Source organism: Nocardioides sp. SYSU D00065 (assembly GCF_017916425.1).
GTDB lineage: Bacteria > Actinomycetota > Actinomycetes > Propionibacteriales > Nocardioidaceae > Nocardioides.
On record NZ_JAFMSX010000002.1, the window covers coordinates 395,152 to 1,128,256 of the forward strand.

At 72.4% G+C, this 733,105-nt stretch carries 701 protein-coding genes, 5 tRNA genes and 1 pseudogene (1 of these 707 cut by a window edge); 420 read left to right on the forward strand and 287 right to left on the reverse strand.

All coding sequences use genetic code 11. The annotated features are described in order from the left end of the window. On the reverse strand, window positions 1-188 hold the beginning of the coding sequence (locus tag J3P41_RS09965) for an oxygenase MpaB family protein (protein ID WP_210650151.1). Its footprint begins 679 nt before the window's first position; only the first 188 of its 867 coding nucleotides appear in the window; its start codon is at window positions 186-188; the stop codon falls past the left edge of the window. 90 nt (window positions 189-278) lie between these two features. On the opposite strand from J3P41_RS09965, the gene J3P41_RS09970 reads away from it, so the two are divergent. Next, window positions 279-740 (forward strand): MerR family transcriptional regulator, encoded by a 462-nt coding sequence (locus J3P41_RS09970; RefSeq protein WP_210650152.1) that lies wholly within the window; start codon window positions 279-281, stop codon window positions 738-740. Window positions 741-804: 64 nt separating this feature from the next. After that, window positions 805-1,845 (forward strand): NAD(P)-dependent alcohol dehydrogenase, encoded by a 1,041-nt coding sequence (locus tag J3P41_RS09975; protein WP_210650153.1) that lies wholly within the window; start codon window positions 805-807, stop codon window positions 1,843-1,845. Between the two features lie 18 nt (window positions 1,846-1,863). Here J3P41_RS09975 and J3P41_RS09980 read toward each other — a convergent pair whose 3' ends face one another. The 4 genes from J3P41_RS09980 to J3P41_RS09995 all read right to left on the reverse strand — a co-directional run bounded on the left by J3P41_RS09980 (window position 1,864) and on the right by J3P41_RS09995 (window position 6,747). Beyond that, window positions 1,864-2,169, reverse strand: a complete 306-nt coding sequence (locus J3P41_RS09980; protein ID WP_210650154.1) for a DUF1360 domain-containing protein — start codon at window positions 2,167-2,169, stop codon at window positions 1,864-1,866. An 82-nt stretch (window positions 2,170-2,251) separates the two neighbouring features. Continuing rightward, window positions 2,252-3,898, reverse strand: coding sequence for a DNA repair helicase XPB (locus J3P41_RS09985; protein WP_210650155.1), 1,647 nt, complete (start codon window positions 3,896-3,898; stop codon window positions 2,252-2,254). A gap of 28 nt (window positions 3,899-3,926) precedes the next feature. Continuing rightward, complete coding sequence (locus tag J3P41_RS09990; RefSeq protein ID WP_210650156.1) at window positions 3,927-4,454, reverse strand: CGNR zinc finger domain-containing protein; 528 nt, start codon at window positions 4,452-4,454, stop codon at window positions 3,927-3,929. A gap of 25 nt (window positions 4,455-4,479) precedes the next feature. Further along, window positions 4,480-6,747: a helicase C-terminal domain-containing protein gene (locus tag J3P41_RS09995; protein WP_210650157.1), complete on the reverse strand. Its 2,268-nt coding sequence runs from the start codon at window positions 6,745-6,747 to the stop codon at window positions 4,480-4,482. Window positions 6,748-6,828: 81 nt separating this feature from the next. Here J3P41_RS09995 and J3P41_RS10000 point away from each other — a divergent pair, with 81 nt between their 5' ends. Genes J3P41_RS10000 through J3P41_RS19280 form a run of 3 tightly spaced genes read left to right on the forward strand, consistent with a single transcriptional unit; the run spans window position 6,829 to window position 9,939 of the window. Beyond that, window positions 6,829-7,644 (forward strand): protein phosphatase 2C domain-containing protein, encoded by an 816-nt coding sequence (locus tag J3P41_RS10000; protein ID WP_210650158.1) that lies wholly within the window; start codon window positions 6,829-6,831, stop codon window positions 7,642-7,644. Further along, entirely contained in the window at window positions 7,641-8,750 is a 1,110-nt protein-coding gene (locus tag J3P41_RS10005; protein ID WP_210650159.1) for an FHA domain-containing protein, read from the forward strand. The genes J3P41_RS10000 and J3P41_RS10005 overlap by 4 nt, the downstream gene beginning before the upstream one ends. A gap of 13 nt (window positions 8,751-8,763) precedes the next feature. After that, window positions 8,764-9,939, forward strand: a complete 1,176-nt coding sequence (locus J3P41_RS19280; RefSeq protein ID WP_210650160.1) for an RDD family protein — start codon at window positions 8,764-8,766, stop codon at window positions 9,937-9,939. A gap of 6 nt (window positions 9,940-9,945) precedes the next feature. Here the strand turns inward: J3P41_RS19280 and J3P41_RS10015 are convergent, their stop codons facing one another. Next, window positions 9,946-12,057 carry a S8 family serine peptidase gene (locus tag J3P41_RS10015; protein WP_210650161.1) on the reverse strand — a complete coding sequence of 704 codons (2,112 nt, stop codon included), beginning with the start codon at window positions 12,055-12,057 and terminating at the stop codon, window positions 9,946-9,948. Between the two features lie 189 nt (window positions 12,058-12,246). Here J3P41_RS10015 and J3P41_RS10020 point away from each other — a divergent pair, with 189 nt between their 5' ends. After that, the gene (locus J3P41_RS10020) at window positions 12,247-12,642 is read left to right on the forward strand and encodes a cold-shock protein (protein WP_210650162.1); all 396 of its coding nucleotides are present in this window, start codon (window positions 12,247-12,249) and stop codon (window positions 12,640-12,642) included. Between the two features lie 9 nt (window positions 12,643-12,651). On the opposite strand, the gene J3P41_RS10025 is transcribed toward J3P41_RS10020, so the two are convergent. Continuing rightward, complete coding sequence (locus tag J3P41_RS10025) at window positions 12,652-14,121, reverse strand: MFS transporter (protein ID WP_307861925.1); 1,470 nt, start codon at window positions 14,119-14,121, stop codon at window positions 12,652-12,654. 96 nt (window positions 14,122-14,217) lie between these two features. Between J3P41_RS10025 and J3P41_RS10030 the strand changes: the two genes are divergently transcribed. After that, a complete protein-coding gene (locus J3P41_RS10030) occupies window positions 14,218-15,012 on the forward strand; it encodes a DUF3027 domain-containing protein (protein ID WP_210650164.1) in 795 nt (264 codons plus the stop codon). 31 nt (window positions 15,013-15,043) lie between these two features. Here J3P41_RS10030 and J3P41_RS10035 read toward each other — a convergent pair whose 3' ends face one another. Together J3P41_RS10035 and J3P41_RS10040 are read right to left on the reverse strand one after the other, a co-directional pair. After that, the gene (locus J3P41_RS10035; RefSeq protein ID WP_210650165.1) at window positions 15,044-15,643 is read right to left on the reverse strand and encodes a bifunctional 2-polyprenyl-6-hydroxyphenol methylase/3-demethylubiquinol 3-O-methyltransferase UbiG; all 600 of its coding nucleotides are present in this window, start codon (window positions 15,641-15,643) and stop codon (window positions 15,044-15,046) included. Further along, complete coding sequence (locus J3P41_RS10040; RefSeq protein ID WP_307861926.1) at window positions 15,640-15,927, reverse strand: DUF2530 domain-containing protein; 288 nt, start codon at window positions 15,925-15,927, stop codon at window positions 15,640-15,642. The genes J3P41_RS10035 and J3P41_RS10040 overlap by 4 nt, the downstream gene beginning before the upstream one ends. Window positions 15,928-15,996: 69 nt before the next feature. On the opposite strand from J3P41_RS10040, the gene J3P41_RS10045 reads away from it, so the two are divergent. The 8 genes from J3P41_RS10045 (at window position 15,997) to J3P41_RS10080 (ending at window position 24,597) form a co-directional block, all read left to right on the forward strand. After that, window positions 15,997-17,475 (forward strand): NCS2 family permease, encoded by a 1,479-nt coding sequence (locus J3P41_RS10045; protein ID WP_210650166.1) that lies wholly within the window; start codon window positions 15,997-15,999, stop codon window positions 17,473-17,475. Between the two features lie 124 nt (window positions 17,476-17,599). After that, the gene (locus J3P41_RS10050) at window positions 17,600-18,043 is read left to right on the forward strand and encodes a MarR family winged helix-turn-helix transcriptional regulator (protein WP_210650167.1); all 444 of its coding nucleotides are present in this window, start codon (window positions 17,600-17,602) and stop codon (window positions 18,041-18,043) included. A gap of 4 nt (window positions 18,044-18,047) precedes the next feature. Continuing rightward, window positions 18,048-19,349: an MFS transporter gene (locus tag J3P41_RS10055; RefSeq protein WP_210650833.1), complete on the forward strand. Its 1,302-nt coding sequence runs from the start codon at window positions 18,048-18,050 to the stop codon at window positions 19,347-19,349. Window positions 19,350-19,595: 246 nt separating this feature from the next. Next, the gene (rpsL, locus tag J3P41_RS10060) at window positions 19,596-19,967 is read left to right on the forward strand and encodes a 30S ribosomal protein S12 (protein WP_056906817.1); all 372 of its coding nucleotides are present in this window, start codon (window positions 19,596-19,598) and stop codon (window positions 19,965-19,967) included. Continuing rightward, window positions 19,967-20,437, forward strand: a complete 471-nt coding sequence (gene rpsG, locus J3P41_RS10065) for a 30S ribosomal protein S7 (protein WP_135838828.1) — start codon at window positions 19,967-19,969, stop codon at window positions 20,435-20,437. The genes rpsL and rpsG overlap by 1 nt, the downstream gene beginning before the upstream one ends. A gap of 137 nt (window positions 20,438-20,574) precedes the next feature. Beyond that, on the forward strand, window positions 20,575-22,638 hold the full coding sequence (gene fusA, locus J3P41_RS10070; protein WP_246862072.1) for an elongation factor G: 2,064 nt from the start codon (window positions 20,575-20,577) through the stop codon (window positions 22,636-22,638). Between the two features lie 90 nt (window positions 22,639-22,728). Next, window positions 22,729-23,922: an elongation factor Tu gene (gene tuf / locus J3P41_RS10075; RefSeq protein ID WP_210439908.1), complete on the forward strand. Its 1,194-nt coding sequence runs from the start codon at window positions 22,729-22,731 to the stop codon at window positions 23,920-23,922. A 96-nt stretch (window positions 23,923-24,018) separates the two neighbouring features. Further along, entirely contained in the window at window positions 24,019-24,597 is a 579-nt protein-coding gene (locus J3P41_RS10080) for a mismatch-specific DNA-glycosylase (RefSeq protein WP_210650169.1), read from the forward strand. A 10-nt stretch (window positions 24,598-24,607) separates the two neighbouring features. Here the strand turns inward: J3P41_RS10080 and J3P41_RS10085 are convergent, their stop codons facing one another. From J3P41_RS10085 to J3P41_RS10135, 11 genes are read right to left on the reverse strand one after another with little or no spacing between them, the layout of a single operon-like run. After that, the gene (locus J3P41_RS10085) at window positions 24,608-25,051 is read right to left on the reverse strand and encodes a VOC family protein (RefSeq protein ID WP_210650170.1); all 444 of its coding nucleotides are present in this window, start codon (window positions 25,049-25,051) and stop codon (window positions 24,608-24,610) included. A gap of 9 nt (window positions 25,052-25,060) precedes the next feature. Further along, entirely contained in the window at window positions 25,061-25,510 is a 450-nt protein-coding gene (locus J3P41_RS10090; RefSeq protein ID WP_210650171.1) for a helix-turn-helix domain-containing protein, read from the reverse strand. After that, on the reverse strand, window positions 25,507-26,868 hold the full coding sequence (locus tag J3P41_RS10095) for an aspartate aminotransferase family protein (RefSeq protein ID WP_210650172.1): 1,362 nt from the start codon (window positions 26,866-26,868) through the stop codon (window positions 25,507-25,509). The genes J3P41_RS10090 and J3P41_RS10095 overlap by 4 nt, the downstream gene beginning before the upstream one ends. Beyond that, window positions 26,865-28,319 (reverse strand): NAD-dependent succinate-semialdehyde dehydrogenase, encoded by a 1,455-nt coding sequence (locus J3P41_RS10100; protein ID WP_210650173.1) that lies wholly within the window; start codon window positions 28,317-28,319, stop codon window positions 26,865-26,867. Before J3P41_RS10100 ends, J3P41_RS10095 begins: the two co-directional genes overlap by 4 nt. Then, on the reverse strand, window positions 28,319-29,671 hold the full coding sequence (gabT, locus tag J3P41_RS10105) for a 4-aminobutyrate--2-oxoglutarate transaminase (protein WP_307861928.1): 1,353 nt from the start codon (window positions 29,669-29,671) through the stop codon (window positions 28,319-28,321). The genes J3P41_RS10100 and gabT overlap by 1 nt, the downstream gene beginning before the upstream one ends. Next, window positions 29,668-30,951 (reverse strand): saccharopine dehydrogenase family protein, encoded by a 1,284-nt coding sequence (locus tag J3P41_RS10110; protein WP_246861928.1) that lies wholly within the window; start codon window positions 30,949-30,951, stop codon window positions 29,668-29,670. Before J3P41_RS10110 ends, gabT begins: the two co-directional genes overlap by 4 nt. 13 nt (window positions 30,952-30,964) lie before the next feature. Beyond that, window positions 30,965-31,840, reverse strand: a complete 876-nt coding sequence (locus tag J3P41_RS10115; protein WP_210650175.1) for an ABC transporter permease — start codon at window positions 31,838-31,840, stop codon at window positions 30,965-30,967. A gap of 10 nt (window positions 31,841-31,850) precedes the next feature. Beyond that, a complete protein-coding gene (locus J3P41_RS10120; RefSeq protein ID WP_210650176.1) occupies window positions 31,851-32,759 on the reverse strand; it encodes an ABC transporter permease in 909 nt (302 codons plus the stop codon). Then, window positions 32,756-33,856, reverse strand: coding sequence for an ABC transporter ATP-binding protein (locus J3P41_RS10125; protein WP_210650177.1), 1,101 nt, complete (start codon window positions 33,854-33,856; stop codon window positions 32,756-32,758). The genes J3P41_RS10120 and J3P41_RS10125 overlap by 4 nt, the downstream gene beginning before the upstream one ends. A 1-nt stretch (window position 33,857) precedes the next feature. Beyond that, entirely contained in the window at window positions 33,858-35,108 is a 1,251-nt protein-coding gene (locus J3P41_RS10130; RefSeq protein WP_210650178.1) for a PotD/PotF family extracellular solute-binding protein, read from the reverse strand. A gap of 28 nt (window positions 35,109-35,136) precedes the next feature. After that, window positions 35,137-36,582: a gamma-aminobutyraldehyde dehydrogenase gene (locus tag J3P41_RS10135; protein WP_307861929.1), complete on the reverse strand. Its 1,446-nt coding sequence runs from the start codon at window positions 36,580-36,582 to the stop codon at window positions 35,137-35,139. Window positions 36,583-36,751: 169 nt separating this feature from the next. Between J3P41_RS10135 and J3P41_RS10140 the strand changes: the two genes are divergently transcribed. The 3 genes from J3P41_RS10140 (at window position 36,752) to J3P41_RS10150 (ending at window position 39,427) form a co-directional block, all read left to right on the forward strand. After that, complete coding sequence (locus J3P41_RS10140; RefSeq protein WP_210650180.1) at window positions 36,752-37,210, forward strand: Lrp/AsnC family transcriptional regulator; 459 nt, start codon at window positions 36,752-36,754, stop codon at window positions 37,208-37,210. Beyond that, complete coding sequence (locus tag J3P41_RS10145) at window positions 37,207-38,601, forward strand: aspartate aminotransferase family protein (RefSeq protein WP_210650181.1); 1,395 nt, start codon at window positions 37,207-37,209, stop codon at window positions 38,599-38,601. The genes J3P41_RS10140 and J3P41_RS10145 overlap by 4 nt, the downstream gene beginning before the upstream one ends. Before the next feature lie 61 nt (window positions 38,602-38,662). Further along, window positions 38,663-39,427: a tRNA (guanine(46)-N(7))-methyltransferase TrmB gene (locus J3P41_RS10150; protein WP_307861930.1), complete on the forward strand. Its 765-nt coding sequence runs from the start codon at window positions 38,663-38,665 to the stop codon at window positions 39,425-39,427. Here J3P41_RS10150 and J3P41_RS10155 read toward each other — a convergent pair. Beyond that, window positions 39,380-39,763: a hypothetical protein gene (locus tag J3P41_RS10155; protein WP_210650182.1), complete on the reverse strand. Its 384-nt coding sequence runs from the start codon at window positions 39,761-39,763 to the stop codon at window positions 39,380-39,382. The genes J3P41_RS10150 and J3P41_RS10155 overlap by 48 nt on opposite strands. A 414-nt stretch (window positions 39,764-40,177) precedes the next feature. Between J3P41_RS10155 and rpsJ the strand changes: the two genes are divergently transcribed. The 25 genes from rpsJ (at window position 40,178) to J3P41_RS10280 (ending at window position 54,310) form a co-directional block, all read left to right on the forward strand. Then, window positions 40,178-40,486 carry a 30S ribosomal protein S10 gene (gene rpsJ, locus J3P41_RS10160; protein ID WP_008360994.1) on the forward strand — a complete coding sequence of 103 codons (309 nt, stop codon included), beginning with the start codon at window positions 40,178-40,180 and terminating at the stop codon, window positions 40,484-40,486. A gap of 8 nt (window positions 40,487-40,494) precedes the next feature. Next, complete coding sequence (gene rplC / locus J3P41_RS10165) at window positions 40,495-41,172, forward strand: 50S ribosomal protein L3 (RefSeq protein WP_210650183.1); 678 nt, start codon at window positions 40,495-40,497, stop codon at window positions 41,170-41,172. A gap of 2 nt (window positions 41,173-41,174) precedes the next feature. Further along, a complete protein-coding gene (gene rplD / locus J3P41_RS10170) occupies window positions 41,175-42,038 on the forward strand; it encodes a 50S ribosomal protein L4 (RefSeq protein ID WP_210650184.1) in 864 nt (287 codons plus the stop codon). After that, window positions 42,035-42,340, forward strand: a complete 306-nt coding sequence (rplW, locus tag J3P41_RS10175) for a 50S ribosomal protein L23 (RefSeq protein ID WP_210650185.1) — start codon at window positions 42,035-42,037, stop codon at window positions 42,338-42,340. Before rplD ends, rplW begins: the two co-directional genes overlap by 4 nt. A 24-nt stretch (window positions 42,341-42,364) precedes the next feature. After that, window positions 42,365-43,201: a 50S ribosomal protein L2 gene (gene rplB / locus J3P41_RS10180; RefSeq protein ID WP_210650186.1), complete on the forward strand. Its 837-nt coding sequence runs from the start codon at window positions 42,365-42,367 to the stop codon at window positions 43,199-43,201. A gap of 5 nt (window positions 43,202-43,206) precedes the next feature. Then, on the forward strand, window positions 43,207-43,488 hold the full coding sequence (gene rpsS / locus J3P41_RS10185) for a 30S ribosomal protein S19 (protein ID WP_129453377.1): 282 nt from the start codon (window positions 43,207-43,209) through the stop codon (window positions 43,486-43,488). Further along, window positions 43,485-43,919: a 50S ribosomal protein L22 gene (gene rplV / locus J3P41_RS10190; RefSeq protein WP_210650187.1), complete on the forward strand. Its 435-nt coding sequence runs from the start codon at window positions 43,485-43,487 to the stop codon at window positions 43,917-43,919. The genes rpsS and rplV overlap by 4 nt, the downstream gene beginning before the upstream one ends. Continuing rightward, complete coding sequence (gene rpsC / locus J3P41_RS10195) at window positions 43,919-44,752, forward strand: 30S ribosomal protein S3 (RefSeq protein ID WP_210650188.1); 834 nt, start codon at window positions 43,919-43,921, stop codon at window positions 44,750-44,752. Before rplV ends, rpsC begins: the two co-directional genes overlap by 1 nt. Before the next feature lie 4 nt (window positions 44,753-44,756). Continuing rightward, a complete protein-coding gene (gene rplP / locus J3P41_RS10200) occupies window positions 44,757-45,176 on the forward strand; it encodes a 50S ribosomal protein L16 (RefSeq protein WP_210650189.1) in 420 nt (139 codons plus the stop codon). After that, complete coding sequence (gene rpmC, locus J3P41_RS10205) at window positions 45,176-45,418, forward strand: 50S ribosomal protein L29 (protein WP_210650190.1); 243 nt, start codon at window positions 45,176-45,178, stop codon at window positions 45,416-45,418. Before rplP ends, rpmC begins: the two co-directional genes overlap by 1 nt. Further along, window positions 45,415-45,699, forward strand: a complete 285-nt coding sequence (gene rpsQ, locus J3P41_RS10210) for a 30S ribosomal protein S17 (protein WP_210650191.1) — start codon at window positions 45,415-45,417, stop codon at window positions 45,697-45,699. Before rpmC ends, rpsQ begins: the two co-directional genes overlap by 4 nt. A 121-nt stretch (window positions 45,700-45,820) precedes the next feature. Beyond that, a complete protein-coding gene (gene rplN, locus J3P41_RS10215) occupies window positions 45,821-46,189 on the forward strand; it encodes a 50S ribosomal protein L14 (protein ID WP_056599693.1) in 369 nt (122 codons plus the stop codon). Window positions 46,190-46,192: 3 nt separating this feature from the next. Further along, window positions 46,193-46,546 carry a 50S ribosomal protein L24 gene (gene rplX, locus J3P41_RS10220; RefSeq protein WP_210650192.1) on the forward strand — a complete coding sequence of 118 codons (354 nt, stop codon included), beginning with the start codon at window positions 46,193-46,195 and terminating at the stop codon, window positions 46,544-46,546. Between the two features lies 1 nt (window position 46,547). Beyond that, the gene (gene rplE, locus J3P41_RS10225; RefSeq protein ID WP_210650193.1) at window positions 46,548-47,114 is read left to right on the forward strand and encodes a 50S ribosomal protein L5; all 567 of its coding nucleotides are present in this window, start codon (window positions 46,548-46,550) and stop codon (window positions 47,112-47,114) included. Window positions 47,115-47,172: 58 nt separating this feature from the next. Continuing rightward, the gene (locus J3P41_RS10230) at window positions 47,173-47,358 is read left to right on the forward strand and encodes a type Z 30S ribosomal protein S14 (protein ID WP_010831721.1); all 186 of its coding nucleotides are present in this window, start codon (window positions 47,173-47,175) and stop codon (window positions 47,356-47,358) included. 86 nt (window positions 47,359-47,444) lie between these two features. Next, window positions 47,445-47,864 carry a 30S ribosomal protein S8 gene (rpsH, locus tag J3P41_RS10235; protein WP_210650194.1) on the forward strand — a complete coding sequence of 140 codons (420 nt, stop codon included), beginning with the start codon at window positions 47,445-47,447 and terminating at the stop codon, window positions 47,862-47,864. Window positions 47,865-47,898: 34 nt separating this feature from the next. Next, complete coding sequence (gene rplF / locus J3P41_RS10240; RefSeq protein ID WP_210650195.1) at window positions 47,899-48,441, forward strand: 50S ribosomal protein L6; 543 nt, start codon at window positions 47,899-47,901, stop codon at window positions 48,439-48,441. Window position 48,442: 1 nt separating this feature from the next. Continuing rightward, the gene (rplR, locus tag J3P41_RS10245) at window positions 48,443-48,826 is read left to right on the forward strand and encodes a 50S ribosomal protein L18 (protein WP_210650196.1); all 384 of its coding nucleotides are present in this window, start codon (window positions 48,443-48,445) and stop codon (window positions 48,824-48,826) included. Between the two features lie 85 nt (window positions 48,827-48,911). Continuing rightward, window positions 48,912-49,535: a 30S ribosomal protein S5 gene (rpsE, locus tag J3P41_RS10250; RefSeq protein ID WP_210650197.1), complete on the forward strand. Its 624-nt coding sequence runs from the start codon at window positions 48,912-48,914 to the stop codon at window positions 49,533-49,535. Beyond that, window positions 49,535-49,717: a 50S ribosomal protein L30 gene (gene rpmD / locus J3P41_RS10255; protein ID WP_210650198.1), complete on the forward strand. Its 183-nt coding sequence runs from the start codon at window positions 49,535-49,537 to the stop codon at window positions 49,715-49,717. The genes rpsE and rpmD overlap by 1 nt, the downstream gene beginning before the upstream one ends. A 1-nt stretch (window position 49,718) precedes the next feature. Beyond that, window positions 49,719-50,159 (forward strand): 50S ribosomal protein L15, encoded by a 441-nt coding sequence (gene rplO / locus J3P41_RS10260; protein WP_210650199.1) that lies wholly within the window; start codon window positions 49,719-49,721, stop codon window positions 50,157-50,159. Window positions 50,160-50,362: 203 nt separating this feature from the next. Then, window positions 50,363-51,658 carry a preprotein translocase subunit SecY gene (gene secY / locus J3P41_RS10265; protein ID WP_210650200.1) on the forward strand — a complete coding sequence of 432 codons (1,296 nt, stop codon included), beginning with the start codon at window positions 50,363-50,365 and terminating at the stop codon, window positions 51,656-51,658. After that, entirely contained in the window at window positions 51,659-52,234 is a 576-nt protein-coding gene (locus tag J3P41_RS10270) for an adenylate kinase (protein ID WP_210650201.1), read from the forward strand. Window positions 52,235-52,251: 17 nt separating this feature from the next. Next, window positions 52,252-53,076, forward strand: a complete 825-nt coding sequence (gene map, locus J3P41_RS10275; RefSeq protein ID WP_210650202.1) for a type I methionyl aminopeptidase — start codon at window positions 52,252-52,254, stop codon at window positions 53,074-53,076. A gap of 205 nt (window positions 53,077-53,281) precedes the next feature. Then, window positions 53,282-54,310 (forward strand): TerC family protein, encoded by a 1,029-nt coding sequence (locus tag J3P41_RS10280; protein ID WP_210650203.1) that lies wholly within the window; start codon window positions 53,282-53,284, stop codon window positions 54,308-54,310. A 46-nt stretch (window positions 54,311-54,356) separates the two neighbouring features. Here J3P41_RS10280 and J3P41_RS10285 read toward each other — a convergent pair whose 3' ends face one another. Together J3P41_RS10285 and J3P41_RS19285 are read right to left on the reverse strand one after the other, a co-directional pair. Further along, the gene (locus J3P41_RS10285; protein WP_210650204.1) at window positions 54,357-55,766 is read right to left on the reverse strand and encodes a serine/threonine-protein kinase; all 1,410 of its coding nucleotides are present in this window, start codon (window positions 55,764-55,766) and stop codon (window positions 54,357-54,359) included. Continuing rightward, window positions 55,763-56,953, reverse strand: a complete 1,191-nt coding sequence (locus J3P41_RS19285) for an FHA domain-containing protein (protein WP_210650205.1) — start codon at window positions 56,951-56,953, stop codon at window positions 55,763-55,765. The genes J3P41_RS10285 and J3P41_RS19285 overlap by 4 nt, the downstream gene beginning before the upstream one ends. Window positions 56,954-57,114: 161 nt before the next feature. Here J3P41_RS19285 and J3P41_RS10295 point away from each other — a divergent pair, with 161 nt between their 5' ends. From J3P41_RS10295 to rplQ, 11 genes are all read left to right on the forward strand, one after another. Further along, the gene (locus J3P41_RS10295) at window positions 57,115-63,387 is read left to right on the forward strand and encodes a fibronectin type III domain-containing protein (protein ID WP_210650206.1); all 6,273 of its coding nucleotides are present in this window, start codon (window positions 57,115-57,117) and stop codon (window positions 63,385-63,387) included. A 67-nt stretch (window positions 63,388-63,454) separates the two neighbouring features. Continuing rightward, window positions 63,455-64,426, forward strand: coding sequence for a MoxR family ATPase (locus J3P41_RS10300; RefSeq protein WP_210650207.1), 972 nt, complete (start codon window positions 63,455-63,457; stop codon window positions 64,424-64,426). Window positions 64,427-64,434: 8 nt separating this feature from the next. Continuing rightward, window positions 64,435-65,616, forward strand: a complete 1,182-nt coding sequence (locus J3P41_RS10305; protein WP_210650208.1) for a DUF58 domain-containing protein — start codon at window positions 64,435-64,437, stop codon at window positions 65,614-65,616. Further along, the gene (locus tag J3P41_RS10310; protein ID WP_210650209.1) at window positions 65,613-68,063 is read left to right on the forward strand and encodes a transglutaminase-like domain-containing protein; all 2,451 of its coding nucleotides are present in this window, start codon (window positions 65,613-65,615) and stop codon (window positions 68,061-68,063) included. The genes J3P41_RS10305 and J3P41_RS10310 overlap by 4 nt, the downstream gene beginning before the upstream one ends. Window positions 68,064-68,277: 214 nt before the next feature. After that, window positions 68,278-68,499, forward strand: coding sequence for a translation initiation factor IF-1 (gene infA / locus J3P41_RS10315; protein ID WP_056599768.1), 222 nt, complete (start codon window positions 68,278-68,280; stop codon window positions 68,497-68,499). A 73-nt stretch (window positions 68,500-68,572) separates the two neighbouring features. Beyond that, window positions 68,573-68,686 carry a 50S ribosomal protein L36 gene (gene rpmJ / locus J3P41_RS10320; protein ID WP_004008316.1) on the forward strand — a complete coding sequence of 38 codons (114 nt, stop codon included), beginning with the start codon at window positions 68,573-68,575 and terminating at the stop codon, window positions 68,684-68,686. A gap of 213 nt (window positions 68,687-68,899) precedes the next feature. Next, the gene (rpsM, locus tag J3P41_RS10325) at window positions 68,900-69,274 is read left to right on the forward strand and encodes a 30S ribosomal protein S13 (protein WP_210650210.1); all 375 of its coding nucleotides are present in this window, start codon (window positions 68,900-68,902) and stop codon (window positions 69,272-69,274) included. A 61-nt stretch (window positions 69,275-69,335) separates the two neighbouring features. Then, on the forward strand, window positions 69,336-69,731 hold the full coding sequence (rpsK, locus tag J3P41_RS10330; RefSeq protein WP_056906616.1) for a 30S ribosomal protein S11: 396 nt from the start codon (window positions 69,336-69,338) through the stop codon (window positions 69,729-69,731). A 26-nt stretch (window positions 69,732-69,757) separates the two neighbouring features. After that, window positions 69,758-70,366 carry a 30S ribosomal protein S4 gene (gene rpsD / locus J3P41_RS10335; protein WP_210650211.1) on the forward strand — a complete coding sequence of 203 codons (609 nt, stop codon included), beginning with the start codon at window positions 69,758-69,760 and terminating at the stop codon, window positions 70,364-70,366. Window positions 70,367-70,479: 113 nt separating this feature from the next. Beyond that, a complete protein-coding gene (locus J3P41_RS10340) occupies window positions 70,480-71,496 on the forward strand; it encodes a DNA-directed RNA polymerase subunit alpha (RefSeq protein WP_179619758.1) in 1,017 nt (338 codons plus the stop codon). Window positions 71,497-71,578: 82 nt separating this feature from the next. Next, on the forward strand, window positions 71,579-72,160 hold the full coding sequence (gene rplQ, locus J3P41_RS10345) for a 50S ribosomal protein L17 (RefSeq protein WP_210650212.1): 582 nt from the start codon (window positions 71,579-71,581) through the stop codon (window positions 72,158-72,160). 535 nt (window positions 72,161-72,695) lie between these two features. Here rplQ and J3P41_RS10350 read toward each other — a convergent pair. The 5 genes from J3P41_RS10350 to J3P41_RS10370 are packed head-to-tail and all read right to left on the reverse strand — an operon-like array spanning window position 72,696 to window position 75,755. Next, window positions 72,696-73,652 (reverse strand): ketopantoate reductase family protein, encoded by a 957-nt coding sequence (locus tag J3P41_RS10350; RefSeq protein WP_210650213.1) that lies wholly within the window; start codon window positions 73,650-73,652, stop codon window positions 72,696-72,698. Window positions 73,653-73,703: 51 nt separating this feature from the next. Beyond that, window positions 73,704-74,303 carry a dihydrofolate reductase family protein gene (locus J3P41_RS10355; protein ID WP_210650214.1) on the reverse strand — a complete coding sequence of 200 codons (600 nt, stop codon included), beginning with the start codon at window positions 74,301-74,303 and terminating at the stop codon, window positions 73,704-73,706. Beyond that, window positions 74,300-74,878, reverse strand: a complete 579-nt coding sequence (locus J3P41_RS10360) for a TIGR03086 family metal-binding protein (RefSeq protein ID WP_210650215.1) — start codon at window positions 74,876-74,878, stop codon at window positions 74,300-74,302. The genes J3P41_RS10355 and J3P41_RS10360 overlap by 4 nt, the downstream gene beginning before the upstream one ends. Next, window positions 74,878-75,387 carry an SRPBCC domain-containing protein gene (locus J3P41_RS10365; protein ID WP_210650216.1) on the reverse strand — a complete coding sequence of 170 codons (510 nt, stop codon included), beginning with the start codon at window positions 75,385-75,387 and terminating at the stop codon, window positions 74,878-74,880. Before J3P41_RS10365 ends, J3P41_RS10360 begins: the two co-directional genes overlap by 1 nt. Beyond that, complete coding sequence (locus J3P41_RS10370; RefSeq protein WP_210650217.1) at window positions 75,384-75,755, reverse strand: helix-turn-helix transcriptional regulator; 372 nt, start codon at window positions 75,753-75,755, stop codon at window positions 75,384-75,386. The genes J3P41_RS10365 and J3P41_RS10370 overlap by 4 nt, the downstream gene beginning before the upstream one ends. 108 nt (window positions 75,756-75,863) lie before the next feature. On the opposite strand from J3P41_RS10370, the gene truA reads away from it, so the two are divergent. Further along, complete coding sequence (gene truA, locus J3P41_RS10375; protein ID WP_210650218.1) at window positions 75,864-76,700, forward strand: tRNA pseudouridine(38-40) synthase TruA; 837 nt, start codon at window positions 75,864-75,866, stop codon at window positions 76,698-76,700. Further along, window positions 76,693-77,289 (forward strand): class I SAM-dependent methyltransferase, encoded by a 597-nt coding sequence (locus tag J3P41_RS10380; protein WP_210650219.1) that lies wholly within the window; start codon window positions 76,693-76,695, stop codon window positions 77,287-77,289. Before truA ends, J3P41_RS10380 begins: the two co-directional genes overlap by 8 nt. Before the next feature lie 3 nt (window positions 77,290-77,292). Here the strand turns inward: J3P41_RS10380 and J3P41_RS10385 are convergent, their stop codons facing one another. Genes J3P41_RS10385 through J3P41_RS10395 form a run of 3 tightly spaced genes read right to left on the reverse strand, consistent with a single transcriptional unit; the run spans window position 77,293 to window position 80,314 of the window. Then, window positions 77,293-78,240, reverse strand: a complete 948-nt coding sequence (locus J3P41_RS10385; RefSeq protein WP_210650220.1) for a phosphotransferase family protein — start codon at window positions 78,238-78,240, stop codon at window positions 77,293-77,295. A gap of 42 nt (window positions 78,241-78,282) precedes the next feature. Next, on the reverse strand, window positions 78,283-79,029 hold the full coding sequence (locus J3P41_RS19290; RefSeq protein ID WP_307861931.1) for a sortase domain-bontaining protein: 747 nt from the start codon (window positions 79,027-79,029) through the stop codon (window positions 78,283-78,285). 40 nt (window positions 79,030-79,069) lie between these two features. After that, on the reverse strand, window positions 79,070-80,314 hold the full coding sequence (locus J3P41_RS10395) for a cytochrome P450 (RefSeq protein ID WP_246861929.1): 1,245 nt from the start codon (window positions 80,312-80,314) through the stop codon (window positions 79,070-79,072). Window positions 80,315-80,413: 99 nt separating this feature from the next. Here J3P41_RS10395 and mgrA point away from each other — a divergent pair, with 99 nt between their 5' ends. Genes mgrA through J3P41_RS10410 form a run of 3 tightly spaced genes read left to right on the forward strand, consistent with a single transcriptional unit; the run spans window position 80,414 to window position 83,624 of the window. Then, on the forward strand, window positions 80,414-81,460 hold the full coding sequence (gene mgrA / locus J3P41_RS10400; RefSeq protein ID WP_210650222.1) for an L-glyceraldehyde 3-phosphate reductase: 1,047 nt from the start codon (window positions 80,414-80,416) through the stop codon (window positions 81,458-81,460). Then, on the forward strand, window positions 81,457-82,848 hold the full coding sequence (locus J3P41_RS10405) for an FAD-dependent oxidoreductase (protein WP_307861932.1): 1,392 nt from the start codon (window positions 81,457-81,459) through the stop codon (window positions 82,846-82,848). Before mgrA ends, J3P41_RS10405 begins: the two co-directional genes overlap by 4 nt. A gap of 41 nt (window positions 82,849-82,889) precedes the next feature. Next, entirely contained in the window at window positions 82,890-83,624 is a 735-nt protein-coding gene (locus tag J3P41_RS10410) for an N-acetyltransferase (RefSeq protein ID WP_210650223.1), read from the forward strand. A gap of 12 nt (window positions 83,625-83,636) precedes the next feature. Here J3P41_RS10410 and J3P41_RS10415 read toward each other — a convergent pair whose 3' ends face one another. Together J3P41_RS10415 and J3P41_RS10420 are read right to left on the reverse strand one after the other, a co-directional pair. After that, a complete protein-coding gene (locus J3P41_RS10415; RefSeq protein ID WP_210650224.1) occupies window positions 83,637-84,899 on the reverse strand; it encodes an Nramp family divalent metal transporter in 1,263 nt (420 codons plus the stop codon). Window positions 84,900-85,168: 269 nt separating this feature from the next. After that, the gene (locus tag J3P41_RS10420) at window positions 85,169-86,611 is read right to left on the reverse strand and encodes an HNH endonuclease signature motif containing protein (RefSeq protein ID WP_210650225.1); all 1,443 of its coding nucleotides are present in this window, start codon (window positions 86,609-86,611) and stop codon (window positions 85,169-85,171) included. Between the two features lie 219 nt (window positions 86,612-86,830). On the opposite strand from J3P41_RS10420, the gene J3P41_RS10425 reads away from it, so the two are divergent. The 5 genes from J3P41_RS10425 to J3P41_RS10445 all read left to right on the forward strand — a co-directional run bounded on the left by J3P41_RS10425 (window position 86,831) and on the right by J3P41_RS10445 (window position 94,344). Then, the gene (locus J3P41_RS10425) at window positions 86,831-88,519 is read left to right on the forward strand and encodes an ABC-F family ATP-binding cassette domain-containing protein (RefSeq protein ID WP_210650226.1); all 1,689 of its coding nucleotides are present in this window, start codon (window positions 86,831-86,833) and stop codon (window positions 88,517-88,519) included. Further along, window positions 88,516-89,553 carry a GNAT family N-acetyltransferase gene (locus J3P41_RS10430; protein WP_210650227.1) on the forward strand — a complete coding sequence of 346 codons (1,038 nt, stop codon included), beginning with the start codon at window positions 88,516-88,518 and terminating at the stop codon, window positions 89,551-89,553. The genes J3P41_RS10425 and J3P41_RS10430 overlap by 4 nt, the downstream gene beginning before the upstream one ends. 107 nt (window positions 89,554-89,660) lie before the next feature. Further along, window positions 89,661-90,611: an alpha/beta fold hydrolase gene (locus tag J3P41_RS10435; RefSeq protein WP_210650228.1), complete on the forward strand. Its 951-nt coding sequence runs from the start codon at window positions 89,661-89,663 to the stop codon at window positions 90,609-90,611. 95 nt (window positions 90,612-90,706) lie between these two features. Beyond that, a complete protein-coding gene (locus J3P41_RS10440; protein WP_210650229.1) occupies window positions 90,707-93,829 on the forward strand; it encodes a BTAD domain-containing putative transcriptional regulator in 3,123 nt (1,040 codons plus the stop codon). 89 nt (window positions 93,830-93,918) lie between these two features. Beyond that, window positions 93,919-94,344, forward strand: coding sequence for a hypothetical protein (locus J3P41_RS10445; protein ID WP_210650230.1), 426 nt, complete (start codon window positions 93,919-93,921; stop codon window positions 94,342-94,344). 98 nt (window positions 94,345-94,442) lie between these two features. Here the strand turns inward: J3P41_RS10445 and J3P41_RS10450 are convergent, their stop codons facing one another. From J3P41_RS10450 to J3P41_RS10500, 11 genes are all read right to left on the reverse strand, one after another. Then, entirely contained in the window at window positions 94,443-96,398 is a 1,956-nt protein-coding gene (locus tag J3P41_RS10450; RefSeq protein ID WP_210650231.1) for a hypothetical protein, read from the reverse strand. A 170-nt stretch (window positions 96,399-96,568) separates the two neighbouring features. Next, window positions 96,569-97,675, reverse strand: a complete 1,107-nt coding sequence (locus J3P41_RS10455) for an Ig-like domain-containing protein (protein WP_210650232.1) — start codon at window positions 97,673-97,675, stop codon at window positions 96,569-96,571. Between the two features lie 50 nt (window positions 97,676-97,725). Further along, entirely contained in the window at window positions 97,726-98,247 is a 522-nt protein-coding gene (locus tag J3P41_RS10460; protein ID WP_210650233.1) for a hypothetical protein, read from the reverse strand. Between the two features lie 158 nt (window positions 98,248-98,405). After that, a complete protein-coding gene (locus tag J3P41_RS10465; RefSeq protein WP_210650234.1) occupies window positions 98,406-98,552 on the reverse strand; it encodes a hypothetical protein in 147 nt (48 codons plus the stop codon). 147 nt (window positions 98,553-98,699) lie between these two features. Next, on the reverse strand, window positions 98,700-99,617 hold the full coding sequence (locus J3P41_RS10470) for a GNAT family N-acetyltransferase (RefSeq protein ID WP_210650235.1): 918 nt from the start codon (window positions 99,615-99,617) through the stop codon (window positions 98,700-98,702). Between the two features lie 67 nt (window positions 99,618-99,684). After that, entirely contained in the window at window positions 99,685-100,836 is a 1,152-nt protein-coding gene (locus tag J3P41_RS10475) for an acyl-CoA dehydrogenase family protein (RefSeq protein WP_210650236.1), read from the reverse strand. Next, window positions 100,836-101,978: an acyl-CoA dehydrogenase family protein gene (locus J3P41_RS10480; protein WP_210650237.1), complete on the reverse strand. Its 1,143-nt coding sequence runs from the start codon at window positions 101,976-101,978 to the stop codon at window positions 100,836-100,838. The genes J3P41_RS10475 and J3P41_RS10480 overlap by 1 nt, the downstream gene beginning before the upstream one ends. Window positions 101,979-101,988: 10 nt before the next feature. After that, complete coding sequence (locus tag J3P41_RS10485; protein WP_210650238.1) at window positions 101,989-103,140, reverse strand: acyl-CoA dehydrogenase family protein; 1,152 nt, start codon at window positions 103,138-103,140, stop codon at window positions 101,989-101,991. A gap of 92 nt (window positions 103,141-103,232) precedes the next feature. Continuing rightward, complete coding sequence (locus J3P41_RS10490) at window positions 103,233-104,474, reverse strand: S1C family serine protease (RefSeq protein WP_210650239.1); 1,242 nt, start codon at window positions 104,472-104,474, stop codon at window positions 103,233-103,235. A gap of 131 nt (window positions 104,475-104,605) precedes the next feature. Beyond that, window positions 104,606-105,910, reverse strand: a complete 1,305-nt coding sequence (locus tag J3P41_RS10495) for a citrate synthase (RefSeq protein ID WP_210650240.1) — start codon at window positions 105,908-105,910, stop codon at window positions 104,606-104,608. Window positions 105,911-106,006: 96 nt separating this feature from the next. Next, the gene (locus J3P41_RS10500) at window positions 106,007-107,332 is read right to left on the reverse strand and encodes an FAD-binding oxidoreductase (protein WP_307861933.1); all 1,326 of its coding nucleotides are present in this window, start codon (window positions 107,330-107,332) and stop codon (window positions 106,007-106,009) included. 247 nt (window positions 107,333-107,579) lie between these two features. On the opposite strand from J3P41_RS10500, the gene rplM reads away from it, so the two are divergent. From rplM to glmM, 3 genes are read left to right on the forward strand one after another with little or no spacing between them, the layout of a single operon-like run. Then, window positions 107,580-108,023, forward strand: coding sequence for a 50S ribosomal protein L13 (rplM, locus tag J3P41_RS10505; RefSeq protein ID WP_210650242.1), 444 nt, complete (start codon window positions 107,580-107,582; stop codon window positions 108,021-108,023). Window positions 108,024-108,040: 17 nt separating this feature from the next. Next, entirely contained in the window at window positions 108,041-108,541 is a 501-nt protein-coding gene (gene rpsI, locus J3P41_RS10510; RefSeq protein ID WP_210650243.1) for a 30S ribosomal protein S9, read from the forward strand. Between the two features lie 18 nt (window positions 108,542-108,559). Next, complete coding sequence (glmM, locus tag J3P41_RS10515) at window positions 108,560-109,906, forward strand: phosphoglucosamine mutase (RefSeq protein WP_210650244.1); 1,347 nt, start codon at window positions 108,560-108,562, stop codon at window positions 109,904-109,906. Here the strand turns inward: glmM and J3P41_RS10520 are convergent. Then, window positions 109,903-110,253, reverse strand: a complete 351-nt coding sequence (locus J3P41_RS10520; RefSeq protein ID WP_210650245.1) for a hypothetical protein — start codon at window positions 110,251-110,253, stop codon at window positions 109,903-109,905. The genes glmM and J3P41_RS10520 overlap by 4 nt on opposite strands. An 86-nt stretch (window positions 110,254-110,339) precedes the next feature. Between J3P41_RS10520 and J3P41_RS10525 the strand changes: the two genes are divergently transcribed. Beyond that, on the forward strand, window positions 110,340-111,332 hold the full coding sequence (locus J3P41_RS10525; protein ID WP_210650246.1) for a GNAT family N-acetyltransferase: 993 nt from the start codon (window positions 110,340-110,342) through the stop codon (window positions 111,330-111,332). Here J3P41_RS10525 and J3P41_RS10530 read toward each other — a convergent pair whose 3' ends face one another. After that, entirely contained in the window at window positions 111,333-111,701 is a 369-nt protein-coding gene (locus tag J3P41_RS10530; protein ID WP_210650247.1) for a helix-turn-helix domain-containing protein, read from the reverse strand. Between the two features lie 93 nt (window positions 111,702-111,794). On the opposite strand from J3P41_RS10530, the gene J3P41_RS10535 reads away from it, so the two are divergent. Further along, complete coding sequence (locus J3P41_RS10535) at window positions 111,795-112,379, forward strand: NAD(P)-dependent oxidoreductase (RefSeq protein WP_210650248.1); 585 nt, start codon at window positions 111,795-111,797, stop codon at window positions 112,377-112,379. An 80-nt stretch (window positions 112,380-112,459) separates the two neighbouring features. Here the strand turns inward: J3P41_RS10535 and coaA are convergent, their stop codons facing one another. After that, the gene (gene coaA, locus J3P41_RS10540) at window positions 112,460-113,458 is read right to left on the reverse strand and encodes a type I pantothenate kinase (protein WP_210650249.1); all 999 of its coding nucleotides are present in this window, start codon (window positions 113,456-113,458) and stop codon (window positions 112,460-112,462) included. 65 nt (window positions 113,459-113,523) lie between these two features. Here coaA and glmS point away from each other — a divergent pair, with 65 nt between their 5' ends. Genes glmS through tsaD form a run of 9 tightly spaced genes read left to right on the forward strand, consistent with a single transcriptional unit; the run spans window position 113,524 to window position 122,427 of the window. Beyond that, the gene (glmS, locus tag J3P41_RS10545; protein WP_210650250.1) at window positions 113,524-115,368 is read left to right on the forward strand and encodes a glutamine--fructose-6-phosphate transaminase (isomerizing); all 1,845 of its coding nucleotides are present in this window, start codon (window positions 113,524-113,526) and stop codon (window positions 115,366-115,368) included. Window positions 115,369-115,402: 34 nt separating this feature from the next. After that, window positions 115,403-115,756, forward strand: coding sequence for a holo-ACP synthase (locus tag J3P41_RS10550; RefSeq protein WP_210650251.1), 354 nt, complete (start codon window positions 115,403-115,405; stop codon window positions 115,754-115,756). A gap of 1 nt (window position 115,757) precedes the next feature. After that, window positions 115,758-117,149: an NAD(P)H-hydrate dehydratase gene (locus J3P41_RS10555; protein ID WP_210650252.1), complete on the forward strand. Its 1,392-nt coding sequence runs from the start codon at window positions 115,758-115,760 to the stop codon at window positions 117,147-117,149. 8 nt (window positions 117,150-117,157) lie between these two features. After that, on the forward strand, window positions 117,158-118,339 hold the full coding sequence (gene alr, locus J3P41_RS10560) for an alanine racemase (RefSeq protein ID WP_210650253.1): 1,182 nt from the start codon (window positions 117,158-117,160) through the stop codon (window positions 118,337-118,339). After that, window positions 118,336-119,400 carry an alpha/beta fold hydrolase gene (locus tag J3P41_RS10565; RefSeq protein ID WP_210650254.1) on the forward strand — a complete coding sequence of 355 codons (1,065 nt, stop codon included), beginning with the start codon at window positions 118,336-118,338 and terminating at the stop codon, window positions 119,398-119,400. Before alr ends, J3P41_RS10565 begins: the two co-directional genes overlap by 4 nt. Then, a complete protein-coding gene (gene tsaE, locus J3P41_RS10570) occupies window positions 119,397-120,287 on the forward strand; it encodes a tRNA (adenosine(37)-N6)-threonylcarbamoyltransferase complex ATPase subunit type 1 TsaE (RefSeq protein WP_210650255.1) in 891 nt (296 codons plus the stop codon). Before J3P41_RS10565 ends, tsaE begins: the two co-directional genes overlap by 4 nt. 10 nt (window positions 120,288-120,297) lie before the next feature. Then, window positions 120,298-120,936, forward strand: a complete 639-nt coding sequence (gene tsaB / locus J3P41_RS10575) for a tRNA (adenosine(37)-N6)-threonylcarbamoyltransferase complex dimerization subunit type 1 TsaB (protein ID WP_210650256.1) — start codon at window positions 120,298-120,300, stop codon at window positions 120,934-120,936. Continuing rightward, window positions 120,933-121,388 (forward strand): GNAT family N-acetyltransferase, encoded by a 456-nt coding sequence (locus J3P41_RS10580; RefSeq protein ID WP_210650257.1) that lies wholly within the window; start codon window positions 120,933-120,935, stop codon window positions 121,386-121,388. The genes tsaB and J3P41_RS10580 overlap by 4 nt, the downstream gene beginning before the upstream one ends. Next, entirely contained in the window at window positions 121,381-122,427 is a 1,047-nt protein-coding gene (gene tsaD, locus J3P41_RS10585) for a tRNA (adenosine(37)-N6)-threonylcarbamoyltransferase complex transferase subunit TsaD (RefSeq protein ID WP_210650258.1), read from the forward strand. The genes J3P41_RS10580 and tsaD overlap by 8 nt, the downstream gene beginning before the upstream one ends. A gap of 67 nt (window positions 122,428-122,494) precedes the next feature. On the opposite strand, the gene J3P41_RS10590 is transcribed toward tsaD, so the two are convergent. Beyond that, complete coding sequence (locus J3P41_RS10590) at window positions 122,495-123,997, reverse strand: hypothetical protein (protein ID WP_210650259.1); 1,503 nt, start codon at window positions 123,995-123,997, stop codon at window positions 122,495-122,497. A 3-nt stretch (window positions 123,998-124,000) separates the two neighbouring features. Beyond that, entirely contained in the window at window positions 124,001-124,408 is a 408-nt protein-coding gene (locus tag J3P41_RS10595; protein ID WP_210650260.1) for a hypothetical protein, read from the reverse strand. Between the two features lie 93 nt (window positions 124,409-124,501). On the opposite strand from J3P41_RS10595, the gene J3P41_RS10600 reads away from it, so the two are divergent. Continuing rightward, complete coding sequence (locus J3P41_RS10600; protein ID WP_210650261.1) at window positions 124,502-125,125, forward strand: hypothetical protein; 624 nt, start codon at window positions 124,502-124,504, stop codon at window positions 125,123-125,125. Here the strand turns inward: J3P41_RS10600 and J3P41_RS10605 are convergent. Then, on the reverse strand, window positions 125,122-126,339 hold the full coding sequence (locus J3P41_RS10605; protein WP_210650262.1) for a hypothetical protein: 1,218 nt from the start codon (window positions 126,337-126,339) through the stop codon (window positions 125,122-125,124). The two genes, J3P41_RS10600 and J3P41_RS10605, sit on opposite strands and share 4 nt — an antisense overlap. Beyond that, window positions 126,336-126,890 carry a SigE family RNA polymerase sigma factor gene (locus J3P41_RS10610; RefSeq protein ID WP_246861930.1) on the reverse strand — a complete coding sequence of 185 codons (555 nt, stop codon included), beginning with the start codon at window positions 126,888-126,890 and terminating at the stop codon, window positions 126,336-126,338. Before J3P41_RS10610 ends, J3P41_RS10605 begins: the two co-directional genes overlap by 4 nt. A gap of 122 nt (window positions 126,891-127,012) precedes the next feature. On the opposite strand from J3P41_RS10610, the gene J3P41_RS10615 reads away from it, so the two are divergent. Both J3P41_RS10615 and J3P41_RS10620 read left to right on the forward strand, forming a co-directional pair. After that, on the forward strand, window positions 127,013-128,131 hold the full coding sequence (locus J3P41_RS10615; protein ID WP_210650263.1) for an S-(hydroxymethyl)mycothiol dehydrogenase: 1,119 nt from the start codon (window positions 127,013-127,015) through the stop codon (window positions 128,129-128,131). Continuing rightward, window positions 128,128-128,733 carry an MBL fold metallo-hydrolase gene (locus J3P41_RS10620; RefSeq protein WP_210650264.1) on the forward strand — a complete coding sequence of 202 codons (606 nt, stop codon included), beginning with the start codon at window positions 128,128-128,130 and terminating at the stop codon, window positions 128,731-128,733. The genes J3P41_RS10615 and J3P41_RS10620 overlap by 4 nt, the downstream gene beginning before the upstream one ends. Window positions 128,734-128,754: 21 nt before the next feature. Here the strand turns inward: J3P41_RS10620 and J3P41_RS10625 are convergent, their stop codons facing one another. After that, window positions 128,755-129,387 carry a helix-turn-helix domain-containing protein gene (locus J3P41_RS10625; RefSeq protein ID WP_210650265.1) on the reverse strand — a complete coding sequence of 211 codons (633 nt, stop codon included), beginning with the start codon at window positions 129,385-129,387 and terminating at the stop codon, window positions 128,755-128,757. 508 nt (window positions 129,388-129,895) lie between these two features. Here J3P41_RS10625 and J3P41_RS10630 point away from each other — a divergent pair. Beyond that, a complete protein-coding gene (locus tag J3P41_RS10630; RefSeq protein ID WP_210650266.1) occupies window positions 129,896-131,653 on the forward strand; it encodes a glycoside hydrolase family 3 protein in 1,758 nt (585 codons plus the stop codon). Here J3P41_RS10630 and J3P41_RS10635 read toward each other — a convergent pair. Continuing rightward, complete coding sequence (locus J3P41_RS10635; protein WP_210650267.1) at window positions 131,650-132,840, reverse strand: class I SAM-dependent methyltransferase; 1,191 nt, start codon at window positions 132,838-132,840, stop codon at window positions 131,650-131,652. The genes J3P41_RS10630 and J3P41_RS10635 overlap by 4 nt on opposite strands. 212 nt (window positions 132,841-133,052) lie before the next feature. On the opposite strand from J3P41_RS10635, the gene groES reads away from it, so the two are divergent. Together groES and groL are read left to right on the forward strand one after the other, a co-directional pair. Then, on the forward strand, window positions 133,053-133,346 hold the full coding sequence (gene groES, locus J3P41_RS10640) for a co-chaperone GroES (protein ID WP_210650268.1): 294 nt from the start codon (window positions 133,053-133,055) through the stop codon (window positions 133,344-133,346). An 80-nt stretch (window positions 133,347-133,426) separates the two neighbouring features. Beyond that, window positions 133,427-135,049, forward strand: coding sequence for a chaperonin GroEL (groL, locus tag J3P41_RS10645; protein WP_210650269.1), 1,623 nt, complete (start codon window positions 133,427-133,429; stop codon window positions 135,047-135,049). A 54-nt stretch (window positions 135,050-135,103) separates the two neighbouring features. Here the strand turns inward: groL and J3P41_RS10650 are convergent, their stop codons facing one another. From J3P41_RS10650 to J3P41_RS10660, 3 genes are all read right to left on the reverse strand, one after another. Next, on the reverse strand, window positions 135,104-136,444 hold the full coding sequence (locus J3P41_RS10650; protein ID WP_210650270.1) for a hypothetical protein: 1,341 nt from the start codon (window positions 136,442-136,444) through the stop codon (window positions 135,104-135,106). After that, entirely contained in the window at window positions 136,438-136,959 is a 522-nt protein-coding gene (locus tag J3P41_RS10655; RefSeq protein WP_210650271.1) for a SigE family RNA polymerase sigma factor, read from the reverse strand. Before J3P41_RS10655 ends, J3P41_RS10650 begins: the two co-directional genes overlap by 7 nt. Before the next feature lie 83 nt (window positions 136,960-137,042). Then, the gene (locus J3P41_RS10660) at window positions 137,043-138,599 is read right to left on the reverse strand and encodes a hypothetical protein (RefSeq protein WP_210650272.1); all 1,557 of its coding nucleotides are present in this window, start codon (window positions 138,597-138,599) and stop codon (window positions 137,043-137,045) included. A gap of 82 nt (window positions 138,600-138,681) precedes the next feature. On the opposite strand from J3P41_RS10660, the gene guaB reads away from it, so the two are divergent. Together guaB and J3P41_RS10670 are read left to right on the forward strand one after the other, a co-directional pair. Further along, the gene (guaB, locus tag J3P41_RS10665; protein ID WP_210650273.1) at window positions 138,682-140,184 is read left to right on the forward strand and encodes an IMP dehydrogenase; all 1,503 of its coding nucleotides are present in this window, start codon (window positions 138,682-138,684) and stop codon (window positions 140,182-140,184) included. Window positions 140,185-140,318: 134 nt separating this feature from the next. Beyond that, window positions 140,319-142,307: a pre-peptidase C-terminal domain-containing protein gene (locus J3P41_RS10670; protein ID WP_210650274.1), complete on the forward strand. Its 1,989-nt coding sequence runs from the start codon at window positions 140,319-140,321 to the stop codon at window positions 142,305-142,307. A 74-nt stretch (window positions 142,308-142,381) separates the two neighbouring features. Here the strand turns inward: J3P41_RS10670 and J3P41_RS10675 are convergent, their stop codons facing one another. After that, on the reverse strand, window positions 142,382-144,139 hold the full coding sequence (locus J3P41_RS10675) for a CHAP domain-containing protein (RefSeq protein ID WP_210650275.1): 1,758 nt from the start codon (window positions 144,137-144,139) through the stop codon (window positions 142,382-142,384). 172 nt (window positions 144,140-144,311) lie between these two features. Here J3P41_RS10675 and J3P41_RS10680 point away from each other — a divergent pair, with 172 nt between their 5' ends. Together J3P41_RS10680 and J3P41_RS10685 are read left to right on the forward strand one after the other, a co-directional pair. Further along, window positions 144,312-145,421, forward strand: coding sequence for a GuaB3 family IMP dehydrogenase-related protein (locus tag J3P41_RS10680; protein ID WP_210650276.1), 1,110 nt, complete (start codon window positions 144,312-144,314; stop codon window positions 145,419-145,421). Window positions 145,422-145,476: 55 nt separating this feature from the next. Then, on the forward strand, window positions 145,477-147,189 hold the full coding sequence (locus tag J3P41_RS10685; RefSeq protein WP_210650277.1) for a glycerol-3-phosphate dehydrogenase/oxidase: 1,713 nt from the start codon (window positions 145,477-145,479) through the stop codon (window positions 147,187-147,189). 15 nt (window positions 147,190-147,204) lie between these two features. On the opposite strand, the gene J3P41_RS10690 is transcribed toward J3P41_RS10685, so the two are convergent. After that, window positions 147,205-147,732, reverse strand: a complete 528-nt coding sequence (locus J3P41_RS10690; protein WP_210650278.1) for a hypothetical protein — start codon at window positions 147,730-147,732, stop codon at window positions 147,205-147,207. Window positions 147,733-147,843: 111 nt separating this feature from the next. On the opposite strand from J3P41_RS10690, the gene J3P41_RS10695 reads away from it, so the two are divergent. The 4 genes from J3P41_RS10695 (at window position 147,844) to J3P41_RS10710 (ending at window position 153,572) form a co-directional block, all read left to right on the forward strand. After that, window positions 147,844-149,460: a succinic semialdehyde dehydrogenase gene (locus tag J3P41_RS10695; protein WP_210650279.1), complete on the forward strand. Its 1,617-nt coding sequence runs from the start codon at window positions 147,844-147,846 to the stop codon at window positions 149,458-149,460. 2 nt (window positions 149,461-149,462) lie between these two features. Next, window positions 149,463-151,166, forward strand: a complete 1,704-nt coding sequence (locus J3P41_RS10700; RefSeq protein ID WP_210650280.1) for a GMC oxidoreductase — start codon at window positions 149,463-149,465, stop codon at window positions 151,164-151,166. A gap of 254 nt (window positions 151,167-151,420) precedes the next feature. Continuing rightward, complete coding sequence (gene guaA, locus J3P41_RS10705; RefSeq protein ID WP_210650281.1) at window positions 151,421-152,998, forward strand: glutamine-hydrolyzing GMP synthase; 1,578 nt, start codon at window positions 151,421-151,423, stop codon at window positions 152,996-152,998. A gap of 19 nt (window positions 152,999-153,017) precedes the next feature. After that, a complete protein-coding gene (locus J3P41_RS10710; protein WP_210650282.1) occupies window positions 153,018-153,572 on the forward strand; it encodes a GNAT family N-acetyltransferase in 555 nt (184 codons plus the stop codon). Window positions 153,573-153,639: 67 nt separating this feature from the next. On the opposite strand, the gene J3P41_RS10715 is transcribed toward J3P41_RS10710, so the two are convergent. Further along, a complete protein-coding gene (locus tag J3P41_RS10715; RefSeq protein WP_210650283.1) occupies window positions 153,640-155,049 on the reverse strand; it encodes an HNH endonuclease signature motif containing protein in 1,410 nt (469 codons plus the stop codon). A 300-nt stretch (window positions 155,050-155,349) separates the two neighbouring features. On the opposite strand from J3P41_RS10715, the gene J3P41_RS10720 reads away from it, so the two are divergent. The 10 genes from J3P41_RS10720 (at window position 155,350) to J3P41_RS10765 (ending at window position 164,714) form a co-directional block, all read left to right on the forward strand. Then, entirely contained in the window at window positions 155,350-155,733 is a 384-nt protein-coding gene (locus J3P41_RS10720; protein ID WP_210650284.1) for a VOC family protein, read from the forward strand. A 48-nt stretch (window positions 155,734-155,781) separates the two neighbouring features. Continuing rightward, window positions 155,782-156,843 (forward strand): App1 family protein, encoded by a 1,062-nt coding sequence (locus J3P41_RS10725; RefSeq protein WP_210650285.1) that lies wholly within the window; start codon window positions 155,782-155,784, stop codon window positions 156,841-156,843. Window positions 156,844-156,923: 80 nt separating this feature from the next. Then, window positions 156,924-158,636 carry a sodium:solute symporter family protein gene (locus tag J3P41_RS10730; RefSeq protein WP_307861934.1) on the forward strand — a complete coding sequence of 571 codons (1,713 nt, stop codon included), beginning with the start codon at window positions 156,924-156,926 and terminating at the stop codon, window positions 158,634-158,636. A gap of 13 nt (window positions 158,637-158,649) precedes the next feature. Beyond that, a complete protein-coding gene (locus J3P41_RS10735; RefSeq protein WP_210650286.1) occupies window positions 158,650-158,970 on the forward strand; it encodes a hypothetical protein in 321 nt (106 codons plus the stop codon). Window positions 158,971-159,054: 84 nt separating this feature from the next. Continuing rightward, a complete protein-coding gene (locus J3P41_RS10740; RefSeq protein ID WP_210650287.1) occupies window positions 159,055-159,375 on the forward strand; it encodes a multidrug efflux SMR transporter in 321 nt (106 codons plus the stop codon). 12 nt (window positions 159,376-159,387) lie between these two features. Then, complete coding sequence (locus J3P41_RS10745) at window positions 159,388-160,341, forward strand: LysR family transcriptional regulator (protein ID WP_210650288.1); 954 nt, start codon at window positions 159,388-159,390, stop codon at window positions 160,339-160,341. A gap of 182 nt (window positions 160,342-160,523) precedes the next feature. After that, window positions 160,524-161,516 carry an ABC transporter substrate-binding protein gene (locus J3P41_RS10750; protein WP_210650289.1) on the forward strand — a complete coding sequence of 331 codons (993 nt, stop codon included), beginning with the start codon at window positions 160,524-160,526 and terminating at the stop codon, window positions 161,514-161,516. After that, window positions 161,513-162,793 (forward strand): betaine/proline/choline family ABC transporter ATP-binding protein, encoded by a 1,281-nt coding sequence (locus J3P41_RS10755; protein ID WP_307861935.1) that lies wholly within the window; start codon window positions 161,513-161,515, stop codon window positions 162,791-162,793. Before J3P41_RS10750 ends, J3P41_RS10755 begins: the two co-directional genes overlap by 4 nt. Beyond that, the gene (locus tag J3P41_RS10760) at window positions 162,786-163,694 is read left to right on the forward strand and encodes a proline/glycine betaine ABC transporter permease (protein ID WP_210650290.1); all 909 of its coding nucleotides are present in this window, start codon (window positions 162,786-162,788) and stop codon (window positions 163,692-163,694) included. Before J3P41_RS10755 ends, J3P41_RS10760 begins: the two co-directional genes overlap by 8 nt. 57 nt (window positions 163,695-163,751) lie before the next feature. Next, complete coding sequence (locus J3P41_RS10765) at window positions 163,752-164,714, forward strand: TauD/TfdA family dioxygenase (RefSeq protein WP_210650291.1); 963 nt, start codon at window positions 163,752-163,754, stop codon at window positions 164,712-164,714. A 95-nt stretch (window positions 164,715-164,809) separates the two neighbouring features. Here J3P41_RS10765 and J3P41_RS10770 read toward each other — a convergent pair whose 3' ends face one another. After that, a complete protein-coding gene (locus J3P41_RS10770; protein ID WP_210650292.1) occupies window positions 164,810-165,961 on the reverse strand; it encodes an ROK family transcriptional regulator in 1,152 nt (383 codons plus the stop codon). Window positions 165,962-166,133: 172 nt separating this feature from the next. Here J3P41_RS10770 and J3P41_RS10775 point away from each other — a divergent pair, with 172 nt between their 5' ends. Genes J3P41_RS10775 through map (J3P41_RS10795) form a run of 5 tightly spaced genes read left to right on the forward strand, consistent with a single transcriptional unit; the run spans window position 166,134 to window position 170,789 of the window. Then, window positions 166,134-167,243, forward strand: a complete 1,110-nt coding sequence (locus tag J3P41_RS10775; RefSeq protein ID WP_210650293.1) for a substrate-binding domain-containing protein — start codon at window positions 166,134-166,136, stop codon at window positions 167,241-167,243. Beyond that, the gene (locus tag J3P41_RS10780; RefSeq protein ID WP_210650294.1) at window positions 167,243-168,064 is read left to right on the forward strand and encodes an ATP-binding cassette domain-containing protein; all 822 of its coding nucleotides are present in this window, start codon (window positions 167,243-167,245) and stop codon (window positions 168,062-168,064) included. Before J3P41_RS10775 ends, J3P41_RS10780 begins: the two co-directional genes overlap by 1 nt. Continuing rightward, entirely contained in the window at window positions 168,057-169,304 is a 1,248-nt protein-coding gene (locus J3P41_RS10785) for a sugar ABC transporter permease (RefSeq protein WP_210650295.1), read from the forward strand. The genes J3P41_RS10780 and J3P41_RS10785 overlap by 8 nt, the downstream gene beginning before the upstream one ends. Window positions 169,305-169,326: 22 nt before the next feature. Then, a complete protein-coding gene (locus J3P41_RS10790; protein ID WP_210650296.1) occupies window positions 169,327-170,019 on the forward strand; it encodes a hypothetical protein in 693 nt (230 codons plus the stop codon). Then, window positions 170,016-170,789, forward strand: coding sequence for a type I methionyl aminopeptidase (gene map / locus J3P41_RS10795; protein WP_210650297.1), 774 nt, complete (start codon window positions 170,016-170,018; stop codon window positions 170,787-170,789). The genes J3P41_RS10790 and map (J3P41_RS10795) overlap by 4 nt, the downstream gene beginning before the upstream one ends. Window positions 170,790-170,802: 13 nt before the next feature. On the opposite strand, the gene J3P41_RS10800 is transcribed toward map (J3P41_RS10795), so the two are convergent. After that, window positions 170,803-172,953, reverse strand: a complete 2,151-nt coding sequence (locus J3P41_RS10800; protein WP_210650298.1) for an MMPL family transporter — start codon at window positions 172,951-172,953, stop codon at window positions 170,803-170,805. Window positions 172,954-173,066: 113 nt separating this feature from the next. Between J3P41_RS10800 and J3P41_RS10805 the strand changes: the two genes are divergently transcribed. Both J3P41_RS10805 and J3P41_RS10810 read left to right on the forward strand, forming a co-directional pair. Continuing rightward, window positions 173,067-173,264 (forward strand): hypothetical protein, encoded by a 198-nt coding sequence (locus J3P41_RS10805; protein ID WP_210650299.1) that lies wholly within the window; start codon window positions 173,067-173,069, stop codon window positions 173,262-173,264. 54 nt (window positions 173,265-173,318) lie between these two features. Then, window positions 173,319-173,846, forward strand: coding sequence for a DUF2243 domain-containing protein (locus J3P41_RS10810; protein ID WP_210650300.1), 528 nt, complete (start codon window positions 173,319-173,321; stop codon window positions 173,844-173,846). Here the strand turns inward: J3P41_RS10810 and J3P41_RS10815 are convergent. Next, a complete protein-coding gene (locus J3P41_RS10815) occupies window positions 173,815-174,324 on the reverse strand; it encodes a metallophosphoesterase (RefSeq protein ID WP_210650301.1) in 510 nt (169 codons plus the stop codon). The two genes, J3P41_RS10810 and J3P41_RS10815, sit on opposite strands and share 32 nt — an antisense overlap. A gap of 93 nt (window positions 174,325-174,417) precedes the next feature. Between J3P41_RS10815 and J3P41_RS10820 the strand changes: the two genes are divergently transcribed. Next, the gene (locus tag J3P41_RS10820) at window positions 174,418-174,711 is read left to right on the forward strand and encodes a hypothetical protein (protein WP_210650302.1); all 294 of its coding nucleotides are present in this window, start codon (window positions 174,418-174,420) and stop codon (window positions 174,709-174,711) included. Here the strand turns inward: J3P41_RS10820 and J3P41_RS10825 are convergent. Both J3P41_RS10825 and J3P41_RS10830 read right to left on the reverse strand, forming a co-directional pair. After that, a complete protein-coding gene (locus tag J3P41_RS10825; protein ID WP_307861936.1) occupies window positions 174,671-175,042 on the reverse strand; it encodes an HNH endonuclease signature motif containing protein in 372 nt (123 codons plus the stop codon). The genes J3P41_RS10820 and J3P41_RS10825 overlap by 41 nt on opposite strands. Before the next feature lie 32 nt (window positions 175,043-175,074). Next, window positions 175,075-176,307 (reverse strand): MFS transporter, encoded by a 1,233-nt coding sequence (locus tag J3P41_RS10830; RefSeq protein WP_210650303.1) that lies wholly within the window; start codon window positions 176,305-176,307, stop codon window positions 175,075-175,077. 95 nt (window positions 176,308-176,402) lie between these two features. Between J3P41_RS10830 and J3P41_RS10835 the strand changes: the two genes are divergently transcribed. Next, window positions 176,403-178,046, forward strand: a complete 1,644-nt coding sequence (locus J3P41_RS10835) for a hypothetical protein (RefSeq protein ID WP_210650304.1) — start codon at window positions 176,403-176,405, stop codon at window positions 178,044-178,046. 25 nt (window positions 178,047-178,071) lie between these two features. Here the strand turns inward: J3P41_RS10835 and J3P41_RS10840 are convergent, their stop codons facing one another. Then, window positions 178,072-178,425 (reverse strand): hypothetical protein, encoded by a 354-nt coding sequence (locus J3P41_RS10840; protein WP_210650305.1) that lies wholly within the window; start codon window positions 178,423-178,425, stop codon window positions 178,072-178,074. A gap of 155 nt (window positions 178,426-178,580) precedes the next feature. After that, window positions 178,581-182,921 (reverse strand): phosphodiester glycosidase family protein, encoded by a 4,341-nt coding sequence (locus tag J3P41_RS10845; protein ID WP_210650306.1) that lies wholly within the window; start codon window positions 182,919-182,921, stop codon window positions 178,581-178,583. A gap of 306 nt (window positions 182,922-183,227) precedes the next feature. Here J3P41_RS10845 and J3P41_RS10850 point away from each other — a divergent pair, with 306 nt between their 5' ends. Then, a complete protein-coding gene (locus tag J3P41_RS10850) occupies window positions 183,228-183,968 on the forward strand; it encodes an HpcH/HpaI aldolase/citrate lyase family protein (protein WP_246862105.1) in 741 nt (246 codons plus the stop codon). 60 nt (window positions 183,969-184,028) lie between these two features. Here the strand turns inward: J3P41_RS10850 and J3P41_RS10855 are convergent, their stop codons facing one another. Then, window positions 184,029-184,838: a hypothetical protein gene (locus J3P41_RS10855; RefSeq protein ID WP_210650308.1), complete on the reverse strand. Its 810-nt coding sequence runs from the start codon at window positions 184,836-184,838 to the stop codon at window positions 184,029-184,031. 123 nt (window positions 184,839-184,961) lie between these two features. After that, window positions 184,962-185,618 carry a potassium channel family protein gene (locus J3P41_RS10860; RefSeq protein WP_210650309.1) on the reverse strand — a complete coding sequence of 219 codons (657 nt, stop codon included), beginning with the start codon at window positions 185,616-185,618 and terminating at the stop codon, window positions 184,962-184,964. Window positions 185,619-185,829: 211 nt separating this feature from the next. Here J3P41_RS10860 and J3P41_RS10865 point away from each other — a divergent pair, with 211 nt between their 5' ends. From J3P41_RS10865 to J3P41_RS19405, 3 genes are all read left to right on the forward strand, one after another. Further along, the gene (locus J3P41_RS10865) at window positions 185,830-186,711 is read left to right on the forward strand and encodes a hypothetical protein (protein WP_210650310.1); all 882 of its coding nucleotides are present in this window, start codon (window positions 185,830-185,832) and stop codon (window positions 186,709-186,711) included. Between the two features lie 278 nt (window positions 186,712-186,989). After that, entirely contained in the window at window positions 186,990-187,907 is a 918-nt protein-coding gene (locus J3P41_RS18685; protein WP_246861932.1) for a hypothetical protein, read from the forward strand. A gap of 373 nt (window positions 187,908-188,280) precedes the next feature. After that, window positions 188,281-188,706 carry an HIRAN domain-containing protein gene (locus J3P41_RS19405; RefSeq protein WP_374192883.1) on the forward strand — a complete coding sequence of 142 codons (426 nt, stop codon included), beginning with the start codon at window positions 188,281-188,283 and terminating at the stop codon, window positions 188,704-188,706. A gap of 37 nt (window positions 188,707-188,743) precedes the next feature. Here J3P41_RS19405 and J3P41_RS10875 read toward each other — a convergent pair whose 3' ends face one another. The 4 genes from J3P41_RS10875 to J3P41_RS10890 form a co-directional block, all read right to left on the reverse strand. Beyond that, window positions 188,744-189,364, reverse strand: coding sequence for a ribonuclease D (locus J3P41_RS10875; RefSeq protein WP_210650311.1), 621 nt, complete (start codon window positions 189,362-189,364; stop codon window positions 188,744-188,746). 336 nt (window positions 189,365-189,700) lie between these two features. Then, entirely contained in the window at window positions 189,701-190,066 is a 366-nt protein-coding gene (locus tag J3P41_RS10880; protein ID WP_210650312.1) for a hypothetical protein, read from the reverse strand. A 69-nt stretch (window positions 190,067-190,135) separates the two neighbouring features. Further along, a complete protein-coding gene (locus J3P41_RS10885; protein WP_210650313.1) occupies window positions 190,136-190,390 on the reverse strand; it encodes a hypothetical protein in 255 nt (84 codons plus the stop codon). 34 nt (window positions 190,391-190,424) lie between these two features. Continuing rightward, the gene (locus J3P41_RS10890; protein ID WP_210650314.1) at window positions 190,425-191,219 is read right to left on the reverse strand and encodes a DinB family protein; all 795 of its coding nucleotides are present in this window, start codon (window positions 191,217-191,219) and stop codon (window positions 190,425-190,427) included. Window positions 191,220-191,274: 55 nt separating this feature from the next. Here J3P41_RS10890 and J3P41_RS10895 point away from each other — a divergent pair, with 55 nt between their 5' ends. Further along, window positions 191,275-192,168: an alpha/beta fold hydrolase gene (locus J3P41_RS10895; protein WP_210650315.1), complete on the forward strand. Its 894-nt coding sequence runs from the start codon at window positions 191,275-191,277 to the stop codon at window positions 192,166-192,168. Between the two features lie 23 nt (window positions 192,169-192,191). Here the strand turns inward: J3P41_RS10895 and J3P41_RS10900 are convergent, their stop codons facing one another. Further along, window positions 192,192-192,407 carry an amphi-Trp domain-containing protein gene (locus J3P41_RS10900; RefSeq protein ID WP_210650316.1) on the reverse strand — a complete coding sequence of 72 codons (216 nt, stop codon included), beginning with the start codon at window positions 192,405-192,407 and terminating at the stop codon, window positions 192,192-192,194. A 31-nt stretch (window positions 192,408-192,438) separates the two neighbouring features. Beyond that, window positions 192,439-193,587 carry an acyl-CoA dehydrogenase family protein gene (locus tag J3P41_RS10905; protein WP_210650317.1) on the reverse strand — a complete coding sequence of 383 codons (1,149 nt, stop codon included), beginning with the start codon at window positions 193,585-193,587 and terminating at the stop codon, window positions 192,439-192,441. A 76-nt stretch (window positions 193,588-193,663) separates the two neighbouring features. Here J3P41_RS10905 and J3P41_RS10910 point away from each other — a divergent pair, with 76 nt between their 5' ends. Then, window positions 193,664-194,185: a hypothetical protein gene (locus tag J3P41_RS10910; RefSeq protein ID WP_210650318.1), complete on the forward strand. Its 522-nt coding sequence runs from the start codon at window positions 193,664-193,666 to the stop codon at window positions 194,183-194,185. A gap of 38 nt (window positions 194,186-194,223) precedes the next feature. On the opposite strand, the gene J3P41_RS10915 is transcribed toward J3P41_RS10910, so the two are convergent. From J3P41_RS10915 to J3P41_RS10925, 3 genes are all read right to left on the reverse strand, one after another. Then, the gene (locus J3P41_RS10915) at window positions 194,224-195,264 is read right to left on the reverse strand and encodes an LLM class F420-dependent oxidoreductase (protein WP_210650319.1); all 1,041 of its coding nucleotides are present in this window, start codon (window positions 195,262-195,264) and stop codon (window positions 194,224-194,226) included. Between the two features lie 120 nt (window positions 195,265-195,384). Next, window positions 195,385-195,936 carry a hypothetical protein gene (locus tag J3P41_RS10920; protein ID WP_210650320.1) on the reverse strand — a complete coding sequence of 184 codons (552 nt, stop codon included), beginning with the start codon at window positions 195,934-195,936 and terminating at the stop codon, window positions 195,385-195,387. A 78-nt stretch (window positions 195,937-196,014) separates the two neighbouring features. Further along, a complete protein-coding gene (locus tag J3P41_RS10925; RefSeq protein WP_307861937.1) occupies window positions 196,015-196,557 on the reverse strand; it encodes a YbaK/EbsC family protein in 543 nt (180 codons plus the stop codon). A gap of 66 nt (window positions 196,558-196,623) precedes the next feature. Between J3P41_RS10925 and J3P41_RS10930 the strand changes: the two genes are divergently transcribed. After that, the gene (locus J3P41_RS10930; RefSeq protein ID WP_246861933.1) at window positions 196,624-197,730 is read left to right on the forward strand and encodes a glycerophosphodiester phosphodiesterase family protein; all 1,107 of its coding nucleotides are present in this window, start codon (window positions 196,624-196,626) and stop codon (window positions 197,728-197,730) included. Further along, window positions 197,727-199,415: an aminotransferase class V-fold PLP-dependent enzyme gene (locus tag J3P41_RS10935; protein ID WP_307861938.1), complete on the forward strand. Its 1,689-nt coding sequence runs from the start codon at window positions 197,727-197,729 to the stop codon at window positions 199,413-199,415. Before J3P41_RS10930 ends, J3P41_RS10935 begins: the two co-directional genes overlap by 4 nt. On the opposite strand, the gene J3P41_RS10940 is transcribed toward J3P41_RS10935, so the two are convergent. Beyond that, the gene (locus tag J3P41_RS10940) at window positions 199,404-199,742 is read right to left on the reverse strand and encodes a hypothetical protein (RefSeq protein ID WP_210650322.1); all 339 of its coding nucleotides are present in this window, start codon (window positions 199,740-199,742) and stop codon (window positions 199,404-199,406) included. The two genes, J3P41_RS10935 and J3P41_RS10940, sit on opposite strands and share 12 nt — an antisense overlap. 11 nt (window positions 199,743-199,753) lie before the next feature. Next, complete coding sequence (locus J3P41_RS10945; protein ID WP_210650323.1) at window positions 199,754-201,031, reverse strand: PspC domain-containing protein; 1,278 nt, start codon at window positions 201,029-201,031, stop codon at window positions 199,754-199,756. 155 nt (window positions 201,032-201,186) lie between these two features. Here J3P41_RS10945 and J3P41_RS10950 point away from each other — a divergent pair, with 155 nt between their 5' ends. The 6 genes from J3P41_RS10950 to pcrA all read left to right on the forward strand — a co-directional run bounded on the left by J3P41_RS10950 (window position 201,187) and on the right by pcrA (window position 208,043). Continuing rightward, window positions 201,187-202,521 carry an ATP-binding protein gene (locus J3P41_RS10950; RefSeq protein WP_210650324.1) on the forward strand — a complete coding sequence of 445 codons (1,335 nt, stop codon included), beginning with the start codon at window positions 201,187-201,189 and terminating at the stop codon, window positions 202,519-202,521. After that, window positions 202,518-203,183, forward strand: a complete 666-nt coding sequence (locus J3P41_RS10955; RefSeq protein WP_210650325.1) for a response regulator transcription factor — start codon at window positions 202,518-202,520, stop codon at window positions 203,181-203,183. Before J3P41_RS10950 ends, J3P41_RS10955 begins: the two co-directional genes overlap by 4 nt. Before the next feature lie 124 nt (window positions 203,184-203,307). After that, window positions 203,308-204,732 carry an APC family permease gene (locus tag J3P41_RS10960; protein WP_210650326.1) on the forward strand — a complete coding sequence of 475 codons (1,425 nt, stop codon included), beginning with the start codon at window positions 203,308-203,310 and terminating at the stop codon, window positions 204,730-204,732. 10 nt (window positions 204,733-204,742) lie between these two features. Further along, window positions 204,743-205,198: a universal stress protein gene (locus J3P41_RS10965; RefSeq protein ID WP_210650327.1), complete on the forward strand. Its 456-nt coding sequence runs from the start codon at window positions 204,743-204,745 to the stop codon at window positions 205,196-205,198. A 44-nt stretch (window positions 205,199-205,242) separates the two neighbouring features. Next, window positions 205,243-205,596: a hypothetical protein gene (locus J3P41_RS10970; RefSeq protein ID WP_210650328.1), complete on the forward strand. Its 354-nt coding sequence runs from the start codon at window positions 205,243-205,245 to the stop codon at window positions 205,594-205,596. An 80-nt stretch (window positions 205,597-205,676) separates the two neighbouring features. Further along, window positions 205,677-208,043 (forward strand): DNA helicase PcrA, encoded by a 2,367-nt coding sequence (pcrA, locus tag J3P41_RS10975; protein ID WP_210650329.1) that lies wholly within the window; start codon window positions 205,677-205,679, stop codon window positions 208,041-208,043. A gap of 93 nt (window positions 208,044-208,136) precedes the next feature. Here the strand turns inward: pcrA and J3P41_RS19295 are convergent, their stop codons facing one another. Next, window positions 208,137-208,904: a M23 family metallopeptidase gene (locus tag J3P41_RS19295; RefSeq protein WP_210650330.1), complete on the reverse strand. Its 768-nt coding sequence runs from the start codon at window positions 208,902-208,904 to the stop codon at window positions 208,137-208,139. A gap of 258 nt (window positions 208,905-209,162) precedes the next feature. Next, window positions 209,163-210,485 (reverse strand): deoxyribodipyrimidine photo-lyase, encoded by a 1,323-nt coding sequence (locus J3P41_RS10985; protein WP_210650331.1) that lies wholly within the window; start codon window positions 210,483-210,485, stop codon window positions 209,163-209,165. Window positions 210,486-210,612: 127 nt separating this feature from the next. On the opposite strand from J3P41_RS10985, the gene sucC reads away from it, so the two are divergent. Continuing rightward, window positions 210,613-211,782: an ADP-forming succinate--CoA ligase subunit beta gene (gene sucC / locus J3P41_RS10990; RefSeq protein WP_210650332.1), complete on the forward strand. Its 1,170-nt coding sequence runs from the start codon at window positions 210,613-210,615 to the stop codon at window positions 211,780-211,782. 19 nt (window positions 211,783-211,801) lie between these two features. Next, a complete protein-coding gene (sucD, locus tag J3P41_RS10995) occupies window positions 211,802-212,683 on the forward strand; it encodes a succinate--CoA ligase subunit alpha (RefSeq protein WP_210650333.1) in 882 nt (293 codons plus the stop codon). A 211-nt stretch (window positions 212,684-212,894) separates the two neighbouring features. On the opposite strand, the gene J3P41_RS11000 is transcribed toward sucD, so the two are convergent. After that, a complete protein-coding gene (locus J3P41_RS11000; protein ID WP_210650334.1) occupies window positions 212,895-213,575 on the reverse strand; it encodes a hypothetical protein in 681 nt (226 codons plus the stop codon). A 36-nt stretch (window positions 213,576-213,611) separates the two neighbouring features. Further along, window positions 213,612-215,510: a hypothetical protein gene (locus tag J3P41_RS11005; RefSeq protein WP_210650335.1), complete on the reverse strand. Its 1,899-nt coding sequence runs from the start codon at window positions 215,508-215,510 to the stop codon at window positions 213,612-213,614. A gap of 170 nt (window positions 215,511-215,680) precedes the next feature. On the opposite strand from J3P41_RS11005, the gene J3P41_RS11010 reads away from it, so the two are divergent. The 6 genes from J3P41_RS11010 (at window position 215,681) to J3P41_RS11035 (ending at window position 222,318) form a co-directional block, all read left to right on the forward strand. Continuing rightward, entirely contained in the window at window positions 215,681-216,982 is a 1,302-nt protein-coding gene (locus J3P41_RS11010) for a DUF6350 family protein (protein ID WP_210650336.1), read from the forward strand. A gap of 72 nt (window positions 216,983-217,054) precedes the next feature. After that, window positions 217,055-218,176 (forward strand): YibE/F family protein, encoded by a 1,122-nt coding sequence (locus J3P41_RS11015; RefSeq protein WP_210650337.1) that lies wholly within the window; start codon window positions 217,055-217,057, stop codon window positions 218,174-218,176. A gap of 9 nt (window positions 218,177-218,185) precedes the next feature. After that, on the forward strand, window positions 218,186-218,800 hold the full coding sequence (purN, locus tag J3P41_RS11020) for a phosphoribosylglycinamide formyltransferase (protein WP_210650338.1): 615 nt from the start codon (window positions 218,186-218,188) through the stop codon (window positions 218,798-218,800). A gap of 101 nt (window positions 218,801-218,901) precedes the next feature. Next, complete coding sequence (gene purH / locus J3P41_RS11025; RefSeq protein WP_210650339.1) at window positions 218,902-220,482, forward strand: bifunctional phosphoribosylaminoimidazolecarboxamide formyltransferase/IMP cyclohydrolase; 1,581 nt, start codon at window positions 218,902-218,904, stop codon at window positions 220,480-220,482. 620 nt (window positions 220,483-221,102) lie between these two features. Continuing rightward, entirely contained in the window at window positions 221,103-221,951 is an 849-nt protein-coding gene (locus tag J3P41_RS11030) for a bifunctional methylenetetrahydrofolate dehydrogenase/methenyltetrahydrofolate cyclohydrolase (RefSeq protein ID WP_210650340.1), read from the forward strand. A 1-nt stretch (window position 221,952) separates the two neighbouring features. Continuing rightward, window positions 221,953-222,318 (forward strand): DUF3017 domain-containing protein, encoded by a 366-nt coding sequence (locus J3P41_RS11035; RefSeq protein ID WP_210650341.1) that lies wholly within the window; start codon window positions 221,953-221,955, stop codon window positions 222,316-222,318. Window positions 222,319-222,407: 89 nt separating this feature from the next. Here J3P41_RS11035 and J3P41_RS11040 read toward each other — a convergent pair whose 3' ends face one another. Then, window positions 222,408-223,394 (reverse strand): malate dehydrogenase, encoded by a 987-nt coding sequence (locus J3P41_RS11040; protein ID WP_210650342.1) that lies wholly within the window; start codon window positions 223,392-223,394, stop codon window positions 222,408-222,410. 113 nt (window positions 223,395-223,507) lie between these two features. Between J3P41_RS11040 and J3P41_RS11045 the strand changes: the two genes are divergently transcribed. Then, window positions 223,508-224,212 (forward strand): hypothetical protein, encoded by a 705-nt coding sequence (locus J3P41_RS11045; RefSeq protein WP_210650343.1) that lies wholly within the window; start codon window positions 223,508-223,510, stop codon window positions 224,210-224,212. Here J3P41_RS11045 and J3P41_RS11050 read toward each other — a convergent pair. Beyond that, window positions 224,209-225,321 carry an MIP family channel protein gene (locus J3P41_RS11050; protein ID WP_210650344.1) on the reverse strand — a complete coding sequence of 371 codons (1,113 nt, stop codon included), beginning with the start codon at window positions 225,319-225,321 and terminating at the stop codon, window positions 224,209-224,211. The genes J3P41_RS11045 and J3P41_RS11050 overlap by 4 nt on opposite strands. Window positions 225,322-225,499: 178 nt before the next feature. On the opposite strand from J3P41_RS11050, the gene J3P41_RS11055 reads away from it, so the two are divergent. The 7 genes from J3P41_RS11055 to J3P41_RS11085 all read left to right on the forward strand — a co-directional run bounded on the left by J3P41_RS11055 (window position 225,500) and on the right by J3P41_RS11085 (window position 233,420). Then, window positions 225,500-227,722: an NADP-dependent isocitrate dehydrogenase gene (locus J3P41_RS11055; RefSeq protein WP_210650345.1), complete on the forward strand. Its 2,223-nt coding sequence runs from the start codon at window positions 225,500-225,502 to the stop codon at window positions 227,720-227,722. A 64-nt stretch (window positions 227,723-227,786) separates the two neighbouring features. Then, entirely contained in the window at window positions 227,787-229,025 is a 1,239-nt protein-coding gene (locus J3P41_RS11060) for an MFS transporter (RefSeq protein WP_307861984.1), read from the forward strand. Between the two features lie 142 nt (window positions 229,026-229,167). Beyond that, window positions 229,168-229,323, forward strand: a complete 156-nt coding sequence (locus J3P41_RS11065; RefSeq protein WP_210650346.1) for a hypothetical protein — start codon at window positions 229,168-229,170, stop codon at window positions 229,321-229,323. Window positions 229,324-229,390: 67 nt separating this feature from the next. Then, complete coding sequence (gene trpS / locus J3P41_RS11070; RefSeq protein ID WP_210650347.1) at window positions 229,391-230,410, forward strand: tryptophan--tRNA ligase; 1,020 nt, start codon at window positions 229,391-229,393, stop codon at window positions 230,408-230,410. Window positions 230,411-230,420: 10 nt separating this feature from the next. Next, window positions 230,421-230,930 carry a 2'-5' RNA ligase family protein gene (locus J3P41_RS11075; RefSeq protein WP_210650348.1) on the forward strand — a complete coding sequence of 170 codons (510 nt, stop codon included), beginning with the start codon at window positions 230,421-230,423 and terminating at the stop codon, window positions 230,928-230,930. A gap of 3 nt (window positions 230,931-230,933) precedes the next feature. Further along, window positions 230,934-231,983 (forward strand): YihY/virulence factor BrkB family protein, encoded by a 1,050-nt coding sequence (locus J3P41_RS11080; protein WP_210650349.1) that lies wholly within the window; start codon window positions 230,934-230,936, stop codon window positions 231,981-231,983. A gap of 468 nt (window positions 231,984-232,451) precedes the next feature. After that, the gene (locus tag J3P41_RS11085) at window positions 232,452-233,420 is read left to right on the forward strand and encodes a hypothetical protein (protein WP_210650350.1); all 969 of its coding nucleotides are present in this window, start codon (window positions 232,452-232,454) and stop codon (window positions 233,418-233,420) included. A 347-nt stretch (window positions 233,421-233,767) separates the two neighbouring features. Here J3P41_RS11085 and J3P41_RS11090 read toward each other — a convergent pair whose 3' ends face one another. From J3P41_RS11090 to J3P41_RS11100, 3 genes are read right to left on the reverse strand one after another with little or no spacing between them, the layout of a single operon-like run. After that, window positions 233,768-234,511, reverse strand: a complete 744-nt coding sequence (locus tag J3P41_RS11090; RefSeq protein WP_210650351.1) for a succinate dehydrogenase/fumarate reductase iron-sulfur subunit — start codon at window positions 234,509-234,511, stop codon at window positions 233,768-233,770. A 2-nt stretch (window positions 234,512-234,513) separates the two neighbouring features. After that, complete coding sequence (locus J3P41_RS11095) at window positions 234,514-236,541, reverse strand: fumarate reductase/succinate dehydrogenase flavoprotein subunit (protein WP_210650845.1); 2,028 nt, start codon at window positions 236,539-236,541, stop codon at window positions 234,514-234,516. 26 nt (window positions 236,542-236,567) lie between these two features. After that, window positions 236,568-237,296 (reverse strand): succinate dehydrogenase cytochrome b subunit, encoded by a 729-nt coding sequence (locus tag J3P41_RS11100; protein ID WP_307861939.1) that lies wholly within the window; start codon window positions 237,294-237,296, stop codon window positions 236,568-236,570. A gap of 246 nt (window positions 237,297-237,542) precedes the next feature. On the opposite strand from J3P41_RS11100, the gene J3P41_RS11105 reads away from it, so the two are divergent. From J3P41_RS11105 to J3P41_RS11120, 4 genes are all read left to right on the forward strand, one after another. Further along, window positions 237,543-239,402, forward strand: coding sequence for a methylmalonyl-CoA mutase family protein (locus J3P41_RS11105; protein WP_210650352.1), 1,860 nt, complete (start codon window positions 237,543-237,545; stop codon window positions 239,400-239,402). Continuing rightward, on the forward strand, window positions 239,399-241,573 hold the full coding sequence (gene scpA / locus J3P41_RS11110) for a methylmalonyl-CoA mutase (RefSeq protein ID WP_210650353.1): 2,175 nt from the start codon (window positions 239,399-239,401) through the stop codon (window positions 241,571-241,573). The genes J3P41_RS11105 and scpA overlap by 4 nt, the downstream gene beginning before the upstream one ends. Window position 241,574: 1 nt before the next feature. Beyond that, window positions 241,575-242,585 (forward strand): methylmalonyl Co-A mutase-associated GTPase MeaB, encoded by a 1,011-nt coding sequence (meaB, locus tag J3P41_RS11115; RefSeq protein ID WP_210650354.1) that lies wholly within the window; start codon window positions 241,575-241,577, stop codon window positions 242,583-242,585. A gap of 78 nt (window positions 242,586-242,663) precedes the next feature. Continuing rightward, on the forward strand, window positions 242,664-243,851 hold the full coding sequence (locus J3P41_RS11120) for an amidohydrolase (RefSeq protein ID WP_210650355.1): 1,188 nt from the start codon (window positions 242,664-242,666) through the stop codon (window positions 243,849-243,851). A 6-nt stretch (window positions 243,852-243,857) separates the two neighbouring features. Here the strand turns inward: J3P41_RS11120 and J3P41_RS11125 are convergent, their stop codons facing one another. The 5 genes from J3P41_RS11125 to J3P41_RS11145 all read right to left on the reverse strand — a co-directional run bounded on the left by J3P41_RS11125 (window position 243,858) and on the right by J3P41_RS11145 (window position 250,774). Further along, window positions 243,858-245,063 (reverse strand): HAMP domain-containing sensor histidine kinase, encoded by a 1,206-nt coding sequence (locus J3P41_RS11125; RefSeq protein ID WP_210650356.1) that lies wholly within the window; start codon window positions 245,061-245,063, stop codon window positions 243,858-243,860. 381 nt (window positions 245,064-245,444) lie between these two features. Beyond that, window positions 245,445-246,749, reverse strand: a complete 1,305-nt coding sequence (locus tag J3P41_RS11130) for an ABC transporter permease (protein WP_307861940.1) — start codon at window positions 246,747-246,749, stop codon at window positions 245,445-245,447. Continuing rightward, entirely contained in the window at window positions 246,746-248,011 is a 1,266-nt protein-coding gene (locus J3P41_RS11135) for an ABC transporter permease (RefSeq protein ID WP_307861941.1), read from the reverse strand. Before J3P41_RS11135 ends, J3P41_RS11130 begins: the two co-directional genes overlap by 4 nt. Then, window positions 248,008-249,531, reverse strand: coding sequence for an ABC transporter ATP-binding protein (locus tag J3P41_RS11140; RefSeq protein ID WP_210650357.1), 1,524 nt, complete (start codon window positions 249,529-249,531; stop codon window positions 248,008-248,010). Before J3P41_RS11140 ends, J3P41_RS11135 begins: the two co-directional genes overlap by 4 nt. 130 nt (window positions 249,532-249,661) lie before the next feature. Continuing rightward, window positions 249,662-250,774 carry a BMP family ABC transporter substrate-binding protein gene (locus J3P41_RS11145; protein ID WP_307861942.1) on the reverse strand — a complete coding sequence of 371 codons (1,113 nt, stop codon included), beginning with the start codon at window positions 250,772-250,774 and terminating at the stop codon, window positions 249,662-249,664. Between the two features lie 155 nt (window positions 250,775-250,929). Between J3P41_RS11145 and J3P41_RS11150 the strand changes: the two genes are divergently transcribed. Continuing rightward, window positions 250,930-251,403 (forward strand): cytidine deaminase, encoded by a 474-nt coding sequence (locus J3P41_RS11150; RefSeq protein ID WP_210650358.1) that lies wholly within the window; start codon window positions 250,930-250,932, stop codon window positions 251,401-251,403. After that, window positions 251,403-252,683: a thymidine phosphorylase gene (locus tag J3P41_RS11155; protein ID WP_210650359.1), complete on the forward strand. Its 1,281-nt coding sequence runs from the start codon at window positions 251,403-251,405 to the stop codon at window positions 252,681-252,683. Before J3P41_RS11150 ends, J3P41_RS11155 begins: the two co-directional genes overlap by 1 nt. A 34-nt stretch (window positions 252,684-252,717) precedes the next feature. On the opposite strand, the gene J3P41_RS11160 is transcribed toward J3P41_RS11155, so the two are convergent. After that, window positions 252,718-253,170, reverse strand: coding sequence for a MaoC family dehydratase (locus J3P41_RS11160; protein ID WP_210650360.1), 453 nt, complete (start codon window positions 253,168-253,170; stop codon window positions 252,718-252,720). Between the two features lie 35 nt (window positions 253,171-253,205). Between J3P41_RS11160 and J3P41_RS11165 the strand changes: the two genes are divergently transcribed. Further along, entirely contained in the window at window positions 253,206-254,297 is a 1,092-nt protein-coding gene (locus J3P41_RS11165; protein ID WP_210650361.1) for an adenosine deaminase, read from the forward strand. Here the strand turns inward: J3P41_RS11165 and J3P41_RS11170 are convergent. After that, window positions 254,294-254,899: an ATP-binding protein gene (locus J3P41_RS11170; RefSeq protein WP_210650362.1), complete on the reverse strand. Its 606-nt coding sequence runs from the start codon at window positions 254,897-254,899 to the stop codon at window positions 254,294-254,296. The two genes, J3P41_RS11165 and J3P41_RS11170, sit on opposite strands and share 4 nt — an antisense overlap. Window positions 254,900-254,993: 94 nt before the next feature. Here J3P41_RS11170 and J3P41_RS11175 point away from each other — a divergent pair, with 94 nt between their 5' ends. Then, a complete protein-coding gene (locus J3P41_RS11175; protein WP_210650363.1) occupies window positions 254,994-256,667 on the forward strand; it encodes a substrate-binding domain-containing protein in 1,674 nt (557 codons plus the stop codon). 79 nt (window positions 256,668-256,746) lie between these two features. Here J3P41_RS11175 and J3P41_RS11180 read toward each other — a convergent pair whose 3' ends face one another. Genes J3P41_RS11180 through deoC form a run of 3 tightly spaced genes read right to left on the reverse strand, consistent with a single transcriptional unit; the run spans window position 256,747 to window position 260,044 of the window. Then, on the reverse strand, window positions 256,747-257,613 hold the full coding sequence (locus J3P41_RS11180; protein ID WP_210650364.1) for an aldehyde dehydrogenase family protein: 867 nt from the start codon (window positions 257,611-257,613) through the stop codon (window positions 256,747-256,749). Then, window positions 257,613-259,043, reverse strand: coding sequence for an aldehyde dehydrogenase family protein (locus J3P41_RS11185; protein ID WP_210650365.1), 1,431 nt, complete (start codon window positions 259,041-259,043; stop codon window positions 257,613-257,615). The genes J3P41_RS11180 and J3P41_RS11185 overlap by 1 nt, the downstream gene beginning before the upstream one ends. 8 nt (window positions 259,044-259,051) lie before the next feature. Then, entirely contained in the window at window positions 259,052-260,044 is a 993-nt protein-coding gene (gene deoC, locus J3P41_RS11190; protein WP_210650366.1) for a deoxyribose-phosphate aldolase, read from the reverse strand. A gap of 77 nt (window positions 260,045-260,121) precedes the next feature. On the opposite strand from deoC, the gene J3P41_RS11195 reads away from it, so the two are divergent. Then, window positions 260,122-260,718, forward strand: coding sequence for a hypothetical protein (locus tag J3P41_RS11195; protein WP_210650367.1), 597 nt, complete (start codon window positions 260,122-260,124; stop codon window positions 260,716-260,718). Between the two features lie 152 nt (window positions 260,719-260,870). Here J3P41_RS11195 and J3P41_RS11200 read toward each other — a convergent pair whose 3' ends face one another. Further along, on the reverse strand, window positions 260,871-262,085 hold the full coding sequence (locus tag J3P41_RS11200) for a right-handed parallel beta-helix repeat-containing protein (protein ID WP_210650368.1): 1,215 nt from the start codon (window positions 262,083-262,085) through the stop codon (window positions 260,871-260,873). Window position 262,086: 1 nt separating this feature from the next. After that, a complete protein-coding gene (locus tag J3P41_RS11205; protein ID WP_210650369.1) occupies window positions 262,087-263,748 on the reverse strand; it encodes a phospho-sugar mutase in 1,662 nt (553 codons plus the stop codon). 71 nt (window positions 263,749-263,819) lie between these two features. Here J3P41_RS11205 and J3P41_RS11210 point away from each other — a divergent pair, with 71 nt between their 5' ends. Both J3P41_RS11210 and J3P41_RS11215 read left to right on the forward strand, forming a co-directional pair. Continuing rightward, a complete protein-coding gene (locus tag J3P41_RS11210; RefSeq protein ID WP_210650370.1) occupies window positions 263,820-264,191 on the forward strand; it encodes a VOC family protein in 372 nt (123 codons plus the stop codon). 57 nt (window positions 264,192-264,248) lie between these two features. After that, complete coding sequence (locus tag J3P41_RS11215; protein ID WP_210650371.1) at window positions 264,249-264,893, forward strand: MOSC domain-containing protein; 645 nt, start codon at window positions 264,249-264,251, stop codon at window positions 264,891-264,893. A 54-nt stretch (window positions 264,894-264,947) separates the two neighbouring features. Here J3P41_RS11215 and J3P41_RS11220 read toward each other — a convergent pair whose 3' ends face one another. The 8 genes from J3P41_RS11220 to tpx all read right to left on the reverse strand — a co-directional run bounded on the left by J3P41_RS11220 (window position 264,948) and on the right by tpx (window position 274,261). After that, the gene (locus J3P41_RS11220) at window positions 264,948-265,622 is read right to left on the reverse strand and encodes a heme oxygenase (biliverdin-producing) (RefSeq protein WP_210650372.1); all 675 of its coding nucleotides are present in this window, start codon (window positions 265,620-265,622) and stop codon (window positions 264,948-264,950) included. A gap of 76 nt (window positions 265,623-265,698) precedes the next feature. Beyond that, the gene (locus J3P41_RS11225; RefSeq protein ID WP_210650373.1) at window positions 265,699-267,912 is read right to left on the reverse strand and encodes an Ig-like domain-containing protein; all 2,214 of its coding nucleotides are present in this window, start codon (window positions 267,910-267,912) and stop codon (window positions 265,699-265,701) included. Further along, window positions 267,909-269,261: a hypothetical protein gene (locus J3P41_RS11230; protein ID WP_210650374.1), complete on the reverse strand. Its 1,353-nt coding sequence runs from the start codon at window positions 269,259-269,261 to the stop codon at window positions 267,909-267,911. Before J3P41_RS11230 ends, J3P41_RS11225 begins: the two co-directional genes overlap by 4 nt. Further along, window positions 269,258-270,514 (reverse strand): hypothetical protein, encoded by a 1,257-nt coding sequence (locus J3P41_RS11235; protein ID WP_210650375.1) that lies wholly within the window; start codon window positions 270,512-270,514, stop codon window positions 269,258-269,260. The genes J3P41_RS11230 and J3P41_RS11235 overlap by 4 nt, the downstream gene beginning before the upstream one ends. Further along, complete coding sequence (locus J3P41_RS11240; RefSeq protein WP_210650376.1) at window positions 270,508-271,356, reverse strand: heme ABC transporter ATP-binding protein; 849 nt, start codon at window positions 271,354-271,356, stop codon at window positions 270,508-270,510. The genes J3P41_RS11235 and J3P41_RS11240 overlap by 7 nt, the downstream gene beginning before the upstream one ends. Continuing rightward, window positions 271,353-272,375 carry an iron ABC transporter permease gene (locus tag J3P41_RS11245; RefSeq protein WP_210650377.1) on the reverse strand — a complete coding sequence of 341 codons (1,023 nt, stop codon included), beginning with the start codon at window positions 272,373-272,375 and terminating at the stop codon, window positions 271,353-271,355. Before J3P41_RS11245 ends, J3P41_RS11240 begins: the two co-directional genes overlap by 4 nt. A gap of 98 nt (window positions 272,376-272,473) precedes the next feature. Beyond that, a complete protein-coding gene (locus J3P41_RS11250) occupies window positions 272,474-273,610 on the reverse strand; it encodes a hemin ABC transporter substrate-binding protein (protein ID WP_210650378.1) in 1,137 nt (378 codons plus the stop codon). Window positions 273,611-273,763: 153 nt separating this feature from the next. After that, entirely contained in the window at window positions 273,764-274,261 is a 498-nt protein-coding gene (tpx, locus tag J3P41_RS11255) for a thiol peroxidase (RefSeq protein WP_210650379.1), read from the reverse strand. Between the two features lie 96 nt (window positions 274,262-274,357). On the opposite strand from tpx, the gene J3P41_RS11260 reads away from it, so the two are divergent. Then, complete coding sequence (locus J3P41_RS11260; protein WP_210650380.1) at window positions 274,358-275,668, forward strand: DUF2252 domain-containing protein; 1,311 nt, start codon at window positions 274,358-274,360, stop codon at window positions 275,666-275,668. A gap of 44 nt (window positions 275,669-275,712) precedes the next feature. On the opposite strand, the gene J3P41_RS11265 is transcribed toward J3P41_RS11260, so the two are convergent. The 5 genes from J3P41_RS11265 to J3P41_RS18955 all read right to left on the reverse strand — a co-directional run bounded on the left by J3P41_RS11265 (window position 275,713) and on the right by J3P41_RS18955 (window position 279,491). After that, window positions 275,713-276,723, reverse strand: a complete 1,011-nt coding sequence (locus J3P41_RS11265; RefSeq protein ID WP_210650381.1) for an aldo/keto reductase — start codon at window positions 276,721-276,723, stop codon at window positions 275,713-275,715. Between the two features lie 33 nt (window positions 276,724-276,756). Then, window positions 276,757-277,146, reverse strand: a complete 390-nt coding sequence (locus tag J3P41_RS11270) for a MerR family transcriptional regulator (protein ID WP_307861943.1) — start codon at window positions 277,144-277,146, stop codon at window positions 276,757-276,759. 99 nt (window positions 277,147-277,245) lie between these two features. Continuing rightward, the gene (locus J3P41_RS11275; RefSeq protein WP_210650383.1) at window positions 277,246-278,043 is read right to left on the reverse strand and encodes an NAD(P)-dependent oxidoreductase; all 798 of its coding nucleotides are present in this window, start codon (window positions 278,041-278,043) and stop codon (window positions 277,246-277,248) included. Window positions 278,044-278,054: 11 nt separating this feature from the next. Beyond that, complete coding sequence (locus J3P41_RS11280) at window positions 278,055-278,867, reverse strand: purine-nucleoside phosphorylase (RefSeq protein WP_210650384.1); 813 nt, start codon at window positions 278,865-278,867, stop codon at window positions 278,055-278,057. A gap of 171 nt (window positions 278,868-279,038) precedes the next feature. Continuing rightward, window positions 279,039-279,491, reverse strand: a complete 453-nt coding sequence (locus J3P41_RS18955) for a gamma-glutamylcyclotransferase (RefSeq protein WP_210650385.1) — start codon at window positions 279,489-279,491, stop codon at window positions 279,039-279,041. 67 nt (window positions 279,492-279,558) lie between these two features. Between J3P41_RS18955 and lpdA the strand changes: the two genes are divergently transcribed. After that, entirely contained in the window at window positions 279,559-280,959 is a 1,401-nt protein-coding gene (gene lpdA, locus J3P41_RS11290) for a dihydrolipoyl dehydrogenase (RefSeq protein WP_210650386.1), read from the forward strand. Beyond that, complete coding sequence (locus J3P41_RS11295) at window positions 280,959-282,350, forward strand: NAD(P)H-quinone dehydrogenase (protein ID WP_210650387.1); 1,392 nt, start codon at window positions 280,959-280,961, stop codon at window positions 282,348-282,350. Before lpdA ends, J3P41_RS11295 begins: the two co-directional genes overlap by 1 nt. On the opposite strand, the gene J3P41_RS11300 is transcribed toward J3P41_RS11295, so the two are convergent. Continuing rightward, window positions 282,286-283,182, reverse strand: coding sequence for an Fpg/Nei family DNA glycosylase (locus tag J3P41_RS11300; RefSeq protein ID WP_210650388.1), 897 nt, complete (start codon window positions 283,180-283,182; stop codon window positions 282,286-282,288). The two genes, J3P41_RS11295 and J3P41_RS11300, sit on opposite strands and share 65 nt — an antisense overlap. A 138-nt stretch (window positions 283,183-283,320) precedes the next feature. Here J3P41_RS11300 and J3P41_RS11305 point away from each other — a divergent pair, with 138 nt between their 5' ends. Both J3P41_RS11305 and J3P41_RS11310 read left to right on the forward strand, forming a co-directional pair. Further along, window positions 283,321-284,541 (forward strand): SpoIID/LytB domain-containing protein, encoded by a 1,221-nt coding sequence (locus tag J3P41_RS11305; protein WP_210650389.1) that lies wholly within the window; start codon window positions 283,321-283,323, stop codon window positions 284,539-284,541. Then, window positions 284,538-285,479, forward strand: a complete 942-nt coding sequence (locus J3P41_RS11310; protein WP_210650390.1) for an SGNH/GDSL hydrolase family protein — start codon at window positions 284,538-284,540, stop codon at window positions 285,477-285,479. Before J3P41_RS11305 ends, J3P41_RS11310 begins: the two co-directional genes overlap by 4 nt. Here the strand turns inward: J3P41_RS11310 and J3P41_RS11315 are convergent. Beyond that, the gene (locus tag J3P41_RS11315) at window positions 285,476-288,862 is read right to left on the reverse strand and encodes a pyruvate carboxylase (RefSeq protein WP_210650391.1); all 3,387 of its coding nucleotides are present in this window, start codon (window positions 288,860-288,862) and stop codon (window positions 285,476-285,478) included. The two genes, J3P41_RS11310 and J3P41_RS11315, sit on opposite strands and share 4 nt — an antisense overlap. 59 nt (window positions 288,863-288,921) lie before the next feature. Beyond that, a complete protein-coding gene (locus tag J3P41_RS11320) occupies window positions 288,922-289,857 on the reverse strand; it encodes an NAD-dependent epimerase/dehydratase family protein (RefSeq protein ID WP_210650392.1) in 936 nt (311 codons plus the stop codon). A gap of 124 nt (window positions 289,858-289,981) precedes the next feature. Here J3P41_RS11320 and J3P41_RS11325 point away from each other — a divergent pair, with 124 nt between their 5' ends. Beyond that, window positions 289,982-290,680, forward strand: coding sequence for a TetR/AcrR family transcriptional regulator (locus tag J3P41_RS11325; protein ID WP_210650393.1), 699 nt, complete (start codon window positions 289,982-289,984; stop codon window positions 290,678-290,680). Between the two features lie 18 nt (window positions 290,681-290,698). Here the strand turns inward: J3P41_RS11325 and J3P41_RS11330 are convergent, their stop codons facing one another. Continuing rightward, window positions 290,699-292,408 carry an FAD-binding dehydrogenase gene (locus tag J3P41_RS11330; RefSeq protein WP_210650394.1) on the reverse strand — a complete coding sequence of 570 codons (1,710 nt, stop codon included), beginning with the start codon at window positions 292,406-292,408 and terminating at the stop codon, window positions 290,699-290,701. A 31-nt stretch (window positions 292,409-292,439) separates the two neighbouring features. Then, entirely contained in the window at window positions 292,440-294,233 is a 1,794-nt protein-coding gene (locus J3P41_RS11335; protein WP_307861944.1) for a biotin carboxylase N-terminal domain-containing protein, read from the reverse strand. A 147-nt stretch (window positions 294,234-294,380) separates the two neighbouring features. On the opposite strand from J3P41_RS11335, the gene J3P41_RS11340 reads away from it, so the two are divergent. Continuing rightward, window positions 294,381-295,580, forward strand: coding sequence for an acyl-CoA dehydrogenase family protein (locus tag J3P41_RS11340; protein WP_210650395.1), 1,200 nt, complete (start codon window positions 294,381-294,383; stop codon window positions 295,578-295,580). Between the two features lie 2 nt (window positions 295,581-295,582). Here J3P41_RS11340 and J3P41_RS11345 read toward each other — a convergent pair whose 3' ends face one another. Beyond that, window positions 295,583-295,918 carry a YnfA family protein gene (locus tag J3P41_RS11345; RefSeq protein ID WP_210650396.1) on the reverse strand — a complete coding sequence of 112 codons (336 nt, stop codon included), beginning with the start codon at window positions 295,916-295,918 and terminating at the stop codon, window positions 295,583-295,585. Between the two features lie 83 nt (window positions 295,919-296,001). Between J3P41_RS11345 and J3P41_RS11350 the strand changes: the two genes are divergently transcribed. The 4 genes from J3P41_RS11350 to J3P41_RS11365 all read left to right on the forward strand — a co-directional run bounded on the left by J3P41_RS11350 (window position 296,002) and on the right by J3P41_RS11365 (window position 300,239). Next, complete coding sequence (locus tag J3P41_RS11350; protein WP_210650397.1) at window positions 296,002-297,336, forward strand: sensor histidine kinase; 1,335 nt, start codon at window positions 296,002-296,004, stop codon at window positions 297,334-297,336. Beyond that, window positions 297,333-298,031, forward strand: coding sequence for a response regulator transcription factor (locus tag J3P41_RS11355; RefSeq protein WP_307861945.1), 699 nt, complete (start codon window positions 297,333-297,335; stop codon window positions 298,029-298,031). The genes J3P41_RS11350 and J3P41_RS11355 overlap by 4 nt, the downstream gene beginning before the upstream one ends. A 94-nt stretch (window positions 298,032-298,125) precedes the next feature. Next, complete coding sequence (locus tag J3P41_RS11360; RefSeq protein ID WP_210650398.1) at window positions 298,126-299,007, forward strand: ABC transporter ATP-binding protein; 882 nt, start codon at window positions 298,126-298,128, stop codon at window positions 299,005-299,007. Further along, the gene (locus tag J3P41_RS11365) at window positions 299,004-300,239 is read left to right on the forward strand and encodes an ABC transporter permease (RefSeq protein ID WP_210650399.1); all 1,236 of its coding nucleotides are present in this window, start codon (window positions 299,004-299,006) and stop codon (window positions 300,237-300,239) included. The genes J3P41_RS11360 and J3P41_RS11365 overlap by 4 nt, the downstream gene beginning before the upstream one ends. A gap of 36 nt (window positions 300,240-300,275) precedes the next feature. Here the strand turns inward: J3P41_RS11365 and J3P41_RS11370 are convergent, their stop codons facing one another. The 6 genes from J3P41_RS11370 to J3P41_RS11395 all read right to left on the reverse strand — a co-directional run bounded on the left by J3P41_RS11370 (window position 300,276) and on the right by J3P41_RS11395 (window position 305,908). Continuing rightward, window positions 300,276-300,734, reverse strand: a complete 459-nt coding sequence (locus J3P41_RS11370) for a VTT domain-containing protein (RefSeq protein WP_210650400.1) — start codon at window positions 300,732-300,734, stop codon at window positions 300,276-300,278. Continuing rightward, window positions 300,734-301,372: a CDP-alcohol phosphatidyltransferase family protein gene (locus J3P41_RS11375; protein WP_307861946.1), complete on the reverse strand. Its 639-nt coding sequence runs from the start codon at window positions 301,370-301,372 to the stop codon at window positions 300,734-300,736. Before J3P41_RS11375 ends, J3P41_RS11370 begins: the two co-directional genes overlap by 1 nt. 19 nt (window positions 301,373-301,391) lie before the next feature. Beyond that, window positions 301,392-301,991, reverse strand: a complete 600-nt coding sequence (locus J3P41_RS11380; protein WP_210650401.1) for a nucleoside triphosphate pyrophosphatase — start codon at window positions 301,989-301,991, stop codon at window positions 301,392-301,394. After that, a complete protein-coding gene (locus tag J3P41_RS11385) occupies window positions 301,988-303,676 on the reverse strand; it encodes a DUF885 domain-containing protein (protein WP_307861947.1) in 1,689 nt (562 codons plus the stop codon). Before J3P41_RS11385 ends, J3P41_RS11380 begins: the two co-directional genes overlap by 4 nt. Before the next feature lie 397 nt (window positions 303,677-304,073). Then, complete coding sequence (locus J3P41_RS11390) at window positions 304,074-304,292, reverse strand: acyl-CoA carboxylase epsilon subunit (RefSeq protein WP_210650403.1); 219 nt, start codon at window positions 304,290-304,292, stop codon at window positions 304,074-304,076. Next, window positions 304,289-305,908 (reverse strand): acyl-CoA carboxylase subunit beta, encoded by a 1,620-nt coding sequence (locus tag J3P41_RS11395; protein WP_210650404.1) that lies wholly within the window; start codon window positions 305,906-305,908, stop codon window positions 304,289-304,291. The genes J3P41_RS11390 and J3P41_RS11395 overlap by 4 nt, the downstream gene beginning before the upstream one ends. Window positions 305,909-305,965: 57 nt before the next feature. On the opposite strand from J3P41_RS11395, the gene J3P41_RS11400 reads away from it, so the two are divergent. From J3P41_RS11400 to purE, 6 genes are all read left to right on the forward strand, one after another. Continuing rightward, window positions 305,966-306,763, forward strand: coding sequence for a biotin--[acetyl-CoA-carboxylase] ligase (locus tag J3P41_RS11400; protein ID WP_210650405.1), 798 nt, complete (start codon window positions 305,966-305,968; stop codon window positions 306,761-306,763). 32 nt (window positions 306,764-306,795) lie between these two features. Further along, complete coding sequence (locus J3P41_RS11405) at window positions 306,796-307,296, forward strand: PH domain-containing protein (RefSeq protein WP_210650406.1); 501 nt, start codon at window positions 306,796-306,798, stop codon at window positions 307,294-307,296. After that, window positions 307,286-308,302, forward strand: coding sequence for an adenylate/guanylate cyclase domain-containing protein (locus tag J3P41_RS11410; RefSeq protein ID WP_210650407.1), 1,017 nt, complete (start codon window positions 307,286-307,288; stop codon window positions 308,300-308,302). Before J3P41_RS11405 ends, J3P41_RS11410 begins: the two co-directional genes overlap by 11 nt. Before the next feature lie 132 nt (window positions 308,303-308,434). Further along, window positions 308,435-308,752, forward strand: a complete 318-nt coding sequence (locus J3P41_RS11415; protein WP_210650408.1) for a winged helix-turn-helix domain-containing protein — start codon at window positions 308,435-308,437, stop codon at window positions 308,750-308,752. 42 nt (window positions 308,753-308,794) lie between these two features. Further along, window positions 308,795-309,964 carry a 5-(carboxyamino)imidazole ribonucleotide synthase gene (locus tag J3P41_RS11420; RefSeq protein ID WP_210650409.1) on the forward strand — a complete coding sequence of 390 codons (1,170 nt, stop codon included), beginning with the start codon at window positions 308,795-308,797 and terminating at the stop codon, window positions 309,962-309,964. 18 nt (window positions 309,965-309,982) lie between these two features. Further along, window positions 309,983-310,522, forward strand: a complete 540-nt coding sequence (gene purE, locus J3P41_RS11425) for a 5-(carboxyamino)imidazole ribonucleotide mutase (protein WP_246861937.1) — start codon at window positions 309,983-309,985, stop codon at window positions 310,520-310,522. Here purE and arfB read toward each other — a convergent pair. Then, window positions 310,519-310,947 (reverse strand): alternative ribosome rescue aminoacyl-tRNA hydrolase ArfB, encoded by a 429-nt coding sequence (arfB, locus tag J3P41_RS11430; RefSeq protein WP_210650411.1) that lies wholly within the window; start codon window positions 310,945-310,947, stop codon window positions 310,519-310,521. The two genes, purE and arfB, sit on opposite strands and share 4 nt — an antisense overlap. Before the next feature lie 80 nt (window positions 310,948-311,027). Here arfB and J3P41_RS11435 point away from each other — a divergent pair, with 80 nt between their 5' ends. Continuing rightward, window positions 311,028-312,020: a Gfo/Idh/MocA family protein gene (locus J3P41_RS11435; protein ID WP_210650412.1), complete on the forward strand. Its 993-nt coding sequence runs from the start codon at window positions 311,028-311,030 to the stop codon at window positions 312,018-312,020. 86 nt (window positions 312,021-312,106) lie between these two features. Next, window positions 312,107-313,432, forward strand: a complete 1,326-nt coding sequence (gdhA, locus tag J3P41_RS11440) for an NADP-specific glutamate dehydrogenase (protein WP_246862136.1) — start codon at window positions 312,107-312,109, stop codon at window positions 313,430-313,432. Between the two features lie 16 nt (window positions 313,433-313,448). Here the strand turns inward: gdhA and J3P41_RS11445 are convergent, their stop codons facing one another. Beyond that, on the reverse strand, window positions 313,449-313,901 hold the full coding sequence (locus J3P41_RS11445; RefSeq protein ID WP_210650414.1) for a CoA-binding protein: 453 nt from the start codon (window positions 313,899-313,901) through the stop codon (window positions 313,449-313,451). A gap of 55 nt (window positions 313,902-313,956) precedes the next feature. On the opposite strand from J3P41_RS11445, the gene J3P41_RS11450 reads away from it, so the two are divergent. After that, the gene (locus J3P41_RS11450) at window positions 313,957-315,126 is read left to right on the forward strand and encodes an acyl-CoA dehydrogenase family protein (protein WP_210650415.1); all 1,170 of its coding nucleotides are present in this window, start codon (window positions 313,957-313,959) and stop codon (window positions 315,124-315,126) included. Here the strand turns inward: J3P41_RS11450 and J3P41_RS11455 are convergent. Then, window positions 315,115-316,191: a phosphatase PAP2 family protein gene (locus tag J3P41_RS11455; protein ID WP_210650416.1), complete on the reverse strand. Its 1,077-nt coding sequence runs from the start codon at window positions 316,189-316,191 to the stop codon at window positions 315,115-315,117. The genes J3P41_RS11450 and J3P41_RS11455 overlap by 12 nt on opposite strands. 4 nt (window positions 316,192-316,195) lie before the next feature. Next, complete coding sequence (locus tag J3P41_RS11460) at window positions 316,196-319,291, reverse strand: efflux RND transporter permease subunit (RefSeq protein WP_210650417.1); 3,096 nt, start codon at window positions 319,289-319,291, stop codon at window positions 316,196-316,198. A gap of 35 nt (window positions 319,292-319,326) precedes the next feature. Here J3P41_RS11460 and J3P41_RS11465 point away from each other — a divergent pair, with 35 nt between their 5' ends. After that, window positions 319,327-319,809, forward strand: coding sequence for a MarR family winged helix-turn-helix transcriptional regulator (locus J3P41_RS11465; RefSeq protein ID WP_210650418.1), 483 nt, complete (start codon window positions 319,327-319,329; stop codon window positions 319,807-319,809). A gap of 36 nt (window positions 319,810-319,845) precedes the next feature. Here J3P41_RS11465 and J3P41_RS11470 read toward each other — a convergent pair whose 3' ends face one another. Genes J3P41_RS11470 through J3P41_RS11485 form a run of 4 tightly spaced genes read right to left on the reverse strand, consistent with a single transcriptional unit; the run spans window position 319,846 to window position 323,101 of the window. Beyond that, the gene (locus J3P41_RS11470; RefSeq protein ID WP_210650419.1) at window positions 319,846-320,349 is read right to left on the reverse strand and encodes a low molecular weight phosphatase family protein; all 504 of its coding nucleotides are present in this window, start codon (window positions 320,347-320,349) and stop codon (window positions 319,846-319,848) included. Window positions 320,350-320,351: 2 nt separating this feature from the next. Beyond that, on the reverse strand, window positions 320,352-321,494 hold the full coding sequence (arsB, locus tag J3P41_RS11475) for an ACR3 family arsenite efflux transporter (RefSeq protein WP_282594899.1): 1,143 nt from the start codon (window positions 321,492-321,494) through the stop codon (window positions 320,352-320,354). Continuing rightward, the gene (locus J3P41_RS11480; protein ID WP_210650420.1) at window positions 321,491-322,225 is read right to left on the reverse strand and encodes a helix-turn-helix domain-containing protein; all 735 of its coding nucleotides are present in this window, start codon (window positions 322,223-322,225) and stop codon (window positions 321,491-321,493) included. Before J3P41_RS11480 ends, arsB begins: the two co-directional genes overlap by 4 nt. Before the next feature lie 30 nt (window positions 322,226-322,255). After that, on the reverse strand, window positions 322,256-323,101 hold the full coding sequence (locus tag J3P41_RS11485; protein WP_210650421.1) for a MerR family transcriptional regulator: 846 nt from the start codon (window positions 323,099-323,101) through the stop codon (window positions 322,256-322,258). A gap of 78 nt (window positions 323,102-323,179) precedes the next feature. Between J3P41_RS11485 and J3P41_RS11490 the strand changes: the two genes are divergently transcribed. Both J3P41_RS11490 and J3P41_RS11495 read left to right on the forward strand, forming a co-directional pair. After that, a complete protein-coding gene (locus tag J3P41_RS11490; RefSeq protein WP_210650422.1) occupies window positions 323,180-323,521 on the forward strand; it encodes a DUF4440 domain-containing protein in 342 nt (113 codons plus the stop codon). Between the two features lie 36 nt (window positions 323,522-323,557). Further along, window positions 323,558-324,397, forward strand: a complete 840-nt coding sequence (locus tag J3P41_RS11495; RefSeq protein WP_210650423.1) for a hypothetical protein — start codon at window positions 323,558-323,560, stop codon at window positions 324,395-324,397. Here J3P41_RS11495 and J3P41_RS11500 read toward each other — a convergent pair. From J3P41_RS11500 to J3P41_RS11525, 6 genes are all read right to left on the reverse strand, one after another. After that, window positions 324,375-326,054: a copper resistance protein CopC gene (locus J3P41_RS11500; RefSeq protein WP_210650424.1), complete on the reverse strand. Its 1,680-nt coding sequence runs from the start codon at window positions 326,052-326,054 to the stop codon at window positions 324,375-324,377. The genes J3P41_RS11495 and J3P41_RS11500 overlap by 23 nt on opposite strands. Further along, window positions 326,051-326,818, reverse strand: coding sequence for a YcnI family protein (locus J3P41_RS11505; protein ID WP_210650425.1), 768 nt, complete (start codon window positions 326,816-326,818; stop codon window positions 326,051-326,053). Before J3P41_RS11505 ends, J3P41_RS11500 begins: the two co-directional genes overlap by 4 nt. A gap of 72 nt (window positions 326,819-326,890) precedes the next feature. After that, window positions 326,891-327,427 carry a hypothetical protein gene (locus J3P41_RS11510; RefSeq protein WP_210650426.1) on the reverse strand — a complete coding sequence of 179 codons (537 nt, stop codon included), beginning with the start codon at window positions 327,425-327,427 and terminating at the stop codon, window positions 326,891-326,893. Between the two features lie 45 nt (window positions 327,428-327,472). Continuing rightward, complete coding sequence (locus J3P41_RS11515) at window positions 327,473-327,910, reverse strand: DUF1707 domain-containing protein (protein ID WP_210650427.1); 438 nt, start codon at window positions 327,908-327,910, stop codon at window positions 327,473-327,475. Then, the gene (locus J3P41_RS11520) at window positions 327,907-328,596 is read right to left on the reverse strand and encodes a PadR family transcriptional regulator (RefSeq protein ID WP_210650428.1); all 690 of its coding nucleotides are present in this window, start codon (window positions 328,594-328,596) and stop codon (window positions 327,907-327,909) included. The genes J3P41_RS11515 and J3P41_RS11520 overlap by 4 nt, the downstream gene beginning before the upstream one ends. 128 nt (window positions 328,597-328,724) lie before the next feature. After that, window positions 328,725-329,924: an LCP family protein gene (locus J3P41_RS11525; RefSeq protein WP_210650429.1), complete on the reverse strand. Its 1,200-nt coding sequence runs from the start codon at window positions 329,922-329,924 to the stop codon at window positions 328,725-328,727. 25 nt (window positions 329,925-329,949) lie between these two features. On the opposite strand from J3P41_RS11525, the gene J3P41_RS11530 reads away from it, so the two are divergent. The 10 genes from J3P41_RS11530 (at window position 329,950) to J3P41_RS11575 (ending at window position 342,604) form a co-directional block, all read left to right on the forward strand. Then, window positions 329,950-330,441: an acyl-CoA thioesterase gene (locus J3P41_RS11530; protein ID WP_246861938.1), complete on the forward strand. Its 492-nt coding sequence runs from the start codon at window positions 329,950-329,952 to the stop codon at window positions 330,439-330,441. Then, a complete protein-coding gene (locus J3P41_RS11535) occupies window positions 330,438-331,040 on the forward strand; it encodes a GNAT family N-acetyltransferase (protein WP_210650431.1) in 603 nt (200 codons plus the stop codon). The genes J3P41_RS11530 and J3P41_RS11535 overlap by 4 nt, the downstream gene beginning before the upstream one ends. Before the next feature lie 138 nt (window positions 331,041-331,178). Then, window positions 331,179-332,762: an LCP family protein gene (locus tag J3P41_RS11540; RefSeq protein WP_210650432.1), complete on the forward strand. Its 1,584-nt coding sequence runs from the start codon at window positions 331,179-331,181 to the stop codon at window positions 332,760-332,762. Window positions 332,763-332,793: 31 nt separating this feature from the next. Then, window positions 332,794-333,720: a glycosyltransferase family 2 protein gene (locus tag J3P41_RS11545; RefSeq protein ID WP_307861948.1), complete on the forward strand. Its 927-nt coding sequence runs from the start codon at window positions 332,794-332,796 to the stop codon at window positions 333,718-333,720. Beyond that, complete coding sequence (locus tag J3P41_RS11550; protein ID WP_210650433.1) at window positions 333,717-334,634, forward strand: glycosyltransferase family 2 protein; 918 nt, start codon at window positions 333,717-333,719, stop codon at window positions 334,632-334,634. Before J3P41_RS11545 ends, J3P41_RS11550 begins: the two co-directional genes overlap by 4 nt. 35 nt (window positions 334,635-334,669) lie before the next feature. Further along, window positions 334,670-335,872 carry a UDP-galactopyranose mutase gene (gene glf / locus J3P41_RS11555; RefSeq protein ID WP_210650434.1) on the forward strand — a complete coding sequence of 401 codons (1,203 nt, stop codon included), beginning with the start codon at window positions 334,670-334,672 and terminating at the stop codon, window positions 335,870-335,872. Then, complete coding sequence (locus tag J3P41_RS11560) at window positions 335,869-337,932, forward strand: glycosyltransferase (protein ID WP_210650435.1); 2,064 nt, start codon at window positions 335,869-335,871, stop codon at window positions 337,930-337,932. The genes glf and J3P41_RS11560 overlap by 4 nt, the downstream gene beginning before the upstream one ends. Further along, window positions 337,922-338,851 carry an ABC transporter permease gene (locus J3P41_RS11565; RefSeq protein ID WP_307861949.1) on the forward strand — a complete coding sequence of 310 codons (930 nt, stop codon included), beginning with the start codon at window positions 337,922-337,924 and terminating at the stop codon, window positions 338,849-338,851. The genes J3P41_RS11560 and J3P41_RS11565 overlap by 11 nt, the downstream gene beginning before the upstream one ends. Beyond that, entirely contained in the window at window positions 338,851-339,618 is a 768-nt protein-coding gene (locus tag J3P41_RS11570; RefSeq protein ID WP_210650436.1) for an ABC transporter ATP-binding protein, read from the forward strand. Before J3P41_RS11565 ends, J3P41_RS11570 begins: the two co-directional genes overlap by 1 nt. Window positions 339,619-339,853: 235 nt before the next feature. Then, on the forward strand, window positions 339,854-342,604 hold the full coding sequence (locus tag J3P41_RS11575; protein WP_210650437.1) for an FG-GAP-like repeat-containing protein: 2,751 nt from the start codon (window positions 339,854-339,856) through the stop codon (window positions 342,602-342,604). 18 nt (window positions 342,605-342,622) lie between these two features. On the opposite strand, the gene J3P41_RS11580 is transcribed toward J3P41_RS11575, so the two are convergent. The 4 genes from J3P41_RS11580 to cofD are packed head-to-tail and all read right to left on the reverse strand — an operon-like array spanning window position 342,623 to window position 346,215. Beyond that, on the reverse strand, window positions 342,623-343,348 hold the full coding sequence (locus J3P41_RS11580; protein WP_210650438.1) for a TIGR03089 family protein: 726 nt from the start codon (window positions 343,346-343,348) through the stop codon (window positions 342,623-342,625). A gap of 24 nt (window positions 343,349-343,372) precedes the next feature. Then, entirely contained in the window at window positions 343,373-344,110 is a 738-nt protein-coding gene (locus J3P41_RS11585) for a DUF3105 domain-containing protein (RefSeq protein WP_210650439.1), read from the reverse strand. A 48-nt stretch (window positions 344,111-344,158) separates the two neighbouring features. Further along, window positions 344,159-345,181, reverse strand: a complete 1,023-nt coding sequence (cofE, locus tag J3P41_RS11590; RefSeq protein WP_210650440.1) for a coenzyme F420-0:L-glutamate ligase — start codon at window positions 345,179-345,181, stop codon at window positions 344,159-344,161. Beyond that, window positions 345,178-346,215, reverse strand: coding sequence for a 2-phospho-L-lactate transferase (gene cofD / locus J3P41_RS11595; RefSeq protein WP_210650441.1), 1,038 nt, complete (start codon window positions 346,213-346,215; stop codon window positions 345,178-345,180). The genes cofE and cofD overlap by 4 nt, the downstream gene beginning before the upstream one ends. 123 nt (window positions 346,216-346,338) lie before the next feature. Between cofD and J3P41_RS11600 the strand changes: the two genes are divergently transcribed. From J3P41_RS11600 to J3P41_RS11610, 3 genes are read left to right on the forward strand one after another with little or no spacing between them, the layout of a single operon-like run. Then, complete coding sequence (locus tag J3P41_RS11600) at window positions 346,339-346,596, forward strand: WhiB family transcriptional regulator (RefSeq protein ID WP_210650442.1); 258 nt, start codon at window positions 346,339-346,341, stop codon at window positions 346,594-346,596. A gap of 60 nt (window positions 346,597-346,656) precedes the next feature. Next, entirely contained in the window at window positions 346,657-349,560 is a 2,904-nt protein-coding gene (locus J3P41_RS11605; RefSeq protein ID WP_210650443.1) for a glycosyltransferase family 2 protein, read from the forward strand. Then, window positions 349,553-350,959 (forward strand): DUF5719 family protein, encoded by a 1,407-nt coding sequence (locus J3P41_RS11610; protein WP_210650444.1) that lies wholly within the window; start codon window positions 349,553-349,555, stop codon window positions 350,957-350,959. Before J3P41_RS11605 ends, J3P41_RS11610 begins: the two co-directional genes overlap by 8 nt. 7 nt (window positions 350,960-350,966) lie before the next feature. On the opposite strand, the gene J3P41_RS11615 is transcribed toward J3P41_RS11610, so the two are convergent. Continuing rightward, on the reverse strand, window positions 350,967-351,440 hold the full coding sequence (locus J3P41_RS11615) for a metallopeptidase family protein (RefSeq protein WP_307861950.1): 474 nt from the start codon (window positions 351,438-351,440) through the stop codon (window positions 350,967-350,969). Between the two features lie 49 nt (window positions 351,441-351,489). Between J3P41_RS11615 and J3P41_RS11620 the strand changes: the two genes are divergently transcribed. Genes J3P41_RS11620 through J3P41_RS11630 form a run of 3 tightly spaced genes read left to right on the forward strand, consistent with a single transcriptional unit; the run spans window position 351,490 to window position 353,102 of the window. After that, on the forward strand, window positions 351,490-351,852 hold the full coding sequence (locus J3P41_RS11620) for a DUF3499 domain-containing protein (protein ID WP_210650445.1): 363 nt from the start codon (window positions 351,490-351,492) through the stop codon (window positions 351,850-351,852). Between the two features lie 30 nt (window positions 351,853-351,882). Further along, window positions 351,883-352,059 carry a Trm112 family protein gene (locus J3P41_RS11625; protein ID WP_307861951.1) on the forward strand — a complete coding sequence of 59 codons (177 nt, stop codon included), beginning with the start codon at window positions 351,883-351,885 and terminating at the stop codon, window positions 352,057-352,059. 11 nt (window positions 352,060-352,070) lie between these two features. Then, window positions 352,071-353,102 carry an SIS domain-containing protein gene (locus tag J3P41_RS11630; protein WP_210650446.1) on the forward strand — a complete coding sequence of 344 codons (1,032 nt, stop codon included), beginning with the start codon at window positions 352,071-352,073 and terminating at the stop codon, window positions 353,100-353,102. Here the strand turns inward: J3P41_RS11630 and J3P41_RS11635 are convergent. The 5 genes from J3P41_RS11635 to J3P41_RS11655 form a co-directional block, all read right to left on the reverse strand. Beyond that, window positions 353,099-353,608, reverse strand: a complete 510-nt coding sequence (locus tag J3P41_RS11635; RefSeq protein WP_307861952.1) for a GNAT family N-acetyltransferase — start codon at window positions 353,606-353,608, stop codon at window positions 353,099-353,101. The two genes, J3P41_RS11630 and J3P41_RS11635, sit on opposite strands and share 4 nt — an antisense overlap. A 186-nt stretch (window positions 353,609-353,794) precedes the next feature. Then, a complete protein-coding gene (locus tag J3P41_RS11640) occupies window positions 353,795-353,983 on the reverse strand; it encodes a nucleotidyltransferase domain-containing protein (RefSeq protein ID WP_210650447.1) in 189 nt (62 codons plus the stop codon). A 239-nt stretch (window positions 353,984-354,222) separates the two neighbouring features. Continuing rightward, a complete protein-coding gene (locus J3P41_RS11645; RefSeq protein ID WP_210650448.1) occupies window positions 354,223-355,668 on the reverse strand; it encodes an HNH endonuclease signature motif containing protein in 1,446 nt (481 codons plus the stop codon). Between the two features lie 233 nt (window positions 355,669-355,901). Beyond that, on the reverse strand, window positions 355,902-356,585 hold the full coding sequence (locus tag J3P41_RS11650) for an isochorismatase family cysteine hydrolase (RefSeq protein ID WP_210650449.1): 684 nt from the start codon (window positions 356,583-356,585) through the stop codon (window positions 355,902-355,904). Window positions 356,586-356,675: 90 nt separating this feature from the next. Next, the gene (locus J3P41_RS11655) at window positions 356,676-357,215 is read right to left on the reverse strand and encodes a DUF4240 domain-containing protein (protein WP_210650450.1); all 540 of its coding nucleotides are present in this window, start codon (window positions 357,213-357,215) and stop codon (window positions 356,676-356,678) included. 101 nt (window positions 357,216-357,316) lie between these two features. Here J3P41_RS11655 and J3P41_RS11660 point away from each other — a divergent pair, with 101 nt between their 5' ends. The 10 genes from J3P41_RS11660 (at window position 357,317) to secA (ending at window position 370,870) form a co-directional block, all read left to right on the forward strand. Continuing rightward, window positions 357,317-358,480: a DUF808 domain-containing protein gene (locus J3P41_RS11660; protein ID WP_210650451.1), complete on the forward strand. Its 1,164-nt coding sequence runs from the start codon at window positions 357,317-357,319 to the stop codon at window positions 358,478-358,480. A 93-nt stretch (window positions 358,481-358,573) separates the two neighbouring features. Then, on the forward strand, window positions 358,574-360,031 hold the full coding sequence (gene ahcY / locus J3P41_RS11665; RefSeq protein WP_210650452.1) for an adenosylhomocysteinase: 1,458 nt from the start codon (window positions 358,574-358,576) through the stop codon (window positions 360,029-360,031). 50 nt (window positions 360,032-360,081) lie between these two features. Beyond that, window positions 360,082-360,780 carry an MtrAB system response regulator MtrA gene (mtrA, locus tag J3P41_RS11670; protein WP_210650453.1) on the forward strand — a complete coding sequence of 233 codons (699 nt, stop codon included), beginning with the start codon at window positions 360,082-360,084 and terminating at the stop codon, window positions 360,778-360,780. 10 nt (window positions 360,781-360,790) lie between these two features. Next, window positions 360,791-362,449: an MtrAB system histidine kinase MtrB gene (mtrB, locus tag J3P41_RS11675; RefSeq protein WP_210650454.1), complete on the forward strand. Its 1,659-nt coding sequence runs from the start codon at window positions 360,791-360,793 to the stop codon at window positions 362,447-362,449. Further along, window positions 362,446-364,218 (forward strand): LpqB family beta-propeller domain-containing protein, encoded by a 1,773-nt coding sequence (locus tag J3P41_RS11680; RefSeq protein ID WP_210650455.1) that lies wholly within the window; start codon window positions 362,446-362,448, stop codon window positions 364,216-364,218. Before mtrB ends, J3P41_RS11680 begins: the two co-directional genes overlap by 4 nt. Before the next feature lie 79 nt (window positions 364,219-364,297). Further along, the gene (locus tag J3P41_RS11685; RefSeq protein WP_307861953.1) at window positions 364,298-364,999 is read left to right on the forward strand and encodes a ComF family protein; all 702 of its coding nucleotides are present in this window, start codon (window positions 364,298-364,300) and stop codon (window positions 364,997-364,999) included. A gap of 434 nt (window positions 365,000-365,433) precedes the next feature. After that, window positions 365,434-366,045: a ribosome hibernation-promoting factor, HPF/YfiA family gene (hpf, locus tag J3P41_RS11690; RefSeq protein ID WP_210650457.1), complete on the forward strand. Its 612-nt coding sequence runs from the start codon at window positions 365,434-365,436 to the stop codon at window positions 366,043-366,045. 75 nt (window positions 366,046-366,120) lie between these two features. After that, complete coding sequence (locus J3P41_RS19300; protein WP_307861954.1) at window positions 366,121-366,795, forward strand: response regulator transcription factor; 675 nt, start codon at window positions 366,121-366,123, stop codon at window positions 366,793-366,795. A gap of 4 nt (window positions 366,796-366,799) precedes the next feature. Continuing rightward, entirely contained in the window at window positions 366,800-368,017 is a 1,218-nt protein-coding gene (locus J3P41_RS11700; protein ID WP_210650458.1) for a winged helix-turn-helix domain-containing protein, read from the forward strand. A 15-nt stretch (window positions 368,018-368,032) separates the two neighbouring features. After that, the gene (secA, locus tag J3P41_RS11705; RefSeq protein WP_210650459.1) at window positions 368,033-370,870 is read left to right on the forward strand and encodes a preprotein translocase subunit SecA; all 2,838 of its coding nucleotides are present in this window, start codon (window positions 368,033-368,035) and stop codon (window positions 370,868-370,870) included. Between the two features lies 1 nt (window position 370,871). Here the strand turns inward: secA and J3P41_RS11710 are convergent, their stop codons facing one another. Together J3P41_RS11710 and J3P41_RS11715 are read right to left on the reverse strand one after the other, a co-directional pair. Continuing rightward, the gene (locus J3P41_RS11710) at window positions 370,872-371,399 is read right to left on the reverse strand and encodes an Rv3235 family protein (RefSeq protein ID WP_210650460.1); all 528 of its coding nucleotides are present in this window, start codon (window positions 371,397-371,399) and stop codon (window positions 370,872-370,874) included. Further along, a complete protein-coding gene (locus tag J3P41_RS11715) occupies window positions 371,396-372,034 on the reverse strand; it encodes a LysM peptidoglycan-binding domain-containing protein (RefSeq protein ID WP_210650461.1) in 639 nt (212 codons plus the stop codon). Before J3P41_RS11715 ends, J3P41_RS11710 begins: the two co-directional genes overlap by 4 nt. 157 nt (window positions 372,035-372,191) lie before the next feature. Between J3P41_RS11715 and J3P41_RS11720 the strand changes: the two genes are divergently transcribed. Next, window positions 372,192-372,731, forward strand: a complete 540-nt coding sequence (locus J3P41_RS11720; protein ID WP_210650462.1) for a hypothetical protein — start codon at window positions 372,192-372,194, stop codon at window positions 372,729-372,731. Between the two features lie 19 nt (window positions 372,732-372,750). Here J3P41_RS11720 and J3P41_RS11725 read toward each other — a convergent pair whose 3' ends face one another. From J3P41_RS11725 to J3P41_RS11740, 4 genes are read right to left on the reverse strand one after another with little or no spacing between them, the layout of a single operon-like run. After that, on the reverse strand, window positions 372,751-373,071 hold the full coding sequence (locus tag J3P41_RS11725) for a sec-independent translocase (RefSeq protein WP_210650463.1): 321 nt from the start codon (window positions 373,069-373,071) through the stop codon (window positions 372,751-372,753). A gap of 17 nt (window positions 373,072-373,088) precedes the next feature. Further along, entirely contained in the window at window positions 373,089-374,249 is a 1,161-nt protein-coding gene (locus J3P41_RS11730) for an Mrp/NBP35 family ATP-binding protein (protein WP_210650464.1), read from the reverse strand. A gap of 31 nt (window positions 374,250-374,280) precedes the next feature. Continuing rightward, a complete protein-coding gene (locus J3P41_RS11735) occupies window positions 374,281-374,823 on the reverse strand; it encodes a DUF1003 domain-containing protein (protein ID WP_210650465.1) in 543 nt (180 codons plus the stop codon). Then, a complete protein-coding gene (locus J3P41_RS11740) occupies window positions 374,820-376,109 on the reverse strand; it encodes a magnesium transporter MgtE N-terminal domain-containing protein (RefSeq protein WP_210650466.1) in 1,290 nt (429 codons plus the stop codon). Before J3P41_RS11740 ends, J3P41_RS11735 begins: the two co-directional genes overlap by 4 nt. A gap of 170 nt (window positions 376,110-376,279) precedes the next feature. On the opposite strand from J3P41_RS11740, the gene J3P41_RS11745 reads away from it, so the two are divergent. The 11 genes from J3P41_RS11745 (at window position 376,280) to J3P41_RS11795 (ending at window position 391,422) form a co-directional block, all read left to right on the forward strand. Further along, on the forward strand, window positions 376,280-377,449 hold the full coding sequence (locus tag J3P41_RS11745; RefSeq protein WP_210650467.1) for a hypothetical protein: 1,170 nt from the start codon (window positions 376,280-376,282) through the stop codon (window positions 377,447-377,449). Further along, window positions 377,446-377,907, forward strand: coding sequence for a hypothetical protein (locus J3P41_RS11750; protein WP_210650468.1), 462 nt, complete (start codon window positions 377,446-377,448; stop codon window positions 377,905-377,907). The genes J3P41_RS11745 and J3P41_RS11750 overlap by 4 nt, the downstream gene beginning before the upstream one ends. Before the next feature lie 165 nt (window positions 377,908-378,072). Next, window positions 378,073-379,452, forward strand: coding sequence for a phospholipase D-like domain-containing protein (locus J3P41_RS11755; RefSeq protein ID WP_210650469.1), 1,380 nt, complete (start codon window positions 378,073-378,075; stop codon window positions 379,450-379,452). Window positions 379,453-379,489: 37 nt separating this feature from the next. After that, window positions 379,490-382,528 carry a cutinase family protein gene (locus J3P41_RS11760; RefSeq protein ID WP_210650470.1) on the forward strand — a complete coding sequence of 1,013 codons (3,039 nt, stop codon included), beginning with the start codon at window positions 379,490-379,492 and terminating at the stop codon, window positions 382,526-382,528. A 50-nt stretch (window positions 382,529-382,578) separates the two neighbouring features. Continuing rightward, window positions 382,579-384,156 (forward strand): hypothetical protein, encoded by a 1,578-nt coding sequence (locus tag J3P41_RS11765; RefSeq protein WP_210650471.1) that lies wholly within the window; start codon window positions 382,579-382,581, stop codon window positions 384,154-384,156. After that, entirely contained in the window at window positions 384,153-385,475 is a 1,323-nt protein-coding gene (locus J3P41_RS18695; protein WP_246861939.1) for a DUF6752 domain-containing protein, read from the forward strand. The genes J3P41_RS11765 and J3P41_RS18695 overlap by 4 nt, the downstream gene beginning before the upstream one ends. Beyond that, the gene (locus J3P41_RS11775; RefSeq protein WP_210650472.1) at window positions 385,472-385,726 is read left to right on the forward strand and encodes a hypothetical protein; all 255 of its coding nucleotides are present in this window, start codon (window positions 385,472-385,474) and stop codon (window positions 385,724-385,726) included. Before J3P41_RS18695 ends, J3P41_RS11775 begins: the two co-directional genes overlap by 4 nt. Further along, on the forward strand, window positions 385,723-386,781 hold the full coding sequence (locus tag J3P41_RS11780; RefSeq protein WP_246861940.1) for a glycosyltransferase family 2 protein: 1,059 nt from the start codon (window positions 385,723-385,725) through the stop codon (window positions 386,779-386,781). Before J3P41_RS11775 ends, J3P41_RS11780 begins: the two co-directional genes overlap by 4 nt. Continuing rightward, on the forward strand, window positions 386,778-389,111 hold the full coding sequence (locus tag J3P41_RS11785; protein WP_210650473.1) for a YfhO family protein: 2,334 nt from the start codon (window positions 386,778-386,780) through the stop codon (window positions 389,109-389,111). Before J3P41_RS11780 ends, J3P41_RS11785 begins: the two co-directional genes overlap by 4 nt. Before the next feature lie 43 nt (window positions 389,112-389,154). Further along, window positions 389,155-390,351, forward strand: a complete 1,197-nt coding sequence (locus J3P41_RS11790) for an acyl-CoA dehydrogenase family protein (RefSeq protein ID WP_210650474.1) — start codon at window positions 389,155-389,157, stop codon at window positions 390,349-390,351. A 42-nt stretch (window positions 390,352-390,393) separates the two neighbouring features. Next, window positions 390,394-391,422, forward strand: a complete 1,029-nt coding sequence (locus J3P41_RS11795) for a hypothetical protein (RefSeq protein ID WP_210650475.1) — start codon at window positions 390,394-390,396, stop codon at window positions 391,420-391,422. On the opposite strand, the gene J3P41_RS11800 is transcribed toward J3P41_RS11795, so the two are convergent. Continuing rightward, window positions 391,419-392,609, reverse strand: coding sequence for an ROK family protein (locus J3P41_RS11800; protein WP_307861955.1), 1,191 nt, complete (start codon window positions 392,607-392,609; stop codon window positions 391,419-391,421). The two genes, J3P41_RS11795 and J3P41_RS11800, sit on opposite strands and share 4 nt — an antisense overlap. A 95-nt stretch (window positions 392,610-392,704) precedes the next feature. Between J3P41_RS11800 and J3P41_RS11805 the strand changes: the two genes are divergently transcribed. The 9 genes from J3P41_RS11805 to J3P41_RS11845 all read left to right on the forward strand — a co-directional run bounded on the left by J3P41_RS11805 (window position 392,705) and on the right by J3P41_RS11845 (window position 402,867). After that, window positions 392,705-394,210 carry a sugar ABC transporter ATP-binding protein gene (locus J3P41_RS11805; protein WP_210650477.1) on the forward strand — a complete coding sequence of 502 codons (1,506 nt, stop codon included), beginning with the start codon at window positions 392,705-392,707 and terminating at the stop codon, window positions 394,208-394,210. Beyond that, a complete protein-coding gene (locus J3P41_RS11810) occupies window positions 394,207-395,325 on the forward strand; it encodes an ABC transporter permease (protein WP_210650478.1) in 1,119 nt (372 codons plus the stop codon). The genes J3P41_RS11805 and J3P41_RS11810 overlap by 4 nt, the downstream gene beginning before the upstream one ends. After that, on the forward strand, window positions 395,322-396,449 hold the full coding sequence (locus J3P41_RS11815) for an ABC transporter permease (protein ID WP_210650479.1): 1,128 nt from the start codon (window positions 395,322-395,324) through the stop codon (window positions 396,447-396,449). Before J3P41_RS11810 ends, J3P41_RS11815 begins: the two co-directional genes overlap by 4 nt. Further along, on the forward strand, window positions 396,449-397,702 hold the full coding sequence (locus J3P41_RS11820; RefSeq protein ID WP_210650480.1) for a substrate-binding domain-containing protein: 1,254 nt from the start codon (window positions 396,449-396,451) through the stop codon (window positions 397,700-397,702). Before J3P41_RS11815 ends, J3P41_RS11820 begins: the two co-directional genes overlap by 1 nt. Window positions 397,703-397,842: 140 nt before the next feature. Then, window positions 397,843-398,685, forward strand: a complete 843-nt coding sequence (locus tag J3P41_RS11825) for a sugar phosphate isomerase/epimerase (RefSeq protein WP_210650481.1) — start codon at window positions 397,843-397,845, stop codon at window positions 398,683-398,685. A gap of 35 nt (window positions 398,686-398,720) precedes the next feature. Then, window positions 398,721-399,890, forward strand: a complete 1,170-nt coding sequence (locus J3P41_RS11830; RefSeq protein WP_307861956.1) for a Gfo/Idh/MocA family oxidoreductase — start codon at window positions 398,721-398,723, stop codon at window positions 399,888-399,890. After that, on the forward strand, window positions 399,890-400,900 hold the full coding sequence (locus J3P41_RS11835; protein WP_210650482.1) for a sugar phosphate isomerase/epimerase: 1,011 nt from the start codon (window positions 399,890-399,892) through the stop codon (window positions 400,898-400,900). Before J3P41_RS11830 ends, J3P41_RS11835 begins: the two co-directional genes overlap by 1 nt. A 31-nt stretch (window positions 400,901-400,931) precedes the next feature. After that, window positions 400,932-401,759 carry a DUF1707 domain-containing protein gene (locus J3P41_RS11840; RefSeq protein ID WP_210650483.1) on the forward strand — a complete coding sequence of 276 codons (828 nt, stop codon included), beginning with the start codon at window positions 400,932-400,934 and terminating at the stop codon, window positions 401,757-401,759. A gap of 58 nt (window positions 401,760-401,817) precedes the next feature. Continuing rightward, entirely contained in the window at window positions 401,818-402,867 is a 1,050-nt protein-coding gene (locus J3P41_RS11845; protein ID WP_246861941.1) for a MaoC family dehydratase, read from the forward strand. A 4-nt stretch (window positions 402,868-402,871) separates the two neighbouring features. Here J3P41_RS11845 and J3P41_RS11850 read toward each other — a convergent pair whose 3' ends face one another. Both J3P41_RS11850 and J3P41_RS11855 read right to left on the reverse strand, forming a co-directional pair. Then, the gene (locus tag J3P41_RS11850) at window positions 402,872-403,987 is read right to left on the reverse strand and encodes a hypothetical protein (protein WP_210650485.1); all 1,116 of its coding nucleotides are present in this window, start codon (window positions 403,985-403,987) and stop codon (window positions 402,872-402,874) included. Then, window positions 403,987-405,000, reverse strand: a complete 1,014-nt coding sequence (locus J3P41_RS11855; protein ID WP_210650486.1) for a hypothetical protein — start codon at window positions 404,998-405,000, stop codon at window positions 403,987-403,989. The genes J3P41_RS11850 and J3P41_RS11855 overlap by 1 nt, the downstream gene beginning before the upstream one ends. 44 nt (window positions 405,001-405,044) lie before the next feature. On the opposite strand from J3P41_RS11855, the gene J3P41_RS11860 reads away from it, so the two are divergent. From J3P41_RS11860 to J3P41_RS11895, 8 genes are all read left to right on the forward strand, one after another. Beyond that, on the forward strand, window positions 405,045-405,854 hold the full coding sequence (locus tag J3P41_RS11860) for a class I SAM-dependent methyltransferase (RefSeq protein WP_210650487.1): 810 nt from the start codon (window positions 405,045-405,047) through the stop codon (window positions 405,852-405,854). A 76-nt stretch (window positions 405,855-405,930) separates the two neighbouring features. Beyond that, complete coding sequence (locus J3P41_RS11865; RefSeq protein ID WP_210650488.1) at window positions 405,931-406,116, forward strand: DUF5302 domain-containing protein; 186 nt, start codon at window positions 405,931-405,933, stop codon at window positions 406,114-406,116. A gap of 105 nt (window positions 406,117-406,221) precedes the next feature. Next, on the forward strand, window positions 406,222-406,803 hold the full coding sequence (locus J3P41_RS11870; RefSeq protein ID WP_210650489.1) for a histidine phosphatase family protein: 582 nt from the start codon (window positions 406,222-406,224) through the stop codon (window positions 406,801-406,803). A 1-nt stretch (window position 406,804) separates the two neighbouring features. Then, window positions 406,805-407,644, forward strand: coding sequence for a PHP domain-containing protein (locus tag J3P41_RS11875; protein WP_210650490.1), 840 nt, complete (start codon window positions 406,805-406,807; stop codon window positions 407,642-407,644). Between the two features lie 148 nt (window positions 407,645-407,792). Next, window positions 407,793-408,173, forward strand: a complete 381-nt coding sequence (locus J3P41_RS11880; protein WP_210650491.1) for a hypothetical protein — start codon at window positions 407,793-407,795, stop codon at window positions 408,171-408,173. 83 nt (window positions 408,174-408,256) lie between these two features. Next, on the forward strand, window positions 408,257-408,550 hold the full coding sequence (locus J3P41_RS11885; protein ID WP_210650492.1) for a hypothetical protein: 294 nt from the start codon (window positions 408,257-408,259) through the stop codon (window positions 408,548-408,550). Between the two features lie 127 nt (window positions 408,551-408,677). Further along, on the forward strand, window positions 408,678-410,162 hold the full coding sequence (locus tag J3P41_RS11890; protein ID WP_210650493.1) for an HNH endonuclease signature motif containing protein: 1,485 nt from the start codon (window positions 408,678-408,680) through the stop codon (window positions 410,160-410,162). A 579-nt stretch (window positions 410,163-410,741) separates the two neighbouring features. Further along, the gene (locus J3P41_RS11895) at window positions 410,742-411,323 is read left to right on the forward strand and encodes a GNAT family N-acetyltransferase (protein ID WP_210650494.1); all 582 of its coding nucleotides are present in this window, start codon (window positions 410,742-410,744) and stop codon (window positions 411,321-411,323) included. Window positions 411,324-411,348: 25 nt separating this feature from the next. On the opposite strand, the gene J3P41_RS11900 is transcribed toward J3P41_RS11895, so the two are convergent. Beyond that, the gene (locus J3P41_RS11900) at window positions 411,349-412,101 is read right to left on the reverse strand and encodes an SDR family oxidoreductase (RefSeq protein WP_210650495.1); all 753 of its coding nucleotides are present in this window, start codon (window positions 412,099-412,101) and stop codon (window positions 411,349-411,351) included. Window positions 412,102-412,155: 54 nt separating this feature from the next. Then, the gene (locus J3P41_RS11905; RefSeq protein ID WP_374192879.1) at window positions 412,156-413,541 is read right to left on the reverse strand and encodes a DEAD/DEAH box helicase; all 1,386 of its coding nucleotides are present in this window, start codon (window positions 413,539-413,541) and stop codon (window positions 412,156-412,158) included. 147 nt (window positions 413,542-413,688) lie between these two features. Here J3P41_RS11905 and J3P41_RS11910 point away from each other — a divergent pair, with 147 nt between their 5' ends. Then, window positions 413,689-414,363 (forward strand): ferritin-like fold-containing protein, encoded by a 675-nt coding sequence (locus J3P41_RS11910; RefSeq protein WP_210650496.1) that lies wholly within the window; start codon window positions 413,689-413,691, stop codon window positions 414,361-414,363. A gap of 73 nt (window positions 414,364-414,436) precedes the next feature. On the opposite strand, the gene J3P41_RS11915 is transcribed toward J3P41_RS11910, so the two are convergent. From J3P41_RS11915 to J3P41_RS11925, 3 genes are all read right to left on the reverse strand, one after another. Further along, window positions 414,437-414,724, reverse strand: a complete 288-nt coding sequence (locus J3P41_RS11915; protein WP_210650497.1) for a GlsB/YeaQ/YmgE family stress response membrane protein — start codon at window positions 414,722-414,724, stop codon at window positions 414,437-414,439. 139 nt (window positions 414,725-414,863) lie between these two features. Continuing rightward, the gene (locus J3P41_RS11920) at window positions 414,864-415,082 is read right to left on the reverse strand and encodes a DUF3107 domain-containing protein (RefSeq protein WP_210650498.1); all 219 of its coding nucleotides are present in this window, start codon (window positions 415,080-415,082) and stop codon (window positions 414,864-414,866) included. Between the two features lie 99 nt (window positions 415,083-415,181). Continuing rightward, window positions 415,182-415,769, reverse strand: a complete 588-nt coding sequence (locus J3P41_RS11925) for a TetR/AcrR family transcriptional regulator (RefSeq protein WP_210650864.1) — start codon at window positions 415,767-415,769, stop codon at window positions 415,182-415,184. A gap of 287 nt (window positions 415,770-416,056) precedes the next feature. Between J3P41_RS11925 and moeZ the strand changes: the two genes are divergently transcribed. Genes moeZ through J3P41_RS11940 form a run of 3 tightly spaced genes read left to right on the forward strand, consistent with a single transcriptional unit; the run spans window position 416,057 to window position 418,284 of the window. Further along, on the forward strand, window positions 416,057-417,256 hold the full coding sequence (gene moeZ / locus J3P41_RS11930; RefSeq protein WP_210650499.1) for an adenylyltransferase/sulfurtransferase MoeZ: 1,200 nt from the start codon (window positions 416,057-416,059) through the stop codon (window positions 417,254-417,256). 22 nt (window positions 417,257-417,278) lie between these two features. Next, on the forward strand, window positions 417,279-417,611 hold the full coding sequence (locus tag J3P41_RS11935) for an MGMT family protein (protein ID WP_210650500.1): 333 nt from the start codon (window positions 417,279-417,281) through the stop codon (window positions 417,609-417,611). A 4-nt stretch (window positions 417,612-417,615) separates the two neighbouring features. Continuing rightward, window positions 417,616-418,284, forward strand: coding sequence for a 1-acyl-sn-glycerol-3-phosphate acyltransferase (locus tag J3P41_RS11940; RefSeq protein ID WP_210650501.1), 669 nt, complete (start codon window positions 417,616-417,618; stop codon window positions 418,282-418,284). A gap of 37 nt (window positions 418,285-418,321) precedes the next feature. On the opposite strand, the gene J3P41_RS11945 is transcribed toward J3P41_RS11940, so the two are convergent. After that, window positions 418,322-418,816 carry a PadR family transcriptional regulator gene (locus tag J3P41_RS11945; protein WP_210650502.1) on the reverse strand — a complete coding sequence of 165 codons (495 nt, stop codon included), beginning with the start codon at window positions 418,814-418,816 and terminating at the stop codon, window positions 418,322-418,324. Window positions 418,817-418,878: 62 nt separating this feature from the next. On the opposite strand from J3P41_RS11945, the gene J3P41_RS11950 reads away from it, so the two are divergent. Next, window positions 418,879-420,333 carry an MFS transporter gene (locus J3P41_RS11950; RefSeq protein WP_210650503.1) on the forward strand — a complete coding sequence of 485 codons (1,455 nt, stop codon included), beginning with the start codon at window positions 418,879-418,881 and terminating at the stop codon, window positions 420,331-420,333. 19 nt (window positions 420,334-420,352) lie between these two features. On the opposite strand, the gene J3P41_RS18700 is transcribed toward J3P41_RS11950, so the two are convergent. Beyond that, window positions 420,353-421,144, reverse strand: a complete 792-nt coding sequence (locus tag J3P41_RS18700) for a resuscitation-promoting factor (protein ID WP_246861942.1) — start codon at window positions 421,142-421,144, stop codon at window positions 420,353-420,355. Between the two features lie 295 nt (window positions 421,145-421,439). Between J3P41_RS18700 and J3P41_RS11960 the strand changes: the two genes are divergently transcribed. After that, window positions 421,440-424,433, forward strand: a complete 2,994-nt coding sequence (locus tag J3P41_RS11960; protein WP_210650504.1) for a M12 family metallo-peptidase — start codon at window positions 421,440-421,442, stop codon at window positions 424,431-424,433. A gap of 12 nt (window positions 424,434-424,445) precedes the next feature. Here J3P41_RS11960 and J3P41_RS11965 read toward each other — a convergent pair whose 3' ends face one another. Then, on the reverse strand, window positions 424,446-425,303 hold the full coding sequence (locus J3P41_RS11965; RefSeq protein WP_210650505.1) for a helix-turn-helix transcriptional regulator: 858 nt from the start codon (window positions 425,301-425,303) through the stop codon (window positions 424,446-424,448). Between the two features lie 191 nt (window positions 425,304-425,494). Between J3P41_RS11965 and J3P41_RS11970 the strand changes: the two genes are divergently transcribed. Both J3P41_RS11970 and J3P41_RS11975 read left to right on the forward strand, forming a co-directional pair. Further along, complete coding sequence (locus tag J3P41_RS11970) at window positions 425,495-428,728, forward strand: ATP-dependent DNA helicase (protein ID WP_210650506.1); 3,234 nt, start codon at window positions 425,495-425,497, stop codon at window positions 428,726-428,728. Continuing rightward, window positions 428,725-431,958 carry a UvrD-helicase domain-containing protein gene (locus J3P41_RS11975; protein ID WP_307861958.1) on the forward strand — a complete coding sequence of 1,078 codons (3,234 nt, stop codon included), beginning with the start codon at window positions 428,725-428,727 and terminating at the stop codon, window positions 431,956-431,958. The genes J3P41_RS11970 and J3P41_RS11975 overlap by 4 nt, the downstream gene beginning before the upstream one ends. Window positions 431,959-432,492: 534 nt before the next feature. Here the strand turns inward: J3P41_RS11975 and deoD are convergent. Next, a complete protein-coding gene (gene deoD / locus J3P41_RS11980; RefSeq protein WP_210650507.1) occupies window positions 432,493-433,203 on the reverse strand; it encodes a purine-nucleoside phosphorylase in 711 nt (236 codons plus the stop codon). 31 nt (window positions 433,204-433,234) lie between these two features. On the opposite strand from deoD, the gene nudC reads away from it, so the two are divergent. Next, window positions 433,235-434,170, forward strand: a complete 936-nt coding sequence (gene nudC / locus J3P41_RS11985; protein WP_307861959.1) for an NAD(+) diphosphatase — start codon at window positions 433,235-433,237, stop codon at window positions 434,168-434,170. Between the two features lie 42 nt (window positions 434,171-434,212). On the opposite strand, the gene J3P41_RS11990 is transcribed toward nudC, so the two are convergent. The 3 genes from J3P41_RS11990 to J3P41_RS12000 form a co-directional block, all read right to left on the reverse strand. Further along, a complete protein-coding gene (locus J3P41_RS11990) occupies window positions 434,213-434,695 on the reverse strand; it encodes a hypothetical protein (RefSeq protein WP_210650508.1) in 483 nt (160 codons plus the stop codon). 82 nt (window positions 434,696-434,777) lie between these two features. Beyond that, window positions 434,778-435,458, reverse strand: coding sequence for a GAF and ANTAR domain-containing protein (locus tag J3P41_RS19305; RefSeq protein ID WP_210650509.1), 681 nt, complete (start codon window positions 435,456-435,458; stop codon window positions 434,778-434,780). A gap of 29 nt (window positions 435,459-435,487) precedes the next feature. Next, window positions 435,488-435,742: a mycoredoxin gene (locus J3P41_RS12000; RefSeq protein WP_210650510.1), complete on the reverse strand. Its 255-nt coding sequence runs from the start codon at window positions 435,740-435,742 to the stop codon at window positions 435,488-435,490. 125 nt (window positions 435,743-435,867) lie between these two features. On the opposite strand from J3P41_RS12000, the gene J3P41_RS12005 reads away from it, so the two are divergent. The 5 genes from J3P41_RS12005 to J3P41_RS12025 all read left to right on the forward strand — a co-directional run bounded on the left by J3P41_RS12005 (window position 435,868) and on the right by J3P41_RS12025 (window position 439,370). Next, window positions 435,868-437,910 (forward strand): ATP-dependent DNA helicase UvrD2, encoded by a 2,043-nt coding sequence (locus J3P41_RS12005; protein ID WP_210650511.1) that lies wholly within the window; start codon window positions 435,868-435,870, stop codon window positions 437,908-437,910. A gap of 209 nt (window positions 437,911-438,119) precedes the next feature. After that, window positions 438,120-438,308, forward strand: a complete 189-nt coding sequence (locus J3P41_RS12010; protein WP_210650512.1) for a hypothetical protein — start codon at window positions 438,120-438,122, stop codon at window positions 438,306-438,308. A gap of 112 nt (window positions 438,309-438,420) precedes the next feature. Next, a complete protein-coding gene (locus J3P41_RS12015; RefSeq protein WP_210650513.1) occupies window positions 438,421-438,804 on the forward strand; it encodes a WhiB family transcriptional regulator in 384 nt (127 codons plus the stop codon). Between the two features lie 52 nt (window positions 438,805-438,856). Further along, window positions 438,857-439,051, forward strand: a complete 195-nt coding sequence (locus J3P41_RS12020) for a hypothetical protein (protein ID WP_210650514.1) — start codon at window positions 438,857-438,859, stop codon at window positions 439,049-439,051. A 151-nt stretch (window positions 439,052-439,202) separates the two neighbouring features. Next, window positions 439,203-439,370, forward strand: a complete 168-nt coding sequence (locus tag J3P41_RS12025) for a hypothetical protein (protein ID WP_210650515.1) — start codon at window positions 439,203-439,205, stop codon at window positions 439,368-439,370. Between the two features lie 48 nt (window positions 439,371-439,418). Here J3P41_RS12025 and J3P41_RS12030 read toward each other — a convergent pair whose 3' ends face one another. Together J3P41_RS12030 and J3P41_RS12035 are read right to left on the reverse strand one after the other, a co-directional pair. Next, window positions 439,419-439,910, reverse strand: coding sequence for a hypothetical protein (locus tag J3P41_RS12030; protein ID WP_210650516.1), 492 nt, complete (start codon window positions 439,908-439,910; stop codon window positions 439,419-439,421). Window positions 439,911-440,024: 114 nt separating this feature from the next. Further along, complete coding sequence (locus tag J3P41_RS12035; RefSeq protein WP_090969683.1) at window positions 440,025-440,183, reverse strand: DUF5679 domain-containing protein; 159 nt, start codon at window positions 440,181-440,183, stop codon at window positions 440,025-440,027. A gap of 191 nt (window positions 440,184-440,374) precedes the next feature. On the opposite strand from J3P41_RS12035, the gene J3P41_RS12040 reads away from it, so the two are divergent. The 3 genes from J3P41_RS12040 to J3P41_RS12050 all read left to right on the forward strand — a co-directional run bounded on the left by J3P41_RS12040 (window position 440,375) and on the right by J3P41_RS12050 (window position 443,031). Then, window positions 440,375-441,169 (forward strand): enoyl-CoA hydratase/isomerase family protein, encoded by a 795-nt coding sequence (locus J3P41_RS12040; protein ID WP_210650517.1) that lies wholly within the window; start codon window positions 440,375-440,377, stop codon window positions 441,167-441,169. 199 nt (window positions 441,170-441,368) lie between these two features. Continuing rightward, a complete protein-coding gene (locus J3P41_RS12045) occupies window positions 441,369-442,436 on the forward strand; it encodes a PHP domain-containing protein (RefSeq protein ID WP_307861960.1) in 1,068 nt (355 codons plus the stop codon). A 49-nt stretch (window positions 442,437-442,485) separates the two neighbouring features. Then, window positions 442,486-443,031 carry a M48 family metallopeptidase gene (locus J3P41_RS12050; RefSeq protein WP_210650518.1) on the forward strand — a complete coding sequence of 182 codons (546 nt, stop codon included), beginning with the start codon at window positions 442,486-442,488 and terminating at the stop codon, window positions 443,029-443,031. Here J3P41_RS12050 and J3P41_RS12055 read toward each other — a convergent pair whose 3' ends face one another. Next, window positions 443,032-443,577 (reverse strand): NUDIX hydrolase, encoded by a 546-nt coding sequence (locus J3P41_RS12055; protein ID WP_210650519.1) that lies wholly within the window; start codon window positions 443,575-443,577, stop codon window positions 443,032-443,034. Continuing rightward, window positions 443,574-444,887, reverse strand: coding sequence for a zinc-dependent metalloprotease (locus J3P41_RS12060; RefSeq protein WP_210650520.1), 1,314 nt, complete (start codon window positions 444,885-444,887; stop codon window positions 443,574-443,576). Before J3P41_RS12060 ends, J3P41_RS12055 begins: the two co-directional genes overlap by 4 nt. Window positions 444,888-444,997: 110 nt before the next feature. On the opposite strand from J3P41_RS12060, the gene J3P41_RS12065 reads away from it, so the two are divergent. The 6 genes from J3P41_RS12065 to J3P41_RS12090 all read left to right on the forward strand — a co-directional run bounded on the left by J3P41_RS12065 (window position 444,998) and on the right by J3P41_RS12090 (window position 450,628). Next, on the forward strand, window positions 444,998-445,423 hold the full coding sequence (locus J3P41_RS12065) for a molybdenum cofactor biosynthesis protein MoaE (RefSeq protein ID WP_210650521.1): 426 nt from the start codon (window positions 444,998-445,000) through the stop codon (window positions 445,421-445,423). Window positions 445,424-445,465: 42 nt separating this feature from the next. After that, a complete protein-coding gene (locus J3P41_RS12070) occupies window positions 445,466-445,726 on the forward strand; it encodes a hypothetical protein (RefSeq protein WP_307861961.1) in 261 nt (86 codons plus the stop codon). 27 nt (window positions 445,727-445,753) lie between these two features. After that, on the forward strand, window positions 445,754-446,806 hold the full coding sequence (locus J3P41_RS12075; protein ID WP_210650522.1) for a PDZ domain-containing protein: 1,053 nt from the start codon (window positions 445,754-445,756) through the stop codon (window positions 446,804-446,806). Beyond that, window positions 446,803-447,474, forward strand: coding sequence for a PPA1309 family protein (locus J3P41_RS12080; RefSeq protein WP_246861944.1), 672 nt, complete (start codon window positions 446,803-446,805; stop codon window positions 447,472-447,474). The genes J3P41_RS12075 and J3P41_RS12080 overlap by 4 nt, the downstream gene beginning before the upstream one ends. Continuing rightward, window positions 447,471-450,494 carry a UPF0182 family protein gene (locus J3P41_RS12085; protein ID WP_210650523.1) on the forward strand — a complete coding sequence of 1,008 codons (3,024 nt, stop codon included), beginning with the start codon at window positions 447,471-447,473 and terminating at the stop codon, window positions 450,492-450,494. The genes J3P41_RS12080 and J3P41_RS12085 overlap by 4 nt, the downstream gene beginning before the upstream one ends. A 60-nt stretch (window positions 450,495-450,554) precedes the next feature. After that, window positions 450,555-450,628 (forward strand) — tRNA-Met (locus tag J3P41_RS12090). Between the two features lie 391 nt (window positions 450,629-451,019). On the opposite strand, the gene J3P41_RS12095 is transcribed toward J3P41_RS12090, so the two are convergent. Both J3P41_RS12095 and J3P41_RS12100 read right to left on the reverse strand, forming a co-directional pair. After that, the gene (locus J3P41_RS12095) at window positions 451,020-451,334 is read right to left on the reverse strand and encodes a hypothetical protein (RefSeq protein WP_210650524.1); all 315 of its coding nucleotides are present in this window, start codon (window positions 451,332-451,334) and stop codon (window positions 451,020-451,022) included. Beyond that, window positions 451,331-452,203, reverse strand: coding sequence for a LysR family transcriptional regulator (locus tag J3P41_RS12100; protein ID WP_210650525.1), 873 nt, complete (start codon window positions 452,201-452,203; stop codon window positions 451,331-451,333). Before J3P41_RS12100 ends, J3P41_RS12095 begins: the two co-directional genes overlap by 4 nt. Before the next feature lie 70 nt (window positions 452,204-452,273). Here J3P41_RS12100 and J3P41_RS12105 point away from each other — a divergent pair, with 70 nt between their 5' ends. From J3P41_RS12105 to J3P41_RS12125, 5 genes are all read left to right on the forward strand, one after another. Next, window positions 452,274-453,224 carry a nitrilase-related carbon-nitrogen hydrolase gene (locus J3P41_RS12105; protein ID WP_210650526.1) on the forward strand — a complete coding sequence of 317 codons (951 nt, stop codon included), beginning with the start codon at window positions 452,274-452,276 and terminating at the stop codon, window positions 453,222-453,224. Between the two features lie 136 nt (window positions 453,225-453,360). After that, the gene (locus J3P41_RS12110) at window positions 453,361-454,452 is read left to right on the forward strand and encodes an iron ABC transporter permease (RefSeq protein WP_210650527.1); all 1,092 of its coding nucleotides are present in this window, start codon (window positions 453,361-453,363) and stop codon (window positions 454,450-454,452) included. A 60-nt stretch (window positions 454,453-454,512) separates the two neighbouring features. Continuing rightward, a complete protein-coding gene (locus tag J3P41_RS12115; protein ID WP_210650528.1) occupies window positions 454,513-455,508 on the forward strand; it encodes an ABC transporter substrate-binding protein in 996 nt (331 codons plus the stop codon). Next, window positions 455,505-456,299 carry an ABC transporter ATP-binding protein gene (locus tag J3P41_RS12120; protein WP_210650529.1) on the forward strand — a complete coding sequence of 265 codons (795 nt, stop codon included), beginning with the start codon at window positions 455,505-455,507 and terminating at the stop codon, window positions 456,297-456,299. Before J3P41_RS12115 ends, J3P41_RS12120 begins: the two co-directional genes overlap by 4 nt. Next, on the forward strand, window positions 456,296-456,985 hold the full coding sequence (locus J3P41_RS12125; RefSeq protein WP_210650530.1) for a class I SAM-dependent methyltransferase: 690 nt from the start codon (window positions 456,296-456,298) through the stop codon (window positions 456,983-456,985). Before J3P41_RS12120 ends, J3P41_RS12125 begins: the two co-directional genes overlap by 4 nt. Window positions 456,986-457,010: 25 nt before the next feature. Here J3P41_RS12125 and J3P41_RS12130 read toward each other — a convergent pair whose 3' ends face one another. Beyond that, the gene (locus J3P41_RS12130) at window positions 457,011-457,802 is read right to left on the reverse strand and encodes an IclR family transcriptional regulator (RefSeq protein ID WP_210650531.1); all 792 of its coding nucleotides are present in this window, start codon (window positions 457,800-457,802) and stop codon (window positions 457,011-457,013) included. A 178-nt stretch (window positions 457,803-457,980) separates the two neighbouring features. Here J3P41_RS12130 and kduI point away from each other — a divergent pair, with 178 nt between their 5' ends. The 10 genes from kduI to J3P41_RS12180 all read left to right on the forward strand — a co-directional run bounded on the left by kduI (window position 457,981) and on the right by J3P41_RS12180 (window position 473,886). Beyond that, window positions 457,981-458,796, forward strand: a complete 816-nt coding sequence (kduI, locus tag J3P41_RS12135; protein ID WP_246861945.1) for a 5-dehydro-4-deoxy-D-glucuronate isomerase — start codon at window positions 457,981-457,983, stop codon at window positions 458,794-458,796. Beyond that, complete coding sequence (gene kduD, locus J3P41_RS12140) at window positions 458,793-459,575, forward strand: 2-dehydro-3-deoxy-D-gluconate 5-dehydrogenase KduD (RefSeq protein WP_307861962.1); 783 nt, start codon at window positions 458,793-458,795, stop codon at window positions 459,573-459,575. The genes kduI and kduD overlap by 4 nt, the downstream gene beginning before the upstream one ends. A 154-nt stretch (window positions 459,576-459,729) precedes the next feature. Then, complete coding sequence (locus J3P41_RS12145) at window positions 459,730-460,815, forward strand: sugar ABC transporter substrate-binding protein (RefSeq protein WP_210650533.1); 1,086 nt, start codon at window positions 459,730-459,732, stop codon at window positions 460,813-460,815. 2 nt (window positions 460,816-460,817) lie between these two features. Further along, a complete protein-coding gene (locus J3P41_RS12150; RefSeq protein WP_246861946.1) occupies window positions 460,818-461,831 on the forward strand; it encodes an ABC transporter permease in 1,014 nt (337 codons plus the stop codon). Then, window positions 461,828-463,390 (forward strand): sugar ABC transporter ATP-binding protein, encoded by a 1,563-nt coding sequence (locus J3P41_RS12155; RefSeq protein ID WP_210650534.1) that lies wholly within the window; start codon window positions 461,828-461,830, stop codon window positions 463,388-463,390. Before J3P41_RS12150 ends, J3P41_RS12155 begins: the two co-directional genes overlap by 4 nt. Then, the gene (locus J3P41_RS12160) at window positions 463,387-464,394 is read left to right on the forward strand and encodes an ABC transporter permease (protein ID WP_210650535.1); all 1,008 of its coding nucleotides are present in this window, start codon (window positions 463,387-463,389) and stop codon (window positions 464,392-464,394) included. The genes J3P41_RS12155 and J3P41_RS12160 overlap by 4 nt, the downstream gene beginning before the upstream one ends. A 79-nt stretch (window positions 464,395-464,473) precedes the next feature. Next, window positions 464,474-465,961 carry an aldehyde dehydrogenase family protein gene (locus J3P41_RS12165; RefSeq protein ID WP_210650536.1) on the forward strand — a complete coding sequence of 496 codons (1,488 nt, stop codon included), beginning with the start codon at window positions 464,474-464,476 and terminating at the stop codon, window positions 465,959-465,961. 26 nt (window positions 465,962-465,987) lie between these two features. Next, complete coding sequence (gene eda / locus J3P41_RS12170) at window positions 465,988-466,647, forward strand: bifunctional 4-hydroxy-2-oxoglutarate aldolase/2-dehydro-3-deoxy-phosphogluconate aldolase (protein WP_307861963.1); 660 nt, start codon at window positions 465,988-465,990, stop codon at window positions 466,645-466,647. Continuing rightward, complete coding sequence (locus tag J3P41_RS12175; RefSeq protein ID WP_210650537.1) at window positions 466,644-467,741, forward strand: sugar kinase; 1,098 nt, start codon at window positions 466,644-466,646, stop codon at window positions 467,739-467,741. The genes eda and J3P41_RS12175 overlap by 4 nt, the downstream gene beginning before the upstream one ends. 232 nt (window positions 467,742-467,973) lie before the next feature. Further along, window positions 467,974-473,886, forward strand: coding sequence for a LamG-like jellyroll fold domain-containing protein (locus J3P41_RS12180; RefSeq protein WP_246861947.1), 5,913 nt, complete (start codon window positions 467,974-467,976; stop codon window positions 473,884-473,886). Window positions 473,887-473,988: 102 nt separating this feature from the next. Here the strand turns inward: J3P41_RS12180 and J3P41_RS12185 are convergent, their stop codons facing one another. Further along, a complete protein-coding gene (locus tag J3P41_RS12185) occupies window positions 473,989-474,213 on the reverse strand; it encodes a tautomerase family protein (RefSeq protein ID WP_210650538.1) in 225 nt (74 codons plus the stop codon). Between the two features lie 180 nt (window positions 474,214-474,393). Here J3P41_RS12185 and J3P41_RS12190 point away from each other — a divergent pair, with 180 nt between their 5' ends. Together J3P41_RS12190 and J3P41_RS12195 are read left to right on the forward strand one after the other, a co-directional pair. Beyond that, complete coding sequence (locus tag J3P41_RS12190; protein ID WP_210650539.1) at window positions 474,394-475,050, forward strand: DUF1775 domain-containing protein; 657 nt, start codon at window positions 474,394-474,396, stop codon at window positions 475,048-475,050. Further along, window positions 475,047-476,744: a copper resistance protein CopC gene (locus J3P41_RS12195; RefSeq protein ID WP_210650540.1), complete on the forward strand. Its 1,698-nt coding sequence runs from the start codon at window positions 475,047-475,049 to the stop codon at window positions 476,742-476,744. Before J3P41_RS12190 ends, J3P41_RS12195 begins: the two co-directional genes overlap by 4 nt. A 13-nt stretch (window positions 476,745-476,757) precedes the next feature. Here J3P41_RS12195 and J3P41_RS12200 read toward each other — a convergent pair whose 3' ends face one another. From J3P41_RS12200 to J3P41_RS12210, 3 genes are read right to left on the reverse strand one after another with little or no spacing between them, the layout of a single operon-like run. Then, entirely contained in the window at window positions 476,758-477,852 is a 1,095-nt protein-coding gene (locus tag J3P41_RS12200) for a spore photoproduct lyase family protein (protein ID WP_307861964.1), read from the reverse strand. A gap of 31 nt (window positions 477,853-477,883) precedes the next feature. Beyond that, window positions 477,884-478,750 carry an alpha/beta fold hydrolase gene (locus tag J3P41_RS12205; protein WP_210650541.1) on the reverse strand — a complete coding sequence of 289 codons (867 nt, stop codon included), beginning with the start codon at window positions 478,748-478,750 and terminating at the stop codon, window positions 477,884-477,886. A gap of 4 nt (window positions 478,751-478,754) precedes the next feature. After that, window positions 478,755-479,387 (reverse strand): hypothetical protein, encoded by a 633-nt coding sequence (locus tag J3P41_RS12210; protein ID WP_210650542.1) that lies wholly within the window; start codon window positions 479,385-479,387, stop codon window positions 478,755-478,757. A gap of 188 nt (window positions 479,388-479,575) precedes the next feature. On the opposite strand from J3P41_RS12210, the gene J3P41_RS12215 reads away from it, so the two are divergent. Further along, window positions 479,576-480,043, forward strand: a complete 468-nt coding sequence (locus tag J3P41_RS12215) for a DUF4383 domain-containing protein (RefSeq protein WP_246861948.1) — start codon at window positions 479,576-479,578, stop codon at window positions 480,041-480,043. 12 nt (window positions 480,044-480,055) lie between these two features. Then, window positions 480,056-480,862 (forward strand): MBL fold metallo-hydrolase, encoded by an 807-nt coding sequence (locus tag J3P41_RS12220; RefSeq protein WP_210650543.1) that lies wholly within the window; start codon window positions 480,056-480,058, stop codon window positions 480,860-480,862. A gap of 40 nt (window positions 480,863-480,902) precedes the next feature. On the opposite strand, the gene J3P41_RS12225 is transcribed toward J3P41_RS12220, so the two are convergent. Continuing rightward, complete coding sequence (locus tag J3P41_RS12225) at window positions 480,903-481,595, reverse strand: BTAD domain-containing putative transcriptional regulator (RefSeq protein WP_210650544.1); 693 nt, start codon at window positions 481,593-481,595, stop codon at window positions 480,903-480,905. Window positions 481,596-481,933: 338 nt separating this feature from the next. On the opposite strand from J3P41_RS12225, the gene J3P41_RS12230 reads away from it, so the two are divergent. Further along, window positions 481,934-482,854 carry a manganese catalase family protein gene (locus J3P41_RS12230; protein ID WP_210650545.1) on the forward strand — a complete coding sequence of 307 codons (921 nt, stop codon included), beginning with the start codon at window positions 481,934-481,936 and terminating at the stop codon, window positions 482,852-482,854. A 9-nt stretch (window positions 482,855-482,863) separates the two neighbouring features. Then, window positions 482,864-483,943 carry a putative manganese transporter gene (locus tag J3P41_RS12235; RefSeq protein WP_210650546.1) on the forward strand — a complete coding sequence of 360 codons (1,080 nt, stop codon included), beginning with the start codon at window positions 482,864-482,866 and terminating at the stop codon, window positions 483,941-483,943. Between the two features lie 212 nt (window positions 483,944-484,155). Here J3P41_RS12235 and J3P41_RS12240 read toward each other — a convergent pair whose 3' ends face one another. From J3P41_RS12240 to J3P41_RS12270, 7 genes are all read right to left on the reverse strand, one after another. Next, on the reverse strand, window positions 484,156-484,863 hold the full coding sequence (locus J3P41_RS12240) for a hemerythrin domain-containing protein (RefSeq protein ID WP_210650547.1): 708 nt from the start codon (window positions 484,861-484,863) through the stop codon (window positions 484,156-484,158). A 48-nt stretch (window positions 484,864-484,911) separates the two neighbouring features. Then, window positions 484,912-485,478, reverse strand: coding sequence for a hypothetical protein (locus tag J3P41_RS12245; RefSeq protein ID WP_210650548.1), 567 nt, complete (start codon window positions 485,476-485,478; stop codon window positions 484,912-484,914). Window positions 485,479-485,493: 15 nt separating this feature from the next. Further along, window positions 485,494-486,633 (reverse strand): zinc-dependent alcohol dehydrogenase, encoded by a 1,140-nt coding sequence (locus J3P41_RS12250; RefSeq protein ID WP_246862177.1) that lies wholly within the window; start codon window positions 486,631-486,633, stop codon window positions 485,494-485,496. A 132-nt stretch (window positions 486,634-486,765) separates the two neighbouring features. Continuing rightward, on the reverse strand, window positions 486,766-487,362 hold the full coding sequence (locus tag J3P41_RS12255) for a DUF3618 domain-containing protein (RefSeq protein WP_210650550.1): 597 nt from the start codon (window positions 487,360-487,362) through the stop codon (window positions 486,766-486,768). Beyond that, entirely contained in the window at window positions 487,338-487,829 is a 492-nt protein-coding gene (locus J3P41_RS19310; protein WP_210650551.1) for a phage holin family protein, read from the reverse strand. Before J3P41_RS19310 ends, J3P41_RS12255 begins: the two co-directional genes overlap by 25 nt. Continuing rightward, window positions 487,826-488,632: a hypothetical protein gene (locus J3P41_RS12265; RefSeq protein WP_210650552.1), complete on the reverse strand. Its 807-nt coding sequence runs from the start codon at window positions 488,630-488,632 to the stop codon at window positions 487,826-487,828. Before J3P41_RS12265 ends, J3P41_RS19310 begins: the two co-directional genes overlap by 4 nt. After that, window positions 488,629-488,793, reverse strand: a complete 165-nt coding sequence (locus J3P41_RS12270; protein WP_210650553.1) for a hypothetical protein — start codon at window positions 488,791-488,793, stop codon at window positions 488,629-488,631. Before J3P41_RS12270 ends, J3P41_RS12265 begins: the two co-directional genes overlap by 4 nt. A gap of 157 nt (window positions 488,794-488,950) precedes the next feature. On the opposite strand from J3P41_RS12270, the gene J3P41_RS12275 reads away from it, so the two are divergent. The 3 genes from J3P41_RS12275 to J3P41_RS12285 all read left to right on the forward strand — a co-directional run bounded on the left by J3P41_RS12275 (window position 488,951) and on the right by J3P41_RS12285 (window position 492,425). Beyond that, window positions 488,951-490,132 carry an acyl-CoA desaturase gene (locus J3P41_RS12275; RefSeq protein WP_246861949.1) on the forward strand — a complete coding sequence of 394 codons (1,182 nt, stop codon included), beginning with the start codon at window positions 488,951-488,953 and terminating at the stop codon, window positions 490,130-490,132. Window positions 490,133-490,220: 88 nt separating this feature from the next. Then, window positions 490,221-491,315, forward strand: coding sequence for a YbdK family carboxylate-amine ligase (locus J3P41_RS12280; RefSeq protein WP_210650554.1), 1,095 nt, complete (start codon window positions 490,221-490,223; stop codon window positions 491,313-491,315). Window positions 491,316-491,318: 3 nt separating this feature from the next. Next, entirely contained in the window at window positions 491,319-492,425 is a 1,107-nt protein-coding gene (locus tag J3P41_RS12285) for an amidohydrolase family protein (RefSeq protein WP_210650555.1), read from the forward strand. Window positions 492,426-492,435: 10 nt separating this feature from the next. On the opposite strand, the gene J3P41_RS12290 is transcribed toward J3P41_RS12285, so the two are convergent. Next, window positions 492,436-493,038: a GNAT family N-acetyltransferase gene (locus tag J3P41_RS12290; protein ID WP_210650556.1), complete on the reverse strand. Its 603-nt coding sequence runs from the start codon at window positions 493,036-493,038 to the stop codon at window positions 492,436-492,438. Window positions 493,039-493,099: 61 nt separating this feature from the next. Here J3P41_RS12290 and J3P41_RS12295 point away from each other — a divergent pair, with 61 nt between their 5' ends. From J3P41_RS12295 to J3P41_RS12305, 3 genes are read left to right on the forward strand one after another with little or no spacing between them, the layout of a single operon-like run. Further along, the gene (locus J3P41_RS12295) at window positions 493,100-493,795 is read left to right on the forward strand and encodes an aspartate/glutamate racemase family protein (RefSeq protein ID WP_246861950.1); all 696 of its coding nucleotides are present in this window, start codon (window positions 493,100-493,102) and stop codon (window positions 493,793-493,795) included. Window positions 493,796-493,855: 60 nt separating this feature from the next. Then, window positions 493,856-495,271 (forward strand): cytochrome ubiquinol oxidase subunit I, encoded by a 1,416-nt coding sequence (locus J3P41_RS12300; protein WP_307861965.1) that lies wholly within the window; start codon window positions 493,856-493,858, stop codon window positions 495,269-495,271. Beyond that, a complete protein-coding gene (locus tag J3P41_RS12305) occupies window positions 495,268-496,269 on the forward strand; it encodes a cytochrome d ubiquinol oxidase subunit II (protein ID WP_210650557.1) in 1,002 nt (333 codons plus the stop codon). The genes J3P41_RS12300 and J3P41_RS12305 overlap by 4 nt, the downstream gene beginning before the upstream one ends. A 17-nt stretch (window positions 496,270-496,286) precedes the next feature. Here J3P41_RS12305 and J3P41_RS12310 read toward each other — a convergent pair whose 3' ends face one another. Together J3P41_RS12310 and J3P41_RS12315 are read right to left on the reverse strand one after the other, a co-directional pair. Continuing rightward, the gene (locus tag J3P41_RS12310) at window positions 496,287-497,327 is read right to left on the reverse strand and encodes a 1-aminocyclopropane-1-carboxylate deaminase (RefSeq protein ID WP_210650558.1); all 1,041 of its coding nucleotides are present in this window, start codon (window positions 497,325-497,327) and stop codon (window positions 496,287-496,289) included. Next, window positions 497,324-498,034: a GntR family transcriptional regulator gene (locus tag J3P41_RS12315; RefSeq protein ID WP_210650559.1), complete on the reverse strand. Its 711-nt coding sequence runs from the start codon at window positions 498,032-498,034 to the stop codon at window positions 497,324-497,326. Before J3P41_RS12315 ends, J3P41_RS12310 begins: the two co-directional genes overlap by 4 nt. A gap of 81 nt (window positions 498,035-498,115) precedes the next feature. On the opposite strand from J3P41_RS12315, the gene J3P41_RS12320 reads away from it, so the two are divergent. The 3 genes from J3P41_RS12320 to J3P41_RS12330 are packed head-to-tail and all read left to right on the forward strand — an operon-like array spanning window position 498,116 to window position 500,753. Next, window positions 498,116-498,805, forward strand: coding sequence for a hypothetical protein (locus J3P41_RS12320; protein ID WP_210650560.1), 690 nt, complete (start codon window positions 498,116-498,118; stop codon window positions 498,803-498,805). Between the two features lie 3 nt (window positions 498,806-498,808). Next, window positions 498,809-499,723, forward strand: a complete 915-nt coding sequence (locus J3P41_RS12325; protein WP_307861966.1) for a cation diffusion facilitator family transporter — start codon at window positions 498,809-498,811, stop codon at window positions 499,721-499,723. A 7-nt stretch (window positions 499,724-499,730) separates the two neighbouring features. Further along, window positions 499,731-500,753, forward strand: coding sequence for an LLM class flavin-dependent oxidoreductase (locus J3P41_RS12330; RefSeq protein ID WP_210650561.1), 1,023 nt, complete (start codon window positions 499,731-499,733; stop codon window positions 500,751-500,753). 15 nt (window positions 500,754-500,768) lie between these two features. Here J3P41_RS12330 and J3P41_RS12335 read toward each other — a convergent pair whose 3' ends face one another. Continuing rightward, window positions 500,769-501,755 carry an LLM class F420-dependent oxidoreductase gene (locus J3P41_RS12335; RefSeq protein WP_210650562.1) on the reverse strand — a complete coding sequence of 329 codons (987 nt, stop codon included), beginning with the start codon at window positions 501,753-501,755 and terminating at the stop codon, window positions 500,769-500,771. Window positions 501,756-501,882: 127 nt separating this feature from the next. Between J3P41_RS12335 and J3P41_RS12340 the strand changes: the two genes are divergently transcribed. From J3P41_RS12340 to J3P41_RS12350, 3 genes are read left to right on the forward strand one after another with little or no spacing between them, the layout of a single operon-like run. Further along, a complete protein-coding gene (locus J3P41_RS12340) occupies window positions 501,883-502,092 on the forward strand; it encodes a hypothetical protein (protein ID WP_210650563.1) in 210 nt (69 codons plus the stop codon). 21 nt (window positions 502,093-502,113) lie between these two features. Next, window positions 502,114-502,770 carry an SDR family oxidoreductase gene (locus tag J3P41_RS12345; protein WP_210650564.1) on the forward strand — a complete coding sequence of 219 codons (657 nt, stop codon included), beginning with the start codon at window positions 502,114-502,116 and terminating at the stop codon, window positions 502,768-502,770. A gap of 32 nt (window positions 502,771-502,802) precedes the next feature. After that, a complete protein-coding gene (locus J3P41_RS12350) occupies window positions 502,803-504,023 on the forward strand; it encodes an acetyl-CoA C-acetyltransferase (protein ID WP_210650565.1) in 1,221 nt (406 codons plus the stop codon). A 15-nt stretch (window positions 504,024-504,038) separates the two neighbouring features. On the opposite strand, the gene J3P41_RS12355 is transcribed toward J3P41_RS12350, so the two are convergent. Both J3P41_RS12355 and paaZ read right to left on the reverse strand, forming a co-directional pair. Continuing rightward, window positions 504,039-504,338 (reverse strand): hypothetical protein, encoded by a 300-nt coding sequence (locus tag J3P41_RS12355; RefSeq protein ID WP_210650566.1) that lies wholly within the window; start codon window positions 504,336-504,338, stop codon window positions 504,039-504,041. 30 nt (window positions 504,339-504,368) lie between these two features. After that, complete coding sequence (gene paaZ, locus J3P41_RS12360; protein ID WP_307861967.1) at window positions 504,369-506,399, reverse strand: phenylacetic acid degradation bifunctional protein PaaZ; 2,031 nt, start codon at window positions 506,397-506,399, stop codon at window positions 504,369-504,371. 149 nt (window positions 506,400-506,548) lie between these two features. On the opposite strand from paaZ, the gene paaA reads away from it, so the two are divergent. The 5 genes from paaA to paaE all read left to right on the forward strand — a co-directional run bounded on the left by paaA (window position 506,549) and on the right by paaE (window position 510,428). After that, window positions 506,549-507,499 (forward strand): 1,2-phenylacetyl-CoA epoxidase subunit PaaA, encoded by a 951-nt coding sequence (gene paaA, locus J3P41_RS12365; protein WP_210650567.1) that lies wholly within the window; start codon window positions 506,549-506,551, stop codon window positions 507,497-507,499. 83 nt (window positions 507,500-507,582) lie between these two features. Then, window positions 507,583-507,876, forward strand: coding sequence for a 1,2-phenylacetyl-CoA epoxidase subunit PaaB (paaB, locus tag J3P41_RS12370; RefSeq protein ID WP_210650882.1), 294 nt, complete (start codon window positions 507,583-507,585; stop codon window positions 507,874-507,876). A gap of 19 nt (window positions 507,877-507,895) precedes the next feature. Continuing rightward, window positions 507,896-508,852: a 1,2-phenylacetyl-CoA epoxidase subunit PaaC gene (gene paaC / locus J3P41_RS12375; RefSeq protein ID WP_210650568.1), complete on the forward strand. Its 957-nt coding sequence runs from the start codon at window positions 507,896-507,898 to the stop codon at window positions 508,850-508,852. Between the two features lie 11 nt (window positions 508,853-508,863). Further along, window positions 508,864-509,370, forward strand: coding sequence for a 1,2-phenylacetyl-CoA epoxidase subunit PaaD (gene paaD, locus J3P41_RS12380; protein ID WP_307861968.1), 507 nt, complete (start codon window positions 508,864-508,866; stop codon window positions 509,368-509,370). Beyond that, complete coding sequence (gene paaE, locus J3P41_RS12385; RefSeq protein ID WP_210650569.1) at window positions 509,370-510,428, forward strand: 1,2-phenylacetyl-CoA epoxidase subunit PaaE; 1,059 nt, start codon at window positions 509,370-509,372, stop codon at window positions 510,426-510,428. Before paaD ends, paaE begins: the two co-directional genes overlap by 1 nt. On the opposite strand, the gene J3P41_RS12390 is transcribed toward paaE, so the two are convergent. Then, window positions 510,425-511,117, reverse strand: coding sequence for a TetR/AcrR family transcriptional regulator (locus J3P41_RS12390; protein ID WP_210650570.1), 693 nt, complete (start codon window positions 511,115-511,117; stop codon window positions 510,425-510,427). The genes paaE and J3P41_RS12390 overlap by 4 nt on opposite strands. Window positions 511,118-511,398: 281 nt before the next feature. Here J3P41_RS12390 and J3P41_RS12395 point away from each other — a divergent pair, with 281 nt between their 5' ends. Continuing rightward, complete coding sequence (locus J3P41_RS12395) at window positions 511,399-513,513, forward strand: DEAD/DEAH box helicase (RefSeq protein ID WP_210650571.1); 2,115 nt, start codon at window positions 511,399-511,401, stop codon at window positions 513,511-513,513. A gap of 253 nt (window positions 513,514-513,766) precedes the next feature. Here the strand turns inward: J3P41_RS12395 and J3P41_RS12400 are convergent, their stop codons facing one another. Genes J3P41_RS12400 through J3P41_RS12420 form a run of 5 tightly spaced genes read right to left on the reverse strand, consistent with a single transcriptional unit; the run spans window position 513,767 to window position 518,298 of the window. Further along, window positions 513,767-514,510, reverse strand: coding sequence for an SDR family oxidoreductase (locus J3P41_RS12400; RefSeq protein WP_307861969.1), 744 nt, complete (start codon window positions 514,508-514,510; stop codon window positions 513,767-513,769). 8 nt (window positions 514,511-514,518) lie between these two features. Next, window positions 514,519-515,199 (reverse strand): histidine phosphatase family protein, encoded by a 681-nt coding sequence (locus J3P41_RS12405; RefSeq protein WP_210650572.1) that lies wholly within the window; start codon window positions 515,197-515,199, stop codon window positions 514,519-514,521. Next, window positions 515,196-516,272, reverse strand: coding sequence for a phosphotransferase family protein (locus tag J3P41_RS12410; RefSeq protein WP_210650573.1), 1,077 nt, complete (start codon window positions 516,270-516,272; stop codon window positions 515,196-515,198). The genes J3P41_RS12405 and J3P41_RS12410 overlap by 4 nt, the downstream gene beginning before the upstream one ends. After that, window positions 516,269-517,048, reverse strand: coding sequence for an SDR family NAD(P)-dependent oxidoreductase (locus J3P41_RS12415; RefSeq protein WP_210650574.1), 780 nt, complete (start codon window positions 517,046-517,048; stop codon window positions 516,269-516,271). Before J3P41_RS12415 ends, J3P41_RS12410 begins: the two co-directional genes overlap by 4 nt. Next, entirely contained in the window at window positions 517,048-518,298 is a 1,251-nt protein-coding gene (locus J3P41_RS12420) for an acyl-CoA dehydrogenase family protein (protein ID WP_210650575.1), read from the reverse strand. Before J3P41_RS12420 ends, J3P41_RS12415 begins: the two co-directional genes overlap by 1 nt. A gap of 28 nt (window positions 518,299-518,326) precedes the next feature. Here J3P41_RS12420 and J3P41_RS12425 point away from each other — a divergent pair, with 28 nt between their 5' ends. Next, on the forward strand, window positions 518,327-518,938 hold the full coding sequence (locus J3P41_RS12425) for a TetR/AcrR family transcriptional regulator (RefSeq protein WP_210650576.1): 612 nt from the start codon (window positions 518,327-518,329) through the stop codon (window positions 518,936-518,938). Here the strand turns inward: J3P41_RS12425 and J3P41_RS12430 are convergent. Then, on the reverse strand, window positions 518,925-520,502 hold the full coding sequence (locus J3P41_RS12430; RefSeq protein ID WP_210650577.1) for an MXAN_6640 family putative metalloprotease: 1,578 nt from the start codon (window positions 520,500-520,502) through the stop codon (window positions 518,925-518,927). The genes J3P41_RS12425 and J3P41_RS12430 overlap by 14 nt on opposite strands. Before the next feature lie 80 nt (window positions 520,503-520,582). Continuing rightward, window positions 520,583-520,978, reverse strand: a complete 396-nt coding sequence (locus J3P41_RS12435) for an adenylyltransferase/cytidyltransferase family protein (RefSeq protein ID WP_210650578.1) — start codon at window positions 520,976-520,978, stop codon at window positions 520,583-520,585. Window positions 520,979-521,015: 37 nt separating this feature from the next. Here J3P41_RS12435 and J3P41_RS12440 point away from each other — a divergent pair, with 37 nt between their 5' ends. Next, window positions 521,016-522,302, forward strand: coding sequence for a DUF445 domain-containing protein (locus J3P41_RS12440; protein WP_210650579.1), 1,287 nt, complete (start codon window positions 521,016-521,018; stop codon window positions 522,300-522,302). Window positions 522,303-522,340: 38 nt separating this feature from the next. Next, a complete protein-coding gene (locus J3P41_RS12445; RefSeq protein WP_210650580.1) occupies window positions 522,341-522,592 on the forward strand; it encodes an RNA-binding S4 domain-containing protein in 252 nt (83 codons plus the stop codon). A gap of 15 nt (window positions 522,593-522,607) precedes the next feature. On the opposite strand, the gene J3P41_RS12450 is transcribed toward J3P41_RS12445, so the two are convergent. Next, entirely contained in the window at window positions 522,608-523,414 is an 807-nt protein-coding gene (locus J3P41_RS12450; RefSeq protein ID WP_210650581.1) for a hypothetical protein, read from the reverse strand. Continuing rightward, the gene (locus tag J3P41_RS12455) at window positions 523,411-524,307 is read right to left on the reverse strand and encodes an ABC transporter ATP-binding protein (RefSeq protein ID WP_210650582.1); all 897 of its coding nucleotides are present in this window, start codon (window positions 524,305-524,307) and stop codon (window positions 523,411-523,413) included. Before J3P41_RS12455 ends, J3P41_RS12450 begins: the two co-directional genes overlap by 4 nt. 151 nt (window positions 524,308-524,458) lie before the next feature. Here J3P41_RS12455 and J3P41_RS12460 point away from each other — a divergent pair, with 151 nt between their 5' ends. Further along, window positions 524,459-525,655, forward strand: a complete 1,197-nt coding sequence (locus J3P41_RS12460) for a sensor histidine kinase (RefSeq protein WP_210650583.1) — start codon at window positions 524,459-524,461, stop codon at window positions 525,653-525,655. Continuing rightward, window positions 525,652-526,326 (forward strand): response regulator transcription factor, encoded by a 675-nt coding sequence (locus tag J3P41_RS12465; RefSeq protein WP_307861970.1) that lies wholly within the window; start codon window positions 525,652-525,654, stop codon window positions 526,324-526,326. The genes J3P41_RS12460 and J3P41_RS12465 overlap by 4 nt, the downstream gene beginning before the upstream one ends. Before the next feature lie 14 nt (window positions 526,327-526,340). Here J3P41_RS12465 and J3P41_RS12470 read toward each other — a convergent pair whose 3' ends face one another. Both J3P41_RS12470 and J3P41_RS12475 read right to left on the reverse strand, forming a co-directional pair. Then, window positions 526,341-526,712: an FKBP-type peptidyl-prolyl cis-trans isomerase gene (locus J3P41_RS12470; RefSeq protein WP_210650585.1), complete on the reverse strand. Its 372-nt coding sequence runs from the start codon at window positions 526,710-526,712 to the stop codon at window positions 526,341-526,343. A 106-nt stretch (window positions 526,713-526,818) separates the two neighbouring features. Then, complete coding sequence (locus tag J3P41_RS12475) at window positions 526,819-527,727, reverse strand: inositol monophosphatase family protein (protein WP_210650586.1); 909 nt, start codon at window positions 527,725-527,727, stop codon at window positions 526,819-526,821. A gap of 41 nt (window positions 527,728-527,768) precedes the next feature. On the opposite strand from J3P41_RS12475, the gene J3P41_RS12480 reads away from it, so the two are divergent. After that, the gene (locus J3P41_RS12480) at window positions 527,769-528,233 is read left to right on the forward strand and encodes a DUF2231 domain-containing protein (RefSeq protein WP_210650587.1); all 465 of its coding nucleotides are present in this window, start codon (window positions 527,769-527,771) and stop codon (window positions 528,231-528,233) included. Window position 528,234: 1 nt separating this feature from the next. On the opposite strand, the gene rsgA is transcribed toward J3P41_RS12480, so the two are convergent. From rsgA to J3P41_RS12500, 4 genes are all read right to left on the reverse strand, one after another. Next, window positions 528,235-529,239, reverse strand: a complete 1,005-nt coding sequence (gene rsgA / locus J3P41_RS12485; protein ID WP_210650588.1) for a ribosome small subunit-dependent GTPase A — start codon at window positions 529,237-529,239, stop codon at window positions 528,235-528,237. Next, a complete protein-coding gene (gene aroA, locus J3P41_RS12490; protein WP_210650589.1) occupies window positions 529,236-530,555 on the reverse strand; it encodes a 3-phosphoshikimate 1-carboxyvinyltransferase in 1,320 nt (439 codons plus the stop codon). Before aroA ends, rsgA begins: the two co-directional genes overlap by 4 nt. Before the next feature lie 31 nt (window positions 530,556-530,586). Next, window positions 530,587-531,117: a DoxX family protein gene (locus J3P41_RS12495; protein ID WP_210650590.1), complete on the reverse strand. Its 531-nt coding sequence runs from the start codon at window positions 531,115-531,117 to the stop codon at window positions 530,587-530,589. A gap of 73 nt (window positions 531,118-531,190) precedes the next feature. Beyond that, window positions 531,191-533,038 carry a sigma-70 family RNA polymerase sigma factor gene (locus J3P41_RS12500; RefSeq protein ID WP_210650591.1) on the reverse strand — a complete coding sequence of 616 codons (1,848 nt, stop codon included), beginning with the start codon at window positions 533,036-533,038 and terminating at the stop codon, window positions 531,191-531,193. A gap of 179 nt (window positions 533,039-533,217) precedes the next feature. Between J3P41_RS12500 and J3P41_RS12505 the strand changes: the two genes are divergently transcribed. From J3P41_RS12505 to J3P41_RS12540, 9 genes are all read left to right on the forward strand, one after another. Continuing rightward, window positions 533,218-533,976, forward strand: a complete 759-nt coding sequence (locus J3P41_RS12505; protein ID WP_210650592.1) for a hypothetical protein — start codon at window positions 533,218-533,220, stop codon at window positions 533,974-533,976. A gap of 33 nt (window positions 533,977-534,009) precedes the next feature. Further along, window positions 534,010-534,747: an SOS response-associated peptidase gene (locus J3P41_RS12510; RefSeq protein WP_210650593.1), complete on the forward strand. Its 738-nt coding sequence runs from the start codon at window positions 534,010-534,012 to the stop codon at window positions 534,745-534,747. Between the two features lie 10 nt (window positions 534,748-534,757). Further along, window positions 534,758-535,417: an alpha/beta family hydrolase gene (locus J3P41_RS12515; RefSeq protein ID WP_210650594.1), complete on the forward strand. Its 660-nt coding sequence runs from the start codon at window positions 534,758-534,760 to the stop codon at window positions 535,415-535,417. 114 nt (window positions 535,418-535,531) lie between these two features. Next, the gene (locus tag J3P41_RS12520; RefSeq protein WP_210650885.1) at window positions 535,532-536,176 is read left to right on the forward strand and encodes a sigma-70 family RNA polymerase sigma factor; all 645 of its coding nucleotides are present in this window, start codon (window positions 535,532-535,534) and stop codon (window positions 536,174-536,176) included. Next, window positions 536,173-536,457, forward strand: a complete 285-nt coding sequence (gene rsrA, locus J3P41_RS12525; protein ID WP_307861971.1) for a mycothiol system anti-sigma-R factor — start codon at window positions 536,173-536,175, stop codon at window positions 536,455-536,457. Before J3P41_RS12520 ends, rsrA begins: the two co-directional genes overlap by 4 nt. Before the next feature lie 65 nt (window positions 536,458-536,522). Continuing rightward, the gene (locus J3P41_RS19410; RefSeq protein ID WP_369759046.1) at window positions 536,523-536,597 is read left to right on the forward strand and encodes a 50S ribosomal protein bL37; all 75 of its coding nucleotides are present in this window, start codon (window positions 536,523-536,525) and stop codon (window positions 536,595-536,597) included. A gap of 162 nt (window positions 536,598-536,759) precedes the next feature. Further along, window positions 536,760-538,259: an HNH endonuclease signature motif containing protein gene (locus J3P41_RS12530; RefSeq protein WP_210650595.1), complete on the forward strand. Its 1,500-nt coding sequence runs from the start codon at window positions 536,760-536,762 to the stop codon at window positions 538,257-538,259. 137 nt (window positions 538,260-538,396) lie between these two features. Then, a complete protein-coding gene (locus tag J3P41_RS12535) occupies window positions 538,397-538,861 on the forward strand; it encodes a hypothetical protein (RefSeq protein ID WP_210650596.1) in 465 nt (154 codons plus the stop codon). A 148-nt stretch (window positions 538,862-539,009) separates the two neighbouring features. Then, the gene (locus J3P41_RS12540) at window positions 539,010-539,471 is read left to right on the forward strand and encodes an NUDIX domain-containing protein (RefSeq protein WP_210650597.1); all 462 of its coding nucleotides are present in this window, start codon (window positions 539,010-539,012) and stop codon (window positions 539,469-539,471) included. 104 nt (window positions 539,472-539,575) lie between these two features. Here the strand turns inward: J3P41_RS12540 and J3P41_RS12545 are convergent, their stop codons facing one another. Together J3P41_RS12545 and J3P41_RS12550 are read right to left on the reverse strand one after the other, a co-directional pair. After that, window positions 539,576-540,271 (reverse strand): aminoglycoside phosphotransferase family protein, encoded by a 696-nt coding sequence (locus J3P41_RS12545; RefSeq protein ID WP_307861972.1) that lies wholly within the window; start codon window positions 540,269-540,271, stop codon window positions 539,576-539,578. A 188-nt stretch (window positions 540,272-540,459) separates the two neighbouring features. Then, window positions 540,460-540,834 carry a thioesterase family protein gene (locus tag J3P41_RS12550; RefSeq protein WP_210650599.1) on the reverse strand — a complete coding sequence of 125 codons (375 nt, stop codon included), beginning with the start codon at window positions 540,832-540,834 and terminating at the stop codon, window positions 540,460-540,462. A gap of 87 nt (window positions 540,835-540,921) precedes the next feature. On the opposite strand from J3P41_RS12550, the gene J3P41_RS12555 reads away from it, so the two are divergent. Together J3P41_RS12555 and J3P41_RS12560 are read left to right on the forward strand one after the other, a co-directional pair. Next, entirely contained in the window at window positions 540,922-541,428 is a 507-nt protein-coding gene (locus J3P41_RS12555) for a SigE family RNA polymerase sigma factor (RefSeq protein WP_246861951.1), read from the forward strand. Next, on the forward strand, window positions 541,425-542,822 hold the full coding sequence (locus tag J3P41_RS12560; protein ID WP_210650601.1) for a hypothetical protein: 1,398 nt from the start codon (window positions 541,425-541,427) through the stop codon (window positions 542,820-542,822). The genes J3P41_RS12555 and J3P41_RS12560 overlap by 4 nt, the downstream gene beginning before the upstream one ends. A 1-nt stretch (window position 542,823) precedes the next feature. Here the strand turns inward: J3P41_RS12560 and J3P41_RS12565 are convergent, their stop codons facing one another. Genes J3P41_RS12565 through J3P41_RS12575 form a run of 3 tightly spaced genes read right to left on the reverse strand, consistent with a single transcriptional unit; the run spans window position 542,824 to window position 545,844 of the window. Next, complete coding sequence (locus J3P41_RS12565) at window positions 542,824-543,303, reverse strand: GNAT family N-acetyltransferase (RefSeq protein ID WP_210650602.1); 480 nt, start codon at window positions 543,301-543,303, stop codon at window positions 542,824-542,826. A 12-nt stretch (window positions 543,304-543,315) separates the two neighbouring features. Next, entirely contained in the window at window positions 543,316-544,971 is a 1,656-nt protein-coding gene (locus tag J3P41_RS12570) for an acetolactate synthase (protein WP_210650603.1), read from the reverse strand. 9 nt (window positions 544,972-544,980) lie between these two features. Next, window positions 544,981-545,844, reverse strand: coding sequence for a DUF2785 domain-containing protein (locus J3P41_RS12575; protein WP_246861952.1), 864 nt, complete (start codon window positions 545,842-545,844; stop codon window positions 544,981-544,983). 38 nt (window positions 545,845-545,882) lie between these two features. On the opposite strand from J3P41_RS12575, the gene J3P41_RS12580 reads away from it, so the two are divergent. Beyond that, window positions 545,883-547,352, forward strand: a complete 1,470-nt coding sequence (locus J3P41_RS12580) for a sensor histidine kinase (RefSeq protein WP_210650604.1) — start codon at window positions 545,883-545,885, stop codon at window positions 547,350-547,352. Window positions 547,353-547,426: 74 nt separating this feature from the next. Here the strand turns inward: J3P41_RS12580 and J3P41_RS12585 are convergent, their stop codons facing one another. After that, window positions 547,427-547,678, reverse strand: coding sequence for a WhiB family transcriptional regulator (locus J3P41_RS12585; protein ID WP_056601527.1), 252 nt, complete (start codon window positions 547,676-547,678; stop codon window positions 547,427-547,429). Window positions 547,679-547,835: 157 nt separating this feature from the next. Here J3P41_RS12585 and J3P41_RS12590 point away from each other — a divergent pair, with 157 nt between their 5' ends. Then, window positions 547,836-548,252: a hypothetical protein gene (locus tag J3P41_RS12590; protein ID WP_210650605.1), complete on the forward strand. Its 417-nt coding sequence runs from the start codon at window positions 547,836-547,838 to the stop codon at window positions 548,250-548,252. A 12-nt stretch (window positions 548,253-548,264) separates the two neighbouring features. Here the strand turns inward: J3P41_RS12590 and J3P41_RS12595 are convergent, their stop codons facing one another. From J3P41_RS12595 to sodN, 3 genes are all read right to left on the reverse strand, one after another. After that, window positions 548,265-549,101 carry an RNA polymerase sigma factor SigF gene (locus J3P41_RS12595; protein ID WP_307861973.1) on the reverse strand — a complete coding sequence of 279 codons (837 nt, stop codon included), beginning with the start codon at window positions 549,099-549,101 and terminating at the stop codon, window positions 548,265-548,267. 1 nt (window position 549,102) lies between these two features. Continuing rightward, window positions 549,103-549,519: an anti-sigma factor gene (locus J3P41_RS12600; protein WP_210650606.1), complete on the reverse strand. Its 417-nt coding sequence runs from the start codon at window positions 549,517-549,519 to the stop codon at window positions 549,103-549,105. Window positions 549,520-549,627: 108 nt separating this feature from the next. After that, window positions 549,628-550,032 carry a superoxide dismutase, Ni gene (gene sodN, locus J3P41_RS12605; RefSeq protein ID WP_210650607.1) on the reverse strand — a complete coding sequence of 135 codons (405 nt, stop codon included), beginning with the start codon at window positions 550,030-550,032 and terminating at the stop codon, window positions 549,628-549,630. A gap of 121 nt (window positions 550,033-550,153) precedes the next feature. On the opposite strand from sodN, the gene J3P41_RS12610 reads away from it, so the two are divergent. Then, window positions 550,154-550,462: a S24/S26 family peptidase gene (locus tag J3P41_RS12610; protein WP_307861985.1), complete on the forward strand. Its 309-nt coding sequence runs from the start codon at window positions 550,154-550,156 to the stop codon at window positions 550,460-550,462. A gap of 19 nt (window positions 550,463-550,481) precedes the next feature. Beyond that, entirely contained in the window at window positions 550,482-551,660 is a 1,179-nt protein-coding gene (locus J3P41_RS12615) for an NADP-dependent malic enzyme (RefSeq protein WP_210650609.1), read from the forward strand. Between the two features lie 12 nt (window positions 551,661-551,672). Here J3P41_RS12615 and J3P41_RS12620 read toward each other — a convergent pair whose 3' ends face one another. Further along, complete coding sequence (locus tag J3P41_RS12620) at window positions 551,673-552,620, reverse strand: NADP-dependent oxidoreductase (protein WP_210650610.1); 948 nt, start codon at window positions 552,618-552,620, stop codon at window positions 551,673-551,675. 115 nt (window positions 552,621-552,735) lie between these two features. On the opposite strand from J3P41_RS12620, the gene J3P41_RS12625 reads away from it, so the two are divergent. Then, window positions 552,736-553,233 carry a MarR family winged helix-turn-helix transcriptional regulator gene (locus J3P41_RS12625; RefSeq protein ID WP_210650611.1) on the forward strand — a complete coding sequence of 166 codons (498 nt, stop codon included), beginning with the start codon at window positions 552,736-552,738 and terminating at the stop codon, window positions 553,231-553,233. A gap of 25 nt (window positions 553,234-553,258) precedes the next feature. Here J3P41_RS12625 and J3P41_RS12630 read toward each other — a convergent pair whose 3' ends face one another. Further along, window positions 553,259-553,687: a DUF2000 domain-containing protein gene (locus J3P41_RS12630; protein ID WP_210650612.1), complete on the reverse strand. Its 429-nt coding sequence runs from the start codon at window positions 553,685-553,687 to the stop codon at window positions 553,259-553,261. Between the two features lie 49 nt (window positions 553,688-553,736). Here J3P41_RS12630 and J3P41_RS12635 point away from each other — a divergent pair, with 49 nt between their 5' ends. Further along, complete coding sequence (locus tag J3P41_RS12635; RefSeq protein ID WP_210650613.1) at window positions 553,737-554,537, forward strand: AraC family transcriptional regulator; 801 nt, start codon at window positions 553,737-553,739, stop codon at window positions 554,535-554,537. 2 nt (window positions 554,538-554,539) lie between these two features. On the opposite strand, the gene J3P41_RS12640 is transcribed toward J3P41_RS12635, so the two are convergent. Further along, entirely contained in the window at window positions 554,540-555,781 is a 1,242-nt protein-coding gene (locus J3P41_RS12640; protein WP_210650614.1) for a GNAT family N-acetyltransferase, read from the reverse strand. 121 nt (window positions 555,782-555,902) lie between these two features. Here J3P41_RS12640 and J3P41_RS12645 point away from each other — a divergent pair, with 121 nt between their 5' ends. From J3P41_RS12645 to J3P41_RS12655, 3 genes are read left to right on the forward strand one after another with little or no spacing between them, the layout of a single operon-like run. Further along, window positions 555,903-556,574, forward strand: a complete 672-nt coding sequence (locus J3P41_RS12645; protein ID WP_210650615.1) for a hypothetical protein — start codon at window positions 555,903-555,905, stop codon at window positions 556,572-556,574. 15 nt (window positions 556,575-556,589) lie between these two features. Further along, entirely contained in the window at window positions 556,590-557,558 is a 969-nt protein-coding gene (locus tag J3P41_RS12650; protein WP_210650616.1) for a zinc-binding dehydrogenase, read from the forward strand. Continuing rightward, the gene (locus J3P41_RS12655) at window positions 557,555-558,259 is read left to right on the forward strand and encodes an SDR family oxidoreductase (RefSeq protein ID WP_210650617.1); all 705 of its coding nucleotides are present in this window, start codon (window positions 557,555-557,557) and stop codon (window positions 558,257-558,259) included. Before J3P41_RS12650 ends, J3P41_RS12655 begins: the two co-directional genes overlap by 4 nt. A 13-nt stretch (window positions 558,260-558,272) precedes the next feature. On the opposite strand, the gene J3P41_RS12660 is transcribed toward J3P41_RS12655, so the two are convergent. From J3P41_RS12660 to J3P41_RS12670, 3 genes are all read right to left on the reverse strand, one after another. Continuing rightward, window positions 558,273-558,938, reverse strand: coding sequence for a TetR family transcriptional regulator (locus J3P41_RS12660; RefSeq protein ID WP_210650618.1), 666 nt, complete (start codon window positions 558,936-558,938; stop codon window positions 558,273-558,275). Window positions 558,939-559,020: 82 nt separating this feature from the next. Beyond that, complete coding sequence (locus tag J3P41_RS12665) at window positions 559,021-559,197, reverse strand: DUF6104 family protein (RefSeq protein ID WP_210650620.1); 177 nt, start codon at window positions 559,195-559,197, stop codon at window positions 559,021-559,023. Window positions 559,198-559,212: 15 nt separating this feature from the next. Beyond that, the gene (locus J3P41_RS12670) at window positions 559,213-563,034 is read right to left on the reverse strand and encodes a multifunctional oxoglutarate decarboxylase/oxoglutarate dehydrogenase thiamine pyrophosphate-binding subunit/dihydrolipoyllysine-residue succinyltransferase subunit (protein ID WP_307861974.1); all 3,822 of its coding nucleotides are present in this window, start codon (window positions 563,032-563,034) and stop codon (window positions 559,213-559,215) included. A 180-nt stretch (window positions 563,035-563,214) separates the two neighbouring features. On the opposite strand from J3P41_RS12670, the gene J3P41_RS12675 reads away from it, so the two are divergent. Both J3P41_RS12675 and J3P41_RS12680 read left to right on the forward strand, forming a co-directional pair. Beyond that, window positions 563,215-563,841, forward strand: a complete 627-nt coding sequence (locus J3P41_RS12675; protein ID WP_210650623.1) for a hypothetical protein — start codon at window positions 563,215-563,217, stop codon at window positions 563,839-563,841. Next, window positions 563,841-564,758, forward strand: a complete 918-nt coding sequence (locus tag J3P41_RS12680) for an LCP family protein (protein ID WP_210650624.1) — start codon at window positions 563,841-563,843, stop codon at window positions 564,756-564,758. The genes J3P41_RS12675 and J3P41_RS12680 overlap by 1 nt, the downstream gene beginning before the upstream one ends. A 78-nt stretch (window positions 564,759-564,836) precedes the next feature. Here J3P41_RS12680 and J3P41_RS12685 read toward each other — a convergent pair whose 3' ends face one another. The 3 genes from J3P41_RS12685 to J3P41_RS12695 all read right to left on the reverse strand — a co-directional run bounded on the left by J3P41_RS12685 (window position 564,837) and on the right by J3P41_RS12695 (window position 567,063). After that, on the reverse strand, window positions 564,837-566,252 hold the full coding sequence (locus tag J3P41_RS12685) for a choice-of-anchor P family protein (RefSeq protein WP_210650626.1): 1,416 nt from the start codon (window positions 566,250-566,252) through the stop codon (window positions 564,837-564,839). A gap of 156 nt (window positions 566,253-566,408) precedes the next feature. Further along, window positions 566,409-566,481: transfer RNA gene (locus tag J3P41_RS12690), tRNA-Arg, on the reverse strand. Between the two features lie 87 nt (window positions 566,482-566,568). Further along, the gene (locus J3P41_RS12695; RefSeq protein WP_210650627.1) at window positions 566,569-567,063 is read right to left on the reverse strand and encodes a thioesterase family protein; all 495 of its coding nucleotides are present in this window, start codon (window positions 567,061-567,063) and stop codon (window positions 566,569-566,571) included. A gap of 96 nt (window positions 567,064-567,159) precedes the next feature. On the opposite strand from J3P41_RS12695, the gene argS reads away from it, so the two are divergent. The 22 genes from argS (at window position 567,160) to J3P41_RS12805 (ending at window position 588,374) form a co-directional block, all read left to right on the forward strand. Then, a complete protein-coding gene (gene argS, locus J3P41_RS12700; protein WP_210650628.1) occupies window positions 567,160-568,836 on the forward strand; it encodes an arginine--tRNA ligase in 1,677 nt (558 codons plus the stop codon). A 6-nt stretch (window positions 568,837-568,842) separates the two neighbouring features. Continuing rightward, complete coding sequence (lysA, locus tag J3P41_RS12705) at window positions 568,843-570,246, forward strand: diaminopimelate decarboxylase (protein WP_210650629.1); 1,404 nt, start codon at window positions 568,843-568,845, stop codon at window positions 570,244-570,246. Then, window positions 570,243-571,559 carry a homoserine dehydrogenase gene (locus J3P41_RS12710; RefSeq protein ID WP_210650631.1) on the forward strand — a complete coding sequence of 439 codons (1,317 nt, stop codon included), beginning with the start codon at window positions 570,243-570,245 and terminating at the stop codon, window positions 571,557-571,559. The genes lysA and J3P41_RS12710 overlap by 4 nt, the downstream gene beginning before the upstream one ends. Before the next feature lie 5 nt (window positions 571,560-571,564). Then, window positions 571,565-572,647 carry a threonine synthase gene (thrC, locus tag J3P41_RS12715; RefSeq protein ID WP_210650889.1) on the forward strand — a complete coding sequence of 361 codons (1,083 nt, stop codon included), beginning with the start codon at window positions 571,565-571,567 and terminating at the stop codon, window positions 572,645-572,647. A gap of 2 nt (window positions 572,648-572,649) precedes the next feature. Continuing rightward, window positions 572,650-573,549: a homoserine kinase gene (thrB, locus tag J3P41_RS12720; RefSeq protein WP_210650637.1), complete on the forward strand. Its 900-nt coding sequence runs from the start codon at window positions 572,650-572,652 to the stop codon at window positions 573,547-573,549. 117 nt (window positions 573,550-573,666) lie between these two features. Then, on the forward strand, window positions 573,667-575,502 hold the full coding sequence (gene rho, locus J3P41_RS12725; RefSeq protein ID WP_210650639.1) for a transcription termination factor Rho: 1,836 nt from the start codon (window positions 573,667-573,669) through the stop codon (window positions 575,500-575,502). Between the two features lie 177 nt (window positions 575,503-575,679). Then, window positions 575,680-575,904: a 50S ribosomal protein L31 gene (gene rpmE / locus J3P41_RS12730; RefSeq protein WP_210650640.1), complete on the forward strand. Its 225-nt coding sequence runs from the start codon at window positions 575,680-575,682 to the stop codon at window positions 575,902-575,904. A gap of 164 nt (window positions 575,905-576,068) precedes the next feature. Then, window positions 576,069-577,142 (forward strand): peptide chain release factor 1, encoded by a 1,074-nt coding sequence (gene prfA / locus J3P41_RS12735; RefSeq protein WP_210650642.1) that lies wholly within the window; start codon window positions 576,069-576,071, stop codon window positions 577,140-577,142. Further along, the gene (prmC, locus tag J3P41_RS12740; RefSeq protein WP_210650647.1) at window positions 577,143-577,982 is read left to right on the forward strand and encodes a peptide chain release factor N(5)-glutamine methyltransferase; all 840 of its coding nucleotides are present in this window, start codon (window positions 577,143-577,145) and stop codon (window positions 577,980-577,982) included. After that, a complete protein-coding gene (locus tag J3P41_RS12745) occupies window positions 577,979-578,644 on the forward strand; it encodes an L-threonylcarbamoyladenylate synthase (protein WP_210650648.1) in 666 nt (221 codons plus the stop codon). The genes prmC and J3P41_RS12745 overlap by 4 nt, the downstream gene beginning before the upstream one ends. Window positions 578,645-578,649: 5 nt before the next feature. Then, on the forward strand, window positions 578,650-579,879 hold the full coding sequence (locus J3P41_RS12750; protein WP_210650650.1) for an MraY family glycosyltransferase: 1,230 nt from the start codon (window positions 578,650-578,652) through the stop codon (window positions 579,877-579,879). A 110-nt stretch (window positions 579,880-579,989) separates the two neighbouring features. Then, complete coding sequence (locus J3P41_RS12755) at window positions 579,990-580,460, forward strand: hypothetical protein (RefSeq protein WP_210650652.1); 471 nt, start codon at window positions 579,990-579,992, stop codon at window positions 580,458-580,460. Window positions 580,461-580,490: 30 nt separating this feature from the next. Further along, entirely contained in the window at window positions 580,491-580,766 is a 276-nt protein-coding gene (locus J3P41_RS12760) for an AtpZ/AtpI family protein (RefSeq protein WP_210650654.1), read from the forward strand. Window positions 580,767-580,797: 31 nt separating this feature from the next. Continuing rightward, window positions 580,798-581,634, forward strand: coding sequence for a F0F1 ATP synthase subunit A (gene atpB, locus J3P41_RS12765; protein ID WP_307861975.1), 837 nt, complete (start codon window positions 580,798-580,800; stop codon window positions 581,632-581,634). 94 nt (window positions 581,635-581,728) lie between these two features. Then, entirely contained in the window at window positions 581,729-581,914 is a 186-nt protein-coding gene (locus J3P41_RS12770; RefSeq protein ID WP_101524918.1) for an ATP synthase F0 subunit C, read from the forward strand. Window positions 581,915-581,962: 48 nt separating this feature from the next. Next, entirely contained in the window at window positions 581,963-582,511 is a 549-nt protein-coding gene (locus J3P41_RS12775; protein ID WP_210650658.1) for a F0F1 ATP synthase subunit B, read from the forward strand. Further along, window positions 582,511-583,323 (forward strand): F0F1 ATP synthase subunit delta, encoded by an 813-nt coding sequence (locus J3P41_RS12780; protein ID WP_210650659.1) that lies wholly within the window; start codon window positions 582,511-582,513, stop codon window positions 583,321-583,323. The genes J3P41_RS12775 and J3P41_RS12780 overlap by 1 nt, the downstream gene beginning before the upstream one ends. Window positions 583,324-583,372: 49 nt before the next feature. Further along, on the forward strand, window positions 583,373-585,013 hold the full coding sequence (gene atpA, locus J3P41_RS12785) for a F0F1 ATP synthase subunit alpha (protein ID WP_210650662.1): 1,641 nt from the start codon (window positions 583,373-583,375) through the stop codon (window positions 585,011-585,013). A 3-nt stretch (window positions 585,014-585,016) separates the two neighbouring features. Then, the gene (locus tag J3P41_RS12790) at window positions 585,017-585,949 is read left to right on the forward strand and encodes a F0F1 ATP synthase subunit gamma (RefSeq protein ID WP_210650664.1); all 933 of its coding nucleotides are present in this window, start codon (window positions 585,017-585,019) and stop codon (window positions 585,947-585,949) included. Continuing rightward, a complete protein-coding gene (gene atpD / locus J3P41_RS12795) occupies window positions 585,942-587,414 on the forward strand; it encodes a F0F1 ATP synthase subunit beta (RefSeq protein WP_374192881.1) in 1,473 nt (490 codons plus the stop codon). The genes J3P41_RS12790 and atpD overlap by 8 nt, the downstream gene beginning before the upstream one ends. After that, the gene (locus J3P41_RS12800) at window positions 587,414-587,818 is read left to right on the forward strand and encodes a F0F1 ATP synthase subunit epsilon (RefSeq protein WP_210650668.1); all 405 of its coding nucleotides are present in this window, start codon (window positions 587,414-587,416) and stop codon (window positions 587,816-587,818) included. The genes atpD and J3P41_RS12800 overlap by 1 nt, the downstream gene beginning before the upstream one ends. A 112-nt stretch (window positions 587,819-587,930) precedes the next feature. Further along, window positions 587,931-588,374, forward strand: coding sequence for a DUF2550 domain-containing protein (locus tag J3P41_RS12805; RefSeq protein WP_210650670.1), 444 nt, complete (start codon window positions 587,931-587,933; stop codon window positions 588,372-588,374). Window positions 588,375-588,382: 8 nt separating this feature from the next. On the opposite strand, the gene J3P41_RS12810 is transcribed toward J3P41_RS12805, so the two are convergent. Continuing rightward, window positions 588,383-589,354 carry a LacI family DNA-binding transcriptional regulator gene (locus J3P41_RS12810; RefSeq protein ID WP_210650671.1) on the reverse strand — a complete coding sequence of 324 codons (972 nt, stop codon included), beginning with the start codon at window positions 589,352-589,354 and terminating at the stop codon, window positions 588,383-588,385. 65 nt (window positions 589,355-589,419) lie between these two features. On the opposite strand from J3P41_RS12810, the gene J3P41_RS12815 reads away from it, so the two are divergent. Beyond that, window positions 589,420-590,595, forward strand: a complete 1,176-nt coding sequence (locus tag J3P41_RS12815) for an MFS transporter (RefSeq protein WP_210650672.1) — start codon at window positions 589,420-589,422, stop codon at window positions 590,593-590,595. On the opposite strand, the gene J3P41_RS12820 is transcribed toward J3P41_RS12815, so the two are convergent. Continuing rightward, a complete protein-coding gene (locus J3P41_RS12820) occupies window positions 590,573-593,722 on the reverse strand; it encodes a DEAD/DEAH box helicase (protein ID WP_210650674.1) in 3,150 nt (1,049 codons plus the stop codon). The genes J3P41_RS12815 and J3P41_RS12820 overlap by 23 nt on opposite strands. A 101-nt stretch (window positions 593,723-593,823) precedes the next feature. Beyond that, window positions 593,824-594,396 (reverse strand): cob(I)yrinic acid a,c-diamide adenosyltransferase, encoded by a 573-nt coding sequence (locus J3P41_RS12825; RefSeq protein ID WP_210650675.1) that lies wholly within the window; start codon window positions 594,394-594,396, stop codon window positions 593,824-593,826. A gap of 128 nt (window positions 594,397-594,524) precedes the next feature. On the opposite strand from J3P41_RS12825, the gene J3P41_RS12830 reads away from it, so the two are divergent. From J3P41_RS12830 to J3P41_RS12850, 5 genes are read left to right on the forward strand one after another with little or no spacing between them, the layout of a single operon-like run. Beyond that, window positions 594,525-594,833, forward strand: coding sequence for an STAS domain-containing protein (locus tag J3P41_RS12830; RefSeq protein WP_210650676.1), 309 nt, complete (start codon window positions 594,525-594,527; stop codon window positions 594,831-594,833). A 58-nt stretch (window positions 594,834-594,891) separates the two neighbouring features. Next, window positions 594,892-596,931, forward strand: a complete 2,040-nt coding sequence (locus J3P41_RS12835) for a protein meaA (RefSeq protein WP_210650677.1) — start codon at window positions 594,892-594,894, stop codon at window positions 596,929-596,931. Between the two features lie 33 nt (window positions 596,932-596,964). Next, a complete protein-coding gene (locus J3P41_RS12840; protein ID WP_210650678.1) occupies window positions 596,965-597,870 on the forward strand; it encodes an FAD-dependent oxidoreductase in 906 nt (301 codons plus the stop codon). Further along, window positions 597,863-598,474, forward strand: a complete 612-nt coding sequence (locus J3P41_RS12845) for a histidine phosphatase family protein (RefSeq protein WP_210650679.1) — start codon at window positions 597,863-597,865, stop codon at window positions 598,472-598,474. The genes J3P41_RS12840 and J3P41_RS12845 overlap by 8 nt, the downstream gene beginning before the upstream one ends. Window positions 598,475-598,512: 38 nt before the next feature. Continuing rightward, window positions 598,513-598,740, forward strand: coding sequence for a hypothetical protein (locus J3P41_RS12850; protein WP_210650680.1), 228 nt, complete (start codon window positions 598,513-598,515; stop codon window positions 598,738-598,740). A gap of 204 nt (window positions 598,741-598,944) precedes the next feature. Here J3P41_RS12850 and nucS read toward each other — a convergent pair whose 3' ends face one another. Beyond that, on the reverse strand, window positions 598,945-599,631 hold the full coding sequence (gene nucS, locus J3P41_RS12855; RefSeq protein WP_210650681.1) for an endonuclease NucS: 687 nt from the start codon (window positions 599,629-599,631) through the stop codon (window positions 598,945-598,947). Window positions 599,632-599,710: 79 nt separating this feature from the next. Here nucS and J3P41_RS12860 point away from each other — a divergent pair, with 79 nt between their 5' ends. Next, the gene (locus tag J3P41_RS12860; protein WP_210650682.1) at window positions 599,711-601,519 is read left to right on the forward strand and encodes a 3-hydroxyacyl-CoA dehydrogenase family protein; all 1,809 of its coding nucleotides are present in this window, start codon (window positions 599,711-599,713) and stop codon (window positions 601,517-601,519) included. Between the two features lie 9 nt (window positions 601,520-601,528). Here the strand turns inward: J3P41_RS12860 and J3P41_RS12865 are convergent, their stop codons facing one another. Both J3P41_RS12865 and J3P41_RS12870 read right to left on the reverse strand, forming a co-directional pair. Beyond that, window positions 601,529-601,990 carry a VOC family protein gene (locus J3P41_RS12865; protein ID WP_210650683.1) on the reverse strand — a complete coding sequence of 154 codons (462 nt, stop codon included), beginning with the start codon at window positions 601,988-601,990 and terminating at the stop codon, window positions 601,529-601,531. Window positions 601,991-602,022: 32 nt separating this feature from the next. Continuing rightward, complete coding sequence (locus tag J3P41_RS12870) at window positions 602,023-604,464, reverse strand: LuxR C-terminal-related transcriptional regulator (protein ID WP_210650684.1); 2,442 nt, start codon at window positions 604,462-604,464, stop codon at window positions 602,023-602,025. A 254-nt stretch (window positions 604,465-604,718) separates the two neighbouring features. On the opposite strand from J3P41_RS12870, the gene J3P41_RS12875 reads away from it, so the two are divergent. After that, the gene (locus J3P41_RS12875; protein WP_210650685.1) at window positions 604,719-605,480 is read left to right on the forward strand and encodes a hypothetical protein; all 762 of its coding nucleotides are present in this window, start codon (window positions 604,719-604,721) and stop codon (window positions 605,478-605,480) included. Window positions 605,481-605,485: 5 nt separating this feature from the next. Further along, window positions 605,486-606,256, forward strand: coding sequence for an alpha/beta fold hydrolase (locus J3P41_RS12880; RefSeq protein WP_210650686.1), 771 nt, complete (start codon window positions 605,486-605,488; stop codon window positions 606,254-606,256). Window positions 606,257-606,262: 6 nt separating this feature from the next. Here the strand turns inward: J3P41_RS12880 and J3P41_RS12885 are convergent, their stop codons facing one another. Next, window positions 606,263-606,799 carry a CGNR zinc finger domain-containing protein gene (locus J3P41_RS12885; RefSeq protein ID WP_210650687.1) on the reverse strand — a complete coding sequence of 179 codons (537 nt, stop codon included), beginning with the start codon at window positions 606,797-606,799 and terminating at the stop codon, window positions 606,263-606,265. A 38-nt stretch (window positions 606,800-606,837) separates the two neighbouring features. Between J3P41_RS12885 and J3P41_RS12890 the strand changes: the two genes are divergently transcribed. Then, window positions 606,838-607,932: a DMT family transporter gene (locus tag J3P41_RS12890; RefSeq protein ID WP_307861976.1), complete on the forward strand. Its 1,095-nt coding sequence runs from the start codon at window positions 606,838-606,840 to the stop codon at window positions 607,930-607,932. Here the strand turns inward: J3P41_RS12890 and J3P41_RS12895 are convergent. The 4 genes from J3P41_RS12895 to mce all read right to left on the reverse strand — a co-directional run bounded on the left by J3P41_RS12895 (window position 607,831) and on the right by mce (window position 612,510). Further along, window positions 607,831-609,117 (reverse strand): AI-2E family transporter, encoded by a 1,287-nt coding sequence (locus J3P41_RS12895; protein ID WP_210650689.1) that lies wholly within the window; start codon window positions 609,115-609,117, stop codon window positions 607,831-607,833. The two genes, J3P41_RS12890 and J3P41_RS12895, sit on opposite strands and share 102 nt — an antisense overlap. 29 nt (window positions 609,118-609,146) lie before the next feature. Beyond that, entirely contained in the window at window positions 609,147-610,496 is a 1,350-nt protein-coding gene (locus J3P41_RS12900; RefSeq protein ID WP_210650690.1) for a hypothetical protein, read from the reverse strand. Window positions 610,497-610,590: 94 nt separating this feature from the next. Continuing rightward, window positions 610,591-611,931 (reverse strand): crotonyl-CoA carboxylase/reductase, encoded by a 1,341-nt coding sequence (gene ccrA / locus J3P41_RS12905; RefSeq protein ID WP_210650691.1) that lies wholly within the window; start codon window positions 611,929-611,931, stop codon window positions 610,591-610,593. Window positions 611,932-612,018: 87 nt separating this feature from the next. After that, window positions 612,019-612,510 carry a methylmalonyl-CoA epimerase gene (mce, locus tag J3P41_RS12910; RefSeq protein WP_210650692.1) on the reverse strand — a complete coding sequence of 164 codons (492 nt, stop codon included), beginning with the start codon at window positions 612,508-612,510 and terminating at the stop codon, window positions 612,019-612,021. Between the two features lie 158 nt (window positions 612,511-612,668). Here mce and J3P41_RS12915 point away from each other — a divergent pair, with 158 nt between their 5' ends. Both J3P41_RS12915 and meaB (J3P41_RS12920) read left to right on the forward strand, forming a co-directional pair. Beyond that, window positions 612,669-613,859, forward strand: coding sequence for an acetyl-CoA C-acetyltransferase (locus J3P41_RS12915; RefSeq protein ID WP_210650693.1), 1,191 nt, complete (start codon window positions 612,669-612,671; stop codon window positions 613,857-613,859). A gap of 19 nt (window positions 613,860-613,878) precedes the next feature. Continuing rightward, on the forward strand, window positions 613,879-614,853 hold the full coding sequence (gene meaB, locus J3P41_RS12920; RefSeq protein ID WP_210650694.1) for a methylmalonyl Co-A mutase-associated GTPase MeaB: 975 nt from the start codon (window positions 613,879-613,881) through the stop codon (window positions 614,851-614,853). On the opposite strand, the gene J3P41_RS12925 is transcribed toward meaB (J3P41_RS12920), so the two are convergent. From J3P41_RS12925 to J3P41_RS12935, 3 genes are all read right to left on the reverse strand, one after another. After that, window positions 614,799-615,308, reverse strand: a complete 510-nt coding sequence (locus J3P41_RS12925; RefSeq protein ID WP_210650695.1) for a hypothetical protein — start codon at window positions 615,306-615,308, stop codon at window positions 614,799-614,801. The genes meaB (J3P41_RS12920) and J3P41_RS12925 overlap by 55 nt on opposite strands. Window positions 615,309-615,459: 151 nt before the next feature. Continuing rightward, window positions 615,460-616,191 carry an SDR family oxidoreductase gene (locus J3P41_RS12930; protein ID WP_210650696.1) on the reverse strand — a complete coding sequence of 244 codons (732 nt, stop codon included), beginning with the start codon at window positions 616,189-616,191 and terminating at the stop codon, window positions 615,460-615,462. A gap of 113 nt (window positions 616,192-616,304) precedes the next feature. Then, entirely contained in the window at window positions 616,305-616,892 is a 588-nt protein-coding gene (locus J3P41_RS12935; RefSeq protein ID WP_210650697.1) for a GtrA family protein, read from the reverse strand. Window positions 616,893-616,949: 57 nt separating this feature from the next. On the opposite strand from J3P41_RS12935, the gene J3P41_RS12940 reads away from it, so the two are divergent. Then, window positions 616,950-617,882: a tetratricopeptide repeat protein gene (locus J3P41_RS12940; protein WP_210650698.1), complete on the forward strand. Its 933-nt coding sequence runs from the start codon at window positions 616,950-616,952 to the stop codon at window positions 617,880-617,882. Here the strand turns inward: J3P41_RS12940 and ppdK are convergent. The 8 genes from ppdK to J3P41_RS12980 form a co-directional block, all read right to left on the reverse strand. Further along, window positions 617,868-620,561, reverse strand: a complete 2,694-nt coding sequence (ppdK, locus tag J3P41_RS12945; protein WP_210650699.1) for a pyruvate, phosphate dikinase — start codon at window positions 620,559-620,561, stop codon at window positions 617,868-617,870. The genes J3P41_RS12940 and ppdK overlap by 15 nt on opposite strands. Before the next feature lie 14 nt (window positions 620,562-620,575). After that, window positions 620,576-621,319: an NUDIX hydrolase gene (locus J3P41_RS19315; RefSeq protein WP_210650700.1), complete on the reverse strand. Its 744-nt coding sequence runs from the start codon at window positions 621,317-621,319 to the stop codon at window positions 620,576-620,578. Between the two features lie 296 nt (window positions 621,320-621,615). Further along, the gene (locus J3P41_RS12955; protein WP_210650701.1) at window positions 621,616-622,554 is read right to left on the reverse strand and encodes a type IV toxin-antitoxin system AbiEi family antitoxin domain-containing protein; all 939 of its coding nucleotides are present in this window, start codon (window positions 622,552-622,554) and stop codon (window positions 621,616-621,618) included. Window positions 622,555-622,791: 237 nt separating this feature from the next. Further along, complete coding sequence (glgB, locus tag J3P41_RS12960; protein WP_246861956.1) at window positions 622,792-624,771, reverse strand: 1,4-alpha-glucan branching protein GlgB; 1,980 nt, start codon at window positions 624,769-624,771, stop codon at window positions 622,792-622,794. Next, window positions 624,768-626,165, reverse strand: coding sequence for a hypothetical protein (locus tag J3P41_RS12965; protein ID WP_210650703.1), 1,398 nt, complete (start codon window positions 626,163-626,165; stop codon window positions 624,768-624,770). The genes glgB and J3P41_RS12965 overlap by 4 nt, the downstream gene beginning before the upstream one ends. Further along, window positions 626,162-627,892 carry a maltose alpha-D-glucosyltransferase gene (gene treS, locus J3P41_RS12970; RefSeq protein WP_210650891.1) on the reverse strand — a complete coding sequence of 577 codons (1,731 nt, stop codon included), beginning with the start codon at window positions 627,890-627,892 and terminating at the stop codon, window positions 626,162-626,164. The genes J3P41_RS12965 and treS overlap by 4 nt, the downstream gene beginning before the upstream one ends. A gap of 38 nt (window positions 627,893-627,930) precedes the next feature. Next, window positions 627,931-629,925: an alpha-1,4-glucan--maltose-1-phosphate maltosyltransferase gene (locus J3P41_RS12975; RefSeq protein ID WP_210650704.1), complete on the reverse strand. Its 1,995-nt coding sequence runs from the start codon at window positions 629,923-629,925 to the stop codon at window positions 627,931-627,933. 116 nt (window positions 629,926-630,041) lie between these two features. Beyond that, on the reverse strand, window positions 630,042-633,938 hold the full coding sequence (locus J3P41_RS12980; RefSeq protein ID WP_210650705.1) for a M36 family metallopeptidase: 3,897 nt from the start codon (window positions 633,936-633,938) through the stop codon (window positions 630,042-630,044). Between the two features lie 105 nt (window positions 633,939-634,043). On the opposite strand from J3P41_RS12980, the gene glgP reads away from it, so the two are divergent. Continuing rightward, window positions 634,044-636,626, forward strand: coding sequence for an alpha-glucan family phosphorylase (glgP, locus tag J3P41_RS12985; protein WP_210650706.1), 2,583 nt, complete (start codon window positions 634,044-634,046; stop codon window positions 636,624-636,626). A 34-nt stretch (window positions 636,627-636,660) separates the two neighbouring features. Here the strand turns inward: glgP and J3P41_RS12990 are convergent, their stop codons facing one another. Further along, on the reverse strand, window positions 636,661-637,029 hold the full coding sequence (locus tag J3P41_RS12990; protein ID WP_210650707.1) for a hypothetical protein: 369 nt from the start codon (window positions 637,027-637,029) through the stop codon (window positions 636,661-636,663). 61 nt (window positions 637,030-637,090) lie between these two features. Beyond that, entirely contained in the window at window positions 637,091-639,271 is a 2,181-nt protein-coding gene (gene glgX / locus J3P41_RS12995) for a glycogen debranching protein GlgX (RefSeq protein ID WP_307861977.1), read from the reverse strand. Between the two features lie 95 nt (window positions 639,272-639,366). Between glgX and J3P41_RS13000 the strand changes: the two genes are divergently transcribed. From J3P41_RS13000 to J3P41_RS13020, 5 genes are all read left to right on the forward strand, one after another. Then, entirely contained in the window at window positions 639,367-640,143 is a 777-nt protein-coding gene (locus J3P41_RS13000) for an enoyl-CoA hydratase/isomerase family protein (protein WP_210650709.1), read from the forward strand. 37 nt (window positions 640,144-640,180) lie between these two features. Further along, entirely contained in the window at window positions 640,181-640,483 is a 303-nt protein-coding gene (locus J3P41_RS13005; RefSeq protein WP_210650710.1) for a hypothetical protein, read from the forward strand. Between the two features lie 36 nt (window positions 640,484-640,519). Beyond that, entirely contained in the window at window positions 640,520-641,209 is a 690-nt protein-coding gene (locus tag J3P41_RS13010; protein WP_210650711.1) for an Ig-like domain-containing protein, read from the forward strand. Between the two features lie 160 nt (window positions 641,210-641,369). Next, on the forward strand, window positions 641,370-642,173 hold the full coding sequence (locus tag J3P41_RS13015) for an electron transfer flavoprotein subunit beta/FixA family protein (RefSeq protein WP_210650712.1): 804 nt from the start codon (window positions 641,370-641,372) through the stop codon (window positions 642,171-642,173). Between the two features lie 21 nt (window positions 642,174-642,194). Further along, window positions 642,195-643,148: an electron transfer flavoprotein subunit alpha/FixB family protein gene (locus J3P41_RS13020; RefSeq protein WP_210650713.1), complete on the forward strand. Its 954-nt coding sequence runs from the start codon at window positions 642,195-642,197 to the stop codon at window positions 643,146-643,148. Between the two features lie 60 nt (window positions 643,149-643,208). On the opposite strand, the gene J3P41_RS13025 is transcribed toward J3P41_RS13020, so the two are convergent. Beyond that, complete coding sequence (locus tag J3P41_RS13025; protein ID WP_210650714.1) at window positions 643,209-644,768, reverse strand: hypothetical protein; 1,560 nt, start codon at window positions 644,766-644,768, stop codon at window positions 643,209-643,211. A gap of 37 nt (window positions 644,769-644,805) precedes the next feature. Between J3P41_RS13025 and J3P41_RS13030 the strand changes: the two genes are divergently transcribed. The 7 genes from J3P41_RS13030 to rocD all read left to right on the forward strand — a co-directional run bounded on the left by J3P41_RS13030 (window position 644,806) and on the right by rocD (window position 649,431). Beyond that, entirely contained in the window at window positions 644,806-646,056 is a 1,251-nt protein-coding gene (locus J3P41_RS13030) for a glutamate-5-semialdehyde dehydrogenase (protein ID WP_210650715.1), read from the forward strand. A gap of 33 nt (window positions 646,057-646,089) precedes the next feature. Further along, window positions 646,090-646,239: a hypothetical protein gene (locus J3P41_RS13035; RefSeq protein ID WP_210650716.1), complete on the forward strand. Its 150-nt coding sequence runs from the start codon at window positions 646,090-646,092 to the stop codon at window positions 646,237-646,239. 13 nt (window positions 646,240-646,252) lie between these two features. Further along, window positions 646,253-646,870 carry a nicotinate-nucleotide adenylyltransferase gene (gene nadD / locus J3P41_RS13040; protein WP_307861978.1) on the forward strand — a complete coding sequence of 206 codons (618 nt, stop codon included), beginning with the start codon at window positions 646,253-646,255 and terminating at the stop codon, window positions 646,868-646,870. Beyond that, window positions 646,867-647,226 carry a ribosome silencing factor gene (rsfS, locus tag J3P41_RS13045; protein ID WP_210650717.1) on the forward strand — a complete coding sequence of 120 codons (360 nt, stop codon included), beginning with the start codon at window positions 646,867-646,869 and terminating at the stop codon, window positions 647,224-647,226. Before nadD ends, rsfS begins: the two co-directional genes overlap by 4 nt. After that, window positions 647,223-647,852, forward strand: coding sequence for a histidine phosphatase family protein (locus tag J3P41_RS13050; RefSeq protein WP_210650718.1), 630 nt, complete (start codon window positions 647,223-647,225; stop codon window positions 647,850-647,852). Before rsfS ends, J3P41_RS13050 begins: the two co-directional genes overlap by 4 nt. A 126-nt stretch (window positions 647,853-647,978) precedes the next feature. Beyond that, window positions 647,979-648,051, forward strand: a tRNA-Ala gene (locus J3P41_RS13055). Between the two features lie 141 nt (window positions 648,052-648,192). Further along, window positions 648,193-649,431, forward strand: a complete 1,239-nt coding sequence (gene rocD, locus J3P41_RS13060; RefSeq protein ID WP_210650719.1) for an ornithine--oxo-acid transaminase — start codon at window positions 648,193-648,195, stop codon at window positions 649,429-649,431. A 60-nt stretch (window positions 649,432-649,491) separates the two neighbouring features. Here rocD and J3P41_RS13065 read toward each other — a convergent pair whose 3' ends face one another. Genes J3P41_RS13065 through J3P41_RS13075 form a run of 3 tightly spaced genes read right to left on the reverse strand, consistent with a single transcriptional unit; the run spans window position 649,492 to window position 652,075 of the window. Continuing rightward, window positions 649,492-650,253, reverse strand: coding sequence for an SDR family NAD(P)-dependent oxidoreductase (locus J3P41_RS13065; protein WP_210650720.1), 762 nt, complete (start codon window positions 650,251-650,253; stop codon window positions 649,492-649,494). Beyond that, window positions 650,250-651,491, reverse strand: a complete 1,242-nt coding sequence (locus tag J3P41_RS13070) for an MFS transporter (protein WP_210650721.1) — start codon at window positions 651,489-651,491, stop codon at window positions 650,250-650,252. Before J3P41_RS13070 ends, J3P41_RS13065 begins: the two co-directional genes overlap by 4 nt. Then, entirely contained in the window at window positions 651,488-652,075 is a 588-nt protein-coding gene (locus J3P41_RS13075) for a transcriptional regulator (protein WP_210650722.1), read from the reverse strand. The genes J3P41_RS13070 and J3P41_RS13075 overlap by 4 nt, the downstream gene beginning before the upstream one ends. 211 nt (window positions 652,076-652,286) lie before the next feature. Here J3P41_RS13075 and J3P41_RS13080 point away from each other — a divergent pair, with 211 nt between their 5' ends. The 6 genes from J3P41_RS13080 to holA all read left to right on the forward strand — a co-directional run bounded on the left by J3P41_RS13080 (window position 652,287) and on the right by holA (window position 660,611). Beyond that, a complete protein-coding gene (locus J3P41_RS13080; RefSeq protein WP_210650723.1) occupies window positions 652,287-652,796 on the forward strand; it encodes a DUF4870 domain-containing protein in 510 nt (169 codons plus the stop codon). 243 nt (window positions 652,797-653,039) lie between these two features. After that, complete coding sequence (gene leuS, locus J3P41_RS13085) at window positions 653,040-655,526, forward strand: leucine--tRNA ligase (RefSeq protein WP_210650724.1); 2,487 nt, start codon at window positions 653,040-653,042, stop codon at window positions 655,524-655,526. 9 nt (window positions 655,527-655,535) lie between these two features. After that, window positions 655,536-656,399 carry a DegV family protein gene (locus J3P41_RS13090; RefSeq protein WP_210650725.1) on the forward strand — a complete coding sequence of 288 codons (864 nt, stop codon included), beginning with the start codon at window positions 655,536-655,538 and terminating at the stop codon, window positions 656,397-656,399. A gap of 63 nt (window positions 656,400-656,462) precedes the next feature. After that, window positions 656,463-657,341: a ComEA family DNA-binding protein gene (locus tag J3P41_RS13095; RefSeq protein WP_210650726.1), complete on the forward strand. Its 879-nt coding sequence runs from the start codon at window positions 656,463-656,465 to the stop codon at window positions 657,339-657,341. Between the two features lie 3 nt (window positions 657,342-657,344). Beyond that, on the forward strand, window positions 657,345-659,612 hold the full coding sequence (locus J3P41_RS13100; RefSeq protein ID WP_210650727.1) for a ComEC/Rec2 family competence protein: 2,268 nt from the start codon (window positions 657,345-657,347) through the stop codon (window positions 659,610-659,612). A 12-nt stretch (window positions 659,613-659,624) separates the two neighbouring features. After that, on the forward strand, window positions 659,625-660,611 hold the full coding sequence (gene holA / locus J3P41_RS13105) for a DNA polymerase III subunit delta (protein ID WP_210650728.1): 987 nt from the start codon (window positions 659,625-659,627) through the stop codon (window positions 660,609-660,611). Between the two features lie 343 nt (window positions 660,612-660,954). Here the strand turns inward: holA and rpsT are convergent, their stop codons facing one another. From rpsT to J3P41_RS13120, 3 genes are all read right to left on the reverse strand, one after another. Beyond that, window positions 660,955-661,215 (reverse strand): 30S ribosomal protein S20, encoded by a 261-nt coding sequence (gene rpsT, locus J3P41_RS13110; protein ID WP_210650729.1) that lies wholly within the window; start codon window positions 661,213-661,215, stop codon window positions 660,955-660,957. A gap of 209 nt (window positions 661,216-661,424) precedes the next feature. After that, a complete protein-coding gene (locus tag J3P41_RS13115; protein WP_210650730.1) occupies window positions 661,425-662,369 on the reverse strand; it encodes a hypothetical protein in 945 nt (314 codons plus the stop codon). Continuing rightward, on the reverse strand, window positions 662,366-663,328 hold the full coding sequence (locus J3P41_RS13120) for a phosphotransferase family protein (protein WP_210650731.1): 963 nt from the start codon (window positions 663,326-663,328) through the stop codon (window positions 662,366-662,368). Before J3P41_RS13120 ends, J3P41_RS13115 begins: the two co-directional genes overlap by 4 nt. 83 nt (window positions 663,329-663,411) lie before the next feature. Between J3P41_RS13120 and J3P41_RS13125 the strand changes: the two genes are divergently transcribed. Further along, a complete protein-coding gene (locus J3P41_RS13125) occupies window positions 663,412-663,939 on the forward strand; it encodes a GNAT family N-acetyltransferase (RefSeq protein ID WP_210650732.1) in 528 nt (175 codons plus the stop codon). Here the strand turns inward: J3P41_RS13125 and J3P41_RS13130 are convergent. Continuing rightward, window positions 663,918-664,838, reverse strand: a complete 921-nt coding sequence (locus J3P41_RS13130; RefSeq protein ID WP_210650733.1) for a DMT family transporter — start codon at window positions 664,836-664,838, stop codon at window positions 663,918-663,920. The two genes, J3P41_RS13125 and J3P41_RS13130, sit on opposite strands and share 22 nt — an antisense overlap. Window positions 664,839-664,947: 109 nt before the next feature. Between J3P41_RS13130 and lepA the strand changes: the two genes are divergently transcribed. After that, complete coding sequence (lepA, locus tag J3P41_RS13135) at window positions 664,948-666,822, forward strand: translation elongation factor 4 (protein WP_210650734.1); 1,875 nt, start codon at window positions 664,948-664,950, stop codon at window positions 666,820-666,822. A 5-nt stretch (window positions 666,823-666,827) separates the two neighbouring features. Continuing rightward, window positions 666,828-667,262 carry a HutD family protein gene (locus J3P41_RS13140; RefSeq protein ID WP_210650735.1) on the forward strand — a complete coding sequence of 145 codons (435 nt, stop codon included), beginning with the start codon at window positions 666,828-666,830 and terminating at the stop codon, window positions 667,260-667,262. Here J3P41_RS13140 and J3P41_RS13145 read toward each other — a convergent pair. Continuing rightward, window positions 667,255-667,842, reverse strand: a complete 588-nt coding sequence (locus J3P41_RS13145) for a TIGR03086 family metal-binding protein (protein ID WP_210650736.1) — start codon at window positions 667,840-667,842, stop codon at window positions 667,255-667,257. The two genes, J3P41_RS13140 and J3P41_RS13145, sit on opposite strands and share 8 nt — an antisense overlap. 51 nt (window positions 667,843-667,893) lie before the next feature. Between J3P41_RS13145 and J3P41_RS19320 the strand changes: the two genes are divergently transcribed. The 3 genes from J3P41_RS19320 to J3P41_RS13160 are packed head-to-tail and all read left to right on the forward strand — an operon-like array spanning window position 667,894 to window position 669,695. Next, window positions 667,894-668,745: an AraC family transcriptional regulator gene (locus tag J3P41_RS19320; protein WP_210650737.1), complete on the forward strand. Its 852-nt coding sequence runs from the start codon at window positions 667,894-667,896 to the stop codon at window positions 668,743-668,745. Between the two features lie 31 nt (window positions 668,746-668,776). Further along, window positions 668,777-669,124 carry a hypothetical protein gene (locus J3P41_RS13155; RefSeq protein ID WP_210650738.1) on the forward strand — a complete coding sequence of 116 codons (348 nt, stop codon included), beginning with the start codon at window positions 668,777-668,779 and terminating at the stop codon, window positions 669,122-669,124. Then, window positions 669,117-669,695 carry a hypothetical protein gene (locus tag J3P41_RS13160; RefSeq protein ID WP_210650739.1) on the forward strand — a complete coding sequence of 193 codons (579 nt, stop codon included), beginning with the start codon at window positions 669,117-669,119 and terminating at the stop codon, window positions 669,693-669,695. The genes J3P41_RS13155 and J3P41_RS13160 overlap by 8 nt, the downstream gene beginning before the upstream one ends. A 17-nt stretch (window positions 669,696-669,712) precedes the next feature. Here J3P41_RS13160 and J3P41_RS13165 read toward each other — a convergent pair whose 3' ends face one another. Then, window positions 669,713-670,804, reverse strand: a complete 1,092-nt coding sequence (locus J3P41_RS13165) for a DNA glycosylase AlkZ-like family protein (RefSeq protein WP_210650740.1) — start codon at window positions 670,802-670,804, stop codon at window positions 669,713-669,715. Between the two features lie 73 nt (window positions 670,805-670,877). On the opposite strand from J3P41_RS13165, the gene J3P41_RS13170 reads away from it, so the two are divergent. From J3P41_RS13170 to hemW, 4 genes are all read left to right on the forward strand, one after another. Beyond that, a complete protein-coding gene (locus tag J3P41_RS13170) occupies window positions 670,878-671,813 on the forward strand; it encodes an aminoglycoside phosphotransferase family protein (RefSeq protein WP_210650741.1) in 936 nt (311 codons plus the stop codon). 151 nt (window positions 671,814-671,964) lie between these two features. Next, the gene (locus J3P41_RS13175) at window positions 671,965-673,785 is read left to right on the forward strand and encodes a long-chain fatty acid--CoA ligase (RefSeq protein WP_210650742.1); all 1,821 of its coding nucleotides are present in this window, start codon (window positions 671,965-671,967) and stop codon (window positions 673,783-673,785) included. A 104-nt stretch (window positions 673,786-673,889) separates the two neighbouring features. Continuing rightward, a complete protein-coding gene (locus J3P41_RS13180; protein ID WP_246861958.1) occupies window positions 673,890-674,834 on the forward strand; it encodes an intradiol ring-cleavage dioxygenase in 945 nt (314 codons plus the stop codon). A gap of 30 nt (window positions 674,835-674,864) precedes the next feature. Further along, window positions 674,865-676,082: a radical SAM family heme chaperone HemW gene (gene hemW / locus J3P41_RS13185; RefSeq protein WP_210650743.1), complete on the forward strand. Its 1,218-nt coding sequence runs from the start codon at window positions 674,865-674,867 to the stop codon at window positions 676,080-676,082. Between the two features lie 111 nt (window positions 676,083-676,193). Here hemW and J3P41_RS13190 read toward each other — a convergent pair whose 3' ends face one another. The 4 genes from J3P41_RS13190 to J3P41_RS13205 form a co-directional block, all read right to left on the reverse strand. Then, window positions 676,194-677,036, reverse strand: coding sequence for a DUF3097 domain-containing protein (locus J3P41_RS13190; RefSeq protein ID WP_374192884.1), 843 nt, complete (start codon window positions 677,034-677,036; stop codon window positions 676,194-676,196). A 72-nt stretch (window positions 677,037-677,108) separates the two neighbouring features. Continuing rightward, the gene (locus J3P41_RS13195; RefSeq protein ID WP_210650745.1) at window positions 677,109-677,438 is read right to left on the reverse strand and encodes a hypothetical protein; all 330 of its coding nucleotides are present in this window, start codon (window positions 677,436-677,438) and stop codon (window positions 677,109-677,111) included. A gap of 60 nt (window positions 677,439-677,498) precedes the next feature. Next, the gene (locus J3P41_RS13200; RefSeq protein ID WP_210650746.1) at window positions 677,499-678,179 is read right to left on the reverse strand and encodes a hypothetical protein; all 681 of its coding nucleotides are present in this window, start codon (window positions 678,177-678,179) and stop codon (window positions 677,499-677,501) included. Between the two features lie 51 nt (window positions 678,180-678,230). Continuing rightward, window positions 678,231-679,094 (reverse strand): MBL fold metallo-hydrolase, encoded by an 864-nt coding sequence (locus J3P41_RS13205; RefSeq protein WP_210650747.1) that lies wholly within the window; start codon window positions 679,092-679,094, stop codon window positions 678,231-678,233. A gap of 98 nt (window positions 679,095-679,192) precedes the next feature. Here J3P41_RS13205 and hrcA point away from each other — a divergent pair, with 98 nt between their 5' ends. The 3 genes from hrcA to J3P41_RS13220 are packed head-to-tail and all read left to right on the forward strand — an operon-like array spanning window position 679,193 to window position 682,132. Further along, on the forward strand, window positions 679,193-680,215 hold the full coding sequence (gene hrcA / locus J3P41_RS13210; protein ID WP_210650748.1) for a heat-inducible transcriptional repressor HrcA: 1,023 nt from the start codon (window positions 679,193-679,195) through the stop codon (window positions 680,213-680,215). Next, entirely contained in the window at window positions 680,212-681,381 is a 1,170-nt protein-coding gene (dnaJ, locus tag J3P41_RS13215) for a molecular chaperone DnaJ (RefSeq protein WP_210650749.1), read from the forward strand. Before hrcA ends, dnaJ begins: the two co-directional genes overlap by 4 nt. A 10-nt stretch (window positions 681,382-681,391) precedes the next feature. Continuing rightward, the gene (locus J3P41_RS13220) at window positions 681,392-682,132 is read left to right on the forward strand and encodes a 16S rRNA (uracil(1498)-N(3))-methyltransferase (protein ID WP_210650750.1); all 741 of its coding nucleotides are present in this window, start codon (window positions 681,392-681,394) and stop codon (window positions 682,130-682,132) included. 8 nt (window positions 682,133-682,140) lie between these two features. Here J3P41_RS13220 and J3P41_RS13225 read toward each other — a convergent pair whose 3' ends face one another. Continuing rightward, window positions 682,141-683,106, reverse strand: coding sequence for a Gmad2 immunoglobulin-like domain-containing protein (locus J3P41_RS13225; RefSeq protein WP_210650751.1), 966 nt, complete (start codon window positions 683,104-683,106; stop codon window positions 682,141-682,143). A gap of 74 nt (window positions 683,107-683,180) precedes the next feature. Between J3P41_RS13225 and J3P41_RS13230 the strand changes: the two genes are divergently transcribed. The 10 genes from J3P41_RS13230 (at window position 683,181) to J3P41_RS13275 (ending at window position 692,005) form a co-directional block, all read left to right on the forward strand. After that, a complete protein-coding gene (locus J3P41_RS13230) occupies window positions 683,181-683,534 on the forward strand; it encodes an HIT domain-containing protein (RefSeq protein ID WP_210650752.1) in 354 nt (117 codons plus the stop codon). 103 nt (window positions 683,535-683,637) lie between these two features. Next, window positions 683,638-684,705 (forward strand): PhoH family protein, encoded by a 1,068-nt coding sequence (locus J3P41_RS13235; RefSeq protein ID WP_210650753.1) that lies wholly within the window; start codon window positions 683,638-683,640, stop codon window positions 684,703-684,705. Next, window positions 684,702-685,163, forward strand: coding sequence for an rRNA maturation RNase YbeY (gene ybeY, locus J3P41_RS13240; RefSeq protein ID WP_210650754.1), 462 nt, complete (start codon window positions 684,702-684,704; stop codon window positions 685,161-685,163). Before J3P41_RS13235 ends, ybeY begins: the two co-directional genes overlap by 4 nt. 13 nt (window positions 685,164-685,176) lie before the next feature. Beyond that, window positions 685,177-686,493, forward strand: coding sequence for a hemolysin family protein (locus J3P41_RS13245; RefSeq protein WP_210650755.1), 1,317 nt, complete (start codon window positions 685,177-685,179; stop codon window positions 686,491-686,493). Between the two features lie 48 nt (window positions 686,494-686,541). Next, window positions 686,542-686,895: a cytidine deaminase gene (locus J3P41_RS13250; protein WP_210650756.1), complete on the forward strand. Its 354-nt coding sequence runs from the start codon at window positions 686,542-686,544 to the stop codon at window positions 686,893-686,895. 41 nt (window positions 686,896-686,936) lie between these two features. Next, window positions 686,937-688,301 carry an FAD-binding oxidoreductase gene (locus J3P41_RS13255; protein WP_307861979.1) on the forward strand — a complete coding sequence of 455 codons (1,365 nt, stop codon included), beginning with the start codon at window positions 686,937-686,939 and terminating at the stop codon, window positions 688,299-688,301. Further along, the gene (locus tag J3P41_RS13260; RefSeq protein ID WP_246861960.1) at window positions 688,298-689,593 is read left to right on the forward strand and encodes a class I SAM-dependent methyltransferase; all 1,296 of its coding nucleotides are present in this window, start codon (window positions 688,298-688,300) and stop codon (window positions 689,591-689,593) included. Before J3P41_RS13255 ends, J3P41_RS13260 begins: the two co-directional genes overlap by 4 nt. Window positions 689,594-689,613: 20 nt before the next feature. Further along, window positions 689,614-690,390, forward strand: coding sequence for a siderophore-interacting protein (locus J3P41_RS13265; RefSeq protein WP_210650757.1), 777 nt, complete (start codon window positions 689,614-689,616; stop codon window positions 690,388-690,390). Further along, the gene (era, locus tag J3P41_RS13270; protein ID WP_210650758.1) at window positions 690,383-691,462 is read left to right on the forward strand and encodes a GTPase Era; all 1,080 of its coding nucleotides are present in this window, start codon (window positions 690,383-690,385) and stop codon (window positions 691,460-691,462) included. The genes J3P41_RS13265 and era overlap by 8 nt, the downstream gene beginning before the upstream one ends. Next, window positions 691,463-692,005, forward strand: coding sequence for a GNAT family N-acetyltransferase (locus J3P41_RS13275; RefSeq protein ID WP_210650759.1), 543 nt, complete (start codon window positions 691,463-691,465; stop codon window positions 692,003-692,005). On the opposite strand, the gene J3P41_RS13280 is transcribed toward J3P41_RS13275, so the two are convergent. Together J3P41_RS13280 and J3P41_RS13285 are read right to left on the reverse strand one after the other, a co-directional pair. Further along, entirely contained in the window at window positions 691,978-692,802 is an 825-nt protein-coding gene (locus J3P41_RS13280) for a septum formation family protein (protein WP_210650760.1), read from the reverse strand. The genes J3P41_RS13275 and J3P41_RS13280 overlap by 28 nt on opposite strands. Continuing rightward, a complete protein-coding gene (locus tag J3P41_RS13285) occupies window positions 692,799-692,945 on the reverse strand; it encodes a hypothetical protein (RefSeq protein WP_210650761.1) in 147 nt (48 codons plus the stop codon). Before J3P41_RS13285 ends, J3P41_RS13280 begins: the two co-directional genes overlap by 4 nt. 47 nt (window positions 692,946-692,992) lie before the next feature. Here J3P41_RS13285 and J3P41_RS13290 point away from each other — a divergent pair, with 47 nt between their 5' ends. After that, window positions 692,993-693,751 carry a class I SAM-dependent methyltransferase gene (locus tag J3P41_RS13290; protein ID WP_210650762.1) on the forward strand — a complete coding sequence of 253 codons (759 nt, stop codon included), beginning with the start codon at window positions 692,993-692,995 and terminating at the stop codon, window positions 693,749-693,751. Window positions 693,752-693,924: 173 nt separating this feature from the next. Beyond that, complete coding sequence (gene leuA / locus J3P41_RS13295; RefSeq protein WP_210650763.1) at window positions 693,925-695,676, forward strand: 2-isopropylmalate synthase; 1,752 nt, start codon at window positions 693,925-693,927, stop codon at window positions 695,674-695,676. On the opposite strand, the gene J3P41_RS18980 is transcribed toward leuA, so the two are convergent. Next, complete coding sequence (locus J3P41_RS18980; RefSeq protein ID WP_210650764.1) at window positions 695,663-696,142, reverse strand: GNAT family N-acetyltransferase; 480 nt, start codon at window positions 696,140-696,142, stop codon at window positions 695,663-695,665. The genes leuA and J3P41_RS18980 overlap by 14 nt on opposite strands. 109 nt (window positions 696,143-696,251) lie before the next feature. On the opposite strand from J3P41_RS18980, the gene recO reads away from it, so the two are divergent. Further along, the gene (gene recO, locus J3P41_RS13305; RefSeq protein ID WP_210650765.1) at window positions 696,252-696,980 is read left to right on the forward strand and encodes a DNA repair protein RecO; all 729 of its coding nucleotides are present in this window, start codon (window positions 696,252-696,254) and stop codon (window positions 696,978-696,980) included. A 464-nt stretch (window positions 696,981-697,444) separates the two neighbouring features. Here the strand turns inward: recO and J3P41_RS18730 are convergent, their stop codons facing one another. Further along, window positions 697,445-698,854 (reverse strand): HNH endonuclease signature motif containing protein, encoded by a 1,410-nt coding sequence (locus tag J3P41_RS18730; protein ID WP_246861962.1) that lies wholly within the window; start codon window positions 698,852-698,854, stop codon window positions 697,445-697,447. 961 nt (window positions 698,855-699,815) lie between these two features. Here J3P41_RS18730 and J3P41_RS13320 point away from each other — a divergent pair. Continuing rightward, window positions 699,816-700,604 (forward strand): isoprenyl transferase, encoded by a 789-nt coding sequence (locus tag J3P41_RS13320; RefSeq protein WP_210650767.1) that lies wholly within the window; start codon window positions 699,816-699,818, stop codon window positions 700,602-700,604. Window positions 700,605-700,631: 27 nt separating this feature from the next. On the opposite strand, the gene J3P41_RS13325 is transcribed toward J3P41_RS13320, so the two are convergent. Genes J3P41_RS13325 through J3P41_RS13340 form a run of 4 tightly spaced genes read right to left on the reverse strand, consistent with a single transcriptional unit; the run spans window position 700,632 to window position 703,762 of the window. Beyond that, window positions 700,632-701,051: a Fur family transcriptional regulator gene (locus tag J3P41_RS13325; protein WP_210650768.1), complete on the reverse strand. Its 420-nt coding sequence runs from the start codon at window positions 701,049-701,051 to the stop codon at window positions 700,632-700,634. Next, a complete protein-coding gene (locus J3P41_RS13330) occupies window positions 701,038-702,042 on the reverse strand; it encodes a metal ABC transporter permease (RefSeq protein WP_210650769.1) in 1,005 nt (334 codons plus the stop codon). The genes J3P41_RS13325 and J3P41_RS13330 overlap by 14 nt, the downstream gene beginning before the upstream one ends. Further along, on the reverse strand, window positions 702,039-702,854 hold the full coding sequence (locus J3P41_RS13335; RefSeq protein ID WP_210650770.1) for a metal ABC transporter ATP-binding protein: 816 nt from the start codon (window positions 702,852-702,854) through the stop codon (window positions 702,039-702,041). The genes J3P41_RS13330 and J3P41_RS13335 overlap by 4 nt, the downstream gene beginning before the upstream one ends. Beyond that, complete coding sequence (locus J3P41_RS13340; RefSeq protein ID WP_307861980.1) at window positions 702,851-703,762, reverse strand: metal ABC transporter solute-binding protein, Zn/Mn family; 912 nt, start codon at window positions 703,760-703,762, stop codon at window positions 702,851-702,853. Before J3P41_RS13340 ends, J3P41_RS13335 begins: the two co-directional genes overlap by 4 nt. A gap of 192 nt (window positions 703,763-703,954) precedes the next feature. Between J3P41_RS13340 and J3P41_RS13345 the strand changes: the two genes are divergently transcribed. From J3P41_RS13345 to J3P41_RS13370, 6 genes are all read left to right on the forward strand, one after another. Then, window positions 703,955-704,281 carry an antibiotic biosynthesis monooxygenase family protein gene (locus tag J3P41_RS13345; RefSeq protein WP_307861981.1) on the forward strand — a complete coding sequence of 109 codons (327 nt, stop codon included), beginning with the start codon at window positions 703,955-703,957 and terminating at the stop codon, window positions 704,279-704,281. 63 nt (window positions 704,282-704,344) lie between these two features. Beyond that, window positions 704,345-705,745, forward strand: a complete 1,401-nt coding sequence (locus tag J3P41_RS13350) for a glycine--tRNA ligase (RefSeq protein WP_210650771.1) — start codon at window positions 704,345-704,347, stop codon at window positions 705,743-705,745. A gap of 56 nt (window positions 705,746-705,801) precedes the next feature. Continuing rightward, the gene (locus tag J3P41_RS13355) at window positions 705,802-706,398 is read left to right on the forward strand and encodes a hypothetical protein (protein ID WP_210650772.1); all 597 of its coding nucleotides are present in this window, start codon (window positions 705,802-705,804) and stop codon (window positions 706,396-706,398) included. A gap of 37 nt (window positions 706,399-706,435) precedes the next feature. Beyond that, the gene (dusB, locus tag J3P41_RS13360; RefSeq protein WP_210650773.1) at window positions 706,436-707,575 is read left to right on the forward strand and encodes a tRNA dihydrouridine synthase DusB; all 1,140 of its coding nucleotides are present in this window, start codon (window positions 706,436-706,438) and stop codon (window positions 707,573-707,575) included. Window positions 707,576-707,888: 313 nt separating this feature from the next. Beyond that, window positions 707,889-708,704: an SH3 domain-containing protein gene (locus J3P41_RS13365; RefSeq protein ID WP_210650774.1), complete on the forward strand. Its 816-nt coding sequence runs from the start codon at window positions 707,889-707,891 to the stop codon at window positions 708,702-708,704. A gap of 57 nt (window positions 708,705-708,761) precedes the next feature. Next, window positions 708,762-710,078, forward strand: coding sequence for a deoxyguanosinetriphosphate triphosphohydrolase (locus J3P41_RS13370; protein ID WP_210650775.1), 1,317 nt, complete (start codon window positions 708,762-708,764; stop codon window positions 710,076-710,078). On the opposite strand, the gene J3P41_RS13375 is transcribed toward J3P41_RS13370, so the two are convergent. Together J3P41_RS13375 and J3P41_RS13380 are read right to left on the reverse strand one after the other, a co-directional pair. Next, the gene (locus tag J3P41_RS13375) at window positions 710,075-710,401 is read right to left on the reverse strand and encodes a YtxH domain-containing protein (RefSeq protein WP_210650776.1); all 327 of its coding nucleotides are present in this window, start codon (window positions 710,399-710,401) and stop codon (window positions 710,075-710,077) included. The two genes, J3P41_RS13370 and J3P41_RS13375, sit on opposite strands and share 4 nt — an antisense overlap. Window positions 710,402-710,443: 42 nt before the next feature. After that, window positions 710,444-710,707 (reverse strand): DUF3618 domain-containing protein, encoded by a 264-nt coding sequence (locus J3P41_RS13380; RefSeq protein WP_210650777.1) that lies wholly within the window; start codon window positions 710,705-710,707, stop codon window positions 710,444-710,446. Between the two features lie 115 nt (window positions 710,708-710,822). On the opposite strand from J3P41_RS13380, the gene dnaG reads away from it, so the two are divergent. The 3 genes from dnaG (at window position 710,823) to J3P41_RS13395 (ending at window position 713,346) form a co-directional block, all read left to right on the forward strand. Then, entirely contained in the window at window positions 710,823-712,721 is a 1,899-nt protein-coding gene (dnaG, locus tag J3P41_RS13385) for a DNA primase (protein WP_210650778.1), read from the forward strand. Then, window positions 712,718-713,221: a hypothetical protein gene (locus J3P41_RS13390; protein WP_210650779.1), complete on the forward strand. Its 504-nt coding sequence runs from the start codon at window positions 712,718-712,720 to the stop codon at window positions 713,219-713,221. The genes dnaG and J3P41_RS13390 overlap by 4 nt, the downstream gene beginning before the upstream one ends. Before the next feature lie 52 nt (window positions 713,222-713,273). Further along, window positions 713,274-713,346, forward strand: a tRNA-Asn gene (locus J3P41_RS13395). Between the two features lie 643 nt (window positions 713,347-713,989). On the opposite strand, the gene J3P41_RS13400 is transcribed toward J3P41_RS13395, so the two are convergent. From J3P41_RS13400 to J3P41_RS13410, 3 genes are all read right to left on the reverse strand, one after another. Next, window positions 713,990-714,430, reverse strand: coding sequence for a hypothetical protein (locus J3P41_RS13400; protein ID WP_210650780.1), 441 nt, complete (start codon window positions 714,428-714,430; stop codon window positions 713,990-713,992). Between the two features lie 168 nt (window positions 714,431-714,598). After that, complete coding sequence (locus J3P41_RS13405; protein ID WP_210650781.1) at window positions 714,599-714,916, reverse strand: DNA gyrase subunit A; 318 nt, start codon at window positions 714,914-714,916, stop codon at window positions 714,599-714,601. Between the two features lie 75 nt (window positions 714,917-714,991). Beyond that, entirely contained in the window at window positions 714,992-716,188 is a 1,197-nt protein-coding gene (locus J3P41_RS13410; protein WP_210650782.1) for an IS110 family transposase, read from the reverse strand. A gap of 611 nt (window positions 716,189-716,799) precedes the next feature. On the opposite strand from J3P41_RS13410, the gene J3P41_RS13415 reads away from it, so the two are divergent. Together J3P41_RS13415 and J3P41_RS13420 are read left to right on the forward strand one after the other, a co-directional pair. Continuing rightward, window positions 716,800-717,399: a cysteine hydrolase family protein gene (locus J3P41_RS13415; protein WP_246861964.1), complete on the forward strand. Its 600-nt coding sequence runs from the start codon at window positions 716,800-716,802 to the stop codon at window positions 717,397-717,399. A 98-nt stretch (window positions 717,400-717,497) separates the two neighbouring features. Then, complete coding sequence (locus tag J3P41_RS13420; protein WP_210650784.1) at window positions 717,498-718,301, forward strand: hypothetical protein; 804 nt, start codon at window positions 717,498-717,500, stop codon at window positions 718,299-718,301. Window positions 718,302-718,310: 9 nt separating this feature from the next. Here J3P41_RS13420 and J3P41_RS13425 read toward each other — a convergent pair whose 3' ends face one another. The 3 genes from J3P41_RS13425 to J3P41_RS13435 are packed head-to-tail and all read right to left on the reverse strand — an operon-like array spanning window position 718,311 to window position 721,791. After that, window positions 718,311-719,060 (reverse strand): PIG-L deacetylase family protein, encoded by a 750-nt coding sequence (locus tag J3P41_RS13425; protein ID WP_210650785.1) that lies wholly within the window; start codon window positions 719,058-719,060, stop codon window positions 718,311-718,313. A 45-nt stretch (window positions 719,061-719,105) separates the two neighbouring features. Continuing rightward, window positions 719,106-720,392 (reverse strand): DUF1501 domain-containing protein, encoded by a 1,287-nt coding sequence (locus J3P41_RS13430; RefSeq protein ID WP_210650786.1) that lies wholly within the window; start codon window positions 720,390-720,392, stop codon window positions 719,106-719,108. A 1-nt stretch (window position 720,393) separates the two neighbouring features. Beyond that, window positions 720,394-721,791 carry a DUF1800 domain-containing protein gene (locus J3P41_RS13435; RefSeq protein ID WP_210650787.1) on the reverse strand — a complete coding sequence of 466 codons (1,398 nt, stop codon included), beginning with the start codon at window positions 721,789-721,791 and terminating at the stop codon, window positions 720,394-720,396. A gap of 161 nt (window positions 721,792-721,952) precedes the next feature. Here J3P41_RS13435 and J3P41_RS13440 point away from each other — a divergent pair, with 161 nt between their 5' ends. Next, window positions 721,953-722,906 carry a GNAT family N-acetyltransferase gene (locus J3P41_RS13440; protein ID WP_210650788.1) on the forward strand — a complete coding sequence of 318 codons (954 nt, stop codon included), beginning with the start codon at window positions 721,953-721,955 and terminating at the stop codon, window positions 722,904-722,906. Window positions 722,907-723,083: 177 nt separating this feature from the next. Here J3P41_RS13440 and J3P41_RS19415 read toward each other — a convergent pair. Beyond that, window positions 723,084-723,527: pseudogene (locus J3P41_RS19415) on the reverse strand (competence protein CoiA family protein); the annotation flags it as partial. Between the two features lie 923 nt (window positions 723,528-724,450). On the opposite strand from J3P41_RS19415, the gene J3P41_RS13450 reads away from it, so the two are divergent. The 6 genes from J3P41_RS13450 to J3P41_RS13475 all read left to right on the forward strand — a co-directional run bounded on the left by J3P41_RS13450 (window position 724,451) and on the right by J3P41_RS13475 (window position 728,318). Next, window positions 724,451-725,251 carry a hypothetical protein gene (locus J3P41_RS13450; protein WP_210650789.1) on the forward strand — a complete coding sequence of 267 codons (801 nt, stop codon included), beginning with the start codon at window positions 724,451-724,453 and terminating at the stop codon, window positions 725,249-725,251. Between the two features lie 10 nt (window positions 725,252-725,261). Next, window positions 725,262-726,392, forward strand: coding sequence for a hypothetical protein (locus J3P41_RS13455; RefSeq protein ID WP_210650790.1), 1,131 nt, complete (start codon window positions 725,262-725,264; stop codon window positions 726,390-726,392). 3 nt (window positions 726,393-726,395) lie between these two features. Further along, a complete protein-coding gene (locus J3P41_RS13460; protein ID WP_210650791.1) occupies window positions 726,396-726,716 on the forward strand; it encodes a helix-turn-helix transcriptional regulator in 321 nt (106 codons plus the stop codon). Next, the gene (locus tag J3P41_RS13465) at window positions 726,713-727,120 is read left to right on the forward strand and encodes a hypothetical protein (RefSeq protein WP_210650792.1); all 408 of its coding nucleotides are present in this window, start codon (window positions 726,713-726,715) and stop codon (window positions 727,118-727,120) included. Before J3P41_RS13460 ends, J3P41_RS13465 begins: the two co-directional genes overlap by 4 nt. Then, complete coding sequence (locus J3P41_RS13470; protein ID WP_210650793.1) at window positions 727,120-728,229, forward strand: site-specific integrase; 1,110 nt, start codon at window positions 727,120-727,122, stop codon at window positions 728,227-728,229. The genes J3P41_RS13465 and J3P41_RS13470 overlap by 1 nt, the downstream gene beginning before the upstream one ends. 15 nt (window positions 728,230-728,244) lie before the next feature. Next, a tRNA-Ile gene (locus J3P41_RS13475) sits at window positions 728,245-728,318 on the forward strand. A gap of 4 nt (window positions 728,319-728,322) precedes the next feature. Here J3P41_RS13475 and J3P41_RS13480 read toward each other — a convergent pair. Further along, a complete protein-coding gene (locus J3P41_RS13480; protein WP_210650794.1) occupies window positions 728,323-729,891 on the reverse strand; it encodes a serine/threonine-protein kinase in 1,569 nt (522 codons plus the stop codon). 98 nt (window positions 729,892-729,989) lie between these two features. After that, window positions 729,990-731,381 (reverse strand): serine/threonine-protein kinase, encoded by a 1,392-nt coding sequence (locus J3P41_RS13485; protein WP_210650795.1) that lies wholly within the window; start codon window positions 731,379-731,381, stop codon window positions 729,990-729,992. Window positions 731,382-731,454: 73 nt separating this feature from the next. On the opposite strand from J3P41_RS13485, the gene tyrS reads away from it, so the two are divergent. Further along, a complete protein-coding gene (gene tyrS, locus J3P41_RS13490) occupies window positions 731,455-732,741 on the forward strand; it encodes a tyrosine--tRNA ligase (protein ID WP_210650796.1) in 1,287 nt (428 codons plus the stop codon). The last annotated feature ends 364 nt before the right edge of the window (window positions 732,742-733,105 follow it).

Consider the following 733,105-nt stretch of genomic DNA (forward strand, 5'->3'; position numbering starts at 1 on the left):
GACTGCAGCATGATCGCCCGGATGCCACCGACGAACATCGACGCGTCGCCGTGCACCCGGGCGATGGGGGAGCCGGGCGCGAACCAGCGCGGACCCGGGTTGCCGTGCACCCGCTCGCGCTGACGCGGGCCGTCGGGTCCGGCCACCTTGTGGAACAGCTCGGTGCCGAGGCGCTCGCGAAGGTTCACGCTTTCGAGGCTAGCCCGGCGGAGGTGACGCCTCCGACCGTCTCGACGACGCGTTGACTTCGAGTACTCGAAGTTCCTACCGTCGATGGAGTGACCATCCCCGCCGAGACCCGCGGCTACTCCATCAAGGAGGCAGCGGCACTGACCGGCCTGCCCGCGAGCACGCTGCGCTACTACGAGCAGATCGGCGTGATCGAGCCGATCGCCCGGGGCGCCAGCAGCGGGCACCGCGTCTACGACGAGGACGACCTCGACCAGCTGGTCTGGGTGTCCTGCCTGGCCGCGACCGGGATGTCCGTCGGCGACATGCGCCAGTACATGGCCAACAACCGGCGCGGCCCCGCCGCGGCCGCCGAGCAGCGCGAGCTGCTCGAGCAGCAGCAGCGCCACCTGGCCGTCGAGGCCGAGCGACTGGTCCTGCGCCGGCGCTACGTGGAGCTGAAGATCGGCTACTGGCAGGCGGTGGAGGCCGGCGACAGGGCCGGCCGCGACCGCCTCGCCGACCAGGCGCGCGAGCTCGCCGACGAGCTGCGGGCGGTCACGCACCCCTGATCCGGGTCCTCGACCCGGACCCAACCCGCCGCGGACCGACCGCGGTGCACCGAAGGAGTCACTCATGCGCGTGAGCGCGTACGCAGCCCCGTCCGCCGGCCAGCCCCTGGCCCCCACCACCATCGAGCGCCGCGAGGTCGGCGCCCACGACGTGCTCATCGCGATCGAGTACGCCGGCATCTGCCACTCCGACATCCACACCGTCAACGGCGACTGGGGCCCGCAGCCGTTCCCGGTCGTCCCGGGCCACGAGATCGTCGGCACGGTCACCGAGGTCGGTGCCGAGGTGACCCGGCACCGCGTCGGCGACCGGGTGGGCGTCGGCTGCATGGTGGGCTCGTGCGGCGAGTGCGACAGCTGCCGCAACGGCGACGAGCAGTACTGCGCCCGCGGCATGATCGGCACCTACGCCGTCACCGACCGCGACGGCACCACCACGCAGGGCGGCTACTCCACGCACATCGTCGTGGACGCCGACTTCGTGCTCACCGTGCCCGAGGGCCTGGACCCGGCCGCAGCGGCGCCGCTGCTGTGTGCCGGCATCACCATGTACGCACCCCTGCGGCGCTGGGGCGCCGGACCGGGCACCCGGGTCGCCATCGTCGGCCTGGGCGGGCTCGGACACATGGGCGTCAAGATCGCGCACGCCCTCGGAGCCGAGGTCACGGTGCTGTCGCAGTCGTTGAAGAAGCAGGAGGACGGCCTCCGTCTCGGCGCCGACCACTACTTCGCGACGTCCGACCCCGACACCTTCGAGGCGCTCGCCGGCAGCTTCGACCTCATCGTCAACACGGTCAGTGCCGCGATCGACGTCAACTCCTACCTCGGCCTGCTCGCCGTCGACGGCACGCTCGTCAACGTGGGCGCGCCGCCGGAGCCGCTGCCTGTCAACGCCATGTCGCTGATCGGGGGGCGCCGGTCGTTCGCCGGCTCCATGATCGGCGGCATCGCGCTGACCCAGGAGATGCTCGACTTCTGCGCCGAGCACGGCATCGTCTCGGAGGTCGAGTTGATCGCCGCCGACCAGGTCAACGAGGCCTACGAGCGCGTGCTCGCCTCGGACGTGCGCTACCGCTTCGTCATCGACGCCAGCACGCTCGCCTGACTCGCCGGCGGTGGCTCGTCACTCCAGGTGGGTCGTGGCGAGCCCCGTCAGCGCCGACAGCGCGAGCGGGCGCGCCACCAGCGAGGTGGCGACCGGCCAGCGGCGCCGCGCTAGGGTGAGCGCGGCACCGGCGTAGATGGACAGGCACCACGGGCAGCTCAGGAGGTAGGTCAGCTTCGACTTCTCCGGCGGTCCGTTGCGCTCCTCGACCGCGTCGCGCACGGGCTCGGTGATGCGGTCGTCGCGCACCAGCTTGACCAACCGGTAGGTCGCCAGGCCGTCGACGAGGAGCGCCATCGGCCGCTCGGTGTGTTCGTTCGCCATCGTCTCGCCGCTTCTGTGGGGGGTGGACGGCCCCGGTACCCCGTTGCGGGGCGTCCACGCCCACCGTCCGCGGTCGCGTCGATCACTCCGCGCCGGACAGGTCCCCCGCGTCGATGATGCGGTAGGCGTAGCCCTGCTCGGCGAGGAAGCGCTGCCGGTTCTGGGCGAAGTCGGCGTCGACGGTGTCGCGCGAGACGATCGTGTAGAAGTGGGCGCTGCGGCCCTCGGTCTTCGGGCGCAGCAGCCGACCGAGGCGCTGGGCCTCCTCCTGGCGCGAGCCGAAGGACCCGCTGACCTGGATGGCCACCTCCGCGGAGGGCAGGTCGACGGAGAAGTTGGCGACCTTGCTGACCACCAGCAGGCCCACCTCGCCGGAGCGGAACGCGTCGAAGAGCCGCTGGCGCTCGCGGACCGGTGTCTCGCCCTTGATCACGGGCGCGTCGAGCATCGCGGCGATCTCGTCCAGCTGATCGATGTACTGGCCGATGACGAGCGTGGGCTGGCCCGCGTGCTGCGCGACCAGGTCGCGCACGACGTCGACCTTGGCGTGCGTGCACGAGGCGAGCCGGTAGCGCGTGTCCGGGTCGCTGGTGGCGTACGCCAGCCGCTCGCCGTCGGGCAGGGTGACCCGCACCTCCACGCAGTCTGCGGGCGCGATCCAGCCCTGCGCCTCGATGTCCTTCCAGGGCGCGTCGTAGCGCTTGGGTCCGATGAGGGAGAACACCTCGCCCTCGCGCCCGTCCTCGCGCACCAGGGTCGCGGTCAGTCCCAGCCGGCGCCGGGCCTGCAGGTCGGCGGTCATCCGGAAGATCGGCGCCGGCAGCAGGTGCACCTCGTCGTAGACGATGAGGCCCCAGTCGCGGGCGTCGAGCAGCTCCAGGTGCGGGTAGACGCCCTTCCGCTTGGTCGTGAGCACCTGGTACGTCGCGATCGTGACCGGCCGGATCTCCTTGACGGCGCCGGAGTACTCGCCGATCTCGTCCGGGGTCAGCGACGTGCGCGCGACCAGCTCGTCCTTCCACTGCCGGGCGCTGACGGTGTTGGTGACGAGGATCAGCGTGGTCGCGCCCGCGTGCGCCATCGACGCCGCCCCCACGATGGTCTTGCCGGCCCCGCAGGGCAGCACGACGACCCCGGATCCGCCCTCCCAGAACGACTCGGCGGCCTCGCGCTGGTAGGGCCGCAGCGTCCAGCCGTCCTCGGCGAGGTCGATGGCGTGCGCCTCGCCGTCGACGTAGCCGGCGAAGTCCTCGGCCGGCCAGCCCAGCTTCAGCAGGGCCTGCTTGAGGTTGCCTCGCTCGCTCGGGTGGACCGCGACGCTGTCGTCGTCGATCCGGTTGCCCAGCATCCCGGCGACCTTCTTGGCGCGCAGCACCTCCTCGAGCACCGCGCGGTCCGTGGACGACAGCACCAGTCCGTGCACCGGGTGCTTCTCCAGCCGCAGTCGCCCGTAGCGGCCCATGGTCTCCGCGACGTCGACGAGGAGGGCGTGCGGCACGGCGTAGCGCGACCAGGTCAGCAGCGCGTCGACCACCTGCTCGGCGTCGTGCCCGGCCGCCCGCGCGTTCCACAGCCCGAGGGGCGTGAGCCGGTAGGTGTGGATGTGCTCGGGGGAGCGCTCGAGCTCGGCGAAGGGCGCGATCGCCTTGCGGGCCTGCGCGGCGGAGGGGTGGTCGACCTCCAGCAGGAGCGTCTTGTCCGACTGGACGATGAGGGGACCGTCGTTCACCCGGCAATCCTACGGACGGGCGGCAGGCTCAGCTGGCGGCCGCGGCCCTCTGCCGCGCGCGGAACGCCGCCACGTTGGCGCGCGAGGAGCAGCGGTCCGAGCAGTAGCGTCGCGACTGGTTGGGCGAGGTGTCGACGAAGACGTTGTCGCACCGGGTCTCCGAACAGGTGCCGAGGCGGGTGGCGCCGAGGTCGCAGACGAGGTTCGCCAGCCCCATCAGGGCCTCACCGACCAGCAGCTCCGCGACCGACGCCGCGCGGTTGGCGACGTGCATGTGGAGGTTGTCGGGGTCGTGGTCGGAGATCATCGGGGTGACCGGGTGGCGGGCCAGCAGGTCGTTGAGCGAGCGCACCACCAAGGGGACGTCGTCGGCCGCCGACGCCTCGAACACGCCGCGGAGCTCGGCCTGGAACTGCTGGAGCCGGCGCACGTCCTCGTCGACCACCGAGCGGTGCAGCCAGACGCGGTCGGCGAGGTGCGCCCGCAGCGCGGCCGCGTCGGGCAGCTCGGCGTTCACGAGCGACGCGGAGCGCTCGGCGTAGCGGATGAAGTCCACCGCACCACTCTACGGAGGCGCTGGGTCAGCCTCGACGGACACCGGTGATGCGGTGCACCGCGAACTCGCGGACGTCGTCCGCGCGCAGGTCGTACGCCGAGAGCCGGCCGCCGTCGAGCCGCCGTGGCTCGACGACCCGCTCACCGCTCGCGCCGTGGTTGTCGACGTAGCCGATGACCACCGTGCTGCCGGACTCGATCGCCTCTCGCAGCGCCGCCAACGCCCCCGACGGGGTGGTGGCATCGGTGAGCGTCGGTCGGGACGCCCCGGCTCGGTCGCCGGCGCGGATCGCGGTCGCGACCGCCTGCACCTGCGCGGCCTGGCGCGCCTCCAGCGCTCCGGCCGGACGGCGTCCCCGCCGGGGACGGGCACGCTGGAGGTCGGGTCGGCTGACCCGCACCGTGCCGTCCGCCGCCTCGACGACGGGCGCCGCGCCCAGCTCGCGCAAGCGCGGCAGCAGCACGTCGATCGGGGAGGTCGAGATCGCCACCGTGGGGGCGAGCAGCCGCAGGCCGAGCGTCCGGGCGCGCGGGTCGTGCACCAGGGCCGCCAGCGCCGCCTCGTCGTCGGCGCGCAGGAAGGCCTCGGCGTGGCCCACGCGCACGCTGCCGAAGGTGCGCGCGACGTCGTCGACCAGGAACTCCAGCGGCTGCGGGACGGGGGTCTGCGAGACCGAGGTCAGGAAGTCGCGGACCTCGAGGGCGGACCAGCCCGCGTCGAAGCCGCGGCGCAGCGAGCCGGCGCTGAAGCGGTAGACGGTCGCGCCGCCGCGCGACTCCACGTCGGCGAGCAGGTGCAGCCGGCGCGCCACCTCGCTCTCCAGCGGCCCTGGAGCCACCGCCGTGAGATCGGCCTGCAGCAGGACGTGCTCGACGGGCCTGGGAAGGTGATCGTCGATCGCGGCTGCCGCACCGGACAGGTCACCGTCGGCCACGAGCCGGCCGCTCGGCGGGAGGCCGCCGGCTCCGGTCACGCCCAGCACCGCGGCCTCGTCCAGCGCCCAGGTGACGAGGTCGGTGAAGACCGCCGGCCGCCGCGGTCGCAGCCAGCCGATCCGCTGCACCAGGGAGGCGACGCCGGTGCCCGCCGCCAGCACCTCGCCCTCCGGCACCTCGGCCAGGACCCGCAGCGCCAGCCGGCGCGCCTCCTCGGCCAGGCCGCTGGAGAGCTCGGGCGCCAGCGCGTTCCAGGACTTGCCCGCCGGGTCCCGCGAGCCGACCAGCGACGGCACCCGGCTGCTCGCCAGCCACCCCCCGACCAGGCGCGACCAGCGCTCGGCGATCGGTCGCCCCGACCACACGTCGAACTCGTCCGTGGGCAGCCAGGCGGGAGAGCCGTCGGGCTGGGCGCCCTCGGCGACGAGGCCGGCGGGGAGCGCCACCTCGACGATGAGCGCGGCACCGGGCTCGTCCACGTGGAGCTCGCGCGCCACCAGCTTGAGGTCGCGCACGGCCAGGCCCCCGCTGCGCAGGACGCTCGGCGGCTGCACGCCCCAGTGGTCGAGCAGCAGCTCGACGCGTCGTACGACGTCGAAGGCGGCGCCGGCCGCAGTCCGGGCGACCAGCGCGGCGTCGCGCGACGACGTGGCGAGGGTGGGCACCTCGTCCACCGGCTCGGTGGTCGTGCGCCCACCGCGCAGCGCCAGGCCGACCTCACCCGGCACCACCACGGTGTCGCCCTCCCGCGGCACGAGCAGGCGGCGGCTGAGCAGCTCCTCGGCCGGGGTGCGCGCCTCGGCGGGGGAGACCGTGCGGCGTGCCGACCCGGTGGTGCCTTCGCCGCCGTGGGCGTCGACGTGGCGGAGCAGGGCCGCGGCCGCCGGACTGAGCTCGGCGATCCGCGCGGCGACCTCGTCGGGCGGGGCGGGCTCGGGGCTGGCAGGGCGGAGGCCGCTCACGACCCCCGGCATGGCGCGCAGGGCGTCGGCGACGCCCGTCAGCGCCCGGATGCCGCCCGGCGCCTCCCAGGCCAGCGCCAGGTCCAGGAGCCGATCCAGCGCCGCCGCGGTGCGCGCCGGGTCGGCAGCGACGATCGAGATCAGATCGTCCGAAGTGGTTTGACCTGCAACCAGCAGGGCATCAAGCACGGACAGTTCCAGACGGTCCAGGCCGTCGAGGGCTCGGTGGATCGACGAGCGCGTGCTGGCCCGCGAGGCCAGCTGCGAAGAATCTTGAGGGGCGGGTGTGGCGAGATCCGGACGGGCCCTGAGCAGCGCCACGAGCCGCTCGTCCGGCCAGGCGCGAAGCTGGTCGGCGAGGGTGCGCGCGGGTGTCGCCCGTCCTGAACTGGACATCCCTTCTACGCTACTCGCCGGGTCGGCGACGCCGGCCGCGATCTCGACACCGGACCACCACACGGGCGAAGAAGGCAGAGCATGAGGAACGTCGACCTGCACCACGGGGCGGCGACCGACGTCGGGCTGGTGCGCAAGGTCAACGAGGACTCGTTCCTGGTCGCACCGCCGGTGTTCGTCGTCGCCGACGGCATGGGCGGGCACTCCGGCGGCGACGTCGCCAGCCAGATGGTCGTCGAGGAGTTCCAGCGGCTGGCCGAGGCGTACGACCCCGCGCGCGGCGCCGAGCACGTCACCGACGCCTTCGCACGGGCGCAGGCGCGCATCGTCGACTACGGCAACGCGCACCGGGCGCTGCAGCCGGGCTGGCACGCCGGCACCACCGCCGTCGTCGCGGTCCTGGTCGACGACCACGGCGTGATCAAGTGGCTGCTCGCCAACCTGGGCGACTCCCGCATCTACCGGATCACCGAGGGCCGGCTGGAGCAGATCAGCGTGGACCACTCGGTCGTGCAGGAGCTCGTCGACGCGGGACAGATCACCGCGCAGGAGGCTGCGGTCCACCCCGAGCGGCACGTCATCACCCGTGCGCTGGGCAGCCCCGAGGGCATCGATCCCGACTTCTTCCTGCTGCCGCTGGCCTCGGTCGAGCGGCTGCTGCTGTGCAGCGACGGCGTCACCGGGATGATCGAGGACGAGGTGATCCACGACATCCTCGAGACCGTGGCAGACCCCCGCGACGCGGCCGACCGGCTCGTGCGAGCGGCGGTGGCTGCCGGAGGCCGCGACAACGCGACGGCGGTCGTCGTCGATGTGGTGGGATTGGTGAAGGACGCCAGTTATGACTCCCAGCGCCAGCTCGAGAGTCTCGAATCCAAGCTTGGGGGACGACTGTGAGCACTGAGGCCAGGTTCGCGGCCGGCGACTGGTACGCCGTCGTCGGCGAGCAGGTGACCGTCCTGCTGCCCGGCAGCCAGCGCGAGCGCGTGGCCGCGCTCTGGGACCTCGTGGACGCCGGCGCCGGCCCCGACGCCGCTCTCGACGCCCTGCTCGCCGGCGGGCTGTCCTCGCTCGAGCACTTCGCGCTCGTCGCCCACGGCGACGACGCCACCCGGCTCATCGTGCGCGGCGCGCCCAGCGCCACCGTCACCGCCACGGCGGGCGACTCGATCGTCAGCGCGGTCCCCGGCACCGCCTGGGCCGAGCGACTCGTCACCGGGGTCACCAGCCTCCGGATCACCCTCACCGGCGACGGCACGGCCGATCACGTGCTGACCCCCGGCATCGCGCGCGTCTCCGTCGTCGAGCTCGGTACGCCGACCACGACCGAGGCGGTCGACGCGCCGGTCGCGACCTCCCGACCCGACCCCGAGCCGCAGGCCGACCCGGAGCCGACCCCGAGCCCGGTCGCCGAGCCGACTCCCGAGCCGGTCCCCGAGCCGGCTCCCGAGCCGGTCCCCGAGCCGGTTCCCGCCCCCGTCGCCGCCCCGGCGCCCGTGGGCCTTGGCCTCGAGGACGCTCCCACCGGCGAGACACCCACCGTCGACGACTGGCCCGACCGCGACGGCCAGACGCGCGCCGGCGCCCCGGTGCCGGAGTTCGCTCGTCCGCCGATCCCCGGTCAGGAGCTCGCGCCCGAGGTGGTCTCGCAGCCGGTCGCCTCGCTCGTCTTCTCGACCGGGGACGTGGTGTCCGTCGACCGCACCGTGCTGGTCGGCCGGGCGCCCGAGGCGCGTCGGTTCTCCTCGCAGGACCAGCCCCACGTCGTGACGGTGCCCAGCCCGCACCAGGAGATCTCCTCCACCCACCTCGAGATCCGGCCCGGCGCCGGTGCCGACCACGGCTCGGCGATCGCGACCGACCTCGGCTCGACCAACGGCACGGTGCTGGCCCAGCCCGGACTCGAGCCCGAGGAGCTCAAGCCGGGGATCGCCGTCAGCCTGATCCCCGGTGCCGTGCTCGACCTCGGCGACGGCGTCACCATCCAGGTCACCAACCCCTGAGCCCGACACGTCCGTGACCCAGCACCCACACCCCACGACGTACCCCGTCGCCCAGCTCGAGCGACGCTTCACCGCGTTCGCCGTCGACCGCCTGCTGGCCTGGAGCCTGCTCGCCCTCGTCGGCCTCGTCACGGCCCTCTTCGTGTCCGACGACTTCTGGACCGTCGTCGGCGTGGTCGCGGGGGCCATGGTGCTGCTGTGGCTGGCGCTGGCGGTCGTGCTCGGGGCCACCGGGACCTCCCCCGGCAAGGCGATGGTGGGGTTGCGGGTGGTCCACCACGGCACCGGCACCCCCATCGGCGTCGGCCCGGCGCTGCTCCGCTCGCTCGTGCTGGGCGCCGCCGGGCTGCCCACCTTCGGCCTCGGCATCGCCACCTTGGCCTGGACGGCCGTGGAGGACCGCAACCGGCAGCGCCGCGGATGGCACGACCACCTGACGCACACCGTCGTGGTCGACGTACGCCCGGTGGAGGAGGTGGCCGACGAGGATGCCGACGAGGGCCCGCGCCACATCGTCAACCTCACCGCCATGCGCCTCATCCCCGCGCCGCCGGTCGAGGTGATCAGGACTCCCGAGCGCCCCGAGCACTCGACGCGGCGCCAGCCCCTCCCGGCCGACCTCGCCGCACCGCCGGCCACCGCGCCGCCCGCCACCGCGCCGCACACCGCGCCCCCGCCGCGGGGGGCGGCACCACCGACCGCGGCCGGTCGGCACGCCGCTGCGGTGCCGGGTGTCCCGGCCCCGCAGCCGCAGGTGCCGCCGCGGCTGCCTCCCCAGCACCACGCGCCACCGCCCGGACGGGCACCGGTGCCGCAGGGCGCCCCCCACGCGGCCCCGCGCGTGCCTGCCGGACCGCAGCGCTGGCGCGTGCACTTCGACAACGGCGAGAGCTTCGTGATCGCCGGCCTCGCCCTGGTCGGGCGGCGTCCCGAGGCCCGAGCGGGCGAGCAGGTGGCCCACCTGGTCCCGCTGACGTCCGCCGACATGTCGGTCTCCAAGACCCATGCCCAGTTCGGGCCCGCCCCCGACGGGACGATCGTCGTGATGGACCGCGGATCGACCAACGGCACCATCCTCGTGCGGCAGGGCGTCTCGCGTCAGCTCGCCCCGGGCAAGCCGGCCGCGCTCGTCGACGGGGACAAGGTCGTCTACGGCGACCGCGAGATGACCATCACCCGCGAGGCCTGACGCCGATCAGCGCGTCAGGGCGACCGGGATCCGGGTGATCCCGCCGCGAGCGCCGAGCCAGACGAGCTCGCCGTCGTCGAGCTGGCCGGGCGTCGTCGGGCCGGCGACGGTGACGGTGAAGCGCGCCGACTCGCCGGGCGCGAGGCGTACGGCGAGGGGTCGGACGCTCACGCGGTGGGAGGTGAAGCCGCGGGCCGTCACGGAGAAGTACTCCGCGCGCGAGCCGATGTTGGTCACGGTGCGCACGGCCCTGGTCCGCGGCCCACGCAGCAGGATCGAGCTGGTGTTGAGGTCGGCGAGGTCATGGCTGCGCCACGCGCGGCGCCAGGCGGCCGGCGCGACGTCGAGCGCCAGGTGTGCGCCCGGCGCGCGGGAGGGCAGGGCGCCGGCGCCCTGCTCGAGGGAGGAGGCGCCGCGGACCGGGGTCGCCGCGGTGACGAGCAGCGAACGGACCTCGGCCGCGGTGCGGTCGCCCTCGGCGAGCACCAGCGCCGCGAGGCCACTGGCGTGCGCGGTGGCCGCCGAGCTGCCGCTGAAGACGCCCCAGCTCCGGCCGGTGGAGTCGGGCAGGGCGCCGAGGACGGCGTCGCCGTCGGCCACCGCGTCGGGCTTGAGGACGGACCCGCGGGGATCGCCGGCGGCACTCCACGGCGCCGTACGCCGCGTGCCGGGCTCACCGGCGACGCGGGACATCGCGAGCTTGGCGCCGGGGTGGCGAGCCACCCACCGGCTGAACGCGCGGCCCGCGTCGGCGGCGAGGTGGACGGTGGGCACCGCGTGCAGGTCGGCGCTGACGCTGCCCGGGCGCTGGTTGATCAGGACCATGGCGCGACCGCCGGCCTGGGCGACGGCGTCCGACTTGTCGATGCGCCCGATGCCGCCGCGGCGGCACACCACGATGCGGTCGGCGACCAGGCGCGAGTCGAGGGCGCCGCTGCGACACTGCCCCGCGGCACGCCGGGAGACCCCGGGTGCGGCCGCGTCCTGTGCCAGCACGGCCTGCGCGCGCACGTCCGACGGGCGTCCGCCGCCCGTCCAGGTGGTGCCGCCGGGCGCCGCCACCCGGGCGCGCGACATCCGGCCCACCGCTGAGCCGACCGTGGTCACCCACGGGGCAGCGTGGGCGGCGTACGCCGCGTCGGCGGAGTTGCCGGCCGCGCCGAGGACCACGATGTCGGCCTCGGCCGCGCCGAGCAGGGCGAGCTGAAGGGTGTCGATGCCCTCGCCACCGGCGAGGGCCAGGGTCAGGACGTCGACGCCGTCGGCGACCGCGGCGTCCACCGCGGAGACCACGTCAGCGGTCGAGCACCCGTCGTCGGCAGGGTCCGGCGCGCCCCAGCACGCCTTGTAGGCCGCGAGCCGGGCCTGCGGCGCGACGCCGCCGAACCGGCCGGCGTCGCGGCCGTCCACGCGGACGCTCACTCCGGCGTTGCCGGCAGCAACCGACGACACCTGGGTGCCGTGGCCCAGCACGTCGGCCGCGGACAGCGACTCCGAGGAGCGGACACGGTCCGCGCCGAATCCCTCGACGAACCACCGGGCGCCGACCACCTTGCGGGTGCAGTCGTCGCTCGACCAGTCCTCACCCTCCGCGCACGCGCCGGAGAAGTCACTCGGGTCCTTGCCGAGGCCGGGGACCTCTGCGAAGGCCGGCGACTCGAGGGCGATGCCCGAGTCGACCACGCCGATGACCACCCCAGCGCCACCGCGGAGCCGGGGACTGGCGGCGGCACTGCGCACGGCCGCCCTCGACGTGTGGGCGGCGAGTGGACGGACCACGTCGGCCTCGATGGCGGCGACTCCGGGCTGGTCGTCGAGCACGGCGAGCTGGGCGCCGGTGAGCCGGGCGGCGAAGCCGTTGAGGGCGGTGGTCCAGCGGTAGACGGGCTCGGCGCCGACGACCGACAGCACCGCGTCCTGCTGGGCGAGCAGCTCTGCGGCGTCCCGGCGTCCCGCGGCGGTGCCGGCGCCCTCGAGGGTGACGAGGGTCAGCGGCTGCGACGCCGTGGTGGCGCCGGTGGTCGGGTCGTCGGCGAGTGCGGCACCCGCGGCGGGCAGCACCAGCGACAGCGCGAGCAGGCCGGACGTCAGGGTCCGCCGAACGGGTCGTGCCTGCACCTGCCCCACCTCCACGTCGGTCGTCGTCGCGCGTCATGAGCCTCGCGGACCTCTCATCGTCCCAGCAGGGGAGCGCGGAAATCAAAGGGCCTCGGACAACCTGTTGGTGGTGGCCGGTCGCAGCCGCCTATCCTGTGCCGCGCCCGTGAAACCCACGCGGCGCCGGTCGAGGTGGAGCGGAGCGGTCCTGTGCCCAGTGGCAAGGTGAAGTGGTTCGACGCGGAGAAGGGCTTCGGCTTCCTGTCCCAGGACGACGGCCCGGACGTCTACGTGCACTCCGACGCGCTGCCCGAGGGCGTCGCCACGCTGAAGGCCGGCACCAAGGTCGAGTTCGGCATCGCCCAGGGTCGGCGCGGCGACCAGGCGCTGCAGGTGCGGGTGCTCGACGCGCCGGCATCGGTCAGCCGCAACCAGCGCAACGCCCAGCGCAAGCAGCCGGAGGCGATGGTCACCATCGTCGAGGACCTCATCAAGATGCTCGAGGGCGTCGAGGAGACGTACCGCCGCGGCCGACACCCCGAGCGCGCCGCGGCCCGGGGCACCGCGAAGGTGCTGCGCGCGCTCGCCGACGAGCTCGAGATCTGAGCGCCGTCGTCAGCCGTGCGTGGCTGACGACCCCGCGCGCGGACGGCTCGCCAGCACGAAGGTCGCCCACGCGCCGAGCACGCCCGCCGCGATGCCGAGGCCGAGCTGCGGCATCAGCGGCATCACGATCCCGACGAAGCCGCCGATCACCCACGCCAGCTGCAGCGTGGTGTCCGAGCGGGCGAAGGCGCTCGCCTGGATCCGGCTCGGCACATCACGCTGGATCGTCGAGTCCAGCGAGAGCTTGGCCAACGCCTGGGCCAGGCCGGCCGTGAGGCCCAGCAGCACCAGCGGGACGAGGCCGTAGAACAGGGCCGCGACGACCGCGACGACCGCGTCGGCCAGCAGCGCCAGCACCACGGTCACCGCGGGGTTGAGGCGCCTGAGCAGCGACCCGATGGCGATCCCGAGGGTGTTGCCGAGGCCCGCTGCCCCGATCACGAGGCCGAGCAGCACCTCCGGCTGCCAGTCGCCGATCGGGTTGTCGCGCAGCAGGAACGCCATGAACATCGTCAAGAACCCCGACAGCCACCGTGGCCCGCAGTTGGCCCGCAGCGCGAACGCCACGGCGGCCGGGATCCGGGTGCGCGGGCGGCGGGCGCGGACCGTCGTGTCGGCGTCGTCGCTCGAGCCGGTCAGCACGAGCTCGCCCTCGCCGTGGCTGGCGTCGACCTTCTCCGGCAGCCGGATCGCCCAGATCGTGGCGAGCACGAAGACCACGAAGCCGTAGCGCAGCGACCACTCCGGCCCGAACGTCGAGGCCAGCACCGCCAGCGGCGCCGAGACGCCGGCGCCGACGACGCCTGCGAGGGAGACCCGGGCGTTGGCCTTGACCAGCGTCAGGTCGGGCGGCAGCAGGCGTGGCACCGCTGCCGCGCGGGTGACGCCGTACGCCTTGGAGGCGACGAGGCAGCCCAGCGCGGCGGGGAACAGCCACCCGGACTCGGTGACCACGGCGGTGGCGAGCACCCAGCACAGGAAGCACCGGATGGCCATGGTGGCGCCCACGGCCCAGCGGCGGCCGTGGCTGAACCGGTCGAGGAACGGGCCGATGAGCGGGGCGACGATGGCGAACGGCAGCATCGTCAGGCCGAGGAACAGCGCCACCTGGCCGCGCGCCTCACCGGTGGGGACCTGGAAGAACAGGGTGCCGGCCAGCGAGATGGCCACGGCCGCGTCGCCGGCGGCGTTGAAGGCGTGCAGCTCGATCAGTCGTGACAGGCCCGAGTCGCCGGCGCCCTCCGCCCGCGCCGCGCGACGGGCCTGGGTGAGCGCGAACTGGCCTGCCGTTCCGGCTCCGCGCCCCGCCACCTTGGCGCCGCGCCCCGCCGCCCGCGCACCGCGGGCAGCACCGGACAGCGATCGGCGTACGGCACCGGGACGGTGCGCCGCGGCGGGTCCGGACGGGATCTCCTGCCCGGCCCCCGGGTGGCCTGCCGGCTCCGTGCCCGGGCGCGCGTCGGGGTGATCGGAGGTCACGGGGGACATCTTGACCTACGCACCCGACACCCCGGCGCAGGACGTACCGGCAGTGCCGACGGGACAGGACGACCACGGGTTTGCCATGATGCGCAGGTGATCGCTCTCCCCACACGCGCCGGCAAGCCGGACTCGGCCCTCGCCAAGGCCGTCGACCTGGCCCGCGGTGTCGTCCTCGAGGTCGCGGAGCCGACGGAGGTCGGCGACCACCTCGGGGTCCGGGCCGAGGGGGAGCGGGTCGTCACCCACCACTTCGCGTGCCTGAGCCGCGGCTACCCGGGCTGGTACTGGTCGGTCACGCTGACCCGCGCCAAGCGCGGCAAGGACCTCACCGTCAACGAGGTCGTGCTGCTGCCCGGCGACGAGGCCATCGTGGCGCCGCCGTGGGTGCCCTACAAGGAGCGCCTGCAGCCCGGCGACCTCTCGCCCGGCGACCTGCTGCCGGTCGAGGACGAGGACGTCCGGCTGGTGCCGACCTACCTCGTCGGCGACGACCCGATCGACGGTCCTCTGGACGGCGACGCGCGGGCGCAGGTGCGCCGCGTCGCCGAGGACCTCGGCCTGGGGCGCGTGCGCACGCTGAGCCGCGAGGGCATCGACATGGCCGCCGAGCGCTGGTACGCCGGCCCCGGCGGCCCCGACTCGCCGCTGGCCAAGAGCGCCCCCGACACCTGCTGGTCGTGCGGCTTCCTCGTGCGGCTCAACGGCTCGCTGTCCGAGCGCTTCGGCGTCTGCGCCAACGGCAACGCCAACGACGACGGCCGGGTCGTCAGCTTCGACCACGGCTGCGGGGCCCACTCCGAGGTCAAGCTCGCCCGCAAGCAGCAGCCGCTGCCGATGCCCGAGCACGTCTACGACACCCTCACCGACGACGAGCTCGAGAGCATCTGAGCGCCGCTCCGCCGCGGGGCACCGGCGGGGCTCAGGCGCCCGCGAGCACCCAGACGGCGTAGTCGGGCACGGGCTCGTGCAGCTCGTAGCTGCCGAAGCGGTGCACCACCCGGAGCCCGGCCGCCTCGGCGTCCGCGACGAACTCCTCGGCCGGGTACGTGCGGCTGCCCGCCCTGGCTGAGCCGAGCTCGAAGCCGACCAGCGCCCGCCCCGCCGGGGCGAGCAGGTCGCGGATCCGCTGCAGCACCGCCCGCTCGGTGCCCTCCCCGAGGTAGATCATCACGTTGCCGACGACGACCACGAGGTCGAACGTTCCGTGCTCGTCGGGGTCGAGAGCCAGGGCCTCGTGGGGGAGCACCTCGAGGTCGGGGTACGTCGCGCGCGACTGGGCCCGCAGCGCGGCGTCGGGCTCGGTCGCCACGACGTGGTGCCCACGCGCCTGCAGCGCGGCCGACACGCGTCCCATGCCCGAGCCGATGTCGAGGATCCGGGCGCCTCGCGCGACCAGCGCGTCGGCCAGCCTGGCCTCGCCGTCGACGTCATCGCCGCGGGCGACGACGTCGGCGAAGTGCTCCCCGTAGCCCCGGTTGCCCTCGCCCACCAGCTCCCAGCGGGTCGGCGGCAGGCTCACCGGTCGGCCTGTCGCGCCGTCCGCTCCCGCCGGCGGCGGCGGCAGTACTCCAGCCCGCACAGCCCGAGGCCGAAGCCCGCCAGGCAGGTCCACAGCCACCACGTCCGCCCGCTCTCCTGCAGCGCTCCCCAGAACGGCAGCAGGCCGAGGAAGCCGAGGAGCCAGAGGGCCGTGCCCACCTCGGTGGTGCGGACCCCGTCGACGTCGAGGGGCTCGACCTGCGCCACGATGTAGGTGCGGTTGCCGATCTCGTGCCGAGTCGGCTGCTCGTCGCCCAGGTCCACGCCGTCACGCTACACAAGCGACACTGGCCGAAACACGCCCGTAGCGCGCTTCTGCCACACTGGACCCTCGTGAGCAACCAGACGCAGCACGCAGCGAGACCGTCCCGCGCCCGGGGCCTGGACGGGTTCTTCCGCATCAGCGAGCGGGGCTCGACCCTCGGTCGCGAGATCCGCGGCGGCGTCGTCACCTTCTTGACGATGGCCTACATCGTCGTGCTCAACCCGCTCATCCTGGGCTTCGTCCCCGACTCCACCGGCGCCTACCTCGGCGGTGGCCCCGGCGACGGGTCCAACCTGCCCGTGATCGCCGCCGGCACCGCGCTCGTGGCCGGCGTGCTGACGATCGCCATGGGGGCGGTGGCCAACTTCCCGCTCGCGCTCGCGACCGGCCTCGGCCTCAACGCGTTCGTGGCCAACGCCGTGGCGACCCGCTCCACGTGGGAGGACGCGATGGGCCTGGTGGTGCTCGAGGGCATCATCATCCTGGTCCTCGTCCTGACCGGGTTCCGCCGCGCGGTGTTCCACGCCGTCCCGCAGCAGCTGAAGATCGCGATCTCGGTCGGCATCGGTCTGTTCATCGCGCTCATCGGCTTCGTCGACGCCGGCTTCGTCACGCGGATCCCCGACGTCGCCCAGACGACCGTCCCGGTCCAGCTCGGCACGGGCGGCACGCTGACGGGCTGGCCCGTCCTGGTCTTCGCGGTCGGCGTGGTCCTCGTCGTGGCCCTGTGGGTACGCCGCGTGCGCGGTGCGATCCTGATCTCGATCGTCGCGACCGCCGTGCTGGCCTTCGTCCTGCAGGCCGTCCTCGACCTCGGGTCCGTCGCGCAGGACGGCCCGGGCAACTGGGCGCTCAACGTGCCCGAGCTCGGCGGCTTCGTCGACGTCCCCGACTTCGGCACCCTCGGCGAGTTCTCCCTCTTCGGCGCCTTCTCCTCGGTCGGGGTGCTGGCCGCGCTGCTGCTGGCCTTCACGCTGCTGCTCGCCGACTTCTTCGACACCATGGGCACGATGACCGCGATCGGGGCCGAGGCCGGCCTCAATGACGAGGACGGGATCCCGCCCAACTCCCAGCGCATCCTGATCGTCGACTCGGTGGCCGCCCTCGCCGGTGGCGCCGCAGGCGTCTCGTCCAACACGTCCTACATCGAGTCCGCCTCCGGCGTGGGCGAGGGCGCGCGCACCGGCCTGGCGTCGGTGGTTACCGGGCTGCTGTTCCTGCTGAGCACCTTCTTCGCCCCGATCGTGGAGGCGATCCCGTCCGAGGCCGCCGTACCGGCGCTGGTGCTGGTCGGCTTCTTGATGATGCAGCAGGTCAAGGGCATCGACTGGGACGACCTCGAGATCGCCATCCCCGCGTTCCTGACGATCGTGCTGATGCCGTTCACGTACTCGATCAGCGTCGGCATCGGCGCCGGCTTCCTGGCCTACGTCCTCATCAAGGCCGTGGTCGGCAAGGTGCGCGACGTGCACCCGCTGATGTGGCTGGTCGCGGGCCTCTTCGTCGTCTACTTCGCGATCGACCCGATCACGTCCTGGCTCACCTGAGGTCTCACCCGACGTCCGGGCTTTCCTGACCCGGGCTCACCCGACGTCCGAGCTCACCTGACCCGGCCGCCGGGCCGCGGCACAGCGGAATAGTTAGCACAGGTAATGAGTTATGCTAACGATCATGCCGACGACCGACCTCCGCAGCCGCGCCGGGCTCGCCTCCGAGCTCCGGGCCGGTGTGATGCGCCTGCGCCGCCGCCTGGTGGCCGAGCGCCACCCCGACAACGACCTGAGCATCGCCCAGATGGTCGTGCTCGGGCTGCTCGTCCGGATGGGCGACCAGACCGTCGGCGAGCTGGCCCGCGCCGAGCGCGTGCAGCCGCCGTCGATGACCCGCACGGTCAACTGCCTCGAGGCCGACGGCTACGTGACGCGCCGGCCTCACGAGACCGACCGCCGGCAGGTGGTCGTCGCGCTGACCGACGCCGGCCGCGCCGCCGTGCTCGCCGACCGCCAGCGTCGCGACGCCTGGCTCTCCCAGCAGCTCGCGGGGCTGACCCCCGCTGAGCGCGCCATCCTTCGCGAGGCCGCGCCGATCCTGGCCCGCCTCGCCCTGACCGACTGACCACCTGTACGACCGAGGAGTTCCCACGAGCCCGACCTTCCGCTCCCTCTCCAACCCGAACTACCGCCGCTACGCCGCCGGTGGTGTCGTGTCCAACACCGGCACCTGGATGCAGCGCGTGGCCCAGGACTGGCTGGTGCTCGAGCTCGCCGCCGGCTCCGGCGCCACCGCGCTCGGCATCACGACCGGCCTGCAGTTCCTGCCGTTCCTCCTGCTCACCCCGCTCGCCGGGCTCGTCGCCGACCGCATGCCGAAGCAGCGCCTGCTGCAGCTCACCAACGTCGGCATGGCGGTGCCGGCCGCCGTCCTCGGCGTGCTCGCCGTCACCGGCTCGGCCGAGGTCTGGCACGTCTACGTCCTGGCGTTCCTGCTCGGTGCGGCGTCGGCGTTCGACGCCCCGGCACGCCAGTCGTTCGTCTCCGAGCTCGTCGACCCCGGCGACCTGACCAACGCCGTCGGCCTCAACTCCGCCAGCTTCAACGCCGCGCGCCTCGTCGGGCCCGGCCTGGCCGGCGTGCTGATCGCCGCCTTCGGCGGGGGAGCGGTCGCGACCGGCTGGGTCATCCTGCTCAACGCGGTGTCGTACGCCGCCCCGATCTGGTCGCTGCGCCACCTCGACGCCAGCCGCATCGACGCCGCCGCGCCCGCCGACCGCGGCCCGGGCGCGATCAAGGAGGGGGTCGCCTACGTCCGGGCCCGCCCCGACCTGCTGCTGGTCCTGAGCATGGTGTTCTTCGCCGGCACGTTCGGCCTCAACTTCCAGATCACCTCCGCGCTGATGGCGACCGAGGTGTTCGGCAAGGGGCCCGAGGAGTTCGGCCTGCTCGGCACCGTCCTGGCGATCGGCTCGCTCACCGGCTCGCTCCTGGCGGCGCGCCGCGGCGGCGTCCGGCACCGGCTCGTCGTCGGCTCGGCCCTCGCCTTCGGCGTCACCGTCGTGCTGGCCGGCCTGATGCCGTCCTACGTCACGTTCGCGTTGCTGGCGCCGGTCACCGGGCTCACCGCGCTGACCTTCATCACCAGCGCCAACACCTACATGCAGCTGCACACCGACGCCGGTGTCCGCGGTCGCGTGATGGCGCTCTACCTGATGATCTTCATGGGCGGCACCCCTGTCGGCGCGCCCATCATCGGGTGGATCGGCCACGAGTACGGCGCGCGCTGGACGCTGCTCGGCGGCGGCGCGCTCACGATCGCCGGCGTGGCCGTCTCGGCACTCGTCTACCTGCGCCTCGAGCGGTCGCGTCAGGAGCGGGCGGCTAGAGTGGACCCAGCGCCCGTCGAGGCGGCGTCTGCGGCGTTTTGACCCTGCAGTAGGGCCCGAGTAGCCTCAATCCCTGTGTCTGGCACGTCCAGGCTCCTGCGCATGCTCCAACGGCGCACCTGCCGAGCGCGCGGCTCTCGAGGCCGCGGCGCACCACGCATCCGCACGGCACCAGGCACCACGTACCTGCACCACGCACTCGCAACAGGCACACCGCAGCAACGCACGACACCCGAGTCCGGCACCGCGCCGGGCCGTGACGAGAGAACAGAGAGAGGGAACCACCCGGTGCCCACCATCAACCAGCTGGTCCGCAAGGGCCGCCAGGACAAGGTGTCCAAGAACAAGACGCCTGCCCTGAAGGGATCCCCGCAGCGCCGTGGCGTCTGCACCCGCGTCTACACGACCACCCCGAAGAAGCCGAACTCCGCCCTCCGCAAGGTCGCCCGCGTGCGCCTGAGCAGCGGCGTCGAGGTCACCGCCTACATCCCGGGTGTCGGTCACAACCTGCAGGAGCACTCGATCGTGCTCGTGCGCGGCGGCCGTGTGAAGGACCTTCCCGGTGTCCGCTACAAGATCATCCGCGGCTCGCTCGACACCCAGGGTGTCAAGAACCGCAAGCAGGCCCGCAGCCGCTACGGCGCGAAGAAGGAGAAGTAATGCCTCGCAAGGGTCCCGCTCCCAAGCGTCCTCTCGTCGTCGACCCGGTCTACGGCTCGCAGCTGGTCACCCAGCTCGTGAGCAAGGTGCTGCAGGACGGCAAGAAGGCCGTGGCGCAGCGCATCGTCTACACCGCACTCGAGGGCTGCCGCGAGAAGACCGGCACCGACCCGGTCGTCACGCTCAAGCGCGCGATGGACAACGTCAAGCCGGCCATCGAGGTCAAGTCCCGCCGCGTCGGCGGTGCGACCTACCAGGTCCCCGTCGAGGTCAAGGCCAACCGCTCCACCACGCTGGCGCTGCGCTGGCTCGTGGGCTACGCCGCCGACCGTCGCGAGAAGACGATGGCCGAGCGCCTCATGAACGAGATCCTCGACGCCAGCAACGGCCTCGGCGCCGCTGTGAAGAAGCGCGAGGACACCCACAAGATGGCCGAGTCCAACAAGGCCTTCGCCCACTACCGCTGGTGAGGACGGGAGGCCCGGCGCTCCGCTCCGCGCGGCGTCGGGCCTCCCACCCCCACAACCCCACTACTTCGAGGGACTGAGACACAGACGTGGCTGTCGACATCACCACCGACCTCAACAAGGTCCGCAACATCGGCATCATGGCGCACATCGACGCCGGCAAGACCACCACCACCGAGCGCATCCTGTTCTACACCGGCATCACCTACAAGATCGGTGAGGTCCACGAGGGCGGCGCCACGATGGACTGGATGGAGCAGGAGCAGGAGCGCGGCATCACCATCACGTCCGCCGCGACGACCTGCTGGTGGAAGAACCACCAGATCAACATCATCGACACGCCCGGTCACGTCGACTTCACGGTCGAGGTCGAGCGCTCGCTGCGCGTCCTCGACGGCGCCGTCGCCGTCTTCGACGGTGTCGCCGGCGTGGAGCCGCAGTCCCAGACGGTGTGGCGCCAGGCCAACAAGTACGCCGTCCCGCGCATGTGCTTCGTCAACAAGCTCGACCGCACCGGCGCCGACTTCTACAAGGTCGTCGACTCCATCGTCGAGCGCCTGCACGCCACCCCGCTGGTGCTGCAGCTGCCGATCGGTGCCGAGTCCGACTTCATCGGCGTCGTCGACCTCGTCGAGATGCACGCCAAGGTGTGGCGCGGCGAGACCCAGATGGGTGAGGACTACGTCGTCGAGGAGATCCCGGCCGACCTCGCCGACAAGGCCGCCGAGTACCGCGAGAAGCTCGTCGAGACCCTCGCCGAGGCCGACGACGAGATCATGGAGACCTACCTCGAGGACGGCGACGTGTTCGACGTCCCCACTCTGAAGGCCGCCATCCGTCGTGCGACCCTCGCCGACAAGCTCAACCCGATCCTCACCGGCACCGCCTTCAAGAACAAGGGCGTGCAGCCCCTGCTCGACGCGGTCGTCGACTACCTCCCCTCGCCGCTGGACGTGGACGCCATCGTCGGCCACAAGCCCAACGACGAGGAGACCGAGATCCTGCGCCGCCCGAGCGACGAGGAGCCGTTCTCGGGCCTGGCGTTCAAGATCGCCTCGGACCCGCACCTCGGCAAGCTGATCTACGTCCGCGTCTACTCCGGCAAGCTCGAGGCCGGCTCGACCGTGGTCAACTCGGTCAACGGCCGCAAGGAGCGGATCGGCAAGGTCTACCAGATGCACGCCAACAAGCGTGAGGAGATCGCGTCGGTCGGCGCCGGCCAGATCGTGGCGGTCATGGGCCTCAAGGACACCAAGACCGGTCACACCCTGTCCGACCCGCAGAACCAGGTCGTCCTCGAGTCGATGACGTTCCCGGCCCCGGTGATCGAGGTCGCGATCGAGCCCAAGACCAAGGGTGACCAGGAGAAGCTCGGCACCGCGATCCAGCGGCTCACCGAGGAGGACCCGACCTTCACCGTCAAGACCGACGAGGAGACCGGCCAGACCATCATCGCCGGCATGGGCGAGCTCCACCTCGAGGTCTTCGTCGACCGCATGAAGCGCGAGTTCAAGGTCGAGGCCACCGTCGGCAAGCCGCAGGTCGCCTACCGCGAGACCATCCGCCGCAAGGTGGAGAACCACTCGTACACCCACAAGAAGCAGACCGGTGGCTCCGGCCAGTTCGCGAAGGTCGTCATGACGATCGAGCCGAACGTCGACCCCGAGACCGGCACCGGCGCGGGCTACGAGTTCGTCAACGCCGTCACCGGTGGTCGCGTGCCCAAGGAGTACATCCCCTCGGTCGACCAGGGTGCGCAGGAGGCGCTGCAGTTCGGTGTCAAGGCCGGCTTCCCGATGGTGGACGTCAAGGTCACCCTCGAGGACGGCGCCTACCACGATGTCGACTCCTCCGAGCTGGCGTTCAAGATCGCCGGCATCCAGGCCTTCAAGGAGGCCGCGCAGAAGGCCCAGGCCGTCCTGCTCGAGCCGATGTTCGCCGTCGAGGTGACCACGCCGGAGAGCTTCCTCGGCACGGTCATCGGTGACATCAACTCCCGCCGTGGCCAGATCCAGGCACAGGAGGAGCGTCACGGCGACCTGGTCGTCAGCGCCCTCGTGCCGCTGTCAGAGATGTTCGGGTACGTTGGCGACCTGAGGTCGAAGACCTCTGGTCAGGCGTCGTACTCGATGGAGTTCCACTCGTACGCCGAGGTTCCGACGAACATCGCCGACGAGATCGTGAAGAAGGTCCGCGGCGAGTAAGCGCGCCCCGGGTCCTCGGCACCAGCACCACCCCACCCACGAGTCCCACAACTCACCCAAGCAGTAGAACAACAATCAGGAGGAGCCCCAGTGGCTAAGGCGAAGTTCGAGCGGACCAAGCCGCACGTCAACATCGGCACCATCGGTCACATCGACCACGGCAAGACGACGCTGACCGCGGCGATCACCAAGGTGCTGCACGACAAGCACCCGGACCTCAACGAGGCTTCGGCGTTCGACCAGATCGACAAGGCTCCCGAGGAGCGCCAGCGCGGCATCACGATCTCCATCGCGCACGTCGAGTACCAGACCGAGTCGCGCCACTACGCGCACGTCGACTGCCCGGGTCACGCGGACTACATCAAGAACATGATCACCGGTGCGGCTCAGATGGACGGCGCGATCCTCGTGGTCGCCGCCACCGACGGCCCCATGCCGCAGACCCGCGAGCACGTGCTCCTCGCCCGCCAGGTCGGCGTTCCCGCCCTGGTGGTCGCGCTCAACAAGTGCGACATGGTCGACGACGAGGAGCTCATCGAGCTCGTCGAGATGGAGGTGCGCGAGCTCCTCTCCGAGTACGAGTTCCCCGGCGACGACATCCCCGTCGTGCGCGTTGCGGCCTTCCCGGCCCTCAACGGCGACGCCAAGTGGGGCGAGTCGGTGGCCGAGCTCATGCAGGCCGTGGACGACTACATCCCGACCCCCGAGCGTGACACCGACAAGCCGTTCCTCATGCCCGTCGAGGACGTCTTCACGATCACCGGTCGCGGCACCGTCATCACCGGTCGCATCGAGCGCGGCATCGTCAAGGTCAACGAGGAGGTCGAGATCATCGGCATCCGCGAGGGCTCGCAGAAGTCGACGGTCACCGGTGTCGAGATGTTCCGCAAGCTCCTCGACGAGGGCCAGGCCGGTGAGAACGTCGGTCTGCTGCTCCGCGGCACCAAGCGCGAGGACGTCGAGCGCGGCATGGTCGTGATCAAGCCCGGCACCACCACCCCGCACACCAACTTCGACGCCTCGGTCTACATCCTGTCGAAGGACGAGGGTGGCCGTCACACGCCGTTCTTCAACAACTACCGTCCGCAGTTCTACTTCCGGACCACGGACGTGACCGGTGTCGTGACCCTGCCCGAGGGCACCGAGATGGTCATGCCGGGTGACAACACCGAGATGTCGGTCGAGCTCATCCAGCCCATCGCGATGGACGAGGGCCTGCGCTTCGCCATCCGTGAGGGTGGCCGCACCGTCGGCGCCGGCCGCGTCACCAAGATCACCAAGTGATCTGAGCGCTTCGGCGCACTGCTTCACCACCGAGGCCCCGTCTCCCGTCAGGGAGGCGGGGCCTCGTGCGTGCGTCGCCACGGCAGGATGGTGGCCATGGGATTCACCAGGGCCGAGCTCGAGTCGTTCCGCGACGTCGAGGTGCCCGACCTGCTGCCGGCCCCGGACGAGGCGCTCCTGCTGCTGTTCGTCGGGATCAATCCCGGGCTGTGGACCGCCGCCACCCAGACGCACTTCGCGCACCCGGGCAACCGCTTCTACCCGGCTCTCCTCCGCGCCGGGATCCTCGACGCCCCGGTCGACCAGGCGGCCGGCATGAGCGAGGCGGACCGCGACGCGGTGCGGCGACGCGGGATCGGCATCACCAACCTGGCGTCGCGGGCCACCGCCCGCGCCGACGAGCTCACCGCCGAGGAGCTGCGCCGCGGCGGGGAGCGGCTCCGGGCGCTCGTGGTCGAGCGGCGCCCGCGCGTCGTGGCGGTCGCGGGGGTGACCGCCTACCGCACGGCCTTCGGCGACCGTCGCGCGAAGGTGGGGGAGCAGCCGGCGCCGTGGGGCGCCTCGCGGGTGTTCGTCGTGCCGAACCCGTCGGGCCTCAACGCCCACGAGACCACCGACACCCTCGCCGCGGCGTACGCCGCCGCGGCCCGAGCCGCAGGCGTCATCGCGTCCTGAGCAGCGCCGCTCAGCCCATGTCCACTCCCTCGAAGTCTTCGGGGGTGTAGTCGCGCTTCTCGACCAGCACCACCCAGTTGCCCGAGTTGTCGCGCATCAGCGCCTCGACGCCGTACGGGCGTTCCTCGGGCGCCTGCAGGAACTCCACGCCCCTGGCCCGCAGCTCCTCGTAGGTCGCCCGGCAGTCGTCGACGTTCATGCCGATGCCGGGAAGGCCGCCCTCGTCCTGCGCGCGCCGCATCGCGTCGACGAGGTAGTCGGGGAGCGGGCCGCTCGGGGTGGTGAGGTGGACGTGGATCTCGGGCTGCTTCGGGTGGTAGATCGTGCACCAGCGGAAGTCGGGGCCGAGCTGCAGGTCGTCGCCGGTCTCGAAGCCGAGGACGTCGGTGTAGAAGGCGAGGGACTCGTCGATGTCCTTCACCCACAGGGACACGAGGGAGATGTTGGTGATCATGGGTCGAGCCTAGGCAGGCGAGGCGTCGACCCGCTTCTCCTGCGTTGCGGTGCGCTCGACCAGTCCTGCCATGAACACGTAGCAGCCCGGGATCCGGGGGTTGCCGGCGACGGCGTACCTCCGCTGGAACTCGCTCGGGCTCTCGCCGACGATCTCGCGGAACCTCGAGCTGAAGGACCCGAGGCTGCTGTAGCCCACCGCGTGGCACACCTCGGTGACGGTGAGGTTGGCGGCCCGCAGCAGGTCCTGCGCGCGCTCGACCCGGCGCCGGGCGAGGTAGGCGGCCGGAGTGGTGCGGTACGTCGTCGCGAAGGACCGCAGGAAGTGGTAGCGGCTCATCCCGGCCAGGCCGGCGAGGTGGTCGAGGTCGAACGGCTCGGCGAAGTGGCGGTCGAGGTGGTCGCGCGCCCGGCGCAGGTGCACCAGGACGTCGCCGGGCACCCGGCGCTGCACCGTCATCCGAGCAGCGCCTCGACCGCGCCGCGGAAGACGGAGGTGTGCGCGTCGACGTCCGCCTGGGTGTGGAAGGGAGAGAACAGCGACATGTTGTGGAACGGCGCGAGCAGCACGCCGCGGTTGACCGTCCACAGGTGGAAGAACGCGTCGAGCTCCTCGTCGACCGCGGTCGCGGCCTCGGCCCCTGCCCGCGGGGGCGGGCAGAACCAGTACTCCGCACGGCATCCCAGCCGCTGCACGTGCCAGGGCAGGTCGTGGTCGTCGATGACCTCCCGGATCCCGGTGGTGAAGCTCTCGGCCAGAGGAATGGCCACGTCGAAGTCCTCCTGGCGCAGCGCCGTGGACAACGTGGCGCGCACCGCCGCGGTGGCGAGTGCCGACCCGGAGAGCGTGCCGCCGACGCCCGCGACGTCGATGTCGTGGCCGAGCATCGGCCCCTCGAGGCGGGACGCCACCTCGCTCGACATGCCGTAGGCGGCCACCGGGACGCCACCGCCGATCGGCTTGCCGACCACGACGAAGTCGGGCTCGAGGTCCCACGCCGCGGTGGCACCGCCCGGCCCGGCGCAGATGGTGTGCGTCTCGTCGTTGACCAGCAGCACGCCGTGGCGGCGGGTGATCTCGCGGACCCCGGCGAGGTAGCCCTCGTCGGGCAGCACGATGCCGATGTTCGTCAGCGCGGGCTCCATGAGCAGGCACGCCACGTCGCCCTCCGCGAGCCGTCGGTCGAGGCCGTCGAGATCGTTGAACGGCACCACCGCCGTGGTCTGCGCGACGTCGACCTGCGGACCGAGGGCGCCGGGCCGCGGCACCACCCGGTCGCCCGCGCGGCCGTGCTCGAGCACGGCGAGGGTCTCGTCGACGGTGCCGTGGTAGCACCAGTCCATGACCGCGATGCGGGGGCGGCCGGTGAGGTGGCGGGCGAAGCGCAGCACGAAGCGGTTGGCGTCGGTGGCGGTCATCGCCAGCTGCCAGCGCGGCAGGCCGAAGCGGCGGCTGAGCTCGGCGCCCACCCACGCGGCGTCCTGCGAGGGGAGCATGGTGGTGATGCCGCGCTCGGTGCTGCGGCGTACGGCGTCGGCGACCGCGGGCAGGCAGTGGCCGGTCATCGAGCCGGTGTCGCCGAGGCAGAGGTCCACGTAGTCCACCCCGTCGACGTCGGTGAACCTGCCGCCCGAGGCCGACTCGACGAACAGCGGGAAGGACCCCGGCCACCGGGTCATCCAGGGCATCGGCACCCCTGCCAGCAGGTGCTCGCCGGCCTCGCGCGCCAGCCGTGCCGAGGTCGGGTGCAGCTCGACGAACCGCTGCTCCTCCTCGGCGTGCAGCGCCGCCAGGCGCTGCCGGTCGACGCGCGTCACAGGGCGCTGCCGACGTACTTGGTCTCGAGGTACTCCTCGATGCCCTCGAAGCCGCCCTCGCGGCCGAACCCGGAGTGCTTCACGCCTCCGAACGGGGCGGCGGGGTTGGAGACGATGCCGGTGTTGATCCCGACCATGCCGAACTCGAGCGCCTCGCTGACCCGCAGCACGCGCGCGTGGTCGCGGGTGAAGACGTAGGCCACCAGGCCGTACTCGGTGTCGTTGGCGCGGGCGAGGGCCTCCTCCTCGTCGCGGAACGTCGCGACCGGGGCCACGGGGCCGAAGATCTCCTCGCGCAGCACCCGGGCGGAGGGAGGTACGTCGACCAGGACCGTCGGCGGGTAGAAGTGGCCGGGACCGTCGGGGACGGTCCCGCCGACCAGCGCCCGGGCGCCGACCGAGACCGCCTCGGCGACGAGCTCGTGGACACCGTCGCGGGCCTTGGCGGTGATGAGCGGTCCGACGTCCACGCCGTCACGGGTGCCGTCGCCGACCTCGAGAGCGCCCATCCGCTCGGCGAGACGCGAGGAGAACTCCGCGGCCACCGACTCGTGGACGAGGAAGCGGTTGGCCGAGGTGCACGCCTCGCCGATGTTGCGCATCTTCGCCAGCATCGCGCCGTCGACGGCCGCGTCGAGGTCGGCGTCGGCGAAGACGAGGAACGGAGCGTTGCCGCCGAGCTCCATGGACACCCGCAGCAGCTGCTCGGAGGCCTGCCCGACGAGCACCTTGCCGACCGCCGTCGAGCCGGTGAAGGTGAGCTTGCGCAGCCGCGGGTCACGGATGATCGGCTCGCACACCCCGCCGGAGTCGGTGGTGGTGACGACGTTGAGCACGCCCGGCGGCAGGCCCGCCTCCTCCAGCAGCGCGGCGAGGGCCAGCATGGTCAGCGGCGTCTCCGAGGCCGGCTTGACCACCATCGTGCAGCCGGCCGCCACGGCGGGTCCGATCTTGCGGGTGCCCATGGCCAGGGGGAAGTTCCACGGCGTGATCATCAGCGTGGGCCCGACCGGGGCCTTCATGGTGATCAGGCGGGTGCTGCCCGTCGGGGCCTGCGAGTAGCGACCGTGCACGCGTACGGCCTCCTCGGAGAACCAGCGGAAGAACTCCGCGCCGTAGGTCACCTCGCCCTTCGCCTCGGCGAGCGTCTTGCCCATCTCCAGTGTCATCAGCCGGGCGAAGTCGTCGGCGCGCTCGGTGAGCAGCTCGAACGCGGTGCGCAGGATCTCCCCGCGCACGCGCGGCTCGGTGGCGCGCCACTCCCGCTGCGCCTGCGCCGCGGCCGCCAGGGCGCGCTCGCCGTCCTCCGGCGTCGCGTCGGCGACACGGGCGAGCACGGAGTCGTCGGCGGGGTTGCGCACCTCGAAGCTCGCGCCGCCGGCGGCGTCGACCCACGCGCCACCCACGAGGAGCTGGGTCGGGACGTTCTCGATCACGGTCTCCACGGTCATCACTCCACCTTGCCACTGACCGCCGCGTCGAAGGCCCCCTCGAAGACGTCGAGCCCCTCCAGGAGCAGGTCGTCGCCGATCGAGAGGGGCGGCAGGAAGCGGAACACGTTGCCGAGGGTCCCGCACGTCAGGGTCACCAGGCCCTGGGCCGAGCACGCCCGGTGCACGGCACCGGCGAGGGCGGCGTCGGGCGTGCGGCCCGGGCCGTCGCTGACCAGCTCGACAGCGAGCATGGCGCCTCGGCCACGGACCTCGCCCACCCGGTCGGGGTGCCGCTCGGCGAGCGCGTGCAGCCGGGGGAGGAAGACCGCCTCGATCTCTCGCGCGCGCCCGGGCAGGTCGCCGGCCTCCATGGTCTCGATGGCGGCCAGCGCAGCGGCGCAGGCGACGGGGTTGCCGCCGTACGTGCCGCCGAGGCCCCCGACGTGGACGGAGTCCATGACCTCCGCCCGGCCGGTCACCGCCGCGAGCGGGAGGCCGCCGGCCATGCCCTTGGCGGTGGTGACGAGGTCCGGGACCACGCCCTCGTGGTCGCAGGCGAACCAGTCGCCCGTGCGGGCGAAGCCGGTCTGGATCTCGTCGGCGATGAAGAGGATGCCCTGCTCGCGGCACCAGTCGGCCACCCGCGGCAGCCACCCGGGCGGCGGGACGATGAAGCCGCCCTCGCCCTGGATCGGCTCGACGAGCACGGCCGCGCAGTTGTCCTCGCCGACCTGGGCGTGGACGGTGGCGACGAACGCGTCGAACGCCTCCTCGGCGCATGCCTCGGGCCCGCCGGGCCACCGGTAGGGATAGGCCATGGGGGAGCGGTAGACCTCACCGGCGAAGGGGCCGAAGCGGTGCTTGTACGGCATCGTCTTCGCCGTCAGCGCCATCGTCAGGTTGGTCCGGCCGTGGTAGGCGTGGTCGAACACCACGATCGCGTCGCGTCCGGTGTGGTGGCGCGCGACCTTCACGGCGTTCTCCACCGCCTCGGCGCCGGAGTTGAACAGCGCCGAGCGCTTCTCGTGCGCCCCCGGGGTCAGCTCGGCGAGCTTCTCGCAGACCGCGACGTACTCCTCGTAGGGGGTCACCATGAAGCAGGTGTGGGTGAAGTCGGCGACCTGCCGCTGCACGGCGTCCACGACGCGTGGCGCGGCGTTGCCGACCGTGGTGACGGCGATCCCGGAGCCGAAGTCGATGAGCTGGTTGCCGTCGACGTCGCGCAGGATGCCGCCTGCCGCCTGCTCGACGTAGACCGGCAGCGTGGTGCCGACCCCCGCCGAGACCGCGGCGGCCTTGCGGGCCTGCAGCGCCTGCGAGCGGGGTCCGGGGATGGGCGTGGCGAGGATGCGTTCCTGGGAGAGGGTCACGACCGCTCCTCCATCCCCCACGGGGAGCCGTACCCCTCCGGCCGGGGTGCGGCGAGCAGGTCGAGGAACGGCCGGGCGGGCAGCGCCTCCGGACCCAGCACGCCGGTGCCGGACCAGGTGCCCCGCGCCAGCAGCTCCAGGGCGACCACCGGGTTGATCGCCGTCTGCCACACCACGCACTGGGCGCCGTAGTCGCGCATCGAGTCGGCGTTGTCGACCACGTGGTACAGGTACGTCGAGCGCGGGGCGCCGTCCTTGCCCGTGCCGGTGACGAGCACCCCGGCGCACGTCTTGCCCTCCATCCGCGGGCCGATCGTGGCGGGGTCGGGCAGGCAGGCCGCGACCACGTCGCGGGGGGAGACCTCCACCCCCTTCACGCTCACCGGCTCGGTCGAGTCGAGCCCCAGCTTGTGCAGCGTCTGCAGCATGCCGATCATCTCCTCGCCCAGGCCGTACTTGAAGGTGACCCGGTCGGCCTCGACCCAGCGCGGCATGAGGAGCACCTCCTCGTGCTCGACGTGGACGCACTCCACCGGGCCGATGCCCTCGGGGAAGTCGAACACCTCGGGCTCGGAGAAGGGCGGCAGCGTGAAGAACCCCGACTCCAGGTCGCCGCCGCCCCTCTCGCGCTCCCACACCACGGGCGGGTTGAGGCACTCCTCGATGATCGTCCACATTGAGAATCCCGGCGCGAACACCTCGTTGCCGTCGTCGTCGCGGATCACCAGGTTCGCGCCGTCGCGGGTGCCGAGCTCCTCGATGTGGTCGAACAGCTCGTCCGCGGCGAAGCGCGCGAACACGTCGGAGAGCCCCGGCTCGACGCCCATGCCGACCAGCGCCAGCCGCCCGGCGGCCTCCCACTCCGACGCGCGGGCGAACTGCTCGTCGCCCAGCTTGACGCCGACCTTCTCGTAGGGCGCCTCGGGATGGCGCACCGACAGGCTCATCGCCATGTCGAGGTAGTCGGCGTCGGCGGCGAGGGCGCCGGCGAAGATCGGCATCACGAATCGCGGGTCCACGGCGTTGAGGACGTGGGTGGCACGCACCTCCCGGGCGAGCGCGGTCACCGCCGCGGCGTCGGCGGCGTCCACCTGCGCGACGCTGAACCGCTGCTCGCCCGTACGCCGCTCGCGCGCCGCGGCGACGGTGCGCTCGGCGCGCCCGCGGTCGTGGTCGGCGACGACCCACGCCTCGAAGAAGTCGCGCTCCACCGCGATCCGGGCGGCTGCGTCACCGACGCCTCCCGCCCCGATCATCAGCACGCGCATCGGGTCTGGCATGTCACTCCTTGGATCAGTCGCGCGACCGGGACGCCCGCACGGAGCCCACGACCTGGGCGCCGATCACGAGCAGGACGGCGAGCACGAACATCGAGAAGCCGATGACGTTGGCCTCGGCGGGGATGCCCCGGCGCGAGGCGACGTAGACGAACTTGGGGAACGTGGACTCGTTGCCGGAGACGAAGTTGGTGATGATGAAGTCGTCGAAGGACAGCGAGAAGGCGAGCATCGCGGCGCCGAGGACGCCGGGCAGGATCAGCGGGAAGGTGATCTTCCAGAACGTCTGCACCGGGCCGGCGTACAGGTCCTGCGCGGCCTCCTCGATGCGCGGGTCGAGGGACTGGATCCGCGCCTTCACGGTGACCACCACGAAGCTCAGGCAGAACATGATGTGGGCGAACACGATGGTGGCGAAGCCGAGGTGGATGCCGACGTCGGCGAAGCCCTGCACGAAGATCGTCAGCAGCGCCGCGCCCATCACGATCTCGGGAGTGGCCATCGGCACGAAGATCAGCACGTTGCTGGCCGCCCGTCCGCGGAAGCGGTAGCGCACCATGGCGAGCGCCATCAGCGTGCCCAGCACGGTGGCCACGACCGTGGAGATCGCGCCCACCTGCAGCGAGGTCACCAGCGACTCGCACGCGCCCGGGACCCCGCAGGGGTCTCGCCAGTGCTCGAGGGTGAAGCCCTGCCACACGATGTTGGTCTTGCCGTGGTCGTTGAACGAGAACGCGAAGGTGTAGGCCACCGGGAGGAACAGGTAGAGCAGCACCAGGACCGCTGCGAGCATCGCGAAGTGGCGGCCCAGCCACAGCTGCGCCCGCTTCGCTGCCGAGGGCCGGTACGCCGGCGAGGACGGGCCGGCGGCCGGGCGGGTGGACGGCGTCATCGTTGCCACCTCACACCAGCTCCTCGGTGCCGAAGCGGCGTACGTAGAGGAAGACCATCGCGAGGATCGCCGCCATCAGCGTGAAGGACAGCGCCGCGGCCACCGGGTAGCCGCCGGGAATGGCGAGGAACTGGTCGTTGATGACGTTGCCGACCATCTTGCCCCGCTGCGGACCGAGCAGCTCCATGTTGACGAAGTCGCCCGCCGCGGGGATGAAGGTGAGCAGCGTGCCCGCGAGCACGCCGGGCATCGACATCGGCAGCGTCACCGTGCGGAACGTGGTGAACCCGTTGGCGTACAGGTCGCCGCCGGCCTCGATGACCCGCGGGTCGGCGCGCTCCAGGGAGGCGTAGATCGGCAGCACCATGAACGGCAGGAAGTTGTAGGTCAGCCCGGCCACCACGGCGACCGGGGTGTTGATGATGTGCCCGCCCGGCAGCAGGTGCAGCGCCTCGAGGGTGCCGGCCACCCACCCCTCGTCGGCGAGGATCTGCGACCACGCGAAGGTGCGCAGGATGAAGGAGGTGAAGAACGGCGCGACGACGCAGATCATCATCAGGTTGCGCCACCGCCCGGCCTTGAACGCCATCGCGTAGGCGAGCGGGTAGGCGACCACGAACGCGAGCAGGGTGGCGAGGCCGGCGTAGAGGAAGGACCGCGCGAAGTGCGGCGCGTAGTCGGTGAGCGCGCGGAGGTAGTTCTCCACGTTGAGGTCGCGGTAGTAGTAGCCCGGGAAGCCGGGGTAGCGGCTCTGCAGGCTCACCGAGGCCAGCTGCACGAGCGGCAGCACGAAGAAGACGCCCAGCCACAGCGCGCCCGGCAGCAGCAGGAGGTACGCCGTCCAGCTGCGCTTCGCGGTCTCCTGAGCCGCGGGGGCGGGTGCGCCGGCCGGGGCCGCCGCGTGGGCGAGCGCGCTCACGCCGCGTCCACCGGCACGCCGAACGCGTGCCCGGGGTTCCAGGTCAGCCAGACCTCGTCGCCCGGACGCAGGTCGATCGGCTCGACGTCGAGGTTCTGCTCGTAGCAGCTCCAGGTGGCCCCGCTCGGCATGTCGACGAGGTAGCTGGTGGCCACGCCCAGGAACGACACGTCGCGCACCACGCCCTTGACGTCGTTGCCGACCCCCTCGGGCTGCTTGCGCGAGACGGTGACCTTCTCCGGTCGTACGCCGAACAGCAGCGTCCCCTCGTGCACTTGCGAGCGGGACCTGAGGATCTTCACCTTGGTGCCGAAGACGTCGGCGAGCAGGTGCTCGCCGTCGCTGCCCTCGATCGTGCCGACGCCGGTGTTGGCCTGGCCGAGGAACTCGGCGACGAAGCGCGTGCGGGGCAGGTCGTAGAGCTCGGCGGGAGCGCCCAGCTGCTCGATGCGTCCCCGGTTCATCACCGCGACGGTGTCGGCCATCGTCATGGCCTCCTCCTGGTCGTGGGTCACGTGGATGAAGGTGAGGCCGACCTCGGTCTGGATGCGCTTGAGCTCGACCTGCATCTCGCGGCGCAGCTTCAGGTCGAGCGCGCCGAGCGGCTCGTCGAGCAGCAGCACCTCGGGGTGGTTGACCAGGGCGCGCGCCAGCGCGACCCGCTGCTGCTGGCCGCCGGAGAGCTGCGCGGGCCGGCGCCCGGCGAACTGGCTCATCTGCACCAGCTCGAGCGCCTCGGCCGCGCGGGCGGCGGCGTCCTTGTCCTTGCGCCGCTTGGGACCGAAGGCGACGTTGTCGCGGATCGTGAGGTGCGGGAAGAGCGCGTAGGACTGGAAGACGGTGTTGACGGGCCGCTCGTAGGGGCGCGAGCCGGTGAGGTCGGTGTCGCCGATGAGCACCCGCCCGGACGTGGGCTGCTCCAGCCCGGCGACCATCCGCAGCGTCGTGGTCTTCCCGCACCCCGAGGGACCCAGCAGGGCGAAGAACGAGCCCCGGGGGACGGACAGGTCGATCGCGTCGACCGCGGTGAAGTCGCCGAAGGACTTGGTCACGCTCTCGAGCTGCAGGTCGCCGCGGGCCTCGCGGAATCCGGCCATGTCAGTTCCCCATCACCTTGGTGGACCACAGGTCGGCGAACTCGATGTCCTCGTCGGCGTCGAGCACGCGGAATTGCTGGATGTTGCTGTCCGCGATGAACTCCGCCGTGGGGAAGATCCACTGGCTCTCGGCCAGCTCCGGGTCGATCTTCTCCATCTCGGCCTGGGCGCCGTCGACGGGACAGACGTAGTTGACCCAGGCCGCCACCTGCGCGGCGACCGCGGGGTCGTAGTAGTAGTCCATGAGCCGCTGCGCGTTGCTGCGGTGCGTGGAGGTGATGGGGACCATCAGGTTGTCCGACCAGAGCGTGCCCCCGGACTCGGGGATGGTGAAGGTCCAGCTCGGGTTCCCGGTGTCGAAGGCCAGGACGAAGATGTCGCCGCTCCAGGTGATGCCGGCGACGGCGTTGCCGCTGGTGAGGTCCTCCATGTAGGAGTTGCCCTTCACCTTGCGGATGTAGCCCTCCTCGATCTTCTGCTCGATGAAGTCCAGCGCGCTCTCGAACTCCGCCCGGCCCCAGCCGCTGCTGATGTCGACGCCCTGCGACTGCATCACCAGCCCGGCGGTGTCGCGGAACTCGGAGAGGACGACGATGCGGCCCTTCAGGTCCTCCGTCCACAGGTCGTCGAGCGACCTCAGCTCGCGGCCGACCTCGTCCCGGTTGTAGCCGATCCCCGCGAAGCCGCTCTGCCAGGTGATCGAGTGGTTGCGGCCGGGGTCGAAGGAGACGTCCTTGAGCGGCTGGAGCAGGTTGCCCACCACGTTGGGCATCTGGATCAGCTCGAGCGGCTGGCACAGCTGGTCGCGGATGACCCGCGCCGCCATCCAGTCCGTCAGGGTGATGATGTCGCGGTCGATGCTCTGCCCCGCGCGCAGCTGGGGGCCGATCTTGGCGTAGTAGGAGTCGTTGTCGTCGATGTCCTCGCTGTAGCTGACCTCGATGCCCGTCTGCTGCTCGAACGCCGTGAGCGTCGGCGACCTGGTCTCCTTGCCGTTCATGTCGAGGTAGGCCGTCCAGTTGGCCCACTTGAGGATCTTCTCCGTGCTGGAGACGTCCTCGGGCAGCTCCAGCGCCGCGGCGCCACCCGACGGCGGCGGAGGCGGTGCGCAGCCGGTCAGCGCGAGCCCGGCGCCGGCGGCCACGCCCGTGCCCAGGAGCGCGCGACGGCTGAGCCCCCCGGACGCCGCCGCGGCCACGGCAGCCGCCGGCTGCGACATCGGGCGCCGTGCCCGGCGCGGGATCGGTGTCATCTGTCCAGGTCCTCCGCTCAGCGCGAGCTCAGCTCTCGATGTTGGCCATGACGTGCTTGATGCGGGTGTAGTCCTCGAAGCCGTACATCGACAGGTCCTTGCCGTAGCCGGACTTCTTGTAGCCGCCGTGGGGCATCTCGGCCACGAGCGGGATGTGGGTGTTGATCCACACGCACCCGAAGTCCAGCGCCCGCGACATCCGCATCGCCCGGCCGAAGTCCCTCGTCCACACCGACGACGCGAGGCCGTAGTCGACCCCGTTGGCCCAGCGGACGGCCTCCTCCTCGTCGGTGAAGCGCTGCACGGTGATGACCGGACCGAAGATCTCGTTCTGGATGGCGGCGTCCTCTTGGCGCAGCCCGGAGAGGACCGTGGGCTCGAGGAAGAAGCCGTCCCCGAGGTCCGTACGCCGGTTGCCACCGGCCGCCACGGTGGCGTGTGCGGGCAGGTCCTCGATGAAGCCGCTGACGTGGGCCAGCTGCCGGGCGTTGTTGACCGGGCCGAGGAGGGCGTCCTGGTCGTCGGGCAGGCCGACCGGTGCCGAGGACCTGGCGTAGTCGGCCAGCGCCGCGACGAAGTCGTCGTGGATCCCGGGAGCGGCCAGCACCCGGGTGGCGGCGGTGCAGTCCTGCCCGGCGTTGAAGTAGCCCGCCACGGCGATGCCCTCGACGGCCGCCTCGATGTCGGCGTCGTCGAAGACCACGACGGGTGCCTTGCCGCCGAGCTCGAGGTGGACCCGCTTGATCGCCGGGGCCGCGCTGGCGGCGACCTCGGCGCCGGCGCGCACGGACCCGGTGATCGCCACCATGGCCGGGGTCGGGTGCTCCACGAGCAGGCGACCGGTCTCGCGGTCGCCGGTGACCACGTTGAGGGTGCCCGGCGGCAGGAACTGCGAGGCGAGCTCGGCCAGGCGCAGCGTGCTCTCCGGCGTCGTCTCGCTCGGCTTCAGCACGACCGTGTTGCCGGCGGCGAGCGCGGGACCGATCTTCCACACGGCCATCAGCAGCGGGTAGTTCCACGGGGTGACCTGGCCGACCACGCCGATCGGCTCGCGCCGGATCCAGGACGTGTGCCCGGCCAGGTACTCGCCGGCGGCCCTGCCCTCCAGGACCCGCGCCGCGCCGGCGAAGAACCGCAGCTGGTCGACCATCGGCGGGATCTCCTCGCTCGCGGTGAGCGCCTTGATCTTGCCGGTGTTCTGCGACTCGAGGGCGATCAGCTCCTCGGCGTGCGCCTCGACGGCGTCGGCGAGCAGCAGCAGCGCCTGCTGCCGCTCGCTGGGCGTCGTACGACCCCACTCGCCGAAGGCGGCCTCCGCCGCCTCGTAGGCGGCGTCCACCTCTTCCGCGCCGCTGACCGGCGCGGAGGCCACGACCTGGCCGGTGGTCGGGTCGACCACGTCGCTGGTCGAGCCGGAGCTGCCGTCGACGTGGCTGCCACCGATGAAGTTGCGCAGCGTGCGTGGGCTGGTCACGAGATCCTCCCGGTCGGGTGCGGTGAAGGGGAGAGTAGGACGGGACACCGGTCGATCGCCATAGCCCGAGGCAAAGAAAGTGCGGGAAGCGCAGAATTCACACCCCTGAAACACGGATTCCGCGTCGCCCGGCTTGCGGAAGGCCGGTCAGGCACAGCACCATGGGCGCATGAGCGACGGACCCGTGCGCCTCGATGCGACCGCCAAGCGGATCATCGAGCTCCTCCAGGAGGACGGGCGGATCTCCTATGCCGCGATCGCCAAGGCGGTGGGCCTGTCGGAGGCCGCCGCCCGCGCGCGGGTCCAGAAGCTGCTCGACTCCGACGTCATGCAGGTCGTCGCCGTCACCGACCCGACCCAGGTCGGGTTCACCCGGCAGGCGATGATCGGCGTGCGCACCGAGGGCGACCCCATGAAGGTGGGGGACCGGCTCGCGGAGGTGCCCGAGGTCGACTACGTCGTCACGACGGCCGGCAGCTTCGACCTCCTCGTGGAAGTGGTGTGCGAGGACGACCCGCACCTGCTCGACGTCATCCGTCAGGTCCGCGAGCTCGAGGGCGTGGTCTCCTCGGAGACCTTCGTCTACCTCAAGCTCAACAAGCAGCACTACAACTGGGGAACGCGATGAGCTTCGACCAATCTCGCGAGGGCGAGTCCTTCGACTACCAGGCCGCGGGTCGCGACCACCTCTGGTTGCACTTCACCCGGCACTCGACCTACGAGAACGGCGGCGAGATGCCGCTGATCGTGCGGGGCGAGGGGCACCGGATCTGGGACAGCCACGGCCGGGAGTACATCGACGGGCTGGCCGGCCTGTTCGTCGTCCAGGTCGGCCACGGGCGCGAGGAGCTCGCGGAGGCGGCCGCGCGCCAGGCGCGGGAGCTGGCCTTCTTCCCGCTGTGGTCCTTCGCGCACCCCCGTGCCGTCGAGCTCGCCGACCGGATCGCCGCCATGGCGCCCGGCGACCTCAACCGCGTCTTCTTCACCACCGGTGGCGGCGAGGCCGTGGAGTCGGCGTGGAAGCTGGCCAAGCAGTACTTCAAGCTCACCGGCAAGCCCAACAAGCACAAGGTCATCTCCCGCGCGGTGGCCTACCACGGCACGCCGCAGGGGGCGTTGTCCATCACCGGCATCCCGCCGCTGAAGGAGATGTTCGAGCCGCTGGTCCCCGGCGCCCACAAGGTGCCCAACACCAACTTCTACCGCCGCCCCGAGTTCGTCGGTGACGACGAGAAGGCCTTCGGTCGCTGGGCCGCGGACCGGATCGCCGAGGCGATCGAGTTCGAGGGCCCCGACACCGTGGCTGCGGTGTTCCTCGAGCCGGTGCAGAACGCCGGCGGCTGCTTCCCGCCGCCTCCCGGCTACTTCGAGCGGGTCCGCGAGATCTGCGACCAGTACGACGTCCTCCTCGTCTCCGACGAGGTGATCTGCGCGTTCGGGCGGCTGGGGGAGATGTTCGGCGCCACCGAGTTCGGCTACCAGCCCGACATCATCACCTGCGCCAAGGGCATGACCTCGGGCTACTCGCCGATCGGCGCGATGATCGCCAGCGACCGCCTCTTCGAGCCGTTCCGGTCCGGCGCCACCGCCTACGCGCACGGCTACACCTTCGGCGGTCACCCGGTCTCCTCGGCGGTCGCGATGGCCAACCTCGACATCTTCGAGCGCGAGGGGATCAACGACCACGTGCAGCACAACGCCCCGGCGTTCCGGGCCACCTTGGAGAAGCTGCTCGACATCCCGATCGTCGGGGACGTGCGCGGTCACGGCTACTTCTACGGCATCGAGCTGGTCAAGGACCGCGACACCAAGGAGACGTTCGACGACGCCGAGTCCGAGCGGCTGCTGCGCGGCTACCTCTCGGGCGCGCTGTGGGAGGCCGGTCTCTACTGCCGTGCCGACGACCGCGGCGACCCGGTCATCCAGCTCGCGCCGCCGCTCGTCATCGGTCAGCCCGAGTTCGACGACATCGAGCAGCGCCTGCGCTCGGTGCTCACCGGGGCGCTCGCGCACCTCTGAGGACCGCGCCGCGGGCCGGCGCTGATGTGCGCACGACGCGCTGGGGCGCGAGGATGGGCCCGTGAACGACGTCGTACGCCCCGCCCGCCCGCACCTCAAGCTGACCGAGGACGGGCGTCGCATGCGCGAGGTCCTCACCTACTCCCGGCGCGGCAACCGGTTCACGCCGCGACAGGCCGAGGCGTGGGCGGCGCACCACGCCGACTGGGTGATCCCCGAGGAGGCCGTCGATCGCCCCGACTTCTCGCTGACCGAGTGGTTCGGGCGCGAGGCCCCGCTGATCGTGGAGATCGGCTCCGGCATCGGCGAGGCGACGGCGGTGCTGGCCGCCGCCCGGCCCGACCACGACGTCCTGGCACTCGAGGTGTGGCGCCCTGGCATCGCCGACTCCCTGTGGCGCGTGGCCGAGGCCGGCGCCACCAACGTGCGCTTCTGCTCCGTCGACGCGGTCTGGTCCCTCGAGCACCTGCTCGCCCCGGCCAGCGTGAGCGAGCTCTGGACGTTCTTCCCCGACCCGTGGCGCAAGACCAAGCACCGCAAGCGGCGCCTGGTCAATCCCGCCAACGCCGCGCTGGCCTCGTCGCGGCTCGTGCCCGGGGGCGCCTGGCGGCTGGCCACGGACTGGCCCGACTACGCGGTGCAGATGGCCGAGGTCCTCGACGCCGAGCCCACGCTGGAGGGTGGCCGCGTCGAGCGCTGGGACGAGCGTCCGGTGACCCGCTTCGAGCGCAAGGGCCTCGACGTGGACCGCGAGATCCACGACTTCCTCTACCGCCGCTCAGTCCAGGGCGAGGCCGGCCTCGCGCAGCAGGTGCTCGAGGCGTAGCCGCTCCGCCTCGCGGTCGGTGCCCTCCGGGACATCGCTCAGGGTGTCGGGCACCCCGAGGCAGCCCGCCGCCTGCACGAGCAGGTCCTCGTACGCCGCCCGGGTGCCGCGCCGCCGCGCCATCGTCGTGCCGGGCGCGGGGGCGAGGACCTCCGCGCGCAGCCGCCGCAGGGAGCGGGCGACGTCCTCGATCGCGGGGCCGCCGGGCGCCGCCGGCGGGAGAGAGCGGCGCTCGCGCAGCCGCCGCCGGGCGCGGGCGAGCTGCTCGTGCCACACCAGGGCGGCCGCGACGCCCACCATCAGCGTCAGCAGCACGACCGCGACCGGACCGCCCATCGTTCGACGGTAGGTGGGGTGCCTCCAGGGCACAAGACGTACGTCGTCGCAGCACGGTCGCTGCGATTTGGCGCGGGCGTGCGGAGTCTGTCAAGATAACCCGGTTGCTCCGGCGGGTCGCCGGGGCGCGGCACACACCTTGACTTCTGAATCGCGTCTCCTCGATCGAAGCAGTCGTCTGCGTGCGCCGCACCGGATCAGAACCTTGATCGGAGACCCGACCAGATCCGACAGCTGTCGGGTGCCACCTAGAGCATCACCGCCTCCGCACGGAGGCGTGTCACGAGCAAGAAGCGCGACACGCCCGACCGCGGGGGTCGGCGGGGTGGCAGAGAGACAGGCGGCGCTCGCCCACCGGGGGCTGAGCGCCGGGACAGACCAGGCGTACGAGATCGAAGAGGACGAGAGAGACCTATGGCGGGACAGAAGATCCGCATCAGGCTCAAGGCCTATGACCACGAGGTGATCGACACCTCGGCGCGGAAGATCGTGGACACCGTCACCCGCACGGGTGCCAAGGTCGCCGGCCCTGTGCCGCTGCCGACCGAGAAGAACGTGTACTGCGTGATCCGCTCGCCCCACAAGTACAAGGACTCCCGCGAGCACTTCGAGATGCGCACCCACAAGCGCCTGATCGACATCATCGACCCGACGCCGAAGACCGTCGACTCGCTGATGCGTCTCGACCTGCCCGCCGGTGTCGACATCGAGATCAAGCTCTGAGGCGCGACATGTCCAACACTTTCGAACGCAATGCCAAGGGCCTGCTGGGCACCAAGCTCGGCATGACCCAGCTCTGGGACGAGAACAACAAGGTCGTCCCCGTCACCGTGATCGCGGCCGCGACCAACGTCGTGACCCAGGTCCGCCAGCCCCAGGTCGACGGCTACAACGCCATCCAGGTGGGCTTCGGCGAGATCGAGGCGCGCAAGGTCAACTCGCCCGAGGCCGGTCACTTCGCCAAGGCCGGGGTCACCCCGCGCCGCCACCTCGCGGAGATCCGCACGGCCGACGCCGCCACCTACACCGTGGGCCAGGAGCTCGGCGTCGACACCTTCGCCGCCGGCGAGGCGATCGACGTCACCGCCACCAGCAAGGGCAAGGGCTTCGCCGGCACGATGAAGCGTCACGGCTTCTCCGGCGTCTCCGCCTCGCACGGTGCCCACCGCAACCACCGCAAGCCGGGCTCGATCGGCGCCTGCGCCACCCCGGGTCGCGTGTTCAAGGGCACCCGCATGTCGGGCCGGATGGGCAACGACACGGTCACGACCCAGAACCTGACGGTCCACGCCGTCGACGCCGACAAGGGCCTGATCCTGCTCAAGGGCGCCGTTCCCGGCCCCAAGGGCGGACTCGTGCTCCTCCGCTCGGCCGCCAAGAGCTCTTCCTACTCTGGCAAGGAGGCCTGAGCATGGCTGTCCAGACCGTCCAGGTCGACCTCCCCGCCGAGATCTTCGACGTCGAGGTCAACATCCCCCTGATCCACCAGGTCGTCGTGGCCCAGCAGGCCGCCGCGCGTCAGGGCACCCACGCCACCAAGACCCGCGGCGAGGTCCGCGGCGGTGGCAAGAAGCCCTACAAGCAGAAGGGCACCGGCCGCGCCCGCCAGGGCTCGACCCGCGCCCCGCAGTTCGCCGGCGGTGGCACCGTCCACGGCCCGCAGCCGCGCAGCTACGACCAGCGCACCCCCAAGAAGATGAAGGCCGCCGCCCTGCGCGGTGCCCTGTCCGACCGGGCTCGCAACGGTCGCGTCCACGTGGTCGAAGGCCTCGTGCAGGGTGACAAGCCCTCCACCAAGGCCGCGCTGGCCGCGCTGACCTCGCTGACCGACCGCGTGGGCTACCTCGTGGTGCTCGAGCGCTCCGACGCGATCACCTGGCTCTCGCTGCGCAACGCGCCCGAGGTCCACATCGTCGCCGTCGACCAGCTCAACACCTACGACGTGCTCGCCGCCGACGACGTGGTCTTCACCAAGGGCGCCTACGACGTCTTCGTCGGCCGCGCCTCCGCCGCCCCGGCTGCCGCGACCGGCACCGAGGCGCCCGTCGCCGAGGACGCCGCCGACGAGACGGAGCTGCCGGCCGGCGCCAAGGCCCCGCTCAAGAGCGGCAAGAACCCCAAGGGCTACGAGGTCCTCGGCCAGCAGTCCGGCACGTACCTCCTCGAGGGCGACGCCGGCTACGACGCCGCGGCCGGTGACTTCTGGTTCAAGTCCGTCGAGGACGCCGAGGCCGCTGGCCTCACCCGTGCCGAGGAGAAGGAGACCGACCAGTGAGCACCTTGCACAAGGACCACCGCGACATCCTGATCGCCCCGGTCGTGTCCGAGAAGAGCTACGGCCTGCTCGACGCCAACAAGTACACCTTCATCGTCCACCCGGACGCCAACAAGACCGAGATCAAGATCGCGGTCGAGAAGGTCTTCGACGTCAAGGTCACCTCCGTCAACACGATCAACCGCCAGGGCAAGACGCGTCGCACCCGCTACGGGCTGGGCAAGCGTCCCAACACCAAGCGCGCGATCGTCAGCCTCGCCGAGGGCCACCGCATCGACATCTTCGGAGGTCCGGTCTCCTGACCGGGCTCCTGACTAGGAACTGATATGGCTATCCGCAAGTACAAGCCGACCACCCCGGGCCGTCGTGGCTCGTCGGTGGCCGACTTCGTCGAGATCACCCGGACCACGCCCGAGAAGTCGCTGACGCGTCCGCTGCCCAAGAACGGTGGCCGCAACAACCAGGGCCGCATCACCACCCGGCACAAGGGTGGCGGTCACAAGCGCGCCTACCGCATCATCGACTTCCGTCGCTACGACAAGGACGGCGTGCCGGCCAAGGTCGCTCACATCGAGTACGACCCCAACCGCACCGCCCGCATCGCGCTGCTGCACTACGCCGACGGCGAGAAGCGCTACATCGTGGCCCCCCGCGGGCTGACGCAGGGCACCGCCGTGGAGTCCGGCCCCAACGCCGACATCAAGCCCGGCAACAACCTCCCGCTGCGCAACATCCCCGTCGGCACGACGATCCACTGTGTGGAGCTGCGTCCGGGCGGCGGCGCCAAGATCGCCCGCTCGGCCGGCAACTCCGCCCAGCTGGTCGCCCGCGAGGGCAGCCGCGCCACGCTGCGCATGCCCTCGGGCGAGATGCGTTTCGTGGACGTGCGCTGCCGCGCCACGATCGGCGAGGTCGGCAACGCCGAGCAGTCCAACATCAACTGGGGCAAGGCCGGCCGCATGCGCTGGAAGGGCGTTCGCCCGACCGTCCGCGGTGTCGTCATGAACCCGGTGGACCACCCGCACGGTGGTGGTGAGGGCAAGACGTCCGGTGGTCGCCACCCCGTCTCCCCCTGGGGCAAGCCCGAGGGCCGCACGCGCAAGCGCAAGGCCAGCGACTCCCAGATCATCCGTCGTCGCAAGTCCGGCAAGGGTAGGAAGTAACCGACATGCCTCGCAGCCTGAAGAAGGGCCCCTTCATCGACGACCACCTTCAGAAGAAGGTGGATGCCGAGAACGAGAAGGGCACCCACAACGTCATCAAGACCTGGTCGCGCCGGTCGATGATCGTGCCCGACATGATCGGTCACACCATCGCCGTGCACGACGGTCGCAAGCACGTCCCGGTCTTCGTGACCGACTCCATGGTCGGCCACAAGCTCGGGGAGTTCGCCCCCACCCGCACCTACCGCGGGCACGTCAAGGAAGACCGGAAGGGACGCCGTCGATGAGCACCACCGAGCGCAGTCGCACCAGCGCGCGTCGCGCGTCGCTGCTCGGCGACCAGCCGGGCGCCTTCGCCAGCGCACGCTTCGTGCGGATCACCCCGATGAAGGCCCGCCGTGTCGTCGACATGGTCCGCGGCCTGCCGGTCGACGAGGCCCTGACCCTGCTGCAGTTCGCGCCGCAGGCTGCCTCCGAGACCGTCTACAAGGTGCTGGAGAGCGCCGTCGCCAACGCGGAGACCACCGAGGGGCTCAACCGGGCCGACCTCGTCCTCTCCGTCGCGATGGTCGACGAGGGCCCGACGATGAAGCGCTGGCGCCCCCGGGCCCAGGGCCGAGCGACCCGCATCAACAAGCGCACGAGCCACATCACCCTCGCGGTGCAGCCGGCCGACGCGCTGACCACCAAGCAGGCCAAGAACGGAAGGGGTGCCTGATGGGCCAGAAGATCAACCCGAACGGCTTCCGCCTGGGCATCTCCACCGACCACAAGAGCCGTTGGTACGCCGACAAGCTCTACAAGTCCTACGTCGGTGAGGACGTCGCGATCCGCAAGCTGCTCTCCAAGGGCATGGAGCGGGCCGGCATCGCCAAGGTCGAGATCGAGCGCACCCGCGACCGCGTCCGGGTGGACATCCACACCGCGCGTCCGGGCATCGTCATCGGCCGCCGCGGCGCCGAGGCCGACCGCATCCGCGGCGAGCTGGAGAAGCTCACCGGCAAGCAGGTGCAGCTCAACATCCTCGAGGTCAAGAACCCCGAGGTCGACGCGCAGCTGGTCGCCCAGGGCGTCGCCGAGCAGCTCTCGGGCCGTGTGCAGTTCCGTCGCGCCATGCGCAAGGCGATGCAGACCTCGATGCGCTCGGGTGCCAAGGGCATCCGGATCCAGTGCTCGGGTCGCCTCAACGGCGCCGAGATGTCGCGCACGGAGTTCTACCGCGAGGGCCGCGTGCCCCTGCACACGCTCCGCGCCGACATCGACTACGGCTTCTACGAGGCCCGCACGACCTTCGGCCGCATCGGCGTGAAGGTCTGGATCTACAAGGGCGAGGTCGCCGGCACCCGTGCCGAGCGCCAGGCCCAGCAGGCCGCCCGCGCCGGTGCTCCCGGTCGCGGCGGACGTCCCAACACCCGTGGCGGCGACCGTCCGAGCCGTGGCTCGCGCGGGGACCGCGGTGGCCGTGCCGGCGACGCGCCGGCCGTGACCGAGGCTCCCGCCGGTGGCGACACCGCGCTGGCCGCCACCCCGGCCGAGACCCAGGAGGGCTGAGCTCATGTTGATGCCCCGTCGCGTCAAGCACCGCAAGCAGCACCACCCCAAGCGCCGTGGCGCTGCCAAGGGTGGCACGTCGCTGGCCTTCGGTGACTTCGGCATCCAGGCGGTCGAGGGTCACTACGTGACCAACCGGCAGATCGAGTCGGCTCGTATCGCCATGACCCGTCACATCAAGCGTGGCGGCAAGGTCTGGATCAACATCTACCCGGACCGTCCGCTGACCAAGAAGCCCGCCGAGACCCGCATGGGCTCGGGCAAGGGCTCCCCCGAGTGGTGGGTGGCCAACGTCAAGCCCGGCCGCGTCATGTTCGAACTCTCCGGCGTCGACGAGGTGACTGCTCGTGAGGCCATGCGCCGCGCGATGCACAAGCTTCCGATGAAGTGCCGGTTCATCTCCCGTGAGGCCGGTGAATTCTGATGGCTACCAAGCTGAACGCCCACGAGCTCGACGAGCTCAGCGCCACCGACCTGGAGGCGAAGCTCCGCGAGGCCAAGGAGGAGCTGTTCAACCTCCGGTTCCAGGCCGCGACCGGCCAGCTGGAGAGCCACGGCCGGCTGCGCGTGGTCAAGAAGGACATCGCCCGCATCTACACCGTGGTGCGCGAGCGCGAGCTCGGCATCCGCACCACGCCGGGCACCAACGAAGAGGCGAAGGCATGAGCGAGAACACTGCGACCCAGACGACTGACGAGCGCAACCAGCGCAAGGTCCGCGAGGGCCTCGTCGTGAGCGACAAGATGGACAAGACCATCGTCGTCGCTGTCGAGGACCGCGTGAAGCACGCCCTCTACGGCAAGGTCTTGCGCAAGACGTCGCGCCTGAAGGCTCACGACGAGACCAACCAGTGCGGCATCGGTGACCGGGTCCTGATCATGGAGACCCGCCCGCTGTCCGCCACCAAGCGCTGGCGCCTGATCGAGGTCCTCGAGAAGGCCAAGTGAGTCGTCGGTGAGGTGAGCGCAGCTCGCCCCACCCGATTCCCCAGCACAGAACCCCACCAGTTCGGCCAGGCTCGCACTCCCGTGAGGGTGTGAGAACCAGCTCGACAACCAGGAGAAACCAATGATCCAGCAGGAGTCGCGACTCAAGGTCGCCGACAACACCGGTGCGAAGGAGATCCTCTGCATCCGTGTTCTCGGTGGCTCTGGCCGTCGCTACGCCGGCATCGGTGACGTCATCGTCGCCACCGTCAAGGACGCGATCCCCGGTGGCAACGTCAAGAAGGGCGACGTCGTCAAGGCCGTGGTCGTGCGCACCGTCAAGGAGCGTCGCCGCGCCGACGGTTCCTACATCCGCTTCGACGAGAACGCCGCCGTCATCCTCAAGAACGACGGCGAGCCCCGTGGCACGCGCATCTTCGGGCCTGTCGGCCGCGAGCTGCGCGAGAAGCGCTTCATGAAGATCATCTCGCTCGCCCCGGAGGTGTTGTGAGAGATGGGTAAGCACATGAACATCAAGAAGGGCGACACCGTCAAGGTGATCGCCGGCAAGGACAAGGGTGCCCAGGGCAAGGTCATCTCGGTGCTCCGCGAGGAGGACCGGGTGGTCGTCGAGGGCGTCAACCTCGTCAAGCGCCACACCAAGTCCGTGCAGCAGACCAACACGACCGGCGGGATCATCACCCGCGAGGCGCCCATCCACGTCTCCAACGTGATGCTCGTCGAGGGTGACGACGTCACCCGCGTCGGGTTCCGCCGCGACGAGGTGACCAAGCGCCGCCCGGACGGCTCGACCTACAGCGCCAGCCGCTCGGTCCGCGTGTCCCGCACCACCGGCAAGGAGATCTGAGATGGCCGAGACCACCCAGACCGAGATCCCGCGTCTCAAGGCTCGCTACCGCGAGGAGATCGTCCCCGCGCTGCGCTCCGAGTTCGACATCGCCAACATCATGCAGGTCCCCGGCCTGACCAAGATCGTGGTCAACATGGGTGTCGGCGAGGCGGCTCGTGACTCCAAGCTGATCGAGGGCGCGATCCGCGACCTCACCGCGATCACCGGCCAGAAGCCGGCCGTGACCAAGGCCCGCAAGTCCATCGCGCAGTTCAAGCTGCGCGAGGGCATGCCGATCGGTGCGCACGTCACGCTGCGTGGCGACCGCATGTGGGAGTTCCTGGACCGCCTGCTCTCGCTGGCACTGCCCCGCATCCGTGACTTCCGCGGCCTCTCGCCCAAGCAGTTCGACGGCCGCGGCAACTACACCTTCGGTCTCACCGAGCAGGTCATGTTCCACGAGATCAACCAGGACAGGATCGACCGGTCCCGCGGCATGGACATCACCGTCGTGACCACCGCCACCAACGACGACGAGGGCCGCGCGCTGCTGAAGCAGCTCGGGTTCCCGTTCAAGGAGAACTGAGCGATGACGAAGTCGAGCTCGTTCGAGCTGAACGTCCAGCACTGCAAGGAGAACTGACATGGCGAAGACTTCGCTCAAGGTCAAGGCCGCTCGCAAGCCCAAGTTCGCTGTCCGCGGCTACACCCGCTGCCAGCGCTGCGGCCGCCCGAAGGCCGTCTACCGCAAGTTCGGCCTGTGCCGCATCTGCCTGCGGGAGATGGCCCACCGCGGTGAGCTCCCCGGCGTCACCAAGTCCTCTTGGTGAGCACGGTCCTCCTCGTAACCACCTCAACACGTTGAAGGTCGACCGGCCGCGAGCCGCTCGAAACCACGACGAGAAAGAACCACATCATGACGATGACTGACCCGATCGCAGACATGCTCACGCGTCTGCGCAACGCCAACCAGGCGTACCACGACGTGGTGTCGATGCCCTACAGCAAGATGAAGGCCGGCCTCGCGGAGATCCTCAAGCAGGAGGGCTACATCACCTCCTACGACGTCGCCGACAACGTGACCGCCGAGGGCGAGCCCGCCGTCGGCAAGACGCTGACCGTGACCCTCAAGTACGGCCGCAACCGTGAGCGCTCGATCGCCGGCGTGCGCCGCATCAGCAAGCCCGGTCTGCGCGTGTACGCCAAGAGCACGAACCTGCCCCGGGTCCTCGGTGGACTCGGCGTCGCGATCATCTCGACGTCGCAGGGCCTGCTGACCGACCGCCAGGCGAACCAGAAGGGCGTGGGCGGCGAAGTCCTCGCCTACGTCTGGTGACCCGGACCAACTGAGACCAGGAAGAGAGAGAAGCATGTCGCGCATTGGCAAGCTCCCCATCGCGGTCCCGTCCGGTGTCGACGTCGCGATCGACGAGTCGCTGGTGACGGTCAAGGGCCCCAAGGGCACCCTGTCCCACACCATCGCGGCGCCGATCACGGTCGCCAAGGGCGAGGACGGTGTCCTCGAGGTGCAGCGCCCCGACGACGATCGGACCAGCCGCTCGCTGCACGGCCTGACCCGCACGCTCATCAGCAACATGGTGGTCGGCGTGACCGAGGGCTACGAGAAGAAGCTCGAGATCGTGGGCGTGGGCTACCGCGTCCTGCCCAAGGGCCCCACCCAGCTGGAGTTCCAGCTCGGGTACTCCCACCCGATCATCTTCGACGCCCCCGAGGGCATCACCTTCACCGTCGAGGGCCCGACCAAGCTCGGTGTCGTCGGCATCGACAAGCAGCTCGTCGGCGAGGTTGCGGCCAAGATCCGCAAGCTGCGCAAGCCCGAGCCCTACAAGGGCAAGGGCGTGCGCTACGCCGGCGAGCACATCCGCCGCAAGGTCGGAAAGGCCGGTAAGTGACATGGCGATCTCGCTGTCCAACAACAAGCACACCGCGAGCCGGGTCCGTGCCCGCCTGCGCCGCCAGGCGCGGGGCCGCAAGCGGATCAACGGCACCACCGAGCGTCCGCGCCTGGTGGTGACGCGATCGGCCAAGCACATCACGGTGCAGGTCGTCGACGACCTGGCCGGTGCCACGCTGGCCTACGCCTCGTCGATGGAGTCCGACGTCCGCACCGCGGGCGGCGACAAGACCGCGCAGGCCAAGAAGGTCGGCGAGCTGGTCGCCTCGCGCGCCAAGGCCGCAGGCATCGAGGGCGTCGTCTTCGACCGTGCCGGCAACAAGTACCACGGTCGCATCGCGGCCCTGGCTGACGCCGCTCGTGAGGGCGGCCTCCAGTTCTGATCGCACGACACCCCGGAATGGCGCGCGGCAGCGTGACGACGCAGTCGGCACGCTCGCGCCAGACAACATTGAAGGAGCAAGTCTCATGAGCGGAGCCCAGCGCGGACAGCGCGGTGGCGAGCGCCAGTCTGGTGACCGTCGCGGACGCGACAACGGTCGCCAGGCTGACAAGACCGCCTACATCGAGCGCGTCGTGGCGATCAACCGTGTCGCCAAGGTCGTGAAGGGTGGTCGTCGCTTCAGCTTCACCGCCCTCGTGATCGTCGGCGACGGTGAAGGTCTGGTCGGCGTCGGCTACGGCAAGGCGAAGGAAGTTCCCGCGGCGATCGCCAAGGGTGTCGAGGAGGCCAAGAAGCACTTCTTCAAGGTCCCGCGCATCCAGGGCACCATCCCGCACCCGGTGCAGGGCGAGAAGGCCGCAGGCGTCGTCCTGCTGCGTCCCGCCGCTCCCGGTACCGGCGTCATCGCCGGTGGCCCGGTGCGTGCGGTCCTCGAGTGCGCCGGCATCCACGACGTGCTGAGCAAGTCGCTCGGCTCGTCCAACCAGATCAACATCGTCCACGCGACCGTCGAGGCGCTGCGGATGCTGGAGGAGCCCGAGGCCGTGGCCGCTCGTCGCGGCATGCGGGTCGAGGACGTCACTCCGGCCGCGCTCCTCAAGGCGCGTGCCGAGGGCCAGGTCGAGGTCACGGCAGGGGTGCAGCAGTAATGGCACAGCTCAAGGTCCAGCAGAAGAAGTCCACCATCGGGTGCAAGGCCAACCAGCGCGAGACCATGCGCTCGCTCGGCCTCAAGCGCATCGGTGACGTGGTCGTCAAGGAGGACCGCCCGGAGATCCGCGGCATGGTCCAGACCGTCCGTCACCTGGTGACGGTCGAGGAGGTGGAGTGACATGACGCTCAAGCTGCACCACTTGCGTCCCGCTCCGGGCGCCAAGACCGCCAAGACCCGCGTGGGTCGCGGTGAGGGCTCGAAGGGTAAGACCTCCGGGCGCGGCACCAAGGGCACCAAGGCGCGCTACCAGGTCCCGGTCGCCTTCGAGGGTGGCCAGATGCCGATCCACATGCGCCTGCCCAAGCTGAAGGGCTTCAAGAACCCCTTCCGCGTGGAGTTCCAGGTCGTCAACCTCGACCGCCTCGGGGAGCTCTTCCCCGACGGCGGCCAGGTGACCGTCGCCGACCTGGTGGCCAAGGGCGCGGTCCGCAAGGGCCAGCCCGTCAAGGTCCTGGGCCAGGGCGACCTGTCGGTCGCCGTCCAGGTCAGCGCCGACGCGTTCTCGAGCTCCGCCAAGGAGAAGATCGAGGCCGCGGGCGGTACTGCGACCGTGGCCTGAGGCCACCATCTCGCACATCCGGTGAAGGCCTGGCCGCACAGTGGGAACTGTCGGCCGGGCCTTCGTCGTTCTCCCCTTGACTGTGGGGGAGAAGCGGGGCGAACCCCGACTGTTAGGCTGCCCCGGGCCCCACGCCGCACGACGGTGGGGGTTTCTCGTCCGCCCGCCGATCTCGGTCGGGCACCCATACGAAAGAGGAACCAGTGCTAGGCGCGTTCGCCAACGCTTTCCGGACGCCGGACCTGCGGCGCAAGCTGCTGTTCGTGCTGCTGATCGTCACGATCTTCCGGCTCGGCTCTCAGGTGCCCACCCCGGGTGTCCACGTGGCCAACGTCCAGGCCTGCATCAGCCAGCTCGAGGAGGGCGGGCTCTACAGCCTGATCAACCTCTTCTCGGGTGGTGCGCTGCTGCAGCTCACCATCTTCGCGCTGGGGATCATGCCGTACATCACGGCCTCCATCATCCTGCAGCTGCTCGTCGTGGTGATCCCACGGCTCGAAGCGCTGAAGAAGGAGGGGCAGGCCGGCCAGTCGAAGATCACCCAGTACACCCGCTACCTGACGCTGGGCCTGGCCGTCCTGCAGGCGACCGGCATCGTGGCGCTCGCGCGCAACGGCGCCCTGCTCCAGGGCTGCACGCGCGACCTGCTGCACGACGACGGCACCGGGACGTTCCTGGTCATGGTCGTCACCATGACGGCGGGCACCGCGGTCATCATGTGGCTCGGTGAGCTCATCACCGACCGCGGCATCGGCAACGGCATGTCGATCCTGATCTTCACCCAGGTCGTCGCCACGTTCCCGGCCTCCCTGTGGAGCGTGCAGACCTCCCAGGGCTGGGTGACCTTCTCCATCGTGATGGTGATCGGCCTGATCCTGGTCGCGGCCGTCATCTTCATCGAGCAGGCCCAGCGCCGCATCCCCGTGCAGTACGCCCGCCGGATGGTCGGGCGCAAGATGTTCGGCGGCAACTCGACCTACATCCCGCTCAAGGTCAACCAGGCCGGCATCATCCCGGTCATCTTCGCCTCGTCGCTGCTCTACCTGCCGGCGATGGCGGTGCAGTTCAACCCCGAGAGCCAGAACCCGGTGCTCGACTTCATCGGGACCTACTTCGTCAACGGCGACCACCCGCTCTACATGGCGACGTACTTCGCGCTCATCATCTTCTTCACGTACTTCTACGTCTCGATCACCTTCAACCCTGTCGAGGTGGCGGACAACATGAAGAAGTACGGCGGCTTCATCCCCGGGATCCGGGCGGGCAAGCCGACCGAGGACTACCTGTCCTACGTCCTGTCCCGCATCACGTTCCCTGGAGCCCTCTACCTCGGCCTGATCTCGTTGGTCCCGCTCGTCGCCTTCGCGATGATCCAGGCCAACCAGAACTTCCCGTTCGGCGGCACGTCCATCCTCATCATGGTCGGCGTCGCGCTCGACACCGTGAAGCAGATCGAGAGCCAGCTCCAGCAGCGCAACTACGAAGGATTCCTGAAGTAGATGAGACTGATCCTCATGGGCCCGCCGGGTGCGGGCAAGGGCACGCAGGCCTCGGTCGTGGCCGACCACTTCGGCGTCCCGGCGATCTCGACCGGCGACATCTTCCGGGCCAACGTCTCCGAGGGCACCCCCCTCGGTGTCGAGGCCAAGCGCTACATGGACGCCGGCGAGTACGTCCCGGACGAGGTCACCAACCAGATGGTGCGCAACCGCATCGACGAGCCGGACGCCGAGCCGGGCTTCCTGCTCGACGGCTATCCGCGCACCCTGGCCCAGGTCACCGAGCTCGACGGGATGATCGCCTTCACGGGTCACCGCCTCGACGCCGTGGTCGTGCTGACGGTCGACCCCGAGGAGCTCGTGCAGCGTCTGCTCCACCGCGCGCAGACCGACGGCCGCGCCGACGACACCGAGGACGTCATCCGGCGCCGGCAGGAGGTCTACGCCGAGCAGACCGAGCCGCTCATCGAGGTCTACCGCGACCGGGGCATCCTCATCGAGGTCGACGGGATGGGCGAGGTCGACGACGTGACCAAGCGCATCTTCGCCGCCCTCGACGTGGTCCCGCAGAGCTGACCCGCGCGAGCCGGCGCATGGCGTTCCGTGACCGCGGGATCGAGATCAAGACCCCCGAGCAGATCGACCTGATGCGGGTCGCGGGTCGGCTGGTGGGGGAGACCCTCGAGCTGCTGCGCGACGCCGCCGCTCCGGGGGTGACCACCCAGGACCTCGACACCCTCGCCGAGACCCACATCCGCGACCACGGCGGCATCCCGTCGTTCAAGGGCTACAGCCAGCCCCCGTTCCCCGCGACCATCTGCGCGTCGGTCAACGACGAGGTCGTGCACGGCATCCCCGGGCCGCGGGCGCTGGCCGAGGGCGACGTGGTGTCCATCGACTGCGGCGCCATCGTCGAGGGGTGGCACGGGGACGCGGCCATCACGGTGCCGATCGGCGAGGTGGCCGACGACGTGCTGGAGCTGCTGCGCGTGACCGAGGAGTCGCTGTGGCGCGGCATGGCCGCGGCCCGGCTCGGCGGTCGCGTCACCGACATCAGCCACGCCATCGAGACCCACGTGCGCGCGCAGGGCCGCTACGGCATCCTCGAGGACTACACCGGACACGGGATCGGGACCGAGATGCACATGGCCCCCAACGTCCCCAACTACGGCCGGCGCGGTCGCGGGCCCACCATCGTGGAGGGCCTGGCCCTGGCGGTGGAGCCGATGGTCACCCTCGGCAGCAAGCACACCGACCTGCTCGACGACGAGTGGACCGTTGCCACGGTCGACGGCTCCGTCGCGGCCCACTTCGAGCACACGTTCACCGTCACCGCGCAGGGAGCCTGGGTGCTGACGGCGGTCGACGGCGGCGAGGCCCGGCTCGCCGAGCTGGGCGTCCCGTTCGGCGGACGCTGAGGGCCGTTTCGCGCGCTCGCCGTCGCTCGTGAAAGACTCGGTGCGCAGGAGGGGAGTATTCCCCACGGTGGCGTCGTCAGCACGGCATCCGCGCGAGCGGGGCCCGGTGCCACCGGTCCGCCCGTGACGGGCGGGCGGAAGAGACCTCCGGTGACCGTGTGCTGCACCGGCACCGCACTCGCCCCCACCCACTAGGAGCTCAAGCGTGGACGTCCCCACCTGGGTCTGGATCGCCACTGCCGTGGTGACCCTTGCGATCTTCACCTTCGACCTTGCCGTGGTCGGCCGCCGGCCCCACGAGCCGAGCATGAAGGAGTGCGCGACCTACCTCTCCATCTACGTCGGCCTCGCCGTGCTGTTCGGCCTCGGCGTCTGGTACACCTCAGGCGGCACGTCGGCGCTCGAGTTCTACTCCGGCTGGTTGGTCGAGTACTCGCTGTCGATCGACAACCTGTTCATCTTCATCATCATCATGGCGAAGTTCGCCGTGCCGCGTGAGCTGCAGCAGTACGCGCTCATGATCGGCATCGTCATGGCGCTGGTGATGCGCGCGATCTTCATCGCCGTGGGCGCCGCCGCCATCAGCAACTTCAGCTGGATCTTCTACCTCTTCGGCCTCTTCCTCGTCTACACCGCCTTCAAGCTGGCCCGCGAGGGGGCCGAGGACGAGGACGAGGAGTTCGAGGAGAACAAGCTCGTCGCCTTCGTCGAGCGCCGCTTCCCGGCCACCTCCGAGTGGCACGGCAAGTCCCTGTTCACCCACGCCGCGGGCAAGCGCATGATCACGCCGATGTTCATCGTGATCCTGACCCTGGGCACGACGGACCTGCTGTTCGCCCTCGACTCGATCCCGGCGATCTTCGGCATCACCAAGGAGCCCTACCTGGTGCTCACGGCCAACATCTTCGCGCTGATGGGCCTGCGCCAGCTCTACTTCCTCATCGGCGGCCTGCTCCAGCGCCTGATCTACCTCTCCTACGGCCTGGCGTTCCTGCTCGCCTTCATCGGCGTCAAGCTGTTCTTCCACGCGCTGCACGAGAACGAGCTGCCCTTCATCAACGGCGGCGAGCACCTCGACTACGCCTGGCTCGAGATCCCGATCTGGCTCTCGCTGGTCGTCATCATCGCCACGCTCGCCGTCACCGCGGTGCTGTCGCTGTGGGCCTCGAGCCGCATGTCGGCCCAGGAGCAGGACGCCGCGACCGGCCCGCGCCGCGACTGGCACGACGACTGACCGGGTGCTGACCGCGTCCTGACCGCCGCCGGCGACCCGGTGGCGGTCAGGTCACGCACTCGTTGGCGCGCGGCGAGTTGTCGTTGCCGCGCGTCATGCTGAGCTCGAGACAGACCGGGGAGTCGGTGCGGACGAGCAGCGAACGGCGCGACGTGCTGCCGTACTCGTCGGTGTCGTCGCGATGCCAGCTGAAGGAGTCGCCGGGCTCCACCGGGACCGGCGGGCTCCACTCGAACAGCACCCCCCGCGCCGTACGTCGCCCGCTCAGCGTCGGCGCCTCGGTCAGCACGTCGGGGACGACCTCGATCGGCGTGTGCGACTCGGTGGGGACCACGACGCCGGGGTCCTCCTCGCGCCCGTCGCCGCGGAACGTCAGGTAGCCGACCACGAGCGCCAGCACCGCGGCCGCGACGCCGGCCCAGACCAGGGCGGGCACGCCGCCGTCGTCCTCCTGGTCGTCACCGGGGGAGGGAACAGGGTCCTGAGCTGCGATCCGGCGGGGGCCGCTGGCCGAGATCACGGTCACCGGCTTCATCGCCGTGGCGTCCTCCGGCGCGTCCGGGATCCCGGGCACCGCCACCGACGCGTCCGGCCGGTCGCCCTCGACCGCGACGGAGGTGCGGGCCCAGCCGGCCGCGGCCTCGATGCGCTGCAGAGCACGCGCCAGCTCCAGCGCGCTGGCCGGGCGGTGCTCCGGTCGCTTGGCCAGGCACTGCTGGAGCAGCCGGTCCAGGGCCGGCGGCACGTCGGGCCGCTGGGTGGCGGGCGGGGCGGCGTGCAGGATCCGCGCGCTGAGCGCCCGGGTGGAGTTGTCGCCGGAGGGGATCGAGAAGGGCGAGCGCCCCACGAGCAGGTGCCAGATCGTCGCGCCGAGCGAGTAGACGTCGGAGGCCACCGACCCGTTGGAGCGGCCGTCGAGGAGCTCCGGCGGTGACCAGGGGTAGGAGATGCGCACGTCGTTGTCGCCCTCGACGTCGCCCATGTGGCCGGCGATCCCGAAGTCGGTCAGCGCCGGCTCGTGGTACGTCGTGACCAGCACGTTGCTCGGCTTGATGTCGCGGTGCAGGATGCCCGAGCGGTGGGCGGTCTCGATCGCGCTCGCCAGCTTGATGCCGGTGGACACCGCGTCGACGGGGGCCATCGGGTTCGCGCGCACCCGTACGCCGAGGTCGGGTGGCGGGCAGTAGCGCATGACGAGGAAGGGCCGGCCGCCCTCGGCGGTCACGCCGGCCGTGATCACCGAGACGATGTAGGGGTGATCGGCGAGCCGGGCCATCGCGTTGGCCTCGGCGGTGAACAGGTACTTCTCGCGGTCGGTCAGCGGCACGTCGGGGCGCACGACCTTGACCGCGACCCGCTGCCGGGGCCACTGCTGCTCGTAGAGGAAGACGTCGGCGAAGCCGCCGCTGCCCAGGTGCTCGATGAACGTGAACCCGGGGATGACCGGGGCGCTCACCGGGCGACCGCTCCCGTCTCGAACCGGACCGCGTAGACCTGGGCCATGTCGAGGACCGTGCCGGGCTCGAGGACGTAGGCGTCGCCCGGGCGCATCCGCTGCGGCTCGCGGCCCGGGGCGGCGAGCGTCGTGCCGCCGCGGCTGTCGAGGTCGCGGGCCACGACGTCCCAGCCGTCGAGCTCGATCTGGAGGTGCCGCCGGGACACGAACGAGTGGTCGGCGGGCAGGTGCACCAGGTGCGGCCAGTCGGTGCTGCCCTCCGGCGGGGCCGGCTTGCGGCCCAGGATCACGCCCCGGTCCAGCGGCACGACCTCGCCGGTCGGCAGTCGGAGGCCGCCGAGCGAGGGCCGCTCGACGCGGCGCGGCTCCTGAGGGGCCACGCGCTGGTGGCACACCCGGCACTGCGGCGCGACCGGCGGGGTCAGGTGGCCCAGCGGGCAGCTGACCGCGAGCACCGTCGGCGCGGTGCTGTGGCTCAGGTGCGCGGGGCGCACGGTGGTGGCCCCGTCGTGGTCGTCGGGCTCCGCCGGCGCGGCGTGCGGGGCGGTCGCGGGCCGGATCGTGGTGTGGGCGCCCTCCTCGATGCGGCGCATCATGAGCGGGTCGGGCTCGGAGGTGTCCACGAGCGACCCGGTGTCCTCCACCGGACGCGGGGTGCGGGTGCGGGGCGGGGGACCGTCGGGGCCCTTGGCGGCGAGGATCTCCGCCGGGATGCCGTCGATGAGCGGGCCGGACGCGGCCGGCGCCGCGACCTCCTGCACGCGCTCGCGAGCGTGTGCCGGAGCCGGCGCGGTGCGTGCCGAGAGAGGCTGGAGCTCGACCCGGTCGGCCGCGACGACGCCGCCCACGAGCCGGCGGGTCGGCGCCAGCGTCAGCGGATCGGCGCCGCCGCCGAGGCTGAGCACGCGGCCGGGACCGGCCAGGCGGACGTGTCCCGTCCCGCGTGAGATGGCGGTGGAGGCCCCGGCGGTGAAGTCGACCAGCGCCAGCCCCGGCGGGTCGCCGTCGAACGCCTTCTCGGTGATCGCCAGGACGCGCTCGACCACCGCGGCGCCCGACGGGGCGTCCATCACCAGGGCGTCCCAGACCTCCTGGACGACCTGCTCGTCGGCGGGATCGGTCATCAGCACCCAGTGGGCGCCGTTGCCGAGAAGCACACCGGCCCCACCGGTGTACCTCGCTTCCACGATCAACGTCGGCTCCCCTCGTACGCGACGCCCCCCATCATCACCCATCGGGCCAGCCCGGCGCACGGTTCCCCGACTTGTCCCGGGCTTGACCGGATACATACCCTCCTCTCGGTGACGGCGGCGGGCGCGCGTCATCCGTGGGGCCAAGGGGGGCTTGCGTGGCACGTGGGACGCTCATGCGTCGGCACCGGGCGGGAATCGCCTCGGGTGCCGCCCTCACGGTTGCCTCCGTCGCCGTCGTGGCCTACGCGGTCACGGCCAACGGCTACAAGGCGCACGAGGCCGAGCTCAACGACGGCGGCGTGTGGGTGGTCAACGGCAAGAAGGGCTGGTCGGGCCGGCTCAACAAGCCCATCAACCAGCTCGACGGGGTCGTGCCCAGCCAGGACGGCAAGGCCCGGCTCGACGTGGTGCAGGACGGCGCCGCGGTCGTCACGCTGAACGCCGACGCGAGCCGCGGTCAGGCGATCGAGACCCGCCGGCTGGAGGCGCAGGACGGCGGCACGGCCGCCATCCCCACCGCGGGCGAGGTCCGCATCGGAGGCGGCACGCTGGCCAGTGCCGACGCCGAGACCGGTGAGGTCTGGGCGGTGCGCTACGACGACCAGCTCGGCAAGCCGGTGATGACGGCCGTCGACCGACAGGCCGAGCCCCTGGCCGAGGCCGGCGAGGACGCGGCGCTGGCGGTGAGCGGGGCCGGGACGGTCGTCGTGACCTCGGCCGCCGAAGGCACCCTCACCACGATCGCGCCCGACGGCACGTCCTTCGGCGAGCCACGCACCCGCGACCTGCCCGGCGACGCCGGCCAGGTCTCCAGCGTCACCACGGTCGGTGAGCGGGTGGTGACCCTCGACGCCGACTCCGGCGTGCTGCGCGTCGTCGACGGCGCCGCCGCGTCCGTCCCGCCGGGCAGCGTGCTGCAGCAGGCCGGGCCCGCCGACGACGCCGTGCTCGTCGGCGCCCCGGACGGCCTGCTGAGCGTCGACCTCGACTCGGGCGCGGTCACCACCGTGTCGTCGCGCTCGGGGAACCCGGTCGAGCCCGTGCGGCTCGGCGCGTGCGTGTTCGGAGCCTGGTCCGGCGGCCTGGGAGCGGTGGCCGTCCAGTGCGGCACCGGAGAGGTCGAGGAGAACGCGCTGGGAGGCGACGCCACCAGCCTCGCCTTCCGGGTCAACCGCGGCGAGATCGTCCTCAACGACGCCAACAGCGGAGCGGTCTGGGACATCGAGCAGGACAAGCCGATCCGGATCGACAACTGGGAAGCGTTCACGTCGAAGAAGAAGAACAACGACGACGACAACGAGAACGAGAACCAGAGCGACGCCGACCGTCGGCCGCCGCGTGCCAAGCCGGACTCCTACGGCGTACGAGCCGGGCGCACCACCGTGCTGCACCCGCTCGACAACGACTCGGCGCCCGAGGGCAGGCTGCTGAGCATCGTCGACGTCGACCAGCCCAGCGGCGGCGCGCGGGTGGAGATCAGCCCGGACGGCCAGACGCTCGTGCTGGAGATGCCCGAGGACGCGCGACCGGCGACCTTCGACTACTACATCGACGACGGCCGCAACGGGCTCTCCGCCCATGCCGCGGTGGACGTCGAGGTGCGCGACAGCCAGGAGAACGAGCCGCCCACGCTGCGCGAGGGCTATGAGAAGCCCACCTACCGCGTGCCGCACGGCGGCGCGCTGTCCGTGCCGGTGCTGGCCGACTGGCGCGACGACCGCGACGGCGACACCCTGCTCCTCGACTCCGCCCGTGCGGTCGGTGGGGACGAGTCCGGCGCCTCGGCCCGCACGACGGCCGACGGGCGGATCCGCTTCACCGCCCCCACCGGCCAGGCCGACGGCCAGCAGCTGGTGCGGGTCGACTTCGCGGTCACCGACGGCCGCTCGGCGCCGGTGCGCAAGTCGATGAGCTTCCAGGTGCAGGCGCGCCGGGACCTGCAGGCGTTCGCGCCGACCGCGGAGCCCGACGTCGTGCGCGGCGAGGTCGGCAAGCCGATCAAGATCCGCCCGCTCCTCAACGACCTGCCCGGCTCGGACCCGAGCACGGTCAACGCGGAGCTGAGCCTCGCCGGCAAGGTGCCGCAGCAGCCCGGGGCGAAGATCGTCTCCGACCTCGACTCGGGCCAGCTCACCTTCACCGCCGAGCGTCCCGGCACCTACTTCTTCAACTACGACGCGGGCTACGGCGACGCGCCGCTCGACCAGGGCACCGTCCGGGTCGACGTGAAGCCGCGACCCAAGCGCGCCTCCGAGCCGATCGCGATGCCGGACACGCTCACCGTCTACGGGCAGGCGCCGGGCACCGTCGACGTGCTGGCCAACGACCTCGACCCGGGCGGCGGGCTGCTCGTCGTGCAGCGGGCGACGGCCGACCGCGACGGCCAGCTCGACGTGGCGATCATCGACGGCCGCTGGCTGCGGGTCTCCGCGGTGCAGCCGGACCTGTCGCCGGCCACGCAGACGGTCTCCTACACGATCAGCAACGGCACCAGCTCCGGCGTACGCGGCGAGGTGGTGGTCACCCAGCGCCCGCAGCCGGCGGACAACACCCCCGTCACCGTGGCCGACCGCGTGGTCGTGCGCGCCGGCGCGTCCGTCTCCGCCCCGGTGCTCGACAACGACGTGTCGCCGTCGGGTGACCGGCTCACGCTCCTGGGCGACCTCGTCGACAGCGAGACACCCGGCGAGCTGGAGGTCATCGCTCCGGTCGACGTCACCGGCGACGTGGGTCGTGCCTTCGTGTCGGGCCGTGTGGTGCGCTACGTCGCCCCCGACGACGTCGAGGAGCGCGACACCTACGAGATCACCTACGTCGCGCAGAACCTCGACGGCCAGCGCGCCAACGGCCTGCTCCGGGTGACCGTCGTGCCGACGGACGACCCCAACGACCCGCCGGAGCCGCCCACCCTCGAGGGCCGGGTGACCTCCGCCGACACCGTCAAGATCCGCGTCCCCGGCACCGGCGTGGACCGCAACGGCGATCCCGTCACCGTCACCGGGATCACCTCGGCGCCGCGGCTGGGCAGGATCGTGTCGTACGGCGGCAACTTCCTGGAGTACCAGGCGTACCCGCGCACGGTCGGCACCGACGAGTTCAGCTACGCGGTCGTCGACTCCCAGGGCGCGTTCGCGACCGGCATCGTCCGCGTCGCCGTCGTCCCGCCCGGCCAGCCGCAGCCGCCGCTCGCGGTGCCCGACCGGATGACCGTAGAGCCGGGGCGCACCGCGACCTTCGACCCGCTCGCCAACGACTTCATCGCAGCCGGCGACTCCGTCGAGGTCGAGCTGCTCGACAGCGCCGGCGGCGCCCGGCTCGACCCCGAGACGAACCTGGTCACCGTCAAGGCCCCGGGCTCGCTCGCCGACCCGCCCGTGGTGGTCGTCTACCGAGTCACCAACGGCCTCAGCGAGTCGCGCGCGACCATGACGCTGCAGACGGCGGAGGACTTCAACAACCCCCCGATCGTCTACGACGCGTTCGGCCGCGCCGACGACAGCGGCAGCGTGGTCGTCGACGTCCTCGAGGGCGCCTACGACCCGGACGGCTCCGTGGAGGACCTCGAGGTCACCGACGTCGTCGGCGACCCCTCGGCGCGGGTCCTCGACGGCGTCGAGGTGCGCGCGAACCGAGGCACGGCGCCCAAGGTGCTGCCCTTCGAGGTGCGCGACGCCGACGGTGCCGCCGCGGTGGCGTCGGTCTACATCCCGCCGACCGGCAACGGCCTGCCCTACGTGCTGCCCGACGCGCTGATCGAGCTGGACTCCGGCGACAGCATGACCGGGACGGTGGCGGACTACGTTGCAGCACCCGACGGTGCCGACGTACGCCTCGCCTCCGGGCGCCGCTCGTGGTCGGCCTCGCCGTCGGCGCTCACGGTCGGGCCAGAGGGCGAGAACCGCTTCCGGCTCTCCGCGGCACCCGGTTTCCGCGGTCCCGGAGCGGTCCTGGTCGAGGTGACCAGCGCCGCCGACGCGAGCGGCAACGAGGACACCACGACCACCGAGGACGGGGCGACGGTCCTGCTGTCGATCCCGGTGCAGGTCGGCGACGACACCCCCGAGCTGGAGTGCCCCTCGACCGTGGTGCCCATCTCCGCAGGCCAGCGCTACGACCTCGACATCGCGACGTTCTGCAAGGTCTTCACCCTCGACCCGCGAGACGCGGTCGGCCTCGACTACAGCGCCGAGTGGAGCCAGGGGCTGGACGGCGTCAGCGCCGGCGGCCCGTCCGGCTCGGTGGTGTCCATCACGGCCGACGAGTCCGCGACCGAGGGCGGAGAGGCCGTCCTCGCGGTCCGCGCCGGCGACAGCAACACCGAGGAGGTCCGCTTCCGGCTCGCCCAGGCGCCCCCGCCGACGCTGCTGCCGATCCGGGTGGAGACGATGGAGGCGGGGCAGAGCCGCACCTTCGACGTCGGCTCCTACCTCAGGGCCGGAGTGGGGGAGCCCGAGCCCACGATCGTGTCGGTGGAGAACACCGGCAACCCCGGTGTGCGTGCCGAGTTCGAGGGCAGCCGGCTGACGCTCACGGCCGAGCGCGACACCCGCGGGGTCCAGGCGAGCTTCCGGCTCGTCGTCAGCGACGTCTCGTCCTCCGACCCGCCGCCCTCGCGTCGGGCCGAGGGCCGCATCCAGTTCCAGGTCGTCGGCGTGCCGGAGGCACCCGGCGAGCCGCGCCCGTACCCGCTCTCGGACGAGGTCGGCACGATCACCATGTCGTGGAAGCCGCCGGCCGACGACGGGGGAGCGCCGATCCTCTACTACATCGTGCGCGAGGAGAAGACCGGGAAGACGCAGCGCTGCGACACCAACGAGTGCGTCTTCCGCAAGCTCGACAACGGTGGCAACTACAGCTTCCGGGCCCAGGCGGTCAACCGCGTCGGCAAGAGCGAGTTCAGCGGCCTCTCGCGCACCGCCCGGGCCGACACCGCGCCCGGTCGGGTCCAGGACATCCGGATGCAGGACCGGGGCGACGGCTTCATCACCCTGGCCTGGGACAAGCCCTCCACCAACACCTCGAGGATCCTGACCTACACGATCACGTGGCCGGGCGCCGCGCAGCCTGCGGTGGTGACGGGCGACGTCACCCGCTACACCGCCACCGGCCTGGACAACAACGACAAGTACGTCTTCAGCATCACCGCCGAGAACCGCGTCGGGAACTCCCTGCCGCGCCCGTCGCCGGAGATGCAGCCCCTCGGCACCCCGAGCGCACCGCCGGCGCCGAGCGTGACCGACCTCGAGGCCGGGGCCAACCAGACGAGCATCCGCATCGCCTGGCAGGCCGTGCTGCCCGAGGGGCCCGGGCCGACGTCGTACACCGTGTCCTACTCCAACGGCACCGCGTCGGGAGTGGTCCCGGGATGCCAGAAGCTGGTCGCGCTCACCTGCACCCACAGCGGCGTCCCCTACGACGGGCTCACCTACAGCTACCGCGTGGTGGCGGCCAACGAGCCGGGCAAGCGCTCGCAGCCGTCGGAGCCCACGGCGATCGAGGCGGTCGGTCGCCCCGCCGCGTGGGGCTCGTTCACCGCGGCTCCCACGGGGGCCAACCAGGAGGCCCAGCTGCAGTACACCGTCCCGGACTCGCGGGGAAGCACGAGCAAGGTGGAAATCCTCGTCGGCGGGGCGGTCAACAAGACCTTCAACCAGCAGACCGGCAACGTGACCACTCGCATCATGGTCCCCAGCAACGAGCAGCCCTACCCGGTCCAGCTGCGGGTGTGCAACGAGGAGGCGCCCGCCGGGTGCACGCTCAGCGCGCAGCAGGACGTGCAGACCTACGGGCGCCTCGACGGCATGCTGAACGAGATCGCCGAACCCGTCGTGAACGGCAGGACGATCACGTGGACGCTCTCCGGGTCGAGCAACGGCGACCCCGCGCAGCTCGCCTACTGGTTCAACGGTGTCGAGCAGCCCACGATCAACCTCCCGTCGGTCGGCGCCTTCAGCCAGTCGGTGTCGATCACGACGCAGGAGTTCGCCCAGGACGTCCGGTTGGAGGTCCGACTGCGCGACTCCTCACCGGGGGGCCGCGGGGAGTCCTACCGGGACGACCGCGCGACCAGCGGTGTCCCGCAGCCGGGCGTCACCGTCGAGAAGCGAGCCGCGTGCCGCGACGACGACTCGGAGCTGGGGAACAACTGCTGGCAGGGCGGCGGGGAGGGCAACCCGCCCCCGTGCGAACGCGAGTCCTGCGGCTTCATCTCCTTCTCCGTCAACGGGTTCTACGAGGACTTCACCTGCCGCGTGAGCATGTCCTGGAACGGCTACACGGGCTGGCGCACCTACTCGTTCAACGCGACCCGCTCGAGCACGACGACGCAGGACACGGACTGGTACGCACCCAGCGGCGGCGGAGCCACCGTCACGTGTCAAGGAAGCGGCTTCTGGCAACGCACGTCCAGCGGCTCCCAGAACTGGTAGCCCCAGACGCAGTGCCCAGCCCCCACGCCCACCCCGTGCTCCACCCACGCCCCGGAGGAACCCACGCATGACGATCAGCCACGAACAGGCCGAGTGGTTCAAGTCCACCTTCGACCAGCTCACCGACAACATGGAGAAGGCCGTCCTCGGCAAGCGCCACGTCGTCCGGCTGGCCCTCACCTGCCTGCTCTCCGAAGGGCACATCCTCCTCGAGGACTTCCCCGGCACGGGCAAGACGATGCTCGCGCGCGCCCTGGCCAACACGGTGCAGGGCAGTCACGCGCGCATCCAGTTCACGCCCGACCTGCTGCCCTCCGACGTGACGGGGGTGACCGTCTACGACCAGCACAAGGGCACCTTCGAGTTCCACCCGGGACCGATCTTCCACACCATCGTGCTCGCCGACGAGATCAACCGCGCCTCGCCCAAGACGCAGTCGGCCCTGCTGGAGGTCATGGAGGAGGGACGCGTCACCGTCGACGGCGTCGCCCACCCGGTGGGCCGGCCGTTCCTGGTGATCGCCACGCAGAACCCGATCGAGCAGGCCGGCACCTACCGGCTGCCCGAGGCCCAGCTCGACCGCTTCCTGATGAAGACCTCGGTCGGCTACCCCGACCGTCAGGCCACCGTCGAGCTGCTCAACAACGCCGCGGTCCGCGACCGCGCCGCCCTCGTCACGCCGGTCATCACCGCGGCCACGATCGCCCAGATGAGCGGCCTGGCCGACCAGGTCTACGTCGACCCCGCGGTCATCGGCTACGTCGCCGAGCTGGCCGAGGAGTCGCGCCGCCAGCCCCACGTCAAGCTGGGCCTGTCGGCGCGCGGCTGCCTGGCGTTCGTCCGCGTCGCCAAGACGTGGGCGGCCGCCGACGGACGTGACCACGTCGTGCCCGACGACATCAAGGACCTCGCCGAGCCGGTGCTCTCGCACCGCCTCCTGCTCGACGCGGAGGCGCAGTTCAGCGGGGTGGACGTGCAGACCGTGATCTCGCGCCTGCTCGACGCCGTGGCGCCGCCGACGGACCGCGTGGGAGCCTGACCGAGTCGATGAGGCAGCGGTTGAACGACGCGCTCGAGGTCATCAAGCCGATCGGCTGGCTGATCCTCATGCTCGGCCTGGGCGCGCTCCTGGTGGCGACGTTCACCCTGTGGCGCGAGCTGGCCGTCCTCGGCATGGCCTGCCTGGCGCTGGTCGTCCTCGCGCTGCCGTTCCTCCTGGGCCGCACCAACGTCTCGGTCGACCTGCGGCTGCAGCCGGAGCGGGTCGCAGCGGGCGGGTCGGTGGCCGCCGGCGTCGTGGTCGTCAACCGGGCCTCCTCGCGTCTGGTCCCCACCACCCTCGAGGTGCCGGTGGGGTCGGCGATCCACCGCTACGGGATCAGCTCGCTCGCGCCGGGCGGCGTGCACGAGGAGTCGTTCACGATCCGCACCGAGCGCCGCGGGGTGATCACGGTGGGACCGGCCATGACGCGACGCGGCGACCCCGTCGGCATCTTCTCCCGCGACGTCGTCTGGACCCCGGAGCGCGAGGTGCTGGTGCGCCCGCACCTGGTGCCGATGGAGTCCCTCGGCGCCGGGCTGCTGCGCGACCTCGAGGGCGTGTCCACCGACGCGGTCAGCCAGAGCGACCTCGCCTTCCACGCCCTGCGCGAGTACGTCCCGGGTGACGACCTGCGCCACATCCACTGGCGCTCCTCGGCCAAGGTGATGGCCTCCACCGGCGAGTCGGCCCTGCTGGTGCGCCAGTACCTCGACACCCGGCGCAGCCACGCCACCATCGTCGTCGACGACCGGGTCTCCGCCTGGGCCGATCCGGAGGACTTCGAGACCGCGATGGCGGTGGCGGCGTCCATCGCCGTGCGCGCCGTGCTGGACGAGTTCGACGTCTCGTTCGTGTGCGGCCGGCACGCCTCCACCGGCTCCGACGGCCACCTCGCCCTCGACGCGGTGTGCCGCGCCGAGCTCGGCGACCACGGGATCGTCGAGTCCGGCCGGCAGGCCAGCACGCTGGCCCCCGACACCAGCCTCGCGTTCCTCGTCGGCGGGAGCGAGACGCCGTTCACCGACCTGCTGCGCTCCGCGGCGGCCTTCCCGCCCGAGGTGCGTCGCTTCGGCATCGTCGTCGAGGCCGGCGGCAACAGTCGCGTCACCGAGACCGGCGGCCTGCCGGTCCTGCACCTGGCCGCCAAGGAGGACCTGGGCGGCCTGCTGCGCTGGAGCGTGCGATGAGCACCGCCGCCCCGGGGCCCACCGCCGGCGCCGCCACCGGCACCGCCAGCACCGGCACCCGCACCCGCGTCCGTCCGCACGCGCTGCTGCCCGATCGGCACGCGTGGCTCGACATCGCCTTCACCGTCGTGCTGTCGGCGGTGGCGCTCAGCGCCTTCGGCGCCTCGTTCACCGGCTCGGCGTACCTGGTCGTGGGCATGCTCGGCGTGGTCATTGCGGTGACGGTCACGCACCTCACGCGTGCCGCCGGCTGGCCGCTCGTGTCGGCCGTCGCGATCTGCCTGGTCGTGTTCTTCCTGCTCGGCGGGCCGCTGTGCCTGCGCTCGCTGGGGGACGCGTCCATGCTGCCGGGTGCCTCCACGCTGGGCCGGGTGGCTGACCAGGCCGTGTTCGGCTGGAAGGACCTGCTCACCACGCTCCCGCCGGTCGACGGCGACGGTCCGCTGCTGGTGCTGCCGTGGCTCTCGGGGATGGTCGCCGGCCTCGTCGGGCTCGGGCTGGCCCGCCTCCCCGTGCGTCGGGCGTGGCTGACGGCGCTGCTGCCCGTCGTCGGCATGACGCTCGTGCTGTCGACCGCCATCGTGCTCGGGGTGCGCCACCCGCACTCGCTGGTGCTGCAGGGCTCGGTCTTCACCGCCCTCGCGCTGGCCTGGCTCGCGATCCGCGCTCGCCGCGCCAGCGCCACCGTCCAGGGCGGCAGCACGTCGTACGTGCGCGGGGTCGGGGCACTCGCGATGCTCGCCCTCGCCGCCGGCGTCGCGCTGCCGGCCAGCGCCCTGGTCGCCGGCGACGACGACGGGCGGGTCATCGCGCGCAACTACGTCGAGCCGCCGTTCGACATCGGCCGCTACCCCTCGCCGCTCGCGGGGTTCCGCAAGTACGTCGACCTCAAGGGCCGCTCCGACTCGACCAACGTCTACGACAAGACCCTGCTCGACATCGACGGCGTGCCGGCCGGTGCCCGGGTCCGCTTCGCCGCCATGGACCGCTACGACGGGATGGTGTGGGGAGCCAGCGACGACGCGCTGCCCGGTCCGGCCGACGACTCCTTCCAGCGCGTCTCGTCGACGATCGACAACCCCGTCGAGGGCGAGGAGGTCGAGGTCACCATCACCCTGGGTGAGGGATGGACGGGTGTGTGGCTGCCGACGGTCGGCGCGCTCACGTCGATGGAGTTCGAGACCGCCGACGCGCGGGCCAAGGCGGAGGTGTTCCGCTACAACCTCGCCACGTCCACGGCCGTCGTGCCGACCGGTCTCCGGCCCGGGGACCGCTATACCTTCACCGCCGTCCAGCCCGACGACGAGCTCACGGCGCGCACGGTCGGCTCGTCGGAGGTCGCGCCCCTGCCCCCGGAGGCGGCCTTCATCCAGGGGCCGACGGAGAAGTGGACCGAGGACGCCGGCAGCGACCCGATGCGCCGCGTGCTCGCGGCCGCCGAGCACCTGCGGACCGAGGGCAAGTACTCCGACGGCATCGGCCGCACCGAGCGCATCTACGTGGGTGGGCACAGCGTGTGGCGCCTGTCCGACGAGTTCGTCAACGCCCCGCAAATCGTCGGCAACGACGAGCAGTACGCCGCGACCATGGCGCTGATCGCCAACGAGATCGGCGTACCCGCCCGGGTCGTGCTGGGTGCGGTGGTTCCCGAGAGCGGCCGGGTCACCGGCAAGGAGGTCTCGGCGTGGGTCGAGCTGCGGGCCGCAGACGGGTCGTGGCGCACCCTGCCCACCGAGGAGTTCACCCCCACCACGCCGCCGGCCGACCAGGTCCCCGAGACCAACACGCCGATGTCCGGCACCGTGATCCCGCCGCCCAACCCGATCCCGCCGCCGTCCGACGCGGGGGAGCAGAGCGACGCCGACCTCAAGGAGCGCAAGGCCACCCGCAAGAAGGCCGACGAGGAGGAGGACTCGCTCATCCCCGGGGTGCCGTCCTGGATCGGTGTCGTCGTGGCCTACGTCGGCGGCCCGCTGCTGGTGGTCCTGCTCGTGCTCGGTGCGATCGTCGGGATCAAGGCCTGGCGCCGACACCGACGCCGCAGCGCCGACTCGCCGTCGGCACGCTTCGTCGGCGCCTGGCGCGAGCTGGTCGACCACGCCCGCGACCTCGGCCAGGTCGTGCCCCTCGGCCCGACGGTCACCCGTCGCGAGCAGTCCCTCGGCATCGTGTCCGCGCAGGCCGGCGTGCTGGCGCGGCGCGCGGACAGCTTCGTGTTCGGGCCCGAGGTGCCGGCGGTGTCGGCCGCCGCGACGTACTGGGAGTCCATCGACGCCGAGCGCCGGGCGATGTCGCAGGAGGTGGGCCGGTGGCAGCGCCTGCGTGCTGCGATCAGCCTGCGCTCGCTGCGCCGCGGTGCGACGGCGCCGGCGAGCCGCGAGGACACCGCTGGCACGCGCCGCCTGCGCGGGCTCGGTGATTGGCATTCTCGGCGTACGCCTGACTAAACTGGTGCGTCGGCCCAACGTGGGCTGTGTTTCGTGGTGCCTCGCGGCTGCCCGGACCGCGACCGACTCGTCCCAGACGATCCGGCGCGTGCCCGGGAAGAGGTCCTCGGAGCCGCCTCACGAGGTCCACTGGCCACCTGCGCGCAGGGGCCGGGCGGTTCCCGGGCCACGGTAGGCAGCATTTGATCAGACACTGCGACAGATTGTGGAGGACATGCCGAAGAAGGAAGGCGTGATCGAGATCGAGGGCACCGTTGTGGAGGCCCTCCCCAACGCCATGTTCCGCGTGGAGCTCGCCAACGGACACAAGGTGCTCGCCCACATCAGCGGCAAGATGCGCCAGCACTACATCCGGATCCTCCCCGAGGACCGCGTGGTGGTGGAGCTCTCCCCCTACGACCTGACCCGCGGTCGGATCGTCTACCGCTACAAGTGACCCCGCCCGGCAGGGCGTCGGTCAGCATCCAGCCAGCCGAGTAGCACAGCTACACCATGAGAAAGGCGTTGACATGAAGGTCAACCCCAGCGTCAAGCCCATCTGCGACAAGTGCAAGGTCATCCGCCGTCACGGTCGCGTCATGGTCATCTGCGAGAACCCGCGCCACAAGCAGCGCCAGGGCTGAGGGATCTCGTCCGGCTTGCCGGACGAGCAGCCCGAGCCCCGAAGCCGCGTGCGGCGAGGGGCCTGAACCCCAGCACCACCACACAACGTGATCGCTAGGTCCGGCACCGCCCGACCGAACCACCTCCGGAGCACTGGCCGGAGCCCGTCCCCTCGGGGCACCGGGACGCGACACGTCCGAAACCAGAGCGAGTACAGACAAGGAAACCGCCACATGGCACGCCTCGTTGGTGTCGACCTCCCGCGCGACAAGCGCATCGAGATCGCGCTCACCTACATCTACGGCATCGGCCGTACCCGCGCCAAGCAGCTGCTCGAGACCACCGGTGTCGACCCCAACGCCCGGGTCCACACGCTCGGTGACGAGGAGCTGGTCAAGCTTCGCGACGAGATCGAAGCCAACTTCAAGATCGAGGGTGACCTCCGCCGTGAGGTCCAGGCCGACATCCGTCGCAAGATCGAGATCGGCAGCTACCAGGGTCGCCGCCACCGCATGGGCCTCCCGGTCCGCGGTCAGCGCACCAAGACCAACGCGCGCACCCGCAAGGGTCCCAAGCGCACCGTCGCCGGCAAGAAGAAGGCGAAGTGATCGGCGCTCGGCGCTGATCCTCGTCATCGAAGCTTCCAGACCAGACCTCAGGAGTTAGTGAATGCCTCCCAAGAGCCGCGCGACCAAGGTCCGCCGCAAGGAGAAGAAGAACGTCGCTCAGGGCGAAGCCCACATCAAGAGCACGTTCAACAACACCATCGTCACCATCACCGACCCGACCGGTGCGGTGATCTCGTGGGCCTCTGCCGGCACCGTCGGCTTCAAGGGCTCGCGCAAGTCCACCCCCTTCGCCGCGCAGATGGCTGCCGAGGCCGCCGGCCGTCGCGCCATGGACCACGGCATGAAGAAGATCGACGTCTTCGTCAAGGGTCCGGGCTCGGGTCGTGAGACCGCCATCCGGTCGCTGGGTGCCATCGGCCTGGAGGTCGGCACCATCCAGGACGTCACGCCCACCCCGCACAACGGATGCCGGCCGCCCAAGCGCCGTCGCGTCTGACCCGAGACTGAGAAAGAGAGACTGACATGGCCCGCTACACCGGCCCCATGACCCGCAAGTCGCGCCGTCTCGGTGTCGACCTCGTCGGCGGCGACGCTGCCTTCGAGAAGCGCCCCTACGCCCCCGGCCAGCACGGTCGCGGTCGCATCAAGGAGTCCGAGTACCTGCTGCAGCTGCGCGAGAAGCAGAAGGCTCGCTTCACCTACGGCGTGATGGAGAAGCAGTTCGTCCGCTACTACAAGGAGGCCAGCCGTCGCCAGGGCAAGACCGGCGACAACCTCCTGCAGCTGCTCGAGTGCCGCCTCGACAACGTGGTCTACCGCGCCGGCTTCGCGCGGACGCGCCGCCAGGCCCGCCAGCTCGTCGTGCACGGCCACTTCCTGGTCAACGGCAAGAAGGTCGACATCCCGTCCTTCCAGGTCAGCGACCACGACATCATCGACGTGCGCGAGAAGTCGCTGGAGCTGACCCCGCTGATCGTGGCTCGCGAGACCCACGGCGAGCGCGTCGTCCCCGCCTGGATGGAGGTCATCCCGTCGCGGATGCGCATCCTCATCCACCAGGTCCCGGTCCGGGCGCAGATCGACGTCCCGGTCCAGGAGCAGCTCATCGTCGAGTACTACTCCAAGAAGTGACTCCCTGCCGGTGGCCGCCTGACCAGCTCAGGCGGCCGCCGGCGCCCCTCTTCCACGCCAACCGAATGTTCGGATCCGTCAAATAGTGGGTGGATCCGGAAAGGAAATGCTCCGTGCTCATCGCTCAGCGCCCGACCCTCACGGAAGAGACCGTCGACGAGTTCCGCTCACGGTTCGTCATCGAGCCCCTCGAGCCCGGCTTCGGCTACACCCTCGGCAACTCGCTGCGCCGTACGCTCCTCAGCTCGATCCCGGGCGCGTCCGTCACCAGCATCAAGGTCGACTCCGTCCTCCACGAGTTCTCGACGATCGAGGGCGTCACCGAGGACATGACCGAGATCATCCTCAACCTCAAGGGCATCGTCGTGTCCTCCGAGCACGACGAGCCGGTCGTGATGTACCTGCGCAAGTCCGGTGCCGGTGACGTCACCGCCGCCGACATCACCCCGCCCGCCGGTGTCGAGGTGCACAACCCCGACCTCAAGATCGCCACGCTCTCCGACAAGGGCAAGCTGGAGATGGAGCTGGTCGTCGAGCGCGGCCGCGGCTACGTCTCCTCGGTGCAGAACAAGGGTGCCGACAACGAGATCGGCCGGATGCCGGTCGACTCGATCTACAGCCCCGTGCTGAAGGTGACCTACAAGGTCGAGGCCACCCGAGTCGAGCAGCGCACCGACTTCGACAAGCTCGTCATCGACGTCGAGACCAAGCCGTCGATCCGTCCCCGCGACGCCATCGCCTCGGCCGGCAAGACGCTCGTCGAGCTCTTCGGCCTGGCGCGCGAGCTCAACGTCGAGGCCGAGGGCATCGACATCGGCCCCTCGCCCGTCGACGAGCAGCTGGCCGCCGACCTGGCCCTGCCGGTCGAGGACCTGCAGCTCACGGTCCGCAGCTACAACTGCCTCAAGCGCGAGGGCATCCACACCGTGGGCGAGCTCATCTCGCGCTCGGAGCAGGACCTGCTCGACATCCGCAACTTCGGCGCGAAGTCGATCGACGAGGTCAAGGCCAAGCTCGTCGAGATGGGCCTCTCGCTCAAGGACAGCGCGCCCGGCTTCGACCCGCACGCCGCCCTCGCCGCCTACGGCGACGACGACGACGACGCGTTCATCGAGGACGAGCAGCTCTGATCCGGCTCCACCACCCAAATCGGCCCTGACCGGGGCCGTCTACCCGGGTACCTGACACGGCCCGAGAGAAGGAACGCGACACATGCCCAAGCCCAAGAAGGGTCCCCGCCTCGGCGGCAGCCCCGCCCACCAGCGCCTGATGCTCTCGAACCTGGCGACCGCCCTGTTCGAGCACGGCCGGATCACCACGACCGAGACGCGTGCGCGCCTGCTGCGCCCGGTCGCGGAGAAGCTGATCACCAAGGCCAAGCGCGGTGACCTGCACAACCGTCGCGAGGTCCTCAAGACCATCCGCGACAAGTCGGTCGTGCACACGCTGTTCACCGAGATCGCGCCGACGTTCGCCGAGCGTCCCGGTGGCTACACCCGCATCACCAAGATCGGCCCCCGCAAGGGCGACAACGCCCCCATGGCGGTCATCGAGCTGGTGACCGAGGCCTACAGCCCCAAGGCCCCGTCGAGCAGGAAGACCGAGGCCGCTGCCGCTCCCGCGCCGGCTGCCGAGGCTGCTCCTGCCGAGGTCGAGGCCGAGGGCGTCGACGGCGAGACCGAGGTGCTCGACACCCAGTCCGCCGACGTCGAGACCGCCGAGGCCGAGGCTCAGGGCGACGCCGCCGAGGTCGAGGAGACTCCCGACACCGAGGCTGACGACACCAAGGCCTGATCCAGGTCCTCACGCAGGCCCGCCGCCCTTCGGGGTGGCGGGCCTTCGTGCTGCTCGGGGGGCGGTGGCTGAGCCACATGGGCGGCCGATGGGATGTGGCTGACGCACCGCTTGAGGTGCGCGCCGGGGCGGCGTACCCCGGGGCGGTGGCTGAGCCACATCGACGGCCGGCCGAATGTGGCTGACTCACCGCCAGGGATGCGCGCGGGGCGCGGTGTACCCCGGGGCGGTGGCTGAGCCACATCGACGGCCGACGGAATGTGGCTGACGCACCGCTGGGGCGCGCGCCGGGACGGCGTACCCCGGGGCGGTGGCTGAGCCACATCGTCGACCGACGGAATGTGGCTGACGCACCGCTGGGGCGCGCGGGATTGCCGGCCGGGGGGAGCGGTGGCTGAGCCACATCGTCGACCGACGAATGTGGCTGACTCACCGCCAGGGGACGCGGCGGGTCGCCGGCCACCCGGCGGCGGTGGCTGAGCCACATGGGCGGCCGACGGAATGTGGCTGACGCACCGCTCGGCCGCGCGTGCGGTCAGAGACCGGCGAGGACCTCGGCGGCGTCGAGGCTGCGGGGCGCCGCGCCGGCGTACGTCAGGTGGCGGGTGGCCGCCACGATCGCCTCGTTGGCGGGGGTCGGTACGTCGTGCAGCCGGCCGAGCAGCACGATCTCGCCGGCCAGGTAGTCGATCTCGGAGTCGCCGGTGCCGCGGGCCAGGCTCTGCCAGGTCGACCCGCCACGTCGCTCGAGGTCGGGGCGGCGGCGCAGGATGTCGCCACGGCGCGCGGCGTCCTCGTCGGCGGTGACGACGGTGACGCCGGCCGCGGCCAGGACCCGCTCGCCCTCGGCGATCGCCACCTCGGCCAGCTCGTCGGCGGCCCGGCCCGGTGCGTACGACGCGTCGACGCCGTTGACGAGGTTCATCAGGAGCTTGCGTCGCTTCCAGGCCATGATGTCGGCGCGTTCCTCCGAGGCGATGCCCGCGGCGTGGAGGTCGGCGGCGACGGCAGCGGTGGTGGCGTCCGTGCCGTGCGGGATCCGGCCGAGGTCGAGGATCGCCGGCGTGGGGTGGCAGCCGGCCTCCACCACTCCGGGCTCGAGGTGGGCGGCCGGCAGCATCACGCACACGGCGTACGTCCGGGCGAACAGGCGGAGGGTGGCGACCTCGGTCGCGATGCCGTTGGTCGCGCACACGACCGCCACGTCCGGCGGCGCGTGCTCACGCAGGTCGGCGAGCGCGGCCGCCGCCTGGTGCGACTTGACCGCCAGCAGCACCACGGTGTCGTCGGTCCAGGCGACCTCCGCCGCGGTGTCGGTGGCCGGCGCGTCGATGCGGTGCCGGCCGTCGCCGGCGTCGAGCACCAGGCCACCGGCACGGATGGCGGCGAGGTGCTCGCCGCGGGCGACGAGCGTGACCCCACGGCCCGCGAGGTGGAGGTGCCCGCCGATGACCCCACCGACGGCACCGGCTCCGTAGACGACGTACCTCATGTCCTCGACCCTACGAGGGCGGTGCAGCCTGCCAGGTGCCGGGCGACCGGTTCAGCGGCGGACGCGGAACCGCAGGTGCAGCACCCGGTCGCCCTGGATGACGACGTGTGGGTCCTCGAGCAGGTGTGGGACGTCGAGCGAGCCGAAGAACCGCTTGCCCGTGCCGAGCACGACGGGGGCGACGTCCATCGCCACCTCGTCGACCAGGCCGAGGGCGAGTGCCTGCCCACCGACGTCGCCCGCTGCTACCGACACTGTCTGCTCGCCCGCGAGCTCCCGCGCCGTGCGGAGGGCGGCGGTCACGTCGTCGACGAAGTGGTACGACGCCTCGGGGTGCCAGCCGTCAGGCCGCGGGCGGTGCGACACCACGACGACGTGGTCGCCGGTCGGTGGCCGGCCCTCCCACCCGTGGGTGAGGTCGAACAGCCGTCGGCCGATCACCATGCACCCGACGGCGTCCCACTCGCGCCTCACGTAGTCGTACGACGTCCGGGACACCCGCAGCCCTCCGGGCGCCGGGTCGGCCATGTCCTGCGCGGTCAGGGGCTGGTCGCCGTTGAAGTACCAGTCGAACAGGGGGCCGGGATCGTCGTGCAGGTCGGCGACGAAGCCGTCCACCGAGGCGACGGCGTGCAGCACCACCGTGCTCACGACGTGCCTGCCGCCGGTGGCCGCCAGGCCGGATCGCGGCCGATGAAACCCATCAGCCGGTCGACGACCGGCGCGTCGGCCGGGACCGGCACCGGGTCGCCGTACTGCCCGCTGCTGCGCAGCACGTCTTCCATCGCGCTCATCCCCTCCAGCAGCCGACCGGCGAAGTCGGGGTCGAGCCGGGCATCCTGTCCGCCGGCGCGGGCGAGGTCCCAGGAGTGCATGAAGACGTCGGCGGTGTAGAACCGGTCGACCGCGTCCGCGAGTGGCAGCGTGCCGACGTGGGGGTGCGTGAACGACTCGGCTCCCCGCTCGGCGATCAGATCCTGCACGGCAGCGGCGTGGTGGTGCCAGGCGCCCGCGGGGTCCGCGGCCGTGGCGGGTCCCGCGGGGAGCTCGATGCCGCCGGCGGCCAGGAAGCCGGGGAACCAGGTCACGAGATGGTCGACGACGTCGCGGGCCGTCCAGCCGTCCACGGGGGTCGGCGCGGACCAGTCGGTGGTCTGCTCGACCAGGCGGGTGAACTCGCCGGCCACGGCGTCGTGGCGCACGGCCGCGGATGCGTCGAGGCCCATCAGCGCGAGCCCTCGGCGAGCAGCCGGTCGAGCTTGGCGTAGCCCTCGTGGATGCCGGTCTCCATGCCGCTGGCGAGCATCTGGTCGCGGCCCTCGAAGGAGTCGCACAGGGAGAAGGCGTGCAGCCGGGTACGTCCGTCGCCCAGGTCCTCGAAGGTCAGGGTCTCCAGCGCGATCGCCTCCGGCATGCCCTCCCACGTGAAGGTCTGGACGATCTTGGCGTCGCCGACGAAGGGGAAGGTGCCGCGGAAGGCGTACTCCTCCTCGCCGCGCGTGGAGACGTAGCGGTAGGCACCGTTGGTGCGGCAGGTCCACTCGTCGATGCGCGTGGTGAGCGAGTCGGGGCCGACCCACCGGGCGAACAGCTCGGGGTCGGTGTGCGCGCGCATCAGCTGCTCGGGGGTGGCGTGGAAGTCGCGCCAGATGTGCACGGCCGGGACGTGCTCGTCGGCCAGGATCGCCGCCTCCGGGAAGCGGGTCGCGGTGCCGGGGGGCTGGGTGGTGGTCATGATGCGGTTCCCTCCTGCGGGTCGTGGTGGTCGCGGTGCGCGGGGTCCTCGTCCTGCATGCTCGCGAGCACGGCGTCGAGGCGCGAGAAGCGCTCCTCGGCCCGACGGCGGTAGCGCTCGATCCACTTGGTCATCAGGTCGAACACCTCCGCCTCGAGATGCACCGGACGCCGCTGCGCCTCGCGGCTCCTCGTCACCAGCCCGGCCTCCTCGAGCACCTTGAGGTGCTTGGAGACGGCCTGGAGGCTCACGTCGTACGGGGCGGCCAGGTCGTTGACCGTGTGGTCGCCCTCGGTGAGGCGAGCGACCATGTCGCGCCGGGTCGGATCTGCGAGGGCGGCGAAGACGCGGGAGAGCTGGTCGGACATCGGCACCTTTCGTCAACTGATCGGTTGACTACAACGTAGAGGGGGAACCCAGCGTTGTCAACCTTACGGTTGACAACGGACGTCGATCGCGCCACCTAGGATCGCTGCGTGCGCCTTCGGATCGACTGTGCCTATGACGGCACCGACTTCTCCGGGTGGGCCGCCCAGCCGGGTCGGCGTACGGTCCAGGGCACGCTGCAGGAGGCGCTTGCGACCGCGCTGCGCGTGCCCGAGGTGCGGGTCACGGTGGCGGGACGCACGGACGCCGGCGTGCACGCGCGCGGGCAGGTCGCTCACGTCGACGTCGAGCGCTCACTCGTCGAGGCGGCGGCGGGCAGGTCGACCGACCCGCCGCCGGACGCGCTGGCCCGGCGGGTCGACGGGATCCTGCCCCCCGACCTGCGCGTGCGCCGGGTCACCGAGGCGCCGGCGGGCTTCGACGCGCGGTTCTCCGCCATCTGGCGCCGCTACGCCTACCGCATCGCCGACGCCCAGGAGCTGGCCGACCCCCTCGTGCGCGGCCACGTCCTGTCCTGGGGCCGACGGCTCGACCTCGACGCGATGAACGAGGCGTCGTCGTCGCTGGTCGGGCTGCGCGACTTCGCCGCCTTCTGCAAGCAGCGCGAGGGCGCCACGACCGTGCGCACGCTGCTCGAGCTCGGCTGGCGTCGCGACGGAGCCGGGCTGGTGGTCGGCTCGGTGCGCGCGGACGCGTTCTGCCACAACATGGTCCGCGCCCTGGTGGGCAGCCTGATCGCGGTGGGCGAGGGCCGGCAGCCGACCACCTGGCCCGCCGAGGTGATGGCGGGACGACGACGCGACGCCGGCGTGCGCGTCGTACATGCCCACGGCCTCACGCTGGAGGAGGTCGGCTACCCCGAGGACGACGAGCTGGCAACGCAGGCCGCGCGGGCCCGCGCACGACGAGAGGCGATCGATGCCTGAGCACTACTTCTCCGCCGACCCCACGGTGCCCTTCGAGCGGGAGAGCTTCACCGCCGAGCTGTGGGGCAGCACGCTGACCTTCGAGACCGGCTCCGGCGTCTTCAGCCGGGGCCACCTCGACCATGCCACCGCGGTGCTCCTGCGCGAGCTGGAGCCGCCGGTGCAGGGACAGTTCCTCGACCTCGGCTGCGGATACGGCGTCATCGGGCTTGCGATCGCGCGTGCCGTGCCGCTGGCCAACGTCACCGGCGTCGACGTCAACGAGCGGGCGGTGCTGCTCGCCAACGAGAACGCCCGCGCCGCCGGTCTCGAGTCGCGGTTCGTGGCCTGCACGCCCGAGCAGGTGCCGGGCAACCAGGTGTTCGACGAGATCTGGTCCAACCCGCCCATCCGCATCGGCAAGGACGCCCTGCACGAGCTGCTGCTCACGTGGCTCCCGCGGCTCGCGCCCGGCGGCCGCATGGTGATGGTGGTCGGGAAGAACCTGGGCGCCGACTCGCTCCAGCGCTGGCTGACCGAGCAGGGCTGGCCCACCGAGCGCCTCGCCAGCAGCAAGGGCTTCCGGGTGCTGGAGACGCGGCGAGGCTGAGCGCTAGGGCCGGGCGTCGAGGAACATCTTGAGGCGCAGGTGGGTCCGACCGGGGTCCTGCGGCAGCGCACCGTTGACGGCGCGGCAGATCCAGCCGAGCCGCATCGCCACGGCTGCGGCCTCGCGCAGCTCGTCCGGGTCGCGGCCGTACGCCTCCTCGTAGGGACGCAGGTACGCCGCGAGGTGCGGCCCGAGGTCCTCCGAGCCCTCCTCGTCCTCGACGCCCCAGGCGACGACGCCCTCCAGCGTCACCGCGAGCGTGAGGAACGGGTGGGAGACGCACGCGTCGCCCCAGTCGAGCACCTGGTGCACGCCGGAGCCGAGGAACACCTGGCCGTCGTGCAGGTCGTCGTGCTGGACGGTCTCGCGGATGCCGTGGCCGGCCAGCTGCTCGCACAGGTCCGCGATGGCATCCGCCGGCGGCAGGCGGGGGTCGGTGTCGTCGAGTCCCGCGAGCAGCTGGGCGTACGCCCCGGGCAGCGTGTGCAGGCGCCGATCGGGCAGTCCCAGGGCCAGCAGGGCGTCGACGTCGCCCTCGCACGCGATCTGCACGCGGGCGTACGCCGCGAGCACGTCGTGCCAGCGCGCGAGGCTGCGCTCCTCGGCGATCACGTCGCTCAGCCGGCGGCCGGCGTCGGCCAGGAGCATCCAGCCGGTGTCGGCGTCGCGGGCGAGCGGGGCGGGCACCCGGCCGGCCGACCGGGAGGCGACCAGCTCCAGCACGGCGGCCTCGTGTGCCATGGTCGCGTCGTTGGCCTTGAACCACAGCGGGCCGGCGTCGGTCGGCACCCGCATGACGGTGGACCAGTCCGTGACATGCGACTGCTCGACGTCGCCACTGCGGGTCAACCCGAGGGCGGCGAGCCGCTCGTCGATCCACGCGTGGGCGGCCGTGACGAACGACGGCTCGCGCCACCTCTGCTGCGCCGAGCAGTGCGCCGGATGCTGCATGCCGCGCATTGCACCTCGTCCGCGCAGATCGGGGCAACGGGATTATCGGGCGCGGTGCGTCGCGACCAGGACGCCGATCTTGTCGATGCGGTGCTCGGGGTTGTCGAACTCGTCGGACCAGTAGTTGCCCGCGGCGTGGTCCTCGGGCGTCGCGCAGGTCGACAGGGTGATCATCGGTCGGGTCGCGGCCTCGCCCGGTCGCCCCGGGACCGGGGCCCGCTGGGCGCGCAGGGAGGCGGGCTGCCGGAAGGACGTCCAGCGCGTGCGTCGCACCTCGTAGACGAACACGGTGCCGCCGGTCCGCACCCGGATGCGGTCGCCGCGTCGCAGCGAGGGGGAGTGTCGCAGGGGAGCGGTGCCGGTCAGGCGGTGCCCGGTGACGATGAAGTTGCCCACCTCGCCCGGACCAGTGCCGCCGCGCGGGCCACGCGGCGAGGCCATCTCGCCCGCGTTCTGCAGGGCGGTGCCCGGGGCGTCGTCGGGCGAGCCGGCGTAGCGCACCACAGGGAAGTCCCGCAGCCCGATCGCCGGGATCGTGACGAAGGAGCGGCGCGGCTCGGGGAGCACCGGCTCGGGAGCCGACCTCGGGGTGAGCTCCGCGGTCGGCTCACGGGTGGTCGCGGGCGCGGGCGTGCCGCTCGCGTCGGACGGGTTGGTGGCCGTGGCGCTCCGGGCCGGCGGGGCGGTCGTACGACGCTCGGCGGTGCACCCCGTCGCCACCACGAGGAGCGCAGCGAGGAGAGCCGCGGCGCGGCGCGCCGCGGGGGCGCGGACGGGGCGGGCTGCCACCCCGTCCACGGTAGCGAGCCGGTGGGTGGGCGCCGGCTCCTCAGGACAGGCGCACGGGCAGCGCCTCGACGCCGTGGACGATGGCGAGCTCGGTGAAGCGCAGCTCGGCGGGGTCGCACGCCAGCGACAGGTCGGGGAAGCGTCGTGCGAGCGCCACGAGCGCGCTGCGCAGCTCCATGCGGGCCAGCTCGGCGCCCACGCACCGGTGCAGCCCGTGGCCGAAGGCGAGCGTCCCGGCCGCCTCGGTCGTCGGGTCGAATCGCGCGGGATCGACATGACGGGCGGGGTCGCGGCCCGCGGCGGTGAGGGACACCACGACGACGTCGCCCTCGCGCACCCGCGTGTCGCCGACCATCACCTCGCGGCGCGCGATGCGGGGGAACGCCACCTGCACGGGGCAGACGAAGCGGAGCAGCTCCTCGACGACCCGGTCGACCTCCTGCCGTTCGCCTCGGCGCAGCGCCTGCCACGCTTCGGGGTGCTGCAGCAGGACCCAGGTGCCGAGGCTGAGCATGCTCGCGCTGGTCTCGTAGCCGCCGAGGAAGACGCCGTCGGCGAGGCCGCCGAGCTCGACGTCGTCGAAGTCGGCGCCGTGGTCGGCGACCATCCGGGCGACGATGCCGTCGGGCAGGTACGGCGCGCGCCGCTCGGCGGCGACCAGGTCGATGAGGAACTGCCGGGTCCCGGCCGCGGTGTCGAAGATGCTCGTGCCGGCGTCGCGCAGGTCGAAGCGCGCGGCGCCGTGCTGCCGGAACGCGGTGCGGTCCACCTCGGGCATCCCGAGCAGGTCGCAGATGACGCCGAACGGCACGGCGAACCCGAAACGCTCGACCAGGTCGACGACCGGACCGTGCGCGGCCATGTCGTCGAGCGCGTCGGAGACGACACGGTCGATGTCGTCCTGCAGCTCGGCGAGCCGGCGGCGGGTGAAGTACGGCGTGAGCACCTGCCGGAGCCGGCCGTGGTCCGGCTGGTCGGTCATGCCCAGGCCGCCGATGCGCTCGGCCGGGGCCCGGTCCTGACGGCCGATCAGCTCGCGCACGTCGTTGGCGAACGCGTCGGAGTCGGCGAGTACGGACCGGGCGACGTCGTACCCGGTCACCAGCCAGACGCGGGTGCCGAGCAACCGGGCCAGCTGGACGACGTCGCCGCGGCTGCGGCTCGCCTCGAGGCGGGGCACCGGGTCGACCCCGTTGCGTTGCAGGGGGTAGCGGATGCTGGACGGGACGCGTCGGGCCGACGACACGGCAACGCGGAGGGCCGTACGTCGCAGGGAGACTGCCATGGGTCCAGTCAACCGCCCCTAGGGGTGCAAGCACCATCAGGTAAGACCCCGGCATGTCCCCGGGGGGCCATTCGGGCGCGGACCGGGCAGGATGGGCACATGGCCTACGAAGCAGCCTCTGACAGGTACGACGCCGGCATGCACTACAGGTTCACCGGCAGGAGCGGGCTCAAGCTCCCGGCCCTGTCGCTGGGGCTGTGGCAGAACTTCGGCACCGACCGTCCCGAGGAGACCCAGCGAGCGATCCTGCGGCGCGCCTTCGACCGGGGCGTGACCCACTTCGACCTCGCCAACAACTACGGCCCGCCCTACGGCCGGGCCGAGGAGAACTTCGGGCGCTACCTGCGTGACGACTTCAAGACGTACCGCGACGAGCTGGTGATCTCGACCAAGGCCGGTTGGGACATGTGGCCCGGCCCGTACGGCCAGGGCGGGGGCTCGCGCAAGTACGTCCTGGCCTCGCTCGACCAGTCGCTGCAGCGGATGGGGCTGGACTACGTCGACATCTTCTACAGCCACCGCTTCGACCCCGAGACGCCGGTCGAGGAGACGATGATGGCTCTCGACACGGCGGTGCGCTCGGGGCGGGCCCTCTACATCGGCATCTCCTCCTACTCGGCGGCCAAGACCCACGAGGCGGCCACGATCGCCCGCGAGCTCGGCACCCCGCTGCTCATCCACCAGCCGTCCTACTCGATGCTCAACCGCTGGATCGAGGCGCCGCAGGAGGGCGGGCAGAGCTTGCTCGACGAGCTCGAGGAGCAGGGGATGGGCTGCATCGTCTTCACCGCCCTGGCCCAGGGCCTGCTCACCGACCGCTACCTCGACGGCGTCCCTTCGGACTCCCGCGCCGCCCGCGACGACTCGACGATGACCGGGCTCGACGACGACGTCCTCGAGCGGGTGCGTGCCCTCAACGCCGTCGCCGAGCGACGCGGGCAGAAGCTCGCCCAGCTGGCCCTGCAGTGGGTGCTGCGCGACCAGCGGGTCACGAGCGCCGTCATCGGCGCCTCGAGCGTCGAGCAGCTCGACACCAACCTGGACGCCCTCTCCGCGCCGCCGCTGACCGACGAGGAGATCGCCGAGATCGACCGGTACGCCGTCGAGTCGGGCATCAACCTCTGGGCGAAGCAGACCGAGCAGTGACCCCGGCCCCGGTCCGCGTCGTCGTCGTGGGCGCCGACGCGGCCGGGATGTCGGCCGCCCATCAGGCGTTGCGCACGGCGAGGCGCACCGGTCGCGAGCTCGCCGTGACCGTCCTGGAGCGCGGGCACCACACCTCCTACAGCGCCTGCGGCATCCCCTACTGGATGGCCGGCGAGGTCGGCAGCGCCGACGACCTGGTCGCCCGGACGGCCGAGCAGCACCGCGAGGCCGGGATCGACCTCCGGCTCGGGGTCGAGGTGGTGGACGCCGACCTGTCGGCCCGGACGGTCACCACATCCGGCGGCGAGCAGGTCGCGTACGACGAGCTGGTCGTCGCCACCGGCGCGCCGGCCGTCATGCCCGACTGGGCGCTGCGACCCGACGGCACGGCGTACGACGGCGTGGGCACCGTCAAGACCCTCGACGACGGCGCCGCGTGGCTCGACCGCCTCGCCGGGGCCGGCGACGGCGCGCACGTCGTCGTGGTGGGTGCCGGCTACGTCGGCGTCGAGGTCGCCGAGGCCGCCCTGCGGCGCGGCTGCGGCGTCACCGTGCTGACGCGGGGGCGCGGCATGTCGATGCTCGAGGACGAGATGTCGGAGCGGGTCAACCTCGCCCTGTGCGACGCGGGCGTCGAGCTCGTGCTGGGCGCCGAGGTGACCGGCCTGGCCCTCGACGGGGACCGCGTGACCGGGGTGCGGTGGGACGGTGGCAGCCGGGACGCCGACCTGGTGGTGGTGGCGATCGGGGTGCGGCCCGCGACCGAGTTCCTCCGCGGCGCGCACGCTGCGGGCACGGGCCTCCGGCTGACGGAGGGTGGGGCGCTGCGGCCCGACCCGCACGGGCGGGTGGCCGACCACGTGTGGGCGGCCGGCGACTGCTGCGAGGTCCGCCGGCGCATCGACGACAGGTGGGTGTTCCGGCCGCTCGGCACCCACGCCGCCAAGCACGGTCGCGCCCTGGGCGACTCGCTGGCCGGCGGCTCGCTGACCTTCGACGGGATGGTCGACACCTCCATCACCCGCTTCTCCGTCGGCGAGGTCCACCTCGAGATCGCGCGCACCGGGCTCTCCCGTGCCGATGCCGAGGAGGCGGGGTACGACGCCGTCGCCCTGCTGACGGAGGGGACCACCGCCAGCGGCTACATGCCCGAGGCGGAGCCGATCGCGCTGTGGGTGATGGCCGACCGGACGACGCGGCGCCTGCTCGGCGTCCAGGTCGTCGGGGGGCACGGAGCGGGCAAGCGGGTCGACGCGGCGGCGGCCGTGCTGTGGCACGGGGGGACGGTCGACGACCTGGCCTGGATGGACCTCGCGTACGCGCCGCCGTTCGCGACGACGTGGGAGGTCCTGCAGGTGGCGGCTCGGCGGGTCGCCGAGCGGCTCTGAGCGCGGCGGAAATCGGTTGCCTGCCCCGCCAGGATGGCGGCATGGAGCTGGAGATCGTCACCCTCGCCGAGCGCCCCGAGCTCATGGAGACCTTCTGGGACCTCGAGACGTCGTGGCCGGAGTTCATGAAGCACGACCCGATCGGCAACGCCTACTACAACGTGCTGAGCGAGTTCTCCGAGTTCGTGCTCGTGTGCCTCGACGACAGCGGCCGGCAGGTGGCCAAGGCGCACTCTGTGCCCTTCCAGCTGCCCGCCGGCGAGCTGCCGGACGGAGGCTGGGACGCTGCGATCCGCAGCGGGCTGCTCGCCCTGCTCTGGGGCGAGGAGCCGAACGCCGTCAGCGCCGTCGAGATCGCCGTCGAGCCCGCCCTCCAGGGCACCGGCCTGTCGCAGCGCATCCTGGCCGCGCTGCGCGACAACGCCGGGCGCCTCGGGTTCACCGAGCTCCTCGCCCCGGTGCGGCCCAACGGCAAGGCAGACGTGCACGAGCCGATGGCGTCGTACGCCTCGCGCACCCGGGACGACGGCCTGCCGGTCGACCCGTGGCTGCGCGTGCACGTGCGCGCCGGCGGCCGCGTCGACCGGGTCGCGTCGCGCTCGATGGTCATCCCCGGCACCCTGTCGGAGTGGCGGCAGTGGACCGGCCTGCCGTTCGACACCACCGGTCCCGTCGTCGTGCCCGGGGCGCTGGCCCCCGTGTGGTGCGACGCCGAGCACGGCACGGCGACCTACGTCGAGCCGAACGTGTGGGTGCGCCACGCCACGGGAGTGTGACCGGCGCGCCGCTCAGAGGTACTGGGCGGTCGCCTTGCGCAGCTCGTTGACGCACAGCGCCAGGAACGCCAGCGCGCACAGCGCCATCAGCACGTTGGAGTGCAGCTTGTTGCGCCACTCGCGCGGCGTGCGGTCGGTGTTGAGCAGCCACAGGAGCGTGACGGCGAGGAACGGCATGAAGAACGCGCCCAGCACCCCGTAGGCCAGGATCAGCCAGACCGGCTCGCCGAGGAACATCATCGCCATCGGCGGGAAGGTCAGCCACAGGATGTAGGCCTTGTACCACTTGCCGCCGGCGCGGGCGTCCGCGTCGGTGCTGTCGCCGCCGGTCACGTGGGTCATGAAGTCGGCGAACATCAGGCTCACGCCGTTCCAGACCCCCACGAGCGACGACATCGCGGCCGACCAGAACCCGACCAGGAACACCTTGCCGGCCCACTCGCCGTAGCGGTCCTGCAGGACCACCGAGAGGTCGAGCAGGCCCCGGTCGCCGCCCTCGATGGCGATGCTGGTGGAGTAGAGCAGCTCGGCGCCGACGATGAGCGTGGCCAGCACGAAGATGCCGGTGACGACGTAGGCGATGGAGTTGTCGAGGCGCATGACGCGCATGTACGTCGGGTTGCTCCAGCCCTTCTCGCGCAACCAGTAGCCGTACGCCGCCAGCGTGATCGTGCCGCCGACACCACCGGCCAGGGCGAGCGTGTTGACCAGTCCGCCGTCCGGGATGCGCGGCGCGAGGCCGGTGAGGAGCTCGGGGAGGTTGGGCAGCGTCAGCAGGGCCGCTCCGACCATCGTCACGAACATCAGGCCGACGAACCCGGCGAGCACCTTCTCGAACAGCTCGTAGCGACCGCTCCACACCAGCGCGAGGCCGAGCAGGCCGGACAGGATGCCCCACCAGGTGACCGACAGCCCGCCGAGCAGCCCGTCCAGCGCCAGGCCGGTGCCGGCCATCGCGGCGGCGCCGTAGACGAATCCCCAGATGACGATGTAGGGCCCGAAGTACCAGGTCGTCCACCGGCCCAGCGAGCGCCAGCCCTGGAAGATCGTCCGGCCGGTCGCCAGCGAGTAGCGGCCGGCGCCCTCGACCAGCACGATCTTCATGACGCACCCGACGACCACGCACCACAGCAACGTGTAGCCGAACTTCTGCCCGGCGACCAGGGTTGCGACGAGGTCCGCGCCGCCCACGCCGGTCGCCGCCACGACGAGGCCGGGGCCGATGATGCGCCACCGGGGGACGGTGCTCTGCTCTGCGGGGGTGGAGGAAGCCATGCGCTTCACCCTAGAACCGGTCTGGACCGGTTGTCGCGGGTGGTGGGTCCCCTGGGGTGGGGACGGTGGGTGGTACGGCGCGCGACGTGGTTGCTCATGCCTGTGGCGACGGAGGGGGTTGGTCCGGGTGGAGCCGCGGCTTCCCAGCTGAACGGGGTGGTGTCGGTCGAGCCCGGGTTCGGCGGCTGACGTGGGAGTGCGGGGGCTGTCGCGGGTGACGACGTGCCGCTGACCCCGCCGTCATCGGCTCGGCGGGGTGCGGGGCGGGGTCATCGTCGGCGCGGGCGTGGGATGCCGGGCGGATCCGAGGCGTCGATCGGGGTGGTGCCGGTGCGGTCGCGCCGGTAGCGGTGTCCGTGGGGGCTGGTCCACTCGAAGATGCCGTTCGACGTCATCTCGTAGTGCCAGGCGGAGTGGGTCTTCAGCCGGTGGTGGGTGCGGCAGAGGGCGGCGAGGTTGGACGTGGTGGTCGGGCCGGATTGTGGCCGACCCTCGGCGTCGGCGTCGGCGTCGGCGTCGGCGTCGGGGTCGAACGGGGTGACGTGGTCGATGTCGCAGCCACGGGCGGGTCTGCTGCACCACGGGAACACGCACGTCCGGTCGCGGAGGACGACCTGCTCGCGGATCCGGTCGGGGATGTCGTAGCCGGGGGTGGTGAGGTCGGCGTTGAGGTCGATGACGGGCTTGATGGTGACTTTGGTGCGGGTGTCGGCGCACCATCCCTTGACCTGGTCCAGCAGGACGAGCCGCTGGCCTTCCTCGAGCCGGCCGGCGGGACCGAACGCGGTGTGAGTGGTCCCGTCGGCGTCGCCGCGAGGGGTGGCGTCGAAGTGGGCGTGCAGCACGACCTCCCGCGCGACCGGGAGCCCGTCGTGTGCCCACGCCTCCGTGGCGCCTTGAGCGTGGAGGTCCAGGGCAGTCTGGGTGCGGGCCAGGTCACCGAGCGCCTTGGCCCGGCGAGCGTCCAACGGCTCGGCCGAGCCGAGCGCGGCCAGCGTCGCGGCGCCGTGCGCCAGTGCCCGGTCGAGGTCGAGGGCATCGGCGAGGTCGAGCTCCGCCTCGAGGCGCATGGTCCCGGCGTAGTGCACGTCCTGCGTGTCGATCGTGACGTGGCGCGGGTCCACGGCGAGGTAGCCGTCCTCCGGGTCAGCGGCCGGATCGGGCGCTGCGAGGTCGTACCGCTTGATGGTCTCGGCGACGAGCCGGTCCAGCTGCGCGGGACCGATGCGCCCGGCCACGGCAGCGACCTGGCTGTCGACCCAGCCCGCTGCCTCGCGGGTCAGCGCCGGTGTGGCGTGGATCGTCGCCTCGGCGACCGACCGGGCGCGCCACGCCGGCACGGCGCCTGCTTGGACCTGCGCCCACAGCCGAGGCAGCCGGTGGCGCAGCTCGAGCGCGTGACCGATGAGCCGCTTCGCCGCGGTCGTCGAGATGCCGAGCACGGCGCCGAGCTCCGCGACACAGAACTCCGCCACCAACGGCGCACCCTCACCGGCGATGGGCTCCTCGTGCTCACACCCCGGCACAGTGAACGACGCAGCTGCGTGGATCGACTCAGGAGGGTGCAGGTCGGCCCACCGGGCGGCGAGGTCGAGCTGGTCGGCGGCGGCGCGGTCCTCTGCGGCCTTCCGCTCCTTGATCGCAGCCAGCAGTGCGGAGGCGGAGAGGTCCTCGGCCTCTGCGCCTCGCGGCCCTGCCAGCGTCTCGATCATGTGTTCGATTCTACTCCGTTCCAATGACAACGTCGAGTTCTCCGGGGGCCTGGGGATGACAGTCGAGTCGCACCCGGTTGGTCGGAACGCGGAACGCTGACGCCTTGCCAGTCCGCGCGGGAGGCTCGTCCAGCGCAGCAGTGCCCACCTGGCAACCGTCGGGGCCTGGCCCCACAAATCGAGTGACGGGGCAGCGGCGGGCGGGGACAATCGTCTGTCGTGGGTCACGTGGATGTCGCTGGAGTGCGCTACGAGCTGCCGGACGGGCGGGTGCTGCTCGACGACGTCAGCTTCCGGGTCGGCGACGGTCAGAAGGTCGCCCTCGTCGGCGCCAACGGGGCCGGGAAGACGACCCTGCTGCGGATCGTGACCGGTGACCTGACGCCCCATGCCGGCGCCGTCACCCGGTCCGGCGGCCTCGGCGTGATGCGCCAGTTCGTCGGGCACGGCGGGGGTGACGAGACCGTCCACGACCTGCTGCTGTCCGTCGCGCCCGAGCGGATGCGGCAGGCGTCGGCGCGGGTCGACGAGTGCGAGCTCGCGCTGATGGAGGTCGACGACGAGAAGACCCAGCTGGCCTACGCCGAGGCGCTGGGGGAGTACGCCGACGCCGGCGGCTACGACGTCGAGGTCACCTGGGACGTGTGCACCACGGCCGCGATGGGACTGCCGTTCGACCGGGCCCGGCACCGGCTGCTGACCACCCTGTCCGGCGGCGAGCAGAAGCGCCTGGTCCTGGAGTACCTGCTGCGCGGTCCCGACCAGGTGCTGCTGCTCGACGAGCCCGACAACTACCTCGACGTGCCGGGCAAGATCTGGCTCGAGCAGCGGATCCGCGAGTCGCCCAAGACCATCCTGTTCATCAGCCACGACCGCGAGCTGCTCAACAACACCGCCACCCGCATCGTCACCGTCGAGCTCGGCAGCGCCGGCAACCGCGTGTGGACGCACCCGGGCGACTTCGCGTCGTACCACGACGCCCGCACCGACCGGTTCGCGCGCCTGGAGGAGCTGCGGCGTCGGTGGGACGAGGAGCACGCCAAGATCAAGGCCCTCGTGCTGCGGCTCAAGATCAAGTCGGAGTACAACGACGGGATGGCCTCGCAGTACCGCGCCGCGCAGACCCGCCTGCGCAAGTTCGAGGAGGCGGGCCCGCCCATCGAGCAGCCGCGCGAGCAGCAGGTGAAGATGCGCCTCAAGGGCGGCCGCACCGGCAAGCGAGCCGTGGTGTGCACCGGTCTCGAGCTCACCGGGCTGATGAAGCCCTTCGACCTCGAGGTCTGGTACGGCGAGCGCGTGGCGGTGCTGGGCTCCAACGGCTCCGGGAAGTCGCACTTCCTGCGACTCCTCGCGGCCGGCGGGTCGGACCCGGACGTGGAGCACCGGCCGGTCGGCGACCCTCCCGCGCCGGTGCCGCACACGGGCACCGCCAAGCTGGGAGCGCGCGTGCGGCCCGGCTGGTTCGTGCAGACCCACGAGCACCCGGAGCTGGTGGGCCGGACCCTCCTGGAGATCCTGCACCGCGGCGACGGCGCGCCCGGCGGTCGTGCCGGCATGGGGCGCGAGCAGGCCGCTCGCGTGCTCGACCGCTACGAGCTCGCGCACGCCGGCGAGCAGACCTTCGAGTCGCTCAGCGGCGGGCAGCAGGCGCGCTTCCAGATCCTGCTGCTCGAGCTGTCCGGCGCGACCCTCCTGCTCCTCGACGAGCCCACCGACAACCTCGACGTCCAGTCGGCCGAGGCGCTGGAGGCCGGGCTCGAGGCGTTCGAGGGCACGGTGCTCGCGGTGACCCACGACCGGTGGTTCGCGCGCGGCTTCGACCGCTTCCTGGTCTACGGATCCGACGGCGAGGTCTACGAGTCCGACGGTCCGGTGTGGGACGAGGGACGGGTGGTCCGGGCGCGATGACCACGCTCGCGAGCCGGCTCGAGGTCGTCGGGGTCGACCCGGCGAACGAGGCCGCGTTCGCCGCGTGGCACCACGTCTACGACGCCGCCGAGCGCCACGAGCTGGGCGAGGTTGCGACGCCCTGGCGGCTCGAGGAGGTGCGGGCCACCATGCAGGACACCGCCTCGCACTCCTGGACCGGAGGCTGGGCAGGCGTGCTGGACGGCGAGACCGTGGCCAGCGGCTGGATGCGCACCCCGCTGCTCGACAACCACGAGCTGGCCGAGGTCCTCGTCCACGTCCTTCCCGCCCACCGCCGCAGAGGTCTCGGCACCGCGGTCCTGCGAAGGCTGGAGGAGGTGGCGCTCGAGCGCGGGCGACGCGTCCTGAACAGCCTGGCCTCCTGGCCCTACGAGGCGGGTCCCAGCGGCGCGGGAGCCGCCGGTCCCGGGTTCGCGCGCAGCCGGGGCTACGCCCTGGCGCTGTCGGAGGTGCAGCGCGAGCTGCGGCTGCCGGTGGCCGACGAGTCGCTCGCGCGGCTGGCGACCGATGCGGCGGCCCAGCACGCGGCGTACGAGCTGCGCTCCTGGGTCGGTCCGGTGCCCGACGAGCTGCTCGCCGGGTGGGCGGAGATCACCGCGAGCCTGGAGACCGAGGCGCCCACCGGCGACCTCGCGCTCGAGCCGCAGGCCGTCAGCCTGGAGGCCGTCCGGGAGCGGGAGGCGCTGGCCGCGCGGCAGGGACGTACGAAGTACGTCACCGTCGCCCTCGATGCGACGGGCGCGATGGTCGCCTACTCCGACCTCGCCACCACCGAGCACGAGCCCGGCCGTGCCTACCAGTGGGGCACGCTCGTGCGACGCGAGCACCGCGGCCACCGCCTCGGCATGGCGGTCAAGGTCGCCAACCTGCGCCTCCTGCAGCGCGAACGGCGCGACATCGAGCGGCTCACGACCTACAACGCCGAGGTCAACGACCACATGATCGCGATCAACCGGGCGCTCGGGTTCCGGCCGGTCGCCCGGCTGGGGGACTTCCAGAAGAGGCTCGGCTGAACCGTCGCGGGATGAACGGGGCATGAACGCGACGACAACGGGGTACCTACGTCGACCTCACCCGGTCGAGACGGCGGCCGCGCCGCTTCTCGTACCCGGAGGTCGCCGTGGCCGATGTCCGATCCCTGCTGCTCGACGTCGACGGCCCCGTCCACGTCACCGACTTCGGCGGGTCGCGGCACGCTCCGGTCGTGCTCTGCGTCCACGGCCTGGGCGGGTCCTCGTCGGTGTGGCGGACCTTCGCGGACGCGGTCGGGCCGTCCCTGCGGGTGCTGGCCATCGACCTGCCCGGGCACGGTCGGTCCCCGGCGCAGGGACGCACGATGTCCGTGGCCGAGTCAGCGCGGGTGCTGGAAGGGGTGATCGACGAGCTGCAGGTCGGTCCGGTGGTCCTCGTCGGCCACTCGATGGGGGCGGCCGTCTCGATGCTCACCGCCGCCTCGGCCCCGTCGTCGGTGAGCCGGCTGCTCCTCCTGGCCCCGCCGGCGCCGCGTGACGGGGCGCGGCTCATGAGCCCGGCACTGATCCCGCACGTCGCCGTGTGCCTGTGGCCACGCGTGGGCCTGCTCGCCCTGCAGCGGCGGCTGTCGCGCCAGAGCCTGGAGGACTACGTCTGGGACAGGTTCCGACTGACGTGTGCCTCCGTGACCGGCCTCTCGGAGGTCGTCGAGGCCGTCACCGCTGAGATGCAGGCGGCCTACGACGGGGGCGAGGACCCCCTCGCCGGCTTCATCCGGGCCGCCCGGTCCGTAGGGATGCTCGTCGCCGGCGGCCGCGGCTACCGTGACGTCATCTCCCGGGTGGACCAGCCCGTCCGGATCGTCCACGGCGCCCTGGACCGGGTGCTCGACCCCGGCGGACTCGAGCAGCTCACGGCGCTGCGTCCGCACTGGCGCACCCACCTCCTGCCGCAGGTCGGGCACTCGCCGCACCTGGAGGAGCCGAGCGTCGTCGCGAGCCTGCTCCGGGACTCCGGCACGGCCGACGAGCCGGCATCCGAGCCGGCGTCGCAGCCTATGGGCTCCGTCGGCGCGCCGCTGGCGGCGCCCTCCGCCTAAGCACCGCAACGAGCCTGCAAGCGAGCTGCAAGCCCGTACCGCCACCCTCGTCCGGGCGACCACCGTCGCCGACGACGGACGAGGGGGACGAACGGATGGACGTGAGCAGCGGCGCGGTCGAGGTCGACGTGCTGGGGACGCTGCAGGTCAGGGTGGACGGCCGAGCGGTGGACCTGGGTCCCCGCCGCCACCGGGAGGTGCTGGCGACCCTGGTCGCCGACGTCGGGCGGCCGGTCTCGGTCGACGCGTTGCTGGCCCGGGTATGGGGGGAGTCCGCCGCGTCCACCAGCACCTTGCACGCCATCATCTCCCGCCTCCGCGGCCGCCTCGGTGACGGCGTCATCGCCACCGACGCCGCCGGCTACCGGCTCGCTCTCGAGCCGGGGGCGGTCGACGCCGTGCGGTTCGCCGACCTCGTCGCCCGGGCCCGGGCGACCGACGACGCGGCGAGCGCGCGCCAGCACCTCACGGCAGCGCTGGCGCTGTGGCGCGGCCCGGCGTACGACGACGTCCGCACGCTCGCCGCCGAGGCCGAGGCCGCACGTCTGGACGCCACCCGCACGGCCGCCCAGGAGCTCGCCGCCGAGCTCGACCTCGAGCTGGGCCGGCACGCCGACGTGGTGGAGCAGCTGCCCGCCCTGGTCGAGCAGCACCCGCTGCGTGAGTCGCTGCGCGCCAGCCTGATGCTCGCGCTGTACCGCACCGGTCGTCAGGTGGAGGCGCTGGAGCTCTACGAACAGGCGCGCGACGCCCTGGCCGACGAGCTCGGACTCGACCCCGGGCCGTCGCTGCAGCGGCTGCACGAGCGGATCCTGCGCCAGGACCCCGATCTGCAGGCGCCGCTGCCGGCGCAGGTGCCCGCTCCGGCGGCGGCCGACGGGGCAGGTGCCCGCCCGAGCGCCTCCCCGGACCACGCCGCGATGGTCGGCAGGGCCGAGCAGCTTGCCGAGCTGCGCGCCGGGCTCCACGTCCCCGCGCCGGGCCCGGCGTCGGTCACGACCGTGACGGGCGAGGCGGGCATCGGCAAGACCCGCCTTCTCGAGGAGGCCGTGCGGACGGTGGGCGCCGAGGCGCTCGTCGTCTGGGGGCGGTGCTGGGACCACGACGGCGCGCCCGCGTACTGGCCCTGGGAGCAGGCGCTCACCGCGCTGGCAGACGCGCTGCCTCCCGAGGAGGTCGCAGCCGCCCTCGCGGGCCGCGCCGCGGCCGCGGCGCTGCTGCTGCCCGGGCACGCCGACTCGCGTCTCGTGGCGGACGGCCCCGAGGTCGCGCGCGCCCGCCTCTACGACGGCGTGGTGGCCTTCCTCACCGCCGCGAGCGCGCACCGCAGCGTCGTGGTCGTCCTGGAGGACATGCACTGGGCCGACGAGGAGTCGGTCGAGCTGACCGAGCACGTCGCCGCGGCGACGCGCGCCGCGCGGCTGGCCCTGGTCGTGTCGGTGCGCGACCCCTCCGACGCGCTGGCCGCCGACGACGTGGTCGCCGTCCTGGCCCGGGCGCCGCGGCTGCGCCGGATCGCGCTGAGCGGGCTGGACGTGGCCGAGGTCGGCGAGCTCGTGGCCCAACGGATCGGCGCGCCGGTCGAGGAGAACGTCGCCGCCGCGCTCCGCGAGCGCACGGAGGGCAATCCCTTCTACCTCGACGAGCTGGCCCGGCTCTTCGACGAGGAGCGGCGCGCGTCCGGCCGGGCCGACGTACCGGTGCCCACCGGGGTCCGCGCCGTCATCGAGCGTCGGCTCCGCCGGCTGCCGGCCGACGACCGCGAGGTGCTGGACAGCGCGTCCGTCATCGGGCGCACGTTCGCGGTCGGGCTGCTGGCCGAGCTCCTGCGCCGGCCGCGCTTCGACGTGGCCGAGTCGTTGGACCGTGCGGTGCGCGCCGGTCTGCTGACCCCGGACCTCACCGGCGGCGAGCAGCGGTTCAGCCACGCCCTCGTCCAGGAGACCATCGCGGCGAGCCTGGGCCCCCAGCGGCGCGCGGCGCTGCACGCCCGGGTCGCGGCCGTGCTGGAGACGTACGGCGGCGAGGACGAGGCCCGCACCGCCGCGCTGGCACACCACTACGCCGAGGCCGGTGCGACGGGTGATCCCGTCCGCGCCGTGGCCTGGTTGCTGCGCGCCGCCCAGCACGCCGAGCAGCGCCTGGCCCTGCGTGACGCGGAGCGTACGACCCGGCTGGCCCTCGACACGGTCCCGATGGCACCACCGGAGGCGCGGCCCGCGCTGGAGCTGGACGTGCTCGTCCGGCTGGGCTCGCTGGTCACGCTGAGGCTGGGCTACAACGCCGCGGAGGTCAGCGAGCTGCGGCGCCGGGCGCTGGTGCTGGCGGAGGAGATCGGCGCCGCCGAGCACCTGCTCTCCGCGCTGTGGGGGACCTGGGGCGTCGCGGTCGTGTCCGGTGACTACGCCACCGCGCTGACCGCCTGCGACCGGCTCGCGCGGGCCGCCGATGCGACGGGCGACCCGCTGCTGGCGATCGCCGCGAGCACGGCGCTCGGGCAGACGCGGTGGTACGAGGGGCGGCTCGCCGAGGCGCGGGCGGCCCTCGAGGACGCCGTACGGCGCGCGGACGCGCAGGGCGACGCCGTCCCGCTGGACCTGTTCCTGCAGCACCCGGGCGTCCAGGCACGCGGTGTGCTCGCGGTGGTCCTGGCCCTGAGCGGCGACGAGGCCGGCTCGGACCGGGTTGCGCTCGAGTCGCTGGCGCTCGCCGAGCAGCTGGCCCATCCCTACACGCGCACGTTCGCCGAGATCCTCGAGGGCCTGCGGCTGCTGTGGCTCGAGCGACCCGTCGGCGCGGCGGACCGCGCGGCCCGCGGTCTCGACCTCGCCCGGGAGCACGGCTTCGAGCAGCTCGAGGGCTTCGCCCTGATCCCGGCCGGCGCCTCCGCCGCCCGGCTGGGCGACCCCGCGGCGGGCGAGGCGATGCTGCGCCGGGCCATCGACGCGTCGCTGCCCACGGGACAGATGTTCGCGCACCTGATGGTGGGGCTGCTCGCCGAGAGTCGGCTGCTCGCCGGTCACGCCGACGACGCCCTCGAGGTCGTGGAGCACGCCCTGACCCTGTCGGACCAGACCGGGGAGCGGTTCCACCTCGTCCACCTGCACCTGCTGCGATCACGCATCCAGGCGCAGCGCGGGCACGACACCGCGGCCGACCTCGCCGCGGCTCGGGCTGCGGCGCGCGAGCAGGGTGTCCCCCTCGACGTCCTCGGCTGACGAGTGCGCAAGCCTCGCGCAATCGAGGGGCAAGACGCGGCCGGAAGGCTGGAGTCGGCCCGGCGACCGCCGGGCGCGAGAGGAGAACCATGACCATCGCTGGCCCCGAGCCCGCCGCAGCGCCGCCCACCCTGGAGGAGCTGTTCACCCCGAAGACCGTCCCCGCTCCGCTGCTCCTGCTCGTCGTCGGCCCGCACGGCTCGGGCCCGGACGAGGTCGCGGCCGCCGGCCTCGAGCTGTTCCGGCGAGGGCACGTGCCGCTGACGGATGAGGCCATCGCCTCGACGACGCCCGAGGAGCAGACGACGGGGGAGGGGGCCGACGCCGACCCCGCTCAGCCCCAGGTCGTCCATCCGTACGCCCGTCGGCTGCTGGAGCGCTGCGACGGTGTCGTGCGCACCGGCGGACACTCCGCGGTCGCCGACGAGCTGGTCGCCGTCGCCCGCAGTCGCGGGACCCGCGTGTGGACGGCGGTCGAGAGCGTGCCGCACGTCGCCCCCGCTCCGCTGGTCTGACCGGCTCGGCGCTGCAGCCGCCACATCATCACCCCCGTCACGCACGAGGCCCCCTCCCGATCGGGAGGGGGCCTCGTGCCGTTGGAGTGGTCGGCGGATCAGCTGGCGATCCCCAGACCCTCGATCCGCACCTGCTTGCCGGCGCGGGCGACGACGACGCGGATCCTGCCGGTGTACGGCGCCGGGAGGGTGGCGACCGGGAGCACGCGGCGGGTGCCGGACCTCCGCGCGGACAGGCGCACCGTGCCGAGCAGCTTCGTGCCGGCGTACACCTTGACCGTGCCGTGGCGGCGTCCCGTGGTCGCGACCAGGGCGACCGCACGTGCACCGCGCACCCGCGTGGACAGCACCGCACCGCGGCGGCGCGACGTGGCGTACGAGCCGGCGTACGCGGTGGCGGCACGCCTCTCCTTCCACCCCTTGCCGTGCTTCAGTGCACGGCTGGCGATCGGGACGGTCCAGGATCGCGTGGCCGGGGTCGCGTCGCGGTTGCCCGCGGCGTCGATCGCGGCCACTGAGAAGCGGTGCGTGCCGGCAGCGAGTCCGGTGAGCTCCGTCGCCGTGCCCGAGCAGGCGAGCGGGGCGCCGTCGAGGGTGCACACGTACGCGGTCGCGCCCTCAGTGGCCGACCACCCGAGGGCGGTGCGATCGGAGGTCACGAACGTCGCCTCCGCGGGTCCGGTCGTGAGTGCGGTGTCCGGAGCGACGGTGTCCTGCGGCGCCGGCTGCGGAGCCGGTGCGCTGGGCGTCGTCGGGCCGGGACCGATGGGGCCCGGGTCGGTGGGGCTGCCGGGGTCCGGGTCGGTCGGATCCGGGTCGGTGGGGTCCGGGTCGGTGGGGTCCGGGTCGGTGGGATCCGGGTCCGTCGGCGCCTCGTCGACCGTCCAGGTGTGGGAGGCCGGAGTGGGGTCCACGTTGCCCGCCGCGTCCTTGGCGCGGATCTCGATCGTGTACGTCCCGTCGGCGAGGTCGCGCAGCTCCACCGGGCTGGTGCAGGTCGACCATGCGCCGACGGCTCCGTCTCTGGTGATGCGGCACTCCTGCGCGGTGGCGCCGGACAGGCTGGTCGCGAAGCGCGCCTGCTTCCCGAGCACGCGCCTCTCGACGAGCGTGGTCTCGGGAGCGACGGTGTCGACCACCCAGGCGTGGATGGCCGGGACCGGGTCCGCCGTCGTGCCGTGGGCCCACACCAGGACGGTGTGCCGGCCGTCGGCCAGCCCCGCGAAGCTGTGAGCCGCGCGTGGGCCGGAGCCGCAGTACGTGAGGTCCCCGTCGTCCAGGGAGCACTGGAACGTGCGGCCACCCCGCGTGCTGAAGGTGAAGGGGGCCGTCGTGCTGTTGGTGAGCGCCGGAGGGCCGTGCTCGATGACGGTGTCCACGAGCTCGATGCTGCGGGAGATGACCTCGCTCGGGTTCTGCGAGAGGTCGACCACCTGGACGTCGACCTGATGGGCGCCGTCGGTGGCGAAGGTGGGGAGGAACGGCGACTTGCAGCCCATCCAGTCGCCTCCGTCGATCCGGCAGTAGGCGTTGACCCGTTCGTTGGCGCTGAACTCGATCCGCGCCGTACGGTCCGTACGCTCCGCCGGCTCTGCTGCCAGGAGGGTGAGCGTGGGCGGGGTGTCGTCGTAGAAGGTGATCGAGGGCGTCCGCTCGTCGCTGCTGAAGGCGCCGGAGCCCACGCCGCACTCGGTCACGCCCAGGTGGACGCGGGTCTTGTCGCAGCCGCGCCACCCGCTCGGGGAGATCTTCCAGCCGTACGACGGGTAGGGCCGCAGCCACAGCCAGGCCTCGAACGGCGCCTCGCTCCTCATCCGCGCGCAGGTCTTGGTCGCGGTGGGGTTGGCGGCGTTCTCGCTCGCGTTGCACTCGCCGAAGACGTTGTCCGCCACCGTTCCCTCCACGACGCGAACGAAGCCCGCGCCGGTGATCGAGATGGTCACGCCGACCTGGCCGGCGTGGGCGGGGGCGGTCACGACGCTGGTCACGCCGACCAGGGTCAGGGTGGCGGCCGCGAGCGTCATGGCCCGCAGCGCCAGGGTTCTCAGGTACATCTGTCCCTCTCCTCGTGTGGCCCGGCTCGAGCCGGGAGCACGAGCCTGGAGGAGCGGCCTTGGCACCGCCTTGCGCTCGACTTGCCCGGGACACGACAGCGCCGCCGACCCCGTGGGGAGGTCGGCGGCGCGCGCCCCGGGGGATACGGGGCGGTCTGGTGGTCGGGGCGTCAGCGGATGACGACGACGACCGGCTTGGAGGTCGAGGGCGCGACCGTGGCCGAGCCCGGGTAGTGCACGACGAGCCGGTGCCGCCCGCGTGGCAGGCGCGGGAGCCGGACGGTGGCGCGCCCGCGCTTCAGCTGCGCGCGGACCAGCGTCTTGTCGCCCTTGAGGACGCGGACCGTGCCGGTGGGCACGGCGGTGCTTCTGACGCGCACCCGCAGGCTGCGCCCGGTCGCGGACGCCTTGGTGCGCGACGCCGCGCGGCCGGCCGTGCCGTTGTCCCCGTGACCGCCGTTGTCGTTGCCGCCGTTGTTGTTGCCGCCGTTGTTGTTGCCGCCGTTGTTGTTGCCGCCGTTGTTGTTGCCGTTGTTGCCGGTCGTGGGCGGAGCGGGCGGTGCCGGCGGGGGCTGGGTGCCGTTCGTCGCGAACAGGCCGACGTACGGCGTGACGTAGCGCTTGTTGCTGCCGTAGCCGCCGATCGTGTAGGCGACCTGGACGTGGTCGCCGGCCTCGGCCACCGGGCACGGCCCATAGCCCTCGCGGCGGTTCTGGCACTCCGGCTGCAGCGACGCAGGACCCTTGAGCTCCCGGGTGGCCCGGACGGGGAGGTGGATCTCCAGCACCTGGCCCTGGCGGATGTACCAGGGCTCCCCGCCGACGTGCTCCACGGTGGCTCCACCATTGGCGCCGTAGTTGTAGTCGAGGCCGTCGGTGCGCCACTCCTGCGGCTGCCCCGCGTAGCCGAGCGACCACTCGACGGGGTGCGCGGCGTCCTCGTGGAACACCACGCCCTCCGGCAGCAGCACCTCGGGCAGGAAGGAGGCCCCGCGCTGGGTGCACGGCAGCGAGACGAGTCCGACGTAGGTGCGCATCCAGAACACCTCGCCGACGACCGGGACGCGGCCGGTGGGGGACAGCCAGCCCACCTGGGCGTCGAGGCCGGTGCCCGGCGTGCCGGTGATGCAGTCGGTGATGGTGTCGTGGTCGGAGCGGCCGTCGTTCCAGGCGCCGGTGACGGCGTCGGCGGGGGCGCCGGACGCCGGCGTCGCGGCGAGCAGCCCGCTGCCGAGGAGCGCAAGGCCGGCCAGGGCCGCGCGGATTCGGGTGGTCATGATGATGGTCCTCTGAGTCGTGTCGGGGTTCGGGTGGCGGGCTGTCGGGCTCAGGCGGGGGCGAAGGACAGGTCGAAGGCGCCGTCGCGGGTCTCGACCTGGAACCACACGTCCCCTGCCGTCCCGGTGAGGACCTCGCCCATGCCGTTGTCCTCGCGGGTCACCTCCCACTGCTCGGCGAGGGCGGACTCGTAGGCGTCGAGGACCTCGGCCGGGCTGCTGGCGGTGGCGTAGCCGGCGATGCTGAGGGTGTCGTCCATCGTCGAGCTCGTGCGGCACAGCGTCGCGTCGACGGGGGGCTCGGGCCACTCGGCGGGGATGCCGGAGACGTCGGCGATGTCAGCGGGGACCACCTCGGCCGGGAAGGCCTCGCGACACTCCTCCGGCACGCCGCCGGAGTCGGCGAGCTCGTCGAGCCCGTCGAGCGCCTCGTCGGTGCTCTCCGAGCTGGAGGCTGCAGCGGACTCCGAGCCCGAGGACTCGTCGCTGCCGCAGGCGGACACGGAGACCGCCGTGGCGAGGAGGAGGCCGGTGAGGGGAAGGAGCCGGCGGTGGAGGGGACGGACGGTCATGTCGACCTGCTCTCATACGTGGCCGGGAGCCGACGGTCGGCGCCCGGGGCGAGGCACGTCGGCGTCGCCGGGGACGACGATGTCGCAGCGTGCTTGTCGTGGGCTTGTCGGCGACGGCGAGCGGCTTGCGCGCGAGGCGCAAGGCGGCGGCAAGCCGCTCAGCCGCACTGCGGGTCGACGGAGCGGCGCACCGCGACCTCCACCCGGATGGCCTGCCTCAGGAGCAGCGCCCGGCGACGCGACTGCTGCGGGGTCCGGGGATACCGGACGGGCACGACGACGGTGTGGGGACTGGAGAGCGACATGGTGACTTCCTGGCTGGTGCGGGTTCCTCGGACGGCGTCCGGGCGGCGGCCGGTGGGCCACCCGAGGAGCCTCGGGCACGGCTCTTGCCGCGCCCTTGCCACGGCCCTTGCCGCAACCCTTCCCGCAGCCCTGGGTGCCGCCGCCGCTCAGAGGCGGATGCTGCGGTTGACCCACGTGGAGGTCACGACCATGCCGACCCGCTCGTAGAGCCCGCGGGCGCCGGCGCGGGTGTCGGTCGAGAGGTACGACCGGGTGGCGCCGTGCGCGCGGGCCTGGGAGAAGGCGTCGACGAGCATGGCCGGCGCCAGGCCGCGGCCGCGGTGGTCGGGGCGCACTGCGATCCTCGCGACGTACGCCGACGTCGCCGCGTCGCCCTCCCCGCCGGCGAGGTGCACGTGGGTGGCGCCGAGGAGCTCGCCGGCGGCGTCGTGGAGCAGGCGCAGGTTCCACGGCTCGTAGCCCGGACGGCCCCACACCCGCGCTCCGAAGTCGTCCAGCGGGAGCCGGTCACGATCGGACCACTCGAGGAAGGCGTCCTCGAGCAGCGTCCACGCCGAGGTGAAGTCCTCCTCGGCGGCGTCGCTGATCGCGTACCCCGCCGGCAGCGGCCGAGCGGCGAGCTCGCGGTCCGGAGGGAGCTCCAGGTCCCAGGCGGTCCACAGCACGTCGTAGCCGAGGTCGCCCATCAGCCGGTCGGCGGCGCTGCCCTTGGGCATCTGGGTGCCCACCCGCTCCATGCCGGCGGCGCGAGCCCGCTGCTGGACCCAGCCGGCGAGCGCGGTGCCGATGCCGCGCCCGCGGTGGTCGGGCACCACCGCTGTGTAGGCGATGCCGGGACCGCTCAGGTCGGCATAGGCGACGAGCGTCCCGTCGTGGAACACGCCCACGGTGCTCGCCGTGATGTCGTAGCTGGGGCGCGCCCAGTCGGCCTGGACGTCCTCGAGCGTCATCGAGGACTCGCCGAGGTCGGCGACCTCCTCGGCGGCGATGGCCGCGAGCACGGCCGGTGCGTCGGCGGAAGTCAGCGGGCGGTGGGTGTAGCCGGGCGGCAGGTCGAGGTCCATGGCGAGAGCCTCCGCGACCCGCCTTGCGGACCGCTTGCACACGGGCCCTCCGGGCGCCCGCGACGGCTCAGCCGAACGCGCTGACGCCGGTCTCCGCCCGGCCGATGAGCAGCTTCTGGATCTGCGACGTGCCTTCGTAGAGCGTCATCACGCGCGCGTCGCGCAGGTACTTGGCGACCGGGAAGTCGTCGACGTAGCCGGCGCCGCCGTGGACCTGGATGGCGTTGTTCGCCGCCCGCACCGCCGCCTCGGAGGCGAACAGCTTGGCCTTGGACGCCGCCGTGCCGTAGGGCTGGCCGCGGTCGATCAGGTCCGCGCAGCGCCACGCGAGCAGCCGGGCGGCGTCGACGTCGACGGACATGTCGGCGATGAGGTCCTGGACGAGCTGGAAGGACGCGATCGGCTTGCCGAACTGCGTGCGCTGCGAGGCGTACGCCACGGACGCCTCGAGGCAGCCCTGGACGATCCCGACGCAGCCGGAGGCGACCGCGAGGCGGCCCTTGTCGAGCGTGCCCATGGCGATCTTGAAGCCCTGCCCGACCTCGCCGAGCCGCGCCTCGTCCGGCACGCGCACACCGTCGAGGAACAGCTCGGCGGTGGCCTGGCCGCGCAGGCCGAGCTTGCCGGTCACCTCGCGGGCGGTGAACCCGGGGGAGTCGGTGGGGACGAGGAAGGCCGTCACCCCGCGCGGGCCGTCGTCGCTGGTGCGGGCGAAGACCAGCGCCACGTCGGCCCACGTGCCGTTGGTGATGAACAGCTTCTGCCCGGTGATCACCCAGTCCGAGCCGTCCCGCTCGGCGCGGGAGGTGAGGTTGCCCGCGTCGGACCCGGTGCCGGGCTCGGTGAGCCCGAAGCAGCCGAGGCTCGTCGCGGACGCGAGCCGCGGCAGCCACTGCTGCTTCTGCTCCTCGGTGCCGTGGAACAGGATCGACTTGCCCACGAGCCCGCTGCTCACCGACACGATGCCGCGCAGCGCGGAGTCGGCCCGGCCGAGCTCCTCCATGGCGAGCGAGTAGGTCACGTAGTCGCCGCCGACGCCGCCGTACTCCTCGGGGATGGTGAGCCCGAAGAAGCCCAGCTCCGCCATCCGCGGGACGATCGCGAGGTCGACGGACTCCTCGCGGTCCCACTGCGCGCGGTGCGGCACCGCCTCGCGCTCGAGGAAGGCGCGGGCGAGGTCGCGGAAGGCCTGCTGGTCCTCGGTGAGCGTGAGGTCCATCAGCCGAGCGCCTCGACCGTGTCGTGCTCGGTCACGCGGCCCGACAGCCGGTCGAGGTGGTGCCAGGCGTTGCCCAGCCACTGCTCGAGCACCGTGAGGTGCGCGGTGCCGACCCCGACCGCGTACTCCGCCGTCATCGCGATGCCGCCGTGGAGCTGGATCGCCTCCTGGCCGATGTGGCGTCCGGCGCGGCTCACCTGCAGGCCGACGCGGTCGGCGGCGTCGGCCACGGCGGCGCGGTCACCGCCGGCGATCGTCATCGTCGCCCAGTCGACGGTGCTGTGCGCCAGCTCCAGGGAGACGTACATGTCGGCGGCGCGGAAGGTGAGCGCCTGGAACGTGTTGAGCGTGACCCCGAACTGCTTGCGGCTCTTGAGGTAGTCGGTCGTGGCCCGCACCTGGCTCTGCATGACGCCGAGGGCCTGGTTGGCGCCCAGGATGCGGGTCAGGTCGCTGATGGTGGCGATGCTCGGGGCCAGGTCGCGACCCGGCTGGCCGAGCGGCGTGGCGGCAGTGGCGTCGAAGCGGATGCTCGCCGCACGGGTGAGGTCGGCGGCGGCGTAGCCGGTGCGCTCGACGTCGCCGGCGTCCACCACGAACACCCCGGTGCCGGCGTCGTCGGGCAGTGCGGCGCTCACCACCAGGACGTCGGCGGACTCGCCGTTCATCACCGGGTCCGCCACACCGGTCAGCGACCACGCGGTGCCCTCGACCGCGGCCCGTACGCCGCGGGTGTGCGAGCTCCACCGCTTGCCGGGGGAGGTGTCCGCCGCGGCGAGCACGATCTCACCGGCGCTGAGCCGGCCCAGCAGGTCGGCCCGCTGCTCGGGCGTGCCGACCGCGGCGACCAGGCCGCCGGCGTGAACGACGCTCGCGAGGTACGGCTCCGGCGCGAGGACGCGGCCGAGCTCCTGGCACACGATCGCGATCTCGACCGGCCCGGCGCCGACACCGCCGTCGGCCTCGCTGAACGGCAGCCCGAGGATGCCCATCTCGGCCAGCCGGGCCCACAGCGCCCGGTCGTAGCCCGGCTGCTCCTTCACGGTGCGTCGGCGCGCCTCGTGGTCGCCGTACGTCGTCGCAAGCAGGCCGCGGACGGCCTCGCGCAGTGCCTGCTGCTCGTCGTCGTAGGTGAAGTCCATGGTCGTCTCCTCACAGTCCCAGGATCGTGCGGCTGATGATCTGGCGCTGGATCTCGTTGGAGCCGCCGTAGATCGAGGCCTTGCGGAGGTTGAGGTAGGTCGGCGCCGTGCGGCGCGCCCAGCCCTCGAGGGGCGAGTCGTCGCCGGCGCGGGCCGCGAGGGAGGCCGGTCCGGCGAGGTCGAGCGCGAGCTCGCTGACCGCCTGCTGCAGCTCGGTGCCCCGGAGCTTAAGCACCGACGAGGCCGGGTGCGGCGCACCCTCGGAGGAGTGGGCGGCCACCCGCAGCGCGGTGAGCTCGAGGGCGAGCAGGTCGTTCTCCAGCTCCGCCACCCGCGCCCGGACCAGCGGGTCGGCCAGCCGGTCGGCCGCGGTGGCCTTGAGGGTCGCGAGGGCCCGCTTGGTGGCGCCCACCGGCGCCACGCCCACCCGCTCGTTGCCGAGGAGGAACTTCGCGATGGTCCAGCCCTGGCCGGGCTCGCCGACGAGCAGGTCGCCCGGCACGCGCACGTCGGAGAACCAGACCTCGTTGACCTCATGGCCGCCGTCGATGAGCTCGATGGGACGCACCTCCACGCCGGGGGTGGTCATGTCGATGAGCAGCATGGAGATGCCGGCCTGCTTCTTCACCTCCGGGTCGGTGCGCACCAGGGTGAAGATCCAGTCGCCGTACTGGCCGAGCGTGGTCCACGTCTTCTGACCGTTGACCACCCAGTCGTCGCCGTCGCGCACGGCGGCGGTGCGCAGGCCGGCCAGGTCGGAGCCGGCGTCGGGCTCGGAGAACCCCTGCGACCACCAGATGTCGAGGCTGGCCGTCGCCGGCAGGAAGCGCTTCTTCTGCTCCTCGCTCCCGAAGTGCGCGATCACGGGGCCGATCATCGAGGTGTTGAACGCCAGCGGTGCGGGGACGCCGGCGCGCTGCATCTCCTCGTGCCACAGGTGGCGCTGCAGGTCGGTCCAGTCCTGGCCGCCCCACTCGACCGGCCAGTGCGGCACCGCGAGCCCCTCGGCGTCGAGGATGCGCTGGCTCTGCACGATCTGCTCGCGGGTCAGGTGGCGCCCCTCGAGGACGGTGTCGCGGATCTCGCGGGGGACCTCGGTGGTGAAGAACTCCCGCATCCGCGTGCGGAACTCCGCGTCGGCCGGACTCAGCTCGAGCTGCATGTGACTCCTCGCGTCTCACCCGGCGCCACGCGCGTGTGGTCCGGTGGGTCCATCATGGCCTGCCGGGGGCGGCTCTCGGCGGGCCGCCGCGCTCAGCTGCCCGCGGCGTCGCTGTCGAGCGTGACGTCTGCCTCCTGCGACTCGCCGTCGCGGGTCCAGGTGACCGAGACCTCGTCGCCGGGACGGTAGGACCGGATGGTCGCCACGAGCGAGTCCGCTCCGGTGATGCGGCGCCCGTCGATCTCGGTGATCACGTCGCCGGGCTCGATGCCTGCCTCGGCCGCGGTCGAGCCCTCGGTCACCTCGACGATCAGGGCGCCGGCCTCGTCGTCGTCGATCCGGATGCCGAGCCGGGCGTGGGTCGGGGTCTCGCCGGCCGCCATCTGGTCGACGATCGGCATCACCTCGTCGATGGGGATCGCGAAGCCGAGGCCGATGGAGCCGGACTCGCCCTGGCCGTAGGGCGAGCCCGAGGCGGCGGTGCGGATCGAGGAGTTGATGCCCACGACCGCGCCGGTCATGTCGACGAGCGGACCGCCGGAGTTGCCCGGGTTGATCGCCGCGTCGGTCTGGATGGCGGGGTACGTCGTGGCGTTGCCCTGGTCGTCGGAGCCGACGTTGACCGGGCGGTCCAGGGCGCTGACGATGCCGCTGGTGACGGTGGCGTCCAGGCCGAACGGCGAGCCGATCGCCACGACGCCCTCGCCGACGCCGAGGTTGGCCGACTTGCCGATGGTGGCCGCGGTCAGGCCGGAGACGTCCTGGGCCTGGATGACCGCGGTGTCGGTGAGCGGGTCGGTGCCGAGGATCTCCGCCTCCGCGCTGGTCCCGTCGTCGAAGGAGACGGTGAGCGTGCCGCCCGCCTCGGCGCCCTCGACCACGTGATTGTTCGTGAGGATGGTGCCGTCGGAGGTGAGGATGATCCCGGAGCCGGACGCCTCGCCCTGCGGGGTGGCGACGTCGATCTTCACCACGCTCGGCAGCACCTTCTGCGCCACCGACTCGACCGAGCCGTCCGCCGCCGGCGCCGGGGTCTGGTCGGCGACCGTCGCGGTGGACACCGGGTCGCCCTGCGCGGAGCTCGTCGGCTCGTCCTGCGCGGCGTCCCAGACCGCCGCGCCCCCGAACCCGGCCCCGCCGCCGACGAGCAGCGAGGTGGCCAGGACCGCCGCGGCCAGTCCCGTACGCCGTCGCCTGGGCGCGGGCTCGGCCGCGCGGGGCAGCTGCTGGGTCTGGGGCTCGGGCCCGTACGGGCTCGGGCTCGCGTACGGGTGGGTGGGCTGGTGCTCGGGCGGCTGTCCGGCGCCCTGCGGGGGAGTGTGTCCGTCGCTCATGCCTCCAGCATGCGTCGCGATCCTGTGGACGCACTGAGAGGGCACTGGGAACGTGCGCAGATCGGCCGTGGACGCCGACAGCCCCCGGCCGGGGGCCGGGGGCTGTCGGTGGCGTGCTGGTGCGCCGGGGCTCAGGCCCAGCGCTCGGAGGCCGCGGTGAACGTGAGCTCGCGGTCGCCGGTGTAGATCTGCTTGGGACGCGCGATCTTCTGGTCCTTGTCCTGGACCAGCTCGAGCCACTGCGCCAGCCAGCCGGGCGTGCGGCCGATGGCGAACAGCACGGTGAACATCTCCGGCGGGAACTGGAAGGCCTCGTAGATCAGGCCCGAGTAGAAGTCCACGTTGGGGTAGAGCTTGCGCTTGACGAAGTACTCGTCCTCGAGCGCGATCTTCTCCAGCTCCAGCGCGATGTCGAGCAGCGGGTTGGTGCCGGTGACCTCGAAGACGTCCTCGGCGGCCTTCTTGATGATGCGGGCGCGGGGGTCGTAGTTCTTGTAGACCCGGTGCCCGAAGCCCATCAGGCGCTCGTTGCCGTTCTTGACGCCCTCGATGAAGGCGGGGATCTCGCTGGTGCTGCCGATGCGGCGCAGCATCCGCAGGACCGCCTCGTTGGCGCCGCCGTGCAGCGGGCCGTAGAGCGCGCCCACGCCCGCGGCGACCGCGGAGTAGGGGTCCACCTGGGTGGAGCCCACCGAGCGCACGGCGTTCGTCGAGGCGTTCTGCTCGTGGTCGGCGTGCAGGATGAACAGCACGTCGAGCGCCTTGACGAGGCGCTCGTCGGCCTCGAACTTCTGCTCGCTCATCTTGAACAGCATCGAGAGGAAGTTGGCGGTGTAGGACAGGTCGTTGTCGGGGTAGACGAACGGCTTGCCCTGGGCGTGACGGAACGACCACGCGCCCAGCGTCGGCATCTTGGCGATCATGCGGACGATCTGCATGTGCCGGTTGTCGGCGTCGGTGATGTTGCGGGCGTCGGGGTAGAACGTCGACAGCGCGCCCACCGAGGCCATCAGCATGCCCATCGGGTGGGCGTCGTAGCGGAAGCCGTGCATGAAGCCCTTGACGTTCTCGTGCACGAAGGTGTGGTAGGTGATCTCGTGCACCCAGGCGTCGTACTGCTCCTTGGTGGGCAGCTCCCCGTGGATGAGCAGGTAGGCCACCTCGAGGAAGGTGGACTTCTCGGCGAGCTGCTCGATCGGGTACCCGCGGTACTCGAGGATCCCCTTCTCCCCGTCGATGTAGGTCACCGACGAGCGGCACGAGGCGGTGTTGACGAATCCGGGGTCATAGGTGGCCAGGCCCGGCTGGTCGTCGGTCAGGCGGATCTGCCCGAGGTCCTTGGCCGCGATCGTGTTGTCGGTGATCGCGATGTCGTACGTCTGACCGGTCCGGTTGTCGGTGACAGTCAGGGAATCCTTGGCCGCAACGTCGGTCACGTCGGCTCCTGTTCATACGTCTTTGTACGTCGTGGATGTCCGCTCAACTTAGTCCGGTGCCGGCGGCGACCGCGAATCAGGTGTCCATCACCCGGGTCAGCGGCCCGCCACCCGGTCGGCGACCCGGGCGATGCGGCTGGTCCGTGGGAGCCCGGCGTCCTCGCGCCGGTCCGCGGCGCGGTAGAGGCGGTAGAGGGCGTGGACGCCGAGCCAGCGCAGCGGCTCCGGCTCCCACCGGCGCACCCGGTGGTGGGTCCAGGGGAGGGCGGTCAGGTCGGTGTCGTGGCCGAGGACCAGGTCGCGCAGCGTGCGCGCGGCGAGGCTGGTCGCGGTCAGCCCGGAGCCGACGTAGCCGCCGGCGTGGCCTAGTCCCGTCGCCGCGTCGAAGGACACGCTGGCGCTCCAGTCGCGGGGCACGCCGAGCACCCCGCACCAGGCGTGGTCGAGGCGGACGCCGGCCAGGGACGGGAACAGCGTGGTGAGCGTCGAGCGCAGCGAGGCCACGGTCGCGTCCTGGGTGCGCCCGTCGACGTCGGTGCGCGAGCCGAACCGGTAGGGCACCCCGCGCCCGCCGAGGGCGATGCGACCGTCGGCGGTGCGCTGGGCGTAGCAGTAGGCGTGCGCCTCGTCGCCGAGCAGCTCCGCTCCGTCCCAGCCGATGTCGGCCCACTGGGCGGCGGAGAGCGGCTCGGTCACCACCATCGCGGAGTTCATCGGCAGCCAGTCGCGCCGGTGCCCGGCGAGGCCGGCGGTGAACCCCTCCAGGCAGCGCAGCACCACCGGCGCCCGTAAGGTCCCGCGCTCGGTGATGACGGCACCCGGCTCGACCGCGACCACCCGGGTGTCCTCGTGGATCCGTACGCCGCGCCGCCGCACCGCGCGCGCCACCCCGGCCACCAGCTTGGCGGGGTGCACCCGTGCGCAGGCCGGGTCGACGTGTCCGGACACCGCGCCGGCCACCCGGATCCGCTCGGCGACCCCGGCCGCGTCGAGCTCGCCGCGCAGCCGCCGGGCCTGCGCCGCCGAGCGCGCCACCATGAGGACGCCGCTGCGCACGATGTCGGCCTCGATGCCCTCGCGCGCTGCGACGCCGATCACCTCGTCGACGCTCGCGCGCAGGGCCGCCCGCAGCCGGTCGACGCCGTCCTCGCCCGCCGCGGCGGCGTACGCCCTCGCGCTGCCGGCGAGCTCGCTGGACAGCCAGCCCCCGTTGCGCCCCGACGCCCCGAACCCGGCGAACTGCGCCTCGACGACCCGGATGTCGAGGCCCGGGTCGGCCAGGTGCAGGTAGTACGCCGTCCAGAGACCGGTGAGCCCGCCGCCCACGATCGCGACGTCGCAGCGGACGTCGCCGCTCAGCCGGTCGGTGGGGGAGGGCAGCCCGACCTGCTGCCACCAGAAGGACACGCCGCCGTTGCGCACCGTGCCATTGTGGTGCTCCCGAGTTGGGTCCCGCCGTTTTGACCCTCCCGCGCGCGGCGCCGTACTGTTGCTGGTCGCGACTACTGCCGCGTCCGCCCCTCCCCACGGAGGACCACGGCGGGTGCAGATCCGGACGTCATCCCCGCTGGGTCGGGGAGCGATCCGGGCCGTGTTCGTCAGGAGCCGCTGCACGACCTCCGTCCCTCGCCCGAGGGACGGGACCAACGAACCAGAACGGGACACCGCCGTGCGCACGTACAGCCCCAAGCCCGCTGACATCCAGCGTGAGTGGCTCGTCATCGACGCCACCGACGTGGTCCTGGGCCGCCTCGCCGTCCAGACCGCCAACCTCCTCCGCGGCAAGCACAAGCCGACCTTCGCCCCTCACATGGACATGGGCGACTTCGTCATCATCGTGAACGCCTCCAAGGTGTCGCTGTCGGGGACCAAGAAGACCACCAAGATGGCCTACCGCCACTCCGGCTACCCGGGCGGCCTCTCGGCCACCCCGTTCGGTGAGCTCCTCGAGAAGGACGCCCGCAAGGCCATCGAGAAGGCCGTGTGGGGCATGCTCCCGAAGAACAAGCTCGGTCGCCAGATGCTCAAGAAGCTCAAGGTCTACTCCGGCCCCGACCACCCGCACCTGGCCCAGCAGGCCACTCCCTTCGAGATCTCCCAGATCTCCCAGTGACGACTGAGGACGCACCCATGACTGAGAACACCACCGAGGTCGAGGAGACCTTCGAGACCGACGCCGACGGTGTCGCCTACACCTCCGAGAGCGACGCCTCGGCCGACACCCCCGCCCGCCCGGCCACCATCGCGCCGGCCGGCGCCACCGGTCGCCGCAAGGAGGCCGTCGCCCGCGTCCGCATCGTCCCGGGCACCGGCTCGTGGACCATCAACGGCCGCACGCTCGACAACTACTTCCCCAACAAGCTGCACCAGCAGATCGCCAACGAGCCGTTCGCCGAGCTGCAGCTCGAGGGCCGCTTCGACGTGATCGCCCGCATCCACGGCGGCGGCATCGCCGGCCAGGCCGGCGCCCTGCGCCTCGGTGTGGCCCGTGCCCTCAACGCCGTCGACGTCGAGGCCAACCGCCCGACGCTCAAGAAGGCCGGGCTCCTGACCCGCGACGCCCGCGTCGTGGAGCGCAAGAAGGCCGGTCTCAAGAAGGCCCGCAAGGCCTCGCAGTTCAGCAAGCGCTGATCTCCTAGGGTCTCGTCCATGACGCGACTCTTCGGCACGGACGGGGTCCGGGGCCTGGCGAACGCCGATCTCACGGCGGAGCTGGCCCTGGACCTCTCCGTCTGTGCCGCCCACGTCCTGGCCGACCGCGGCGAGTTCGAGGGACACCGTCCCCGAGCCGTGGTGGGCCGGGACACGCGCATCTCCGGCCAGTTCCTGGAGGCGGCGGTCGTCGCCGGTCTCGCATCGGCCGGGGTCGACGTGCTGCTGCTCGGCGTGCTCCCCACGCCGGGCGTGGCCTACATGACCGAGCGGCTCGGCGCCGACCTCGGCGTGGTGCTCTCGGCCTCGCACAACCCGATGCCCGACAACGGCATCAAGTTCCTCGCGCGCGGCGGCCACAAGCTCGACGACGCCATCGAGATCGCGATCGAGCGGCGCATGGGCGAGCCGTGGGAGCGGCCGACCGGCGGTGACGTGGGCCGGGTGGAGGTCTACGACACCGCGGTCGAGGAGTACGCCGCCCACCTCGAGAGCACGATCACCCACCCGCTGGTGGGCCTCAAGGTCGTCCTCGACTGCGCCGAGGGCGCCGCCTATGCGGCCGGGCCGCGGGCGCTCGAGGACGCGGGGGCCACGGTCATCGCGATCCACGCCGACCCCGACGGCATCAACATCAACGACAACTGCGGCTCCACGCACCTGGAGTCGCTGCAGGCCGCCGTGGTCGAGCACGGCGCCCATGCCGGCTTCGCGCTCGACGGCGACGCCGACCGCTGCCTGGCCGTCGACGCCGACGGCAACGTCGTCGACGGCGACCAGATCCTCGCCATCCTCGCTCTGTCGCTGCTCGAGCAGGGCCGGCTCGCCAAGGACACCGTCGTCGCGACGGTGATGAGCAACCTCGGGTTCGTCCAGGCCATGCGCGCCGGCGGCGTGGGGGTGCGCCAGACGAAGGTCGGCGACCGCTACGTCCTCGAGGCGATGAAGGTCTCCGGCTACTCCCTTGGCGGGGAGCAGTCGGGCCACGTCATCCTCAGCGACCACGCGACCACCGGCGACGGCATCCTCACCACGCTCCACGTGATGGAGCGGATGGCGACCACCGGCAAGTCCCTGGCCGAGCTGGCCTCGGTGATGACCCGGCTCCCGCAGGTGCTGATCAACGTCCCCGGCGTCGACAAGTCGCGCACCGACGAGGACGCCGTGCTCGCCGCCGCCGTCGCCGAGGAGGAGGCCGTGCTCGGGGAGCGCGGCCGCATCCTGCTGCGCCCGTCGGGCACCGAGCCGGTCGTGCGGGTCATGGTCGAGGCGCCGACCCACGACGAGGCGCAGGGCGTCGCCTCGCGGCTCGCCGCGGTGGTGCAGCGCCAGCTGGCGCTCTAGCCCTCGCGCAGCGCGCGGAGCGTGTCGGCGGCGCGGTCGGCGCCGGCGGCTCGCTCGGGGACCGAGCTGGCGTACGCCCGGACCGCCTCCAGCAGGGAGGCGATCTCCGCGTCGAGGACCGCGAGCTCGTCGGCGTCGCTGAGCACGCGACGCTGTGCCTCGCTCGCTCCCACCCCGACGGGAGCGTCCTCGATCGCGCCGGCCGTCGCCGACGCGGGCACGGCCTCCGCGTTCTCGAGTGCCGCCAGCGCCGTGCGCAGCGTCGACACGGTCTCGGCGTCCCGGTCGCGACGGGCCTGCAGCAGGGCGGCGCGCAGTCGTGCGCGCAGCGGGGAGTCGGTGGTCATCCCACGAGCCTGCCGCGTCCGGGGCGGCCCGTGCATCCCGATTATCCGCATGACGGGTCTCCGCCGGCGCGGCTACCGTCGCCGGCGTGGTCGACATCGAGCAGCTCAACCCCCGCAACGAGGCGGCGCTGCGCGCGTGGTGGGAGGTGGGTCGTGCGGCGACAGCCGAGCGCCCCGGCCGGCCGTGGCCGGTGTGGGAGCAGAGCCGGGTGGCCATGACCGCCGACAGCCCCGAGCGCGGCGTCACGCTGCTCGGGGCGATCGACGGGCGGGAGATGGTCGGCGCCGGGCTGCTGACGCGGCCCCTGCGGGACAACCTGCACACCGCGATGGCGTTCGCCTACGTCCGGCCCGACCGGACGCGCGAGGGGATCGGCCGAGCTCTGGTCGGCGAGCTCGAGGTCATCGCCGCGGGGGACGGGCGTACGACGATCCAGGGCGAGGCGTACCTCCCGCCCGGCGGCTCGGGCGGCCCGGAGGCGTTCGCGACCGCGCTGGGCTACGACGTCGCGAGCCGCGAGGCGATCAAGGAGCTCGCGCTGAGCGACTACCTCGAGCGACGCGACTCGCTGGCCGCCGTCGCGGGAGCGGCCGCGGACTACCGGATCGTCACCTTCGACACGGTGTGCCCCGACGAGCACCTGGAGTCGTTCGGCCGGCTGCTCGGCATGCTCATGAGCGAGGTGCCCCTCGGCGAGCTGGACCTGAGCGCGTCGGAGTGGACGCCGGAGCGGATCCGGGCAGCCGAGCAGCGCCAGGTGGGGATCGGCCGGCACGTGCAGACCGCGATGGCGATGGCCCCGGACGGCTCGGTGGCGGGGGTGTCCGACGTACGCGTCGACGACCGCGACCCGACGCACGGACAGGTGGGGATCACCCTCGTCGATCCGGCCCACCGGGGCCACCGGCTGGGGCTGGCGCTCAAGGTCGCGACCCACGACCTGGTGGCGGCGACGTACCCGCTGCTGGTCACGCTCGACACGTCCAACGCGGAGGTCAACACCTGGATGAACGCGGTCAACGAGGCGCTGGGCTACCGCACCATCGAGACGCTGCTGGAGCTGCAGAAGAAGCTGTGATCAGCGGGCGCCGAGCTCGGCGTCGTAGTCGTCGCGCGCCGCCAGGATCGCGCTCAGGTGGGTCTCGGCCCAGTCGGTCAACGTGGCGATCGGCGCGGTGAGCGAGGCACCGAGGGGGGTGAGCTCGTAGTCGACGCGCGGCGGCACCTGGGCGTGGACCGTGCGCGTGAGCAGGCCGTCGCGCTCCATCGCGCGCAGGGTCTGGGTGAGCACCTTGGCGGCCACGCCGCCCACGCGCGCGCGGAGCGCGGTGAAGCGCAGCGGGCCGTCCTGCAGCGCTCCGATGACGAGCACCGTCCACTTGTCGCCGATGCGGTCGAGCACCACGCGCGTGGGGCAGCTCGGGTCGAAGGCGTCGCCGCGATTCATGGTTACCACAGGGTACTCATATCACGTTGAAGTACTTGGTTACCAGTGGTTACTGTCCGCAGCGTCATCCTCCCCGCACCCGAAGGACGTCCCATGAAGATCGCAGTGTTCGGCGCCACCGGCATGGTCGGTTCCCGCATCGTCGCCGAGGCCACCTCGCGCGGCCACCAGGTCACCGGCCTCAGCCGAGCCACCGGCGCCGACCTGGCCGACGCCGACGTCGTCCGCGAGGCCGCGGCGGCCCACGACGTCGTCGTGTCGGCCACCGGTCCCAGCCGCACCGGGGAGTCGCACCAGCCGTGGCTCGACGCGGTGGCGACCCTGCTCGGCAACGTCGGCGGCACCCGGGTCCTGTTCGTCGGCGGCGCCGGCTCGCTGCTCACCGCCGACGGCACCCGGCTGCTCGACACCGAGGGCTTCCCGCCGGAGTACCGCGCCGAGGCCACCTCCGGCGCCGCTGCCCTCGACCTGTTCCGCGCGGCCCCCGAGTCGGTCGACTGGACCTACCTCAGCCCGGCGCCGGTCATCGCGCCCGGCGAGCGCACCGGCTCGTACGCCACCGCGCTCGACACCCCCGCCGGCGACTTCGTCAGCGCGGAGGACTACGCCGTGGCGCTCGTCGACGAGATCGAGGAGCCGCGGCACCGCCGCCAGCGGTTCACCGTGGCCTCCGCCTGACCGGCGTGCCGCGCTGACGTCATGGGAATCCCCGGTGCGCACCGGGGATTCCCATGACGTACGCCGGCGCCTCCGGCCAGCTACAGCTTGCGCAGCCGGACGTAGCGCACCGAGTGGTCGGTGTCCTTGCGCAGCACCAGGTTCGCGCGCGAGCGCGTGGGAGCGACGTTCTGCACGAGGTTGGGCTCGTTGATCGAGTCCCAGATGCGGGTCGCCTGGTCGACCGCCTCGTCGTGGGAGAGGGCGGCGTACTTGCGGAAGTACGAGGCGGGGTCGCGGAAGGCGGTCTCGCGCAGGCGCAGGAAGCGGTCGACGTACCACCGCTTGATGTCGGTGAGGGCCGCGTCGACGTAGACGGAGAAGTCGAAGAAGTCGCTCACGGCCAGGCCGGTGCGGCCGTCGTCGCGCACCCGCGCGGGCTGCAGCACGTTGAGGCCCTCGATGATCACGATGTCGGGCCGCTTGACCACGACCCGCTCGCCGGGGATGACGTCGTAGACGAGGTGGGAGTAGATCGGGGCCTCGACCTCGTCGCGCCCGGACTTGATGTCGATGACGAACTTGAGCAGCGCCTTGCGGTCGTAGGACTCCGGGAACCCCTTGCGGTGCAGCAGGCCGCGGCGCTCGAGCTCGGCGTTGGGCAGCAGGAAGCCGTCCGTGGTGACCAGCGCGACGTTGGGGTGCTCGGGCCAGTGCGCGAGCATCTGCTGCAGCACGCGCGCGGTGGTGGACTTGCCGACCGCGACGGACCCGGCGAGGCCGATGACGAACGGCGTGCGCGGCGGCGTCACGCGGTGCAGGAACTCCTCCTGCTCGCGGTGCAGGCGCGAGTTGGCCGCGACGTAGAGGCTGAGCAGGCGCGAGAGCGGCAGGTAGACCTGCTCGATCTCGCGCAGGTCCAGCTGGTCGCCGAGACCGCGCAGGCGCACGACCTCCTCGGGCGTGAGGGTCGTCTCGGCCGTGCCGGCCAGCTGCGCCCAGGCGGCGCGCTCGAGCTCGACGTAGGGAGAGGCCTCCCCGCCGGGGACGCCGGCCACGCCGGTGGTGGCGCCGTGGTGCGGCTCCGGGACCTCGGACATGGGTGCGATTGTGGCACCGCGGCGGGGCGCGGTCGTGCGGCGCCCTGCCGATAGACTCCTCGCCCATGTGCGGAATCGTCGGATACGTGGGTGGCAGGCCGGCCGAGGGCGTGGTCGTCGAGGGTCTTCGGCGCCTGGAGTACCGCGGCTACGACTCCGCCGGCATCGCGCTCGTCGACCGCGGGACGATCCTCAGCGACAAGCGCGCCGGCAAGCTCGCCAACCTCGAGAAGGCGATCGCCGAGACCCCGCTGCCCCCGGTCACGACCGGCATCGGCCACACCCGCTGGGCCACCCACGGAGCCCCGACCGACCGCAACGCCCACCCGCACCTCGGGCGGGCGCGCCGGGTCGCTCTGGTGCACAACGGGATCATCGAGAACTTCGCCGAGCTGCGCGACCGGCTGGAGTCCGCCGGCGTGGAGATGGCCTCCGACACCGACACCGAGATCGCCGCCCACCTGCTCGAGGAGCAGCTCGAGACCGGTGTCGACCTCACCGTCGCCATGCAGAACGTCTGCCGCGGCCTCGAGGGCGCCTTCACGCTCGTCGCCGTCGACGCGCTCGACCCCGACCGGGTCGTGGCGGCGCGCCGCAACAGCCCTCTCGTCGTCGGGATCGGCGAAGGCGAGAACTTCCTCGGCTCCGACGTGGCGGCCTTCATCGAGCACACCCGCGAGGCGATGGAGCTCGACCAGGACCAGGTCGTCACCATCACCCGCGAGACGGTCAGCGTCTCCGCCTTCGACGGCACTCCGACCGAGGGTCGCCGCTACCACGTCGACTGGGACCTCTCCGCCGCGGAGAAGGACGGCCACGACTGGTTCATGCGCAAGGAGATCTTCGAGCAGCCGCGGGCCCTGGCGGACTCGCTGCTGGGTCGCCGCGGTGCCGACGGCCTGCTCCAGCTCGACGAGATGCGGCTGTCCGACCAGGACCTGCGCGACATCGACAAGATCATCATCATCGCGGCCGGTACGTCGTTCTACGCCGGCATGGTCGCCAAGTACGCCATCGAGCACTGGTGCCGCATCCCGGTCGAGGTGGAGCTCGCCAGCGAGTTCCGCTACCGCGACCCGATCCTCACCAGCGACACGCTCGTCGTGGCGATCAGCCAGTCCGGCGAGACCGCCGACACGCTGCAGGCGATCCGCCACGCGCGCGAGCAGCGCTCCAAGGTGCTGTCGATCTGCAACACCAACGGCTCGACCATCCCGCGCGAGTCCGACGGCGTGATCTACACCCACGCCGGCCCGGAGATCGGCGTCGCCTCGACCAAGGGCTTTCTCACCCAGCTCGTCGCCTGCTACCTCCTCGCCCTCTACCTCGCGCAGGTCAAGGGCACCCGCTACGGCGACGAGATCTCGCAGGTCATGGACCAGCTCGAGGAGATGCCGGGCCACGTCGAGACGGTGCTGGCCAAGAGCGAGGAGGTCTACGCCCTGGCCCGTGACCACGTCGAGAGCCGCTCGGTGCTCTTCCTGGGCCGTCACGCCGGCTACCCGATCGCCCTCGAGGGAGCGCTCAAGCTCAAGGAGATCGCCTACCTCCACGCCGAGGGGTTCGCCGCCGGCGAGCTCAAGCACGGGCCGATCGCGCTGGTCGAGGAGGGCCTGCCGATCCTGTGCGTGGTGCCTCCCCGTGGCCGCGACCAGCTGCACGACAAGATGCTCAGCGGCATCCAGGAGGTCCGCGCCCGCGGCGCGCGCACCCTGTGCCTGGCCGAGGAGGGCGACACGACGATCGAGCCGTACGCCGACGTGCTGATCACGCTGCCCCGGGTGCCGGTGCTGCTCCAGCCGCTGGTGGCCGTGGTGCCCCTGCAGCTGTTCGCGTGCGAGCTCGCCACCCAGCTGGGCCACGACGTCGACCAGCCCCGCAACCTCGCCAAGTCCGTCACGGTCGAGTAGACGCCCCGCGCGGACGGGCTGGAAGGAGCTGGTCGTGCCGGTCATCGGCGTGGGCATCGACGTGGTCGACATCGACCGCTTCGTGCGGTCCCTGGAGCGCACGCCGGCCCTGCGCGAGCGGCTCTTCACCGACGCCGAGGCCGCCCGGCCGCCCGCCTCGCTCGCCGCTCGGTTCGCCGCCAAGGAGGCCATCGCCAAGGCACTCGGCGCCCCGGTCGGGATGGCGTGGCACGACGCGGAGATCGTCTCGGAGGAGACGGGTCGGCCCCGCTTCGAGATCCGCGGCACCGTGGCTGCCCGCGCCGAGGCGCTCGGCGTCGCCCACGTCCACGTCTCGCTGTCGCACGACGCCGGCATCGCCTCCGCCGTCGTGGTGCTGGAGGGCTGACGTGCTGCGCGCCCACACCGTCGAGGACGTACGCCGCGCGGAGCAGGCCGCGATGGCGGTCCTGCCCGCGGGCGCGCTGATGCAGCGCGCCGCCGCCGGTCTGGCGGCGGCGGTCGTGGACCTGCTCGGTGGCGGCTACGGCCGGCGGGTGCTGCTGCTCGTGGGGCCCGGCGACAACGGCGGCGACGCCCTGTGGGCCGGTGCCCGGCTCGCGGGGCGGGGCGCTCGGGTGGAGGCCCTGCTGCTCGCCGAGCGGGTGCACGCCGCCGGCCTGTCCGCGCTCCGCGGCGCCGGGGGGCGCGCCATCCGTGAGCTCGACGACCTCGACCCCGCCCCCGACCTGCTCGTCGACGGGATCGTCGGCATCGGCGGCCGTCCCGGCCTGCGGCCGGACGCGGTCGCGGCGCTGGAGCGCTTCGCCGGCGTCCCGGTCGTCGCCGTCGACGTGCCCTCAGGGCTCGACGTGGACTCCGGACGCATCGACGGCGAGCACGTCCGCGCCGACCTGACCGTCACGTTCGGCACCCACAAGGTCGCCCACCTCGTCGACCCCGCCTCGACGGCGTGCGGTGCGCTGCACCTCGTCGACCTCGGGCTCGACCTGCCCGCGCCCGCCGTCGAGGCGCTCCAGCCGCACGACGTACGGGCCCTGCTGCCCCGGCCGGGGCCGTCGGCCCACAAGTACACCCGCGGCGTGGTCGGCGTGCGCGCCGGATCGAGCACCTACCCCGGCGCGGCGCTGCTGGCCGTCGCCGGCGCCAACACCGGCCTGGCCGGCATGGTGAGGTACGTCGGACCGGCCCAGGTCGCCGACACGGTCCGCAGCGCGCACCCCGAGGTCGTCGGCGCGGGCCGCGTCCAGGCGTGGGTGGTCGGCCCCGGGGGCGGGGACGACGCCGAGACGATGCTCGCCGAGGCGAGTGCCGACGGCGTGCCGGTCGTCGTGGACGCCGACGCGCTGCGTCACGTGAGCGGGCCGGTGCCCGGCCGCGTGCTCACCCCGCACGCCGGCGAGCTCGCCGCGATGCTGGGTGTCGAGCGGGCCGAGGTGGAGGCGGCGCCCTTCGACGCCGTGCGCTCCGCGGCCCGCCGGTGGGAGTGCGTGGTGCTGCTCAAGGGCCACCACACGCTGGTCGCCGACCCGCGCGGGCGGGTCCGCGCGACCACGACCGGCGTCCCGTGGCTGGCCACGGCGGGCGCGGGCGACGTCCTCGCAGGAGTGGTGGGCGCGCTCGTGGCGGCGGGCCTCGAGCCGTACGACGCCGCGTCCGTGGGCTCGTGGCTGCACGGCGCCGCCGCGACCCGCGCCGCCGGGGGCGGCCCGCTGACAGCGAGCCGGGTCGCCGTCCAGATCCCCGGGTTGGTCCGCGAGACCCTCGCGGGTTTGGGATGATCGGTCCCATGCCCGATCTTGTGCCGCCTCGTGCCGAGATCGTCGTCGACGTCGCTGCCATCCGCGCCAACGTCCGGCTGCTCAAGGACCTGGTGAGCACCGAACGGCCGGTGCGGCTGATGGCCGTCGTCAAGGCCGACGGCTACGGCCACGGCATGGCGGAGGCAGCTGCCGCGGCCAGGTCGGGCGGCGCGGACTGGCTGGGCGTGGCCACCATCGAGGAGGCGCTCGCGCTGCGCGCCGCGGGCGACCGCGGCCCGCTGCTGTGCTGGCTCAGCGCCCCCGGCGACGACTTCGCGGCCGCGGTGGCTGCGGACGTGGAGGTGACGGCCTACACGGTCGCCGAGCTCGACGCGATCGCCGCGGCCGGCCCGGCCCGGGTGCAGCTCAAGGTCGACACCGGCCTGTCCCGCGGTGGTGCGGTGCGCGCGGAGTGGGAGACGTTCTTCGCCGCCGCTGCCGCGCACGAGTCCGCCGGCCGGGTGCGGGTCACCGGCGTCTGGTCGCACTTCGCGGCGAGCGACGAGCCGGCGCACCCCGCCAACGACCAGCAGGAGGCGGCCTTCCGCGAGGCGTTGGCCCTCGCCGAGCAGGCGGGCCTGCGCCCGGACCTCGCCCACCTGGCCAACTCGGCGGCGGCGATCCTGCGGCCGTCGTCCCGGTTCGACCTGGTGCGCTGCGGGATCGCGGCCTACGGCCTGGACCCCGCTCCGGGCGTCACGCCGCGGCTCGGGCTGCGGCCGGCGATGACCGTGCGCGCGCGGCTGGTCATGAGCAAGCCGGTCGCCGCGGGCGACGGCGTCTCCTACGGCCACACCTGGCACGCCGAGCGCGACACGACGGTCGGCGTCGTCCCCCTCGGCTACGCGGACGGCATCCCGCGGGCGGCGGGCAACACCGCCTCGGTCTGGGTCGAGGACTCCCTCCGCCCGGTGCGCGGACGCGTCTGCATGGACCAGCTGGTGGTCGACCTGCACGGCGAGCTGCCGGCCCCCGGCACCGAGGTGGTCCTCCTCGGCCCCGGCGACCGCGGCGAGCCCACGGCGCAGGACTGGGCCGAGGCCGTGGGCACCATCAGCTACGAGGTCGTGACCCGCCTCGGCGGCCGCCTGGTGCGGCGCCACGTCGACAGCGACACCGACGCCACCTCCACCACCAGCGAGGCGACGACCGGAGGTGATGTGCGGTGAGCGTCAAGGGCCGCATCTTCGGGACCGTCGTCGGCGCAGCCGGGCTGGTTGCCGCCGCCGGCGCGGTGGGCATCGCGCGCCAGAACCGGGTCATCGGGCACCGTGTGGCCGGCGAGCTGGTGGCCTTCGGCGAGCTGCGCAGCCCCGCCCGGGTGGTCGTCACCGACGACGCGCTGGACCTCCACGTGGAGATCGACGAGCCGGAGGACTTCGGGGGCGTCCCCGCCACCGAGGACGACCTCACCGTCGTCTTCGTGCACGGCTACGCACTCAACCTGGACTGCTGGCACTTCCAGCGCGCGGCCTACCGCGGCCAGGTGCGCACCGTCTTCTACGACCAGCGCAGCCACGGCCGCTCGCCCCGCTCCAGCGAGGAGCGGTGCACCATCGAGCAGCTGGGCCACGACCTGCGCCGCGTCATCGAGGACACCGTCCCGGGCCGGTGCGTCGTGATCGGCCACTCGATGGGCGGGATGAGCGTCATGTCGCTGGCCCAGCACCACCCGGAGCTGTTCGGCGACACGGTCGTTGGCGCGGCCCTGATCTCCACCTCCGCAGGCGGGCTGGACCCGGGTCGGGTCCTGTTCCCGATGCTGCCGCTCGGCATGGGCGGCCGGTTCATGGCGCGCGCGGTCCGCACCCTCGACCTCGGCCACCGGGTCGTCGACCTGGCCCGCTCGTGGGGGCACGCGGTGGCCGACGTGCTCACCGACCGCTACGCCTTCGGCGACGACGTGCCGGCCTCCCACGTGGAGTTCGTCTACTCGATGCTCGCCGCGACGCCGTTCGCGGTCGTGGCCGACTTCTACCCGGCGTTCGCGACGCTGGACCACGCCGACCACCTCGAGCCGCTGGGACGGGTCCCGACCTCGGTGATCTGCGGGACCGCCGACAAGATCACCTCGGTCTCGCACAGCCGCGAGCTGCACAGCCGCATCCCCGGCTCCAGCCTCCTCGAGTGCGAGGGGGCCGGCCACATGGTGCTGCTCGAGCGGCACAAGGAGGTCACCGCCGAGCTCGACGACCTCCTCTCCCTCGCGCAGGGGCAGGGGCTGCCGTGAGCGTCGTCGTACGCCGGGTCGGACCCGACGCGGCCGCCGAGGTGCTCGCCGTGGTGCGGGAGTCCTTCGGTGCCCGGCCCCCGCTCGACCCGCCGGCGGACGCGCTCGGCGAGGACCTCGACTCCGTACGTCGGCTGCTGAGCGTGCGCGGCGGCCTGCTGGCCACCGTGGACGACGTGCCGGTCGGCTGTGCCGTGCTCGACGTGCGCGGCGACGCCCTCGTGCTGCGACGCTTCGGCGTCACGCCCGCCGCGCAGGGCGGGGGAGTGGCCACCGCGCTGCTGGACGCCGCCCTCGACGCAGCCGTGGGGCGCTCGGCGATCGTCGTCCTCGCCCGCGAGGAGCTGCCGGCCACCGTCGCGTTCTGGCAGCGCCACGGCTTCGTCGAGACCGCGCGGGTCCCCCCGTGCGTGGAGCTGTCGCTGCAGCTGCCCACGACGTTCGAGGCGCCGGACGCCGAGACCATGCGCGGCCTGGGCGAACGGGTCGGCCGCACCCTGGTGGCGGGCGACCTCGTGGTGCTGACCGGCGAGCTGGGCGCCGGCAAGACCACCTTCACGCAGGGTCTCGGCACCGGCCTGCAGGTGCGCGGGGGCGTCACCTCGCCGACGTTCGTCATCGCGCGCGTGCATCCCTCGCTGGTCGCTGGACCCGACCTCGTGCACGTCGACGCCTACCGGCTCGGGGGGCTCGACGAGCTCGACGACCTCGACCTGGACGCGTCCTTGGACTCGGCGGTCACGGTCGTGGAGTGGGGTGCGGGGCTGGCCGAGGCCCTGGCCGAGGCGCGCCTGGAGGTCGTCATCGAGCGTGGGCTCGGGGACCGCCCCGACGGCGACGAGATCGATCCCCGTCGGGTTTCCCTGCGCTGGGTCGTCGGACAGTAGCCTCGACGCCGTGCTCCTCGCCTTCGACACCGCGACCCCGCTCGTGACCGTCGCCCTCCACGACGGCGAGCGGGTGCTCGTCGAGCTCTCCTCCGAGCAGCCGATGAAGCACGGCGAGCACCTCGCGCCGCTCATCGAGCGCGCCCTCGACGAGGCGGGAGCGGTGCGGCAGGACCTCACCGCCATCGCGGTCGGCGTCGGCCCCGGTCCCTTCACCGGGCTGCGCGTCGGTGTCGTGACCGCGCGGACGCTGGGCTTCGTGCTGGACGTCCCGGTCTACGGGGTCTGCTCCCTCGACGTGATCGCCCTCGAGGTCGTCGGCACCGGCGCGGCGCCGGGCAGCTACCTGGTGGCCACCGACGCGCGGCGCAAGGAGGTCTACCTCGCCTCCTACGACGCCGACGGCCGGCGGCTCGAGGGTCCGGTCGTCACCCGGCCCGCCGAGGTGGCCACCGACGCCCCGGTCGCCGGCGCGGGCCCCGCGCTGTACCCCGAGGCCTTTCCGCACGCGATCACGCCGAGCCGGCCGGGCGCCGGCTGGCTGGCGGCGGGGGTGAGCTCGGAGCTCGTAGACTTGCTGGACCCCGAGCCCCTCTACCTGCGGCGTCCCGACGCGGTCGCCGGCGCACCCAGAAAGCCCGTGTCGTGATCCGTCCCGCCTCCCTGGCCGACCTGCCGGCCCTTGTCGCGCTGGAGCAGGAGCTCTTCGGCCCCGACGCCTGGAGCGAGGCGCTGATCCGCCAGGAGATCGAGGGCCCGGGACGGCGCTTCGTCGTGGCCGACGACCTCTCCGGCTACGCCGTGACGATGACGGGCGGCGACATCGTCGACCTGCTGCGCATCGGCGTACGTCCCGACGCACGGCGCACCGGCATCGCGTCGCGGCTGCTCGACGAGCTGCTCGTCGACACCGAGCACGCCTCGCGCATGCTGCTCGAGGTGAGCGTGACCAACGCGGCGGCGCTCCGGTTCTACGTCGCTCGGCAGTTCAGCGTGATCGACGTGCGTCCGCACTACTACCGCGACGGGTCCGAGGCGCTGGTCATGTGCCGCTGGCTGCCCGGTGCCGCGCGGCAGGACACGGCGACCGCCCATGACTGACGAGCCCCTGGTCCTCGGCATCGAGACCTCATGCGACGAGACCGGCGTCGGGATCGTGCGCGGCCACACGCTGCTGGCCGACACCGTCGCGAGCAGCGTCGAGGAGCACGCGCGCTTCGGCGGGGTGGTGCCCGAAGTCGCCAGCCGCGCCCACCTCGAGGCCATGGTCCCCACCATCGAACGGGCCGCCGAGACCGCCGGGATCTCGCTGACCGACATCGACGCGGTGGCGGTCACCAGCGGGCCGGGGCTCGCCGGCGCGCTGCTGGTCGGCGTGGCGAGCGCCAAGGCGCTCGCGCTGGGGCTCGGCAAGCCGATCTACGGCGTCAACCACCTCGCCGCCCACGTCGCGGTCGACCAGCTCGAGCACGGCCCGCTGCCGGAGCCGTGCCTGGCGATGCTGGTCTCCGGTGGGCACTCCAGCCTGCTCGAGGTCACCGACGTGACGGTGGGCGTCGAGCCGATGGGCTCGACCATCGACGACGCGGCGGGCGAGGCCTTCGACAAGGTCGCCCGGCTGCTCGGCCTGCCCTTCCCCGGCGGCCCCCACATCGACCGCGCAGCCCGCAGCGGCAACAGCGTGGCCATCGACTTCCCGCGCGGGCTCACCAGCCGCCGCGACCTCGAGCGGCACCGCTTCGACTTCTCCTTCTCCGGCCTCAAGACGGCCGTCGCGCGCTGGGTGGAGACCCAGCAGCGCGAGGGCGCCAGCATCGACGTGGCCGACGTGGCCGCCTCCTTCCAGGAGGCGGTGTGCGACGTGCTGACCCGCAAGGCCGTCGACGCCGCCTCGAGCCGGGGCATCGAGGACATCCTCATCGGCGGTGGCGTCGCCGCCAACAGCCGGCTGCGCGCGATGGCCGAGGAGCGGGCCGCGGCAGCCGGGATCCGGGTGCGGGTGCCCCGGCCGGGCCTGTGCACGGACAACGGTGCCATGGTCGCCGCACTGGGTGCCGAGCTCGTCGCGCGAGGCCGTACGCCCTCCCTGCTCGACCTGCCGGCGGACTCCTCGCAGCCGATCACCACCGTCGTGGCCTGAGCTGTCGGACGACGAAGGCCCCCGCCGGAGCGGGGGCCTCCGTCATGCGGAGCCGGGTGCGGCGGCCTCAGTCGAGGACGCCGGGGGCGACGTCGTCGTCGCCGAGCCAGTCCTGGTCGTAGACCAGGCTGTCGCGCTGACCTGCCTCGCGCTCGCCCTTGCGGCTGCCCCGAGCGCCGGTGGCGCCGGCACCTGCGCCGGCACTGCGCGCACCGCTCGTGCCGCGGCCAGCCGAGCGCGAGCCAGCGCTGGAGCCGGCGGCCGCACCGCGACCGCCCGCGGACCCGCGCCCCGACGTACTGCCGCTCGCCGCGCCGCGACCTGCGGCCGAGCCCGCGGCGCGGGACGCCGCGGATCCGGCGGCGCGGGAGGTGGGGCTGCCGGCCGCGGTCGCAGCCCGCGCGGCCGTCGAGCCGGAGGCCGCCGTCGGGCGGGACAGGGCACCCGCGGTGGCGCTGCGTCCCGTCGCGCCGATCGCGCGGGCGGGGGTCGCACCCGCGGACGAGGCGGCGACCGAACCGGGACGTACGGCGCCGCTCAGGGCGCCCGCTCCGCCCGCGGCGCCCGCCACACCGAGCGCGGCCGGCGAGATCCCGGACGTGGCTGGGCCGCTGCTCACGACACCGGTCGGCGCGGAGGCGTGAGGGCCGGTGGGCTGGTAGCTGATGCCGCTTTCCGGGCTGCCCCCGATCGTCGTCGTGGGTGGCTGCGCGATGACGTGCGGGGTGGGGTTCGGGTTGGGAATCGGGTTCGGGTTCGGGTTCGGGTTCGGGTTCGGGTTCGGGTTGGGGTTCGGGTTGGGGTTCGGGTTGGGAGTGGGGGTCGGGGTGGGGTTCTGGTTGCCGTTGCCGTTGCCGTTGCCGTTGCCGTTGCCGTTCCCGTTGCCTCCGTTGCCGTTGCCGCCGTCGTTGCCACCGCCGTTGCCACCGCCGCCGGTGACGGGCGGAGCCTGGGTGCCGGGCAGGTAGGGACCGCCCGGTCCGCCGGGGACGTTCGGCGGCGGCTCGGTCGGGTCCTGCTGGCCGTGGATCTCCTTCATCGGCGGGATCGCGCCGAGGAACGCCGCGTCCATCTCCTTGGTCAGCGCGAGGGCCTTGGCCTCCTGCTGGTTGTAGGCGTCCTGCCAGTCGCTGCGCTCCTTGGCGCGCGCCTGCGAGGCGGCCGCCTGGGCCTCCAGGTCCTCCTTGGTGGGCGGCACGCCGGGGGTGCCGGGAGGAGCCGAGTAGGGAGCGGGCTTGGGACCGAGGTCGGCGAGGGCGTCGCGGCTCTCGCGCGCGTCGGCGAGCTGCTGGCCGACCTGCGTGAGGGCCTCGCCGGCCGCGTGCAGCTGCTGCGACTTCGTGGCCAGCGAGGCGGCGGACTCCTCCATGCTCTTGCGCAGCGCCGGACCGGTGAGCGTCTGCTCGCCGATGCGGAGCTCGGCCTGCTCGGCGGCCGTCTTGAGCGCTGCGCTCAGCTTGTCGAGGTCCTCGGCCTTCTTCTTCCAGTCGGCGCCCGCACCCTTGAGCTGCCCCGGGCTCGCCGTGTCGAGGTACTGGTCGAGCAGGAGCCGGTTGGGTCCCTTGGTCATGTCTCAGTTCTCCTCGGTCGGCAGCTGGCAGGAGCTGTCGTTGAACGTGGGTGCCGCGACGCACGCCGTGGAGGCCTCGATGAGGTTCATGGTCGCGGCGGTCTGCTCGGTGGTGCGCTCCATGTCCTGGCTGAAGGCCTCGACCGAGGTCCCCATCCCGCGGAGGCCGGCGACCATCTTCTTGAGCTCCTCGGCGACGGCCGTGTGGGCCATCTCCACGTTGGTGCCCAGCCGGTAGCCGCCGGTGTAGGACTCACCGAACGATGTCGTGGGCACCGGTGTGATCGGGTCGGCCTCGAGCCCCTCGGCTGCGTGGTCGAACGACGTCATCAACGAGGCGATCGTGTCCGGGTCGATGTTGAGGCCCACCATGGTCTGGTTGAGCAGTTCCCGGTCTTCAAGCGGCAGCATGGTGTGTCCTTTCCCCCTTGGTCCACCGTCAAAACCACCCTAGGCGCACGATGTGCGAGATGCACCGCGAACGGAGGTGACTAGGCTCGCGCCATGACTTCTCGGATGTCGCTGCGCCGTGCTCCGACCGTCGCCGGAGCCGTCCTCCTGCTGCTCCTGACCGGGTGCGGGTCGGGCTCCGACGACGCGGGTGCCGAGGGCCCGTCCGGCGGCGAGACCTCGACCACTGCGTCCGGCTCCCCGTCGCCGTCGGTCGAGGTGCCGAGTCCGCCGCCGACGGCGGAGCCGGCCGACGGGCCGCTGATCCGCACGGAGGGCGCCACCATCCGCGGCCTGAAGACGTACAGGCGGGTCTCGGACTTCGGCGTGCTCCAGGGCTACCGCGACGACCAGAGCGCGCTGTCCTTCCTCCCCGGCTACACCGACGCCCCGTCCCTCGACGCCTTCGCCCGGCAGTACAAGCGGGTCGCCACCGACGGCAACCGGCTCGAGCGCGTCGAGGACGTGGTCGTCGGCGGTGAGTACAACGCCTGGCACATGCTCGACCGCAGCGACCCCACGGAGGAGGGGCACGTCTTCGGCGTGATGTTCCTCGACGGGTCGTGGACCATCCACATCAGCTTCTACGAGCAGGGCGAGCCGCGACCGCTGGACGAGCAGGAGCGCCAGGAGGTCATCGACAGCATCCTCGCCAGCTTCGAGCCGACCTTCGCCTAGCTCGCGGCCAGCTTGAGCGCCACTGCTCCCGGCTCGACGGTGGTCGCCGGGGCGCTCAGCCGCTCGACGGTCCCGTCGAGACCGAGGCGTACGACGTACTGCTGGTTGTTGCTGACCATCGTGGCGACCACCGTCTCCTCGTCCTCCCACGCCACCTCCGGATCGATCATCACGATGCTGCGCCGGGCGCCGGCCATCTCGAAGTCGACCACCGGCTCGCCCGTCGCCGCGTCGAGGAGGGACACGGTCGGGGATCCGTTGCCGCCGTCGAGGTAGCTGGCGAACGCGGCGACGTGCCGTCCGTCGGGGCTGAACGCGCCGAGCGAGTGCTCGCACGTCCGCCAGGCGACGTCGCCGGTCGCCGCGTCGCTCACCTGCCAGCACGAGCCGTCGCCGCTGACGCTGGTCTGCCCGGCCACCTGGCCGGTGGCCGCGGACGACGCCTCGGGCCGGAGAAAGCCTGGAAGAGGACTCGTGCTGCCGTCGGCGCCCAGCACGAGCGTCGTCTCCTCGCCGGTCGCCGGATCGGTCCGGGCCACGACGAGCCCGTCGTCGGGCAGGAACCCGACCACCCGGACGTCGGCGCCCACCGGCCCGGCGGGCACGGCCGTACGCCGCTCCTCGCGGGCGCCGTCGCGGTCGGCGTCGACGACGGCCCAGCGGGTGCCGTCGCGCTCGGCCCAGGCGATCCGCGAGCCGTCCGGCGAGACGCTGAGCGCACTGGTGGGACCGCGCTCGTCGAGGACCTCGAACCGGTCGTCGAGGACTCGGACGGTGCGCGCGCCCTCGACGTTGACCACCGCGAGCCAGCCGGCGAGGTAGGGGGTGAGCTGGTCGTATCTCTCCGGCAGCGGCGTGACCTCGCCGCCGGCGATCAGGCTGGGGGTGTCCACGTCGAGCAGCGCGACGCCGAGGGAGTCGGTCACCGGAGCGCTGCGCGTGTCGATGAGCACCGGACCCGCGGGGGCGGGCACAGGGGACTGCGTGGCCGGCGGGACGTCGCTGCGCTGGGCGGGACCGGTGATCGCGAGGCCGACGGAGCCGACGACGGCGAGGGCGGCCGCGACGGCGGCGCCCGCGACGGCGGTGCGGCGGCGCTGGATGCGGCCCGCGCGCCGGCGGACGTCGTCCACGGTCAGCGGCGGGTGGTGCAGCGGGTCGACCCGGCGGTGCAGGGCGTCGCGGACCTGGTCCTCGAGGGGAGTGTGGGTCATCGGGGCTCTCCGGACTCAGAAGGGTCGAGTGATCGAGGCGCGCGTGCGCGCAGGCCCGCGAGGGCGCGGCTGGCCTGGGACTTCACCGTGCCGACCGAGATGCCCAGCACGTCGGCGATCTCGGCCTCGCTGAGCTGCTCGTAGTAGCGCAGCACGATGACCGAACGCTGGCGCGGCGGCAGCGTCGAGACGTAGGCCCAGAGAGCTCCGCCCGTGCCGTCGTCGTAGGTGTCGACGGTGCCGGTCTCCGGCATGGTGTCGGTGGTGTGCTCACGACGCTTCCACGCGCGGCGCCACAGCGAGTTGTGCTCGTTCACCATGATCCGGCGGACGTAGCCGTCGATGGCCTCGTGGTCGCGGATCCGGTCCCACGACAGGTAGAGCTTCGCGAAGGCGTTCTGCAGCAGGTCCTCGGCGCCGGCGTGGTCGCCGGCGAGCAGGTAGGCGGTCCGGTAGAGGGCGGGCTGGCGCGCGGACATGTACGCCGAGAAGTCGGCGTCCTTGTCGGCTCGTCGGTCCTGCGTTCGCATGTCGACGAGTGTCGCGGTCATCCTCCGCCCTCCTTCGTCTCCTCGATGGCGTGTCGGGGTGAGGACGCGCACGCCTGCCGGGGGGTTGCATCGAGCTGGACGACGTTGCAAGGCTCGCCGCAACCGACGTACAGGAGGCACGGATGCAGCAGGTCAAGGCGGTCGTCGCGCTCGCCCAGGGCGAGCCGGTGCAGCTCACCACCATCAACGTCCCGGACCCCGGGCCGGGCGAGGCGGTGGTGCAGGTGCAGGCCTGCGGCGTCTGCCACACCGACCTGCACTACCGCGAGGGCTGGATCAACGACGAGTTCCCCTTCCTGCTCGGTCACGAGGCGGCCGGCGTCGTGGAGTCGGTGGGACCGGACGTGACCGGGCTCGTGCCCGGTGACTTCGTCGTGCTGAACTGGCGCGCGGTGTGCGGGGACTGTCGCGCCTGCAAGCGCGGCGAGCCGTGGTACTGCTTCGCCACGCACAACGCCACCCAGAAGATGACGCTGGCCGAGGGCGACCTGGCGGGCACGGAGCTCTCTCCGGCGCTCGGCATCGGCGCGTTCGCCGAGAAGACGCTCGTGGCCGCCGGGCAGTGCACCAAGGTCGACGCCTCGGCACGCGCCGCGGCGGTGGGGCTGCTCGGGTGCGGCGTGATGGCCGGCCTGGGCGCCGCGATCAACACCGGCAACGTCGGTCGTGGCAGCACCGTCGCGGTGATCGGGTGTGGCGGCGTCGGCGCGGCGGCGATCGCCGGCTCCGTGCTGGCGGGCGCGGCCCGGGTCATCGCCGTCGACATCGACGACCGCAAGCTGGAGACCGCCCGGCGGATGGGCGCCACGCACACGGTCAACTCCCGCCAGACCGACCCGGTCGCCGCGATCCGCGAGCTGACCCCGCCCGCGGACGGGACGGGCCACGAGGGAGGTGCCGACGTGGTCATCGACGCGGTGGGGCGCCCTGAGACGTGGCAGCAGGCGTTCTACGCGCGCGACCTGGCCGGCACCGTCGTCCTGGTCGGCGTACCGACTCCGGACATGAAGGTGCCCGACATCCCCCTGATCGACGTGTTCGGACGCGGCGGCTCGCTCAAGTCGTCCTGGTACGGCGACTGTCTGCCCTCGCGCGACTTCCCGATGCTGGTCGACCTCTACCGGCAGGGACGGCTCGACCTCGATGCGTTCGTGACCGAGGAGATCGGCATCGGCGACGTCGAGGCCGCGTTCGCGAAGATGCACGAGGGCTCGGTCCTGCGCTCGGTGGTGGTCCTGTGAGCGCCCGGGTCGACCACGCCGTCGTCTCCGGGACGTTCAGCCTCGACGGTGAGACGCACCAGGTCGACAACAACGTCTGGGTCATCGGCGACGACGAGCAGTGCCTGGTCGTCGACGCCCCGCACGACGTCGACGCGATCCTTGAGCTCGTCGCAGGAAGGACGGTGAGGGCGATCGTGTGCACCCACGCCCACGACGACCACGTCCGCGTCGCGCCCGAGCTGCGCCGTCGCGTCGGCGCGCCGATCCTGCTGCACCCCGACGACCGGCCCCTGTGGGAGCTGACCCACACCGACGAGCTGTGGGACGTCGACCTCTCCGACGGGCAGGTGCTCACCATCGCCGGGACGGCCGTGACCGTGATCCACACGCCGGGCCACGCGCCCGGAGCGGTCTGCCTCTACGTGGAGGAACTCGGCTGCGTCTTCACCGGCGACACCCTGTTCGAGGGTGGACCGGGAGCGACGGGGCGCTCCTACAGCGACGCCGACCTGATCAGGGACTCGATCCGGGCCCGCCTGCTCGAGCTGCCGGACGAGACGGTCGTGCACACCGGGCACGGTCCGGACACGACGATCGCCGCCGAGCGCGCCAACGTGTAGCCGCGGCGGCGGAGCGCCGCGTCAGGCCGTCAGCCAGCCGGGCGGCGGTCGGAATCCGGGCAGCGCCTTCAGGGCGTCGCGCCGGCGTTGCTCCCTGACCTCGTCGAGGTGCACCGCCTCGGCCACCAGCTGGGCGAGCGACGGATGGTCGACGGGTGTGCCGTGGAGCAGGCGGTGCAGGCGGCGGTACGAGGTGTGGAACCGCACCGCGGGGTCGCGGCGCGCACGCGATCGCCGACGCCATGCCGCGAAGTCCGCCGTGGACCCCGAAGCGCGCGGGCTCCACCAGCCGACGACGTCGAGGTCGACGTGGGCCGGGTAGCGACGACCGCCCCGGTCCCGCGCCCCGTCGTTGCGCATCGGCTCGACCTCCTCGCCGGTCTCCGCGTCGCGCACGCCCGGCCGCAGCCCGGCGATCCGCAGGAGCTCGTGCAGGACGTCGGCGCGCGGGCTCGTACGCCCCGTCTCCCACCGCGCCACCACCGACTGGGACACGTCCATGATCGCGGCCAGCCCGCGCTGAGAGACGTCGAGCACCCGCCTGATCCGGCGTACGAGCCCCGGTATGCCGCCGTCCATGGGCCCCATCAAGAACCACTCCAGCTCCTCCTCGCTCCACCCCTCCGTGCGGACCCATCTCGAGGTCGTGCCCATCTGTCCCTCCCGGTGCGTCGGTGTCGTCCTCCGATCCCAACGCCACGCACCGACAACCGAGCGCCCTTGTCCACAGGGGCAGCGACTCGGTCGACGCGAGCTCCAAATTCGGCGACGTCGCCCTCCCCGACGGGCGCGCACTGTCGCGGCTGAGTCGCTCACGGACTCAACCGCGACAGACGCGGTCCGGAGAGCGCGGGGGAGCTGAGTCGCTCAGAGACTCAGCCGCGAGAGTGGGCGGGTGCGGCGGTCGACGCCCGGAATTGTGCGCCGCTACGTGTGACGGCCGATCCGGGACGTCATGGGACCCCTAGACCCGCTACGGCGGAGGCGCTGCCTCCGCAGGCATCGCGAGACCGTTGGGCGCGGCTCGTGCCACCATGGCCTGATGCGCTTCGGGCGGAGGTTGGACCAGCAGCGGACCGGCCCGCGGACCGGCCCGCGGACCCGCCCGTCGACCGGCCCATCGACCGGCCCGTCGACCGGGAGGTGGCTTCGCGGTGGGGCGGTGCTGGCGACCCTGGTGCTGGTCTGCTCGCTGGGTGCCTGCACGGGCGACGGCGGGGGAGAGGACGAGGACGGACCGGGCGCAGCCGGCGCGAGCGGCTCGCCGAGGGTCGTTGCCACGCCGTCCGAGCGGCTCGGGCTCACCGTCGGCTGGGGTCCCGACCGGGCGGCGCTGGACCGGGCCGCCCGGATCGTCGGCAGGATGCCGCTGCCGGAGCTCGCCGGACAGGTGATCGTCGCCGACTGGCGCGGCACCGGCGCCCCGGTGGACATGGTGCGCGACCTGCACCTCGGCGGCGTCATCGCGTTCGACTCCAACGTCGTCTCCGCCGACCACGTCAGAGCCGTCACGACCGCCCTCACGCGGCAGGTGCGCCGCCGCTGGCCGCTCTTCATCGGCGTCGACCAGGAAGGCGGTGTGGTCGAGCGGCTCCGCGAGGCGGCGACCCGGTTCCCGGCGTTCATGAGCGCTGGAGCCGCGAACGACCCGGAGCTCACCGAGCGGACCTACGCCGCGGGGGCGGCGGAGCTGCGCGGCCTCGGGTTCACCGTCGACTTCGCCCCCGACGCCGACGTCACCTCCGGCCCCGACGACCCGACGATCGGGTCGCGCTCGGCCTCCTCGAGGCCGGCGACGGTGGCCGAGCAGGTCGTCGCAGCGGCCGACGGGTTCTTCTCCGCCGGCGTGCTGCCGGTGGTGAAGCACTTCCCCGGCCACGGGTCGGTCCCGGCCGACAGCCACCTCACGCTGCCCGTCCAGACGAAGACGCTGGACCAGCTCGAGGCCTCCGACCTCGTGCCGTTCCGCCGCGCCGTCGAGGCAGGCCTGCCGGCGGTGATGGTCGGCCACCTCGACGTACGGGCCGTCGACCCGAAGGTTCCCTCGTCCCTGTCGCGCGCCGTGGTCACAGGGCTGCTCCGCGACGACCTCGGCTTCGGCGGCCTCGTCGTGACCGACTCTCTCGAGATGGCCGCCGTGACCCGCGGCCGCGACCCGGGGCGTACGGCGGTTCAGGCGATCCGCGCCGGCTCGGACGTCCTGCTGATGCCGCCGTCCCCGGCGCTCGCCCGGTCGGCGCTGGTCCGTGCGGTGCGCGCCGGTGCGCTTCCCCGGCGCCGCCTCGAGCAGGCCGCGGCCCGGCAGATCGCCCTGCTGACCCACCTCGGCGACACGAGGGGCAGGGCCGGATCCGCCCGGGATGCCTCTCGGCGGCTCTCGGCCGCCGCGATCACCGTCACGGACGGGCCGTGCTCAGGCCGGCTGGTGGGAGACGCCGTGCACCCCTACGGCGACGCCAGTGCGGTCGGCACCTTCATCGCCGCGGCGCAGGGTGCCGGCATCACCGTCCTGCAGCGCCGGACGGCGCCGGCGGCGCTCACCGACGCGCGACCCAAGCCGGTGCGGAGACCGCGCGAGCGCAAGCCGGCGTACGAGAGGCGCCTGCGTGCCTGGAGGCAGGCCGAGGCGGCGCGCGTACGACGCCTCGATGCCTGGTCGGACCGCGAGGAGGCCCGCCTGGCCGCCGGCACGGCCGTCGGGTTCACCGGCTATCGCGACGCCCCCGTGGACGGCGCGGTCGCCGTCGCCACGGACAGCCCTTGGGTGCTCGGCCGGGTGAGCGCGCCCACCCGCATCGCGACGTACGGGGACACCCCGGCCGCGATGGAGGTGCTGGTGCAGGTGCTGCTCGGCGAGTCGCCCGCACCGGGGCGGCTGCCGGTCAAGGTCGCGGGCGTGTCCCGCACCGGCTGCGGCTAGAACGGCTCGACCAGCAGGGCCGTGCCGTGCCCCGCGACGCGGGTGAGCACGAGCGTGGCCTCCTCGTCACCCTTGAGCGCCAGTCGCTTGCGCAGCTCCTCCGGCACCACCTGGACGCCGCGCTTCTTGATCGTCAGCCGGCCGATCCGGCGCTCGTGCAGGGCCGCCTTCAGCTGCTTCTCGCGATAGGGGAGGTGCTCGACGACCCGGTAGCCGCGGGCGAACGGCGTACGGAACGCCTGGTCGCTGGTGACGTAGGCGATGTGGGGGTCGACCAGCCCGCCCTCCACGCCGGCGGCGACGGCCGTCACCAGGCCGGCCCGGATGACCGCCCCGTCCGGTTCGTAGAGATACGCGCCGACGTCGCGCACGTCGGCGCCGACCGCTCCGGGTGGCGGTGCGTCGTCCTCGGTGAGCGTGGCGAGCCCGTGGTCGGCGATGACGGTCGCGCGGCGGTGGGTGGTCGACAGGCTCCGCGACCAGAGCACCGCCTCCTTGACGTCCCCGCCGTCGCTGACCCACTCCGCCTCGCACCCGGCGGGGACCAGGTCGTGGCCGATGCCGGGCGCGACCTTGACCAGCGAGCGCCCGGTGAGCAGGTCCAGCACCCACGGCCACGGCGGGGTCCACCCCTCGACGTCGAAGACGCGGCCCCGCCCGCCGCGGCGCGCCGGATCGGCGAAGGCCGCGTCGAAGCCCCTGACGTCGACGGACGTCGCGTCGCCGACCTGAACGGCGCCCGGCAGACCGAGGACCTCGAGGTTCGCGCGCGCCATTGCGACGCGCACCGGGTCGAGGTCGATGCCGGCACTGACGAGCCCCGCCCGCGCGAACGCGAGCAGGTCGCCACCGATCCCGCAGCCCAGGTCCAGGACGCTGCCTCCCGGCACGGCGGCCGCCAGGCGCGCGGCCCGGTGGTCGGCGACCCGCGTGCGGGTCGCCTGCTCCAGGGCGTCGGGGGTGAAGAACATCAGCCGCGCGGCATCGCCGAACTTGGCCACGGCCTTGGCGCGCAGCTGCGCCTGCGTGGTGGCGGCGGCGGCCTTCTCCGGGTCCGGCTCGACGCGTCGTACGGCGCCGGCGACGCGCACCGGGTCGCCGGCGTGCTCGGCCCAGGCCTGCTCGGCGTGCGCGAGCAGGCGGCCGCCCTCGGTGGTGCGCAACCAGGCCAGCGTCTCGATCTCCACCCACGCATCCTGTCAGCCCGGCCGCAGCACCTGTGCTAGCACTCCCTCTGGGAGAGTGCTAGCGTCTGATCTGGCACTCTCGACCCGAGAGTGTCAATGCTCGTGACCCCGGCTCGATCCCCGCGACGGCGTGCCGGCCAGTCCCGGGCCCACGTCCTGGGAGCCCCGGCTCCTGAAGAATCTCGTGCAGAGAAAGTGGAGGTTGATCCGAAGTGTCGGTCAACATCAAGCCCCTCGAGGACCGCATCGTCGTCCAGACGCTCGAAGCCGAGCAGACCACCGCCTCCGGCCTGGTCATCCCGGACACCGCGAAGGAGAAGCCCCAGGAGGGCGAGGTCATCGCGATCGGCCCCGGTCGTGTCGACGACAACGGCCAGCGCGTCCCGATCGACGTCGCGGTGGGTGACAAGGTCATCTACAGCAAGTACGGCGGCACCGAGGTCAAGTACGCGGGCGAGGAGTACCTCATCCTGTCCGCCCGTGACGTCCTCGCCGTCGTCTCCTGACGCACCTGGCATCCCGGCTGGCGGATCGCCAGCCGGGATCCGTGCACGTCCGGCCATGAACCTTTCCTAGGAGCACACAGATGCCCAAGATCCTGGAGTTCGACGAGAACGCCCGCCGCGCCCTCGAGCGCGGCGTGGACGCCCTCGCCAACGCCGTCAAGGTCACGCTCGGCCCCAAGGGCCGCTACGTGGTCCTCGACAAGAAGTGGGGCGCCCCCACCATCACCAACGACGGCGTGACCGTCGCCCGCGAGGTCGAGCTCGACGACCCGTTCGAGAACCTCGGTGCCCAGCTCACCAAGGAGGTGGCCACCAAGACCAACGACATCGCCGGTGACGGGACCACCACCGCCACCGTGCTGGCGCAGGCGATGGTCCACGAGGGCCTGCGCGCCGTGGCCGCCGGTGCCAACCCGATGGGCCTCAAGCGGGGCATGGACGCCGCGGCCGAGGCCGTCGGCGACGCGCTGCGCGAGGCCGCCCGCGAGGTCGAGTCGCGCGAGGACATGGCGTCCGTCGCCACGATCTCGAGCCGCGACAGCCACATCGGCGACCTGCTCGCCGAGGCCTTCGACAAGGTCGGCAAGGACGGCGTGATCACGGTCGAGGAGTCCAACACCATGGGCACCGAGCTCGAGTTCACCGAGGGCATGCAGTTCGACAAGGGCTACATCTCGGCCTACTTCGTCAGCGACCCGGAGTCGATGGAGGCCGTCCTCGACGACCCCTACATCCTGCTCCACCAGGGCAAGATCTCCTCGATCCAGGAGCTCCTCCCGCTGCTGGAGAAGGTCATCGCCACCGGCAAGCCGCTCTTCATCCTCGCCGAGGACGTCGAGGGCGAGGCGCTCTCGACCCTCGTGGTCAACAAGATCCGCGGCACCTTCAACGTCGCCGCGGTGAAGAGCCCGGCCTTCGGCGACCGCCGCAAGGCGATGATGCAGGACATCGCGGTCCTCACCGGCGGCCAGGTCGTCGCGCCCGAGGTCGGTCTCAAGCTCGACCAGGTCGGTCTGGAGGTGCTCGGCCAGGCGCGTCGCGTGGTGATCACCAAGGACAACACCACGATCGTCGACGGCGCGGGCGACACCACCGCCGTCGAGGGCCGCGTCAACCAGATCAAGGCCGAGATCGAGAACACCGACTCCGACTGGGACCGCGAGAAGCTCCAGGAGCGTCTCGCCAAGCTGGCCGGCGGCGTGTGCGTGATCAAGGTCGGCGCCGCCACCGAGGTGGAGCTGAAGGAGAAGAAGCACCGCATCGAGGACGCCGTCTCCGCGACGCGCGCCGCGATCGAGGAAGGCATCGTCCCCGGCGGTGGCTCCGCGCTGATCCACGCCGTGTCGGTGCTCGAGGACAGCCTCGGCCTGAGCGGTGACGAGGCCGCCGGCGTCCGCGTGGTCCGCGTGGCGGCCGACGAGCCGCTGCGCTGGATCGCCGAGAACGGTGGCGAGAACGGCTACGTCGTGACCTCCAAGGTCCGCGAGCTCGGTGTCGGCAACGGCTACAACGCCGCGACCGGCGAGTACGGCGACCTGGTCGCCCAGGGCGTCCTCGACCCGGTCAAGGTCACCCGCTCCGCACTCGTCAACGCGACCTCGATCGCCGCGATGCTGCTCACGACCGAGACGCTGGTCGTGGACAAGCCCGAGGAGGAGGAGCCCGCGGCCGCCGCCGGTCACGGGCACGGCCACGGTCACTGACCGTCCCGCTCCACTCGACAGGCCCGCACCGGACTCCGGTGCGGGCCTGTCGCGTCAGCGGACGATCTCGCTGAGGTGCACCTCGGCGCCGCTGCGGCCGAACATCGCCACCTTCCGCCCGGCGGGCTCGCTCCACAGGAACTGGTCGCCCGGGGTCGGCCCCTGCCCCACGGCCCAGGGAGAGTGCGCCTCGCTGAGCCGCATCAGACGGCCGTCCTCGAAGTCGTAGACGTAGGTGCCGCCGGTGGCGGGGTCGTGCGCCGTCAGCGTGAGGAAGTCGCCGTCCGCCACGAGGTCCCCGCCGTCCACGCCGCTGTCCTGGACGGTAACGACCTGCTCACCCTCCGTCGTGACGACCTGGACGCGGTCGTCCCGCACGCCCTCGCCGTACGTCCCGCAGTACTGAGACAGGGCGATCCGGCCCCCGGCGACGTCGAAGCCGAGGAGGTTGCACCGCTCACCCAGCTGCGGGTCGAAGGACGTCTCCTCGCCGGTGGCGAGGTCGCGCACGTGGACCAGGCCGGCGGCCCCGTTGGAGGAGTCGGTCCACACCAGGGAGTCGCCGTCGAAGCCGAATGCCCCGACCTGCAGGCCCTCGTCGCGGACATCGGAGCCGTCAGTGAGGGAGACTGACCAGAGGTCGAAGGTGTCACCTTCGGCGTCTGCGTCGTCCGCCTCGCCGTCCGAGCCCATCGGCCAGCCGCCCTCGGGGATCCGTCCCTGCGTCGCAGGGACAAGGACGTAGAGGCGCCCGTCGGGCCCCACGCTCGGCAGCCGAACCCCCCAGCCCCTCCCTCCCGACAACGAGGGCCAGGACGTACTCGACCACTGCCGTGTGTCCCGATCGAAGACATGCGCGGCGGCGGTGTCCAACGTCAGGAGCACCAGCCGGTCCTCGCTCAGTTCCGCGGACCAGAACTGGGACTGACCGACGGCGAGACGCGGCAACCACTCCTTCCGACGGGTGGCGGGGTCCATCAGGGCGAAGCGCGGGTTGAGCTGCCCCGACCGCGGTCCGTCGCGGAACAGCACGAGGCCGTCGTCGGTGACCCCGTCGAAGTACTGCCCGTTGTCGGTGTCGAGGTCCTCGTTGGTGTACGTCGTGAGGTCGCGGTAGTCGGTCCCCTCGACCGCCGGACGCGCCTCCGTCAGCCGGATGGTGGGGCCGGCCGGGCGTGGGATCTCCGCGCTCTCGAGGTCCCTCGGGGCGGGATCGATCCAGGTCACCGACGCCACGGCGACGACCCCTGCCGTCAGGGCGCCGGCGCCGGCCACCCCGGCGCGCCGTCGGCGCACCCGCCGTCGGCCGGTGCCCAGTACGGCGGCCAGGTCCCCGCGGTCCTGCGGCGGCCTGGCGGACGCCTCGCGCAACAGCTCTCGTAGCTCGTTCACCATGACGCGGCTCCTTCTGCCGGCTCGCCGGACGGCGAGTCCTCCAACGTGGACCGGAGCGCGAACAGCGCGCGCGAGGTCTGGCTCTTCACCGTGCCCTCGGCGCACCCCAGCAGGGCGGCGGTCTCCGCGACCGACAGGTCCTCGAAGTAGCGCAGCACCACGCACGCCCGCTGGCGCGGCGGCAGCGCGGTGAGCGCCGCCATCAGCGCCTCCCGCGTGGTCACCGCAGCCGCGACGTCCTCCGGCGAGGCCAGCATCGGGACGTCCTCGGTGGGGCGCTCGGTGCTCGAGCGGCGACGCGCGTGGTCGAGGTACGCGCTGAGGACCGCCTTGCGGGCGTAGGCCAGCTCGCCGCCGTGGCGCACCAGCCGCGGCCACCGGACGTACACCCGGACCAGCCCCTCCTGCACGAAGTCCGCCGCCCGGTCCCAGTCGCCGCACAGCAGGTACGCCGTACGGCGCAGACGGTCCCGGGTCGACTGCGCGAACTCGACGAAGGCCGCCTCGTCACGCACTGTTCTTCTCCATGCCGGTCAGAACGGGGTGAGGCACCGCGCGGGTTGCACGGCGAGGTCCGCGAATTTCCTCCACGGGTCGGTCATCGCCCCCAGATCGTGCGGAACGGGGTCGAGCAGTCGACGTCGAGCCGGGCCGGACCGGCCGCGCGAAGGCGGTAGACCCGGTAGCGGTCGCACGCCTCGGTCACCAGGTCGTAGTCGCGGATCAGGGAGCGCTCCAGACGACGGGTGCCGCGCTCGCTCCAGGCGTCGAGACGGGTGGCCTCGACGAACCACGTGGGCGCGCCGTCGCCGGTCAGCACCTTGCGCAGCTGCGACAGCCGTGGATCGAGCGTGCGCATCGGCAGGGACCACAGGTGCGCGTAGGGCGAGGGCGCGCCGCTGGCCCACTGGATGTCGGCGCGACCGCCGTAGACGAGGACCCGGTCGCCGGGACCGGCGGCGGCAGCGATGGCCTCGCCGGTGCGCACCTCCACCGGCACCCGGCCGGCGGCCCACGCGGCAGTCCACGTGACGAGCGCGACCACGCTGGAGGCGACCGCGAAGATCACTGCGGCCGGGGTCGTCGGGCGGCGTGGGGGATGTACCTGGTCGAGCGTCAGCAGTGCCGCGACGGCGAGGGCGAGTCCGGGGATCGGCACGAGGAGGTACGGCTTCCAGTAGCTGCCGCTCACCACGATGCCCACGACGTCCACGACGAGCACCGCCGCGATCGCCGCGACCAGCGCCGCGTCGTGGCGCAGCAGGGCGCGCAGGCGCGTCGCGAAGCAGACGAGCACGAACAGCATCCCGACGCCGAGGAAGAGCAGCAGCAGGAGCCAGGCGCGGTCCGTCGGCGCGCCACCGCTCTGGGCGGCGATGGTCCGGCTCGCGTCGAAGCGGAAGGTGACGACCGTGTACCACAGCGTCGGCAGCCGCACACCGGCCGCGAGGGCCCATCCGACCACCGCCGCCACGGGTACGGCGGCGCCGGCCGTCGCCGCGGCGGCGCAGCGCAGCCCGGCGCGTGCCGGCAGCTCCCTGGTCAGCAGCGTGGCGGCCAGGAGGACCGCCCCGAAGACGAGCCCGCCGACGATGCTCTGCTTGAGCCCGAGCGCTGTCATGGCGAGCAGTCCGGCCCAGAAGGCGTCGGGCGCCGAGGTGCGGCGGACGGCACGCAGCGCCAGCCAGCACGACGCGAGCACGAGGGGGATGCCGAACAGCTCGCCCTTGGCCGCCGCGGGGTCGATCCACGCGTTGCCGACCAGCGCGGCCGTCAGCGCGGCCGCCCAGCCGGCGACCCGCTGCGCACCAGCGGGATCGGTCAGACGGGCGCGGCGCGCGACCTCGCCGGCCGCCCCCGCGGCGGCGAGCACGAGCAGCGCGCAGGCGAACGCCCCGACGAGGCGGTGGGCGTACGGCCCCCCGAGCGCGTCGGCGGCGCGCACCAGCCAGATCACCAGCGGCGGTCGGTCCACCCAGTGGTGGCCGTAGACCGAGCCGGGCTCGGGCTGCCAGGTGCGCGCGACGAGCAGGAATCCCGCCTCGTCGGGCCGCAGCGGCCACAGCAGCGAGGGGAAGCGGGCCACGAAGGCCGCTGCCGCGGCCAGCCAGACCGGCCGCCCGAAGCGCATGCCCGAGCGCATGCCGGAAGGCATGCCGGAACGCGCAGAGAAGTCCCTCCCGAACCCCATGGCGACACTTTCGCAGAGCGCGTGTGACGCCCCGTAGAATGAGGTGGTGGAGATCCCCGAGAAGTTCGCTGCCCTGGGCCTCACCTACGACGACGTGCTGCTGCTGCCGGGGGAGTCCGACCTCGCGCCGAGCGAGATCGACACCACCACGCGCCTGACGCGCGAGATCTCGGTGAAGGTGCCGCTGATCAGCGCCGCGATGGACACGGTCACCGAGTCGCGGATGGCGATCGCGATGGCGCGCGAGGGCGGTCTCGGCGTGCTGCACCGCAACCTGTCGATCGAGGACCAGGCGCGCCAGGTCGACCTGGTCAAGCGCACCCAGACCGGGATCATCTCCAACCCCGTCACCATCGGCCCGGATGCGACCCTGGAGGAGCTCGACCGGCTGTGCGGGGAGTACCGCGTCTCCGGCCTGCCCGTGGTCGACGTCGACAACCGGCTCCTCGGCATCATCACCAACCGCGACCTGCGCTTCACGCCCGTCGCCGAGTGGGCGACCACCAAGGTCACCGAGGTGATGACCGCCGAGGGGCTCATCACCGGCCCGGTGGGGATCTCCCGTGAGGAGGCGACCTCGCTGCTGCGTGCGCACAAGCGCGAGCGGCTGCCCCTCATCGACGACCAAGGACGGCTCGGCGGCCTCATCACGGTCAAGGACTTCGTCAAGGGCGAGCAGTTCCCGCACGCGTCGTACGACGCCGACGGCAGGCTGCTGGTCGGCGCGGCGATCGGCTACTTCGGCGACGCCTGGGAGCGGGCGACCACGCTGGTCGAGGCCGGCGTCGACGTCCTGGTCGCCGACACCGCCCACGGGCACGTCCACCTGCTGCTCGACATGGTCCGCCGGCTCAAGTCCGACCCGGCCACCCGGCACGTGCAGGTCATCGGCGGCAACGTCGCCACCCGCGAGGGCGCGCAGGCGTTCGTCGACGCGGGCGCCGACGCGGTCAAGGTCGGCGTCGGGCCGGGCTCGATCTGCACGACCCGCGTCGTCACCGGTGTCGGCGTGCCGCAGGTGACCGCCGTCTACGAGGCCTCGCTCGCGACCAAGCCGGCCGGCGTCCCGCTGATCGCCGACGGCGGCATGAAGTACTCCGGCGAGATCGCCAAGGCGCTGGTCGCGGGCGCCGACTCCGTCATGGTCGGCTCGATGCTCGCCGGCTGCGAGGAGTCGCCCGGCGAGGTGGTGTTCGTCAACGGCAAGCAGTTCAAGTCCTACCGCGGGATGGGCTCGATGGCCGCCATGAGCAGCCGCGGCAAGAAGTCGTACTCCAAGGACCGCTACTTCCAGGCCGAGGTCGCCAGCGACGACAAGATCGTGCCCGAGGGCATCGAGGGCCAGGTCGCCTATCGCGGTCCGCTCTCGGCGGTCGCCCACCAGCTTGTCGGCGGGCTCACGCAGTCGATGTTCTACGTCGGCGCGCGCACGATCCCCGAGCTGCAGGACAAGGGCCGGTTCGTCCGGATCACCTCCGCATCGCTTAAGGAGAGCCACCCCCACGGCGTGCAGATGACCGTCGAGGCGCCCAACTACAGCGGCGCGTGACGTCAGCCGAAAGTATTTCTTCCCGAACCGGTCGCGAGCGCCTACGTTGACTCAGGTCAGGGGATCGGGCCCCGCGACGGTGTGATCCATCGGCACGACGTGCTCGATCCCGGTTTCTCTCGGGAGGAGCGCCAGTGCGCGCAAGAATTCTGGCTGCGACCGGTTGTGCCGGTCTCGTGGCCCTCGTGATGCCGACGTTGTCCAACGCGGCACCGGCCGACGGCGACGCCGTCACACCCCAGCAGCAGCAGGCCCTCGACCTGGGCCTCCAGGTCGCGCCCAAGGAGACGGGAGCGGCCGCGCTGACGGCCCAGGCCAACCCCAACCCCTACCTCGCCAACCTGCCGTCGATCACCGACGCCAACTACTTCGCCTGGAACAAGAACATGCACGCCCAGGCCGAGAAGCGTGCGGTGTCCCAGCGGCTCGCCGCGAACCGGCGCGAGGCCTTCACCGCCCGCCGGGGCGTCGAGGGCCGTGCGGTGCTCACGCCGTTCGTCCACGACGAGGAGGAGCCGGCCGGGACCACCGGGTCCAACGACTCGCACGTCGACGCCGAGCCGATCCCCGGCTTCGGCACCGGCGCCGCGCGGATGCCGGCCGTCCGGATCCTCGGCGGCCTGGCCGCGCCCGGGGCGAGCACGCCCAGCACGGTGACCACCGCCGAGGACCAGGGAGCGATCCCGCTCGCCACGCCCACCGGCATCGCGGGGACCGGCTCGGCGGTGGTGAGCTCCGTGCTGGGCGACGGGCCGCACGGCCCCGAGGGCACCGGCAGCAACGACTTCGACTTCTACTCCGTCGAGGTCGGGGAGGGCCAGACGCTCACCGCCGACACCGAGGGCAGCGCGACGGCCACGGACACGATCCTGGTCGTGTGGGATGCGGAGGGCACTCCGCTCGCGGCGGACGACGACAGCGGCACCGGCACGCACAGCGCGCTGACCTACAAGCCCGAGGCGCCCGGCACCTACTACGTGATGGTGGGCGGCTACGCCTTCGACCCGCTGCCGGCCGATCCGTTCGACTCGGGCAGCGGAGCGGGCGGCGCCGACGTCGGCGACTACCGCCTCGCTGTCGCCAGCCAGGAGCTCGACGCCGACTTCTACTCGGTGCGGCTGCGCCCCGGGGACACCGTCGGCGCCAACGCCGAGGGCACCGCCACCGGCCTCGCCGTCCGGACGCCGTCCGGCGAGGAGCGCGTGGGCGGCGTCGGGACCGACGCGTCCTCGCTCTACCCGCCCACCTCGCCGCTGATCGGCGGTGGCAACACCGCCATCGCCTACGTCGCGGAGGAGGCCGGCTGGTACACGGTCGAGGTCACGGGGGCCAGCGGCTCCTACGACGTGACCGTCGAGGGCTACCGTCCCGGCACGCAGGGCGACCGCGGTCGCACGCAGACGGTGCTGCTCGACTTCGCGCCCGGGCGGGTCAACACCGGCACGTGGGGCGGTCCCGGGCAGCGCCGGGTCTCGCCGTTCGCCGCGTTCGTGCCGCAGTGGGGCATCCCGCGCACGTCGGCACGCCAGCTCGAGAACCGCATCCTCAACCAGGTGCAGCGCAACCTCGACGCCGAGATCGCCGGCACGAACCCGTCGGTCAACGTGCAGGTGCTCAACGCGCGCACCAACCCCGAGCTGATCGGGCAGGAGAACGTCTCGCGCATCTACGTCGCCGGGACGATCGCCGAGACCGGCCTCAACACCATCGGCATCGCGCAGTACATCGACCCGGGCAACTTCGGTCACGAGGACGAGGCGATCGTGCTGCTCGACGTGCTCAGCGCGCCCGCCGGTCCGGCGTCGTCGCTGAACACCTACCTCAACGCCAGCAGCGACCGGATCGCCTTCGTCTCCCAGGCGGTGGCCAACGTGACGGCGCACGAGGTCGGGCACACCATCGGCAACTACCACACCGACAACGCCGACGAGATCCACAACATGATGGACTCCGGCGGCGCGAACTTCGGCGTCAACCTCTACGGGGTCGGCCCGGACAACGTGGGTGGCACGGCCGACGACGAGAACATCGAGTTCCGGACCGACGTCTACGCGCCGGTCGAGGGCTTCACGGGGCTCGAGAACACCGAGAACGTCACGTCGTGGGCCTACGCCGGCCGCTGACCTGACGCTGCACCGACGCTCGCGGCGCGGTCATCCCTCCCGGGGTGGCCGCGCCGTGGCACGTCCAGGGGTGCTCAGGGGGTGAAGCCGGCGCGAGTGGGCGCCGTGCGCCCGAACACGGCCTGCGCGGGGCGGGTCAGCAGGCGCGCGGTCGCCGTACGGCCGCGGTCGGCCACCACGAAGAGGCCGGCGTTGCTGCGGGTCACCAGGCCGGGGGACCGGGTGGGGTCGCCGGTCGACGCGCGCGCCCTGCGGGGCAGGCGGGACTGCTCGCCGGGGACGGCGGCGCGCACCAGGACCGCCCCGGCGCCGCTCACCGCCGCGACGTGCAGTCGTCCCGCCGCAGAGCCCACGGCGGGGGAGGCGTACGGCGACCAGTCGCCCTCGATGGTGGTCGCCCGGCCCCACCGACGCCCGTCGAGGGTGCGTACGACCAGCCGTCCGGCGGCCGTCACCTGGTGGAGGTAGGTGGTCCCGTCGCCTGAGGTGGAGAGCGCGGGCGTGGACGTGATCGAGGCGGCGTCGCCGCGCAGGCGCGCGAGGCGGCCTCGCTCGAGGGACTGCGCGAAGGTGCCGCCCGCCCTGGTGACCGCCACCAGCCACGTCCGTCCCGAGCGGTCGGTGCCGAGCACCGGAGCCGCGTGGGTGGCCCAGGAGCCGGGACGACCGACCCGCTCGGACCTGCTCCAGCGACGCTGCTCGGTGAGGCGGCGGGTGACGAGGGTGCCGGCCGGCGAGATCGCGGCCAGCACCGGTCGACCGGTGCGCGCGAGCGCGAGCGCCGGGCTCGAGGTCGCTGCGGCGGTCGCGACCGGACGCAGCGCGAAGCGGGGCCCACGGAGCGTGCCGGCCAGGACCCGCCCGTCGCGGGTGGTGGCACCCACCCACGGCCGGCCGCGCCGGTCGAGGGCCAGCGCCGGGGCGGCGAGCGGCGAGAACGCCGCGCGCGGCCCCACGACCCGGGCGGGGCGGCCGGGCCGGGCGACCCGCAGGGTGCCGCCGTCGTCGACCCGAGCGGTCCAGGACTCGCCCAGCCCGTCGGGCACGGACACGACCGGACGGTCCGAGCCGACGAAGGGGGAGGGGGCGACGTCGTCGAGGTGGAGGTAGCGGAACTCCCCGACGGGCACGGTGCGTACGCCGTAGCCGCCGGGCGTGGCGTGGTTGTACTCCTCGATGGTCACCGTGCCGCGGCCGATCGCGCTCACCCACGCGACGTGGCCCACGCGGCCGGCGTCGCTCTGCGCGACGGCACCGATGGCCGGGACGGAGTCGACGCGGTAGCCCAGCCGGCGCGCGACGTCGTCCCAGTTCTCCGCGTTGCCCCAGTGCTCACCGCCGAAGTGGTTGGAGAAGCCCGCCATGCGGTTGCGCTCCTGCAGCCGCCAGGCCACGAAGCTGGTGCAGTTGCGCAGGACGAAGCCCCACGGGTCGCCGATCGACCCGTCGATCGACCACACCCGGCGCGCGCACGTCGGCTTGGGGCCGCGCGGGTCGTAGAGGTGGCCGGTGACCGGGTCGAGGACCGGCGGCGGCGGTGGCGGCGGCTCGACGATGGTGGCCGTCTCCTCGCCGGGCTCGCCGGGGGTCGGGCTGGTCGTCGCCTGCGCGGACGGGTTGGGGGAGCGGTCGGGAGCGGGGCTGGGCGTCGGTGCCGACGGAGCGGGCGTCTGCGTGGGCGTCTGCGCGGGCGTCGGGGTGGGCTCCTCGATGGGCTCCTGCGGCACGATCGGGCAGCGGCCCTGCCCGGCCCACGGGTAGTCGTCCGCGGCCTGTGCGGTGGGCGCGGACACCACCAGCAGGCCGCCCGCCGCGCAGACGGATGCGAGCACGCGCGCGATCGTTCGTTGCGGCCGCGAGTGAGGCCGCGTCCCCTTGTTCCCCACGGTGCCACCGTAGGCGACCGCTCCAGAGGCGCGGCACGGGTTCGGGATGTTGTTCATCTCCTGTTGCTCGTCGCACGCGCGGAACCGGGCCGGGGTGGCCGCCGATAGGCTCCCCGGCATGACCGAGATCGAGATCGGCCGTGCCAAGCGCGGTCGCCGGGCGTACTCCTTCGACGACATCGCGATCGTGCCCTCGCGGCGCACCCGTGACCCCGAGGAGGTCAGCACCGCCTGGCAGATCGACGCCTACCGCTTCGACGTGCCGGTCCTCGCCGCGCCGATGGACTCGGTCATGTCGCCCTCGACCGCGATCGCGCTGGGGCAGATGGGCGGCCTCGGGGTCCTCAACCTCGAAGGTCTCTGGACCCGCTACGACGACCCGACCGGCCTGCTGGAGGAGGTCGCGGGCCTCGAGGGTCCCGAGGCGACCCGGCGCATGCAGGAGATCTACACCGAGCCGATCAAGCCCGAGCTCATCACCGCGCGGCTGCGCGAGATGCGGGCCGCCGGTGTCACGGTCGCCGGCTCGCTGTCGCCGCAGCGGACCAAGGAGCACGCCAAGGCGGTGGTCGACGGTGGTGTCGACATCTTCGTCATCCGCGGCACCACGGTCAGCGCCGAGCACGTGAGCAGCCAGGCCGAGCCGCTCAACCTCAAGGAGTTCATCTACGAGCTCGACGTCCCGGTCATCGTCGGTGGGTGCGCGACCTACCAGGCGGCGCTGCACCTGATGCGCACGGGCGCCGCCGGCGTGCTCGTCGGCTTCGGCGGCGGGGCGGCCCACACCACCCGCACGGTGCTCGGCGTCGCGGTGCCGATGGCGAGCGCCGTCGCCGACGTCGCAGCAGCACGCCGCGACTACCTCGACGAGTCCGGCGGGCGCTACGTCCACGTCATCGCGGACGGCTCGATCGGCAGCTCGGGCGACATCGCCAAGGCGATCGCCTGCGGCGCCGACGCCGTGATGATCGGCTCGCCGCTCGCCCGGGCGAGCGAGGCGCCGGGTCGCGGGTTCCACTGGGGCAGCGAGGCGACCCACGCCGACCTGCCCCGCGGCGAGCGGGTCGGCTTCGCCCCGGTGGGGTCGCTGGAGGAGATCATGTTCGGCCCCTCCCACGTCGCCGACGGCACGATGAACCTGGTCGGCGCCCTGCGTCGCTCGATGGCGACCACCGGCTACACCGAGCTCAAGGAGTTCCAGCGCATCGAGGTCATCGTCCACCGCTGACTCGCGGAGTCGTCGGGCCGCCGAGCCGCTGGGCGGCCCCTGGGAGACTGGCGCCATGACGCTTGCGCGAGCCCTCGACGCCGATCAGCGGTCCGACGCCCTCGAGCACCTGGCCGGCGGCGAGCTCGACGTGCTGGTGGTCGGCGGCGGGATCGTCGGCGTGGGCGCGGCGCTCGACGCGGTGACGCGCGGCCTGCGGGTCGGGCTGGTGGAGCAGCGCGACCTCGCCTCCGGCACGTCGTCGCGCTCGTCCAAGCTGGTCCACGGCGGGCTGCGCTACCTGGAGATGCTCGACTTCGCGCTCGTCAAGGAGGCGCTGGAGGAGCGCGGCCTGCTGCTGACGCGGCTCGCGCCCCACCTCGTACGTCCCGTGCCGTTCCTCTACCCGCTGGAGCACGCGTGGGAGCGGCCCTACGTCGGCGCCGGTGTCGCGCTGTACGACGCCATGGCGATGGCCGGGAAGTACGACATGGGCGTGCCCCGGCACAGGCACGTCTTCCGCAAGCAGCTGGCGCGGCTGGCGCCCGACATCAGGACCGACGGCCTGCACGGTGCGATCCGCTACTACGACTGCCAGGTCGACGACGCGCGGCTGGTGATGACCATCGCCCGCACGGCGGCCAACAACGGCGCCCACGTCGCGACGCGCACCAAGGTCACCGGCTTCCTGCGCGAGGGCGAGCGGGTGGTCGGCGTCACCGCCCGCGACCTGGAGGGCCAGCGCGACCTCGAGATCCGGGCCCGGGTGGTCATCAATGCCGCCGGCGTGTGGACCGACGAGGTGCAGGACCTGCTCGGGGGGCGTGCGCAGCTCGACGTCGACGCCAGCAAGGGCATCCACGTCGTCGTGCCGAAGGACCGGATCCGGTCCGAGTGCGGCTTCATCACCAAGACCGAGAAGTCGGTGCTGTTCGTGATCCCGTGGGACCAGTTCTGGATCATCGGCACGACCGACACGGCGTGGGACCTCGACCTGGCGCACCCCGCCGCGAGCAGAACCGACATCGACTACGTCCTGGGTCAGGTCAACGCGCTGCTCAAGGACCCGCTCGACCACCGCGACGTCGTCGGCGTCTACGCCGGCCTGCGCCCGCTGCTCAAGCCGATGCGCAAGGAGGGGGAGATGGGCGAGACGACCAAGCTCTCGCGCGAGCACACGGTGGCCAACCCGGCCCCCGGCCTGGTGCTCGTCGCCGGCGGCAAGCTCACGACGTACCGGGTGATGGCCCGGGACGCGGTCGACCACGCGATCCGCGACTTCGACGCGCCCCGGCCCTCGATCACCGACCGGGTGCCCCTGATGGGCGCGTGGGGCTTCGAGGCGCGCACCAACCAGCGGGTCGCGCTGAGCCGCGCGTCCGGCCTCGGGGTCGGGGTGGTGGACCACCTGCTCGGGCGCTACGGCGGTCTCGTCGACGAGGTGCTGGCGCTCATCCACCGGCGACCCGACCTGGCCGAGCCGCTGCCGGGCGCCGAGCACTACCTGCGCGCCGAGGTGCTCTACGCGGTCACCCACGAGGGCGCGCGGCACCTCGACGACGTGCTGGCGCGTCGTACGCGGGTGTCGATCGAGACCTTCGACCGCGGGATCGCCGCTGCCCGCCCGGCCGCCGAGCTGATGGCCGAGGCGCTCGGGTGGGACGACGCCCAGCTCGAGGACGAGGTGGACCACTACCTGCGCCGGGTCGAGGCGGAGCGGCAGAGCCAGCTCATGTCCACCGACCAGGAGGCCGACGAGGCCCGGGTCCGGGCCCCCGACATCGTCTGAGGGCCGGTCGTCCGGTCAGAGCCGCTGCACGGGCCCCTGCGGGGCGAGCCCGAACACCTCGCGCAGGCCGGACGCCCGCCCGTCCGCCTCGAGGGCGTCCGCCGCCTTGCCGACCGGGCGCTCCCACGGCCACACGTGCACCGCCATCAGGACCAGCGAGACCGCGGCGCCGCCGGCGTAGACGAGGATCCCGCCGTCGGGCAGCACGAAGGCCGCGGCCAGCGAGGCGATCGCCACCGCCTCGGCGATGGCGAAGCGCAGCACCATGGCGCTGCTCCACCGCCCGCGCGCCTGTGCGGCCGCCTCCTCGGCGTCCAGCGTCGTCGGCAGCGCGGGCAGGCGGTAGCCGAAGGCGTCGAGCAGGAGGTGCACCGCGACCCCGATGGCGACCTGCGCCACCGGCACCACGATCGGCAGCGACGTGTCGGCGGGCAGCACGAACGAGACGGCGACGCCGATCACCACCAGGGCGCCCATCAGGGTGCCGGCGAGGATGCGGTTGGACGACGCGAACCCGGCGGCCGGGGGAGGAGGTGTCGGCATGCGCCGACCCTAGCGAAGCCGGCGGGTGGACGGATCCGACCGGAGCGTCGAGACGTGGGACGAAGTGACCAACCGGTAGCAACCGCCGCGGCCGCGAATTACGCTGCACGGATGAGCGAGCAGAGCCCTGCCCCGAGCCCCATCACGGACGGCCCCGCGGACCCCGAGCACGACACCACGGCCGCCTACGGCCTCGATCGCTCGTACGTCGCCGCCCTCACGCGGCGTCTGGTCAGCACCTCCGGGCGGACCGAGGCGGTCTTCTCGCCCATCGGCGGCACCCCGCTCGCGCACGTGCCGCAGTCCACCCCGGCCGACGTGTCCGAGGCGTTCGTGCGCGCCCGCCGGGCGCAGCGGGCGTGGGCGGGCACGTCCCTCGACGAGCGCGCCGCAGCGCTGCTCCGCCTCCACGACCTGGTCCTGGACCGGCAGGAGGACCTCATCGACCTCGTCGTGTGGGAGTCGGGCAAGGCGCGCAAGGACGCCTACCTCGAGGTCGCCCACGTCGCGCTGACGGCGCGCTACTACGCCCGCACCGCCCACCAGCACCTCGACAGCCGTCGGGTCGCCGGGATGTTCCCGGTGCTGACCCGCGCCGAGGTGCACCGGGTTCCCAAGGGCGTCGTCGGGGTCATCTCGCCGTGGAACTACCCGCTCACGATGGCGCTGTGCGACGGCCTGCCGGCGCTGCTCGCCGGCAACGCGGTGGTGGCCAAGCCCGACGCCCAGGTGATGCTCACCGCCCTGCTCGGGGTGCAGCTGCTCGAGGAGGCCGGCTTCCCGCCGGAGCTGTGGCAGGTGGTCGCCGGCCCCGGTCCCGAGATCGGCGGCGCGCTGGTCGCGGAGGCCGACTACGTCGCCTTCACCGGCTCGACCGCCACGGGCCGGATCATCGCCCGCCAGTGCGCCGAGCGACTCATCGGCTGCTCCCTGGAGCTGGGCGGCAAGAACCCGATGCTGGTGTTGCGCGACGCCGACGCGCACCGGGCGGCCGAGGGAGCGGTCCGGGCGGTGTTCTCCAACGCCGGCCAGCTGTGCGTGTCGACGGAGCGGCTCTTCGTCGCCGACCAGGTCTACGACCGGTTCGTCGACGCCTTCGTCTCCCGCACGGAGGCGATGACGCTCGGCGCCAGCCACGACTGGTCGGTCGACATGGGCTCGCTGATCTCCCAGGCCCAGCTCGACACCGTCACCGCCCACGTCGAGGACGCCGTCGCCAAGGGCGCCCGCGTGCTCACCGGTGGCCGGCACCGCCCGGACCTGGGTCCGTTCGTCTTCGAGCCGACCATCCTCGAGGGCGTCACGGCCGACATGCAGTGCTTCGGCAAGGAGACCTTCGGGCCGGTCGTGTCGCTCTACCGCTTCCACGGCGAGGACGAGGCCGTCGAGCGCGCCAACGACGGGCTGTACGGCCTCAACGCCTCGGTCTGGACCCGCGACGGCGCCCGCGGGCGGGCCCTCGCACGGCGGATCAGGTGCGGCACGGTCAACGTCAACGAGGCGTACGGCGCCACGTTCGGCTCGCTCGCCGCCCCGATGGGCGGGATGCGGGAGTCCGGCATGGGCCGGCGTCAGGGCGCCGAGGGCGTGCACCGCTACACCGAGGCGCAGTCCGTCGCCACCCAGCGACTGGTGCCGATCGCGCCGATGCTCGGGATGTCGGAGGAGACCAACGCCAAGGTGCTGACCGCGTCCCTGCGCCTGCTCAACAAGCTGGGGCGCGCCTGAGCATGACCCACTACGACGTCCTCGTCATCGGGTCCGGGTTCGGCGGCTCGGTGAGCGCGCTCCGGCTGACCGAGAAGGGCTACTCGGTCGGGGTGCTGGAGGCGGGCGCCCGGTTCGGGGACGACGACTTCCCGGCCACGTCGTTCGACGCCAAGCGCTTCCTGTTCGCACCGGCCCTGGGCCTCTACGGCATCCAGCGCATCGACATGGTCAAGGACTGCCTGATCCTCGCCGGCGCCGGCGTCGGGGGCGGCTCGCTGGTCTACGCCAACACCCTCTACGAGCCGCTCGAGGCGTTCTACCGCGACCCCTCGTGGGCGCACATCACCGACTGGAAGGCCGAGCTCGCCCCCTACTACGACCAGGCCAAGCGGATGCTCGGGGTGGTCGACAACCCGCTGCACACGCCGGCCGACGCGGTGATGAAGCAGGTCGCGGAGGACATGGGGGTGGGCGACACCTTCCACCCCACGCCGGTCGGGGTCTTCTTCGGCGGCCCCGACGCGCGTCCGGGGGAGCGCGTCGAGGACCCGTACTTCGGCGGCGCGGGCCCGGCGCGCAACGCGTGCCGCAACTGCGGCGAGTGCATGACGGGGTGCCGCCACAACGCCAAGAACACCTTGGTCAAGAACTACCTGCACCTCGCGGAGCGGGCCGGCGCGGTCGTCCACCCGCTGACCACGGTGACGCGGGTCCGGCCCCGGCGCGGCGGCGGCTACGAGGTGACGACCCGCTGGACCAAGGCCAAGCTGTCACGGCGTACGGCCACCCGGACGTTCACCGCCGACCAGGTGGTCTTCTCCGCGGCCGCCCTCGGCACCCAGAAGCTCCTCCACCAGCTCAAGGGCGAGGGCGACCTGCCGCGCGTCAGCGACCGCCTCGGGGTGCTGACCCGCACCAACTCCGAGGCCATCCTCGGCGCGCTCGCGCCCGACACCTCGACCGACTACACAGAGGGCGTCGCGATCACCTCGTCGTGGCACCCCGACGACGTCACCCACATCGAGCCGGTGCGCTACGGCAAGGGCTCCAACGCGATGGCGCTGCTGCAGACGGTGCTGGCCGACGACACCCCCGGGCGATCCCGGGTCCGGACGTGGCTGCGCGAGCTGTGGGCGCAGCGGCGCACCGCCCTCGACCTCTACGACTTCAAGCACTGGTCCGAGCGCACCGTCGTGGCGCTGGTGATGCAGACGCTCGACAACTCCATCACCACCCGCGGCGTCAAGGGCCGCCTCGGCTGGCGGATGACGAGCGTGCAGGGCCACGGCCTGCCCAACCCGACGTACATCCCCGTCGCCTACGACGCGGTGCGGCGGATGGCGGCGGTGATGGGAGGGACGCCCGGCGGCAACGTCGGGGAGCCGTTCAACCGGCCGCTGACGGCGCACTTCATCGGCGGGTGCACGATCGGCGACTCGCCCGAGACCGGCGTGGTGGACCCGTGGCAGCGGCTGTTCGGTCACGAGGGGCTGCACGTGGTCGACGGCTCGGCGGTCTCGGCCAACCTCGGCGTCAACCCCTCCCTCACCATCACCGCCCAGGCAGAGCGGGCGATGGCGTTCTGGCCCAACAAGGGGGAGGCCGACCCGCGACCCGCGCTGGGCTCGGCCTACCGCAGGGTCGAGCCGGTGGAGCCGAAGAACCCCGTCGTCCCGGACGCCGCGCCGGGTGCGCTGCGCCTGCCGGTCGTCGGGATCACCTGAGACCTGTACCCGCCGGGCAAGGGACCCGGAAATTCACCCCTAGGGAGGCGTAACCACGCTGTCGAGGGGTCGTTGGGCGGGTAAGGAGTCCGGCAGTCATGCTCCCTCCCAAGGGTCGGACTCCCGATCTCGGCGCTGCTGTGCAGCTGCTGGATCTCAAGCACCAGGGCCCGGTCACCCTCCCTCCCCGATCGGGCCCTGGTGCGATCCACGGCGGGGAGTCGCACCGGGACGGGCCTCGATAGACTCCAGGCGTGACGCAGCCTGCAGAGCACGACCTGGTCCTCGTCGTCGACTTCGGCGCGCAGTACGCCCAGCTCATCGCCCGGCGCGTCCGCGAGGCACGCGTCTACAGCGAGATCGTCCCGCACACCATGCCGGTGGAGGAGATGCTCGCGCGCAAGCCGAAGGCGATCATCCTCTCCGGCGGCCCGTCGAGCGTGTACGCCGACGGCGCCCCCGGCATCGACGACCACGTCTTCACGGCCGGGGTGCCGGTGTTCGGCATGTGCTACGGCTTCCAGCTGATGGCGCAGGGCCTCGGCGGCGAGGTCGCCCACACCGGCGCGCGCGAGTACGGACGTACGCCCGTCGCCGTCAGCGAGCCCGGCACCCTGCTGCAGGGGATCCCCGCCGAGCACAAGGTGTGGATGTCCCACGGCGACTCCGTGGCCCAGGCGCCCGAGGGCTTCACCGTCCTCGCCTCGACCGCCGACACGCCCGTCGCGGCCTTCGAGGACGTCGGCCGCGGCCTGGCCGGCGTGCAGTGGCACCCCGAGGTGCTGCACTCCGAGCACGGGCAGAAGGTGCTCGAGCACTTCCTGCACCACATCGCCGGGTGCCGCCAGACCTGGACGATGCTCAACATCGCCGAGGAGCAGATCGAGCGGGTGCGCGAGCAGATCGGCGACAGAGGCCTGGCGATCTGCGGCCTGTCGGGCGGCGTCGACTCGGCGGTGGCCGCGGCCATCGTGCAGCGCGCGATCGGCGACCGGCTGCACTGCGTGTTCGTCGACCACGGCCTGCTGCGCGAGGGCGAGGCCGAGCAGGTCGAGCGCGACTTCGTCGCCGCGACCGGGGTCAACCTGCACGTCTACGACGCCCGGGAGACGTTCCTCGCTGCGCTCGCCGGCGTCACCGACCCGGAGGAGAAGCGCAAGATCATCGGCCGCGAGTTCATCCGCGCGTTCGAGGCGGCCGAGGTCCAGGTGCTCGGCGAGGCGGCCGAGCACGACGAGAAGGTCGGCTTCCTCGTGCAGGGCACGCTCTACCCGGACGTGGTCGAGTCCGGTGGCGGCGCCGGCACCTCCAACATCAAGTCGCACCACAACGTCGGCGGGCTGCCCGAGGACCTCGAGTTCGAGCTCGTCGAGCCGCTGCGGACCCTGTTCAAGGACGAGGTCCGCCTCGTCGGCGAGCAGCTCGGCCTGCCCGCCGAGATGGTGTGGCGCCAGCCCTTCCCCGGCCCGGGCCTCGGCATCCGGATCATCGGCGAGGTGACGGCCGACCGGCTCGACATCCTGCGCCGCGCCGACGCGATCGCCCGCCAAGAGCTCACCCGCGCCGGCCTGGACCGCGACATCTGGCAGATGCCGGTCGTGCTGCTGGCCGACGTCCGCTCGGTCGGCGTCCAGGGCGACGGCCGCACCTACGGCCACCCCGTCGTCATCCGGCCCGTGACGTCCGAGGACGCGATGACCGCCGACTGGGCGCGCCTGCCCTTCGAGGTGATGGAGCGGATCTCCACGCGCATCACCAACGAGGTCGCCGAGATCAACCGGGTCACCCTCGACATCACCTCGAAGCCGCCGGGCACCATCGAGTGGGAGTGAGCGCCGGGCGCTGACTCGTATGGGCAACCAGTTCGCCGATGACGTGCTGGCGGGTGACGGCTTCCGCCTCACCCCTCTGGGATCGGCTGACATCGAGGACGTCACCTCGGCCTGCCGCGACGAGGTCACTCAGCGATGGCTGCCACTGCCGTCGCCGTACACCTCCGACGTGGCGCGTGCGTTCGTCGAGGAGATCGCACCCAGGATGCACGCGAGCGGCGCCGGTCTCGTCCGGCGGATCGAGGTCGCTGGACGGCTGTGTGGCGTCATCGACCTGAAGGCGACCGACTGGCGAGTGCGCGCGACCGAGATCGGCTACTGGGTCGCCCCTTGGGCGCGAGGGCACGGCCTCGCTGGCAAGGCTTCGCGAGTCCTTGCCGACTGGGCTCTGTCCACACAGGGCATGGCGCGAGTGGTGATCTGTTGCGCGACCGGCAACGTCGCGTCACAGAAGGCAGCAGTGTCGGCCGGGTTCAGCCACGAGGGGCGCGCGCGATCGGCCGGAATCGTCCACGCCGGGCGCGTCGACCTCGAGGTGTTCAGCAAGCTCTCGTCGGATCTCGACGCGCCCTAGCAGCGCGAGCGCCAGAACGTGCTCCGCGCCCCCTGGCTGTTGACCTGTCAGGGGGTGAGGGGCGGGGTCATCGTCGCCGGGGCCGCGGGACGCCCGGCGGATCCGAGGCGTCGATCGGAGCGGTGCCGGAGGGGTCGCGGGTGAAGCGATGGCCGTGGGGACTGACCCACTCGAACCTGCCGGGTCCGGTGACGGTGTACCGCCAGGCGGAGTGCGTCTTGAGCCGGTGGTGCCTGCGGCAGAGCGCGGCGAGGTTCGACGTGGTGGTGGGGCCGGGTTGTGGCCGGCCCTCCGCGTCGGCGTTCGGGTCGAACGGGATGACGTGGTCGATGTCGCAGCCACGAGCCGGTTGTGAGCACCAGGGGAACACGCAGGTGACGTCGCGGAGGGCGACCTGCTCGCGGATCCGGTCCGGGATCCCGTAGCCCGGTGCAAACAGCTCAGCGGCGAGGTCGATGACCGGCTTGATGGTGACCTTCGTCCGCGTGTCGGCGCACCACCCCTTGACCTGGTCCAGCAACAGGAGCCGCTGCCCCTCCTCCATGCGACCGGTAGGCCCGAACACCGTCTGCTCACCGACCGTTGAGGCGTCGAAGTGGGCGTGCAGCACGACCTCCCGCGCGACCGGCAGCCCGTCAGCTGCCCGCGCCTCGGCATTGCCTTGGGTGTGCAGGTCGAGCGCGGTCTGGGTGCGGGCCAGGTCACCGAGGGCCTTGGCCCGGCGAGCGTCCAGCGGCTCGGGGGAGCCGAGGGCGGCGAGGGTCGCGGCGCCGTGGGCCAGGGCCCGGTCGAGGTCGAGGGCGTCGGCGAGATCGAGCTCGGCCTCGAGGCGCATGGTCCCGGCGTAGTGCACGTCCTGCGTGTCAATAGTCGCGTGGCGCGGGTCCACGTGCTGCCAGCCATCCTCCGGATCGGCGGTTGGATCTGGCGCGGCCAGGTCGAACCGCTTGATGCTCTCGGCGACCAGCCTGTCCAACTGCGCCGTACCCACCCGCCCGGCGACCGCGGCGACCTGGGAGTCGACCCACCCCGCGGCCTCGATGGTGAGCGCGGGGGCGGCGTGAATCGTGACATCGGCGACCGACCGGGCCCGCCACGCCGGCACGCGGCCGAACTGGACCTGCGCCCACAGCCGCGGCAGCCGGTGCCGCAGCTCGAGCGCATGCCCGATCAGCCGCTTCGCCGCGGTCGTCGAGATGCCCAGCACGGCGCCGAGCTCCGCGACGCAGAACTCCGCCACCAACGGCGCCCCCTCGCCGGCGATCGGCTCCTCGTGCTCGCAGCCCGGGACAGTGAACGACGCAGCAGCGTGGATCGACTCCGGCGGGCGCAGGTCGGCCCACCGGGCAGCCAGGTCGAGCTGGTCGGCTGCCGCGCGGTCCTCGGCGGCCCTCCGCTCCTTGATCGCAGCCAGCAGCGCGGAGGCGGAGAGGTCCTCGACCCCTGCGCCTCGCGGCCCTGCCAGCGTCTCGATCATGTGTTCGATTATACGCTCGACCGCCGACATCGTCCATGGCGGCGAACGCAACATGGGTGGTCGCGGACCCTCGGTGGGGACGGACAGATGTTTGTGGTTGCCAGCGCGGCAGCTGGTCGGTATCCGGGGCTGAGTGCTGTGTGCTGCCAGGGAGCGCGACGCAGACGTAGAGCGGAGGCAGGACCCTGCGGTCACGGCGCGCGCTGCGCCGTCTCCGATCCGGGGCCGAGCCAGCCCAGCGACGAGAAATGCTCAGAACGCCGCGCTGACCAGCAACGGCGCCGGGTCTAGGGTCGGCCCATGCCCCGCGCCCTCCACCACCTCGACCTGTGGGTCGACGACGTCACGACCGCCGAGGCGGAGTGGGGTTGGCTGCTCGCGTGGTGCGGCTGGGACCGCGAAGAGGGGACGCTGTCGTGGGTGCACGGCGACGGCACCTACCTCTTCATGGAGCACTCGCCCGACCAGCGCGGCGCGCACGACCGGCTCCGGCCGGGCATCAACCACCTCGCGATGGTGGTGGACACGCGCGAGGCCCTGGACCGCATGCGCGCGGAGTCGACCGAGCACGGGTGGCACGAGCTCTTCGCCGACCGCTACCCGCACGCTGGGGGCGAGAGGCACGTCGCGCTGTACCTGGAGAGCTCGGAGGGCTTCGAGGTCGAGGTCGTCGTGGGCGAGTGAGCGGCAGTGCCGCCGACCGATGAGGCCGGCTCACCCTAGGCTGCCCCCATGGAAGCGCGCCGCTGGATCGTCGCCCTGGAGAACGCCTGGGACGGCGCCCGGGCCAGGCGCCGGGCGGGCCGGGCGCCGGCTCATCTCCGCATCGAGTCCTACGGCGGGCACGGGACGGGGGCAGGCGTCGTCGTACGCGGGCGGGTGGTCGACGACCCGCCGCTGTCGAGTGCCGTCGAGGGCGAGAGTCTGCGGGCCGCGGTCGGGCGCAGCGTGCGTGCGTTCCTGACCGACGAGCTGCCGGGCGTCCCGCTGCGGGTCCGGCTGGGTGATGCCGAGGCGCTGGTGACGACCGACGCCGAGGGCTACTTCCGGGCGCGCCTCGCACCCGGGTCCCTGGAAGGCCCCTGGGCGAGGGGGACCGTCGAGCTGGCCGGGGACTACCGCGGGCTCGCCGACCGCCACCCGACCGACGTACGCGTGCGCGTCCCGTCGAGCGAGGCGGCGTTCGGAGTGATCTCCGACGTGGACGACACGATCCTGGAGACCGGCGTGCAGCGGGTGGGCCGGATGGTGCTGCAGACGCTGACCGGGTCGGCCCTCACCCGCATGCCGTTCCCCGGCGTCGTCGAGCTGTACGGCGACCTGGCGCGCGGCGAGGCCAACCCGGTCTTCTACGTCTCCTCGAGCCCGTGGAACCTCCACGCGTTCCTCGAGGCCTTCCTCGCCCACCGCGCCTTCCCGCTCGGGCCGGTCCTCCTGCGCGACCTGCTCGGGTCGGCGGCGGGCCGGGAGGAGAAGCACGGACGGATCCGGGAGGTGCTCGAGCTGCACCCGGACCTGCCGTTCGTGCTGCTCGGGGACTCGGGGGAGCGGGACCCGGAGATCTACGCGGACATCGTGCGCGAGCACCCGGGACGGGTCCTCGCGGTCTACATCCGCGAGACGCGGCTGGACCCCGGCGACGGCCGGGTCGAGAAGGTCTCGGACGCCTGGGACCACGACGTGCCTTTCGTGCTGGCCGCCGACAGCGACGCCGTACGCCGCCACGCCGCGGCGATCGGGCTTCTCGCGTCCGGTCCGGGCGGGGGCGTAGTAGGTGCGGGCCCGCAGGACTGACCCACCCGGGGGGTGGTCGCGCGGACGGCGGGCACGGTCTAGGTTGCTGGGTGGCCCAACTGAATCATGGGAGGTAACCCGTGTCCGACACCCTGATCGACGCGAACTGGCTGGACTACCTGCTGGTCGCGATCTACTTCGGCTTCGTCCTCGGCATCGGGGTGATGGCCCGCCGGTCGGTGTCGGACTCGATCGACTTCTTCCTGTCCGGGCGCTCGCTGCCGGCCTGGGTCACCGGCCTGGCGTTCATCTCCGCCAACCTCGGTGCCGTCGAGATCATGGGCATGTCGGCCAACGGCGCCGAGATCGGCATGCCGACGGTCCACTACTTCTGGGTCGGCGCGGTGCCGGCGATGCTGTTCCTCGGCGTCGTGATGATGCCGTTCTACTACGGCTCCAAGGTGCGCTCGGTCCCGGAGTTCATGTTCCGGCGCTTCGGCACCGGGGCCCACCTGGTCAACGCGATCAGCTTCGCGGTCGCGCAGCTGCTGATCGCGGGCGTCAACCTGGCCCTGCTGGCAGGCATCGTGCACGCGCTGCTGGGCTGGCCGATCTGGATCGCGCTCGTCGTCGCCGGCGCGATCGTGCTGTCGTACATCACGCTCGGCGGACTGAGCGCGGCGATCTACAACGAGGTGCTGCAGTTCTTCGTGATCGTCGCCTCGCTGCTCCCGCTGACCCTGATCGGCCTGCACCGCGTGGGCGGGTGGGACGGGCTCACCGACAAGATCACCGCCGCGGCGGACGGCGCCCCCGCCGACGCCGCCGTCGCTCCCGCGTCCCAGCAGCTGGAGTCCTGGCCCGGCCAGGCGCTGTCCGGCTTCGACTCGCCGCTGCTCTCGGTGATCGGCATCGTCTTCGGTCTCGGCTTCGTGCTGTCCTTCGGCTACTGGACGACGAACTTCGTCGAGGTCCAGCGCGCGATGGCGTCCGACTCGATCTCGGCGGCGCGCAAGACCCCGATCATCGGCGCCTTCCCCAAGATGTTCGTGCCGTTCATCGTCATCGTGCCCGGCATGATCTCGGCCGTCCTCGTGCAGGAGATGGTCGACCTCAAGAGCGGCGGCAGCCCCGCGGGCGGCGCCTCGGGGGAGGGGGTGGCGTACAACGACGCCCTGCTGCTCCTCATGCGCGACGTCCTGCCCAACGGTCTGCTGGGGCTGGCGATCGCCGGACTCCTCGCGGCCTTCATGGCCGGCATGGCGGCCAACATCTCGGCCTTCAACACCGTCTTCTCCTACGACCTGTGGCAGCGCTACATCCGCAAGGACCACAGCGACGACTACTACCTGCGCATCGGGCGTCTGGCGACCATCGCGGCCACGGTCATCGCGATCTTCACCGCCCGCATCGCGATGGGCTACGACAACGTCATGGACTATCTCCAGACGCTGTTCGGGTTCTTCAACGCGCCGCTGTTCGCGACGTTCATCCTCGGCATGTTCTGGAAGCGGATGACGCCGACCGCCGGCTGGGTCGGGCTGGTGGCCGGCACGCTCGCCGCCATCGCGGTCGACCGCCTCGCGGCGGCCGGCGTGATCGACCTGCCCGGCCAGGGCGCGGCCTTCCTCGCCGCGGCCACGGCCTTCGTCGTCGACATCGTGCTCAGCATCGTGGTCTCCCTGGTCACCAAGCCCAAGCCGGCCTCCGAGCTGCGAGGGCTGGTCTACTCCGAGACTCCACGCGAGGACCGCACCGACCCCGACGAGGCCTCGATGCCGTGGTGGCGGCGCACCGCCCCGCTGGCCGGCATCGCCCTGGCCATGGTCATCGTCCTCAACGTCGCCTTCTGAGAGAGGGGCCCACATGTCCACCGACACCACGTCCGGCAGCGCCCAGTCCCAGCCGCGCAAGGCCGGCGCGTTCGACATCCGCAACATCATCGGGGCCCTGATGGGCGTCTACGGCGTCATCCTCGCGCTCGCCGGGCTGCTCGGCGAGCACGAGCCGGCGAAGACCGGTGACGTCAACGCCAACCTCTGGACCGGGCTCGCGCTGCTCGCCGTCGCCGTGTTCTTCCTCGGCTGGGCGAAGCTCAAGCCGATCGTGGTGCCGCCCGACTTCGACCGTCCCGACGACGACCCGACGCGTCCCGCCCCGCAGCGCAAGCGGCCGCCGGCGCACTGACGCCGTCTGCGGCGAGGCCCCGCGTTCGTCGGGCGCGGGGCCGCCCGGATCGGCGATTGTCTACTTAGTTGGTAGACTCGGACTATGGCGTATGCACTGCTGCTGCTGGCGATCGCCTCGGAGGTGGCGGCGACGTCGCTGCTGGGGCGCACCGAGGGCTTCACCCGGCCGTTGTGGACGACGGTGTGCCTCTCGGCGTACGGCGTCTCGTTCTACCTGCTGGCCCAGGTGGTCCAGCACCTTCCGGTGGGGATCGCGTACGCGCTGTGGTCCGGCCTCGGCACGGCGGCCATCGTCCTGATCGGGGCCACCTTCCTCGGTCAGGTCCCGAACCTGCCGACGGTCGGCGGCATCGTGCTGATCGCCGCCGGCGTGCTGACCGTGCACCTCGCCCAGGCGCACTGAGCGGAGCGGCGGGTGGAACGGCGCCAGCTGCAGTACTTCCTCGCGATCGCGGATGCTGGCAGCTTCACGCGTGCGGCGAGCCGCCTCAACGTGGCGCAGCCGTCACTCTCCGCGGCGATGCGCTCGCTCGAGGACGAGCTCGGGACGGAGCTGTTCGAGCGGCACGGCCGCGGCGTGCGCCTGACCGAGACCGGCCGGGCGCTGGTCGCTCCCGCGCGCAGGACCGTGCGCGCGTTCCATCTCGCCGCGGGTGCTGTGCGCGCGGCGGCGGGGGAGGGCTACGGCCGCCTGGTGATCGTGTCCAGCACGCTGTGGGTGGTCGAGCCCCTCGTCGCGGTCCTGGGCGAGTTCCGCCGCCTGCACGCGGCGGCCCAGCTCGTGGTGACCGACCCGCACAACCGCTCCGACGTGCTCGAGCAGGTCCGTGCCGGCGATGCCGACATCGGTGTCGTCGAGGGACTGACGCCCCTCACCGGGGCTCCACCGGGGATCCTGTCCAGCCAGCCGCTGGGCGAGCAGGAGCTGGTCGCCGTCCTGCCTCCCGGCCCGGAGGCGGCGCCCGCGTCCGTGTCCGTCGCCGACGTCTCGACCCACGGGTTGATCAGCACCCCGGCCGGAACGGCCATGCGGACGCTGTTGGACGAGCAGCTGGCGGCGTCCGGGTCGTCTGCCGAGGTGGAGGTCGAGACGGCGCACGTCGCCTCTGTGGTGCCCCTCGTCCTCGCGCGTGCCGGGGCGACCATCCTGCCCCGGGGCATGGCGGCGCTCGCCGCGGCCCAGGGGGCGCGCATCGCGCAGCTGGAGCCCGCGGCCCGCGCCGACCTCTCCCTGGTGTGGCGCACCGATCGGCTGTCCCAGCTCGGTGAGCACCTCGTGCTGCTGGCGGCCGACCACCTGGGCACGGGCGCCTCCGCGACGGGTGACGAGGCGCCGGTCCTCGCCCCGCTCCGAGCCGACGCGTCCTGAGGTCGCGCGTGCCCGCGACCGGCGGGTCGTGAGCCATCGAGCCGGGCTATTCCTGCCGCTCGGAACCGGTCTGGGTCGGGCGGGCGATTCGCTTGAGCGCCAAAGCGTTTAATGTCTACTGTCTTACTCGCCAAAGATCGCAGGTCGCAGCTCGGGAAGCGGCGACACACGTCAGGAGCACCATGAGCGACCACCAGCCCCTCACCCGCCTCGTCCGCGCTGCCGCAGCTGCAGCGGCCGGTACCGTCCTGCTCGCAGCCGCAGGCTGCGCCTCGGACTCCGCTGCGGGCGGGGGCGACGAGGGCTTCGCCCAGGACGCCGCCGGTGGCGGCAGCGACTCGGTCGTCCTGGCCGAGCAGCCCTGGGTCGACCTGCAGGTGCAGAACGAGATCGCCGTGCAGCTGCTCGACGAGCTCGGCTACGACGCCTCGATCAAGAAGAACCTGTCGGTGGAGAACGCCGCTGCCGCCATCGGCTCGGGCGACCTCGACGCCTACCTCGGCAACTGGTGGCCCTCGCAGGAGCCGACGTTCGGCACCCTCATCGACGAGGGACAGGTCGACGTCCTCTCCACGATCGTCACCGGCACGGAGTACGCGCCGGCCGTCCCGGGCGACGTCGCCCAGGAGCTCGGCATCTCCTCCCTCGCCGACCTCGACGAGCACGCGGACGAGTTCGGCCGCAAGATCTACGGCATCGAGGCCGGCACGCCCGGCAACGAGACGATCCAGGCCGCCATCGACGCCGACGCCTACGGGCTCGGCGACTGGGAGCTGGTGGCCAGCGGGACGCCGGCGATGCTCGCGCAGGTCGCGAAGTCGCACAAGGCCGGCGAGCCGATCGTCTTCCTGGCGTGGAGCCCGCACTGGATGACCGTCGAGTTCGACACGGTCTTCCTCGAGGACCCCGAGGGCGTCTGGGGCGGTGCCGGGGAGATCCGCACCGTCGCCCGCGACGGTTTCGCCGACGACAACCCGTCCATCGCGACGTTCCTGGCCAACCTCACCTTCACCACCGACGAGGCCGGGGAGTTCTACTACGCCCACGACAAGGAGGGGCAGGCCGTCGACGACATCGCCGCGAGCTGGATCGAGGAGAACCCCGACAAGGTGGCGGAGTTCCTCGAGGGCGTCGAGGACGTCGACGGACAGCCCGCCGCCGAGGCGCTGTCGTGAGCGCCACGACGTACGCGGCACCGGGACCCGCCGCGACGAGCACCCGCGGCCCGCAGCGGGAGACGGTGGTCGCCGCCGAGGGCCTGTCGAAGGTCTACGGCCTCTCGGACAGGCAGGCAGCCAAGGCGCTCGCCGCGGCGGACCCGGCGGGGGCGGTGGCCGCGGCCGGCGGCTACCTCGGCGCGCACGACGTCAGCTTCAGCGTCCAGCGGGGCGAGGTGTTCGTGATCATGGGGCTGTCGGGCTCGGGGAAGTCGACCGTGCTCCGCATGGTCAACCGGCTCAACGAGCCCACCGCCGGGCGCCTCCTCGTCGAGGGGCAGGACGTCACCCGACTTCCTGCGGACCGGCTCCGCGCCCTGCGCAACGACACCATCAGCATGGTCTTCCAGCACTTCAGCCTGTTCCCGCACCGCACCGTGCGCGACAACGCGGCCTACGGGCTGAAGGTGCGTGGCGTCGCTCGCGCCGAGCGGCGCGAGCGCGCCGACGCCGCCCTCGAGCGGGTCGGGCTCGGCGACCGGGGCGACAAGCTCCCGCACGAGCTGTCCGGCGGCATGCGTCAGCGCGTCGGGCTGGCCCGCGCGCTGGCCGTCGACCCGCCGGTGCTGCTCATGGACGAGCCGTTCTCCGCCCTGGACCCGCTGATCCGGCGCGACATGCAGGACCTGCTCATGCAGCTGCAGGTGGAGGACGGGCGCACCATCCTCTTCGTCACCCACGACCTCAACGAGGCGATGCGGCTGGGCGACCGGGTCATGGTCATGCGCCAGGGCCGGGTCGTGCAGTGCGCCTCAGGGCCGGAGATCGTCGCCCACCCGGCGGACGACTACGTCAGCGAGTTCGTCGCCGACGTCGACCGCGCCCGGGTGCTGACCGCCGCCGACCTGCTGCGTGCCCCGCTGCTCACCCTGTCGCGGGGCGACCGACCCGCGGACGCCCTGCGGCGGCTCGGCGACAACGAGGCCAACGGCGCCTTCGTCGTCGACGACGACGGCCGGCTGCTGGGGGTCGTCACGGACGCGCGCCTCGTCGAGGCGGTCCGTCGCGAGGCGGGCGACCTCACGGGTGCGCTGTGGGACGACTACCACGCCGTCGCCCCCGACGACCTGGTCGGCGACTTCATGCACCTGGCCGGCCGACAGGTCGTGCCGGTCACCGTCGTCGACGACGCGGGCCGCCTCCTGGGCGTCGTCCCGCGGGCCACGATCCTGTCCTCCCTCTCCCACGCCCGACCCGCGGACGCGGCTCCTGTGCCGGAGGTGGCTCGTGCCTGACCTGCGCCTCGGCGAGCGCGGCGAGACCGCGATCGACTTCATGACCGACAACTTCGGCGGCTTCTTCGACGCCGTCAAGGACGTCCTCAACCTCCTGCTCCGCACGGTGTACGACGCCCTCACCGTCCTCACCCCGACGGCCATGGTGGTGGTGCTCGGTGTGGTCGCCCTCGTGGCCACCCGGCGGCTGGCGCTGTCCCTCGTCCTGACTGCCGGCCTGCTCCTGATCCAGTCGATGCAGCTGTGGCCCGAGACGATGCAGACGATGACCTCCGTCGTCGTCGCGACCGTCATCGCCCTCGCGATCGGCGTCCCGCTCGGGATCTGGTCGGCGCTCAATCCGGCGGTCCGCGCCGTCGTGCGGCCGGTCCTCGACCTCATGCAGACGCTGCCGGTGTTCGTCTACCTCCTGCCGACGATCCTGTTCTTCGGCGTGGGCGACGCCCCCGGGCTCGTGGCGACCATCGTCTTCTCGATCCCGCCGGCCGTCCGGCTCACCCAGCTGGGCATCCAGCACGTGGACGCGGAGACCGTCGAGGCGGCGCGCGCCTTCGGGGCCAGCCGTCGCGAGGTCCTGCGCGAGGTGCAGCTGCCACTGGCCCTGCCCTCGATCATGACCGGGGTCAACCAGGTCATCATGCTGGCCCTGTCCATGGTGGTCGTCGCCGGCCTGGTGGGCGGCGCCGGCCTGGGCGGCGTCGTCGTCAACGCCGTGCAGGGACTCCAGATCGGCGCCTCGATCGAGGGCGGCCTCGCCGTGGTCGTCCTCGCCGTCTACCTCGACCGCGTCTCCGCGGCCCTGGGCGGCCAGGGTCGCGGGGCCCCCGCCTGGTGGCCCCGGCGCCGGCGTACCGGCGGCGCCGCCGCTGCGCCGGCGCCGCCTGTGCCCACCGCTGCCTGACCCGATCCGACTCACTCCAGCCCGACTCACACCGGCCCGACCCACAGGAGGACCCCCATGTCACTCACCCTCGACACCCTTTCCGCTCACGTTCCCACCCCGGACGCCCCCGCTACCCCGGCGGTCGCCGTCCACCGGCTGGGCGGTCGCATCGGCGCACGCATCGACGGTGTGCGGATCGGCGGCGACCTCGACGCCGACACCGTCGCTGCGGTGCGTGGGGCGCTGCTCGAGCACAAGGTCGTCTTCTTCCGCGGTCAGGACCACCTCGACGACGAGCAGCACCTGGCGTTCGCGGAGCTGTTCGGCCCGCTCACCACCGCCCACCCGACGGTCAACACCGGCACCGGCCGGGTCTTCCGCGTCACCGCGAACAAGGGCATGGCCGCCAACGCCTGGCACACCGACGTCACCTTCGTCGACCGGGTGCCGGCGATCAGCGTGCTGCGAGCCGTCACCCTGCCGCCGTACGGCGGCAACACGGTCTGGGCCAACACGGTGGCGGCGTACGAGTCCCTCCCGGAGGCGCTCCGCGCGTTCGCCGACTCCGCATGGGCGGTGCACACCAACAGCTACGACTACGCACAGCGCGACGAGGAGAACGAGCAGCCCGACGCCAACTACACGCGCGACGACTTCACCTCGCAGCTGTTCGAGACGCGGCACCCCGTCGTGCGGGTGCACCCGGAGACCGGCGAGCGGTCGCTGGTGCTCGGCCACTTCGTCAAGGGGTTCACCGGCCTCAACACCTCCGAGTCGCACGCGCTCTTCCACGTGCTGCAGAACCGCATCACCCGGCTCGAGAACACCATCCGCTGGACGTGGCAGCCCGGCGACGTCGCCATGTGGGACAACCGGGCGACGCAGCACTACGCCGTCGCGGACTTCGGCAGCGAGCCGCGCGAGATGCGCCGGATCACCGTCGCCGGGGACGTGCCGGTCGCCATCGACGGCCGGCCCAGCGAGGTGATCGCCGGCGACGCCGCGGCCTACTCGCGGCTCGACGAGCTCATCTCCTGAGGAGCGGCGCCGGCTGACGCCGTCGGCGGTCAGCCGGCGGTCAGCCGGCGGTCAGCCGGCGGTCAGCCGGCGGTCAGCCGGCGGTCAGCCGGCGGTCAGCCGGCGGTCAGCTCCGTACGCTCCGCGGCGAGCAGCACGGCACCGACGAGCGAGGCCCGCTCGCCGAGCTCGGAGGCCTCGACCGGCGTGGCGGCCACGGCGTCGAGCGCGTGGCGGCGCAGCCCGATGCGAGCGGACTCGAGCAGCAGCTCGCCGGCGCGGGCCATGTCGCCCCCGACGACGACGAGGCCGGGGTTGAGCAGGTTGACGACGCTGGCCAGCGCCCAGCCCAGGTGCAGCCCGGCGTCCTCCAGCGCGCGGACGGCCGACACGTTGCCCTCCCGGGCGGCGGCGACGATCTCGTCGACCCCCGCGCCGGGCAGCTGGGTGTGCATCATCGACTGCAGCGCCCCGCTCGAGGTGTAGGCCTCCAGGCAGCCGCGGCTGCCGCACCGGCACACCGGACCGGTCTCGTCCAGCGTCAGGTGGCCGATCTCACCGGCGGTGCCGCCGCTGCCGTGGAAGAGGCGGTCCTCCAAGACGATGCCGGCGCCGACGCCGGAGGAGACCTTGACGAAGACCGAGTTGGCGTGGCCGCGGGCCACACCGTGACGGTGCTCGGCCAGCGCGCCGAGGTTGGCGTCGTTCTCGACGTGGACCTCGAGGCCGAACCGCTCGCGCGCGGCGTCGAGGGCGTTGACGCCCACCCAGCCGGGCAGGATCGCCGAGCTGCGCACGATGCCGTCGGTCATCGGGGCGGGGAGCCCCATCCCGACGCAGCGCAGCGTGCCGGCGTCCGCGCCCGCGTCGGCGAGCACCTCGGCGAGCAGCCCGGCCGCGGCGTCGAGCCCCGAGTCGCTGGGGTGACCGGAGTCGAGCGGCGTACGACGCTCCGCGAGCAGCGCGCCGGTGAGGTCGCCGAGGGCGACGGCGACGTGGCTGTGGCCGAAGTCGACACCGGCCACCACGCCCGCGGCGAGGGCGAGCGTCACGGTCGTGCCGCGACGGCCGCTCCCGGGCTCGGTGCTCACCAGGCCGGCCGCCGCGAGGTCGCGCACGATGCTGGAGACGGTGGCGGGCGCCAGCCCGGTCTGGCGGGCGAGGTCGGCCTGCGTCACCTGGTCACCGGAGCGCAGCACGTCGACGACGCGCTGCTGGTTGGCCGAGCGCAGCGAGGCGGTCGTGCCGGGCGACCCGGTGACGGACATGGACGCAAGAGTGAACGACGGTCCGCGTAGACGTCAAGAGACGCACACAAGTCCAGACTTGATCACGATTTGTACGGGTTTGTGTTCGACTCTTGACGACAACCCGTGGTGGTCATCACACTCTCGGGGAACCCACGGGCTCGGCCACGAGCCATCACCACCAGGAGAACCCATGTCACGATCCCACCGCGTCACCGGTCTGGGCGCCGCCATCTTGATCGGCGCACTGAGCCTGACCGCCTGTGGCGCCAACGATGCCCAGAACGGCGGCGGCGACAGCGCCGGTGACGGCGGCGGCGGCGACAGCAAGGTCATCGCGCTGCTGCTCCCGGAGTCGAAGACCACCCGCTACGAGGCCTTCGACCGTCCCCTGTTCGAGGACAAGGTCGCCGAGCTGTGCGACGACTGCGAGGTCGTCTACTACAACGCCGACCAGGACGAGGCCAAGCAGACCCAGCAGGTCGACACCGCGATCTCCGAGGGCGCGAGCGTCGTCGTGCTCGACCCGGTCAACGGCGCCGGTGCCGGCGGCATGGTCCAGTCCGCCCAGGAGGCGGGCGCCGAGGTCATCGCCTACGACCGCTTCATCGCCGAGGCCGACTACTACCTCTCCTTCGACAACGAGACCGTGGGCCAGATGCAGGCCGAGGCGCTCGTCGAGGCCATGGGCGACAAGGGCAGCATCCTGATGCTCAACGGCGCGCCCAGCGACCCCAACGCCGCGCAGTTCAAGGCCGGCGCCCACTCGGTGCTGGACGAGAGCGGTGTGGAGATCCTCGAGGAGTACGACAACCCCGACTGGAGCCCCGAGAACGCCCAGACCTGGACGACCGACCAGCTGAGCAAGTACGACCCGTCCGAGATCCAGGGCGTCTACGCCGCCAACGACGGCCAGGCCGGCGGCGTGGTCGCCGCGCTGACCGGTGCCGGCGTCGCCGCCGACCAGCTGCCCCCGATCACCGGCCAGGACGCCGAGGTCGCCGCGATCCAGCGCATCCTCGCCGGCGAGCAGGCGATGACCATCTACAAGCCGATCCCGATCGAGGCCGAGACCGCAGCCGAGCTGGCCGTCGCCCTGGCCAACGGCGAGGAGGTGCCCGCCACCAGCGAGTCGGGCGTCGAGCAGAGCGAGTACGAGGGTGTCACCTCCTACATCTTCGACCCGATCGTCGTCACCCAGGACAACGTCGCGGACACGGTGATCGCCGACGGCTTCTACAGCGCCGACGACATCTGCACCGGCGAGTACGCCAAGGCGTGCGAGGCGGCTGGCATCTCCTGATGTCGGACACCTCCACCTCGACTCCCGAGTCGACGGTGCCGGTCAGGGACGCGGTGCTGTCCCTGACCGGCATCTCCAAGCGGTTCGGAGCCGTCCAGGCCCTCTCGGACGTGCACATGCACGTCCGGGAGGGCGAGGTCGTCGCCCTCGTGGGCGACAACGGCGCCGGCAAGTCCACCCTCGTCAAGGTCATCTCGGGCGTGTACCAGCCCGACTCCGGCGACATCACGTTCGCCGGCCGCAAGGTGACGGTGGGTGGTCCCTCCGAGGCTCAGGCCCTCGGCATCGCCACGGTCTTCCAGGACCTGGCACTGTGCGACAACCTCGACGTCGTCGCCAACCTCTTCCTCGGTCGGGAGGAGTCCACGGGCCCGTTCATCAACGAGGTCGAGATGGAGAAGGAGTCGTGGCGGCTGCTGCGCACCCTCTCCGCCAAGATCCCGTCGGTGCGGATCCCGATCGCCTCCCTCTCGGGCGGCCAGCGCCAGACCGTCGCCATCGCGCGCAGCCTGGTGGGCAAGCCCAAGGTCGTCATGCTCGACGAGCCGACCGCCGCCCTGGGCGTGGCCCAGACCGCGGAGGTGCTCAACCTCATCGAGCGGCTGCGCGAGACCGGCCTCGGCGTGATCCTGATCAGCCACAACATGGCCGACGTGCAGGCCGTCGCCGACCGGATCGTGGTGATGCGCCTGGGGCGCAACGCCGCGGAGTTCCGCGTCGACGACGTGACCACCGAGCAGCTGGTGGCCGCGATCACCGGCGCGTCGGACAACGTGGTGGCCTCCCGGGCCGCCCGCCGGGACGGAGGAGCCCATGACTGACACGGCCAACCAGAGCATCGCTGCCGACCTCGCCGACGAGCGCCTCATCCGCGCCCAGGGCATCGGCGGCTACGTGCGTCAGTTCCTCGGGCGCCTGCGCGCCGGTGACCTCGGCAGCCTGCCGGTCATCATCGGCCTGCTGGTCATCTGCGTGGGGTTCTACTCCGCGGAGCCGCGGTTCCTCAGCTCGCGCAGCATCGTGTCCATCACCCAGTTCGCCGCGCCGATCGGCATCATCGCGCTCGGGATCGTGCTGGTCCTGCTGCTCGGTGAGATCGACCTCTCGGTGGGCTCGGTCAGCGGGTTCACCGCCGCGATCATGGCGGTGCTGGTCGTCAACGAGGGCTACTCGATGATCGTGGCGATCCTCGCCGCGCTCGTCGCCGGCCTGCTGATCGGGGCGTTCTACGCGGTGCTCTACACACGCGTCGGCGTGCCGTCGTTCGTGTTCTCGCTGGCAGGACTGCTGGGCTTCCAGGGCGCGCTGCTCTACGTGCTGGGCACCCAGGGCACCATCAACCTGCCCTCGGACTCGTTCCTCGTGCAGTTCACGCGGTTCGAGTTCGTCAGCCCGACCATGTCCTACGTCCTGGTCGTGCTGATCGCGGTCGCCTACGCCGGCACGCAGCTGCTGTCGGTGCGACGGCGCTCGGCAGCCGGGCTGAGCTCGCCGCCGGTGGTGCTCATCGCGCTGAAGGCGGTGGCGCTGCTCGTCGGGCTGGGGTTCCTGTCCTACTACGTCAACATCGACCGGGGCTGGAGCTACCTCTGGGTGCTCTTCGCCGTCCTGGTCGTGCTGATGGACGTGGCCCTGCGCCGCACCCGCTGGGGTCGGCACGTGTTCGCCGTCGGTGGCAACGAGGAGGCGGCGCGCCGCTCCGGCATCAAGGTCAACCGGGTCTACTTCTCGGTGTTCGCCCTGACGTCGCTCTTCGCGGCGCTGGGCGGCCTGCTGCAGGCCGGGTTGCAGACGAGCGTCTCGCAGGCGAGCGGCACGACCGACACCAACCTCACCGCCATCGCGGCCGCCGTCATCGGTGGCACGTCGCTGTTCGGTGGTCGCGGGTCGGCGTACGCCGCCATGCTCGGCATCATCGTGCTGCAGGCGATCCAGACCGGCCTCAACCTGGTCGGCGTGGACTCCTCGGTGCGCTTCATGGTGACCGGCGGGGTGCTGCTCCTGGCCGTCGCCATCGACTCGGTGTCGAGGCGGGCCCGCTCCTCGAGCGGACGAGGCTGACCCAGGGGATAACCTCCTCCGGATGCTTCGCGCCCGACTCCTGCCCTTCGCGCTCGTCGCCGTCGCACCCCTGCTCTCGGGGTGCGTCGGCGACGAGCCGACCGTCGCCCTCCTCGTGGCCGACGCCTCGGACTCCTCCTCCCGCGCGGTCGACGTCGAGCTGTTCACCGATCGCGTCACGGCGACCTGCGACGAGTGCCGCGTGGAGGTGTACGACGCCGAGGGCGACGCCGCCACTCAAGCCAGCCAGGTCCGCCAGGCCGGCGCCGACTCGGCCGACGTCCTCGTGGTGGTGCCGGTCGACGCGACCGACCTGGACCCGCAGGCCGGCGAGGACCTGCCGGTCGTCTCGCTGGGGGAGCTGGTGCCAAACTCGGACCGCTTCGTCGGGCTCGAGAGCGGCGAGGTGCCCAGCCAGTCCGGCTCGGACCTCGAGGCGGCGCGGGACGTCCTGCTCGGAGAGGAGCGGTCGATGACCTACGTGCCGACGCGGGCGATGAGCGAGCGGGCCGCCGACGTCGCCGTCTCCTACCTCGCCGGCGAGCCCGCGCGCGGGGACGACGAGGTCGACGGCGTCGAGTCGTGGCTCTACCGCGACCGCGACGTCACCGTGGACTCCCTCACCACGGTGCTGGTGGGCGAGGGCGTCGTCACCCTCGACGACCTGTGCGCCGGTGCGACGGCTCAGCGGTGTGAAAGGCTGGGCCTGCGATGATCGAGATCCTCACCCCCGCCCAGGTCGACCGTGCTCGCAGGACGGGCGCCCTCGTGGCCGACATCCTGCACTCGCTCAAGGAGCGCAGCCGCGTCGGCACGAACCTCCTCGACCTCGACCGCTGGACGGCGGAGATGATCCGCGACGCCGGCGCCGAGTCGTGCTACGTCGACTACGCGCCGTCCTTCGGTCGCGGCCCCTTCGGCCACTACGTCTGCACCGCGGTGAACGACGCGGTGCTGCACGGCCGGCCCCGCGACCAGGTGCTGGCCGACGGCGACCTGCTGACCCTCGACCTCGCCGTCCGGCTCGACGGCGTCGCCGCCGACTCGGCCATCAGCTTCGTGGTGGGGGAGAGCCGGCCCGCGGAGAGCGTCGCCCTCATCGAGACCACGGAGCGGGCGCTCGCCGCTGGCATCGCCGCCGCCGGGCCGGGTGCCCGCATCGGCGACCTCTCCCACGCCATCGGCACGGTGCTGTCGGAGGCGGGCTACCCGATCAACATGCAGTTCGGCGGGCACGGCATCGGCACGACGATGCACCAGGACCCGCACGTCTCCAACGACGGCCGGCCCGGCCGCGGCTACAAGCTCCGGCCGGGCCTGCTGCTCGCGCTGGAGCCGTGGATCATGGCCGACACCGACGAGCTGGTGACCGACGACGACGGCTGGACGCTGCGCAGCGCCACCGGCTGCCGCACTGCCCACAGCGAGCACACGATCGCGATCACCGAGGACGGCGCGGAGATCCTCACGCTCCCCAGCTCGTAGCAGCGCCTAGGAGCTAGTGCACGGTCTCCAGCGGCGCCTCGGCCTCGGTGTCCGTGAGCGGGGCGTCGGCGCGGTCGAGCTTGCTCGGCCACCAGATCTTCCCGCCGAGGTCGAGGTTGAGCGCCGTGACCAGGACCGAGCGGACGATCATGGTGTCGAGCATGACGCCCAGCGCCACCGCGACCCCGAGCTCGGCGAGGAACACCAGCGGCAGTGAGCCGAGGACGAGGAACGTCGCCGCCAGCACGATGCCGGCCGAGGTGATCACCCCGCCCGTGGACGCGAGCGCGATCAGCGAGCCGCGCCGGGTGCCGTACGTCGCGGTCTCCTCGCGCACGCGGGTCATCAAGAAGATGTTGTAGTCGATGCCCAGCGCGACGAGGAACACGAACGCGAACAGCGGGAACCCCGGGTCGGACCCGGCGAAGCCGAAGACGTACTCGAACAGCAGCGCCGAGATGCCGAGCGCGGCGCCGAAGGAGAGCACCACGGTCGCCATCAGGATCAGCGGGGCGAGCAGCGACCGGAGCAGGCCGATCAGGATCAGCAGCACGACCAGCAGCACGAGCGGCATGATCACCCAGCTGTCGCGCTCGGAGGCGATCTTGGTGTCGAGGATGAACGCGGAGCCGCCGCCGACCAGCGCGTCGGCGCCCTCGACGTCGTCGACCGCCTCGCGGGCCTGCTCGACGATGTTGGTCGCGGTCGAGGAGGAGATGTCGGCGTCGATCGTCGCCTCGAACCACGCCCGGCCGTCGGACAGCGGCTGCACCTCGCCCGCCTCGCCGAGCCCGTCGATGCCGCCGAGGGCCGCGGCGACGTCCGCCGCCTGATCGGCGCCGGCGACGACCTGCAGGGTGTTGGAGTTGTCGGACAGGTCGTGCTCGGTGAGCAGCCGCTGTCCCTTGATCGAGTCGAACTCCTTGGTGTAGCTGTCCTCGGTCGACAGCCCCGAGGTGTCGAGGCGGAACAGGCCGAGGCAGGCGATCAGCAGCAGGCCCGTGGTGACGACCCAGACCCGGCGCGGCCGGTGGCTGATGGCCCGGCCGACGCGGGCCCAGAGCCCGTTCGAGGTGGGCTCGGCGCTGCGGAACGCCGGCCGCTTGGGCCAGAACACCCAGCGGCCGCAGATGACCAGCAGCGCCGGCAGCAGCGTCACCATCACCAGCATCGTCACCGCGACGCCGATCGCGTTGACCGGGCCGAGGCCGGCGGTCGAGTTCAGCTCGGCGAACGACAGGCACAGCATGCCGACCGCCACCGTGGCCGCGCTGGCGAAGATCGCCGGAGCCGCTCGGTGCAGCGCGAACGCCATCGCCTCGTGGCGGTCCTCGTGGCGGCGCAGCTCCTCGCGGTAGCGGGCGACGAGCAGCAGGGCGTAGTCGGTGCCGGCGCCGATCACCAGGATGCTGAGGATCGCCTGGCTCTGCCCGTTGACGGTGAGCCCAGCGTGCTTGGCGAGGAGGTAGACCAGGCCGGTGGCGATCGTGTTGGCGACGACCGCGCACACGATCGGCAGCAGCCACAGGACCGGGCTGCGGTAGGTGAAGAGCAGGATCACGACCACCACGCCGAGCGTGATGAGGATCAGGTCGGTGTCGATCCCCTCGAACGCCTCGGCCGAGTCGGCCGCCTGCCCGCCGAAGCCCGCGAGGTGGACCTCGCCGCCGTCGAGGACGGCGATGTCGCGGATCTCGTCCGCCGCGTCGGGGATCGCGTTCCACCCGTCGGCGCCGAAGTTGAGGACGAAGTAGAGGTAGGCCACCTCGCCGTCCTCGGACACCAGCGTCGGCACGGGGGCGCCCTGGGCGGACGCCGCCTCCGCCGCGGCAGGGCTCAGCACGCCGTCGTCGGTGACCCCGTCGAGCGCGGCGATCTCCTCGCCGTCGGCCTCCATGGCCGCGAGGTCGTCGTCGGTCAGCCCACCCTCGCGGTGGTAGACCACGAGCGTGGGGATGTCGTTGGGGTCGACGGTCTCGGAGAGCGCCTCGAGCACCTTGGTCGACTCCGCCGACTCCGGCAGCCACGACGAGGCCTCGTTGTCCTGGACCTCGGTGAGCTGGGTCGAGAAGCCGCCCATGACGCCGGTCAGCACCAGCGCGGCGGCGAGGACGATCCACTTCGTGACGCGACCGGTCAGGGAGCCGGCGATCTGTCGGTGCATGGATCCAGTCCAACAGGACCGCTCGCGTCCTCGCATCGGTGATTTCCCCGAGGACTAGACCGGGGGCGCACGGCGCCGGCGCGTGCGGGAGGTGCGGTGGCTAGGGTCGTGGCGTGTACTCCGACTACGACGCCTGCGCCGTCTGCGGCTCCGAGGTCCGGCTCGTCGCCAACCCTGGCTCCTCGGGTGACACCCGCGAGCCCGCCGGTCCCGACGACGGCGTCGTCGGCGCCGGTGACGAGCCCGTCGACGTGCGCGTGTGCACCAACGACGACTGCCCGTCGCACCGAGAGGGCGGCCCGGACGCCTGACGCCGGGGCCGGCCGCGACCGCGTACGCGCGCACGCGCTGGGTACGGGGGCACCATGACGTCGTCCGTGGGAGAGCCTCCGTCACCTGCCGCCGGCCTGCTGTACGGCATCGGGCTGGGCGGGTTCGTCGACGGGATCGTGCTGCACCAGATCCTGCAGTGGCACCACATGGTCAGCGCCACGAGCGACTACCCGATGACCACGGTGGCCGGGCTGGAGGTCAACACGCTGGCCGACGGCTTCTTCCACCTGTTCTCGTGGTTCGCCGTGGCGGGTGCCTCCATCGTCACGCTCGCGCAGTGGCGCCAGGGGCGGCTGCCACCGAGCTGGCGCTTCCACCTCGGCTGCGTGCTGGCCGGGTGGGGCGGGTTCAACCTGGTCGAGGGCCTCGTCGACCACCAGATCCTCGGGGTGCACCACGTGCGCGACGACCTCGGCGGGCCGCTCGCGTGGGACCTCGCCTTCCTGGCCCTGGGCGCGCTGCAGATCGTGCTGGGCTGGTGGATCGCGCGCTCGGGATCGCGGACGCCGGCGATGCGGTCCTGGCAGCCTAGGTCCGTGGCGGGAGACGGTGCAGCGTGACGTCTCGCAGCTCGCCGTCCGCGGCCACCGCCGTCAGGTAGGTGCAGTACGGCTGCCGCCGGCGGTCGGTGGGGGAGCCGGGGTTGAGCAGCCGCAGGCCCGTCGCGGTCGTGGTGTCCCACGGGATGTGGCTGTGGCCGAAGACCAGCACGTCGAGGTCGGCGTACTCCCGGCTCATCCGCTCCTCACGGCCCTTGGCCTGGCCGGTCTCGTGGACCACCCCGAGCCGCAGGCCCTCCACCTCCACCCGGGCCACCTCGGGCAGCCGCTCGCGCAGCGCGCCGTGGTCGTTGTTGCCGAAGCAGGCGACCAGCCGGCGCGAGCGCGCCTCGAGCTCGTCGAGGAGGCCCACGTCGACCCAGTCGCCCGCGTGCAGCACCAGGTCGGCGTCCGCGACCGCGTCCCACACCTGGGCCGGGAGGTCCCTGGCGCGCTTGGGGACGTGGGTGTCGGCCAGGAGGAGGAGTCGGGTCGCCATGGGTCCAGTCAACCGGGTCCCCGTCACCCCGCGCCCCTTCCAGCACCCGGCCCGTCCGGCCGGGCGTCCGCGGCGGCGCGTACGGTCGTCGCCATGGCCCCCGACGAGACCATCGACGAGTCCACCATCGACGACATGGTCGGCGAGTCCGCCCTCCAGCTGTGGGCGGCGGCGCAGACCGACTTCGACCCCTTCCAGCTGCCCTCGCCGGAGTGGCCCGAGACGACGGTGCCGGTCCGCGACGTCGACATCGCGATCGACACCGGCCTCGACGAGGACGACGTACGCGCCGCCCTCGGCCGCCTCGACGGGGTGAAGCTCGTGGTGGGCCGCGAGGCCGGCAACGTCAGCGTGCTGCGGGCGATCCCGGAGGACACGCCGCTGTAGCGAGCTCGGCGTGGATCGCGCCGAGCCGCTCGAGGAACGCGCGCTCGTCGAGCCGCTTGCGGCGCAGCCAGCCGGTCACCTCGTCGTTGCACTTGCTGGCGTTGCACGACGCGCACGCCGGGACCACGTTGAGCAGCGTGTAGCGCCCGCCGCGCGAGATCGCCAGCACGCAGTCCTTCTGCAGCGGCGTGCCGGTCGCGCCGCAGTACGCGCACCCGCCCCAGGCGGCCTGCAGCGCTGCCCAGTCGGCGGCGCTGAGGTCGTGCTCGACCGCTGCCATCCGGCGTTTGCGCCGCGTGGCGGCACGGGCGCGGCGGGTCTGGCGGGGCACGGAGCCAGGGTAGGGCCCGGCGGGTCCGACCCCTATCCGGCGGCCCGGCGAGTCCTGGGACTCTCCGTCTCGGTGCCCGTCGTGGCGGCGGCAGGCCGATGCAACGCGAGGGGGAGAGTCGCCACGGCGATCGCGCCGGCGATGAGGAAGGCGGTGGTGAACGACGTGAGCTGGGCGATCACCCCGATGGCGACCGAGCCGATCGCCGTACCCGCGTCGAAGCCGACGTTCCACACCGCGCTGGCGAGGTTGTGGTGCCGGCGCGAGACGGCGGCGAAGGAGATCAGCAGCGTGAGGTTCTGCAACCCGCCGTAGCAGAGGCCGACCAGCAGCATGGCGAGGAGGAAGGAGCCGACGCGGACACTGTCGGAGTCCGCGACCGACCACGCCACGAGCGCCATGCCCGCGCCGGTGAGAGGGACCAGCGGCACGAGGAAGCGCTGGGCGCCGTGGCGGTCCGCGAGCCGCCCGATCCGCCACCGGCTGAGCGCGGCCGTCAACCCCATCAGCAGCAGGCCGCCAGCCGCGACCGCGGGGCTGTCGACCATCTGCGGGGTGAACGTGATGACCGCTCCGCCCGCCAGCGTGACGGCCAGCAGCAGGAGCATCGGCCGCAGCAGCCGGAGGTACGCCGCCGACGCCGGGTCGTCCGGGTCGGGTGACGCGACCGCGTCGGGGTGCAGGTCGGGCGCGCTGACCCGGAGCGCGGACGCGAGACGGAGCGCGGCGGGGATGCCGACGAGCGGGAGGGCGCTGAGCGTGAACACCACCCAGTAGCCGGCCGTCTCGGCGATCCACGGCCCGGCGGGGAGGAGGACGACGTTGGGCACCGCCACGGCGAGGCCGTACGCCCCGATCGCCTCGCCGCGGCGCTCGGCGCCGACCAGCGCGGCGACGGCGGCACTCCCGGTGACGGTGAGGACGCCGAAGCCGATCCCTCGCACCGCCGAGAGCGCGAGGACCGCGCCGAGCCCGTCGCTCAGCGACATCAGCACGCCGGGGGCACCGAGCAGCGCCAGCCCCACCGCGAGCACCGGCCCCCAGCCGAAGGTGCGCAGGGCACGCGGGACGAGCAGCTGGGTCAGCACGGTGAACAGCAGCAGCACGCCGTTGACGAGCCCGGAGCCGGCGGTGGTCGCTCCGCCCTCGACGGTCCACAGCGGGGCGACGGTCAGCAGCAGCGCGTACCCAGAGAAGCCCGCGCACGTCATCACCACCAGGGGCGCCATGCCTGGCTGCCGCCAGATCGGCTCCCGCGTGCTCACCGGGGGATCCTACGGGCGGGGTCGGACGGCCCTTTCATCCCGGCCGCGGCCGGACACGTTGCTGCAGCGATGCGGTCGCCGCTTAGGGTCGCGCCGTGAACCTCAACCGTTTCGGCGCAGTCGTAGCGCTGGCCCTGCTCGGAACGCTGTGCTCGGCACCCGCCGGAGTGACGGCGACGCAGCAGATGCCTGCCGGTCAGATCGTGAGGGGGATTCCCCGCGTCGTGGCCAGCGGCGGCCCGAGCGGCCACGTCTACATCGGAAGCAGCACCGAGGTCGTCGAAGTGACTGCCGACGGGCAGCTCGTTCGCACCTTGGACAGCATCCCCGCACCGGTCACAGCCCTGGCGGTCGACTCCGACGGTGCCGTCTACAGCACCAGGCAGACCGGCGGCCACGCGATGGAGACGGAGATTCGCAAGACGTCTGCGGATGGAACGCTCGCCTGGACCACCACGAGGCAGATGGTCCAGTCAGGGGGCCTGGCCGTCGCTGATGGACGGGTGTGGTGGCGCGGGCTCAATTCGCTCGACTCGGCCCGCACGACAGATGGATCCGCAGCCCCGAGCATCACGATGTCGAGTCGCGACCTGTCAGCCACGCCCGGAGGAAACCTGCTTCTCTCCACCGCAGACGGCGCCATCGAAGTCACGCCCGCCGGTGCTGAGGTGCGTCGGATCCCGGAGTTCCGGGGAGCGATCGCATCGAGCCCCGAGGGCCATGTCTACGGCGACGAGACGTCGTGGGGCCCCGGCCCTGGCATGCGCCTGACCAAGTTCGACATCAGCACCGCCGCTCGATCGACGGGCCAGTCCGCCAGCACCTACCTGGTGGACGTTGCCGCGACCGGTGACGACGTCGTCTGGACGGTCCAGTCGGACGGGTCCTCGTGGTTCCTTGTGCGTCTGGACGGCTCGACGCCCGACGTCGTGCTGAAGACGAGCGACCTGATCACCGACACCAACCGCACCATCACGCTGGACGCAAGCGCCTCGGCGGTCCCCTTCGGCAGCATCCGACTCTTCGAGTGGGACCTCGACGGCGACGGCACCTTCGAGACATCGACGGGCACGGAGCCGCGCATCCACCACAGGTACGCCAGCCGGGGTGCGCGTAGCCCCGCCGTCCGAGCGACCTCAACGCGCGGGGGCAGCGCCGTCGCGACGGTGTCGGTCGACGTGCGCGAGGGGCCCGCTGCTGGTCCGGTCGGCGTCTCCATCAACGGGGGCGCGCGGTACACGAACGACCCCGACGTCACGATGCACCTGCGGTGGCCGACCTTCGCTCAAGAGTTCGTCATCAGCAACGACGGCGGGTTCGTCCCTGCCACGCGAGCGCCGGTCGTCTCGACGTACCGCTGGCGCCTGGACGGATCGGGTCCCGAGCGCCTGCCGAAGACGATCTACGTCAGGTTCATGGGCGGTGCGTCCGGCGCGGAGACCTACCAGGACGACATCATACTCGACCAGACGAGGCCCTCGATCGAGTCGGGAGCCGCCACGCCTACGCGAGCGAGCAACCGCGCAGCGTCTGCGCCCCGCCGTGTCTTCCGCGTCCGGGTCATCGCGAAGGACAAGACGTCCGGTGTCGCCCGGATGCAGGTGACCCATCGCAAGAGCCGACCTGGCAAGTGGCTGAGCTACACGAGGAGCCGGTCCTACACCACCAGCAAGCGCACGATCTTCGTGCGGGTGCAGGACCGTGCGGGCAACGTCTCGAAGTGGAAGCGCCTCGCCTGACGACCGGCCGGGCACGAAGCATCGATCACAGTGTCGACTCGCCGTCGAGCGCGTAAGCGGTCTGTTCGCCCTCCACCATGCCTTCGAAGTACTGCATGTGCTCGCGTGACGCGTCGACCCCGTACGCCTCGTCGAAGAGCGGTTCGAGGTTCCAGTCGTCCAGATCCGAAGGCCCATGGAAGAACATCAGCCAGGCGCGTGTGCACCCCGGGGGTTGATCTGCGGCGGGACGCATGAGCTGCCACATACCGACCTGGTGTGGCCGAACTTGGACCTCTGCGGGCACGACCACGTCGCGCATGAACGCTTCGAAGTCGTCGTCCCTGCCCGCCTTGACGTGGGTGGCCAGCACATACCGCGGAGAGCTCGTGATCGCCATGGTCTACTCCTTGAGCGCCGGGTCCTTCACGATGACGCATCGCCCAGCTGGTGGCAATGCCGCTCACCGTGACGAACGAGCTCCTCCGGCCATCATGACCAGACGACCCCCGCCCTGGGATCCAGGGCGGGGGTCGTCGAGATCCTCAACCGGTGTCAGCCGCGCAGCACCTTCACGATCACGCTGCGGGTCACCTCACGGTCGCCGATCGTCATCTCGACCATGACGCGGTGACGACCGAGGCGGGCCGAGTCGCCGATCGCAAACCGGAAGGCCCGGTGCCGGGTGCTTCCGGCCGGCACCTTCTTCATCGTGACCACCCGCGTGCCCGTGGCACGCAGCGCCTTCGGTGCGCGTGCCCGGATGGTCGACCGCAACGTGCTCGCGGTCTTGTTCCGGAGGATGAACGCGAGCCGCGCCTCGTCCCCGCGCTGGACCGTGACGACCCGCTTCCGCGCTTCGAACACGACGGAGCCCCGCGGACCGCGCGGACCCTGGGGACCCTGGGGACCCTGGGGGCCCGTCGCACCCGGCACGCCGACCGGACCCTGCGGACCTGTCAGCCCCAGTGCGCCGGACTCGCCACCCGGCCCCTGCGGACCCTGCGGACCGATCGGTCCGACTGGGCCGTCCTCGCCCGGCTCGCCGGGCTCGCCCTGGACCGGAGCGGTGCTCAATCCGGTCAGCGGGACTTCGACCTGTCCTTCCGGCGTGTTGGCCTCCAGCACCAGCTCGCCGGTCGACGTCGTGTCGGCCGTGGACGGCGAGAACCGCACCAGCACCTCGCACGCCGCTCCGGCAGCGATCGTCACGTCGACGCAGTCCTGGCCCGCCAGGACGAACTCGCCGGCCGGGCTCGTGCCGGTACCGCCGAGAGAGACAGCGCTGATCCGCAGCGGCTCGTCGCCGCTGTTGGTCACAACCACCCGCTGACCCACGCCGACCGTGCCCACCGGCTGGGACGGGAACACCGGCGCGGGCGCGTCGATGCGTGCCCCGGGACCGGTGTACGGCACCACCTGGACGGTGCGCTCGGCCGTGACGGGCGCCAGCGAGGCGGCGTCGGTGAGCTCACGCATCGAGTCGTTCGTGACCGTCAGCGTCACCGAGCCGGCCCGCAGGCCGGTCAGCGCACGGGTCTCGGGGTCCAGGATGGCCACCTTGCGGGCCTTCCGGGCCGCCGCGACGGCGCCCTCACCGGAGCCGATGGCCAGCTGTGGGTCGCCGGACCAGTGGACCGACATCGGGTAGGCCAGTGGCACGACCCGGCTCCCGGCCACCACCCCGGAGGGCTGGACGACGTGGCCGCTGAGCGTGGCGGTGCGGCTCACCTCGAGTGCCTCGGGTGCGTTGACCACCGTCTCCTGGGAGAAGGCCCGGACGTCGGCGGTCAGCCACCGCTCGCCCGCTGAGGCGTCGCGGTCGACGTTCCAGTTCAGCCACCCCGTGATGCCACCGCGGTCGGGCGCGCCGTACGGCGCCTTGCCCGCCGTCGGGAGCACGACGTAGGGGACGCCCTCGGTGCGATGCACGTTCGCGATCTGCGCGTGCGCGCCGACCATGGCGACGCCCTTGTTGCTCCCGGCGCGGAAGTCGGACAGGAGCTTCTCGATCAGTCGCACCTCCATCCGGTCGCCGAGCTGGCTCGAGGCCGTCTCGGCGGGGTCGCGGACCGGGTGGTGGGCGAAGACCATGACGTTGCTGATGCTCGCGTCGTCCGCCGCCGTGGCCAGCGCCTCCTCGAGCATCGGCAGCTGGTCCCAGTCCGAGCCGCGCAGGGACCCGAGCGCGCTGTTGAGCAGCACGAACCGGGTGCCCTTGTGGTCGAAGGTGCGGAACGGGCGGCCGAACTCGGCCGTCCAGCTCGCCAGGGTCGACTGCACGTTGTTGACGCCGTAGGACTCGTGGTTCCCGGGCACGTAGTAGCAGGGCACCGTGCCCGACGCGGGGTCCGGGGTGCTCTCGGGCGCGGGCTCCTCACCCACGGCGATCAGGTCGCAGCCGCCCGCCTCGAGGGTCTCGCGCGCCAGCGCGACGTCCTCGGGCAGGCCCCGGTCGATGATGTCGCCGTTGAGCACGACCAGGTCGGGGTTCTGCGCGCGGATCCGGGCGAGTGCGGCGACCGCGACCTTGGTGAGCTCCGGCTGGGAGGCGGTGAACTGCACGTCCGAGAGGGTCGCGAAGCTCCAGTCCTGCCCCTCCTCCATGCTCCCGTCAGCGGAGAAGAGCGGGTCGGACCGCAGCGGGTCCTGGGCCGGGAGCTCGATCTGCGAGGGGACGTCGGCCTCCACCCCACCGAAGATGAAGTGTCCTGGCTTCTGCTGATCGACGGCCGTGTTGATGCCCTGGAACGAGTTGAACCGGACGGGGAACGTCGCGGTCGAGGGGATGGTGAACGTGACGTACTGCCACTGGTCCGAGGCCACCAGCCCGGTGCCGTAGAGACCGATGGACTTGCCTGCCGCGTCCCAGAAACCGGCGTAGGTCAGACCGGACGGGATCATCACGTCGGACTTGATCTTGAGACGCACGCGCAGCGGCTGCCCGGGGATCTCCACCCACCGGCTGGGGACCCCGGCCGCGGTGATGCCCTTGTTGCGGGCGGCGTTGAAGTCCAGCCGCAGGCCCTCGGCCACCTTGGTGATCGCGATGGTCGAGCCGGCGGTGCCGTTCGTGGTCCAGCGTCCGTTGCCGGCGTACTCGTCGTCGAAGGCGTACGGGCGCACGGTCTGCACCCCGACGGTGATCGGCAGCTTCGCCGTCTGGCCCCCGGCGCGCAGGACCAGCACGGTGCCGCCGTCGGCGACCGGAGTGATCTTGAGGCCGGTGCCCGAGGGCGTGATCCTGACGACCGCCCGGTCGTAGTCGAGCTCCAGGTCGGGGGACTCGACGGGAGCGGTGAAGCCCGCGGCGTCGCGACCGGTGACCCGCAGCTGCACGGCGTTGGCGGGGACCGGGTCGGTGATGGCGATCCGGTTGCTGGACAGTTCCAGAGTGCGGAGCGGGCCCAGGACCCGGACCCGGGCCTGGCCGGCGGCGCCGTCGGTGGTGCCCCTGACGGTGATCGGGCCGATGGCCGTCGCGGGGGCCGCGAGCAACCCGCCGTCGATCGCCCCGGCGGAGGTGCTCCACCGCACGGCGCCGGGCGCCAGCGGGACGGGGGTCAGGTGGTCGTCGACAGCCTTCGCGCTCAGGGTCCGGTGGAGGCCGGGGAACACCTTCGCGTCGCCGGTGCCCGGGGTGACCACGAGCTGCTCGGCCTTGCCGGTGCCCGGGGCCACGAAGACGCCGACCCCGTTCGGGTCGAGCCGCTCGCCGCCGTCGGAGGGCACGTTGCGGACGGTGACGCCCGACTCGCCGAGCGAGCGCGCGACCATGGTGGTCGAGCCGCCGCCGTCGAGGTTCCAGGCCGTCTCGGCGCCCTGGCTGACCATGAACGCCGCCAGCTCGCGCATCGTCATGCCGAGGACGGGCGACTGCCGGCCATCGTTGGTGACAAGCAGCATCGTCTGGCCGTCGTCCTTGAACCCGATGACGGTGCGCGGGTGCACGTCGTTGTCGAGCTCGGAGTCCGGACGGGCGACGCCGTCGCGCACGAGCTCGCGGTTGCTCCCGATCACGAACTTCATCTCGCGAGCGACGGCGTCGCGCAGGCCGTAGCTCAGGGTCGCGGCGTCCCCCACGGACAGGGCGCGGATCGCGGCGGCGCCGGCCTCGCGGCCCACCAGCACGAATGCCCCGGCCGGGATCGCTCCCTCACCGGCAGCGGCCGGGTCGACCGAGACCACGGTGTCGTCCTGCACCAGCACCGACGCCACGTCCTGGGCGCCCCGGACCCCGACGGCGCGGTTGTAGGTCCCCCACATGGAGTTGTAGGCGTGGATCGAGTCGGTCGGGGAGGCCGCCACGCTGTTCGAGGAGTTGAGGGTGGTGACGACGTGGCTGGTGCCGCCGAAGGTGGCGGTGGCCTCCAGCGCCATGTCGACCGCGCGGCCGATGCCGTCGAGGCCCACCCCCACGTGTCCCCACGCTCCGTGGTCCGAGGACTTGAGCAGCTCGTTGTCCTTGACCGCCGCCCCCAGCGGAGCGCCAGAGTTGCTGATGTCGAAGAAGTCGCCGTTCACCCCGGCGACCGCGCCGGCCTTGTTGGCCTTGACCGAGATCGCGTTGCGCTCAGTCACGGTCTCGCCCGCCAGCAGGTCGCTGGTCACGGCCGGCTCGGCGAGGTCGACCGAGAGGATGCGCTGGTCGTACCAGCCCTTCGGGGTGACCGAGGTGAGGCTGCGCAGGGTGATGCCCGGACCGATCTCCTCCGTCTCGTCGACCAGAGAGAGCGAGTCGGGGGCTGCGGCGTCCGCCGTGACCGACGGGGGAGCGGCCGTGGCTGGTGCCGCCGGGAGGCCGCCGAGGACGCCGGCCACCAGCGCGGACGCGGTGACGGCGGTGAGGGAGGATCGGAGTCGTGGTCGGCCCGATCGGTAGGGCAAGAGGGGCATGCGTCAACCTCGTGTAGGGGTGCTCGACACCGCGATCGCGGTACCGCGCCATCCATCCAGTCGACCGGAGCCGTCGACCGTCGGCCGAACTGTTCCCACACGAACGGACGGTGAAGAATCTCCGTCCGGCGCGGCAGCCGTCCCCGGGGTCTCGGTCCGAGATCGTGCCTCGCCTGAAGTCGTGGAGGATCGGCGCGCGCGCGTGGGCGGCTGAGCCGGCGGAAGGACGTACTTCCTGCGCGTAGGTCGTGCTGGTCGACCTGCCGATCACTGTCGGGCGGGCCAAGGGAAGATGTCGGCATGGCCATGAATGAGGACGGCGTACGGCGGCGGTGGTCCGAGGGGCAGCCCTGCCATGGGCTGTGGAGCCTGCTGCCAGGCGCCGTGAGCGCTGAGGTCCTCGCACGGACGGGTCCCGACTTCGTCGTCGTGGACCTGCAGCACGGGGCTGTGGCCGAGGCCGAGCTTCCCGGGGTCACCGCAGCCATCAGGGCAGCAGGCTCGATGCCGCTGGTGCGGACACGCAGCCCGCTGTTCGCCGACGTCGGTCGCCCCCTTGACCTCGGTGCCAGCGGTGTCATCGTGCCGAACGTGCGCGACGCCGATCACGCCCGGCAGGTCGTCGCCGCCACCCGCTACGCCCCAGCCGGTGGGCGGTCCATCGGCCGCCTCTCAGGCGGAGCCGATCAGCCGCTGGTCATCGTCATGGTGGAGACCGCGACAGCACTCGACGACCTCGACGCCATCTTGCAGGTGGAAGGTCTGGACGGGGTCTACGTCGGCCCTGGGGACCTCTCCCTGTCCCTGGAGCTCGCAGGCGCGGATCGCGCCGGCGAGCTGCGTCAGGTCCTGTCCTCGATCATCGCCCGGGCCGTCTCCGCCGGGACACCTGTCGGTGTCCATGCCTACAACGGGGACGACGCCGCACGCTATGCCGCTGAGGGAGCAACCATCGTGACCGTCTCCGTGGACTCCGTCGCGCTGAGTGAGCTCATGAAGCACCACCTCGCCGTCGCCCGCGGCCAGCGAGGGACGGGCGACGCCTGATCGTGGCGGAAAGACGCATCGGCTGCATGCCACTTGTGGCGTTGCGGACCGGTGATCCAATCAGTCGTCGACTCTCCGTGTAGCGCGTTCCTCGGCTACTCGTGCAGACCGCGCCTGATCAGTCGCGGCACGCTTGAGTTCCAGACTGCGAACGATGCCAGCCGCGGCTCGCCGGTCGACGGGTTGACGGTCGAGCTGACCGAGCCAATCCATGAACCGTCTCCCTGCGATGAACTCAATGCCGTCGACTTTTGCTCCGTCCGGCACTCCGTGCTGGGCAGCGCCCCACAGGACAACGACGGATGTGACGCTGAGCGGGTTCACTCTCGCCCGGCGCGTGCCTCGGGAGTCACCCTTCAGCAGGTCACGAGTCAAAGCTTCTGCCCGAAGGCGCATTCTGTGGGCCGCCCGTGCCATCTCGGCGCGGTCGTGGACCTGGCTGCGCCATTTGGAATCGACCGCCACCAGACCGCCCATCCGTGTGACGACGAGATGGTCGATGTCGCCCTGCTGCAGCCCGAGGCTGTCCACCCATCCCCAGACGAGTCTCTTGCGCTTGGCGCGCTGAAGTTCGCTGCGGGTGTTGTCCTCGCTCCAGGCCCCACGTACGTGCCAGATGGCGTTCGCGTCGTGCGCCAAGAAGGCTGTGTGAATCAAGTGGAAGTACCCAGCGACCAACGCGGTCGGCAACGCCCCCATGAGCCACCACCTGAAGCCGGAGTCAGGCAGCAGCGTCAGCACACCGACGCTGACGGCGATCAAACCGATCAACCCCACGGTGGAGACGGCTACAAGCCTCTGGTTGCGGCGAAGCCAGAGGCGCCACCGCCGCCGGAAATCGCGGCGCGAGTACGGATGGTGTTTGGGCATGAGCACTCCACACGAGGGTCGGTGCATCGGTCCAAGCCGACCGGCAGCCCGCCTGGGGACGCTGTTCGAGAACCGAGGGACCACCCGAACGGAAGCCACCTCGCGTGAGGACCAACCAACGTCCTATTCGGCGTGGTCAGTACCGGACTCCAGCTCGTGCTCAGCCGCTACCTGGCCGACGAACCACGCAGCGACTCCGGCGGTAACAGCGCCGATGCTGCCAATCCCGACGAGCATCAAAGCGACCGCCACCAGCCGCCCCGACGTCGTCACCGGGAAGTGGTCGCCATATCCGACCGTCGTAACAGTTGTTGTGGCCCACCACAGGGCGTCGCCGAACGAGGTGATGTTTGCGCCGGGTGCATCTTGCTCGGCGTCGAGAGCGGCGATCGCGCCGAGCCCCACCGACACGAGCGCTGTCCCAGCTACGTATGTCGAGACCTTTCCGACGAGCGACCCCGCGGTCGAGCGGTGGAGCACGCGAGCCAGTGCCAGCAGCCGCAGCAGCCTCAAGGGTCGAAGCATCGGCAGCGCGATGAGTGCAACGTCGTACCAGTGAGAACGCACATAGCGAGGTCGATCGTCGGCCAAGTGAATTCGGACCGCGAAGTCAATGGCGAAGGCCGCCCAGACTGTCCAACTCGCGACCGTGAGCACCGTGCGGACACTCGGCGACATCCGAGGGTCCAGCACTGGCCAGGCGTAGGCGAGCAGGAAGGCCGCCGCCAGCATCAGCAGCGGCACTTCCGCACGTCGCTCCCAGCGTTGCACTCGAGTCATGCGGCGCAGCCTAGGCGCCAGGGGACGCGACTTCTGGTCCCTGACGGGGATCGGCCCGACGGCCCGACAAGCGGCGGAATGACGCTCAACAGCCCTCAGCGTCTGGCTCCCACCCACCCGGGCCCTAGAGACGTTCAGGCCAGGCAAGGCGCTGCGACCTGAAGCGGAGCGCCTGGTGCCGAGACGACTCCTCGCGTGAAAGGGTTCGACTGTGACCGAGGAGAACTGGCCGCTAATCGAGGCGACGCTCATGACCAGCCAGCCGGTCGACGCGTATGGCGGCCTGCAGTTCGGCAGAGACGCATTGGAACTCGCGGCTGCATCCTTGAATACTGGAAGTGTCCCGATGCAAGCGGACCACGACCAGACGAAACCGGTACGGGTCCGAAACTTGCGGGCGTGGGTTGATGACGGCGCCGAGGGCTTCTACCGGCTCAAGTTGAGCTACGAAATTCATCCGGACGACGCGCACTATGTGACTACGCGGTCCGGAATGTCCGCCGCGGTGCGAGCGCCGCTCGACGGTCGGGAAGACGACCGTATTGAGCGTGCGGCCGTCGAACTTAGCGCTGATCACGCGTGGTTTGACGACGACTCACTTCTAGCAGCCGAAGCGCTGCTTGTTGACGGTGGCGTGTCTCAACACGAGATCCGAACGCAGCGCACATACCAATTTGGCTTTGTTCCGGACCCGCAGATCTTCGTCACAGTCGCGCTCCCTTTGGCAGGTGCCATAGCGACCGGAACGCTCGGCAGCGCACTGTGGGACGCAGTGAAGGTTCTCTTCAGGAGGCGGAGAACCCCTTCTGGTGGTGACACGCACAAGCCAACTCGAGTGAACATCAAGCTCGAAGCCGGCGGACGGTCACTGACCGGGATCGTAGACACACATGAGGAGGCTGTGGTCGCCCAAGCTCTCGATGTCTTCGACGGGCTTGCTCGCGAGTTCATGGAGGCGGCTCATCCAGCCGGCAGCTCGCCGGACCCGAGCGACCAGCGCTTGCTGTTGTGGGACGCGCGCGTCGGTACATGGGTGCCACATTCACCCCAAGAAGCCAACCCCACCTTGCCTCCCGTCAATCCCGAGGGGTGACAGGTGCCGCAGAGTGCGACCGCCGCAAGCCCCATGCCCGCCAGACAGGCGGCGGAAGGACGCGCTCGACTTGTCCCCCGGCCGCGCAAGACAGAAACCCTCCCGAACACAGGTCGCCGTCTCTCGCGGATGCTGTGACGCCGCAACTCCGCAACGATCCGCTCGGCGCGGGCGGGTCGGGCGCCGCGTCGGCGAGGACTAGTCGCTAGGGTCTCCAGGCGGGGGTGAGAGGGATGGCGAACGGCGCTTGGGTTCGACACGACGTGTCAGCTTGGTCTGTGCATTCGCTTGAGAAGGCCGCGACGAGCGTTGCCACATGGCTCATCGACCCCGCCACGGGAGATCGCTGGCTACACAAGGACACCGTTGTTCCGGATAACGGAGTTGAGCAGGGTGAGGATTGGTCTGAGGTCGTAAGTACCGCAATCGCCAAGCTTCTCGGCGTGCCGTGCGCAGAAACCCAACTATGCCTGCGCAACGGGCGACGCGGCTCGCTGTCGAAGGACGTGAATGTTCACGGCCATTCCCTGTACAACGGGTACGTACTGCTCGAGGAGTGCCCCCACGTGACGGACTACTTTCCGCATGTCGAAGGCGCACCGGGTATCGACCCAGATCGGCCTTCGGTCAAGCGCCCTGGCCACCGACTGGACAACATCCAGACTGCGCTGAGAGGCGCCATCGCACCGTCGACTTTCGCTGGCCCCGCGTCCTTGGACGCTTTCGATGTGTTCATTGGCTACCTCATGTTCGATGCGTTGGTCGCCAATCGTGACCGCCACGAACAGAACTGGGCTGTGCTTACTCCCGGTTTGACCACGTTGCCAGTCCAGTTGGCACCGAGCTACGATCACGCAACGAGCCTCGGGTACAACCTGACCGATGACAGGCGCGCGATCACCCTGAGCAACAAGAGGGCTCTCGCGAAGTGGGCATCTGGCGGTACAGCGTGGCGATTCGAGCACGAGGGCAACGCCAAGCGGGCGCAAACTCTTGTCGACCTCTTCGCCGAGGCACTCACCCTAGGGAGCAACGATGCCCGTGCTCACTGGTCGACCCAACTCCGCTCGCTAGACCTCGACGAGGTGCTCAGGGACCTCTCACAGGGCGCTATCCCAGCGATGTCGGTGGTGGCCTCTAGGTTTGCCTGCGAACTACTCACCCACAACTTCGAGAGGTTGACCGATGCCATCTGACGTCATGGACGCCGCGACACCGTCCGCTGTCGAGCCCGGCGCCGCCGAACTTCTCGTGCTTTGGCAGCACCCGGAGACACGCGAGATCGTCCCAATCGGCCGACTCAGCCACGATCAGCACGGTTACACGTACCGATACACACGCACAGCTGCAACCATCCAAGGATTTCGTCCTCTGCCTGGCTTGGGAACGCTCGAGGACGGTGTACGGAGCGCCACGATGCCAGCGATCTTCCGGATGCGGGTCATGGATGCGGAGCGACCCGACTTTGCCAACTACATCGCATCCCTCGGCTTGAACCCCACTACCGCAACTCCGTGGGAGCAGATTGTGCGTTCCGGTGGCAACCGCGCGGGCGACACCTTGCAATTCATGGAACTGCCAGTGGTGTCAGGTGGTCGTGCGCGCGCCCGGTTCCTCACAAGCGGCGTACGCCACGTTCCCGACCACCCTCTCCACCTGTCCACTGGGACCGTCACAGTGTCGCGATCTGAGCACGAGGCTGCACTGGAATCGTTAAGGCCGGGCGCAACCGTGGATTTCGCGCGCCAAATGGAAAACCCTTACGACGCCAATGCCACGTTGGTTACGTTAACCGCGCCGTCGGGCACTCCACTCGGTTGGGTACCGCAGTCATTGACTGCCAGCATTCGTGAGCTCTTAGAGGCCGCGCCGATCCAGGCTCGCGTCCTCCGGGTCAACGGGCCGGAGTCGCCTTCCCACTTGAGGCTAGTGCTTGATCTGGACGTACCTGCTCCAGACGGGTTTCAGTTCGACCGCGAGGGTCGGTGGGCGTAGCTGTCGCCTCTCGACGGGCGTCATGCTAAGAGGCCAATCAGTACGTGAGCGGGTTTGGAATGCCAGCCACCTCAAGCCTGGCACCGACCGGCATATACCTACACACGTCCCAATAATCCTTCGTTAGTCCGGCCGCGGCGAGCTTTTGCGTAAGGGTGTTCAACAGCTCAGGCAGGTACATGACGTCGGCAACTGCGTACGTCAGTTGCTCGTCGGTCAGCGTCGAAGCGCCCCAGTCGCTGGTTCGAACGGCGCCCTTGTCGAGCGTCACATCCAGGTAGCGCGCAGCAAGTCTGGCAAGACTGTGTTCGCCAGCGGGTTGGGTGGGGTGCAGCAGCTTGGATGCCGCCTTCGTGCAGGCGACGGAATCGACTGTCACCTGCCAGCCCGCGAGCAAGAACCGCAGATCGAACGGTGCGAAGTGGAACACCTTCAGCACGTCAGGGTCACTCATGACGGCGGCGAGTCCAGACGGAACTCCGCGTACGTTTCGCAGAACCACGGCCCCACTCGAAGGACTGTAAAGTTGGCAGATCTGTACCTTCGAGTCGCGCCAGTCGAGTCCCGACGTCTCCGTGTCTACTGCCACCACCCGCTCGGCACGCAGCGCGGCAACAAGGTCACCCGGTAGATCGCCCTCCACCAGCGTCACAGCCATGGGACATGACTCTAGTCATGGTCGTGCTCTCAGCGAGCATCGCAACCTCGTAGGCCGCCCGCTGCATCGGCAGGGCCGCTGACCGGACCCTCCTCATCCTTCCGTCGGCGTCTAGGGATTGCTCTCCGTGTGGCCCGATGGTCGCAGTTGTCACATCCCCATGACGGAGCTCGCTGAGAACGAGTCCGTCCGCAGAGTCACGGAAAGGCACGTCATTCTGGGGGGTATGACGCCTCTTCGCCTGCGTCGAGGCCGGCGCCCGCCCGGGGACGTCACCAGCCGCCACGACCAGGCTCACGACCCGAACACGCTCCGCGCTCCCGCCCCACACATCCCTCAGCGCGCCCGAAACCCCGAGCACAGGATCCGCAGGTGCTCGATCGTCTCCCCGCCGCGGTAGTAGGCCTGCTGCTCGGCGACGTACGTCCCGTCGGGGTTGGTGAGGTCGAACCGATAGCTGACGTGCGAGGTGTCGGCGACGTCGTCGCGCTCCGTCACGTCGAGCACGCGCTCGATCGTGTCGGACTCCTCGAACCACGAGCCGAACACGACGTCCACCACGGCGTCGGGTCCGGTGCCCTCCCAGAACCGGCCGGGCGTGAGTCCCTTGAAGTCCACGTCGTCCGCGAGCAGCGCGCGCAGGGCGTCCTCGTCCTTGGCGGCGATGGCGCCGGCCAGCCGCGCGCCCAGCGTCTCAGTCATGGCGCCAGTGTGCGCCCGTCCGGCGTCTCGTGGAAGGAGCTGGAAGGAGGTGGAAGCAGGCGAAAGACGTCAGGGGCGCTCGGTGCGGTCGCGCAGCCAGGTCGTGGTGCCGGGCGCCATGCCGCGGGACTTCGGGGTCTGCGGCACCGGGGTGACGATGAGCGCGGCGTCGTCGGGCAGTGACCACTTGATCGCGTGGAAGACGGCCGACAGGGACTCGGTGCTGTCCACCAGGAGCACGCCCGGGGCGACCTCGCGCGCCTCCGTCCAGGGCCCCTCGAGCGTGTCCGGCGGGGCTGCTGTCCAAGCGAGGTAGACCGGCATGCCGCCGATTGTGGCAAGGCGTGCCAGCCTTCGCTCAGCTCTCGAGCACCGCCAGGTCGCGCTCGGCGTACAGCCGGTGCTCCCACTCCTCGTTGAGGACCACCGTGAGGCAGGCGGCCACGGTGAGGTCCTCGGCGTCACTGTTGAACGGCGTCGCCGGGCTGACTCGCCGCTCGAGACCGGCATCGGTCAGGTCGTTGAGCACCGCCTGCACGGTGGCCCGCCGCTGCGCGCGGAGGTCGAGCACCTCGTCGAGTGAGGGACGTGCGTCGCGGTCCCACGGGACGCCCTCGACGACCGGCGCCTCGTCCCAGGGCAGGTCGAGCGGCTGCCACGGCGACGGGTCGGCCAGCACGACGCCGTCGACCCAGCAGGCGTGCGCGAAGCCGAGGTGGCGCAGCGTCTCGATGAAGGACCACTCGTCGTCGACCTGCTCGTGCAACCGCTCCGGCGGAAGGGCCCGCGCCCGCTCGACGGTGCCGGCCCAGAGCCGGTCGAGCGTCGCGAACGCCTCCTTGAAGCCCGCGACGTCGGTGGGTCGCATCAGGGGCCGCTCCGGGTGGCGGCGGTCCAGCTCGGCCTCCACGAGCGGAGCCACGTCGACCCCGTTGACGACCAGCCTGACGATCTCGCCGTGGATCTCCATGTCGGGCACCTCGACGCCGGTCATGCGGACGCCCTGGAGCCAGGCGGCGCGGACCCGGACACCGCTCAGGTCGACGTTGCGGAGGTCGGCGCCGGCCAGGCGCACCTCGCGGAAGGCGCTGCGGGAGAGGTCGACCCGGTGGAACGCCGACCCGGCGAGGTCCTGCTCAACGAATTCGGTCATGCCCGCAGGCTAGGAGCCGTTGCGGACGATCGACGTCCGGTTCGAGAATGGGTCCATGGCCGATGCTCCCCGCACGCCGGGCACGGTGGCCGTCCCCGGCGCCGTCCTCGCCTTCGACGTCATCGGCGACCTCGCCGACGCGACCCCCGACGCCCCGCCGTTGGTCCTGGCCGGCTCGCCCATGGACAGCACCGGCTTCGGCAGCCTCGCCGCCGCCCTGCAGGCATCCGGGTCCGACCGGGTCCTCGTGCTGACCGACCCGCGCAACACGGGTCGGAGCACCCGCGACGACGACACCGCGGCGGTGACGCCCGAGCAGCACGCCGAGGACCTGCACGCGCTCGTCGAGGCGCTGGGCGTCGGACCGGTCGACGTGTTCGCCTCCTCGGGCGCCGCGGTCAACTTCCTGCACCTCGTCGCCATGCACCCCGGCGACGTCCGCATCCTGGTGGCGCACGAGCCGCCGATGACCGCCCTGCTGCCGGACGCAGCGGCGATCGCCCGCGTGTGCGCCGACATGGTCGCGACCTACGACGCCGCCGGGCAGGGGCCGGCGATGGCCCGCTTCATCGGGCTGGTGATGCATCGCGGCGAGGTGACCGGCGAGGAGCCGGTGCCGGACCCGGCGATGTTCGGGCTGCCCAGCGAGGACGACGGCTCGCGCAACGACCCGCTCATGGCCAACATGCGCGGCGAGGGCGTCACCCGCGTGCCCGACCTCGATGCCGTACGCGCCGCCGGCACGCGCGTGGTGGTCGGCGTGGGGGAGGAGTCCGGCGGGCCCACCGACGGCGAGATCGCCGGCCGCTCGGCGTACGCCGTCGCCCGGGCGCTCGGCCAGGAGCCCGTGGTCTTCCCGGGCGGGCACAACGGCTTCCTCGGCGGCGAGTTCGGTCAGACGGGCAAGCCGGAGGAGTTCGCCGCGCGGCTGCGCGAGGTGCTCGGCTGAGGCGGTCCGGCAGCTGCCGGGTGCTACCAGGTGAGCTCGATCTCGATCTCGTTGGACTCGCCGAGCTCCACCTCGACCTTGAGGTTGACCTCGTCGGGCACGGCGACGGTGATCCGGCCGCCGTCGCGGGCGAACTCCACCGAGTTGTGCTTGGCGAGCGAGTCGGCGAGGGCGCGCAGCCGCGTCGCCGCCTCCTCGCGGGTCATGGTCCGGGTCTCGTCCATCTCGAAGAGGTCCATGGTGCCGAACCTAGCCTCCGAGCCAAGCCGGCTACAGGCCCAGCATCCGGCCGATGATCTCCTTCTGGATCTCGGTCGTCCCGCCGTAGATCGTCTGGACGCGCGAGTCCGTGTACGCCTTCGCGATGGGGTACTCGTCCATGTAGCCGTAGCCGCCGTGCAGCTGCACGCCCGCGTCGACGGCGCGCTTCTGCAGCTCGGTGGTCCACCACTTGGCCATCGAGGCGAGAGAGGTGTCGACCTGCCCCGCGTTGAGCCGGAGCACGCAGTCGTTGATGAAGACGCGCGCGATGTGCGCCTCGGTCGCCATCTCGGCCAGCACGAACCGGTTGTGCTGGAACGTCCCGATCGGCCTGCCGAAGGCCTGCCGCTCCTTGGCGTACGTCAGGCACAGGTCCAGCACGTGCTCGACCGCGGCCACGGCGATGCAGGCGATGGAGATCCGCTCCTGTGGCAGGTTCTCCATCAGCGCCACGAAGCCGGACCCCTCGGCGCCGAGCAGGTTCGCCTTCGGCACGCGTACGTCGGTGAACGACAGCTCGGCGGTGTCCTGGGCGTGCAGGCCCATCTTGGCGAGGTTGCGGCCGCGCTCGAAGCCCGCCATCCCGCGCTCGACCACGAGCAGCGAGATGCCCTCGTGGCCGGCGTCGGGGTCGGTGCGGCACACCACGACCACCAGGTCGGCCAGGATGCCGTTGGAGATGAACGTCTTGGACCCGTTGAGGACGTAGTGGTCGCCGGCGTCGACCGCGGTCGTCCGGATGCCCTGCAGGTCCGAGCCGGCCCCCGGCTCGGTCATCGCGATCGCGGTGACCAGGTCGCCCGACACGCAGCCGGGCAGCCACCGCTGCTTCTGCTCCTCGGTGCCGAGCGCGGAGAGGTAGGGGACGATGATGTCGGTGTGCACCGCGAAGCCCGGGCCCGTGGCGCCGGCGCGAGCGGCCTCCTCGGCGAGCACCATGTTGTAGCGGAAGTCCCGGATGCCGGGCCCGCCGTAGGCCTCGTCGACGTCGAAGCACAGCAGCCCGCGCTCGCCCGCCCGGCGCCACACCTCACGGTCGACGATGCCGTCGCGCTCCCACTGCTCGTGGAACGGCACGACCTCCTTGTCGAGGAACGCGCGCACGACGGCGCGGAAGTCCTCGTGCTCCTGCTCGAGGATGCTCGGGCGCTCAGGCACGGGTCCTCCGCTCGGCCACGGTGGACCTCCCCGGTGGGGTGAGGCGACGGGGCCGGGGCGCGCCTACCGTGGCCGGATGAGCGCTGTGAGCACGGCTGTACGGGCGACCCACCTGGTGACCAACGCCGCGTGGTTCGGCGGCTCGCTGTTCGGCGCCGTCGGGCTCAACCCGGCGGCCCGCGAGGCCGACTCCGAGCGCGGCCGCGCGGAGGTGTCCGGCACCGGCTGGGAGCGCTGGGGACCGGTGCAGGGCGCGGCCGTCGGGCTGCACCTGCTCAGCGGGCTGGCGATCGTCGCCGACAACCGCAACCGCGTCGTGGCGCACCCGCCCACGACGATCGCGACCGTCGCCAAGACGGTGCTCACCGGCGCCGCGGTCGCCTCGACCGCGGCGGCGTACGTCTGGGGCCAGCGGCTGGGCAAGGCGTCCGGGGAGGACGGGCACCCCCGCGACCCGCAGGCCGCCGAGGCCGCCCGGGCCAGGCTGCGCTGGCTGCAGTGGGCGACGCCGGCGCTCACCGGAGCGGTGCTGGTGCTCGACGCCGAGCTCGGAGAGCAGCAGCGCGGCGCGGCCGGGCTGCTGGACGAGCGCTGGTGACGCCGTGACCCGGCCCTTGACCCGGCCAGGGCACGAGGTCACGACACCCATTCCTTGAGCTGCGCCACGGTCGCGGCCGGGTCGTCGGACACGGGGGTGACGTTGAGGTCTGTCACGCCCGCCTCCCGGAAGGCGGCGATCCGCTCCCGGACGTACGACGCCGGGCCGACGAGGTTGGCGGCCTCGAGCCACTCCGTGGGCACGAGCGCCTCGGCCTGCCGCTTCTTGCCCGAGAGGTAGAGGTCCTGGATCTCCCCGGCCTCCTTCTCGTAGCCGTAGGCGCGGGCGACGTCGTTGTAGAAGTTGCGGCCCTTCGCGCCCATGCCGCCGACGTAGAGGGCGAAATAGGGGCGGGCGAGGTCGAGCAGCGCCCGGGTCTCCGGGCCCTCGCCGATCGCGACGATGCCGCCGGCCATGACCTGCAGCGGGTCGAGGCCCTCGTGCCGCTTGGCGTTGCCCGCGGCCAGGGCGTCGCCCCACACCAGCTGCGCCTTCTCCGGGTGGAACAGGTGGGGGATCCAGCCGTCGGCGATCTCGGCGGTCTGCTCGACGTTCTTGGGGCCAAGGGCCGCGATCCAGATCGGGATCGTGTCGCGCTCGGGCTTGGTCAGAAGCTTGATGGGCTTGCCGAGCCCGGTGACCGCGCCGTCGTCCTTGGTCAGCGGCAGGTGGAACTCGCCGCTGGCGGTCAGCGGCTCGCGCTTGAGCCCGCGCCGGATGATCTCCACGACCTCGGCGGTGCGGGCCATCGGCCGGGCGTAGGGGACGCCGTGGAAGCCCTCAATCACCTGAGGGCCGCTGACCCCGATGCCGAGGATGGCGCGGCCGCTGCTGACGTTGTCGAGGCCCGCCGCCGTCTGCAGGAGCGCGCCGGGGGTGCGCGAGTAGATGTTGAGGATCCCCGAGCCGATGCGGACGGTCTCGGTCTTCGCCGCGAGGTAGCCCATCAGCGTGGGGGAGTCGAAGCCGTAGGCCTCCGGGACCCACACGCTGTCGAGACCGGCCCGCTCGAGCGCGACGACCTGGTCGGCTGCGGTGCGGGGGTTGCCGTCGTACATCAGGAGGGTCGCCAGGCGCATGCGGCAAGCGTGACAGTGGGACTGTCACGGTGCAAGGCGCCGGCGGACCGGATCCGCCGTCCGCGGCCCCCGACGTACGGCGTCGCGTCGGGGGCCGCGGTCAGCCGCGTCGGTCAGGCGTCAGGCCGTGAACCTGGAGGTGAGGCCCTCCAGGACGGAGGCGGGTCGCTGCTCCTCGCCGGCCTGGGCGCTGACGACCACCAGGGCACCGGTCAGCGCCGGGATCGCCCACTGCAGCAGCTTGAGCTGGCGCTGGGCCGCGGCCACGTCGGCGGGGGTGCCGGCCGAGGGGTCGGTGCCCGACTCCGCCGGCACGTGCGTCTGCTGCGACACGCGCCGCCCGAGGACGCGGCTGTAGGCGGTGGCGCCGAGCGCCGCGACGGTCAGGCCGGTCTTCACGACGGCGGTGCGGGTGGCGCCCTGCTGGGCGCCGACCCGGCCGAGGTCGCTGCTGAGCATGCCGATGCTGCCGACGACGTGCGCGGCGATGGCCGCGGCGTTCACCGGCGTCCAGCGGTCCCAGCCGACGTTGGCCACCGCACCGGTGCCGCTCGGCGAGTCGGCCTCGGCGGCGGCGGCGTTGAGGGCGGTCGCGTTGGCCAGCGTGCCGCCGAACCAGGCGGCGAGGCCGAGGTCGTGCAGCGAGCGGGACAGGGTGCTGTTCGTGGGCATGGGGATCTCCAGGTCTCGGGTACGGGGGTCTGCGTCCGTACCCGGGGTGGCGGGATCCATGCCCTCCCCCGGGAGGGGTCAGCGGCCCAGGCCCGCCACCACCTCGGCGCCCGGGAGGTCCGCCAGGGCAGCGCCCGGCACCAGCAGCTTGGATCGCCGTACCCCGCTGCCGAGCACGACCACGGGTTCCTCGAGCAGCACGTCGTGCACCAGGACCCGCCAGGTCGCGGGCAGCCCCACGGGCGTGATGCCGCCGTGCTCCATCCCGCTCTCGGCCACGGCGCGCTCCATCGGCAGGAACGACGCCTTGCGCACGTCGAGCAGCTTGCGCACCAGCGTGTTCACGTCGGCGCGGGTGTCGGCGCGGACCACGCACGCGGCGACGCGCTCGTCACCGGCGCGTGCGCCCGCCACGACCACGCAGTTGCCGCTCGCGGTCAGCGGGATGTCGTACGCCTCGCTCATCGCGGCGGTGTCGGCCAGGCCGGGGTCGATGTCCACCACCGCGACCTCCGCGGCGCGGGACCACTCCGCGAGCGCCGCCGCCACCGGTGCCGCCACCCGGTCGGGGTGCTCGGCGGCGGGCAGGGACGTGAGGGACGGGAAGGAGGGGAGCGTCACGCGGTCATCATGCGGCATTCACACAGCGGACACCGGGCGGTCCCGCGGGACGTGCACCGTGACGGCATGACGGTGATGCGCGAAGCGCTCAGCACGGCCGCGTCGCTAGTCCTCACCCCCGCCGTGGTCGCACACCGCGGCGCGAGCGGTCACCGTCCCGAGCACACGCTCGACGCCTACCGCACCGCCATCCGGATGGGCGTCGACGACATCGAGCTCGACCTGGTCTCGACGCGCGACGGGGTGCTGGTCGCGCGCCACGACCTCGACCTCACCGCGACGACCGACGTGGCCGAGCGGCCCGAGTTCGCGCACCGGCGGCGCGCCCTGACCGTCGACGGGGTCGCGGAGCACGGCTGGTTCGTGCAGGACTTCACCCTCGCCGAGCTCAAGACGCTGACCGCCCGCGAGCGGATGCCGGCGACCCGGCCGGCCAACACCGCCTACGACGGCGCCGAGGGCGTGCCCACCCTCACCGAGGTGCTGGCGATGATCGGCGCGGAGTCGACCCGGCGCGGGCGGGCGGTCGGCGTGCTGCTCGAGCTCAAGCACGCCGCGCACCACGACGCCGCCGGACTGCCGCTTGACGCGCCGCTGCTGCGCGAGCTGGCCCGCCACGGCCTCGACCACCCGTGGGCGCGGGTGACGATCATGTCGTTCGAGACGACCATCCTGCGCCGGCTGGCGGGCCGCACCCGGCTGCCGATCGTGCAGCTGGTCGACACCGCGCAGACCCGGCCGGCCGACCTCGTCGCCGCCGGCGACCCGCGCACGTACGGCGACCTGGTCACCCCCGAGGGCCTGGCGTGGATCGACGAGTACGCCGACGGGATCGGCCCGCACACCTCGCTGGTGCTGCCCCGCGACGGCAGCGGCGCCGTCGACGCGCCGTCGGGGCTGGTGCGCGACGCGCACCGGCGCGGCCTCACCGTGCACGTGTGGACGGTGCGCGGGGAGAACCGCTTCCTGCCCAGCAACTTCCGCCGCGGCGAGTCCCCGGACGCGCTCGGCGACATGGTCGCCTCGGTGCAGGCGCTGCTCGACGCGGGCGTGGACGGTGTCATCACCGACCACCCCGAGATGGCGCTCGCGGCGCTGCGCGCGAGCAGTGCGAGGGAAGACCAACCGGTCGTGGCAGGCCTGGCCGCGCACCGGCGTACGCTCGGCCCGTGACCCTGGCCACGGACTCCTCGACCGCCCTCCTCGAACGGATCCGCGCGTCCGTGATCGGCGACGACCAGGTGATGCACGGGCCCTACGGGCCGCGGCGGGTGACCTACGCCGACTACACCGCGTCGGGTCGCAGCCTGAGCTTCGTCGAGGACTTCATCCGCCACGAGGTGCTGCCCGCCTACGCCAACACCCACACCGAGGCCAGCGGCACGGGGCTGCAGACGACCCGCCTGCGCGAGGACGCGCGGCGCATCATCCGCGACGCCGTGGGCGGCGACGACGAGACGGTCGTGGTGTTCTGCGGCTCCGGCAGCACCGCGGCGATCGACAAGCTCATCGGCATCCTTGGGCTGCGCATCCCGGCCGCGCTCGAGGACCGCTACCGGCTGAGCGACGCGATCCCGGCCGACCAGCGTCCGGTCGTGTTCCTCGGGCCCTTCGAGCACCACTCCAACGAGGTCAGCTGGCGCGAGACCATCGCCGACGTCGTCACGATCCACGAGGACGCCGACGGCCGGGTCTCCCTCGACCACCTGCGCGAGGAGCTCGAGCGGCACGCCGACCGCCCGCTGCGGATCGGCTCCTTCTCGGCCGCCTCCAACGTCACCGGCATCGTGACCGACACCGAGGGCGTCGCCGACCTGCTCCACGAGCACGGGGCCCTCAGCTTCTGGGACTTCGCGGCCTGCGCGCCCTACGTCGACATCGAGATGTACGGTCCCGGCCACTCGCACAAGGACGCGATCTTCCTCTCGCCGCACAAGTTCATCGGCGGCCCCGGCACACCCGGGGTCCTGGTGGTGCGCCGCGAGCTGATGACCAACCGCGTCCCGGTCGTGCCCGGCGGCGGCACCGTCATGTACGTCAACCCGACCGAGCACCGCTACCTCGACGACCCCGCCCACCGCGAGGAGGGCGGCACGCCCGCGATCGTGGAGTCGATCCGCGCCGGCCTGGTCTTCCAGCTCAAGCAGGCCGTCGGGGTGGAGACCATCCAGGCGCACGAGGAGGAGATGCTCCGGCGCGCGGTCGAGGCGTGGCGCGCGGAGCCGACGCTGCAGATCCTGGGCAACCTGGAGGCGCAGCGGCTCTCGATCGTCTCCTTCGTGGTCAAGGCCCCCGACGGCTCCTACCTCCACCACAACTTCGTGGTCGCGCTGCTCAACGACCTGTTCGGCATCCAGACCCGCGGCGGCTGCTCCTGCGCCGGTCCCTACGGGCACCGTCTGCTCGACATCGACCTCGACCGCAGTCACCAGTTCGAGGCGCAGATCGCCACCGGCTGCGAGGGCATCAAGCCCGGCTGGGTGCGGGTGAACTTCAACTACTTCGTCGACGAGGAGGTCTTCACCTACGTCGTGGAGGCCGTGCGCCTGGTGGCCCGAGAGGGCTGGCGCCTGCTCGGCGACTACCGCTTCGAGCCGGCCACGGGCCTGTGGCGCCACCGCGACGGCGCCGTCGAGCCGCCGCTGCGCCTGGCGGACGTGTCGTACGCCGAGGACGGCACGATGACCTGGCCGTCGCACACCGCGACGGCCCCCGTCTCGGTGCTCCGGGAGCACCTCGACGAGGGCCGCGCCATCATGGCCGCCGCGTCGCCGCCGGACTGGTCCGACACCGCCCACCTGGGTGCCGACCTCGACGACCTGCGGTGGTTCGCCCTGCCGGCCTGCTCACTTGCGTGAGGGCCACACCGTCGCGACCAGCCCCGCCGCACCGGCGGCGAGCCACGGGATCGGCAGCAGCCAGTCGAGCTCGTCGGTCTCCACCACGTCGCCCTGCACGAGCGCCCACACCAGCACCATGCCGGCGAAGGCGACGCCCATCACGAGCTGGGTGATGTTGACCGGGTGCCATCCCGAGGACTTCGCCGGGGCGTCGAGCGGTCCGGTCATCGGCTCGTCGTAGCCGGAGTCGTAGCCGGAGTCGTGGCCCGTCTCGTCAGTGAGGCCGTACGTGGTGTCGTACGTGCCGTCGTACGTGCCGTCGTACGTGGTGTCGTGCTCACTCATGGCGCTGCTCCTCAGGCTTCGCGGACGAGGATCTCGCCGGCGAACAGGTCGATGGTGATGGTCATGTCGGGGACGCCGTCGCCGCCGTCGAGGAAGCCGTCGAGGTTGACGCCGATGCCGTCCTGACGCTGGTCGAACACCTCGACGTCGCCGCCGACGACCTGTGCCCGCACGTCGACGTCCATCCCGTCGGGGACGATCACCTCGATCTCGCCGCCGAACCCGTCGATGGCGACGTCACGGCCGTCGAGGGCGTCCACGTCGGACACCCGGGAGAGGTCCAGGGTGAAGGTCCCGCCGCCGAACTCGTAGGCGGACTCGACGCCGGTCGCGCTGGTGGGCGCGAGGAGGCGGCGCTCGTGGTCGATGTCGTCCCCGATCGTGGCCGCCGTCGTCGCCAGGGCCGCGACGACGCCGAGGGCGATCAGCCCGCCGGCGCGGCCCCAGAAGGAGCCGATCAGCAGCATCGTCGCCACGATGCCGAGGGCCAGCACCGGGTAGGCGCTGTCGGTGACGTCCACACCGGCCAGGTCCACGACGCCGAGCACGCCCTCGGCGAGCGCGATCAGCGCGAGCGTGAAGAAGAAGAGGCGCGGGCCGCGCTTGCGCGGGTTCCGCGGCACCCGGGGTGGGCGCGGGGCGGGGGCGTACGACGTGGGCGGGGCCCACGCGCCGGGTGCGGCGTACGTGTCGGTGTACGTGTCCTCGTACGTGTCGGTGTACGGAGCTGTCGGCGGCGCGGTGGGGGAGTACGCGTACGGGTCGCCGGCGGCCGCTGCGGGTGTCGGCCCGCCGACCGAGGGCTGCGCGGGGTCGTAGCCGTAACCGCTCGTCGGCGTGCTCCGTGGGTTGCGGTTGAGGAACCACACGACGACTGCCGCGGCGATCGCGAGCGGCCAGGGGAACCAGAAGGCGCCGGCCCAGTCGCCCACCGCGCAGAGCAGCGCGAGAACGCCGACACCGCCGAGGGCGAGCGTGCGGCTGCGCTGGTCGAGGGCGAGCGGCTCGTCCTGAGTGCCCTCCTCGGGCACGAGGACCCAGGCGCCGATGTAGAGCAGGAGCCCGGCACCGCCGAAGAAGACCGCCACCACGAGGGCGACGCGCACGATGACGGCGTCGATGTCGAGGTGGCGGGCGATGCCGCCGGCGACGCCGGCGATGTGCCGGTCGGTGACGCTGCGCCGCAGCCGGCCCAGGTCCTTCATCTCGTCGCGGGTCACGCGCGGCCCCGACGCGGGGGGCAGGCCGCTCGGCGGCGGCTGCTCGGTGGTGGGGGTGGTCTCGTCCATGGGTCAACTCTCCTCGGCAGGCGCGGCCCGCACCATCGGGGACAGCCCTGATTCGCCTCGTCGCGGACCCGGCCCGGGCCGGGGGTCGGGTCAGGGTCGGCTCGGGGTCAGTCCTCATGGTCGCGCACGTGCGTGCCTGCGACGATGGAGCCACGATGACCTTTCCCAGCTCCTCCGCCCAGACGCCGCCCGGCACCGCCGCGAGCGGTGCCCGCGCGCGCCCCGGCGGCTCCCGTCGCGCCTACCGCGACCTCTCCGCGCCGATCGCCGGCGGGGTCGCGTCCGGCCTGGCCGTGCACCTGGCGCTGCCCGTGCTGTGGGTGCGGGGGTTCTTCGTGGCCACGGCCTTCCTCGGTGGGTTCGGGATGCTGCTGTACGCCGGGCTGTGGGTCTTCCTGCCCGCCGGCCAGGGGTTCGAGGTCAGCGCGCCCGGCCTGGAGAGCGCCACCCGCACCGGCAAGCGCCCCGGGCGCCGCTCCCGCCTGCGCGACGCCGGGCCCGCGATCGCCCTCGGCGCGCTGTTCTTCGGCGTCGTCCTCGGCTTCGAGGGGATCGTGGGCCAGGGGGTGCTCTTCTGGCCGGTGGTCCTCGGCGTCGCCGGCATCGCCCTGCTCTGGCGGCAGGCCGACGAGGCGCAGCGCGAGCGCTGGATGGACACCTCGGGCCGCATCGACCCGTTCCGGGCGGTCTTCGGCAACGGCGGCTGGGGCGCCTACGGCCGGATCGCCGCCGGGCTCGGCCTCATCCTCGCCGCGCTGATCGTCTTCGCCGTGGCCGCCGGTCAGGCGCGCTTCGCGGTGCCGGTCCTGGTGGCCGGGCTGCTCGGCCTGCTCGGCCTGGCGATCGTGGTGGGGCCCTGGGCCATGCGGCTGGTCAACGACCTGAGTGCCGAGCGGGCCGAGCGGGTGCGCACCCAGGAGCGCGCCGACATGGCCGCGCACCTGCACGACTCGGTGCTGCAGACCCTCGCGCTGATCCAGAAGAACGCCCACGACGCCACCACCGTCGCGCGCCTGGCGCGCTCGCAGGAGCGCGACCTGCGCCAGTGGCTGTTCGAGGCCGACAGCTCCGACGCCACCACGCTCGCGGGCGCGCTCAAGGAGATGGCCGCCGACGTCGAGTCCGACCACCCCGTCGTCGTGGACGTCGTCACCGTGGGCGACTGCCCGCTCGACGAAGGGCTGCGACCGGTCGTGCACGCCGCGCGCGAGGCCGTGGTCAACGTCGCCAAGCACGCCGGCACGCAGCGCGCCGACGTCTACGCGGAGACCTCGCCCGGGGCCGTGGACGTCTTCGTCCGCGACCGCGGCGCCGGCTTCGACGTCGACGCGGTCCCCGGCGACCGGCAGGGCGTGCGTAGCAGCATCGTGGACCGGATGGTCCGGCACGGCGGGCGGGCGGACGTACGCTCGGCTCCCGGCGAGGGCACCGAGGTCCGGCTGCACATGCCCCGCACCCCCTCCCGAACCCAGCACGAGGAGCCCCGATGACCCAGCCCAGCCCGACCGGACCCGTGACCGTCGTCCTGGTCGACGACCACGCGATGTTCCGCGCCGGGGTCCGTGCCGAGCTCGCCTCCACCGGCGCCGGGGTCGTGGAGGTGGTCGGCGAGGCGGCCGACGCCGACGCCGCGATCGCGGTCGTCCACGAGCTGCGGCCGCAGGTGGTGCTCCTCGACGTGCACCTGCCCGGCGGCGGCGGCGTCGAGGTGATGCGGCGCCAGCCCTCGCCCGACACCCTCTACCTCGCGCTGTCGGTCTCCGACGCCGCCGAGGACGTCATCGGCACCATCCGCGGCGGCGCCCGCGGCTACGTCACCAAGACGATCACCGGCCCCGAGCTGGTCGACGCCATCACCCGGGTCGCAGGCGGCGACGCGGTGTTCTCGCCCCGACTGGCCGGCTTCGTCCTCGACGCGTTCGCCGGCTCGATCGACGTGGCGGCGGTCGACGAGGACCTCGACCGGCTCACCGAGCGCGAGCGCGAGGTGATGCGCCTGATCGCGCGCGGTTACGCCTACAAGGAGGTCGCCAAGGAGCTCTTCATCTCGGTGAAGACCGTGGAGACGCACATGTCGTCGGTGCTGCGCAAGCTGCAGCTCTCCAGCCGGCACGAGCTGACCAGGTGGGCCTCGGACCGCAGGCTCCTCTGACTCCGCGCCGGGCACGGCTGCCGGGGGCGGCGCCTGTCGTCCCTCCGGGTGAGCACGATTGACAAACCCCGCGTGGAGCGGTGGGGTCGGTTCACCCCCCACCGACTCCCCAAGCGAGGCCACCGTGGCTCACACCGCCGCCGATCCCCGTCCGGACGAGGAGGACAGCGAGCTCAAGCGGTCCATCACCGGGCGCCTGCTCTTCTTCTACACGCTGGGCGACGTGCTCGGCTCCGGCATCTACGTCCTCATCGGACTGGTCGCCGCAGCGGTCGGCGGGGCCTTCTGGATCGCCTTCGCGCTCGGGGTCAGCGTCGCCGCGATCACCGGTGCGGCGTACGCCGAGCTGGTCACCAAGTACCCCCAGGCCGCCGGCGCCTCGCTGTACGTCAACAAGGCGTTCGGGAGCCGCCCGCTGACCTTCCTCGTCACGGTCTCCTTCCTCGCCGCGAGCATGGCGGCCTCGGGCTCCCTCGCGGTCGGGTTCGCGTCCTACTTCGAGACGCTGTGGTCCGCGCCGCCCGCCCTGCTGGTGTCCCTGGCGTTCCTCGCGCTGCTGGTGGTGGTCAACTTCATCGGGATCACCGAGTCGGTGTGGATGAACATGGTGATGACCTTCGTGGAGGTCGCCGGACTGCTGATCGTGCTCGTCATCGGCATCGTGCACATCGCCGAGGGCAACGCCGACTTCGGCGTGCTGACCCAGATCGACACCTCCGGCGACTTCGGCAGCCCGGCGCTGGCCGTGCTCGCCGGCATCTCGTTCTCCTTCTTCGCCATGACCGGCTTCGAGAACACCGCCAACGTCGCGGAGGAGACCATCGACCCGCACAAGGCGTTCCCGCGCTCGCTGGTCGGCGGCATGATCGTGGCCGGCCTGGTCTACGTGCTGGTGTCGATGGCCGCCGCGCTGACGGTGCCGCCCGACACGCTGGCCGAGTCCGACGCCGCCCTCCTCGAGGTGGTCAAGGCCGGCATCCTGCCCTTCTCGACCGACCTGATGACCACGCTGTTCTCGGTCATCGCGCTGATCGCCATCACCAACACGACGCTGGTCACCGTGGTGACGCAGCCGCGCGTGCTCTACGGGATGGCGCGCGAGGACGTGGTGCCCGGCGTCTTCGCCAAGATCCACCCCACCCGCCGCAGCCCCTGGGTGGGCCTGCTGTTCTCCGGCTTCGTGGTCGGCTCGCTGCTCGTCATCGGCACGCTCGTCACCGAGGCCGGTGGCGGCATCGACCTGGTGGGCCGGCTCGCCACCGTCACCGTCGTGCTGCTGCTGGCCATCTACGCTCTGGTCATCGTCACCTGCCTCAAGCTGCGCGGGCAGGACGAGCACGACCGGGTCTTCCACGCCAGCACGCCGCTGCTGGTCCTCGGGCTGCTGGGCAACCTGGCCATCCTCTACTTCACCGTCGTCGACGACCCGCACTCGTTGATCTGGTGCGCCGGGCTGCTCGGGGTCGGCCTGGTGCTCTTCCTGGCCGAGTACTTCCTCGGCAGCAAGGGCACCGGCTCCCGCACGCCGGACGTCGAGCCGCACCACTAGGAGGTCACACATGCACGTCATCGTCGCCACGGACGGCTCGCGACAGTCGCTGGCCGCGGCCAAGCACCTCAAGTCCTTCGCCGACCCCACCAAGATCACCGACGTCTCGGTGGTGGCGGTGATCCGGCCGCTGGCGTCGGTGGCGTTCGCCGACGACCTCTCCGAGGGCGAGAAGTGGCCGGCGGGATCGTTCCGGGAGGCCGCCGAGAGCGCGGTCGCCGCCATCGCCGCGGTCTTCGACGGGTGGGGACCGAAGGTCCACAAGCGGGTCCGCAGCGGCTCGGCGGCCAACGAGATCATCAAGGCCGCCAAGCAGTACGACGCCGGTCTCGTCGTCGTGGCGGCGGGTGGTCGGGGCCTCAGCGACGCCGTGCTCATCGGCAGCACCGCGCAGCGGGTCCAGCACTACGCGCCGTGCCCGGTGCTCGTCGTACGTCCCGCGCCGCGCAAGCCGCGCAAGCGCTGAGGCTGCCTGCGTCCGCCGGGCAGGCGGATCACTAGGGTGTGCGCATGGAGACCCTGCGACTGGTGCTGCTCTTCGTCCACATCCTCGGCTTCGCCGCGCTCCTCGGTGGGCTGCTCGTGCAGGTGCGCGAGGAGACCAAGGCGGTCAACCCGCTGATGCGCGACGGCATCGGCACGGCGTTCCTCGCCGGACTCCTGCTGGTCGGGGTGCTCGAGAGCCTCGGCTCGCCCGACCACGCCAAGCTCGGCGTGAAGTTCGCCATCGGGCTGGTGATCCTGGTGCTGGTCATGGCCAACATGCGCAAGCCGAGCATCCCGCAGGGCCTCTACCTCGGCCTGCTGGTGCTGACCGTCGCCAACATCGCGGTCGCGGTGTTCTGGTCGCCGGTCCACGCCTGACCCCGGCACCCGCCGCGTCCCCACAGGCGGGGGACGCGGAAGCCGGGGATGTCCCACCCGCCGCATAGGCTTGGCAGGTCATGAGTCCTAGCGCCCTGATCGACCACCCCCTGCTCGAGGGCCTCAACGAGCCCCAGCGCGCGGCCGTGACGCACGCCGGCGCGCCGCTGCTCGTCGTGGCGGGAGCGGGCTCGGGCAAGACCCGTGTCCTGACCCGGCGCATCGCGTGGCTGATCAACGAGCGCAAGGCGCACCCGGGCTCGATCCTGGCGATCACCTTCACCAACAAGGCCGCGGCCGAGATGAAGGAGCGCGTCGAGGAGCTGGTCGGCAAGCGCGCGCGCATCATGTGGGTCTCGACCTTCCACTCCGCGTGCGTGCGGATCCTGCGCAAGGAGATCGACCGCCTCGGCTTCAAGTCGAACTTCTCGATCTACGACGCCGCCGACTCCAAGCGGCTGATGACGCTGGTGTTGCGCGACCTCGAGCTCGACCCCAAGCGCTACCAGCCCAACGCCGTGCTCCACTGGGTCTCGGACCAGAAGAACGAGCTGCGCGACGCCGAGGACGCCGCCAAGGAGGCCCGCAACAGCTTCGAGGAGGCCTACGCGTCGGCCTTCACCCACTACCAGCGGCGCCTGCGCGAGGCCAACGCGCTCGACTTCGACGACCTCATCGCCACGACCGTGCACCTGCTGCAGGCGTTCCCCGACGTCCGGGAGAACTACCGCCGCCGGTTCCGCCACGTGCTCGTCGACGAGTACCAGGACACCAACCACGCGCAGTACAGCCTCATCCAGCAGCTGTGCGGGCAGTCCCTGGAGGAGCCGGCCACGCAGGAGGCCGGTGAGCGGGTCGAGCCGAGCGAGCTGATGGTCGTCGGCGACGCCGACCAGTCGATCTACGCGTTCCGCGGCGCCGACATCCGCAACATCCTCGACTTCGAGCAGGACTTCCCCGACGCCACCACGATCCTGCTCGAGCAGAACTACCGCTCCACCCAGACGATCCTCACCGCCGCCAACTCGGTCATCGGCAACAACCGCGGCCGCAAGCCCAAGCGGCTGTGGACCGACGCGGGCGCGGGGGAGCGGATCGTCGGCTACGTCTCCGACGACGAGCACGACGAGGCCCGCTTCGTCAGCGAGGAGATCGACAAGCTGACCGACGAGGCCGGCGTCCGGCCGGCCGACGTCGCGGTGTTCTACCGCACCAACGCCCAGTCGCGGGTGTTCGAGGAGGTGTTCATCCGCACCGGCCAGCCCTACAAGGTCGTCGGCGGAGTGCGCTTCTACGAGCGGCGCGAGGTCCGCGACGCCCTGGCCTACCTGCGGATGCTGGTCAACACCGCCGACGAGATCTCCCTGCGCCGGGTGCTCAACACGCCCAAGCGCGGCATCGGCGAGCGCGCGGAGGCGTGCATCGCCGCCCTCGCCGACCGCGACCGGATCACCTTCTGGGAGGCGTTGACCCGCGCGGCCGACGCCCCCGGCCTGGCCACCCGCAGCCTCAAGAACATCGAGGCGTTCGTCGCCATGGTGCAGGAGCTGCAGTCGATGGTGGAGGCCGACGAGCGGCCCGACGTCATCCTCGAGTCCGTGCTGGAGCGCTCGGGCTACCTCGCCGAGCTCGAGGCGAGCGACGACCCGCAGGACGGCACCCGCGTGGAGAACCTCGCCGAGCTCGTCGCCGTCGCCCGCGAGTTCGCCGAGGACCCGCAGCCGGGGCCCAGCGCCGATCCCGCCGACGTCGAGGCCGGCACGGTGGCGGTCGGGCTCGGCGACTTCCTCGAGCGCGTGGCGCTGGTCGCCGACGCCGACCAGATCCCCGACGCACCCGACGGCGACGACTCCGGCGTGGTCACCTTGATGACGCTCCACACCGCCAAGGGCCTGGAGTTCCCGGTCGTGTTCCTCACCGGTCTCGAGGACGGCGTGTTCCCGCACCAGCGCTCGCTCGGCGACCAGCCGGAGCTGGAGGAGGAGCGCCGCCTGGCCTACGTCGGCCTGACCCGCGCCCAGCAGCGCCTCTACGTCTCCCGCGCGCTGGTCCGCTCCGCGTGGGGCGCGCCCAGCCACAACCCCGCCAGCCGGTTCCTCGACGAGCTGCCGGTCGACCTCGTCGACTGGCGCCGTACGGCCGCCGAGCAGACGCGCTGGGGCCGCCACGACGTCACCGGCGGGTCGACCCGCCTCGGGACGCCGACCGATGCCGGGCGCCGCAACTTCAGCTCGGCGGCGCTGCGGGCCGACGCGGCCGCCAAGGCCAAGCCGGCGCGCGAGATCCCGAGCCTGGCACCGGGGGACCGGGTCGTGCACGACTCGTTCGGGATGGGCACGGTCGTGGCTGTCGACGGCGTGGCGGAGAAGTCGGTCGCCTCGATCGACTTCGGCTCCGAGGGCGTCAAGCGGCTGCTGCTGCGCTACGCCCCGGTCGAGAAGCTCTAGCTGCCGTACGTCATGGGGATCGCCGGTGCGAACCAGGGGATCCCATGACGTCCCGGTGACCGGTCAGGGCAGGCCACGCTGGGCCAGGCCAGGTCAGGGGACGATGCCGTGCTCGACGAACGCCTGGAACGGGTCGACCGGGTCGCCGCCGCCCGGGCGCACCTCGAGGTGCAGGTGCGAGCCGGTGACGTTGCCGGTGGCGCCGACGGTCCCGATGACCTCGCCGCCGTTGACGCGGTCGCCGACGGAGACGTGGATGGAGGTCTGGTGGCAGTACCAGATCTCGGTGCCGTCATCGAGGGTGACGACGGTCTTGTTGCCGTAGGCGCCGTCGTAGCCGGTCTCGGTGACGGTGCCGTTGGCCACGGAGAAGATCGAGTCGCCGCTGTTGGCGTTGAAGTCCAGGCCGGTGTGATAGCTGGCCCAGAGGCCGTACTGGCCGAAGGTGGCGGTGATGCCGTAGCTGGCGAGGGGGAGAACCCACTTGTTCTCCTTGATCTTCGCCGCCTGCTTCTCCGCGGCCTGGCGGACCTCGGCCAGCGCGGCGGCGCGCTCGGCCATCTGCTTCTCGGCGAGCGCGACCAGCTCGGGGTCGACCTCCTCGCCGACGGGGGCGCGGGTGTGGTCGCGGCTCACCACGGCGCCGCGGCGCGCGAGCGCCTGACCGGCGACGGACCCGAGCGCGTTGGACGCCTCGAGCGAGGCGCTGGTGTTGGCGAGTGCCGTGGCCCCGGCACCGGAGGCGGTGACGGCTCCACCAGCGGAGACGGCGAGGACGGCGACCCCGGCCACGAGGGGCAGGGACGGCATGCGGAGGGACGCGCGCCGAGGCGGCGTGGTGGCACGTCGCTTGCCGGTCACGGGTGCAGCCGATGCCGAGGTGCGTCGCCGAGGAGCGCGCTCCGCTCGGTGGTTGCCCATAGGGGTGATTACCAATCTGCCGGGTTCGGGGGTTGAGGTCGGCAAGACCGCGCACGACTGTAACGGAAAGATCACGAGGAAGTGCAACCCTCGATCAAATTCGTTGCCACAGCCCCGTCGATGACCGGTTTCCGGACGAGGAGGGCGCGACAGGTGTCGGCGCGGCCGTCGAGACGGCTCGTCAGGGCCCGGTCGCGCTCACCCGCGAGCGGCCTCGTAGCGGCGCAGCGCCTCGGCGCGCTCCTGCGCGTGGTCGACGATCCGCGTCGGATAGCCGCGCTCGTAGCCGACCGCGGACTTCCACGGCTCGTGTGCCGCCTTGCCCGGCAGGTGGGCCAGCTCGGGCACCCACCGCCGCACGTAGTCCCCCTGCGGATCGAACTTCAGCCCCTGGGTGACCGGGTTGAAGACCCGGAAGTACGGCGAGGGGTCGGTGCCGGTGCCCGCCACCCACTGCCAGCCGTGGTTGTTCGACGCCACGTCGCCGTCGATCAGCAGGTCGAGGAAGTGCCGCGCGCCGGAGGTCCAGTAGACGTGCAGGTCCTTGGTGAGGAAGGAGGCGGTGATCATCCGCACCCGGTTGTGCATCCACCCGACGCTCGCCAGCTGGCGCATCCCGGCGTCCACCATCGGGTAGCCGGTGACGCCCCGGCGCCAGGCCTCGAAGGTGTCGCCCGGCTCGTCGTACGCCATGGCCGCGAGCGCCGGCTTGAGGTCGGTCCACGCCGAGGCAGGCGCGTGCCAGAGCACGTCGGCGTAGAACTCGCGCCACGCGAGCTCGTTCGCGTACGTCGACCGGGTGTCGACCGACGCCAGCAGCGAGCGCGGGTGCAGCACCCCGAGGTGGAGGTAGGGGGACAGGCGTGAGGTGCCGTCGTGGTCGGGGCGGTTGCGCTCGGTCTCGTACGTGCGCAGCCCCGTCTCGGTGAACGCCTCCCAGCGCCGCCACGCCGCGTCCTCGCCGGCGTCGGGCATGTCGACGGGCGGGGAGGCGGCCGCCTCCTCGAGCAGGCGCAGCGCCCGGTGCTCGGAGTCGGCCGGCTCGATGACGACGGAGCCGGGCGCGGGGTCGGGTGCGGGGGCGGGCGCGGACCAGCCGTGCTCGCGCCAGGCCCGGGCGAAGCTGCTGAACACCTGGTAGGGGTCGCCGGCGCCGTTGCGGACCAGCCCCGGCCCCACGGCGTACGGCGAGCCGGTCGCGACCAGCTCCACCCGCTCGCCGACCGCCTCGTCGCGACGGCGGCCGTACGGCGTGGTCTCGGCCGACACGTGCACGCGCCGGCCCGCCGCGACCTCGGGCACCACGTCCCGCGGGTCACCGAGGCGGACGGTCAGCGGGATCCGCTCGGCGAGGTCGAGCACCGTCGCCGCGAGCCAGGCACGTCGCGACGGTCCCGCACCGGACCACAGGGCCGGGTCGACGACGAAGAGGGCCGTCACCGGTCCCTCCTCCAGCGCGGCGAGGAGCGCCGGGTTGTCCCGCAGGCGCAGGTCCCGTCGGAACCACATCACCGAGGACATGACCCCAACGTAGCCGCGGGTGACGACCGCCACCCGCACCCGACCTCGTGCCTGCCACCCGACAGGGCTAGTGTGCCGAGAGGAAAATTCCCGGACTGTAGCGCACACGAGAAGGACTGGGTACGTCGTGGACCTGATGGAGTTTCAGGCGAAGGAGCTCTTCGCCAAGCATGGAGTAGCGACCACCCTCGGTGTGGTCGCTGAGACCCCGGAGGCCGCACGTGCCGCGGCTGAGGAGATGGGCGGGGTCACCGTCGTCAAGGCCCAGGTCAAGGCCGGCGGCCGGGGCAAGGCCGGCGGCGTCAAGATCGCCAAGACCGCCGACGAGGCCGAGTCCTACGCCCGCGACATCATCGGCATGGAGATCAAGGGCCTGCGCGTCAACCGCGTCCTGGTCACGCCGGCCACCCCGCCGGTGGAGGAGTACTACTTCTCCTTCCTGCTCGACCGCTCGAACCGCTCGCACCTGTGCATCGCCTCGGTCGAGGGCGGCGTGGAGATCGAGGAGGTCGCCAAGACCAACCCCGATGCGGTGAAGAAGATCCGCGTCGACGCCATCGAGGGCGTCACGCCCGAGAAGGCCGCTGCGATCGTCGACGAGGCCAAGTTCCCCGCCGAGCTGCGCGACCAGGCCATCGAGATGGTCCAGAAGCTGTGGCAGGTCTACGTCGAGGAGGACGCCACCCTCGTCGAGGTCAACCCGCTGGCCCGCCTCGAGGGCGACAAGCTCGAGGCGCTCGACGGCAAGGTCTCCCTCGACGACAACGCCTCCGAGGTGCGCCACCCCGAGCACGAGCAGTTCGAGATCCGCGAGGAGGCCGACCCGCTCGAGGCGAAGGCCAAGGACAAGGGCCTCAACTACGTCAAGCTCGACGGCCAGGTCGGCATCATCGGCAACGGCGCGGGCCTGGTCATGAGCACCCTCGACGTCGTCGCGTACGCCGGCGAGGCGCACGGCGGGGTCAAGCCCGCCAACTTCCTCGACATCGGCGGCGGCGCCAACGCGCAGGTGATGGCCGACGGCCTCGACGTGATCCTCAACGACGAGCAGGTCAAGAGCGTCTTCGTCAACGTCTTCGGCGGCATCACCGCGTGCGACGAGGTCGCCAACGGCATCAAGGGTGCCCTCGAGATCCTCGGCGACAGCGCCACCAAGCCGCTCGTGGTGCGCCTCGACGGCAACAACGTCGAGAAGGGCCGCGCGATCCTCGACGAGCTCAACCACCCGCTGGTCACCCAGGTCGACACGATGGACGGCGCCGCCGACAAGGCCGCCGAGCTCGCCCACCAGGCCTGAGAGAGAGAAAACAGAAGCCATGTCTATCTACCTGAACCGCGACTCCAAGATCATCGTCCAGGGCATGACCGGTGGGATGGGTGCCAAGCACACGACCCTCATGGTCGAGTCCGGTGCCAACATCGTGGGCGGCGTCAACGCCCGCAAGGCCGGCACCACCGTCGAGCTCGGCGGCAAGGAGCTGCCCGTCTTCGGCACCGTCGAGGAGGCGATGAAGGAGACCGGCGCCAACGTCTCGGTCGCCTTCGTGCCGCCCGCCTTCACCAAGGACGCCTGCATCGAGGCGATCGACGCCGAGATCCCGCTGCTCGTCGTCATCACCGAGGGCGTGCCGGTCCTCGACACCGCCGAGGTGGTGGCCTACCTCGAGGGCAAGTCCACCCGCATGATCGGGCCCAACTGCCCGGGCATCATCACGCCGGAGGAGTCGCTGGCCGGCATCACCCCGCACACCATCGCGGGCAAGGGCCCCGTCGGCCTGGTGTCGAAGTCCGGCACGCTGACCTACCAGATGATGTACGAGCTGAAGGACTTCGGCTTCACCACCGCCATCGGCATCGGCGGCGACCCGATCATCGGCACCACGCACATCGACGCGCTCGAGGCCTTCGAGAACGACCCGGAGACCAAGGCGATCGTGATGATCGGCGAGATCGGCGGCGACGCCGAGGAGCGTGCCGCGGCGTACATCAAGGAGCACGTCACCAAGCCGGTCGTCGGCTACGTCGCCGGCTTCACGGCGCCCGAGGGCAAGACCATGGGCCACGCCGGCGCGATCGTCTCCGGCTCGTCCGGCACCGCGCAGGCCAAGAAGGAGGCCCTCGAGGCCGCCGGCGTCAAGGTCGGCAAGACGCCCTCCGAGACCGCGGCCCTGATGCGCGAGGTCCTTCAGGGTCTCTGAGCCCCGTCGCTCTCCGCGCTCTCGAGACGGCCCCGCAGGTCATCCTGCGGGGCCGTCCGCGCGTGGTGGAGCTCCGGCCGCCTGACCGTCCACAGCACCCGCCAGAGCATGTGGGCCCCCAGCAGGCGCACCGGCGCGACCGCCGAGATCCGCCGCGGCGAAGGCAGCGTCGGACAGGCCGAGCTGGTGAGCGTCGAGGGAATGGACACCCCTAGCACCCCGTTTCCGTGAACGCGCACATCGCTGGAGCGATCTCCGCCGTGGTGGCGGTGACCTCGTCGGCCTGGGCGTCCAGCGACGCGAGCGTGCCCTCACCGTACGTGTGCACCAGCAGCGTGGCAGAGCCGATCGCGGTGACCTGGAAGATCGCGCTGCCGGGCCCTTGGTCGAAGGTCAGGCCCACGGTGACGGTGTCGTGGCCGGTGTCGCGCTCGAGCGGCGTCCACACCTGGGTCTCGGAGGTGCGGCACGAGGCCGCGGCTTCGCGCACCGCCTCCACGGCCGCCGTCGCTGCCGCCGCGTCACGATGGACCAGGAGCTCGCGGGCATCGGCGTACTCCGGCCCGATCGCCGTGGTGACGAGGCGGCGGATCGCGGGGGCGGACGCATCGCTGTGCGGCCACACCACCCGCCCGCAGACCTCCACCTCACCCACGCCGTCGCCGTCCGCCGACGGCGGGCTGACCTCGACGTCGCCGCCGTCCTCGACCATCCCGGCCGCGAGCGGGAAGTCGGCGGGGGTCGCCGTGCTGTCCGGCGACGGGGTCGCCGTGCTGTCCGGCGACGGGGTCGCCGTGCCGGCGACGGGGACGGGTGACTCCTCGCTGCCGCACCCGGCCAGCGCCACGGCGCAGGCCAGGGCCACGGCAGGTGCCAGTGTCGGAAGCCTCATGACTGCTAAGACCCGCTGGGGGGCCGAAAGGTTGCGTCAGTCGCGCGAATCGAGCGCGCGCAGCCGTTCGAGGACCCGGCGCGACAGCGCGACGAAGTCGGCGCGGCTCATCGTCATGTCGCGGTCCGGGGCGAAGCCGAGCTGGGAGACCGCCGTCCCGTCGCGCACGATCGCCATGAGGAAGGGGAAGGACTGCCGGTCGTTGAGCTCCATGGACAGCGCCCAGGCGCTCAGGTCGGTGCCGTCCGACGACGAGGACGCCAGGGGGGTCACGGTGGTGCCGAGGTTCGCCTGGCCGCACTCGCGGATGCGGCTGCGGACCTGCTCGACGAAGCTGCGCGCCCGGCCGGGCGACATCGACCCGACGGTCTGGGTCAGGCCGAGCTGCGAGGCGTTCGGCGTCTCCGGGAACAAGAAGGTGCGCGTCAGCGGTCGCCGGATGCCCTCGCCGACGAACGTGGTGCGGTCGCACCGCGTCGCCGCGTAGTTGTTGCGGGCCCGCTCCGGCTCGGTGCCGACCCACGGACCGCGGACGGCGGCGACGGGCGGCAGGTCGACGACCGACAGGAGTCCGGGCGGCGTACCGACGTCGAGCGGCGGGCTGGTCGACGCCCGAGCGCGACCCGCGCAGGTCGCCGCACCCTCGGATCCGCACAGCGCGTTGACGGCCGCCGCCAACCCGGTCAGCGAGCTCCGGTCGCTGACGGGACGGCCCTGGCTGCGGACCACGGTGGTCACCACCAGGCTGCCGGTGCGGGCCACCCCGACCGTGACCGTCGCCGGCTGCCGACCCCACGAGCGCAGCCGGAACGTGCGGGCCTGGTCGCCCACGCGCTTGACGGTGCGGGTGGCCACGAGCTGGGTGCGCGGGTCGGCGCAGCCGGCGAACCACATCGAGGCGGTCTCGAAGCCCCGCGCCGCCTGCTGGTCGTTGCGCGACAGCTCCACCATCTGCACCGCGGTGGACTCCACCCGGCGCATCCTGCGCTCGCGGCGGTCGCCCTGCCTGCCGCCGGTGTTGCCGCGTGCGACGGTGCGGCTGGTCGACCCCTCCCAGGTGCGGGCCAGAGCGGTGACGCCGTCGGGGTCGGCGAAGCGCTCGCGCTGGCAGGGGGCGAGCAGCCCGTCGCCGCCCAGGTTGTCGGTCGTGGCGGTCTCGCGCCAGTCGAGACCCGCGCCGAAGCGTGACATCTGCGCGGGGGAGAGCAGCGCCGACTCGGTGATCAGCTCCTCGCCGGAGGCGGTCGGGGCCGGCGCGTGCACGGTGACACCGGTGACCGCCTTCTCCTCGCTCAGGCTGGCGGTCTCGGCGCCGGCCCCCGTGGCCACGAGGGAGCCGGAGGCCACCAGCGCCGCCGTGGCGACCGCGGCGCCGATGGCGGTGTGTGTACGCCGCCGCGCGGCGCCGGAGCGGCGGACCACCGTGGCCCGAGGCCAGCGGATGGACTCCAGCGGTGCCGCGAGGTCGCGGAGCAGGCGCGGGATCTCGGTGCTGGGCAGGTCGCGGTGGAGTGAGAACTGGGCGCTGGCGAGCTGCAGCTCCCGCTCGGCATCGGAGCGCGGCAGTCCCACGGCGCGGCCGATGTCGGTCAGCGACAGCGCGGACAGGCCGTTGAGCACCAGCAGCTCGCGCTGCCGGGCGGGAAGCTTGGCCAGCGCGTCGAGGGTGGCGCGCACCTCCGGGTCCAGCGACTTGTCGCGGTGCCAGATGCGCGCGGTGTGCCGGCGCCGGGCCCGGCCGAGGGCGAGCGGGCGGACGTAGGCGTCGCGGTCCTCGAGCACGCCGACCTTGCGCCAGTGGTGCCAGGCGATCACGAAGGCGTCCCGCACGGCCGCCCGGGCTGCGGGCGCGTCGCCGGTGAGCGCGTAGGCCTCGTGCAGGAGTCGCGCGCGCGTCTCGACGTAGTAGGCGTCGAAGGTCTCCGGGCTCCTCATGACCGCTCCACGGTACGGGAGCGCGCAACGCCGCGCACATCGTCCTCGTCCGGGCGCCACGGGTGCGTACGCCGGTGCGGGGAGGCTCGATCGGAGGCTGATGGGAGGCGCCACGGGAGGCGGCGTGGGAGCGTGATCCCGCGCGCGGGGCGGGTGATGATGGGGCGGCCATGACGTCGCTGCTCACCCGCCCCGACACCGTCCGGGCCGATGCTGCCCGGCCGCGACCGCTGGTGCTGATCGCCACGCTCGGCGGCGCCCTCGCCGCCCTGGGACCGCTCGTGGTGCTGCTGGCGGTGGGCGTGGTCGGCTGGTTCGTCGCGGACGCCGGCGTGCACGGCGTACCTCGAGACGGCATGCGCGCGGGCGCCCTCGCCTGGCTGGTCGGGCACGGCTCGGGCGTCACCGTGGAGGGGGTGCGCATCACCGTCGTGCCGCTGGGCATCACCGCGGTCGCGGCGTGGTCGATGTGGCGTCTGGGCCACCGCGTCGGCGACGCGGTGTCGGGCCACGGTCCCGACGCCGACCGCATCTCCGACGGTGAGCGCGACCTCACCGTGCCCACCGCGGTCCTGCTCTTCCTGTCCGGCTACGCGGTGGTGGCCGTCGTCGTCGCCGCGCTGGCCGCCGGGACCTCCGCCGACCCGTCCGTGCCGCGCGTCCTGGCCTGGACGATCGCCATGACGGCGCTCGTGGCGGCACCGGCGATCGCCGTCGGCTCGGGCCGTGCCGCGATCTGGGCGGCCCTCGTGCCGGCGACCCTGCGCTCCGCGGCGAGCGTCGCCGCGAGGCTGCTCGGCACCTTCCTGGCGGTCTCCGCGCTCGTGTTCGTCGTGGCGCTGGGGCTCTCCTTCGACGACGCCGCCACCATGACCTCACAGCTGCACCCGAGCGCGGCCGAGGCCGGCTACTTCGCGCTGCTCAACACGGCGTTCGTGCCCAACGCCGCCGTCTTCAGCGGCTCGTGGCTCCTCGGCCCGGGCTTCGCCGTCGGCGGGGCCACGGTCGTCTCGCCCAGCGCGGTCGTGCTCGGACCGCTGCCGGTCGTGCCCCTGCTGGCGGCGCTGCCGGCCCCCGGCACGCCGGCGGGCTGGGTCGGCGCCCTGATGCTCCTGCCGCCGCTGGTGGCCGCGGTCGCGGCGTTCCGAGCGCTGCGCGGACGCGCCCTGAGCTGGGACCAGCTCGCCCTGGCCGGGTGCGGCGGCGGGATCGCGGCCGGTGTGGGCTTCGCCGTGCTCGCCTCGCTCTCCGGTGGGGCCGCGGGCCCCGGCCGGATGCGCTTCGTCGGTCCCTTCCACCCCGACGTGCTGGTGCACGCGGTCACCGCCTGCGGCCTCGGTGCGCTGCTCGGGGCGAGCGTGCTGGCGGTGCCGGCGTGGCGCGCCGCCCGCGCGGCGTCCGGCCCAGCCCCCGAGTCGGCCTCCGAGCCGGGCACCGACCCGATCCACGACCCGTCTGCGGCCGGGGACTGACGAGTGGGAGCTGGCCACAGCCACGGCGAGCGCCCCTCCCTGGGGCCCGCGCCGCGGCACATCCGGGTGCTGATGGCACTCCTCGTCGTCCCGCTCGTCCTCGCGACCGTCGTGGGCGTCGCGGTCCTCTGGCCCGACGGCGACCTCGAGATCTCCGGACCGGGAGTCGACGTACAGCGCGGGACGGCGCACGTGCTCGACATCGGGGAGTGCCGGCAGGACCGCCCGGGGTGCCGGTCGGCCCGGGTCGACCTGCTGAGCGGTCCGGGGGCGCCCGGTGAGGCCGAGGCGCTGCTGCCCTACGGCGAGCGGGCGCCCGAGGTCGTGCCCGGCGACCGGATCATCGTCTCCTACGCCGAGCAGGCGCCGGAGGGGGAGCAGTACGCCTTCCAGGACTTCGATCGCGGCCCGCCTCTGCTCGCCCTGACGGTGATCTTCGCGCTCGGCGTGCTCGCACTCTCCCGCTGGCGCGGCATCGGCGCGCTGGCCGGCCTGGCCTACTCCCTGGTGCTCATCGCGGTGTTCACGCTGCCGGCGATCATGGAGGGCTCGCCGCCGCTGGCGGTCGCGGTGGTCACCGCCGCGGCGATCATGCTGGTCACGCTCTACCTGTCCCATGGCTTCGACCTGCGCTCGAGCGTCGCGATGCTCGGCACGCTGATCGCGCTGGTGGTCATCGGCGGGATCGGCTGGGTCTTCACGACCGTCGGGCACTTCACCGGACTGGTCGACGAGGGCAGCCAGTACATCTCCGGCATCGCCACCCAGGTCGACCTCCGTGGCCTGCTGCTGGCGGGACTGGTGATCGGCGCGCTCGGCGTCCTCGACGACGTCACGGTCACCCAGACGTGGGCGGTGTGGGAGCTCGCCGACGTCGATCCCGACGCCACCGCGCGGTCGCTGTTCGTGCGCGCCATGCGGATCGGGCGCTCCCACGTCGCGTCGACGGTCAACACGCTCGTGCTGGCCTACGTCGGGGCCACGCTGCCGCTGATGCTGGTCTTCTCCGCGCTCTCGCTGCCGTTCGGCATCGCGGTCAGCCAGGAGGTGGTCGCCCAGGAGGTCGTCCGCGGCCTGGTCGGCGGGCTGGGGATCATCGCCGCCGTGCCGGTGACCACAGGGATCGCCGCGCTGGTCGCCGGCCGCCTGGTCCGCGAGCGGACCACGGCACCGGAGCCCTCGCACCGCGCCTAGAGTGAGCGCGTGCAGCCCGCCCGCCTCGTCGTCCTCGTCTCCGGTTCCGGCACCAACCTGCAGGCCCTGATCGACGCCTGCGCCGACCCGGCGTACGGCGCCCGCGTGGTCGCCGTGGGCGCCGACCGCGACGGCATCGAGGGCCTCGCCCGCGCCGAGCGGGCCGGGATCCCGACCTTCAGCCGGTCGGTCACGGACTTCGAGACCCGTGAGGGCTGGGACGAGTCCCTCGCGACCGTCGTCGAGCGATTCGAGCCCGACGTCGTGGTCTCGGCGGGCTTCATGAAGCTGCTCTCGGCGCGCTTCCTGGACCGGTTCCTGACCCTCAACACCCACCCGGCGCTGTGCCCGGCCTTCCCCGGCATGCACGGCCCGCGCGACGCGCTCGCGTACGGCGTCAAGGTCACCGGCGCGACCCTCTTCGTGGTGGACGCCGGCGTCGACACCGGCCCGATCGTCGCCCAGGTGCCGGTCGAGGTCCACGAGGGCGACGACGTCGAGTCGCTGCACGAGCGGATCAAGACCGCCGAGCGCGCCATGCTCGTCGACGCGGTCGGTCGCATCGCCCGCGAGGGCATCACGGTGGAGGGGCGCCGGGTTCGCATCGGCGCCGCCGCTCGGTAGGCTGCCACCACACGACTGGCGCAGGTGGGCCACCACCGGGGAGTGACGCGCGGGAGCATCGAACGCCTGGGTGCCCCGACTCGAACCGACCGAGGAGTCCCGTGTCCCCCGAAGCTGTTGAGGCCCGCATCCCGATCCGCCGCGCGCTGGTGTCCGTCTACGACAAGGCCGGTCTCGACGACCTGGTCCGAGGCCTGCACGAGGCCGGCGTCGAGCTGGTCTCCACCGGCGGCTCGGCCGCCCTCATCGAGTCGCTGGGGCTGCCGGTCACGCGGGTGGAGGACCTCACCGGCTTCCCCGAGTGCCTCGACGGCCGCGTCAAGACGCTGCACCCCCGCGTGCACGCCGGGATCCTGGCCGACCGCCGCCTGGACTCCCACGTCGCCCAGCTCGAGGAGCTCGGCGTCGAGCCGTTCGACCTCGTGGTGAGCAACCTCTACCCGTTCACGCAGACGGTCGCCTCGGGCGCGAGCCCCGACGAGTGCGTCGAGCAGATCGACATCGGCGGCCCCTCGATGGTGCGTGCCGCCGCCAAGAACCACCCGAGCGTCGCCATCGTCACCTCGCCCGCGTCGTACGACGACGTGCTGGCCGCCGTCGCGGCCGGGGGGTTCACCCTCGCCGAGCGGCAGCGCCTGGCCGCCGAGGCGTTCGTGCACACCGCGACCTACGACGTCCACGTCGCCTCCTGGATGGGCAACGTCCTGACCGACACCAGCGAGGGCTCCGGCTTCCCGGCCTGGATCGGCGCCACCTGGGACAAGCAGGCGGTGCTCCGCTACGGCGAGAACCCCCACCAGGGCGCCGCGCTGTACGCCAACGGCTTCCTGCCCGAGGGCCCCGGCCTGGCTCAGGCCACGCAGCACCACGGCAAGGAGATGTCCTACAACAACTACGTCGACGCCGACGCGGCGCGCCGGGCGGCGTACGACTTCGACGAGCCGGCGGTGGCGATCATCAAGCACGCCAACCCGTGCGGCATCGCGGTGGGGGACGACGTCGCCGCCGCGCACCGCAAGGCCCACGAGTGCGACCCGGTCAGCGCGTTCGGAGGCGTGATCGCCACGAACGTGCCCGTCTCGGTGGCGATGGCCGAGCAGGTCGCCGAGATCTTCACCGAGGTGATCGTCGCCCCCGGCTACGAGGACGGTGCGATCGAGGCGCTGCGCGCCAAGAAGAACATCCGCGTCCTGGAGTGCCCGCCGCTGGCGCGCGGGGGTGCCGAGACGCGGTCGATCTCCGGCGGCCTGCTCCTGCAGCAGCGCGACGTCCTCTCCGCGGAGGGCGACGACCCGGCCACGTGGACCCTCGCCACCGGCGCCGCCGCCTCGCCCGAGGTCCTGGCCGACCTCGCCTTCGCCTGGCGCGCCTGCCGCGCGGTGAAGTCCAACGCGATCCTGCTGGCCGCCGACGGCGCCTCCGTCGGCGTCGGCATGGGCCAGGTCAACCGCGTCGACTCCTGCCGGCTCGCGGTGGAACGGGCGGGGGAGCGGGCGGCCAGCGCCGTCGCGGCCTCGGACGCGTTCTTCCCGTTCGCGGACGGTCCGCAGATCCTCATCGACGCCGGCGTGCGGGCGATCGTGCAGCCGGGCGGCTCCGTGCGCGACGCCGAGGTCGTCGCCGCGTGCGAGGCGGCGGGCGTGACGATGTACCTCACCGGCACGCGGCACTTCTTCCACTGATCGCGGGCGGCTGGCGGGGGTACGCCGGTCGTACGTTCAGCGGTGGCCCAGCCACATGCGGGCGCTGCGTGATGTGGCTGGCGCACCGCTGGGGCGGGCGACCCCGCGCGCGTCGTACGCCGAGCGGTGGCCCAGCCACATCCCGGCGCTGCGTGAGGTGGCTGGCGCACCGCCGGTGCAGGCGACACCCCTGCACTCGTACGCCGAGCGGTGGCTCAGCCACATGCGGGCTCTGCGTGATGTGGCTGGCGCACCGCCGGCGCGTGGGTACCCCCGCTCGTACGCCCAGCGGTGCCCCAGCCACATCCGGCCTTCGCGCGATGTGGCTGGCGCACCGCCGACGCGGGCACACCCGCACGTCGTACGCCGAGCGGTGGCTCAGCCACATCCGGGCGCTGCGTGATGTGGCTGACAAACCGCCGGCGCGGGCGACACCCGCGCGTCGTACGCCGAGCGGTGGCTCAGCCACATCCGGGCGCTGCGTGAGGTGGCTGGCGCACCGCCGGCGCGGGCGACACCCGCGCGTGGTACGCCGAGCGGTGCCCCAGCCACATCCGGCCCCCGCGAGATGTGGCTGGCGCACCGCCGGCGCGTGGAGGCGTGGCCCTAGACTGCCCGGCGTGACGGCACAGACCCTCGACGGGGCAGCAACCCTGCGGACCATCAAGGCGGAGCTGGCGGAGCGCGTTGCCGCGCTTCGGGAGCAGGGGGTCACCCCCGGGCTCGGCACGGTGCTGGTCGGCGACGACCCCGGCTCGCACTGGTACGTCGGCGCCAAGCACAAGGACTGCGCGGAGATCGGCATCACCTCGATCCGGCGCGACCTGCCGGCCACGGCCGACCAGGCCGAGGTGGAGGCCGTCATCGACGAGCTCAACGCCGACGACGCCTGCACCGGCTTCATCGTGCAGCAGCCCACCGGCCTCGACGAGTTCGCGCTGCTCTCGCGCGTCGACCCCGACAAGGACGTCGACGGACTGCACCCCACCAACCTCGGCAAGCTGGTCCTCGGCGAGGCCGGGCCGCTGCCGTGCACCCCCGTCGGTGCCATCGAGCTGCTGCGCCGCCACGGCGTCCAGATCGCCGGGGCGGAGGTCGTCGTCGTCGGCCGCGGCCTCACGGTCGGCCGGCCGCTCGGCCTGCTCCTGACGCGGCGCTCGGAGAACGCGACCGTCACGCTGTGCCACACCGGCACCGTCGATCTCGCTGCGCACGTGCGCAACGCCGACATCGTCGTGGCCGCGGCCGGGGTGCCGGGGATCATCACCGCCGACATGGTCAAGCCGGGCGCCGCGGTGCTCGACGTCGGCGTCTCCCGCGTCGACGGCAAGGTCACCGGCGACGTGCACCCCGACGTGTGGGACGTGGCGGGCTGGGTCTCGCCCAACCCCAAGGGCGTCGGCCCGATGACGCGCGCGATGCTGCTGACCAACATCGTCGAGATCGCCGAGAAGTCCGTCCGGTCCTGAGATGACCGAGCCGGACCGCCCTGACCACATCGAGCCGCCCGAGTCGGTCGCGCCGACCTCGGCCGAGCCGGTGGACCCGGACGAGCCCCGGCGCTACCCGTCCACGATCGGCGGCACGTTCTACCTGCTCGTGCTCGGTGCCGTCGCGGTCGCGATGGTCCTCGTCGCCGTCGGCGAGTGGCGCCCAGGCATCCGGCTGATGGGCGGCTCGCTGATCTTCGCCGCCCTCCTGCGCCTGCTGCTGAGGAGTCGCGACGCAGGGATGCTGGCGGTGCGCCACAAGCTGCTCGACGCGGCCATCCTCATCGCGTTGGGCGGGTCGCTGGTGTTCCTCGCCGGCTCCATCCCGGACCAGCCAGGCCTGTGACCGTCCCCTGAACGCAGGAACGGTGCGTACGGCAGGACCGGGGCGTCCCGGACCCGCCGCACGCACCGTCCGGTGCTGCGGAGCAGGGCTCAGATGAGCCCGAGCTCGGTGACGGCCTGACGCTCGTCGGCGAGCTCCGCGGTGGAGGCGTCGATGCGGGCGCGGGAGAAGTCGTCGATGTCCAGCCCCTCGACGATCGACCAGTCACCACCGGACGTGGTGACCGGGAACGACGACACGAGGCCCTCGGGCACGCCGTACTCCCCGCGGGACACGACCGCCATCGACACCCAGTCGTCCGGCGCCGAGCCGTAGAGCCAGTCGCGGGCGGCGTCGATGGTGGCGGACGCGGCCGAGGCGGCCGAGGACGAGCCGCGGGCGTCGATGATCGCGGCACCGCGCTTGGCGACGGTCGGGATGAACGTGTTCTCGAGCCAGTCCTGGTCGCCGACCAGCTCGGCGGCGTTCTGGCCGTTGACCTCCGCGTGGAACAGGTCGGGGTACTGCGTGGCCGAGTGGTTGCCCCAGATGGTCATCTTCTTGATGTCGGTGACCTTGGCCCCGGTCTTGGTCGCGAGCTGCGAGATCGCGCGGTTGTGGTCGAGGCGGGTGAGCGCCGAGAACCGCTCGCGCGGGATGTCGGGGGCGTTGCTCATCGCGATGAGGGCGTTGGTGTTGGCCGGGTTGCCGGTCACGCCGATGCGCACGTCGTCGGCCGCGACCGCGTTGAGGGCCTTGCCCTGGGCGGTGAAGATGGCGCCGTTGGCGGAGAGCAGGTCCCCACGCTCCATGCCGGGGCCGCGGGGGCGGGCACCGACCAGCAGGGCCAGGTTGACCCCGTCGAAGATCTTCTCGGCGTCCGCGCCGATCTCGACGCCGGCGAGGCCGGGGAACGCGCAGTCGTCGAGCTCCATGACGACGCCCTCGAGCGCCTTGAGGGCGGGCTCGATCTCGAGCAGGCGCAGCTCGATGGGCCGGTCCGCGGTCAGCGCACCGCTGGCGAGGCGGAAGAGCAGGCTGTAGCCGATCTGGCCGGCGGCGCCGGTGACGGCGACCTTGAGCGGTTCGGAGGTCACGGTGGTACTCCTCGTGGGTGTGCGTGGATGAGCGTGAGGGGTGCAGCCTTGCTGACGCTAGCAGCGCCGGTTCCCGCGCCGGACCCGTGGTGGCGGCTGGCATGCTGGCGCCCATGCCCCGAGCCGTACGTCGCCCCCGCGCGGGCGCCGGCGTCCTCGCCGCGCTGGCCCTCGGCGTCCCCGCGCTCGCCGGGTGCGCCGGCATCGGACAGCCTGCTCCCTACGACTCGGTCGGCATCAACGGCCTGGTCATCCCCACGCCCTCGCCGGACCCCGAGGACTTCGTCGGCGGCGTCGACAACCCGTGGCTGCCGCTCGAGCCGGGAGCGACCTGGTCCTACGAGGTGACCGACGAGGGCCGCGAGATCGGCGCCGTCGAGACCGAGGTGCTCGAGGACCCCAGCGTGGTCGCCGGTCTGGGCGCCACGGTCGTCCGCACCACCACGCGCATCGGGCGGGACGCGGCCGAGGAGACCCGGTTCTACGCCCAGGACGAGGACGGCAACGTGTGGCTGGTGGGCGCCGACGGTGCCGTCGGCAGCTGGCGCGCGGGCGAGGACGGCGCCGAGGCGGGACTCGCCATGCCGGCCGACCCGCGCCTCGGCGACGGCTGGCTGGCGTACGCCGCTCCGGGCCTGCCGCGGGCGAGCACGACCGTCGAGGACCAGTCGCGGCAGATGGTGCAGACGCGGGAGGCGGGACGCAACGAGGCCGACACCGCGACGCGCAACGTGTACGAGTCGGGTGTCGGCCTCGTCAGCGTCGAGGACCTCGACGCCGGCTGGGTGGCCCGGCGGGTGAGCGGTCCCGCGGACTAGTCGGGGCGGCGCACCTGGGTGCGGCCGTCGTCGTCGCCGTCCGGGTTGCCCCAGTGGCCGGGAGCGCTCTGCTGTCCGGGCTGGGCGCCGGGGGCCGGCGGGGCACCCCACTGGCCGGGCTGAGCCGGCTGCGTCGGCGGCTGGTAGGGCTCGGGCTGGCCCCACTGGCCGGGCTGGGCGGGCGGACCCGCGGGCGGCGCGGCCTGGGGAGCGCCGTAGGCCGGGTCGGGCTGCTGCTGCGGCGCGGGCTGGCCCCACTGCTGCTGCGGGGGAGCGCCCCAGGCGGCACCGGGCTGGCCCCAGCCACCCTGCTGGCCCTGGTTCCACTGGGCCTCGTAGTTGCCCGGGACGAACTGGTCCTTGCGGCCGCCGCCGAAGTTGAGGCCGGAGCCGGCGACGGGCGCGGCGCCCTGTCCGAAGAGGATCGGGTAGGTGAGGCCGGCGATCGCCGCGCCGAGGAGCGGCGCCAGGACGAAGAGCCAGAGCTGGACGATCGCGTCGGTGCCGGCGAAGACGCCGGGACCGATGGAGCGGGCCGGGTTGACCGAGGTGCCCGTGGCGCTCATCGAGGCGAAGTGGATCATCGCGAGGGCGAAGCCGATGGCTAGCGGGCCGAGCGCCACGTTGACCTCGTTGCGCTCGTCGGTCACCGCGAGGATCACCCAGAGGAAGACGGCGGTGAGCAGGATCTCGAGCAGCAGCGCGGCCCACCAGGCGTAGCCGGTGCCCTGGTCGCCGAAGAAGTTCTGGGCCATGTTGCCCTCGGCGCTGAAGCCGTCGAAGCCGTGGTTGAGCCCGAACAACGCGGCGCCGGCGAGCAGGCCGCCGAGGAGCTGGGCGGCCATGTAGATGCCGACCTGGTTCCACGGGAGGCGACCGCCGAGCACGGCGCCCAGCGTGACCGCGGGGTTGAAGTGGCCGCCGGAGATGCGCCCCACCGCGTAGGCCATGACCACGACGGTCAAGCCGAAGGTCAGGCCGGTGGCGACGTAGTCGCCGCCGCTGCGCATGGCTGCCCCGCAGCCGAAGAACACGAGCACGAAGGTGCCCAGCGTCTCGGCGGTGAACTTCTGTCCGGTCGTCGGCGTGTCTGCGACGGTGTCAGTCATCGTGGCTGTCCTCCAGGTCGTGGGCCGGACCCCGCGTCGGCCACGCGCACTCTAGCCGCGTGCGCACCGGGGTGCGAGGGTAGGCGAGTCGCACTGTCGTCCGGCGTCAGGTATCTTGACGTCAAGAGTTATCCCGCCGCCCGATCACTCAGAACGATCACCAGGAGCTGTCCTACCCATGGCCAAGATCATCTACACCCACACCGACGAGGCGCCGCTGCTCGCGACGTACTCGTTCCTGCCGATCATCGCCGCCTACGCGAAGACCGCAGGTGTGGACGTCGAGACCCGTGACATCTCCCTCGCCGGACGCGTGATCGCGCAGTTCCCCGACCGGCTCACCGACGAGCAGCGCCTCGACGACGCGCTGGCCGAGCTCGGCGAGCTGGCCACCAGGCCCGAGGCCAACATCATCAAGCTGCCCAACATCTCCGCCTCGATCCCGCAGCTCAAGGCGACCATCGCCGAGCTGCGCTCGCAGGGCTACGACCTGCCCGACTACCCCGAGAACCCGCAGACCGACGAGGAGCGCGAGGTCCGCGCCCGCTACGACCGGGTCAAGGGCTCCGCGGTCAACCCGGTGCTGCGCGAGGGCAACTCCGACCGCCGCGCACCCGCGTCGGTGAAGAACTACGCGAAGTCGCACCCGCACTCGATGGGCGCCTGGAGCAGCGACTCCAAGACGTCGGTCGCCACGATGGGCCACGACGACTTCCGCAGCAACGAGCAGTCGGTGGTCATCGAGGGCGACGACACGCTGTCCATCGTCCACGTGGGCGCCGACGGCGAGACCGTCCTCAAGGACAACCTGGCCGTGCTGGCGGGCGAGGTCGTCGACGCCACCTTCATGAGCGCCGCCGCGCTCGACGAGTTCCTCGAGGCGCAGGTCGCCAAGGCCAAGGAGGACGGCGTCCTGTTCTCCGCCCACCTCAAGGCCACGATGATGAAGGTCTCCGACCCGATCATCTTCGGCCACGTCGTGCGCGCGTACTTCGCCGACGTCTTCTCCCAGTACGGCGAGCAGCTGGCCGCCGCGGGCCTGTCGGCCAACGACGGCCTGGGCGCCATCTTGTCCGGCCTCGACGGCGTCGAGAACGGTGCGGAGATCAAGGCGGCCTTCGAGGCCGGCCTGTCCTCGGGACCGGCGCTGGCCATGGTGGACTCCGACCGCGGCATCACGAACCTGCACGTCCCCTCCGACGTCATCATCGACGCCTCGATGCCGGCCATGATCCGCACCTCGGGCCACATGTGGAACGCGGACGGCGCCGAGCAGGACACCCTCGCCGTCATCCCCGACTCGTCCTACGCCGGCGTCTACCAGGCCGTCATCGACGACTGCAAGGCCAACGGCGCGCTCGACCCGTCGACGATGGGCTCGGTGCCCAACGTCGGGCTGATGGCCAAGGCGGCCGAGGAGTACGGCTCGCACGACAAGACCTTCGAGATCCCGGCGCCGGGCCGCGTCGAGGTGCGCAACGCGGCGGGCGACGTGCTGATGTCGCACGAGGTCGAGGCCGGCGACATCTGGCGCGCGTGCCAGACCAAGGACGCCTCGATCCGCGACTGGGTCAAGCTGGCCGTCACCCGCGCCCGCGCCAGCCGTACGCCGGCCGTGTTCTGGCTCGACGAGACCCGCGCCCACGACGCCAACCTGATCGCCAAGGTCAACGACTACCTCGCCGATCGCGACCTGGTGGGCGACATCGAGGGCCTCTCGCTGGAGATCATGGCGCCGGCGGCCGCGACGACGTACTCCCTCGAGCGGATCCGCCGCGGTGAGGACACCATCTCGGTGACCGGCAACGTGCTGCGCGACTACAACACCGACCTGTTCCCGATCCTCGAGCTCGGCACCAGCGCCAAGATGCTCTCGATCGTCCCGCTGATGAACGGCGGTGGCCTCTTCGAGACCGGCGCCGGCGGCTCGGCGCCCAAGCACGTGCAGCAGCTGGTCAAGGAGAACTACCTGCGCTGGGACAGCCTGGGCGAGTTCTTCGCGCTGGCCGCATCCCTCGAGCACCTCGCCGGCTACGACGACAACGCCCGGGCGCGGATCCTCGGTGACAGCCTCGACCGCGCGACCGAGACGTTCCTCAACGAGGACCGGTCGCCGGGTCGCAAGCTGGGCACGATCGACAACCGCGGTTCGCACTTCTACCTCGCGCTCTACTGGGCCGAGGAGCTCGCGAAGCAGACCGAGGACGCCGACCTCGCGGCGGCCTTCGCCGCCCTGGCCGGCGACCTGCGCGACAAGGAGCAGACGATCGTCGACGAGCTGCTCGCCGTGCAGGGCGAGCCGGCCGACATCGGCGGCTACTTCCGGCCCGACCCGGAGAAGGCGGCCGCGGTGATGCGTCCGTCCGCCACCTTCAACCAGACGCTCGCCTCGCTGGGCTGAGCGCGAGCCGCGTCACAGACGGAGCCCCCGGGGAATACCCCCGAAGGCTCCTGTCTTGCGCCAGGTGATGACGACGACTGCCGCCACCACCGACCTTCCCGCCGACGACCTCGACGTCCCCTCGGTGACCGCCCGCCACTTCGGCCTGGCCGTCCTCGCCCTGGCGATGGGCGGCTTCGCCATCGGCACCGCCGAGTTCGTGACGATGGGGCTGCTGCCCCAGATCGCGGGAGGCGTCGACGTCTCGATCCCCACCGGCGGCCACGTGATCTCGGCGTACGCGGTGGGCGTGGTCGTGGGCGCGCCCGTGCTCGCCTTCCTCGGGGCGCGGCTCCCGCGCCGGGCGATGCTCGTCGCGCTGATGGCCGCCTTCGCGGTCGGCAACGGGGTGAGCGCGCTGGCGACGTCGTACGAGCAGCTGATGGTCGCCCGATTCGCGGCCGGGCTGCCGCACGGGGCGTACTTCGGTGTGGCCTCGCTCGTCGCGGCGAGCCTGGCGCGGCCGTCGCGCAAGGGGCGAGCGGTCTCGCAGGTGATGCTCGGCCTGTCCGTGGCCAACGTGCTCGGCGTGCCGGCGGCGACCGTGCTGGGCCAGGAGCTGGGCTGGCGAGCGGCCTTCTGGGCCGTCAGCGTGCTCGCGCTGCTGACGCTCGCGCTGGTGACCTGGTTCGTGCCGTCGGTCGCGGGAGACGCCGGCGCGAGCGGACGGCGCGAGCTCTCCGCCTTCGCCGTGCCCCAGGTCTGGCTGACGCTGCTGGCCGGCGCCGTCGGCTTCGGCGGCATGTTCGCGGTCTACTCCTACATCGCCCCCGTGGTCACCGACGTGGCCGGGCTGGGCGAGCGATCGGTCCCGGTCTACCTGCTGGCCTTCGGGCTCGGCATGGTGGCCGGCACCTGGGTCGCGGGGATCATGGCCGACTGGTCGATCTTCCGCTCGCTGATCATCGGCGGCACGGGCATGGCCGCGACGATGCTGGCCTTCTGGGTCGCCGCCCCGCACGGGTGGGCCGCGCTGCCGATCGTCTTCCTCATCACCACCCTCGGCTCCGTGCTGGTGGTCAACCTGCAGCTGCGACTCATGGACGTGGCCGGTGACGCCCAGACCCTGGGTGCCGCGATGAACCACGCCTCGCTCAACGTCGCCAACGCCCTCGGCGCATGGCTCGGCGGCCTCGTCATCGCCGCCGGCTGGGGCCTGCGCGCACCGGCACTGGTCGGCCTCGCGCTGTCGCTGGGCGGGGTGGCGATCCTGCTGGTGTCGGCGCGACTGCACGTGCGTCAGCGCGACGCCGCCTCGGCCTGACCCCCGCGGGACGCGCGGCGGGTGCACGCCTTTTCCGTGCATGTTGCGTGGAGTTAACACAACCGGAACCCTTGTGTAGCCCTCCTTTGTAACGATCCAATTCGTGGGGTGGACCCGCCACCCGGAGAACGGAGGGATCAACATGGACGAGAAGCTCTCGAAGGAGATCGAGCGCCGCCGGCAGCTGGCCGACCGCAACGTGGGTGCCGTCGTGAGCCTGCTGGAGCGACGCCAGGAGCTGCGCGGGATCTACCCGATGGCCGACCTGGTCGCCGACAACGTGGGCTGGGTAGTCTGACCTCTCCCGCGCTGGTGCTCCCGTCCCCCGTCGAGTCGCGGGGCGTCGGCGGTGAGAGACTGATCGCATGTCGACCACGCCCGCCTCGCGTCCGCGGGTCCTCTCCGGCATCCAGCCGACAGCGGACTCCTTCCACCTCGGGAACTTCCTCGGGGCGCTACGCCAGTGGGTCGCACTCCAGGAGGAGTTCGAGCCCTTCTACTTCATCGCGGACCTGCACTCCATCACCGTCGAGCACGACCCTAAGCTCCTGCGCGAGCGCACGCTGGTGTCCGTCGCGCAGCTCCTCGCCGCCGGCGTCGACCCGGCCCGCGCGACGATCTTCGTGCAGAGCCAGGTGCCTGCGCACACCCAGGCCGGCTGGGTGCTGCAGTGCCTCACGGGGTTCGGCGAGGCACGTCGGATGACGCAGTTCAAGGACAAGTCCGCCAAGGGCGGCGAGGGCGCGTCCAGCGTCGGGCTGTTCACCTATCCCATCCTCCAGGCGGCCGACATCCTGCTCTACCGGCCGCAGTACGTCCCGGTGGGGGAGGACCAGCGCCAGCACCTCGAGCTGACCCGCGACCTGGCCGCGCGCTTCAACCACCGGTTCAAGAAGACCTTCCGCGCGCCCGAGCCGTACATCCTCGAGTCGACGGCGAAGATCTACGACCTGCAGATCCCCGAGAAGCAGATGTCGAAGTCCATCGGCGGGCAGGGCTGCGTGTGGGTCCTCGACGAGCCCACCGTGGTGACCAAAAAGTTCAGGTCCGCGGTGACCGACTCGGAGACCGAGATCCGCTTCGACCGGGAGACCAAGCCCGGCGTCAGCAACCTGCTCAGCATCCACTCGGCGCTGTCGGGGGAGAAGGTCGAGGAGCTGGTCGCCTCCTTCGAGGGTCGCGGCTACGGTGACCTCAAGTCCGAGGTCGCCGAGGTGGTCCTCGGCGTGCTGACCCCGATCCGCGAGCGCACGCGCGAGCTGCTCGCCGACCGCACCGAGCTGGAGCGGATCCTCGGTGAGGGCGCCGAACGCGCGGGCGCCGTGGCGGAGGCCACCCTGCGCGACGTCTACGACCGCGTCGGCTTCCTGCCCGCGGGTCGCTAGGGTCGCTGACGTGCCGACCATCGGAGTAGCCATCGCGATCCCCGAGCCGTGGGCGAGCGAGCTGCAGGACTACCGGACCTCGATCGGCGACACGACCGCGACGCACATCCCGACCCACATCACCCTCATCCCTCCCACGGAGGTGGACGAGGCCGAGCTCCCGGCCGTGATCGAGCACCTCGGCGCGGCCGCTGCGGGCGTCGAGCCGTTCGACATCCACCTGCGCGGCACCGGCACCTTCCGCCCGGTCTCGCCGGTCGTGTTCGTCATGCTCGCCGAGGGGATCTCGGCGTGCGAGGTCCTCGCCGACGCCGTACGCCGCGGGCCGCTCGCGGTGGACCTGCACTTCCCCTACCACCCGCACGTGACCATCGCCCACCACCTCGACGACGAGGCGCTCGACCGTGCCTACGAGGACCTGGCCACCTTCGAGTGCCGCTTCGCCGTCGACGCGTTCAGCCTCTACGTCCACGACCAGCACGCCGGCTGGCAGCCCACGCACCACTACGCGCTGGGCTGAGCGATGTCCCTCGTCACCGCAGCCAAGCAGCGCGTCGCGCGACTGCGCGCGCGCCGGCCCGTCGTCGACCACGTCGTGCGGATGGTCGAGCACTACAACCTCGTCAAGGGCAACGCCCTCGCCGCCGCGGTGACGTACTTCGCCTTCCTCTCCTTCTTCCCCATCCTCGCGCTGTCGTTCGCGGTCTTCGGACAGGTCGCCAAGGTCTACAGCGACGCGCAGGACACCCTCGTCGACGCGGCCAACTCGGTGCTGCCGGGACTCGTCGGCGGCGACAGCGGCGTCTCGCTCGAAACCCTGCAGGCCGCGGCGCCCGGCATCTTCAGCGTCGGCATCCTGCTCACCCTCTACTCCGGGCTGGGCTGGCTCTCGGGCATGCGCGAGGCGCTCGTGGCGGTCTTCGAGGAGCCGCCGCGCGAGCAGCCGAGCTTCGTGACGGGCAAGCTGCGCGACATCCTCGCCCTGATGACGCTCGGGTCGGTGCTGGTCGTGAGCGTCGCGGTCTCGGGTGTCGCGACCAAGCTGCTGACCCCGATCCTCGAGGCGCTGTCGCTCGGGATGGTCGCCGGGGTCGTGCTCGCGACGCTGGCGGTCGTGCTGGGGCTGGCGGCCAACGCGCTGCTGTTCTTCGCGTTCTTCCGCCTGCTCGCCGCGCCCGAGGTGCCGACCCGCTCGCTCTGGTCCGGCGCGCTGCTGGGGGCGGTGGCCTTCGAGGTCCTCAAGCAGCTGTCCACCCTCCTGCTCAAGTCCACCGCGAACTCCGCCGCGTTCCAGGCCTTCGGCATCGCGCTGATCCTGCTGGTCTGGATCAACTACTTCTCCCGCGTCGTGGTCTACTCCGCCGCCTGGGCCTACACCTCGCCCCAGGCCCGCGCCGAGCGCGACGCCCGGCGCGTCGCGGACCAGATGCCGGAGGGACCGCGGATCGACCTCGCCGCGGCAGCGGGTGTCGTACGCCCGCAGGTGACGGGCGCGTCCTCACCCAGGACGGCCTTCGCAGCCGGGGCTGCCTCGATGCTGGGCCTCGTCGCCCTGCTCCGCCGGCGACGCTGACCGTCTGCGCTCCCCGCCCGAGCGGGGACTGGGCGGTGGCTGCTTGAGCGCTGGCCGAGCGGTGAGTGAGCCACATCCTGGGGCTTCTGGATGTGGGTGTGGCACCGCTGGTGGTGCGTGAGCGCCTCGTGCGGGGTGGGGCGGTGAGTGAGCCACATTCTGGGGCTTCTGGATGTGGGTGTGGCACCGCTGGTGGTGCGTGAGCGCCTCGTCCGGGTCGGGGCGGTGAGTGAGCCACATCTCGAGGCTCCGTCATGTGGGTGACGCACCGCCGGTGCTCACGCATCGAAACCGGACGGTCGGACGGTGACCCAGCGGCATCCCCAGCACTCGCGAGGTGGCTCAGGCACCGCTGCGTACGTCGGCACGCGAGCCGCGAACCGTCCACAGCCTCGATCACCTCGATCGCATCCACAGGCGCGGCCCGTACCGGCGACGGACGTGCGTCGTCGCGCGTCGAATGGGCCGATGTCGACCGTCCCTGATGACCTGTTCCACCGACCCATCGCCCGCGCCGAGGCCCTGGCATCGGGCCTGACCCCACGAATGCTGGAGGGTGTGCGGTTTCGCCGTCTCCATCACGGCGTCTACTGCGCCCGCGACCACCTCCTCACGTGGGAGGAGCGGTTGGAAGCCGCCCGTCTCGCCCTGCCGGACTCCGCGAGGACGACCGGAGCCACGCGGCTGAGGCAGCTGGGTTTCGAGGTCGGTGCGCCACTTCCACTGCACTTCGTCGTCGAGGGCGACCTGCACCTGGCGCTGGACGGGGTGTTCCTGCACCGCACGGTCAAGATGCCTCCGCACGACGACGAGGGCGTCTCTGCTGAAGCGGCCTACGTGGCGTTCTGCGCCGAGACGCGGACCATCGAAGCGATCAAGGTCGGGTGCGCGATGATGCATGCCGCGCAGCTCGACCCGTACCTGCTCGAGCGGATGCTCGACGAGGAGAAGTGGCGACGCGGCGTGCCGGAGACGGCGTACGTCCTGCCGTTCCTCGACGACCGGTGCAGGTCGATGCCCGAGGCGAAGCTCCTCGCGTACGTCGTCGCAGCAGGTCTGCCGGCCCCCGAAGTCAACCGCACGGTCGAGGTCGCGCCTGGCGTCGTGCTGACGCCGGACCAGTGGTACGGGCCTCACGAGGTGGCGATCGAGTACGAGGGCAGCCAGCACCAGGAGCACCGCGGCCAGTACAACGCCGACATCGACCGGTACTCCCTGTATCGCCGGCACGGCGTCGCGTACGAGCTCGTTCGTCACCCGCGAACGGATGCGTTCCCCCAAGTCCACGGTTCGGCTGGTGCACGCCGCGCTCGTGGCGCGAGGCTACGACGGCCCAGAACCGGACTTCGGGTCCGGCTGGACGTCCCTGTTCCGGCCGCTCTCCGACGTCGTACGGCGGCGGTATCGCGCCGCGTGACCCAGGCCAGCGGTGCGTGAGCCACATCGAGCGGCTCCGGAATGTGGCTGGGACACCGCTAGGGGCAGCAGCGGGGCCGCGATCCGCGTCAGCGGTGCGTCAGCCACATCGGGCGGTCCTGGGACGTGGCTGGCTCACCGCCGGACCCAGCACCAAGGCCGCGATCCGCGTCAGCGGTGCGTCAGCCACATCGGGCGGTCCCGGAATGTGGCTGGCTCACCGCCGGGCCAGCACCAGGGCCGTGACAGGCTAGCGGTGCGTGAGCCACATCGGGCAGCCCTGGGATGTGGCTGGCTCACCGCTCCAAGAGCCAGCACACGCAACGAGGGCCGGGGGAGACCCCCGGCCCTCGTCGACGAGCAACAGATCAGTGGCCGTGCCTGATGGCCGTGCGCAGGTCCTTGTTGAGCTGCGAGATCACGTCGAGCGGGATCTCCTTGGGGCAGGCGGCCGTGCAGGCGCCGATGTTGGTGCAGCCGCCGAAGCCCTCGTGGTCGTGCTGGGCGACCATGTTGACCACGCGCTCGTCGCGCTCGGGCTGGCCCTGGGGCAACAGCCCCAGGTGGGTGACCTTGGCGCCCATGAACAGCGAGGCCGACCCGTTGGGGCAGGCCGCGACGCAGGCGCCGCACTGGATGCAGGTCGCGACGTTGAAGGCCCGGTCGGCGTCCTCCTTGGGCACCGGCACGGAGTGCGCCTCGGGCGCCGAGCCGGTGTTGACGGAGATGTAGCCGCCGGCCTGGACGATCCGGTCCAGGGCGCCGCGGTCGACGACGAGGTCCTTGATGACCGGGAACGCGTCCGAGCGCCACGGCTCGATGGTGATGGTCTCGCCGTCCTTGAACGAGCGCATGTGCAGCTGGCAGGTCGTGGTGACCTCGGGCCCGTGCGCGTCGCCGTTGATCATCAGGCCGCAGGTGCCGCAGATGCCCTCGCGACAGTCGGAGTCGAAGGCGATCGGCTCCTCGCCCTTGTCGTTGAGCTGCTCGTTGAGCACGTCGAGCATCTCCAGGAACGACATGTCCGGCGAGACGTCGGCGACCTCGTAGGTGTGCATGGCGCCGGGGGTGTCCCGGTCGGGCTGCCGCCAGATCTTCAGGGTCAGGTTCATGCTCACTTGTAGCTCCGCTGCTTCATCTCGATGGCGGTGTAGACCAGGTCTTCCTTGTGCAGGATCGGGCGCTCGTCCAGCCCGGCCCACTCCCACGCCGCGACGTAGGCGAACTCGTCGTCGTGGCGCATCGCCTCGCCGTCCTCGGTCTGCGACTCGGCGCGGAAGTGGCCGCCGCAGGACTCGCGCCGGTTGAGCGCGTCGATGCACATCAGCTCGCCGAGCTCGAAGAAGTCGGCCACGCGGCCGGCCTTCTCGAGCGACTGGTTGAGCGACTCGGAGCTGCCGAGCACCTTGACGTTGCGGTAGAAGTCGTCGCGCAGGCCGCGGATGAGGTCGATGGCCTTCTTGAGCCCGTCCTCGCTGCGCTCCATCCCGCAGTACTCCCACATGATGTTGCCGAGCTCGCGGTGGTAGGAGTCGACGCTGCGGGTGCCGTTCACGGTGAGGAAGTGCTCGATGCGCTCGCGGACGGACTGCTGCGCCTCCACGACGGCGGGGTGGTCCTCACCGATCGGCTCGAAGGGCCCGTCGGCGAGGTAGTCGCGGATCGTGTGGGGCAGCACGAAGTACCCGTCGGCCAGGCCCTGCATCAGCGCCGAGGCCCCGAGCCGGTTGGCGCCGTGGTCGGAGAAGTTCGCCTCACCGGTCACGAACAGCCCCGGGATCGTGGACTGCAGGTCGTAGTCGACCCACAGGCCGCCCATGACGTAGTGCACGGCGGGGTAGATGCGCATCGGCACCGAGTAGGGGTCCTCCCCGGTGATCCGGGCGTACATGTCGAACAGGTTGCCGTACTTGTTGGCGACCGCCTCCAGGCCCAGACGCTCGATCGCGTCGGCGAAGTCGAGGTACACCCCGCGCCGTACGCCGTCGACCTCGGGCCCGACGCCGCGACCCTCGTCGCAGACGTTCTTCGCGGCCCGCGAGGCGATGTCGCGGGGGACCAGGTTGCCGAACGAGGGGTAGATCCGCTCCAGGTAGTAGTCGCGGTCCTCCTCCGGGATGTCGCGCGGGTCCTTGTCGCAGTCGGCCTGGTTCTTCGGCACCCAGATGCGACCGTCGTTGCGCAGCGACTCCGACATGAGGGTCAGCTTGGACTGGTGCGAGCCGGAGACCGGGATGCAGGTCGGGTGGATCTGCGTGTAGCAGGGGTTGGCCATGTAGGCGCCCTTGCGGTGCGCGCGCCACGCGGCGGTGACGTTGGAGCCCATCGCGTTGGTGGACAGGTAGAACACGTTGCCGTAGCCGCCGGAGGCGATGACGACGACGTCGGCGAGGTGGGTCTGGATCTCGCCGGTGACCATGTCGCGGGCGATGATGCCGCGCGCCTTGCCGTCGACGACGATCAGCTCGAGCATCTCGTGGCGCGCGTACATCGTGACGGTGCCGGCGGAGACCTGCCGCTCGAGCGCCTGGTAGGCGCCGATCAGCAGCTGCTGGCCGGTCTGGCCGCGGGCGTAGAAGGTGCGCGAGACCTGGACGCCGCCGAAGGAGCGGTTGTCGAGGAGACCGCCGTACTCGCGGGCGAAGGGCACGCCCTGGGCGACGCACTGGTCGATGATGTTGGTGCTGACCTCGGCCAGGCGGTAGACGTTGGACTCGCGCGAGCGGTAGTCGCCGCCCTTGACGGTGTCGTAGAAGAGGCGGTGGACGGAGTCGCCGTCCTCCTTGTAGTTCTTGGCGGCGTTGATGCCGCCCTGCGCGGCGATCGAGTGCGCCCGGCGCGGGGAGTCCTGGTAGCAGAACGTCTTGACGTTGTAGCCGGCCTCGCCGAGCGTCGCGGCGGCCGAGGCGCCGGCGAGCCCGGTGCCGACCATGATGACGGAGAGCTTGCGCCGGTTGGCCGGGTTGACCAGTCGCGCCTCGAACTTGCGAGTCGACCAGCGCTCTGAGATCGGGCCGCCGGGGGCCTTGGAGTCGATGATCGGCTCGCCCGGCGTGTAGTAGCCGGCCGCGTCGTCGTGCTCGCCGTCGGCGATCCCGGAGGTGGGGGCCTCGGTGGAGGTGACGGTGTCGGTCGTGTCCATGTCGTGGCTCACGGTGTGGTGACCCCTTACTTGGTGATGATGCCGGCGAGGACGGCGAGCGGGACGAGGGAGTAGCCGCCGGCGATGACCACCGCGGTGATGAATCCGATGTTCTTGGCGCGCCGGCGCTTGGCCGCCGTGCCGGTCCAGCCGAGCGACTGGGCGGCGCTCCAGACGCCGTGGTGCAGGTGGAGGCCGAGGGCGACCATGGCGACGAGGTAGATGAGCGTCATCCACCAGACGTCGAAGGTGTCGACCAGCAGGTTGTAGGGGTCGTCGGTCGCGCCGCCCTGCGGGTTGACCTTGCCGATCGTGAAGTTGAGCAGGTGCCAGACGAGGAACACCAGGATGGTCAGGCCGCCCCAGCGCATCATCAGGCTCGCCTTGGACGCGCCGGTGTCCCGCTTCTTCACGTACTTCGTGGTGCGAGCGCGCGCGGCGCGGCGCCACAGCGCGATGCCCGTGACGACGTGCACGACGAGGGAGAGGATCAACCCGAGGCGCAGGATCCAGAGCGCGCCCTCGTGCGGCAGCAGCGGCTCGCCGAGCTCGCGCAGGTGGTGGGCGTACTCGTTGAACGCGTCGTGGCCGGCGAAGGCCTTGAGGTTGCCGTACATGTGCGCGAGCACGAAGCTCACGAACACGAAGCCGCTCACCGCCATGGCGAGCTTCAGCGCGACGGTGGTGCGCGCCGCCCGCGCGCCCTTCACCAGGGTGGGGCCGGACGGTCGAGAGGCGTTGAGTTGGGTTGCCACCTGGTCACCGTATATCTCATCCTGCGGCTACCACGTGCCGAGGCGGTGTGAGGTTCGTCCGCGCGCACGCCATCCGGCTGCAGTGTGACCGACGCCACAGGCCGCCGAGGGGTGCGTGCCCCTCCGTCGTACGCCGCAGCGGCGGCCGTCGCCCGAGCCCAGCCGAGGTCGGCTGGCGATGCTGAGACCCATCCCATGGGCACGCCCCGGTGTCCCGCACGTGACGCTCGTCCTATCCTGCGCCGTATGACCGACCCGGATGCCGGCCCCGACGGCGAGGCCGACGGCGCCCTCGAGGGCGGCCTCGACGAGCCCGCGGAGCTGCAGCCGGAGGAGGGCTCGCTGCGCCTCGTGGGACCGCGCGACGCGTACGACGTCACCACGTGGGAGGCGGCGTCCGCCGCGGTGCTGCGCAAGGCACGCCGCCTCGGCGAGGACGCCCCGGACTCGGACGTCTGGTCGGCGCTGACGCGGACCAGCCTCGACGGCATCGGTGTCGCGCCCATCGGCCGGCCGGCCGACCTCGACGGGCTGCGCACCCGCGGACGACCGCAGCGCTCCGGCTCCTGGGACGTGCGCACGCAGGTCGAGGTCGTCGACGCGAGGGCGGCCAACGAGGCCGTGCTGCAGGACCTGGAGAACGGCGCCACCTCGGTCCTGCTGCACCTCGACGGGCACGGCGCCCCCAACTGGGGAACCCTCCTCGACGGGGTGCTCCTCGACCTGGCCCCCGTCGTGCTCGACCGGCCCTCCACCGAGCAGCTCGAGTCGTTCGCGGACTTCCTCGACGGGATCGAGGGGGCGGTGCACCCGCACACCAACCTCTCCTTCGACCTCCAGACCCTGGAGATGCTGGTCTCGCGGGTCCGGGACGACGGCGCCTCCGCTCGCGACCTCGTCGCCCCTGTCGTACGGCGCGCCTCCCAGCTCGGCGTACGAGCGCTGGTGGTGGACGGCACGGCCCTGCACGACCGGGGCGCCAGCGACGCCCAGGAGCTCGGCTGGGCCGTCGCCACGGGCGTGGCCTACCTCCGCCTCCTGGCGCACGAGGGCTTCGACGTCGAGCCCGCGGCCCGGCTCATCGAGTTCCGGTTGGCCGCCACCGACGAGCAGTTCCCCACCATCGCCAAGCTGCGCGCCGCGCGCCGGCTCTGGGCGCGGGTCCTCGAGGCGAGCGGTGCCGAGGGCGGTGCCGAGGGCGGCGAGATGGCCCTGCACGTCGTCACCAGCCGGCCGATGACCAGCCGGCGCGACCCGTGGGTCAACATGCTGCGGGGCACGGTCGCCGCGTTCGCGGCCGGCGTGGGTGGCGCCGACGCCATCACCGTGGTGCCGTTCGACGAACCGCTCGGTGCGCCGGACGCCTTCGGGCGCCGCATCGCCCGCAACACCTCGTCGCTGCTGATCGAGGAGTCGCACGTCGCCGCCGTCGCCGACCCGGCCGGCGGCGCGTACGCCGTCGAGAGGCTGACCGACGACCTCGCTGCGGCCGCCTGGGCCGAGCTCGGGCGGATCGAGGCCGACGGCGGCGCGCTCGCCGATGACGCCCGACAGGGCGTCAAGCAGCGGGTGCGGCAGGTGGCCGCCGTCCGCGACGCCCAGGTCGCCGACCGGTCGCGTCCGCTCACCGGCGTCTCGGAGTTCCCGCACCTGGCCGAGGCCCTGCCCGAGCGGGACCCGGGGATCCACCGCTACGTTCGCCACTACGGCTGGGCATACGAGGACATGCGCGCCGAGCCGGCCGCCCACCCGGTGTTCCTCGCCACCATGGGCTCGGTCGCCGCGCACACCGCGCGCGCCACCTTCGCCGCGAACCTGTTCGCCGCCGGCGGGGTCTCGGTCGAGACCGTCGGCGCGACCGAGGGCGTCGCGGAGGTGACCGCCGCCTACGCCGGGCAGCGCGTGGTCTGCCTGGCCGGCACCGACGCGGCGTACGCCGAGTGGGGCGCCGACCTGGTCGCCGCGCTCCGGGCGGCAGGGGCGTCGTACGTCGTGCTGGCGGGCAGGCCGGGGGAGCGGACGGTCACCGACGTCGACGACTCGTGTGCCATGGGGGTCGACGCGCTCGGCTTCCTCGGCCGGATCCGAGAGGAGCTCGCGCGATGAGCATCCCGGAGAACTTCGCTGAGGTCCCGCTGGAGTCCGGCGCGACCGGACGCGGTCGGACCGGGCCGAGCGGCGAGCCGTGGGCCAGCCCCGAGGGCATTGACATCCTGCCGATCTACGGTCCCGAGCACCTCGAGGGACTCGACGGTCTCGACACGTGGCCCGGTCTCGCGCCGTTCCTGCGCGGCCCCTACCCGACGATGTACACCACCCAGCCGTGGACGATCCGGCAGTACGCCGGGTTCTCCACCGCCGAGGAGTCCAACGCCTTCTACCGCCGCAACCTCGCCGCGGGCCAGAAGGGGTTGAGCGTCGCCTTCGACCTCGCCACCCACCGCGGCTACGACTCCGACCACCCGCGCGTACGCGGCGACGTCGGCATGGCGGGCGTGGCGATCGACTCGATCTACGACACCCGCACCCTCTTCGACGGCATCCCCCTGGACGAGATGTCGGTGTCGATGACCATGAACGGCGCCGTTCTCCCGGTGCTCGCGCTCTACATCGCCGCGGCCGAGGAGCAGGGGGTGAAGCCGGAGCAGCTCGCCGGGACCATCCAGAACGACATCCTCAAGGAGTTCATGGTCCGCAACACCTACATCTACCCGCCGGCGCCGAGCATGCGGATCATCAGCGACATCTTCGCCTACACCTCGCAGCGGATGCCGCGCTTCAACTCGATCTCGATCTCCGGCTACCACATCCAGGAGGCCGGGGCGACGGCCGACCTGGAGCTGGCGTACACGCTGGCCGACGGCGTCGAGTACATCCGCGCCGGCCTCGGCACCGGCATGACGATCGACCAGTTCGCCCCGCGGCTGTCGTTCTTCTGGGCGATCGGGATGAACTTCTTCATGGAGGTCGCCAAGATGCGCGCCGCCCGGGCGCTGTGGGCGCGCCTCGTCGACGACTTCGAGCCGCAGAACCCCAAGTCGCGCTCGCTGCGCACGCACAGCCAGACCTCGGGCTGGTCGCTGACCGCGCAGGACGTCTTCAACAACGTCGGGCGCACCTGCATCGAGGCGATGGCCGCCACCCAGGGCCACACCCAGTCGCTGCACACCAACGCCCTCGACGAGGCGATCGCGCTGCCCACCGACTTCTCGGCGCGCATCGCCCGCAACACCCAGCTGCTGCTGCAGCAGGAGAGCGGCACCACCGAGGTCATCGACCCGTGGGCCGGCTCCTACTACGTCGAGAAGCTCACCCACGACCTCGCGGAGCGGGCCTGGGCGCACATCCTCGAGGCCGAGCGCGCCGGCGGGATGGCTGCCGCGATCGAGCAGGGCATCCCCAAGATGCGCATCGAGGAGGCGGCCGCCCGCACCCAGGCGCGCATCGACTCGGGCGCCCAGAAGGTCATCGGCGTCAACACCTACCGCCTCGCCGCCGAGGACCGGCTCGACGTGCTGCGCGTCGACAACGACGACGTCTACCGCCAGCAGGTCGCCAAGCTCGAGCGGCTGCGCGCCGAGCGCGACGACGACGACGTACGCCGGGCGCTCGACGCGCTGACCGCGTCCGCCGAGCGCGGCCCGGTCGGCGGCGGCTCCCTGGAGGGCAACCTGCTGGCGCTGGCGGTCGACGCGGCGCGCGCCAAGGCCACGGTCGGGGAGATCTCGGATGCGCTGGAGAAGGTCTACGGCCGTCACCAGGCCTTGATCCGTACGATCAGCGGCGTGTACCGCGACGAGGCAGCCAAGGCCGGCGCGGACGGTGCCCCCAGCGGCGCCGTGGCCGCGGTCCTGGCCGCCACGGAGGAGTTCGAGGCCGAGGAGGGCCGCCGCCCCCGCATCCTCGTCGCCAAGATGGGCCAGGACGGCCACGACCGCGGGCAGAAGGTCGTCGTCACCGCCTTCGCCGACCTCGGCTTCGACGTCGACGTGGGGCCGCTGTTCTCGACGCCCGAGGAGGTCGCGCAGCAGGCGATCGACGCCGACGTGCACATCGTCGGCGTCTCCTCGCTCGCGGCCGGCCACCTGACGCTGCTGCCGGCGCTCAAGCAGGCGCTGGCCGACCAGGGCCGCCCGGACATCATGATCGTCATCGGCGGCGTGATCCCGCCCGACGACGTGCCGGTGCTCGAGGAGATGGGCGCGGCCGCGGTGTTCCTGCCCGGCACGGTCATCGCCGAGTCCGCGCTCGACCTGCTGGCCCGGCTGCGCGCCTGACATGGCGCGCCCGGTGCGAGAGGTCGACGTCGCCGCGCTGGTCGAGGGCATCCGCTCGGGCAGGCGCGCGGATGTCGCGCGCGCCATCACCCTCGTGGAGTCCTCGCGGGCCGAGCACCGGGCCGCGGCGCGTGAGCTGCTCACCGCCCTGGCCGCCCAGGACCCTCCCACGGCGACCCGGGTGGGCATCTCGGGCGTGCCCGGGGTGGGCAAGTCCACCTTCATCGAGAGCCTCGGCACTCGCCTCACCGCGGCCGGGCACCGGGTCGGTGTCCTCGCCGTGGACCCGTCCTCGGTGCGCACCGGCGGCTCCGTGCTCGGTGACAAGACCCGGATGGCCGCGCTGTCGGTCGACCCCCGGGCCTTCATCCGTCCCTCGCCCTCCGCCGGCACCCTCGGCGGCGTCGCACGCGCCACCACGCAGGCGATGCTGGTGCTGGAGGCGGCCGGCCACGACGTCGTGCTGGTCGAGACCGTCGGCGTCGGGCAGTCGGAGGTGACCGTCGCCGGCATGGTCGACACGTTCCTGTTCCTCACCCTCGCCCGCACCGGCGACCAGCTGCAGGGCATCAAGAAGGGCATCCTCGAGATCGCCGACGTGGTCGCGGTCAACAAGGCCGACGGCGACCACGAGGCCGACGCGCGGGTGGCCGCCCGCGAGCTCGCCGGTGCGCTGCGCCTGGTGCGTGGGCAGGCCGAGTGGGCGCCGCCGGTGGTGACCTGCTCGGCGCTGACGGGGGCCGGGATCGAGGAGGTGTGGCAGCGCGTCGGCGCTCACCGCGAGCACCTCGGCACCGACGGCCTGGCGCGCAAGCGGGCCGAGCAGCAGCTGGAGTTCACCTGGGCGCTGGTGCGCGACGAGCTCGCCCAGCGCCTGCGGTCCTCGCCCGGGGTCGCAGCCGTGCGCGACGACGTACGGCGGGCCGTGCTGGCCGGCGAGCTGCCGGCGCCACTGGCCGCGGACCGCCTGCTGGCGGCGTACGACCGTGAGGAGGCGGGCCGGCGCGCCTGAGGCCGCCGGCGTCCGTCACGTCAGGGTCGGATGAGATCCGCCGCGCCGTCATGGCCGAGCAACTACGCTGGGTGGGTTATGCCTGCCCCAGTCCCCGCCACGTCCGTCATCGCCGAGGTCGTCGACAAGTACGCCGACGAGCTCGTCGCGCTCCGCCGCGACCTGCACGCCCATCCCGAGCTCAGCTGGAGCGAGCACCGCACCTCCGATGCCGTCGTGTCCGCGCTCGAGGGGGCCGGCTGGGCCATCACGCGGCCCGAGGGCGGCGGCGTGCTCGCCGAGATCGGTCACGGCGGACCGCTCGTGGCGCTCCGCGCCGACCTCGACGCGCTGCCGGTGGACGACCTGATCTCGGATCCGTGGCGCAGCACCGTCCCGGGCGTCGCCCACGCCTGCGGTCACGACGTCCACACCGCCGGCCTGGTCGGTGCGGGCCTGGCCCTCGCCGAGGTAGCCGTGCGCGGCCTGCTGCCGGGCCGGGTGCGGCTGCTGTTCCAGCCGGCCGAGGAGGTCATGCCCGGCGGGGCGCTCCACCTCATCTCGTCCGGTGCGCTCGAGGGCGTGAGTCACGTCTTCGGCCTGCACTGCGACCCCAGTCTCGACGTGGGCCGGATCGGACTGCGCGAGGGTCCGCTGACCGGTGCCGCCGACGCCCTGACCGTCCGGCTCATCGGCAAGGGCGGCCACACTTCACGTCCCCACCTCACCGAGGACCTCACCTTCGCCCTCGGCAAGGTCATCACCGAGCTGCCCGCCATCCTCAGTCGCCGCCTCGACCCCCGCGCCGGGGTGAGCGTGGTGTGGGGCATGGTGCGCGCCGGGTCGGCCCACAACGTGATCCCGCACGGCGGTGTCGTCGCGGGCACGGTCCGCATGCTCGACGCCGTCGCCTGGGCGGACGCCGAGCACCTGATCCGCCAGCTGATCACCTCGATCGTCGCGCCCTACAGCGTGACCGCTGAGGTGACCTACCAGCGCGGCGTGCCGCCGGTGGTCAACCACCCGAGGTCCACCGCGCTGCTGGGCGACGCGCTGGAGCGGGTCCTCGGGCCCCAGGGTCACGTCTCGACCCTGCAGAGCCTCGGCGGGGAGGACTTCGGCTGGTACCTCGACTCGGTCCCCGGCGCGATGGCCCGTCTCGGGACGCGCACGCCCGGCGGTCCGACGTACGACCTGCACCAGGGCAACCTGCGCATCGACGAGGCCGCCACGCCCATCGCCGCCCGGGTGCTCGCCGAGGCAGCGGTCACGGCGCTCAGCGCCTGAGAACCGTCACGGCGCGTCCGTCGCGTCGCGCTCCAGGCGACCGAGGGGCACGCCGAAGGTGAAGGTGCTGCCCTGCCCGAGGGTGGACTCGACCTGCAGCCGGCCGCCCAGGAGGTCGACCAGGGCGCGGCAGATCGCGAGGCCGAGCCCAACGCCGCGGTGCTCGCGCGCGGCGTGCGGGTCGACCTGGGTGAACGGCTCGAAGAGCGTGCTCAGGTGGTCGTCGGCGATGCCGATGCCTGTGTCGGCGACCGCGAACTCGACCCCCGTGCTGTCCTCGCAGCCGCCGGTGACCCGGTCGTCGGGGCGCTCGTCGGGCGCGATGGGGCGGGCGCGGACCCGGACCTCGACGCCGCCGCGCTCGGTGAACTTGAGGGCGTTCTGCACGAGGTTGGTGAGCACCTGGGTGATCCGGCGCGCGTCCCCCACGGCCTTCGCCGGCACGGCCTCGTCGACGGCGAAGGACATCGTGAGGTCGCGGCTCGCGGCGAACGGGACGGCCCAGGCGGCGACGTCCTCCACGACCGAGCGCACCTCGAACGGTCGCGGGTGCACGACGTTCTGGTGCGCCTCCAGCCCGGAGTACTCCAGCAGGTCGTTGACCAGGTGCATCAGCCGCTGGCTGGAGCGGTGCACCATGCGCACGTAGTGCTCCTGCTCTGGGCCCAGACCGGCGTCGAGGAGCAGGTCGGTGGCACCGACGAGGGCGGCCAGGGGGGTGCGGACCTCGTGGCTGACCGTGGCCAGGAACAGGGACTTGGCGGCGTTGGCCTCCTCCAGCTGGCGCACCATCTCCTTGGCCCGCGTGACGTCCTCGGCGATGCCGTGCACGCCGACGACCTCGCCGCCGACGACGACCGGGATCATCGTGCACCGGATGTCGATGACCTCGCGGTCGGGGCGCAGCACCCGGGCCTCGCTCAGCTGCGGGACCCCCGTCAGGGCACGGTGGAAGGCGGCGTCGATGATGTGCAGGTCGTCGGGGTGGATGACCTGGGAGTAGTGCGACTGCCTCATCTGCTGCAGGCTCAGCCCGGTCATCGCCAGGGCCGGCTCGTTGGCGTCGGTGTAGTAGCCGCGCCGGTCCACCGAGTACGCCGCGTGGGGGTGGTGGATGAACATCGACGCGTAGCGCTCGCTGCTCTGGGCGAGGGCGCCCTCCCCGAGAGACGTGCTGGCCGAGTCCGCCGGACCGCCCTGCTCAGCTTCCATCAGTTGCCCCTCCGGGTGCGATCGCCGCGCTGCCCCGGCCGGCACCCTCCTGCCGACCGGTGGCCTCCCAGTACAGCACGAGCGAGCGCTCCTGAGGACCCGACCGAGGCGTCGGGTCCTCGGGGGGCTGGCGCTGCATCCGGCTGACGTGGGCGGACCTGCACCGCCCCGAGCGGGTAGTTCCCCGGATCCGCAACCTGCTCCGTACGCCTGCCGCCTGAGGGTTGTCCGGCTCTTCCTGAGGTTGTCGGCCCTTGCATGGGCCGACAACGTGAGGAATCCCCGGCCGGCCGGGGATCCCTCACGAACGACGCAACGCCCCCGAGTACCGGCGGTCAGCCGACGGCCCGGTTCTCGTAGGGCGTCGACAGCATGAGGGGCTCACTGCTGCTTGTAGGGCACCCCGTCGGCCGCCGGTGCGCGCGAGCGCCCGACCAGGCCCGCGACCGCGAAGAGGGTGACCACGTAGGGCAGCGCGAGCATGAACTGGCTGGGCACGGGGGAGCCGATGGCCGAGAGCACGCCCTGCAGGTTGGTCGCGAAGCCGAACAGGAGCGCGGCGAGGGTGGCCCGGATGGGATCCCACTTGCCGAAGATCACCGCAGCCAGCGCGATGTAGCCGGCGCCGTTGGTCAGCTCACGGTTGAACTGGCTGACCGAGACGAGCGTGTAGTAGGCGCCACCCATGCCCGCGATCGCGCCGGCCAGCAGGATCGTGCGGTAGCGGGTGCGGTTGACCTTGATGCCCACCGTGTCGGCGGCCTTCGGGTGCTCGCCGACGGCGCGGACGCGCAGGCCCCAGCGGGTGCGGTAGAGGGCGTACGCGACGAGCGCCACGACGAGGTAGAGCACGTAGACCAGCGCCGTCTGGCGGAAGAAGATCGGGCCGACGAGCGGAATGTCGCCCAGGACCGGGATCGGCACCCGGTCGAAGCCCTCGGGGGCGTTGAGGGTCTGCGCGTTCGGGGTCAGCACCTGGCGGAACAGGAAGTTCGTCAGGCCGAGGACCAGCACGTTGAGCACGACGCCGACGATGACCTGGTCGACGAAGTAGGTGATCGCGAAGAGGCCGAGGATGAGCGCCACCAGTGCGCCGGCGATCGCCGCCGAGACGAGGCCGGCCCACGGGGAGCCGGTCGTCGAGGCGGTGATGGCGGCGGCGAAGGCGCCGAGGAGGAGCTGTCCCTCGATGGCGATGTTGACGACGCCCGCGCGTTCGCCGAGCACGCCGCCCAGCGCGCCGAAGACGAGCGGGATGGCGAGCGCGACCGCGCCGCCGAACAGGCTGACGACGCGGATGCTGTTGTCCGCGGCGGCCCAGCTGAGGAAGCCGGTCATCCAGGCGATCGCGAACACGACCGGGATCCAGGTGGGCTGGCGCAGGTGGCCCAGCATGCGGCGTACGGCCTCCGCGGTGAGCGCGAGGCACGCGAGCACCATCACCCATCCCGTCGGTCCCGAGGGGACCACGATGTCGGGCAGCGCCACGAAGTCGGTGTCGGCCGCGAGCTGGAACGTGGTGTCGCCCGAGTGGCTCGAGAGCACCAGGATCAGGCCGAGCCCGAGGGTCAGCACCCCGAGCACGACGGGCAGCTTGCGGGCGCCGGCCGACCTGGTGGGCGCGACGGTGGCGTCGGGGGCCAGCCCGCCGCTCTCGGGCGTGGGCTGGTCGGTCAGGGTGCTCACTTGGCCTCCTGGGCGGGGAGCCGGAAGATCGTGCGCACCAGGGCGGGCGCGGCGAGGAAGAGGACGATCAGCGACTGCACGACCAGCACCAGGTCGACGGAGATGTTCTCCGAGGCCTGCATGGTGAAGCCGCCGGCCTTGAAGGCGCCGAACAGGAGCCCCGCTGCGAGGATGCCGAGCGGGCGGGAGCGACCGAGCAGGGCGACGGTGATGGCGTCGAAGCCGATGGAGGCGTCCAGGTCGAGCGAGACGCCGGTGGTCACGGTGCCCAGCACCTGGTTGACGCCGGCGAGGCCGAGCAGGGAGCCCGCGATCATCATGACGACGGTGTAGGTCTTGCCGACGTTGATGCCGGAGGCGCGGGCGGCGTGGGGGTTCTCGCCTACGGCGCGGATGCGGTAGCCGAGGGTGGACCGGTTGAGCAGCCACCACACGACGGCGACGGCCACCAGCGCCAGCACGAAGCCGAGGTGCAGGTTGAACCGGTCGCCCAGCACCTTGGGCAGGATCGCGGTGTCGTGCATCGGGGGCGACTTGGGGTTCACCGAGCCCGGCGTCTTGAGCAGGGCCTCCTTGGTGAGCGCCCAGAACAGCAGGTAGTAGGCGACGTAGTTGAGCATGATCGTGACGATCACCTCGTGCGCGCCGGTGCGCGCCTTGAGGAGCCCGGCGATGCCACCCCACAGGGCGCCGAACACCATGCCGACGATGATCGCCAGCGGCAGGTGGACCGCCATCGGCAGGTCGAGTTGGAAGCCGACCCAGCCGGCGGCGCCGCCCGCGATGAGCATCTGGCCGCGGCCGCCGATGTTGAACAGCGCGGCGCGGAACGCCAGGCCCACGCCGAGCCCGCCCAGGATGAGGGGGCCGGCGTACTTCAGCGTCTCGGTCAGCGGCCGCCACTGCTGGGCCGGGTCGTCGACGAGGTTGTTGAAGATCGCGCCGCGGAACATCGCCGTGTAGGCGCCGGACACTGCGTCCCAGAGGGCGGTGAAGAAGTCGGAGGGGCGCGCGGTCACGTAGCCCACCGTCTCCCGCACGCCCTCGTCGGTGGCGGCGATCATCACCGAGCCGACGAGGACGGCGAGGAAGACGGCGAGCACGCCGGACAGGGCGTTGCCGGTCGCGATGTCGCGCAGCACCGAGCGCGACCGGTCGGGCTGCGCCGCGGCGGCGTCCTCGGCCGGGTCCACCTCGCGAGGTGCGGTCTGCTGGGTCCCGGGCTCCGGCTCGGCGGGCTGGGGCTTGTCGGTGTCACTCACGCGACCACGTCCTTCAGGTCCTTCGGGCGTTCGCCGGTCATCATGAGGCCGAGCGTCTCGCGCGGGGTGTCCGCCGGGACGATCCCGACGACCCGGCCGCGGTAGAGCACCATGATCCGGTCGGCCAGCGCGACCACCTCGTCGAGCTCGGTGGAGACCACCAGGACCGGGATGCCGCTGTCGCGCGTCGCGACGATCTGCTTGTGGATGAACTCGATGGAGCCGACGTCGACGCCGCGGGTGGGCTGGGCCGCGACGAGCAGGCGCAGGTCGCGGGAGAGCTCACGCGCCACGACCACCTTCTGCTGGTTGCCGCCCGACAGGTTGGCGGCGAGCGAGTCGATGTCGCGCGCGCGTACGTCGTACTCGCGCAGCTTCTGCTCCGCGAAGGCGCGCAGCGCGCCGAGCCGCAGCGCCCCGCGAGCCACGAACGGCGACTTGAAGCTGCGGTTGAGCATGAGGTTCTCGGCGATGGTGAAGCCCGGCACGAGGCCGTCGACCTGGCGGTCCTCGGGGATGAACCCGACGCCAGCGTCGAGGATCTTGCGGGTCGAGCGCCCCACCAGCTCCACGCCGTCGAGGGAGATCGAGCCGTGCACGTCGTCCTGCAGGCCGAGGAGGGCCTCGGTGAGCTCGGTCTGGCCGTTGCCCTGCACCCCGGCCACGGCGAGCACCTCGCCGGCGCGGATCGTGAAGCTGATGCCGTCGACCTGCACGTGGCCCGCCGGGTCGATGACGCGCAGGTCGCGCACGACGAGCGCGTCGTCGCCGAGGGCGGGCTCGTCCTTGTGCACGACGAGCTCGACGGGCCGACCCACCATCATCGAGGCGAGCTCGGCGTTGCTGGCCTGGGGATCGGCCTCGCCGACCACCTTGCCGTGGCGGATCACGGTGATCCGGTCCGCGACCTCGCGGACCTCGCGGAGCTTGTGGGTGATGAAGACGATGGCCTTCCCGGTCTCCCGGAGCTGGCGCATGATGTCCATCAGCTCGTCGGTCTCCTGGGGCGTGAGCACCGCGGTCGGCTCGTCGAACACGAGGAGCTCGGCGTCGCGCGAGAGCGCCTTGATGATCTCGACCCGCTGCTGCACGCCGACCGGGAGGTCCTCGACGATCGCGTCGGGGCTCACCTGGAAGCCGAAGCGCTCGGAGATCTCCGTGACCCGCGTGCGGGCAGCGTCGAGGTCGAGCGTGCCGGCGAAGCCGGTCGACTCGTTGCCGAGCATGACGTTCTCGGCGACGGTGAAGACGGGGATCAGCATGAAGTGCTGGTGGACCATGCCGATGCCCGCGGCCATCGCATCGCCGGGGCCGGTGAAGTGCTGGACCTCGCCGTCGAGCTCGATCTCGCCCTCGTCGGCCTTGTAGAGGCCGTAGAGCACGTTCATCAGCGTCGACTTGCCCGCGCCGTTCTCGCCGAGGAGGCAGTGGATCTCGCCCGGCTCCACCGTGAGGGAGATCGAGTCGTTGGCCACCACGCTGCCGAAGCGCTTGGTAATGCCTCGCAGGACGAGTCTCATGGCATCGCATCCTAGGGGTCGGAACGGTCGGGAGGTCAGGCCCGGGGCCTGGTACGGCGGCAGCTGCACGGCACAGAAGAGGGAGGCCGACGCAACCGTCGGCCTCCCTCCGTGTGGAGCGTGCGGGTGATCAGCCCAGGTAGGAGTTCACCTTGATCGAGCCGTCGATGATGCCGGCCTTGACGGTCTCGAGCTCGTCGGTGAGCTCGGGGTTGACCTTGTCCTCGAAGTTGTGGAACGGGGCGATGCCGACGCCGTCGTTCTCGAGGGTGCCGATGTAGGGCGCGAAGTCGAACTCGTCCTTGCCCGCGGCCAGGACGGCCTCGTAGGTGGAGACCTTCATGCCCTTGAGGATCGACGTCAGGACGTAGTCCTGGGTGTTCGGGTCGGTCTCGTAGAGGTCGGCGTCGACACCGACCATGGCGACGTCCTTGCCGGAGTCCTCGATCGCGGTGATCGCGCCCTGGTAGATCGGGCCACCGACGGGCAGGACGACGTCGACGTCCTGGTCGAGGATCTGCTTGGCCGTGCTGGTCGCGGCCTCGTTGGCCTCGAAGCCACCGGTGAACGAGCCGTTCTTGCCGTCCCAGCCGACGACCTCGATGTCCTTGCCCTTCTCCTCGGCGTAGTACTCAGCGCCCTGCTTGAAGCCGTCCATGAAGATGGTGACGGTCGGGAAGGGCATGCCGCCGAAGGTGCCGACCTTGCCGGTCTTGGTGTAGTCGGCAGCGGCGTAGCCGGCCAGGAACGCGGCCTGCGCGGTGTCGTAGAGCAGCGGCTTGATGTTCTCCTCGTCGGCCTTGCCGTCGAAGGTCTCGCCGTCCTCGCCGCCGTCGGCCGAGTCGTCGATGAGGACGTACTCGATCTCGGGGTTCGCGGCCGCCGACTCCTTGGTGGCAGCGGCCAGGGCGAAGCCGACGGTGACGATCACGTCGCAGCCCTGACCGACGAGGCTCTCCAGGTTGGGGCCATAGTCGTTCTCGCTGTTGGACTCCACGGAGGTGAGCTCCGCGCCGAGCTCGTCGGCGGCCTGCTTGGCGCCCTCGTAGCCGAGCTGGTTGAACGACTTGTCGTCGAAACCGCCGGCGTCGGAGACGATGCACGGCTGGAAGTCGCTCGATGCGGCCTCACCGCCGCTACCGCCGCCGCTCTCCTCCTCGGGCGCTTCGCCGCACGCAGCCAGGGTCGCGGCCGCGAGCAGCGCCACGAAGCCGCTCGAGACGACCTTCCTCGTCTTCAACACAATGCCTCCAAGTTCGTGCACCCCGGGATGGGGTCAGCTTTCCGGCGTCATGATGCCTGCCCCCACGCCGCCCGTCACGCAGATCCGGCACAACGTCACCCGTTTGAGACCTAGGACTTCCGGCGACCCGCGCTGCTGTGCGCACGATCGCCGGCATGCGCCATAGTGGCCGCGTGGAGCAGAGGGACTGGGACGAGCTGAGATCCGCCGCCGTCGAGGTGATGGGGCGTGCCTACGCCCCCTATTCGGGCTACCCCGTGGGCGCCGCCGCGCTGGTCGACGACGGCCGCCTCGTGGTCGGCTGCAACGTGGAGAACGCGGCGTACGGCGTGGTGCTGTGCGCCGAGTGCGGGCTGGTCTCCCAGCTGCACGCGAGCGGCGGCGGGCGGCTGACGCACTTCGTGTGCGTCAACGGCGCCGGCGAGGTGATCATGCCGTGCGGTCGCTGCCGCCAGCTCTTGTTCGAGCACGGCGGTCGCGACCTGCTGCTGTGGACGGTGTCCGGCGTCCGCCCGATGTCGGAGGTGCTGCCGGACGCGTTCGGTCCCGACGACCTGGCCGCCGTGGCGCCCACGCCCGACGCCTCCACCAGCACCGCCACCGCCACCGCCACCGGAGGTGAGCGCTGATGCCCGCCCACGACGCCGTCGAGGTGATCGTCGCCAAGCGCGACGGGCACGAGCTGAGCGACAGCCAGATCGACTGGGTGATCGACGCCTACACCCGCGGCGCGGTGGCCGACGAGCAGATGTCGGCCCTCGCCATGGCGATCCTCCTCAACGGCATGAACCGCACCGAGATCGCGCGCTGGACCGCCGCGATGATCGCGTCGGGCGAGCGGATGGACTTCTCCACGCTGTCGCGCCCGACCGCTGACAAGCACTCCACGGGTGGCGTCGGCGACAAGATCACGCTCCCGCTGGCGCCCCTCGTGGCCGCCTGCGGCGTCGCGGTGCCGCAGCTGTCCGGTCGCGGGCTCGGCCACACCGGTGGCACCCTCGACAAGCTCGAGTCGGTGCCGGGCTGGCGGGCGTCGCTGAGCAACGAGGAGATGTTCGCGATCCTCGAGGACGTCGGCGCGGTGATCTGCGCGGCCGGCGACGGCCTCGCCCCGGCCGACAAGAAGCTCTACGCGCTGCGCGACGTCACCGGCACGGTCGAGGCGATCCCGCTGATCGCCAGCTCGATCATGAGCAAGAAGATCGCCGAGGGGACCGGCGCGCTGGTGCTGGACGTGAAGGTCGGCAGCGGCGCCTTCATGAAGGACCTGGCCACGGCCCGCGAGCTCGCCGAGACGATGGTCGCCCTCGGCACGGACGCAGGCGTCCGCACGGTCGCGCTGCTCACCGACATGGCCACGCCGCTCGGGCTGACCGCCGGCAACGCGATCGAGGTGCAGGAGTCCGTCGAGGTGCTCGCCGGCGGCGGTCCGGCCGACGTCGTCGAGCTGACCCTCGCCCTGGCGCGCGAGATGCTGGCGGGCGCTGGTCGCGACGACGTCGACCCCGCCGACAGGCTCGCTGACGGCTCGGCCATGGACGCCTGGAAGGCGATGATCCGCGCTCAGGGCGGCGACCCGGACGCGCCCCTGCCGCAGGCGAAGGAGTCGCACGTCGTGGCCGCACCGACGAGCGGCACGCTGACGCGCCTCGACGCGATGGCGGTGGGGATGGCCGCGTGGCGTCTCGGTGCGGGCCGGGCCCGCAAGGAGGACCCGGTGCAGGCCGGGGCCGGCGTGGTCTGGCACGCCCGGCCCGGCGATCAGGTCACCGCGGGGGAGCCGCTGTTCACGCTGCTCACCGACGAGCCCGAGCGGTTCGAGCGGGCGCTGGCCTCGCTCGACGGCGGCTGGGAGATCGGCGACGGGCCGTTCGAGCCCACTCCGCTGGTGCTCGACCGAATCTCCTGACGCTCCGATAACGCCCCTGACCGGGCACGCCCGGTCAGGACAGGAGCAGCACCACGTGCGCGGCCACGCACGCCGGCTTGTCGTACCCCTCGATCTCCACGGTGTGCTCGACGATCAGCTGCTTGCCCGTGGGCAGGTCGCGGACCTCGCCGAACCGCACGTGCGAGCGCAGCCGGCTGCCCACGGGCACCGGGCTGGGGAAGCGCACCTTCTCCAGCCCGTAGTTGAGCCGGGCGCCGGGCGTCTCGAGGCGGAACACCTCACTGGCGAAGTGGGGGAGCAGGCTGAGCGTCAGGAAGCCGTGCGCGATCGTGGTGCCGAACGGACCCGCCGCCGCGGCGTCGACGTCGACGTGGATCCACTGGTGGTCCAACGTGGCGTCCGCGAAGGCGTCGATCCGCGCCTGGTCGACGAGGAGCCACTCGCTGGTGCCGATGTCGGTCCCGGCGGCAGCGGCGACGTCGTCGAGCGAGGTGAAGGTGCGCATGGGCACGAAGATAGTCCGCCTGCTTGGATGAGCAGGTGACCGATCACAGCCGTCGACCCACCCGTGAGCAGGTGCACGCCGCCCCCAAGGTCCTGCTGCACGACCACCTCGACGGCGGCCTGCGGCCGCAGACGATCGTCGAGCTCGCCGCCGAGGCGGGGCACCGGCTGCCCGCCGACGATGCCGAGTCGCTGGGGCGCTGGTTCGCGGAGTCCGCGGACTCCGGCTCGCTGGTGCGCTACCTCGAGACCTTCGACCACACCGTCGCGGTCATGCAGAACGGACCCGCGATCGCCCGCGTCGCCCGTGAGTGCGTGGAGGACCTCGCCGCCGACGGCGTCGTCTACGCCGAGGTGCGCTACGCGCCCGAGCAGCACGTGAGCGGCGGGATGACGCTCGACGAGGTCGTCGCGGCGGTGCAGGAGGGCTTCGACGCCGCGATGGCCGCCAGCGGCGGCCGGATCGTCGTACGCCAGCTGCTCACCGCGATGCGGCACCAGGCCCGGTCGATGGAGATCGCCGAGCTGGCCATCGCCTGGCGCGACCGGGGGGTCGCCGGCTTCGACATCGCGGGCGCCGAGGCGGGCTTCCCGCCCACTCGGCACCTCGACGCCTTCGAGTACCTCCAGCGGGAGAACGCCCACTTCACCATCCATGCCGGCGAGGCCTTCGGGCTGCCGTCGATCTGGGAGGCGATCCAGTGGTGCGGCGCCGACCGGCTGGGCCACGGCGTGCGGATCATCGACGACATCACCGTCGCCGACGACGGCTCGGTCCAGCTGGGCCGGCTGGCGGCGTACGTCCGGGACAAGCGGATCCCGCTCGAGATGTGCCCGAGCTCCAACGTCCAGACCGGTGCCGCGGAGTCGTTCGCCACCCACCCGATCGGGCTGCTCACCGATCTCCGGTTCCGGGTGACCGTCAACACCGACAACCGGCTGATGAGCGGCACGTCGATGACCGAGGAGATGTACGGGCTGGTCGAGGCGTTCGGCTACTCGCTGGAGGACCTGCGCTGGTTCACCATCAACGCGATGAAGTCGGCGTTCCTGCCCTTCGACGAGCGGTTGGCGATCATCGAGCGGGTCGTCAAGCCCGGCTACGCCGAGCTGGCCGCGCAGGGCTAGGGCCGGCGCGCCGAGGCCGTGAGCTCGGCGTAGGCCTGGTCGCCGGTCGCCCGGCGGCACCCCTGGCGCAGCGCGTGCGCGACGACCCGCTGCTGGTCGCGCATCAGCGCCCTTCCGCGGCGCAGCAGCACGAGCGGGGGCTTGCGGTGCTCGCGCAGGTCGCGGGTCAGGCGGCGCCAGAAGGTGATCAGCGGGTGCTGGGTGATGCAGTAGGCGGCGGCGAGCAGTCCCTCGTCGCGGCAGGCCTGGACGACCTCGGGCGCGAAGATGCCCTCGGCGACGAACCGGCTGCTCCCGCCGAGGTCGACCGTGCGCGACCCGCAGCGGCCGTTCTGTGCGATCTCGTAGACCGGGACCTCGCTGCGACCGGTGGCGCACAGCTCGCGGAGGGCGGCGAGCGCGTGGTCGCGGTGCCACGAGCCCGGGTCGTCCCAGTCGACCAGACCGGCGTTGGCGCCGTGGTCGATCCGCGGCAGGGTCGGGTCGTCGCCGTCCTTGTAGAAGTCGTCGAGGCGCAGGACGGGCAGCCCGAGCCGCTCGGCGAGCCGGGACTTCCCGGCCCCGCTGGGGCCGGCCAGGACGACCACCTGGGCTGTGCTCATGTGTTACGAACTCATTTCGTCGTTCGACCACGGAGGGTCGGGCTGGACATTAGTCTCGCGCAAACCCCGACCGACACCTCTGTGGGAGGCCCCCATGAGTCTCGACGACTCGACCGCAGCGCCGGACGGCTCGCAGACCTCCGGAGGGTCTCGACGATCCTCGCGCACCGGCAGAGTGCCGCTGCTCGTGGGGCTCGCCCTGCTGCTCGTGATCGGCGTCGTCGGCTTCCTCGTGATCGGCGGCGGCGACGATACCGAGGCGGCGGACTGCGTCTCGGAGCAGGTCACTCTGACCACGGCTCCGGTGATGGAGAGCCTGGTCGCGCAGGCGGTCGAGGACGTCAACGCGGACGAGCCGTGCATCGACATCGAGGTCTCCACCGGCACCGTGAAGGACGTGGTGGCGCTGCTGGGCGATCCCGACGCCGAGCTGCCCGAGATCTGGATCCCCGACAGCCCGACGTGGAAGGGGCAGCTCACCGCGGCGGGCTGGACCGGCACGCCGGTCGCCGACGTGCTCGCGCAGACGCCCGTGGGCCTGATCGGCGGCCCGGCCGCTCAGGCCCCGGCGTCGTGGACCGACGTCCTCGACGGCGGCAGCCTGGCCATGGCCGACCCGAGCGCCGAGGGCGCGTCAGCGCTCGCCCTGCTGGCGCCCTACGCCGAGATGGGCCGCACCGGCGAGACGCCGGCCTCCATCGAGCAGAAGACCGTCCCCGTCGCGCAGACCTATGGCGAGCGTGCCGTCTCCGGCGGCGCCACCGAGACCGACCTCTCGACCATCTCGGCGTCGAGCACCCAGCTGGTGCCCGCGACCGAGCAGGCCTACCTCCGGGCCCGCCGAAGCAACGACCAGCTGACCCTGGTGGCGCCCCGGACCGGCGTACCGATGCTCCAGTACCCGCTGGTCGACGTGAACCGCGGCAGCATGGACGTCATGGCCCAGGGCGGCGACCTCTCGGCGCGGGTGGCGCGCGCGCTGACCCGATGGTTCACCTCGGCCGCCGGTGCCCGGGCGATCGCCGCCGCCGAGCTGCGCGGTCCCGACGGCGCCCCGCTCGGCAGCGACATCGGGCTCGGTGACGCGCCGGTGCTGGACAGGGTGGCCCAGAAGACCACCGACGACGTCCTGCGCCAGTGGCGGGTGCTGTCGGTCCCCTCCAGCATCCTCGCGGTGGTCGACCTGTCCGGCTCGATGAAGACCGCCATCGGCGGCGTCACCCGCATCGAGCTCGCCGTCAACGCCTCCCAGGTCGCCCTCGAGGCCTTCCCCGCCCAGGCGCGCATCGGCGTCTGGGGCTTCTCCAAGAACCGTGGCGAGGACGGCGCCTCGTGGGCGGAGTACGCCGCGCTCGACCGCCTCGACGCCCCCGCCGGCGACGCCGGCACCCACGGCGACGTGGTCCGTGAGGAGGCCGCCGCCCTGGTGGGGCGCGTGCGTGGCGCCACCGGCCTCATGGACACCGCGCTGGCCGCCTACAAGCACGCCCAGGAGAAGTGGGACCCGGCGTGGTTCAACTCCGTGGTGATCTTCACCGACGGCGCGAGCGACGACTCCAGCTCGCTGTCGCTGGAGTCGCTGGTCAACCAGCTGAAGTCGATCCGCGACCCCGCCAAGCCGGTCAAGGTGATCATCATCGGCATCTCGGAGGACTCCGACACCGGTGAGCTCGAGCAGATCGCCGCGGCGACCGGCGGGCAGAACTACCTGGTGAGGAACCCCAACGAGATCCTCGGCGTGCTCGCCCAGGCGCTGGTCAACCGCTGATCGAACGGATCGTGGAGGATCCGGGTCACCAGGTGACTCGGATCCTCCACGGTCTCGGCGGACGGCTGTCAGGTCCGGGTCAGACCCCGATGGGGTGCCAGACGGTCTTGGTCTCCATGAACCGCGTCATCCGGTCCAGGTCAGGCTCGGCCAGCCAGTCGGTGTCGGGGGCGGGGCGGCGTACGCGCTTGAGGTTGTCGGCGGCCGACACCTCGAGCTGCGCGGCCAGGGCCGGGTCGGCCACGCCCGTGAGGTCGATGCCGTTGACGTCCATGTGCGAGGCCAGCCAGGGCGCGATCTCCGCCACGGAGCCGGTGAGCACGTTGACCACGCCGCCGGGCAGGTCGCTGGTCGCCATCACCTCGCCGAGCGTGATGGCCGTCAGCGGGTGCTGCTCGCTCGCGATCACCACGACCGTGTTGCCGGTGACGATGAGCGGCGCCACGACGCTGACCAGCCCCAGCAGCGGTCCACGGGGCGCGACGACGGCGATGACGCCGCTCGGCTCCGGGGTGGAGAGGTTGAAGTACGGGCCGGCGACCGGGTTGGCGTTGCCGACGACCTGGGCGATCTTGTCGGCCCAGCCGGCGTACCACACGAGCCGGTCGACAGCGGCGTCGACGTAGGCGCGGGCACGGCCGGGGGAGACGCCCTCGGCGGCGCGCAGCTCGGCCTCGAACTGCTCGCGACGGCCCTCCAGCACCTCGGCGATGCGGTAGACGACCTGTGCCCGGTTGTAGGCGGTGCGCCCCGACCAGCCGCCGAAGGCGGCGCGGGCGGCGACGACGGCGTCACGCGCGTCCTTGCGCGAGGCCTGGGCGGCGTTGGCCAGCAGGCGGCCCTTCGCGTCGTTGACGACGTAGGAGCGCCCGGACTCCGAGCGGGGGAACTGCCCGCCGATGTAGAGCTTGTAGGTCTTGCGCACGTCGATGCGTGTCGATGCCATCAGCTGTCCTCTCCCTTGAGGTACGCCTCGAGCCCGTGGCGGCCGCCCTCGCGGCCGTAGCCGGACTCCTTGTAGCCGCCGAAGGGCGAGGTCGGGTCGAACTTGTTGAACGTGTTGGCCCAGACCACGCCGGCGCGCAGGTGGTTTGCCATCGACAAGATCAGCGAGCCCTTGTCGGTCCAGACGCCGGCCGAGAGGCCGAAGGGGGTGTTGTTGGCCTTCTCGACCGCCTCCGACGGGGTGCGGAACGTCAGCACCGACAGGACCGGGCCGAAGATCTCCTCGCGGGCGATCCGGTGGGCCTGGGTGACGCCGGTGAAGACGGTGGGGGCGAACCAGTAGCCGTGGGCGGGCAGCTCGCACGGCGCCGACCAGCGCTCGGCTCCCTCGGACTCGCCGACCTCCGACAGCTCGCGGATCTTGGCGAGCTGCTCGGCGGAGTTGATGGCCCCCACGTCGGTGTTCTTGTCGAGCGGGTCGCCCACCCGCAGGGTCGCCATGCGGCGCTTGAGGCGGGCCATCACCTCGTCGGCCACGGACTCCTGCACGAGCAGCCGCGAGCCGGCGCAGCACACGTGGCCCTGGTTGAAGAAGATGCCGTTGACGATGCCCTCGACGGCCTGGTCGATCGGTGCGTCCTCGAAGACGATGTTGGCGGCCTTGCCGCCCAGCTCGAGCGTCACCTTCTTGTCCGTCCCGGCGACCGCGCGCGCGATCGCCTTGCCGACCTCGGTCGAGCCGGTGAAGGCGACCTTGTCGACGTCCGGGTGAGACACGAGCGCCCGGCCGGTGTCACCGGCACCGGTGACGATGTTGACGACACCCGGCGGGAGATCGGCCTGCTGGCAGATCTCGGCGAACAGCAGGGCGGTCAGCGGAGTGGTCTCGGCCGGCTTGAGCACGACCGTGTTGCCGCACGCCAGCGCCGGGGCGATCTTCCAGGCCAGCATCATCAGCGGGAAGTTCCACGGGATGACCTGGCCGGCGACACCGAGCGGGGTCGAGCCGTAGCCGGAGTACTTCAGCTTGTCGGCCCAGCCGGCGTAGTAGAAGAAGTGGGCCGCCAGGCTCGGCACGTCGACGTCGCGCGACTCACGGATGGGCTTGCCGTTGTCGATCGACTCCAGCACGGCCAGCTCGCGGCCGCGCTCCTGGATGATCCGGGCGATGCGGTAGAGGTACTTGGCCCGCTCGGCCCCGGACATGCGCGACCAGACGCGGGTGTAGGCGCGGCGGGCGGCCCGGACCGCGGCGTCGACGTCGGCGTCGCTGGCCTCGGCGACCTCGGCCAGCACCTCCTCGTTCGCCGGGTTGACGGTCTTGAACGCCGTGCCGGAGCCGTCGACGAACTCGCCGTCGATGAACAGCCCGTAGGACGGCTTGATGTCGACGATCGCTCGCGACTCGGGTGCGGGTGCGTACTCGAACATGGTGTGCCTCAGTCCAGCGTGAAGTAGTCGGGACCGGAGTAGCGACCGGTCGTCATCTTGGTGCGCTGCATGAGCAGGTCGTTGAGCAGGGTGGAGGCCCCGAAGCGGAACCAGTCGGGCGTCAACCAGTCGGCGCCGCAGGTCTCGTTGACCATCACCAGGTACTTGATGGCGTCCTTCGTGGTCCTGATCCCGCCGGCGGGCTTGACGCCCACCATCTGTCCGGTCTGGTCGCGGAAGTCGCGGACCGCCTCCAGCATGACCAGGGTCACCGGCAGCGTGGCGGCCGGCTGCACCTTGCCCGTGGAGGTCTTGATGAAGTGGGCGCCGGCCATCATCGCCAGCCAGCTGGCGCGGCGTACGTTGTCGTAGGTCTGCAGCTCGCCGGTCTCGAAGATCACCTTGAGGTGCGCGCCCGTGCCGTCGGGGCGGTTGCAGGCCTCGCGGACCTGGGCGATCTCCTCGTAGACGTCGAGGTAGCGCCCGGAGAGGAACGCGCCCCGGTCGATGACCATGTCGATCTCGTCGGCGCCGGCCTCGACCGCGTCGCGCGTGTCGGCGAGCTTGATGTCCATCGCCGCGCGACCGCTGGGGAACGCGGTGGCGACGGCCGCCACGTGGACGCCGCTGTCGCCCAGCGTCTGCCGGGCGGTGGCGACCATGTCGGGGTAGACGCAGACGGCGGCGGTGGCCGGGCACGTCGGGTCGGCCGGGTCGGGTCGCATCGCCTTGGCGGCGAGTGCGCGCACCTTGCCGTGGGTGTCCTGGCCCTCGAGGGTCGTCAGGTCGACCATCCGGATGGCCAGGTCGATGGCGTAGGCCTTCGAGGTGGTCTTCACCGACCGCGTGGCGAGCCCGGCGGCGCGGGCCTCGGCGCCGACCTGGTCCACGCCGGGCAGTCCGTGGAGGAAACGGCGCAGGGAGGAGTCCGAGCGCACGACGTCGTCGAAGACCCCGGAGGTCGGGGCGGAGCTCTCCGTCGAGCTGGCAGTGGGCGTCACCGACCCAGCATAGAGTTGGGTCGGACACGCCCGGCAATCAACGCCGGCGCGACTTCCCCCGACTCGACGAGGACGACATGGCAGGCCGGCAGGACGAGGTGGTCGAGCGTTTCCACGCCACGAGCGGACGGCTGACCGGCTGGCTCGCACTGCTGCTGGCGGCGGCCGTCCTCGTGGCCGGTCTCGCGTACCTCGACGAGGGATTCCCGCCGTGGGTCGCCGCGGCCGCGCTGCTCGCCGGCGTGGCGGCCTGGGCGGCGATGCTCCGGCCCGCGCTGTGGGTCACCGAGGAGCACCTGGTCATGCGCAACCTCGCCGAGACCGTCCACATCCGGCTCGCCGCGATCGAGGAGATGGCGGTACGCCAGGTGCTCGCGGTGCGCGCCGGGGACCGACGCTGGGTCTCCACGGTGATCGGACGCTCCTGGCGCAAGGCGATCGTGGCCCGGCCCGCGTCCGGTCCGACCACGCCGGCCGAGGGCATGTCCTACGCCGACTTCGCCGAGAACCGTCTCCACGAACTCGTCGACACCGCGCGCAGGGCCGCGGGTGTGCGGCCGGGCTCGTCCGAGCAGCTGGCGCTGCCCGACGCCGTACGCCGTGAGCCGGCGTGGCTGCCCATCGTGCTGCTCGCGGTGGCCGCGCTCGTGTTCGCGGTGACGCTGTTCCTCTGAGCGGTGCCCGCTGTGCCTCGGGCGGTGCCCGTGTGCTGGGCGGTGCAGGGGTGCGTCGGTGCCGGACCTCGCAGAGGCGAATCGGTTCCGTACCCGGCGCCCGGGCCGGCATACAGGCGTGGCCACCCCTCGAGGCGGGACCGCTCGACCGGTCAGCGGAGCTCGAACGCGCCGAGGTCGGCGCGACCTGCTGTCGGTCGGCGGACCGCCCGGGCCGGGGCGACGTACTCCCAGCGGGGTCGCCAGCGCCTCGGGACCCCGACCGCCCGGTCGACGGCGGGCGAGGACGGCCGGAGGCGGAAGTCCTCGGCGCCCGGGGCCACGAAGCCGCTGAGGTCCACGCGCCGGTCGCCGCGGCTGCGGAGGGCGCGGTCGCCCACCTCGCCCGGGCCGACGAACAGGTTGTTGCGCAGGTGGACGCTGCTGCCCTCGGCCGAGGCGACGAACGTGCCCGACGTGCGGCGGTTGACGAAGGTGTTGTGGACGATCCACAGCGTGCAGGAGCGGTGGGTCAGGCCCTCGGCGCCGTATGCCACGAGCGCCGGGTTCTCCGAGCGGGGACCCTGCACGAGGACGTTGCCCGCGACCAGGGAGCGGCCGCCCTCGGGCAGGTCGATGGAGTAGCTCGCCGTGGAGTCGCCGTCGCTGATCCGGTTGGCGACGATCGTGTTGCGGGCGGCCCGGGACTTCAGCTCGTGCCCGGTGTCGGCGTCGGAGAGCCAGCTGCCGACCACGGTGAGCGAGCGGACGGCGCCGACGTAGAGGTTGTGCGAGTAGCCGTCGCCGGCGCCGTTGGCGAAGAACCGCGAGTCTCGGACGACGACGTCGCTGTCGGGGTCGGCTCCGGTGAGGATGCCGTTCTCGTTGTGGTGGAACCAGCTGCGCGTGACGGTGAGGTCGGTGCCCTCCTGGCGGATGCCGGCGCCGTTGCGGTCGGGGACCGCCGCACCGCTGAACTCGATCCGGTCCACCGTTGTGCGGTCGCCGGCGACGACCCAGATGGCCTTGCCCTGCGCATCCCGGCCGTCGGCGCGCAGGTGGGCGCGGCCGCCGTCGCCGCGCAGCGTCAGGTCGTCCTGCGTCCACGTGGCGACGTCGCCGGAGTAGGTCCCGGGGTCGATGAGCACGGTGTCGCCGTCGCGGGCGACGGCAGCGGCGGCGCTGGGCGTGGCCAGCTCCCGCTGCGGGCCGACCCGCCACGTCCGCGGCGCGCGGGCGTCGTACGCCGCTGCTGCGGGCGATCCACCGAGCGCGGGCGCACTCGGGTGCCGCGGCGTGAGCAGCTGCGGCGCGAGCAGCGCGAGTGCGAGGAGCACGGGGACGGGGAGCGCCGCCGTGGGGCGGCGAGCCGACCGCGGGCTGCGCACGTCAGCCGCCGAAGGCCGCGGCGCGGAGATCGTCCTTGATCGCGTCGAGCCGGCGGGTCGCCGAGGTCCGCGCCGCGTCGACGCCTCCGTCGCCGGCCCCGCCCGGCGGGACGGGCACGACCACCTCGAGGTAGCACTTCACCTTGGGCTCGGTGCCGCTGGGACGCACGATCACGCGCGCGCCCTCCGCCAGCGAGTAGCGCAGCCCGTCCGTGGGCGGCAGTTGGGCCGAGCCCTCGGAGAGGTCCTCCACCCGGTGGACGGCGAGCCCGCCGAGGGTGGTCGGAGGCGCGGCGCGCAGCCGGTCCATGGTGGCCGGGATGTCGGCCAGGTCCTCGAAGCGCACCGACAGCTGGTCGGTGGCGTGGAGCCCGTGCTCGCGGGCGATGTCGTCGAGGACGTCGAGGAGCCCGCGACCCTCCGCCTTCGCCTGCGCGGCGAGCTCGCACACCAGCAGCAGCGCCGAGACGCCGTCCTTGTCCCGGACGTGCTCGGGGTCGCAGCAGTAGCCGAGTGCCTCCTCGTAGCCGAAGGCCAGGCCCTCCACCCGTCCGATCCACTTGAAGCCGGTGAGGGTCTCCTCGTGGGGCTGGCCGGCCGCTGCGGCGAGCTTGCCGAGCAGGCTCGAGGAGACGATCGAGTTCGCGTAGGTCCCCTCGCGGCCCCGGGCGAGGAGGTGGTGCGCGAGCAGAGCGCCGACCTCGTCGCCCCGGAGCATCCGCCAGCCGTCGGCGTCGGGCACCGCGACGGCGCAGCGGTCGGCGTCGGGGTCGTTGGCGACGACCAGGTCGGCGCCGGACTCCGCGGCGAGCGCCATCGCCAGGTCCATCGCGCCCGGCTCCTCGGGGTTGGGGAAGGAGACGGTCGGGAAGTCCGGGTCCGGGTGCTCCTGCTGCTCGACCACGTGCGGGGCGTCGAACCCGGCGGTCTCCAGCACCTGCGCCACGGTCGTGCCCCCGACGCCGTGCAGCGGCGTGTAGACGATGCGCAGGTCGCGGGGACCGTCCTGCGCCAGTCCAGCGACGGTGTCGAGGTAGCGGTCGACGATGTCCTCGCCCACCAGCGACCCGGCGTCGCCGCGGGGCAGGTCGGCGACCGGGCCGACGGCGGCGATCCGCGCGGCGATGTCGACGTCGGCGGGCGGCACGATCTGGCTGCCGTCGCCGAGGTAGACCTTGTAGCCGTTGTCCTGCGGCGGGTTGTGGCTGGCGGTGACCATCACGCCGGCCACGCAGCCGAGCTCGCGGATCGCGAAGGCGAGCAGCGGGGTGGGCAGCGTCCGTGGCATCACCAGCGCCTTGAAGCCGGCCCCGGTCATGATCTCGGCGGTGTCGCGGGCGAAGACGTCGGAGTCGTGGCGCGCGTCGAAGCCGATGACCACGGAGCCGCCGGCGTGGCCGGTGTCGGTGAGGTACGCCGCGAGCCCGGCCGCCGCTCGCGTGACGACGACCCGGTTCATCCGGTTGGGGCCGGCGCCGAGCGCGCCGCGGAGACCGGCGGTCCCGAACTGCAGGGTGCCGGCGAACCGGTCGGCCAGGTCGGTCGGCTCGCCGCGCCCGGCGGCGGCCACCACGGCCTCGAGCTCGGCGCGCGTCCGGTCGTCCGGGTCCGCGGCCGCCCACGCGCGGGCCTGCTCGATCAGTTGGTCGATCTGTTCGCTCATGTGCGCACCGTAGTCCGTGGGCCTGGCCGGTGCCGGTGGCCGGTGTCGGTGGCCGGTGTCACGCTCGGGGCATGATCGATCACCTCGGCATCAACTGCACCGACCTGCCGCGCGCGGCGGCCTTCTACGACCGGGTCCTGGCCGTGCTGGGGCACCGTCGCCTGATGGACTTCGACGTGGCCATCGGCTACGGCTCCGAGGAGCCGGACTTCTGGATCGGCACCTTCGAGGGCGTCGGGCCCAACCGGGAGGTGCACGTCGCCTTCCGGGCGCCGGACGCCGCCACGGTGCGGGCCTGGCACGCGGAGGCCGTCGCCGCCGGCGCGGAGTCGCTGCACGAGCCGCGCCTGTGGCCGGAGTACCACCCCGGCTACTACGGCGCCTTCGTCCGCGACACCGAGGGCAACAACATCGAGGCCGTCTGCCACTCCGGCGACTCCTGAGGTCCGGTCGGGCCCGCTGGCTCTGCGCCCCTCCGGCAGCGGGGCTAGCGTGCAGCCGTGAGCGCCACCGTCCTGTCCGCCAACTCCGGCCCGCTGGCGCCCGTGGAGGGGCTGCGTCGTCCCAGCGGAATCCGCAAGCACCCGGTCGACCGGATCGAGGTCCGCGACCCGGGACCGAAGCGCAGCGGGCTGGGCAGCGGGGTGGTCGGCGACGCCATCTACAGCCGCAAGCACCACGGAGGCGCCACGCAGGCGGTCTACGCCGTCGCCCGTGAGGAGCTCGACTGGTGGGCGCGCGAGCTCGACCGCGACCTCGCGGACGGGATGTTCGGGGAGAACCTCACGACGATCGGCATCGACGTGGACGCCGCCGAGGTGGGCGAGCTCTGGGAGATCGGCAGCGCGCTGCTGGAGGTCTGCGGGCCGCGGGTCCCGTGCGCGACGTTCGCCAAGCACATGGGTGAGACGCGGTGGGTACGCCGCTTCGCCGAGCGCGGGCGTACCGGCGCCTACTTGGCCGTCCGGGAGCCGGGCGTGATCGAGCCCGGCGACGCCATCGAGGTCGTCCACCGGCCGGGGCACGGACTGACCGTGCCGATGTACTTCCGGGCGTGGATGGGCGACCAGGGCCTGGCCGAGGTCTTCCTGCGGGCGCGGGTGCTGCCGCGCGCCGAGCACGACTGGCTGGAGTCGCGGCGCTGAGCGGGCCGCGCCGGACGACCGGAGCCGGCGTCGAGGGACGCCGGCTCCGGCGCGTCAGCGGAGGTAGCTCGGCAGGTCCCGGCCCAGCTCGGCGAAGACCGCCTGGTTGAGCTCGAACGCGACGCTGACCTCCGCCACGATCCGTGCCTGCTCCTCGACCGTCAGGTTCAGCGCGTCGAGCCGTGCCCGGTAGCCGTCCTTGTAGGGCTTCGGCTTGGGGATGAGCGGGAAGGCGTAGAACGCCGTGCCGCGGCCCTCGAGCTGGAGCTCGCGGTCGAGCACGCGGCCGATCACCTGTCCGCCGGAGAGGTCCCCGAGGTAGCGGGTGTAGTGGTGGGCGACGAAGAGGGGCGGCCACTCGCGCACCTCCAGGAGCCGCGCGACGTAGGCGTCGGTGGCTGGGCTGTGGAACACCTCCGGAGCGGGCGCACCGGCCGCCTGCGACCAGTGGGCGAGGTCGGACTCGATCGCCGACAGACGGTCGAGCGCCGGATCGGCGACCGCGGCCACCGCGGGGTGGTCCCCGAGCTCGCGGCCGAGCAGCTCGAGCGTGCGGTAGACCTCGCGGAACCGCAGGAGGTAGTCGCGCACGGCGAGGGCGTTGACCCGAGCCGCGGTGAGCTCGGCCATGAAGGGGGAGCTCTCGGCCGCCGTGTGCGCCGCCTGCGAGCCCTCGCGCATCGCGATCGACAGCGGTGCCGTCGCTGGTGCTGGGTCGAGCAGTGTCATGTCGTGTGCTTCCTGTGTGAAGGGAGAGCGGCGTGGGCGGGCGTCCCCGCCAGGCCGGCGGGGACGCCCTGGGGGGTCACGCGACGCGGAACGTCCGCCTCGTCGTGACCGGGGCGACGTCGTCGTTGCCGGGGACGCGCACGACGAGCGTGTAGGCGCCCCGCGCGAGCCGCGGCAGCGTGAAGGTCACCTTGGCGCCCCGGATCCGGGCGGTGAGCGCCTCGACCTTGCGTCCCCGGGCGGTGCGCACCACGGCGGTGGTCTTGCCGCCGGCCAGCGCGCTGACGGCCACCACGGCCTTGCCGCGCTTGCCGGCCGTGGGCTTGGCCGCCCAGCGGACCTTGGCCCGGCCGGCGACCCGGACGACGTTCACCCGGGTGGTGCCCGATGAGGCCTCGTGGTTGGCGTCGCCGCCGTACGTCGCCACGAGGGCGTGCTCGCCGGCGCCCAGGTCGCCGAGGGCGAGGGTGGCCGAGCCGGCCGCGACCGTGGCGGTGCCGAGCACCGTGCCGTCCTCCTTGAGCACCACGGTGCCGGTCGCGGCGGCAGGAAGGCCGACGCTCACGACGACGTCCTCGCCGGCGTCGGGGTCGCCAGCCGTCACCCTGACGGCGGGGACCGCCTTGGCCACGGTGACGGTGCGGCTCGCCTCGCCGGCCTCGGTGTCGCCGTCCCCGGAGTAGGTGGCCGTCAGCCGGTGCTGGCCCGCAGTGGGGCGGGCGAGGGTGAACGCGGCCTTGCCGTCGACGAGGGAGGCGCTGCCGACGACGGTGGTGCCGTCGGTGAGGGTGACGGTGCCGGTCGCCGGGGACCGGGACGAGGACGGCGACGGGGACGAGGACGGGGACGACACGGTCACGGTCACGGGCGCGTCGGCGCCGTAGGTCACGTTGGCCGCGGCGATCGACACCTCCGGGGTGGACCTGGCGAACGTGATCGGGGTGAAGGTCTCGTAGGCGGGCTGCACCGCCCCCGAGCCGAGGTAGGTGTAGATGCCGTAGGTGCCGGTGCTCGTCTTGGCGTCGACGACGGACTTGTCCACGGTGAGGGTGGCCGTGAACGTGCCGTCGGGCCGCAGCTCGACGGCACCTGCCGCGGGACCGCCGACGGCGGCCGCGTCAGCGGCGGAGACGGCCCACTTCAGTCCGGCCCCGCCCGCGTTGACCCGCGACGACGCCGGCGCTCCGGCCGAGGGGCGCCAGTGGTCGGCGTAGCGGCCGAACGCGATGTAGGCGCCGGCCGGCCTGCCGGCCAGGGGAGGACGGGTGCCGGTGGCGAGGTCGGGGTCGAACCCGGCGCCCTCGACCGTCACCTGGTGCGCGCCACTGGGCAGAAGGGTCGTGTCGGAGACGGTGACGCGGGCCTGCCCCGGCTGCGAGTACGCCACGCTGAAGGGGCTGGCGACCTTCCGCGGGTCGGCGGAGCCGCCGCTGGAGTACCAGTAGGAGGCGGTGCCGACGCCCTGCTGGAAGTCGACGAAGGAGGACGGGAAGGAACCCCAGCTCATGCCGGTGCGGACCTGGGGGGTGGAGGTGGCGCCGTCGTAGACGACCTCGCGGTAGGCCGGAGTCGCGGTCAGGCCGCTGTCGGTGAGGTCCACGCCGGACACGTCGGCGAGCGTGACCTCGGTGTCCGGGAGCGGAGTCCACGTGGACTGGTCCGCTTGGTCCGAGCCGTACCCGCTGAGCGTCGCGGTGAGCTTGCCGGTGCCGTTGGTGAGGGTCAACCGGGGGTCGGAGACGTAGAAGAACGACATCCCGGAGTAGTAGACGACCGTGAAGTCGCCGTCCCAGGCGAGGGTGCCGGTGTCGGTGACGGGGTCGACCGTGCCGGTGCCCTCGGTCAGCGAGAGCAGGTTCTCCGAGTTCACCGTGTGCGATGCGCCGCTGGTGAGCTGCCCGGCCGCGTTGGTGCGGGTGCCGAGCCAGGTGGTGGGGGCGTAGCTGCCGTCGCCCTGCTTGTCGAGGACGGTGACGTTGCCGGCGGTGTTCGTCCACCCCGCAGGCGCACCGTTGGCCCACGTCGCGCCTGCGTCGGTGCTTCTCAGGGTCTGGCCGCCGGCGCCCGGGTTGCCGAGCCTGCCGGCCGAGAGGAGGTTCCACGTGCCGGGCGCGAAGGCGCCGGAGAGGGACTCCTTGTTGATCTCCCAGCGGAGCTCGGCGTCGACGATCGTGGTGGTGGCCGCCTGTGCGGGGGCCGGGCCGGCGAGGACGGCTGTCGCCCCGGCCACCAGGGCCAGTGCGGCGACGCTGCCCGCCGAGCAACGTGCGCCGCTGTGCGCGTGCTTCATCTTCTTCCTTCCAACGTGGTGCTGATCAGGGTGGTCGCGAGCGCTCCGAGCAGCAGCACGCAGCCGAGCAGCCACAGGGCGTGGCGCTCGGAGTCGGTGGCGGCAGCCGGGGCGGCCGAGGTGGACGAGGTGGACGAGGCCGCGACGAGCACCGGCTGTACGGCGGGCAGCGCCGGCGCGGCCGCCAGCGCCGCGGCGCTCGGCACCGACGCGTCCACGCCCGAGGGGACCGATGCAGGGTCGGTCACCGGCGGGCGACCGGTGGCGGCGGCGGGCGCTCGCGTGGGCGAGGTGGTCGGCGAGCTGGTCGGCGACGTCGGGTCCGAGGCGGTCGGCGAGGGGCTGGGCTGCCTGGTGGGTGCCGGCGTCGGGACCCTGGTGGGCCGCTTGGTCGGCTTCGTCGAGGCCGCGGCCGACGGTGTCGCGACGGGTACGCCGGACCAGCTCACGCTCAGCGGCAGGGCCGGCTTGAACGCGTCGGTCGCCCCGCCCGTGGAGTACCAGTAGCCCGCGGTCCCGGCCGTGGCGAGGAAGTCCAGGAAGCTGCTCGGGAACGCTCCGCGGTACGGGCCGCCCGCCTGCGCCGCCTCGTCGGCAGGGGCCTGCCAGTCCACGCCGAGGTACGTGGGGGTGCTGACGAAGCCGTCGGCCGCCGCGAGGTCGACCTCGGCCACCGGAAGGTCGGCCAGCACGACGGGCGTCGGCGGGAGCGGGAGCCACTGCGACTGGTCGTCCATGTCGGAGGCGAAGCCCCCGGCGGTCGCCGTCAGCTGGGCCCGCTCCGGGGTGACGGTGAGCGTCGGATCGGTGACCGTGAAGTAGCTCATCCCTGAGTAGAAGAGGACGGTGAACGAGCCCGTCCACGAGATGGTCGCGAAGCCGGTGGCGGGATCCACCGTGCCGGTGCCGGCGCCGATCACCACCTGGTGGTTGCTGAACTGCCCGCTCGTCGGGCTCGAGATGGTGGCGCCCTGCGGTGTCGTGGACAGGCCCTCCCACGTGGCGAGCGCGTAGCCGCCGTCGGCCTGCTGCTTCTCGATGCGGACGTTGCCGTCCTCGGCCCGCCAGCTCGCCCGCGGCAGCGTCGTGCCGCCCCGGCCCGGGTCGGGCACGACACCGGCCGACATGAAGTTGTAGGTGCCGGGTGCGAAGGCGCGATTGTTCGTCTCGTTGTTGACGCCCCAGCGCAGGATCGCCCCGGAGACCGCGAACGGCTCCGTCCTCGTCGGAGCGGACCCCTGCGCCGGTCCCGCGAGGGCGGACGGGAGCAGCGCCGTCGCCAGCACAGCCACGCACCCGGCGAGCGCGGCGGCCGCGTGCAGGCGGCGCAGCCGCGCCGGCCCGGTCACGCGACCGCTCCGGTCGTGCGGGCCGGGCGGGCGACCCGACGGCGCAGTCGTACGCCCAGCAGCGCCAGCGCGGCGACGAGCGCGAGCGCCGACCCCCCGACGAACGCCCAGGCGGCGATGTCGCGATCGCCGCTGCTCCCGACCGGCCCGCTGCCGGGCGCGAGGGTGCCCGAGGCTTGCCCCCGGACCGGAAACCGCTCGCTGGGACGGGCGCCCGAGGCCGCTCCCACCAGCCGCAGCTCGTGCGTGCCCGTGCTGAGGTCCGCGGGCAGCGCCATGACGCCGGCGACGTCGCCGGCCGTGCCGGCGACGAGCGGTCCGAGTGCCACCGCTCCGTCGTCGAGCAGCGCCAGGACTTGCTCCCCGGGCTGGAAGCCGCGGCCGGTGAAGGCCAGCGCCTGGCCGGCGCGTGCGGTGGCCCGCTCGGTGGCGACCCGGGGGCGGCCGCTCAGGCGGGTGGTCACGGTACCCGCCGCCCCGGTGCCGACGGCTGCGCCGCCGCCCGGTGCTTCGCTGGGTCCTCGACTCGGTACGCCGCCGGGATCGGACGTCGCTGCGCCGCCATCGGTGGATGCGCCGACACCGGCGCCGGTGTCGTCGCTCCCGGAGTCCGCCGGGCTGCCCGGCTCGTCGGCGTCCAGCTCGCGGAACCGCACGGGGGTGAACGTCTCGTTGCGGGCGTTCTCGACCCCGTGCGCCCCGAACGTGATGACTCCGCAGGTGACCTGTCGGCAGTCCACGTCGACCGCCTCGCCGTTGCGGTCGAGTGCCCGGAAGGTGGGTCCCGGCACGGCCAGCGAGACACGGAAGGCGCCAGCGGGCGACATCACGGCCTGTGCCTCGCCGGCGGTGGAGCTGCCGGGGAAGGCCACGAAGCGCAGGTAGCCGGCGTTGTCCTCGCTCTCGGAGTCGGGCACGTAGCGGTAGTCGCGACCGGTGACGCCGCCGCGGGAGGGGCGCCACCCGCCGCCGGCGGGGTCACGCACCCAGCCGAAGGCGACGTAGACGCCTCCGAAGCCGCCTCGGACGGACTGGAAGCCGGAGCCGCTCAGGGTGAGGATGGTCGGCCGGCCGGAGTCGGCCAGCGACGTGCCGCGGTCGGTCACGACGCTGATCCGAGCGTCCGCCCGGGCGGGCGCGGCGGGAATGAGCACGGCGCTCGCGGCCAGCAGGACCACCAGCACCCCGGCGAGCCGGCAGGGGGACGCGGTCCGCGTGCCTGCGCTACGGATCGGAGCGGTACGGGTCAGCACGTGTCCTCCCGGGGACGGTCGGCGCGGGCGACGTCGTCGACGTCGTCGGCGTCGGCGGCGGTGCCGCGCTCGGCCAGGACGATCGGGTCGCCGGTGCGCGGGTGGGCCACCACCTCGACGCGGTGGCGGTAGACGCGGGTCAGCAGCGCGGCATCCAACACCTCGGTGGGCGTGCCGCTGGCAGCGACGTTTCCCTCCTCGAGCAGGACCAGCCGGTCGGCATGGGCTCCGGCGAGGGTGAGGTCGTGGAGCACCACGAGGACCGCGGCGCCGGCGCGCGCCTGCTGGCGGGCCGTGCCGAGGACGGTCTCCTGGTGCCCGATGTCGAGGGCGGCGGTCGGCTCGTCGAGCAGCAGGATCCCGGTCTGCTGGGCCAGCACCCGGGCGAAGGACGCGCGAGCCTTCTCCCCGCCGGACAGCGACCCGAAGGATCGGTCCGCCAGGTGGTCGACCGCGGTGGTCTGCATGGCGGCGGCGACCTCGAGGTCGTCGAGGTCCTCCTCGGGTCGACCGCGCCAGGGGGCGCGCCCCATGCTCACGACCTCGCGGACGGGGAAGGGGAAGGAGATCTGCTGCTCCTGGGGGAGCACGGCGCGCTCCCGGGCGAGGGCCTGCAGCCGCCACTCGCGCACCGGTCTGCCCAGCACCGACACGGTGCCGGAGTCGGGGGAGAGGTCGCCGGCCACGACGGCGAGGAGCGTGGACTTGCCCGTGCCGTTGGGGCCGACGAGGGCCAGCACCTCGCCTGCGTGCACGTCGAGGTCGACGTCGTGGAGGACGCGGCGGCCGCCGAGGGCGAGCGAGACGCCGCGCACCGAGGCGACCGGCGCGGGCGCGCTCATGCCCAGCCCCCCGACGTACGCCGGGTGCGCCAGAGCAGCCAGAAGAAGAACGGGCCGCCGACGAGCGAGGTGAGCATCCCCAGGGGCAGGTCGGCGTAGGCGACGAGCGTGCGTGCGGCCAGGTCGGCGACGACGAGCACCAGGCTGCCGGCGAGGAGGCAGGCGGGCAGCACGAGGCGGTGCCCCGGGCCGGTCACCATGCGCACCAGGTGTGGGACGACCAGCCCGACGAAGGCGACGATGCCGCAGAAGCAGACCGCGGCCGCGGTGAGGAGCGCGACGACCACGATGAGCCCGACGCGGAGCCGCTCCACGTGCACCCCGAGGTGGCGGGCGGGCCGCTCGCCGAGCGCGAGGAGGTCGAGGCTGCGGGCGCTGAGGAGTGCGAGCACCACGCCGGCCACGACGAGGGGAGCCACCACCGCGACGTAGGGCCAGCGGCTCCCGTTGAGGCTGCCGAGCTGCCAGAAGACGATCTGCTCGCGTGCCTGGGTGTCGCCGAGGAACATCAGCAGGGCCAGCAGGGCGCCGGCCACGGCGTTGACCGCGATGCCGGTGAGCACCAGCGTGACCACCTCGGTACGGCCGCCGGAGCGCGCGAGGGCGTAGACGAGCAGCGTGGTGAGCAGTCCGCCCGCGAATGCGGCGACGGCGACGGTCCAGCCCCCGGCGAAGGTCAGGCCGAAGACGATGACGCCCGCGGCGCCCACCGCGGCGCCGGAGGAGACCCCGACGATGCTGGGCTCGGCGAGGGGGTTGCCGAAGACGCCCTGCATGAGGGCGCCGGCAACGGCCAGGGCCGCCCCGACGAGCGCGGCCATGGCCACGCGCGGGAAGCGCACCGACCACAAGGTGGCGTCGCCGCGCGGGTGGCTGGGCAGCGGGAGCCAGTCGAGGCCGAGCCGGTGCAGGAGCGAGCCGGCCACCTCCTGGGCCGGGACGGGAAGCTGTCCCGAGCCGGCGGACACCAGGAGGGCCGCCGCCAGCGCCCCTCCCAGCAGCGCGAAGAGGCCGGTCATCCCGAGCGGGCGCCGCCAGTCGCGTGGGCGGCGCCCGGCTGCCGAGGAGGTAGGGACGCGCGACGCAGGCAGCGACGTGCGCGGCAGGACCGGCGCCGTCACAGCGCGTCCGGGGCGTAGAGCGCGACGGCGAGCGCGTTGAGGACCTCGGCCGTGCTGGGACCGAAGCTGAGGATGCGGTCGTCGTCCATCGCGACGATGCGCTCGTGCTCGCCGGCCGGGGTCTGACCCAGGGCCGGGAAGCGCTCCAGCAGGCCGTCGACGCCGCCCACGGACTCCAGGCCCTTGCTCATCATCAGCACGACGTCGGGCTGGGCGGCGACGAGTCCCTCGTCGGTCAGCGGCCGCATGCCCTTCCAGCCGATCTCCTTGCTGACGTCGTAGCCGCCGACGGCCTCGATGAGGGAGTCGGCGCCGGAGTCCTGGCCGAACATGTAGTAGACACCCGAGCTGCCGCGCACGTAGAGGAACACGGTGCGCAACCGGCCGGTGACGTCCTCGGGGGCGACCCGGCTGATGGCCTCCTGCATCGCCTCCGCCTCGGCGGTGATGCGCCGGCCCAGTCGCCTTCCGGCGGCCGGCACGCCCAGGGCATCGGCGACCTCGCTGGTCAGGGCGGCGAGGTTGTCGAGGCTGCGCCGCGAGTCGGTGACCACGACGGGGATGCCGGCGTCGCGGAGCTGGAGGACCGCGTCCCACGGACCGAGCGAGGTGTCGGTGAGCACGACGGTGGGGTCGAGGGCCAGGATCGCCTCGGCGTTGAGCTCGTGGCCGTTGCTGGTCACCAGCGGCCGGTCGGCGATGGCCTCGAACTGCGACGAGGTGTCCCGGCCGACCACCCGGTCGCCGAGCCCGAGCTCGAAGACGGTCTGCGAGAGCGTGCCGTGGATGTCGAGCGCCAGGATGCGCGAGGCGTCCTCGACGGTGACCTCGGTGCCTTGGGCGTCGGTGACGGTCACGGGCAGGCGCGGCTCCGGGACCTTGGCGACGGGCTCGAGGTCGGGCTCCGGCAGGGCGATGTCGACGACCCCGTCCCATGCGCGCGGATCGGCGAGCGGCTCCACCTCGGAGAGGGAAGGGACGTGCCCGGCCGCCGCCCGTGCCGACGACGACGGCGAGGTGATGGGTGAGCAGCCGCCGCCGAGCAGGGAGAGCGCGAGGACGATGCCGGCGATGCGGGCCGTGCGGCCCGCAGCGCGGCGCGGGCCGGTCGGCGGTTGGGGAGCGGGAGTCATGATGCCCTTTGGTTAGCCTTACCTAAGTGAGGTGAGGCTAGCCTTAGTTCCTAGCACTCGGCAATCGTCCCGGTGCTCGGACCTCCGACGCCCGAACGCACGAGTGGCCGCGGACCCGGGCGGGTCCACGGCCACTCACGATGGCGGGAGCAGTCAGCCGAGGGCGGCCACCGCAGCGTCGTAGTCGGGCTCCTGGCCGATCGCGTCGGTCAGCTGGGTGTGGAGCACGGTGCGGTCCGCGTCGAGGACGACGACCGCTCGGGCCAGGAGCCCGGCCCACTTGCCGTCGGCCATGGCGACGCCGTAGTCCTGGCCGAACGTGGACCGGAAGGCCGAGCCGACGAGCACGTCGTCGATGCCCTCGGCTCCGCAGAAGCGGGCCTGCGCGAGCGGCAGGTCGACCGAGACGTTGACGACGGCGGTGTCCTGCAGTCCGGCCGCCAGCTCGTTGAACCGGCGCACGCTCGCCTGGCACACGCCGGTGTCGATGCTCGGGAAGATGTTGAGGACCACGCGCCTGCCGGCCACGTCGGCCTCGGTCAGGGACTGGAAGGTCGTGTCGACCAGCTCGAAGCCGGGGGCCTGCGAGCCGACCGCCGGCAGCTCGCCGACGGTGTTGACGGTGCTGTCACCGAGTTGTGTGGTTGCCATGGCCCATTCCTACCGCACACCCCGATGCCGCCCGACGGCGCCGGCCCCGGTCGTCGCTCGGCAGCCGCGGTCCCGGGCGCGGCCTAGAGTGCGGGAATGGCACCCGACCAGCGCACGGACGTGATCATCGAGGTGCTGCGCGACGCGTTCGCGCCGCTCATGCGGGCGGACCCGGCCGCCTTCCGGACCAAGTACCGCAAGATGGCGCGCGACCCGCTGGCGTTCTACCGCGGGACGGCGTGCCTGTTCTACTGCGACGTCACCGGCGAGGACGAGGGCTGGGCCGACCACGGTGCCGAGCGCATCTGGATCCACGGCGACCTCCACGTGGAGAACTTCGGCACCTACCTCAACTCCGACGGCCGGCTGATCTTCGACGTCAACGACTTCGACGAGGCCTACATCGGCCGCTTCACCTGGGACCTCCAGCGCTTCGCCGCGAGCCTGGCGCTGCTCGGCTGGCAGAAGGCGCTGCCGGAGGACGCCATCCGCAAGCTCATCGGCCGCTACGTGCGCTCGTACCTTGCGCAGGTCAACCACTACACCGGCACCGAGGACGACGAGGACTTCGAGATCCGGCTCGACACCGCGCACGGACCGGTGCTCACCGCGCTGGAGACGGCGCGGCAGATGCGCCGCGCCGACCTGCTCGACCGGGTCACCGTCATGCAGCGCGGCACCCGCGCCTTCGTCGAGGACGCCACCACCCGGCGCCTGTCGCGCGACGAGCGCTCGCGCGTGGTCGCCGCCTTCGGGGACTACCTCGACACCATCCCGGAGTCCAAGCGGTTCGACCGCGGGCTCTTCTACGAGCTGCGCGACGTCGTCGGCAAGTCCGGCTTCGGCATCGGCAGCGCCGGGCTGCCGGCGTACAACGTCCTGGTCGAGGGCTACAGCCAGGCCCTCGACAACGACGTGGTGCTGAGCATGAAGCAGGCCAACGTCCCGGCCCTGAGCCGCTTCGTCGACACCAGCGAGGTGGACGCCTACTTCGAGCACGAGGGGCACCGCACGGTCGTGAGCCAGCGGGCCCTGCAGGTGCACACCGACCCGCTGCTGGGTCACACCAGCATCGACGGGGTCGGGTACGTCGTCTCCGAGGTCTCGCCCTACGAGGTCGACCTGGACTGGAGCGAGATCAACGAGCCCGAGGAGATGCGCGCCGTCGTCGACCTGCTGGGACGGGCGACCGCGAAGATCCACTGCGCCTCCGACGAGGACAGCCAGCAGGACCTGGTGGACTTCCAGGTCGAGCACGCGATCCGGCGCTCCCTGGAGGGCAGGCGCAACGACCTCGTCTCGTGGCTGTGCGACTGGGGGATCGCCTACGCGGTCCGCGTCCGCAAGGACCACGCGTTGTTCGTCGACGCCTTCCGCGAGGGCCGGGTGGGCATCGCCGCGACCTGACCTCCGCGACCTGGCCCCCGCGGGGTGTGTCTTCCGTAGGCGGCTCAGGCCTCGACGGTCGACATGTCGCCGTAGCGGTCGCCCGCGACAGCGCCGCGCGGCACGGCCTCCTCGAGCGCTGCGAGGTCGTCCTCGGTGAGCTCGACGCCGACAGCGGCGACGTTCTCCTCGAGGTAGCGCACCCGCTTGGTGCCGGGGATGGGTGCGACGTCGTCGCCCTGGGCGAGCACCCAGGCGAGCGCGAGCTGTCCGGGCGTGCAGCCCTTCTCGCCGGCGAGCCGGGTGACCTTCTCGACCAGCGCGAGGTTGGCCTCGAGGGCGTCGCCGGCGAAGCGGGGGAACCGGCCCGTGGCGCGCGAGTCGTCGGACTGCAGCGACTCGCGGGTGACCGCGCCGGTGAGCATCCCGCGCCCGAGCGGCGAGTAGGGGACCAGGCCGATGCCGAGCTCGCGCAGGACGGGCAGGATCTCGTCCTCCAGGTCGCGGGTGAACAGCGAGTACTCGCTCTGCAGGGCGGTGATCGGGTGTACGCCGTGCGCGCGCCGGATCGTCTCCGCGCCGGCCTCGGACAGGCCAAGGTGGCGCACCTTGCCGGCCTCGACCAGCTCCTTCATGGCGCCGACGGTCTCCTCGATGGGGACGCTGCGGTCGACCCGGTGCTGGTAGTAGAGGTCGATGTGGTCGACGCCGAGCCGCTCGAGCGAGGCGTCGCAGGCCCGCCGCACGTAGTCGGGGGAGCCGTTGATGCCGACCCAGGAGCCGTCGGGGTTGCGCTCGTTGCCGAACTTGGTGGCGAGCTGGACCTCGTCGCGGCGGTCCTTGATGGCGCGACCGACCAGCTGCTCGTTGGTGAACGGGCCGTACATGTCGGCGGTGTCGAGGAAGGTCACGCCGAGGTCGAGGGCGCGATGGATCGTGTCGATGCCGGACTGCTCGTCAGGGGTGCCGTAGAACTCCGACATCCCCATGCAGCCGAGGCCGAGCGTGCTCACGGTGAGCGAGGACCCCTGCGAGGAGGAGCCGAGCGTGCGCTGTCCGATGGGAGTGGTGGTCATGTCTCCACCTTTCGCCTTCGAGCGCGCTCCAAGTCAAGCCCCCGCGGCGGACTCCGCCGGTGCGACCGAGCTCTCGTACATCGCGATCTTGTGGTCGATGGCGCGCAGGTGCGCGGTGACCTCGCTCAGCTGCCGCTCGACGACCTCGCGATGGGCCAGCAGCAGGTCGAGGCGCTCGGCCTCGTTGCCCTCGCCCTGGCGCACCAGCGCGGCGTAGCGGCGTACGTCGCGGATCGGCATCCCGGTCGCGCGCAGCCGGGTGACCATCTGGATCCAGGCGAGGTCGCGCTCGGTGTAGCGGCGGTGCCCGGACGACGCGCGCTCGACCGAGCCGAGCAGCAGCCCGTCGCGTTCGTAGTAGCGCAGGGTGTGGGCGGTGAGCCCGGTCTGCTCGGCTGCCTCGGCGATGCTCAGGCTGGTCACCCGACCAGTCTCCGACTTCGAGTGCACTCCACGTCAAGGCCTTGCCGCCGGCTGCGGGACCGGCGGACCGGCGGGAGAGCGGGACCGGAGACGGGAGCGTCAGTCCCCGAGCGCGGGGCGGTGGAACTGCGCGGTGGCGTACGGTCCGCCGACGAACTGCGCCTCCGCCTCGTCCTGCGGCCCGGGCTCGATGCGGTCCGCGAACCGCTCGGCGTCGTCCTGCGGCTCGTAGCCCAGGCGCCGGCCCGGCTCGAGGTCCCACCAGGCGCGGGTGTTGGCGCTGATGCCGTACAGCACGGCGTACCCCGGCGCCGGGGCCGTGAGCGCGGCCTCGACCATGCGGACCCCGTCGTCGTGCGAGAGCCACGTCGACAGGTTGCGCACGCTCGTGGGCTCCTCCAGGAAGGATCCGATCCGGCAGGAGACGGCGTCGATGCCGTGCCGGTCGGCGAACAGCCGCATCAGGGCCTCGGCGGCCACCTTGGCCACGCCGTAGTACGTGTCGGGACGGGGAAGGGCGTGCTCGGTGAGCTCGCCGTCGGCCCGCGGGGTGCGCCCGACGGCGTGGTTGGACGAGGCGTAGACCAGGCGCGGCACGTCGTGGGCGACCATCGCGTCGAGCAGTGCCGCGGTCGTCACCACGTGCGAGGTGAGCTCCTCGGGCAGCGACCGCTCCTCCGGTACGCCGGCGAGGTGCACGACCGCGTCGAGCCGCTCCTCGGCGAACACCGCGGCGACGGCGTCGGCGTCGGCGCAGTCGGCCTCGTGCCAGGCGAACGTCGTGCCCTCCGGCGGCGGGACGAGGTCGAGCCCGACGACCTCGTGGCCGTGCTCGGCCAGCCCGACGGTGACCACCCGGCCCAGGCTGCCGGCGGCTCCCGCGACTAGTACGCGCACCGGTGCCGCCCTCAGATCCGGGCGACGACCTGGCTGAGCAGACCGCCCATCCGGCTGGCAGCGGCACGACCCGCCTCGAGGACCTCCTCGTGGTTGAGCGGCTCGCCGCTCAGGCCGGCGGCGAGGTTGGTGACCAGGCTGATGCCCAGCACCTCCATGCCCGCCTCCCGTGCGGCGATCGCCTCGAGAGTGGTGCTCATGCCCACGAGGTGGCCGCCCATGCTGCCCGCCATCCGGACCTCGGCGGGCGTCTCGTAGTGCGGCCCGGGGAACTGGACGTAGACGCCCTCGTCGAGGGTGCCGTCCACCTCCTTGCACATCGCGCGCAGGCGGGGGCTGTAGAGGTCGGTCAGGTCGACGAAGTTCGCGCCGACGATGGGACTCGTGCCGGTGAGGTTGATGTGGTCGGAGATCAGCACCGGCTGGCCGGGCTGCCAGCCCTCCTTGAGGCCGCCGCACCCGTTGGTCAGCACGATCGCCGAGCAGCCGGCGGCAGCGGCGGTACGCACCGGGTGGACGACGGCGGCGACGCCCTTGCCCTCGTAGTAGTGCGTGCGGGAGAGGAAGACGAGCAGGTTCTTGTCACCGCTGCGGATCGACCGGATCTTGCCGCTGTGACCCGCGACGGCCGCCGCGGAGAAGCCGGGCAGGTCGGTGGTGTCGATCTCCGCGGTGGCCTCGCCGAGGGCGTCGACGGCCGGCAGCCAGCCCGAGCCCAGCACCAGGGCGATGTCGTGGCGCTCGACGCCGGTCAGCTCGGCGAGCGTGGCCGCGGCGGAGGCGGCCGCTTCGTAGGGGGTGGGGACTTGGGCTGCGTGCGTCACGCGGCGAACTCTAGACCGAGGCGAGGCTCGGTACGACGCCCGCCGCTGCCCCTGCGCAACGGCGGACGCCGTCACACGTCCAACGCGCGAGTGGCGCGGAGGTCACTCGCGCGGCGCTCACCCGATCGACGGCTCTCGTCAGAAGCCGGTCAGGAGCGGGTCAGCGGCCGGTCACAGGCCGGTGGAGCGGCAGGGGCGGCGCCGCAGGGCGGCGACGTAGTCCTCCGGCGCTCCGGCGGCGTCGGCGGCGTCGGCGAGCACGCCGAGGTAGGACGCGGACGGCAGCCCGCCCTCGTAGGCGTCGAGGACGTAGGCCCACACCACCAGCTCGCCGCTCATCGTGGAGACCCGCACCTTGGTCTTGCGGTACAGGCCGGTGTCCGCGGCCTCCCACCCGTCGAGGGCGCGCTCGTCCTCGGGGGTGACGTCGTAGACGGCGACGAAGACCTGCTCGAAGGGGTCCTGGACGATGGTGGAGAGGGCGCCGTCCCAGCCGTGCTCCTCGCCGCCGAAGGTCAGCCGCCAGCCCGTCAGCCAGCCGGTGGACTGCAGGATCGAGTGCGGGCAGCGCTCGCTCATCCGGGCGGGATCGAGGTTCGTCCCGTAGGCGGCGTAGAGCGTCACGGGCCACAGGATACTGAGCCCGGACCTCGGGTGTTCTGCGTAGACGGCGGACAACTAGGCTGGCGCCGTGACCGACACCCATTTCGACACCCTCGTCCTCGGCGCCGGCCCCGGTGGCTACGTCGCCGCGATCCGCGCAGCCCAGCTCGGCCAGAAGGTGGCCGTGGTGGAGGACAAGTACTGGGGAGGGGTGTGCCTCAACGTGGGCTGCATCCCCTCCAAGGCGCTGCTCAAGAACGCCGAGCTGGCGCACACGCTCCAGCACGAGAAGGCGAAGTTCGGCATCGAGGGCGAGGTGACGATGGCCTTCGGCGCGACCCACAAGCGCAGCCGCGACGTGAGCGCCGGCATCGTCAAGGGCGTCCACTACCTGATGAAGAAGAACAAGATCACCGAGATCGACGGCTGGGGCACGCTGCAGGGCCGCAACGACATCGACGTCGCCAAGGACGGGCAGACGACCCGCTACACGTTCGACAACCTGGTCATCGCCTCCGGTGCGACGGTGCGCCTGGTGCCGGGCGTCGAGCTCAGCGAGAACGTCGTCACCTACGAGGAGCAGATCCTCAGCGACCAGCTGCCGGGCTCGATCGTCATCGGCGGCTCCGGTGCGATCGGCGTCGAGTTCGCCTACGTCATGGCCAACTTCGGCGTCGACGTGACGATCGTGGAGTTCCTCGACCGGATGGTCCCCACCGAGGACGCCGACATCTCCAAGGAGCTGCTCAAGCACTACAAGAAGCTCGGCGTGAAGGTGCTGACCTCGACCGCGGTCAAGAAGGTCGCGGACACCGGGTCGGGTGTCCGGGTCACCGTCGCCCCCGCCGGCGGTGGCGACGAGCAGGTGCTCGAGGCAGACAAGTTCCTCGCCGCCTTCGGCTTCGCCCCGCGGGTCACCGGCTTCGGCCTGGAGAACGTCGGCGTCAACGTCACTGAGCGCGGCGCCATCGAGGTCGACGAGTACTGCCGCACCAACGTGCCCAACGTGTACGCCATCGGCGACTGCACCGGCAAGATGATGCTCGCCCACGTCGCCGAGGCGATGGGCATCGTGGCCGCCGAGACCATCAACGGCGCGGAGACGATGCCGGTCGAGTACGACTTCGTGCCCCGCGCGACGTACTGCATGCCGCAGATCGGCTCCTTCGGCTACACCGAGGCGCAGGCCAGGGAGCTCGGCTACGACGTGAAGACCGCGACGTTCCCGTTCACCGCCAACGGCAAGGCGATGGGACTGGGCGAGGCCGTCGGCTTCGTCAAGGTGGTCGCCGACGCCGAGCACAACGAGATCATCGGCACCCACATGATCGGTCCGGACGTGACCGAGCTGCTGCCGGTGATGACGCTGGCGCAGAAGTGGGACCTGACCGCCGACGAGGTGGCCCGCAACGTGTTCGCCCACCCGACCCTGGGTGAGGCGGTCAAGGAGGCCGTCCACGGGATCGCCGGCCACATGATCAACCTCTGATGACCGACCACATCGTCATCATCGGCGGCGGGCCCGGCGGCTACGAGGCCGCGCACGTCGCCGCCCAGCTCGGCGCCCAGGTGACCGTCGTCGACACCGACGGTGTCGGGGGCTCCGCTGTCCTCACCGACTGCGTGCCGAGCAAGACGCTGATCGCGACCGCCGAGCTGATGACGGAGATGTCCTCCGCGAGCGAGCTCGGGGTCAACTTCAGCGACAACGAGGGCGACGCCGCCACCTCCATCGCGGTGGACCTCGCCCGGGTCAACGCCCGCGTCAAGCAGCTGGCCGCCGACCAGTCGGTGGACATCGCCGCCCGTCTCGACCGCGACGGCGTACGCCTGGTGACCGGCCGCGGCCGGCTCGGACCGGACCTCACGGTCGTCGCGACCACCGCCGACGGCGAGGAGACGCTGCAGGCCGACGCCATCATCGTGGCCACCGGCGCCGCGCCGCGCACGCTGCCGAGCGCCCGGCCCGACGGGGAGCGCATCCTCACCTGGGAGCAGGTCTACGACCTCACCGAGGTGCCCGAGAAGCTCATCGTGGTGGGCTCGGGGGTCACCGGCGCGGAGTTCGCCAGCGCCTACCTCTCCCTCGGCATCGACGTGACGCTGGTCAGCAGCCGCGACCGGGTCCTGCCCGGGGAGGACGCCGACGCCTCGGCGGTCCTCGAGGACGTCCTGACCCGCCGCGGGATGCACGTGCTGAGCCGCTCGCGGATGCAGTCGGTGACCCGGGACGGCGACACGGTGACGGTGACCTTGACGGACGGCCGCACGGTCACCGGCAGCCACTGCATCCTCGCGCTGGGCTCGATCCCCAACACCGCCGACCTCGGCCTCGAGGAGGCGGGGGTGGCGACCGACGACGGCGGCTTCATCATGGTCGACCGGGTCTCGCGCACCTCCGCCCGCGGGATCTACGCGGCGGGTGACTGCACCGGGGTGCTCATGCTGGCCTCGGTCGCGGCGATGCAGGGGCGGATCGCGATGTGGCACTTCCTCGGCGACGCGGTGGCGCCGCTCGACCTCAAGAAGGTCTCGTCCAACGTCTTCACCTCGCCGGAGATCGCCACCGTCGGCTGGTCGCAGCAGGCCGTCGACGCCGGGGAGATGACCGCCGAGGTGGTCACGCTGCCGCTGGCCGGCAACGCCCGCGCCAAGATGCAGGGCGTGCGCGACGGCTTCGTGAAGCTGTTCTGCCGCCCGGGCACCGGCATCGTCGTGGGAGGAGTGGTGGTGGGACCGCGTGCCTCCGAGCTCATCCACCCTGTCTCCGTCGCGGTCGCCGAGTCACTGACGGCCGACCAGCTGGCGCACGCGTTCACCGTGTACCCGTCGATGAGCGGCTCGATCGCCGAGGCGGCTCGCCGGTTGCACGGGGTCTGAGACCCGTCCGGGCCTCCGGGCCGGGTCCCGGCTGGCAGGTGCGGCACCACCACGTGCGGCGGTTGGCCGGATCGCCGGGCACCTCGGCGCTCACGCTCACCGGACCGCCGCAGCGTCGGCAGCCCTGCCGCTGTCGGCCGGTCACCCAGTGGTCGTCGCCCTTGGCCGACGACCCCGTGGTGACCTGGTAGGCGCCCTCGACCGTCGCCGAGTGGCGCAGCATGGTCGCGGCGCGCTCGACCAGGCGGGCGATGTCGACCTCGCCGATCGGCGTCCACGGGCTCACGCCGGTGAGGAACGCCAGCTCGTTGACCCAGAGGTTGCCCAGCCCGGCCAGCGAGCGCTGGTCGAGCAGGGCGGTGACCAGCGGGGTCCGGGGGTCGGTGCCGAGGCGGCGCACCGCCTCCGCCGCGTCCCAGTCGTCGCGCAGCGGATCGGGTCCGAGGTGGCCGACGACGTCGCTCTCGCGGTCGGTGGGCACCAGGACCAGGTCGTGCAGGCGGATGCCGTGCACGGTCCGTGCGTCATCGAGACCCAGGACGAGGCGCACGTGCGGCTGCACCTTCGCCGGCAGCCGCTTGCCCGGCGCCAGCGTCGACCACGAGCCGTCCATGCGCAGGTGGCTGTGCAGCGTCGCGGCGGGGGAGTCGCCCGTCGCGGAGAAGCGGGTGAGCAGGTGCTTGCCGTGGGTGTCGTGCCCCACGATCCGGCGCCCGGAGAGGTCGCGGGTCGCCAGGGTGGGCGTGCGGAAGTCGGAGCGCACGACCGTACGCCCAGCGACCTGCCGGTCCAGCCGGCGAGCGAGGCGCCAGACGCTGTCTCCCTCGGGCACGGCTCCAGTGTCACAGGCGCACCCTGACCGGCCCACCCTGACAGGTCTGCCCTGACCGGCTCAGCGTCCCCGCTGGGCGGTGCCACGGCGCGCCTGTACGCTCGGTGGTTCCGTTCGTCGACACTCGGGGGAGCTCCGATGATCCGTTCCCGCATGCTGCTCGCAGCGGCCCTCAGCGCGCTGCTGCTGCCGATCCTGCCCGCGTCCGCGACCGCAGAGCCGCGCCGGAAGGCGGAGACGTGGGCCACCCCGGGCAGCACCGCCATCACGGTGACCGGCCACGGCTACGGGCACGGCCACGGGCTCTCCCAGTACGGCGCCCTGGGCGCCGCGGAGCAGGGGCTGTCGTGGCGGCAGATCGTCGACTTCTACTACCCCGGCACGACGTGGGGGCGCATCGGCGGCAAGGTCCGGGTGCTGATCACCGCCGACACCGGTCGCGACGTGCAGGTCGTCGCCCAGCGCGGCATCAAGGTGGGCAGCGTGGCCCGCAAGCGCACGTGGCGGCTGCCCGCCGTGCCGGCCAAGAAGTGGCGGCTCATCGCCCGGGGCGACGACACGCTCGTGCAGCACACGCGAGGCGGCGCCTGGCGGACCTGGAAGAAGGTGCCGGGAGAGGCGGAGTTCTCCTCGACCACCGGTCGACTGACCCTTGTGCTGCCCGGTGAGCGACGTGAGTACCGCGGCACCCTGCAGTCCGTGGCGCCGCGCCAGGGCAAGCGCCAGACGGTCAACGAGGTGGGCATGGAGGCCTACCTGCGCGGCGTCGTGCCGCAGGAGGTCCCCGCGCTGTGGACGCAGGCTGCGGTCAGCGCCCAGTCGGTGGCCGCCCGCACCTACGCGGCGTTCGAGCGCTCCCACCCGTCCGCAGCCCACTACGACCTCTGCGACACCACCCAGTGCCAGGTCTACGGCGGTGTCGACGCCGAGCACCCGGCCGCGACGGCCGCCATCAAGGCGACGGCCGGGCAGGGGCTGATGTACGACGGCCGTCCCGCGTTCACGCAGTTCTCCGCCAGCAACGGCGGCTGGTCGTCGGCCGGGTCCATGCCCTACCTGGTGGCGCAGGCCGACCCCTACGACGGCGTGACCGGTCACCAGTACTCCACGTGGACCGAGACGATCGACGACGTGCAGGTCGAGCGGCACTGGCCCGCGATCGGCGACCTGACGTCCATCGAGGTGACCTCGCGCGACGGCAACGGCGACTGGGGCGGCCGGGTCACGGACATGGCGTTCATCGGCACCACCGGCACCGCGCGCGTCGACGGCGACACCGTCCGCTCCTACTTCGGGCTCAACTCCGACTGGTTCACGTTCAGCGTGACGCCCCGGCAGCAGGGCCCGGCCCGCCAGTGATCCGGCTGCGGCCGGCCGCTCTCCTGGCGGCCCTCGTCCTCGCGGCGACGGGGTGCCAGGCGGGCGGGGCCGACGGCGACCCCCCGGACCCGGTGCTGGACGTCGAGGCCACCAGCGACATCGACTACGTCGCCCTGGGCGACTCGTTCTCGGCCGGGCCGTTCATCGGGACCATGCGCACCGACCCGCAGGGATGCGCCCGCTCGCGGAGCAACTACCCGGCCTTCCTCGCCGAGTGGCTCGACGTCGCCAGCTACACCGACGTGACCTGCTCGGCAGCGACGACGGCGGACCTCTACGCGCCGATGACGATGTTCGACGGCAACACCACCGGCCCCCAGCTCGACGCCGTCAGCGCCGACACCGACCTGGTCACGCTCGGCATGGGCGGCAACGACTTCGGCATCTACGACACGCTCATCGACTGCCAGGAGGGACCGGCCGCGACCTGCCCCGTCGAGCGGCTCCGAGCCGACGCCCGCAAGGTCGCCGACCACATCGAGCGAGCCGTGCGGCGGATCCGGCGCGCCGCCCCGGAGGCGTGGGTTCTCGTCGTCGGCTATCCCGACATCCTGCCGACCGAGGGCAGCTGCGCGGCCGTCGGCGTGCCGGCCGACGTGCTGGGGCCGGTCGCCGAGGTCGCTGGCCTCCTCAACGACTCCCTGCAGCGCGGCGCAGCCGCGGCGGGGGCGTCGTACGTCGACATGGAGGCCGTCTCCGAGGGCCACGACGTGTGTGCCAAGGGCCGGGCGTGGGTCAACGGCCCGCGCCTGCGGGTGGGCGTCGCGGCGCCGTTCCACCCGAAGCTCAACGGCATGCGCGCCGTCGCGGCCGAGGTCTACCGCCAGGTCACCGGCGAGGAGCCCGAGGTCACCGAGTACGCCGAGCCCGACCCGGACGTCGTGGTGCTCAACGAGCAGCCGGAGGCCGGCGGCTAGCCGATCACCAGGACGAGGTCGCCGCCCTCGACGGCCTGCGTGGAGCGCACCGCCACGCGCCGGACGGTGCCGGCCGTGGGCGCGGTGATCGAGGCCTCCATCTTCATCGCCTCGATCGTCGCCACCGTCTGGCCCGCCTCGACGGAGTCCCCCTCCGCGACGGACACGGTGACCGCGCCGTCGTAGGGCGCCGCGACGTGCCCGGCTGCCTGCGGGTCGGCCTTCTCGGCGGAGGCGACCTCGGCCGACACGCTCCGGTCGCGCACCGACACCGGCCGCAGCTGCCCGTCGATCGTCGCCATCACGGTGCGGATCCCGCGCTCGTCGGGCTCGCCGATCGCCTCGAGGCCGACGAGCATCTCCCGGCCCTCGCGCACCTGCACGCGGTGCTCCTCGCCGCGGCGCAGGCCGTAGAGGTAGTCGATCGTCGAGACCGCCGAGAGGTCGCCGAACTTCTCCCGCGACTCGCGGTAGGCGATGGTGGGACCGGGGAAGAGCAGCTCGTTGAGGGCCGCCCGCCGGTCGGAGGAGAGCCGCTGCTGCTGCTCGGCCGTCAGGCTCTCGGTGGGCTGCTTCCACGTCCGTCCCGCGAGCGCCTTGCTGCGGAACGGCTCCGGCCAGCCGCCGGGCGGGTCGCCGAGCTCGCCGTTGAGGAAGCCGATCACCGAGTCCGGGATGTCGTACGACGCCGGGTCGGCCTCGAAGTCCGCCGGGTCGGCACCTGCTGCGACCAGTGCGAGCGCGAGGTCGCCGACGACCTTGGACGACGGCGTCACCTTCACCACGTTGCCGAGGATGTCGTTGGCGGCGGCGTACATGTCCTCGACCTGCTCGAACTTCTCGCCGAGGCCCAGCGCGATCGCCTGCTGGCGGAGGTTGGACAGCTGCCCGCCGGGGATCTCGTGGCGATAGACGCGCCCGGTGGGGGAGGGCAGTCCCGACTCGAACGGGGCGTAGACGCGGCGCACGGCCTCCCAGTAGGGCTCCATCGCGTTCACCGCGGCGAGCGACAGGCCGGTCTCCCGCGGGGAGTGGTCGGTGGCGGAGACGAGCGCCGACAGCGCGGGCTGCGAGGTGGTCCCGGCCATCGAGGCGCAGGCCGCGTCGACGGCGTCCACGCCGGCCTCGATCGCCGCGACGAGCGTGGCGAGCTGGCCGCCGGGGGTGTCGTGGGTGTGGAGGTGCACGGGGAGGTCGAAGCGCTCGCGCAGCGCCGTGACCAGCGTGCGGGCCGCCGGAGCCCGCAGCAGACCGGCCATGTCCTTGATCGCCAGCACGTGGGCGCCGGCCTCGACGATCTGGTCGGCGAGGCGGAGGTAGTAGTCGAGGGTGTACAGCTTCTCGTCGGGGGAGGAGAGGTCGCCGGTGTAGCACAGCGCCACCTCGGCCACCGACGTGCCGGCGGCGCGGACCGCGTCGATCGCCGGCCGCATCTGCGAGACGTCGTTGAGGGCGTCGAAGATGCGGAACACGTCGATCCCGGTCTCCGCCGCCTCCTGGACGAAGGCCTCGGTGACCTCCGTGGGGTACGGCGTGTAGCCGACCGTGTTGCGCCCGCGCAGCAGCATCTGCAGGCCGATGTTGGGGATCGCCTCGCGCAGCGCGGCCAGCCGCTCCCAGGGGTCCTCGGACAGGAACCGCAGCGCGACGTCGTACGTCGCCCCGCCCCAGCACTCGACCGACCACAGCTGCGGCGTGGTGCGCGCGACGTGGTCGGCGACCGCGAGCAGGTCGCGGGTGCGCACGCGGGTCGCGAGCAGCGACTGGTGGGCGTCGCGGAAGGTGGTGTCGGTGACCGCGACGGTGTCCTGGGCCCGCAGCCGCCTCGCGAACTCCTCGGGGCCGATCTCGCGCAGCAGCTGGCGGGTGCCGTCGGGCACGGCCTGCGAGCGGTCGAGGGCCGGCAGCTTGCTGGCCGGGGAGATCGTGACCGGGGCGGGGCCGTGGGGCTGGTTGACGGTGACGTCGGCGAGGTAGGACAGCAGCCTCGTGGCGCGGTCGGCGCCCACCTGCGCCGTGAGCAGCCCCGGGTGGTCCTCGATGAAGGAGGTGGTGACGCCGCCGGCGGCGAAGTCGGGGTCGGCCAGCACCGCCTGCAGGAAGCCGACGTTGGTGGACACGCCGCGGATGCGGAACTCCAGCAGCGCGCGCCGGGCCTTCTGCACCGCGGCCTCGAACGTGCGGCCGCGGCAGGTCAGCTTGGCCAGCATCGAGTCGAAGTGCGGGCTGATCTCGGCGCCGGTGTAGGTGGTGCCGCCGTCGAGGCGGACGCCCGGGCCGCCCGGCGAGCGGTACATCGTGATCCGGCCCGTGTCGGGGCGGAAGCCGTTGGCCGGGTCCTCGGTGGTGATGCGGCACTGGAGCGCGAACCCGCGGGGCTGCACCGAGTCCTGCGTGAGGTCGAGGTCGGCGAGGGTGGCACCCGCCGCGATCAGCATCTGCGACTGGACGAGGTCGACGGCGGTGACCTCCTCGGTCACGGTGTGCTCGACCTGGATGCGCGGGTTCATCTCGATGAAGACGTAGCGGCCGGACGGGTCGAGCAGGAACTCGACCGTGCCGGCGTTCTTGTAGCCGATCTCGCGGGCGAAGCGGACGGCGTCGGCGCAGATCCGGTCGCGCAGCTCCGGGTCGAGCCCGGGGGCCGGAGCGATCTCGACGACCTTCTGGTGCCGGCGCTGCACCGAGCAGTCGCGCTCGTAGAGGTGGATCACGCCTTCCTCGGTGCCGGTGCCGTCGGCGAGGATCTGCACCTCGATGTGGCGCGGGTCGACCACCGCCTGCTCGATGAACACCGTGGGGTCGCCGAAGGCGCCCTCGGCCTCGCGCATGCAGGTCTCGATGGCCTCCCGCAGGTCGGCGCGGTCCTCGACGCGGCGCATGCCGCGGCCACCGCCGCCGGCCACCGCCTTGACGAACAGCGGAGCCTCGATCCGCTCGGCGGCCGCCACCAGCTCGTCGACGTCGGTCGACGGCGGCACCGACTCCAGCACCGGTACGCCGGCGGCCTTGGCGGCGGCGATCGCGCGCGCCTTGTTGCCGGTCAGGGTCAGCACCTCGGCGCTGGGCCCGATGAAGGTGATGCCGGCAGCGGCGCAGGCCTCCGCGAGCGCGGGGTTCTCCGAGAGGAAGCCGTAGCCGGGGTAGACGGCGTCGGCGCCGCAGCGGACCGCGACCTCGACGATCGCCTCGGGGTCGAGGTAGGCGCGGACCGGGTGGCCCTCCTCACCGATCTGGTAGGCCTCCTCGGCCTTCATCCGGTGCTCGGACCAGCGGTCCTCGTGGGGGAACACGGCCACCGTGCGCGCGCCGATCTCCCGCGCGGCACGGAGGGCACGGACTGCGATCTCGCCTCGATTGGCGACGAGCACCTTGGAGAACATGGCCGAACGCTATCCAGTGCGCCTGTGACCTGCCGCACCTGTCCGGGAACCGGGCACGCTCACGCCGCGACCGGCTGCGCCCGCCACCACGCGACGGTCTCGGCGAGGCCGTCGACCAGCGGCGTGGGCGAGAGGCCGAGCCGCTGCTCGCTGACCGAGGAGTCCATCACGAACGGCCGGTCGAACATGTAGCCCGTCTCCGCCATCTCGCGCACCGGCCGCGAGACCGTGCCGACGGCGCGGAGCACACCGACCGGGATCGACGACACCTTCGGCACCGGCACGCCACCGGCCTCGGCGACGAGCTCGACGAGGTGCCGCTGCGTCAGCGCCGGCGCGGTCGGGGCGTGGAGGAACGAGCCCCACAGGTCCTCCCGGCGCGCGGCGACGACCATCGCGGCGGCGAGGTCGGGGACGTAGGTGAACGAGTGCGGCTGGTCGGCGCTGCCCAGCACCCGCATGGTGCGCCCGGCGAGGACGGCGGGCACCATCCGCTCGCCGGCGTGCGCGGTCCGCACGAGCGGGCCGTAGAAGTCGGAGGCCGCGACGCTGACCGTCGGCGTGTCCGACGCCGCGCGCTGCGCGAGGAGCTCGGTGCGCACGCCGAGCTTGCCGCGGGTCGCGGTGCGCGGCGTGGCCTCGGTGATGGTGCCGGCGACGGGCCCGTAGGAGTAGAGGCTCTCGGGGAAGACGACGACGGCGCCCGCGCGGCCCGCGGCGTCGAGGACGGCCCGCTCGGCGCACGGCAGCTCGGCACGCCACACCTTCGCGTCGTACGCCGAGCCGTGGATGCAGTGGTGCACCGCGGTCGCGCCCGCGAAGGCGTCGTCGAGGTGCTCGCGGCGCGAGACGTCGACGCGGCGACGCTCGACGAGGGGGTGGTCGGGCCCGCTGCCCGACCGGGTCAGGAGGCGGACCCGCTCGCCGGCCGCGGCCAGCTGCAGGGCGATGGTCGAGCCGACGGGTCCGGCTCCGGTGACGACGTGGACGGTCATGGTTCTCCTCGGGTTGGGAGAGCACTGCTCTCGGTTTTGCCCATCCTGCCGGTCCGGGGATCGGAAAGCAAGAGCGCTGCTCTCTGAAACGATCGGCGCTCGCTCATATGGGAGGATGCCGCCCATGACCGAGACCTCCACTCCGCGCAGCCGCGCCCGCGAGCAGACCATGCGCGACATCGTCCGGATCGGCCGCGCCCACCTCGCGACCGACGGCGCTGCCGCCCTCTCGCTGCGCGCGGTCGCCCGCGACCTGGGCGTCGTCTCGTCCGCGGTCTATCGCTACGTCGCGAGCCGCGACGAGCTGCTGACGCTGCTGGTCGTCGACGGCTACGACGAGCTCGGCGACGCCGTCGACGCGGCGGTCGGGGAGGTGGACGCCGCCGACCACGCCGGCCGCATGGCGGCCGTCGGCCGTGCCGTGCGCTTGTGGGCGCTGGCCGAGCCGGCGACGTACGCCGTGCTCTTCGGCAGCCCGGTGCCGGGCTACGAGGCGCCGCCCGAGCGGACGACCGGGCCCGGCACCCGCGTCGTGCTCCGCCTGGTCGAGGTGTGGGAGGACGCCTGGCGGGCGGGCGCGTTGGCTGTGCCCGACGAGCCGGTCGCGCCCCGTCTCGCCGCCGACCTGGCCCGGATCCGCCGCGACCTCGACCTCACCGTCCCCGACGCCGTCATCGCGCGCGGACTGCTCGCGTGGGCCTCGCTGTTCGGGTGCGTCAGCTTCGAGGTGTTCGGCCAGTACGGTCCGGACACGTTCACCGACACCGGCGACGTCTTCGAGCACCACCTGCGGGCACTGGTGGAGAGCGTCGGGCTGGGCTGAGGGCGCCCCAGGGCGTCGTCAGCGCGCGAGCGCGCGCCCCGCCGCCCGGCCGGAGAAGATGCAACCGCCGAGGAAGGTGCCCTCGAGCGCGTTGTAGCCGTGCACGCCGCCGCCGCCGAACCCGGCGACCTCGCCGGCGGCGTACAGCCCGGGCACCGGCGTGCCGTCGGCGGCCAGGCACTGGCCGTCGAGGTTCGTCTCCAGGCCGCCGAGGGTCTTGCGGGACAGGATGTTGAGGCGCACCGCGATGAGCGGGCCGTGGGCCGGATCGAGGATCCGGTGGGGCTTCGCGACGCGGAGCAGCCGGTCGGTGCGGCTGCGCCGGGCGTTGTGGATGGCCATCACCTGGACGTCCTTGGCGAAGGCGTTGTCGACCTGGCGGTCGCGTGCCTCGATCTGGCGGCGCAGGTCGTCGGCGTCGAGCTGCGGCCCGCGGGCGAGCCGGTTCATGCCGGCGACGAGCTCGGCGAGGTCGTCGGCCACGACGAAGTCCACGCCGTGCTCCTTGAACGCCTCGACGGGGCCTGGCGCGCCCTTGGCCAGGCGGCTCTGCGCGAGGAATCTCAGGTCCTTGCCGGTGATGTCGGGGTTCTGCTCGGAGCCGGAGAGGGCGAACTCCTTCTCGATGATCGACTGGGTCAGCACGAACCACGAGTAGTCGTGACCGGCGCCGAGGATCTGCTTCATCGCGCCGATCGTGTCCGCGCCCGGCACCCCGGACATGCCCTCGAGCCGCCGGCCGGTCGCGTCGAACCACATCGACGAGGGACCGGGCAGGATCCGGATGGCGTGGTCGGGCCAGACGGGGTCCCAGTTGTGGATGCCCTCGACGTAGGCCCACATGCGGTCCCGGTTGACGGTCGTGGCGCCGGCGTCGGCGGCGATGCCCTGCATCCGGCCGTCGACGTGCGCCGGGACGCCGGCGATCAGGTGCTCGGGGGCCGCGCCGAGGCGATCGGCCGGCCAGTTGCGCCGCATCAGCTCGTGGTTGTGCCCGATGCCGCCGGAGGTCACCACCACCGCCGGGGCCCGCAGCTCGAAGGCGCCCGCGGCCTCGCGGCTCGACCGCACGCCGCGCGGGGAGTCGTCGTCGACCAGGACGGTGCCCCGCACGCCGACGACCGCGCCGTCCTCGACCGCCAGCTCGTCGACCTGGTGGCGGAACGCGAAACGGACCAGGCCGCGAGCCTCGGCGCGCTGCACCGGCTCGGCGAAGATCCGCACCACCTCCGGCCCGGTGCCCCAGGTGAGGTGGAACCGGGGCACGGAGTTGCCGTGGCCCAGCGCACGGCCGTCGCCGCGCTCGGCCCAGCCGACGAACGGCAGGGACCGGAGGCCGAGCGCCCGGAGGTAGTCGCGCTTCTCCTCGTGCGCGAAGCGGACGTACGCCTCGGCCCAGCGCTGCGGCCAGTAGTCCTCGCCGCGGCCGGGACCGTCGGTGCCGTCGCCGAGACGGTCGAACTGGGCCGACCCCTGCCAGTCCTGCCAGGCGAGCTCCGGGGAGTCCTCGATGCCCATCCGGCGCTGCTCGGGGCTGTCCACGAACAGCAGGCCACCCAGCGACCACCAGGCCTGGCCGCCGAGGTTGTGGCGGTTCTCCTGGTCGAGGACCAGCACGCGCCGGCCGGCGAGGGCGAGCTCGTGGGTGGCCACGAGGCCGGCCAGGCCGGCGCCGACGACGATGACGTCGGGCGCGAAGTCGCTGCGGTCGGCGTGCGGGTCGCTCATCGGGCCTCCTGGTGGGGGTGCGGCGGCACGCTCAGCCCGTGATCTCGCAGATCACCGCGCCGTTGCTGACCGTCGCTCCGACCTCGGCCTGCAGCCCGGTGATCGTGCCGGACTTGTGCGCCTTGAGGGGCTGCTCCATCTTCATGGCCTCCATGACCACGATCGTGTCCCCCTCGGCGACCTCCTGGCCGTCGCTGACGACGACCTTGACGATCGTGCCCTGCATGGGCGAGGTGACGGCGTCGCCGGACACGGCTGCCCCGGCCTTCTTCGCCGACCGCTTGGCCTTCTTGCCGGGTGCGCCGCTGCCCGCAGCGCCGGCACCGTTGGCGGCGGACAGGCCGCCGAGACCGGCGGGGAGGACGACCTCGAGGCGGCGACCGCCGACCTCGACGGTGACCGCCTGCCGTGCTTCCGGCTCGCCGGCCTCCGCGCTGTCGCCGGCGTACGGCTCGATGCGGTTGTCGAACTCGGTCTCGATCCACTGCGTGTAGACGTCGAAGGACCCCTCGCCGGTGGGGTTGGAGGCGCCGACGTAGGCGGGGTCGGAGACGACCGCGCGGTGGAACGGGATGACGGTGGGCATGCCGTCGACGACGAACTCGTCGAGCGCGCGGCGCGAGCGCTCCAGCGCCTGGGTGCGGTCGCGGCCGGTGACGATGAGCTTGGCGATGAGCGAGTCGAAGGAGTCGGGGATGGTCTCGCCGGTCTCGTAGCCGCCGTCCAGGCGTACGCCGGGCCCGCTGGGCGGGCGCCATGCGGACAGGGTGCCCGGGGCGGGCATGAAGTTGCGGCCGCCGTCCTCGGCGTTGATGCGGTACTCGATGGAGTGACCGCGGATCTCGGGGTCGCCGTAGCCGAGCTCCTCGCCGGCGGCGATGCGGAACATCTCGCGCACCAGGTCGATGCCGGTGACCTCCTCGGAGACGCAGTGCTCGACCTGCAGGCGGGTGTTGACCTCGAGGAAGGAGATCGTGCCGTCCTGGGCGACGAGGAACTCGCAGGTCCCGGCGCCGTGGTAGCCGGCCTCGGCGAGGATGCGCTTGGAGGACTCGTAGAGCTCCGCGACCTGCTCCTCGGACAGGAACGGGGCGGGCGCCTCCTCGACGAGCTTCTGGTTGCGGCGCTGCAGCGAGCAGTCGCGGGTGGAGACCACGACGACGTTGCCGTGCTGGTCGGCCAGGCACTGGGTCTCGACGTGGCGCGGCTTGTCGAGGAACTTCTCCACCAGGCACTCGCCGCGGCCGAAGGCCGTGACCGCCTCGCGCACGGCCGACTCGTAGGCGTCGGGGATCTCCTCGAGCGTGCGGGCGACCTTGAGGCCGCGCCCGCCGCCGCCGAACACGGCCTTGATCGCGACCGGCAGGCCGTGGGCCTTCGCGAACTCGACGACCTCGTCGGCGTCCTCGACGGGGTCCTTGGTGCCGGGCGCGAGCGGGGCGTTGGCCCGCGCCGCGATGTGCTTGGCCTTCGCCTTGTCGCCCAGCGCCTCGATCGCGGCGGGCGGGGGCCCGATCCAGGTCAGTCCGGAGTCGATGACCGCCTGCGCGAAGTCGGCGTTCTCGGCGAGGAAGCCGTAGCCGGGGTGGACCGAGTCGGCGCCGGACCTCTCGGCGATCGCGATGATCTTGGCGATGTCGAGGTAGGACTCCGCCGGGGTCGCGCCGCCGAGGGAGTGGGCCTCGTCGGCCAGGCGCACGAAGAGCGCGTCGCGGTCCGGCTCGGCGTACACGGCCACGCTGCCGATGCCGGCGTCCTTGCAGGCGCGGACGACGCGGACGGCGATCTCGCCGCGGTTGGCGATGAGGACCTTCTTCAAGCTCACGCGGGGACTCCTAGTCGGCGGTGCGGTGGCCGTGGTGCGTACCGCTCGGCAGGCTACCGCTAGCCCGGGGTGGGTCGCCCGCGGCCCGATGTGATCGGCGCCACCGGGGGTTAGCGATCGCTAACCCCCTCGGGCTAGCATCCCGGCATGACCTTCGAGCTGTCCCCTGAGCACGAGCAGTTCCGTCACAGCGTCCGTGACTTCGCCGAGGCCGAGATCGCGCCGCACGCGGCCCGGTGGGACCGCGAGCACCACTTCCCGACCGACGTGGTGCGCAAGATGGGTGCGCTCGGTCTGATGGGCCTGACCGCTCCGGAGGAGTTCGGCGGCGCGGGGATGGCCGGCGAGGACGGCGGCTTCACCTCGCTGTGCCTGGCGATCGAGGAGATCGGGCGCGTCGACCAGTCGATGGGCATCACCCTCGAGGCGGCCGTCGGCCTCGGCATCAACCCGATCCTGACCTTCGGCACCGAGGAGCAGCGCACGACCTGGCTGCCCGACCTCGTCGCCGGCGAGCGCCTGGCCGGCTTCGGCCTCACCGAGCCCGGTGCGGGCTCGGACGCCGGGGCGACGAGGACCAGGGCGGTGCTCGAGGACGGCCAGTGGGTCGTCAACGGCGCCAAGCAGTTCATCACCAACTCCGGCTCTTCGATCACCTCGCTGGTCACGGTCACCGCCCGCACCGGCGAGCGGCCCGACGGGCGCCCGGAGATCTCCACGATCATCGTCCCCTCCGACACGCCGGGGTTCGCCGCGGAGAAGGCCTACGACAAGCTGGGGTGGCACGCCTCCGACACGCACCCGCTGTCGTTCACCGACGCCCGCGTGCCCGAGGCGAACCTGCTCGGCGAGCGGGGCCGGGGCTACGCCCAGTTCCTGGCCACCCTCGACGACGGCCGCGTCGCGATCGCCGCCCTCGCCGTCGGCTGCATCCAGGCGTGCCTCGACATGTCGCTGCAGTACGCCGGCGAGCGGCAGACCTTCGGCGGGCCCATCGGGCGCAAGCAGGGCGTCGCGTTCCAGGTCTCCGACCTGCAGGTCATGCTCGACGCGTCGCGGCTGCTGACCTACAAGGCGGCGGCGATGAAGGACGCCATGGACGCCGGCTCGTCCGCGGTCTCGATGGCCGCCTTCAAGCAGGCCGCCGCGGTCGCCAAGCTCTACGCCACCGAGTCGGCCGTCACCGCGACGCGCATCGCGACGCAGGTCTTCGGCGGCTATGGGTTCATGGAGGAGTACCCGGTGGCGCGCTTCTACCGCGACGCCAAGGTGCTCGAGATCGGCGAGGGGACCTCGGAGGTCCAGCGCATGCTGATCGCGCGGGGGCTCGGCCTGCCGGTCGAGTGAGCTCAGGCGGGTCGCGGGGCGTACATGATCACCGCGACCCCGACCAGGCAGACCAGCGCGCCGGCGACGTCGTACCGGTCGGGCCGGAAGCCGTCGACGACCATGCCCCACGCCAGGGAGCCCGCGACGAACACCCCGCCGTACGCCGCCAGGATCCGCCCGAAGCTCGCGTCGGGCTGCAGGGTCGCCACCAGGCCGTAGAGCCCGAGGGCGACGAACCCGGCGCCGACCCACAGCCAGCCGCGGTGCTCGCGGACGCCTTGCCAGACCAGCCACGCGCCGCCGATCTCGGCGAGGGCGGCGAGGGCGAAGAGGGCGAGCGACTTCACGACGGTCATGGCGCGAGTGTGGCAGTCGGGCACGAGGCGATCTCCCCCTCCCGGCGGAGCCGCGGACGGTGCGCGGCCTCTACCCTCGCCCCATGCCCCGCCTGAGCGCCCGCCTGATGGAGTGGTTCGGCGTGGACGACGCGTGGGAGCGCCCACGCCCGGCGATCGGTCGCCAGGACGTCGTGCTCGCGGCGGGCGTGGAGGCCGTCGGACTGCTGACGCTCGAGCTGGTGCGCAGCGCCGGGGGCTTCGAGCACACCGACGCACCGGTGTGGACGCAGTGGCTGGCGGTCTCGACCGGCGCGCTGCTGCTGCTGGGCCGGCGGCGCTGGCCGCTGGTGGTGGCGAGCCTCGCCGCGCTGCACATGTTCGTGGCGGGGGTGACGATGCCGCAGGTGATGGGGCAGATGTCGCTGCAGATCGTCTACTTCGTCGCCCTGCTGTCGGGCGTCGCCTGGGCACGGGACCGGCGCGCGATGCTGATCGTCGTGGGCGTCATCGTGCTCTTCATGTTCGCCTGGATCGGCTGGCAGTTCGCGGTCGGCTCGGCGGCCCAGGAGTGGCTCGACGACGAGCAGGGCGCCGACCAGGAGGGCCTCTTCCCCCGGATCCCGGCCGCCGTCGGATTCACCCTGGTCATCAACGCCCTCTACTTCGGCGGCGCGATCGCCGGCGGCGGGTTCTCCTGGCGCGCCGCCCGGCAGCGGGCCCGGCTGGAGGAGCAGACGACCACGATCGCCGCACAGGCCGGACGGCTGCGCGAGCAGGCGGTCGTCGACGAACGCCTCCGCATCGCCCGCGACCTGCACGACGTGGTCGCCCACGGCGTCTCCGCGATGGGCATCCAGGCCGGTGCCGCGCGGCGGGTGCTCGACCGCGACCCGGACGCCGCGCGGGCGGCCCTCGCCAACGTCGAGGAGGCATCACGCCAGGCGGTCACGCAGATGCGCCGCCTGCTCGGCACGCTGCGCGAGGGGGTGGGGGAGCGCGCCCAGGACGACGGCGCGAGCCGTACGACGGACGCCGGCGTCGGAGACCTGCCGGCGCTCGTCGCCGAGGTCAGCGGCCACGGCGGGCTCACCGTCCGGCTCGACGTGGTCGAGACCCAGCCCGACGCCGCCTCGCGGCTGCCGCGCGGGATCGCGCTCGCGGTCTATCGCACCGTCCAGGAGGCCCTGGCCAACGTCCGCCGGCACTCGACGGCCGACACCGCGTCCGTCGTCGTCCGGGTCGACGAGGCCGCGGCCTACGCGGAGGTGGAGGTCGTCGACAACGGTCGCCCGCGCCACGGCACCTCGGGGAGCGGGCTGGGCCAGCTCGGCATCCGCGAGCGCGCCGCCACCCACGGCGGCCAGGTCGACATCGGCCCGCGGGTCACGGGCGGCTACCGCGTCCGGGTGCGCTACCCGCTCGGAGGTGCCGCGTGAGCGCCACGGCGGAGCCGGCCGGGCCGCTGACCGTGCTGCTCGTCGACGACCACGCCATGGTGCGCTCCGGCTTCGCCATGGTGTTGTCGGTGGAGGACGACATCGAGGTGGTGGGCGAGGCCGCGGACGGGGTGCAGGCGCTGGAGCGGGCGCGCGCGACCCGGCCCGACGTGGTGCTGATGGACGTCCAGATGCCCCGCATGGACGGGATCGAGGCGACCCGCCACCTCGTGGCCGAGGAGCTCGGGCACGTCGTCATCGTGACCACCTTCGACCGCGACGACTACCTCTTCGCCGCCCTCGAGGCCGGCGCCAGCGGCTTCCTGCTCAAGAACGCCGGTCCCGAGCAGCTGCTCGACGCCGTCCGCGCCGCGGGTCGCGGCCACGCACTGCTGGCGCCGGAGGTGACCCGCCGCGTCATCGGCAAGATGACCGGCGGCGACCCGGCGGGGGCCGGGGGCCCCGACCGGCCCGAGCCGGCCGGACTGGCGCACCTCACGGCGCGCGAGCGCGAGGTGCTGGTCATGCTGGGGCGCGGCCTCTCCAACGGAGAGATCGCCGAGGAGCTCGTGCTCGGCGAGGCGACGGTCAAGACGCACGTGTCCAACGTGCTCGCCAAGCTGCACCTGCGCGACCGGGTGCAGGCGGTGATCTACGCCTACGAGGCCGGTCTCATCCTCCCGGCGGAGGACTGAGCCCCGGGGCCGGGCGCGATCCGCGCCGGCTCCGCCTGCAGGTTCCGTCGCGCGGGGGATCCGGGGCCTGCGGTCGGGCCCTAGCGTCGGTGCCATGTTGGAGATCAGGGAGCTGACCAGACGGTTCGGTGACAAGACCGCCGTGGACCGAGTGTCGTTCGAGGTGCCTGCCGGGCAGATGACCGGCTTCGTCGGCGCCAACGGCGCAGGCAAGACCACGACCATGCGCATGGTCATGGGCGTGCTCGGCATCGACGAGGGCGAGGTGCTGTGGCAGGGCCGGCCGATCACCCGGCTGGACCGGCGCACGTTCGGCTACATGCCCGAGGAGCGGGGCCTTTATCCCAAGCAGCCGGTGCTCGACCAGCTCGTGTACGTCGCCCAGCTCAAGGGCATGAGCCGTGTCGAGGCGCGCGCCCAGGTGCAGGAGCTGCTCGAGCGGTTCGGGCTCGGCGAGCGCGGTGGCGAGCACCTGGAGAAGCTGTCGCTGGGCAACCAGCAGCGGGTGCAGATCATCGCCTCGGTCCTGCCGCGACCGGCCGCCCTGATCCTCGACGAGCCCTTCTCGGGCCTGGACCCGATCGCCGTCGACTCCATGGTCGACCTGCTGCGGGAGTACACCCGCGCCGGCGTGCCGGTGCTGTTCTCCAGCCATCAGCTCGACCTCGTCGAGCGCCTGTGCGACCGACTGGTCGTGCTGGCCCACGGACGCCGGGTCGCCGCCGGGACGGTGACGGAGCTGCGCGACGCGGGGGTGCCGCGCTTCCGTCTCGTCCTCGGCGGCGACGCCGGTTGGGTCCGCGACCTCCGCGGGCTCGAGGTCCTCGACCTCGACGGGACGACCGCCCTCGTCGAGGTGCGCCAGGACGGTGCCGAGCAGCACCTCATCGCCGAGGCGACGAGCCGCGGCCACGTACACGAGTTCGTCCGGGTCCGTCCGGCGCTCAGCGAGATCTACCGGGAGGCCACCGCATGACCACCGCACCCAACCCCGACCCGAACGCCGGCCCCAGCCGCCACCCCGACGCCAGTCGGGAGCGCGGCGGCGACGCCCCCTGGCTGCTCGTCACCCGGCGCGAGATCGTCTCGCGCATCACCGACAAGTCGTTCCTCATCGGCACCGTGCTCATGGTGGCGATGCTGGTCGGCTTCATCGGCTTCACCGCCTGGCAGGAGGAGCGCACCAGCGAGGTCACCCTCGGAGCCACCCCCGAGGCCGTCGCGATGGCCGAGGCCGTCGCCGCGGGGGCGCCCGAGGTGGACGACAAGGTCGAGGTCACCGTCGAGGAGCTCGCCGACGACGCCGCGGCAGAGGACGCGCTGCGCGAGGACGAGGTCGACGCCTGGCTGCACCCGGCCGACGACGGCTGGCAGCTGACCTCGGAGTCCAGCGAGCAGGACGCCCTGACCGAGGTCACCCGCGCCGTGGTCCGCCAGCAGGTGCTGACCGAGAACGCCGCCGGCGCCGGCACCTCGGTGGAGGCGCTCGAAGCCGGCAGCGCCGTGTCGACGGACTTCCTGCGCGGTGACGCCGAGAAGGCGGCCGTGGCGCAGGCCGTGGGCTTCGTGTTCGTCTTCCTCTTCTACTTCGCAGCGCTCGTCTTCGGCATGCAGCTCGCCTCGTCGGTGATCGAGGAGAAGCAGAGCCGCATCGTGGAGATCATCGCCGCCGCGATCCCGCTGCGACACCTGCTGGCGGGCAAGGTGCTCGGCAACACCGCGCTGGCGATGATCCAGCTGCTCGTCTACCTCGTCGTGGGACTGGTCGGGCTCGCCTTCACCTCCTACAAGTCCTACGTCCCGGACCTGTCCGGCCCGACCGTCTGGTTCGTGCTCTTCTTCCTCGCCGGCTTCGTCGCGCTCGCCTGCCTGTGGGCGGTGGCCGGCTCGCTGGCCTCGCGCACCGAGGACCTCCAGGCCACCTCCACCCCGCTGACGATGCTGATGCTCGTCATGTTCTTCGGCGGCATCTCCCTCGACGGCCGCGGGCAGGTCATCGCGTCCTTCGTCCCGCCGGTGTCGGCGGTGGTGATGCCCAAGCGGATCCTGGCCGGCGGCGTCGAGTGGTGGGAGCCGCTCCTGGCCCTGGGCCTGCTGGCGGCGTTCGCCGTGGTCACCGTGGCGATCGGCGAGCGCCTCTACCGCCGCGCGCTGCTCCAGACCGGCGGACGGGTCACCCTGCGCCAGGCGTGGTCCACCGCCGAGTGAGGACGGGCGGGTCCGGGACCTGTCGCGGGTGCGACCTCAGAACAGGTGCAGCAGCGACGAGGTCCCGGACACGACCGCCCAGAACCGCAGGCCGCGGCCCAGCGCGCCGGTGACGAGGAAGATCCAGAAGGGCACCCGCAGGACACCGGCCAGCACCGCGGTGACGGCGTACGGCGGGAAGCCGGTGGCGGCGGAGAAGAACAGCAGGGCGGCCGTGAACCACGGCCGCCCCTCCGCGCGCGCGTGCCACTTCTCCAGCGACGCCTTGGCCTTGGGCTTCTCCAGGTGGCGGTTGACCCACCGGGCGCGGTCGGCGTGCATGCCGCCCCAGTACCAGAGGACCTTGCCGACCATCTGGCCGATGGTGGCGGAGATGATCAGGCCCCACATGAACGATGGGGAGCGGCTCACGGCGACCGCGAGGATGGCCTCGATGTTGATGAGCGGGAACAGGGCGGAGCCGATCGAGGCTCCCATCACGCTCCAGAAGAGCATCAGCCGCGGTCCCCGGGCACGGGCAGCCCGATGCGCACGAGGCGGTGCAGCGAGACGCACTTGAGGACCAGCAGGGCGGTCGCGATCGCCAGGCCGACCCACATCCACCCGGTGACCAGCAGCAGCACCGCGAACAGCGCGCTGTTGACGGCCTTGGCGGGCTTGGACCAGTTCCACAGCCACAGCGGCCGGTCGACGACGAAGAAGTAGTTGGGGCTGCGTACGGGCCACGCCAGGAACGCGATCGACAAGAAGCAGTCGACGACCATGAACTCGGCCAGGTAGACGAAGATCGCCGGCGAGAGGTCCGGCTGCAGCCACGCCAGGCCGATGTAGAACGCGGCGGCGTTGAGCCGGTCGCAGAGGACGTCCAGGGTCGCGCCGACGCGGGTCTCGCAGTCGCGCACCCTGGCCCAGAAGCCGTCGAGCATGTCGCCGACCCAGTAGACGGCCAATGCGGCGACCAGGAGGGACAGGCTGTCCTGGTGCGCGGCGAGGGCGGCGAGCACGACCGAGATCACGGTCCGCACCGCGGTGATGATGGTCGCGCCGGTCAGCAGCCGCTCGTCGCGGACGCCGTAGCGGTTCTCGGGGTCGGGGACGGGCTGCGCCTGCACCGTGCCCACCCTGCTCCCCACGGACGCCGATGCTAGCGGGTCACGTCCACAGCTCGGGCCACACGTGGCCGAGCTCGAGCACGAGCTCGCGCAGCAGGGGCAGGCTGACGCCGACCACGTTGTGGTGGTCGCCCTCGATCCGGGTCACGAAGGCGCCCCCGATGCCGTCGATGGTGAACGCGCCCGCGACGTGCAGCGGCTCGCCCGTGGCGACGTACGCCTCGATCTCGGCGTCGTCGACGTCGGCGAAGTGCACTGTGGTCGACCCGGTGGCGGCCGCCACCCGGCCGCTGGCCACGTCGCGCAGGCAGTGCCCGCTGTGCAGCACGCCCAAGCGCCCGCGCATCGTCAGCCAGCGGCGGGTCGCCTCGGCGGGGTCGCCCGGCTTGCCGAGCGCCTCCCCGTCGAGCTCCAGCACCGAGTCGCAGCCCAGCACCAGCGCGTCGGCTGGCACCTCGTCGCGCCCCGCCACGGCGGCGCACTTGAGCTCGGCGAGCTGAAGCGCGAGCTCGGCCGGAGGCAGGCCGGTCAGGCGGGACTCGTCGACGCCGCTGACGATCACGATCGGGTCGAGCCCGGCCGCGCGGAGCGTCGCGAGCCGCGCCGGGGAGGCGGAGGCCAGCACCAGCGGGGTCGTCACAGCCGCTCCAGCGCCGCGCGCAGCGGGTCGAGCCCGAGCGAGCCGAGGTCGAGCGCCGCCCGGTGGAACGCCTTGAGGTCGAAGGCGTCGCCCTGCCGCTCCTGCACGCTCGCGCGGGCCTCGAGCCAGATGCGCTCGCCGACCTTGTAGGACGGCGCCTGCCCCGGCAGGCCGAGGTAGCGCTTGACCTCGAACTGGATGACCTCGTCGTCCATCCGGCAGTGCAGCCGCATGAACTCCAGTCCCAGCTCGGGCGTCCAGGTCTCGCCGGGGTGGAAGGCGGTCCCGCCGGGACCGAGCCGGTTGTCCTCGGGGATCGTCAGCTCGAGGTGCATGCCGATGTCGACGATCACCCGCGCCGCCCGCATCGACTGCGCGTCGAGCATGCCGAGGAGGTCGGCCGGGTCGGCGAGGAAGCCGAGCTCCTCCATCAGCCGCTCGGCGTAGAGCGCCCAGCCCTCGCCGTGGCCGCTGCACCAGCACATCAGCCGCTGCCAGCGGTTGAGGGTGTCGCTGCGGTAGGCGGTCTGGGCGACCTGCAGGTGGTGGCCCGGAACGCCCTCGTGGAACACCGTCGTGACCTCCCGCCAGGGATGGAAGTCCTCGATGCCGTCGGGCACCGACCACCACATCCGACCGGGCCGCACGAAGTCCTCCGACGGGCCGGTGTAGTAGATCCCGCCGTCGTTGGTGGGGGCGAGCATGCACTCGATGCGCCGGATCGGGTCCGGGATGTCGAAGTGCACGTCGGCCACCGCCTCGATCGTGCGGTCGGCGAGCTCCTGCATCCAGTCGCGGAACGCCTCGCGGCCGTGGATGACACGGTCGGGGTCGGCGTCGAGGTGCGCGACCGCCGCGTCGACGTCCGCCCCCGGCAGGATCCGCTCGGCGGTGGCCCGCATGAGGTCGGACAGGCGCTGGAGCTCGCTCCAGCCCCACGCGTAGGTCTCGTCGAGGTCGACCTCGGCGCCGAGGAAGTAGCGGCTGGCCAGCGCGTACACCTCGCGGCCCACGCCCTCACGCTCCTTGCCCTGCGGCGCGAGCTCGTCGGTGAGGAACACCCCGAACGCCGCCGTGGCCGCGCTCGCGGCCCCGGCCAGCGCGCGCAGGTCGGTGCGATCGCCGGCGTCGAGCCGGTCGACCAGGCCGAGGTAGAAGTCGCCCGCCTCGCCGGCCTGCCCGGTCCAGCGGCGCACCTGCTCGGCCACCTCGACGTACTGCCGGGCGGCGACGACGTGCCCCTTGGCGGCCTCCTCGGTGAGGGTGACCCGCAGGCCCTCGAGGGCTGCCGGCACCGCCGCGAGCCGGTCCGCGATCGCGGCGACGGCGTCCTCGCCCTCGGTGGGCATCAGGTCGAACACGCCGCGGATCTCGTGCAGCGGGCTCCACAGCACCGACATCCGCGAGCGGTTGACGCCGGCCTCCTCGAGCTCGATCTCGAGGCGGGTGCGCTCCAGGAACGCGTCGCGGGCCGCCGCCTCGCGGTCGTCGACCGGCGTGGCCGCCTCGACCGCCGCCACGGCCGCGCGGGCGAGCGCCTCGCGCGAGTCGAACCCGGCGGGGGAGTAGTCGGTCATCTCGTGCTCGTGGCCGGCGACCCCGAGCGAGGTGGCCGTCAGTGGGTCGAGGGCGCAGTAGTCGTCGACGTAGGCGTCGCAGAGGGCATCGATCGTGCGTTCGGTCACGTCGGCGACCCTAGCCTCCGACGCGAGGCGGGCGTCGGCCTCGCCCGGAGCGGTGCGTGAGCCACATTCGTACGGCGGAGGATGTGGTTGGCTCACCGCCGCCTCGCCCCAGCGGTGCGTCAGCCACATTCGTACGCCCGACGATGTGGTTGGCTCACCGCCGCCTCGCCCGAGCGGTGCGTGAGCCACATTCGTACGCCGGAAGATGTGGCTCACTCACCGCTGCCCCGCCCGAGCGGTGCGTCAGCCACATTCGTACGCCCGAAGATGTGGTTGGCTCACGGCCGCCCCGCCCCAGCGGTGCGTCAGCCACATTCGTACGCCCGAAGATGTGGCTGACTCACCGCCCGGCACGCCAGCGCCGCCAGTCACGCCAGCGCACGCCCGATCGCCGAGCTCAGCCGGGCAGCCCGCTCGCGCGCCAGCCGCCGGGACCGCTGCGGTGGGTCCGCCGTACCACCCGGGCCGGGTCGCTCCACGACGGCCGCGGCCGCGGTGCCGAAGCCGCGCCGGTCGGTCCGAGCGCCGAGAGGGCCGCCACCAGGGCGGCCACCTCCTCGTCCGTGGCGTCGGCGTTGAGGACCCGCAGGACGGGTGGGTGCTCCGGCTCGCTCACAGCGGGATGTTCCCGTGCTTCTTGGGCGGGAGCGTCTCGCGCTTGGAGCGCAGCAGGCGCAGGGAGCGCACGATCTCGATGCGCGTCTCGTGCGGGGCGATGACCGCGTCGACGTAGCCGCGCTCGGCCGCGACGTAGGGGTTGGCGAGCGTGGTCTCGTACTCGTCGATGAGCTCGGCACGCTTCGCCTCGACGTCGCCGCCCTCGGCCTCGATCGCGGCAAGGGTCTTGCGGTGCAGGATGTTGGCCGCGCCCTGGGCGCCCATGACGGCGATCTGCGCGGTGGGCCAGGCGACGTTGATGTCGGCCCCGAGGTGCTTGGACCCCATCACGTCGTACGCGCCGCCGTAGGCCTTGCGGGTGATGATCGTGACCAGGGGGACGGTGGCCTCGGCGTAGGCGTAGATGAGCTTGGCGCCGCGGCGGATGATCCCGTCCCACTCCTGGTCGGTGCCGGGCAGGAAGCCGGGTACGTCGACGAAGGTCAGCACCGGCAGGTTGAACGCGTCGCAGAAGCGCACGAACCGGGCGGCCTTCTCCGAGGCGTCGATGTCGAGCGTGCCGGCGAACTGCATCGGCTGGTTGGCCACGACGCCGACCGAGCGGCCCTCGACGCGGCCGAAGCCGACGATGATGTTGGGGGCGAACAGCTCCTGGACCTCGAGGAACTCCTCGTCGTCGAGCACGGCGGTGATGACGTCGTGCATGTCGTAGGGCTGGTTGGGGCTGTCGGGGATGAGTGTGTCCAGGGTCCGGTCGAGGTCGGTGACCTCCATCTCCGGCGTCTCGTCCAGCTCCGGAGAGGGATCCAGGTTGTTCTGCGGGAGGTAGGACAGCATCGCTTTGACGTAGTCGATGGCGTCCTGCTCGTCCGAGGCCAGGTAGTGGGCGTTGCCGGACTTCGTGTTGTGGGTCCGCGCGCCGCCGAGCTCTTCCATGGTGACGTCCTCGCCGGTGACGGTCTTGATGACGTCGGGGCCGGTGATGAACATCGCCGAGGTCTGGTCGACCATGACGGTGAAGTCGGTGACGGCGGGGGAGTAGACGTGCCCGCCGGCGCAGTTGCCCATGATCAGGCTGATCTGGGGGATCACACCCGAGGCGTGCACGTTGCGGCGGAAGATCTCGCCGTAGAGCCCCAGCGAGACCACGCCCTCCTGGATGCGGGCCCCGGCGCCCTCGTTGATGCCGATGATCGGGCAGCCGGTCTTGATCGCGAGGTCCATCACCTTGGTGATCTTCTCGCCGTAGACCTCGCCCAGGGAGCCGCCGAAGACGGTGAAGTCCTGGCTGAACACGCACACCATCCGGCCGTCGACCTCGCCGTAGCCGGTCACCACGCCGTCGCCGTAGGGGCGGGTCCTCTCCAGCCCGAACGCGGTCGAGCGGTGCCGGGCCAGCTCGTCGAGCTCGACGAACGTCCCCTCGTCGAAGAGCATCTCGATGCGCTCGCGGGCCGTCCGCCGGCCCTTGGCGTGCTGCTTCTCGATCGCCTTCGCCGAGCCCGCGTGGATCGCCTCGTCGAGGCGCCGCTCGAGGTCGGCGAGCTTGCCCGCGGTCGTGTGGACGTCGATCTCTGGGGGGACGTCGGTGCCCTCACCCGGCTGTGCACTCACGCGGTGGCCTCCTGGTCGTCTCGCACGGGGACGGTGTCCCTGGGGCAATCTAGTGCCATGACCGACACCCCGGCACCGCGCCCACCGCTCGACCTCGACAGGCTCGTGACCCCCTCCGGGTGGCGGGTCGAGGTGGTGGCACAGACGCCGTCGACCAACGCCGTGGTCGCCGAGCGGGCGCGTGCCGGCGAGGAGCCGGGCCTGGTGCTGGTGACCGAGCACCAGACGGCCGGCCGGGGGCGCCTGGACCGGGTGTGGGAGACGCCGGCGCGGTCGTCGCTGACCTTCTCGGTGCTGCTGCGCCCCGAGCTGCCGCCGTCCGCCTGGTCGTGGCTGCCGCTGCTGACCGGGTACGCCGTCCAGGCCGCGCTGGCCGACCGGCTGCCCGAGATCGCGCTGAAGTGGCCCAACGACGTGCTCGTCGACGACGGGTCCGGGGTGGGCCGCAAGGTCTGCGGGATCCTCGTGGAGCGGATCGAGACCGAGCAGGGGCCGGTGGCGGTCGTGGGCGTGGGGATCAACGTCGACCAGACCCTCGACGAGCTGCCCGTCGCGGCCGCCACGTCGGTCGCCCTCGAGACCGGCGAGCCGGTCGAGCGCACCGGGTTGCTCGCCCAGGTGCTCGGCTCCCTGCACGGGCTGCAGGGACTCCTCGACGACACCGAGGCGCTGCGCGGCGCCTACGCCGACGTCTGCGTCACGCTCGGGCGGACGGTCGACGTCCACCTGCCCGGGGGCGACGTACGCCGCGGCGAGGCGCTCGACATCGACGCGACCGGGGCGCTGGTGGTGGGGACCGACGGCGGCACGCTCACCGTGGCCGCCGGCGACGTGGTGCACGTGCGCCCCGCCTAGAAGTCGGGTGCACCGGGTGACATGATCGGCGCGTGGCCTTCCCGAGCAAGCTCCTCAACGAGGGCGAGCGCGTCGTCGTCTCGACACGCAGCCACCCCAAGGCGCTGATCGGGCCCGCCGCCGTCCTGGTCCTGGTGGTGGCGGCCGTGCTGGCGCTGAGCACCGTCACGGACTCGACGGCGGTCGGCATGGTCGCGGGGGTGGTCTCGGTCCTGGTCGTGGCGTGGTTCGTGCTGCGCCCGCTCGTGCTGTGGCTGACCACCACCTACACCTTCACCGACCGCAGGTTCATCAAGCGCTCCGGATTCATCGCCACCCAGGGGCGCACGATCCCGCTCAACCGCATCAGCGGGGTGGACTTCGAGATCGGGGTCGTCGACCGGATCTTCGGTTGTGGCACGCTGGTCGTCTCCGACGCCAGCACCGGCGGCCGGGTGGCGCTGCACGACATCCCCGACGTGGAGCAGGTCCAGCTGCAGGTCTCCGACGAGCTGCACCGCCTCTCCGCCGACCGCCGCGACGATGGCGCCTGACCGCACGCCGACCGGTCCGCCCGAGCCGTCCCGGGGCCGGGCACCGGGGGAGCAGCTCGACGACGCGATCCTGCGCAGCGCTCCGCAGTTCAACGCACTCGAGGTGGCCGCCGAGACCGGGGTGACCGTCGAGCAGACCCGGCGGCTGTGGCGCGCGCTCGGCTTCCCCGAGTTCACCGGCGAGAAGGCCTACACCTCCGCCGACATCGAGGCGGTCGCCACCTTGATGGGATTCGTCGACACGGGCGCCGTCGACTTCGACATGGCCGTGAACCTGACGCGCGGCGTCGGGCAGACCATGGCCCGGCTGGCGGACTGGGAGGTCTCCACGCTGGTGAGCCGGGTGGAGGAGATGGAGTCCGGCGACGAGGCGACCGGCTCGCGCATCGGCTCGGCCCTCCGGCTCATCCACGAGGTCAACCCGTCGTTCGAGCGGCTGCTGGTCTACGCGTGGCGTCGCCACCTCGCCGCCGCCGTGGGCCGGATCGAGGCGATGGGCGCCAAGGACGAGGACCTCCACACCATCGACGTGACCGTCGGCTTCGCCGACCTCGTCTCCTTCACCGCCCTGTCCAACACCCTCGACCGCGACGAGATCGGCGACCTCGTCGAGGTGTTCGAGAGCCGGTGCCAGGACGTCGTGGCGCGCTACGCCGGCCGGATCATCAAGAGCCTGGGGGACTCGGTGCTGTTCGTGACCAGCGGCGCCGAGGACGCGGTCGCCGTCGCCGAGGGCATCATCAACGTCATCGGCCGCGACTCCAAGATGCCCGACGTGCGCCTGGGCCTGGCCAGCGGTCCGGTCATCCAGCGGCTCGGCGACATCTTCGGGCCCCCGGTCAACATGGCGGCGCGGCTGACCCAGGTCGCTCGGCGCAACCGGCTGATCGTCGACCAGAACACCGCGGACCTGCTGCCGTTCGAGGACTGGGAGAGCCGCCGCCTCCCGGCCCGGCCGGTGCGCGGCTTCGGGCTCGTGGAGCCGGTGGCCGTACGCCGTCGCTGACCCCCTCGCCGGCGGGCTCGGCGCCGCCTCGGGGGCGGGCGATGCAGGGCGCGCGCCAGGTGGACCAGACCACTTGCGGCAATTCACCCATAAGGACCACCGCGGCGGCACGGCATCCCTACCTTCGGCACCGTGCTGGATGTGCAAGACGTGCGACTGGACCCGACCACGCGTCGGGTGTGGCGGGGCGACCGTGAGATCAAGCTCTCGCGCAAGGAGTTCCAGCTGCTGCACGCCCTGATGGGGCGTGCCGGGGACATCGTCACCCGCAACGAGCTGATGGCCGAGGTGTGGCAGGCGTCGTTCTACACCAGCTCCAAGACCATCGACGTGCACCTGGGCTGGCTGCGCCGCAAGCTCGACGACGACCCGCGCAACCCGACCCTGATCACCACCCACCGCGGCCGGGGCCTGCGCTTCGAGCCGACCGCGCGCCCGGTCGCCGGCTGAGCCGGGCGGCGCGGCCGCCGTCGCCTTCTATAGGCTCGCGCCGTGTCCTCGACCGGTTCGCACCGCGCTCCCACGCTCGCCGTCATCGGGGGCGGCCAGCTCGCCCGGATGATGGCTCAGCCCGCCATCGCGCTCGGCCTGCCGCTGCGGCTGCTCGCCGAGGCCGAGGGGGTGTCGGCGGCGCAGGTCATCCCCGACCAGCTCGTCGGCGACCACCGCGACCTGGCGACCCTGCGCCGGGTCACCGAGGGTGCGAGCGTGGTGACCTTCGACCACGAGCACGTGCCCACCGAGCACCTGCACGCGCTCGCCGCGGACGGTGTCGCCGTGCGCCCGGGGCCGGAGGCGCTCGTCCACGCCCAGGACAAGGCGGTGATGCGTCGCCGGCTCGCCGAGCTCGACGTGCCGTGCCCGCGCAACGCAGTGGTCACCTCGCAGGCCGACGTGGAGGCCTTCGGGCTGCCCTGCGTGCTGAAGACCACGCGCGGCGGCTACGACGGCAAGGGCGTGTGGGTCGTGCGGAGCCTCGAGGAGTCGCAGACGGCCTTCGCGGCCGCCGCGGCTGCCGGCGTCGAGGTGCTGGCCGAGGAGCTCGTCGACTTCCGCCGCGAGCTCTCCGCGCTCGTCGCGCGCTCCCCGAGCGGGCAGGCCGCGGCGTACCCGGTCGTCGCCTCGACCCAGCTCGACGGCATCTGCCACGAGGTGGTCGCCCCGGCGCCGGACCTCTCGCCCGCCCTGGCCGGTCAGGCGCAGGAGATCGCGCTGCGCATCGCCGGCGCGCTCGACGTCACGGGCATCCTGGCCGTCGAGCTCTTCGAGACCGTCGACGGCCGGATCCTGGTCAACGAGCTCGCCATGCGCCCGCACAACACCGGCCACTGGTCGCAGGACGGAGCGGTGACGTCGCAGTTCGAGAACCACCTGCGCGCCGTGATGGACCTCCCGCTCGGCTCGCCGGCCCCCCGCAGCCGCTGGACGGTGATGGTGAACATCCTCGGCGGCCCGGCCGACACCGGTCGCCTCTACGACGGCCTGCCGCACGCGATGGCACGCGACCCGCAGCTGCGGGTGCACCTCTACGGCAAGGACCTGCGCGCCGGACGCAAGGTCGGCCACGTCAACGCCTACGGCGACGACCTCGACGACTGCCTCGAGCGCGCGCGGCACGCCGCCGCGTGGTTCCGCGGCGACCTGGGCGACGAGAGCGAGTGACGACGGATGGGTCAGCAGATGAATGAGCAGGTCGGCGGCGCGACGGCACGCGTCGGCATCGTGATGGGCTCGGACTCCGACTGGCCGGTCATGCAGGCCGCCGGGGAGATCCTGTCCGAGCTCGGCGTCGCGTGGGAGGCCGACGTGGTCTCCGCGCACCGGATGCCGACCGAGATGATCGAGTGGGGCCGCCAGGCGCACCTGCGCGGCCTGTCGGTCGTCGTCGCGGGCGCCGGGGGAGCGGCGCACCTGCCCGGCATGCTCGCCTCGGTGACGCCGCTGCCGGTGATCGGCGTGCCCGTGCCGCTGAAGTACCTCGACGGCATGGACTCCCTGCTGTCCATCGTGCAGATGCCCGGCGGGATCCCGGTGGCGGCGGTGGCCATCGGCAACGCCAAGAACGCCGGCATCCTGGCCGCGCGGATCCTCGCGACGAGCGACCCCGAGCTGCAGCAGCGCCTCGTCGACTACCAGGCCTCGCTCGCCGAGACCGCCCACGCCAAGGGCGACGTCGTACGCCGGGCGGCTGCCGGCGCCGAGCGCCGGCTGGGCTTCTAGTCGCGCACCCGGCCGCGCAGGGACTTGGTCTGCGCGCGCTGCTTCTTGGCCTGCAGCCGCCGCTCGCGGGCCCCGCGGCTGGGCCGGGTCGGTCGCCGCGGGGGCGGCGGGGGCGCGAGGGCCTCGCGCAGGAGGTCGGCCAGCCGCTCGCGGGCCGCGACCCGGTTGCGGTGCTGCGACCTGTGCTCGGAGGCGGCGATCGAGATCCGGCCGTCGGGCCAGCGCCGCAGCGCGCGCGCCCGCTGCGCCTCGGTGAGCGCGCTCGAGGTGCGGACGTCGTAGTCGAGCTCCACCCGGGAGTCCGTCGTGTTGACCGACTGCCCGCCGGGGCCCGGCGAGCGCGAGAACCGCTCGACCAGCTCGGTCGCGGGCACGACCAGGCCGTCGGGCAGCCCGGGACCGGCTGGGACGTGGAGGTCGCGCACCCGTCCATTCAACCCCGGTCCGCGCGACGTACCGCGGGCCGCACCCGTGCGCGGGCGCCGGTCGCACTAGGTTGACCTGCATGACGCGCTGGGGAATCGCCGCGACCGGGGGGATGGCCGCGGCCTTCGCCACCGACCTGCAGCTGGTGCCGGACGCCGAGATCGCGTTCGTCGGCAGCCGCTCGCCGGACTCGGCGGCCGACTTCGCGGCGCGCTTCGGCGCTCCGGGCTCGGGCACCTACCGCGACCTCCTCGACGCCGCCCGCGCCGGCGAGGTCGACGTCGTCTACGTGGCCACGCCGCATCCGCAGCACCGCGACCTCGCGCTGGCCGCCATCGAGGGCGGCACGGCGCTGCTCGTCGAGAAGGCGTTCACGGCCACGCTGGCGGGCGCCGAGGAGGTCGTCGCGGCCGCCCGTCGCGCTCAGGTCTTCTGCATGGAGGCGATGTGGACCCGCTTCCAGCCGGCGCTGGTGCACGCGCGCGAGCTGGTCGCCGGCGGTGGGATCGGCGACCTGCTGCTGGTGCAGGCCGACTTCGGCGCCCATCGCGACTACGACCCGGACAGCCGGCTCTTCGACCTCGCCCTGGGCGGCGGGGCGCTGCTGGACCTCGGGGTCTATCCCGTCTCGCTGGCGCAGCACTTCCTCGGCCGCCCCGATGGCGTCACCGCCACCGGCACGACCTATCCCAGCGGCGCCGACCGGTCCGCGGCGATCCAGCTGTCCTACGCCGACGGGCGCGCCGCGTCGCTCACGTGCTCGCTGGCCAGCCAGACGCCGGGTCGCGCGCTGCTCGTGGGCACCGAGGGCTCGCTCGAGCTGGTGCCGCCGTTCTACCACCCCACCGAGGTCGTCGTACGCCGCAACGGGCAGGAGCCGGTCACGGTCGAGGCGCTGCCGACCGGGCGCGGCTACGTCCACCAGGCCGAGGAGGTGCAGCGCTGCCTCGCGGCCGGCCTGACCGAGAGCCCGGTCATGCCGCTGGCCGACACCCTCGACGTGCAGTGGGTGCTGGAGGAGGCGCTTGGCCAGCTGGGTGTGGAGATGGCGGAGGCGACGGTCGCCCTGTGACCGCCCGGCCCGCGGTCCGGGACCGGGGGTGTCGGCGAGCGGGGCGGTCTGCCTAGGGTGCGACGGTGACCGTCGACGACCCCCGCCTGCACTCGATCTACGACCTCGTCGTCCACCGCAATCCCGGTGAGGACGAGTTCCACCAGGCCGTGCGCGAGGTGCTCGACAGCCTCGGCCCGGTCATCGCGCGACACCCGGAGTACGCCGACGCCCGGGTCATCGAGCGCATCTGCGAGCCGGAGCGGCAGATCATCTTCCGGGTCCCGTGGGTCGACGACTCCGGCCGGGTGGAGATCAACCGGGGCTTCCGCGTCGAGTTCAACTCCGCGCTCGGCCCCTACAAGGGCGGCCTGCGCTTCCACCCCAGCGTCTACCTCGGCATCGTGAAGTTCCTGGGCTTCGAGCAGGTCTTCAAGAACGCGCTCACCGGCATGCCGATCGGCGGCGGCAAGGGCGGCTCGGACTTCGACCCGAAGGGCCGCTCCGACGCCGAGGTGATGCGGTTCTGCCAGTCCTTCATGACCGAGCTCTACCGCCACATCGGGGAGTACACCGACGTCCCCGCCGGTGACATCGGCGTCGGTGGGCGGGAGATCGGCTACCTGTTCGGCCAGTACAAGAGGATCACCAACCGCTACGAGTCCGGGGTGCTGACCGGCAAGGGCATCGGCTGGGGTGGATCCGCGGTCCGCAAGGAGGCCACCGGCTACGGCACCGCCTTCTTCGTGCAGGAGATGCTGCGCGAGCGCGGCGAGTCCCTCGACGGCAAGAAGGTCGTCGTCTCCGGCTCGGGCAACGTGGCGATCTACGCGGTGGAGAAGGTGCACGAGCTCGGCGGGACCGTGGTCGCGTGCTCGGACTCGGCGGGCTACGTCGTCGACGAGGCCGGTGTCGACGTCGCGCTGCTCAAGGAGGTCAAAGAGGTCGAGCGCGCCCGCATCAGTGAGTACGCCGAGCGCCGGTCCGGAGCGTCGTACTTCGCCGGCGGGTCGATCTGGGACGTGCCGTGCGACGTCGCGCTGCCGTGCGCGACGGAGAACGAGCTCGACGAGACCGCCGCCCGGACGCTGGTGGCGCAGGGCTGCACGGTGGTCGCGGAGGGCGCCAACATGCCGACGACCCCTGCCGGCGTGGCGACCTTCGTGGACGCCGGCGTGTTGTTCGCGCCGGGCAAGGCGGCCAACGCGGGCGGCGTCGCGACCAGTGCGCTCGAGATGCAGCAGAACGCCTCGCGCGACTCCTGGACCCACGACCACGCCGAGACCAGGCTGGCCGAGATCATGGCCGGCATCCACGCGCGGTGCGCGGAGGCCGCCGACGACTACGGGCGGCCGGGCGACTACGTGCTCGGTGCCAACGTGTCGGGCTTCATCCGGGTGGCCGACGCGATGCTCGCGATGGGTGTCGTGTGACCCACCGGTCCCTGGCTCAGCGTCCGCGTCGGCGCCACTCGATGGCCGGGCAGGTGTCCATGACCATCGGCACGTCCGCGGCCGTGGTGCGCTCGAACGCATCCTCGTCGACGACGCCGAGCTGGAACCACACGCCCTTCGCCCCGATCGAGACCGCCTGGTCGGCGAACTCGCCGGCCGCCTCGGAGCGGCGGAACACGTCGACGACGTCGACCTCGAACGGGATCTCGGCCAGGGTCGCGTAGCCCTGCTCGCCGAGCACGGCCGGTGCGCCGGGGTCGGCGAACTGCGGATGGACGGGGACGATGCGCTTGCCGCGCTCCTGGAGCAGCGCGGCGATCGAGTACGCCGTGCGCGACGGGTCGCCGGACAGGCCCACCACCGCCCACGTCTCGAGCTCGTCGAGCATCAGGTCGACGCTCGCCGGGTCCTGCCACGACCGCTGGGCGGGGGACTCAGAAGTGGTCATGCCCACACCGTAGACCCCACCTCCAGAAAGCATGGACGTCCTAGAATCGGGTGCCATGAGCGACACCCTCTACGCCCTCCCCGAGGAGCACCAGGCCGTCCGCGAGGCCGTGCGTGCCCTCTGTGACGCCAAGATCGCGCCCTTCGCGGCGGCGGTGGACGAGGAGGCGCGCTATCCACGCGAGGCCGCGGAGGCCCTGCTCGCCGCGGACTTCCACGCCCCCCACGTGCCCGAGGAGTACGGCGGCGCGGGCGCCGACGCGCTCGCCACCGTGCTGGTCATCGAAGAGGTGGCCCGAGCCTGCGTCTCGTCGTCGCTGATCCCGGCGGTCAACAAGCTGGGCTCGCTGCCGGTGCAGATCGCCGGCTCGGAGGGGCTCAAGCACCGCTACCTCGGCGCCCTGGCCCGGGGCGAGGGCGGCTTCTCGTACTGCCTGTCCGAGCCCGACGCGGGCTCCGACGCGGGCTCCATGAAGACCCGTGCGGTGCGTGACGGTGACGCGTGGGTGCTCGACGGCGTGAAGCGGTGGATCACCAACGCCGGGGAGTCGGAGTTCTACACCGTCCTGGCCGTCACCGACCCCGAGAAGAGGACTCGCGGCGGCATCTCCGCGTTCGTGGTGGAGAAGTCCGACGAGGGCGTCTCCTTCGGCGCCGCGGAGAAGAAGCTGGGCATCAAGGGCTCCCCGACCCGCGAGGTCTACCTCGACCGCGTCCGCATCCCCGCCGACCGGATGATCGGTGAGGAGGGCACGGGCTTCGCAACGGCGATGAAGACCCTCGACCACACCCGCGTCACCATCGCCGCGCAGGCCGTCGGCGTCGCGCAGGGCGCCCTGGACTACGCCCTGGACTACGCCAAGCAGCGCCAGCAGTTCGGCCGCTCGATCGCCGACTTCCAGGGGCTGCAGTTCATGCTCGCCGACATGGGCATGAAGGTCGAGGCGGCCCGTCAGATGACGTATGCCGCGGCCGGACGCTCCGAGCGCGGCGACGACGACCTCACGTTCTTCGGGGCGGCCGCCAAGTGCTTCGCCTCCGACGTCGCGATGGAGGTGACCGTCAACGCCGTGCAGGTGCTCGGCGGCTACGGCTACACCCGCGACTACCCGGTCGAGCGGATGATGCGCGACGCGAAGATCACCCAGATCTACGAGGGCACCAACCAGGTGCAGCGCATCGTGATGGCACGCCAGCTTCTTGCAGGGGTCCAGTCAGAGCTCTGACCCGCGCGCAGGGCGGGGCCGGGGACGACGTGATGTCCGGTCCGGGGGACGGTGTCCCGTGGCCCACGCGCCGACACGGAACGCAACGATGGCGATGGCGACGCCCGCGACGTCGTCGGCGAGGTAGTGCCACCCGAAGTACAGGGTCGCCACGACCGTGGCCGCGAAGTTGATCCACAGGACGGTGCGGACCGTCCGGTTCGCGATCGTCGCGCGAGCCATCAGGGCCCACAGCAGGGCGATGGCGGTGTGCAGGCTCGCGAACCCGGCCACCCCCTGGTAGTCGCCGCCGCCCCAGAGGAAGCCCTGCCGGGCGTGGACCAGCGAGTCCATGAGGTCGGAGGTTCCGTTGGGCGTGAGGTCGGAGGTCAACCAGGGGTACATGAGTCCGGGACCGAGCGTGGGCACGAGGTAGTACGACGCCGTTCCCAGGGTCCACGCGATGCCCTGCGCGGTGACGAACCACCAGCCGTAGCGGATGTTGTTCGACCAGACGAGCCAGACGGTGACGAAGACCGCCACGAGCGGGATGTAGGTGAGGTAGACCGCGGAGAGCAGGTGTGCCGTCACGCCGGTGCCCAGGACGTCCTGCAGCAGGGTGGCGGGGTCGTGCCCGAGGAGCACGAGCTGGTCGAGCCTGCGCAGCTCCCGGTCGTACTTGACGTCGCGGACCAGCGGCAGGACCGACTTCAGGTTCCGGTAGGACACGTAGATCACGTAGAACGCGGAGATCCCGACGACGACCAGACGCAGCCGGGGCGCGGTCCAGTGCGTCCGCACCCGGTGCCGGACGGCGTCGACGGTCCGCGCGGGGTGGAGGCGGCCCTGCCACAGCGCCCGCGGCAACAGGTCGGCGACGATCGCCGCTGCGCACAGCACGGGAAGCCGCACCCAGGAGGGCCCGAGGAAGCTGCCCTCCGGGTCGGCGATCGGTCGGTCGAGGGCCAGGCTCGCGGCGAAGGCCAACGCGCCCATGACGATCGCGTTGGCGACGAGGAACCCGTACGCGCGCGCCCGCGTCGGGTCCGGGGCGGTGGCGGTTGCAGCCGGGTGGGGGGACGTCACGTCGTCAGGCCGGTGCAGCGGACCGCTCCCGTGCTGCGCGGCGTACCGCTCGCCGCTCCTTGCGTCGCTCGACCAGCAGGTAGAGAGCCGGCACGAGGAGCAGCGTCAGGACGGTCGACGAGACCAGGCCGCCGATCACGACCACGGCGAGCGGCTGGGAGATGAACGCGCTGCCGCCGGTGACGCCGAAGGCCATCGGGGTCAGGGCGAGGACGGTGGCGAGGGCGGTCATCACGATGGGGCGCACTCGCTTGCCGCCCCCGTCGGCCAGTGCCTCGACGATGGTGGCGCCCGCCTCGCGGCGCTGGTTGACGAGGTCGATGAGCACGATGGCGTTGGTGACGACGATGCCGACCAGCATCAGGGCGCCGATCAGCGACGGAACGCCCAGCGGGATGCCCGTGACAGCCAGCAGCAGCATCGCGCCGGTGGCCGCGAACGGCACGGACACCAGCAGGATCAGGGGCTGGAGGAGTGACCTGAAGGTCGCCACCATGACGACGTAGACGATCGCGATGGCGATGAGGAGGGCGAGACCGAGCTGTCCGAACGCCTCGGCCTGGTCCTCGGAGACGCCGCCGATGGAGACGTCGGTGCCCTCGGGGAGGGCGAGGTCCTCGACCAGCGCCTGGACGTCCGAGTTCACCGAGCCGAGGTCGTCGGCTGCCGGCTCGGCGGTGATCGTGACGGTGCGCTCGCCGTCGGAGCGGGTGATCGCGGTCGCGACGTCCCGCTCGACGAGCTCGGCGACCTGTCCGAGCACGGCGCCGTCACCGACGGGTAGCCGGCGCAGCTCGGCGAGGGACTCCGGCTTGCGGCCGGTGAGCACGACGACGTCGAGCTGCTCGCCACCGACGCTGACCTGGCCGACCGGCGGCTGCGCGAGGGACTGGGCGACCACGCCGCCCAGCAGCGCGGAGGTGAGCCCCGACGCCTCCGCCTCGGGGCGAGCGCGGACCGACAGGATGGGCTGGGCGGTCGCCGCGTCCGAGGTCACGGTGCCCACGCCGTCCACCGACTCGAGCTCGGCCGCGACGAGCTCAGCGGCCTCGTCCAGCCGGGACTGGTCGGTCGCGGTGACCACGAGCTCCAGCTCGGACGCGAAGCCGGCGTCTCCGGAGGTCACGACGACGTCGCCGGCCGCGTCGGTCAGGTCGGACTCGATCCGCTCGGCGGCGGCCTCGCTGTCGACGTCCTCGCCGAGCGTGACAGCGAAGGTCGTGGCACCACCGCTGAAGACGGCGGCCATCCCCTCGCCGGAACCGACAGTGGTCTGGACGGTCTCGACCTCGTCGTCCTCGAGGAGGACCGCCTCGACCTCGCGGGCGGCCGCGTCCTGCCGTGCGAGCGTGGCACCGGGCTCGAGCTCCTGGGTGACCGTCAGCGTGTTCTGGCCGCTGCTGCCGAGGAAGTTGGTCTTGATGAAGGGAGTGAGCCCCGCGGTCGCCATCAGCACGACGAGCGCGACGGCGACCGTCCGCCACGGACGGCGGACCACCCAGCGGACTGCGGGGTCGTACGCCCGGCGCAGCCACGACCGATCCTCGCGCGCCTCGGCCGCCGCTCGGACCTCGGCCGGGTCCACGACCGCATCGGGGCTCTTGAGGAACCAGTACGCCAGCACCGGGATGATCGTCAGCGACACCAGGAGGGACGCGAGCAGCGCGAGCGCCACGGTCACGGCGAACGGACGGAAGAGCTCGCCGACCTGGCCGCCGACGATGCCGATGGGCAGGAACACCGCCGCGGTCGCGATCGTGGACGACGTGATGGCGCCGCCGACCTCGCGCACGGCGGTGGTGATGGCGGAGACCTTGGCCTCCCCGTAGGAGAGGTGGCGCTTGATGTTCTCGATGACCACGATCGAGTCGTCGACCACCCGGCCGATCGCCACGGTGAGGGCGCCGAGGGTGAGGATGTTGAGCGTGTAGCCGCCGACCCGCAGGCCGATCAGCGTGATCAGGAGCGAGAGCGGGATGGACAGCGCGGTGACGAGGGTCGAGCGGACCGAGAAGAGGAACAGCAAGATCACGAGCACGGCGAAGAAGAGCCCGAGCGCACCCTCGGTCGTCAGGTCCTCCACGGACTTCTCGATGAAGGGTGCCTGGTCGAAGGCGACAGAGAACTCGGCACCGTCGCCGAGGTCCTCCTCCAGCTGCGGGAGCAGCTCGGTGACCGCGTGGGAGATGTCGACGGTGTTGCCGTCGGGGGTCTTGGTGATCGCGACGGCCAGGCTGGTCTCGCCGTTGGTGCGGGCGTGGGACGACGGGGGTGTCTGCGCGGTGCGGACCTCGGCGACCTGGCCGAGCGGTCGCGTCCCGGCATCAGGCAGGGACACGGGCACCCGGCGCAGCTCGGCGAGGGTGGTCGGCGTCGAGCCCACCTGGACCGACAGGCTGGACCCGGCTTCGTCGACGGTGCCCGCGGGGATCAGCGACGCGTTGGACAGCGCGTCGCCCACGCTGGCGGCGGTCACGCCCAGCTCGCGGGCGTCGGGAGTCAGGGTGATCTCGACGCGGTCGGTGGGAGCGCCGGTGACGTCGACCTGGCGTACGCCCTCGACGTCCTCGAGCTCCGGGACGACCAGGCGGTCGATCCGCTCGGCGAGCTCGGCCGGAGCAGCGTCCGACGTCACCGCCAGCTGCACCACCGGGAACTGGTCGAAGCTGCCGGCGAAGACGACCGGCTCGACCGACTCCGGAAGGCCCTGCGCCCCGCTCATCGCGCTCTCGGCCTGCTGCTGCGCGCGGTCGAGGTCGGTCCCGTACTCGAGGGTGACCAGGACGAGGGAGACGCCGCTGGACGACGTGGAGTCGAGCTGCTCGAGTCCGTCGACGCCCGCCAGCGCCTGCTCGGCGGGCCGGGTGACCTCCTGCTCCACGGCCTCCGGTGACGCGCCGGCGTAGGGAAGGACGACCCCGACGGCGGGGAACTGCAGGTTCGGGATCAGCTCCTGCTTGAGCGAGCCCATGGACAGCACGCCGAAGATGGCCACCATGACCGTGGAGAGTGCGACGAGCGCGCGGTTGCGCAGGGAGAAGGACGCCAGATGGCCCACGAAGAACAGCTCCTGTGTCTGGGCGCACCCGCGGTCCGCCAAGTCGTTAGCCTGATGCTAACGGTAGGGTCGATGGCGTGAGCAATCGTGAGGACGACGTCCTCGCCGTCGAGCAGCTCTCGCGACGGCTGCAGGAGGCGTCCGCCGCCGTCCGGGTGGACGAGGTCGTGGCCACGGACCTCTCCATCCAGCAGCTGAAGGTCCTCATGCTGGTGGAGTACCGCTCTCCCATGACGGCCCACGCCGTCGCCGACGCCCTCGGCGTCAGCGCCGCCACCGTGTCGGGACTCGTGTCGCGCCTCGTGGCCCGCGACCTCCTCGTCCAGGAACCGGCGCCGCACGACCGCCGTGCCCTCCACCTGCGCACGACCTCCGCGGGTCGCGAGGCGCTCGAGGAGGTCGCCGCCATGCAGCTGCGGCACTGGCGCGACGTGGTGCACGGCCTCACCGACGCCGAGGTCGCCGGCCTGCGACTCGGTCTGGCCGGCATCGAGCGCGTGATGCGCGAAGCGGACGGGGGCGCCGGGATCGCGACGGCTGAGGACGGGCCGAGGGACTGACGGCAGGGGAGCCGCCCGCGTCCCGCGGCCTGCGGATCACCCAGATGCCCGAGGGCGCCGGCCGGGCCTCGCCAGGACCGACGGCGGCAGGTCGATGTCGGGGACGAGCTCGCGGAGGAGCGCGCGGACGCGCCCGTCGATGTCGGCGATGACGGCGCGCACGGTCTCCTCGTCCTGGCCGCCGGGGTCCGCGACCGGCCAGTCGACGTACCGCACGCCGGGGACGTAGGGGCACTCCTCGCCGCAGCCGAGGGTGATGGCCATGACGGAGGCCTCGATCGTCTCGCGGGTCAGCCTCGTCGGCGTCTCGGCCGACGTGTCCAGGCCGAGCCTCTCCAGCGCCTGCGCGACCTCGGGGTGGATGTGCTCGCCCGGCTGGGTGCCGGCCGACAGCGCGAGCACCCGGCCGCGGGCGTAGTGCTCGGCCAGGACCCGCGAGATGACCGAGCGGCCACCGTTGCGGACGCAGGCGAACACCACCTGCGGGACAGCAGCGCTCGAGGCGGCCGCGGCGGCGGACGTGGTGTCGAGGTCGCTCATCGTCATGCTCCAGTCGTGGCGGGGGTGGGGGTCGTCTCGCCGGGTGCGGGCCGGAACCAGCGCCGCGCCCAGAGGCTGACGTAGACCAGGCCGACCAGCACGGGCACCTCGATGAGGGGCCCGACGACGCCTGCCAGTGCCTGGCCGGAGGTGACGCCGAAGACGCCGATGGCCACCGCGATGGCCAGCTCGAAGTTGTTGCCCGCCGCCGTGAACGACACGGCGGTGGCGCGCTCGTAGTCGAGGCCGAGCGCCTTCGTGAGCAGCATCGAGCCGCCCCACATGAGCAGGAAGTACGCCAGCAGCGGCAGCGCGATGCGCGCGACGTCGAGGGGCTGGTGGGTGATGGTGTCGCCCTGGAGGGCGAAGAGCAGCACGATGGTGAACAGCAGCCCGTACAGGGCGCTCGGGCCGATGCGGGGAAGGAACCTCTCCTCGTACCACTCGCGCCCCCTGGCGCGCTCGCCGAGTGTGCGGGTGAGGAACCCGGCCAGGAGCGGGATGCCGAGGAAGACCAGGACCGACTTCGCGATGGACCACATGGACACGTCGAGGGCCGACTGCTCGAGGCCGAGCCAGCCGGGAAGGACCTCGAGGTAGAAGTAGCCGAGGACCGCGAAGGCGACGATCTGGAAGACCGCGTTGAGCGCGACGAGGACCGCCGCGGCTTCGCGGTCGCCACACGCGAGGTCGTTCCAGATCAGCACCATCGCGATGCAGCGCGCGAGGCCGACGATGACGAGGCCGGTGCGGTACTCGGGCAGGTCGGGCAGCATCAGCCAGGCGAGGGCGAACATCAGCGCCGGCCCCAGCACCCAGTTGAGGACGATGGACGTGGCGAGCATGCGCCGGTCGCCGGTGACGTGCCCGAGCTCGTCGTAGCGGACCTTCGCCAGGACCGGGTACATCATCACCAGCAGCCCGATCGCGATGGGTAGCGACACCGAGCCGACCTCCACCGCCGCGAGGGCGTCGCCGAGACCGGGGAGCCAGCGGCCGAGCAGCAGCCCGCCGAGCATCGCGACGCCGATCCACACGGGGAGGAACCGGTCGAGCGTGGAGAGGCGGTGCAGGACGTCGTCGCCGGCGTCCGTCCGGGTCCGGGCGGCGCTGCTGTGGGGTGTGTCGGGCGTGGTGTGTGTCATGCGTCCTTCTCGGAGGGGGCGTGCGGGATGCCTCGCTGCGCCGCGGCGTCGAGGCGCGGCGCGAGGTCGGCGACGCGGACGGCGATGTCGTCGTAGACGGCGTCGAAGGCGGCATCGGTGCCCTCGGCGAGCGGGTCGGGCACGGACCAGTGGCTCGTCCCAGCCAGCTGCAGCCGGGTGCTGGGCCCGGCGGGCCCGAGCTCCTCGTGGGCGGCGTCGCACACGGTCACGACGTAGTCGCCGTCGCGGAGCAGGCCGTCCACCGACCGCGGCCGCTCCTGCACCAGGGTCAGTCCGTGCCGGCGGGCGGCCGAGACCGCCGCGGGGGCGATCGCCGGTCCCGGGCGGGTGCCGCCCGAGGCGACGGGGATCGGGCTCGCCCGCTGCCACAGCGCGGCGGCGAACTGGGAGCGCGCCGAGTTGGCGGTGCACACGAACACCACCCGCTCCGCCGCACCGGCGCCGTCCGTCGCGCCCGGCAGCAAGCCGGTGAGTCCGTCACGGTGCAGCCGGAGATAGGTGCGCCGCCGGTCCGCGTGCGAGCGGTGGCGGGACACGAGGCCCGCGTCCTGCAGCACCTTGACGTGGTGGGCCACCAAGTTCGACGGGAGGTCCAGCTGCTGGCGCAGCTCGCCCGGGGAAGCGTCACCGGCAACGAGCACGTCCACCATGCGCAGCCGGACCGGGTCCGCCAGCGCGGACAGGGCCGCTACCCGCGCGTCGAGCTCCATGCCGCCCCGATTCAGTCAGTCGATGTTGAGTCAATCCTCACTGACAGAGGCGGCCGGAGCAAGCCCGGGCGCGCCGTGGAGGGGCTCGGCGACCCGGAAGACCGGCCACCCGATCTCGGTGCGCCACTGCGACGGGTCCGCGGTGTCCCGCGGGCCGACCAGGTACGTCTCGCGCACCGGCCCGGCCACCGCGAGCGCGTTGGCCACGACCCAGGCGCCGACCTCCCCGTAGGTGACCTCGATGTCCTCGTGGCCGCCGACGTGCGTCGCGACGGCCAGCTCGACGGAGGGCAGCCTCACCGGGTGCACCCGACCGCGGGTCGGAGGCCGGCTCGTCGGGCGGTGCACCAGCGCGTGACCGTGGCCGACCTCGAACAGGGCGTTGTCGTAGAGCCCGCCAGGCGGACCGGTCGGCTCCTCGACCGCCGCGTCGAGCTCGGCCATGGCGCCGGCGTACCAGGCGAGGACGTCGTCGAGGTCGACGTCCGCCTCGACGGCCGCCACCGTGCTGCCGGGCACCGAGCGCAGCTCCACCTCCACGGGCGCCGGCTCCGGTGCCAGCAGGCGGCGCAGCGACGTCACGGCGGCGCGCGTGCGGTCGAGCTCGGCCTCGAGCCGACGGAGGTGATCCGCGACGAGGGCGGCACGGGCGCCGGGATCGGGGGTGCGCAGGATGCTCCGGACCTCGGTGAGCGGGACGTCGAGCTCGCGCAGGCGGTGGATGACCTGGGCGGTCGGGATCTGCTCGGCGCTGTAGTAGCGGTAGCCGGTCGCGGGGTCCACCGTGGCGGGGACCAGGAGGTCCGCGTCGTGGTAGCGACGCAGCGTCCGGACGCTCAGGTGCGTCAGGCGGGAGAACTCACCGATCGCCAGCATGCCCGCAGTGTGCACCCTCCCCCTGCGGGAGGGTCCAGCGCTTGACCCTCGCCCGGACGTACGCCGCACCGTTGCGGCATGACGACATCCACGACGCAGCTGCCCGCCCCCGTCCGCACCTTCCTCGACGCCCACGCCGCCCGCGACACCGAGCGTGCGGCGCGCACCTTCGCCGCCACCGCCGAGGTCGTGGACGACGGCCGGACGTTCCGCGGCACCGCCGAGGTCCTCGACTTCCTCCGCGGCGCCGGCGCTGAGTACACCTACACGACCGAGCTGATCGACGCCCAACGCGTCGACGACGCCCACTGGGTGGCCGTCAACCGGCTGGAGGGCGACTTCCCCGGCGGCGTGGTCGAGCTCCGCTACCGCTTCACCCTCGTCGACGGCCTCATCGCCGAGCTGGTCATCGCCCCCTGAGCGGCTCGCGTTGTCGCCGGTCGCCATACTGGTGGCGTGGGTCGACGAGTCGCGGGTCTGGCACTGGCAGCCGTGGTCCCCGCGCTGGTGGCCGGCTGCAGCTCGGCCGACGCCGAGCAGGTCGCGACCGGGCACAGCCACGCTGGCGGCGGCATGGTCTCGATGCCGGTCGGCGACGGCACCCGGGCCAGCGAGGTGGGCTACTCCCTCGACGGCCTCCGGGTGCGGGAGCGGCCCGAGGGCATCGGTGAGCTGCGCTTCCGCATCGACGACCCCGACGGGGAGCCGGTCACCGACTACGTCGAGGAGCTCACCAAGGAGCTGCACCTCTACGTCGTCAACGACGACCTCACGGTCTTCCGCCACCTGCACCCCACGATGGACGAGGACGGCACCTGGACGGCGCCGTTCGACGTGCCCGACGCGGGCGGCTACCGGGTGATCGCCGAGTTCGTCGCCGTCGACGAGGGGGGCAACGGGGACCACGTGGTGCTGGGACGGCGCGTGGCCCTGTCGCCGGGCGATCCGGGGGACACGGCGGCCGGGGACCGGGCCGTCGAGGTCACCGTCTCCCAGGCGCCCCGGACGGGGTCCGACGGCGTCCTGCGGCTGATGGTCCGTGACGCCGCCCAGCAGCCGGTCGACATCGGCACCTACCTCGGCGCGTACGGTCACGTGACGGGGTTCCACACCGGGACCGGCGCCATGGTGCACCTCCATCCGCTCGCCGCGCCCGAGGTCACCGAGGACGGCTCGGAGCTGACGTTCCACGCCGATGTCGAGGACGCGGGCGACTACCGGCTCTTCGTCCAGGTGCGCGTCGACGGCTTCCTGCACACCGTGCCGGTCGAGCTCACGGTCGCACCGTCAGCCTGACGGTCGTCACCGGGTTCTCGAAGCGGCTCAGCTCGACGCTGACCTGCACCTCCCACTCGCCCGCCCGGGGCAGCACGACGTCGCCCCGGTAGGTGCCGGAGGCGATCGGCGCGACCGCGACCGCGCCCAGGTCCAGCCCGTCGGTCCGCAGCTCGACGGTGGGGTTGACCGGCGGGTCGTAGGGCTCGCCGGAGGAGTCCTGCACCTGCACGAGCAGGGTGTTCCTGCCGGTGCGCCGCGGGTCCATCACTGCGAGCACCCGCAGGTCGCCCGCGGTGGCCGCGCCGACCCCCGTGCCGCCGGTGGCGGCCGTGAGCGGCACCGGCCGGGGCGACTGGTTGACCAGGACGCCGGTGACGCCGAGCAGCACGACCAGCAGGACGGCCTCGACCCGCACCGTCCGGGTGACGGCGACCGCCGCGCGCTCCCGGTCGCCGAACCCGGCGGCCGCCTGCACGGCGGGAAGGGTGCGCCACCGGTTCCAGCCCCCGATCGCCGCCACGACCAGCGCGATGGCGACCTTGGCGAGCAGCAGCCAGCCGTAGCGGGTCTCGACCAGCGCCGCCCACGACCCGACGATCCGCCAGCCCACGAAGGTGCCGGTCACCGCCACGGCCAGCAGCGCACCGCCGGCCAGTGCGGAGAACCGGGTCAGGGTGCGGGCAGCCAGCACCTCGCGGCCGGACAGCGCGCGCAACGACAGCACCAGCCCGACCAGGCCGCCGAGCCACAGCGCGCCGGCCACGAGGTGCAGGACGTCGGCGGCGATGAGCAGGGCGGAGGGGGAGTAGGCCCGCGAGTGCCCCACGACCGAGGGTCCGGCCAGCGCGACCAGGGCGCCCGCCGTGAGCAGCCAGCGGTCCACGGTGCCGGGTGCGGCGCTCCTGCAGGCCGGAGCGGCGAGCCCGAGGCCGGCGACTACCAGGGCAGCGGCGAACATCTCGTTGGCGACCAGCCCGGGGTCGAAGGACGCGACGAGGTCGCCCAGCTCGAGGCCCTGGCCGTAGACCGAGGCGACGGGCACCTGCAGCACTGCGCCGGCTCCGGCCGCGCCGGCGGCGTACGCGAGCAGTCGGCGCAGCCGGGCGCGCACGGCGGTCCCGGACCACGACCGCGGCAGGACGAGCGCCACGAACAGCGCCAGTCCGGCTGCCAGGAGCAGGCCGATGAGCGACACGGCCGTGACCACGTCGCGCAGCACCGTGACGGAGGCCGACGACGTCGTGGGCGCAGGTGGTGGCGTCACGCTGGCGCTGGGCGCGCCGACGGCGAAGGTGAGCGCGCCGGAGACGGGGTGGCCGTCGCTGGATAGGACGTTCCAGGACACGACGTACGTCCCGTCCCCGAGGCCCGCGGCGCCGGGCAGGTCGACGCGGACCTCCGTGCCGTGCGCGCCGGCCGACGACTCGACGGCCCGGCCCTGCGCGTCGTAGACCGCGATCTCCTGCGAGGTGAGGCGCACCGTCTCGTTGAACGTCAAGGTCACCGTGTCGGGTGCCGTCTCGACCACGGCGCCCTCGGCGGGATCGGTCTCCACCAGCTCGGCGTGGGCCGAGGCGGGGGCGCTGCCGAGCAGGACGAGCGCGAGCGCGACCAGCGCGGCGGCCGCCAGGCTCGTCGCCCGGGACCACCACGCCGGTCGCGCCAGCGCGGTCACGAGGTCGAGCGCGTGCGGGCCAGGGCGAGAACGCCGGCGGCCAGGCCGAGCAGGCCGGCCACCAGGGCGGCCCAGCCGAGCGCGGCCGAGCCCTCGTCGTCGGAGGCCGCCGCCGGCTCGCCGGCCTCGTCGCCGGCAGCCACCGCGGCAGCGTCCTCGTCGGCTCCCTCGGCGGTCTCGTCGGCCGCAGCCTCCTCGGCCGCCTCGCTGCCGTGACCGTCCCCGGCGGACTCCACGACCTCGAAGGCCGGCGCGGGGCTCTCCAGCTCGTCGGGGTCCTGGCCCTCGGCCGGGACCTGGGTCCAGCCGGTCTCACCCTTCGCGCAGGTCTGGATCGTCGGGAACGCGAGGGTCTCGCCGGCGACGTCCGGCACCTGGAAGGAGAGCTCGAAGGTGTCGCGCTGGGCGTCCGGCAGCGGAGTGGTGGCGGTGTAGACGACCGACGCGATCCGCTCGGTGACCTCGTTGCCGTGACTGTCGGTGACCGGCTCCTCGAGCTGCGCCGTGGTGGTCTCGACGGTGTAGAAGGGATTGCGGGTCGGCGTCACCGACAGCACCGACTCCGGCACCTGGATCTCGATCCTGGTGGTGGGGGAGCCCTCGCAGCCGTGGGGGACGCTGAAGGTCGCGACGGTGTAGGCGCCGGCCGAGGCGTCGGTCACCGTGGCGCTGACGTGGGCGCTGGCCGGGGCGGCGAGCGAGAGGGCGATGGCCGCGGTGGCGGCCGGGAGCACGCAGAGGCGCGCGAACGTACGGGTGGACATGTCTCTCCTGATGAGCATGAGGTGGGTCGTGCGGGTCTGGGGTCGCGCGTGCCACCCGAGCCCGGACCGGGCTCAGGCGGGCACGAGCGCGAGCGGTGGCCCGCGTCGAGGAGAGACGAGCAGGTGGGTGAGCGAGGAACGGGTCCAGCCGGCCGCTGGCCCGAGCCGGGGACGCGGCGCGACGGGCAGCGCGGGGTGGAGGCGCAGGGAGACGACGTACGACGCGGCGCGCCGGCCCGCCCACCACGCCGCGGCGGTGAGGACCGCGACGCAGAGGTGGGCGACGAGCATCTGCCAGGTCCAGCCGGCCTCGCTCGGCACGGCGGCGTGGTGCTGGTGGTCGGCGAGCCCGAACGACTCGTGCAGGCCCAGCTGGGCCGCGGCGACCGCCGGGAGCAGGGCCCACTGCGGGACCTCGCGGGCGAAGAGCAGCAGGCTGGAGGCGAGCAGCACGGCCGTGACGAGCAGCAGCCCCGGGCCGGTGGGGACGTCGCCGCCGGCCCACGTGTGCGCCGCCGCGGCACCGGTCGTCGCGACGACCGTCGCGGCGACCGCTCGCGCGAGGACGTGAGGCGCTCGGGCGCTCACCACCCTCGGCTCCACGGTCATGGCGACATGATCGCAGAGCGGCGTCAGCGGCGGCGGGGCAGCCTGCTACCAGCCGGCGGAGCGGCGCGGTCGCCGGTAGTCGACGTGGTGGTGGGGATGGGGGCCCGCGTGGCCGTGCCTCGGGGCGCACTGGCCGCCGCGTCGGCCCATGAGGAACAGCAGCGGGAAGACCAGCAGCCACAGGGGCGCCTCGACGAGCACGCTGAGCGCGATCAGCACGGCGAGCACCGGCAGCAGCGGCAGGCGGAACGGGCGTCGGCCCGGCTGCGCCGGGACCGCCGGCGCGCGCGCCGGCTCCAGGCGTGGCAGGTCGCCGAAGAGCACGGCGAGGTCGGCACGCGTGCGCGCGGTCCAGATCGCGTCGAGCCGCTCGTCGTACTCCTCGTGGTCGAGGCGGCCCTCGGCGTAGTGCCCGGCCAGGTCGGCCATCGCGCGCTCACGGTCGCTGTCGGCGATGCGCTGCCGCGGGTCGGGCGCGTTCATCGCTCCGCGTCCCGTCCGTCGGCGAGGATGCCGTAGAGCCGGCGCCTGGTGTCGACGAGCACGTCCAGGGCGGCCCGCTTCTGCTGCTCCGAGCCCTGCGTGGCGAGCTGCCACACGGCGCTCACGACCTGACCGATCTCGCTCTTGATGTCGGCGTGGCCGGACGGCTGGTCGAGGTCGGGCTCGGGGGTGCTGGCGAAGGGGGCCCAGACGGCGGCGAGCTGGTCGGTGTGGGCCTCGGCCCAGGCGACGCCGCGATCGGTCAGCCGGATGGTCCGTCGCCCGCGCGCGTCGTCCGACTCGACCAGGCCCTCGTCCTGGAGCTGCTGGATGGTCGGGTAGACCGAGCCGGGCGACGGTCGCCACTCGCCGTGGCTGAGCTCGGAGATCTCCTGGATGACCTGGTAGCCGTTGATCGGCGCCTCGGCCGCCCGGGCGCGGTGGAGCACGTCGATGATCGCGGTGCGGACGTCGCCGCGTCGTACGCGCGGGCCGCGCTGCTGCGGTCGCTGCGGGGCGGTCGCCAGGCCCAGGATGTCGCCCAGCCACGGCGGAGGACCGCCCGGACGGCGACCGCGGTGGCCGCCGGGGGACCAGGCGCTCCAGCCTGCACAGTCGTTGCTGCTACGGCGCGCGTCGCGCTCGTCGTCGCCGGGCCAGTCGGACCCGGGCCAGTGGTGTCCCATGTCGGATGCTCCCTCGTCGAAGATGGTGACCGAGAACGATGCTCGGTGACGTATCGCGATATATCGCGAGCGTACGCCGACAGTCGGTCGACGACAAGAGGTCCAGGCCGCCGGGAGGGCGTACGCCGTCAGCGCGCCCGGCCGGTGGGCGTGCAGGCGGCGCGCGGGACCGAGCTGTCCTCGATGATGGCGTCGAAGAGCGCCGGTGCCCGGTCCGGGTCGGCGATGAGCCGGTTGGGGTCGCTCGGCGCCGCGAGGTTGGGCATGGTGCAGGTCTGGCTCTCGCCGGTCATCGCCAGCGCGAACCGGCCCAGGTCGACGGGGTTCATGCCCTCGTCGACGCGGATCGCGTCGAACGCGGCGTCGTTGATGTTCCAGTAGCGCACCGGGTTGACGAAGGTCCACGGAGTCAGTGCCTCGTCGCCGAGGGCGCTGATCACCTCCCGCTGCCGGGCGACGCGGTCGAGGTCGCTGAGCGCGGTGACGTGGCGCGAGCGCGAGTAGGCCAGCGCCGTCAGGCCGTCGACCTCCTGGCAGCCCTTCGCGATGTCGAGGCGCGCCATCGGGTCCTTCATCGCCTGCTTGGGGCAGATCTCCACCCCACCGAACGCGTCGACGGTGTTGATGACGCTGCCGAACCCGAGCTCGACGTAGTGGTCGATGTGGATGCCGGTCAGCTTCTCCACGCTCGACACGAGCAGCGAGGGGCCGCCGAGCGCGAAGGCGGAGTTGATCATCTGCGTGCCGTGCCCCGGGACCTCGGCGAGGGTGTCGCGGGGGATCGACATCATCGTGCGGCCGCCGGAGCCGGTGTGCAGCACGATGATCGTGTCGGTGTTCGTGCCGCCCCGCTCACCGGTCTGCAGCACCTTGCGCTGCTCGTCGGTGAGGTCGTCGGCCTTGTCGGAGCCGACGATGAGGTAGTTGGTGCCAGGCTGGTCGCCGGGGCGGTCGCCGCTGGGCTCGCTGTCGACCTTCTCGATGGTCGTCCAGTGCCACAGCGGCACGCCGACGAGGTAGACCAGCACCAGCAGCAGGACCAGCGGCACCAGCCCGAGGCGCAGGCGCGGACGCCAGCGGCGCCGCGGTGGACGCGGCGCCGGGGTCGCGGGCGCGGTGCGCGGCCGGGCCGGCGGCTGCCCGCCCGAGGCCCCCTGCTTCCGCGAGGCCACCGGCATCACCCGGGTCTCGTCGGGGCGCTCGGGCCCCTGCTGGGGGACGCGCTGCGTGGCGTCGCCGGGCGGCGTCTGCGACGAGCCGCCGTAGAGCCAGTCGTACTCCGGCGTTCCCTTCTCGGGCATCCCGGAGCCCTGCGGACGATCAGCCATGTGGACGGACGCTACCGTGCCCGGCATGAGCCGACCCACGTCGTACAGCCGGGTGAGCCTGGGGATCATGGCCCACTCGAGCGAGGCGAACCTGCTGGGCAACGTCCACGGCGGCGAGATCATGAAGCTCGCCGACTCCACCGCCGGTGCCGTCGCCTACCGGCACAGCGGCGGTCCCGCGGTCACCGCGGCGATGGACGACATGACGTTCCTGGCGCCCGTGCACGTCGGGGACATCATCAAGACCTACGCGCAGGTCAACTGGGCCGGTACCTCCTCGATGGAGATCGGGGTCCGGGTCGAGGCCCAGCCGTGGGGCAACGCCGGCGACGAGCCGGTGCACGTCGCCAGCGCCTACTTCGTCTTCGTCGCCATCGACGAGGACGGCAAGCCACGCCCCGTCCCGCCGCTGGAGACCGAGACGCCAGCCGACGTACGCCGCCAGCGCGAGGCCGAGATCCGCCGCTCGCACCGGCTCGCCCGCAAGGCCGAGATCGACCGCGGTCGCGAGGGATGACGGACTGGACGCGGGCGCGCACCGACCGGCTCTGGCTCGACGTCCCGGTCGAGCAGGACGCCGAACGGCTGCTCGCCATCCACGCTGACCCTGCGTCATGGCGTCACTTCCCGTCGGGGGTGGTCACCGACCCGAAGGCCGGCGCCGTCATGGTGGCGGCGAGCCGGCGCCGCTTCGAGCGCGACGGGCTGGCGTACTGGTCGGTGCGCGACAGCGAGGACGGACCCGTCGTCGGCCGCGGTGGGTGCGCGGTGCCCGACGAGGCACTCGGCGCCCGAGGCTGGTGGAACCTCTACTACCGCTTCGACCAGCGCGTCCTGGGTCGCGGCTACGCCACCGAGATGGGCGCCCGGGCCATCGAAGCGGCGCACGACGTAGCTCCCGAGCGCCCGGTCCTGGCCTACCTCGTCGAACACAACCACGCCTCGCGTCGGACGGCGGAGAAGCTCGGCCTGCGGCTGGTCTGGCGCGGGCCGGACCGCGACAACCCCGACCCCGCCGCCATCCGGCTCGTCTACCTCGACCGCGCACCCGACGACCTGCTGGTCGCGGACCTGGCGGCGCAGGGCATGTCCGTCGACGGCCTCGTCGGCCGCTGACGTCGGGGGACCGGCGCCGAGCGGCTGGTTCGGGGAGGCGGACGACCGCCCGGTCCCGGCGCGTCGCGACCCGGTGGGACGGGTGTGACTGGTGATACTGGGCGGGCTGACTTCCCCCAGCACAGAGAGGCTCCCCCGATGCCGCCCGTCACCCCCTCCGGGTCGCACTCGACGCGGTTCACCACGCTCCACCGCGCCCAGCGCGTGCGGTTCCGTCGCGCGGTGACGCTGATGCTGATGACGTTCGTCCTCCCGGGATCGGCGCAGCTGGTGGCCGGCAACCGCAGGGTCGGCCGGATCGCGCTGCGCACCTGGATCTGCCTGGCCGTGCTCGGCCTGGCCGCGATCGTGGCGTCCTACCTGTGGCACGGCGTCGCCTTCTGGGCCGGCACCCGGCCGATGGTCCTGCAGAGCCTGCGCCTGGGGCTGATCGCCCTGGCCGTCGGCTGGGCCTACCTGTTCATCGACGCGTGGCGGCTCGGCCAGCCGCTCACCCTCCAGCGCCAGCACCGCCTCGCCGTCGTCGGCGTCAACGGCGTGCTGTGCTTCAGCGTCGCAGGCGCGCTCCTCTTCGGCGCGCACGTGCTCGGCGTGCAGCGCCAGTTCATGCTCTCGACGTTCAGCGACGGCGACGCCGTGGGCGCCCACGACGGGCGCTACAACGTGCTGCTGCTGGGCGGCGACTCCGGCGCCGGGCGCTGGGGCCTGCGCCCGGACTCGATGACGGTCGCCAGCATCGACGCCGAGACCGGCAAGACCGTGCTGATCTCGCTGCCGCGCAACATGCAGAACTTCCCCTTCGCCGAGGGCTCCGTCATGGACGAGCAGTTCCCCGACGGCTTCGACGAGGAGGGGATGTACCTCAACGGACTCGCCACCTGGGCGCTCGACCACGCCGAGCTGTTCAAGGGCTCGGAGAATCCCGGCGTGGACGCCACGATCCAGGGCGTCGAGGGCATCACCGGCCTGGAGATGAACTACTGGGCGATGGTCAACCTCGAGGGCTTCAAGGACCTCGTCGACGCCGTCGGCGGGGTGGAGCTCAACGTGCGCCAGCCGATCCCGGTCGGCCTGCCGCACGAGAAGACCTTCCACTACATCGAGCCGGGCCGACGGACCCTCGACGGCCACGACACGCTCTGGTTCGCGCGGGCGCGCGAGGGCTCGGACGACTACTCGCGGATGGCGCGGCAGAAGTGCGTGATGGGCGCGATGCTCGCGCAGGTCAGCCCCCAGACGGCGCTGCGCAACTTCGAGAAGATCGCCGGCGCGAGCTCGGCCATGGTCTCCACCGACCTGCCGCGCGGCGAGGTCGGCCGCTTCGTCGACCTCGCCCTCAAGGCGCGGACGCAGAAGATCGCCACGCTGTCGCTCGTCCCGCCGATGATCGACACCGCCAACCCCGACATCGACCTGATCCACCAGACGGTGGCGGCCGTGATCGCCCGCGCCGAGGGCGAGCAGCCGGAGACCACCGCCGAGGCGGCCTCCGGTGCCGCCGACGAGGCCACCGCGGGCAGCGAGGCGACGGCCGACGAGGACACAGCGACGACGACGCCCGGCGCTTCCACGTCGAGCACCTCGACGCCCAGCGCCCCCACGCCGAGCACCCCGACGCCCAGCGCGCCGAGCACCCCGTCCGCGGTCACGGGCGGCTCGCTCGGCTCCCTGTCCGAGGGCTACGCGGCCAACCAGTCCGAGGACCTCGGCGCGGTTTGCTGAGGCCGTCGCCGCGGCCCCTAGGGTGTAGGCCGTGACCACCGGACCCCTGCCTCGCGTCGTGGCGGTCGTGGTCACCTTCAACCGGCTCGGGCTGCTCGAGCGGCTCGTGCAGCGACTCGGCGAGATCGACGCGCTCGCCGAGGTGCTGGTGGTCGACAACGCGTCCTCCGACGGCACGGGGGAGTGGCTGGCCGCGCGCGCCCACACCGGCGAGATCCCGCTGCGCTCGCGCACGCTGTCGACGAACCGGGGCGGTGCCGGCGGGTTCCACGACGGCCTGGCCTGGGCGATCGACCGCGAGGCCGACATGGTCTGGCTGATGGACGACGACGGTCTGCCCGACGTCGACTGCCTCGACGCGCTCCTCGCCGAGACCGACCTCGACTTCTGGGGCCCGCTCGTGGTCGACGAGGACGAGCCGGGGAGGCTCGTCTTCCCGATCCGGCTCCCCGGCACCACCCGCGTCGTGCACGCCGTCGACGACGTACGCCGCGTCGCCAGGGACGGGCGCATCGACGGCATCGTGATCCCCTTCAACGGCGTCCTGGTCACCAAGGAGCTCGTCGACCGCATCGGCCTGCCGCGCGAGGAGTTCTTCATCTGGGGCGACGACCACGAGTACCGGCTGCGCGCGGAGGAGGCCGGCGCCCGCGTCGCCACCGTCGTCACCGCCACTGTGCGGCACCCCAGCGTCGGCAACCTCGGCACGCCGATGATGTTCGGTCGCACGACCTACAACGACTCGCCCAGCGAGCTCAAGCACTACTGCATGGCCCGCAACAACCTCGTCAACCTGCGCGACTACCGCGGCCCGCTGCACGCGCTGGCCTTCGTGGTGAAGACCGCCTGGTTCTACACCTTCACCCGGCCCAGCCTGTCGCGGCTGCGGCTGAGCCTGCGCGCCATGCGGGCCGGGATCGCCGGGGACTTCGACGGTCACCGGAGGTACCTGTCGTGAGCGCCGCCACCGCGGAGACGGTGGCGGTCGTGGTCGTCACCTACAACCGCGCCGGCCTGCTCGCCGGCATGCTCGACGGTCTCGCCGCCCAGACCCGGCGCCCCGACGCGGTGGTCGTCGTCGACAACGCGAGCACCGACCACACGCGCGAGGTGCTCGAGGCCCGCACCGACCTGCCGCTGCACGTGACCACGTCGGAGACCAACCTCGGCGGCGCGGGCGGCTTCCACCTCGGCGTGCGGGCGGCGTACGACGCCGGCTGGGACCGCGTCTGGCTGATGGACGACGACGTCGTGCCCGCGCCCGACTGCCTCGAGGCGCTCATGGGCGTCGACGAGGACTGCCTGATCGCCGTGCGCGAGGACCTGTCCGGCACGCTGGTCGAGAAGGCCGCCGTCGACTTCGACCTGCGCAACCCCCTCGCCGTGCGCCCCAAGCGCGCCGCCGTCGACACCGTGTACGCCGACCGCGCGTCGATGCCGGCGCTGCTGGAAGTGCAGAACGTCGCCTTCGAGGGATTCATGGTGCGGCGCGGCGTGATCGCGGAGGTCGGGTTCCCCGATCCGGCCTTCTTCATCTTCTACGACGACGCCGAGTACGCCGTGCGCGCCCGCAACGCCGGCCACCGCGTGTGGGCGGTCCGCGACGCCGTCCTGGTCCGCCAGCTCGACTTCAACCAGCAGCACGACCTGTCGGGCTGGAAGGGCTTCTACATGTACCGCAACCTCTTCGTGGTGCACCTGCGCCACGGGGAGAACGCGCTGGTGCGCCTCAAGCCCTGGCTCATCACGCTGGCCGTCGTCCTGCTCAGCCCGTTGCGCGGCGGCCGGGCCGAGGCCCGCAACGTGATCCGCGCCATGGCCTCGGCGCGGGGCATGCGGCGCCTGACGGACTCGGCCCGGCCCCCTCGTTAGACTCGCAGCGCCTCTCACCCACAGGAGTACCTCCCTTGTCCCAGGGCCCCACGCACCACAACGACCACGCACCTGACCTCGTCATCGTCGGCGCCGGCTTCTTCGGGCTCACCGTCGCTGAGCGCTGTGCGGCCGAGCTGGGCCTCAAGGTGCTGATCCTCGAGCGGCGCGACCACATCGGCGGCAACGCCTACAGCGAGATCGACCCCGAGACCGGCATCGAGGTGCACAAGTACGGCACGCACCTGTTCCACACCTCCAACAAGCGGGTGTGGGAGTACGTCAACCGGTTCACCGACTTCACCGACTACCAGCACCGGGTCTTCGCCAAGTACCAGGGGCAGGTCTACTCCTTCCCGATGAACCTCGGTCTCATCAACCAGTTCTTCGGCAAGTCCCACACCCCGGCCGAGGCCCGCGCGCTCATCGCCGAGCAGGCCAGCGAGATCGCCACCGAGGACGCCACGAACCTCGAGGAGAAGGCGATCAGCCTGATCGGTCGCCCGCTCTACGAGGCGTTCGTCAAGGGCTACACCGCCAAGCAGTGGCAGACCGACCCGCGCGAGCTGAGCGCGGACATCATCACCCGCCTGCCGGTGCGCTACACCTTCGACAACCGCTACTTCAACGACACCTACGAGGGCCTGCCGGTCGACGGCTACACCGCGTGGCTGACGAGGATGGCCGACCACCCCAACATCGAGGTCCGCCTCGAGACCGACTTCTTCGCCGTCGCCGACGACTACAAGGGCAAGGTGCCGATCGTCTACACCGGCCCCGTCGACGAGTACTTCGGCAACAGCGAGGGCCGCCTGTCGTGGCGCACGATCGACCTGGAGGCCGAGACGCTGGACGTCGACGACTACCAGGGCACCGGCGTCGTCAACGCCAACGACCAGGACGTGCCGTGGACGCGGGTGCTGGAGTTCAAGCACCTCCACCCCGAGCGCACCTACCTGCCCGGCAAGACCATCGTGGTCCACGAGTACAGCCGCTTCGCCGAGGAGGGCGACGAGCCCTACTACCCGGTCAACACCGCCGAGGACCGCGCCAAGCTGCTCAAGTACCGCGAGCTCGCCAAGGCCGAGCCGATGGTCCTGTTCGGCGGGCGCCTGGGCACCTACAAGTACCTCGACATGCACATGGCCATCGGCTCGGCGCTGTCGATGTACGACAACAAGCTCAAGCCGCACTTCACCGAGGGCGCGGAGCTCACCAGCGGAGGCATCGAGGCATGAGCACCACCCAGACCCAGAACCAGACCCATCCCGAGAGCGGCAGCCAGGCCGCGGCGGGGACGGTGACCCGGCTCCTGCAGCGGCAGATCATGCCCGTCGACGGTGACACCGACGTCTTCCGGCTCTACGTCGACCCCGAGCCCGCCGTGCTCGACGCGGACAAGTACGAGGTCGGCTCGAGCCGCGCGGCGCAGAACCTCAACAGCGCCCAGATGCGGCAGTCGGTGTCGACGGGGGCCACGATCCACCCCGACCAGGTGCTCGACCGCGAGGCGCTCGCGCTGCAGGCCGAGCAGCGGATCTCCTTCGGCTCCTACTTCAACGCCTTCCCGGCGTCCTACTGGCGCCGCTACACCGTCGTCACCGACGTCACGCTGACCTTGTCCGTCGAGGGCCCCGGCGCGACCGTGACCGTCTACCGCTCGATGGCCAACGGGCGCTCGCAGCGCGTCGAGACCGTCACCACCGGCGAGGACGTCGCCTCCACCTTCACCTTCGAGCTGCCGCTCAAGCCGTTCGTCGACGGCGGGTGGTACTGGTACGACGTCGTCGCGGGCGACCACGACGTCGTGGTCCGCTCGGCCCGCTGGACGGCGGAGGTGCCCGAGGACCGCGCCGAGCACGGCACCGTCGACCTGTGCATCACCACCATGAACCGGCCCGACTTCGTGGCCAAGCTCCTCGGCCAGCTCGCCGACGCCCCGGAGCTGCGCCCGTACCTCGACGAGGTCATGGTGATGGAGCAGGGCACGCAGAAGATGCGTGACTCCGAGTTCTTCCCGGCGGCCGCCGAGGCGCTGGGCGACACGCTGCGCGTCATCGAGCAGGGCAACCTCGGCGGGTCCGGCGGCTACGCCCGCGGCCAGCTCGAGTCGGTGCGCAAGGGCACCGCGACCTACGCGATGATGATGGACGACGACGTCATCTGCGAGCCCGAGGGCATCATCCGCTCCGTCACCTTCGGCGACCTCGCGCGGCGCCCGACGATCGTGGGCGGGCACATGTTCTCCATCTACGCCCGCACGCGCCTGCACAGCTTCGGCGAGATCATCACGCCGTGGCGCTTCTGGTGGCTCTCGGCACCCGGCGTGTTCCAGGACTGGGACTTCGGCGCGCGCAACCTGCGCTCCACCCGCTGGCTGCACAAGCGGATCGACGTGGACTTCAACGGCTGGTTCATGTGCCTGATCCCGCGCCGCGTGCTCGAGGACATCGGGCTCAGCCTCCCGCTGTTCCTCAAGTGGGACGACTCGGAGTTCGGGCTGCGGGCCAAGGAGGCCGGCTACCCGACGGTCTCGCTGCCCGGCGCGGCGGTCTGGCACATCCCGTGGACCGACAAGAACGACGCCCTGGACTGGCAGGCGTACTTCCACCAGCGCAACCGGTTCGTCGCGGCCCTGCTCCACTCCGTCTACGAGCGCGGCGGCCGGATGGTGCGCGAGAGCCTCAACCACCAGATCGCGCACCTGGTGTCGATGCAGTACTCCACCGTCGAACTGCGGCTCAAGGCGATGGAGGACGTGCTCGCCGGTCCGCACGCGCTGCACGGGATGCTGCCCGGCAAGCTCGCGGAGGTCAACGCGTTCCGCAAGCAGTTCACCGACGCGCAGCTGCAGGTCGACCCCGACACGTTCGCGCCCGTACGCCGCCACAAGCCCCCGCGCAAGGGCAAGGACGACTCCGGCGTCCCGGGGCGCGTCTCGCTCCTGGTGCGGGCCGCCACGATGCCGCTGCGCCAGCTCAAGCCCGTGCGCCCCACCTCGCGCAGCCACCCGGAGGCGGAGATCCCCGCGATGGACGCGAAGTGGTACCGCATCGCGCGCTACGACTCGGCCATCGTCTCGATGCCCGACGGCACCTCGGCGGCGCTCTACGAGCGCGACCCGGAGAAGTTCCGCGACCTGATGAAGCGCACGCTCGAGGTCCACGCGCGGTTCCAGCGCGAGTGGCCCCGGCTGGCCGCCGAGTACCGCGCGGCGCTGGGCGAGATCACCTCGCCCGAGGCGTGGGAGAAGACCTTCACGCCGTGGACCGACGCGTCCGCCGGCGGTGAGCAGTGAGCCGGTGGTGAGCGCGGGGTCCGTGGGACCGGCCCGTCGTACCGAGGGCGACCTCGCGGCCCTGCCGCTGGCCCCGCCGGCAGCAACCGGGCTGCGCGAGGTCGTGCGCCGCCGCTACCTGCTCGGCATGCTGGTCCGCAACACGATCAAGTCCCGCTACCAGGGCACGGTGCTGGGGTGGGTGTGGAGCTACCTGCAGCCGGCGATCCGGTTCTGCATGTTCTACTTCCTGTTCCAGGTGATGATCGGGCGCGGTGAGGGCACGATCGAGAACTTCGCGATCCACCTGTTCGCCGGCATGGTGATCGTCCACTTCTTCACCGAGACGTTCAACGGCGGCACCCAGTCGCTGGTGCAGAATCGGTCGCTCATCACGAAGCTGCCGGTGCCGCGGGAGATGTTTCCGGTGGCGCGGATGCTGGTCGCGGGCTGGCACACCATCCCGATGCTCATCATCCTGGTCGTGCCGTGCATCGCGCTCGGCTGGCGACCCGACCTCGAGGGGATCGCCGCCGCTCTGCTGGGCTTCGCTCTCGCCGCCGCGCTCGGCCTGGCCCTCGGCCTGGTCTTCAGCGTGGGCAACGTGTTCATGCGCGACATCGGCAAGGTCGCGCAGACCCTGACGCAGTTCGTGACCTTCAGCGTCCCGATGATGTACCCGTTCACGCTGGTCCACGAACGCTTCGGCGACCCGTGGTCGGGCTACTACCTCCTCAACCCGATGGCCGAGGCGGTCCTGCTCATCCAGCGCGGCTTCTGGACCGGCACGACGAGCGACCCGTCTGCCACCGCGGCCGCGCACCTTCCCGACCACCTGTTCACGCGCGGCCTGATCATGACCGGCGTCTCCGTCGTGCTGCTCGTGCTGGCCCAGCGGCTGTTCTCGCGGCTCGAGGCCAAGGTCCCGGAGCGACTCTGATGACGACGATGATCCAGGTCGAGCACGCGACCAAGGCGTTCACCCTGTCCTACCAGCGCTCGCTCAAGCAGACCGTGCTGGCGAAGGCTCGCGGCCGCAAGACGCACGACACCTTCAACGCCGTCGACGACGTCACGTTCACGGTCAAGGAGGGCGAGTCCGTCGGGCTGATGGGCCTCAACGGATCGGGCAAGTCGACGCTGCTCAAGCTGATCAGCGGCGTCATGCGCCCCGACTCAGGCACCGTGCTGACCCGCGGCCGGATCGCCGGCCTCATCGCGACTGGCACCGGGTTCGACAACAACCTGAGCGGTCGCGAGAACCTCTACCTCAACGCCGCGATCCTCGGGATGTCGCGCGCCGAGACGGATCGCAAGTTCGACGAGATCGTCGACTTCGCCGACCTCGGCAAGTTCCTCGACACCGACGTGGCCTACTACAGCTCCGGCATGCGGGCGCGGCTCGGCTTCTCGGTCGCGGTCAACGTCGACGCCGACATCTTCATCGCCGACGAGGCACTGGCGGTGGGGGACCGGCCCTTCAAGCGCAAGTGCAAGAAGCGCATGGACGAGATCGTGAAGTCCGGCGTCACGATGTTCTACGTCTCGCACGCCCCCGGATCCGTACGCAACCTGTGCAACCGCGTGCTCGTCATGGAGAGCGGCCGGCTGGCCTTCGACGGCGACGTCGAGGAGGGCATCGCCTACCTGCACTACGACGACGGCGACGACGACGGTGAGGACGACGGCCTCGGCGCTGACATCTGAGCCCTCCAGCCCCGCGCGAGCGGTGTCCGAGCCACATTCGCGAGCGACGCGACGTGGCTGGGGCACCGCTCGCAGCGTTCCTGAGGCATTGTGGGTGAGAATTACATGGATGTAACGGCGTGTCGGCTGGAAATTACACGCTTGTAGTTACTCAGAAACTCTTCCGTGACTGGTGTGACTGCTGTGAAACTCCTGCCTTGTGTGACCTTCCCCCACACAGGAGTTGGACTTTCTCATGCGACCTCTTCAGGCCCGTGTCGTCACCCTCTGCCAGCAGGTGCTGGCCCTGGGCGTCGTCCTCGTCGTCCTCACCCCCGCCTCCGGCGTGGTGTCCCTCGACATCGTGGGTGAGCACCCCGACGAGCAGACCGCCCCGCGCGACCAGGGCGACCAGGCCGCTCCGGCGGAGCTGGTGGCGGCCACCGTCCCGACCTCCTCGGTGACGCCCACCGTCACCGAGGTGCCTCTGACCGCCATGGACGGCGGCTTCGCCGGCCTGCGCGGGCGCACCGTCGCCGACGGCGCCAGCCAGGCCCGCGTGCAGAGCAAGCCGCAGGCGGTCGCCGGCTTCGCCGCGATCGGCGTGACCTGGCGCCACGGCCAGGAGATCGAGGACGACCAGATCTCCCTGCGGGTGCGCACCCGCACCGGTGCGGAGTGGAGCGACTGGGAGACCCTGGAGTACCACGACGAGCACGGCCCGGACCCGGACAGCGCCGAGGCGGCCGCCGCCCGGCCCGGCACCGAGCCGCTGTTCGTCGGGGAGGTCGACGACGTCCAGGTGAAGGCGAGCACCGACGGTGTCGCCCTTCCCGACGACCTCTCGCTCGCCCTCGTGGACCCCGGCTCCGCCAAGGGGAGCCAGACCGAGGCGCCGGCCGACCGGCCCGCGCCGAGCACCGACCCGGACGGCACCGCGGCGTACGAGCAGGACTACGCCGAGCAGGGCGACATGACCGCGTCCGGGTCCGACGGGATCCAGCTGCAGGCGGCCACCACGAGTGCCGCGGCCAAGCGTGCCGTCGCGCAGCCCACGATCTTCTCGCGGGCCCAGTGGGGCGCCGACGAGGGCATCCGCGACAAGGGCTCCCTGCGCTACGGCTCGATCAGCGCCGGCTTCGTCCACCACACGGTCAACGCCAACGAGTACTCCGAGGCCCAGGTGCCGGCGATCATCCGCAGCATCTACGCCTACCACGTGAAGTCCCGAGGCTGGAGCGACATCGGCTACAACTTCCTCGTCGACCGGTTCGGCCGCATCTGGGAGGGCCGCTACGGCGGCATCGACAAGCCGGTCGTGGGCGCCCACACGCTCAACTACAACGACTACTCGTTCGCGATGTCGGCCATCGGCAACTTCGACGTCGTGCAGCCTCCGGACGTGATGCTGCGCGCCTACGGCCAGCTGTTCGCGTGGAAGCTGTCGCTGCACGGGGTCAATCCCGCCTCGACGTCGCAGAAGGTCGGCCGCGGCACGTTCGCGGCCATCAACGGCCACCGCGACGCCGGGTCCACCGCGTGCCCGGGCAAGTACCTCTACGCGCAGCTCCCGCTGATCCGCACGTACGCCACGCAGCAGGCGCCCGTCGGGCCGACGCCGGTGCAGGTCTCCGAGCCCAGCCCGCAGAACAACCTGGCCGGTTCGGCCTACCCCGACCTGGTGGTGCGCCGCGCAGCGGACGGCCGCGGCCTCGTGCTGCCCAGCGGGGGCCTGACGTCGTTCCAGCAGCGCACGGTGGTCGGCAAGAAGGGCTGGGACGATCGGGCCGACGTGCTGGTCTCGCCCGACCTCACCGGCGACGGCGTCGTCGACCTGGTCACGGTCGACACGTCGGGCATGGTTCGCATCCGCGAGGGCCGCGGGGGCGGCAAGTTCGGGGACACGAAGCGCAAGCTCCGGCTGCGCGGCTACTCCCTCATCACCGCGGTCGGCGACATCAACGGCGACGGACGCAACGACCTCGTGGCCCGGTTCAAGGGCCGCCTCACGACGCTGCTCGCCACCGCCAAGGGCGGCTTCGACCGCAAGGTGACGCGCAAGGGCTACGGCAACTACCGCCAGCTCATCGGCGCCGGCGACGTCGACGGCGACGGCCGAGCGGACCTGCTCCTGCGCACCAAGAACCGGCTCCTGCTGCAGCGCGGCTACGGCACGGGACGCTTCGCTCCTCCGCAGCGGGTGGCCGGGTCGTGGCGCGGCTACAACCGGCTGGTCGGGGGAGACTTCAACGGCGACGGCAGGTCCGACCTGGTGGCGCGCTCGGCCAACGGCAAGATCTGGCTGCTGCCGGGCCGCGGCGACGCGACGTACGGCGCCGCACTGGGGCCGGCCGCGAACCTCAAGTCGATGCGCATGCTCACCGGCGCCCAGCTCGTCGGCGGTCCCGGCGGTGACCTCGTCGGAGTGTCCGGGCGCAGCCTGGTCGTGATCGCCAACCGGGACACCTTCGAGCTCGGGGCCCCCGTCGACACCGGCGTGTCCTTCGCCGGGATGACCCGCATCCTCAACGCCGGCGACGTCAACGCCGACGGCAACGGAGACGTGCTGACCGTCGACGCCGCTGGCCGGCTTTTGTTGTTCGCCGGCAACGGCACCGGCGCCCTGGCGGCCCCTACCGCCATCGGCAACGGCTGGAACGGCATCCCGGACCTCGAGGCGGTCGGTGACGTGACCGGCGACGGGCGTCCGGACCTGATGGGCACGCCCGCCAGCGGCCGGCTGTCGGTGTGGCCGGGGGTCGTGGGGGGCTTCGGCAGCGCCGTACCCGTCGCCGGCCGGGTCCAGGCCCGCCCCGGGCTGCCGGGCGACCTGTCGGCCTACGACTGGGTGCTCCAGGTGCAGGACATGCAGCTCAAGGGCCCGGGCGACTACGTCGTGCGCAACCGGTCCAACGGCCTCGCCTACGTCTTCGACGGGCGCAAGTCCGGCGTCTCGGGCCCGCGCGTGCTGGCCGAGGGGATGGGGGCCTACGACCTGGCGGGGTGATCCGCGAGAGGAACGCGGTCAGGCCCTGGCCGTCGCCCGTTCGGCGTCGTGGACGTCGTCGAGGCGAGCCGGGTCCGGGTTGCGGACGAGGACCAGCGAGCCGCCTCGTGCGAGGGGCTCGGTGAAGGTGGCCGTTCCTGGTGGGGAAGCCGGGTCGGTCACCGACAGGAGACGGCCGCCGTCGGTGAGGAGACTCCCGGCGGCGGCCGTCAGGTCGTTGCGAGGCGCGAGCGTGAACAGCTCGCCGAGGCTGAGGTCGTCGGTGGCCGGGTCGTCGTCCGTGGGCGGGTCCCAGGCGGTGAAGCCGTCGGGCTGGGACCAGATCTCCACGCCGACGTCGTGCACCCCGGCGGGCAGCGGCTCGGCGAACCGCACCCCGAGCGGCCGCAGGCTGCAAGCCAGCACCGGCAGCGCCGCCGCCTGCGGCGCCCACGCGTCCAGCGTCTCGGGGCCGCACACCACGGCGTCCGGCTGGTCGGACGTGGTGACGCGCAGGCCGACCGTCCAGGCGGCGCCGAGGAACACCGTGGACAGCCAGTGCGGCGGCAGGTCGATGCGCAGCGACATGCCCCGCTCGAGGTCGGCCACGTCGGTCAGCAGCCCCGAGGCCTTGGCCACCCAGTTGGCGTACGTCGTGACCGACAGCTCGACCCGCTCGTCGGTGGCGTGGTCGTAGAACGTCACCAGCGGACGACCGGGGTCCCGCCGCAGCTGGGCGGCGAGGACCTCGGCGAACGTCGTCACGGGGGCGGTGCTGTCAGGCGCGCCTCAGAGGACGGCCGGCTCCGAGGAATCCATGTAGGGGTACTTCTCCATGAACGCGTCGAGCGCCTCGCCGCTGGGAGCCGAGCAGTACTGCCACACGCCGACCTGCTTCTCGGGGTCGGTCTCGCCGACGCCACCGACCGACCAGTGCGTGAGGGCGACGTGCTGGCCCTTGGGGAACGGCTCGCCGTCCTCGGAGGTCCACGGCACGGCCTTGAACTTGTCCCGCAGGTTGGTCGTGCTCGACAGCTTGGAGGCGATGCCGCGCAGGTCGTCCATCATCTCGGGGTCGTCGGCGACCGTCTCGTCGTACCACAGGATCGTGTAGCCGTGCTCCAGGTTGTGCACGAGCTCGCCGAGCTCGGGACGGTCGGAGGCGGTGTAGAGCTTGCGGTCGATCGTGTCCCACATGTTCCAGTGCTGGCCGAACGCGGGAGGCGCCTCCGGGTAGGACAGCGGGGTGCCGACGTCGACGTGCTCCTGGTTGCCGGTGGCCTTCTTGGTGGTGATCTTCTCGCAGGCGTCCGCCGGGGCGCCGATGTCGCTCAGCGAGGCCGAGGCGTAGGCGCGCAGGTCGTACCAGTCCTTGACCGGCTTGAACGCGGCGGCGCCGACGATGAGCACGGCGATGGTGACGCACACGCCCACGATCGCCATGCCCCGCCGGTTCTCGGCGCGGGACTGCTGGGAGCGGATGGAGTCGATGACCGCCTGACGGTCGGTCTTTGCCTTCTTGGCCACGGTGCTCGGCGTCTCTCGGTTCGGTGGGGCGGGCTGCGGTGGCAGAGTCTACGTACTCACGGGTGATACGTGGCACACGACGCCACTCCGCCCCGTCTGCCAGTCCCGGATCCGCCACCCGTGGGCGAAGCAGACGGCGTCGACGGCGAGGCGGTCAGAGGCCGCCGGCAGGCGCACCACGGCCCGCTGCGGATCGTCGTCGAAGGACGTCGACAGCGTCGACGCGCGCGCCCGCCCGTGGCCCACGACGCGGCTGAGCGCCGCGTGCAGCTCCGCCAGGGGCGCCGGCTCACCGAACGGAGCCCGGTCCTCCTCCTCGCCCGCCAGGGCCCGTACGACGGCCTCGCGGGCGCCCCACCCGAACAGGTCACCGCCGTCGGGCCGGACGAGGGCGGCGGCGCCGGGCCCGTCGTCGCCGGGCGGAAGCACGAGGTCGCCGCGCCCGCGCACGACGGCGACGGGTCGGCGCGCCAGCTTGCCCTGGGCGAGCTCGGCGGCGCCCGCGATCTCGTCGGCCACCGCGGGCAGAGTGACCGCGAGGGGGTTGCCGTGCGGGTCGGTGCGACCGGCGAAGTCCTCGGCGACCACCAGGCCGGCCGCGCCGATCGCGATGTCGGTCTGGCCGACGCGCCAGGCGCGGCCGGCGGTGTCGGTGACGACCACGGCGACGTTGGTCCCGGTGCGCCGGTGGATCTCTTGCCGCAGCCCGCGCGCCGAGCGGTCGGGATCGAGGGGGAGCAGGACGATCGAGCCCGCGGCGACGTTGGAGGCGTCGACTCCGGCCGCTGCCATGGTGAGCCCCAGCCGGTGGCGCACGATCCGCGTCGCCCCGCGCCGCGCGACGACGCGGAGCGTCTCCTCGTCCACGGCGGCCTCGCGGTCGCCGACGCGTGCGCGGCCCTCGGCCTTGCTCACCACCTTGCTGGTGACGCACACGACGTCGCCGTCGGCGAGCGCGGCGCCCTCGCCCGGACCGCGCTCCTCGAGACCGGCCAGGAGGATGCCGGCCAGGTCGTCGCCGGCGACGACCTCGGGCAGGCCGTCGGGCGCCCAGACCTCGAGCCGGCTCACGCCGGCCACGCCAGCGACACGGCGGCGGCTGCCATGGCAGCCGTCGCGTCGTGGTCGGACATCATCAGCGGGACGGCGCGTGCGCGCACCCCTGCCTCCTCGAGCCGCGGGAGCTGCGCGGCGTCGCGCTCGTCGACCAGCCACCCGTCGAGCACGCCGCCGCTCGAGCGGGCGCCGTAGTGGCGCCCGACCCCGGCCGCGCTGACCTCGACACCGATGCTGGTCAGCATCTGTGCGGCCATGCCGTGCACGTGGGAGCCGCCGACGATGGGGGAGACGCCGACGACCGGCGCGCGCGTCGCGCGCACCGCGTCGCGCACGCCCGGGACGCCGAGGATCGTGCCCACCGAGACGACCGGGTTGGACGGCGGCAGCACCACCAGGTCCGTCTCGGCGATCGCCTCGAGGACCCCGGGGGCGGGCGTGGCGGCGTCCTGGCCGACGACCACCACCGCCTCGGCCGGCACGGACGCGCGCAGCCGCACCCAGTACTCCTGGAAGTGGACGACCCGGCGCCCGCTCGGGGTGTCGGGGTCGGCGATCGCGACGTGGGTCTCGACCCGGTCGTCGCTCATCGGCAGCAGCCGCACCCGGGTGCCGTGGGCGGGGGTGAGCCAGCGCCGGCACAGGGCCTCTGTCACCTGCGACAGCGTGAACCCGGCCTCGAGCATCTGCGTGCGCACGAGGTGGGTGGCGATGTCGCGGTCGCCCAGCCCGAACCACGTCGGCTCCACGCCGTACGCCTCCAGCTCGGTGCGCGCGCTCCACGTCTCCTCCCGGCGGCCCCACCCGCGCTCGACGTCGATGCCGTCGCCCAGGGTGTACATGACGGTGTCGAGGTCGGGACAGACCTTCAGCCCGTGCACCCACCAGTCGTCGGCGGTGTTGGTCACGACCGTGACCTCGGTGTCGGCGGAGCCGCCGGGCACGACCCCGGAGCGCAGCCCGTACAGCAGGCCCTGGACGAACCTCGCGCCGCCCACACCGCCGGACAGGACGGTGACGCGACGCAGCTCTGGCGCGGATGATGGCATAGGGAACAGCCTGCCCGAAGGGGAATGGCCATATCAGATCCGGGCTTGACTTGCGGGGTACGACAGGCATGTAATTCCAGCAGTGTCGTTCAGTTCTCGAACAGGGTCGAAAGGGCGTACGCCATGAGAGCAGAACTGTTCCTCCTCGAGCCCGAGGGCGAGGAGCTCGGTTGGCAGGACCGCGCGCTGTGCGCGCAGACGGACCCCGAGGCGTTCTTCCCGGAGAAGGGCGGCTCGACGCGGGAGGCCAAGAAGGTCTGCCTGACGTGCGAGGTCCGCGACGACTGCCTCGAGTACGCCCTGATGAACGACGAGCGCTTCGGCATCTGGGGCGGGCTGTCCGAGCGTGAGCGGCGCAAGCTGAAGAAGCGCGCCGTCTGAGCGATCCCCGCGCACCACGTCGGTTCTCGACGGTCCCGGGCGCCTCGCTAAGGTGCTCCGGTGACCGTCACAGCGCTTCTCGTCAGTCATGACGGGGCGCGGTGGCTGCCAGCAGTTCTCGCTGGTCTGACCGGGCAGACCCTCCCGGTCGACCGGGTCGTGGCTGTCGACACCACGAGCCGCGACGACAGTGTCACCCTCGTCCGCGACGCGCTGACCCATGCCGGCCTGGACGCGTCGCGCGCGGTCGTCGACGTCGTCCCCGGATCCACCAGCTATCCCTCCGCCGTACGCCACGGCCTCGCCCTCGCGCCCCCGTCAGGTCCCGACGAGTGGGTGTGGCTGCTCCACGACGACAGCAACCCCGAGCCGACCGCGCTGGCCGAGCTGCTCGCCGCCGCCGAGCAGCGCCCCGACGCGGCCATCCTCGGCCCCAAGCTGCGCGAGTGGCCCTCGCTGCGGCGCCTGCTCGAGGTCGGTCTCACGATCACCGGCACCGGTCGGCGCGAGACCGGGCTGGAGCGCGGGGAGTACGACCAGGGCCAGCACGACGCCGTACGAGAGGTGCTGGCGGTCAACACCGCGGGCATGCTGGTCCGCCGCGACGTGCTCGAGGCCCTGGGCGGCCTGGACGAGGAGCTGCCGATCTTCGGCAACGACATCGACTTCGGGTGGCGCGCCGCGCTGGCCGGCCACCGCACGCTGGTCGTGCCGCAGGCGGTCGTGTTCCACGCCGAGGCGGCGCACCGCGGCCTGCGGCGCACCCCGCTGACGGGCCGGCACACCCACTACCAGGAGCGCCGCGCCGCGCTCTTCACCTCGCTGGCCAACGTCTCCTCGCGCGGCTTCGCGTGGCAGTACGTCCGGCTCTTCCTCGGCTCGCTGCTGCGCGTCGTCGGCTTCCTGGCCGTGCGCTCGGTGGGCGAGGCGCTCGACGAGCTCGCCGCCGCCCTGTCGGTGCACGGGCGGCCCGGGCAGGTGCTGGCCGCGCGCCGGGAGCGCGCGCGGCGCCGCGAGGGCGAGCCCGCCGACGTACGACGGCTGCTCGCGCCGGCGTGGCTGCCCTACCGCCACGGACTGGACTTCGTCACCGACCTCGCCTCGGCCGCCACCAGCCAGGCCGCCGACGTGGCCGAGCGCCGCCGGCTCGCCAGGGCCGCCGACGCCGCCCCGGGTGTCGTCGACGGAGGGGAGAGGCGGCGCGAGCAGGCCGAGGACGACGACGAGGCCTACCTGACCGACACCGGCCTGGTCGCCCGCTTCTTCACCAACCCGGTGGCGGTCGTGCTGGTGCTGTTCGGGGTGCTCGCGCTGGTCGCCGGACGCGAGGCCCTCGGCTCGATCACCGGCGGTGCGCTGTCACCCGTGCCGTCCGCGGCGGGGGACTGGTGGCGGCTGCACGCCGCCACGTGGCACCCGCTCGGCACCGGCACCGACGTCCCGGCGCCGGCCTACGTCCTGCCGTTCGCGATCGCTGCCTCGATCCTGCTCGGGCACACCGGTGCGGTCGTGTCGGCGCTGATGCTGCTGGCGGTGCCGGTCGCCGCCTGGGGCGCCTGGCGGCTGCTCAGGGTGGTGGGCCGGCTCGTGGACCCGCGCGGCCTGCCGCGCTGGCTGGTCGTGTGGGGCGCGCTGGCCTACGCCCTCGTCCCGGTGACCTCGGGCGCCTGGGGGGAGGGGCGGTTCGGCACCGTGGCGGTGGCCGCGCTGCTGCCGTGGGCCGCCCACGCCGCCCTCGGCTTCGTCGACCCCGACCGTGACCGGCGCTGGCGCGCCGCCTGGCGGACGGCGCTGCTGGTCGCGCTCGGCGCCGCCTTCGTGCCGGCCTTCTGGCTCTTCGCGCTGCTCGCCACCGCCGTGGTCCTCGGCTCCGCCGCCGTTCTCGCCCCGCGCCTGCTGCGGGAGCGCGACAGCTGGGGTCCGCCGGTCGTCGCGGTGGCGGTGCCCCCGCTGCTGCTCGCGCCCTGGCTGGTCCCGCTGCTCACCACCGGATCGGCCTCCGGCCTGTTGCTCGAGGCCGGGCGGCTCACCGTCGACCAGGTGACCTTCGCCGGACTGGTGACCGGGCGGCTCAACGACCTCGGCGCGCCGGAGTGGCTCGGTGCGGTGCTGGGCGTGCTCGCCCTGGTCGCCCTGCTCCCACGGCGTACGCGCGTCCCCGTCGTCATCTGCTGGCTGGTGGCCCTCGCCGCAGCGCTCGTCTCGGGACTGCTCTCCCACCTCACCCTCGACCTGCCGTCCGTGACCACCCGGCCCAGCCTGGGCCTGTTCGTGGTGATCCTGCAGGGCACCTCGATCGTCGCGGTCGCGCTCGGCGCCGACGCCTACCTGCGCCGCCTCGAGGAGCACCACCCGGCCTGGCAGCGCGGGCTGGCCGCGGCGCTGGCGGTGACCGCCGCGGTGGTGCCGCTCGGTGGTCTCGCCTGGTGGCTCACGACCCCCGACAACGTCCTCGCGCGCGACGCGGAGCAGTCGGTGCCGGTCTACATGCAGCAGAGCTCGCTGCTGGGCGAGGAGCACGGCGTGCTCGTGCTCGCCGGCTCGGTCGACGACGGCATCACCTACCGGATCCGGCGCGACGACGGCACGACCGTCGGCGAGGACGAGATCCTGACCCTGGCCCGGGAGGACACCGCCCTCACGTCGGAGGTGCGCGCGCTGGTGTCCTCGCCGACGCCGGCCGTGGTCGCCGCCCTGGGGGCGCGGGGCGTGGAGTACGTCGTCCTCGGCTCACCGGCCGACGGGCGCGTCTCGGCGCTGCTCGACGCCACGGCAGGCCTCGAGCAGGCCAGCGCGGAGGACCGCAGCACGCGGGCTTGGCGCGTCGACCGGCCGCTCGACGACTCCGCACTGGACGGCTCGCGCTCGTGGTGGCGCACCGCGCTCCTGGTCGTGCAGGCGTTGGCCATCGTCGTCGTGCTGGTGCTGGCCGCACCGACCGTGAGGCAGCGACGCCATGGCTGAGCACACGAGCCCGAGCGCGGCGACCGGAGGCGGCGGCCGCCGCCGGGTGGACGAGGCCGCTCGCCGCCGCCCCGCGCCGCTCACCGTCCTGGCCGTGCTGATCCCGCTGCTCGCGGTGGCGGCGCTGAGCCTGGTGCGCCCGGCCGAGGAGCCGCCCTCGTCGTACGCGCCCACCGGCGCACCGCTCGACCGCTCCACCGCGGTGTGCCCCCCGCGACTGCCGGGCGCCGACCGGCTCAGGCTCGCCAGCACCGCCCTGTCCTCGGGGGACCTCGCACTGCGGGTCGGTGGCGACGAGGACACCGAGCGCCTGCGGGCCGGCGTCGCGGCGCGCAGCGACCGGTCCACGGTCGTCGTCGACGCCAGCGGCGACCTGGCCGCCGGCCTCGTCGCGAGCCGCTCCGGCGCCGGATCCGCGGTCGGCTGCGAGCGCCCGACCCCGGAGCGCTGGTTCACCGGCGTCGGCGCATCGGCCGAGCACGCCTCGACCCTGACCCTCGTCAACCCGGACAAGGGACCTGCGGTCGCCGACGTGACCGTGTGGGACGGGCGCGGCCTCGTGGACGTCCCCGCGCTGCGCGGCGTCCGGGTCCCCGGAGGCCGGGCCACGTCGTTCGACCTCGCCGAGGTCGCTCCCAACCGCGACGCCCTCGCGGTGCGGGTCCTGGTCTCCCGGGGCCGTCTCGGTGCCAGCGTGGTCGACGTCCTCGACCCCATCGGCCGCGATCGGCCCGTGCGCGAGTGGCTGCCGTCGCAGCCGGCGCCTGCCTCGACGTCGTACGTCGTCGGCGTCGGCCCCGCCCCCGCGGACCGCACGCTGACGCTGGCCAACCCCGGGGACAGCGAGGTGCGGGTCGCGCTCGAGCTGGTCAGCGAGGAAAGCGAGTTCGCGCCGCAGGGGCTCGACGAGGTCTCGCTGCCGCCGGCGTCGGTGAGCGAGGTCGACCTGAGCGGGGTGCTGCGCGGGCGCACCGCCGAGGGCGTCCAGGCGCTGCGCGTCGAGGCCACCGGGCCGGTGACGGCCACGCTGCGCACGCAGACCTCGGGCGACCTGGCGCTCTCCGCAGCCGGCCCGTCGGTGACCGACGAGACCGCCGTCGCGCTTCCCGCAGGGTCCAAGCGCCTCGTCGTCGCCGGCGCCACCGCACCGGGGGTGCTCACTCTGCGCGCCTGGGACCAGGACGGCGCCGCCGTCGTGCGCGAGCGCCGGGTCGAGGTGGACCCGGCCACGGCGGCGCGGCTGCGCCTGCCCGACGAGGCCGTGCTGGCGCAGGTCACGCTCGAGCGCACCGTGGCCGTGGTGTCGCTCGAGGTGAGCGACCGGGGCCTGTCCGTGCTGCCGCTGGCGCCGCTGGAGACCACCAGCCAGGTGCCGGACGTGCGCCCGGCACAGCGCTGAGCGCCGCTCAGTCGCCGTAGCGCTCGTCGACCTGGCCGGGGGTGAGGCCCAGCAGCTCGGCCAGCTGCTCGACGACGACGGTGTGCACCATCGCCTCGAGGTCGTCGCGGGTGGTGGCGCGGTGCTCGATGGGCCGGCGGAACAGCACCAGGCGGGTCGGCTCCTGACCCTTGCCGCGCACCAGCGAGGAGAGCGGGACGGTGTCGTCGCCCCAGTCGTCGGGCAGCATCGGAGCGTCCTCGACGGCGTACTCGACGAGGCCGAGGTGGCGCTGCCAGCGCTCGTCCAGCGGCTCGACGACGTCGAGCACCAGCTGGTCGAAGCGCTGCCGTGCGGTGCGCATCACCGGCGTGCCCGGATCGACCGGCACGACGCCCGGGCCGCGGATCCCGCGGCCACGACGGTCCCGGCTCCGGCTGCGCCGTCGGGGCGCGGGTCCGCCCGCTCGGTCCAGTGCACCCGCCGCGCTCACCTCGTCCACGCCGCGAGCCTAAGCGCCGCACGTGCGTGGGGCAGGTAGCGTCGGCGCCGTGAGCCTTGCCCGTCGTTGTTCGCGGACGGCGTGTGGCCGTTCCGCGGTCAACACGCTGACCTACGTCTATGCCGACCAGACCGCCGTGCTCGGTCCGCTGGCGACGTACGCCGAGCCGCACGCCTACGACCTCTGCGAGATGCACAGCGAGCGCCTCTCGGCCCCGCGCGGCTGGGAGGTGCTCCGGCTGGCCCCGGATCCGCGCGCCCAGGGACCCAGCACCGACGACCTACTCGCGCTCGCCGACGCGGTGCGGGAGGCGGCCCGCCCGGCACCGGCGCCCGCGCCGCTCCACTCGACCGACGACCCGTCCCGAGGCGCGAAGCGGGGGCACCTGCGGGTGCTCACGCCCACCGACTGACCCGGTTCGCCACCCCCTAGGATCGTCCGCGTGAACATCGACGAGCAGCTGCTGAGCATCATCGTCTGCCCGGCCTGCCACGGGGAGCTGTCGCCCTCCGCGCCCGGCGAGGCCGAGGAGCTCGTCTGCCAGGGCTGCGGCAACGCCTACCCGGTCCGCGACGACATCCCGGTGCTGCTGGTCGACGAGGCCCGCAAGCCGGCCTGAGGACGGAGGCCGTGGTGACCTGGTTCGACGAGGCCCGGCTCGATGACGCCGGGGTGCTGGAGACGGTGGACCTGCGCCTGCGCACGCTCGCCGAGAGCGGCGCGCGCGTGCGCCGCGAGGCCCACGAGGCGGCGACGGCGACCGCCGAGCTGATCGCCCGCGGGCGCGACGGCGAGCGTCCCCGCGCGGTGATCGCCGCGGGACCCGACTCACGCCTGCTGCGCGCCGTGCTGGAGCCGTGGTGCCCGGTGCCGTTCGTGGCCTGGCCCAATCCTGGGCTCCCCGGCTGGGCGGGCTCGCTCGACCTCGTCGTGGTGCTGGCCCCCGAGGGCAACGACCACGGGTCGGCGTCGGCGGTCGCCGAGGCCGTACGCCGCGGCGCGCAGGTGGTCGTCGCCTGTCCCGAGCGCTCGCTGGTCGGCGAGCACGCCGCCGGACGGCACGTGACGGTGCTGCCCACCGTCACCCGCGACCAGCTCGCCACCGCGGTGGTCATGCTCGACTACCTCTCGCACGTGCAGCTCGGCCCCCGTGCGGACGCCGAGTCGGTGGCCGCCGCGCTCGACAAGGTCGCAGAGGACTGCTCGCCGCACCGCGACCTGGCGGTCAACCCCGCCAAGATGCTCGCCATCGCCATGGCCGACACCAACCCGCTCGTGTGGGGCGGCTCCGTCCTCGCGGCCCGCGCGGCCCGCCGGCTGGCCGAGCTGCTGCGGCGCACGAGCGGGCGCTCCGCGATCGCCGGCGACGCCGAGCACCTGCTGCCGGTGATCGAGGCGACCAAGCCGCACGACCTGTTCGCCGACCCGTTCGCCGAGGAGCCGGCCGACCTGCGCCCGCTGCTGCTGGTCCTCGACGACCGCACCGACGACCCGGCCGTGCGCGAGCAGACCGGGATGCTGCAGGCCGCCGCGGCCCGCCACGGGGTGCGCGTCGAGACCCTGACCACCGACGCCGACGCCGAGGTCGGACGCTACGCCTCGTTGCTGCTGACCGGGACCTACGCCGCCGAGTACCTGCGAGTGGGGCTCGTCGACGACTAGCCGGTCGCCGTCCGCAGGCGGCAGCCGAACACCAGCGCGTCGCCGCCGTGGACGTGCGCCGTCCGCTCGACCTCCATGCCGAGCTTGCGGGCCACGCCCTGCGACGGCGTGTTCTCGGGCCGGACGAGGGCGACGAGGTGGTCGACGCCGTGGCGTGCCGCGCAGTCGCGGACCGCCCTCGCCGCCTCGGTGGCGTAGCCGTGCCGGCGCAGCTCCGGCACGACGTGGTAGCCCACCTCGACGTACGCCGTGCCCTCCACGTCCTGCATCGTGAGCCCACAGTCGCCGACGAACGTGCCGTCGTGGGTCTCGACGACCCACAGGCCGAAGTCGTGCTCGGCGTAGTTGCGCTGCTGCCACTCGATCCACCGGACCGCGTCCTCGCGCGTACGCACGGGGCGGTCGACACGCACCGGGTCGGGAGCCGCGAGCAGCGCGGCCACGACGTCGAGGTCGGCCATCATCATCGGACGGAAGCGCAGGCGCTCGGTCGGCTCGGGCAGCACCGCGTCAGCGTACGGCCCGTCAGGACGGCGTGGGGGTCCGGCGTAGGGGAGATGTTCGGCGAGGTGCCGCTCCACCTGCCGGCCGTGCGTCCAGGTCGGGTGCCGTGCATCGGCCTGACCGAGGTGTTCACACGAGACGTACGTGCAGCCCAGGGCCGCGCCGCGTCCGACGGTCGCGTCCAACCGCTAGTGGATGCGGCGCACAGTGCCGACCTCGACGCGGCCGAGCACCCTTCCGGTCACCGCGACGAGGTCGATGTCGCTCGCGCCCGGCCGGTGGTCGCCGGAGGCGAGAGAACCGTAGAGCCATACGTCCCTCACCCAGCCCAAGGCCATGAGCTCGACGAGGAACGCGTCGACGGCTCTGTGCTGCACGTTCGCCATGCTCCTGCGGGAGAGTCTGAAGGTGCCACCCCCGAGAGCTGACCGGGGGACATCCGGGTCCAGGTCCGGGTGCGAGACGAGGCGGAGCGGCCGGGGCGACGAGTGGCGAGTGTGCAGCCCGTGGCGGAGGCTCGGCGGGCCGGCGGCCGCCTGCTCGACAGCGCTTCTCCGGCATCCGCGCGCGGCTCACACCCCCTTCGCGTCTCTTCGCCAGGGGGTGCGGGGCGGGGTCATGGTCGGCGCGGTGGTGGTACCTGCGGCGGTGTCCGGCGCGCGGCCGGAAACGGCGGCGCTGGCGCGAGTGCGGTGGTGCCGGACGGATCTCGTCTGAACCGGTGGCCGTGGGGACTGATCCACTCGAACCTGCCCGGTCCGGTAACGCTGTAGCGCCAGGCGGAGTGCGTCTTCAGTCGGTGGTGCCTGCGGCAGAGGGCGGCGAGGTTGGACGTGGTGGTGGGGCCGGGTTGTGGACGGCCTTCCGCGTCGGCGTCGGGGTCGTAGGGGATGACGTGGTCGATGTCGCAGCCACGGGCGGGTCGGGAGCACCAGGGGAAGACGCAAGTGACGTCGCGGAGGACGACCTGCTCGCGGATCCGGTCGGGGATGTCGTAGCCCGGCGAGGTGAGCTCGGCGGTGAGGTCGATGACGGGCTTGATGGTGACCTTGGTGCGGGTGTCGGCGCACCAGGCGCGGACCTGGTCCAGCAGCACGAGGCGCTGGCCTTCCTCGAGCCGCCCGGTGCCCCCGAACGCGGTGTGAATGGTGCCGTCGACGTCGCCGCGAGCGGTGGCCTCGAAGTGGGCGTGCAGCACGATTTCGCGCGCGGCGGGCAGCCCGTCGTGTGCCCGCGCTTCTGTGGACCCCTGCTTGTAGAGGTCGAGGGCGGTCTGGGTGCGGGCCAGGTCGCCGAGCGCCTTGGCGCGGCGAGCATCGAGCGGTTCGGGGGAGCCGAGCGCGGCGAGCGTCGCGGCGCCGTGGGCAAGGGCGCGGTCGAGGTCGAGGGCGTCGGCGAGGTCGAGCTCGGCCTCGAGGCGCATGGTCCCGGCGTAGTGCACGTCCTGCGTGTCGATGGTGGCGTGCCGCGGGTCCACGTGCAGGTAGCCGTCCTCCGGGTCAGCAGCCGGGTCCGCGACAGCCAGGTCGTACCGCTTGATGGTCTCGGCGACGAGCCGGTCCAGCTGCGCCGGACCGACCCGCCCGGCCACCGCAGCCACCTGGCTGTCCACCCAGCCCGCCGCCTCGCGGGTCAGCGCAGGGGTGGCATGGATCGTCGCCTCGGCGACCGACCGCGCCCGCCACGCCGGCACCAGTCCTGACTGGACCTGCGCCCACAGCCGAGGCAGCCGGTGGCGCAGCTCGAGCGCGTCCCCGATCAGTCGCTTCGCCGCAGTCGTCGAGATCCCGAGGACGGCGCCGAGCTCGGCGACGCAGAACTCCGCCACCAACGGCGCACCCTCGCCAGCGATCGGCTCCTCGTGCTCACAGCCGGGCACGGTGAACGACGCAGCAGCGTGGATCGACTCCGGCGGGTGCAGGTCAGCCCACCGGGCAGCGACTTCCAGAAGGTCGGCGGCCGCCCGGTCCTCGGCGGCCTTGCGGTCGCGAGCGAGCGCGAGCAGCGCGGCGGGCGCGAGGTCGTCGACCTTCGCGTCCTGCACCGCCAGCGTCTCGATCATGTGTTCGATTGTACGCCGATCCACCGACATTGCCGAGCAGTTGAGCCGTTCTGTGGAGAAGCGGCACGCAGGCGCGGACACAGGTCCTCCGGGTCCTGACGCTGGCTCAACGCGGCGGGTCGCACGCGGCCGGCGGGGACAGTCGTACGCACGCGACGATGTCGCCCAGCTCGGGCGCGCGCCGCGCACAGGTCTCACGAGTCTCGACCCCCGACAAGGACGAAGTCCCCGCCTCACCTGCCGGACGAGCGCCCCGCGGCCACCAGCTCCAGCACCTCCGAGGTCGCCCGCACGTCGCCGTACGACCGGTAGACGACGTGCAGGGTGGCGTTGTGGTCCTGGTCGCGCGTGGCGGCGCAGGCGTCGGCGACGAGGATGACGCGCAGGCCCGAGGCGCTGGCGTCGCGCACGGTGTCCTCGACGCAGACGTTCGTCACGGTGCCGGTCACCACGAGGGTGTCGACGTCGCGCGCGGCGAGCAACGCGGGCAGGTCCGAGGAGCCCGGGACGTACGCGCTGCGCGAGGTCTTCTCGGCGACCACGTCGTCCGGCGAGACGGCGAGCGACGGGTCCAGCCGCGCGGCAGGCGGTCCCGAGCCGCCGGATCGCGCGTACCGCTCGGCCACCTCGTCGCCGAAGAACTCGCGGTCCTTCGGGCTCGGCGGGGCGTACCCCGGCACCACCCACGCCACCGTGCCGCCGGCGGCGCGCATCCCAGCGGCGAGCGCGTTCACCCGCGGCACGATGCCGCGGACGTACGCCGACTCTCGCACGAAGAACGGCACCAGGTCGACGACGACGAGGGCGGTACGGTGCGGGTCGAGGTGGTCGTACGCGTGCCGCCTGCCGCGGCGGGCCTCGTGGCGGGCGTACTCCCGCTCGTCGATGGACCACTGGTGGTGGGCGACGTCCGGCACCCGTCGAGGCTACTGTCCGAGCGCAGCCGCGGGCCGATGCCACCGCACGCCGAGCTGCTGACCTACGTCCGCGGCCTGTGACTGGTCGCGCTAGCCCTGGATCGGGTTGCCGGTGGCTGCCGCGCCGAAGAACTCGCCGAGCCCGCAGCCGGCCGTCGCATCCGGGAAGTCGCGCAGGCGCTCGGGGTCGTCGAGGACCGCCTCGTAGGCGTCCTGCCCGTGGGCGATCACCCAGCTGCGGTAGTCGGCGCCGAGGTCGTCACCGAGGCCCAGGCCGGGGGCGCACAGGTCGTCGGCGACCTCCGTGATCACCACGAGGTCGGCGTTGAGCCGGCGGAACGTCCGTCGGAAGTCCGCCGTCCGCTCCTCGGGCAGTTCCGCGAGGAGGCCCGCCAGGGCCTCGCCCTGGCGGACGTCGCCGTCCTGGGCGACCGCGCACGAGGAGTGCACGAGCTCCCAGAACGACTCGAGCTCGCCGCCCCGACCGCCGCAGTACTGGTTCAGCCCGCCCTCGACCCACGGCGCGGTCGTCACCGGCTCGACCGGGTCCGACGAGCAGCCGACGGCGAGCACGGCGACGAGCGCGGAGCCCACCCAGGTGTGCGCCCGCCCCCTCGCGTCCCTTGGCATGGGAGGCATTCTGGCAGGCTGAGGCGCCCTGCGCGGGGTGATGGCGAGCTCCGCGCCGATAGGCTGGGCGCCGACCCGACCCACGACCCCAAGGATCGCTCATGGCCGGCGGACTGTTCGCCCTCCTCGACGACGTCGCCGCCCTGGCGCGGATCGCCGCTGCCAGCGTGGACGACGTGGGCGCCGCGGCGGCGCGCGCGAGCGCCAAGGCTGCGGGTGTGGTCGTCGACGACACCGCCGTCACCCCGCAGTACCTCCACGGGTCCGCTGCGGCGCGCGAGCTGCCGATCATCAAGAAGATCGCGATCGGCTCGCTGCGCAACAAGATGCTCTTCATCCTGCCGGCGGCCGTGCTGCTCGGCCAGTTCCTGCCGTACCTGCTCCCGGTGATCCTCATCTTCGGCGGTGGCTTCCTCGCCTACGAGGGCGCCCACAAGGTCCACGAGCGTCTCACCGGGCACACCAACGAGGCCGAGGCGGAGGTCGCCGAGCAGGGGGAGCTGACCCCGGAGCACGAGCAGCGCACGATCTCGCAGGCCATCCGCACCGACTTCATCCTCAGCGCCGAGATCATGGTCATCGCGCTCAAGGAGGTCGTCGGCTCCGACCCCGACGCCAGCATCTGGATGCGGGCGATCGTGCTGGCCGTGGTGGCGCTGCTGATCACGGTCCTCGTCTACGGCGTGGTCGCGCTGATCGTGAAGATGGACGACGTCGGCCTCCACCTGGCGGGCAAGCCGTCGAAGGGGTCGCAGCGGATCGGCCTGGCGCTGGTGTCCGCCATGCCGCGGCTGCTCGCCGCGATCTCGTTCATCGGCACGCTGGCGATGCTCTGGGTCGGCGGCCACATCTTCCTGGTCAGCCTCTACGAGATCGGTGGCCACGACGGCCTGCTCGAGGGCACCGGCCTCGGCGATGCCCTGCACGCGCCGTACGACCTCCTGCACCACTGGGAGGAGGACGTCCACCACGCCGTCGGCGGTGCCCTCGGCGCCCTGCTCGGGTGGCTGCTCAACACCGTCGTCTCCGCCCTGGTCGGCCTGGTGGTCGGTGGCATCGTGCTGGTGGTCCTGCGAGCCCTCGGGGTCGGCGGCCACGGCTCGGAGCACGGCTCGGAGCACGGCTCGGAGCACGGCTCGAAGCACGGCTCGGAGCACGGCTCGGAGCACGGGTCCGAGCAGTCCTCCTCCGGCGTCGCGAGCAGCGACGGGCACCCCCAGGACCACGCCGGCGGGGCTCCCGCCGACGATTCTCCGAATCGCTGAGCGCAGTCCTACGCTCTTCTGGTCCGCGCGGGAGATCCCGACGATGCACAGATGTGCGGCGCAGACGGCCTCCACCACACCAGGAGACAACTGATGGACTTCAAGGTCGCCGACCTCAGCCTGGCCGCGTTCGGCCGCAAGGAGATCGAGCTCGCCGAGCACGAGATGCCGGGCCTGATGGCCATGCGCGAGCGCTACGGCGCCGAGCAGCCGCTGCGCGGTGCCCGCATCGCCGGCTCGCTGCACATGACGATCCAGACCGCCGTGCTCATCGAGACGCTCGTCGCGCTCGGTGCCGACGTGCGCTGGGCCACCTGCAACATCTTCTCGACCCAGGACCACGCCGCGGCGGCCGTCGTCGTCGGCCGCGACGGCACGGTCGACGCGCCCGCCGGCACGCCGGTCTTCGCCTGGAAGGGCGAGTCGCTCGCCGAGTACTGGGACGAGGCCGAGAAGGTCTTCGCCTTCACCGACGCCGACGGTGCGCCGATCGGACCCAACATGCTCCTCGACGACGGCGGTGACATCACCCTGCTCGTGCACAAGGGCGTGGAGTTCGAGAAGGCCGGCGCCGTCCCGCCCCAGGACAGCACCGACAACGAGGAGTACAAGGAGGTCCTGCGGGTCCTCGCGCGCTCCCTCGCCGCCGACCCGCAGCGCTGGACCCGCATCGCCGCCGACATCAAGGGCGTGACCGAGGAGACCACCACCGGCGTCCACCGGCTCTACGAGCGGTTCAAGGACGGCTCGCTGCTCTTCCCGGCGATCAACGTCAACGACTCGGTCACCAAGTCCAAGTTCGACAACAAGTACGGCTGCCGCCACTCGCTCATCGACGGGATCAACCGCGCCACCGACGTGATGATCGGCGGCAAGGTCGCGGTCGTGTGCGGCTACGGCGACGTCGGCAAGGGCTCCGCCGAGTCGCTGCGCGGCCAGGGCGCTCGCGTAATCGTCACCGAGATCGACCCCATCTGCGCGCTCCAGGCCGCGATGGACGGCTACGAGGTGCGCCGCCTCGAGTCGGTCGTCGACACCGCCGACATCTTCATCACCACGACGGGCAACTTCGACATCATCAAGGTCGAGCACTTCCAGCGGATGAAGAACCAGGCCATCGTCGGCAACATCGGCCACTTCGACAACGAGATCGACATGGCCGGCCTCGCCCGCATCCCCGGCATCGTCAAGGACGAGATCAAGCCGCAGGTCCACCAGTGGATCTTCACCGGCGAGGACGGCGCGCCCGGCAAGAAGATCATCGTGCTGTCCGAGGGCCGCCTGCTCAACCTCGGCAACGCGACCGGTCACCCGTCGTTCGTGATGTCGAACTCGTTCACCAACCAGGTGCTCGCGCAGGTCGACCTGTTCCTCAACCGGGACGCGTACGAGATGGGCGTGCACGTGCTGCCCAAGCACCTCGACGAGGAGGTCGCCCGGCTCCACCTCGACGCCCTCGGCGTCGAGCTGACCGAGCTGTCCAAGGAGCAGGCCGAGTACATCGGCGTCGCGGTCGAGGGCCCCTACAAGCCCGACCACTACCGCTACTGAGCCGCAGGCGGTCACGGCGCCGGTGCGGGGACCGTCCCTACACTGGCGCCATGACCGACCTTGCCGAGCCCACGCGTGGCAGCGTGCTCGTCGTCGACGACGACGCCTCCCTGGCGGAGATGCTCTCGATCGTCCTGCGCCAGGAGGGGTTCGACAGCCGCATCGTGGGCCGCGGTGACGTGGCCCTGGACGCGTTCCGCGACTACAAGCCCGACCTGGTGCTGCTCGACCTGATGCTGCCCGGCAAGGACGGCATCGACGTGTGCAAGGAGATCCGCGCCGAGTCCGGCGTGCCGATCGTCATGCTGACCGCGAAGGGCGACACCGTCGACGTGGTTGTCGGCCTCGAGTCGGGCGCCGACGACTACATCACCAAGCCGTTCAAGCCCAAGGAGCTCGTCGCGCGGGTTCGTGCCCGCGTACGCCGCAACGCGGTGACGCCCGACGAGGGCCTCACCATCGGCGACGTGTCCATCGACGTCGCCGGCCACTCGGTCATGCGCGGCGGCGAGCCCATCAACCTCACGCCGCTCGAGTTCGACCTGCTGGTGTGCCTGGCGCGCAAGCCGTGGCAGGTCTTCACCCGCGAGGTGCTGCTCGAGCAGGTGTGGGGCTACCGCCACAGCGCGGACACCCGGCTGGTCAACGTGCACGTCCAGCGCCTGCGCTCCAAGGTCGAGCACGACCCGGAGAACCCGGAGGTCGTGGTGACGGTGCGCGGTGTGGGCTACAAGGCCGGCAAGTCGTAGCGGCGACACCATGACGATCTCGTCCGGGCCGTCGGTCCAGCCGGGCGGCCCGGCCACCGCCGCGGGCCGGCGGCTCCTCGAGCGGGTTCCGCCGGTGCTGCGCCACGGACCGGCCTTCTGGCGGCGCTCCGTGCAGGCCCGGGTGGTGGTGAGCACCGTGCTTCTCTCGGCGGCCGTCGTCGGGGTGGTCGGCTGGTTCCTGATCCAGCAGACTCGCGACGGCCTGCTCGAGCAGCGCGTGGACGCGGTCGTGCAGGAGGCGGAGGCCGAGACCGAGGCGGCCCGCGACGCCCTCGCTGCGGCCACCGGGCTCGACGTCGACGAGTCGGCGCAGCAGGAGGCGCTGGTCCTGCCGATCATCGACCGCGGCTCGACGCGCGGCTTCGCGGTCGTCCTCTCGCCCCCGATCGGCGAGGGCAGCCGGCTGTCCGGCGGCGGCGCGAAGTTCACCCAGGGCCTCGACCTGGCCAGCGTCCCGGAGAAGCTCGAGGAGCGCTTCGACCAGGCGTCGCCGACCGCCTGGACCTACACCGACATCCGCACCACCCGCGACATCCCCGGGCTCCCGGAGGGTCCGGGCATCGTCGTGGGCAGCCAGGTGCGCCTGCCCGCCGACGACAACACCTACACCCTCTACTACCTGTACTCCCTCGACGAGCAGGGCGAGACCCTTGCCCTCGTCTCGCGCGCCATGCTGGTCGCCGGCATCCCGCTGCTGCTCCTGGTCGCCTGCCTCACCTGGCTGGTGACCCGCCAGGTCGTCACCCCGATCCGGATGGCCCGACGCGTCGCCGAGCGGCTCGCGGCGGGTCAGCTGCAGGAGCGCCTGCGGGTGCGCGGCGAGGACGACCTGGCGCGCCTCGCCACGTCCTTCAACCAGATGGCGTCCAACCTGCAGAAGCAGATCCGGCAGCTCGAGGAGCTCAGCCGGCTGCAGCGCCGGTTCGTTTCCGACGTCTCCCACGAGCTGCGCACGCCGATCACGACCGTACGAATGGCCAGCGACGTCATCCACGACGCGCGGCCCTTCCTCGACCCGGTCACCGGCCGCGCCGCCGAGCTGCTGCAGAAGGAGCTCGACCGCTTCGAGACCCTGCTCGCCGACCTGCTGGAGATCAGCCGCTTCGACGCCGGGGCAGCGGTGCTGGAGGCCGAGGACGTCGACCTCGTCGACGTGGCCCACCGGGTGGTGGACATGACCTCCGCCCTCGCCGCGCAGCGCGACACCCGGGTCGTCGTGCACGACCCCGGCGTCCCCTGCGTGGCCGAGGCAGACGTACGCCGCGTCGAGCGGATCGTGCGCAACCTGGTCACCAACGCGATCGACCACGCCGAGAGCCGCGACGTGGAGGTGTTCGTCGGGGCGGACCGCCAGTCCGCCGCCATCGCCGTGCGCGACCACGGCGTGGGGCTGGGCCCGGGGGAGTCGGCGATGGTCTTCAACCGGTTCTGGCGCGCCGACCCCGCCCGCGCCCGCACCAGCGGCGGCACCGGCCTGGGCCTGTCGATCTCGCTGGAGGACACGCACCTGCACGGCGGCTGGCTCCAGGCGTGGGGCCGCCCCGGGGAGGGCGCCCAGTTCCGGCTGACCCTGCCGCGCCACCTCGGCACGCAGCTGCGCCACTCGCCGCTGCCCCTCGTGCCCGACGACGCCCGGGAGACCGCATGAGCCGCACCCGCCGGCTGACCGGCGTCGTGGTCGCCGCGACCTGCACCCTGCTCGCGGGCTGCGTGCAGATGCCCACGTCCGGCCCCGTGGTGGAGCCGCAGGTCTCCGCCGACGTCGGGGAGGCGCCCGGCGTGTCCTTCGACCCGCGTCCGCCCCAGCCCGGCCAGTCCGCCGTCGACATCGTCTCGGGCTTTCTCGAGGCGATGAAGGCCACTCCCATCAGCCCGACGGTCGCCCGCCAGTTCCTCTCGCGCCAAGCGGCCGAGGCATGGGTGCCGGAGGAGCAGATCATCACCTACGGCGAGCTCGGCACGGCCACCGGCACCGCGGGCAGCACCGCCGTACGCATCCCGCTGACCGACGTCAACGTCTACGACGCGCGCGGGGCCTGGCAGCGCACGAAGGCCGTGAGCCGGCTCGGCTTGGGTCTGGTCGAGGAGGACGGCGAGTGGCGCATCGACGAGGTCCCCGACGCCCTCGTCGTGCCCGACTCGTGGTTCGACGACTGGTACGAGCGGGTCTCGCTCTACTACTTCGACCCCACCTCGCAGGTGCTCGTGCCGGAGCCGGTCTTCGTCCCCCGCGGTGACCAGTTCGCCTCCTCGCTCGTGCGCGGGCTGCTCGCCGAGCCCGGGGGCGGGCAGCGCGACGTGCTGCGCAGCTACTTCCCTCCCGGCACCAGCCCCGGGCTCTCGGTCCCCATCGAGTCCGGGATCGCCCAGGTGGCGCTGTCGGGGGACCCGGACGCCGTCGACGAGACCACCGCCGACCTCATGCGCGCGCAGCTCGCGTGGACGCTGCGACAGGAGGAGCGGATCAACGCCGTGCAGCTCAGCATCGGCGGCCGCGCCTTCAACGGCTCCGGGGGACTGACGCAGGTCCGGCTCAACGTCGGCAGCGCCTACGACCCGACCGGCGACCTCAAGAGCACCGAGCTCTTCGCGCTGCACCGGGGCCGCGTCGTGTCCGGCACCATCGGAGCCTTCGAGCCGACCCTCGGCCCGCTCGGGCAACCGGGCTACGCCCTGCGCAGCATCGGGGTCAGCGTCGACGGCTCGCGCGTCGCGGCCGTGTCGAAGACGGGCACCCAGCTCTTCGTGGCACCGACCGAGCCGGCCGCGGGCGCGCCGGGCTCGGGCGAGCCGGGCGCGGCGGAGGTGAGCACACCCGTTGTGGAGGCCGTGGACCTGGCGCCTCCCCACTGGGACGTGCGCGGCCGCACCTGGGTCCTCGACCGTGGCGCGGGACGGGCCAAGATCATCGTCGTCGAGGACGGCGAGGCAGCCGTCGTCGACGTGCCCGGCATCACCGGCCGCGCCGTCACCGACCTGCTCGTCTCCCGCGACGGGAGCCGCCTCGTGGCACTGGTGCGTGGCCGCCGGACCGACCGGGTGGTGTCGACGCGGATCCGCCACGACCCGGCCGGCACCATCCTGGGCTTCTCGTCGCTGCGCACGCTGTCGCTGCCGCCCGAGGACGCTCCCCGCATCCGTGACATCGCCTGGCGCAGCACGACCACGATCTCGGTGCTCAGCGACATCACCGCCGGCTCCCAGGTCCGCACGGTGTCCGTGGACGGCGCCCCGGGCGAGGTCGTCACCGGCGGCAACACCCGGCTCCGCGGCCCCAACCGGGTGCTGGTCTCCTCCCCGGTGGAGCGCAGCGAGGTGTACGCCCTCGCCGGCCGAGCCGTGCTCAGCCTGACCACCCCGGAGCGCTCGGTGCCCGACCTGCCCCGCGGGCTCACCTCGTTGACCTACGTCGGCTGAGCACCGTTCACAGGAGCACCCTCCACAGGCGTACGCCGCCGGGTTGCCGCACGGGCCCTGCGCTGGTGGCATCGGTGCGGTGCTCGACGAGGCGCTCGACCTGTTCCTGGGCAGCCGTTGCGTGGGCTGCGACCGGCCCGGCCGGATGCTGTGCGTCCCCTGCCGGGGCTCGCTGTCGCGCACAGCGCGGCTGGCGTGGCCCTCGCCGGTCCCGGACGGCCTGGTGCCGCCGTTCGCCGCGGAGTCGTACGACGGCGCCGTGCGCGCGCTGGTGGTGGGTCACAAGGACCGCGGCCAGTGGGGACACCGGCGCGCGCTGGCGGACCTGCTCGCCTGTGCGGTCCGCGCCGCGGCGACCCACGTGGGCGTCGATCCCGCCACGCCGCTGCTGCTGGTGCCGGTGCCGTCGCGGCCGGGTGCCGGCCGGCAGCGCGGCTACGAGGCGACGTCGGCGCTGGTGCGCACGGCGGCGGCCCGGCTGCGCGGCGAGCGGCAGGTGCTCGCGGCGCCGCTCCTGATCTCGCGCGGCGCGGCCGACCAGGCCGGTCTCGACGCCGGCGGACGCGCGGCGAACGTCACCCACTCCATGCACTGTCCCTCCGCCGTCCTGGGGCGCATCGCCCGTCGGCGGCCGCAGGCGCACGTGCTGGTGTGCGACGACGTGGTGACCACCGGGGCGACGGCGCGCGAGGCGCAGCGTGCGCTCGAGGCCGTGGGCCTGCCGCCGGTGGCCATCGCCGCGGTGGCGGCCACCGCGCGCCGGTCCCGGCTGGTGGCATGACGTTTGGCCCGCGGCCACCGAGGGGCTAGCGTCTCTTCATGGAGTCCGCCCGGGTCCGTGGTTGCGTCACGGAGAGGGCTGCGCGCGGGACCGAGAGGTCCCTCGCCCGGTCCGCCCCGTGGCTAGCCGATGCCAGTCGCAGGCGAAACGGTCCACGTAAGTCCTCCGGGCCCCGTGCCCCTCGGACGATCACGGTGCGGCTTAGAAGTAAGTCCTGCCTCGGCGCCGACACCAGATGTGTCGGTCCACTCGGGCCTCGGCCCGGGTGCCGGGAGAAGGCCAGTAGTGACGGAGAAGTCGCGAACGCTTCAGCAGGCGGTTGTGGGGTCGAAGACCAGGTCGGCCGGGCGGGCTCCATCCCACCCTGCCGCGGCGGGTGTGCCGTCGTGGCGAATGGAGGGGTGCGGACCGTTCGCTAGCTGAGGAGGTTCAACATGGAGGTTGTGGTCACGGGACGGCACTGCGAGGTGTCCGACCGGTTCCGCGAGCACGTGTCCGAGAAGCTCACCCGTCTGGAGAAGCACGACCACCGCATCATGCGCGTCCAGGTGGAGGTGGAGCTCGAGAAGAACCCTCGACAGCACGACCGGTCGACCAAGGTGGAGCTCACCGCCTTCTCCAAGGGGCCGGTGATCCGCGCCGAGGCGGCCGCCGCGGACAAGATGGGTGCGCTGGACCTGGCGCTGGACAAGATGCAGGCACAGATGCGTCGCGCCGCCGACCGGCGCCGCGTGCACCGCGGCCGCCACACGCCCGTCTCGGTGGGCGAGGCCCTCGCCGGCGTCAGCGAGCCCGCGCCGGAGACGCCGGACGACGGCGTCGTGGAGCGCAAGGTCGGTCCCATCACCGTGACCGGGGACGGTCCGCTCGTGGTGCGGGAGAAGTCCCACGCCGCGGCCCCCATGACCCTCGACCAGGCGCTCTACGAGATGGAGCTGGTCGGCCACGACTTCTACCTGTTCGTCGACAAGGAGAGCGAGCGTCCCTCGGTCGTCTACCGACGCCGGGGCTACGACTACGGCGTGATCTCGCTCGACGTCGCCTGAGCCGCAGCGTGCCCGGGCGGCGCTCGCCGCAGCGCCGTGGGCGCCTCGGTCACGCGCGCGTGCAATGATGCGCGCGTGACCGAGGCAACAGGCACCGAACCCGTCCGCGTCCTCGTCGTCGACGACCAGGAGCTCTTCCGGCGGGGCCTGATCATGCTCCTCGGGGGAGACGCCGACATCGACGTGGTCGGCGAGGCTGCCGACGGCATCACCGCCACGGACCTGGCCGTCAAGACGGCGCCCGACGTGATCCTGCTCGACGTACGCATGCCCCGGCGCACCGGCGTCGAGGCCTGCCGGGCGATCAAGGAGGCCGTGCCGTCGGCCAAGATCATCATGCTGACCGTCTCCGACGAGGAGGCCGACCTCTACGAGTCGGTCAAGAACGGCGCCGCCGGCTACCTCCTCAAGGACTCCTCCATCGAGGAGGTCGCCCAGGCGATCCGCGTGGTCAACGAGGGCCAGTCGCTGATCAGCCCGTCCATGGCGGTCAAGCTCATCGACGAGTTCAAGCAGATGTCGAAGCCCGAGCGCGAGCAGGGCCCCGCCCTGCGGCTGACCGAGCGCGAGCTGGAGGTCCTGCGGCTGGTCGCCAAGGGGCTCAACAACCGCGAGGTCGCCAAGGAGCTGTTCATCTCCGAGAACACGGTCAAGAACCACGTCCGCAACATCTTGGAGAAGCTGCAGCTCCACTCCCGCATGGAGGCGGTCATGTACGCCATGCGCGAGAAGCTCCTGGACCTCCCCTGACGCCGTGGAGTCGCTGACCCGGCTCCAGGCACGCCGCATCGCGCTCGCGGCGCAGGGCTTCACCGACCGTCCGCACGCGGTCCCGAGCATGCGGACCTTCGAGCGCACCCTGTCGCGCACCGGCGTGCTGCAGGTCGACTCGGTCAACGTGCTGCAGCGGGCCCACTACATGCCGCTCTACTCGCGGATGGGCCCCTACGACGTCGACCTGCTGCGCCGGGCCTCGGAGCGCCGGCCCCGCCGCGTGGTGGAGTACTGGGCGCACGTGCAGGCGCTCATGCCCGTCGAGCTGTGGCCGCTGATGCGGCACCGGATGGAGACGTACCGCTCCGAGCGGGGCAAGTGGGGCTTCACCGCCGACGCCGATCTCGAGCGGCGGGTGCTCGCCGCGGTCCGCGAGCGCGGACCGGTGACGGCTCGCGACCTCGAGGAGGAGTTCAGCACCGGCCCGCGCACCCGGGAGCACTGGGGCTGGAACTGGTCGGAGGCCCGCAAGGTGCTCGACTACCTGTTCCTCGTCGGCGACGTCGCCATCGCCGGACGCACCAGCCAGTTCGAGGTCCGCTACGACCTCGCCGAGCGGGTGCTGCCCCCGGCGGTGCTCGCGGCACCGACGCCGACGCCCCAGGACGCGGTCACCGAGCTCGTACGCCGCGCCGCCCGCTCGCACGGCGTGGCGAGCGGCGCCTGCCTGGCCGACTACTACCGGCTGCGCCTGCAGCCGGCGCCGGGGCGGCCCAGCGTCAAGGTCGCCATCGAGCAGCTGGTCGAGTCCGGCGAGCTGTTGCCCGTGCGGGTCCAGGGCTGGAACCGGCAGGCCTACCTGCACCGCGACGCCCGGCTGCCGCGCCGGGTCGCGGCACGGACCCTGCTGAGCCCGTTCGACCCCGTCGTGTGGGAGCGGGCGCGCGCCGAGGCGCTGTTCGACTTCTTCTACCGCATCGAGATCTACGTGCCGGCCGCCAAGCGGCAGCACGGCTACTACGTGCTGCCCTTCCTGCTCGGGGACCGACTCGTGGCGCGCGTCGACCTCAAGGCCGACCGGGCCGGCCGCGTCCTGGTGGTCCCGGCGGCCTTCGCCGAGCCGGGAGCGCCGTCGGAGACGGCCGAGGAGCTCGCCGCCGAGCTGCGCCGGCTGGCCGGCTGGCTGGGCCTCGACGACGTCGCTGTCGGCCACCGCGGGGACCTGTCGCGCGCATTGGGAGCGGCGTTGGAGCGGTAGGTACAGTTACCACTCGTGCCTGCCATCATCGACAAGCTCCTCCGCATCGGCGAGGGCAAGATCCTCCGTGAGCTCGAAGCGGTCAGCAAGGCCGTCAACGCCATCGAGGACGACTTCGTCAAGATGACCGACGACGAGCTGCGCGGGATGACCGCGGAGTTCCGTGAGCGTCTGGCCGACGGCGAGACGCTCGACGACCTCATGCCCGAGGCGTTCGCGGTGGTCCGCGAGGCGAGCAAGCGGGTGCTCGGCATGCGCCCGTTCGACGTGCAGATCATGGGAGCGGCAGCGCTCCACCTCGGCAACATCGCGGAGATGAGAACCGGTGAGGGCAAGACCCTCGTCGCGGTGCTCCCGTCGTACCTCAACGCGCTCGAGGGCAAGGGCGTGCACGTGGTGACGGTCAACGACTACCTCGCGAAGTTCCAGTCCGAGCAGATGGGCCGCGTCCACCACTTCCTCGGCCTGACGGTCGGCGTGATCCTGCCGTCGATGCGTCCGGCCGAGCGGCGCGAGGCCTACGCGTGCGACATCACCTACGGCACCAACAACGAGCTCGGCTTCGACTACCTGCGCGACAACATGGCCGACTCGGTCGAGGAGTGCGTGCAGCGCGGCCACAACTTCGCCATCGTCGACGAGGTCGACTCCATCCTCATCGACGAGGCGCGGACCCCGCTGATCATCAGCGGCCCGACGCAGGACGAGGTGAAGTGGTACGCCGAGTTCGCCAAGATCGCGCGGTCCCTGGTCCGCGACACCGACTACGAGGTGGACGAGAAGAAGCGCACCATCTCGGTGCTCGAGCCCGGCATCACCAAGGTGGAGGACCACCTCGGGATCGACAACCTCTACGACTCGGTCAACACCCCGCTCATCTCGTTCCTCAACAACTCCATCAAGGCCAAGGAGCTGTTCCGCAACGACAAGGAGTACGTCGTCATGGACGGCGAGGTGCTCATCGTCGACGAGCACACCGGCCGCATCCTGGCCGGTCGCCGCTACAACGACGGCCTGCACCAGGCGATCGAGGCCAAGGAGGGCGTGACCGTCCGCGAGGAGTACCAGACCCTCGCCACCATCACGCTGCAGAACTACTTCCGCCTCTACACCAAGCTCTCCGGCATGACCGGCACGGCCATGACCGAGGCCTCGGAGTTCGACAAGATCTACAAGCTCGGCGTGGTCCCGATCCCGACCAACCGGCCGATGCAGCGCGTCGACAACGTCGACCTCGTCTACCGCACCGAGGAGGCGAAGTACGCCGCCGTGGCCGACGACATCGCCGAGCGCCACGAGAAGGGCCAGCCGGTGCTCGTCGGCACCGTGTCGGTGGAGAAGTCGGAGTACCTGTCCAACCTGCTCAAGAAGCGCGGCATCCCGCACACCGTCCTCAACGCCAAGCAGCACGCCGACGAGGCCAAGGTGGTCGCGCTGGCCGGGCACAAGGGCGCGGTCACCGTGGCCACCAACATGGCCGGTCGCGGCACCGACATCATGCTCGGTGGCTCCGTCGACTTCCTCGCCGACCAGGAGCTGCGCAAGCAGGGCCTCGACCCGGTCGAGTCGCCCGAGGAGTACGACGCCGCCTGGCCGGCCATGGTCGAGCGCATCAAGGCCCAGGTGGCCGCCGAGCACGACGAGGTCAGGAAGCTCGGCGGGCTCTACGTCGTCGGCACCGAGCGCCACGAGTCGCGACGCATCGACAACCAGCTGCGCGGTCGTTCCGGCCGACAGGGCGACCCGGGGGAGTCCCGGTTCTACCTGTCGCTGGAGGACGAGATGATGCGGCTGTTCAAGTCGGAGTGGGTCGACCGGATCCTCACCGTCCTCAAGGTGCCCGACGACGTGCCGATCGACGCCAAGCGCGTCAGCAACGCCATCGCCGGCGCCCAGGCCAACATCGAGTCGCAGAACTTCGAGTCCCGCAAGAACGTGCTCAAGTACGACGACGTGATGAGCCGCCAGCGCGAGGTCATCTACGCCGAGCGTCGGCGCGTCCTCGAGGGCGCCGACCTCGGCGAGCAGATCCGCGGCTTCATGGACGACGTCATCGCCGGCTACGTCCGCGGTGCCACGGAGGGCTATGCGGAGGACTGGGACCTCGACGGCCTGTTCACCGCGCTCGGCCAGCTCTACCCGATCGGTCTCACCAAGGACGGCGTCGTCAAGGCGGCCGGCGGGGTCGAGGGGCTCAGCCGCGAGCAGCTGATCGAGGACCTGCAGAAGGACATCCAGGAGGCCTACGACCGCCGCGAGGACGAGATCGGCGAGGAGGTCCAGCGTGAGCTCGAGCGACGCGTCGTGCTGTCCGTCCTCGACCGCAAGTGGCGCGAGCACCTCTACGAGATGGACTACCTCCGCGAGGGCATCTACCTGCGTGCCTACTCCCAGCGCGACCCGCTCGTGGAGTACCAGCGCGAGGGCTTCGACATGTTCGCCGCGATGATGGACGGCATCAAGGAGGAGTCGGTCGGCTTCCTGTTCAACCTCCAGGTGGAGGTCGAGGAGGAGGACGCCGCCGGCGCGGACGAGGAGCCGGTCGCCGTCGCGCCGGCTGCTCCGCAGCTGTCCGCGGCGACGCCGCAGATCGACTTCGCCCAGGCGCAGGCGCACGCGCCGCAGATCCGGGCCAAGGGCCTCGACAAGCCGAGCCGTCCGCAGAACCTGTCCTACACCGCGCCGTCGGAGGACGGCGAGGCCGAGGTGCACGCCGCTCCCGCGACAGCCGGCGACGACGAGTTCGCCGGCGTCGGTCGCAACGCGCTGTGCCCCTGCGGGTCCGGGCAGAAGTTCAAGCGCTGCCACGGTGCGCCCGGTGGCGCCACCGGCCGCGCCACGCTGGGCGGCTGACTCAGCCCCAGGCGAGCGCCACGCACTGCCAGCGGTCCCGCACGATCTCGAACCGGGCCGCCACCGCGCGCGAGCGACGGCCGTAGCGCACGTGCGCGCTGGCCTCGACCGCGTCGCGGCGCACCATCGCGGTGCGGACGCCGACCACGACCGGTCGCGCCGGGTTGGGTCCTCGGACCCGGCCCGGCGCGAGCCCGGCGGCGGCGCTGACCGTCCGGGCGCGCGCCGACAGGTCCTCGTAGAGCTCCGGCACGGTGTGCCGCAGCAACTGGCTGACCGGCCGGTCGCCGGCCACGATCTCGACGACGGCCTGCAGGTAGCGCCCCACGAACGCGTCGACGTGGTCGCGGGCCGCGACCTCCACCAGCACCAGGTCGTTGGCCCGGCTGCTGCGCAACCGCGGTCGTGGGGGAGCCGTGCGCTGCGTCAGGTCGAGGGCCAGCGCGCCCTGCACGCTCGCCATCGCGCCGGACGAGCTCGCGGAGCGGAGGTCGATGACCTCCGCCTGGGTGGGGTCGGGTGTGCTCATGGTCGGTCTCCGTCCTGGGATGGGTGGTCGATCCGGTGGCGGTCGGGTCCGGGCAGGCGCAACGCCTGTCCGGGGAGGATGAGGTCGGGGTCGTCGCCGACGACGTCGCGGTTGGCGCGCCAGATGGCGCGCCAGCGCTCGTCCACCGAGCCGGCGACACCGGGATGCGCCCGGGCGATCGACCAGAGCGAGTCGCCCGGTCGTATGACGTAGGTGCTCGCCTCTGGCGGCGCAGCCGGCGGCGTCGACCGCCGGTCGTGGGCCGGCTCCGGCGTCTCGGAGGCCTGGACGGGGGCGGCGGGCCGGTCCGGGAGCGACAGGCCGACCAGCGCCTCGCGCCCGTCCCTGCCGGGGTCGGCGAGCGCCGGGCCGCCCGCGGCGGTCACCACGACCGCGCCGCACGCGACCAGCACGAGCCGTCGGGTGGCGCCGCCGGTGCGCGGTCGGCCGGCGACCAGACCGACCACGGTGGTCGTGGTGACGACCCACAGCCAGGCCAAAGCCGCCGCCAGTGCGGTGCTGCACGCCGCCACGAGGAGTCGCGGAAGGAGCACGGCCACGTCGCCCGCCCCGGCGTCGACGACCCGCCAGGCCTCCGGAGCAGAGGCGACCGCAGCCAGCGCCGCGGCCGACACGCCGACCCAGACAGCGAGGGGCCGTGCAGTAGCGAGGAGAGCCCGAGACACGTCCGCATACCTTTCCGTTTGCGTGCGTTTGATGCAGTCAACGAATATTTGGCATCGGTGTCAACGGGCTCTCCACAGGGTGCGGCGACCCGCCTAGGCTCGTGCCATGTCCTGGGAGCACGAGCTGTTCGCCCTGTTCGACGACCTCGAGGGACAGGCGCAGGCGCTGTGGGAGCTCGACCGCGAGGCGGAGCTCGCCGATCGCGCGCGCACGGAGTACGGCTCGGTCACCCTGGCCAGCCGGCTGATGGCCTCGCGCGGCCGGGTCGTCGCGCTGGACCTGCCGCACCTCGGCCGCATCGAGGGCCGCCTGGACCGCGTCGGCGAGGGCTGGTGCCTGCTGGGTGGCCCGGGCCAGGACTGGATCGTGCCGCTGCGCTGGGTGGTCGCCGTGCGCGGTGCCAGCGAGCGGTCCGTGCCGGAGGTGGCCTGGTCGCCGGTCGACCGGCTGGGTCTGCGCGCAGCGCTGCGCCGGCTCGCGGACGCGCAGGCGCGCTGCGTGGTGCACCTCGCCGACGGCACGAGCCACGAGGCGTACGTCGTCCGCGTCGGTGCCGACTTCGCCGAGTGCCGTCCCGGTGCGGGGAGCGACCTCGTGCTGGTGCCCTACGCCGGCGTCGTGGCGGTGCAGAGCCGGGACGGCTAGGACCGTCCAGCGTGCGGGATCAGGTGGCCTCGACGTCGTAAGGCGGGACCTGGCCCTCGGGCAGCGTCGCGCGCTGTGCCTTCTCGCGATCGACCTCGGCCATCGCCTCGCTGATGTGCTTGCGCACGATCGCCCGGGGGTCGAGGTCGCGCAGCTGGAGGTCGGCGTACTCCGGGCCGAGCTCGTTGCGCAGCTCGTCGCGCGCGTTGTGGGCCAGTCCACGCGCCCGGTGCAGCAGCTGGGCGGCCTGTCGCGCGAGGTCGGGCAGCCTCTCGGGGCCGAGGACGACGACCGCGACGAGAGCGATCACGGCCAGCTCGAGGATCCCGACGTCGAACATGGCTCAGAACCTATCGGTCAGAGCGTGCGTGCGGGGGTGAGTCCGAGCTGCATCCCGGCGAGCCCGCGGCCACGGCCCGACAGGGTGCGCGCGACCTTGCTGAGCTCGCGGGCAGCCGGCGCCTCGGGGTCGGCCTCCACGATCGGCTTGCCGACGTCGCCGCCCTCGCGCAGCGAGATGTCGAGCGGGATCTGCGCCAGCACCGGCACGTCGTAGCCGAACCGCTCCGACAACGTCTGCGCCACGCGAGCGCCGCCGCCGCTGCCGAACACCTCGAGCCGGTGGTCGTCCTCGGCGGGGCAGTGGGGACAGGGCAGGTAGCTCATGTTCTCGACCACGCCGACCACGCGCTGGTGCATCATCGACGCCATCGTGCCGGCGCGCTCGGCGACCTCCGCGGCCGCCTCCTGCGGGGTGGTGACGACCACGACCTCGGCGCTGGGCAGGTGCTGCCCCAGCGAGATCGCCACGTCGCCGGTGCCGGGGGGAAGGTCGAGCAGGAGCGCGTCCAGGTCGCCCCAGTAGACGTCGGCCAGCATCTGCACCAGCGCCCGGTCGAGCATCGGGCCGCGCCAGGCGACGACCTGGTCGCGACGCGGCTTGAGCATGCCGATCGAGATCACCGAGACGCCGCTCTGGGTCGGCACCGGCATGATCAGGTCGTCGACCTGAGTCGGCCGGGCGTCGGCGATGCCGAGCATCGCGGGGACCGAGTGGCCGTAGATGTCGGCGTCGACGATCCCGACCTTGAGGCCCTGCGCGGCGAGGGCCAGCGCGAGGTTGACGGTGACCGACGACTTGCCGACGCCGCCCTTGCCGCTGGCGATCGCCCAGACCTTGGTCAGCGAGCCGGGCTGGGCGAAGGGGATCTCGCGCTGGGCGCGGCCGTCGCTGAGGATCTCCTTGAGACCGGCGCGCTGCTCGGCGCTCATCACCCCGAGGCTGAGGTCGATCGAGGCGACGCCGGGCACCCGGGAGACGGCTGCCGTCACGTCGCGGTTGATGGTGTCCTTGAGAGGGCAGCCGGCGACCGTCAGGAGCACGTGGACGGCCACCGAGCCGTCGTCGGCGACCTCGACCGAGTCGACCATCCCCAGCTCCGTGATCGGGCGCTTGATCTCCGGGTCGTTGACGGTCGCCAGCGCGTCCATCACCTGCTGCTGCGTGGGGGTGCTCATGATGCCCCAGTCTACGAGCCGACCCGCAGCGTCACTGTGCCGGCCGCTGCACCCGGTCCGGGCGCCCCTGCCCGTCCTCGTCCGGGTCGGAGCGGGAGAGACCCTCGATGTCGCCCAGCAGGCCGCGCAGCTCGGAGCGGAGGAAGTCACGGGTGGCGACCTCGCCGACCGACATGCGCAGCGAGGCGACCTCGCGGGCGAGGAACTCCATGTCGGCGTGGCCGCGGGCATTGGCCTGACGGTCCTGCTCCGCGACGACCTTGTCGCGCTGCTCCTGGCGGTTCTGCGCGAGCAGGATCAGCGGGGCGGCGTACGACGCCTGCAGGCTGAGCATCAGCGTCAGGAAGATGAAGGGGAACTCGTCGAAGCGCAGGTCGACCGGGGCCAGCGTGTTCCACGCGACCCACGCGGCGACGAACATCGTCATCCAGAGCAGGAACTTCGCGGTGCCCATGTAGCGCGCGAACGACTCGGCGAAGACGCCGAAGGCGTCGGCGTCGACGCTCGGACGGCGCACGATCGGCCGGCGGGCCTCACGGGGGGTGTCGAGGCGAGCTCGGCGGCTCTCGGTCACCGCGCACCACCCGTGCCGGACCCGTTGATCGGGCCGGGACGCGGCGCCCGGTCGCGCCAGCCCTCGGGCAGCATGTGGTCGAGCAGGTCGTCCACCGTCACCGCGCCGAGCAGCCGGCCCTCGTCGTCGACGACGGGCGCCGCGACGAGGTTGTAGGTGGCGAGGTGCGCGGCGACCTCGTCGAGGGAGGCGTCGGGGCGCAGCGGGTCCATGGAGTCGTCGAGGGCCGCAGCGACCAGCGTGGACGGCGGCTCGCGCAGCAGGCGCTGGATGTGGGCGGCGCCGAGCAGCTTGCCGGTGGGCGTCTCCAACGGCTGGCGACACACGTAGACGAGCGCCGCGAGCGCCGGGGTGAGCTCGGGGTTGCGGACGTGGGCCAGCGCGTCGGCGATGGTCGCGTCGGGGGAGAGGATCACCGGCTCGGGCGTCATCATCGCCCCGGCGGTGTCGTCCTCGTAGGACATCAGGCGGCGTACGTCCTCGGCCTCCTCGGGCTCCATCAGCCCGAGCAGCGTGGCCGCGGTCTCCGGGTTGAGGTCCGCGATCAGGTCGGCGGCGTCGTCGGCCGACATCTCCTCGAGCACGTCGGCGGCGCGCTCGGAGTCGAGGTGCTCGAGGATCTCGACCTGGTCCTCGTCCGGCAGCTCCTCGAGCACGTCGGCCAGCCGCTCGTCGTCGAGGGCCGCGACGACCGCCGTACGCCGCTCGGGCGGCAGGTCGTGGATGATGTTGGCGGCGTCGGCCGCCCGCATGTCGTTGAGGGCGGCGATGAGGTGGGTGGCGCCCTGCGCCGGCTCGTGCCGGGTCAGTCCCGTCACGTCGCGCCACTCGACCACGTGGGTCTGCCCGCGGCGGCGGAAGCCCTTGCTGGGCTCCTGGACCGCGACCCGGGACAGGACCCAGTCGCGGTTGCGGGCCTGCTCCATCGCGACGTCGTAGACCACGCCGGTGATCCCGCCCCCGCCGGAGTCCTTGATGGTCACCGTGCGGTCCAGCATCTGGCCCATCACGAGCGTCTCGGTGGAGCGCTGCTCGAAGCGGCGCATGTTGAGCAGGCCGGTGATGTGCACCTGTCCGCTGTCGATGTTGGTGACGCGTGTCATCGGCACGAAGATGCGGCGCCGGCCGAAGACCTCGGCGACCATGCCGAGCACCCGCGGCTGGCTCGTCTCGGTGCGGATCGCGACGACCAGGTCGCGCACCTTGGCCACCTGGTCGCCCTGGGGGTCGAAGATCGGCAGCCCGACGAGCCGGGCCACGAAGACGCGGGTCGGCGTGGTGCTCACGGCCGCAACGTTAGCGTGCGCGCCCCCCGCGCAGGCGGCAAGGCGAGGCGGCGAGGAGCCGGTGACGGGGCGGCGACGACGTGGGCGCGGCAGCGTTCGTGGGTTACCCTCGACCGGCCCCGCCGCGCCAGCGGGACGCTCCGGACCGACGTCGAAGGATCTCGCCCCCCGTGACCTCACACCGCGCACCACACCGCCGTGCGGCGGCGCCTGCCCGGTCGACGTGGCGCCTGCTCCTCCCGGCCTTGGTGGTGACGGGGGTCATGGTGGCCTCGCTCCTGCTGCTCCCGGGCGGCGACCAGCGCCCCGGCGGCATCGACGGCGGCGCGACGAGCATCTCGGCCGCCGAGGTGGCCACGACCGAGCAGCCGAGAGCCTCGCGCAGCGACCGCCGCGAGCAGCGGGCCGGTCGCGGGGACGTGAGCGTCCAGCGAGCCGCACCGCTCGACAACGCCGCGGCGCGCAAGGCGGTCGGCGTCGTGGCACAGCGGCAGCGACGCGCGCGCATCGAAGCCCGCCGAGCCCGCATCGAGGCGCGGGAGGCGCGCCGCAAGGCGGCACGGCTGCGTCGGGCGGCCCGCCGGCTCGCGATGGCGAAGACGTCGAGCTTCCGGGTCGGCGCGCTCAACATCCTCGGCAGCCAGCACTCCGCAGGCCCGGGTGGCTACGGCCCGGGCACGGAGCGTGCCGCCATGGCTGCCGGCCTCGTGATGAGTCGCGGGGTGGACGTGCTGACCCTGTCGGAGGTGCAGGACGACCAGCTCGCCGTGCTCAACAGCCGGCTCGCGGGCTACGGCATCTGGCCGCAGCACGCGCTGGGCAGCAACGGCCAGCGCCTGCAGATCGCCTGGCGGACCTCGCAGTTCGAGATGCTCGACAGCGGCTCGGTGACCTATCCGTTCGACAACCAGTCCATCCCGCTGCCCTACGTGCTCCTGCGCGACCTCGGCAGCGGCGCCCAGTTCTGGGTGATCTCCACCCACAACTCCGCACGCGACCTCGAGGGGGAGCGCGACGCGGCGACCAGCATCCAGATCGCGCTGATGCAGCGCCTGATGGCCGAGACGGGCAAGCCGGTGATCATCGGCGGCGACGTCAACGAGCACGAGGAGTTCTTCTACCGCGTGTGCCAGGCGACGGGGTTCCTCGCCGCCAACGGTGGCGGGCCCGGGTGCGCGCTGCCCCCACGCCCGCTGCGCGTCGACTGGATCATGGGCGGCGGCGGCGACGGCGTGGACTTCTCCGGCTACGTCCAGGACGGGGCTACGCTGGCCCGGATCAGTGACCACTACTTCATCCACGCAGACGTCAGTGTCGTCGATCCGGGGGGAACGCCATGACCAGACGCTCGACACGCTCCACAGCACTCCTGCGTCGCGGCGCGACGGGCCTCACGCTCCTCGTCTGCCTCGCGCTCACCGCGTGCGGCGAGGACGGCCCCGAGTCCGCGCAGGACCCCGCGGACGGCGGATCCAGCACCACCGAGACGCCGACCGAGACGCCGACGGAGACGCCGACCGAGACGCCGACCGAGGAGCCGAGCGAGGCGCCCACCGGTCCGGCGTGCGCCGACGTCTGGGTGGCCGGGGCCACGCTGCCGCAGCAGTACGACGGGTGCCACGACGCCGATCGGGACACCTGGGTCGAGGCGATGGTCTACCGCTGCTCGTCCGGTCAGCGCCTGGTGACCTACCAGCGCAACTTCTACGCCGCCAAGGGCGAGGTCATTGTCGAGTCGCCGACCCCGCTGGCGCGCAACGCAGAGTTCCAGAGGGCGCTGGCCGCCTGCGGGGCCTGAGCCGAGACCGCAAGGCGCGTCAGCCCTGTGCGCCACCGCGTGTCGGTGGTGCTCATGTGACTGATGTGAAAATTGAGATACAGTCAACGAGTCGTTCGTCACGGGATCGCTTCCGCCTGCCATCGGCAGGGAGGGTCCCGTGACACACACCAGTGGGGAATTTCCGTGCGCAAGATCATTCTGCTCGTCGCGACCACGATGGTCGCCGTGTCCCTCTCCGGGGTCTCCGCCCCGGCGGTGGCGACCCCCGACCACTACGTGCCGAAGGCCGGTCCGGCCTTCAACAACCCCTACGGCAAGCAGCCCGCCGTACGTCGGCTGATCTCGCAGGTGAACCGCACGATCGACTCGGTCCCGCGCGGCGGCAAGATCCGGATCTCGGCGTGGAACGTGCGCAGCGCCAACATCACCAACGCCCTGATCCGCGCCCACAACCGCAACGTGAGCGTGCAGGTCGTCATGGACCGCGCCAACTGGAACCCCAACAACCCCAACACCGACGCCGCCCGGCTCGCCGGCGCGCTCAAGGTCGGCAACAAGAAGCGGTCCAGGTCGGACAAGAGCTTCGTGCGCCGCTGCATCGGCTCCTGCCGCGGCGAGCACGGCATCCCGCACTCGAAGTTCTTCTTGTTCAACAAGGTGCGGGTGAAGAAGAACAAGACCGTCAAGACGGTCCGCTGGGTGACCATGTTCGGCTCCTACAACGCGACCGAGCTCGGCGCCACCATCCAGTGGAACGACCTCTACACCATCAAGAACGAGGAGGAGCGCTACAAGTCCTTCCTCGGCGTCTTCAACGAGATGGTCAAGGACAAGCCGGTCAAGAACCCGGTCGTCACCTACGACGACGGCGTCACCAGCACCGGTTTCTACCCCTACACCGGCAAGGGCATCAGCGGCGACCCGGTGATGGACGTGCTCAACGCCGTGGCCTGCAAGGGCGCGAGCAACAAGACCGGCACGACCCGCATCCGGATCGCCCAGACCGCGATGTACGGCGACCGCGGCCTCGCCCTGGCTCGCAAGCTGGCCCAGATGCGCCGACAGGGCTGCGACATCCGCCTCGTCTACGCGATGTTCGGCAACGAGGTGCTGCAGATCCTGCGCGCCGCGAGGGTGCCGCTGACCCACCTCGCCTACGACAACAACGGCGACGGGCTCTACGACCGCTACGTCCACATGAAGTCGATGGCGATCAGCGGGGTCATCAACGGCGACCCGCGCGCCAAGATCACCTGGAACGGCTCGGCCAACTGGACGTCGGTGGCTCTCGCCAGCGACGAGGTGCTGGGCATGATCCGCAAGCGGGGTGTCACCAACCGCTACATGCAGTGGATCGACTACATGTTCACCCACCGCCCGGCCATCTGGGGCCCGGAGCACCCGGGCAACAACGGCAACGCTCCCGCCGGCCGTACTCCGATGTGGGCCATGGACACCTACGAGGCCCGCGCCGCCGCGCAGGACCGCTACCACGCCCAGGTCGCGGCGCGCGCGAAGGAGCGCGGCGTCGACCCGTACGCCCTGATCAAGGAAGAGAACTGAGATGACGCCGATGCGAACCCGGTCCCACAGAGCCCGCATGGAGTCTCCCGTCGCCGGGTTCGCACCGGTCGTCGCCCGCCTCGCCTCCGTCGGGCTCGTGGCCGGGTTGCTGCTGGCCGCGAACGGCACCGAGGTCGGCTCCGCGACCTCGACCGACGACCTGGCCCTGGCGTCGACGACGACGGCCGCGACGACGGCACGCGACGAGCGCGGCACCGGGTGCACCGACCTCCTCGTGGTCGCGATCGACGGCAACGGTCAGGGCAAGAAGGACAAGCCCGGCGCCGTGGTCTCGGCGATCACCAACAAGATCCAGGCGCGCTCGGCCCAGCAGGGTCGCGGCGTCACCGTCAAGCGGGTCAAGCTCGCCACCCCCGGCGCGGCCGTCACGCTGCGCACGAGGAACGGCACGGGCGCCGGAGCCGTCTCCAAGGCCGGCCTCAAGCGGTGGAAGAAGCCGGTCCGGCCCGGCGTCAAGGCCACCCGCAAGCTCGTCAACCGCCAGCTGGAGTCGTGCCCCGAGCAGCAGGTGCTGCTGGTGGGCTACGCGCAGGGCGCCGCGGTCGCGCACGAGGTGCTGCAGGACCTGGACAAGAAGGACGCGCTCACCGAGGTCGCGGGTGCGATCACCATCTCGGACCCGCTGCGGGTGCGGAAGTCCTCGACGGGCCGGCCGCTCGGCAACCCGGCGGCCGCCCGGAACTCCGAGGGTGTGCTGGCCAGGTTCGCCAGGTCGGCCGGGGACGTCCCGGACGCCACCGACACCTTCCGCGTGGTGTCGGTGTGCCACCGCGGTGACCTGATCTGCAACCCCAGCAAGGTCTCCGCGCGCAAGGCTCTCGCGCTCTCGCAGTCCTACGCCGCCAAGTCGTCCCGCTCGGCCATGCGCGCCGCGGCCGACCGGGCCTGGACCCAGGTCTCCCTGTGGCCGGTCCCGACCTCGCAGCAGGTCGTGGTCGGGATCGGCGAGCAGATCGCCACGCAGATCGGCGTCGCCGGCGGCTCGCCGACCGGCACCGCCGCCCGGTTCTCGCCCGTCTCGGTCCCCGCCGGCCTCAGCCTGAGCGAGACCGGCGTGCTGACCGGCCGGATCGACACGGCCGGCACCTACCCGCTGACCTACAAGGTGGGCGGCGTGTCGCCCGCCACGTCCGCACGGACCGCCGTCCTCTCGGTCGTCGTGCGCGAGCCCTCCAGCGGTGCGGCCGCCGGCGGCCAGTCCTCCTGCGCGGTGCGCTCCGACGGCACCGCCTGGTGCCAGGGACGCAACGACTTCGGACAGCTCGGCGACGGCACCACCACGCTGCGCGTGAGCCCCGTCCAGGTGGTCGGCACCGGGTGGTCGCGCATCGCGACCGGCGGCAGCTCGACGTGCGGCGTCAAGCTCGACGGCACCCTGTGGTGCTGGGGCCTCAACAACTTCGGACAGCTCGGGGGCGCCGACAGCGCGACCTCGGTGCTGCCGCGCCAGGTCGGCACCGCCACCACGTGGCGCGACGTCTCGGTCGCGTGGCAGCACGCGTGCGCCACCCAGGCCGACGGCTCGGCGTGGTGCTGGGGGCAGAACCAGCGCGGCCAGCTGGGCGCGGGCTCCAACACGCGGCGCAGCACCGCGCCGGTACGCGTGGCCGGGGACCAGCAGTGGACCTCGGTCTCGGCCGGCGGCTGGACCACCTGCGGCACCACCTCCAGCGGTACGGCGTACTGCTGGGGCGAGAACGCGATGGGATCGGTCGGCGACGGCACGATCACCAACCGCAACCGGCCCACCGTCGTGACCGGCGGCATCCAGCTCGCTCAGGTCTCCACGACCTGGGGCCGCTCCTGCGGCGTGACGCCCACCGGCCACGTGTGGTGCTGGGGGGAGAACGCCAACGGCGAGCTCGGCAACGGCACCCGCACCAACTCCGCCAAGCCCGTGCAGGTCGCTGACGGCGGCACGTTCACCGCCGTGGGCACCGCCCTGACCGCGACCTGCGCCACGCGCACCGACGGCCAGGTCCTCTGCTGGGGCGACAACCGCTACGGCCAGCTCGGTCCCGCAGCCGCCGGCACCAGTGGCTCCGCCACGCCGGTCGCCGCCGGCATCGCCGCCAGCGGGCGGATCACCGGCGGCTGGCTGCACCTGTGCGCCGAGGGAGCCGGCTGCTGGGGCGCGAACGACCTCGGACAGCTCGGCAACGGCACCATCACCACGGCGTCGATGCCGTCCGAGCCCGCGGCCCCGTGGGGTCCGGGAACGGTCGTCACCGACAAGCAGACCAAGCAGTGGAGCGCCGCCAAGCTGGTGAAGACCGCCATCGCCGGTCGTCCCGGTGCCAACGCACGTGCCAAGCGCGGGCCGCTCTCGACCGAGGTGATGACGTTCAACGTCCTCGGCAGCCAGCACACCGCCCCGGGGCCGCAGGGCACGCGACCCGACTTCGCCCCCGGCCGGGTGCGCACGGAGTGGGCCAGGACGCTGATCAACCAGCGTGGTGCCACCCTCGTCGGCCTCTCCGAGCCGCAGCCCGACCAGATCACCTCGTTCGACGTCGCGACCAACGGCGACTTCTCGTTCTACCCCGGCAACACGATGGGCTACGAGGCCGCTCCGCAGTCGGTGATGTGGAAGGACTCCGAGTGGAGCTTCGTGTGGGGCAACACCATCCAGATGCCCTTCATGAAGAAGTCGCGGCCGCAGGCCCTCGTCCGCCTGCGGCACCGGTCCACCGGGCGCGAGCTGTACTGGATCAACGCGCACCTCTCGCCCGGCAAGATGCAGGCCGACCGCGACAAGGGCATGGAGATCATCAAGCTGGCCGTCAAGGAGCTGCGCCGCGACGGCCTGCCCGTCCTGGTGACCGGTGACCTCAACGAGCACGCGAAGGCGTTCCGGCGCATCGCCTGCCCGACCGACCTCGACGCAGCCGTCGGCGGCAACAGCCGCGGCAACGCGTGCCAGCCGCCCAAGGCGATGCGGGTCGACTGGATCTTCGGTTCCGGCACGTTCGCGGACACCAAGGTCGACCAGGGCGCGCAGGTGCGGCGTACGACCGACCACGCCGTGGTCTCCTCGCGCTTCACCGTGCAGTAGTGTCCCGGCCTGCCCATGTCGAGCATCCGGGCAGCAGGGGAGGAGTCGCGGTGAAGCCGGTCGTGCAGCGGGTCGACGACGAGGGACTCCACCTCGAGCACGGCACCGACTGCTCCCTCGACGTCCACTTCGACGGCTGGCGCGGGTGGTCGGTCGCCGTCGAGGAGGACCCCGACCCGGTGACCGTGGCGTGGCCCAAGCGGCTCAAGGCACGGCTCGAGGGGGTCTCCGAGGTCACCGTGACGCTGCAGGGCGAGGAGATCTTCCGCGAGGAGGTGTCCTTTGGCACGGGTGAGGGTCGCGTCGCGCTGGTCGACCGCTTCGGCAACCCCGTGATCATCGACAAGTGGGGCCTGACCCAGCGCATCTTCGAGACCCGGCGCGAGAACGGCGCGGTCGAGGCGATGACGGCCATGGCCGAGCGCGTCCTGGGCGTCATGCGCGACGCGTGCGGCCTGGAGGGGTGGATCTCCTTCGGCACCCTCCTCGGCGCCGCCCGCTCGGGGACGGTGATCGGTCACGACAGCGACATCGACCTGTGCTTCCTGTCCGAGAAGCAGACACCGGCGGAGATGGCCGTCGAGATGTGGGACCTGGCCCGGGCGCTCACCGACGCCGGCATCTCGGTCAAGCACAAGACCGCGAGCTTCATCACGGTCGTCTACGAGGCCCCCGACGGCGGCGAGGACGGCATCGACATCTACACCTGCTTCTACGTCGGCGACCTCCTCCACGAGACGGCGACCGTGCGCGAGCGGGTGCCGCGGTCGGCGATCCTGCCGCTGCGCGCGCTCGAGTTCGAGGGCCGCCTCATGCCTGCCCCGGCTGATCCCGACCGGCTGCTCTCGGTCTCCTACGGACCCGGCTGGCGGGTGCCCGACCCCTCGTTCCGGCACCAGCCGTCGCGGGAGATCACCGACCGCTTCGACGCCTGGTTCGGCTCGGTGATGACCAACCGGCGCGACTGGACGCAGTTCAACGGCCAGGTGGGCGCTGCCGGCAAGCGCCCGAGCCCCTTCGCGCACTGGGTCGTCGAAAGGCTCGGCGACGCCCTCGGGCCCGACCTGCGCATCCTCGACGTGGGGTCCGGCTCCTCGGCCGACCTCCGGCTCTACCACGACGCGGGGTGCAAGGCGATCGGCTACGACTACGCCCACCCCGGCAAGCACGCCCTGGGCGGCAAGGAGATCGACCTGCCCGAGGCGGTCGGTCGGCGCAGCCTCAACCTGCTCGACGAGCGCGACGTGCTGACCGTGGGCGCCCTGGCCGCGCGCCAGAAGGGCGCCAAGGTGGTCACCGTACGGCGGGTGCTCGAGGCGGTCCCGCCCCGCTCGCGCGCCCGGCTCTGGCGCTTCACGGCGATGGCGCTGGGCGGCGGTGGCCGGGTCTACGTCGAGGGAATGAGCCGCTCGCCCGGTGAGTGCCGACGCATCCAGGAGCGCACCGGTTCGCCGCGGCTCTGGCCGGTCGACCCGGCCGACGTGGAGCACGACGTACGCGCCAGCGGGGGCCGCGTGGTGCACCGCGAGGGGTTCGCGGCCGCGTCGCGGGCCAGTCGCACCGGCAGTCCCGCCCGGTGGCGGATGATGGTCGACTACGGAACGCAGGAAGGTCGGACGGACCGATGACGCAGGTCGTGTATCTCCACGTGGGTGGACCCAAGTCGGGCACCACCTTCATCCAGCAGGTGCTGACGCACAACTCCGAGGTCCTCGCCGAGGCGGGCGTGCTCGTGGCGGGGCCGCGCCTGGACCTCATCCACGCCGCCATGGCGGTGCGCGGTGACGGCCGGCTCGACGACCTGCCGCCGTCCGCGCGCACGGCTTGGGAGCGCGTGACCGAGCAGGTCCGCGCGTGGCAGGGCGAGTCGGCGATCATCAGCTACGAGCTGTTCGCCAACGCCTCGGCGGAGCAGGCGCGCGACGCACTGGCCCGCCTCGACGGCCTCGAGGTGCACGTCGTGGTGACCGCGCGCGACCTCGGCAAGGCCATCGCCTCCTCCTGGCAGGAGCAGCTCAAGTTCGGCCTGACCAGGCCCTTGGAGTCCTGGTCGCCGCCGCAGGAGTCCGCGGCTGCGAGCGAGTGGGGCTGGCGCACCATGCAGCCCGCCAACGTGGCAGGGCGCTGGGGCGCCGGCCTGCCGGCCGCGCAGGTCCACGTCGTGACGGTGCCGGCCCGGTCGTCGGGGACCGGCGAGCTGTGGCACCGCTTCGCGAGCGCCACCGGCCTCGACGCCGTCGCCGGGCTCGACCTCGGCGTCGAGCGCGCCAACGAGTCGCTCGGCGTCGTCGAGGCCGAGCTGCTGCGCCGCGTCAACGGCGCCCTGGACGGACGCATCCGTGGAGGCCGCCAGAAGTCCCTGTGGCTGCGCGACCTCTTGACGCATGGCGTCCTGGCCCCTCTCGGGCGCGAGCCGATCGGGCTCACGCCCGCGCAGGCCGAGGAGGCCGCCGCCCAGGCCGACGCCGCGATCGCGGCGATCACCGCGGCCGGCTACCGCGTCCACGGCGACCTCGACGACCTGCGCCCCGCTCCGGTCGACGCCCGGCTGCCCGGCGACGTCACCGACGCCGAGGTCGCCGGATCGGCCGCCCTCGCCCTCGCCGACCTGCTGGTGTGGGCCCGCGCGGCCGGCGCCGACGTACGCACGCCTGTAGGGGGCGCCGCCGCGACCACCCAGCCGACCGCCCCGTCGCGGGTGGGGGAGGTCAAGGGGGCCGTGCGGGGCTCGCTGGCCAGGCTCGCCGCCCCTGTGCGCGAGCGCCGGGTCGCCCACCTGGAGCGGCGGATCGCCGAGCTCGAGGCCGAGGTCGAGGCGTCGCGGGCGCTGCACCTGCGCGTGGCGACGCTGTCCGACGTGGTGGCCCAGCTGCTGCTCCCGGCCGCCCAGCAGGACGAGGAGCTCACCATGCAGGCCCTCCGGTCCTACCGGGACCGGTCACTGTGACCCCGTCGCGACGTGCCGGCCGGCTGCGCGAGCTCGTCGGCGGCCGGTTGGGCGATCGCGTGGGCGACCGGCTCGCCGGGATCACCGGGTCCGAGGAGCTCGACGCCCTCGACGCCGCTGTCGGCTCCCTCGAGGTGGCCGTGCGGGAGAACCGGGCGCTCGAGGTGCCCTTGGCCGTCCTGGTCGACGGGTTGGAGCGCGACGTGGCCGAGGTGCTGTCGCGGCGCGCGGACGCGGGGATGGGAGCATGACCGACATGCCCGTCGCCCCCGTGCCGCGCCCGCCGGCCGAGCGCGTCGACCTCTCCGTGGTGATCCCGTGCTACAACGAGGAGGAGTCGCTGCCCCGCCTGGTCGAGGTGCTGACCGAGCAGCTGTCGGCGCTGACGCCGCACTTCGAGGTGATCCTGGTCGACGACGGCAGTCGCGACCGCACGCTGCCGATGCTGCGCGAGGTCCACCGAGCCCACCCGCGCTTCCGCTACCTCTCGCTGAGCCGCAACTTCGGCAAGGAGTCCGCGATGCTCGCTGGGCTCAGCCACGCTCGCGGCGACAAGGTGGCGATCATGGACGCCGACCTCCAGCACCCGCCGGCGCTGCTGGCGCAGATGCTGCCGCTGATGGAGTCCGGCGAGTACTCCCAGGTGGTGGCCCGCCGCACCCGCACCAACGACCCGCTCGTGCGCACCGCGCTGTCCCGGGTCTACTACAAGCTGATGAACCGGCTGGTCGAGGTCGACCTGGAGGACGGCGTCGGCGACTTCCGGGTGCTCGACCGCCAGGCGGTGCGCGCGCTGCTCACGCTGGGGGAGACCAACCGGTTCTCCAAGGGGCTCTTCGCCTGGATCGGCTTCCCCACCGCGGTGGTCGACTACGAGAACGTGTCGCGGGAGGCCGGCGCCACCAAGTGGAGCATGCGCAACCTGTTCAACTACGGCATCGACGGCGTGGTGTCCTTCAACTACCGCCCGCTGCGCATGTCGATCTGGCTGGGCCTCCTCGTCACGGCCGTCGCCGTCGGCTACGCCCTGTGGGTGCTCGTGGACGCCATCTGGCACGGCAACAGCGTGCCCGGCTACGTCACCACCATCTGCGCCGTCACGGCACTGGGCGGAGTGCAGCTGATCGTCCTCGGGGTGATCGGGGAGTACCTCGGCCGGATCTACGCGGAGACCAAGCAACGGCCGCTGTTCCTGCTCAAGGAGAGCAGCGGCTCCGACGCCCCGGTGACAAGCTCGCTGGGGCGCGAGCACGAGGCGCTCGCCGAGCTCGAGGGCCACCCGAGCGAACGGAGCGTCCTGGAGTGAGCCCGTCCACCCCCGCCCGGCCGGCACCGGCCAGCGGCAGCCGTCGGCGCGCGCGCACCGCCGCGCCGCGCAGTCCCCGGTCCACGTGGATCTGGCCGCTGCTCGTGGTCGTCGTGACCGCCGCGTACACCGCGATCCCCTACCTCACCACCGGGTGGTTCTACCAGCGCGGTGACACCGCGGCCCAGTTCGCGCCGACGTGGTGGCACTTCGGCGACATGGTCCGCGACGGTCAGTGGCCCCTGTGGCTGGACCCGCAGTCGTGGGCGGGCGGCAACTACGTCGCCGAGGCGCTGTTCGGCACCTACAACCCCCTCAACGTGCTGATCTGGGTCGCGGTCTCGCTGGGCCCGGACCTGGCGGTCTCGACGTACCTGGTCAAGGCGGCCGTGATGGTGCTGCTCGCGCTCGGCACCTACGCACTGGCCCGCGAGTACGACGCCGCGCCGGCGCCCGCCGCGGCCGTCGCGATCGCGCTGCCGTTCTCCGGCTTCACCCTGTTCTGGGACGCCGGGTCGTGGCCCTCGGGTTTGATGGCCTTCGCCTACGCCCCGTGGGTGTGGGTGACCTTCCGCCGCGCCCTGCGCGGCGTGGGCAGCCCGTTCTGGGCGTTCCTGGCCGGGCTGCTCGCCGTGCTCAACGGCAACCCCTACGGCACCCTGGCGGTCGTGACCATCGGCGCGGCGCTGGTCGTCGAGGGCGTCGTGCTGCGCAGCTGGGGCGGGGTCGTGCGCCTGGCGCTGGTCGGCGTCGCCGTGGCGGCCTTCCTGCCGCTCGTCTACCTGCCGCTCCTGGAGTCCTCCGACCTCGCGGTCCGCTCGGCCGGCGCCCTGTTCGAGAACAGCGGCAAGCTGCGCCCGACCGCAGGCGACCTCCTGGCCGCCAGCTCCCCGCTGCACACCCCGCCGATCCGCGCCATCACGGGCCCGATGATGGTGCCGGCCACCTTCCTGGCCTGGTTCGTCCTCCCGCTGCTGCCCTGGCTGCGCTACGACGTCGTACGCCGCCGGGCGCGCGAGCTGGTCGGCCTCGGCCTCATCACCGGTGCCTACCTCGCCCTCACCCTCGGCCCCAGCAAGCTCTGGCTGTTCCGCTGGCCGCTGCGGGTCATCGAGTACTTCTACCTCGGCGTCCTCGTCGTCTTCGCGGTGCTGCTCAGCCAGGGACTGGCGCGCTCGGGCGTGCGGCCGCGCGCGGCCGCCACCGCCCTCGTCCTCGCCGCGCTCGGCTGGCTGACCTGGTCGCAGGACCCCTCGGCCCTGCGCCGCGCGGCCATCGGCACCGCGGCGGTGGCGGCGCTGACGGTCGTCGCGCTGGCGGTGCACCTCGTGCTGCGGCGCACCGCACTCGTCTCGCTCGTGGCCGTCGGCGGCGTCGGCGCGGTCCTGGCGCTGCAGGTGGGGGTGTTCGGCGAGAACGCCAGCTCGCGGGTGTGGCACGTCCCGAGCGACGTCTCCGCACTGCAGGAGACCTTCGCCGACCGCGAGGGCCGGGTCATGCAGTTCGCCGACCTCAAGCCGCTGCAGAACAAGGGGCAGATCCGCCGCCTGGAGGGCCAGTGGGACACCTACCTGCCCGGCAGCATGTACCACCCCGCCGGGGTCGAGGCGGTCAACAACTACACCGGCATGGGCTTCGTGCCGTTCACCCGCACCTTCTGCATGGAGTACGACGGCCTCACCCAGCCGTGCGGCTACCGCAACCTCTGGCGCGCCGGCGGTCCGGGGCAGCCGCCGCTGGCCGACCTGATGAAGCTCGACACGCTCGTGGTGCAGCCGGCGCTGGCCGAGGGTGTCGCCCCGGGGGAGGGGTGGAGCGTCGCGACCTCCGACGACGACGCGGTCGTGCTGACCCGCGACGAGGAGCACCCCTGGCCGGGCTCGTCGTTGTCGTGGACCTCCGACGGCGTCGAGGTCGAGAGCGCGACCACCCGCAGTGACCTGCACGAGACGGTGCAGGTGGCTTCGGCGGACCAGGGCGGCCAGCTCGTCTTCGCGATGCTCGCCTGGCCGGGGTGGACGGCCGACCTGAACGGCAAGCCGCTGAGCGTCACGCGCAGCGACGCCGGGCTGCTGGTCGTCACCCTGCCGGCCGGTGCGAGCGGCACGGTGGACCTGACCTACCGCCCGCCCGGGTTGACGCTCGGGCTCCTCGGTGCGGGCCTCGGCACGGTGCTGGGGCTGGCGCTGGCCCTCGTCGGGTGGCGGTCGTGGCGTCGTCGACGTCCGGACGCGAAGCCCTGGACCGCAGACGACCGCGGTCCGCTCGAGCCCCGCGACGATGTGACGACGGTCTCCGGTGAGGCCCCTGCCCAGGTGAACGACCGGTAACTAGACTGCGAGCGGTCCATCCGCGAGCGCCCAGGAGCCACACATGCCCCGCCTCTGCCAGACCGACGGCCTCACCGAGGACCAGACCGAGATCCTCAAGGCCGTGCGGCAGTTCGTGGACGAGCAGATCATCCCGGTGGCCCAGGGCCTCGAGCACGCCGACGAGTACCCCACCGAGATCATCGAGGGTCTCAAGGAGCTCGGCGTCTTCGGGCTCACCATCCCCGAGGAGTTCGGCGGGCTCGGCGAGTCCCTGCTGACGTACGCGTTGGTGGTCGAGGAGATCGCGAGAGGATGGATGAGCGTCTCGGGTGTCATCAACACCCACTTCATCGTCGCCTACATGCTCGTCCAGCACGGCACCGACGAGCAGAAGCGGACCTACCTGCCCCGCATGGCGACCGGCGAGGTCCGCGGTGCCTTCTCGATGTCCGAGCCCGGCCTGGGCTCGGACGTGTCGGCCGTGTCGACGAGGGCCACGCGCGCCGAGGACGGCTCGTACTCGATCACCGGCCAGAAGATGTGGCTGACCAACGGCGCCACCTCCACGCTGGTGGCCGTGCTGACCAAGACCGACGAGGGTGCCGAGTCGGTCTACAAGAACATGACGACGTTCCTGGTCGAGAAGGAGGCCGGGTTCGGGCAGACGGCCCAGGGCGTCACGGTGCCGGGCAAGATCGACAAGATGGGCTACAAGGGCGTCGAGACGACCGAGCTGGTCCTGGAGGACCACCGCATCTCCGCCGACCAGGTCCTGGGCGGGGAGCCGGGCAGGGGCTTCTTCCAGATGATGGACGGCGTGGAGGTCGGTCGCGTCAACGTCGCGGCCCGCGCGTGCGGCCTGGCCTGGCGGGGCTTCGAGCTGGGGGTGGCCTACGCGCAGCAGCGCAAGACGTTCGGCAAGCCGATCGCCGAGCACCAGGCGGTGCTGTTCCGCCTCGCCGAGATGGCCACCAAGGTCGAGGTCGCGCACACGATGATGGTGCGGGCGGCCCGGCTCAAGGACACCGGTCAGCGGATGGACGTCGAGGCCGGCATGGCGAAGATGGTCGCCTCCGAGTACGCCAACGAGGTCGTCGAGGACTCCTTCCGGATCCACGGAGGCTACGGCTACTCCAAGGAGTACGAGATCGAGCGGCTGATGCGCGAGGTGAAGTTCATGCTCATCGGCGAGGGCACCTCCGACATCCAGAAGATGATCATCGGCCGCAGCCTGCTCAAGGACTACCAGCTGCGCTGAGCCCGTCTCCGCCGCCTCGTCGCTCCCACCTAGGATCGCGCCATGCCCGCTGGTCGCCTCGTCCTGCACGTGGGTGCGATGAAGTCGGGCACCACCTTCGTCCAGTCGCGGCTGTTCGCCCACCGTGACCTGCTGCGCGAGCGCGGCGTGCGGGTGCCGGGCCGACAGCGCCGCAGCCAGGTCCTGGCCGTGCAGCAGCTGCTGCGCGGAGGCGGGCCGATGTGGGACCGGCACGCGGCGTCCGTGTCCCGGCACGACGGTACGTCGGTCATCTCGGTGGAGCTCCTCGGCCCGGCCCCCCGCGAGGTCCTCATGCGGCTGCGGGACTCCGTCGAGGCCGAGGTCGAGGTCGTCCTCACCGCACGCGACCTCAACCGCTCGATCCCCGCGATGTGGCAGGAGACCGTGCAGAACGGGCGGTCGTGGCGGTGGCACGACTACGTCGCCGGGGCGCACCAGGACCGTCCCAGCGCCCGGGCGGGCGCCCCGGCCACCGATCCCGGCCGCGCGTTCTGGATCCAGCAGGACCTGGTGCGGATGGTGCGCACGTGGGCCTCGGTCTTCGGCCACGAGCGGGTCACGGTGGTGACGGTGCCCCCGCCGGGCGCCGCTCCGGAGCTGCTGTGGTCGAGGTTCGCCGCCGTCGCGGGTCCCGAGCTGGCCGACCTCACCTCCGCACCCGAGCCCAACGAGTCGCTGGGCGCCGCGTCGGCCTCGGCCATGCGCCGGCTCAACGAGCTGCTCGACGCCGAGGGCCTGCCCTTCCCGCAGGGCCACCCGCTGCGCAAGCGCCTGCTGACCAAGCAGGTGCTGGCAGCCCGCAAGCCCGCCGAGCCGGCGATCGGGCTCGCCGTGGCGCCGTGGGTGGTCGAGGAGGCCCGAGCCCAGCAGCGGGGGTTGACGGACCTCGGCGTGCGCCTGGTCGGCGAGTGGGCCGACCTCACGCCCGTCGCCGTGCCGGGCATCGATCCGGAGACGATCGGCGAGGGCGAGGTGGCGGAGGCGGCCCTGGCCGGCCTGGCCGGGCTGGTCGCGACCCTCACCCGGGCCGAGCAGCAGCCTCCGGACTAGGCGCCGGCGGCCTCGGCGGCGGCATCGGCGGCAGCGAGCGCCTCGCTGGCCGCCTCGACGGCGTCGGGTGACAGGACGTGCTCGATGGCGAGCGCGGAGGCCCCGAGCACCGCCGCTTCGCCGCCGGCTCGCGAGGTCACGATGCGCAGGTGCTCGGTGGCCAGCGGCAGCGAGCGCTGGTAGACCGACTCGCGGATCCCGGCCAGCAGGTGCTCACCCGCGCCTGCGACCTGGCCCCCGATGACGACGACGGAGGGGTTGATGAGGTTGACCATGGTGGCCACGATCTCGCCGATGTCGCGTCCGGCCTGCCGCACCACGGCCATCGCGACCTGGCTGCCCGCGCGCACCAGCTCGACCACGTCGCTGCCGGTCTGGGCGTCCTCGCCCTGAGCGCGCACGGCGGCGGCGAGCGCCGGTCCCGCGGCCACCGCCTCGAGGCAGCCGGTGTTGCCGCAGCGGCACGGCACGTCCTCGGAGCCGGGCACACGCACGTGCCCGAGGTCGCCTGCGGTGCCCTGCGCGCCGCGTTGCAGGATCCCGCCGGAGACGATGCCGGCGCCGATGCCGGTGGCGACCTTGATGAGCACCAGGTCGTCGACGTCGCGCAGATGTCGCCGCCGCTCGCCCAGGGCCATGATGTTGACGTCGTTGTCGACCAGCACCGGCACCTGGTAGCTCTGCTGGAGGTGCCCGGGGACGTCGTAGCGGTCCCAGCCCGGCATGATCGGCGGGTTGATGGGGCGGCCGGTGGAGTGCTCGACGGGCCCGGGCAGCCCGATGCCGATGGCGGAGAGGTCCTCGGGCGGCCGGTCGCTGGCCTCGAGGAGCTCGCGGACCGACTGCACGACCCAGCTCAGCACCGCCTCGGGGCCGTCGGCGACCGCGATCCTGGCGTCGACCTCGCCGAGGATGGAGCCGTTGAGGTCGGTCAGCGCGGCGCTGGCGTGAGTGGCGCCGACGTCGACCCCGACCACGAGCTTGGCGGTGGGGTTGAGTGCGAACAGGGCCGGAGGACGTCCACCGGTGGAGCGGGCGCCGCCGAACGGCGCGACCAGGCCCAGGCGCATCAGGGTGTCGATGCGGGCGGTGATGGTCGAGCGGGCCAGCCCCGTCGCCTCGGCCAGCTGGGCGCGCGTCCAGGGCCTTCCGTCACGGAGGAGATCGAAAAGCTCACCGGTGCGCACGGCCGGAGTCAAGCACATGCACGACTTTGCACGCTAGACCAGACACTTTTGGCGTGTCCTCGACAAAAGCCGGTGACGCATGCCACAGTTGCGCCGTGACAACACCTGCCCTCGTCGCCACCGGCATGACGAAGAGCTTCTTCGGCAACACCGTGCTGGCCGATCTCGACCTGACCCTGCAGCCCGGTGAGGTGCACGGCCTCGTCGGTGAGAACGGCGCCGGCAAGTCGACGCTGATGAAGATGCTCGCCGGCGTCTACACGCCCGACAGCGGCACGATCGAGGTGGCGGGGGAGCAGGTCTCCTTCAGCCACCCGGTCCAGGCCCAGCGCGCCGGCGTGTCCACCGTGTTCCAGGAGTTCAACCTCCTGCTCGAGCGCACCATCGCCGAGAACATCTGGCTCGGGCGCGAGCCGCGCCGCTTCGGCAAGGCCGGACCCGTCGACACCGCGCGGATGCGCCGCGACACCGAGGAGCTGCTCGAGGGCCTGGGCGTGTCCGGCCTCCGGGCCGGCGCCCTCGTGCGCAGCCTGTCGGTCGCCGAGCAGCAGATCGTCGAGATCGCCAAGGCGGTCAGCTTCGACGCCAAGGTGATCCAGATGGACGAGCCGACCGCGGCGCTCGCCGACCACGAGGTCGAGCTGCTCTACTCGATCATCCGCCGGCTCACCGATCGTGGCGTCGCGATCGTCTACGTCTCGCACCGGCTCAAGGAGATCTTCGACCTCTGCGCCACGATCACGATCCTCAAGGACGGCCAGCACGTCGCGACCCGGCCGGCCGCCGAGCTGACCGAGTCCGAGCTCGTGCGACTCATGGTCGGGCGACCGCTGACGACGTACTTCCCCGAGAAGCCCGCCGACGTGACGGTCGGCGACGTGCGCCTCGCCCTGTCCGGTGTCGGCAACGGCTACGTCGACGACGTCTCCCTCGAGGTCCGCTCCGGCGAGATCGTCGGCATCGCCGGTCTCCAGGGCTCCGGACGCACCGAGCTGCTCGAGACCATCTTCGGTGTCCACCCGGTCGCCCGCGGCAGCATCGCGCTCGACGGGGCGCCGCTGAAGGTCAGCAGCCCGCGCCAGGGCGTGCGCGCCCGCCTGGCCTTCATCACCGAGGACCGCAAGGCCAAGGGCCTCGCCCTCAACCAGTCGATCCTCGACAACGCGCTCGGCGTGGTCCGCTCGGTGTTCCCGCGGCGCACGTCGCAGGCCCGCAAGGACATGCCCGGCGTGCTGAGCAACCTCGAGGTCGCCGCGGCGAGCATGGGCCAGGAGGTCCAGTTCCTCTCCGGCGGCAACCAGCAGAAGGTCGTGCTCGCCCGCTGGCTGAGCATCGACCCGCTCGTCGTGCTGATGGACGAGCCCACCCGCGGCATCGACGTGGGTGCCAAGCACCGCGTCTACGAGCTGATGCGCGAGCTGACCCGCCTGGGCGTGGCCGTGCTGATGGTCTCCAGCGAGCTGCCGGAGGTCATCGGCATGTCCGACCGCATCCTGGTGATGCGCGACGGCACGCTCGCGGGCGAGCTCCCGGCGGGTGCGAGCGAGGAGGCCGTGCTGGCCATGGCCACCGGAGCAGCCACCGAAGGAGAGGCGGCATGAGCGCCACCACCGACCAGATCCCGGAGGCCCCCGTGGAGTCGCAGGAGTCCGTGCGCCGTCGGCGCGCCGCGCGCCCGAAGGGGCCGCGCAAGCAGCTCGACTCGACCACCCTGATCTACCTCGTGCTGATCGTGGTCGTGGCCGCCTCGGCCGTGCTGACCGGCATCGAGGGCCGCAACTTCTTCAGCCAGGGCAACGTGTGGGCGGTCCTGACCGCGATGAGCGTGCTCGGCCTGATCGCGATCGGCCAGACGCTGGTGATCCTCGTCGGCAGCCTCGACCTGTCGGTGCCCTACGTCGTCAGCCTCGCGACCGTGATCGCGGCCGGCGGCATGATGGGCCTCGACAGCAACATCTCGGCCGCGGTGGTCAACACGCTCGCGCTGTGCGCTGTCATCGGCCTCGTCATGGGCCTGCTGGTCAGCCTCCTGCACGTCCACGGCTTCATCGCGAGTCTCGGCATCGGCCTGGTCGTGAGCGGCTACCTCGGCACCAACTACCAGGGCAGCCACGGTGCCGCCGCGCCCGACCTGCGGCTCCTGGGCCGCAGCGGCATCGCGGGCTGGATCCCCACCGCGTTCATCGTCCTGCTGGTCTGCGCGATCCTGGTGACGCTCATGCTCCGCTACACGCGCCTGGGCCACCACGTCTACGCCATCGGCGGCAACCGGGACGTCGCCCGCATGTCCGGCGTGCGCACCGCGACGCCCGTGATCGTCGCGCACGTGCTCTGCTCCGTGCTGGCCGGCATGGCAGCGCTCCTCCTGCTGTCGCGCACCGGCGTCGGCTCGCCGACGATCGGCTCACAGGGCCGCTACGACCTCCTCTCCATCGCGGCCGTCGTCCTCGGCGGCACGCTGCTGGCCGGAGGAAAGGGCAGCGTCGTGGGCACGATCGGCGGCGTCGCGATCTTCGCGGTCCTCGACAACGTCATGGGCGTCATGCAGGTCAACCCGTTCCTCAAGGACTTCGTGCGCGGCCTGGTGATCGTGCTGGCCGTCGCCGTCTACGCCCGCCGCAGCGTCGTACGCCGTCCTCCGCGCTTCGGCGCCTCCAGACCCGTCCTCCCAGTCCCGTCCTCGATGGGCACGTCCACGAAGGGGGACCAGGCATGAGCGCCACCACCTCCGTCACCAGCTCCGGCAGCACGACCACCGGCCGCACCCTCCCCCTGACCGAGGGCTCGGTGTTCCAGCGGATCCTGCGCGGCGCCGTCACCCCCGGCGGTGCGGTGTTCATCCTCGCCGCGATCCTCTTCGTCGCCGTGCTCACCGCCAACCCGTCCTTCGGCGAGCCTCCGCAGCTGATCCGCTTCATCGGCCGCACCGCGCCGATCGTGATCGCGGCGATGGGCCAGTACTACGTCATCGTCTCCGGCGAGTTCGACCTCTCCATGGGTGCCGTCATCGCCACCCAGGTCGTGATCGCCGGCAACTTCATCGGCGAGGACGAGAGCCGCGTGCTTCCCGCGCTGGTCCTGATGTTCGTCATCGGCGCCGTGGTCGGGCTGATCAACGGCCTGGCGACCACGCTGCTGCGGGTGCCGAGCTTCATCGTCACCCTCGGCACGATGCTCGCCCTCGGCGGACTGGTGCGCTACATGACCGGCGGCGCGGCCACCGGCAACCCGGTGGACAGCTTCCGCGAGATCGGTCGCGGCACGATCGACGACGTGCCGGTCCTCGAGGTCCTGCCCTACTCGGTGATCATCCTCGTCGTCGTGATGGCGGCCGGCGTGTGGCTGATGCGCTCGCCGTTCGGCCGCACGATCATCGCCACGGGTGACAACCCCGACGCCGCCGCGCTCGCCGGCGCCCACGTCTGGTGGGTCAAGACGCGGGCGTTCATCCTGTCCTCCCTCTCCGCCACGATCGCCGGCATCCTGCTCGTCGGCTACGCCGGCGTGCACCCCTCGGTCGGCGCGGGCTACGAGTTCCAGGCGATCACCGCAGTCGTGCTCGGCGGGGTGGTCCTCGGCGGCGGCCGCGGCTGGCTCCTCTCCGCCGCGGCGGGTGCGTTCGCCCTCGAGCTGCTGTTCTCGTTCCTCAACTTCCAGGAGATCGAATCCACCTGGAGGCCGACGGTCCAGGGCGTGATCATCATCCTGGCCGTCGCCGCTGCCGGACGCGCCTGGTCCCTCGGCCGTCGGCCCTCTCGGACGTCACCGCCTGCAGCACCTGCTGAACCCGCACCATCACCCACCTCTGCCCGTCCGGGCACTGAAACAGGAGAAAACTGATGCGCCGAAAGATTCACCGCGCGCCGATCGCCGTGGCCTCGGCCCTGCTGCTCGGGGTGGTCGCCACCGCCTGCAGCACCGAGGACCCCTCGGACGGGGACACCGGCTCGGACACCTCCTCGGAGACCTCCGAGTCGCCCGAGGCCTCGGAGAGCTCCGAGGAGGGGGGCGAGCAGGAGTGGTTCGACCAGGCCGTCTACGACGAGCAGTACGAGCAGCGCTCGGCCACCTTCGAGGGTGACCCCGAGACGCCGTGGCTGCAGTACATCGACGGTGAGATGACCGACACCGCCGACTACAAGACCAACAAGGCGGGCAAGGCGTGCTTCGCCAACGCCTCCATCGGCAACCCGTGGCGTCAGACCGGCTGGATCACCATGAACCAGCAGCTCAAGGAGCTCCAGGACAAGGGCGTCATCTCCGAGATGGAGACCCGCGACGCCCAGGACGACGACAACACCCAGATCGCCGACATCGACTACTTCATCTCCGAGGGCAACTGCGACGCCTTCATCATCTCGCCGAACTCCACCGCCGCCATGACCGACGCGGTCGAGCGCGCCTGCGAGACCGGCAAGCCCGTCATCGTCTTCGACCGCGGCGTCAACACCGACTGCGCCACCACCTTCATCCACCCGATCGGTGGCTTCGCGTGGGGCATCGACACCGCCGAGTTCCTCGTGGACAACCTCGAGGAGGGCGACAAGGTCGTCGCGCTGCGCATCCTGCCCGGCGTCGACGTGCTCGAGCAGCGCTGGGCCGCCGCCGAGAAGATCTTCGAGGAGAACGGCATCGAGGCGGTGGACTTCTTCACCGGCGCCGACCCGACCGAGATCAAGACCTTCATCACCGACGAGCTCAACAAGGGCGAGGTCCAGGGCGTCTGGATGGACGCCGGTGACGGTGCCGTCGCGGCGATCGAGGCCTTCGAGGACTTCGGCGCCGACCTCCCGGTCATGACCGGTGAGGACGAGATGAGCTTCCTGCGCAAGTGGGAGGAGACCGGCCTGACCGGCCTCGCGCCCGTCTACTCCAACTTCCAGTGGCGCACCCCGCTCCTCGCGCTCGAGAAGATCTGGGCCGGCGAAGAGGTCCCGAAGGAGTGGGTCCTCCCGCAGGTGCCGATCACCGAGGAGGAGCGCGGTGACTTCCTCGCCGCGAACGAGGGCATGCCCGACGGTCACTACGCCAAGTTCGGCGGCGAGGACCTGGTGGGTTACCCCGAGGTCTGGCAGGAGCGCCAGATCCCCTGATCGGATGATCACCGTCAGCCCGACCGGCTGACACCCCGGACACCGGTGGGCCGGGTCCCGAGCCCGGCCCACCGGTACACCATCGCCACACCATCTGGCAGCACCTGCCACACCACTTGTCTCGGAAGGACGAACACCGCATGCGTGAGATCGGCGTGAACACGTGGGTCTGGACCTCGCCGCTCACCGATGCGGGAGCCGGCGACCTGCTGCCGCGGATCGCCGACATGGGCTTCGACGCCGTCGAGCTGCCGCTGGAGGAGGCCGGTCACCTCAGCGTCCCGGTCGTCTCCGAGGTCCTCGCCCGCACTGGTCTGACGCCGTGCGTCGTGGGCGCCATGGCGCCGGGCCGCGACCTGATCGACGCCTCGTGCGTGGCCGGCACCCAGGACTACCTCCGGGCCTGCATCGACTTCGCGGCCGGGATCGGTGCCCGCACGGTGTGCGGGCCCTTCTACGCTGCCACCGGCCGGGTCTGGCGCATGGACGCCGACCAGCGCGCGGCCGCCTACGACGACCTCCGCACGCACCTGGCCCCGGTCGTGGAGCACGCCCTCGAGCGCGGCGTCCAGCTGGGCGTCGAGCCGCTCAACCGCTACGAGACCTCGCTCGTCAACACGGTCGACCAGGCGCTGACCGCGCTTGAGCCGCTGCTGGGCGACGGCCTCGGCCTGGCGCTCGACAGCTACCACCTCAACATCGAGGAGCGCTCCAGCGCCGACGCGATCAGGACGGCGGGACCGCACCTGGCCCACGTCCAGGTCTGCGGCAGCGACCGCGGCGCCCCCGGCGGCGACCAGACCGACTGGCCGGCCCTCGTGGCGGCCCTCGACGAGGTGGGTTACGGCGGCCCCCTCGTCATCGAGAGCTTCACCGCCGACAACGCCTCCATCGCCACCGCTGCCTCCATCTGGCGGCCGCTGGCACCCACCCAGGACGACCTGGCCCGCGACGGCCTCGCCTTCCTCCGCTCGCTCGGCTGAGCGAGCACCGAGCCCCCCGCAGTCAGGAGAACGACGTGACCAGCTCCCCGAGCGACCCGAGTGCCCGATCCGGGTCCCCGGGCGTCGCCGTCATCGGCTACGCCTTCATGGGCAAGGCGCACTCCCACGCCTGGCGCAACGTGGCAGCGCTGCGCCCCGGCGCGCCCGGCGTACGCCAGCAGGTGCTGGTGGGCCGCGACGCAGACGCGGTCGCGGCGGCCGCCGACCAGTACGGCTGGGCCGAGTCGGCGACCGACTGGCACGCGGTGCTGGAGCGCGACGACATCGACATCGTCGACGTCTGCGTGCCCGGTCACCTGCACGCCGAGGTCGCGATCGCAGCGCTCGAGGCGGGCAAGCACGTCATCGCCGAGAAGCCCCTGGCCAACACGATGGCCGAGGCCGAGAAGATGGTCGCCACCGCGCGGGCCGCCCGCGAGCGCGGCGTGCACTCGATGGTCGGCTTCAACTACCGCCGCGTGCCCGCGCTGGCGCTGGCTCGGCAGCACATCGCGGCCGGCCGCCTGGGCCAGGTGCGCCAGGTGCGCGTGTCCTACCTCCAGGACTGGCTGGCCGACGAGGCGGCGCCGATGACGTGGCGCCTGCGGCGTGAGCTCGCCGGTTCCGGTGCCCTGGGCGACCTGGCCTCGCACGCCGTCGACCAGGTGCGCTTCCTGCTCGGCCAGGAGGTGAGCGAGGTCAACGCCCTCACCCACACCTTCGTGCCCCGGCGTGCCGGCGCGGACGGACCCGAGGACGTCACCGTCGACGACGCGGCGTGGAGCATGATGCGCACCGACGGCGGCGCTGTGGTGAGCCTCGAGGTGACCCGGATGGCGACCGCGCGCAAGAACGCGCTCGGGATCGAGATCTACGGCAGCACCGGCGCCCTGCGCTTCGACCTCGAGTCGCTCAACCACCTCGACGTGTGCCTCGACGGCGCCGACAGCTTCTCGCGCGTGCTCGCCACCGAGCCGCACGACCCGTACATCGACGGGTGGTGGCCGCCGGGGCACGTCCTGGGCTGGGACGCCACGTTCACCAACCAGGCAGCCGACTTCCTCGCCGCCCTCGCCGCGGGCCAGGAGCCGACGCCGTCCTTCGAGGACGGTCTCGCCGTCCAGCGGGTCCTCGCCGCGATCGAGGTGAGTGCCGCCCGCGGCGGCAGCTGCGCCCGCGTCGAGTCCGGAGTGGAGCACCTCTGATGGGACGACCGTTTACGCTGTTCACCGGCCAGTGGGTCGACCTGCCGCTCGAGGAGGTGGCCCGGCTCGCCGCCGAGTGGGGCTACGACGGCCTCGAGGTGGCGGTCTCCGGCGAGCACCTCGACGCGTGGCGCTGGGAGGACGACGACTACGTCGCCGAGCGGCTCGGCATCCTCGAGCGCCACGGCCTGCAGCTGCACGCGATCTCCAACCACCTCACCGGTCAGGCGATCTGCGACGACCCCATCGACTTCCGCCACCAGGCCATCGTGCGCGAGCGCGTGTGGGGCGACGGCGATCCGGAGGGCGTGCGCCAGCGCGCGGCCGAGGAGATGAAGCTGACCGCGCGGCTCGCCCAGAAGCTGGGTGTCAAGACGGTCGTCGGCTTCACCGGGTCCTCGATCTGGCAGTACGTCGCGATGTTCCCGCCGGTGCCGCCCGAGCGCATCGAGGCCGGCTACCAGGACTTCGCCGACCGGTGGAACCCGATCCTCGACGTCTTCGACGAGTGCGGCGTGCGGTTCGCCCACGAGGTGCACCCCTCCGAGATCGCCTACGACTACTGGACCACGCGTCGAGCGCTGGACGCGGTGGGCAACCGGCCCGCGTTCGGCATCAACTGGGATCCCAGCCACATGATGTGGCAGGGCATCGACCCGGTCGCGTTCATCACCGACTTCGCCGACCGGATCTACCACGTGGACTGCAAGGACACCCGGATGCGGATGGGCGGCGGCCGCAACGGCATCCTGTCCTCCCACCTGCCCTGGGACGACCCGCGGCGCGGCTGGACCTTCGTGTCCACCGGACACGGGGACATCCCCTGGGAGGACTGCTTCCGCACGCTCACCGCGATCGGCTACGACGGCCCGATCTCGGTCGAGTGGGAGGACGCCGGGATGGACCGCCTGCGCGGTGCGCCGGAGGCCCTGGCGCGGCTGCGCGCGCTCGACTTCGACCCGCCGGCGGCGTCCTTCGACGCGGCGTTCAGCAAGCAGTCCGAGGCCTGACCGGCCGAACCGCGCTGACTACACTCCCGGCATGGCGCGGTTCCGGGCACGAGACGCGGACCGGGATCGCCACGTCGAGGTGATCGAGGCGGCGTACGTCGACGGCCAGATCGGCGACGCCGACCGTGAGCTGCGCGTCTCGCGGGCACTGTCGGCGGCGACGCTCGACGAGCTCGAGGCCCTGACGCGCGACCTGCAGCGCCGGCCCGGTGCCCCTGTGCCGGCCGCGCCGGACCGCGCCCGCACGCCGGGACGCCTCGGCGGCGTGCTGGGTGCGCTGGGGGCGGCCGCAGCGCTGATCGTCGCCGGTGCCGTGGCGCTCGTCGTCCTCGCCTCCACGGGTGAGGGGTCCGGCGACCCCTTCTCCTCCGCCGACCCTGCCCGGCCCCGCCCCGCACCCCAGGCGGGCACCCAGTCTCGGGGGTTCGAGATGACGGCTCCCGCGGTCCGTCGGCTGCTGCACGGCTACGCCTCGACGTTCGGCACGCTCGACGCCTTCGAGGCAGTGTTCTACCCCTCGCGTGCCAGCTTCCAGGTCCCGGCGGCGGGCACGCGGTCGCGCAAGGAGCGGTGGTCCTACGACGGGGGGTGGCGCCAGGACACGCCGGCCACCCGGACCATCGGCGCGGAGGTCCCCGTCGACCTCGGCGAGCTCGACGTGCGCCGCCTGTTCGACAACATCGCGACCGCCCGCGACACCCTGGGAGTGCCCCACGGCCGGCTCACCCACGTGCTGGTGAACGTCTCGACCGAGGGGACCCCGACGGTGAGCATCTACATCGCCAACCGGGCCGGGACCGGGCTCCTCAGGACCACGCTGTCCGGCGACCTCGTGCGCGCCCACCCCTACGACGGGTGATCGATCCCACCCGGCCGTGACGCTCCCGGCGGGGGCGCGGTGCGGCAGCATGTGCCGCATGAGCGCGAAGACCGATCCCGGCAACTTCTTCGAGGACTTCGCCGTCGGGCAGGTCATCGAGCACGCCACCCCCCGCACGGTGACCGAGGGGGACCGGGCTCTCTACGGCGCGATCTACCCGACCCGGTTCGCGGTCTGGTCGTCGGCGGAGTTCGCCGCGTCGGTCGGCCTGAGGGGACCCGGCGGCGGGCACCCTCTCGAGGAGCTGATCGGCTTCCACGTCGCCTTCGGCAAGACCGTGCCGGACGTGTCCCTCAACGCGGTGGCCAACCTCGGCTACGCCGAGTGCCGCTTCCACGTCCCCGTCGTGCCGGGCGACACGCTGCGCACCGGCTCGGAGGTCATCGGCCTCAAGCAGAACTCCAGCGGCCGCACCGGCGTGGTGTGGGTGCGCTCGAGCGCGACGAACCAGCGCGGCGAGGTCGCGATCGACTGGGTGCGCTGGGTGATGGTGCACAAGCGCGACGCCGACGCGCCCGCGCCCGCGCCCGTCGTACCGGCGCTCGCCGCCGCCGTCGCCGCCGAGGACCTCGTCGTGCCGACCGGTCTCGACCTGTCGTCGTACGACTTCGCCGCCGCCGGCGAGCCGCACCGCCTGGGGGACTACGAGGTGGGGGAGCGCATCGACCACGTGGACGGGGTCACGCTGACCGACGCGGAGCACATGATGGCGACCCGGCTGTGGCAGAACAACGCCAAGGTGCACTTCAGCACCGACGCCCGCCCCGACGGCCGGCGACTGGTCTACGGCGGGCACGTGATCTCGCTGGCGCGCGCGCTGTCGTTCAACGGTCTGGCCAACGCCCAGCTCGTGGCTGCGATCAACGCCGGCGCCCACGTGGCGCCCGCCTTCGCCGGCGACACCGTCCACGCCTGGTCCGAGGTGCTCGACGTCGCCGAGCTGGACGCGCCGGGAGTCGGTGCGCTCCGCCTGCGGCTGGTCGCGACCAAGGGGCGGGACGCCTCGACCACGCTGCGCACCGCGGACGGGACGTATGCCGACGGCGTGCTGCTCGACCTGGACTACTGGGCGCTCGTGCCCCGCTGACCGCTCACCGCCGACGGGCGATGCGACGTACGACGCGCGCCAGCCGGATGCGTGAGCCAGGTCCGGGGCGGTGGCGAGGTGCCGCACCCACCGCCCTGGGCGGCTCCGCAGACACCCGGGCGAGCAGCTCGGCGGCGATGAACCGCTGAGCCACGGCCAGCACCTCCGCGTCCGGCACGGCGTCGGGGTCGACGCCGTCGCCCGGCTCGGGGTCCGGTCGCAGGTCGTCGAGGTCGCCGACGACCCGCCAGGGCGCGGTGGCGAGCTCGTCGACCATGCGGTTGCCGCGCTCGACCAGCCAGGCGTGCATGTCGGGTGCGAGCGCGATCCTGGCCGCAGGCGCGCCGCCGAGGCGCGGCTCCATGAACGCCTTGACCCGGCGTGAGAGCGCGACGTCGAGGTGGGCGTTGCGGAAGTGGGCGTTGACCGCGCGGTGGAAGGCGATCTCGGCGGGGGCGAGGGTCTCGTTGGCGACCGGCGCGTCGAGCGACAGCCCGGTGTCGTCGATGCCGAGCAGGTCGCACGTACGCCGCCACAGCAGCCGCGGGTCGGCCCCGGGCCGCGGCAGGACGACGACGTGCACCCGCGACGGCGGCAGGTCCGGTGCCCAGCGCTCGAGGATCCGCGGCACGTCCTGGTGGTGCCAGAAGTTGAAGTCGGGATCGTCCTTGGCCACCCTCTCGAAGAACCGCCTCAGGGTCGTGGCGGACCCGTGCTTGACCCGCTGCTGCCACGCGCTCGGCACCTGGCGCACGAGGTCGCGGGCGGTGACGAGCACGTGCACCTCGTCGGCGACGGCACGCAGCCGGTCGAGCGCGGCGGCGGCACCCTCGCGGGTGGTCTCGACGAGCTGCTCCTGGCTCAGGAGCGCGTCGCCCTGCCACGCCTCGACCTCGTCGACGACCCGGTCCCACGAGCGGAGCTGGCGCTCGTCCATCGTCTCGAGCACCCCGGCGTTGCCGCGCACCACGGCGGCGGCCTGGAACTGCACGTCGGCCGACGCGCCCGGCAGCAGGAGCCCCCGTCTCGCCAGCGCGACGTGGTTGTGCCACCACAGGCTCTGCAGGTAGGTCGTGCCGGACTTGGGGGTGCCGATGTGCACGAGGACGCGCCGGGCCATCAGCGCTCCTGCTCGATCATCCGGGCCACCACGACCGACGCGACCGCCACGAGCTCGGCGTCGGAGACCTCCTCCGGCGTCCGGCCCTCGCGCGGAGGCGCGGGGAGCAGGTCGTCGAGGTCGCCCACCACGTCGTAGCCCCCCGCCCGCAGGTGGTCGACCATCTCCTGCGACCGCTCGCGCACCCACCCGACGTGCCTGGCCGGCAGCACGAAAGGGTCGTCCACGGGGCTCCTGGCGAGCAGGTCGCGGGCGAAGCTGCCCTTGGTGAGCCGGGTCAGCGCGACCGAGCGACCCGAGCGCGGGATGACGGTGTTGACCCGCCGCAGCAGCTCGGCCTCGGCGATGGAGAGCGAGTCGTTGGGCAGCCTCGGGTCGGTGTCGAGCCCCTCGACGTCGACGCCGAGCACGGCCGCCGTACGCCGCCACAGCTCGTCGCGCGGCGCGCCCGAAGGGGGTACGACGACGAGGTGCACGCGCTCGCGTGGAAGACCGGCGGCCCACCGGTCGAGGATCCCCGGGACGTCCTGGTAGCGCCAGAACTTCTGGTCCGCGCGCCCTCGCCGGACGGTCGAGAGGAACCGGCCGTAGGGCTGCCGGGCACCCTGCTTGACCCGCTGCTGCCACGCGGAGGGGAGCACCCGCCCCAGGTCTCGCACGGTCACGATCAGGTGCACCTCGTCGGCCGCCCCCGCCAGGTCGGCGAGCGCGGCCGCGGCTGCCTGCGCCGAGGAGTCGGAGAAGTGCTCGTGGCTGATCAGGGCGTCGCCCGGCCACGCGCGGGTCTGCGCCACCAGCCGCTGCCAGACCTCGCGGTCGTCCGGCTCGAGGTCCTCGACGATCACGTCCATGCCCTTGACCAGGGCGGCCGCATGGAAGTGGTCGCGAAGCGCGGCGCCCGGCAGCAGCAGCCCGCGCTCGCGCAGGGCGTCACGGTGGCGCCACCACAGGTCCTGCAGGTAGGTGGTGCCCGACTTGGCGGTGCCGCAGTGAAGGAACACGCGGCGGGCCATGGGATTGATCCTAGAAGCACCCTCGTGCGGGGCAGACTCTCCCCGTGGCCTGGGACCGGGACTTGTACGACACCTACCCGCGCGTGGAGGACGCCTTCGCCGCGCGGCTCGACGAGAGCCTCGCCCCGCGCGACCCCTCGATCCTCCTGCAGGTGGTGCGCGAGCTCGGTCTGCGCCCCGACAGCCGCGCCGTCGACGTCGCCTGCGGCGAGGGCGCCGACGCCTTCCGGCTGGCGACGCAGTTCGGCCTGCGGGTCCTCGCCATCGATCCCGTCCAGCGCAACCTCGACGTGGCCCGGGAGGCCCGCCGCGAGGTGGCGGCCGAGATCGGATCGCGCGTGTCCTTCGAGCGCGGGTCGGCCACGCGCATACCCGCACACGACGCGTCCCAGGACCTGGTCTGGTGCCGCGACGCGATGCAGCACGTCGAGGACCCCGCGGAGGCGTTCGACGAGTTCGCCCGCGTGCTGCGACCGGGCGGCCACGTCGTGGCGCACCAGGTGGTGGCCACCGCCCGGCTGGGCGCCGACGAGGCCGAGGAGCTGCGCGACGTCCGGGGCCTGGCGCCCGCCTCCCTCGACCCGGACGTGCTCGACGACGCGATCGCCGGCTCCGGGCTGGAGGTGGTCGCCACGATCGACCTGGCCGGCGAGTGGGGCGAGTGGTCCCAGGAGCTCGACGGCCGCGGGGGCCGGGCGCTCCTGCACCTGGCACGACTGCTGCGCGACCCGGCGCGCTACCGCGGCGAGTTCGGCGACGCGGCGTACGACGTCATGCTCGGCGACTGCCGCTGGCACGTCTACCTGATGATGGGCAAGCTCGCCGGTCGCGTCGACGTGCTCCGCCGGAGTTAACCGCTCGACCCTGTTCGTGGGGTTTGGCAAGGTGGCAGTGCACGGTTCGAGCACGTACGCGATCCCAGGAGGAGCCATGGCTGACCAGGACCCGAACGCCGACATCAAGGCGAAGATGCGGGAGGCCCTCGATCGCAAGAAGGGTCACGGCCACCCCGACGACCGTGCCGGCGCCAAGGAGAAGGCGCACGGCTCGGAGATCTCCGACCGCAACGTCGCCAAGCCGATGCATCGCCGCAAGTCCGGCGGCGGGGGAGTCTGACCGCGCGGCCCACCACGCGCCGGCGGGCACCTCGTCCGCCGGCGCGGACGGCGCTCCCGCGTAGGTGACGTGATCCAGTCCCGGCGACCGTGGCAGACTCGCGGCATGTCCGACACAGGCTCGCGCCCCGCCGGTCCCGAGCTCTGGCTGGTCCGGCACGGTGAGACCGAGTGGAGCCGCGACGGCCGGCACACCTCCACCACCGACCTCCCGCTCACCGACGTCGGCGAGCAGGCCGCCACGGCGCTCACGGACCGGCTGGCCGAGGCGGAGTTCGACCTCGTGCTCACCAGTCCTCGCCAGCGCGCGCGTCGTACGGCCGAGCTGGCGGGCTTCCCCGACGCCGAGGTCGACGAGGACCTGGTCGAGTGGGGCTACGGCGACTACGAGGGCGTCAGCACGGCCGAGATCCGCGAGACGGTGCCCGACTGGACGGTCTGGACGCATCCCACGCCCGGCGGCGAGAGCGCCGAGGACGTGTCCGCCAGGCTGGACCGGGTGGTCGAGCGGGCGCGCCAGTGCGACCGCACCCTCGTCTTCGCCCACGGCCACTCGCTGCGGGTGCTGACCGCGCGCTGGCTCGAGCAGCCCGCCGCCCACGGGCGGTTCTTCAAGCTGGACACCTCCACCGTCTGCGTCCTCGGCTTCGAGCGGGAGACACCGGTCCTGCTGAAGTGGAACAGCTGACGTGCGGATCGACCTCCACACGCACTCCTCGGCCAGCGACGGCACCGACACGCCCGCCGACCTGGTCCGATCCGCGAAGGCCGCCGGTCTCGACGTCGTCGCGCTGACCGACCACGACGCCATGTCGGGCTGGAGCGAGGCCGCCCGCGCCGCCGACGAGGTCGGGATCACGCTGGTGCCGGGCCTCGAGATCAGCACGAAGCTCCGCCACCGCGGCGTGCACCTGCTCGGCTACCTGCCGGACCCGGCGTACCCACCGCTCGTGGCCGCGCTCGACCGCATCCTGGCGGGCCGCACCGAGCGGACGCCAGCGATCGTGGACGCCCTGCGCCGCCACGGCATCGACATCACCGAGGACGACGTACGCCGTGAGGCCGGCGGATCGGTCGCCACCGGCCGGCCGCACGTCGCCGACGCCCTGGTGCGGCTCGGCGTGGCCACGGACCGGACCGAGGCGTTCACGTCGTTGCTCGACCCGGGGCGCCCGGGCTACGCCAACCGCTACGCCGTGCCGCTCGAGGAGATGGTCCCGATCCTCACCGCCGCGGGCGGGGTCGCGGTCATCGCCCACCCGTGGGGCAGGAGCGGCCGCGCGGTGCTCGACGTGGCGGTGCTGGCCGAGCTGAAGGACCTCGGCCTCGCCGGCATCGAGGTCGACCACCAGGATCACTCCGCCGAGGACCGCGCCGAGCTGCGCGCGATCGCCCGCGACCTCGACCTCGTGGTGACCGGCAGCAGCGACCACCACGGCCTGGGCAAGATCGACCACGACCTGGGCGTCAACACGACCGACCCCGAGCAGTACGAGCGCCTGCTCTCGCTGGCAGCACGCCGGCCGTGACGGTCCTGCCCGACCGGGTCCTCGTGTACGGGGTCACCGGGAGCGGCAAGAGCACGGCGCCCTCGCCATCGCGGCACGCGCCGGCCGCGAGGCGACGCTCGTCGACGAGCTCACATGGCTGCCCGGGTGGGCTCCGGTGGAGGCATCGGTGCAGCGTGAGGTGATCGGCGAGATCGTGGCGGGGGAGCGGTGGCTGCTCGACTCGGCGTACGGCGCCTGGCTGGACCTGGTGCTGCCGCGGGCTCAGCTCGTCGTCGGCCTCGACTATCCGCGTTGGCTCTCGCTGGGACGGCTCGTCCGTCGGACCGTGTCGGGCGCGCTGACCGGCGAGCCGCGCTGCAACGGCAACGTCGAGAGCTGGCGCAACATCGTGGGTCGCAGCTCGATCATCCGCTGGCACTTCGCGTCGTTCGCCCGCAAGCGGGACCGGATGCGCGCCTGGGCCGCGTCCTCCGAGGGGCCGTTGGTGTTGCTGTTCCGTCGCCCGCGCCAGCTCGAGGCGTGGCTGGAGACGCTCGAACGTCGGTAGGAAGTTGTCGGGTGTGTCCCTCATGGCGCCGGCAGATGCTGGACCTGGCGGCGAGCGGTTTCGCGCTGCCATAGGTTCGTGGGGTGATCATCGAGGGGGTCGATCCCAGGGACGCCCAGTGGGAGGTCGACCGGCCTGTCTACCGCGTCTACTTCTGGCACCAACCGGAGGCACCTCCTGGCGTCGAGCAGCAGCACGTGATGTGGCACTGCGATGAGTACCGGTTGAGGGACGCGGTCGACGTCGAGGAAGTCCTCGATTGGGCACGCGCAGAGGCCCGGCAGGATCAGTCGTTCGTCGTATATGTGGAGCAGCGTGACGCCGAGCGAAGTGGTCTCGTGCGCCTCCTGGGGGTCGACCCCACCAGTGCTGCGTAGAGATCCGCGCGTGGCTGCGGTCGCCGGCATCGCCGCGCCCTGACGCCTGAACACATGCTCGAAAACTTCTTTCCACATCTGTGTCGGCGCAGGTCAGAGTGTCGGTGGGTCCTGCGAAAATGGGTCCATGACCACCACCGCCCATGTCTCTCGCGCCCGCCGCGGCGGCGAGCAGGGGCGCGTCGCGCTCGACCGGGCGGTCGCGGCGATGCAGGCCCGGCGCCGCGTCGAGGTGGAGGTGCTGGAGGCCGCGCTGGCGTGGGCACACGCGCACGTCGTGGACAGCGCGGAGGAGGCCGCCGGCTGGCGTTCCGAGACGATCCATGCGCCCGGTTCGAAGGCGGCGCTGTTCGGCGAGCAGGCGCTTCCCATCGCAGGGGCTGGCACGCCGCAGGTCGCGGAGTTCGCGGTGATGGAGCTTGCCGCCGTCCTGGACCTGTCGCACGAGGCGTGCCTGAGCCTGCTGGGCGACGTTCTCGACCTTGCCCACCGTCTGCCCCGCGTGTGGGCACTGACGCGCGAGCTGCGGGTCCCGGCCCGGCTGGCCCGCGAGGCGGCGCGGGTCTCGCGTGACCTCGATGTCGGTGCCGCCGCCCACGCGGACCGGCTGCTGGCATGGCAGCCCCGGCGGCTCAATCCGCACCGCGTCGGGGTGCTCGTCCACGAGGCGCGTCTCTACGCCGACCCGGATCGTGCGATCGCCGACCACGACGCCGCCCTCGCCGCGCGCCGGGTGGAGGTCCACCACGACCACGGCGCCCCGGGGGTGAGCGAGGTGTACATGAGCCTCGACACCGCTGACGCTGTCGCGTTCGACCACACTGTCTCGATGATGGCCGTGACCATGCGGTCCCTCGGGCACCCCGGCGAGCTCGGCGCCCGGCGTGCCCATGCCGTCGGCGTGCTGGCGGACCCGCAGCGGGCACTCGACCTCCTCGCCGCCGGTGACATCACCGATCCTGACCGGACGGTCGACCCAGATGACGACCCCGCGATCTGCGTCGCTGAGGACGTCGCCTTCGGCCCGTCGGACCCGTTCCGCCGGCCGAACCGCGACAGTGCTGACGCCAGCGAGCCCACGGCGTCGGCCGAGGCGGTGCTGGTGTTCCACCTCACGGACCGCGACCTCCTGGACCGCGACGGAGCGATCCGTCGGGATGGCGTGGCTCGGTCCCCCGAGCTCGGCCCGGTCCTGACCGGCCGGCTCCAGTCGTGGTTGTTGAGCGCCGGCAAGGTGACGATCCGACCCGTCCTCGACCTCGAACCGCAGGCGCCGTCGCTTGCCGCGGTGGACCAGCACGACCCCCCGATCCGCATGGCGGCCGCCGTCCGGCTTCGCGACGCGACCTGCGTCTTTCCCGGCTGCCGCCGCAGCTCCGGACGCTCCGACCTGGACCACATCGAGGAGTACGTCCCGCCGGACGAGGGCGGCCCTCCCAATCAGACGCGGCCGGACAACCTCGCCCCGCTGTGCCGACGCCACCACCGTGCCAAGACCTTCGGTCCGTTCAGCTACCTGCGCCTGGCGGACGGCTCCTACCAGTGGACACTGCCCTCAGGCACCCGCGTGTCCACCGACCCACCCCGCCGACGACCCGTACCGCCCCGCTGAGCCCGGCCTCCTAGAGGTGGCCGGGCCAGTGGCGCGTCCCGACACCGCCTCGCTGCGCCGGGCGTCAATCGCACAGGGCCGCGGCGTCCTCGATCAACGCCCGTAGGTCCATCCGGCCACTGGCGCCGTGACGCGACCAGACCCCGCGGAACCTGCCGGACACGTCACAAGGTCGAGTCTGCGCGTCGACGAGCTCGCTGCAAACCGCTACTGGATGAGAACCGACCCCGCGTCGCAGGTCAGCACTGCGGAGTCGACGGTCAGCGGCCTCGCAGCTCGTAGGCGGCTCGGCGGAACTGTCTCCGACTCCCCGAACCCGTTGTCGAGAGAAGGCCGCGCGGACAGCAGAGCGATGACGTCCAGCGGCAGGAGTGGTCGACGTACGTCGCCAGCGTAGATCTGCGGGCGTGGCCCTCGTCGACGAGCCGCGGACCGTGTCAGGCGTGCCGCCCGCCGCCGGCGCTGGAGGCGAGGGCCGCCTAGATCTGCGCGGCGGACGGAGCCCGGCACCGGGCCCGGCGGCGGGACGTGCCCGGATCTCGGGTGCGGCGAGGCAGCCCGGTGGCTACCTTGACCCCCATGCGCGACCACCTGTCCACCGAGACCCGGAGCGGCCGTAGCCTCACCCTGCGGCGGCTGAAGCCCGGGGACGCGCCGCGAGTGCAGCAGGCGTGCTCGGACCCGGAGACGGTCCGGTGGCTCGGCAGCGACATCATCAACGAGCACTACAGCCTGGAGCACGCGGAGCGGTTCATGGAGCGGGCGCTCGCTCACATGTCGGCGGGACACTCCATGAGCTGGGCGATCGCCGACGCGACGTCCGACGATCTGCTCGGGCACATCAGCCTGCTCGGGCGCGACGGCGAGCTGAGGGACACGGCGGCCCTGGGCTACTGGGCTCACCCCGCTGCCCGCGGCACCGGCGTCACCACCGCCGCAGCGGTCGCCGTGGTGGACGAGGCGCTCGCGCCGACAGCCGGCGGCGGGGGAGGGCTGCGGCGCCTCACCCTGCGGGTCGCCGTCGGGAACGTCGCGTCGCAGCGGGTCGCTGAGGCCGCGGGGTTCCTGCGCACCGGGCACACCCGCCAGAGCGACCTGCTGATCGACGGCACCTTCACCGACGAGCTCACCTACGACCTGCTGGCGACCGATCTTCGCTGACACGCCACCGAACGTGGGTGAGCTGTCAGCGCCGGCCCAGGTTCTGCGTCAGTCGCAGCACCCGGTTGGGGATCGCCTTGGTCAGCGCGCGGACCACCTTGTACTGCGCACCGGGGACCGAGTACGCGCGGCCCTTCGCGAAGTCCTCGAGCGACGTACGCACCAGGAAGTCGGCGTCGAGCCACATGAAGCCCTCGCCGGGCTTGACCTGCATCCGCTGGTGGAACTCGGTCTTGGTGAAGCCCGGGCACAGTGCCATCACCGTGACGCCACGCGACTTGTACTCGAGGTGCGCCCACTCGCTGAAGCTGTTGACGTACGCCTTCGCGGCTGAGTACGTGCCGCGCGGCAGGAAGGCGGCGACGCTGGAGACGTTGATGATGCCGCCGTGGCCGCGCTCGGCCATCGGCCCGAGGGCCGCGTGGCTCAGCCGCAGCACGGCGGTGACCAGCACCTCGAGCATCGCGGTCTCCTCGTCGGCGGTGTTGTCGAGGAACCGCTTCTTGAGCCCGAAGCCGGCGTTGTTCACCAGCAGGTCCACCGGCCGCTCGCGATCCGCCAGCCGCGCCTCGACGCGGGCGAGGTCCGCACGGTCGGTGAGGTCGGCGACCAGCACCTCCACGGCGACGCCGTGCGCCCCGCGCAGGTCGTCGGCCACCTCCTCGAGCCGCGCCGAGTCGCGCGCGACGAGGACGAGGTCGTCGCCGCGGGCGGCGAGCTGGACGGCGTACTCGTGGCCGATGCCGGCGGTCGCGCCGGTGATCAGGGAGGTCGTCATGGACGACAGCATTTCAGGAGTGCGCCGCCGACCGCGACCCCGTACGGTCGTGCGTCAGGCCTTGGGGGTCTCGACCGCGGCGCCGCCACGGGTGCGCCGGCGGTTGCGGTTGCGACGCCGAGGGGCGTCACCGGAGGCCGAGCCCGCGTCCTTGGAGGAGCCGTTGGTCGACGACGAGCCGCCGGAGCGGCGCTCGCGCGGCGCCCGCTCCTTCTTCTCCACCGGCGCGGGGTCGACGATGCGCCCCTTGGTGCCGACCGGGATGCCCTGGTCGTGGAAGAGGTGCTCGGACGTCGAGTACGTCTCCTGCGGCTGGTCGAACGGCAGGTCGAGCGCCTTGTTGATCATCTTCCAGCGGTGCAGGTCGGCCCAGTCGACGAAGGTGATCGCGGTGCCCGTCGCGCCGGCGCGACCGGTGCGGCCGATGCGGTGCACGTAGGTCTTGTCGTCCTCGGGGCAGGTGTAGTTGACGACGTGGGACACGCCGCGCACGTCGATGCCGCGAGCCGCGACGTCGGTGCAGACCAGGACCTGGATCTTGTCCTCGCGGAAGCGGGCCAGCGCCTTCTCACGCGCGACCTGGGCCATGTCGCCGTGCAGCGGGGAGGCCTTGAAGCCGCGCTCCTGCAGGTCCTCGGCGACCCGCTGAGCCTGCCGCTTGGTGCGGGTGAAGACGATCATCTTGTCGGCGTCCACGGCCTGCAGGACGCGGCCGATGATCTCGGTCTTGTCGAGATCGTGGGCCTGGTAGATGAACTGCGCGGTCGCGGGCACCGTGGCGTTCTCGTACGACGACTCGGCGCGGATGTTCATCGGGTGGCGCATGTGGGTGCGCGCCAGTGCCACGATCGCGGCGGGCATGGTGGCCGAGAACAGCATGGTCTGGCGGGTCTCGGGGGTCTTGGAGATCAGCGTGATCACGTCGGGCAGGAAGCCGAGGTCGAGCATCTCGTCGGCCTCGTCGAGCACCAGCGCGTGCACGTGGGAGAGGTCGAGGGCGCGGCGGTTGGCCAGGTCGATCAGCCGACCGGGGGTGCCGACGACGATGTCGACGCCGGCCTCGAGCGCCTCGAGCTGCGGCTCGTAGCCCACGCCGCCGTAGACGGTGAGGACGCGCAGGCCGCGGTCCTTGCCCGCGAGGGCGAGGTCGCCGGAGACCTGGAGCGCCAGCTCGCGGGTGGGGGCGACGATGAGGGCCTGCGGCTTGCCCTGCGGCAGGTCGGCGTACTCCGGGTCGGTGGGCGCCACCGAGCGCTGGAGCACCGGGATGCCGAACGCGAGCGTCTTGCCGGTGCCCGTGCGGGCCTGGCCGATGAGGTCGGTGCCCATCAGGGCGACCGAGAGGGTCATCTCCTGGATGGCGAAGGGGGTGGTGATGCCGGCGCGCTCGAGCGCGTCACAGATCTCGGGCTGCACGCCCAGGTCGCGGAAGGTGGTCACGAGGTGTCTTTCGGGAAGAGTTGGATGTCCCACGCGTATGCGGTCAGCCCACTCAAGAGGTCGTATCGCCGACCGCGCACATACAGGCGGCCACCGGACTCGTCGTCGGCGGCTCGGTCCCCCTCATGCTATCGCTAGGCTGCGCGCATGACTGAATCGCCCGACGAGGACTACCGCCGCGCCGCAGTCGACCTCCTCGGGGCGATCGCCTACGGCGAGCTCTCCGCGTTCGAGCGACTCGTCGAGGACGCCAAGATGGCGCCCGGCATCGACGACAGGATCGCGATCGGGGCGATGGCCGCCGCCGAGTTCGGCCACCTGCAGAAGCTGGTCGGACGGCTCGAGGGGCTCGGGGCCGACCCGGCCCAGGCGATGCAGGTCTTCCGGGACAGCTTCGACGCCTTCCACGCGCACACGGCACCCTCCGACTACTACGAGGGGCTCATCAAGGCCTACGTCGGCGACGGGCTGGCCGCCGACTTCTACCGCGAGATCGCCGCCTACCTCGACCCGGAGACGCGCGAGGTGATCATCAGCTCGCTGGAGGACACCGGGCAGACCGCCTTCATCGTCGAGCGGGTCCGCGCCGGCATCGCCGAGGACCACCGGCTCGGGGGCCGGCTGGCGCTGTGGGGGCGCCGGCTGATGGGCGAGGCGCTGACCCAGGCCCAGCGGGTCGCGGGCGACCGCGAGTCGCTGACCGCCCTGTTGGCCGGGGGAGTGGACCGCCCGGGTCTCGACCTGGCTGCGCTGGGCCGGATGTTCACCCGGCTGACCGAGCTGCACGCGGCCCGGATGGACGCGCTGGGACTGGAGGCCTGAGCCGGACCCCGCCTACGACGAAGGACCCCGCACCGGTCGGTGCGAGGTCCTTCGTGCTGGGGCTGCCGGGGCGTCAGGCCCTGGTGCGGCTGCCGTGGTTCCGGCCGGTCACGGTCGAGGCGATGACGACGAGCACGGCGGCGACGGCGATCTGCCAGACGTGGCGCCACCAGTCGATGCCGTTGGTCTGCGGGTCGAAGAACATCGAGTACAGCAACGTGCCGAGGAGCACGCCTCCGATGCCGCAGACGATCGTGAGCCAGAGCGGGATGTTGTCCTTGTCGCCCGGTGCGACCAACTTGCCGAGGAGGCCGATGATGACACCTCCGATGAGGGCTACCAGGATGTCGGAGAGATCCATTGTTGGGGACACCTTTCTGTCGGGAGCCGGCACGGTGTGCCGGCACCGTCATCATGTCGGTGGCCTGCTGCCGTAGCAATGCAGCGCCTCCGATGGGGTGAGCCCGTCGGGGTGAGGCGCACCGGAGCGGTGCGCCCGGTCAGCGGAAGCCGACCGTGCTCGCGGTCGGGGAGCCGAGCTCGACGTAGGCGATCTTGTCGGCCGGCACGACGACGGCCCGGCCCTTGGTGTCGGCGAGGCGCAGCAGTCCGCTCGAGGACAGCGCCTCGGCGAAGTGCGCCTCGATGTCCTCGGGCGTGCTGTCGGTGTCGAGCACCAGCTCGCGCTGGGCGTTCTGCACGCCGATCTTGACCTCCACGTGTTGCTCCTTGCAGCTCGGTGTTCTCGGTGTCCGGGGGGTGTCCGGGGTGATGAGTCGATGGTGCCGGGTGGGTGGTCGCCGACCGTTCGTCGCCCGTCAGTGGTCGTCGGACCGGGGGTAGCCCCGGATGCCGCGCCAGGCGAGGCCGGCGATCAGCGCGGCGGCGTCGTCCTGGGGGATCGAGCCACCACCCGCGAGCCAGAACCGGGCGGAGACCTGCGCCATTCCCACCAGCGACACCGCCAGCAGCTCGGAGGCCTCGTCGGGCAGTCCGGTGTCGGTGCGGATCACGTCGGCGATCATCGAGGCGCACTCCGTGGTGACCCGGTCCACGCGCTCGCGCACGTGCGGCTCGCTGGTGAGATCGGACTCGAAGACGAGCCGGAACGCGCCCTCCTCGGAGGCCACGTAGCTGTAGAACACCTTCATCGTCGCCGCCACCCGGTCCTTGTTGTCCGTGGTGGAGGCGAGCGCCTCGCGGCAGTTGTCGATGATCATGTCGCACGAGGAGTCCAGCAGCGCGAGGTACAGGTCGAGCTTGCCGGGGAAGTGCTGGTAGAGCACCGGCTTGGACACGCCCGCGCGATCGGCGATGTCGTCCATCGCGGCGGCGTGGTAGCCCTGCGCCACGAAGACCTCGAGCGCCGACTCGAGCAGCTGGACGCGCCGCTCGCGCCTCGGCATCCGGCCGCCGCGCGGTCGCAGGGACGTGCCGCCGGACGTCGTGTCGGTGCTGCCTGCGGTCACGTCGTCCTCCTGGTGCTCTGGTACCCGGGAGGGGGGTACTCGCGGGTAGTGGAGCACGAGCCTATCCGGCCGCCCGGTGCCCCGCCGGTGCCCCGGTCGCCGGGAGTCCGGATGCCGGGACGTCGTACGAGCAGCGCGCGGGCGGGGCTGACCATGGTCGGGAACAGAGCCGGCGCCACGCCGGTTGAACCTGTTCACCGACGTCAGCCCCCCAAGGAGTCACCGTGTCGTTCGCCCCGCTCGTCGAGCCGGCCGCCGAGCTCACCACCGACGAGGTGCGCCGCTACAGCCGCCACCTGATCATCCCGGACGTGGGCATGGCCGGGCAGAAGCGGCTGAAGAACGCCCGCGTGCTGGTCATCGGCGCCGGCGGGCTCGGCTCCCCTGCGCTGCTCTACCTCGCCGCGGCGGGTGTCGGCACGATCGGCATCGCCGAGTTCGACGAGGTCGACGAGTCCAACCTGCAGCGCCAGGTCATCCACGGCATGTCCGACATCGGCCGGCCCAAGGCGGAGTCGGCCCGCGAGTCGATCGCCGAGGTCAACCCGCTGGTCGACGTGGTCGTGCACGGCGAGCGCCTCGACAACGACAACGTCATGGAGGTGTTCGAGGGCTACGACCTGATCGTCGACGGCACCGACAACTTCGCGACGCGCTACATGGTCAACGACGCCGCGTACTTCTTGAAGATCCCCTACGTCTGGGGCTCGATCTACCGCTTCGACGGCCAGGCGTCCGTCTTCGCGCCGTCGCTGGCCGACGACGCCCCCTGCTACCGCTGCCTCTACCCCGAGCCGCCGCCGCCGGGCATGGTCCCCAGCTGCGCCGAGGGCGGCGTGCTGGGCGTGTTGTGCGCGAGCATCGGCTCGATCCAGGTCAACGAGGCGATCAAGCTGCTCACCGGGATCGGCGACCCCGCCATCGGCAAGCTGGTGATCTACGACGCCCTCGAGCTGGAGTGGCGCAAGCTCAAGGTCCGCAAGGACCCGAACTGCGCGCTGTGCGGGGAGAACGCCACCGTCACCGGTCTCATCGACTACGACGCGTTCTGCGGCGCCGTGTCCGACGAGGCCGCGGAGGCTGCCGCCGGCTCCACGATCTCGGTCACCCAGCTCGAGCAGATGCTCAAGGAGCGCGAGGCCGGGGAGCGCGACTTCACCCTGATCGACGTCCGCGAGCCCAACGAGTTCGAGATCAACCGCATCCCGGGCTCGGTGCTGGTGCCCAAGGGGGAGTTCCTCAACGGCAACGCCCTCGGCGACCTGCCCAGCGACAAGCCGGTCGTGCTGCACTGCAAGTCCGGGGTCCGCTCCGCGGAGGTGCTCGCGATCGTCAAGGGCGCGGGCTACGCCGACGCGGTGCACGTGGGCGGCGGCGTCGTGGCCTGGGTGAGCCAGATCGACCCCAGCCAGCCGGCGTACTGATCGGCCACCGGCCGGGGCGCTCGTGACCACCGCGGAGGAGCGCGAGCTGTACGTCGAGCTGGTGCTGCAGGCGGCTGAGTCGGTGCCGCGCGGGCGCGCGACGACGTACGGCGCGATCGCCGAGGTGGTCGGTCGCCGGCTCGGCCGCGGCGGGCCCCGCCTGGTCGGGTCGGTGCTCGCGCGCCACGGCGGCGCGGTGCCGTGGTGGCGGGTGGTCCGCGCCGACGGGTCGCTGCCGCCCTCCCACGACGCCGAGGCGCGCCAGGCGTACCTCGAGGAGGGCACCCCGCTGCGCCCCGGCGGCACCGTGGACCTGGGACGCGCCTTCTGGCAGCCGACGCTGCAGGCACAATGACCGCATGCTCTACACCGTCCTGCACAGCGTCGTGCCACCGTTGGCCCGCGCCGTGTGGCGCCCGACGGTGGAGGGCCTGCACCACGTCCCCGCCACCGGCCCGGTGATCGTGGCGAGCAACCACCTCTCGTTCGCCGACAGCGTCGTGATCCCGGTGGTCGTGCCGCGCAAGGTGGTGTTCCTCGCCAAGTCCGACTACTTCACCGGCACCGGCGTCAAGGGCGCGCTCACGCGGGCGTGGTTCGAGGGGCTCGGCATGCTGCCCGTGGACCGTGACGACACGAGGGCGGCGATGGCGAGCCTCGACACCGCTCTGGAGGTGCTCGGCCGTGGCGAGGCGTTCGGGATCTACCCCGAGGGCACTCGCTCGCGCGACGGCCGGCTCTACCGCGGCCGCACGGGGGTGGCGCACCTCGCGCTGACGGCCGGCTGCCCCGTCGTGCCGGTCGGCCTGCAGGGCACCGCCGAGCTCCAGCCGGTCGGGACGAACGTCCCGCGGCTGGCGAAGGTGACGGTGCGGTTCGGCGAGCCGATCACCGTGTCGGGCGACTACGACGGGGTTCCCGCGGGGCGTGCGCGTCGCGACCTCACCGACCGGATCATGACGGCCATCGGGGCGCTGTCGGGCCAGGAGCAGGCGGGCGTCTACAACGAGCGGCCGGTGGACGCGTAGCGGCCCGGCGCGGCGCCGTCCGGGTGCTCGGGTCGCGTCAGTCCCGCGACGCCTGCTCGCGCAGCCACTCCAGCAGGACGGCGTTGATGCGAAGCCCGAGGTCGACCTGCGCGGCGAACGGCTCGTCCGGGTCGAGGTCGTCGCGTAGTGCCCGCAGCTCGGCCTCCTCCTGCTCGACGTAGGCCACGTCCCGCTCGAACACGGCGCGCCGGTCCTCGGGACCGAGCAGCTGGCCGAGGAACAGTCGTACGGCGCCCTCGTTGCGCTGGCCGCGGTCGGGCGGGACCTCGACGAGCCACCGTCGCAGCTCGCTGTGTCCTGCGTCGGTGAGGGCGTAGGTCTTGCTCCCGCGGGGCCCCCGGCTGACGACCTCGGCCCACCCGAGCTCCTCCAGCTTCGCCAGCTCGGGATAGATCTGGCTGTGCTTGGCGTGCCAGGCCGAGCGCAGGGAGAGGTCGAACATGCGCGCCAGCTCGTAGCCGGTCGACGGCCTGCGAGCCAGCAGGCCCAGGACGGCGTGCCGCAGCGACATGCGATCAGCCTACGCCACCTATATCAATTGACCTGTAAGAAATGACATGTCAGATTCTTCCTATGGATCTGACAACTCTCTCCGCCTCCCGGCGGATCCTGCTGTGGGCCGCGGTCGTCTCGGGCCTGCTGCTGGCCATGCTCGACCAGACGATCGTCGGGACCGCCCTCCCGGAGATCGTCCAGGACCTGGGCGGGCCGGGCTGGTACGTCTGGGCATTCACGGCCTACCTCGTCCCGGCGACCGTCCTGCTTCCCGTGGCGGCGCGCCTGTCGGACCGGTACGGCCGACGGCACGTGCTGGTCGCGGGCATGGGGCTCTTCGTCACCGGCTCGGCGCTCTGCGCGGTGGCCGGCTCGATGCCGGTGCTGACGGCCGGCCGCGCGGTCCAGGGGGTCGGGGCCGCGGCGCTGGAGGCGTTGTCGTTCATCGTCGTCAGCGAGCTGTCGGGGGCCGGACGTCGCGCGACGGGCCAGGCGGCGCTCAGCGCCGTCATGGGGTTCAGCTTCGTCGCCGGTCCCCTCGTGGGGGGTCTGCTGACCGACCACGTCGGCTGGCGGTGGGCGTTCCTGGTCAACGTCCCGATCGGCCTGGCCGGCATGGCGGTCCTCGTCCGCACGCTGCCGCGGCAGTTCGGCCGTCACGAGTCCCGGGAGACCCCTCTCGACCTGCTCGGCATCGCGACGCTCACGGTGTCGGTCGGGGCGCTGCTGCTCGGGCTCAACCGGCACCAGCAGCTCGGCACCTGGGGCGACCCCGCCTCCGGAGGCGCGGTCGGCGTCGGCGTCCTGGGCCTCCTGGTGTTCCTCCAGGTCGAGCGACGCGCGGTCGCGCCCATCATCCCGCTCCGGCTGCTGCGCGACCGCGTCACCGGACGCATCCTGCTGGCCGGCGCCTTCGCGACCACCGGCCTGTACGGCGCGATCCTGCTGCTGCCTCGCTGGTACCAGCTGGAGGAGGGCACGTCCTCGACCGGCTCCGGGCTCCGGCTCTACCCGCTGCTCATCGCGCTGCTGCTCGCCGTCAACATCGGCGCTGTCGCGGTGGTCCGCCGCCGCGACGTCCGCGGGCCGCTCCTGGTGGCGGGGGCGCTGGTGCTCGTCGGGTCCGCTGCGTTCGCGGCGCTCGACGAGTCGTCGCCGGGCTGGCACCCGCTGCTGGCCATGGCCGTGCTCGGGCTCGGGATGGGACCTGCCCTGTCCGGTCTCCAGATCGCGATCGGCCGCACCTCCGCGCCGGCCGACCTCGGTGCCGCGATGAGCGCCCTGCTCCTGGGACGGCAGGTCATCGGTGCCGTGGCCCTCGCCGCCGCCGAGGCGCTGCACCGCTCGGCCGCGATGGAGCAGGGGCCGACCGCGGCGACGGGTACGACGGTGGCCTGGGTCGCGGGCACCGGTGCCGTCGTCGCCGCCGTGGCGCTGCTGGGACTGCGCGGCAGGCTCCCGGAAGGCCCGGCCGCCCCCGCGCCCAGCGAGGTGACTGAGCCGCGAGGGGTCGCCAGCACGTCGGGCGCATGACCGACGGGGGAGCGGGGTCCTAGAGCAGCCGGCCGCAGGTGGGCCACGGCGACCGGCCGCGCCGCTGGTAGAGCAGCTTGGCGCGGTAGGTCTGCTCGCCGGCCGAGGCGGAGGTCGGCAGCCCGGAGCCGCCGACGCTGCGCCACGTGGACACGTCGAACTGGTAGAGCCCGTAGTAGCCGGCCGGGTTCACCGCGCGGGGGTTGCCGCCCGACTCGCAGTCGGCGAGGGCCGCCCAGTCGAGCCCGTCGGCGCCCGGCACCGAGTAGGGCCGGCGGCCGACGAGCACCCGGCGCGGGCGGGGCTCGCGGACCAGCGTGGTCCTCACGACGCGGTACTTCACCGGCTCGCCGTTGTGGAGGGTGCGGACCGCCACCACCTCGCGGACCCCGGGCCGGCCCTCGCGCACCACCTTGCGGCGGCCAGGGGCGAGGTCGGTGGTCGGGATCTCATCGATCCCGGCGCGGACCCGGCGGTGCTTGGTCTTGCGCTGCTTGTCGACGGCGGTCAGGCGGACGACGTCGCCTTCGCGCAGGAGCTTGCGGCGCCCCGAGACCTCGCGGCCGTCGCGCACCACGTCGACCAGGTCGTTGCCGTCGACCCGGACGCCGTGGGTCTCCAGCAGCTTGGTGGGCCACGTGCGAGGCGCGGCCGTGGTCGCGACCGCGGGCTGGTCGGCCACGCGGAGCCGTACGTCGACGGGGTCGGCCGCCGTTCCGGCCGCACTGCCGGGCACCAGCGTCAGAGCGAGCGCGGTGGCGACGGCGCCGGCGGCGAGGTTGCGCGGGCGGAGGGGCCTGATCGGGGGCATGGTCGGTGTGGTGGTGGCACGCACGTGCTTCTGACCTCACGGTTGGGCGCCTCGGGGCGCTCGGACGCGACGCCGCCGGTTCGGGCGTCGAGGCCGCGGCGGGCACTCGCCTCACGATGGGAGGCGCCTCGTCCGAGAGGGGCGCTGCCTGCGACCCCACCACGAGAACACGATCGCCGAGGCATGTCGAATCGAAGGTGCCCTCCGGTCGACCGACACCCCTCGGGGTGCAGCCGATCCGCCGCGGGAGGCTTACGGTTCAGGCTCCTGTTCACTGTGAGTTCTCGAGGATCACATGTCTGGTTCGTCACGCCTGCTGTCCGTGCTCGTCGCCGTCCTCCTCGCGCTCGCGGGGCTCCAGGCGCTGACCGCCTCCGGGTCGGCCGCTCCGCCGGACGGCTACTGGACCGCCACCGACCAGCGGCCGGGAGGTGATCGCGGCAGGATCGAGCGGCGGGTCGAGCCGACGCGCTACGCCGCGTTCACGCTGGACCGCGCCGGGATCCGCGCCGCCCTCGACCGGGCACCCGCGGAGGACGCCGCCCGCGCGGCCGACGACGCCGGTGCGGTGGTGACCGTCCCCGCGCCCAACGGCGAGCTCGTCGACTTCCGGGTCCAGGAGGTCGCCGTGATGGAGGCCGGCCTCGCCGCCCGCCACCCCGAGCTGACGACGTACGCCGGTCGCGCCGTGGGCGACCCGACCGCCACCATCAGGCTCGACCTCACGCCGATGGGGTTCCACGCCGCCGTGCGCGGGGACGGCGAGCGCGCCTCGTGGTACGTCGACCCGGCGTGGAACGGCGACGACAGCCTCTACCTCTCCTACCGCCACGGCGACCTGCCCCGCACGGACCGCGGCCTGGTCGAGCCCGAGCTCGACGAGCACACCGTGAGCCGGCTGGGTGCGGACCTCGCCGAGGCGCCCGGCACGGAGGTGAGCCTGCGGACCTACCGGCTCGCGCTCGTGACCGACCCGTCGTACGCCGCCTACTTCGGCACCGAGAACGTCCTGGCCGAGAAGGTGACCCTGATGAACCGGGTCAACCAGATCTACAACGACGACCTCGCGGTCCGGATTCTCCTGATCGACGACACCGAGAAGCTCAACCTCGACACCGCCGCCGAGGCGACCGAGCCGAACGGTCCGTGTGGCGCAGCGGCCTGCTTCACCCCCGCCCAGCTCAGCAGCTGCACCGGCGCGTCGCTCAACCGCAACCGCATCGTCCTCGGCCAGCTCGTCGGCGCCTCCGCCTACGACGTCGGGCACCTCGCGCTCGGCGTCAACGGCGGTGGCGTGGCCGGCCTGGGCGTCGTCGGCGGCGACGGCAAGGCCCGCGGCTGCACCGGCATCCCCACGCCCGAGGGCGACTACTTCGCCGTCGACTACGTCGCCCACGAGATCGGGCACCAGTTCGGCGGGCCCCACACCTTCAACGGGACCGAGTTCAACTGCTCGGGCAACCGCGGCGGCTCGCCGTACGAGCCGGGCTCGGGCAGCTCGATCATGGCCTACGCCGGCATCTGCCAGCAGGACAACCTGCAGCCGCACAGCGACCCGTACTTCTCGCAGCGCAGCATCACCGACATCAGCAACACCGTCACGGCCCCGCGGGCACCGATCAGCGAGGTGCAGACGGTCTCCCTCCGAGGCTTCGACACCCACGGCGAGTCGTTCGTGCTGTCGTTCAACGGCCAGGAGACGGCGCCGATCGTCCGCGGCGTCAACTACGACCTCGCCGGCATCGACGCGGCCATCGAGGCGGTGACCGGGGTCGGCACCGTCGAGGTGCGCGGGTTCGGCGACCTGAGGGTGCCGGTGCCCGCGCCGGGCAACGTCCCGACGCTCGACGACACCGGGTTCGAGGTGCGCTTCACCGGCGCCCCGTACGCCGGCACCGACGTCGCCGCCCTCGGCCTCGCGCCGGCCTCGGGCGACGTGACGGGCTTCGTGGGCGAGACCGCGCAGGGCGGCCCGCAGCGCAACGGCGGCCACACCGTCACCCCGTCCGGCAACCACGCACCCGTCGTGACCGCTCCCGCGAGCAAGACGATCCCGATCCGGACGCCGTTCGCGCTGACCGGTCGGGCGACCGACCCCGACGGCGACCCGCTCGTCTACATCTGGGAGCAGAACGACCGCGGCGGTGCGGCCGGCACCGCGCTGGGCAGCCAGACCAAGGTCGACGGCCCGCTGTTCCGGATGTTCGGCACCTACGCGCCGGTGACCCCGGCGGGTGCGCTGCAGATCAACTCGCCCGGTGAGAACCTCGCGACCTCCAACCCCACCAGGGTCTTCCCGGACATGGCGCAGATCCTCGCCAACAACACCAACGCGCTCGACGGCACGTGCCCGCCGATGCCGCCCAAGCCGGCCAGCGGCGGCGCGACGAACGTCCCCGTCCCGGTGATCGAGTGCTTCGCGGAGTGGCTGCCGACCGCCGGCTACGTGGGATCGCCCGCGCAGCCGAACGTCGGGTGGGCGGGCAACACCGAGCCGTCGCTGAACTTCCGGCTGACCGCGCGTGACCTGGCCCCCGAGGGCGGCGGGTACTCCTACGGCGACGTCAAGCTGCTGCTCGACACCTCGCCCAACGCCGCTCCGTTCCGGGTGACGTCGAAGGGCGCCACCAGCGCAGCCGCCGTCGGCGGACGCACCGAGACGATCTACTGGACGGCCAACACGACCGCGCTCTCGCCGAACGTCAGGATCACCCTGTCGCTGGACGGCGGCCGGACGTTCCCGACGGTGCTGGCGGAGAGCACTCCCAACGACGGCAACACGCAGGTGACGTGGCCCGACGTGTCCACCACGACGGCGCGCATCAAGGTCGAGGCGGTCGAGAACTACTTCTTCGACGTCAACGACGCCGACATCACGATCATCGGGAGCGACGAGCCCACTGTGCCGCCAGCGCCCACGACGAGCCCGAGCCCCACGACGCCGGCGCCCACCACCCCCACGACGCCGGCGGCCGCCAAGGTGGCGGCACGGGTCGTGACCAAGATGGTGAAGCCGGTCGAGGTCGGCACCCGGGTCAGGCTGCGCGTGAGCGTGCGGGCCAAGGAGGTCGTGCCGTCGGGCACCGTCAAGGTGCGGGTCAAGGGCGCGGGACGGTCGACGTCGTGGACGAAGACCCTCTCCGTACGCGGCGGGACGCGCGTCCTGCTGCCGAGGTTCAGGCGGACCGGTGACGTCCGGGTCGTCGTCCGGTACCTCGGGGATGCCGCGGTGAAGCAGAAGCGCAGGACGATCACCTTCTCGGTGGTCGATCGCGACGACGTCCGCTGAGCCGCCAGGACCTCACCACGACCACTCGATGCCGTAGACGCCCGGCGGCCGGTCCTCCGCGGCGATGTGGACGCCACCGAAGGGGTCGAGCGTCAGCTCGCGCACGCGCGAGCGCTCGACGTCCACGGTCTCCCACACCCGCTGGGGGGTCGGCCCGGTGAACACGACGTGCAGGCTGTGGTGTCCCACGGAACGGCGGAAGCCGTCGATGGTCCAGTCGGTCTCGCCGACCTCGACAGGCCTCCCGGCGCCGCTGGTCCGGAACGCGATGACGCGTGACTCGCCGCTGCGCATCGGGGTGCCGAGGTCGAGCTCGAACGCGACGACGGCGAGATCGGGAACGGGGCGACGCAGCGCGACCGTGCACCCGACAGTGTCCTCGACCTGGACCTGGTCCAGGGCGTCCTGGTTGTCGGCGGTCATCAGCACCGGGTGGTGGTCGAGGCCGTCGGCGAGCGCCTCGATGAGCAGCTCGTTGGTGGAGTAGCCGACGCACCGGTCGGCGTCGACGTACGCCCGTCTCGCCACCCGCCGGATCCGCATGTCGACCGCCGCCCTGACGCCAGCGGCCGCCAGCACGTCGTCCGCCGAGGGCGTCATGATCTCGCTGAACGGGGCGAGCGTGTCGGCGCTGCGCCAGCGGCGCAGCTCGTGCTCGCGACGCGCCCCGTCGATGCCCAGCGCGTCGACGAGCGCCTCGAGCGTGCTGGTGTGCGGACGCGTGACGCGGCCGGTCTCGAGCCCTCGGATGGTGCGTACGCTCACGCCGCTGCGCCGGGCCAGCGCCGCCTGGCTGAGGCCGCCCTCCTGACGCAGGGCGCGCAGCCGAGCGCCGGACTCGTGCTCGTCCACGCGGTCCTCTCCCTTCACGGTGGTCCATCGTCCTCGGCCCCGAGCGGCTCCAGTCTCGTCCATGGCCGGTCGCCGCGATCTTGCCGCCAGCCTGCCGGGTCGTCGCGGTCTCGCGTGGCGCGCTCCCGGTCGGGCCCTGGGACACGCTCTTCCGAGCCGCTCCGCGTGCCCGCTACGGACTGTCGGTGCCGCGTGATGAGGTGTCCTGCGTGAGCACCTCGACAGTCCGCTACCGGCTCGTCCGCCCCGAGCGCGAGGTCGTGGTGCCCGAGCTCGACGAGCACCAGCAGCGCGTCGTCGACCACGAGGGCGGCCCCCTGCTGGTGCTCGCCGGGCCCGGGACGGGCAAGACCACCACGCTGGTGGAGGCGATCGTCGACCGCATCGAGCACCGCGGCGCCTCACCCGACTCGGTGCTGGCACTGACGTTCTCCCGCAAGGCGGCCGAGCAGCTCCGAGACCGAGTGACCGCCCGCGTCGCGCGCACCACCTCGGCGGCATCGTGCTCGACGTTCCACTCCTTCGCCTACGCCCTGGTCCGCAAGTACGCCCCCGCCGAGCTCTACGAGGGCGCCATCCGCCTGCTCTCGGCGCCCGAGGCCGACGTCGTGCTGCGGGAGCTGCTGCGCGACAACCCCGAGTCGGTGGTCTGGCCCGAGCCGTTGCGGCGAGCCGTGGGCACCCGGGGCTTCGTCCGCGAGGTGCAGGCGGTGCTCGCCCGCGCCCGCGAGAAGGGCCTCGATCCCGCAGGCCTGCGCAGCCTCGGCATCGAGCACGACCTGCCGGAGCTGGTCGCGGCCGGGCTGTTCCTCGAGCAATACCTCACGGTCCTCGACAGCCTCGGCGCCACCGACTACTCCGACCTCATCCGCCGGGCGGTGATCGAGGCGGAGGCGCACCGCGAGGAGCTGCGCGCCCGGTGGAGCCACGTCTTCGTCGACGAATACCAGGACACCGACCCCGGCCAGGTCGCCCTGCTCCGCGCGCTCGCCGGCGACGGGCGCGACCTGACGGTCGTCGGCGACCCGCACCAGTCGATCTACGGCTTCCGCGGCGCCGACGTGCGCGGCATCCTCGACTTCCCGTCCAGCTTCCCGACCAGCAGCGGCGCTCCGGCGCCGGTCGTGGTGCTGCGCCGCACGCGCCGCTTCGGCCCGCGCATCCTGCTGGCCGCCGGGCGCGTGGCCAGCCGGCTCACCCTCACCGGCAGCATCGCCCCCGAGGCGCGCGAGGCCTTCCTGTCGCCGGAGGCGGTCCCCGGGCCGCAGGGGCAGGGCCGCGTCGAGGTCGTCACCTACGACACCGAGCGGGCCGAGGCCGAGCGACTGGCCGACCTGCTGCGCCGAGCGCACCTCGAGGACGGCATCGCATGGGAGCGGATGGCGGTGCTCGTGCGGTCGGGTCGCACCAGCATCCCGCCGCTGCGGCGCGCACTGGCGGCGGCCGGGGTGCCGGTCGAGGTGGCCTCCGACGACCTGCCGCTCGTGCACGACCCCGCCGTCGTGCCGCTGCTCGACGCGCTCCGCGCCGTGGTCAACCTCGACAACGACGACCCCGACTCGCCCGACTACCTCGACCCCGGCCGCATCGAATCCCTGCTCCTCTCTCCGCTGGGCGGTCTCGACGCCTCCGACCTGCGCGCACTCGTGCGCCGTCTCCGCACGCGCGAGAAGGAGCAGGCGGACCCCACCTCGAGGCGCACCTCGCGCGAGCTGCTCCGCCTCGCTCTCGTGGAACCGGGGTTCCTGGACGAGGTCGCCGGTCCCGACGTCGAACGGGCCGCAGCCCTGGCCGCCCTGCTGCGCGAAGGCGCACGGATGCTCGCCGAGCGGGCCGGCGTCGAGGACCTCCTGTGGCACCTCTGGTCGTCGACGCCGTGGCCGGCGCGGCTGCGCCGCCAGGTCGACCTCGGGGGAGCAGGCGCGCGACGGGCGCACCGCGACCTCGACGCGATCGTCGCGCTCTTCGAGCTCGCCGCCCGCGCGGTCGACCAGCGCGACCACGTCGGGGTCGCGGCGTTCTTCGCCAGCGTGGTGGCCCAGCAGCTGCCCGCCGACACCCTCGCCGAGCAAGGCGTGCGTGGCGCCGCGGTGCGGCTGCTCACCGCCCACCGTTCCAAAGGGCTGGAGTGGGACCTGGTCGTGGTCGCCCACGTGCAGCAGGAAGGATGGCCCGACCTCCGGCGCCGCGCGACGCTGCTCGGCGCCGACCGCATCGGCGTGGATGGTGCGGGCCACCCCGACCTGGTCCCGCCCGTCACCACTCGAGCGCTCCTGATGGAGGAGCGCCGCCTCTTCTACGTCGCCTGCACGCGTGCCCGGCGCCGCCTCGTGGTGAGCGCGGTCCGCTCGTCCGACGACGACGGCGAGCAACCCTCGCGGTTCCTCGAGGAGCTGGGCGTCACCATCGAGCACCAGGACGGTCGCCCGCCCCGGCCGCTGTCCCTCGGCGGCTTGGTGGCCGAGCTGCGCCGCACCGCGGCCGATCCCGAGGCCACGCCGGCCCTGCGCGAAGCGGCCGCCCGGCGACTGGCCGCCCTCGCCGCCGAAGAGGTGGACGGTCGCCAGCTGGTGCCCTCGGCCGACCCGTCGACGTGGTGGGGCACCCGCAGTGCCACCCGCTCGGTCCAGCCGATCCGCGACCCCGAGCGCCCGGTGCCGATCTCGGCCAGCATGCTCGAGTCGATCCTCGTCTGCCCGGCGCAGTGGTTCTTCGAGCGCGAGGCAGGCGGTGTCTCCGCAGTGCACCAGTCCGCCAACCTCGGCCAGGTCCTCCACGCAGTGGCCGAGCGGGTCGCGCGCGGCGACCTGCCGGCCGAGGTCGACCCCCTCATGTCGGAGGTCGAGGCGATCTGGGACCGGCTCGCCTTCCGCACGCCGTGGTCCCGCCAGCGCGAGCTCGCCCGCATCCGCAAGGCCGTGGCGCGATTCGTCCAGTGGCACCTGGCCAACCCGCGGGAAGTCCTGGGCGCGGAGCAGCGCTTCCAGAGCGTGGTCGACGTCGACGGACGTCCCGTCATGCTCACCGGCTTCGCCGACCGCCTCGAGCTCGACGACGCCGGCCGGGTCGTCGTGGTCGACTTCAAGAGCGCCCGCAGCGCGCCGTCGGGACCCGCAGTGGCGGGCAACCTCCAGCTCGCCCTCTACCAGTACGCCGTCGACGCCGGGGCGCTCGACGACGCCGCCGGTCGCCCCGTGACCTCCGGCGGTGCCGAGCTCGTGCAGCTGGGGATCGACGACGACTCCTCGAGCGCCAAGGTGCAGGGCCAGCCGCCGCACGACGACGCCGGGCCCGAGCGCACCGTGCTGCGCGCGGGCCTCGCCCGGGCCGCCGAGCTGGTCCGCACCGAGACGTTCCCCGCCACGGCGGGACCGCAGTGTCGCGAGTGCGCCTTCGTCGCCATCTGCCCGGCCAAGGGCGCGGGGAGCGTGACGGTCCAGTGACCCAGACCCCAGCCCAGACCGCACGCCGCGAGCCCGTCCGGTTGGAGACGCCTCAGGACCTCCAGGCGCTGATGGGCGGCCACGCCCCCAGCGACGAGCAGTGGGCCGCGATCACCTCACCCCTGCGACCCACCGTGGTGGTCGCCGGCGCCGGCAGCGGCAAGACCACCCTCATGGCGCAGCGCGTCGTGTGGCTCGTCGCCACCGGCCGGGTCCGCCCCGAGGAGGTCCTCGGCCTCACCTTCACCACCAAGGCCGCGGCCGAGCTGCGGCACCGCGTCACCGCCGCCCTCGGCGCCGCCGGTCTGCTGGACCGCTCGGTCGTCGCCGAGGGGGAGGACGTCCTCGAGCCCACCGTCGCGACCTACCACGCCTACGCCGCCACCCTGCTCACCGACCACGGGCTCCGCATCGGCCACGAGCCCGACACCCGCGTCGTCTCCGACGCCTCCCGCTACCAGCTGGGTTCCCGGGTGATCGAGCGGTTCACCGGGCACATCGAGCTGCTCACCGACCACCCGGCCACCGCCATCCAGAACCTCCTGGCCCTCGACGGCGCCATGAGCGAGCACCTCGTCAGCGAGGACGACGTACGCCGCGTCGACGACGAGGCCCGCCGCGGTTTCGAGCGTGCCATCGCCGACGAGCTGGCCGGCAAGGGCCGCAAGACCTACCTCGAGCCGCCCACCAAGGCGATCAACGCCATCGACCGGCGCGCCGAGCTGCTCCAGCTCGTCAGCGGCTACCGCCGCCTCAAGTCCGACCTCGGGCTGATGGACTTCGGTGACCAGATCGCGCTGGCGGCCAGGCTCGTCGAGGACCAGCCGGAAGTGGGCGAGCTCGAGCGGTCGCGGTACAAGGTCGTCCTGCTCGACGAGTACCAGGACACCTCCGTGGCCCAGGCCACCATGCTGGCCCGGCTGTTCTCAGGCCCCGACGAGCAGCACGGCCTGGGCCACCCGGTCATGGCGGTGGGCGACCCCAACCAGGCGATCTACGGCTGGCGCGGGGCGTCGGTGTCCAACATCCTCAACTTCGCCGACACGTTCCCGGCGGCCGACGGCGAGCCCGGGCGGCTCCCGCTGACGGTCAACCGCCGCTCCGACCGCCGCATCCTCGACGTGGCCAACCGGCTGGCCGAGCCCTTGCTCGCGGCCTACGGCGACAAGGTCGCGCGGCTCCGGGCCGCCGAGATCGCCGGCGACGGCCACGTCGAGGCCCACGTCTTCGAGCGCGCCGCCGATGAGCTGTCGTGGCTGGCTGGCGAGGTCCGGCGGGTGCACGACTCGGGCACGGACTGGTCGGAGATCGGGGTGCTCAGCCGCGACAACGCGCAGGCGGAGGAGGTCTACGACGCGCTGACGTCGGCAGGGATCCCGGTCGAGATCGTGGGCCTGTCCGGCCTGATCCGGCTGCCGGAGGTGGCTGAGGTGGTCGCCACGCTGACGCTGCTGCACGACGTGACCGCCAACGCCGCCATGCTCACGCTGCTGACGGGTCCCCGCTGGGCGATCGGACCGCGCGACCTGCGGCTGGTCGCCCTCCGCGCCGCCGAGATCGCCGGCGTGCGCGGACGCGCGGAGGCCGCGTCCATCGCCGACCAGCTGCTGCAGATCGCCGACGGGATCGACGCCTCGGAGCTGCCGGCCCTGAGCGACGCCGTGGAGTCGCCCGGCGAGGCGGCGTACTCGCCTGAGGCGCTCGACCGGTTCGCCCTGCTCGCCGCCGAGCTGCGCCGGCTGCGCTCCCACGTCGGCGACCCGCTGCTCGACGTGGTGCGGCGCATCATCGACACCACGGGCGTCGACGTGGAGCTCGCGTCGGCCACCTCGCCCGCTGCGGCCGCGCGCCGCGACAACCTCGACCTGTTCGTCAAGGCCGTCGCGGAGTTCCAGTCCGTCGACGGCGACGTGACCCTGCCGGCGCTGCTGGCCTACCTCACCGCCGAGGACGACCAGGGCAACGGGCTCGACGTCGCGACCCCGACGGCCGCCGACTCGGTCAAGCTGCTGACGGTCCACCGCGCCAAGGGCCTCGAGTGGTCGTCGGTGTTCTGCGTCGGAGTGGGGGAGACCCGCTTCCCCAGCAACCGTTCCCGCACGCTCTGGACGTCGTCGCCGGCGGTGCTGCCGGCGCCGCTGCGCGGTGATCGGGCCGACCAGCCCCAGCTCGCCGGGTACGACAAGGCAGCCCTCGACGCCTACCGCGCCGCCACCCGCGCGCACGACGCCGAGGAGGAGCTGCGGCTGGGCTACGTCGCCTACACCCGCGCCGCCCACCACCTCGCCGTCACGTCCTACGTCTGGGGGCAGCGTTCGACGCCCTTCGGGCCGTCCGCCTACCAGTGCGTGGTGCGCGACCAGCTCGAGGAGTGGGGCCGCCCGGTGGAGCGGTGGCTGGAGAAGCCGGTGGGCAAGACGCCCAACCCCAACGACGACGTGGACCCCTCGAGGCCCTGGCCCGTGCCGGGCCCCGGCGAGGAGGCGAGGCGCCGCCTGGCCGCCGCCGAGCTGGTGCGCAGCGTGGACCCCACCGCCCCCGACCAGGACCTCGACATGGTCGAGGCGGCGCGCGTGGCGGAGTGGGACGACGACCTCGCGCAGCTGCTCGCCGAGGCGCGGGCGGAGCGCTCCACGACCGTGGACCTGCCGCTGCCGAGCAGCCTCTCGGCCACGTCCGTGGCCCGGCTCCGCGACGACCCCGAGGGCTTTGCTCGCGAGCTCGCGCGTCCCATGCCGCGCCCGCCGGCGCCGGCGGCCCGGTTCGGCACCGCCTTCCACGCCTGGGTCGAGGACCGGTTCGGACAGCAGGCCCTCATCGAGCCCGACGAGCTGCCGGGTCGGGCCGACGCGGGCATCGACGACGAGGCCGACCTCGGCGAGGTGGTCAAGCGGTTCGAGGACGGGCCGTTCGGCGACCGCGCCCCCTACGCCGTCGAGGCGCCCTTCGCGCTGGTGCTGGGCGGCCAGGTGGTGCGGGGACGGATCGACGCCGTCTACGCCGAGCCCGCCGACGCGGGAGGCGGCTTCCTGGTCGTCGACTGGAAGACCGGCCGGCACGAGAGCGCCGACCCCCTCCAGCTCGCCCTCTACCGCCTGGCCTGGGCCGAGCTCACCGGCACGCCGGTCGAGCAGGTGCGCGCGGCGTTCCACTACGTCCGCACCGGGCGCACCGTCGAGCCCGACGACCTGCCCGGTCGCGCCGAGCTCGAGCAGCTGCTCGCGCGCTGACCGAGCGGTGGCTGAGCCACCTCGCCACAGCGGGCGAAGTGGCTGGGACACCGCCGGGGGTCCGTCGTACGCCGTCGCGGGGGTAGCGGTGCGTGACCCACCTCCAGCGGTCGCCGGATGTGGCTGGGACACCGCTGGGCGGTCCGCCGTACGCCGTCCGCGGGGGTAGCGGTGCGCCACCCACCTCGTGCGGTCGCCGGATGTGGCTGAGACACCGCCCGGCGGGCGGCCGTACGCCCACCGCGGGGTAGCGGTGCGTAACCCACCTCCAGCGGTCGCCTGATGCGGCTGGGTCACCGCCGGGCGGGCCGCCGTACGCCGTCGCCGGGGTAGCGGTGCGTCAGCCACCTCGGGCGGTCGCCGGATGTGGCTGGGGCACCGCCGGGGTCCGCTCGTGCGCCGTCCGCGGGGGTCGCGGTGCGTGACCCACCTCGGGCGGGCGCGGAATGTGGCTGGGACACCGCTGGGCGGTCCGCCGAGCTCCGGCCGAGCTCCCGCCGACCACCGCGCCCGGCACCCCAGGCGAGTACGTCGTCAGGCCAGGGCCGCGGTCAGCGCGATCTCCACCATCTCGCCGAAGGTCTGCTCGCGCTCTTGCGCGGTCGTCTCCTCGCCGGTGACGATGTGATCGGAGACGGTGCAGATCGCGAGCGCGCGGCGGCCGTGCTTGGCGGCGAGGGTGTAGAGGGCGCTGGCCTCCATCTCGACGGCGAGCACCCCGTAGCCGACCATCTCGGCCAGCAGCTCGGGTCGGGAGGGGTAGAACGAGTCGCTGGAGAAGATTAGGCCGACGTGGAACGGCGACCCGCCCTCGCGGGCCTCGGCGGCCTCGACCGCCCCGCGCAGCAGCCCGAAGTCGGCCACGGGGGCGTAGTCGATGCCGTGGAAGGTGATGCGGTTCATCGAGGAGTCCGTGCAGGCGCCGGAGGCGAGGACGAGGTCGCGCACGCCGACGGTCTCGGTGACCGCCCCGCAGGAGCCGACCCGCACGATCGTGGCGACGTCGTAGTCGGTGAACAGCTCGTTGACGTAGATCGACATCGACGGCTGACCCATGCCGGAGCCCTGCACCGAGACGGGCCGGCCGCGCCAGGTGCCGGTGAAGCCGTACATCCCGCGGACCTCGCTGTAGCAGCGGGCGTCGTCGAGGAACGTCTCTGCGATCCACCGCGCCCGGAGGGGGTCGCCGGGAAGCAGGACGGTGGGGGCGATGTCGCCGGGGGCGGCGCCGATGTGCGTGCTCACGGGCCCGGACGCTACCGGCTAGCGTGACCGGGTGAGCGAACCCAGCCCCTCGGAGCGCCCTCTCCCGCATGCCGCCCTGTCCGCCCACGCCCACAACCGGCTGGGCCTGCGCCGCACCGACCAGGGCTGGCTCGACGAGCGCATGTCGGACCCGGCGACGCGGGTCCTGGTGCTCGCGGGCAACCGGCTCCGCCCGGTCGACGGGGCCGTCGAGTGGGTCTCACCCGACCGCGCGCCGGAGGGCACGCTGGTGCTGCTGGGTGACCGGGACGGCGTCGTGCACCTCGCGGTCATCGTGGCGCCCGAGGACGCGCCGGGCGCGCCGGAGGAATGGGTGCCCCTGCGATCGGTGCTCCCGTTGCTGGCGGAAGGGGCGTCCGACCAGGCGCCGCTGCTGATGCACGCCATCGGGCTGGCCGAGTGGCACCACGCCACCCGCTTCTGCCCTCGCTGCGGTGGCGCGCTCGTGAGCGGGGCGGCCGGTCACGAGCTGCGCTGCACGGCGTGCGGCCGGGCGCAGTACCCCCGCACCGACCCGGCGGTCATCATGGCGATCACTCACGGAGAGGGCGACGACGAGGCGATCCTGCTCGGCCGCAACGCCGCCTGGCCGGTGGGGCGCTGGTCGACGCTCGCGGGGTTCTGCGAGCCGGGGGAGACCCTCGAGGACGCCGTACGCCGCGAGGTGGACGAGGAGGTCGGCGTACGCGTCGGCGAGGTCGACTACTTCGGGAGCCAGCCCTGGCCGATGCCGGCCAGTCTCATGCTCGGGTTCACCGGTCGGGCGCTCACGACGGAGATCGACGTCGACGGCGCCGAGATCGAGGAGGCGCGGTGGTGGACGCGCGCCGAGTTCGAGGCGGCGGTGCGCTCGGGCGAGCTCGCGGTGCCGCGGGGCGTCTCGATCTCGTCCTCGCTCATCCAGAGCTGGTTCGGCCGCCCCCTGGACGGTCCCGGCTGGGGATGACCTGGCTGGGGATGACCGGGCTGCGTGCGCTTGGGCGCGCCGTCAGTCGCAGGTGTCGCAGATCCCCGTCGCCGGCAGCGCGATGAAGCAGCGCGGGCACAGGTCGACCGGCTTGTCGCTGGCCGCGGCCCGCGACCCGCGGCCGGTCGCCGCACTGCGGCTGCTGGTGCTGCGAGCAGAGGCACTGCGGGGCGTCGCCGACCGCGTGCCGGACGTACGCGCCCGGGTGCCGGGCACGCGCTCGCTCGGCGGGGAGTCGTCGCGGATCTGGAACCCGAGCCGCGCCAGCGCCTTGCTGGCACCTGCCGACCCGCCGGGGATGTCGGCGGGGGTCAGGGTGCGTCCCGTCGCGAGGCCGTGGGCGATGCCGGCGATCGCGGCGGCGTCGTACTCCCTGCCCTGGTGCAGCAGGACGTGGGTCGAGACGCCACCGCGCACGAGCATGTAGTTCGCACCGCCGGCGGCGTCCCACGTCTCCAGCGCGGTGAGGACGTGGTCACGGTCGATCGAGTTCAGCAGCGACACGACAGCAGGCTAACCCCGCGATGGTGGCGGCCGCCGCCCGAGGTCATCGAACGCGGGCGACCGTGGTGGCGGCCAGAAGTGCTCAAGGAGTGTGGCGCCGGTTGAGGTCGTCCACGACGTCCTGGGCCACCACGCGCAGCTTGGTGTTCGTCGTGGACGAGATCCGGGTGAGGAAGGCGAAGGCGCGCGCCTCGTCCAGCTCGTACTGCTGCATCAGCACGCCCACGGCCTGGCCGATGAGCTGCCGGGTCTGGACCGCCTGGCGCAGCTGGGTGATCTCGTGGGCGTAGTCGATGGCCATCGCGGCCTGGTGGCTGAACAGGGCGCCGAGTGCGCCCAGGTCCTGGAACGAACCTTCGACACGGGCGTAGAGGTTGAGCGCCCCGTGCGCCTTCGAGGTCTCGAAGAGACGGATCCCGGCCTGCGCGGCGATGCCGGCGGCGACGGCCTTGGGCGCGTAGCGCGGCCAGCGCTGGTCGCCGGCGAGGCGCGGCGCCGTGACGTGCACCTCCTCGACAGCCGCCTCGTAGCAGGGGCCCTCCTGCAGCTCGTACTGCGTCGCGTCGACGTCCCAGAGGATCTCGTCGGTGGGAGCGAAGGTCTCGAGCCGGCCGTCCGCGTGCTTGACCGTGATGCTCGCGTAGTGCACCTCGGGCAGGACCTCGACGGCCGCGGCGGTGATCTTGGCCAGCGTCTCGTCGAGATCAGCGGGCTTCAGCGCAGCCCGCAGGCGACGGCTGGCTTCGGCGAGGTCGGGATCCACCCGCACAACATACCCGCCGGTGGCCTCGCTCAGCCTGCCAACGACTGCAGGCGCTCCTTGACCTGCGCCACCGAGGGGTTGGTCAGCGTGCTGCCGTCGGCGAACAGCAGGGTCGGCACCGTCTGGTTGCCGCCGTTGGCCTGCTCGACGGTCAGCGCGGCCTCCGGCACCTGCTCGATGTCGACGATGTCGAAGGCGATGCCCTCGCGGTCGAGCTGGCTCTTGAGGCGGTGGCAGTAGCCGCACCAGGGCGTGGTGAACATGGTGAACCGGTTCTCGGACATGTCTGTTCCAACGGGGGCGGGGGAGCGGGCATTCCCTCGCCGGGGCCGGTGTCGGGCCGGGCGTCTAGGGTGGCTCAGGCCCACCACCTTGATCCTGCGGATCATCCGAGCCGACGGAGGCGACCTTGCTCGAAGCGCTCGACCCCGAGCAGCGACGGGTCGCGGAGGCGCTGCGCGGACCGGTGCGGGTGCTGGCGGGTGCGGGGACCGGCAAGACGCGCGCGATCACCCACCGCATCGCCCACGGCGTGGCCACCGGCGTGTACGGCCCCACGGAGGTCCTGGCCCTCTCGTTCACCACCCGGGCCGCGGGCGAGATGCGCGAGCGACTGCGCTCGCTGGGCGCGCCCGGGGTGCAGGCGCGGACGTTCCACGCCGCGGCTCTGCGCCAGCTGAGGTTCTTCTGGCCCCGCGTGCACGGTCGAGACCTGCCCGAGCTGACCGAGTCCAAGCTCGCCGCCCTCGCCCTCGCGGCGCGCAGCCAGCGCCTGCGCGTGGACCAGGCCACGCTGCGCGACCTCGCCAGCGAGATCGAGTGGGCCAAGGTCTCCAACGTCGCCCCCGACACCTACGCCGCCCTCGCCCGCTCGCGGGGGCGCGCGGTCTCCGGGCTGGAGCCCGAGGTGGTCGCGCGCGCCTTCGAGGCCTACGAGGAGGTCAAGCGCGGCCAGGGCCGGATGGACATGGAGGACGTGCTGCTCTACGCCGCGGGCCTGCTCGCCGACAACGAGGCGGTGGCCGCCCAGGTGCGCCGGCAGTACAAGTGGTTCGTCGTCGACGAGTTCCAGGACGTCTCGCCGCTCCAGCACGCGCTGCTCGACCTGTGGCTGGGCGGCCGCGACGAGCTGTGCGTGGTGGGCGACCCGGCCCAGACCATCTACTCCTTCGCGGGCGCCGACGCGCGCTACCTGCGCGAGTTCACCCAGCGCTTCCCCTCCGCCACCAGCGTCGAGCTCGTGCGCAACTACCGCTCGACGCCCGAGGTCGTCACCGGGGCCAATCGCCTCCTGGACGGCACCCCGAGCAAGGGCGTCGACCTCGTCGCCCAGCGCCCGAGCGGGGCGACCATCACCTTCAGGGAGGCCGCCGACGAGGTGGCCGAGGCCGACGCGGTGGCCGACCGGATCGCCGCGCTGCGCGCGCGCGGCACTCCCGCGAGCCGGATGGCGGTGCTGCTGCGGATCAACGCGCAGTCCGAGCGGTTCGAGGAGGCGCTGGCCGCGCGCGGCATCCCCTACGTCGTGCGCGGCGCCGCGCGCTTCTTCGACCGCGCCGAGGTGCGCCAGGCCATCACCCTCATCCGGGGCGCCGCGCGCGGGGGAGAGGTGTCCGGGCCGGTCCGCGAGCTGGTGGTGGCCGTGCTCTCGCAGATGGGGCACTCCACCGAGCCGCCGGAGGGACGCGGCGAGGTCCGCAACAGGTGGGAGTCGCTGCAGGCGCTGGTCGACCTAGCGGCCGAGTTCGGGCGCCAGCGGCCCGACGCCGGCCTCGGGGACCTCGTCGACGACCTCGACCGCCGCGCCGGCGAGCAGCACGCCCCGGTGGCCGACGCCGTCACCGTGGCCACGATCCACTCCGCCAAGGGCCTGGAGTGGGACGCCGTCTTCGTGGCCGGCATGCACGAGAAGATGATGCCCATCTCCCAGGCGCAGACCCCCGCCGAGATCGAGGAGGAGCGCCGGCTGCTCTACGTCGCCATGACGCGCGCCCGCGACGAGCTCACCGTCTCGTGGGCCACTGCGCGGGAGCCCGGCGGCCGGTCCAACCGGAGCGGCTCGCCGTTCCTCGCGCCGCTGCTCGACGGCGTGGCCGGCGTCTCCACCCAAGGCCGCGAGCGCACCCGGCGCAACCGCGCGGCCCTCCACTGCCGCGAGTGCGGGCGGGCGCTGTCCACCGCCCGGGAGAAGAAGACGGGACGGTGCGCGGACTGCCCGGCGTCCTACGACGAGGCGCTCTTCGAGCGACTGCGCGAGTGGCGGCTCGCGCGCGCCTCGCAGGACAGCGTGCCGGCCTTCGTCGTGTTCACCGACGCGACCCTGCAGCTGATCGCCGAGCACGTCCCCACCGACGAGCAGGGACTGCGCGCCATCAGCGGCGTGGGTCCGGGCAAGATCGCCAAGTACGGCGACGAGGTGCTCGCGCTGGTGGCGGGCCCGGGCGCCGACTAGCCGCAGCCGAGCCTTCGAGCGCCGTCCCGGAGCTGTTCCGGCCGCCTCGGAGACGGTGCGAAGCGGCACTCCTCGAAGAATATTTGGTAATACCCATAAAATGGTTTGCCCCTGACGCCGATCAGGGTCTAGCGTTCTGCTCACAACAACCCGCGCACTGGGATCGCTGACAACGATCCGCGCCCGACGCCCCGAAGGAGGTGGCCCTCATGGAGAACTACACGATGACGACGACGACGGCTTGGACGCCGTCCTTCGGCATGTCCACCCTCGGCCGCCCCTGCGCGCACCTGCGCGGCTTCGGCGCCGGTGTGGTGGCTGTCCAGGGCGACGCCACCGCCATCGAGCGCGTCAAGGGCGATTTCCCGGGTTCTCCCGCCTGGAGTCCGTCGAGCTAGGTCACCACCTCGCACCGGCAGCCTCCAGGCCGCGGAACCCGAACCCGGGATCCGCGGCCTTTCTGTTTGTCCGACACACCCGCGACCAGGTCAACGAGTAGGAGGTGAACACATGACCATCAGCGTTCTCGACCGCCGAGCTGCCGACGACAAGACCCTGCTGGAGCCCCAGGCCCCGCTCGGGGCCCTGCACGACGCAGCGTCCGGAGTGGATGAGGAGCTGCTGCCCTGCCGCGTCAACGACGCAGAGCTGTGGTTTGCCGAGTCCCCCGCGGACGTGGAGCACGCCAAGAAGCTCTGCATCGAGTGCCCCGTGCAGGCACTGTGCCTCGACGGAGCCCTCGAGCGGCGTGAGCCGTGGGGCGTCTGGGGAGGCGAGCTCTTCCTCCAGGGCGTGGTGATCCCGCGCAAGCGGCCGCGAGGCCGGCCCCGCAAGTCCGAGCAGACCGCAGCAGCACCGGCCGGACAGAACCAGAAGGACGGGGCGGCCGCCTAGGCGCCACCGCGGACCCATCACCTCCGAGGAAACAACAGGAATCACTCGACCCATGAAGACCTACCGAAACGGAAGCACCGACATGAATCTCATGCATGAAGAACTCGCACGCGCGCAAATGTCCGCGCGCCTGGGAGAGGCGCAAGAAATGCGGCGCGGTCACCAGCTGGCCCTGGCCCGCCGGATGAGCCGCAAGGCCGAGCAGGCCGCGCAGCAGGCGCGCCTCGCCCTCGCTCGCGCGATCTGAGCGACCGAGGACTCGCCTCGGATCGGCTCACGCCCTGATCGCGGGTGGCGTTGACCACGAGCCGGTACGTCGTCACGGTGACGACGTACCGGCTCGCTGGCGTTCGCGGGACGGGACGCCAGAACGGGACGGCAGGAGTAGCCTCGGCTGCGTGAGTGAGCTCGTCACGTGCGACTTCTGCGGGGCGCAGGCGCCCGAGGGGCAGACTTTGACCTGGTCGACCGCGGTCGAGAACGGCCGGCGCCGCGCCTTCTGCGACACCTGCTCGCGGAGCAACCTGCGGGCGATGGAGGGCAAGCTCGACAGCGAGTGGTGGTGATTCGGCCGCCGCGGTCGAGGTGTCACGGTCGCGTGGTCACCGGTCGTCTCAGGCCGTGTCGAACCAGGCGCACCCGCAGTCGGGGTGGCGCTGCCAACGCCGGGCCTGCGGCACCGGATGGTGGCCGAAGGTCCACGAGGTCAGCCAGCTGTGCGGGGTCTCGCCCCGGCTCCACGCGGTGAGCTCGCGCGCCGCGGCGCCGGCGGCCAGGGCGAGCAGGGCTCGCGCGGCCTCCCCGGCGCGGGCCGGACGGCCCTCGTCGAGGACCGCCGCGGCGACGCACCGCGCGCAGGGTCCCACACCGGGTGCCACCCACGGGCCGACCTCGACGGCGTGGGGCCGGACGGCGACCAGCAGGTGGGGCAGCGAGGCGACGCTCCAGTCGTCGAGCGTCGCGGACACCAGGCGACCCGGGGTCACCGCCACACCGACCGCGGCGCCCGCATCGAGGCGGATGCCCGCAGCGCCGAGAGCGGCGGCCACCGGAGCGTGCCACGGGTCGGGGCAGTCGAGCTGCGCGCGGAGCGGTACGGCGTCCATGCCCCGACGGTGCCACGCGCGAGTCGCCGGTGGGCGCCCTCCACAGCCCGCGAAATGCGAGCAGCGGCGCCACCCGGAGGTGACGCCGCTGCTATTCAGCCCGAGGGCTGAGGCTCAGGCCTTGCCGAGGATGCGGTTGAGGTTCGTGCCGCAGACCGGGCAGACGCCCTTGGCCATCTTCGTGCCCTTGTCGTTGACCTTGATCTCGCCCTCCGCCTCGCGCTTCTCCTTGCACTTGACGCAGTAGAACTCACCGCTCCAGGTCTCCGCCATGACGGCCTCCTTGCTCGTTACTTCGTGGTCGTCGCGACGGGGTTGTCGATGGGGAAGCCCGTCGGGGAGCCTGGCGGTTGCCAGCGCTCCGCCGACGACCCTACGCCACGCGTGGGCCACGCTCACGCACCACACGCGCTGAGCGTGAAACCAGCCGTTCCGGCGCGGGGCGTCGTCAGTACCCTCACCCCATGCCAGACCTCACCCATCTGCGCCTCGAGCGCCCCTCCGAGGGGGTCGCCCTGCTGACCCTCGACAACCCCGACATGCGCAACGCGATGAGCGACGAGATGACCTCGTCATGGGTTGCGGCCATCGACGAGCTGGCCGCCGACCGGTCCGTCCGCGCGGTGGTGGTGACGGGGGAGGGCAGCGCGTTCTGCTCGGGAGGCAACACCTCGTGGATCGCCGGAGACCCCGACGCGAGCGTCGACCTCCTCCGCACCCGGATGCTGCCCTTCTACCGGGCCTGGCTCTCGATCCGCCGGCTGGAGGTGCCGACCATCGCGGCGGTGAACGGCCCCGCCATCGGCGCCGGCCTCTGCCTGGCCCTGGCCTGCGACATCCGCTACGCCGCCGAGGGCGCCCGAATGGGCGTGCCGTTCACCAAGCTCGGCATGCACCCCGGGATGGCCGGGACCTGGCTCCTGCCCGAGGTGGTCGGGCTGGCGCACGCGCGCGACCTGATCCTGACGGGACGGCTCGTCGACGCGGACGAGGCGCTGCGGCTGGGCATGGTCTCGCGCGTGATCGGTGCCGCGACGTTCCTCGACGAGGTGCTCGACACCGCGGCCGGCATCGCAGCGACCGCGCCGGTCGCGGCGCGGCTCACCAAGCTGGCACTGGCCGACGGCGGGCACGCCGACGTCGAGGCGGCGCTGCAGTGGGAGGCGCTCGCGCAGCCGATCACGCTGGCCACCGACGACCTGCAGGAGGGCATCCGGGCTGCCCGGGAGAAGCGGGCGCCACAGTTCCGCGGTCGGTGAGCGGGCGGGTCGTCACGCTCCACAGATCGCTCTCCACGCCTGTGGACAGGGCTGTGGACGAAGTGTGCACGGCGGCGTGGAGGTCGTGGAGGACGACCCCGCCGGTGGGGAGGGACCTGTGGGCGACACCCGCCCGCGGGCGCCGTACTGTGCGGGTGACCAGCAGGAACGGCGACGGCGCGGCTGTGGAGGAGACGACGTGACCCAGGACGACGTGACCCAGGACGGCGGGCCCGGGCCGCAGCCTCGCGGCCCGGTGGCCACGCTGCGCCGGATCGCGTTCCTCATGGAGCGTCAGCGCGAGGAGAGCCGCCGGATCGAGGCGTTCCGCAAGGCGGCGCGCACGATCCTGCCGCTGCCGGAGGAGGAGGTACGCCGCCGGGCGGAGGCGGGCACCCTGACCGAGCTGGCCGGCATCGGTCCCAGCACGGCGGCCGTCATCACCGACGCGTGCAACGGCGTGGTGCCCGAGCGCCTGGTCGCGCTGGAGCGGACCGCCGGGCCGCTGGCGCGTGGTGGAGAGGAGCTGCGCGCCCGGCTGCGCGGCGACCTGCACTCGCACTCGGACTGGTCCGACGGCGGGTCGCCGCTCGAGGAGATGGCGATGACCGCGATGGAGCTCGGTCACGACTACCTCGTGCTCACCGACCACAGTCCGCGGCTGCGGGTGGCCAACGGGCTGAGCGCCGAGCGGCTCACCCGCCAGCTGCGCGTGGTGGAGGCGGTGAACGAGCACCTCGCCGGCGGCTTCACGCTGCTCAAGGGGATCGAGGTCGACATCCTCGACGACGGGTCGCTCGACCAGGCCCCGCAGATGCTCGGCCAGCTCGACGTCCGCGTCGCGTCCGTGCACTCCAAGCTCAAGATGGAAGCCGCGCCGATGACCGAGCGGATGGTCGCGGCGGTGCGCAACCCGTACACCAACGTGCTCGGCCACTGCACCGGTCGCCTCGTCACCGGCAACCGCGGCACCCGGCCGCAGAGCCAGTTCGACGCCCACGCCGTGTTCACGGCGTGCGCGGAGGAGGGCGTGGCGGTCGAGATCAACTCGCGACCCGAGCGCCGCGACCCGCCCACCCAGCTGCTCGAGCTCGCCCGGGACCTCGGCTGCCTGTTCTCCATCGACTCCGACGCGCACGCGCCCGGCCAGCTCGACATGCTCGACTACGGCGCCGCCCGGGCCGTCGAGGCCGGGATCGACCCGGACCGCATCGTCACCACGTGGAAGCGCGACCGCCTGCTGGAGTGGGCCTCCGCCCGTCTCTGACCCGCGCGCCCCCACCCGGCCGTGGGCGCAGGGGGCTAGGTTCGGCCCCATGAGCACGTCGACCGGGCCGCCCCAGGTGGAGGTGCGCCGTTCGCGCCGCCGCCGCCGGACGGTCTCGGCCTACCGCGACGGCGACCGCATCGTCGTGCTGATCCCGGCCACGATGAGCAAGCGCGACGAGGCCACGTGGGTCGCCGACATGGTCGCGCGGATCGAGCGGCAGGAGAAGCGCAGGCTGCGCTCCGACGACGACCTCGTCGCCCGGGCCGCCAAGCTCAACGACCTCTACCTCGGTGGTCTCGCCGTCCCGGCCTCGGTGCGATGGGTGACCAACCAGAACGCCCGATGGGGCTCGTGCACGCCCGGTGATCGCACCATCCGGCTCAGCGACCGGCTCCAGCGGGTGCCCGGATGGGTCGTCGACTACGTTCTGGTCCACGAGCTGGCCCACCTGCTCGAGTCCGGGCACACGCCGGAGTTCTGGGCCTGGGTGGACCGCTACCCCCGCGCCGAGAAGGCCAAGGGCTACCTCGAGGGCTACTCGGCCGCCGCCCGGCTCGAGCCTCCGCCCGGCGGCGAGGACCTCGACGGCTAGCTAGCCGCGAAGGCGAGCCACCGCGTCGCCGACGAGACGCCGCATGTCCGGGAGCAGCTCGGGCAGCGCGTCGAGGGGCCACCAGCGCACGTCCAGCGACTCCTCGCTGGCCCGGTGGTCCGCGCCGCGCTGCGCGGTGGCGAGGAAGCGTACGTCGAGGTGGTGCACGGTCGTGCCCGGGACGCAGAACTCCACGGCGTGCACGTCGAGGTCGAGCGGCACCGGGTCGAGGGCGAGCTCGCGCAGTCCCGACTCCTCGTGGGCCTCGCGCAGCGCCACGCCCGCCAGTGTGGCGTCACCGGGCTCGCAGTGACCGCCGAAGGCCAGCCAGGCGTCGGCCTTGCGGTGGTGGTTGAGCAGCACGGCGTCCGCCTGCGGCGTCAGGACGACGGTGCCGGCGGTGAGGTGGTCGGGCAGGCACGCGCGCGTCATCGCGTCGGGATGCGCGGCGAGGTGGTGGAGGAACCGCTCGCGCAGCTCCGCCAGGCGCGGGGACGCGGGCGTCCACCCGGACAGCACGGCCCGGGCGTCCGCGTGCAGGCTCACCTGTCGCTGCCACCGTCGAGCAGGTCACGCAGGCCCGCGTCGAACTCCTCCTCGGACAGCTGGCCCGGCGCGACGGAGTCCTCGCGGAACCCCAGCGGGTCGTCGAGGTCCTTGGCGGTGGGCAGCAGGTGCGGCGACATCCAGACGCCGTCGCGCGCCTCGGCGCCCTGACGGGTGCGCAGCGAGCCCCACAGGGTGGACGCGTCGCGCAGCCGGCGCGGACGCAGCTCGAGGCCGACGAGCGTGGCGAAGGTCTGCTCGGCCGGGCCGCCCGCGGCGCGCCGACGGCGTACGGTCTCCTGCAGCTTGGCAGCGGCGGGCATCCGCTCCGCGGTGGCCTGCGAGACGACCTCGTCGACCCAGCCCTCGACCAGGGCGAGGGTCACCTCGAGCGTCTCGAGCGCCGCCTTCTGCGTCGCGGAGGGCTCGGGGTCGAACAGCCCGCCGGCCAGCGCGTCCTGCATGGCTGCCGGGTTGGACATGTCGATGTCGCGCAGCTTGGCCTCCATGCCGGAGGTGTCGAAGTCCATGCCCGCGCCGTACTCGGCGACCGCCCCGATGAGGTGATCGCGCAGCCACGGGACGCCGGCGAAGAGGCGCTGGTGGGCGGCCTCGCGCAGGGCGAGGTAGAGCAGGACGTCGTCGGTGGTGACGTCGGGCAGCTCCGCGGCGAACGCCGCGACGTTGGTCGGCAGGAGAGCGGCCTTGCCGATCGGTCCGAGCGGCAGCCCGATGTCGGAGGCGCTCAGCACGTCGCCGGCCAGGACGCCCAGGCCGCTGCCGACCTGCGAGGCGACCATGGCGCCGCTGGCCTTGCCGAGCATCGCCATCAGCGGGCCGGCGAGCTGGCGCATCTCCTCGGGCATGGCCTCGCCCAGCGCGGCGGTCGCCGACCCGGCGATCGGCTCGACGAGCACCTTCCACACGTCGATGGTCTCCACGATCCACTCCGCGCGCGACCACGCAGCGGTCGTGGTGACGCCCGACGGGAACTCGGTGGTGGTGTCGAGCCAGTGGTCGGCAAGACGTACGGCGTCGGCGACCGCGGCGGACTGGGCCGGGGTCACCGTCGGGTCGGGCTCCTGCGCGGCGGTGCGGCGGGCCAGGTCGGTGACCGTCTGCCAGTTGACCGGCCCGTCGTGCGGCGCGAACAGCGACTGCATCTGCGCCATCAGGGCGTTGAGGTCGGGCATGGCGCCGCCGGCGCCGCCCATCTGCGAGAAGATCTGCTCGAAGGGCGTGCCCTTGAAGGGGTTCTGGTCGTCGGGGCCCTGACCGGACGGTCCGGGGCCCCCAGGGCTGTCACTCATGCCAGCCACGGTACTCACCGTCGCCCAGTCCCCGCCCCAGTCCCCGCCCGGGTCTCGGCGCCTCTCGCCACGCGTCCCGCCGCGGTCCCGGCGCGCCTAGACTCGGTCCGGTGAGTGACCCCGTGCGACTGGTCGGCATCCGCGACACCCCGCTCGACGTCACCGAGGTGGTCGACGCCCTCGGCGACGACGGCGCCGGCGGGCTCACGCTGTTCATCGGGCAGGTCCGCGACCACGACGGCGGCAAGGGCGTCACCGCGCTGGGCTACTCCGCGCACCCCACCGCGCTGGCGCGCCTGGAGGAGGTGTGCCGACGCGTGGCCGCCGAGCACGACGTGCGCGGCGTGGCGGCCGTGCACCGGGTCGGTGCGCTGGAGGTCGGTGACCTCGCCGTGATCGTCGCGACCACCGCCGCTCACCGAGGTGACGCCTTCGCCGCGTCGCGGGCCCTCATCGACACGCTCAAGGCCGAGGTGCCGATCTGGAAGCACCAGGTCTTCGACGACGAGACCGAGGAGTGGGTCGGCACGCCGTAGCGCCTGCCCGCCGCTGCCGCGATCGCCGCCTACGCTCGGAGCGTGGAGATCCTGCTCTGGCTCGTGCCCTCCGCCGTGGTGACGCTCGTCGCGATGGCGTGGGTCTCGTGGGTCGGCCGGGACAGCCACGGCGAGGTCGACCGCGACGTGGCCGCCGAGCGGCTGGGCAGGGCGCTGGCCAAGGAGCTCCCCGGCGGCACCCGGCGTACGCCGGCGCCGGCGCGCGACCGCAGCACGGGCATCGCGGTGCGTCCCAGCCACGGCCGGGCCGCAGCCGAGGACGCCACCCGTCGCGCGTCCTAGTTGTGCTTGTTTGAGAGAGTTGCGCCCATGAGTCAGCGGACCAGGGCGGGGCTGCTCGCGCTGTGCCTGCTGGCCGTGCTGTGGGGGACGGCGGCGTTCGTGCCGCTGCCCTACGTCACCTACTACCCCGGACCGACCGTGGACATCCTCGCTGAGGACAAGGGCGAGGAGACCGTCAAGGTCACCGGCCACAAGGCCTACTACGACGCGGGCGAGCTGCGGATGACCACCGTCTACGTCACCCAGCCCGAGGACGACGTCACGCTGCCCGAGCTGCTGCAGGCCTACTTCGACCCCGACGCCGCGGTGTGGCCGCGGTCCTCGGTCTACGCCCCCGACGAGACCGACGAGTCCAGCGACCGCCAGTCCGCGGTGGCGATGGTCTCCTCCCAGGACACCGCGGTCGCGGCGGCCCTGACCGAGCTCGGCGAGGAGGTCGACCCCGTCGTGGAGGTCCTCGACGTCACCCCCGGCCTGCCCGCCGAGGGACAGATCGAGGTGCGCGACGTGCTCCTCGAGGTCGCGGGCACGAAGATCACCGAGGCCCAGGACGTGGTCGACGCCGTGCGGGGCGCCGAGGCAGGGGAGCCGGTCGACTTCGTGCTGCGCCGCGACGACGAGCGGATGACCGTGCAGGTCACACCCCGCGAGGTCGACGGCGAGCCCCGCGTGGGCATCACCCCAGGGCCCGGCTTCGACTTCCCGTTCCGCGTCACCGTCGACATCGCCGACAACATCGGCGGCCCCAGCGCCGGGCTGATGATGTCGCTGGCCGTCCTCGACACCCTCACCCCGGGCTCGCTGACCGGCGGCGCCGCGGTGGCCGGCACCGGCACCATCACCCCCTCCGGCGACGTCGGCCCCATCGGCGGCATCCAGCAGAAGATCGCCGCCGCGCGCGACGCCGGAGCCGAGCTGTTCTTCGTGCCGGCCGACAACTGCAGCGGCATCGGAGACGTGGACTCCGGCGACATGCGGCTGGCCCGCGCCACCACGATGCACGGCGCGGTCGAGAGCCTCGCCGACTGGGTCGCCGACCGCGACGCCGTACTCCCCACCTGCGAGGACACCGCCTCATGACCGACCCGGACCCGATCGAGCCTCCCGCCCAGGGCAGCGACGAGACCTCGGCAGACATCCCAGCCGACATCCCAGCCGAGATCCCAGCCGAGGTCCCTCCGCTTCCCGAGGACCCGGCGCTCGCCGCGGCCGTGCTCGAGATCGAGGCGCACGTCGCCCAGGAGGGCTGGGACCAGCCCGCCCGGCTGTACGCACTCGTCGACACGGCCGAGCTCGTGGCGCAGGAGCCCGCGCTGGCCGCCGCGATGGCCATCGACGGTCCCGGCGACGACGGCTCCTTCACCCCGATCGAGCAGGAGGGGCTGCCGCCCGGTCAGGCGCTCGAGGAGGCGCTGCCGAGCATCGTGTGGCCCGACGCCGTCGCCGGGTGCGCGGCGGTGATCGAGCGGCTGGTGCTTCCGCCGGGCGCCGACGACGACCTGCCGGAGGACCCGGCCGCTGCCGAGCTGTACGCCCGCGAGCACCCGCACCGGCAGGAGGTGCGGATGGTGGCGGGCGTGACCCGCGCCGGCGCGTCCTACTGCGCGTTGCGGCTGCGCGCCCACGACGACGAGCAATCCGTGGTCAACGGCACCGAGCTGGTGCCGGGCCTGCTCGAGCTCCTCCACGCCACGTTGCACGACCCGCACGACCCCCGTCACTCCAGCACCGAGCAGGGACCCGCATGAGCACACCCTTCGACCGACCGAGCTCACCGAACGGGCCGGACGGTCCCGGAAGGCCTGGCGGAGCCGGCGGACCGGGGCCGCAGCGGCCCACCGGGGCCTCGCGCCGCCCGGGCGCGCTGGTCATCACCGCGATCATCCTGATCGTCGCGTTCATGCTGCTCAGCGGCTTCGCATCGTTCTGGACCGAGCGGCTGTGGTTCGGCTCCGTGGGCTACGGGGAGGTCTTCACCACCCTGCTGCTCACCCGCGCAGGCCTGTTCCTGGTCTTCGCGGGCCTGATGGCCGCGGTGGTGGCCCTCAGCATGGCCATGGCCTACCGCTTCCGCCCGATGATCTTCCCCGGCATGCCGGGAGTCCCGGACGACGGGATGGACCGCTACCGGCAGGTGCTCGGGCCGCGCATGACCTGGGTGATCGCCGGCGCTGCGGCGGTGATGGGACTGTTCGCCGGCGCATCGGCGACCGGCCAGTGGCGCAACTACTCGCTGTGGCGGCACAGCCAGCCCTTCGGCAAGACCGACCCCTACTTCGGCAAGGACGCCGGGTTCTACGTCTTCGAGCTGCCCTTCTGGCACTACCTCGTCGACTACGTCATGGCGCTGGCCGTGGTCGGCCTGCTCGCCAGCATCGTGGTCAACTACCTCTTCGGCGGCATCAGGCTCGCCGCGCGTCCCGGCGAGCGGCTCACGAGTGCCGCACAGATCCAGGTCTCGGCGCTGCTCGCGCTGTTCGTGCTGGCCAAGGCCGTGGACTACTGGCTCGACCGCTTCGACCTGGTGACGAGCTCCGGCCCGATCTTCACGGGCCCGGGCTACACCGACGACAACGCGGTGCTGCCTGGCAAGGAGATTCTCGCCGGCATCGCGATCGTGTGCGCGCTGCTGTTCCTCGCGAACATCTGGCGCCGCACCTGGCTGCTGCCGTCGGTCGGCGTGGCCCTGTTCGCGCTGTCGGCGATCGTCCTCGGGCTCATCGTGCCGACCGTCGTCCAGGCGATCCGGGTCAACCCCAACGTGCCGGTGCGCGAGGGGCCGTACATCAAGGAGAACATCGACGCGACCCGCGAGGCGTACGCGCTCGACGACGTCGAGATGGGGTCCGTGTCCGGCAGCGAGGTGCCCGCGGAGGGTCGCCTCGAGGCACTCGACGAGAAGACCGCGAACGTGCCGCTGGTCGACCCGCAGGTCGTCAGCGACGTCTTCGAGCAGCAGCAGCAGGTGCGCGGCTACTACTCGGTGAGCGACGTCCTCGACGTCGACCGCTACGAGATCGAGGGCGTCGACCGTGCCGTGGTGCTCGGCGTGCGCGAGCTCGACCAGGACGCTCTCGACGAGGGCGACCGCAACTGGTCCAACCTCCACACCGTCTACACGCACGGCGACGGCGTCATCGCCGCCTATGCCAACCAGCGCCCCGCCGACGACTCGGAGCAGTCGCTGAGCATCCAGTGGGCGCAAGGCCAGCAGGCCGACGAGGACGCGCTGACCAGCCTGTCGCCCGAGGGCGTCGAGACCCGCGTCTACTTCGGCGAGCAGAGCCCGACGTACAGCATCGTGGGCAAGGCCGACGACGGCCAGGACGTGGAGCTGGTGCTGCCCTCGTCGCAGGACGAGGAGGAGGGGGAGAGCCCCGAGACGACGTACGACGGCGAGGGCGGGGTGCCGGTCGGCAGCCTCTTCCACAAGCTGCTCTACGCGGTGAAGTTCAGCGAGCCCAACTTCGTCCTGTCCAGCCTGGTCAACGAGAACTCCAAGGTGCTCTACGACCGCAACCCGCGGACCATGGTCGAGAAGGTCGCGCCGTGGCTGACCGTCGACTCCGACCCCTACCCGGTGGTCGTCGACGGCCGGATCCAGTGGGTGCTCGACGGCTACACGGTCACCGACAAGTACCCGCTGTCGCAGCGTGAGTCCCTGGAGACGATGACCGACGACTCGCTGCAGCAGAACAACGGCTTCCAGACGCTGCCCACCGACGAGATCAACTACATGCGCAACTCGGTGAAGGCGACCGTGGACGCCTACGACGGGACGGTCCGGCTCTACGCCTGGGAGGAGTCCGACCCGATCCTGCAGGCCTGGCAGGAGGTGTTCCCCGGACTGATCGAGCCGCGCGAGGAGATCCCCGAGAACCTCGTGCCGCACCTGCGCTACCCCGAGGACCTGTTCAAGGCGCAGCGCTACCAGTTCCAGCGCTACCACGAGACTTCGGCCGCCGACTGGTTCGAGGGCTCGACCCGGTGGGAGGTCCCCAAGGACCCGCAGGCCTCCACCCGGCTACAGCCGCCGTACCGGCTCTTCTCCGAGGCCGCCGGCGAGCCCACGTGGGCGCTGACCTCGGTGTACGTCCCGCGCGAGCGCGACAACCTGGCGGCGTACATGAGCGTCAACAGCGACGCGACCAGCGAGGACTACGGCAAGATCTCCGTGCTGGAGCTGCCGGACACGCGCACGGACGGTCCCCGCCTGATCGCCGCGGCGCTGAGCACCGACGAGACGGTGCGCCAGGAGCTGCTGAGCTTCACCCAGGGCGATGCGACGCCGGTCTTCGGCAACCTGCTCACCCTGCCGATCGGCGACAGCTTCATGTACGTCCAGCCGCTCTACACCCGGCGCGACGACGAGTCGGCGTACCCGATCCTGCGCTTCGTGCTGGTGTCCTACCAGGGCCGGGTCGGCATCGGCGAGACCCTGCGCGACGCCATCGCCGACTCCCTCGACGGCGCGGTCGCTCCGGACGACGGTGAGGAACCCGAGACCGAGGACCCGGAGACCGAGGACCCGGAGACGGAGGACCCGGAGGCCGAGCCGACGGAGTCGCCGGCGGCCGAGCCGACCGAAACCCCGACCACCCCGGTGCCGGGCGGCACGCAGGCCCAGATCCGCCGGCTGCTGGTGCAGGCGGAGGCGAAGTTCACCGAGGCCGACGAGGCCCAGCAGGCGGGCGACACCGTGCGGTGGGCGCGGCTGATGGAGGAGGGCCGCGAGCTGATCGAGGAGGCCGTCCGCCTGGCCGGCTGAGCGTCCGGGGACCCCGATTTGGGGTCTCGCCGAGCAGCCCTGTAATGTTCTGTTCACCGACGCGGGGTGGAGCAGCTCGGTAGCTCGCTGGGCTCATAACCCAGAGGTCGCAGGTTCAAATCCTGCCCCCGCTACAAAGAACAGGGCCTGACCTGCGGAAACGCAGATCAGGCCCTGTTGCTGTGTGTCGCGGTTTCCCACGTCTTCTCTACCGAAGCGCGCAGACAGCGGCAGACCCGGACGTTGGAGTTCGAGACGTCATGAGAATCCTCGGTCCGGACCGGCGGAGATCATGACGTTGCACAAGCGCTGATCCGGCCGGCAGGGACGCGTGGGTCGCGGCAGGTCGGGACGCTCTCATGCGCGGCTTCCCCAAACGCATCCCGGGGGCATGCCGAGGACGCCTAGGGGCTGTCGCTCCCATGCTCCGCGAGGCAAGGCGAGCAGGGCGTCGACGAGTGCTCGGCCGAGCGGCAGGTGACCAAGCCGTCATCGGGCGGAGGGCCACGTCGGACGCGCCGCAGCCTAGGCGAGGACGTACGGCGGGACGAGCAGGCCGCCGATGATGCACGCCCAGCCGAGGAACAACCACGGGTAGTGACGGCCTGTCGACGGTCGGGGGCTGCGGATCTCCCGCAGGCGACCGAGGTAGCCGACCGAGGCGAAGGCGGCGCCCAGGAGGCCGAGGGGCACACCGATCCAGAACTCGGTGACGCCGCTGGAGGCGGCGAGGCAGGCGTAGAGGCCGGCGACCCCCAAGCCGGCCGCGATGAGCGGTACGGCGCTGCGGAGCAGCTGCCGATGCTCCATGCCCTTCACGGCCCGGTCCATCGCAGTCATGCTCCTCCTCGGTCCAGCAGCGGAAGGAACCTGCGCAGCGCACCGCTGGTCGCCGCCGGGTTCCAGGCGAAGCCCACCTCCCACTCGGCACGGGGCGCGTCGATCGCCACGAGCTGCACCCCCGGCGGCGCGATCCGCTCGGCGCTGGCCGGTACGACGGCGACTCCGAGGTGCGCGGCGGTCAACGCCAGGACCGTCTGGAGGTCGTCCGCCTCCTGCACGATCTCCGGTCGGCATCCGAGCTCCTCGAGCATCCCGTCCACCTGGGCGGTGAGGCCGGGCCCCCGGGCGGGGCGCAGCCGTACGAGCGGGTGGTCCTCGAGCCATGCCGCGAGGACACCCGTGCCCGGCGGCTCCACCCCGCGGGCGGAGGCGATCGCCAGGCGGTCCCGGGCCAGGGGTATGGCCTCGAGGTCGGGCGGCACGGGCATGCGCACGAACGCGCCGTCGAGCCGGCCGGTGCGCAGGCGCTCGACCTGGACCGACGAGGGGAGGTCGTCCAGGGCGACGGTGATCTCCGGGCAGCGGTCGCGGAACCGGGCGACGAGGCTGGGGGCGAGCTCGATGCTCGACAGGCCGAAGCCCAGTGCGAGGTGCCCCTCCTCCCCGGCGGCGAGACGTCGCAGCCGGTGGTCGAACTCCCGCAACCGGCGGTCGAGCTCGGTCGCCTCCGCGAGCAGGGTGCGTCCAGCGGCCGTCAGGCGCGCGCCGCGACGACCGCGCACGAAGAGCACGGTCCCGGCGAGCCGCTCGAGCTGCTGGACCTGCTTGGTCAGCGCCGGCTGGGTGATGCGCAACCGGGCGGCCGCTGCCCCGAACGTGGGACTCTGGGCGGTCGTCACGAACGTCCGGAGCAGGCGGTGATCCATTCCGCAAGGTTATCGCAGGCCGGAATATTGTTAGTGGACAGAAACCCGGGGCGGCCAGTCGAATGGAGACATGAGCCTGCGTGTCGCGACGGTCCAATTCGAAGCCGTACCGGACGACCCCTGTCAGAACCTGGCGACGGTGCGCCGCCTCGCCACCGCCGCTGCGGCGGACGGGGCGCAGCTGGTCGTGTTCCCGGAGATGTGCCTGCTGGGCTACTGGCACCTGCGCCGCCACGACGCGGCCACGCTCCACGACCTGGCCGAGGCGTCGGACGGCCCTCTGGTCCGCGCGGTGGGGGAGCTCGCCGCCGAGCTCGGGATCGGGGTCGGGGCGGGCTTCCTCGAGCGGGGCGCCGACGGCCGGCTGTTCAACTCGTACGCTGTCTGCCTGCCCGACGGGGGCGTCCACGTCCACCGCAAGCTGCACGCCTTCGAGCACGAGGCGATCTCCAGCGGCAGCGACTACACGGTCTTCGACACCCCGTGGGGCGTTCGGGCCGGCATCTTGATCTGCTGGGACAACAACCTCGTCGAAAACGTCCGGATCACCGCCCTGCTGGGGGCCGACGTCCTGCTGGCGCCGCACCAGACCGGTGGCACGAACTCGCGCAGCCCGCACGGCATGAAGCCCGTCCCCGTGGAGTTGTGGGACCGGCGCACGGAGGATCCCGAGGCGATCGCGGCCGCCATCACGGGTCCGAACGGCCGCGGCTGGCTGATGCGGTGGCTACCGGCCCGCGCCCACGACAACGGCCTGTTCGTGGTCTTCAGCAACGGCGTGGGGCGCGACGACGACGAGATCCGCACCGGCAACGCCATGGTGCTCGACCCCTACGGCCGCATCGTGGCCGAGACCACCGCCGCGGCCGACGCCGTGGTCATCGCCGACCTGGACCTGGGCCTGCTGCCCACGTCGACCGGCCGCCGCTGGCTGACCGGCCGGCGCCCCGACCTCTACGCTCCGCTGACGCAGCGCTACGGCAACGAGGTCGACGCCAGAACAGTGCGGTTCGGGGGCTAGCGAGCCGCCGTCCAGCGCGCCCCCGGGCGAGGAGATCCTCCCAGCGCCCGAAGTGGGCCACCGGCGCCCATGGGCGCCGCCTGTCGCTACGATGTCGCTGTTGCAAAAAGGTTGCAACAAGACCAGCGGGGGCAGGATGACGACGGGCACCGCCACACGGCCGGACGCGGCTGCCGTCCTCGACCTCGGCGCCGTACGCCGACGCACGTCCGCCTGGCTGCTCGGTCTCGTGGCCGGACTGCTCGCCACCGTCGTCGCCGGTGTCGGGATCGGCGCCTTCTCGGTGCCGGCCGGCACGATCGCGCAGGTCGTCGCCCACCACGTGGTGGGCTGGCCGGGGGAGCGGTCCTGGAGCGCGCCGGTGGACGCGATCGTGTGGCAGGTGCGGCTCCCGCGCGTGCTGCTCGGCGCCCTTGTGGGCGCCGGCCTGGCGATCTGCGGCGTCGCGCTGCAGGCGATGGTCCGCAACGTGCTGGCCGACCCCTACCTGCTCGGCGTGAACTCCGGCGCCTCGAGCGGTGCGGCCGCGGCGATCCTGTTCGGCCTCGGCGCCGGCGTCGTGGAGCACACGCTGCAGGTGACCGCCTTCCTCGGCGCGCTCGCGGCGTCGCTGCTCGTCCTGCTCGTCGCCCGCAGCGCCGGCCGCGTCACGTCGGTCCGGCTGCTGCTGGCAGGGGTGGCGGTCGGATACGCGCTCTACGCGCTCACCAGCTTCCTCATCTTCGCCTCGGGCTCGGCCGAGGGCGCGCGGTCGGTGATGTTCTGGCTGCTCGGGTCGCTCGGTCTGGCGCGCTGGGACCTGCCGCTCGCGGTCGTGGCGGTCGTGGTGGTCGGCGCGACCGGCGCGCTGACCCTGTGGGGCCGGCGCCTGGACGCGCTGTCGATCGGCGACGAGACCGCCCACACCCTCGGCGTCCACCCGGAGCGCTTTCGGCTGCAGCTGCTGGTGCTGGTCGCGCTGTGCGTGGGTGTGGTCGTCTCCGCCGCGGGCAGCATCGGCTTCGTCGGCCTGGTCGTCCCGCACCTCGCGCGTCGCGCCGTCGGCGGCGCCCATGTGCGCGTGGTGGCTGTCGCCGCGCTCATGGGGGCGATCCTCCTGGTCTGGGCAGACGTCCTGGCCCGCACGCTCTTCGCCCCGCAGGAGATCCCCATCGGGATCATCACCTCCCTGGTCGGCGCCCCGTTCCTGCTCGTGCTGATCCGCCGCCTGCATGCCACCGCCGCCTGACCCGATCCCGCCGCTCGATCCCGCCCGATCCCGCCCGTGCCCACCGACAGGAGACCCCACGTGCCCCAGCCCACGTCGTACGCCGTTGCCGCCGCCGTGCTGCTCGCCGCCGGACTCTCCGCCTGCGGTGCGGCGGAGAGCGACAGCGCGCCCACGTCCACCAGCACCGGGTCCTACCCCGTCACCGTTGAGAACTGTGGCGCCGAGGTGAGGTTCGAGCAGGCGCCGGAGCGCCTGGTGCTGCTGAAGAGCTCGGCCGTGCCGTTCCTGCACGAGATCGGGGTGATGGACCGCGTGACCGCGCGCGCCGGGCAGTACCCGGCGGAGTACTACGACGAGGAGACGCTCGCCGCGCTGGAGGACATCCCGCTGCTCACCGACGAGCTCGACAGCAGCGGTCACCTGCAGATCTCGAAGGAGGTCGTCCTCGCCCAGGAGCCCGACCTGGTGCTCGGCCAGGTCGACAACCTCTCGCGCGAGTCGCTCGACGCGGTCGGCGTCCCCCTCATCGAGGAACCCGCCCTGTGCGAGGCCGGCGTCGACGAGCCGGGCTTCGACGACGTGTACGCGCAGCTCGAGCTCTACGGGCAGGTCTTCGGGCGGGAGCGCCAGGCGCGGGAGGCCATCGCCGACCTCGAGGATGACCTGCGGGAGATCGAGGCCGAGGTGGGGGAGCCGGAGGGACGCACGGCAGCGGTGCTCTACCCCACGGTCGGCGGCGGCACGACGTACGCCTACGGCACGAGGAGCATGGCGCACCCCCAGCTCGAGGCGGCCGGTCTCGAGAACGTCTTCGGCGACGTCGACGAGCGGGTCTTCGAGGTCAGCCTCGAGGAGCTGCTGGGTCGCGATCCCGACGTCCTGGTCCTGCTCCACAGCGAGGGCGACCCGGCCGCGGTCGAGGCGGCGGTCACCGAGCTGCCGGGCGCCGAGGACCTCACGGCGGTCCGCAACGGCGACGTCCTCGTGCAGCTGTTCAACTTCACCGAGCCGCCGTCCCCGCTCGTGGTCGAGGGACTGGCGCGGATCGTGGAGAGGTTCGGCCCCACCTCGTGATCGGCGCGCACGACCTCTCCTGGTCCTACGGCTCCGCCCAGGTCCTCAGCGCGGTGTCGCTGTCCGCGCCCCACGGGCGGGTGCTGGGCCTCATCGGGCCCAACGGCAGCGGCAAGACCACCCTCCTGCGCCTGCTCCACGGCGTGCTGGCCAGCCCAACCGGCACCGTGACCGTCGACGGTGACCGGCTCGCCGCGCTGCCCGCCAGGGAGGCCGCGCGTCGCGTCGCCGTCGTGGTGCAGGAGAGCGGCGGCGAGAGCGCTCTGACGGTGGCCGAGACGGTGCTGCTGGGCCGCAGCCCGCACCTGTCCACCTTCCAGCGCACCGGCGCCGTCGACCACGAGATCGCCGCCGGTGCGCTCGCCCGCGTCGGCGCCTCGCACCTGGCCGGCCGCTCCTTCGCCGGTCTCTCGGGCGGGGAGCGGCAAAGGGTCCTGATCGCGCGCGCCCTGGCGCAGGAGGCCACCCACCTGCTGCTGGACGAGCCGACCAACCACCTCGACATCCGCTACCAGCACGAGGTCCTGGGCATCGTCGCCGGTCTCGCCCACGACCTGCACCGCACGGTGGTCGTGGTGCTGCACGACCTCAACCTCGCCGCCCGCTACTGCGACGACGTCGTCCTGCTCGGCGGCGGGCGGATCGCCGCGTCGGGTCCGGTCGAGGAGGTGCTGGTGCCCGAGGTGCTGGAGCCGGTGTACGGCATCGGCATCGAGCGCGTGCGTGCCGGCGGCCAGCTGCACCTGCTCTTCCACCCCCACATCCGGATCCAGGAGGACTCCCGCGCATGAACCACGACACCGGGTTGCAGGACACGATCAACGAGTACTGGACCGAGCGGGCGCCGTCCTACGACGCCTACCAGCAGCGCCCCGAGCGCCGCGACCTCGACCTCGAGGTGTGGGGGAGGGCCTGGTCCTCGGCGCTGCCGCCGGCACCGGCCGACGTGCTGGACGTCGGCACCGGCAGCGGTCATGTCGCGCGGCTGCTGGCGGGGCTGGGGCACCGGGTCACCGGCATCGACCTCTCGGCCGGCATGCTCGCGATCGCCGAGCAGCACGCCGCGACGGATCGTCGCGCGCCGCGCTTCCTCGAGGGCGACGCGGTGGACCCGGACCTCCCGCCGGAGTCCTTCGACGCGGTGGTGGGCCGCTACGTGATGTGGACCCTGCGCGACCCCGAGGCGGCGGTCGGCAACTGGCTGCGGCTGCTGCGTCCGGGCGGGGTCGTCGCCATGGCGGACAGCACGTGGTTCGCCGACGGCCTCGGGGACCTGTACGGCGAGCGTCCCGCCGGGAGGCTCCCGTTGGCGGAGGCGCGGAGCATCGAGGAGGTGCGCGACGCCATGGTGCGCGGCGGGCTCGCCGACGTCACCGTCACCCCGCTGGCGGAGGTCCTCGAGCTCGACCGGAGGCTCGGGGTGGCGCCGGGCCACGACGTGGTGGTGCAGTACCTGCTCGTCGGCCGGAAGGCCTGAGGGTCCGACCTGGTCGGGGCGCCGGTCAGCGCACCAGGAGGTTGCCGTGCGCCGCGGCGAGGCGCGCCTTGACGCTGAGCAGGGTCTCGATGATGAGGTCCTCGCGGCCGTTGTCGAGCCGGCTGATCGGCACCGCGACGCTCAGGGCGTCGACGGCCTGGTGGCTGAACGGGAGCGCGACGCCGAAGCAGCGCACTCCCATGCACGACTCCTCGCTCTCGGTCGCGTAGCCCTGGATCGAGGCCCGGTCGATGATCTCGAGCACGGCGTGCTTGTCGGTGGTGGTGTTGGGGGTGATCGCGCTGATCTGCTCGGGGACCATCACGGCGCGCTCCTCGACCGGCAGCTCCGCGATCAGCGCCCGGCCCAGCGACGTGGCGTAGGCGGGCAGGCGGCGGCCCACCGCGGAGTGCATGCGCAGCGGGTGCATCGACTCACGCTTCGCGGTGTAGATGACGTCGTGGCCGTCGAGGCGCCCCAGGTGCACCGTCTCCTCGGTCGCAGCGGCCACCTCGTCGAGTACCGACTGCGCCCGGGCGAGCACGGGGTCTCCGTCGAGGTAGGCGGAGCTGACGACGAGGGAGTGGATGCCGAGCTGGTAGACGCTGCCGGTCGGGTCCGTCTGGAGCCAGCCGCGGTCGGTCATGGTGCGCAGAAGGGCGTGCAGGCTGCTCTTGGGGATGTTGAGCCGGGTGGAGAGCTGCAGCTGCGTCCCGGGCCCCCGGGCGGCGATCTCGTCGAGCAGGTCGAGCGCCCGCGCGGCTGACTTGACCGGTCCGGCCGCACTCGTGGCGGTGATGTCCTTCTCAAGCTGCATCGCAGTCTCCTCCTCGTGTCCTCATCGTGGCACGAAGCCGGCCCCGGAGATACGAGCGTACCCCGAGTTCGCATACATGGACACTCGTTCAAGCCCTTGACCGTGACCGGCGTCACGTATACGCTCCACCGAGTTCACATAGACGAACGCAGTTCACAAAACGAGGAGCAGCAGCGTGATGCAGGTTCGGTATTCCACGTCTCCCACCAGTGCGGAGACGGCCACCACGGCTGACCTGCGCAGCACGTTCCTGGTCGGTGACCTGTTCGTCGACGGCGAGGTCAACGCGACGTACACCCACGAGGACCGCATGGTCGTCGGCGGAGCCGTCCCCGGCACCGGCCAGCTCGACCTCCCGGCGTGGACCGAGGTCCTCGGCACCGAGTCGCACCTCGAGCGCCGCGAGCTCGGCGTGGTCAACGTCGGTGGCGCGGGCCACGTGCTGGTGGACGGCGAGAAGTTCGAGCTGGAGCACCTTGACGGCCTCTACGTCGGCCGGGGGAGCGAGGTGTCCTTCGCCGGCGCGGAGGCCGCCTTCTACTTCGTCTCCGCCTCCTCGCACGCGACGTACCCTGCGACGCTGCTCAGCCACGACCAGGTGGAGCCCGTCGCGCTCGGCTCCGCCGAGGCCGCCAACGAGCGCAGCCTCTTCCGCTACGCGTGGGGCCAGGAGCTGGAGACGTCCGTCCTGCAGTTCGGCGTCACCGTCATCGCCGACGGTTCGGTGTGGAACACCTTCCCCCCGCACCTGCACGCGCGCCGCACCGAGGTCTACTGCTACGTCGACCTGGCCGAGGACGACCGCGTCTTCCACTTCATGGGCCAGCCCGGCCACACCCGCCACCTCGTCGTGCGCAACCGCGAGGCCGTCATCTCCCCGCCGTGGTCCATCCACGCCGGCGCGGGCACCGGCTCCTACGCGTTCATCTGGGCCATGGCCGGCGAGAACAACTGCTACACCGACCTCTCGGCCGTGGCCGTGGAGGACCTGTGATCGACGCATCGAGTCCTGCGGACGCCCGCTCGCCGTTCGACCTGCACGGCAGGTGCGCGGCGGTGACGGGCGCCGGTCGCGGCATCGGCCGCGCGGTCGCGGTGGGACTGGCCCGCGCGGGCGCCGACGTCGTCCTGGTGGGTCGACCCGGTGCGCAGGACGCCACCCGTGACGCCATCCGCGACATCGGGGGCCGCGTCGACGTCGTCGACCTCGACGTGAGCGACCTCGACGCCGTCGAGCGTGTCGGCGCCGAGCTCACCGGCTCGCGCCAGGTGGACGTCCTGGTCAACAACGCCGGCATCATCGACCGGCAGGACACTGTCGACCTGGACCGCGAGGCCTGGCAGCGGGTCCTCGACGTCAACCTCAACGGCCTGTTCTTTCTCTGCCAGCAGCTCGGCCGACCGATGGTGGAGCGCGGGCACGGCAAGATCGTCAGCATCGCCAGCCTGCTGTCCTTCCAGGGCGGCCTGCGGGTGGCGTCGTACGCCGCCAGCAAGCACGCCGTCGCCGGCCTCACCAAGGCGCTGGCCAACGAGTGGGGGCCCCGCGGCGTGCAGGTCAACGCGATCGCCCCCGGCTACATGGCCACCGACAACACCACCGCGCTCCGCGAGGACGCCGATCGCTCGCGCTCCATCCTCGAGCGGATCCCGGCCGGTCGGTGGGGCAGCGCCGAGGACGTCGCCGGCGCGGCGGTCTTCCTCAGCTCGCCGGCCGCCGACTACGTCAACGGCCACGTCCTCGTCGTCGACGGCGGCTGGATGGCGCGCTGAGCGCCACCCCCGAACCGCACAGCACCACCACAGCTCAGGACCACCCAGCTCAACAGCACAGCTCAGCACCACAGCACCACCCACCCTCGGGGCAGTACCTGACCCAAATGCCCACCGCCGGGACACCGGCACCCACACAGAATGAGGATCGACCATGAAGTTCACCTCTCGACCGACCGCAGTCGTGATCGGCCTGACACTGGCTGCCGCCGCCCTGGCGGGCTGCAGCGAAGAGGCGTCCGGTGGCGGCGGCGGTGGCTCCGAGGCCGGAGCCTGCGCGCCCGAGGACGTCACCCTGGTGGGCCAGGTGCGCAACGAGTCCAACCCCTACGAGGCGTCGTGGCTCGACGGCGGCGACGCGTTCGCGGAGCAGGTCGGCCTGAGCCAGGAGCGCCTGACCTACGACGGCGACTCGACCAAGCAACAGGAGCAGATCACCCAGCTCCTCGCCGGCGACACCGAGTGCCTCGTCATGAACGTCCTGCCCAACGGCGACTCCGACACCCTCCCGATCGTCGAGGGCGCCGAGGAGGCCGGGGCCTACCTCGTCACCCAGTGGAACAAGCCGGCCGACGTCAACGTCACCGACTACGACCAGTGGCTGAGCCACATCACCTACGACGGCGTCGACTCCGGCCAGCAGATCGGCGACGCGCTCGCCGAGGCCATCGGCGGCTCGGGCGGGATCATCGCGCTGCAGGGCATCCTGGACACCGGTGCCGCCAAGGACCGCTTCGCCGGCCTCGAGGCGTCGCTGGAGGCGAACCCGGACGTCGAGCTCCTCGACCAGCAGACCGCCAACTTCTCGCGCGACGAGGCGCTCGCAGTGACCAAGACGCTGCTCACCAAGCACGGCGAGGACATCAAGGGCATCTGGGCGGCCAACGACGACATGGCGCTCGGCGCCCTCGCCGCGCTCGAGCAGGCCGGCCGTGACGACGTCGCGGTCGTCGGGATCGACGCCGTGCCGGACGCCCTCACCGCGATCGAGGACGGCACCATGACCGCGACCGTCTCCTCCGACGGCCCGTGGCAGGGCGGCATCGGCCTCGCGATCGGCTACTGCGTGGCCACCGGCGAGCTCTCCGTCGACGACATCGCCGACGAGGACCGCGCCTGGTTCGCCGAGCAGTTCCTCATCACCAGCGACAACGTCGCCGACTTCAAGGCTCCCGAGGTGGACGAGTCCGACTTCGAGTGCGGCAACCTCTTCAGCCGGTCGCAGGGCGCGATCCAGTGACCATGACATCCCCCGCCCAGGCCGACACCGAGGACGTGATCGCGCCACGCCCCCAGCCTCGGCGGGGGGTGTCGCTCCGGGACGCAGGTCCCCCGATCGCACTGGTGGTCATCGTCGGCATCTTCGCGGTGCTGAGCTCGGACTTCCGCACGATCGGCAACGTGCAGAACATCATGGACGCGGCGGCCGTGCTCGCCGTCGCGGCCTGCGGCATCAGCTTCGTGCTGATGATGGGGTCGATCGACCTCTCCGTCCCCGGCGTGATGGGGGCCTCCGCGATCGCGGTGGCCCTCCTGGTCGCCAACAACCGCAACGACAACACGATGGGACTTCTCGGGGTCCTCGTCGCGGTCCTGCTCGGCGCGGCCCTCGGCTGCCTCAGCGGGATCGCCCTGGTCAGCCTGAAGGTGCCGTCCTTCATGACCACGCTCGGCGTCTCCGCCGTCGGGCTCGGCGTCGCGACGCTCATGTTCGCCGGCGTCCAGCCCAACATCACCGACGAGATGCTGCGCGGCTGGGCGGTCAACCGGTTCCTCGGCCTGGCCTACCTCACGTGGATCGCGATGGCCTGCGTGCTGGTCGGGTGGCTGATCCAGCGCTACTCGCGCCTGGGCCGCTACGCGTACGCCATCGGCGGCGCCGAGGAGGTGCTCGCGCTGTCGGGGGTCAAGGTGGCTCCCTACAAGGTCGCCGTCTTCACCCTCGCCGGCTCCTTCTACGGGCTCGCGGGGGTGATGGTCACCAGCCAGCTCGGTGCCGGGCTCGTCCAGGCGGGCGCGGGGTACGACTTCCGTGCCATCACCGCCGCGGTCGTCGGCGGCACCCTGCTCACGGGCGGTCGCGGGGGAGTGCTGCACTCCGCTGTCGGCGTCCTCCTCGTCACCGTGCTCATCAACGGCCTCGTCCAGATCGGGGTCAGCCCGTACTGGCAGGGCGGTGTCCAGGGACTCATCGTCGTCGCGGCCGTGTCGGCCGCGGTCATCCCCCAGCGTCGTAGGAACCAGGTGACGAAATGACCACCGACCTCACTCCCCGACCCGAGGCGGAGGCGCCCTCTCGCGTCAACGCGCTCGAGGTGCGTGGCCTGGTCAAGCACTACCCAGGCGTCAAGGCGCTCGACGGCGTCGACCTCGTGGTGCGCCAGAACGAGGTCCTCGGCCTCGCCGGCGAGAACGGCGCCGGCAAGTCCACCCTGCTCAAGGCGCTGGTCGGCCTGGTCCGTCCCGACGCCGGCGAGATCTGGGTGCGCGGTGAGAAGGTCCGGCTCAAGAGCGTCGTCGACGCTGCCGACCACGGGATCGGCATGGTGTTCCAGGAGCAGTCGCTGGTCCCCAACCTCACCGCGGCCGAGAACATCGTCCTCGGCAGCGAGGGGCCGGGCGTCCGGCGCGGCATCTACCGCTGGGACACGATGCGCAGGCTGGCCCAGGAGCAGCTCGACAAGATCGGCTCCCACATCGACCCGCTCGCGCGCACCGACTCGCTCACCTTCGCCGAGCGCCAGATGGTGGAGATCGCCAAGGTGCTCCGCATCGAGGAGCGCACCTCCCACCCGCCCGTCATCATCCTCGACGAGCCCACCTCGGTGCTGGAGTCGAAGGAGATCGAGACCCTCTTCACGCAGGTGCGCCGGCTGCGCGAGTTCGCGTCGGTCATCTTCGTCTCGCACCGCCTCGACGAGGTCCTCGACGTCTGCGACCGGGTGGCGGTGCTGCGTGGCGGCCAGTCGGTGGGGGAGATGCCCACCGCCGACGCGGTGCCCACCGACCTGCACCGCCTGATGATCGGATCGACGGGGTCCGACGACCACTACCACGAGGGTCTCTCCCAGCGCTCCGCCACCGACGGCGAGCCGCGACTGGTCGTCCGGGGTCTGTCCGGCAAGACCTTCCGCGACGTCGACCTCGAGGTGCGGGCCGGGGAGATCGTCGGCATCGTCGGCGTGCACGGCTCCGGACGCGAGGACGTCTGCCGAGCCCTGTTCGGCGCCGAGCCGATCCTGTCCGGTGAGGTCACGCTCGACGGCGAGAAGCTCGACCTGTCCGGAACCCGGGCCGCCGTCGCCTCGGGCGTCGGCTACGTCCCCGCCGAGCGCAAGATCGAGGGCATGGTCGGGCCGATGTCGGTTGCCGACAACATGACCCTGACCAAGCAGAAGTCCCGCTGCGCCGGCCCGATGGTCGTCCCGCAGAAGCAGGCCACGCTCGTGGACAGGTGGATCGAGCGGCTCTCGATCCGCACCCCGCACCGCGGCACGCAGATCGGCCGGCTCTCCGGCGGCAACCAGCAGAAGGTGGTCCTGGCCCGCTGGCTCGTGGCTGGCGACATCCGTCTGCTGCTGCTCGACCACCCGACCCGCGGCCTCGACATCGGCGCGCGCTCCGAGGTGTACCGCCTGATGCGCGAGCTCGCCAACAGCGGCGTGGCGACCGTGCTGCTCGCCGACAGCCTCGAGGAGGCGATCGGCATGTCCGACCGGATCGTCGTGATGAGCGACGGCCGGGCGACCACCGAGGTCGGGTGCCCGTCGGGCAGCAAGCCGACCCCCCTCGACCTCGTCAAGGAGATGGTATGAGCACCCCCGTCATCGCCGAGCCGGCCTCGAACCCCGCGGCCGAGCCTGCGATCGTCAAGGGCGGCCCGACCGTCGGCCAGCGCGTCACGTCGTTCATGCCGGTCATCGCGCTCGTCACGCTGCTCGCGGCGCTGACGATCGCGGACCCGGACTTCCTGAGCCAGCGCAGCCTCACCGCGGCGGTGCGCACGTCGGCGCCGCTCGTGGTGCTCGCCGCGGGTGCCACCCTGGTCGTCCTCTGCGGCGGCATCGACCTGTCGATAGCGGCGCTCTGCTCCCTCTCGACGGTCTTCTTCGCGATGTGGCTGCCCGACCTGGGCGGGCTCACCATCCTCGCCGTGGTCGCGGCCGCGGGGGCGATCGGCGCCGTCCAGGGCATCGCGCACGTGCTGCTGCGCATACCGTCCTTCGTGGTGACGCTCGGGGGCATGAGCATCTTCTCCGCCGTCGCTCTCGTCATCTCCGACGCCGGCCCGATCCGGGTGGTGGACCGTGACGCCACCGCGTGGCTCAACCTCTACGTCGCCGGCTACGTCCCGATGTCGTTCTTCGTCGCGCTGCTCGTCGTCGCCGTCATCTCGCTCGTCATCAAGCTCACCCCGCTGGAGAGCTTCGTGCGGGCGACGGGCTACTCCGAGTCCGCGGCCCGCCTGGCCGGCACGCCCGTCGACCGGGTCAAGGTCGCCGCGTTCACCGTCTCCGGCGCCTGCGCCGGACTGGCTGCGGTGATGCTGGCGTCGCGCAACTTCAGCGGCAGCCCCACGATGGCCGACAACCTGCTGCTCCCGGCGGTCGCCGCGATCGTCGTCGGCGGCACCGCCATCACCGGCGGGCACGGCTCGCTCTGGCGCAGCCTGGCCGGTGCCCTCGTGGTGACGCTGCTCCGCGTCGGGCTGCCGATCGTCGGCGTCCCGTCCGCGTGGGAGCAGATCCTCTACGGCGCGATCATCGTCGCCGCCGTCGCGCTCACCCTCGACCGGTCGAAGGTGCTGATCATCAAGTAGCGACCAGAGCCGACCCCGCCCCTCCCAACTGACATCTCGTCCGACCCTCCTGACACATCCCGCACCGGAAGGCCTCTCCATGACCGAGCCCCAGCTCCTCCCCGCCGTCTCCTCGTTCCTCTCCTCGCCCAAGCAGCTGCTGATCGACGGCGAGTGGGTCGACGCCAAGGACGGCCAGACCTTCGACACCGTCAACCCCGCCACCGAGGAGGTCCTCGTCACCGTGGCGCAGGCCTCGGCGGTGGACGCCGACCGCGCCGTGGTGGCCGCCCGCAACGCCTTCGAGTCCGGCTCGCCGTGGTCGCGGATGACGCCACGCGAGCGCTCGCACCTGCTGTGGCGCATCGGCGACATGATCGACGAGCGCGCCGAGGAGTTCGCCCAGCTCGAGTCGCTCGACAACGGCAAGAGCCTCGCCTCCGCCCGCGGCGACGTGGGCGTGGCCGCCGAGCTGTTCCGCTACTTCGCCGGGTGGGCCACCAAGATGGAGGGCACGACCATCCCGATGTCGGTGCCCGGGCGCGAGTTCCACGCCTACACCCGTCGCGAGGCCATCGGCGTCGTCGCCGGCATCGTGCCGTGGAACTTCCCGCTGACCATGGCCGCCTTCAAGGTGATCCCCTCGATCACCGCCGGCAACACGATCGTGCTCAAGCCCGCCGAGCAGACCCCGTTGACCGCGCTGCGCCTCGGGGAGCTGCTGCTGGAGGCCGGCGTCCCGGCCGGTGTCGTCAACGTCCTGCCGGGCTTCGGCGACGCGGGCGCCGCCCTCGTCGACCACCCGGGCGTGGACAAGGTGGCCTTCACCGGCAGCACCGAGGTGGGCAAGAAGATCGCGGCCGGTGCCTCCAAGAACCTCAAGAAGGTCTCCCTCGAGCTCGGCGGCAAGGCGCCCAACATCATCTTCGCCGACGCCGACCTCGACGCCGCGATCGCCGGTGCCGCGCTGGCCGGCTACTTCAACGAGGGCCAGTGCTGCGTCAACGGCTCGCGGCTCTACGTCCAGCGCGACGTCTTCGACCAGGTCATCGAGGGCGTCGCGGCGGCCGCGAAGGCCATCAAGGTCGGCGACGCGTTCGACCCGGCCACGACGATGGGCCCGCTGGTCTCGCAGGAGCAGCACGAGAAGGTCATGGGCTACGTCCGCGGTGCGGTCTCCGACGGCGCCACCATCGCCGCCGGCAGCCCCGACCCGGCCGCCGACCGCGGCTACTTCTTCTCCCCGACGCTGATCACCGACGTCACCGAGGACATGGCCGTGCAGACCGACGAGATCTTCGGCCCGGTCATCACCGCCATCCCGTTCGACACCGAGGAGGAGGTCGTGGCGGCCGCCAACAACACCGTCTACGGCCTCGCCGCGGGGGTCTGGTCCAAGGACCTCGGCACCGCCCACCGCGTCGGCAGCAAGCTGCGCGCGGGCACGGTGTGGCTCAACACCTGGCACGCCGACGACGTCACGCTGCCGCGCGGTGGCTTCAAGCAGTCCGGCTGGGGCCGCGAGCTCGGCTCCTTCGGCCTCGACGACTACACCGAGCTCAAGACCGTGATCGCGGAGCTCCGGTGAACGCTCCCGCCGACGCTCCCGTGAGCGTGACCGACGTCCTGGGCGGCCACCGCATCGTGCCGGTGGTCGTCCTGGACGACCCGGCGCGCGCCGACGACCTCGGCGCCGCCCTCGTCGAGGGCGGCCTGCCGGTCGCGGAGGCGACGTTCCGTACGCCCGAGGCCGCGGCCGTGCTGCGGCGGCTCTCGGCCCGCGACGACCTCGTCGTCGGGGCCGGGACCGTGCTGACCGACCGACAGGTCGACCAGGCCCTGGAGGCGGGCGCGAAGTTCGTCGTCTCGCCCGGCCTCAGCCCGTCGGTCGTACGGCGTTGCCAGGAGGCCGGCGTGCCGGTGGTCCCGGGCGTCGCCACCCCGAGCGAGATCATGCTCGCCCTCGACCTGGGGCTGGACACGGTGAAGTTCTTCCCGGCCGAGGCCAACGGGGGACTGCCCACCATCAAGGCGCTCGCCGCCGCGTTCCCCCAGGTGCGGTTCATGCCCACCGGGGGCATCTCCGCCGACAGCGCACCCGCCTACCTCGCCCACCCGTCCGTCGCCGCCGTCGGCGGCAGCTGGATGGTCGCCGGCGACCTGCTCGCGGCCAGCCGCTGGGACGAGGTCGCCGCCCGGTGCGCCGCCTCGACCGCCCTCTACGACCCTGTCCCCGAGCCCGCTCGCCACACCCTGCAAGGAGCCCCCGCATGATCGAGACCCGTCCGGCCGAGGAGTGCGAGCTCGACATCGTCGCGCTGGGGGAGGTGATGCTGCGCCTCGACCCGGGGGAGGGGCGCATCCGCACCGCTCGCCGCTTCGAGGCGTGGGAGGGCGGCGGCGAGTACAACGTCGCCCGCGGCATGCGCAAGGTGTTCGGCCTGCGCGCCGGGGTGGTGACCGCGCTCGCGGACAACGAGATCGGCCACCTCGTCGAGAACCTGATCATGCAGGGCGGCGTCGACACGTCGCTGATCCGCTGGGAGCCCTACGACGGCATCGGCCGCACCGTGCGCAACGGACTCAACTTCACCGAGCGCGGCTACGGCGTCCGGGGCGCCGTGGGTGTCTCGGACCGAGCCCACACCGCCATCGCCCAGCTGGCGCCGGGCACGATCGACTGGGACGACCTGTTCGGTCGTCGCGGGGTCCGCTGGCTGCACACGGGCGGCATCTACGCCGCGCTGTCGGAGAACGCCGCCGCCGTGGCCGAGGAGGCGATGGCGGCCGCCCAGCGGCACGGGACGGTCGTGTCCTTCGACCTCAACTACCGGCCCAGCTTGTGGGCCGGTATCGGAGGCACCGAGCGGGCGCGCGACGTCAACACCCGGCTGGCCGCCCACGTGGACGTGATGATCGGCAACGAGGAGGACTTCACCGCCGCCCTCGGCTTCGAGGTCGCCCACGTCGACGAGCACCTGAGCACGCTGCCGATGGACAGCTTCGAGGCGATGGTCGGCACGGTCGCGGAGAAGATGCCGTGGCTCAAGGTGATCGCCACGACCCTGCGCACCGTCCACACCGCCAGCGACAACGACTGGCAGGCCATCGCGTGGTCCCCCGAGACCGGAGTCCTGGCCTCGGCACCACGTGATCACCTCGCGATCTTCGACCGCGTCGGCGGGGGCGACGGCTTCGCCTCCGGCCTCGTCTACGGGCTGCTGGAAAGCGAGCCGTTGCAGCAGTGCCTCGAGCTGGGCGCCGCCCACGGTGCGCTGGCGATGACCACCCCCGGCGACACGTCGATGGCCACTCGCGAGGAGGTGCGCGCCCTCGCCGGCGGCGGGAGCGCACGCGTACGCCGGTGAGCTGATCGAGCCACCACACCCCCAGGTCCAGGCCTGGGCGGTCGGCCCCGTGCGGGGGATCGGCTGCCCAGGCCTGCTTCATGTACATGAACCAGTGGAGCGCCGAGTTCATCATTCTGGACAGAGTTCTTGACTCTGTGTGACGGCCGTCATACCTTCGGGCTGTCTCGTGAGCGCTGTCCGCACCCGTCGCCCGCCGAGCTCCGCACCGCCGAGCCCTAGGGAAACGTAGATGATACTGCTTCGCAGCTCCACCCGCCGGCGCCACGTCAGGCGCCTGCGCCGCGCGTCGGCGCACCTGCTCGCGACCTCGGTCGCGATGGCCGTCGCCTTGCCGCTGGTCGCCGGCACCGCCCAGGCCGCCGGCCCGGGCGCCGCTCCCGCCGCCACGTCGGCAGCCCCGCCGTCGACCGCGCCGACGTCCGCGGCCCGCGCGGCCGCAGCGCCGGGCAGCGACGACGACGTGCTCAAGGTCCTGCTGTTCTCCAGCGGTGACGGAGTGCACGGCTCCGTGGCGGCGACCCGCGCCGCGGTGCGCGAGATGTCGAACTCCCTCGCGGCCGAGCACGGCCTGGACAACGACACCGGCAACCCGGCCCAGGCCGTCGCCGACATCCAGGAGACCACCAACGCCGCCGCGTTCACCCCGGAGAACCTGGCCGACAAGGACGTCCTGGTCTTCGCCCACACCGCGGGCGTGCTCTTCAACACCGAGCAGCGCGCCGCGCTCGAGGCCTACATCCGCGGTGGCGGCGGTTTCGTCGGCATCCACTACACGGCGTGGTCGCCCGACCAGACCGAGCACGACGTGAACCCCTTCTACCGACGCCTCGTGGGCGCCGCCTCCACGGGCCACCCCGAGCCCGCTGGTGGCCAGCGCGGGACCATCACCGTCCGCGACGCCGCCCACCCGCTGACGGCCGGCCTGCAGTCGCCGCTGTCCTACACCGACGAGTGGTACGAGTGGGACATCAACCCCACGCAGAACGTCCGGACGCTCGTGACGGTCGACGAGTCGACGTACGCCCCCGGCGCGCGCGCCGGTGAGGAGGGCACCTCCCACCCCGTGACGTGGTGCCAGAGGATCGACCAGGGCCGGTCGTGGTACTCCGGGCTGGGCCACCACGCCTCCGCCTACACCGCGGCCGACGACGGCGGCAACCCGGGCGACAACCAGGCCGACGACTTCGTGCGCGGCCAGCTGCGCAACGGCCTGGCCTACTCGGCGGGCCTGCTGCAGGCGGACTGCTCGCCGCCGGCGAAGGACCAGCACGGCTCGTGGGGCGACGTCACGCCCTGGCCGCTGGTCCCGATCAACGCCGCGCTGACCTCCGACGGCAAGGTCCAGTCCTTCGGCTCGGTGTCCACCGGCTGCACGGACGGCAACCCCTACGACTTCGACGGCAACAACTGCGTCTCGCAGGGCGGGCAGATGGAGATCGACGTCTGGGACCCGGCCGTGGTCCGCACGGTCGCCAACGTCGTCTCAGGCGTCATCCCCAACGCGACCTACACCGACCTGTTCTGCTCGATGCAGGTGCAGATGCCCCACCGTCGCTCGACGATGACCGTCGGCGGTGACGACGGCATGGGGGAGAACGCGCCCAACGACTCCGCCATCGGCGTCACCAGCTATTCCACGAACTCCGGCCTGCGCAACGAGGCGCCGATGAACCTGCCGCGCTGGTACCCGACCGGCACGACGATGCCCGACGGCTCGATCGTCGTGCAGGGTGGCGCGCTGCAGGGTGGACCCGGCGGCCCGGGCGTGCTCACTCCCGAGATCTACGCTCCCGAGCAGGGCAACTCCTGGAAGCTCCTCACCGGCGCCACCAGCGCCGCCGCGTACGGCGACGGCCAGAACGGCCAGCCGGACGAGAACCGGTGGTGGTACCCGCGGGCCTTCGTCGCCCCGGGCAGCGGCAACCTGTTCAACATCTCCGGCACGCAGATGTTCGAGCTCGACCCGGACGCCAACGACGGGACCGGAGCGGTGACCCTGCGCGGCACCCTCGGCGCCGGCACCGGCAACCAGGGCGCGCTCGGCAACCCGGTCGGGGCGACCTCGACCGCGACGATGTACGCGCCCGGCAAGATCCTCCAGGTCGGGGGCGGTGCCTGGGCCAACGGCGGCACCGGTGCCGCCAACGGGGCCCGGGCCGGCGTCACCATCGACGTCAGCGGCGGCACCGAGGCCCCCGTCGTCGCGGCGACCGAGCCGATGAAGCACCGGCGGCACTGGGCGACCTCCACCGTCATGCCCGACGGCCGGGTGATCGTCACCGGCGGTTCCCGCGAGAACAACGGCATCGGGGGCTACGTCACCAATCCCGAGATCTGGGACCCCGCCACCGGTGCCTGGACCGAGGTCGAGGTGCCCCACGAGCACCCGCGCCTCTACCACTCCATCGCCATGCTCCTGCCCGACGGCCGGATCATGATCGGCGGCGGCGGTGCCCCGGGACCGCACAACTACACCGACGTGGAGTTCTACTCCCCGGCGTACCTCTTCGACGGTGACGAGCCGGCGACGCGTCCGGAGATCACCGGCGTGCCCAAGAAGGTCGGCTACGACGGCGCCTTCCAGGTGCAGTCCGACAGCCCCATCGAGCGGGTGACCCTGGTCCGCAACGGTTCGGTGACCCACGGCTTCAACAACGACCAGAACTTCCAGGAGCTGGCGTTCACGCAGGCGGGCGGCACCCTCACCGTCGAGACCCCGGTCGACGCCACCTTCGCCCCGCCCGGCGCCTACATGGTGTTCGCGTGGGACGAGGACGGCACGCCGTCGGTCGCCGACATCGTCCAGATCGACCCCGAGGTCGAGATGGACGCCCCGGCTCCCACCGTGGTCGACCAGTTCGAGTACCCGCGCCTCCCCGCCAACTGGCAGGCCAACTCGGCTCCCGCCACCGTCGACGTGGCGCCCGGAAACGGCCGGATGTCGCCGTGGGAGGTCGCCAAGCAGGTCCAGCTCGTGCGCGGCACGGTCCAGGGCATGGGCGGTCTGGGGCTCACCGGCTACCAGCTCGCGCTCGGTGCCGACGGTGACATGACGCGCACGCTGCGCGGGCTCGACGTGGGCAAGGAGTACCGGATCTCGCTGCGCTTCGCCCGCGACAGTCGCACCGCGGGATCGGCTCCCGGCACGGCGACCCTGTCGGTCGCCGACCTCGAGGCCACGCTGACGGCCGGCACCGACACCCCGTCGACCGCCGCGTTCGACACGTTCGTCGGGACCTTCACCGCCACCTCGCGGCGACAGGACCTGAGGATCGCCGGCAGTGGCCTGGCCATCGACGACCTCGTGGTCGTGGGCACCCGGGCCGGTTCGGCCGATCCCGCGGTGCGCTACGAGTTCGAGGAGGGCACGGGCACGTCGGCCGCCAACACCGGCACCGACTCGACTGTGGGCGCGGCGACGTTCGCGGGCGGGGCGACCTTCACCGACGGCGGCGTCTCCGGCGGGGGAGTCGACCTGCCGGGCGGCAGCAACGCCAACGCCGTCGACCTGCCGGACAACCTGCTCCAGGGCGAGACGGACTTCACCACCTCGTTCTGGGTGCGCCCGGAGGCCAAGGCCGACTGGATCGGCATGTTCCACATCGGCGACGGGCTGGAAGGAGCCGGAAGCTTCTTCCAGGTCCAGATGCAGACCCAGGCCGCCGGCAGCACCGGCCTCGCCGTCACCTTCAAGAAGAAGGGCAGCGACGTCCAGGAGCGCATCTACGCGGTCCCGACCAAGGACGTGGTCGCCAACCAGTGGAACCACGTCGCCTTCACGCGGACCGGTGCCACGGGCGTGCTCTACCTGAACGGGGTCGAGATCGCCCGCAAGGACAACCTGAGCATCACCATGGCCGACATCGGTCCCACCTCCAACAACTGGCTGGGTCGCAACGGATACCCGGACCCGGCGCTCAACGGCCAGATGGACGACGTCCGCCTCTACACCTCGGCGCTCACCGCCGACGACGTCGCGGGCCTGTACGACGACGGCACCGCACTGGCCACGACCACGACGCTCAGCGTGACGCCGGCCTCCCCGTCGCCGTTCGACACCCCCATCACGGTGTCGGCGACGTTCGAGGACTCCGCCGGGGCCGACCCGACGGGTGTCGCGGAGCTGTGGGTCGACGGCGCCCGCCAGGGCGGCCAGGTCCCCGTCGAAGAGGGCGCGGCCTCCTTCCCCGAGCTGACCCTGGCTCCGGGCACGCACGACATCGAGGTCCGCTTCCTCGCTGGTGACGGCTGGCGTGACTCGGTGGCGCAGGTCGAGCACGCGGTCGCCCGACCGCCGGTCGGCGAGGGGGTGCCGGTGCACTACACGTTCGACGAGGGCACGGGCACCACCGCGGCCAACTCCGGCTCCGACCCCGCCGTCGGAGACGCCGTGCTCGAGGGTGCCGGCTGGGCGGCGTCCGCGAAGTTCGGCGCCGGCGTGAACCTGCCCGGCAACGGACACGTCCGGCTGCCGAACGACATCACGGACGGGATGGACGAGGAGTTCGCCGTCTCGACCTGGATCCGACCCACGGCCCTGCCCAACTGGACCACCCACGTCCAGATCGGCAAGAGCACGGCGGAGTTCCTGCTGCTCCAGTCCTCCACCATCGGTGGCGAGCGGGGGTTCGCGGCCACGCTGCGGGCCAACAACGGCACGGAGTTCCGCGTCCAGCTGCCCGGCGACACCGACCTGCCGCTCAACCAGTGGACGCACGTCGTGTTCACCCTCGGTCCGTCGCCGACCGGCACCGGCACCACGGGGAAGATCTACTTCAACGGTGAGCTGCAGACGGCCGCGACCCGGGACAACATCCCGGTCGACATCGGTGACATCGGTGAGGGCGGCACCACCGCCAACTTCATCGGCAACGGCAGCTGGAACGACCCGCGTCCCACCGAGCAGGTCGACGACTTCCGGATCTACGGCTACGAGCTCACCGCCGACGAGGTCATGGACCTGTTCACCGGCGAGGTCGACACCCCTCCGGTCGCGGTCGCCGACGCGTACACGACGACGGAGGACGAGGCGCTCGCCGTCGCGGCCCCCGGCGTCCTGGGCAACGACACGGACGCCGAGGGCGGCGACCTGAGCGCCGTGCTGGCCGCGCAGCCCGCCAGCGGCGTCGTGCAGCTGGCGGCGGACGGATCGTTCACCTACGTCCCCGACACGGGGTTCACGGGCACCGACACGTTCACCTACCGGGCTGACGACGGCACCTCGTCGTCGGCGCCCACCACGGTCACCATCACCGTGGAGGAGCAGGTGACGCCGCCCAACCGGGCACCGGTGGCCGTGGACGACGCGTTCGCCACCGTGGCCGGCGAGCCGCTGTCGCTCGCCGCGCCGGGGGTGCTCGGCAACGACACCGACGCCGACGGGGACCCGATGAGCGCGACCCGGACCAGCCAGCCGGTCAACGGCTCGGTCACTCTCGCGGCCGACGGCTCCTTCACCTACACGCCGGACGCCGGGTTCGTGGGCAGGGACCGGTTCACCTACACCGCGACCGACGGTGCGGACACCTCGGCGTCGGCGACGGTCACCATCACCGTGAAGCCCTCGGGCGGCAACGGCGGCGGTCCGCTCGCCTCTGCGGTCGCGGGCGCCTCGGTGCCGGTCACCTACGGGAAGGCGGGCACGCTCGTGGTGAGCGTCGCGCCGGCGTCGGCCACCGGCAGGGTCGAGGTGCTCGACGGCACCCGGGTCCTGGCAGGCAGCACGCTGGAGGCCGGGCAGGCGCAGCTGGAGCTGCCGGCACGCAGCCTGCTGCCGGGCACGCACCGGCTGACGCTGCGCTACGCCGGCGACAGCGGCCACCGCGGCTCCACGTCGCAGGTCCAGGTCGTGGTCGACAAGGTCGTCCCGCGGATGGCCGTGACGGCGCCGCGCTCGGTGGCGAAGGGCGCGAAGGCCAAGGTCACGGTGGTCCTGCGAGCGCCTGACCGCGTCCCGGTCACCGGCGAGGTGACGGTCGCGATCAAGGGCGGCAGGACTCTCACCGGCACGATCGACAACGGCAAGGTGGTCCTGCGGCTGCCGAAGGCGGCGAAGAAGCTGAAGCTGACCGTGACCTACACCGGCAGCCACCTGGCCGAGTCGGTCGAGGACAAGGTGCGGATCAAGGTCCGCAAGCGCTAGGAGGCACGCAGACGGCGAGGGCCCCGGGATCTCCCGGGGCCCTCGTCGTTCGTACGTCGTCCGGACGCCGGCTGCGAGCAGCAGCCGCCTCGCGGGCGCGGATCAGTCGTCGGCCAGCGCCGCCACGACCCCGGCGCGGCTCTCGTCCTCGCTGGCCAGCACGCCGCCGTTGGCGACGATGTCGGGGGTGATCTCGCTGAAGACCATGCGGACGTCCTGGCGGCGGGCGCCCAGGATCTCCACGGCGCTGTCGGCGACCGCCTTGGCGAAGTCGCGTCGCTGCTTCACGGAGCGGCCCTTGAGAAGCTCGACGGTGATGTTGGGCATGGTGGTCCCTTTCGTGGGGTGGGCTGATCCGTGCCACAGCGTTCACACGTGCGACCAGCGTTCACTGACCCGAATCACGGTAGTGCCAGTTCACATCCTTGACAACAGTTCCGCCTGCTGGTTGTGTGAGGACGGTCACTCGCGGTCCCGTCGCGAGTCCGTCCCAGCCAGGAGCCCATCATGGACCGCAGCCGCGCGTCGCGCCGTGCGGCGGCCGTGACGACCACCGGGATGGTGACCGGGATGCTGACCGGCGTGCTCGCCGGGGGACTCGTCGTCTCGCTCGCCGCCCCGGCCGCCGCGCACGTCACGCTGACGGCGTCCACCACGGCGGCCGGGGCCACGGCGGTGCTGCGGATGGTCGTGCCGCACGGGTGCGCCGGCTCGGCGACGACCGAGCTGGCCGTCCGGATCCCAGTCGGGGTCACCGAGGTGAGCGCGCAGAGCACGCAGCGCTGGGCGGCCGAGGCCTCGGACACGGGCGTCACCTTCCGCACCGACGACCCGCTGCCGGACGCTCTGCGCGACGAGGTCGCCTTCTCGGTGCGCCTTCCCGACGATGCCGGCGCCGAGCTCGTCTTCCCGGTCGTGCAACGATGCCAGGAGGGCGAGTCCGCGTGGACGGAGGTCGCGCCCGACGCGGCCGACCGTGAGCAGCTCGACATGCCGGCGCCGGTGGTCACGGTCACCGCCGCCGACGGGAGCGCCTCGGCGGCCCTGCCGCCACCCAGCGAGGCGCGGGACGGCGAGCTGATGGCGTACGGAGCGGCCGGCGTGCTGCTGGTGGGCTGCCTGGCGACCGGCGCCCTCCTGATCCTGCGGCGCCGCCGCGCATGATCGGTCGCCCCGCGTGCCGCCGCGCCGCCGCGTGGCTGCTGCTGCTCCCGGTGCTGTCCACCGTGCTCGTCCTCGTGCTGGGAGCGGGCACGCCGGCGGCGGCGCACGCCACCTTGATCAGCACCGACCCGGCCGAGGGCGCCGTGCTGGAGACCGCGCCCGAGCAGGTGCGGTTCACCTTCGACGAGTCCGTGATCGGGGTCCCGGCCGGTGTCCGGGTGTTCGATGCCGCCGGGGACGAGGTCGCCTCCAGTGCCTCGGTGCAGGAGGCGCAGCTGGTCGTCGACCTCGAGGAGGAGGTCGGTGAGGGGACCCTCGTCGTCGTGTGGCGCCTGGTCTCTGCTGACGGGCACCCCATCGGCGGCTCGCTGAGCTTCTCGGTCGGTGCGCCGAGCGGCGTGGTCGACGTGCCGAGCACGAGCGCCGACGCGGGCACCGACGCGCCGGCCCCGCTGAGCCTCGTGCGGTGGCTGGGGTACGCCGGGCTGCTGCTCGCGGCCGGCGCGGCTGCCTTCTCGGTGCTGCTCCTGCCCGCCGAGCGGGCCTCCGACCAGGCGCGACGCCGCGTGCGTGCCGTCGCCCGCGCCGCTGCCGCGGTGGCGGTCCCGGCCTGGGCGGTCGCGGTCCCGCTGGTCGCGCTCTACCAGCTGGGCCTGCCGGCCTCGGCGCTCGCGGATGGCTCGACCTGGTCCTCGCTCGCCGCCGCCGAGTACGTCGTACCGGTCGCCGTCGTGCTCGGGCTGAGCCTGGCGGTGCTCGCCCTCCCGGCAGGTCCCGCGGGCCGGGGGCGCGGTGCCCTGGTGCTCCTCGGCTGCGTGGTGGCGCTCGTCGCCCCGGCGCTGACCGGCCACACCCGTGCGGCGACGCCCGAGGCGCTGGCGGTCGCGGTGGACGTCCTGCATCTGGTGGCCGGCGCGGTGTGGCTCGGCGGACTCGTCTGCCTCGCCGTGGTGCTGGGCGACCTCGCCGCACGCGACGACTCCGGCGCGAAGCTGCTGGCGCGGTTCTCGGCGTGGGCCTCCGGCGTGCTGGTGGTGCTCGTCCTCACCGGCACCCTGCTGGCGTGGCGGATCGCCGGCACCTGGCAGGCCCTGCTCGACTCGGGCTACGGCGGCCTCCTGCTCGTCAAGGTCCTCCTCGTCCTCGCCGCCGTCGCGGTCGCGGTGTGGAACCGGTCGTCGCTGCTGCCGCGCCTGCGCGACGCCCGGAGGCGGCGCGAGCGCCGGGACGCAGCCGGTCTCCTCGTGCGCACCACCCTCGCGGAGGCGTGCCTGCTCCTGGCGGTGCTGCTGGTCACCGGCTTCCTCGTCGACCGCAGCCCGGAGCCGGACGTGGCCGAGGCGTCGTCCGGGACCGGCGGAAGCACCGGAGCGGCGGACACGGCCCGGCAGACGGTGCGGCTCGACGCGATCATCGGCGAGGTCAGCCTCGAGCCGCTCGCGGTCGGTCCCACCACGGTGACGATCACCATGACCGACGCCGCCGGCGAGCCGGCCGAGGGCCACGAAGCCCCGCGGCTCAGCCTGTCCGGCGAGGAGGTCGACCTCGGCGCAGTGGAGCTGCGCAACCTCGGCCCCGGGATCTACGCGGGCGACGTGGTGCTGCCCACCGACGGCACGTGGACGGTGCAGGTGTCGCTGCGCACCACCGAGTTCGACAACCCGGTGCGTACGGTCACCTTCGACGTGCCCTGAGCGCCTGCAGCGCTCAGAAGGCGTAGCGGACGCGGCACTCGGGGAGCTTCTCCGCCAGCAGGTCCGTCAGCTGCTGCACCCAGCGCCCCTTCCAGCCGGCGCGGTAGCGCACGTTGGCCTGACCGCTCTGGCTGCGCTTGGGCTGCTGCAGGTCGGGGCGCCAGAGCAGCTCCTCGCCCCGAGGGTGCCAGCCCAGGTTGACCTGGTGCAGGTCGTCGTTGTGCGTGAGGAAGATGACCTCGGCCGCGAGCTGCGCGCGGGTCCGGGCGCTCGTGCCGTCGGCGACCTGCTCCAGCAGCTCGGCCCACTCCTGGAGCCAGGTCTCGTGGACGATGACCGGGCTCAGGTTGATGTGCACCTCGTAGCCGGCCTCGACGAAGTCGTCCATCGCCGCGATCCGCTCGGCGATCTTGGAGGTGCGGACGTCGACCACGCGCGAGGTCGGCTCGGGCATCAGGCTGAAGCGCACGCGGGTGCCGCCGCGCGGGTCCCAGGTGAGGAGATCGCGGTTGACCAGCTTGGTCGCGAAGCTCGCCTTGGCGTGGGGGAGGCGGGCGAAGAGGTCCACGAGGTCGCGCACGTTGTCCGAGACCAGCGCATCGGCGGAGCAGTCGCTGTTCTCGCCGATGTCGTAGACCCAGTCGACGGGGTCGCACTGGTTGGGCTCGGTCTTGACGCCCTGGCGACCGGCGTGGCGCTCGAGGTAGCCGAGCACCGCCTCGATGTTGGCGAACACCGTGATCGGGTTGGCGAAGCCCTTGCGGCGCGGCACGTAGCAGTAGGAGCAGGCCATGGCGCAGCCGTTGGCGGTGGACGGTGCGATCCAGTCGCTGGAGCGCTCGTTGCGGCGCGCAGTCAGCGACTTCTTCTCGCCGAGCACCAGCACCTCGCGCTTGTTGCGGACCCAGTCCTCCACGGCCCCCGCGTTGCCGTACAGACCGGGGATGGCCTGGTGCGACAGCACCTCGATGCGCTCGGCGTCGGGGAAGCGCTCGAGGACCTCGCGGGCGCGGGCGAAGCGCTCGATGTCCCGCTCGTGGTAGATCCGCCGTACGTCGAGCAGCCGGTCGCTGAGGTCGGCGGGAACGCGTCGGGCGTCGGTCGGCACGCCGGGAGCGAGAGGTGGGGGCACACCTGTCTCAACGGGGGCCGCGTGCGCCGGATTCCCCCGACTCCACCGATGTGACGAACGCCAGCACCTCGTCGGCGACGAGGTCGGGCGCCGTCACGGGGGCCCAGTGCCCGAGCCGGAGACGGCGACGCCGCAGGTCCTCGCACCAGGGCTCGCTGGCGACCAGCGCGCCCTCGCGAATGGCCGGGTCGCGCGTCAGGGCCAGCTGCAGCACCGGCACGGTCGTACGCCGTTCCCGCGGTGCCCGTGCGCCGGTGAGCACGTTGGCGCGGTAGTAGCGCAACCCGGACACCATGTCGCGGCTGCCCACCGCGCCCAGGACGGGCGGGGCGAGCGGCGAGACGAGGAAGGGCACATAGGACGACGACACCGCCTGCCCCAGGAGCGCCGCGACCCGCGCGGGGCGCGGGCGCCGCAGGGTGTCGCGCACCCACAGGGCGACGTGGTCGAGGTTGGGCCCGCTCATCGACGTGAACGAGGCGATGCGGGTCTCGGCGCCCGGCTCGCACACGGCCTCCCACGCCTGCACGGATCCCCAGTCGTGGCCCAGCACGTGCACCGGGCGGTCCGGGCTCACGGCGTCCAGGACGGCCGAGAGGTCGGCGGCCAGGCGGGGGAGGGCGAAGGCCTCGTCGGGGGCACCGGTGCGTGACCTCCCCATGCCGCGGGTGTCGTAGGCGACGACGCGCAGGTGCGGCGCCAGACGTTCGGCGACGCCCTGCCACACCCGGTGCGTGTCGGGCCACCCGTGCACCATCACCACCGTCGGCGCGTCCGGGTCACCGAGCTCGCGCACGGCGAGGTCGACGTCCTCACGGCGGACGGTGTCGGTGCGCCACGCACCGGCACCCGGCTCGGCCGCCCCCGGGCCCACGGGGTCAGCCCTTGTCGGGGTCCGCGGCGCGACCCAGCATCTCCGACTCGCTGGCCACGGCCTTGACGGTCGAGGGGTCCACGAGCGGCTCGGTGCCGACCTGGTGCAGGTCGGTGTCGGTCGTGTCGGGGTTGACGGCGTCGCCCGCGGCGGGGATGCCCGAGGGGGTGCGCAGGTCGTCCTCGACCTCGTCCTCGCTCAGCCCGAGCGCCGGAGCGAGCACGGCCGCCTTCTCCGACGGCGCCTTCCGCGCGGTCTTCTTCGCGGCCGCCTTCTTGGCCGCCGTCTTCTTGGCCGCCGCCTTCTTGGCGGGCGACTCGGCAGCCGCCTTCTTCGCCGGGGCCTTCTTCGCAGCCGTCTTCTTCGCAGCCGTCTTCTTCACAGGTGCCTCGGCCGGCGTCTCAGCCGCCGGCTCTGCGGCCGCGGGCGCGGCCTGCTCGTCGCCGGTGAAGGGGGACGCGACCGGATCGGGTCCAGCCCCCGTGGTGCGCTCGACCGCCCACCCGACGACCCGCGCCGTGGTGCGGAGTCCCGCCGAGGCGGCGCCGACCGACGCACCGATGGTCGCGCCGGCGACGGCGCCGGCGGTGCGGACGGGGTGGCTGATGGCTCCGGTGACCGTACGGATGGGGTTCACGAAGGGCTCCTCTCGTCGGATGCTCGGTCCATTACCCCGAAGGGTGCCACGCCAGAGCGTGTCGTGCGCCACGGCCCCGCGACTCCGCCCTGGGGGTGGAAGGCAGTGCGTGCGAAGCGGAAGCGTGGGTACCGGTGGTCGTCACGAACGTACGCCGATTCGACGCGGCGTCGAGAGGAGCCACCGACATGTCCGACAACATGCACCTCAAGTCGAGGTCAACCGCCAAGGGCTCACCGATCCAGGCGGCCGCCGCCCTGGTCGGCGCCGTCTTCCTGCTCGTGGGCGTCCTGGGCTTCATCCCCGGCATCACCAGCCAGTACGACAGCCTGCAGGCCGCGGGCCACGAGTCCCACGCCAAGCTGCTCGGCATCTTCCAGGTCTCGATCCTGCACAACGTCGTCCACCTGCTCTTCGGGATCGCCGGGATCGCCCTCGCCCGGGCGGCGTCCACCGCGCGCGCCTACCTCCTGGGCGGCGGCGTGGTCTACCTCGTGCTCTGGCTCTACGGGCTCGTCATCGACAAGTCGTCGCAGGCCAACTTCGTCCCGCTCAACACCGCCGACGACTGGCTGCACTTCGTGCTGGGCCTGGGCATGATCGCGCTCGGCGTCGTGCTCGCCAAGCGCCCCGGCACGACCGGCGTGGGTCGCTGACGCGCTGACGCGATGACCACCGGGGACCGGCTCCACTTCATCGGCACCGCGACCACGGTCGTGACGCTGGGCTCCTTCACGCTGCTGACGGACCCCAACTTCCTGCACCGTGGTCAGCTCGCCTACCTGGGGTGGGGCCTGGTCACCCGGCGGCTCACCGATCCGGCCCTGACCCCTGAGGAGCTCCCGCCGCTGGACCTCGTGCTCCTCTCGCACCTGCACGGCGACCACTTCGACCGCGTCGCGAAGGCGCGGCTCGACCGGACGGCCCCGGTCCTGTCCACCCCGGAGGCCGTACGGCGGCTGGACGCGTGGGGCTTCGACGCCGAGGCGCTGCGGACCTGGCAGCACCACAGCCTGACCAAGGACGGTGAGGAGCTCCGCGTCACCGCCGTCCCCGCGATCCACGCTCGCGGCATCCTGGGTCGGATGCTGCCGCCGGTGATGGGCAGCGTCGTGGAGCACCTCGTCGGGGGCGAGGTGCGCCGGCGCGTCTACTTCAGCGGCGACACCCTCACGGGGGCACACGTCGACGCCGTGCGCGAGCGGTTCGCCCACATCGACGCGGCCGTCGTGCACCTCGGCGGCACCCGCGTGCTGCTGCGCACCGTCACCATGGACGCCCCCATGGGCGTCGACTTCGTCGAACGCGCCCGCCCGTCGGTGGTGGTCCCGGTGCACCACGACGACTACACGGTCTTCCGCTCGCCGCTGTCCGACTTCGTCGCGCAGGCACGCGCCAAGGGCCTTGCCGCGTCGCTGCGCTGCCCGGGCCGCGGGGACGTGGTCAGCCTGGACCCCGCCGCCCCGCACCCCTGAACCACTGAGTCGCGAAGGCTCCCCGCTGTGGAGGGCCGGTTCAGTCCTGGCCCACCGCCAGGTCGACCGGGCGGCCGAGCAGCGGCGCGACCAGCCGGCGGATCGTGTCGCTCGGCGGCAGGCCGAGCTCGTCGGCCAGCAGCCTGCGGTAGTGGTCGTACTGGCGCAGCGCCTCGGCGTGGTTGTCCTCGGCGAGGTGCACCTGGATCACCCGCCGGTGCGCGCTCTCGCGCAACGGCTCCGCGCGCACGGCGCCCAGCCCGGCACGCAGGGCGTCGTGGTAGCGCCCGGCCCGGCACAGCAGGTCGGCTCCGCGCTCGAGAGCATGCAGGCGGCGCTGGCGGAACGACTCCTGCTCGACCGTGAGCCACTGGTCGTGCCAGCTCGGCAGGAGGTCCTGCGTCAGCAGTGACAGGTCGGGCAGCTCCTCGACCGGCGGCGCGGTGGGGCCGCACAGCAGCTGCGCCTGCGCCTCGGCCTCCCACAGGTCCACCCCGAGCTCGGGATGCAGCCACACCTCGAGAGCGTCCCCGAGGACGAGGGCCCGGCCGCGATCGCGCGGCAGTCGCCAGAGCACCGACCTCAGCGTCGACGTCGCCCGGGCCGGGTCGGAGTCGGGCCGCATCATCTCGGCGAGGGCGGTGCGCGAGGCCCGCCGGCCCTGATGGACCACCGCGAGCAGGGCCAGCAGCCGGCGCGCGCTGGCCGGGACCGGATGCGGCTGTCCGTCCATCTCCAGCCGGAACCCTCCCAGCAGGTTCAGTCGTGCCGTGAGCGCCACTTTCCGCCTCCCCGGATAGCCGTGCCGTCCCGCCACAGTGCCCCTCGCCACGACGCTCATGCGCGCGTCCGTGACGCGACCGTGACGCGGCATGGGCGCCGACCGCGCGCGCCCGGTACGCGGACCGTGCGCGGACCGTGCGCCCACCGTGCGGACGCGGGGACGCCACCGGGCCGCCGGCGAGTCGCCGCGGGGTCGCCACAGCAGTCGCCACCGTCACGACGACCGAACGGCCTGCCGGAAGCGTGGGGCACCTGGGGCGACCGGCGCTCCACGACGAGAGGAACGACATGTACAGGCACACCAAGGAGCTCCAGTGGAGCGCCAAGCCCGAGCGTCCCGACGCCCTCTACGCCGCCAAGCTGCAGGAGGTCATCGGAGGCCAGTTCGGCGAGATGACCGTGATGATGCAGTACATGTGGCAGGGCTGGGCCTGCCGCACGCCCGGCAAGTACAAGGACATGATCCTCGACATCGGCACCGAGGAGATCGGCCACGTCGAGATGCTCACCACCCTGCTGGCCCGCCTCCTCGAGGGCGCGCCGGCCGAGACCCAGGCCGAGGCCGCCGCGGCCAACCCGGCGCTGGCCGCGGTGCTCGGCGGGCAGAACCCCCAGCAGGCCATCGTCAGCGGCGGCTTCGCGATGCCGACCAACAGCCAGGGCGTGCCGTGGAACGCCGGGTACATCGTCGCGAGCGGCAACCTGCTCGCCGACTTCCGCCACAACGTCGCCGCCGAGGCGCAGGGTCGCCTCCAGGTGTCCCGCCTCATCGGCATGACCGACGACCCGGGCGTGAAGGAGACGCTGTCCTTCGCGCTGGCCCGCGACACCTTCCACCAGCAGCAGTGGCTGCTCGGCATCGAGCAGCTGATCGAGGACGGCCACACCGACGGCCTCGAGGACTCGCGCAAGGACGAGGAGGCCTCCGAGCACGCCAGCGTGTTCTACAGCTTCCACGAGGGCAGCACCGCGCACGAGGGACGCTGGGCCCAGGGCGCCACGCTCGTCGGCGACGGCGAGATCCGCTTCGAGGAGGGTCGCGCGCTCACCGACGACGTGCAGGAGCTCCCCGCACCGGACCCGCTGCACTTCTCGACGTACGACGGCTCGAAGGGCCCCGGCAAGCCCGGCACCGCCGGTGGTGCCTACGCCCAGGGCGCGCAGAACCTGATGAACAAGGCCAAGGAGAAGCTCACTCCCGGCGAGTGAGCGGCTGCCATGTCCGTCGCGCTGACCGAGCTCCTGCTCCGCCCCCTGGCCGACGCGTTCATGCAGGTCGGCGTCTTCGTCGCCCTCATGATCGCGCCGTTCGGCTGGGCGCGCTGCCGGTGGGGCCACCGCCTCGACGCCGCTCTCGAGCGGCGTCGGGCGGCGGCCCCGCTGGTGGCGGCGGCCCTGACGATGCCGCCCGGCTGCGGCGGCGCCATCGTGGTGATGGCGGCGTACGGGCGCGGGGCGGTGTCGTTCGGGTCCGCGATCGCGGCGCTCGTGGCGACGATGGGCGACGCGTCATGGGTCCTGCTGGCGCACGACCCGTGGCTGACGGTCCAGCTGAAGGCCCTGCTCCTCGTCGTGGGGGCCTGCACAGGCTGGCTCGTCGACGCCGTGGGCATCGCGCCGCGGCGCCGGGTCCCGGCCGCCTCGGCCGGCCGCCCCGCGCCGCGCCCTGCGGCGCCGCGGGTGCCGGTGCTGCCCCGGCCGACGTTCGCCCTGCACGACGTCGGCGTCCTGCCGGTCCTGCTGTGGCTGGCGATCGGCGGCGGCGCCACGGTCAGCCTGCCCGTGACCTTCCAGCTCCTCGACCCCGCGGCGCTCTACCTCGTGCTGGGCGTGATCGGCGCGTCCGTGGCGATCGTCGTGTTCGCCCGCGGCGGGTGCAAGCTGGCCGACGACGACGAGGGAAGTGCGGGGGAGACCTCGTTCGCCGCGGTGCTGCGGCACGGCGGCCACGAGGTGGCGTTCGTGACGGTGTGGGTCGCGGTGGCGTACGTCGCCTGGGCCCTCGTCACGCATCTCACCGGCTTCGACGGGTCGACCCTGCCCGTCCTGGGCCTGGCCGGCGTGGTCGTCGGCGCGCTGATCGGGCTGGTGCCGGGCTGTGCGGTCCAGATCGTCTTCGTGGGCATGTTCGCCGCCGGCGGCATGCCTCTGGCGACGCTCGTCGCCAACACCATCAGCCAGGACGGCGACGCACTGCTGCCGCTGCTGGCCCTCGAGCACCGCTCCGCGCTCGTCGCGACGGTGCTCACCACGATCCCCGCCCTGGTGGTGGGGCTCGCCTTCCTCGTCCTCACCTGATCCCGGAGGTAGTCCCCATGTCCCAGCACATCGTCCGCGTGCCCAGCCACCGGCTGGACCACCGGCACCTCGACCTGAGCGCCACCGACCGCCTGCACCTGCTCCTGGCAGCATGCAGCGCCCTCACCGCGACGTCGTGGGGTGCGGCCATGGCGGTCGTGCTGGTGGCCGTCGTGGTCGCGCGACGACAGGCACGGCACGCGGTGGACCGCTCAGTCGCGGTGCGTCGAGGGGTCCTCGCCCCGGCGCAACGGGCCGGCGTGCTCGATGCGGCCGGCCACGGACGCGAGGCGGTGGCTGGCCCGTGAGGTGCGGGCGTGCAGGTGCGGCAGCCGGCGGCCGCTCGCGTCGAGCGCGTCGCGGCTGCGGTCGAGCACGCTGAGCGGCACCGCCGAGAGCGCGTTGCCGGGTGGGCGCCGCGCGACCACGGGGTGCGGACGCGTCGGCGCCGTACGCCGCACCGCCTCCCAGGCCACGCCGAGCAGCCGCAGCCGACGTACGCCGAGGGCGTCCTGCAGGCGCGGGAGCAGCTCGTCCTCCTCGTCGCGGACGTCCTCGCGCAGGACCGTCGCGATCTTCTCGAGCACCTCGCGGCGCTCCGCGGTGCCGGAGGGGAGGTCCTCCAGCCGGGCCCAGAGCTCGTTGATCTCCTGGTGCTCCTGCTCGACCTGCAGGGTCAGCGCCTCACCGTCGGGCAGCACGCGGCGCGCGGCCGGCCACAGCACCGCCTCCTCCGCGAACGCGTGCGGGAACACGAGGCGGGCGATGGCCTGGAGCGTGGCCTGCTCCTCGATCCCGGGCGCGCTGCGGTCGAGCTGCTGCAGCAGTCGGTCGAGCCGCTCGTGGTCACGCTTCTGACGGGTCAGGATGCTCAGGGGGCCGCCGAGCTGACGGGTGTCCTGGTGGGCGAGTGACGTCATGCGGCCCGGTACCCGATGGAGCGCGCCGGCACACGCCGCCCGAGCGGATCAGCGGCGACGGAGGGCGCGTACGGCGCGCCAGGCGGCGTAGGCGCCGAGTGCCCAGGGCGCGCCGTTGACCACCGGATCCAGGGCATGGTGCCGGATGTCGGAGCGACCGCGCCCCAGGCGCGAGCGCAGGCCGCCGTGGGTGAGCTCGGCGCGGATCCCGGTCTCGGTGATCGGGTTGTCGGGGCGCAGCGTGGCGAACGAGCGGGCGGCGTGCTCGGCCACGTCGATGCGGTCGGCGGCGATCAGCAGCAGCCAGTGCGCGGCCTTGGCCTCGCTGTGACGGGCGTAGGCGTAGCGGCGGACCGCCCCGGAGAGCCCGTGGAGGGGTTGGGCGGTGCCGAAGACCGGGGTCAGCCGGCCGTGCTCGATCGAGCGCTCGCGGCCCTCGCCGCCCGGCTGGTCCTCGGGCAGGTCCCAGTGCGCGCCCGTGGCGCCGAGGTCGAGGACCTCGCGGGGGTACGACGGGCGGTCGGCCGGGTCCAGGTCGGCGCCCCAGCCGGGGATGCGGGCGCGCAGCTGGTCCGGGGTCTCCGGGAGCGCGGGCTTGTCAGCGGTGTAGGGCACGGGGGGAGTCCTTCCTCAGTCGCCGTCGAGGACGATGACCGGCTTGATGCAGCCGTCGAGCTTGGCCGAGAACACGTGGTAGGCCTCAGCGATCTCCTCGAGCCCGAAGCGGTGGGTGACGATGTCGTTGGGCTTGAGGTAGCCGTTGCGGATGTGCTCGAGCAGGCGGGGCCACTGGCGCTTCACGGGGGCCTGGTTCATCCGCAGGGTGAGGCCCTTGTTGAGCGCGTCGCCGAACTTCACGGCGCTGAAGATGGGCCCGTAGGCGCCCATCACGGAGATCGTGCCGCCCTTGCGGGCGCCGTCGATGGCCCAGTTGAGCGCGATCGGCGAGCCGCCCTGCAGCTTGAAGCGCGCCGAGGTCAGGTGCTGGGTCATGTTGCCGTCGGCCTCCGCGCCGACCGCGTCGATCACCCGGTCGAACCCGAGGTGGCCGGTCAGCTCCTTCATCGCCACGACGACGTCGTCGACCTCGGTGAAGTCGAGCACCTCGGCGTGCGCGAAGGTCCGCGCCTTCTCGAGGCGCTCACCGAGCTGGTCGATGACCACCACCCGGCCGGCTCCCATCAGCCAGGCGCTCCGAGCGGCGTACAGGCCGACCGGTCCGGCGCCGAGCACGGCGACGGTGTCGCCCTCGCGGATGTCGGCGAGCTGGGCACCGAAGTAGCCGGTGGCGAGCGCGTCGGTCATCAGCAGCGCGTCCTCGGGGTCCAGCCAGTCCGGGATGATCGCGGGGCCCACGTCGGCGAAGGGCACCCGGACGTACTCCGCCTGGCCGCCGTCGTAGCCGCCGGTGGTGTGCGAGTAGCCGTAGATGCCGCCGACGGCCGTGGCGTTGGCGTTGACGTTGTGGCAGTTGGAGTACAGCCCGCGCGCGCAGAAGAAGCACGTGCCGCAGAAGATGTTGAACGGGACCATCACCCGGTCCCCGACCGAGAGGTTGCGCACCGACGGACCGACCTCGTCGACGACCCCGACGAACTCGTGGCCGAACGTGTGACCGACCCGGGTGTCCGGCATCATCCCGTGGAACAGATGCAGGTCGGAGCCGCAGATCGCAGCCAGCTGCACGCGGACGATGGCGTCGTTGGGGTGCTCGATGACCGGCCGGGGCTTGTCCTCCACGCGGACGCGGTAGGGACCGCGGTAGACCATGGCGCGCACGGTGCCTCCTGGCTGGGATGGAGTTCTTGCTGGATGGAGCTCCTGCTGGGATGGGGCTCCTGGCTGGGCTGGACGGGTGGCGCTGCGCCGGCCCGCCTCGGCGGACCGGCGCAGCGATGTCGATCAGGAGCTGGTCTGGGAGCGGACCTCGTCCACCCCGGACTGTCCCTCGGACTTGACGTTCTGCGCGCCCTCGGTCGCGGCGTCCTTGACCTCCTGAGCGGCCTCGACGGCCGTCCCCTTGAGGTCCTGGGCCACGTCCTGGGCGAGCGAGCGGGCCTGGTCCATGACCGGCTGGCCGTGCTCCTTGGCCGCGTCGACGGCGTGGCCCGCGGCCACGGCCTCCTTCTCCGAGGCCGGGATCAGGGCCGAGACGATCATCCCGGCGCCGAAGGCGACCAGGCCCGCGGCCAGCGGAGCGCCCTGCACCTTGTCCTGCGCACCGCTGACGGTGCCGGTGGCCGCGCCCTTGACCGAGTCGACGGCACCCAGGGCCGACTCCTTGGTCGATCCGGCGCCGCTGGACGCGGAGGAGCGCACGCTGCCGGCGGTGCCCATGACCTTGTCGCGCACGCCGAGGACGCGGCTGCGAGCCGCCTCCTTGCGCCGCTCCACGATGGCCGACGGGCTCACCCGGTCCTGCAGGGCGTCCACGTTGGCCGTCATCGACTGCCTCGTCTGGGCGATGTCGCCGCTCAGTTCTTCTGTGCTCTGGCCCATGCTGCGTCCTCCTTGAGTGTCTGCTGCGTCTCCGGCAGCTGCGGGTTGGCCTTCTTCAGCTCTGTGCGCCCACGTGCGGCCAGGACGGCGGCCACGGCGGCCCAGAGCAGGGTGGTGATCAGGAACGCCAGCTCGACAGGCATCCAGTTGTCGAGCAGGTAGGACAGTGCGAAGGAGGCCAGGATGAGGGTCAGCAGCCCGGCCACGCCGGCGCCGCCGAGCATCCCGGCACCCTTTCCAGCCTTGGCGGCCTCCTCCTTGAGCTCGGTGCGCGCCAGCTCGAGCTCCTGCTTCACCAGCGTGGTCAGGTCCTGGGTCAGGTCGCCGACGATCTGTCCCAGGCTGCGGTCGTCGCCGCTGCCCGGGGCGCCGCCCGCCGCGGTGGACCCGGCCGCGGGCGTGGTCGGCGGCAGGGGCTCGGCCGGGGCCGTGCCGAGGACGGGGTCGATGCCCGACGGCCCGGTCACGGCGTGTCCTGGGTGCGCTGGCCCGGCAGGCCCGACGTGGTCGAGTCCGTGCTCGCCGGCGTGGTGAGGGTCGGCGACGGCACGGGAGTGTCGTAGCCGGTCGTGCCGGGACGGTCGGTGCTGGCCGTCGTGGACGGCTCGTTGGTCAGGGGAGCGGCGCCGCTGGCGGTGCCCATCGGGCCCGTGCCGACCCCGGTGCCGTAGCCGGTGCCGGTCGTGCCGGTGCCGGTCGTTCCGGTGCTGGTGGTGCCGGTGGTGCCGTATCCGGTCGTGCCGCTCGACTCGGCGAGCGAGGCGGCGGCCGCACCGTCGGCGGTCGCACGGAACACGCGTCCCGCCACGACTCCCGCGGCGAGTGCGCCGAGCAGGAACGTGCCGGGGCGGCGCCGGGCGAAGTCCCGGACGTCGTCGAGGAGCTGACCGGGCTCGCGGTCCTGGAGGTGGCTGCCCAGGGTGCGCACGCGGTCGGAGACCTCGCGGGCCAGGTCCGTGGCCAGCCCCTGGCCGGGGCCCTGCTCGACCATCTGCTCGAGGTCGTCGCCCAGGGTGCGCAGGGTCTCCGAGAGCCGGTCGCGCTGGGTGGTGGCCTGCTCGGAGACCTGGCTGGTCAGCTGCTGGCGTGCGTCACCGACCACGCTGCGTGCCTGCTGCGCGGCCGTGCTGGCGACGTTGAGCGCCTCGTCCTTGGCGGTGCCGGCCACGTGCTTGCCCTGGTCGGCGGCCGTGGAGGCTGCCTCCTTGGCCTTGTCCGTGGTGCTGCTGTCGCCCGTGCTGCTTGCTTGTTCGCTGCCGTACGTCGTCATGCGTCCTCCTCGTGTCGGTTCTGGCTCGTGCCTGCGTCCGGGTCGGGGTCCGGATCGCTCGCCGGCTCGGAGTCCGGTCGGAGCTGACCGGTGTCCGGCTCCTGACCGTCCGGCGTGGGCGGCTCGGCATCCTGGTCGTGGTTGCGGGTCTCGTCGGTCATGGGCGCCCCGTACCCACCCGTGCCGGATGCACTCCACCCGCACCACCCCTTCGGGCACCGGCGCGCGCTCCCGGTGCGCCGGCCGCTGTGCAGGTGCTCATGCCTTCCGGTGCCCACCGGGCTGCTGCGCATGCGCGGTGGCCGCGACGGGCACTGCATGCCCATGGCCGTCTTCTTGCAGCACGCACCCGACCAGGCAGGTGAGGACACTCGTGCCCGCGCCGGCCAGCAGGCGTCCGGCCGTCCCAGCCACCGCTCGTACGCCGACCTGACCGACGCCGAGGTCGAGGACATCGGGCGCACCCTCGACACCCTGCGCGAGCAGGTGCTGGACTCGCGCGGCGCCGCCGACGCGGCGTACATCCGTCGCCTGATCGCCGTCCGGGCGGGACTGGAGGTCGCCGGCCGCGTGGTGCTGCTGGTGAGCCGGCACCGTGCCGCCTGGTGGCTGGGCACGGGCTCGCTCGCGCTGGCCAAGGTGCTGGACAACATGGAGATCGGCCACAACGTGCTGCACGGGCAGTGGGACTGGATGCGCGACCCGCGGATCCACTCCTCGACGTGGGAGTGGGACCACGCCTCGGCGCCCGAGCAGTGGCGGCGCGCCCACAACGACCGGCACCACGTCAACACCAACGTGCTGGGCAAGGACAACGACCTCGGCTACGGGATCCTGCGCGTCGACGAGGCCCAGGAGTGGCGCCCGCGCCACCTCGCGCAGCCGCTGTGGAACCTGGTCAACGCGTGCATCTTCGAGTACGGCATCGCGATGTACGACCTCGACCTCGGCGACTCGCTGCGCTCGGGCAGGGGGTTCTCCGCGGAGCAGAAGGCCGAGATGAGGACGACGGGGCGCCGGGTCGCCCGCAACGCGGTGCGCGACTACGTCCTGCACCCGCTGTTGTCGGCGCCGACCGGCTCCGCGCGCAGCACGCTGAGCGCCAACGTCGTGGCCAACCTCGTGCGCAACGTGTGGAGCCACTCGGTGATCATGTGCGGGCACTTCCCCGAAGGGGTCGAGACGTTCGAGGTCGACGACCTCGACGAGTCCGAGACCCGCGGACACTGGTACGTCCGGCAGATGCTCGGCTCCGCTGACATCTCCGGTCCGTGGCTGCTCCACGTGCTCTGCGGCAACCTGTCCCACCAGATCGAGCACCACCTGTTCCCCGACCTGCCGAGCAACCGCTACCGCGAGGTCGCCGGACCGGTCCGCGAGCTCTTCGAGCGGCACGGGCTGAGCTACCACAGCGCGCCCCTGCTCCGGCAGGTGGCGAGCGCCTGGCACAAGGTGCTCCGCCTGTCGCTCCCGCCGCGCGGGCGGCGCGTGGCACGGTAGGGCCCGCGCGCATGTGCGCGTCTGCGGCGGGGCACCTCGGCCCATGACCGGAGCATGTGCCACGGAGGTGCGGGTGAAGACTGAGCGGGTGCGCGTGCCCCCATTCCGCGGCGGCGGTGAGTTCACCGTCGGCGTCGAGGAGGAGCTGATGCTCGTCGACGAGGCGGGCGAGCTGCTCGGCACCGGGGGAGCCGCGCTCGTCGACTCGATGGTCGCCTCCTCGGCCCACGGGGTTCTCACCGGCGAGGTCTACGTCGACCAGGTGGAGCTCAACACGCCGGTCCACCTCGGGGCGGAGGACGCCGCGCGGTCCCTGCGCGGGCTGCGCGCGTCGGCGATGGCGCAGGGCGCCCGCCTGCTCGCCGCCGGCGTGCACCCGACCGCGCCGGTCGGTGGCGCCGTGCTGGCCTCGTCGCCGCGCTACGACCGGATCGTCGACGAGTACGCCGGGCTGCTGCGCACGCCCACCGCCGCACTGCAGGTGCACGTCGGCCTGCCCGACCCCGAGACGGCGATGCTGGCCTACCGCGGGCTGCGCCACCACGTGCCGCTCCTGCGAGCGCTGGCCGCCGGCTCGCCGCACTGGCACGGCATGGACTCCGGGCTCGCGTCCGCCCGCTCGGCGATCATCCGCTCCTACCCGCGCACCACGGTGCCGCCACTGCTGCGCACGTGGGACGACTACGTCACCCGGACCGAGTCCGTGCTGGAGGCGGCGGAGGCGCCCGACCACACCTACGTCTGGTGGGAGATGCGCCCGCGCCCGCTCCTCGGCACGCTCGAGGTGCGGATGATGGACGCGGTGGCCCCGCTGTCGGTCGTGGCCGGCCTCACCGCGCTGGTGCAGGGCATCGCCCGCTGCGCGGTGGAGTCGCCGGATCCCGCCGACCTGCCCGACGACGTGCTCGCGGTCAACGACCACCGTGCCAGCCGCTACGGCCTCGAGACACGCGTGGTCGACGTCGACCGGACCCTCCGGCCGCTGCGCGAGGTGGCGGCCCGCGTCCTGGCCGACGCGCGCGTGGCGTTGGCGGGCGACGGGCTGGCGGCGCCACTGGACGCCGTCGAGGCGATGCTCGCCCGTCCGGGCGAGCCCGAGCGGCAGCGACGTCTCGTCGCCGAGCACGGGATGCCGGCGCTGCTGGCGGACCTCGCGGATCGCACCTCGGACCTGGACGGCTGACGGGTGTACGCCGACCACCTGGTGCAGCCGTGGTACGACCGGCTGCGCGACGCCCTGCCGGTGGGTCCCGTGCTGGACGTACACACCCACGTCGGCGACAGCGACTCGGTCACCGCGACCGTCGAGGAGCTGCAGGTCGCGCTGGATGCCGCCCGGGCCCGGGCGCTGGTGTTCCCGCTGTCCGAGCCCGACAGCGACTACCGCGCGCCCAACGCGGCCTGCCTCGACGCGGCCAAGCGCAGCGAGGGGCGCCTCGACGCACTGGTGCGCGTCGTCCCCGACGAGGTCGACGCCCTGGAGGGGCTGCTGGACGGCGGGGCCAAGGGCATCAAGCTGCACGTGTCCAGCGACGACCTCGACCTCGCCGACCCGCGGCTGGCGCCGGTGTTCTCCGTCGCGCACGAGCGCCGGCTCCCCGTGCTCGTGCACGCCGGGCCAGAGGTCGACTCGGTGCGCACGGACGTGCTGGCCACGTGCGAGCGATGGCCGGACCTCCGGCTGGTGCTGGCACACTGCGCACTCTCCGACCTGGGTCACCTGCACCGTCGGGTGAGCGAGGTGCCCAACCTCTTCTTCGACACCTCGTGGTGGACGCCGGCGAACCTCCTGGCCCTGTTCCGCCTCGTCCCACCGGGGCGGGTGCTGGCGGCCAGCGACCTGCCCTACAGCACGCCCGTCAACGCCTTGATGTCGACCGGGCGCTGCGCCTGGCAGGCAGGTCTCGACCCGCAGCAGGTCGCGTCCGTCCTCGGTGGTCAGGCCACCCGGATCGTCGAGGGGCTCGACCCGCTCGACCTGGGGCCCGCACCCGCACGGGAGGCCCGCGAGGTCGGTCCCTTCCTCGAGGTGGTCTCGACCAACCTGCTTGCCGCCCTCGAGGCGATGCAGCGCGGCCTCGAGCCCGAGGTGCCGCTGACGGTCGCCCGGCACGCGTGCGACGTGCCCGCCGACGACCCCGATGCCGACGTGCTGGCCTCGGTGCTGCGGCTGCTCGACCTCTACGAGCAGCACCACGAGCACCTGCCCCGGCGCAATTCGTTCGCCCCCGGGTGGGACCTGGTCTCGGCCGCGGCCGTCGTGGCGCGCACCCCGGCGGCGCCCCTGCCGTGAGCCGCGGCGATCAGGTCGTGCGTCGCATCAGCACGCGCGGGAACCCGCCGGAGGTGGCTGTCGTCCGGGCGGCGAGCTCGAAGCCGGCGGCCTCGAAGAGCGCTCGCGTGCCGACGTAGGCCATGGTCAGGTCGACCCGTTCCCCGCGGTTGTCGACGGGGTAGCCCTCGACCACCGGCGCGCCCCGGCTGGCGGCGTACGCGACCGCGCCCTCGAGGAGGACGTGCGAGATGCCCCTGCCGCGGTGACCGGGCCGCACCCGGATGCACCACACCGACCACGCCGGCTGGTCGTCGACGTGGGGGATCTTGGTGGAGCGGGCGAAGGGGAGCTCGGCGCGCGGGGCGACGGCCGCCCACCCGACGACCTCGTCACCGTCGTAGGCGAGCACGCCGGGCTTCGTGGGCCTGCGGGTCAGCGCCTCGACGTAGGCCGCGCGCGCCGCGCCCGCGAGGGACCGGTTCTGCGTGGCCGGGATGCGGTGGCTCAGGCACCAGCACACGTTGGCGGCCGGGTTCTTGGGGCCCACCATGGTGCGGACGTCGTCGAAGCGCGCATGGGTGGCGGGATGGACGGTGAAGCGCTCGGTCCGGGCGAGTGGCGTCGCGGCCATGCGTCCACGGTAGCGATAATTCGGCAGCGCGCCGGGCCGCGGTTCCGCTTGGATCGTTGTCATGACGATGCGCAAGATGGGACTGCTGGGCGGGATGAGCTGGGAGAGCACGGCGCTCTACTACCGGCTGGTCAACGAGGAGGTCCGCGACCGGCTCGGGGGATTCCACTCCGCGCGGCTGGTGCTGGCCTCGGTCGACTTCGCGGAGATCGTGAAGCTCCAGGTCGCCGGTGACTGGGCGACGGCCGGGACGCGCCTGGCCGAGGAGGCCCGGTCCCTCGAGGCGGCCGGCGCCGAGTGCCTGGTGCTGTGCACCAACACGATGCACAAGGTCGCGGACGCGATCGAGGCCGCCGTCGACGTGCCGCTGCTGCACCTCGCCGACGTGACCGCCGAGGCGGTGCGCCGTGCCGGTGTGGACCGCGTGGCGCTGCTCGGCACCCGCTTCACCATGGAGCAGCCGTTCTACGCCGACCGGCTCCGCGGTCACGGCCTGGACGTCCTGGTCCCCGAGGCCGACGACCTGACGCTGGTCCACGACGTCATCTACGACGAGCTGGTGCTCGGCGTGGTCCGCGAGGAGTCGCGTGCGGCGTACGCCGATGTGGTCCGCCGCCTGGTCGACCGCGGCGCCGCCGGCGTGATCCTGGGCTGCACCGAGATCGAGCTGCTGATCGGTCCGGACGACGTCGACGTGCCCGTGTTCGCCACGACCCAGCTGCACGCCCGGGCGGCCGTGGACTTCGCGCTGGCCTGAGCCGCCTGGAGTCTCGCCCCCGGAGCCCGGTCGCTCGCACGGTTGGCTACCGTCGGAGGCGTGGACGTGCTGTGGTGGGAGCTGGCGCAGGGCCCGTGGGTCGCCGACCCGGCCGGCCTGATGCCGGCGCGGCAGCAGATGGCGCTGTCGCTGGGCTGGCACATCATCCTGGCCTGCTTCGGGGTCGCGTGGCCGGCGATGATCCTCGTCGCGCACTGGCGCGGGGTGTACCGCGGCGACGACACGGCCCTCGAGCTGGCGAAGCGCTGGGCCAAGGTCAGCGCCGTGCTGTTCGCGATCGGCGCCGTGTCCGGGACGGTCCTCAGCTTCGAGATGGGACTGCTGTGGCCGGGGCTGATGGGGCCCTTCGGCGACGTCCTGGGGCTGCCGTTCGCGTTCGAGGGGCTGTCGTTCTTCGTCGAGGCGATCTTCCTCGGCCTGTACCTCTACGGCTGGGGACGCATCCCGCCCAAGCGTCACCTGCTGATGCTGGTCCCGATGGCCCTCGCCGGGGTGGTCGGCACCTACTGCGTGGTGTCGGTGAACGCCTGGATGAACATGCCGGTCGGCTTCCGGCTGGTGGACGGCGAGGTCGTGGACGTCGAGCCGTGGGCGGTGCTGTTCAGCTCCGGCGCGGTGCTGCAGTTCGCGCACATGTGGGTGGCCGCCTACATGGTGGTCGGCTTCACCGTGGCGGGCGTCTACGCCGCCGGGATGCTGCGGGGGCGACGCGACCGCCACCACCGGCTGGGATTCACCGTGCCCTTCGCGTTCGCGACCGTGGCCGCGCTGGTCCAGCCCTTCGTCGGTCACGTCCTGGGGCTCCGCATCGCCGACACGCAGCCGGCCAAGCTGGCGGCCTTCGAGCTGGCCACCGAGACCGAGAGTCCCTCGCCGCTGCGCCTGGGCGGGCTGCTCATCGACGGCGAGGTGCGCTACGTGATCGACATCCCCCGACTGGGGTCGATCATTGCGCGCAACTCGTTCACCGAGCCGGTCCAGGGGCTGGAGACCATCGCGCCGGCCGACCGGCCGCCGGTCAACGTGACGCACGTGGCGTTCCAGACCATGGTCGGCATCGGCACGCTGCTGGCCGCCGCCGTGCTGCTCTACTGGTTCCTGCGCTGGCGTGGGCGCGACCCGCTGGCGAACCGGTGGGCGCTGCGTGCGGCCGTGGCCGCCGGCCCGCTCGCCGTGGTCGCCCTCGAGGCGGGCTGGATCGCGACCGAGGTGGGGCGCCAGCCGTGGGTCGTCTACGGGGTGCTGCGCACCTCGGACGCCGCAGGCGACAACCCGCAGCTGTGGCTCCTCCTCGCGGCCACCGCCACCCTCTACAGCCTGCTCACCGTCGGGGCGGTGGTGGTGCTGCGCTCGATGGCCCGTCGCTGGCGGGCGGGGGACCAGGACCTGCCGAGTCCCTACGGGCCGCAGGCCTCCGCCGCCGGTGGCGACCGGCGTACGGGTGGGTCGTCGTGAGCCTCGAGCTCGCCGTGGCCGCGGCCCTGTTCGTCGGGGTCCTCGCCTACGCCCTCTTCGGCGGCGCCGACTTCGGCTCCGGCTTCTACGACCTCACCGCCGGCGGCGCCCGCCGGGGCGCGGAGCTGCGCACGCTGGTCGACCACAGCATCGGTCCCGTGTGGGAAGCCAACCACGTCTGGTTGATCTACGTGCTGGTGATGTGGTGGACGGGGTTCCCCGAGTCGTTCGCAAGCGCCATGAGCACCCTCATCGTGCCCATGTTGCTGGCGCTGCTGGGCATCGTGCTGCGCGGTGCGGCCTTCGCGTTCCGCAAGTTCGCCCCGACGATCGGCCAGGCGCGGCTCTACGGTGCGGTGTTCGCCGCCTCGTCGCTGCTGACCCCGTACTTCCTCGGCGCCGTCGCCGGGGCCATCGCCTCCGGGCGGGTGCCGGCCGAGGGTCGCGGTGACCTCTGGTCGTCGTGGCTCAACCCCACCTCGACCTTCGGTGGCGTCATCGCCGTCGGCACGTGCGCCTTCCTCGCGGGGGTCTTCCTCACCGCGGACGCCCGGCGCGCCGGCCGTACGACGCTCGCCGAGACGCTGCGCCGGCGCACGCTGGCGGTCGGCACGGTGACCGGCGCCGTCGTCTTCGCCGCGCTCGTGCCGATCACCCGCGACGCTCCCACGCTCGCCGACGGGCTCACCGGCCGCGCCGCACCGCTCGTGATCCTGTCCGGCATCTGCGGCCTCGCCACGCTCGTCCTGCTCCTGCGCCGCCGCTTCTCGCAGGCACGCGTCACCGCGGTGCTCGCCGTGGCGGCGGTCGTCAGCGGATGGGGCATCGGCCAGTACCCCTGGCTGCTGGTCGACGAGGTGACCATCGCCGAGGCCGCGGGCGCGGACGCCACGCTCGCCGGCCTGCTGGTGGTGGTCGGCCTCGCGTGCGTGGTCGTGCTCCCGCCCCTGGTGTACCTGTTCCGGCTGACCCAGTCGGAGTCCTGGGCAGAGCACTAGGTCGAGCGGCGTGACGCTCAGCCCTGCGCGGGCCAGAGGGAGTGGTAGGCGTTGATCGCGGGCTGTCCGCCGAGGTGGGCGTAGAGGACGTGCGAGTCGCGCGGGATCTCGCCGCCGACGACCAGGTCGATCAGGCCGGCGAGCGACTTCCCCTCGTAGACCGGGTCGGTGATCATCGCCTCGAGCTGCGCGCCGAGGGCCATCGCCTCCATCGTCGAGTCGACCGGGACGCCGTAGAGCTCGCCGGCCCACCCCTCGAGCACGGTGATCTCGTCGTCGCGCAGGTCGCGACCGAGCTCGATGAGCTCGGCGGTGTGGCGCGCGATCCGTGCGACCTGGTCGCGGGTCTTCTCCAGCGTCGCGCTGGCGTCGATGCCGAGGACGCGGCGGCGTACGCCGGTGAGGTCCTCGAGCGCGGCGAACCCGGCGATCATCCCGGCGTGGGTGGAGCCGGTCACGGTGCACACGACGATCGTGTCGAAGGTGACGCCGAGCGCCTTCTCCTGCTCGGCGACCTCGAAGGCCCAGTTGGCGAACCCGAGACCGCCGAGGCGGTGCTCGCTCGCCCCGGCCGGGATGGCGTACGGCGTGCCGCCCGCCTCCTCGACCTCGCGGATCGCGTCCTTCCACGAGTCGCGGATGCCGATGTCGAAGCCGTGCGGATCCAGCCGGGAGTCGGCGCCCATCATCCGGCTGAGCAGGATGTTGCCCACCTGGGTGTTGGTGGGGTCGTCCCACGGCACCCACTTCTCCTGCACCAGCCGGCACTTCAGCCCGAGGTGTGCGGCGACGGCGGCGACCTGGCGGGTGTGGTTGGACTGGTAGCCGCCGATGGAGACGAGCGTGTCGGCGCCGCTCGCGAGCACGTCGGGGACGATGTACTCGAGCTTGCGGACCTTGTTGCCGCCGAACGCCAGACCGCTGTTGACGTCCTCGCGCTTGGCCCACACCTGGGCACCGCCGCCGCGGCTCGCGAGGTGCTCGCTGAGCCGGCGCAGGTGGTGGACCGGGGAGGGGCCGAACGTCAGCTGGTGGCGGGGGAACTGGTCGAGGTTCACGGGGTCTCCGGACGGTCGGTGGGCGGGGCAAGGGGTGGGTCGGTGGGCGGATCGGTGTCGGGGATCAGGTCGGCGAGGCCGTGCCAGGTGCGCTCGGCCACGCCGGCGGCGGCCTCGACGTCACCGGCCGCGCAGGCCTCGACCAGTCGCGCGTGCAGCTCGACGGACTCGACGCCGGCGTGCGAGGCGAAGCGGCGGCGCTCGAGCCGGCGGACGACGGGGCTGTACTGGTCGAGCACGGCGGCGAGGGCGCGATTGCCCGAGGCCCGGACCGCGACGGCGTGGAAGTCGTCGTCGGCAGCCAGCGCGGCGCCGGTGTCGCGGTCTGCGATCGCGGCGGCGAAGCGGTCGTTGGCCTCGCGCATCCGGTCGAGGTCGGCCGTGGTGAGGCGGGCGACCGCCTCGGCGACCGCGAGCCGGTGCATGGCGACCACCACCGCGTGGGCGGCGCGCACCTCGTCCAGGTCGATGTCGGCGACGACGGTCGACCGACCGGGCGCGGAGCGGACCAGCCCGCTCTCGCCGAGCCGGAGCAGGGCCTCGCGCACGGGCGTACGACTCACGCCGAGCCACGCGGCGAGCTCGGTGTCGCGCACCACCTCGCCGGGAGCGAGGGTGCCGTCGACGATCGCGTCCCGGAGGCGGTCGTGGACGCTGTCGCGAAGCAGTGCCGTACGGAGCGGAGCGGCCTCCACGGGGACGGGCATGCAATATATTGCACATCGGCGGCGCTACTCCGTCAAGCGACGGCGCGCAGGAACTCGGCCCCGACGGGGTACAAGGGGGCCATGCCGTTCGTCGAGAGAGCCTTCCAGGCGCTCGCCCTCCTGCGCTCCGCGCCCGCCTTCCACCCGCGCGGTGTCCTCTACGAGGGCACGGTCGAGGTGCGAGGACCCGGGCCGCTGCCGGAGGGCGAGGTCGACTGCCTCGTCCGCCTGTCCAAGGGCATCGGCACGCCGCACGGGGCCCCCGACCTCCTCGGGATGGCGGTGCGCCTCCTGCACGACCCGCCGGTCGACGTCCTGTGCAGCACCGCTCCCGGCACGGGCGGGTGGCGCCGCTTCGTGCTGCGCCCCGCGCGCAGGTGGTCGGGTGCCACGCTCACGTCCCTGATGACCTGGCGCTCACCGGCCGGTCAGGGGCTGCAGGTGGTCCTGGAGGTCCGCGACGACCGGCTCGACTCACCGGAGCCGGACGTCCTCGTCGACCGGCTGCCCGTCAGCGTCGCGCTGCGAGTAGTGGGCCGCGACGGCGACGTCCAGGCGGGCACCGTCGTGGTCACCGGGCGCTCCGGGCTCGAGCGTCCGGCCTTCGACCCGGTGCTGCACTCGCCGGCGGGGTGGTGGCTGGCGCCCCGGTGGATGTCCGTGCTGCGCGCGCGGTCGTACGTCGGCAGCCGAGCCGGCCAGCCGCACCTGGCCGACGACCCCGCGCTCACCCGCGAGGTGGCGCGCCACGCGGGGGACCGGGTGGACTGAGTCGTGCTCACCGTCGTCATCGCGCTCGCCGCCAACACGACTCTGGCGGTGCTCAAGAGCATCGTCGCCGTCCTCACCGGCTCGGCCTCGATGGTGGCGGAGGCGGCGCACTCGTGGGCCGATGCCGGCAACGAGGTCTTCCTGCTGGTGGCCGAGCGCCGTGCAGAGAAGCCGGCGGACGCCGCCCACCCCCTCGGCCACGGGCGCGAGGCCTACGTCTGGTCGATGATCGCGGCGTTCGGGCTCTTCGCGGTGGGCGCCGCCGTGTCGGTCCTCCACGGCATCCAGTCGTTGGGCGCCGAGGAGGAGGAGGCTGACTACCTGTGGGCCTACGTCGTGCTGGGCGCGGCGTTCGTCCTCGAGGGCATCTCCTTCGCCCAGGCGCGCCGCGAGGTGCGACGGGGGGCGCGGCGGGCCGACCAGAGCCGGACCACGTTCCTCGACACGACCTCCAACCCCACGCTCCGCGCGGTCTTCCTCGAGGACGCCGCGGCGCTCACCGGGATCGTCATCGCGGTGAGCGGCCTCGCCCTGCACCAGGCCACCGGCCAGCCGGTGTGGGACGCCGTGGGATCGATCCTCGTCGGCCTGCTCTTGGGGTGGATCGCGGTCTACCTGCTGCGGCGCAACATGGCCTTCCTCGTCGGACAGGTCGCCGACCCTCGCCTGCGGGGGGCCGTGCTCGCCTGGCTGAGCGAGCGACCGGAGGTGGCCGCCGTCAGCACGCTGCACCTGGAGTACGTCGGACCGGACCGGCTCTTCCTGGTCGGCTCCGTCGACCTGGCCGGCGACGAGCCCGAGAGTCGGGCCGCCGAGCAGCTCCAGCGGCTCGAGGACCGGCTCGAGGAGCGTCCGGAGGTCGTCCGCGCGGTGCTGTCGCTGGCCGCGCCGGGAACAAGCCGGGTGGTTGAGCGTTGAACGAGTCATGAAGAAGATCGGTTTCCTCAACTTCGGGCACTGGACCGACTCGCCGCACTCGGCCGTGCGCAGCGCCGCCGACACCCTGCTGCAGTCGATCGACCTCGCGGTGGCGGCCGAGGAGCTCGGCGCGGACGGTGCCTACTTCCGCGTGCACCACTTCGCGCGCCAGCTCGCGTCGCCGTTCCCGCTCCTGGCGGCCGTCGGTGCGCGCACCAGCCGGATCGAGATCGGCACGGGCGTGATCGACATGCGCTACGAGAACCCGCTCTACATGGCCGAGGACGCCGGTGCCGCCGACCTCATCTCCGGCGGCAGGCTCCAGCTCGGCATCAGCCGGGGGTCACCGGAGCAGGTGATCGACGGCTGGCGCTACTTCGGCTACGCGCCCGCAGAGGGCGAGGACCAGGCCGACATGGCCCGCCGGCACACCGAGGTGTTCCTCGAGGTGCTGCGAGGGGAGGGCTTCGCCCAGCCCAACCCGCGCCCGATGTTCCCCAACCCGCCCGGGCTGCTGCGGGTGGAGCCGCACTCGCCGGGGCTGCGGGAGCGGATCTGGTGGGGTGCGGCCTCCGACGCGACCGCCCGCTGGGCCGCGGAGCGCGGCATGCACCTGATGAGCTCGACGCTCAAGGCCGACGAGACCGGTGAGCCCTTCCACGTCCAGCAGCGCAAGCAGATCGAGGTCTTCCGCGACGCGTGGCGCGAGGCCGGCCACGAGGGCGAGCCGCGGGTGTCGGTGAGCCGCTCCATCATGCCGATCACCACCGACCTCGACCGCGCCTACTTCGGCCACGAGGGCAGTAGCTCCGACCAGTTCGGCCAGATCGAGGCCGACCTGCGCGCGGTGTTCGGCCGGACGTACGCCGCCGAGCCCGACGTGCTGGTCGAGGAGCTCGCCGGCGACGAGGCCCTCGCGGCCGCCGACACCGTGCTGCTGACCGTGCCCAACCAGCTCGGGGTGGACTACAACGCCCACCTGCTCGAGTCGGTCCTCACCGAGGTGGCGCCGGGCCTGGGCTGGCGTTGACGGACCCGGCACCGCTCACGGCGCGGCTGAGCGCAGCCTCTCCAGCAGCGGGCCGGCCGCCTCGGACAGGAAGCGGTCCTGGCCCTCGTCGCCGACCTGCACGAGGGCGACGTCGGTGAAGCCGGCCTCCCAGTAGGCCGAGACCGCCTCGACGATCTTGTCGAGGTCGGGGCCGCACGGGATGGACTCGGCGACGTCCTCGGGCCGGACGTACGTCGTCGCGCCGGAGAAGCCGGCCGGGGTGGGCAGGTCGGCGTTGACCTTCCACCCGCCGCCGAACCAGCGGAACTGCTCGTGAGCGCGGGCGACGGCGGCGTCCTCGTCGGGGTCCCAGCAGATGGGGATCTGGCCGACGGCGCGCGCGTCGCGGCCGATCTGCGGCGCGCCGTCGACCTCGTTCCACGACTCGACGATCTCGGCGTTCGGCTCCACCGCGACGAGGTGGTCGGCCAGCGGGGCGAAGCGCTCGATGCCCTTGTCGCCCGCGACCGCGACGCCGATGTCGACGCCCTCGTCGGGCAGGTCCCAGATCCGCGCGGAGTCGACCTGGAAGAACTCGCCGCGGTGGTTGACCAGGTCGCCGGTGTGCAGCGCGCGGATGACCTCGATCGCCTCGGCCAGCATGTCCTGCCGCTCCGCGATCGCCGGCCAGCCGGCACCGACGACGTGCTCGTTGAGGTTCTCGCCGCTGCCGAGGCCCAGGACGAACCGCCCCTCGGCCAGGATCTGCAGCGTCGCGGACTTCTGCGCCACGACGGCAGGGTGGTAGCGCAGCGTCGGGCAGGTCACGTAGGTCATCAGGCCCACCCGCTCGGTCGCGTGCGCGACCGCGCCCAGCGTCGTCCAGGCGTACGGCGCGTGTCCCTGCTCGGTGAGCCACGGCGAGTAGTGGTCGCTCATGACCTCGAAGTCGAAGCCGGCCCGCTCCGCGGCGACGGCGTAGCCCACCAGCTCGCGCGGCCCGCTCTGCTCGGTCATCAAGGTGTATCCGAAGCGCGTCATCCTCCGACCGTAGCCAGCCGGCCGCACGGGGCCACCACCCGGGCAGGTGAGGCCGCGAGGTGGCGCGGGGTGCTTGTGTGGAGGTGCCCGGGAGGCACCGGGTCGACCGATGCGACGAGGAGGGCCCATGACCGACACGGACGGCAAGGACAGCGGCAGCGAGGGTGGGCAGGTCTCCGAGCTGGCGATGGGTGGCGAGGAGCCGGAGGCGATCAGCTCCGGCGACTCGGTGGCGGGCCAGCCGGAGGAGTACTCCGGCGAGGTGGAGGAGGGCGCTCAGGGCCCCGACGCCGTGCCGGACGACCCCACGGGGGAGCACCCGCACACCGCGGAGTGACCAGGCTGTAGAACTGGCGGTGTGAGCAGACCAGTCGTCGTCGTGGTGGGAGCCGGCCCGGGCGTCAGCGGGTCGGTGGCCCGCCGCTTCGCCGACGAGGGCTACGACGTCGGTCTGTTCGGGCGCAATCGGCGCGTCCTCGACGAGCTCGCCGCCGACCTCGAGCGACGTGGCGCGGCCGTCGGGCTGGCGCAGGTCGACGTCACCGACGAGGCGGCCGCGCGCGACGCCGTACGCCGCCTGGGCCAGCACGCCGGGCGCATCGACGTCCTGCACTTCAACCCGAGCGCGTTCCGCGAGAAGGACCCGCTGTCGCTGACCGTGGGGGAGCTGCTCGAGGACGTCGCGCTCGGGGTCGGCTCGCTCCTCACGGCCGTCCAGGCCGCGCGCCCCTTCCTGTCCGCCGGCGGGCGGATCAGCGTCACGGGCAGCATGGCCGCCGACGCGCCGTGGGAGGGCGCGGCCTCGCTCGGCGTGCAGAAGGCCGGGGTGCGCAACCTCGTGCACAGCCTCGACAAGGCGCTCGCCCCGCACGGCATCCGCGCGGTCTCCGTGACGGTGCGGGGGACCCTCGCCGCGGAGGGCGTCTTCAGCCCCGACCGGGTGGCCGGAGCCATCTGGGCGGCGGTCACCACCGCGGACGCCGAGTGGCGCAGCGAGGTCCCGTACGCCGGCTGAGCGGTGCGCGGCAGCGCACTAGGGTCGGTCGCATGGACTCCTCGGCCGACGTCGTCATCTGCCACCCCGTCCGCACCCCCGTGGGGCGCATGGGGGGCGCCCTGGCGTCGCTGACCGCGGTCGACCTCGCGGCCCAGACGCTGACCGAGCTCGCCAGGCGGGCCGGACTGGGCGAGGGCGACGTCGACGACGTCGTGCTGGGGCACTGCTACCCGAGCGGGGAGAACCCGGCCATCGGCCGCATCGCCGCGCTCGACGCGGGCCTGGGCACCGCTGTCCCGGGCCTGCAGCTCGACCGGCGCTGCGGGTCCGGACTGCAGGCGGTGCTGTTCGCCGCCGGGCAGGTCGCCGGTGGTGGCGCCCGGCTCGTCGTCGCCGGCGGGGTCGAGTCGATGTCCAACGTCGAGCACTACGCGCTCGGGCTGCGCGCCGGCGTGCGCAGCGGCAGCCTGGAGCTGATGGACCGCCTGGTGCGTGCCCGCGAGACCGCCGGCGGCCGTGACCACCCGGTCCCAGGCGGGATGGTCGAGACGGCGGAGAACCTCCGGCGCCACTACGGCATCACCCGGCGCGCCCAGGACGAGCTGTCGGTGCGCAGCCAGCAGCGTGCCGGAGCGGCGCAGGCGTCGGGCGCGTTCGCGGACGAGATCGTCGCCGTCACCGTGCCCGGCCGGCGGGACCGGCCCGGCGTCCTGGTCGACGTCGACGAGCACCCCCGGCCGGCGACGACGCTCGACGACCTCGCTGCGCTGCGGCCGGTGCGGCTCGCGGTCGACGAGGCGTCCACGGTGACCGCGGGCAACGCCAGCGGCCAGAACGACGGGGCCGCGATGTGCGTGGTCACCACCCGGGCGGAGGCCGAGCGCCGCGGACTGGACCCGTTCCTCGTCCTGCGGTCGTGGGCCGTCGCCGGCGTCGGTCCCGAGGTGATGGGGATCGGTCCCGTGCCGGCCACCGCGGCCGCGCTGGACCGGGCCGGCCTGGCGATGGCCGACCTCGACCTGATCGAGCTCAACGAGGCCTTCGCCGCCCAGGTGCTCGCCGTGCTGCACGAGTGGGGCATGGACGCCGAGGACGAGCGGCTCAACCCCCTCGGGTCCGGCATCTCGCTGGGACACCCGGTCGGTGCGACCGGTGCGCGGATCCTGGCGACGATGGCCCACGAGCTGCGCCGCCGCGAGGGCCGCTACGCGCTGGAGACGGTGTGCATCGGTGGCGGCCAGGGCCTGGCAGCGGTGTTCGAGCGGGCCTGATCCTGCCGTCGCGCGCTACGCGCCCTCGAAGCCGCTGATCAGGAAGAAGTAGACGACGACTCCGGCGAAGGCGGCGAGCAGCCCCCACCACGCCCCGGTCAGCGCTCGCCGGCCCGGCGCCGCGCCCTCGCGGGCGAGACCGGGCAGCGCGGTCGTGACCGCTGCGCCCGCGCCCGCCATGAGCGCGAGCTGGACGACGACGATCCAGTTCTCGTCGCCGTCGCCGTCGAAGGGCAGCGCGGCCAGCGGCAGGCTGAGCGCCCCGAGGGCCAGGAGGACGACGATCCCGACGACGCGCTGGGTGCTGCGGCTCACGGGCGACACGCTAGCGCCGTTTGCCCCGGCTCAGGCCTCCTTGGCCACCAGCGTCAGCACGTCGTACGTCGCCACCGGCTCGTCGTCGCCGTTGGTGACGAGGGCGTCCCAGCGGACCTCCCCGTAGTCGGCCGACGCGCGGGGGGTGATCTGCTTGACGGTCAGCGTCACCCGGATCGAGTCGCCGGCCCGGACGGGCGTGAGGAAGCGCAGGTGGTCGACCCCGAAGTTCGCCAGCACCGGCCCCGGCGCCGGGTCGACGAACAGGCCGGCGGCCATCGACACGATGAGGTAGCCGTGGGCGACGATGCCGCCGAAGAGGGGGTTCTGCGCAGCCGCCTCGGGGTCGGTGTGGGCGTAGAACGTGTCGCCGGTGAAGTCGGCGAAGTGGTCGATGTCCTCGCGCGAGACCACCCGCGGCTCGCTGGCGATCGTGTCGCCCACCCGCAGCGTCGCGAGCGAGCGCCGGAACGGGTGCTCGGGCGTCGTGGTGCGCCGGGACCCGCGCGTCCACCGCCCGGTGATCGCGGTGAGCATGTCGGGGGAGGCCTGGACGGCGGTGCGCTGCATGTGGTGCAGCACCCCGCGCACGCCGCCCAGCTCCTCGCCGCCGCCCGCGCGACCCGGACCGCCGTGCACGAGCATCGGCAGCGGCGAGCCGTGCCCCGTGCTGTCCGGGGCGTCGTCGCGGTCCAGGACCAGGATGCGGCCGTGCCACGGCGCCAGGCCGAGGACCAGCGTGCGGGCCACAGCCGGGTCGTGGGTGACGACCGAGCCGACGAGGGAGCCCTTGCCGCGGGCGGCCAGGGCGACGGCCTCGTCGAGGGAGTCGTACGACAGCACGGTCGACACGGGACCGAACGGCTCGACGTCGTGCGGCTCGACCGCTCCGGGACGGGCCCTCAGCAGGACCGGCTGCATGAACGCCCCGCGCTCGGCGTCCCCGGCGAAGCCGGACGTCGCGGTCGGGTCGCCGTGCACCACGTCCGCCGAGGAGCGCAGCGCCTCCACGGCCTTGCGGACTTCCTCGCGCTGGCCGAGCGAGGCGAGCGGACCCATCCGCACCGTCTCGTCCCCGGGGTCGCCGACCGTGATCGACGCGAGCCGGGCCGTGATGGCCTCGGTCATCTCGTCGGCCACCGCCGCCGGCACGATGGCGCGACGGATGGCGGTGCACTTCTGCCCTGCCTTCGCCGTCATCTCGGTCACGACGCCCTTGACGAACAGGTCCCACTCGGGATCGCCCGGTGTCACGTCGGGACCGAGCACGGAGCAGTTGAGCGAGTCGGCCTCGACCTGCAGCCGTACGCCGCCGTGCAGCACCGAGGGGTGCTGGCGCAGGATCCCCGCGGTGTGCGCCGAGCCGGTGAACGCCACCGAGTCCTGGACGCCGAGGTGGTCGAGCAGGTCGCCGGCCGATCCGGACAGCAGCTGCAGCGACCCCTCAGGCAGGATGCCGGACTCGACGATGCGCCGGACCACGAGCTCGGTGAGGTACGCCGTCTGGCTGGCCGGCTTGACGATGGTGGGCAGTCCGGCGATGAAGGCCGGCGCGAGCTTCTCCAGCATGCCCCAGACCGGGAAGTTGAAGGCGTTGATCTGCACCGCGACGCCCGGACGGGAGGTGTAGACGTGCTGGCCGAGGAACACGCCCGTGCGCCCCAGCTGCTCCAGGTCGCCGTCGCACACCACGACGTCGTTGGGCAGCTCCCGGCGGCCCTTGGACGAATAGCTGAACATCGTGCCGAAGCCGCCGTCGATGTCGATCAGCGAGTCGCGCCGGGTGGCTCCGGTCGCGAGCGAGAGCTCGTAGAACTCGTCCTTGAGGCCGGTCAGGTGGGTCGCCAGCTCCTTGAGGAGCAGCGCCCGCTGGTGGAAGGTCAGCTCGCGGATCGCCGGACCGCCCACGCTGCGGGCGTGGTGCGCCATCGCGCCGAGGTCGAGTCCGGCGCTCGAGATCCGGGCCACCTCGGCCCCGGTGGCGGCGTCGAGGAGCGGGTCGCCCTCGGCGGGTGCGGCGTACCAGCGGCCGGCGGCGTAGCTCTCGAGCAGTCGGGTCACGGGGTCCCCTCCAGGGTCGGGCGGTGCGGGTCTGAGGCTGCGGGCCGAGCAGCGGGCGCAGTGTTTGCGCGCCGGAGTGACCGGTGCCACACTAATACCGGACCGATCGGTCAGTAAATGTCCCGGACGCCGCGTCGAGGAGATGCCCCATGACGCTCACCCAGGCCGCTCCCGACGAGCTGGAGGCCCACTTCGAGGCCACTCTCGCCCGCCACGAGCGGATCGAGCCGCGCGACTGGATGCCCGAGGGATACCGCCGGACCCTCGTGCGCCAGATCGCCCAGCACGCGCACAGCGAGATCATCGGCATGCAGCCGGAGGGCAACTGGATCACCCGCGCGCCGAGCCTGCGCCGCAAGGCGATCCTGCTGGCCAAGGTGCAGGACGAGGCCGGGCACGGCCTCTACCTCTACTCCGCCGCCGAGACGCTGGGCGTCTCCCGACTGGAGCTCACCGAGCTGCTCCTCGCCGGCAAGCAGAAGTACTCCTCGATCTTCAACTACCCCACGCTGTCGTACGCCGACGTCGGCACCATCGGCTGGCTCGTCGACGGCGCGGCCATCTGCAACCAGGTGCCGCTGTGCCGCACCTCCTACGGCCCCTACGGCCGCGCCATGATCCGCGTGTGCAAGGAGGAGTCCTTCCACCAGCGCCAGGGCTACGAGCTGCTCGCCACGATGATGCGCGGCACCGACGAGCAGCGCGCGATGGTGCAGGAGTCGGTCGACCGGTTCTGGTGGCCGGCGCTGATGATGTTCGGCCCTCCCGACGACGCCTCGCCCAACACCGCGCAGTCGATGGCGTGGGGCATCAAGCGGCACACCAACGACGAGCTGAGGCAGAAGTTCGTCGACATGTCCGTCCCGCAGGCCGAGGCCCTCGGCGTCACCCTGCCCGACCCGGCGCTGGCCTGGAACGAGGAGCGCGGCCACTACGACTTCGGCCAGCCGGACTGGGAGGAGTTCATGGAGGGCGTGCGCGGCAACGGTCCGTGCAACGCGCAGCGGATGGCACACCGCCGGCGCGCCCACGAGGACGGCGCGTGGGTGCGCGAGGCCGCCACGGCGTACGCCGCGCAGGTGAGGGACGCGGTCTCGTGACGGACCGGACGAGCGGCCGCGAGCTGTCTGCGGAGGGCGGCCACGGGGCCGTGCCCCTCCAGGGCGTGCCGACGGGTCAGGGCGTGCAGGCTCCCGAGCCGGAGTGGCCGCTCTACGAGGTGTTCGTGCGGGGCAAGCGCGGCCTCAACCACGTCCACGTGGGGTCGCTGCACGCGGCCGACGACCGGATGGCGCTCCTGCACGCCCGCGACGTCTACACCCGACGCAACGAGGGCGTCAGCATCTGGGTCGTCCGCGCCGACGCGATCACCGCGTCCAGCCCGGACGAGAAGGACCCGATGTTCGCGCCCAGCGGCGACAAGGTCTACCGGCACCCGACGTTCTACGACATCCCCGACAACGTCCCCCACATGTGATGCCACCCGCGAGGCTGCGATGAACTCCCGTATCGAGACACCCGCCGAGGACGAGCACGACAGCGTGTACTCCGGCCTGCTCGTCAACGACGCGCACTGGGCCTTCGGCACCGTCCCTGTTCCTGACGGGCACGGCGAGGACCCGCTCGCCGGCGTCGACACGACCGTCCCCGAGGGCGTCGACGCGCATGTGCTGGCGACGTACGCCCTGATGCTGGGCGACGACGCGCTGGTGATGTCGCACCGGATCTCGGAGTGGACCAGCAACGCGCCCGACCTCGAGGACGACATCGCGCTGTCCAACATCGCCCTCGACCTGCTCGGCCAGGCCCGGCTGCTGCTCGCGCGCGCAGCGGCCGCCGACCCCTCCATCGTCCCGGCGCTGCCCGACGGGTCGCCGGTCCCGCCGGAGGACGCCCTGGCGTTCTTCCGCGAGGCGCACCACTACCGCAACGTCCGCTTCGCCGAGCTCGTCAACGGCGACTTCGCCGAGGCGACCGTGCGGGTGCTGCTGTTCTCGACCTGGCGGCTCGCCACCTTCGAGCGGCTGCGCGCCAGCCGCGACCAGGTGCTCGCCGCCGTGGCCGCCAAGGGCGTCAAGGAGCTGGCCTACCACCGCGACTACTCCGCCCGCTGGTTCGTCACGCTGGCTCGGGGCACCGACGAGTCGCGGCGTCGCCTGCTGGCGGCGCTCGACGCGCTGTGGCCGCTGTGGCCCGAGCTGTTCGACACCCACGCCGTCGAGGCCGCCGCCGCCGGCTCCGGGGTCGGCGTCGACCCGGCGACCACCCGGGACGCGGCCGAGGGCGTGCTCGACCAGGTCCTGGCGGCCGGGGCCGTGCCGCGGCCCGAGGCGCCGCGGCGCTCGGGCGTGCTGGGGCGCACCGGGCGCGACGGCATGCACGGCGAGCCGCTCAGCCGGTTGCTCGCCGAGATGCAGTCCGTGGCCCGCGCCCACCCCCTCGGACGGTGGTAGCGGTGCGACGCGTGAGCCGCGGGACCTCGGAGCGCGCGCGCCGCGTCGCCCGACGCGTGACCGACCCGGAGCTGCCCATGCTGACCCTGGCCGACCTCGGCGTGCTGCGCGACGTCGACGTGGTCGGCGACTCGCACGTGGTGGTCGACATCACCCCGACCTACTCGGGCTGCCCGGCGATGGCGACCATGCGCGACGACCTGGTCCGCGAGCTGCGGGCGGCGGGGTTCGACCGCGTCGAGGTCCGGGTCAGCCTGCACCCGGCGTGGACCACCGACTGGATCACCCCCGCCGGTCGCTCGGCGTTGGCGGCGGCGGGCATCTCCCCGCCGGGACCTGCCCCGTCCGGTGACGGGCCGATCCCGCTGACCCTGCTGCCCACGGCTCGGCAGGTGCGCTGCCCGCAGTGCGACTCGCCGGCCACCGAGCTGATCTCGGAGTTCGGCTCGACCGCCTGCAAGGCGCAGTACCGCTGCACGTCGTGCCGGGAGCCGTTCGACCACGTGAAGGAGATCTGATGGCGGCCTCCGCCTTCCACGAGCTGGTGGTCCGCGACGTCGAACGGCTCACCGACGACTCGGCGGCCGTGACCTTCGACGTGCCCGACGACCTGCGCGAGCTGTTCGCCTTCGAGCCGGGCGAGGCGCTGACCCTGCGTCGGGTCGTCGACGGCGTCGAGCACCGCCGCACGTACTCGATCTGCGCCCCGGCCGGTGCCGCGCCGCGCATCGGGGTGCGCGAGATACTTGGCGGCGTCTTCTCCTCGTGGCTGGTCCACCGGGTCCGGCCGGGGGAGAGGATCGAGGTCGCCGAGCCCTCGGGCGGGCTCCGCGCCGACCCGACCACGCCCGGCCGTCACCTGTGCATCGCCGCCGGCTCCGGCATCACCCCGATGCTCTCGATCGCGGCCTCCGTGCTGACCCACCCCGAGAGCACCGTGACGATGCTCTACGGCAACCGCGAGACGACCTCGGTGATGTTCGCCGAGGAGCTGAGCGACCTCAAGAACCTCTACGGGCCGCGGTTCGACCTGGTGCACGTGCTGTCGCGTGAGCCGCGCGACGTGGAGCTGTTCTCCGGGCGCCTCGACGCCGAGCGGCTGCGGCGCCTGCTCCCCGTCAAGGTGCCGCTCGCCGCGGTGGACCACGTGTGGCTCTGCGGGCCCCTCGGCCTCGTCGAGGACGGTCGGACGGTCCTGGAGGAGCTCGGGGTGCCTCGCGAGAAGATCCACGTCGAGCTGTTCTTCGTCGAAGAGCCGCCGCCCACGTTGCGCCACGCCGACCGGGTGGTCGAGGGCGACACGAGCGAGGTGACGCTCGTGGTCGACGGTCGTACGACCACCACGCCGATGCCGCGCGACGCGACGCTGCTCGACTCGGCCCAGGCCGTACGCGGTGACCTGCCGTTCGCCTGCAAGGGCGGGGTGTGCGGCACGTGTCGCGCGAAGGTGGTCGACGGCGAGGTGGAGATGGTCCGCAACTACGCCCTCGAGCCGGCCGAGGTGGAGCAGCAGTTCGTCCTGACCTGCCAGACCTACCCGGTCGGCGACGCGGTCACGGTCGACTTCGACGCCTAGGCGCGATCCTCGGCGCCCGGCGCCGGTGAGGCGGGGGAGCGCCCCTCGTGCGTGAGCCCGTCGAAGGCCAGCGCGGCGACCGCGTCCGCCAGCGCGTCGCCGTCGACACCCGGGCGCACCCACTCGACCAGGGAGTTCACCATCCCGAAGAGCAGGCGGCTGATCACGAGGGGGTCGAGGTCGTCGCGCACGACCCCGTCGTCGGCCGCCACGCGCACCATGTCGGCGAGCCGCTCGTCGATGCCGCGGCGCCGCGCCAGGGCCGCCTTCTCCACCGGGGTGTTGCCGTGCACCCGCAGCAGCAGCGTCACGGCCGGGAGGTGGCGTACGAGCGTGGTCACGCTGGCGTGCACCGCCGCCCGCAGCCGGCTGCCCGCGTCGACGTGCTCGGCTGCGGCCACCTCGTCGAGCGCCTCGGTGAGCGCGTCGAGCGCCTCGTCCACCGCACGCTGCAGCAGGTGTTCCTTGCTCGGGACGTGGTGGTAGATCGCGGACTTGGTCAAGCCCAGCTCGCGGGCCACGTCCCCGACGCTCGTCGCGTCGTAGCCCTGCCGGTTGAAGAGGTCGACCGCGACCCGCAGCACCGCCTGCTGGTCGTGCCCGGGGCGGCCGCGTCGCACCGGGCCCTCGCCCGACGTACCGGACTGCGCAGCGTCACCGCCGGTCCCGCCCGCGCGGATCCGTCCCATGCCGCACACCCTCCCACGATCCGTCGGCGGGCTCGAGGGCCACGCCGGTGTGCCGGTCGTCGGGCACGCGTGCGGCGCGCCTGGAGGCGCACATTTGCCGGCAGCGGGCGTGCGAGCGCTACAGTGGACGCTGCGTCCAGACGCCGTGCCCCACTGATCCCCCCTGATCCATCGGCCACGCGGATCCGACGCCCGCTCCAAACCTCCACGCCGTGGTGTGCAGGTCAGCGCCGACCCGGGCTCGCCTGCTCCGCGACGCGTACCCAGTCCGGGAGGACCCCTTGGCCCAGCGCCAGCGTTCACGCGGCAGTCGCCGCGCCCCTGCGCACGCCCGTCACAAGGACAACGAGGGCATCGTCCCCGTCCTCGCGCGTGCCGTCCGCGAGCTCGAGTCCGCCGTCCAGCGCGGGCCGCTCGCGCCCGGTCAGCGGGTGCGCTTCCAGGTCGTCGCCCTGCTGGTGCGCGAGCACCGCGCCGACGTCAAGGGCTCCGTCGAGCTCACCGACGCGCAGAAGGCCGACGAGCTCAAGCGCCTCGACGGCATCGCCACGATCCTCGCCAAGACCGCGACGCGGGACCCGTCCCTCTTCGGACTGCTCTCCGAGGACGCCGTCGTCACCGACAGCGCCCGCGACCTCCGCCTCGAGATGCTCCACAAGGCCGGCGTCGAGGCCGTGCCCGAGGAGCCCAAGCCCGACGACGAGTCCGGGCCTGGCGTGCTGGAGCGGCGCGTCATCCCGCAGTCGGTGGTGCAGCACCAGCTGGCCAACCCGTTCCTGGTGCCCGACTTCGGCATCGGGCGCGAGCGGCGCACCGTGCACGGCCGGCTGGCGACGTGGGAGCTGCTCGGCCCGCTCTTCCGCTCCTTCGAGCTGGGCGGCGCCTCGTCGTGCATGGAGCTGCCCGAGGCGACCTCGCTCACCGCGCCCGGCAAGCTCGAGCTGATGCCGCACCAGGCGCGCCTGATCGCCGCGGCCGCCGAGGGGCACCGCACCTTCCTGCTCGCCGACGAGCCCGGGCTCGGCAAGACCGCGCAGGCGCTGCTCGCCGCCCAGGCGGCCGACGCGTTCCCGCTGCTGGTCGTGTGCCCCAACGTCGTGAAGACCAACTGGGCCCGGGAGACGGAGCGCTGGATCCCACGCCGGCGCGCCACGGTGATCCACGGGGACGGGGACCAGGTCGACGCCTTCGCCGACGTGATCGTCGTGAACTACGAGATCCTCGACCGCCACGTCGGCTGGCTCGGCTCCTTCGGGTTCCGGGGCATGGTCGTCGACGAGGCGCACTTCATCAAGAACAAGACCTCGCAGCGCTCGCGCCACGTGCTCGAGCTCTCCGAGCGGCTGCGCTCGCGCACCGCGCGCCCACTGCTGATGGCGCTCACCGGCACGCCGCTCATCAACGACATCGAGGACTTCCGCGCGATCTGGCAGTTCCTCGGTTGGATCGACGACACCAAGCCGCTGGCCCGGCTGATGGAGGCGCTCGAGGAGACCGACCTGACGCCGGCCGACCCGCCGTTCTACCCCGCGGCCCGCAAGGCCGTCATCGACATGGGCATCGTGCGCCGCCGCAAGGTCGACGTCGCCGAGGACATCCCGGCCCGCCGCATCGCCGACATCCCCGTCGAGCTCGACGACGAGGACACCCGCTCGATCCGCGCCGCGGAGCAGGACCTCGCGCGGCGGCTCGTCCAGCGCTACAAGGCGGCCCTCGAGACCCGGCGTACGGGCTCGGTCGTCGACGGCATCGACCACGAGCTCGTCCGCCGCGTCGCGACGTGGGAGCGCGAGGAGATGGACCAGGGCACCGGCGGGGAGAACGTCTTCTCGATGTTCCGCCGCATCGGCCGCGCCAAGGCCGGCCTCGCCGCCGACTACGCCGCCCAGCTGGCGCGCAACGTCGGCAAGGTCGTGTTCTTCGCCCGCCACGTCGACGTCATGGACATCGCCGAGGAGACCTTCACCCGCCGCGGGCTCAAGCACACCTCGATCCGCGGCGACCAGTCGGCGAAGGCGCGCGAGAAGGCGATCGACGCCTTCGTCAACGACCCCGACGTCCAGGTGATCGTCTGCTCGCTCGCCGCCGCCGGCGTCGGCGTCAACCTCCAGGTCGCCTCCAACGTCGTGCTGTCCGAGCTCTCGTGGACCGACGCCGAGCAGACCCAGGCGATCGACCGCGTGCACCGCATCGGCCAGAGCGACCCCGTCACAGCCTGGCGGATCATCGCCGCCCAGACCATCGACACCCGCATCGCCGAGCTCATCGACTCCAAGGCCGGGCTGGCCGCGCGGGCGCTCGACGGCTCCGACGAGGAGGTCTCGTCCTCGGCCAACATCCAGACCGAGGCGCTGGTCGCGCTGCTGACGGACGCGCTGGAGCGCGAGCTCGGCTGAGGCTTTCCCCGGCGGGCGGCCCCGGTGCTCTCGGTGGGGCCCCGGCCCCCTCGGTGGGAGTCCCCCGGTGCTCGCGGTGGGAGTCCCCGGTGCTCTCGGTAGGAGTCCCCGGTGAGCCGGGGAAACTGGAGCCTCACCCCCGAAGTTTCGGGGGCGAGGCTCCAGTTTGGCGTGCGAACCTCCCGTTCCCCGGAGATCCGCGGCCGATCCGACGCCGACCCTGCCGTGACCTCTGCAGCGATAGGTGCCCCGGTTAGGTCAGCCGCCGCAGCAACCCGACCGGCACCCGCTTCACGACGAACCCGAGCGGCGCCCACGGCCACGCAGGTACTCGGGCCGACCGCTTCTCCTTCTCGATGGCCTCGACCATGGCGCGCACGCCCTTCTCGGTGGAGGTCATCAGCGGAGTCCTGCGCGAGGTCCCGGACATCTCCGAGACGATGTAGCCGGGGTAGAGCACGGTGACCTTGATCGGCGTCCCGTGCACGTCGGCGCGGAAGCCCTCGGCCAGGTGCGCGACCGCGGCCTTCGTGGCGGCGTACGTCGTGATGTTGCCGGGCATGCCGCGCAGCGCCGAGAAGCTCGAGACCATCACGAGGTGGCCGCGGCCCTGGCGGCGGAAGATCGCGGCGGCCGCCTCGGTCTGGGCCAGGGCGCCGATGAAGTTCGTGCGAGCCGTCTCGAGGTTGGCGTCGAAGCGGCCGGTGCCCAGCGGCTGGCCCTTGCCGAGGCCGGCGTTGACGACGACGCGGTCGAGTCCGCCGAGTTCGGCGGCCAGCTCCTCGAACACGGCGAACACGGCGTCGTGGTCGGTGACGTCGAGCGCCGTGACCACGACGCGTACGCCGGGGTGCGCCGCGCCGATCTCGGCGCGCAGGTCGTCGAGGCGGTCGGTACGCCGCGCGCACAGCGCCAGGTCGTGGCCCAGTGCCGCGAACTGGCGCGCCATCTCGGCGCCCAGGCCGCTGCTGGCGCCGGTGATGAGGATCGATGTCACGCGAGCTCCTAGCGGTAGGTGAGCAGGTCGGGGGACCCCGGGACGAGCAGGTGGTCGTGGGCGTTGAACGACACCAGCGTCGTGCCGCGCGCCCCACAGACCACCGTCGAGACGCCGCTGTTGACCGAGACCGGGTTGAGCCGCAGCCACAGGGCGGTGCGGGCGGCGACGTCGTCGGCGAGCAGCGCGGCCGCCGCCCACGCGACCGGCCCGCCGCTGGTCAGCACCACCGCCGTCGCCGAGCGCGGCAGCGCGCCGGCCAGCCGGTCCAGCGCCGTCCCGACGCGGGCGGTGAACGCGCCGAACGACTCGTCGTAGGCGTCGTCGTGCTCGCCGGAGGTCCAGCGCCGCGTCGCCTCCTCGAACCACCGCTGGAAGCCCGCCTTCTCGGACTCGCCCTCGGCGGTCGACGGCCGGTCGTGCACCGCCAGCACCTGGAGGTGGTCGAACTCGTTCCAGCCGGCGTCCACCTCGACGTCGCCGGACCAGCCGGCACCCTCGAGCACGCCGACGGCGGTCTGGTGGTGGCGCCGCATCTCTCCGGCCACGACCACGTCGGCGCGGACCCCGCGCGCGGCGAGGGCCGCACCCAGCACGCGGGACTGCTCGTGCCCGGTCGGGGAGAGGTCGTCGTAGTCGGCAGCACCGAACGACGCCTGGCCGTGCCGGATCAGGAGGATCCGGCTCACGCCTCGGACACCAGCCCGTCGAGCCGGCGGCCGATGATCTGCACCGCCGGCCCGAACAGGGCGTACACCTCGTTCGTGGTCTGCCCGTGGACGTAGCGGTAGTAGATCTGCTGGGCGATCACGGCCATCCGGAAGAGCCCGAACACCTCGTAGAACCGCCACTCCTCCGGCGTCACCGAGCGGCCGGTGCGCTCGGCGTACGCCGCCACGAACTCCGCGCGGGTCAGCATCCCGGGCAGGTGGGTCGGCACCCGCCGCATGAGCTGGAACTCCTCGGTGTCGTCGGCCTGCACCCAATAGGCCATCGAGCCGGCGAGGTCCATGAGCGGGTCGCCGAGCGTGGCCATCTCCCAGTCGAGCACGCCGACGACCTTCGTCACGTCGCCGGCGTCGAGCACGAGGTTGTCGAGCTTGAAGTCGTTGTGGATGACGCAGGTGGCGACGTCCTCGGGCTGGCGCGCGTCCAGCCACGCCATCACGGCCTCGAGATCGGGGACGTCGTCGGTGCGGGCGTTGCGGTAGCGGGTGGACCAGCCCTCGACCTGACGGCGGACGTAGCCGCGGCCCTTGCCGAGGTCGGCGAGGCCGGCGGCCTCGGGGTCGATGCCGTGCAGCTCGGCGAGCACGTCGACCGCGTCGAGGCACAGCGCGCGCGCCTGCTCGGGCGACAGCGGCACGTCGGCGGGCCACTCGCTGCGCGGGATCACGCCGGCGACGCGGTCCATCGCGTAGAAGTCGCCGCCCATCACGTCGGGGTCGTCGCAGAACGCGACCATCGGGGCGACGTAGTCGAACACCGGCGCCAGCGCGGACTGGATGACGTACTCGCGGCGCATGTCGTGCGCGCCCTTGGCCTTGGTGCCGCGCGGGGCGCGCCGCACGATGAGGTCGCGGCCCGACGGGTAGCGCAGGAGGTAGGTGAGGTTGGAGGCGCCGCCGGTGAACTGCTGCACCTCCGGCTCGGCGTCCAGACCCTCGGCGGAGCCGGCGTTGCCGCGGATCCACGCGGCGACCCGCGACACGTCGAACGCGTCCTCCGCGCGCACCTCCCGGGCGCCCGGGACGGCGCTCACGACTCGGCTCCCGCGCGCAGCTTCGCCGCCTGGTCGCGCATCACCGCGTCGTACGCCGAGCGGTCGGCCCACTTGAGGAAGTACGCCTGGCGCGCCGCCTCGTCGGGGACGATCACGTCCTCCCCGGCGTCCATGCCGGCGAGCACCGCGGCCGCGATGTCCTCGGCGCTCACCTTCGATCGCTCGACCAGGCCGGCGACGAGCCGGCCGACGGCCTCGTCGCTGCCCCGCATCGACGCCACGAGGTTGGTGCGGAAGTACGACGGGCACACCACGCTCGCCCGGATGCCGTAGGACGCGAGCTCGTGGCCGCACGTCTCGGTGAAGGCGACGACCGCGGCCTTGGTCGCGTTGTACGACGCCATGCCGGCCGGGTGCACGAGGCCGGCGAGCGAGGCGACGTTGACGAGGTGGCCCGAGCCCTGCTCCTTCAGCAGCGGCACGAACGCGCGCGTGCCGCGCACGGCGCCGAACAGGTTGACATCGGTGATCCACTGCCACTCGTCAAGGGTGCAGAGGTCCACCCGGCCGCCGCCGGCGACGCCGGCGTTGTTGATCAGCACGTCCAGGCCGCCCCACCGCTCGCGCACCGCCTCGACCGCGGCGGCCCAGTCGGGCTCGGACGTGATGTCGAGGACGAGGTCGATGCCGTCGCCAGCGACCCGGTCGGTGGCCAGGACGTCGTCGCCGCGCGAACGGAACGCCGCGACCAGCGCCGCGCCGAGGCCGGACGCAGCGCCGGTGACCAGCACCCGCTTGCCGTCTCCGAAGCTCATCAGACGTACTTCCCGAGCTCGATCTTGGCCACGACGTTGCGGTGCACCTCGTCGGGCCCGTCGGCGAGGCGCAGCGTGCGGGCGCCGACCCAGGCCGCTGCCAGCGGGAAGTCGTCGGACATGCCGGCGCCGCCGTGCAGCTGGATCGCCAGGTCGATGACGTCGAGGGCCATGGTGGGCACCTCGACCTTGATCTCGCTGACCGCGGAGTACGCCTCGCGGCTCATGCCCCGGTCGAGCAGCCAGGCGGCGTGCATCACCAGCAGGCGGGAGCGGTTGATGGCGATCCGGGCGTCGGCGATGCGCTCGCGGTTGCCGCCGAGGTTGGCGATCGGCTTGCCGAAGGCCGTGCGGGAGACGGCGCGGGCGCAGCCGAGCTCGAGGGCGCGCTCGGCGAGTCCGATGGCGCGCATGCAATGGTGCACGCGGCCGGGACCGAGCCGGCCCTGCGCGATCTCGAACGCACGACCGGGGCCGAGCAGGATGTTGGAGGCCGGGACGCGGACGTCGTCGAACGACACCTCGCCGTGCCCCAGCGGCTCGTCGTGATAGCCCATGGTGGTGAGCATCCGCTCCACCCGTACGCCCTCGGCGTCGCGGGGGACCAGGACCATCGTGTGGCGCGAGTGCCGGTCGGCGTCGGGATCGGACAGACCCATGAAGACCAGCACCTGGCAGTCCGGGTTGCCGACGCCGGTCGACCACCACTTGCGGCCGTTGACGACGACCTCGTCGCCCTCGAGGCGGGCGGTGGCGGCCATGTTGGTCGCGTCGGAGGACGCCACCTCCGGCTCGGTCATGCAGAACGCGCTGCGGATCTCTGCGCGCAGCAGCGGCTCGAGCCACTGCTCCTTCTGCTCGTCGGTGCCGTAGCGCAGCAGCACCTCCATGTTGCCGGTGTCGGGGGCGTTGCAGTTGAAGACGAGCGGCGCGAGGAAGGAGCGGCCCATCGCCTCGGCGACCGGCGCGTAGTCGACGTTGGACAGCCCCTCGCCGCCGTCGGTGCCGAAGTCCGCGGCGTAGCGACCGGCGTGCTCGGCGGGCAGGAAGAGGTTCCACAGGCCCTGGGCGCGGGCCTTGGCCTGCAGCTCGGCGACGACCGGGTGGGGCGTCCAGTGGTCGCCACCGGACTCGCGCAGCTGGGTCGTGCGGCGGTGCACCTCGGCCTCGACGGGCTCGACCTCGTTCGCGACGAACGTGCGGACGCGCTCGCGCAGGTCGGCGGCGCGGGGGGAGAGGGAGAAGTCCATGCGGTTGACCTTGGCACACTGTTGAGCGATGCTCAACAACATGCCCGGCGCCGACGCTCCTGCCGTACGCCGCCGGCTGAGCGCCGACGAGCGGCGCCGGCAGCTGGTCGCGATCGGCCTGGCGAAGATCGTCGAGACGCCGATCCAGGACCTCTCGATGGACGAGGTAGCCGCCGAGGTGGGGATCTCACGCGGGCTGCTGTTCCACTACTTCCCGACCAAGACCGACTTCTACCTCGCCTGCATCGCCGCGGCCGGTCGGCGCTTCCTGCGCACCACCGCGCCGGACGACGAGCTGCCGGGGGAGGCGCAGGTCGAGCAGCTGACCCGGCTGATGATCGAGCAGATCGAGCGCCGCCGGGACTTCTACCTCGCCCTGGTGCACGGCCACGGCGTCGCCGACCCGCGGGTCAGCGAGGTGGTCGACTCGGTCCGCGAGGGCAGCACCGACCGGGTGGTGGCAGCGCTCGGCGTGCCGGAGCCGCGGCGCGACGTCGTACGTGCGTGGTGGGCCTACACCGAGGACCGGGCGCTCACCTGGTCGGCAGTGCCGACCGGCGAACGCCCGGTCCCGTTGTCCGTGCTCGTCGCGGAGTGCGTCGCCGCGCTCCACGCGCTGCTGGAGATCAGCGCTTCGTGACGCGTCCCGTCACCGAGAAGCGGGCCTTGTCGTCCAGCGGGAGGCCGGCGCAGGCCAGGACCGTGCGCTGGCCGCAGCGGTAGCGCGTCGAGGCGTTGACCAAGGTGACCGAGACCGCGGCCACCTTCGTGTTGTCGAAGGCGATCTTGGTCCGGCCGTCGCCACCGCGGTTGAGCCTGACCATCTTGACCTGGCGCGTGCCGTCGCCCAGGTGCGCGACCACGACGGCGGCGGGGGAGGTGCGCTTGAGCGGCCCCTTGACCGCGACCGCGAGCTTCCACTTCCTGCCGTCGAGGCCCTTGCCCGGTGTGTAGACGTAGGACGCCGAGGAGAGGTGGTTGATCTTCACCGCGAAGCGCTTGCTGCGCTTGTTCTTGCTCAGCGCCTTGGCGCCGCGCACCCGGGGGGCGGGGTACTCCGCGCCCTCGGGGAAGTTGGCGGCGGGGGTGAGGTTGCCGGCGGCGTACGTGGCGTACACCTTGGTCAGCCCGCCCTTCTTCTTCAGCACCTTCTGCAGCGCGGTGAGCGAGTACTTGCCGCCGTCCTGCTTGAGCGAGCCGGCCTGCTGCCACGCCTTCTTGACGATGCTCGTGCCGTACTGCGAGGACAGGTGCTCCCAGAAGACCCAGTTGCCGTACTGGAAGCCGTCGGTGCGGCTGAACAGGTCGAGCGGCAGGTAGGGGACGTAGATCTGGCTGCGGGGGAGGTACTGACGGTTGTCGTTGACGTCGCTGGCCAGCCGCTCCTCCATCCACGTCGCGGTGGACTCCATCATCCAGGGGTCCTCGGCGTAGTCGTAGGCGTACTGCACGGCGTGGAAGAACTCGTGGGCCGCGGTCACGCGGAGGTTGCCCTCCGGCGTCCCGGTGGGGAACTGCGCGGGGGAGAAGTCGTTGTCGAGCACGCAGTAGCCCGAGCCGGTGCGCTTCTTGGCCCGCTGCTCGCCGGCGCAGAAGCCGTAGATGTCGCCGCCGAGGTCCTTGAGGTAGACGTCGAAGAGCGGGCTGCCGCCCTTGACGCCGTCGGAGACCGGCGGGCGGAAGCCCATCTGGTCGACCTCGGTGGCCCACACCGAGTCCATGACCGCGAGGTTCTGGGCGACCCACTCCGGAGACGGCGGGGCGTCGGTGCCGGTGGGGACGTAGTGCATGCAGATGCGGGTGTTGCAGACGGGCGGGGCCTCGGCGACGGTGTAGCCAAAGCCCTGAGGGTCGCCGACCCCATCGGTGGGGCGGGCGAGCAGGGCGTCGGCGAGCCGGCGCTCGGCGCCGCGGAGCTCGGCGCGGCGCAGCCAGAGGTCACGCAGGACCAGCGTCGCGGAGGGGTCGGCCGGGCGGGCGTCCCCCTCGAGCACCCGGCGCGCGGTGGCGAGCGTGTCGGACGCGGTCGGCTCACCGAACTCGGGCAGCGCCGGCTCCGGCGTGAGGTCGAGGGCCTCGGCCGGGGACGGCACGCCGGCGCCGCCAGCGCCGGTCGACCAGGTCGTGTCCGCCGCGACGGCCGGCGCGAGCGCCGCGCCGCCGATCAGTGCGACGGCGACAGCGGTGGTGACGATTCTGCGCATGGTTCCCCTCGTGGTTGTCAGTCTCGCCTGACCCTAACCCAGGCCGCCGACGGCCCCCGCAGCCCGGACGGGACGATCGCTCAGAGGTCGGCGATGTGCTCGATGATCGCCGTCGTGGAGATGGCCGGGGTCCGCGGCAGGTAGACCACCTCGCACACGTCGGCGAGGTCGTCGAACCGGCCCGCCCAGTCGTCGCCCATCACCAGCACGTCTGCGCCGCGCTCGACGATGTAGTCGCGCTTCTGCTCCAGGCTCTCCTCGACGAACACCTCATCGACGACCTTGAGCGCCCCAACGATCGCGAGCCGCTCGCGCTGGCTGAAGATCGGCGCACGTCCCTTCTTGCGCTCGTTGAGCGCGTCGGCGGACACGCCGACGACGAGCCGGTCGCCCAGCGCCGCGGCGCGCTCCAGCACGCGCAGGTGCCCGACGTGGAAGACGTCGAACGTCCCGAAGGTGATGACGGTGCGCGGCATGCGCGGCATTGTGGCACGGTCGGGGAGGATGACGCCCATGGCCGCCACCACGACCGCGACCCCGCCCCGCGTCTCGCTGATCACGCCTGACCCGGGCGCGGACGAGGCGCGTCGGCGCGGCCTGCGGCGGATGCGCACGATCGCCGTCGGGCTCCTGGTCCTCGCCGCCTGCGTGTACGTCGCCACGCTCGGCCGCGACGGCGCGTGGGGCTTCGTGAACGCCGGCGCCGAGGCATCGATGGTCGGTGCCATCGCCGACTGGTTCGCGGTGACCGCCCTCTTCAAGCACCCACTGGGGCTACCGATCCCGCACACGGCACTGGTCCCCAAGCGCAAGGACGAGCTCGGCAAGGGATTGGAGGAGTTCGTCGGGGAGAACTTCCTGCAGGAGGACATCATCCGCGAGCGGGTCGGAGCCGCGACGATCTCGGCGCGCGCCGGCGACTGGCTCAGCGACCCGGCCAACGCCCGCCGCGTCGTCGACGAGGCGTCCGACGTGGCCGCCATCGCCCTGGGCAAGGTCCGCGACGACCACGTCGCCGACCTGGTCACCGAGGCGCTGGTGCCGCGGTTCCGGGACGAGCCGATCTCACCGCTGCTGGGCTCGGCGCTGATGGAGGTCCTGCGCGACGACCTGCACCACGGCGTGGTGGACCTCGCCCTCGACGAGATGCACCGGTGGCTGCTGGACAACCCCGAGACCTTCTCCCGGGTGCTGGAGGAGCGTGCGCCCTGGTGGGCGCCGCCCAAGCTGAACGACGCGGTCACCTCCCGGCTGCACGTGCAGGCCCTGGCCTGGCTCGAGGACATCCGCGACGACCCCCACCACCGGGCTCGCGAGGCGCTGGACTCGATGCTCGGCCAGCTGGCCCACGACCTGCTCAACGACGAGGAGACACGCTCGCGCGCCGAGGCCTTCAAGAACCGCCTGCTCGAGCACCCGCAGGTCGTCACGACCGCGATCTCGCTGTGGAAGTCGATGCGGTCCGCGCTCCTCGCCTCGGTGCAGGACCGCGAGGGCGCCGTGCGGCAGCGGCTCCTGCACGAGCTCAACCTGTTCGCCGTCAGGCTGCGCGACGACGCGCCCCTGCGGGACCGGCTCGACCGTGCCGCTGCGGACCTGGCCGTCTTCGTGGTCGAGCGCTACGGAGCCGAGGTGACCACGGTGATCACCTCCACCATCGAGCGCTGGGACGGCAAGGAGGCCGCCCGGCGCATCGAGCTGCACGTGGGACGCGACCTCCAGTTCATCCGGATCAACGGCACCATCGTCGGTGGGCTGGTGGGCGTGCTCATCCACGCCGTGAGCCTGCTGGTGCACTGAGCGTCCCGGTTCGCCGACCCTGCTGGTTCACTGGTCACATGCCTGCCCCCGAGCCGATCGACGTGCCGATCCGTGACGAGTCCATCCGGTTGGGCCAGTTCCTCAAGCTGGCCAACCTCGTCGAGACCGGCGCGGACGCCAAGCCGGTAATCGCGGACGGCGCCGTCACCGTCAACGGCGAGGTCGAGACGCGGCGAGGCCGCCAGCTCGCCCCCGGTGACGTGGTCACGCTGGGCGAGCTGGCGGCCCGGGTCGCCACCGGAGAGGTCGAGATCGACGTCCCCTGGTGACAGGAGTGGGGGCGGCTACTTCACCTCGCGCCGGAGCACGCGGTAGGTGCCGACGGCGAGCGGCAGCAGCACCCACGCCGCGACCCCCGTGGTCAGCTGGGCCCAGTCCCGACCCGCCATCTCCCCAGCGAACAGCGGCCGGGTCACCGAGTCCATGTCGAGCCACTCGCCGACGTCGTCCAGCGAGCCGAAGATCTGCGTGGCGATCGTCCAGGCGGTCGGCAGCACGAGCACCGACACGATGGCGACCGGGGTGTTGAGGAAGAGCAGGCCGAAGGCGACGCCCTGCAGCACGTAGATCAGCAGCGCCAGGACCAGCCCGCCGGCGACGGCCGCGGTGAGGTCCCAGGCGCCGCCCCCGGCCAGGTTGGCGAGGGCCGCTGCCGCGGTCGCGACGGCGAGCACGACCAGGGCCAGCAGCAGGGCGGCGAGTGCCTTGGCCAGCACGACCCGTCCACGCCGCGGCTCGAGGGTGAAGGTGACCAGCCCGGTGCGCTGGGTCCACTCCGCGGTGGCGGCCATGATGCCGAGGACCGGCAGGAGCAGCGCGAGCGGCAGCGTGGAGAGCTCCAGGAGGCTGCGGAAGGTGGCGTCGCCGGCCGGGCCCCAGATGACGAAGGCGGCGAGGACCAGGGCGGCGATGGCAGCCATCACGATGACCATCCAGCGACCGGCCCGGGTGTCGACCATCTTGCGCAGCTCGGCGCGCAGGGTCCGGGCGAACGGGACCCCGGGCGGGCCCTCCAGCGGGGCGGCCGGCGACACCGACTGCGTCGGTGCCCCGCCGACCGCGGGGGTGGCGGTGCGGGTGTCGGTGCTCATGCTGCGTCTCCTTCGCGCGACGTGGCGGCCGTGAGGCCGAGGAACATCTCTTCGAGGCCTTCGGAGCCTCCGGACCGCAGCTCGAGGAGCACGACGCGCTCCTCGGCGGCGACCTTCCCCACGACGCCGGGCTCGGCGTCCACGACGAGTCCCGAGCCGGTGCGGGTCACCGGCACGCCGGCCGCCTCCAGCAGCCCGGCCAGGCGTGCGTCGTCGGTCGAGTGCACGGTGGTGCCGCCGCGGCTGAGCAGCTCCTCCTTGGAGCCCATCGCCACGATCCGCCCGCGCCCGATCATGACCAGGTCGTCGGCGACGATCTGGACCTCGTGCAGGAGGTGGCTCGACAGCAGCACGGTGCCGCCGCCGTCGGCGAAGCGGCGCAGGAGCCCGCGCATCCAGTGGATCCCCTGGGGGTCCAGGCCGTTGGCCGGCTCGTCCAGGACGAGCACCTGCGGCTCGCCGAGCAGCGCCGCAGCGATGCCGAGGCGCTGGCGCATGCCGAGGGAGTAGTTGCGGACCCGACGGCCGGCCTCCTCGTCGGTCAGCCCGACCAGGGCGAGCGCCTCCTCGACCCGGGCCTTGCCGACGCCGACGGAGACGGCGGCGACCCGCAGCACCTCGCGGCCGGTGCGACCCGGGTGCTGCGCCGAGGCGTCGAGCATCACCCCGACCTGGCGGCCGGGGTTGTGCAGCTCGCGGTACGGCTGACCCAAGATCGTGGCCCGGCCGGAGGTGGCGGGGGTAAGGCCGGTCATCATCCGCATCGCGGTGGACTTGCCGGCGCCGTTGGGCCCCAGGAAGCCGACCACGCTCCCGGGGCGCACCTCGAACGAGATGTCGTCGACGGCCGTGAAGCCGCCGTAGCGCTTGGTGAGGTTCTCCACAGTGATCATGGCTCCAGCCTCCGGGAGACGGACGGCGACCGGCATCGGGCGCTGGGCTCGCCACCGTCCGACCTCGGTATCGCCGCCCGACGTGGGTCGATACCTGGGTCGACCCCCTGGTCTGACGTCGGTCGCGTCCGACAACCTCTACCCTCGGCGCATGCGACAGGGGGAGGACGTACGCCCCGGGGACGTCCGCCGGCCGGGTCGGATGGCCGCGCTGTGGCGCTACGCGCTGGCGGCGACGATCAGCCTCTTCGGGTGGGGCACCGTGCTGGTCGGAGCCGCGGAGCGGTCCTGGGACCCGGCGCTGGCGTGGTTCCTCGTCGGCGACCCGCTGCTGGGGCTGGTCTCGTTCGTGCTCATCCGGTGGCGCCACCGGCGACCCGCGCTCGTCGCGGTGGTGCTCAGCCTGTTCTCGTTCGTCTCCATCGCCAGCGCCGGGCCGGCCTCGTGGATCGTCGGCTCCATCGCCTCCCACCGCCGGTGGCGGTTGCTGGCCGTCGTGGTGCCGATCAGCGTGGTCGCCGGCATCGTGCAGGAGCGCCTCGGCCTGTCCGAGGAGACGCTTCCGCTGTGGGCCTCGCTCGCGTTCGGGGTGCTCGTCACCGGGATCCTGGTCGCCACGGGCTACGCCATGGGCTCCCAGCGTGAGCTGCTCGACTCCTACCGCGACCGGGCGCTCACCGCGGAGCGCGAGCAGCTGGCCCGGGTCGCCCAGGCGCGCGCCGCCGAGCGCACCCGGATCGCCCGGGAGATGCACGACGTGCTCGCGCACCGCATCTCGCTGATCGCCATGCACGCCGGGACGCTGAGCTACCGCACCGACCTCACCGCGGAGGACCAGGCGACGGCGGCGCGGTCGATCGAGGACAACGCGCACCGAGCCCTGTCGGACCTGCGGGCGGTCCTCGGCGTCCTGCGCGACCCGCTGCAGCCGACGGACGCGACGCCGGAGCGCCCCCAGCCCGGCATCGACGACGTGGCGGCGCTGGTGGAGGAGCAGGCGCACGGCGGGATGCGCGTACGCCTGTCGCACCGGGTGGCCGACGGCGTGCCCGCCACGACGGGACGCACGGCGTACCGGATCGTGCAGGAGGCGCTGACCAACGTGCGCAAGCACGCCCCGGGCACCGCCGTCACGGTCGACATCGAGGGGACCCCGGCCGACGGACTCACCATCGTGGTGCGCAACGCGGCCCCCGTGGGTCCGGCCGCCGCACCGCAGCTGCCGGCGTCGGGGCTCGGCCTGCTCGGTCTCGCCGAGCGGGCCGCGCTCGCCGGTGGCAGCATCAGTCACGGCGTGGACGCCACCGGCGGCTACGAGGTCCGGGCATGGATACCGTGGGAGTCGTGAGCGAGTCCCAGCCGATCCGCCTCGCCGTCGTCGACGACGACCCGATGGTGCGCGCGGCCCTCAAGATGATGCTCGGCGGCAGCTCCGGGATCACCGTCGTGGCGGAGGCCGAGGACGGCGAGGAAGCCCTGCGGGTGGTGCCGACCTCGGGCGCCGACGTGGTCCTGATGGACATCCGGATGCCGGTGCGCGACGGGCTCAGCGCGACCGAGGAGCTGCGCCGGACGCACCCGGACCTCAAGGTCATCGTGCTGACGACCTTCGACACCGACGACATGGTGCTGCGCGCGCTGCGCATCGGGGCGGCCGGCTTCCTGCTCAAGGACACGCCGCCGGCTCGTCTCGTCGAGGCGATCCGGACCGTGGCCTCGGGCCAGCCGATGCTGTCCCCGAGCGTGACCGCGCAGCTGATCGCGGCCGTCACCAGCGACGGGTCCGCCTCGCAGGCGCGGGACCGCGCCCGGGCCGCGCAGGCCGCGTTGGAGCTGCTCACCGAGCGGGAGCGCGACGTCGCGCTCGGCGTCGCCCGCGGCCTGAGCAACGCCGAGATCGCGGCCGAGCTCTACATGGGCGTACCCACGGTGAAGACGCACGTCGGGCGGCTGTTCACCAAGCTGGGCGTCGAGAACCGGGTGCAGGTGGCGATCCTGGTCCACGACGCCCAGGCCTGAGCGGCGCGGAGCGGCTAGCGCACCTCGAGCAGGTCGACGACGAAGATCAGCGTCTCGCCGGGGGCGATCGCACCGCCGGCGCCACGGTCGCCGTAGCCGAGGTGCGGCGGGATGACCAGGCGACGCCGGCCGCCGACCTTCATGCCCTGCACGCCGGTGTCCCAGCCGGAGATGACCTGGCCGATGCCGAGGCGGAACTGCAGCGGGGTGCCGCGGTTGTAGGAGGCGTCGAACTCCTCGCCGGTGGAGTGGGCGACGCCCACGTAGTGGACCGAGACGGTCGAGCCGGCCGTGGCCTCGGCTCCGTCGCCCTCCACGAGGTCGGTGACCTCGAGGTCGGCGGGCGCCTCGCCCAGGTGGGGGTCGACGTCAGGCTTCTGGCTCACGGTTGCTCCTCGGTTGCTGCGGGTGGACGGGTCCGGTCGGCGGGTGTCGCCTGCCGGACTGCCACCGTAGCCAAGCTGCGTGCGGCCGACGTCCTCGGTCACCTGCTCAGTCGAGGACGGGCGGCGCCTGCCGCTCGCGCAGGCTGCTCACCGTGCCGGGGCCGCGTCGCGGCACGTCGGGGTCGAGGTCGTCGTCGCCCAGCGCCCCGAGGAAGGAGAGGGCCGCCTCGTGGAGGTGGCCGTTGGTGGCCAGCGCGTTGCCGCCCCACGGTCCGTCGGTGCCGTCGAGGGAGGTGAACCGGCCGCCGGCCTCGCGCACGATCACGTCGAGGGCGGCCATGTCGTAGACGGCCAGCTCGGGCTCGGCGGCGATGTCCACGGCGCCCTCGGCAAGCAGCATGTAGGACCAGAAGTCGCCGTACGCGCGGGTGCGCCAGCACCGCCGGGTCAGCGACACGAAGTCGTCGAGCCGGTCGCGCTCGTCCCACCCGGACAGCGAGGAGTAGCTCAGCGAGGCGTCCTCGAGGCGGCGTACGTCGGACACCTCGCACCTGGTGGCCTTGAGCAGGGAACGCCCCGTCCAGGCGCCGTGGCCGGCCGAGGCCCACCACCGTCGCTGCAGCTGGGGCGCCGACACCACGCCGAGCACCACCTCGTCGTCGACGGCCAGGGCGATCAGCGTCGCCCACACCGGGACGCCGCGCACGTAGTTCTTGGTCCCGTCGATCGGGTCGACGATCCAGCGCCGCTGGCTGTGGCCAGTGCTGCCCTGCTCCTCGCCGGTGACGGCGTCGCGCGAGCGGACCCGCGACAGGGTGCGGCGGATGCTCTCCTCGACGGCCCTGTCGGCGTCGGTCACGGGCGTGAGGTCCGGCTTGCTCATCACGTGCAGGTCGAGGGCCTTGAAGCGGGCGAGGGTCAACGAGTCCGCGTCGTCGGCCAGCAGGTGGGCCAGCCGGAGGTCGTCGGTGTAGTCGATCGAGCCGTTCGCGCGGGACGGTCCGGTGAGGGGCATGTTCACAGGCTATTCCCAGCAACGGGTCCTACTGTGCACGCATGGAGCTCAACGGAGTGCCGCTGCACCCGCTCGTGGTGCACGCGGTGGTCGTCCTCGGTCCCCTCGGCGCCCTCACCGGACTCGCGTACGCGTTCGTCCCGAGGTGGCGCTGGCTGCTGCGCTGGCCGCTCGTGGTGCTGGCCGTCGCCACCGCCGTCGCCACCCTCGTCGCCGTCGCGGCGGGGGAGGACCTCCTCGCCGCGCGGCCGGAGCTGGCGCCGATCGTGGCCGAGCACGAGGAGGACGGCGAGCTGTTGAGGCTGTGGGCCCTCGGCTACGTCGCCGTGGCCGGGTTCGCGGCGTGGGCGCTCGGGGGGACCTCGGCGCTGGCGTCGGGCAGGGGTGCGCGCGAGACGCGGCTCGGCATCCCCGCCATGCTGCTCCTCGCGGTCGGTGCGGTCGGCCTCGTGGTGACCATCTACCTCGCCGGCGACTCCGGCGCCCAGGCCGTCTGGGGCGCCTGACCTACCAGTCCGTCGCGCCCTCGCGCGCGGCGAGCAGCCGGCGGAACGACTCCACGCGGTCGGGGTCGGCCTGGCCGGCCGCGACCGCCACGTCGAGCCCGCACTCCGGCTCCTCGCTGCCGTGCGTGCAGCCTCGCGGGCAGTCCTCGGTCATCTCGTCGAGGTCGGGGAAGGCCTCGATCAGCGTCGCCGGCTCCACGTGCGCCAGCCCGAACGAGCGGATGCCGGGGGTGTCGATGATCCAGCCGTCGCCGTCGGGCAGCTCGAGCAGGTAGGCACTGGTGGAGGTGTGCCGCCCGCGCCCGGTGACCGCGTTGACGATGCCGACCTCGCGGCCCGCGTCGGGCACGAGCGCGTTGACGAGGGTGGACTTGCCGACCCCGCTGTGCCCCACCAGCACGCTGGTGCGCCCGCGCAGGCGATCGCGCAGCTCGGTGAGGTCGCCGGCGCCCTCGCCCCTGAGCTGGGTGACGACCCACGGCACGCCCAGCGAGCGGTACGTCGACAGCAGCGTCTCCGGGTCGGCCAGGTCGGCCTTGGTCAGGCACAGCAGCGGCGTCATGCCGGCGTCGTACGCCGCGACGAGCGCGCGGTCGATCAGCCGGGGCCGCGGCTCGGGGTCGGCGAGCGCGGTGACCACGACGAGCTGGTCGGCGTTGGAGACGATCACCCGCTCGACGGGGTCGTCGTCGTCGGCGGTGCGGCGCAGGGTGGTGGTGCGCGGCACCACCTCGACGATCCGCGCCAGCGACCCGTCGGCGCCGGAGGTGTCGCCGACCACGCGCACGTGGTCGCCCACCACGACGCCCTTGCGGCCCAGCGGGCGCGACTTCATCGCCATCACCCGCTCACCCCCGACCAGCAGCGTGAACCGGCCGCGGTCGACGGTGACGACGCGGCCGTCGACGGCGTCGTCGTAGCTGGGCCGGTCCTTGGTGCGCGGGCGCGTGCGGCGCCGCGGCCGTTCGTAGTGCTCGTGGTCGTGCTCGGAGTAGCGCCCCGTCACGACGCGGCCCCGGAGGTGGGGGTGCCGTGCACGGCCCGGGTCCACGCGGCGGCGAAGTCGGGGAACGTCTTGGCCGTGGTGGCGACGTCCTCGACCAGGACGCCGTCGACCGCGAGGCCCAGGACGACCCCGGCGTGGGCCATCCGGTGGTCGGCGTAGGTGCGGAAGACGCCGCCGTGCAGCGGCGCCGGCCGGATGGACAGCCCGTCCTCGCGCTCGGTGACGTCGGCACCGAGGCGGCCGAGCTCGGTGGCGAGGGCGGTGATCCGGTCGGTCTCGTGGCCGCGGATGTGCGCGATCCCGCGCAGGTGCGAGGGGGAGTCGGCCAGGGCACACAGGGCGGCGACGGCCGGGGTCAGCTCGCCGACGTCGTGCAGGTCGAGGTCGACGCCCGAGAGCCGCTCGGGGCCCACCACGGTGAGGTCGCCGTCCGACAGGCTCACCTCGCAGCCCATCAGCCCCAGGATGTCGCGCAACTGGTCGCCGGGCTGGGTGGTCCGTGCCGGCCAGTCCCGGATCCGCACCCGGCCGCCGGTGGCGGCACCCAGCGCCAGGAACGGCGCGGCGTTGGAGAGGTCGGGCTCGATGTCGTGGTCGACGGCCGCGACCGGTCCCGGCGCGACCGCCCAGCGGTTGGCGTCCGAGTCGTCCACCTCGACGCCGTGCCGGCGCAGCGTCGCCACGGTCATCTCGATGTGGGGCAGCGAGGGGACCGGCTTGCCGACGTGGCGTACGTCGACGCCGTGCTCGTAGCGGGCGCCGGCGAGCAGGAGCGCGGAGACGAACTGCGAGGAGGCGCTGGCGTCGATCGTCACCGTCCCGCCGGGCACCGACCCGGTGCCGTGCACGGCGAAGGGGAGCGCGCCGCGGCCGCCGTCGTCGACCGGCACCCCCAGGGCGCCCAGCGCCGCGAGCATCTGGCCCACCGGCCGCAGCCGCATGTGGGGGTCGCCGTCGAAGCGGACGGTGCCGCGCGCCAGACCGGTGACCGGCGGCACGAACCGCATCACGGTCCCGGCCAGGCCGCAGTCCACGTCGGCGTCGCGGTCCCACGCGGCGGGGGTGAGCGCCCAGTCGCCGTCGCGGTCCTCCACGCGGGTGCCCAGCGCGGTGAGTGCCGCCGCCATGAGCAGGGTGTCGCGCGATCGCAGCGGCCGGCGTACGACGCTCGGTCCGTCGGCGAGCGCGGCGAGCAGCAGGGCGCGGTTGGTCAGCGACTTGCTGCCGGGCAGCGAGACGACCCGGTCGACCCGGTCGTGGGGTCGGGGGGCCGGCCAGGGGTCGGTCGGCGTCGCGTCGGCAGCAGGCTCACTCACCCGCGCACCCTATCGAGATCGGTGGCGCCGATCAGGTGAGCTGGGCGCGGGCCAGCTTCGCCTCGCGGCGGGCGTCCTTGGCGACCTGCTTGGCCTCGCGGCGTACGTCGGACGCGGCACGGCGGGCGCGCCAGGCCAGGCCGGGCCGACCGTCGGTGTCGACGCCCGCGAGGAGGAGACCGCCGAGGATCGAGGTGTTCTTGATGAACTGCAGCCGCTGCTGGGCCTTGGCCTGCGGGTCGCTCTCCTCCCAGAACGCGTGCCCGGCGAGCGTCGTCGGCACGAGGGAGGCGGCGAGCACGGTGGCGCTGAGGCGCGGCGCCCGGCCGGTCGCCAGCGCTGCCGCGGCCAGGATCTGGACGCCGGCGTTGATTCGCACCAGGGTGGCCGGGTCGGTCGGAATCGGCGCCTTGGGAGCGGCCTGCTGCGCGGCGGGGACCACCTTGTCGGTGATCTTCTTGGCCCTCGTCGCGTGCACGTCGGTGGCGCGCAGGGCGTTGATGCCGCCGGCGACGAAGATCGAGGCCAGCATCGGACGGGCGAGCAAGCGGGTGATCGTCATGACCCCTTGTCTACACGACCCGCGGGAGCCGGCGCTCCGTCCGCAGGGGTACGCCCGTCGGCTCACCTCGGGCTCAGCGCAGCGTCGCGTGCCAGGTGTTGTTGGTGGGGTCGGTGTCGCCCTCGGGCGCGGGCAGGGTGGCCGTGAGGGACGCACCGAGCGGGGCCACCAGGGTGAGCAGCAGCGGAGCGGTGTCGCCGGCCGCGACCGCGCAGGTGAAGCCTCCGCGCCGCGGGTCGCACCGACGGTCGGCGAACCTGATCGCCCCGATGCTGTCGACGCTCACCTGCACCTGGCCCGTGGTGCCCGCGGCGAGGCCGGCGACCTGCAGTCGCACCTGGTACAGCGGGAAGCCGCCGGTGACGGTGCCGGTCACGGACGTGTCGATCGGGGCCGGGTCTGGGTCGGGGTCGGGATCCGGGTCGGGATCCGGATCCGGGTCCGGGTCCGGGTCCGGGTCTGGATCCGGGTCGGGATCCGGGTCGGGCTCGGGGTCTGGATCCGGGTCGGGATCCGGGTCTGGGTCCGGCGTGGGGTCGGGGTCGGGCGTGGGGTCCGGGTCCGGTGTGGGGTCCGGGTCCGGCGTGGGGTCCGGGTCCGGCGTGGGGTCCGGGCCCGGCGTGGGGTCCGGGTCCGGCGTGGGGTCCGGGTCGGGTGTGGGGTCCGGGTCGGGTGTGGGTTCCGGGTCCTCGGTCGGGTCCGGGTCTTGCTCCGGGTCCTCGGTCGGGTCCTGGTCCACGGTCAGGTCCTGCGGCGGAGCGTCCGTCGGGACGTCGGTCGGCGCGTCCGTCGGGACGTCGGGCGCGACCACCTCGGGCAGGGTGTCGTCGGCCTCGACGTCGCCGGGCGGGGGCAGGGCCGAGGCGGGCCTGCGGCCCTGCGTACCTGGCTGGGGGCGGCGCGACGTCCCCGGTGAGTCCGTGCTCGGCGTGCTGCTGACGGCGGGCGTCGGCTCGCGCAGCACCCCCTGGTCGCCGGGCACCGCGTCCGGGCGACCGAAGCCCAGTGCGATGCCGCCCGCCACGACGACGGTGCTGGCCGCGACGCCGGCGACGGTCGCGACGCTCGCGTGGGCGCCGACGAAGTCGCGAACCCGCCCGACGACGGCGCCGACTCCGACCGGCATCGAGCCGGCGGCCAGGGTGGTGCCGAGGTAGGCCGTGGCCACGCCACCGAGCAGGAGCGGGGCGAGGATGCCGCCGAGGTGGGAGTTGACCTCGGCCAGCTCGAGGTAGACCGCCATGCACGAACGGCACTCGTCGAGGTGCGCCTCCACCTTGGCGCCGTCGCGGCGGGAGATCGAGCTGCGGACGTAGGCACCGAGCTGTCCGTGCGTCCAGCGGCAGGTGTCCGACTCCAGCTCGGCGGCGTGCTGGGTCAGGAAGGCCTGGCGCAGCCCCTCGCGGGCGCGGTAGGCCAGGGCGGAGACGGAGTTGGGGCTCATGCCAAGGAGGGGGGCGATGTCGGCCGGCTTCTCGCCCTCGACCTCGGTGTGCCAGAGCACCAGCTGCCAGCGCTCGGGCAGCGAGGCGAACGCCCGCGCCGCGGCGGCGCTCTCGAAGCCCTCGACGGCCGTGTCGCGGAAGGGCACGCCGGGGTCGAAGGGCGCCAGGTCGTCGGTGGTCTGCCACCTCGACGTGGCGCGGATGCGGTCGACGTGGAGGCGGCGTACGGCGGTGAGCAGGTAGGCGCGGAAGGCGACGTCGGGGCCGCCGCCGCGCTGCAGCACGCCGAGCACCTTGATGAAGGCCTCGGAGACGAGGTCCTCGGCGTCGCCGGGCGCCACGAGCTGGCGGGCCAGGCGTCGGGCCGCGTCCACGTGCCGCTCGAACAGCGTGCCGTAGGCGTCGACGTCCCCACCGCGGACCGCCGAGATCAGCTCGGCGTCGCCCGGTGCATCGATGCTGGTGGCACTGCTCATGTCGGTGGACGCTTCCAGGAGCCTGGCCCGGGTGCCAGGACGCCTCCGACTGTAGACCGTGTCGGTGCCCTCGGGGGTGTCGATGCGGGGATCACGCATTTCCTGGTCCGGTCCGCGTCATGGCCCGCGAGGGGCCCCGTCTCACCTGTGAGCACGGCCGACGACCGGAGGGAGCTGCCATGAAGATCTTCGCCGCGCGCGGGCGGCGACTGCCGGCTGCCGGTCCTGGGACGGGCGACGCCGGGCCTCCGGACACGCGGTCGGGGTTGCCGCACCGGTTCGAGGCCCTGGGCGAGGCGCTCGTCTCGGGATCCGACGTGCTCGAGGTGTGCTTCGTCGCGGGTCAGGACCTGGCCCGCGACGGAGCATCCGTGCAGGAGACGCTGGACGGCCTGCGCGCGACCTGGCGCATCGTCGCCGGCACCGACCCGCCGTACGACGTCGTCACGGCGCTGCTGACGGCGTGGAGCGAGACCACGCTGGGCTATCTGCACCAGCTCTCCTGCGAGGACCCCCTCACCGGTCTCTCCAGCCAGGCGCACCTCCGCAGCCGGCTGGCGGAGCTCTACCGGGTCGGTGACGACGCATCGGGCATCGCCGACCACGCGCTGGTGGTGATCGCGCTGCCCTTCGGCGACGACCCGTCCGAGGAGCCGGGCGACCACTTCACCCGGGCGATGCGGCTGTCGCGGGCCGGCGAGCTGGCGCGTACGGCGTTCGCTCGCGACGAGACGATCGGTCGCCTCGGCATGCACCGGGTCGGCGTGCTGACCCGCCGCGACGAGCGGCTGGGCCGCCGGGTGCGGGTGCTGCGCACGCTGCTCGAGAGTGCGCAGCCCGCCGGGCCCGGACGCTCCTCGGTCCGGGTGTGGATCGAGGGCCTGCCGTCGACCGACGGCAGCGCCGGCATGCTGCTCGACGAGCTGGCTCGCGGCTGACCGGCGTCAGCGGACTCCCCTAGGGTGGGTCGCATGTGCGGCCGGTACGCCTCGTCACGACAGCCCGACGACCTCATCGAGGAGTTCGAGGTCGTGGAGAGCCGGATCCCGGGCCCGCTCGCGGCCGACTACAACGTCGCGCCCACCAAGGAGGTCTACGCGGTGGTCGAGCGGCCGCCTTCGCGGGAGTCCGACGAGCCACCGCAGCGCCAGCTGCGGGTGCTCACCTGGGGCCTGGTGCCCTCCTGGGCCAAGGACCCGGCCATCGGCAACCGGATGATCAACGCACGCATGGAGACGGTGGCCGAGAAGCCGGCCTTCCGCAAGGCCTTCGCCAGTCGTCGCGCCCTGCTGCCCGCCGACGGCTACTACGAGTGGTACCCGACGTCGCAGACCAACGCCAAGGGCAAGCCGGTCAAGCAGCCGTTCTTCATCCGACCCGTCGACGGCGGCGTGCTCGCGATGGCGGGTCTCTACGAGATCTGGCGCGACCCGACGAAGGCCGACGACGACCCCGACCGCTTCCGCTGGACCTGCACCGTCCTCACGACGCAGGCCGAGGACTCGCTGGGGCACATCCACGACCGGATGCCTCTGATGGTCGAGCGCGAGCGCTGGCACGACTGGCTCGACCCGACCCATCCCGGAGACACCTCGCTGCTCGTCCCGGCGGCTCCCGGCCGCCTCGAGGCGTACGCCGTCCCGACCCTCGTCAGCAACGTGCGCAACAACGGGCCCGAGCTGGTGGAGCCCCTCGAGGCCACGGCGTGAGGACGACGACGTGAAGAAGGCGAGCATCCGCAGCATCGACACTCCCCACGGCGAGGGGCGGCTGCACACGCGACGCGCGACGAGACCCATCGCGACCCTGCTCCTCAGCCACGGTGCCGGTGGCGGCGTGGAGTCGCGCGACCTGTGGGCGCTGGCCGACGCGCTGCCCGCCCAGGGGGTCTCGGTCGTCCTGTTCGAGCAGCCGTGGCGCGTGGCTGGACGCAAGGTGGCCACGGCACCGCCGACCCTCGACGCCGCGCTCACGTGCGCAGCCGACGCGATGCGGGTGCGTACGCCGCTCGTCGTGGGCGGCCGCTCGGCCGGTGCCCGGTCGGCGGCGCGCACGGCGCGCTTCCTCGGCGCGAGCGGCTGCCTGGCCCTGTCCTTCCCGCTCCACCGGCCCGGGCAGACCGAGCCGACGCGGCTGCCGGAGCTCGCCTCGGTCGGCCTGCCCACCCTGGTGGTGCAGGGCGAGCGCGACCCAATGGGCCGCCCGGAGGAGTTCCCCGGTCACCTCGGGCTCGACATGGTGGTGATCCCCGGCGGCGACCACGGCCTGAAGGTGCCGGCGCGCGGGGAGGTGAGCCAGGACGAGGCCATGGGGATCGTCGTGGAGTCGACGCTCGAATGGCTCGTGCGTGAGGTGGTCGGGAATCCCCGCGGCGGGTGAGGTGTTCATACCGGTGTGACGGCACTGACTCTCGACCGACCGCAGACCGCGAGGCGCGGTCCCGCGCCCACGGCGGTACTGTGGGAGACGATGACTGAATCGCTCGAGGACGACATGTCCTCCCCGGACGCCCCCGTCGAGATCGCCGTCGAGGACGAGACCTCCGACGAGCGCTCCACGCGGTTCGAGCGTGACGCCCTGCCCTACCTCGACCAGCTCTACGGAGCGGCGATGCGGATGACGCGCAACCCCGCCGACGCCGAGGACCTGGTGCAGGAGACGTTCGCCAAGGCCTACAGCGCGTTCCACCAGTTCAAGCCGGGCACGAACCTCAAGGCCTGGCTCTACCGCATCCTCACCAACACCTACATCAACTCCTACCGCAAGAAGCAGCGCCAGCCGCAGCAGTCGATGTCCGAGGACGTCGAGGACTGGCAGCTCGCTCGCGCCGAGTCCCACTCCTCGACCGGTCTGCGGTCGGCCGAGATGGAGGCGCTGGAGCACCTGCCGGACTCGGAGGTGAAGGACGCGCTGCAGCGTCTGCCCGAGGAGTTCCGCCTGGCGGTCTACCTCGCCGACGTCGAGGGGTTCCCCTACAAGGAGATCGCCGAGATCATGGACACGCCGATCGGCACCGTGATGTCCCGCCTGCATCGCGGCCGCCGCCAGCTGCGCGACATGCTCGCCGACTACGTGCGGGCCAACGACCTGCTGCCGGCCTCCACCGTCCCGGGCGGGCCCGAGGGGAGCGACTCGTGAGCACGCACGAGCACGGCGACAAGGACGAGTGCGTCGACTACATCGAGCGCATCGTCTACATGATCGACAACGAGCTCGACCAGGCCGACTGCGCCGTCGTGGAGATGCACCTGCGCGAGTGCGGTCCCTGCCTCGAGCGCTACGACCTGCAGCGCGCGGTCAAGCAGCTCGTGGCCCGCTCCTGCGCCGAGGCCGCACCGGAGTCGCTGCGCGACCGCGTCCGGCTCCAGTTGCGCGAGGTGCGCATCCAGATCACCGAGGGCGGCTCGGACCCGGCCTGAGCCGATTCGCTCCGCCCGGGGCGATCTGGGAGACTGCCCCGAGCACCGATTCCAGGAGGACCACCATGGGCAAGACCGGACGCAAGCGCCGCGCTCGCAAGAAGAAGGGCGCGAACCACGGCAAGCGCCCCAACGCCTGACGCGCTCGACAGACGTCAGCACCAGTAGAAGCCCCCGCCTCGGCGGGGGCTTTTGCATGTCCCGGACGCGTGGGGGCAACTGCTGCATCGTTCGAGAACAGCAGCCTCGGGCCTCGTCTCTCGGGAGGTCTGAGTGTCGGTGCTGCCTGCCAGACTGGACCCATGTCCACCACCGCCCCGGCTCCTACGGCGCCCGGCCCGGGGGTGCCCGACCCCGGGACGTCCGTCGCTGTGCTGGACCGTGCGGTCGCCGCCATGCGGGCCAAGCGCCGGGTGGAGGTGGAGGTGCTCGAAGCGGCGTTGGCCTGGGCGCACGCGCACGTGGTGGGCGACCGCGATCCGGACCTGGCTGCGGGCTGGCGCTGCGACACCATCCACCCTCCCGGCAGCGCGGCGGCGCTGTTCGGGGAGCGGCCGATGCCGATCGCAGGTGCGGGGACACCGCTGGTCGCGGAGTTCGCAGTGATGGAGCTTGCCGCGGTCCTCGACTGCTCGCATGAGGCGACGCTGGCGCTGTTGGGTGACGTCCTGGACCTGGCGCACCGCCTCCCGCGCTTGTGGGCGCTGGTCCGCGAGCTGCGGGTCCCGGTCCACCTCGCACGGGAGGCCGCCCGCGCGTCGCGCGACCTCGACGTGGCGGCAGCGGCACACGCTGACCGGCTGCTGGTCTGGCAGTCGCGCCGGCTGAACCCGCACCGCATCGGCGTGCTCGTCCACGAGGCCCGGCTCTACGCCGACCCGGACCGCGCGATCGCCGACCACGACGCCGCGCTGGCGACGCGCCGGGTCGAGGTGCACCACGACGAGGGCGCCCCGGGCACCAGCGCGGTGTTCATGACGCTCGACACCGCCGACGCGGTGGCGTTCGACCACACCGTCACGGTCATGGCCTCGACCATGCTCTCGCTGGGCCACCACGGTGACCTGGGAGTGCGACGCGCCCACGCCGTCGGTCTGCTTGCCGACCCGCAGCAGGCCCTCGAGGTCCTCGCCGCCGCCGATGTCGCCGACCCCGACCGGGCCATCGACCCTCACCGGGACCCCGCCGTGTGCATCGCCGAAGAGGCCGCGCATGCGACCCCGTCACCCTTCCGCGGCCCCACCCGTGCCGTCGGCGCCGGCCGCGAGCTGGACTGCGGCCCGGCCGGCAACGGCGAGGTGGCGCTCGTCCTCCACGTCACCGACCGCGACCTGCTCGACGCCGGGCGCACCGACTCCGGCGGTGTGGCGCGCTCGGACCGGCTCGGGCCGATGCTCGTGGGCCGGCTCCGCACCTGGCTGCTCACCGCCGCCAAGGTCACCGTCACTCCCGTCGTCGACCTTGCGTCGATGTCTGCCGTCGACCGGCACGACCCGCCACCACGCATGGCTGCCGGCGTCCGGCTGCGCGACGAGACGTGCGTCTACCCGCACTGCAACCGCCGGTCCGAGCGCTGCGACCTCGACCACGTCGTCGAGTACGTCTCCCTCGACGACGGCGGACCACCGGGCCAGACGGCTCCCGACAACCTCGCCCCGCTGTGCCGGCGCCACCACCGCGCCAAGACGTTCGGCGACTTCTCCTACCGACGCCTGCCTGACGGCTCCTACCAGTGGACCCTGCCCACCGGCCGACAGGTCACCACCGACCCACCCCACCGACGACCCCCACCGCCCCGCTGAGCCCGACACCCACCCGGTGATCGGGCCGCCGGCACGCGCGGATCTGCCGAGGAGCGGGTGGCGTTGTCGCCCTGCGCCCCGGTCTCGATTTGGCGACAACGCTGGTGCGAGCGCGCGTTGAAGTCGAGGATCGACGCATGAAGCGGTCCCTCGCCCTCGTCGTGCTATTCGGGTGTGTCGGCTGCTCGACGTCCGCCCCCACGACTGGAGCGGACGACGACAACGGCAGCGCGGTCGCGTTGATCACCAGGCCCGAGGGCCAGAACGACACCATCTGGAGCACAGGTCGCGGGCACCTTCGTGTCGAGGCAGGTTGCATCCTCTTCAAGGGGCAGTTGGCGGTGTTCCCGTTCGGCACCACGCTGGTCGACGGGTCGACCTTTCTACGCATTAGCGACGGCGATGCGCCCATCCCCTTGGACGGCTCAGCCGAGGTCGACGTCATTGGCAGCGAGGTCCCACTCGGCGAAGACGGCGATTGGGACCACGCAATGGACGCCGCGAACCTGGCCCGATGGACTGAGTGTCGGCAACGGGCAAACATCTCGGAGTACGCCGATTGGTGGCAGGTCGGTCAGGTTGATCTGGTGGGCAGCGACTAGCAGGAGCCACCAGCGTGACCTGCCGTCATCAAACGTCCGGATCTCCCGCGACGCGTGCGTCCGCTCATGCCGAGATGCGGTTGCTCGTGATCCGCGTCATCGCGGCGGGTGCGTCCGTCGCCTGCTTGCAGGCATCTAGGGTGAAGTCATGCCTGCTGCGCCCCACATAGCCCGCCTACGCGCCAAGGTGGGGAACGACTTGCTCCTGCTTCCCTCCGTAGCGGTCCTGCCCATCGACGATGACGATCGCGTCCTGTTAGTCCGCCAGACTGACTTTGGGTCCTACGGCACCATCGGTGGCGCGGTAGACGAGGACGAGGCCCCCGCGGACGCAGCGCGTCGCGAGGCTCGGGAGGAAATCGGTGCCGACGTCGAACTCACTGGCTTGGTCGGCGCCATTGGCGGCCCCCAGTTCCGCCTCACCTACCCCAACGGCGACCAGTGCGCCTACGTCAGCATCATCTACAGCGCGCGGTTGGCTCCTGAAGTGACCGTGTCACCCGACGGGCACGAGGTCGACCAAGTGCGCTGGTTCGCGCGCGGCGAACTCGACCAGCCCATCATCGGCGACTTCGCCAGGAGCACCTTCGCAGCCCTCGGCTGGATCTAACTCGTCGTCAGGGTTCTCGCCTTGAAGGAGCGTCGACCGTAACGTCCGGATCTGCCGCGTTGAAGGCGGCTACGCTCGCCCGCACTGCCGCTGTTCGCTTCAGTTCACCGCGGCGTGGAGCCGCCGACTTCGAGGTGCCCGCTGACGGACGACAGAAGAGCTCGTGTCACGCGGGTGCGGCTCCAGCGCGGATAGGCAACGTCCGCAGGCCGGTGGGTCACCCATGCGCCGCATGACCGATGCGAGGCGCTCCTCGAGTCGTCGGCGCTCGTCGCTCGCCTGGACGAACCCGCCCTTGCCCGGCGGCGGGAGGCACCCGACGATGTCCATGACAGCGAGGGCTGCGGTTCCCACCCCGTACGGGCGACATAGGCGGCGGCGAACCGCTCGGCGGTCGCGTCGCCGTGCGCGATGGCGAGGTTGGTGCAGCAGTGCGCGACATCGAGCCATGCCGGGCCCATCGACGTCTCGACCCAGTCGACGACCCCGCTGATCCGGTCGTCCGACCAGAGCACGTTGCGGGGTTGGAAGTCGCGGTGGATGAAGCAGGGGTCGTCGTCCGGCACAGCGGTGCGGAGCAGCGCGAACGCGTCGCTCCACAGTCCTCCATCCGCTGCCCACGACGGGACGGTGTACTTCGGCTCCCAGGCCCACGACTGGTAGGGGCGGACCTCGATCGTCGGTGAGACGTCGTGGATGGTCGCGAGCAGGTGCGCCAACCGTCGAGGGAGAACCGGTCGACGCGGTCGTGCTCGACCCGGCCCGGCACCAGCGTCATCAGGTGGCCGGGAAAGCCGCACCGCTCACCGTGGGCGTCGAGGGCCCGGGAGCGAGGCGCTGGTACGAGCGTGGGCTCCAGCATCTGATGGACGTCGCGTTCTCTCGTCGCCAGACCGGGCCCGTGACTGAGCCAGGGCTCGCGGGTCGTGAGTCGCCGGACGCGCTGGTCGCCGTCGGTGGTCAGCACGGCTGCAGTCTGTCCGCACGCTCACAACCGTGACAGGAACCGCTCCGCGTCCACCACGACACGGGTGATCTCGCCGGCCGCCAGCACCTTGCCGCTGCCGGCGTCGCGCGCAGCCACGGTGAAGCGGTGCAGCCTGCCGTCGACGTACGCGCTCGACGCGCTGACTTCGACGCTGGCGCCGACCGGGCTCGCCGCGAGGTGCTCGACCTGCACGCGCGTACCGACGCTGGTCGAGCCCTCGGCCAGCACCGGCTCGAGGCAGGCGCAGGTGGCGGCCTCCAGCCAGGCGAGCAGTCGCGGTGTGCCGAGCACCGGCAGCGTGCCGCTGCCGACGGCCGCGGCGGTGTCGTGGTCGCCGACGACGTACGTCCGCGTGGCGGGCTCGATCTGCGGCATGGGGGCCTTTCACGATGTCGGGGCGTCGGTGGGGCAACCTGGGTGCCACCCACACGTCTACCAGACATGAGCGCGAGGACCCTCGGCATGGAGCCAGCAGTGGACATCACTGAGCTCTACGCCGCGCACCGCCTCTCGCTCGTGAGGCTGGCCGTGCTGCTGGTCGACGACTTCGCCTCGGCCGAGGACGTCGTGCAGGACGCCTTCGCCGCGCTCGCGCGCCGGCCCCAGGCCGTCCGCGACCCGTCGAAGGCGCTGGCCTACCTGCGGGTGTCGGTCGTCAACACCGCCCGTTCGTCGCTGCGCCGCCGGCGCACGGCGCGCGCGTACACGCCGCCCCACGACCTCTCGCCGCCCTCGCCCGAGGACAGTGCGGTGCTCGCCGAGGAGCATCGCGAGGTCATCCGGGCGCTGCAAGGGCTGGCACCGCGGCAGCGGGAGGTGCTGGTCCTGAGGTACTGGTCCGACCTGTCCGAGGCCGACATCGCCCGGACGCTCGGGATCAGCCAGGGCACCGTGAAGTCCACGGCCAGCCGGGGGCTCGTCGCACTACAACGAGCCATGTCGTCGAGCGAAGGGGAGGAGGAGCGATGAGCACCACGCCGGACCCGGTCGCGGACATCGAGGCGCGCCTGCGCGCAGCGCTGGCCGCTCGAGCCGAGCTGGTCGGCCCGCAGGACCTCGCGCCGCTGTCGCCGGTCGTGCAGCTGCGGCCGCGCTGGCAGTCGCCGTGGGTGCTCCTCGCCACGGCGGCGGTGGTCCTCCTCGTCCTCGGGGTGGTCGTCCAGGGCGTCGGTGGACGCCAGCGGTCCGACGACGTCGCTCCCCGCCCCGACGAGCCCCGGCTCGAGCTGCCCGCGGACGTGGGACGGGACTGGAAGGCGGACGACCTGTCCTCGCCTGCGCGGCTCGACCTCGACGGCGACGGCACCGACGAGACGGTCGAGTTCCTGGCCGAGGAGACCGCGACGTACGACGGCCGCACCCGCCTGCAGACCACGCTGAGCAGCACCGGTGTGGAGGCCTACGGGATGGCCGAGCTCGGCACCACCATCGGGGTGTCCGCGTTGGGTGCGGTCGACGCCGACGAGGACGGCGACCAGGAGCTGGTGCTGCTCCGCGAGGACCTCACCACGGCCCACGGTGGCAACCGTCCCGTCCTCTTCGACCTCCGCGAGGGACTGCTCGTGGAAGCGGTCGTCGAGGAGCCCGACCTGCTGGTGCGGCGGGAGGTGCCGGCCGCCGGCGGCGGCACCGAGCACTACGACATGGTGCACCTCCAGGAGTGGTGGCTGGAGCGCGGGCAGCTCTGGTCGGGGCGCTCGCGCAACACCTACGCGACAGCCGCGATGACGCTGCTGCGGCCGGAGGTCGCGGTGCTGGACGCGTGGCGGTGGACGCTGGGGGAGGACGGCGTGCTCCGCCGGGGCCCGACGGACTGCCGCAGCGACACCTACGGGGAGACCGGGGAGTGCCGGGCGGGGCAGGTCGACTCGCCGCCCGTCCTCGGTCCCGTCGCCGACCAGACGATCGGCGAGGGGCAGCAGGCCGAGCTCGGCGACGGCTTCTCCTTCACCGGCGGGATCCGGAACGGCGTGCTGACGGCCCGGGTCGGCGGAGATGTCCTCGAGCTCGGGCTCGACGTGCCCGAGCCGTTGCTCCACACCCAGCAGCCCACCGGCATCTTCTACGACGGCGCCTCCTTCGTGGTGACCTCGGCCTCCGACCCGGCCAGGGTCGAGGTCGTCGTGCAGCGCGGCGAGCGGCTGCGAGTACTCGAGCCGGTCGGCGAGGTGCCGCTGAGCAACGGCGACGACGTGCGGACGTGGCTCACGGGGGACGGTGCGCTCCTGACCGCCGTGGCCGGCGACGAGCACTGGCAGGTGTGGCAGTGGACGATGGTGTCCGGCTCCGAGGTGGCGGCCCTGCCGATGGGCGTGACGTGCTTCGACGACGCCGGGGATCCGTCGGCGGCGCGGCCGTGCTGACTCAGAACGTCTTGCGAAAGGCGAGCAGGTCGACGCCCGGCCGCGGCGACCAGTCGCGGCCCGGGTCGCGCTCGTAGCCGAGCCGTCCGTAGATCCGGTGCGCGGCCGCCATCGTGGCCAGTGACGACAGGGCCATGCCGGTGGCGCCGTGCTTGCGGGCCCGCTCCTCGCACAGGCGGGCGAGCGCGGTGCCGGCACCGGTGCCCTGCGCCGCCGGGTCGACCGCGAGCATCCGGAACTCGCCCTCGTCGTCGCGCCCGATCTCCCGCCACGGCGAGCCGGGCGGGCAGTAGGTGACGACGCCGACGACGCGGTCCTCGAGCACGGCCACCCACACCTCGGCCTGCGCGTCGCGCGTGGCCACGTCGTGCAACCGGTCGCGGTAGTCGTCTTCCGCGCCGGTGAGCAGCGGGTCGTACGCCGCGACGCAGACGTCGCCCGCGACCTCGTGCTCGTCGGGCCGGATCCGGCGTAGCTCCATCGGCGTGCCCGCTCAGATGCCGAAGGTGTTGCGCGGGTAGGCCGCCTCGACGTCGGTGATCACGTTGACGAGGTAGGGGACTCCGGCGGCGTAGGCACGGTCGAGCGCCGGGCCGATTTCCTTGGGGTCCGTGACGGTCTCGCCCGCCCCGCCGAGCGCCTTCACCACGTCGTCGTACGGCGTGCGCTGGCCCAGGTCGGCCGCCACGTCGTAGCCGTAGAGCATCTGCATCGGCCCCTTCTCCAGGCCCCAGGCGGAGTTGTTGCCCATCACCATCACCACCGGGAGGTCGTGGCGCACGAGCGTGTCGACGTCCATGAGGGAGAAGCCCGCCGCACCGTCGCCCAGCAGCAGGGTCACCTGGGCGCTCGGCCGGGCGATCCGCGCCGCGATCGCGGCACCGAGTCCCGCGCCGAGGCAGCCGTAGGGCCCGGGATCCAGCCAGCCGCCGGGCCGCTGGGGCTCGACGTACTTGCCGGCGAAGGAGACGAAGTCGCCGCCGTCGCCGATCACGACGGAGTCGTCCTCGAGGCGAGGCGCCAGCTCGCCGTAGATGCGCGCGGGATGGATCGGGTCGGCCTCGGCGGTGAGCAGCTGGGCGTCCCGCTCGATGGCAGCCCGGACCTGGTCGCGGAGCTGCTCGGCCCACGCGTTCCAGTCGGGCTTGTCGCCGCGCTCGACGGCCGCCTGCAGGCCGTCCAGGACGGTCGTGAGGTCACCGGCGACCGAGCCGGCGAGCTCTGCGTGGCCGGAGACCTGGCCGGGGGAGTCGGCGATGTGCACGACCCGGGCGAAGGCGCCGTCGGGGTTCTTGTCCGGCCCGCCGAACTGGCCGTAGCCGAGCCGGAAGTCGAGCGGCGTGCCCACGACCACGACCAGGTCGGCACCGGACAGTGCGGCGCTCCTCGCCTTGGTGACAAGGCAGCGGTGCCCGCCCGGGATGACGCCGCGTCCCATGCCGTTGGTCAGCGTCGGGATGCCCAGGTCCTCCACGAACCTCAGCGCCGCCGCCTCGGCGTGGTCGGCCCAGACGTCGGTGCCGAGGATGAGCACGGGGCGCTGGGCTCGCGCCAGCAGCCGGGCGACGGCCTCGATCGCCTCGCCGTCGGGCTCGATGCGGCTGCCCTCGCCACGGCCGACGGCGCCGGAGGCCGAGGCGAAGAACTCGTCCATCGGTACGTCGACGAACACCGGGCCGCGGTGACTGGAGCGTGCCAGGGTGAACGCCTCGTCCATGCCGGCCGCGACGTCGCCGGCGTTCATCAGCGTCTTCGCCGACTTGGCGACCGGCGCGATGAGCGGCGGCTGGTCGAGCTCCTGCAGCGAGCCGGTGCCCCACCGGCCCTGGGGAGCACGCCCACCGACCACCACCATGGGCGAGCCGGCGAACTGAGCCTGCGCGATGGCGCTGATCCCGTTGGTGACCCCCGGCCCGGCGGTGAGCACGGCCAGTCCCGGGACCCGGGTCAGCTTGCCGGTGGCCTCGGCGGCGAAGGCGGCCGTCTGCTCGTGACGCACGTCGACCAGGCGCATCGGCGGGTCGGCCTTCACCGCGCCGTCGTACATCGGGAAGACGTGCGCGCCGGACAGGGTGAACATCGTCTCCACGCCGTGGGCGCGGGCGACCTGCACGGCCAGCTCTCCACTGTGGCCTGTGATCTCGCTCATGCCCGCAGGCTAGCCGGTCCCTACTGCCAGGTAGGGCGCGTTGGACATGCGCAGGGCGTCGATCACGACCAGCAGCAGGTCGGGGCGTACGGCAGGGGGCTCCGGCGCGAGCGAGAGGTGGACGAACAGCGCACGCAGGAACGCCTGCGGCGCCGCCGTGGGCGGGAACGGGTCGCTCGTCGCGCCCTTGCCGAACGCGTTGGCCCCGCTCCCGATGCGGTGCACCCACGGCTCGAGCACGTCGGTGCCCAGGGTGTCGCGCCGCAGGATCCGGATCGCCGCCTGAGCCATCCGGTCGACCTCGCCGGACGCGAGGGGCTCGTCCGCGGGCTGCTCCAGCAGGCGCTCGGCGAGCACGTCGAGGAGCACGGCGTGCTCGGCTGCGGAGAGGTGGTGCGACTCGCCGAGGGCGGCGATGGAGTCGGCACCGTGGGCGATCGCGTGCGCCCAGCCCTTGCCGGGCACGAAGCCACGGGTGTCGCGCTCGGTGAGGAACCAGACGGCGATCCGGTCGCCCCAGTCGAGCACCTTCGCCCCGGGCAGGAGGTGCTGGTCGTTGTCGCGCTCGAGGCACTCGCCGAGGATGAGTGCGCTGAAGCTGCGCCGGAACACCGAGTCGGTGCCGCGCTCGCCGAGACCGGCGGAGAGGCCCGCGACCATCCCGTCGCCGAGCCCGGGGAGCAGGTCGTCGTAGACGCCGCGACCGATCCAGGTCGCCAGCGCGGGATAGGCGGTGCCGTCGCGGACCTCCGGCCGCGTGGAGCCGAGCATCGTGGTGAGTTCGGCCGTGAGGTCGTCGAGCGGGCGGTCCGCGGGGACCTCGAAGCCCGCCGCCTGGACCCGGTTCCAGTACGCCGTCGACATGACCTCCATCCTGCCAGCCTGCGACGACACAGCCCTAGTCTGGTCCGGTGCCCTCCCTCCACGAGCTCGTGCGAGCCCACACCGACCTCGTCGAGGACGACGTGGCGTGGCTCCAGCTGCTGATGGCGGACTGGCAGATCCTCGCCGACCTCTCCTTCGCCGACCTGGTGCTGTGGCTGCCGGACCAGGAGGGCAAGGGCTACTGGGCGGGCGGGCAGATGCGGCCCACGACCGGTCCGACGGCCCTCGTCGACGACGTGCTCGGCACGTTCATCCCGACTGGCCGGCGCCGGATGCTCGACGAGGCCCTCCAGACCGGGCGTCTGGTGCGCGAGGGCGACCCGGAGTGGCGCGACGACGTGCCCGTGCGGGTGGAGGTGATCCCCGTCCGCCGGGCCGGCCGGGTGCTGGCGCTGATCGCCCGCAACACCAACCTGCTCGGCGTCCGCACGCCCAGCCGGCTCGAGCTGAGCTACCTGCAGACCGCGGCCGACCTGACCAAGATGATCGCCGCGGGCTGGTTCCCGCTGCCCGGGCAGCGCAGCGACCACGCTGACTCGCCGCGGGTGGGTGACGGGTTCGTCCGGCTCGACCCGGCGGGCCGCGTGGTCTACGCCAGCCCCAACGGGCTGTCCGCCTACCGGCGGCTCGGACTGCAGGGCGACCTGACCGGGCTGGTGCTGACCGACCTCACCCGTGACCTGGTCCCGGCGCGCAAGCGGCCCGACGAGGAGACGCTCAGCGCGGTGCTCGGCGGCCGCGACGGTCGTGCCACCGAGGTCGGCACCGACGAGGTGACCCTCATCGTGCGCAGCATCCCGCTGCGGCCCGAGGGCGAGCGCAGCGGGGCGCTGCTGCTGGTGCGCGACGTCACCGAGCTGCGCAGGCGCGACCGCGAGCTGGTGACCAAGGACGTCACCATCCGCGAGATCCACCACCGGGTGAAGAACAACCTCCAGACGGTGGCGGCGCTGCTGCGCCTGCAGGCGCGTCGTACGGGCGCCGACGACGCGAAGGCGGCGCTGGAGGAGGCGGTGCGCCGGGTCGGCTCGATCGCGATCGTGCACGAGACCCTGAGCCACGCCATCGAGGAGACGGTCGACTTCGACGACATCGCCGACCGGCTCGGCGCCATGGTGGTCGACGTCAGCGGGGTGGAGGTTCCGGTGCGCGTCGTGCGGGAGGGGTCCTTCGGCAAGCTGCCGTCGGAGGCCGCGACGCCGCTGGCCATGGTCCTCACGGAGGTCCTGCAGAACGCCGTGGAGCACGGGTACGCCGGCGTGACCGGGCGCACCGAGGGCAGGGTGGTGGTCACCGCCCGACGGATCGTCGGGCGGTTGCACGTCGTGGTCGAGGACGACGGCCGGGGGCTGCCCGACGGGTTCGACCTCGACTCCTCGACCCAGCTGGGTCTGTCGATCGTCCGCACGCTCGTCGAGTCCGAGCTGGGCGGAGTGCTGGAGATCGGGCCGGGCACGCGCGGCACCCGCGTGCAGGCGGACCTACCGGTCGGCTGAGCACCGAAGGGACGTGCCGGGGGAGGTGCCGGGGGACGCGCCGGGGGAGGTGGCCGAGGTCGAGCGGTCCTGCGTCAGGCGGTCCGGATGCGGGCCCGGGCGTTGCGGCGCTTGAGGGCGCGGCGCTCGTCCTCGCTGAGGCCACCCCACACTCCGTGGTCCTGCCCGGCCTCCAGGGCCCAGGCGAGGCACTGCTCGCGCACCTCGCAGCGACGGCACACCTGCTTGGCCTCCTCGATCTGAAGGATCGCGGGTCCGGTGTTGCCGATTGGGAAGAACAGCTCAGGGTCCTCGTCGAGGCATGCGGAGCGGCTGCGCCAATCCATGAGTGGGGAAGTCCCTCTTTCTAGTTCACAGGCAAGTGCTGTTTGCGGACATTCAGCTGAGCCCGGGCGCACGACAGCGCAACGACCAGACTGGCAAGACTTGAACGTTCACACAACCCCACACGCTGGTCGCGTCCGTCACAACTAGGGTTGTGCGGTGCCTGCCTCCCCGTCCCAGACGCCCGCCCCCGGTCCCGCTGCGCCGCCGCCCCTGGTGGTCGCGGCCTCGCTGGTCGCGGTCGAGGCGCTCGTGCTGGCGGCGCTCGGCGTCCTGGAGCTGGCGAACCTCCGGGCGATCCGCCTCACGATGGGGCTGACGACCTCGATCTTCTTCCTCGGTGCCGCCGCGGCGCTGGCCTGGTGCGCCTGGGCGCTGTGGAGGGTACGCCGATGGGCGCGGGGACCCGTCGTGATGGCGCAGCTCATCCAGCTCGGGCTCGCCTGGAACTTCTGGGCCGGATCCACCAGGGCGCTGGCCGCCGGCCTGGCGGTCGTCGCGCTCGTCGTGGTGCTCGGCGTGATGCACCCCGCCAGCACCGAGGTCCTCGAGGGCGACGCGCGGGTCGAACCCTGACGAGGTGGCCGCTCAGTCGGCCTCGAGCGACGAGCGCAGCTGGGCGAGGGTGCGCGTCAGCAGCCGGGAGACGTGCATCTGCGAGACGCCGATCTCCTCGGCGATCTGGGACTGGGTCATGTTCTTGAAGAAGCGGAGCAGCAGGATGCGCTTCTCCCGGTCGCCGAGGCCCTCGAGCAGCGGCTTGAGCGACTCGCGGATCTCGATGTGCTCGATGTTGGAGTCCTCCGCGCCGAGCGTCGACAGCATCGCCGGGGGACCGTCGTCGTCGTCGTCCGAGGCGTCGAGGGAGAGCGTCGCATAGGCGTGGGACGACTCGATGCCCTCCATGATCTCCTCGACCGTGCAGCCGATCACCTCGGCGAGCTCGCGAGGGGTGGGGGAGCGGCCGAGCTTCTGCGTGAGCTCTCCCGTGGCACTGCCGATCTGCATGCGCAGCTCCTGCAGCCGCCGCGGCACCCGGATCGCCCAGCCCTTGTCGCGGAAGTGACGCTTGATCTCGCCGATGACCGTGGGCGTGGCATAGGTCGAGAACTCCACCCCGCGGTCGGTCTCGAACCGGTCCACCGCCTTGATCAGGCCGATCGTGCCGACCTGGACCAGGTCCTCGAAGGGCTCGCCGCGGTTGCGGAACCTGCGCGCGCAGTGCTCCACGAGCGAGAGGTGGAGGTGCACCAGGTCGTCGCGGGCGAGCGACCGGGCGGCATCGCTGGCCCCGTCGTCGCGCAGCACCGCGAAGAGCTCGGCACTGCGCGCGCGTACGTGCTCGAGGCCGCTCAGCACGACGTCCTCGTCGAGCTCGCGCTCCATGGCGGCCTCGACCGCCCCGTCCCCCGTGTGTGCGCTCATGTCAGCGCTCGGCACCTGTCATTCCCGCAGCGACCGTCGAGGTCACCGTGAACCGGACGCGGAAGCGCCCGTCCTCGGGACCCGCCGACGCGTCGTGCGCCATCGTGTCGAGCACTTGCCAGGCGAAGCTCTCCGTGTCGAGGGCCGGGTCGTCGACCGCCTCGGTCTCGAGCTCCACCGTCATGGCCCCCCGGCCGAAGTGGAAGCACGCGACCAGGTCGGTCCCCGGGTCCGCCGCCGGTATCGCGAGGGCGGTGGCCTCGCCGATGGCTATGCGGAGGTCCTCGATGTCGTCGATCGTGAAGTCCAGCCGCGCCGCGAGGCCGGCGGCGGTGGTCCGCACGATCGTCGCGTAGGCACCCTCAGCGGGCAGGCGGAGCTCGACGTCGGCGCGAGAGCCCCCCGTGTGTTCTGGCATCTGCGTCAGTGTCCCGTCGTCGAGCGGATGTCTGCTCCCACACTAACCGGGCCCGATCGCCACGAGGTGGCAATCGGGCCCGCAGGGGTGGGACGGAGAAGGCGTCGCTCAGGCCTTCTTGGTCTCCCAGAAGATCTCGGCGATCTCGTCGATCTTGGCCAGCAGCTGGTCGGCGACCTCGGCGTCGAGGACGGCCTTGGTGCCACCGCCGCCACCGGCGAGCTTGGTGGCCTCGTTGATCAGCGTGTGGAGCTGCGGGTACTTCTCGAAGTGCGGGGGCTTGAAGTAGTCGGTCCACAGCACCCAGAGGTGGTGCTTGACGAGGTCCGAGCGCTGCTCCTTGATCAGGATCGCGCGGGTGCGGAAGTCGGGGTCGTCGTTGTCGGCGACCTTGGCGATGATCGCCTTGATCGACTCGGCCTCGATGCGGGCCTGGGCGGGGTCGTAGACGCCGCAGGGGAGGTCGCAGTGGGCAGAGACCTCGACGGTGGGTGCGAGCAGGTGGCGGAGCATCGGGTTCCTCTCGATGGTGGATCTGCGTCTGCCTGCGAGACTACTCCGCGTGGAGCGCGGTCGTCAGCGGGGTCTCGCCCGCCGAGGCGAGCCTCCGCGACCCCCGTTCGGCACGGCGGTGGTGCGCGGACGCTCCATGCTCCCGACCCTGCGCGAGGGCGACCTGCTGCTGGTCCGCCACGGCGCCCGGGTGCGGCCCGGGGACCTGGTGGTCGCGCGCTTCGCGGACGGCACGCTCACGGTCAAGCGGGCGGTGGAGCGGCGGCGTACGAGCACGGGGGGCGTCGGGTGGTGGCTGCTCAGCGACAACGCCGCCGAGGGCGTCGACTCCCGGCACCGCGGGCCCGTGGCCGAGGACGCGGTGCTGGCCGTCGTACGCCTGCGGGTGTGGCCCTGGCCACGTGTGGGACGCAGGCTCCGGGCCCGCTGAGCTGTGCCACCATCGCCGCATGGCCACGCCTCATCCGCACGCGGGCGACCCCGTGTTCGACCTGCACGTCGGCGGCAAGATGGAGACCGTCTCGACGGTCGGCCTGCACGGCCCGGACGAGCTCTCCCTCGCCTACACCCCGGGTGTCGCGCGGGTGTGCGAGGCGATCGCCGCCGAGCCGTCGCTGACCGAGCACTACACGTGGGTGCCCAACACCGTCGCGGTGGTGACGGACGGCACCGCGGTGCTCGGACTCGGTGACATCGGCCCGGCCGCCGCGATGCCGGTGATGGAGGGCAAGGCCGTGCTGTTCAAGCAGTTCGGCGGTGTGGACGCCGTGCCGATCTGCCTGGACACCACCGACGTCGAGGAGATCATCGAGACGGTCGTCCGGCTCGCGCCGAGCTTCGGCGGCATCAACCTGGAGGACATCTCCGCGCCGCGCTGCTTCGAGATCGAGGAGCGGCTCAAGGAACGCCTCGACATCCCTGTCTTCCACGACGACCAGCACGGCACCGCCGTCGTGGCGCTGGCTGCGCTCACGAACGCTTTGCAACTGACCGGACGCGACGCGGACACCGTGCGCGTCGTCGTGCAGGGCGCCGGCGCCGCCGGTGTGGCCGTGGCCCGCATCCTGCTCGAGGCCGGCGTGCGAGACGTCGTCGTGCTGGACCGCAAGGGCGTGCTCCACTCGTCGCGCTCCGACCTGACCGCGGTCAAGGCGGCGCTCGCCCGGGACACCGCCGACCGCGTCGACCGGCGCGGCACCTTCGCCCATGTGATGGCCGGCGCCGACGTCTACATCGGCGTCTCCGGCGGGCAGGTGCCGGAGGAGATCGTCGCCTCGATGGCCGACGACGCGATCGTCTTCGGCCTGGCCAACCCCACACCCGAGGTGCACCCCGAGCTCGCGCGCAGGTACGCCCGCGTCGTGGCCACCGGCCGCTCCGACTTCCCCAACCAGATCAACAACGTCCTCGCCTTCCCCGGCATCTTCCGCGGGGCCTTCGACGTGCACGCGACCGCGATCACCGAGGGCATGAAGGTGGCGGCGGCCACCGCCCTCGCGTCCCTGGTCGGGGACGACCTGCGCGAGGACCTGGTGATCCCGTCCCCCTTCGACCCTCGGGTGCCCGGGGCCGTCCGCGACGCGGTGGCCGAGGCGGCTCGCCGGGACGGGGTCGCGCGGCGTCCGTGAGCGCGCGAGGGACTACGCCTGGCCGTCTGCGACGACGACGACCTTGCCGCTGAGCGTGCCCGCGCCCGCACGTGCGTGGACCGAGGCCAGGTCGCGCAGGGCGACCCGTTCGGCCACGTCGACGACCAGCTCGCCGCGGTCGACCCGCGCGGTGAGCTCGGCGAGCTGCCCGGCGTCGCTGCGGACGTAGAGGTCGATCCCGCGCACCCCTCGCTCCTCGTCGCTCGGGGCGGGCATCCACACGGTGGTGTTGACGACCACGCCGCCGTCGGCGACCAGGTCGGTCAGCGCCGCGAGCTGCTCGGGCGAGACCGGCGCCAGATTGAGCAGAACGTCGACGCGCTCGGTCACGGCGGAGCTCACGTCGCCGGCCGTGTGGTCGACGACCTGGTGAGCCCCGCGCTCCAGCAGGCGTCGCTCGTGCCTCGCCGAGCCGGTGGCTACGACGGTGGCGCCCGCGGCTCGCGCGAGCTGGACGGCGTAGCCACCCACGGCGCCGCTGGCGCCGTTGACCAGGACCCGCTGGCCGGCGGTGAGCCCGGCGTGCTCGAAGAGGGCCTGCCATGCGGTGAGCCCGACCACGGGAAGCGCGGCCGCGTCGGCGAGCGGGATGGAGGCGGGGGCGGGAGCGAGGTCCCCGGCCGACACGAGCACGTGCTCGGCCGAGGCCCCGTCGACGACGAAGGGGAGGAACGCGACGACCCGTGCTCCGACGGCGGGGGCGTCGACGTCGGGGCCGAGCGCGTCCACGGTGCCGGCGAGGTCGACGCCGGGGATGTGCGGGAGCGTCACAGGCATCGGGCCCTGCATGTTGCCCGCGCGGATGTTGGCGTCGACACCGTTGAACGACGTGCCGGCGACGCGGACCCGAACTTGGCCGGGGCCGGGCTCGGGGGTGGCGACGTCCTCGTAGCGCAGGACGTCGGTGTCGCCGTACTGGTGGAACCGGATGGCCTTCATGGCTGAACCTTTCTCAGGGATTGGTGCTTCGAATCTGAAGCACATCGTTACCGTAGCAATGTTGCGAACTCGAAGCAAGTAATTCGAACACGAAGTACTTGTTAGGGTGGGTGGCATGCCGAAGCCGTCGTCCTCCCTCGACTCCGTCCAGCTCGGCGCCTACTTCGCCCTGATGGACGTGGCGGGGCTGCTGCGGCACGCGGTCGAGCAGCAGCTGCGCGAGGACGGAGACCTCAGCTACGTGCAGTTCCAGGTCCTGGCGAGGCTGGCTCTCGACTCGCCGACGGGCAGCGAGCGCATGACGGACCTGGCGGACGGGGTGGTCTACAGCCGTAGCGGCCTGACGTACCAGGCGGGCCTGCTCGAGAAGGCCGGCCTCGTCGAGCGTGCCCCCTCGCCCGACGACGAGCGGAGCGTCACCGTCACCGTCACCGATGCGGGCCGCGCACGCATCGACGCGGTCATCCCCGGCCACGTGGAGGTGCTGCGCCAGCACCTGTTCGCCGCCCTCACGCCCGCGCAGACCCAGGCGCTCGGCGACCTGCTGGCGCCCGTGCGCGACCACATGCGCGCGGCGCCGCCCCGGTCGGCCGCCTCCCGCGGGCGTCGCTGACGGAGAGCCGGCCGAGTCGTCGCGGCTACGGGTGCAGGCCCGCACCCTTGACCGACTTGTCCACGGCGCTCTTGGGGCCGAACGCCGCGATCCCGACCACGTCCAAGTCGTCGCCCCGCACCGCTCGGACGACGGAGCGGTTCGCCTCGTCGTGCCCGGTCCGGAACATGTCGGAGGTGTAGAGCGCCGTCGGCAGTGACCGGCGTACGGCACGCTCGCGCACGGCCCGGAGGGTCGGCGCATCGGCTTCGAAGACCAGGACGGGCATGCCGAGCAGCGGGAGGTAGGAGGTGTCGTCCGCGTCGAGGTACGGCAGGCCCACCAGCTGCGGGTGCGCGGCGGCGATGCCACTGGCCAGGAACGCGGTCACGTTGAGTCGCTGCCACGTGGCGAGGTCGTCGCGGACGACGATCGCGATCTTGGTGTCGAACGGTGGAGCCGGGTAGTCACTCATGCCGAGATCGTCGGGTCCTGCGGCCCGCCCCGTCTTGTACGTTCTTGCCATGGCCGACCCGGGGGCTCACGTCCGTGCGTGGCGCCCTGACGTGCCCGGCCTCACCGAGGTGCTGCACGCCTCGTTCGCGAGCCACGCCTACCCGATGCACACCCACGACGCGTGGACCGTGCTCATGGTCGACGTCGGCGGCGTGCGCTACGACCTGGACCGTCGCGAGCACCAGACCGAGCCGTCGCGGGTGATCCTCCTGCCACCGCACGTGGCGCACGACGGCCGCGCGGCCAGTGCGCACGGCTTCCGCAAGCGGGTGCTCTACCTGGACACCGGTCAGCTCGACGTCCGCCGCCTGGGTCGAGCGGTCGACCAGCCGGACTGGGCCGACCCGACCCTGCGGAGGGCGGTGGACGGCGTGCACCGCGCGGTGCAGCGACCGGGGGATGAGCTGGAGGCGGAGAGCTGGCTGGCGCTCGTCACGGCCCGGCTCGGGCGCCGCATCGCGGGCGCGGACGAGGGGCCCACGGACGGACGGGCGCCCACGCTGGCTCGACGGCTGCGGGACCTGCTCGACGCCCACGTCGTGGAGGGGATCAGCCTGGCGACCGCCTCGGCCGTCCTGGGCGCGCGGCCCTCGCACCTGGTGCGCGCCTTCGGCCTCGAGGTCGGTGTCTCGCCGCACCGCTACCTGGTGGGACGTCGGCTCGACCTGGCGCGACGCCTGCTGCTCGCCGGCGAGCGCCCGGGCGTCGTCGCCGTCGAGGTCGGGTTCTACGACCAGGCGCACCTGAACCGGCACTTCCGGCGCATGCTCGGCGTTCCGCCGGCCGTCTACGCCCGCTCGGCCGGCTGACGCTAGAAGCCGACCGAGGGCTCGGGAGCGACGAGGGTCCGCATCGCCCGCGCGAGCTCGGCGTACGAGCCGGGGCGCCCCTCGCGCACCAGGCCGGCGCGCAGGCGTCCGCCGATGCCGTGTCCCAGGTAGCCGGCGCCCAGGACGTCGACGTCCAGCGTGACGTCGGCCGGGGAGTCCGTGCGCGAGGCCGAGCCCGAGCCACCGGACGCGACCAGCCGCCAGCGACCGGCGTTCCAGGGCGCGTAGCGGTCGGTGATCTCCACCACGACGTCACAGTCGGCCTCGTACGTGCGCAGCGACCACGCCGCCGGGAGGTCGACCAGCCGCACCCACGTGCTGTCCCAGGTCTGGAGGTCGCTCGTCCCACGGGGGCCGCCGAGCCAGCCGAGGAGCGGGTCGTCGATGCTCAGGTCCTCCAGCTTCGTCGTACCCATCAGGTCGAGGTCGACCACCCGCCGCGCGAGGGCGAGACGGGCGGCGGGACCGCCGCAGAACGCGCTGACGGTGGCGGTGCCGGAGGGCCGGGCGTTGTCCCACTTGTGCGTGCGGCGCAGGCCCACGAAGCCGACGTCCTCGCCGTCACGGCGGGCGAAGATGACCCGACGCCGCTCCTTGTCGCGCAGCTGCTCGGGCGGCTCGAGCGTCAGGAGGGTCAGGAAGTCGGGGCTGCCCACGACCGTGCCGGGGAAGGCCGGGGCGTGCGCGAGCAGGCAGGCGCGCATCCGTTCCGCCACGCCCGGGTCGGACATCGTGAGGAGGTGGGTGGAGATGCCGGCGGCCTCGTCCTCGAGGTGCGGCGCGGTGAAGGTGGTGCCGCGTCCGACGCTCGCCTGGTGCGTGACGGCGGCGAGCCCGTAGCCGAACCGGCCGTAGATCCCGGCCTCGCTCGCGTGCAGCGCGGAGATGGCGATCCCGGCCTCGCGGGTCCGGGACAGGTGGTCGGTCATCATCGCCGACAGCACGCCGCGACGCCGCATGTCCGGGTGCACCCCGACCCAGGTGAGCCCGGCGATCGGCACGAGGGAGCCGCCGGGCACCGACAGGTCCATCGGGCGCACGCCGTAGATGCCGCTGTGCAGGTCGTCGGGGCCGTCGGGCAGGTCCGCCACGAACCTCTGGTCCTCCGGCAGGCCGAGTCGCAGGTGCTCGGCGTCGGCGTCCGCGACCTCGCCGAACCAGATGAGCTGGTCGGTGGCCAGGTACGTCGCGGCGTCCTGCGAGGGGCGTACGTCGATGCTCACCCCGACAGCCAAGCGCCGGCCCGGCGACCCGCGCAACGGGTTTCCGGCCGCGCCCGGTGGGTAACGTGCCAGACGTGACAGCGACGCAGCACCTCAGGGACGCCTGGGACTCGGTCACCCCGTGGTGAGCGGCGCTGCGCGGCTGATCCCGCGGTGGTACGTCGTCACCGTCCTCGCCGCGCTCACCCTGGTCACCCTGGCCCTCGCGGGCACGACCGCTGCCTTCGCCGACGACCTCGCCGGCAGGTCGATGTGGGGCCTGGTCGCAGCCACCGGGCTGCTCCTCGTCGCCGCAGTGTCCTCCCTGGCCAGGCGCCGGCGCCCGCGCGAGCCGGAGGTCACCGCCGACGGGACCCGGGTGTTCCGCGCGCCCGCCCTCACGGTCTGGCCGCTGGCCGGCGCCTGGCTCGCGCTGCTGGTGACGGCGGGGATCTGGGCCCACATCGCGTTCACCGACTTCGACGCGCTGGAGTCGCCGGGCTTCTCACTCGTCACCATCGTCGGCGCCGTCGCCTCGCTGCCCGCCCTGGTCCGGCTGCTCACCGGACGGCTGCACCGCTGGACCCTCGAGCTGGGCCCCGAGGCGCTGACCTACCGCGGCTACGGCACGGACCTCACGGCTGCGTGGAAGGACGTCAAGGGTGCCGCCATCCAGCGGCGTGGGCCCGCCGGGGTGAGGATCGACCTCCGAGGTGACGCCACCGACCCGGTCGTGCCGATCACCGCCTTCGACGTGCCGGCCGAGCAGCTGGTGGAGGAGATCGTGCGGGCCAGGAGGATCTCGCGCCGCTGACGCTAGGGTCGGCTCATGTTCGCCGTGTACGCCGAGTCCTTCTCCTCCGACGACCCGCTGAGCGGCCTGGTGGTGGGGGAGCGCCCCGAGCCGCACGTCCCAGACGGGTGGGCCAGGGTGACGGTGAAGGCAGCGAGCCTCAACCACCACGACCTGTGGTCGCTGCGCGGTGTGGGGCTGCGTCAGGAGGCGCTCCCGATGATCCTGGGCTGTGACGCCGCGGGCGTTGACGAGGACGGCAACGACGTCGTGGTCCACGGCGTGATCGGCGACCCGGCGTGGACCGGGGACGAGGCCGACGATCCCGGCCGGTCGCTGCTGTCGGAGCGCCACCAGGGCACCTTCGCCGAGCAGGTGGTCGTGCCGCGCCGCAACCTGGTGCCCAAGCCGGCCTCGCTGTCCTTCGAGGAGGCCGCCTGTCTCCCGACGGCATGGCTGACGGCCTACCGGATGCTCTTCGTGCAGGGCGACTGCAAGCCCGGCGAGACGGTGCTGGTGCAGGGTGCCGGCGGCGGCGTCGCGACGGCGCTGATCACCCTCGGTCGCGCGGCGGGCCTGACGGTGCTCGCCACCAGCCGCGACGAGGACAGGCGAGCCCGCGCGCTCGAGCTCGGCGCTCACGAGGTCTTCGAGTCCGGAGCCCGCCTCCCGGTCAAGGTCGACGCCGTCATGGAGACCGTCGGGAAGGCGACGTGGAGCCACTCGATCCGTGCCCTGCGCCCGGGCGGGCGCATCGTCGTCAGCGGTACGACGTCCGGGCCCGACGTCGACGACGCCGGGCTGACCCGGGTGTTCTTCCTGCAGCTCTCGATCATCGGTTCGACCATGGGCACCCGCCCCGAGCTCGACCGGCTGGTGCGCTTCCTCGACGCCACCGGCACCCGCCCGCTCATCGACCGCGTCCTGCCGATGGAGCAGGCGCGCGAGGGGTTTTCCGCGATGGCGGCAGGCGACGTCTTCGGGAAGGTGGTGTTCAGCCGGTGAGCGGGCGCACGCACGTCCTCACCGGCGCCGGGTCCGGCATCGGGCACGCCCTCGCCCGCCGCCTCGCCGAGCGCGGCGACGACCTCGTCCTCGTCGCACGGACCCAGGCGCGCGCCGCCGAGCTCGCTGACTCCTTCTCCGGCGCCCGGGTGCTGGTGGCGGACCTCGCCGACCCGGGCACGCTCAACGGTCTCGGCCGCCAGGTGGACGGTCCCGTGCACACGTTGCTGCACGTGGCCGGCGTCGTCGACCTCGGCCCCGTCGAGCGGCTCCGGCTGGCCGAATGGGAGGAGCAGGTCACCGTCAACCTCACGGCCCCGGCGGTGCTGACCCGCGAGCTGCTGCCGCACCTGCGCGCCACCGGCGGCACGGTCGTGTTCGTCAACTCCTCCGCCGGCCTCACCGCCAGCGCCGGGTGGTCGGCGTACGCCGCCTCGAAGTTCGGCCTGCGCGCGTTCGCCGACTCCCTGCGCGCGGAGGAGGTCGAGCACGGCGTGCGCGTCAGCACGGTCTACCCGAGCCGCACCGCGACGCCCATGCAGGAGAAGGTGCACGAGCAGGAGGGGCGCACGTACGACGCGTCCCGCTGGATCAGCGCCGACACGGTCGTGGACACGATCGTGCACGTCATCGACCTGCCGCCCGACGCGACGATCCCCGACGTCACAGTCCGGCCGGTCGTACCGCGGCCCGGGACCTAGGAGCGACGCGCCGTCACGCCGGAGCCGCCGGCTCTTGCGAGCGCCAGTTGACCGCCCCGACCAGCAGCATGCGCAGCTGCGTACGCGCCCGGTCCAGGGTCTGCTCCTCCGACTCCGGGTCGTCGACGAGGCGCTCGGCCATCGTGACGACGAAGGACACGATCAGGTCGGCCAGCAGCGCGATGTCGGCGGCGGAGTACCGCTCGGCGGCCCCGGTGCGGGCGATGTCGGTCGCCAGCTCGCGGGTGATGAGCTCGATCTGCTGGCCGATCGCCTCCCGCACGCGCGGCGGACCGGCCGTGCGCTCGCGGGCGATGAAGGCGTAGTGGGGGCGGTGCTCGCGCACGTGCTCGGCCACGATCGGCAGCGACCCGTCGATGAAGTCGCGGTACTCCGGAGCGTGGCGCCACACGTCGAGCAGCATCAGGCGCAGCGACCGGAAGCTCTCGTCGACCAGCGCCAGCCCCAGCAGCTCCAGGGAGCCGAAGTGGCGGTAGAAGGCCGTGGGGACCACACCGACCTGCTTGGCCACCTGGCGCAGCGAGATGGCCGCGAGATTGGAGTCGGCGGCCAGGGCGAGGGCGGCGTCGAGGATGGCGCGCCGGGTGCGTTCCTTGCGCACCGCCCGCGACTCGCGTTGGCCCGCCCCGGACTCGGTGGGCTCCGCATCGGTGAGCATGGGGCCGATCGTAGTTCGGACGCGCACGCCGCGACCGGTGGTGCCGCGGCTGTCCGAGGACCCGCCGAGGTGCGGGCTCGCCTCAGTCGTCCGGGTCGTCGAGGCGGGCCAGCCAGGTCGCCAGCCGCTCGATCGGCGTCTCGAACTCGGGGTGGGCGTCGACGAAGCCCTGCAGCTGCTCGGCGAGCCACGCCAGGGTGACCTCATCGTCACCCCGGCGCCGCTCGAGCTCCTCGATGCCGCGATCGGTGAAGTACACCCGACGCTCCCACGCTCAGTAGTCGGTGCCGCGCGCGCGGGGCGACTCGAAGGCGGCGTCGAGGAGCGACTTCTGCTCCTGCACGTGACGCTTGACCGTGCCCACCGACGGCGAGGCCGACTTGGTGCGGGTGATCGGCTCCACCGTGAGGCCCAGCTCGGGCCACACGTTGAGCTGGTAGTGCGGCCACGGGCCCATGTTGCGAGGCTCGTCCTGCACCCAGCGGATCGCCTTGAGGTTGGGGTACTTCTCGACCTCGGCCCTGATCTCCGCGAGGGGGTTGGGGTAGAGCCGCTCGACGCGGCCGATGGCGAACGTGTCGCCGTTGTCCCGCTTGGACCGCTCGACCATCAGGTCCCAGGTGACGCGACCCGAGCACATGATCAGCGTCTCGACCTTGTCCACGTCGGCGGCGTCGTCGCCGATGAACGGACGGAACGTCGTGTCCCCGACGAAGTCGGCCGGCTGCGAGGCGGCCTCCTTGCGCTTGAGCATCGACTTCGGGGTGAAGACGATGAGGGGACGGTGCTCCTCGCCCAGCGAGTGGCGGCGCAGCAGGTGGAAGTACGACGCGGGGGTCGACGGCTGGGCGACGACCATGGCCTCCTCGGCGGACATCGTCAAGAAGCGCTCGATGCGTGCCGAGGAGTGGTCAGGGCCCTGGCCCTCGTAGCCGTGGGGGAGCAGCAGCACGACGCCGGACTGCTGGCGCCACTTGGTCTCGCCGGCGGAGATGAACTCGTCGATGACGATCTGCGCGCCGTTGACGAAGTCGCCGAACTGCGCCTCCCACAGCACCAGCGCCTCGGGCCGCGCCACGGAGTAGCCGTACTCGAAGCCGAGGGCGGCGTACTCCGAGAGCAGCGAGTCGTAGACATGGAACTTGGCCTGGTCCTCGGTGAGGTTGGTCAGCGGCGTCCACTCGTCGGCGTTGGTGCGGTCGATGATGGTGGCGAAGCGCTGCACGAACGTGCCGCGGCGCGAGTCTTGGCCGGCCAGGCGCACCGGGCGTCCGTCCATCAGCAGCGAGCCGAAGGCGAGGATCTCGCCAGTGCCCCAGTCGATCGGGCCGTCGGTGATCGCGGCCGCGCGACGCTGCAGCTGCGGCATCACCTTGGGGTGGACCGTGAAGCCCTCCGGCGGCGTGACGTAGCTGTCGGCGATCCGCTTGAGCACCTCGGGGGTGACGGCCGTGGAGAAGTCGCCGGCCGGCTTGTCGGGGTAGTCGGGGACCGTCGTCCACTCGGTCGGCGCCTCCGAGCTGGCCTCGCGCACCTCGGTGAAGACCCGCTCGAGCTGCTGCTGGTAGTCCCTGAGGACCTGCTCGGCCTCCTCGATCGTGATGTCGCCACGACCGATGAGCGACTCGGTGTAGAGCTTGCGCACCGAGCGCTTCTGCTCGATCAGGTCGTACATCAGCGGCTGGGTGTACGACGGGTCGTCGCCCTCGTTGTGGCCGCGGCGGCGGTAGCAGACGAGATCGATGACCACGTCCTTGTGGAACGCCTGGCGATAGTCGAACGCCAGCCGGGCCACGCGGATGCAGGCCTCGGGGTCGTCGCCGTTGACGTGGAAGATCGGCGCCTGCACCATCCGCGCGACGTCGGTCGCGTAGAGGGAGGACCGCGACGAGCCGGGCGCGGTGGTGAAGCCGACCTGGTTGTTGATGACCACGTGCACGGTGCCGCCGGTGCGGTAGCCGCGCAGCTGCGAGAGGTTGAGCGTCTCGGCCACCACGCCCTGGCCGGCGAACGCGGCGTCGCCGTGGACCAGCAGCGGCAGGACCGGGAAGTCCTCGCCGCGGTCGAGGATGTCCTGCTTGGCACGCGCGATGCCCTCGAGGACCGGGTTGACCGCCTCGAGGTGGGACGGGTTGGCCGCGACGGAGACCTTGATCTTCGCGCCCGACCCGGCCACGAACTCGCCCTCGGCGCCGAGGTGGTACTTGACGTCGCCGGAACCCTGCACGGTCCGCGGGTCGATGTTGCCCTCGAACTCGCGGAAGATCTGGCTGTACTTCTTGCCGACGATGTTGGCGAGCATGTTGAGCCGGCCGCGGTGCGCCATCCCGATGGTGACCTCGTCGAGACCGGCCTCGGCGGCCGCCTCGCAGATCTCGTCCACGAGCGGGATGGTGGTCTCGCCGCCCTCGAGGCTGAAGCGCTTCTGCCCGACGAACTTGGTCTGCAGGAACGTCTCGAAGGCCTCGGCCTGGTTGAGCTTGAGCAGGATCCGCAGCTGCTCCTCGCGCGGAGGCTTCACGTGCGGCTGCTCGACGCGCTCCTGGATCCACTTGCGCTGCTCGGGGTCCATGATGTGCATGTACTCGATGCCGGTTGTGCGGCAGTAGGAGTCACGCAGGATGCCGAGGATGTTGCGCAGCTTCATGAAGCGCCGGCCCTCGCCGCCGAACGACCCGGTGGCGAACTCGCGGTCGAGGTCCCACAGCGTGAGGCCGTGCGACTCGATCTCGAGGTCGGGGTGGCTGCGCTGGCGGTACTCCAGCGGGTCGGTGTCGGCCATCAGGTGGCCGCGGACCCGGTAGGCGTGGATCAGCTCGAGGATGCGGGCCTGCTTGACGATGTCGTCGTCGTGGCTGGCGACGATGTCGCGGGCCCACCGGATCGGCTCGTAGGGGATGCGCAGCGAGCGGAAGATCTCGTCGTAGAAGTCGTCCTCGCCGATGAGCAGGCCGTGCACGCGCTTGAGGAACTCGCCCGACTGCGCGCCCTGGATGACGCGGTGGTCGTAGGTGGAGGTCAGCGTCATCGCCTTGCTGATGGCGTTGCGGTTGATCGCCTCCTCCGAGGCGCCCTGCCACTCCGGCGGGTACTCCATCGCGCCGACGCCGATGATCGCGCCCTGACCGGCCATGAGCCGCGGGACGGAGTGCACGGTGCCGATGCCGCCCGGGTTGGTCAGCGAGATGGTGGTGCCCTGGAAGTCGGCGACGGTCAGCTTGCCGTCACGCGCCTTGCGGACCATCTCCTCGTAGGCGGTCCAGAACGCGGCGAAGTCCATCGCCTCGGCGCCCTTGATGCTCGGCACGAGCAGCTGCCGGGTGCCGTCGGGCTTCTGCATGTCGATCGCGAGGCCGAGGTTGACGTGCGCCGGGGTGATCAGGTTGGGCTTGCCGTCGATGACCTCGTAGCCGACGTTCATCTCCGGCATCGCGCGCAGCGCCTTGACGAGGGCGTAGCCGATGATGTGGGTGAACGAGACCTTGCCGCCGCGGGCGCGAGCGAGGTGGTTGTTGATGACGGTGCGGTTGTCCCACAGCAGCTTCACCGGCACCGAGCGCACGGACGTGGCGGTGGGGACGGAGAGCGAGGCGTCCATGTTGGCCGCGGTGCGGGCGGGCGCGCCGCGCAGCACGGTGTAGGTGGGCTCGTCACTGGCCGGGGCCGCTGCCGGCGGCTGCGACTCCTTGGCGACCGGCGTGCTGGTGCCCTTGGCCGGCTCCGCGGCCGGAGCTGCCGGACGAGGCGTGGACGTGGGCGTGGACGTGGGCGTGGACTTCGGGGCGGGCGACGGGGACGCCTGAGCGGCGGTCTTCTGTGCCGGAGCCTGCGTGGGCGCCTTGGCCGGCGCCTTGGCCGGAGCCTCGGCTGAGGAGGTCGAGCGGGGGCTCGACGCGGCAGCCGCGGCGGGGGCGGTCGAGGCCGCGGGCCGGGCCGTCCCGTTGCCGAAGTACGCCGCCCACTCCGGACCCACGCTGGCGGGGTCCTTGTCGTACTGCTCCTTCATCTCCTCCACGAGCCACTCGTTGGCTCCCAGGTCCGATGACGGTGCAACCGAGGACTGGTTGCCGGACTGCCCGTTCGGGGACTGCGCCACGCTTGTTTCGCCTCTTCCAGATCTCATCGCGCGAGGTGTTCACCAAGTCGTCCACAAGGCTAGTCGCACACGCACGCAAATGCAGGGGCGGCCCTGTCCTTTGGGGCATGGTGTGGCCCACAGCCGGTCCCTACCGATCGGTACCCCCACCTGCCCCCGCACCACCCGCCTGGAGTCGTCATGCCGAGCCCCTCGCCGGGCGCCACGTGGGTCCGCCGCTGTGCCGGACTCATCCTCGTCGTCGCCGTCGCCGTCGCCGTCGCCGTCGCCGTCGCCGCCTGCCGGTCCGGGACCGGCGACACGACGTCTGCGGAGAGGGCCGGTCGCGACGACGCACGGGCCGCACTCGCCTCGCACCCCATGCAGACCCGCACCCGCATCCACCGGGTGCACGGCCGCCTGCCCGACGCCCGCCGCAAGGTGGTGCGGGCGCAGGTCGGCGCCGTCGTGGACCGCTGGTGGGACGCGGCCTTCCTCGGCGGCAGCTACCCGCGCGAGGCCTTCCCGTCGGCGTTCCCCGGCTTCACCGCCGGCGCCGAGGAGCGGGCCCGTGAGGACAAGGCGCTGCTCACGAACCAGGCGCACGGCGCCCGCATCGAGTCGGTGAGCCCCGAGCGCAAGTCGGTGCGCCTCGACATCCTCGCCACGGACGGACGGGCCCGCACGGTGACCGCGCAGTTCGTGCTGCGCTTCGCGACCACCGGCGAGCGAGCCGGCACGACCATCGTGCGCGGGCGGCTCTTCCTCACCCGGCAGCGAGGCGGCTGGCGCATCTTCGGCTACGACGTCGCGAAGGGAGCACGGTGATGGGCGCCGTACGCATCGTCCGCCGCACGGCGAGGGCGCTGGCCCTGGCCGGCGTCCTCGCCGCCACCGCCCTCGTGGTGCCGCAGTCGGCCGTGCAGCCGACCGACGCGAGCCTGGTCCGGATCCGGCACGCCCAGGGGGTCGCCGTGGGCGGCCAGGACGTCGTGTGGATCCTCGGGGTGGGCTCCGACGCCCGGCCGGGGGAGGTGATGACCCGCTCGCGCGGTGACGCGCTGCAGCTGGTCGGCCTCAACACGCGCACCGGCGCGGCCACCGCCATCGGCGTGCCCCGTGACTCCTGGGTGCACATCCCCGGACACGGTCCGGAGAAGATCAACGCCGCGCTGTACCTCGCCGGTCCGCGCGGCATGGCGGGGGCGGTGCGCGACCTCATCGGCATCGAGCCGGACTACGTCCTAGTCACCCGGTTCCCGTTCTTCGAGGACATGGTCGACGACATCGGCGGGATCACGGTCACGAACCCGCGCCGCTTCGCCGACCCGTACCTGAAGAAGGAGGGCTTCGCGCAGGGACGCATCCGCCTCGGGGGCTACGACGCCATGGCCTTCTCGCGCATCCGCAAGGACCTCGCCGGCGGCGACTTCGACCGGTCGGCCAACCAGCAGCGCACGCTGCGCGGCATCCACGCCCGGATCCGGTCGCAGGCCGACGTGCCGGGCTTCATCGAGCGCGGGGTGATGACCGTGCTGGCGCACACCGACACCAACGCCTCGCCCGCCGAGCTCTACGAGCTGGCTCAGGCAGTGGCCCAGGTGGATCCGTCGAGGATCACCACCTGCGTGGTGCGGGGCCGCATCGGCTTCGTGGGTGCGGCCAGCGTGGTGTTCCCCGACGTGGCGCAGGCGCGACGGCTGGGGCGCGAGGCGCGCGACGACGCGGCGCTGCGGCACTGCTGAGCCGAGAGCGCGACCTCGGTGGGTCCCGCCGGCGCGACGCCGGGTCGGACCCCATGGACGACCCGACGCCGCAGTCCGTCAGCGCGGGTAGATGCGCCCCGCGGTGCGGGCCAGGTCGATGACCACGGCCTCGGAGTACAGCGTGAGCCGCAGCGCGATCACCTGCGAGCCGCGATAGCCGGTGTCCACGACCTGGCGCTGGATCTCGCCGGCTCCGTTGGGCAGCTCGACCACCTCGCCCGGCGCCGGCACGGCGATGGCCTGCCCGCCGACGGTGATCGACCCGATCGCGGTGGAGATCTTCGACGTCACCCGCTTGCCGGCCTTCTGCCGCATCGCCGCGCGCGAGCTGACGTCGTTGATGACGAGCTGCGCGCTGGGCACGGACACCGAGGAGATCGCGGTGCGCGACCAGCCCTTGGCCACCTTCTTGGCCCGGAACTGGTCGCCGTTGACCTGGTAGGTGACGCCGTCGAGCAGGACCGGCACCGGCAGGAGCTGGCTGGCGTGGGGGACCTGGTACGTCTGCGTGCGCCCGTTCGAGCCCTGGCAGGGCAGCGCCTTGTGCTCGACGTTGCCGAACCGCAGTGCCCCCTGCAGGGCCTGGTAGTCCATGGCGGTCCCGCCGGAGCGGAAGACCCCGACAGGAGCGGGGCCACCCATCCGGACGCGGGCGGTGCCGAGCTCCACCAGTTGGCGCCGGTCACCGGCGGTCACCTCGATGCGCAGGGCGGAGGCCTGGGACTGCGCGTTGTGGCTGTTGGCGCGGCCGTTCTTGTAGCCGAGGGCGATCGTGCCCAGCCCTGGGATCTGGATCGGGCGCGTCACGTCGGTGAGGACCTGGAAGACCTGCTGCGCGACCTGCTGGGTGCCGGTGAAGACCGTGTCGGTGACCTGGTCCAGCGGGGCGAGGAGCTGCTGGAGCTCGGGCGGGAGGCTCTGCACGACGGTGTTGTCCAGCAGCTCCAGGGAAATGCTGGCGAAGGTGAAGCTCTCCGCGTGGCCGAAGCCCTGCGGCGTGTTGAACGCGTTGGCGGTGGTCCGCAGGCCCTTGATGACCAGCCTCGGCGTGGTGAGCGGGCCCACTGTGCCGCCGATGGCGATGTCGCCGATGGTGTTGGTGCCGCGTACGCCGTGGGTGTCCCCGTCGACGTACGTCTCGGTGCGGCTCGTGCTCGCCGAGACGTGGATGAGCGGGTTGTCGGGGACCGACACGGCACTCTCGCGCTCCACGACCTGGCCGACGGCCCGCGTGCAGAGCTGCTGGGCGTGGGCGTCCTTGAGGTTGAGCGACTCGACGCTGTCGGTCACCAGCTTCACGCCGTAGACGTCGCCGCGGTAACCGAAGTCGGTGAGCTGGGGCGCGCTCCCGGCGCGCGCATCGATCGGGTCGGAGCCCTGCGCGGGCACGCCGACCGCGCTCGACAGTGCGAGCGCGGCGCTCAGGCCGAGGCTGAGCGCGGCGAGCGTCCGGGACCTGCTGATGCGTTCCATGGTTCCCTCCCAAGGTCCAGGGGAGCTGCCCCGACGCCGTTCCGTGTGACCGACCGGTAACTCCCTCTGGGCCTCAACGAGACGGCAGTGGGATAGGTCACGCCGAGGCCTGGACGCAACGAGCGGCAGCACCCGATGGGTGCTGCCGCTGGTCCGTGCCTCCGGCAGGATTCGAACCTGCGGCACCTGGTACCGGAAACCAGTGCTCTATCCCCTGAGCTACGGAGGCGTGCCCGGCCGGGGCCGGTGCGGACCGAAGACTACCGGTCCGCCGACGTGGCCGCGAAACCGACTCCGTCCCCTCGGTCGGCGCCGGTCAGCGCAGCGCCATCGAGCCGGACGTCGTGGCGGGGAACGGAAGCGTGGCGTGCTCGGCGACGCGCGCGTCCAGGGCGGCGGCGACGTCGTCCGGCCACGGCGCGGTGCGCCGGGTGGACAGGTCGACGTGCAGGAAGATCTCCTCGACGACGCAGGCGAGCGTGTGGTGCGTCTCGTCGAGGAGGTACACCAGCACGTGTGCGGCGCGCTCGGAGCGGCCGAGCAGCCGCACGCGGGCCGACATGGCGTCGCCGGTGCGCAGCTCGCTGAGGTAGGTGACGTGGTGCTCGGCGGTGAAGCAGGCGTGACCGTGGGTCAGCGGCCACATCTGCGGGATGCCCACCTCGACCAGGGACTCGTCGAGACCCTCGCTCGCGATGCCGATGTAATGGCGGACGTTGAGGTGGCCGTTGATGTCCTCGAACGGCATCGGCACGGGCTGCTGGACGTATGCCGGGAGGTCGACCAGCTGGTCGTAGGTCGGGTGGGTCACAGCGCAGAACCCTAGGGCAGCCGGTGACACGACCGGCCGGAGCCACGGCGTGAAACCGGTTCGGGCCGGTGCGCGTGCCGCCGATAGGCTTGCCCGGTGAATCCCGAGCAGCTTTCCGCGACCATCGTCGATGCGCTGACGGCCCTGGTGGCCGACGGCGCGATCACGCTCCCTGACGGCGTGCCGACCCAGGTTACCGTGGAGCGACCCCGGCAGAAGGGCCACGGCGACTACGCGACCAACGTCGCGCTCCAGCTGGCCAAGAAGGCCGGCACCAACCCGCGCGCGTTCGCCGAGCTGGTCGCCGAGCGGCTGCGAGCCTCGTCCGGGATCAGCGAGGTCGAGGTCGCCGGGCCGGGGTTCCTCAACGTCACCGTCGAGGCGGGCGCCCAGGGCCAGGTCGCGGCCGACATCGTCGCGGCGGGGGAGTCGTACGGCCACTCGGACACCTTGGCCGGCCAGTCGATCAACATCGAGTTCATCTCGGCGAACCCGACGGGCCCGTTGCACCTGGGCCACACCCGGTGGGCGGTGCTGGGCGACGCGATCGCGCGGGTGTTGCAGGCGGCGGGAGCCAAGGTCGCCCGGGAGTTCTACATCAACGACCGGGGCAACCAGATGGACCTCTTCGGTGCCTCGCTCGAGGCCGCTGCACTCGGCTGGCCCATTCCGGAGGACGGCTACCAGGGCGGCTACGTCGCCGACCTGGCTGCCGCGATCGTCGCTGACGACCCCGGCATCGTCGACCTGCCCGAGGGAGAGCGCCTGGCGGCGTTCCGCGAGGCCGGCTATGCCCGCCAGCTCAAGGAGCAGCAGGACCAGCTCGACGCGTTCAACACCCACTTCGACGTGTGGTTCTCCGAGCGCGGGCTGCACGCGGAAGGATTCGAGGGGTCGGTCGCCGACACGCTGCAGTCCCTGAAGGACAACGGCCACCTGTTCGAGGCGGACGGCGCGCTGTGGATGCGGACGACCGACTTCGGTGACGACCGCGACCGGGTGCTCATCCGCTCGAACGGCGAGCTGACCTACTTCGCCTCCGACACCGCCTACTACCTCAACAAGCGCGGGCGCGGCTTCGACCACTGCATCTACCTGCTGGGTGCCGACCACCACGGGTACGTCGGTCGCCTCAAGGCCATGGCCGCCTGCGTCGGCGACGACCCGGCGCTCACCCTCGACGTCATGATCGGACAGCTGGTCAAGATCATGCGCGACGGCGAGGAGCTGCGGCTGTCCAAGCGGGCCGGCACGATGGTGACGCTCAACGAGCTGATGGACGAGATCGGCGTGGACGCACTCCGCTACTCGCTGGCGCGCTACCCGGCCGACAGCCCGCTCACCCTCGACGTCGCCGAGATCACCAAGGCGGCAAGTGACAACCCGGTCTACTACGTCCAGTACGCGCACGCGCGCACCTGTCGGATGATCGGCAACGCGACCGACCTCGGCATGACGCTGCCCGACGAGCCCGACCTGTCCCTGCTCACGCACGAGCGGGACGGCGAGCTGCTCCGGGCGTTGGCCGACCTGCCGCGAGTCGTCGCGAGCGCCGCCGAGCTGCGCGAGCCCCACCGCATCGCGCGCTACCTCGAGGACACCGCGTCGGTGTTCAACAAGTGGTACGACACCAAGGAGTGCCGCATGCTGCCCATCGGCGACGAGCCGGTCACCCCTGCCAACGAGGCGCGGCTGGTCCTGGTCCACGCCACCCGCACGGTCATCGCCAACGGCCTGCGGCTGCTCGGCGTCTCGGCGCCCGAGAGGATGTGATCGGCCGTGCCCACTGCCCATCCCTCCGGCTGGGCGCACGCCGACGGGGCCCTGCGCGGGCCCCACTGGCTGCGTGAGCCTGCCGACGCCAACGAGCTCGTCCCCGCGCTCTGGTCGCGCACCGCGACCAAGACGGACGGCGTCCTCAGCGTCGGCGGGGTGCCGCTGACCGAGCTGGTGCGCGAGCACGGCTCACCCGCGTTCGTCCTCGACGAGGACGACTTCCGGACCCGGGCCCGTGCGTTCCGCGACGCCTTCGCCGGCTACGAGGTCTTCTACGCCGGCAAGGCGTTCCTGTGCACGACGGTCGCCCGGTGGCTCGCGGAGGACGGCCTGTCCCTCGACGTGTGCTCCGGGGGCGAGCTCGCCGTGGCCGAGCGGGCCGGCTTCCCGATGGAGCGGGTCGGCTTCCACGGCAACAACAAGACCGTCCGCGAGCTGGAGCGCGCTGTCGACCTCGGCGTGGGACGCGTGGTGGTCGACTCGTTCGCCGAGATCGAGCGACTCGCCGCCCTCACCGCGGAGCGCGACCGCACGATGGGGGTGATGATCCGCGTCACGGCGGGCGTCGAGGCCCACACCCACGAGTACATCGCCACCGCCCACGAGGACCAGAAGTTCGGGTTCTCGATCGCCAGCGGCGACGCGCTGGAGGCCGTCCGTCGCGTCCTGACAGCCCCGGGCCTCCGGCTGCTCGGCCTGCACTCCCACATCGGCAGCCAGATCTTCGACACCTCGGGGTTCGAGGTCGCCGCCCGCCGGGTCCTGGCCCTGCACGCACGCGTGGCCGAGGAGCTGGGCACCGAGATGCCCGAGATGGACCTCGGCGGCGGGTTCGGCATCGCCTACACGACGCAGGACGACCCGTCGGAGCCCGCCCAGCTCGCCGCCGGGATGTCGGAGATCGTCGACCACGAGTGCCGGGCTCGCGGCATCTCGCGGCCGCGGCTGTCCATCGAGCCGGGACGTGCCATCGTCGGACCGTCGATGTGCACGGTCTACGAGGTCGGCACGGTCAAGGAGGTGGCGCTGGACGGCGGCGCACGCCGCTCCTACGTCTCGGTCGACGGAGGGATGAGCGACAACATCCGCACCGCGCTCTACGACGCCGACTACTCCGCGACACTCGCCTCCCGCGCGTCGGAGGCGTCCCCGACCCTGGCCCGCGTCGTGGGCAAGCACTGCGAGGCCGGGGACATCGTCGTCAAGGACGAGTTCCTCCCCGGCGACGTACGTCCCGGAGACCTCGTCGCGGTGCCCGGGACCGGCGCCTACTGCCGATCCATGGCGTCGAACTACAACCACGCGCTCCGTCCTCCGGTGATCGGAGTTCGGGACGGGAAGACCTTCACCGTCCTGCGACGAGAGACTGAGGCCGACTTGTTGGCGACCGATGTGGGTGTGGCATGAACGAGGGTGACGAGCGCGCGCTGAAGGTGGCGGTGCTGGGCTGCGGCGCGGTCGGCTCGCAGGTGGTGCGGTTGCTGACCGAGCAGCGCGACGACCTGGCGGCCCGGGTGGGTGCGCCAGTCGAGCTGGTCGGGGTCGCCGTACGCCGGCTCGACGCGCCCCGCGAGGTGGACGTGCCGGCCGGCCTGCTGACGACCGACGCGACGGAGCTCGTCTCCCGCGGGGACGTCGACGTGGTGGTCGAGGTGATCGGCGGCATCGAGCCGGCGCGCAGCCTGATCCTCGCGGCCCTCGACAACGGCGCCAGCGTCGTCACCGCCAACAAGGCCCTGCTGGCCGAGGACGGGCCGACGCTGTTCGAGGCGGCCGCCAAGGCCGAGCGCGACCTCTACTACGAGGCGGCGGTGGCCGGTGCCATCCCGATCCTCCGCCCGCTGCGCGAGTCGCTGGCCGGCGACCGCGTGACGCGGGTGCTCGGCATCGTCAACGGCACCACCAACTTCATCCTCGACAGGATGGACACCTCCGGTGCCGGCTTCTCCGAGGCGCTCGAGGAGGCGCAGGAGCTCGGCTACGCCGAGGCGGACCCGACCGCCGACGTCGAGGGCTTCGACGCCGCCGCCAAGGCGGCGATCCTGGCGAGCCTCGCCTTCCACTCGCGCGTCACGGCCTCCGACGTCCACCGCGAGGGGATCTCCGAGGTCACCGCGGCGGACGTCGCCAGCGCCCGCGACATGGGCTCCGTGGTCAAGCTCCTCGCCATCTGCGAGCTGCGGCCGGGACCGGACGGGCAGGACCAGGTCGCCGCCCGGGTGCACCCCGCGATGATCCCGCGCTCGCACCCGCTGGCCAGCGTCCACGAGGCCTACAACGCGGTCTTCGTCGAGTCCGAGGCCGCCGGCCAGCTGATGTTCTACGGCCCCGGCGCCGGCGGCGCTCCCACCGCGAGCGCGGTGCTGGGCGACCTGGTCACGGTGGCGCGCAACCGCCTCGACGGCACCCGCGGAGCGGGGGAGTCGGCGTACGCCGACCGCGCGGTGCAGCCGATGGGGGAGACCCGCACCCGCTACCACGTGGCGATCGACGTCGACGACCGCGCGGGCGTCCTGGCCGCGGTGGCCAACGCGTTCGCCGACCACGACGTGTCGATCCAGACCGTGCGGCAGGAGGGCCGTGGCGCCGACGCCCAGCTCGTCGTCGTCTCGCACTCCGCGCCCGACTCCGCGCTGAGCGCGACGGTCGAGCAGCTGCGTGAGATGGACATCGTGCGCGAGGTCACCTCGGTGATGCGCGTGGAGGGGGACGCGGAGTGAGCGGCATGGACACGGCCTCGGCCAGGACCCGGCAGTGGCGCGGCGTGATCGAGGAGTACCGCGGCCTGCTCGACCTCCCCGAGGGCCTGCACGCGGTGACGCTCCGCGAGGGCGGCACGCCCCTCGTCCACTCCGAGTGGCTCTCCGGCCTCACCGGCGCCGAGGTGTGGCTCAAGGTCGAGGGTGACAACCCGACCGGGTCGTTCAAGGACCGCGGGATGACCGCCGCGATCTCGCACGCGCGGCACACCGGCGCCGAGGCGGTGGTCTGCGCCTCGACCGGCAACACGTCCGCGTCGATGGCGGCGTACGCCGCGAAGGCCGGGCTCAAGCCCCTCGTGCTGATCCCGGAGGGCAAGATCGCCGCCGGCAAGCTGGCGCAGGCGGTGGTGCACGGTGCCCAGGTGATCATGGTGCGCGGCAACTTCGACGACTGCCTCGCCATGGCGATCGGACTCTCCCGGGGATACGCCGTCGAGCTGGTGAACTCGGTCAACCCGGTGCGGCTGCAGGGCCAGAAGACCGCGGCGTTCGAGGTCGTCGACTTCCTCGGCGACGCCCCCGACCTGCACCTGCTGCCGGTCGGCAACGCGGGCAACATCTCCGCCTACTGGCTGGGCTACCAGCAGTACGCCGAGCTCGGCCGGGCCAGCAGGCGCCCGAGGATGCTCGGCTTCCAGGCCGAGGGCGCCGCGCCGTTGGTGACCGGCGAGCCGTTCCCCGATCCCGAGACCAAGGCGACGGCGATCCGCGTCGGCAACCCGGCCTCGTGGCACCTCGCCGAGCAGGCGGCCAAGGAGTCCGAGGGCGGCTTCGCGGCCCTGTCCGACGCGCAGATCCTGTCGGCCCAGCTCGAGCTCGCGCGCCACGACGGCGTCTTCGTCGAGCCTGCGTCGGCCGCCGGCGTCGCCGGTCTGCTGGCGGCGCTCGCGGCAGGCCAGACGTTCACCGGGGCCACGGTCGCGATCACGGTCACCGGGCACGGGCTCAAGGACACCGCCACGGCGCTGGAGTCCTGCGGCGACCTGGTCGACACGGTCGTCGACGCCGACGTCGACGCCGCAGCGGCCGCCGCCGGGCTGGCCTGAGGATGCCGACCTTCGTCGAGGGCCCGGCCCGGGTCACCGTCCCCGCGACCTCCGCGAACCTCGGGCCCGGCTTCGACTCCCTCGGGCTGGCCCTGTCGCTGCGCGACCAGCTCGAGGCCGAGGTGCGCGCCGACGGGTTGGTCGTCGAGGTGAGCGGCGCCGGTGCCGAGACGGTGCCCCGCGACGAGTCGCACCTGGTCGTGCGGGCCATGCGGGCCGCGTTCGACCTGATGGGGGAGCAGCCCCCGGGCCTGCGCCTGTCCTGCCGCAACGTGATCCCGCACGCGCGCGGGCTCGGCTCGTCCTCGGCGGCCATCGTCGCCGGGGTGGTGCTCGCGCGCGCCCTCGTCGCGGGTGGTCAGCTGCTCGCCTCCGACGAGACGCTGCTCGACCTCGCCGCCGACCTCGAGGGGCACCCGGACAACGTGGCACCCGCGTTCCTCGGCGGGTTCGTGATCTCCGGTCGCGAGGACGACCGCTGGTACGCCGTCCGCACCGGCGTCGACCCCCGCATCACCGCGGTCGCCTTCGTGCCGCCCACCGGCGTCGAGACCTCGGTCGCCCGAGGTCTGCTGCCCGCGTCGGTGGGCCATGCCGACGCAGCGGCCAACGCCGGCCGGGCAGCCCTGCTCGTCGCCGCCCTGACCGGCCAGCCCGAGCACCTCCTGACGGCGACCCGCGACTGGTTGCACCAGGAGCAGCGCGAGCCGGCCATGCCCGAGACGCTGGCGCTCGTACGCCGCCTCCGCGCCGACGGCGTACCCGCGGTCGTCTCGGGCGCCGGCCCCACGGTGCTGGCCTTCGGCACGGCCGACACCTCGCAGCTCACCGCGTGCTGCCCCGACGGCTGGGTGTGTCACGACCTGGTGATCGAGGCGCACGGCGCGCGGCTGCTAACCTGACCGCGCGCCGTTCGGCGTACGGCCCGTCCCCGCTTCTGACCGAGTGGACGGGCGACCACCATCCGCCTCGCAGGGGCTCGTCCGCCTCGCAGGCGACGCGACGTGCGAAGGACCCACGTGACCGAGACTCCCGCCACCGCGGAGAACGCTGCCCCTGAGGCGACCGCGAAGAAGCCGGCCCGCAAGGCGAGCGGGCTCAGCTCGATGCTCCTCGCCGACCTCAAGTCGATGGCTGCCGGGCTCGGCATCCCCGGCGCCGGGTCGATGAAGAAGGCACAGCTCGTGGACGCCATCAAGAGCGCCCAGTCCGGCGGCGCCCGCGGCGAGCGGCCGACGAACGACAGGGTCGAGAAGGCTGAGCGGACCGAGCAGGCCCCGAGCGACCAGCCCCCGGCACAGCAGCCGGCGCCCGCGGAGGAGTCAACCCCGGCCACCCGGACGACCGTGCGCACCCGCACCCGCAAGCAGCGACAGGCGGAGGCGGCGGGCGAGCAGCCGCAGCAGGACAGGCAGGACCGCCAGCAGGGTTCACGCCAGCGCCAGGGCGACGAGCCGTCGCAGGGGCACCAGGACAAGCAGGACCGCCAGGACAAGCATGACCGCCAGGACAAGCAGGACCGCCAGGACAAGCAGGACCGCCAGGACCGGGACCAGCAGAAGGGCCAGGGGCAGAAGCAGGGGGGCAAGCAGTCCCAGGCGCAGCAGTCCCAGCAGTCCCAGCAGGCTCAGGCGCAGCAGTCCGCATCGCAACAGGCTCAGGCGCAGCAGCTGGAGGACGACGAGGACGGGGAGGGCGGCAGCCGCCGCAACCGTCGTCGGCGCGGGCGCGACCGCACGGTGGTGCGCAGCGGCAGCCGCAACGAGCCGGACACCACGATCCTCGAGGACGACGTGCTGGTGCCCGCGGCCGGCATCCTCGACGTGCTCGACAACTGCGCGTTCGTGCGCACCTCGGGCTACCTGCCCGGACCGGAGGACGTCTACCTGTCGCTGTCGATGGTCCGCAAGTACCACCTGCGCCGCGGGGACGCCGTCGTCGGCCAGGTCCGCCAGCCGCGCGAGGGCGAGCGCCGGGAGAAGTTCAACCCGATGGTGCGCATCGACAGCGTCAACGGCACCGAGGCCGAGGGTGCCAAGGAGCGCCCGGAGTTCGCCGACGCGGTCCCGGTGCACCCGCACCAGCGCCTGCGCCTGGCCACCGACGACAACCCGATCGGCCGGGTCGTCGACATCGCCGCCCCGGTCGGCAAGGGCCAGCGTGGCCTGATCCTGGCCCCGCCCCGCACCGGGGCCACCACGCTGCTGCAGTCGGTCGCCCGGTCGGTGACGACCAACAATCCCGAGTGCCACGTGATGGTGGTGCTCGTCGACACGCGGCCCGAGGAGGTCACCGACTTCCAGCGTGCGGTCAAGGGCGAGGTCGTCGCCTCGACCTTCGACCGCCAGCCGGGCGACCACACCCTCGTCGCCGAGCTGGCGATCGAGCGTGCGAAGCGGCTGGTCGAGCTCGGCCACGACGTCGTGGTGCTCCTGGACTCGCTCACGCGGCTCGGCCGCGCCTACAACCTCGCCGCCCCGGCCAACGGTCGCGTGCTCGGTGGCGTCGTCGACGCCTCCGCGGTGCACCCGACCAAGGAGTTCTTCGGTGCCGCGCGCAAGATCGAGGACGGCGGCTCGCTGACGATCCTCGCGACCGTCACCGTCGGCACGGGGTCCGCCACCGACGAGTTCTTCCTCGAGGAGCTCGCCGGCACCGCCAACCTCGAGCTGGTGCTCAGCGCCGACCGTGCCGCGCGCGGCATCGTCCCCGCGATCGACGTCGCCGCGTCGGGCACCCGGCACGAGGAGAAGCTGCTCGCGCCGGCCGAGGGGGCGGTCGTCGGTGACCTGCGCAAGCAGCTGGCCTCGGCGGACTCGCCGCAGGCGGTCGCGAAGGTCTTCGGCTCCCGGTAGGGGCCGGTGGCGCTGCCGTCACGGCAGTCCGACCCGAGGGATCCATGGAGGGGTCCCCGGTCGGGAATCCAGCGATTGGCGCCGTTGTTCAGACCGGTGGCACACTTGTGCGCCGGTTCCGGTTCACGTCATCACGCGATCCACGCGGGCGACCCGGGACAATTCGAGAGGACACCCATGAAGAAGGACACGCACCCCGACTACGTCGAGACCGCCGTCACCTGCACCTGCGGCGCGTCGTTCACCACCCGCAGCACCGCGACCTCCGGCTCGATCCACGCCGACGTCTGCTCGCAGTGCCACCCGTTCTACACCGGCAAGCAGAAGATCCTCGACACCGGCGGCCGCGTCGCCCGCTTCGAGGCTCGCTACGCCAAGAAGGCCCCGGCCGACAAGAAGTAGCTCGACCTCGGCGCCGGTCGCCCGCTCCGCGCGGGTGGCCGGCGCCTTGTCGTCTGTCCGCGGGCCGGCCGAGCCGCGACCAGCCGCGACCACGCCGGGCCACCCCGGGCCACTCCGGGGCACGCCGGGCCACTCAGACCAGTCACACCAGGGAGCACCGCACGATGTTCGAGGCCGTCGAGGGCATGCGCGTTGAGCACGCTGAGCTCGAGCGACACCTGGCGCTGCCCGAGACGCACGCCGACCAGCGCCTGGCCAAGCAGCTCAACCAGAGGTACGCCGAGCTGACCGCCGTCGTCACCACGTGGCAGGAGTGGCACCGGCTCGGCGACGACCTCGAGGCCGCCCGGGAGCTGGCCGGCGACGACGCGGCGTTCGCGCGCGAGGCCGAGGAGCTGGCCGCACGCCGCGAGGCGGCGGAGGAGCGGCTGCGCCGGCTGCTGGTGCCCCGCGACCCCGCCGACGGCAAGGACGCCCTGCTCGAGATCAAGTCGGGGGAGGGCGGTGAGGAGTCGGCGCTGTTCGCCGGCGACCTGCTGCGGATGTACTCCCGCTACGCCGAGGCTCGCGGGTGGGGCGTGGAGATCCTCGACGCGACCGAGTCCGACCTCGGCGGGTTCAAGTCCGTCACCGCGGCCGTGAAGGCCCGCGGCACCGTCGAGCCCGGCCAGGCGCCGTACGCCCTGCTGAAGTTCGAGGGCGGCGTGCACCGCGTGCAGCGGGTGCCGGTGACGGAGTCCCAGGGCCGGGTGCACACCTCCGCGGCCGGCGTGCTGGTGATGCCCGAGGCGGAGCAGGTGGACGTCACGATCGACGACAACGACCTGCGCATCGACGTGTTCCGCTCCAGCGGCCCCGGAGGCCAGAGCGTCAACACCACCGACTCGGCGGTGCGGATCACCCACCTGCCCACCGGCATCGTGGTGAGCTGCCAGAACGAGAAGAGCCAGCTGCAGAACAAGGAGCAGGCGATGCGCATCCTGCGCGCCCGGCTGCTGCAGGCGGCGCAGGACGCCGCCGACGCCGAGGCGAGCCAGGCTCGCCGGTCGCAGGTGCGCACGGTGGACCGCTCCGAGCGCATCCGCACCTACAACTACCCCGAGAACCGCATCTCCGACCACCGCACCGGCTACAAGTCCTACAACCTCGACCAGGTGCTCGACGGCGACCTCCAGCCGGTGCTCGACTCCTGCGTCGAGGCCGACATGGCAGGCCGGCTCGCGGCGCTGGAGTCCTGAGTGCGCGCCAGTGCGGCGCGTCGCGCCGGCGCGGCCCTCCTCCGGGAGGCCGGCGTCGCCTCGCCGGAGCGTGACGCCGACCTGCTCCTCGCCCACGTCCTCGACGTGGCGTTGGGCCGGTTGCCGCTCGTCGACGAGCTCTCCGGCGACGCCCGAGAGCGCTACGACGCGCTGCTGGCGCGCCGTGCCGCCCGCGAGCCGCTGCAGCACCTGACCGGCACGGCCGCGTTCCGCCACGTCGAGCTGGCTGTAGGCCCCGGTGTCTTCGTCCCGCGGCCGGAGACCGAGCTGCTGGCGGGATGGGCGATCGAGCAGGCGCTGGCCCTGCACGCACCCGTCGTCGTCGACCTCTGCACGGGCTCGGGCGCCATCGCCAAGGCCGTCGCCGACGAGGTCCCGGGTGCCCAGGTGCACGCCGTGGAGCTCGACGAGGGCGCCCTCGCGTGGGCCGAGCGCAACCTGGCCGGCACGGGCGTCGACCTGCGCGACGGCGACCTCGCCACGGCCTTCGACGACCTGCGCGGTGCCGTCGACGTGGTGGTCTGCAATCCGCCCTACATCCCGCTGGAGGCGTGGGAGTCGGTCGCCGCCGAGGCCCGCGACCACGACCCCCACCTCGCGCTGTTCTCCGGGCAGGACGGCCTCGACGCGATCCGGGTGCTCGAGCAGCGCGCCGCGGTCCTCCTGCGGCCCGGGGGAGTGGTCGGTGCCGAGCACGCCGACGTGCAGGGGGAGTCCGCTCCGGCCGTGTTCGCTGCGTCGGGGCGCTGGCGCGAGGTCGCCGACCACCGCGACCTCGCGGGTCGAGCGCGGTACCTGACGGCGCGACTGGCACGATGAGCGTCGTGGACAGGCATGCGACCTCGACGGAGGAGGAGCGGGAGGCGGCAGTGACCGCCGCCGCCGGCGCCGTACGGCGTGGAGAGCTGGTGGTCATCCCGACCGACACCGTCTACGGCATCGCCGCGGACGCGTTCTCCCACGACGCCGTACGACGGCTGCTGGAGGCCAAGGGACGCGGCCGAGACATGCCGCCGCCGGTGCTCGTGTCGGCCGCCACCACCCTCGACGCGCTCGCCGAGGGCGTCCCCCCGTGGGCACGCACGCTCGTCGAGCGGTTCTGGCCGGGCCCGCTCACCCTGGTGTGCCGCCAGCAGCCCTCGCTGATGTGGGACCTGGGGGAGACCCGCGGCACCGTCGCGGTCCGGATGCCCGACGACGAGGTGGCGCTCGCCGTCCTCGAGCGCACCGGCCCGTTGGCCGTGAGCTCCGCCAACACCACGGGACGCCCCGCCGCCACCGACGTCGACGCGGCCGTCGCCATGCTCGGCGACGCCGTCGCCGTGGTCGTGGACGGCGGCACCTCCCCGGGCGGCGAGGCCTCGACGATCGTCGACGTCACCGTGCCCGAGGGGCGGGTCCTGCGACTGGGCGCGCTGTCCCTCGAGGAGCTCAACGCGGCCCTCGAGGACCACGGCGTCGTGCTCGCGGACCAGGGCTAGGACTGATGCGGGAGTACCTCCTCGTCTTCCTCGTCGCCCTGTCGGTGACGTACCTGCTCACCGTTCTCGCCCGGGAGTTCGCCCTGCGGACGGGAGCGGTGGCGCAGGTCCGCGACCGGGACGTGCACGCCGAGCCGATCCCCTACCTCGGCGGGCTGGCGATGCTCGGCGGTCTGTGCGCGGCGTACGTCGTGGCTCGTGAGCTGCCGTTCCTCGGCCTGCGCAGCGAGGGCTTCGTGTTCAAGGACGCCGGCGTGGTGCTGCTGGCCGGCGCGCTGGTGTGCGCCGTCGGGGTCATCGACGACATCTTCGACCTGGATGCCCTGACCAAGCTCGGCGGCCAGGTGCTCGCCGCGGGCCTGCTGGTCGCGCTCGGCGTGCGGTTCTACTACTTCCCGGGCGCCGACGGCACCCAGTTCGCCCTCGACGACGCCCAGAGCGCGCTGCTGACCCTGCTCGTGGTCATCGGCACGATGAACGCGGTCAACTTCGTCGACGGGCTCGACGGGCTGGCCGCGGGGGTGGTCGGCATCGGGGCGGCCGCGTTCTTCCTCTACTGCTACACGCTCGCCGACCAGAACAACCTGACTCTCGCCACCACCGGCGCGCTGCTCAGCGCGGCGCTCGCGGGTGCCTGCGCCGGGTTCCTGCCCCACAACTTCCACCCGGCCCGGCTCTTCATGGGCGACTCCGGGTCGATGCTCATCGGGCTGGTCCTCTCGGCGAGCGCCCTGACCCTCACCGGGCAGTTCTTCGGCATGCCGAGCACGGAGGGCAACAGCCTGTTCGTCACGGTCCTGCCGGTGCTGCTGCCGATCGCGCTGCTCATGGTGCCGATGGCCGACCTCGTGCTGGCGGTCGTACGCCGCACGCGGGCGGGCCGCTCGCCGATGAGCGCGGACAAGCAGCACCTCCACCACCGTCTGCTCGAGATCGGCCACTCCCAGCGCCGGGCGGTGCTGATCATGTGGATGTGGGCCTTCACCATCGCGACGGGCGCGGTGATCGTGAGCCTGTTCGATGACCCGTGGGTGTGGTGGAGCCTGGGGTCGATGCTGGCGCTGACGATCGCCTTGACGTTCGTGCTGCCCAAGCTGCACCGCCCCCGCAAGACCGGCCTGGGTGACACCGGACTGCCCGAGAACGCCGCGGTGGAGGGGCGCAGCGACCGGAGCGACGACGACCCCGCGGGCTCGGAAGCGGTCGCCGCCCCGCCGGGGGAGAGCCACCCCTGACCCGGATTTGCCACCCGTGCGGGACCTTGTGATAGTTTTCACGAGCCACCCGGCCCCCTTCGGCACGTGGTGCGATGCACTGATTGCCCCCCACAGAAACGGCCGCCGCGATGACGACCGAGACCACGCAGCACCGCCGGGACACCGCCCTCGGCGTGTTGCTGGCGGCAGCGCTGGGGGCCGTGCCGGTGGGGATCGCGACGGCGCTGGTCGGTGGCGTGGTGGATGGCCGCCCCGGTGCGCTCGGCGCGGCGATGGGCGCCGGACTGGCCCTGACCGTGCTGGCCAGCGGATCCTTCGCCGTCCACGTGGTCGCCCGGCTGATGCCGAGCGCCTCCCTGCTCGTCGCGCTGCTGACCTACGGCCTCCAGCTCACGGTTCTGACCGGTGCGCTGGCGTCGTTCGACCGCTCCGGCGCGCTCGGTGACGAGCTCGCGGCGGGATGGCTCGCTGCAGGTGTCGTCGCCGTCACGGCGGCCTGGACCGTCGGTCAGATCATCCTCGGCGCGCGGGACCGCGTGCTGCTCTACGACCTGCCCGAGCCGGCGTCGCCCAACAGCCACGAGGCGGGTGCCAGGTGACCAGCCACGACTGCTATTGTCCGGTGCGCGATGGCTCAGCAGAACTTCCCCGAAGGCCACGTCATGGACACCCCGAGCGACCAGTCGAGCCAGGACCCCTGGCGGGCCTTCAGCTATGTGGTGACCGGCGTGCTGCTCTACGGGGGGATCGGCTGGGGGCTGGACCGCTGGTGGGGCACCACGTACCTGGTGGCCGTCGGCATCGTGGTGGGAGCGATACTCGGCCTCTACCTCACCTGGCGTGTCTTCGGCGCCACACCGGAACCACCCGGCCCCTCGCGGCCGGAGCAGCGGGACTCGAAGTGACAACGGCAGTGCGGCAGACACAGGAGACAGTGTGAGTGCGATCGCGATGACCGCGATTCCGACCGAGGGGTTCACCCCGCCCGGTCCGGGTGACTTCAACCTCCCCCCGATCGGTCACTCCGAGGGAACGGCACCGACCTTCGAGTTCCTCGGGCAGACCATGTACTGGGGCGTCACCAAGCCCATGGTGCAGCTGGCGCTGTCGGTCGTGCTGATCTTCACCTTCTTCTACCTCGCCTCGCGGCACCGGGCCATGGTGCCCGGCAAGCTGCAGTACGTCGGGGAGACGGCCTACGGATTCGTGCGCAACGGGCTGGCGCGGGACACCATCGGCAGCCACGACTTCATGCGCTTCGTGCCCTACCTGGTGGCGCTGTTCTTCTTCATCCTGGTCAACAACTACTTCGGCCTCATCCCCGGGATCCAGTTCCCCACCTTCTCGCGCGCCGGGATGGCGTACGCCCTCGCGGCGCTGAGCTGGGTGGTCTACAACTACGTGGGCATGCGCAAGCACGGCGTCGGCGGCTACCTCAAGCTGCAGACCGTGCCGAGCGGGGTGCGAGGCGTGGTCCTGCTCCTCCTCGTGCCGCTGGAGTTCTTCTCCAACATCCTCGTTCGCCCGGTGACGCTGGCCCTGCGTCTGTTCGCCAACATGTTCGCCGGCCACATGCTGCTCATCCTGTTCGCCCTCGGCGGCGAGTACCTCCTCCTGCACACCACTGGTCTCACCCCGGTCGCGGGCGTCCTGTCGTTCGTGATGTTCATGGGCGTGAGTGTGCTCGAGATGCTGGTCATGGCCCTCCAGGCCTACGTCTTCGTCCTGCTCACCTCCATGTACATCGCCGGTGCGCTTGCGGACGAGCACTGACCGTTCCGGTCCGTGACCTGTTCCACCCAGACGCAACACCCTCAAACCCATCAGGGAACAACGAAAGGAAGAAGCCGTGGACGGCTCTCTCAACATGCTCGGTTACGGCCTCGCGACCGTCGGTCCGGGCCTCGCTGTCGGTCTGATCTTCGCGGCCTACATCAACGGTGTGGCCCGCCAGCCCGAGGCACAGGGTCGCCTCCAGCCGATCGCCATCCTGGGCTTCGCCCTTGCCGAGGCGCTGGCCATCATCGGCATCGCGCTCGCCTTCGTCCTCTGACGTCGGCCCCGGTCGAAACCCGTCTGATCCGACTAGAAGGACCTGCCCATGCAGACTGACCGCATCGTGGCGGCAGGGAAGCTCAACCCCCTGATCCCGCACCCCGCCGAGATGATCCTCGCGCTGGTCTTCTTCGCCATCCTGGTTCTGCTGGTGAAGAAGTTCATCGTGCCTGCCTTCGAGCAGGCGTTCGCCGAGCGCACCGCTGCGATCGAGGGCGGCCTCGCCGCGGCCGAGACCAAGCAGGCCGAGGCCGACGCCAAGCTGGCCGAGCTGGAGAAGCAGCTCGCCGATGCTCGGCACGAGGCGGCGCGCATCCGCGAGGAGGCGCGCGAGCAGGGAGCCGCCATCGTGGCGGAGATGCGCGAGCAGGCCCAGGCCGAGTCCGCGCGCATCCTCGAGCACGGCAGGACCCAGATCGAGGCGGAGCGCCAGCAGGCGGTCACCTCGCTCCGGGCCGAGGTGGGCGCTCTGGCCACCGGCCTCGCAGGCAGGATCGTCGGCGAGAGCCTCGACGACGAGGTCCGGCAGAGCCGGGTCGTCGAGCGCTTCCTGGCCGACCTCGAGTCCGGTCAGGCTCCGAGCGGGGTCAACTGATGGCCTTCCGTGGAGCGTCCGTCGACGCCGTCGCGTCGTTGTCCGACCACCTGCAGGGGGAGCTTCCGGGCTCCGACGGCACCCACGTCGGCAGCGGCCTGTTCCTCCTGGCCTCGGTGCTGGGGAACGAGGCGGGCCTGCGTCGCGTGCTCACGGATGTCTCGGTGGCCCCCGCCGCCAAGGCGGGCCTGGCCCGCGAGGTGTTCGGCGGCAAGGTCTCCGAGGTCGCCGTCCGGCTGCTCGAGCGAGCAGTCACGCTGCGCTGGGCGGCCACGCGCCACCTCCCGGACGCCCTCGAGCACCTCGGTGTCATCGCCGTGGTCCGCTCGGCGGCGGAGAAGGGGCAGTCGGGCCAGCTGGCCGACGAGCTCTTCGCGTTCGCCCAGACCGTCAAGGGCTCGCCCGAGCTGCGCGACGCACTCGCGGACCCCGCCCGCTCGCTCGACGACAAGCGCACCCTCGTCTCCACGTTGCTGGAGGGCAGGACCCTGCCGGAGACCAGCGCGCTGGCCGTCCAGGCCCTGGCCGGCACGCACCGCACCGTGGTGGTGGCCCTCACCGAGTACCAGAAGGTCGCCGCCGAGGTCCACGGTCGCCACGTCGCCACGGTCCGCGTGGCACAGCCGCTCACCGACACCGAGCGGCAGCGACTGGGCGAGGCGCTGACCCGTCGCACCGGGCGCCCGGTCCACATCAACGTGGTCGTGGAGCCGTCCCTGATCGGCGGCATCCGCGTCGAGATCGGCGACGAGGTCATCGACGGCACCGTGGCCAGCCGGCTCGACGACGTACGACGCCGGCTCGCCAGCTGAGCCGTCACCCGCATACCCCTTTCGAGCAGACGAACAGTAAGGAAGACAAATGACGGAGCTCAACATCCGTCCGGACGAGATCCGTAACGCGCTGCAGCGCTTCGTGTCGGACTACAAGCCCGAGACCGCCAGTCGTGAAGAGGTCGGCACCGTCGTCGAGGCCGGCGACGGCATCGCTCGGGTCTCCGGCCTGCCCTCGTGCATGGCCAACGAGCTGCTCGAGTTCGAGGACGGCACCAAGGGTCTGGCCCAGAACCTCGACACCCGCGAGATCGGTGTCGTCATCCTGGGTGACTTCGCCGGCATCGAGGAGGGGCAGACCGTGCGCCGCACCGGCGAGGTCCTCTCCGTCGCCGTGGGTGACGGCTACCTCGGTCGCGTCGTGGACCCGCTGGGCACGCCCATCGACGGCCTCGGCGAGGTCGAGACCTCCGGTCGCCGCGCCCTGGAGCTGCAGGCTCCCGGCGTGATGGCCCGCAAGTCGGTCCACGAGCCGCTGGCCACCGGCATCAAGGCGATCGACGCCCTGACGCCCGTCGGCCGCGGCCAGCGACAGCTGATCATCGGCGACCGCGCCACCGGCAAGACCACGATCGCGATCGACACGATCATCAACCAGAAGGCCAACTGGGAGTCCGGCGACCCGGACAAGCAGGTCCGCTGCATCTACGTCGCCATCGGTCAGAAGGGCTCGACCATCGCCTCCGTGCGTGGCGCCCTCGAGGAGGCCGGCGCGCTGGAGTACACCACCATCGTGGCCTCCCCGGCGTCCGACTCCGCCGGCTTCAAGTACCTCGCCCCCTACACCGGCTCGGCCATCGGCCAGCACTGGATGTACGAGGGCAAGCACGTCCTGATCGTGTTCGACGACCTGACCAAGCAGGCCGAGGCCTACCGCGCCGTCTCGCTGCTGCTGCGCCGCCCGCCGGGTCGCGAGGCCTACCCGGGTGACGTCTTCTACCTGCACTCCCGGCTGCTCGAGCGCTGCGCGAAGCTGTCCGACGAGATGGGCAGGGGCTCGATGACCGGTCTGCCGATCATCGAGACCAAGGCCAACGACGTCTCGGCGTTCATCCCGACCAACGTCATCTCGATCACCGACGGTCAGATCTTCTTGCAGTCCGACCTGTTCGCGGCCAACCAGCGCCCCGCCATCGACGTGGGTGTCTCGGTCTCGCGGGTCGGCGGCTCGGCGATGACGAAGGCCATGAAGGCGGTCACCGGCTCGCTCAAGGTCGACCTGGCGCAGTTCCGCGCCATGGAGGCGTTCGCGATGTTCGCCTCGGACCTCGACGCGGCCTCGCGCCAGCAGCTCGACCGCGGCCAGCGTCTGATGGCCCTGCTCAAGCAGCCCGCCTACGCCCCCTACCCCGTGGAGGAGATGACCGTCTCCCTGTGGACGGGCACGACGGGCCGCCTCGACCGCGTGCCGACCGAGGACGTGCTGCGCTTCGAGCACGAGTTCCTCGACTACCTGCGCCGCTCGCACGAGGGGATCCTCTCGGGCATCCGCGAGACCCAGAAGTTCGAGGACTCCACCGCCGACCAGCTCGGTCAGGCCTACGAGTCGTTCCTCGACCAGTTCGAGACCTCCGACGGGCAGTCGATCAAGGCTGGCCGCGAGGACGTGGAGGCTCTTCCGGACGAGGACGTCGAGCAGGAGCAGATCGTCAAGCAGAAGCGGGGCTGAGTCGTGGCTCTCTCGGTACGTGAGTACCGCGCGCGGATCAGGTCGACGGAGTCGATGAAGAAGATCACGCGCGCCATGGAGCTCATCGCCGCGTCGCGCATCATCAAGGCGCAGCAGCGGGCTCGCGGCGCCGCGCCGTACGCCCGCGAGCTCACGCGGGCGGTGTCGGCGCTGGCCACCTACTCCAACGTCGACCACCCCCTGACCACCGACCCGGAGAACCCGCGCCGGGCGGCGGTCCTGGTGGTCACGAGCGACCGCGGTCTGGCCGGTGCCTACTCCTCGAGCGTGCTCAAGGAGGCGGAGCGGCTCGTCGAGAAGCTCAAGCAGGAGGGCAAGGAGGTCGACCTCTACGTCACCGGACGCAAGGCGGAGGCCTACTACAAGTTCCGTGACCGTGCGGTCGTGCGCGCCTGGACCGGCTTCTCGGACCAGCCGACCTACGACGTGGCCGCCGACATCGGGAGCACCCTGATCGAGGCGTTCCTCGGCGACGTCGACGAGCCCGCCGAGGAGGGCCGGGTGCCCGCGGTCGACGAGGTGCACGTGGTCTTCACGCGGTTCCGCTCGATGCTGACCCAGGAGCCGACCGCCATCCGCATGCTCCCGCTCGAGGTCGTGGAGGGCACCGACGCCCCCGGCGACAACGAGCTGCTGCCCCTCTACGAGTTCGAGCCGTCGGCCGAGGAGGTCCTCGACGCCCTCCTGCCGCGCTACGTCCAGAGCAGGATCTTCTTCTGCCTGCTCCAGGCAGCGGCGTCCGAGCTGGCGGCCCGGCAGAAGGCGATGAAGTCGGCCACCGACAACGCCGACGAGCTCATCAAGAAGTACAAGCGAATTGCCAACCAGGCTCGTCAGGCTGGCATTACCCAGGAAATCAGCGAGATCGTCGGTGGCGTCAACGCCCTCGCCGACGCCAACGCCGGGAATGAGTGAGAGAGACATGACTGCCACTGTTGAAGAGACGAACACGGCGGGCGGCACGGCCAGCTCCGGCCGGATCTCCCGCGTCATCGGCCCGGTCGTGGACATCGAGTTCCCGACCGACGCCATGCCCGAGATCTACAACGCCCTGAAGGTCACCTTCGACCTCAACGGCGAGTCCCAGACGATCACGCTCGAGGTCGCCCAGCACATCGGCGACGGCATGGTCCGTGCGATCTCGATGAAGCCGACCGACGGTCTGGTCCGCGGCGCGCAGGTCATCGACACCGGTGAGCCGATCACCGTCCCCGTCGGCGACGTGACGCTGGGCCGGGTGTTCAACACCACGGGTGAGTGCCTCAACCTGGCCGAGGGCGAGACCCTCGACATCACCGAGCGCTGGGGCATCCACCGCAAGGCGCCCGCCTTCGACCAGCTGCAGTCCAAGACGCAGATGTTCGAGACGGGCATCAAGGTCATCGACCTGCTCACCCCCTACGTGCAGGGCGGCAAGATCGGCCTGTTCGGCGGGGCGGGCGTGGGCAAGACCGTGCTGATCCAGGAGATGATCGCGCGAGTCGCCAAAGACCACGGCGGTGTGTCGGTCTTCGCCGGCGTCGGCGAGCGGACCCGTGAGGGCAACGACCTCATCGTCGAGATGGAGGAGGCCGGCGTCATCGGCCAGACCGCCCTCGTGTTCGGCCAGATGGACGAGCCGCCGGGCACGCGTCTGCGCGTCGCGCTCTCCGCGCTGACCATGGCGGAGTACTTCCGCGACGTGCAGCAGCAGGACGTGCTGCTGTTCATCGACAACATCTTCCGCTTCACCCAGGCCGGCTCCGAGGTCTCCACCCTCCTCGGTCGCATGCCCTCGGCCGTGGGCTACCAGCCCAACCTGGCCGACGAGATGGGTCAGCTGCAGGAGCGCATCACCTCCACGCGCGGTCACTCGATCACCTCGATGCAGGCGATCTACGTCCCCGCCGACGACTACACCGACCCCGCGCCGGCCACGACGTTCGCCCACCTGGACGCCACCACCGAGCTCTCGCGCGAGATCGCGTCGCTGGGCATCTACCCTGCCGTGGACCCGCTGACCTCGACCTCGCGCATCCTCGACCCGCAGTACATCGGTGACGAGCACTACCGCTGCGCGATCCGGATCAAGCAGATCCTCCAGCGCAACAAGGAGCTCCAGGACATCATCGCGATCCTCGGTGTCGACGAGCTGTCGGAGGAGGACAAGATCATCGTCTCGCGGGCGCGCCGCATCCAGCGGTTCCTCTCGCAGAACACCTACGTCGCCAAGCAGTTCACCGGCATCGAGGGCTCGACCGTGCCGGTGGCCGACACCATCGAGGCGTTCAACAAGATCGCCGACGGCGAGTACGACCACGTGGCCGAGCAGGCCTTCTTCATGTGCGGCGGTCTGGACGACGTCGAGCAGAAGTGGGCCGAGATCCAGAAGAGCCTCTGATGGCCTCGTCCACCGACAGCGTGCTCCAGGTCGAGCTGGTCGCTGCCGACCGGCTCGTCTGGTCGGGACAGGCCTCCATGGTCATCGCCCGCACCACCGAGGGCGACGTCGGCATCCTGCCGAACCACTCGCCGCTGCTGTCCTCGATCATCGAGGGCGTGGTCGACGTGCAGACCGTGGAGGGCGAGACCTGGGTCGCCGCCGTCGACGCGGGCTTCTTGTCGGTCGCCGACAACCGCGTCTCGATCCTCTCCGAGCGAGCCGAGATGTCGCACGAGATCGATCTGGAGAAGGCGCGGCAAGAGCTCGAGCGGGCACGCAGCTCGGGCGAGAACGACGATGCGGCCAACGAGGCCGTACGTCGCGCCGAGGCTCGCGTCCGCGCTGTCGAGCGGGCCTCCTGACAGGTCCCTCCGCACGACCGCTAGGGTGAGCGCACGAACCTCCGGGTTCGTGCGCTCATCTTGTTTCTCGTTCTGGTCGGGCCGCCTCCCGGGCGGTCGAAGGGAAGTGTGGATGCCGGTCTGGGAATGGGTGCTCGACGTCGTCGGGCTGATCCTGCTCCTCGCCCTGCTCTACGGCATCTCCCTGATCGTCCGGCGCCGCCTGCTCGCGCGCCACGGTGGCACCTTCGAGCTCAGCTATCGCGCGCACTCCGAGCGGCCGGGCAGGGGATGGCTGCTCGGCATCGGCCGCTACTCCGGTCAGTCGCTGGAGTGGTTCCGGATCTTCTCCCTCTCGCCGCGGCCCAAGCGGGTCTGGGACCGCGACCTCCTCGAGTACTCCGGACGCCGCGCGCCGGCAGGAGCCGAGGAGCTGTCGCTCTACGCGGGTCACGTCGTCGTGTCGTGCCACTACGGCGGCGAGCCGCTCGAGATCGCGATGAGCGAGGCCTCGCTCACCGGGTTCCAGTCCTGGCTGGAGTCCGGACCACCCGGCACCGACTGGAACCGTCGCTGAGGCGACGCTCAGGCGGGCCCGGTCGAGTCGCCGACCCGCAGCTCGACGGGGAGCACGACGTCGTCGACGTCCGCACCGCTGATCCGGGCGAGCACCGCCTCGGCGGTGGCACGGCCCTTGGCCACGAGTGGCTGGACCACCGTGGTGAGGGATAGGTCCAGCCACGGGGTCGCCACTCCGTCGAAGCCGGCGACGCTGAGGTCCGAGGGGACGTCGAGGCCGCGGCGCCGGGCCTCGAGGACCACGCCGGCAGCCTGTACGTCGCTCTGGCACACGATCGCCGTGACCCCGGGGTCGGCGGACAGGAAGTCTGCCGCGAGGCGCTGCGCCTCGGCCAGGTCGCTGGCGCACGCGCCGACCACGGAGGCCCGGGGGAACACCTCCCGCAGGCCGGCCTCGCGCTCGCGCTGCGGGTGGGACGCCTCGAGCGTCAGCGTCGCCACCCGCCGGTGACCCAGGTCGTGCAGGTGCGCGGCGAGCGCTGCTGCGCCGCCGCGATGGTCGATGTCGATGAAGGTGGTGCCGGGCCACGAGGGTCCCTCGACCACGACCAGCGGCACCTCCCGGGCGACGAGCTCCCCGTAGGGGCCCCAGTCGTCGCGGCCGCAGATGTCGTAGATCACGGCGTCGAGCGGGAGCCGTGCGTGCTCCTCGTCGTCTCCCATCAGCAGCAGCCCGAGTCCCGCGGCGCCGAGCACCTCCGACACGGCGTCGAGCATCGGCAGGGCGGCGGGGTCCCGGAAGGCGGTGCTGAGCTGCCCCACCGCTATCCCGACGACTCCGCTGCGGCCTCGCCGCAGGCTGCGACCGAGCGGGTTGGGGCCGGTCCAGCCCAGCGACGCGGCCGCTGAGAGCACCCGCTCGCGGGTGGCCTCGGACACCGGCTTGTTGCCCGAGAAGGTGAGCGACGCGGTCGACAGCGAGACGCCGGCGGCGGCGGCGACATCGGCCAGCGTCGGGGCGCGTGTTGGACCCGGCACGCGCCTCAGGCTAGCATCGGACCCGTCGTATCGAAACGTTTCGCCACCTCAGTCGCAGGAGAGCCGTGTCCACGCTGATCGCCGCCCGCAACGCCGTCGGGCTCACCTTCTTCCTCAACGGCCTGGTCTTCGCCAGCTGGGTCGCGCGGATCCCGGAGGTGCGCTCGAGCTTCGAGCTCAGCAACGGCCGGCTCGGCCTGGTGCTGCTCGCGATCGCGGTGGGCTCCGTCCTCGCGCTGCCCACGACGGGCGCCGTGATCCAGGCGTGGGGCACCGTGCGGGTCGTGCGGCTGGGGGCTGCGGCTGCGACCCTCGGCATGGTGACCGCGGCCCTCGGCCTGGGTGAGGTCCTGCCCGTGACCGTCGTCGGACTGTTCGTCTACGGCCTCGGCATCGGGGTGTGGGACGTGGCGATGAACGTCGAGGGGGCCGAGGTCGAGCGCGGGCTCGAGCGCACGATCATGCCCCGCTTCCACGCCGGCTTCAGCGCCGGAACGGTGGTCGGCGCCCTGCTCGGCGCGCTCCTGGTCGAGCTGTCCGTCCCCGCCGCGGTCCACCTCGTGGGCGTTGTCGTGGTCTCGTTGGCACTCGTGTGGCGGTCCTCCCCGTCGTTCCTGCCCGTCGTCGAGCAGTCGCAGGAGCAGCGGGTGTCGGCCGCTCGGGCGTGGCTCGAGCCGCGCACGCTGCTGATCGGCGTGATGGTGCTGGCGCTGGCGATGACCGAGGGCACCGCCAACGACTGGCTGGCCGTCGCCCTCGTCGACGGGCACGACGTCACACATGCGGTCGGGGTCGCCGGGTTCGCCGTCTTCGTGCTCGCGATGACGCTCGGGCGGTTCGCCGGCACCGGTCTGATCGATCGCTTCGGTCGTGTCGTCGTGCTGTGGGGCACGATGGCGCTCGCCGGCGCCGGAGTGCTGCTCATCGTCTTCGCCGAGCAGCCGGTCCTCGTGGTCCTCGGCATCGTGCTGTGGGGTGTGGGCGCCTCGCTCGGCTTCCCGGTCGGCATGAGCGCCGCGGCCGACGACCCGGTCCGCGCCGCCTCGCGGGTCAGCGTCGTCTCGACGATCGGCTACGCGGCGTTCCTCGCGGGCCCGCCGTTCCTCGGCTTCGTCGGCGACGAGGTCGGCACTTTGAAGGCGCTCCTCGTCGTCGCCGTGCTGCTGATGCCCGCGGCGCTCGTCGTGCCCTCGGCCCGCGAGCACCGCGAGAACCAGGTCACTGCTCGAACAGCCTCCTGACGTCGTCCGCGGTGATGCCGGTGGCCGTCGCGCCGCCTCCGTCGACGACCTTGGCGAAGAGGTCGGCCTTGCGTGCCTTGAGCGCCATGACCTTCTCCTCGATGGTGTCGGTGGCGACCAGCCGATAGACGTGCACGTGCTCGGTCTGGCCGATGCGGTGCGCCCGGTCGACCGCCTGCGCCTCCGCGGCCGGGTTCCACCACGGGTCGAGCAGGAAGACGTAGTCCGCCTCCGTGAGCGTCAAGCCGGTCCCGCCGGCCTTGAGACTGATGAGGAAGACGGGGGCCTCTCCGCGCCGGAAGGCCTCGATGACCGCCTCCCGGTCGCCGGTGCTGCCGTCGAGATAGACGGTCGCGACCCCCTCGGCGGTGAGCCGCTCCCGCACCCGGCGCAGGAAGGAGGTGAAGGTGCTGAAGACCAGGGAGCGGTGTCCCTCGGCGGTGATCTCCGTCAGGCGCTCGGCCAGCAGGTCGGTCTTCGCCGAGCCGACGTGCTCGTGCTCGGAGTCGACCAGTGCGGGGTCCAGCGCGAGCTGGCGCAGCCGGGTCAGGGCGGAGAAGATCGCCACCCGGTTGCGCCCGAAGTCCTCAACGAGGCCCAGGATCTTCTGCCGCTCCCTGGCCAGGTGGGTGTCGTAGATCCGGCGGTGCCGCGGCTCGAGGTCGACCTCGAGCACCTGCTCCTGCTTCGGCGGCAGCTCGGCCGCCACCCGCTCCTTGGTCCGGCGCAGCACGAACGGGCGGATGCGGGTGCGGAACCGCGCGAGCGCCGCCTCGTCGCCGTCCTTCTCGACGGGCCCGACGACCACCTCCCGGAAGCGGCGCGAGGACGGGTAGAGCCCGGGCGCGGTGAGGGACAGCAGCGCCCACAGCTCCATCAACCGGTTCTCGAACGGCGTGCCTGTGACGGCCAGGCGGAACGGCGCCTCGACGGCGCGCGCGGCGGCGTAGGTCTTGCCGCGGTGGTTCTTCACCTGCTGCGCCTCGTCGAGGATCAGCCCGCTCCAGTGCCGCGCCGTGAACTGCTCGCGCTCGAGTCGCAGCATGGCGTACGTCGTCACCACCAGGTCGTGGGACTCCGCGATCGCCGCCACGTCGTCGGTGCGGCGGCGTACGACGCCCACGCGCAGCCCCGGCGCGTGCAGGCCGGCCTGTTGGCGCCAGGCGGTCACCACGCTGGTCGGCGCCACGACGAGGAAGGGGGAGCCGACACCCCCCGCCACGGCGTGCTGCACCAGCGCCAGGACCTGCAGCGTCTTGCCCAGGCCCATGTCGTCGGCCAGCACGCCGCCCAGCCCGTGCTGGTGGAGGAAGGCGAGCCAGTGGAATCCCTCCAGCTGGTAGGGGCGCAGGGCCGTGCTCAGCCCGACCGGCTCGGGCTGCGGCACCTCCGTCAGGTCGCGCAGGGCGGCGGCGCGCTCCACCCAGGCGGCGGCGCGCGAGTCCACGGAGCCCAGGTCGGCGAGCTCGGTCCACACGCCCAGGTCGGTGGCACCGACGCTCAGGTGTCCGTCGTCGGCCTCGCGCAGCTGCGCGGCCAGCGCCACCACCTCGTGGAGCCGGGCGAGCTCGGGGCGGTCGAGGGAGACGAAGGTGCCGCTGGGCAGGACCAGGTAGTCCTCGCCCAGCGTCAGCGCCGCCAGCACCTCGGGCAGCGACACCTCCTCGCCGTCCACGCTCAGCCGCACCTCGAGGTCGAGCCAGTCCGTGTGGTCCGGCTGGGCCTCGGCCAGGGTGAACACGATCTCCGGGTCGTTCGTCGACTCCCGGAAGTCGGGTGGCTCGTGCTCGTCCACCTCGACGTCTGCCAGAGTCCGCAGGTGAGGCAGGTCGTGCAGGGCCAGGGCCAGGGCGTCACCTCCCGCGACGGACGTCGCCGCGACCAGGTGGTCGGGCACCGTGCCGCGGATCGCCCGCTCGGCGTCGAGGTCGCGGGCTCCGCCCAGCGGATCGCTGGAGGTGAGTGCGCACCGTCGCTCGCCGTAGACCCACTGCCAGGCGAGATCCGCACGGGTCGAGGAGCGCCAGTCGATCCGGAGGGCCAGCACCGGGCGTGGGGGAGCGGGCACGTCCACCGATCCGTCGGAGGACTCGACGCGCAGCGCGCCCGCCAGCGGGGCGAGGACCTCCAAGAACGCCTCGAGGTCGTCGGCGCCGGCCACCACGGGCGGCCCCAGCAGCAGGTCGGCGACCGCGTCCCGGACGGGCTCGGCGACCTCTGCGAGGACGACGTCATCGCCGTCGAGCAGGGCGACCGAGGTGGCGGGTCGCCCGAGCGGCACCACCGTGGGGCCGCGCCAGCGCCGCTCCCCGAGCTGGACGGACACCTCCAGGGTCGCCGTGTCGTCCGCCCGGGTCAGGTCCGCGACCAGCCGCGCCGGATCGGCGGCCAGGCTCACCGTGGCGAGACCGGGTCCGGGTAGCAGGGTGACGCCGGCCGCCACGGCGGCGCGGAGCGCCGGCACGAGGTGGTCGCCGTAGTCCTCGAGCGCCGGCGCCGCTCCGGCCACGAGGTAGACGTGGCGGGAGGCGAGTCCGCGATGGAGGGCCTGCAGGGCCTCCACCTGCGCGGGCACGAACCGCGACTTCGCGACGGGCGCGGCGAGGTCGCTCCACTCGGCGCCGCTGCGTGCCCACCCGCGGCGGGCTCCGGGCCGCATCGGCCGCATCGAGAGGTCGCCGGCCGCGCTGCGCGACCAGCGGCTCGCGGCCCTGCGTGACACCTCCAGTGCCAGGGGCTGACCTGTCAGCGTGGAGCGGGCGCGCGACTCGAGATCGGTGCTCAGTGCCGCCAGCCGCTGGCGCCACGCGGGCTCGGCCGCCGTCGGCGCGGGCGCGCCGCGCAGGCGAAGGGCCACGGCCGCCCCGTGCTTGCACATCCGGCCGACGGGGCACGAGCAGGCGCTGAACACCCAGTCGGCCGACGGGTCCACCTCCGCGTGGAGCTGCACGCGGTAGGCCTCCGGGGCGCTCCCGCGGACGGCCGCAGTGGCGGTCAGGCTGGCGGACGTCTCGTGCACGACGTGGAGCTCCTCGACCGCGTCGAGGTAGTCGCGCGCGCGGGCCAACGCACCGAGGTCGAAGAACCCGGCCAGGTAGGCGTCGGTCAGCGCGTCGCGGATGTCCATGGTCCGACCATCGTGTCACCGTGCGGCGACAACCGGCCGGCGCTCTCCACAGCGCTACGTCGCGCCTGCCCGGCCGCGTGCGGCGAGCGAGCGGATGGGACTCAGCGCTCGCCGCCCGGCACCCACAGCAGGTCGCCGTTCTCCCGGTTCGCGTGCCGCGCCAGGATGAAGAGGAGGTCGGAGAGACGATTGAGGTAGGTGAGCGCGAGCAGGTTCATGGAGTCCTCGTGCTCGGCCCAGGCGGCCCATCCGGCCCGCTCGGCACGGCGTACGACGGTGCGCGCCACGTGCAGGTGCGCAGCAGCGACGGTGCCGCCGTTGAGGATGAACGACCGCAGGGCCGGCAGGTCCTCGTTGTAGTGGTCGCACCAGCCCTCGAGCCGGTCGACGTAGTCCTGCTCGACGCGCAGCGGCGGGTGCTCGGGGTCGGGCACGACCGGCGTCGAGAGGTCGGCGCCGACGTCGAAGAGGTCGTTCTGCACGTGGGTGAGCACCGCGACGACGTCGTCGTCCAGCCCGCCGTGCGCCAGCGCGACGCCGATGTGGGCGTTGCCCTCGTCGACGCAGGCGTACGCCTCGAGGCGCAGGTCGGTCTTCGACGTCTCGCTCATGTCGCCGAGCCGGGTGCGGCCGGCGTCGCCCGTACGGGTGTAGATGCGCGTCAGGTTGACCATGCGGCGGAGCCTAACGGGCGGGACTCGCCGCACGGGTGCGGCATGGAGGCAACCGATCGGGGTACAACGGCGTCCTGGGAGCGACAGCACGGCGGCCGCGACGGGGGACGCCGGGTGAGGAGAACCCGATGGACATCGTGACCGACGGCGACACGCTCGTCCTGCGCGGCGCCTTCGACGTGCGCAGCACGTGGGAGGTCCGAGCCGCCATCTACGAGCGGATCGACGACCTCGACGCCGACGTGGTCGTCGACATGAGCGAGGTGTCCACCATCGACGTCACGGCGCTGCGCCTGCTGGCCGTGGCGACGCGGCACGCCTGGCTCGCCGGACACCACCTCACGGTGCGCAACCCCGGCCCTGCCGTGCGCCGGATGGCACACCTCGCGCGGCTCGCGCACGCCCTCGAGGTCGAGCGGGCGGCGGCCAGCGCCTGAGAAATGGGTCACACGATTCGCCGGTGACTGGCCGGTAACAACGTCCTACCCTGTCGGAATGACCCCGTCCCCGGGCCCGCAGCCGGACCGCCCCGCCAAGGACCGTCCCTGGGTGATGCGCACCTATGCCGGCCACTCCACGGCGGAGGCGTCCAACGCGCTCTACCGCAGCAACCTGGCCAAGGGCCAGACGGGCCTGAGCGTGGCCTTCGACCTGCCCACGCAGACCGGCTACGACCCCGACAGCCCGCTCAGCCGCGGGGAGGTCGGCAAGGTCGGCGTCCCCGTCGCGCACCTGGGGGAGATGCGCAAGCTCTTCGCGGACATCCCGCTCACCGAGATGAACACCTCGATGACCATCAACGCCACCGCCATGTGGCTGCTTGCGATGTACCAGGTCGTGGCCGAGGAGCAGAACCCCGACCTCACCCCCGACGAGGTCGCCCACCGGCTCGCCGGCACCACGCAGAACGACATCATCAAGGAGTACCTGTCCCGGGGGACGTACGTCTTCGGGCCGGAGCAGTCGCTGCGCCTGATCGGCGACCTGATCGCCTACACCGTCCACGAGATCCCGAAGTGGAACCCGATCAACATCTGCAGCTACCACCTGCAGGAGGCCGGCGCGACGCCGGTGCAGGAGCTGGCGTACGCCCTGTGCACGGCGATCGCGGTCCTCGACCGGGTGAGGGACTCGGGGCAGGTCTCCGACGACGACTTCGAGAAGGTGGTCGGGCGGATCTCCTTCTTCGTCAACGCGGGCGTGCGCTTCATCGAGGAGACCTGCAAGATGCGGGCCTTCGTGCGGCTGTGGGACGAGATCACCCGGGAGCGCTACGGCGTCACCGACCCCACGATGAGGCGGTTCCGCTACGGCGTGCAGGTCAACTCGCTCGGCCTGACCGAGGCGCAGCCGGAGAACAACGTGCAGCGCATCGTGCTGGAGATGCTCGGCGTGACCCTGTCCAAGGACGCTCGCGCCCGCGCCGTGCAGCTGCCGGCGTGGAACGAGGCGCTGGGCCTGCCGCGCCCCTGGGACCAGCAGTGGTCGCTGCGCCTGCAGCAGGTGCTGGCCTTCGAGTCCGACCTGCTGGAGTACGACGACATCTTCGCCGGCAGCCACGTCATCGAGGCGAAGGTCGCCGAGCTCATCGAGGGGGCGAAGGCCGAGATCGACCGGGTCCAGGCGATGGGCGGCGCGATCGCGGCCGTGGAGTCGGGCTACATGAAGCAGAACCTGGTCTCCGCCCATGCGGCTCGCCGCGCTCGCATCGAGTCGGGCGAGGAGATCATCGTCGGCGTCAACAGGTTCGAGACCACGGAGCCCTCGCCGCTGACGGCCGACCTCGACGCTGCGATCCAGGCTCCGGACCCCGAGGCCGAGCGCTCAGCGCTCGCCAGCCTGGAGGCCTGGAAGGCGCAGCGCGACGAGAGTGCGGTCGCCGCGGCGCTGGCCGCCCTCGCCGAGGCCGCCAGGTCCGACGCCAACCTGATGCAGCCGACGCTCGCCGCCGTCCGCGCGGGAGCCACCACGGGGGAGTGGGCCGGCACGCTGCGGGAGGTGTTCGGCGAGTTCCGGGCGCCGACCGGGGTCACCGGCGCGGTCGGCGCGGTGTCCGAGGTCGGCTCCGCCGGTGCCGACCTGGGCGCGGTGCGTGAGCGGGTCCGCGCGACGGGCGAGGAGCTGGGCGGCCGGCTGCGGGTGCTGGTCGGCAAGCCGGGTCTCGACGGGCACTCCAACGGCGCCGAGCAGGTCGCCGTACGCGCTCGCGACGCCGGCTTCGAGGTCGTCTACCAGGGGATCCGGCTGACGCCCGCGGAGATCGTCGCCGCCGCCGTCGCGGAGGACGTGCACCTGGTCGGCCTCTCGATCCTGTCCGGGTCCCACATGGAGCTGGTGCCCGACGTGCTGGACGGCCTCGCCGCCGCCGGGCTCGACGACGTGCCGGTCATCGTCGGCGGCATCATCCCCGGCTCGGACGCCCGGGCGCTGCTCGAGCGCGGGGTGGCAGCGGTCTACACGCCCAAGGACTTCGGACTCACCGAGATCATGGACGGCTTCGTCGACGTCATCCGCAGGGCCAACGGACTGGACTGACCGCGTCCCCGGCTGCTGGCAGACTGCCCTGTCATGCGACGTGTGATCGTGGTCGGGGCCGGCGTGATCGGCCTGACGTGCGCCGTCCGGCTGCTCGAGGCGGGCCATCGGGTCGACGTCGTGGCCCGGGACCTGCCGCTGGAGACGACGTCCGCGGTCGCCGCGGCGCTCTGGTACCCCTACCGTGCGGGTCCGCACGACCGGGTCGCCGCGTGGGCGCGTACGTCGTACGACGTCCTCGCCGCGCTCGCGGGCGACGAGCGGACCGGCGTGCGGATGCTCACCGGCACCGAGGTCCTTCCCACCCCGCAGCCGGACCCGTGGTGGCGCGCGGCCGTCCCGTCGCTGGACCGGGAGACCTCGCTGCCTGCGGGGTACGCCGACGGCTGGACGTTCGTCAGCCCCGTGGTCGACATGCCGGTGCACCTGCGCTGGCTCGGCGCCCGCATCGCCGAGCTCGGCGGCACCGTGACCCGGATGAACCTCTCCGCGCTGCCGGAGGACGGCGCGGTGGTCGTCAACGCGACGGGACTGGGGGCGCGGCACTTCGGCGCGGACCGCGACGTCACGCCGGTCCGGGGTCAGGTCGTGGTCGTCGAGCAGATCGGCCTGGACCGCTGGACCCTGGACGCGACCGGCCCGACGTACGTCGTGCCGCGCAGCGACGAGATCGTGGTGGGCGGGACGGACGCCGAGGGGGAGTGGAGCCGCACGCCCGACCCGGTCGTCGCCGAGCAGCTGCTGCACCGCGCCATTGCGCTCGTCCCGCAGCTCGAGGGGGCGCGGGTGCTGCGGCACAAGGTGGGCCTGCGTCCGGCCCGCCCTGAGGTGCGCCTGGAGCGGGTGGGGCACGTCGTGCACTGCTACGGGCACGGCGGAGCCGGGGTGACCCTGTCGTGGGGCTGCGCCGCCGAGGTGGTCCGGCTCGTCGATGAGTGACCTGCAGTGCGCCGCGCGGGTCCTCGTGGTCCGGCACGGGGCGGCGGACTACGAGAGCGAGCTGCTCAGCGACTCCGGCGGCTGGCTCAGCCCGCTCGGCCGGCAGCAGTCGCGGGAGCTGGCCGAGCGGCTGGTCCCCGAGCGGATCGCCCGGGTCTGGAGCAGCCCGATGTCGCGGGCCGTGCAGACGGCCGAGATCGTGGCCGGGGCGCTGGGCGTCGACGTCGTGGTCCGGGAGGGACTGCGCGAGTTCGGGGTCGGCGTGCACGCCGGGGGCACGGGCAACCCGGACCCCTTCCGCGAGACCTTCGCCGCCTGGGTCGCCGGTGACCTCGACGCGCGCGTCGAGGGGGCCGAGAGCGGGGCGGAGGTCGTCGGCCGCGTGAGCGAGGTACTGGCCGAGGTCGCGGACGCGCACCGCGGCGAGGCGGCCCTGGTGGTCAGCCACGGCGGTGCCATCTGCGCGGGGGTGCCGGCCCTGGCGCGCAACGTGTCACCGGGTCACGCGCTGGACGTGCCGCTGGCGAACTGCGACCTCGTCGAGCTCGAGGCCGACGCCGACGGCTGGGTGTGTCGCTCCTGGGCCGGGCATCCCTTGACGTGAGGTAAGGCTTGCCTCATCAGCCGGGGTAGGGTGGCGGCGTGGGTTCGAAGAGCGCGGGCAAGAGCGCTGCGAAGAAGGGCAAGGCCAAGGTCGCCAAGCTGCCCAAGAAGAAGTGCTGCGTCTCCTCGACCAAGTGCAAGCGCTGCCCGTTGCGCATGCTCAAGGAGGGCACCCTGCCCCCGGGCTACACCGTGAAGAAGCGTCGGCTCGTGAAGGTCAGCGTCACCTCCGGCCAGAAGGGCCCGGGCAAGGGCAAGGCCGCCTGATCCTGCCCGCCCGACGAGACGCTCGTCAGGGCACGGCCAGCGCCAGCGCGGTCGCGGGCGCGGTCGCGCGGGGCGGCGCGTGATCGTGGAGGATCCGCGTCACCTGGTGGCTCGGATCCTCCACGGTGACGTTGCGATCCCCGGCTAGCCGGTGATCGCAACGAGCGCCGTCCCGCCCGGCCCAAGGCGGCGTGCCGCCACCGCTCAGAACAGGCGGTGCTCGGCGTCGTCCATCCCGCGCAGGGCGTCGTAGTCGACGAGGGCGCAGGCGATGCCGCGGTCGGTGGCGAGCACGCGGGCCTGCGGCTTGATCTCCTGGGCGGCGAAGATGCCGCGTACGGGGCCCCTGGCGTTGAGCAGCGGGTCGCGGTTGAGCAGCTCGAGGTAGCGGGTGAGCTGCTCGACGCCGTCGATCTCGCCGCGGCGCTTGATCTCCACCGCGACCGAGAGGCCGTCGGCGTCGCGGCACATCAGGTCGACCGGTCCGATGGCCGTCATGTATTCACGGCGCACGAGCGTCAGCCCGTCGGCCAGGGAGGCCGGGTGTTCCGCGAGGAGCTCCTGCAGGTGCTTCTCGACGCCGTCCTTCTGCAGACCGGGGTCGACGCCGAGGTCGTGGGAGGTGTCGTGGAGGACCTCGTCGATGAGGATGCGCAGCGTGTCGTCGGTCTTCGTCGCGGTGACCAGCCACTCGGCGCGACCGTCCTCGGAGACCCCCTCGCGCACGGTGCAGGGCGGCGACATCCAGTTCAGCGGCTTGTAGGAGCCGCCGTCGGAGTGGATGAGCACCGAGCCGTCCGACTTCAGCATTAGCACCCGGGTGGCGAGCGGGAGATGCGCCGTCAGCCGGCCTGCGTAGTCGACCTGGCAGCGCGCGACGACGATCCTCACGACGGGGAAATCTACAGGGGTGCCGGGCGTGACCGTCGCCACACCCGCGAAGCCAGGACCCCGTGGGAGCATGCGGGGCATGACTGACGTGACCACTCGCGAGCTCAGCACCGTCGGCGTGATCGGCCTCGGCACGATGGGCGCCGGCATCGCCGAGGTCTTCGCGCGCAACGGCTACTCGGTCATCGGCGTCGAGGTGACCGACGCGGCGCTGGAGCGCGGCCGCCAGCACCTCGAGCACTCGACCGGGCGTGCGGTGAGGCGCGAGAAGATGACCGAGCAGGAGCAGGCCGACCTGCTCGGCCGGATCACGCTCACCACCCGGATGCAGGACCTGGAGGTCGCCGATCTCGTCATCGAGGCCGTCGTGGAGTCGCTGGAGGTCAAGAGGTCGATCTTCCGCGCCCTCGACGACGTGGTGCGGCCCGAGGCGGTGCTGGCGACCAACACGTCGTCGCTCAGCGTCACCGAGATCTCGACTGCCAACTCCAAGCCGGGGCGGGTCGTGGGCGTCCACTTCTTCAACCCCGCCCCCGTGCAGAGCCTCGTCGAGGTCGTCCGCACGGTCGTGACCGAGCCCGACGTGCTGGCCGACGTGGTCGACCTCCTGCGCCGCATCGGCAAGAACCCGGTCGTCTGCGGCGACAAGGCGGGCTTCATCGCCAACACGCTGCTCTTCGGCTACCTCAACCACGCGGTCGCGATGTACGAGGCCAAGTACGCCTCGCGCGAGGACATCGACGCGGCCATGCGCTTCGGCTGCGGCTACCCGATGGGCCCGCTCGCGCTGCTCGACCTCATCGGGCTCGACACGGCCTACGAGATCCTCGACACGATGTACAAGCAGGGCCGCGACCGCCTGCACGCGCCGGCGCCGATCCTCAAGCAGTACGTCACCGCCGGACTGCTGGGCCGCAAGTCGGGCCGCGGGTTCTACACCTACGAGGCGCCCGACTCACCCGTCGTGGTCGCCGACGCCCAGACTCCCAGCGAGGACGAGAAGCCCCAGATGCGACACGACGTCCGGTCCGTCGGCGTCGTCGGCACCGGCACGATGGCCGCGGGCATCGTCGAGGTGTTCGCCAGGGCCGGCTACGACGTCGCGTTCGCGGGTCGCGCCCAGGGCAAGGTCGACGGCGTCGTGGCCGCGATCACCCGCAGCCTCGACAAGCAGGTGCAGCGCGGACGCGCGACCGAGGAGGAGAGGACCGAGGCGCTCGGTCGGGTGCGCGGCACCACCTCGCTCGAGGACCTCGTCGACGTCGACCTCGTGGTGGAGGCGATCGCCGAGGACCTGAGCGCCAAAACCTCGCTGATGGAGCGCCTCGACCAGGTCTGCACCGGCGGCAGGGGAGGGGCCGGGGCGATCCTGGCGACCACGACCTCGTCCCTGCCGATCATCTCGTTGGCCGCGGCGACCACGCGTCCCCAGGACGTCGTCGGCATGCACTTCTTCAACCCCGCCACGGCGATGAAGCTGGTCGAGGTGGTCTCCACCGTCGCCACCGACGAGACGGTCACCGAGACCGCGCTGGCCCTGTGCGAGCGGCTGGGCAAGGTGGCGGTGCGGTGCGGCGACCGGGCGGGCTTCATCGTCAACGCGCTGCTCTTCCCCTACCTCAACGACGCGGTGAAGATGCTCGAGGCGCACTACGCCACCGCCGACGACATCGACACCGCGATGAAGGAGGGCTGCGCGCTGCCGATGGGGCCCTTCGAGCTGCTCGACGTGGTGGGCAACGACGTGTCGCTGGCGATCCAGAAGGAGCTCTACCTCGAGTTCCGCGAGCCCGGCTTCAGCCCGGCTCCGCTGCTGGAGCACCTGGTGACGGCGGGCTACCTCGGGCGCAAGAGCGGCCGCGGCTTCCGGGACTACGGCTCGCGCTGAGCTGCCGCGTCAGTCGAGGCAGAACTCGTTGCCCTCGGGGTCTCGCATGACGATGTGACCGTGCGTCATCGGCGGCGCCGGCTCGTGCCGCTCCACCCGCGTCGCGCCGAGGCCGACCAGCCGCTCGCACTCGGCCTCGAGGGCCGCCATTCGCTCCTCGCCCTGCAGACCGGGTGCGGCCCGGATGTCGAGGTGCACCCGGTTCTTGGCCGACTTGCCGTCGCGCACCCGCTGGAAGAACAGGCGAGGCCCGCCGCCGTCGGGATCCTGGGCGGCGGACGCGGAGCCCCACTCGGAGTCCGGCACGCCCAGCTGCGCGAGGAAGTCGTGCCAGGCCTCGAAGGGGTCCTGCCCGGGCTCGAGGTCACGGCCCGGGGGAGGCGGATGGACGTAGCCCAGCGCGTCTGCCCAGAAGCGGGAGAGCGCCTCGGGGTCGTGGGCGTCGAAGGTCACCTGCACGGTCCGGCTCATGACCGCATGCTGGCAGCGTCCACCGACAGCGGCTAGCGGTGCTGCGTCTCCATCACCAGGGCCGCGAGCCGGGCACGGGTGTTGATGTCGAGCTTGCGGTAGATGTGGGTCAGGTGCGCGTCGACGGTGCGGGGGGAGACGAAGAGCTCCTCGGCGATCGCCCGGCTCGTCAGGCCGTGCGCCACCCGCTCGGCGACCTGCTTCTCCGCAGCCGTCAGCGCGTCGAGCACCGATGGCGGAGCAGTCGCCGGACGGTGGAAGACCGCCGTGATCAGGGCGACCGAGTCCGCGGCCAGCTCGTCGCCCGTGATCCACCCGGCGGGCGCGCGGGTGGCCGGCACCACGTCGTAGTCGGCCGAGTAGCCCCACCGCACCGCCATCCGCGGCGTCCGCAGCGCGAAGGCGGCCGCTGCCAGCGCGCCGGCCTCCTTGAGGTCCCGGGCCCGCGCGACGCCGGCCAGGCCGTCGAGCACGTCCGCGGCCCGCAGCGGCAGCCGCATCGTGCGGCACTGGTCGAGCGCGGTGAGGTACGTCGTCGTCGCCTGGTCGAGGTCGCCCAGCGACACGAGCGCGCGGCCCAGCAGCAGTCGGGCGTCGACGCCGTCGCGACCCAGCTGCGCGGAGTCGGCCAGCGCGACCACGTCGGCGGCGAGGCCGGCGGCCTGCCGTACGTCGCCGCGCACGAGCAGGTCGCGCCCGTCCTGGGCGAGCACCGGCAGGCGTACGGCCCACGGCAGCGTGTCGCGGACGACCTCGCTCGGCTCCCAGGTGGGGTCGAGCCCGCGCAGCAGCGTCTCGGCGAGCAGGCCCACCCGGTCCTCGGCGAGCTCGCGTGCCTCCAGCACGACGGCGCGGGTGCCGGCGACCGCCTCGGCGATGCGACCCTGCTCGAGGGCGATGCGCGCCAGCACCGTGCGTGCGGACAGGTCGATCCAGCGCTCGTCGCGGGTGGTGCGCGCGGGCATCGCCTCGCTCGCGGCCTGGGTGGCCTCGGCGAAGCGTCCCTGCGAGGCGTACAGGTCGGCGAGCGTCCGCGTCGCCTGGCGGCGGATGGAGCCTTGCGGGTCGAGGTCGATCGCGCGCCTGGCCTCGCGCTCGGCGCTCGTCAGGTCTCCCGCATCGAGGTGCATCTCGGCGCGGATGGAGGCGGTCTTGGCCAGCTGCTCCTCGGGGCGCGGTGCCGCGGAGGCGTGCTGGTCGGCGCGGTCGAGCAGCCACAGTCCCTCGTAGGTCCCGCGCACCTCCGAGGCCGCGATGCCGGCCCGGCGTGCCACCTGGGCGCCGATCTCGGGCGGCCCGTCGCCGCTGGCGAGCGCCGCCTCGAGGATCTCCAGCGCCTCGCGGGCGCGCATCGAGGTGTAGAGGGAGGAGAAGATGCGGTTGGCCACCGAGTACCCCGCGGCCCGGGTCCGCGCATGGGCGCACGCGGTCAGCACCGCCTGTCGCATGGCGGGGAGGTCGCGCAGCCACTCGGCGTCGGCCGCGCCGAAGTTGTCGTGCACCGGAGCGTTGCTCTGTGCCCACGCCAGCAGCCCGGCGTCGACCGCGGCGATGTCGTCCGCACGCGCGAGCGCCCGGGCCCGGCCGCGGATCGGGGAGAGCATGTCGAAGTGCCCGCGGTGGTCGACCTCCAGCAGGCTGCGGCGCACCAGGTCGCCGGCACGCTCGGCCGCCTCGGGCACCGAGACGTCGAGCACGTGCGCCAGCACGCCCAGCCCGGCCGGGAAGTCGAGCAGTCCGATGCGGCGCAGAGCCGTGGCGGTCGGGCCGTCGAGCAGGTCGTGCGCCGAGTCGACCGCCTGGTCGAGGCTCACGGTGGACATCGCGTTGCTGAGCCCCACCAGCGCCGACTGCACGGCGACCTGCTCGATGAGGAGCGGCAGGCCGCCCGTGGCGCTGAGCAGCCGGCGTACCTCGTGGGCCTGGGCGGCGAGGTCGACCTGCTTGCCGCCGGCCGAGCGGATCCGGCGCAGGAACAGCTCGACCGCCGGACCCTCCAGCGGGGCTCGCGGCGTCGGCACCGGCAGCGGACCCACGCGTACGACGGACTCGTGGGGCTGGTCGGCGGTGGTCCGCGCCGTGACCACCACGCGCGCGTCGGTCGTGCTCTCCAGCACGGACTGGAGCACGGGCCCGGCCGCCGTCGCGTCGAGGTCGAGGCCGTCGAGCACGAGCAGGCACGTCCGGCCGTCCACCGCACGACCGAGCGCACCGGTGAGGGAGTCCCCGGGCGCCGTCTCGGAGCCGAGGCTCTCCAACGCGGCGACCAGCACCTCGTCGAGGTCGCGGAGGTTGCGCGCGTCGACCCAGGTCGCCGGTGCCCGCGAGGACTGCGACGCCTCCGCGGCGACGTGGCGCACGAGCAGCGTCTTCCCGCATCCGGGCGGGCCGACGACGGTCACCCACCGGGACTCGTCGAGGGCCTCGGTCAACGCACGCCGGACCTCGTCGCGACCGAGGCAGGGGGACAGCACCAGTCGAATGTATCGCTCCGTGCGGGCCAGTTACGTAGGACTACGGATGCCGTATCGCGCCGGTGCGCGGGAGTCTTCTCCTACGCCGACGGCGCCGGGAGCCCACAGGGGAGGGTCCCGCCGCACGCCGGCCGCCTCTGGGAGCAGGTCACCCGTCAACGGGGGTCGACGGGTGATCTGCTCGCGGGTCCCGCCGGGGGCGGAGGCGTACGTGCCCGCGCCGGCGTGTTGAGGCCGCTGCGTAGGCTGGGGTCATGGAACTCGTCCTGGTGCTCGTCGTCCTGGGTGGGCTGACGGCCGCGGCCGTGGCCGCCGGGAAGTCGGGCAAGAAGCGCGAGCTGGCTCGCGCGGAGGCCGAGGTCGCGCCGGTGAAGCGGCTCGCCGAGGAGGACGTCACGGCCCTGGGCGTCGAGCTGCAGGACCTCGACATCGACCTCGCCGGCGAGCAGCTCGACCCCGGTGCCAACGCCGACTACCAGCGTGCACTCGACGCCTACGAGTCCGCCAAGGTCGCGGCGGCCGGTCTGAGCCGCCCCGAGGACGTCAAGCACGTGACCGAGATCCTCGAGGACGGCCGCTACGCGATGGCGTGCGTGCGTGCACGGGTCGCCGGTCAGCCCCTGCCGCAGCGTCGCCCGCCGTGCTTCTTCGACCCGCGTCACGGCCTGTCCGTCGCCGACGTGCCCTGGACGCCGCCAGGCGGCACACCGCGCGACGTGCCCGCCTGCGCGCTCGACGTCGAGCGGGTGCGCGCCGGGGCCGAGCCCGACATCCGCAAGGTGATGGTCGGCTCGCGGCGCGTCCCCTACTGGCAGGGCGGCCGGGCCTACCAGCCCTACGCGGCCGGCTACTTCGGTGCCTTCTCGCCGATGGACTGGATGTTCATGGGCATGCTGTTCGGCGGCGGGTTCGACGGCCTCGGTGAGGGGATCGGCGCGCTCGGCGAGGGCCTCGGCGACATGTTCGGTGGGATCGGCGACGGCATCGGCGGCATGTTCGACGGCTTCGACCTCTGACCGGGATGGCCGCGCTGCACACCACGGTCATCGGCGACCACGGACCCAGGGTCGCGTTCTGCCACGGCCTGTTCGGACAGGGCAAGAACTGGGGCCAGATCGCCAAGACCCTCGGCGCCGAGCACCGGGTGCTGCTGCTCGACATGCCCAACCACGGCCGATCGCCCTGGACCGAGACCTTCGACTACCTCGAGCTCGCCGACCTCGTCGCCGCGGCGCTCGGCGACGAGCCGGTCGCGCTGGTGGGTCACTCGATGGGCGGCAAGATCGCCATGTGCCTGGCACTGCGGCACCCCAGCCTCGTCGAGCGCCTCGTCGTGGTCGACGTCGCCCCCGTGGCCTATCCCAGCGGGCGTGAGTTCGTCGGCTACATCGAGACGATGCGCTCGCTCGACGTCACCGCGCTCGAGCGACGCGACCAGGCCGAGGAGGCCCTGCGCGAGGCGGTCCCCAACCCGGTCGTGCGCAGCTTCTTGCTGCAGAACCTGCGACGCACCACCGACGGGTGGGCCTGGCAGGTCAACCTCGACCTGCTCGGCGACCACATGTACGCGCTGACCGGCTGGCCGGGCGACGCGCTGGGCGAGGCGACGTACGACGGCCCGGTGCTGTGGGTCGGCGGTGCCGACTCCGACTACATCGCCGACGAGCACGCCGGCGAGATGGACCGCAGGTTCCCGCGCAACCGGCGCGTGCTCGTCAAGGGCGCCGGGCACTGGGTGCACTCGGAGCAGCCCGAGGTGTTCCTCGAGGTGCTGCGCCGCTTCCTGCCCTGAGCCGGCTCAGGTCTTGCGACGCGCTCGGTAGGCCGCCACGGCCTCCCGGTTGCCGCACGTGGTGGAGCAGTAGCGCCGGGAGCGGTTGCGCGACAGGTCGAGCACGACGTCGTCGCAGTCGTCGGCGGCGCAGCGCGCCAGTCGCGACATCTCGTCGGCACGGATGACGTCGACCATCGCCATCGCGGTCTCCACCACCACGCGCTCGTCGAGCGGCCGGTCGGGCTCGACGGCGTGCAGGTGCCAGTCCCAGTGGTCGTGGCGCCGCAGCTGAGGGAGCGCCCTCGCCCTCGCCAGCATGTCGTTGACGATGGCGACGGCCTCGTCCCGCTCCGCCAGGAGCAGCGCTCGCAGCGCCGGTCGCAGGCGTCGTACGGCGTCGAGCTCGTCCTGCGTGGCGTCGTGACGGCCCGTGTAGGACCACGCCGCGAGGAAGGCGGACAGGTCCTCGACCGAGCCGAGCGGGTCGCCGGGCTCGTCGGTGGAGTTGACCAGAGCGACCGCCGCCTGCAGCGCCGCATCCGTGTCATCCGTGAAAAGCATGTTGACACGTTACACAGCCCGGTCCTAGCGTCATGACCGTGACGACTTTGACCCATGACACGCGGCTCTCCCGGACGACCGCCGGTCTGGTCCTCGCCGTCGCGTCCGCGGCGAGCTTCGGGCTGTCCGGATCACTCGCGCGAGGCCTGCTCGACACCGGTTGGAGCGCCGGCGCCACGGTCGCGGTGCGGATCGCGATCGCCGCGGCGGTGCTCGTGGTCCCGGGCGTCCTGGCGCTGCGCGGGCGCTGGCACCTGGTCCGCGACAGCGCCGGCCTGGTCGTCGTCTACGGGGTCGCGGCGGTCGCCGGCGCCCAGCTCTGCTACTTCTACGCGGTCACCTACATGCAGGTGAGCGTCGCCCTGCTCCTCGAGTACACCGCGCCGGTCGCCGTCGTGCTGTGGCTGTGGCTGCGACACGGGCACCGGCCCTCGGGCCTGACCTTGACGGGCGCGGCGATCGCCGCAGGCGGACTGGTGCTCGTGCTCGACGTCGTCTCGGGGGCCGATCTGAGCACGGTCGGCGTGCTGTGGGCGCTCGGCGCGATGGTCGGGGCGGCGACGTACTTCGTGATCTCCGCCGACGAGGGCAACGGCCTGCCGGGCATCACCCTCGCGGCCGGCGGGCTCCTCGTCGGAGGCGCCGTCCTGCTCCTCGCCGGCATCAGCGGGGTGCTGCCGTTCGACGCCTCGACCGCGGACGCGGTGTACGACGGGCGCACCGTCGCCTGGTGGCTCCCCGTCCTGACCCTGGGTCTGGTGACGGCCGCGTTCTCCTACGTCACCGGGATCGCCGCCGGTCGCCGGCTCGGCAGCCGACTGGCGTCCTTCGTCGCGCTGGGCGAGGTCCTGGCCGCGGTGGTCTTCGCCTGGCTCCTGCTCGGCGAGCTGCCCCGTCCGGTGCAGCTGGCCGGTGGCCTGCTGGTGCTGGTGGGCGTGGTGGTCGTCAAGATGGGCGAAGGACGCAGGCCGCTGACGGTCGAGCCCCTGCCGCAGTCCCAGCCCGAGCGCGAGCCCGCTGCACGGCAGGGGTCAGCGGGCGTCCTGCCGCGTCAGGAACACCTCGCGGTGCAGCAGCAGGAGCGCCGCCGCGAACGGCACGGCCAGCAGCGCGCCGACGATGCCCATCAGTGACCCGCCCACCAGCGCGGCGACCACGGTCACCGAACCCGGGATGTCGACCGACTTCTTCATGATCCGCGGGTAGATGACGTAGGACTCGAGCTGCTGGTAGGCGAGGTAGTAGACCAGGGCCACCAGCGCGACGGTCGGGGACACCGTCAGCCCGAGCAGCGTCATGATGGCGCCGGAGACGAAGGCGCCCACCACCGGGATCAGCGAGAAGAGCCCCACCACGAACGCCAGGGCGAAGGCGTAGTCGCCGAGCCCGACCAGGAACGAGAACACCAGGGTGCTCAGCCCCGCGCACAGGGCCACGGTGAAGGCGCCGGCGACGTAGGCACCGGTCGAGCGGATGATCCGGTCGCCCAGGTCGCTCACGCGCGGGCGCCGCGACGCCGGCGCGAGCGAGTAGGCGGCGTGCTTGATGCTCGGCAGCGAGGCGAGGAAGTAGATCATCAGCACGATGACGATCAGGCTGTTGGTGACCACGGACAGCACCCGCAGGCCGAAGCCGAGCGCGCCGCCGAACACCTTCTCGCCGAACCCACCCTCCTCGATGTAGTCGCGGGCGCGGGCGATGACGTCGTACTGGTCGTCGAGCTTCTGCACCTGGCGGTTCGACTGGAGCTGGTCGAGCCACCCCGGGGCGTTGCGGGTGATCTGGGTGATCTGGTCGCTGATGACCGGCGCCACCGCCACCACGAAGAGCGCGAGCACGCCGATCACCACGACGAGGACGAGCAGGACCGAGAGCCCCCGCCTGATGCCTCGACGCATGAAGAACTCCACGACCGGGTTGAGCCCGATCGCGAGGAACATCGACATCACGAGCAGCACCAGCACGGACGAGATGCTGAGCAGCTGCTGGCTCAGGAAGACCGCGACGAGGGCGCCGAGCGCGCCGAAGAAGCCGATCTTGAACGGCGAGTGGCGCAGCAGCAGCGGCGGCGTGGCCGGCTCGGTGGGGACGTACGGCGCCGGCGCGGCCTCGTCGACCACGAGGTCCGTGGCGTCGTCGATGCTCTCGGCGATCTCGGCGGCGGACTGCGCGGACTCCTCGGCGGCCTCGGCGGCGGCCTCGGCGCGATCGGCGTGCTCGCTGGCCTCCTCGACCAGGTCGTCCGCGTCGCCCGCCCGGGCGTCGGCGCGCGCCTGCGCCGCGGCGGGAAGCTCCGGCTCGGGGCGGTCCGTGGTCATCACGGCCGCCCGGAGCCGGGTGCGCCAGCTCAGGACTCGTCCTCGGCGAAGCCGGCGACGACGTCGCGCAGGGCGCCCAGCTGGGCGGTGATGGCGTCACGCCGCTTGGTGACGCGCTCCACCTCCGCCTGGATGTTGGCCAGCTCGCGCTCCGCCTCGGCGATCCGGGTGGCGTTGATGGAGTCGGCCTGCGTGCGGGCGGAGGCGACGACCTGCTCGGCCTCGCGGCGCGCGCGGGTCAGCAGGCCCTCCGCCTCGGCCTGGGCCTGCTGGCGGTGGGCGTTGGCCTGGGCGGTGGCCTCGCGGGCCCGCTGCTCGGCGGCGGCGGCGCGCTGCTCGGCCTCGGTGACCAGGCGCTGGGTCTCGGCGGTCGCGTTGCTGTGGTGCTCAGCGGCCTCGCGGGCGAGACGCTCCTTCTCCACCGCCAGCGTGCGGCGTGCCTCCTGCACCTCGCGGTCCGCAGCGGCCCGGGCCTGCTCGGCCTCGCGGGTCGCGGTCACCCGCAGCTCGTTGGTCTCCTGCTGCGCGGCGAGGCGGAGCTGGTCGGCCTCGCGGTGTGCGGCGGCCAGCAGGTCCTCGGCCTCGGCCCTGGCGAGGTGGCGCTCGGTCTCGGCGTCGGCGGTGAGCCGGGCCCGCATCTCGTCGAGCTCCTTGAGCTGCACGATGCGCATGTCATCGGCCTCGCGCGCGGCGTCGGCGCGAATGCTGGTGGCGTCGCGCTCGGCCTGGGCTCGGATCTCCGCCGCATCGCGCTGCGCCGCCCGGCGTACGTCGGCGGCCTCCTCCTCGGCCAGCTTGAGCATCGACGTCGCGCGACCGCCGAGGCCCGCGTAGGTCGGGTTGCGGTTCTCCTCGAGCTCCGCGCGCAGCTGCTGCAGCTCGCCCTCGAGCTCGATGACCCGCTGCTCGCTGCTGGCGAGGCTGCTGGCCAGGCCGGACTTCTCGGCCTGGAGCTGGCTCATGCGCTGGTCGACGGCGGCCTTGTCGTAGCCGCCGCGGCGCACTTGCGGCAGGGGCGCCGCGGACGCGGGCGCCGCTGCCGGCGGCATCGACAGGGGCACCGACGAAGGCACCGCCGTAGGCGCAGGCGCCGCGGGACGAGCGGCTGGGGCGGGCGGCGGGATGATCGGGGTGCGGCGCGTCGGCTGGGACTCCGCAGCCGGCGCCGAAGGGGTCGCAGGAGCTGTCTGCGGAGCCGCCGCCTCCGGGGCCGCCTCGGCGGCGGCCGTCTCGGGAGCGGTCTCGGGGGTCGTCTCGGGTGCCATCTCCGCCGCCCGCGACTCCTCCCGGGCGGTGACCGGGAGGACCTGGGTCTCCTCGGCCGCGCCCTCGGCGGGATCCGGCTCGTCGAAGATGGACAGGCCCTGGTCGCGGCTCATGCTGCGGCACCCACTCTCACGTCGTACGGACTGCGAGCCCCCAGTCTTGCCGATGCCTCCGAACGATCACAGCCCGGCTCGCGGAAGCACCCCCTCAGACGCCGCGGAAGCGGTTGATCGCGCTCTCGTGCTGCGCCCGCATCTCGTGGTCGAGGACGCCGAGACCCTCCTCCGGGGCGAGGCACAGCACGCCGACTTTGCCCTGGTGGGCGTTCTGGTGCACGTCGAGCGCGGCCTGGCCCACCTCGGCGAGCGGGTAGGTCCGAGACAGCGTCGGGTGGATCCTGCCCTTGGCGATGAGCCGGTTGGCCTCCCACGACTCGCGATAGTTGGCGAAGTGGCTGGAGATGATCCGCTTGAGGTTCATCCACAGGTAGCGGTTGTCGTACTCGTGCATGTAGCCCGACGTCGACGCGCAGGTGGTGATCGTGCCGCCCTTGCGGGTCACGTACACCGAGGCCCCGAAGGTCTCGCGTCCCGGGTGCTCGAAGACGATGTCGATGTCCTCGCCGCCGGTGAGCTCGCGGATGCGCGCCCCGAAGCGCTTCCACTCACGCGGGTCCTGCTCGGTTCCCTCGTCGTTCCAGAACCGGTAGTCCTCCTCGGAGCGGTTGATGATCAGCTCGGCTCCCATGCTGCGTGCGATGGCCGCCTTCTCCTCGTTGGACACCACGCAGACAGGGGTGGCCCCGCCGTTGAGGGCGTACTGCGTCGCGAAGCCGCCGAGCCCGCCGGAGGCGCCCCAGATGAGGACGTTGTCGCCCTGCTTCATGTTGCCGCCGTTGGTGGAGACGAGCTGGCGGTACGCCGTGCAGTTGACCAGGCCGGGGGAGGCGGCCTCCTCCCAGGTGAGGTGCTCGGGCTTGGGCATGAGCTGGTTCGCCTTCACCATCGCCACCTCGGCCAGGCCGCCGAAGTTGGTCTCGAAGCCCCAGATCCGCTGCTCGGTGTCCAGCATCGAGTCGTTGTGGCCGTCGGGGCCCTCGAGCTCGACGGAGAGGCAGTGCGCGACGACGCGGTCGCCCGGCTTCCAGCGGGTGACGCCGGGGCCGGTCTCGAGCACGACGCCGGAGAGGTCCGAGCCGACCACGTGGTAGGGCAGGTCGTGCCGCTTGGTGAGCTCGGAGCTGCGACCGTAGCGCTCGAGGAACCCGAAGGTGGACACCGGCTCGAAGATGGAGGTCCACACCGTGTTGTAGTTGATCGCGCTCGCCATCACCGCCACGAACGCCTCGCCGGGCCCGAGCTCGGGTAGCGGGACCTGGTCGACGTGCAGGGACGTGCGCGGGTCCTTGTCCTTGGACGCCACGCCCTCGAACATGTCGACCTCGTCCTTCTTCACGAAGGCGGCGCGGTAGGACTCGGGCAGCTCGAGGGAGGCGAAGTCCTCCGTGGTGGCGGTGCCGGACTCGATGGCGTCGAGGATGTTCTGCACGGGCGTCTCCTGTGGTCAGCGGGGCACGATCGGGTCAACGTACCGGCGAGTAACCTCGAGCGGCGAGAGGTGTGACGTACGTCGCTCTCAGTGGCCGCCGGGCGGCCCGACGGCTGGCTCGACCAGCTCGACCAGCACGCCACCGGCGTCCTTGGGGTGGATGAAGTTGACGCGGCTGCCGGACGTGCCGCGGCGCGGGGCGTCGTACAGCAGGCGCAGCCCGCGCCCGCGGAGCACGTCGGCGACGTGCTCGACGTCGTCGACCCGGAACGCCAGCTGCTGCAGGCCCGGGCCGCTGCGGTCGAGGAACTTCGCGATCGTCGAGTCCGGTGACAGCGGCGCCAGCAGCTGGAGGCAGGAGCCGGTCGGGTTCGAGGCGGGGTCGCCCACGCCGACCATCGCCTCGCGAACGCCCTGCTCCTCGTTGACCTCCTCGTGCAGCACCCGCATCCCGTAGGTGTCGCGGTAGAACGCGATCGCGGCGTCGAGGTCGGGCACCGCGATGCCGACGTGGTCGACGGCGGTGAACAGGTGGCGTACGTCGTGCAGCTCGTCGGAGGGCAGTGCGGGGGTGGTCATGGCCGACATGGTGCACGGCGGGGCGCGGGGGCGCGACCGGGTGTGACGTGCGCCTCACGACGACCGGTCGGCGCACCCCTGCCGGACGGAGCCGATGCCTGGGTATCGTCGCCAGAGCACCACCACCCGCATCCCGATCTGCCCGCCTGGAGGAAGCCATGTCCGGATCCGTGATCGTCGCTGGGGCACGCACCCCGATCGGGCGCCTGCTCGGCGGGCTCAAGGACCAGTCCGCGGCCGACCTCGGCGGAGTCGCCATCAGGGGGGCGCTGGAGAAGGCCGGCATCACCGGCGAGCAGGTCGACTACGTGATCATGGGCCAGGTCATCCAGGCCGGCGCGGGCCAGAACCCCGCCCGGATGGCCGCGGTCAAGGGCGGCATCCCGATGACCGTCCCCTCGATCACCATCAACAAGGTGTGCCTCTCCGGCCTCAACGCCATCGCCCTGGCCGACCAGCTCGTGCGCGCCGGCGAGTGCGACGTCGTCGTCGCGGGCGGCATGGAGTCGATGACCCAGGCGCCGCACTTCCTGCCGAAGTCGCGCGAGGGCGTGAAGTTCGGCGACGTCAAGCTCGTCGACTCGATGGCCTACGACGCGCTCTTCGACCAGTTCACCTCGCAGGCGATGGGCCTGCTCACCGAGGAGTGCAACGCCGCCGGGGCCAACCTGACCCGCGAGGAGCAGGACACCTACGCGGCGTACTCGCACCAGAAGGCCGCGGTCGCGTGGAAGAACGGCGTGTTCGCCGACGAGGTCGTGCCGGTCGAGATCCCGCAGCGCAAGGGGGACCCGGTCGTCATCAGCGAGGACGAGGGCGTGCGCGGCGACACCACCGTCGAGTCGCTGGCCCGGCTGCGCCCGGCCTTCCGCCCGGACGGCACCGTCACCGCGGGCTCCGCCTCGCAGATCTCCGACGGCGCCGCTGCCGTGGTCGTGATGAGCAGGGCGAAGGCAGAGGAGCTCGGGCTGCCGTGGCTCGCCGAGATCGGCGCGCACGGCCAGGTGGCCGGGCCCGACTCGACCCTGCAGCTCCAGCCCGCCGCTGCCACGGCCAGGGCCTGCGAGAAGGAGGGCATCTCGCCCGCCGACCTCGACCTCGTGGAGTTCAACGAGGCGTTCGCGGCCGTCGGCATCTCCTCGGCCCGCGAGCTCGGGATCGAGGACGCGAAGGTCAACGTCAACGGCGGGGCCATCGCGCTGGGTCACCCGGTGGGCATGTCCGGCACGCGCGTCGTCCTGACGCTGGCGCTCGAGCTCCAGCGTCGCGGCGGCGGCATCGGCGCCGCGGCGCTGTGCGGCGGCGGCGGCCAGGGTGACGCCCTGATCGTCCGCGTCCCTGCCAGGTGAGCCGGGGCCGGAGACGCGCGTGACCCGGCGCGGCGCGCGAGCCGTACCCGACCTCGTCGCGCGCGCCACCGACGGTGATCCGGCCGCGGTGGCCCGCCTCATCACCCTGGTCGAGGACACCTCGCCGCTCCTGCGCGAGGTGATGACCGCGTTGGGTGGGCGCACGGGACGCGCGCACGTGGTGGGCGTCACCGGCGCACCCGGCGTCGGCAAGTCCACCTCGACCAACGCCTTGGTGGCCAGCCTGCGCCGGGCCGGCAAGCGGGTGGGCGTGCTGGCCGTGGACCCCTCCTCGCCGTTCTCCGGCGGCGCCCTGCTCGGCGACCGGGTCCGGATGGGCGAGCACGCCCTCGACCGCGAGGTCTACATCCGCTCGATGGGTGCGCGCGGGCACCTCGGCGGCCTGTCCCGGTCGACCCCCCAGGCGGTGCGTGTCCTCGACGCTGCCGGCTGCGACGTCGTGGTCGTGGAGACGGTCGGCGTCGGGCAGAGTGAGGTGGAGGTGGCCGCGATGGCCGACACCACGCTGGTGCTGCTCGCGCCGGGGATGGGCGACGGCGTCCAGGCGGCCAAGGCAGGTATCCTGGAGATCGGCGACGTCTACGCCGTGAACAAGGCTGATCGAGAGGGTGCGGACCGGACCCGCCGTGAGCTGCGCACCATGCTCTCCGTGGCCGACCGGCGCGAGGGCGCGTGGCGACCGCCGGTGATCCAGACGGTGGCGAGCACGGGGGAGGGGATCGACGACCTGCTGGCCGAAGTGGAGCGCCACGCTGCCTGGCTCGAGGAGACCGGTGAGCTGGCCCGCCGTCGTACGCTCCGGGCCCGCGGCGAGGTCGAGGCGATCGCCCTGGGGACGCTGCGGGAGCGGTGGGACCGGGCCGGTGGCACTGACCTCGACCTCCTGGCGGGACGAGTGGCGGCCGGAGAGCTGGACCCCTACTCGGCCGCCGACGAGCTTCTCGCCCAGGGCTCGGTGACCAGCAGCTCCTGAAGGTCCTCGGCCGCCCGCTGCGTCCATGCCCGCAGGAGCGGCGCGCTGACCCCTTCGGCGCTCACCGAGAGCAGGTGGCCGTGAACGGCGTCGGGCACCGAGGCGATGACCGTGTGCCGGGCGCCGACGGTCAGCTCGACCGTCTCGATGCCAGCCGCTGTCGCTCCGGCGCGGGCTGCGGCGGCGAACGCCCTCCGGGCGTCTATGGTCGCCTGCGCCACCTCGGTCCGCGCCAGGCCGTGCGTGGCCACCGGGGATCCGGTCATCGTGCACAGCAGCGCGGAGGAGGGGCCGTCGATCGCGCGGAGCACGTCCACCAGCGACGACCACAGGGCAGGGGCGGCGGCGACCGGTGTCGCCTGCGTACGGACCTGCTCGCGACGGTGCTGCGACGCGCGGCCGGCCCACCCGGCAGCGCGCCGCAGCGCGCTCCGGGAGACGAGTTCTGCGGTCAAGAGACGCCCCTTCCTCATAGCCCTGTGGGCGTTCTGTTGCTTTCGCGTACGCCTTGTTGCACTCGCGTGGGCCTGAATGTAATCGGCACGCCGCCGTGCGTGCGGCGTTTCCGGCGAAGTCGGCGGGGACGTCCGCCGAGCAGGCTGCCGCTCAGCTGATGTGGAGGGTCTGCCCGGTGATTCGGGCGGCGGCGCTGCTGGCGAGGAACAGTGTGGCGTCGGCGACGGCCTGCCCGACGCGGGGCTGGGCAGCCCGCAGCAGGGTGTCGCCGGCGACCCGGCTGCCGCCGCCCGCGGAGGAGGGTGCGTACTGGCGGGGCAGGACGGCGCGCGGCGACTGGAGCACGGAGTTGACGCGGACGCCGAGGCCGGCCCAGTTCGCGCCGGCGCGGGCCGTGGCGTCGACGAGCTCGGCCTGTGCCGCCTCCGGCGTCGACGACAGCTCCAGCCAGGTGCGGACGGCGCCGGTGTTGACCACGCAGCCGCCACCCAGCGCCGGGCTCTGGCCGAGCTTGAGCCGCAACCGGGTGGTGAGGAACGTGGGCCCCAGCAGACCGGAGCGGACCGCCTCGGCGACGAACGCCCGCTCCTCGGGCGGGAGGCCGAACGGCAGGTGGCAGGTCGCGGCCAAGACCAGCACGTCGATGTGGTCCACCATCCCGACCAGGTGGTCGATGGACTCCTGGCGGGCCAGGTTGACCGACTCGTAGTCGAAGGCCGACAGGTCGCTGTCGTAGAGGGAGCGCAGCATCATCGTGCCGGTGACGGTCACCGAGGCGCCGCAGGACGCGAAGGCGGAGGCGATGGTGTGGCCCTCGCCGCGCGTGCCGCCGATGACGAGCACCTGGTAGCCGTCGAAGTCGTACGCCCCCGCTGTCGACATGCTGTCGCGTCCTCCCGTCGATCCCCCGGGGGCGTTTCTACCACGCAGTAGTCACGCCCGGACAGGTGCGCACATGCTCAGTTGGGTCACAAGATCGTCGTCACCGCACCTCGTCACTGCACCTCGTCACCGGCGAGTACGCCGGCCTCGCGCAGGGGGTCGACCAGGTCGAGGCGTCCGGTGCGGACGGCAGCGAAGGTCCACAGCTTGTTGAGCACGAAGGACAGGGGAGTCACCAGCACGATGACCGCCAGCTGCGCCCAGTACAGCCGGGTGCGCAGGCCGGTCGAGTCGTCGAGCACGTCGGTCGGCAACGCGACCGGTGAGTGGGGGTGCATCAGGAGCGTCAGCAGGGCCAGCCCCACCAGCTGTCCGCCCAGGCCGACGACCAGGAACGGCCAGTACTCCCGCCACCACCCGGCCGCCCGGCTGCTGCGGAACGTCCACGTGCGGTTGAGCTGGAAGTTGCTGAGGTTGGCGACGAGGAAGGCCAGCGTCGAGTACACGTGGTACCAGCGCACGTTGAAGTCCGACGCGGCCAGGCCGACGACGACGTCGTCGAAGTGCGGGCCGAGCCGGCGCAGCACGACCAGCACGAGCAGGTTGACCACGACGCCGGAGGCTCCTACGACGCCGAAGCGGCCCAGCAGGCCGAGGTTGCGCCGGTGTCGCGCCAGCAGCGCGGCTCCCCGGGATCCCATGCGCCGAGGCTACCGACCCGCGCCCCCGCTCGTGGCGGACCTCCCTAGGATTGGGCCATGACGCAGCAGCCGTTCAGCCGCCCCGGTGCCATCGACCTGTCCGGCCTGGGCCGGCCCGCCCCGTCCGCCGCCACCCCCGCCCCGACCGGTGCGCCGGCGGGCGCCGGGTCGTACAGCGTCGTCGTCGACGAGCAGAACTTCCAGGGCCTGCTCGAGCAGTCGATGACCGCACCGGTGCTCCTGGCGTTCTACTCCCGCACCCGCATGCCCGAGAGCGGCCAGCTGGCCGACGACCTGGCCACCGTGGTCGGCGAGCACGAGGGGCGATACCTGTTGGGCCTGGTCGACATCGACGCGGTCCCGCAGATCGCCCAGGCGATGCAGATCCCGTCGATCCCGCTCGTGGTGGCCGTCGTCGACGGTCGCCCGATGCCGCTCCTGCAGGACGCCCTCCCCATCGACGAGCTGCGCACGGCCCTGACCCAGGTCGGACAGCAGCTGACGGCGCAGGGCATCACGGGACGCCACCAGCCCCGGTCCGGCGCGGCCGCTGGCGCGGTCGGCGAGGAGGACGCGGTCGACCCGCGCTACGCGCCGGCGCAGGACGCGCTGGCGGCCGGCGACATCGACCGTGCGGTGGCGGAGTACCAGAAGCTGCTCGACGCCAACCCCGCCGACGTCGAGGCGGCAGGCGGCCTGGCGATCGCCAAGGTCATGCAGCGCACGCAGGGCGTCGACCTCAACCAGGCCCGTGCCGCCGCCGCGGAGAACCCCGACGACGTCGATGCGCAGACCTTGGTCGCCGACCTGGACATGCTCGGCGGGCACGTCGAGGACGCCTTCACCCGGCTGGTGAACCTCGTCGCGCGCACGAGCGACAAGGACCGCGAGAAGGCGCGTGACCACCTGCTGGGGCTCTTCGCCGCGGTCGGCAACGACGACCCGCGCGTGCTCGCGGGCCGTCGCAACCTGGCGTCAGCGCTCTTCTGACGGGCGCCGCTCCAGCACGGAGCGGCCCGCCTCGAGGCGGGCCACCGGCACCCGGAACGGCGAGCACGAGACGTAGTTGAGCCCGACCTCGTCGAAGAAGTGCACGGAGCGGGGATCGCCGCCGTGCTCGCCGCAGACGCCGACCTTGAGGTCGGGACGGGTCTCGCGCCCCTTCACCGTCCCCATCTCGACCATGCCGCCGACGCCGCGCTGGTCGAGCGACTCGAAGGGGGAGACGTCGAAGATCCCGTGCTCGAAGTAGCGGGAGAAGAACGAGGACTCGACGTCGTCGCGCGAGAAGCCCCACGCCATCTGGGTGAGGTCGTTGGTGCCGAAGGAGAAGAAGTCGGCGGCCTGGGCGATCCGGTCGGCGAGGAAGGCCGCACGCGGCAGCTCGATCATCGTGCCGATCGAGACGTCGAGCTTGACCCCGCGCGCCTGCTCGACCTCGGCCACGACCTGCTCGATCTCGGCGCGGACGATCTGCAGCTCGCGCACGCTCGCCACGAGCGGCACCATGATCTCGGGTCGAGGTGAGCCGTGCACGGCCATCCGGTCCGCCGCCGCCTCCGCGATGGCACGTGCCTGCATGCGGAACAGGCCCGGGATCTGGATGCCGAGCCGGACCCCGCGCAGGCCCAGCATCGGGTTCTGCTCGTGCAGGCGGCGCACGTGCGTCAGCAGCGACGCGGCCCGTTCGTCGACGCGGCCCCGCTCCTCGGCCAGCGCGACCTCCACGCTCAGGTCGGTGAGGTCGGGCAGGAACTCGTGCAGCGGCGGGTCGAGCAGGCGGATGGTCACCGGCAGACCGTCCATCGCCTCGAGGATCTCGGTGAAGTCCTGGCGCTGGAGGGGAAGCAGCTCCTCGAGCGCGGCCTCGACGCCCGCCTCGTCCTCGGCGACGATCAGCTTCTCCACGAGCTCGCGGCGCTCGCCGAGGAACATGTGCTCGGTGCGGCACAGGCCGATGCCCTGCGCGCCGAACCGGCGGGCCCGCGCCGCGTCCTCGGGGGTGTCGGCGTTGGTGCGCACCCGCAGCCGCCGGGCCCCGTCGGCGTGCGCCATGATCCGCGCGACCGCGTGGGCGAGGTCGTCGTCGAGCTTCTCGCCCTCGAAGTGGCGTACGACGACGGAGTCCGCCACCGGCACGGCGCCCGCGAAGACCTCGCCGGTGGTGCCGTCGATCGAGATCACGTCGCCCTCGCGCACGGTCGCGCCGTCGCGGACCGTGAACTGCTTGCCCTTCGTGTCGACGTCGAGCGACTCCGCGCCGCACACGCAGGTGCGGCCCATCCCGCGGGCCACGACCGCGGCGTGCGAGGTCTTGCCGCCGCGGCTGGTGAGGATGCCGCGTGCTGCGACCATCCCGCGCAGGTCGTCGGGGTTGGTCTCCTTGCGGACCAGGATCACGTCCTCGCCACGGCCGGCCCACTCCACCGCCGTGTCGGAGTCGAAGACCACCTTGCCGACCGCCGCGCCGGGGGAGGCGTTCATGCCGGTCGCCAGGAGCGTGCGATCGGACGCGGCGTCGAAGCGCGGGAACATCAGCTGGGCCAGCTGGTCGCCCGTCACCCTCAGGACCGCCTCGTCCATCTGGATCAGGCCCTCGTCGACCATGTCGATGGCGATGCGGAACGCCGCCTCGGGGGTGCGCTTGCCCACCCGGGTCTGGAGCATCCACAGCTTTCCGCGCTCCACGGTGAACTCGATGTCGCACATGTCGCGGTAGTGCCGCTCGAGGCGGACCATGATGTCCATGAGGTCGTCGTAGGACTGCCGGTCGATCTCGGCCATGTCGGCCAGCGACACGGTGTTGCGGATGCCGGCGACGACGTCCTCTCCCTGCGCGTTCTGCAGGTAGTCGCCGTACACGCCCTGCTCGCCGCTGGCCGGGTCGCGGGTGAAGGCGACGCCCGAGCCGGAGTCCATGCCGAAGTTGCCGAACACCATCGCCTGGACGTTGACGGCGGTGCCGAGGTCCTCCGGGATGCGCTCTTGTCGGCGGTAGAGCCGCGCGCGGTCGGTGTTCCAGGAGTCGAACACCGCTCGGATCGCGAGGTCCATCTGCTCGCGCGGGTCCTGGGGGAACTCCCGGCCCGCGTGCTCCTCGATGATCGCCTTGAACGCCCCGACCAGCTGCCGAAGGTCGTCCGCGTCGAGGTCGAGGTCGGAGTCGGTGCCCTTGGCTCGCTTCGCCTCGTCGAGTGCGTGCGAGAAGTGCTCGGCGTCGACGTGCAGCACGGTGCCCCCGAACATCTGCAGCAGCCGGCGGTAGGAGTCCAGCGCGAACCGCTCGGACTGGCTGCGCGCGGCCAGTCCGCTCACCGAGGTGTCGTTGAGGCCGACATTGAGGACGGTCTCCATCATCCCCGGCATCGAGAACTTGGCGCCCGAACGCACGGAGACGAGGAGCGGATCGTCGGCATCGCCGAGGCGCTTGCCCATCGCGGACTCGAGGGCGGCGAGGTGCTCGGTGACCTCCTCGGCGAGTCCGTCGAGCTCGCCGTCCTCACCCTCCTCGACCTGGGCGAGATAGGCACGACAGGTCTCGGTGGAGATCGTGAAGCCCGGTGGAACCGGCAGGCCGAGGTTGGTCATCTCCGCCAGGTTGGCTCCCTTGCCGCCCAGCAGGTCCTTCTGGTCCTTGTTGCCCTCGGAGAAGTCGTAGACCCACGTCATGGAGGCATACTGCCTCAGCGGCCGGACTCCGTATACGGCCGAGCGCCGCTCACAGCGGCCCGGACACGGCGGGCGGTGAAGTCCGCCGCCAGCTCGTCGACCTCCTCGAGCGTGCAGAACCGCACGTCGCGGATCTCGCGCTCCTGCATGACGACCCGAGCCAGGACCGACGGGGGATGGGTGCCGCCGTCGAAGACCAGGCACACCGCGTCGTCCCAGCCGCTCCAGGCCGGCAGCCAGTCGGTGAGCACCAGCACGCCCGGCTCGAGGTCGAGGCCCAGCTCTTCCTCGACCTCCCGCTGCACCGCCAGGCGCGGCGACTCGCCGACCTCCACCACGCCGCCGGGCAGGTCCCAGTCGCGCTTGTAGGTGAGCTGGCACAGCAGCACCCGGCCGTCGGGGTCGCGCACCAGCATCTGGGAGATGGCGCGCTTGCGCGGCAGGAAGGAGTTCAGCAGCGAGCGGAAGCCCTCCGGCTGGTCGACCGGCTGGTCGTCACGCACCCGGGCGTACACCACCCGGTCGGTGACCGCGCCGTCGACCGTCACGCCGCGGGTGACCCCCTCCTTGAGCAGGCCGGCCCAGGTGGCCGCCCGCTGGGCCGAGCGGTCGTCGATGCCGACGAGGGCCTCGACCCGCGTGTGCGCGGTCAGCGCCCCGGCGACCGCCTGGCGCAGCGCGTCGGTCGTGGGCTCGCCCTGCCACTGGATCCTGGCCACGCCGTCGGCCACGGTCGTCACGGTGATCGGGTCAGCCACCGGACCACCTTAACGAGGCGACTGTGGGACGGACCCCCGCCGGGTGCCGGCCTGCCGGGCTGGGCTGGCTTGCTCGGGTCGGCTCTGGTCGGCTCTGCCTGTCCATCAAGGTATGTCGGTCAATCGTTACGGGAAGTCCGCCTGTCCATCACGGTATGTCGGTGGACACGCACCTCCCTCGCGGAACTGACCTGGGGAAGTGCCTACTCACCGACATACCGTGATGAAGCAGCGGCGGCGGCGGACCGGTCCCGCCGAGCGCGCGACGTACGGCGTCAGCGCGGCTCGTACGGGCGTCAGCCGGCGTCGGCGATCAGTCGTCGCAGCCGCTGGGCGGTGCGCGCCGGATGATCGAGGTCGGACCACACCAGGCGGATCATCCACGAGCCGGTCGCCTCCCGCAGGCGGTCCTCGCGCCGCTTCTCGCGGAACACGACCTCCCCGGGGTCCTGGCCGGGCGTGAGCAGCCGACCGTACTTCTGGCGACCGTCGAACTCGCCCAACCCGCGCAGCTTGGGCCAGGCGTAGTCCGTGCGGCCGAGGAGTTCGCCATCCACGCGTACCTCGTACTGGAGGACCGGGGCGGGCAGGTGCTCGACCCAGAACAGCCACAGTCCGCGCGACTCCCCGACGGACTCCGCGCGCCCGTCCGCCATCCGTACGGGCACATGGAGGTGGCGCGTGCGCGGCCAGTGAGCCATCAGGTCGAACTGGTTGCCGATCTCGGACATCGTGCACACGCTGCGGTTCAGCGCCGAGTTGAGCACCACGAGCGCCGCCTCCGGACTGCTCGAGGACCCAGCCTCGAGCACGCACCGCGCGGGGGTCAGCACCCGGAGTCCGCCGGCGTCGACAACCTCGTCGTCGGTGACGAGTCCCTCGTGGTGCACCACGTCCCCCTCGATCCGGCCCGCGGCGCCGTCGAGTCGGGTGACGTGCACGCGCTCCAGGTCGACGCCCCAGACCTCGACCCCCAGGGCGACGCACGCCGACACGTGGCTGAGCGCGACCTTGTCGCCGAGCGCGTCGACGACGGCGCGGCACCGAAGCAGGTGGCGCTGCTCGTCGCCGACGTCGTCCCACAGGTCGGGGAACGTGTAGTAGCCGCGGCGCATCCGGCGCCAGCGGCCGGCGCGGTGCTCACGAGTGATGGCGCGGTCGTCGTACCCCGCGTCCCGGGCGTGCGCTCGGGTGAAGAAGCCGAGCTCGAGGCAGATCGCGCGCAAGGGGTCCATGCCCCGACCCTGCGCGCGACGAGCGACAACGCGGGACGTACGCGCGGCCGCCCTGGGGACAGGTGCCGCGGCGGCGTACCTGTGCACGGTCAGCGGCCCGCGACGGCGCGCCACCCCCTCTGCTGCTCCATCACGGTATGTCGCCGAACAGGCACTTCCCGAGGCGAGCTCACCGGGGGAAGTGCCTGTTCGCCGACATACCTTGATGGACAGGCAGAGGGGGGCGAAGCCCGCGGATCAGGACTCGTCGCGACGGAACCAGACCGTGGCCAGGGGCGGCACCACGATGTCGGCGTACGCCGGCTGGCCGTGGTGCTCGCCCGCGACGGCGGTGATCGAGCCGAGGTTGCCCACGCCCGAGCCGTAGTAGGCCTCCGCGTCGGTGTTGAGGATCTCCGACCACCTGCCCTCGGCCGGCAGCCCGAGCCGGTAGCCGTCGTGCGGCGTGCCCGCGAAGTTGGCCACGCAGACCAGGTCGGGGTGGCCGGGCGCGCGGCGCACGAACGAGAACACGTTCCGACCGGCGTCGTTGGCGTCGATCCACGAGAACCCGGCGGGGTCGTTGTCGCGACCCCAGAGGGCGCCGCTGTCGGCGTAGGCACGGTTCATGTCGCGCACCATCGTGTGCACGCCGGCGTGCTCGGGGTGCTCGAGCAGCCACCAGTCGAGCTCGCGGCTCTCGGCCCACTCGGACTCCTGGCCGAACTCGCAGCCCATGAACAGCAGCTGCTTGCCCGGGTGTGCCCACATGTAGGCGAGGTACGCCCGGAGGTTCGCCAGCTGCTGCCAGCGGTCGCCGGGCATCTTGCGCAGCAGGGAGCCCTTGCCGTGGACAACCTCGTCGTGGCTGATCGGCAGGACGTAGTTCTCCGCGTAGGCGTAGACCAGCGAGAACGTCATCTGGCCGTGGTGGTGGCTGCGGTAGAGGGGGTCCTTGGCGACGTAGTCGAGCGAGTCGTGCATCCAGCCCATGTTCCACTTGAAGCCGAAGCCCAGTCCGCCGTCGCTGGTCGGGCCGGTCACGCCCGGCCACGCGGTGGACTCCTCGGCGATGGTGACGATGCCGGGGACCCGCTTGTAGACGGTGGCGTTCATCTCCTGCAGGAACTGCACGGCCTCGAGGTTCTCGCGGCCGCCGTGCTTGTTCGGCGACCACTCGCCGTGCTCACGGGCGTAGTCGAGGTAGAGCATGGAGGCGACGCCGTCCACGCGCAGGCCGTCGGCGTGGTACTCCTCGAGCCAGTAGACGGCGTTGGCGTAGAGGAAGTTGCGCACCTCGTTGCGCCCGAAGTTGAAGATGTGCGAGCCCCACTCCTTGTGCCAGCCGCGCTGCGGGTTGGGGTCCTCGTACAGCGGCGTGCCGTCGAAGCGCGCCAGCGCCCACTCGTCGGTGGCGAAGTGCCCGGGCACCCAGTCCAGGATGACGCCGACGCCGGCCTGGTGCAGTCGGTCGATGAGCCGCTTGAGGCCGTCGGGGTCGCCGAAGCGCGAGTCCGGCGCGAAGTACGACGTCACGTGGTAGCCCCACGAGCCGCCGAACGGGTGCTGCATGACCGGCATCAGCTCCACGTGGGTGAAGCCCAGGTCGGAGACGTAGGGCACCAGCGCGTCGGCCATCTGGTCCCACGTGTAGAGGTCGCCGGAGTAGTGCTTGCGCCACGACGCCAGGTGCACCTCGTAGACCGACATCGCCTCGTCGACCGGCTTGCGGGTGCGGCGCGCCTCGATCCAGGCGTCGTCGGACCACTCGTGCTGGGACTGCCACACGATCGAGGCGGAGCTCGGCGGCTTCTCCGCGTACTGCGCCAGCGGGTCGGCGCGGTCGCCCCACTGCCCGTCGGCGCCGCGCAGGCGGTACTTGTACTGCGCGCCCACGCCGACCCCGTCGACGTGCACGTGCCACACGCCCGAGCCGTCGAGGCGGGTCATCGGGTGGGCGGCGCCGTCCCAGCCCGCCCACTCGCCCGCCACCTGGACCTCCAGCGCGTTGGGCGCCCAGACCCGGAACGAGGTGCCGGCGTCGGTGACCTGCGCGCCGAGCACCGTCCACAGCTCCTCGTGGCGGCCCTCGCCGATCAGGTGCAGGTCGAGCTCTCCGGGGGCGTGCGGGTCCCGCGTCGCAGCCGGCGCGGCAGCCGGTGCGGGGGTCGTCGCGGCGGTCGCGGCGGTCGGCGCGGCTGCCGTCGGAACGGCCTTCTTGGTGGTCTTGTCGCTCATCGCGTCTCTCCCAGGGCGGCCAGCGGGATGGACAGCCATCCCGGACGGTTGCGTGCTTCGTAGACGGCCTCGTAGACGACCTTGTCGGCGAGGTAGGCGTCGAGCAGCGTTTCGGCCGCGGGGTCGAGGTCCGCACCGCGCTGCGTGGTGTAGGCGTCGAGGAAGGCGGCACGGTTGCGCGCCGACCACTCCGCGGCGCGGTAGTTGCGCTGATCGGTCTCCGCCCCGGCGTCGGCACCGGCCCCGGTGAGGGCCACGACGCGGGGTGCGTAGTCGAAGGAGCGGATCATGCCCGCGACGTCGCGCCACACCGAGTCCGGCTCGAGCCGCTCGGCGAGCGGCTTGGCGGGCTCGCCCTCGAAGTCGACGATCTTCCAGCCCTTGGAGGTGCGCAGTGTCTGCCCGAGGTGGAGGTCGCCGTGCACCTGCTGCACCTCGATGCGGTCGAGGTCGCGCAGCCGGGCGAAGGTCTGGCGCAGCCGCTCCTCGTGGGGAGCCAGGTCCGGTACGACGTCCAGCGCGGCGTCGAGGCGCCCCGCCATCGCCGCGGCCAGGGCACCGGCCGCGGCTGCGTCGCGCTCCTCGACCGGGAAGTGCGCGGCGAGGTCGGCGTGCACCTGCGCGAGCGCCACGCCGAGGCGGGCGGCCTCGCCGGCGAAGTCGCCGCCGACCTCGTCGGCGTGCAGGTCGGCCTCGGCGAACAGGTTGCGCACGCTGGCCAGCGCCAGGTCCCACCCGTCGCTGGCGGTGCGCAGGAACTGCTGCAGCATCGCCAGCTGGACGGTGCTGCCGGTCTCCTCGTCGACCAGGTCGAGCCAGCCGTAGAGGGCGGCGACGTGGCTGGATCCGGCCTCGGTGAGGACCTGGTGGATGGCGATGTCGGGATTGACGCCGGGGGTGACCTTGCGGAACACCTTCATCAGCGCGTCCTCGCCGAAGGCGACCGAGGAGTTGGACTGCTCCCCGGAGAAGAGGGTGGAGTGGGCGTCGAGGTCGAGCTCGTGGCCGGGAAGGCTGTGGAAGTGCAGCAGCCCGCGGGCGGTGCTCTCCGACGGAGCCGCGAAAGCCCTGAGCCACAGCCCCATCGACTCGCGGTCGTGCAGCGCGTCGTAGACGTGCGCGTGGCCGAAGTCGTCGTCGTCCCACTCGCCCACGAGCGCGTGCGCCAGCCGCTCCTGCGGCTCGGCGTAGTAGGCGAGCGGGAGCTGGTAGAGCTCGGTGCCGTCGGGGTAGGAGATCTCGGCCAGCTCGATGGAGACCCGCACCCCCTCGGGGGCGCCGAGCACCTCGCCCACCCGGCGTACGCCGGTCAGGGTCCACTCCCGGCCCTTGCCTGCGAACCAGCGGGCGTCGCCGATCCAGGCCGCCAGCTCGTCGATGTGTGGTGCGTTCACTGCTCCACCCCCGAGGTCGTGGGATCGGTGAGCCTGAGCCACAGGAAGCCGTAGCCGCCCAGGGTCAGGAGGTAGGGGAGCTCGCCGACGGCCGGGAACGGCACGCCGCCGAGCAGCTCGACCGGGACCATGCCCTCCCAGTGCCGCAGGTCGAGCTCGACCGGCTGCGGGAAGCGGGAGAGGTTGTTGACGCACAGGATGACGTCGCGCTCGCCCCCGGCCGAGTGATGCTCGCGGATGTAGGACAGGACGCTGGGGTTGGAGCCGCCGAGGTCGGTGAACTCGCCGAGGCCGAACGCCGGGTGGCGCCGCCGGGCGTGCACGAGCCGGCGGGTCCAGTGCAGCAGCGAGGAGGTGTTCTCCAGCTGCGCCTCCACGTTGACCGACTGGTAGCCGTACACCGGGTCCTGGATCGCCGGCAGGTGCAGCTTGCCGGGCGTGGCGGCCGAGAAGCCCGCGTTGCGGTCCGGCGTCCACTGCATCGGCGTACGCACGCCGTCGCGGTCACCGAGCCAGATGTTGTCGCCCATCCCGATCTCGTCGCCGTAGTAGAGGACGGGGGAGCCGGGCAGCGACAGCAGGAGCGCGGTGAACAGCTCCATGCGGTTGACGTCGTTGTCGAGCAGGGGCGCCAGCCGGCGGCGGATGCCGATGTTGGCCTTCATCCGCGGGTCGTGGGCGTACTCGGACCACATGTAGTCGCGGTCCTCGTCGGTGACCATCTCGAGGGTGAGCTCGTCGTGGTTGCGCAGGAAGATGCCCCACTGGCAGCCCTCCGGGATGGCGGGCGTCTGCTCGAGGATCTCCGAGATGGGGAACCGCGACTCGCGTCGCACCGCCATGAAGATGCGCGGCATCACCGGGAAGTGGAAGGCCATGTGGCACTCGGTGCCGATCCAGCGGCCGTCCTCGGTCTGCTCGGGACCGAAGTACTCCACGACGTCGGCGGGCCACTGGTTGGCCTCGCACAGCAGCACGCGGCCGGGGTAGTTCTCGTCGACGAAGCGGCGGCACTTCTTGAGGAACTCGTGCGTCTCCGGCAGGTTCTCGCCGTTGGTGCCGGGCCGCTCGTAGAGGTAGGGCACGGCGTCGAGCCGGAACCCGTCGAGGCCCATGTCGAGCCAGAACGCCATCGCGTCGAGCATCGCCTGGTGCACGGCGGGGTTGTCGAAGTTGAGGTCGGGCTGGTGGTGGAAGAACCGGTGCCAGTAGTACTGCTGGCGCACGGGGTCCCAGGTCCAGTTCGACGGTTCGGTGTCGACGAAGATGACGCGGGCGTCCTCGTAGAGCTCGTCGGTGTCGGACCAGACGTAGAAGTCGCCGTAGGGACCGTCCGGGTCGCTGCGGCTGGCCTGGAACCACGGGTGTGCGTCACTCGTGTGGTTCATGACGAAGTCGATGATCACGCGGATGCCGCGCTGGTGGCAGGCGTCGACGAACTCGTGGAAGTCCTCGACGCTGCCGCACTCGGGCAGGATGTTGTTGTAGTCGGCCACGTCGTAGCCGCCGTCACGCAGCGGCGAGGTGAAGAACGGCGGGATCCACAGGCAGTCCACACCGAGCCACTCGAGGTAGTCGAGCTTCTCGATGAGACCCTGGAAGTCGCCGGTGCCGTCGCCGTTGGAGTCGCGGAAGGACCGGACCAGCACCTCGTAGAAGACCGCCGTGCGGAACCACTCCGGCTCCGCGTTGAGGACCGCCGTGGCCGCGCCTGCGTCGGTCGGCATCTGCCCCGACGAGTGGTGGGCTGACGTGGCGTGGTCGGTCAACGGGTCCTCCTGACGTGGATGATGTGGGCGGGCTCGTGACCCGGGTCCAGCCGGACGTAGTCGTGCTGGCTCCAGCTCCAGTCGGCACCGGTGATCTCGTCGTGAGCCACGAACGAGTCGTGCCAGCCCAGGCCCAGGGCCGGCATGTCGAGGTGCAGCATGGTCTCGCGCGTGCCGTGCGGGTCGAGGTTGATGACGCTGATGACCACGTCGTCGGTGCCGTCGGGCAGCGTGTGCCGCTTGGAGAACACCAGGACGCTGTCGTCCTCGCTCTCGTGGATGGTGACGTTGCGCAGCAGCTGCAGTGCCGGGTGCGCGCGGCGGATCTCGTTGAGCCGGGTGAGGTACGGCGCCAGCGTGGTGCCCTCGGCGTCGCGCTTGGCCCAGTCCCGGATGCGGATCTGGTACTTCTCCGAGTCCAGGTACTCCTCCGAGCCCGGCTTGACCGCGACGTGCTCGAACAGCTCGTAGCCGGCGTACACACCCCACGACGGGGACCCGGTGGCAGCCAGCGCGGCGCGCACCTTGAACGCCGCCGGACCGCCGTACTGCAGGTAGGCGTGCAAGATGTCGGGGGTGTTGACGAAGAAGTTGGGCCGCATGAGGTGGTCGGACTCGGACGACACCTCGACCAGGTAGTCCTCGATCTCGCGCTTGCCGGTGCGCCAGGTGAAGTACGTGTAGCTCTGGTGGTAGCCGACTGCGCCCAGGCCGTGCATCATCGCGGGCTTGGTGAACGCCTCGGACAAGAAGATGACGTCGGGGTCCGTACGCCGCACCTCGGCCAGCAGCCACTCCCAGAACGCGAGCGGCTTGGTGTGCGGGTTGTCCACGCGGAAGATCCGCACGCCGTGCGACATCCACAGCTTGACGATGCGCAGCACCTCGCGGCAGATGCCGGTGGGGTCGTTGTCGAAGTTGATCGGGTAGATGTCCTGGTACTTCTTCGGCGGGTTCTCCGCGTACGCGATCGTGCCGTCGGCGCGGGTGGTGAAGAACTGCGGGTGCGTGGTCACCCACGGGTGGTCGGGCGCGGCCTGGAGGGCGAGGTCGAGCGCCACCTCGAGGCCGAGCTCCGTCGCGCGGGCGACGAAGGCGTCGAAGTCCTCGAAGGTGCCGAGGTCGGGGTGGATCGCGTCGTGGCCACCGTCCTTGCTGCCGATCGCCCACGGCGAGCCGGGGTCGTCGGGACCGGGCGTCAGGGTGTTGTTGGGCCCCTTGCGGTTGACCTCGCCGATCGGGTGGATCGGCGGCAGGTAGATCACGTCGAAGCCCATCTCGGCGACGCGGTCGAGCCGCTCGGCCGCCGTGCGGAGGGTGCCGCCTGTGACCTTCCCGGTCTTCTCGTCGCGGGTGGCGCCCTCGGAGCGGGGGAAGAACTCGTACCAGCTGCCGAACAGCGCTCGCACCCGGTCGGCGCGGAAGCGGAACGGACCGGTGACCGACGTCAGCTCGCGCAGCGGGTGGGCCAGCAGCACGGCGTCGAGCTCGGGGTCCTGCAGCGCGGCCAGTCGCGCGGCCACCGGCCGCTCCTGGTCGCTCGCGGCGGCGAGAGCGCTCCTGACGACCCCCGCGGCGGCCTTGTCGAGCTTCGCCTCGCCCGTGCCGGCGGCGACCCGCTCGAGCAGGAGCCGGGCCTCGGTGAACATCAGCTCCACGTCGACGCCGGCCGGGATCTTGATGCCGGCGTCGTGCTGCCAGGTGGCGACGGGGTCGGACCAGGAGTGGATCTCGAAGGTCCACTCGCCCTCGACGTCGGGCGTGACGTGGGCGACGTAGCGGTTGGGCTCCTCGCCGTAGGGCACCATCCGCACCGGGGGGCGGCGGGTGCCGGCGGGGTCGGTCGCGACGACCTCGGCGCCGAGCTGGTCGTGGCCTTCTCGGAACACGGTCGCCCGGACGGGCATCGGCTCGCCGACAGTGGCCTTCGCCGACTGTCGACCCAGGTCGACGACGGGGGAAACATCCATCACGGGTATGCGGCCAACCATGGCCCCACACTTGCGAACCCGTCTCCCGCACGCAAGCCGATCGCGGCCGAGGCCACCCCTTGGGACGACCCCGGCCGCGACTGGGAGGAAGCGCGTGCCGGGCAACGCGCGCGAGGTCAGCGACCCCGTGAGATGCGGATCACACGCAGCCGCGTCCGCGACGGCTGCAGCGCCGACGCGTCGGCGGGCACGAACCGGACGCGCACCGTGTTGCGCCCGGCGCGCAGCGCCGCCTTCGGCACCCTCACCCGGGTCGAACCGGTCGTGGTGTCGAGGCTGCGCCAGGTGCGGCCGTTGAGCCGGACCACGAAGGTGCCGGCCTCCGCGTCGAGGCTGCTGCGCACCGAGAGGAACAGCACCGGCGCCGGCTTCTGCGCGGTCTGGAATGCTCGCTTGACGATCATCCGGGTCCGGGTGGCGGCCGCCGACGTGGTGCCGCCGTTGCCGGTGTTGCCGGTGTTGCCGGTGTTGCCGTTCGAGTCCGTCCCCGGGTTGGTCCCCGGGTCCGTCCCGGGGTCGGTGCCCGGGTCGGTGCCCGGGTCGGTGCCGTCGCCCTCGTCCGTACCGGGGACTGAAGGCTGCTGGGGCAGGGTGGGGCTGTCGCCGAAGACCTGCAGCTCGGCGGCGTGGACGATCGTGCCGCGATCGGAGCCCTGCTTGCAGTCCGTCAGCACGGTGGTGCTCGCCGTCTGCTGACCCGCGTACAGCTCCTGGCCGGTGCACTGGTTCTCCAGCGTCACGAGGCGTACGGCGGCCGCGTCCGTGGCGGGGACGTCGAATTCGCGCATCGTGAGCGTCGGTGCGGTGGGGCGCGGCAGCCCGCTGGGGAACGCGTCGCCGGGGGAGGTGTAGAACCGCTCCCACGTGGCGTCGTCGGAGGCGCAGTCGGCGGTGCACGCCTCGAGCGCGAACTGCCGCAGCGCGGTGAACCGGGAGCCCGAGTCCGGGTCCTCCTGCGCGAGGGGGAGCTCGGTGCCGGACGCCGGGGCCGGAGTGAGGTACGCGCTGACCTGGACGCGCTCAACGGTGCTCACGCCGCCGGCGAGGTCGACGGAGACCGACGGGTTTGACTCGTCGACCTGCGCCTCGGTCACGCCGCCCCAGTTGGTCGCCTCGGTGCCGTCGATGAGGGCCTCGGCGTTGCGCGAGCCCTCCGTCGCGGCCAGGACGGACGCGCCCGCCGCGGCACTGGCCAGGTTGACCACGTCGCCGAGGGTCTCGGTGCGTTCGCGGCCGTCACCGGGCACCGTCATGGTCCAGCGGGTGAACCCCCGGTCGGGTGACACCGCCAGCATCTCGTAGGTGCCGGGGGTGAAGGCGGCGGTGGCGCCGAGGGCGGTGGCCGGGTCGGTGTCGGCGACCGGCGTGACCCGCGCCTCGTAGTTCCCGACGTAGATCCGCGCGGCACCGGTCGTGGCGAACGTGACCTGCGAGTTCGGTCCGGTCGGGGTCGCGAAGCTGGGGATCGGCTCGTGGTCGTCGGCGTCGGTCACCGAGGCAGCGGCGCCCATCCCACGACGGGCGAACGCCGCCCACATCACGTCCTGGTTCGCACCACCGAAACGCATCCGGTCGGCAGCGAGCATCGCGTCACGGGCGTCCAGCATGGAGGTGGCGCCCTGCTGGAGCAGGAAGGAGTCGAACATCAGCTGCACCCACCGACGGTTGCCCGGGCACGCTTCCGCCGGGAGCGGGGAGCCGTTCGGCGTCGCCTGCGCGCACGCCAGCTGCAGGTCCGCCCTCGCGTAGGGGAACCGGGCGTCGTACCTGTCCACCAGAGCCTGGCGGACCTCCCACATGGTGCCGTTCCAGATCTCGCCGTCGGCGTGGACCTCCGGTCCGGTGGTGTCGAAGCCGTAGTCGGAGTAGTTCAGCGGGTTCTGGTCGATGGAGTAGTCGCGGATGGCGGTCTCGGTGTTGCCGGTGGCGTAGGCGCCGACGGCCCACACGTTGCCGCCGTTGCTGTAGCCGTGCGAGAACTGGTACTCGCCGGCGACGAGGTCGCTCCACGACTCGCCCATCGCGCCGCCCTGCTCCGAGGTCAGCCCCTCGTCTGGCCCGGCGACCATGCGGTTGCTGATGGCGTGGGTGTACTCGTGCCCGACGATCCCCATGTCCAGGCCGCCGTCGGTGCAGGGTGCGTAGAAGGAGCCGGCGATCGGCTCGAAGAGGTACTGGTTGGTGATGCCGGGCGTGCCGTCCTGCAGCGTGACCTGGTTGGCGTTGTCGCGGCCGAGGAAGCTCGGGCTGCCGCCGGAGATGGCGCCGGCCTGCGCGTTGCCGATCTCCTGGTCGCCGCCGACTCCGCCCCTGCTGCTGTTGTCGAGCTGGAGGTTGTAGTTCTCCTCGGTGAAGCCGAGGTAGTAGGAGTAGTCGTGCATCCGGTTGTGGGCGACGAACAGGTTGCCGACCGAGGCGTCGATGTCGTTGCCGCCGGGGACCAGCTGGCGGGTGTCGCACCGGCTGTTGTTCCAGGCGTCGGTGAACTCCTGCGTGTAGTGCCGGTCCGGCGCGACGGGCGCCTGGGCGAGGCCGCCGGGGGTCAGCGGGCTGAGCCACGCCTCGTGGGTGTTGGCGTTGTTGCCCACCGTGGTGAGGGTCGGCAGCGGCCCGATCGTGTCCCAGGGCCCGAACGCTGCGATGTTCGCGAGCGGCGTGGGTCCGGCGGCGCACTCCGGGTCGCCGGTGCGCCAGCAGCCGACGACCGAGTTGGTCGGCGTCTCGTCGGGCGAGTCGAGCGTCGGGTTCGCGGTGAAGTAGCGCCAGCGCGGGTTCGCGGAGAGGTCGCCCGTGCTCGGCGCCGCGGTGTCGCCGGTGGTGACCGCCAGGGCGTACTGCCCGGCGACGACGGAGGCCTCGTCGAAGGGGCAGACCTGTGCCGAGTAGGTGCCGGCGGGGATGGAGGCCGCCGAGTACGTCGCGACCTCGGGGTTCGTCGCGAGGTCGCCGGCCACGAGGAGGGTGTTGCCGCGGAAGATCTTGACGACGAAGTCGTCGACCGGCAGGCCGGTCGCGACGGCGGTGATGGACCGCGTCAGGTCGTCCTGCAGCTCGAAGACGTGCTTGGGGCCGCACGCGGTCGCGGTGATGGACCCGCTGAAGACGTTGTTGTAGGCGAAGTTCTCGACCTTGTTGTGGCGGGCGAGGACGTCACCGGTGATGCCGTCGACGAGCGAGGTGAAGGCGAGCGACGCGCCGCCCAGGACGTTGACGACGTTGGCCTCGAGGACCGGCCGGACCGAGCCGTCGGCCATCGGCAGCGCGCGCAGGCGCACCTGCTGCTCCTGGGCGAAGCCGGGCACGGTGAGGCGGGTCCAGCCGCCGCTGACCACCGTGGTGATCGCGGGGACCCTCGCCGGGGTCACGCCGACGGCGAGGTCGTCGGCAGCTGCGAGCCAGCCCTCCAGCGGCGTCAGCGTGGCCGCCGGCAGGGTGCCGGTCGTGCGGGCGAGGGAGGAGGAGACGTAGGCGACCTCGCCGTCGGCCACGCCCACGGTCACCAGCCCGCCGAGCGCGGGGGCGATGCCGTCGAAGTCCTGGCGGAACAGCACCGCGCGGGCCTCGGAGCGAGCCAGCTCCTGCGAGCGCACGAGCCGGAGGCCCGCCATGTCGGCCGCGCTCGTCCCGAACAGGTCGGCGTGCTCGCGCAGCCAGGCGCGCGCTCCCTCGACCGGCGTCCCGGGTGCGGCGCCGAGGCTGCCGCCTCCGGGCAGGAGGGACGCCGGGGTGCCGAGGGTGTTCCAGCGGACGGTGACGCCCTGCGGCACGGCGGCGGAGAGGGCGGCGGCGGCGCGCCGCTGCAGGGCGGTCGGGGTCGTCTCGCCGCGCGCGTCGACGTCGGCCGGCCCCGCAACGGGATCGCCGAGAGTGCGGACGTCGGCGGGCCGCGGCCCGGGGGCGACCGTCTCGGGCTCGGCGGTGGCCGGGCCGGTGGTCAGGACGAGGGCGGAGATCGCGAGGAGCGAGGCAGCCGCGGCGCAGGTGCGGCCGAGGCGCTGGCGGGGGGGTGTCATGCCGCCACAACTGCGTGGGGTGCCCGGGGGTTATGCATCAATGTGACCCGGACGTCTGGGGTGGTCTCTTGGATCGATCCAAGAAATGGCCTAGCGTGCTGGAACGTGCGAGCGTTCAGGAGATTCACCGTCCGTCCCGTCCTGCCCGAGCCGCTGGGGGCGCTGTCCGTCCTGGCCGGCAACCTGCGCTGGTCCTGGCACCCGCCCACGCAGGACGTGTTCACCGCCATCGACGCCCGGCTGTGGCGTGAGGTGGGCGGCGACCCGGTCCGCTTCCTCGGCGCCGTCGGCCGCGAGCGGCTCGACCAGCTCGTCGACGACGCTGACTTCCGCGCCCGGCTCGACGCGGCGCACGCCGACCTCCAGCGCTACCTGTCCGAGGACCGCTGGTACGCGCGGAAGGCCGGCGCGGAAGCCCCCCGCTCCATCGCCTACTTCTCGCCGGAGTACGGCATCACCTCGGTGCTGCCGCAGTACTCCGGCGGCCTCGGCATCCTGGCCGGCGACCACCTCAAGGCGTCCTCCGACCTCGGCATCCCGCTGACGGGTGTGGGCCTGCTCTACAAGCACGGCTACTTCAAGCAGGCGCTCGACCGCGACGGCTGGCAGCAGGAGAGCTACCCCGTCCTCGACCCCGACGAGCTGCCGCTGACCCTGCTCCGCGAGGCCGACGGCAGCCGCGCGACGGTCTCGCTCGCGCTGCCAGACGGCCCCGACCTGGTGGCTCGGATCTTCGTCGCCCAGGTCGGGCGCGTGCCGTTGCTGCTCCTCGACACCGACGTGGAGGAGAACAGCGCCCACTACCGCGACGTCACGGACCGGCTCTACGGCGGCAACTCCGAGCACCGGCTGCGCCAAGAGCTGCTGCTCGGCGTGGGTGGCGTCCGGGCGCTGCGCGTCTGGTCGCGCATCACCGGGGCGCCCGCGCCGGAGGTGTTCCACACCAACGAGGGCCACGCCGGCTTCCTCGGCATCGAGCGGATCCGCGAGCTCACCGTCGGCGAGGACGGTCCGCACCTCGACTTCGACACGGCGCTGGAGGTCTCGCGCGCGGGCACGGTCTTCACCACCCACACGCCCGTGCCGGCCGGCATCGACCGCTTCCCGCGTGAGCTGGTCGAGCAGTACTTCGGCGGCAACTCGCCGACCCCCGGCGTACCCGTCGAGCGCGTGCTCGCCCTGGGCGCCGAGGACTACGACGGCGGCGACGCCGGCGTCTTCAACATGGCCGTGATGGGCTTCCGCCTCGCCCAGCGCGCCAACGGCGTCTCCCAGCTGCACGGCCACGTGTCGCGCGGCATGTTCAACGGGCTCTGGCCGGCCTTCGACGAGGCCGAGGTGCCGATCACCTCCATCACCAACGGCGTGCACGGCCCGTCGTGGATCGCGCGCGAGGTCATGGAGCTCGCCGCCGACCGCGGCGCGGACATCGACGGCGACGACACCGACGCCCTGTGGCCGCTCGTGGACCAGGTCGGTGACCGCGAGATCTGGGACCTCAAGCGCACGCTGCGGACCCGGTTCATCGAGGACGCGCGTGACCGGATGCGGCGCTCGGCGGCCAAGCGCGGCTTCGCCCCCGCCGAGACGACGTGGATCGACAGCGCCCTCGACCCCGACGTGCTCACCATCGGCTTCGCGCGCCGCGTGCCGACGTACAAGCGGCTCACCCTGATGCTGCGCGACCCGGCTCGGCTCAAGAAGCTGCTGCTCGACCCCGAGCGCCCGATCCAGCTGGTCATCGCCGGCAAGGCGCACCCGGCCGACGAGACGGGCAAGCGCCTGATCCAGGAGATGGTGCGCTTCGCCGACGACCCGGAGATCCGGCACCGCATCGCGTTCCTGCCCAACTACGACATCGCGATGGCGCAGCCGCTCTACCCCGGCTGCGACGTGTGGCTCAACAACCCGCTGCGCCCCTACGAGGCGTGCGGCACGTCGGGCATGAAGGCCGCCCTCAACGGCGGCCTCAACCTCTCGATCCTCGACGGCTGGTGGGACGAGTGGTACGACGGCAACAACGGCTGGGCGATCCCGTCCGCCGACGGCATCGACGATCCCGACCGGCGCGACGACCTCGAGGCGGCGGCGCTCTACGACCTCATCGAGAGCGAGGTCGTGCCGCGCTTCTACGAGACCAACGACGAGGGCGTGCCGCCGCGCTGGCTGGAGATGGTGCGTCACACCTTGAAGTCGCTCGGCCCCAAGGTGCTGGCCACCCGCCAGGTGCGCGACTACGTCCGCGAGCTCTATGCGCCCGCGGCCCACACCGCGCGGTCGCTCAACTCCGACTACGCCGGCGCGCGCGACCTCTCCGGCTGGAAGCAGGCCGTCCGCGCCGCGTGGCCGGGCGTCCGGGTCGAGCATGTCGACTCCGAGGGCGTCGGCGACCAGGCCGAGGTCGGCGCGACGCTGGCCGTGCGCGCCTGGGTGGCGCTCGGCTCGCTGACGGCCGACGACGTCGAGGTGCAGGTCGTGCACGGCCGGATCGGAGCCGACGACGAGCTCACCGAGGTCGCCGTCACGCCGATGGTGGTGGGGGAGTCCTACGACGGCAACCGCCACCGGTTCGACGCGACGGTGCAGCTCGCGGTGTCCGGTGCGTTCGGCTACACCGTGCGCGCCGTGCCCCGCAACGAGGCGCTGGCGTCCGTGGCCGAGCTGGGGCTGGTGGCCGAGCCCGCCTGACCGGTGAGCCGCGGTCACGGCGGGCGGGCTCAGCTCAGCGGAAGGTGAGCCAGAGCCCGATCGCGGTCGGGACGACGCCGAGCAGCAGCCACGGCGAGAGGATGCGCCGGCCGTGGATCGCGCGCCCGATGGCGACCGCGATCGCGCCGAAGATCCCGGCGATGACGTTGAGCCCGACCTGGGAGCTCTCCCGGCCGCCGTCGAGCGTCACCGCGGCGACGACGAGGCCGACGACGAGGTGCAGGACCGTGGTGACGGCCAGCGTCGACATCACCCACCGCTGCACGCGGGCGAGGTCGCGCGCGTCCTTCTCCGGGTCCTGGATCACCTGGCGCGGCGCGTTGAGGTCGAGGAGGTGGCCTCGGCCCTTCTCCGTGCGTCGCGCCGGAACGCTGCTGGGCATGCCCCCATCGTCCCACGCCGTCCCACGCTCGTCCGCACCGGTCGCACGCAGGCGGCGGCGATCAGGTCTGGCGCAGGACGAGCACCGAGTGCGCCTGCAGCTGCAGCGAGCCACCCGCCACGACGGGAGTGCCCACCGCGACGTCGGCGTTGGTGGACAGCACCACCTCGCCGCGGTGCACCCACTGGCTCTCGGGCAGCGTCAGGTCCACGTCGTGCGGACCTGCGTTCAGCCAGATCAGGAACGACCGGTCGCGCACCTGCTCACCGCGCGGGCCGGGTGAGCGCAGCGGTGCGCCGTTGAGGAACATCCCGAAGGTGCAGCAGGAGTCGTCGTTCCAGTCCTCCGCGGCCATCTCGCGGCCGCTGGGGTGCACCCAGATGAGGTCCTTGATCCCGCCCTTGATCGTCGGGCGACCCTCGAACCAGTGCCGCTGGCGCAGCACCGGGTGCTCGCGCCGCAACCGCAGCGCCGTCTTGGTGATCTCGTAGACGTCGAGCCAGGCGTCGTCGGGGCGCCAGTCGATCCAGGAGGTCTCGTTGTCCTGGCCGTAGGCGTTGTTGTTGCCGCGCTGCGTGCGCCCCCGCTCGTCCCCGGCGGTCAGCATGGGCACGCCGCTGGAGAAGCACAGGGTCGCCATCAGGTTGGCGGCCTGGCGGCGTCGTACGGCGCGGATGCCGGGGTCGTCGGTCTCGCCCTCGACCCCGTGGTTCCACGAGCGGTTGTTGTCGGTGCCGTCGCGGTTGTCCTCGCCGTTGGCCTCGTTGTGCTTCTCGTTGTACGAGACCAGGTCCCGGAGCGTGAAGCCGTCGTGGGCGGTGACGAAGTTGATCGAGGCGTAGGGCGATCGGCCGTCGTCGGCGTAGAGGTCGCTCGAGCCCGCCAGCCGCGTCGCGACGGTCCGCACGCCACCGGAGCGGCCGCGCCAGAAGTCGCGCATCGTGTCGCGGTACTGGTCGTTCCACTCGGTCCACGGCGGCGGGAACTGCCCGACCCGGTAGCCGTCCATCGAGGCGTCCCACGGCTCCGCGATCAGCTTGACGTGACGCAGCACCGGGTCCTGGCCGATGGCGGCGAGGAGGTGGCTGTCCATGTCGACGACCTGGTCGGTGCGGGTGAGCGCGCTCATCAGGTCGAAGCGGAAGCCGTCGACGTGCATCTCGGTGACCCAGTAGCGCAGGGAGTCGAGGATCAGCCGCAGGCTCGGGGTGTGGCTCGCGTCGACGGTGTTGCCGCAGCCGGTCACGTCCCAGTAGATGTCGGGCGTCGGCTTGTCCGCGACCCCGAGGGTTTCGGGCGGCACGGCGCGCTGGTAGTAGCCGAGGTCGTCGAGGCCGCGGAAGCTCAGCGTCGGACCGAGGGGGCCGGCCTCCGCGGTGTGGTTGTAGACCACGTCGAGGATGACCTCCAGGCCGGCGGCGTGGAACGCCTTCACCATGTGCTTGAACTCGCCGACCTGCTCTCCGCGGTCGCCGGCGGAGCTGTAGGCGTTGTGCGGTGCGAAGTAGCCGAGGGAGTTGTAGCCCCAGTAGTTGACCAGGCCGTGCTCGGCGAGCGCGGGCTCGGAGAAGAACTGGTGGACCGGAAGCAGCTCGACGGCCGTGATGCCGAGGTCTCGGAGGTAGTCGGTGACGGCGGGTGTGGCCAGCCCGGCGTAGGTGCCGCGCAGCTCTTCGGGCACCCGGTCGTGCAGGGCGGTCATGCCCTTGACGTGCATCTCATAGATGACGGTGTCGCGCCAGCGGTGGGCGGGGGAGGAGTCGTCGCCCCAGTCGAAGCTGTCGTGCACCACGACGCTGCGCGGGACGTACGGCGCGGAGTCGAGGTCGCTGATCGTCGCGGGGTCGCCGGGCGCGTGCCCGTAGATCGCGTCGTGGACCACCAGGTCACCGGAGACCGCCCTGGCGTAGGGGTCGAGCAGCAGCTTGGCCGCGTTGAACCGCAAGCCCGCGTCCGGCTGCCACGGCCCCTCGGCGCGGTAGCCGTAGCGGGCGCCGGGCTGCACGCCGGGGATGGCGCCGTGCCACACGCCCAGGGTGTGCTCGCTCAGCCGGTGCCGCTGCTCGGTCCCGGCCTCGTCGAACAGGCAGACCCACACCGCCTCCGCGGCGGGTGCGTGGACGGCGAAGTTCGTCGACTCCTCCGACCAGGTCGTGCCCAGCGGGTAGTGGCGACCCGGCCAGACGTCCCTGGTCTCGCCGTCGTGGTTCCAGATCGTGCTGGCATCTGGGAGCAGTGTCACGCGGGTCATTGTGGTGGAGACCACCATGCGCGGCACAATGCGGCATCCGTTCCGCCAGGCCGCGCGCGCCTGCACCGACGACGAGGAGCACACACATGGAGTTCGTCTCGATCGACGTCACCGACGGGGTCGCCGTCCTGCGGCTGGACCGCCCCAAGATGAACGCCATCAGCGTCCAGGTGCAGGCCGACCTGCGCGAGGCCGCGGCCGAGCTCGGGGAGCGCGACGACGTACGCGCCGTGGTGCTGTGGGGCGGCGAGCGGGTCTTCGCGGCCGGCAACGACGTCAAGGAGATGGCCGAGCTGTCCTACGCCGAGATGGTGAAGGTGGCCGCCTCGACCAGCTCGGCGACCACGGCGATCGCGCGGATCCCCAAGCCGGTCATCGCCGCGGTCAACGGCTACGCCCTGGGCGGCGGCTGCGAGCTCGCCTTGGCAGCCGACCTGCGCTTCGCCGCGGAGGACGCCGTGCTCGGTCAGCCGGAGGTGCTGCTGGGCATCATCCCCGGAGCGGGCGGGACACAGCGCCTCACCCGGCTGGTCGGCACCGCCCGGGCGAAGGACATGATCTTTACCGGCCGCTTCGTCAAGGCCGACGAGGCGCTGCGCATCGGGCTGGTCGACCGCGTCGTCCCGGCCGATCAGGTGCTGGACGAGGCGGTGGCCTACGCCGCGCAGTTCAGCGGCGCCGCCGCCCTGGCGATCCGGGCGGCCAAGGAGTGCATCGACCGCGGCAGCGAGGTCGACCTGGACACCGGCCTGGAGATCGAGCGCCAGCAGTTCGCGGCGGTCTTCGCGACCGAGGACCGTACCCGCGGCATGACCTCGTTCGTTGAGAGCGGGCCGGGCAAGGCCACGTTCGTGGGACGTTGACCGCACACCGACACACGCACCTGAAGGAGACCGACGAGTGGCATCGAAGATCCGGGCGACGGTGGCCCACCTCCTGTGGCTGGCCTGCGCCCTGGCAGCCCTGCTGCTGGCCGTGGGCGCGCTGCTGATCGCCCTCGACGCCAACCGGGACAACGCCCTGGTCGCCTTCGTGCTCGACGCCGCCGACGTGGCCGACCTGGGGGTGTTCTCCCGCGTGGACGGCATCAAGCAGTTCCGCGGGCAGGGAGCCGACGTCAAGAACGCGCTGTTCAACTGGGGCATCGGCGCCGTCGCGTGGCTGGTCGTCGGCCGGGTCCTGGACCGCATCGTCAAGCCCTGACGCGGGACTCCTCGGCACTTCTCGTAGGGTCGGGGCATGTCGGCAACGTCTCGATCCCTCACGACCGCTGGCGCCGTGCTGCTGGTTCTCACCAGCGCCGGCCCAGTGGCCGCCGCCCCCGCCGCAGCGCGGGCGGCTGCGCCCTCGACCACCACGGTGACGCTGAGCACCACGGCGTCGGCCTACGGCCAGACGGTCACCGCGTCGGCGGCCGTGACCACGGTGCCGGGCCCGCCGGAGGGCGACGTCGTCTTCTCGGTCGACGGGCTCGCGATCAAGGCCAACCTCGGTGGTGGCGGCACGGCGAGCGTCGTGCTGCCGGACGCGACGGTGGGTCAGCACACCGTCACCGCCACCTTCGTGCCGCAGTACCCGACCAGCCAGCAGAGCAGCACCTCCGCGCCGCTGACCTGGCAGGTGGCGCAGGTCCGCACCCGGCTGCAGGTGCGGGTGATCGGCAAGGGGGCGAGGATCCCGACCTCGGTGCAGGTCAAGGCCGACGGCGAGTACGGCAGCCGCCCGACCGGCCCGGTCGAGGTGGTCGTCAAGCGAGCCGGGTCGCGGGCTCGCGACAGCATCGTCGGCCAGCTGGACCGCTCGGCGGTGCTGCGCGCCCGGTTCGGGAGGCTGCCGAAGGGCCGCTACCGGGCCGTGGTGGCGTACGGCGGAGACGCCCAGCACCTGCCGGAGCGGCAGGTCGCCCGCTTCGTCGTCCGCAAGCGCTGAGCCTCCCGGTCACGTGTGCGCGCGCCGCTGCGGCCGCGCACGACCGTGACAGTGTCACTGTGAGCGAACCCACCCGGCACTCCGTTCCGGTCCGGGGTGAGCGACTTGTAACCTCGCAGCACATCCCACTGCACAGGAGGGGCCGCGAGGCCACACCACCATGAACATTGTTGTCTGTGTGAAGTACGTGCCGGACGCGACGGCCGACCGCAAGTTCGAGGACGACTACACCGTCGACCGCGTCGGGGTCGACGGTCTGCTGTCCGAGCTCGACGAGTACGCCGTGGAGCAGGCCCTGCAGTTCCGTGAGAAGCGCGAGGGCGAGGAGATCACCGTCACGGCGCTGACGGTCGGTCCGGAGAAGGCCGTCGACGCGGTGCGCAAGGCGCTGCAGATGGGTGCCGACTCCGGCGTCCACGTGGTCGACGACGCGATCGCGGGGTCCGACTACGTCGCCACGTCCCTGGTGCTGGCGAAGGCGGTCGAGAAGATCCGGGAGACCGCCGGCTCGGTGGACCTCGTCGTGTGCGGCATGGCGTCGACCGACGCGGCGGGGAGCGTGGTGCCGGCGATGCTGGCCGAGCGCCTCGGCTTGCCGCAGGTGACGCTGGCGTCGGTGGTGGAGTCGCAGGGCGACCAGGTCCGCATCAAGCGCGACAGCGAGGGCTCGACCGAGGTCATCGGCGCGCGACTGCCGATCGTGCTGAGCGTGACCGACCAGTCCGGCGAGGCCCGCTACCCCTCCTTCAAGGGCATCATGGCCGCGAAGAAGAAGCCGCTGGAGACCTACTCGCTGGCCGACCTCGGCGTCGACGCGAGCCAGGTCGGCCTGTCGGTGGCCTGGACGCAGGTGGAGGACACCACGGCCCGCCCGCCGCGCACCGCCGGCGAGATCGTCACCGACGAGGACGGCTCGGGCGCGGGCGCGCTGGTCGAGTTCCTCGCCTCCAAGAAGTTCATCTGAGACCCGGGAAAGAGAGCGACGATGTCTGAAGTCCTGGTCGTCATCGACCACGCCGACGGCGAGGTCAAGAAGCCCACCTACGAGCTGCTCACCATCGCCCGCCGCCTCGGCGAGCCCGCGGCGGTGTTCTTCGGCTCGCCCGACAAGGGTGACGCCGTGGCCGAGAAGGTCAAGGCCTACGGCGCGGCGAAGGTCTACGTCGTCGACGACGCCCAGATCAAGGGCTTCCTCGTCGCGCCGAAGGCCGAGGCGCTGCAGCAGCTGGCCCAGAAGGCCGGCCCGGCCGCGATCCTGCTGCCGTCGACGTTCGAGTACAAGGAGGTCGCCGCCCGCCTGGCGATCAAGCTCGAGTCGGGGCTGATCACCGACGCCGTCGACGTCCAGGAGGGCGGCGTGACCACCCAGTCGGTCTTCGCCGGCAACTACACCGTCCGCGCCAAGGTCACCCACGGCACGCCGATCATCACGGTCAAGCCCAACTCGGCCGCGCCCGAGCAGGCCGAGGGTGCGGCCACGGTCGAGGCGTTCACCGCCACGGTGTCCGAGGCGGCGCGGACCGCCCAGGTCGTGGCCACCCAGCCGCGCCAGTCCACCGGCCGTCCCGAGCTGACCGAGGCCGCGATCGTGGTCTCGGGCGGTCGCGGCACCGGCGGCAACTTCGAGCCGGTCGAGGGCTTCGCCGACAGCCTCGGTGCCGCCGTGGGCGCCTCGCGTGCCGCGGTCGACTCCGGCTGGATGCCGCACGCCTTCCAGGTGGGCCAGACCGGCAAGACCGTCTCGCCGCAGCTCTACGTCGCCACCGGCATCTCGGGGGCGATCCAGCACCGCGCCGGCATGCAGACCTCGAAGACGATCGTCGCGGTCAACAAGGACCCCGAGGCCCCGATCTTCGAGCTCGTCGACTTCGGCGTGGTGGGCGACCTCCACACGGTGCTCCCGGCCGCCACCGAGCAAGTCACGGCCCGCAAGGGCTGAGCCCCTCGCACCGCGACGCCCCCCGACCGACCCGGCCGGGGGGCGTCGGTCGTCCCGGCCTCACCACCTGCTGCGGCGTACGGTCCACTCGCCGTCGCGCTGCACGATCCGCGTCGTGTAGCCGTGGCGTCGGCTGAACACGTCGAAGCGGTAGGGCAGGTCGTGGTGCGACGAGCGGACGCCCCGGCACTCCTGGGCGAAGGTCGGCAACCGGGTGCGCGACAACAACCGCCAACCGTCGAGCGACGAGGCCTTCAGCACTGTGGGCCACCCTCGGTGGCGGCCGGCAGACGTGAGGAGCACTGCTGCGTCGGGACCGTCGGGCACCACCACCTCGCACCGCCCCTTCACCGCGAGCGGCAGCGCGAGCACGCCGCGCTCCGCCGAGACGACGTGGGTGACGGTGCGTCCGGGCACCGCGACGTACCGTCCGTCGGGCGACAGGCCGAAGGTGTGCCGGCCCATCCGCAGCGCCCGCCAGTCGTTGCCGTCGGCGGTGGTGAGCACGACGTTGCGCCCACTGCACGTCATCGGGAGGAGCACGACCCCCAGCGGCTGCGCCGTCGAGCCGTCGGCCCACCGGCACCGCCTGCTCCCCGCGTCGTGGACGACGACCGGCGCTGCCCACGTCTGGGTGACCGGGTCGTAGCGCTGGCTCCGGAGGATGCGGCGACCGCGGGACCACACGGCGTGGAGCGCGAGGCCGGGTGCGGTGGCGTAGACGGTGTGAAGGCTGCCCCGCTCGTGCCGCAGGCCGGGCGCGTCCGCCGGGGCGATCGCGCTCACGGCCCAGGGCGAGGACGCGGCGGAGCGTGAGACCACCGCGCGGTGGGCGGGGCTCGTGACGTCCCCGAACCACACGGTGTCGGCGTCGGCGTTGGCCAGGTCGACGTCCTGGCACGCGTGGGGGAGCGGCAGCTCCTGCCGGCTCGGCGCGGCGTCGCCCGTGCGACTCAGCACCACCAGCCGGCAGCGACCCTCGAGCCATGCGCCGTAGAGGAACGAGACCAGCCCGGTGTCGGTGATCGTGGCGGTGACGGTGTACTCCTGCCCCGCCGCGTCCAGCCGGTGGTGGGAGAAGCCGTCCGGGCTTCGGGTGACGTAGCGGCCGTGCTGCGGCCAGACCGCGTGCGTGCCGTCGGGGGAGATGCCGGGCTCCTCGTAGGCCTCGCCCTCCAGCTCGTACGACGACCAGGTGACGGTGTCGGCCGACCAGAGCGCCCGGGAGGCGGTCGGGGCCTGGTCCTCGGCGTAGCCGTGCCGGTCGCACTGCGCGAGGACGGCGACCGCTCCGCCGGCCGTGCGGGCCTCGACGTCGCCGCAGAAGAGGCTCCTCTCGCGCAGGATGGCCCTTCGGGCGCTCCAGGTCGCGGTGCTCGCGTCGCGCCGGGCGGCCCACACGGTGCGGCGGTCGCGAGCGGCCCACACGCGCAGCAGGTCGCCGTCGGCGAGCGCGAGCTCGACGCCTCCGCGGACCTCCCGTGGGAGCTCGGCCGGTTGCGGCGCCGCCGACGAGGGTGCCGACGAGACGGCGGGCGGGGGTAGGGCGCCCGCGGTGGAAGCGGTCAGAACAGCCGCGGCCGTCGCCACGGCGAGCACCATCCCCGTGATCCGAGACATGGGACGAGGATAGGCACCGGCGGCCTACGCTTCGGTCATGAGCACCGAGGACGTGGTCCGTGAGGTCGCCGGGCGGGCCCGGGCAGCCAGCCACGAGCTGGCGACCGCCACCCGGGCGACGAAGGACGCCGCACTGCTCGCGATGGCCGACGCCCTGATCGACGCGGCGAGCGAGGTCCTCGCCGCCAACGCCGAGGACGTCGCGCGGGCCGAGGCCGGCGGCACCGCGGCCAACATCGTCGACCGGCTCCGCCTCGACGAGGGGCGGCTCCAGGCGATGGCGCAGGGGCTGCGCGACGTCGCCGGACTCCCCGACCCGGTGGGGGAGGTCCTGCGCGGGAGCACGCTGGCCAACGGGCTGGAGCTGCGCCAGGTCCGGGTGCCGTTCGGCGTGGTGGGGATGATCTACGAGGCGCGGCCCAACGTCACCGCCGACGCGGCGGGGATCTGCCTCAAGGCCGGCAACGCCGTCCTGCTGCGCGGCTCCTCGAGTGCCCGCTCGAGCAACGCCGCGATCGTCGCGGCGATGCGCGGTGCTCTGGCCGGCAGCGGCCTGCCCGAGGACGTCGTCCAGCTCGTGCCGGGTGAGACGCACGACAGCGTCAAGGCGCTGATGCGAGCCCGAGGCCTGGTCGACGTGCTGATCCCGCGCGGCGGTGCCGGGCTGATCCGCAGCGTCGTGGAGGAGTCGACCGTGCCGGTGATCGAGACCGGTGTGGGCAACTGCCACGTCTACGTCGACGCCTCGGCGGACCTCGACCAGGCCCTGGCCATCGTGCTCAACGCCAAGACGCAGCGCACCAGCGTGTGCAACGCCGCGGAGTCGTTGCTGGTCCACGCGGACGTGGCCGACGAGTTCCTGCCGATCGTCGTCGAGGCGCTCCAGGAGGCCGGGGTGCTGATCCACGGCGACGCCGCCTTCGCGGAGTACGACGACGTCGTCCCCGCCACCGACGAGGACCACGCCGCGGAGTTCCTCGCCGCCGAGATCTCCGGCGCCGTCGTCGCGGACGTCGAGGCCGCCATCGAGCACGTCCGGCGCTTCTCCTCCGGCCACACCGAGGCGATCCTCGCGCGCGACCAGGCCACCATCCGCCGCTTCGTCGCCGCGGTCGACTCCGCCGCCGTGGTGGTCAACGCCTCGACGCGCTTCACCGACGGCGGCGAGTTCGGCTTCGGTGCCGAGATCGGCATCTCGACGCAGAAGCTGCACGCGCGAGGGCCGATGGGCCTGCCGGAGATGACCTCGAGCAAGTACGTCGTGGTGGGCGACGGACACGTCCGCTGAGCCCGCACCGCGTCCAGCGGATAGGATCACCGCATGCTGAACACCCTGACTGTCCTCGCGGCCGAGGCCGAGCACTCCGAGCCTGCGGTCAGCCCCTACGTCGTGGGTGCGATCGCGCTCGCGCTGCTCCTCGCGCTGCTGCTGGCAGTGGTCACCTTCGGCGGCGGGCGCGAGCACAGCTGACCCGGTGGATCCGGTGACCCAGCGTCGCGTCGGGGTGATGGGCGGCACCTTCGACCCCATCCACCACGGGCACCTCGTGGCCGCGTCCGAGGTGCAGGCCTGGTTCGACCTCGACGAGGTGCTGTTCGTGCCGACGGGCGACCCGTGGCAGAAGAGCGACCGTGAGGTGACCGAGGCCGAGCACCGCTACCTGATGACGGTGGTGGCGACGGCGGCCAACCCGCGATTCACCGTCTCCCGCGTCGACATCGACCGGGACGGGCCGACGTACACCATCGACACGCTGCGCGACCTCAAGGCGGTCATGCCCGACGCGCAGCTGTTCTTCATCACCGGTGCCGACGCCCTGGCCGACATCTTCACCTGGCGCGACGCCGACGAGCTCTTCGAGCTCGCCAACTTCGTGGGATGCACCCGTCCCGGCTACACGACGGACGCAGAGGCGCTGTCGAAGATCCCGTCCGACAAGGTCACGATGGTTGAGATCCCGGCCCTCGCCATCTCCTCGACCGACGTCCGCAAGCGGAAGCGGCGCGGCGAGCCCGTGTGGTACCTCGTCCCCGACGGCGTGGTCCAGTACATCGCCAAGCACGACCTCTACTCAGCCCCCACCAGCAAGGACCCCGCATGAGTGCCACCGACCACGCCGTCGAGCTCGTCGCCGTCGCCGCCCAGGCCGCGCACGACAAGAAGGCCGACCAGGTGCTGGCCTTCGACGTCAGCGACCAGCTCGCCATCACCGACGCCTTCGTCCTCGCCAGCGCCACCAACGAGCGCGCCGTAGGCGCGATCGTCGACGAGGTCGAGGACAAGCTCCGCGAGGCCGGCGCCAAGCCGATCCGCCGCGAGGGGCACAAGGAGGGCCGCTGGGTGCTCCTCGACTACGGCGAGATCGTCGTGCACGTCCAGCACGAGGAGGAGCGCTCGTTCTACGCCCTCGAGCGGCTCTGGAGCGACTGCCCGCTCATCCCGCTGACCCTCACGTGAGGCGACTGGTCCTCCTGCGCCACGGCCGTACGGCCTGGAACGACGCCGGACGGGCCCAGGGCCACGCCGACGTGCCCCTCGACGACGTCGGTCAGGCCCAGGCCAAGGCCGTCGCGCCGGTGCTGGCGGCGCTCGACCCGGTGGCGGTGTGGTCCTCGGACCTGGCGCGCGCCACCCAGACGGCAGCGCTCCTCGCGGCCGAGGCGCGCCTCGAGCCGGTCGTCGACGCCCGGCTGCGCGAGTTCGACGTGGGACCGCACCGTCAGGGGCTGACCGCCGCGGAGTACGCGGCCGCGCACCCCGCGGAGCACGCCGCCCTGATCGCGGGCGACATCGCCGCCATCCCGGGGCGGGAGACCAGCGAGGACGTCCTCGCACGGTTCCTCCCCGCGCTGCGGTCGTACGCCGACGAGCTCGGCGAGGGCGACACGGGCGTGGTCGTCTCGCACGGCGCCGCCCTGCGCACGTGCGTGCCGGCGTTCCTGGGCTGGCCCGCCGGCATCGAGGAGTCCCTGGGCGTGCTCGCGAACTGCGGGTGGGTCGAGCTCGAGCACGCCGCCGGGACGTGGACCGCCGCCGAGGTCCGCTGGCGGCTGCGGGTGTGGAACCGGGTCGTGACGCCGTGACCGGTCCCGCCACGAGGGGGACCTCGGCCGCGCGGTCGCGCTGACCCGCACCCCGATTTCACCTCACCGTCGGCCGTCGGCTAATGTTCTCCGCGTTGTCCTCCAGCACGACCGGAAGACGATGTTGGGGCTGTGGCGCAGCTGGTAGCGCATCTGCATGGCATGCAGAGGGTCAGGGGTTCGAGTCCCCTCAGCTCCACCGACACGAGAGGCGCCCTGCGGGGCGCCTCTCGTCGTTCCCGGCCACGGCCCGAGGGCCTGCGATGGGCGATTCAGGGGCGGGTCGTCAGGGCCGCGTCGGCGTGTTGGTGGAACGGCGACCGGGTGGCACCATGCCGTCATGACCGCGATCGACGTCTCCACCCGCACCGTCCTCGAGGGCACCGAGGCCCACATCGAGGCCACCGAGCGCTACGCCGCGCACAACTACCACCCCCTGCCGGTGGTGCTGGCGCGGGGCGAGGGCGCCTGGGTCGTCGACGTCGACGGCAAGCGCTACCTCGACTGCCTCGCGGGCTACTCCGCGCTCAACTTCGGCCACACCAACGAGCGGCTCGTCGCGGTCGCCCGCGAGCAGCTGGGCAAGCTGACGCTGACCAGCCGCGCGTTCTTCAACGACCAGCTCAGCGGGTTCGCCGCGGCACTCACGCGGCTCACCGGCAAGGACATGATCCTGCCGATGAACTCCGGCGCGGAGGCCGTCGAGACGGCGATCAAGGTCAGCCGCAAGTGGGGCTACGAGGTCAAGGGCGTGCCGGCCGGGCAGGCCACGATCATCACGATGGAGGGCAACTTCCACGGGCGCACCACGACCATCGTCAGCTTCTCCGACGACGACGTGGCCACGTCCGGCTACGCGCCCTTCACCACGGGCTTCCGCAGCGTGAAGTACGGCGACGTCGAGGCGATCGCGTCCGCCATCGACGAGACCACCGTCGCCGTGCTGTTCGAGCCGATCCAGGGCGAGGGGGGCGTCGTCATGCCGCCCGAGGGCTTCCTGCGCGACCTGCGCGCGCTCTGCACCGAGCGCAACGTGCTCATGGTCGCCGACGAGATCCAGTCGGGCCTCGCTCGCTCCGGACGGACGTTCGCCTGCGACCACGAGGACGTCGTCCCCGACATCTACGTCATGGGCAAGGCCCTCGGCGGCGGCCTCTATCCCGTCTCCGCCATCGCTGCGGACCGCGAGATCATGGACGTCATCACGCCCGGCTCGCACGGCTCGACGTTCGGCGGCAACCCGCTGGCGGCAGCCATCGGCACCGAGGTGGTCGCGATGCTCGAGGAGGGCACCTTCCAGGCGCGCTCCGCGGAGATCGGCGACCTGCTCCGGGCGGGCTTCGAGCCGCTCGTGGGCAAGGGTCTGTCCGACGTGCGCGTACGCGGCGCGTGGGCCGGGATCGACATCGACCCGACGCTGATGACCGGGCGCCAGATGTCCGAGGCACTGATGGTGCGCGGCGTGCTCGCCAAGGACACGCACGGCTCGACGGTGCGCTTCGCCCCGCCGCTCGTGGCCAGCGACGAGGACATCGCCGGCCTGGTAGCCGCAGTCACCGAGATCCTCGCCTCCGCCTGACGGCCGCGGGTCGGCGTACCGACGAGGTGGTCGCCGGCCCTGGGTCGACTGAGCGAAGGCTCAGGCGATGGTGAGGCCGCCGTCGACCGGGATCATCTGGCCGGTGACGTAGCCGGCGGCGTCCGAGGCCAGCCAGACGGCGGTGGCGGCGAGCTCGCGCGGGTCGCCCTTGCGACCGGCCGGGACGCGCTGCATCGCGAGGTCGAGATAGCCCTCGGGATAGGTCTCGGTCATCTCGGAGGCGAAGAAGCCGGGCGCGAGCGCGTTGACGCGGATGCCCTTGCGGCCCGTCCACTGCTGCGCCAGGTCGCGGGTCAGGCCCCCGAGGCCCGCCTTGGAGGCGGAGTAGGCCGCCTGCGGGAGGCCCCCGGTGGTGATCCCGAGGATCGAGGAGATGTTGATGATGCTCGAGCCCGGTCGCATCACCCGGCCGCACGCCTGAGCCATCCAGTAGCAGCCGTTGAGGTTGACGTCGATGACCGAGCGGAACTGCTCGGGCGTCTCGCGGGTCGCGGGCACGGCGGTGCCGATGCCGGCGTTGTTGATCAGCACGTCGACCCGACCGAACTTCGCCATCGCCTCGTCGACGAGCCGCTGGCACTGGTCGGGGTCGGCCACGTCGGTCTCCACCGTGTGCACCCGGCGCCCGGTCGAGCGCACCGAGTCGGCGACCTTCTCGAGCTTGTCGACCCGTCGCGCCCCGAGCGCGAGGTCGGCGCCGGCCTCGGCGAAGCAGTGCGCGAACGCCACGCCCAGCCCGCTCGAGGCACCGGTGACGATGACGACCTTGTCGTCGAGGCGGAAGAAGTCCATCACGCTCATGACGTGACACTAGCCGCGTCGCCCGACGGGGCCCGGGGCAGGTCGCGCACCGACCGTGAGCACAGCACCAGAGCCACCACGGCGACGTACGCGATCGCGGACGCCACCAGCACCGGCTCGAACCCGAACGCCTCGGCCAGCGGACCGTAGGCGAGCTGGCCTACCGGCATCGCCACGAACGAGCCGAGCGCGTCGTAGGAGTAGGCCCGCGAGAGCAGCCGGTCCTCGATGTTCTCCTGCATCGCCAGGTTCCAGCCCATGCCGAAGATCTCCGTGCCGGCACCGGCGAGGAAGGCCGCCGTGACCAGGGTGACCACGTGCGGGGACACCCCGAGCAGCAGCATCGGCGGCGCGATCATCGCGATCCCCAGCATGCCCAGCAGCAGCGGGCGCTCGAGCCGCACGCGGAGCAGCACCACGGTGGTGAGCAGCAGGCCCGCGGCCTCGGCGGAGAGGACGTAGCCCCAGGCCTGGCGGCCGATGGTGTCGTCGGCGACTGCCGGGCCGAGGGTGAACCATGCCCCGGAGTGGATGGCGTTGAGGACGCCGAACCCCACGACGACGGTCCACAGCCACGGCGTGGCCCAGAAGAAGCTCCAGCCCTCGCGCAGCTCGGCGAGGGTGTCCGGAGCGGCGCCGTCGGCCTCGCGAGGCGGGATGGTCACCGGGAGCAGGAGCAGGGCGGCCAGCAACCACGTCGCCGCGTCCACCGCCAGCGCCCACCCCGAGCCCACCGTGACCACCAGCAGCGCGCCGACGGTCGGGCCCAGCACCATCATCCCGTTGCGGGTCAGGGACACCAGCGCGTTGGCCGGCTGGAGCTCGGCGCGCTCGACGAGCTGTGGCAGCACGCTGGACATCGCGGGGAAGGAGACACCCGAGACGGCCCCGTGCACCACGGAGAGCACAACGAGCATCCAGATCTCGGCGTGCCCCGACAGCACCAGCGCGGCGATCGCGCCCTGGCTGAGCGCGGAGGCGACGTTGGACGCCTGCAGCACCACGGTGCGCGGGAACCGGTCCGCGATGACGCCGCCGTAGAGCAGCAGCGCGATCATCGGGATGGTGTGCGCGGCCAGCACCTGCCCGAGCGCGCTGGGGGAGTCGGTGATGTCGAGGACGGCGAACGCCAAGGCGATGGTCGCCATCATGTTGCCGAGCGTGTTGACGAAGCGGGAGGCGAAGTACCACGCGAAGTTGCGGTTGCGCAGGGGCGCGATCGCGGTGGACCAGGTCATCGGGACGACTCCTCGGACGGCGTCCACCGCACGTCGGCGCCGGTGCGCCCGCCGGACATGGTGAAGGCCTGGGTGGTGACGCTGACGTGGACGGTGTCGGGCGTGCCCGCCGGGCGGGCGGCGGCGTGGAGGAGGTGTGCGGCCTCGTGCAGCAGGTCCAGCGCGGCGTGCCAACTGGCGACGTCGACCCACGCCTCCAGGTCGCTCGAGGTCGCCGCTCCCGGAGCCGCCTCGCGGAGCCGGCGCTCGACCTCGACCGCGTTGGCGCGGGCGTAGGCGATGCGGTCGTCCACCTCGCTGCCCCTGGAGTCGGTCGCCCGCGTGGCGTCGTAGCGGTAGCGCTTGGCCACGCCGCCGCGGATCTTCTCCTCGGACTCGACGACGAGCTCGCCGATGTCGTGGAGCACGCGCAGGTGGTACGACGCGTTGGCGTGGCTGATGCCGAGCGTCCGGGCGACCTCTGCGGCGCTCATCGCCTCCCCGGTCAGCAGCGACATGATGCGCAGCCGCAGCGGGTGCGCGGTCGCCCGCAGCCGCGCCACGTCGGTGGTGCTCGTCGTGCCGTCGTCTGTTCCGTCGTCCATGCCAACCCTCCAACACTCGTTGGGCAGTGAGTGTGCCGCGGGTCGGCATTGACTGTCAAACACTTCTTGGGGTGTGGCGCAGGAAAGGACCCGGACGCATCCCTGACCCGACCCCGGTGAGACCCCGGAAGAGGTGAATCCGGCCCGCCGACGTGGTTGGCTTGGCTCAGACGCCGGGCAGGGGGCACCGGCCCACCGAGGAATGAGTGAGATGTCCGACCAGTACCCGCAGTACCCGCAGCACCCCGAGGACCCGCGACAGGGCCCCTCCGGCCACCAGTCCTATGGCCATCAGCCCTACAGCCACCAGCCCTACCCGGGCCACCAGGCCGCACCGGCGACCATGTCGCCCCAGGACGAGCGCACGTGGGGCGCGATCTCGCACGCGGGTGCCGTGGTGGCGATGATCTGCTCCGCCGGCTTCCTGGGGTTCCTGGCATCCATCGCGGTCTATGTGATGCACAAGGACCGCGGGCCGTTCGTGCGCGCGCACGCCGCCAACTCGCTCAACGTCCAGATCATGATGTTCATCTGGCTCGTGCTCGCCGCGGTCGCCTACGTCGTCCTGGGCGTCGTGACGCTCGGCCTCGGCTTCGTGGTGTTCCTGCCGGTCTTCCTGGTCCCGCCGGTCGTGGCCGGCATCATGCACGTGATCGGCGCGATCAAGGCCTACCAGGGCGAGTGGTGGACCCCGCCGCTCACGCCGGCGTTCGTCAAGTGAGCGCCCACCGGCGCTGAGCGCCCCGCCTGTGCCCACTGCCCGGCCCGGACCCCGAGTTCGGTCCGGGCGGTGGCGCTTCCGGTGGCTCGTCGTCCCGGCGGACAGGCTACGATGGGCCCATGGCGTCGCAGTTCCTGCTTCGACAGCCGCGCTGACCATCCGTCCAGGCAGTCATCGCGGCCACCCCTCCGTGCGTGAGGGGTTTTTTCATGTCGGGAGCAGGACCCACCAGGAGCGAGAGAGATGAACCCCGAGCAGAGCACCCACGGCGAGACGACGTACGACATCGAGGCCACCGAGACCAAGTGGCAGCGCGTCTGGGAGGACCTCCAGCCGTTCCGGGCCGACGACGACAGCCCGCGCGAGAAGCGCTACGCGCTGACGATGTTCCCCTACCCGAGCGGTGACCTCCACATGGGTCACGCCGAGGTGTTCGCGCTGCACGACGTGGTGGCGCGCTACTGGTGGCAGCGCGGCTACGAGGTCCTCAACCCGATGGGCTTCGACTCCTTCGGGCTGCCGGCCGAGAACGCCGCGATCCGCAACGACGAGCACCCCGACACCTACACGCGCGCCAACATCGCGCGCTCGATCGAGTCGTGCCGCAGGTACGCCGCGTCGTTCGACTGGTCGCGCACCTTCAACACCAGCGACCCGGAGTACTACCGGTGGACGCAGTGGCTGTTTTTGAAGTTCTACGAGCGAGGCCTGGCCTACCGCAAGAACAGCCCGGTCAACTGGTGCCCCCAGGACCAGACCGTGCTCGCCAACGAGCAGGTCGTCGCCGGCATGTGCGAGCGGTGCGGAGCGGAGGTGACCAAGAAGGAGCTGACCCAGTGGTACTTCAAGATCACCGACTACGCCCAGGAGCTGCTCGACGGCCTCGACGAGCTGGAGGACACCTGGCCCGACCGCGTCGTCACCGCGCAGCGCAACTGGATCGGCCGCTCCGAGGGCGCCCACGTCACGTTCACCCTGCACACCGCGAGCGGTGAGCGCGACGTCGAGGTCTACACCACCCGCCCCGACACCCTCTACGGCGCGACGTTCATGGTCGTCGCCGCCGACGCCGCCCTGGCCGCCGAGATCGTGCACCCCGACCGGGCGCAGGCGCTGCAGGACTACCTGGTCGAGGTCCGCAAGGCCTCCGACATCGACCGCCTGTCCACCGAGCGGCCCAAGACCGGGGTGGACCTCGGCATCACCGCCACCAACCCGGTCTCCGGCGAGGAGGTGCCGGTGTGGGCGAGCGACTACGTGCTGGCTGACTACGGCACCGGCGCGATCATGGCCGTTCCCGCCCACGACCAGCGCGACCTCGACTTCGCCCGGACGATGGGCCTGCCGGTGCGCCGCGTCATCGACGTACCCGGCGCCGAGGACCCGGAGGTCAGCGGTGTCGCCACGTCGGGCGACGGGGCGTACGTCAACTCCGGCGAGCTCGACGGCCTGAGCGACAAGGCGTCCGGCATCCGCGCGATCATCGAGCGGCTGGAGGCCGACGGCCGCGGCGCGGGGGCGGTCAACTACCGCCTGCGCGACTGGCTGCTGAGCCGCCAGCGCTACTGGGGCGCCCCGATCCCGATCATCCACTGCCCGGTGGACGGCGAGGTGCCGGTGCCCGAGGACCAGCTGCCGGTGACCCTGCCGATGCTCAAGGGTGCCGACCTCAAGCCGAAGGGCACCTCCCCGCTGGGCGGGGCGCGTGAGTGGGTCGAGGTCACCTGCCCGACGTGCGGGGGGCCGGCGACCCGTGACACCGACACGATGGACACCTTCGTCGACTCGTCCTGGTACATGTTCCGCTACTGCTCGCCGCACGAGGCGGACCGGCCGTTCGATCCCGAGCTGGTCAACGCCTGGATGCCGTGCAACCTCTACGTCGGCGGCGTCGAGCACGCCGTCCTGCACCTGCTCTACGGCCGCTTCTTCACCAAGGTGCTCAACGACATGGGCCTGGTGGACTTCCGCGAGCCGTGGTCGGCCCAGCTCAACCAGGGCTTCGTGATCAACCAGGGCAAGAAGATGAGCAAGTCCCTCGGCAACGGCGTCAACCTGGGCGAGCAGCTCGCGGCGTTCGGCGTGGACGCGGTGCGGCTGACCCTGGTCTTCGCCGGTCCGCCGGAGGACGACATCGACTGGGCCAACATGTCTCCCGAGGGTTCGCTGCGGTTCCTGCAGCGGGCCTGGCGGCTCTCCGGCGACGTCACCTCCGACCCGGGTGCGGACGTCACGACCGGCGACGTGGCGCTGCGGCGCACGACGGCGCGGACGGTGCACGACGCGGCCGAGCTGGTCGAGTCCTACCGGTTCAACGTGATGGTCGCCCGGGTGATGGAGCTGGTCAACGCGACCCGCAAGGCCATCGACTCCGGCTGCGGCCCCGCGGACCCGGCCGTTCGCGAGGCCGTCGAGGCCGTCGCGGTGCTGCTCTCCCTGGTCGCGCCCTACACGGCCGAGGAGATGTGGGAGCGGCTGGGCCACCAGCCCACGGTGGTGCGCGCCGGCTGGCCGGCGGTCGACGAGGCGCTCCTCGTCGAGGACACCGTCACCGCGGTCGTGCAGGTCAAGGGCAAGGTGAAGGCGCGGCTCGAGGTCTCTCCCGACATCTCCGAGGCCGACCTCGAGGCCGCCGCGCTGGCCGACCCGGCCGTGCAGCGCGCGATCGACGGGGCGACGGTCCGCACGGTGATCGTGCGCGCGCCCAAGCTGGTGAACATCGTCGTCTAGGGTCGAGCCGTGTCCCGCGTCGTGGTCGTCACCGACTCGACCGCGAGCCTGCCCGCCGACGTCGCGCAGTCTCGCGGCATCCGGGTCGTGCCGCTGCAGGTCGTGATCGGGGCGAAGGTGCTCGACGAGGGACCGGACGGCGCCACGCCCGAGGTGGTGGCGCAGGCGCTGCGCGACTTCGTCCCGGTCAGCACCTCGCGCCCGGCGCCCGCGCTGTTCGCCGACCTCTACCGGCGGCTCGCGTCCGAGGGGGCCGAGGAGATCGTCTCGGTGCACCTCTCCCGCGAGATGAGCGGCACCTTCGAGTCCGCCCAGCTCGCTGCCCTGGAGGTCGAGCTGCCCGTGCACGTCGTCGACTCCGGCCAGGTCGGCATCGCCACCGGCTACGCGGCGCTGACCGCCGCCGACCTGCTCGACGCAGGGGGCAGCGCGAAGGAGGCCGCCGAGGCGGCGCTGGCCCGCGGGGCGGCGGCGTCGTCGCTGTTCTACGTCGACACCCTCGAGTACCTGCGCCGCGGCGGCCGCATCGGGGCCGCGGCCGCGATCTTCGGCAGCGCACTCTCGGTCAAGCCGCTCCTCGAGATCGCCGAGGGCAGGGTGGTCCCGCGCGAGCGGGTGCGTACGGCGTCGCGTGCCCTGGCCCGGCTCGCCGAGCTGGCCGTCGAGGTCGCGGGCGACCAGCCCGTCGACGTGTGCGTCGCCCACCTCGCCAACGTCGAGCGCGCCGCCGAGCTCACCGCCACCCTCGCCGAGCGGCTCGCCGACGGGCTCGAGGGTCGCGAGGTGATGTGCGGGGAGCTGGGTGCGGTGCTCGGGGCGCACGTGGGTCCGGGGATGGTCGCGGTCTGCGTGGCCCCGCGGCCCGCCGGCTGAGCTCTCTCCACAGATCGGCTTCGAGGCCTGTCGATCCGGCCCCGCCGTTCCTAGCGTGGAGGCATGCGCCGGTCCCAGTCATCCTCCGAGCACGCCGAGGCGGTGTCGCGGCGGCTGGCGACGCTGAGCGCGGAGCTCGCCGCCGTCCGCGGCGAGCCCGGCCCCGCCTCGGCGCACACCCGCGTGCGCGAGCGGCCGGAGGACGCGCCCGCGCCGGTGCCGGCTCCGGTGGTGCTGCCCGTGCCCGGGCGGCACGCCTCGCGGCGCCTGCGCGTCGGTGGCCTGCAGCTCGGACCGGTGCACCTGGCCGTCGTCGCCGTCGTGGCGGCGATCGCGGTGGGGCTCGCGGCCTGGTGGGCGGTGCGCGACCAGGCCGACGCGGTGCCGCTGGCGCCCGTCACCTCGGCCACGGACCCGCTCGCCCCGGTGGCGCCGACAGGATCCGCGACCGTGCCCACGACGGGATCCGCGACCGGGTCCACCACGGGCTCGCCCGACGGCGAGGCGGCGCCCGGCGGCGACCTGGTCGTCGACGTCGCCGGCAAGGTCCGCCGGCCGGGCATCGCGGTGCTGCCGGCCGGCTCCCGGGTCGTCGACGCGCTCGAGGCGGCCGGGGGAGCGCGACGCGGGGTGGACCTCACCGCGCTCAACCTGGCGCGACCGGTCGTGGACGGGGAGCAGATCCTGGTCGGCATCGCGCCCGCGCCGGGCGTCGCCGGAGAGCTGGGGACGACGTCGACACCGAGTGCGGGGCTGGTCAACCTCAACACCGCCGACGAGGCCGCGCTCGACACGCTGCCCGGCGTCGGTCCGGTGACCGCGGCAGCGATCTTGTCGTGGCGCGACGCGAACGGCGGCTTCACCTCGGTCGACGAGCTGCTGGAGGTCGACGGCATCGGCGAGGCCACGCTGGCGGACCTCGCCCCGCTCGTCACCCTCTGACCGGTGCCTGACGTTCGCGCCGCCGCGCTGGGCGCGGGCGGGTGGGCCGGCGCGCTCCTCGCCCTGCTGCTGCCCGGGCGCGTCGCGGTCGCGCTCGTGGCGGTCATCGTCGCGGCGGCGCTGGTCCTGGTCGCGCGGCGCCTCGTCGCTCCGGGCTGGCTGGGGCCGGTGGCTGCCCTGGCAGCGGTCGCGGGGGTGGCGGCCCTGCAGCAGGCCGTCCTCGACGCCTCGCCGCTGCGCGGGCTAGCCGACGAGGGCGCGGTCGTCACGGTCCGGATCGCGCTGACCTCCGACGTACGTGTCGTGGCCGGGCAGTACGGCGACATCCAGGTGGCGCAGGCACGGGCGTTGCGCGTCGAGGGCAGGGGGACCGCCTGGACACTGGACGCGCCGGTCGTGGTGCTGGCCGACGCCGACTGGCCCCGGTCCGCGCTCGGCACCACCGTGGAGACGACGGCCCGGCTGGCGCCGGCCGACGGCGACGCGGCGGCGCTGGTCCGCCCCAGCGGCGAGCCGCGGCTGGTGGCCGAGCCCGAGGTGTGGTGGGACGCCGCAGCGGCCGTACGCCGGTCGGTGCGCGCCGCCGTCGCCGGCCGCGACGCGGACGCTCGCGAGCTGGTGCCGGCGCTCGTGGTGGGTGACGACGGCGGGCTCGACCCCGACCTGGCCGACGACTTCCGCACGACCGGCCTCACCCACCTCCTCGCGGTCAGCGGGACCAACCTGACCCTCGTCGTCGGCTCCGTGCTCGTCCTCGGCCGGTGGCTGGGGCTGCGGGGGCGGTGGCTGCACGTGCTGGCCGCCGTCGGGATCGCGGGGTTCGTGCTGACGGCGCGTGCCGAGCCCAGCGTCGTGCGCGCCGCCGCGATGGGCACCGTCGCGCTGCTCGGGATGGGGCACAACGGTCGCTCGCGTGGGGTCCGGGGCCTCGGGATGGCGGTGCTCGTGCTGCTCCTGGTCTGGCCGCGGCTCGCGATCACGGCCGGCTTCGCCCTGTCGGTGCTGGCCACCGCGGGGATCCTGTTGCTGGCGCCGGTCTGGCGCGACGCGCTGATGCGCTGGACGCCGCGGTGGGTGGCCGAGGCGGTCTCGGTGCCTCTGGCCGCCCAGGTGGCGTGCACGCCCGTGGTCGCCGGACTCTCGGGCGAGGTCAGCCTCGTGGCGGTCGCGGCCAACCTGCTCGCCGCGCCTGCGGTCGCGCCGGCGACGGTGCTCGGCCTGGCCGGCGGGCTGCTCGGGCTGGCCTGGGCACCGCTCGGCGCGCTGGTGGCGGCGCCGGCGGCCTGGTCGGCCGGGTGGATCATCGCCGTGGCCCGCGCGGGGGCGGAGGTGCCGAGCGCCGCGGTGGACTGGGGGACCGGACCGGTCGCGCTCGCGGTGCTGAGCGTGCTGTGCGCGCTCGCCGTCCCCCTCGCCCCGCGGCTGCTGGGCCGGCCGTCGGCCACGCTGACGTGCACCGCGCTGCTCGTGGTGCTCATGCTCACGGGTCCGCCGACCCCGGGGTGGCCGCCGCGAGGCTGGGTCCTCGCGGCGTGCGACGTGGGCCAGGGCGACGGACTGGTGCTCCGGGCCGGTCCGCACGCGGCGGTCATCGTCGACGCCGGACCCGAGCCGGCGCTGATGGACGCGTGCCTGGACCGGCTCGAGGTCACCGCTGTCCCGCTCCTGGTGCTCACGCACTTCCACGCCGACCACGTCGGCGGCGTCGCAGGCCTCCTGGAGGGCCGGCAGGTCGGTGCGGTCGAGGGCACCGGCCTGCTCGACCCGCCGGAGGGGGTCCGGGCGGTGAGCACCGCGACCGGTCGCGACCCCGGCGTGGCGGCGTACGGCGAGACGCGGCAGGTCGGCGAGGTGACTCTGCAGACCGTGTGGCCGCGTCCGGACGGGCCCGGCGCCGACCCGAGCGAGAGCGCACCGAACAACGCCAGCGTCGTGGCGGTCGCCGAGGTCGCCGGCCTGCGGGTGCTGCTGACCGGCGACGTGGAGCCCTCGGCCCAGGCGGCCCTCTCGCGCGAGCTCGACGGTCTCGGCGTCGACGTCCTCAAGGTGCCGCACCACGGCAGCCGCCACCAGGACCTGCGCTGGCTGACGTCGCTCGGGGCGCGGCTCGCCCTGGTGTCGGTCGGCGCGGACAACGACTACGGGCACCCGGCGCCCGACGTGCTCGCCGCGCTCTCCGCGGCAGGGATGGAGGTGTGGCGCACCGACTCGTCCGGAGACGTCGTGGTGGTGGTGCGCGACGGCGAGGTGGGTGTCGTCGCGCGCGGATAGGGTGTGGCCACCATGGCACGCACTCCCTCGGCCGCGCAGGTCCTCGGTCACGTCGTCCTCGTGACGGGCAAGGAGGAGTACCTCTCGGCGCGCACCGTCGCGGCGGTGCGTGACGCCGTGCGCGCCCACGACGCCGACGCGGAGCTCGCGGAGTCGTCGGCCTCGGACCTGACGCTCGCCTCGCTGGGCGAGATGTCGGCCCCCTCGTTGTTCTCCTCGATCCGCTGCGTCGTGGTGCGCGGTCTGGAGGACCTGCCCGAGGAGTCGGTCGACGGGCTGCTGGGCTACTGCGCCGCGCCCGCCGACGACGTCGCCCTCGTGCTGGTGCACTCCGGCGGCGCCAAGGGCAGCGGCGTGCTGACCAAGCTGCGCAAGCTGCCCGCGGTCAGCGAGGTGAAGTCCGAGGAGATCCGGGCCAACGAGCTGCCGGGTTTCGTGACCTCCGAGGTCGCGTCACACGGCGCGAAGATCGCGCCCGACGCCGCGGCGTTCCTGGTGCAGGCGGTCGGCAACGACCTGCGCTCCCTCGCGGCGGCTGCCGACCAGCTCACCCACGACTTCCACGGCGAGCAGCTGACCGTCGAGAAGGTACAGCGCTACTTCGGCGGTCGCGCCGAGGCCAAGTCCTTCACCGTCGCGGACGCGGCGTTCGCCGGCAAGCGCGCGATGGCCCTGGAGGAGCTGCGCTGGGCGCTCGACTCCGGCACCGCGCCGGTGCTCGTGACGTCGGCGATGGCCGCTTCGGCGCGCAGCCTCGCGCGCTACCTGGGGTCGCCGCGCGGCGCACGCGACGCCGAGCTCGCGCGCGACCTCGGCGTGCCGCCGTGGAAGGTGCGCACGGTGCGCGACCAGTCGCGCTCGTGGAGTCCTGACGGCATCGCGGCGGCGGTCCGCGCGGTCGCGGTGGCCGACGCCGACATCAAGGGGCAGGCTCACGACGCGGCCTACACGCTCGAGCGGCTCGTGCTCACCGTGGCGGGACTGCGCGACGGGCGCTGAGGCGTCCGCGCCTGTCGCTCGGCCGGGGGCGGGGCGTACGCCGGCGCTCCGGCTGGCGGTGCGTGAGCCACATTCGAGCGGTCGGGGATGTGGCTCAGCCACCGCCGGGGGCGGGCGTACGCCGGCGCTCCGGCTGGCGGTGCGTGAGCCACATTCGAGCGGTCGGGGATGTGGCTGAGCCACCGCCCGGGGGCGGAGCGTACGTCGGCGCTCCGGCTGGCGGTGCGTGAGCCACCTCCGAGCGGTCGGGGATGTGGCTCAGTCACCGCCCCGCAGCAGCGGAGCCCGACGACCCGAAAATGCGAAACACCCGCCACGAGGGCGGGTGTTCGGCAGGGCCTCGTCAGAGAGCGGCGGCCTTCTTGGCGATCGAGGACTTGCGGTTGGCGGCCTGGTTGGCGTGGATGACGCCCTTCGAAGCGGCCTTGTCGAGCTGCTTCATGGCGTCGCGACCAGCGGCGACGGCCGCGTCCTTGTCGCCCGCCTCGGAGAGCTCGCGGAACTTGCGGACCGCGGTCTTCAGGCGCGACTTGACGGCCTGGTTGCGCTGACGGCGCAGCTCGTTCTGCTTGTTGCGCTTGATCTGGGACTTGATGTTCGCCACGTGTGGATCCTCGGATGCTCGAGCTGGTCTGGACGGGAAGTCTGGTGCCTGTCGGCTGCCTGGCAACCCCCCAGCCGAGAGAAGAGGGTCGGGTGCCGGACACGCAGGGAGGAACACTACCGTCAGCCCGCGCACCCGCCCAAATCGCAGGGTGCGCGACCAGGGCATCCATCGCCCGGGGAGCCGCCGACCGTCGCAGCTGGCGGTGCTCAGGGTCGCGACCGGCGGGCGACTGCGTCCAGCATGCGCCGGGACTCGCGGATCCGGAAGTCGTTGATGGTCGGCAGGTTCACGTCGACAGCGACGACGGACCGCACGGCGAGGTGCGCTCCGAACCCGGCGAGGAACGCCGTGACGCCGTCATCCCCGGCCTCGAGCATCGCGGGGGAGGAGCGCGTCGAGGCGTCGAACCAGGTGTCGTCGACACGCTCCAGCCGCGCCAGGAGCGGGTCCACCCACCCCGGTCCGCGAGCCGCCATCCCCCAGTCCACGAACACGGTGTCGCCGCTCGGGCGACGCAGCAGGTTGTCGACGCGGATGTCCCAGTGGGCCAGGTGCGACATCGGGCGAGCGGCCAGCTCACGCAGCACGCCGGCCCAGCCGTGAGGGTCCGGACGCAGCCAGTCGGGCACCGGCGTGGCGGCCGGCGCGTCGGGAAGCCCGTCGAGGCAGTCGGCCCACTTGCGCAGGGTGGCGGCCACGTCGAGGGACTCCACCGTGTCGGGCAGGTCGCGCGCCTGCAGCACCGCGGACAGCCGGTCCGTCCCGGCGAGCACCGCCTCGAGCTCAGCGGGGTCGTCGAAGTCGGGGTGGCGTCCCTCCACGTCCTCGATGAGCAGCGCCACCCACTCGCCGTCGTCGTACGCCGCCAGCAGCCGCGCCCACAGCTCGTGCTCGCCGAGGTGTCGCAGCACGCCGACCTCGCGGCGGAACAGGGTGGGCGTGTCCGGGTTGAGGACGGCGCCGACCGCCTTGACGAACGCCCGCGTCCCGTCGGCGCAGGCCACCCGGGTCGCGCAGCCCGGCGACATCCCGCCGACCTGCTCCGCGGTCGCCACCACCGGCGAGCCCAGCTCCTGCTCGACCCACGCCCGCACCTCCGCCGGCACGGCGGCGAACGGCAGGCGTACGCCGACCGCGCGCGGAGCCGTCACGACCAGCCCCGGCGCTCGGCGAGCCAGTCCCAGCACACCTCGCCCTGCCAGCGCTGGTGGTCGCGGATGTGGGGCGAGGTCGGCGGCACGGGCTGCAGGCACTGGGAGACGAAGTAGCCGACGTAGAGCGCGAGGTTGATGTCGAGCGCTTCCGGATCGACGTCGCGCAGCAGGCGCCGCGCCGCGATCACCCGGTCGACGTCGATCCCCTCACCGCGGGGGCTGATGAGGGCGGCGAACGAGTCGAACCAGGCGGCGCCGCGCACCGGCCAGTTCCAGTCGCAGATCCACGCACGCCCGTCGGGGTCGATGAGCACGTTGTCGGAGCGGATGTCGGTGTGCACGAGCGTGTCGCCGCCGACCACGTCGGCGTAGCGGCGCGCGAGCGCCTCCGCCTCGGCGAGGTGGCTGGGGTCGAGGTCCGGGCGCGCCTCGCGAATCGTCGCCCAGCCCTCGAGCAGCGGTGCGAAGTCCGCCTCGGCCGTGTCGAGGGCCAGCCCGGGAGGTGGTGGGGTGAGGGCGTCGGCCGCCTGCTCCAGCGCATCGAGCACCGCGTCGAGGTCGCCGGGCTCCCACGGCCGGCGCGGCGGGCGGGCGGCGACGTACTCGGTGCCGAGCACCACCCAGTCGTCGTCGAGGTGCCACAGCAGCCGCGGTGCGGGGACCGCTTCGGGCAGCGCGGCGAGCTTGCGCGCCTCCTCGCGATAGGAGTCGGCGAACATCCGCTGCGCCTTGACCGACGCCGCCTTCACGAAGTGCCGCGACCCGTCCTCGCAGACGAGCACCGAGGCGAAGCCGGGGGTGAAGCCGGTGGTCTGGGAGATCGCGGAGACCACGGGAGAGCCGCACCTGCGCTCGATGTAGGCCCGCAGCGCCGGCGGGAGGAACGCCCACTCCAGCCGCCGGGCGGTCCGGTCGTGCGGGACGGGGTAGGGCGCGACGGGCGAGGACCGGGACATGGCCGCATCCTTCCCCACGCGGCACGCCGCCACGAACCGATATCCGCTGGAGAGCAGTGGACGTGCGGCGGTACAACTGGCGCATGCCAGAGCTCGTGCTGCCCACCTCGTCGGTCCGCGAGTCCTTCCTCGAGGCGATGGACGAGTTCGTCGCCGAGGGCGTGGAGATGAGCCAGACGGCGGCGTGGATCGACCGGTACGCGCCCGCCTGGACGGACCCCGGGGCGTTCGAGGCGTTCGTCGAGGCCGTGCGGGCCGACGCGCACGAGGAGTCCCCGCGGCCCGAGTGGCACGTGCCCTGCACGACCCTGTGGTGGGTCGACGGCAGCGACTACCTGGGCCGGATCGCGATCCGGCACCGGCTCAACGACTTCCTGCTCGAGGTGGGCGGCCACATCGGCTACGACGTACGCCCCACGCGCCGGCGCGAGGGCCATGCCACCGCGATGCTGCGGGCAGCGCTGCCGTGGGCGGGCGAGCTCGGCATCGACCCGGCCCTGGTCACCTGCGACGTCGACAACCACGGGTCGGTCCGGGTGATCGAGTCGGCGGGCGGCGTGCTGGAGGACGTCCGCGGGGTCAAGCGTCGCTACTGGGTGCCGACGTCCTGAACCGGCACCGGTGCCGCGCGGCTCCGGGTCGCGGCCGCCACACCGGCGACCGCGACGGCCAGTCCGAGGAGCTGGAGGGGCGACAGCGTCTCGTCGAGCACGAGCCAGGCGAGGACCGCCGTCACCGGCGGGCTGAGGAAGAACAGGCTGGCCGCCGCACCGGAGCCGCCGCGCAGCACCAGCAGCGACAGCAGGACGAGCCCCAGGATCGAGTTCACGATCGCGAGGAACAGGACCGCGACCAGCGCCTGCCGGCCGTCGGTGACCGGCCACGCGCCCTCGGTCGTCCAGCCGAGGACGAGCAGGGGAGGGGCGGACACGGCGAACTGCACCGCGGCGGACCAGAGCAGGTCGGGTTGCGCGCCGATCCAGCGCTGTCCCAGCGTGCCCAGGCTCAAGGTGAGCATGCTGAGGCACCCGACCGCGACGGCGACCGGACCGCCCACGTGGTGCAGGTCCGAGCCGAGGACCAGCAGCACCCCGGCGACGCCGGCGACGAAGCCCGCCACCTGCACGACCGTGACCCGCTCGCCGAGCAGCCCTGCGGCCAGCAGCGCGGTGAGGACCGGGCTCAGCGCGTGCAGCAGCGAGGCGAGCGTGGCGCCCAGCCCGAGGTCGAAGGCGACGTACATGAGGCCGAACTGCACCGCGTTCATCACCAGTCCGACGGCCGCCACCCGGCCCAAGGTCGCGCGGTCCATCCGGGTCGGCCGCCGCAGCGCCAACGCCAGCCCCGCGCCGAGCACTGCGGCCAGGACGAACCGCCAGCCGAGCACCGAGAACGGCGCCGCGGCGTGGACCGCAGCCGGCCCGGAGATGTAGCCCGACGACCACACCACCACGAACGCGGTCGCCGGGACGACGGGCAGGTGTCGCGCGGAGCCGCCCCGGGAGATCACCGCTGCACGCTAGCGTCCGCACTGCGGGGGGAAGCGGCGAGGGTTCGGTGCGACCCGACGCGCATGGAAGAATGACCCGACCCCTCCGTCGTACTCCCGAAAGCAGTCCGTGAGCCTCAAGAACGCGCCGCAGCCTGGCTCGACCGACCCGTCGATCATCCGCAACTTCTGCATCATCGCGCACATCGACCACGGCAAGTCGACGCTGGCCGACCGCATGCTGCAGCTCACCGGGGTGGTCGACGAGCGGGCGGCGCGCGCGCAGTACCTCGACCGGATGGACATCGAGCGCGAGCGCGGCATCACGATCAAGAGCCAGGCCGTGCGGATGCCGTGGACGGTGCCCGCCGACAACGAGGAGGGCGCCGAGCCCGGCACCTACGTCCTCAACATGATCGACACGCCCGGCCACGTCGACTTCACCTACGAGGTCTCGCGCAGCCTCGAGGCCTGCGAGGCCGCGATCCTGCTCGTCGACGCCGCGCAGGGCATCGAGGCGCAGACCCTGGCCAACCTCTACCTCGCGATGGGCGCCGACCTCCACATCATCCCGGTGCTCAACAAGATCGATTTGCCCGGCGCCAACCCCGACAAGTACGCCGCCGAGCTCGCGGGCCTGGTCGGCTGCGAGCCCGAGGACGTGCTCCGGGTGAGCGCCAAGACCGGCCACGGTGTGGCAGGGCTGCTCAACGAGATCGTGCTGCAGACCCCCGCCCCGACCGGGGACGCCGACGCACCGCCGCGGGCGCTGATCTTCGACTCGGTCTACGACACCTACCGCGGCGTGGTCACCTACGTCCGCGTGGTCGACGGCAAGCTCACCCACCGCGACCGGATCAAGATGATGTCGACGGGCGCGGTGCACGAGATGCTCGAGGTGGGCGTGATCAGCCCGGAGCCGGTGAAGGCCGCCGACCTCGGCGTCGGCGAGGTCGGCTACCTCATCACCGGCGTGAAGGACGTACGCCAGTCCCGCGTCGGCGACACCGTGACCAGCCAGCACCACGGCGCCGAAGAGGCGCTGGGCGGCTACAAGCACCCCAACCCGATGGTCTACTCCGGGCTCTACCCCATCGACGGCGACGACTACCCGACGCTGCGCGACGCCCTGGAGCGGCTGCAGCTCAACGACGCGGCGCTGACCTTCGAGCCGGAGACCTCCGGCGCCCTGGGCTTCGGGTTCCGCATCGGCTTCCTCGGGCTGCTCCACATGGAGATCACCCGTGACCGCCTCGAGCGCGAGTTCAACCTCGACCTCATCTCCACCGCGCCCAACGTGGTCTACGAGGTCGTCATGGAGGACGGCACCGAGATCACCGTGACCAACCCGAGCGAGTACCCCGATGGCAAGGTCGCCGAGGTGCGTGAGCCGGTCGTCAAGGCCACCATCCTCAGCCCGAGCGACTACATCGGCACGATCATGGAGCTGTGCCAGACCAAGCGCGGCAGCCTGCAGGGGATGGACTACCTCTCCGAGGACCGCGTGGAGATGCGCTACACGCTGCCGATGGGCGAGATCGTCTTCGACTTCTTCGACCAGCTCAAGTCACGCACGAAGGGCTACGCCTCGCTCGACTACGAGCGCTCGGGCGAGCAGGCGGCGGACCTGGTGAAGGTCGACATCCTGCTCCAGGGGGAGCCGGTCGACGCCTTCTCCGCGATCGTGCACCGCGAGGCCGCCTACGGCTACGGCGTGATGATGGCCGGCAAGCTCAAGGACCTCATCCCGCGCCAGCAGTTCGAGGTGCCGATCCAGGCGGCGATCGGGGCGCGCGTCATCGCCCGCGAGAACATCCGCGCCATCCGCAAGGACGTGCTCGCCAAGTGCTACGGCGGTGACATCAGCCGCAAGCGCAAGCTGCTGGAGAAGCAGAAGGCCGGCAAGAAGCGGATGAAGAACATCGGCACCGTCGAGGTGCCGCCCGAGGCGTTCGTCGCCGCGCTGTCCACCACGCAGCCGGCAGAGAAGTCCGGCAAGAAGTAGTAGCCGTGGACGAGCTGGCGCGCGCCGACGACGGGTCGTGGCGCATCGACCTGGTCGCCGTCGCCGCCGACGGCCCGCTGCCGACGCACCCCGGACGCCGGCGGCTGCTCACGGTGCTCGACGGACCCGTGCTCGGCCTGGAGGTCGACGGCGGGACGCAGGTGGTCGAGCCGCAGCGGCCCTACGACGTCGCCGCCGACGCGGTCGCGGCATCCGTGCCCGAGGGACCGGTCCGGGTGCTCGACGTCGTCGTGGACCCCGCAGCGGTCTCGCCCTACGTCACGGTCCTCGAGCTCGGCCGCGGCTCGACCCTGCCGCTCGCCGACGACCAGCTGGCGTACGTCCTCAAGGGCGAGGGTGCCGACGGTCTGGTCAGCGGCCCCGGCGAGGTCGCCGGCCGGTGCACGGTCGCGGTTGTCACCCTGGAGCGCGTCAGCTGACCGTCCCGGGCGACCACTGCGGGTCGCGACCCAGCCGGGCGAGCAGCCGGTCGGTGGTCGAGGCGTCCGCGGGGACCTCGAGCGGACCTGCGCAGATCCCCTCGGCGTACAGCGTGTCGCCCCAGCCGTCCGCGGTCGCGTGCAGCGCGGCGGCCTCCTCCTCGCTGACCGTCCAGGGCTGGCCGGTGGCGCGTGCGACGTCCGAGCCGTGCACGACGAGGTCCCAGCCGTAGAAGTCGGCCATGGTCGCCGCGATCGTCGTCGGGCCGAACCAGCCGTCGTACTCCCGGGCCCCCACCCCGCCCTCGGTGAGGAGGGAGGTCACGTGGTCGCGCTGGCGCCGCCACGCGGCGGCCGGGTCGTCGAGGTCGGGCTCCGGACCGGCGTCGAGGTCCTGGCGCTGGAGGAACTCCCGCTGGGTCTCCACCACGTGGCGCACGACGTCGCGTGCCGACCACCCGGCGCAGGGGGACGGGGCGTCCCACGAGCCGACGACGGCGTCGACGACCTCCGTGAAGCGCTCGGCGCGCGAGGTGAAGAGGGACAGGTCGTGGTCGGGGTCGCGGCTCGTCTGTGTCATGACCCCACGCTCGCAGGGATGGCGTCGGTGGCTCTTGGAATAATCCGACAGGTGACGACCCCGGGGGACCTCCGTCCGGTCGACCCCGTCGACCGAGCCCATCTCACGGGGCTGAGCCGGCCCTCGCCGCCCATCCACCGCTACGCGCCGTCCGAGCACCTCGCCGACCTGGTCGAGCGCTACTGGATCCCGGTGTGGTCGCTGGCCGAGCCGTCCACCCAGAGCACCCTGCAGCACCCGGTGTGCCTGGTCGTGGTCAGCAACAGCTACGCCCGGCTGTACGGCGTCGCCCGCGGCCGGTCCAGCGTCACGCTGGAGGGCGACGGCTACGCCGTCGGCGCCCTGCTCACGCCCGCGGCCGGCCGGTTGGTGCTGGGGCGCTCGGTGGCCACGCTGACCGACCGGTGGACCGACCTGACCGACGTCCTGCCGCCGCGCCACGCCGCCCTGGTCGACGAGGTCCGCGCGGCCATGGACCGGGATCCCCGCGACCCGGCCGCCCACGCCGCCGCTGTCGCTCGCGTCGAGCGCTGGCTGGAGTCGCTGCTCCCGGTCGACGAGCAGGGGCTGCTCGTCAACCGCCTCGTCACGTGGCTGCGCGAGCACCCCGAGGTCACCCGCGTCGGTGAGGTGGCCCGCGAGGTGGGTCTGTCCGAGCGCAGCCTGCAGCGGCTGGTGGAGCAGCGCCTGGGGCTGAGCCCCAAGTGGCTGGTGCAGCGTCGCCGGCTGCACGACGCCGTCGAGGCGCTCAAGGACGGCACGACCGCCCTCGCCGACATGGCCGCGGAGCTCGGCTACACCGACCAGTCCCACTTCACCCGCGACTTCCGCACGGTCACGGGCATGACCCCCGGAGAGTTCCTCCGCGACCAGCCGGGCGGCGCGCCGTCAACCCTGGGTTGACACCTCGCCGTTCCTGGCCCAGCCTGGAGACATGTCGAACACGCTCGGACACCTGCTCACCGCCGCGGTCGTCACCCTCGTCGTCGGCACCGTGTCCGGCGGCGGATGGGCGTACTACCTGGTGGGAGCCGTCCTGGCCCTCTCCCTGTGGGCCATGCTCCTCGCCGGCTCCTACGCCAGCGCCACACGCGACGGTGGCGCCGGGCGGACCTCCGCACGCCAGTACGCCGTCGCCGCCGCCGTCGCGCTCGTGCTGGGCTCCGCGATGTACGTCGTCGGTGACGGCGGGTCGTGGTGGGCGGTCGGCTTCATCTTCGCCGGCGCGCTCGTGCCCGCGACTGCCGCCGCCACGCGGGACCGGACCGGCGACGGTGCCTGAGCCCCACGACCCGCTGGACCGTGTGCGCGCGGCGCTCACCGCGCTCCACCTGGCCGAGCGCGCGCTGACCGACGAGGTGCGCCGGGCGCACGCAGCCGGGCACAGCTGGGCCGCCCTCGGGTCGGTCCTCGGCACGACGCGGCAGGCTGCCTTCAAGCGCTTCGGGACTCCGCGCGACCCCCGAACGGGATCCGCGATGACTCCGACGGACCCCGCCGACGTGGTCGCGACCACCGAGCGGGTCTTCGCGCTCCTCGACGCCGGCCGCTACGACGAGCTGCGTGCGCTGATGCCCGACGACGTGGCGCGCGTGCTGACCCGTGCCGTCGTGCTCGACACCTGGGCACGGGCGGTCGCCGACACCGGCAACCTCGTCCGCTGCGAGGGAACCGTCGTGGAGCTGCCCGGCGGGGAGGTCGCGCCTGCGGGCCCGCTCCTCGGCACCGTCGTCGGGGGCACCACGCTGGTGTGCGAGGCGGGCGAGTGGCACGGACGCGTGGCTCTGGGACAGGACGGACGCCTGCTGGGCCTGCTCGTCGCGCCACCCGGCGCGACCGGGCTGGCGTTCTGAGTCCCTTCATGCCGTGCTCACGCGGTGTCCCGGGTGAGGCTCACCGTCGTCACGGTGATGTCGAGCGCCGCCTCGAGGGCGGCGACCGGCTCGTCCAGCTCGGCTGAGCGCGGCCGCCGGGTGCCTGCGAACCAGGTGACCTCGAGCGGCCGGCGCCGCGCCGTGCCGGCGGCGCGCCACCATCCGCCGATCCGTCCGTCCACCAGCAGCGGCGGCAGCAGCATCCCGTTGGCCTGGTTCCACAGCCGGCGGTGGTGCTCGGGTGCCACGAACCGGTCCCGGGCACGCGGGTCGTAGCCGCAGAGCAGCGCGTCGAACTCCGGCAGCAGGCGTACGCCGGGCAGCTCGCGCGGCGGCGGGGCACCGGGCAGGTCGACGTAGGTCCGCCCGTCGGGGCCTTCCTCCGCGACCAGGCCGAGGTCCGACAGGGCCTCGTCCACGACGCGGAGGCCCATCCCGGACCACCACGCGATGTCGTGCCGCGACGCCGGCCCGTGCGCGGCGAGGTGGAGCCGCACCACGTCGGCGGCCGTCGCCGAGCCGGCCCGGTCGAAGGTGGCGTAGACCGGCGCGCCCTGCCCCTCCCAGCGCTCCCCGGAGGCCGGGCGGGGCACCAGGCCGCCGTGGCCGAGGGCGAGAGAGCGCCCGGGGCCGGTCTCGGCGGCCCGCCGGGCGCCGGGGGCGTGCTCGTCCACCCAGGCGAGCAGGTGCTCGCGCAGCTCCTCCGGCGTTCGCCACCGGCGGGCGTAGTCCTCGATCGAGAGCCAGAGCCGTGCCAGCTCGGCGTCGGAGACGCCCAGCATCCTCGCCCAGCGCCGGTGCTGCCCGAGGCGCGTCGCCTCGGCGAGCACGGTGTAGCCGCGCCGGCTCGCGGTGTGGACGGTGCCGCGGATCGTGCTGCCGCGCACGATCGCGCCGTCGGCGTACGCCGCGCTGATCGCCGCGTGGCTGGTGCCGGGGAAGCGGGCGCCGAGGCCGAGAAACGCCGAGCGGGCGGTCTGGGTCTGCACGGCGCCGATCGCGTCGACGGCGGCCGCCACGTCACCGGCGGGGCTCGGGAACTGCCTCGCCAGCGCCGCCCCCGCCAGGTCCTCCCACCGCAGGACCATGCCTCAGCCGCCCGTCGGGCTGGGAGACCGCGCCTGCCGCCGCTCGCTCATGGCGGCAGCCTAGGCTCGCGGCATGCCGGTCATCATCCCGCACGACCTGTCCCTGCAGCGGGAGCGCGGCGAGGAGTGGGCGCGCTGGCTGGACGGGCTCCCGAGGCTGGCCGCCGACCTCCTGCAGGAGTGGCGGCTGACCCCGAGCGCGCCCGCGCTGCACGGCTCCTGCTCGCTCGTGGTGCCGGTCATCGACGCCGACGGGGTGGCCGCGGTGCTCAAGATGGCGTTCGACGGCGACGACGAGTCGCTCCACGAGGGGCTGGCGCTGCAGCGCTGGGGAGGCCACGGCGCGGTACGCCTCCTGCGCGCCGACCCGCGCCGGCGTGCGCTGCTGCTGGCGTGGCTGCCGGGTCCGGACCTCGGCGACATGTGGGACGTCGAGGCCTGCGAGGTGGTGGGCGGTCTCTACGAGAGCCTCCACGTGCCGGCGCTGCCGCAGCTGGCGAGCGTGGCGTCGTACGTCGGGCGCTGGCTGCGTGAGCTCGACGAGCTCGGGCGTGACCTGCCCATCCCGCGCCGCTACGTCGAGCAGGCGCTCTCGACCGGTGCGGACCTGCTCGCCGACGGCGGGGCGGCATCGGTGGTGGTGCACGGAGACCTGCACTACGCCAACGTGCTGGCCGACGCGACGGGGGAGTGGGTGGCCATCGACCCCAAGCCGATGAGCGGCGACCCGCACTACGAGCCGGCGCCGATGCTCTGGAACCGGATGGAGGAGCTGAGCGGGCCGGGGGCGTCGGGCTCGGTGCGCGACGGCCTGCGCCGGCGGTTCCACGCGCTGGTCGACGCCGCCGGCCTCGACGAGGCTCGCGCGCGCGACTGGGTGGTCGTACGGATGGTCCTCAACGCCGGGTGGACGGTGCAGGACGCGCGGGCGGCGGGTCGGGGGCCGACGCCGGAGGAGCAGGACTGGATCACCCGCTGCATCGCGATCACCAAGGCCGTCCAGGACTGAGAGCGCGACCGGTGGCGGCGCGCGACGGCCGAGCCAATCGGCGCGTTCCCTACCGCACGGTAAACCCAGTGATCTAGGTTACAGCCCAAGTCAGCAGCCATACCGCTGTATGGCGCGCAGCGTTCCGCTACGACGAATGAGTAGGTACCAGATGCCGATCACTGCCGACACGTCCTTCCTCGACACCATGCCGCCGAACGTGGCCGTCCAGTTCTTCGACCGCGTGGCCGCCTCGCCCGACAGTGAGGCCTTCCGCTTCCCGCGCGGCGAGGCGTGGGAGTCGGTCACCTGGAAGCAGGCCGGCGACCGGGTCGAGGCGCTCGCGGCAGGCCTCATCGCGCTGGGCGTGGAGCCCGAGCAGCGCGTCGGCATCGCCTCGGGCACCCGCTACGAGTGGATCCTCGCGGACCTGGCGATCATGTGCGCCGCGGGAGCCACCACGACCGTCTACCCGACGACCAACGCCGAGGACACCCTCTACATCCTCGGCGACTCCGAGAGCCGCGTCGTCTTCGTCGAGGACGACGAGCAGCTCGCCAAGCTCACCGCTCACCGCACCGAGCTGCCGCACGTGGCCAAGGTCGTGACCTTCACCGGCCGCGCCGACGGCGACTGGGTCCTCTCGCTCGACGACCTCGCGGCGCTGGGGGCTGCGAAGCTGGCGCAGGAGCCCGACGTGGTGCGCACGACGTCGCAGGCGATCCGCCCCGACCAGCTCGCCACCCTCATCTACACCTCCGGGACCACCGGTCGCCCCAAGGGCGTGCGGCTGCGCCATTCCTCGTGGGTCTACGAGGGCGAGGCGATCCGGGCGCAGGGCATCCTGGGGCCCGACGACCTCGAGTTCCGCTGGCTGCCGATGGCGCACTCGTTCGGCAAGGTGCTGATGTCGACGCAGATGGCGTGCGGCTTCGCCGCGGCCATCGACGGCCGCGTCGAGAAGATCGTCGACAACCTGGGCGTGGTGAAACCGACCTTCATGGGCGCCGCGCCCCGCATCTTCGAGAAGGCGCACGGTCGCATCGTGACCATGCAGGCCGCGGAGGGCGGCGCCAAGGAGAAGATCTTCAAGAGCGCCTTCAAGGTCGGCCTCGAGGTCGAGCGGCTCAAGCGCGAGGGCAAGCCGGTCCCGCTCGCCCTCCGGGTGCAGCACGGCCTGTTCGACAAGCTCGTCTTCTCCAAGATCCGCGACCGGTTCGGTGGCAACGTCCGCTTCTTCATCTCGGGCGCCGCGGCGCTCAACCGCGACATCGCCGAGTGGTTCGGGGCGGCCGGCATCACGATCCTCGAGGGCTACGGGCTCACCGAGACCTCCGCCGGCTCGTTCGTCAACCACCCCGACCAGAACAAGTTCGGCACCGTCGGACCGGTCTTCCCCGGCAGCGAGGTCAAGCTCGGGGAGAACGACGAGGTCATGATCAAGGGTCCGGGCGTCATGGACGGCTACCACAACCTCCCGGAGGAGACTGCGAAGACCCTCACCCCCGACGGCTGGCTGCACACCGGCGACAAGGGCTCTCTCGACGAGGACGGTCACCTGATCATCACCGGCCGCATCAAGGAGCTGTTCAAGACCTCCGGGGGCAAGTACGTCGCCCCGCCGGCGATCGAGTCGAAGTTCAAGGCCGTCTGCCCCTACGCCAGCCAGTTCATGGTGTTCGGCGACGAGCGCAACTACTGCGTCGCGCTCATCACCCTCGACCCGGACGCGATGGCCGCGTGGGCCCAGGAGAACGGCATGAGCGGGGCGTCGTACACCGAGATCGTGCAGTCCGAGGCGGTGCGCACGATGGTCGGCGCCTACGTCGAGGAGCTCAACAGCCACCTCAACCGCTGGGAGACGGTCAAGAAGTGGACCCTGCTCGACCACGACCTCACCGTCGAGTCGGGAGAGCTCACCCCGTCGATGAAGGTCAAGCGCAACGTCGTGCTGCAGAACCACCGGGCGCTCATCGACGCGATGTACGCCTGAGCCCCAGCCCCCGCACAGGGGGCGCACAGCGGGCGCCGCTCGGATGGGTGTCGGTGGGAGACCACCCGCACCCATCCGCGTTCCACGACCCGCAGGAGCTCCGCATGACAGTCCACGACCACGCGCACGGCGACACCGACGGGCGCGACACCGACGAGCACGACCTCGGCCTGCAGCACGACCTCGGCACGCTCGAGAGGCGCGGCCTGGCACGCGCCCCCCGCAGCGCACCGGGCGGGCTCGGCAGGCGCGGGGTGCTGGGGGTGCTCGGCGGCCTCGGCGTGGCCGCGGTGGCCGGCTGCGGCGCCGCGGACCGGACGGCGGACGCGTCGGCGACCGGCACCGACCCGGTCGGTCCGCCCTCCGGCGGTCCCGGCGGGGGTCCGGGCGGCTTCGGGGGCGACACGTCGGTCGAGGTGGCCGAGGGTGAGATCCCCGAGGAGACCGCTGGCCCCTACCCCGGCGACGGGTCCAACGGCCCCGACGTGCTCGCCGAGAGCGGAGTGGTGCGCAGCGACCTGACCACGAGCTTCGGGTCGGCGTCCGGCGTCGCCCAGGGCGTACCCCTCACCCTGCGCTTCCGGCTCCTCGACCTCACCGGCGAGGACGCCCGGATCCTCTCGGGAGCCGCGCTCTACGCCTGGCACTGCGACCGCGACGGCGCCTACTCGATGTACGACGGAGCGGCGGTGGACGAGAACTACCTGCGCGGGGTCCAGGAGTCCGACGCCGAGGGCTGGGTGGAGTTCACCACGATCTTCCCCGGCTGCTACTCCGGGCGCTGGCCGCACGTCCACTTCGAGGTCTACGAGTCGCTGGCCGCCGCGACCAGCGTCTCCAACAAGCTGCGCACCTCACAGCTGGCGTTCCCGCGCGACGTCTGCGAGGCGGTGTACGCCACCGCGGGGTACGGGTCGTCGGTGAAGAACCTGGCGCAGACCAGTCTCGACTCCGACGGCGTCTTCGGCGACGGCTGGTCCTTGCAGCTGGCCTCGGTGAAGGGATCGGTGACCGACGGCTACACGGCGACGCTCAACGTGCCGATCTGATCCGGACGGGGTGCGTGGTTGGATACGGAGGTGCCCCCCGCGCAGCCCGACGGCGACGTCGCCCCCGAGGACGGCCTCCTGCCCGAGGAGGCCCGCGCCGAGTTCGGCAGCAAGCCGTTCGGGCTCTACGTCCACGTGCCGTTCTGCACGGTGCGCTGCGGCTACTGCGACTTCAACACCTACACCGCCCACGAGCTCGGCGACGAGGTCGGCGCCAGCCGGTCGACGTACGCCGAGGCGGCGATCCGGGAGATCCGCTTCGCGCGGCACGTGCTCGGCCACCGCGACGTGCCCATCGAGACGATCTTCTTCGGCGGCGGTACGCCGACCCTGCTCAAGGCCGCCGACCTCGGGGCCATCGTGGCGAGCGCGGCCGCGGAGTTCGGCCTGGCCGACGACGTGGAGATCACCACCGAGGCCAACCCTGACAGCGTGGCGGCCTGGGACCTGGAGGAGCTGCGCACGGCCGGCTTCAACCGGATCAGCTTCGGCATGCAGTCCGCGGTGGACCACGTGCTGCGCACGCTGGACCGCACGCACGATCCGCTGCGCGTGCCGGCAGCGGTGCAGTGGGCGCGGCAGGCGGGATTCGACGACGTCAGCCTGGACCTGATCTACGGCACGCCCGGCGAGTCGCTGGCCGACTGGGAGACCTCCGTGGAGGCGGCACTGGAGTGTCGGCCCGACCACGTCTCGGCGTACTCGCTCATCGTCGAGGACGGCACGGCGATGGCACGGCAGGTCGCCCGCGGCGAGCTGCCGATGCCGGACGAGGACGACCTCGCCGACAAGTACCACCTCGCCGACGAGCGCTTCACCGCAGCCGGGCTCGGCTGGTACGAGGTGTCGAACTGGGCCAGCTCGCCCGAGCACTGGTGTCGGCACAACCTGACGTACTGGACCGGCGGGCACTGGTGGGGCGTCGGTCCCGGCGCGCACTCGCACGTCGGCGGCGTGCGCTGGTGGAACGTCAAGCACCCCTCGGCGTACGCCCAGCGGCTGGCGCGCGGCGTCTCCCCGGCGCTGGCCCGGGAGGTGCTCGGCTACCACGACCAGCGGGTCGAGCGGATCCTGCTCGAGATCCGCCTCGTCGAGGGCCTGCCGGTCACGACGCTGGAGGCGACCGGCCGCTCGCACGTCGCCCGACTGGTCGCCGACGGGCTCGTCGAGCTGGTCGCCGAGCGGCTCGTCCTCACCCAGCGCGGGCGCCTCCTCGCGGACGCGGTCGTGCGCGACCTCGTCGACTGAGCGCCGGCTTCGGTATCGAAACTGGAGCTTCCCGGCCGAAACTTCGGGGGTGAGGCTCGGGTTTCCCCGGCTAGCCGGGGAAAGCCACCCCGGGGCGCCCAGCCCCACCCCTCACGGCTGGGTCGTGAAGTCGATCAGCTCCTCGACGCGGCCCAGGAGCTCCGGCTCGAGGTCGGCGTACGACGAGACCCGGCCGAGGATGTGCTTCCACGCGCGGGCGATGTCGGCCTGGTCGCGGTGCGGCCAGCCCAGCTGCTGACAGGTGCCGGTCTTCCAGTCGATGCCCTTGGGCACCGACGGCCAGCGCGGGATGCCGAGCCGGTCGGGCTTGACGGCCTGCCAGATGTCGATGAAGGGGTGCCCGACGACGAGGACGTGCTTGCCGATGGGGGAGCGGGCGATGCCCTGCGCGATCCGCGCCTCCTTGGAGCCCGGGACGAGGTGGTCGACCAGGACGCCCACGCGGCGCTGCGGGCCGGGCCGGAAGTCGCGCAGGTGGTCGGCCAGGTCGTCGACGCCGCCGAGGTACTCGACCACGACGCCCTCGATGCGCAGGTCGTCGCCCCACACCTTCTCCACGAGCTCGGCGTCGTGCCGGCCCTCGACGAAGATCCGGCTGGCGCGCGCGACCCTCGCCCGCGCGCCCGGCACCGCGACCGATCCCGACGCCGTACGCGTGGGCGCGGCAGGAGCGCCGCCGCGGACCGGACGGGTGAGGATCACCGGCTTGCCCTCGAGCAGGAAGCCGGGGCCGAGCGGGAAGGTGCGCCGCTTGCCGCGCCGGTCCTCCAGCGTGAGCGTGTCGATGTCGCGGTCGACCGCGACCACCTCGCCGCACCAGTCGGTCGTGACCTCCTCGACGACCATCCCGATCTCGGTCGGGACCTCGACGGCCCGGCCGTTCCTCGGGGCTCGCCAGTCACCGGAGAGGACGTCTGTTCCGTAGCGATCCACAGGCACCGGGCAACGCTAGGTGCCCGATGCCTGTGGAGCGGCGGTGACACGCCGCGGCGAGCGGGGCGGTCCTCAGCCCTCGGCCAGGCCGTCGCCCTCGGCGGCCTCGCCGCTGTTGGCGCCGCCCCCCGTGGCCACCCGCTCGTCCTCCTCCTGGGTGGCGTCCATCTCCAGCTCGGCGCGGCTCTTGGTCTCCTCGTCGTCAGGGTCGAGGGGCTCGGCGAGCGGGTTGTCCTCCCCGGGCTGCAGGTCCTCGGGGAGCTGGTCGTCGGAGATGCCGCCCAGCGTCGCCGAGTCGGGGGACGCGGTGCCTCCGGAGTGGTCGGCGTCCGCAGGGCTGGTGCGGCTCGTGGCCTCGGGGGTCTCGCCAGGGTCGATCTGGGAACCGTTGTCGTCGCTCATGCTCCAGTCCTACCGACCGCCACCTGAGGAGTCCAGCCCCGGGCGGGTGGGACGTGGCGCTCAGCAGATGCCGGCGTGGAGGTGGGAGCGCAGCGCGGCGCCCAGCTCCTGCGGCGAGGAGACCGTGCGCAGGAAGTCGAGGCGCTCGGTGTGGGCGCCGGCCGAGTCGAGCCACGACACGTCCACGCCGGTCGGCTCCACCCGCAGGAGGCTCGCGGCCAGCAGCGACTGCACGGGTACGCCGAAGGTGGCGGCCATCGCGCTGCGGAGCTCGCGCTCGTGGGCCTGGTTGGCGTGCTCGGCCGTCCGCTGCAGGTGACCGGGATTGAGCACGTGCGCGCGGTCCTGGAAGTCGGCCGGCGCCACGTCGGTCACGCGCGTGCCGCGCAGCAACGCCACGGAGGTCGGCTCGAGCGCCACCAGGGCGCGGGGGTCGCCGCAGCAGGCGCATCCGGCGCCCCGCTGGACGAGCGCGCCCCGCAGCACCAGCACCAGGTCGCGCTCGGGCGACGCCGGGTCGCCCAGGCCGCTGGTCACCTCGACCACTGCGCTTGCGCCGCCGCGCGTCGCGGCGAGGAGCGCCGAGTCGTCGCTGGCGCTGAAGACCGGGGACCCGTGCACGTCGCAGGTGACGTCGTAGACCTCGTCGGCGAGCACCTGGCCGATGTCGCCGACCACCAGGCTGATGCCGTCGGGGCAGGACAGGACGCTCCGGGCGAGCAGGGCTGCGTCGTTCACCATGGCGAGGCCTCCTGGGATTAGGTAAGGCAAGCCTAACCCACCACGGCTCGGCTAGATCAAGGGCAGGCGCTTCTGGCTGCGGGGGAGGTGCTCGTAGCCGCGGCGGACCGCGCTGGAGAGGCGCTCGCGCTCCCACGGCCACTCGCCCTCGGCGAGCGCCTGGGACTCGGGGACGCCGCGGGCGGCCAGGTCGCGGATCGTCTCGGCGATGACGCCGAGCTCGACGCGCTGGTCCTGCACGAACTCCTTGTCCACCACGCGGCCGTGGCCCGGGACGACCACGGTCGCGTCGGTCATCAGGGTGAGGACGAGGTCGAGCGTTGCCGGCCACTCGAGCGGCCAGGAGTCGTCGCCGATGAACGGCGGGTCCGACTCCTCGATCAAGTCGCCGCCCAGGAGCACGTCGGCGTCCGGCACCCGGACGACGAGGTCGCCGGCCGTGTGCCCGCGCCCAGGGTGGATCAGCTCGACGGCTCGGTCGCCGAGGTCGAGCTGGACGGCGGAGGAGAACGTGTGCGTGGGCAGGTGCAGCGTGGTGGCCAGGACCTCCTCTCGGCGTGGGTCGTCGCTCGCCTGCTCGTACTCCTCGAAGGTGCGCTCGGCGGAGGCCCGCATGTGGTCGCGCGCCCACTCGGTGGCGTGGATCGGCAGCTCGCCGAACTGCTCGACGAGGGTCGCGTTGCCGAAGTGGTGGTCCCAGTGCTCGTGGGTGTTGACCAGGCCCGTGAGCGGTCCCGCGCCCAGTCGACGTACGTCGTCGGCGACGGTGCGCGCCGCGGCCGCCGAGCCGTGCGTGTCGACCATCAGCAGGCCCGTCGAGCCCCCGACGAGGGTGATGTTGACGTGCATCCAGTCGTATTGCGCCACCCAGACGCGTGGGGCGACCTCGGTGAACCGCGGGGTGTCGTCGGCCATGCCCGCGAGCGTACGGTCGCCTAGTAGAGTTGGCACTCAGGGCGAACGAGTGCCAGAACTGCGACAACCACCCGAGTGAGCCGGCGAGGAGGGCTGCGATGGTCGACGAGCGCAAGCTCGACGTGCTGCGCGCGATCGTGGAGGACTACGTCGCCACCGAGGAGCCGGTCGGCTCCAAGGCGCTGGTCGAGCGGCACGGACTCGGTGTCTCGCCGGCCACGGTCCGCAACGACATGGCGGTGCTGGAGGAGGAGGGCTACATCCACCAGCCCCACACCAGCGCCGGGCGCGTCCCCACCGACAAGGGCTATCGCCTCTTCGTCGACAAGCTCGCCACCCTCAAGCCGATGAGCGCCGCCGAGCGCCGCGCCATCGCCACCCTGCTCGACGGCGCCGTCGACCTCGACGACGTGGTCCGGCGCTCGGTGCGGCTGCTGAGCCAGCTCACCCGCCAGGTCGCGATCGTGCAGTACCCGGCGCTGTCACGGTCGACGGTGCGTCACGTCGAGCTCGTCGCGCTGACCCCGACGCGCGTGATGGTCATCTTGATCCTCAGCACCGGCGGGGTCGAGCAGCGCCTCGTCGAGCTGGACGGCCCGATCGCCGACGGCGATCTCGCCGAGCTGCGGGCCGCGCTCAACCAGGCCAGCGCCGGGGTGCAGATCGCCGCGGCCGCCAAGGCCTTGGGCGAGCTCGCCGACAAGGTGCGCCCCGAGCAGGTCGACACCACGAAGGCCGTGGTGAGCGTGCTGACCGAGGCCATGTCGGACCACCGCAGCGACGAGCGCGTGGCCGTCAGCGGCACCGCCAACCTGGCCCGTTACGGCGACTTCGACACGGCCGTCCGCCCGCTGCTGGAGGCGCTGGAGGAGCACGTCGTGCTGCTCAAGCTGCTGGGGGAGTCGGGCGTCGACGCCCTCACCGTCCGCATCGGGCACGAGGGCCCCTACTCCGAGCTCGCGGCCACCAGCGTCGTGGCCACCGGCTACGGGCCGCAGGAGCTGCACCTCGGCTCCCTCGGCGTGGTCGGACCGACCCGCATGGACTACCCCGGATCCATGGCAGCCGTGCGCGCGGTCGCGCGCTACGTCTCCCGCATCCTCGATGAAGGAAACCAGTGACCCAGGACCCCTACGAGATCCTCGGCGTCTCTCGCGACGCCAGTGCCGACGAGATCAAGAAGGCCTACCGCAAGCTCGCCCGGCAGCTGCACCCCGACGTCAATCCCGACCCGGAGACGCAGGAGCGCTTCAAGGACGTCTCGCGCGCCTACGAGGTGCTGAGCGACCCCGGCAAGCGGGCGGCGTACGACCGTGGCGGCGACGCGTTCAGCCAAGGCTTCGGCGGCGCGGGCCAGGGCTTCTCCTTCACCGACATCATGGACGCCTTCTTCGGCGGCGGGGCGCCGGGCGGCGCCGCCAACCGCGGCCCGCGCTCGCGAGCGCGACGCGGCCAGGACGCCCTGATCCGCCTCGACGTGGAGCTGGCCGAGGCCGCCTTCGGCGTCACCCGCGACCTCAAGGTGGACACCGCGCTGCGATGCGAGGCCTGCGACGGCCAGGGGACCGCGCCCGGCACGTCGCCGACCACCTGCGAGACCTGCCACGGGCAGGGTGAGGTGGCCGTCGTGCAGCGGTCGTTCCTCGGAGAGATCCGCACGCTCCGCCCCTGCGCGGCGTGCCGCGGCTACGGGTCGATCATCCCCGACCCGTGCCGGGAGTGCTCCGGCGAGGGACGTGTCCGCTCCCGCCGGACGCTGACGGTGAAGATCCCGGCCGGCGTGGACCACGGCACCCGCGTGCAGCTCGCCGGCCAGGGCGAGGTCGGTCCCGGCGGCGGTCCCGCCGGCGACCTCTACGTCGAGATCCACGTTGAGCCGCACAAGACCTTCACCCGCCACGGCAACGACCTGCACACCACGATCTCGCTGCCGATGACCGCCGCCGCACTGGGCACCCACCTCACCCTGCCGCTGCTCGAGGCCGACCTGCCGGCAGCGTCCGAGGCCGGGTCGGAGACCCAGACGACCTTCGAGCTCGAGGTACGTCCCGGGACCCAGTCCGGCAGCGAGCAGGTAATCCGCGGCTTCGGCGTGCCCAGCCTGCGCGGCGGCCGCGGCGACCTCGTCGTGAGCATCTCCGTGGACACCCCGACCCGGCTCGACGCGCGCCAGGAGGCGCTGCTGCGCGAGCTCGCGGCGCTGCGCGGCGAGGAGACGCCCGACGGGCAGGTGGAGGCGCCGCACAAGTCGATGTTCGGCCGGCTGCGCGACGCCTTCCAGGGCTGAGCCCGGGCCGATGTCCCTCCCCGTCCACCTCGTCGAGTCGCTGGCTGGCGTCGCCGTCGGCTCTCTGGTGGAGGTGACCGGCGACGAGGCGCACCACGCCGTCGCCGTACGCCGCCTCCGCGAGGGCGAGCAGGTCGTGCTGACCGACGGAGCGGGGTCCTCGGCCACCGGGACGGTCACGGCGACGGGCAAGCGGGTCTTCACCGTCACGATCGGATCGCTGTCGACCCAGGACCGCCCCCAGCCCGCGATCACCGTCGTGCAGGCCCTGCCCAAGGGCGAGCGCGGCGAGCTCGCCGTCGAGGTGCTCACCGAGGTCGGCGTGGACCGAATCGTCCCCTGGGCCGCGTCGCGCTCGGTCGCGGTGTGGAAGGGCGAGCGCGCGGCGAAGTCGCACGCCAGGTGGCAGGCCACGGCCCGCGAGGCCGCCAAGCAGTCGCGCCGGTCCTGGCTACCCACGGTCGCGCCCCTCGCCACGACCGCCGACCTCGCCGACGTCGTCGCCGACGCGGACCTCGCCGTGGTGCTGCACGAGGACGCGAGCGACCCGCTCAGCTCGGTCGACGTGCCGGCGTCCGGACGCATCGTCGTCGTCGTCGGTCCCGAGGGCGGCATCGCCCCCGACGAGCTGGCCGCGCTGACCGGGGCGGGCGCGCAAGCCGTACGCCTCGGCGCGGAGGTGCTGCGCACGTCCACCGCCGGTGTCGTCGCCGTCGCGGCGCTCCTGGCGCGCACCAGCCGCTGGAGCTGACGCGACGCCTACCTGACGGTGATCGTCTTCGTGTCCACGGCCGGCCCGGGCCCCTCCGTGCCCCCCGACGGGTCGTCGGTCTCGCAGCGCAGCGTCACCTCGCCGGTGATGCCGGTCAGCGGGAGCTCGGCCTCGAACGGGTAGAGCCGGTCGCCCATCCAGGCCTCCGCCTGGTAGCCCCCGGCCGCCAGCTCCTCCTCGCCCCGGAGGATCCAGCAGGGGCCGGACGCCTCGAACGAGTTCGAGACGCCGGTGACCTCGAGAGTCCTGCCCGTGACGGTGTCGCCCTCGGCCGGGGAGGTGATGCTGACGAGGTTGAGCGTGCGCAGCGCGCTGGCGTTGCTGACCTCTCTGCCGGTGGGCAGTCCCAGCAGTGGGAGGTCGCCCTCGCGCCGCACCACCACCGGAGCGCGCTCCTGCGCTACCCCCTGCAGCGTGTAGACCAGCTGCTGGAGGGCGAGCCGGGCCTCGCGCCTCGACATGCCGTCGGGGCGGGAGGTGAAGCCGTCGCCGGGGACCTGCACGAGCAGGACCCCGCCGGTGGCGGTGACCGAGGAGATCTCGACCTGAGGCCACAGCGTGCGGTAGTCGGGGTCGTCGGGCTGGCCCCCGCCCGCGACGAGCCTCGCGGCCTCGGTCAGCGGGTCGCCCGACACCCGGTGGAACTCCCGGAACAGCGTCGTCCGGCCGCCGGGTCCGTCGCCGGCGAAGTAGGCCGGGACGGTGGTGCCGCCGGCGGTGCGCTGGGACTCTGTGGGCATGCCCGGGTCGGGGGACTCTGCGCTGGTGGGCGCCTGGGTGGGCGTCCCGGACGTCGTCTCGGAGGGATCGGACGCGGTGGGCTCGCTCGTCCGGTCGGAGGCCGGGGCCGGCTCGTTCCCGTCGCTGCACGCGGCGAGCGTCAGTCCGGCGGCCACGACGACGGCCGTCGTGCCCACCCAGCGGCGTACGTGTGGGGCGGCGCGCAGGCTCATGCCCCGCACGCTAGCGGCACGCCCGCCCCGCTCGATCCGTCCCACGCCGCGGGCGCAGACCCTAGGCTGGGACGATGAGCGGAAGCGTTCCCGACTGCATCTTCTGCAAGATCGTCGCCGGCGACATCCCGGCCGAGGTGCTCGCGCGCAACGACCATGCCGTCGCGTTCCGCGACGTCAACCCGCAGGCTCCGTTCCACGCGCTGGTCGTGCCGGTCGACCACCAGCCGGACGCGGCGGCCTCCGCCGCGGCGGACCCGGCCGTCCTCGGGCACATGGTGACGCTGGCCGACGAGGTCGCCAACGCCTCCGGCAACGAGGACTACCGCCTCGTCGCCAACACCGGCGCCGGCGCCGGCCAGAGCGTCTTCCACACCCACCTGCACGTGCTCGGTGCCACCACGAGCATGACCGAGACGCTCGTCTGAGATCCGCCCCGCTCGCGCTGTCCGCGTGCGGGTGTGCCGCAGTACGCCTGCTCGGTAGCATGGAGGTCCACCACCGACCCGGAAGGGCGCCCGCACGGGCATCATGACTGACACCGACCACGCGAGTACCCAGCAGGAGCGACCGACGCACACCGTGGTCGTCCCCAACAGCATCGACATGGTCTCGGTCCTGGGGCCGGGCGACGAGCACCTCCGGCTGATCGAGCGGGCCTTCGACGCCGACGTCCACGTGCGCGGCAACCGGATCACCCTGGCCGGTGACTCCGCCGAGGTCGCGACCGCCGAGCGCCTGCTCGATGAGGTGGTGACCCTCGTCCGCACCGGGCAGGGTGTCACCGGCGAGACGGTCGAGCGGATCATCCAGATGCTGCGCACCGAGACGCAGGAGCGGCCGGCCGACGTGCTGAGCCTCAACATCCTGTCCAACCGCGGGCGCACGATCCGGCCCAAGACGCTGAACCAGAAGCGCTACGTCGAGTCCATCGACAAGAGCACGATCACGTTCGGGATCGGCCCCGCCGGCACCGGCAAGACCTACCTCGCGATGGCGAAGGCCGTGCAGGCGCTGCAGGCCAAGGAGGTCAACCGGATCATCCTGAGCCGGCCCGCCGTCGAGGCGGGGGAGCGGCTCGGGTTCCTGCCCGGCACGCTGAGCGAGAAGATCGACCCCTACCTGCGCCCGCTCTACGACGCGCTGCACGACATGGTCGACCCCGAGACCATCCCCAAGCTGCTGGCCGCCGGCACGATCGAGGTCGCCCCCCTGGCGTTCCTGCGCGGCCGGTCGCTCAACGACTCCTTCATCATCCTCGACGAGGCGCAGAACACGACGCCCGAGCAGATGAAGATGTTCCTGACCCGCCTCGGGTTCGGCTCGCGGATCGTCGTCACCGGCGACACCAGCCAGGTCGACCTGCCGTCCGGCACGCAGTCGGGGCTCCGAGTCGTCGAGGGGATCCTCGACGGCGTCGAGGACATCACCTTCTGCCGCCTCACCGGCACCGACGTCGTACGCCACCGGTTGGTGGGGCGCATCGTCGAGGCCTACGAGGTGTTCGACGCCGACCGCCAGGCGCACGGGCCGACCGGCCCGGCCAAGACGGGCCCCAAGACCGGCCCGAGCAAGACCGGCCCGAGGACGCCGCGGTGAGCATCGAGGTCCTCAACGAGTCGGGTCTCGAGGTCGACGTACGCCGTCTGTCGCGGCTCGCACGCTTCGTGATGGACCGGATGCGCGTCCACCCGCAGGCGGAGCTGTGCATCAAGGCCGTCGACGAGGACACCATCGCCGGCCTCAACGAGCAGTGGATGGAGAAGGAGGGGCCGACCGACGTCCTCGCCTTCCCGATGGACGAGCTGCGCCCCGGCAAGGTCAACGAGGAGCCCGAGGAGGGCGTGCTGGGCGACCTGGTGCTGGCCCCGGCGGTCGCCGAGCGCCAGGGCAAGGAGGCCGGCCACGGCCGTGAGGCGGAGATCGACCTGCTCACCGTCCACGGCATCCTGCACCTGCTCGGCTACGACCACGCCGAGCCCGACGAGCACGCGGTGATGTTCGGGCTCCAGGCGGAGCTGCTCGAGCAGTGGCGCTCGACCCCGAGCCCCGGCTGACGGTCCGCTTCCGATGACCGCTGACATCTGGCAGCTCGGCTCGGCCGCCCTGCTGGTGGTGCTGGCCGGGCTCTTCTCCGCCGCCGACGCGGCGCTGGGCAGCTTCTCGCGCGCCCGCGCCGAGGAGCTGAAGGCAGAGGGACGGGCCGGCGCCGCCCGGCTCGTGCGCCTGCTCGACGACCCCGCGCGCTACCTCAACACGGCGCTGCTGCTGCGGCTGCTGTGCGAGATCAGCGCCATCGTGCTCGTCAGCATCTGGGCTCGCGACGCCTACCACGACTCCCTGGTGCCGAGCGTGCTGACGACGATCGGCGTGATGCTGGTCGTCTCGTTCGTGGCGATCGGGGTCGCGCCCCGCACCCTCGGCCGCCAGCACGACGCCACGGTCGCGCTGCTCTCGGCCGGTCCGCTGTCCCTGGTCACCACGATCCTCGGGCCCATCCCGGCGCTGCTCATCATGCTGGGCAACGCGATCACGCCGGGCAGGGGCTTCAGTGAGGGCCCGTTCTCCACCGAGACCGAGCTGCGCGAGCTCGTCGACCTCGCCGAGGCGTCGGCGGTCATCGAGTCCGGCGAGCGCCGGATGATCCACTCGGTGTTCGAGCTCGGCGACACCATCACCCGCGAGGTGATGGTGCCGCGCCCGGACGTCGTCTACATCGAGCGCCACAAGAACCTGCGCCAGACGCTCTCGCTGTTCCTGCGCAGCGGCTACTCCCGCATCCCGGTGATCGGCGAGAACCTCGACGACATCGTCGGGATGGCCTACCTCAAGGACCTCGTACGCCGCGACTTCGAGGCGCCCGACGTGGAGTTCACCCAGCGCGTCGACGAGGTGATGCGCCCGGTCCACTACGTGCCCGACTCCAAGCCGGTCGACGCGCTCCTCACCGAGCTGCAGGCTCGCCGCCAGCACATCGCGGTCGTCGTCGACGAGTACGGCGGCACCGCCGGCCTGATCACGATCGAGGACGTGCTGGAGGAGATCGTCGGCGAGATCACCGACGAGTACGACGCCGAGGAGGTCGAGGTCGAGCACGTCGACGGTGGCGCCATCCGCGTCTCGTCGCGCTACCCGGTCGACGACCTCGACGAGCTGGTCGGCTTCGCGGTTGAGGACGACGACGTGGACAGCGTCGGCGGCCTGATGGCCAAGCACCTCGGCAAGGTCCCGATCCCCGGCTCGGTGGTGGAGTGCCATGGACTGCGGCTCGAGGCCGAGCGCGCCACCGGTCGGCGCAACAAGATCGAGACGGTGCTGATCACGGTGCTCTCCCACGGGGCCGGGGACGCCGCCGACGCCGCGGCAGTGGGCTCCGCCGGCCGCTGAGCGACGCCGCGCGTCCGGGCGCGACCGCCGCGACCTAGGCTGCTGCCCATGACCGACCTCCTTGCCGAGCTGGGCGCCGAGGACACCAAGCTGGTGACGCTGGCCCGCGCCACCCGCACCCGAGCCCGCGCCCGGGAGGGCGCCGCGGTGCGCGACCTCGACGGGCGCACCTACGCGGCCGCCAGCGTCGACCTGCCGAGCCTGCGCCTCTCCGGCCTCGAGGTCTGTGTCGCGATGGCACTCTCCTCCGGCTCGACCGGCCTCGAGGCGGCCGTGGTGCTCACCGACGGCGACTCCGTGGACGTCCGCGCGGCCGGCGAGTTCGCCGGACCCGGCGTTCCGGTGCTGGTGGGCGACGCGGCCGGCCGGCTCCACACGCGATCGGCCACCGCCGCGGACTAACCCCTCGCGGGGCGGCGCGCCCCTTCGCTAGCGTGCCCCTCGTGCGGAGTCCAGTGGGATGGGAGCAGCACTCGGCCGGGGTGGCGAGGCTGCGGGAGTCGTACGCCGCCGTGCCGCCGGACTCGCCGGTGCGGCTGGCCAAGCGCACCAGCAACCTGTTCCGCGGACGCGCCGCGAGCGACGCCGGGCTGGACGTCTCGGGACTGACCGGGGTCATCGAGGTCGACGGGGACGTGGCCGAGGTGCAGGGCATGTGCACCTACGAGCACCTGGTCGAGGCCACGCTCGCCCACGACTGCATCCCGCTGGTCGTGCCCCAGCTGCGCACCATCACGCTGGGTGGTGCCGTGAGCGGACTCGGCATCGAGGCGACCAGCTTCCGCAACGGGCTGCCGCACGAGTCGGTCCTCGAGATGGACGTGCTGACCGGTTCGGGCGAGGTGGTGAACACCGCCCCGGGTGACCCTCTCTTCGACGCGTTCCCCAACTCCTACGGCTCGCTCGGCTACGCCACGCGGCTGCGCATCGAGCTGGAGCCGGTGCCGGCGTACGTCGCGCTGCGGCACGTCCGCTTCGACGACGCGACGTCCTTGGCCGAGGCCGTCGAGCGCATCGTCGAGGAGCGGCAGTGGGCGGGGGAGCGGGTCGACGGGCTCGACGGCGTGGCGTTCGCTCCCGGCGAGCTCTACCTGAGCCTCGCGCGCTGGACCGACGAGCCGGGCCCGACGAGCGACTACACCGGCCAGCAGGTCTACTACCGCTCCCTCCAGCAGCGCTCGAGCGACCGGCTCACCGTCCACGACTACCTGTGGCGGTGGGACACGGACTGGTTCTGGTGCTCGCGCGCGTTCGGTGCCCAGCACCCGCTCGTCCGGCGCCTGTGGCCGCGCCGGCTGCGCCGCTCGGACGTCTACTGGCGCCTCGTCGCCCTCGACCGGCGCCTCGGCATCGGCGACCGGCTCGACCGGCGCGCCGGCCGGCCCCAGGGTGAGCGGGTCGTGCAGGACGTCGAGGTGCCGGTGGATCGGCTCGCGGAGTTCCTCGACTGGTTCGACCGGGAGGTGGGCATGCGGCCGGTCTGGCTGTGCCCGCTGCGGGTGCGCCGCGAGGGAGCCGACCGGCCGTGGCCCGGCTATCCCCTCAGCGCTGGGACGACGTACGTCAACGTGGGCTTCTGGGGCGTCGTCAACGTCGGGCCCGACGCGCCCACCTCGCCGCGCAACCGCGCCATCGAGGCGAAGGTCTCCGAGCTCGGGGGGCACAAGAGCCTCTACTCCGAGGCGTTCTACGAGCGCGAGGAGTTCGACCGCCTCTACGGCGGAGCACAGCTGGCGCGGGTCAAGGCGCTGCACGACCCCGACGACCGATTGACCTCTCTCTACGACAAGGTGGTGGGACGACGATGAGCCAGGGCCCGATCTGGAGGCCGACAGCAGCGATGACCATCGGCGAGGCGATGGAGCGGTTGGTGCGGGGCGGGCTGCCACTGCGATTCACCGCCTACGACGGCAGCAGCGCCGGCCCGCCCGACTCCCGCATCGGGATGCACCTGGCCACCGAGCGCGGTCTGGCCTACCTGGCCACCGCGCCGGGCGACCTCGGACTCGCCCGCGCGTACGTCAGTGGCGACCTGCAGCTGTCCGGGGTGCACCCGGGCGATCCCTACGACGCTCTGGTGCTGCTCAAGGACCACACGAAGTTCCGGGTGCCGACGCCGTCGGAGGCGCTCCGCCTTGTCCGCAGCCTCGGGATCGCGCACCTGCGTCCACCCCCGCCGCCGCCCCAGGAGCACCTGCCCCGCTGGCGTCGCGCGGTCGAGGGGCTGCGGCACTCCATGACGCGCGACGCCGAGGTGGTGGCCCACCACTACGACGTCTCGAACCGCTTCTACGAGATGGTGCTGGGGCCGTCGATGGCCTACACCTGCGCGCTCTACGAGTCGCCGGCGGCGACCCTGGAGCAGGCACAGGCGGCGAAGTTCGACCTCGTCTGTCGCAAGCTCGCGCTGCGTCCCGGCCAGCGACTGCTCGACGTCGGCTGCGGCTGGGGCACGATGGTCCGCCACGCGGCCCGCGAGTACGGCGTGCGGGCGCTGGGGGTCACGCTCTCCCTGGAGCAGGCGCAGTGGGCCAAGGAGGCGATCGACCGCGAGGGCCTCGGCGACCTCGCCGAGGTGCGCCACCTCGACTACCGCGACGTGGTCGAGACGGGCTTCGACGCGGTCAGCTCGATCGGGCTCACCGAGCACATCGGCGTACGCAACTACCCGTCGTACTTCGCCCACCTGCGCGAGCGGCTCAAGCCGGGCGGACGGCTGCTCAACCACTCGATCACCCGGCGCCACAACACCCGCCAGGAGACCGGCGCGTTCATCGACCGCTACGTCTTCCCCGACGGCGAGCTGATCGGCTCCGGCACGATCATCGCCGCGGCGCAGGACCAGGACCTCGAGGTGCAGCACTCGGAGAACCTGCGCCTGCACTACGCCTCGACGCTGCGGGACTGGAACCGCAACCTCGTCGAGCACTGGGACGAGTGCGTGGCCGAGGTGGGCGAGGGCACGGCACGCGTGTGGGGCCTCTACATCGCCGGTTCGCGGGTCGGGTTCGAGCGCGACGAGGTGGAGCTGCACCAGGTCCTGGCGACGCGCAACCACGACGACGGCAGGTCCGAGTTCCCGATGCGTCCCGACTGGTGAGCCACCGGTAACCTCCTCCGGTGAGCACCCGGGCAGCGCAGTTCCAGGCGACCGTACGTCGCCGCGAGCCGCTGTCGGACCACCTGGTGCGCCTCGTCCTCGGCGGCCTCGACGGGTTCGAGAGCACCGGCGTGCCCGACGAGTGGGTGGGCCTCGTGGTCCCCGGCCAGTTCCAGAGTCGCTACTACACTGTCCGCTCCTTCGACCGCGACGAGCTGACCCTCGACGTCGTCGTCCACGACGTCGGGCTGGTCACGGAGTGGGCCATGCGCGACTGCCTCGGCGACATCGTGACCATCACCGAGCCCAAGGCGTCGTTCTCGCCCCCGCCGGACGCCCGGTGGCTCCTGCTCGTCGGCGACCTGACGGCCATGCCGGCCATGGCGCGGATCGTCGAGGCCCGCCCGGACCTGCCGACGCGCGTCATCGCGGAGGTGCCCGACGACCTGGCGGGCTACCTGCCCGGCACCACGGAGGTCACCTGGTTGACGCCGCCGGCGCCGGGGCAGAGCGCGCTCGCCAGCGTCGTCGAGGGCATCGAGTGGCCGGAGGGTGAGGGCTACTTCTGGATGGCCGGCGAGTCGGCGCAGATGCGTGCCATCCGCAAGCACCTGATGCGCGAGGTCGGCCTGCCGGCCAGCCACTACGACGTGATGGGCTACTGGCGTGCCACCGCCGGGCGCCAGCCGCGCAAGGTCGACCCCGGTCCCATCTGGCGCGCGGGCAAGGCGGCAGGGAAGAGTGACGAGCAGATCTGGGCGGAGTACGACGCGGCGCGGGAGGCAGACCATGACTGACGAGCACGAGCAGCACGAGCCTGCGGACGACGACGACCTCGACGACGACCTCGACGACGACCTCGACGACGACCTCGACGACGACCTGGACGACGACGCGGATGACGAGTTCGACCTGTCCGGCGTCGCGCCTGCCGGCGCCTTCTACGCGGCGCCGGAGGGCTTCCGCAGCGGCTTCGCCTCGTTCGTCGGTCGGCCCAACGCCGGCAAGTCCACGCTGACCAACGCGCTGGTCGGGTCCAAGATCGTGATCACCTCGTCCAAGCCGCAGACGACCCGCAACGTGGTGCGCGGCATCGTGCACCGCGACGACGCCCAGCTGATCCTCGTCGACACTCCCGGCCTGCACCGGCCCCGCACGCTCCTCGGCGAGCGGCTCAACGACCTGGTCCGCACGACGTGGGCGGAGGTCGACGTCGTCGCGGTGTGCTTCCCCGCCAACGAGAAGATCGGCCCGGGCGACCGGTTCCTGGTCACCGAGCTGGCCAAGGTGCGCCGCACGACCCGCGTGGCGGTGGCCACCAAGACCGACCTGGTCAGCCCCGAGCAGCTGGCCAGCCACCTGATGGACATCGCCGCGCTGGGCGAGGAGACCGCGACCGAGTGGGCGGAGATCGTGCCGGTCTCCGCTGTGGCCGGCGACCAGGTGGACCTGCTCGCCGACCTGCTCGTCGGACTGATGCCCGAGGGGCCGCCGCTCTACCCCGACGGCGACCTCACCGACGCGCCGGAGGAGGCACTGGCCGCCGACCTGATCCGCGAGGCCGCACTGGAGGGCGTACGCGACGAGCTGCCGCACTCCATCGCCGTCGTCGTCGAGGAGATGGGGCTGCGCGAGGGACGACCCGAGGACAAGCCGCTGCTCGACATCGTGGCCAACCTCTACGTCGAGCGGGACTCGCAGAAGGGCATCATGATCGGCCACAAGGGCTCGCGGCTGCGCGCGGTCGGCACCGCCGCGCGCCGACAGATCGAGGCCTTGCTCGGCACCCCCGTCTACCTCGACCTCCAGGTCAAGATCGCCAAGGACTGGCAGCGCGACCCTCGCCAGCTGCGCAAGCTCGGGTTCTGAATGCTGCCCGGGCTCGACCTCGTCACCGCCGTCACCGAGGACGACACGCGGGAGCTGTGGCCGGTCTACGACGCCGTCTTCGCGGACGTGCCGGACCTCGACAGCTGGCGGGAGGGGGTGTGGGACCGGCACGTCGGCCGAGCTGGCTTCCGGCTGGCGCGGGCCCGGCTCGACGGGCGCCTGGTCGGCTTCGCCTACGGCTACACGGGACAGCCCGGGCAGTGGTGGACCGACTCCGTCGCGGACGGCTGGCCCGAGGCGTTGGCCGCGCAGTGGCTGGGCGGTCACTTCGAGCTGGTCTCCATTGGTGTGCTGGCCGAGACGCGGGGGCGCGGCTTGGGCGGGCGCCTGCTCGACACGGTCACCCACGGGCTCCCGCACGAGCGCTGGCTGCTGATGACCACGGCGGACGAGTCGGACCCGGCGCGCCGGCTGTACGCCTCGAGGCACTGGGCCGTGCTGGGTCCCGGTCTGGACGTAGACCAGGTCGTCCTCGGCCGTCGCAGGCCGGACGCTCAGGCGGGGACCCAGCAGATCCCGTAGCGCTGGCCGGCCGCCCACTGCTCGCGCGTCGGGCTCTCCTCCGCCCACGTGAACTCGAGCGGATCGTCCGCCTGGGCGCGTGCGGTGTCCCGGCACGGCGACTCCATCCGGGCCGCGATCGCCGGCTGGGCGGGCAGGCGCCTGCCGGGGATGTCGACGGACGTCGCTGCGCGCCAGGAGTGCCGCGACCCGCAGGTGACCCGCCGGAACGACGGCGTGCCGGGTGCCGCCGTCGCGCACATCGCGATCGCCGGCGTCGCGCCCCAGCCCCTCGTCCGTCCCGGCAGCCGCAGCAGCGTCCTCGGCGCCGCGACCACCACGACGTCGCACCGGAACCAGTCGGCGCCCGCGTCGGCACGCGCCGGGCTGGGGGTGAACCAGACCGGCCGAGCCATGCTCAGCCGCAGCTCGCGCGGCGTCAGGCCGAGGTGGCGGGGCAGTCGCGCCGTGCACGCCGACCGGGCCTGGCGCTGCGCGGCGCGCGAGTCGGCGCGCCGGGTGTGCCCGGACTCGGTCTCCAGGTCGAGGCGGCCGACGTAGTAGGTCTGCGCCGTGTGTGGGCGCCGGCACGGCACCGCCGCCGTCCTGCCCACCAGCGCCACCGCCTGTCGGAAGGTGAGGTCGTGGCACTGGCCCGACCTCGGCCTCGGGCCGGGATCCGGCGGCGCGGTCCCAGTCGGGCTCGGGCTGGCGGAGGTCGGCCGGTCCTCGCGCGGCTCGGCGGACGGCGACGTGCAGGCCGTCGCCACGACCAGCAGCACGAGCGCCGTCGCCAGGGCGCGGAAGGCGCGGGTCATCCCAGCACCAGCGCCGCGAGCGTCCCGCCCAGCTCGTACGGCCTGCCGACCTCGAGCAAGACGGAGTCGACGTGCTTGACCGCCCCGGTCAGTGCCGCGACCGACGGGGTCGGCGAGTGGTGGACGATCAGCAGCCGGGGCACGGTGCCGAGGCTACTCACCGGGCATGGCCCGGCGTAGCGTCTGTGCCGTGACGTTCGAGGTGAGCGGTGAGGCCTACGACCGCTTCATGGGCAGGTACTCCCGACCGCTCGCCGCCCGCCTCGCGCAGTGGCTCGAGGTGGCCGACGGCCAGCGCGCGCTGGACGTCGGCTGCGGGCCGGGCGCGCTCACCGAGCAGCTCGTGCGTCGCCTCGGCGCAGAGCGAGTGTCGGCCGTCGACCCGTCCGAGACGTTCGTGGCTGCCTGCCGGCAGCGGTGCCCCGGGGTCGAGGTACACCGAGGCGGCGCGGAGTCGCTGCCGTACGCGGACGACACCTTCGACGTGGCCGCGGCCTGCCTGGTCGTGCACTTCATGACCGACCCCGTCGCGGGCGTGGCCGAGATGGCACGCGTGACGCGTCGCGGCGGGTGGGTCGGCGCCACGGTGTGGGACCTCGCGGGCTCCCGGGCGCCGATGTGGCCGCTGTGGGCGGCCGTCGCGGAGGTCGAGCCCGAGCACGGGGGCGAGCGCGACTTCGCGGGCGGCTCCGAGGACGACCTGGTCGCCATCCTCCGCGCGGCTGGGCTGCGACACGTGGAGTCGACGGCGATCGAGGTCACGGTCAGGCACCCGAGCTTCGAGGAGTGGTGGGAGCCCTACCTCCACGGCGTCGGGCCGGCCGGCGACGCGATCGCGGAGCTCGGCCCGGACGGTCGCCGGCGGCTTGAGGAGGTCCTGCGCCGGCGGCTCGGCGACGGACCGATCGAGCTCACCGCGGTGGCGTACGCCGCGCGGGGGCGGGCCTGAGCCGTCTCACGACGCGGGAGGCCTGCGGCAGCGCCGTACCGGTGCGGCTACGCTGGTCCGGTCATGATGCGCATCCTCCTCCTTGGTTGCCGCAGCGAGGCCTGACACCGGCCCCCTCGTTGCGGAGTGTGGCGCGCGCCGGTCGCCCGACCATCCCGACCGACGAGGACCTCATGACCCACCTGAGCAACACCGCCAACCGCCAGGCGACGAGCCCGATGCCGTTCGCCCGCTACACGCCGTTCGTGCCCGTCGACGTACCCGACCGCACGTGGCCGACGAAGAGGGTCGACAAGGCGCCCCGCTGGCTGTCCACGGACCTGCGTGACGGCAACCAGGCGCTGATCGACCCGATGACGCCGGCCCGCAAGCTGACGATGTTCGAGCTGCTGGTCGCGATGGGCTACAAGGAGATCGAGGTCGGCTTCCCCAGCGCGAGCCAGACCGACTTCGACTTCGTCCGCAAGCTCGTCGAGGAGGACCGGATCCCCGACGACGTGCAGATCTCGGTCCTCACGCAGGCGCGCGAGGACCTCATCGAGCGCACGATCGACTCCCTGGTCGGGGCGCCGCGCGCGACGGTCCACCTCTACAACGCCACGGCGCCGCTGTTCCAGCGCGTCGTCTTCAACGTGACACCCGACGAGTGCCGCAACATCGCGGTCCGCGGCACCGAGATGGTCCTCAAGTACGCCGAGGAGCGCCTCGGCGGCATGGTCGGCAGCGAGGACTTCGGCTACCAGTACAGCCCCGAGATCTTCACCCAGTCCGACACCGACTTCGCCCTCAGCGTCTGCGAGGCGGTCTCCGACGTGTGGCAGCCCGAGGCGGGTCGCGAGATCATCCTCAACCTGCCCGCGACCGTGGAGATGTCCACGCCCAACACCTACGCCGACCAGATCGAGTACTTCGGGCGCGGGCTGACCCGCCGCGAGCACTCCGCGATCAGCCTCCACCCCCACAACGACCGCGGCACCGCGGTCGCCGCGACGGAGCTGGGACTGATGGCCGGCGCCGACCGCGTCGAGGGCTGCCTGTTCGGCCACGGCGAGCGCACCGGCAACGTCGACCTGGTGACGCTGGGCATGAACCTGTTCAGCCAGGGCATCGACCCGCAGATCGACTTCGCCCTCGGGGGTGCCGGGATCGACGAGATCCGCCGCACCGTCGAGTACTGCACCAACCTGCCGGTCCACCCGCGCCACCCCTACGCGGGCGACCTCGTCTACACCGCGTTCTCCGGCTCTCACCAGGACGCCATCAAGAAGGGTCTCGAGGACCTCGACAAGAAGGCCACGGCGCTCGGCGTCGACGTCGGCGAGCTGCCGTGGGAGGCGCCGTACCTCCCCATCGACCCCAAGGACGTCGGCCGCACCTACGAGGCGGTCATCCGCGTCAACAGCCAGTCCGGCAAGGGCGGCGTGGCCTACGTCCTGAAGGCCGAGCACAAGCTCGACCTGCCCCGCCGCGCGCAGATCGAGTTCAGCCGCGTCGTCCAGCAGCACACCGACACCCAGGGCGGGGAGATCACGCCGGAGGAGATCTGGCGCGTGTTCCGCGAGGAGTACCTCGACCGCGAGACGCCTCTCCGACTCGACACGGTCCACACCTCCAGCGCCGCGGGGGAGAAGGACCAGCTCACCGTCGGGGTGTACGTCGACGGTGAGCGTCGCGAGCTGACAGGGCAGGGCAACGGCCCGATCGCGGCGTTCGTCGAGGCGATCTCCGAGATCGGCCACGACGTCCGCGTCCTCGACTACGCCGAGCACGCTCTCTCGGCCGGCGGCGACGCCATGGCCGCAGCGTACGTCGAGTGCGCGGTGTCCTCGGAGCGGGGCGACAAGGTGCTGTGGGGCGTCGGCGTCGACGCCAACATCGTCACCGCCTCCCTCAAGGCAGTGATCAGCGCGGTCAACCGCGCGTGAGCGCCATCTCCTCGACCTGCAGCGGCGAGCCCTCGCGCAGGGGCCGGCGCACGCCGGTCGGGACGAACCCGCAGGAGACGTAGAGCGCCCGGGCGCCGTCGTTGCCCTCCGTCACGTGGAGGTACGGCGTGCGCCCGGCCGCCGTCGCCCAGTCCACCAGCGCCTCCAGGAACCGCCGCCCGACGCCTCGTCCCCGGACGGCGGGGTCGGTCCACATGCCCCAGATCCAAGCCACGTCCGGGTCGTCGGCCAGGAGGACGCCGCCCATCCCGGCAGGGTGGCCGTCCACCATGGCGAGGAAGGTCGCGTGCGGCCCGCTGAGGCGGTCGCGCCACTCCTGCTCGGGCAGCGCCTGAGCGCTGGGGAGGTTCGTGCCGAACGCCTCCGGGCTGTCCGCGAGGGCGCGCAGCCGTACGTCGCGCACCAGTGCCCAGTCCTCCGGTCCTGCCTCCACGATCTCGATCACGGCGCCAGGGTGCCACCTCGCAGTCCCGGCGGCGACCGGATTCCGGGGCGTGCCGGAAACACGGAGCACGCACCGGCGCCCATGCGATCGGATGAGGGACAATGGCCGGGTGCCCCTCTACCGCGACGAGGCGGTCGTGCTGCGCACCCACAAGCTGGGCGAGGCCGACCGCATCATCACCCTGCTGACGCGTCAGCACGGGCGGGTGCGGGCGGTCGCCAAGGGGGTGCGGCGTACGACGTCGCGCTGGGGCTCGCGCCTGGAGCCGTTCACGCACGTCGACCTGCAGCTGGCGGAGGGACGCAGCCTCGACGTGATCACTCAGGCCGAGACGCTCGACCCGTTCCACTCGCGCCTCGGGCTCGACTACGACCGCTACACCGCCGGCACGGTGATGCTCGAGACGGCGGAGCGTCTGGTGACCGAGGACAAGGAGCCGGCCGTCCAGCAGTTCCTGCTGCTGGTCGGCGGCCTGCGGGCGATGGCCGGCGGCGAGCACCCGCCCGGCCAGGTCCTCGACTCCTACCTGCTGCGGTCGCTGTCGGTCGCGGGCTACGCCCCGTCGTTCGACCACTGCGTGCAGTGCGGGCTCGAAGGTCCGCACCGGTTCTTCAACCCCTCGGCCGGCGGCGTGCTGTGCTCCTCGGACCGACTGCCCGGATCGGCGACTCCCGCGCCGGAGACAGTGACGGTCTTGGGGGCGCTGCTCGTCGGCGACTGGCCGGTCGTGCACGCCGCCGACCCGCGGCACCTGCGCGAGGCGAGCGGACTGGTGTCGGCCTACCTCGCCTGGCACCTCGAGCGCGGCCTGCGCTCGATGGCGTACGTCGAGCGCTGAGGCTGCGGGGTCGGTCTCGGTCGTGCGGGTGCGCGCGGCCGCTCTCCAGGCGCGAGTCCGCGCACCGCCGGAGCCTGGTGCTGCGGAACTCGCCGTGGGGGGCTCTCGAAGCTCGCACGGCGGCTGCAGACCCCTAGAGTCTGCTCATGTTCGACATCGGCGCATTGGAACTCTTGGTCCTCGCAGCCCTGCTGGCAGCGGTGGCGTGGCTGCTCATGCGTCGCCGGGACCGGTGATCCGGATCCGATGCGATCTGGGGATGCACCTACCTGACAGGACGCTCTGCGAATGAGGTGATTGATCGACCACCGCGGTCACGAGTCGCCGGCGCACTGGCCCGGCGAGGCATCCGGCTTCCTCCAGGCCCTCGGGGAGTGAGGTTGGGGCCCTCACATCTGCCCGGCCAGGACGCCCGGGCATGCCAGTGACCCCACCGACTCGGCTCGGCGGGGTGCGGGGCGGGGTCATCGTCGGCGCGGCCGCGGAATGCCGGGCGGGCTCGCTGGGTCGATCGGGGTGGTGCCGGTGCGGTCGCGCCGGTAGCGGTGTCCGTGGGGGCTGGTCCACTTGAACGTGCCGGATCCGGTGACGGCGTAGCGCCAGGGGGAGTGTGTCTTGAGCCGGTGGTGCCTGCGGCAGAGGGCGGCGAGGTTGGACGTGGTGGTGGGCCCGGGTTGTGGGCGGCCTTCCGCGTCGGCGTCGGGGTCGTGGGGGATGACGTGGTCGATGTCGCAGGCGCGGGCGGGTCGGGAGCAGTAGGGGAAGACGCAGGTGGCGTCGCGGAGGGCGACCTGCTCGCGGATCCGGTCGGGGATGTCGTAGCCCGGTGAGGTGAGCTCGGCGTTGAGGTCGATGACGGGCTTGATGGTGACCTTGGTGCGCGTGTCGGCGCACCACGCCTTGACCTGGTCGAGCAGGACGAGCCGCTGGCCTTCCTCGAGCCGGCCGGTGGGCCTGAACACCGTCTGTTCACCGACCGTGGTGGCGTCGAAGTGGGCGTGCAGCACGACCTCACGCGCCACGGGGAGCCCGTCCGAGCTTTGCTTGGCGAGGTGACCTTGGGTGTGGAGGTCGAGTGCGGTCTGGGTGCGGGCGAGGTCGCCGAGGGCCTTGGCGCGGCGCGCGTCCAACGGGGCGGGGGAGCCGAGGGCGGCGAGCGTCGCAGCGCCGTGGGCGAGCGCGCGGTCGAGGTCGAGGGCGTCGGCGAGGTCGAGCTCGGCCTCGAGGCGCATGGTCCCGGCGTAGTGCACGTCCTGCGTGTCGATGGTGACGTGACGTGGATCCATGGAGAGGTAGCCGTCCTCGGGGTCGGCGGCCGGGTCCGGGGGCGCGAGGTCGTGCCGCTTGATGGTCTCGGCGACGAGCCGGTCCAGCTGCGCGGGACCGATGCGCCCGGCCACGGCAGCGACCTGGCTGTCGACCCAGCCCGCCGCCTCGCGGGTCAGCGCAGGGGTGGCGTGGATCGTGACCTCGGCGACCGACCGGGCCCGCCACGCCGGCACGGCACCTGACTGGACCTGCGCCCACAGCCGCGGCAGCCGGTGGCGCAGCTCGAGCGCGTCCCCGATGAGCCGCTTCGCCGCGGTCGTCGAGATGCCGAGCACGGCGCCGAGCTCCGCGACACAGAACTCCGCCACCAACGGCGCACCCTCGCCGGCGATCGGCTCCTCGTGCTCACACCCCGGCACGGTGAACGACGCAGCTGCGTGGATCGACTCCGGCGGGTGCAGGTCGGCCCACCGGGCAGCGAGGTCGAGCTGGTCGGCTGCCGCGCGGTCCTCTGCGGCCTTCCTCTCCTTGATCGCAGCCAGCAGCGCGGAGGCGGAGAGGTCCTCGGCCTCTGCGCCTCGCGGTCCTGCCAGTGCCTCGATCATGCGTTCGATTATATTGCTGGGCACCGACACCGGCCCATACCGCGAGATGAGCCCGTTGTTGCAGCGAGGCTCTGGTCGAGGGCCTGTCCGGGAGTCTGCCATTCGAGGGTCTCGCGGGGCCGCGTGTTGAGCTGCAAGGCGACGTGTCGCACGCGGCCATCGTGAGGCGGCGGCGATTCGGGATCGCAGAAGGTAGGTCGTGATCCTCTTGGCGTCGCCGGTCTGAGGTTGCGGCGTTGGCGTTGGCGCTGGTCTGGACGAACAGCGACTGGTAGATCGTTCTCGTGCGACACCCGCACCCTTCGATCGCGTGGGAACGACACCGGCGGCATCGCCGCGATCTGTCCCAGCGATCACTCGGATCGCAACAGCTGCCATACCTGCTCCCGCAACGGCGCATGGTCCAGGCGTCGGGCTTGGGGCGGCGTGTCTTGAGCGCGGCCTCGCGCTGTGACCACGTCGCGCCGTACTCACTCGCTACCTACGCCCCGACCACGTGCCGTACGAGCACGTGGCGTTCGAGTCCCGAACGACCCAGCCCGACGCAGCTGCTCCGTCGAGATCGTCGACGGATGCTTGCCCACCAACGCCGCGATCGTGGATTGCGGCAACCCGGCCAATGAGGCCCGCTCGATCACCAACCGCCGATCTGCGGTCAACCTCACGCCCGGCATGCCCCGCAACCTCCCACGCACGATCGAGCTGCAGCAACGAGCTGAGTTCGCCTGGCGAGCCGCACCGATCGCCACCACGGACATCGCCCCTGGGGAGGCTGGCTGGAGGCTCGGAAGGACCAACAGGTCGGGTGTCGAGCGCCAGGGGCCCCGGCGTCGCGGTGCGGCGGTGAGGCGACGTACGTCGACATCCTGCAGCCCGTGCTGGCGCAGCGGGCTGGGGCGACCGGGACGGGTCGCTGCGCGTCCGCGTCCAACCCCCAAGGCCGGAGATCTAGGCTGCACCCGTGAAGCGCGCCGTCCGACCGCCGACCCCGCACCCCAGCGGGGCGACCCCGCCGCCGGTGCCGCGGGACCTCGTGCCCGAGCACGTCGCCATCGTCATGGACGGCAACGGTCGCTGGGCCAAGCAGCGCGGGCTGCCGCGCACGAAGGGCCACGAGCAGGGGGAGCACACGCTCTTCGACGTCGTCGAGGGCGCCATCGAGATCGGCGTGAAGGCGATCTCCGCCTACGCGTTCTCGACCGAGAACTGGTCGCGCTCGCCCGACGAGGTGCGCTTCCTGATGGGGTTCAACCGCGACGTCATCCGCAGGCGGCGCGACGAGATGCACGAGCTGGGCGTACGCGTGCGCTGGGCGGGACGCGCGCCGCGGCTGTGGCGCTCGGTCATCAAAGAGCTCCGCGTCGCCGAGGAGATGACTCGCGACAACGACGTGCTCACGCTGACCATGTGCGTCAACTACGGCGGGCGCGCCGAGCTCGCGGACGCCGCCCGGTCGATCGGGCGCGAGGTCGCCGCCGGCCGGCTGGACCCCGACCGGATCGACGAGCGCACGTTCGCCCGGCACCTCTACGTCCCCGAGCTGCCCGACGCCGACCTGGTGTGGCGCACGTCGGGGGAGCAGCGGCTCTCCAACTTCATGCTGTGGCAGGCCGCCTACAGCGAGATGGTGTTCACCGACGTGCTCTGGCCCGACGTCGACCGGCGCCACCTGTGGGCCGCCATCGAGACGTACGCCGGCCGCGACCGGCGCTACGGCGGCGCGCTGCCCAACGGCCCCGCGCCCGCCTGACCGGCATGCCGGCCGGCGCGCGCGCCGTCACCGGGTCGAGCAGCTCCGGCAGGTCCCGAAGACCTCCAGCGTGTGGCTGATCGCGGCGAAGCCGTGCTCGGCCGCGACCGTGTCGGCCCACTGCTCGACGGCCGGTCCCTCGACCTCCACGGTGGCCCCGCAGGCGCGGCAGACCAGGTGGTGGTGGTGCGTGCCGGAGCAGCGGCGCCAGATCGCCTCGCCCTCCTCGGTGCGCAGCATGTCGACCTCGCCGGCGTCGGCCAGGGTGGACAGGGTGCGGTAGACGGTCGCCAGGCCCACCGAGTCGCCCTGGCGCGAGATCAGGTCGTGGATCTCCTGCGCGCTGCGGAAGTCGTCGAAGGCGTCGAGGGCCGCCGCGACCGCGCGCCGCTGTCGCGTCGGGCGCACCGTCGGCCGGTCCGGGCCACCGCGCTCAGTGCTCGTCATAGTGCTCCCCGTGCACGGCGTGGCGGTGGCCGTCGTGGACGTAGTCGACGTGGTCCCCGTGCGGTACGGCCGGGTGTCCGCAGTCGGCGCCGTGCTCGTGGGGATGCTCGTCGGTGGAGCGGTGCGGGGCAGCCGACACCTCGGGGAACGGCGCCATCAGCCGGCTCCGTCGCCGCAGCCACACCCCGAGCGGCCAGGTCGCGGTGAACATCGCCAACGCGAGCAGGACGATCGTCGGTCCGGGGGCCACCGAGACGCGGAAGGACAGCGCGGCGCTCAGCACCAGCCCGCCGACCGAGGCGAGGCATCCCACGGCCATCGCGCCGAGCAGGGTGGCCCGGAACGAGCGCGCCAGCTGCTGCGACGTGGCGACCGGCACGACCATCAGCGCGGAGACGAGCAGGAGCCCGACGGTGCGCATGGCGACCGTGATGCTGACGGCGGCCAGCACGGCGATGAGCAGGTTGTAGGCGCGTACGCGCAGCCCGGCCACCCGCGCGAAGTCCTGGTCGCTCGCCACCGCGAACAGCTGCGGCGAGAGGCCGAGGGTGACCGTGAGCACCACGACGGTGAGGAGGGCGGTGAACAGGACGTCGTCGGGGGAGATGCTGTTGAGCGAGCCGAACAGGTACGCCTGCAGCGTGGCCGCGCCCTGACCGGCGATGCCGGTGATGAGCACGCCGCCGGCGAGGCCGCCGTAGAACAGCAGTGCGAGGGCCACGTCGCCGTTGGTGTGGCCGCGCTCGCGGATCAGCTCCATCAGCACCGCGCCGAGCACCGCCACCACGACCGCCGTCCACGTCGGGGACGTGCCGGTCAGCAGGCCCAGCGCGACGCCGGTGACGGCGACGTGACCGATGCCGTCGCCCAGCAGCGCGAGCCGCCGTTGCACGATGAAGGTGCCAATGGCCGGGGCGGCGAGGCCGGTCAGCAGCGCGGCGAGCAGCGCGCGCTGCATGAACTCGAGCGAGAACAGGTCCAGGAAGCTCATGCGCGGCCCCTCCGTTCCCAGTCGAACGGCGACCCGACATGGGGCGCGTGGTCGTGGTCGCCTGCGACGTCGTGGTCGTGCGCGTGGTGGGTGTGCGAGGCGACCTCCTGGCTCAGCGGCGGGCCGTCGTAGGCGACCCACCCGTCCCGCATGACCACGCTGCGGTCGATGAGCGGCGCCATCGGCCCGATCTCGTGCGCGACCAGCAGGATCGTGGCCCCGCGCGCCTTGAGGCGGCCGAGGGCGTCCGCCAGTGCCTGCTGGTTGGGCAGGTCGACGCCCGCGGTCGGCTCGTCGAGGACCAGCAGGTCCGGCTCGCCGGCCAGCGCCCGGGCGATGAGCACCCGCTGCTGCTGTCCGCCCGAGAGCTGGGAGACGCCGTGCGTGGCCCGGTCGGCGAGGCCGACGACCTCGAGCGCGGAGTCCACTGCTCGACGGTCGGCCGGGCCGGCCGGACGCAGCAGGCGGCGACGCCCGACCCGACCCGAGGCAACGACCTCGCGCACGGTGGCGGGTACGCCGCCGGTGGCCGTCGATCGCTGCGGCACGAAGCCCAGCCGGCGCCAGTCGGCGAAGTTCTCGATGGGGGTGCCGAAGAGCCGCACCGAGCCGCGGGCGTGAGGCAGCAGACCGGTGACGGCGCGGACGAGCGTCGACTTGCCCGAGCCGTTGGGGCCCAGCAGGGTCACCATGTCGCCCGTGCGCACGGTCAGGTCGACGTCACGCAGGATGGGCCGGCCCCCGATGGAGACGGACACCTGCTCCAGGACGACGGGCGCTGCGGTGGGCGGGGGCGCGGGGGATCGGGTCACGAGCAGCCGTTGGCCTGCTGGAGTGCGGTGAGGTTGGCGCGCATGAGGGAAAGGTAGTCCTCGTCGGCCGTGTCGTCCGAGAGCCCCTCGATCGGGTCGAGCACCGCGGTCTCCACGCCCAGGTCGTCGGCCAGGGTCTCGGCCATCTTGGGGCTGACCAGCCGCTCCGAGAACACCGTGGTCACCCCCTCCTCGGTGATGAGCTCCTGCAGGTGGGCGAGGTCCGCTGCGGTGGGCTCGGCGTCGGGGGAGAGGCCCGCGATGGCCTCGAAGTCGAGCCCGTAGCGCGCGAGGTAGCCGAAGGCCTCGTGGCTGACCACCGTGGTGGTCCGCTCGCACGTGGCCAGGCCCTCGGTGTACTCGCGGTCGAGCGCCTCCAGGTCGGTGCGCAGCTGCTCGGCGTTGTCGGCGTACGTCTGGGCGCCGTCGGGGTCGACCTCGCCCAGCTCGTCGGCGACGGCCTCCGCGAAGTCGGCGACCAGCAGCGGGTCGAGCCAGAAGTGCGGGTCGAGGTCACCGTGGTCGTGGCCCTCCTCGGCGTGCTCCTCCTCGGCGTGCTCCTCGTCCTCGTGGGCGGCGTGCTCCTCGGCGGTCTCGCCCTCGTGGCCCTCCTCGTGCTCGTCGGCGTGCTCGTCGGCGTGCTCGTCGGCGTGCTCGTCGGCGGGCCGCAGCTCCACGACGGCGGCGGCGTCGAGCACCGGCGCCTCGGCGGTGGCCGCCGTGTCGTCGACGGCCGGCTGGAAGCCCTCCTCGAGCACGACCAGGTCCGCCTCCTCGATCGCGGCGGTCTGCGCGATGCTGAGGTCGAGGTCGTGCGGCTCCTGGCCGGGCTGGGTGAGGTTCTCGACCGACCACTCGTCGCCCGCCACCTGCTCGGTCACCCACGCCAGCGGGTAGAAGGACGCCACGGCCCGGCGACCACTTCCGGAGGCGTCGTCCTCTGTCTGAGCGCATCCGGCAAGGAGGGCGGCTGCGGTCAGGAGGCTGGCGAGGGGAACGAGGCGGGTGGCGGGCGACATGAGAACGATTCTCAGCGAGACTGAGAACCGTTGTCAAACCGACGCGGCCGGCACGGCGCGACGTGGGCCTAGGCTGGGGCGGTGCTCGTCGTGACTCGGCTCCGTACGCCCGCCGACCCTGCCGCCGAGGACCAGCTGCGCGCCGGTCTGCTGCAGGCGCTCGGCGTCCTCGCCAGCAAACCGGGCTACGTCGGGGGAGAGGTCGGGCGCAACGTGGACGAGCCGACCCTCTGGGTGCTGAGCACCCGCTGGGAGAACGTCGGGTCCTACCGGCGGGCGCTGGGGTCGTACGAGGGCAAGATGCACGTACAGCCGCTGATGGTGCATGCGCTCGACGAGCCCAGTGCCTACGAGCTGGTCGAGGAGGGGACCGACCTCAACGAGGCCCAGCCGCGCTCGATAGGGTGAGCGCTCGCGCCCACGAGCCGGCAGCCAGCCGGCCCGACCTGCCCCATCCTGAAGGACTTCACCGTGGCCAAGCCCGCTCCGACCGCCCTGGACAACGTCGTCTCGCTCGCCAAGCGCCGAGGCTTCGTCTACCCCTGCGGGGAGATCTACGGCGGCACGCGGTCGGCGTGGGACTACGGCCCGCTCGGTGTGGAGCTCAAGGAGAACATCAAGCGCCAGTGGTGGAGGTTCATGGTCACCCGCCGCGACGACGTGGTCGGCCTCGACTCCAGCGTCATCCTGCCCACCCGCACGTGGGAGGCCAGCGGCCACCTGAGCACCTTCAGCGACCCGCTCGTGGAGTGCCAGTCGTGCCACAAGCGCTTCCGCGAGGACCACCTCCAGGAGGACCACGCCGCCAAGAAGGGCCTCGACGACCCCGACTCGGTCGACATCAACGAGTCGGTCGCCTGCCCCAACTGCGGCACCCGCAACGCCTGGACCGAGCCGCGCGAGTTCAACATGATGCTCAAGACCTACCTCGGTGTGATCGAGGACCAGTCCGGGCTGCACTACCTGCGCCCCGAGACCGCGCAGGGCATCTTCCTCAACTTCGCCAACGTGGTGACCTCGAGCCGGCAGAAGCCGCCGTTCGGCATCGCCCAGATGGGCAAGAGCTTCCGCAACGAGATCACTCCCGGCAACTTCATCTTCCGCACCCGCGAGTTCGAGCAGATGGAGATGGAGTTCTTCGTCAAGCCGGGCGAGGACGAGGAGTGGTTCCGCTACTGGATCGAGGAGCGCACCCGCTGGTACGTCGACCTCGGTATCAACCCCGACAACCTGCGCCACTACGAGCACCCGCAGGAGAAGCTGTCCCACTACTCCAAGGGCACCACCGACATCGAGTACCGCTTCGGGTTCTCCGGCCGTGACTTCGAGGAGCTCGAGGGCATCGCCAACCGCACCGACTTCGACCTCAAGCAGCACAGCGAGTTCTCCGGCAAGGACCTGTCGTACTACGACCAGGCCGCCGACGAGCGCTACCTGCCGTACGTGATCGAGCCCGCTGCCGGCCTGACCCGCTCCCTGATGGCGTTCCTCATCGACGCCTACACCGAGGACGAGGCGCCCAACACCAAGGGCGGCGTCGACAAGCGCGTCGTGCTCAAGCTCGACCCCCGACTGGCGCCGGTCAAGGTCGCCGTGCTGCCGCTGAGCCGCAACGCCGACCTGTCGCCCAAGGCGCGCGCCCTCGCCGCCGAGCTGCGCCAGAACTGGAACGTCGAGTTCGACGACTCCGGCGCCATCGGTCGCCGCTACCGCCGGCAGGACGAGATCGGCACGCCGTTCTGCGTGACGGTCGACTTCGAGACGCTGGACGACGACGCGGTCACCGTCCGCGAGCGCGACACGATGGCGCAGGAGCGGGTCAGCCTCGACGGCATCACCCGCTGGTTCGCCGACAAGCTCGTCGGCTGCTGAGGGCAGGCGCCACGGGGTGACGGGCCGCGCCGCCTGCGCCGTGCCACGATGACGACATGTGGCGCACCCTGCTCGTCCCGGCGGCCCTGACGCTGTCGCTGGCGGCGTGCTCGGGGTCCGGTCCCGGAGCGGGGGCGCCGGCCAGCCCCGGCACGGCCACCGCCCGGACGGTCGGCACCGAGCCGGGCACTGATCTCGAGCTGGGGCAGTCGGCCGTGCTGGTGTGGCAGCCCGCCGCCGACGTCACGGGTGAGCTCGAGCTCAGCGTCGACGAGGTCGCCGAGCAACGCCGCTCGGTCCTCGACGGCTGGACGCGCGACGACGCCATGGCCGCCTCGCGGCCCTACTTCGTCACGGTGACCCTCGCCAACGTCGGCGAGGCGGACCTCGGCGGCCAGGACGTCCCGCTCTACCTGCGCGACACCGACGGAGCCCTCGGCGCCCCGTGGACGGTGGGCGGCGACTTCAGGGCCTGCCAGAGCGGCCCGCTGCCCAGCCCGTTCGAGCCGGACGCCGAGGCCGCGATGTGCCTGGTCTACCTCGTCCCCGAGGGCGGCCGGGTGCGCGACATGGTCTTCCAGCCGACGGAGGGCTTCGACCCGATCACGTGGAGCGGCGACGTCCGCGAGCCGCGCCGGCGCGGCGAGGACTGAATTTGGGCCGGGCCCCCACCGGCTCGACAATGGGGGCATGACCGCGCTGCCCCACTCGCTGACGCTCGGGTCGCTGCGCGTCGAGACGCCGGTCGTGCTCGCCCCGATGGCCGGCATCACCAACGCGGCCTACCGGCGGCTGTGCGCCGAGCAGGGGGCCGGCCTCTACGTCAGCGAGATGATCACCAGCCGCGGCCTGGTCGAGGGCGACGAGACGACGCAGAAGATGCTCGTCTTCGACGAGCTCGAGAAGGTCCGCTCGGTCCAGCTCTACGGCACCGACCCGGTCTACATGGGCAAGGCGGTGGAGATCCTCTGCGGCGACCACGGCGTGGCCCACGTCGACCTCAACTTCGGCTGCCCGGTCCCCAAGGTGACCCGCAAGGGCGGCGGCGGGGCACTGCCGTGGAAGCGCGGCCTGCTCGCCGAGATCCTCGAGCACGCCGTCGCGGCCGCGGCGCCGTACGGCGTCCCGGTCACGATGAAGACCCGCAAGGGGCTCGACGAGCAGCACCTCACCTACCTCGACGCGGGACGCATCGCGCAGGAGTCAGGCGTCGCCGCCATCGCCCTGCACGGGCGCACCGTCCAGCAGGCGTACTCCGGCGAGGCCGACTGGGACGCCATCGGCGCCCTCGTCGACCACGTCGACATCCCCGTGCTCGGCAACGGCGACATCTGGGAGGCGGCCGACGCCCTCCGGATGGTGGCGCAGACCGGGGCTGCGGGCGTCGTCGTGGGACGCGGCTGCCTGGGCCGGCCGTGGCTGTTCCGCGACCTCGCGGCCGCCTTCCACGGCGAGCAGGTGGCGACGCTGCCGACGCTCGGCGAGGTGCGCACCATGATGCGTCGTCACGCCGAGCTGCTCTCCGAGCACATGGGGGAGCAGCGCGGGTGCAAGGAGTTCCGCAAGCACGTCACGTGGTACCTCAAGGGCTTCCGGGCCGGCGGCGAGCTGCGTCACCGACTGGCCCTGGTCGACTCGCTGGCGACGCTCGACGTGCTGCTGGCAGAGCTCGACCCAGACGAGCCCTTCCCCGCGCACGAGCTCGGCACCCCGCGTGGCCGGCAGGGCTCGCCGCGCGCCAGGGTGGCGCTGCCCGAGGGCTGGCTCGACGACACCGACGGCCGCGGAGCGCACGTGCGCGAGGACGCGCTCGAGACGACCGGCGGCTGAGCGTCGGCGCGCGCGGCGGGGGGCGCCGCCCCGGGATCCGTCACTGGTGAGGCGGAACACCTCGGTTTTAACCGTGGAAGATTGGGACAGGTCGAGAGACCTGTGCTTCACTCGATGATCGCGCCGGCGTGGGCACGAGGTCTCCCATCCTCCTCGTGGTTCGGCGCAGTCCCCCGTCAGCAACCGCAAAGGAATCAGCGCTGTGGCTCAGCATCGCCACAAGCGGGAAACCCCTGCTAAGCCTCGTTCGTCCTCGATCCCCCGCTCCGTCCTGGTCTCCGCACCGATCGCCGTCGTGGCGACGCTGTCGGCCGTGACCATGGGCGTGCTCACCGCCGAGCCGGCGCCCGCCGACAACCTCCTTGCCTCGTCGAGCACCTCCTCGTCGAGCACCTCCCAGTCGATCTCCGGCGCGACCGCCCTCGAGCGGCGCACCGACACGCCCGTGTCGCGCTCGCGCATCCGCACCGCCGCCCGTGCCGAGGCGGCCGCCCGGGAGGCCATCAGCGTCAACCGGCAGGCGCGTCGCCTGGCGCAGAAGGTCGACGACCGCCTGTGGACCACCGAGGTCCTCAACCTCTGGGACGGGCCGTCGGAGAAGTCCGAGAAGCACGGCGTGATCCAGGCCCTCGAGCAGGTACGGGTCACCGGCCGCCGCCAGGCGGGCCGCACTCAGATCGTCATCGACGGCCAGTCCCGGTGGGTCACCTCGCAGTACCTCGCTCAGAACAAGCCGAAGCCCGAGAAGGCCGACAAGGGCGAGCCCGCCGGCCCGAGCATGGGCGGCACCTGCACCAACGGCTCCGTGATCGACGCGGGCCGCGCGACGCTGTACGAGATCCACGACGTGGTCTGCGCGAACTGGCCCGAGATCACCAGCTACGGCACGTGGCGCGGCGACGGCGAGCACGGGCAGGGCCGGGCCATGGACATCATGGTCTCGGGGGAGACCGGCTGGGCCGTGGCGAACTTCCTGCAGGCCAACTACGCCTCGCTCGGCGTGGAGTACATCATCTACGCCCAGCACATCTGGTCGGTGGAGCGCGCCGGCGAGGGCTGGCGCGGCATGTCCAACCGCGGCTCGGTCACCGCCAACCACTACGACCACGTGCACGTCACCGTCTACTGAGGCGGCCGACGAGCCAGTCGCCTCGGTGTCCGCGGCGCTCGCTAGGCTGACCGGCCGATGAGCATCGAGGAGCTGTACGACGACGCGGCGCGCGAGCGCCTGGTCGAGGAGCCGCCCAAGCGGGTCGACGCGCCGGTGCGGCTGGCGTTCGAGCGCGACCGGGCGCGCGTCGTGCATGCGGCGGCGTCGCGCCGGCTCGCCGCCAAGACCCAGGTCGTGGGCCCGCAGACCGACGACTTCGTCCGCAACCGGCTCACCCACAGCCTCGAGGTGGCCCAGATCGCCCGCGACCTCGCGCGCGCCCTCGGCACCCACCCGGACATCGCCGAGACCGCCGCACTGGCCCACGACATGGGCCACCCGCCGTTCGGCCACAACGGCGAGCGGGTGCTGGCCGAGCTGAGCGCCGACTGCGGCGGGTTCGAGGGCAACGCCCAGACGCTGCGGCTGCTGACCCGGCTCGAGTCGAAGACCTTCGACGCCGACGGCGCTTCGGTCGGCCTCAACCTCACGCGGGCCACCCTCGACGCCTGCACCAAGTACCCCTGGCCCCGGTCGGAGGCGACCGGTCCGCACGGCGTGCACGCCGACGGCACCCCGCGCGTGGTGGTGAAGTTCGGCGTCTACGACGACGACCGGCCGGTGTTCGACTGGCTGCGCGCCGGCGTCGCGGGGCGGCGGCGCTGCGTGGAGGCGCAGGTGATGGACCTCGCCGACGACGTCGCCTACTCGGTGCACGACGTCGAGGACGGCATCGTGGCCGGCCGGCTCGACCTGACCAGCCTCGACCGCGCGGCCCTGTGGGAGACGGTGCGTTCGTGGTACCTGCCCGGTGCCGACGACGCCACGCTCGACTCCGCCCTCGACGGCCTGCGGGCCGTCGGGAGCTGGCCGCGGTCCTCCTACGACGGCAGCAGGCGCAGCCTCGCCGCCATCAAGAACCTCACCAGCGACCTCATCGGCCGCTTCTGCGGCGGCGTCCAGCAGGCGACGTTCGCCGCCACCGAGTCCGTGCCGCTCGTACGGCACCGGGCCGACCTGGTCGTCCCGGAGGACACCGAGGTGGAGATCGCGGTGCTCAAGGGCATCGCCGCCCACTACGTGATGCAGGCCGGCGACCGGGTGGCGCTGATGGAGCGGCAGCGCCAGCTCGTGGCCGAGCTGGTGGAGTGGACCTGGGCGCGGGGCGCGGACGGCCTCGACCCGGTCTTCGTCGCCGACTGGGACGAGGCGGCCGACGACGCCGCCCGCCGGCGGGTGGTCATCGACCAGGTCGCGTCGCTGACCGACGCGAGCGCCCTCGCGCGCCACACCGCGCTCGCCCCCACCGGGTGGGCGCGGGCGAGCGCGGCGTCGCGTCAGGTCGGGAGCTAGGGCAGGTCGCCCTGCGGGTAGGGGTTGTCCTGCCGCGCGGTGCTCTCGGGGTTGAGCTGGTCCTCGAGGTCGGAGCGGTGCTCGCCGTTGCCCGAGGGCGTCACCTTGTCGGCGGCCGAGCCGGCGGCCGAGGCGACCTTGTCCTTGACGACGGGGGCCTTCTCCTTGGCCAGGTCGGCCGCCTGGTGCGCCTTCTCCTGCACCCGCGGGTCCTCCTTGACGCGGGTGGCGGCCTTCTTGATCTGTTCGTAGCGCTCCCGGCCGGCACGGGCGCCGAGCACGTAGCCGACGCCTCCGGCGACGAGCAGCATGAGCTTCTTCATGATGGGTCTCCCTCCTCGGGCGAGCGGATGTGAGTGGTGCGGTCAGTGGACGCGGCGACGGCGCCAGAGCAGCAGCACGACCGCCATCGCGACCAGCGAGCCGGCGGCTGCGAGCACCTCCGGACGCGGAGTGCCGTCGTCGGTCGTCGCGGAGTCCTTGAGCGAGGCGACCTTGCGGCGAGCCCGTGCCTTGACGTCGAGCTTCGCGGCGAGCTCGTCGATCGTGCCGGCCAGCTGCTCGCGCTGGGCCTCGATCTCGGCCTCGATCTCGGCGGGCGTCTTCTGCCCTCCCTGCGGAGCAGTCATGGCACGACCCTGTCAAACTCGCCCGTCGACCACCAGCCACGCCCGCCCCAAGGGGTGGCCGGGGCGTGTGGAGACCGCGACGTGGTGGTGGGTGACCGCCCGTAGACTCCCCGGCGTGGCAGGCCGGATTCGCGACGACGACATCGCCGAGGTGCGCGAGAAGGCGCGGATCGACGACGTGGTCTCCGGCTACGTCACCCTCAAGTCCGCCGGCGGCGGCTCTCTGAAGGGGCTGTGCCCCTTCCACGACGAGAAGACGCCGTCGTTCAACGTCAATCCCGCACGGCAGTTCTTCCACTGCTTCGGCTGTGGCGAGGGAGGCGACGTCATCGCGTTCCTCATGAAGGTCGACGGCCTGTCCTTCGTGGAGTCCGTCGAGCGGCTCGCGGACAAGTTCGGCGTACAGCTGCGCCGCGAGGACGGCGACGACGAGCCGCAGCGACCCCGCGGCCCGGCCCGCGGCCGCCTGATCGAGGCGCACAAGGTGGCACAGGAGTTCTACGCCGAGCAGCTGGGCTCCGCCGACGCGGTGGTCGCCCGCCAGTTCCTCCACCAGCGCGGCTTCGACCAGGCGGCGGCGGAGATGTTCGGCGTCGGCTTCGCGCCGCGCGACGGTGAGGCCCTCACCCGCCACCTGCGCGGGCGTCGCTTCACCGACGAGGAGGTGGTCGCCGCCGGGCTGGTCGCGCAGGGGCGCTCCCACTACGACCGGTTCCGGGGCCGGCTGGTGTGGCCGATCCGCGAGGCCAACGGCGACACCATCGGCTTCGGCGCCCGCCGCATCTTCGACGACGACCGCATCGAGGCCAAGTACCTCAACACCTCCGAGACGGCGATCTACAAGAAGAGCCAGGTGCTCTACGGCATCGACCTGGCCCGCACGGCGATGAAGGACAGCCAGCAGGCCGTCGTGGTCGAGGGCTACACCGACGTGATGGCCTGTCACCTCGCCGGCGTACGCACAGCGGTGGCGTCGTGCGGCACCGCCTTCGGCACCGACCATGCACGGGTCCTGCGCCGGTTCATGGGCGACCACGGCACGACCAGCGGCGAGGTGATCTTCACCTTCGACGGCGACTCGGCGGGGCAGAAGGCCGCGATGAAGGTGCTCGACAGCGACCAGGTGTTCGCCTCCCAGACCTACGTCGCGGTCGCACCGGAGGGCATGGACCCCTGCGACCTCCGGCTGCGCGAGGGCGACGAGGCGGTCCGCGAGCTCGTCGCCAAGCGCCGCCCGCTCTACCGCTTCGCGCTCGACAACATCCTGGCTCGCCACGACCTCGACCGCGCCGACGGGCGGGTCGACGCGCTGCGCGACGCAGCGGGACTGGTCGCGAGCATCCGCGACAAGACGAAGGTCGAGTCCTTCTCCCGCGAGCTCGCCCACATGGTCGGCGTCGACGTCGACGAGGTACGCACCGAGGTGCGGCGGGCAGCCGACCGTCCCGCGCGCACCGACGAGCGCCGTCCCTCCCGACCGGCCGAGGCGGCGGCCCCCGAGGCCCCCCGCCCGACCCTGCCGAGCCTGTCGGACCCGCGGTTCCTGATCGAGCGGGAGATGCTCAAGCTCGTCATCCAGCACCCCGGCGGCGTGGGACGTACGACCGCCCACGTCACCACCGACGACTTCACCCATCCGACCTTCCAGGGCGTGTGGGACGCGGTCACCGCCGCCGGCGGCCCGACGACTGGCGTCGACGACCCGGGCTGGGCCAACCGCGTGCGGGGGGCGGCCACCGACCCCGCCGTCGTGGCGGCGGTCACCGAGCTCGGCGTGGAGCCGGTGCGCGGCACCTCCGACCCCACCCCGACCTTCGCCGTGGCCTACGTCTACCGGCTGCAGGAGCTGACCACGTCCCGTCGGATCGCCGACGTCAAGGCCCGCCTCCAGCGCACGAACCCGGTCGACCAAGCGCTCGACTACAACCGGATGTTCGGCGAGCTGGTCATGCTCGAGCAGCACCGCCGCAAGCTGCGTGAGGGCGCGGTCGGGCAGTCGGGAGCCCAGGGGTGAGCCGGTTGCGGCGTCGGCCGACGCCGTCCGTGGCGGTGGAGCCGGGGGAGAAGGTCCTGGCGGCCACCACCAGCGCGGAGGGCGCCGTGCTCGCGGGCACCCGCGACGCGTTCTACGTCGTGGCCGACGGCGCGACCCGACGCGTGCCGTGGGAGGAGGTGGAGGCGGCTCACTGGGACCGCGACACCGACGCGTTCACGCTGGCGGAGGTCGGGTCGTGGGGCGAGCAGCGCGTCGTGCACTCCGCGACCCTGCCGGAGCCGGGTCGGCTGCTCGAGCTGGTCCGTGAGCGGGTCACGGCCAGCGTCGTCCTGCAGCGGCACGTCGTGGTCGCCGGCCGCCGGGGCCTGCGCGTCATCGCGCGCCGGGCGCCCTCGGGAGCCGGCGGCGTGCAGTGGGTCTACGAGTACGACGAGGGGGTCGACCCGGACGACCCCGCCGTCCGCGCCGCGGCGCGCGAGGCGCTCGAGGTCATGCAGCGCGACGTCGGCCTGCCCTGATTTCACCCCCGAAGTCGGGGCTTGCTAAGGTTTCGCCTCGCTGCACAAGCGATCCCCTGTAGCTCAACTGGCAGAGCATTCGGCTGTTAACCGGAGGGTTGTTGGTTCGAGTCCAACCGGGGGAGCAAAGAACCGGCCCTGACCTGCAAACACAGGTCGGGGCCGGTTCCGTGTCCAGGGTGAATCCCCACATAGTCCCCAGTTGCGCCGTGCGGAGCACGTCCACGGCAGCGGCAATCGGCCGAGTCTTGATGTACGTCGACGTCGTCACGGGTTCTTGCCCGAGGACGGCGGCAATCTGACCGAGGCTCGCCCCGGCATCGTCGGCAAGGGTTGCATGTGTGCGTCGGAACGTGTGGCTGCCTGCCCACTGGCACCCGGCGGCGTCGAGGACCTCGCGCATGGGTGTCGAGCACGTTGGAGAGGTCGCGGGGCTAGCCCATCTCCGACGGGTATCCGTCACGCCGAACACGAGTCCCTCGGTCCCGTGACAGCCGGCGCGGAGCAGGTTCGCCAGTGATGCCGAGTATGAGCGCGAGTTCAGCGCGTGGGCAGGCGCGGCTGGTGGTTCGCTGAGGTCGAGGTAGGCCCCGAGACTTTCGAGGACTTTGAGGACTGGTGGTCCCGCATGTTCGACGGCGGACAAGACCAGTAGCCGCAGGAAAGCTCTCACTCGGTGTCCCTATTGACGATGCAGTTGTCGGATCTGCCGATGAGCGCATCGGTGTTGCGCAACTGCGTGCGTGCGCTCGATTGCGTAGGTGGTCGTCAGAGGCGGTCTGGCGTTCTGCCAGCAACCCAGGCGAAGGCCCCCGCCCCCGCACCCGCCACGACGACGAACGAAGTCACATCAAGTTGGCTGAGGTCGATACGGCCGATGCTCGACGCAAGAACCAGCACGGCCGGGCAACACATCGCAGCGACACCGGCCGCAAGCGGTCGAGCGGTGGACGTGGGTCGTCCGCGTGGGACAAGAAGCATGAGCACAGCACCTACGACAGCACCGGACAAAACTCCCAGCGTCATTCCCACCAACGCGCCGAGGATCGACGATTCGACGGGATTGCCAACCAGCGGCCCAACGCCTTCGGCCGGGGTTGTGAGCCAACCCAACATCGCACCCAGCACGGTCCCACCGACGATTCCGGTCACGGGACCGGCGAGCAGCCACCAAGCATCTGACGTATTCCACTTCGCCGATTCCTTCACAGGCGAACCGTAGCCAGCGCATCGGCCAAGACCGAGCATCACCGTGGCGACTCTGCGAGAACGCGCCAATGAGAGGCTCGGCTCTTCCGCGTTGAGGGCGGCTACGCCCGCGATGACCTGCCGCCGATGGTGCGAAGTCTGCCGATGAGCGGAAGTGCGATGACGTCGTCACGCTCGCCCGAGCTGCCGCTCCAGGTCCTTGACCCGCTCACCGAGCTCGTGACGTCGCTGCTCGATCTTTGCCCGGTCCATCGCAGTCAGGCGCCGGAACTGGAGGTCCATCACGGCCCACGCCTGCACCTCCGTGAAGGCATACCGGTCCACGAGCGCTCGGTTGGCCGCCTCAGGATCCGCAGCACTCAGCATGACGTCGAGGATGGCGTGCGCGTCGCTCGCCGCGGCGGCAATGGCTGCGTAGATGTGCACCTGCCGGAGAGCGTCTTGCAGGTCTTCCTCAGGGCCTACCTCCGGATTCCGGTTCTTCATGTGGCTCAGCGTGCCACGTCCAATGGCCACGGCTCCGGGCCCCGGCTGTACGTCCGGATCTGGCACCCCTCTGTGTCAAGGGGCGCTTGGAGTGAGGGTCTTCCGACCGGGCGGTGGTCGGCGTAGCGTCGGCCGCGCGGGTCCGGGGAGTGGCTGATCCGAAGTGTCGATGAGCGGGTGTGAGTCGGCCGCGCTGGATTGAAGTGTCGCCCCGCAGTGCCCTCCCGGACCCGCACCAGCAGCCTTGGCGTCGGCGAGGAGCTGGCGGTAGACGACGTCGGACAGGCGGCGTTTGAGGCACCGCAGGGCTTCCATCGGTGTCTTCCCGGCGGCGAGCTTGCGCCGGTAGTAGTCGCGGCCTTTGGTGTCGTGGCGGATCTGCACGATCGAGGCGACGTGCAGGACGTGATTGATGCGCCGGTTCCCCGCACGTGAGAGCCGGTGGCGGGTCTGCTCACCGGACGAGGCGTCCAGTGGTGCGGTGCCGGTCCAGGACGCGAACCGGTTCCGGTCAGCGAACCGGGTCACGTCGCCGACGTCAGCCAGCACCCGTGCCGCGCCGGCGGGTCCGACTCCGTAGATGTCCATCAGGGTTGAGCCGCGCTCGAGCACCGCGGCCTTCAACTCGGCTTTGATCTTCTTCAGCTTGGAGTCGACCGCGACCAGGTCGGCGATCTCCTCGACCGCCATCCGGCGCCGGGTCTTGCCCGCGATGTCACGCGGCCTGACGGTGGCGAGCATCGTCTTGGCCTGAGCGGCTGACAGGTCGCGTTTGCGCTGGCCCGGCAGCAGTTCACTGAGCAGGCGTTGCAGCCGGTTGACGGTCTGGACCCGTTGGCGGGCTAGTTCGTCGCGGCGGTCGGTGAGCATCCGCAAGGCTTCGAGTTCACCGTCCTCGACCACCATCCGCAGGCCGTCGGTGCGGACTGCGACGACGGCGATGGAGTGGGCGTCCAGGGCGTCGGTCTTGCGGTTGTGGCCGGTGTCGAAGAGCCGCACCCGGGCCGCGAGCTTGGCCGGCACATCGACGACCTGTTCGCCGGCTGTGACGAGTCGTTGGGCCAGCGGACGACCGGCGCCATTGGCTCCCTCGACGGCCCAGACCCGGTCTGGCCACTGCTTCACATAGCGCTGCAGCGCTGTGTAGCCGGCTTGGTCTGTGGCGAAGCGACCCGTGCCGAGCAACCGCTCGTGGGTGTCGACCACCTCGATCGTCACCGACATCTTGTGGAGATCGACCCCGATGATCACGCCCTTCTTCGTGCCGCTCATCTGCTCACCTCGTCTTGTGGCTGGTGCCGATGGACGACGAGGTGGGCATTGCTACTACGAGCTGGGCAAACCCCTCTGGAGCCACTCCTTGTCACGGTGACCGACGGGTCGCAGTCCAGATGTGAGCCACACCCCGACGGTGGGCAGCCGATAAGAGAGCGTCCCGCCGATTACCTAGATCAGAGTCTGGCCAGACCCCGATCCTGAGGGAAGTCTCTTAGTAGCCGCTGATGGTGCATGCATCCACGGAACCTGGCGGGGGATTGCCATTGGAATGGCCCGGACGGTTGTTGGTTCGAGTCCAACCGGGGGAGCCAGAGAAGGGCCCTGGCCTGCATCGCGGGTCGGGGCCCTTCGCATGTCGGCTGTGTCCGCGCGCGGCGTTCGTCTGCTGGCGGCACGGGGCTTGTAACGCCCTGTTGAGGCTTGTACCCACCCCCGTGCACGGGGGTGGGTACAAGCAGTAACACGGCGTTACATGGGCCGTCGGGCTGGTCGGAATGCGCACGGGCACGCACCGCCGACCGGAGGAGTTTGCCCGGGCGCAAGCGTTCGGCAAGTCGCGGCGGCGAGCATGGGCCTTGCCCCGCGCCGACACCCAGGAGAACCCCTTGACCACTGCACCCATCGACCAGCTCGACCGAAGGGCGGCGCTCGTCGTCGTCGACGTCCAACGCGCCTTCGACGACCCCCGGTGGGGGACCCGGAACAACCCCGGCGCCGACCGCAACATCGCGGCGCTCATCCAGGCGTTCACCGCGGCCGGACGCCCTCTCGTGTACGTCCGTCACGACGGCCGTGATCCTGCGGGGACGCTGCACCCCAGCCAGCCGGGGAACCGCCTGAAGGCCTACGTCGAGGAGCACGAGCCCGACCTGTTGGTCACCAAGCACGTGAACTCCGCCTTCCACGGGGCGCCGGACCTGAACAGCTGGCTGACAGGTCAGGGCATCACCGACGTGTGCATCGCCGGGATCACGACGAACCACTGCTGCGAGACCACCGCGCGGGTCGGCGGCAACCTGGGCTACAACGTGTACTTCGCGATCGACGCCACCCACACGTTCGACCGACTGGGGCCCGACGGCACGCTGATGACGGGGGACGAGCTGATGCGAGCCACGGCCACCAACCTGCACGGCGAGTTCGCCACCGTGGTCACGACCGAGGAGCTCCTGCACCGCGTGAGGACCGGCGCCTCCGGCCGGTGATCCCACGCCGCGTTGCGGTGGCGTAACGCTTCGCCGCGCCATGTGAAGTGTGCGTTACACCGCGCGGCACGTCGGCGGCCGTGGGCCAGAGTGCTCGCATGAGCGCGGAACAGGGGACCGGGAGGGACGAGGCGGCCGGGTTCGTCGTACGTCCGGACGGGTCGGTGGTGGGCGACGACGGCGCCGACGGCGCGCTCGCGGCGGCCCTGCCCTACACCGGACGGCTCGCACGACGGATGGGCGAGCTCGTCGACGCAGGGGATCTCCGGCTCATGGAGGCGTTCGGGACCCACCGGCTGCTGGTCGGCGTCACCTGGACGCCCGCCGGCGAGGGGACCTACAGGGCGGCCGTCACGCCCGTGCCAGCCCACACCCCGCCGTCGGTGGTCGTCGTCGGGGCCGTGGACACCGCCGCGGCAATCACGCACTGCCTCGAGCGCCTCTCCCAGGTGGACGGCGTGACCTGGAGCTCCGTCATCTCGGCCGGCTCCCGCGTGCTGGCCGCGCACGGGGAGCGGCAGGAGCTCGACCACCTCGCCGAGGTCGGCAACCGCATGCTGGCGATCCTCCGGTCCCTCGCCGACCAGCACGCCACCGGCTTCATGCGGCTGCGCTTCGAGGAGGGGTCGCTGGTCGGTGCCGCGCTGGGTCGCCACGCCCTGGTCGCGCGTGCGACCTCGGCGGCGGACGAGGACCTGCTGGCGATGATCGACGAGATCCGGGCGGTCCTGGCCGGGCACGACCTCACGACCGTGGCGCGCGAGCCCGCCGCGCAGGCGGGCGACCAACCCGAGGCCCAGACCGCGCCGGTCCCTCCGCCCGCACTCGTCGGCGCCCGCTTCCGCGGCGCCGGCGATCCGGCCGGCCGGAAGCGACGCAGGCCCCTCTTCCGGACGCGCTGAGGCGCCGGCTCAGCCCCACCCGAGCGGGAACACCTCGAACGTCGCCGCGTGCGTCACACCCAGGCCCTGGCCGCCGCCGCGCAGGATGCCGTCGAGGAACTCCTCGGGGTCCCAGCCCTCCCAGCCGAGGCCCTCGATGTAGGCCTTGTGCTCCCGCAGGGACGCGACGCCGTCCTGGAAGGTGTCGGTGACGTCGACCGCGTGGGCGGCGTCGGGGGACCCGCCCGCCCACACGGCGCGTACGCCGCCCCAGGGCTCGAGGCCGTCGGCGAGCTGCTCGGGGAAGATCCAGCGGTTCCCCGCGTCGCGGACCGCGTCGAGGAGTGCCTTCCCGACCGCGATGTGGTCGGCCTGGTTGAGGCTGGTGCCGCCGAAGGTCTCGCGGAAGTTGATCGTCATCGCGATGTCCGGCCGGTGTCGGCGCACCACCTGCGCGAGCGTCCGGCGCAGCGCCACGCCGTACTCCAGGACGCCGTCCGGCAGGCGCAGGAACTCGACCTCGTCCACCCCTACCGCGCGGGCCGACGCGATCTCCTCGGCCTCGCGCAGCGGAGCGCACTCGTCGGGGTGCAACCCGTCGATCCCGGCCTCGCCGCTGGTCACCATGCAGTAGACGATCCGCTTGCCCTGGCCGGTCCAGCGCGCGACCGCCGCGGCGGACCCGTACTCGATGTCGTCGGGGTGGGCCACCACGAACAACGCGGTCTCCCAGTCCTCGGGGAGCGGCTCGTAGGCAGGAGGGGTGGGCGCCTGTGTCATGCCCCGAGCATGGCATCGGGCGGTGCCGGCTGTCTGCCGACGTGGCTAGACCATCACGCCGACAGGCTGCGGCGAGAAGCCCGGGAAGACCTGCGCGACCGAGACCCCGAAGCGCTGGGTGACCACCTCGGTCAGCACGCTGCGGTAGTCGGTGGTGACGAGCACGTCGGCGTCCAGGGAGTCGGTCAGCCCCGGCCAGGATCCGTAGTAGCGCCCGCCCCGGACGCCTGCGCCGGCGACGAACATGACGTTGCCGAAGCCGTGATCGGTGCCGTAGCCGTCGTTCTCCTTGACCCGTCGGCCGAACTCGCTCAGCGTCACCAGCGTGACCCGGTCGGCGGCCGGACCGAGATCGGCGAAGAAGGCGGCGATCGCGGCGGCGAGGTCGCCGGCGTTGCGTCTCATGTCGCCCCACTCGACGGTGCCGGCGTCGGTGTGCATGTCCCAGTCGCCCTGGTCGACGGTGACCACCTCGGCGCCGACGCCGGCGCGCACGATCCGCGACACGTCCGACAGCGCCTTGCCCAGCCCGCTGTCCGGGTACGGCGTCGTCGGCGTGCCCGCCGGCAGGTTCCTGGCCGCGCCGAAGGTCGAGGCGCCGGAGATGGCGTCGCGCACGGCCCGGCCCATCAGCCGGTCGCCCTTCCACGCGTGCTGGAGGGACGCGAGGCGGCGGCCGTCCTCCTCGGTGCCGGCCACCTCGGCGTCGTCGACGTCGCCGACGACGAACGCGGGATTGGCGCCGAACAGCGACGTCGGGACCTGGTTGCCGATCGCCGTGCCCTGCAGCGGGGACGCACCGGGCAGCTCGCCGAGCAGCCGGTTGAGCCAGCCGTTGCGGGCGGTCGATCCGGGTGCGGCGTCCTCGATCGCCTCCATGGCGGCGAAGTGGGAACGGTTGGGGGTGGCCATGCCGGTGGCGTGCACCGCAGCGAGCGTCCCCGCGTTCCACATCGGCAGGAGCGGCGCCAGCGCGGGGTGCAGCCCGAACATGGCGTCCGGCGCCAGCAGCGCGGTGTGCGGGATGCCGATGCGCGGACGCGCCGCGTAGTACGCCGGGTCGGCGTGCGGCACGACCAGCGAGAGGCCGTCGGCCGCGCCCCGCAGGGACAGCAGCACCAGCACGTTGCCGGTCGCCGGGGCGAGCCTGCTCGACGTACGGCCGGTGACGGCGTACGCGCGCGGACCGGAGCCGCCGAGACCGGGGCCGAGCGCGAGCGCGCCGCCGGCCAGGGCGGTGCCCAGCACCGCGCGGCGGCTCAGCGCCCGCCGGGCCTCGTCGTAGTCGGGGCACCCGCAGGCTCGGGTCGTGGGGTCGGTCTCGATCGTCATGTCAGCACGCCAGGTGGTCGGGGGAGTCGAGGACGGCGGCCAGCAGCCGCGGGAAGCCCCACTGGTAGAGGCCGTGGTCGCGGTCGATCCTCTCCTTGGCCCGGCAGCCGGTGGCCAGGGACGCGGTCGTGACGAGCCTCCCGGTGGCCGGGCGGTGGAGCAGGTCGCGGCTGACCTCGTCGACGAGGTCGGCGAACCGGATGGGCTTGCTCGGCACCCAGGCGCTCGGCTTGCGGTAGTGCAGGTCGGCCGTGGGCCACCAGCCGCCCGCCATGGACCAGTGCATCTCCATCGAGCCGAGCGCGCGCGACGGCGACGCCCACACGTCGTTGCGCACCGGCGTGCCGTCGGGCCGGGGCCACGCGTGCGGGGCCAGCCCGAGGCCGGAGGCCTGCCACAAGATGGCGTGCACGCCGGAGTCCGCGCCGCGGGGCCGGTCCAGGCGCACGCCCAGCGCGCGGTAGGTCGCCACCACGTCCTCGCTCGGGTCGCGCAGCTTCTGGCCGGCCGACGAGCGGAACTCCTTGCTCGCCACGAGCGCGCGCAGCACCGGCACGATCGCCGTGTCGTTCTTCAGGTAGACCTTCGCGAGCCGCCGGACCAGCGACTGCGGCGGGTCGTCGCGGACGAACTTGGTCGCGAGGCGCTCGCACAGGTGGTGCGCGGTCAGCGGGTGGTGGGCCAGGTAGCGCAGGTACGCCCGGGTCACCTCGCGCCCGTCCTTCTTGCCGTTCTCGTGCCGGAAGCCCTTGACCTGCACCGGACCGGTCCAGTGGTCGTCCTCCACGTAGGACGCCGCCCACGTCTCCCACAGGTCGACGTGGTGCCCGGTGAGGATGCGCGCCGACGCCTTGACGTCGTCCTCGTCGTAGTTGCCCGTGCCGAGGGTGTGCAGCTCCAGCAGCTCGCGCCCGAGGTTCTCGTTGGGCGCCCGCTTCGTGGACGTGGCAGCCGACAGGAAGATCAGCATGGCCGGGTGCGTGGTGGTCTCGGCGAGCAGCTGGTCGAAGCGGCCGAGCGCGTGGCGCCGCACGGTGTCGCCGTAGTCCACCCGCCACGTGAAGTGGGCGTCGCCGCTCACCGGCACGTGGAGCATGGCCTCCCAGAACTCGGTCATCTTCTCGAGCACCGGCCGGCGCGTGCGGATGCGCCGCACCAGCAGCCAGCGGCCGTAGTCCTCCATTACCTGCCAGCCGCCGCGCACCTCCGCGAGCTGCCGCTTCCACAGGTCGGCCGGCTTGCGCTCGAGGTCGGGCCACCACCGGCGGACCTGCTCGGCATCCCGGTCCGGGAACGACCCCGGCCGGGTGAGCTGCTGCTCGAACCACGCCTGCGCACCGCCGGCGCGGCGTACGTCCGCAGCCTGGGTCGCGTCGACGCCGTAGCCGAAGCGCGTCACCAGGTGACGCTGCGCCGGGGTCAACAGCGCAGCCTGACGGTTCCGTGCCACCGAGGTCCTCCCATCCCGAGACGCATCACTGTCCCATGCCGCCCGGCGGTCGCGAAGTCGAACGCCGATATGCGGTTGCGGTGCCTCCCGGTGTGCGGTCCGATGCCCCGGTGGACATCGAGGAGCTCGACACGACTGACCCGACCGCTCGGCGGGCCTGGTACGACGCCCAGGACCGCGCGATCCGCGCGGACCGTCCTCACGCGCTGCTCGAGGCGCTCGGCGCGGTCGAGCTGTCGATGACCGAGCCCGGTCCGTACGCCGACCGCACCTGGCTGCAGGCGGTCGACCGCGGCGAGGTGCTCGGCGTCGCGCAGCTCGAGCTCCCGACGACCGAGAACCTCGACGTCGCCTGGACCGAGGTGAGCGTGGTGCCCGAGCACCGGCGCCGCGGGATCGGCCGAGCGCTGTGGACCGCGGTCGTGGAGCACGCCTGCGCCGCGGGCCGCACCCGGCTCGGGGGCGAGGTCAGTGTCGACCTCGTCGTGACCGGCGGCGGCTACGACTTCGCCGTCGCGATGGGCGCCGAGGAGCGACACCGCGAGGACCACCTGCTCGCCGAGCTGCCGCTGGCCCCGGCGCCCGTCGACGCGGCGTACGAGGTCCTCACCTGGCGGGGGCGCTGCCCCGACGAGCAGCGGCCGGCCTACCTCGCGATGCGCAACCAGATGAACGCCGACCTCCCCACCGGCGACCTCGAGCTCGAGGCGACGGTGCTCGACGACGAGCGCTTGGCCGCCTCGGAGGAGCGGCTGGCGAGGTCGTACGACGTCCGGGTGGCCGCGGCCCGCCGCCGCGACGACGGCGTCCTCGGCGGGTACTCCCTGCTCTTCGTCCCGCACGGCGCGCACTACGGCTGGCAGGACGACACGATGGTGATGCCCGAGCACCGCGGCCACCGGCTCGGCGCCGCGCTGAAGTCGGTGAACTACGCCGGCCTGCCGGCCGAGGTCACCACCGTCCACACGTGGACCGCCCCCTCCAACACCGCCATGCACCACACCAACACCGCCCTGGGCTTCCGGGTCGTCGAGCACATGCACGAGGTGGAGGTCGTGCTCTGAGCGACATGCCAGCGCGATCGGCGCCCAAGACCTGGCCGGCGAAAAGGACCAGTCAGTCCCAGGCTGGGACCACGGCGCTTGACGAGACGACGTGGGGCAACTCGTGGGGCAAGGAGCGGACATGCGGGACCAGGCAGTCGCCAGAGTTTGCGCAGGCAAAACCCCGCTGAGGGCGATCGGGGACAACTGGACCTCGATGGTGTGGCTACGGTCGTTGACCACGACATGGATGTCGGCTCGTCCATCGGATCCGAAGTAGTGCTCCATCGTCGCGCTCAACCCTTGGGCTTCGAGCCAAGCGACCAGGGCTCGCTGGCAGCGTAGGTGCTCGTAGGAGCGGGCGGCGCGTGCGTTGTCGCTCGCTAGAGCACACTCGGCGCCGGGACGGTGGCTGAAGTATGGGATTCGGATCTTCCCGGCCTTCAGGCCCAGAGGGCCTCCACAGCCGTTCGCCTGAGTGCTGCACCAGAACCGTTCGTTGTGCAGTGCCTTGAGCTGCAGCGCCTCACCCCGCACCGGCGACAGTTCGACTGCGCGCGTTCCATCCGGGCCGTCGACGACTGCATGAGCCAGTTCGCGCTTGGCTTGCGTGCGTTCGTGGTGTCCGGTGTCCCAGTCCATAGCGCAAGGATGGAGTTGACCACCGACAGCCGCATTCCGGGCGGTTCGCGCGTTGATGAGCGTCAGGCACACCAAACAGCAGGCGGTGGCGGGTCAGGGACGCGCGGTCGTGCCGGGATTCGAGCGTTGCGGTCGGAGCGCGCGGGACGCACCATGAGCAAATGACTCAGCCGTTGCCCGAGCCCCCCCGACCAGGACGACGTCGAGGCGTGGCGTGACCTGCAGGCTGTGCTTGAGGAACGCGACCGCGAGTGGTGGGCCGCGGCGAACGACGCGGACGGCTGACCGTTAGGCCACGGCGGGGTACGGTCGGTCGGTCGCAGGCGGCAGTACCCCGTGGCGCCGTCTGCGTCGCGCCGGGGTGCCGCCTTCCGGCTCGACCTGCTCGCGAGCTGCAGGTCGCAGCGCGGGCCGCTCGTGAGCGCCGGGTTGTGCGTAAGCTGCGCCAGCGGTGACCAGATCTGCCGACGCCCGGTTGAGCAATCAAACTGCGAGCTGGGGTCCCTCGCGTGTTCGCACGCCGCTCGCCCTAGGCACTCGCTCGGCGCGCAGCCGACAGTCAGGCCGCTTGCAACGCCCGCTGGGGCGCGCGGATCCGACGGCTGAGAGTCGGTCACTGGGCTGAGGTAACCATGGGGTCGACCGCGAAACATGTCGCGGACGATCTTCGACCGCCGGCTCGGAATGAGGGCGGCCGGGCGTCGCACATGCCGTCGTGGCAGCAGGACTAAGCAGCTTGGCGGCGACGCCGCAACCGACCTTCGAACCAAGTCAGGCGCCACGCGCGAGGCTTCCGGCGAGCCACTGTCCATCCAGAGGACGAATTCTTCGGTGGCCAACCCCACGGACGGCGTGTCGGGACCGTTTGTCCTGCGAGGCTCTCGCCGCGCGCACTCGGCGCGTCAAAAGATTACGGGGGGAACATGCGAATCAAGACCGCAATGGCCTTGGCGGCCTTCACGACGGCAGCGGTGGTCGTGCCTGCGCCGGCCAACTCGGCGACCGGGGGGTCGTCAGTCGACCGGTGGATCGAGATGCACCCGCAAGGCGAGCGCGCGGCCGAGCGAACACTGCTCTCGTACGCCAAGACGACCGACCAGCCGGCAGACCAGGCCGCGGAGGAGCTCCTCGAGGAGTTCGACCCTGAGCTCAACGGGGGCGAGGAGGTGCTAAGCGAACTCGTGGCCGCCGGCTTCCTCGACACCACCGGCCTCCCCGGCGACGGCGAGGTCGCGCCCGCCGAAGAGGTGTTGGCGAGGTCCTCGGACGGGGGCGGGTCCAACCGGGTGCCGATCGGCGACGCCCGCGCGCGGGGCGACTACTTCTACCACCACTCTTCGACCTGGGGCTTCAATCACGGACATGTCGGGATGTTCCGACGTAAGGACGTGATCATCGAGGCGGCGAGCGCGGAGCTTGGCGTGCGTAGGGTGTCGTCCACGGCAAGGAGGGTGCCGGTCGGAGAAACCGTCCTCAACGAGCTCAGCGGGACGCCGTACTCCCAGCGCGACGCCGCCACCGAGTGGGCCAACGCTCAGGAGGGGGCGGCCTACCGAGACTTCTACTCGCAGAACAAGACCCACTCCAGGCCGTTCAACTGCTCCCAGCTGATGTGGGCCGCCTTTGACCGCGAGGGCCTGGACCTCGACGCCAACAGCGGGGCGTTCGTCCTGCCGCAGGACATCCTGCAGCACTGGCGCTCGCAGCCCTACCGCGGCGTCTGAGTCGCTGGTCATGCGTTCTCGGGGGGCGGCCGCGCTGCTGGTGTGCCTGCCGATGCTCGGCGCCTGCTCGCTCTTCCCGTTGGGGGAGGGCGAGCAGGCGCCACAGCGGGTGGCCGTCGCGAATGGTTACGGCAAGGCCGTTGCCGCCATCACGACGGAGGCGTGGTCGGAGCGACCCGATCTCGCCGCGAACGTCATCCTGGTAGAGCCGGACGGGTCGTGGACGACGACCGCTACCGCGGGTGTCCGCATGCCGACCGCCTCGATGAGCGGCAGCCGCTTGGTCGTGCCCGATGCCGAGGGTCAGGTTGTGATCGGTCCGAACTCGAGTCGCCGACTGGACCGCGACGGCGACAGCGATCTAGGTGAGTGGTCGGGACAGGCTGGTTCCTGGCACTTCTCGGTACTCAACGATGGGACTCGCGGCCAGGATGACGGCCGGTACTTCTTCAACATCGCGGCTTGGGACGGCGGCGAGGAGCTCGTCGAGGGTGAGATTGACCAGGACGCCCTCGGTTTCGCGGCGTGTGGTGACGACTTGTATGCGGTGACGCGGCCTTGGAGGCTCGGTGACGACGAGCTGACTCTGACTGAGGTCGCGGTGGAGGAGGACGAGATCGTCACCCGCTCTGTCCCGGTCGCCGCCCTCGCCGGATCCAAGCCGCGCCTGGCCGGTGCAGCCTGTCTGGGTGCCAAAAACGACCGCGCCATGCAAAAAGGCCCGGGAGGTGAGCTAGCACTCTTAGCGGAGAAGCGGGGAGTGCCGGAACTCATGCTCGTCGACATCGCCACGGCGACGGCTCGGACCATCAAGTTGCCCGAGCTGACCGACGCCTACCTCCTCCGGATCGTTGGAGCAGTCGGTGATGACGTCCTCGTCGATACCCACGACGAGATCGTGCGCGTCACGCGCACCGGCCGCGTCACCTCTGTCGTAGAGCGGTCCGAACAGTCGTTCACCTGGAGCGTTGGCGTGTCTGGGGAAGAGCTGCTCGTGTGGGAGGTGGAGGACGCCGACCACGTCGTCCGATGGGTCAGCGCTGACGGCGACGAGACGTCCGCGATCCGAGTCTCTGGCGTCCAGGAACACCTCGGCCATGTCGAGGAGAACGTCTTCGGCGCCCCGGTCAGTCTGCGATGACCAGTGCAGTCTCAGGCGCTGACGCGCTGGTACGCGTCTTGCAGTGCCGCCACGGCATCGGCGATGCGAGGAGAGCGCGCAGCCAAGGGGCTGTCGCTCGAGCAGGTCGCCGACCGGTCCGGCATCCCCGTCGTCTCAGTGCAGCGCTACATCGCCGGGAAGCGCGCGATCGACGTCGCCATCCTTGCCGCACTCGCCGAGGCCCTCGAACTCTCGCCGCGCGAGTTGATCGAAGCGGCCGAGAGCCGCCTTTCGCGCATGGACGAGATCGCAGCTCGGGACGAGGACTGGTGTCGGTCGCCACGCATAGCGTCCCGCGCATGATCCACCCGTGGCGCCTTCTCCACGAGGCCGAGCATGTGCTGCTCGACTGGCACGACGGCGGTCCGATGGGCCGAGCGCACTACGCCACGGACACGATCAGCCTCCGCCGTGGTATGTCGTGGGCGCCGCGGCGCTGCACCGTCGTGCACGAGCTCCTGCACCTGCGCCGCGGTGTGCCTGCGCATGGCTGGACCGCGCAGGACGAGCAGCGCGTACGTCGCGACTCGGCGCGGATGTTGCTGCCTGACATCCACACGATCGGCGAGGCGCTCGCCTGGGCGCTTGACGAGCATGAGGCGGCCGACGAGCTCGGCGTGGACGTGCCGACCTTGACGAACAGGTTGCAACACCTGCACCCGTCGGAGCGGGGCTACCTCAAGATGCGGCTCGAGAAGGTGGGCTGATGGCCTGGTCCGAAAAGCTCCCGTCCGGCAAGTACCGCGGCCTCTACCGCGATGGCGCCGGGAAGCGACGCAGCGCCGGCACGTTCACCCACAAGGCCAAGGCCGAGCGCGAGGCCGCCGCGAAGGAACGCGACGCCCGATCGCTGCTGTGGCGCGATCCCGAGGCGTACAAGCGGCCGTGGGGGGAGTGGGCCGACGAGTGGCTCAAGGCCCGGCAGGTCGAGGCGACGACCGCGAAGGCCGACGGCGTCCGCCGCCGCAAGCACCTCGACCCGCGCTGGTCCGCCGTGCCGATCGGCTCGATCACGCGCCACGACGTGAAGGCGTGGGCGGTCGACATGGCCGCGGCTGGTGTTGGGCCTTCGACGGTGCAGCGCGCGGTACACCTGTTTTCCGCGTCGATGAACGCGGCCGTTGACGCTGAGGTCGTGCAGTCGAACCCGGCCTCGCGGATCAAGCTGCCGAAGGGGGCCCAGGTCGTCGAGCGGTACCTGACCCACGACGAGTTCGACGCGATCCGTGCCGAGATGCCGTCGACCGACGACCAGCTCGTGGTGGACCTGCTTGTCAACACCGGCCTCCGGTGGAGCGAGCTCGCGGGCCTGCACTGGTGGCGCGTCGACCTCGCGCGCCGAGTCGTCATTGTGGCCGAGACCTACGACGAGACCAGCGGCAAGATCAAGGCCTACCCGAAGGGTCGTCGTGCGCGCGAGGTCCCGCTGACAGACGACCTCGTAGCCACGTTGACCCAGCGGAAGTCGCAGGCCGCGAAGGCATGCGGCGTCCCCCACTCGGCCGGCATCTGCCGCTCCGGCCTCGTCGCCACGACCGAGCGCGGCTACCCGCTGCGGAACTCGAACTGGGCGGCAACGTGGCGCGACACCCTCGAGCGCGCTGGCGTCGGGCACGCTCGGATCCACGACCTCCGACACACCTACGCCTCATGGCTGCTCCAGCAGGGCATTCCGCTCGCCGAGGTTGGTAGGTTGCTCGGGCACGTCTCGACGCAGACGACCGCGAAGTACGCGCACCTGGCGGGGACGCCAAGCGCAGCGGTCCTCGCGGCACTGGCTGCCCCACGAAAGTCCCACGGGACGGGTGCCGACTAGTCCGGTTGAACGTGAGGGGCGGTAGCTCAGTCGGTCAGAGCAGAGGACTCATAATCCTTGGGTCGTGGGTTCGAGCCCCACCCGCCCTACCGGTCACCCTTCGCCGGCGACGAGGTACTGGTCGCCGTCCTGGGTGAGCTGCAGCCGGCCCTGCTCGGTGGTGGTCCTGCCGTCCGTGGTGACGAACTCGATGGTGTACGACACCGTCATGGTGCTGGGGTCGGCCCGGATGCCGGTCGGGGTCGCGGAGCTGATCGTGCTCCAGAACCCGGCGTACCGCCCGTAGCCGCCGCTGTCCGCCTGGAACTCGGGCGTCAGCATGTCGAACGTGGTCTCCGGGTCAGCGGTGACCGTGGCGAAGTAGTCCTGCACGAAGGCCTGCATGGACGCGGCGGTCGCACCTGCGGCCGGTTCGGTCGGCTCCTCGCTCGGATCCTCGGTGGGCTCCTCGGTGGGCTCCTCGGTCGGCTCCTCCGTCTGCGGGTCCGTCGCAGTCGGGTCCTCGGACGCCGACGGATCGGTGGTGGGGGACGGCTGGTCCGACGCTCCTGCGTCGCTCGTCTCGGCCGCTGGCGAGGTGCCCGCCTCGTCGCCCGGCCAGAGCAGCCACGCGCCGACCCCGGCCACGAGCACCAGGGCGAGCACCGCGGCCACCCAGGCCAGCGGCAGCCGGCGCGACCGTCCGGGCTCCGGCGACATCGGGGGCGGCGCCGTGTCCCGAGCCGGGGCGGCTCGTTCCGGCGCCGCAGGACTCGGGGGCGCGGCCGCCGGTGCGGGAGCGGCCGCAACGACGGGCATCGTCCTCGTCGCGGGGCCGGTGCCCTCGTCGGTGGCGTCCTCGCGCGGATCCGTGGCGACTGCGGTGCTGGGTCGCCCTCGCGCGATGAGCCGCAGGTCGTCGCGTACCTGCCGGACGGACCAGCGCCGAGCCGGGTCCTTCACCATCATCGCGGCGAGCAGACCGGCCGCCGGGTGGTCGGCGGGCAGGCGGGGCGGGTCCTCGTTGACGACCTTGTAGAGGCCGCCGAGCACGTTGTCGCCCACGGCGTACGGCGGCTCCCCGACCAGCGCGTGGTACAGCGTCGCGCCGAGGGACCACACGTCGCTGGCGGAGGTCGCCGGCTGCCCGGACGCGACCTCGGGGGCGAGGTAGGCGGGGGAGCCCGTCACCAGCCCGGTGTGCGTCAGCGTCGCGTCGCCCACCGCGCGGGCGATGCCGAAGTCGGCCAGCTTCGTGTGGTCGTCGGCGCCGACCATGATGTTCGAGGGCTTGACGTCGCGGTGGACGATGCCCGCCGTCCCGGCCTGCACGAGGGCGTCGGCGGCCTGCCCCAGGATCCCGGCCGCGCGGCGGGGGTCCAGCGGACCCTCCGCCGCGACCAGCTCGGCCAGGCTGTGGCCCTCCACGTGCTCCATCACCAGCCAGTAGCAGTCCTCGTCCTTGACCAGGTCGAAGATCGACACGACGTGGGCGTGGTTGATGCCGGCAGCCAGCCGCGCCTCGCGCTCGGCGCGCGCGATGTCCTCCGCGGTGGTCCCCGGCAGCAGGCCGATGCGCTTGATCGCCACGCGCCGGCCCAGCACCTCGTCGTGCGCGAGGTGGACGACGCCGGCGCCGCCGCGCCCGATCTCGCGCTCCAGCCGGTACCTGCCTGCGATCACGTCCCACCCCTTCCGCTCCTGATCAGGCTAGTCACCTGCGGGAGAACCTCCTCACCCGTGAGGACCAGTACCCCGGGCGCTGCGGCCGACGCCCGGGGTCAGCCCTCGCCGGCGATGAACAGCCGGTCGTCGAGGCGCTGCAGCTGCAGCCGGACCCGCTGCGTGCTGGTCTCGCCGGACTCCATCACGTAGGCGACGGTGTAGCCGACGGTGAGGTCCGAGGGGTCGCTGGAGACCTCGGTCAGCTCCGCTGAGCGCACCCGGCCCCACCACCCCATGTAGCCCTCGTACCCGCCGCTGGCGGCCCGGAACTCCGGAGTGAGCTGCTGGAAGGCCGCCCGCGGGTCGGTCTGCACCGTGGCGATGTAGGAGGTGATGAACTCGTCCATCTCGGCGCGCCGCTCCTCGACCGACACGTCTGGAGCGCTCGGCGAGGACTCCGGCGCACCGGGCGTCCCGGCCGCCGACTGCGACGAGCCCGACGGGTCGGGGAGTGCCTCCGGGGTGCCGCGCCCGGCCCAGACGTACGCCGCCACCACGGCCGCCACCGCTGCGAGTGCGGCCGCGGCGATCCAGGCCCAGCGCGCCGTCCCGCGTCGCGCCGCCGGGGTCACGGCGGTGGCGGCGTGCGGCGGCACGGGGGCCAGGACGTCGGAGGTCCGGGCGGCGGGGGCGACCGGTGACAACGGGGCTGTCGACGGCTGTCCGGCGGCGAGGCGGGCCAGCTCGTCGCGCACGCGCGCCATCGGCCACCGGCGCTCGGTGTCGCGGGTCATCGTCACCGACAGCAGGCCGGCCATCGGGTGGTCGGCGGGCAGGCGGGGCGGATCCTCGTGCACGATCTTGTAGAGCGCGCCGACGAGGTTGTCGCCGACGTCGTACGGCGGCCTGCCGGTCACGGCGTGGAACAGCGTCGCGCCGAGCGACCACACGTCGCTGGCCGGCGTCGCCGAGGAGCCCGAGGCGACCTCGGGCGCGAGGTACGCCGGCGAGCCGGTCACCAGGCCGGTCTGGGTCAGCGAGGGGTCGTCGGCGGCACGTGCGATGCCGAAGTCGTTGAGCTTGGCGGAGGCGCCGGCGACCATGATGTTGCTCGGCTTCACGTCGCGGTGCACGATCCCGCGAGCGTGTGCCTCGACCAGCGCGTCGGCGATCTGTGCGAGCAGCGCAGCCGCCTCGATGGTGTCGAGCGGGCCGGTGGCCCGCACCCGCTCGGCGAGCGTCTGGCCGTCGACGTACTCCATGACCAGCCAGCGGACGTCGTCCTCGTCCACGAGGTCGAAGACCGACACGACGTGGGGGTGGTTGAGCGCGGCGGCGAGACGGGCCTCGCGCTCGGCGCGCTCGAGCTCCACGTCGTCGGAACCCGGGATCATCCCGATGCGCTTGATCGCCACCGGTCGTCCGAGCACCTCGTCGGTCGCCAGGTGGACCGTGCCGGAGCCGCCACGGCCGATCTCCCGCTCGAGCCTGTACCTGCCTGCGATCACGTGCCGTCCTTCCTGACTGCTCGCCCTAGGCTAGTGCGCGACCACGAACCCGATTTCACCCGAAGGAACGCGCGTGACGACCCCGAATGTCCTCGACGAGCTGGAGTGGCGCGGTCTCATCGCGCACTCCACCGACCGCGACGCGCTCCGCGCGGCGCTGGGTGAGGGGAGCGTCAGGTTCTACGTCGGCTTCGACCCCACCGCCCCCAGCCTGCACATGGGCCACCTGGTCCAGGTGCTCACCGCCAAGCGGTTGCAGGACGCCGGTCACCGGCCCTACGCCCTGGTCGGTGGCGCGACCGGGATGATCGGTGACCCGCGCGACTCGGGGGAGCGGACGCTCAACTCGCTCGACACGGTCAAGGACTGGGTCGGTCGGGTGCGCGGCCAGATCGAGCCGTTCCTGTCGTTCGAGGGCCCGCATGCCGCGACGATGGTGGACAACTACGACTGGACCGCGTCGATGTCCGTCATCGACTTCCTGCGCGACATCGGCAAGCACTTCCCGGTCAACCGGATGCTCGCGCGCGACGTCGTGGCGCGCCGCCTCGAGGCAGGCATCTCGTTCACCGAGTTCAGCTACGTGCTGCTCCAGTCCCTCGACTTCCTCACCCTGTTCCGCGAGCACGGCATCACGCTGCAGTTCGGGGGCTCCGACCAGTGGGGCAACCTCACCGCCGGCGCCGAGCTGATCCGCCGTTCCGACGGCGGCCACGCCCACGCGTTCGCGACGCCGCTGCTGACCAAGGCCGACGGCACCAAGTACGGCAAGACGGAGGGCGGCGCCCTGTGGCTCGACCCCGACATGCTCTCGCCCTACGCCTTCCACCAGTTCTGGCTCAACGTCGAGGACGAGAAGGTCAGCGAGTTGCTGCGGGTGTTCACGTTCCTCTCCCGCGAGGAGATCGAGGACCTCGAGCAGCAGACGGTGGAGAAGCCCTTCCTCCGTGCGGGTCAGAAGCGCCTGGCCGACGAGGTGACCGCCCTGGTGCACGGCACGCACGAGGTCGAGCAGGCCAAGGCCGCCGCCGCGGCGCTGTTCGGCGGCGGCGACCTGGCCTCCATCAAGCCGGACACGCTCGCCTCGGCGCTGCGCGAGGCCGGCGGTACGACGCTGCCACCCGGCGAGCTGCCCGGGATCCTCGACCTCCTCGTGGCCGCCGGCCTGGCGAAGAGCAAGGGCGAGGCCAGGCGCACCGTCAGCGAAGGCGGCGCCTACCTCAACAACGTCCGCGTCGAGGACCCCGAGCTGCAGCCGACAGAGGCCGACCTGGTCGCCGGGTCGTGGCTCGTCCTGCGCCGTGGGAAGAAGAGGTTCGCCGGCGTCGAGGTCGCCCCACGCGTCACAACAGGCCTCTGACCTGCGAAAACGCGTGTGTGCTCGCGGTCACACCGTTTCGATTTGCGCGTTCCCCGGGCGTTGTCTAATGTTCTGTCTGTCGCCAGGGAGCGGCGGGGAGCAAGACCGGTCAGGTCGGGCTCCCGGCCCCGGGCAGGACAACCCGAAGCGGTCATCGGTCACGGTGACACCACCGGGTCAGAGCGAAACAGCCAGGATTTGCCTGGCAGAAAGTCGCTCGCTAGGTTTGACCAGTTGCCTCACGCAACCGAGATCCTCACCGGATCGCGATGTGAGTGCGTCTGATTCTTGAGAACTCAACAGTGTGTTTGATTAGTCGACGAATTAGTTTGTTATGCCCCGTTGGCTGTTTCTGGTGTCTGCT

Coding starts and splice junctions, on each gene's coding strand:
- J3P41_RS11945 (WP_210650502.1), bottom strand. CDS start 418,816: ATGTCGCTGCGGCACGCCGTCCTGGGCCTGCTGGCTCGCAGGCCGTCG.
- J3P41_RS12770 (WP_101524918.1), top strand. CDS start 581,729: ATGCTCGGTTACGGCCTCGCGACCGTCGGTCCGGGCCTCGCTGTCGGT.
- rpsM (WP_210650210.1), top strand. CDS start 68,900: ATGGCACGCCTCGTTGGTGTCGACCTCCCGCGCGACAAGCGCATCGAG.
- J3P41_RS11790 (WP_210650474.1), top strand. CDS start 389,155: ATGCCCCGCCTCTGCCAGACCGACGGCCTCACCGAGGACCAGACCGAG.
- J3P41_RS11750 (WP_210650468.1), top strand. CDS start 377,446: ATGACCAGACGCTCGACACGCTCCACAGCACTCCTGCGTCGCGGCGCG.
- J3P41_RS10530 (WP_210650247.1), bottom strand. CDS start 111,701: ATGAATCGCGGCGACGCCTTCGACCCGAGCTGCCCCACGCGCGTGGTG.
- J3P41_RS13260 (WP_246861960.1), top strand. CDS start 688,298: ATGAGCCAGGGCCCGATCTGGAGGCCGACAGCAGCGATGACCATCGGC.
- J3P41_RS10785 (WP_210650295.1), top strand. CDS start 168,057: ATGACTGACACGGCCAACCAGAGCATCGCTGCCGACCTCGCCGACGAG.
- rpsD (WP_210650211.1), top strand. CDS start 69,758: ATGGCCCGCTACACCGGCCCCATGACCCGCAAGTCGCGCCGTCTCGGT.
- J3P41_RS10750 (WP_210650289.1), top strand. CDS start 160,524: ATGAGCGACCACCAGCCCCTCACCCGCCTCGTCCGCGCTGCCGCAGCT.
- J3P41_RS12630 (WP_210650612.1), bottom strand. CDS start 553,687: ATGAGTGACTACCCGGCTCCACCGTTCGACACCAAGATCGCGATCGTC.
- J3P41_RS11840 (WP_210650483.1), top strand. CDS start 400,932: ATGGCGCGGTTCCGGGCACGAGACGCGGACCGGGATCGCCACGTCGAG.
- map (WP_210650297.1), top strand. CDS start 170,016: ATGATCGAGATCCTCACCCCCGCCCAGGTCGACCGTGCTCGCAGGACG.
- J3P41_RS10490 (WP_210650239.1), bottom strand. CDS start 104,474: ATGAGCGACGGACACACTCCCCCGCAGGGCGCCGGACAGCCGCCCGAG.
- J3P41_RS12010 (WP_210650512.1), top strand. CDS start 438,120: ATGGAGAACTACACGATGACGACGACGACGGCTTGGACGCCGTCCTTC.
- rplR (WP_210650196.1), top strand. CDS start 48,443: ATGGCGATCTCGCTGTCCAACAACAAGCACACCGCGAGCCGGGTCCGT.
- rplX (WP_210650192.1), top strand. CDS start 46,193: ATGGGTAAGCACATGAACATCAAGAAGGGCGACACCGTCAAGGTGATC.
- J3P41_RS13410 (WP_210650782.1), bottom strand. CDS start 716,188: ATGAGCGGCACGAAGAAGGGCGTGATCATCGGGGTCGATCTCCACAAG.
- J3P41_RS13120 (WP_210650731.1), bottom strand. CDS start 663,328: ATGTCCCGGTCCTCGCCCGTCGCGCCCTACCCCGTCCCGCACGACCGG.
- J3P41_RS12440 (WP_210650579.1), top strand. CDS start 521,016: ATGGCCGCCACCACGACCGCGACCCCGCCCCGCGTCTCGCTGATCACG.
- J3P41_RS13325 (WP_210650768.1), bottom strand. CDS start 701,051: ATGACGAGCACTGAGCGCGGTGGCCCGGACCGGCCGACGGTGCGCCCG.
- J3P41_RS11510 (WP_210650426.1), bottom strand. CDS start 327,427: ATGACCGTGGAGCCGAGGGTGGTGAGCGCCCGAGCGCCTCACGTCCTC.
- J3P41_RS12085 (WP_210650523.1), top strand. CDS start 447,471: ATGAGCACACCCTTCGACCGACCGAGCTCACCGAACGGGCCGGACGGT.
- J3P41_RS10445 (WP_210650230.1), top strand. CDS start 93,919: ATGACCATCGCTGGCCCCGAGCCCGCCGCAGCGCCGCCCACCCTGGAG.
- J3P41_RS10360 (WP_210650215.1), bottom strand. CDS start 74,878: ATGGGCCTCGACGCATCCGCGGCCGTGCGCCACGACGCCGTGGCCGGC.
- J3P41_RS11295 (WP_210650387.1), top strand. CDS start 280,959: ATGACCGACCACATCGTCATCATCGGCGGCGGGCCCGGCGGCTACGAG.
- J3P41_RS13450 (WP_210650789.1), top strand. CDS start 724,451: ATGCGAATCAAGACCGCAATGGCCTTGGCGGCCTTCACGACGGCAGCG.
- J3P41_RS12460 (WP_210650583.1), top strand. CDS start 524,459: ATGCGACAGGGGGAGGACGTACGCCCCGGGGACGTCCGCCGGCCGGGT.
- rplN (WP_056599693.1), top strand. CDS start 45,821: ATGATCCAGCAGGAGTCGCGACTCAAGGTCGCCGACAACACCGGTGCG.
- J3P41_RS10855 (WP_210650308.1), bottom strand. CDS start 184,838: ATGCCCAAACACCATCCGTACTCGCGCCGCGATTTCCGGCGGCGGTGG.
- J3P41_RS11645 (WP_210650448.1), bottom strand. CDS start 355,668: ATGATCGAGACGCTGGCGGTGCAGGACGCGAAGGTCGACGACCTCGCG.
- J3P41_RS12455 (WP_210650582.1), bottom strand. CDS start 524,307: ATGATCACTGTGGAGAACCTCACCAAGCGCTACGGCGGCTTCACGGCC.
- J3P41_RS11005 (WP_210650335.1), bottom strand. CDS start 215,510: ATGAGGAGCCCGGAGACCTTCGACGCCTACTACGTCGAGACGCGCGCG.
- J3P41_RS13070 (WP_210650721.1), bottom strand. CDS start 651,491: ATGACCTGGTCCACCGCGATCGCGCCCCTGCGCAACCGCAACTTCGCG.
- J3P41_RS10955 (WP_210650325.1), top strand. CDS start 202,518: ATGACCCAGCCCAGCCCGACCGGACCCGTGACCGTCGTCCTGGTCGAC.
- J3P41_RS10535 (WP_210650248.1), top strand. CDS start 111,795: ATGAAGATCGCAGTGTTCGGCGCCACCGGCATGGTCGGTTCCCGCATC.
- J3P41_RS12315 (WP_210650559.1), bottom strand. CDS start 498,034: ATGCCCGTCCCCGTGGAGGCCGCTCCGCTCCGTACGGCACTGCTTCGC.
- J3P41_RS11890 (WP_210650493.1), top strand. CDS start 408,678: ATGACCACCACCGCCCATGTCTCTCGCGCCCGCCGCGGCGGCGAGCAG.
- J3P41_RS12450 (WP_210650581.1), bottom strand. CDS start 523,414: ATGAGCACCGACACCCGCACCGCCACCCCCGCGGTCGGCGGGGCACCG.
- J3P41_RS12275 (WP_246861949.1), top strand. CDS start 488,951: ATGCCCATGGCCGTCTTCTTGCAGCACGCACCCGACCAGGCAGGTGAG.
- J3P41_RS12445 (WP_210650580.1), top strand. CDS start 522,341: ATGCCTGCCCCCGAGCCGATCGACGTGCCGATCCGTGACGAGTCCATC.
- J3P41_RS12095 (WP_210650524.1), bottom strand. CDS start 451,334: ATGACTGCGATGGACCGGGCCGTGAAGGGCATGGAGCATCGGCAGCTG.
- J3P41_RS10595 (WP_210650260.1), bottom strand. CDS start 124,408: ATGCTGCCGCTTGAAGACCGGGAACTGCTCAACCAGACCATGGTGGGC.
- rpsJ (WP_008360994.1), top strand. CDS start 40,178: ATGGCGGGACAGAAGATCCGCATCAGGCTCAAGGCCTATGACCACGAG.
- J3P41_RS10660 (WP_210650272.1), bottom strand. CDS start 138,599: ATGCCTTCCGGCATGCGCTCGGGCATGCGCTTCGGGCGGCCGGTCTGG.
- J3P41_RS11845 (WP_246861941.1), top strand. CDS start 401,818: ATGAGCGCGAAGACCGATCCCGGCAACTTCTTCGAGGACTTCGCCGTC.
- J3P41_RS12350 (WP_210650565.1), top strand. CDS start 502,803: ATGGACTCCTCGGCCGACGTCGTCATCTGCCACCCCGTCCGCACCCCC.
- J3P41_RS12335 (WP_210650562.1), bottom strand. CDS start 501,755: ATGACGCGCTTCGGATACACCTTGATGACCGAGCAGAGCGGGCCGCGC.
- J3P41_RS12155 (WP_210650534.1), top strand. CDS start 461,828: ATGACCACCGACCTCACTCCCCGACCCGAGGCGGAGGCGCCCTCTCGC.
- tsaD (WP_210650258.1), top strand. CDS start 121,381: ATGACTGACGAGCCCCTGGTCCTCGGCATCGAGACCTCATGCGACGAG.
- rplO (WP_210650199.1), top strand. CDS start 49,719: ATGACGCTCAAGCTGCACCACTTGCGTCCCGCTCCGGGCGCCAAGACC.
- J3P41_RS11155 (WP_210650359.1), top strand. CDS start 251,403: ATGCCCGCCCACGACGCCGTCGAGGTGATCGTCGCCAAGCGCGACGGG.
- pcrA (WP_210650329.1), top strand. CDS start 205,677: ATGAGTCCTAGCGCCCTGATCGACCACCCCCTGCTCGAGGGCCTCAAC.
- J3P41_RS11045 (WP_210650343.1), top strand. CDS start 223,508: ATGCCCCGAGCCGTACGTCGCCCCCGCGCGGGCGCCGGCGTCCTCGCC.
- era (WP_210650758.1), top strand. CDS start 690,383: ATGACTGACGAGCACGAGCAGCACGAGCCTGCGGACGACGACGACCTC.
- J3P41_RS11730 (WP_210650464.1), bottom strand. CDS start 374,249: ATGAGCACCCCCACGCAGCAGCAGGTGATGGACGCGCTGGCGACCGTC.
- J3P41_RS12600 (WP_210650606.1), bottom strand. CDS start 549,519: ATGCCAGAACACACGGGGGGCTCTCGCGCCGACGTCGAGCTCCGCCTG.
- rpmE (WP_210650640.1), top strand. CDS start 575,680: ATGAAGAAGGACACGCACCCCGACTACGTCGAGACCGCCGTCACCTGC.
- J3P41_RS12105 (WP_210650526.1), top strand. CDS start 452,274: ATGAGCCTGCGTGTCGCGACGGTCCAATTCGAAGCCGTACCGGACGAC.
- sucD (WP_210650333.1), top strand. CDS start 211,802: ATGTCTATCTACCTGAACCGCGACTCCAAGATCATCGTCCAGGGCATG.
- J3P41_RS12520 (WP_210650885.1), top strand. CDS start 535,532: ATGTCCTCCCCGGACGCCCCCGTCGAGATCGCCGTCGAGGACGAGACC.
- J3P41_RS10050 (WP_210650167.1), top strand. CDS start 17,600: ATGCCGACGACCGACCTCCGCAGCCGCGCCGGGCTCGCCTCCGAGCTC.
- hrcA (WP_210650748.1), top strand. CDS start 679,193: ATGGTCGACGAGCGCAAGCTCGACGTGCTGCGCGCGATCGTGGAGGAC.
- J3P41_RS12160 (WP_210650535.1), top strand. CDS start 463,387: ATGAGCACCCCCGTCATCGCCGAGCCGGCCTCGAACCCCGCGGCCGAG.
- J3P41_RS13330 (WP_210650769.1), bottom strand. CDS start 702,042: ATGAGCTTCCTGGACCTGTTCTCGCTCGAGTTCATGCAGCGCGCGCTG.
- J3P41_RS10885 (WP_210650313.1), bottom strand. CDS start 190,390: ATGCCGGTCTACCTCGCTTGGACAGCAGCCCCGCCGGACACGCTCGAG.
- J3P41_RS10790 (WP_210650296.1), top strand. CDS start 169,327: ATGCTTCGCGCCCGACTCCTGCCCTTCGCGCTCGTCGCCGTCGCACCC.
- mtrB (WP_210650454.1), top strand. CDS start 360,791: ATGACGATCTCGTCCGGGCCGTCGGTCCAGCCGGGCGGCCCGGCCACC.
- J3P41_RS13470 (WP_210650793.1), top strand. CDS start 727,120: ATGGCCTGGTCCGAAAAGCTCCCGTCCGGCAAGTACCGCGGCCTCTAC.
- J3P41_RS11085 (WP_210650350.1), top strand. CDS start 232,452: ATGTCGACCGTCCCTGATGACCTGTTCCACCGACCCATCGCCCGCGCC.
- J3P41_RS11350 (WP_210650397.1), top strand. CDS start 296,002: ATGCCCCGCCTGAGCGCCCGCCTGATGGAGTGGTTCGGCGTGGACGAC.
- J3P41_RS13035 (WP_210650716.1), top strand. CDS start 646,090: ATGCTGAACACCCTGACTGTCCTCGCGGCCGAGGCCGAGCACTCCGAG.
- J3P41_RS10380 (WP_210650219.1), top strand. CDS start 76,693: ATGCCTGAGCACTACTTCTCCGCCGACCCCACGGTGCCCTTCGAGCGG.
- J3P41_RS10720 (WP_210650284.1), top strand. CDS start 155,350: ATGCCCCGCGCCCTCCACCACCTCGACCTGTGGGTCGACGACGTCACG.
- J3P41_RS12240 (WP_210650547.1), bottom strand. CDS start 484,863: ATGACGTCACTCGCCCACCAGGACACCCGTCAGCTCGGCGGCCCCCTG.
- paaC (WP_210650568.1), top strand. CDS start 507,896: ATGAACTCCCGTATCGAGACACCCGCCGAGGACGAGCACGACAGCGTG.
- J3P41_RS10775 (WP_210650293.1), top strand. CDS start 166,134: ATGTCACGATCCCACCGCGTCACCGGTCTGGGCGCCGCCATCTTGATC.
- J3P41_RS12420 (WP_210650575.1), bottom strand. CDS start 518,298: ATGGACTTCTCCCTCTCCCCCCGCGCCGCCGACCTGCGCGAGCGCGTC.
- J3P41_RS12390 (WP_210650570.1), bottom strand. CDS start 511,117: ATGGGACGGATCCGCGCGGGCGGGACCGGCGGTGACGCTGCGCAGTCC.
- J3P41_RS11320 (WP_210650392.1), bottom strand. CDS start 289,857: ATGACCGTCCACGTCGTCACCGGAGCCGGACCCGTCGGCTCGACCATC.
- J3P41_RS11220 (WP_210650372.1), bottom strand. CDS start 265,622: ATGACACTGCTCGACCCAGCACCAGCGACGGCACCGCTGTCGATCGCG.
- infA (WP_056599768.1), top strand. CDS start 68,278: ATGCCGAAGAAGGAAGGCGTGATCGAGATCGAGGGCACCGTTGTGGAG.
- J3P41_RS12435 (WP_210650578.1), bottom strand. CDS start 520,978: ATGCCGCGCACCGTCATCACCTTCGGGACGTTCGACGTCTTCCACGTC.
- J3P41_RS10860 (WP_210650309.1), bottom strand. CDS start 185,618: ATGACTCGAGTGCAACGCTGGGAGCGACGTGCGGAAGTGCCGCTGCTG.
- J3P41_RS12340 (WP_210650563.1), top strand. CDS start 501,883: ATGACCGACACGGACGGCAAGGACAGCGGCAGCGAGGGTGGGCAGGTC.
- J3P41_RS11205 (WP_210650369.1), bottom strand. CDS start 263,748: ATGAGCGAACAGATCGACCAACTGATCGAGCAGGCCCGCGCGTGGGCG.
- J3P41_RS10770 (WP_210650292.1), bottom strand. CDS start 165,961: ATGTCCGTCACCGGGTCGCCCGGCACGACCGCCTCGCTGCGCTCGGCC.
- J3P41_RS11490 (WP_210650422.1), top strand. CDS start 323,180: ATGACGACATCCACGACGCAGCTGCCCGCCCCCGTCCGCACCTTCCTC.
- J3P41_RS12225 (WP_210650544.1), bottom strand. CDS start 481,595: ATGGACGGACAGCCGCATCCGGTCCCGGCCAGCGCGCGCCGGCTGCTG.
- glmM (WP_210650244.1), top strand. CDS start 108,560: ATGACGCGACTCTTCGGCACGGACGGGGTCCGGGGCCTGGCGAACGCC.
- rocD (WP_210650719.1), top strand. CDS start 648,193: ATGACCGCGATCGACGTCTCCACCCGCACCGTCCTCGAGGGCACCGAG.
- J3P41_RS12540 (WP_210650597.1), top strand. CDS start 539,010: ATGCCTGCTGCGCCCCACATAGCCCGCCTACGCGCCAAGGTGGGGAAC.
- J3P41_RS10140 (WP_210650180.1), top strand. CDS start 36,752: ATGAGCGACGGACCCGTGCGCCTCGATGCGACCGCCAAGCGGATCATC.
- J3P41_RS11125 (WP_210650356.1), bottom strand. CDS start 245,063: ATGGAAGCTGAGCAGGGCGGTCCGGCGGACTCGGCCAGCACGTCTCTC.
- J3P41_RS11520 (WP_210650428.1), bottom strand. CDS start 328,596: ATGGGACACCACTGGCCCGGGTCCGACTGGCCCGGCGACGACGAGCGC.
- rplF (WP_210650195.1), top strand. CDS start 47,899: ATGTCGCGCATTGGCAAGCTCCCCATCGCGGTCCCGTCCGGTGTCGAC.
- J3P41_RS11370 (WP_210650400.1), bottom strand. CDS start 300,734: ATGCTCTTCTGGAGCGTGATGGGAGCCTCGATCGGCTCCGCCCTGTTC.
- J3P41_RS12150 (WP_246861946.1), top strand. CDS start 460,818: ATGACATCCCCCGCCCAGGCCGACACCGAGGACGTGATCGCGCCACGC.
- J3P41_RS12080 (WP_246861944.1), top strand. CDS start 446,803: ATGACCGACCCGGACCCGATCGAGCCTCCCGCCCAGGGCAGCGACGAG.
- J3P41_RS11050 (WP_210650344.1), bottom strand. CDS start 225,321: ATGACTGACACCGTCGCAGACACGCCGACGACCGGACAGAAGTTCACC.
- J3P41_RS11315 (WP_210650391.1), bottom strand. CDS start 288,862: ATGTTCTCCAAGGTGCTCGTCGCCAATCGAGGCGAGATCGCAGTCCGT.
- J3P41_RS11825 (WP_210650481.1), top strand. CDS start 397,843: ATGCGTGAGATCGGCGTGAACACGTGGGTCTGGACCTCGCCGCTCACC.
- J3P41_RS12550 (WP_210650599.1), bottom strand. CDS start 540,834: ATGCCGCAGATCGAGCCCGCCACGCGGACGTACGTCGTCGGCGACCAC.
- cofD (WP_210650441.1), bottom strand. CDS start 346,215: ATGCCATCATCCGCGCCAGAGCTGCGTCGCGTCACCGTCCTGTCCGGC.
- J3P41_RS12775 (WP_210650658.1), top strand. CDS start 581,963: ATGCAGACTGACCGCATCGTGGCGGCAGGGAAGCTCAACCCCCTGATC.
- J3P41_RS11120 (WP_210650355.1), top strand. CDS start 242,664: ATGCCTGCCCCAGTCCCCGCCACGTCCGTCATCGCCGAGGTCGTCGAC.
- J3P41_RS12165 (WP_210650536.1), top strand. CDS start 464,474: ATGACCGAGCCCCAGCTCCTCCCCGCCGTCTCCTCGTTCCTCTCCTCG.
- J3P41_RS12180 (WP_246861947.1), top strand. CDS start 467,974: ATGATACTGCTTCGCAGCTCCACCCGCCGGCGCCACGTCAGGCGCCTG.
- J3P41_RS10385 (WP_210650220.1), bottom strand. CDS start 78,240: ATGCAGCATCCGGCGCACTGCTCGGCGCAGCAGAGGTGGCGCGAGCCG.
- arsB (WP_282594899.1), bottom strand. CDS start 321,494: ATGACACACACCACGCCCGACACACCCCACAGCAGCGCCGCCCGGACC.
- J3P41_RS12255 (WP_210650550.1), bottom strand. CDS start 487,362: ATGGGCCAGAGCACAGAAGAACTGAGCGGCGACATCGCCCAGACGAGG.
- rpmJ (WP_004008316.1), top strand. CDS start 68,573: ATGAAGGTCAACCCCAGCGTCAAGCCCATCTGCGACAAGTGCAAGGTC.
- J3P41_RS12955 (WP_210650701.1), bottom strand. CDS start 622,554: ATGGACCCCTTGCGCGCGATCTGCCTCGAGCTCGGCTTCTTCACCCGA.
- J3P41_RS10090 (WP_210650171.1), bottom strand. CDS start 25,510: ATGACGGTGCAGCGCCGGGTGCCCGGCGACGTCCTGGTGCACCTGCGC.
- J3P41_RS12585 (WP_056601527.1), bottom strand. CDS start 547,678: ATGGATTGGCGCAGCCGCTCCGCATGCCTCGACGAGGACCCTGAGCTG.
- J3P41_RS10300 (WP_210650207.1), top strand. CDS start 63,455: ATGACGATCAGCCACGAACAGGCCGAGTGGTTCAAGTCCACCTTCGAC.
- J3P41_RS12975 (WP_210650704.1), bottom strand. CDS start 629,925: ATGGTTGGCCGCATACCCGTGATGGATGTTTCCCCCGTCGTCGACCTG.
- J3P41_RS11065 (WP_210650346.1), top strand. CDS start 229,168: ATGGACGAGAAGCTCTCGAAGGAGATCGAGCGCCGCCGGCAGCTGGCC.
- J3P41_RS12845 (WP_210650679.1), top strand. CDS start 597,863: ATGAGTGACCTGCAGTGCGCCGCGCGGGTCCTCGTGGTCCGGCACGGG.
- J3P41_RS12885 (WP_210650687.1), bottom strand. CDS start 606,799: ATGCTTTTCACGGATGACACGGATGCGGCGCTGCAGGCGGCGGTCGCT.
- J3P41_RS13180 (WP_246861958.1), top strand. CDS start 673,890: ATGACAGTCCACGACCACGCGCACGGCGACACCGACGGGCGCGACACC.
- J3P41_RS13220 (WP_210650750.1), top strand. CDS start 681,392: ATGTCCCTCCCCGTCCACCTCGTCGAGTCGCTGGCTGGCGTCGCCGTC.
- J3P41_RS18695 (WP_246861939.1), top strand. CDS start 384,153: ATGACGCAGGTCGTGTATCTCCACGTGGGTGGACCCAAGTCGGGCACC.
- J3P41_RS11900 (WP_210650495.1), bottom strand. CDS start 412,101: ATGACGACCTCCCTGATCACCGGCGCGACCGCCGGCATCGGCCACGAG.
- J3P41_RS13010 (WP_210650711.1), top strand. CDS start 640,520: ATGTCGGCAACGTCTCGATCCCTCACGACCGCTGGCGCCGTGCTGCTG.
- J3P41_RS11410 (WP_210650407.1), top strand. CDS start 307,286: ATGGCGCCTGACCGCACGCCGACCGGTCCGCCCGAGCCGTCCCGGGGC.
- J3P41_RS11015 (WP_210650337.1), top strand. CDS start 217,055: ATGGCACTCCTCGTCGTCCCGCTCGTCCTCGCGACCGTCGTGGGCGTC.
- J3P41_RS11815 (WP_210650479.1), top strand. CDS start 395,322: ATGAGCGCCACCACCTCCGTCACCAGCTCCGGCAGCACGACCACCGGC.
- tpx (WP_210650379.1), bottom strand. CDS start 274,261: ATGGCAACCACACAACTCGGTGACAGCACCGTCAACACCGTCGGCGAG.
- J3P41_RS13380 (WP_210650777.1), bottom strand. CDS start 710,707: ATGACTGCTCCGCAGGGAGGGCAGAAGACGCCCGCCGAGATCGAGGCC.
- J3P41_RS10800 (WP_210650298.1), bottom strand. CDS start 172,953: ATGCACCGACAGATCGCCGGCTCCCTGACCGGTCGCGTCACGAAGTGG.
- J3P41_RS19405 (WP_374192883.1), top strand. CDS start 188,281: ATGGAACTGCCAGTGGTGTCAGGTGGTCGTGCGCGCGCCCGGTTCCTC.
- J3P41_RS10810 (WP_210650300.1), top strand. CDS start 173,319: ATGACGTCGTCCGTGGGAGAGCCTCCGTCACCTGCCGCCGGCCTGCTG.
- J3P41_RS13080 (WP_210650723.1), top strand. CDS start 652,287: ATGTCCGACCAGTACCCGCAGTACCCGCAGCACCCCGAGGACCCGCGA.
- J3P41_RS09980 (WP_210650154.1), bottom strand. CDS start 2,169: ATGGCGAACGAACACACCGAGCGGCCGATGGCGCTCCTCGTCGACGGC.
- J3P41_RS13165 (WP_210650740.1), bottom strand. CDS start 670,804: ATGGTCCTGCGGTGGGAGGACCTGGCGGGGGCGGCGCTGGCGAGGCAG.
- rsfS (WP_210650717.1), top strand. CDS start 646,867: ATGAGTGCCACCGACCACGCCGTCGAGCTCGTCGCCGTCGCCGCCCAG.
- rplP (WP_210650189.1), top strand. CDS start 44,757: ATGTTGATGCCCCGTCGCGTCAAGCACCGCAAGCAGCACCACCCCAAG.
- J3P41_RS12215 (WP_246861948.1), top strand. CDS start 479,576: ATGTCCGACAACATGCACCTCAAGTCGAGGTCAACCGCCAAGGGCTCA.
- J3P41_RS12030 (WP_210650516.1), bottom strand. CDS start 439,910: ATGGACGCCGTACCGCTCCGCGCGCAGCTCGACTGCCCCGACCCGTGG.
- J3P41_RS11195 (WP_210650367.1), top strand. CDS start 260,122: ATGGCAGGCCGGCAGGACGAGGTGGTCGAGCGTTTCCACGCCACGAGC.
- rplQ (WP_210650212.1), top strand. CDS start 71,579: ATGCCCAAGCCCAAGAAGGGTCCCCGCCTCGGCGGCAGCCCCGCCCAC.
- J3P41_RS11480 (WP_210650420.1), bottom strand. CDS start 322,225: ATGGAGCTCGACGCGCGGGTAGCGGCCCTGTCCGCGCTGGCGGACCCG.
- J3P41_RS12940 (WP_210650698.1), top strand. CDS start 616,950: ATGACGCAGCAGCCGTTCAGCCGCCCCGGTGCCATCGACCTGTCCGGC.
- J3P41_RS12125 (WP_210650530.1), top strand. CDS start 456,296: ATGAACCACGACACCGGGTTGCAGGACACGATCAACGAGTACTGGACC.
- J3P41_RS10475 (WP_210650236.1), bottom strand. CDS start 100,836: ATGGACCTCACGCTCACCGAGGACCAGCAGGCCTTCCGCGACCTCGCC.
- J3P41_RS12565 (WP_210650602.1), bottom strand. CDS start 543,303: ATGGAGCTACGCCGGATCCGGCCCGACGAGCACGAGGTCGCGGGCGAC.
- J3P41_RS10940 (WP_210650322.1), bottom strand. CDS start 199,742: ATGAGTGAGCACGACACCACGTACGACGGCACGTACGACGGCACGTAC.
- J3P41_RS12620 (WP_210650610.1), bottom strand. CDS start 552,620: ATGAAGGCCATCCGGTTCCACCAGTACGGCGACACCGACGTCCTGCGC.
- J3P41_RS11095 (WP_210650845.1), bottom strand. CDS start 236,541: ATGGACACGACCGACACCGTCACCTCCACCGAGGCCCCCACCTCCGGG.
- J3P41_RS11795 (WP_210650475.1), top strand. CDS start 390,394: ATGCCCGCTGGTCGCCTCGTCCTGCACGTGGGTGCGATGAAGTCGGGC.
- J3P41_RS13065 (WP_210650720.1), bottom strand. CDS start 650,253: ATGAGCGTGATGGACTTCTTCCGCCTCGACGACAAGGTCGTCATCGTC.
- J3P41_RS09995 (WP_210650157.1), bottom strand. CDS start 6,747: ATGTCCAGTTCAGGACGGGCGACACCCGCGCGCACCCTCGCCGACCAG.
- J3P41_RS12820 (WP_210650674.1), bottom strand. CDS start 593,722: ATGGACATCCGCGACGCGCTGACCGACGCCTACCTGGCCGGGTTCTTC.
- J3P41_RS11850 (WP_210650485.1), bottom strand. CDS start 403,987: ATGGCCCGGCGCGTCCTCGTGCACATCGGCACCCCCAAGTCCGGCACG.
- J3P41_RS12040 (WP_210650517.1), top strand. CDS start 440,375: ATGCCAGACCTCACCCATCTGCGCCTCGAGCGCCCCTCCGAGGGGGTC.
- J3P41_RS12900 (WP_210650690.1), bottom strand. CDS start 610,496: ATGAGCCGCGACCAGGGCCTGTCCATCTTCGACGAGCCGGATCCCGCC.
- rplB (WP_210650186.1), top strand. CDS start 42,365: ATGGCTATCCGCAAGTACAAGCCGACCACCCCGGGCCGTCGTGGCTCG.
- J3P41_RS11780 (WP_246861940.1), top strand. CDS start 385,723: ATGACCGACATGCCCGTCGCCCCCGTGCCGCGCCCGCCGGCCGAGCGC.
- J3P41_RS10890 (WP_210650314.1), bottom strand. CDS start 191,219: ATGACCGAATTCGTTGAGCAGGACCTCGCCGGGTCGGCGTTCCACCGG.
- rpsS (WP_129453377.1), top strand. CDS start 43,207: ATGCCTCGCAGCCTGAAGAAGGGCCCCTTCATCGACGACCACCTTCAG.
- J3P41_RS10685 (WP_210650277.1), top strand. CDS start 145,477: ATGACGCTTGCGCGAGCCCTCGACGCCGATCAGCGGTCCGACGCCCTC.
- coaA (WP_210650249.1), bottom strand. CDS start 113,458: ATGTCCGAGGTCCCGGAGCCGCACCACGGCGCCACCACCGGCGTGGCC.
- J3P41_RS10900 (WP_210650316.1), bottom strand. CDS start 192,407: ATGGACCTCTTCGAGATGGACGAGACCCGGACCATGACCCGCGAGGAG.
- treS (WP_210650891.1), bottom strand. CDS start 627,892: ATGCCGACCGACGCAGGCGCGGCCACGGCGGTCCTCAACGCGGAGCCG.
- scpA (WP_210650353.1), top strand. CDS start 239,399: ATGAGCATCCCGGAGAACTTCGCTGAGGTCCCGCTGGAGTCCGGCGCG.
- J3P41_RS11660 (WP_210650451.1), top strand. CDS start 357,317: ATGGCCGGCGGACTGTTCGCCCTCCTCGACGACGTCGCCGCCCTGGCG.
- J3P41_RS10450 (WP_210650231.1), bottom strand. CDS start 96,398: ATGTACCTGAGAACCCTGGCGCTGCGGGCCATGACGCTCGCGGCCGCC.
- holA (WP_210650728.1), top strand. CDS start 659,625: ATGGCACGCACTCCCTCGGCCGCGCAGGTCCTCGGTCACGTCGTCCTC.
- J3P41_RS11855 (WP_210650486.1), bottom strand. CDS start 405,000: ATGGCCCGCCGCGTGTTCCTTCACTGCGGCACCGCCAAGTCGGGCACC.
- J3P41_RS10740 (WP_210650287.1), top strand. CDS start 159,055: ATGGCGTATGCACTGCTGCTGCTGGCGATCGCCTCGGAGGTGGCGGCG.
- J3P41_RS11105 (WP_210650352.1), top strand. CDS start 237,543: ATGACCGACCCGGATGCCGGCCCCGACGGCGAGGCCGACGGCGCCCTC.
- J3P41_RS10310 (WP_210650209.1), top strand. CDS start 65,613: ATGAGCACCGCCGCCCCGGGGCCCACCGCCGGCGCCGCCACCGGCACC.
- J3P41_RS12175 (WP_210650537.1), top strand. CDS start 466,644: ATGATCGAGACCCGTCCGGCCGAGGAGTGCGAGCTCGACATCGTCGCG.
- J3P41_RS13200 (WP_210650746.1), bottom strand. CDS start 678,179: ATGGTGAACGACGCAGCCCTGCTCGCCCGGAGCGTCCTGTCCTGCCCC.
- rpsG (WP_135838828.1), top strand. CDS start 19,967: ATGCCTCGCAAGGGTCCCGCTCCCAAGCGTCCTCTCGTCGTCGACCCG.
- J3P41_RS11140 (WP_210650357.1), bottom strand. CDS start 249,531: ATGAGACTCGTCCTGCGAGGCATTACCAAGCGCTTCGGCAGCGTGGTG.
- J3P41_RS10270 (WP_210650201.1), top strand. CDS start 51,659: ATGAGACTGATCCTCATGGGCCCGCCGGGTGCGGGCAAGGGCACGCAG.
- rplC (WP_210650183.1), top strand. CDS start 40,495: ATGTCCAACACTTTCGAACGCAATGCCAAGGGCCTGCTGGGCACCAAG.
- J3P41_RS10615 (WP_210650263.1), top strand. CDS start 127,013: ATGCAGCAGGTCAAGGCGGTCGTCGCGCTCGCCCAGGGCGAGCCGGTG.
- J3P41_RS12750 (WP_210650650.1), top strand. CDS start 578,650: ATGCGGGAGTACCTCCTCGTCTTCCTCGTCGCCCTGTCGGTGACGTAC.
- J3P41_RS13465 (WP_210650792.1), top strand. CDS start 726,713: ATGATCCACCCGTGGCGCCTTCTCCACGAGGCCGAGCATGTGCTGCTC.
- J3P41_RS11680 (WP_210650455.1), top strand. CDS start 362,446: ATGAGCCGCACCCGCCGGCTGACCGGCGTCGTGGTCGCCGCGACCTGC.
- J3P41_RS10145 (WP_210650181.1), top strand. CDS start 37,207: ATGAGCTTCGACCAATCTCGCGAGGGCGAGTCCTTCGACTACCAGGCC.
- J3P41_RS12880 (WP_210650686.1), top strand. CDS start 605,486: ATGGCCGCGCTGCACACCACGGTCATCGGCGACCACGGACCCAGGGTC.
- J3P41_RS12100 (WP_210650525.1), bottom strand. CDS start 452,203: ATGGATCACCGCCTGCTCCGGACGTTCGTGACGACCGCCCAGAGTCCC.
- J3P41_RS09975 (WP_210650153.1), top strand. CDS start 805: ATGCGCGTGAGCGCGTACGCAGCCCCGTCCGCCGGCCAGCCCCTGGCC.
- J3P41_RS11175 (WP_210650363.1), top strand. CDS start 254,994: ATGAGTCTCGACGACTCGACCGCAGCGCCGGACGGCTCGCAGACCTCC.
- J3P41_RS11865 (WP_210650488.1), top strand. CDS start 405,931: ATGGCTGACCAGGACCCGAACGCCGACATCAAGGCGAAGATGCGGGAG.
- J3P41_RS11820 (WP_210650480.1), top strand. CDS start 396,449: ATGCGCCGAAAGATTCACCGCGCGCCGATCGCCGTGGCCTCGGCCCTG.
- J3P41_RS12185 (WP_210650538.1), bottom strand. CDS start 474,213: ATGCCCAACATCACCGTCGAGCTTCTCAAGGGCCGCTCCGTGAAGCAG.
- J3P41_RS11435 (WP_210650412.1), top strand. CDS start 311,028: ATGACGCGCTGGGGAATCGCCGCGACCGGGGGGATGGCCGCGGCCTTC.
- J3P41_RS13025 (WP_210650714.1), bottom strand. CDS start 644,768: ATGTCTCGGATCACGGGGATGGTGCTCGCCGTGGCGACGGCCGCGGCT.
- J3P41_RS11240 (WP_210650376.1), bottom strand. CDS start 271,356: ATGAGCGCGCCCGCGCCGGTCGCCTCGGTGCGCGGCGTCTCGCTCGCC.
- kduI (WP_246861945.1), top strand. CDS start 457,981: ATGCAGGTTCGGTATTCCACGTCTCCCACCAGTGCGGAGACGGCCACC.
- J3P41_RS10085 (WP_210650170.1), bottom strand. CDS start 25,051: ATGATCACCAACATCTCCCTCGTGTCCCTGTGGGTGAAGGACATCGAC.
- J3P41_RS13230 (WP_210650752.1), top strand. CDS start 683,181: ATGAGCGGAAGCGTTCCCGACTGCATCTTCTGCAAGATCGTCGCCGGC.
- J3P41_RS13225 (WP_210650751.1), bottom strand. CDS start 683,106: ATGAGCCTGCGCGCCGCCCCACACGTACGCCGCTGGGTGGGCACGACG.
- J3P41_RS11505 (WP_210650425.1), bottom strand. CDS start 326,818: ATGTCCACCCGTACGTTCGCGCGCCTCTGCGTGCTCCCGGCCGCCACC.
- J3P41_RS10985 (WP_210650331.1), bottom strand. CDS start 210,485: ATGTCCTCGGTGATGTGGTTCCGACGGGACCTGCGCCTGCGGGACAAC.
- J3P41_RS10000 (WP_210650158.1), top strand. CDS start 6,829: ATGAGGAACGTCGACCTGCACCACGGGGCGGCGACCGACGTCGGGCTG.
- J3P41_RS10910 (WP_210650318.1), top strand. CDS start 193,664: ATGAGCGCTGTGAGCACGGCTGTACGGGCGACCCACCTGGTGACCAAC.
- J3P41_RS11330 (WP_210650394.1), bottom strand. CDS start 292,408: ATGAGCGACCCGCACGCCGACCGCAGCGACTTCGCGCCCGACGTCATC.
- J3P41_RS12575 (WP_246861952.1), bottom strand. CDS start 545,844: ATGGAGGTCATGTCGACGGCGTACTGGAACCGGGTCCAGGCGGCGGGC.
- mce (WP_210650692.1), bottom strand. CDS start 612,510: ATGACCACCCCCGCACTGCCCTCCGACGAGCTGCACGACGTACGCCAC.
- J3P41_RS18730 (WP_246861962.1), bottom strand. CDS start 698,854: ATGATCGAGGCACTGGCAGGACCGCGAGGCGCAGAGGCCGAGGACCTC.
- prfA (WP_210650642.1), top strand. CDS start 576,069: ATGTTCGAGGCCGTCGAGGGCATGCGCGTTGAGCACGCTGAGCTCGAG.
- J3P41_RS13030 (WP_210650715.1), top strand. CDS start 644,806: ATGAGCACCGAGGACGTGGTCCGTGAGGTCGCCGGGCGGGCCCGGGCA.
- J3P41_RS10115 (WP_210650175.1), bottom strand. CDS start 31,840: ATGACGCCGTCCACCCGCCCGGCCGCCGGCCCGTCCTCGCCGGCGTAC.
- J3P41_RS13155 (WP_210650738.1), top strand. CDS start 668,777: ATGTCGAACACGCTCGGACACCTGCTCACCGCCGCGGTCGTCACCCTC.
- J3P41_RS10845 (WP_210650306.1), bottom strand. CDS start 182,921: ATGCCCCTCTTGCCCTACCGATCGGGCCGACCACGACTCCGATCCTCC.
- J3P41_RS13000 (WP_210650709.1), top strand. CDS start 639,367: ATGGAGTTCGTCTCGATCGACGTCACCGACGGGGTCGCCGTCCTGCGG.
- J3P41_RS10945 (WP_210650323.1), bottom strand. CDS start 201,031: ATGGACGAGACCACCCCCACCACCGAGCAGCCGCCGCCGAGCGGCCTG.
- J3P41_RS12145 (WP_210650533.1), top strand. CDS start 459,730: ATGAAGTTCACCTCTCGACCGACCGCAGTCGTGATCGGCCTGACACTG.
- J3P41_RS11340 (WP_210650395.1), top strand. CDS start 294,381: ATGACCTTCGAGCTGTCCCCTGAGCACGAGCAGTTCCGTCACAGCGTC.
- J3P41_RS12500 (WP_210650591.1), bottom strand. CDS start 533,038: ATGAGCAGTGCCACCAGCATCGATGCACCGGGCGACGCCGAGCTGATC.
- J3P41_RS12595 (WP_307861973.1), bottom strand. CDS start 549,101: ATGAGCGCACACACGGGGGACGGGGCGGTCGAGGCCGCCATGGAGCGC.
- J3P41_RS12675 (WP_210650623.1), top strand. CDS start 563,215: ATGCCGAGCCCCTCGCCGGGCGCCACGTGGGTCCGCCGCTGTGCCGGA.
- J3P41_RS10370 (WP_210650217.1), bottom strand. CDS start 75,755: ATGTCCGACCAGCTCTCCCGCGTCTTCGCCGCCCTCGCAGATCCGACC.
- J3P41_RS11835 (WP_210650482.1), top strand. CDS start 399,890: ATGGGACGACCGTTTACGCTGTTCACCGGCCAGTGGGTCGACCTGCCG.
- rpmC (WP_210650190.1), top strand. CDS start 45,176: ATGGCTACCAAGCTGAACGCCCACGAGCTCGACGAGCTCAGCGCCACC.
- J3P41_RS12510 (WP_210650593.1), top strand. CDS start 534,010: ATGTGCGGCCGGTACGCCTCGTCACGACAGCCCGACGACCTCATCGAG.
- J3P41_RS11710 (WP_210650460.1), bottom strand. CDS start 371,399: ATGAGCACACCCGACCCCACCCAGGCGGAGGTCATCGACCTCCGCTCC.
- J3P41_RS12050 (WP_210650518.1), top strand. CDS start 442,486: ATGAGCACGTCGACCGGGCCGCCCCAGGTGGAGGTGCGCCGTTCGCGC.
- J3P41_RS10695 (WP_210650279.1), top strand. CDS start 147,844: ATGAGCGAGCAGAGCCCTGCCCCGAGCCCCATCACGGACGGCCCCGCG.
- J3P41_RS12875 (WP_210650685.1), top strand. CDS start 604,719: ATGGAACTCGTCCTGGTGCTCGTCGTCCTGGGTGGGCTGACGGCCGCG.
- J3P41_RS11485 (WP_210650421.1), bottom strand. CDS start 323,101: ATGCTGGCGATCGGTGAGTTCTCCCGCCTGACGCACCTGAGCGTCCGG.
- J3P41_RS12330 (WP_210650561.1), top strand. CDS start 499,731: ATGAAGAAGATCGGTTTCCTCAACTTCGGGCACTGGACCGACTCGCCG.
- J3P41_RS11360 (WP_210650398.1), top strand. CDS start 298,126: ATGTTGGAGATCAGGGAGCTGACCAGACGGTTCGGTGACAAGACCGCC.
- J3P41_RS10605 (WP_210650262.1), bottom strand. CDS start 126,339: ATGACCCACACTCCCCTCGAGGACCAGGTCCGCGACGCCCTGCACCGC.
- J3P41_RS11245 (WP_210650377.1), bottom strand. CDS start 272,375: ATGACCGGCCTCTTCGCGCTGCTGGGAGGGGCGCTGGCGGCGGCCCTC.
- J3P41_RS11655 (WP_210650450.1), bottom strand. CDS start 357,215: ATGCCAAGGGACGCGAGGGGGCGGGCGCACACCTGGGTGGGCTCCGCG.
- J3P41_RS11530 (WP_246861938.1), top strand. CDS start 329,950: ATGAGCCGACCCACGTCGTACAGCCGGGTGAGCCTGGGGATCATGGCC.
- J3P41_RS11445 (WP_210650414.1), bottom strand. CDS start 313,901: ATGACCACTTCTGAGTCCCCCGCCCAGCGGTCGTGGCAGGACCCGGCG.
- rpsK (WP_056906616.1), top strand. CDS start 69,336: ATGCCTCCCAAGAGCCGCGCGACCAAGGTCCGCCGCAAGGAGAAGAAG.
- J3P41_RS12425 (WP_210650576.1), top strand. CDS start 518,327: ATGCTCAACAACATGCCCGGCGCCGACGCTCCTGCCGTACGCCGCCGG.
- J3P41_RS11870 (WP_210650489.1), top strand. CDS start 406,222: ATGTCCGACACAGGCTCGCGCCCCGCCGGTCCCGAGCTCTGGCTGGTC.
- J3P41_RS12825 (WP_210650675.1), bottom strand. CDS start 594,396: ATGGTCAACCTGACGCGCATCTACACCCGTACGGGCGACGCCGGCCGC.
- J3P41_RS12625 (WP_210650611.1), top strand. CDS start 552,736: ATGCCGAAGCCGTCGTCCTCCCTCGACTCCGTCCAGCTCGGCGCCTAC.
- J3P41_RS11090 (WP_210650351.1), bottom strand. CDS start 234,511: ATGAACCTGACCCTGAAGATCTGGCGGCAGCCCGACCGGGACACCCCC.
- J3P41_RS12710 (WP_210650631.1), top strand. CDS start 570,243: ATGAACGAGGGTGACGAGCGCGCGCTGAAGGTGGCGGTGCTGGGCTGC.
- J3P41_RS12915 (WP_210650693.1), top strand. CDS start 612,669: ATGTCCGGATCCGTGATCGTCGCTGGGGCACGCACCCCGATCGGGCGC.
- J3P41_RS11325 (WP_210650393.1), top strand. CDS start 289,982: ATGACCGAGACCTCCACTCCGCGCAGCCGCGCCCGCGAGCAGACCATG.
- J3P41_RS11265 (WP_210650381.1), bottom strand. CDS start 276,723: ATGACCACCACTCCCATCGGACAGCGCACGCTCGGCTCCTCCTCGCAG.
- J3P41_RS10125 (WP_210650177.1), bottom strand. CDS start 33,856: ATGGCCGGATTCCGCGAGGCCCGCGGCGACCTGCAGCTCGAGAGCGTG.
- J3P41_RS12130 (WP_210650531.1), bottom strand. CDS start 457,802: ATGCAGCTTGAGAAGGACATCACCGCCACGAGTGCGGCCGGACCGGTC.
- J3P41_RS12290 (WP_210650556.1), bottom strand. CDS start 493,038: ATGGCCGCGACGCCACTCGCCCGGACCGAGCGCTTCACCGTCCATCCC.
- J3P41_RS12560 (WP_210650601.1), top strand. CDS start 541,425: ATGAGCACCACGCCGGACCCGGTCGCGGACATCGAGGCGCGCCTGCGC.
- J3P41_RS10690 (WP_210650278.1), bottom strand. CDS start 147,732: ATGCCGACACCTCCTCCCCCGGCCGCCGGGTTCGCGTCGTCCAACCGC.
- J3P41_RS10440 (WP_210650229.1), top strand. CDS start 90,707: ATGGACGTGAGCAGCGGCGCGGTCGAGGTCGACGTGCTGGGGACGCTG.
- J3P41_RS11160 (WP_210650360.1), bottom strand. CDS start 253,170: ATGCGCACCTTCACCTCGCTCGACGACGTCGCCGCTGCCGCCGGGACC.
- J3P41_RS10590 (WP_210650259.1), bottom strand. CDS start 123,997: ATGACCAAGGGACCCAACCGGCTCCTGCTCGACCAGTACCTCGACACG.
- J3P41_RS13405 (WP_210650781.1), bottom strand. CDS start 714,916: ATGAAGAACCGGAATCCGGAGGTAGGCCCTGAGGAAGACCTGCAAGAC.
- map (WP_210650202.1), top strand. CDS start 52,252: ATGGCGTTCCGTGACCGCGGGATCGAGATCAAGACCCCCGAGCAGATC.
- J3P41_RS10410 (WP_210650223.1), top strand. CDS start 82,890: ATGGAGCTGGAGATCGTCACCCTCGCCGAGCGCCCCGAGCTCATGGAG.
- J3P41_RS11960 (WP_210650504.1), top strand. CDS start 421,440: ATGTCTGGTTCGTCACGCCTGCTGTCCGTGCTCGTCGCCGTCCTCCTC.
- J3P41_RS13205 (WP_210650747.1), bottom strand. CDS start 679,094: ATGGCCGACGACACCCCGCGGTTCACCGAGGTCGCCCCACGCGTCTGG.
- J3P41_RS13170 (WP_210650741.1), top strand. CDS start 670,878: ATGCCGGTCATCATCCCGCACGACCTGTCCCTGCAGCGGGAGCGCGGC.
- J3P41_RS12650 (WP_210650616.1), top strand. CDS start 556,590: ATGTTCGCCGTGTACGCCGAGTCCTTCTCCTCCGACGACCCGCTGAGC.
- J3P41_RS11055 (WP_210650345.1), top strand. CDS start 225,500: ATGGCCAAGATCATCTACACCCACACCGACGAGGCGCCGCTGCTCGCG.
- J3P41_RS13075 (WP_210650722.1), bottom strand. CDS start 652,075: ATGGACGACGGAACAGACGACGGCACGACGAGCACCACCGACGTGGCG.
- J3P41_RS11540 (WP_210650432.1), top strand. CDS start 331,179: ATGCCGCCCGTCACCCCCTCCGGGTCGCACTCGACGCGGTTCACCACG.
- J3P41_RS12495 (WP_210650590.1), bottom strand. CDS start 531,117: ATGACGATCACCCGCTTGCTCGCCCGTCCGATGCTGGCCTCGATCTTC.
- trpS (WP_210650347.1), top strand. CDS start 229,391: ATGTCGACCACGCCCGCCTCGCGTCCGCGGGTCCTCTCCGGCATCCAG.
- rplV (WP_210650187.1), top strand. CDS start 43,485: ATGAGCACCACCGAGCGCAGTCGCACCAGCGCGCGTCGCGCGTCGCTG.
- J3P41_RS12680 (WP_210650624.1), top strand. CDS start 563,841: ATGGGCGCCGTACGCATCGTCCGCCGCACGGCGAGGGCGCTGGCCCTG.
- J3P41_RS12835 (WP_210650677.1), top strand. CDS start 594,892: ATGACCCCGTCCCCGGGCCCGCAGCCGGACCGCCCCGCCAAGGACCGT.
- J3P41_RS13375 (WP_210650776.1), bottom strand. CDS start 710,401: ATGAAGAAGCTCATGCTGCTCGTCGCCGGAGGCGTCGGCTACGTGCTC.
- J3P41_RS12760 (WP_210650654.1), top strand. CDS start 580,491: ATGGCTCAGCAGAACTTCCCCGAAGGCCACGTCATGGACACCCCGAGC.
- J3P41_RS11260 (WP_210650380.1), top strand. CDS start 274,358: ATGGCACCCGACCAGCGCACGGACGTGATCATCGAGGTGCTGCGCGAC.
- J3P41_RS13455 (WP_210650790.1), top strand. CDS start 725,262: ATGCGTTCTCGGGGGGCGGCCGCGCTGCTGGTGTGCCTGCCGATGCTC.
- J3P41_RS10365 (WP_210650216.1), bottom strand. CDS start 75,387: ATGACCACCACCCAGCCCCCCGGCACCGCGACCCGCTTCCCGGAGGCG.
- J3P41_RS12615 (WP_210650609.1), top strand. CDS start 550,482: ATGGCCACGCCTCATCCGCACGCGGGCGACCCCGTGTTCGACCTGCAC.
- leuA (WP_210650763.1), top strand. CDS start 693,925: ATGACCCACCTGAGCAACACCGCCAACCGCCAGGCGACGAGCCCGATG.
- J3P41_RS12430 (WP_210650577.1), bottom strand. CDS start 520,502: ATGCGCAGAATCGTCACCACCGCTGTCGCCGTCGCACTGATCGGCGGC.
- J3P41_RS11400 (WP_210650405.1), top strand. CDS start 305,966: ATGACCGACACCCCGGCACCGCGCCCACCGCTCGACCTCGACAGGCTC.
- J3P41_RS11450 (WP_210650415.1), top strand. CDS start 313,957: ATGAGCGACACCCTCTACGCCCTCCCCGAGGAGCACCAGGCCGTCCGC.
- J3P41_RS11225 (WP_210650373.1), bottom strand. CDS start 267,912: ATGAAGCACGCGCACAGCGGCGCACGTTGCTCGGCGGGCAGCGTCGCC.
- J3P41_RS11080 (WP_210650349.1), top strand. CDS start 230,934: ATGTCCCTCGTCACCGCAGCCAAGCAGCGCGTCGCGCGACTGCGCGCG.
- J3P41_RS10080 (WP_210650169.1), top strand. CDS start 24,019: ATGGGATTCACCAGGGCCGAGCTCGAGTCGTTCCGCGACGTCGAGGTG.
- J3P41_RS10520 (WP_210650245.1), bottom strand. CDS start 110,253: ATGACCACCGACTCCCCGCTGCGCGCACGACTGCGCGCCGCCCTGCTG.
- J3P41_RS11575 (WP_210650437.1), top strand. CDS start 339,854: ATGCGACCTCTTCAGGCCCGTGTCGTCACCCTCTGCCAGCAGGTGCTG.
- J3P41_RS12415 (WP_210650574.1), bottom strand. CDS start 517,048: ATGAGCTTCGGAGACGGCAAGCGGGTGCTGGTCACCGGCGCTGCGTCC.
- J3P41_RS12865 (WP_210650683.1), bottom strand. CDS start 601,990: ATGAGCCGGACCGTGCAGGTGACCTTCGACGCCCACGACCCCGAGGCG.
- J3P41_RS12570 (WP_210650603.1), bottom strand. CDS start 544,971: ATGAGCGAGATCACAGGCCACAGTGGAGAGCTGGCCGTGCAGGTCGCC.
- J3P41_RS10930 (WP_246861933.1), top strand. CDS start 196,624: ATGACGGTGATGCGCGAAGCGCTCAGCACGGCCGCGTCGCTAGTCCTC.
- dusB (WP_210650773.1), top strand. CDS start 706,436: ATGACCGCGCTGCCCCACTCGCTGACGCTCGGGTCGCTGCGCGTCGAG.
- J3P41_RS13425 (WP_210650785.1), bottom strand. CDS start 719,060: ATGACACAGGCGCCCACCCCTCCTGCCTACGAGCCGCTCCCCGAGGAC.
- J3P41_RS11915 (WP_210650497.1), bottom strand. CDS start 414,724: ATGGATCTCTCCGACATCCTGGTAGCCCTCATCGGAGGTGTCATCATC.
- J3P41_RS12190 (WP_210650539.1), top strand. CDS start 474,394: ATGGACCGCAGCCGCGCGTCGCGCCGTGCGGCGGCCGTGACGACCACC.
- thrC (WP_210650889.1), top strand. CDS start 571,565: ATGGACACGGCCTCGGCCAGGACCCGGCAGTGGCGCGGCGTGATCGAG.
- J3P41_RS12235 (WP_210650546.1), top strand. CDS start 482,864: ATGTCCGTCGCGCTGACCGAGCTCCTGCTCCGCCCCCTGGCCGACGCG.
- leuS (WP_210650724.1), top strand. CDS start 653,040: ATGAACCCCGAGCAGAGCACCCACGGCGAGACGACGTACGACATCGAG.
- J3P41_RS10415 (WP_210650224.1), bottom strand. CDS start 84,899: ATGGCTTCCTCCACCCCCGCAGAGCAGAGCACCGTCCCCCGGTGGCGC.
- rplD (WP_210650184.1), top strand. CDS start 41,175: ATGGCTGTCCAGACCGTCCAGGTCGACCTCCCCGCCGAGATCTTCGAC.
- rpsE (WP_210650197.1), top strand. CDS start 48,912: ATGAGCGGAGCCCAGCGCGGACAGCGCGGTGGCGAGCGCCAGTCTGGT.
- J3P41_RS11535 (WP_210650431.1), top strand. CDS start 330,438: ATGACGGACTGGACGCGGGCGCGCACCGACCGGCTCTGGCTCGACGTC.
- J3P41_RS12800 (WP_210650668.1), top strand. CDS start 587,414: ATGGCCTCGTCCACCGACAGCGTGCTCCAGGTCGAGCTGGTCGCTGCC.
- J3P41_RS12935 (WP_210650697.1), bottom strand. CDS start 616,892: ATGGGATCCCGGGGAGCCGCGCTGCTGGCGCGACACCGGCGCAACCTC.
- J3P41_RS10765 (WP_210650291.1), top strand. CDS start 163,752: ATGTCACTCACCCTCGACACCCTTTCCGCTCACGTTCCCACCCCGGAC.
- J3P41_RS10625 (WP_210650265.1), bottom strand. CDS start 129,387: ATGGGCACGACCTCGAGATGGGTCCGCACGGAGGGGTGGAGCGAGGAG.
- J3P41_RS12990 (WP_210650707.1), bottom strand. CDS start 637,029: ATGCCCAGCAGCGTTCCGGCGCGACGCACGGAGAAGGGCCGAGGCCAC.
- J3P41_RS12685 (WP_210650626.1), bottom strand. CDS start 566,252: ATGGAACGCATCAGCAGGTCCCGGACGCTCGCCGCGCTCAGCCTCGGC.
- J3P41_RS12980 (WP_210650705.1), bottom strand. CDS start 633,938: ATGACACCCCCCCGCCAGCGCCTCGGCCGCACCTGCGCCGCGGCTGCC.
- J3P41_RS11000 (WP_210650334.1), bottom strand. CDS start 213,575: ATGAGGCTTCCGACACTGGCACCTGCCGTGGCCCTGGCCTGCGCCGTG.
- J3P41_RS13420 (WP_210650784.1), top strand. CDS start 717,498: ATGAGCGCGGAACAGGGGACCGGGAGGGACGAGGCGGCCGGGTTCGTC.
- J3P41_RS12000 (WP_210650510.1), bottom strand. CDS start 435,742: ATGTCCGAGAACCGGTTCACCATGTTCACCACGCCCTGGTGCGGCTAC.
- J3P41_RS12320 (WP_210650560.1), top strand. CDS start 498,116: ATGCCGTTCGTCGAGAGAGCCTTCCAGGCGCTCGCCCTCCTGCGCTCC.
- J3P41_RS11810 (WP_210650478.1), top strand. CDS start 394,207: ATGAGCGCCACCACCGACCAGATCCCGGAGGCCCCCGTGGAGTCGCAG.
- J3P41_RS10455 (WP_210650232.1), bottom strand. CDS start 97,675: ATGACCACCCGAATCCGCGCGGCCCTGGCCGGCCTTGCGCTCCTCGGC.
- J3P41_RS12780 (WP_210650659.1), top strand. CDS start 582,511: ATGGCCTTCCGTGGAGCGTCCGTCGACGCCGTCGCGTCGTTGTCCGAC.
- J3P41_RS13245 (WP_210650755.1), top strand. CDS start 685,177: ATGACCGCTGACATCTGGCAGCTCGGCTCGGCCGCCCTGCTGGTGGTG.
- J3P41_RS11950 (WP_210650503.1), top strand. CDS start 418,879: ATGGATCTGACAACTCTCTCCGCCTCCCGGCGGATCCTGCTGTGGGCC.
- J3P41_RS10950 (WP_210650324.1), top strand. CDS start 201,187: ATGACCTTTCCCAGCTCCTCCGCCCAGACGCCGCCCGGCACCGCCGCG.
- J3P41_RS12930 (WP_210650696.1), bottom strand. CDS start 616,191: ATGTCGACAGCGGGGGCGTACGACTTCGACGGCTACCAGGTGCTCGTC.
- J3P41_RS11610 (WP_210650444.1), top strand. CDS start 349,553: ATGGCTGAGCACACGAGCCCGAGCGCGGCGACCGGAGGCGGCGGCCGC.
- J3P41_RS11570 (WP_210650436.1), top strand. CDS start 338,851: ATGACGACGATGATCCAGGTCGAGCACGCGACCAAGGCGTTCACCCTG.
- J3P41_RS10725 (WP_210650285.1), top strand. CDS start 155,782: ATGGAAGCGCGCCGCTGGATCGTCGCCCTGGAGAACGCCTGGGACGGC.
- rpsQ (WP_210650191.1), top strand. CDS start 45,415: ATGAGCGAGAACACTGCGACCCAGACGACTGACGAGCGCAACCAGCGC.
- J3P41_RS11010 (WP_210650336.1), top strand. CDS start 215,681: ATGACGTCGCTGCTCACCCGCCCCGACACCGTCCGGGCCGATGCTGCC.
- atpA (WP_210650662.1), top strand. CDS start 583,373: ATGACGGAGCTCAACATCCGTCCGGACGAGATCCGTAACGCGCTGCAG.
- J3P41_RS10880 (WP_210650312.1), bottom strand. CDS start 190,066: ATGACTGAGACGCTGGGCGCGCGGCTGGCCGGCGCCATCGCCGCCAAG.
- J3P41_RS11515 (WP_210650427.1), bottom strand. CDS start 327,910: ATGAACGCGCCCGACCCGCGGCAGCGCATCGCCGACAGCGACCGTGAG.
- J3P41_RS10350 (WP_210650213.1), bottom strand. CDS start 73,652: ATGAGGTACGTCGTCTACGGAGCCGGTGCCGTCGGTGGGGTCATCGGC.
- J3P41_RS13125 (WP_210650732.1), top strand. CDS start 663,412: ATGCCAGAGCTCGTGCTGCCCACCTCGTCGGTCCGCGAGTCCTTCCTC.
- hpf (WP_210650457.1), top strand. CDS start 365,434: ATGGAGGTTGTGGTCACGGGACGGCACTGCGAGGTGTCCGACCGGTTC.
- J3P41_RS12075 (WP_210650522.1), top strand. CDS start 445,754: ATGAGTCAGCGGACCAGGGCGGGGCTGCTCGCGCTGTGCCTGCTGGCC.
- J3P41_RS12480 (WP_210650587.1), top strand. CDS start 527,769: ATGGAGCTCAACGGAGTGCCGCTGCACCCGCTCGTGGTGCACGCGGTG.
- J3P41_RS11760 (WP_210650470.1), top strand. CDS start 379,490: ATGGAGTCTCCCGTCGCCGGGTTCGCACCGGTCGTCGCCCGCCTCGCC.
- J3P41_RS12035 (WP_090969683.1), bottom strand. CDS start 440,183: ATGGCGGAGACCTGGAGCGGTGAGTTCTACTGCGTCAAGTGCAAGGAG.
- J3P41_RS10700 (WP_210650280.1), top strand. CDS start 149,463: ATGACCCACTACGACGTCCTCGTCATCGGGTCCGGGTTCGGCGGCTCG.
- J3P41_RS12555 (WP_246861951.1), top strand. CDS start 540,922: ATGGAGCCAGCAGTGGACATCACTGAGCTCTACGCCGCGCACCGCCTC.
- J3P41_RS12265 (WP_210650552.1), bottom strand. CDS start 488,632: ATGACGACGTACGGCAGCGAACAAGCAAGCAGCACGGGCGACAGCAGC.
- J3P41_RS10850 (WP_246862105.1), top strand. CDS start 183,228: ATGAATGAGGACGGCGTACGGCGGCGGTGGTCCGAGGGGCAGCCCTGC.
- J3P41_RS12060 (WP_210650520.1), bottom strand. CDS start 444,887: ATGAGTGACAGCCCTGGGGGCCCCGGACCGTCCGGTCAGGGCCCCGAC.
- J3P41_RS18700 (WP_246861942.1), bottom strand. CDS start 421,144: ATGCCCCCGATCAGGCCCCTCCGCCCGCGCAACCTCGCCGCCGGCGCC.
- J3P41_RS11925 (WP_210650864.1), bottom strand. CDS start 415,769: ATGCCGAGGCGCGAGCGGCGCGTCCAGCTGCTCGAGTCGGCGCTCGAG.
- J3P41_RS10915 (WP_210650319.1), bottom strand. CDS start 195,264: ATGCGCCTGGCGACCCTCCTGATGTACGACGGCAACCCCCGCACCGCA.
- J3P41_RS11940 (WP_210650501.1), top strand. CDS start 417,616: ATGCTCTACACCGTCCTGCACAGCGTCGTGCCACCGTTGGCCCGCGCC.
- J3P41_RS11180 (WP_210650364.1), bottom strand. CDS start 257,613: ATGGCATCGACACGCATCGACGTGCGCAAGACCTACAAGCTCTACATC.
- rpsI (WP_210650243.1), top strand. CDS start 108,041: ATGACTGAGAACACCACCGAGGTCGAGGAGACCTTCGAGACCGACGCC.
- J3P41_RS10735 (WP_210650286.1), top strand. CDS start 158,650: ATGTCCACCGACACCACGTCCGGCAGCGCCCAGTCCCAGCCGCGCAAG.
- J3P41_RS10840 (WP_210650305.1), bottom strand. CDS start 178,425: ATGGCGATCACGAGCTCTCCGCGGTATGTGCTGGCCACCCACGTCAAG.
- mgrA (WP_210650222.1), top strand. CDS start 80,414: ATGGCCTACGAAGCAGCCTCTGACAGGTACGACGCCGGCATGCACTAC.
- J3P41_RS10965 (WP_210650327.1), top strand. CDS start 204,743: ATGCACGTCATCGTCGCCACGGACGGCTCGCGACAGTCGCTGGCCGCG.
- J3P41_RS11345 (WP_210650396.1), bottom strand. CDS start 295,918: ATGACCGTCGTGAAGTCGCTCGCCCTCTTCGCCCTCGCCGCCCTCGCC.
- J3P41_RS12530 (WP_210650595.1), top strand. CDS start 536,760: ATGTCCACCACCGCCCCGGCTCCTACGGCGCCCGGCCCGGGGGTGCCC.
- J3P41_RS10610 (WP_246861930.1), bottom strand. CDS start 126,890: ATGACCGCGACACTCGTCGACATGCGAACGCAGGACCGACGAGCCGAC.
- J3P41_RS10430 (WP_210650227.1), top strand. CDS start 88,516: ATGACCACGCTCGCGAGCCGGCTCGAGGTCGTCGGGGTCGACCCGGCG.
- J3P41_RS10970 (WP_210650328.1), top strand. CDS start 205,243: ATGGAGACCCTGCGACTGGTGCTGCTCTTCGTCCACATCCTCGGCTTC.
- J3P41_RS11250 (WP_210650378.1), bottom strand. CDS start 273,610: ATGACTCCCGCTCCCCAACCGCCGACCGGCCCGCGCCGCGCTGCGGGC.
- glgB (WP_246861956.1), bottom strand. CDS start 624,771: ATGAGCGACAAGACCACCAAGAAGGCCGTTCCGACGGCAGCCGCGCCG.
- J3P41_RS13015 (WP_210650712.1), top strand. CDS start 641,370: ATGAACATTGTTGTCTGTGTGAAGTACGTGCCGGACGCGACGGCCGAC.
- J3P41_RS10815 (WP_210650301.1), bottom strand. CDS start 174,324: ATGGCGACCCGACTCCTCCTCCTGGCCGACACCCACGTCCCCAAGCGC.
- J3P41_RS13095 (WP_210650726.1), top strand. CDS start 656,463: ATGCGCCGGTCCCAGTCATCCTCCGAGCACGCCGAGGCGGTGTCGCGG.
- J3P41_RS10420 (WP_210650225.1), bottom strand. CDS start 86,611: ATGATCGAGACGCTGGCAGGGCCGCGAGGCGCAGAGGCCGAGGACCTC.
- J3P41_RS13355 (WP_210650772.1), top strand. CDS start 705,802: ATGTGGCGCACCCTGCTCGTCCCGGCGGCCCTGACGCTGTCGCTGGCG.
- sodN (WP_210650607.1), bottom strand. CDS start 550,032: ATGCTCCGCCACCTGCTCGCACCCACCGTCGAGGTCTCTGCCCACTGC.
- J3P41_RS13370 (WP_210650775.1), top strand. CDS start 708,762: ATGAGCATCGAGGAGCTGTACGACGACGCGGCGCGCGAGCGCCTGGTC.
- J3P41_RS13280 (WP_210650760.1), bottom strand. CDS start 692,802: ATGACCCGCGCCTTCCGCGCCCTGGCGACGGCGCTCGTGCTGCTGGTC.
- J3P41_RS11720 (WP_210650462.1), top strand. CDS start 372,192: ATGTCCTGGGAGCACGAGCTGTTCGCCCTGTTCGACGACCTCGAGGGA.
- J3P41_RS12195 (WP_210650540.1), top strand. CDS start 475,047: ATGATCGGTCGCCCCGCGTGCCGCCGCGCCGCCGCGTGGCTGCTGCTG.
- J3P41_RS10715 (WP_210650283.1), bottom strand. CDS start 155,049: ATGATCGAGACGCTGGCAGGGCCGCGAGGCGCAGGGGTCGAGGACCTC.
- atpD (WP_374192881.1), top strand. CDS start 585,942: ATGAGTGAGAGAGACATGACTGCCACTGTTGAAGAGACGAACACGGCG.
- J3P41_RS10155 (WP_210650182.1), bottom strand. CDS start 39,763: ATGGGCGGTCCGGTCGCGGTCGTGCTGCTGACGCTGATGGTGGGCGTC.
- mtrA (WP_210650453.1), top strand. CDS start 360,082: ATGACCGACCTTGCCGAGCCCACGCGTGGCAGCGTGCTCGTCGTCGAC.
- J3P41_RS10470 (WP_210650235.1), bottom strand. CDS start 99,617: ATGGACCTCGACCTGCCGCCCGGCTACACCCACCGCCCGCTGACTTCC.
- J3P41_RS12635 (WP_210650613.1), top strand. CDS start 553,737: ATGGCCGACCCGGGGGCTCACGTCCGTGCGTGGCGCCCTGACGTGCCC.
- J3P41_RS11560 (WP_210650435.1), top strand. CDS start 335,869: ATGAGCACCACCCAGACCCAGAACCAGACCCATCCCGAGAGCGGCAGC.
- J3P41_RS12110 (WP_210650527.1), top strand. CDS start 453,361: ATGACGACGGGCACCGCCACACGGCCGGACGCGGCTGCCGTCCTCGAC.
- paaE (WP_210650569.1), top strand. CDS start 509,370: ATGGCGGCCTCCGCCTTCCACGAGCTGGTGGTCCGCGACGTCGAACGG.
- J3P41_RS10680 (WP_210650276.1), top strand. CDS start 144,312: ATGACCGAGATCGAGATCGGCCGTGCCAAGCGCGGTCGCCGGGCGTAC.
- ahcY (WP_210650452.1), top strand. CDS start 358,574: ATGGACTTCAAGGTCGCCGACCTCAGCCTGGCCGCGTTCGGCCGCAAG.
- J3P41_RS12830 (WP_210650676.1), top strand. CDS start 594,525: ATGGACATCGTGACCGACGGCGACACGCTCGTCCTGCGCGGCGCCTTC.
- J3P41_RS10460 (WP_210650233.1), bottom strand. CDS start 98,247: ATGACCGTCCGTCCCCTCCACCGCCGGCTCCTTCCCCTCACCGGCCTC.
- J3P41_RS10485 (WP_210650238.1), bottom strand. CDS start 103,140: ATGCAGCTCGAGCTGAGTCCGGCCGACGCGGAGTTCCGCACGCGGATG.
- J3P41_RS13195 (WP_210650745.1), bottom strand. CDS start 677,438: ATGAGCGACGACAACGGTTCCCAGATCGACCCTGGCGAGACCCCCGAG.
- J3P41_RS10480 (WP_210650237.1), bottom strand. CDS start 101,978: ATGGACTTCACCTACGACGACGAGCAGCAGGCACTGCGCGAGGCCGTC.
- J3P41_RS13275 (WP_210650759.1), top strand. CDS start 691,463: ATGCTGCCCGGGCTCGACCTCGTCACCGCCGTCACCGAGGACGACACG.
- J3P41_RS12505 (WP_210650592.1), top strand. CDS start 533,218: ATGAAGATCTTCGCCGCGCGCGGGCGGCGACTGCCGGCTGCCGGTCCT.
- J3P41_RS12230 (WP_210650545.1), top strand. CDS start 481,934: ATGTACAGGCACACCAAGGAGCTCCAGTGGAGCGCCAAGCCCGAGCGT.
- purE (WP_246861937.1), top strand. CDS start 309,983: ATGAATGAGCAGGTCGGCGGCGCGACGGCACGCGTCGGCATCGTGATG.
- J3P41_RS12755 (WP_210650652.1), top strand. CDS start 579,990: ATGACGACCGAGACCACGCAGCACCGCCGGGACACCGCCCTCGGCGTG.
- J3P41_RS10895 (WP_210650315.1), top strand. CDS start 191,275: ATGGCCGATGCTCCCCGCACGCCGGGCACGGTGGCCGTCCCCGGCGCC.
- J3P41_RS13235 (WP_210650753.1), top strand. CDS start 683,638: ATGACTGACACCGACCACGCGAGTACCCAGCAGGAGCGACCGACGCAC.
- J3P41_RS10600 (WP_210650261.1), top strand. CDS start 124,502: ATGACTTCTCGGATGTCGCTGCGCCGTGCTCCGACCGTCGCCGGAGCC.
- J3P41_RS12860 (WP_210650682.1), top strand. CDS start 599,711: ATGACTGACGTGACCACTCGCGAGCTCAGCACCGTCGGCGTGATCGGC.
- J3P41_RS10395 (WP_246861929.1), bottom strand. CDS start 80,314: ATGGCAGTCTCCCTGCGACGTACGGCCCTCCGCGTTGCCGTGTCGTCG.
- J3P41_RS10710 (WP_210650282.1), top strand. CDS start 153,018: ATGGGCAACCAGTTCGCCGATGACGTGCTGGCGGGTGACGGCTTCCGC.
- J3P41_RS11910 (WP_210650496.1), top strand. CDS start 413,689: ATGACTGAATCGCCCGACGAGGACTACCGCCGCGCCGCAGTCGACCTC.
- J3P41_RS10230 (WP_010831721.1), top strand. CDS start 47,173: ATGGCGAAGACTTCGCTCAAGGTCAAGGCCGCTCGCAAGCCCAAGTTC.
- rpmD (WP_210650198.1), top strand. CDS start 49,535: ATGGCACAGCTCAAGGTCCAGCAGAAGAAGTCCACCATCGGGTGCAAG.
- J3P41_RS11470 (WP_210650419.1), bottom strand. CDS start 320,349: ATGAGCGACCTCGACACCACGTCCGCCGCCGCGGCCGCCTCGAGCGCT.
- groL (WP_210650269.1), top strand. CDS start 133,427: ATGCCCAAGATCCTGGAGTTCGACGAGAACGCCCGCCGCGCCCTCGAG.
- J3P41_RS10875 (WP_210650311.1), bottom strand. CDS start 189,364: ATGGCTGTGACGCTGGTGGAGGGCGATCTACCGGGTGACCTTGTTGCC.
- ppdK (WP_210650699.1), bottom strand. CDS start 620,561: ATGACGTGGGTCTACGACTTCTCCGAGGGCAACAAGGACCAGAAGGAC.
- J3P41_RS13250 (WP_210650756.1), top strand. CDS start 686,542: ATGACCGACCTCCTTGCCGAGCTGGGCGCCGAGGACACCAAGCTGGTG.
- J3P41_RS12840 (WP_210650678.1), top strand. CDS start 596,965: ATGCGACGTGTGATCGTGGTCGGGGCCGGCGTGATCGGCCTGACGTGC.
- J3P41_RS10305 (WP_210650208.1), top strand. CDS start 64,435: ATGAGGCAGCGGTTGAACGACGCGCTCGAGGTCATCAAGCCGATCGGC.
- J3P41_RS11895 (WP_210650494.1), top strand. CDS start 410,742: ATGCGCGACCACCTGTCCACCGAGACCCGGAGCGGCCGTAGCCTCACC.
- glmS (WP_210650250.1), top strand. CDS start 113,524: ATGTGCGGAATCGTCGGATACGTGGGTGGCAGGCCGGCCGAGGGCGTG.
- J3P41_RS11305 (WP_210650389.1), top strand. CDS start 283,321: ATGATCCGTTCCCGCATGCTGCTCGCAGCGGCCCTCAGCGCGCTGCTG.
- J3P41_RS10130 (WP_210650178.1), bottom strand. CDS start 35,108: ATGACACCGATCCCGCGCCGGGCACGGCGCCCGATGTCGCAGCCGGCG.
- J3P41_RS10920 (WP_210650320.1), bottom strand. CDS start 195,936: ATGCCCACGAACAGCACCCTGTCCCGCTCGCTGCACGACCTCGGCCTC.
- J3P41_RS12250 (WP_246862177.1), bottom strand. CDS start 486,633: ATGGTCTACCGCGGTCCCTACCGCGTCCGCGTGGAGGACAAGCCCCGG.
- J3P41_RS12475 (WP_210650586.1), bottom strand. CDS start 527,727: ATGCCCCTCACCGGACCGTCCCGCGCGAACGGCTCGATCGACTACACC.
- paaA (WP_210650567.1), top strand. CDS start 506,549: ATGACGCTCACCCAGGCCGCTCCCGACGAGCTGGAGGCCCACTTCGAG.
- rpsC (WP_210650188.1), top strand. CDS start 43,919: ATGGGCCAGAAGATCAACCCGAACGGCTTCCGCCTGGGCATCTCCACC.
- J3P41_RS11725 (WP_210650463.1), bottom strand. CDS start 373,071: ATGTTCGACGTCGGGATCCTCGAGCTGGCCGTGATCGCTCTCGTCGCG.
- J3P41_RS12015 (WP_210650513.1), top strand. CDS start 438,421: ATGACCATCAGCGTTCTCGACCGCCGAGCTGCCGACGACAAGACCCTG.
- J3P41_RS11035 (WP_210650341.1), top strand. CDS start 221,953: ATGACCGAGCCGGACCGCCCTGACCACATCGAGCCGCCCGAGTCGGTC.
- J3P41_RS10820 (WP_210650302.1), top strand. CDS start 174,418: ATGGCCCCCGACGAGACCATCGACGAGTCCACCATCGACGACATGGTC.
- thrB (WP_210650637.1), top strand. CDS start 572,650: ATGCCGACCTTCGTCGAGGGCCCGGCCCGGGTCACCGTCCCCGCGACC.
- J3P41_RS13430 (WP_210650786.1), bottom strand. CDS start 720,392: ATGACGATCGAGACCGACCCCACGACCCGAGCCTGCGGGTGCCCCGAC.
- J3P41_RS11525 (WP_210650429.1), bottom strand. CDS start 329,924: ATGGCTGATCGTCCGCAGGGCTCCGGGATGCCCGAGAAGGGAACGCCG.
- rpsH (WP_210650194.1), top strand. CDS start 47,445: ATGACGATGACTGACCCGATCGCAGACATGCTCACGCGTCTGCGCAAC.
- J3P41_RS11600 (WP_210650442.1), top strand. CDS start 346,339: ATGAGAGCAGAACTGTTCCTCCTCGAGCCCGAGGGCGAGGAGCTCGGT.
- J3P41_RS12805 (WP_210650670.1), top strand. CDS start 587,931: ATGCCGGTCTGGGAATGGGTGCTCGACGTCGTCGGGCTGATCCTGCTC.
- J3P41_RS12660 (WP_210650618.1), bottom strand. CDS start 558,938: ATGCTCACCGATGCGGAGCCCACCGAGTCCGGGGCGGGCCAACGCGAG.
- J3P41_RS11185 (WP_210650365.1), bottom strand. CDS start 259,043: ATGTTCGAGTACGCACCCGCACCCGAGTCGCGAGCGATCGTCGACATC.
- J3P41_RS13020 (WP_210650713.1), top strand. CDS start 642,195: ATGTCTGAAGTCCTGGTCGTCATCGACCACGCCGACGGCGAGGTCAAG.
- J3P41_RS12220 (WP_210650543.1), top strand. CDS start 480,056: ATGACCACCGGGGACCGGCTCCACTTCATCGGCACCGCGACCACGGTC.
- J3P41_RS13175 (WP_210650742.1), top strand. CDS start 671,965: ATGCCGATCACTGCCGACACGTCCTTCCTCGACACCATGCCGCCGAAC.
- J3P41_RS12020 (WP_210650514.1), top strand. CDS start 438,857: ATGAAGACCTACCGAAACGGAAGCACCGACATGAATCTCATGCATGAA.
- J3P41_RS13145 (WP_210650736.1), bottom strand. CDS start 667,842: ATGACACAGACGAGCCGCGACCCCGACCACGACCTGTCCCTCTTCACC.
- J3P41_RS12270 (WP_210650553.1), bottom strand. CDS start 488,793: ATGACCGACGAGACCCGCAACCACGACCAGGATGCCGAGCCGCCCACG.
- fusA (WP_246862072.1), top strand. CDS start 20,575: ATGGCGCACATCGACGCCGGCAAGACCACCACCACCGAGCGCATCCTG.
- J3P41_RS10465 (WP_210650234.1), bottom strand. CDS start 98,552: ATGTCGCTCTCCAGTCCCCACACCGTCGTCGTGCCCGTCCGGTATCCC.
- J3P41_RS11210 (WP_210650370.1), top strand. CDS start 263,820: ATGATCGATCACCTCGGCATCAACTGCACCGACCTGCCGCGCGCGGCG.
- J3P41_RS12295 (WP_246861950.1), top strand. CDS start 493,100: ATGACGATGCGCAAGATGGGACTGCTGGGCGGGATGAGCTGGGAGAGC.
- rplE (WP_210650193.1), top strand. CDS start 46,548: ATGGCCGAGACCACCCAGACCGAGATCCCGCGTCTCAAGGCTCGCTAC.
- J3P41_RS11365 (WP_210650399.1), top strand. CDS start 299,004: ATGACCACCGCACCCAACCCCGACCCGAACGCCGGCCCCAGCCGCCAC.
- J3P41_RS10780 (WP_210650294.1), top strand. CDS start 167,243: ATGTCGGACACCTCCACCTCGACTCCCGAGTCGACGGTGCCGGTCAGG.
- J3P41_RS12745 (WP_210650648.1), top strand. CDS start 577,979: ATGAGCGTCGTGGACAGGCATGCGACCTCGACGGAGGAGGAGCGGGAG.
- J3P41_RS11170 (WP_210650362.1), bottom strand. CDS start 254,899: ATGAGCACAGCCCAGGTGGTCGTCCTGGCCGGCCCCAGCGGGGCCGGG.
- J3P41_RS10650 (WP_210650270.1), bottom strand. CDS start 136,444: ATGGTGAACGAGCTACGAGAGCTGTTGCGCGAGGCGTCCGCCAGGCCG.
- J3P41_RS10100 (WP_210650173.1), bottom strand. CDS start 28,319: ATGACCGTGGAGACCGTGATCGAGAACGTCCCGACCCAGCTCCTCGTG.
- J3P41_RS10110 (WP_246861928.1), bottom strand. CDS start 30,951: ATGCCAGACCCGATGCGCGTGCTGATGATCGGGGCGGGAGGCGTCGGT.
- alr (WP_210650253.1), top strand. CDS start 117,158: ATGCCCGATCTTGTGCCGCCTCGTGCCGAGATCGTCGTCGACGTCGCT.
- meaB (WP_210650354.1), top strand. CDS start 241,575: ATGGCGCGCCCGGTGCGAGAGGTCGACGTCGCCGCGCTGGTCGAGGGC.
- J3P41_RS12535 (WP_210650596.1), top strand. CDS start 538,397: ATGAAGCGGTCCCTCGCCCTCGTCGTGCTATTCGGGTGTGTCGGCTGC.
- J3P41_RS12895 (WP_210650689.1), bottom strand. CDS start 609,117: ATGACCACGGACCGCCCCGAGCCGGAGCTTCCCGCCGCGGCGCAGGCG.
- J3P41_RS11150 (WP_210650358.1), top strand. CDS start 250,930: ATGCGCCATAGTGGCCGCGTGGAGCAGAGGGACTGGGACGAGCTGAGA.